Source organism: Weizmannia sp. FSL K6-0777 (assembly GCF_038593185.1).
GTDB lineage: Bacteria > Bacillota > Bacilli > Bacillales > Bacillaceae_C > Weizmannia > Weizmannia faecalis.
On sequence record NZ_CP151971.1, the window covers coordinates 1095759 to 2018504 of the forward strand.

Annotated in this window: 914 protein-coding genes, 1 tRNA gene, 3 rRNA genes, 1 other RNA gene, 8 pseudogenes, 9 riboswitches and 1 other annotated feature (2 of these 937 running past the window's edge); of the genes and pseudogenes, 519 read left to right on the forward strand and 408 right to left on the reverse strand. The window is 47.6% G+C overall.

The window, feature by feature from the left end:
- Positions 1-1042, forward strand: partial view of an IS1634 family transposase gene (locus tag NST70_RS04975; protein ID WP_260832507.1) — the 3' portion only. The gene continues 617 nt to the left of window position 1, outside the view; only the last 1042 of its 1659 coding nucleotides appear in the window; the start codon falls outside the window, past its left edge; its stop codon occupies positions 1040-1042.
- Between the two features lie 155 nt (positions 1043-1197).
- On the opposite strand, the gene NST70_RS04980 is transcribed toward NST70_RS04975, so the two are convergent.
- The 3 genes from NST70_RS04980 to NST70_RS04990 form a co-directional block, all read right to left on the reverse strand.
- On the reverse strand, positions 1198-1401 hold the full coding sequence (locus NST70_RS04980) for a hypothetical protein (RefSeq protein WP_014095695.1): 204 nt from the start codon (positions 1399-1401) through the stop codon (positions 1198-1200).
- 300 nt (positions 1402-1701) lie between these two features.
- Positions 1702-1872, reverse strand: coding sequence for a hypothetical protein (locus tag NST70_RS04985; protein WP_164931345.1), 171 nt, complete (start codon positions 1870-1872; stop codon positions 1702-1704).
- Positions 1873-2232: 360 nt separating this feature from the next.
- On the reverse strand, positions 2233-2379 hold the full coding sequence (locus NST70_RS04990; RefSeq protein WP_155641221.1) for a hypothetical protein: 147 nt from the start codon (positions 2377-2379) through the stop codon (positions 2233-2235).
- 274 nt (positions 2380-2653) lie between these two features.
- On the opposite strand from NST70_RS04990, the gene NST70_RS04995 reads away from it, so the two are divergent.
- The gene (locus NST70_RS04995; RefSeq protein WP_258435210.1) at positions 2654-2779 is read left to right on the forward strand and encodes a hypothetical protein; all 126 of its coding nucleotides are present in this window, start codon (positions 2654-2656) and stop codon (positions 2777-2779) included.
- A 50-nt stretch (positions 2780-2829) separates the two neighbouring features.
- On the forward strand, positions 2830-2964 hold the full coding sequence (locus tag NST70_RS05000) for a hypothetical protein (RefSeq protein ID WP_014095693.1): 135 nt from the start codon (positions 2830-2832) through the stop codon (positions 2962-2964).
- 475 nt (positions 2965-3439) lie between these two features.
- On the opposite strand, the gene NST70_RS05005 is transcribed toward NST70_RS05000, so the two are convergent.
- Positions 3440-3595, reverse strand: a complete 156-nt coding sequence (locus NST70_RS05005) for a hypothetical protein (RefSeq protein WP_014095692.1) — start codon at positions 3593-3595, stop codon at positions 3440-3442.
- Positions 3592-3735: a hypothetical protein gene (locus NST70_RS05010; protein WP_164931346.1), complete on the reverse strand. Its 144-nt coding sequence runs from the start codon at positions 3733-3735 to the stop codon at positions 3592-3594. The genes NST70_RS05005 and NST70_RS05010 overlap by 4 nt, the downstream gene beginning before the upstream one ends.
- Positions 3736-4325: 590 nt before the next feature.
- Here NST70_RS05010 and NST70_RS05015 point away from each other — a divergent pair.
- The 6 genes from NST70_RS05015 (at position 4326) to NST70_RS05040 (ending at position 9551) form a co-directional block, all read left to right on the forward strand.
- Complete coding sequence (locus tag NST70_RS05015; protein ID WP_014095690.1) at positions 4326-5201, forward strand: ROK family protein; 876 nt, start codon at positions 4326-4328, stop codon at positions 5199-5201.
- Positions 5202-5517: 316 nt separating this feature from the next.
- On the forward strand, positions 5518-5853 hold the full coding sequence (locus NST70_RS05020) for a hypothetical protein (RefSeq protein WP_014095689.1): 336 nt from the start codon (positions 5518-5520) through the stop codon (positions 5851-5853).
- Between the two features lie 220 nt (positions 5854-6073).
- Entirely contained in the window at positions 6074-6835 is a 762-nt protein-coding gene (locus tag NST70_RS05025) for an SDR family oxidoreductase (RefSeq protein WP_014095688.1), read from the forward strand.
- A gap of 407 nt (positions 6836-7242) precedes the next feature.
- Positions 7243-8142, forward strand: coding sequence for an ABC transporter ATP-binding protein (locus tag NST70_RS05030; RefSeq protein WP_014095687.1), 900 nt, complete (start codon positions 7243-7245; stop codon positions 8140-8142).
- On the forward strand, positions 8135-9385 hold the full coding sequence (locus NST70_RS05035; protein WP_014095686.1) for an ABC transporter permease: 1251 nt from the start codon (positions 8135-8137) through the stop codon (positions 9383-9385). The genes NST70_RS05030 and NST70_RS05035 overlap by 8 nt, the downstream gene beginning before the upstream one ends.
- 76 nt (positions 9386-9461) lie before the next feature.
- Positions 9462-9551: an archaellin/type IV pilin N-terminal domain-containing protein gene (locus NST70_RS05040; RefSeq protein ID WP_017554202.1), complete on the forward strand. Its 90-nt coding sequence runs from the start codon at positions 9462-9464 to the stop codon at positions 9549-9551.
- Between the two features lie 365 nt (positions 9552-9916).
- Here NST70_RS05040 and NST70_RS05045 read toward each other — a convergent pair whose 3' ends face one another.
- Positions 9917-10102 carry a hypothetical protein gene (locus tag NST70_RS05045; RefSeq protein WP_013858831.1) on the reverse strand — a complete coding sequence of 62 codons (186 nt, stop codon included), beginning with the start codon at positions 10100-10102 and terminating at the stop codon, positions 9917-9919.
- Between the two features lie 231 nt (positions 10103-10333).
- On the opposite strand from NST70_RS05045, the gene NST70_RS05050 reads away from it, so the two are divergent.
- The 4 genes from NST70_RS05050 (at position 10334) to NST70_RS05065 (ending at position 16916) form a co-directional block, all read left to right on the forward strand.
- Positions 10334-11674, forward strand: coding sequence for a C1 family peptidase (locus NST70_RS05050; protein WP_035190301.1), 1341 nt, complete (start codon positions 10334-10336; stop codon positions 11672-11674).
- 1109 nt (positions 11675-12783) lie between these two features.
- Positions 12784-14010: an MFS transporter gene (locus NST70_RS05055; protein WP_342475893.1), complete on the forward strand. Its 1227-nt coding sequence runs from the start codon at positions 12784-12786 to the stop codon at positions 14008-14010.
- 523 nt (positions 14011-14533) lie between these two features.
- Positions 14534-16345, forward strand: coding sequence for a M3 family oligoendopeptidase (locus NST70_RS05060; RefSeq protein WP_342475895.1), 1812 nt, complete (start codon positions 14534-14536; stop codon positions 16343-16345).
- Between the two features lie 328 nt (positions 16346-16673).
- On the forward strand, positions 16674-16916 hold the full coding sequence (locus tag NST70_RS05065; protein ID WP_014095682.1) for a YkuS family protein: 243 nt from the start codon (positions 16674-16676) through the stop codon (positions 16914-16916).
- Positions 16917-16975: 59 nt separating this feature from the next.
- On the opposite strand, the gene NST70_RS05070 is transcribed toward NST70_RS05065, so the two are convergent.
- Positions 16976-17185 carry a hypothetical protein gene (locus NST70_RS05070; RefSeq protein WP_019721868.1) on the reverse strand — a complete coding sequence of 70 codons (210 nt, stop codon included), beginning with the start codon at positions 17183-17185 and terminating at the stop codon, positions 16976-16978.
- A 297-nt stretch (positions 17186-17482) separates the two neighbouring features.
- Here NST70_RS05070 and NST70_RS05075 point away from each other — a divergent pair, with 297 nt between their 5' ends.
- Positions 17483-19465: an acetoacetate--CoA ligase gene (locus NST70_RS05075; protein WP_342475897.1), complete on the forward strand. Its 1983-nt coding sequence runs from the start codon at positions 17483-17485 to the stop codon at positions 19463-19465.
- Between the two features lie 87 nt (positions 19466-19552).
- On the opposite strand, the gene NST70_RS05080 is transcribed toward NST70_RS05075, so the two are convergent.
- The 3 genes from NST70_RS05080 to NST70_RS05090 are packed head-to-tail and all read right to left on the reverse strand — an operon-like array spanning position 19553 to position 21177.
- Positions 19553-20092, reverse strand: coding sequence for a chromate transporter (locus NST70_RS05080; protein ID WP_061575090.1), 540 nt, complete (start codon positions 20090-20092; stop codon positions 19553-19555).
- Positions 20089-20688: a chromate transporter gene (locus tag NST70_RS05085; RefSeq protein ID WP_110133887.1), complete on the reverse strand. Its 600-nt coding sequence runs from the start codon at positions 20686-20688 to the stop codon at positions 20089-20091. Before NST70_RS05085 ends, NST70_RS05080 begins: the two co-directional genes overlap by 4 nt.
- 12 nt (positions 20689-20700) lie before the next feature.
- Positions 20701-21177, reverse strand: coding sequence for an Lrp/AsnC family transcriptional regulator (locus tag NST70_RS05090; protein ID WP_110133888.1), 477 nt, complete (start codon positions 21175-21177; stop codon positions 20701-20703).
- Positions 21178-21465: 288 nt separating this feature from the next.
- Between NST70_RS05090 and NST70_RS05095 the strand changes: the two genes are divergently transcribed.
- The 5 genes from NST70_RS05095 to NST70_RS05115 all read left to right on the forward strand — a co-directional run bounded on the left by NST70_RS05095 (position 21466) and on the right by NST70_RS05115 (position 27251).
- Positions 21466-22821 (forward strand): MFS transporter, encoded by a 1356-nt coding sequence (locus NST70_RS05095; RefSeq protein WP_026104646.1) that lies wholly within the window; start codon positions 21466-21468, stop codon positions 22819-22821.
- A complete protein-coding gene (gene ggt, locus NST70_RS05100; RefSeq protein WP_017551747.1) occupies positions 22818-24404 on the forward strand; it encodes a gamma-glutamyltransferase in 1587 nt (528 codons plus the stop codon). Before NST70_RS05095 ends, ggt begins: the two co-directional genes overlap by 4 nt.
- A gap of 63 nt (positions 24405-24467) precedes the next feature.
- Positions 24468-25652 carry an amidase gene (locus tag NST70_RS05105; protein WP_061086652.1) on the forward strand — a complete coding sequence of 395 codons (1185 nt, stop codon included), beginning with the start codon at positions 24468-24470 and terminating at the stop codon, positions 25650-25652.
- Between the two features lie 841 nt (positions 25653-26493).
- Positions 26494-26883: a hypothetical protein gene (locus NST70_RS05110; protein ID WP_110133889.1), complete on the forward strand. Its 390-nt coding sequence runs from the start codon at positions 26494-26496 to the stop codon at positions 26881-26883.
- A gap of 131 nt (positions 26884-27014) precedes the next feature.
- Complete coding sequence (locus NST70_RS05115) at positions 27015-27251, forward strand: hypothetical protein (protein WP_342475902.1); 237 nt, start codon at positions 27015-27017, stop codon at positions 27249-27251.
- Positions 27252-27762: 511 nt separating this feature from the next.
- Here NST70_RS05115 and NST70_RS05120 read toward each other — a convergent pair.
- Positions 27763-27835, reverse strand: a tRNA-Val gene (locus NST70_RS05120).
- Positions 27836-27960: 125 nt separating this feature from the next.
- Positions 27961-28839 (reverse strand): PocR ligand-binding domain-containing protein, encoded by an 879-nt coding sequence (locus tag NST70_RS05125; RefSeq protein WP_110133890.1) that lies wholly within the window; start codon positions 28837-28839, stop codon positions 27961-27963.
- Between the two features lie 324 nt (positions 28840-29163).
- On the opposite strand from NST70_RS05125, the gene NST70_RS05130 reads away from it, so the two are divergent.
- Positions 29164-30387 carry an acetate kinase gene (locus tag NST70_RS05130; RefSeq protein ID WP_035181988.1) on the forward strand — a complete coding sequence of 408 codons (1224 nt, stop codon included), beginning with the start codon at positions 29164-29166 and terminating at the stop codon, positions 30385-30387.
- Positions 30388-30473: 86 nt separating this feature from the next.
- Here NST70_RS05130 and NST70_RS05135 read toward each other — a convergent pair whose 3' ends face one another.
- Positions 30474-31583, reverse strand: a complete 1110-nt coding sequence (locus NST70_RS05135; protein ID WP_061577276.1) for a 5-methyltetrahydropteroyltriglutamate--homocysteine S-methyltransferase — start codon at positions 31581-31583, stop codon at positions 30474-30476.
- A gap of 227 nt (positions 31584-31810) precedes the next feature.
- Here NST70_RS05135 and NST70_RS05140 point away from each other — a divergent pair, with 227 nt between their 5' ends.
- The 14 genes and pseudogenes from NST70_RS05140 (at position 31811) to NST70_RS05205 (ending at position 48885) form a co-directional block, all read left to right on the forward strand.
- The gene (locus NST70_RS05140; RefSeq protein WP_061577277.1) at positions 31811-32107 is read left to right on the forward strand and encodes a WXG100 family type VII secretion target; all 297 of its coding nucleotides are present in this window, start codon (positions 31811-31813) and stop codon (positions 32105-32107) included.
- Between the two features lie 517 nt (positions 32108-32624).
- Positions 32625-34865 carry a type VII secretion protein EsaA gene (gene esaA / locus NST70_RS05145; protein ID WP_260832520.1) on the forward strand — a complete coding sequence of 747 codons (2241 nt, stop codon included), beginning with the start codon at positions 32625-32627 and terminating at the stop codon, positions 34863-34865.
- Between the two features lie 32 nt (positions 34866-34897).
- The gene (locus NST70_RS05150) at positions 34898-36295 is read left to right on the forward strand and encodes a hypothetical protein (protein ID WP_260832522.1); all 1398 of its coding nucleotides are present in this window, start codon (positions 34898-34900) and stop codon (positions 36293-36295) included.
- Positions 36270-36758, forward strand: coding sequence for a type VII secretion protein EssA (gene essA, locus NST70_RS05155; protein WP_260832523.1), 489 nt, complete (start codon positions 36270-36272; stop codon positions 36756-36758). The genes NST70_RS05150 and essA overlap by 26 nt, the downstream gene beginning before the upstream one ends.
- 37 nt (positions 36759-36795) lie before the next feature.
- Positions 36796-37047, forward strand: a complete 252-nt coding sequence (locus NST70_RS05160) for an EsaB/YukD family protein (RefSeq protein ID WP_260832524.1) — start codon at positions 36796-36798, stop codon at positions 37045-37047.
- A gap of 36 nt (positions 37048-37083) precedes the next feature.
- Positions 37084-38259, forward strand: a complete 1176-nt coding sequence (essB, locus tag NST70_RS05165) for a type VII secretion protein EssB (RefSeq protein ID WP_260832525.1) — start codon at positions 37084-37086, stop codon at positions 38257-38259.
- Between the two features lie 145 nt (positions 38260-38404).
- Positions 38405-42582: pseudogene (gene essC / locus NST70_RS05170) on the forward strand (type VII secretion protein EssC); the annotation flags it as partial.
- Positions 42583-42597: 15 nt separating this feature from the next.
- Positions 42598-43017: a DUF5082 family protein gene (locus NST70_RS05175; protein ID WP_342475905.1), complete on the forward strand. Its 420-nt coding sequence runs from the start codon at positions 42598-42600 to the stop codon at positions 43015-43017.
- Positions 43018-43029: 12 nt separating this feature from the next.
- On the forward strand, positions 43030-43164 hold the full coding sequence (locus NST70_RS05180; RefSeq protein WP_342475906.1) for a hypothetical protein: 135 nt from the start codon (positions 43030-43032) through the stop codon (positions 43162-43164).
- Between the two features lie 12 nt (positions 43165-43176).
- Positions 43177-43323 carry a TIGR04197 family type VII secretion effector gene (locus NST70_RS05185; RefSeq protein WP_342475907.1) on the forward strand — a complete coding sequence of 49 codons (147 nt, stop codon included), beginning with the start codon at positions 43177-43179 and terminating at the stop codon, positions 43321-43323.
- A 12-nt stretch (positions 43324-43335) separates the two neighbouring features.
- A complete protein-coding gene (locus NST70_RS05190) occupies positions 43336-43518 on the forward strand; it encodes a hypothetical protein (protein WP_014095659.1) in 183 nt (60 codons plus the stop codon).
- A gap of 468 nt (positions 43519-43986) precedes the next feature.
- Complete coding sequence (locus tag NST70_RS05195; protein WP_035181978.1) at positions 43987-44976, forward strand: D-isomer specific 2-hydroxyacid dehydrogenase family protein; 990 nt, start codon at positions 43987-43989, stop codon at positions 44974-44976.
- Between the two features lie 229 nt (positions 44977-45205).
- Positions 45206-46621 (forward strand): ISLre2 family transposase, encoded by a 1416-nt coding sequence (locus NST70_RS05200; RefSeq protein ID WP_048339784.1) that lies wholly within the window; start codon positions 45206-45208, stop codon positions 46619-46621.
- An 845-nt stretch (positions 46622-47466) separates the two neighbouring features.
- Positions 47467-48885, forward strand: coding sequence for an MFS transporter (locus NST70_RS05205; protein WP_014095657.1), 1419 nt, complete (start codon positions 47467-47469; stop codon positions 48883-48885).
- 131 nt (positions 48886-49016) lie between these two features.
- Here NST70_RS05205 and NST70_RS05210 read toward each other — a convergent pair.
- Positions 49017-50198, reverse strand: a pseudogene (locus NST70_RS05210) (AGE family epimerase/isomerase).
- 18 nt (positions 50199-50216) lie between these two features.
- Positions 50217-51140, reverse strand: coding sequence for an SDR family oxidoreductase (locus tag NST70_RS05215; protein WP_014095656.1), 924 nt, complete (start codon positions 51138-51140; stop codon positions 50217-50219).
- Between the two features lie 433 nt (positions 51141-51573).
- Here NST70_RS05215 and NST70_RS05220 point away from each other — a divergent pair, with 433 nt between their 5' ends.
- Entirely contained in the window at positions 51574-51849 is a 276-nt protein-coding gene (locus NST70_RS05220; RefSeq protein ID WP_035181975.1) for a hypothetical protein, read from the forward strand.
- Between the two features lie 221 nt (positions 51850-52070).
- Here the strand turns inward: NST70_RS05220 and NST70_RS05225 are convergent, their stop codons facing one another.
- Complete coding sequence (locus tag NST70_RS05225) at positions 52071-52832, reverse strand: fumarylacetoacetate hydrolase (RefSeq protein WP_035181974.1); 762 nt, start codon at positions 52830-52832, stop codon at positions 52071-52073.
- 589 nt (positions 52833-53421) lie between these two features.
- Positions 53422-53856, reverse strand: a complete 435-nt coding sequence (locus tag NST70_RS05230; RefSeq protein ID WP_026683812.1) for an Rrf2 family transcriptional regulator — start codon at positions 53854-53856, stop codon at positions 53422-53424.
- A 174-nt stretch (positions 53857-54030) separates the two neighbouring features.
- On the opposite strand from NST70_RS05230, the gene hmpA reads away from it, so the two are divergent.
- Positions 54031-55242 (forward strand): NO-inducible flavohemoprotein, encoded by a 1212-nt coding sequence (hmpA, locus tag NST70_RS05235; protein ID WP_026683813.1) that lies wholly within the window; start codon positions 54031-54033, stop codon positions 55240-55242.
- A 254-nt stretch (positions 55243-55496) separates the two neighbouring features.
- Here hmpA and NST70_RS05240 read toward each other — a convergent pair whose 3' ends face one another.
- From NST70_RS05240 to NST70_RS05250, 3 genes are all read right to left on the reverse strand, one after another.
- Positions 55497-56249, reverse strand: coding sequence for a sulfite exporter TauE/SafE family protein (locus NST70_RS05240; RefSeq protein WP_017552138.1), 753 nt, complete (start codon positions 56247-56249; stop codon positions 55497-55499).
- A gap of 882 nt (positions 56250-57131) precedes the next feature.
- Positions 57132-57578 carry a DNA starvation/stationary phase protection protein gene (locus NST70_RS05245; RefSeq protein ID WP_080666392.1) on the reverse strand — a complete coding sequence of 149 codons (447 nt, stop codon included), beginning with the start codon at positions 57576-57578 and terminating at the stop codon, positions 57132-57134.
- Positions 57579-58132: 554 nt separating this feature from the next.
- The gene (locus NST70_RS05250; protein ID WP_328229490.1) at positions 58133-59119 is read right to left on the reverse strand and encodes a Gfo/Idh/MocA family oxidoreductase; all 987 of its coding nucleotides are present in this window, start codon (positions 59117-59119) and stop codon (positions 58133-58135) included.
- Positions 59120-59372: 253 nt separating this feature from the next.
- On the opposite strand from NST70_RS05250, the gene NST70_RS05255 reads away from it, so the two are divergent.
- The 4 genes from NST70_RS05255 (at position 59373) to NST70_RS05270 (ending at position 63955) form a co-directional block, all read left to right on the forward strand.
- The gene (locus NST70_RS05255) at positions 59373-60449 is read left to right on the forward strand and encodes an ATP-binding protein (RefSeq protein WP_035189564.1); all 1077 of its coding nucleotides are present in this window, start codon (positions 59373-59375) and stop codon (positions 60447-60449) included.
- A gap of 222 nt (positions 60450-60671) precedes the next feature.
- Positions 60672-62240 (forward strand): peptide chain release factor 3, encoded by a 1569-nt coding sequence (locus tag NST70_RS05260; RefSeq protein ID WP_179234348.1) that lies wholly within the window; start codon positions 60672-60674, stop codon positions 62238-62240.
- 116 nt (positions 62241-62356) lie between these two features.
- Positions 62357-62827 (forward strand): hypothetical protein, encoded by a 471-nt coding sequence (locus tag NST70_RS05265; protein ID WP_014095643.1) that lies wholly within the window; start codon positions 62357-62359, stop codon positions 62825-62827.
- 46 nt (positions 62828-62873) lie between these two features.
- Positions 62874-63018, forward strand: a riboswitch (yybP-ykoY riboswitch).
- A gap of 133 nt (positions 63019-63151) precedes the next feature.
- Complete coding sequence (locus tag NST70_RS05270; RefSeq protein ID WP_014095642.1) at positions 63152-63955, forward strand: TerC family protein; 804 nt, start codon at positions 63152-63154, stop codon at positions 63953-63955.
- Positions 63956-63999: 44 nt separating this feature from the next.
- On the opposite strand, the gene NST70_RS05275 is transcribed toward NST70_RS05270, so the two are convergent.
- Positions 64000-64200, reverse strand: coding sequence for an alpha/beta-type small acid-soluble spore protein (locus NST70_RS05275; protein ID WP_014095641.1), 201 nt, complete (start codon positions 64198-64200; stop codon positions 64000-64002).
- A 211-nt stretch (positions 64201-64411) separates the two neighbouring features.
- Between NST70_RS05275 and NST70_RS05280 the strand changes: the two genes are divergently transcribed.
- The 4 genes from NST70_RS05280 (at position 64412) to NST70_RS05295 (ending at position 66870) form a co-directional block, all read left to right on the forward strand.
- Entirely contained in the window at positions 64412-64573 is a 162-nt protein-coding gene (locus NST70_RS05280) for a hypothetical protein (protein WP_035189552.1), read from the forward strand.
- Positions 64570-64707 (forward strand): hypothetical protein, encoded by a 138-nt coding sequence (locus tag NST70_RS05285; RefSeq protein ID WP_193352498.1) that lies wholly within the window; start codon positions 64570-64572, stop codon positions 64705-64707. Before NST70_RS05280 ends, NST70_RS05285 begins: the two co-directional genes overlap by 4 nt.
- A 236-nt stretch (positions 64708-64943) precedes the next feature.
- The gene (locus NST70_RS05290; protein WP_014095638.1) at positions 64944-66461 is read left to right on the forward strand and encodes a PAS domain S-box protein; all 1518 of its coding nucleotides are present in this window, start codon (positions 64944-64946) and stop codon (positions 66459-66461) included.
- Positions 66400-66870: a methylated-DNA--[protein]-cysteine S-methyltransferase gene (locus NST70_RS05295; RefSeq protein WP_168985969.1), complete on the forward strand. Its 471-nt coding sequence runs from the start codon at positions 66400-66402 to the stop codon at positions 66868-66870. Before NST70_RS05290 ends, NST70_RS05295 begins: the two co-directional genes overlap by 62 nt.
- A 39-nt stretch (positions 66871-66909) precedes the next feature.
- Here NST70_RS05295 and NST70_RS05300 read toward each other — a convergent pair whose 3' ends face one another.
- Together NST70_RS05300 and NST70_RS05305 are read right to left on the reverse strand one after the other, a co-directional pair.
- Positions 66910-67332 carry a YkvA family protein gene (locus tag NST70_RS05300; protein ID WP_014095636.1) on the reverse strand — a complete coding sequence of 141 codons (423 nt, stop codon included), beginning with the start codon at positions 67330-67332 and terminating at the stop codon, positions 66910-66912.
- Between the two features lie 124 nt (positions 67333-67456).
- Complete coding sequence (locus NST70_RS05305; protein ID WP_179234108.1) at positions 67457-67600, reverse strand: hypothetical protein; 144 nt, start codon at positions 67598-67600, stop codon at positions 67457-67459.
- An 89-nt stretch (positions 67601-67689) separates the two neighbouring features.
- On the opposite strand from NST70_RS05305, the gene NST70_RS05310 reads away from it, so the two are divergent.
- Positions 67690-67980, forward strand: a complete 291-nt coding sequence (locus tag NST70_RS05310) for an aspartyl-phosphate phosphatase Spo0E family protein (RefSeq protein ID WP_035189548.1) — start codon at positions 67690-67692, stop codon at positions 67978-67980.
- 286 nt (positions 67981-68266) lie between these two features.
- Here NST70_RS05310 and NST70_RS05315 read toward each other — a convergent pair whose 3' ends face one another.
- Entirely contained in the window at positions 68267-70423 is a 2157-nt protein-coding gene (locus NST70_RS05315; RefSeq protein WP_328229068.1) for an AAA family ATPase, read from the reverse strand.
- A gap of 523 nt (positions 70424-70946) precedes the next feature.
- Between NST70_RS05315 and NST70_RS05320 the strand changes: the two genes are divergently transcribed.
- The gene (locus tag NST70_RS05320; RefSeq protein ID WP_035189543.1) at positions 70947-71981 is read left to right on the forward strand and encodes a membrane protein; all 1035 of its coding nucleotides are present in this window, start codon (positions 70947-70949) and stop codon (positions 71979-71981) included.
- A gap of 80 nt (positions 71982-72061) precedes the next feature.
- On the opposite strand, the gene NST70_RS05325 is transcribed toward NST70_RS05320, so the two are convergent.
- Positions 72062-72679, reverse strand: a complete 618-nt coding sequence (locus NST70_RS05325; protein ID WP_014095632.1) for a type II CAAX endopeptidase family protein — start codon at positions 72677-72679, stop codon at positions 72062-72064.
- A 246-nt stretch (positions 72680-72925) separates the two neighbouring features.
- Positions 72926-73114 carry a DUF2187 family protein gene (locus NST70_RS05330; protein ID WP_014095631.1) on the reverse strand — a complete coding sequence of 63 codons (189 nt, stop codon included), beginning with the start codon at positions 73112-73114 and terminating at the stop codon, positions 72926-72928.
- A gap of 166 nt (positions 73115-73280) precedes the next feature.
- On the opposite strand from NST70_RS05330, the gene NST70_RS05335 reads away from it, so the two are divergent.
- The 5 genes from NST70_RS05335 (at position 73281) to NST70_RS05355 (ending at position 77979) form a co-directional block, all read left to right on the forward strand.
- On the forward strand, positions 73281-73475 hold the full coding sequence (locus NST70_RS05335) for a hypothetical protein (protein WP_026683819.1): 195 nt from the start codon (positions 73281-73283) through the stop codon (positions 73473-73475).
- 395 nt (positions 73476-73870) lie between these two features.
- Complete coding sequence (locus NST70_RS05340) at positions 73871-74137, forward strand: phosphocarrier protein HPr (protein ID WP_013858895.1); 267 nt, start codon at positions 73871-73873, stop codon at positions 74135-74137.
- Entirely contained in the window at positions 74137-75858 is a 1722-nt protein-coding gene (gene ptsP / locus NST70_RS05345) for a phosphoenolpyruvate--protein phosphotransferase (RefSeq protein ID WP_035189538.1), read from the forward strand. Before NST70_RS05340 ends, ptsP begins: the two co-directional genes overlap by 1 nt.
- A 337-nt stretch (positions 75859-76195) precedes the next feature.
- Complete coding sequence (locus NST70_RS05350) at positions 76196-76981, forward strand: SDR family oxidoreductase (RefSeq protein ID WP_035189535.1); 786 nt, start codon at positions 76196-76198, stop codon at positions 76979-76981.
- A 134-nt stretch (positions 76982-77115) separates the two neighbouring features.
- Positions 77116-77979, forward strand: coding sequence for an NAD(P)-dependent oxidoreductase (locus NST70_RS05355; protein WP_017552155.1), 864 nt, complete (start codon positions 77116-77118; stop codon positions 77977-77979).
- Between the two features lie 231 nt (positions 77980-78210).
- Here the strand turns inward: NST70_RS05355 and NST70_RS05360 are convergent, their stop codons facing one another.
- Positions 78211-79365, reverse strand: a complete 1155-nt coding sequence (locus NST70_RS05360; RefSeq protein WP_017552156.1) for an aminotransferase A — start codon at positions 79363-79365, stop codon at positions 78211-78213.
- 239 nt (positions 79366-79604) lie between these two features.
- Here NST70_RS05360 and NST70_RS05365 point away from each other — a divergent pair, with 239 nt between their 5' ends.
- Positions 79605-80507 (forward strand): chemotaxis protein, encoded by a 903-nt coding sequence (locus NST70_RS05365; protein WP_035189533.1) that lies wholly within the window; start codon positions 79605-79607, stop codon positions 80505-80507.
- A 131-nt stretch (positions 80508-80638) separates the two neighbouring features.
- Here the strand turns inward: NST70_RS05365 and NST70_RS05370 are convergent, their stop codons facing one another.
- Positions 80639-81106 (reverse strand): YkyB family protein, encoded by a 468-nt coding sequence (locus tag NST70_RS05370; protein ID WP_017552159.1) that lies wholly within the window; start codon positions 81104-81106, stop codon positions 80639-80641.
- Positions 81107-81281: 175 nt separating this feature from the next.
- Between NST70_RS05370 and NST70_RS05375 the strand changes: the two genes are divergently transcribed.
- From NST70_RS05375 to NST70_RS05420, 10 genes are all read left to right on the forward strand, one after another.
- Positions 81282-84398, forward strand: a complete 3117-nt coding sequence (locus NST70_RS05375) for an MMPL family transporter (protein WP_260832544.1) — start codon at positions 81282-81284, stop codon at positions 84396-84398.
- A gap of 257 nt (positions 84399-84655) precedes the next feature.
- The gene (locus NST70_RS05380; RefSeq protein WP_014095622.1) at positions 84656-86335 is read left to right on the forward strand and encodes an EAL domain-containing protein; all 1680 of its coding nucleotides are present in this window, start codon (positions 84656-84658) and stop codon (positions 86333-86335) included.
- A 166-nt stretch (positions 86336-86501) separates the two neighbouring features.
- Positions 86502-86717 carry a hypothetical protein gene (locus NST70_RS05385; RefSeq protein ID WP_014095621.1) on the forward strand — a complete coding sequence of 72 codons (216 nt, stop codon included), beginning with the start codon at positions 86502-86504 and terminating at the stop codon, positions 86715-86717.
- A gap of 131 nt (positions 86718-86848) precedes the next feature.
- Positions 86849-87613 carry a 2,4-dienoyl-CoA reductase gene (fadH, locus tag NST70_RS05390; protein ID WP_061565314.1) on the forward strand — a complete coding sequence of 255 codons (765 nt, stop codon included), beginning with the start codon at positions 86849-86851 and terminating at the stop codon, positions 87611-87613.
- Positions 87614-87635: 22 nt separating this feature from the next.
- Positions 87636-88544 (forward strand): acetamidase/formamidase family protein, encoded by a 909-nt coding sequence (locus NST70_RS05395; protein WP_035190105.1) that lies wholly within the window; start codon positions 87636-87638, stop codon positions 88542-88544.
- Positions 88545-88881: 337 nt separating this feature from the next.
- Positions 88882-89133 (forward strand): YkuJ family protein, encoded by a 252-nt coding sequence (locus NST70_RS05400; protein WP_013858910.1) that lies wholly within the window; start codon positions 88882-88884, stop codon positions 89131-89133.
- Positions 89134-89300: 167 nt separating this feature from the next.
- Positions 89301-89747, forward strand: coding sequence for a cyclic-di-AMP-binding protein CbpB (gene cbpB, locus NST70_RS05405; RefSeq protein WP_013858911.1), 447 nt, complete (start codon positions 89301-89303; stop codon positions 89745-89747).
- 69 nt (positions 89748-89816) lie between these two features.
- Positions 89817-90707 carry a LysR family transcriptional regulator gene (locus NST70_RS05410; protein ID WP_071646891.1) on the forward strand — a complete coding sequence of 297 codons (891 nt, stop codon included), beginning with the start codon at positions 89817-89819 and terminating at the stop codon, positions 90705-90707.
- Positions 90708-90768: 61 nt separating this feature from the next.
- Positions 90769-91479, forward strand: a complete 711-nt coding sequence (dapD, locus tag NST70_RS05415) for a 2,3,4,5-tetrahydropyridine-2,6-dicarboxylate N-acetyltransferase (protein ID WP_035190108.1) — start codon at positions 90769-90771, stop codon at positions 91477-91479.
- Between the two features lie 67 nt (positions 91480-91546).
- The gene (locus tag NST70_RS05420) at positions 91547-92665 is read left to right on the forward strand and encodes an N-acetyldiaminopimelate deacetylase (RefSeq protein WP_014095616.1); all 1119 of its coding nucleotides are present in this window, start codon (positions 91547-91549) and stop codon (positions 92663-92665) included.
- A 37-nt stretch (positions 92666-92702) separates the two neighbouring features.
- Here NST70_RS05420 and yhfH read toward each other — a convergent pair whose 3' ends face one another.
- The 4 genes from yhfH to NST70_RS05440 all read right to left on the reverse strand — a co-directional run bounded on the left by yhfH (position 92703) and on the right by NST70_RS05440 (position 95552).
- On the reverse strand, positions 92703-92837 hold the full coding sequence (gene yhfH, locus NST70_RS05425) for a protein YhfH (RefSeq protein WP_013858915.1): 135 nt from the start codon (positions 92835-92837) through the stop codon (positions 92703-92705).
- Between the two features lie 456 nt (positions 92838-93293).
- Positions 93294-94961: a ribonuclease J1 gene (gene rnjA, locus NST70_RS05430; RefSeq protein WP_014095615.1), complete on the reverse strand. Its 1668-nt coding sequence runs from the start codon at positions 94959-94961 to the stop codon at positions 93294-93296.
- Between the two features lie 4 nt (positions 94962-94965).
- The gene (locus tag NST70_RS05435) at positions 94966-95172 is read right to left on the reverse strand and encodes a DNA-directed RNA polymerase subunit epsilon (RefSeq protein ID WP_013858917.1); all 207 of its coding nucleotides are present in this window, start codon (positions 95170-95172) and stop codon (positions 94966-94968) included.
- 128 nt (positions 95173-95300) lie between these two features.
- Positions 95301-95552 (reverse strand): hypothetical protein, encoded by a 252-nt coding sequence (locus NST70_RS05440; protein WP_142743390.1) that lies wholly within the window; start codon positions 95550-95552, stop codon positions 95301-95303.
- A gap of 368 nt (positions 95553-95920) precedes the next feature.
- On the opposite strand from NST70_RS05440, the gene pdhA reads away from it, so the two are divergent.
- From pdhA to NST70_RS05470, 6 genes are all read left to right on the forward strand, one after another.
- Positions 95921-97027, forward strand: a complete 1107-nt coding sequence (gene pdhA / locus NST70_RS05445) for a pyruvate dehydrogenase (acetyl-transferring) E1 component subunit alpha (protein WP_014095614.1) — start codon at positions 95921-95923, stop codon at positions 97025-97027.
- Positions 97028-97030: 3 nt separating this feature from the next.
- Positions 97031-98008, forward strand: coding sequence for an alpha-ketoacid dehydrogenase subunit beta (locus NST70_RS05450; RefSeq protein WP_014095613.1), 978 nt, complete (start codon positions 97031-97033; stop codon positions 98006-98008).
- A 114-nt stretch (positions 98009-98122) separates the two neighbouring features.
- On the forward strand, positions 98123-99436 hold the full coding sequence (locus tag NST70_RS05455; protein ID WP_014095612.1) for a dihydrolipoamide acetyltransferase family protein: 1314 nt from the start codon (positions 98123-98125) through the stop codon (positions 99434-99436).
- 4 nt (positions 99437-99440) lie between these two features.
- Positions 99441-100853 (forward strand): dihydrolipoyl dehydrogenase, encoded by a 1413-nt coding sequence (gene lpdA / locus NST70_RS05460; RefSeq protein WP_014095611.1) that lies wholly within the window; start codon positions 99441-99443, stop codon positions 100851-100853.
- 186 nt (positions 100854-101039) lie between these two features.
- Positions 101040-101282, forward strand: a complete 243-nt coding sequence (locus tag NST70_RS05465; RefSeq protein ID WP_026683831.1) for a hypothetical protein — start codon at positions 101040-101042, stop codon at positions 101280-101282.
- A gap of 139 nt (positions 101283-101421) precedes the next feature.
- Positions 101422-101532 (forward strand): GapA-binding peptide SR1P, encoded by a 111-nt coding sequence (locus tag NST70_RS05470; RefSeq protein ID WP_014095609.1) that lies wholly within the window; start codon positions 101422-101424, stop codon positions 101530-101532.
- Positions 101533-101660: 128 nt separating this feature from the next.
- On the opposite strand, the gene NST70_RS05475 is transcribed toward NST70_RS05470, so the two are convergent.
- A complete protein-coding gene (locus tag NST70_RS05475) occupies positions 101661-103130 on the reverse strand; it encodes an aminotransferase class I/II-fold pyridoxal phosphate-dependent enzyme (RefSeq protein ID WP_014095608.1) in 1470 nt (489 codons plus the stop codon).
- 120 nt (positions 103131-103250) lie between these two features.
- On the opposite strand from NST70_RS05475, the gene NST70_RS05480 reads away from it, so the two are divergent.
- Together NST70_RS05480 and NST70_RS05485 are read left to right on the forward strand one after the other, a co-directional pair.
- Positions 103251-103409, forward strand: a complete 159-nt coding sequence (locus NST70_RS05480) for a hypothetical protein (RefSeq protein WP_014095607.1) — start codon at positions 103251-103253, stop codon at positions 103407-103409.
- 34 nt (positions 103410-103443) lie between these two features.
- Complete coding sequence (locus tag NST70_RS05485) at positions 103444-103731, forward strand: UPF0223 family protein (RefSeq protein WP_014095606.1); 288 nt, start codon at positions 103444-103446, stop codon at positions 103729-103731.
- 123 nt (positions 103732-103854) lie between these two features.
- On the opposite strand, the gene NST70_RS05490 is transcribed toward NST70_RS05485, so the two are convergent.
- Positions 103855-104475 carry a DUF1054 domain-containing protein gene (locus tag NST70_RS05490; protein WP_014095605.1) on the reverse strand — a complete coding sequence of 207 codons (621 nt, stop codon included), beginning with the start codon at positions 104473-104475 and terminating at the stop codon, positions 103855-103857.
- A gap of 195 nt (positions 104476-104670) precedes the next feature.
- Between NST70_RS05490 and NST70_RS05495 the strand changes: the two genes are divergently transcribed.
- Both NST70_RS05495 and NST70_RS05500 read left to right on the forward strand, forming a co-directional pair.
- On the forward strand, positions 104671-104865 hold the full coding sequence (locus NST70_RS05495) for a hypothetical protein (protein WP_014095604.1): 195 nt from the start codon (positions 104671-104673) through the stop codon (positions 104863-104865).
- A 202-nt stretch (positions 104866-105067) separates the two neighbouring features.
- Entirely contained in the window at positions 105068-105862 is a 795-nt protein-coding gene (locus tag NST70_RS05500) for an inositol monophosphatase (protein ID WP_014095603.1), read from the forward strand.
- A gap of 12 nt (positions 105863-105874) precedes the next feature.
- Here NST70_RS05500 and NST70_RS05505 read toward each other — a convergent pair whose 3' ends face one another.
- Positions 105875-106060, reverse strand: coding sequence for a YlaF family protein (locus NST70_RS05505; RefSeq protein ID WP_014095602.1), 186 nt, complete (start codon positions 106058-106060; stop codon positions 105875-105877).
- A 124-nt stretch (positions 106061-106184) separates the two neighbouring features.
- Between NST70_RS05505 and typA the strand changes: the two genes are divergently transcribed.
- The 3 genes from typA (at position 106185) to NST70_RS05520 (ending at position 109941) form a co-directional block, all read left to right on the forward strand.
- The gene (gene typA, locus NST70_RS05510; RefSeq protein WP_046721199.1) at positions 106185-108029 is read left to right on the forward strand and encodes a translational GTPase TypA; all 1845 of its coding nucleotides are present in this window, start codon (positions 106185-106187) and stop codon (positions 108027-108029) included.
- Positions 108030-108093: 64 nt separating this feature from the next.
- The gene (locus NST70_RS05515) at positions 108094-108426 is read left to right on the forward strand and encodes a YlaH-like family protein (protein WP_014095600.1); all 333 of its coding nucleotides are present in this window, start codon (positions 108094-108096) and stop codon (positions 108424-108426) included.
- Positions 108427-108612: 186 nt separating this feature from the next.
- Positions 108613-109941, forward strand: coding sequence for a PhoH family protein (locus NST70_RS05520; RefSeq protein ID WP_014095599.1), 1329 nt, complete (start codon positions 108613-108615; stop codon positions 109939-109941).
- A gap of 66 nt (positions 109942-110007) precedes the next feature.
- Here the strand turns inward: NST70_RS05520 and NST70_RS05525 are convergent, their stop codons facing one another.
- Positions 110008-110499, reverse strand: a complete 492-nt coding sequence (locus NST70_RS05525; RefSeq protein WP_017552174.1) for a peptidyl-prolyl cis-trans isomerase — start codon at positions 110497-110499, stop codon at positions 110008-110010.
- 241 nt (positions 110500-110740) lie between these two features.
- On the opposite strand from NST70_RS05525, the gene NST70_RS05530 reads away from it, so the two are divergent.
- Together NST70_RS05530 and NST70_RS05535 are read left to right on the forward strand one after the other, a co-directional pair.
- Positions 110741-111022, forward strand: a complete 282-nt coding sequence (locus NST70_RS05530; protein WP_013858935.1) for a YlaN family protein — start codon at positions 110741-110743, stop codon at positions 111020-111022.
- Positions 111023-111200: 178 nt separating this feature from the next.
- Positions 111201-112418, forward strand: coding sequence for an FtsW/RodA/SpoVE family cell cycle protein (locus tag NST70_RS05535; RefSeq protein WP_035190127.1), 1218 nt, complete (start codon positions 111201-111203; stop codon positions 112416-112418).
- Between the two features lie 157 nt (positions 112419-112575).
- Here NST70_RS05535 and NST70_RS05540 read toward each other — a convergent pair whose 3' ends face one another.
- Positions 112576-113523 (reverse strand): heme A synthase, encoded by a 948-nt coding sequence (locus NST70_RS05540; protein ID WP_035181934.1) that lies wholly within the window; start codon positions 113521-113523, stop codon positions 112576-112578.
- Positions 113524-114003: 480 nt separating this feature from the next.
- On the opposite strand from NST70_RS05540, the gene cyoE reads away from it, so the two are divergent.
- From cyoE to ctaG, 6 genes are all read left to right on the forward strand, one after another.
- Positions 114004-114918: a heme o synthase gene (gene cyoE / locus NST70_RS05545; RefSeq protein ID WP_080746308.1), complete on the forward strand. Its 915-nt coding sequence runs from the start codon at positions 114004-114006 to the stop codon at positions 114916-114918.
- A gap of 86 nt (positions 114919-115004) precedes the next feature.
- The gene (gene coxB / locus NST70_RS05550) at positions 115005-116078 is read left to right on the forward strand and encodes a cytochrome c oxidase subunit II (protein ID WP_342475932.1); all 1074 of its coding nucleotides are present in this window, start codon (positions 115005-115007) and stop codon (positions 116076-116078) included.
- A gap of 37 nt (positions 116079-116115) precedes the next feature.
- A complete protein-coding gene (gene ctaD / locus NST70_RS05555; RefSeq protein WP_017552179.1) occupies positions 116116-117987 on the forward strand; it encodes a cytochrome c oxidase subunit I in 1872 nt (623 codons plus the stop codon).
- A complete protein-coding gene (locus NST70_RS05560; RefSeq protein ID WP_014095592.1) occupies positions 117987-118613 on the forward strand; it encodes a cytochrome (ubi)quinol oxidase subunit III in 627 nt (208 codons plus the stop codon). Before ctaD ends, NST70_RS05560 begins: the two co-directional genes overlap by 1 nt.
- Before the next feature lies 1 nt (position 118614).
- Positions 118615-118944 carry a cytochrome c oxidase subunit IVB gene (gene ctaF / locus NST70_RS05565; RefSeq protein ID WP_017552180.1) on the forward strand — a complete coding sequence of 110 codons (330 nt, stop codon included), beginning with the start codon at positions 118615-118617 and terminating at the stop codon, positions 118942-118944.
- Between the two features lie 339 nt (positions 118945-119283).
- Positions 119284-120255, forward strand: a complete 972-nt coding sequence (gene ctaG / locus NST70_RS05570) for a cytochrome c oxidase assembly factor CtaG (protein WP_080746286.1) — start codon at positions 119284-119286, stop codon at positions 120253-120255.
- Between the two features lie 54 nt (positions 120256-120309).
- Here ctaG and NST70_RS05575 read toward each other — a convergent pair whose 3' ends face one another.
- A complete protein-coding gene (locus tag NST70_RS05575; RefSeq protein WP_014095589.1) occupies positions 120310-120669 on the reverse strand; it encodes a YugN family protein in 360 nt (119 codons plus the stop codon).
- Between the two features lie 260 nt (positions 120670-120929).
- Between NST70_RS05575 and NST70_RS05580 the strand changes: the two genes are divergently transcribed.
- Positions 120930-121949, forward strand: coding sequence for a CAP domain-containing protein (locus tag NST70_RS05580; RefSeq protein ID WP_342475934.1), 1020 nt, complete (start codon positions 120930-120932; stop codon positions 121947-121949).
- A 100-nt stretch (positions 121950-122049) separates the two neighbouring features.
- On the opposite strand, the gene NST70_RS05585 is transcribed toward NST70_RS05580, so the two are convergent.
- Entirely contained in the window at positions 122050-122529 is a 480-nt protein-coding gene (locus NST70_RS05585; RefSeq protein ID WP_014095587.1) for a PaaI family thioesterase, read from the reverse strand.
- Between the two features lie 179 nt (positions 122530-122708).
- Here NST70_RS05585 and NST70_RS05590 point away from each other — a divergent pair, with 179 nt between their 5' ends.
- From NST70_RS05590 to NST70_RS05600, 3 genes are all read left to right on the forward strand, one after another.
- Positions 122709-123101, forward strand: a complete 393-nt coding sequence (locus NST70_RS05590) for a YlbD family protein (RefSeq protein ID WP_014095586.1) — start codon at positions 122709-122711, stop codon at positions 123099-123101.
- A gap of 15 nt (positions 123102-123116) precedes the next feature.
- A complete protein-coding gene (locus tag NST70_RS05595; protein WP_014095585.1) occupies positions 123117-123356 on the forward strand; it encodes a YlbE-like family protein in 240 nt (79 codons plus the stop codon).
- A gap of 73 nt (positions 123357-123429) precedes the next feature.
- Complete coding sequence (locus NST70_RS05600; RefSeq protein WP_035189223.1) at positions 123430-123810, forward strand: hypothetical protein; 381 nt, start codon at positions 123430-123432, stop codon at positions 123808-123810.
- Positions 123811-124007: 197 nt separating this feature from the next.
- Here NST70_RS05600 and NST70_RS05605 read toward each other — a convergent pair whose 3' ends face one another.
- Together NST70_RS05605 and NST70_RS05610 are read right to left on the reverse strand one after the other, a co-directional pair.
- Positions 124008-124265, reverse strand: a complete 258-nt coding sequence (locus NST70_RS05605) for a hypothetical protein (RefSeq protein WP_035189225.1) — start codon at positions 124263-124265, stop codon at positions 124008-124010.
- Positions 124266-124283: 18 nt separating this feature from the next.
- Positions 124284-124688: a hypothetical protein gene (locus NST70_RS05610; protein WP_052123299.1), complete on the reverse strand. Its 405-nt coding sequence runs from the start codon at positions 124686-124688 to the stop codon at positions 124284-124286.
- Positions 124689-124853: 165 nt separating this feature from the next.
- Between NST70_RS05610 and NST70_RS05615 the strand changes: the two genes are divergently transcribed.
- A complete protein-coding gene (locus tag NST70_RS05615; protein WP_014095583.1) occupies positions 124854-125294 on the forward strand; it encodes a YlbF family regulator in 441 nt (146 codons plus the stop codon).
- Between the two features lie 93 nt (positions 125295-125387).
- A complete protein-coding gene (locus tag NST70_RS05620) occupies positions 125388-125663 on the forward strand; it encodes a DUF2129 domain-containing protein (protein WP_014095582.1) in 276 nt (91 codons plus the stop codon).
- A gap of 139 nt (positions 125664-125802) precedes the next feature.
- Here the strand turns inward: NST70_RS05620 and NST70_RS05625 are convergent, their stop codons facing one another.
- Positions 125803-126192, reverse strand: a complete 390-nt coding sequence (locus tag NST70_RS05625) for a hypothetical protein (RefSeq protein ID WP_014095581.1) — start codon at positions 126190-126192, stop codon at positions 125803-125805.
- Positions 126193-126642: 450 nt separating this feature from the next.
- On the opposite strand from NST70_RS05625, the gene NST70_RS05630 reads away from it, so the two are divergent.
- From NST70_RS05630 to coaD, 3 genes are all read left to right on the forward strand, one after another.
- Positions 126643-128058 (forward strand): ISLre2-like element ISBco6 family transposase, encoded by a 1416-nt coding sequence (locus NST70_RS05630; protein WP_342475533.1) that lies wholly within the window; start codon positions 126643-126645, stop codon positions 128056-128058.
- Positions 128059-128434: 376 nt separating this feature from the next.
- Positions 128435-129031, forward strand: coding sequence for a 16S rRNA (guanine(966)-N(2))-methyltransferase RsmD (rsmD, locus tag NST70_RS05635; protein WP_017552186.1), 597 nt, complete (start codon positions 128435-128437; stop codon positions 129029-129031).
- Entirely contained in the window at positions 128997-129482 is a 486-nt protein-coding gene (gene coaD, locus NST70_RS05640; protein ID WP_014095579.1) for a pantetheine-phosphate adenylyltransferase, read from the forward strand. Before rsmD ends, coaD begins: the two co-directional genes overlap by 35 nt.
- Positions 129483-129758: 276 nt before the next feature.
- Here the strand turns inward: coaD and ylbJ are convergent, their stop codons facing one another.
- On the reverse strand, positions 129759-130979 hold the full coding sequence (ylbJ, locus tag NST70_RS05645; RefSeq protein ID WP_035189197.1) for a sporulation integral membrane protein YlbJ: 1221 nt from the start codon (positions 130977-130979) through the stop codon (positions 129759-129761).
- A gap of 126 nt (positions 130980-131105) precedes the next feature.
- Here ylbJ and NST70_RS05650 point away from each other — a divergent pair, with 126 nt between their 5' ends.
- Both NST70_RS05650 and NST70_RS05655 read left to right on the forward strand, forming a co-directional pair.
- A complete protein-coding gene (locus NST70_RS05650; protein ID WP_014095577.1) occupies positions 131106-131897 on the forward strand; it encodes a patatin-like phospholipase family protein in 792 nt (263 codons plus the stop codon).
- Positions 131894-132943: a SepM family pheromone-processing serine protease gene (locus NST70_RS05655; RefSeq protein WP_017552189.1), complete on the forward strand. Its 1050-nt coding sequence runs from the start codon at positions 131894-131896 to the stop codon at positions 132941-132943. Before NST70_RS05650 ends, NST70_RS05655 begins: the two co-directional genes overlap by 4 nt.
- Positions 132944-133234: 291 nt before the next feature.
- Here the strand turns inward: NST70_RS05655 and NST70_RS05660 are convergent, their stop codons facing one another.
- Positions 133235-134545 carry a nucleotidyltransferase gene (locus NST70_RS05660; protein WP_061087208.1) on the reverse strand — a complete coding sequence of 437 codons (1311 nt, stop codon included), beginning with the start codon at positions 134543-134545 and terminating at the stop codon, positions 133235-133237.
- A gap of 196 nt (positions 134546-134741) precedes the next feature.
- On the opposite strand from NST70_RS05660, the gene NST70_RS05665 reads away from it, so the two are divergent.
- The 3 genes from NST70_RS05665 to NST70_RS05675 all read left to right on the forward strand — a co-directional run bounded on the left by NST70_RS05665 (position 134742) and on the right by NST70_RS05675 (position 136186).
- Entirely contained in the window at positions 134742-135287 is a 546-nt protein-coding gene (locus tag NST70_RS05665) for a YceD family protein (RefSeq protein ID WP_014095574.1), read from the forward strand.
- 52 nt (positions 135288-135339) lie between these two features.
- On the forward strand, positions 135340-135513 hold the full coding sequence (rpmF, locus tag NST70_RS05670) for a 50S ribosomal protein L32 (RefSeq protein WP_014095573.1): 174 nt from the start codon (positions 135340-135342) through the stop codon (positions 135511-135513).
- Positions 135514-135673: 160 nt separating this feature from the next.
- Entirely contained in the window at positions 135674-136186 is a 513-nt protein-coding gene (locus NST70_RS05675; protein ID WP_110133918.1) for an RsfA family transcriptional regulator, read from the forward strand.
- 84 nt (positions 136187-136270) lie between these two features.
- Here the strand turns inward: NST70_RS05675 and NST70_RS05680 are convergent, their stop codons facing one another.
- Complete coding sequence (locus tag NST70_RS05680; protein ID WP_013858962.1) at positions 136271-136771, reverse strand: N-acetyltransferase; 501 nt, start codon at positions 136769-136771, stop codon at positions 136271-136273.
- Between the two features lie 213 nt (positions 136772-136984).
- On the opposite strand from NST70_RS05680, the gene NST70_RS05685 reads away from it, so the two are divergent.
- The 17 genes from NST70_RS05685 (at position 136985) to spoIIGA (ending at position 158198) form a co-directional block, all read left to right on the forward strand.
- Complete coding sequence (locus tag NST70_RS05685) at positions 136985-137863, forward strand: 2-dehydropantoate 2-reductase (RefSeq protein ID WP_035181923.1); 879 nt, start codon at positions 136985-136987, stop codon at positions 137861-137863.
- A gap of 166 nt (positions 137864-138029) precedes the next feature.
- Positions 138030-139649, forward strand: a complete 1620-nt coding sequence (gene bshC / locus NST70_RS05690; protein WP_260832554.1) for a bacillithiol biosynthesis cysteine-adding enzyme BshC — start codon at positions 138030-138032, stop codon at positions 139647-139649.
- A gap of 339 nt (positions 139650-139988) precedes the next feature.
- Positions 139989-140420, forward strand: coding sequence for a division/cell wall cluster transcriptional repressor MraZ (mraZ, locus tag NST70_RS05695; protein ID WP_013858966.1), 432 nt, complete (start codon positions 139989-139991; stop codon positions 140418-140420).
- Between the two features lie 27 nt (positions 140421-140447).
- Positions 140448-141377: a 16S rRNA (cytosine(1402)-N(4))-methyltransferase RsmH gene (gene rsmH, locus NST70_RS05700; protein WP_035189202.1), complete on the forward strand. Its 930-nt coding sequence runs from the start codon at positions 140448-140450 to the stop codon at positions 141375-141377.
- A gap of 21 nt (positions 141378-141398) precedes the next feature.
- Positions 141399-141758 (forward strand): cell division protein FtsL, encoded by a 360-nt coding sequence (ftsL, locus tag NST70_RS05705; RefSeq protein ID WP_035189204.1) that lies wholly within the window; start codon positions 141399-141401, stop codon positions 141756-141758.
- Positions 141755-143896, forward strand: a complete 2142-nt coding sequence (locus tag NST70_RS05710) for a penicillin-binding protein (RefSeq protein ID WP_328228989.1) — start codon at positions 141755-141757, stop codon at positions 143894-143896. The genes ftsL and NST70_RS05710 overlap by 4 nt, the downstream gene beginning before the upstream one ends.
- A 240-nt stretch (positions 143897-144136) precedes the next feature.
- Positions 144137-146053 carry a stage V sporulation protein D gene (locus NST70_RS05715; protein WP_260832555.1) on the forward strand — a complete coding sequence of 639 codons (1917 nt, stop codon included), beginning with the start codon at positions 144137-144139 and terminating at the stop codon, positions 146051-146053.
- A gap of 269 nt (positions 146054-146322) precedes the next feature.
- Positions 146323-147780, forward strand: a complete 1458-nt coding sequence (locus NST70_RS05720) for a UDP-N-acetylmuramoyl-L-alanyl-D-glutamate--2,6-diaminopimelate ligase (RefSeq protein ID WP_035189208.1) — start codon at positions 146323-146325, stop codon at positions 147778-147780.
- A 5-nt stretch (positions 147781-147785) separates the two neighbouring features.
- Positions 147786-148226 (forward strand): hypothetical protein, encoded by a 441-nt coding sequence (locus tag NST70_RS05725; protein ID WP_026684689.1) that lies wholly within the window; start codon positions 147786-147788, stop codon positions 148224-148226.
- Positions 148223-149197: a phospho-N-acetylmuramoyl-pentapeptide-transferase gene (gene mraY / locus NST70_RS05730; protein WP_014095563.1), complete on the forward strand. Its 975-nt coding sequence runs from the start codon at positions 148223-148225 to the stop codon at positions 149195-149197. Before NST70_RS05725 ends, mraY begins: the two co-directional genes overlap by 4 nt.
- Position 149198: 1 nt before the next feature.
- Positions 149199-150554 (forward strand): UDP-N-acetylmuramoyl-L-alanine--D-glutamate ligase, encoded by a 1356-nt coding sequence (gene murD / locus NST70_RS05735; RefSeq protein ID WP_035181914.1) that lies wholly within the window; start codon positions 149199-149201, stop codon positions 150552-150554.
- A 77-nt stretch (positions 150555-150631) separates the two neighbouring features.
- A complete protein-coding gene (spoVE, locus tag NST70_RS05740; RefSeq protein ID WP_026684687.1) occupies positions 150632-151732 on the forward strand; it encodes a stage V sporulation protein E in 1101 nt (366 codons plus the stop codon).
- Positions 151733-151913: 181 nt separating this feature from the next.
- Positions 151914-153017 (forward strand): undecaprenyldiphospho-muramoylpentapeptide beta-N-acetylglucosaminyltransferase, encoded by a 1104-nt coding sequence (murG, locus tag NST70_RS05745; protein ID WP_014095560.1) that lies wholly within the window; start codon positions 151914-151916, stop codon positions 153015-153017.
- 28 nt (positions 153018-153045) lie between these two features.
- Complete coding sequence (locus NST70_RS05750; RefSeq protein WP_014095559.1) at positions 153046-153801, forward strand: FtsQ-type POTRA domain-containing protein; 756 nt, start codon at positions 153046-153048, stop codon at positions 153799-153801.
- Positions 153802-154120: 319 nt separating this feature from the next.
- Positions 154121-155410 carry a cell division protein FtsA gene (gene ftsA / locus NST70_RS05755; protein WP_014095558.1) on the forward strand — a complete coding sequence of 430 codons (1290 nt, stop codon included), beginning with the start codon at positions 154121-154123 and terminating at the stop codon, positions 155408-155410.
- An 88-nt stretch (positions 155411-155498) separates the two neighbouring features.
- Positions 155499-156632 carry a cell division protein FtsZ gene (gene ftsZ, locus NST70_RS05760; RefSeq protein ID WP_014095557.1) on the forward strand — a complete coding sequence of 378 codons (1134 nt, stop codon included), beginning with the start codon at positions 155499-155501 and terminating at the stop codon, positions 156630-156632.
- Positions 156633-157271: 639 nt separating this feature from the next.
- Complete coding sequence (spoIIGA, locus tag NST70_RS05765) at positions 157272-158198, forward strand: sigma-E processing peptidase SpoIIGA (RefSeq protein ID WP_207368405.1); 927 nt, start codon at positions 157272-157274, stop codon at positions 158196-158198.
- A gap of 169 nt (positions 158199-158367) precedes the next feature.
- Here the strand turns inward: spoIIGA and NST70_RS05770 are convergent, their stop codons facing one another.
- Entirely contained in the window at positions 158368-159591 is a 1224-nt protein-coding gene (locus tag NST70_RS05770; RefSeq protein ID WP_013858393.1) for an IS110 family transposase, read from the reverse strand.
- A 410-nt stretch (positions 159592-160001) separates the two neighbouring features.
- Here NST70_RS05770 and sigE point away from each other — a divergent pair, with 410 nt between their 5' ends.
- From sigE to NST70_RS05785, 3 genes are all read left to right on the forward strand, one after another.
- Positions 160002-160721 (forward strand): RNA polymerase sporulation sigma factor SigE, encoded by a 720-nt coding sequence (gene sigE / locus NST70_RS05775; protein WP_035181906.1) that lies wholly within the window; start codon positions 160002-160004, stop codon positions 160719-160721.
- A 155-nt stretch (positions 160722-160876) separates the two neighbouring features.
- Positions 160877-161653 carry an RNA polymerase sporulation sigma factor SigG gene (sigG, locus tag NST70_RS05780; protein WP_014095553.1) on the forward strand — a complete coding sequence of 259 codons (777 nt, stop codon included), beginning with the start codon at positions 160877-160879 and terminating at the stop codon, positions 161651-161653.
- A gap of 682 nt (positions 161654-162335) precedes the next feature.
- On the forward strand, positions 162336-162614 hold the full coding sequence (locus tag NST70_RS05785; protein WP_017554168.1) for a YlmC/YmxH family sporulation protein: 279 nt from the start codon (positions 162336-162338) through the stop codon (positions 162612-162614).
- Between the two features lie 42 nt (positions 162615-162656).
- On the opposite strand, the gene NST70_RS05790 is transcribed toward NST70_RS05785, so the two are convergent.
- Positions 162657-163193 carry a 3D domain-containing protein gene (locus tag NST70_RS05790; RefSeq protein WP_168985978.1) on the reverse strand — a complete coding sequence of 179 codons (537 nt, stop codon included), beginning with the start codon at positions 163191-163193 and terminating at the stop codon, positions 162657-162659.
- Positions 163194-163470: 277 nt separating this feature from the next.
- On the opposite strand from NST70_RS05790, the gene pgeF reads away from it, so the two are divergent.
- The 19 genes from pgeF (at position 163471) to pyrE (ending at position 183124) form a co-directional block, all read left to right on the forward strand.
- Positions 163471-164295 carry a peptidoglycan editing factor PgeF gene (gene pgeF, locus NST70_RS05795; protein WP_328221212.1) on the forward strand — a complete coding sequence of 275 codons (825 nt, stop codon included), beginning with the start codon at positions 163471-163473 and terminating at the stop codon, positions 164293-164295.
- A complete protein-coding gene (locus NST70_RS05800) occupies positions 164292-164969 on the forward strand; it encodes a YggS family pyridoxal phosphate-dependent enzyme (RefSeq protein ID WP_017554171.1) in 678 nt (225 codons plus the stop codon). The genes pgeF and NST70_RS05800 overlap by 4 nt, the downstream gene beginning before the upstream one ends.
- A 26-nt stretch (positions 164970-164995) precedes the next feature.
- Complete coding sequence (locus NST70_RS05805) at positions 164996-165445, forward strand: cell division protein SepF (RefSeq protein ID WP_013858990.1); 450 nt, start codon at positions 164996-164998, stop codon at positions 165443-165445.
- Positions 165446-165450: 5 nt separating this feature from the next.
- Positions 165451-165723: a YggT family protein gene (locus tag NST70_RS05810; protein ID WP_014095548.1), complete on the forward strand. Its 273-nt coding sequence runs from the start codon at positions 165451-165453 to the stop codon at positions 165721-165723.
- Positions 165724-165783: 60 nt separating this feature from the next.
- A complete protein-coding gene (locus tag NST70_RS05815) occupies positions 165784-166560 on the forward strand; it encodes an RNA-binding protein (protein ID WP_328221214.1) in 777 nt (258 codons plus the stop codon).
- A gap of 107 nt (positions 166561-166667) precedes the next feature.
- Positions 166668-167183 (forward strand): DivIVA domain-containing protein, encoded by a 516-nt coding sequence (locus NST70_RS05820; RefSeq protein WP_013858993.1) that lies wholly within the window; start codon positions 166668-166670, stop codon positions 167181-167183.
- A 49-nt stretch (positions 167184-167232) separates the two neighbouring features.
- Positions 167233-167453, forward strand: a binding site (T-box leader).
- Between the two features lie 93 nt (positions 167454-167546).
- Complete coding sequence (ileS, locus tag NST70_RS05825) at positions 167547-170315, forward strand: isoleucine--tRNA ligase (protein ID WP_328221215.1); 2769 nt, start codon at positions 167547-167549, stop codon at positions 170313-170315.
- 201 nt (positions 170316-170516) lie between these two features.
- A complete protein-coding gene (locus NST70_RS05830; RefSeq protein WP_035189238.1) occupies positions 170517-170765 on the forward strand; it encodes a hypothetical protein in 249 nt (82 codons plus the stop codon).
- 216 nt (positions 170766-170981) lie between these two features.
- On the forward strand, positions 170982-171479 hold the full coding sequence (gene lspA / locus NST70_RS05835; protein ID WP_080746287.1) for a signal peptidase II: 498 nt from the start codon (positions 170982-170984) through the stop codon (positions 171477-171479).
- Entirely contained in the window at positions 171451-172362 is a 912-nt protein-coding gene (locus NST70_RS05840; protein ID WP_035181891.1) for an RluA family pseudouridine synthase, read from the forward strand. The genes lspA and NST70_RS05840 overlap by 29 nt, the downstream gene beginning before the upstream one ends.
- 170 nt (positions 172363-172532) lie before the next feature.
- The gene (pyrR, locus tag NST70_RS05845) at positions 172533-173075 is read left to right on the forward strand and encodes a bifunctional pyr operon transcriptional regulator/uracil phosphoribosyltransferase PyrR (protein WP_035189240.1); all 543 of its coding nucleotides are present in this window, start codon (positions 172533-172535) and stop codon (positions 173073-173075) included.
- 230 nt (positions 173076-173305) lie between these two features.
- Complete coding sequence (locus NST70_RS05850; protein WP_035189241.1) at positions 173306-174205, forward strand: aspartate carbamoyltransferase catalytic subunit; 900 nt, start codon at positions 173306-173308, stop codon at positions 174203-174205.
- A 59-nt stretch (positions 174206-174264) separates the two neighbouring features.
- A complete protein-coding gene (locus NST70_RS05855; RefSeq protein WP_035189267.1) occupies positions 174265-175551 on the forward strand; it encodes a dihydroorotase in 1287 nt (428 codons plus the stop codon).
- Positions 175548-176645, forward strand: coding sequence for a carbamoyl phosphate synthase small subunit (locus NST70_RS05860; RefSeq protein ID WP_328221229.1), 1098 nt, complete (start codon positions 175548-175550; stop codon positions 176643-176645). The genes NST70_RS05855 and NST70_RS05860 overlap by 4 nt, the downstream gene beginning before the upstream one ends.
- Positions 176629-179829, forward strand: a complete 3201-nt coding sequence (gene carB / locus NST70_RS05865) for a carbamoyl-phosphate synthase large subunit (protein WP_035189245.1) — start codon at positions 176629-176631, stop codon at positions 179827-179829. Before NST70_RS05860 ends, carB (NST70_RS05865) begins: the two co-directional genes overlap by 17 nt.
- The gene (locus NST70_RS05870) at positions 179826-180602 is read left to right on the forward strand and encodes a dihydroorotate dehydrogenase electron transfer subunit (protein WP_014095536.1); all 777 of its coding nucleotides are present in this window, start codon (positions 179826-179828) and stop codon (positions 180600-180602) included. The genes carB (NST70_RS05865) and NST70_RS05870 overlap by 4 nt, the downstream gene beginning before the upstream one ends.
- 251 nt (positions 180603-180853) lie before the next feature.
- Positions 180854-181789 (forward strand): dihydroorotate dehydrogenase, encoded by a 936-nt coding sequence (locus NST70_RS05875; protein WP_257737708.1) that lies wholly within the window; start codon positions 180854-180856, stop codon positions 181787-181789.
- Positions 181782-182489, forward strand: a complete 708-nt coding sequence (gene pyrF, locus NST70_RS05880; protein WP_014095534.1) for an orotidine-5'-phosphate decarboxylase — start codon at positions 181782-181784, stop codon at positions 182487-182489. The genes NST70_RS05875 and pyrF overlap by 8 nt, the downstream gene beginning before the upstream one ends.
- Positions 182489-183124, forward strand: coding sequence for an orotate phosphoribosyltransferase (pyrE, locus tag NST70_RS05885; protein ID WP_328221223.1), 636 nt, complete (start codon positions 182489-182491; stop codon positions 183122-183124). Before pyrF ends, pyrE begins: the two co-directional genes overlap by 1 nt.
- A gap of 1063 nt (positions 183125-184187) precedes the next feature.
- Here the strand turns inward: pyrE and NST70_RS05890 are convergent.
- Positions 184188-185093 (reverse strand): nuclease-related domain-containing protein, encoded by a 906-nt coding sequence (locus NST70_RS05890; protein WP_035189253.1) that lies wholly within the window; start codon positions 185091-185093, stop codon positions 184188-184190.
- Between the two features lie 88 nt (positions 185094-185181).
- Between NST70_RS05890 and NST70_RS05895 the strand changes: the two genes are divergently transcribed.
- Positions 185182-186291 (forward strand): hypothetical protein, encoded by a 1110-nt coding sequence (locus NST70_RS05895; protein ID WP_061577747.1) that lies wholly within the window; start codon positions 185182-185184, stop codon positions 186289-186291.
- A gap of 177 nt (positions 186292-186468) precedes the next feature.
- Here NST70_RS05895 and NST70_RS05900 read toward each other — a convergent pair whose 3' ends face one another.
- Entirely contained in the window at positions 186469-187329 is an 861-nt protein-coding gene (locus NST70_RS05900) for an AraC family transcriptional regulator (RefSeq protein ID WP_061577748.1), read from the reverse strand.
- A gap of 212 nt (positions 187330-187541) precedes the next feature.
- Here NST70_RS05900 and rhaB point away from each other — a divergent pair, with 212 nt between their 5' ends.
- From rhaB to NST70_RS05935, 7 genes are all read left to right on the forward strand, one after another.
- Positions 187542-188999 carry a rhamnulokinase gene (gene rhaB, locus NST70_RS05905; protein ID WP_061577750.1) on the forward strand — a complete coding sequence of 486 codons (1458 nt, stop codon included), beginning with the start codon at positions 187542-187544 and terminating at the stop codon, positions 188997-188999.
- A 16-nt stretch (positions 189000-189015) separates the two neighbouring features.
- Complete coding sequence (rhaA, locus tag NST70_RS05910) at positions 189016-190281, forward strand: L-rhamnose isomerase (RefSeq protein ID WP_061577751.1); 1266 nt, start codon at positions 189016-189018, stop codon at positions 190279-190281.
- Between the two features lie 18 nt (positions 190282-190299).
- Positions 190300-191136: a rhamnulose-1-phosphate aldolase gene (gene rhaD, locus NST70_RS05915; RefSeq protein ID WP_168985984.1), complete on the forward strand. Its 837-nt coding sequence runs from the start codon at positions 190300-190302 to the stop codon at positions 191134-191136.
- A gap of 3 nt (positions 191137-191139) precedes the next feature.
- Positions 191140-191343, forward strand: a complete 204-nt coding sequence (locus NST70_RS05920; protein WP_014095526.1) for an iron-containing alcohol dehydrogenase — start codon at positions 191140-191142, stop codon at positions 191341-191343.
- A 102-nt stretch (positions 191344-191445) separates the two neighbouring features.
- Complete coding sequence (gene mgsA, locus NST70_RS05925; RefSeq protein ID WP_014095525.1) at positions 191446-191868, forward strand: methylglyoxal synthase; 423 nt, start codon at positions 191446-191448, stop codon at positions 191866-191868.
- Between the two features lie 116 nt (positions 191869-191984).
- Positions 191985-192608, forward strand: coding sequence for a 5-formyltetrahydrofolate cyclo-ligase (locus NST70_RS05930; RefSeq protein WP_035189257.1), 624 nt, complete (start codon positions 191985-191987; stop codon positions 192606-192608).
- Complete coding sequence (locus NST70_RS05935) at positions 192605-193945, forward strand: MFS transporter (protein WP_061564830.1); 1341 nt, start codon at positions 192605-192607, stop codon at positions 193943-193945. Before NST70_RS05930 ends, NST70_RS05935 begins: the two co-directional genes overlap by 4 nt.
- A gap of 172 nt (positions 193946-194117) precedes the next feature.
- Here the strand turns inward: NST70_RS05935 and NST70_RS05940 are convergent, their stop codons facing one another.
- Together NST70_RS05940 and NST70_RS05945 are read right to left on the reverse strand one after the other, a co-directional pair.
- Positions 194118-195539 (reverse strand): DHA2 family efflux MFS transporter permease subunit, encoded by a 1422-nt coding sequence (locus NST70_RS05940; protein ID WP_052123304.1) that lies wholly within the window; start codon positions 195537-195539, stop codon positions 194118-194120.
- Positions 195540-195632: 93 nt separating this feature from the next.
- Positions 195633-196193, reverse strand: a complete 561-nt coding sequence (locus tag NST70_RS05945) for a TetR/AcrR family transcriptional regulator (protein WP_014095521.1) — start codon at positions 196191-196193, stop codon at positions 195633-195635.
- 224 nt (positions 196194-196417) lie between these two features.
- On the opposite strand from NST70_RS05945, the pseudogene NST70_RS05950 reads away from it, so the two are divergent.
- From NST70_RS05950 to NST70_RS05975, 6 genes and pseudogenes are all read left to right on the forward strand, one after another.
- Positions 196418-196790, forward strand: a pseudogene (locus NST70_RS05950) (IS1595 family transposase); the annotation flags it as partial.
- Between the two features lie 93 nt (positions 196791-196883).
- Positions 196884-197429 carry a GNAT family N-acetyltransferase gene (locus NST70_RS05955; RefSeq protein WP_014095520.1) on the forward strand — a complete coding sequence of 182 codons (546 nt, stop codon included), beginning with the start codon at positions 196884-196886 and terminating at the stop codon, positions 197427-197429.
- A gap of 173 nt (positions 197430-197602) precedes the next feature.
- Complete coding sequence (locus NST70_RS05960; RefSeq protein WP_035189262.1) at positions 197603-198760, forward strand: AI-2E family transporter; 1158 nt, start codon at positions 197603-197605, stop codon at positions 198758-198760.
- Between the two features lie 61 nt (positions 198761-198821).
- A pseudogene (locus NST70_RS05965) lies at positions 198822-199678 on the forward strand (Cof-type HAD-IIB family hydrolase).
- 430 nt (positions 199679-200108) lie between these two features.
- On the forward strand, positions 200109-201755 hold the full coding sequence (locus NST70_RS05970) for an FAD-binding dehydrogenase (RefSeq protein ID WP_035189263.1): 1647 nt from the start codon (positions 200109-200111) through the stop codon (positions 201753-201755).
- Positions 201756-202054: 299 nt separating this feature from the next.
- The gene (locus NST70_RS05975) at positions 202055-202195 is read left to right on the forward strand and encodes a hypothetical protein (protein ID WP_155245505.1); all 141 of its coding nucleotides are present in this window, start codon (positions 202055-202057) and stop codon (positions 202193-202195) included.
- Positions 202196-202378: 183 nt separating this feature from the next.
- Here the strand turns inward: NST70_RS05975 and ltrA (NST70_RS05980) are convergent, their stop codons facing one another.
- Both ltrA (NST70_RS05980) and NST70_RS05985 read right to left on the reverse strand, forming a co-directional pair.
- The gene (gene ltrA, locus NST70_RS05980) at positions 202379-203788 is read right to left on the reverse strand and encodes a group II intron reverse transcriptase/maturase (RefSeq protein ID WP_043052493.1); all 1410 of its coding nucleotides are present in this window, start codon (positions 203786-203788) and stop codon (positions 202379-202381) included.
- 775 nt (positions 203789-204563) lie between these two features.
- Entirely contained in the window at positions 204564-205787 is a 1224-nt protein-coding gene (locus NST70_RS05985) for an IS110 family transposase (protein WP_013858393.1), read from the reverse strand.
- 411 nt (positions 205788-206198) lie between these two features.
- On the opposite strand from NST70_RS05985, the gene NST70_RS05990 reads away from it, so the two are divergent.
- Positions 206199-207596, forward strand: coding sequence for an MFS transporter (locus tag NST70_RS05990; protein WP_035189923.1), 1398 nt, complete (start codon positions 206199-206201; stop codon positions 207594-207596).
- Between the two features lie 281 nt (positions 207597-207877).
- On the opposite strand, the gene NST70_RS05995 is transcribed toward NST70_RS05990, so the two are convergent.
- Positions 207878-208399: an IS630 family transposase gene (locus NST70_RS05995; protein WP_035189922.1), complete on the reverse strand. Its 522-nt coding sequence runs from the start codon at positions 208397-208399 to the stop codon at positions 207878-207880.
- 156 nt (positions 208400-208555) lie between these two features.
- Here NST70_RS05995 and NST70_RS06000 point away from each other — a divergent pair, with 156 nt between their 5' ends.
- The 3 genes from NST70_RS06000 to NST70_RS06010 all read left to right on the forward strand — a co-directional run bounded on the left by NST70_RS06000 (position 208556) and on the right by NST70_RS06010 (position 209645).
- The gene (locus NST70_RS06000) at positions 208556-208822 is read left to right on the forward strand and encodes an amino acid permease C-terminal domain-containing protein (protein ID WP_328221479.1); all 267 of its coding nucleotides are present in this window, start codon (positions 208556-208558) and stop codon (positions 208820-208822) included.
- A gap of 103 nt (positions 208823-208925) precedes the next feature.
- Positions 208926-209180, forward strand: coding sequence for an aminotransferase class I/II-fold pyridoxal phosphate-dependent enzyme (locus NST70_RS06005; protein WP_342475961.1), 255 nt, complete (start codon positions 208926-208928; stop codon positions 209178-209180).
- A 201-nt stretch (positions 209181-209381) separates the two neighbouring features.
- A complete protein-coding gene (locus NST70_RS06010) occupies positions 209382-209645 on the forward strand; it encodes a glycerophosphodiester phosphodiesterase family protein (protein ID WP_328221470.1) in 264 nt (87 codons plus the stop codon).
- 130 nt (positions 209646-209775) lie between these two features.
- On the opposite strand, the gene NST70_RS06015 is transcribed toward NST70_RS06010, so the two are convergent.
- Positions 209776-210684 (reverse strand): superoxide dismutase, encoded by a 909-nt coding sequence (locus NST70_RS06015; protein ID WP_328221472.1) that lies wholly within the window; start codon positions 210682-210684, stop codon positions 209776-209778.
- A 348-nt stretch (positions 210685-211032) separates the two neighbouring features.
- Here NST70_RS06015 and NST70_RS06020 point away from each other — a divergent pair, with 348 nt between their 5' ends.
- Entirely contained in the window at positions 211033-212301 is a 1269-nt protein-coding gene (locus tag NST70_RS06020; RefSeq protein WP_328221474.1) for a radical SAM protein, read from the forward strand.
- 439 nt (positions 212302-212740) lie between these two features.
- On the opposite strand, the gene NST70_RS06025 is transcribed toward NST70_RS06020, so the two are convergent.
- Together NST70_RS06025 and NST70_RS06030 are read right to left on the reverse strand one after the other, a co-directional pair.
- Complete coding sequence (locus NST70_RS06025; RefSeq protein ID WP_342476191.1) at positions 212741-212899, reverse strand: CoA transferase; 159 nt, start codon at positions 212897-212899, stop codon at positions 212741-212743.
- Between the two features lie 106 nt (positions 212900-213005).
- Positions 213006-213458 (reverse strand): Lrp/AsnC family transcriptional regulator, encoded by a 453-nt coding sequence (locus tag NST70_RS06030; protein ID WP_328221476.1) that lies wholly within the window; start codon positions 213456-213458, stop codon positions 213006-213008.
- Between the two features lie 361 nt (positions 213459-213819).
- On the opposite strand from NST70_RS06030, the gene NST70_RS06035 reads away from it, so the two are divergent.
- Positions 213820-214203: a hypothetical protein gene (locus NST70_RS06035; RefSeq protein WP_328221478.1), complete on the forward strand. Its 384-nt coding sequence runs from the start codon at positions 213820-213822 to the stop codon at positions 214201-214203.
- A gap of 134 nt (positions 214204-214337) precedes the next feature.
- Here NST70_RS06035 and NST70_RS06040 read toward each other — a convergent pair whose 3' ends face one another.
- The gene (locus tag NST70_RS06040; protein ID WP_340702290.1) at positions 214338-216023 is read right to left on the reverse strand and encodes an IS1634 family transposase; all 1686 of its coding nucleotides are present in this window, start codon (positions 216021-216023) and stop codon (positions 214338-214340) included.
- A gap of 139 nt (positions 216024-216162) precedes the next feature.
- On the opposite strand from NST70_RS06040, the gene NST70_RS06045 reads away from it, so the two are divergent.
- The 6 genes from NST70_RS06045 (at position 216163) to queE (ending at position 222003) form a co-directional block, all read left to right on the forward strand.
- Positions 216163-217056 (forward strand): ATP-grasp domain-containing protein, encoded by an 894-nt coding sequence (locus tag NST70_RS06045; RefSeq protein ID WP_328221322.1) that lies wholly within the window; start codon positions 216163-216165, stop codon positions 217054-217056.
- A gap of 4 nt (positions 217057-217060) precedes the next feature.
- On the forward strand, positions 217061-218284 hold the full coding sequence (locus NST70_RS06050; RefSeq protein WP_342475966.1) for an MFS transporter: 1224 nt from the start codon (positions 217061-217063) through the stop codon (positions 218282-218284).
- A gap of 44 nt (positions 218285-218328) precedes the next feature.
- The gene (locus tag NST70_RS06055) at positions 218329-218511 is read left to right on the forward strand and encodes a hypothetical protein (protein WP_328221488.1); all 183 of its coding nucleotides are present in this window, start codon (positions 218329-218331) and stop codon (positions 218509-218511) included.
- Between the two features lie 295 nt (positions 218512-218806).
- Positions 218807-220144: an IS1380 family transposase gene (locus NST70_RS06060; protein WP_081355872.1), complete on the forward strand. Its 1338-nt coding sequence runs from the start codon at positions 218807-218809 to the stop codon at positions 220142-220144.
- A 652-nt stretch (positions 220145-220796) separates the two neighbouring features.
- Positions 220797-221288 carry a 6-carboxytetrahydropterin synthase QueD gene (gene queD / locus NST70_RS06065; RefSeq protein ID WP_328220678.1) on the forward strand — a complete coding sequence of 164 codons (492 nt, stop codon included), beginning with the start codon at positions 220797-220799 and terminating at the stop codon, positions 221286-221288.
- Complete coding sequence (queE, locus tag NST70_RS06070; protein ID WP_328220676.1) at positions 221278-222003, forward strand: 7-carboxy-7-deazaguanine synthase QueE; 726 nt, start codon at positions 221278-221280, stop codon at positions 222001-222003. Before queD ends, queE begins: the two co-directional genes overlap by 11 nt.
- 537 nt (positions 222004-222540) lie before the next feature.
- Here the strand turns inward: queE and NST70_RS06075 are convergent.
- The 3 genes from NST70_RS06075 to NST70_RS06085 form a co-directional block, all read right to left on the reverse strand.
- Entirely contained in the window at positions 222541-223716 is a 1176-nt protein-coding gene (locus NST70_RS06075; RefSeq protein WP_104851116.1) for an IS256 family transposase, read from the reverse strand.
- A gap of 814 nt (positions 223717-224530) precedes the next feature.
- Positions 224531-225505 carry a bile acid:sodium symporter family protein gene (locus NST70_RS06080; protein ID WP_014095511.1) on the reverse strand — a complete coding sequence of 325 codons (975 nt, stop codon included), beginning with the start codon at positions 225503-225505 and terminating at the stop codon, positions 224531-224533.
- 179 nt (positions 225506-225684) lie between these two features.
- Complete coding sequence (locus tag NST70_RS06085) at positions 225685-227403, reverse strand: NFACT RNA binding domain-containing protein (RefSeq protein WP_035189905.1); 1719 nt, start codon at positions 227401-227403, stop codon at positions 225685-225687.
- Between the two features lie 141 nt (positions 227404-227544).
- Here NST70_RS06085 and NST70_RS06090 point away from each other — a divergent pair, with 141 nt between their 5' ends.
- The 16 genes from NST70_RS06090 (at position 227545) to spoVM (ending at position 244543) form a co-directional block, all read left to right on the forward strand.
- Positions 227545-230226 (forward strand): cation-translocating P-type ATPase, encoded by a 2682-nt coding sequence (locus NST70_RS06090; RefSeq protein WP_035189904.1) that lies wholly within the window; start codon positions 227545-227547, stop codon positions 230224-230226.
- 235 nt (positions 230227-230461) lie between these two features.
- Positions 230462-231337: a YicC/YloC family endoribonuclease gene (locus NST70_RS06095; protein WP_035189903.1), complete on the forward strand. Its 876-nt coding sequence runs from the start codon at positions 230462-230464 to the stop codon at positions 231335-231337.
- Between the two features lie 35 nt (positions 231338-231372).
- Positions 231373-231639, forward strand: coding sequence for a DUF370 domain-containing protein (locus NST70_RS06100; RefSeq protein ID WP_172653430.1), 267 nt, complete (start codon positions 231373-231375; stop codon positions 231637-231639).
- Between the two features lie 2 nt (positions 231640-231641).
- Entirely contained in the window at positions 231642-232256 is a 615-nt protein-coding gene (gmk, locus tag NST70_RS06105) for a guanylate kinase (protein ID WP_014095505.1), read from the forward strand.
- A gap of 1 nt (position 232257) precedes the next feature.
- A complete protein-coding gene (gene rpoZ, locus NST70_RS06110) occupies positions 232258-232464 on the forward strand; it encodes a DNA-directed RNA polymerase subunit omega (RefSeq protein ID WP_014095504.1) in 207 nt (68 codons plus the stop codon).
- Between the two features lie 135 nt (positions 232465-232599).
- Entirely contained in the window at positions 232600-233811 is a 1212-nt protein-coding gene (coaBC, locus tag NST70_RS06115) for a bifunctional phosphopantothenoylcysteine decarboxylase/phosphopantothenate--cysteine ligase CoaBC (RefSeq protein ID WP_017551489.1), read from the forward strand.
- On the forward strand, positions 233808-236213 hold the full coding sequence (gene priA, locus NST70_RS06120; protein WP_342475975.1) for a primosomal protein N': 2406 nt from the start codon (positions 233808-233810) through the stop codon (positions 236211-236213). Before coaBC ends, priA begins: the two co-directional genes overlap by 4 nt.
- A 19-nt stretch (positions 236214-236232) precedes the next feature.
- Complete coding sequence (def, locus tag NST70_RS06125; RefSeq protein ID WP_035181825.1) at positions 236233-236718, forward strand: peptide deformylase; 486 nt, start codon at positions 236233-236235, stop codon at positions 236716-236718.
- Positions 236715-237668, forward strand: a complete 954-nt coding sequence (fmt, locus tag NST70_RS06130) for a methionyl-tRNA formyltransferase (RefSeq protein ID WP_017551492.1) — start codon at positions 236715-236717, stop codon at positions 237666-237668. Before def (NST70_RS06125) ends, fmt begins: the two co-directional genes overlap by 4 nt.
- Positions 237661-239004 carry a 16S rRNA (cytosine(967)-C(5))-methyltransferase RsmB gene (rsmB, locus tag NST70_RS06135; RefSeq protein ID WP_017551493.1) on the forward strand — a complete coding sequence of 448 codons (1344 nt, stop codon included), beginning with the start codon at positions 237661-237663 and terminating at the stop codon, positions 239002-239004. The genes fmt and rsmB overlap by 8 nt, the downstream gene beginning before the upstream one ends.
- Positions 239005-239051: 47 nt before the next feature.
- On the forward strand, positions 239052-239804 hold the full coding sequence (locus tag NST70_RS06140) for a Stp1/IreP family PP2C-type Ser/Thr phosphatase (RefSeq protein ID WP_014095498.1): 753 nt from the start codon (positions 239052-239054) through the stop codon (positions 239802-239804).
- Positions 239804-241900 carry a Stk1 family PASTA domain-containing Ser/Thr kinase gene (gene pknB, locus NST70_RS06145; protein ID WP_342475978.1) on the forward strand — a complete coding sequence of 699 codons (2097 nt, stop codon included), beginning with the start codon at positions 239804-239806 and terminating at the stop codon, positions 241898-241900. Before NST70_RS06140 ends, pknB begins: the two co-directional genes overlap by 1 nt.
- A gap of 164 nt (positions 241901-242064) precedes the next feature.
- Positions 242065-242952 carry a ribosome small subunit-dependent GTPase A gene (rsgA, locus tag NST70_RS06150; RefSeq protein WP_014095496.1) on the forward strand — a complete coding sequence of 296 codons (888 nt, stop codon included), beginning with the start codon at positions 242065-242067 and terminating at the stop codon, positions 242950-242952.
- A gap of 2 nt (positions 242953-242954) precedes the next feature.
- A complete protein-coding gene (gene rpe / locus NST70_RS06155; RefSeq protein ID WP_014095495.1) occupies positions 242955-243605 on the forward strand; it encodes a ribulose-phosphate 3-epimerase in 651 nt (216 codons plus the stop codon).
- Positions 243606-243709: 104 nt separating this feature from the next.
- Positions 243710-244366: a thiamine diphosphokinase gene (locus NST70_RS06160; RefSeq protein WP_026684358.1), complete on the forward strand. Its 657-nt coding sequence runs from the start codon at positions 243710-243712 to the stop codon at positions 244364-244366.
- Between the two features lie 96 nt (positions 244367-244462).
- Entirely contained in the window at positions 244463-244543 is an 81-nt protein-coding gene (spoVM, locus tag NST70_RS06165) for a stage V sporulation protein SpoVM (protein ID WP_017551496.1), read from the forward strand.
- Positions 244544-244670: 127 nt separating this feature from the next.
- On the opposite strand, the gene rpmB is transcribed toward spoVM, so the two are convergent.
- Positions 244671-244859: a 50S ribosomal protein L28 gene (gene rpmB, locus NST70_RS06170; protein WP_013859045.1), complete on the reverse strand. Its 189-nt coding sequence runs from the start codon at positions 244857-244859 to the stop codon at positions 244671-244673.
- Positions 244860-245128: 269 nt separating this feature from the next.
- Here rpmB and NST70_RS06175 point away from each other — a divergent pair, with 269 nt between their 5' ends.
- Together NST70_RS06175 and NST70_RS06180 are read left to right on the forward strand one after the other, a co-directional pair.
- Positions 245129-245491: an Asp23/Gls24 family envelope stress response protein gene (locus NST70_RS06175; protein ID WP_013859046.1), complete on the forward strand. Its 363-nt coding sequence runs from the start codon at positions 245129-245131 to the stop codon at positions 245489-245491.
- 15 nt (positions 245492-245506) lie between these two features.
- Positions 245507-247192, forward strand: coding sequence for a DAK2 domain-containing protein (locus NST70_RS06180; RefSeq protein ID WP_017551499.1), 1686 nt, complete (start codon positions 245507-245509; stop codon positions 247190-247192).
- 17 nt (positions 247193-247209) lie between these two features.
- Here NST70_RS06180 and NST70_RS06185 read toward each other — a convergent pair whose 3' ends face one another.
- Entirely contained in the window at positions 247210-247419 is a 210-nt protein-coding gene (locus NST70_RS06185; RefSeq protein WP_061577223.1) for a hypothetical protein, read from the reverse strand.
- A 51-nt stretch (positions 247420-247470) separates the two neighbouring features.
- Between NST70_RS06185 and sdaAB the strand changes: the two genes are divergently transcribed.
- The 127 genes from sdaAB (at position 247471) to mutL (ending at position 383135) form a co-directional block, all read left to right on the forward strand.
- A complete protein-coding gene (sdaAB, locus tag NST70_RS06190; protein ID WP_017551501.1) occupies positions 247471-248133 on the forward strand; it encodes an L-serine ammonia-lyase, iron-sulfur-dependent subunit beta in 663 nt (220 codons plus the stop codon).
- Positions 248134-248253: 120 nt separating this feature from the next.
- Positions 248254-249141, forward strand: coding sequence for an L-serine ammonia-lyase, iron-sulfur-dependent, subunit alpha (sdaAA, locus tag NST70_RS06195; RefSeq protein WP_017551502.1), 888 nt, complete (start codon positions 248254-248256; stop codon positions 249139-249141).
- On the forward strand, positions 249134-251182 hold the full coding sequence (recG, locus tag NST70_RS06200) for an ATP-dependent DNA helicase RecG (protein ID WP_017551503.1): 2049 nt from the start codon (positions 249134-249136) through the stop codon (positions 251180-251182). Before sdaAA ends, recG begins: the two co-directional genes overlap by 8 nt.
- 108 nt (positions 251183-251290) lie before the next feature.
- On the forward strand, positions 251291-251872 hold the full coding sequence (fapR, locus tag NST70_RS06205; protein ID WP_017551504.1) for a transcription factor FapR: 582 nt from the start codon (positions 251291-251293) through the stop codon (positions 251870-251872).
- 115 nt (positions 251873-251987) lie between these two features.
- Positions 251988-252980 carry a phosphate acyltransferase PlsX gene (gene plsX / locus NST70_RS06210; protein ID WP_026104619.1) on the forward strand — a complete coding sequence of 331 codons (993 nt, stop codon included), beginning with the start codon at positions 251988-251990 and terminating at the stop codon, positions 252978-252980.
- Between the two features lie 16 nt (positions 252981-252996).
- On the forward strand, positions 252997-253935 hold the full coding sequence (gene fabD / locus NST70_RS06215) for an ACP S-malonyltransferase (protein WP_017551506.1): 939 nt from the start codon (positions 252997-252999) through the stop codon (positions 253933-253935).
- Between the two features lie 16 nt (positions 253936-253951).
- On the forward strand, positions 253952-254695 hold the full coding sequence (gene fabG / locus NST70_RS06220) for a 3-oxoacyl-[acyl-carrier-protein] reductase (RefSeq protein WP_035189893.1): 744 nt from the start codon (positions 253952-253954) through the stop codon (positions 254693-254695).
- A gap of 83 nt (positions 254696-254778) precedes the next feature.
- Entirely contained in the window at positions 254779-255012 is a 234-nt protein-coding gene (acpP, locus tag NST70_RS06225) for an acyl carrier protein (protein WP_014095485.1), read from the forward strand.
- 221 nt (positions 255013-255233) lie between these two features.
- On the forward strand, positions 255234-255974 hold the full coding sequence (gene rnc, locus NST70_RS06230) for a ribonuclease III (protein WP_017551508.1): 741 nt from the start codon (positions 255234-255236) through the stop codon (positions 255972-255974).
- 19 nt (positions 255975-255993) lie between these two features.
- Positions 255994-259566, forward strand: coding sequence for a chromosome segregation protein SMC (smc, locus tag NST70_RS06235; protein ID WP_110133950.1), 3573 nt, complete (start codon positions 255994-255996; stop codon positions 259564-259566).
- Between the two features lie 156 nt (positions 259567-259722).
- Positions 259723-260721 carry a signal recognition particle-docking protein FtsY gene (gene ftsY, locus NST70_RS06240; protein WP_017551511.1) on the forward strand — a complete coding sequence of 333 codons (999 nt, stop codon included), beginning with the start codon at positions 259723-259725 and terminating at the stop codon, positions 260719-260721.
- Positions 260722-260886: 165 nt separating this feature from the next.
- A complete protein-coding gene (locus tag NST70_RS06245) occupies positions 260887-261213 on the forward strand; it encodes a putative DNA-binding protein (protein WP_014095481.1) in 327 nt (108 codons plus the stop codon).
- Between the two features lie 11 nt (positions 261214-261224).
- Entirely contained in the window at positions 261225-262568 is a 1344-nt protein-coding gene (gene ffh / locus NST70_RS06250) for a signal recognition particle protein (protein WP_014095480.1), read from the forward strand.
- A 95-nt stretch (positions 262569-262663) separates the two neighbouring features.
- On the forward strand, positions 262664-262936 hold the full coding sequence (gene rpsP / locus NST70_RS06255) for a 30S ribosomal protein S16 (protein WP_014095479.1): 273 nt from the start codon (positions 262664-262666) through the stop codon (positions 262934-262936).
- Complete coding sequence (locus NST70_RS06260; RefSeq protein ID WP_026104620.1) at positions 262936-263184, forward strand: KH domain-containing protein; 249 nt, start codon at positions 262936-262938, stop codon at positions 263182-263184. The genes rpsP and NST70_RS06260 overlap by 1 nt, the downstream gene beginning before the upstream one ends.
- Before the next feature lie 158 nt (positions 263185-263342).
- The gene (locus tag NST70_RS06265) at positions 263343-263735 is read left to right on the forward strand and encodes a YlqD family protein (RefSeq protein ID WP_014095477.1); all 393 of its coding nucleotides are present in this window, start codon (positions 263343-263345) and stop codon (positions 263733-263735) included.
- A 4-nt stretch (positions 263736-263739) separates the two neighbouring features.
- Complete coding sequence (gene rimM / locus NST70_RS06270) at positions 263740-264258, forward strand: ribosome maturation factor RimM (protein WP_017551514.1); 519 nt, start codon at positions 263740-263742, stop codon at positions 264256-264258.
- The gene (gene trmD, locus NST70_RS06275; protein WP_014095475.1) at positions 264255-264989 is read left to right on the forward strand and encodes a tRNA (guanosine(37)-N1)-methyltransferase TrmD; all 735 of its coding nucleotides are present in this window, start codon (positions 264255-264257) and stop codon (positions 264987-264989) included. The genes rimM and trmD overlap by 4 nt, the downstream gene beginning before the upstream one ends.
- Positions 264990-265128: 139 nt before the next feature.
- A complete protein-coding gene (rplS, locus tag NST70_RS06280; RefSeq protein ID WP_014095474.1) occupies positions 265129-265473 on the forward strand; it encodes a 50S ribosomal protein L19 in 345 nt (114 codons plus the stop codon).
- A gap of 170 nt (positions 265474-265643) precedes the next feature.
- Positions 265644-266195: a signal peptidase I gene (lepB, locus tag NST70_RS06285; protein WP_014095473.1), complete on the forward strand. Its 552-nt coding sequence runs from the start codon at positions 265644-265646 to the stop codon at positions 266193-266195.
- Between the two features lie 54 nt (positions 266196-266249).
- A complete protein-coding gene (gene ylqF / locus NST70_RS06290; protein WP_014095472.1) occupies positions 266250-267089 on the forward strand; it encodes a ribosome biogenesis GTPase YlqF in 840 nt (279 codons plus the stop codon).
- Between the two features lie 53 nt (positions 267090-267142).
- The gene (locus NST70_RS06295) at positions 267143-267904 is read left to right on the forward strand and encodes a ribonuclease HII (RefSeq protein ID WP_225620984.1); all 762 of its coding nucleotides are present in this window, start codon (positions 267143-267145) and stop codon (positions 267902-267904) included.
- Positions 267905-267940: 36 nt separating this feature from the next.
- Complete coding sequence (locus NST70_RS06300; RefSeq protein ID WP_342475985.1) at positions 267941-269185, forward strand: hypothetical protein; 1245 nt, start codon at positions 267941-267943, stop codon at positions 269183-269185.
- A complete protein-coding gene (locus NST70_RS06305) occupies positions 269182-269472 on the forward strand; it encodes an EscU/YscU/HrcU family type III secretion system export apparatus switch protein (RefSeq protein WP_342475986.1) in 291 nt (96 codons plus the stop codon). Before NST70_RS06300 ends, NST70_RS06305 begins: the two co-directional genes overlap by 4 nt.
- Before the next feature lie 213 nt (positions 269473-269685).
- Positions 269686-270846 (forward strand): ADP-forming succinate--CoA ligase subunit beta, encoded by a 1161-nt coding sequence (gene sucC / locus NST70_RS06310; protein ID WP_014095468.1) that lies wholly within the window; start codon positions 269686-269688, stop codon positions 270844-270846.
- Between the two features lie 65 nt (positions 270847-270911).
- Positions 270912-271814, forward strand: coding sequence for a succinate--CoA ligase subunit alpha (gene sucD, locus NST70_RS06315; RefSeq protein WP_014095467.1), 903 nt, complete (start codon positions 270912-270914; stop codon positions 271812-271814).
- Positions 271815-271959: 145 nt separating this feature from the next.
- Positions 271960-272838, forward strand: a complete 879-nt coding sequence (gene dprA / locus NST70_RS06320) for a DNA-processing protein DprA (RefSeq protein WP_014095466.1) — start codon at positions 271960-271962, stop codon at positions 272836-272838.
- 270 nt (positions 272839-273108) lie between these two features.
- The gene (gene topA, locus NST70_RS06325; protein ID WP_104851381.1) at positions 273109-275184 is read left to right on the forward strand and encodes a type I DNA topoisomerase; all 2076 of its coding nucleotides are present in this window, start codon (positions 273109-273111) and stop codon (positions 275182-275184) included.
- Positions 275184-275396, forward strand: a complete 213-nt coding sequence (locus NST70_RS06330) for a hypothetical protein (protein ID WP_014095463.1) — start codon at positions 275184-275186, stop codon at positions 275394-275396. The genes topA and NST70_RS06330 overlap by 1 nt, the downstream gene beginning before the upstream one ends.
- A 361-nt stretch (positions 275397-275757) precedes the next feature.
- Positions 275758-276660 (forward strand): tyrosine recombinase XerC, encoded by a 903-nt coding sequence (gene xerC / locus NST70_RS06335; RefSeq protein ID WP_014095461.1) that lies wholly within the window; start codon positions 275758-275760, stop codon positions 276658-276660.
- 42 nt (positions 276661-276702) lie between these two features.
- Positions 276703-277245 (forward strand): ATP-dependent protease subunit HslV, encoded by a 543-nt coding sequence (gene hslV / locus NST70_RS06340; protein WP_014095460.1) that lies wholly within the window; start codon positions 276703-276705, stop codon positions 277243-277245.
- A 47-nt stretch (positions 277246-277292) separates the two neighbouring features.
- Positions 277293-278711 carry an HslU--HslV peptidase ATPase subunit gene (gene hslU / locus NST70_RS06345; protein WP_014095459.1) on the forward strand — a complete coding sequence of 473 codons (1419 nt, stop codon included), beginning with the start codon at positions 277293-277295 and terminating at the stop codon, positions 278709-278711.
- Positions 278712-278825: 114 nt separating this feature from the next.
- Positions 278826-279605, forward strand: coding sequence for a GTP-sensing pleiotropic transcriptional regulator CodY (gene codY / locus NST70_RS06350; RefSeq protein ID WP_014095458.1), 780 nt, complete (start codon positions 278826-278828; stop codon positions 279603-279605).
- 389 nt (positions 279606-279994) lie between these two features.
- Positions 279995-280384 (forward strand): flagellar basal body rod protein FlgB, encoded by a 390-nt coding sequence (gene flgB, locus NST70_RS06355; protein ID WP_035188464.1) that lies wholly within the window; start codon positions 279995-279997, stop codon positions 280382-280384.
- Position 280385: 1 nt separating this feature from the next.
- Positions 280386-280835 (forward strand): flagellar basal body rod protein FlgC, encoded by a 450-nt coding sequence (gene flgC, locus NST70_RS06360; RefSeq protein ID WP_013859084.1) that lies wholly within the window; start codon positions 280386-280388, stop codon positions 280833-280835.
- 36 nt (positions 280836-280871) lie between these two features.
- Positions 280872-281183: a flagellar hook-basal body complex protein FliE gene (fliE, locus tag NST70_RS06365; protein ID WP_017551517.1), complete on the forward strand. Its 312-nt coding sequence runs from the start codon at positions 280872-280874 to the stop codon at positions 281181-281183.
- 151 nt (positions 281184-281334) lie between these two features.
- Positions 281335-282924, forward strand: coding sequence for a flagellar basal-body MS-ring/collar protein FliF (fliF, locus tag NST70_RS06370; protein WP_026683994.1), 1590 nt, complete (start codon positions 281335-281337; stop codon positions 282922-282924).
- Positions 282925-282936: 12 nt separating this feature from the next.
- A complete protein-coding gene (gene fliG, locus NST70_RS06375; protein ID WP_014095454.1) occupies positions 282937-283950 on the forward strand; it encodes a flagellar motor switch protein FliG in 1014 nt (337 codons plus the stop codon).
- On the forward strand, positions 283943-284695 hold the full coding sequence (gene fliH, locus NST70_RS06380; protein WP_014095453.1) for a flagellar assembly protein FliH: 753 nt from the start codon (positions 283943-283945) through the stop codon (positions 284693-284695). The genes fliG and fliH overlap by 8 nt, the downstream gene beginning before the upstream one ends.
- Positions 284692-286017, forward strand: coding sequence for a flagellar protein export ATPase FliI (fliI, locus tag NST70_RS06385; RefSeq protein WP_014095452.1), 1326 nt, complete (start codon positions 284692-284694; stop codon positions 286015-286017). The genes fliH and fliI overlap by 4 nt, the downstream gene beginning before the upstream one ends.
- On the forward strand, positions 286014-286448 hold the full coding sequence (fliJ, locus tag NST70_RS06390; protein ID WP_071451868.1) for a flagellar export protein FliJ: 435 nt from the start codon (positions 286014-286016) through the stop codon (positions 286446-286448). Before fliI ends, fliJ begins: the two co-directional genes overlap by 4 nt.
- 22 nt (positions 286449-286470) lie before the next feature.
- Complete coding sequence (locus NST70_RS06395; protein WP_342475994.1) at positions 286471-287094, forward strand: MgtE protein; 624 nt, start codon at positions 286471-286473, stop codon at positions 287092-287094.
- 32 nt (positions 287095-287126) lie between these two features.
- Positions 287127-289238, forward strand: a complete 2112-nt coding sequence (locus tag NST70_RS06400) for a flagellar hook-length control protein FliK (protein WP_342475995.1) — start codon at positions 287127-287129, stop codon at positions 289236-289238.
- A gap of 5 nt (positions 289239-289243) precedes the next feature.
- A complete protein-coding gene (flgD, locus tag NST70_RS06405) occupies positions 289244-289888 on the forward strand; it encodes a flagellar hook assembly protein FlgD (RefSeq protein ID WP_342475996.1) in 645 nt (214 codons plus the stop codon).
- Between the two features lie 11 nt (positions 289889-289899).
- A complete protein-coding gene (locus tag NST70_RS06410; RefSeq protein WP_342475997.1) occupies positions 289900-290355 on the forward strand; it encodes a TIGR02530 family flagellar biosynthesis protein in 456 nt (151 codons plus the stop codon).
- 27 nt (positions 290356-290382) lie between these two features.
- On the forward strand, positions 290383-291147 hold the full coding sequence (gene flgG, locus NST70_RS06415; protein ID WP_342476000.1) for a flagellar basal body rod protein FlgG: 765 nt from the start codon (positions 290383-290385) through the stop codon (positions 291145-291147).
- A 39-nt stretch (positions 291148-291186) separates the two neighbouring features.
- Positions 291187-291402, forward strand: a complete 216-nt coding sequence (locus NST70_RS06420; protein ID WP_017551521.1) for a flagellar FlbD family protein — start codon at positions 291187-291189, stop codon at positions 291400-291402.
- Positions 291399-291821: a flagellar basal body-associated protein FliL gene (fliL, locus tag NST70_RS06425; protein ID WP_017551522.1), complete on the forward strand. Its 423-nt coding sequence runs from the start codon at positions 291399-291401 to the stop codon at positions 291819-291821. The genes NST70_RS06420 and fliL overlap by 4 nt, the downstream gene beginning before the upstream one ends.
- Positions 291822-291929: 108 nt before the next feature.
- The gene (fliM, locus tag NST70_RS06430) at positions 291930-292931 is read left to right on the forward strand and encodes a flagellar motor switch protein FliM (protein WP_014095445.1); all 1002 of its coding nucleotides are present in this window, start codon (positions 291930-291932) and stop codon (positions 292929-292931) included.
- Positions 292921-294039: a flagellar motor switch phosphatase FliY gene (gene fliY, locus NST70_RS06435; protein WP_017551523.1), complete on the forward strand. Its 1119-nt coding sequence runs from the start codon at positions 292921-292923 to the stop codon at positions 294037-294039. Before fliM ends, fliY begins: the two co-directional genes overlap by 11 nt.
- A 15-nt stretch (positions 294040-294054) precedes the next feature.
- Entirely contained in the window at positions 294055-294417 is a 363-nt protein-coding gene (locus NST70_RS06440) for a response regulator (protein ID WP_014095443.1), read from the forward strand.
- 24 nt (positions 294418-294441) lie between these two features.
- Entirely contained in the window at positions 294442-295125 is a 684-nt protein-coding gene (locus NST70_RS06445) for a flagellar biosynthetic protein FliO (protein ID WP_014095442.1), read from the forward strand.
- On the forward strand, positions 295118-295783 hold the full coding sequence (gene fliP, locus NST70_RS06450; protein ID WP_014095441.1) for a flagellar type III secretion system pore protein FliP: 666 nt from the start codon (positions 295118-295120) through the stop codon (positions 295781-295783). Before NST70_RS06445 ends, fliP begins: the two co-directional genes overlap by 8 nt.
- Positions 295784-295797: 14 nt before the next feature.
- Positions 295798-296067 carry a flagellar biosynthesis protein FliQ gene (gene fliQ, locus NST70_RS06455; RefSeq protein WP_014095440.1) on the forward strand — a complete coding sequence of 90 codons (270 nt, stop codon included), beginning with the start codon at positions 295798-295800 and terminating at the stop codon, positions 296065-296067.
- Between the two features lie 3 nt (positions 296068-296070).
- Positions 296071-296850: a flagellar biosynthetic protein FliR gene (fliR, locus tag NST70_RS06460; protein WP_014095439.1), complete on the forward strand. Its 780-nt coding sequence runs from the start codon at positions 296071-296073 to the stop codon at positions 296848-296850.
- Positions 296847-297929 carry a flagellar biosynthesis protein FlhB gene (gene flhB / locus NST70_RS06465; RefSeq protein WP_017551525.1) on the forward strand — a complete coding sequence of 361 codons (1083 nt, stop codon included), beginning with the start codon at positions 296847-296849 and terminating at the stop codon, positions 297927-297929. Before fliR ends, flhB begins: the two co-directional genes overlap by 4 nt.
- 31 nt (positions 297930-297960) lie before the next feature.
- Complete coding sequence (gene flhA / locus NST70_RS06470; RefSeq protein WP_014095437.1) at positions 297961-300003, forward strand: flagellar biosynthesis protein FlhA; 2043 nt, start codon at positions 297961-297963, stop codon at positions 300001-300003.
- Positions 300000-301127: a flagellar biosynthesis protein FlhF gene (gene flhF / locus NST70_RS06475; protein WP_014095436.1), complete on the forward strand. Its 1128-nt coding sequence runs from the start codon at positions 300000-300002 to the stop codon at positions 301125-301127. The genes flhA and flhF overlap by 4 nt, the downstream gene beginning before the upstream one ends.
- Positions 301124-301984 (forward strand): MinD/ParA family protein, encoded by an 861-nt coding sequence (locus NST70_RS06480; RefSeq protein ID WP_014095435.1) that lies wholly within the window; start codon positions 301124-301126, stop codon positions 301982-301984. The genes flhF and NST70_RS06480 overlap by 4 nt, the downstream gene beginning before the upstream one ends.
- A gap of 59 nt (positions 301985-302043) precedes the next feature.
- Positions 302044-302703 (forward strand): CheB methylesterase domain-containing protein, encoded by a 660-nt coding sequence (locus tag NST70_RS06485; RefSeq protein WP_014095434.1) that lies wholly within the window; start codon positions 302044-302046, stop codon positions 302701-302703.
- 12 nt (positions 302704-302715) lie between these two features.
- Positions 302716-304770: a chemotaxis protein CheA gene (locus tag NST70_RS06490; protein ID WP_014095433.1), complete on the forward strand. Its 2055-nt coding sequence runs from the start codon at positions 302716-302718 to the stop codon at positions 304768-304770.
- Positions 304771-304822: 52 nt separating this feature from the next.
- Positions 304823-305251 carry a chemotaxis protein CheW gene (locus NST70_RS06495; RefSeq protein ID WP_017551531.1) on the forward strand — a complete coding sequence of 143 codons (429 nt, stop codon included), beginning with the start codon at positions 304823-304825 and terminating at the stop codon, positions 305249-305251.
- A gap of 11 nt (positions 305252-305262) precedes the next feature.
- Entirely contained in the window at positions 305263-305901 is a 639-nt protein-coding gene (locus NST70_RS06500; RefSeq protein WP_014095431.1) for a chemotaxis protein CheC, read from the forward strand.
- Positions 305894-306394, forward strand: a complete 501-nt coding sequence (locus NST70_RS06505) for a chemotaxis protein CheD (RefSeq protein WP_014095430.1) — start codon at positions 305894-305896, stop codon at positions 306392-306394. The genes NST70_RS06500 and NST70_RS06505 overlap by 8 nt, the downstream gene beginning before the upstream one ends.
- A 54-nt stretch (positions 306395-306448) precedes the next feature.
- Entirely contained in the window at positions 306449-307222 is a 774-nt protein-coding gene (locus NST70_RS06510; RefSeq protein ID WP_014095429.1) for a FliA/WhiG family RNA polymerase sigma factor, read from the forward strand.
- Positions 307223-307231: 9 nt separating this feature from the next.
- On the forward strand, positions 307232-307777 hold the full coding sequence (locus NST70_RS06515) for a hypothetical protein (protein WP_061565825.1): 546 nt from the start codon (positions 307232-307234) through the stop codon (positions 307775-307777).
- 144 nt (positions 307778-307921) lie between these two features.
- Positions 307922-308677, forward strand: a complete 756-nt coding sequence (rpsB, locus tag NST70_RS06520) for a 30S ribosomal protein S2 (protein WP_014095427.1) — start codon at positions 307922-307924, stop codon at positions 308675-308677.
- A 131-nt stretch (positions 308678-308808) separates the two neighbouring features.
- On the forward strand, positions 308809-309693 hold the full coding sequence (gene tsf / locus NST70_RS06525) for a translation elongation factor Ts (protein ID WP_014095426.1): 885 nt from the start codon (positions 308809-308811) through the stop codon (positions 309691-309693).
- 130 nt (positions 309694-309823) lie between these two features.
- Positions 309824-310549 (forward strand): UMP kinase, encoded by a 726-nt coding sequence (gene pyrH, locus NST70_RS06530; protein WP_014095425.1) that lies wholly within the window; start codon positions 309824-309826, stop codon positions 310547-310549.
- Entirely contained in the window at positions 310549-311106 is a 558-nt protein-coding gene (frr, locus tag NST70_RS06535; RefSeq protein ID WP_026104623.1) for a ribosome recycling factor, read from the forward strand. Before pyrH ends, frr begins: the two co-directional genes overlap by 1 nt.
- A 362-nt stretch (positions 311107-311468) precedes the next feature.
- Complete coding sequence (locus NST70_RS06540; RefSeq protein WP_014095423.1) at positions 311469-312263, forward strand: isoprenyl transferase; 795 nt, start codon at positions 311469-311471, stop codon at positions 312261-312263.
- Entirely contained in the window at positions 312260-313063 is an 804-nt protein-coding gene (locus tag NST70_RS06545) for a phosphatidate cytidylyltransferase (RefSeq protein WP_014095422.1), read from the forward strand. The genes NST70_RS06540 and NST70_RS06545 overlap by 4 nt, the downstream gene beginning before the upstream one ends.
- A gap of 18 nt (positions 313064-313081) precedes the next feature.
- Positions 313082-314227, forward strand: coding sequence for a 1-deoxy-D-xylulose-5-phosphate reductoisomerase (locus tag NST70_RS06550; protein ID WP_061565824.1), 1146 nt, complete (start codon positions 313082-313084; stop codon positions 314225-314227).
- A 63-nt stretch (positions 314228-314290) separates the two neighbouring features.
- Entirely contained in the window at positions 314291-315550 is a 1260-nt protein-coding gene (gene rseP / locus NST70_RS06555; protein WP_014095420.1) for an RIP metalloprotease RseP, read from the forward strand.
- Between the two features lie 333 nt (positions 315551-315883).
- Positions 315884-317593 carry a proline--tRNA ligase gene (locus NST70_RS06560; protein WP_014095419.1) on the forward strand — a complete coding sequence of 570 codons (1710 nt, stop codon included), beginning with the start codon at positions 315884-315886 and terminating at the stop codon, positions 317591-317593.
- Between the two features lie 191 nt (positions 317594-317784).
- Positions 317785-322113: a PolC-type DNA polymerase III gene (locus NST70_RS06565; protein ID WP_035181738.1), complete on the forward strand. Its 4329-nt coding sequence runs from the start codon at positions 317785-317787 to the stop codon at positions 322111-322113.
- Positions 322114-322259: 146 nt separating this feature from the next.
- Positions 322260-322727: a ribosome maturation factor RimP gene (rimP, locus tag NST70_RS06570; protein WP_017551543.1), complete on the forward strand. Its 468-nt coding sequence runs from the start codon at positions 322260-322262 to the stop codon at positions 322725-322727.
- Positions 322728-322769: 42 nt separating this feature from the next.
- Complete coding sequence (gene nusA, locus NST70_RS06575; protein WP_014095416.1) at positions 322770-323969, forward strand: transcription termination factor NusA; 1200 nt, start codon at positions 322770-322772, stop codon at positions 323967-323969.
- Positions 323970-323981: 12 nt separating this feature from the next.
- Positions 323982-324275 carry a YlxR family protein gene (locus NST70_RS06580; protein WP_014095415.1) on the forward strand — a complete coding sequence of 98 codons (294 nt, stop codon included), beginning with the start codon at positions 323982-323984 and terminating at the stop codon, positions 324273-324275.
- Entirely contained in the window at positions 324272-324580 is a 309-nt protein-coding gene (locus NST70_RS06585; RefSeq protein ID WP_014095414.1) for a YlxQ family RNA-binding protein, read from the forward strand. The genes NST70_RS06580 and NST70_RS06585 overlap by 4 nt, the downstream gene beginning before the upstream one ends.
- Positions 324581-324594: 14 nt before the next feature.
- Entirely contained in the window at positions 324595-327123 is a 2529-nt protein-coding gene (infB, locus tag NST70_RS06590; protein ID WP_014095413.1) for a translation initiation factor IF-2, read from the forward strand.
- A complete protein-coding gene (locus NST70_RS06595; RefSeq protein ID WP_014095412.1) occupies positions 327120-327398 on the forward strand; it encodes a DUF503 family protein in 279 nt (92 codons plus the stop codon). Before infB ends, NST70_RS06595 begins: the two co-directional genes overlap by 4 nt.
- Positions 327399-327412: 14 nt before the next feature.
- Complete coding sequence (gene rbfA / locus NST70_RS06600) at positions 327413-327760, forward strand: 30S ribosome-binding factor RbfA (protein WP_014095411.1); 348 nt, start codon at positions 327413-327415, stop codon at positions 327758-327760.
- Positions 327761-327852: 92 nt separating this feature from the next.
- Positions 327853-328755: a tRNA pseudouridine(55) synthase TruB gene (truB, locus tag NST70_RS06605; protein WP_014095410.1), complete on the forward strand. Its 903-nt coding sequence runs from the start codon at positions 327853-327855 to the stop codon at positions 328753-328755.
- A 68-nt stretch (positions 328756-328823) separates the two neighbouring features.
- Positions 328824-329786, forward strand: a complete 963-nt coding sequence (ribF, locus tag NST70_RS06610; protein WP_342476014.1) for a bifunctional riboflavin kinase/FAD synthetase — start codon at positions 328824-328826, stop codon at positions 329784-329786.
- A gap of 112 nt (positions 329787-329898) precedes the next feature.
- Positions 329899-330168: a 30S ribosomal protein S15 gene (gene rpsO, locus NST70_RS06615; protein ID WP_013859138.1), complete on the forward strand. Its 270-nt coding sequence runs from the start codon at positions 329899-329901 to the stop codon at positions 330166-330168.
- Positions 330169-330398: 230 nt separating this feature from the next.
- Positions 330399-332513, forward strand: coding sequence for a polyribonucleotide nucleotidyltransferase (gene pnp, locus NST70_RS06620; RefSeq protein ID WP_014095408.1), 2115 nt, complete (start codon positions 330399-330401; stop codon positions 332511-332513).
- Complete coding sequence (locus tag NST70_RS06625) at positions 332513-333619, forward strand: polysaccharide deacetylase family protein (RefSeq protein WP_014095407.1); 1107 nt, start codon at positions 332513-332515, stop codon at positions 333617-333619. Before pnp ends, NST70_RS06625 begins: the two co-directional genes overlap by 1 nt.
- Before the next feature lie 24 nt (positions 333620-333643).
- A complete protein-coding gene (locus NST70_RS06630) occupies positions 333644-334882 on the forward strand; it encodes a pitrilysin family protein (RefSeq protein ID WP_014095406.1) in 1239 nt (412 codons plus the stop codon).
- 66 nt (positions 334883-334948) lie between these two features.
- Positions 334949-335194, forward strand: coding sequence for a YlmC/YmxH family sporulation protein (locus tag NST70_RS06635; RefSeq protein ID WP_014095405.1), 246 nt, complete (start codon positions 334949-334951; stop codon positions 335192-335194).
- A gap of 119 nt (positions 335195-335313) precedes the next feature.
- Positions 335314-336222: a dipicolinic acid synthetase subunit A gene (dpaA, locus tag NST70_RS06640; RefSeq protein WP_258435310.1), complete on the forward strand. Its 909-nt coding sequence runs from the start codon at positions 335314-335316 to the stop codon at positions 336220-336222.
- The gene (locus NST70_RS06645; RefSeq protein WP_014095403.1) at positions 336213-336818 is read left to right on the forward strand and encodes a dipicolinate synthase subunit B; all 606 of its coding nucleotides are present in this window, start codon (positions 336213-336215) and stop codon (positions 336816-336818) included. Before dpaA ends, NST70_RS06645 begins: the two co-directional genes overlap by 10 nt.
- A 104-nt stretch (positions 336819-336922) precedes the next feature.
- Positions 336923-337969, forward strand: coding sequence for an aspartate-semialdehyde dehydrogenase (locus NST70_RS06650; RefSeq protein ID WP_026104627.1), 1047 nt, complete (start codon positions 336923-336925; stop codon positions 337967-337969).
- A gap of 233 nt (positions 337970-338202) precedes the next feature.
- Positions 338203-339447: an aspartate kinase gene (gene dapG, locus NST70_RS06655; RefSeq protein WP_017551547.1), complete on the forward strand. Its 1245-nt coding sequence runs from the start codon at positions 338203-338205 to the stop codon at positions 339445-339447.
- Between the two features lie 72 nt (positions 339448-339519).
- The gene (gene dapA / locus NST70_RS06660) at positions 339520-340392 is read left to right on the forward strand and encodes a 4-hydroxy-tetrahydrodipicolinate synthase (protein ID WP_342476016.1); all 873 of its coding nucleotides are present in this window, start codon (positions 339520-339522) and stop codon (positions 340390-340392) included.
- 273 nt (positions 340393-340665) lie between these two features.
- Positions 340666-342081 carry an ISLre2 family transposase gene (locus NST70_RS06665; RefSeq protein WP_048339784.1) on the forward strand — a complete coding sequence of 472 codons (1416 nt, stop codon included), beginning with the start codon at positions 340666-340668 and terminating at the stop codon, positions 342079-342081.
- Between the two features lie 620 nt (positions 342082-342701).
- Complete coding sequence (locus NST70_RS06670) at positions 342702-344372, forward strand: ribonuclease J (RefSeq protein WP_342476018.1); 1671 nt, start codon at positions 342702-342704, stop codon at positions 344370-344372.
- A 213-nt stretch (positions 344373-344585) separates the two neighbouring features.
- Entirely contained in the window at positions 344586-345323 is a 738-nt protein-coding gene (locus NST70_RS06675; protein ID WP_014098516.1) for a ClpP family protease, read from the forward strand.
- Entirely contained in the window at positions 345320-345535 is a 216-nt protein-coding gene (locus NST70_RS06680; protein ID WP_014098515.1) for a YlzJ-like family protein, read from the forward strand. Before NST70_RS06675 ends, NST70_RS06680 begins: the two co-directional genes overlap by 4 nt.
- Positions 345536-345656: 121 nt before the next feature.
- The gene (locus NST70_RS06685) at positions 345657-348008 is read left to right on the forward strand and encodes a DNA translocase FtsK (protein WP_014098514.1); all 2352 of its coding nucleotides are present in this window, start codon (positions 345657-345659) and stop codon (positions 348006-348008) included.
- 196 nt (positions 348009-348204) lie between these two features.
- Positions 348205-349269, forward strand: coding sequence for a BMP family ABC transporter substrate-binding protein (locus NST70_RS06690; RefSeq protein WP_342476021.1), 1065 nt, complete (start codon positions 348205-348207; stop codon positions 349267-349269).
- Positions 349270-349432: 163 nt separating this feature from the next.
- Positions 349433-350968 carry an ABC transporter ATP-binding protein gene (locus NST70_RS06695; protein ID WP_342476023.1) on the forward strand — a complete coding sequence of 512 codons (1536 nt, stop codon included), beginning with the start codon at positions 349433-349435 and terminating at the stop codon, positions 350966-350968.
- On the forward strand, positions 350961-352004 hold the full coding sequence (locus NST70_RS06700; RefSeq protein WP_014098511.1) for an ABC transporter permease: 1044 nt from the start codon (positions 350961-350963) through the stop codon (positions 352002-352004). Before NST70_RS06695 ends, NST70_RS06700 begins: the two co-directional genes overlap by 8 nt.
- A gap of 1 nt (position 352005) precedes the next feature.
- Complete coding sequence (locus NST70_RS06705; RefSeq protein ID WP_035185109.1) at positions 352006-352965, forward strand: ABC transporter permease; 960 nt, start codon at positions 352006-352008, stop codon at positions 352963-352965.
- A gap of 183 nt (positions 352966-353148) precedes the next feature.
- Positions 353149-354423 carry a pitrilysin family protein gene (locus tag NST70_RS06710; RefSeq protein ID WP_179234374.1) on the forward strand — a complete coding sequence of 425 codons (1275 nt, stop codon included), beginning with the start codon at positions 353149-353151 and terminating at the stop codon, positions 354421-354423.
- Positions 354424-355710 (forward strand): pitrilysin family protein, encoded by a 1287-nt coding sequence (locus NST70_RS06715; RefSeq protein WP_179234375.1) that lies wholly within the window; start codon positions 354424-354426, stop codon positions 355708-355710.
- A gap of 37 nt (positions 355711-355747) precedes the next feature.
- A complete protein-coding gene (locus tag NST70_RS06720; protein WP_017551554.1) occupies positions 355748-356470 on the forward strand; it encodes an SDR family oxidoreductase in 723 nt (240 codons plus the stop codon).
- Positions 356471-356653: 183 nt separating this feature from the next.
- Positions 356654-356914 carry a DUF3243 domain-containing protein gene (locus NST70_RS06725; protein ID WP_013859159.1) on the forward strand — a complete coding sequence of 87 codons (261 nt, stop codon included), beginning with the start codon at positions 356654-356656 and terminating at the stop codon, positions 356912-356914.
- A gap of 197 nt (positions 356915-357111) precedes the next feature.
- Complete coding sequence (locus tag NST70_RS06730) at positions 357112-357903, forward strand: DUF3388 domain-containing protein (protein ID WP_014098506.1); 792 nt, start codon at positions 357112-357114, stop codon at positions 357901-357903.
- A 16-nt stretch (positions 357904-357919) separates the two neighbouring features.
- Complete coding sequence (locus tag NST70_RS06735; protein ID WP_017551555.1) at positions 357920-358825, forward strand: RodZ family helix-turn-helix domain-containing protein; 906 nt, start codon at positions 357920-357922, stop codon at positions 358823-358825.
- Positions 358826-358881: 56 nt separating this feature from the next.
- Positions 358882-359460 (forward strand): CDP-diacylglycerol--glycerol-3-phosphate 3-phosphatidyltransferase, encoded by a 579-nt coding sequence (gene pgsA, locus NST70_RS06740; RefSeq protein ID WP_014098504.1) that lies wholly within the window; start codon positions 358882-358884, stop codon positions 359458-359460.
- Positions 359461-359623: 163 nt separating this feature from the next.
- Complete coding sequence (locus NST70_RS06745) at positions 359624-360856, forward strand: competence/damage-inducible protein A (RefSeq protein ID WP_035185112.1); 1233 nt, start codon at positions 359624-359626, stop codon at positions 360854-360856.
- Positions 360857-361123: 267 nt separating this feature from the next.
- A complete protein-coding gene (recA, locus tag NST70_RS06750) occupies positions 361124-362191 on the forward strand; it encodes a recombinase RecA (RefSeq protein WP_014098502.1) in 1068 nt (355 codons plus the stop codon).
- Positions 362192-362673: 482 nt separating this feature from the next.
- Positions 362674-364236, forward strand: coding sequence for a ribonuclease Y (gene rny, locus NST70_RS06755; RefSeq protein WP_014098501.1), 1563 nt, complete (start codon positions 362674-362676; stop codon positions 364234-364236).
- An 86-nt stretch (positions 364237-364322) separates the two neighbouring features.
- Positions 364323-365123 carry a TIGR00282 family metallophosphoesterase gene (locus NST70_RS06760; protein WP_014098500.1) on the forward strand — a complete coding sequence of 267 codons (801 nt, stop codon included), beginning with the start codon at positions 364323-364325 and terminating at the stop codon, positions 365121-365123.
- Between the two features lie 374 nt (positions 365124-365497).
- Positions 365498-365758, forward strand: a complete 261-nt coding sequence (gene spoVS, locus NST70_RS06765) for a stage V sporulation protein SpoVS (protein ID WP_014098499.1) — start codon at positions 365498-365500, stop codon at positions 365756-365758.
- A 189-nt stretch (positions 365759-365947) separates the two neighbouring features.
- Complete coding sequence (locus tag NST70_RS06770; RefSeq protein WP_014098498.1) at positions 365948-366859, forward strand: peptidase U32 family protein; 912 nt, start codon at positions 365948-365950, stop codon at positions 366857-366859.
- 10 nt (positions 366860-366869) lie between these two features.
- Positions 366870-368141: a U32 family peptidase gene (locus NST70_RS06775; RefSeq protein ID WP_014098497.1), complete on the forward strand. Its 1272-nt coding sequence runs from the start codon at positions 366870-366872 to the stop codon at positions 368139-368141.
- Between the two features lie 331 nt (positions 368142-368472).
- Positions 368473-369834: an APC family permease gene (locus tag NST70_RS06780; protein ID WP_172653414.1), complete on the forward strand. Its 1362-nt coding sequence runs from the start codon at positions 368473-368475 to the stop codon at positions 369832-369834.
- Between the two features lie 121 nt (positions 369835-369955).
- Complete coding sequence (locus tag NST70_RS06785) at positions 369956-372091, forward strand: sigma 54-interacting transcriptional regulator (protein ID WP_110133964.1); 2136 nt, start codon at positions 369956-369958, stop codon at positions 372089-372091.
- A 291-nt stretch (positions 372092-372382) separates the two neighbouring features.
- Positions 372383-373882 (forward strand): aldehyde dehydrogenase family protein, encoded by a 1500-nt coding sequence (locus NST70_RS06790; RefSeq protein ID WP_342476027.1) that lies wholly within the window; start codon positions 372383-372385, stop codon positions 373880-373882.
- A gap of 13 nt (positions 373883-373895) precedes the next feature.
- Positions 373896-375269 carry a putrescine aminotransferase gene (locus NST70_RS06795; protein ID WP_014098493.1) on the forward strand — a complete coding sequence of 458 codons (1374 nt, stop codon included), beginning with the start codon at positions 373896-373898 and terminating at the stop codon, positions 375267-375269.
- 342 nt (positions 375270-375611) lie between these two features.
- Positions 375612-377159 carry a tRNA (N6-isopentenyl adenosine(37)-C2)-methylthiotransferase MiaB gene (miaB, locus tag NST70_RS06800; RefSeq protein WP_026683679.1) on the forward strand — a complete coding sequence of 516 codons (1548 nt, stop codon included), beginning with the start codon at positions 375612-375614 and terminating at the stop codon, positions 377157-377159.
- Positions 377159-377587: a RicAFT regulatory complex protein RicA family protein gene (locus NST70_RS06805; RefSeq protein WP_014098491.1), complete on the forward strand. Its 429-nt coding sequence runs from the start codon at positions 377159-377161 to the stop codon at positions 377585-377587. Before miaB ends, NST70_RS06805 begins: the two co-directional genes overlap by 1 nt.
- A gap of 189 nt (positions 377588-377776) precedes the next feature.
- A complete protein-coding gene (locus NST70_RS06810; RefSeq protein ID WP_014098490.1) occupies positions 377777-378316 on the forward strand; it encodes an outer spore coat protein CotE in 540 nt (179 codons plus the stop codon).
- A 259-nt stretch (positions 378317-378575) separates the two neighbouring features.
- Positions 378576-381203, forward strand: a complete 2628-nt coding sequence (gene mutS, locus NST70_RS06815; RefSeq protein WP_043052501.1) for a DNA mismatch repair protein MutS — start codon at positions 378576-378578, stop codon at positions 381201-381203.
- Positions 381204-381218: 15 nt separating this feature from the next.
- A complete protein-coding gene (gene mutL / locus NST70_RS06820; protein ID WP_017551562.1) occupies positions 381219-383135 on the forward strand; it encodes a DNA mismatch repair endonuclease MutL in 1917 nt (638 codons plus the stop codon).
- Between the two features lie 122 nt (positions 383136-383257).
- On the opposite strand, the gene NST70_RS06825 is transcribed toward mutL, so the two are convergent.
- The 3 genes from NST70_RS06825 to NST70_RS06835 all read right to left on the reverse strand — a co-directional run bounded on the left by NST70_RS06825 (position 383258) and on the right by NST70_RS06835 (position 384543).
- Entirely contained in the window at positions 383258-383866 is a 609-nt protein-coding gene (locus tag NST70_RS06825) for a hypothetical protein (protein ID WP_342476028.1), read from the reverse strand.
- 195 nt (positions 383867-384061) lie between these two features.
- Positions 384062-384271 carry an aspartyl-phosphate phosphatase Spo0E family protein gene (locus NST70_RS06830; protein ID WP_342476030.1) on the reverse strand — a complete coding sequence of 70 codons (210 nt, stop codon included), beginning with the start codon at positions 384269-384271 and terminating at the stop codon, positions 384062-384064.
- Between the two features lie 89 nt (positions 384272-384360).
- Positions 384361-384543 carry a hypothetical protein gene (locus NST70_RS06835; protein WP_014098483.1) on the reverse strand — a complete coding sequence of 61 codons (183 nt, stop codon included), beginning with the start codon at positions 384541-384543 and terminating at the stop codon, positions 384361-384363.
- A gap of 259 nt (positions 384544-384802) precedes the next feature.
- Here NST70_RS06835 and miaA point away from each other — a divergent pair, with 259 nt between their 5' ends.
- From miaA to NST70_RS06865, 6 genes are all read left to right on the forward strand, one after another.
- Positions 384803-385756 carry a tRNA (adenosine(37)-N6)-dimethylallyltransferase MiaA gene (miaA, locus tag NST70_RS06840; protein WP_026683682.1) on the forward strand — a complete coding sequence of 318 codons (954 nt, stop codon included), beginning with the start codon at positions 384803-384805 and terminating at the stop codon, positions 385754-385756.
- Between the two features lie 174 nt (positions 385757-385930).
- On the forward strand, positions 385931-386161 hold the full coding sequence (hfq, locus tag NST70_RS06845) for an RNA chaperone Hfq (protein ID WP_013859183.1): 231 nt from the start codon (positions 385931-385933) through the stop codon (positions 386159-386161).
- 269 nt (positions 386162-386430) lie between these two features.
- Entirely contained in the window at positions 386431-387372 is a 942-nt protein-coding gene (gene spoVK, locus NST70_RS06850) for a stage V sporulation protein K (RefSeq protein ID WP_035188524.1), read from the forward strand.
- Positions 387373-387655: 283 nt separating this feature from the next.
- The gene (gene hflX, locus NST70_RS06855; RefSeq protein ID WP_014098479.1) at positions 387656-388906 is read left to right on the forward strand and encodes a GTPase HflX; all 1251 of its coding nucleotides are present in this window, start codon (positions 387656-387658) and stop codon (positions 388904-388906) included.
- A 73-nt stretch (positions 388907-388979) separates the two neighbouring features.
- Complete coding sequence (locus NST70_RS06860) at positions 388980-390251, forward strand: methionine gamma-lyase family protein (protein ID WP_061565814.1); 1272 nt, start codon at positions 388980-388982, stop codon at positions 390249-390251.
- Positions 390252-390389: 138 nt separating this feature from the next.
- Entirely contained in the window at positions 390390-391289 is a 900-nt protein-coding gene (locus NST70_RS06865) for a 5'-3' exonuclease H3TH domain-containing protein (protein WP_061087320.1), read from the forward strand.
- A gap of 87 nt (positions 391290-391376) precedes the next feature.
- On the opposite strand, the gene sspL is transcribed toward NST70_RS06865, so the two are convergent.
- Positions 391377-391517 carry a small, acid-soluble spore protein L gene (sspL, locus tag NST70_RS06870; RefSeq protein WP_013859188.1) on the reverse strand — a complete coding sequence of 47 codons (141 nt, stop codon included), beginning with the start codon at positions 391515-391517 and terminating at the stop codon, positions 391377-391379.
- Positions 391518-391658: 141 nt separating this feature from the next.
- Between sspL and NST70_RS06875 the strand changes: the two genes are divergently transcribed.
- Positions 391659-391835 carry a zinc-finger domain-containing protein gene (locus NST70_RS06875; RefSeq protein ID WP_014098476.1) on the forward strand — a complete coding sequence of 59 codons (177 nt, stop codon included), beginning with the start codon at positions 391659-391661 and terminating at the stop codon, positions 391833-391835.
- Positions 391836-392069: 234 nt separating this feature from the next.
- On the opposite strand, the gene cspD is transcribed toward NST70_RS06875, so the two are convergent.
- Positions 392070-392273 carry a cold-shock protein CspD gene (gene cspD, locus NST70_RS06880; protein WP_013859190.1) on the reverse strand — a complete coding sequence of 68 codons (204 nt, stop codon included), beginning with the start codon at positions 392271-392273 and terminating at the stop codon, positions 392070-392072.
- Between the two features lie 313 nt (positions 392274-392586).
- Here cspD and mntR point away from each other — a divergent pair, with 313 nt between their 5' ends.
- From mntR to NST70_RS06930, 10 genes are all read left to right on the forward strand, one after another.
- Positions 392587-393006 (forward strand): transcriptional regulator MntR, encoded by a 420-nt coding sequence (gene mntR, locus NST70_RS06885; RefSeq protein ID WP_014098475.1) that lies wholly within the window; start codon positions 392587-392589, stop codon positions 393004-393006.
- A gap of 312 nt (positions 393007-393318) precedes the next feature.
- The gene (locus NST70_RS06890) at positions 393319-395004 is read left to right on the forward strand and encodes a formate--tetrahydrofolate ligase (RefSeq protein WP_014098473.1); all 1686 of its coding nucleotides are present in this window, start codon (positions 393319-393321) and stop codon (positions 395002-395004) included.
- Positions 395005-395018: 14 nt separating this feature from the next.
- Positions 395019-395519 (forward strand): hypothetical protein, encoded by a 501-nt coding sequence (locus NST70_RS06895; RefSeq protein ID WP_026683684.1) that lies wholly within the window; start codon positions 395019-395021, stop codon positions 395517-395519.
- Between the two features lie 83 nt (positions 395520-395602).
- The gene (locus tag NST70_RS06900) at positions 395603-396253 is read left to right on the forward strand and encodes an HD domain-containing protein (RefSeq protein WP_014098471.1); all 651 of its coding nucleotides are present in this window, start codon (positions 395603-395605) and stop codon (positions 396251-396253) included.
- Positions 396250-398133, forward strand: a complete 1884-nt coding sequence (locus NST70_RS06905; protein ID WP_026683686.1) for an ABC-F family ATP-binding cassette domain-containing protein — start codon at positions 396250-396252, stop codon at positions 398131-398133. Before NST70_RS06900 ends, NST70_RS06905 begins: the two co-directional genes overlap by 4 nt.
- A 254-nt stretch (positions 398134-398387) precedes the next feature.
- A complete protein-coding gene (locus NST70_RS06910; protein WP_026683687.1) occupies positions 398388-399512 on the forward strand; it encodes a conserved virulence factor C family protein in 1125 nt (374 codons plus the stop codon).
- 18 nt (positions 399513-399530) lie between these two features.
- Positions 399531-399968: a BrxA/BrxB family bacilliredoxin gene (locus NST70_RS06915; protein WP_017550772.1), complete on the forward strand. Its 438-nt coding sequence runs from the start codon at positions 399531-399533 to the stop codon at positions 399966-399968.
- Between the two features lie 112 nt (positions 399969-400080).
- The gene (locus tag NST70_RS06920) at positions 400081-400659 is read left to right on the forward strand and encodes a YpjP family protein (RefSeq protein WP_326244324.1); all 579 of its coding nucleotides are present in this window, start codon (positions 400081-400083) and stop codon (positions 400657-400659) included.
- Positions 400660-400973: 314 nt separating this feature from the next.
- Positions 400974-401768: a thymidylate synthase gene (locus NST70_RS06925; RefSeq protein ID WP_026104540.1), complete on the forward strand. Its 795-nt coding sequence runs from the start codon at positions 400974-400976 to the stop codon at positions 401766-401768.
- On the forward strand, positions 401765-402253 hold the full coding sequence (locus tag NST70_RS06930) for a dihydrofolate reductase (protein WP_017550776.1): 489 nt from the start codon (positions 401765-401767) through the stop codon (positions 402251-402253). Before NST70_RS06925 ends, NST70_RS06930 begins: the two co-directional genes overlap by 4 nt.
- 39 nt (positions 402254-402292) lie before the next feature.
- Here NST70_RS06930 and NST70_RS06935 read toward each other — a convergent pair whose 3' ends face one another.
- On the reverse strand, positions 402293-402931 hold the full coding sequence (locus NST70_RS06935; protein WP_017550777.1) for a hemolysin III family protein: 639 nt from the start codon (positions 402929-402931) through the stop codon (positions 402293-402295).
- A 180-nt stretch (positions 402932-403111) separates the two neighbouring features.
- Between NST70_RS06935 and NST70_RS06940 the strand changes: the two genes are divergently transcribed.
- Together NST70_RS06940 and NST70_RS06945 are read left to right on the forward strand one after the other, a co-directional pair.
- A complete protein-coding gene (locus tag NST70_RS06940) occupies positions 403112-403885 on the forward strand; it encodes an SGNH/GDSL hydrolase family protein (protein ID WP_110133976.1) in 774 nt (257 codons plus the stop codon).
- Between the two features lie 26 nt (positions 403886-403911).
- On the forward strand, positions 403912-404469 hold the full coding sequence (locus NST70_RS06945; RefSeq protein ID WP_110133977.1) for a YpmS family protein: 558 nt from the start codon (positions 403912-403914) through the stop codon (positions 404467-404469).
- A 145-nt stretch (positions 404470-404614) separates the two neighbouring features.
- Here the strand turns inward: NST70_RS06945 and NST70_RS06950 are convergent, their stop codons facing one another.
- Positions 404615-405991: an RsmB/NOP family class I SAM-dependent RNA methyltransferase gene (locus NST70_RS06950; RefSeq protein ID WP_342476039.1), complete on the reverse strand. Its 1377-nt coding sequence runs from the start codon at positions 405989-405991 to the stop codon at positions 404615-404617.
- Between the two features lie 134 nt (positions 405992-406125).
- On the opposite strand from NST70_RS06950, the gene msrA (NST70_RS06955) reads away from it, so the two are divergent.
- The 3 genes from msrA (NST70_RS06955) (at position 406126) to NST70_RS06965 (ending at position 407357) form a co-directional block, all read left to right on the forward strand.
- Positions 406126-406662 (forward strand): peptide-methionine (S)-S-oxide reductase MsrA, encoded by a 537-nt coding sequence (gene msrA / locus NST70_RS06955; RefSeq protein ID WP_017550781.1) that lies wholly within the window; start codon positions 406126-406128, stop codon positions 406660-406662.
- Complete coding sequence (msrB, locus tag NST70_RS06960; protein ID WP_017550782.1) at positions 406652-407074, forward strand: peptide-methionine (R)-S-oxide reductase MsrB; 423 nt, start codon at positions 406652-406654, stop codon at positions 407072-407074. Before msrA (NST70_RS06955) ends, msrB begins: the two co-directional genes overlap by 11 nt.
- A gap of 88 nt (positions 407075-407162) precedes the next feature.
- On the forward strand, positions 407163-407357 hold the full coding sequence (locus NST70_RS06965) for a YjcZ family sporulation protein (RefSeq protein WP_017550783.1): 195 nt from the start codon (positions 407163-407165) through the stop codon (positions 407355-407357).
- A gap of 48 nt (positions 407358-407405) precedes the next feature.
- On the opposite strand, the gene NST70_RS06970 is transcribed toward NST70_RS06965, so the two are convergent.
- A complete protein-coding gene (locus tag NST70_RS06970; RefSeq protein ID WP_035188542.1) occupies positions 407406-409202 on the reverse strand; it encodes a methyl-accepting chemotaxis protein in 1797 nt (598 codons plus the stop codon).
- Positions 409203-409380: 178 nt separating this feature from the next.
- Between NST70_RS06970 and NST70_RS06975 the strand changes: the two genes are divergently transcribed.
- The 8 genes from NST70_RS06975 (at position 409381) to NST70_RS07010 (ending at position 415006) form a co-directional block, all read left to right on the forward strand.
- The gene (locus NST70_RS06975; protein WP_014098457.1) at positions 409381-409599 is read left to right on the forward strand and encodes a YozE family protein; all 219 of its coding nucleotides are present in this window, start codon (positions 409381-409383) and stop codon (positions 409597-409599) included.
- Between the two features lie 86 nt (positions 409600-409685).
- Complete coding sequence (locus tag NST70_RS06980) at positions 409686-410327, forward strand: hypothetical protein (protein ID WP_035188544.1); 642 nt, start codon at positions 409686-409688, stop codon at positions 410325-410327.
- Between the two features lie 102 nt (positions 410328-410429).
- Positions 410430-410609 (forward strand): YozD family protein, encoded by a 180-nt coding sequence (locus NST70_RS06985; RefSeq protein WP_014098455.1) that lies wholly within the window; start codon positions 410430-410432, stop codon positions 410607-410609.
- Between the two features lie 200 nt (positions 410610-410809).
- A complete protein-coding gene (locus NST70_RS06990; protein WP_260832616.1) occupies positions 410810-410965 on the forward strand; it encodes a hypothetical protein in 156 nt (51 codons plus the stop codon).
- A 19-nt stretch (positions 410966-410984) separates the two neighbouring features.
- Positions 410985-411779, forward strand: coding sequence for a M15 family metallopeptidase (locus NST70_RS06995; protein WP_014098453.1), 795 nt, complete (start codon positions 410985-410987; stop codon positions 411777-411779).
- 70 nt (positions 411780-411849) lie between these two features.
- Positions 411850-413343, forward strand: coding sequence for a S41 family peptidase (locus NST70_RS07000; RefSeq protein WP_035188546.1), 1494 nt, complete (start codon positions 411850-411852; stop codon positions 413341-413343).
- Positions 413344-413451: 108 nt separating this feature from the next.
- A complete protein-coding gene (locus NST70_RS07005; RefSeq protein ID WP_014098451.1) occupies positions 413452-413889 on the forward strand; it encodes a MarR family transcriptional regulator in 438 nt (145 codons plus the stop codon).
- 379 nt (positions 413890-414268) lie between these two features.
- The gene (locus NST70_RS07010) at positions 414269-415006 is read left to right on the forward strand and encodes a CAP domain-containing protein (protein WP_035188549.1); all 738 of its coding nucleotides are present in this window, start codon (positions 414269-414271) and stop codon (positions 415004-415006) included.
- A 131-nt stretch (positions 415007-415137) separates the two neighbouring features.
- On the opposite strand, the gene NST70_RS07015 is transcribed toward NST70_RS07010, so the two are convergent.
- Positions 415138-416502, reverse strand: coding sequence for an MATE family efflux transporter (locus NST70_RS07015; RefSeq protein WP_342476046.1), 1365 nt, complete (start codon positions 416500-416502; stop codon positions 415138-415140).
- Positions 416503-416686: 184 nt separating this feature from the next.
- Between NST70_RS07015 and NST70_RS07020 the strand changes: the two genes are divergently transcribed.
- Together NST70_RS07020 and dapF are read left to right on the forward strand one after the other, a co-directional pair.
- Positions 416687-417421 carry a hypothetical protein gene (locus tag NST70_RS07020; protein WP_014098448.1) on the forward strand — a complete coding sequence of 245 codons (735 nt, stop codon included), beginning with the start codon at positions 416687-416689 and terminating at the stop codon, positions 417419-417421.
- Positions 417422-417484: 63 nt separating this feature from the next.
- On the forward strand, positions 417485-418480 hold the full coding sequence (gene dapF / locus NST70_RS07025; RefSeq protein ID WP_260832572.1) for a diaminopimelate epimerase: 996 nt from the start codon (positions 417485-417487) through the stop codon (positions 418478-418480).
- A 58-nt stretch (positions 418481-418538) separates the two neighbouring features.
- On the opposite strand, the gene NST70_RS07030 is transcribed toward dapF, so the two are convergent.
- Positions 418539-420380 carry a DNA ligase D gene (locus NST70_RS07030; RefSeq protein ID WP_342476049.1) on the reverse strand — a complete coding sequence of 614 codons (1842 nt, stop codon included), beginning with the start codon at positions 420378-420380 and terminating at the stop codon, positions 418539-418541.
- Between the two features lie 90 nt (positions 420381-420470).
- Here NST70_RS07030 and NST70_RS07035 point away from each other — a divergent pair, with 90 nt between their 5' ends.
- The 3 genes from NST70_RS07035 (at position 420471) to NST70_RS07045 (ending at position 424242) form a co-directional block, all read left to right on the forward strand.
- A complete protein-coding gene (locus NST70_RS07035; RefSeq protein ID WP_014098445.1) occupies positions 420471-421304 on the forward strand; it encodes a Ku protein in 834 nt (277 codons plus the stop codon).
- A gap of 91 nt (positions 421305-421395) precedes the next feature.
- Positions 421396-422043 carry a phosphatase PAP2 family protein gene (locus tag NST70_RS07040; protein WP_035188555.1) on the forward strand — a complete coding sequence of 216 codons (648 nt, stop codon included), beginning with the start codon at positions 421396-421398 and terminating at the stop codon, positions 422041-422043.
- Between the two features lie 213 nt (positions 422044-422256).
- Positions 422257-424242 (forward strand): LTA synthase family protein, encoded by a 1986-nt coding sequence (locus NST70_RS07045; RefSeq protein ID WP_014098441.1) that lies wholly within the window; start codon positions 422257-422259, stop codon positions 424240-424242.
- Positions 424243-424369: 127 nt separating this feature from the next.
- Here the strand turns inward: NST70_RS07045 and NST70_RS07050 are convergent, their stop codons facing one another.
- From NST70_RS07050 to NST70_RS07065, 4 genes are all read right to left on the reverse strand, one after another.
- Positions 424370-424939 (reverse strand): PadR family transcriptional regulator, encoded by a 570-nt coding sequence (locus NST70_RS07050; protein WP_014098440.1) that lies wholly within the window; start codon positions 424937-424939, stop codon positions 424370-424372.
- A 187-nt stretch (positions 424940-425126) separates the two neighbouring features.
- Positions 425127-425480: a VOC family protein gene (locus NST70_RS07055; protein ID WP_017550795.1), complete on the reverse strand. Its 354-nt coding sequence runs from the start codon at positions 425478-425480 to the stop codon at positions 425127-425129.
- 274 nt (positions 425481-425754) lie between these two features.
- The gene (locus NST70_RS07060; protein ID WP_260832574.1) at positions 425755-427824 is read right to left on the reverse strand and encodes a thioredoxin domain-containing protein; all 2070 of its coding nucleotides are present in this window, start codon (positions 427822-427824) and stop codon (positions 425755-425757) included.
- Between the two features lie 90 nt (positions 427825-427914).
- Entirely contained in the window at positions 427915-429177 is a 1263-nt protein-coding gene (locus tag NST70_RS07065) for an MFS transporter (protein WP_110133987.1), read from the reverse strand.
- Between the two features lie 256 nt (positions 429178-429433).
- Between NST70_RS07065 and NST70_RS07070 the strand changes: the two genes are divergently transcribed.
- A complete protein-coding gene (locus NST70_RS07070; protein WP_026104841.1) occupies positions 429434-430117 on the forward strand; it encodes a response regulator transcription factor in 684 nt (227 codons plus the stop codon).
- Positions 430114-431544 (forward strand): HAMP domain-containing histidine kinase, encoded by a 1431-nt coding sequence (locus tag NST70_RS07075; RefSeq protein WP_342476054.1) that lies wholly within the window; start codon positions 430114-430116, stop codon positions 431542-431544. Before NST70_RS07070 ends, NST70_RS07075 begins: the two co-directional genes overlap by 4 nt.
- A gap of 147 nt (positions 431545-431691) precedes the next feature.
- On the opposite strand, the gene NST70_RS07080 is transcribed toward NST70_RS07075, so the two are convergent.
- Positions 431692-432141, reverse strand: a complete 450-nt coding sequence (locus NST70_RS07080; protein WP_014098434.1) for a spore coat protein — start codon at positions 432139-432141, stop codon at positions 431692-431694.
- Positions 432142-432438: 297 nt separating this feature from the next.
- Here NST70_RS07080 and NST70_RS07085 point away from each other — a divergent pair, with 297 nt between their 5' ends.
- Positions 432439-435273: a 2-oxoglutarate dehydrogenase E1 component gene (locus tag NST70_RS07085; protein WP_342476056.1), complete on the forward strand. Its 2835-nt coding sequence runs from the start codon at positions 432439-432441 to the stop codon at positions 435271-435273.
- 154 nt (positions 435274-435427) lie between these two features.
- The gene (gene odhB, locus NST70_RS07090) at positions 435428-436696 is read left to right on the forward strand and encodes a 2-oxoglutarate dehydrogenase complex dihydrolipoyllysine-residue succinyltransferase (protein ID WP_014098432.1); all 1269 of its coding nucleotides are present in this window, start codon (positions 435428-435430) and stop codon (positions 436694-436696) included.
- Between the two features lie 52 nt (positions 436697-436748).
- On the opposite strand, the gene NST70_RS07095 is transcribed toward odhB, so the two are convergent.
- Positions 436749-438233, reverse strand: a complete 1485-nt coding sequence (locus tag NST70_RS07095) for an aldehyde dehydrogenase family protein (protein ID WP_017550804.1) — start codon at positions 438231-438233, stop codon at positions 436749-436751.
- Positions 438234-438537: 304 nt separating this feature from the next.
- On the opposite strand from NST70_RS07095, the gene NST70_RS07100 reads away from it, so the two are divergent.
- Positions 438538-439092 (forward strand): competence protein ComK, encoded by a 555-nt coding sequence (locus NST70_RS07100; RefSeq protein ID WP_225620986.1) that lies wholly within the window; start codon positions 438538-438540, stop codon positions 439090-439092.
- Positions 439093-439200: 108 nt separating this feature from the next.
- Here the strand turns inward: NST70_RS07100 and yidC are convergent, their stop codons facing one another.
- The 4 genes from yidC to NST70_RS07120 all read right to left on the reverse strand — a co-directional run bounded on the left by yidC (position 439201) and on the right by NST70_RS07120 (position 445707).
- A complete protein-coding gene (gene yidC / locus NST70_RS07105; protein WP_035188566.1) occupies positions 439201-439977 on the reverse strand; it encodes a membrane protein insertase YidC in 777 nt (258 codons plus the stop codon).
- 738 nt (positions 439978-440715) lie between these two features.
- A complete protein-coding gene (locus NST70_RS07110) occupies positions 440716-442131 on the reverse strand; it encodes an ISLre2-like element ISBco6 family transposase (RefSeq protein WP_342475533.1) in 1416 nt (471 codons plus the stop codon).
- 204 nt (positions 442132-442335) lie between these two features.
- Positions 442336-443226, reverse strand: coding sequence for a YitT family protein (locus tag NST70_RS07115; protein ID WP_017550806.1), 891 nt, complete (start codon positions 443224-443226; stop codon positions 442336-442338).
- Positions 443227-443619: 393 nt separating this feature from the next.
- Positions 443620-445707: a DNA topoisomerase III gene (locus NST70_RS07120; RefSeq protein WP_342476059.1), complete on the reverse strand. Its 2088-nt coding sequence runs from the start codon at positions 445705-445707 to the stop codon at positions 443620-443622.
- A 204-nt stretch (positions 445708-445911) separates the two neighbouring features.
- Between NST70_RS07120 and NST70_RS07125 the strand changes: the two genes are divergently transcribed.
- The 8 genes from NST70_RS07125 to NST70_RS07160 all read left to right on the forward strand — a co-directional run bounded on the left by NST70_RS07125 (position 445912) and on the right by NST70_RS07160 (position 455336).
- Positions 445912-446886 (forward strand): rhodanese-related sulfurtransferase, encoded by a 975-nt coding sequence (locus NST70_RS07125; protein WP_035188893.1) that lies wholly within the window; start codon positions 445912-445914, stop codon positions 446884-446886.
- Positions 446887-447266: 380 nt separating this feature from the next.
- A complete protein-coding gene (locus tag NST70_RS07130; RefSeq protein WP_046720820.1) occupies positions 447267-447941 on the forward strand; it encodes an SOS response-associated peptidase in 675 nt (224 codons plus the stop codon).
- Between the two features lie 57 nt (positions 447942-447998).
- A riboswitch (TPP riboswitch) is annotated at positions 447999-448099 on the forward strand.
- 48 nt (positions 448100-448147) lie between these two features.
- The gene (gene thiT / locus NST70_RS07135) at positions 448148-448738 is read left to right on the forward strand and encodes an energy-coupled thiamine transporter ThiT (protein WP_035188896.1); all 591 of its coding nucleotides are present in this window, start codon (positions 448148-448150) and stop codon (positions 448736-448738) included.
- Between the two features lie 196 nt (positions 448739-448934).
- Positions 448935-449789, forward strand: coding sequence for an MBL fold metallo-hydrolase (locus tag NST70_RS07140; RefSeq protein ID WP_342476063.1), 855 nt, complete (start codon positions 448935-448937; stop codon positions 449787-449789).
- Between the two features lie 77 nt (positions 449790-449866).
- Positions 449867-450328 (forward strand): CBS domain-containing protein, encoded by a 462-nt coding sequence (locus NST70_RS07145; RefSeq protein WP_014098421.1) that lies wholly within the window; start codon positions 449867-449869, stop codon positions 450326-450328.
- A gap of 67 nt (positions 450329-450395) precedes the next feature.
- A complete protein-coding gene (locus tag NST70_RS07150; RefSeq protein ID WP_110133991.1) occupies positions 450396-451925 on the forward strand; it encodes an FAD-dependent oxidoreductase in 1530 nt (509 codons plus the stop codon).
- A 213-nt stretch (positions 451926-452138) separates the two neighbouring features.
- Positions 452139-452933 (forward strand): 3D domain-containing protein, encoded by a 795-nt coding sequence (locus NST70_RS07155; protein WP_071451888.1) that lies wholly within the window; start codon positions 452139-452141, stop codon positions 452931-452933.
- Between the two features lie 237 nt (positions 452934-453170).
- Positions 453171-455336 (forward strand): DNA topoisomerase III, encoded by a 2166-nt coding sequence (locus NST70_RS07160; RefSeq protein ID WP_110133992.1) that lies wholly within the window; start codon positions 453171-453173, stop codon positions 455334-455336.
- Here the strand turns inward: NST70_RS07160 and NST70_RS07165 are convergent, their stop codons facing one another.
- Together NST70_RS07165 and NST70_RS07170 are read right to left on the reverse strand one after the other, a co-directional pair.
- Entirely contained in the window at positions 455337-456698 is a 1362-nt protein-coding gene (locus NST70_RS07165) for an amino acid permease (protein WP_046720775.1), read from the reverse strand.
- Between the two features lie 72 nt (positions 456699-456770).
- Positions 456771-457403 (reverse strand): LysE family transporter, encoded by a 633-nt coding sequence (locus NST70_RS07170; protein WP_017550816.1) that lies wholly within the window; start codon positions 457401-457403, stop codon positions 456771-456773.
- A 191-nt stretch (positions 457404-457594) separates the two neighbouring features.
- On the opposite strand from NST70_RS07170, the gene NST70_RS07175 reads away from it, so the two are divergent.
- The 10 genes from NST70_RS07175 (at position 457595) to hisIE (ending at position 466186) form a co-directional block, all read left to right on the forward strand.
- Positions 457595-458542: a magnesium transporter CorA family protein gene (locus NST70_RS07175; RefSeq protein ID WP_014098415.1), complete on the forward strand. Its 948-nt coding sequence runs from the start codon at positions 457595-457597 to the stop codon at positions 458540-458542.
- An 864-nt stretch (positions 458543-459406) separates the two neighbouring features.
- Positions 459407-459754 (forward strand): CHY zinc finger protein, encoded by a 348-nt coding sequence (locus NST70_RS07180; protein ID WP_014098414.1) that lies wholly within the window; start codon positions 459407-459409, stop codon positions 459752-459754.
- A gap of 95 nt (positions 459755-459849) precedes the next feature.
- Complete coding sequence (locus NST70_RS07185) at positions 459850-460974, forward strand: ATP phosphoribosyltransferase regulatory subunit (RefSeq protein WP_017550818.1); 1125 nt, start codon at positions 459850-459852, stop codon at positions 460972-460974.
- Entirely contained in the window at positions 460971-461591 is a 621-nt protein-coding gene (hisG, locus tag NST70_RS07190) for an ATP phosphoribosyltransferase (RefSeq protein WP_014098412.1), read from the forward strand. The genes NST70_RS07185 and hisG overlap by 4 nt, the downstream gene beginning before the upstream one ends.
- Positions 461588-462871, forward strand: coding sequence for a histidinol dehydrogenase (gene hisD, locus NST70_RS07195; protein ID WP_014098411.1), 1284 nt, complete (start codon positions 461588-461590; stop codon positions 462869-462871). Before hisG ends, hisD begins: the two co-directional genes overlap by 4 nt.
- A 5-nt stretch (positions 462872-462876) precedes the next feature.
- A complete protein-coding gene (gene hisB, locus NST70_RS07200) occupies positions 462877-463464 on the forward strand; it encodes an imidazoleglycerol-phosphate dehydratase HisB (protein ID WP_026683474.1) in 588 nt (195 codons plus the stop codon).
- Complete coding sequence (gene hisH, locus NST70_RS07205; RefSeq protein ID WP_014098409.1) at positions 463461-464072, forward strand: imidazole glycerol phosphate synthase subunit HisH; 612 nt, start codon at positions 463461-463463, stop codon at positions 464070-464072. The genes hisB and hisH overlap by 4 nt, the downstream gene beginning before the upstream one ends.
- Positions 464069-464773: a 1-(5-phosphoribosyl)-5-[(5-phosphoribosylamino)methylideneamino]imidazole-4-carboxamide isomerase gene (gene hisA / locus NST70_RS07210; protein WP_014098408.1), complete on the forward strand. Its 705-nt coding sequence runs from the start codon at positions 464069-464071 to the stop codon at positions 464771-464773. The genes hisH and hisA overlap by 4 nt, the downstream gene beginning before the upstream one ends.
- Positions 464770-465531, forward strand: coding sequence for an imidazole glycerol phosphate synthase subunit HisF (hisF, locus tag NST70_RS07215; RefSeq protein WP_014098407.1), 762 nt, complete (start codon positions 464770-464772; stop codon positions 465529-465531). The genes hisA and hisF overlap by 4 nt, the downstream gene beginning before the upstream one ends.
- On the forward strand, positions 465521-466186 hold the full coding sequence (gene hisIE, locus NST70_RS07220; RefSeq protein ID WP_026683473.1) for a bifunctional phosphoribosyl-AMP cyclohydrolase/phosphoribosyl-ATP diphosphatase HisIE: 666 nt from the start codon (positions 465521-465523) through the stop codon (positions 466184-466186). The genes hisF and hisIE overlap by 11 nt, the downstream gene beginning before the upstream one ends.
- 63 nt (positions 466187-466249) lie before the next feature.
- Here hisIE and yedF read toward each other — a convergent pair whose 3' ends face one another.
- Complete coding sequence (gene yedF / locus NST70_RS07225) at positions 466250-466492, reverse strand: sulfurtransferase-like selenium metabolism protein YedF (RefSeq protein ID WP_014098405.1); 243 nt, start codon at positions 466490-466492, stop codon at positions 466250-466252.
- Between the two features lie 16 nt (positions 466493-466508).
- Positions 466509-467744, reverse strand: a complete 1236-nt coding sequence (gene yedE / locus NST70_RS07230) for a selenium metabolism membrane protein YedE/FdhT (RefSeq protein ID WP_026683472.1) — start codon at positions 467742-467744, stop codon at positions 466509-466511.
- Between the two features lie 199 nt (positions 467745-467943).
- Here yedE and rarD point away from each other — a divergent pair, with 199 nt between their 5' ends.
- The 3 genes from rarD to NST70_RS07245 all read left to right on the forward strand — a co-directional run bounded on the left by rarD (position 467944) and on the right by NST70_RS07245 (position 471055).
- Positions 467944-468855: an EamA family transporter RarD gene (rarD, locus tag NST70_RS07235; RefSeq protein ID WP_237340675.1), complete on the forward strand. Its 912-nt coding sequence runs from the start codon at positions 467944-467946 to the stop codon at positions 468853-468855.
- 213 nt (positions 468856-469068) lie between these two features.
- Entirely contained in the window at positions 469069-470367 is a 1299-nt protein-coding gene (locus NST70_RS07240) for a potassium transporter TrkG (protein WP_110133994.1), read from the forward strand.
- A 10-nt stretch (positions 470368-470377) separates the two neighbouring features.
- The gene (locus tag NST70_RS07245) at positions 470378-471055 is read left to right on the forward strand and encodes a TrkA family potassium uptake protein (RefSeq protein WP_014098401.1); all 678 of its coding nucleotides are present in this window, start codon (positions 470378-470380) and stop codon (positions 471053-471055) included.
- A 135-nt stretch (positions 471056-471190) separates the two neighbouring features.
- Here the strand turns inward: NST70_RS07245 and NST70_RS07250 are convergent, their stop codons facing one another.
- Positions 471191-471943: a DUF1836 domain-containing protein gene (locus NST70_RS07250; protein ID WP_014098400.1), complete on the reverse strand. Its 753-nt coding sequence runs from the start codon at positions 471941-471943 to the stop codon at positions 471191-471193.
- Between the two features lie 474 nt (positions 471944-472417).
- On the opposite strand from NST70_RS07250, the gene NST70_RS07255 reads away from it, so the two are divergent.
- Together NST70_RS07255 and NST70_RS07260 are read left to right on the forward strand one after the other, a co-directional pair.
- Positions 472418-472873, forward strand: a complete 456-nt coding sequence (locus NST70_RS07255) for a hypothetical protein (RefSeq protein WP_233896701.1) — start codon at positions 472418-472420, stop codon at positions 472871-472873.
- Positions 472861-473154, forward strand: a complete 294-nt coding sequence (locus NST70_RS07260) for a YxcD family protein (protein ID WP_014098398.1) — start codon at positions 472861-472863, stop codon at positions 473152-473154. The genes NST70_RS07255 and NST70_RS07260 overlap by 13 nt, the downstream gene beginning before the upstream one ends.
- Before the next feature lie 33 nt (positions 473155-473187).
- On the opposite strand, the gene NST70_RS07265 is transcribed toward NST70_RS07260, so the two are convergent.
- The 4 genes from NST70_RS07265 to msrA (NST70_RS07280) form a co-directional block, all read right to left on the reverse strand.
- Entirely contained in the window at positions 473188-474381 is a 1194-nt protein-coding gene (locus tag NST70_RS07265; protein WP_014098397.1) for an MFS transporter, read from the reverse strand.
- A 16-nt stretch (positions 474382-474397) separates the two neighbouring features.
- On the reverse strand, positions 474398-476068 hold the full coding sequence (locus NST70_RS07270; protein ID WP_014098396.1) for an AarF/ABC1/UbiB kinase family protein: 1671 nt from the start codon (positions 476066-476068) through the stop codon (positions 474398-474400).
- 65 nt (positions 476069-476133) lie between these two features.
- The gene (locus NST70_RS07275) at positions 476134-476430 is read right to left on the reverse strand and encodes a phasin family protein (RefSeq protein ID WP_014098395.1); all 297 of its coding nucleotides are present in this window, start codon (positions 476428-476430) and stop codon (positions 476134-476136) included.
- Positions 476431-476526: 96 nt separating this feature from the next.
- Complete coding sequence (msrA, locus tag NST70_RS07280) at positions 476527-477057, reverse strand: peptide-methionine (S)-S-oxide reductase MsrA (protein WP_017550823.1); 531 nt, start codon at positions 477055-477057, stop codon at positions 476527-476529.
- Positions 477058-477304: 247 nt separating this feature from the next.
- Between msrA (NST70_RS07280) and NST70_RS07285 the strand changes: the two genes are divergently transcribed.
- Positions 477305-477556 (forward strand): hypothetical protein, encoded by a 252-nt coding sequence (locus NST70_RS07285; RefSeq protein ID WP_046721160.1) that lies wholly within the window; start codon positions 477305-477307, stop codon positions 477554-477556.
- 153 nt (positions 477557-477709) lie between these two features.
- Here NST70_RS07285 and NST70_RS07290 read toward each other — a convergent pair whose 3' ends face one another.
- The gene (locus tag NST70_RS07290) at positions 477710-477913 is read right to left on the reverse strand and encodes a cold-shock protein (protein WP_013859272.1); all 204 of its coding nucleotides are present in this window, start codon (positions 477911-477913) and stop codon (positions 477710-477712) included.
- A gap of 401 nt (positions 477914-478314) precedes the next feature.
- On the opposite strand from NST70_RS07290, the gene folE reads away from it, so the two are divergent.
- Together folE and NST70_RS07300 are read left to right on the forward strand one after the other, a co-directional pair.
- Positions 478315-478962: a GTP cyclohydrolase I FolE gene (gene folE, locus NST70_RS07295; protein ID WP_046721159.1), complete on the forward strand. Its 648-nt coding sequence runs from the start codon at positions 478315-478317 to the stop codon at positions 478960-478962.
- Between the two features lie 17 nt (positions 478963-478979).
- Positions 478980-479918 (forward strand): NAD(P)/FAD-dependent oxidoreductase, encoded by a 939-nt coding sequence (locus NST70_RS07300; RefSeq protein WP_046721158.1) that lies wholly within the window; start codon positions 478980-478982, stop codon positions 479916-479918.
- A gap of 155 nt (positions 479919-480073) precedes the next feature.
- Here NST70_RS07300 and NST70_RS07305 read toward each other — a convergent pair whose 3' ends face one another.
- Positions 480074-480364, reverse strand: a complete 291-nt coding sequence (locus NST70_RS07305; RefSeq protein ID WP_046721157.1) for a DUF1292 domain-containing protein — start codon at positions 480362-480364, stop codon at positions 480074-480076.
- Positions 480365-480473: 109 nt separating this feature from the next.
- On the opposite strand from NST70_RS07305, the gene NST70_RS07310 reads away from it, so the two are divergent.
- On the forward strand, positions 480474-480773 hold the full coding sequence (locus tag NST70_RS07310; RefSeq protein WP_014098389.1) for a hypothetical protein: 300 nt from the start codon (positions 480474-480476) through the stop codon (positions 480771-480773).
- 95 nt (positions 480774-480868) lie between these two features.
- Here NST70_RS07310 and NST70_RS07315 read toward each other — a convergent pair whose 3' ends face one another.
- The 4 genes from NST70_RS07315 to NST70_RS07330 all read right to left on the reverse strand — a co-directional run bounded on the left by NST70_RS07315 (position 480869) and on the right by NST70_RS07330 (position 485353).
- Positions 480869-482812 carry an FtsX-like permease family protein gene (locus NST70_RS07315; protein ID WP_071451896.1) on the reverse strand — a complete coding sequence of 648 codons (1944 nt, stop codon included), beginning with the start codon at positions 482810-482812 and terminating at the stop codon, positions 480869-480871.
- Positions 482802-483563: an ABC transporter ATP-binding protein gene (locus NST70_RS07320; protein ID WP_046721155.1), complete on the reverse strand. Its 762-nt coding sequence runs from the start codon at positions 483561-483563 to the stop codon at positions 482802-482804. The genes NST70_RS07315 and NST70_RS07320 overlap by 11 nt, the downstream gene beginning before the upstream one ends.
- 96 nt (positions 483564-483659) lie before the next feature.
- Entirely contained in the window at positions 483660-484664 is a 1005-nt protein-coding gene (locus tag NST70_RS07325; protein ID WP_014098386.1) for a sensor histidine kinase, read from the reverse strand.
- Positions 484661-485353 (reverse strand): response regulator transcription factor, encoded by a 693-nt coding sequence (locus NST70_RS07330; protein ID WP_014098385.1) that lies wholly within the window; start codon positions 485351-485353, stop codon positions 484661-484663. Before NST70_RS07330 ends, NST70_RS07325 begins: the two co-directional genes overlap by 4 nt.
- Before the next feature lie 521 nt (positions 485354-485874).
- Here NST70_RS07330 and NST70_RS07335 point away from each other — a divergent pair.
- The 3 genes from NST70_RS07335 (at position 485875) to NST70_RS07345 (ending at position 487884) form a co-directional block, all read left to right on the forward strand.
- Entirely contained in the window at positions 485875-486789 is a 915-nt protein-coding gene (locus NST70_RS07335) for a DUF1672 domain-containing protein (protein WP_014098384.1), read from the forward strand.
- Positions 486790-487009: 220 nt separating this feature from the next.
- Complete coding sequence (locus NST70_RS07340) at positions 487010-487630, forward strand: DUF1672 family protein (protein ID WP_014098383.1); 621 nt, start codon at positions 487010-487012, stop codon at positions 487628-487630.
- Positions 487631-487662: 32 nt separating this feature from the next.
- Positions 487663-487884, forward strand: a complete 222-nt coding sequence (locus NST70_RS07345) for a hypothetical protein (protein ID WP_071451898.1) — start codon at positions 487663-487665, stop codon at positions 487882-487884.
- Positions 487885-487975: 91 nt separating this feature from the next.
- Here NST70_RS07345 and NST70_RS07350 read toward each other — a convergent pair whose 3' ends face one another.
- Positions 487976-489211: an IS256 family transposase gene (locus tag NST70_RS07350; RefSeq protein WP_026684065.1), complete on the reverse strand. Its 1236-nt coding sequence runs from the start codon at positions 489209-489211 to the stop codon at positions 487976-487978.
- Positions 489212-489528: 317 nt separating this feature from the next.
- On the opposite strand from NST70_RS07350, the gene NST70_RS07355 reads away from it, so the two are divergent.
- The 7 genes from NST70_RS07355 to NST70_RS07385 all read left to right on the forward strand — a co-directional run bounded on the left by NST70_RS07355 (position 489529) and on the right by NST70_RS07385 (position 497023).
- Positions 489529-491505, forward strand: a complete 1977-nt coding sequence (locus NST70_RS07355; RefSeq protein WP_342476080.1) for an alpha/beta hydrolase — start codon at positions 489529-489531, stop codon at positions 491503-491505.
- Positions 491506-491630: 125 nt separating this feature from the next.
- The gene (locus tag NST70_RS07360) at positions 491631-491822 is read left to right on the forward strand and encodes a hypothetical protein (RefSeq protein ID WP_014098380.1); all 192 of its coding nucleotides are present in this window, start codon (positions 491631-491633) and stop codon (positions 491820-491822) included.
- Positions 491823-492073: 251 nt separating this feature from the next.
- The gene (locus NST70_RS07365; protein WP_035184949.1) at positions 492074-492376 is read left to right on the forward strand and encodes a metalloregulator ArsR/SmtB family transcription factor; all 303 of its coding nucleotides are present in this window, start codon (positions 492074-492076) and stop codon (positions 492374-492376) included.
- Positions 492377-492507: 131 nt separating this feature from the next.
- Positions 492508-493692 carry an MFS transporter gene (locus NST70_RS07370; RefSeq protein WP_342476083.1) on the forward strand — a complete coding sequence of 395 codons (1185 nt, stop codon included), beginning with the start codon at positions 492508-492510 and terminating at the stop codon, positions 493690-493692.
- Positions 493693-494007: 315 nt separating this feature from the next.
- Positions 494008-495039 carry a polysaccharide pyruvyl transferase family protein gene (locus tag NST70_RS07375; protein WP_342476085.1) on the forward strand — a complete coding sequence of 344 codons (1032 nt, stop codon included), beginning with the start codon at positions 494008-494010 and terminating at the stop codon, positions 495037-495039.
- 194 nt (positions 495040-495233) lie between these two features.
- Positions 495234-495371, forward strand: coding sequence for a hypothetical protein (locus tag NST70_RS07380; RefSeq protein ID WP_014098376.1), 138 nt, complete (start codon positions 495234-495236; stop codon positions 495369-495371).
- Between the two features lie 287 nt (positions 495372-495658).
- Positions 495659-497023, forward strand: coding sequence for an amino acid permease (locus tag NST70_RS07385; protein ID WP_199772173.1), 1365 nt, complete (start codon positions 495659-495661; stop codon positions 497021-497023).
- A 27-nt stretch (positions 497024-497050) separates the two neighbouring features.
- On the opposite strand, the gene NST70_RS07390 is transcribed toward NST70_RS07385, so the two are convergent.
- Positions 497051-498136, reverse strand: a complete 1086-nt coding sequence (locus tag NST70_RS07390; RefSeq protein WP_026104549.1) for a DUF3900 domain-containing protein — start codon at positions 498134-498136, stop codon at positions 497051-497053.
- Positions 498137-498277: 141 nt separating this feature from the next.
- On the opposite strand from NST70_RS07390, the gene NST70_RS07395 reads away from it, so the two are divergent.
- Positions 498278-499096: a hypothetical protein gene (locus NST70_RS07395; protein WP_035188938.1), complete on the forward strand. Its 819-nt coding sequence runs from the start codon at positions 498278-498280 to the stop codon at positions 499094-499096.
- A gap of 840 nt (positions 499097-499936) precedes the next feature.
- Here NST70_RS07395 and NST70_RS07400 read toward each other — a convergent pair.
- Positions 499937-501289: an MFS transporter gene (locus tag NST70_RS07400; protein ID WP_014098371.1), complete on the reverse strand. Its 1353-nt coding sequence runs from the start codon at positions 501287-501289 to the stop codon at positions 499937-499939.
- A 377-nt stretch (positions 501290-501666) separates the two neighbouring features.
- Here NST70_RS07400 and NST70_RS07405 point away from each other — a divergent pair, with 377 nt between their 5' ends.
- The 3 genes from NST70_RS07405 to NST70_RS07415 all read left to right on the forward strand — a co-directional run bounded on the left by NST70_RS07405 (position 501667) and on the right by NST70_RS07415 (position 505916).
- Positions 501667-501981, forward strand: a complete 315-nt coding sequence (locus NST70_RS07405; protein ID WP_013859293.1) for a heme biosynthesis protein HemY — start codon at positions 501667-501669, stop codon at positions 501979-501981.
- 165 nt (positions 501982-502146) lie between these two features.
- Positions 502147-503898, forward strand: a complete 1752-nt coding sequence (locus tag NST70_RS07410; RefSeq protein WP_017550839.1) for an ABC transporter ATP-binding protein — start codon at positions 502147-502149, stop codon at positions 503896-503898.
- A complete protein-coding gene (locus NST70_RS07415) occupies positions 503898-505916 on the forward strand; it encodes an ABC transporter ATP-binding protein (RefSeq protein ID WP_014098369.1) in 2019 nt (672 codons plus the stop codon). The genes NST70_RS07410 and NST70_RS07415 overlap by 1 nt, the downstream gene beginning before the upstream one ends.
- Positions 505917-505975: 59 nt before the next feature.
- Here the strand turns inward: NST70_RS07415 and NST70_RS07420 are convergent, their stop codons facing one another.
- Complete coding sequence (locus tag NST70_RS07420; protein ID WP_014098368.1) at positions 505976-506251, reverse strand: alpha/beta-type small acid-soluble spore protein; 276 nt, start codon at positions 506249-506251, stop codon at positions 505976-505978.
- A gap of 173 nt (positions 506252-506424) precedes the next feature.
- Between NST70_RS07420 and NST70_RS07425 the strand changes: the two genes are divergently transcribed.
- The 4 genes from NST70_RS07425 (at position 506425) to NST70_RS07440 (ending at position 509843) form a co-directional block, all read left to right on the forward strand.
- Complete coding sequence (locus tag NST70_RS07425; protein WP_342476090.1) at positions 506425-506820, forward strand: CidA/LrgA family protein; 396 nt, start codon at positions 506425-506427, stop codon at positions 506818-506820.
- Complete coding sequence (locus tag NST70_RS07430) at positions 506789-507469, forward strand: LrgB family protein (protein WP_014098366.1); 681 nt, start codon at positions 506789-506791, stop codon at positions 507467-507469. Before NST70_RS07425 ends, NST70_RS07430 begins: the two co-directional genes overlap by 32 nt.
- Before the next feature lie 41 nt (positions 507470-507510).
- The gene (locus tag NST70_RS07435) at positions 507511-509130 is read left to right on the forward strand and encodes a long-chain fatty acid--CoA ligase (protein ID WP_342476092.1); all 1620 of its coding nucleotides are present in this window, start codon (positions 507511-507513) and stop codon (positions 509128-509130) included.
- 104 nt (positions 509131-509234) lie between these two features.
- Positions 509235-509843 carry a lytic transglycosylase domain-containing protein gene (locus tag NST70_RS07440; protein WP_026104550.1) on the forward strand — a complete coding sequence of 203 codons (609 nt, stop codon included), beginning with the start codon at positions 509235-509237 and terminating at the stop codon, positions 509841-509843.
- A 32-nt stretch (positions 509844-509875) separates the two neighbouring features.
- Here NST70_RS07440 and NST70_RS07445 read toward each other — a convergent pair whose 3' ends face one another.
- Complete coding sequence (locus tag NST70_RS07445) at positions 509876-510127, reverse strand: GlsB/YeaQ/YmgE family stress response membrane protein (protein ID WP_017550845.1); 252 nt, start codon at positions 510125-510127, stop codon at positions 509876-509878.
- A gap of 168 nt (positions 510128-510295) precedes the next feature.
- A complete protein-coding gene (locus NST70_RS07450; RefSeq protein WP_014098363.1) occupies positions 510296-510442 on the reverse strand; it encodes a small acid-soluble spore protein P in 147 nt (48 codons plus the stop codon).
- A gap of 98 nt (positions 510443-510540) precedes the next feature.
- On the opposite strand from NST70_RS07450, the gene NST70_RS07455 reads away from it, so the two are divergent.
- Positions 510541-510798 (forward strand): hypothetical protein, encoded by a 258-nt coding sequence (locus tag NST70_RS07455; RefSeq protein WP_014098362.1) that lies wholly within the window; start codon positions 510541-510543, stop codon positions 510796-510798.
- Positions 510799-510923: 125 nt separating this feature from the next.
- Positions 510924-512168, forward strand: a complete 1245-nt coding sequence (locus NST70_RS07460; protein ID WP_014098361.1) for an aminopeptidase — start codon at positions 510924-510926, stop codon at positions 512166-512168.
- Between the two features lie 89 nt (positions 512169-512257).
- On the opposite strand, the gene sspO is transcribed toward NST70_RS07460, so the two are convergent.
- Positions 512258-512407, reverse strand: coding sequence for a small acid-soluble spore protein O (gene sspO / locus NST70_RS07465; RefSeq protein ID WP_013859306.1), 150 nt, complete (start codon positions 512405-512407; stop codon positions 512258-512260).
- A gap of 247 nt (positions 512408-512654) precedes the next feature.
- Between sspO and acnA the strand changes: the two genes are divergently transcribed.
- From acnA to NST70_RS07495, 6 genes are all read left to right on the forward strand, one after another.
- Positions 512655-515390, forward strand: a complete 2736-nt coding sequence (gene acnA / locus NST70_RS07470; RefSeq protein ID WP_328229350.1) for an aconitate hydratase AcnA — start codon at positions 512655-512657, stop codon at positions 515388-515390.
- A gap of 106 nt (positions 515391-515496) precedes the next feature.
- On the forward strand, positions 515497-515631 hold the full coding sequence (locus NST70_RS07475) for an FbpB family small basic protein (protein ID WP_014098358.1): 135 nt from the start codon (positions 515497-515499) through the stop codon (positions 515629-515631).
- Positions 515632-515697: 66 nt separating this feature from the next.
- Complete coding sequence (locus NST70_RS07480) at positions 515698-515841, forward strand: acid-soluble spore protein N (protein ID WP_014098357.1); 144 nt, start codon at positions 515698-515700, stop codon at positions 515839-515841.
- Between the two features lie 27 nt (positions 515842-515868).
- The gene (gene tlp, locus NST70_RS07485; protein ID WP_013859310.1) at positions 515869-516099 is read left to right on the forward strand and encodes a small acid-soluble spore protein Tlp; all 231 of its coding nucleotides are present in this window, start codon (positions 515869-515871) and stop codon (positions 516097-516099) included.
- 206 nt (positions 516100-516305) lie between these two features.
- Positions 516306-516725: a thioesterase family protein gene (locus NST70_RS07490; RefSeq protein ID WP_014098356.1), complete on the forward strand. Its 420-nt coding sequence runs from the start codon at positions 516306-516308 to the stop codon at positions 516723-516725.
- A gap of 15 nt (positions 516726-516740) precedes the next feature.
- Positions 516741-517043 (forward strand): hypothetical protein, encoded by a 303-nt coding sequence (locus NST70_RS07495; protein WP_014098355.1) that lies wholly within the window; start codon positions 516741-516743, stop codon positions 517041-517043.
- Positions 517044-517096: 53 nt separating this feature from the next.
- On the opposite strand, the gene NST70_RS07500 is transcribed toward NST70_RS07495, so the two are convergent.
- The gene (locus NST70_RS07500) at positions 517097-517390 is read right to left on the reverse strand and encodes a HesB/YadR/YfhF family protein (protein ID WP_014098354.1); all 294 of its coding nucleotides are present in this window, start codon (positions 517388-517390) and stop codon (positions 517097-517099) included.
- Positions 517391-517520: 130 nt separating this feature from the next.
- Positions 517521-518120: a glycerol-3-phosphate 1-O-acyltransferase PlsY gene (gene plsY, locus NST70_RS07505; RefSeq protein ID WP_017550847.1), complete on the reverse strand. Its 600-nt coding sequence runs from the start codon at positions 518118-518120 to the stop codon at positions 517521-517523.
- 178 nt (positions 518121-518298) lie between these two features.
- On the opposite strand from plsY, the gene NST70_RS07510 reads away from it, so the two are divergent.
- From NST70_RS07510 to NST70_RS07550, 9 genes are all read left to right on the forward strand, one after another.
- A complete protein-coding gene (locus NST70_RS07510) occupies positions 518299-518712 on the forward strand; it encodes a CoA-binding protein (RefSeq protein ID WP_014098352.1) in 414 nt (137 codons plus the stop codon).
- 257 nt (positions 518713-518969) lie between these two features.
- Positions 518970-520949, forward strand: coding sequence for a DNA topoisomerase IV subunit B (parE, locus tag NST70_RS07515; protein ID WP_026104551.1), 1980 nt, complete (start codon positions 518970-518972; stop codon positions 520947-520949).
- A complete protein-coding gene (gene parC, locus NST70_RS07520) occupies positions 520946-523393 on the forward strand; it encodes a DNA topoisomerase IV subunit A (protein WP_061565332.1) in 2448 nt (815 codons plus the stop codon). Before parE ends, parC begins: the two co-directional genes overlap by 4 nt.
- Positions 523394-523402: 9 nt before the next feature.
- Positions 523403-524266, forward strand: coding sequence for a hypothetical protein (locus tag NST70_RS07525; protein ID WP_061565333.1), 864 nt, complete (start codon positions 523403-523405; stop codon positions 524264-524266).
- A 113-nt stretch (positions 524267-524379) separates the two neighbouring features.
- Positions 524380-525633, forward strand: coding sequence for an MFS transporter (locus tag NST70_RS07530; RefSeq protein WP_017550851.1), 1254 nt, complete (start codon positions 524380-524382; stop codon positions 525631-525633).
- A 228-nt stretch (positions 525634-525861) separates the two neighbouring features.
- The gene (locus tag NST70_RS07535) at positions 525862-526683 is read left to right on the forward strand and encodes a pyruvate, water dikinase regulatory protein (RefSeq protein ID WP_017550852.1); all 822 of its coding nucleotides are present in this window, start codon (positions 525862-525864) and stop codon (positions 526681-526683) included.
- Complete coding sequence (gene ppdK, locus NST70_RS07540; RefSeq protein WP_061565334.1) at positions 526680-529355, forward strand: pyruvate, phosphate dikinase; 2676 nt, start codon at positions 526680-526682, stop codon at positions 529353-529355. The genes NST70_RS07535 and ppdK overlap by 4 nt, the downstream gene beginning before the upstream one ends.
- A gap of 179 nt (positions 529356-529534) precedes the next feature.
- Positions 529535-529909 carry a VOC family protein gene (locus NST70_RS07545; protein WP_014098345.1) on the forward strand — a complete coding sequence of 125 codons (375 nt, stop codon included), beginning with the start codon at positions 529535-529537 and terminating at the stop codon, positions 529907-529909.
- 162 nt (positions 529910-530071) lie between these two features.
- A complete protein-coding gene (locus NST70_RS07550; RefSeq protein WP_014098344.1) occupies positions 530072-530191 on the forward strand; it encodes a DUF4023 family protein in 120 nt (39 codons plus the stop codon).
- 160 nt (positions 530192-530351) lie between these two features.
- Here NST70_RS07550 and NST70_RS07555 read toward each other — a convergent pair whose 3' ends face one another.
- A complete protein-coding gene (locus NST70_RS07555) occupies positions 530352-530498 on the reverse strand; it encodes a hypothetical protein (RefSeq protein WP_014098343.1) in 147 nt (48 codons plus the stop codon).
- A 400-nt stretch (positions 530499-530898) separates the two neighbouring features.
- Between NST70_RS07555 and NST70_RS07560 the strand changes: the two genes are divergently transcribed.
- Together NST70_RS07560 and NST70_RS07565 are read left to right on the forward strand one after the other, a co-directional pair.
- The gene (locus tag NST70_RS07560) at positions 530899-531213 is read left to right on the forward strand and encodes a YesK family protein (protein WP_205422006.1); all 315 of its coding nucleotides are present in this window, start codon (positions 530899-530901) and stop codon (positions 531211-531213) included.
- A 48-nt stretch (positions 531214-531261) separates the two neighbouring features.
- Positions 531262-532350, forward strand: a complete 1089-nt coding sequence (locus tag NST70_RS07565) for a nitronate monooxygenase (RefSeq protein ID WP_342476097.1) — start codon at positions 531262-531264, stop codon at positions 532348-532350.
- A 762-nt stretch (positions 532351-533112) separates the two neighbouring features.
- Here the strand turns inward: NST70_RS07565 and NST70_RS07570 are convergent.
- From NST70_RS07570 to NST70_RS07580, 3 genes are all read right to left on the reverse strand, one after another.
- Complete coding sequence (locus NST70_RS07570; protein ID WP_061565336.1) at positions 533113-533661, reverse strand: short-chain dehydrogenase; 549 nt, start codon at positions 533659-533661, stop codon at positions 533113-533115.
- A 62-nt stretch (positions 533662-533723) separates the two neighbouring features.
- Positions 533724-534251, reverse strand: coding sequence for a signal peptidase I (lepB, locus tag NST70_RS07575; protein ID WP_061577213.1), 528 nt, complete (start codon positions 534249-534251; stop codon positions 533724-533726).
- 233 nt (positions 534252-534484) lie between these two features.
- Positions 534485-535570: an isocitrate/isopropylmalate dehydrogenase family protein gene (locus tag NST70_RS07580; RefSeq protein WP_014098336.1), complete on the reverse strand. Its 1086-nt coding sequence runs from the start codon at positions 535568-535570 to the stop codon at positions 534485-534487.
- 536 nt (positions 535571-536106) lie between these two features.
- On the opposite strand from NST70_RS07580, the gene NST70_RS07585 reads away from it, so the two are divergent.
- Positions 536107-536319, forward strand: a complete 213-nt coding sequence (locus tag NST70_RS07585) for a hypothetical protein (protein ID WP_064505184.1) — start codon at positions 536107-536109, stop codon at positions 536317-536319.
- A 115-nt stretch (positions 536320-536434) separates the two neighbouring features.
- Here the strand turns inward: NST70_RS07585 and NST70_RS07590 are convergent, their stop codons facing one another.
- The 3 genes from NST70_RS07590 to NST70_RS07600 are packed head-to-tail and all read right to left on the reverse strand — an operon-like array spanning position 536435 to position 539141.
- Positions 536435-537235, reverse strand: coding sequence for an AAA family ATPase (locus NST70_RS07590; protein ID WP_014096192.1), 801 nt, complete (start codon positions 537233-537235; stop codon positions 536435-536437).
- Positions 537228-538580: a DDE-type integrase/transposase/recombinase gene (locus NST70_RS07595; protein ID WP_014096191.1), complete on the reverse strand. Its 1353-nt coding sequence runs from the start codon at positions 538578-538580 to the stop codon at positions 537228-537230. Before NST70_RS07595 ends, NST70_RS07590 begins: the two co-directional genes overlap by 8 nt.
- A 42-nt stretch (positions 538581-538622) precedes the next feature.
- Positions 538623-539141, reverse strand: a complete 519-nt coding sequence (locus NST70_RS07600; RefSeq protein ID WP_225620988.1) for a DUF6431 domain-containing protein — start codon at positions 539139-539141, stop codon at positions 538623-538625.
- 379 nt (positions 539142-539520) lie between these two features.
- Here NST70_RS07600 and NST70_RS07605 point away from each other — a divergent pair, with 379 nt between their 5' ends.
- Positions 539521-539811 carry a hypothetical protein gene (locus NST70_RS07605; RefSeq protein ID WP_061577289.1) on the forward strand — a complete coding sequence of 97 codons (291 nt, stop codon included), beginning with the start codon at positions 539521-539523 and terminating at the stop codon, positions 539809-539811.
- 269 nt (positions 539812-540080) lie between these two features.
- On the opposite strand, the gene NST70_RS07610 is transcribed toward NST70_RS07605, so the two are convergent.
- On the reverse strand, positions 540081-540263 hold the full coding sequence (locus NST70_RS07610; protein WP_014098332.1) for a hypothetical protein: 183 nt from the start codon (positions 540261-540263) through the stop codon (positions 540081-540083).
- Positions 540264-540283: 20 nt separating this feature from the next.
- Positions 540284-541027, reverse strand: a complete 744-nt coding sequence (locus NST70_RS07615; protein WP_026683441.1) for a type II toxin-antitoxin system SpoIISA family toxin — start codon at positions 541025-541027, stop codon at positions 540284-540286.
- Between the two features lie 137 nt (positions 541028-541164).
- Between NST70_RS07615 and NST70_RS07620 the strand changes: the two genes are divergently transcribed.
- From NST70_RS07620 to NST70_RS07705, 18 genes are all read left to right on the forward strand, one after another.
- Complete coding sequence (locus NST70_RS07620; RefSeq protein ID WP_061577288.1) at positions 541165-541695, forward strand: GNAT family N-acetyltransferase; 531 nt, start codon at positions 541165-541167, stop codon at positions 541693-541695.
- Positions 541695-542189: a GNAT family N-acetyltransferase gene (locus NST70_RS07625; RefSeq protein ID WP_061577287.1), complete on the forward strand. Its 495-nt coding sequence runs from the start codon at positions 541695-541697 to the stop codon at positions 542187-542189. The genes NST70_RS07620 and NST70_RS07625 overlap by 1 nt, the downstream gene beginning before the upstream one ends.
- Positions 542186-542611, forward strand: coding sequence for a GNAT family N-acetyltransferase (locus NST70_RS07630; RefSeq protein ID WP_061577286.1), 426 nt, complete (start codon positions 542186-542188; stop codon positions 542609-542611). Before NST70_RS07625 ends, NST70_RS07630 begins: the two co-directional genes overlap by 4 nt.
- 332 nt (positions 542612-542943) lie before the next feature.
- Positions 542944-543384: an NUDIX domain-containing protein gene (locus NST70_RS07635; protein ID WP_014098327.1), complete on the forward strand. Its 441-nt coding sequence runs from the start codon at positions 542944-542946 to the stop codon at positions 543382-543384.
- Positions 543385-543654: 270 nt separating this feature from the next.
- Positions 543655-544992 carry a putative hydroxymethylpyrimidine transporter CytX gene (gene cytX / locus NST70_RS07640; RefSeq protein WP_014098326.1) on the forward strand — a complete coding sequence of 446 codons (1338 nt, stop codon included), beginning with the start codon at positions 543655-543657 and terminating at the stop codon, positions 544990-544992.
- Positions 544993-545093: 101 nt separating this feature from the next.
- Complete coding sequence (gene thiD / locus NST70_RS07645; protein WP_342476105.1) at positions 545094-545903, forward strand: bifunctional hydroxymethylpyrimidine kinase/phosphomethylpyrimidine kinase; 810 nt, start codon at positions 545094-545096, stop codon at positions 545901-545903.
- 95 nt (positions 545904-545998) lie between these two features.
- Positions 545999-546110, forward strand: a riboswitch (TPP riboswitch).
- Positions 546111-546176: 66 nt separating this feature from the next.
- Entirely contained in the window at positions 546177-546938 is a 762-nt protein-coding gene (locus NST70_RS07650) for a 3-oxoacyl-ACP reductase (RefSeq protein WP_017552394.1), read from the forward strand.
- A 12-nt stretch (positions 546939-546950) separates the two neighbouring features.
- Positions 546951-547763 (forward strand): hydroxyethylthiazole kinase, encoded by an 813-nt coding sequence (gene thiM, locus NST70_RS07655; protein ID WP_342476107.1) that lies wholly within the window; start codon positions 546951-546953, stop codon positions 547761-547763.
- Positions 547764-547768: 5 nt separating this feature from the next.
- Positions 547769-548575, forward strand: coding sequence for a bifunctional hydroxymethylpyrimidine kinase/phosphomethylpyrimidine kinase (gene thiD / locus NST70_RS07660; RefSeq protein WP_342476108.1), 807 nt, complete (start codon positions 547769-547771; stop codon positions 548573-548575).
- On the forward strand, positions 548572-549216 hold the full coding sequence (thiE, locus tag NST70_RS07665) for a thiamine phosphate synthase (RefSeq protein WP_342476110.1): 645 nt from the start codon (positions 548572-548574) through the stop codon (positions 549214-549216). Before thiD (NST70_RS07660) ends, thiE begins: the two co-directional genes overlap by 4 nt.
- A gap of 353 nt (positions 549217-549569) precedes the next feature.
- Positions 549570-550226 carry an MOSC domain-containing protein gene (locus NST70_RS07670; RefSeq protein ID WP_061577283.1) on the forward strand — a complete coding sequence of 219 codons (657 nt, stop codon included), beginning with the start codon at positions 549570-549572 and terminating at the stop codon, positions 550224-550226.
- Positions 550227-550628: 402 nt separating this feature from the next.
- Positions 550629-552182, forward strand: a 16S ribosomal RNA gene (locus tag NST70_RS07675).
- Between the two features lie 165 nt (positions 552183-552347).
- Positions 552348-555280, forward strand: a 23S ribosomal RNA gene (locus NST70_RS07680).
- A gap of 132 nt (positions 555281-555412) precedes the next feature.
- Positions 555413-555528 (forward strand): 5S ribosomal RNA (gene rrf, locus NST70_RS07685).
- The 16S, 23S and 5S rRNA genes sit together here, the layout of an rRNA operon.
- Positions 555529-555968: 440 nt before the next feature.
- Complete coding sequence (gene ltrA, locus NST70_RS07690) at positions 555969-557378, forward strand: group II intron reverse transcriptase/maturase (RefSeq protein ID WP_342476112.1); 1410 nt, start codon at positions 555969-555971, stop codon at positions 557376-557378.
- Between the two features lie 905 nt (positions 557379-558283).
- Positions 558284-558745 carry a GNAT family N-acetyltransferase gene (locus NST70_RS07695; protein WP_017550364.1) on the forward strand — a complete coding sequence of 154 codons (462 nt, stop codon included), beginning with the start codon at positions 558284-558286 and terminating at the stop codon, positions 558743-558745.
- A 211-nt stretch (positions 558746-558956) separates the two neighbouring features.
- The gene (locus NST70_RS07700; protein ID WP_017550365.1) at positions 558957-559121 is read left to right on the forward strand and encodes a hypothetical protein; all 165 of its coding nucleotides are present in this window, start codon (positions 558957-558959) and stop codon (positions 559119-559121) included.
- A gap of 324 nt (positions 559122-559445) precedes the next feature.
- On the forward strand, positions 559446-560672 hold the full coding sequence (locus NST70_RS07705) for a DUF6688 family protein (RefSeq protein WP_061577589.1): 1227 nt from the start codon (positions 559446-559448) through the stop codon (positions 560670-560672).
- A 36-nt stretch (positions 560673-560708) separates the two neighbouring features.
- Here NST70_RS07705 and NST70_RS07710 read toward each other — a convergent pair whose 3' ends face one another.
- Together NST70_RS07710 and NST70_RS07715 are read right to left on the reverse strand one after the other, a co-directional pair.
- Complete coding sequence (locus tag NST70_RS07710; protein ID WP_061577590.1) at positions 560709-561356, reverse strand: TetR/AcrR family transcriptional regulator; 648 nt, start codon at positions 561354-561356, stop codon at positions 560709-560711.
- Positions 561325-562568, reverse strand: a pseudogene (locus NST70_RS07715) (MFS transporter). Before NST70_RS07715 ends, NST70_RS07710 begins: the two are co-directional and overlap by 32 nt.
- A 410-nt stretch (positions 562569-562978) precedes the next feature.
- Positions 562979-563090, forward strand: a riboswitch (TPP riboswitch).
- Positions 563091-563336: 246 nt separating this feature from the next.
- Here NST70_RS07715 and NST70_RS07720 point away from each other — a divergent pair.
- Both NST70_RS07720 and NST70_RS07725 read left to right on the forward strand, forming a co-directional pair.
- Positions 563337-564101 (forward strand): ABC transporter permease, encoded by a 765-nt coding sequence (locus NST70_RS07720; protein ID WP_328229646.1) that lies wholly within the window; start codon positions 563337-563339, stop codon positions 564099-564101.
- A gap of 11 nt (positions 564102-564112) precedes the next feature.
- Positions 564113-565102, forward strand: a complete 990-nt coding sequence (locus NST70_RS07725; RefSeq protein WP_342476115.1) for an ABC transporter substrate-binding protein — start codon at positions 564113-564115, stop codon at positions 565100-565102.
- A gap of 397 nt (positions 565103-565499) precedes the next feature.
- Here NST70_RS07725 and NST70_RS07730 read toward each other — a convergent pair whose 3' ends face one another.
- The 3 genes from NST70_RS07730 to NST70_RS07740 are packed head-to-tail and all read right to left on the reverse strand — an operon-like array spanning position 565500 to position 567355.
- Positions 565500-565898 (reverse strand): VOC family protein, encoded by a 399-nt coding sequence (locus NST70_RS07730; protein WP_179234404.1) that lies wholly within the window; start codon positions 565896-565898, stop codon positions 565500-565502.
- Positions 565882-566667: a phosphosulfolactate synthase gene (locus tag NST70_RS07735; protein WP_179234405.1), complete on the reverse strand. Its 786-nt coding sequence runs from the start codon at positions 566665-566667 to the stop codon at positions 565882-565884. The genes NST70_RS07730 and NST70_RS07735 overlap by 17 nt, the downstream gene beginning before the upstream one ends.
- Complete coding sequence (locus tag NST70_RS07740) at positions 566660-567355, reverse strand: 2-phosphosulfolactate phosphatase (protein WP_168986017.1); 696 nt, start codon at positions 567353-567355, stop codon at positions 566660-566662. The genes NST70_RS07735 and NST70_RS07740 overlap by 8 nt, the downstream gene beginning before the upstream one ends.
- A gap of 173 nt (positions 567356-567528) precedes the next feature.
- Positions 567529-567629, forward strand: a riboswitch (SAM riboswitch).
- A 120-nt stretch (positions 567630-567749) separates the two neighbouring features.
- Between NST70_RS07740 and NST70_RS07745 the strand changes: the two genes are divergently transcribed.
- The 15 genes and pseudogenes from NST70_RS07745 (at position 567750) to NST70_RS07815 (ending at position 586160) form a co-directional block, all read left to right on the forward strand.
- Complete coding sequence (locus tag NST70_RS07745; RefSeq protein ID WP_052123352.1) at positions 567750-569606, forward strand: assimilatory sulfite reductase (NADPH) flavoprotein subunit; 1857 nt, start codon at positions 567750-567752, stop codon at positions 569604-569606.
- Between the two features lie 17 nt (positions 569607-569623).
- Positions 569624-571336, forward strand: a complete 1713-nt coding sequence (cysI, locus tag NST70_RS07750) for an assimilatory sulfite reductase (NADPH) hemoprotein subunit (RefSeq protein WP_237349285.1) — start codon at positions 569624-569626, stop codon at positions 571334-571336.
- Between the two features lie 197 nt (positions 571337-571533).
- Positions 571534-572052 (forward strand): hypothetical protein, encoded by a 519-nt coding sequence (locus NST70_RS07755; protein ID WP_234969524.1) that lies wholly within the window; start codon positions 571534-571536, stop codon positions 572050-572052.
- Between the two features lie 50 nt (positions 572053-572102).
- Positions 572103-572846, forward strand: coding sequence for a MerR family transcriptional regulator (locus NST70_RS07760; protein WP_342476119.1), 744 nt, complete (start codon positions 572103-572105; stop codon positions 572844-572846).
- Positions 572847-572973: 127 nt separating this feature from the next.
- Positions 572974-574353, forward strand: a complete 1380-nt coding sequence (locus NST70_RS07765; protein WP_342476120.1) for a dipeptidase — start codon at positions 572974-572976, stop codon at positions 574351-574353.
- Positions 574354-574417: 64 nt separating this feature from the next.
- Positions 574418-575404, forward strand: a pseudogene (locus tag NST70_RS07770) (multidrug resistance efflux transporter family protein).
- 159 nt (positions 575405-575563) lie between these two features.
- Positions 575564-576556: a thiamine pyrophosphate-dependent dehydrogenase E1 component subunit alpha gene (locus tag NST70_RS07775; RefSeq protein ID WP_014098305.1), complete on the forward strand. Its 993-nt coding sequence runs from the start codon at positions 575564-575566 to the stop codon at positions 576554-576556.
- 25 nt (positions 576557-576581) lie between these two features.
- Entirely contained in the window at positions 576582-577610 is a 1029-nt protein-coding gene (locus tag NST70_RS07780; RefSeq protein WP_014098304.1) for an alpha-ketoacid dehydrogenase subunit beta, read from the forward strand.
- 26 nt (positions 577611-577636) lie between these two features.
- Entirely contained in the window at positions 577637-578848 is a 1212-nt protein-coding gene (locus tag NST70_RS07785; RefSeq protein ID WP_014098303.1) for a dihydrolipoamide acetyltransferase family protein, read from the forward strand.
- Positions 578849-578864: 16 nt separating this feature from the next.
- Positions 578865-580244 carry a dihydrolipoyl dehydrogenase gene (gene lpdA / locus NST70_RS07790; protein WP_014098302.1) on the forward strand — a complete coding sequence of 460 codons (1380 nt, stop codon included), beginning with the start codon at positions 578865-578867 and terminating at the stop codon, positions 580242-580244.
- Positions 580245-580394: 150 nt separating this feature from the next.
- Positions 580395-582227 carry a sigma-54-dependent Fis family transcriptional regulator gene (locus tag NST70_RS07795; protein ID WP_014098301.1) on the forward strand — a complete coding sequence of 611 codons (1833 nt, stop codon included), beginning with the start codon at positions 580395-580397 and terminating at the stop codon, positions 582225-582227.
- A 57-nt stretch (positions 582228-582284) separates the two neighbouring features.
- Entirely contained in the window at positions 582285-583343 is a 1059-nt protein-coding gene (locus NST70_RS07800) for a mechanosensitive ion channel domain-containing protein (protein WP_235601151.1), read from the forward strand.
- A 126-nt stretch (positions 583344-583469) separates the two neighbouring features.
- Complete coding sequence (locus NST70_RS07805; RefSeq protein ID WP_225620887.1) at positions 583470-584447, forward strand: MBL fold metallo-hydrolase; 978 nt, start codon at positions 583470-583472, stop codon at positions 584445-584447.
- 247 nt (positions 584448-584694) lie between these two features.
- Entirely contained in the window at positions 584695-585033 is a 339-nt protein-coding gene (locus NST70_RS07810; RefSeq protein WP_014098298.1) for an SCP2 sterol-binding domain-containing protein, read from the forward strand.
- 221 nt (positions 585034-585254) lie between these two features.
- Positions 585255-586160, forward strand: coding sequence for a R2-like ligand-binding oxidase (locus tag NST70_RS07815; protein ID WP_014098297.1), 906 nt, complete (start codon positions 585255-585257; stop codon positions 586158-586160).
- 175 nt (positions 586161-586335) lie between these two features.
- Here NST70_RS07815 and NST70_RS07820 read toward each other — a convergent pair whose 3' ends face one another.
- Positions 586336-586902 carry an O-acetyl-ADP-ribose deacetylase gene (locus NST70_RS07820; RefSeq protein ID WP_014098295.1) on the reverse strand — a complete coding sequence of 189 codons (567 nt, stop codon included), beginning with the start codon at positions 586900-586902 and terminating at the stop codon, positions 586336-586338.
- 124 nt (positions 586903-587026) lie between these two features.
- On the opposite strand from NST70_RS07820, the gene NST70_RS07825 reads away from it, so the two are divergent.
- The 5 genes from NST70_RS07825 to NST70_RS07845 all read left to right on the forward strand — a co-directional run bounded on the left by NST70_RS07825 (position 587027) and on the right by NST70_RS07845 (position 591857).
- Entirely contained in the window at positions 587027-587206 is a 180-nt protein-coding gene (locus tag NST70_RS07825) for an H-type small acid-soluble spore protein (RefSeq protein WP_014098294.1), read from the forward strand.
- Positions 587207-587306: 100 nt separating this feature from the next.
- Complete coding sequence (locus tag NST70_RS07830; RefSeq protein ID WP_026683418.1) at positions 587307-588062, forward strand: 3-hydroxyacyl-CoA dehydrogenase; 756 nt, start codon at positions 587307-587309, stop codon at positions 588060-588062.
- Positions 588063-588312: 250 nt separating this feature from the next.
- The gene (locus NST70_RS07835) at positions 588313-589464 is read left to right on the forward strand and encodes a thiolase family protein (RefSeq protein WP_342476123.1); all 1152 of its coding nucleotides are present in this window, start codon (positions 588313-588315) and stop codon (positions 589462-589464) included.
- A gap of 101 nt (positions 589465-589565) precedes the next feature.
- Positions 589566-591074, forward strand: coding sequence for a long-chain-fatty-acid--CoA ligase (locus NST70_RS07840; protein ID WP_342476125.1), 1509 nt, complete (start codon positions 589566-589568; stop codon positions 591072-591074).
- Positions 591075-591479: 405 nt separating this feature from the next.
- Positions 591480-591857: a helix-turn-helix transcriptional regulator gene (locus tag NST70_RS07845; protein ID WP_014098290.1), complete on the forward strand. Its 378-nt coding sequence runs from the start codon at positions 591480-591482 to the stop codon at positions 591855-591857.
- Positions 591858-591918: 61 nt separating this feature from the next.
- Here the strand turns inward: NST70_RS07845 and NST70_RS07850 are convergent, their stop codons facing one another.
- Positions 591919-592713, reverse strand: coding sequence for a Cof-type HAD-IIB family hydrolase (locus NST70_RS07850; RefSeq protein ID WP_014098289.1), 795 nt, complete (start codon positions 592711-592713; stop codon positions 591919-591921).
- A 152-nt stretch (positions 592714-592865) separates the two neighbouring features.
- Between NST70_RS07850 and NST70_RS07855 the strand changes: the two genes are divergently transcribed.
- The 6 genes from NST70_RS07855 (at position 592866) to NST70_RS07880 (ending at position 598450) form a co-directional block, all read left to right on the forward strand.
- Positions 592866-593426, forward strand: a complete 561-nt coding sequence (locus NST70_RS07855) for a DUF420 domain-containing protein (protein ID WP_014098288.1) — start codon at positions 592866-592868, stop codon at positions 593424-593426.
- A gap of 147 nt (positions 593427-593573) precedes the next feature.
- On the forward strand, positions 593574-593957 hold the full coding sequence (locus NST70_RS07860) for a hypothetical protein (RefSeq protein WP_260832605.1): 384 nt from the start codon (positions 593574-593576) through the stop codon (positions 593955-593957).
- Positions 593950-594417: an aminodeoxychorismate lyase gene (locus NST70_RS07865; protein WP_026683417.1), complete on the forward strand. Its 468-nt coding sequence runs from the start codon at positions 593950-593952 to the stop codon at positions 594415-594417. Before NST70_RS07860 ends, NST70_RS07865 begins: the two co-directional genes overlap by 8 nt.
- Positions 594418-594550: 133 nt before the next feature.
- Positions 594551-595534, forward strand: a complete 984-nt coding sequence (locus NST70_RS07870) for an L-lactate dehydrogenase (RefSeq protein WP_251460303.1) — start codon at positions 594551-594553, stop codon at positions 595532-595534.
- Between the two features lie 676 nt (positions 595535-596210).
- On the forward strand, positions 596211-596957 hold the full coding sequence (locus NST70_RS07875) for an SDR family oxidoreductase (protein WP_035189853.1): 747 nt from the start codon (positions 596211-596213) through the stop codon (positions 596955-596957).
- A 302-nt stretch (positions 596958-597259) separates the two neighbouring features.
- A complete protein-coding gene (locus NST70_RS07880) occupies positions 597260-598450 on the forward strand; it encodes an MFS transporter (protein WP_014098283.1) in 1191 nt (396 codons plus the stop codon).
- Here NST70_RS07880 and NST70_RS07885 read toward each other — a convergent pair.
- The 8 genes from NST70_RS07885 to NST70_RS07920 all read right to left on the reverse strand — a co-directional run bounded on the left by NST70_RS07885 (position 598447) and on the right by NST70_RS07920 (position 608062).
- On the reverse strand, positions 598447-598875 hold the full coding sequence (locus NST70_RS07885; protein WP_035189861.1) for a cell wall hydrolase: 429 nt from the start codon (positions 598873-598875) through the stop codon (positions 598447-598449). The two genes, NST70_RS07880 and NST70_RS07885, sit on opposite strands and share 4 nt — an antisense overlap.
- A gap of 214 nt (positions 598876-599089) precedes the next feature.
- Positions 599090-599845 (reverse strand): exodeoxyribonuclease III, encoded by a 756-nt coding sequence (locus NST70_RS07890; protein WP_014098281.1) that lies wholly within the window; start codon positions 599843-599845, stop codon positions 599090-599092.
- Positions 599846-599868: 23 nt separating this feature from the next.
- Positions 599869-600738: an NAD(P)-dependent oxidoreductase gene (locus NST70_RS07895; protein ID WP_035189855.1), complete on the reverse strand. Its 870-nt coding sequence runs from the start codon at positions 600736-600738 to the stop codon at positions 599869-599871.
- Positions 600739-601100: 362 nt separating this feature from the next.
- Positions 601101-602528 (reverse strand): glycogen synthase GlgA, encoded by a 1428-nt coding sequence (gene glgA / locus NST70_RS07900; protein WP_017550405.1) that lies wholly within the window; start codon positions 602526-602528, stop codon positions 601101-601103.
- A 13-nt stretch (positions 602529-602541) separates the two neighbouring features.
- Positions 602542-603651, reverse strand: a complete 1110-nt coding sequence (glgD, locus tag NST70_RS07905) for a glucose-1-phosphate adenylyltransferase subunit GlgD (protein ID WP_035184828.1) — start codon at positions 603649-603651, stop codon at positions 602542-602544.
- 17 nt (positions 603652-603668) lie between these two features.
- Positions 603669-604826: a glucose-1-phosphate adenylyltransferase gene (locus NST70_RS07910; RefSeq protein WP_035189856.1), complete on the reverse strand. Its 1158-nt coding sequence runs from the start codon at positions 604824-604826 to the stop codon at positions 603669-603671.
- Positions 604826-606766: a 1,4-alpha-glucan branching protein GlgB gene (glgB, locus tag NST70_RS07915; RefSeq protein WP_168986019.1), complete on the reverse strand. Its 1941-nt coding sequence runs from the start codon at positions 606764-606766 to the stop codon at positions 604826-604828. The genes NST70_RS07910 and glgB overlap by 1 nt, the downstream gene beginning before the upstream one ends.
- Positions 606767-607066: 300 nt before the next feature.
- Positions 607067-608062, reverse strand: coding sequence for a glycoside hydrolase family 15 protein (locus tag NST70_RS07920; RefSeq protein ID WP_035184824.1), 996 nt, complete (start codon positions 608060-608062; stop codon positions 607067-607069).
- A 679-nt stretch (positions 608063-608741) separates the two neighbouring features.
- Here NST70_RS07920 and NST70_RS07925 point away from each other — a divergent pair.
- Positions 608742-608894, forward strand: coding sequence for a YpzG family protein (locus tag NST70_RS07925; protein ID WP_014098273.1), 153 nt, complete (start codon positions 608742-608744; stop codon positions 608892-608894).
- 232 nt (positions 608895-609126) lie between these two features.
- On the opposite strand, the gene NST70_RS07930 is transcribed toward NST70_RS07925, so the two are convergent.
- From NST70_RS07930 to NST70_RS07940, 3 genes are all read right to left on the reverse strand, one after another.
- On the reverse strand, positions 609127-609633 hold the full coding sequence (locus NST70_RS07930; RefSeq protein ID WP_014098272.1) for a DsbA family protein: 507 nt from the start codon (positions 609631-609633) through the stop codon (positions 609127-609129).
- A 14-nt stretch (positions 609634-609647) separates the two neighbouring features.
- A complete protein-coding gene (locus NST70_RS07935) occupies positions 609648-610166 on the reverse strand; it encodes a GNAT family N-acetyltransferase (RefSeq protein WP_035190652.1) in 519 nt (172 codons plus the stop codon).
- A gap of 217 nt (positions 610167-610383) precedes the next feature.
- Positions 610384-611010, reverse strand: coding sequence for a CoA pyrophosphatase (locus NST70_RS07940; RefSeq protein WP_014098269.1), 627 nt, complete (start codon positions 611008-611010; stop codon positions 610384-610386).
- A gap of 308 nt (positions 611011-611318) precedes the next feature.
- Between NST70_RS07940 and NST70_RS07945 the strand changes: the two genes are divergently transcribed.
- Positions 611319-612611, forward strand: a complete 1293-nt coding sequence (locus NST70_RS07945) for an Nramp family divalent metal transporter (protein WP_014098268.1) — start codon at positions 611319-611321, stop codon at positions 612609-612611.
- 85 nt (positions 612612-612696) lie between these two features.
- On the opposite strand, the gene NST70_RS07950 is transcribed toward NST70_RS07945, so the two are convergent.
- The 4 genes from NST70_RS07950 to NST70_RS07965 all read right to left on the reverse strand — a co-directional run bounded on the left by NST70_RS07950 (position 612697) and on the right by NST70_RS07965 (position 615757).
- Positions 612697-613146 (reverse strand): DNA starvation/stationary phase protection protein, encoded by a 450-nt coding sequence (locus tag NST70_RS07950; protein WP_014098267.1) that lies wholly within the window; start codon positions 613144-613146, stop codon positions 612697-612699.
- Between the two features lie 80 nt (positions 613147-613226).
- A complete protein-coding gene (locus tag NST70_RS07955; RefSeq protein ID WP_014098266.1) occupies positions 613227-613691 on the reverse strand; it encodes a VanZ family protein in 465 nt (154 codons plus the stop codon).
- A 183-nt stretch (positions 613692-613874) separates the two neighbouring features.
- Positions 613875-614822: an ABC transporter permease subunit gene (locus NST70_RS07960; protein WP_046721175.1), complete on the reverse strand. Its 948-nt coding sequence runs from the start codon at positions 614820-614822 to the stop codon at positions 613875-613877.
- Positions 614819-615757 carry an ABC transporter ATP-binding protein gene (locus tag NST70_RS07965; RefSeq protein WP_046721176.1) on the reverse strand — a complete coding sequence of 313 codons (939 nt, stop codon included), beginning with the start codon at positions 615755-615757 and terminating at the stop codon, positions 614819-614821. Before NST70_RS07965 ends, NST70_RS07960 begins: the two co-directional genes overlap by 4 nt.
- A gap of 168 nt (positions 615758-615925) precedes the next feature.
- Here NST70_RS07965 and NST70_RS07970 point away from each other — a divergent pair, with 168 nt between their 5' ends.
- Positions 615926-616264: a hypothetical protein gene (locus NST70_RS07970; protein WP_026683400.1), complete on the forward strand. Its 339-nt coding sequence runs from the start codon at positions 615926-615928 to the stop codon at positions 616262-616264.
- A 44-nt stretch (positions 616265-616308) separates the two neighbouring features.
- Here NST70_RS07970 and murB read toward each other — a convergent pair whose 3' ends face one another.
- The 3 genes from murB to NST70_RS07985 form a co-directional block, all read right to left on the reverse strand.
- Entirely contained in the window at positions 616309-617220 is a 912-nt protein-coding gene (gene murB, locus NST70_RS07975) for a UDP-N-acetylmuramate dehydrogenase (protein ID WP_014098262.1), read from the reverse strand.
- Positions 617213-617722 carry a DUF1189 family protein gene (locus NST70_RS07980; RefSeq protein ID WP_014098261.1) on the reverse strand — a complete coding sequence of 170 codons (510 nt, stop codon included), beginning with the start codon at positions 617720-617722 and terminating at the stop codon, positions 617213-617215. Before NST70_RS07980 ends, murB begins: the two co-directional genes overlap by 8 nt.
- Before the next feature lie 71 nt (positions 617723-617793).
- A complete protein-coding gene (locus NST70_RS07985; protein WP_014098260.1) occupies positions 617794-618039 on the reverse strand; it encodes a YuzB family protein in 246 nt (81 codons plus the stop codon).
- Positions 618040-618328: 289 nt separating this feature from the next.
- On the opposite strand from NST70_RS07985, the gene gndA reads away from it, so the two are divergent.
- On the forward strand, positions 618329-619741 hold the full coding sequence (gene gndA / locus NST70_RS07990; RefSeq protein WP_014098259.1) for an NADP-dependent phosphogluconate dehydrogenase: 1413 nt from the start codon (positions 618329-618331) through the stop codon (positions 619739-619741).
- Between the two features lie 35 nt (positions 619742-619776).
- Here the strand turns inward: gndA and NST70_RS07995 are convergent, their stop codons facing one another.
- The 3 genes from NST70_RS07995 to NST70_RS08005 are packed head-to-tail and all read right to left on the reverse strand — an operon-like array spanning position 619777 to position 621503.
- Complete coding sequence (locus tag NST70_RS07995) at positions 619777-620181, reverse strand: MaoC/PaaZ C-terminal domain-containing protein (RefSeq protein ID WP_017550423.1); 405 nt, start codon at positions 620179-620181, stop codon at positions 619777-619779.
- A complete protein-coding gene (locus NST70_RS08000) occupies positions 620178-620627 on the reverse strand; it encodes a MaoC family dehydratase N-terminal domain-containing protein (protein WP_061565757.1) in 450 nt (149 codons plus the stop codon). Before NST70_RS08000 ends, NST70_RS07995 begins: the two co-directional genes overlap by 4 nt.
- 15 nt (positions 620628-620642) lie before the next feature.
- Positions 620643-621503: a beta-ketoacyl-ACP reductase gene (locus tag NST70_RS08005; protein ID WP_342476137.1), complete on the reverse strand. Its 861-nt coding sequence runs from the start codon at positions 621501-621503 to the stop codon at positions 620643-620645.
- Positions 621504-621595: 92 nt separating this feature from the next.
- Here NST70_RS08005 and NST70_RS08010 point away from each other — a divergent pair.
- Together NST70_RS08010 and NST70_RS08015 are read left to right on the forward strand one after the other, a co-directional pair.
- A pseudogene (locus tag NST70_RS08010) lies at positions 621596-622974 on the forward strand (FAD-linked oxidase C-terminal domain-containing protein).
- Between the two features lie 102 nt (positions 622975-623076).
- On the forward strand, positions 623077-623490 hold the full coding sequence (locus tag NST70_RS08015) for a hypothetical protein (protein WP_061565756.1): 414 nt from the start codon (positions 623077-623079) through the stop codon (positions 623488-623490).
- 84 nt (positions 623491-623574) lie between these two features.
- Here the strand turns inward: NST70_RS08015 and mnmH are convergent, their stop codons facing one another.
- Both mnmH and selD read right to left on the reverse strand, forming a co-directional pair.
- The gene (gene mnmH / locus NST70_RS08020) at positions 623575-624621 is read right to left on the reverse strand and encodes a tRNA 2-selenouridine(34) synthase MnmH (protein WP_014098253.1); all 1047 of its coding nucleotides are present in this window, start codon (positions 624619-624621) and stop codon (positions 623575-623577) included.
- 33 nt (positions 624622-624654) lie between these two features.
- Positions 624655-625704, reverse strand: a complete 1050-nt coding sequence (selD, locus tag NST70_RS08025) for a selenide, water dikinase SelD (protein WP_061565755.1) — start codon at positions 625702-625704, stop codon at positions 624655-624657.
- 202 nt (positions 625705-625906) lie between these two features.
- Here selD and NST70_RS08030 point away from each other — a divergent pair, with 202 nt between their 5' ends.
- Both NST70_RS08030 and NST70_RS08035 read left to right on the forward strand, forming a co-directional pair.
- Entirely contained in the window at positions 625907-626626 is a 720-nt protein-coding gene (locus NST70_RS08030; protein ID WP_013859407.1) for a YfcE family phosphodiesterase, read from the forward strand.
- A gap of 204 nt (positions 626627-626830) precedes the next feature.
- Positions 626831-627895: a permease gene (locus NST70_RS08035; RefSeq protein WP_013859408.1), complete on the forward strand. Its 1065-nt coding sequence runs from the start codon at positions 626831-626833 to the stop codon at positions 627893-627895.
- A 63-nt stretch (positions 627896-627958) separates the two neighbouring features.
- Here NST70_RS08035 and NST70_RS08040 read toward each other — a convergent pair whose 3' ends face one another.
- Together NST70_RS08040 and proB are read right to left on the reverse strand one after the other, a co-directional pair.
- Positions 627959-629206 (reverse strand): glutamate-5-semialdehyde dehydrogenase, encoded by a 1248-nt coding sequence (locus NST70_RS08040; RefSeq protein WP_168986021.1) that lies wholly within the window; start codon positions 629204-629206, stop codon positions 627959-627961.
- On the reverse strand, positions 629207-630301 hold the full coding sequence (gene proB / locus NST70_RS08045; RefSeq protein ID WP_035189953.1) for a glutamate 5-kinase: 1095 nt from the start codon (positions 630299-630301) through the stop codon (positions 629207-629209). It lies immediately after the preceding gene.
- Between the two features lie 576 nt (positions 630302-630877).
- Between proB and NST70_RS08050 the strand changes: the two genes are divergently transcribed.
- Both NST70_RS08050 and NST70_RS08055 read left to right on the forward strand, forming a co-directional pair.
- Positions 630878-631327: a DUF1641 domain-containing protein gene (locus NST70_RS08050; protein ID WP_014098249.1), complete on the forward strand. Its 450-nt coding sequence runs from the start codon at positions 630878-630880 to the stop codon at positions 631325-631327.
- A gap of 34 nt (positions 631328-631361) precedes the next feature.
- The gene (locus NST70_RS08055; RefSeq protein ID WP_014098248.1) at positions 631362-632543 is read left to right on the forward strand and encodes an NAD(P)/FAD-dependent oxidoreductase; all 1182 of its coding nucleotides are present in this window, start codon (positions 631362-631364) and stop codon (positions 632541-632543) included.
- Between the two features lie 151 nt (positions 632544-632694).
- On the opposite strand, the gene NST70_RS08060 is transcribed toward NST70_RS08055, so the two are convergent.
- The 3 genes from NST70_RS08060 to NST70_RS08070 form a co-directional block, all read right to left on the reverse strand.
- On the reverse strand, positions 632695-633882 hold the full coding sequence (locus NST70_RS08060) for a DHHA1 domain-containing protein (RefSeq protein ID WP_035189949.1): 1188 nt from the start codon (positions 633880-633882) through the stop codon (positions 632695-632697).
- A 53-nt stretch (positions 633883-633935) separates the two neighbouring features.
- On the reverse strand, positions 633936-634622 hold the full coding sequence (gene rpiA, locus NST70_RS08065) for a ribose-5-phosphate isomerase RpiA (RefSeq protein WP_342476142.1): 687 nt from the start codon (positions 634620-634622) through the stop codon (positions 633936-633938).
- A 249-nt stretch (positions 634623-634871) separates the two neighbouring features.
- A complete protein-coding gene (locus tag NST70_RS08070; RefSeq protein WP_014098245.1) occupies positions 634872-635567 on the reverse strand; it encodes a C39 family peptidase in 696 nt (231 codons plus the stop codon).
- 365 nt (positions 635568-635932) lie between these two features.
- Here NST70_RS08070 and NST70_RS08075 point away from each other — a divergent pair, with 365 nt between their 5' ends.
- The gene (locus tag NST70_RS08075) at positions 635933-636253 is read left to right on the forward strand and encodes a MerR family transcriptional regulator (protein ID WP_014098244.1); all 321 of its coding nucleotides are present in this window, start codon (positions 635933-635935) and stop codon (positions 636251-636253) included.
- Between the two features lie 44 nt (positions 636254-636297).
- Here NST70_RS08075 and def (NST70_RS08080) read toward each other — a convergent pair whose 3' ends face one another.
- The 16 genes from def (NST70_RS08080) to NST70_RS08155 form a co-directional block, all read right to left on the reverse strand.
- The gene (gene def / locus NST70_RS08080) at positions 636298-636879 is read right to left on the reverse strand and encodes a peptide deformylase (RefSeq protein WP_014098243.1); all 582 of its coding nucleotides are present in this window, start codon (positions 636877-636879) and stop codon (positions 636298-636300) included.
- A 217-nt stretch (positions 636880-637096) separates the two neighbouring features.
- Positions 637097-637276: a FeoB-associated Cys-rich membrane protein gene (locus tag NST70_RS08085; RefSeq protein ID WP_014098242.1), complete on the reverse strand. Its 180-nt coding sequence runs from the start codon at positions 637274-637276 to the stop codon at positions 637097-637099.
- Positions 637277-637293: 17 nt separating this feature from the next.
- Positions 637294-639288 carry a ferrous iron transport protein B gene (gene feoB / locus NST70_RS08090; RefSeq protein ID WP_035189945.1) on the reverse strand — a complete coding sequence of 665 codons (1995 nt, stop codon included), beginning with the start codon at positions 639286-639288 and terminating at the stop codon, positions 637294-637296.
- Positions 639288-639515, reverse strand: coding sequence for a FeoA family protein (locus NST70_RS08095; protein WP_026104508.1), 228 nt, complete (start codon positions 639513-639515; stop codon positions 639288-639290). Before NST70_RS08095 ends, feoB begins: the two co-directional genes overlap by 1 nt.
- A gap of 205 nt (positions 639516-639720) precedes the next feature.
- Positions 639721-640905, reverse strand: coding sequence for an LL-diaminopimelate aminotransferase (locus tag NST70_RS08100; protein ID WP_035189943.1), 1185 nt, complete (start codon positions 640903-640905; stop codon positions 639721-639723).
- Positions 640906-641143: 238 nt separating this feature from the next.
- On the reverse strand, positions 641144-642526 hold the full coding sequence (gene argH, locus NST70_RS08105; RefSeq protein WP_342476146.1) for an argininosuccinate lyase: 1383 nt from the start codon (positions 642524-642526) through the stop codon (positions 641144-641146).
- Between the two features lie 186 nt (positions 642527-642712).
- Positions 642713-643927: an argininosuccinate synthase gene (locus NST70_RS08110; protein WP_179234420.1), complete on the reverse strand. Its 1215-nt coding sequence runs from the start codon at positions 643925-643927 to the stop codon at positions 642713-642715.
- A gap of 68 nt (positions 643928-643995) precedes the next feature.
- Positions 643996-644949 carry an ornithine carbamoyltransferase gene (gene argF / locus NST70_RS08115; RefSeq protein ID WP_035189940.1) on the reverse strand — a complete coding sequence of 318 codons (954 nt, stop codon included), beginning with the start codon at positions 644947-644949 and terminating at the stop codon, positions 643996-643998.
- Positions 644950-644966: 17 nt separating this feature from the next.
- On the reverse strand, positions 644967-648170 hold the full coding sequence (carB, locus tag NST70_RS08120) for a carbamoyl-phosphate synthase (glutamine-hydrolyzing) large subunit (protein ID WP_211062131.1): 3204 nt from the start codon (positions 648168-648170) through the stop codon (positions 644967-644969).
- A complete protein-coding gene (locus tag NST70_RS08125; RefSeq protein ID WP_014098234.1) occupies positions 648157-649233 on the reverse strand; it encodes a carbamoyl phosphate synthase small subunit in 1077 nt (358 codons plus the stop codon). The genes carB (NST70_RS08120) and NST70_RS08125 overlap by 14 nt, the downstream gene beginning before the upstream one ends.
- Positions 649234-649263: 30 nt before the next feature.
- The gene (locus NST70_RS08130; RefSeq protein ID WP_014098233.1) at positions 649264-650460 is read right to left on the reverse strand and encodes an acetylornithine transaminase; all 1197 of its coding nucleotides are present in this window, start codon (positions 650458-650460) and stop codon (positions 649264-649266) included.
- Entirely contained in the window at positions 650453-651241 is a 789-nt protein-coding gene (argB, locus tag NST70_RS08135; protein ID WP_014098232.1) for an acetylglutamate kinase, read from the reverse strand. Before argB ends, NST70_RS08130 begins: the two co-directional genes overlap by 8 nt.
- 64 nt (positions 651242-651305) lie before the next feature.
- A complete protein-coding gene (gene argJ, locus NST70_RS08140; RefSeq protein ID WP_342476152.1) occupies positions 651306-652544 on the reverse strand; it encodes a bifunctional glutamate N-acetyltransferase/amino-acid acetyltransferase ArgJ in 1239 nt (412 codons plus the stop codon).
- Between the two features lie 39 nt (positions 652545-652583).
- Positions 652584-653621: an N-acetyl-gamma-glutamyl-phosphate reductase gene (gene argC / locus NST70_RS08145; protein ID WP_014098230.1), complete on the reverse strand. Its 1038-nt coding sequence runs from the start codon at positions 653619-653621 to the stop codon at positions 652584-652586.
- Positions 653622-653784: 163 nt separating this feature from the next.
- On the reverse strand, positions 653785-654111 hold the full coding sequence (locus NST70_RS08150; protein ID WP_014098229.1) for a hypothetical protein: 327 nt from the start codon (positions 654109-654111) through the stop codon (positions 653785-653787).
- A gap of 15 nt (positions 654112-654126) precedes the next feature.
- The gene (locus tag NST70_RS08155; RefSeq protein WP_014098228.1) at positions 654127-654588 is read right to left on the reverse strand and encodes a hypothetical protein; all 462 of its coding nucleotides are present in this window, start codon (positions 654586-654588) and stop codon (positions 654127-654129) included.
- A gap of 155 nt (positions 654589-654743) precedes the next feature.
- On the opposite strand from NST70_RS08155, the gene NST70_RS08160 reads away from it, so the two are divergent.
- A complete protein-coding gene (locus NST70_RS08160) occupies positions 654744-655568 on the forward strand; it encodes a manganese catalase family protein (RefSeq protein WP_014098227.1) in 825 nt (274 codons plus the stop codon).
- Positions 655569-655617: 49 nt separating this feature from the next.
- On the opposite strand, the gene NST70_RS08165 is transcribed toward NST70_RS08160, so the two are convergent.
- The 5 genes from NST70_RS08165 to dacB all read right to left on the reverse strand — a co-directional run bounded on the left by NST70_RS08165 (position 655618) and on the right by dacB (position 659608).
- On the reverse strand, positions 655618-656085 hold the full coding sequence (locus NST70_RS08165; protein ID WP_017550441.1) for a hypothetical protein: 468 nt from the start codon (positions 656083-656085) through the stop codon (positions 655618-655620).
- A gap of 162 nt (positions 656086-656247) precedes the next feature.
- A complete protein-coding gene (locus tag NST70_RS08170) occupies positions 656248-656448 on the reverse strand; it encodes a cold-shock protein (RefSeq protein ID WP_013859436.1) in 201 nt (66 codons plus the stop codon).
- A 308-nt stretch (positions 656449-656756) separates the two neighbouring features.
- Complete coding sequence (locus NST70_RS08175; protein WP_014098225.1) at positions 656757-657002, reverse strand: hypothetical protein; 246 nt, start codon at positions 657000-657002, stop codon at positions 656757-656759.
- 207 nt (positions 657003-657209) lie between these two features.
- Positions 657210-658124, reverse strand: a complete 915-nt coding sequence (locus tag NST70_RS08180) for an LD-carboxypeptidase (protein ID WP_342476155.1) — start codon at positions 658122-658124, stop codon at positions 657210-657212.
- The gene (gene dacB, locus NST70_RS08185; RefSeq protein ID WP_342476156.1) at positions 658121-659608 is read right to left on the reverse strand and encodes a D-alanyl-D-alanine carboxypeptidase/D-alanyl-D-alanine-endopeptidase; all 1488 of its coding nucleotides are present in this window, start codon (positions 659606-659608) and stop codon (positions 658121-658123) included. Before dacB ends, NST70_RS08180 begins: the two co-directional genes overlap by 4 nt.
- A gap of 190 nt (positions 659609-659798) precedes the next feature.
- Between dacB and NST70_RS08190 the strand changes: the two genes are divergently transcribed.
- Positions 659799-660383: a 1-acyl-sn-glycerol-3-phosphate acyltransferase gene (locus tag NST70_RS08190; protein ID WP_342476157.1), complete on the forward strand. Its 585-nt coding sequence runs from the start codon at positions 659799-659801 to the stop codon at positions 660381-660383.
- Between the two features lie 231 nt (positions 660384-660614).
- Positions 660615-661067 (forward strand): DUF2621 domain-containing protein, encoded by a 453-nt coding sequence (locus NST70_RS08195; protein WP_207368731.1) that lies wholly within the window; start codon positions 660615-660617, stop codon positions 661065-661067.
- A 38-nt stretch (positions 661068-661105) separates the two neighbouring features.
- Here NST70_RS08195 and NST70_RS08200 read toward each other — a convergent pair whose 3' ends face one another.
- The 10 genes from NST70_RS08200 to NST70_RS08245 form a co-directional block, all read right to left on the reverse strand.
- A complete protein-coding gene (locus NST70_RS08200; protein WP_342476159.1) occupies positions 661106-661585 on the reverse strand; it encodes a cytochrome c biogenesis protein CcdC in 480 nt (159 codons plus the stop codon).
- Between the two features lie 141 nt (positions 661586-661726).
- Positions 661727-662086, reverse strand: coding sequence for a response regulator (locus NST70_RS08205; RefSeq protein WP_013859444.1), 360 nt, complete (start codon positions 662084-662086; stop codon positions 661727-661729).
- A 46-nt stretch (positions 662087-662132) separates the two neighbouring features.
- Positions 662133-662840 carry a cytochrome c biogenesis protein CcdA gene (locus NST70_RS08210; protein WP_118497688.1) on the reverse strand — a complete coding sequence of 236 codons (708 nt, stop codon included), beginning with the start codon at positions 662838-662840 and terminating at the stop codon, positions 662133-662135.
- 371 nt (positions 662841-663211) lie between these two features.
- On the reverse strand, positions 663212-664627 hold the full coding sequence (locus tag NST70_RS08215; protein WP_048339784.1) for an ISLre2 family transposase: 1416 nt from the start codon (positions 664625-664627) through the stop codon (positions 663212-663214).
- Positions 664628-664871: 244 nt separating this feature from the next.
- Positions 664872-665093 (reverse strand): YneF family protein, encoded by a 222-nt coding sequence (locus NST70_RS08220; protein ID WP_161655518.1) that lies wholly within the window; start codon positions 665091-665093, stop codon positions 664872-664874.
- A 64-nt stretch (positions 665094-665157) separates the two neighbouring features.
- Positions 665158-665595 (reverse strand): sporulation inhibitor of replication protein SirA, encoded by a 438-nt coding sequence (gene sirA / locus NST70_RS08225; RefSeq protein WP_061575790.1) that lies wholly within the window; start codon positions 665593-665595, stop codon positions 665158-665160.
- A gap of 284 nt (positions 665596-665879) precedes the next feature.
- The gene (gene tkt / locus NST70_RS08230) at positions 665880-667886 is read right to left on the reverse strand and encodes a transketolase (protein WP_342476161.1); all 2007 of its coding nucleotides are present in this window, start codon (positions 667884-667886) and stop codon (positions 665880-665882) included.
- Positions 667887-668004: 118 nt separating this feature from the next.
- Positions 668005-668238 carry a DUF896 domain-containing protein gene (locus NST70_RS08235; protein ID WP_014098216.1) on the reverse strand — a complete coding sequence of 78 codons (234 nt, stop codon included), beginning with the start codon at positions 668236-668238 and terminating at the stop codon, positions 668005-668007.
- A gap of 91 nt (positions 668239-668329) precedes the next feature.
- On the reverse strand, positions 668330-668983 hold the full coding sequence (locus NST70_RS08240) for a recombinase family protein (protein WP_342476164.1): 654 nt from the start codon (positions 668981-668983) through the stop codon (positions 668330-668332).
- Positions 668980-669318: a LysM peptidoglycan-binding domain-containing protein gene (locus NST70_RS08245; RefSeq protein WP_026683368.1), complete on the reverse strand. Its 339-nt coding sequence runs from the start codon at positions 669316-669318 to the stop codon at positions 668980-668982. Before NST70_RS08245 ends, NST70_RS08240 begins: the two co-directional genes overlap by 4 nt.
- A gap of 207 nt (positions 669319-669525) precedes the next feature.
- On the opposite strand from NST70_RS08245, the gene lexA reads away from it, so the two are divergent.
- The 4 genes from lexA to NST70_RS08265 all read left to right on the forward strand — a co-directional run bounded on the left by lexA (position 669526) and on the right by NST70_RS08265 (position 673560).
- Positions 669526-670146: a transcriptional repressor LexA gene (gene lexA, locus NST70_RS08250; protein WP_061086549.1), complete on the forward strand. Its 621-nt coding sequence runs from the start codon at positions 669526-669528 to the stop codon at positions 670144-670146.
- A gap of 1268 nt (positions 670147-671414) precedes the next feature.
- Positions 671415-671639: a helix-turn-helix transcriptional regulator gene (locus NST70_RS08255; RefSeq protein ID WP_035188126.1), complete on the forward strand. Its 225-nt coding sequence runs from the start codon at positions 671415-671417 to the stop codon at positions 671637-671639.
- The gene (locus NST70_RS08260) at positions 671636-672346 is read left to right on the forward strand and encodes a hypothetical protein (protein WP_019720372.1); all 711 of its coding nucleotides are present in this window, start codon (positions 671636-671638) and stop codon (positions 672344-672346) included. Before NST70_RS08255 ends, NST70_RS08260 begins: the two co-directional genes overlap by 4 nt.
- 233 nt (positions 672347-672579) lie before the next feature.
- Complete coding sequence (locus NST70_RS08265) at positions 672580-673560, forward strand: HIRAN domain-containing protein (RefSeq protein ID WP_064505175.1); 981 nt, start codon at positions 672580-672582, stop codon at positions 673558-673560.
- A gap of 601 nt (positions 673561-674161) precedes the next feature.
- On the opposite strand, the gene glnA is transcribed toward NST70_RS08265, so the two are convergent.
- The 3 genes from glnA to NST70_RS08280 all read right to left on the reverse strand — a co-directional run bounded on the left by glnA (position 674162) and on the right by NST70_RS08280 (position 679650).
- The gene (gene glnA, locus NST70_RS08270) at positions 674162-675499 is read right to left on the reverse strand and encodes a type I glutamate--ammonia ligase (protein WP_014098212.1); all 1338 of its coding nucleotides are present in this window, start codon (positions 675497-675499) and stop codon (positions 674162-674164) included.
- 69 nt (positions 675500-675568) lie between these two features.
- On the reverse strand, positions 675569-675958 hold the full coding sequence (locus tag NST70_RS08275) for a MerR family transcriptional regulator (protein WP_014098211.1): 390 nt from the start codon (positions 675956-675958) through the stop codon (positions 675569-675571).
- A 92-nt stretch (positions 675959-676050) separates the two neighbouring features.
- Positions 676051-679650 (reverse strand): dynamin family protein, encoded by a 3600-nt coding sequence (locus NST70_RS08280; RefSeq protein ID WP_342476166.1) that lies wholly within the window; start codon positions 679648-679650, stop codon positions 676051-676053.
- 165 nt (positions 679651-679815) lie between these two features.
- Between NST70_RS08280 and NST70_RS08285 the strand changes: the two genes are divergently transcribed.
- Together NST70_RS08285 and NST70_RS08290 are read left to right on the forward strand one after the other, a co-directional pair.
- Positions 679816-680019 carry a hypothetical protein gene (locus tag NST70_RS08285; RefSeq protein WP_035188116.1) on the forward strand — a complete coding sequence of 68 codons (204 nt, stop codon included), beginning with the start codon at positions 679816-679818 and terminating at the stop codon, positions 680017-680019.
- Positions 680020-680142: 123 nt separating this feature from the next.
- Positions 680143-680982 (forward strand): SPFH domain-containing protein, encoded by an 840-nt coding sequence (locus NST70_RS08290; protein WP_035188112.1) that lies wholly within the window; start codon positions 680143-680145, stop codon positions 680980-680982.
- 46 nt (positions 680983-681028) lie between these two features.
- On the opposite strand, the gene NST70_RS08295 is transcribed toward NST70_RS08290, so the two are convergent.
- The 10 genes from NST70_RS08295 to NST70_RS08340 all read right to left on the reverse strand — a co-directional run bounded on the left by NST70_RS08295 (position 681029) and on the right by NST70_RS08340 (position 692129).
- Entirely contained in the window at positions 681029-682342 is a 1314-nt protein-coding gene (locus NST70_RS08295) for a nucleobase:cation symporter-2 family protein (protein WP_035188109.1), read from the reverse strand.
- A complete protein-coding gene (locus tag NST70_RS08300; protein ID WP_035188158.1) occupies positions 682339-682926 on the reverse strand; it encodes a xanthine phosphoribosyltransferase in 588 nt (195 codons plus the stop codon). Before NST70_RS08300 ends, NST70_RS08295 begins: the two co-directional genes overlap by 4 nt.
- 152 nt (positions 682927-683078) lie before the next feature.
- Positions 683079-683180: riboswitch (purine riboswitch) on the reverse strand.
- A gap of 292 nt (positions 683181-683472) precedes the next feature.
- Positions 683473-684993: a carboxypeptidase M32 gene (locus tag NST70_RS08305; RefSeq protein ID WP_035188106.1), complete on the reverse strand. Its 1521-nt coding sequence runs from the start codon at positions 684991-684993 to the stop codon at positions 683473-683475.
- 81 nt (positions 684994-685074) lie between these two features.
- Entirely contained in the window at positions 685075-686220 is a 1146-nt protein-coding gene (locus NST70_RS08310; RefSeq protein ID WP_342476167.1) for a class I SAM-dependent RNA methyltransferase, read from the reverse strand.
- 155 nt (positions 686221-686375) lie between these two features.
- Positions 686376-686766, reverse strand: an RNA gene (rnpB, locus tag NST70_RS08315) — RNase P RNA component class B.
- Positions 686767-686950: 184 nt separating this feature from the next.
- Positions 686951-687253 carry a cell division regulator GpsB gene (gene gpsB / locus NST70_RS08320; RefSeq protein ID WP_019720918.1) on the reverse strand — a complete coding sequence of 101 codons (303 nt, stop codon included), beginning with the start codon at positions 687251-687253 and terminating at the stop codon, positions 686951-686953.
- Positions 687254-687332: 79 nt separating this feature from the next.
- The gene (locus NST70_RS08325; RefSeq protein WP_019720919.1) at positions 687333-687884 is read right to left on the reverse strand and encodes a DUF1273 domain-containing protein; all 552 of its coding nucleotides are present in this window, start codon (positions 687882-687884) and stop codon (positions 687333-687335) included.
- Between the two features lie 65 nt (positions 687885-687949).
- Positions 687950-688201 (reverse strand): spore coat protein, encoded by a 252-nt coding sequence (locus tag NST70_RS08330; RefSeq protein WP_258921520.1) that lies wholly within the window; start codon positions 688199-688201, stop codon positions 687950-687952.
- A gap of 348 nt (positions 688202-688549) precedes the next feature.
- A complete protein-coding gene (locus tag NST70_RS08335; RefSeq protein WP_342476169.1) occupies positions 688550-689848 on the reverse strand; it encodes a ribonuclease H-like domain-containing protein in 1299 nt (432 codons plus the stop codon).
- Positions 689829-692129 carry a DEAD/DEAH box helicase gene (locus NST70_RS08340; RefSeq protein ID WP_342476171.1) on the reverse strand — a complete coding sequence of 767 codons (2301 nt, stop codon included), beginning with the start codon at positions 692127-692129 and terminating at the stop codon, positions 689829-689831. The genes NST70_RS08335 and NST70_RS08340 overlap by 20 nt, the downstream gene beginning before the upstream one ends.
- A 149-nt stretch (positions 692130-692278) precedes the next feature.
- Between NST70_RS08340 and NST70_RS08345 the strand changes: the two genes are divergently transcribed.
- Positions 692279-692722 carry an Hsp20/alpha crystallin family protein gene (locus NST70_RS08345; RefSeq protein WP_014098199.1) on the forward strand — a complete coding sequence of 148 codons (444 nt, stop codon included), beginning with the start codon at positions 692279-692281 and terminating at the stop codon, positions 692720-692722.
- A 65-nt stretch (positions 692723-692787) separates the two neighbouring features.
- On the opposite strand, the gene NST70_RS08350 is transcribed toward NST70_RS08345, so the two are convergent.
- The 3 genes from NST70_RS08350 to NST70_RS08360 form a co-directional block, all read right to left on the reverse strand.
- Positions 692788-693282: a YppG family protein gene (locus NST70_RS08350; protein WP_014098198.1), complete on the reverse strand. Its 495-nt coding sequence runs from the start codon at positions 693280-693282 to the stop codon at positions 692788-692790.
- A gap of 71 nt (positions 693283-693353) precedes the next feature.
- On the reverse strand, positions 693354-693716 hold the full coding sequence (locus NST70_RS08355; RefSeq protein WP_014098197.1) for a YppE family protein: 363 nt from the start codon (positions 693714-693716) through the stop codon (positions 693354-693356).
- 67 nt (positions 693717-693783) lie between these two features.
- Positions 693784-694023: a hypothetical protein gene (locus tag NST70_RS08360; protein ID WP_014098196.1), complete on the reverse strand. Its 240-nt coding sequence runs from the start codon at positions 694021-694023 to the stop codon at positions 693784-693786.
- Positions 694024-694286: 263 nt separating this feature from the next.
- Here NST70_RS08360 and NST70_RS08365 point away from each other — a divergent pair, with 263 nt between their 5' ends.
- The 3 genes from NST70_RS08365 (at position 694287) to NST70_RS08375 (ending at position 698013) form a co-directional block, all read left to right on the forward strand.
- Positions 694287-694397, forward strand: a complete 111-nt coding sequence (locus NST70_RS08365) for a hypothetical protein (protein ID WP_014098195.1) — start codon at positions 694287-694289, stop codon at positions 694395-694397.
- Between the two features lie 182 nt (positions 694398-694579).
- Positions 694580-695185, forward strand: a complete 606-nt coding sequence (gene recU, locus NST70_RS08370) for a Holliday junction resolvase RecU (RefSeq protein WP_014098194.1) — start codon at positions 694580-694582, stop codon at positions 695183-695185.
- A 92-nt stretch (positions 695186-695277) separates the two neighbouring features.
- The gene (locus NST70_RS08375; RefSeq protein WP_342476174.1) at positions 695278-698013 is read left to right on the forward strand and encodes a PBP1A family penicillin-binding protein; all 2736 of its coding nucleotides are present in this window, start codon (positions 695278-695280) and stop codon (positions 698011-698013) included.
- Positions 698014-698100: 87 nt separating this feature from the next.
- On the opposite strand, the gene nth is transcribed toward NST70_RS08375, so the two are convergent.
- The 15 genes from nth to NST70_RS08450 all read right to left on the reverse strand — a co-directional run bounded on the left by nth (position 698101) and on the right by NST70_RS08450 (position 713314).
- The gene (gene nth / locus NST70_RS08380) at positions 698101-698760 is read right to left on the reverse strand and encodes an endonuclease III (RefSeq protein ID WP_014098191.1); all 660 of its coding nucleotides are present in this window, start codon (positions 698758-698760) and stop codon (positions 698101-698103) included.
- Positions 698761-698807: 47 nt separating this feature from the next.
- Complete coding sequence (locus NST70_RS08385) at positions 698808-699497, reverse strand: DnaD domain-containing protein (protein ID WP_342474816.1); 690 nt, start codon at positions 699495-699497, stop codon at positions 698808-698810.
- A 107-nt stretch (positions 699498-699604) separates the two neighbouring features.
- Entirely contained in the window at positions 699605-700897 is a 1293-nt protein-coding gene (asnS, locus tag NST70_RS08390; RefSeq protein WP_026104510.1) for an asparagine--tRNA ligase, read from the reverse strand.
- 95 nt (positions 700898-700992) lie between these two features.
- A complete protein-coding gene (locus NST70_RS08395) occupies positions 700993-702180 on the reverse strand; it encodes a pyridoxal phosphate-dependent aminotransferase (RefSeq protein ID WP_017550453.1) in 1188 nt (395 codons plus the stop codon).
- Positions 702181-702202: 22 nt separating this feature from the next.
- Positions 702203-702655 carry a DUF5590 domain-containing protein gene (locus NST70_RS08400; protein WP_014098186.1) on the reverse strand — a complete coding sequence of 151 codons (453 nt, stop codon included), beginning with the start codon at positions 702653-702655 and terminating at the stop codon, positions 702203-702205.
- Between the two features lie 192 nt (positions 702656-702847).
- A complete protein-coding gene (gene dinG, locus NST70_RS08405; protein WP_342474820.1) occupies positions 702848-705640 on the reverse strand; it encodes an ATP-dependent DNA helicase DinG in 2793 nt (930 codons plus the stop codon).
- Positions 705641-705774: 134 nt separating this feature from the next.
- Positions 705775-706158, reverse strand: a complete 384-nt coding sequence (panD, locus tag NST70_RS08410; protein WP_014098184.1) for an aspartate 1-decarboxylase — start codon at positions 706156-706158, stop codon at positions 705775-705777.
- Positions 706159-706184: 26 nt separating this feature from the next.
- On the reverse strand, positions 706185-707030 hold the full coding sequence (gene panC, locus NST70_RS08415; RefSeq protein WP_026104511.1) for a pantoate--beta-alanine ligase: 846 nt from the start codon (positions 707028-707030) through the stop codon (positions 706185-706187).
- 14 nt (positions 707031-707044) lie between these two features.
- Positions 707045-707884 (reverse strand): 3-methyl-2-oxobutanoate hydroxymethyltransferase, encoded by an 840-nt coding sequence (gene panB, locus NST70_RS08420; RefSeq protein WP_061087001.1) that lies wholly within the window; start codon positions 707882-707884, stop codon positions 707045-707047.
- Positions 707885-708149: 265 nt separating this feature from the next.
- Positions 708150-709127 carry a biotin--[acetyl-CoA-carboxylase] ligase gene (locus tag NST70_RS08425; RefSeq protein ID WP_061087002.1) on the reverse strand — a complete coding sequence of 326 codons (978 nt, stop codon included), beginning with the start codon at positions 709125-709127 and terminating at the stop codon, positions 708150-708152.
- Complete coding sequence (locus NST70_RS08430) at positions 709100-710302, reverse strand: CCA tRNA nucleotidyltransferase (RefSeq protein ID WP_061577310.1); 1203 nt, start codon at positions 710300-710302, stop codon at positions 709100-709102. The genes NST70_RS08425 and NST70_RS08430 overlap by 28 nt, the downstream gene beginning before the upstream one ends.
- Positions 710256-711440, reverse strand: a complete 1185-nt coding sequence (gene bshA / locus NST70_RS08435; protein WP_035188077.1) for an N-acetyl-alpha-D-glucosaminyl L-malate synthase BshA — start codon at positions 711438-711440, stop codon at positions 710256-710258. The genes NST70_RS08430 and bshA overlap by 47 nt, the downstream gene beginning before the upstream one ends.
- Complete coding sequence (gene bshB1 / locus NST70_RS08440) at positions 711437-712144, reverse strand: bacillithiol biosynthesis deacetylase BshB1 (RefSeq protein ID WP_014098178.1); 708 nt, start codon at positions 712142-712144, stop codon at positions 711437-711439. The genes bshA and bshB1 overlap by 4 nt, the downstream gene beginning before the upstream one ends.
- Positions 712145-712162: 18 nt before the next feature.
- On the reverse strand, positions 712163-712963 hold the full coding sequence (dapB, locus tag NST70_RS08445; protein WP_013859487.1) for a 4-hydroxy-tetrahydrodipicolinate reductase: 801 nt from the start codon (positions 712961-712963) through the stop codon (positions 712163-712165).
- A 6-nt stretch (positions 712964-712969) separates the two neighbouring features.
- A complete protein-coding gene (locus NST70_RS08450; RefSeq protein ID WP_014098177.1) occupies positions 712970-713314 on the reverse strand; it encodes a nucleotide pyrophosphohydrolase in 345 nt (114 codons plus the stop codon).
- Between the two features lie 151 nt (positions 713315-713465).
- On the opposite strand from NST70_RS08450, the gene NST70_RS08455 reads away from it, so the two are divergent.
- A complete protein-coding gene (locus NST70_RS08455) occupies positions 713466-714329 on the forward strand; it encodes a YitT family protein (RefSeq protein ID WP_014098176.1) in 864 nt (287 codons plus the stop codon).
- Positions 714330-714355: 26 nt separating this feature from the next.
- On the opposite strand, the gene NST70_RS08460 is transcribed toward NST70_RS08455, so the two are convergent.
- From NST70_RS08460 to NST70_RS08600, 29 genes are all read right to left on the reverse strand, one after another.
- Positions 714356-714838 (reverse strand): QueT transporter family protein, encoded by a 483-nt coding sequence (locus NST70_RS08460; protein WP_017550459.1) that lies wholly within the window; start codon positions 714836-714838, stop codon positions 714356-714358.
- Positions 714839-714844: 6 nt separating this feature from the next.
- A riboswitch (PreQ1 riboswitch) is annotated at positions 714845-714889 on the reverse strand.
- A gap of 101 nt (positions 714890-714990) precedes the next feature.
- Complete coding sequence (locus NST70_RS08465) at positions 714991-715677, reverse strand: zinc metallopeptidase (RefSeq protein WP_013859491.1); 687 nt, start codon at positions 715675-715677, stop codon at positions 714991-714993.
- Between the two features lie 63 nt (positions 715678-715740).
- Positions 715741-716532, reverse strand: a complete 792-nt coding sequence (ypjB, locus tag NST70_RS08470; RefSeq protein ID WP_014098173.1) for a sporulation protein YpjB — start codon at positions 716530-716532, stop codon at positions 715741-715743.
- Positions 716533-716647: 115 nt separating this feature from the next.
- The gene (locus NST70_RS08475; protein WP_326244516.1) at positions 716648-717244 is read right to left on the reverse strand and encodes a DUF1405 domain-containing protein; all 597 of its coding nucleotides are present in this window, start codon (positions 717242-717244) and stop codon (positions 716648-716650) included.
- 86 nt (positions 717245-717330) lie between these two features.
- Positions 717331-718095 carry a menaquinol-cytochrome c reductase cytochrome b/c subunit gene (locus NST70_RS08480; protein ID WP_014098171.1) on the reverse strand — a complete coding sequence of 255 codons (765 nt, stop codon included), beginning with the start codon at positions 718093-718095 and terminating at the stop codon, positions 717331-717333.
- A gap of 38 nt (positions 718096-718133) precedes the next feature.
- Positions 718134-718808 (reverse strand): cytochrome b6, encoded by a 675-nt coding sequence (locus NST70_RS08485; protein WP_013859495.1) that lies wholly within the window; start codon positions 718806-718808, stop codon positions 718134-718136.
- A gap of 10 nt (positions 718809-718818) precedes the next feature.
- A complete protein-coding gene (locus tag NST70_RS08490) occupies positions 718819-719331 on the reverse strand; it encodes a ubiquinol-cytochrome c reductase iron-sulfur subunit (RefSeq protein WP_013859496.1) in 513 nt (170 codons plus the stop codon).
- Between the two features lie 162 nt (positions 719332-719493).
- A complete protein-coding gene (locus NST70_RS08495) occupies positions 719494-719955 on the reverse strand; it encodes a YpiF family protein (RefSeq protein WP_014098170.1) in 462 nt (153 codons plus the stop codon).
- A 45-nt stretch (positions 719956-720000) separates the two neighbouring features.
- Positions 720001-720546, reverse strand: a complete 546-nt coding sequence (locus tag NST70_RS08500) for a ReoY family proteolytic degradation factor (RefSeq protein ID WP_014098169.1) — start codon at positions 720544-720546, stop codon at positions 720001-720003.
- Positions 720547-720681: 135 nt separating this feature from the next.
- Positions 720682-721947, reverse strand: coding sequence for a tetratricopeptide repeat protein (locus NST70_RS08505; RefSeq protein ID WP_035188073.1), 1266 nt, complete (start codon positions 721945-721947; stop codon positions 720682-720684).
- Between the two features lie 458 nt (positions 721948-722405).
- The gene (gene aroA / locus NST70_RS08510; RefSeq protein ID WP_342474839.1) at positions 722406-723689 is read right to left on the reverse strand and encodes a 3-phosphoshikimate 1-carboxyvinyltransferase; all 1284 of its coding nucleotides are present in this window, start codon (positions 723687-723689) and stop codon (positions 722406-722408) included.
- A gap of 15 nt (positions 723690-723704) precedes the next feature.
- Positions 723705-724805 carry a prephenate dehydrogenase gene (locus NST70_RS08515; RefSeq protein WP_014098166.1) on the reverse strand — a complete coding sequence of 367 codons (1101 nt, stop codon included), beginning with the start codon at positions 724803-724805 and terminating at the stop codon, positions 723705-723707.
- Positions 724806-724868: 63 nt separating this feature from the next.
- The gene (hisC, locus tag NST70_RS08520; RefSeq protein ID WP_014098165.1) at positions 724869-725963 is read right to left on the reverse strand and encodes a histidinol-phosphate transaminase; all 1095 of its coding nucleotides are present in this window, start codon (positions 725961-725963) and stop codon (positions 724869-724871) included.
- A gap of 91 nt (positions 725964-726054) precedes the next feature.
- On the reverse strand, positions 726055-726417 hold the full coding sequence (gene aroH / locus NST70_RS08525) for a chorismate mutase (protein WP_014098164.1): 363 nt from the start codon (positions 726415-726417) through the stop codon (positions 726055-726057).
- Positions 726414-727496 carry a 3-dehydroquinate synthase gene (aroB, locus tag NST70_RS08530; RefSeq protein ID WP_014098163.1) on the reverse strand — a complete coding sequence of 361 codons (1083 nt, stop codon included), beginning with the start codon at positions 727494-727496 and terminating at the stop codon, positions 726414-726416. Before aroB ends, aroH begins: the two co-directional genes overlap by 4 nt.
- The gene (gene aroC / locus NST70_RS08535; RefSeq protein WP_014098162.1) at positions 727497-728666 is read right to left on the reverse strand and encodes a chorismate synthase; all 1170 of its coding nucleotides are present in this window, start codon (positions 728664-728666) and stop codon (positions 727497-727499) included. It lies immediately after the preceding gene.
- An 82-nt stretch (positions 728667-728748) separates the two neighbouring features.
- Positions 728749-729537: a protein-glutamate O-methyltransferase CheR gene (locus NST70_RS08540; RefSeq protein WP_035184690.1), complete on the reverse strand. Its 789-nt coding sequence runs from the start codon at positions 729535-729537 to the stop codon at positions 728749-728751.
- A 104-nt stretch (positions 729538-729641) separates the two neighbouring features.
- Positions 729642-730088, reverse strand: a complete 447-nt coding sequence (gene ndk, locus NST70_RS08545) for a nucleoside-diphosphate kinase (RefSeq protein ID WP_014098160.1) — start codon at positions 730086-730088, stop codon at positions 729642-729644.
- Positions 730089-730239: 151 nt separating this feature from the next.
- Positions 730240-731202: a heptaprenyl diphosphate synthase component II gene (gene hepT / locus NST70_RS08550; protein WP_014098159.1), complete on the reverse strand. Its 963-nt coding sequence runs from the start codon at positions 731200-731202 to the stop codon at positions 730240-730242.
- 18 nt (positions 731203-731220) lie between these two features.
- Positions 731221-731925 (reverse strand): demethylmenaquinone methyltransferase, encoded by a 705-nt coding sequence (locus NST70_RS08555; RefSeq protein WP_014098158.1) that lies wholly within the window; start codon positions 731923-731925, stop codon positions 731221-731223.
- A gap of 2 nt (positions 731926-731927) precedes the next feature.
- Positions 731928-732737 (reverse strand): heptaprenyl diphosphate synthase component 1, encoded by an 810-nt coding sequence (locus NST70_RS08560; protein WP_061565202.1) that lies wholly within the window; start codon positions 732735-732737, stop codon positions 731928-731930.
- 96 nt (positions 732738-732833) lie between these two features.
- Positions 732834-733064, reverse strand: a complete 231-nt coding sequence (gene mtrB, locus NST70_RS08565; RefSeq protein WP_017550470.1) for a trp RNA-binding attenuation protein MtrB — start codon at positions 733062-733064, stop codon at positions 732834-732836.
- Between the two features lie 254 nt (positions 733065-733318).
- Positions 733319-733591: an HU family DNA-binding protein gene (locus NST70_RS08570; RefSeq protein WP_013859513.1), complete on the reverse strand. Its 273-nt coding sequence runs from the start codon at positions 733589-733591 to the stop codon at positions 733319-733321.
- Between the two features lie 289 nt (positions 733592-733880).
- Positions 733881-735359, reverse strand: coding sequence for a stage IV sporulation protein A (gene spoIVA / locus NST70_RS08575; RefSeq protein WP_014098155.1), 1479 nt, complete (start codon positions 735357-735359; stop codon positions 733881-733883).
- Between the two features lie 243 nt (positions 735360-735602).
- Complete coding sequence (locus NST70_RS08580; RefSeq protein ID WP_014098154.1) at positions 735603-736322, reverse strand: hypothetical protein; 720 nt, start codon at positions 736320-736322, stop codon at positions 735603-735605.
- A gap of 18 nt (positions 736323-736340) precedes the next feature.
- The gene (locus tag NST70_RS08585; protein WP_014098153.1) at positions 736341-736547 is read right to left on the reverse strand and encodes a DUF2768 domain-containing protein; all 207 of its coding nucleotides are present in this window, start codon (positions 736545-736547) and stop codon (positions 736341-736343) included.
- 239 nt (positions 736548-736786) lie between these two features.
- Entirely contained in the window at positions 736787-737827 is a 1041-nt protein-coding gene (locus NST70_RS08590; protein ID WP_014098152.1) for an NAD(P)H-dependent glycerol-3-phosphate dehydrogenase, read from the reverse strand.
- A gap of 20 nt (positions 737828-737847) precedes the next feature.
- Positions 737848-739158 (reverse strand): ribosome biogenesis GTPase Der, encoded by a 1311-nt coding sequence (gene der / locus NST70_RS08595; protein ID WP_014098151.1) that lies wholly within the window; start codon positions 739156-739158, stop codon positions 737848-737850.
- 88 nt (positions 739159-739246) lie between these two features.
- A complete protein-coding gene (locus NST70_RS08600; protein ID WP_017550473.1) occupies positions 739247-739843 on the reverse strand; it encodes a hypothetical protein in 597 nt (198 codons plus the stop codon).
- Positions 739844-739943: 100 nt separating this feature from the next.
- Here NST70_RS08600 and NST70_RS08605 point away from each other — a divergent pair, with 100 nt between their 5' ends.
- Positions 739944-740072 carry a YpzI family protein gene (locus NST70_RS08605; protein WP_014098149.1) on the forward strand — a complete coding sequence of 43 codons (129 nt, stop codon included), beginning with the start codon at positions 739944-739946 and terminating at the stop codon, positions 740070-740072.
- A 94-nt stretch (positions 740073-740166) separates the two neighbouring features.
- Here NST70_RS08605 and rpsA read toward each other — a convergent pair whose 3' ends face one another.
- The 10 genes from rpsA to NST70_RS08655 all read right to left on the reverse strand — a co-directional run bounded on the left by rpsA (position 740167) and on the right by NST70_RS08655 (position 749967).
- A complete protein-coding gene (gene rpsA, locus NST70_RS08610) occupies positions 740167-741303 on the reverse strand; it encodes a 30S ribosomal protein S1 (protein WP_014098148.1) in 1137 nt (378 codons plus the stop codon).
- A gap of 112 nt (positions 741304-741415) precedes the next feature.
- On the reverse strand, positions 741416-742120 hold the full coding sequence (gene cmk / locus NST70_RS08615; RefSeq protein WP_017550474.1) for a (d)CMP kinase: 705 nt from the start codon (positions 742118-742120) through the stop codon (positions 741416-741418).
- A gap of 121 nt (positions 742121-742241) precedes the next feature.
- A complete protein-coding gene (locus NST70_RS08620) occupies positions 742242-742886 on the reverse strand; it encodes a flagellar brake domain-containing protein (protein ID WP_014098146.1) in 645 nt (214 codons plus the stop codon).
- Positions 742887-743007: 121 nt separating this feature from the next.
- Positions 743008-744357 carry a germination protein YpeB gene (gene ypeB / locus NST70_RS08625; protein WP_035184684.1) on the reverse strand — a complete coding sequence of 450 codons (1350 nt, stop codon included), beginning with the start codon at positions 744355-744357 and terminating at the stop codon, positions 743008-743010.
- Positions 744358-744372: 15 nt separating this feature from the next.
- A complete protein-coding gene (sleB, locus tag NST70_RS08630) occupies positions 744373-745167 on the reverse strand; it encodes a spore cortex-lytic enzyme (RefSeq protein ID WP_014098143.1) in 795 nt (264 codons plus the stop codon).
- 111 nt (positions 745168-745278) lie between these two features.
- On the reverse strand, positions 745279-745959 hold the full coding sequence (gene prsW, locus NST70_RS08635) for a glutamic-type intramembrane protease PrsW (RefSeq protein ID WP_014098142.1): 681 nt from the start codon (positions 745957-745959) through the stop codon (positions 745279-745281).
- A 107-nt stretch (positions 745960-746066) separates the two neighbouring features.
- Positions 746067-747050, reverse strand: a complete 984-nt coding sequence (locus NST70_RS08640) for a YpdA family putative bacillithiol disulfide reductase (protein WP_014098141.1) — start codon at positions 747048-747050, stop codon at positions 746067-746069.
- Positions 747051-747207: 157 nt separating this feature from the next.
- The gene (locus tag NST70_RS08645) at positions 747208-748485 is read right to left on the reverse strand and encodes a Glu/Leu/Phe/Val dehydrogenase (protein ID WP_014098140.1); all 1278 of its coding nucleotides are present in this window, start codon (positions 748483-748485) and stop codon (positions 747208-747210) included.
- Positions 748486-748582: 97 nt separating this feature from the next.
- A complete protein-coding gene (locus NST70_RS08650) occupies positions 748583-749128 on the reverse strand; it encodes an adaptor protein MecA (protein ID WP_017550477.1) in 546 nt (181 codons plus the stop codon).
- Between the two features lie 59 nt (positions 749129-749187).
- Complete coding sequence (locus NST70_RS08655) at positions 749188-749967, reverse strand: metallophosphoesterase (RefSeq protein WP_026683317.1); 780 nt, start codon at positions 749965-749967, stop codon at positions 749188-749190.
- A 176-nt stretch (positions 749968-750143) separates the two neighbouring features.
- Between NST70_RS08655 and NST70_RS08660 the strand changes: the two genes are divergently transcribed.
- Genes NST70_RS08660 through NST70_RS08670 form a run of 3 tightly spaced genes read left to right on the forward strand, consistent with a single transcriptional unit; the run spans position 750144 to position 751221 of the window.
- On the forward strand, positions 750144-750371 hold the full coding sequence (locus NST70_RS08660; RefSeq protein WP_014098137.1) for a spore coat associated protein CotJA: 228 nt from the start codon (positions 750144-750146) through the stop codon (positions 750369-750371).
- Positions 750368-750628, forward strand: a complete 261-nt coding sequence (locus tag NST70_RS08665; protein ID WP_014098136.1) for a spore coat protein CotJB — start codon at positions 750368-750370, stop codon at positions 750626-750628. The genes NST70_RS08660 and NST70_RS08665 overlap by 4 nt, the downstream gene beginning before the upstream one ends.
- A 23-nt stretch (positions 750629-750651) precedes the next feature.
- Positions 750652-751221, forward strand: a complete 570-nt coding sequence (locus tag NST70_RS08670; RefSeq protein WP_014098135.1) for a manganese catalase family protein — start codon at positions 750652-750654, stop codon at positions 751219-751221.
- Between the two features lie 64 nt (positions 751222-751285).
- On the opposite strand, the gene NST70_RS08675 is transcribed toward NST70_RS08670, so the two are convergent.
- The 5 genes from NST70_RS08675 to NST70_RS08695 all read right to left on the reverse strand — a co-directional run bounded on the left by NST70_RS08675 (position 751286) and on the right by NST70_RS08695 (position 755209).
- Positions 751286-751732, reverse strand: a complete 447-nt coding sequence (locus NST70_RS08675) for a YpbF family protein (protein WP_035188060.1) — start codon at positions 751730-751732, stop codon at positions 751286-751288.
- Positions 751733-751861: 129 nt separating this feature from the next.
- Positions 751862-752101, reverse strand: a complete 240-nt coding sequence (locus NST70_RS08680; protein ID WP_014098133.1) for a hypothetical protein — start codon at positions 752099-752101, stop codon at positions 751862-751864.
- A 24-nt stretch (positions 752102-752125) separates the two neighbouring features.
- A complete protein-coding gene (locus NST70_RS08685; protein WP_035184675.1) occupies positions 752126-752704 on the reverse strand; it encodes a CPBP family intramembrane glutamic endopeptidase in 579 nt (192 codons plus the stop codon).
- Positions 752677-754161, reverse strand: a complete 1485-nt coding sequence (locus tag NST70_RS08690; protein ID WP_035184673.1) for an ATP-dependent DNA helicase RecQ — start codon at positions 754159-754161, stop codon at positions 752677-752679. Before NST70_RS08690 ends, NST70_RS08685 begins: the two co-directional genes overlap by 28 nt.
- Positions 754133-755209, reverse strand: coding sequence for a helix-turn-helix domain-containing protein (locus NST70_RS08695; RefSeq protein WP_035188058.1), 1077 nt, complete (start codon positions 755207-755209; stop codon positions 754133-754135). Before NST70_RS08695 ends, NST70_RS08690 begins: the two co-directional genes overlap by 29 nt.
- Positions 755210-755474: 265 nt before the next feature.
- Here NST70_RS08695 and NST70_RS08700 point away from each other — a divergent pair, with 265 nt between their 5' ends.
- On the forward strand, positions 755475-755723 hold the full coding sequence (locus NST70_RS08700) for a ferredoxin (protein ID WP_014098129.1): 249 nt from the start codon (positions 755475-755477) through the stop codon (positions 755721-755723).
- 30 nt (positions 755724-755753) lie between these two features.
- On the opposite strand, the gene NST70_RS08705 is transcribed toward NST70_RS08700, so the two are convergent.
- The 13 genes from NST70_RS08705 to NST70_RS08765 form a co-directional block, all read right to left on the reverse strand.
- Positions 755754-756332 (reverse strand): ECF transporter S component, encoded by a 579-nt coding sequence (locus tag NST70_RS08705; protein ID WP_342474846.1) that lies wholly within the window; start codon positions 756330-756332, stop codon positions 755754-755756.
- 147 nt (positions 756333-756479) lie between these two features.
- A riboswitch (FMN riboswitch) is annotated at positions 756480-756615 on the reverse strand.
- A gap of 70 nt (positions 756616-756685) precedes the next feature.
- Positions 756686-757402 carry a peptidoglycan DD-metalloendopeptidase family protein gene (locus NST70_RS08710; protein WP_014098127.1) on the reverse strand — a complete coding sequence of 239 codons (717 nt, stop codon included), beginning with the start codon at positions 757400-757402 and terminating at the stop codon, positions 756686-756688.
- A 108-nt stretch (positions 757403-757510) separates the two neighbouring features.
- Positions 757511-759280 (reverse strand): ATP-binding protein, encoded by a 1770-nt coding sequence (locus NST70_RS08715; protein WP_035184669.1) that lies wholly within the window; start codon positions 759278-759280, stop codon positions 757511-757513.
- Positions 759277-759993, reverse strand: a complete 717-nt coding sequence (locus NST70_RS08720) for a response regulator transcription factor (protein WP_014098125.1) — start codon at positions 759991-759993, stop codon at positions 759277-759279. Before NST70_RS08720 ends, NST70_RS08715 begins: the two co-directional genes overlap by 4 nt.
- 150 nt (positions 759994-760143) lie before the next feature.
- On the reverse strand, positions 760144-761343 hold the full coding sequence (gene ccsB, locus NST70_RS08725) for a c-type cytochrome biogenesis protein CcsB (protein WP_061565236.1): 1200 nt from the start codon (positions 761341-761343) through the stop codon (positions 760144-760146).
- A gap of 43 nt (positions 761344-761386) precedes the next feature.
- Positions 761387-763027 (reverse strand): cytochrome c biogenesis protein ResB, encoded by a 1641-nt coding sequence (locus NST70_RS08730; protein WP_035184667.1) that lies wholly within the window; start codon positions 763025-763027, stop codon positions 761387-761389.
- A gap of 15 nt (positions 763028-763042) precedes the next feature.
- Positions 763043-763582 (reverse strand): thiol-disulfide oxidoreductase ResA, encoded by a 540-nt coding sequence (resA, locus tag NST70_RS08735; RefSeq protein WP_035184665.1) that lies wholly within the window; start codon positions 763580-763582, stop codon positions 763043-763045.
- 117 nt (positions 763583-763699) lie between these two features.
- Positions 763700-764437, reverse strand: coding sequence for a pseudouridine synthase (locus NST70_RS08740; RefSeq protein ID WP_035184663.1), 738 nt, complete (start codon positions 764435-764437; stop codon positions 763700-763702).
- Positions 764438-764568: 131 nt separating this feature from the next.
- A complete protein-coding gene (locus NST70_RS08745) occupies positions 764569-765102 on the reverse strand; it encodes a spore maturation protein (protein ID WP_019720473.1) in 534 nt (177 codons plus the stop codon).
- On the reverse strand, positions 765102-765692 hold the full coding sequence (locus NST70_RS08750) for a nucleoside recognition domain-containing protein (protein WP_013859547.1): 591 nt from the start codon (positions 765690-765692) through the stop codon (positions 765102-765104). The genes NST70_RS08745 and NST70_RS08750 overlap by 1 nt, the downstream gene beginning before the upstream one ends.
- Positions 765685-766965, reverse strand: coding sequence for a D-alanyl-D-alanine carboxypeptidase family protein (locus tag NST70_RS08755; RefSeq protein ID WP_080666377.1), 1281 nt, complete (start codon positions 766963-766965; stop codon positions 765685-765687). The genes NST70_RS08750 and NST70_RS08755 overlap by 8 nt, the downstream gene beginning before the upstream one ends.
- Positions 766931-767533, reverse strand: a complete 603-nt coding sequence (scpB, locus tag NST70_RS08760; protein WP_014098117.1) for an SMC-Scp complex subunit ScpB — start codon at positions 767531-767533, stop codon at positions 766931-766933. The genes NST70_RS08755 and scpB overlap by 35 nt, the downstream gene beginning before the upstream one ends.
- A 1-nt stretch (position 767534) precedes the next feature.
- On the reverse strand, positions 767535-768278 hold the full coding sequence (locus NST70_RS08765) for a segregation/condensation protein A (RefSeq protein WP_017550482.1): 744 nt from the start codon (positions 768276-768278) through the stop codon (positions 767535-767537).
- Positions 768279-768434: 156 nt separating this feature from the next.
- Between NST70_RS08765 and NST70_RS08770 the strand changes: the two genes are divergently transcribed.
- Positions 768435-768527: a YjcZ family sporulation protein gene (locus NST70_RS08770; protein ID WP_014098115.1), complete on the forward strand. Its 93-nt coding sequence runs from the start codon at positions 768435-768437 to the stop codon at positions 768525-768527.
- A gap of 70 nt (positions 768528-768597) precedes the next feature.
- Here the strand turns inward: NST70_RS08770 and NST70_RS08775 are convergent, their stop codons facing one another.
- The 16 genes from NST70_RS08775 to NST70_RS08850 form a co-directional block, all read right to left on the reverse strand.
- Positions 768598-768957 (reverse strand): GNAT family N-acetyltransferase, encoded by a 360-nt coding sequence (locus tag NST70_RS08775; RefSeq protein ID WP_014098114.1) that lies wholly within the window; start codon positions 768955-768957, stop codon positions 768598-768600.
- Between the two features lie 148 nt (positions 768958-769105).
- A complete protein-coding gene (lysA, locus tag NST70_RS08780) occupies positions 769106-770422 on the reverse strand; it encodes a diaminopimelate decarboxylase (RefSeq protein ID WP_035184659.1) in 1317 nt (438 codons plus the stop codon).
- A 142-nt stretch (positions 770423-770564) separates the two neighbouring features.
- On the reverse strand, positions 770565-772043 hold the full coding sequence (locus NST70_RS08785) for a spore germination protein (protein WP_014098112.1): 1479 nt from the start codon (positions 772041-772043) through the stop codon (positions 770565-770567).
- Positions 772036-772608, reverse strand: coding sequence for a stage V sporulation protein AE (locus NST70_RS08790; protein WP_014098111.1), 573 nt, complete (start codon positions 772606-772608; stop codon positions 772036-772038). Before NST70_RS08790 ends, NST70_RS08785 begins: the two co-directional genes overlap by 8 nt.
- A 16-nt stretch (positions 772609-772624) precedes the next feature.
- The gene (locus tag NST70_RS08795) at positions 772625-773050 is read right to left on the reverse strand and encodes a stage V sporulation protein AB (protein WP_014098110.1); all 426 of its coding nucleotides are present in this window, start codon (positions 773048-773050) and stop codon (positions 772625-772627) included.
- Positions 773037-773657, reverse strand: a complete 621-nt coding sequence (locus NST70_RS08800) for a stage V sporulation protein AA (protein ID WP_014098109.1) — start codon at positions 773655-773657, stop codon at positions 773037-773039. Before NST70_RS08800 ends, NST70_RS08795 begins: the two co-directional genes overlap by 14 nt.
- A 205-nt stretch (positions 773658-773862) precedes the next feature.
- On the reverse strand, positions 773863-774621 hold the full coding sequence (gene sigF / locus NST70_RS08805; RefSeq protein ID WP_014098108.1) for an RNA polymerase sporulation sigma factor SigF: 759 nt from the start codon (positions 774619-774621) through the stop codon (positions 773863-773865).
- 12 nt (positions 774622-774633) lie between these two features.
- Complete coding sequence (gene spoIIAB, locus NST70_RS08810; protein ID WP_014098107.1) at positions 774634-775077, reverse strand: anti-sigma F factor; 444 nt, start codon at positions 775075-775077, stop codon at positions 774634-774636.
- Positions 775078-775428, reverse strand: coding sequence for an anti-sigma F factor antagonist (gene spoIIAA / locus NST70_RS08815; protein WP_014098106.1), 351 nt, complete (start codon positions 775426-775428; stop codon positions 775078-775080).
- Positions 775429-775539: 111 nt separating this feature from the next.
- Entirely contained in the window at positions 775540-776703 is a 1164-nt protein-coding gene (locus tag NST70_RS08820) for a D-alanyl-D-alanine carboxypeptidase family protein (RefSeq protein WP_014098105.1), read from the reverse strand.
- Positions 776704-776979: 276 nt separating this feature from the next.
- Complete coding sequence (gene xerD / locus NST70_RS08825) at positions 776980-777873, reverse strand: site-specific tyrosine recombinase XerD (RefSeq protein WP_014098104.1); 894 nt, start codon at positions 777871-777873, stop codon at positions 776980-776982.
- A gap of 5 nt (positions 777874-777878) precedes the next feature.
- Positions 777879-778097 carry a YqzK family protein gene (locus tag NST70_RS08830; RefSeq protein ID WP_013859564.1) on the reverse strand — a complete coding sequence of 73 codons (219 nt, stop codon included), beginning with the start codon at positions 778095-778097 and terminating at the stop codon, positions 777879-777881.
- 143 nt (positions 778098-778240) lie between these two features.
- Positions 778241-778714 carry a Fur family transcriptional regulator gene (locus NST70_RS08835; RefSeq protein WP_035184651.1) on the reverse strand — a complete coding sequence of 158 codons (474 nt, stop codon included), beginning with the start codon at positions 778712-778714 and terminating at the stop codon, positions 778241-778243.
- A 109-nt stretch (positions 778715-778823) separates the two neighbouring features.
- Positions 778824-779468 carry a stage II sporulation protein M gene (gene spoIIM, locus NST70_RS08840; RefSeq protein ID WP_035188054.1) on the reverse strand — a complete coding sequence of 215 codons (645 nt, stop codon included), beginning with the start codon at positions 779466-779468 and terminating at the stop codon, positions 778824-778826.
- A 93-nt stretch (positions 779469-779561) separates the two neighbouring features.
- On the reverse strand, positions 779562-780737 hold the full coding sequence (locus NST70_RS08845) for an endonuclease Q family protein (RefSeq protein WP_046720764.1): 1176 nt from the start codon (positions 780735-780737) through the stop codon (positions 779562-779564).
- Positions 780734-781282, reverse strand: a complete 549-nt coding sequence (locus NST70_RS08850) for an NUDIX hydrolase (RefSeq protein ID WP_035184647.1) — start codon at positions 781280-781282, stop codon at positions 780734-780736. The genes NST70_RS08845 and NST70_RS08850 overlap by 4 nt, the downstream gene beginning before the upstream one ends.
- Positions 781283-781367: 85 nt before the next feature.
- Here NST70_RS08850 and mciZ point away from each other — a divergent pair, with 85 nt between their 5' ends.
- Both mciZ and NST70_RS08860 read left to right on the forward strand, forming a co-directional pair.
- Positions 781368-781499, forward strand: coding sequence for a Z-ring formation inhibitor MciZ (gene mciZ, locus NST70_RS08855; RefSeq protein ID WP_035184645.1), 132 nt, complete (start codon positions 781368-781370; stop codon positions 781497-781499).
- Between the two features lie 69 nt (positions 781500-781568).
- Positions 781569-782480, forward strand: coding sequence for an aldo/keto reductase (locus NST70_RS08860; protein WP_046720763.1), 912 nt, complete (start codon positions 781569-781571; stop codon positions 782478-782480).
- 205 nt (positions 782481-782685) lie between these two features.
- On the opposite strand, the gene NST70_RS08865 is transcribed toward NST70_RS08860, so the two are convergent.
- A complete protein-coding gene (locus NST70_RS08865; RefSeq protein ID WP_026104517.1) occupies positions 782686-782934 on the reverse strand; it encodes a YqkE family protein in 249 nt (82 codons plus the stop codon).
- Between the two features lie 329 nt (positions 782935-783263).
- Here NST70_RS08865 and NST70_RS08870 point away from each other — a divergent pair, with 329 nt between their 5' ends.
- From NST70_RS08870 to NST70_RS08885, 4 genes are all read left to right on the forward strand, one after another.
- A complete protein-coding gene (locus NST70_RS08870) occupies positions 783264-783914 on the forward strand; it encodes a 5-bromo-4-chloroindolyl phosphate hydrolysis family protein (RefSeq protein ID WP_014098097.1) in 651 nt (216 codons plus the stop codon).
- Positions 783911-785119 (forward strand): toxic anion resistance protein, encoded by a 1209-nt coding sequence (locus NST70_RS08875; protein ID WP_061565209.1) that lies wholly within the window; start codon positions 783911-783913, stop codon positions 785117-785119. Before NST70_RS08870 ends, NST70_RS08875 begins: the two co-directional genes overlap by 4 nt.
- Before the next feature lie 198 nt (positions 785120-785317).
- Positions 785318-786241: an alpha/beta fold hydrolase gene (locus NST70_RS08880; protein ID WP_046720761.1), complete on the forward strand. Its 924-nt coding sequence runs from the start codon at positions 785318-785320 to the stop codon at positions 786239-786241.
- 74 nt (positions 786242-786315) lie between these two features.
- A complete protein-coding gene (locus NST70_RS08885) occupies positions 786316-787725 on the forward strand; it encodes a LysM peptidoglycan-binding domain-containing protein (RefSeq protein ID WP_061565210.1) in 1410 nt (469 codons plus the stop codon).
- 150 nt (positions 787726-787875) lie between these two features.
- Here NST70_RS08885 and NST70_RS08890 read toward each other — a convergent pair whose 3' ends face one another.
- The 3 genes from NST70_RS08890 to NST70_RS08900 form a co-directional block, all read right to left on the reverse strand.
- Positions 787876-788217, reverse strand: a complete 342-nt coding sequence (locus tag NST70_RS08890; RefSeq protein WP_061565211.1) for a YolD-like family protein — start codon at positions 788215-788217, stop codon at positions 787876-787878.
- The gene (locus NST70_RS08895; RefSeq protein ID WP_014098092.1) at positions 788214-789449 is read right to left on the reverse strand and encodes a DNA polymerase IV; all 1236 of its coding nucleotides are present in this window, start codon (positions 789447-789449) and stop codon (positions 788214-788216) included. The genes NST70_RS08890 and NST70_RS08895 overlap by 4 nt, the downstream gene beginning before the upstream one ends.
- A gap of 151 nt (positions 789450-789600) precedes the next feature.
- Positions 789601-790398 carry an SDR family oxidoreductase gene (locus tag NST70_RS08900; protein ID WP_014098091.1) on the reverse strand — a complete coding sequence of 266 codons (798 nt, stop codon included), beginning with the start codon at positions 790396-790398 and terminating at the stop codon, positions 789601-789603.
- Between the two features lie 500 nt (positions 790399-790898).
- Here NST70_RS08900 and proC point away from each other — a divergent pair, with 500 nt between their 5' ends.
- The gene (proC, locus tag NST70_RS08905; RefSeq protein ID WP_061565212.1) at positions 790899-791726 is read left to right on the forward strand and encodes a pyrroline-5-carboxylate reductase; all 828 of its coding nucleotides are present in this window, start codon (positions 790899-790901) and stop codon (positions 791724-791726) included.
- A gap of 40 nt (positions 791727-791766) precedes the next feature.
- Here proC and rnz read toward each other — a convergent pair whose 3' ends face one another.
- Positions 791767-792684, reverse strand: a complete 918-nt coding sequence (gene rnz / locus NST70_RS08910) for a ribonuclease Z (protein WP_014098089.1) — start codon at positions 792682-792684, stop codon at positions 791767-791769.
- A 269-nt stretch (positions 792685-792953) separates the two neighbouring features.
- Here rnz and zwf point away from each other — a divergent pair, with 269 nt between their 5' ends.
- On the forward strand, positions 792954-794453 hold the full coding sequence (zwf, locus tag NST70_RS08915) for a glucose-6-phosphate dehydrogenase (RefSeq protein ID WP_035188026.1): 1500 nt from the start codon (positions 792954-792956) through the stop codon (positions 794451-794453).
- A gap of 70 nt (positions 794454-794523) precedes the next feature.
- Here zwf and NST70_RS08920 read toward each other — a convergent pair whose 3' ends face one another.
- The 3 genes from NST70_RS08920 to NST70_RS08930 are packed head-to-tail and all read right to left on the reverse strand — an operon-like array spanning position 794524 to position 797412.
- The gene (locus NST70_RS08920; RefSeq protein ID WP_061565213.1) at positions 794524-795738 is read right to left on the reverse strand and encodes a DNA polymerase IV; all 1215 of its coding nucleotides are present in this window, start codon (positions 795736-795738) and stop codon (positions 794524-794526) included.
- A gap of 18 nt (positions 795739-795756) precedes the next feature.
- On the reverse strand, positions 795757-796284 hold the full coding sequence (locus NST70_RS08925; RefSeq protein WP_081106226.1) for a chemotaxis protein CheW: 528 nt from the start codon (positions 796282-796284) through the stop codon (positions 795757-795759).
- Between the two features lie 6 nt (positions 796285-796290).
- Positions 796291-797412: a M20/M25/M40 family metallo-hydrolase gene (locus NST70_RS08930; RefSeq protein ID WP_035184634.1), complete on the reverse strand. Its 1122-nt coding sequence runs from the start codon at positions 797410-797412 to the stop codon at positions 796291-796293.
- A gap of 122 nt (positions 797413-797534) precedes the next feature.
- Here NST70_RS08930 and prli42 point away from each other — a divergent pair, with 122 nt between their 5' ends.
- Positions 797535-797627, forward strand: a complete 93-nt coding sequence (prli42, locus tag NST70_RS08935) for a stressosome-associated protein Prli42 (RefSeq protein ID WP_017550500.1) — start codon at positions 797535-797537, stop codon at positions 797625-797627.
- Between the two features lie 30 nt (positions 797628-797657).
- Here the strand turns inward: prli42 and NST70_RS08940 are convergent, their stop codons facing one another.
- The 9 genes and pseudogenes from NST70_RS08940 to NST70_RS08980 form a co-directional block, all read right to left on the reverse strand.
- Entirely contained in the window at positions 797658-798161 is a 504-nt protein-coding gene (locus NST70_RS08940; RefSeq protein WP_046720756.1) for a L,D-transpeptidase, read from the reverse strand.
- A 148-nt stretch (positions 798162-798309) separates the two neighbouring features.
- Positions 798310-798747, reverse strand: coding sequence for a BrxA/BrxB family bacilliredoxin (locus tag NST70_RS08945; protein ID WP_342474859.1), 438 nt, complete (start codon positions 798745-798747; stop codon positions 798310-798312).
- A 267-nt stretch (positions 798748-799014) separates the two neighbouring features.
- Positions 799015-799926 carry a 1-phosphofructokinase gene (gene pfkB, locus NST70_RS08950; RefSeq protein ID WP_061087023.1) on the reverse strand — a complete coding sequence of 304 codons (912 nt, stop codon included), beginning with the start codon at positions 799924-799926 and terminating at the stop codon, positions 799015-799017.
- A gap of 214 nt (positions 799927-800140) precedes the next feature.
- Positions 800141-801418, reverse strand: a complete 1278-nt coding sequence (locus tag NST70_RS08955; protein WP_342474861.1) for a dihydrolipoamide acetyltransferase family protein — start codon at positions 801416-801418, stop codon at positions 800141-800143.
- Between the two features lie 24 nt (positions 801419-801442).
- Positions 801443-802426, reverse strand: coding sequence for an alpha-ketoacid dehydrogenase subunit beta (locus tag NST70_RS08960; protein ID WP_061087025.1), 984 nt, complete (start codon positions 802424-802426; stop codon positions 801443-801445).
- 11 nt (positions 802427-802437) lie between these two features.
- Entirely contained in the window at positions 802438-803427 is a 990-nt protein-coding gene (locus tag NST70_RS08965; protein WP_014098079.1) for a thiamine pyrophosphate-dependent dehydrogenase E1 component subunit alpha, read from the reverse strand.
- A gap of 23 nt (positions 803428-803450) precedes the next feature.
- A complete protein-coding gene (gene lpdA, locus NST70_RS08970; RefSeq protein WP_342474863.1) occupies positions 803451-804863 on the reverse strand; it encodes a dihydrolipoyl dehydrogenase in 1413 nt (470 codons plus the stop codon).
- Positions 804864-804885: 22 nt separating this feature from the next.
- On the reverse strand, positions 804886-805989 hold the full coding sequence (locus NST70_RS08975) for a Glu/Leu/Phe/Val dehydrogenase (RefSeq protein ID WP_017550506.1): 1104 nt from the start codon (positions 805987-805989) through the stop codon (positions 804886-804888).
- 270 nt (positions 805990-806259) lie between these two features.
- Positions 806260-808325 (reverse strand): annotated as a pseudogene (locus NST70_RS08980) (sigma-54-dependent Fis family transcriptional regulator).
- A gap of 133 nt (positions 808326-808458) precedes the next feature.
- On the opposite strand from NST70_RS08980, the gene NST70_RS08985 reads away from it, so the two are divergent.
- Positions 808459-808701 carry a DUF2627 domain-containing protein gene (locus tag NST70_RS08985; protein WP_014098074.1) on the forward strand — a complete coding sequence of 81 codons (243 nt, stop codon included), beginning with the start codon at positions 808459-808461 and terminating at the stop codon, positions 808699-808701.
- A gap of 9 nt (positions 808702-808710) precedes the next feature.
- On the opposite strand, the gene NST70_RS08990 is transcribed toward NST70_RS08985, so the two are convergent.
- The 27 genes from NST70_RS08990 to NST70_RS09120 form a co-directional block, all read right to left on the reverse strand.
- Positions 808711-809454 (reverse strand): glycerophosphodiester phosphodiesterase, encoded by a 744-nt coding sequence (locus NST70_RS08990; RefSeq protein WP_014098073.1) that lies wholly within the window; start codon positions 809452-809454, stop codon positions 808711-808713.
- Between the two features lie 118 nt (positions 809455-809572).
- Entirely contained in the window at positions 809573-810358 is a 786-nt protein-coding gene (gene spo0A / locus NST70_RS08995) for a sporulation transcription factor Spo0A (protein WP_014098072.1), read from the reverse strand.
- A gap of 165 nt (positions 810359-810523) precedes the next feature.
- Positions 810524-811807 (reverse strand): SpoIVB peptidase, encoded by a 1284-nt coding sequence (spoIVB, locus tag NST70_RS09000; protein WP_014098070.1) that lies wholly within the window; start codon positions 811805-811807, stop codon positions 810524-810526.
- Positions 811808-811985: 178 nt separating this feature from the next.
- Positions 811986-813689, reverse strand: coding sequence for a DNA repair protein RecN (recN, locus tag NST70_RS09005; protein ID WP_014098069.1), 1704 nt, complete (start codon positions 813687-813689; stop codon positions 811986-811988).
- Between the two features lie 17 nt (positions 813690-813706).
- Positions 813707-814156 (reverse strand): transcriptional regulator ArgR, encoded by a 450-nt coding sequence (gene argR, locus NST70_RS09010; RefSeq protein WP_014098068.1) that lies wholly within the window; start codon positions 814154-814156, stop codon positions 813707-813709.
- Between the two features lie 169 nt (positions 814157-814325).
- On the reverse strand, positions 814326-815150 hold the full coding sequence (locus tag NST70_RS09015) for a TlyA family RNA methyltransferase (protein ID WP_342474867.1): 825 nt from the start codon (positions 815148-815150) through the stop codon (positions 814326-814328).
- On the reverse strand, positions 815151-817052 hold the full coding sequence (gene dxs, locus NST70_RS09020) for a 1-deoxy-D-xylulose-5-phosphate synthase (protein WP_014098066.1): 1902 nt from the start codon (positions 817050-817052) through the stop codon (positions 815151-815153).
- 148 nt (positions 817053-817200) lie between these two features.
- Positions 817201-818058, reverse strand: coding sequence for a farnesyl diphosphate synthase (locus NST70_RS09025; RefSeq protein WP_328229883.1), 858 nt, complete (start codon positions 818056-818058; stop codon positions 817201-817203).
- Between the two features lie 2 nt (positions 818059-818060).
- Positions 818061-818288 carry an exodeoxyribonuclease VII small subunit gene (locus tag NST70_RS09030; protein ID WP_013859605.1) on the reverse strand — a complete coding sequence of 76 codons (228 nt, stop codon included), beginning with the start codon at positions 818286-818288 and terminating at the stop codon, positions 818061-818063.
- Positions 818281-819621: an exodeoxyribonuclease VII large subunit gene (gene xseA, locus NST70_RS09035; protein ID WP_014098064.1), complete on the reverse strand. Its 1341-nt coding sequence runs from the start codon at positions 819619-819621 to the stop codon at positions 818281-818283. The genes NST70_RS09030 and xseA overlap by 8 nt, the downstream gene beginning before the upstream one ends.
- A 158-nt stretch (positions 819622-819779) precedes the next feature.
- Entirely contained in the window at positions 819780-820631 is an 852-nt protein-coding gene (folD, locus tag NST70_RS09040) for a bifunctional methylenetetrahydrofolate dehydrogenase/methenyltetrahydrofolate cyclohydrolase FolD (protein WP_014098063.1), read from the reverse strand.
- A gap of 13 nt (positions 820632-820644) precedes the next feature.
- Positions 820645-821040 carry a transcription antitermination factor NusB gene (gene nusB / locus NST70_RS09045; protein ID WP_026104520.1) on the reverse strand — a complete coding sequence of 132 codons (396 nt, stop codon included), beginning with the start codon at positions 821038-821040 and terminating at the stop codon, positions 820645-820647.
- Positions 821041-821146: 106 nt separating this feature from the next.
- The gene (locus NST70_RS09050; protein WP_014098061.1) at positions 821147-821557 is read right to left on the reverse strand and encodes an Asp23/Gls24 family envelope stress response protein; all 411 of its coding nucleotides are present in this window, start codon (positions 821555-821557) and stop codon (positions 821147-821149) included.
- A gap of 25 nt (positions 821558-821582) precedes the next feature.
- Complete coding sequence (gene accC, locus NST70_RS09055) at positions 821583-822932, reverse strand: acetyl-CoA carboxylase biotin carboxylase subunit (protein ID WP_014098060.1); 1350 nt, start codon at positions 822930-822932, stop codon at positions 821583-821585.
- Positions 822933-822945: 13 nt separating this feature from the next.
- The gene (accB, locus tag NST70_RS09060) at positions 822946-823428 is read right to left on the reverse strand and encodes an acetyl-CoA carboxylase biotin carboxyl carrier protein (RefSeq protein ID WP_014098059.1); all 483 of its coding nucleotides are present in this window, start codon (positions 823426-823428) and stop codon (positions 822946-822948) included.
- A gap of 323 nt (positions 823429-823751) precedes the next feature.
- Positions 823752-824294, reverse strand: coding sequence for a SpoIIIAH-like family protein (locus NST70_RS09065; protein ID WP_013859613.1), 543 nt, complete (start codon positions 824292-824294; stop codon positions 823752-823754).
- A 12-nt stretch (positions 824295-824306) separates the two neighbouring features.
- Positions 824307-824972: a stage III sporulation protein AG gene (spoIIIAG, locus tag NST70_RS09070; RefSeq protein ID WP_342474871.1), complete on the reverse strand. Its 666-nt coding sequence runs from the start codon at positions 824970-824972 to the stop codon at positions 824307-824309.
- Positions 824950-825591 carry a stage III sporulation protein AF gene (gene spoIIIAF / locus NST70_RS09075; RefSeq protein ID WP_342474873.1) on the reverse strand — a complete coding sequence of 214 codons (642 nt, stop codon included), beginning with the start codon at positions 825589-825591 and terminating at the stop codon, positions 824950-824952. The genes spoIIIAG and spoIIIAF overlap by 23 nt, the downstream gene beginning before the upstream one ends.
- Before the next feature lie 12 nt (positions 825592-825603).
- Positions 825604-826800, reverse strand: coding sequence for a stage III sporulation protein AE (spoIIIAE, locus tag NST70_RS09080; RefSeq protein ID WP_061565224.1), 1197 nt, complete (start codon positions 826798-826800; stop codon positions 825604-825606).
- Positions 826801-826804: 4 nt separating this feature from the next.
- Positions 826805-827194 (reverse strand): stage III sporulation protein AD, encoded by a 390-nt coding sequence (gene spoIIIAD / locus NST70_RS09085; RefSeq protein ID WP_014098055.1) that lies wholly within the window; start codon positions 827192-827194, stop codon positions 826805-826807.
- A 34-nt stretch (positions 827195-827228) separates the two neighbouring features.
- Positions 827229-827432, reverse strand: coding sequence for a stage III sporulation protein AC (gene spoIIIAC, locus NST70_RS09090; RefSeq protein WP_013859618.1), 204 nt, complete (start codon positions 827430-827432; stop codon positions 827229-827231).
- A 31-nt stretch (positions 827433-827463) separates the two neighbouring features.
- Complete coding sequence (gene spoIIIAB / locus NST70_RS09095; protein WP_014098054.1) at positions 827464-827979, reverse strand: stage III sporulation protein SpoIIIAB; 516 nt, start codon at positions 827977-827979, stop codon at positions 827464-827466.
- Positions 827972-828898, reverse strand: a complete 927-nt coding sequence (spoIIIAA, locus tag NST70_RS09100; protein ID WP_017550511.1) for a stage III sporulation protein AA — start codon at positions 828896-828898, stop codon at positions 827972-827974. Before spoIIIAA ends, spoIIIAB begins: the two co-directional genes overlap by 8 nt.
- Before the next feature lie 209 nt (positions 828899-829107).
- Positions 829108-829665, reverse strand: coding sequence for an elongation factor P (gene efp / locus NST70_RS09105; RefSeq protein WP_014098052.1), 558 nt, complete (start codon positions 829663-829665; stop codon positions 829108-829110).
- A gap of 49 nt (positions 829666-829714) precedes the next feature.
- A complete protein-coding gene (locus NST70_RS09110) occupies positions 829715-830776 on the reverse strand; it encodes an aminopeptidase P family protein (RefSeq protein WP_017550513.1) in 1062 nt (353 codons plus the stop codon).
- Positions 830770-831225 carry a type II 3-dehydroquinate dehydratase gene (gene aroQ / locus NST70_RS09115; RefSeq protein WP_017550514.1) on the reverse strand — a complete coding sequence of 152 codons (456 nt, stop codon included), beginning with the start codon at positions 831223-831225 and terminating at the stop codon, positions 830770-830772. Before aroQ ends, NST70_RS09110 begins: the two co-directional genes overlap by 7 nt.
- Before the next feature lie 125 nt (positions 831226-831350).
- The gene (locus NST70_RS09120) at positions 831351-831869 is read right to left on the reverse strand and encodes a YqhR family membrane protein (RefSeq protein ID WP_035184604.1); all 519 of its coding nucleotides are present in this window, start codon (positions 831867-831869) and stop codon (positions 831351-831353) included.
- A 177-nt stretch (positions 831870-832046) separates the two neighbouring features.
- On the opposite strand from NST70_RS09120, the gene NST70_RS09125 reads away from it, so the two are divergent.
- Positions 832047-832970 (forward strand): DUF1385 domain-containing protein, encoded by a 924-nt coding sequence (locus NST70_RS09125; protein ID WP_017550516.1) that lies wholly within the window; start codon positions 832047-832049, stop codon positions 832968-832970.
- A gap of 158 nt (positions 832971-833128) precedes the next feature.
- The gene (locus NST70_RS09130) at positions 833129-833494 is read left to right on the forward strand and encodes an SA1362 family protein (RefSeq protein WP_014098047.1); all 366 of its coding nucleotides are present in this window, start codon (positions 833129-833131) and stop codon (positions 833492-833494) included.
- Between the two features lie 17 nt (positions 833495-833511).
- Here NST70_RS09130 and NST70_RS09135 read toward each other — a convergent pair whose 3' ends face one another.
- From NST70_RS09135 to NST70_RS09220, 18 genes are all read right to left on the reverse strand, one after another.
- The gene (locus tag NST70_RS09135) at positions 833512-834396 is read right to left on the reverse strand and encodes a patatin-like phospholipase family protein (protein WP_017550518.1); all 885 of its coding nucleotides are present in this window, start codon (positions 834394-834396) and stop codon (positions 833512-833514) included.
- A 158-nt stretch (positions 834397-834554) separates the two neighbouring features.
- Complete coding sequence (locus tag NST70_RS09140) at positions 834555-835505, reverse strand: nitronate monooxygenase (RefSeq protein WP_017550520.1); 951 nt, start codon at positions 835503-835505, stop codon at positions 834555-834557.
- A 30-nt stretch (positions 835506-835535) separates the two neighbouring features.
- A complete protein-coding gene (gene paaX / locus NST70_RS09145) occupies positions 835536-836429 on the reverse strand; it encodes a phenylacetic acid degradation operon negative regulatory protein PaaX (protein ID WP_017550521.1) in 894 nt (297 codons plus the stop codon).
- A gap of 42 nt (positions 836430-836471) precedes the next feature.
- A complete protein-coding gene (locus NST70_RS09150; protein WP_035187985.1) occupies positions 836472-837671 on the reverse strand; it encodes an acetyl-CoA C-acyltransferase in 1200 nt (399 codons plus the stop codon).
- A gap of 2 nt (positions 837672-837673) precedes the next feature.
- The gene (locus tag NST70_RS09155; RefSeq protein WP_168986038.1) at positions 837674-838537 is read right to left on the reverse strand and encodes a 3-hydroxyacyl-CoA dehydrogenase; all 864 of its coding nucleotides are present in this window, start codon (positions 838535-838537) and stop codon (positions 837674-837676) included.
- A 161-nt stretch (positions 838538-838698) separates the two neighbouring features.
- A complete protein-coding gene (locus NST70_RS09160) occupies positions 838699-840216 on the reverse strand; it encodes an aldehyde dehydrogenase family protein (RefSeq protein ID WP_035184602.1) in 1518 nt (505 codons plus the stop codon).
- A 19-nt stretch (positions 840217-840235) separates the two neighbouring features.
- On the reverse strand, positions 840236-841006 hold the full coding sequence (locus tag NST70_RS09165) for an enoyl-CoA hydratase-related protein (RefSeq protein WP_104851446.1): 771 nt from the start codon (positions 841004-841006) through the stop codon (positions 840236-840238).
- 11 nt (positions 841007-841017) lie between these two features.
- Positions 841018-841794, reverse strand: a complete 777-nt coding sequence (locus tag NST70_RS09170) for an enoyl-CoA hydratase-related protein (RefSeq protein WP_035187979.1) — start codon at positions 841792-841794, stop codon at positions 841018-841020.
- Entirely contained in the window at positions 841787-842092 is a 306-nt protein-coding gene (locus NST70_RS09175; protein ID WP_035187976.1) for an EthD family reductase, read from the reverse strand. Before NST70_RS09175 ends, NST70_RS09170 begins: the two co-directional genes overlap by 8 nt.
- A gap of 15 nt (positions 842093-842107) precedes the next feature.
- Complete coding sequence (gene paaD / locus NST70_RS09180) at positions 842108-842587, reverse strand: 1,2-phenylacetyl-CoA epoxidase subunit PaaD (protein ID WP_035187973.1); 480 nt, start codon at positions 842585-842587, stop codon at positions 842108-842110.
- A gap of 31 nt (positions 842588-842618) precedes the next feature.
- Complete coding sequence (gene paaC / locus NST70_RS09185) at positions 842619-843410, reverse strand: 1,2-phenylacetyl-CoA epoxidase subunit PaaC (RefSeq protein ID WP_035187970.1); 792 nt, start codon at positions 843408-843410, stop codon at positions 842619-842621.
- Between the two features lie 10 nt (positions 843411-843420).
- Positions 843421-843735, reverse strand: coding sequence for a 1,2-phenylacetyl-CoA epoxidase subunit PaaB (paaB, locus tag NST70_RS09190; RefSeq protein WP_026683255.1), 315 nt, complete (start codon positions 843733-843735; stop codon positions 843421-843423).
- A 29-nt stretch (positions 843736-843764) separates the two neighbouring features.
- Positions 843765-844691, reverse strand: a complete 927-nt coding sequence (paaA, locus tag NST70_RS09195) for a 1,2-phenylacetyl-CoA epoxidase subunit PaaA (RefSeq protein WP_328221013.1) — start codon at positions 844689-844691, stop codon at positions 843765-843767.
- 80 nt (positions 844692-844771) lie between these two features.
- Entirely contained in the window at positions 844772-846097 is a 1326-nt protein-coding gene (locus NST70_RS09200) for an AMP-binding protein (RefSeq protein ID WP_035187965.1), read from the reverse strand.
- 69 nt (positions 846098-846166) lie between these two features.
- Positions 846167-846403, reverse strand: coding sequence for a 4Fe-4S binding protein (locus NST70_RS09205; protein WP_026683252.1), 237 nt, complete (start codon positions 846401-846403; stop codon positions 846167-846169).
- Positions 846404-846418: 15 nt separating this feature from the next.
- Positions 846419-847420, reverse strand: coding sequence for an NAD(P)/FAD-dependent oxidoreductase (locus tag NST70_RS09210; protein ID WP_035187963.1), 1002 nt, complete (start codon positions 847418-847420; stop codon positions 846419-846421).
- 216 nt (positions 847421-847636) lie between these two features.
- Positions 847637-850195, reverse strand: a complete 2559-nt coding sequence (locus NST70_RS09215) for a vitamin B12-dependent ribonucleotide reductase (RefSeq protein ID WP_035187960.1) — start codon at positions 850193-850195, stop codon at positions 847637-847639.
- Positions 850196-850540: 345 nt separating this feature from the next.
- Positions 850541-851377, reverse strand: coding sequence for a biotin/lipoate A/B protein ligase family protein (locus tag NST70_RS09220; RefSeq protein WP_017553551.1), 837 nt, complete (start codon positions 851375-851377; stop codon positions 850541-850543).
- A gap of 246 nt (positions 851378-851623) precedes the next feature.
- Here NST70_RS09220 and NST70_RS09225 point away from each other — a divergent pair, with 246 nt between their 5' ends.
- A complete protein-coding gene (locus NST70_RS09225; protein WP_019720600.1) occupies positions 851624-852010 on the forward strand; it encodes a rhodanese-like domain-containing protein in 387 nt (128 codons plus the stop codon).
- 35 nt (positions 852011-852045) lie between these two features.
- Here NST70_RS09225 and gcvPB read toward each other — a convergent pair whose 3' ends face one another.
- From gcvPB to gcvT, 3 genes are read right to left on the reverse strand one after another with little or no spacing between them, the layout of a single operon-like run.
- Positions 852046-853506, reverse strand: coding sequence for an aminomethyl-transferring glycine dehydrogenase subunit GcvPB (gene gcvPB / locus NST70_RS09230; protein ID WP_035187958.1), 1461 nt, complete (start codon positions 853504-853506; stop codon positions 852046-852048).
- The gene (gene gcvPA / locus NST70_RS09235; protein ID WP_029141284.1) at positions 853496-854848 is read right to left on the reverse strand and encodes an aminomethyl-transferring glycine dehydrogenase subunit GcvPA; all 1353 of its coding nucleotides are present in this window, start codon (positions 854846-854848) and stop codon (positions 853496-853498) included. The genes gcvPB and gcvPA overlap by 11 nt, the downstream gene beginning before the upstream one ends.
- Positions 854845-855966 (reverse strand): glycine cleavage system aminomethyltransferase GcvT, encoded by a 1122-nt coding sequence (gene gcvT, locus NST70_RS09240; RefSeq protein WP_342474882.1) that lies wholly within the window; start codon positions 855964-855966, stop codon positions 854845-854847. Before gcvT ends, gcvPA begins: the two co-directional genes overlap by 4 nt.
- Positions 855967-856137: 171 nt before the next feature.
- A riboswitch (glycine riboswitch) is annotated at positions 856138-856228 on the reverse strand.
- Positions 856229-856446: 218 nt separating this feature from the next.
- Between gcvT and NST70_RS09245 the strand changes: the two genes are divergently transcribed.
- A complete protein-coding gene (locus NST70_RS09245; RefSeq protein ID WP_014098031.1) occupies positions 856447-858150 on the forward strand; it encodes an SNF2-related protein in 1704 nt (567 codons plus the stop codon).
- Positions 858119-858910, forward strand: coding sequence for a YqhG family protein (locus NST70_RS09250; protein WP_014098030.1), 792 nt, complete (start codon positions 858119-858121; stop codon positions 858908-858910). The genes NST70_RS09245 and NST70_RS09250 overlap by 32 nt, the downstream gene beginning before the upstream one ends.
- Before the next feature lie 32 nt (positions 858911-858942).
- Here NST70_RS09250 and NST70_RS09255 read toward each other — a convergent pair whose 3' ends face one another.
- The 9 genes from NST70_RS09255 to comGA form a co-directional block, all read right to left on the reverse strand.
- The gene (locus NST70_RS09255; RefSeq protein ID WP_014098029.1) at positions 858943-859119 is read right to left on the reverse strand and encodes a YqzE family protein; all 177 of its coding nucleotides are present in this window, start codon (positions 859117-859119) and stop codon (positions 858943-858945) included.
- Positions 859106-859675: a shikimate kinase gene (locus NST70_RS09260; RefSeq protein WP_237680863.1), complete on the reverse strand. Its 570-nt coding sequence runs from the start codon at positions 859673-859675 to the stop codon at positions 859106-859108. Before NST70_RS09260 ends, NST70_RS09255 begins: the two co-directional genes overlap by 14 nt.
- Entirely contained in the window at positions 859660-860028 is a 369-nt protein-coding gene (gene comGG / locus NST70_RS09265; RefSeq protein ID WP_014098027.1) for a competence type IV pilus minor pilin ComGG, read from the reverse strand. The genes NST70_RS09260 and comGG overlap by 16 nt, the downstream gene beginning before the upstream one ends.
- Complete coding sequence (comGF, locus tag NST70_RS09270; RefSeq protein WP_035184588.1) at positions 860025-860510, reverse strand: competence type IV pilus minor pilin ComGF; 486 nt, start codon at positions 860508-860510, stop codon at positions 860025-860027. Before comGF ends, comGG begins: the two co-directional genes overlap by 4 nt.
- Entirely contained in the window at positions 860473-860781 is a 309-nt protein-coding gene (locus NST70_RS09275) for a type II secretion system protein (RefSeq protein WP_035187947.1), read from the reverse strand. Before NST70_RS09275 ends, comGF begins: the two co-directional genes overlap by 38 nt.
- Positions 860768-861211, reverse strand: a complete 444-nt coding sequence (comGD, locus tag NST70_RS09280; RefSeq protein WP_035187944.1) for a competence type IV pilus minor pilin ComGD — start codon at positions 861209-861211, stop codon at positions 860768-860770. The genes NST70_RS09275 and comGD overlap by 14 nt, the downstream gene beginning before the upstream one ends.
- On the reverse strand, positions 861208-861519 hold the full coding sequence (gene comGC / locus NST70_RS09285) for a competence type IV pilus major pilin ComGC (protein ID WP_013859645.1): 312 nt from the start codon (positions 861517-861519) through the stop codon (positions 861208-861210). Before comGC ends, comGD begins: the two co-directional genes overlap by 4 nt.
- Before the next feature lie 67 nt (positions 861520-861586).
- A complete protein-coding gene (comGB, locus tag NST70_RS09290) occupies positions 861587-862651 on the reverse strand; it encodes a competence type IV pilus assembly protein ComGB (protein ID WP_235601868.1) in 1065 nt (354 codons plus the stop codon).
- Entirely contained in the window at positions 862551-863675 is a 1125-nt protein-coding gene (gene comGA, locus NST70_RS09295; RefSeq protein WP_061577075.1) for a competence type IV pilus ATPase ComGA, read from the reverse strand. Before comGA ends, comGB begins: the two co-directional genes overlap by 101 nt.
- 194 nt (positions 863676-863869) lie before the next feature.
- Here comGA and NST70_RS09300 point away from each other — a divergent pair, with 194 nt between their 5' ends.
- Both NST70_RS09300 and NST70_RS09305 read left to right on the forward strand, forming a co-directional pair.
- Positions 863870-864577 carry a helix-turn-helix domain-containing protein gene (locus tag NST70_RS09300; RefSeq protein ID WP_014098020.1) on the forward strand — a complete coding sequence of 236 codons (708 nt, stop codon included), beginning with the start codon at positions 863870-863872 and terminating at the stop codon, positions 864575-864577.
- 77 nt (positions 864578-864654) lie between these two features.
- Positions 864655-864897, forward strand: a complete 243-nt coding sequence (locus NST70_RS09305) for a DUF2626 domain-containing protein (RefSeq protein WP_014098019.1) — start codon at positions 864655-864657, stop codon at positions 864895-864897.
- A 68-nt stretch (positions 864898-864965) separates the two neighbouring features.
- Here the strand turns inward: NST70_RS09305 and NST70_RS09310 are convergent, their stop codons facing one another.
- Entirely contained in the window at positions 864966-865595 is a 630-nt protein-coding gene (locus tag NST70_RS09310; RefSeq protein WP_035187941.1) for an MBL fold metallo-hydrolase, read from the reverse strand.
- A 129-nt stretch (positions 865596-865724) separates the two neighbouring features.
- Between NST70_RS09310 and NST70_RS09315 the strand changes: the two genes are divergently transcribed.
- On the forward strand, positions 865725-865898 hold the full coding sequence (locus NST70_RS09315) for a DUF2759 domain-containing protein (RefSeq protein WP_014098017.1): 174 nt from the start codon (positions 865725-865727) through the stop codon (positions 865896-865898).
- Between the two features lie 304 nt (positions 865899-866202).
- Here the strand turns inward: NST70_RS09315 and NST70_RS09320 are convergent, their stop codons facing one another.
- From NST70_RS09320 to rpmG, 5 genes are all read right to left on the reverse strand, one after another.
- The gene (locus tag NST70_RS09320) at positions 866203-867171 is read right to left on the reverse strand and encodes an ROK family glucokinase (protein WP_014098016.1); all 969 of its coding nucleotides are present in this window, start codon (positions 867169-867171) and stop codon (positions 866203-866205) included.
- A complete protein-coding gene (locus tag NST70_RS09325) occupies positions 867164-867385 on the reverse strand; it encodes a YqgQ family protein (RefSeq protein ID WP_013859652.1) in 222 nt (73 codons plus the stop codon). Before NST70_RS09325 ends, NST70_RS09320 begins: the two co-directional genes overlap by 8 nt.
- Positions 867386-867666: 281 nt before the next feature.
- Positions 867667-868821 carry a rhomboid family intramembrane serine protease gene (locus NST70_RS09330; RefSeq protein WP_017550537.1) on the reverse strand — a complete coding sequence of 385 codons (1155 nt, stop codon included), beginning with the start codon at positions 868819-868821 and terminating at the stop codon, positions 867667-867669.
- Between the two features lie 100 nt (positions 868822-868921).
- Positions 868922-869098 carry a hypothetical protein gene (locus NST70_RS09335; protein ID WP_168986044.1) on the reverse strand — a complete coding sequence of 59 codons (177 nt, stop codon included), beginning with the start codon at positions 869096-869098 and terminating at the stop codon, positions 868922-868924.
- 220 nt (positions 869099-869318) lie between these two features.
- Positions 869319-869468 carry a 50S ribosomal protein L33 gene (rpmG, locus tag NST70_RS09340; protein WP_014098013.1) on the reverse strand — a complete coding sequence of 50 codons (150 nt, stop codon included), beginning with the start codon at positions 869466-869468 and terminating at the stop codon, positions 869319-869321.
- Positions 869469-869741: 273 nt separating this feature from the next.
- On the opposite strand from rpmG, the gene NST70_RS09345 reads away from it, so the two are divergent.
- The gene (locus NST70_RS09345; RefSeq protein ID WP_017550540.1) at positions 869742-870098 is read left to right on the forward strand and encodes a hypothetical protein; all 357 of its coding nucleotides are present in this window, start codon (positions 869742-869744) and stop codon (positions 870096-870098) included.
- A gap of 46 nt (positions 870099-870144) precedes the next feature.
- Here NST70_RS09345 and NST70_RS09350 read toward each other — a convergent pair whose 3' ends face one another.
- The 3 genes from NST70_RS09350 to sodA all read right to left on the reverse strand — a co-directional run bounded on the left by NST70_RS09350 (position 870145) and on the right by sodA (position 874370).
- The gene (locus NST70_RS09350; RefSeq protein ID WP_035187937.1) at positions 870145-872322 is read right to left on the reverse strand and encodes a penicillin-binding protein 2; all 2178 of its coding nucleotides are present in this window, start codon (positions 872320-872322) and stop codon (positions 870145-870147) included.
- A gap of 102 nt (positions 872323-872424) precedes the next feature.
- The gene (locus NST70_RS09355) at positions 872425-873639 is read right to left on the reverse strand and encodes an MFS transporter (protein ID WP_035187935.1); all 1215 of its coding nucleotides are present in this window, start codon (positions 873637-873639) and stop codon (positions 872425-872427) included.
- Positions 873640-873761: 122 nt separating this feature from the next.
- Complete coding sequence (sodA, locus tag NST70_RS09360) at positions 873762-874370, reverse strand: superoxide dismutase SodA (protein WP_014098009.1); 609 nt, start codon at positions 874368-874370, stop codon at positions 873762-873764.
- Positions 874371-874552: 182 nt separating this feature from the next.
- Here sodA and NST70_RS09365 point away from each other — a divergent pair, with 182 nt between their 5' ends.
- The 3 genes from NST70_RS09365 to NST70_RS09375 all read left to right on the forward strand — a co-directional run bounded on the left by NST70_RS09365 (position 874553) and on the right by NST70_RS09375 (position 876810).
- Positions 874553-874885: a hypothetical protein gene (locus NST70_RS09365; RefSeq protein WP_014098008.1), complete on the forward strand. Its 333-nt coding sequence runs from the start codon at positions 874553-874555 to the stop codon at positions 874883-874885.
- A 107-nt stretch (positions 874886-874992) separates the two neighbouring features.
- Positions 874993-876093, forward strand: a complete 1101-nt coding sequence (gene ispG, locus NST70_RS09370; RefSeq protein WP_128890997.1) for a flavodoxin-dependent (E)-4-hydroxy-3-methylbut-2-enyl-diphosphate synthase — start codon at positions 874993-874995, stop codon at positions 876091-876093.
- Between the two features lie 123 nt (positions 876094-876216).
- On the forward strand, positions 876217-876810 hold the full coding sequence (locus tag NST70_RS09375) for a nucleotidase (RefSeq protein WP_014098006.1): 594 nt from the start codon (positions 876217-876219) through the stop codon (positions 876808-876810).
- 237 nt (positions 876811-877047) lie between these two features.
- Here the strand turns inward: NST70_RS09375 and NST70_RS09380 are convergent, their stop codons facing one another.
- The 3 genes from NST70_RS09380 to NST70_RS09390 are packed head-to-tail and all read right to left on the reverse strand — an operon-like array spanning position 877048 to position 879112.
- Entirely contained in the window at positions 877048-877479 is a 432-nt protein-coding gene (locus NST70_RS09380; protein ID WP_014098005.1) for a Fur family transcriptional regulator, read from the reverse strand.
- 2 nt (positions 877480-877481) lie between these two features.
- Positions 877482-878339: a metal ABC transporter permease gene (locus NST70_RS09385; RefSeq protein ID WP_014098004.1), complete on the reverse strand. Its 858-nt coding sequence runs from the start codon at positions 878337-878339 to the stop codon at positions 877482-877484.
- A 14-nt stretch (positions 878340-878353) separates the two neighbouring features.
- Positions 878354-879112, reverse strand: a complete 759-nt coding sequence (locus tag NST70_RS09390; RefSeq protein WP_014098003.1) for an ABC transporter ATP-binding protein — start codon at positions 879110-879112, stop codon at positions 878354-878356.
- Positions 879113-879320: 208 nt separating this feature from the next.
- Here NST70_RS09390 and NST70_RS09395 point away from each other — a divergent pair, with 208 nt between their 5' ends.
- Positions 879321-879575, forward strand: coding sequence for a DUF2624 domain-containing protein (locus NST70_RS09395; protein WP_014098002.1), 255 nt, complete (start codon positions 879321-879323; stop codon positions 879573-879575).
- A 41-nt stretch (positions 879576-879616) separates the two neighbouring features.
- Here NST70_RS09395 and NST70_RS09400 read toward each other — a convergent pair whose 3' ends face one another.
- The 3 genes from NST70_RS09400 to NST70_RS09410 all read right to left on the reverse strand — a co-directional run bounded on the left by NST70_RS09400 (position 879617) and on the right by NST70_RS09410 (position 883476).
- On the reverse strand, positions 879617-880987 hold the full coding sequence (locus NST70_RS09400; protein WP_014098001.1) for a C40 family peptidase: 1371 nt from the start codon (positions 880985-880987) through the stop codon (positions 879617-879619).
- A gap of 263 nt (positions 880988-881250) precedes the next feature.
- Positions 881251-882150, reverse strand: coding sequence for a deoxyribonuclease IV (locus NST70_RS09405; protein ID WP_014098000.1), 900 nt, complete (start codon positions 882148-882150; stop codon positions 881251-881253).
- 15 nt (positions 882151-882165) lie between these two features.
- A complete protein-coding gene (locus NST70_RS09410; protein ID WP_014097999.1) occupies positions 882166-883476 on the reverse strand; it encodes a DEAD/DEAH box helicase in 1311 nt (436 codons plus the stop codon).
- Positions 883477-883687: 211 nt separating this feature from the next.
- On the opposite strand from NST70_RS09410, the gene vrrA reads away from it, so the two are divergent.
- The gene (vrrA, locus tag NST70_RS09415) at positions 883688-884326 is read left to right on the forward strand and encodes a VrrA/YqfQ family protein (protein ID WP_342474891.1); all 639 of its coding nucleotides are present in this window, start codon (positions 883688-883690) and stop codon (positions 884324-884326) included.
- 290 nt (positions 884327-884616) lie between these two features.
- Positions 884617-885582 carry a 4-hydroxy-3-methylbut-2-enyl diphosphate reductase gene (locus NST70_RS09420; RefSeq protein ID WP_014097996.1) on the forward strand — a complete coding sequence of 322 codons (966 nt, stop codon included), beginning with the start codon at positions 884617-884619 and terminating at the stop codon, positions 885580-885582.
- Positions 885583-885847: 265 nt separating this feature from the next.
- On the opposite strand, the gene NST70_RS09425 is transcribed toward NST70_RS09420, so the two are convergent.
- The 19 genes from NST70_RS09425 to rpsU all read right to left on the reverse strand — a co-directional run bounded on the left by NST70_RS09425 (position 885848) and on the right by rpsU (position 903073).
- Entirely contained in the window at positions 885848-886966 is a 1119-nt protein-coding gene (locus NST70_RS09425; RefSeq protein ID WP_017550548.1) for a Nif3-like dinuclear metal center hexameric protein, read from the reverse strand.
- Positions 886963-887661: a tRNA (adenine(22)-N(1))-methyltransferase TrmK gene (locus NST70_RS09430; protein ID WP_265115191.1), complete on the reverse strand. Its 699-nt coding sequence runs from the start codon at positions 887659-887661 to the stop codon at positions 886963-886965. The genes NST70_RS09425 and NST70_RS09430 overlap by 4 nt, the downstream gene beginning before the upstream one ends.
- A 90-nt stretch (positions 887662-887751) precedes the next feature.
- Positions 887752-888123 (reverse strand): cytochrome c550, encoded by a 372-nt coding sequence (cccA, locus tag NST70_RS09435; protein WP_017550550.1) that lies wholly within the window; start codon positions 888121-888123, stop codon positions 887752-887754.
- 218 nt (positions 888124-888341) lie between these two features.
- Complete coding sequence (locus NST70_RS09440; RefSeq protein WP_026683231.1) at positions 888342-888878, reverse strand: hypothetical protein; 537 nt, start codon at positions 888876-888878, stop codon at positions 888342-888344.
- Between the two features lie 150 nt (positions 888879-889028).
- Positions 889029-890162: an RNA polymerase sigma factor RpoD gene (gene rpoD, locus NST70_RS09445; RefSeq protein ID WP_014097991.1), complete on the reverse strand. Its 1134-nt coding sequence runs from the start codon at positions 890160-890162 to the stop codon at positions 889029-889031.
- A 77-nt stretch (positions 890163-890239) separates the two neighbouring features.
- Complete coding sequence (dnaG, locus tag NST70_RS09450; RefSeq protein WP_014097990.1) at positions 890240-892045, reverse strand: DNA primase; 1806 nt, start codon at positions 892043-892045, stop codon at positions 890240-890242.
- Between the two features lie 463 nt (positions 892046-892508).
- The gene (locus NST70_RS09455) at positions 892509-893309 is read right to left on the reverse strand and encodes a pyruvate, water dikinase regulatory protein (protein WP_026683230.1); all 801 of its coding nucleotides are present in this window, start codon (positions 893307-893309) and stop codon (positions 892509-892511) included.
- 17 nt (positions 893310-893326) lie between these two features.
- A complete protein-coding gene (locus NST70_RS09460) occupies positions 893327-893968 on the reverse strand; it encodes a helix-turn-helix transcriptional regulator (protein ID WP_014097988.1) in 642 nt (213 codons plus the stop codon).
- A 237-nt stretch (positions 893969-894205) separates the two neighbouring features.
- The gene (gene recO, locus NST70_RS09465) at positions 894206-894973 is read right to left on the reverse strand and encodes a DNA repair protein RecO (protein ID WP_014097987.1); all 768 of its coding nucleotides are present in this window, start codon (positions 894971-894973) and stop codon (positions 894206-894208) included.
- A 39-nt stretch (positions 894974-895012) separates the two neighbouring features.
- A complete protein-coding gene (locus NST70_RS09470; RefSeq protein ID WP_014097986.1) occupies positions 895013-895156 on the reverse strand; it encodes a YqzL family protein in 144 nt (47 codons plus the stop codon).
- A gap of 118 nt (positions 895157-895274) precedes the next feature.
- Positions 895275-896183, reverse strand: coding sequence for a GTPase Era (era, locus tag NST70_RS09475; protein ID WP_014097985.1), 909 nt, complete (start codon positions 896181-896183; stop codon positions 895275-895277).
- A gap of 493 nt (positions 896184-896676) precedes the next feature.
- On the reverse strand, positions 896677-897072 hold the full coding sequence (locus tag NST70_RS09480) for a diacylglycerol kinase family protein (RefSeq protein ID WP_014097984.1): 396 nt from the start codon (positions 897070-897072) through the stop codon (positions 896677-896679).
- Positions 897056-897526, reverse strand: a complete 471-nt coding sequence (gene ybeY, locus NST70_RS09485; protein ID WP_014097983.1) for an rRNA maturation RNase YbeY — start codon at positions 897524-897526, stop codon at positions 897056-897058. The genes NST70_RS09480 and ybeY overlap by 17 nt, the downstream gene beginning before the upstream one ends.
- 34 nt (positions 897527-897560) lie before the next feature.
- Positions 897561-899657, reverse strand: a complete 2097-nt coding sequence (locus NST70_RS09490) for an HD family phosphohydrolase (RefSeq protein ID WP_014097982.1) — start codon at positions 899655-899657, stop codon at positions 897561-897563.
- A gap of 136 nt (positions 899658-899793) precedes the next feature.
- A complete protein-coding gene (locus NST70_RS09495) occupies positions 899794-900747 on the reverse strand; it encodes a PhoH family protein (protein WP_026683228.1) in 954 nt (317 codons plus the stop codon).
- On the reverse strand, positions 900744-901937 hold the full coding sequence (gene yqfD, locus NST70_RS09500) for a sporulation protein YqfD (RefSeq protein WP_014097980.1): 1194 nt from the start codon (positions 901935-901937) through the stop codon (positions 900744-900746). The genes NST70_RS09495 and yqfD overlap by 4 nt, the downstream gene beginning before the upstream one ends.
- Before the next feature lie 12 nt (positions 901938-901949).
- Positions 901950-902234 carry a sporulation protein YqfC gene (yqfC, locus tag NST70_RS09505; RefSeq protein WP_013859690.1) on the reverse strand — a complete coding sequence of 95 codons (285 nt, stop codon included), beginning with the start codon at positions 902232-902234 and terminating at the stop codon, positions 901950-901952.
- A 192-nt stretch (positions 902235-902426) separates the two neighbouring features.
- Positions 902427-902873 carry a GatB/YqeY domain-containing protein gene (locus tag NST70_RS09510; protein WP_026104524.1) on the reverse strand — a complete coding sequence of 149 codons (447 nt, stop codon included), beginning with the start codon at positions 902871-902873 and terminating at the stop codon, positions 902427-902429.
- A gap of 14 nt (positions 902874-902887) precedes the next feature.
- Positions 902888-903073, reverse strand: coding sequence for a 30S ribosomal protein S21 (gene rpsU / locus NST70_RS09515; RefSeq protein WP_014097977.1), 186 nt, complete (start codon positions 903071-903073; stop codon positions 902888-902890).
- A gap of 200 nt (positions 903074-903273) precedes the next feature.
- Between rpsU and NST70_RS09520 the strand changes: the two genes are divergently transcribed.
- Complete coding sequence (locus tag NST70_RS09520; protein ID WP_017550558.1) at positions 903274-903558, forward strand: acylphosphatase; 285 nt, start codon at positions 903274-903276, stop codon at positions 903556-903558.
- Between the two features lie 66 nt (positions 903559-903624).
- The gene (locus NST70_RS09525) at positions 903625-904548 is read left to right on the forward strand and encodes a Na/Pi symporter (protein ID WP_017550559.1); all 924 of its coding nucleotides are present in this window, start codon (positions 903625-903627) and stop codon (positions 904546-904548) included.
- A 159-nt stretch (positions 904549-904707) separates the two neighbouring features.
- Here the strand turns inward: NST70_RS09525 and mtaB are convergent, their stop codons facing one another.
- From mtaB to gpr, 11 genes are all read right to left on the reverse strand, one after another.
- On the reverse strand, positions 904708-906060 hold the full coding sequence (mtaB, locus tag NST70_RS09530) for a tRNA (N(6)-L-threonylcarbamoyladenosine(37)-C(2))-methylthiotransferase MtaB (protein ID WP_013859694.1): 1353 nt from the start codon (positions 906058-906060) through the stop codon (positions 904708-904710).
- A gap of 5 nt (positions 906061-906065) precedes the next feature.
- Complete coding sequence (locus NST70_RS09535) at positions 906066-906818, reverse strand: 16S rRNA (uracil(1498)-N(3))-methyltransferase (protein WP_013859695.1); 753 nt, start codon at positions 906816-906818, stop codon at positions 906066-906068.
- 6 nt (positions 906819-906824) lie between these two features.
- The gene (gene prmA, locus NST70_RS09540) at positions 906825-907763 is read right to left on the reverse strand and encodes a 50S ribosomal protein L11 methyltransferase (RefSeq protein WP_328194387.1); all 939 of its coding nucleotides are present in this window, start codon (positions 907761-907763) and stop codon (positions 906825-906827) included.
- Between the two features lie 22 nt (positions 907764-907785).
- A complete protein-coding gene (dnaJ, locus tag NST70_RS09545) occupies positions 907786-908922 on the reverse strand; it encodes a molecular chaperone DnaJ (protein ID WP_342474902.1) in 1137 nt (378 codons plus the stop codon).
- A gap of 131 nt (positions 908923-909053) precedes the next feature.
- Positions 909054-910880, reverse strand: coding sequence for a molecular chaperone DnaK (dnaK, locus tag NST70_RS09550; protein WP_014097970.1), 1827 nt, complete (start codon positions 910878-910880; stop codon positions 909054-909056).
- A 34-nt stretch (positions 910881-910914) separates the two neighbouring features.
- Positions 910915-911577 (reverse strand): nucleotide exchange factor GrpE, encoded by a 663-nt coding sequence (gene grpE, locus NST70_RS09555; RefSeq protein WP_342474904.1) that lies wholly within the window; start codon positions 911575-911577, stop codon positions 910915-910917.
- A 110-nt stretch (positions 911578-911687) separates the two neighbouring features.
- Complete coding sequence (hrcA, locus tag NST70_RS09560; RefSeq protein ID WP_014097968.1) at positions 911688-912716, reverse strand: heat-inducible transcriptional repressor HrcA; 1029 nt, start codon at positions 912714-912716, stop codon at positions 911688-911690.
- Positions 912717-912815: 99 nt separating this feature from the next.
- Positions 912816-913949, reverse strand: a complete 1134-nt coding sequence (hemW, locus tag NST70_RS09565; protein ID WP_035184568.1) for a radical SAM family heme chaperone HemW — start codon at positions 913947-913949, stop codon at positions 912816-912818.
- Positions 913950-914039: 90 nt separating this feature from the next.
- Entirely contained in the window at positions 914040-915875 is a 1836-nt protein-coding gene (gene lepA, locus NST70_RS09570) for a translation elongation factor 4 (RefSeq protein WP_088775934.1), read from the reverse strand.
- A 122-nt stretch (positions 915876-915997) separates the two neighbouring features.
- Positions 915998-917200 (reverse strand): stage II sporulation protein P, encoded by a 1203-nt coding sequence (locus NST70_RS09575; RefSeq protein ID WP_014097965.1) that lies wholly within the window; start codon positions 917198-917200, stop codon positions 915998-916000.
- Between the two features lie 105 nt (positions 917201-917305).
- A complete protein-coding gene (gene gpr, locus NST70_RS09580; RefSeq protein WP_043052562.1) occupies positions 917306-918457 on the reverse strand; it encodes a GPR endopeptidase in 1152 nt (383 codons plus the stop codon).
- 135 nt (positions 918458-918592) lie between these two features.
- Here gpr and rpsT point away from each other — a divergent pair, with 135 nt between their 5' ends.
- Complete coding sequence (rpsT, locus tag NST70_RS09585) at positions 918593-918853, forward strand: 30S ribosomal protein S20 (RefSeq protein ID WP_017550564.1); 261 nt, start codon at positions 918593-918595, stop codon at positions 918851-918853.
- A 38-nt stretch (positions 918854-918891) separates the two neighbouring features.
- On the opposite strand, the gene holA is transcribed toward rpsT, so the two are convergent.
- Positions 918892-919917, reverse strand: coding sequence for a DNA polymerase III subunit delta (holA, locus tag NST70_RS09590; RefSeq protein ID WP_014097962.1), 1026 nt, complete (start codon positions 919915-919917; stop codon positions 918892-918894).
- 268 nt (positions 919918-920185) lie between these two features.
- On the opposite strand from holA, the gene NST70_RS09595 reads away from it, so the two are divergent.
- Positions 920186-920320 carry a YqzM family protein gene (locus NST70_RS09595; RefSeq protein WP_014097961.1) on the forward strand — a complete coding sequence of 45 codons (135 nt, stop codon included), beginning with the start codon at positions 920186-920188 and terminating at the stop codon, positions 920318-920320.
- 54 nt (positions 920321-920374) lie between these two features.
- On the opposite strand, the gene NST70_RS09600 is transcribed toward NST70_RS09595, so the two are convergent.
- Positions 920375-922657 (reverse strand): DNA internalization-related competence protein ComEC/Rec2, encoded by a 2283-nt coding sequence (locus NST70_RS09600; protein WP_014097960.1) that lies wholly within the window; start codon positions 922655-922657, stop codon positions 920375-920377.
- Positions 922658-922669: 12 nt separating this feature from the next.
- Positions 922670-922746 carry the 3' end of a ComE operon protein 2 gene (locus tag NST70_RS09605; protein ID WP_342474907.1) on the reverse strand. Its footprint extends 526 nt past the window's final position, so the window shows 77 of its 603 coding nt (coding positions 527-603); its start codon lies off the right edge, out of view; the stop codon is at positions 922670-922672.

Sequence of the window (922746 nt, forward strand, 5' to 3'; positions counted from 1 at the left end):
AGATTGGAAAAATCTCATTTATCAAGCCGATTCTGCATTAATCACAACGGAAAATCTAGCGGAAATTCAACAACAAAATTTATCGTTTATTTCCCGTTTACCTGATACATTCGGTTTAAGCACAGAACTAAAGAAAGAGGCATGGTTGCTCAATAACTGGGAAAGGGTAGGCTCACTTAGCAATAAAAAAGACGCAGCTATTTACCAAATTCAAGCTTTTGAAAGACAAATTCAAAACCTTCCTTACCGGTTTCTTGTTGTCCACTCAAACAATTTAGATCAACGAAAAGAGAAAACCCTAAATCGGGCGATCGAAAAGGAAGAAATACAATTAAAAAAAGAGATAGAAAAACTAAGTAAAGTTATCTTTCATTGTAAAGAGGACGCACTAGAAGCAATTCAATCTTTTAAGAAAAAACAAAAGGCTTCATATTTCTGTTATAAACTAAACGTCCAGATGAGTGATCAACCTATCAAACGAAAAAAGAGAGGAAGACCTAAAAAGGACGAACAGACAAAACGAGAACAAATCTATCAGATACAACTGGAATCGTTTGAAAAAGATCATGATTTTATCGAAAATAAGAAAAGAATGCTCAGCACTTTTGTTTTAATCACAAATAAATTAGACGAGGAGACACTATCCAATCAAGAAGTTTTGAGGGTTTATAAAGGACAGTCGGCCGTTGAGACCCGTTTCCGATTAATCAAAGATTCACAAATGATTGATGCCATTTACTTGAAAACCCCGGAAAGGGTTGAGGCCTTAGGGATTGTGTATGTGATGGCTTTATTAATCAAAGAACTGAAAGAAAAGAACCTATCTCTAATCTTGAAAGGAAAAAGGAAACTCTATCAACCCACAGGTCAAGCATTGTTAGAGCAATTAGAAGATATCACCGTGATCCTTATAAATCAAAATCGACAAAAATTAAGGCTCTTACCCGATAATATTGATTCACAAGCCAAAAAAATCATTGAATTATGCGGGTATGATCTATCAATATACGTGTCAAAAAATGTCGAAAACAAAGGCGAATAACACACAACAGGAGGAATTCATGAAAAGAATGTCGAATTCAATAGAACTTTATCGAAAATTCCTCAAAAATAAGAAGATATCATCCCACCAAACCATTTAAATATAGTTCATTCAAAAATTAGAATGAATTTTATTTAAGACATGCGAAATGTGGGCTATTTATTGTTTTTATGGCGTTCTTTTAGCATTTTCAAAAATTCTTTTCGAATCTTCTTACCTTCTTCGATATCTCTTTGTCTTTCTTCTTCTGATGCATAATGTTTGGTTCCTATGGAAATAGCGCTGATTTCCCCATCTTCTGTTATTCCAATTGGATCCGTCCAACGACGGTCGGAATATGGTTTATTATTTTTATCCATAGGATTTCCTCCAATTCGAATATAACTCTACCATTCATAAATTGACTGGATAAGATTTTATAAGCTGTATTACGTTTAAATAATACTTCTTGCTCCTCGTCATTAAATCCTTCTAAATCATGACCATTTTTGCTTTTTATTATAAGGTGAGATTGACCATTTACGTCGTGATCATTCTTCTGCTTTTTGATTGCAGGTACCTTTTATCTCATGATTGTTTTTTAACGCTTTCAATCATAGGCAAAAGAAAAAGTACCCAGCACAAGGTACTTAAAAATTTTTATTGTTTTCCTCCATTCTTTATTTCAGCATTTCACGTATATATCTTGTCGTTTCGATATCTTTCTGTCGTTCTTCTTCTGTTTCATAGTGCTTTGTCCCACTACTAATTGCACTTGGAGATCCATCAGATTTTAGTCCTATAGGTTCAGTCCAACGAGGAGCAGAAAATAATTTTTCTTTTTTTCCCATATTAAAATGTCTCCATTTCAAAAATAATTTTTCTATCCTTAACAGTTTGGATCGAAATTTTAAATTTGGAATTCCTAACAAATAATACTTCTTGCTCCTCGTCATTAAATCCTTCTAAATCATGACCATTTTTATAAGGTGAGATTGACCGATTACGTTATAATCATTCCTCTGCTTTTTGGTTGCAGCACCTTTTATTTCACGATTGTTTTTTAACGCCTTCAAACATAAAGACTCTTTTTAACGCCTTGCTCAGGGCGAGATAAAGAGAGTCCGCATCCCCATTCCGCCAAAATAAAAAGCAACCTGATTAGAGGAAATATCTTGCTGTCAATTCGGTTTATTTAGGGGACACATCAGTTATTTTTTCAATGTCACTTTTTCTAACGGGTATCGTCCATCATTTTCTGGTATTCCACCCTCAATAAGATAAAATCTTTTTGAGCCGTTTTTAAAAACTTCAAAAATCCATCTTTTAACCCCCACATCCAATTTTTGGGGACTCATTTATCAACCCCCCTTGCTACAGCGACGTTAGGCATGGCTGCGGGGACAATACAGGAGTTGTGCGTCCACTTGGTCTGTCAAATCCATAAAATGCCAAATTCTAATTCGTTCAGCAAGCCCTATTTAGCTGCAGGAATATGTAATACCCGGCCGCATGCTGAGGAGAATCCTCCAAAAAGCCAGGGACGCTGTTTTCCACAAAAAATGGAAACGGCAATCCGGCGCGCATTTTTTTCGGAAGCGGACGCATATTAAAAGAAAGGAGGCGATCCGTGTGAAATGGAATGAACAAGCGGCACCCAATAACCATCAGGCGTCCGCTGATTTGCTTGCGGCTAAAGTGATGAGACAGAATTTCAATACGAAGAACTTTCAGACGGCGGTGAGCGGAATAAAGTGATACAAGAACAGAAAAAACGCCGTACGCACTTGTAATAGAGGTGGGGCGCCATGGAAATCAAAATCGGACAAGTATATAAAGAAAAGCAGCATGAAACACTTGCCATGGTGGTCGCAGTCCAAAACGAAAGCATTATGCTCGGCACCGGCAATCTGGTATCGCCGAAAACGATTGAAGACCGCTAAGTTCTTGTCCGGGATACCGAATAACGGTGCCCCGGACTATTTTTTTGCAGAAATCTTAAAAATATAGCCTACAATGGCATATCCGGTTAACAGACAAAATGAAAAAATCAGAGTCGGGATAAAGATCGCAACAGCCCCTTTTTCTGGAAGATAGTAGGCAAATATGTGGGAGATCAATTGATTAATAAAATAAGCCAGTACGAGCTCCCTTCGTTTTATTTTATATAGCGGACATGAAGACAAGGTCATCCATTTGTATGATAATGAGCCGACAACAAAGTAGCAAAAAATAAAAAAACCGGCAAAAGCCGGTTTTTAAGGGGGTATTGCTAGACAACAAAAAGGGGGGGTTGTCTAGTTGGTATAGGGTTTTGTAACTTGTCCTTGCTACAGGTATAATAGTACGGGTTTTTTCCTAAAAGATCATGAAAGAAAAATAAGTTTTTGATGAGAATTGTCGATTTTTGTTGAAACTCTACTTCTTGTCTTGATCGGCAGCATCGTTGCTGTCTGCAGCCCGCGCCTTGTATTTTTCCACGATCTGCGCGATTTCTCCTTTATCTCCTTTTGCATTCATCATTTCAAACCATCCGTTTAACCCTTCAGAAATTCTTTTATCATCGTTTTTCATGGCTTGCCTTCTTTCCTCTTTTCCAAATATTTTTTGATTTCGGGCCGGCAAATCAGGGCTGCGATGGCGGGCGGCACAGCAAACATAAAAAATACAAAGTATAACGTGTTCATCACATGGAGATAAAACCAGGTTTCCAAATCGTCCACCCCCGGGTTTGCTTCTATGTATATTTTTTCGCCCGGCCTTTTTCTTATACCGTATAAATTGGTTTTAACCTGTAAATCCTATAAGGAAAAAGAAGGGAGACGCCACAAATGTTCAAGCGCCTGTTAGATTTGTTCAAACTGGACACAACAGGGGACTGGGAAGATTGGGACCTGGACGATGAAAATTTGGAAGACGACTGGGATGAAGAGGACGATGAGGAGATGTAAAGCAGACTTACGGGCCGGGGCATCAAGATTGCGCCGGCTTTAATGCGAAAAAAAAACCGGCACAATGCCGGTTGGTAAGGGGAGTTTTTTCTAGACATTAAGGGGGGTATCTAGAAACTTAAGGGTTTGTTGCTTTTTCCTTGCTACACCTAAAATATAACCCTCTTACACTAAAAAGTCATGAAGAAAAAATGAGAAAAAAATGAGAAACAAATTTGTCACATTTTATGCGGGTTCCGATATATAAACACTTAACTCAATTGAAGAAAACGGTATACTAGAATGAGAGATATTTACCTCTCCATTATGAACGGAGAGGCCATTCAAACCAATTTTATTGAGGGGGAATCACCATGCTTTTTGGCGGAGTGGAAGCAGGCGGTACAAAATTTGTTTGTGCAACGGGAGATGAAACAGGAAAAATTCAGGAAAGAGTTGAGTTCCCGACGCGCGATCCGGAAGAAACGGTGAAAGATGTAATCGCGTTTTTTTCACAGTTCGAGACAAAAGCAATCGGCATTGCCTCATTTGGTCCGATTGACGTCAATCCGGAAAGTGATACATATGGATACATTACAACAACACCGAAAACAGCCTGGCAAAATTATCCCATTAAGCAAACGATAGAGAAAGCATTGGGCGTTCCGGCCGGTTTTACGACAGATGTGAACGGGGCGGCGCTCGGGGAGTCGGTGCTTGGCGCGGCGAAAGGGCTAGACAGCTGCCTGTACATCACGGTCGGTACAGGTATCGGAGCTGGAGCCGTTGTAAAAGGCAATCTCCTTGAAGGATGGTCGCACCCGGAAATGGGGCATATTCTTTTGCGCCGCCACCCGGATGATCATTTTGAAGGGGCATGCCCTTTCCATCATGACTGCCTCGAAGGACTCGCAGCCGGGCCGGCAATCGAAGCGCGGTGGGGGCAGAAAGGAAAAGAACTCTCGGACCGTCCGGAAGTCTGGGAAATGGAGGCAGATTATCTGGCACAGGCGCTCATGCAATACATTCTAATTGTGTCGCCGAAAAAAATCATCATGGGCGGCGGCGTGATGCACCAACAGCAATTGTTCCCGCTGATACACAAAAAACTGACCGAGCTGATCAACGGTTATATCAAGCTGCCTGAACCGCTGTCCGAATATATTACGTCCCCGGGCCTTGGCAACGACGCCGGCATTACAGGGGCGATTTTGCTCGGAAAACAGGCATATGAAACAGGCAAATTATAAAACAAAATTTAGCTGAGTGCTGGCTGCTTCTCCGATTTTTCGATTTAAATCGGCATAAATCGAGGGAGTGGCTGGCGTTTTTTTATGTATATTTTCTTCATAAAGACGATGAAGTTTTATTTGGAGCCTGCATAAAGACTGAATCAAAAACTTTTGCCAGGTCCCTGTTCTGTTCGTGCCGCGCTACCAAAAAATAAATCTGAAAACCTAACAATACGGTGAGGTAGCTGAAACCTAGAGTTTTTCGACCGGAAAGAATGAATAAGTTATAATAAATATGATTCTGAATTTTCGTCTAATACAGGGGGGAGTCTTTTTGATAAAGAAACGGAAATATGTGTTAACTTTTGTTTTACTGCTATTGCTGGCTGCAGGGATCTATGCCTTTGCTTTCCGGCAATCTGCAAAGTTTTTTGGTTTTCCTATTCCTGTAAGCGCAAAGCTTGTAAAGGATAAACAGTCCGTAGAAATGTATAAATGGTGGGAAGCAAGTGAAGTGAACGGGCTCCCCTATGTTTATCGGAAGGAAATCCAGTGGTGCGGATGGAAGCAAATTGACCGGGAAGGTGCTATGACCATCTATGAAAAAAAGGGGAAAAAAGTGTCTGTCATTTCATTCGATAATACTTTTTCTGTCGCAGAAGAAGACTAATCGAAGCTGCCTTCTAGTCTTTCTGCAAGGCAAGAGAAGCACCTTGGTTCTTACCCGATATTACCCGACGTTTGGGGCAATTTTTCAATTTTGACTTCTATTTAACTTTTACAACTGAGGTTCGTCTTTAAAAAGTTTGGAAGATGAATAGTGATAGGATATAATATTTATGAGCGCATTCACGAATACTTGAAAGCGCATTCAGAAAGGAGAGGGGATTATGGCAAAACTGGATGGAAAAGTTGCGGTTGTAACAGGCGCTGCCTCTGGTATGGGCAAGGCGATTGCAGCGCTTTACGCAAAAGAAGGAGCAAAAGTGGTGGCATCCGACCTCAATTTGGAAGGTGTGCAGCAGACGGTTGCTGAAATAGAAGCTGCAGGAGGCAAAGCTCTGGCAGTCCAGGCCAATGTGGCGAGCGAAGAAGATGTGCAACATTTGATTGATACCGCCGTGAAAGAGTATGGAACACTCGATATTCTTGTCAATAATGCAGGGATCATGGATAATATGGTGCCGGCTGGGGATCTGACAGACGCCCTGTGGGAAAAAGTGTTTGCTGTCAACACAACCGGGCCGATGCGCACGATCCGGAAGTCACTCCCGATCTTTATTGAAAAAGGAAACGGCGTCATTGTCAATGTTGCTTCTGTCGGCGGGCTGAACGGATCGCGGGCTGGCGCCGCTTATACGGCGTCCAAACATGCGGTGATCGGGTTGACAAAAAACGTCGGTTTTCAATATGTACTGAAAGGCATCCGCTGCAATGCGATTGCGCCAGGCGGGGTGGAAACGAATATCGGCACAACCATGAGCGAGCCAAATGCTTTCGGGCTTGAGCGGGCAATGTCCGGGTCGGCAATCAACCCGAGGAGCGGAAAACCCGAAGAAATTGCGACTATCGCCCTGTTCCTTGCTTCAGACGATGCTTCCTTCGTAAATGGTGCCGTGATTACGGCAGATGCTGGGTGGACGGCTTATTAATTTCAAAAAAGCGGCGGGAAAATATAGAAAAACCCGCTGCTTTTTTTGAAAACACTGTTTGGCAAATGTACAAAGCCAGCTATATAAAAATGAACTTAAATTTTTCGCACCAAAATCAGCTGAACATTGCTTCTGGCTATACATAAAGAAGTAGTAATATTAGTTCAACTTATATATAAAATGAACTTCAGTTTGCATCAAGCCCGGGCACCAATTTGCATGATGATGAGCGGTAATTTTTCTTTATATGACTGAAAATTTATAAAAACTCATCCATCAAATGGGTAGTAACAAGTCATTGAAAAAGCTGCTTTTTTAAAATGTATGGATCATCAGGGGAAATTTCCTGCAGACTTTTGAAACTTTTCCTGCCGGTTTGCGTAAGTACGAACAAAGGAGGGGAAATCATGTCCTTGGTGTTGGAACATGTGACGAAAAAATTTGGCGCGTTTACAGCGGTAAACGATTTGTCGTTAATGATCCCGGAAAAGGAGCTGTTCGGGTTTTTAGGGGCAAACGGAGCAGGAAAAACGACGACTTTCCGGATGATCCTTGGTCTATTAAAGCCGAATGAAGGAAACATCTCCTGGAACGGGCGCAAAATGGATTACACATTGAGCCCAGAAATCGGGTATCTGCCGGAAGAACGCGGGCTGTATCCAAAATTAAAAGTAAAAGACCAGCTTGTTTATCTTGCACGGCTGCGCGGGATGGGCAAGCAGGATGCGGTGAAAGAACTAAAATACTGGCTTGGCCGTTTTCATGTCGAAGAATATTTGGATAAACGGGTGGAAGAACTGTCAAAAGGAAACCAGCAGAAGATCCAGTTTATCGCTGCTGTTCTACATAAGCCGAAGCTGCTGATTTTAGATGAGCCCTTCAGCGGCCTTGACCCGGTCAATGTGGAAACGTTAAAAACAGCGGTCGCAGAACTGCGGGATCAGGGCGCGACCATTGTGTTTTCAAGCCACCGGATGGAACATGTTGAAGAACTTTGTGAGCATTTGTGCATTATGCATCATGGCAGCCCGGTTGTGCATGGTGAACTGAGAGCGGTCAAACGTGCATTTGGGAAACAAAATGTCGTGATCCATGCTGATTTTGATCTGGCATTTTTACGTGCCTTCCCGGGGGTCGTCCGATTTAAGAAAACGGCGCTCGGGGCAGAGCTGCAAATTGACCGGATGGAAGCGGCGCAAAAAATTTTAGATGAAATCAACGGAAAAGGTTTCATCCGCAAGTTTGCGCTTGAAGAACCATCTCTAAACGATATTTTCATAGAAAAGGTGGGGGCTTCCTATGAATAGGTTCGGCATTTTAATCGGTCATGCCTACATGTCAAAACTAAAAACAAAATCCTTTGTGATCACGACGGCTATTTTGCTTGTTGCTGTCCTGCTGATGGGAAACATAAACCGGATGATCGATATGTTTGCCGGCAGCAAGCAGAAAAAGGTTGCGGTTTTGGATGAGACGAACACGCTGTACGGGCCGCTTAAGCAGCAATTAAAAACCGTTGATAAAGATATCCGGCTTGTGCAGGCCGAAAAAAGCGAAAGTGCGTTGCGGAAAGAAGTATTAAAGGAAAAATATGAAGGGTATGTTGTTTTATCGCTTGACGCAGCTGGCATGCCGAAAGCAGTCTATAAAGCCCCGAATCTTGCCGATACCGGGACTACGGACAGTTTGGAGCAGGCGCTGCAGGCTGTAAAAAGCAATATGGCGGCAGGAAAACTGAAGCTTTCTTCTGCAGAGCTCTCACTTTTAAACAGCCCCGCATCCTTTAAGAGCATCAATCTGGAGCGGGATGCAAAATCCGAAGCAGAACTGGCGCAGGCGAGGGGGCTTGTCTATATTTTGCTGTTTGCGATTTATTTCGCGGTCATTTTTTACGCCAGTGCAGTCGGAATGGAAGTGGCGACTGAAAAAGCTTCACGGGTAATGGAAATCTTAATTTCGAGCGTCCCGCCAGTGCAGCAGATGTTTGCGAAAATCATCAGCGGCGCCCTGCTCGGCTTGACACAGATGGCGGTGCTCCTTGCCGCAGCATACGCGACCATCAAACAAAATATCAATCACTTGACGGGCGGCTTTTTTTCTGTATTTGGATTTTCGGATATAAAGATGTCAACGATTGTGTACGCTGTGGTGTTTTTCCTGCTCGGATATTTGCTGTATGCCACTTTGGCAGCTTTTCTCGGCTCGCTTGTCAGCCGGATTGAAGATGCCCAGCAGATGATGATGCCGATGACGTTTCTTGTCATGATCGGGTTCTTCCTTGCGATGGCCGGGCTTGGAAATCCTTCTGCCAGCTATATTACCGTTCTGTCGTACATTCCGTTTTTTACACCGATGCTCATGTTTTTGCGGGTGGGCATGCTCGACTTGCCGGTGTGGGCCGGGCTTTCGGGCGTTGCGGTCATGGTTGTCACGATTGTGTTCATGGCGATAGCAGGTGCGCGCATCTACCGCGGCGGCGTGCTGCTTTACGGCAAAAGCAATTCGTTGAAAAATATTCTGAAGGCGCTGCAAATGTCAAAAGAAGGCTAAGCCTGCCAGTTTGAATTCTCCCCTTGATGGGTATACTGAATGTAACTGAAAGTCCGTGCAGAGGGGAGCGTTTTTTTTGAAATCAAAAAGAGTCGTCTTTGGTACCATTGTGCTTTTTCTTATCGTCGTGGTGCTTGCCGGTTACTTTATTTGGTTCAGCAAATAAAGCCGTATTACATAGATGAGCGATAAAGGTCCGGGCTGCCCAAAATTTTTTATGACTCGGCGGCAAGGATTGCGTGTTGAAAGACAAAATACGCACCGGAACGAACAGGCGCTTCTGCTTGTGCTAAGGCCCCATCCGGATGTGTATGCAACTCTTTAAAGACGTACGGAAACGTCCGTGAATTTGGGTGAATTTTCCGAAAACAGAACGCTCACAGCCATGCTGCGAAATAGGAAGACGGGAGCGGTTTATCTCTGCGAATGGCGATTTTGATGCAGCTGAATTTGCGTAAATCATTCCGACTGCCCCGGATGCTAAATTGAAGAAAGCGGATTTCCCATTTGCAGGAAGTCCGCTTTTGCCTGTTAAATGCTCTTTTTCATCCCGCATCTCCGGCATTCACGCAAAAACACGCCATGTTTGACCGATGACTTGAAGTGGCTGTAACCACAATTGTCACAGCGGCCCGGATGGACGTCGGGCATTTCTTTATAATCATAAACAATACTTGTATCATAACCTTTTGTTTCATAATCCTTTTCTTCACTCATCTGCCATCACCCCGTTTGAGTCTTTCTCGTAAAACAGCATACCATAATTTCGAAAAACGTGTGAAAGAAGCGGACGAAAAACCCTTCCTCACCGCACAGCGGAAATGCAAAGGAAAAATCACCGAACCGTGTCCCGTTTCAGAAAGGCATGCTTTTCCAAAACGCAAAATTGTCTTATCTGATTGAAAAAGGCGTATAATAAAAAAGAACTTACTGGAAAGGAAGATTTAAATGGCAAAAGACATTACACGGGAAATGGCGGAGCGGTTTTCCCAGCAAATCCGCGAACTGCCGCAAAACAAAGTGATTCAAAATGCAATGATGAAAAACGGATTGAAGGCCGCGACAATCAACAATGATGCTGTGGTTTCTATGAATCACGTATTCTCCCACGAAATTGAAACGGGAAAAGTGTCAAATCAGAAACAAAGCGGGCGCTGCTGGATGTTTGCCGCCTTAAATACGTTTACGCATAAGTTAAATGCCAAATTCAGATTGAAAGACTTTGAGCTTTCGCAAAACTATACGAATTTCTGGGACAAATTTGAAAAAGCCAATTACTTCCTGGAAACGATGATTGAAACCGCAGACGAACCTGTGGAAGGACGGCTCATTTCCTGGCTGCTTGAAACCCCGCAGCAGGACGGCGGGCAGTGGGATATGCTCGTCGCGCTCATTAAAAAATACGGCGTTGTGCCAAAACAGGTTATGCCGGAAACCTTTAACAGCAGCAACTCGCGCGAACTCAATTCGCTTTTAAATGCCAAGCTCCGCGAAGATGCGGTGAAACTAAGAAAAATGCACGCAGCAGGACAGCCGGAAGAAGAATTGCGGCAGGCGAAAGAAGGCATGCTTGCAGAAGTTTACAAATTGCTGGCCTTTGCACTCGGTGAGCCGCCGAAGACGTTTGATTTTGAATTCCGCGATACCGACAAACTGTTCCATCGCGAGCAAAACATTACACCACAGGCATTTTTTGAGAAATACGTCGGATTTGATCTCGACCAATACATCAGCATTATCAATGCGCCAACAAGCGACAAACCGTACGGCAAAACGTATACGGTGCAGTATTTGGGCAATGTGGTTGGCGGCAAACCGGTCAAATATTTAAATGTTGATATCGAAACCTTTAAATCGCTGGCCGTAAAACAGCTGAAGGATAACCGTAGCGTCTGGTTCGGCTGTGATGTTGCCGCGTCATCAGACCGGAATGAAGGCATCATGGATACCAGCCTTTTCGATTTGGAAAAAGCTTTCGGATTTTCGTTCGGCATGACCAAAGCGGAACGGCTCGATTATAAAGACAGCATAATGACGCACGCAATGGTATTGACCGGTGTCAACCTCATTGACGGCAAACCGGACAGATGGAAAGTGGAAAACAGCTGGGGTGAAAAAGTGGGCAAAGACGGTTATTTTGTCATGAGTGACGCCTGGATGGATGAATATACGTACCAAATCGTCATTGACAAAAAATATTTGCCAGAGGATTTGCAAAAAGCATGGGAACAAGATCCGATTGTCCTGAAACCTTGGGATCCGATGGGGTCTCTTGCCTGGATGCATTAAACAAAGGGCGCGGTTGCCATCAGCCGCGCTTTTTAAGTAGGGCTTGCTGAGCTTCCTTACGTAGACGGGCTCTAAGGGCTCTAAGTGAAGGAAGAGCCTCGTTTTTGCTTGCTTTCTTAACGTAGACGGGCTCTAAGTGAAGGAAGACCTTCAATTTTTCGTGCTTTCTTAACATAGACGGGCTCTAAGTTAAGGAAGGCCGTCAATTTTCCGTGCTTCCTTAACATAGACGAGCTCTAAGTTAAGGAAGGCCGTCAATTTTGCTTGCTTTCTTAACATAGACGGGCTCTATGTGAAGGAAGGGCCACGTTTTTTCATGCTTTCTTTACGTAGACGCCCTCTATGTGAAGAAAGAGCCTCGTTTTTTCGTGCTTCCTTAACGTAGACGGGTTCTACGTTAAGGAACATTGATTTTTTTGCGCGTTTCCTTAACATAGACACGCTCTATGTGAAGGAAGGCATTCAATTTTCCGCACTACCTTAACATAGACGGGCCCTAAGTTAAGAAAGGTCTTCGTTTTTTCATGCTTCCTTAACGTAGACGCCCTCTATGTGAAGGAAGGCCGTCAATTTTCCGTGCTTTCTTAACGTAGACGCCCTCTAAGTTAAGGAAGGCCGTCAATTTTGCTTGCTTTCTTAACGTAGACGGGCTCTATGTGAAGGAAGGGTCACGTTTTTTCATGCTTTCTTAACATAGACGGACTCTAAGTTGAGGAAGGCCGTCAATTTTGCTTGCTTCCTTAACGTAGACGGGCTCTATGTGAAGAAAGGCCTTCGTTTTTTCATGCTTCCTTAACATAGACGCCCTCTATGTGAAGGAACACTGTCAATTTTCCACGCTTTCTTAACGTAGACGAGCTCAATCTGAAGGAAGAACCCAAAGTATGTAAAATGCCCCGGAAACGGACCCGCCCCAAAATGGAAGGCAGCCTCCTCTAAATTTTTTAAAAATACAAAATATCTCCCTGGAAAGCTACTGAAAACGACTGTTCTAATATTGGAAAATTTTCCCCCGCCTTGTAAAATGGAAAAAGGGGTTGAAATTGAATGAAATATGAAAATAGTTCGGACTTGATCATGCGATGAAAAAAAACAATGATATTATACGAGTGTTAAAGCATTTCCCCGACTATAGAAAGTTATTGGCAACGACTACCGTTACAGGATTAACAACATGGGGTTCCTTTATTTCAATGCTCGTCCTTTTAGGGAAAATAACGGATAATGGATTGCAGTTAGGGACGCTGTGGGCTGTAAGCGGTTTAGTGCCGATTGCGATGAGTTTTCTATTAGGCGGGCTTATTGATAGAATGGATACCAAGAAAATCATTGTAGTATCTGAACTGCTGAAATCGCCGCTATATGCCCTTTTTATACTTGTGCCCGTGTTCGACGGTTGGGCAGCTTGGATTTTTTTCTTTGTGATCAGGTTTTTTATCGGCGTTCTCTCATCTTTGACTACCGTTGCGAGACAAACCATTATTCCGGAAATCATGAAAGAAGAAGACTTGATCATTGCGAATTCATTGAACTTTTCTTTGACCAGTTTGATTCGCTTAATCGGTGCAGCTTCCGGCGGGGTTTTGGTAACATTGCTCAATCTAAATGTCTTCTGGATCTTAACATCTTTATCTTTTATTTACGCCGGCATCACCATGTGGACATTGAATTTAAAAAATTCCCAAATAAAGCCAAAGGAAAGAAACTTTCTCAGCGAACTAAAGATTGGCTTATCCGTGGTAAAAAAGCAAATTTACATCAGATATGTATTGCTTTTTGCCTTAACAGGGGGCTTAATTGTCGGGTCTTTTAACCTGATGATTCAACAAATGGTAAACCATATTTATCATGTTCCCCCTATCGGCATTAGCATGTTATACGTTGGAGAAGGTTTGACTTCTGTCATTTTGGGTCTTTGGATTGCCAATAATAAAATTTTTTTCAAAAATATTCACCGGTATGGCTATAGTTATATCTTAATGGGATTAAGCTGGGCTGTGTTTGGGCTTTCCAATAATTTGTTTGAAGGCACTTTCATTATGGTCTTACATGCTTTTGTCGGCGGATTCATTGTCCCGTTCGAACGGCATGTGATGCAAACACATGTTGAAAGCAATCTTAGAGGGAGAGTTTTTGGGCTTTGGAATACTTGCAGCATGGTCTCCATGCAATTTGGCGCTTTTCTGACAGGGGTTATCATTCAGTATCTTGGATTGAGGTCTGTAACGCCACTTGCTGCTTTACTGGAGATCGTGCTCGGGGTTGTGTTTTTCTTTCGATTTAGAGGAAAAAAATTAGCATTTACGAATCAAGAAAGCTTCACTTCTTCATCCTAAACACCAGCCGGAAAAATAACGGAACGGCCCGGCTATAAAACTGGTGTGATGCACGAATGATGCTCAGTAAGTCCCATTAACGACAACCGGCAAAAAACTGCCGGGTGAAAAAGGGGCAAAAGCAGTGATTATAACTTGCCGGAGGAGAGTGAAAAAGGGGAGAGGAAGCGGAGTAGTTAACATGTTTAATTTCAATCCCGGTTTTTAAAAGGCGAAACATTTCCCCGAAAAGGATTCGACCCCGGATGGATGAAAAAGGGGAGGTATCAGGAAACGGGACAGTTATCATGTTCCGATTTTTAAAAGGCGAAAATTTTCACGGGAAGGATTCGATTCCGGATGGATGAAAAAGGGATACATCAGGAAGCGGAGCAGTTATCATGTTTAATCTCAATTCTGATTTTAAAAATGCGAAACATCTCCCTGATAAGGATCCGGCCCTGAAATTTTTTACCGTGATTGTAAATATATTGGTATTTTGTGCGGTACCCTGTAAAATGGAAGAAAGAAAGGAGTTGCAAATATGAAATATAAGAATACTTGGGATCTGGATGCCGTTATTCCGGGCGGCACAAAATCGCCGGAATTGCAGGAAAAACTGCGCGGGCTGAAAGAAGAAATCGGGCAATACAAAAGCCGACTCGACGGATGGGCATTTTCGAAAGACCCGTCTCCGGAGCCGTTTAAAGCCATCCTGAAAAAACAGGAAGAGATCGAAAAAGGGCTCAGCCAGTCTGCGACATTTGTGCAAATGTGGCATGATGCCTATATGGATGATGACTATGCAAATGTCGTGATGGGCCAAATCATGGATTTGTACAGCGAGATGCAAAAGCTCGGGACCACTTTTCAGAAAAAACTGGTGGCCATTTCGGACGAAGACTGGAAAAAGTTTTTACAGGACAAGGAATTGAGCGAAGTCTCCTTTGCCCTCAATGAAACGCGCGATGAAGGAAAACGGCTCTTGTCGGAAGAAGAGGAAAAGCTGATTGCCGATCTCAACCAGGACGGGCTGGCCGGCTGGAGCAGATTGTATGACACAGCTGTTTCCGTTATGACAATCCCGTTTACGGACAAAGAAGGCAAGACGGTATCCTTATCCGTCGGCCAGGCGATGAACCGGATGTATGCCGACCCGGATCCGGAAGTGCGCAAACAGCTGTTCGAAAACTGGGAAGCGGCATGGGAAAAATATGCGCCGGTTTTTGCCGATACGCTCAACCACCTGGACGGGTACCGGATTACGCTGCAAAAAGCCCATGGCAGGAAGTCTTTTCTCGAAGAGCCGCTTGAATACAACCGGATGTCTGAAGACACGCTTCATGCGATGTGGAAAGCCGTTTCTGAAAACAAGCAGCCGTTTGTCGACTTTCTCAACCAAAAAGCAAAAATTTTCGGGATGGAAAAACTCGGCTGGCAGGATGTTGATGCGCCGGTTGCACTCGGCGATATGAAACCGGCCCGATTTACATATGATGAAGCGTGCGATTTTGTCATCCAACATTTTGCTTCTTTCGGGCCGAAACTGTCTGCATTTGCGAAACACGCCCTTGAAAACCGCTGGGTAGAGGCGGAAGACCGGCCGAATAAACGCCCGGGCGGCTATTGTACCAGTCTGCCGGAGTTTGAAGAGTCGCGGATTTTTATGACATTTACCGGCTCCACAAATGATGCAAGCACGTTGGCGCACGAACTCGGCCACGCATTTCACAGCCATGTCATGCGCGATTTGCCGCGTTTGAACCGCGAATACGCGATGAACGTGGCCGAAACTGCGAGCACCTTTGCAGAAACGATCATCGGCAATGCGACTGTTGCCAATGCAAAGTCAAAGGAAGAAAAGGTTTCTTTATTAAATGCAAAGCTTGAAAATGCAACGGCTATGTTTTTAAACATCCATGCCCGATTCCTGTTTGAAAAAAGTTTTTACGAAGAGCGTTCAAAAGGCATTGTGTCCGAACAAAGGCTCAATGAACTGATGGAAAAGGCGCAAAAAGAAGCGTATGCTGACAGCTTGTCCGGCTATCACCCGCATTTCTGGTGCAGCAAGCTTCACTTCTTTATTGACGATGTGCCGTTCTACAATTTTCCATACACATTCGGTTATTTATTCAGCCTTGGCATTTACGCCGAATTTTTGAAGAATCCAGATGGCTTTGAAGACAAATATATTGCCCTTTTGCGCGATACCGGCCGGATGAAGGTGGAAGATCTTGCCAAAAAACATCTTGGCGTTGATCTGACAAAACCGGACTTCTGGGCAGCCGGCATTAACCTTATGGCAGAAGATGCCCGCGAATTTATCCGGCTTTCGGACGAATTGCTCGGCAAGTAAAGGCGCACGCCAAAAAAGCCGCACAGTTGGCAAAACTGTGCGGCTTTTCAATACGGGGCATGATGAATGTATTCAAAAATGCGGAGAGGATTTTTAAATATACAAATGAAAAGCGGAAGAACACAAAAATATTTTTGCTGCCGCCGCACGGGAATTGACGTGTGCCAAAAAGATATCGGCTATTTCAGTAAAACCGGGAGACATGATACAGAAATCAACCGGATTCTCAGCACCATTATAAAATAAAAAGCATCCGTCTGCGGCCGGGGAAAAAACATGTTTTTTCTAAAATCAGATGGGTACGATAAAAAAGAGGGAGGTGTTAACCATGGCTGTAATAATCGGTGTAGAAGAGGCTTTGACAAATGTCCAGGAAGCGCTGCGCGATAAAGGATATGAAGTGAAAACCATTAAGAACGAACAAGATGTACAAGGTTGTGACTGCTGTGTTGTAACCGGCAGCGAGATGAACGCAATGGGGATCAATGACACGATGACAAAGGCGCCTGTCATTGATGCAAAAGGCATGTCTGCTGAAGATATTGTAAAAGAAGTGGCGAGCAGAATGTAAAAGGCCGGGATACCCCCGGCCTTTTACATTTGCAAAAAGCGCCCATTTCCCGGCACTTTTTATTTTTTATTGTTTTGCGATCCGCCCGTCACATTGTTGACTGCATTTGAAGTTGCATCCACAGCGTTCATCGCCACATCTTCTGTCGTTTCCAGCCCTTTATGGACAGCATGAAAAGCGGCACCTGCCGTATTTTTTACATCTTCCGCAATATTATTTTTGTTTTGCTGGCTGTTGTTCTTTTGGTTGTTATTCTTCTGGTTTCCCACAAAATCACCTCCTCGTACAGCCAATAGCATATGTATCCGGGAAAGTTTTATACGGCCGCCTGCCCAAATGATGGTTCTGCAACGGAACTGGAGAAACATAACGGGACGAAAAAAGCGCCAAGAACATAGCTGCTATTTGACATTTTGTATGATCCAAGAAGAGGCAAGAAGCGTGCAGGGCCTTCCCCCATTTTCCATGAAACGCCTTTTCATTCGTTGACGAAATATTTCATGTCTTGGTAAAATAGTAAAAGATAACGCTTACAAAATACATCACGCAGATGGGGAGGAACTCGAGTGAAGACGGTCACAGAAGGGGCATTATTATGGCAGCCGTCAAGGGAGCGGATTGAAAAAGCAGGGGTTACCCGTTACCGTAAATGGTTGGAAAAAGAATACGGTTTAACATTTCAGCACCACCAGGATCTTTGGAAATGGTCCGTGGATCAGCTGGAACCGTTTTGGAAAAGCATTTGGGAATACTGTGGTGTCATATCCCATACGCCGTATGAACAAGTCTTGAAATCGAGGACAATGCCTGGCGCCGAATGGTTCACCGGGTCTACGCTCAACTACGCCGAGCACGTTTTCCGAAACAGCAGAAAGCATAAGCCTGCGCTCATTTTCCAATCGGAAACCGTCCGCCAAAGGGAAGTCAGCTGGCAGGAACTGAAGGAAAAAACAGCAAAGACGGCGCAGTACCTGAAAAAACTTGGCGTCCAAAAAGGAGACCGGGTGGTGGCATATATGCCAAGTATGCCGGAAACGGTGATCGCTTTCCTAGCATGTGCCTCCATTGGCGCGGTCTGGTCATCGTGTTCCCCGGACTTTGGCAATGAGAGCGTCATTGAGCGGTTTAAACAAATCGAACCGGCTGTTTTATTTGCTGTTGACGGCTATTCCTATAACGGCAGGATTTTTGACAAACGAAAAAACATCACGGAACTGCAGTCGTCACTTCCAACATTAAAGAAAACCATCGTGGTGCCTTATATGGATTTTGGAGAGATAAAACCGGACAGCAGCACGGTCTCCTTTAAGGAAGTGCTGAAAGAAGAAGCTAAACTCGCGTTTGAACCTGTACCGTTTGATCACCCGCTGTGGATTTTATTTTCATCCGGCACAACCGGCCTGCCGAAACCGATCGTCCAGGGACAGGGCGGCATCCTTTTGGAACACTTGAAAATTTTAAAAGTCGAACAAGGGGTGGAGCCGGATGATGTGTATTTTTGGTTCACCACAACCGGCTGGATGATGTGGAATCTTTTAATCGGCAACCTGCTGGCCGGGGCGACGGTCGTCCTGTACGATGGCAGCTCGGCATATCCGGATATGGATGCATTATGGGATTTGGCGGAAAAAACCGGCATGACCCACTTCGGCACAAGTGCGGGGTACATTAGTGGATGCATGAAATCCGGCGTCAAGCCGAAGGAAAAACATGATTTATCCCGTCTGAAAGCAATTTTGTCAACGGGATCCCCGCTTACGGCAGAAGGTTTCATTTGGTGTTACGAAAATGTCAAAGCGGATTTATGGGTGGTTTCGACAAGCGGGGGGACGGACCTTTGCACCGCATTTGTCGGCGGGTCGCTTGTTTTGCCGGTTTATGCCGGCGAAATCCAGACGCGCGGGCTGGGCGCAAATATTCAGGCATTTGACGAGGAAGGCAAGCCGGTTGTGAATGAAGTCGGGGAACTGGCGATTTGTGATCCGATGCCGTCAATGCCGCTGTATTTTTGGGGGGATGAAGGCAACAAACGTTACTTCGAAAGTTATTTTGATGTCTATCCGGGGGTATGGCGGCACGGGGACTGGATCAAGATTGATGAAAAAGGCAGCTGTGTCATTTATGGCCGCTCCGATTCCACAATTAACCGCCAGGGCGTCCGCATGGGCACGAGCGAAATTTACCGGGCGGTCGAAGGCATTGATGAAATTATCGAGAGCCTTGTCATCGACCTTGAACATCTCGGCAGGCAATCGTTCATGCCGCTATTTGTCGTCCTGAAGCAGGGCCGGCATATGGATGAGACATTGAAAAACCGCATCAAAACCGAAATCCGGGCGAAAGTTTCGCCACGCTTTGTCCCGGATGAAATTTATGAAGTTGAACAAATTCCAAAAACATTGAGCGGGAAGAAACTGGAAGTCCCGATCCGTAAAATATTGCTCGGCTTCCCGGTCGATAAAGTCGTGAACAGGGGCTCAATGGCCAATCCGGAAGCACTCGACTTCTTTATTGAACTCGCCCAAACGCTAAACGGCCGGGAAAAGTGAACATAGTAAAAAACCTGGATGCCTGATGAAGCAGGCATCCAGGTTTTTTAAAGAAAAATGTGTGGCGAACTTTCTCCTTCTATTCCGTTACACTATATGCTGAAGCACAATGCCGCCATAGATGAATGCCGCGCAAATAACAAGGGCAGGGTGAACTTTCCGGATATTCATGGCCCAGAAAGCGACGGCGGCGATGCCAAGTGACTGCCAGATGCCGATTTGGCTGAAAGAACTTTTCGCCATCTGCCACGTCAGCACCACCATCATAATGGTGATGACCGGCTGCACAAGCAGGGACATCCCTTTCACAACAGGAGACTGGCGGTATTTGTGCAATACTTTCAGCAACACAATCAATGCAACGGCAGACGGCAATATCGTTCCGGCAAGAGCCGCTAACAGTCCTGTCCACCCGCCCGCTCCATAGCCGACGAATGCGGCAATTTTTGTCGCAATCGGGCCTGGGAGTGCATTGCCGAGTGCCAGCATATTGGAAAATTCGCTGTCGTTCAGCCATCCGTAATGCGTCACAATTTCATGGTACATCAATGGAATGGAGGAAGGCCCCCCGCCGTAGCCAAGGATATTTGCAATGAAAAAACCGAGCATCAATTGGAACCAGATCATCCCGCTTCATCCTTTTTCTTCTTTTTTTCATCTCTCCTCCATTTTGCAACGAGTCGAAAGTGGATGCTTCCGTACGCAAGAAAAATCAGAATGACAATAGCCGGATGGAGATGGATCGTTTCAAGCAGGAGAAAGGAAATAACAAACATCGCGATTCCGAAAACCTTCCCAAGGCCCTTGACCGTTTTTTCCCCGAAATCGTAAGCCATCTGGCCAAGCATAACGGCAACAACCGGCATGACCCCTGCGATCATTCCGGCCACAATCTTTGAATGGCTTAATACCGATACAAGCGACAGCAACGCAATCATGGCGATGCTGCTCGGAAGAATATGGAATAAAATGGCGAACACGGCGCCGGTTGTCTTTTTCAACTTGTAACCGAGGTAAGCGGCCATTTTTGTTGCAATCGGGCCCGGGAGCGCGTTTGCGATTGCCAATGTTTCCCCGAATTCGTCGTCATCCAGCCATTTGTACCTTGTCACCGCCTCATACCGGAAAAGCGGCATGACAGACGGGCCGCCGCCATAGCCGAGAATGCCGGTCCGCAGCATCGCCATGGCAAGCTGGGCATAAGCATTTTGCTGTTTTTCCATAGTGCAACCCCCTTACAGTTTCATTCCTATTCGGCTTTTATAACGTTTGAGTAAAATCTGGCAATCGACGCTCATAATGCCAGGCAACGGATATAACCGTTCTTTAAGAAACAGTTCCATTTCCTCGTTGTCTTTAAATAAGCCGTGCATATGAAGTTTGCTGGGGCCTGACATATGATAAAGGCTTGAAACCGCCGGATCTTTGGCCAATATTTCGGCCACTTCCTGTAAATGTTTCGGTTCTACTTCAACATTAAAAAAAGCGGACTGGTGAAGGCCGATTTTTTCAGGGTTCACGACAGCGGTAAAACATTCAATCACACCATTTTCAACGAGGGAATGGACGCGTGATTGAACAGCCACACGGGAAAGTTTGATTTCTTTTGCCAAATCTGTAAACGAAACTCTGCCATTTCCGTTTAAAAGCTGAATGATTTGGCGGTCAATTTCATCCAGCTGAACGGCAGCACCATCATATTGCCTGGGCATAGACTCCTCTCCTTTATTTCAAAATGTAAGCAAATTCTAATCTGTAAGTATCTATATATATTAATATACTGAAAAAGCGAACGAAATACAATCAATTTTGCAAAATAAGTGACAGAACGTAAAAAAGTAGTTTTGAAATTTTTACAAATTTCCATTGGTTGCGATTACAAATAAGGCTTTTCTTTCTAAACGAAATAGAATGGGGTGCGTTCCCTTCTTTTTGAAGGAAAAAAGACGGAAACATCGCGTGAGCAGAAAAAGTGAAATATTGACAAAATTTTTCATGTTATGTTTAATAACATCATAAGAAATAAAAAGAAACATAACGAAATCTATGTAAGAAAACATTACAATACTAAAGAAAAAGGGGAGGCAGTTCATTTGAAAAAGAGGCATCCTGTTGTTTACGTTGTGTTATTTGCTTTAGGCTGGGCTTTTATGTATGCGGATCGGAATATATTGTCGCCGGTGATGGGAGTTATTCAGGATGATTGGGGTTTATCTAAAAGTGAACTGGGTTTAATGTCAACCATATTTTTTCTGGCTTATGCTGCCATGCAGATCCCTGCAGGATTTTTAGCAGACCGTATCGGCAGGGTAAAAGTATTGGTTTCAGGCTATATTCTGTTTGGTGTCGGGACCATAATGAGCGGAATGGCACCGGGGCTGCTTGCTTTTCTAATGATTAGATTTGTCACCGGCCTGGGCGAAGGCACCTACTATGGGCCCCAGTACGCGATTTCATCCGTTGCCATTTCTCAAAAATACCGGGGAATCTCTTCGGCATTGATAAACAGTGGGATGGCTGTTGGGATATCGCTCGGATTTATTGCTTCCAGCTACTTTACGTTTACACTAAAAAAAGATTGGCAGTTTTCCTTTTATGTATTCGGTATTTTGACGGTGCTCGTCGCCATCCTGATGGGGCTGTTGATTAAAGATCCTCATCGCCGTTCCAGGATCAAACCAACGGGAACAGGTGTCACGGAACCCGAAAATGTAAGGGAACTGTTTAGCAAAAATCATCTCATCACGTATGTACTCATTTTCTGTTCATTGTATGGATTTTTCAGTATGATGACCTGGCTTCCTTATTATTTGCAAACAGAACGGGGGGTTCCGGGATCACAGACAGGTGTGATCGCTTCTTTGGTTCCCTGGTCCTCGATTCCGGGTGCGCTGTTTTTCGGATACTTGTCGGACAAAATCAAAAACAAGAAAATAATGGTTTTCACACTGGCAGTCTTAGGGACGATTTGCCAATTTATTGTTCCGTATTCCGACAGTTTTTCTTTCATGATTGCCGGATTGGTTGTTTACGGATTAATTGGAAAGCTGGCGCTTGATCCGGTTTTAATTTCTTTTATCGCAGATCATACTTCATCTGCTATGTATGCAAGGGTTTTTGGAATTTTTAATTTTGCAGGTATGTTATCCTCTATTTTCGCGCCATATATAACAGGCTATTTAGCTGAAGTCACAGGAAACATGGAAATTGGTTTCTATCTGTCAGGGATATTATTGCTATTTGGCGGCTTTCTTTTCTTATTTTCTGATGGACAACCTTTTAAAGCAGCGGTTAAAAAGCAAAGGCGAACACAACGATATGAAGCCAAATTTGTTCCAGGGAGGGAAAATCCATGAAATTAAACGACCCGAAAATCGGTACAAAAACAATGATTGTCAGCCCCCACTACCTTGCCTCGGCCGCAGGTGCAAGAATCCTGGAAAAAGGAGGAAATGCCTTTGATGCAGCCGTCGCTGTTAGTGCATGCCTGGCTGTTGTTTATCCGCATATGACAGGGTTGGGCGGGGATTCCTTTTGGCTCACATGGCACCATTCCGATCGCGTGATCCGGGCATATAATGGAAGCGGCCGATCAGGCTATTGTGTCACACGGGAAAATTATGCAAATGAGGACAAGATTCCTTTAAGAGGCGCCAGAAGTGCCATTACTGTTCCCGGAATGGCAGACAGTTGGGACGCCATTTTAAAAGAATACGGCAAGTTTACCCTCAAGGAAGTGCTGGAGCCGGCAATTGAATATGCATGGAACGGTTTTCCGCTGTCCCCTGACCAGTACAAAAATACAGTGATGGCCCGTGCCATTTTAATGAAAACAAAACGCACTTCCGACATCTATCTTCCCAATGGAAAAGTGCCGCAAATCGGGCAGAAATTTGTTCAAAAAGAGTTGGGCCGCACACTTATGAAAATAGCAGAAAAAGGGAGAGATGTTTTTTATAAAGGGCCGATTGCAAAAGAGATTGTTGCGGCAATGAAAGCGGACGGCGGCTACTTGCTGGTTGACGATTTCGCTGACCATTATGGAAACTGGACCGATCCGATTTTTACCCACTATCATGATTACCAAATTTATCAAGCTCCGCCAAATTCTCAAGGGTTTTCAGCGTTAATGGCACTCAATATATTGGAAAATTTTGATTTCACGTTGATCGAACATGGATCTTATGAATATTACCATATTTTAATCGAAACATTGAAAAAAGTATTTCAAGATCGGAATGAAGTTTTGACGGACCCGGAATTTTCCCCTGTTCCGCTGGAAAAATTACTCAGCAAAACATATGCAGCAAAGCTTGCAGAAGAAATCAATTGGGATCGTGCGATGGAATATAACGCGGAACCGTTAGGGAGGGACACAGCCTACGCAGCAGTAGTGGATGATGAAGGGAATGCGGTTTCTTTTATTCAAAGCCTCTATTTCGAATTCGGTTCAGCATTTGTAGCGGGTTCAACCGGTATTTTAATGCAAAACAGAGGGTCGTTTTTCTCTTTGGATGCAGGCCATGTGAATACTTTGGAACCACATAAGCGCACTTTCCATACATTAATGCCTGCGATGGCGTTTTTGGATGGGAAACCAAGCATTTTATATGGCACACAGGGAGGGGAAGGCCAGCCGCAGACCCAAACGGCCCTGATCACAAGAGTTGTTCACTATGGCATGAACCCTCAGCAGGCCGTATCTGCACCACGATGGGTTTGGGGGAGGACGTGGGGAGAACCAACGGAAGAATTAAAAGTTGAAGAAAGAGTGGGCAGTGAGGTATGCAATGCGCTTTCAAAAGCCGGGCATGTTGTCCGAAAAGTTTCTGCATATGATGGCGTAATGGGGCATGCCCATATGATCCAAATTAACGAACACGGCTTTAGAATCGGCGGAACAGACCCGCGCTGTGATGGGGCTGCCATTGGCTGGTAGTATATGGTTTCTGCCTTGACTTCGATACCGGTGCCACAATAAAACAAGGAGAAGTGCTAAAATATGGAAGATAAATGGAATGCTTTTATTGACCCGGACGTGACTGTATGGCCAAAAAGAAATGGCTTATTGGATGGCTATACTTTTGCTGTTAAAGACGTTTTTGCTGTAAAAGGCCACAGAAATGCTGCCGGAAATCCCGATTGGTATGACTTCCACCCTGAAGCCGGGGAAAATGCCCCTGTCATTGAATGGCTCTTAAATGAAGGCGCACGGCTAACTGGTATGACACATACAGACGAATTAATGTACAGCCTGAATGGAGAAAATTTTCACTACGGGACACCCGTCAATCCTGTTCTGAAAGATCGTATTCCTGGAGGATCATCCAGCGGCTCCGCAGTCGCTGCAGCAGCCGGGTGTACAGATTTTGCGATTGGGACAGACACAGGCGGGTCTGTTCGGATTCCTTCCGCTTATTGCGGGATCTTTGGTTTCCGCCCCTCTCATGGAGTGATCAAAATGGAAGGCGTTATTCCGCTGGCGCCCTCGTTTGATACAATCGGCTGGATGTCCAAGGATCCCGGTATTTTGTATAAGGTCGGGCAGGTGCTCTTCAAGCCCGAAAAGGACATCCGTCCGCAATTTGAGTCTATATTTTTTGCGGAGGATGCGTGGGAGCTGGCAGGGGAAGAGACGCGAAAGCTACTTGAAAGTAAATGGCACCACTTGCTAAAAAACCGTAAACAACATGTTGTCAGAACGGCCATTGCAGATCAGGCGCTAAAGTCGTGGAGCCATACTTTCCGCCTGCTGCAAGGAAGAGAAGTTTGGAAAACACATGGTGCTTGGATTGAAAAGGCCCGCCCAAAATTCGGCCCGGATATTGCCGAAAGATTCAAATGGGCGTCTACGATCGTGGAAGACAGCCATTGGGAAAAAGCAAATCAACTTCGACTGAATATTCGAGATAAACTAAGGGGATTACTGGGTTCTTCAGGACTTCTTGTACTGCCGACAACCCCCGGCCCGGCGCCCGCAACCGGAAGATCCATGGAAGAGATAGAAAAAACGCGGGAACATACAATGCAACTCAGCTGTATAGCGGGATTGGCCGGCCTGCCGCAACTTACAATCCCTTTTCTCACCGCAACAGGAGAACCCATCGGCCTGTCGGTAGTTGCTGGATACAGACAAGATTTAAAACTTTTGGCTTGGGTAGAAGAGCTGATGTTATCAGCGGCTTGATTCTTGCAAAACGTGGATATTAGGCTGCAGCCGTTAAGGCCGGGGAAAGCAGTGTTCCCCGGCCAATTAATTTGAAATATAATCAAGACTTGCATTCATGGAAATTTTATGACATTATAAGCATATTATAAATTTCGGTCTGCTAAACAAAAAATCTTTGGCCGAACGTTCATACAGGGATTCCTCGATAAAAAACAGAAAAAAACCAGGCACAAATAAGCTATTTTAATGGCGGTGAGCACCAAAATCAACGCCATTTCCAGAAATCGCTTCCCCAGACAAAAAATGCCCACAGATGTGGGGGAGAAGCTGATTTTTAGTGTTATGTGCAGTTTTTTTTACATAAAATGATGGATATTGCATATCAAGGGTTTATCAATTGGATTAAAAATGGGGGCAATTGGTAAAGGTGAGATCACTTTTTTCCAAAAATCATTCGGTTTTTTTCTTATGGACGGGTCAGGGGATTTTCAGTATAGGATCGATCGTATACTCTATGGCACTTTCATGGTACGTTATAAATGAAACAAAGTCACCATTTGTTATGGGAACTGTTTTGTTAGTTGGGTTATTACCGAGAATTGTATTTTCAATTATTTCCGGAGTGTTTGGAGACAGAATATCCAAAAAGAAATTCATTTTATCAATAGACCTGCTTAGATTTATCATAAGATTTGTTTGGGGAGTTTCTTTATTCTATCATGCTTTCAATATCGTAGAAGTTTATATTTATACTTTTGTTTTGTCTCTAATTGATGCGGTATTCAATCCTATTTATAACGCCATCCTGCCCGAGGTCGCGAATACTGATGATTTATCCCGACTGGTCTCGATTAACTAAATGGTATTTAAAATTGCTTCCATCTTAGCGCCAACGTTTGCTGGCATAGCCATCATAAAATTGCAATTCAACCAATTTATCATCCTAAATAGCATTACTTTTTTAATTGCGGCGCTGTTTACTTTGTCTATAAAATATGAGAACAAAAATCAAACGATACAAAAAAAGGCCAGCCCATTTGATCATTTGAAAAGCGGATTGAAATATTTTTGGGGAAATAAGATTGTTTTTTGGTCGGTTGTTTTGATTTCTTTCGCAAATATTGCAGTAGGTAGTTATAACGTTAACCTCGTTAATATGATCCAAAATGACTTGAATTTAAGCGCAAATGTATACGGCGTAGTTCTTACTTTTTATTCAGTAGGATCTTTTTTAATCAATTTATATTGAGCGTTTATAAAATAAAAAAGTTCCGAGGTTATATTTATTTAACGAGTTTGTGTGTAGCAGGGCTGCTTTATACAACCGTATTTTTTGTTAAAACCCTTTTGCTTTATATTATCTTCTTTTTAGTAGGGAGTTTGTTTACTATTACAAGTTATATATCAACATTGATTTTGTATGAACTCTCATTGGAAGAATATAGAAGCATGGTACTCGGAATTGCAAGCATATCCACATTTTTATCACCTGTTGGATTTTTAGTATGGGGAGTAGTGGGGGATGTTATGAAGTCTTCATCGGCAATAGGTTTAGCAGGCTGTATCATTATGCTGATTGCGCTTTTCGGTTTTACAACTTCCATAAAAGAATATTGAAAAATACGGCGGACAAAAGAGTGAGTGTGCTTTTTTAAGAGCGTGGCAGGAAGCAGGTTTTAAAATCCGCCCTCTATGTAAAGGAAGGCCTTCAATTTTGCATGTTTTCTTAACATAGACGCGCCCTATGTAAAGGAAGGCCGTCAATTTCCCGCGCTTTCTTAACGTAGACGCCCCCTATGTGAAGGAAGACCATCATTTTCCCATGCTTCCTTAACGTATACGGGTTCTATGTGAAGGAAGGTCGTCATTTTTGCACGCTTTCTTAACGTAGGCGCCCACTAAGTTAAGGAAGGCCTTCAATTTTGCATGCTTTCTTCACATAGAACTTGCAGAATAAGCAAAATGCCTAAATCTGCAAAATTACTGACAAAATGGGTACAAACTCAGAATCGGATCCGTTCAGCAAGCCTCAGGTATGAATAATATTTGGGCAACAACTCGCCTTTTCATTCACAATTTGAAAAAATAAGAAAACCCCAGAACCGTTGCGGCTCAGGGGTTCTAAGGATGATTCCGACTGGTCTCGAACCAGCGACCTCCACCCTGTCAAGGTGGCGCTCTCCCAGCTGAGCTACGGAATCATATTCATCTCTGTCGGACAATATTTAGTATATAAGGAACGGGGTGCCTTGTCAATCAGTTTTTTTAAAAAAAGAATAGAAATCCTATCTCGAAAAAATGGGATTCTCCTTCATGCCGCGCACGGTCATCCTTTTTTACGGGACATCGCCCTGTAGCTGGTCGGGGTGGTTTGGTAATACCTTTTGAACACTTTACTGAAATAACTGATCTCCCGAAAACCCAGGCTGTGCGCAATATAAGAAACCGGCAAGTCATCGTTGGCAAGCATGTCTTTTGCCAGATTCATTTTTTGACGGTTGACAAAAGAAACAAAAGTTTCGCCGGTTTCCTTTTTGAAAAGTTTGCTGAAATAGTATGGGCTTAAATACACATGGCCGGCGACTTCTTCCAAAGTGACAGGCTGGTGAATGTGTTTCTGTATATATTGAAGGGCTTGCTTTATTTCTTTTTTGGAGCTGGCATGTTTTTTCACTTGAGCGGTTGATTCCTTCGCCGGTTTTGCTTCTTCATTTAAAACGGAAGACAAATAGTATTCTGACAAAGTACCCAGCACTTCGGCAGAAGCAGATAATTTTTCTAAAGAAAAAACCGGAAGTTTGCTATAGGCGGCCGCAAAATCACGGTGGGAAGACAGATCAAGCGGTTGTTGCTGCAAAAAATCTTTCACTTGAGTTTCATCGTCTTCCAGGCGCACCTGACCGCCAATGATAAAACCATAAAGCGTGTTTTCCCGGCTTTTTACCGGTACCGCAAAATCCGCGAGGCCAGCATGGCACCTGTACATGCAGGGTTGCCCGTTTTTCATTGTTTCAAAACCGCCGAATTTCGCACATGTTTGGCAGTGTTTCCGGAGATGCGGAACTTGCCGGATGATTTGACAGACAGGCGGGAATTGATCATCATCAGAAATTTCTTTTCCGTCAATATCCACATAAACCGCTGTGAGCCCGGTCGCAGAAGAAAACATTTCCATTACTTTTTCAATTTGTTGTTTGTTTTCCATTTCACAAAGCCCCCGTTTTCAAAAAGCAATCGTTAAAGCGATTACAAAATCTTGTTCAAAGCTGAACAAAAAAATACAAATGAATCTTTTACCATGCAAAAAGGCGGGAAAGCGCAAACATTGATTTCTAACCTCATTATAAATGAAAGCGCAACAAAAAAATATCATTTTCTCTATTTTTAGCTGAATTTGACGCCGGAATAGGCAAATTTGTTACAAAGCGTTTCTTTATACTTGTATTATAAGGAAATGCATATAGTTATTTGTGAAAGAGATCACATAAAATGTTGCGGATAAGATTGTTATCTTTCGGAGGGATATAAAATGAAAAAAATAATGGCCATTAATGCAGGCAGTTCTTCATTAAAATTTAAAGTTTTCAATATGCCGGATGAAAGTATTTTAATTGGAGGGGTGTTTGAACGAATCGGATTCGATGCCCCTGAAGTTTCATATAAAATCAACGGTTTCCGCCAAAAAGAAAAACCGCCGATTCACGATCACCGTGACGCTGCGGATTATTTGATTGAAATTCTTTTAAAGAACCATATTGTCGATGATTTAAATGAAATTTCAGCTGTCGGACATCGGATCACACATGGGGGTTCAGACTTTTCGGATTCTGCCGTACTCGACCGTACAGTGATTCAAAAAATTGAAAATTTATGCGAATTGGCGCCTTTGCATAATCCGGCTGGGTTACTCGGAATCAGGACTTTTATGAAAAGGCTTCCTAAAGCATGTGCTGTAGCCGTGTTCGATACCTCTTTCCATCAAACACTTGCACCTGAAACATATTTGTATCCGGTGCCTTTGAAATTATACAACCAATATCATATCCGGAAATACGGCTTCCATGGAACCAATCATCAGTATGTTGCCAGTGAAGCGGCCCTGCTTCTTGAAAAACCATTGAAAGATTTGAAAATCATTTCCTGCCATTTAGGGAACGGTTCCAGCATTTGCGCAATTCAAGGCGGAAAGTCTGTCAATACTTCAATGGGCTTTACCCCGCTGGCCGGATTGATGATGGGAACGCGTTCCGGCACGGTTGATCCTTCCATCATTCCATTTATCATGAAAAAAACAGGGCACACCATTGATGAAATGATGGATATGTTCAATAAAGAGTCCGGCTTGCTCGGCATTTCCGAGATTTCAAATGATTTCCGCGACGTGGAGCTGGCAGCAAAAGCCCATAATGAGCAGGCGGAATTGGCAATCAAAATGTTTGTGAATCGTGTGACAGAATGTGTCGGCGGTTATGTTGCATTGATGGGCGGTGTGGATGCCATTGTGTTCACGGCAGGGATCGGGGAACATTCTGCCTCCGTCCGGCAAGCAGTGGTGTCCAATTTAGCCTATCTTGGGGCAAAATTGGATTTCCAGTCAAACGAAGAAAACGGGCCGTATATTCATACCCCTGATTCAAAAGTGTCTTTACTGGTCATTCCGGCAAACGAAGAATTGATGATTGCACGGGATACCTGGCGCTTAAGTGAAGGGCAAGCCGCGCGTTTGTCCGAAAAACAAACAGTGAGGGTCTGAAAAAGCGGCAATTTAAAAAAGGACGATGCGGTAAAACGATCGGCGCATCGTCCTTTTTTGCTGGAAAACAAACGGGACTTGCCCGGCTATCCCCAAACTTCCCCGGCAATCTTTACCACGTGTGATAGTTTTGCCCATTGTTCTTCCTCAGTAAGCAGATTGCCTTCTTCTGTGGAAGCGAAACCGCATTGCGGACTGAGGCAAAGCTGTTCAAGCGGGACATACTTGGAGGCTTCGTCAATTCTGCGCTTCACATCGTCCGCATTTTCGAGCTCGCCGAATTTGGAAGTGACAAGGCCGAGCACAATTTGCAGGTCTTTCCTTTGTACATGGCGCAAGGGTTCGAATCCGCCGGCGCGGTCGCTGTCATATTCCAGGAAAAAGCCGTCAATATTGAGGCCGTTAAATAGCGTTTCGGCGACCGGTTCATAGCCGCCGGAAGCAATCCATGTCGAACGGAAATTGCCCCGGCAAATGTGTATCGTAACTGTCAAATCATCGGGCCGTCCGCTGACTGCTTCATTTATGGTGCGGGCATAAAGTTTTTCCAGATGGCCCGGATTCACCCCGCGGGCTTTCAACTGTTCTTTTTGTTCATCGGAGCAAAGGTATGCCCATGCTGTATCATCGAGCTGCAAATAGCGGCAGCCGGCATCGTAAAAAGCGGCAATCGCTTTTTTATAAGCTTTTCCAAGATCGTGGAAAAACAAATCTTCATCCGCCTGGTAACGCCCGTATGCAATCTTGCCTCGGAAATGCAGCATGCTCGGGCTTGGAATGGTCATTTTGGGCAAATGGTCCCCGGCAACGCTATGTAAAAATTTATAATCGTCAATCATCGGATGACCGGAAAAATCCAGATCCCCGATGATCCGGATGGAATGCGATTTCGTCTGCTTTTCTTTAAACTGGATGCCGCCCCCGGATTCGTATCCTTCCACACCAGTAAGATTTTCGAGAAAATCAAAATGCCAGTAAGCCCGGCGGAATTCCCCGTCCGTTACAGACTGCAGGCCGATTTCTTTCTGCTTTGCCACAATCCTTTTGATTTCCTCATTTTCTAATTCACGCAGCGCTTCTTTTGTGATTTCGCCTGATTCTTGCCAGCGGCGGGCTTGTTTCAACTTTTCCGGCCTGAGCAGACTCCCGACATGATCGGCGCGGAATGGGGGTGTTGTCTTTTTAGCCAATTGCATCTTCTCCTTTTCTTGTAAATATTTAGAATGATAGCAAAAAAAGGAAGAAAAGTAAACCGCTTTTTGGCAAATGAATGTGCCAAGTGATGTACTGCAAGCAAAAGATCAAAAACAAAAACGGGCCAGGAGCCGACCAAAATGTCTTTTTACACCGGCTCAAAAAGACAAAACCGTCGCAGCTTTCCACTGAACTGTCTTTTACAACAGCTCAAAAAGACAAAATGATGGTGGCAGGACAAATTCGAATGACGCCTGAAGAACTCAAGGCAAAGGCACAGCGCTACGACAATGCCGGGCAGCAAATTGAACAATTGTTGAGGGACCTTACCAATCTGCAAAATGAATTACGTGGGGAATGGGAGGGCCGTGCGTTCCAGGGCTTCGATGACCAGTTCAACCAGCTGAAGCCGAAAGTACAAAATTTTGCCCAGCTCATGCATGACATTAATACGCAGCTGAACAAAACGGCGGATGCAGTTGCGCAGCATGATGAAGAATTGTCCCGGAACTTCGGGCTTCAATAACACATCTGCAGTCTTTTTCCACAAAGAGCCACGCGACAGCCGTTGTGTGGCTTTTTCTCTATTGAAAATGCAAGACGGAAGCTATCTATCTTGAAAGACGCGCTTGTTCATTTTTATTCCTTTGATGGTGCTGCATTCATGCCGGCATGGGCAATGAACCTGAAATATGCACCTATTATAAATGAACTTAAGCTCAGCTGGGAGAGCGCCACCTTGACAGGGGGGAGGTAGCTGGGTCGAGACCAGTGGGAATCATCCTTGAAACCCTTAGTTTTTACATTGAGACAAGGTCATCCATTTGTAAGATGATTCCTTTTTGCAGCCGGCAACAAAGTAGCAATGGTTCATTCATTTTATAGTTTTGAAAGAAAAATTCAGCATAAAACGTGTATTGAACGAATGAAACTACGTTTTCTCGCCATATCTGAAACTTCCATATCGGTTTTCACGCGGCTTACAGCTATAGAAACATCCATTTTAATTCCAATCAAACAGGAACGAGGGGAGTGGAAAAGTTTTGAGAAGATGGTTAGCAGGGGGAGCCGTATTTCTTCTATTTATACTTGTCCTGACATCTGGCAGTTCTTATTTTGGGTTAGATGCGGCAAAGCAGGGAACCACGAGCGATGATGACAGGAAAATGGCAGTGGCGCTCGTCAATGAAGACGAAGGCGGCCAATTTAATGGAAAAAAATACACATTTGGAAATGAATTCGTCAAAAGTATCGAAAAAGACAACAGCCAGGACTGGTATGTTGTAAGCCGCGGGATGGCGGAAAATGGACTGAATGACAATACATACAATATGATGATCGTCATCCCAAGCGATTTTACAAAAAGGGCATTATCCATTGATTCCAAAAATCCGCAAAATATTGTACTCAATTACAAAGTCAATGCATCGGACAGCTCTGCTTTAAAGGAAAAAGCTGAAAAAACGGCCGGCTCTATACTCGAAGATTTTAACCGGCGGATTATCGATGTTTATTTTGCCAGTGTCCTTGGCAATCTGCATGACGCGCAGGACAATGTATCCGCCCTTGTAAACGAAGAAAAAAAACATACATCAGATTACATTCAACATGTGAAGGCACCGATTGCCGGATACACCGGGCAATTTGCAACGGTCCAGGACCAGTCGCAGCTTTCAAAAGAGGTATTTAAAGGATTTCAGGATCTGCTGAAAAGCAACAGCAGTGTACTGGCAGATGGCAAAAAGGAAGGGGACTCACTCCAAAACGATTATTTGGATTATGTCAAAATGAAAAATATGACCGACTCCCTTGCCAAAAATTTCAGCGACCGTCTTCTTTCTTTAAATGACGCGCTAACGAGCGAAGCCGTCAAACAACAGCTTGATGGCCTTAACCTTGCAAATGAAGCGGTGCGCGCCCAGTTCAGCAATAAAACGGGTGAAGATGCGAATATCCGCTTCGAATCCGATACAATCCGGCAATATCTGGCTGATACGGCGAATGCGCTTCGTGCGCAGCAGAACGACCTTGAAACGACTCTCCAATCCGACCTGCAGCAGTCGATTAGCGGGCAACTGCAAAAAAATTTCAGTGCGGGGGATCAGAAGGTCCCGTTAAACCGGTTTTTTGAAGGACCTGACAAAGCAATCCGGGCTGCTATTGAGCGCGAAATTGAAAAACTGCCGGCACTGAAATTAGAGGAAATTGAAAATGCCGGTTTGGATGAATCAGTATCTTCTGGCTTAAAAAACGTCATTTCCGTTACGAACCAATATGACGAAGAATTCGGATACACCCCTCTGGCAAAAATTGAGACGCTGCCGATTGTGGAACAAGTGGAGGATATCAAGAAAAATCTTGAAGAAAACGGGCTTGTCTTATCGGATGAAGTCGCAGACCTGCCGGAAATGAAGAAAGACGGGCAAATCTTTACGCTTCAAATCCCGGATGCTTTTACGTTGGAAAAATTGACCTTCGTTCTCCCTGGCGGCGAAGAGAAAACATATGGGGCGAACGATGTAAAAGATAACGGGGTCACGCTTCCAAAAACGGCTCAAGGACCTTTTTCAGTCAAAGCAAAAGTCATTTTGAAAAAGGATCGGGAAGACGTAAAACTTTTTGAGCCGGTTGCCTGGTCCTGGAAAATCAAACAGGAAGATGCGACAGACAGCAAAGGAAAAACTGGAGATGACGAAAGCGGCCAAAAGGAAAACGGAAAAATGGAAAAAAATAGCAAGACTGGTGACGCCCGCACCAATGCAGCACATGCAAGCAAGGGCGGAACAACCGTTAGCCGCACTTCAGAGAGCACCGGTGGAAACGAAAACAGCGGGGCTGGCGATAAAGGAGACAGTGGTTCTAAAGGAAGCGGATCCAGCAATGGCGGTAGTCCGGCAAATAGCGGCACGGAGACCGGAAACAAGGCCGGCAATACACCGGGGAATGGCTCTGGGACTAGCACAACAAATGACAATCCGGGAACCGGCTCCGGTACCGGAAATGGGGCTGGCAACGCGCCGGGGAATGGCTCCGGAACCGGCACAGCAAACGACAATCCGGGGAATGGCACAACAAATGACAATCCGGATAATGGCACAGGAACCGGAAATGGAGCCGGCAATACGGATAACGGCACGGGGACCGGAACAGGTACGGATCCTCAAAATCCCGGAAATGGTGACGCCGGAAACGGGGGACCGGGGACACAAGCGGAAACGCGGGCGGCACACAGCAGCCAGAACCGGTCACCACTGTCAACAATACGATTTCACACCAAGCGATGACGATGCTCACGGATGATCCGGAAAACAAACTGATGAAGAGTTTAAATGAAACAATCCGGGAATATCAGAAGACCGCAATGTTGTATGAACTGTACTTTGGAAAAAATGCAGATGATTTGGCAGGTGCCGGCAGCTTAAAAGATGCTGCAACGGAAGACTCGCTGTACTACCTGTTTAACAAGCAGAATATCGCGGATGTGCTTGCCGCTTATATTGCCGGGCAGATTTCAGAAGATGTCCGCGCACAGACGGCAGCATTGAAAAACAAAACGGGCGGCTGGCTCGAGCTTGTGGAAGAAACGCAAAGCCATGCCGATCAAATGGCATCGCAAATCCAGGCTGCCATGGCACAGGCGGAAAATATGAATACCGCCATTGCGGCAACGCTCCAGCAGCTGGATGACTGGCGGCAAACTTCGCTCGATCTTCAAAAAGACAACGGGCAAATGACTGAAAGCATGGGAAAAGAAGGAACAACGGTCGTTTCCCTCGGGGATCGTCTGACAACGCTGCTTGCAACAAGCGAATCATTAAAAGAAGTATCCGAGCATAACCTGCATGCTGCGGACACCGTTTTTACAACCTTTGATGAGATTGACAAGCAGGCCGGGGACATCAAAACGAGCGGGCAGACTTTGGTTAAACGGGCCAATTCGCTTTCTGACAATCTGCTCAACAAGCTTTCGGGCGATGAGAAATTCGCGAAAAATTTCGCAGGTGTATTGGCAAACAGCCGTATCGGCAACCGTCCGAATGAAGATTTGCTATACTTTTTGTCCAATCCGGTGCAGACGAAAAACAGCGGGACGATCGTTGCAAAAGACAGTTTTGTGCCGTACTATCTCGTGCTGATTTTCTTCATTTCCGCGCTGTTTACGGCTTATGTCCTTTCAACCTTTGAAAAACGGCGCGCTTCCGGCAGTTCTTTTGAAGAAGAAAAGCCGTTGTATGCGGCCAATATGCCGGCGGCTTTCCTTACAGCCGGCACAGGAATTGCGGAAGGCCTGCTGATTGGCGCAATTTCAGCCGCCTATTTGCATATCGCGGAGGACAAATATTTGCCATGGATCGGATTGTCCGTTGCCATTAGCTTTTCAATGGTGGCTGTTGCCGTATACTTATTGCGGCAACTGAAGATGGCCGGCATGTTTCTTCTGTTGATGGTGCTTTGCCTGTATTTGTTTCTCACGGATACGCTCGGCATCCACTTTGATCCGGCCTCGGCAGCTGCAATGTGGCAGCGGGTTTCGCCTTTACAGTATATCCAGAACTTGCTTGCTGGGTTTGACAGTCACAATGTGGATTCCGTGCGCTACCTGATTGTACTCGTTTCTGTTGGCTTATTGGCAGAAATCGGCCAGCTGTTTGTTCTGAACCGCTTTACAAAAGCAGGGGAGGCGGAAGATGACGATGTCCATCAGGCACTTTAACGTGGCAATCGCGGCTTTGTTTGCCGCGTTTGCCCTCCATGCTATGCCGGCTTTTGCATCAGACAACCTGGAGCATAGCGGAAAGCTGCAGATTGAATCGGGCCGTATCGGGGAAAGCAGCGGGGACCAACAGGAAGTGGAAACCGCGCAGGAAAAAATCGCTCCCGATCTTTTTAAAAAGCAAACGGTCGAAACCGTAAAAGCAAAGCAGCAGGCGGAAGCGAAAATCGGCAAACAATTGAAAAAGACTTTGTTTACGGAAAAAACCGGTACGAAACAAACGACTGCAGCCAAAGTGGCCTTGTCCCTTTTTTCAAAAGACTACAAAACCGATGCTGCAGACAGGCCGGAAATAAAAAACAAGCAGGAAGGCGGGCATGTAGGAATTTTCGCTGGTTCGCTTTTCGGTGCTGTCTGTCTGGTGGCAGGTGGCGCTTATGCCGTATTGCGGAAAGACAGTTGAATTTTCACATCAGCAATGATGTAAGGAGGGTCAAGATATGCCAACCGGAGCGCATTTAAATGTAACCGTTGATTTTCAAAAATGGCAAAAAGGAAGGTATGATGTGCGGATTCCCGCCCATCAGCCTGTCCGCCAGCTGCTTTCCCAGTTAATCGATGCCCTTGGGCTTGACACTGAAGAAACCCGCCCGTTTGCGGTAAAAATCCCGGCCAAAAAACTCGTCATATCAGATGACGACAGGCTTTGGGACTTCCCGATTGCAAACGGAGATATTCTGGTTGTTTTGTAATGTTTACATATTTGTTTGAAAAGGGGAGCCGGACAGATGGAGGAAAAACTTGTAAAGATGAATGCCGCGGAAATAAAGTACAGAATGGACGGCGGCGTGTGGAAGCTCGAAATGGCAAAATCGCAGACACGTGTAAAAGATGCCCGGCAGCTGGGCCTTTTGGAAGAAACGATGGATTTGTTTCTCCCGGTAACGGTGGAAGAGGGGGAAGACGTTTTCACTTTTTCATTCCAGACAGAAGGCCTGAACCCGTGGGAGAACGCCATGCGATTAAGCCGCAGTGAAAAACTCCGGCTGTTGCACAATCTGGCGCGATTTCGGAAATGCTTTGATACGAGATTCATCTGCTTTTTTCATCCGCAAAATCTTGTGTTTGACGAAAATCTGATGCCGTTTTGTCTGTACAGGGGGATCCGCGGTGTGCTGCCGCCGTACGAACAAAATGGGGATGAATTTTTATACCGGTATAAATGTTTGGCAGTTGCGCTGTTCTCCAAAAAATACACCTATGACGAGCTGTATGCCGGTTCTTTGGAACATGTCAAAGAAACGGAATTTGAACGCCGGGTTGCCGGGATGGAGGATGCCGGGGAGCTTGCCGCATTTCTTTATGAGCAGTACCTCCTGGAAAAGAAAGCAGCGGAGCGCACGATGCAAACCGTGCCGAAAAAGCAGTTCCGCCTTTTCAAACGGTTGTCCTATGCGATGATGGCAGTCTGCATCCTGCTTGCCATTCCGCTTATTTATTTCGCATTTATGAAGTTCCCGTTCCAGCAGCATCTTCTCGCTGCGCACCATGATTTTCTTTCCGAAAATTATTCGGGTGTCATCAGCGATTTAAACGACATGAATCCGGAAAAACTGCCTGCTGCCGGAAAATATGTTTTGGCCTATTCTTATGTAAAAACAGAAAACATGGATGATGAAGCGAAAACCAATGTGATGAACAATATCAGTTTAAAAAGTGATCCGAATTATTTGCTGTACTGGATATACAATGGGCGCGGAAATTTAAACAAGTCTTTGGATCTCGCGCTTTATATGAATGACCCGGTCCTGATCGTCTATGCTTATCTTAAAAAAGAGGAACAGGCCCAAAATGATCCCCAATTAAGCGGTGCGGAAAGGGAAGAAAAGGTGGCGCAATACGAAGAAAAAGCCCAATCCTATGCAAAGAATCGGGGATCTGCAGGAGGCACACATCCATTTTAACGGGCTTGCGGACCCGGTTGTTATCCAATGGGATGGCCGCGCATGCCGGTTGGATGGAGAAATGCTTGAAGCGGGCAAAACTTTGGAAATCGAGACAAAAAACGGGGCTGTCCGGTTGTACTTGGGTGTGGAAAAGACTGGAAATTTGTATGATGTTTCCACAAAACAGGCTGTCACATTTGGAACGGGCGGCGGGGATGATGTCCGCTTGCTCAATACTGATGCGGATTTTGTGCTGTTGCGTGATGGCACAAGCTTCCGTCTTCAGTTGAACAAGGGGCAAATGTTCCACAATTTTGCGCTTGCAAATGACGGCGCCGCAATCGAGCCGGGCGACCAGTTGTTTATAGAAGGCATGCTGCTCAATATCGGGGAACATGAACTGGAAATGCTCGCTCCGGCGGATACTTTTCACACCACCCTGGCCCCTTTGTACAGGAGCGAAAACCGGTTGCCGGATGAATATCCGGATTACCACCGCTCGCCAAGAATCATTTACAGGGAGCCGGCAGAAAAACGCAAAATTGCAAAACCACCTGTCAAGCCGACCAAACCGAGCGAACAGCTGGCACGGGTCATTGTCCCGCCGCTTGTCATGATCGCGGCCTTTGTCGTCGTTTCCATTTTTCAGCGCAACGGCTTTTACCTAATTATCATGCTGTCAATGACGGTTGTTACCGTGATTTTTGCGATCACTTCTTATTTGAAAAATTTGCGGCAGTACCGTGCAAATATTAAAGAGCGGGACGAATCTTACAGGGCCTATTTAAAAGAAAAATCGCACGAACTGCATAGAGCGGCGGAAGAGCAACGCCATGCTTTGTTCTACCATTACCCGGATATTGGGAAAATCCGCGATATGGCGCTCCGGGTTGACCCGCGGATTTATGAAAAAACAATGTTTCACCATGATTTTCTGATGTTCAGGGTGGGCACAGGAGATGTCAAATCGAGTTTTCCGATTGAATTTAATCTTGAAGAATTCACCCAGGAGAAAGATGAGCTTGTGGAAGAAGCCCGCAAAATCTGGTCGCAATACTTGACGCTTGAAAATGTGCCGGTAACCGCCACGCTTGCTGAATGCCCTGTCGGCTACATCGGGCAGCGCCATCTTGTCCTCGAACAGCTGCAGCTCTTGGCGGCGCAAATAGCCTTGTTTCACAGCTACCATGATGTCCAGTTTGTCGCCATTTTTCCGGAAGAAGAAAAAGAAAAATGGGACTGGATGCGCTGGCTGCCGCATGCCGGTTTGCGCGAGATGAACGTGCGCGGTTTTGTCTATCACGAACGGTCCCGTGACCAGGTGCTCAATTCGCTTTACCAGATTTTAAAAGACAGAAAACTAAGCATCGAAGAAAAAGGAAATAAAAACGAAAAAATATATTTTTCACCGCATTTTGTCATTTTTATCACTGATGAAAAGCTGGTTCTGGATCACACCATTATGGAATATTTAAATGAAGATCCGACGGAAATCGGGGTTTCGCTCGTATTTGTCGAAGATGTTTTGCAGTCTTTGCCGGAACATGTGAAAACGGTCATTGATATCCGTGATGCACAATACGGCAATATCATGATTGAAAACGGGGAACTTGTTAACAAACGGTTTAAGCCCGACCATTTCCCTGCAGGCTTTCATAAAGAAGATATTTCGCGGGCACTCGCGCCATTAAACCACCTGCAAAACCTGAAAAACGCCATTCCGGAAAGCGTCACATTCCTTGAAATGTACGGCGTGGAAAAAGTGGAAGATCTTGAAATGGAAGCGCGCTGGGCCCGGAATGAAACATACAAAAGCCTGGCTGTGCCGCTTGGGCTGCGCGGGAAGGAAGACATTGTCCAGCTGAACCTCCATGAAAAAGCGCACGGGCCGCACGGGCTGATCGCCGGCACAACGGGATCCGGGAAATCCGAAATCATTCAATCTTATATTCTCTCGCTTGCTGTGAACTTTCATCCACATGAAGTCGCCTTCCTGCTGATTGACTATAAAGGCGGCGGGATGGCGAATTTATTCCGGAAACTGCCGCATCTTGCCGGCACGATCACAAACCTCGACGGTGCACAGTCAATGAGGGCGCTTGCTTCCATTAAAGCGGAACTTGAGAAACGCCAGCGCCTGTTCGGGGAATACAATGTGAACCATATTAACCAGTATCAGAAATTGTATAAATCAGGGGAAGCAAAAGAACCGATGCCGCATTTGTTTCTGATTTCAGACGAATTTGCCGAACTGAAATCGGAGCAGCCCGATTTTATGAAAGAACTTGTTTCAACTGCCCGCATCGGCCGGTCACTCGGCATCCATTTGATTTTGGCAACGCAAAAACCGAGCGGGGTTGTCGACGACCAAATCTGGTCGAACTCAAAATTCAAACTCGCGCTCAAAGTCCAAAACACAAGCGATTCCATGGAAATTTTAAAAACGCCAGATGCTGCAGAAATCACCTTGCCGGGACGCGCCTACTTGCAGGTCGGCAACAATGAAGTCTATGAGTTGTTCCAAAGCGCATGGAGCGGCGCCAACTACGTCCCGGACCAGGACGACCAGGACATGTTGGACACCACGATTTACGCGATCAACGACCTTGGCCAATACGAACCCATTTCTGCAGACTTAAGCGGACTTGCCAACCAGAAAGAAATCACCAAAGTCCCGACCGAACTCGAAGCCGTCGTCGATTGGATCCATGCCCGCGCCAAAAAACTCGGCATCGCCCAACTACCAAAACCGTGGCTGCCGCCGCTTGAAGAGCGGATCTATTTGCCGGAATTGCATGCGGTGGATTTTAGGGAATGTTGGCAAAATGAAAAAACAGATCTTGAGCCGGTGATTGGTTTTGCGGATTTGCCTGAAATGCAAGAACAAAAGGTGCTGCAGCTCAATATGGCGAAAGATGGACACATCTTGATTTATTCAAGTCCGGGGTACGGAAAATCTACATTTCTCCAAACAACGGTAATGGATCTGGCCAGAGTGAACAACCCGGAAAACTTGCATGTGTATTTGCTTGATTTTGGTACAAACGGCTTGCTTCCGTTAAAGGAACTGCCGCATGTTGCTGATACGATAATGATTGATGAAAACGAAAAAATTTCAAAACTGATCCGGCTTACTTCGTCGGAGATTAAAAAGCGGAAAAGGCGGCTTAGCCAGTACGGGGTTGCAAACTTGAAAATGTACGAGAAAGCAAGCAAAGAACATGTTCCTGACCTGCTTTTTGTCATAGATAATTACGATGCTGTCAGGGAAGCGGATAATTCGGATGCTTTTGAGAAAATGATTACACAAATTGCCAGGGAAGGAGCAAGTATCGGCCTGCATCTTGTTATCAGCGCCAGCCGGCAAAACGCAATGCGGATGCAAGTATTATCAAATATTAAAATACAAATTCCGTTGTATTTAATAGACCGTACAGATGTCCGTGCCATTGTAGGGAAAACAGATATTGAAATTGAGGAAATACCGGGAAGAGGGATCGTAAAGTTGGATAATCCGATATTGTTCCAAACCGCATTGCCAGCGAGCGGAACGGATACCCTTGCGATCATAGAAAATATTCAAAAAGAAGCAAAGGAAATGGACCGTTTCTGGAGCGGAAAGCGGCCAGCCCCAATTCCGGTGATGCCAGAAGTCCTTGAATTTCCACAGTTTGCAGCAAATCCTGCTGCAAAGGAATATGCTGAAAAAGGATGGATTCCAAGCTGGAGTTTGAAAATGTAACGCCCATTGCAATTGACACGAATGCCAGTGGGCTCTTTCTCTTGATGAGCGACCGGCTGGATGAATTAAGCCGATTGAGAGAATCGGTCACAAAAAATTTGTCACTTATAAAAAATAAGAAGCAAATTATGGTCATTGATTCGGGTGAACAATCTTTGTCACGGATAGCTTCACAGCTCCATGCCTATATTTCGGAGCAGGAAATCATCTCCAGGGTGAAAAATGATCTGCTGGTTGAAATAGAAAAAAGAATGAAAACCGGTTTACTTGATCCCAATTGGATAATCTTTATTTCCGATTTAAAAGACTTCTGCCGGCGGACAAATCTCACAGCAGAAGAAATGAATAAGCTGCTTAAGAATGGACCCAAAACAGCCATTCATTTCATTATCGGGTCTGAATATGCTTATGTGGGCCAAAGTTTTGAAGAAGTGCCAAGACTTGTACGTGATTATGTGGAGACAGGGCTGATTAGTATGCGTTTGAGTGACCAGGATGTATTTAAACAATCTTATATTTCTAATGAAAAATATCCGAAGCCGTACGAGGGTTATTTCGTTCGTGACTATCGATATGAAAGAATTAAAATTCCTCAATAAAAGGATGGATGTATGATGGATGAAATGGTGCATACATTGATTAACCAAAAATCCAGGCTCTCAAGCCAAAAAATCCACATTCAGCAAGATCTGGCAGATATAAACGCTAAGATTGAGAGATTAAAAAGTGCTTTAGGAGAACTTGAAAAGGAGATTTCCAATCTACAAGACAAAGCAAAGCCAATTTTAAGTTTTGAAATTGACGGCAGCAAGTGGAAAGGCGAAAAAAAAGGAAAATTTGAAGAGGCTTATGATGTATATAAGAAAAGTATAAATAACTATTTAAAAAAGGCGGAAAATAAAAAGGAGCAGTTGAGTGAAGAAATCAAACATGAAGAAAGCAAACGTTCCATGTATCAGGACAGCTTATCTGCCATTATCGCACAGATTTCAAACGTGTCAAGCCTCATTGAAACTGCAAAAAACAAAAAATAGGGGTGACTTTACATGGGAGAAATTAAACTGAATGTTGACTTGTTCAATTCAAATATTGAACAACTGCAGGCAGCCGTATCAGATCTTGAGACCAGTCTCATCAAAACAACGTCTTTTGACCAGACGAACATTAACCCGTTTAAATAAGAGCTAAAACAAGTGACAAAGGCGATGGAACTGCTCAGTAAATATAAATCGATTTTGGAAGCAGATATTCAGACCCTTAAGAACACCGGGGAAGCCATCAAGAAACTCGATGAACAAATTGAAAAATCCTATGATAATTATCGAAAATTGCAACAGTAAAGGAGGCAAACCATGGGCAACAAAGTTGAGATGACTGAAGTCGTTTCTTTTTCGGATGAATTGAAATCGGCGGCAAGTTCGTTGAAAAGCCAGCTCGATGCTATTAAGAAAAGCGCAAATCAAATTGCAGAAATGGATTCCTTTACTGGATTACAGCAGATGCTGCGAAAGATTATCTCAAAGATTTTCATATGAAAACAACGGAAAACTTTATTTGAAAGCTTGAGTGTACAATTCTCCAGTCATATTTTATCGGTCCAGTCAGAAGTAGATTCAAGCAACGCAGTGCTTTTAGACAGCGACTATCTAGAACTTCCTGAATAAACAAAAATTACAAATTTGACAAGGATTTCTGCCACTTTTGTCGAATAAAAAGTGTAGGGGTTTTATAGGAAACACGTAAAATCTTTGCTTTTGAAGCCGTTACGATGTATAAAAAGACCGGACGATCGTTCACTTTGGCAAAAATGAAATAGAAAGAATCGCTGATCCGTCTTGTTGGATTGGGCATGGGTATCTTGTCGCTGGCCTGGTAAAACCAGGCTTCTGGACACCGGAATCCAATTGGAGACATGGGGAGGAGATGGGTTTATTGCGGGCGTGGTTAATGAAGCCATGCGTAGTTTTTAGCATGATCAAAATGAATGGAAAGGAAGCTGTCGTATGAGAAAAGTTGTTGCCTATGAGACGAGGGCGGATGAATTCCCCTTATTTCAAAAGTTTGCGAGAAAATTTGATTTGGATATCAAGTATGTGGATGATGTGTTAACCCCTGAAACGGCAGTGGAAGCAAAAGGGGCTGAAGCGGTGACGATCCTTGGGAATTATCCGGTGGGCGCCGAAACTTTTATGGCTTTAAGAGATGCCGGTGTAAAATATATTGGCTTGAGGACTGCAGGGTATAATCATATCGATCAGGAAGCCGCCAAAGCATATGGCATTCGTTTTTCGAATGTGGCGTATTCGCCCTATTGTGTTGCCGATTTTGCAACGATGCTGATTTTGATGTGTGTAAGGAAAGCAAAACAGATCTTAAGCCGTGTGGAGGCACAAGATTTTTCTGTGGAAGGGATTCAGGGCAGGGAAATGCATAACTTAACGATCGGGATTATTGGCGCCGGCAGAATCGGCAGTATTGTTGCGAAAAATTTGTCCGGTTTTGGCTGCAACATCATTGCACACGATACCGTTGAAAGAGATGAATTGCGCGGCATTTTGAAATATGTATCTTTGGATGAACTGCTGAAGGAAAGCGATGTGATAACCATCCACACACCCTTATTTGATCGTACATACCATATGATTAACCAGGATCGGATTGCAAAAATGAAGGACGGCGTTTGCATCATCAATTGTTCCCGTGGTGCCGTAGTGGATACGGATGCGCTTATCGCAGGGATTGAGGCGGGGAAAGTCGGCGCTGCCGGGATTGATGTACTGGAAGATGAGGAAGGGATTTTTCATTATGACCGCCGCACGGATATTTTGGCCCACCACCAGCTGGCTATTCTGAGATCTTTTCCCAATGTGATCGTCACGCCGCACACTGCGTTTTACACCGATCAGGCGGTTAGCGATATGGTGGAAATGGCGCTAACATCGCTTGTATCCTTTATGGAGACGGGGAAGAGCAGGTGGGAGATAAAATCATGAAGAGGATAAGCAGCTTTTTTATCATTGCAGGACAAATATAGAGATATTTAAGCACAGATTGAATGACCATTTTACAGCATTGCTGTTGGCCTGATCCGTTGAAATAATGGGGTGGAAGCGTATGTGTAAAATTTTACTCGACGGGGCATATGAGTGGAAAAAAATGGGAAGACGCTCTATCATCTAATTGTACACTTCAAGATGAACATCTAGAGAGAGAGGTCTTCCCATGGATATTATATCAATAATTGCTGGATTATTAAAGGATACAAAGAGTCTTATCGAATTTGAAGAACAGCTTAAACTTCTGATGCAGAAGGCTTTTACACAATGGGTTGGGGAAATATTTGAAGAGTTAGATAAAACAATTAAACAGGAGAAGTTAGAGGAGGGCTGGGTGTACTGCCGGAGTGATAACAGAAGCGTTCAGTTTCTATTTGGAAGTGTGACTTTTAAACGTTCATTAATGCGTGATAAGAGAGGGAACTCACATTATCCTCTGGATGAATGGTTAGGGCTGGTACCACACCAACGATACAGCCCGTTAGTGGAATTAAAGGTGGCAGAGTTGGCAAGTGAGAACACCTATCGGGAAGTAGCTGATATTTTAAAAGAGTGGACAGCAGTGAGTCTTAGTCACACAACTGTAGGGAACATGGTAAAACACGTAGGGAAAACTCAGGCGGAAGCCGATAAGGCACTTGTAGAAGAGCTAGAAATAGCTGTTTCCCTGCCTGAGGGGAAGAAGGTAGACTACCTGTTTTCTGAAGCAGATGGTGTATTCGTTCGGGGACTAAAAAAGAAACAGAGTATGGAAGTCCACCACGCCATTCTCTATGAGGGATGGGAAACCAATGGAAAAAGGGTCTCCCTGCGTCAGCCCACAGTCATCATGACGACGGAAGACATTCAGACATTTTGGGATGAAGTCCAAGCCACAGCTGCCAACACCTATTCCCTCGAAAAAGCGCATGTCATTACAAACAGTGATGGAGGTGCTGGGTACACAGCTGAACGGTTTCAAACAGCATTCTCACAGTCGGAATTTCCGGTGCTCAACCAGCTGGATACCTACCACGTTGCACAAGCCATCATAAGGACATTTGGGGGCGGAAAGAGCGAGATCAAGGAGCAAATTAGAAAAGCGATTAGAACGCATGACCTGGACCAATTCACGTTATATTTGGATACGCACGAAAGCACCTTGACGGATAAAAAGGCCCTCAAGAAAATCAAGGAATTCCGTTCGTATATCTTGAAAAACTGGGACCGCATTTTTGACTGGAGAGACAGGGTGAAAAACGTGCCGGAAGGTGCGAGAGGCCTAGGAGCGATGGAATCGAATCAAAGGCATATCTCCTTCAGGATGAAAAAAAGGGGCATGCATTGGAGTGAACTTGGCGCAGAAGCCATGGTGAAAATCAAACAAGGCATACTCAATGGGACATTGAGAGAAGCCTATCTGAAACACCGTTCAAGAAGCGAGAGAAAGCAACGGAACTTGAAACAATCCATCAGGATGTCTCAACTACTCAAGCAGCCTGTACGCCCGTCAGTGGGCGTAAAGCACGGATCAGTTGCCCTGCATTCAAGCAGTTCATCGGCAATGGGACATTTAAGCAAAATATTAGAGCTTTCGTTTTAAGCCTGGCTCAGTGGGGACTGATCGTTGAGGCGCGCGAAATTTACGAGACTCCTGCGGGAAAAGCGAGCCAGGAGAGACCCCGCAGCGAGGTACGAGCGAGGAGGCTCGCCGGCCGCCCGCGGAAAGCGAGTGAATTTCGCGCGCCTCAACATCCCCGTTATCCATCTTTATACGGAAATATTACATCTTTTCCGAAAATTACACCGAGCAAGTAAAGCACGGTAGCCGAAAGTGTACAAAAAGAGTGTCTTGGAATACCCGATATTTAAACCTTGTCGAGAAAAACTTGACACATACGGTGGAAGCTGATTTTTTGCGTTAACACTTCGATTATGGTAAACTAATCAATGAACCGTTCAAAAAAGCTGTTGAGCGTTGTCCGATTGTTCATCTGTAATGCGTTCCGTCTTTAACGGCATATAACCCGCTTTCACTATTTGAGGTATAAAGAAGATAGGTGGGGAACCAGCTGCCCGTAAAAATCTTTAGAGGCGCCTTAAGCCTCCGTTTCCTGTCCGCCTCCGCCCATTTTAAGCCCTTTTTCACTTTGCTAACTTGCACTCTTGCCCGCTATCTTCGAGTAGTTGATCAATTCTTGCACTACATATGCCTGCCATCTATTCGGTGGTTTTTCTGGAAATATTAGCAGAAATGCTGAAGTATCAACGAGTGGTTTTTAATTTCAATGATTCCCATTTCCATTCGCCTGCGGGTTTTTGAAAAAGAAAGCCAAAACAAATGACGGCTGATGAAAAAATCTTTTATCAATGTAGGTATTAAAAATGAATCTTTATAGAAGGGAAGACAGGTGCCGAAAACTATCAAATAAGGAGTAGATTTGAAAAATGGTATTTAATAAGAAAAAAATTAACATCGTTAATATTCGACAAACGAAAAAAAGCGTGTTTGCTACAGGAGTAGGAAACGCGATGGAATGGTTTGATTTTGGCTTGTATTCTTATTTAGCTGTCATTATCAGCCGGAACTTTTTTAGTGCCGTGGAGAATGACGAGCTGAAATTAATGTTTACATTTGCCACATTTGCGATTGCCTTTTTAATGCGCCCTTTAGGCGGTGTTATATTCGGCAGAATCGGAGATAAATATGGGAGAAAAGTCGTTTTAACCATCACGATTATTTTAATGGCTTTTTCCACACTCCTAATCGGTTTATTACCTACGTATGACCAAATTGGAATATGGGCCCCGGTGCTCTTATTAGTAGCCAGAATTATTCAAGGATTTTCAACTGGCGGCGAATATGCCGGCGCCATGGTCTATATTGCAGAATCTTCCCCGGACAATAAGCGTAATGTGCTTGGAAGCGGACTGGAAATTGGTACGCTTGCCGGCTATATATTAGCTTCACTCCTTGCCAGTACGCTCTTCATCACGCTAACTGACCAGCAGATGGCCACATGGGGTTGGCGAATTCCATTTTTGCTTGGCTTGCCTTTAGGGCTGGTAGGGTTTTATTTAAGAGCCCATTTAGAGGAAACCCCCATTTTCGAAAATGAACTTTCTGTGGAGGGTGTCCAGGAGGAAAGCTTCCTTTCGATTTTAAAAAACCATAAAAAAGACATTCTAGTATGTTTCGTATCTGTCGCATTCTTTAATGTTACAAACTATATGTTATTATCCTACATGCCATCGTATTTGGATGAGGTGATTGGTTTATCCAGTACGGCAGGGACGGTATTAATTACGCTGATTATGGTGATTATGGTGCCGCTCGCTTTATTGTTTGGGAAGCTCAGCGACCAAATTGGAAACAAGACGGTTTTAATCATGGGTTTAGGCGGATTAACCTTATTATCTGTCCTTGCATTTTACTTCATCCATTTGAATACAATTGCATTCGTATTTTTAGGTATTCTCATTTTAGGTATTTTGCTTTCAACTTATGAAGGCACGATGCCTGGTACTTTGCCAACCATGTTTTACACGGATATTCGGTACAGAACACTGGCTGTGACTTTTAATGTTTCTGTTTCATTATTTGGCGGCACTACCCCGCTCATCTCAACATGGCTGGTTCACCAAACCGGGAATGCCCTGGCGCCTGCTTTTTATCTGACATTCTTCAGCCTTATTGGCTTTTTCGTCATCTTGTTCTTGTTCACCAGTACTTCCGGAAAGTCTCTAAAGGGTTCGTACCCAACAGTGGCGACGAAGACGGAGTATAAGGAAGCTATAGAAAATCCAAGACATTCATTATGGTGGCTGATGGAAAAACAAGAGGAAAATAAGCGTCTGTACAATTAAACGGCTGTGCAAAATTTGTGCCGGAGATGGCAGGCTTGCCGGCCTTTCCGGATCCCAGCTCAGCCTTTAAACAGAAAAAGCGCCAAAAGATTTGGCGCTTTTTCTGTTGATAAAGTGAAAGTTTCCGCTGCTTATGGTTTTGAAAATGCCTGCAGTGCCTGGTAGCAGGCAGCGACGGGATGGTAGTCGGTTTTCGGCGAAGCGCTTTTCGGGCCGGGCAAGCGTTCATTTTTCCGGTTGAGCAGTTTATACCAGCCGCCGTATTGGTGGTCGATCAAGTAGTTGGAAGCATAAGAAAACAGCTGATTGTACCGCTCGGAGTAGATACTTTTTCCGGTTTTTGCGGCAAGAAGCGCAGAGGCTGCGATCGCTTCCGATATCACCCAGTAGTTTTTATCCGTATCAATGACTTCGCCTTGTGGAGAGAGTGCAAAAAAGATGCCGCCGAATGTTTCATCAGCGCCTTTCTCCCAGGCTTTTCCGTAAAGTTCTTCAGCTGTCTCAACTATCCACGGTTCAGAGAGATGGCGGTCAAGCCACATCAGCAGTTTGCTTCATTCCAGCTGATGGCCGGGAATAAAGCCGTATGGGCGGAACTCATCTTTTGTTTGGTGAAGATGATAGGTCCAATCCGGCTGCCAGTCAGGTGTGTAGTTTTCCCAGATCATTCCGCCGGATCTCTCTTTTAATGTGCGGCAGACGCTTTCTGCTAGTTTATATGCCCGGTTTAAGTATTTCTTTTCGCCGGTTGCTTCGTATGCCGTAAGCATGGCTTCACACATATGCATATTTGCGTTTTGCCCGCGGTAGGAAGAAAGTGTTGACCAGGATGCATCCCATTCATCCCGGTAGAGCCCGTCGTCCGGATCCCAGAAATGCTGCTCTGTAACATGGTACAGATCCTCGATCAGTTCCTTCGCACCCCGGATGCCGGCTTGATCAGCAATGGCGGCTGCCAACAGGGCGAATGCATGGCCGTATGTCATTTTTGCGGGATCTTTTACACTCTGCCCTTTTAATTCAAAAAAGTAGCCGCCGTATTTTTTATCACGATGGCGATTTTTCAGAAATTCAATACCGTGGGCAGCGGCCTGTGCACACCACTCCGGCCCGCCAATCAGGGAGCCAATGCTGAAATTGTAAATAAACCGGCTTGTACCGACCAGATGCTTTGTTTCCCGGTCATTGATGGAGCCATTATCGAGAAAACCGTTTATATACCCGCCGTTTTCCGTATCTATGCAGGCAGGATAATAAAATTCAAGAATTTGAATGATTTGCTGTTTTAAAACGTGAGGGTCTTTAAAGTCCATATCATCGCATCCATTTGTTCATTTGGGTGGAAGAGTTAAAAAAACTGCAGAAAAGATTTTCTGCAGTTTTTTTCCATCAGATGACATTGCCATGCCGCCGTTAACATGGATGCACTGACCGGTAATATAAGCCCCTTCATCAGAAGCTAAAAGCACATATGCCCCTGCATGGTCGGCCGGCTGTCCCGGGCGTCCGAGCGGGGTTTTAAGCCCAAAGCTTTCCACTGTCTTTTCATCAAAGGTGGAAGGAATAAGCGGCGTCCAAATCGGTCCTGGTGCTACCATATTGACGCGTATCCCTTTTGACGCAAGATTTTGTGCAAGGCTGCGCGTAAATCCGACAATGGCCCCTTTTGTAGCAGTATAGTCTAGGAGTTTCGGATTGCCTACATAGGGATTAATAGATGCCGTTGAAATGATGGCACTGCCTTGTTTTAAGTGCGGGACGGCATATTTGCACATATAAAAGACGGAATAAATGTTGGTACGGAAGGTTTTGTCCCATTGTTCATGGGTAATATCTTCAATCTTTTCAGTAGGGAACTGCACGCCTGCATTATTGACCAAAATATCGAGTTTTCCAAACTCTGCTACCGTTTTTTCAACGAGCTGTTTACATGTTGCTTCTTGGGAGACATCCCCCGGTAGCAGCAGACATTGGACGCCTTCTGCTTCAACAAGGCTCTTCGTTTCTTCAGCATCGTTTTGTTCATTTAAATAGTTTATGGCTACGTTCGCGCCTTCTTTTGCATAAGCGATCGCAACAGCACGTCCGATACCGCTGTCTCCACCAGTAATGAGCGCCACCCGTCCTTTTAATTTTTCACTGCCTTTATAATTCAGCGGTTGGACAGGCCGCGGATTCATCAGCGATTCAATGCCCGGTTGTTCCGGCTGGGTTTGGGCAGGTTGTCCGTTTTTTTGCTGTTCGTAAATATTCATCGATGCATCCTCCTCCTTCATATTGCATACAGTATTTGTATAACCTGTAAAAAATCCAATAAACCTCAAAACAAAAACGGCAACGGTTTCAATTTTTGATGGCCAATGGGCGGCAACGGTTTCTGATTTGGCCCGTATTTTGTGCCACGGCCCGGTAGCGTGGTATTCTTTGCAAGATGCTGGCTTGCCGCGCCCGCAAAAAAACATGCCGGCAGCAAAAGAGAAGAATCACTGCTGCAATTATTTTCCAATCCAATAAAAATGACGGCAGTGGTTGCAACGGATGCGGGCAAGGCCATTACCGCCTCGGAATTGTTGACCTGCTTAGGACACTTAAATGCCGCCTTGAAAGAATGGCGGTATTTAGGTGAATGAAAACCAAGCAATAGGGCAAAAATTATTTTATCAATCAACCGGCTTGGGAGTGTTCGTGATGCACATCGAAGGGAATGTGATTAAAGGAGAATTTGATAAGAACCGGAATGAATTTTCACTGCAGCATGTCAAACAATTTGTTACATCATCGACCATCAATGCAAACCAGTTCAGATCCTTATATGATTATTTGAAGAAGCACCGGGATGACCATGAAGGCCAAATCTTGACCTTATATGATCAAATGCCGGTTCATTTATCCGCTGAAGATATCCATCTGTTCATTGAAGATCTTGAAAAACTGCAACCATTGTACCACCCGGAAGGAATGTAATGCCTCTTTCTGTAAAACCATGGATCAACTGGCCGACTATATGATCTCTTTTTACTCATTTTCATGCTTGTGCGGGTGTGGCATTGTGGATGTCTGGAAGGGAGGGATATCTGCAGCCGCGGTTCATTGTAAACAGGTGCCTGTATGTCCAAAAAAACATCTCCTGCTGGCATTTTCGGAGATGTTTTTTGCCGTGCATTTATTATATGGACGCTTCATTTCTATTCTGTGACCGTCAATTTCACAGTGCCTATTCCTTCAAATTTTCCGCTGTATGTTCCGGCTTCCAGCGGCTTTGGCAGGACAAATGTGCCGGATGAGACAAACATGCCCGGTTCAAGCGCTGCCTGATGTTCGCCTAGTTTTTTCAGCAGCCATTTTACGGCATGAACCGGATGCCCCATGACAGCTGAAGATTTGCCTTCATCGAGCACCTTGCCGTTAAGGAGCAATTGGCCATGGATATTATCAATATCGCCATATGTATAATCTTTGGCTTCCCCAAAAGCTACTTTTCCGCCGACAGCCCCGTCTGCGCAAACTTGTTCTTTTGGCATTTTAGGGAACCAGTCCTTAAATCGGGAATCAGGAATTTCCAATCCCGGTGCAACTTGTGTCTTTTGGATGATTTCTGCTTCAGACGCGTCTGCCGTAAGCCGTTCTTTTACAAGAAAAACCAATTCCAATTCGATCAATGGATTAAGCGTATCTTTGCTGAGGGATATATGATTTGTCACCTGCTGATCGGTCAACTCGCCGTACAATGGTTCACGCGCATCAAATAATGCCTGCGTTTCGGGGCTTGTCATGCTGATCTTATACCCATTTAACGTTTCGTGGTTTTCTTTTTTTGCCGCAGTAAAAGCATGCTGCATCCGATAAGCCTCATCTAAATCAATGCCTGCCGGAAAAACATCCTTATTCAGCGCTTTTCTATTTTTGTAAGCATCATATAAGGTATTTAAAAAAGCTTCCTTTAGCATCGCCAAACCACCTTCTCCAAAATTTTTATATTTATATAATTTATCTATCATTTTAACACTTTTCAGGAAGGTTGGAAAAAATTTTTTTGGAAAAGACGGCCTTTCTTCACGTAGAGGGCGTCTATGTTAAGGAAGCATGGAAAAACGACGGTCTTTCTTCACGTAGAGGTCGTCTACGTTAAGGAAGCGCGAAAAAACGAGTCTCTTCCTTAACATAGGGCGCGTTTCAAGTGCAAGCTTTTTCCTGCATTTTTATAACATACTTGCATTCAATTTTTATCAAAGCTGTCAGCATCCTTGCCAAACCTTTTGCTTATTCAGCAAACCCTAATTAGTCGAATAAATGATTTGCTTAAAATAAATTTAATTTAAAAAATGCTGAGTAAATAGCCTTTCTTATTGATATCAAATTCTGTATACTCACTTAAATCATATGAATAGAATTGCACTAAATGTTCAAGTACAGATTTATTTCCATATGTGACTTTTTTAATGTCTATGTTTATTTTGTTCACCTTATTTCATTTTTGGTTTTTCTTTACTTCTACCACTATTTTGATCTCGGGATGTGACGCTGCACCACTTAGTTTTATTTTACAAGCAGTTGCCTGTAGGATAAGGGATCTTTTACTAAATCTTCTAGTGTATATTTGTCGAGCACGCGGAGATAAGCGATGAGGGCTTCGTTTAAAACATGCTTTAATCCGCAAACGGGGGAGATGATACAGGCGGAAGCCCCGTCTTCCATACATTCGACTAATTTAAAATCATCTTCTGTTATGCGGATCAGTTTTCCGACATTAATTTCGCGGGGATGCTTGTTCAGGCATATGCCGCCTCCCCTTCCGCGCACTGTTTTGATCAGCCCGAGTTTGCTTAACTCGTATGTGATTTTCATTAAATGATTTTTTGAGATGTTGTAGGCATCCGCAATTTCTTTGATGCTGGCTAATTTTCCTTCTTCCAATGAAGCGAGATAGATTAATTCACGCAAAGCATAATCAGAGTAATGGGTTAAACGCATTTATATCACCTGCCAACCCCATTATACCCGTTCCCCTCGAAAATGGCGCTCATTTTTTCCTTTTCGGAAAATGTGATAACTTTATTAAAGATGTATTTAAAATATTGCTTTAAAAACAAAGGAGCACTATCTTAAAGATATATTTTAAATATTACTATTTGGAGAGTGGAAATCATGTTATCGCAGAAAACCATTGAGATCGTAAAATCAACTGTGCCCGTATTAAAAACACAAGGGACGGACATTACTACATACTTTTATAAAACCATGTTTGCAGCACATCCCGAGCTGCTGAATATTTTTAATCAAACGAATCAATCACGAGGAAGGCAGCAAACAGCACTCGCCAATGCCGTACTTGCGGCGGCTTCTTATATTGACCATTTGGAAACCATCTTGCCGGTTGTGGAACAAATTTCACAAAAACACCGTGGCCTGGGCGTTAAACCGGAGCATTATCCGATTGTCGGGGAATTTTTACTAAAAGCCATTAAAGAAGTATTAGGAGATGTGGCCACGGAAGAGGTTTTACAGGCTTGGGCTGAAGCATACGGGGCCATTGCTGATGTTTTCATTCAAGTCGAGAAAAAAATGTATCAAGAAGCTGAAACCCAAAGAGGGGGATGGGACGGTTTTAAACCGTTTAGAGTTGTAAAAAAGGTAAAAGAGAGCAATGTTATTACTTCCTTTTATTTAAAACCTACGGACGGGGGCCCGGTGCCATCCTATCTTCCGGGGCAGTACCTTACACTAAGAGTGAAAATTCCAGGCGAAACATATCTGTTTAACCGCCAGTACAGCCTTTCATGCGGGCCGGGGCATGAGTATTTCCGGATTTCGGTGAAACGGGAAGCAGATCATGAACCGAACGGGAAGGTGTCAACATATTTACATGATCAAGTAAAAGTGGGAGACGAGCTGGAGATCAGCGTACCGGCCGGCGTCTTCACACTTGACGATGAGGCTGCACCGATTGCCCTAATTAGTGGCGGGGTTGGCTTGACACCAATGATGAGTATGCTGGAAGCTTTAGCGGATGCCAGCTCTAAACGTGAAGTCCATTTTATTCATGCTGCCCGCAATGAAGAATTCCATGCTTTTAAAGAGGAAGCAAAGCACCATATTGAAAAGCTTGAAAACGGGCATTATTATTTTGGGTACGGGCATCCCCTTCACGAAAACAGCGGCTGCGATTTCACAGGCCATCTTTCCAAAGCATTTTTGGAAAAGATTGTAACCACGCAAACGGTTTGTTATATTTGCGGACCGGTTCCGTTTTTGAGAAATGCAGTGCAGATTTTAACGGAACTTGGCGTTGCCAAAGAAAATATCCGCTATGAATTTTTTGGGCCGGCAATGGAACTGGCGCCGGCTGCAGCCGTTTAACCGAGCGGGGGAAAGAAAACTCCGTGATGAAACGCTCATTTTTTCATGCCGGCACATCGTTTGCGACCTGAACCAGTCCCTTTTTCCCGCAATTTTAAAGCGGGAAGGGGCTGTCCCATTTTGGCTCATGCAATGAAGATCGCGAAATGCTTTTGGAAATAGTGACTGAATTTCACGATCAACCAACTGTTTCGTCCTTACAAAAATAAGGGGCTCCCATCAGCCGTCTAACGACTTTTGGGACAGCCCCTTTTTCATAAAATCAGCAGCAAGCTTGCGACAATTGGAACGGCAATCATCGAAGACTTTAGCAGCGAGACGGGGGCGCGGTTTGTAAATTTGGCACCGATGTATGCGCCGGACATTGTGCCGATGACGACTTCCACAAGGAGCCCAAGATCGAGTGTCCCTTGCTGGAAGCTGGCGAGTCCGCCGCCTATTGCAATTGGGATAATGACCATCATGGTTGTGCCGGCAGCCTGGCGGACGGATAAGCCGAGAAGGATCATTAAGCCAAGCTGGATAAATGGTGTCGAGCCGATCCCGAACATCCCTGAGAGCGCGCCGGTTACGATGCCGAGCAACAGCGAGCGGGTCACAAAACGGGGCCCGAACGGAAGGGTTTTTGCCTGGATGGATTGCTTTTGCAGCAAAAACATTCTGAGCCAGAGCAGAAAGGCTGAAAACATGAGCATGCCGGCTGTGAGCCATTTTAGTTCGCTACTCGCAATATGCGCGGAGACATGGGATCCGGCCCAGGCTCCGGCAGCGCCTATGATGCCGGTTGTAATGCCTGCTTTAATGGAGACATTGCCTTCCCGGTAATGGCTTACCGCCCCGGAAAATGAAGAAAAGATCATGGCTGTTAAAGCAGTCGCAAGCGCGGTATGGATCGAAACCCCGAATAAAATCGTCAGCAGGGAAATGATAAAGCCCGCGCCGCCTGCCCCGATAAAGCCTAAAATAAGTCCTGTTAAAAACATCGTAATCAAGATGGAAACATGCATGATGGAAAATCCTTCTTTCGCATTGTACTTCTTCCATTTTATCCGGAACCGCAGGCCTTGTCACGCTGCCGGTATTTGTGGCTCCATCTTAAAGAGGTGTGCCTGAGTTTCGCCCGCTGAATGCTTCTGATATGCAGCGTGAGAAGCGGCATGTGCGATGTAAAATGGCATGGTACGCGGTATGGAATGTCCTTTTGGGGGGGCAAAAGGAAAAAAGAGGCGACAACCATTTTGAAAATGTCTAATTAGGGTTTGCTAAATAAGCAAAATTCCTGGATTTGGCAAGGATGCTGACAGCTTTGGCATAAATGTAATGCAAGGGTTTTATAAAAAATGCAGGGAAAAGCTTGCACTTGAAACGCGCTCTATGTGAAGGAAGGTCATCGTTTTTGCTTGCTTTCTTAACGTAGACGGGCTCTATGTGAAGAAAGGCCATCGTTTTTCCGCGCTTTCTTAACGTAGACGTACTCTATGTGAAGGAAGGCCGTCAATTTTCCGCGCTTTCTTAACGTAGACGGGCTCTATGTGAAGGAAGGCCGTCAATTTTCCGCGCTTTCTTAACGTAGACGCACTCTATGTGAAGGAAGAGCCTCGTTTTTTCGTGCTTTCTTAACGTAAACGCGCCCTATGTGAAGAAAGGCCGTCAATTTTCCAGGCTTCCTTCACATAGGGCTTGCTAAAATAACCAAAATTCCTAGATTTGGCAAGGATTATGAAAGGATTATTCAGTTGGTTTTTGCACTTTCTTAATCTTGGTTTTATTTAAAGGTTGAGCCGGGGTCAAATCGGACTGTTGATGAATCAAGACGTAAAAAAGCGGCGCCTGTTTTGCAGCATGAAAAAAACGGCTCCATTCTTTTAGAACGGGGCCGTTTTGGCAGTTTATTGCGTAACCGGTACAGCGAGTAGCGCGCTCAGCATCCAGATGGTTTTTTCAACGCTTTCCACAAGCGTTGTTGCCATGTCAGCCGTGCCATAATCATGATTGTCTTCAGCAAGTGCGATCAATTTTTTCAGTTCGCCGGCGATTTGTTTGTAGTCTTTTACAAGGGATTCCACCATTTGTTCAGCGGTTAAGCCGGATTTTGCTTCTTCAATGGTTGCAATTTCGAGGTATTCTTTGAAAGAAGCAGCCGGTTTTCCGCCGATCGCAAGGATGCGTTCTGCAAAATCATCGACCACCGTGGCAGCTTCGTTGTACAGTTCTTCAAATTTTACGTGCAGCGTGAAGAACAGCGGGCCTTTTACATACCAGTGGTAGTGGTGCAATTTTGTGTATAGGACGCTCCAGTTTGCAACTTGTACGTTTAACGCTGTTTCAATATACATTTTCATTCCTCCCCGGGTTTTGGTCTTGCTATATTTTTATTATAATATATATCACTTAAAAGTCAATATTAAATTATAATAATTATAAACAAGGTGGGAATGTTGATAATTTGTCCGTCTCTATCTGGTTTAATAACAATACGCCCCAAATCATCATCCCCCAGCCGTCCCGGTTTTCTCTGGTATTAAACGCAAAGGCAGGGGACAAGCGAATGCGTTTATTGCACAATATGCTCCAATTAGCACTCCCCCGGCCGCTTCACCTTTCGCTGGTTTTAAAACGCAAAGGTAGGGCAAAGAAGCTCCGCTTGCCCTCGCTTTCTACACGGTACGCTTCTGAATAGGCATCCCCCGGCCGTCCCGGTTTTCTCTGGTATTAAACGCAAAGGCAGGGGACAAGGAAATCCCGCTTGCCCCCGTTTTCAAATGCAGGGACAAGGGATTCCCTTATTGCCCTTGCCATCCGTTTTCAAATTTCCCCCGGCCTGTTGCCCGGTTTTTGCGCTTAAACTGCACGGTACGATCCGGAATCAGATTTTCTCCTGGAACGGTTTTTAGTTTCTGTCGGTTTTAAAGACAATCCCGTTTTGTTTCCGCGATTTTTCAATAACCGAAAGGACTTCATAACTGGACTGGCGCAAGGTTTCATACGTTTTTCTATCATTTTGCGCGATGATATCGGCAAAATCATTGATTTCATACATCATATTTTGCGCTTCCTGCTTCCGCGAGAAGAGGACCGGCTCCTTTGTCCGCACATCGGCAAACTTCATCTTTTCCAATTCTGAGATGCCTTCAATAATAATGCTGCCTTTTTCGCCGTGGATTTCGCTCGGAATATAAGAATGGGAAATTTTTGAGCAGATCACGGTAATATTGAACCCTTCGTATTGCAGGACAAGGGTGCCAGCCCCGTCAATGCCGTTCCGCAAAAGGACCGGGAAGTACCGGCTGTCTTTCGGTGCGCCGAATAACCAGACCGCAAGCGAAAGCGGATAGACGCCAAGATCCATTAATGCCCCACCGGAGAAGTTCCGCGAGAATACGTTTGGCTCTTCACCGGCAAGGAATTTATCGTAGCGGGAAGAGTATTGTACATATTGGAAAATTCCGGTTCTGATTTGGCCAACATCCTTTAATTTTTCTTTTAAAAGGGCAGTATTCGGATAATGGATATTCCGGATTGCCTCAAATAAAAATACACCGTTCTGATCGGCAACACGAAAAGCTTCCTTAAATTCTTCCGTATTCGAAAAAATCGGTTTTTCGCAAATGACATGTTTTTTGTTTTTCAGAAAAACGAGCACTTGTTCAAAATGGAGCGCATTTGGCGACGCGATATAAACAGCATCAATGTTCTCGTTTTTTGCCATTTCTTCAAGATCCGTAAACATATTCGGTGCGCCATGTTTTTCCGCCATTTGTTCAGCGCTTTCTTTTTTGCGCGAGTAAACGGCTTCAAGGGTTAATTTTCCGGATAATTTTGCTGCTTCAATAAAAGCAGAGGTAATCCAGCTTGTTCCAACGGTTGCAAAACGCATAGCATCGCTTCCTTTTCTCATTTTATCTTGATACGTTCATTGTATCACATGTCGAAACGGTTGATAAACAGTGAGGATTCGACATAAAATTTTATAAATAAATGGATATTTTTGTTGAAAAAGATATATAGTTGAAATATATATACATAATCACAGGAATGCCCGGTCTTCATCAGACATATATTGAGCATGAAAGTTCATTTCAAAAAAGCTTGAAATACGGATTGATAGAAAGATAGGCAGGTGCAAAAATATGGGTGTCGGAAAAATACATTATGAATTTATGGATCTCCCGCTCCGCTTTCATCTTTTTTCTGCTGTTGTCGGAATGGACGGTATTTTAAAAAGCATTTCCTCTGATATGCAGACGGTAACGGGTTTTGATGCCGGCGACTGGGTAGGAAGGCCTTTTTCTGCTTTGATGCACCACGATGACCACAACAAATGGGCAGGCATTCTAAATGGAGAGAAAGAAGAAATGGGCCTTTTCATGTACAGGATGAAATCGAAAAACGGTGATTACAAATGGGTGGAGTCCACTTATGCGGTCTTTAAAGATCTAAAATATGGCGAAAAGCCCCATATCCATTTGCTGACGAAGGATATGACGGTGGTCAAGGAATTATACGATTATCTTGTATCATCTGAACAGCTGTCCATGGTCGGGCAGCTTGCCGCGGGCATTGCGCATGAAATCCGGAATCCGCTCACCTCGATTAAAGGTTTTTTGCAGCTGATGCAGGCGGGCGTGATTGATACTGGCCATTACCTTGATATTATGCAAAATGAAATTGAACGGATTGAAATGATTTCAAGCGAGCTGCTTTTTCTCGGCAGGCCGAAAGCATCGGATATGAAAGTTTGCTGCCTGCAAACATTGCTTGATGAAGTGCTTGTTTTAATGGAGACGCAATCGTACGGAAAAAACATCCAAATTGAGACGGTTTTTCCGTCGCAGCCCATTTTTATTTCTTGTGACGATTCAAAAATGAAGCAGGTATTTGTGAATTTAATCAAAAACGGCCTGGAGGCGATGGAAGAGGGGGGAACGCTGACCGTTGAACTTTCGGTGGCCGGGGAACGTGCAGCCGTTGCGATCCGGGATGAGGGAATCGGGATCCCACCGGAAAAATTGGAAAAAATCGGCCAGCCTTTTTATACGACAAAAGAGCGCGGCAACGGGCTTGGTTTAATGGTTTGTTACCAGATTGTAAGAGAGCATAACGGAGACATCTCTATTGATAGCAAACCTGGGGAAGGCACTGTTTTCACCGTGGTACTGCCTTGGGCGGGGCCGGACGGGGAGCAGAAGGCATCCGGCAGTTTTTGATGCGTGCCTGATGGCATCCGGCAATCCATGAAGGCAAGAAGTGGCCGTTTCCGGCAGATTTCTTCCATTGAGAATAAGGAAAAACTGTTGTATGCTTATGTACAGTCTCCAATGGCCGGATGATTTGTGCATTGTTTAACTGTTCATTAGAAAGGTGAGGGCCGATGTAAAAAAACGATGCAAAAATAAACCTACTCTACAACGATTGAAAGGAACTGACATATGGCAGGATTTAAAGATGAAGTGTTATCAAGAAGGACTTTTGCGATTATTTCCCACCCGGACGCCGGGAAAACAACATTGACGGAGAAGCTGCTTCTGTTTGGCGGGGCCATCCGTGCTGCCGGGACGGTCAAAGGTAAAAAAACCGGGAAATTTGCGACTTCCGACTGGATGGAAATCGAGAAGCAGCGGGGCATTTCCGTTACTTCTTCCGTTATGCAGTTTGAATATGCGGGAAAACGGATCAATATTTTGGATACGCCCGGCCACCAAGATTTCAGTGAAGACACATACCGGACACTGATGGCCGTCGACAGCGCTGTGATGATCATTGATGCTGCAAAAGGGATTGAGGCACAGACGATTAAACTGTTTAAAGTGTGCCGGATGCGGGGGATTCCGATTTTTACGTTTATCAATAAACTGGATCGCCAAGGGAGGCCGCCGCTTGAGCTGTTGGCTGAACTGGAAGAAATCCTCGGCATTGAATCGTATCCGATGAACTGGCCGATCGGCATGGGCAAAGAATTTCTCGGCATTTATGACCGTTATCACCGCCGCATCGAGCAGTTCCGCGTGGAAGAAGGGGACCGGTTTCTCACGTTAAATGAAGCGGGCGAAGTGGAAGGGGATGCCCCGATCAAAGAAAACGCGCTGTATGGCCAGGCGTTGGAAGAAATCATGCTCCTCGATGAAGCGGGCAATGAATTTTCGGAGGAACGGATTGCAAACGGCACGCTGACGCCGGTCTTTTTCGGCAGTGCCCTGACAAATTTCGGCGTGCAGACATTTCTGGAAACGTATCTTCAATTTGCGCCGCCCCCTCAAGGAAGAAAGACGGACGAAGGGGTGGTGGATCCGTTAAGCGAACAATTTTCGGGTTTTGTGTTCAAAATCCAGGCGAATATGAATCCCGCCCACCGCGATCGGATTGCGTTTATCCGTATTTGTTCTGGAAAATTTGAACGCGGCATGTCCGTCACGCTTGCAAGAACCGGAAAACAAATGAAACTGTCCCAGTCAACCCAGTTTCTTGCGGATGACAGGAGCACGGTTGAAGAAGCGGTTAGCGGCGATATTCTCGGCCTGTATGATACCGGCACATACCAGATTGGCGACACAATCTTCTCCGGGAAACAGCCGGTCCAATTTGAAAAGCTGCCGCAATTTACACCGGAACTGTTTGTAAAAGTATCGGCGAAAAACGTGATGAAACAAAAAAGTTTCCATAAAGGGATCAACCAGCTCGTTCAGGAAGGCGCGATCCAGCTGTACCGCACATGGCATACGGAAGATTATATTTTAGGGGCGGTCGGGCAGCTGCAGTTTGAAGTGTTCGAACATCGCATGAAAAATGAGTATAACTCCGATGTCGTAATGGAATCGATCGGTTCCAAAATTCCGCGCTGGGTTGAGGGGGATACGGTGGACGAATCCCTTTCCAGTTCGCGCAGTCTGCTTGTGAAAGACCGTTTCGGAAAACCGTTGTTTTTATTTGAAAATGATTTTGCATTGCGCTGGTTCACGGACAAGCATCCCGACATTAAACTGTATAATCCGATGAATTAAAAAACACTGTGCGGCTTTGCCGTACAGTGTTTTTTGCATTTTTCCGGGGCATGATAAGAACACGTAAAAACGGGAGGATTATGACTAGCCAACTTCAGCTTTAAAGGGGCATGTGCATGAAAAAATTAGCACCGCTTGAGGCGATTGTTTGGAACATTGCCTTGCCAGGGTTTGCCCAGCTTTTGGCGGGCCGTTATGTGAAGGGCATCATGTTTCTTTTTATGGAGTTTCTGATTAATGTGAACAGCCGTTTTAATGAAGCGATCATGCTCAGTTTTCTCGGAAGAACAAGGGAAGCCGGCAACATTGTCGATTACGGATGGCTGATGTTTTATCCTTGTCTATACTTTTTTGCCATGTGGGATGCATATAAAATGGCCCGCGGCAATCTTCAGCCGTATAGTTATCTGCCTTTTGTGTTTGCTGCTTACTTTGTAACGCTCGGATTAATGCTCTCCCCTGCGGTTATCGTCCGGCAAAAGATGCCCGGGCCTGTTTTTTTCCCGATGCTTTGCACCATCCCTGGACTTTTGGCCGGCGGGCTGCTCCGCATAATTTTAACGCGAAAATCGCATAAAAATAGTTGACGGAAATGGATGGATCCCATATAATCAAAATAACAGAATACTTTTGACAATTGTCAAAGGGGAGTAGCGTTAAGTGTGCATGGCACACTTAAAACAAAGTCGTCATTACATGATCCGTTTCGGCGGTCATCGGCTTTGTTGGCACCATTTGGATGTCTAGCAAGACCTTTGCCTGTACTGGCAAAGGTCTTGCTTTTTGTCTTTACAGGAAATTGTCAAAAGTGGCACTTCACTGATCACGCCGGTACGCGTCTTGGACCGGAATGCCGCTTTTGATCTGTAAGGGCAATGGTTCCGGGTGCCGGCAAAGGAGGACTTTGTGGAATGGATTTATCAATGCTATTCGAATATGCATGGGTGTTATGCGTATTGGTCGGACTGGAAGGAATTTTAGCTGCGGATAATGCGGTCGTGATGGCGGTGATGGTCAAACATCTGCCGCACGCGCAGCAAAAAAAAGCGCTCTTTTACGGGCTTCTGGGCGCATTTGTATTCCGGTTCACTGCCCTGTTTCTCATTTCGTTTCTTGCAAACATATGGCAGATTCAGGCTGTCGGGGCCGCTTACTTGTTTTTTATTATGATCCACCATTTTGTAAAAAAGCACCGGGAAAATGGCCCAAAACTTGCCGAAGCCGCATCGAAGCCGGTTTCTTTCTGGATGACCGTTTTTAAAGTGGAACTCGCCGACATTGCGTTTGCCATTGATTCTATGCTTGCAGCTGTGGCCATGGCTGTGACGCTGTCCCCGGCCGGCTCGTTTCAAATTGGGGGAATTAACGGCGGACAGTTCAGCGTTATGTTTTTAGGCGGGGTGATCGGACTGGTGCTAATCCGCTTTGCTGCCAACCGGTTTGTCCGCCTGCTGGAAAAATATCCGGGCCTTGAAGATGCCGCTTTTCTGATTGTCGGCTGGGTCGGGGTGAAATTGCTCGTTTTTACGCTTTCACACCCGGGCGTCGGGCTGATTGATGAACATTTCCCGGAGTCTGCTTTGTGGAAACTGATTTTCTGGGCGGTGATGCTTGCGATCGCAGCGGGCGGCTATTTTTTCTCCGTCCGCAAAAAAAATCGCAATAAAGAGGCGCAATCCGCCGGGAAATCGGGTAAAAAGCAGCAACAGATGTAAAAAAACCGGCAAAGCAGGCGAATCCCGCTTTGCCGGTTTTTCTTTTATTCCGGATTTTGCCCCAAAAGGCGGGACTGGGCCTCGCGCACGAGCCGTTTTGTCATTTCTCCGCCTACCGATCCGTTTGCCCGAGATACGGTATCCGATCCGAGCTGCACGCCAAATTCTTGCGCTATTTCATACTTTACTTGGTCCATGTATGCCTCAATCCCCGGTACCAACAATTTATTGCTGTTTCTCGCCATCATCATTCTCCTTTTTTTAAAAAGTTGGCTCCTCTTTCTGCCGCTCGTATTGCGGCCTTTATGAATAGTATCGGCCTCCGGGAAAGAATTATGTTTGGAAACAGTTGTATTTGCATGCACCCTGAGCCGGTTTTGACAGATATTGCGGCCATAAGGGCGGTGGTGCACGGGCATGCTAATGATGCAGGCAACCTGAAATGGAGGGGACGGCATGGCGAAACGAAAAGCGGAATTTGATACAGCCGCGAAAAATAACAAAACCCCGAAAGAGAATCTGACTGAAACAGCTTTCTCCACGGAATTTGCCCGCGGGGAAGAAGCGGTAAAAGGGGCAAACCGGAATTCAAAAAAAGGCAGGAAAGGGCGTTCATGAACCGCAGGAAACAAAATGTCCGGGAAGAAGCGGGGCTGGAATTCGGGGACATCAATGCCGGGAAGATATATGAAATCATGGCTGAAAGAGGAACCGGCAAAAAAAAAGAAAAAATGCAAAAAAATAAAGAATGAGGATGGCAGCCGCCATCCTTTTTTGCGGAAATGGCAGCAGGAATTCCACCGTTGGACCACGAATTATCACCATATCATCCATCTTGCCAATTTCATTTGACATATCTTCTCAAAAAGAATATGTTCTTAAATAGCAGCTGGAAACCCTTATGCAGCAGACTTTTCCAGACATTTGTTGTGAACAGAAATATCATAAATTCAGGGGCATGCTTCTTATGAAGAAGGGGAGAACAAATTTGGGAACAGATCAGTTTATGAGCCAAAAGAAAAGGGGACTTGTATTAAGAGATCATGAGCAGCTTTACCGAACCCTTTTTTTGGAAGCAATGGATGCAATTGTATTTTGGGATCAAAACGGCCAGATCCTGTTGGCGAACGAAGCCGCTTTAAAAATTTTCGAGTGTACAATGGAAGAGTTTGTCGGGAAAAAGCTGAGCGATTTTGTTTATGTCGAAAACGGTGGGAATTGCCGGAAGTTCGACAGGCTAAACCAAATCCCGGCGGCCCGCGAAGAACTGCTGTTTAAAATGCCGAACGGGCAGCTGAAGCATCTCGAGTTTACATCCCGGTATATTAGCGCGGAAAATTACCATATGACCATTTTTCGCAACGTGAGCAGCCGTTACAAGATGGAACAGACGCTGCGGGACAGCGAGGAACGGTTCCGGAAAGTGTTCGAAGGATCGATCGACGGGATGGTCTTATGGAACTGGGATTTGAAAATTGTCGATATCAACCCTGCAGCTGCAAACTATTTCGACTGCAGCCGGGAAGATGCGATCGGGAAGAGAATCCAAAATTTATTGCTTACCAATGACGAAAAAATGCAAAAAGATTTTCTCCGCCATCTTTTTCAGTTAAAAGAGAACGGGACGGCAGATTATTTGTTTACTGCTTCAAAAGCCAATGAAACGAAATATTATGAGATTACGTCAAAAGGGAACCTGACGTCAAATATGAATTTAACGGTCATCCGGGATATTACTGAAAGAAGGGCGATGCAGGAGCAGCTTCGCAAATCGGATACCCTGAATATTGTCGGGGAGCTCGCGGCCGGCATTGCCCACGAAATCCGCAATCCGATGACGGCTTTAAAAGGTTTTATCCAATTGCTGCAAAACAGCATGAAAGAGGAAGAGCATTCATTATATTTTAATGTGATTACATCAGAACTGGCGCGGATTGAAGCGATTATTACCGACTTTCTGGTGCTGGCAAAGCCGCAGGCCATCCAGTTCCAAAATCACGATGTCCGAAAAATCATGCGCGATACAATTGGTTTGCTGAACGCCCAGGCGCTGATGCACAATATCCAGATTTCCTGCCACTTTGACGAGGGACTTCCGGATGTTTATTGCGAAGGCAACCAGATCAAGCAGGTCTTTATCAATATTATTAAGAATGCAATAGAAGTCATGCCGGATGGGGGCAAAATAGATATCGCGATTTGTTACGAAAAGGAAAAAGGGCTTGTCCATACGAGCATCCGCGATGAAGGGGAAGGCATCCCGGACGATAAAATAGAAAAGCTGGGCGAGCCGTTCTATACGACAAAAGAAAGAGGAACCGGACTTGGTTTGATGATCAGTTATAAAATTATAAAGGAGCATAAAGGCTTCATTCAAGTTCAAAGCAAAGTGCGGGAAGGCACAACTTTTCATATCTTTCTTCCCGTGCACCAGGAAGCAGGTGATGAAAATGGCTTTTATTTGGCTGGAAAGCCCAATCGGACCTTTAACAGTAAGGGCGAATGAAAGGGGCATTACGGCCGTTTCTTTCGGAAAAACAGATGAAGAGGGCATGCCGGAACCCCGCCACCCGCTGCTTCTGTGCGCAGCCAGTGAACTGGAAGCGTATTTTGCAAAGAAAAGAACCCGTTTTGATGTGCCGGTTTCTGTTTCCGGCACTCCCTTTCAAATGGCGGTTTGGGCAGCGCTGAAAAAAATTCCGTATGGAGAAACGTGCTCGTATCAAGACATCGCCGAGGCTGTCGGGAACCCGAAAGCCGTGCGGGCCGTCGGGCAGGCGAACCGGAAAAACCCTGTTCCGATCCTGATCCCCTGCCACCGCGTGATCGGAAAAGACAAGTCGTTAACAGGCTATGCCGGGAGCCGGATCGATCAAAAAGCATTCCTGCTCCGTCTTGAAGGGGCGATTGTCTAAAAGGGGTATCGTTTTTCAAAGTCCCGCGCGGCCTTCAGCTCAACTTTTCTCTCTTTTGTTTTTCCATTGCAAAAATTTTTCCAAATCCGGGGTCACTTGCGTCAGAAGAAAAGCGAGCACGGCGGTATCGTCAACAAGGCCCGCACCGGCAAGAAAATCAGGGATGATGTCAATGGGAGATACGAAATAAATAAGGCCGATTACAATCATGAGAATCGTCCGGTACGGAACAGTGCGGTATTCGCCTTTTGCCCATGCCCTGATCAGCTGGAAAAGGATGCGGATTTTACTCCACATATTGGCGAGCGTGATTTTGTTGGAGAGCGCTTTTTTCTCCGCACGGTTAACCAGATCGCCGGTTTTTCCCCGGTCATTTAAATACTGTTTTGCTTTTGAACGAAATAACCACCCGGCTGCTTTTGCCAGCAGAAAATTTTTAGCCATCTGCTTCACTTCTTTCATGTCTTTTTCTCTTTTATTTTTCCACTGCATGACCAAAAAAAACATAGAGCTGTAAAAAACGGGTGGTTTTTTCGGGAGATGTGAAAATTTTTGGTGAAAATTTTGTCTAATATTGCGATTGTATTTACATTTCCGTCAAGACCTGCGATACTACTTTAGTAATGGTAAAATAAGCAGGATGGGGGCAGTGCTTTTGCGCCTTTCCGGCTTGCAGCGCAACTTTTGTCACGATGCCATCAAGCGGAAAACCGGCAGTATCATCCGCCATTTTCCATGTGTAACACCTCACATTTTTGAAGCATAATCGGGGGATAACAATCATTCAATAGAAAAAGAGAACTAAAGGAGAATTTTGAAGTGGACACGCACATGTTAGAGGAGAACAAGTATCTGTACAGGATTCAGAAAAAACGCCAGGAAATGATGGAACTTGGGAAAAAACTGGGCCTGACGCATGAGAAAACGGTTCAGTGCAGTCAGCAGCTGGATTCGCTCATGAATGAGTATGAAGCCTATCGGAAGCAGTACAATACCCGGTCATCCGAAATGGTGATTATTCGGGAAATGTCATTCATATTGTATGAAAAAGTGCAGCGGCTCAATTTGGCTGAAGCGAGAAAAACGTATAAAGCCATGCAGATTGTTTAACGAACAGGGGAACTGCTTCCAACCTTTTGCATCTTGATTTTGCGCCTTTGAGTGCGGATGAATCCCTGATCAATATTCCGGATGAATATGTTTCCCGCCTTTTTGTTTGGACTGGTTTTGTGCCGGGTAATAGAACCCGGATTTCTTCCGATTGATTACAACAATCAGGTTTGGACTGCGTTCGATCTATTTACAGGCATAAAAAAATCCGGCAGACGGCCCGTGTTGTCCATCTGCCGGAATGCATAAAACCGGCATGGGCTGTGTCCGCATGCCGGTTTTTGCTTTATTTTTCCGCGATGACAATGTCGCCTTCGCGAACTTCCGCTTTTAAGTTTTTGCTTTCCGGATGGTCGAGGATAAAGTCGGCGATCCGGTCTTCGATTTTTTCCTGGATGACGCGGCGGATCGGGCGTGCCCCAAATGCCGGCTCATAACCGAGTTCGGCGATTTTTTCTTTCGCTTCTGCTGTCACGTCAAGTGTAATCGCTTGTTCGTTCAGCGTTTCATCCAGTTCACCGAGCATCAGGTCAACAATTTTAACCAAATGTTCTTTTTCAAGTGGTTTAAATTCGACAATGTTGTCGAAACGGTTCAGAAACTCCGGTTTGAAGAAGTCACCGAGTGAATCGAGAATATTCGATTCTTTGATCGCTTCGCTTTTAGCAAATCCGACTGTTTTATGCTTAAATTGGGTGCCGGCGTTGCTCGTCATAATGATGACGGTATCTTTGAAGCTGACCGTCCGCCCTTGGGCATCGGTTAAGCGCCCGTCATCGAGAATTTGCAGGAACATGTTCAAAACATCCGGGTGCGCTTTTTCAATTTCGTCGAGCAAAATAATGCTGTACGGGTTGTGGCGCACTTTTTCCGTCAGTTGTCCGGCATCTTCATAACCGACATAGCCGGCAGGTGCCCCGATCAGTTTCGAGACGCTGTGTTTTTCCATATATTCGCTCATGTCAAGCCGGATCATTGCATCTTTCGTGCCAAACAGTTCTTCCGCGAGCCGTTTCGTCAGTTCCGTTTTTCCGACACCGGTCGGGCCGACGAACAGGAACGAACCGATCGGGCGACTTTGCGCTTTCAGGCCGGCACGCGAACGGCGGATTGCTTTCGCTACTTTCCGGACGGCTTCTTCCTGGCCGATCACCTTTTTAGCAAGGTTTTCTTCCAGATGCTGCAGTTTTTTCGCTTCATCCGCTTCGAGTTTGCCGACCGGAATACCCGTTTTCTTTTCGACAATTTCCTGAATTTGCATGACATCGACAACCGGTTTGGCTTCAACTTGGCCGGAAGTAGCCAGCTCGTTCAGTTTTTGTTCTTCTTTTTTCAATTCAGCTGCTTTTTCATAGTTTTCTGTTGCAAGCGCAGTTTGTTTTTCCTGTGCAATTTCAGCAAGCCGTTTTTGGATATCTTCTTTGCTCGGAACCGCAATCGTCAGGTTCAATTTCGAACCGGCTTCATCCATCAGGTCAATTGCCTTATCCGGCAGGAAGCGGTCCTGGATGTAGCGGTGCGACAATTTCGCACAAGCTTCAAGCGCTTCATCGGTATAGGCAACGTGATGGTAGTTTTCATACCGGTCTTTTAAGCCGCGCAAAATCATGACGGTTTCTTCAAGGGTCGGTTCATTGACTTGTACCGGTTGAAAACGCCGTTCAAGTGCGGCATCTTTTTCAATTTGCCGATATTCTTTCAAAGTTGTCGCGCCGATCACCTGGATTTCGCCGCGGGCAAGCGCCGGTTTCAAAATATTGCCAGCGTCCATCGAACCTTCTGCAGAACCTGCGCCGACAAGCAGGTGAATTTCGTCAATAAACAGAAGTACGTTTTTCCGTTGTTCGAGTTCGGCAATCAATTTTTTCATCCGTTCTTCAAATTGACCGCGGATGCCCGTGTTTGCAACAAGTGAAGCCACATCGAGCAAGTAAACTTCTTTATGCCGCAGTTTAGCCGGAACTTGTTTTTCAACAATTTTTAAAGCGAGCCCTTCCGCAATGGCGGTTTTCCCGACGCCAGGTTCGCCGATTAACACCGGGTTGTTTTTATTGCGCCGGTTTAAAATTTCAATGACGCGGGCGATTTCTTCATCACGGCCGATAACAGGGTCGATTTGCCCGGCCCGTGCAGCGGCGGTCAGGTTGCGGCCGAACTGGTCAAGTAGTCCGTTGCCACCGCCTTGTGTTTGCGTTTGTACGGTTTGTTTCGCGCCGTTCGGCTGGAACCCGTTGGCATTCATTTGGTTAAAGAGGTCGTTGAATCCTCCGAATCCGAAGTTTCCAAATCCGTTATTCATAAACATGCCTCCCCAGTTGTTTTCGAATTTTGCACGTTCTTTTTGGTAGCAGGACTGGCATAGGTTCAATGTTTTTTGGTTTCCGTTCACATTTATATGCATTCCGATCGTCGCTTCGTTTTGATGGCATTTGTCACATAACATCAAACATTCCTCCTTTGATCGGTTTGATTTTGACTATCTTTGACTAATGAGATTGAAAAACAATCAAAGCGTTTTGATTTGCTTTGACCTTGATTGGGAATGAGTATAGCTCAAAATTTCACAAGATGCAAATCTTTTGCATGCACCTCTTTGATGCATTTTGGCCTTTCCAGCACAATGGCAAATTTGTCTTATGCTGAAAACAACTAAATGGATCTGCGTATCACCTTTTGACTATCTTTGACCTTTCTAATATCAGTATACAACAGCGCGGTCCGAAAATCAAAAGATTTGCATTTGCCATTAACGCTTATCAGCCAATGGTGTCATCTTTTATTTGACCAACTTTGACCTTTGCCTATAGTATAGGACAACTTTTTTTGCTTGTAAAGGGGCTTTTGACTTTTTTTGACCAATTTTTTACCGGCGGAAATGAACCGGCCGGGCTATTTTAAGAAAGCGGGACATAGGATAGTAACGGAGCTGACAGGTTGTCTTATTTTTTCTTAAAGGGGTGCAGGCGTTGAATAAGTGGGGCGGTGCTGTCCAAATCGCAGCCGTTTATATTGGAACGGTCATCGGAGCGGGGTTTGCAACAGGGAAAGAAATTACCGTTTTTTTTACACAGTTTGGGCTGTATGGATTGCTTACCATCTGCCTTTCAGGGTTTTTGTTTATTTTCTTTGGTACGAAAATGATGGAAAAAGCGATCGATTTGCATGCGGATTCCTATGAAACTTTAAACCGGTATTTATTTGGCAAAAAAGCGGCCGGTTTCGTGAATGTGATGATGATGGCCATGCTTTTCGGGGTTTGCGGCGTCATGCTGTCCGGTGCGGGTGCTGTTTTTGAGGAGCAGCTTCATATTGGGAGGGAAATAGGGATTTTATTGACGGTGCTTCTTGCCTTTCTTGTCATGTGTTTTGGCATCAAGGGGCTGCTTGGCGTCAACACATTTGTTGTGCCGTTGATGCTTTTGTTTAATTTTCTGCTTTTGTCGCAGTCCTTCCAGTCACCCGGTTTTTTTCAAGCGCTCATGGCCCGGCCGGAAAGTGTTGATATGCCCCGTGCGCTTCTCCGCGCCCTTTCCTATGCGGCTTTGAATTTGGCGCTCGCGCAGGCGGTGCTTGTCCCGGTTGCGGCGGAAGTGAAAGATAAGGAAGTCGTCCGTGCCGGCGGGATACTGGGCGGGCTGTTTTTAACGCTCATCCTGATTTCCAGCCATTTGTCACTGGTCACGCTGCCGGACGTTGCCCAAGTGGAGATTCCGATGGCGCATATTGTGAAAGCGAGTTTTCCGGGCATTTATTTTATTTATGTTCTGCTGATTTTCGGGGAAATTTTCACTTCTATTATCGGGGATGCCTACGGGCTTGAGCGGCAAATGCAAAAATATATCCCGATGAAAAGCGGTTTGCTGTACGGGTTGATTTTTTCCGCCATTCTGCTGATCAGCAGCTTGCATTACGGCCCGCTATTATCGGTTTTATATCCCTTGTTCGGCTATTTCAGCCTTGTTTTTATGATGGCACTCGGAATAAAGACGATCCGGGGGTGACCGGTAAGGCATTCAAAACAGCTTTGCGCGGTTGTTATGCATTTGTGGCGGGCAAATGCCGAAAAAAGCCGTCCCCCTGCTTAAAAAATCGGCAGGAAGACGACAAGCAGCAAATCAAAGGTAAGATGCGACAAAATTTGTGCAGACAGGCTCCGTTTTTTTGCATACAGTAGCCCCCAGAAAATCGAACCGGCAAAAGCGGCAATGACCATGATTTTTAATCCGCAGTAAAAATAAACGGATGCGTTCAATACGGCGGAAATCAAAATCGCATATTTCGCTTCCATCATTTTCATGAGCCGGGCCTGGACAAATGAACGCCAAAAAATTTCTTCTCCGGGGATGAGAATCAGGACAAGCGCTAAGTAATGCCAGAAGGATTCGGGCGAAAAACGCCTGTATGCGCGGGCGACTTCATTGTCAAGCCCGCCCGGCAAAAAACCGAGTACTGTATTGCCAATTCTGAAAATAATATAGAGGAGAAAACCCGAAAAGATGCCATACAACAGCAATTGAAGGTACGGAAGCTTTTCGTGTTTTTCTGATTTTCCAAGAAAAACCGTGTAACTGATCAAAAACAGCATTGCTCCGGAATATAAATACCAAAAAACGGAGGTATCCCGAAACGTAATATATAGCAGAAGGTGGGCGATCAAGATACTTCCGAGAAGCTTTGTATCCACCATGTTTTTTGCCACCGCCAATGCGCTCCTTTCTTAAGTTCGCAAACCGCCGGCAAAAAACCGGGAAGGGCCAAAAAAAGAGATCCGGCCCCGCAGTCCGGCCTTCGCGGCATTGGGTCAAACAAAAATACAGTGAATATTTTAGCAGAGAAATAGGGAAAAAGGTATCCGGGAAAATAATGTTAAAAAATTCACAATCATAGAAACGGCAGTAAAAAAACCGGCATGTGCCGGTTTCTTACTGCGCGGTAAGCGTTTGAATTAATGTAAAGCCGAATGGATAACCTGATAGTTTTTATGATTGACCACTGTTTTTTCATCAAGCTCCAGTTCCTGATAGTTTTCCATATAGGTTAAATCCACGATGACCGAGTTCTCGTTCACCTTTTCGACAATTCCTTGAAGCCCGTCTTTAAATTCAATAATGTCACCAATTTGTGCTTTTTTCATTGCGGTCCTCCCGTAAGAAAGTATTGTAACCAGTTTGCACTATTTTTCTGAAAAATTCAAGGCGAAAGGAACAGAAAAATACAAATCGGGCCGGTTTTAAAAAATCGCGAAAGCAAACAAGTAGGCGGCAGGAAGAATGTGGTACAATACCGGGTGGGGTGGTCGTATGTTGGAAGAAGAAATCAGACAGGAAATCAACCGGCTTCGCAACAGGGAAATCGAAGAATTATTCGTCAGCCGTGAAGATTTTATGGACTTCCGGAAAGTGCTTATTGCCGAGGAAGACTTTAAACATTTTAAGGGCATTGCCTTGCGCGGCGGGAATGTCCGCTATATTTATTTGGACGAGCCGGAAATCTGACCGGGGCATGCATAATTTTGTGCATTTTTAAGCAAAATGAAGTCAACTCTGATGATTGTTTTATTTGGAAAGGCATGTTATTCTATTACGGGGATTTTGTTTTTCCCGCACTGTGCAATATTTGTCATTTTTTTGATCCGGCCGGGGACATGCGTGTTCCCGGTTTCGGGCGAGGCGTGTTTTTGGCACGGATGGGCCGCGCGGACTTTGAGGGAGCAGCCTGCTGAATAACCGGGGATGAACGGTGTTTGCAGGTATCCCGGCATCGCTGCGGTTTTTTTCAACCCTCGTTTGCAAAATTTGTCATTTGTATGAAGATGGTTGATAAATATTGACGAAAAATGTACAGTGCATTATTTTTAGAACTATATTATAGAAAAGGAGTCGTTCTACCCATGGCTGAAAAACAATTTAAAGTAACAGCAGATACAGGAATCCACGCACGTCCTGCTACATTGCTCGTACAAACGGCAAGCAAATTCGATTCAGATATCCAATTGCAGTACAAGGATAAGAAAGTGAACCTGAAATCGATCATGGGGGTTATGTCCCTTGGAATCGGCAAAGGCGCCGACATTACCATTTCTGCAGAAGGCAACGATGCACAAGATGCATTGAACGCTTTAGCTGAATTAATGAAAAAAGAGGGTCTGGGCGAATAATGTCAACCATTTTAAAAGGTATAGCAGCATCCAACGGGATTGCCATCGCAAAAGCATATCGTCTGGTAGAACCGGATTTGTCTTTTGAAAAAAGGTCTATCCAGAATGTTTCGGATGAATTGAAACGCTTTGATACTGCTGTGTCTGAATCCAAGTCTGAACTGCAGGCGATCAGGGAGCATGCAATGAAGGCGCTGGGGGCGGACAAAGCAGCGATCTTTGATGCCCATTTGCTCGTTTTGGAAGATCCGGAACTGTTGACGCCGGTCCAGGACAAAATCAGGGATGACCAGGTCAATGCGGAATACGCATTGAAAGAAGTTGCGGATATGTTCGTGACCATGTTCGAACAAATGGACAACGAATATATGCGCGAACGTGCAGCGGACATCCGCGACGTGACAAAACGGATTCTGGCTCATCTGCTGAAAGTGGATATTCCGAATCCAAGCATGATCTCGGAAGAAGTCATTGTCATTGCTGAAGACTTGACCCCTTCTGATACGGCGCAGTTGAACCGCCAGTATGTAAAAGGTTTTGCAACAAATGTCGGCGGGCGTACGTCCCACTCTGCGATCATGGCGCGTTCTTTGGAAATTCCGGCAGTCGTCGGGACGAAAACGGCGATCCAGGATATCCAAAACGGCGACCTTGTCATCGTGGACGGCAGCAATGGCGATGTCCATGTGAATCCGACACCTGAAGTGGTCGATGAATACAAACAAAAGCAGGAACAATTTGAACGGCAAAAAGCCGAATGGGCGAAGCTGATCAATGAAAAATCCGTTTCGAAAGACGGCCATACGGTTGAACTGGTTGCCAATATCGGCACCCCGAACGATCTCGACGGCGTAATCCGGAACGGCGGGGAAGGCGTCGGCCTGTACCGTACAGAGTTCCTCTATATGGGTAGGGACGAACTTCCGTCAGAAGAAGTGCAATTTGATGCCTATAAAGCGGTGCTTGAAGGCTTAAAAGGCAAACCGGTTGTAGTCCGTACGCTGGATATCGGCGGCGACAAAAAACTGCCATACTTGCCGCTTCCGGAAGAAATGAACCCGTTCCTCGGCTTCCGTGCGATCCGCTTGTGCCTGGACAGACAGGATATTTTCCGCACCCAGCTGCGTGCATTGCTCCGCGCGAGCGCATACGGCAACCTGAAAATTATGTTCCCGATGATTTCCAATCTGGATGAATTCCGCAAAGCAAAAGCGATTCTTTTGGAAGAAAAAGAAAAGCTTATCCAGGAAGGCGTGCAGGTTGCAGATCATATCGAAGTCGGCATTATGGTTGAAATTCCTTCCACTGCCGTAATGGCTGATTTGTTTGCAAAAGAAGTTGATTTCTTCAGTGTCGGCACAAACGATCTGATCCAGTACACGATGGCTGCAGACCGTATGAACGAACACATTTCGTATTTGTACCAGCCGTATAACCCGGCCATTTTACGCCTTGTGAAACGCGTCATTGACGCGGCGCACAAAGAAGGCAAATGGGCCGGCATGTGCGGCGAAATGGCCGGAGACGAAATCGCGATTCCGATTCTGCTCGGCCTCGGCCTTGATGAATTTTCAATGAGCGCTTCTTCGATTTTAAGGGCCCGTTCCCAAATCAGGAACCTGAATAAGGCTGATATGGAAAAACTGGCAGAAGACGTTTTGAACTTCACAACGAACGAAGAAGTAAAAGAACACGTGAAAAAAGTTCTTTCAAACGGATAAAAAAATTTTTTCAAAAACAGGTTTAGGGGTGAAGGAAGCGGGTATATGTAAACCATCCCAGCATTAAGGGTAGTATTATTGGTATCCAGTATTGTTACAATACCGGATGTATATCGTTTCTTTCTCATTTTTCCCCCTATTTTTGCCGAGTGGCTTTGCCATTCGGCTTTTTTTGGATTGCGCTTTGGCGGAGCGCACATCAAAATGCCGGATATCCAATTTTAACGGAAAAATGGTGGGGAAGCCGGTTTGAAGCTTTATCGTGTATGGATGGGGAAAAATCGTTTATAATGAAGACAGGCTTTTGTGAACATAAGATTTCGGGGAGGGATTTTGAATGGATTTAGGATTAAAAGGGAAAGCCGCCCTTGTTGTCGCTTCCAGCCAGGGGCTTGGGAAAGCGGTAGCCAAACAACTTGTAATGGAAGGCGCAGATGTCCTTATTACAAGCCGGAATGAAGAAAAACTGCAGGCGGCAAAAGAAGAATTATCCGCTTACGGCACCGGGAAAGTAGCGTATATCCGGGCAGATATTACCCATCCGGAAGATATTCGCGCCATGGTGCAAAAAGCACGGGATACATTCGGCAGACTGGATATCCTGGTCAACAATGCAGGAGGACCGCCGGCCGGAAGTTTTGAAGATATGGCGGATGAAGACTGGCAAAAATCATTCGAACTGAATCTGCTTTCGTACATACGCATCATCAGGGAAGCATTGCCACTTTTAAAGAAAAACGGCGGCCGGATCATCAACATTGCCTCTTCATCCATTAAGGAGCCGATCCCGGGGCTGATATTGTCGAATACATTCCGGACGGGCATTGTGGGGCTTTCGAAAACGCTGGCGGAAGAATTTGCCCCGTACCAAATCCTCGTGAATACGGTCGGCCCGGGCAGAATTGCAACGGACCGGATCGTCCATCTTGACAAAGTGACAGCGGAGAAAACCGGAAAATCGATGGAAGAAGTCCAGGCAAAGGAACTGGAGTCGATTCCGCTCGGCAGATACGGCGAACCGGACGAATTCGGGAAGTTTGTTGCGTTTCTGGTTTCTGAAGCCAATTCCTATGTTACCGGAAGCAGCTTCCTGATCGACGGCGGAAAAGTCAAATCGATTTAATTTGCCAGGTTTAAAGCAGGCTGTGCGGGGTATAAAATAGAGGAAAGATTGTTTTCTTCCTTGTACCCCCATGTTTGCTTTTGGCCTGCTGTGATGCAGGCTTTTTTGTTTATTTGCGAAAAGGGGGACCCATGATGAAAAAGATCGGATTTATCGGGTTAGGCGTAATGGGCCGGAGCATGGCGCAAAATTTGCGAAACGCAGGATATCCGCTTTTTGTCTATAACCGGACAAAAGAAAAAGCGGAGCCGCTTCTCAAAGCAGGAGCCGAATGGTGCAGCACGCCGGCAGAAACGGCTGCAAAATCAGATATCGTCATTACGATGGTCGGCTATCCGCACGATGTGGAAGAAGTGTATTTCGGGGAAAACGGGCTGCTTGGCGCGGCGAAAGAAGGAACGATCCTGATTGATATGACCACTTCCACGCCGACCCTTGCCAAAAAGATTGATGAAGCGGCGAAAGCGAAACAGGTGAAGGCGCTTGATGCACCGGTTTCCGGCGGCGATATCGGGGCGCAAAAAGGCAATTTGACGATTATGGTAGGCGGCGAAGAATCGGTATTTGAAGAAGTAAAACCGGTTTTTTCCGTACTCGGGGAAAATATCGTACTGCAGGGCGGCCCGGGATCCGGCCAGCATACAAAAATGTGCAACCAGATCGCCATTGCCTCCAATATGATTGGTGTGACAGAGTCGGTTGTGTATGCGAAAAAAGCAGGGCTCGATCCGGAAAAAGTGCTCAAATCTATCAGCGCCGGGGCAGCCGGGAGCTGGTCAATGTCCAATCTTGTTCCGCGCATGCTTGCGGGCGATTATTCCCCGGGCTTTTTTATCAAGCATTTTATTAAAGACATGAAAATCGCCCTTGATGAAGCGGAAAAAATGGGGCTCGACCTGCCGGGGCTTGCACTCAGCAAAAAATTATATGAAGAACTGGCTGCAAAAGGTGAAGAAAACAGCGGCACACAAGCATTGATTAAATATTGGTCCAAGTAAAGTTTGCCCGCCGGCATATGCCGACGGGCTTATTTTTTATGCGGGCGGGATCATCCTGGTCGGGTCATATGCCCATGTTCCAGCAAATTTTGTTAACACGGGAAGCCATTATGGTTTAACGCGGGCTTCTGTCCTTATGGCGAACGCGGCGCCAGCAAGGAATTTCATTTTCAACATGACGCCCATTGCCATGGAATGCAGCACCAGCAGAAAATCAGCCGGCACATAGTTTCAGGATAGATTTGCAACAAACTTTTCCATGCGCGCAAGTCCTTTTTCAAGTTGATCCATGCTGCATGCGTAAGACATCCGGAACCAGCCTTCGCCGTACTTCGAAAAAGCGCTCCCCGGGACAACCGCGACTTTTTGCTGTTTTGCCAGATCCAGCGCAAAATCGAAAGAGGACCGCTTCCACGCTTCCGGCACCTTTGCGAATACGTAAAAAGCCCCGTCCGGTTTCACATAGCCAATGCCGATCTCATCCAGCCTCCTGCATACATAGTCTCTCCGTTTTTCATATTCCGTTTTCATGGCATGCGCGTCATCGATGCCGGCTGTCAGCGCTTCAAGCGCCGCCATCTGGGAAATAGAAGGCGCGCACGACACATTATATTGGTGGACTTTTAAAATATGCTTTGTGAGCCATTCCGGCGCAAACACGAAGCCGATCCGCCAGCCGGTCATCGAGTGGGACTTTGAGACGCCGTTAATGACAATGGTCTGCTCCGGCAAAAACGAAGCAATCGAGACGTGCTGCAGATTGTACGTTAGCTCGCTATAAATTTCATCGGCCAGAATGAAAATATCACGGCCGCGGAGCAGGTCTGCAATTTCCTGCAATTCCGCCTTTTCGAGCGTAACCCCTGTCGGATTGGAAGGGTACGGCAAAATGATGCATTTCGTTTTTGCTGTGATAGCCTGGCGGATGAGATCCGCGGTTAGCTTAAACCGGTTTGCCCTTGTGTCCACGTGCACCGGAACGGCTCCCAACAGGCGGATGGCCGGTTCATACCCCGGGTAAACGGGCCCGGGCAGGATGACTTCGGAACCGGGTGTCAATACGGTTCTGAGCGTAATATCGATCGCCTCGCTGGCGCCGATCGTGACAATGACTTCCGTTTCCGGTTTATAAGACAGGTTGTATTTCGTTTTTACAAATTGTGCTGCAGCCTTGCGCAAAGCAAGGTCGCCGGCATTGTGGGTATAGGTTGTCTTATTTTCTTCAATGGCGCGGATCCCTGCTTGTTTGACATGTTCCGGCGTTTTAAAATCGGGCTGGCCGATTGTAAATGAGACCATGTCTTCGATTCCGGCAACCATGTTTGAAAACTTGCGGATGCCGGATATTTCAATCTCCCGCACATGCGGGTTCAGTAAATGTTCCAAAACCGGTTTCCTCCTCTTTCACGAATTGCTTTTCATTAAATATGTATGTCCTGTTCTTCTTCATCTTACCACGCTTGCACATTTGTGAAAAAGCAATCTTTTCCGTTTGCCCTTTTAGAGGTGAAACATTCTGGTCCATCTGCCGATATAATTCATGTGGGCAAATATTGAGAATCGGGCAGTCCGCAAAATGCTCCGCGCCGGATTTTCATACGTTTTAGAACGAGGGGGCAAAAAAAATGAGTCTAGAGCACGAGATTTTACTGGAAAGCGGCACAAACGAAGTTGAGATCGTAGAATTTTCTGTCGCACAAAATCATTACGGCATCAATGTCATTAAGGTGAAGGAAATTATCATGCCGGCTGCGGTTACCACCATTCCGCACGCCCATCCAAATATTGAAGGCATTATCCAGCTGCGCGGGGAAATACTGCCGGTTGTTAATTTGCGCAAAGTACTCGGGCATCCGCCTGAAACGGGCGAGGATGACAAATTTATCGTGACGGAGTTCAACCAGCAAAAAATTGTCTTTCATGTGGACAATGTTTCAAAAATCCACCGGTTCTCCTGGGATCAAATTGAAAAACCGTCTGGGATGTATGCGGGCACCGATACACAGGTGATCGGCGTGATCAAGAAAGAAGACATGATGATTTTGCTGCTTGATTTTGAAAAAATGATTGCGGAAATCAACCCGGAAGCCACGATCCGGGTGGAAGAAGTCAAAAAGCTTGGAAAGCGGGAGCGGAACAATAAACGGATTGTGATCGCGGAAGATTCCGGCCTGCTCAGGGAATTGCTCCGCGATACGCTGCTTGAAGCCGGGTATGAACAAATTGCGTTTTTTGAAAACGGGAAAGAAGCATTCGAATATTTATCCGGGATTGCAGAAAGCGGAAAAGAGATTAAAGATGAAGTCCAGCTTGTGATTACGGACATTGAAATGCCGCAAATGGATGGACACCATTTAACGAAAAAAATAAAAGAAGATCCTGCATTAAAAGTGCTGCCGGTTATCATCTTTTCGTCGCTGATCACGGACGCATTGAGGCATAAAGGGGAAATGGTCGGCGCCGATGCCCAAATCAGTAAACCTGAAATCAACCAGCTTATCCTTGCGATGGACGAAAAAGTGCTGTAAACGCAGAAAAGCCCCCGGCTAATCGCGGAGGGCTTTCCTGTATGGTTGCGTATCGTGATTCATCTGGAAGGGGTCTTTTACCCGGTTTTGCAAACGGATTTTCCCGTTATTTGGTTTGCGCTTGCTGCGGCTTAGAAAAAGGAGTCACCCAATTTTTTAAAAACCGGTTTGCAATTTTTCCTGCCGGTGCGGGGCTGCCCCGGATGCTGTTGTTTTTCCGTGAGCCCAGTATACTGCTCGAGCAACTGCTTAGCCTGGCTTAAAGGCATGCGGCATTTCGGGTTCCTTGTTTTATGGTCCAGGTATCCGAGATGGGGGAGGTTTTTAAAATCGTCTTTTGACGGCGGAATATGGAATGTATAATCACCGCACTTTACAAGCACATCAGACTGCTGCTGGCTGTACTTTGGATGCTCGGAAAAGTGTAGCCCGACTTTCAGTGCTTTCCCTTCCCGGATCATTTTTTCAAGCGCTTTTTTCTTTAAAAGGTAAAGAAATTTTGGATTGGTTGCGGTTTTCGCATGGCGATTGACCGTGAATACAGCATAAGAGAGGTTTTCGATTGTAGGTTGTAATGGAGCAGGTTTATGCGAATTCAAATAGAGAACTCCTTTCATTTTTAATCATATTATTTTTTAGTCAATTATACTACTTTTCGTTTATTTTGGAAAGAAAGCAACATGAAAATGTCCATTTTTTTACATACTTCTGCGGCCGTTTGTTTTATAATGGTTCAAGAGTGACGTGATCACAAGCTTGGGAGGAAACCAGTTCATGAAGCGATTGGTGCAGTTGAAATGGATTGTTGTTTTAGTATGGGCATTGATCAGCATTTTATTGGCATGGAAAGCGCCGGCAATGGAACCATTAGTCAGGGAAAAAGGCCAGATTAAGGTTCCGGAAGGTTATGCCTCGCAACGGGCGGCTGAAATCAAAAGCCGGCACCAGCAGACAGAAAACCACGGTACAAGCGTCATCATCGTGTTCCATGACCGGGTAAAAATATCCGGCCATGAGATGGGGCATATCCGGAGCACACTTGAACGGCTGGAAAAAAATAAAAAGCAATATGCGATTACGGGCTTAACAACCCATTTTCGCGAGCCGGCCCTTAAAAGTGAGCTTGTCTCCAAAGACGGAAAAACGGTGATGGCCATTGCCAGCGTGGATCCGGGCAAGAAGTCTTTTAAAACAGTGCGCGCGGCTTTGCAGAAAGCGGTAAAAACGCCGGGCGTCGAGGTGATGATGACCGGCAACAGGCTGATCAATGAAGATGTCACGGACAGCTCACAGGCGGGCTTGAAAAAAACAGAAGCGATTACGATTGTTTTCATCCTGGCCGTCCTTGTGCTCGTGTACCGTTCAATCGTCGCGCCGCTCATCCCGCTATTAACGGTCGGGCTTTCTTATCTTGTCAGCCAGTTTATCGTTGCGATACTCGTCGACAAGCTTGATTTTCCGGTTTCAAATTTTACGCAAATTTTTCTCGTTGCTGTTTTGTTCGGGATTGGTACGGATTATTGTATTTTGCTGCTCAGCCGCTTTAAGGAAGAACTGGCGGATGGCAAAGAAACATTGCCGGCCATTCTTGCGACTTACCGTTCGGCCGGGAAAACGGTGCTGTTCAGCGGCATTGCCGTCCTGATCGGTTTTGCCTCGATCGGGCTTGCCAGTTTTAAGCTGTACCAATCCGCTTCTGCCGTTGCGGTCGGGGTAGCCGTTTTGCTGCTTGCCCTGTTTTCGATTGTGCCGTTTTTTATGGCTGTGTTAAAGAAAGGGCTGTTCTGGCCTGTGCGCGGGGACATTTCCCACCATGAAAGCAAAATTTGGGAACGGGCCGGCCTTTTTGCGCTGGCAAGGCCGTTTCTTTCCCTTGCGATTGTGGCGGTGATCATGGTTCCGCTATTGATCAGCTATAACGGCAAGCTGTCTTTCAATTCTCTCGATGAACTCGGGGACAACTACGATTCCGTAAAAGCGTTCAACATCATTGCCGAAAGTTTCGGCGCCGGGAAAGCAATGCCGACCGAAGTCGTCCTCGAGAATGATGAGCCTGTTAAATCAAAAGACTATCTCGCTTTAATCGAGAAAATCAGCGCGGATCTGGATAAAGTCCCGCATGTTGCACAAGTTCAAAGCGCGACAAGGCCGGACGGTTCGGTAATGAAAGAAATTTATGTCAAAAACCAGGCCAAAACATTGGGTGAAGGGCTGGAAAAAAGCCATAACGGCATTCAGAAAATCAAATCAGGATTAACGGGGGCATCCGGTTCCCTGGAAAACGCCAAATCAAAGTTTAAAGAAGCAACCGACGGGATCGGGGAGCTGGAGGCCGGTTCAGAGAAAATCTCAGCCGGCATGGGGAATCTGTCAAACTCGCTCAGCCGGATTGAAGAAGGCATCCAGAGCGGTTCGGCGGGCGCGGACGAACTGAAAAGCGGGGTAAAAAATGCCCAGCAGCAGGCAAAGGAACTGCAGTCCGGTTTTAACCAGCTGTATGGAAAATACCAGCTCGTCCAGTCTGGCATCCGCCAGTTTATCAGCCAAACGGACCAGTTGCCGGCTGATATTCCGAAGCAGGTCAGCTCCCTGCAAGCGGCTTACCAGGCGTTTTTAAAAGATAATCCGGAAGCAGCGAATGACCCGCAATTCCAAAAAGTGCAGCAGGCGATGAATGAGCTTGGGCTCGGCGCCGGTAATGACAATGATACCATTGTCAGCCTGTACAGCCAGATTGATGCCGTCACAGCAACATTGGAAAGCGTGGACGCAAAACTTTCAGCGATTTCAGCCGGGCTTGGCCGCTTTGCCGATGGGTTTACGCCGATCATCAACGGGCTTGATCAGCTTGAAACCGGTTTGAACCAGACCGCAGCAGGCCAAAACGAAGTGATCCGGAAAATCCCGGCACTGCAAAAGGGGCTTCAGGGGATCGCGGACGGCCAGGCACAGCTGAAAACCGGCCTCACGACGTTTGGAACCCATATGAATCAGCTTTCCGATGGTCTTGATAAAAGCGCAGCAGGACTCGGGAAAATCGAATCCGGGTTGTACGATGCCGGTTCTTATCTGAATGATTTGGCAGATGAAACAAGTATGGAACAGTCCGGCATTTATATTCCGGATGCCCTGCTTTCAAATGCGGATTATCAGAAAGCGCTGGGCCATTATATTTCGAAAGACGGAAAAATGGTGACTTTTCATCTGATATTAAATGAAAACCCGTACTCCAACAGGGCAATGGCTGATATTAGTCATATCAACCGGGCATTAAAAGACGCCGTAAAGGGGACAAAATTAGAAAATGCCCACATCGGGATCGGCGGCGTGTCAAGCATCAACCGCGATTTGGATAAGATGTCGAAAGCGGATTACACGCGTACCGTCACTTTTATGCTGATCGGGGTGGCCGCCGCGCTTTTGATTTTCTTGCGGTCGATCGTCATGCCGCTCTATTTGCTGGCGTCCCTTCTTATCACTTATTTTGCATCTGCCGGTTTAACGGAAATCATTTTTGTCCATCTGCTCGGCTATCCGGGTATCAGCTGGGCGGTGCCGTTCTTCGGTTTTGTCATTTTAATCGCGCTCGGTACCGACTATTCCATCTTTTTAATGGAACGGTTCAATGAATACCAGCATTTGCCTGCAGAAGAGGCGATTTTGCTTGCCATGAAAAAGATGGGGACCGTCATTCTTTCTGCAGCCATCATTCTTTCCGGCACTTTTGCGGCTATGATGCCGTCCGGCGTTTTATCATTGCTGCAAATCGCCACCCTGACACTTACCGGGCTTCTGTTTTATGCCTTGATCATGCTGCCCTTGTTTGTGCCGGTGCTTGTAAAAATGCTTGGGAAGGCAAATTGGTGGCCCTTTATCGCAAATCAGAAGTAAAAAAGGGGCAACAAGTGAGCGACGGGCGGATCACTACCGACGGAAAAAGACAAAAACCGGGAGTGGCGGGACCCGGCAAATGGATGGCCGGCCTAGAAGGAAAGCAACGGCCGCGGATTTCCCGGCCGCACTTTCCGCCCCGGTTTTTTGTATTTTAACTATGCTTTTCGTACATTTCTCTGTAAAATAGAAATATACTTTCACCTGAGTTTTTCAGCGTCAGCAAGCATTTTCTTGATCAGAAAAAGGATGATATTATGGACAAATCGAAAGCTGAAGGACAAACAAAGAAATTCCAGGAACTGCCAATCGATGTTTTTTTCAGCCGCGATTTTCTTTCCAAGCTTTCCGAGACGGTCAGTGTTTTGAAAGTGGAGAACGGGCCGGCGTTTAAGTTTGTTTATGTGAACAAAGAAGAGCAGATGGAAAAAACCGGAAAATTTCTACAGGATGTCCTCGAGGAAGAGGAAGCCGCCCGGTTTGAATATTTTTGCCAAACTGCGCTGGAAGATAACAAAGCTGTCGACTTCATCCATCATTCGGATGCAAGGCGCATCCTCCATACTTCTTTGGCCGGCATGAACGGCGGAGAGTGGGTGATTGCCATTACAAGGGATGTGACAGCACTGCTGGATGGCGAACGGATGCTTCCGGATGCACGTACATATCAGCTTGACCCTTTAACAGGCCTTTGGAACAGGCACGCTTTGCTGGATCGGTTGAACAGGAAAACGGCGGAAGCAAAAAAAGGCGCGCCCCATCCGGCTGTATTATATATCGATCTTGACCGTTTTAAATATTTTAACGATATTCTTGGCCAGCATGTCGGCGATGAAATTTTAAAACGGATAGCCATCCGCCTGAAGCAGCTTCCCTTTTCGGATTACGAAGTGTACCGCCAGGGCGGCGATGAGTTTATCGTGCTTACGGCCGGGTGCTCACGGGAAGAAGTGAAACAAATGGCGGAACAGATCCTGGCGCTCTTTTATGACCCGTTTAAAATTGAAGGGGAAGATTATTTTTTGACGCCGTCCGTTGGCATCAGCCTGTTTCCGGAAGACGGCGAAGACGGGGAAACGTTAATCAAACATGCGGACACGGCTCTTTTTAAAGTGAAGGAACGGGGGAAAGGGCATTTCCTTTTTTACAGCAAAAAAATGGATGCCGACTTCCATAATTATATTTTGATGGAAGCCCATCTCCGCCGCGCCATTGAAAAAAACGAGCTGGCCGTCCATTATCAGCCGCAAGTGCAGCTCGATACGGGCAAAATTAAAAGTTTTGAAGCCTTGTTGAGATGGCGCAACCCGAAATTCGGTAATGTCCCGCCTTTGAAGTTCATTCCGCTTGCAGAAGAAACAGGGCTGATCACTTCAATCGGCGCGTGGGTGATCGATCACGTATGCGCGCAAATTGCACAGTGGCGGCAAAAAGGGTGGGCCGGTTTCCGGGTCGCTGTGAATATATCCCCGAAGCAGTTTCTTGATCCCGGCCTGGCCGGACTTATCGGAAGAACGCTTGAAAAATACAAGCTGCCTGCGTCCGTGCTTGAAATTGAAATTACGGAAGGCGCAATGGAAGATAAAGGCCATATTTTAAAAGTGCTTAGTAGCCTGAAAGAAATGGGGCTGACGATATCGGTCGATGATTTCGGAACCGGGTATTCTTCTTTGAACTATCTTAAAAAATTTCCGGTTGACATTTTAAAAATTGACCAGTCTTTTGTCCGGGAACTGGAAAACAGCCAAAAAGATGCGGCCATTACAAAAACGATCATTCACCTTGCCCACCAGCTCGGGCTTGAAGTCGTCGCGGAAGGGGTCGAGGAACAAGGACAGGTGGAGTTTTTGCAATCGGCCCGCTGCCAGAAAGCACAAGGTTACTTCTTCAGCCGGCCTGTCCCCGCCGAAGAAGTGGAAAAGCAGCTGTTTGTGTAAAATCCGTCCGGTTAAATTGCAAAAACGTATTTTCTTTTCCCCTGACTAATGGTACATTGTATGGTATGGTATAGAAAAAAGAATTTCACCAAGACGGCTCTTTCTATCGTTTTCGGTGCCAGCCGGAATCCGGGCCGCATTTTTGGACACGGAAGGAGCGTTCAAAATGAGCGAAAGAATGGACATGATTTTTATCCCGGCTGAGGCTGGATATATTAAAGTTTACGTTTTCGGTTTTTTGCGTGACAGTGCCTGGGGGCAGGCGTATGCGGAATATAACGGCCTGACGGTTGTGGTAAAAGGCTATAACCGTAAGAAAACGATCATCCGGGCATTAACGAAGCTGCATGAGTCCTTATTAAAAATAAAAAAAGATTCTTAGTTTCATACGCCCTGGAAGCACTTGGGCCGGGGCACTGGGATCGTTTGCGACGGTATCCGGCAGCTTGCCGAATCCGTTGATTTTTTTATATATAATGAATGGCTGTTCATTCATGAAAGGGGAGAAGGTTGATGAAAGAAAAAGTTGTCATCGTAACAGGCGGTTCAAGCGGAATGGGGAAGGCAATGGCGGCCAAATTTGCGCAGTCAGAAGCAAAAGTGGTCATTACAGGAAGGGATGAGGAAAAATTAAAGGCAACAAAAGCGGAACTGCTCCGTTACCATTCTGATATTCTCACGGTGCAAATGGATGTCCGGAATCCGGAAGACGTCCAGCGAATGGTGGAAGAGACAGACAAAAAATTCGGACGCATTGATTTCCTTGTCAATAATGCCGCCGGAAATTTTATCTGCCCGGCGGAAAAATTATCGGTAAACGGCTGGAATGCGGTCCTCAATATTGTCTTAAACGGGACATTCTATTGTTCACGGGCGGTTGGAAACTACTGGATAGAAAAAAAGATCAAGGGGAGCATCCTCAATATGGTCGCCACCTATGCCTGGGGGGCAGGAGTCGGCGTTGTCCATTCTGCAGCGGCAAAAGCGGGTGTGTTATCCTTAACACGTACGCTTGCGGTGGAATGGGGCAAAAAATACGGCATCCGCGTGAATGCGATCGCGCCCGGCCCGATTGAAAGAACAGGCGGTGCGGGCAAGCTGTGGGAGTCGGAAGAAGCGGCAAAAAGGACATTAGACAGTGTCCCGCTCGGACGGCTCGGAACGCCGGAAGAAATTGCCGAACTTGCTTTTTTCCTGTTCTCGTCCCATGCTGCCTATATCAATGGAGAAGTGATTACAATGGACGGCGGCCAGTGGCTGAATCAGCATCCTTTTTAAACGGCCGCGAAAGGAGCGGATCATGCAGCAACTGAAAAAAGAACATTTTATCACCCATTTTTCAGCGGAAAACAAGCCGGCTTACAAAGTCCGGCTGAACGAAACGTTTGCCGTGGAGACGTTTGATTGCTACGGCGGAAAAATCACATCGGAAACCCAGCTTAGGACGGAAGTGGACATTCCCTTTATCAACCCGGCGACAGGTCCGATTGAGATTGAAGGGGTCAAAAAAGGCGACATCCTTTGTATTAACATTCAAAATATTGAGCTGGATGAAGCCGGTGTTATGGTGCTTTACCCTGGGATGGGGGTGCTCGGCGAGGATGTAAAAGAAACCGATACGCGCATCATCCGGGTGAAAGACGGTCACATCCAGTTTAACAGCCAGCTTCAATTTCCGGCTGCCCCGATGATCGGCGTTATCGGCGTTGCCCCGGAAAAAGGCGCGGTGCTTTGTGAAACACCCGGGGACCATGGCGGCAATATGGATACGAGATGGATCACGACGGGGTCGAAATTGTACTTTCCCGTTTTCCATGACGGTGCCCTGCTTGCGCTTGGCGATCTTCACGCCGCAATGGGGGACGGGGAACTGGATGGTTCCGGCGTGGAAATTGGCGGAAAAGTCACCCTGCAATGCACGAAACTGGCCGGCGCGCCCGCCATCGGCATGCCGGTCGTTGAAACCGACCGCGCATGGTTTTTGATTTCATCGGCAGAAACCGTGGAAGCGGCGGCGAAAAAAGGGATGCGAGCGGCTGCAAACAGGTTCCGGGCTGCTTTCGGGCTTGGGTTTAATGACGCCTACAGGCTGTTGAGTGCCACATGCTCCCTTGAAATCAGCCAGATTGTAAATCCGCTTGTGACAGTCAGAATAGCCGTGCCGAAAGCTGTTTTGCCCGATTTGTTCGCGCCGGGCCCTCTGCTTTAAAAGCAGGACACTGAAAAAGTATTCAAGAAACGGTGAGACACTCTGGATGAGCGGTGTCTCGCCGTTTTTATGTTTTCTTTTCAATTTTTTGGAGCGGCTTCTTTTAAAACAGGAGTTTTTTCTCCGGGACAAATCGCAAAAATGTTACAAGGTCTTCCCCGATTTCGGATAAAATAAGGACAGAAACGGCACAAAATGAAAAAATTTGCCGCCGCTCCCTTTTCTAAGCGAAGGTTTTACTGTAAAATTCGAATGGGACAGGTTATCATTTGTGTGAATAAAAGGGTGAATGCCGGCATCCAAAACCGGTACTCACGTTCGTTGAAAGGAGTCCATTATGTCTCAATTATTAGGTATTATCCAAAGACTGCAGGCGATGCAGGAAGCAAAAGATACAGGGGAAGTCCAGCAACGGCGTTTTGAAGTGAACGGCAAGGCGCTCTGCCAGGTGAAATTTTTCCCGCAGACCGGAACGTTTGAACTGGAAGTATTCGATGGGCAAAAACACGCCAGCAAGTACCAGTTTGACGATCTGGATATTGCCGCCATCGAAATCTTTGATATCGTCCAGGAAGGCTCTGACAGTTAAAAAATTTTTTCGCCCGGCACAAAGCCGGGCGTTTTTCTTTCGTCAATCAAGTCCTGTTTATGATAAAATAGTAGTGATCCATCATGCATCAACGGCAAACGAAATAAGCATCTCCTCTTGAAGGTTTTTGTACCTGAAAATACGGAAGAAAAGGAGATTTTTGCAAGATGATTTCATTGCAGAGCCAGGAATTTCTTGAACCGAAAATCATGGATTTTATGATCCCGTCTGAAAAAGTGGCCCATGTGCAGGTTGGGAACAGCCTGGAACATGCTTTGCTCGTGCTGACGAAAAGTGGGTATGCCGCTGTTCCGGTTTTGGACGCCAGCTACCGACTGCACGGCCTGATCAGTTCCGCGATGATCACCGATTCCATTTTGGGGTTGGAACGGATTGAGTTTGAAAAACTAGGCGAGATTAAGGTGGAACAGGTCATGAAGGCGGACATTCCACGGCTGAATGTGCATGACAATTTTGAAAAAGCGTTGCGCTGGCTTGTTGACCACAATTTTTTATGTGTTGAAGACGATGAAGGATTTTTTGCCGGCATTTTTACACGGCGTTCGCTTCTGAAGGAATTGAACCATCATATTCATAAATTGAATCATTTTTAGCGGTGGCACCGCGCAAATGGCTGCGCGGTCCTTTTTTCCATAAACCAAAGAAAACGGATTGGGGTTAACATGAATTTTTCGGAGTGTCAGTTACTGTCTGTTTTAGCACAGGAGTTAAATATGCGGAAGGCGGCTGAACGGCTGTTTGTGTCGCAGCCCGCCTTGTCGCAAAGGCTGCAGTCGATTGAAAAGCAGTGGGGAGCGCAATTGTTTCTCCGCACGCAAAAAGGGTTGATCATAACGCCTGAAGGGGAACTGGTCATCCAGCTCGCCAACGAAATGCTCGAAAGGGAAGAAAATGTGCGGGAAGCCATCCGCACGCTCGACTCAAAAGTGTACGGAACATTAAAAATCGCCTGCGCCACGATCGTCGGCCAAAACTGGCTGCCGAAAGTACTGAAAACATTCGTTGAAAAATATCCGGAGGCAAAAATCTCGCTTGTTACGGGCTGGAGCAGTGAAATTTTGCGGTCCATTTACGAAGATGAAGTCCATATCGGCATTGTCCGCGGCTTGAATGAATGGAAAAGTACGAAAATCCATTTGTTTGAAGATCCGCTCTTTCTTGTAGACCAGGAAATTGACACCCTTGAAAAGCTGCCGGCTGCCGACCGGCCGTTTATCCAGTTTAAAAGCGATTCGAATTATTATCAGGAAATGATGGACTGGTGGCACCGCGAGTTTCAAACTTCCCCGAAACAAACAATCGTAGTAGACCAGATCGAAACGTGCAAGCAAATGGTTTTTAACGGTATTGGCTATGCGATTTTGCCTGCGATCACGCTGGACGGGGCGGAAATCCGCCATCTGCACAAAATTCCGCTCGAAGGGGAAGGCGGGGAGCCGCTGAAACGCGACACATGGCTGCTCGGTTATGACGCCGCGTTTCAATTGAAGCAGGTCCGCGCTTTTGTAAAAGTGGTGCGTGAATTTATTGCGGCGCAGCCCCATATCCTTTAAAATGAAACATATGCGCAAATGATCACATTTACGTGCGAATCTGCTGTCAGGAGGCATACATATGGACATGATGGATGCAAATGAAATCATTTCATTCATAGCAAACAGCAAAAAATCAACACCTGTAAAAGTATATGTAAAAGGAAATATCGAAGGCCTTGATTTCGGTGAATCAGCCCGTGTTTTTGCAGGCGGCGGCATGGCTGTCGTCTTTGGTGAATGGGAAGAGATTTCGGCCGTGCTGGAAGCAAATCGTGGCAAAATCGCGGATTATGTTGTGGAAAATGACCGTCGCAACTCGGCCATTCCGCTTCTCGATTTAAAAGGAATCAACGCCCGCATTGAACCTGGTGTCACGATCCGTGACCGTGTGGAAATCGGCAATAACGCCGTCATTATGATGGGGGCCGTAATCAATATTGGCGCCGTCATTGGAGAAGGCACGATGATCGACATGAACGCCGTTTTAGGCGGCCGTGCAACAGTCGGGAAAAACTGCCATATCGGAGCGGGCGCCGTGCTTGCCGGGGTCATTGAACCGCCTTCTGCGAACCCGGTTGTCATTGAGGATGATGTATTAATCGGGGCGAATGCTGTGATTCTGGAAGGCGTACGCGTCGGAAAAGGGGCGGTTGTGGCAGCCGGTGCGGTCGTCACGCAAGATGTGCCGCCGCATACCGTTGTTGCGGGCATTCCGGCAAAAGTGATCAAAGAAATTGACGAAAAAACAAAATCCAAAACCGAAATCATGAAAGACCTCAGAAATTTGTAAGCCGGGGACGGGTGCCAAAAAAACGGTGCCCGGCCTTTTTTGCCATACCGGAAAGGAAGGACTGGATATGGAAACGAATTTGATTGCCATCAGGCGGGATCTGCACCGGATTCCCGAACTCGGATACAAGGAGCATAAAACACAGCGGTACATCCTTGATTTTATTTCGCGTTTGCCAAAAGGCCATCTTGAAGTGAAAACATGGAAAACCGGGGTGCTTGTAAAAGTAAAGGGGACCTGCCCCGAAAAAAAGATTGGTTACCGGACGGATATAGACGGCCTGCCGATCAAAGAAGAGACAGGGTTCCCGTTTCAATCGGAACACGAAGGAAACATGCATGCGTGCGGTCACGATTTTCATATGACGATTGCACTCGGGATTTTATCGCATTTTGCAAGCCGGCCCGTTAAGGATGATCTGATCTTTATTTTTCAGCCGGCAGAAGAAGGGCCTGGCGGGGCGAAAGCGATGCTGGAAGAAGTGCTGCACGATGAATGGCAGCCGGACCTTGTGATGGCACTCCATGTTGCGCCGGAATACCCGGCTGGTACGGTGGCGGTAAAAAAAGGGCTGCTGTTTGCCAATACATCTGAACTGTATATTGACCTGGAAGGAAAGGGCGGGCATGCGGCCTATCCGCAGCATACAAAGGATATGGTGGTGGCGGCGGCCCATCTGGTGACCCAGCTCCAGTCTATTATCTCACGCAATATCGACCCGCTCGACAGCGCAGTGGTGACCATCGGGAAAATCACCGGCGGCACGGTTCAAAATGCAATCGCGGAACATGCACGCCTTGAAGGGACGATCCGCACGTTATCGAGCGAAGCGATGGAAAAAGTGAAGCACAGGATTGAAGCACTCACAAACGGGCTTTCGGCCGGTTTTGAGTGCCGGGCGGAAATTGATTACGGCTGTAATTATTACCAGGTGTTCAATCATCCGGAAGAGACCGCCCGCTTTATGGATTTTGTCCGAAGCTACGAGGGGGCGCACCTGCATGAATGCAGGGAGGCTTTAACAGGGGAGGATTTCGGCTATATGTTGAAAGAAATCCCTGGCTTTATGTTCTGGCTCGGTGTCGGGTCACCATACGGGCTGCACCATGCCAAATTTGCGCCGGACGAACGAGCGCTCGAGACAGCTGCCGATTTGATGATAGCCTATATTTTATCGTTGCAATAAAAAAGAAGGGGATTTCCCCTTCTTTTTTATTACGGCGTTATTCTTCTTTTTTGGAAAGGCAATGGTCGCATTCCAGCATGTATGATTCTGCTTGTTCTTCAATCGGCTGACCGCATTCAGGGCATTGTTTCGCAGGCAATGTTTTAAAAAATTCAACTGGGCTCATCATCATTTTTCATCCATCTCCTTTTTCGTGTTTGGATTTTTAGGTTGTTATAAAACCATTCAATGATGCTGCGACAGCCGGGCCCGGGCTGGTGTCAGCAAAAGCATGTTTTATAACAACAAATCATTTATCCTTCTGTTATAATACAGTATATACCCTGAAATTTGTTTTGTACAGTACTTTTTGCAAAAAAAAATAAAAAATTCTTTTCAAGCGGATGGATAAAATTGGAAACGTTTCCTCTGCAAAACGCCGGCCGGATCGGGTACACCGGTTTGGCACGCCTTTTTCAAACAGACATACAAAAAAGCACTATGCTAACGGGGAGGACACTGAAAAAATGTGTTTTAAATTTATTTATACAATGCAAAAAAACGGCGAGACACGATGAATGGTGGTGTCTCGCCGTTTTTCGTTTTCTTTTGGACTTTTCAAGTGGGCTTCCTGACGGGATCCCCTTTTTTAAACTTCCATAATAATCGGCATAATCATCGGCCGGCGTTTCGTTTTTTCGTATAAAAACGGCGCCAGCGTATCCGTAATTTCATTTTTGATTTCGGCCCATTGCGTCGTTTTCCGTTCCATCACTTTATTCAAGTGCTTTGTGATGATCGTTTGCGCTTCGTTAATCAAATCGCCGGATTCACGCATGTACACAAAACCCCTTGAAATGATGTCAGGGCCGGATGCAATTTTAAACTCGTTCATATTGATGGCCACAACGACAATGACGAGCCCTTCTTCAGAAAGGATGCGGCGGTCGCGCAAAACAATATTGCCGATATCGCCAATGCCGCTCCCGTCAATATAGACAGAGCCGGATGGGATTTTGCCAGCAACTTCTGCGGTGTCATGACCGAGCGCCAGCACTTCCCCGTTATCCATGATAAAGCAGTTTTCTTCCGGAACGCCACAGTCGTTGGCAAGCTTGGCATGCATCCTGAGCATCCGGTATTCACCGTGGATTGGCATAAAATATTTTGGCTTGATCAGCCGCAGCATCAATTTCTGTTCTTCCTGACCGCCATGGCCTGATGTGTGCACATTGTTCAAAGACCCGCTGATCACATCGGCGCCGGCGCGGTACAGCAAATTAATCGTCCGGTTGATGCTTGTCGTATTACCCGGAATCGGGGAGGAAGAAAAAACGACGGTGTCGCCCGGTTGGATCTGGATCTGCCGGTGCGTGCCATTTGCAATTCTGGACAGTGCCGCCATCGGTTCGCCCTGGGTACCGGTACAAAGAATGGTAACCCGGTTGGCCGGCAGACGGTTCAATTGTTGTGTGTCAATAAACGTATCTTTCGGGGCACGGATATAGCCGAGATCACGGCCAATTTCAATCGCCGCTTCCATACTGCGCCCGAACACGGCAATTTTCCGACCCGCCAAAACAGCCGCTTCCGTCATCTGCTGCAGGCGGTGGATATTGGAGGCAAAGGTTGCAAAAATAATCCGTCCGTCCACTTTCCGGAAAATATCCTGAATGCTTTCCCCGACACGTCGTTCAGACATCGTAAAATGCGGCACTTCGCTGTTTGTGCTGTCGGACAAAAGGCAAAGCACGCCTTCTTTTCCGATTTCGGCCATTTTCGTTAAGTTGGCCGGCTCACCCACTGGGGTAAAGTCAAACTTAAAGTCGCCGGTGTGCACGATATTGCCCGGCGGCGTTTTGACGACGATGCCGTAAGAATCCGGAATGCTGTGCGTCGTCCGGAAAAACGTAACAGATGTTTTCCGGAATTTAATCACATCGTCTTCTTTAATTTCAATCAGCTTTGTCTGCCGGAGAAGGCCGTGCTCTTCCAGCTTGTTCCGGATAAGGCCGAGTGCAAGCTTCCCGCCGTAAATCGGGACATTGATCTGGCGCAGCAAATACGGAATGCCGCCGATATGGTCTTCATGCCCGTGCGTAATAAACAGGCCCTTAATTTTGTCCGCGTTTTTCACGAGGTAGGTATAATCCGGGATGACATAGTCGATTCCGAGCAGTTCATCTTCCGGAAATTTGATGCCTGCATCAATTAAAATGATTTCATCTTGAAATTGTACGCCATAAGTATTTTTTCCGATTTCGCCTAATCCGCCGAGGGCGAAAACCGCTGTCTGGTCATTTTTAACAAATTTCATACAGTTACTCCGTTAATTTAAAATTTTCCTGCTGCTTTTCGTATTCAAGATATTTTCCCTCAAGCAGCTGAATGTATTCAATGTTGATTCGGCGGTCTTTCAACTTTTGGCGTACTTCCCTTTCCGATCCGGCTTCAATATAGAACGTCTTCGTGTTTTCCCGGACAGGAATCTCTTCAGGATTTTCCTGGTAATACACTTTGTAAATCATGATTAATCTCTCCTTGCTCCGTTTTCAATGTAACTTTTTCTATTATATATAAATCATGGTACATATCACAACTTTTTCATGGCCTTTTTTTCATAAAGAAAAGAATAATCCCTCTGGAAAAGAGGGATTCAAAAGTTCAGGCGATTAACTTTTTGCGCAGCATATCTTTCCACTGTTTTAAAAGCTTCTTCCTCAGCTTTTTTAACATTGTGGATCAACTCCCTACTTCTATTGTAATATTTATTTGGATATTGTAAAGGCGTGCGGCTCATCTTGTCCTTTATTATATGTAGGGAAAATGCGGAACCATCACGCCAAAATATGACAATTTCCGGCATGCCGGGAAAGATTGCTGCAAAAAATGGCAGCGTTTGCAACAACGTTTCGGGCCCTCGGAACCGGTTTTCCTGAAAACCTTCTCTCGCAACGTTTCCGCTTTTATAGTACAGTTTAAATTGCATATTGATACAGTTTTCCCGGGGAGAATGATTCGGTATATTAAAAAAATATCGGATAGAAAAAGCGTTTATAATTGACGCTTTTTTATTTTTCATGTACTCTATATATGTTGAATATAGTGTTGTATTAGTCACATCCGCTTTTTTATTGATACAGCGCTTTTTTGGCAGGCCAAAAATGATTGCGGTTACTTGAAAGAATTGTCGGTTTCTGCAGTAAACACACATTTTTTAAAATCGGCGAAATTGTATATCCATATATGCGGATAAAGAAAGGATTGGTGAACGGGATGGCTTCACGCACAAACCTTGATGAAGTAAAGACGCTTCATGATATTGAAGAAAAGTTTGAAACAGTCCAAATCTTAAATGAAGAAGGGAAAATTGTAAACGATTCCCTCATGCCGGATTTAACGGATGAACAGCTTCAGGAAATGATGCGGAGAATGGTGTATACGCGCATTCTTGATCAGCGGTCCATTTCCTTGAACCGCCAAGGCCGCCTCGGGTTTTACGCGCCGACTGCCGGCCAGGAAGCTTCCCAAATTGCTTCCCATTTTGCACTTGAAAAAGAGGACTTCATTCTCCCGGGATACCGCGATGTGCCGCAGCTGATCTGGCATGGCCTTCCGCTTGAACAGGCATTTTTATGGTCGCGTGGACATGTGGACGGGATGAAGGGCATTGAAAAATTGAACATTCTCCCGCCGCAAATCATTATCGGCGCTCAGTATGTGCAGACTGCCGGCGTTGCGCTCGGCATTAAAAAACGCGGCAAAAAGGCCGTTGCCGTGACATATACAGGGGACGGCGGCAGTTCACAAGGGGACTTTTACGAAGGCATCAACTTTGCGGGTGCTTTTAAAGCCCCAGCTGTTTTTATTGTTCAAAACAACCAGTTCGCGATTTCAACGCCGCGTTCCGTGCAAACTGCGGCCAAAACACTGGCGCAAAAAGCGGTGGCTGCAGGCATCCCGGGCATTGTAGTGGACGGCATGGACCCGTTTAGTGTATATGCGGCGGTAAAACGCGCGCGCGAACGGGCGCTCGCCGGAGAAGGTCCTTCTCTGATTGAAACGATCTGCTACCGTTTCGGCCCGCATACGATGAGCGGGGACGACCCGACGCGTTATCGTACGGAAGACCTTGACAATGAATGGGCGAAAAAAGATCCGCTCGTCCGTTTCCGCAAGTTCCTCGAACAGAAAAACCTGTGGAGCGAAGAGCAGGAAAATGAAACGATCGAACAGGCGAAAGAAGATATTAAAGCTGCCATTAAGAAAGCGGACAGCGCACCTAAACAGAAAGTGACGGATCTGATCTCCGTGATGTACGAAGAACTTCCGCAAACTTTAAAGGAACAATACGAATTTTACCAAGCAAAGGAGTCGAAATAAGCCATGGCCCAACTAACGATGATACAGGCAATTACGGATGCGCTCAGGACCGAGTTGAAAAATGATGAAAATGTTTTGGTATTCGGTGAAGACGTCGGCGTAAACGGCGGCGTCTTCCGGGCAACGGAAGGGCTGCAAAAAGAGTTCGGCAAAGACCGCGTCATCGATACGCCGCTCGCCGAATCCGGCATCAACGGGCTTGCCATCGGGCTTGCGCTCCAAGGGTTCCGTCCGGTTCCTGAAATCCAGTTTTTCGGCTTTGTTTTTGAAACGATGGACTCGATCCACGGCCAGATGGCGAGATACCGGTTCCGCACCGGCGGGGATTTGAAAATGCCGATTACGATCCGCGCTCCTTTCGGCGGAGGCGTGCATACGCCGGAAATGCATGCGGACAGCCTCGAAGGACTCATGGCGCAAACACCGGGCATTAAAGTTGTAATTCCGTCCACGCCTTATGATGCGAAAGGGTTGCTTATCTCCGCGATCCGGGACAATGACCCGGTCGTTTTTCTCGAACATATGAAACTGTACCGTTCTTTCCGGGAAGAAGTGCCGGAAGAAGAATATACGATTCCGCTCGGAAAAGCCGATGTAAAACGGGAAGGAAAAGATATTTCGATTATCGCTTACGGCGCAATGGTCCATGAATCATTGAAAGCAGCGGATGAACTTGAAAAAGAAGGGTACTCCGCAGAAGTGGTTGATCTCCGTACAGTCAGCCCGCTTGATGTAGAAACGATTGTGGCGTCTGTGGAAAAAACAAACCGCGCCATTGTCGTCCAGGAAGCACAGCGCCAGGCTGGTGTTGCGGCAAACGTCGTTGCGGAAATCAACGAACGCGCGATTTTGAGCCTGGAAGCACCAGTATTGCGCGTAACAGCGCCGGATACCGTTTATCCGTTCTCGCAGGCGGAAGGCGTTTGGATTCCGACCTATAAAGATATTTTGGAAAAAGCAAAAGAGACATTGACATTCTAAACCGGTTTTTGCCGTAAACGGGTGATGGCGGCGCGTTGAACCGAGATACATTCCAATCAAGTTTTTTGCTGCACCTTGATGGGGGCGCATTTTGAAAAAAGGAGCGTGAACACCTTGTCATTTGAATTCAGGCTGCCGGATATCGGCGAAGGGATCCACGAAGGCGAGATTGTAAAATGGTTTATTAAACCGGGCGATAAAGTTTCGGAAGATGATGTGCTTTGTGAAGTGCAAAATGACAAATCGGTTGTCGAAATTCCGTCCCCTGTGGAAGGGACTGTTGAAGACATTCTTGTTGAAGAAGGGAGCGTCGCAGTTGTCGGCGACGTCCTTGTAAAATTCGATGCGCCCGGATATGAAAATCTTAAATTTAAAGGGGATCATGGGCAAGATCAGAAAGAAGAGGCGGCAGAAAGTGCAAAACCGGAACCGGCCAAACCGGAACCGGCAAAACAGGAAACAGCTGAAACTGCCAAGCCTGCTGAAAAAGAAGCAGAACATGGCTCCGAATCCGCGGATCGCCGCGTGATCGCAATGCCATCCGTACGGAAATATGCCCGGGAAAAAGGCGTCGATATCCAGCTTGTGTCCGGAACCGGAAAAAACGGCCGCGTGCTCCGCGAAGATATCGATGCGTATGTGAACGGGCCGCAGCAGCCGGAAGCGGAAACCGGCAAAACCGAAGCACAGGCACCTGCTTCCCAGAATGCTATTCCTGAAGGGGAATTCCCTGAAACACGTGAACCGATGAGCGGCATCCGCAAAGTGATTGCAAAAGCGATGGTCAACTCGAAACAAACCGCGCCGCATGTTACGCTGATGGATGATGTCGATGTGACGGCACTGGTCGCGCACCGGAAAAAATTCAAAGAGATCGCGGCAGAAAAAGGCATCAAACTGACTTTCCTGCCGTATGTCGTAAAAGCGCTCGTCAGCACGCTGCGGGAATACCCGGTTTTAAATAGTTCGATTGATGATGAAACGAATGAAATCATCCATAAGCATTATTACAATATCGGGATTGCCGCTGATACGGAGCGCGGCTTGCTTGTGCCGGTCGTCAAACACGCCGACCGCAAACCGGTATTTGCGGTTTCCAAAGAAATTAATGAACTGGCTGAAAAAGCAAGAGATGGAAAGCTTGCCCCGAACGAAATGAAAGGCGCTTCCATTACGATTTCCAATATCGGTTCCGCCGGCGGGCAATGGTTTACACCGGTTATCAACCGTCCGGAAGTGGCCATTTTAGGAATCGGCCGGATTGCAGAAAAGCCGGTCGTTAAAAACGGTGAAATTGTTGCAGCGCCTGTACTGGCGTTGTCGCTCAGTTTTGACCACCGTATCATCGATGGTGCCACCGCACAAAATGCGTTAAATCATATCAAACGTTTGTTGCATGATCCAGAACTTTTATTAATGGAGGCGTAATCTGATGGTTGTAGGAGATTTTCCAATTGAAACCGACACAATTGTAATCGGCGCAGGGCCTGGCGGATATGTCGCGGCCATCCGGGCAGCCCAGCTCGGCCAAAAAGTGACGATCGTTGAAAAGCAGTTTATCGGCGGGGTTTGCTTAAATGTAGGATGCATTCCTTCAAAAGCGCTCATTTCGGCGGCGCACCGCTATGAATACGCAACGGAATCCGAGGCGCTCGGCATTGCCGTTGAAAATGCAAAAATTGATTTTGGGAAAGTGCAGGAATGGAAATCCGGCGTCGTGAAAAAACTGACCGGAGGCGTAGAAAGCCTGTTAAAAGGCAACAAAATTGACATCGTCCGCGGGGAAGCCTATTTTGTCGATGACCATACGCTTCGTGTAATGGACGAGAAATCAGCGCAAACCTATACATTTAAAAATGCGATTCTCGCAACCGGTTCGCGACCGATTGAAATCCCTTCCTTCAAATTTTCAGAACGCGTCATTGATTCAACCGGCGCGCTGAGTTTGAAGGAAATTCCGGAAAAACTCGTCATTATCGGCGGCGGCGTCATCGGAATGGAACTCGGGACAGCCTATGCAAAATTCGGGACGAAAGTAACGATTTTGGAAGGGGCAAAAGACATTATCGGCGGCGCGTTTGAAAAACAAATGACTTCCCTCGTTGTCCGCAAGCTGAAAAAACGGGGTGTCGAAATTATCACGGAAGCGATGGCAAAAGGCGTGGAAGAGAAGGAAAACGGCGTAGTTGTCACGTATGAAGCAAAAGGCCAGGAACAAAAAGTGGAAGGCGATTATGTGCTGGTTACGGTCGGGCGCCGTCCAAACACAGATGAACTCGGCCTTGAACAGTTGAATTTAAAGATGACAGACAGGGGCATTATCGAAGTGGATAAACAGTGCCGGACAAGCGTGCCGAATATTTATGCCATCGGCGATATTGTCCCGGGCCCGCAGCTTGCCCACAAAGCCTCCTATGAAGGGAAGATTGCGGCCGAAGCCATTTCCGGGCAGCCGGCCGAAGTGGATTACCTCGGCATTCCGGTCATTGTCTTTTCTGATCCGGAACTTGCAACGGTCGGCTATACAGAACAGCAGGCAAAAGAAGAGGGCATTGATTATGCAGTCGGCAAATTTCCGTACGGCGCGAACGGGCGGGCACTTGCCCTTGAAGCCGGCGAAGGTTTCGTCAAACTGATTACACGCAAAGAAGACGGGCTGTTGATCGGTGGCCAAATCGTCGGGATCAGCGCTTCCGATATTATTTCGGAAATCGGCCTCGCAATCGAGGCGGGCATGACAGCGGAAGATATCGCGCTGACGATCCATGCCCACCCGACATTAGGGGAAATTACGATGGAAGCGGCCGAAGCGGCACTCGGCACCCCAGTCCATATTTTAAAATAATGATTCAAAGGCTTCACACCGGGAAGGCTGCCCCGGCGTGAAGCCTTTTTCCGTTTAAAGGCGCCGCTATAAGGCTATAACAGTAACAACTGCATATGGGACAGATTTTTTCGTGCTGGCAGGCAAGGTTATAACAACGAAACTGCGTGCATATTTTGAATTATGATGAAAGGTGCAGGTGGGACAATGAAATGTACGGTGGCATTTTTATTCCAGATCATGATATGGAGCGGTTTTAAACTGGCAGAGTGGTTGTCCGATCACGATCCAGCTATTTTTACCGCCGCCCTGTTCATTATTTTTTTATTCATTGCCTTTGCCCTGGCAAAATCAATTGTGCATTCGCTCCGGGCTGCATCTGTGGTAACGGTGCTGAGTCTCGCTGTATACGGGCTTGTGGAAGTGTCATTTTCAAAACTGATTTTCTAAAACAACCGCAAAATGATTACGCTTTCAATTGTATAACATAATTTAAAATATGTTATACAAAATCCTTGATTTTTTCTCCAGTATGACATATTATAATATTACAAGCGATTACAAAAAGCGCAAAGGGGAGGAAAATCGGATGGGAATCATTGTTTGCCAATCATGCGATGCCACGATTGACCACGTTGAGGAAGAAAAAGTATCCGTGCTTTACTCAACGTGTGACCAATGTAAACACGAAGAAGAATAGTCCTGAACTGTAGCACTTGATTTTTCCAATGCATGCGTCCATTTTCTCTCGGCCGGCTTGTTGCCCGGCTTTTTTTGCGTGATGGGACAAAAAAGCAGGCGGGAAGGCCCCAGCCTGCTTTTTCAAACTTATTGAATGGCATGATGTTCTTTAATGACGCGGATCGTTTGCAATGTTTCGTCTTCAGGCCCCTGTACGGGAAGGCCGGCTTCGATGTTTTTCCGGATATAAGCAATGTTTTCTTCCGTAATAATTTCCCCCGGGATAAAAATTGGAATGCCCGGCGGATAGACCATGACAAACTCGGCAATGATCCTGCCAGCAGAACCGGAAAGCGGAATGGATTCCGTCTCGGCATAAAAGGCATCACGCGGCGAGAGGGCAAGCGATGGAATTTCGGGAAGCATCACTTTCACCCCTACCTTGCCGGACAAATGCGAGAACGTGTCGGACAAGCTGTGTAAAGCCTCAACGAGCAAGTCCAGCTCCGTTTCCGTATCCCCGGGCGTCACAATGCAAAGAATATTGTACAAATCAGAGAGTTCCACTTCTATATGGTAGGTTTCACGCAGCCATTTTTCCGCATCATGGCCGGTGATCCCCAAATCTTTTACAGAGATGATCAACTTTGCCGGATCGTAATCATATGTTGCTTTCGTTTGGAGGATCTCGCTTCCGGCGCAATACAAATGATCGATTTCGTTTATACGCTCCCGTGTTTTTTGCGCAAGGCGGGTTGTTTCCTTGATGATCGTACTTCCCTCGGTTGCAAGCCTTTTTCGGGCGACATCGAGCGAAGCCAGTAAAATGTAGGAAGTGGACGTGGTCGTCAGCATGCTGAAAATGCTTTGGACACGTTTTTTCGATACAAGCCCTTCCTTCAGATTCAAGATCGAACTTTGCGTCAGCGAGCCGCCAAGCTTGTGGACGCTCGTTGCGGCCATATCGGCGCCGGCCTGCATGGCGGAAACTGGCAGTTCATCGTCAAAATGAATATGGACACCGTGTGCCTCGTCCACCAGTACCGGGACATGGCAGGCATGGGATATATCCACAATGCTATTCAAATCAGCGGAAATGCCGTAATAGGTCGGATTAATGACCAGAACGGCTTTCGCATCGGGATGCTGCTTGAGCGCTTTGGAAACGGACGCCGGGGTAATGCCGTGTGAGATGCCAAGCAAAGGATCCACTTCCGGGTGGATAAAAACGGGCACGGCGCCGGAAAACACAATCGCAGACATCACCGATTTATGGACATTGCGTGGCACAATAATTTTATCGCCCGGCCCGCAGACGCTCATCACCATGGCCATAATCGCGCCGCTCGTCCCTTGTACGGAAAAAAACGTGGCATCCGCACCGAATGCTTCCGCCGCAAGCTTCTGCGCCTCCTCAATCATGCCATGGGGCTGGTGAAGATCATCGAGCGGCTCGATATTAATTAAATCCAGTTTTAATACATTGTCGCCGATGAATTTGCGAAAATCAGGATCCATCCCGCGCCCGGTTTTATGGCCGGGAATATGGAATTGGACGGGATTTCGTTCAATATGCCGGAGAAGCCCGGTGTATAACGGCGTGTGATATTGTGACAATCATTCCACCTCTTTATCTCATTGCTTGCTTTTGAAGAAAAACAAGATGAATTATAGCATTCCGGACACAGTTTTTAAATAGTTTTTCTTTGCACAGGGAAAAAAAGCCGGATGCGGGCAATGGAAAAAGATAAAGCGCATAAAGCATGGAGAAATGAGGGGAAGCTAGACGGTGAATGTACAAGGCGGGGAGCCATGGGAAACCAAACGGATGGTAGCCCTTGTATTCCGGCAGATGGCGGCATCATTGGCCAGGCGGAAGCGATTCAGGTAAAATAGAACGGGTATACAGAAGAAAAGCGAGGTGGTTTGGATGGAATATCCATATCCGATTTCAGCTGACTGGTCGACACAGGAAGTCATCGACGCCGTTCAATTTTTCGAAGCGGTGGAAGAAGCATATGAAAAAGGGGTCAACCGGGATGTGCTGCTTGCCAGGTACCGCCGTTTTAAAGAAATCGTCCCCGGGAAGGCGGATGAGCGGAATATATGCAATGAATTTGAAGAGGCGAGCGGTTATTCCCCGTACCGGGCCATCAAGAAAATGAAGGAAGAGCAGGGACCGGTCATTAAAATGGATAAAAACGGATCGCGCGATTAGCGGCACGGAAAGAAAGCAGCATCACCCGCTGATGCTGCTTTTAAATTGTCTGCAAATTACGAATCGGCACAGGAGAAAAAGCGCACCGTGTTCCGGCGCGCTTTTTTCCACTCTGCATGCTGTTTAGGCCATTTTGTAGATGGGTAATACATGTACAAAGACGTCCTCGATCGTTTTGGCCAGTTCATCCGGGGACATGCCGGCTGCTTCTTCCCGCGGGATCTCAAGCCCGCAAAGCATTTCGGCTTTTTTAACAACCTGCATCCGTCTGAAAAACGTGTTTAAAGTATGGGGATTCATACGGTCAGTGCGGATGCCACCCGGTTTTGTATGATCATCCGACCAAATGTAATGGCCGGGTATATTTTCTAAAATCGGATCAATTTTCTTTTCGAGTTTTTTTCCGATGGACGCTTTTTGCGGGCACTCATTCATGACGGCCGTGACAATGAAGAGCCGGTCTTCCCACAGCCCGATTTGAAAATGAGGAAGCATTTTGTAGCCGCGCTTGCCAGGGGAAAAGGCCACCCACGTATCTTTCGGCGGATTGACGGTACGGCGGGCGTGTTTGGCAACATGATAAAATATTTCTTCACCGGTCAAAACCGACAAAACCGGCGAAAAATACTCCCCCAATACTTCAAGTTTCGGACGGACGGTTGATTTCAGCTGTTCCATCCGCTGATCGAGGCCTTCGATCCGGAAAACGTCAAAATCCTGTCCAGTAAAAGCAGTGATGCCCATTTGTTCACCTCCGTTCTGTATGAACCATGGGGATATTCATATTTTATCATCCATCAGGGAGGTTTAACAAATAAAAGCCGGTGGGTAAAAATAGGTATACACACAATTTTGTTACATCAATCGAGATTACACATAATATATATAAAGATAATATCAGAAAATTCATATCATTACCCCAGGAGGATGTGAAGAAAAATGAAACAAGTAATCTCTTCGGTGAAAAGAAAACCTTATGAAAGAAAACGGATTGCAGTATTGCGCATGGAACTGGATTACGAACTGGCTACGTTATATGAAGCGATGGAAATGAAAGATGAAGAGCAAAAAGGAAAGTCGATTAAGCGTCTGGAAAAAATCCGTGAAGAACTGCTGAAAATGAAAGCCATGTAATGGAACGAAAAGGCAGGATGTCGTTGAAAGCGGACTCCCTGTATTGGATACAGATGGGGTTCGTTTTTGTGCAGGAGAGGTTCATCTTTACTGACAAAACCGCTATGGGAAAACGATTTCGGACGCATTCTCAAAACTTGATAATTGTCTTTATTTCCTTTACGCTTAAGGGAAATGATTTGCATAGATGGAGGGCCCGACTATGGACAGATGGGAAGAAATCAATACATATGCCGTCCGGTGGATCAGGGAAGCGGGCGAGCGGATTCTTGCTTCGCAAAAACCGCTGCAAATTGAAACAAAATCGGACCGCAATGATCTGGTTACCAATATTGACAAGGAAACAGAACAATTTTTAATCGGCAAAATCCGGACAACCTTTCCGGATCACCACATTTTGGGTGAAGAAGGCTTCGGTGAGGATATTCGTGATACAGAAGGCATCCTCTGGATTGTGGATCCGATTGACGGGACGGTCAATTTTGTCCACCAAAAAGTCAATTTCATGATTTCCATTGGGGTCTACGAGAACGGAGAAGGCAAACTGGGCTATATTTATGATGTCGTCCGGAAAGAATTGTATTTTGCAGAAAAGGGCAAGGGGGCTTATTTTAACGGGGAACGGATTCCGTTACTTGCGCAAAACAGGCTGGAAGATACGATCCTTGCGCTGAATCCGTATTGCATGGTGGAAAACAGGGGTATCGACCCGGCCCGTCTGGCAGCGCTTGTCAGGGATGTGCGCGGCACAAGGAGTTACGGGTCGGCAGCGCTTGAGCTTGCTTATGTGGCAATGGGAAGGCTTGATGCTTATATTACGATGCGCCTGTCGCCGTGGGATTTTGCCGCCGGGAAAGTGATCGTGGAAGAAGTGGGCGGCGTTGTGACGGATGTTTTCGGGCGCCCGCTCGATATGCTCGGGAACAGTTCCGTGTTTGCCGGCAAGCCCGGGCTGCATGAGGAAATTTTAAAGCGGTATCTAAAAGGGCAGGAATAAGAAAAGAGGGGCTCACAGTTTCCCCTCTTCACGCATTTTTTTCTTTGTTTTAAAGCCGAATCCCATAATGACAATGAGAAGCGCGGTGCAACCGAGAATGCCGGCAACGCTTTGGGCGCCGATCGCAACGCCGATGCCGCACATGGAAAGGAATGCAGCCAGTGAAAAGAACACAAATACCCATTTGATTTCCCGCATATGATGAACCTCCCTCTCCCCTTATTTTAGCGAAAATGTTTTAATAAAGCCAGCATTGTGTTATAATATTTTAGTTAAAGGTACAGACTAACATAGATTTGCGTTTAGGCAGGAGGAAATGTTTTTGAAAAGAAGAGAAGATTTACGCAACATTGCCATTATCGCGCACGTAGACCATGGGAAGACGACACTTGTGGACCAGCTGCTGAAGCAGTCCGGTACTTTCCGTGCCAATGAGCATGTTGAAGAACGTGCAATGGATTCCAATGATCTGGAACGGGAAAGAGGCATTACGATCCTTGCCAAAAATACGGCAGTTCATTATAAAGATAAGAAAATCAATATTTTGGATACTCCGGGACATGCTGACTTTGGCGGCGAAGTCGAACGGATTATGAAAATGGTGGACGGGGTCTTGCTTGTGGTGGATGCCTATGAAGGCTGCATGCCGCAGACGCGTTTCGTGCTGAAAAAAGCACTGGAACAAAACTTGACGCCGATTGTGGTCGTAAACAAAATTGACCGCGATTTTGCACGCCCTGAAGAAGTGGTTGATGAAGTGCTTGAATTATTTATTGAGCTGGATGCTAATGATGAACAGCTGGAATTTCCGGTTGTGTATGCTTCCGCCATTAACGGGACGGCAAGCCTCGATCCGGATCCGGCCAAACAGGAAGAAAATATGAAAGTGCTGTTTGATACGATTATCGAACATATTCCGGCACCTGTCGACAACCGCGAAGAACCGCTCCAGTTCCAGGTTGCCCTGCTTGATTACAACGATTATGTCGGGCGGATCGGCATCGGCCGCATTTTCCGCGGAAAAATGCATGTCGGCCAGCAGGTGGCATTGATGAAGCTGGACGGCAGCGTCAAGCAGTTCCGTGTCACCAAAATGTTCGGTTTCTTCGGGCTGAAGCGGGAAGAAATTGAGGAAGCATATGCCGGGGATTTAATTGCGGTATCCGGAATGGAAGACATCAATGTCGGGGAAACGGTCTGCCCGGTTGAACACCAGGAAGCACTGACGCCGCTCCGCATTGATGAGCCGACTTTGCAAATGACTTTCCTTGTCAACAACAGCCCGTTTGCCGGCCGTGAAGGAAAATTTGTGACGGCGCGGAAAATTGAAGAACGGCTCCGTTCGCAGCTGCAGACGGATGTCAGCTTGCGTGTTGAAAACACTGACTCTCCGGATGCATGGGTTGTATCTGGACGGGGGGAACTGCATTTATCCATTTTAATTGAAAATATGCGCCGTGAAGGGTTTGAACTGCAGGTTTCAAAACCGAAAGTGATCATTAAAGAAATCGACGGCGTCAAATGCGAACCGGTGGAACGTGTCCAAATCGATACACCGGAAGAACACACCGGTGCGATTATTGAGTCGCTCGGTTCCCGGAAAGGCGAAATGCTCGATATGATCAATAACGGAAATGGACAAGTCCGCCTGATTTTCAATGTCCCGGCCCGCGGATTGATCGGCTATACGACCGAATTTATGACGCTCACGAGGGGTTACGGCATTTTAAACCATACGTTTGATTCCTACCAGCCAATGCAGTCTGGTCGTGTCGGCGGCCGCAGAAACGGCGTTCTCGTCTCCATGGAAACGGGCAAAGCCACGACATACGGCATGATGCAGGTGGAAGACCGTGGCACGCTGTTTGTCGAGCCAGGCACGGACATTTATGAAGGCATGATCGTCGGGGAAAACTCCCGTGAAAATGATATTGCTGTCAATATTACGAAAGCAAAACACGCGACAAACGTCCGCTCGGCAACAAAAGACCAGACGGCGGTCATCAAAAAGCCGCGCATAATGTCGTTAGAACAGGCGCTCGAATACCTGAACGACGACGAATATTGCGAAGTGACGCCAGAATCAATCCGGCTGCGCAAAAAAATCCTGAATAAGAGCGAGCGCGAAAAAGCGCAGAAACGGGCAAAAGCAGCAGAGAATGCATAAGCAAAGAATAGGGCCGGCATGACCCTGTTCTTTCATATATTCAAAGGGGAAAAGGGGAGATAGGATGACAAGCGAGGCGGTTCACCACCAATTGTCATTTTTTGCGGCGTTGTACAAAGTGGATGAAAACCCGGAACCGGGGATGTGGGCCTTGTATCTGACCATCGTCGTTCTTTCGGTCATTGTCTACCGGCTCGGATTTGCGAGAAAGTTGCCAGTTCTGAAATCTGCTGTTATTTATGTACTGCTCCTTTTGGGATGCACGCTGCTCACGTTTTTTGCCATCTTTTTGCCCGTGGGGGAGTCGCTCTGTTTAGCGGCTGTTGTGCTCGGCGTTTACAAAATCCGCCTGTATCAGCATAAAAAAACTGAAAAAAAGGAACGTTTTCCAATGTAGCACGCTTCCGGTTCCGGAAGCTTTTTTTTGTGCCGCAAAAGAACTGGACGCGCGCAATGATTCTAACCGGACTTGCCCGTACATATACTTTAGCAGTGCCTGGTCCTTTGTCCAATCCCAGCGATGAACAGGTCACACCGCGCTCACATAAACTAACATAATCCATATGAAGCAGGGGGCATCGATTTGAAGAAAATATACGTCTTGGATACCAATGTATTGCTCCAGGATCCATATGCCATCTTTTCTTTTGAAGATAATGAAATTGTCATACCGGCTGTTGTACTGGAAGAAGTGGATTCTAAAAAACGAAATATGGACGAAATCGGCAGAAATGCGCGCCAGGTATCCAAATTAATGGACGGTTTCCGGCAAGCCGGAAAACTGCATGAGAAAATCCCGCTTGAAAACGGGGGTGTGCTCAGAATTGAGCTGAATCACCGCTCCTTTCACCAGCTGCAGGATATTTTCGTGGAAAAAACAAATGACAACCGGATCCTCGCGGTTGCGAAAAATTTATCGCTGGAAGAAGAGAGAAAAGAAAATGGCCGCCCGGTGATTCTTGTCAGCAAAGATGCGCTCGTCCGGGTAAAAGCGGACGCGCTCGGCCTGTTGGCGGAAGATTTTTTAAACGACCGTGTCGTAAGCCTCGATCATCTTTATACCGGGCAAATGGAAATGTATATCAGCCCCGATTTATTGAAACGGTTTTATGAAAAGCAGGAACTGTCGCTGAGCGAAATTGCCAACCACCCGTTCTACCCGAACCAATTTCTGATTTTGAAAGATGCGCTCGGCAGCTCGGCTTCCGCAATTGCCATTGTGGATCAGGCTGGAAAAACGGCGAAAAAGCTCTTTCATGTGCAGGATGCTGTCTGGGGAATTAAGCCGAGAAACGCCCAGCAGTGGATGGCAATGGAACTTTTGCTGCGCCCCGATATTCCGCTCGTCACCCTGACCGGAAAAGCGGGAACGGGCAAAACATTGCTTGCCCTTGCTGCAGGCCTGATGCAGACGGAAGATTTGCATGATTATAAAAAGCTTTTGGTCGCTCGTCCGATTGTTCCGTTTGGCAAAGATATCGGCTATTTGCCGGGAGAAAAAGAGGAAAAGCTGCGGCCGTGGATGCAGCCCATCTACGATAATCTTGAGTTTTTGTTTAATACGAAAAAAGCGGGAGAAATTGATGGCATATTGTCCGGCATGAGTTCGATTGAGGTGGAGGCGCTGACGTATATCCGCGGGCGCAGCATCCCGGAGCAATATATCATTATTGATGAGGCGCAAAATTTATCCAAGCATGAAGTGAAGACGATTTTAACAAGGGTAGGGGAACAGAGTAAGATCGTGTTAATGGGGGATCCGGAACAAATTGACCACCCGTATTTGGATGCTTACAATAACGGGCTGACGTACGTCGTTGAGAAATTTAAAGATGTGCCGCTCGCCGGGCATGTGCAGCTGCTTAAGGGCGAGCGCTCAAAACTCGCGCAAATCGCGGCAGACCTTTTGTAAGACCACTATATGAAAAAACCGGGAGCAGCTGTCTTAAAACGTTTATGCTGCCCCCGGCATCCGGGATTATTCAATGCGCATACCGGTTACATATTTGACCGGGTTTTCCCGGTTTGAACCGTCATCCAATAAAATGTGAAGCGGGCCGTCTTCTTTCAGCGCCCTTCCTTTAATAGAAAAGGCAGCAATTAAATGGCCAGCCATTTCAAGCGGATAAGCGACAGGCCCGTTCTTTGTTTCAAACACGATTTTTTCCGCATCTTCCAGCGGCTCCGCATTTTGAATGAACAGGCCGACCGGGATGCCAAATGTCCCAGTTTTCAAATGGTGCCGTTTAAACTTTGACTTTGTCCTTACAGCAGCCTGCGGATCGGCCCCTTCTGCCATGGCTTTGTCAAAATATTTGCCGGTTTTCTTTAAGTAGGCTTCTTCCTGGCTGGTTTCCTGCTTTTCTTCGTCGAAATATGTATCAAGATCGACTTTCCGGTCATCAAATATCCAAGTGCCGATATCTAGCGTAATCGGAAACTTCACTTTTCCCTTTATTTGCATAATCATGATTGTGGCCCCTTTCTGTCCGTCTATACAGCATTATACCTTTCACGGCTGCCCGTGTCACTTGAAAGCGTATAAAAACAGTCCGGAAAGCGTTCGGGGTCGGGGAATTGCGGAATTTCAAATTCTGTCTCCCCCGCTTGTTTACGGGATTCCGGGCGTTTATTGATTTCGTATAACTTGCAAAATCACGGTTTTAAAGGTACAATTTTTATTAGATTGATATGTGAACGGGGGGATCAATTTGGCGTCTGAAACAAAGGTGAACCACCGGGAGAAAGCATACAGCCTGCTCAAGGCGGACGCAGAAAAGATATTAAAATTAATTCAGGTTCAAATGGATAACTTAACGATGCCCCAATGCCCTTTATACGAGGAAGTATTGGATACACAAATGTTTGGTTTATCCCGTGAAATAGATTTTGCGGTCCGGCTCGGCTTAGTGGATGCCGGTGACGGAAAGCGGCTTCTTGATTCGCTTGAACAGGAACTGTCCCTTTTGCATGATGCATATATAAAAAAATAATGTTGAAAACTCAAACGATGTTCCGGTTGTTTGAGTTTTTTATTTTTTGAATAAGGGTCAGGTAATGGCGGCCGGCGAAAAAGATGTTATAATTTAAAAATAACGGCAGGAGTTTTTTTAAAACGGTAGAATATTTTTTATCATGAATGTTGCAGTTTTTACGGATTGGAAGGTTCCTATGCTGAAAAAAATCTTAAAATCATTCGACTACTCGGTCATCGTTGTCTACCTGCTTCTTTGCTTATTCGGTTTGGTAATGATTTACAGTTCCAGCATGGTGATTGCAGTGCAGCGTTACGGGCTGGACAGCGCCTATTTTTACAACAAGCAGAAAATCAATTTGGCCCTTGCACTCCTTGCGTTTACCGTTACGGCTTTTCTCCCGTATAAACTATACGCGAGCAAAAAATTCCTTGCAGTGCTGATGTGCGGGTCGATGTTCGGGCTTTTGGCACTGTTTATTTTCGGCCATACGTCGAATAACGCGCAAAGCTGGTTCCGGCTCGGTTCCAGTTCCGTACAGCCGTCGGAATTTGTGAAAGTTGCGATTATTATTTATCTGTCCGCCGTTTATGCCAAGAAACAGGCATACATTGACATCTTTAACAAAGGGGTTGTCCCGCCGCTTATCTTTCTTATCGTTGTTTGTTTCCTGGTTGCGATCCAGCCGGATATCGGGACGGCGACCATCATTTTTGGGATTGGCTGCACGATCATCGTTGCATCCGGCATGCGCCTGAAAACCATGCTGAAGCTGGCAGGGCTCGGGCTTCTATTTTCCGTTCTGTTGTCGCCGTTTCTTTTTCTGGAAAAGGACAAAATCTTTACACCGGTTAAGATCGCACGGTTTACAGGCTATTTGAATCCTTTTCAGAACGAAGGCGGGGAAGGTCTTCAGCTCGTAAACTCCTATATTGCGATCGGGTCAGGCGGGCTGAAAGGGCAGGGACTCGGGGAAAGCATTCAAAAGCTCGGTTATCTTCCAGAGCCCCACACCGACTTTATTATGGCCATTATTGCCGAAGAACTTGGGGCTTTTGGCGTTTTGTTTGTGATCGGCGGGCTTTGCTACATTGTGCTGCGCGGCATATATATCGGCATCCATTCAAAAGACCAGTTCGGGAGCCTGCTTGCGATCGGAATTTCCGGCATGATTGCCATCCAGACATTTATCAATCTGGGCGGCGTCTGCGGCCTGATTCCAATTACGGGGGTGACGCTGCCGTTTATCAGTTACGGCGGTTCATCGCTTCTGATTTTGTCCCTTTCCCTCGGCATTCTGGTCAATGTGGGCATGTTTACAAAGTATGAGGAAAAGTATAAACACAAACAGGAAAAGCCGCAGGAAGCGGGCGGAGCAAACCGGAGGCCGTATCAGGTCTACTCAAGGCCGTAACGTTTAAAAACGGGTGCGCGGCAGAGTGAAAGCAGAGGATAAAATAAAAAGGCGCAAGGTTTTATGCCTTGCGCCTTTTCCGCCTATCTTACGTAAGCCCTTTGCTGCCTTATTTTGCACCAAGCCGCAACATGCGGTACCATTGGTTTTTCCAAACTCAGCGAACCCGGGCTTTTTTTAGCGGGAGGCTGTCTTTGCTTTTGGCAAACTGCTTCACTCGCCCGACAACAAGGTTCAAATAACATAACAGGCCGAACAGACAGGAAATGAAAAATGCGTGCAGGAGGGTGAAAGTAAGATTCATCCTCGAAAAAACGACCATGGCGCCTGAAACAGCCTGCAGGCAGACAAGCACGAACGCAATGATCCATCCCCAGTAAATAACGCGCTGGTTTTGATAATGCCTTACCGCTTTAAAGGTGATATAAGCAATCCAGACAAAGATGAGGAGTGCCGCCGTCCGGTGCCCCATCTGCACCCATTCGAACCGGTTTGCGGGCAAGGAAGGGTCGCTGTTCACACAAAGCGGGAAATCCCGGCAAACAAGGCTTGCATTCATATGGCGGACAAGCGCGCCCGTATAAACGACGATAAAGCTGTAAACGGTCACGCCGATCGTATGCCATCTCATGCTTTTTTCAAGGACAAGCCTGCCTGCGTCAAATTTCTGGTCCCATTCAAAAACCATCAGCGTTAGCATCAGCACGGACGCAAACGAAATGAGCGAAACGCCGAAATGAAGTGCCATCACAAGATCGGATGAACCCCAGACGACTGCCGCCATACCGAGAAATGCCTGCAGAAGCAGAAAAATGACGGAAATAATGGATAAAAATTTCGTTTCTCTTTTATGGCCGATTGCAAACCATGACCAAATGGCAAGCGCAAAGACAAGAAACGATGCGATGCCCGTGCAAAACCTGTGCAGCCACTCAATCAGCGACTCGACAGTGAGCGGATCAGGAAAAATTTTGCCGTTACAAAGCGGCCATTGGCGGCCGCAGCCAAGGCTTGAACCGGTATTGGTGACAAGTGCCCCGCCAATTAACACCACCATCATCGATAAAGTTGTCACTACTCCGAGCCATTTTAAAGTTGTGCGCAATTGTTCCACCTTCTTTTATCTCATTTGTAAACATGTATCACAAGCCACGAATGCAACATACAGTCCCGCATCATTGCAACCGTTCATATAGTAGAAAATCCGTTCGGCAAGGTGCTTCCAACTATCATCTTATCGTAAAACAGTCTGAAGGAAAAATATTTATTTCCCATGACACAAATTTGCCATAAAAATGTGTCGAAAATATCACACCTTCGCGGTAATTTATGATTAAATATAATATAGGCAGGTATATTTCGGAATTCCGCATATTTACATGTTGGGAAACTTATAAATGATCTTAGTATGACGATATCGTTACATACAGTTTTGATTAATAGCCAAAAAGGAAAAGATGGATTATAGTTGTAGTATACCGTTTTCCTTATTGGCAGCGTAAAAACATTTACAAAAGGAATCCGCCGACAACGTGTCAGGCCATTTTTTTTGAACGGTTTTGAAAAATTGGAAGGAGGGACTATCGTGGCAGATAGTCGGACGATGGATACAACAACAAGGGTAAAAGCTGCAGACGCCTCTGCGTTGAAAGATTTCTTATCCTTGATTAAAATTGGAATTGTAAACTCAAATTTAATTACGGCATTTACCGGAATGTGGCTTGCATTGGAACTGACAAACAGGCATTTTTTGCAGTCGCTGGACATTATGGTCCTTGCGATGGCGGGAACTGCGCTGATTGTCGCCGGGTCGTGCAGCCTGAACAACTGGTATGACCGGGATATTGATGTCATTATGAAAAGCAAAAATTTTAGGCCGACGGTTACAGGCAGATTTTCAAACGCGAAAGTGCTTACAATTGGCCTCGGATTTGTGGCAATCGGCACACTGCTATTGTTTATGACCACTCCAATGGCGGGGCTGATCGGGCTGTTTGGCGTATTCAGCTATGTCGTGCTGTATACAATGTGGTCAAAACGAACCCTTGTCAGCAATACCGTGATCGGCAGTTTTGCCGGCGCTGTTCCCCCGCTGATCGGCTGGGCGGCTGTTGACCCGCATCTCGGGATTGTGCCATGGATGCTGTTTTTGCTTATGTTTATCTGGCAACCACCGCATTTTTATGCGATTGCGATGAAAAAATGCGAAGAATACAAGGCAGCGGGCATTCCGATGCTTCCGGCTGTCAAGGGGTTTCAAATCACAAAATGGCATATGCTCATATGGGTGGCATTGCTTATTCCGGTGCCGTTTTTCCTGAAACCGCTCGGCATTGGTTTTATCATCCTTGCGACATTGTTTAATCTGGGCTGGCTGGCATTAAGCCTGTCCGGTTTTAAAATGAAGAATGATTTAAAATGGGCGAAATGGATGTTCATTTATTCGCTGAACTATTTAACGATCTTGTTTGTAGCAATGGTAATCGCTACGCTTTTCTAAAGGGAGTTCTTTCTTGCAAAAGAAATCCAATAGATTGCATCCTTGTTCTGACAGAAAGATACAGGAAAGAGGGGATTGGTAGAGCGATGAAACAGCGGCTGCAAAAGGGGAGTTTGCTTTTTATTGTCACTTTGTTTATGGCCGCGCTTTCGGGCTGTGGCAAGCCATATTTGTCGGCACTTGATCCTGCCGGCGAAGTGGCCCGGAAGCAGTATGATTTGATGATGTGGAGCGTTTGGATTATGGTGTTCGTCATGGTTGTCGTATTCGCCGTTTTCCTTACCGTTCTCATACGGTTCAGGCGGAAAAAAGGGGACGAATCCATTCCAAAACAGGTGCCGGGGAATCATAAGCTTGAAATCTTATGGACCATTATTCCGATTGTTTTATTGATTTTAATTGCCATTCCGACCATCAGCCAGGTCTTCAGCCTCGGAGATACGAAAGCGATGGATAAGAAAAAGGATGCCAAGCAAGGGGCGCTTATCGTTAAAGTTCGCGCCAGCCTTTATTGGTGGGAATTTGAATACCCGGGTTATGGTGTGGTGACAAGCCAGGAACTCGTTGTCCCAACAAACCAGAAAGTTTACTTCCAAGTGAAAGCCTCAGATGTGAAACACTCATTTTGGATACCGTCCGTTGGCGGGAAAATGGATGCCAACACAGATAATATCAACAAATTCTGGCTTGAAATTGATGATCAGAAGGCAGAGGATGCCGGAAATGTGTTTTATGGAAAATGCGCCGAATTATGCGGCCCTTCCCATGCCTTAATGGACTTCCGCGTGAAAGCGGTGCCACAGGATGAGTTTAAGGCGTGGATCAGCAATATGAAAAATGCAAAAGAAACAAAACCGGCGTCCGCTCTCGCACAGGAAGGGCAGGATGTATTCAAAAAAAGCTGCATCAGCTGCCACGCGGTCACGCCGAATGACACACGGCCGGAACAGGCACGGACAGCTCCCAATCTGGCAACCTTTGGCGAAAGGGAAAAAGTCGCCGGCATTTTGGACCGTAATGAGGCCAATCTCAAAAACTGGATAAAAGATCCGGAGAAATACAAACCGGGGACAAAAATGCCCGCCTTCGGGGATAAGCTTTCCGACCGGCAAATCGATGCGCTTGCGGCTTATTTGATGCAATTGAAAGCTGGTGAATAAAACAAAGGGGATATTCGAAAGCAAAGGGGAGGTTAAAGTGAGCGTAGGAACAAAAAAGGCAGGTTTTGGCGCCACTGTCTATGAATATCTCACAACAGTGGATCATAAAAAAATCGGCATTTTGTATTTGATTACAGGGGGATTGTTTTTTGTCATCGGCGGGATTGAAGCGCTGATGATCCGCATACAGCTGGCGGTGCCGAACAATCATTTTGTCGGCGCGGATACGTACAATCAAGTCATGACAATGCACGGCACGACCATGATCTTTCTTGCGGCCATGCCGCTCTTGTTTGGTTTTATGAATGCGATTGTCCCGCTTCAGATCGGTGCCCGTGATGTGGCTTTTCCGTTTTTAAATGCATTGGGGTTCTGGTTGTTTTTCTTTGGCGGTATTTTCTTGAATTTATCCTGGTTTCTTGGGGGCGCGCCCGATGCGGGGTGGACTTCCTATGCTTCACTGTCCCTCGCATCTGGCGGACACGGGATTGATTTTTATTCACTCGGGTTGCAAGTTTCAGGTTTCGGTACGCTCATTGCTGGGGTGAATTTCCTTGTGACGATTATGAACATGCGGGCGCCGGGAATGACGTACATGCGCATGCCGATGTTCACATGGACGACTTTCGTTGTGTCCGCCCTTATTCTGTTTGCGTTTCCACCACTTACAGCCGGTTTGTTCTTGCTAACATTTGATCGGATGTTCGGTGCGAAATTTTTTGACGTGGCCTTCGGAGGAAATACCATCATTTGGGAACATCTTTTCTGGATTTTCGGGCATCCGGAAGTCTACATTTTAATTTTGCCGGCATTTGGCATTTTCTCTGAAATTTTTGCACATTTTTCTAAAAAGCGATTATTCGGATACTCTTCCATGGTATTCGCCGTTATTTTAATTGGGTTTTTAGGCTTTATGGTGTGGGCCCACCATATGTTTACAACCGGCCTGGGCAATGTAGCCAACGCCATTTTTGCCGTGTCTACAATGACCATTGCGGTGCCGACGGGCATTAAAATTTTCAACTGGCTGCTTACGATGTGGGGCGGGAGCATCCGGTTTACAACGCCGATGCTTTATGCGGCTGCTTTCATCCCGTCCTTTACATTGGGCGGTGTTACCGGGGTGATGCTCGCGGCTGCACCTGCTGACTACCAATATCATGACAGCTATTTTGTTGTAGCCCACTTCCACTATGTTATTGTCGGCGGTGTTGTTTTCGGGTTGCTTGCGGCACTGCATTATTACTGGCCGAAAATGTTCGGCACGATGCTGAATGAGACAATGGGGAAAATCACATTCTGGCTATTTTTCATTGGTTTCCATTTAACCTTTATGATCCAGCACTGGCTCGGATTGCTCGGGATGCCGAGAAGGCAGTGGACATATCTGCCGAATCAAGGCTGGGATACGGATAACCTCGTCAGTTCATCCGGCGCGGTGTTGATGGCGGCAGGTGTGCTAATCCTCGTGGCCAATATTGTTGTCACGGCCGTCCAGAACCGGAAAGTCGGAAACGATCCGTGGGAGTTTGGCAGGACGCTCGAATGGTCGATTTCCTCTCCGCCGCCGGAATACAACTTTGCACAAACACCGCTTGTCAGAGGAATTGACACCTGGTGGCTCGAAAAAATGGAAGGGAAAAAACAGGTGACACCAGCAGAGCCGATCAAAGACATCCATATGCCGAACTCGTCCATCTTGCCGTTTTTTATGGCATTCGGTTTATTTATTGCCGCGTTCGGCGCAATGTATCATGCAAACCATACCAAAGCCGGCATCACGATCCTTGTCATCGGCTTGGCGATTACCCTTGGATCGATGCTGATCCGGTCGGTAAAAGATGATACGGGATACCATATTAGGAAGGAAGCCTTAATGGAACGCGAAGAAAGGGGGGCCGGGGCGTAATGGAAATAGAACAAAATTTTACGGCGAAAACATGGCCAGAGTCCCCGGAGCGGGCGACGCTTGAAGGCAGGAATAAATTTCTCGGTTTTTGGCTGTTTTTAGGCGGCGAGACGGTCCTTTTTGCTTCCTTGTTTGCAACCTACCTGGCGCTGAAAGACAAGGGCCCGGCATCAATGGTGCATGCAAAAGACTTATTTGAACTGCCGCTAACCTTTTTGGCCACGGTTTTTCTGTTAACGAGTTCCATTACAAGTGTGTATGCCATTTATCATATGAAAAATTTTGCTTTTAAAAAAATGCAGGCCTGGTTTTTGATTACCGTTTTGCTTGGTGCTTGTTTTCTTGGGCTTGAAGTCTATGAATTCCATCATTATGTGACGGAATACCATCATACATTTACAAGCAGCGCATTCGGTTCCGCGTTTTATACGCTTGTCGGGTTCCACGGCGGCCACGTGGCGTTCGGGCTGTTATGGATTACGACACTGATGGTGCGGAACGCGAAACGGGGATTGAATTTGTACAATGCGCCGAAATTTTACGTGGCAAGCCTGTATTGGCACTTTATTGATGTCGTCTGGGTGTTTATCTTTACGGTTGTATATTTGATGGGGATGGTGGGATAAGATGGAACACAATGCACAAATGGACAGACGCCATGTTGAATACGAATACAGGCGCCGCAAAAGCGCGGAGGAAATGAAGTACCAGGTCGTCAGTTTTATTTTGATGATGTTTTTGACTATTGTTGCATTCTGGGCCGTCCATGCCCATTTGTCCAAATGGTTTACCATTCCGGTTATCCTGCTTTTGGCTGCGATCCAGGTCGTATTTCAGCTGTTTTATTTCATGCATATGAACCATAAGCACCATGAAGGCCCGAAACTTTTCATCTTTGGCGGCACACTCGTCGCATTTGTCACAGTACTGGCATTCCTCACCATCATCTGGTGGTGAAAAGAAAAGCGGAGGGCGTTTGCCCGTCGGCGTATGAATTTCATAGTCCCCGAACTGAGATAAAGGAAACACGGCGAGGAACGAGCCGATGTTGACTTATCGTAGGGGAGGGGACTGGAAATTCACTAGCCGACAGCGCCCGGAGCTAGACAAAGAAAAGCGGAGGCGACTGCTTAGCCCCGACAGGCGAATGTTCCGGCCGGGATGAAGCCTTGGCTTCAGGACGGACGGGTTATTCGACCCGAGGGGCTAGGAGCCGCAGCTAGACAAAGAAAAGCGGAGGGCGTTTGATTATCGGCTGTTAGGAGCCAGAGCTAAAAGTAAAGCGGAGGGCGCTTCTTGGGCGCCCCCGCTTTAAATCGATTTGCAATGGTGCGGAAAGGAGTGGTAATGGTGCCGCTTGAAATATTCGGATTTCGTGCACTGTGGAGCCCTTATTTTTTTATCACGATCTTACTGTTTGTTTTTCTTTATTTTCTGCTTGCGTCCTTATGCAAAAGGTCTTATTTGAACGCAATGCCGCCGAGTCCGGTGCAGTCTGTTTCTTTTTGTACAGCGATGGTATTGCTTTACATCGTCAAAGGCTCTCCTGTCGATCTTATCGGGCATATCCTGTTTTCCGTCCATATGCTGCAAATGTCTATCCTTTTTTTCATTGTCGCACCGCTGTTTTTGCGTGGGATGCCGGTGTGGATATTGGAAAAGGGGATGCAGCTTCCGGTTGTCGCGCCCGTTGTCCGGTTCTTTACAAATCCGGTGCTTGCCGTTATCACCTTTAATATCATTTTTTCCCTGTACCACATTCCGGCCGTTTTCGATCAGGTCAAGGTCACGCCGTTTCTCCACAGCATCTACACCATTGTGCTGTTTCTTTTAGCCATAGCGATGTGGTGGCCGATTTTGTCGCCATTGCCCGGGCAATATGCGCTGAGTGGCCTGAAAAAAATCGCTTATTTATTTGCAAGCGCCATGCTTTTAACCCCTGCATGCGCCTTAATCATGTTCGCCAATCATCCGGTTTACAGGAGCTTTTCCGACGGAACGATGTGGCTTTCGTCCATGCATTTATGTGTGCCTGCTGACATGCTCTCCGGAGTGGCGCGTTACGGCTCCCCGGCGCTTTTCTCACCGCTTCCTGTACTGCAGGACCAGCAGCTTGGCGGTGTGGTGATGAAAATCATGCAGGAAATCGTCTACGGCATCATGCTTGCCCGCATCTTTTTCCAATGGGCAAGGACAGAACAGGAAGATGGCAGCACGGAAAAGAATCCGGTTGCCGGAGAACAGCGGAGGCTGATCGAACAGCATTAAAAAAGGCCGCTCTCTATGGCCCGCCGTTTTAAGGGGCCACAGGAGCGGCGCATTTTATTCAGCAAATACAACCAAGTCTTCTTTAAGCGCTTCCAAAATTTTTCTGCAATACATGACGAGATCATGCGGAAAATACTCGTCATCGCCGTACTCCACACCATGCGGATAATAATATTTTCCTAAAATAGGCGCCTTTAACTGAATCACGGCATCAAACGAATCCACATCCCCCTCGGTTGCAACTCCCTGCACGCGAAGATAATAGGTGCCTTCTTGAATCGTAAATTTTCTATCATATGTGACGCGTTCATAATCCCATTGCCCGGCACGTACCATCTTGTGCCGCTCCATTACATCATCCAACCGCGTCAGATCCACTTTCATATTTTCCAAACCCGTGTCATCAAACCGCAAAAATACCCCTCCCGTCCGCACAATTAAAATCTTTCAATTTTATCTTATCTGAATACAAACATTTATGCAATGCAAATGTTTATAACCGCAAAAAAACCGGCCGCACCGGCTGTCCTTCGAGGAGGTGATTGAAAAAATTGGTGCTTTTCTGCTTAAAACTGTAAAATATATAATAAAATGAATTAAAGGAGAAAAAATTTACGGAACATCAAGAGAGGTGAAGTCACCTGCGTACCTTTTTAAAAACAGCCGCGATCCTTGTGATCATATTTCTGATCGGACTTTATGTCCAGCTTCGTCCTGAAAACGGCGTACTGCAAAACCATTCCTCTAACAAGAAAATGGATAACAGTTCTGACATTCATGACCACAGCAAGGATCAAACGTACAGCCGTCCGGATCATGGCATGTCGGTATATATCGGGAAACCTGTGAAAACGTTGACCACACATTTCGGAAAACCACAAAGGGTGGATCTGTCTCCATATGGTTATGATTGGTGGATTTATAAGAAAAAATCGACCGGTTATTTTCAGGCCGGCGTGAAAAATGGCAAGGTTACGACCATTTACGCTGTCGGAACCCGTTTAGACGTAGCCCCGTTTGAGATTGGAGAAAATGTAGAAAAAATTTACAGTTCCATTTTAATGGATACGGATATGACGGTGCAAACAAATGAAGGCACATACCGCTTTGAATTGTCGGAAGAAGATTTGAATATCCGCCCGCTTGTCCGTCTTGGGGATATCTATGCCCAGCTGGCGCTTGATAAGTTCAGCGGCAAATTGCTGTTTATCCGTTTTATGGATAAAAACACACTGACGATGCTGCATCCATATGAAATGGTGTACCACGGAGAACTGCCCGAATCCGTTCCGGAGGATGATCCGAAATGGGTTGACGTAGAAAAGGCGAACGTCAGGCAAATTTTTGACCTTACAAACATTGTCAGGGCACGATTCGGTTTAAAAAAACTGGCCTGGAATACAGCTCTTTCCGAAGTGGCGTACAATCACAGCAAAGACATGGCTGACGACCATTATTTTTCGCATGTCTCCCCCAAATATGGAGACTTAAAAGAAAGATTAAAGAATGGGCATGTTTCTTATGCTGCGGCTGGGGAAAATATTGCCGCCCACTATACGGATGGTCCGGCTGCTGTGGAGGGATGGCTTAATTCAGAAGGCCACCGGAAAACATTGCTGGAGAAAGATTTCACCCATCTTGGCGTCGGGGTGTACCAGAAATACTATACCCAGGATTTCATGAAGGCACCATAGCCGGATACCGTTCCAGCCTAAGCTGGAGAGGGGTCCGGCTGATGTATGCATATAAGGCAGGCGGGCTGCCCGGGGCTTTTGAAAGGGTATTTCCGGCTTCTCATTTCAAAATGAAAAAAGAACCCGTGCAATGGGCGATCTTTGTCCCGTCATCCCGAAAGGCAGTTCCTTCCAGCACCATCGTTTGCGTGCCGCGGTGGATTACCTTTGCCTTCGCTTTTAAGCGGCTTCCCGTCCCCGGGGCAATATAATGAATGGTGAGATTGGATGTAACAGCCTGCTGACCCGCCGGCAACAGGCGATTTGCCATCACGCCCATTGCTGTATCAAGCAGGGTTGCCGTTACACCGCCGTGAACGATGGAAAAGTTATTGTAGAGTAACGGCGTAACTGGAATGGTCACCTCGCATTCTTCCCCATCGAAGTCCGCTTCCATCAAAAAGAGATCCTTGAAATATGTACGTTCGTTCCCGGCTTGTTTATTGGAAAGTCCATTTAACATTTGCTGCAATACGATTAAGTCTTCTTCCGTTGCCGCTTGGACCACTTTTTCAAAAGTATGGTGTATTTCTTCTTTCATCTCCTGATACCTCTTTTAACGCGTTTTTTTAAAAGCATACCCATATCGTATCAAAATTCACGGGAAATGAAAACCTTCACACCTGCTTACTGCCGGCATATGCTGGATATGAGGAAGGTATGTGAACGTAACAGAAAGCCAACGTTCGAAAAAAATGTTTTCTCGCGGGGTGAGCGGAAATGGGAACGAAAAAATTGCATCCTTCCGTAGAAAAGTTTAAAGCTTTTACAAAAACCCATCCTTTGATTTTAAAAGAAGTCCGGGGCGGAAAAAAGTCTTTACAGGATTTCTTTGAAGAATGGTATATACTGGGCGAAGACGACCCGGTCTGGGAAAAATACGCGGCAGAAGGCAGTGAAACGAAGGAAAAAACGGGCGGGAGAAGCAGCTGGCTGAACCAGCTCGGCGCGATGCTCGAGAACCTGGACCCAGCACAGGTCCAAGGCCACCTGCAGCATTTGACGGAAGCGATTGCCGCCGTCCAAAATGTGATCACGCAGTTTACAGGGGGGCAGACGCCACAATCCCAGGCTCCCCAGCCGAAGGGCCCGTTTTCATTCAGAAAAGACTAGAGAGGGGCTGCACATATGCGGAACGAAGTAATGGAAGTCATCCGGCAGTCGAACGAATGGAAAACTTTTTTAAGGGAGCAGCCGGCGTGGTACCGGAAATTGTCAAGGCATCCCGAGGAACTGGAGCAATTTCAAATTGCCGCGCTCCATTATTACCAGAAAACGATCCCGCAGCGGGTTGAAAAGTTTGCAAACGGGTTGCAAATGGCACAAATGATGATGCATATGGTGCAGTCCATCTATGAACAAGGATGATTTCCGAAAAAATTTGCCTTTTTTGAGTAAATCAGCGCTTTCTTGCGGAAAATAACCGCAAGGAGTGATCGAAATGAAGATGGCTGCAGGATTCCTTGCTGTATGTTTGCTGTTTGCCGGCTGCAGCGGGCATATGCCGCGTAAAGAGCAGCGGGAAGCGGATGCTGCTGCTTCCGCGGCGGAAAATCAGGCATCAGTCCGGTATTTTGTAAAAGACCGGGATTTGTTCGTGGAATGTATGATTCCAAGCGTCACCTTTTCAGGCAGCCGGCATGCCAAACCGGCAAAAATCAAAGTCTATGTGGATGGTGTATGGAAAGACGAGTACAATACGGCTGCATTTGTTGTAAAAGGGCTTGATAAAGGGGTACATACAGTGCAGCTGGAAGTAGTGGACAAAAACACAGGCGCCCGCCTAGGCATTCACAGACAGTTTTATATTTCTGTCAGCTGATCGTATGGATACACGCGGAAGCAGATGACGGATGCAAAGAGCCTCAAGAAATTCCGTTCGTATATGTGGAAAAACTGGGCTGTATTTTTTGACTGAAGAGAATGCTGATGATGAAGATGAAAAAGCATATTGCTTATTGGGATTGCAAAGTAGAAATTATTTTATTAAAGAGTAACAGAACAGGAGTAGCTTTAAAGCTACTCCTGTTTTTTTAATGCATCTACAAGTTGCTTGGCATCCAACATTGACATACCTTTTTCTTCTCTTAAAAATTTCACAGTTTTAATGGCACCGAGAAGTTTTAGTTTTTCCTGTGCTAGAGCAATTAATTCATCGTTGCTTTCACTAGGTTTTGTATTTTCTTTTCTTAAAGCATTAACCTTGTTCGTTAAAACAACAATATAAATTAAAAACGCAACATTGAGAATTAGTGATGTGATTAAACCCCAGTTCATAATGACACTCCAATCATTTTAGAACCCACACTCATTCCTTACGTTTGTAAAGCCTGTTAGTTCTGCCATCAGGGCTGAAAGAGCTGCTATTTTTTCACCTGCGGTGGTAGCACCTACTAATAATTTAGCAGTTTCCCATGCCCCGCCTAATGCTTTAACATATTTCTTGATTTTAGTTAATTTTGCAATCGGAATTGCATTGGTAACAAGTAATTCTCCAATTGCTAAGCTACAACTCCACACGCTTTTTGTTTGGATTTTAGGTAAAGTATCTTTGAAATATTTTTGGATTTCATCTTGGTTTCCTTGTTCTAACAATTCATCAGGAATATGTTCAATAGCATCTAGTACCGGTAAAAGTTCATCTGCAGTTGCTCTACTCATTGGTGGGTTTTTTAGATTAACATTGTTTTCTGAAGACATAATTATACCACCTTTCAGTAATTTTTTCTAAACATGGAGAAATGACTTCTCTCTTATAATTCCATTTCCCTTTTTGTATAAGTTAAAACATATGGAGAGAGCTGATCGGGCAAATTCGCAAAGCTTGCGGAAACATGGTAAAATCATCATGTGGAGGTGAGCTTTTTGCTTGCAACATTGGAAAGCGCGGAAATTTTGTCTGAAGCTGAAGCACTGGCGAAAATGGTCATTGCCTCGGATATTGCCGAAAATTACCGGGACTGCTATAACAGGATGTATCATGATCCAGCCACACAGCAGAAAATCCGGAAATTTGCACGCCTGAAAGAACAGTTTGAGGAAGTCCAGCGCTTTGGCAGGTATCACCCTGATTATAAACGCATCAACAAAGAAACAAGGGAAGCCAAGAGGGAAATGGATCTGGATGAGAACGTCGCAAGATTCAGGCGGGCGGAAAATGCCCTCCAGGATCTGCTCGACCAAATCAGCCTGATGATTGGCAAATCTGTTTCTGAACATATAAAAGTGCCGACCGGAAATCCGTTTTTTGATGCCTCTTGTTCCGGCGGCTGCGGAACCGGCGGCAGCTGCAGCTGTTCCGCATAAATCGTGATAAGGCCGCAATCCGCGGCCTTTCCTTATTGTTCCGTGAAAAAAGGTATGGTACACTCATTAAAAAAAGCACGAAGGGGAAACGCTATGTTATCAGATCGGCAGGGCCTCATCATTTGGCTGTATCAGATGAAGCATACGAAACATTTACGAAGATTTGGCAATGTCCATTATGCGTCAAAAAGGATGAAGTATGCCGTCCTTTATTGTGACCGCAAAGAGATAGAGCAGGTAAAAGCGAAAATTGAAAATCTTCCGTTTGTAAGGAAAGTGGATTATTCCATGAAGCCGTTTTTAAAAACGGAATATGAAAACGCAAAACCGGACAAAGCAAAAGAATACGACTATAAAATAGGGCTATAAAGGCGCCGGGTTTGCATGCTAGCATTCCCTGCGTGTGCATCACCGCAAATCCGCCGTGCCCAAAAAAGCGTTGCTGCCCGGAAGCTCCGTCCCGCGCATTTTAAATCAAGCACATCCGGCTGCACTCTGGCCGAAATATTTATTGCAGCGGCGGAATCAGCCGGTTCATTCTTAATATGCCGATTAAATATTGATAAAAAAGGTTTTTGTCGGAAAAAGACGAAGATGGCCGGACTTCGAGTTCCACAATGTCCGCTCCTAAAGCAGCTGCGGTTTCGGCAAACAGGCTGTACCGTTTGTTTGGCTGCACCCTCGGATCCGGAATCCCTTCAAGGCAAACGTATAACGCCTGAAATTCCCCCGGATCGGTCGGTTTTAAAATGAGCACGGGCGAAGTGACAGCTTGATCCGCAACGATGGTATGAAGGGCAAGCATGCCGTGCAGCCGGTGCCGGTTTGCTTTTGCCAGTTCGATCAGTTCAAATAAATCTGTATATCCGTTTCCTAGTTCAATAAATCTTTGTTGCATCTTCATTCCTCGCTTACAAACAAATTTGCTGCTTCTATTCTACTGCACTTCTTTTTATTCGGAAAGTATTTCTGCAAAATAAACCGGGGGAGATGCCGGCCGGCTTTTTGAAACGACGTGCCCGGCCAAGAATGCGGAAAATAAAAAACCCTGCAGCCAATACTGCAGGGCCCTTCTATATCCTTATTCCGGACAGAAGGCAAAGGGAGAGGAGAAACCGGAGGAAGAACTTATGGGGAAACGTAAGTCTTCTCCGCGGTTGGCAGCAACATCTTTTGATGCTGCTGGTATCATTATGGCCAACTTTTCCTGAATTATACTTTTGCTTTAAATTTTGGTGGTATGTGTAAAATTTTACTCGAAGGGGCAAATGAGTGGAAAAAAATGGGAAGACGCTCTATCATCTAATTGTACACTTCAAGATGAACATCTAGAGAGAGAGGTCTTCCCATGGATATTATATCAATAATTGCTGGATTATTAAAGGATACAAAGAGTCTTATCGAATTTGAAGAACAGCTTAAACTTCTGATGCAGAAGGCTTTTACACAATGGGTTGGGGAAATATTTGAAGAGTTAGATAAAACAATTAAACAGGAGAAGTTAGAGGAGGGCTGGGTGTACTGCCGGAGTGATAACAGAAACATTCAGTTTCTATTTGGAAGTGTGACCTTTAAACGCTCATTAATGCATGACAAGAGAGGAAATTCCCATTATCCTCTGGATGAATGGTTAGGGCTGGTACCACACCAACGATACAGCCCGTTAGTGGAATTAAAGGTGGCAGAGTTGGCAAGTGAGAACACCTATCGGGAAGTAGCTGATATTTTAAAAGAGTGGACAGCAGTGAGTCTTAGTCACACAACTGTAGGGAACATGGTAAAACACGTAGGGAAAACTCAGGCGGAAGCCGATAAGGCACTTGTAGAAGAGCTAGAAATAGCTGTTTCCCTGCCTGAGGGGAAGAAGGTAGACTACCTGTTTTCTGAAGCAGATGGTGTATTCGTTCGGGGACTAAAAAAGAAACAGAGTATGGAAGTCCACCACGCCATTCTCTATGAGGGATGGGAAACCAATGGTAAAAGGGTCTCCCTGCGTCAGCCCACAGTCATCATGACGACGGAAGACATTCAGACATTTTGGGATGAAGTCCAAGCCACAGCTGCCAACACCTATTCCCTCGAAAAAGCGCATGTCATTACAAACAGTGATGGAGGTGCTGGGTACACAGCTGAACGGTTTCAAACAGCATTCTCACAGTCGGAATTTCCGGTGCTCAACCAGCTGGATACCTACCACGTTGCACAAGCCATCATAAGGACATTTGGGGGCGGAAAGAGCGAGATCAAGGAGCAAATTAGAAAAGCGATTAGAACGCATGACCTGGACCAATTCACGTTATATTTGGATACGCACGAAAGCACCTTGACGGATAAAAAGGCCCTCAAGAAAATCAAGGAATTCCGTTCGTATATCTTGAAAAACTGGGACCGCATTTTTGACTGGAGAGACAGGGTGAAAAACGTGCCGGAAGGTGCGAGAGGCCTAGGAGCGATGGAATCGAATCAAAGGCATATCTCCTTCAGGATGAAAAAAAGGGGCATGCATTGGAGTGAACTTGGCGCAGAAGCCATGGTGAAAATCAAACAAGGCATACTCAATGGGACATTGAGAGAAGCCTATCTGAAACACCGTTCAAGAAGCGAGAGAAAGCAACGGAACTTGAAACAATTCATCAGGATGTCTCAACTACTCAAGCAGCCTGTACGCCCGTCAGTGGGCGTAAAGCACGGATCAGTTGCCCTGCATTCAAGCAGTTCATCGGCAATGGGACATTTAAGCAAAATATTAGAGCTTTCGTTTTAAGCCTGGCTCAGTGGGGACTGATCGTTGAGGCGCGCGAAATTTACGAGACTCCTGCGGGAAAAGCGAGCCAGGAGAGACCCCGCAGCGAGGTACGAGCGAGGAGGCTCGCCGGCCGCCCGCGGAAAGCGAGTGAATTTCGCGCGCCTCAACATCCCCGTTATCCATCTTTATACGGAAATATTACATCTTTTCCGAAAATTACACCGAGCAAGTAAAGCACGGTAGCCGAAAGTGTACAAAAAGAGTGTCTTGGAATACCCGATATTTAAACCTTGTCGAGAAAAACTTGACACATACATTTTGGTGAAAAACTTTTCCACCCGGCCGGAAAATATGGTAGGATAAGATGGAAATCTGATGATACGTGGTGACCAGCATGAGAGTCATTTCAGGAAGCCAAAAGGGCACTGTTTTAAAAGCCGTTCCGGGAATGGGAACGAGGCCTACGACAGATAAAGTAAAAGAAGCGATTTTTAATATGATCGGCCCGTATTTTGAAAAAGGCCTGGGCCTCGATTTATATGCAGGGAGCGGCGGGCTCGGGATCGAAGCCTTGAGCAGGGGTATGGAGAAAGTGATTTTCGTTGATAAGGAGATCCAGGCGCTGCAAACCGTCCGGGCCAACCTGGAAAAATGCGAATTTTTAGGCCGGAGTGAAGTATACCGGAACGATGCCGGCCGTGCATTGAAAGTGCTGGCGAAACGGGGGCTTGCCTTTGATACGGTATTTCTCGACCCGCCTTACAAAAAGCAAAAACTAACCGCGATGCTGAAATTTATCTCGGCAAACGGCCTTCTCCGTGAAAACGGTTACGCTGTTTGCGAGCACGACGCCGGACTGACCTTACCGGAAAAAGCGGGCAATCTTTTTACATATAAAACAGCACAGTACGGCATCACCGGCATCACGATTTACACGAAAAAGGGGGATGAAACCCGTGGGGAAGACCGCGATCTGCCCGGGCAGCTTTGATCCGATTACAAACGGGCATCTGGATATTATTAAAAGAGGGGCAAAAGTATTTGACAAAGTCTATGTGGCAGTGCTGAACAATATTTCAAAACAACCGCTTTTCGATATTGAAGAAAGAAAAGCGTTGATCCGGGAAGTGACAAAAGACATCCCGAATGTGGAAGTCGATTCTTTCCAGGGGCTTTTAATGGAATATGCAGAATCAAAAAAAGCGGATGTGATTATCCGGGGCTTACGGGCTGTTTCGGATTTTGAATATGAATTGCAGCTGACATCCATGAACCGTGTGCTGAATGATAGAATTGAAACCTTTTTTATCATGACAAACAACCAGTATTCTTTTCTCAGCTCAAGCATTGTGAAAGAAATCGCCAAATACCACGGCAATATTGCGGAACTGGTACCACCGGTTGTGCATGAGGCATTGAAAAAGAAATTTCAGGGGCAATAGAAAAGCGGGCGGAACCGGACATTCCGGAAGAGCTGGACGAACACAGAAGTGTTGATACAATAGAAAAAGCAATGGGAACCGGACATACCGGCCGTACATAAAGTGCCGGAAAATCCCGGGCTGGGCCGGATGTACATTTTAAACCGGCTCCCCAAAACCGGACATGCCGTTTATACACCGCACTAAAAACTTTAAAAACAGGCCCAGTTTATTTATTGAAAAATTTGCAAAGGCATCAGAAAAAGCGGGAATGCTCCCCGCTTTTTTGTGCTTTTTTCAGGCCCGGTCTGCCCGGCACGATCGGTAATAAAGGAAAATGTACAGCACAAGACAGGACAGGGTAAATAACGGCCCGTAAATTCCAAGCCAATCCGTCACGCGCGCGTACAAGCTGCGGCCTCCACCTGGCATACCAAAAGCTTCCTGCCACGCGCTTTTTTCAGCAAAAAAGCGTAAGTAGACCGGATTCCAAACGAGCCGGATGATCACAGCCGACAGAAAACCGTGCAGCAGGCGGGCAAGAAAAAACGGCCGGAAACGGATATCTGTCTGGGCAAGAATACTGGCCACCTGCGCCTGGATGCTGAACCCGCCAAACCCGAGGATGAAGCTCGCGGCGATGACCTGCTGAAGCAGCGAGGATTCCTGCACTTCACTGATCATTTGGATTCCGAGTGTTACTTCGAAAAGGCCGGAAATGAGCGGGATGCTCAGCTTTTCCGAAAAATGCGCGAGATGAAGCAGCTGGGAGACAAGCATGCCGAATACGGATGTGACATGCATATACAGAAGCAATTTATTAAAGACTGAAAACAGGATGATAAATCCGCCGATCATCAGAAGCGTCTGGATGGCGGACATGACAGCGTCCCCGAGCAGCTTCCCGATCGGCTTGCTGTTTTTAATTCTTGTCGCATGCAAAACGAGAAGCGCTTCTTTTAAAAGAAAGGTATGTTTCTTTTTTGGCCCTCTTATATCCTCGCCGGTTCCGTAAAAACGCATCACCAGGCCGACAATAATATTGCCCGCATAATGCGCCGCGGCAAACAGAATGCCGAGAGAAGGATTATGGAAAAAGCCGACAGCGACCGCCCCGAAAATAAAAAGAGGGCTGGAAGAACTGGTGAACGCTACAAGCCGTTCTGCTTCAACCCGGTCAATCTGTTTTTCCTGACGGAGACGGGCGGTCAGTTTCGCCCCTGAAGGATTGCCGGAAGCAAGCCCCATGGCCCAAGTAAATCCGCCAACACCTGGAACACGGAACAATGGCCGCATCAACGGCTCCAAGAGGACACCGACGAAGCGGACCACTCCGAAGCCGATCAGCAGTTCAGAAATGACAAAAAAAGGAAAAAGTGAGGGGAAAACGACTTCCCACCACATATTTAAACCTTGAATGGAGGCTTTAAAAGATTCATCCGGCAATACAATCATGGAAATCGCCATTATCGAAACGCTGAAGGCCAAAATGGCGCTTTTGAGTTTAGACTGGTACAATCTGTGTTCCTCCCCTGTCTTTCAATCCGCAGCACTTGCTCGCTTGTCCTTATAAATCAAATATACTCATAGGTCTGTAAATTAGACCATAAACTGTACGAAAGAAGGACACGAGGAGGGGGGACAATGGCGGGCCGCCCGAAAATCGGATTGGCGCTCGGCTCGGGAGGCGCCAGAGGCTTTGCGCATATCGGCGTATTGAAAGTTTTCGAAGAGGAAGGCATCCCGGTGGATATGATTTCCGGCAGCAGCATTGGGGCGCTGGTTGCGGCGCTGTACGGGGCGGGGCGGACTGTCCGCGAGATGGAGCTGCTTTCCGGTGCATTTAAACGCAAATATTATTTGGACTTTAAAATTGGCAAGATGGGCCTGATTTCGGGGAAAAGAATTGAAGATCTGATCCGTTTGCTCGTTCATGGGAAAAAACTTGAAGAATTGAACCCACCTGTTGCCGTTGTCGCCGCAAATCTTTCAAACGGCGAAAAAACGGTGTTCAAAAAAGGGCCGGTTCAAGAAGCGGTGCGCGCCAGCATTTCCATCCCTGGCATTTTTGTCCCGAAAAAAATTGGCGGCCATCTTTTTGTGGACGGCGGTGTGGTGGACCGCGTCCCGGTGTCCGTTGTAAAGGAAATGGGGGCGGAGCTTTTGATCGGGGTGGATGTTTCCGTCATGAAAAAAGAAGCGGAAATCCGCCATATTTATGATGTGATTATGCAAAGCATCGATATCATGCAGATGGAACTGGCCGAAAGCCGGAAAACGGAAGCCCATGTTTTGATCCGCCCCGATGTCTCAATGTACAGTTCAATGGCTTTTACAAATGCCGGACAAATCATTAAGATAGGGGAAGAAGCAGCAAAACAATCCGTAACTGAAATACAGCAATTGCTGGAAAAATGGAAGGAGCCCGACAAATGAAACACCGAAACATCCGGCGGCGCATATTGATTGTGGCAGTGCTGATTCTTGCCCTCCTGTCCTTTGTGCCGCTGCCTTATTATATTGAAATGCCGGGGAGTGCCATGCAGCTTGCCCCGCTGATCAAAGTAAAGGGCGGCTATCCTGAAAAAGGCCAATTGATGCTGACGACTGTCCGTATGGGCCGCGCGAATCCGTATACGTATCTTTGGGCAAAAATGAGAAAACACGAGGATGTCGTACCGGTTCGTGAAATTATGGATAAAAATATGACGGACGAGGAATACAATGTCTATCAGCTTTATTTAATGGAATCAGCAAAACATAATGCCATCCAGGCTGCTTTTAAGAAGGCAAAAAGGCCGTTCAGCTCCCATTACGAAGGGATTTATGTCCTGAATGTATATGACGGGATGCCGGCCGCAAAAGTGCTCAAAGCCGGGGACAGAATTACAAAAGTGGACGGCCATGCATTCAAGTCTTCCAAACAGTTTATGAACTATGTCGCAAAGAAAAAAGCCGGGGACAAAGTGAAATTGGACTATATGCGTCATAAAAAGGCGAAGATGGCAACCGTTGCACTTGCAAAATTCAAGGAAAACCATCATAAAACGGGAATCGGGATCAGCCTTGTCGATGACCGGACCGTCAAATCCGACCCGGCTGTGAAAATGGATACCGAAAAAATCGGTGGCCCTTCCGCCGGGCTGATGTTCACATTGGAAATCTACAACCAGCTGACCAAACAGGACATCACAAAAGGCTATAAAATTGCCGGAACCGGAACCATTTCGCCAAACGGGGAGGTCGGCCGCATCGGCGGGATTGATAAAAAAGTGATTGCAGCGGACAAAGCAGGGGCGGACATTTTCTTTGCTCCAGATGATACGATTACACCTGAAATGAAAAAAGCCGAGCCTGGCATCAAGCCGAATTACGAAGAGGCAAAAGCGGCGGCGAAAGAAATCGGGACGAACATGAAAATTGTACCGGTCAAAACACTGGATGATGCACTCGCCTATTTAAACGGCCTGAAACAAAAATAACCGGAAAGCCGCTTGTTTTAGCGGCTTTTCCCTGTAAAGAAGGGGGAAGGCCGTCACGCATCCCGGGCTTTTGCCTGCAAGTCTGAAATGTAATGTGGGTTCCGGTTTTTCGCCTGCAAAAAGCTGAAAATCATGCGTTTCATCGGTTTTTCGCTTGCAAAAAGGAGAACAGCCTAAGTATGCGGCTTTCTCGTCTGCAAAAAGCCGTGCTCATACAATCATGCGTTTCATCCGGCTTTGCCCCAGCTGCATACGCGAAGCTTTCCGTCTGTAAAAAGGCAGAATCAAGCGTCACGCGCCATCCGTTTTTTCGTCTGCAAAAAAAGGTGGTTTGCTGAATTCCCGGATCATTAAGTGTTCCCGTTCGTTTGCCGGAAGCGGGAGGGCATATATCCGCGCGGCTCTTATGTCCGGTGCAAGCGACGGGGCAGTTTGCAGCGAAAATTTTGAAATAATAGGAACCGGTACCGTTTTTTTCACGCTGTTCAAATAGCGCCTTCCCGTTTCGTTCATGGCGAGCAGCCGGATATACGCCGGCTTTGCCGCATGCTTTTTGATTTCTGCTTTTTTGGCATTGGTTAACAAATGGGTGCAAATTCGCTGCAGTCTTGTCCATGTGTATCGTTTTGTTTTCACTTTTTCCATGAAGTCGGGAAAACTGTTGGCAGATGCTGCGGCTTTTTTTAAACGGTATTCAATGCCTTCTTCCACTTCATAAATGGCGCGTAATTCCTCTTCTGAAGAGGAAAGCAGCCGGTAGTGCAAAAAAGGCCAGTAAAGCGCCCAATGCAGGAAGTGCCCGTTGTTGTTGCGGTGCCGGCTCAGTACATGAAATGCTGGTTCCGGCAGCACCGGGCGGGCAGCGTGCAGATCTTCGGTTTGCAAGATGGTTTTTCTGATGGCGCTTGCACTTGCAATTTCACCGGTTATCGCGACGTCATGGTGCCCAGCCGCTTTTCTTTGGACGGTAAAAGCCTCCATCGCCGGGTTTTGCCTTGCTGCCGCGAGCATATAATGGAAGCCGAGAATATTATTGGGTGAGCCTAAATCAAGTGCACTGCCTGGTGCGAGCTTCTGAAAGCTGTTTGATAGCGCCGCCGGATAGCTGATCCCTTTTTTGACCTCGCGCTTGACGGATGCGTTAAATGCCGCTTCGTTTTGAAGCAGGACGGCAGCCGCCTGGCGGAATGCTTCGATGTCGCCGGATTCGCTGCCGAAGCAGAAGCTTTTGCACCGCAAAGCGTCCAAAATGGCAATCCCGCCTGCTGCAAATTTTTCGGCGGGCTGGACGGCAAATGCATACGGCAGTTCGACGACGAGATCCGCGCCCGATAATACGGCCATCTCCGCCCGCGTCCATTTTGAAACAAGCGCCGGTTCGCCCCGCTGCATAAAATAGCCGCTCATAACGGCAATGATACACTCTGCACCTGTCATCCGCCGCGTCTCGCGAAGATGGTGCAGATGGCCATTATGAAAAGGATTGTACTCCACAATGATGCCGGTACTTTTCAATTGTGATTCCCCTTTCCGGAAGATTTGGATGTTTAAAAGCACCCGTTTGGGATAAGTTATTTTTAACATAACCGGCAAAAAAAGCAATCCTGCCTGCTGCAAAATTTTTTTGAAAAAACGGGGAGTCTTGAAGATGAAAGCGTAAAAAGGACGCGTCTTAAACAAACCCGGGCCGGTTTCTGGTTTGAAGAAAAATTTTCGTTGTGGACATCATGGTTGTAAAGCAAAAAATATTGACAAAAGGTATGAGGGAAGCTATAATTACCTTTGTTGTCTTGGGGTGATGAAAGTGAAATGGTCTGCCATTCAATTGCAAAAATTTCGGGACAAGCGCTTTGAGATAGATGAATCGGTTGATATTACAAAAGATTTAATGGAAACTGATTCCGAGATCCGCGGGGCTTCGCCTTTTCACGTAACGGGAACGGGGAGTGCTCAGCAGGGCAGGGTGACGTTTGACCTTCACATTGAAGGAACGCTTGTGCTGCCTTGTGCCCGGACGCTTGTTGATGTACATTACCCGGTAGACTTGAAATCGACAGAAACGTTTCTTCTCGAGCCTTCCGATTATGAAGGCACTGAAGATGAAGAAGTGCATGTTGCCGAAAATGAGGTCATTGATTTGATCCCGGTTATGAAAGAATTGATTTTGCTCGATATTCCCATGCAGGTTTTCAGTGAGGAAGCCAAAAAAGGCGAACTGCCGCATACGGACAACTGGCAGGTGCTGACGGAGGACGAGTATCTGGAAATGGAGCAGAAGGCGGAAAAAGCGGTAGACCCGCGTATGGCCGACCTTGCGAAATTTTTTGACCAGGATTCTGAATAACCGCCATCTTCGGCTAAATGATATGCTGATCTCTTATAAGGAGGTGGGAAGAATGGCTGTACCTTTTAGAAGAACTTCTAAAACGGCAAAAAGAAAACGCCGCACACATTTTAAATTGCAAGTTCCCGGCATGATTGAATGCCCGCGATGCGGTGAAATGAAAATGGCACACCGCGTATGCCCATCTTGCGGTTATTACAAAAACAAAGTTGTGGTAAATAAATAATAAAAGAGCACGGCGCAAACCCGTGCTTTTTTATTTGCCTTCAAAACGCCATCCCTTTCCGCCAAAAGCTTCTCCCCGTTCCTCCTTTTTTTCTCGAAATTTCGTCTATCTTTTCTATCAACGGCATATGAATAGTATTAAAAAGGATGGGGGGAAAGATATGCCGGCAGTCAGACAGGATGCCTGGACACAGGAAGAAGATTTGCTGCTATCGGACATTGTGTTGCGCCATATTCGCGAAGGCAGCACGCAGCTCCGGGCGTTTGAAGAGGCAGGGAAGCGGATGAACCGGACCGCAGCGGCATGCGGGTTCAGGTGGAATTCTTATGTGAGAAAGCAGTACGCCTCGGAAATTGAAGCCGCAAAAAAAGAAAGAAAGGAAAGAAAGCAGCTCGTCCGGGATGCCGTGAGAGCACCGGCTGAAGAAGGGCAGCAGACAGAAGCAACGCTGTTTGATGCCATCCGTATCCTTCAGCAGCTTGCGGAAAAAAGCAGGCAAGAGAGTGGGCAGTTGTCCGCATCCCGCCGCGGTACAGAGGAATGGAAAAGCAAATATGAGGCGCTGCTTCAAAAGTATCTTGAAGAAAAGGAAAAGCATGAGCAGCTGCAAAAAGAATACAGTGCGCTCCTTTCCATTATGGAAAAAGCACGGCAGTTGTCTGAACAAGATTAAAGCGGCGGCACATCCCCTGGACCTTAAAAGGCAGGGGACATTTTTTGTTCGTAAAAGGCAAAAAAAGAACCGGAATCCGGTTCTTTAAGAAGAGGTCGTTTTTTTGTCCTGTTTTGCGTCTTTCAGCTTCACGCCGTGCGGCAACCAGACAAACGGGTTTTCACTCAAATCGCGTTCGACATTATAAGGAACAGGTTTGAACCCCATTTTTTCCCAAAATCCTCGCGACTTCAGGCGGGCGTTTGTTTTAATCGGCAGCCCGAAGCTTTTGGCAAAATCAACAAGCGCCCGGCCGTAATTCTTATATTGATAGTTCGGGAGCACTTCCAGCTTCCAAAGTTCCAAAAATGTTTGCGGGGGGTCAAAATAGAGATCGTATTTTGCATCCCGTTCGTAAAGGCTCATGCGCGCAACGAGTTTATCGGCAAAATAAATGCCGTAAAATGGCGAGTCGGCGTTGTCTTCAATAATATTGTCCTGCAAATCTTCAAGCATGGACAGTTCCTGCTGCCCGTACTCTTTAAACTGCTTGAATTCTTCGAGCGTTTTGTAGTTCACTTTCAGCCTTTCCACTTGATAAGCCATATCAATTCCCCCATCCCTCTTTATATGCTGTGTCGCAGCAGCATGGCGGCGATTCTTACATAAAACCGGTTGATATTATCATTATATAACAAACAATTGGAAGAATGAAAGAAATACGTGTAAACGGTCGCACACCATTTGTCTGGAATTTTCTTTTCCATTCCCTTATTGCCTGTTAAAATGGAGCAAAGAAAATGGAAAGGGGCGGGCAAAATGAAAATTGGGGTGATTGGCGCTGGTGCGATCGGTTTATTATACGGGGGTTGGCTTGGAAAGTTGCATGAAGTGACCTTGTTTCCAAATACGAAGGCGCAGGCCGTAGAGCTGAATGAAAAAGGGATTACCGTAAAAGACGGCGCATCTTCGTTCAGAACTTTCGTCAAAGCGGATGACACGTTCTCTTCGCTTTCCTCCCAGGATCTAGTCATTGTTGCCGTCAAGCAATATGACCTTCCTGCTGTGACAACCGTTTTAAAAAACGAAGATGGCGGGGTGCCGGTCTTGTTTTTGCAAAACGGCATGGGCCATCTTGTTCTTCTTGAAGAATTGCCGCAAAAAACGATCCTTGTCGGTACGGTAGAGCACGGCGCATCCCGGCTTGACGGCACAACGGTGAAGCATAATGGGCACGGCAAAACGAATATCGCCGTCTACCGCGGGAAATGGGATGAAAGCGTGCATTTGCATACGGATGCTTTCCCGTTCACGGTGCAGCCGGATTATGAGCTGATGCTTTTGCGCAAATGTTTTGCCAATGCCGTCATCAATCCGCTCACAGCCGTTTTAAAGGCAAAGAACGGGGAACTGGTCAAAAACCCGCATTATGCCCGTGTGTTCCGCGCCGTATTTGAAGAACTGGCGGCGCTTTTCCCGAAACTTTCGCGGGAAAAGATGTGGGAGGAAGTCACCGGCATTTGCAAAAATACGTGCGAAAATGAATCGTCCATGCTGAAAGATGTGAAAAAAGGAGCACGGACCGAGATTGACGCGATTCTCGGTTACATGCTGGAAACGGCTGCCCGTCAAAACAGCCAGGTTCCGCTTGCGTCCGCCCTTTATGAAATGGTGAAAGGGATGGAGGATAAGGGGTGAGGCACGTTCCGGGTGTTGCCGCCGTGCCCGCAGCGGCCGGAAACATGGCTTCTGTTTTTGAAAACGGGCAGCCTTGAAACGAGCAGGCAGGCTTTTTTTCTTTTTTTCACAAAAATGCTATACTCAATGAGAAAATCAATGAAAACGAGAAAGGAAGAATCATTTGATGGAACTGGAAAACTTTTCAATTCCAGCAACGAATCGGTTCGCTTCCCTCTATCTTGCGCAAAAATCTCCTGTAAAGGATTTTTTTCATTATGATATAACGGATGCTTCTGTTTTCCATAAAAGAGTGGAAGATTTAAAAAAACGGGCTTTTAACCGGGAAGGGCTGGCAGATTGTATCGGGCACTATATGGAAAAATTTGGAATCTCCCCGGAGACGGCCCATTCCTTGGAAAAATTAAGGCAGCCGAACGCTGCTGTTGTGATCGGTGGCCAGCAGGCAGGGCTATTAACAGGGCCGCTTTATACGATCCATAAACTGATTTCGATTATCCGGCTTGCCAGTGAGCAGGAAGAAGCCCTGCAAATTCCGGTTGTACCTGTTTTCTGGATCGCGGGCGAGGACCATGACTACTTGGAAGTGAACCATATTTATGCCGAACAGGAAAGGCGTTTAAAAAAATTTAGTTATGCTGAAGGGCCGCTTGAGAAAAAAATGATCTCTGATACCACACCGGATCCTGCCCATTTAAAAAAATGGATACATAAAGTTTTTGAAGCATTTGGCGAAACCGAACATACCAATGCCCTTCTTTCCAAGCTGGAGGCGTTTGCAGACAGGGCACAAAGCCTTTCTGACCTGTTTGCCTGCATGATTCACGATCTTTTCAAGGCATACGGGGTGCTGCTCATCGATTCGGCTGATGCACACTTGCGGAAGATCGAGGCGCCGTTTTTTGAACGGATGATCCAGGATTATGACAAGATTACGGAAGCGGTCCTCTGGCAGCAGCAGGAAATCGCGCAGTTTGAGTTTCCAAAAGCGATTGATATTTCCAGGCGGGCGCTGAATCTTTTTTATTATGACGGGAAGGAACGGATTTTGCTGGAGTACAGTCCGGAGCACGGCGGATTTACCGGGAAAGGCGGCAGCCCCTTTTTTACGGAGGAAGCGTTGCGCGCGCTTTGTGCGAAAAGCCCTGAACGGCTGAGCAATAATGTTGTCACAAGGCCGCTTATGCAGGAATGGCTCTTCCCAACCCTTGCGTTTATCGGCGGGCCGGGCGAAATTGCGTACTGGGCCGAGCTGAAGCGGGTGTTTGAAGAAATGGGGATTCTGATGCCGCCTCTCGTGCCGCGACTCAATATCACGTTGCTTGAGAGAACGGTCCAAAGGGATATCGAGGAACTGGAACTCGATATCGGGCATGTATTAAAATACGGGACCCGGAAAGAGCGGGAAAAATATTGGAATGACGCAAAAGATGAGAATATGGACGCGCTCATTGCAGAAACGGAAAACATGCTGAAAATGCAATACGATAAAATTTTTGCCGCAATTGGAAAGGGGTTGGAACCGCTTGCCCGCAAAAATCTCGATTTTCACCTCGGGCAGCTTGCGTTTTTGCAGCGGAAAGTGGATGAAGAGATTGCGGGAAAACATGAAAACATCCTTGAAAAATACGCGCGGGTCGAACGTGCCTTGCGCCCGGACGGCAATCCCCAGGAAAGGGTCTGGAACCTTTTTTATTTCCTTAACAAATATGGGGCGGACTTTATCCACACCCTTGCCGCCCTGCCGTTCACATTTGACGGCACACATAAACTCGTTAAAATTTAACCGGCTGACAGCGGCCGGCTTTTTTTATGCAAAAAAACAGGGGGTTTTGGTTCACGATGCTTTGTTGGAAAAATGAATTGTAAAGACGCTTCCCGCACGATACCGACGTGGTTTTGGTTCATGATGCTTTTTTGAAAAAATAATTGCAAAGCGAAAAAGCGGGTTGCCGGGACTCACCATGTTGGAACAAGGCTTTACGGCAGGCAAGTTTTAAATTGATTTTTTCTTGCAAAAAGCAGGAAAACGGAGCTGCGAGGAGAATATAAAAATTAAAGTGGTGAAAGGTGGGGGATTGTGGTAAATTATTAATATGAAGTGGGAAGCGGGGGGCACGCGCCAATGTTCATGGGAGAATACCGGCACAATATCGATGTAAAAGGCCGTTTGATTGTACCGGCCAAATTCCGTGAACAGCTTGGCGATACGTTTGTCATTACCCGCGGGCTTGACCGTTGCATTTTCGGTTACCCTGCGGATGAATGGAAACAGGTGGAAGAAAAACTGAAGTCCCTTCCGTTAACGAAAAAAGATGCCCGCGCATTCACACGATTTTTCTTTTCGGGGGCGACCGAATGCGAGTGGGACAAGCAAGGGCGCATTCTTATTCCCGCACCGCTCCTTTCCTATGCGAAACTCGAAAAAGAATGCGTGGTGCTCGGCGTTTCCAATCGAATTGAGATTTGGAGCAAAGATTTATGGGAAGAATATTTTCAGGAATCGGAGGCTTCTTTTGCTGATATTGCGGAAAACCTCATCGATTTTGACCTTTAACATGTTCGATTGGATAGGAGATTCAGTATGTTTCAACACAAGACCGTTTTGCTGAAAGAAACCGTTGACGGGCTACATATTAAACCGGACGGGATTTATGTTGACTGCACGCTCGGTGGCGGGGGCCACAGCGCCTATTTGCTTCAGCAGCTTACCGGCGGGCATTTATACGCTTTTGACCAGGATGAAACGGCGATTCAGCATGCCAAAGAAAAGTTTGCCCATGACCAAAACAGGATCACTTTTATTAAAAGCAATTTCCGGTATTTAAAATCAGAATTGAACGCGCGCGGTGTGCAGGCTGTCGACGGCATCTTGTATGATTTGGGCGTTTCCTCTCCCCAGCTTGATACACCGGAACGGGGATTCAGCTATCAGCATGATGCACCGCTCGATATGCGGATGGACCTCGATGCGCCGCTTACCGCTTATGAAGTCGTCAATGAATGGCCGTATGAAAAACTGGTCCGGATCTTTTTCCGGTACGGGGAAGAAAAATTTTCAAAACAAATTGCCCGCAAAATCGAGGCGTCCCGTGCCAAAAAACCGATCGAAACAACCGGTGAACTGGCCGATTTAATTAAAGAAGCGATTCCTGCACCCGCACGAAGAAAAGGCGGGCATCCGGCAAAAAGGGTCTTTCAGGCGATCCGGATTGCCGTGAACGATGAATTATCTGCTTTTGAAATGTCTTTAACGGATGCCATTTCGCTTTTAAAACCAGGCGGGCGGGTCTCTGTCATTACCTTTCATTCCCTGGAAGACCGCATTTGTAAAAATATATTGAAAGAATACAGCAGTGCAGGAGATTTGCCGCATGGGCTGCCTGTCATCCCAAAAGAATACGAACCCGTATTAAAACTCATTACGAGGAAACCCATTGTCCCGAATGATGAGGAAGTGGGCGGGAACAACCGGTCAAGGTCGGCTAAACTGCGCATTGCGGAAAAACGCTAAGAAAATAGAGGAGGGAGTTTTTTGAGTAATTTAGCAAGGCAGCCGAAACGTGCGCCGGAACAGCAACAACAGATTGAAAAAAGAGTAGCACCGGCCACAAGACGCGCGCAGATCACTTTAGGGGAAAAAATCATCGCAAGCCTTTTTGCTTTGTTCGTGCTGATTATGGCCGTGAAGATCGTATCGACGGAAGCTGCAATTTATAATGTCAACCGGTCGATTGAAGATACAAAAACCACGATCCAGAACAAAAACAAGGTGACCGATGATTTGAAAATGCAAGTAAGCGAATTGAGCCGCTACGACCGTATTTACGAAAAGGCAAAAGAACTCGGCTTGAAATTGGACGAGAATAATGTCAAGGTTGTTGAAAATAAATGAAGTCCAGAAAACTGAATACAAACAGGGGGGCAGCGATATTATTTATCATATTCGGTCTGTCCTTTTTTATTATCGCCGTAAGGTTTTTGACGATTGAAATCACAGGGCAGGCAGACGGGAAAGTGCTCGCGGCAAAAGCGGCGAAAAAATATTTGCGGACAAGCGCCATTCCCGCTTCCCGCGGCAATATTTACGATGCAAGCGGGGAAGTGATCGCCGAAAATGTTGTTTCGTACAATCTGGTCGCCGTTTTGGACCCGAAAGTCACGATTGATCCGGAACATCCGAAACATGTTGTCAACCCTCGAAAAACCGCCCAGGCCCTTGTGAAATATATTGACATGCCCGAATCAAAAATTTATTCGCTCCTGACACAAAAAGGGCGGTTTCAAGTGGAGTTCGGGAAGGCGGGGCAGGATATTCCGTATAACGTAAAAAATGAAATTCAAAAACAGAACTTGCCGGGCATCCAGTTCGAAGCCGTGCCGAAACGCACGTATCCGAACGGTTCGTTTGCCTCCCATCTGGTCGGCTATGCGCAGAAAAATGAGACAGGCGGCCAAATGGCAGGTGTAATGGGAATCGAAAAAAGCATGAATGCCGCTTTGGAAGGCAAAGACGGAAAAATCAGTTATGAAGGCGACTTTTGGGGATATATTTTGCCAAACGCGCATAAAAAAGTCACCAAACCGAAAAACGGGGAAAATGTCTATTTAACGATTGACAAGAAAATCCAGTCTTTCGTTGAAGATGCGCTTGGCAAAGTCCAGAAACAATACAATCCGAAAAAAGCGTTTGTTGTCGTGGCCGATCCGAAAACGGGTAAGATACTGGCAATGGGGCAGCGGCCGACATTTGATCCGGAAACGCGGAAAGGTTTGAGCGATGCTTGGCAGGACGATCCAGTCGAAACCGCTTATGAACCGGGCTCAACGATGAAAATTTTTACCTTGGCGGCGGCCGTCCAGGAAGGCGTTTTTCACCCGAATGCGACCTATAAGTCAGGAGAATTCCGGGTGAAAAATGTGCCAAACCCGATTAAAGACCATAATGGCGGGGTCGGCTGGGGCAGGATCACCTTTTTAGAAGGGCTGCAGCGTTCTTCTAATGTTGCATTTGCCACATTGCTGGATTATATTAAGCAGGATAAATTTAAGCAGTATTTGGAAGCGTTCGGGTTCGGGAAACAGACGAAAGTCGGCTTGCCGAATGAAGCTTCCGGCAAAATTTTATACGATTATCCGATTGAACGGTATACGTCGACATTCGGGCAGGGTACAACCGTTACCGCGATGCAGATGATTCAGGCGGCAACAGCTATTGCCAATGACGGGAAAATGATGAAACCGTATGTAGTCGAGAAAGTGGTCAATCCCGCAACCGGAAAAACGGAAAAAACAAAACCAACCGTTGCCGGCAACCCGATCAGCGCGGATACCGCGAAAAAAGTCCGGGATTATTTGCGGACGGTTGTGACGAATAAAAAAACCGGAACCGGCACGGCCTATAACATTCCGGGCTACGAGGTGACCGGCAAAACCGGTACCGCCCAGATCCCGAATCCGAACGGCGGCGGATATTTAACCGGTACCGATAATTATATCTTTTCTTTTCTCGGTATGGCGCCGAAAGACAATCCGAAATTAATCGTTTACGCCGTTGTCCAGCAGCCGCATTTAAAAGCCGGCGAGCTTGGCGGCGAACCGGTTAAAGCGCTGTTTAACCCGATTATGAAGAACAGCCTGCAATATTTAAACATTAAACCGGCAAAAGGAAAGACCGTACGCCTTGCCAAGCTTCCTGATTTTACGGGTGACAGCCGGTCAGAAGCGTCATCTGCCGTAAAAGCATTGGGCCTTACCCCTGTTGTGCTCGGCGATGGCGATGCCGTAACGGCCCAGGAACCCAGGGCACAGGGACAACTGCTGCCGGGCGCAAAAGTATTTTTGAAAACAAATGGCAATAAAGTAATGCCGGATATACGCGGCTTTTCGAAACGCGACGTGGCGGGCGCTGCCAAACTGCTCGGCCTCCGCCTGACCATAAGCGGGGAAGGTTATGCCGTATCCCAAAGCATTCCGGCAAAATCAAAAGTGAAATCCGGACAGGCCCTTACTGTAAAATTTAAAAACCCTTAGGCGGCCGGTAGAAGGAATACCGAAAAAAAGCAAGCACAAGGCTTGCTTTTTTTCATGCGTGTGAAAAGGTACTAGCCGGATGCGTACAAGCATATAAATGGGTATAAAGGCAACAAAGGGCATTTTATGCGCCCGGAGCGGATTTTTCAGGGTTAAAGGAAACCAAGAGAAGGCTGAAATCTTTCATCTTTCCTACCCAGGAATCTGCTGCTTTGAGATTTAAATGAAGGAGGCGCGCTCGTGAAACGTGTATCCAATGTTACGGTGAGAAAGCGGCTTGTTTTTATATTGCTTTGCGGGATTGTCATTTTCAGCATTATAGATGTGCGGCTCGGCTATGTCCAGTTCGGGCTCGGGGATATGCTGACGAACAGGGCAAAAGCGCTATGGAGCAGAAGCATCCCTTTTGAAGGGGAGCGGGGAAAAATCGAAGACAGAAACGGTGTGCCGATCGCCTCCAACCAAAGTGCCCCGACGATTTTTATCATTCCGAGGCAGGTCAAGGATCCGGCAAAAACGGCTGAAAAACTGGGGGACGCCCTTGATGCAGACAAAGAAAAGCTTTATAAAGAAATTACACAGGTCAGATCGATTGTCAGAATAAAAGAAGGGCGGAAAATCAGCAATGAAAAGGCAAATGCCGTACGCCGCCTTGGGCTTTCAGGGGTCTATATCGCGGAAGATTCCAAGCGGTATTATCCGTTCGGCCGTTACCTTTCGCATGTACTCGGATTCACTGGTGCCGACAATCAGGGGCTGACCGGGCTCGAACTGTATTATGATGATGCGCTGAGTGGAAAAAAAGGGGCAGTCGAGTTTTATACGGACGCAAAAGGGAAGAAAAAGATGAAGGATATGGCAGATGAATATGAACCGCCAAAAAACGGGCTTGACCTGAAACTAACGGTTGATACAAAAGTCCAGACGGTTATTGAACGTGAACTCGATAATGCTGAAAAAAAATATCATCCGGACGGGCTGATTGCGATCGCCATGGACCCGGGCACCGGGGAAATTCTCGGGATGTCCAGCAGGCCGAGCTATACGCCTGACAATTATAGAAATGTGCCACAGGAAGTGTATAACCGGAACCTGCCGATCTGGAGCACATACGAACCGGGCTCGACATTTAAAATTATCACACTTGCCGCCGCCCTTGAAGAAAAGAAAGTGAATTTGACAAAAGACAAATTTTACGATTCCGGCGCGGTTGAAGTCGGAGGCTCGACGCTGCACTGCTGGAAAAGGGGCGGGCACGGCAGCGAAACGTTCCTTGAAGTCGTCCAAAATTCATGCAACCCGGGCTTTGTCAAACTTGGCGAAAGGCTCGGAAAAAATACATTATTCAAATACATCCGCAATTTCGGGTTTGGCACAAAAACCGGTGTGGATCTATCCGGCGAAGCTTCCGGCATTTTGTTCAACCTTGACCGCGTCGGGCCGGTTGAACTGGCGACAACGGCTTTCGGGCAGGGGGTTTCTGTTACGCCGATCCAGCAGGTGGCAGCGGTCTCGGCTGCCGTAAACGGCGGGATTCTTTACAAACCGTATATTGCAAAGGAACTCGTTGACCCTAAAACAGGGGAAACGGTCATGCGGAAAAACCCGGTTGCCAAAAGAAGGGTGATCTCGGAAAACACATCGAAACAAATCCGCCATGCGCTTGAAACAGTTGTCACACAAGGGAGCGGAAAAAATGCTTATGTGGACGGTTATCCGGTCGGCGGGAAAACCGGGACGGCGCAAAAAGCCAAAAACGGCCGCTATCTCGAAAACAATTATGTTTTATCCTTTATCGGTTTCGCCCCGGCCAATGATCCGAAAATCGTCGTCTACTTGGCGGTCGATAATCCGAAAAATACGATCCAATTCGGCGGCCAGGTGGCAGCCCCGATCGCGGGCACGATCATCGGCGACAGCCTGCGTGCCATGGGCGTCAAGCCGGTGAAAAACCAGGCGGAAAAAGAAAAAAGTTATTTTGAAACGCCAACGGTAAAAGTGCCGAATTTAATCGGAGAGACGAAAAAAGAGATGATGAACGATCAATATAATCTCAAACTTGATGTCAGCGGATCCGGAAACAAGGTGATCCGGCAGTCCCCTGAAGCAGGCGTGAAAGTGGAAGAGGGCTCAACGATCCGGGTTTACATGCAGTAAAATAGATTCACCAATTCCGGAATGGGCCCCGCCAGGCTCAACAATCCGGAATTTGCATGCAGAAAAACAGGGCGGCGCCGTATGTCCGGCCGCCCGTGTTTTTGTTTCAAGAGGCATAAACAAGCTCTTTCGGCGTACATTTTAAAAATCAACAGGACTTCATAGCTTAATGGCCGTTTTTTTTGTACAATAGAAAAGGACTGTATTTACATGTATACACAAAGAAGATGCAGCAACAAGGGTTTGGAACAGGAAGGGTTGGAAGCAAAATGAAGTTACATACATTGTTAGAGGCATTACCATTTGTGAAAATGCCTGCAGTGAATCCGGAAATTACGGAACTTGTCCAGGATAACCGGCTTGTCACGAAAAACAGTCTGTTTATTTGTATCAAAGGCTATACGGTTGACGGGCATAAGTTTGCCGTTGATGCGGCCAAACGGGGTGCAGCAGCCATTTTAGCCGAAAAGCCGGTCGATGTGGATATACCGGTTATTATCGTCCGCAATACAAAACGGGCAATGGCGCTCCTTGCAGACCGGTTTTACGGGCAGCCGTCCCGCAAGTTTCGTCTTGTCGGCATTACCGGCACAAACGGAAAAACAACAACGAGCCATATTATCGAAAAAATATACCGGGATGCAGGCAGAACGACCGGCCTGATTGGCACGATGTATATGAAAATCGGCGATGAAACACTGGAAACGAAAAACACAACGCCGGACAGTCTGACATTGCAAAAAACATTCCATGAAATGAACGCGCGCGGTGTCACCGATTGTGTGATGGAAGTTTCTTCGCATTCGCTTGTTGAAGGCCGGGTGCACGGCTGCGACTATGATATTGCCGTTTTTACAAATCTCACGCAGGATCATCTCGATTACCATAAAACGATGGCGGAATACCGGCGCGCCAAAAGTTTATTGTTTTCGCAGCTCGGGAACTCCTGCCCGCAAGATAAGCCGAAATATGCCATCTTAAATGCAGATGACGCCGCATCAAAAGAATTTGAACAAGTAACCGCAGTGCCTGTTATTACGTACGGAATCGACCATGATGCGGATTTTATGGCCGAAAACATTGACATGCACGCCCGCGGGACAACATTCACGCTTGTGACGCCTTTTGAAAAACGGGAAGTCCACCTCAAGCTCGCCGGGAAGTTCAGCGTCTATAATATGCTTGCAGCGATCGCAGCCGGAGTTGTTTCCGGGGTGCCGCTTGATTCGGTCATTAAAACGGCGGAAGCGATGGAAGGCGTACGCGGCCGGTTTGAACTCGTAAACGGCGGCCAGGATTTTTCCGTGATTGTCGATTACGCGCACACGCCCGACAGTCTGGAAAATGTCCTGAAAACGATCCGGCAGTTTGCCCGCAAAAAAATCTTTGTCGTTGTCGGCTGCGGCGGCGACCGCGATAAAACAAAGCGGCCGGTGATGGCGCAAATTGCTTGCAAATATGCGGATTATCCGATTTTTACATCGGATAATCCGCGCAGTGAAGATCCGCTTGCCATTTTGCGCGAGATGGAAAAAGGGGTAGAAGGTGAGCAATATGAATGCATCCCCGACCGGAGGGAAGCAATCAAAACAGCCATTTTCCGTGCAGAGGCGGGGGATGTTGTCCTGATTGCCGGAAAAGGCCATGAAACGTATCAAATCATTGGAAATGAAGTGCATCATTTTGATGACAGGGAAGTTGCACTGGAAATGATAAAGGAGCGGTGAAGCATATGTTATCATTCGGGGATACAGCCCACCTTTTCAGTTTGGGCCGCGGCATGGAGATGGCGCTCGAATTTGCCACAGTCAGCGTGTTTGCGGATGTAAACCAGCCAAAGGGATTATACGTCCCTTTTTCTGAACCGGACATTAACCGGGCAATTGCACACGGGGCAATCGCGGCGCTTTGGAAAAACGATGCGCCCGTGCCCCGCTATATACCGAATGATTTTCCGCTGTTTATGGCAGAGGATGTTTCTGTTGCTTTTACACAACTGGTACAGTTTTATCTAAAAAAAATGGAAAGCAAGGATTTGGATATGAAGACAACTTTTATTTTTTACGGACCGGAATTGCGGGAAAAAAACCCTCATACATATGATTTGGCGGATGCGGAAAACAGGAAGCGGCTGCTTTGTGCATGCAGGCGCCACGGGAGGGAAAAAGCATGATCGAGCAAGTGATTTTTTTTACAACACTGATGGCTTTTTTGATTTCCGTGCTGCTTTCGCCCGTTTTTATCCCTTTTTTAAGGAGATTGAAATTCGGCCAGAGCATCCGGGAAGAAGGCCCGAAATCGCACCAGAAAAAATCCGGGACGCCGACAATGGGCGGCTTGATTATTTTGGTATCGATCATTGCATCCACACTGATCATGGCCGGTAAATTCGCAGAACCGACTGTAAGAATTTACCTTTTGCTGCTTGTGACGATCGGATTCGGGCTGCTCGGATTTTTGGACGACTTTATTAAAGTGGTGATGAAGCGGAATCTTGGCCTTACATCAAAGCAGAAACTGCTCGGCCAGATTCTCGTTGCCATCATTTTTTATGTCGTTTTCCGCCACTTCCATTTATCTTCGGAAGTCTCGATTCCGTTTACGGACAAATCGGTCGATTTCGGCTGGTTTTACTTTGTTATCATTCTTCTCTGGCTTGTCGGGTTTTCCAATGCGGTCAATCTGACGGATGGGCTTGACGGCCTTGTATCCGGGACGGCAGCGATTGCTTTCGGGGCATTCGCCGTTTTGGCATGGAACCAGTCACAGGCGGATGTCGCCCTGTTTTCGGTTGCCGTTGTCGGGGCCGTGCTCGGTTTTCTCGTCTTTAATGCCCATCCGGCAAAAGTTTTCATGGGGGACACCGGCTCACTTGCATTGGGCGGAGCGATTGCCGCCATTTCGATTCTGACCAATCTTGAGATTCTTTTAATTGTGATTGGCGGCGTTTTTGTTATTGAGACTTTGTCTGTCATTCTCCAAGTGATATCATTTAAGACAACAGGAAAAAGAATTTTCAGGATGAGCCCGCTGCACCACCATTATGAGCTTTCGGGCTGGTCGGAATGGCGTGTTGTCGTGACGTTCTGGGCGGTAGGCCTTTTGTGTGCGATTTTAGGAATTTATATCGAGGTGTGGATGTAACATGAAAAATATCACGGAATATGAACATAAAAAAGTATTGGTACTCGGGCTGGCGAAAAGCGGGGTGAGCGCGGCCTCCCTGTTGCACCGGCTCGGGGCGTTTGTGACGGTGAATGATTATAAACCGCTTGAAGAGAACCCGGAGGCGCAGGGGCTTTTGGAACAGGGGATCAAAGTCATTTGTGGCAGCCATCCAATTGAACTATTGGATGAAGGCTTTGAACTGATTGTGAAAAATCCGGGCATCCCTTATTCGAACCCGCTTGTTGCGGGGGCGATTGAAAAAGGGATCCCGGTCATTACCGAAATCGAGCTGGCTTATAAAATTGCAGAATGCCCGATGGTCGGCATTACGGGAACGAACGGGAAAACGACGACTACCACGTTGATTTATGAAATTTTCCAGGCGGATCCGCATCTTGATCCGTTAATTGCCGGAAATATTGGCAAAGTGGCCTCCACGGTGGCGCAAAGAGCACGCGCGGACCAGCAGATGGTGGTGGAGTTGTCTTCTTTCCAGCTGATGGGCGTGCAAACATTCAGGCCGCATATTGCCATCATCACGAATATTTATGAAGCCCATCTCGATTATCACGGGACAAAAGAAGCTTATGCAAAAGCAAAATCAAATATTACCCGAAACCAGACAGAGGATGATTTCCTGATTCTGAACCATGCCCAGCCGGAACTGTGGGATCTGGTCTCCTTCACGAAAGCAAAAATTATTCCTTTTTCAACGAAGGAATATGTTGAAGACGGCGCATCGGTAAAAGACGGCAGCATCATGTGGAAAGGCGAAAAAATCATGGACCGCGCTGAAATTGTGCTGCCGGGAGACCATAACCTGGAAAATATTTTAGCCGCTGTCGCCGCTGCCAAGCTGATGGGAGCAAGTAATGATGCCATCCGCGGGGTGCTCGGAACGTTTAAAGGCGTTAAGCACCGGACGCAATATATCGGCGAAATCAAAGGACGGAAATTTTACAACGATTCAAAAGCGACCAATATCCTGGCCTGCAAAGCCGCACTCGCCGCTTTCCATCAGCCGGTCATTCTGCTTGCCGGCGGGCTTGACCGTGGCAACGGCTTTGATGAACTGATCCCGGCTTTGAAGTACGTCAAAGCATTGATTACTTTTGGGGAAACCGCGCCGAAACTGGAAAGCACCGCGAAAAAAGCAGGCATTCCGGTCATCCGCACGGTGGAAAACGTGGAAGAAGCAGTCCCGGCCGCATGGGCATTATCCGAACCGGGCGATTGCATTTTGCTGTCGCCGGCATGCGCCAGCTGGGACCAGTACAAATCTTTTGAAATTCGTGGTGATATTTTCATCGACGCCGTGCATAAGTTAAGATAAGGGCTTGGACCGTTTTTGGCCGGCGCGGGTTGCCGGTTTTTGCGGGAAGCTCTAAATCTTTTCTGGGGTGGGCGCGGATGCCGTCGAAAAAAACGAATCCCGACTTTTTATTAATCATTGTGACCCTGGCGCTGCTTGCAACCGGGCTTCTGATGGTGTTCAGCGCGAGCGAGATCGTGGCGGAATACAAATTTAACGATGCATTTTATTTTTTGAAGCGGCAGCTGCTTTTTGCCGGGCTCGGCGTGGCAGCGATGTTTTTCGTGATGCGCATTGATTACTGGACGTGGCGGGCATGGGCGAAAACGATCCTGATCATCTGTTTTGTGCTGCTCGTTCTTGTTTTGATTCCCGGCATCGGGCTTGAACGGAACGGGTCGCGGAGCTGGATCGGGGTCGGCGCATTTTCCATCCAGCCTTCCGAATTCATTAAAATGGCGCTGATCGCGTATTTGGCAAAATTTTTATCGGAGAACCAGAAATACATTACGACTTTTAAAAAAGGCATGCTCCCGGCGCTGGCGCTCGTTTTTGTTGCTTTCGGGATGATTATGCTGCAGCCGGACCTTGGAACGGGAACGGTGATGCTTGGGACATGCATCATCATGATTTTTGTTTCCGGCGCCCGCATTGCCCATTTTGTCATGCTCGGGCTCCTTGGTGTGGGCGGTTTTGTCGCTCTTGTTTTATCGGCTCCATACCGGATCGCACGGATCACCTCTTTCCTTGATCCATGGTCCGATCCGCAGGGGAAAGGATTTCAAATTATCCAGTCGCTCCTTGCGATCGGTCCAGGCGGCCTGTTCGGCATGGGGCTTGGGGAGAGCAAACAAAAATTCCACTATCTGCCGGAACCGCAAAATGATTTTATCTTTGCCATTCTTTCCGAGGAGCTCGGTTTTATCGGCGGGACTTTTGTCCTGATTTTGTTTGCGCTATTGCTCTGGCGCGGCATCCGGATCGCACTTGGCGCACCCGATCTGTACGGAAGCCTGCTCGCAGTCGGCATTATTTCCATGATCGCGATCCAGGTGATGATCAATATCAGCGTTGTCATCGGCCTGATCCCGGTTACAGGCATTACGCTTCCGTTCATCAGTTACGGCGGCTCTTCTTTGACGTTGATGCTTGTCGCAGTCGGCGTGCTCTTAAACATCAGCCGCCATTCCCGGCTGTAACGGAAGGAGAACCTCATAAAGGGGTTCTTTTTTCGTTTGACAACAAGTTAACATTTTGGTAATAATCGTTTTACTGTGCACCCATTGTCGTTTAAAATATAGTAATATAGAAAAATGAATGTTTCAAACATCATATATTGATACCCGTGCAACCCAGCACGGCGTCCTGAGGTGGAAAAACATGAAAATCATTGTCAGCGGGGGCGGAACAGGCGGGCATATTTATCCGGCCCTGGCATTGATCAGAACGATCAAACAGAAACATCCTGACACGGAATGTTTGTATATTGGCACGGAAAAAGGGCTCGAATCCCGGCTTGTGCCGCGGGAAAACATTCCGTTCAAATCGATTCATATTACGGGGTTTAAACGCTCCCTTTCGTTTGAAAATGTCAAAACGGTTGTCCGCTTTCTAAAAGGGGTAAGCCGGTGCAAAAAAATCATCCGCGAATTCAAGCCGGATGTGGTCATCGGAACAGGCGGGTATGTATGCGGTCCGGTTGTCTACGCTGCCGCCAAACTGCACATCCCGACCATCATTCACGAACAAAACAGCGTGCCGGGGCTGACGAATAAATTTTTAAGCCGGTACGTTGACAAAGTGGCCATTTGCTTTGAATCTGCAAAATCTTTTTTTGATGAGAAAAAAGTGGTGCTGACCGGCAATCCGCGCGCATCGGAAGTGATCGGGGACAAAAGGCGCGGCGTCCTTTCCGGTTTCAACCTGAAAACAACGCTTCCAACCGTTCTCATTTTCGGCGGGAGCCGCGGGGCACGCCCGATTAATGAAGCGGTTGTGAAATCTTTTTCCAATTTTGCACAAAAAAATTACCAGGTCATTTATGCGACAGGGGATGTGCATTATGAGGCCGTCAAAAAAGAAATTGCATTGATCGGCGAAAAAGGAAATATCAAGGTGGTACCGTTTATCCACAATATGCCGGAAGTGTTGCGAGCGGTGGATCTTGTCGTCTCAAGGGCAGGGGCAACCACATTGGCCGAACTGACGGCGCTCGGTTTGCCAAGTATCTTAATCCCGAGCCCTTATGTGACAAACAATCACCAGGAAAAAAACGCGAAAACACTCGTGGAAAACGGCGCAGCTTTTATGCTGCTTGAAAAAGATTTATCTTCCGCAAAGCTCGTATCCTTGATTGATAAAATTTTGCTGGATCGGGAACAGATGGAGAAAATGCAGGCGGCCGCCCGCAAGCTCGGTATTCGTGACGCTTCATGGCGGCTTTATGAAGTGATGGAAAATCTGGCCGCAAAAGCCAAATCGTGATGCGGCAAATAAAAAAGGGAGGAACAAAATGGCGCGGTCTGACAAAAACATCGTTTCGCTGGAAGACCGGATCCCGAAATTAAAGCAGCAGCGCCGCCGAAAAACGAACCGGCGGCTCATCATGCTGCTGACGGTTTTTTTTATGCTGGTGATGCTGATCATCTACCTCGAGTCCCCGCTGAGCCGCGTCCACCGCATTCAGATAGAGGGAAATGAGGCGGTCAGCAAGCCGTACATTTTGAAAAAAAGCGGCATTGCCACGGGTGAGAATATATGGAATATCCGTAAAGACGCAGTCCGGAAAAGAATCGCATCCATCCCTGAAGTTGATTCGGTGAAAGTGGGCATTTCCTTGCCGAATACGCTTTACATAAAAGTGAAAGAGCATCAAAAAATCGGGTATTTACAGCAGAAAGGCGGTTTTTTGCCGGTTTTGGATAACGGTTCGGTCGTCAAAAGAACGGTGAAAGAAATTCCGGCCGCAAGCCTGATATTTACCGGTTTCAAACAGGATACGCATTTGCATGAAATGATCCGCCAGATGCAAAAATTGCCGGATTCGATCACAAATGCCATTTCGGAAGTCCGCTATACCCCTTCAAACGTTGACCGTGACCTTGTCACCCTGTACATGAATAACGGTTTTGAAGTGCGCGCAAGCATTCCGTCGTTCGCAGAAAAGATGGCGCATTACCCTTCGATCATCAGTCAGCTTGACCCGAAGAAAAAAGGTGTGATTGACCTCGAAGTCGGTTCGTATTTTAAAGCTTACGATTCGAAGTAGACATGAAAAAATTTCGCTTTTCTCCGTGTCCATCTTAGTGTAGACTTATGATGAAACCAAATTTTAGGAATTGCTATATTTTGAGACTGGAAATATTTTGATCACCAAAAGAAAATGAAAAAAGTCCGATTGAAAAAAAGGGAATTTGATTATGACGCAGAATACTTTGTTTATAATCACCTTTTTGAATGGAGGCTTCTGGCGGACTCACGGACGGAACGGCAAAAAGAGCCCGCCTCAGAAGAGACGAATTGGGAAAAATGGCGCTTTAACATAGGCGGATTGCGTTTGATCGAAAGGCAAAGGGAGGTGCCGCAGTATGAACAGCAGTGAAATATATGTGAGTCTTGACATCGGTACATCTGCCACGAAAGTCATCATTGCCGAAATGGGCAATGATTCATTAAATATTATTGGGGTTGGCAATGTCAGGTCCGAAGGCATTAAAAAAGGATCGATTGTAGATATAGATGAAACCGTCCTGTCCATCAGGCGGGCAATTGAACAAGCGGAAAGAATGGTCGGCATGAAAATTGACCACGTGATCGTCGGCATTGCCAGCAATCATGTGATGCTGCAGCCGTGCCACGGGGTGGTGGCGGTCCAGAGCGAGAACCGGGAAATTACGGATGGGGATGTACAAAGAGTGATGGATGCGGCGCAAGTGCTTTCTATTCCTCCCGAAAGAGAGATTGTGAATGTCATTCCGAAGCAATTCATTGTGGACGGTTTGGATGAAATACATGATCCTCGCGGGATGATCGGTGTCAGATTGGAAATGGAAGGCATCATTGTCACGACTTCCAAAACGATCTTACATAATACATTGCGCTGTGTTGAAAAGGCCGGCCTGACCATCGCGGAAATTGTTCTCATGCCGCTTGCAGCCGGTGCCATTGCGCTGTCAAAAGATGAAATGGAACTCGGGACGGCACTCGTTGACATCGGCGGCGGGTCGACGACGCTGGCTGTTTTTGAAAACGGCCATATCCGGACAACGAGCGTGCTGCCCGTCGGCGGGGACCATATCACAAAAGATTTGTCCATCTGTCTAAGGGCTTCAACGGAAGATGCGGAAAAAATCAAACTGAAGCACGGGCACGCGTTCAGCCAGGATGCGCTCGAAGACGATGTTTTTGATGTACAGATCATCGGCAGTGAACAAAAAGAACAATTTAACCAATTACAAATTTCTGATATTATAGAAGCTAGATTAGAAGAAATCTTTTTGTTTATCCAGCAGGAACTGAGGAAGATCGGCGTCCATGATTTGCCGGGCGGGATTGTGCTGACAGGGGGCACTGCAAATATGCCCGGTGTACCGGAGCTTGCAGAAACGGTCTTTCAAAACCGCGTAAGAGTTGCCATTCCGGATTATATCGGTGTCCGTGAGCCGCAATATACGACGGCGGTCGGCCTGATCCAGTACGCTGCGAAAAATGCGCGGCTGGAAGGGAAAAATGTCAGCTCCCGCCTGGTGGCAGCCGGAATGGAGTATGCGGAACCGAAACCGGCGAAAAAGCCGCAGTCCAAACCAAAACAAGCTTCCGGTCAGGAAGAAAAAATGTCATCGAAAATGAAAAAATTCTTTGGTTTGTTTTTCGAATAGCCTGCCGGCATCATGTGCGAAAAAACCGGAGCCCGTCCGGCAGCAGGACCGGGATAAGATACGCAATACGAATTAGGAGGATTAGTGAATGTTAGAGTTCGATACCAATGTAGACGCTTTGGCAACGATAAAAGTTATCGGCGTTGGCGGCGGCGGCAACAATGCCGTGAACCGTATGATTGAACATGATCTGCAGGGCGTTGAATTTATTGCCGTAAACACGGATGCCCAGGCATTAAACCTTTCCAAAGCTGAAATTAAAATGCAAATTGGCGCAAAATTAACGCGTGGCCTCGGTGCCGGCGCAAATCCGGAAGTCGGGCGGAAAGCGGCCGAAGAAAGCAAAGAACAAATTGAAGAAGCGTTAAAGGGTGCGGATATGGTGTTCGTGACAGCCGGGATGGGCGGCGGCACCGGAACAGGGGCGGCGCCGGTCATTGCCCATATCGCAAAGGAACTCGGGGCGCTGACGGTCGGTGTGGTTACAAGGCCGTTCACATTCGAAGGCCGCAAACGGGCAAACCAGGCGGCCGGCGGCATCAGTGCCATGAAAGAAGCGGTCGATACGCTGATCGTGATCCCGAATGACCGCCTGCTGGAAATTGTCGATAAAAGCACACCGATGCTAGAAGCATTCCGGGAAGCGGATAATGTGCTGCGCCAGGGCGTACAAGGGATTTCCGACCTGATCGCGGTACCGGGCCTGATCAACCTGGATTTTGCGGATGTCAAAACAATTATGACCAATAAAGGTTCAGCATTGATGGGAATCGGGATCGCTTCCGGGGAAAATCGTGCGACAGAGGCGGCAAAAAAAGCCATTTCGTCGCCGCTGCTTGAAACGTCTATTGACGGTGCACAAGGCGTGCTGATGAACATTACCGGCAGCGCAAATTTAAGTTTGTATGAAGTGCAGGAAGCGGCCGATATTGTCGCCTCCGCATCAGACCAGGAAGTCAATATGATTTTCGGGTCCGTTATCAATGAAAGCCTGAAGGACGAAATCGTGGTTACGGTCATTGCAACCGGCTTTAATGAAGAAGCGCAGACCCAGAGCAAGCAGCGCCCGTCGCTCGGACAATCAAGGCCGGCCTTGAACCAACAGGCAAAACGCGAAACAAAGCGTGAAGAACCCCAGTCTGAACCGCAACGCGCCGTTCAGTACAGTGAAGATACACTTGATATTCCGACTTTTTTGCGAAACCGGAACAGAAGAAAATAATGAAAGAGCCCGTCTCTGCTTTCCAGGCCATTGTCTGAAAGCAAAGACGGGCTTTTTTGCGTTTGAAAACACTTTTTAAACCCGTTTTGGATTGGCGAGATGTCGTCTGCATATTGAGAGCACCGCAGCTATGTTTATGTTGCTAAGTTGTTTTGAATTTGCGAGATGTTGTCTGTATATCCAGTCGGGGTTTTTTTCGGATGCATATCGGTGTGACAACAGAATCGAGCAAGCATGCTTGACACTTTTCGGCTAAAAAAATGAAAAGTTCTGTTTTTTTGCCAGCAGAAACTGACACACTTTAATGCTCCGCGTGCGTTATACTAGCCATAAATCTAATCAAAAGGACAGAAGCAGCAATCGGCAAAAGAGTTCGCCTGGAAGCCGGAAATTGGTTTGCACTATGTTCATTCACCGGATTGGCGTTCTTAAAGCCGCAGCAGATGCACCTTTCAGCAACAATCACCGGGTAAAGCCTTAGTCGATGTACCTTTCAACAACGTTACCGGGTTAGTATACGAAAAACCGGTACAGGTTGTATTGCGGCAAACATTCCGCAGGCCTCGGGCACGCGGCCCGGGCAAAAGCGGCCGTTTTGGCGAGGCGGTTGCGGATTCATTTGAGGCGGAGACAGGGGGGATGCGTTTGGTTGTATATATGGATGCCATCTGGCTTTTGAATTTTCTTGCCGACAGCCTGCTGTTGTGGCTGACAAGCATTGCCTTAAAACGGCCGGCCCGCCTGCTCCGGATTCTTGCAGGCGGGCTCATCGGTTCAGCGATCATCATCATGGGCTTTATGCCGCAGCTTTCTTATTATGCCGGTAACCCGGTTGTAAAGCTGCTTTTTTCCGGCATCATGGTGTTTGTAGTTTTCGGCTATAAGCGGTGGCGCTATTTTTTTTCAAATCTCCTAACCTTTTATTTTGCCACGTTTCTGATGGGCGGCATTTTAATGGGGGCCCACTACTTTTTAAGCTTTCACTTCGACATGCAGGTGAAAATGCTTAAAGCTGCGGCGGGGGGATTTGGCGACCCGGTCAGCTGGGCGTTTGTTGCGCTCGGTCTTCCGGCGGCATGGCTGTTTTCAAAGAACCGGATTCAGGGGCTTGAAATGGCGAAAATCAAGTATGACCAGCTTGTCGATGTTTATATCCGCATCGGGGAAAGTGATTTTACAGTAAAAGGGCTGGTGGATAGCGGCAACCAGTTATATGATCCGCTGACAAAGCTGCCGGTTATGATCCTTTCCATCCTGCCCGTCCGTGAGCATCTCCCCGAAGAAATTGCGGTGCTTGCGGAAGATGCGACCCGTCTTTTGGACGGAAGTGCTACACTTCCTGACGAATGGGCCGGCCGCGTCCGGTTCATCCCGGCAAAAACAGTCGGGAAACAATCGCTTCTTTTAGCGTACAAGCCGGATGAGGTACAACTGACGAGCGGAAACCGGACATGGCCTGTAAAAAAAGTGCTGATTTCTTTTTCGGCACAACGTTTATCCGGGGATGATGCATTCAGCTGCATTGTTCACCCGCAAATGATGGCAGAAGCTGCGCAATCCGCCTGATGGTGACTTTAAAGTCCTACGGTGTGATGTCAAGGGTTAAAAACAAGTGAATTGGAAATTTTGTTGGCTCTATGTCGTAAAAATGGCAATACTGAACTAAGCCTCCAGATAATTGGAATAATCTGGAAGTTTTCAAGTTCAGGCTATCGATGATGGTTACCTGGTTACCTCATCGCGTCACCTTCTTTTTCGGCGCATAAATTTGATCGTTGCGGAGCAGCGCATCGATCAGGCGCACCAGTTTTCTTGCCGTTAAGACGAGGGCGCGTTTGTGTGAGTGCTTATGCACCTCACGATATTTCTTTTGGTAAAAGGCGCGGTACTCAGGTTCGTGTCGCCGGACCAGATTGGCAGCCTCAACCAGGTAATACCGGAGATAACGATTGCCTGTACGCGCAAGCATTTTGTCATCAGCCTCAAAATCACCCGATTGGTGGCGGGGCCAGAACAATCCAGCAAATTTTGCGATCGCGGCTTGGTCGTCAAAGCGCTCAATGTCGCCGATTTCAGCGAGAATCCCAGCACAGCTCACCGGGCCTATTCCCGGAATGGTCTGGAGGGTATTCGGGATTCCATCAAGAACGCGGGCAATCGCCTTATCCAAATCCTTGATTTGGCGTTTAAGATGCCGGATGATCTCAATAGAACTGCCCAGGACCAAGTCAATCGAATCCTCCACACATTTAGAAAGCCGGTAAGAGGACCGGGCAGCTTTTTGGATGGATGCGGCCAAATCCTCGGGATCGCTAAAGCGGCCATGGCCTTTGGTCTGGAGATACATCGCTAAGTCCTCTAGAGGCATTTGGGCAATTTCATCGAGGCTATAGGCCTCAAGCAAAAATTCCGTTATGGCATGGCCGAAGACCGGTGTATCCACTTCAAGGTTAAAGGCACTGAATTTGAAAAACAGATGATTCAAAAATACCTGTTGTTCCCGGGTTAAACTTTGAATCAGGTGATAGCGCATCCGTGTTAACCGTTGAAGGGCAAGGTATTGTTCTGACTGAATCACGGATTTCGGCAATCTCCCGAAACGCAAGCGGTCCGCAATTACCCAGGCATCTTTGGGATCGGTCTTGTCCATCTCGGCATAAGCCTTTTTGAAATTTCTCACCAGCTTCGGATTCAGGGTAAACACCTTTGTACGACGCTGTTTCAGCTCGGGATCTTCATGGAAAAACATTGCCGGGTGCCAACTATACACAGATGTGGCCTCCATGGCGATCTGGATGGTGTCATCCGCCTCCGCATGTTGGAGGATGGCGTCTCTTAACTCAGAGGCACCGGGAAGATTGTTTGTCACCGTTTGGGTGGCCAACGTTTCCCCCATTCCATCCATCAGGCAGGCATCGAGGTTTTTGGAGCTCACGTCAATACCGACAAATAAGGGCATATGATTTCCTCCTCTCTGTATTGGGATCGATGGAATCGGACGCTTCGGGATATCCCCAGATGGCTTGCCGATCTGTCAGCCTCGCGTATGAGAACTCATCCGGGCCGTGGGCTGCCTGGAACTGCTCATTTCCAGCACGGAGATCCGGAGGAACGGCCTACGGGTTAGACGTTCAAGCAAGAACCTGGGGATGCAGACTTTTCGAGTAGTCAGGCTACAAGGAGGGGAAGCATTGACCCAAACGATCCTAAGACCATTATCCGGGAACATCGCGAAGCGTCCAAGTCCGAACTTGTATTCCGGGCGAGCCCGGAATACAAAATCTTATATTCACTTGTCAATGAGCAGCAGAATGAACTGGAAATTGACATCCACTTTGGATTTAAACTTATTATACGAGGAGGATGAAAATGAAACATTTACGGTTAAAACTCTCTTATTTTTGGTACAAACTCCTATTCAAGCTCGGGCTGAAAGCGGATGAAATTTATTATATCGGCGGGAATGAAGCCCTGCCGCCCCCGCTTTCCAAAGAAGAAGAAGAAATGCTGTTAAAAAAACTGCCGGCAGGGGATAAGGCAGCACGTTCGATCCTTATAGAACGCAACTTGCGCCTTGTCGTTTACATTGCGCGCAAATTTGAAAACACCGGCATCAATATCGAAGACTTAATCAGCATCGGCACAATCGGCCTCATTAAAGCCGTGAATACGTTTAATCCGGAAAAGAAGATCAAACTGGCGACTTACGCTTCCCGCTGTATTGAAAATGAAATTTTGATGTATTTAAGGCGGAACAATAAGCTCCGGTCCGAAGTTTCGTTTGATGAACCGCTAAATATCGATTGGGACGGCAATGAACTGCTGCTTTCGGATGTGCTCGGCACGGATGATGATATCATTACAAGGGATCTTGAAGCGAACGTCGATAAAAAATTACTTTACAGCGCCCTGCACCGTTTGTCGGATCGGGAAAAGCAGATTATGGAATTGCGTTTCGGCCTTAAAGGGCAGGAAGAGAAAACACAAAAAGATGTTGCCGATATGCTTGGTATTTCCCAGTCCTATATTTCGCGGCTTGAAAAAAGAATTATTAAAAGATTGCGTAAAGAATTCAATAAAATGGTATAGCAGGAAAATTTGCAGGCGGGCGGGAAGCAGGAACGGCAATGTCCGGGCATCTTCCGCAGGCAATTCCCGCTTTTTGCGCAGTGCATAAATTTCCCACCCGGGGAGATACTGTTTTTTGAACAGCAGCTCCTGAAGTCCTGAAGGGGGGAAAAGATTTGAAGCGCAACAAAGTGGAAATTTGCGGGGTGGATACCTCCAAGCTTCCCGTTTTGAAAAATGAGGAAATGAGGGATCTTTTAAAGAAAATGCATGCCGGCGATGCGTCCGCAAGAGAAAAGCTGGTCAATGGCAATTTACGCCTTGTGCTGAGCGTCATTCAGCGCTTTAACAACCGAGGCGAATATGTGGACGACCTGTTTCAAGTCGGCTGTATCGGACTCATGAAATCCATTGATAATTTTGATCTGAATCAAAATGTCCGCTTTTCAACGTACGCCGTGCCGATGATTATTGGCGAAATCCGGCGTTATTTACGGGATAATAATCCGATCCGCGTATCGCGCTCCTTGAGGGATATTGCTTATAAAGCCCTGCAAGTAAGGGAAAAGCTGATGAGCGCCACTTCGAAAGAACCGACAACAGAAGAAATCGCCAGAGAGCTGGATGTTCCGCACGAAGACATTGTATTTGCACTTGATGCCATTCAGGATCCCGTATCACTGTTTGAACCGATTTATAACGACGGAGGGGATCCGATTTATGTCATGGACCAGGTGAGTGACGAAAAAAACAAAGATTCGCAATGGATTGAAGAAATCGCCTTGCAAGAAGGAATGCGGCGTCTGAACGAACGGGAGAAAATGATCATCCGCAAACGGTTTTTCCAAGGAAAAACACAGATGGAAGTCGCAGAAGAAATCGGCATCTCCCAAGCCCAAGTCTCCCGCCTCGAAAAAGCAGCCATCAAACAAATGAACAAAAATATACAGTAGTAAGAAAAGCGGAGGCGACTGTACAGCGGCGTACGGATTTTGTAGTCTTCGACCGAGATAAAGGAAACACGATGAGCCGACAGGTGAATCGATGTTGACTTATCGAAAGGAGAAGACGTAAAAATCCGCTAGCCGCTAGGAGCCGGAGCTGGACAAAGAAAAGCGGAGGCGACTGTATAGCGGCGTACGGATTTTGTAGTCTTCGACCGAGATAAAGGAAACACGATGAGCCGACAGGTGAATCGATGTTGACTTATCGAAAGGAGAAGACGTAAAAATCCGCTAGCCGCTAGGAGCCAGAGCTGGACAATAAGAAAAGCGGAGTGCGTTTGATTATCGGCGTACGGATTTTATTAGGCCTCTGACTGAGATTGAGTGAAACTGCAATCATCAGGGCCATTGCCCTGATGATTGCAAGTTGAACCAATCGGACATTTACGGGCAGTTGCCACCGTCTAACTTACTAGGATGTAATTTCTGAGTGCCCATGGCGGGGGTCTTACTGTCCGTTAATGTGGGATAAGGGAAACACGGCGAGGAACGAGCCGATGCCCGCTTACCGTAGGGAAGAGGCCGGAAAATCCGCTAGCCGATAACGCTCGCTGCTTTTCTATTCGTAAAATGCTCCTCCCGTGCATAAACTTGTATTACATGGCGGAAAGACAGCAGGGGGGGAGAGCAGATGGTCCGGATTTCGGATTTTCAAGTGAAGGATGTTGTCAGCATATCGGACGGCAGAAAACTCGGAAACGTGGAAGATATTGATATCAACCTGGATAATGGCACAATTGAAAGTATCATTGTCGGCGGCTCATCGGGGAAAATGTTCGGCTTATTTGGAAAAGAGGACGAAGTGGTCATCCCGTGGAGCAACATCGTAAAAATCGGCACCGACGTTATCCTCGTCAGGTTTAAAGAGTCGGCCTATACACAGCAGCAGCTGCAGGAACCGAAAAAATAAGCGCGGCCTGGAAAAGAAAAAAACGGCCGCGCAGCCGTTTTTTTACTTATACACTTTAATTGTCACTGTTTTGCGGCCCCACTGAAGGGCTTTCTTTTTACTTGAAATAAATACATCAATTTTTTTCCCTTTGATAGCCCCGCCGGTATCACCGGCAACCGCCGTACCGTAACCCGGAACGTACACTTTCGAACCGAGCCGGATCACCTTTGGATCGACCGCAATCACTTTTGCGGAAGGATGCCTTTTCAAGTTGATGCCGGTGGCCGTAATCCCGCCGCCGGAACCCGCTGTGTAAGCCGTTGCTTTCACCGTCATCGTGCGGTAAGAAGAAGAGGAAGACGAAACTTTTTTTGCGGGCGTTTTCGTCTGGATTTTCAGTCTCTGCTTCACCCGGATGACATTTGACCTCAAGTGGTTCCAGCTCTTCAACTGTGCCACGGTCACATGATATTTTCCGGCGATTTTATATAATGAATCTCCCGGCTTAACCGTATATGTCGTTGTTGCCGCAAATGCGTGTCCCGTTCCAATTGACAACATACATACAGTCAGTAATGATACCAAAGCTTTCTTCAAATTCATTACCTCTTCTATGTAAGTGATTTATTACCAATAGAGTAGCAGTTTAATATAACAGAAAGGTAACATCTGTTTATTAGTTGCGTTACAAACCCGTTACATCCGGGAAATTTCCGGATGATCCCCCGTTTTTAAGCTAAAAAGTAGAGAATTTTGATGAAATTTGCTATAAATAAAATCAGTACGGAAAAAAACGCATTCAATGCGAAAATGTATAGAAGACGCATGGATAAAAAGGTATAATAGTACAAAAGAGAAACCGGGTGAGGGTGAGATGAGAGAACCGTTTGTAAAAACACAGGCATTGTATTATGCTGTCGGCGCCTGGCAAAAAAACGGGATATGTGCCGGATTTACAGTGAAAAACGGCGGCACAAGCATAAATTTTCCCGGCAGTTTAAACCTTGCTTTCCATGTGGACGACGATCCTGAATCGGTCAGGAAAAACCGGGAGATCGTTGCAAGTGCAACCGGATTCCCTTTATCAAACTGGATCGGCGCCGAACAGACGCACGAAGACCATGTGCAACGGGTCACGCGCAAAGACGCCGGCAAGGGGGCGGCTGAATACCGTTCCTCTTTTCCGCATACGGACGGATTGTACACCGATGAAAAAGAAATCTTGCTTGTGCTGGCGTTTGCGGACTGTGTGCCGGTTTTCTTTTTCGCATCGAAGTACGGCCGCGTCGGGATCGCACATGCGGGGTGGAAAGGAACCACCCGCGGGATTGCGGCTAAAATGGTTGAAAAATGGGTAAAGGATGGGGTGCCGCTTGATGAAATAGAAGCCGTCATCGGACCGTCCATTTGCGGCAAGTGCTATCTTGTCGATGACCGTGTCATCCAGGCTGTCCGCCCCTGGACCGGCAAAGGAGAAAAATTGCCGTACGCGGAAAAATCACCCGGCCAGTATGCGCTCGATTTAAAGCAGTTAAATAAAATCATATTACAGCAGGCAGGCATTCCGGAAAGCCGGATCGCAGTCAGCAGCCTGTGCACAAGTTGTTGTGAAGAAGACTTTTTTTCGCACCGGCGTGATCACGGCGCTACCGGGAGAATGCTTGGCTTTATTGGTATAAAAGGAGCACCGGAGAGATGAAAGTATCGGAAAACCTCGCGCACATCAACGAAAAAATTGAAAAAGCGTGCCAAAGGGCAGGAAGAAGCCGCGGGGATGTGGAAATCATTGCAGTAACGAAATATGTCACAACAGAAAGGGCAAAAGAGGCACTGGAAGCAGGCATTCGGCATCTTGGCGAGAACCGAGACGACGGCCTTCTGGCAAAATACGAGGCGCTCGGAAACCGCCCCGTCTGGCATTTTATCGGGACGCTGCAGACAAGGAAAGTTAAAAACATTATTGATAAAGTCAGCTACATACACTCTTTGGACCGACTGAGCCTTGCGGAGGAAATCGAAAAAAGGGCGGCAAAATTGGATAAAGAAATCAAATGCTTTATTCAGGTGAATGTTTCCGGGGAAGAATCGAAACACGGGATGGCGCCCGGGCAAGTGGTTGATTTTGTCCGTAAACTGAAGGATTTTCCGCATATTTGCGTTGCGGGCTTGATGACGATGGCGCCGCTTACGGAAGATCAGGACGTCATCCGGCGCACATTCCGCGGGCTGAAAACTTTGCAGCGGGATATTGAATCGCTGCATTTGGATTACGCTCCGTGCCGTGAATTGTCGATGGGAATGTCCAATGACTTTGAAATTGCAGTAGAAGAAGGGGCGACTTTTGTCAGAATCGGCACTGCGCTTGTCGGATAAGGGAAAACAAACGGAGGTGTAATGGAATGGGACTGAAAACGAAATTTAAGTCATTCTTTTTGCTTGATGATGAATACGAAGACCAGGAAGAAGAAATGATGGAAAAAGAGTATGAAGAACCCGAGCAACCCGCTGAGAAACCGGTCCGGCATGCGCGGCAAAATGTGGTCAGCCTGCAAAGCGTCCAAAAGTCTTCAAAAGTCATTCTGGTGGAACCGCGGGTTTATGCCGATGCACAGGAAATTGCCGACCATTTGAAAAACCGGCGCGCGGTGGTCGTCAATTTGCAAAGCATGCCGCATGACCAGGCGAAGCGGATTGTCGATTTTCTGAGCGGGACGGTGTACGCCATTGCAGGCGATATCCAGAGAGTCGGCAGCAATATTTTTCTTTGTACGCCGGATAACGTAGAAGTTTCCGGAAAAATTTCTGAATTCCTGCAGGGACAGGAATATGACGATACGAGGTGGCCATAAACCGGATGGATCCAATTTTATTTTCAATTTTAAAGATCATTCTGCTTCTCATGAGAATTTACTCTTACATTCTCCTGATTTATATCTTTATGTCGTGGTTTAATCTCAGGGACACCGACATCGGGCGTTTGTTTGCGCGCGTTTCGGAACCTTATCTCGACCCTTTCCGCAGAATCATTCCACCGATCGGCATGATTGATATTTCTCCGATCGTCGCTTTTTTTGTCCTGGATTTGGCAAGAGCCGGCATTGCGGAAATTTTTTCATGGTTCATGTAAAAAGAGCCATTTTCAGAAAAAGGGACTGTGCAGTTCCTTTTTTTAAAAGGAGTCAGACAAATGGAATCGATTTACCAGCATTTCCGGCCGGATGAAAAGGAATTTATTGACCAGGTGCTGACCTGGAAACAATACGTGGAAGATGCGTATGCCCCTGAACTGACGGATTTTTTGGATCCGCGCATGCAGAGAATTGTCAACACGGTGATCGGAAACCACGGCGCAGTCTCTGTCCGGGCTTTTGGCGGATACAGAGAGAGTGAACGGAAAAGAATGCTGCTTTTTCCTGACTATTTTTCTCCGGATGAGGACGACTTCCATCTTGCCTTATTCGAAGTACATTACCCTGCCAAATTTGTTTCCTTTGAACATAAACATGTGCTTGGTTCGCTGATGGCGCTCGGCCTGAAACGCGAAAAATTCGGGGATATTTTAATCGGGGAAGGGCGCATTCAGTTTTTCGCTGCGGCCGAACTTGCGGACTTTATTCAAATGGAATTCCGGCAGATCGGAAAAACGCCGGTCACCCTTACGAAAATGCAGTTGGATCAGGCCATCCGGCAGCAACAACACTGGCTTGAAAAACAGGCCACCGTCAGTTCGCTCCGCCTTGACGCGATTTTGTCCGCCGTTTATAACATTTCAAGGCAGAAAACGCGGATGCTGATTGAGCACGGGCTTGTGAAAGTGAACTGGAAAACAGTGGAAAACCCGTCATTCCAGTGCGGGAAAGGCGATACTTTTTCAACCAGGGGATACGGGAGAAGCCGGCTCATCCGCGTGGAAGGCAAAACGAAGAAAGAAAAATGGCGAATGGTGGCAGGGATTTTAAAATAATTTGATTGATTAGCAGGATTTTCCCAAAAAATCGTCGAATTCCATTATAATATAAAAAAGAAGGGGAATCTTGCAATCGAAAGTCAAATTGAACAGGAGGTGGCCACATGCCTTTAACGCCTTTAGATATACATAATAAGGAGTTCAGCAAAGGGTTTCGCGGCTATGATGAAGATGAAGTAAATGAATTCCTTGACCAGCTGATAAAAGATTACGAAATGCTGATCCGCGAAAAGAAAAACCTGGAAGATAAAGTAGCATCGCTAAACGAACGGCTGAGCCATTTTTCTTCCATTGAGGAAACTTTAAATAAATCGATTGTTGTTGCCCAGGAAGCGGCGGAAGAAGTAAAGGGCAATGCCCAGAAAGAAGCGAAGCTGATCATCCGCGAGGCGGAAAAAAATGCCGACCGGATTGTCAATGAAGCCCTTTCGAAAGCAAGGAAAATTGCGCTCGAAATCGAAGAGCTGAAAAAACAGTCGAAAGTCTTCCGGACGCGCTTTAAAATGCTGATTGAGGCGCAGCTTGACCTGATTGATAGCGATGACTGGGAAAAGCTGATGGAATTTGAAGTCGATGCTACGGAGTTTGAACTGGAAGAAGAAGAAGCAAATCAAACTTGACGAATCCGAAAATGGTCCACTATAATGGAATACATTCAATACTGTATACGAAAAAACGATGACAGGGCAGTAGGGTTGTGAAAGCTTTCCAAGCGAACCGGGGACAGTGCGAGCCCGGCAAAGCGCGCAGCCTGAACATCCCCCTTGAGTTCTTGCCTTGAACGCCGAAAAGGCCAGTAGAGTTAAGCGGGACCTTCCACGTTACGGATGTCGAGCGGGCATATTGGATGCCTACTAGGGTGGTACCGCGGGAACCTTCTCGTCCCTATTTTGGGGATGGGAAGGTTTTTTTATTGGATTTTTGGCAAGGCTGAACATAACGAAAAATTCAAAATACAATATGCAAAAGGCAGGAGGATCAGCATGGATTACAAAGATACACTTTTAATGCCGAAAACGGATTTTCCGATGCGTGGAAATTTGCCGAAAAAAGAACCGAAAATCCAGGCAAAATGGGAAGAAATGGATATTTATCAAAAGGTGATGAAACGCACGGAAGGAAGGCCGCTGTTTGTGCTCCACGACGGGCCTCCGTATGCAAACGGCGATCTCCATATGGGCCACGCCCTGAATAAAACATTGAAAGACATCATCAACCGGTTCAAATCGATGACGGGTTACCATGCCCCTTATGTACCGGGCTGGGATACGCACGGGCTGCCTATTGAGCAGGAACTGACAAAAAAAGGCGTAGACCGGAAATCGATGTCGGTTGCCGAATTCAGGAAACTGTGCGAAAAATATGCCCATGAGCAAATCGATCGCCAGCGGACAGCGTTTAAACGGCTCGGCGTGCGCGGCGACTGGGAAAATCCGTATTTAACGCTCCGGCCCGCATATGAAGCCGAGCAAATCAAAGTATTCGGGGAAATGGCGAAAAAAGGCTATATTTACAAAGGCCTGAAGCCGGTATACTGGTCCCCTTCCAGCGAATCCGCGCTTGCGGATGCGGAAATTGAATACAAAGACATCAAATCGCCATCGATTTATGTTGCGTTCGACGTAAAAGACGGAAAAGGCGTGCTTGACACGGACACAAAAATTGTCATCTGGACAACGACACCTTGGACCATTCCGTCAAACCTCGGCATTGCCGTCAATCCGGAGATCAACTATGTTGTCGTAAAAGTGGACGGCAAGAAATACCTGGTTGCCGAAGCCTTGCTCGAAGAAGTAAGCGGCGTTTTGGAATGGGAAAACGCGGAAGTCGTTCAAACGGTTCCGGGGAAAAAGCTGGAGTACATTGTCGCAAAACATCCGCTGTACGGCCGCGATTCGCTCGTCATGCTCGGCGACCACGTCACAACCGACAGCGGGACAGGATGCGTCCATACCTCACCTGGACACGGGGAAGATGACTTTCTCATCGGCAAAAAATACGGGCTTGATGTGATTTGTGCTGTAGATGACAAAGGCATGATGACAAAAGACGCGCCCGGTTTTGAAGGATTGTTTTACGACAAAGCCAACAAACCGATCTGTGAAGCACTGGATCAGGCAGGTGCGCTTTTAAAATTGAAATTTTTAACGCACTCGTACCCGCATGACTGGCGGACGAAAAAACCGGTAATTTTCCGGGCAACATCGCAATGGTTCGCATCGGTTGATATGTTCCGCGATGACATTTTGAAAGCCGTTGAAGAGGTCAAATGGACGCCTGTATGGGGCGAACTCCGGATGCATAACATGATCCGCGACCGTGGCGACTGGTGTATCTCCCGCCAGCGTGCATGGGGTGTGCCGATCCCTGTTTTTTACGCGGAAAACGGCGAAGCGATCATCACGGAAGAAACCATCCAGCATGTATCCGACCTGTTCCGCGAACACGGATCAAACGTCTGGTTTGAACGGGAAGCGAAAGACCTGCTTCCGGAAGGCTTTACGCATCCGGCGAGTCCAAACGGCGTATTTAAAAAAGAAACGGATATTATGGACGTCTGGTTCGATTCCGGTTCTTCCCATCAGGGCGTGCTGGCTGCACAGGAAGGCTTGAAACGGCCGGCTGATTTGTACCTTGAAGGTTCCGACCAGTACCGCGGCTGGTTTAACTCATCGCTTATTACCAGTGTGGCGGTAACAGGGCACGCTCCGTACGACGGCGTTTTAAGCCATGGGTTTGTGCTGGACGGCGAAGGCCGGAAGATGAGCAAATCGCTCGGCAATACGATTTTGCCTGGCAAAGTGGTTGAACAGCTGGGGGCTGACATTATCCGCTTGTGGGTCGCTTCCGTTGACTATCAGGCAGATGTCCGGGTTTCCAATGAAATTTTAAAACAAGTGTCCGAGGTCTATCGGAAAATCCGCAACACATTCCGCTTCATACTCGGCAATCTGAACGACTTCGACCCTGCCCAGCACCAAGTTGCCTATGAAGATTTGCGCGAGGTCGACCGGTTTATGCTTGTCAAACTGAACAAGCTTGTAAAGGAAGTGCGGGAGGCTTATGAACGGTACGAATTTGCCACCATTTATCATGCGGTGAACAATTTCTGTGCCACAGACCTCAGTTCGTTCTATATGGATTTTGCAAAAGACGTGCTGTACATCGAACTTGCAGACAATCCGGAACGCCGTGCGATGCAAACCGTTTTGTATGAATGCCTTGTTGCCTTAACCAAGCTGTTGTCGCCAATTTTGCCGCATACAGCCGATGAAGTCTGGCAGTATATTCCGGGTGTGGCGGAAGAAAGCGTCCAGCTGACCGATATGCCGGAATATGTGGATTTGCCGGATGCTGCGGCGCTTGAGGAAAAATGGAATGCGTTTATGGCGCTCCGCGGAGACGTTTTGAAAGCATTGGAAGAAGCGCGGAACGCAAAAGTAATCGGAAAATCGCTAACGGCAAAAGTGACCTTGTATGTGAATGCGGAGACGAAAGCACTGCTTGACAGCATTTCGGAAAGCAAAAAGCAATTGTTCATTGTGTCGGGATTTGAAGTGGCAGGGGCCATTGAAGACGCACCGGAAAATGCGCTGAAGCTTGAGCACGCAGCCATTGTTGTCGAAAAAGCGGAAGGCGAAACATGCGAACGGTGCTGGGTTGTAACGCCGGAAGTCGGCCTGGACCATGACCATCCGACGCTCTGCCCGCGCTGTGCACAAGTTGTAAAAACATTGATGCGGGAAGTGTAAAGCTTTAAGCCGGGGCTTGCATGAAGACATGCAGCACCGGCTTTTTTAACGGATTTCAGCCCATTGCCGGCGCCGGATTTTCACTGGCAAAAACCGTTTGCTGCTGCATGATTTTGTTACTTTTAGAAATCGTTTTTCTGCAAACAAGCCTTGCCTGCGGGAATGCTATAACCAACAAAGACGCGGGGAGGCTGTTGGAAGATGCGTGAAGATCCGAAACTTTGGCTGCAATCGCTACAGGCTGAATTATCCGAGTACGAGGCGAAGCATGAACTCGTGCAACATCTGGTTCAGGAAGAATTGAAAGAGATTGAGGCGGCATTGGACGGGTTTCACGGCACCCGGAAAGTTGACCCGGGCCTTGCGGAAATCCCTGCCCTGTTGCCTGCGGACCGGCAAACCATCCTGTCATACGGCAAAGTAACCGTCCCGTACGATCTTATTCACTAGAAAAGGGCGAAAGAAATGTCAAAAAGGCATTGCTTTTGCGCAACTTCAATCAGCAAAAATGGTTTCCGCCTAAAAGAAGCTGGCAGGAACGGGCGGACCGGATCCAGCCGTCCGTTCTTTTCACTTCCTGCTGTTTATGCTAAAATGCAGAAAGAAATATATTCCGGACCAGGTGGCATTTTGCGCCTGCCGTAAACACAGGCGGAGGAAAAGCGATTGGTTATTTTTTATTATGTGGTTGCACTCATTGTGATCATCTTGGACCAGCTGGCCAAATGGCTCGTTTTAAAAGGGATGGCGCTCGGGGAAAGCATCGAAGTGATTCCGGGTTTCTTTTTTCTCACATCGACGCGCAACACAGGCGCTGCCTTCAGCATACTGGAAGGGCAGATGTGGCTATTTTACCTCATTACCCTAATTGTCATTGCCGGCATTCTTTATTACATACAAAAATATGCGAAAGATAGGGTGCTAGTCGGCATCAGCCTCGGCCTTATATTAGGAGGGGCAATCGGCAACTTTATTGACCGCCTGTTCCGCGGCGAAGTGGTTGATTTTGTCCATTTGCGTTTCGGCAGCTATGATTTTGCCATTTTTAACGTGGCGGATGCCAGTTTAACGATTGGTGTTGTATTATTGCTGATTTCGATGCTTTTGGAAGACAGAAAGACAAAGGAGAAAACTGATGGAAAAAATGGATCACACCATTCTTGAACACGAAGCAAATGAACGGCTTGATAAAATGGTCTCTTCTATCCGGGAAGAATGGTCAAGATCACAAGTTCAGCAATGGATTAAAGATGGTGACATTACCGTAAACGGCAAAAAAGAAAAAGCAAATTACAGATTGCAAACAGGCGACTTGGTTGAAATTGAGGTGCCGGAGCCGGAATTGCCCGATATTGAACCGGAAGACTTGCATCTTGATATCTATTATGAAGATGCCGATGTGCTTGTCGTCAATAAACCAAAAGGCATGGTTGTCCATCCGTCGAATGGGCATTTTACAGGGACGCTTGTGAACGGCCTGATGTACCACTGCAAAGATCTATCGGGTATTAACGGCGTGCTCCGCCCCGGGATTGTCCACCGGATTGACAAGGACACATCCGGGCTGTTAATGGTGGCCAAAAACGATTACGCGCACGAAAAGCTGGCGGCGCAGCTCAGTGAAAAAACGGTAACCCGCAAATATTTTGCGCTTGTTCACGGCAATATTCCGCATGAAGCCGGCACCATTGACGCCCCGATCGGAAGGGACCCGGCTGACCGCCAGCGGATGGCCGTGGTCGATAACGGAAAAGACGCGGTGACCCATTTCCGCGTGCTGGAACGGTTTGACCGGTTTACGTTTATCGAATGCCGGCTTGAAACGGGGCGCACCCACCAGATCCGCGTCCATATGAAGTATATCGGCCATCCTTTGGCAGGCGACCCGAAATACGGGCCGAAAAAAACGATTGATTTCGGCGGCCAGGCGCTCCATGCTGGGGTACTCGGTTTCCGCCATCCGCGCACAGGAGAAACGCTCACATTTGAAGCACCGCTGCCGGATGATTTCGCGCATCTTTTAAACACACTCAGGCGTGGGTTGTGAGCATCATGATATAAAAAAGGATTGACAAACGGATGAAAAACGGGTAAGGTAAAAATAACTTCATAAGCCTTTTAAAGACAGTCCCGTGAGGCTGGCAAGGGAACGTTCATTTTACAAAGCCTTCCTGCCTTCGGTGCGGAAGGCTTTGATTTTTCTCGGGAGGAGACACCATGGCCCAAAAAGCGGTAGTAATGGATGAAATCATGATCCGCAGGGCGTTGACGCGGATCGCCCACGAAATCATTGAACGGAATAAAGGCATTGAAGATACGATGCTCATCGGGATTAAAACGCGCGGCATTTACCTTGCCGAGCGTCTGGCGGAAAGAATTGCGCAAATCGAAGGGCGCAAAGTCGAAGTCGGCGAGCTGGACATTACGCTGTACCGTGACGATTTATCGAAAAAAACGGCAAACGGCGAACCGGAAGTAAAAGGCGCGAACCTGCCATCTAGCATCACCGATAAAGAAATCGTGCTTGTCGATGATGTGCTGTATACAGGCAGGACAGTGCGCGCGGCGATGGACGCGCTGATGGATATCGGCCGCCCGAGCCGGATCCAGCTCGCGGTGCTCGTTGACCGCGGCCACCGGGAATTGCCGATCCGCCCCGACTTTATCGGAAAAAATATCCCGACGAGCCAGTCGGAAAGAATCGTTGTACAATTGACGGATGTGGACGGGCGGGACCTGGTCACAATCCACGATATGTAATCCTTTTAAGCAAGCCCTGTGAGGTTTGCAAAGGAGGTTTAAAAGCCCCTTTGTACCCTCGCGGCAAAGGGGCTTTTTCATTGAAATGAATACGGAACACCTTTTAACTGCAAGTCCGGAGAGGCTTGGAAGGGTGCCGGCCGCGCAAGGCTTTTGACTTGCCGTGCCATTTCACGCACCCTGCCATAAGCAGGGTGCTTTTTTGGCTGAAAAACAAAGGAGGATGGAACATGCAGCATTTTCTGACGATATCCGGTTTGGGCAATGAGGAAATTTTGGAACTTCTGGAAGAAGCCGATGCCTTTTCAAAAGGGGCCGTATGGAAAGCGCCGGAGCCGGTTTTTGCAGCTAATTTGTTTTATGAGCCGAGTACGCGGACAAAATGCAGCTTTGAAGTGGCAGAACGGCGGATTGGCCTTGAGCTGCTTCCGTTTGAAGTCGGGGCATCAAGCGTGCAAAAGGGTGAAACATTGTACGACACGGTGAAAACATTGCAGTCGATCGGCGTCAAAGTGGTGGTGATCCGCCACCAGGAAGATGAATATTACAGGCAGCTCGCAGGGTTGGCGCTTTCGATTGTCAATGCGGGAGACGGCAGCGGCCAGCATCCGTCCCAATGCCTGCTTGATCTTTTGACGATCAAACAGGAATTCGGCGGCTTCCGCGGCTTAAAGGTGTGTATCATCGGTGATATCGTCCACAGCCGTGTTGCCAGATCAAATGCCGAAGCATTGAAAAAGCTCGGTGCCACCGTCACATGTTCGGGGCCTGTAGAATGGTTTGATCCGACCATGCATCTCCCGTACGTTCCGATCGATGACGGCGTAGCGGAAGCAGATGTCGTCATGCTGCTCCGCATCCAACATGAACGCCATCAAGAAACCGCTCATCTGACAAAAGAAGCATACCACCGCGCATACGGGCTGACGGTGGAACGGGAACGGATGATGAAACCGGGCAGCATCATTATGCACCCGGCGCCGGTCAACCGCGATGTCGAGATTGCAACTAGCCTCGTGGAATGCAGCCGGTCGCGGATTTTTAAACAAATGGAAAACGGCGTGTTTGCACGGATGGCGATTTTAAAAACGATTTTACAGAAAGAAAAAGCGGTTTTCCAGACAGCTTGAAAAATGAAAGTTGCTATGGATCGCGCTATTTTGACAAAAAAGAAAAGGTGGTTTGCCAAGTGGACTGGTTGATTAAAGGCGGGATGGTTTTAGATGAAAAGGGAGAATCGGTAAAGCGGGATATCCGGATCAAAGATGGAAAAATCGCGGAAACCGGCCCGGAACTGAAAGAAGCGGGCGAACAGGTATATGATGCAACGGGACTCACGGTTCTCCCCGGGTTTGTCGACTTGCATGTGCATTTGCGGGAACCGGGGTTCGAACAGAAGGAAACGATCCGCACCGGGACGATGGCCGCGGCAAAAGGCGGGTTTACAACGGTAGCGGCGATGCCTAACACCAAACCGGTTACCGACCGGCCGGCGCGCCTTTTGTCTCTAAAGGAAAAAATCAGCCGGAATGGGGTTGTGCGCGTGCTCCCTTATGCTGCCATCACCCTTGATGAAAAAGGCGGCGAACTCGTGGATTTTGCCGGTTTAAAAGCAGCAGGCGCCTTCGCGTTCACGGATGACGGCGTCGGCGTGCAGGAAGCGGGGCAGATGCTAGCTGCGATGGAACAGGCAAAAGCACTCGGTATGGCGGTCGTCGCCCATTGTGAAGACAATTCGCTCATCCGGGGCGGCTGCGTGCATGACGGATCTTTCGCGGCGGCGCACGGGTTAAAAGGGATCCCTTCCGTATGCGAGTCGGTGCAGATCGCCCGCGACGTGTTGCTTGCAGAACATACAGGCTGCCATTATCATGTCTGCCATATCAGCACGAAAGAATCCGTCCGGGTTGTTCGTGACGCAAAACGGGCCGGCATTCCAGTGACAGCCGAAGTGACACCGCACCATTTGCTCCTTTCTGAAGACGACATCCCGGGCCCTGATGCCAACTGGAAAATGAACCCGCCGCTCCGGTCGAAAAGAGACCGCGACGCCCTTATTGAAGGCCTTTTGGATGGCACGATTGATTTTATCGCCACTGACCACGCTCCGCATACCGCGGAGGAAAAAGCAAAAGGCATTGAACAGGCGCCATTTGGCATCACCGGATTTGAAACAGCTTTTCCGCTTTTATATACACATTTTGTTGAAACCGGCATATTTACGCTAAAACAGCTTGTTGACTGGATGACAATAAAGCCGGCTAGCGTGTTCGGACTTCCATACGGGACGATGAAAACCGGGGCACCCGCCGATATCACGGCAGTTGACCTGGGGGAAGAAAAAACAATTGACCCGGATCGCTTTTTATCGAAAGGAAAAAATACCCCTTTTTTGGGGCGTGTATGCAAAGGCTTCCCGCAAGCCACATGGGGAAGCGGAAAACTGGTATGGGAAAAGGAGCTGGCATTGAAATGAAAAGGCAACTGATCTTGGAAGACGGCACTGTTTTTAGAGGGGAAGGTTTTGGCAGTGTAAAAGCGGCTTACGGGGAAATCGTTTTTACAACCGGGATGACCGGCTACCAGGAGACATTAACTGACCCGTCTTTTTACGGCCAGATCGTCACTTTCACCTACCCGCTCATCGGGAACTACGGCATCAACTGGAACGATTTTGAAGCGGTAACGCCGTATGTGAAGGGGGTCGTGGTGAAAGAAGCGGCTTCGTACCCGTCAAACTGGCGGAGCACCTTAACGCTCGATACCTTTTTAAAAGAAAAAGGCATCCCCGGTATATCTGGCATTGACACCCGGAAACTGACAAGAAAAATCCGCGCTTTCGGTACGCTCAGGGCCGCCCTCTGTGCTGAAGACGAAGATCCGGAAGCCGTGATCAAAAATCTTCAATCCAAACGAGCCATTCATGATGCCGTTGCACAAGTATCCACAAAGAAGCGTTACGAAATGGAAGGGCCCGGCAAACATATTGCCCTTGTCGATTTCGGCGCGAAAAAAAGCATTTTAACCGAACTTTCAAAACGAAACTGCCGCGTTACCGTGCTGCCGTATGATACAACGGCGGCGGACATTTTACAGCTTCAGCCGGACGGGGTGATGTTGTCAAATGGCCCCGGTAACCCGAAAGATGTGTCCTGTGCGGTTGATATGGTAAAAGGAATACTCGGGAAAGTGCCGCTTTTCGGGATTTGTCTCGGGCACCAGCTGTTTGCGTTGGCGTGCGGCGCCGATACATTCAAACTAAAATTCGGCCACCGCGGCGCGAACCATCCTGTCCAGGACATCCAAACGGGGAAAACGGTGATCACCTCGCAAAACCACGGCTATGCAGTCGATGAAAAGTCGCTTGCCGGAACAGGCCTTATCGTAACGGAACGGGCGTTGAACGACGGCACGATTGAAGGGCTGGCACATCGCAAATACCCTGCTTTTACTGTCCAGTACCATCCGGAAGCATCGCCGGGCCCGCACGATTCGAACCCGTTATTCGACAAATTTTTAACCATGGTTGAAAAACAAAAGGAGGAACAAACCTATGCCAAAACGCACTGATATCGAAAAAATTCTTGTGATCGGATCCGGCCCGATTGTGATCGGCCAGGCTGCTGAATTTGATTACGCTGGCACGCAGGCCTGCCTTGCTTTAAAAGAAGAAGGGTATCATGTCGTTTTGGTCAATTCCAATCCGGCAACGATTATGACCGATACGGAAATGGCGGATAAAATCTATATCGAACCGCTCACGCCGGCATTTGTCGCCCGCATCATCCGCAAAGAACGCCCGGATGCCCTCCTGCCGACACTTGGCGGCCAAACCGGTCTTAACATTGCAATGGAACTGGCGAAATCCGGCATCCTTGACGAGTACGGCGTCGAAGTGCTCGGAACAAGGCTTGGCGCCATTGAGCAGGCGGAAGACCGGGAAGCGTTCCGCGAACTGATGGGAAAACTTGGCGAGCCGGTGCCGGACAGCATGATCATCCATACACTCGAAGAAGCTTACCGTTTTATCGAAAAAGCGGGCTACCCGGTCATCGTCCGTCCGGCTTACACGCTGGGCGGAACGGGCGGCGGCATCTGCCGTAATGAAGAGGAGCTGATCGAAACCGTATCAGGCGGATTGCGCCAGAGCCCCGTCCACCAGTGCCTGCTTGAAAAAAGCATTGCCGGCTTTAAAGAAATCGAATACGAAGTGATGCGCGACAGCGAAGACCATGCCATCGTCGTCTGCAACATGGAAAACTTTGACCCGGTCGGCGTCCATACCGGCGATTCGATTGTCGTCGCCCCGAGTCAGACGTTAAGCGACAAAGAATACCAGATGCTGCGCAATGTTTCATTGAAAATTATCCGCGCCCTCGGCATCGAAGGCGGCTGCAATGTACAGCTCGCGCTTGACCCGGACAGTTTTCAATATTATGTAATCGAAGTCAACCCGCGCGTCAGCCGTTCATCTGCGCTCGCTTCTAAAGCAACCGGATACCCGATTGCGAAACTGTCAGCGAAAATTGCAGTCGGGCTCACGCTGGCCGAGATGAAAAACTCGGTCACCGGCACTTCTTACGCCAATTTTGAACCGGCGCTTGATTATGTCGTCACAAAAATTCCGCGGTTCCCGTTCGATAAGTTTGAACAGGCATACCGCAGACTTGGCACGCAAATGAAAGCAACGGGCGAAGTAATGGCGATCGGCCGCACATTTGAAGAATCACTGTTAAAAGCAGTACGGTCGCTTGAAATCGGCGTCCATCATTTGGAACTCGAGGAAGCATCCGGTATGGACGTGATGGAAAAAAGGATCAAAAATGCCGGCGACGAACGCCTTTTTTACATCGCAGAAGCGCTAAGAAGGGGTGTCACGATCGGGCAGCTGCATGACTGGAGCAAAATCGACTTGTTTTTCCTTCATAAGCTGGAAAACATCATCCGCTTTGAAAACACGCTTCAGGAGGCGCAATGGGACAAAGAGGCGGCCCGGAAAGCAAAACAAATGGGCTTTGCCGATAAGACGATTGCCGGGCTGTGGGGAACGGCAGAAGAAAAAGTGTACGCATGGCGCAAAGAGAATGGCATTTTACCGGTCTATAAAATGGTCGATACATGTGCCGGCGAATTCGCATCAGAAACGCCGTATTTTTACGGTACATATGAAGAAGAAAACGAATCGGTTGTGACAAACAGAAAAAGCATCATTGTCCTCGGTTCCGGCCCGATCCGGATCGGCCAGGGAATCGAGTTTGACTATGCAACCGTCCATGCGGTGTGGGCAATCCAGGAAGCCGGGTACGAAGCGATCATCATTAACAACAACCCGGAAACCGTCTCCACCGACTTCAGCATCTCTGACAAGCTCTATTTTGAACCGCTGACGATTGAAGATGTCATGCATATCATCGATTTGGAACAGCCGGAAGGGGTTGTTGTCCAGTTCGGCGGCCAGACGGCGATCAATCTCGCGGAACAGCTCACAAAACGCGGGGTGCGCATTCTCGGCACTTCGCTTGAAAATCTCGAGCGTGCCGAAGACCGCGACAAGTTCGACCATTTGTTAAACCGGCTCGGCATTAAACGCCCGCTCGGAAAAACCGGCACTTCTGCGGAAGAAGCCGTCCGAATTGCGGCCGAAATCGGCTATCCCGTGCTCGTGCGCCCGTCGTTTGTGCTCGGCGGACGGGCGATGGAAATCGTCTACCATGAAGAAGACTTGCGCCAGTATATGAAACACGCGGTGAAAGTCAGCCCGAACCAGCCGGTTTTGATTGACCGCTATGTGACAGGGCAGGAGTTCGAAGTCGATGTGATCGCGGACGGCCGGGATATTTTAATCCCGGGCATCGTGGAACATATTGAACGGGCCGGCGTCCACTCCGGCGACTCGATCGCAGTCTATCCGCCGCAGCGGCTTTCCGAGGCATTAAAAGCGGAAATGGTGGAGACGTGCCGCAAGCTTGCTTCAGAGCTTGAAATCAAAGGGTTAATGAACATCCAGTTTATCGTCTCGCACAATGAACTCTTTGTGATCGAAGTGAACCCGCGCTCAAGCCGGACGGTTCCGTTTTTAAGCAAAATTACCGATGTCCCGATGGCAAAACTCGCGATGAAAGTGATTTTAGGCGAATCGCTTGAAAATCTCGGCTATGGCACCGACTTGAGGCCGGAAAAAGCGGAGGTGTTCGTGAAAGTGCCGGTCTTCTCTTTTGCAAAATTGAAGCGGGTGGAACCGACACTCGGACCGGAAATGAAATCGACGGGAGAAGTGATGGGTTGCGACCGTACATTTGAAAAAGCGCTGTACAAAGGGCTCGTTGCAGCAGGCATGAAGCTTTCGCCGGATGGCAGCATCCTGTTTACGGTTGCCGATAAAGACAAACCGGAAGCCCTGCCGCTTGCGAAACGCTTTGTCGAGATCGGTTTTACCTTAAAAGCAACGGCGGGAACGGCAAAATTTTTAAGGGAAAACGGCCTGGCTGTCGAAGAAGTGGAAAAAATTGGCGGCGAAGGGGCGACCGTGCTCGACTCGATCCAAAGGGGCGATGTGCAATTTGTCCTGAACACGATCACAAAAGGCCGGGAATACGAACGCGACGGCTTCCGGATCCGCAGGGAAGCAGTCGAATGCGGCATCCCGTGCCTGACTTCGCTTGATACAGCAGCAGCCATCGTATCCATTTTGGAATCGATAAGTTTTTCGATCATGCCGATGGTGCAGGGGGCAAAGCAGGCGGTGCACGCATGATCCAGGAATATATGATCGTGAAAAGCAACCGGCTCATTGCGCAGGATATTTGGGAAATGGTGCTTGCCGGCAGTTTGGTCCGGCAAATCGCCCGCCCCGGACAGTTTGTTCATGTGAAAGCGGGAAGCGGGTTTGATCCCCTGTTGCGCCGTCCGATCAGCATCGCGGCGGTGGACCGCAAAAACGGCGCGCTTACTTTGTTGTACCGGGTGCAGGGAAAAGGAACGCGCCTGATGGCAAACATGGCACCCGGCGCACGGCTCGATGTGCTCGGCCCCCTTGGCAACGGGTTCCCGGTGGACGCGCTTCGCCCCGGGCAAAAAGCGCTCCTTGTCGGCGGCGGCATCGGGGTCCCGCCGCTGTACGAGCTGTCCCGGCAGCTTAAAGCAGGCGGCGTTGAAGTCCGCCACGTGCTCGGGTTTGAATCGGCGGCCCACGCTTTTTACGTGGAGAAGTTTTCAACCCTTGCCCCGACATCCGTCGCAACGGTGGACGGTTCATGGGGGACGAAAGGGTTTGTAACGGATGTACTGGCGGCGGAGAATTGGGCATTTGACTGTTTGTACGCATGCGGCCCGGCTGCGATGCTGCGCGCATTGGAAGCGGCATACCCGGGGCAGCGCGGCTTTTTCTCGCTTGAAGAACGGATGGCGTGCGGAACCGGCGCTTGCTACGGGTGCGTCTGCCGCCCGAAAAATGACCCAACCGGCACCGCTTCGAAAAAAGTATGCAGCGACGGGCCTGTATTTGAAATGGGGGAGATCCTAATATGACCGAGTTACCTGAACACCATGATGAAAGACGGGAAGTAAAGCACCGCGTTCCCCCGGATTTGCCTGAACATCATGCTGAAAGACGGGAAATAGAGCACCGTGTTCTTCCGGATTTGCCTGAACATCATGCTGCAAGACGGGAAATAGAGCGCCGTGTTCCCCCGGATTTGTCTGAACATCATGCTGAAAGACGGGGAATAGAGTGTCGTGTTCCCCCGGATTCACCTAAAGACCATGCCGAAAGACGGGGAATAAAGCGCCGTGTTCTTCCGGATTTGCACGTCGAACTGCCGGGCTTGTCCTTGAAAAATCCGGTCATGCCGGCATCGGGCTGCTTCGGTTTCGGGCGTGAGTACAGCCGCTGGTATGATTTGAGCGAACTGGGCGCGATCATGATTAAAGCGACAACAACAGAACCGCGCTTCGGCAACCCGGTCCCGCGGATTGCGGAAACGGAAGCCGGCATGCTGAATGCAATCGGCCTGCAAAATCCGGGGCTGGAAAGTGTGCTTGTGGAAGAGCTCCCGTTTTTACAGTCATATGATGTTCCAATCATTGCGAATGTAGCGGGCTCCACTTTTGAAGATTATGTCTACGTGTCCACCCGCCTTTCAAAAGCGCCGAATGTGCACGCGCTTGAACTCAATATTTCCTGCCCAAACGTGAAATCCGGCGGCATCGCATTCGGTACCGATCCGGAGATGGCGTTTGAACTGACACGGCAAGTAAAAGCTGTTTCGGAAGTGCCGGTGTATGTAAAACTTTCCCCGAATGTCACGGATATTGTGGCGATTGCCAAGGCAGCAGAAGCCGGCGGTGCCGACGGGCTCACGATGATTAACACACTCCTTGGCATGAAAATCGATTTGAAAACGGCGCGCCCGCTTCTCGCCAATGAAACAGGGGGGCTCTCGGGACCGGCCGTCAAACCGGTTGCTGTCCGGATGATTTACGAGGTGAGCCGGGAAGTGGATATCCCCATTATCGGCATGGGCGGTATTATGACGGCAGAAGATGCAGTGGAATTTTTATACGCCGGCGCCAGTGCAGTCGCAGTCGGTACCGCGAATTTTATTGATCCGCTCGCCTGCCCGCGCATCATCCGTGAACTGCCGGCTGTGATGGAACAGCTCGGCGCCGAAAGCATTCAAGACCTGATAGGAAGGAGCCACACGCAGCATGCATAAACCGATCATCGCCCTTGATTTTTCATCGGAAGAAGAAACGCTCGCTTTTTTACAGCAGTTTGGCGGCGAACCGCTCTATGTCAAAGTGGGAATGGAACTGTTTTACCAGACCGGCCCTTGTTTGATTGCTGCCCTCAAAGAAATGGGGCATGATATTTTTCTTGATTTAAAGCTGCATGACATTCCACATACAGTGGGGCGGGCAATGAAAGGGCTGGCACGGCTTGGAGTGGATATGGTGAACGTCCATGCCGCCGGCGGTTCGGACATGATGAAAGCCGCTTTGGCTGGTTTGGAAGCCGGCACCCCTGCAGGGAAAAAACGCCCGGCGATTCTCGCAGTAACACAGCTAACAAGCACCTCTGAAACGCAAATGCAAAAAGAACAGGGCATTTTAAAACCGCTGCGCGAATCAGTGCTGGATTACGCTGTGCTTGCTTATGATGCAGGGCTTGACGGTGTTGTCTGCTCCGCATTTGAAGCCCCTGATATTACGGCCCGGCTCGGCGGGGCGTTTTTGAAAGTGGTGCCGGGCATCCGGCTGGCCGGAGATGATGTTTCCGATCAGAAACGCGTCGTTACACCTGCGAAGGCAAGGGAGCTCGGTTCGACCGCAATTGTCGTCGGGCGTTCCATTACGAAAGCGCCCGACCCGTACGAAGCTTATTTAAAAGTGAAACAACAATGGGGGAACGAATAATGGAAAAATACATTGCCGGACAATTGCTTGACATTGAAGCTGTTTTTTTAAAACCCGGTGAACCTTTTACATGGTCATCCGGAATCAAATCGCCAATTTACTGCGATAATCGCATTACATTGTCCTATCCGAATCTGCGGAAAGAAATCGCCATCGGACTGAAAAAGCTGATCGAAGCACACTTCTCGGAAACGGAAGTAGTAGCAGGCACGGCAACTGCCGGGATTGCCCACGCCGCTTTTGTCAGTGACCTGATGAATTTGCCAATGGTATACGTCCGTTCGAGTGCAAAAACACACGGCAAGGGCAACCAGATCGAAGGTCGGGTTTCCACCGGGCAAAAAGTTGTCGTTGTCGAAGATTTAATTTCAACTGGCGGCAGCGTGCTCACCGTTGTCCGCGCATTGCGGGAAGCCGGCTGCGAAGTGCTCGGCGTTGTCTCGATTTTTACATATGAACTTCCGGCCGGAGCGGCAAATTTTGCAAAAGAAGGCATCACCGCTTACTCCTTATCGAATTACTCCGCGCTACTTCAAGTTGGCGTGGAAAGAGGGCTGATCCGGGAAGAAGACTTGGCGACACTCGAGGAATGGCGGCAGGCACCGGAAAAATGGGGGAAATCCAAAAAGGGCTGAACAAGATACTTTGGTTTGCTATTAAAATATGGCAAAAGTAAGCTTACTGTTGTTTCAGAGAGGCATTTAAAAGGACAAATGAAATCGCGGGACCATAGCAAATTGTTTTTTTTGGAGTATTCAAGACAAAAAGGAGCCGCACCTAGGCCTGAAATGTTTTTTTCAAGCTGTCAAAAGGACAAAACACGCTGCATCCGGGCTCGAAATGTCTTTTTGAAGCTGCCAAAAGGACAAAACACGTTGCATCTGGTCTCGGAATGTCCTTTTGAAGCTGCCAAAAGGACAAAAGGAGTCGCGACTGGACCCAAAGTGTCTTTTTGAAGCTGTCAAAAGGACAAAACAAGCTGTATCTGGGCTCGGAATGTCCTTTTGAAGCTGCCAAAAGGACAAAACACGTTGCATCCGGTCCCGAAATGTCCTTTTGAAGCAGTCAAAAGGACAAAACGCGTTGCATCGGGGTCCAAAATGTCTTTTTGAACCTGCCAAAAGGACAAAACACGTTGCATCTGGTCTCGGAATGTCCTTTTGAAGCTGTCAAAAGGACAAAACAAGCTGTATCTGGGCCCGAAATGTCTTTTTGAAGCTGTAAAAAGGACAAAACAAGCTGTATCTGGGCTCGGAATGTCCTTTTGAAGCTGCCAAAAGGACAAAACACGTTGCATCCGGTCCCGAAATGTCCTTTTGAAGCAGTCAAAAGGACAAAACGCGTTGCATCGGGGTCCAAAATGTCTTTTTGAACCTGTCAAAAGGACAAAACACGTTGCATCTGGGCTCGGAATGTCCTTTTGAAGCAGTCAAAAGGACAAAAGGAGCCGTGAACTGAAACAAAATGTCCTTTTGAAGCTGTCAAAAGGACAAAAGGAGCCGTGGACCGGAGCAAATTGTTCTTTTGGAGCATCCAAAAGGACAAAAGGAGCCATTGACCGGAACAAAATGTCTTTTTGGAGTGTTCAAAAGGACAAAAATAACCGGGGAACTGAGCATATTTGGTCTTTTTGAAGTGTCAAAATACCAAATGCTTTTCCCCGGTAGAATTTGTAATTCATAAGTTTGTGATCATCAATTACTCATAGTAAGACCATCTTCCACCTCTGAACTTATTGAAATTTTTTGCCAGTATCCTGCTCACCCTTTTTTTCGATTCCACAATCCTGCACCAGTCAAAAATATCATTTGTTGTAATCTTCCGCTCTGGAAACAACATCCGAAATTCTCTGACACTGCGGAGGACCGCGGCCTCAACAGATTCAGCATGTCCACAATCCTCACAAATCATTGCATGCCCTTTTACCGCACAGGAAAAAGAACCACAAGCGTCGCACACAATGCCTTTCCGCAATTGATCATACTCATATTTCGGCAAATGAAGAAAAGGCGATTCTTCTATATGCAGCGAAGATAGCTTTTCTGCCAGCCTTCTATGCTTTCCGCTCAGCTTTGCAGAAATTGCATTCAAATCTTTTATATACCGTTTTAACTGATTCGGGAAAATAAATGGCGCACTCAGGGGTGCCTGGTACAGGGTAAATTCGGGGTTTACAAAAACAACGGAAGCCGAGACCGGCATATTGAAACCGAGCGAGAGAATCAACTGCCGGAAAAGCGATTCGCAACGTTTAACCTGAAGCAGCGGATTGTTGATTTCAGACTTATTTTTTGTAAAAATTCTGTCCCGATCGTAATAAAAATCGCCTTCATAATTTTTCACTTCAAACAGGTAAATGGTTTCGCCGGTAATCATGAGGGCATCAATCTGGAACGTAGCATTGTTGCAGGAAAGCCGCAAATCATTCAGTACAAAACAATCACATGTAAGTGCTGCTGTTAAAGAGTCAAAATACCGCTCGCCTTCGTCCCCTTTTTCCAAATTCCGGAGATACTGGATGTCTTTTTCATGGAGTTTCATCCGGTTGTTCAGCGACTTTAAAAGAGCACATTCAAGTGAAGTTTTTCTTTCCTTGAAAAGCATCGTTCACATCCTTTCTAAAATTCAGACTTCACACCCATTATAAGCTACTTTTTGTATAATATAAATATCAATTTTCGCAGGTGAGCAGATGAAAAATTTACGGATTGAGCAAACGAATGAAATGATATTGGATAAATTCGGAATGGGCATAGTAGAGTTCCTTATCAGCCAGACTCATCTCGCATCAAGGCTGAATAGCGCCAAGTCAGAAACCATTAAAAGGAATCCCGGCTATTCAAACGGGGACATCGCGAAGGCCTATATCGGGCTGCTTTGCCTTGGAAAAAATAAGTTTGCTGAAATTGAACCGTTACGGAGCGACTATGATTTCCGTACTTTTTTAAAATTGGAAAGGGTTCCCTCGCCGGCTGTCTTGGAGCACCGTCTGGACGAGGCAGCTTTATCAGAAGAATGGAAACAGATCATCCTTGAAGAGTCTCTTCACCTGCTTCGCAAGGCTGGTGCACCTATCAACCCGGTGACCATACAAGGCAAAAGTTTTATACCGGTGGATGTTGCAATGCCGTTTGCTTTTATTGGAAAGGAAGGGTACTGCCTTTCCTTTGGACAAGAAACAAGCGTGTCGGTCCGTGCTGCTGAACAATTGGCGGAAGGGGCTTTCCTTTGGCGGCTCGAGGCAAAAGAAGGATCCGAAATTGCGGCAAAACTGCTGGACCTTCACATCGATTTTGTGATGAAACTTCAGACAGATGCTAGCACTTGGGTAGAAACTGCACGGAAACACGGCACATGCTCATCCGAACGGGAAGGAAAAAACGTTTACTTTGGATCTGTTGCGGAAACCAACACGACAGCCGGGGCAAAAAAACCAGCCTATTATGTTTTTAAACTCATTGAAACAACCATTGATAAAAACGGGCAAATCCTTTTGATTCCAGAGTATGAAGCGGATGTGTACATGACAACGCTCGATATTCCGCCGGAAGCTGTGCCAAGGCTTTACGACGAACACCGGAAAGTCTGTAAATCGTTGATACGGGAATTTAGGTTTGATCTTGGTTTTAAACAGCTGCCTTCCCGGAATAAAAAAACGAATGAGCTTGCCCTGCATTTTGGCATATATGCTTACAATCTGCTTCGCTTTGCCGGTCAGGGAAAAGCCCGAATGAAACGAATACGTGAGACTATCAGGGATCTGCCAAAGATGGTGATTAAAGAAGTAGAGGCAGAAGAATAAGATTGAACTTTAAATTTTTACATTGGGACAAATCGATCAATTTGCATACAGAATTTTCGCCCACCCGTAATACAGCCCAAACCGCAACCGAAGTATAACCCCGCCCTCGCTTGTGTGCCGGTAACCCTAACAGTAACGTCTTCTCTACGATCCGATAACACAAACAGCATGGATTCGTCACCCATTCCGCCTGTACGCAAGCGGGGTCATCTCTGTTTTCCACTTGAACAGTCGGTTGAAATAGGGAGGGTCCTCAATCCCGACGTCTAGGGCAATTTCTTTTACGCTTTTATTGGAGTAGCGGAGCAGTCTTTTCGCGGTGTTGATCCGAAAATGGATTAAGTACTCAATCGGGGGGATGCCGATGTAGTGCGTGAATTCCTTGCTGAGCTGGTACTTGTTCAGGCGGCACACCCGTTCCAAATCCTGCAGGGTAATTTTTTCTTTAAAATGGTCCTCCAAAAATTTTTTTGCTTCTATAATGTAATCGGGAATGTTTTCTTCCTCAAATGCAAGATCGTATTTCTGGATCAGCACTTCATTCAGCATTTCATGGATCAACAGCGAAATCCGGAACTCCGCCTTTGCATTCCGCGTTTCGACAAGCGCCATGATCTCATCAATGATTTGGGAAATGCGTCCGTTTTTTGCATGAAAAACATTGCTGCCGTTTTTCATAAATTCCCCGTAAAAAGCATCCGCATTCGGCCCGTAAAAATGGATCCAATCCATCTCCCACGGTTCATCGCTTATCGTGCTGTAATGCTGGTAATTCATGCAGTCGATGAAAAAAACATCCCCTTTTTCAAGCGTATATTCGCGCCCTTCATAAATCAATTTCCCCCTGCCGCCAAACGTATATTTTAACAAGTACGATTTCAAATGCTGCCTTTCTGTAAAATACGGTTTCATCGCTTTAAAATGGCCGATTTCCTGCACATAGTAAAACAGCTGGCGCGCCCGCTGCGACGGCGTGTTAAAACAGCGGATGGAGTCATCTGTCCAGGAATAGTCGGCTTTTTCCCAGTATTGTTCCATTTCGCTCCCTCTCTTCAAATTGATTATGCCATATCCTTCACAACCTTGCCAAGATCGTACAATGGTTTGCCAATAATGTTTCATGAAATCTTTTTTGATAACGTTTACGATAGGAATGTAAACGTTAAATTTTAATAGATGCAATGCTTCATAGAAGAAGCAGATGATGTAAAGATAATGCAATTTTGAAGGTGGAAAGGAGTGAGAAAATGATCCGGAATTACATCGCTATTGACATTGGCGCTTCAAGCGGACGGCTGATTGCAGGCACCTGCCGGCATCAAAAAATCGAAATCAAAGAAATTCACCGCTTCAAAAACGGTTTTACCAAACGGGACGGCCATGACCGTTGGGATATCGGCCGGCTGATTGAAGAAATTTTTACAGGCCTGGAAAAAGCCAAAAAGATGGGCATTGAAGCGTGTATGCTCGGCATTGATACGTGGGCGGTCGATTATGTGCTCGTTGACAAAAACGGCGACCGGCTCCAGGATCCGGTCAGCTACCGCGATCCACGGACGGTTGGCGCGATAGAAGCGCTGACGTCCAAATATTCAAAGCAATTCATCTATAAAAAGACCGGCATCCAGTTTCTTGAATTGAACACGCTGTACCAACTGTATGCCGAAGATAAAAATCTTTTGGAAAAAGCGGATAAAATTCTGCTCATCCCGGATTACATCGGGTATGTGCTGACGGGAAAGGCCGTTTCTGAAGTGACAAATTCTTCCACAACACAGATGCTGAACTTGCGTGACAAATTATTCGATAAAGACTTGCTCAACCATGTCCATGTCAGTGCCGATAAATTTGCCAAACTGGCCGATGCCGGCACGATTTTGGGCGCAATCAAATCGGAGTGGTACAAAAAATACGATCTTCCGGCATGCCAGGTTGTCACGGTTGCAACCCATGATACCGCCTCCGCTGTCCTCGGTACGCCGGCAGAAGGCGATTCCTGGGCATTCTTAAGCAGCGGGACATGGTCGTTGCTCGGCATGGAATTGAATGTGCCTGTCACAAGCGAGGAAGCATTCAGGGAAAATTACACAAACGAGTGGGGCGCATATGGCACTTACCGCTTTTTGAAAAACATTATGGGCATGTGGATCATCCAGGAAATTGCCCGGCATTACGACTACCGTTATACCTATGCCGAAATGGCGGAACAGGCCGGAAAATGCAAACCGTTTGCGCAATTTGTTCATGTCAACGACCCGCGCTTTAACAATCCGGAAAACATGGTGAAAGAAATTCAAGATTACTGCAGGGAAACCGGCCAGGCGGTTCCGGAATCGATCGGGGAATTGACAAACTGCATTTACAGCAGTCTGGCGCTCTGTTACGCAGTCGAGCTGGAAAAACTCGCCGCGATCACGGGACGGCCCATTGACCGCCTGTACATTGTCGGAGGCGGCAGCAATGTAAGCCTTTTGAACCAGCTGACCGCAAATCTCGCAAATGTCGAAGTCTCAGCCGGCCCCCAGGAAGCAACCGCTATCGGCAATCTCCTTGTGCAAATGATCGCCAAAGGGGACATTCGGGACATCCGTGAAGGAAGAAAAATCGTCCGGCAGTCGTTTGCAATCAAATCTTACAAGCCGCAGCAGGGCAATTGGAAAGCGGTAATCGACCGTTACAAAAAGGCCTTGCTTGAAACGGCAAAATGAAAGGGAGCGGAAAAGAATGGGAAAAAAAGAAGAGATCATCCGAAATTATGAAACTGCAAAACAGCGGTATGCGGAAATCGGTGTGGATACAGATGCGGCGCTTGAAAAATTGCAAAAGATTAAAATCTCGCTGCACTGCTGGCAGGGTGACGATGTCCGCGGCTTTTTAAATCCGGATAGCGACCTGACCGGCGGCATTATGGCAACCGGTAACTACCCAGGGGCGGCACACACGCCTTCCGAGCTGCGCAAAGACCTGGAAAAAGCATTCTCTCTGATACCGGGTAAGCATAAATTGAATCTGCATGCCATTTATGCGGACACGGATGAAAAAATTGACCTTGACACCATTGAACCAAAACATTTTGCTTCGTGGGTGGACTGGGCAAAAGAACAGGGGCTCGGCCTTGATTTTAACCCGACATTTTTCTCGCATCCGATGTATAAAGACGGTTTTACGCTCGCCTCCCCTGACAAAGCCGTGCGGGATTTCTGGGTGGAACACGGGAAAAGGACGCGGAAAATTGCCGAGTATTTTGGAAAAGAAACAGGGCAAACGAGCATCAACAATTTCTGGATTCCGGACGGTTATAAAGACAATCCGATAGATACGCTCGGACCGCGCCGGCGTTTAATGGAAGCGCTCGATGAAATTTTTGCGGAACCGCTCAATCCGGCTTATACGGAAGATGCGGTGGAAAGCAAATTGTTCGGCCTCGGCGCAGAAGCCTATACAGTCGGTTCCCATGAGTTTTATATGGGCTATGGTATTTCAAGAAACAAACTGGTCTGCCTTGACGCCGGCCACTTCCATCCGACAGAAGTGATTTCCAATAAACTAAGCGCCCTTTCTCTCTTCAGCAAAGGGCTTATGCTCCATGTCAGCCGCCCAGTGCGCTGGGACAGTGACCATGTCGTCATCATGGATGATGAACTGGCGGCAATCGGCAGGGAACTTGTCCGCAACGACTTGCTTGAGAAAACGAATATCGGCCTTGATTTCTTTGATGCCACCATTAACCGGGTTGCAGCCTGGGTAGTGGGCGCCCGCAACACACAAAAAGCTTTGCTGAAAGCGCTGCTTGAACCGACAGATTTCTTAAAACAAAAAGAATTGGAAGGCGATTTTACCACCCGCCTCGTCTATACAGAGGAACTGAAAGACTTCCCGTACGGCGATGTTTGGCACTATTTCTGCGAAGCAAACGGGGTGCCGGCCGGGCTTGGCTGGCTGGAAGAAGTCCAAAAGTATGAAAAAGATACGTTGCTTGTAAGGGCGTAAACAAGGAAGGGGAAGCACATGGCAAACATAAAGACGAAATTGAATATCATTGAAGCACCTTTTACACAGGAAATGATGAAAACAACCGCCAATTTGTACCGGCTTGGCTGGGACGAACGGAACGGCGGGAATATCAGCTATCTTCTCAAAGAAGAAGAAGTGGCGCCGTATCTCGATGTGAACGCCGTTATCCGGGCCATCCCGGTCAAATTCGACGCAAGGGCGCTTGCCGGCAAATATTTTATTGTCACCGGTTCTGGAAAATATTTTAAAAATGTGGCCAACAACCCTGCTGAAAACCTCGGTTTGATCCGTGTCGCACAGGACGGGCAAAATGTTGAATTGCTTTGGGGGCTTGAAGGGGGCGGAATGCCGACAAGCGAGCTGCCGTCCCATTTTATGAGCCATATCGCAAGGCTTGAGGTTGACCCGGAAAACCGGATTGTCATGCACAACCATGCGACCCATTTGCTCGCGATGACATTTACCCATCCGCTTGATGAAAAAGCTTTGACGCGCACGCTTTGGCAAATGTGCACGGAATGCCTCGTCGTATTTCCGGAAGGTGTCGGCATCATTCCGTGGATCGTGCCGGGCACCAATGAAATCGGTGAAGCGACGGCAGCGAAAATGAAAGACTATCGCCTCGTCATTTGGCCGCATCACGGCATTTACGGTGCCGGCCGCACGATGGATGAGACATTCGGCCTGATTGAAACAGCAGAAAAAGCGGCACAGGTTTACACCTATGTCCAGGCACAGGGCGGCATCAAACAAACGATTACCGACCGGCAGCTGAAAGACTTGGCCGATGCGTTTGGGGTCGTGCCGCGGGAAGGATTTTTGGGAGAATAAAGGATGGAATGGCGCATGCGACCTCTTAAAAATGTTGACATTCCGCAATCGCTTGATAAACTCGGTGTCAAAGAAGAAGATATCCCGAACCTCGCAAAAGATGCGTATGCCGATGTGTGCACGGGTGGCAACCCGCGTGATACAAGTGTCGAAGAAATCGAAGGCTTGTACAAATCCATGCTGCATGATCCGGTTGTGAAAGCTTAAGGCTGAAAAACGGATGACCCTGGGAAATGGGTCATTCGTTTTTTTCATCATATTATCGTATTATAGTAGTAACGTTATTTTTTGGAGAAGGGAGTTTCCAAGTTGAAAATTGCTTTTATTGCCCATGATAAAAAGAAAAAGGAAATTGTAAACTTTGCGGTTGCCTATGAGCCGGTATTCGCCGACCATGAATTGTACTCGACCGGCACAACCGGCAAGAGGATTATGGAAAAAACAAATTTGAACATTACCCGCTTCAATTCCGGCCCGCTCGGCGGCGACCAGGAAATCGGCGCAATGATTGCCAAAAATGAAATGGATCTCGTTTTCTTTTTCCGTGATCCACTCACGGCCCAGCCGCACGAACCGGACATTACCGCTTTACTCCGCCTTTGCGATGTCTATTCGATTCCACTTGCCACCAACATGGGTACGGCCGAACTGCTTGTCCAGGGCTTAATGCGCGGCGATTTAAACTGGCGCAACCTCGTGCATGAGAAGGAGAAGAAGAACAGGGGGGAATAAGAATTTCCACCATATTTCATACTTCGGTTTACCGGAAAAAACGATTAGCACAGACATTTTGCAGCCCCCCTGGTTTCATACCCCGGGGGCATTTTCGTTTTCACTTCAGCCCAAACATGGTAAGATGGAAAAGCGCAAATTTTTGCTTTCTGGGGTGGAAAAAAATGGACAAGGCGGAAATGCGAAGAGAAATGATCGGCTGGTTAAAGCGGTTGGATCTTAACGAAAAGCAGGCCATCGAAGAAAAACTGCAACAAATTTTGTTTTCATCCGATATATGGAAAATATCCGGAACGGTTGGCGTGACGGTCTCCCAACATTTCGAATGGGATACGCGGCGGATCATTGAAACCGGGTGGGCGCAGGGAAAAACGATTTGTGTGCCAAAATGCGTGCCAAAAGAAAAAGCGCTCGTCTTTTACCAGCTGGATGATTTCACACAATTGAAAAAAAGCTTTTTTAACCTGCTTGAGCCGGAACCGGAAGAAACGGTAAAAATTGAAAAGCAGGCCATCGATCTGCTCATTGTTCCAGGCCTTGTTTTTGACAAAAAAGGCTTTCGCATCGGTTTTGGCGGCGGTTATTATGACCGATTTCTTGCCGGTTTTCCCAATCAGACCGTGTCTTTGATTCACTCGTGCCAATTGAAGGCGCATGTCCCTAGCGAATCTTATGATATTCCGGTGCGGCAAATCGTGACAGAATCCGGAATGTTGAAAGTGAATGGAGGGGTTTCATGAAGAGTAGAACGTTTGTCATGATTAGCATTGTCTTGGCAATGCTTGTGTCATCGATTGACGCAACGATTATGAATACCACGATGCCCGTCATTGCAAAAGAACTCGGCCGCTTTGACTTGTACGCATGGGCATTTGCTTCCTATATGATCACCAGTACGATTTTATCACCGGTTGCAGGCCGGTTGTCTGACTTGTTCGGAAGGAAGAAAGTGTTCGGGTTCGGGATCGTGCTTTTTTTCGCCGGATCGCTTTTATGCGGCATGTCCTCCGGGATGATTGAACTTATCGTCTTTCGGGCTATTCAGGGCATTGGGGCAGGTTTCATGGTCCCGTTTCCGGCCATTATCGCAGGAGACCTGTTTTCTGTTGAAAACCGCGGGAAAATCCAGGCATTGTTTACCGGTATGTGGGGATTATCCGCTGTCCTGGCGCCGCTTTTAGGCTCGTTTTTTGTAACGTATTTATCGTGGAGATGGATTTTCTTTGTAAACCTGCCTGTCTGTCTCATCTCATTTTTAACGCTTTTGCCTTATAACGAGCATTATGCGCCAAAAAAAGCGCGTGTCGATTACATAGGCGCTGCATTATTTGCCGTTGCGATCACACTCCTGCTTTTGGTCACGGTCGTACACCGCAATTACTTGTTGTTTGCAGCAACCGGAATCATCTTTCTTCTCCTTTTTTATTTTTATGAAAAAAGGCAGGATTCCCCGATTGTGCCGCTTTCGATGTTTAAAAATAAGACATTTGCCCGGATGAATGTCAACTCCTTTATTGGGACAGTGGCGTTGTTCGGTGCTTCCAGCTATGTGCCGCTGTTTTTGCAGAAAGTAACAGGGCTGTCACTGCTCATGAGCGGGGTTGCGCTGCTTGGGTCGTCGATCGGCTGGATGGCCGCTGCAGTCCCTGCCGGAAAATGGATATTGCGGTATGGCTACCGGAGGCTGTTATTAATCGGGAACGGACTTTTGCTTGTTTCGGGTGTATGTTGGATCTTTTTAAATCCGGGCCACGGGTTTTGGTACGTTTTTCTCGTTATGATTGTCCATGGCGCTGCGTTCGGGTTGCTTTCGACGGTCGGGATTATCGGTTCCCAGCAAATGGTGAGCGCCCACGAAAAAGGGATCGCCACTTCGTTTTTTATGTTTTGCCGGAACATGGGAACTGCGATCGGGGTGACCGTAATGGGCGCCTTTCTGACAAGCGGGTCCACCTACATGCAGGGCATTCACCATTTATTCCTGTTCGGCTTTTGCGGCAGCATTTTGGCCCTTTTAACTTCTTTTCTGATTCATAATGATGCGAGTGAAAGCGGAAAAACAGCAGCAAATCAATAAGGCTTATCCCGGGCTTGGCAAGGACTCTGACAGTGCTGGCAAAATTTTATAAAATGCAGGCCAGAAGCCGGTTCTTTCGCAGATCCATGATTTTATCATATTGAGGCGGAGTGCTGACAAACCTTAAAAAAACCCGTTTTAGCTTATCAGGCTAAAACGGGTTTTTTGCTCCTCAGTCGGGGGAGTCTGTTTCTTTTTTTAATTGCATTTTCCTTTGCTGGTCCTGCGGTTTTTCAAATACCCCAACGGTTCGAACGGTAAAGGAAAGGGCAAATCCGATGACTGCCAGGATGAGCGTGAACATAAAACCGTACTGGACGCCGTTTGTTAATGCTGCTGCGGCATGTTGTCCGCCGGCTCCTGTATAAGCGTGTTCACCTGCAGCCAACAATGTGGCAGACAAGGCAGTGGCAATGGCGCCGCTCACTTGCTGGGCGGTATTCATAATTGCGCTGCCGTCAGGGGACATTTCTCTTGGCAATGCATTCAGCCCGTTCGTTTGTGCCGGGAACATAACAAGCGGCGCGCCGATCATGAGCAAAAGATTCGCTGCAATCACGAAAAGAAAAGAAGATGTTGTTTGGACACAGATAAACATTGCACCCGCTGCGATGCAGATCAGAAAGCCGATTCTGACAAGCCATTTTGCGCCGTATATATCATAAAACTTGCCCGAGATAGCTGACACAATCCCGTTTACAATGCCCCCTGGCAAAAGAAGGATGCCGGTAAGCGCGACAGCTACCAGTTTTCCGCTCTGCCAGTACATCGGCAGCAAAAGCATAGACGACATGATAATACTGAAGACAATCATAATCATCAGCGTGCCAATAGTGAACATTTTATGCTGGAAGGCACGCACATTCAGCATCGGTTTTTCCATTCGTAATTGCCGGATGGAAAAAATCACGAGAGCCGCAATACCGATTGCAAGGGCTACAATGACTTTTGCATTTCCCCAGCCTGAATCCCCCGCTGAACTGAAGCCGAAAACAATTCCGCCGAAACCGATCGTGGACAGCACGATAGAGAGCACATCGATTTTTGGCCGGGTGACTTCATTTACATTTTTACAAAAGATGGCGGAAATGATCAGGGCAGCAACCAAAAACGGCAGCATGACCCAGAAAATCCACTGCCATGTGAGTTTGCCCAAAATGAACCCAGCAGCAGTTGGGCCAATTGCCGGCGCAAACATAATGACAAGCCCGACAACGCCGAGTGCCGCGCCTCTTTTATGCGGCGGAAAAATCGTCATGACCGTATTAAAGATGAGCGGGATGAGAATGCCGGTTGCGATTCCCTGAACGAGCCTGCCGATGAGTAAAAAGGTGAAGGTGTGGGACACGGCTGAAATGAGCGTGCCAATAATAAATGCGCTTAATGCACTTAGCAGCAGCTGCCTTGTTGTAAACCATCTGATCATTAACCCAGATACTGGCACCAGCACGCCGACAACAAGCAAATATCCGGTTGTAAGCCATTGGACGGTGGAAGCTGTAATGTGCAGATCTTTCATCAATGAAGTTAATGCAATATTTAAGGCTGTTTCGCTGAACATGCCGATAAAGCCGCCAATTAAAAGCCCAAGCATAATTGGAAATTTTTTATAATCACTTTGCAATGGTAAAAATCTCCCCTTTATTTTTAAATAGACCGGTCAGTATAATTTGGAGAAAAAAGAACATCAAATGTTCTTTATTATTTTTGGGATTTGTTCTGCAACTAATTGAAAATAGGAAGCGTCCTTGTATGTGATCGACATCGTCATCGCGCCTTCGATTAAGATATGAAACAAAACAGCGGTTTGCCTTGCGCTTTCCTTTGTGTAGCCTTTTTTCATCAGATAATCGGTATCGGTTGCGATCCATTCCTCATACGCATTTTTGCACGCTTCCCTGATATTTTCGTTAAGGTTCGCACTTTCCGAAGCGAGCAGGCCGATCCGGAAGTCCGGCTGATCGCCAAATACTTTTTCAGCGACATGTAAAAGTTGCGCCTGCATGGCTTCAATCGGATCGTCGCAACCGGCAAGCAACTGCTCCAGTTCCTGCCTTACTTCAACCTTGACGCTGTCAATTGCGGCAATTGCAATTTCTTCTTTCCCGTTTGGAAAATGGTAATATAAAGAGCCTTTCGGTGCGCCGCTTTCCTCAATGATTTGATTGATGCCGGTCGCATGGTAGCCCTGCACCTGGAAAAGCTTTTTTGCCGCCTGGATAATTGCTTCTCTTTTACTCTTTGCCATCTTTTCTCTCCTTTTTTGTACAGAACGGTCTAACGAAAAATATATCATTGATTGACTTTATTGTCAAACAGCCGTTTTTTTTAAAATAGCTCTGTTAAACATTTATGTTGATATTTACTAAAATCAAACATTCTTCCTATAATAACAGTAAGGAACAGGTCAGCGTTTTGGTTGCGAGGGATCGTCAAAACAAACCTTCTTTAACGTGATGAGGGTCGTATTTTAACCAAGCAATTGGTTCCAAGGTCTCCGTTACGAATCCCCTTTTTACAGACGCCTGGAGAGCTTTCAAAGCCTATGCAAAAGAAAAAGGAATCGAACATTACCCGTTCAAATCCTGTGGAAAGGAACGGGTAAAAGGGCTTTACCATATTCAAAATGTTAATAACTATTACAGCCGCTTAAAGGGTTGGATGAACCGATTCAATGGCGTGGTAACCAAGTACCGCGACCATTATTTGAGCTGTTTTTGTATTTGAATACGATCCGCCCCCGAACGATTATACAACTGTATGTAGGCAGATTGTCGACAGCTGCTTATTTCCGACAATGGCGACTTATGATAAATTGAGGTTATCTATATTCAGAGCTTCATAAGCATTATTCAACTTTTGGGGCAGTCATGTTAAAGAGGGTAGGTATTTAGGCTTGTGCTAGAAAAATTCTTTTTCAGAATGGGAAGGTGCCAAAATGAATATTGCAGAAGAAATCGTAATTTCTCCATTAAAGGATGAATTAATTGAGGACATCAATAAAACAAATGATTATTTCAACGTGTTTGGTAAGGTTGTACCCAGTCTTCAATCAGGAAAATGGTCTTTTGAAGAGATTCTATTTGATGAAACTAAAGAAATTCGTTTCCCAGATGATAAACTGGATTGGAGCCGTTATATAAACCGTGAAGATAAAGCTCTATTTTTAGCTTATAAGAATCATAATTGCATTGGGCAAATTAGAATAATTAAGGATTGGAATCGCTTCTGTTATATTGAAAATATCGCTACAAAAAAAGAATTTAGAGGATATGGAATCGGGAAGTTGCTTTTAACTAAAGCGGAAGAATGGGCAAAAAAAAGAAAACTTATCGGAATGTCTTTAGAAACGCAAGATGATAATCTTGGAGCGTGCAGGTTTTATGTGAAACAAGGATTCATACTAGGTGGAGTTGACACATTGAAACAGTCATATAATCCAAATATAGAAACCACTTTGTATTGGTATAAGTTATTCAAATAACGGGTGCTAATCTTCAATATGAATCTAAAACAGGGATCCCACATCGGGTCCTTGTTTTATGATCATTTATCCACAATATTATTTAACATAGCTTTTAAAATAAACCGGAAAAAAGTTTCCTTTTCAAGTATAATCAAGATAAGAAAATAAACAAAAAATGACGGAGTGGTTGGATGAAAGAAATGAAACTCGGTTTATGGGCTAAATACATACTGCTAGCGGTTGTGGCCGTCCTTTTTGTGAAATATTTCAGCACGATTCTGGGGGCGCTAGGGGCGATTTGGCATGTTGCCTTTCCGCTTTTGCTCGGGGCTGCGATTGCCTATGTGCTCAATATTTTAATGAAAAAAGTGGAACGCGTTTATTTTCCGAACGCGCAAAACAAATTTATCCGCGCAACGCGGAGGGGCGTCAGCATTCTTTTTTCATTTGTGGTCATTTTTGGCATTGTTTCCATCCTGGTTTTGATCATTGTGCCGCAATTGATCCAGGCTTTTACGGTATTGATTGATGCCATTCCGCGTGTTTACACGAAAAGTCTGGACTATTTCCAGTCAAACAGCGTCAAGTACTCCAGCCTCGGAAAATTCATTTCAAGCCTGCAGGTCGATCTGGATGCGGTCACAAAAAAATTGACCGTATCCCTTTCAAAAGTGGTGACCGGCATTTTGAATTCGACGTTTTCCATTGCCGGCGCCTTAACAAGCGGTGTAATGAACTTGATCATTGCCATTATTTTTGCCATCTATATTTTAGCGGCAAAAGAGAAGCTGGCTGTTCAGGCAAATCAAGTGGTTCGTGCTTTTTTGAAAAAGCAGACGGCGGACAGATTGTACTACGTGCTCGGAGTGGCAAATCAGACTTTTTCAAGCTTTATTGTTGGGCAATGCGTGGAGGCGGTCATTTTAGGAAGTCTATGTACGCTTGGCATGTTTCTTTTCCAGTTTCCGTATGCTGCGATGGTCGGTGCTTTCATTAGTGCAACGGCTCTGATCCCGGTTGTCGGTGCCTATTTGGGGGCGGCATTCGGTGCCTTTATGATTTTAACAGTAGATCCGATGCAGGCAGTATTCTTTTTGATTTTCATTGTTGTGCTGCAGCAAGTGGAAGGCAACATCATCTATCCGCGGGTAGTCGGTTCGTCGATCGGGTTGCCGGGTTTATGGGTCTTGGCGGCGGTCATCATCGGGGGCGGCCTTGGCGGCGTTGTTGGTATGCTTTTCGGTGTGCCGGTTGCCGCGACATTGTATAAGCTGCTGAGCGACCAAGTGCAGAAACGGCTACAGACACCATCGGGAATAGAGGAAACAAACAGGGGCGGGGATATATAGAGGCGAATAATATTGCCTCTCGAAAAAGAACATCCGGGAACAACAGGAAGGAGAGCGCAAAATGAAATTGATCGCGATTGATTTTGACGGGACATTATTATCTGATGACGGAACAATTAGCGAAGAAAATGCCGGAGCGATTCGGGAAGTACAAGAGCAGGGGAATATCGTTGTCGCCTGTTCAGGGCGTTCGCTTCATGATACGCGGCATATTCTGAAAAAAGCAGCCTTGATTGCCCGGTGATAACGGGAAATGGTGCCGTCATTTACGATTCGGATCAATGCATTTTAAAGCTTGTGATGCCGGATAAAGTACTGGACGACTTGCTTCCGGAACTGGAAGCGCAAGGATACTATTACGAGTTATATACTAACCAGGGCGTGTATTTGCTGGAAAAAGGGAGAAAGCGCCTTGAATCGGAAATGCATTCCTTGCACGAAAAAGATGAAACCTTTTCTTTGGAGTGGGCTGCCGGCCAAATTGAGCTCCAGATGCGGCAGTACGGGATTCATTATTTCCACCATTATGCTGAGTTGGATTTGCCGCATTTGGAGGTTTACAAAATTTTTGTACTGTCCTTTCATCCTGAACGGTTAAAGCAACTCCGCAGCTGGCTAAGCGGAAGACAAGATCTTTCCATGACCACATCGGGGCGCACGAAGTTGGAAATTGCCCATGCAGAAGTTAGCAAAGGCCATGCCCTTCAGTTTATGGCCCGCCATTTGAACATCCCGTTGGAAAATACGGTCGCAATTGGTGACAATTTTAACGATCTGTCCATGTTTGAAGTAGCCGGTATAAGTATTGCGATGGGAAACGCTGAAGAACAAGTGAAAGCGCGGAGCACCTATGTCACAAAGACCCATAACAAAAACGGCGTTGCCCATGCTCTGCGGACATACATATTGGGAAAATGATGGGGAATAAAACCAAAAAAGCGGTGGCTGTTTGCTGCCGATCTCCGCATTTTGCGGCAAGTTTTTTGGGCAAGTTACGGATTCATCCGAAAAAAATGAAGGTTCACAGCTCAAGTCCCCTTTTATTCCTCATCGAGCGTTTTTCTGATCGCCTGTTTTTTCTATCTTTATAAAAAGGAAATTATAGTTTCGTGTCGAATGTTATAAGTTGAATTTTAGTTTTTACATCGAGCCCGGGCACCACCCATTTGCACGATGATTTTTTACAGCAGGCAACAGAGCTGCTCATTCGTTCATTTTATATCGTTTACAATGCTATACTGTCCGGGAGAAGCCGGCTGTAGAGGAAAATCGCATCGATGAAATCATCGCATAGGATATTTTCAATGATAGACATCACCATGCTTTGTGAAAACGGGAGGTCTCTATTATGAATTTCGATGTCATTGTCGTCGGAGCGGGGCTGGCCGGCTTGGTTGCAACCGTAGAAATGGCAGAGGCCGGAAAAAAAGTGCTGCTCTTGGATCAAGAGCCGGAAACCAGTATCGGCGGCCAAGCGTGGTGGTCGTTTGGCGGGTTATTTTTAGTAAATTCTCCGGAGCAAAGGCGGCTTGGGATAAAAGATTCCAGGGAACTGGCGTGGCAAGACTGGATTGGCACTGCCGGATTTGACCGGGAGGACGATGAAGATTATTGGGGAAAAAAATGGGCCGAAGCTTACATCGATTTTGCGGCCGGCGAAAAAAGATCGTGGCTGCACAAAATGGGCGTGCGTTTTTTCCCGGTTGTCGGTTGGGCTGAACGGGGCGGACATTTAGCCACTGGACACGGCAATTCTGTTCCCCGCTTTCATATTGTGTGGGGAACCGGGCCGGCACTGGTGGCGCCTTTTGAGAAAAAAGTCCGGGAATATATGAAAGCCGGTTTGGTTCAATATTTGCCCCGCCATCGGGTCGATCATCTTTTAAAAGAAAATGGCACTGTTAGAGGGGTAGCCGGTTTTGTTTTGATTCCCAGCACAAAGGAGCGGGGAGAGGATACGGAAAGAGAGGTTATTGGCGATTTCGAATACCAGGCCGAAGCTGTATTAGTGGCGAGCGGGGGCATTGGCGGGAACTTTGATTTCGTTCGCAAAAATTGGCCGAAGCGGCTCGGAACGCCGCCTGCTCATATGTTATCGGGCGTTCCTGCGCATGTGGACGGCAGAATGCTTGGTATTACGGAAGAAGCGGGCGGGCGGATTGTGAATCGGGATCGGATGTGGCACTATACGGAAGGCATAAAAAATTGGAACCCGATTTGGTCCAACCATGGCATCCGTATTTTACCCGGGCCATCCTCCATCTGGCTTGATGCGGAAGGTAAACGCTTTCCTGTCCCTAATTTGCCGGGATTTGATACGCTCAGCACACTGGAAGCCATTCAAAAAACCGGTTATGACTATTCGTGGTTTATTTTAACGCAAAAAATCATAGAAAAAGAGTTTGCCCTGTCAGGATCGGAGCAAAATCCGGATCTTACCGGCAAAAGTATCCGGAAAGTGCTGGGCAGAGCTTTGCCTGGTGCGCCTGAACCCGTCCAGGCCTTCATGGATAAAGGAGAAGATTTTATCATTGCCCATAATCTAGAAGACCTTGTAAATGGAATGAACCGATTGACTGGTGAAAATCGATTACACTTTAAAGAAATTGAAGACCAAATAAAGGCGCGGGATCGGGAAATAGATCATAAATTTACAAAAGATTTGCAGGTGACGGCAATCCGGGGCCATCGAAATTATTTGGGGGATAGATGGATTCGTGTTGCCCCGCCGCATAAAATACTCGATCCGAAAAATGGTCCGCTCATTGCCGTGCGCCTTCATCTTCTAAGCAGAAAAACATTAGGCGGCCTGCAAACCGATTTATCTGGAAACGTTTTAGATTCCGCAGGCCGTGCCATACCCGGTTTGTATGCAGCGGGGGAGGTTTCCGGGTTTGGCGGTGGCGGCGTCCATGGCTACAGGGCTCTTGAAGGAACCTTTCTGGGCGGCTGCCTTTTTACAGGCAGGACGGCCGGGCGATCGCGGCTGAACTAAGTTAATTGCATAACGGACCCAGTGATTTTTTACCGGGTTTTCATGTGAAAATGGCGGGTCGGGCAGAGTTCCGGGCGTTTATAGGCTTGAAAGCCGGATTCTAAATGTCATATGCAACAGAGGTCAACATTTTTGTGATCTATTTCTCCCGCGTAATATTCCGCTCGGTGAGGTCTGATTCCTTGCATATCAGACAAATTTTTTAGTTTTGCGCTCTTAGGATGATTCTTAATAAAGCTGTAAGTTGTTTATCGCCGGTAATCCTTTCTAGTTTTGTCATTGATCAGGGAGGGGGATATTTGCATTTTAATATCACTATGATTTGTAAACGCCAACATAAATCCAGCCTGCGAAATGAGAACCAAAGCAGCCGACAAAAAAATCATGATTTTTCTTTTGGAAAAGTTCGTCCTTTTTCTCCTCTGGAATTTAAAAAATAACCTCTTATAGGTGCTTCTAACTCACATTATGGCCAGCCAAGCGGCGAAAACGAGGGCAAGGGCTAACGATATTTCGACAAGATGGAGAAATGAAGGTTAATCGAGTAGGAGGCTAATCATTATTTGATTAGCCGACCTCTCACACCACCGTGCGTACGGTTCCGTACACGGCGGTTCTAAAGTTTACGACCGTACAGACAGATAGTAATCCAGAAAACTTATATACCTTGCTCTTCGGAAGAGTTCGTTTGTAAGGGTTCTAGCTAAGATATGGCTGCCGGAGATTCTCCAGTAGCCTTTTCTTGTGTTAGCCCATTCCCACGCCTTTCTTTTATTGATCCCTAATTTCTTGAGCCAATAAAATCTTGTGCGTACTCTCTTCCATCTTTTCCAAGTTACCATTCGCATTCTTCTTCGTGTCCATTGGTCCAGTCTGGTTACCAGACTTTTCATATCCGCTAGCTTGTAGTAATTTACCCATCCTCGGACAGTGTCGTTTAGCCTTTTCTTTCTTTCCTCTACGCTTAATCCGTTGCTTCTTCCTGTGATTCTGCGAATTTTCTCCTTTAATTTTTGAACACCCTTCGGGTGTACCCGGAATTTGCATTTTCCTTCATAAAGGTAGAATCCATAACTCAGGAACTTGATGTTTCTAATATGTGTGATCATCGTCTTCTCTCGGTTCACTTTGAGTCGCAATTTCCTCTCAATGAATGGGAGAATGTTATGGTATGTTCTTTCGCAGCTTCTTCGGCTTTTACAGAATATGATCACATCATCAGCGTAACGGACAAATCGGTGATTTCTTGCTTCCATTTCTTTATCCAATTCGTTTAACATTACATTGGCAAGAAGCGGACTTAGTGGTCCTCCTTGTGGAACACCGAAATCATTTGTTGTCCTTATTCCTTTGATCATAACACCTGCATTTAGGAATTTATGGATTAAGGAGATTACACGTCCGTCGTGAATTGTTTCACTCAATATCTGGATAAGCTTACTATGGTTTACCGTGTCAAAGTACTGTTCTAAGTCCAGGTCTACTACATACTGGTATCCTTCATTTACATTCTTTTGGCACTTGAGAAGTGCCTGATGTGTACTTCTATGTGGTCGGAAACCATAGCTATTGTCTGAGAACTTTCTTTCATATATAGGGACTAGGACCTGCGAAATGGCTTGTTGGATGACTCGGTCTACTACCGTTGGTATTCCAAGTTTCCTTGTTTTCCCGTTGTCTTTTGGTATTTCTACCCTTCTAACGGGTTGGGGCTTGTATGTCCCATTTCGAATGGAGAGGACGAGTTCCCTCTGATGTTCAGTTAGGTATGCCAAAAGTTCACCTGTTTTCATTCCATCGACACCGCCCGCACCTTTGTTTTTCTTTACCTTTTTATAGGCACGGTGCAGGTTATTACTTGAAAGGATTCGTTCGAGCATCCATTCGTTCTGTCTGTTGGTGTTAGTGGTGTTGTTTTCAGTTATCCTCTTGAAACTATGCCCTCTGCCATATCCTTCCTGTTCCGCAGTATCTTTTTGACAGCAGGTTTCTTCCTGTTTTCTGCATTTGTTCGTTTCTTCGGTAACTTTCATTGACTTCCACTTCCTTTAGTTCAGCCCTTCCTTCGATGCTCCAGGCATCTCCGTACTATGGCTTCTGCTGACTTCTCACGGCAAATCTTGTTTCAACCAGGTTTCATACTCTGTTTCCACCTGTCCGTGAGACCTCCCGTGGTAAGGTGATTCACTTTCATTCCATGTACCCGCACCATTTACGTTTCCACATCCGGATAGCTTTTGGGCTTTGACTTGTTCAGCAGCCTTACCCTGTGAGAGTACGCCTAATGATGTTCGTGTTCCTCGGGTCAGAATTTTGCCTCCAGCTTCCTTCAGATTCCATCTCACGATGGACACCCTTGCTCTTGGCTAATGGTTGGTCGCTACCTACCCCCATAGCGGACTTACACCGCCTAGCGAATCGCCATGCACGGCGCACTGAGAAAGCGCATTTGCATAATGCGCTTATTTTGATTGTTTTGCGCTTGCTTTAAAAATGAGCCGTTTTTGGCCGGAAATGTACGCCAACAAGTCAGTTTCTTTTCAAAAATGATAGGACGGCCGCTTTCATGATCTCGTCAAAAAAATAATTTTAAAAATGGAGATAAAAAACTATAAACAGGGTATATATGTTTTTACTTAAGATCATGAAAAAGTCCTACGGTGTGATGTCAAGGGTTAAAAACAAGTGAATTGGAAATTTTGTTGGCTCTATGTCGTAAAAATGGCAATACTGAACTAAGCCTCCAGATAATTGGAATAATCTGGAAGTTTTCAAGTTCAGGCTATCGATGATGGTTACCTGGTTACCTCATCGCGTCACCTTCTTTTTCGGCGCATAAATTTGATCGTTGCGGAGCAGCGCATCGATCAGGCGCACCAGTTTTCTTGCCGTTAAGACGAGGGCGCGTTTGTGTGAGTGCTTATGCACCTCACGATATTTCTTTTGGTAAAAGGCGCGGTACTCAGGTTCGTGTCGCCGGACCAGATTGGCAGCCTCAACCAGGTAATACCGGAGATAACGATTGCCTGTACGCGCAAGCATTTTGTCATCAGCCTCAAAATCACCCGATTGGTGGCGGGGCCAGAACAATCCAGCAAATTTTGCGATCGCGGCTTGGTCGTCAAAGCGCTCAATGTCGCCGATTTCAGCGAGAATCCCAGCACAGCTCACCGGGCCTATTCCCGGAATGGTCTGGAGGGTATTCGGGATTCCATCAAGAACGCGGGCAATCGCCTTATCCAAATCCTTGATTTGGCGTTTAAGATGCCGGATGATCTCAATAGAACTGCCCAGGACCAAGTCAATCGAATCCTCCACACATTTAGAAAGCCGGTAAGAGGACCGGGCAGCTTTTTGGATGGATGCGGCCAAATCCTCGGGATCGCTAAAGCGGCCATGGCCTTTGGTCTGGAGATACATCGCTAAGTCCTCTAGAGGCATTTGGGCAATTTCATCGAGGCTATAGGCCTCAAGCAAAAATTCCGTTATGGCATGGCCGAAGACCGGTGTATCCACTTCAAGGTTAAAGGCACTGAATTTGAAAAACAGATGATTCAAAAATACCTGTTGTTCCCGGGTTAAACTTTGAATCAGGTGATAGCGCATCCGTGTTAACCGTTGAAGGGCAAGGTATTGTTCTGACTGAATCACGGATTTCGGCAATCTCCCGAAACGCAAGCGGTCCGCAATTACCCAGGCATCTTTGGGATCGGTCTTGTCCATCTCGGCATAAGCCTTTTTGAAATTTCTCACCAGCTTCGGATTCAGGGTAAACACCTTTGTACGACGCTGTTTCAGCTCGGGATCTTCATGGAAAAACATTGCCGGGTGCCAACTATACACAGATGTGGCCTCCATGGCGATCTGGATGGTGTCATCCGCCTCCGCATGTTGGAGGATGGCGTCTCTTAACTCAGAGGCACCGGGAAGATTGTTTGTCACCGTTTGGGTGGCCAACGTTTCCCCCATTCCATCCATCAGGCAGGCATCGAGGTTTTTGGAGCTCACGTCAATACCGACAAATAAGGGCATATGATTTCCTCCTCTCTGTATTGGGATCGATGGAATCGGACGCTTCGGGATATCCCCAGATGGCTTGCCGATCTGTCAGCCTCGCGTATGAGAACTCATCCGGGCCGTGGGCTGCCTGGAACTGCTCATTTCCAGCACGGAGATCCGGAGGAACGGCCTACGGGTTAGACGTTCAAGCAAGAACCTGGGGATGCAGACTTTTCGAGTAGTCAGGCTACAAGGAGGGGAAGCATTGACCCAAACGATCCTAAGACCATTATCCGGGAACATCGCGAAGCGTCCAAGTCCGAACTTGTATTCCGGGCGAGCCCGGAATACAAAATCTTATATTCACTTGTCAATGAGCAGCAGAATGAACTGGAAATTGACATCCACTTTGGATTTAAACTTATTATACGAGGAGGTTTTTACATGGACCATTATGCCAGCCGGTTGGAGGAGGATCACGCCGGTATTCAAAACCCGGTCACGCAAACGGGAGAATTGCACCGAAAGGAAAAAATCGCATACGGTGCAGGGGACATCGGGTATAATTTTCTGTTTGACCTCGGGCAAATCTATTTGCTCAAGTTTTACACGGATACGCTCGGGCTTCCGGCTTCCATTGCAGGAATGGTATTTTTAGTGACAAAAATTTGGGACGCTTTTTCGGATTTTACCATTGGCACGGTTGTAGACCACCGGAAAAAAATTGGACCAAAAGGGAAGTTCCGTCCCTTCATTCTGTATACCGCAGTTCCGCTGGCGCTGATGACGATTACGAATTTTCTTTCTCCGGATTTTTCATTAAATGGAAAAGTGATTTGGGCCTTTGCTACATACATGGCTTTCGGCACCATCTACAGCATTTCCAGCATACCATACGGTTCAATGGCTCCGGCAATGACGAAAAATCCTAACGAACGGGCTGAATTGTCCGCCTTTAGGCAGGCCGGCGCTAATCTTGGATTGCTCATTACGACAGTCGGTTTTATGCCGGTTGTCCTCCTGTTTGATAATCCGAAAATCGGATATCCGGCAGCGGCTGCGATTTTTGCAACGGCCGGCATATTGCTGCAAATCTATTCTTATAAGCATATAAAAGAGCGCCATGTCGAACTGGAACCGAAAAAAACAAGCCACACGATAAAAGACAGCTACAAGGCGCTTGTAAAAAACGGGCCCCTTTTCATTGTCAGCCTGGTCAATTTATTTACCATTTCAGCTTACAATGTGAAACTGGCTGTTCAGGTGTATTACTGCCAGTATGTATTGCACAATGTCACCATCGTTTCTTATATGGGATTTTTTAGTATGGGTTGCGCATTTTTCGGGATTGCCCTCGCTCCTTTTGTTCAACGAAAAATCGGGAAAAAGTACACGTATATGATCGGTTGTGCCATTTGGGCGGTTACCGATCTGCTTGCTTTGTTTTTTGCCCATAATGCCGTTCTGTTTATTGTATTTGCCTGCCTCGCCTTTTTCGGAAACGCTTTTGTCAACAGCCTGAACTGGGCATTGATTTCCGACTGCGTGGAATACGGGGAATGGAAAACCGGAAAGCGGACGGAAGGTATTGTCTACTCCTTTTTTACATTCTTTCGCAAATTGTCACAGGCTGTCGCCGGGTTTATTCCCGGGTTTGTGCTGAACATTTCCGGATATGTACCGAATGCCGTCCAGTCCGCAAGTGCCATTTTTGGTATCAAAGCGCTTATGTTTATCTATCCGGCAGCACTGTCCATTTTAACGATTGTTGTCTTCGGCTTTTTCTACCGCTTGACGGAAAAGAAATATAAAGAAATCGTGGCGGAGATGAATAGCAGGTAATGCAGGTCAAGGGAGCAGTTTCAACAAGCAAACGTCCAATTTTGGAATGAACAAACAGGGAATTGGAAAGAAAAAATGCTGATTTGGAAAGAAAAATACAGATTTTGGAACAAAAAGGAAAGTCCGGAAAGCAAGATTTCAAGTTTAAATGAATTGTTCGGGAGGTAACAGGCACCCTCCCGAATTTGGAGTGAAAAGCCGCCTCTTTCCAATATACAACGCAAACTTTTCATCTGCAAAGTCTGCGTTGTATATTGGATAAAAATCACATAAAACTGTCGTCAATGAGACCGTTCTCCAGTTCCTTTTTCAACGCTGGAAAAGTGACTTCTTTGAACTCCTTGTTCGTCCGGATCAGCTTTTGCCAAAGTATACGTTGCCTTAGTGTAGCTGAATCCAAGCCTGTGTAACATCTTAGAAACACCCTTGGGAGTAAAAGACTGCTGAAACTCTTGTTGAATCCAGTCGGCAATTAATTGGAGCGTCCAAGTGTATTTTGCTTCGAAACCGACTTCTGCAGGTGTTTTATTCACGATGGTATCGGCCAACTGTTTCTGTTGTTCTTTACTTAACTTTTCGGGTTTACCTGTTGTTTTTTTCATTTGTAGCCCGGAAATTCCACCTTCTTCATAAGAATGAAAGTATGCCATAACCGTCTGCCGATTACGTCCTATAATCTTAGCGATATCCATATAAGTATGGCCTTCTAGGTGTAATAGCACAGAAAGGTAACGCTCATAAAGACGTTTATCTTTTGTATTTTTCATTGCATTTCGTAAGGATTCAATTTCTTGTTTTACCATTTTTTCTCCATCCTTTTTGGTATCATTACAGACTTTATACCCGAAAAAGGACCAAAAAATTGAGCAAAGATGATTAGTTCATCTTATATAATAAGTTCAATTAACATCGCTGTGAATGCAACAGGCTTTTTATATCTCCTTACCTTTATTTTTACGATGATCGCGTTTTTTATTTCTAGAAAAAAATCTACTCACGAAGAAAGATCAGCGCAGTTTTTAACTCCTATTTATCCATTTTTACCAGCATTAGCTCTAATGATCAGTCTTTGTTTATTAGTTCCAGTTGGTGGGTCAGGCTTTTTTTCAGGATTGATATGGATATCAATTGGCTTGGGGATCTATTTCATGCGAACTAAATCGATTAAGGACACTAGTAGGATAAGAGTAAAAGAAAAAGAGGTTAATACATCGTCAATAAAGTAATGTTACTACTGAAAGTTGCAGATGCAAATGATGAAACTTAAAAAACACCTTGAGGGAATTAAACCATATAATAGTAGGAATGCCAATAGAAGAGGTCCAAAATTTGTATGGACTTAATGATGTAGTAAAGTTGGCTTCCAATGAAAATCCATATGGTTGTTCTCAAAACGTTCAAAAGGTCATTATAACAGTACTCAATAAACTATCCCTCTATCCGGATAGCCGAGCAGATCAATTAAGAGAAAAACTGGCTAATCATCACATAGGGCTAAATCATGATCAGTTTATCTTTAGAAATGGAACGGATGAGTTAATTCGAATGATAATGTATGGCAACCTGGTTCAGCCCGGAAGATAAGGGAGAAAAAGTACCGGAACAAGAAGAGATCATCCGCCATTTTGAAACATCAATCCTCTATTATCCCTATTATATCGAGATCAAAAATTCAGGCAATGCAATGGTACAGAAACTTATGGAAGTTCTTTGCCCCCATGGCTTATCCGGGAAAAACAGCCGTGAGGGGCAAGTTGTTATCGAGTCTCTTCGCAAAGAGTCTGAATGCTTTCTGTTAAAAAATATCCGGATACAGAAATGACCCAGCTTGACGGTCCGTTGAAAATGAACTTTGATGAAGTGAAAACCTATGCGGATGGAGTCGGCCCGAGTCTGAATCATTTGAGTGAAACTTTTGTCAAACACGCACACGATAACGGGCTGTCCGTTCACGTTTGGACTGTAGACAACCAGACAACCGGGAAACGAAATAAAAACTGCAAAAATGGCAAGTCGACGCCATCTTCGCAGATTTTACGCAATTGGTGAAGGAATAAGATATAAAGGTATTTTCGCGCCACACCATTAGTTGGAAACACTTTTTGTTCAATTTACACAATAATCAGGACTTGACTTCCAAAACCTCACTCAAGGGGATATTTTTATTTTGGCAGGACTCTTAAAAAGGCTGCCACTTTAATTTCACTGCTTCATTGAAACGATTCTCCACCTCTTGCCAATTGACAACATGCCACCAGTTTTCAATGTATTTCTTTCTTTCGTTTTTGTATTGGAGGTAGTAGGCGTGTTCCCACACATCCAGAACAAGTAGCGGTATGACATCCCATTGGCTGAGATTTTGATGTTTTTCAGCCTGCAGAATTTCAAGCCGCCTTGCACGTGGGGACCAGACCAATATGGCCCATCCGACACCTTCCACCTGATTTGCTGCCTCTGAAAAATGTTTTTTAAAATGAGCAAAGCCACCAAACGTTTGCCGGATTGTTCTCTCTAAATCTCCCTTCGGCTCCCCTCCGCCATTGGGGCTCATTATATTCCAAAAAAGGGTGTGCAAATAATGGCCGGCACCGTGAAAAGCAGCTTCTCTTTCCCAATGCTTAAGGAGCCCGTAGTGATTGGTTGCCCGGGCTTTTTGCATTTCTTTTTCTGCTCTGTTTAAACCATCCACATAGCTTTGATGATGTTTATCATGATGCAGCCTCATTATTTCACGCGCGATATAGGGTTCCAATGCATCATAAGCGTACGGAAGCGGCGGAAGGGTATGCCCGCCAATTGGCACCACATCCTTCAGGGCCGCTGCACCGCCATTTCCATCCGGCTTAGCAACACTGCTTTTTCCCAAAAAAGAATTGAATTGCGTATACAATTTGTTCGCCCGGTTGTAAATATCCGCATCCTGCAAAGGTTCTTTGGTTGAAAGAAGTTTTTGGAATTCGCGGAGATTTTCCTGCCATTCATCCAACCTTTCTTTCTGGACGTTTTCCCGCAATACATCTTCAGATTTATGAAAAGTCTTTGCGATCTCTTCACTCCACTGTTTTAATGACGCACGATATTCTGACAATGAAGGCCCTCCCCAATATTAGTCGTTCATAATATATGCCGGATAACGGAAAGGTTGAATGCCTTTCAAACATTCAATCGTGCAAGAACAGGATGCTGATTGCACAAGGGCGGAACCGCTTGATCTTTTCATCGAGATCGTTTTGATAAATGGAGATTGTTTTTTCATTAAATTGTAGAAAAGGAGAGCAGAAAGGATATTGCTATTTTTTTAAAAAAGAAATACCATTAGCCTTGGTATATGTTGGTAAGCGGGGAGTATTCATATAGAAAGAAGGTTCATCACATTTTGGACACACATTATGTTCCATCAAGATTTAACGTATTATCTCGTACGGATGATCATGGCATGATTTTATACAATAGTTATACAGGAGCTATTGTCAGTTTTTCAGAAGACGAAAAGCCCGAAGTCATGGCTTGTCTGAAAAAGGCCGGGATTACGGAATTGGATTCGGATGTTAAAAAGTCTTTATATGATCATGGTTTTATCGTTCCCGGCCATGTGGATCAAAAACGGAGGGCATTGTTCCTGCATGAATCCATGCACCGAACAGATATGATGCACCTGATTCTGTTGGTAACGGAAGCCTGCAATTTCCGCTGTACATACTGTTATGAAAAATTTGAGCGCGGGAAAATGAAACCCGGGATTGTTAATGGTGTAAAAGCACTCGTAAAAGACAGGGCCGGCACATTGTCAAACTTACATATCAGCTGGTTCGGCGGTGAACCGCTGTTGCAAATGCCTTTAATTGAGGACTTGTCCCATACGTTTTTATCCATTGCGCAGGAAAACCAGATTCAGTATTCTGCCGATGTTGTCACGAATGGCTATTTTTTAACAAAAGAAGCATTTGAAAAATTGCTTTCCTGGAATGTCCGGCAGTTCATGGTGACCATTGACGGTGTTGGTGAAATGCATGACCGGACCCGGCATCTGGCTGGCGGCGGCGGTACTTTTGATCAAATTATCGAAAACCTGAGGGCGGTAAAAGAATGTAGTGCGGATTTTGATTTCACGATCCGCGTGAATTTTGACCAGGAAAATATAAAGGAAATCAGCAATCTGATTGCCTGCTTAAAAGCCTACTTTGCACATGATAAGCGCTTTGGCCTCTTTTTCCATCCGGTGGGCAGATGGGGAGGGGAGCATGATGATGAACTTCCGATTTGCAACCACATTATTTCCAATCAAAAGATTTGGGAATTTACCGAAGAAGCTGTCGATGGAGGGCTTGGCATGAGTTCCCTTATATCAGGATCCATGATGCCAACTGCTTCCGTCTGCTATGCAGCCAAACCAAATTCATTTGTGATCGGTGCTGACGGACAATTATATAAATGTACGACCTGCCTTGATGAGGAGATCAATAAAGTGGGCAAACTCCATGAAGATGGTAGCTTAGCAATTGATTTTGACAAACTTGCCACATGGGTAACATCAGGAGAAGAAACCGACTCCGGCTGCCAGTCATGCTTTTTCCGGCCGGCATGCCAGGGAAACCACTGCCCGTACTACCGGATGCTAACCGGAGAAAAACCTTGTCCCTATGAAAAGAAAAATATGAGAAAAGTATTATCTCTGATTTGGAAAGACAGTTTACAAGAGACATAATACCGTGTTCCGGCAATATCCGTCTGATTCATCTGAAGCGGTGAAAGGTGGTGAGAAAGAATGAAAGTGATTCGTCCTGCAAAATCTCCTGTTGAAAATGCTGCATCCGGCAGAATTATGAAATCCATACCGGGAAACTTAAAATAAGTTGGTTCCCGGCCTCAATGGGTGCATTATCTGTATCATATTGATGCAGTAAATGTGTCCAATGTAAAAAAGAAACCTGTTACAGCAGAATCTATGTCTGACAGGTTTCTTTTTTATAGTTTCAACAGGAAGAAAATGAGTTTAAACACATTAAGAGTGGATAGTGGGGTTTTGAGAGGGAGGTATGCATGAAAGCCTACAGCGCGAATGATTTAATAATTTTTGTCCCACTCACCGATGTAAGGCATTTCTCAATAATTCTTGTTTTTCTGTCAGGTCAAAATTCATGGGCTCAGCCTCCTAAATCATTAGTTTTATGATCACTCGAATCAGCTAATCTATCCCCAGTGATGATCATCAGCCCGTACATCGCTTGGATGATAAAGTCATAGCCAGGCAAATCTTTGTACGGACCCGTTTCCCCAAACCCTGTGATTGAACAGTAAATGATTCCGGTTTACAGCCAAAGGCCCAGGAGAATGGGGAAAGATGCTCGGCGATCGCACTCACGACAGCAATATTGGGCCGTCTCCTGCATTGACGTGAGATTTTTCCCTTCAGCCTTTATTGCCAGCATTTAAAAAATCTCCGTTAGTTTCAAGTTCGGATAGCACAATATGCGTAACTGTTCCAGCATAAGTTGTTACTGCATTAATAAACTCCTCTGCATCAGACAAATGTTTTAATCGTAGTTTTACTATGTAACAAGCACTTCCTGCAATTCGATAGCAGAATTCTGCCGTAGGATAATCAGAGATGAACTCTTTAAATTTTTTGTAATCCCCATACCTTAAAGTTACTTCTACAAAACATTCAATTTCATATCCTAATTTCTTATAATCTAATTCAATAGTATAATTTTTAATAATACCGAAAGATTCTAATTTCTTTACTCGCTCAGCTACAGACGGTGCAGAAAGGTGAATACGTTTTGAGATTTCTCGCATAGATAGTCTAGAATCGTTCTTTAGTACATTTAATATTTCTTTGTCAATTTCATCAATTTTCAAATGAAAAGAGCCTCCTATCCGTTTTGTGCTAAATGTTAACTATCCTATGTAAATAGCTTAGTACATTTAATATTTATTTGTCAATTCCATCAATTTTCAAACGAAAAGCATTTCTTATTGACTTTATTTTAAATGTTAACTATCCTATGTAAATGGTTTACATATGAAATACCAAAGTTTAGATGTTTTATTTATAATTATATGTAAAGAATTTAATTAACATAGTATTTTGTTGTGTGCCAAGCTCCGGCACATTCATTAAGAAAAAGTCGCCATAGTGGTACTTTTATAATTCCTTTTCAACCAAGAAATAGGTTTTTGACAAGATGGGTTTACTCACTTCAAAAGGAGGAATTGAAGCATGAACGGACGAAAAATAGGGTTGATGATGCGTAAGGGATATAAGATCCAAGAAGATCACATTGAAACATTAGGACGTTTGGTAGAAGAAATTCACATATGGACTTCTATTCCCAATGCTTTAGATGATCCCAGATTTCAATATGTGCATCTCATCGAAGAAGAGGACCAAGAAGTTTTATTAGAAAAAATATATAAAGTGGCAAAACAATATGGTGTAAGCAAATTTGTTACATTTCAAGAAACGGATATTGTTCTTACTGCACAACTCAATGAACGTTTTGGAAATCAATTTATCCCTGCTGATGCCGCTAAAATCTGCAGAGACAAATCAAAGCAAAGGGCATTCATGTCAAAGTACAATCCCACATTTCGCACGTCTTAAATATAGTTCATTCTAATTTTTGAATGAACTATATTTAAATGGCTTGGTGGGATGATATCTTCTTATTTTTGAGGAATTTTCGATAAAATTCTTTTCAATTCGACATTCTTTTCATGAATTCCTCCTATTGTGTGTTATTCTCCTTTGTTTTCGACATTTTTTGACACGTATATTGATACATCATACCCGCATAATTCAATGATTTTTTTGGCTTGTGAATCAATATTATCGGGTAAGAGCCTTATTTTTTGTTGATTTTGATTTATAAGGATCACGGTAATATCTTCTAATTGCTCTAACAATGCTTGGCCTGTGGGTTGATAGAGTTTCCTTTTTCCTTTCAAGATTAGAGATAGGTTCTTTTCTTTCAGTTCTTTTCTAACTCGATATTCTAAAATTCCATAGATTAATAAAGCCATCACATACACAATACCTAAGGCCTCAACCCTTTCTGGGGTTTTCAAGTAAATGGCATCAATCATTTGTGAATCTTTGATTAATCGGAAACGGGTCTCAGCGGCCGACTGTCCTTTATAAACCCTCAAAACTTCTTGATTGGATAGTGTCTCCTCATCTAATTTATTTGTGATTAAAACAAAAGTGCTGAGCATTTTTTTCTTATTTTCGATAAAATCATGATCTTTTTCAAACGATTCCAGTTGTATCTGATAGATTTGTTCTCGTTTTGTCTGTTCGTCCTTTTTAGGTCTTCCTCTCTTTTTTCGTTTGATAGGTTGATCACTCATCTGGACGTTTAGTTTATAACAGAAATATGAAGCCTTTTGTTTTTTCTTAAAAGATTGAATTGCTTCTAGTGCGTCCTCTTTACAATGAAAGATAACTTTACTCAGTTTTTCTATCTCTTTTTTTAATTGTATTTCTTCCTTTTCGATCGCCCGATTTAGGGTTTTCTCTTTTCGTTGATCTAAATTGTTTGAGTGGACAACAAGAAACCGGTAAGGAAGGTTTTGAATTTGTCTTTCAAAAGCTTGAATTTGGTAAATAGCTGCGTCTTTTTTATTGCTAAGTGAGCCTACCCTTTCCCAGTTATTGAGCAACCATGCCTCTTTCTTTAGTTCTGTGCTTAAACCGAATGTATCAGGTAAACGGGAAATAAACGATAAATTTTGTTGTTGAATTTCCGCTAGATTTTCCGTTGTGATTAATGCAGAATCGGCTTGATAAATGAGATTTTTCCAATCTTCATGGGAAAGGATTTTTCTCATCTTTTGAATGAATTCCACATTCCAAGATTTATCCGAAGTATTCCCATTTTCTACTTTTGCAAGGATAGGAATTCGTTCAGGTGTGACCCCCATCCCCAGAACGATTTGTTTTAAGTCAGGCCTATGGGCCTTACTATACCCGTACGTAATTTGCAGTCCATCTTCCTTCGGTTGCTTATATTCGCCGTAAACAGAAATTGAGGTTGTATCGTTATGCAGTATACCAATAGGAAGATTCAATTTTTTTAGTGCTTTTAATGCAAGGGTGGAATAGACTTTCCATGCTTCGGCTTCATACAAGTAATCTAATGCTCTTCCTAATGCATCATCATTTAATTGATCGGGTGAAACCGATGTATCGAAAAGCATCTCAGAATCTAGGTTTTGATAGAATTCATGAACCTTATAAAGGGGCTTGCCACTGCATAAAATGTTTAAGACAAGGGCTTTAATCCTTGTTCCGGGTGAGATATGACAACGGACAGAATCCCATTTGACTAAATCATTAATGGTTTTTTCGAGTTCTATTTCATCACACAGTTTAGATAAAAGTTGAGACGGCCCCACATGTAAGGTTAAAATTTGATCTGACATAAAAATTTCCTCATCTTCCCGTAATTAGATAATCATTCAATTCTACAAAGAAGGAGAAAATTCCTTTAAAAAAATCATAAAATGGAAAAATTTACGTGCGGAATATGCGTACAATCTACCAACACCGTATTATTATAAAGTGGATACCTTAGAGGATGCTATATTAGTATCAACAAAAATTAAATATCCATTTATATTAAAGCCTACTTTGGCAGCATCTAGTTCAAACGTTTCTTTAATAAAAAGTGAACAACAATTAAAAGAGGCTTTTAAAGATCTAGAAAATCTTAGGAAAACTAAAAAAGGCTTTTATTATAACAAAAATTCAGAGTCACTCGCTTTAATTGAGGAATTTTTATCGGGAGATGAAGTCACAGTTGACGGAGTCGTGATAAATGGAGAATTCCATTTGGGAGGTATACACAATAAAAAGAGAATGGAAGGTCCATATTTCGAAGAAGACGAATATACACTTCCTTTTGCTGGGACCGCTGAAAATGAAAAAGAAATTGTTACTATTCTAAAAAGGATAACAAAATTTCTGAACCTAAGGGAAACTTTATTAAATGTAGAATTGAGAAAAGATAATGAGGGTCGTTTTAAAATAGTAGAATTTAGCGTAAGAATTAGTGGGGGCCATGTATATCGGAATATCAGAGATGTATACAACATGGATTTAGTTGGATCACATATTTCAAGTATATTCGATGATAATCAAGGTATTCATCTATTCAGTAGACGCTTAAACTCTCCGAAAGCTAGTACCTGTATTAAATTTATTTATAAAAATGGGCTTGTTAAAAAGAACAATGTTGGGAAAGCTGGAGACTCTCCCTATTTTCGGGCTTATTATCCAACAGCCTCAGTCGGTCAAACCATTTCTTGTGCTCCGAATGGATTTGATATTACAGGTTTACTCTCTGTGAGATATAAGTACAGCTCTCCAGTGGATAGATTGAAAGTGATTGAAATAGCCAAAAATATGGAAAAAGAACTTGATTTAGAGGTGGTAGCTGAAAAGGAGGAAGGTTAGATATTTGTATATTAAAAATATTCTGTTTATAATTGTTTTAGCTCTTACTTTAAGTGGAGAAGGAATGCTAACAGTTACTCTTACTTGGACAATATTAGACAGAGGAGGATCTGTAACCCAACTTGGTATTATTTTAGCTCTAATGAGTATATTACCGTTTATTCTACAAAAATATTTTTCGGAATTGAGAAAGTTAATAGAGAACTCTCCCCTTTTAATTTTTAGCGCATGTAGGGGGATCGGTATTATTGTAGCTTTGTATAGTCTGTTTAACGCTAAACATATTGGCGTTAACAGTCTATATGTTTTTGCTGGCATTTTTTCCGTCATACTATTTTTATCTACTCAGAGCCTAGAAACATTCATGTCTCAATTAGTTCTAAAAGGAAAAATAACATCTAAAAAAGCATCCAATTTACTTCAAACTTCAATCCAATTTGGTGCTTTTGGAGGGAACACTATTGCAGGGTTTTTGCTAAATATGGGTGGATTTACTTATATTCTTTGTGCATTAATCTTTTCTCTTGGCATCGGTATATTTGTTTCTTTCTTTACAAAGAGATTAGAGAACAATCAGGATGCCAATATTGAAAAACAACAATTACATATGGAGAGAACACCAATAACTAATTTAAAAAGTAATACTCTAGTATTAACATTGACAATCGTCGCGATAGGGATACTCCCTGTTCAGTTAGCCTCATTTAACTTTCTTATTCCAATTATTTATCACGATGTTCATAAGTGGGATCCCTCGGAATATGGTATCGTAAGTTCGGCAGCGGGGGTAGGAGCGTTGCTTGCCACTTTAATTGGAAAATACGAAAAGTATATTCCTACTTATATATTCTTATTACTTGCTCTTATTGACTTGTCTCTTGGCTTTGTTAACTCATGGCTTATATCTATCCTGTGTGCATTATGTCTAGGGTTTGTATTTAATCGTTCTCGAATATTTCAAAGACAAATTATGTTTGATCATATTTTTATAAAAGAAGAAACCGTCGTTTGGACTGGTCGGTCAACTCTTGTATTACAAATTACTAAAGCGGCCACTCCTTTAATGCTTGCTATTCCCCTTGAATGGATAGGAAATAATCATTCCGGCGCTTTGTTTGGGATTATGGGAATAAGCGTTGTCCTACTTTTAACAGTTATATACTATTTTGAAAGTAAAAATGCGGAAAAAGTAAAATTAGATATAGAGTCTTTGAAAACGACGGTTTAAGGCTTATTTTCAAAGAAACTGCGAAGGAAATCAAACAGTCCAAAATGAGCAAGGTGGGTCTGCTTGGCACAAAGTATACCATGGACGAAATTTTTTACACATCGAGAATAGAAGCGAATGACATTCAAATCTTGCTGCCGGACAAACTGGATCGTGCGGAAGTCAACCGAATCATTTATGAAGCGCTCTGTGTTGGTGAATTGAAGAAGTCGAAAAAAGTGATCTAAAGCCTGCAAAATCAGGGGTGGAATGCATTATTTTGGGCTGTACGGAAATTGGGCTATTAGTCAAACAAGAGGACCTAGAGATTACATTTCTTGATACAACCGTGATCCATGCAGTAGAAGCTGTGAATGAGTCTTTATAAGAGAAGGGGGGCGGCGATTCTTGGGAAGATGGCCCCCTTTTTTCTTTTACCTGAATCCGTGACGAAATTTTCACTTAACGTTAACCCATTCGCATGAAATCTAGTATAATAAGCATATCCATTAAATTTAACTCATTCCACATTCAGGTGATCTAATGAAAAAGTTAGTGATAGAAGCCACGAAAGAACGAATTGTTGCCCAAAGCGGTTTAGCGATAGTAGGAAATTTACTAAATCTAACGAATTTAGCTTCCAGGTTAAATGCCTATCGACTCCCTGATATTTCCAGAAATCCCGTCTGTTCCAATGCTGATGTAGCCAAATCCTATATTGGCCTGCTTTGCCAAGGAAAAAGTGATTATGACAATATTGAAACCTTCCGCGAAGATGCCTTTTTTGCACTGGCTTTGGATATCCAAAGGGTTCCTTCCAGCCCGACTTTAAGGCAGCGACTGGACCAAGCTGCCTTGACGGAAAAATGGAAAGCGATCTTGCATGAAGAATCGCTGAATCTGATCCGCAATACAAATGCGGAAATTAGCCCAGTTTACGCCAAAGACAAGCCGTATATCCCGGTTGATCTGGATGTCTCCCCTTTTGATAACTCCAAAACAAAAAAAGAAGGAGTGGAAAGAACCTATAAAGGCTGCGACGGTTATGCACCTATGTTCGCTTACATTGGGCAGGAAGGCTACTGCCTGCATGTTGAGATGCGAAAGGGAAATGACCACTGCCAAAAAGGTACGCCGAATTTTATCAAGGAAACCATCCAATCTGCCAGAAGATTAACGGATCAGCCATTGCTTTTCAGGCTTGATTCCGGAAATGACAGCCGGGATAATCTCATCATTTTCTTGGAAGAACATGCAAGCTTTGTTATCAAACGCAATCCTCGTAAGGAAAAAGCAGAAGACTGGCTTCATATTGCCCAAAAATATGGGATCTGCTGTGAAGAACGGGAAGGAAAGAAGGTTTACCTTGGATCCATCCCCGAAACCATTCAATTAAAAGACCAGATACGAACCATCCGAAAAGTCTTTAAAGTGATCGAAAGAACCATCTCAAGAGACGGCCAGATTTTTTTGATTCCCGAATATGAATTTGAAACCTACTGGACAGATCTTGAAGTGCCGCCTCATGTGGTGATCTCTCTCTATCATGACCATGGCACATGCGAACAGTTTCACAGTGAAATTAAATCAGAACTGGATCTGGAACGGTTGCCATCGGGCAAATATGAAACGAATGGCCTTGTGCTCCATTTTGGTGTATTTGCGTATAATTTACTTCGTTTGATCGGACAAGAAAGCTTGAAAAAACAAGATGCACCATTGAAAAAGAAAGCAACACGAAGAAGAATCCGAACTGTCATCCAGAATATGATTACACTGGCTTCAAAGCTTGTTTACCAAGGTCGGCAATGGAAATTAAAAGTGACGGCGACCAACAAATGGTTGCCGACTTTTGCTCGCTTATACGATGCCTTTTACTAGACAACCAGGGTAATAAGCGATAAGAAGAAAAGCCGAAACAAACCAGAAAACTTGCAAAAAAATGGAAATTTGCAGGTTTATGTTTCGTGCCTAAAATAAATGAAATAGGAAAAAATTTACCTACCAAAGTTACAAAGATATATTTTATGAATAATCAGTTACATCTAGAAATCCACACTTGGGAAAACTACCTATTACCGATGTTTGTTAGATTTTCGTCACGGATTCAGGTTTTAAGATTTGCGTTTTTTTACGGTATGCAATAGTTGCCATTCATTCCCCTCCTCTTCTCTGATTGCAATACAAAAAAATTTAATTCCGGGACGGGGCCATGGATGTAGACGGAAACCCGACGAATGATCCGAATCAGCTTTAAAAGGGTCGGTTTTATCAATGGGCGGTTCAAAGAGAACTCGCTGTGGAAATTTCAACCGGAGTTTTAAAAGGTGCAGCATTTGGCCTATATGTTAAAAGCATTTCCGAGGAACAATCGTGTATGCGAATGCCGGGCATTTTTTCATTTTAATGGATATAGACTAGTCTACGGTTTCCGAGTTTAGAAAAAGAAGAAGGTGAATTCCAAAATCTTTCTGGTTTTCCAGAATACCATTATAATAGAGAAATAAGCAATGATCAGGAGAGGATGTTAACGTTGAGTGAATATTACATTCCGGAGAAGGTCCAGATATTTGGAAAAGATATTCGGAAAGAGCAATTGAAGTATCATCATAAGAGAATAGCTGTAACAAAGGAATTTACTTTCGATGCTGCCCATCATTTGCATTTGTATGAAGGAAAATGCAAAAGCTTGCACGGCCATACATACAAAGTAAAAATAACATGCAGTGCGTACTTAAATGAAATTGGCATCAGCATAGACTTTGGCGATCTGAAAAAGGTATTTCAGGAAGCGGTTGAGGATAAACTGGATCACCAATATTTAAACAATGCGCTTCCGCCCATGAACACCACTGCGGAAAATATGGTAGTCTGGATGTGGGAAGAGATTGAAAACCGGCTTAGCCGGCAAAAAGATTACAAAGACCGGGGAGCGAGATTGGAAGAACTGGTACTCTATGAAACACCAAAAAGTTATGCAACGATGAAACGGGAATGGATGGAGGAAGAAACAGATGGCAAGTAAAATTCCGGTGATCGAAATATTTGGTCCAACGATACAAGGGGAAGGAATGGTCATCGGAAAGAAAACCATGTTTGTCCGCACGGCCGGGTGTGACTATGCCTGTAGCTGGTGCGATTCTGCTTTTACCTGGAACGGGGAGGAAAAAGGCCGGATTGCGCTGATGACGGCGGAGGAGATCTTCCAGAAGCTGAAAGAAACAGGAGGAGAAAACTTTAGCCATGTCACGATTTCGGGAGGCAATCCACTTTTGTTGAAAGGCCTTGGTGAACTGGTTCATTTGCTTAAAACCCATCAAATCCGTACAGCAGTTGAGACACAGGGATCACGCTGGCAAAATTGGCTTTCGGACGTTGATGATGTGACCATTTCGCCAAAGCCGCCGAGTTCCGGCATGCATACAGATTTTGAGACTTTGGATAGGATGATTGAACAGTTAACACTGGCGGGAAGCCATTTTTGCTTAAAAGTTGTCGTTTTCGATGATAAGGATTTTGATTACGCTAAAAAGATCCATAAACGCTATCCTGTTGTCCCCTTCTATTTACAAGTCGGTAATCCGGATATTGCTTTGTCTGACCGGGATGCGTTAGCGAAAATGCTGATCGGAAGATACGAATGGCTGGTGAATCTAACCTTGCAGGCAGAAGAAATGAATGATGCTTATGTCCTTCCGCAGCTGCATGCATTGGTGTGGGGGAACAAGCGGGGCGTATAAAAAGAATGTAAAAAAACAGTGAGACACGATTATTGGTGGTGTCTCGCTGTTTTTTTGTTTTCTTTTAAACTTTTTCTGCGACTTCATTCAAATGGGAAGGAAGCACGGAAAAAGAAAGTCCTTCCTTAACCTAGAGCCTGTCTACGTTAAGAAATCGCGGAAAAAAGAAGGTCTTCCTTAACATAGAGGGCATCTATGTTAAGGAAGCAAGCAAAAAGGAAGTCCTTCCTTCGCCTAGAGCCCGTCTACGTTAAGAAATCGCGGAAAAAAGAAGGTCTTCCTTAACATAGAAGGCGTCTACGTTAAGGAAGCGCGGAAAAAAGAAGGTCTTCCTTAACATAGAAGGCGTCTACGAGTCAAGTCCAGGTTATTGTGTAAATTTATGGGCAAATGTTTTCAACCACCCCTTCATTTTTTCGGCTTAACTTCCATGGATTTTTTTCTTCATCTCCGGGAAGGGATGTCAAATGCCTTTCAATTTGACATCCCTTCCCGGAGATGAAATCATCCATGATGGAAGTTAAGCTGAAAATGCTGCTAACTATTCTTTCCCATAAGTGACTTCCTCTTCGAGTATTCTGTATCTTGATACTGCATTAAAACGGCACCAACCAAACGAAAAGCAGATTGGGTATTAGGAAAAATGCGAATGACCCTTTCCCTTCTACGAACCTCTTGGTTAAGCCGCTCGAGGGAATTAGTACTCCGTATGTGCATACGGATATTCTCAGGAAAGTTCATGTATTGGATAGTATCTTCAAAACCTTCATCTAAAATGGCCAGGGCTTTTTCAAATCTTGCTTCTGTACCAAATTTGTTTATTAATTCATCTTTAAACTTGCGTATGTCCTCAATCGTAACGGCCTCAAACACGCGCTTAATCATCACCCGGATTTCTGCAGTATCTTTTTTGGGCAGTTTTTCAATGATATTGCGTTTAAAATGAACATTGCACCTTTGCCAAGCAGTGCCAATGAATTCCCGTTGTATTGCTTTCTGAAGGCCCATGTGAGCATCGGAAATAACGAGTTTTGGTGATTGGAGTCCACGTGATTTAAGTTGTTTAAAAAATGAACTCCAACTCTCCAAACTTTCTGCATGGTCAACGCTTAAACCCAGTATTTCACGTGTATTCTTCTCTGTAATGGCAGTCGCAATATAAACAGCCTTTGATACGACCTTATGGTGCTCCCGTACTTTTATATACATGGCGTCCACAAACACATAAGGGTAGTAGGTTGTATTCAACGGTCTCTCGGCCCAAGCATTCACAATGGGATCCAGTTTTTGCGTAAGGGAAGAGACAAACGACTTGGATACATTCTTACCGCAAAGCTGTTCTACGACATTTGTGACCTTACGGGTAGAGACGCCATTGATGACCATCTCCAACATAGAAAGGACGAAAGCTTGGTCACATCTGGCATACTTTTCAAATAAGGTAGTTGAGAATTCGCCATTACGTGTCCGGGGAACTTTTAATGTAACATTGCCGATGCTCATCAACAGCTCGCGTTCATAGTAACCGTTCCGGTAATCCCGGCGTTCAACAGCGCGTTCATAAGGGCTCGTTTTTAAATAGTCATCCCTTTCCTTTTCCATAAACTCGTTTAACACGAGGACAACCGCTGATTTAATTACCGCGTCAAGATCGGAAGTCATGATGGCTTCTTTTAAAACATCCAAATTTAGGTTAAACTGTAAGTGAGTCATTTTATCTCCTCTTTTCATTGTTTATCGTCGTTGAAAACAGTGTTGCCAAGAGTTGATAAAATGACTCCTTCTTTTTACACAATTATACGGACTTAATCCGTCTACGTTAAGGAAGCACGAAAAAGCGGAGGCCTTCCTTAATATAGAAGGCGTCTATGTTAAGAAATCACGGAAAAAAGAAGGTCTTCCTTAACCTAGAGCCCGTCTACGTTAAGGAAGCAAGCAAAAACGAAGGCCTTCCTTCACGTAGAGGGCGTCTACGTGAAGAAAGCGAGCAAAAATGAGGGTCTTCCTTAACCTAGAGCCTGTCTACGTTAAGGAAGCAAGTAAAAATGAAGGCCTTCCTTCACATAGGGCCCGTCTACGTTAAGAAAGCAAGCAAAAACGAAGGTCTTCCTTAACCTAGAGCCCGTCTACGTGAAGAAAGCGAGCAAAAATGAGGGTCTTCCTTCACCTAGAGCGCGTCTACGTTAAGGAAGCGCGGAAAAAAGAAGGTCTTCCTTAACCTAGAGCCCGTCTACGTTAAGGAAGCAAGCAAAAACAGAGTCCTTCCTTAACCTAGAGGACGTCTACGTTAAGGAAGCACGAAAAAGCGGAGGCCTTCCTTAACATAGAAGGCGTCTATGTTAAGAAATCACAGAAAAACGAAGGCCTTCCTTCACATAGCCCCCGCCTATGTTAAGCAACCGCGAAAAAACGAAGGTCCTTCTTAACATAGAACGCATCATCCTCTTCTTGTTGCTTTCGCTTTTCATCATGTGTCCTTGTCATCGGTATCACTTTACCTGTCTTCGCAGGCCGTCCCCTCTTTTTCTCACATATGCTGGCTTGCGGCCGGTTTCGTGTCGGGATTGACTGCCTTTTTGTCTTTCATCCGGCTGTAGATGTTTGCGAGCAACGAACCGGACAAATTGTGCCAGACGCTGAAAATCGCGCTCGGGACGGCGGCAAGCGGGGAAAAATGCGCGGTGGCCAGCGCAACGCCGAGCCCGGAATTTTGCATGCCGACTTCCATCGAAACCGCTTTTTGCTTGGCAAGGTCCATCCCGCACAAACGGGCGAAGAAAAAGCCGATGATAAAGCCAAGCAAGTTATGCAAAATAACGACAGCAAAAACGAGTAAAGCCGTTTGTGCGATTTTTTCGGCGCTTCCGGCGACCACTCCCGCTACAATCAGCACGATCGCCACAACCGAGACAAGCGGCATCGCTTTTGCACCGGCGCGCGCCTGTTTGCCGAAAAACTTTTTCACGATAAACCCGAGCAAAAGCGGCACAATGATTACTTGTACAACTGAAAGGAATAAAGACAATACACTGACATGCACCCATTTGCTGGCAAATAGCAAGATTAAAAGCGGTGTGACAATCGGCGCAAGAATCGTGGACACGGAAGCGATCGCAACAGCAAGCGCCACATTGCCGCGTGCAAGAAACACCATTACGTTCGAAGCCGTGCCGCTCGGGCAGCAGCCGACAAGGATGACGCCGATTGCAATATCTTTCGGTAAGTTGAGCCCGACTGCAAGCAGAAAAGCGATAAGCGGCATGATGACAAAATGGCCGACCACGCCGAGCGCCACCTCAAGTGGCTTTTTGAAAACTTCTTTAAAATCTGATAATTCAAGCGTCAACCCCATGCCAAACATGACAATTCCCAATAAAGGTACGATATAATTCCCGATCCACGCAAAATGCTGCGGTAAAAAATAAGCGATGACTGCAAAAATCAGCACCCATACGGTGAACGTTTTTCCTGCAAAAGCGCTGATTTTTTCTAAAGTTGCCATGTAAAGACCTCCAAATATAAATTGTTTTCTAAAATGATAGAATATCTGACAAAATAAATCAAGGCGGTCATTTCAATATTTTGGGATTTATTTAGATCATTCGCTCCCGAAAGCGTTTTTTTGCCAAAAAAAACAGCGCAGGCCCAGTCCTGCGCTGTTTACAACCTATTCCGTGTTTTTCATGCATCCTTCGTTTTTTTCATGGCCAGCACTTTGTCGGTATCCGGTGTGACATAAACGGTTTGTTGGTTCTCGTAAATGACAAATCCGGGTTTTGCGCCGTTCGGTTTTTTCACGTAGCGCACTTTCGTATAATCGACCGGGACGGAAGCGGACTGGCGCGCTTTGCTAAAATAGGCGGCGAGTGATGCGGCTTCCAAAATCGTTTCCGGCGCCGGGTTTTTGCTGCGGATGACAACATGCGACCCGGGAATGTCTTTTGTGTGCAGCCAGATTTCATCGCGGGCGGCGACCCGGTTTGTCAAATAATCGTTTTGCTTGTTGTTCTTTCCGACAAGAATTTCCGTGCCGTCCGAAGCCTCGTATTTTTCGAGGGCGATTTTGTTTGCATTTTTCCGCCGGGCGCGGCTGTGCCGTTTTTTCAAATAGCCTTCTTCTTCCAGCTCTTCGCGGATTTCCCCGATATCTTTCGGCGAGGCTGTTTCAAGCTGCTGGAGGAGGTTTTCAAAATACAGCACTTCATCCCGGGCTTTTTTGATCTGTTCACGCACGGCGACTTGCGCATGCTTCGCTTTCTGGTAGCGGGAAAAATAGCTTTGCGCATTTTCGGCAGGGGTTTTTAGCGGATCAAGCGGAATTTCAACCATTGCCCCGTCCTCATCGTAATAGTTTTGCACTTTCACTTTGTCCATGCCTTTTTTTACAGCATACAAATTTGCTGTCAAAAGTTCGCCGTACAGCTGGAACTGTTCGGCATTTTGCGCTTCCGCAAGCGTGACTTCCAGCTTTTTAATTTTGCTTTCGTTTTTCTCTAGTTCATTTTTCACAAACCGCTCAAGATCGTGGCCTTTTTGCTTGACGCGGTCACGTTCGGCTTTACCGGCATAAAAACGGTCAAGCAGCGCGCTTAAAGTCGGAAACGTTTTGACTTCGCCTTCAAGAGACGTAAGCGGGATCATGTAGAACGATTCTTTTTGCGTGCCAATGATCATCACTGGCTGGAGGTCAAACTTTTTAATCGGCTCCATAACGGACAAAAACGCGTCCGTGACCGCATCTGGATTCGAAAACTTCGCCCGGTGCATGATTTCTTTCGCCAAAAGAGGGGAGACGCCGGCAAATTGCGCGACAATTTGCTTGTCCATTTTCCCGCTGTTCCAGTCAAGCGCTGCTATGACATCCTCTTTTGCCGCCTCAAGCGGGTTCCGTTTGTGTTGTTCAGGGGGCATGACATATTCATGCCCGGGGAGAATCGTCCGGTACGTATTCACAGCCGGTGGGACATGTTTGATGCTGTCCATGATCAGGTTCCGCTCTTTGTCGACCAAGATGATATTGCTGTGGCGGCCCATGATTTCCACGTACAGCTGTTTAAAGGAAATATCCCCGATTTCGTTTCGGTTTTTGATGTCAAAGACAACAACGCGGTCAAGGCCGGCCTGGTGAATATCCTCGATCACGGCACCTTCCAGATGTTTTCTTAAAAGCATGCAAAACATCGGCGGGTCCTGCGGGTTGTCAAATGGTTCATCCGTCAGCTGAATGCGCGCATAGGCCGGGTGTGCCGACAAAAGCAGCCGCCTGTTTTTTCCGTTTGCACGCACCACAAGGACCAGTTCATTCTGGTACGGCTGGTGGATTCTGTTAATCCGCCCACCTTTTATCGTATCAACAAGTTCTTTTACCATCGCTCTTGTAAATAATCCGTCAAATGACATATCGCATTCCTCAATTCTTTCGCGCATGCATAAAGCATTGCGTCAGTCGTTGGCATGTTAAATTATATCATTTTTTTGGACAGGGCTGAATATGTTGCTATTAAGACAATAATGGGCAGAAGCAGGGGAGAGTGTATTTTCATGATGTTTCACGAAATGAGTGAAAAAGAAGTAGAACAGGAATTCGGAACTGATCTGGAAAAAGGGCTCACCGAAAAAGAAGCGGAAAAAAGAATCAGGCAGTACGGCTTTAATGAACTGGAAGAGGCGGAAAAGGAATCTGCCCTTATGCTCTTTCTCAGCCAGTTTAAAGATTTTATGACGCTCGTCCTGCTTGCCGCAACCGTGATTTCCGGATTTCTAGGCGAATATGTCGACGCGGTCGCCATCATCGCCATTGTATTGATTAACGGGTTTCTCGGCTTTTTTCAGGAGCGGCGGGCCGAGAAATCGCTTGAAGCATTAAAAGAACTTTCCGCACCGCAAGTCAATGTGCGAAGAAACGGGCGATGGGTAAAAATCCCTTCCAAAGAAGTGACGCTTGGTGATATTTTAAAATTTGAAAGCGGGGACCGGGTTGGCGCCGATGTCCGGATTGTAAAGGCCAATAATCTTGAAATTGAAGAGTCGGCGTTAACCGGAGAGTCCATCCCTTCCCCGAAATCAACGGAACCGATTCCTGTGGAAAATGCGGGCCTCGGCGATTTGCATAATATGGCGTTTATGGGGACAATGGTAACGCGCGGCAACGGCATCGGCATTGTCACCGGCATCGGGATGCAGACGGCAATGGGGGAAATTGCCGATATGATTCAAAACGCCGAAGCGATGGCGACCCCTTTGCAAAGAAGGCTCGAGCAGCTGGGAAAAATTTTAATCGTGGTGGCGCTGCTTTTAACCCTCCTTGTTGTCCTTGTCGGCGTCTGGCACGGGCATGACTTGTATTCCATGTTTCTGGCGGGGGTTTCGCTCGCGGTTGCGGCGATTCCGGAAGGCCTGCCGGCGATTGTGACGATCGCATTATCGCTCGGCGTCCAGCGCATGATCCGGAAAAACGCGATCGTCCGGAAACTGCCGGCTGTGGAAACGCTTGGCTGTGCGTCTGTCATCTGCTCGGATAAAACCGGCACAATGACGCAAAACAAAATGACAGTCACTCATTTATGGAGCGGGGGAAAGACGTGGAAAGTGTCCGGGACGGGCTATGAGCCGAAAGGGATTTTTACGGACAATGGCGCGGAAATCCACCCGTTAAAGGAAAAAAGCGTCTACCAGCTTTTGACGTTCGGGCTATTATGCAACCATGCCGAATTGAAAGTGAAAAACAAAGAATATATCATAGACGGCGACCCGACGGAAGGCGCGCTCCTCGTTTCTGCCCTGAAGGCCGGTTTAACGAGGGAATTACTGCTGAAAGAATTTACGATTGAACAGGAATTTCCATTTGATTCAACGCGGAAAATGATGAGCATGGTGATCCGTGACAAACACGGCAAACGGTTTGTAATCACAAAAGGCGCGCCGGATGTGCTGCTTGGGGTAAGTCGGTCGGTGCTCTGGAACGGCAGGGAACAGTCATTTGATCCGGCAACACGGAGAAATGTAGAGAAAGCGGTCGAATCTTTGGCTGCCCAGGCGCTTCGGACGATCGCCATCGCGTTCAAGCCACTTGCAGCAGGCGAAACGGTAAAAAATGAACAAGAGGCGGAGAAAAATTTGATTTTTCTTGGCGTCCAGGGAATGATCGATCCGCCGCGGCCGGAAGTCAGACAAGCCATTAAAGAATGTAAGGAAGCGGGCATCCGCACGGTGATGATTACGGGCGACCATGCGGTGACTGCAAAAGCGATTGCGAGACAGCTCGGGATTTTGCGCACAAGCCGTGAAAAAGTGGTGGACGGCGCGATGCTGAACGAACTGACGGTGGATGAGCTGGAAGACGTGATTGACGAAGTTTCCGTGTTTGCACGCGTATCGCCGGACCATAAACTGAAAATCGTCAAAGCTTTTCAAAACCGCGGGGCAGTCGTCGCCATGACAGGAGACGGCATCAATGACGCACCGGCCATAAAAACGGCCGATATCGGCATCTCGATGGGCATTACCGGAACCGATGTCGCAAAAGAAGCGTCCTCGCTCATTTTGCTCGATGATAATTTTGCGACGATTAAAGCGGCGATCCAGGAAGGCCGCAATATTTACGAAAATATCCGGAAATTCATCCGTTACCTGCTCGCTTCCAATGTCGGCGAAATTCTGGTCATGCTGTTTGCGATGCTTTTGTCCCTGCCGCTTCCCGTCGTACCCATCCAAATTCTGTGGGTCAATCTCGTGACGGATGGGCTGCCGGCAATGGCGCTCGGTCTCGACCAGCCGGAAGAAGATGTGATGAAGCGGAATCCGCGCCATCCGCGTGAAGGGGTGTTTGCGCGCGGGCTCGGCTGGAAAGTGATTTCGCGCGGTTTTCTGATCGGAATTGCGACATTGGCCGCTTTTGTGACCGTATATTACCAGCATCCTGACCGGCTTCCTTACGCCCAAACGATTGCATTTGCAACACTTGTCCTTGCCCAGCTGATCCATGTGTTTGACTGCCGCAGTGAACGCTCGGTGCTTGCGCGCAATCCGTTTGGAAACGTCTATCTTGTGCTTGCTGTTTTGTCATCGGTGTTGCTTATGCTTGCCGTGATTTATGTTCCAGCCCTCCAGCCGGTTTTCCATACACTTCCGATTTTGCCAAAAGACTGGCTGCTCGTCCTCTGCATGAGTGCGATTCCGACATTTTTGCTTGCGGGGACCTATTATTTAAGAAAAAAACCTTAAATTATGCTATAATCTTAAAAGTAATAGGGGATCCTCTATTACTTTTTCTTTTGGCGAAGTTTCCCCCGGCGCTCCGGTTAAGATTTTCTTTCCTAATTGAACGGGGCGCGGTATAATCTCCGTAAAAGCTTTTTTGATTGAGCCAGGAAAAGGCGCGATGAAAGCCGTGAAGGTTAAAACCGGCGCGATAAAACCGGCGCGACGGTAGATGTAAGAAGAGATTGGGCGTGAGAAGATGGTCTTAAGCATGACGGGCTATGGCAGAGGCCGCCGAAAGACGCAACAGTTCAGTGTGACAGTTGAGATCAAGTCTGTCAACCATCGCTTTTGCGAATATCAGATCAGGATGCCGAAGCAGCTTGTCAAAGTGGAAGAAGAGTTGAAAAAAATCATCGGAAACTATGTGCAGCGTGGCCGTATTGACGTGTTTGTCACCATTGCCGGTGAAGGGCTTGTCAAACGCAGGCTGCGGGTCGACTGGGATTTGCTGGACGAATACCACCGGTTTTTAAGCCGGATCCGTGAGCAATACGGAATTGAATCAGGTTTTGGCATTCGCGAGTTATTAAACCGCGAAGATTTAGTTACAATAGAAGAAATAGAGGAAGATAATGAAGAAATCCTCACCCTTGTCTTGGAAGCCTGCAAAGAGGCGGCCGGACAGTTGCGGCTTATGCGCGAAAAAGAAGGTTCCCTGCTCAAAGCCGATTTGGAAAAACATCTCCAAACGATTTCAAAGTTGGTGGACGATATCAAAACAGAGGCGCAGTCGCTCGTTTCTACATACCGATTCAAACTTGAAAAGCGGATGCAGGAGCTATCAGGCGGCCGGCTGGATGAAGCGAGGCTCGTCCAGGAAGCGGCGCTGTTTGCCGACAAATCCGATATTCATGAAGAAGTAACAAGGCTTGAGAGCCACTTGATTCAATTTGGCGAAACGTTGGCGCTTCATGAGCCAATCGGCAGAAAACTGGGTTTCATGATCCAGGAGATGAACAGGGAAGTGAACACGATCGGATCAAAAGCAAATGCTTCCGGTATTTCAACAGCCGTTGTTGAGCTCAAAACGGTCATTGAGAAGATGCGCGAGCAAGTGCAGAATATAGAATGATTCGCGCGAAGTTAATTGTATGCGAGCGGGAGAGGATGCAGGTGGTAAAACTCATTAATATCGGCTTTGGCAATATCATTTCGGCAAACCGCATCATTTCCATTGTAAGCCCGGAATCAGCGCCGATTAAGCGGCTCATTCAGGATGCACGCGAGCGTGGCACTTTAATCGATGCGACATACGGCAGAAAAACCCGGGCAGTGGTAACGATGGACAGCGGCCATGTGATTCTCTCCGCAGTTCAGCCGGAAACAGTGGCGCACCGTGTTACGGACGGGGAAACAGATGGCGAGGAGGTATAGCGTTGAAGAAAAAAGGATTGCTCATTGTGTTATCCGGTCCGTCCGGTGTCGGGAAAGGGACCGTACGGAAAGCCATTTTTTCGCAGCCGGATACGAAATTTGAATATTCCATCTCAATGACGACGAGAAAACCGCGGGAAGGTGAAATCGACGGGGTGGATTATTTTTTCAAAGAACGCGAAGAATTTGAAGAACTGATCAGGCAGGGAAAACTGCTGGAGTACGCGGAATATGTCGGCAATTATTACGGGACACCTGTCGATTATGTGAAGGAAACATTGGAAGCGGGAAAAGATGTGTTTCTCGAAATTGAAGTGCAGGGCGCACGGCAGGTCCGCGAAAAATTTCCGGACGGCTTATTCATTTTTCTTGCGCCGCCAAGTTTGTCCGAACTGGAATTGAGGATTACGCAGCGCGGGACGGAAACAGCCGAAAGGATTCGCGACCGGATGGAAAAAGCCCGCAAAGAAATCGAAATGATGAATTTATATGATTACGTCGTGGAAAATGATACAATAGAAAACGCCTGCGAAAAAATCAAAGCCATTGTCGTCGCGGAACATTGCCGGACGACACGCGTTGCGAAGCTGTATAAAAAAATTCTGGAGGTTGAATAAGATGCTTTATCCTTCCATTGATGAACTATTGAAAATTATCGATTCAAAATATTCCCTTGTCACGATCGCGGCAAAACGCGCCCGCCAGCTGCAGGACGAGCATAACGAAGTACTTGAAAAATATGTTTCCGATAAAAATGTCGGCAAGGCGCTTGAAGAAATTTATGTCGGCGTCCTCCGGATCAAACACGATGGAACAGCTTCTTAAGGCATCCTGGCGCGATCATACGGAAAATCACAGAGCAGGGACTGGCGGATATGGCGTCAGCCCTTTTTCTTATATTTGCTTTTTTGTTAGAATGGTCGTAAGGAGTTTGACTGAGATTTTACAGGGGGCATATGGATGCTTGGAAAAAATATACTATTGTGCGTAACCGGCGGGATTGCCGTCTTTAAAGCGGCTGCGCTCACAAGCAAGCTGGCGCAGTCCGGTGCACATGTGAAAGTCATCATGACGGAATCCGCCTGCAAGTTTGTGGCGCCGTTAACGTTTCAGGCGCTTTCCCGGAATGAAGTGTACACCGATACATTTGATGAGAAACACCCGGAAAAAATTGCCCATATTGATCTTGCAGACTGGGCGGATCTTGTCCTCGTTGCGCCGGCCACCGCTAATATTATTGGAAAATTGGCGAACGGAATAGCGGATGATATGGTCTCGACCACGATTCTCGCCACGACCGCGCCGGTATGGGTGGCGCCGGCGATGAATGTCCATATGTATGGCCACCCGGCTGTCCGCCGGAACCTGGAAACGCTTGGAAGCTTCGGCTACCGGCTGATCGAGCCTGCGGATGGGCATCTCGCATGCGGCTATACCGGAAAAGGAAGATTGGAAGAACCGGAGAACATCGTGGCGCTTTTGAAAGATTTTTTCAGCGGTGGCGGACCAAAACCGTTGTCCGGGAAAACGGTTTTAGTGACAGCCGGCCCGACGATTGAAAAAATTGATCCTGTTCGCTTTCTTTCAAACCGTTCGTCCGGAAAAATGGGATTTGCGCTTGCCGAAGAAGCGGCCAATATGGGGGCAAACGTTTTGCTTGTCACAAGTGTGGACAATCTGACACCGCCCGCCGAAACGGAAATCATCAAAGCGGAGAGCGCAGAGGAGATGTATCATGCGGTTATGGGCCGCTACAAAGAAGCGGATATCATCATTAAAAGCGCAGCCGTGGCAGACTACACGCCGGTCCGTGTTTTTGATAAAAAAATGAAAAAACAGCCGGGCAACCTGACGCTGGAATTGAAACGGACAAAAGATATTTTAAAAGAACTCGGCGAAAGGCCGGACAAGCCTTTTCTCGTCGGCTTTGCCGCGGAAACCGATAATCTCGAAAACTATGCGCGCGACAAAATGGAACGGAAGCGTGCGGATATAATTGTTGCCAATGATGTGAGCCGGGAAGGCGCCGGCTTTGCCGGTGATACCAATATCGTGACCATTTTTAAACGCGACGGCTCGAAACGGGAACTCCCGCTGCTTTCCAAGCATGAGGCGGCAAGGGAAATTTTGCGCGAAATCTGCCGCGAGATCGAAAAGGGCGAAAAGAAATGAAGATTGCAAATGTGATTGTCGATATACCGGCAATGCAGACAGATAAATATTTTGATTACCGGATCCCGGAAAAATGGGAAACGGCCATTCAGCCGGGAATGCGCGTCATTGTCCCGTTCGGCCCGCGTACGATCCAGGGATTTGTTGCGGGCATAAAAGACCGTTCAGAAGTGAAGAACTTGCGTGAAATCATTGCGCCGCAGGATTTGGCCCCGGTTTTGAATGCGGAGCTGCTTGCGCTCGGGGACTGGCTTGCGAAGGAAACGCTTTGCCTGAAAATCTCCGCTTACCAGGCGATGCTGCCGGCTGCGATGAAGGCAAAATATGAAAAACGCATCAAAAGGCAGGACGGGGGCGCCAACCCTTTTCTTGACGAAGTGTTTAAGGGTCATGACGAAATCAGCTGGAAAGAAGCACAGCAAAAGGGCTTTCTGCCGTTTCTCCAAAAAGAAGCGAAAAACGGATCGGTGGAAGTCGTGTATGAAGTCAAAAGCAAAGCCAATAAGAAAACGGTCCGGCTTATTTTCTGCCCGCTGTCCAAAGACGAGCTTGAAAAACGGATGGAAGAAGTGCCGAAAAATGCACCGAAGCAAAAGCAGGTGCTGCAATTTTTCCTGGAAAATCCGGATGCTAAGATGGCTTCTCCCGAACTGGCAGAAACAGCCGGCGTATCGCGGGCGGTTATCAAAACATTGCTTGAAAAAGGATGGTTGGAAGAAAAACAGGAAGAATCGTACCGCGATCCGTATGCCGGCCGCCAATTTCAAAAGAGCGTGCCACATGCTTTAACTGCGGAGCAGAAGCAGGCAATCGGCCCGGTCCTTTCCGCTGTCCGCGAAAACAGAAATGAAACGTTTTTGCTTTTTGGCGTAACCGGTAGCGGAAAAACGGAAATTTATCTCCAGTCGATACAGGAAGTGCTGAACCAGGGAAAAGAGGCGATTGTCCTTGTGCCGGAAATTTCTCTTACGCCGCAAATGGTGAACCGTTTTAAAAGCCGTTTCGGCAAAGACGTGGCGGTTTTGCACAGCGGCTTATCGGTCGGCGAAAAATACGATGAATGGCGGAAAATTACCCGCAAAGAAGCGAAAGTGGTCGTCGGGGCGCGGTCGGCGATTTTTGCCCCGCTTGAAAATCTTGGCATCATTATTATTGATGAAGAACATGAAAACAGCTACAAACAGGAGGACAACCCGCGCTACCATGCGAGGGACGTCGCCCTTTTCCGGAGCAAAAACCACCATTGCCCGGTCATACTCGGCAGCGCCACCCCGTCGCTTGAATCATTTGCCCGCGCGCAAAAAGGGGTCTATACTTTGCTGAAAATGGGAAAACGGATGAACAACCACCCGCTTCCCGAAGTTTCAATTGTCGATATGCGCGAAGAATTGCGCGCAGGCAACCGTTCCATGTTCTCAAGAGAGCTTTTTGAAAAATTGAAAGACCGTCTGGAGAAAAAACAGCAAACCGTGCTGCTGCTGAATAAAAGGGGATACTCCTCCTTTGTCATGTGCCGGGACTGCGGGTATGTGCAGCAATGCCCGAACTGTGATATCTCGCTTACTTATCACCGCTCTACAAACGAAATGAAATGCCATTACTGCGGTTACGAGACATTTGTGCCCGCAACATGCCCGGAATGCGGGAGTTCCCATATTCGTTATTTCGGGACAGGGACGCAGAAAGTGGAAGAGGAACTGGGGCGGCTGTTGCCCGAAGCGCGCGTGATCCGGATGGATGTCGATACAACCGGCCGCAAAGGGGCACATGAACGGATGCTGCAAAGCTTTGCAAACGGGGAAGCCGATATTTTGCTTGGGACGCAGATGATTGCAAAAGGGCTCGATTTCCCAAATATTACGCTTGTCGGCGTGCTGAATGCGGACACGATACTCCATTTACCCGATTTCAGGGCGTCTGAAAAAACGTTTCAGCTTTTAACGCAAGTAAGCGGGCGCGCGGGGCGGCACCAGCTGGAAGGCGAGGTTGTTGTCCAAACCTATACCCCCGAACATTACAGCATCCAATTTGCAGGGGAACAGGACTATGAACGCTTTTACCGCCAGGAAATGAGAATGCGGAAAGTGGGCGCCTATCCTCCTTTTTACTATCTCACCCTGATTACGGTCAGCCATGAAAATGTGATGAAAGCCATGTCCGCAGCCGAAAAAATCGCAGGCTTTATGCGGAACCGGGTGTCGGGCGGAAGCGTGATTTTAGGCCCTTCGGCATGCCCGGTACCCCGTGTGAAAAATAGATATCGTTACCAATGTCTGATAAAATACAAACGGGAACCGCGGCTCAATGAAACATTATCTGTTTTGCTGGAACATTTCCAGCACCAGATTGCCTCGGAAGGATTAAGCATCGCGGTCGATGTCAATCCTAATATGATGATGTAACAGGAACGAGTGATTCGAAATGATGGAGATTGTAAAATATCCTGCCGCTATTTTGGAGGAAAAATGCAAACGGGTCACGGCATTCGGCCCGTCTTTAAAAGCGGTACTGGATGAAATGTATGAAACGATGCTTGAAGCGGACGGGGTCGGCCTTGCCGCCCCGCAAGTCGGCATCAACCAGCAAATCGCCGTTGTCGATACCGGGGATGAAACAGGCCGGATTGACCTCATCAATCCGAAAATCGTAACAAGGCGCGGGGAACAGACGGATGTCGAAGGCTGCCTGAGTTTTCCCGGCGTTTATGGGACGGTTTCGCGCGCCCATTATGTGAAAGTAAAAGCACAGGATGCAAACGGAAGGGCGTTCACCATTGAAGCGGAAGATTTCCTTGCCCGCGCTTTGCAGCATGAAATCGACCATCTGCACGGCGTTTTGTTTACGTCCAAAATCATTGATTATGTGGATGAGGAAGACTTGGTTTTTGAGGAGGCCGATGCCGAATGACGAAAGTGGTGTTTTTGGGAACGCCGGATTTTGCCGTGCCGGTTTTACAGACTTTGATCCGCGACGGGTACGAGGTCATTGGCGTTGTGACGCAGCCGGATAGGCCGGTCGGCAGAAAACAGGTTTTAACCCCTCCGCCTGTAAAACGGGAGGCGGAAAAGCACGGCATTCCGGTTTTTCAGCCGGAAAAATTGCGCGAGCCGGAAAGCCTCGCCCGTATTTTGGCGCTCAAACCGGATGTTGTGGTTACATGCGCATACGGGCAGATTTTGCCGAAAGCATTGCTTGATGCGCCCCCGTTCGGCTGCATCAATGTCCATGCGTCACTGCTGCCGGAACTGCGTGGCGGGGCGCCGATCCATACGGCTATTTTACAAGGGAAGAAAAAGACCGGCGTCACCATTATGTACATGGCGGAAAAACTCGATGCCGGCGACATTTTCAGCCAGCGGGAAGTCGAAATTGAAGAAACCGATGATGCCGGCACCCTCCATGACAAGCTGAGCAAAGCGGGCGCTGTGCTTTTATCCGAAACGCTTCCGAAAATCTTGGCAAAAGAAGTGACGCCGGTGCCGCAGGATGAACAGAAGGCGACGTTTGCCCACAATATTACGCGCAGCCAGGAAAAAATCGATTGGAAAAAACCGGGGGAAGTCATTTACAACCAAATCAGGGGGCTGTGCCCGTGGCCGGTTGCCTACACCGTGCTTGGCGGAAAGACGTTTAAAATATGGAAAAGCGAAAAAGTGCCGCTTTCTGAGCAGGCGGAGCCGGGCACCATCGTCACGATAGAAAAAGACGGGATCGTGGTCGCAACGGGCAACACAACCGGCATTAAAGTGACGGAACTGCAACCTGCCGGGAAGAAACGGATGGCGGTTGCACAATTTTTAAACGGTTCAGCGGGCGGCCTTGCACCCGGAATGAAATTTGGAGATGAAGATGAGTAAAGATCGGAAAAATGTCCGTGAAGCGGCGCTTGAACTTTTGGAGGCAGTGGAGAAAAACGAGTCGTACAGCAATTTGCTGCTTGACCGCTATATTGAAAAATACCGGTTCCACGGTCCTGACCGGGCGCTGCTTACGGAAATCACTTATGGCACGTTGCAGAGAAAACAGACACTGGACTATTTTCTCGCCCCGTTTTTGCGCAAAAAAATTGAAAATTGGGTGCGGATTTTGTTGCGCTTGTCTTTATATCAAATGGTATACTTAGATAAAATCCCTGACCGCGCGATTATTTTTGAAGCGGTGGAGATCGCCAAAAAACGGGGCCACCGCGGGATTTCCGGAATGGTCAACGGCGTTTTGCGCGCCATCCAGCGCGGGGGGCTCAGAAGTTTAAAGGAAATAGAAGACCCGCTTGAAAGATTATCGGTGGCAACGAGCCATCCGCACTGGCTTGTGGCAAGATGGGCGGAAGCTTACGGCTATAAAACGACGAAAGAAATGTGTGAAGCAAACCTGATTCCGCCGTTACAGACAGCAAGGGTGAACCTGAACCGGGCATCCGTGGAAGAAGTCATCGAAAAACTGGAGCGGGAAGGGTTTACCGTTGAGCGGAGCCCGGTTATTCCGGAAGCTGTCCGCTCACGAAAAGGCAATCTTGCCCGCTCGGCATGCTTTAAAGAAGGGCTCTTCACCATCCAGGATGAAAGTTCGATGGCGGTTGCCTATGCGCTTTGCATCCAGGAAGGCCAGCGGATTCTGGACGCTTGTGCGGCACCGGGCGGAAAAACGACCCATATTGCGGAAAAGTTAGAAGGAACGGGAGAAGTTGTCGCGCTCGATCTCCATCCGCATAAAGTAAAACTGGTTCAGGAAAATGCAGAGAGGCTCGGTACCGGACAGGTCGAAGCGATTGCGATGGACAGCCGGGATGCAGGCGCCCGTTTTGAAAAAAATACTTTTGACCGCATTCTTGTCGACGCGCCGTGCACAGGTTTTGGCGTGCTGCGACGGAAACCGGATATCAAATATGCGAAAACCGTTGACGATATCCATGCGCTAAAGCAGGTCCAGCTTTCGATTTTATCGGGCGTGTCGGAACTGTTAAAACCGGACGGCATCCTTGTTTTCAGCACGTGCACCGTTGACCGGAAAGAAAACGAAGGGACGATTGAAACATTTTTGCAGGAACATCCGGAATTTGAACCGTATCCGCTGCACGTCCCGGAAGCAATGGAATCTTGCGTTGACGGATACCGGATGCAGATTTTTCCGCAGGACTTCGGCGGGGACGGATTTTTCATCGCCAGCATCCGCAAAAAGGCCGGTAAAGCATAGGTTTGCCTGATGATAAACACGTCAAAGAGTATGAAGGTGGGGGTATAATGGAATCTGTCTACAAAACGGACAAGGGCAGAGTAAGGCAGCATAACGAAGACAGTGGAGGAGTCTTTGAAAATGCCGGCGGTGATCTCCTTGCGATTGTTGCGGATGGAATGGGCGGCCATCGTGCGGGTGACATTGCGAGCGGCATGACGGTGCAATGTTTTAAAGAAGCGTTTGAAAAATTCGGCCCGGTTGCCGATGCGGAGTCCGCGGAGGCGTGGCTTTCCGAGACGATCGGCGAGGTGAATGCCCGTTTATTTGAACATGCCGCCCATCACCCTGAATGCGAAGGAATGGGCACCACACTGGTTGCAGCGGTCTGCACCGAAGGCTTTATTTCCATCGCCAATATCGGAGACAGCCGCGGCTATATTTTTAATGAAAACGGCTTCCAACAGCTGACGGAAGATCATTCGCTGGTCAATGAACTCGTCAAAACCGGCCAGATTTCAAAAGAAGACGCCGAAAATCACCCACATAAAAATGTGATCCTGAAAGCGCTCGGGACGGAAGATTCGATCTCGCCCGACTTAAAAACGATTGTATTTGAAGAAAATGATACTTTGCTGCTTTGTTCAGACGGCCTGTCGAATAAAGTGCCGACGGAAGTGATGAAAGAAGTGCTGGAAAAAGATCTGCCGCTTGGGGAGAAAGCGGACATGCTCGTGGATTATGCCAATGAAAACGGTGGGGAAGACAATATTACGATTGTGCTTCTTTCGTCCGGCCGCAATAAAGGCGGGTGCCCTTAATGTTAATCGGAAGACGGATCAGCGGCCGCTATAAAGTCAAAAGCCTGATCGGCGGCGGCGGCACGGCAAACGTCTATCTGGCCCGCGATATGATTTTGGACCGTGATGTGGCCGTCAAACTGCTGCGCCCGGATTTTGCAAATGAGCCGGAGTTTATCCAACGTTTTCACAGGGAGGCCCAATCGGCAACGAGCCTGGTCCATCCGAATATTGTCAGTATTTATGATGTTGGCGAAGAGGACGATTTAAATTATATCGTCATGGAAAATGTCGAGGGCATGACGTTAAAACAATACATACAGCAAAACGGCCCGGTTTCCGTTGAGAAAACGCTGGACATTATGGGACAGCTTGCAGCGGCGATCGCACATGCCCATGACAACCATATTATCCACCGTGACATTAAGCCGCAAAATATTTTAATCAGCCATGACGGCGTTGTGAAAATTACGGACTTCGGGATTGCCATGGCTTTATCCGCTACTTCAATCACCCGGACAAATGCCGTGCTCGGTTCGGTCCATTATCTTTCCCCCGAGCAGGCAAGGGGCGGTGTTGCCACATATAAATCGGATATATACGCACTCGGCATCGTGATGTTCGAGCTTTTAACGGGAAGGCTTCCTTTTTCCGGGGAATCTGCCGTTTCCATTGCTTTAAAACATTTGCAAAGCGAGACGCCGTCGCCGAAAAGGTGGAATCCCGATATTCCCCAAAGTGTTGAAAATATTGTTTTAAAAGCAACGGCGAAAGATCCGTTTTACCGTTATAACAGCACCGAAGAAATGGGGGAGGATATCCGCACCGCACTCCTGCCGGAAAGGCTGAATGAACCGAAATTTGTTATCCCGGAAGACGAAGATCAGACGAAAATTATGCCGGTGATTTCCGAAGTGGCTGCCGGCCCCGACCGGAATGAAGAAACGATTATCGCAAATCCGGCCGGAGAAAATGAAAAGGAAAAGAAACCGGACACAAAGCGGGACAAAAAAGAGAAAAAACGGCGGAAAAAATGGCCGTTCGTTGTCGGCACCCTTGCCTTTCTGGTCGTGCTTGCCGGCCTTGCCGCCTTGTTGCTGCCGTCCCTGCTCGGCCCGAAAACCGTCAGCGTCCCGTCAGTATCAGGCAAAACGGCGGATGCTGCTGCCGCCGTGCTTACGGCGCATGGTCTGAAAACCGGGGAGAAGATTAAAACAACAAGCGAAACGGTACCAAAGGGGCAGGTGATCAAAACGGATCCCGAAGCCGGGGAAAAAATCAAAGAGGGGACAAAAGTTTCCCTTTATATCAGCACGGGAAAAGAAACATTTACCCTGTCCGATTATACCGGCAGGCAGTTTGACGATGTCGTAAATTTATTGACTGGCGAACATTTTAAAGACATCGATAAAGAAGAAGTGTACGATGACAGTTCGCAAGGGACCATTATATCGCAGGATCCCGCGCCCGATAAAAAAGTGGTGCCCGAAAACACGGTGCTTACCTTTACTGTAAGCAAAGGCCCAGAAACTTATGCAGTTGGGGATTTAACCGGATTTTCAAAAAAACAGCTGGACGCCTATGAAAAAACATCCGGTTTTTCCATTGAATATGCCGGAAAAGATTATTCGGATACCGTGAAAAAGGACCATGTCATATCTCAATCTCCGCAGCCGGGAACGGAGCTGAAAAAAGGCTCGGTCGTAAAAGTGACCATCAGCAAAGGACAGAAAGAAATGCCGCCAAAGACGGTCACAAAGGAAGTAACGATCCCGTATGAGCCGGACACGGATTCCGCCGGGAGCACAAATGAAAACAATAGCGAAAGTTCCGGGTCGGACGGAAACAGCCAGTCCGGTGACAGCAACAGCGAATCAAACGGAAACGATTCCGGCGGCAAAACAGATGCATCTGCACAAGAAAACCCGAAACAGGAAGTGCAAATTTTTATTGAAGACATGAACCATTCGATGTCCGCACCTGTTCAAACGTTTGAGATTACGAAAACGGTGAAAAAACAGCTGGAGTTCACGATTGAATACGGGAAAGAGGCGACATACAAAATCATGAGGGATGGCAAAGTCATCGCCGAAGAGACCGTTCCGTATCCAAATTAAGAAAATGCGGGCGTCCCATCCTTAGGCGAGAGCAGAGCCGTCGTTGCATTTATGCGTTAGGAAAGTAGAAATTGAAAATTTATCCTTTCTTAACTGAGAAAGCGCTGGGCCGTAACCCGGCGCCTCCCCTGGTTTGAAAATGTCGGAGAGATGGAGGTGGATGTATGGCAGAAGGAAAAATCATCAAGGCTTTAAGCGGCTTTTACTATGTGAAAAATCGTGAAGACGGCGAAATTTACCAATGCAGGGGCAGAGGCGTCTTCCGTAAAAGGAAAATCACCCCGCTCGTCGGGGACCATGTCGAATTCCAAAAAGAAAACGGGAGGGAAGGTTATATTTTGGACATCGGCGAAAGAAAGAATGAACTCGTCCGTCCGCCGATTGCCAATGTGGATCAGGCTGTTTTGGTTTTTTCCGCAAAAGAACCAGCCTTTTCTACGCTGCTTTTGGACCGTTTTTTAGTCCCGATTGAAAAGAACCTGATTCGCCCGCTTATTCTAATCACAAAATGCGATCTCCTAGGCGCGGATGAAAAAGAAAAGCTACTCGAGACGCTTGCAGTATACCGGCAAATCGGTTACCCGGTTATGTTGTCGTCGGCGAAAGCAGGCGAAGGGGCAGATGCTTTGCTTTCGGCATTGAAAGGAAAAATCACCGTCTTTTGCGGCCAGTCCGGAGTGGGGAAAACGTCCATTCTCAACCGCCTGGACCCTGCTTTGGGTTTAAAAACAAATGAAATTTCCACGCATCTGGGCAGGGGGAAGCACACTACCCGCCATGTTGAACTGTTGCCGGTCGGAGGCGGGCTCGTCGCAGATACGCCAGGTTTCAGCTCACTCGACTTCAACAGTGTGGAATTAACGGAGCTTGGGGATAATTTTCCGGAGATCAGTGAAAAAGCGGCCGGCTGCAAGTTCCGCGGCTGTCTGCATGAAAACGAGCCACATTGTGCGGTCAAAGCTGCTTTGGCCGAAGGGGAGATCGCTTCATTCCGGTACAGCCATTACATCCAGTTTCTTCAGGAAATTAAAAACAGAAAGCCGAGGTATTGACGATGGTAAAAATCGCACCTTCTATTTTGTCTGCAAATTTTGCAAAACTGGGAGAGGAAATTAAAGATGTGGAGGAAGGCGGGGCGGACTGGATCCATATTGATGTAATGGACGGCCATTTTGTGCCGAACATTACGATGGGACCGCTCGTTGTCGGGGCGGTGCGGCCGGTCACAAAGCTTCCGCTCGACGTCCATTTAATGATTGAAAATCCGGACCAGTATTTGGAAGCTTTTGCGAAAGCAGGGGCGGATACAATTTCTGTCCATGTGGAAGCGTGCAGGCATCTCCACCGGACGATCCAGGAAATCCGGTCCCTTGGTGTAAATCCCGGCGTTGTCTTAAATCCCGCCACACCGGTCGAATGGATTGCGCCCATACTGGGGGATGTCGGCCTTGTATTGCTGATGACGGTCAATCCCGGGTTTGGCGGACAGGCTTTTATTGAATCCGTTGTCCCGAAAATTGAAAAACTGCACCGTTTAAAAAAAGAGCAGGGGCTTGCATTTGACATTGAAGTCGACGGCGGCATCCATCCGGAAACAGCGCAAAAATGCACACAGGCCGGTGCAACGGTGCTGGTTGCGGGCTCCAATATTTTTAAAAGCAAGAACCGGAAAAAAGCGATCCAGGCATTAAAATACGGGCAGTAAAACAACAGCCGGGGTTCATCCGGCTTTTTCTGCATGAAAAACCCGCGGGGAGTGGACAAAGCATCAGGTTGTCTTAAATCCGTCGTATAAAAGGGGAATGAGGCATGGAAAAGAAAATCTATATTTTAGCAGGCGGCCCGCCCGAAAATGTGCCGGATCTTGCGCCATATGCGGAGGACAAACGAGCGGCATGGGCAGGTGTAGACAGGGGCGTGCTGCATTTGCTTAAACAAGGGATCATCCCGGAAATGGCCTTTGGCGACTTTGATTCTGTCAATCAGGAAGAATGGGACTGGATCAACCGGAAACTTGAGCATATCCGCAAATTCCAGCCCGAAAAAGATGAGACCGATATGGAGCTGGCCTTAATGTGGGCAATCAGCCAGGATCCGGATGTGATCCGCATTTTTGGCGCTACCGGCGGACGGCTCGATCATGCTTTTACCAATGTCCTTTTACTTGTACATGAAAAAGCTTTGCAATTTAAAGGAAAAATAGAAATGATCGACAGGCAGAATCTCGTGGAAATGTTTTTGCCCGGAACTTATACGATTGAAAAAATGGATGCGTATCCGTATGTTTCTTTTCTCCCGTTGACGGAAGAGGTAGAAGGGATCTCTTTAACCGGATTTAAGTATCCGCTTGAAAACCGGCATATTGTAAGGGGCACCACCCTTTGTGTCAGCAATGAACTAATCCGTGATTTTGGTACTTTTTCTTTTTCAAGCGGCATATTAATGATGGTAAGAAGCCATGATTAATGATATTTCATGAACAAGCAGGCTGTATCCTTTTCGCTTACGCATGAATATAATGTGCGGGAGACCCGGATTGTATTTGAATGGGGAGGGACATACATGAAATTTTATACGATTAAACTGCCGAAATTTTTGGGCGGTATTGTCAGGGCCATGCTGGGGACTTTTAAAAAAGGATAAGAGATAAAATGGACGCATGGCGGTTCGTGGGGCAGTTCATTCTACACAGCGGGAAAATCGGCGGCGCGCCGGTTTTTTTTGCCGCAAAAAAAACAGGAAACCGGATACCCGGTTTCCTGTTTTTGCATTATACACGTTCGACTTTCCCGGATTTCAAAGCGCGAGCGGAAACCCAGACGCGTTGCGGTTTGCCGTCCACCAGAATGCGCACTTTTTGCAAGTTCGCTTTCCAGGTGCGTTTGTTTGCGTTCATGGCGTGAGAACGTTTATTGCCGGATACCGTTTTACGTCCTGTAATTGCACATTTTTTCGGCATTGTATTCCCTCCTCCTGTTGCGAAGCAGAAATAGAACATATTTATGCTTTCATCTCTTCATTTTTCGTTAAAAATTCACTATAATAATTTATCATATTGGAAGACACAATGCAAGTCCTGCCGGAAGGGATACATGCAGGACAACCTGTTTTGTGGTAAACTATAACAATGCAGACCTGCTCTGCTTTCCATGTACCCTGTCTTATAGTACAATGGCGGTAGCAGGTCAAATCCGGTTTGGAAACAGTGAAGATAAGGGGGAGCGATTTATGCCGATTGAAATAAATACGCATTACGGACAAATTGATATATCGAATGAAGTCGTCGCCACGATTGCAGGAGGTGCCGCCATCGACTGTTTCGGCATTGTTGGCATGGCCTCGAAAAATCAAATTAAAGACGGCATTACAGAAATCCTGCGCAAAGAAAACTTCTCGAGGGGCGTCATTGTGCGTCAACAGGATGAAAGAGTCGAAATTGACATGTACATCATTGTGGGCTACGGGACAAAAATTTCCGAAATCGCCCGCAACGTCCAGCAGAAAGTAAAATATACGCTGAATCAAACAGTCGGCTTATCAGTTGACGCCATTAATATTTACGTTCAGGGCGTGCGTGTCGCGAACCCGTAACGAGGAGGAAATTTTGTGGTTACATCACTGGATGGAAAGCGTTTTGCAGAAATGGTCATACAAGGGGCGAACCATCTTGCGGCAAATGCCAAAACGGTTGACGCCCTGAATGTATTCCCTGTCCCTGATGGCGATACGGGAACAAATATGAATTTAACGATGACTTCCGGTGCAAAGGAAGTGCAAAAAAATGTCCAGGCGCATATCGGGTCCGTTGCCGCAAGTTTTGCAAAAGGGCTGCTGATGGGCGCGCGGGGCAATTCGGGCGTGATTTTATCCCAGCTGTTCCGCGGCTTCTCCAAATCGATTGAAACAAAAGCGCATATTTCCGCAAAAGAGTTTGCAGCGGCTTTTCAGGCCGGGATCGAGAGCGCTTTTAAGGCGATCATGAAGCCGGTTGAAGGAACGATTCTCACCGTTGCAAGGGAAGCGGCCAAAAAAGGCGTGCAAACGGCGAAAACCGAAAAGGATCTGGCGGCAGTCATGGAAGCGATCCTCGGGGAAGCGAAAACGACGCTGAGCCGGACGCCGGACATGTTGCCGGTGTTAAAAGAAGTCGGCGTGGTCGACAGCGGCGGCCAGGGGCTTGTTTTTATTTATGAAGGCTTTCTTGCCGAGTTAAAAGGGGAAGAGCTGCCGGATACACCGTCCGTCATGCCGTCAATGGACGAGCTCGTAAACGCCGAACACCATAAGCATGTGCAGGACTTTATGCGTACGGAAGATATCAAATATGGGTACTGCACGGAAATCATGGTCAGGCTCGACCGCTCCAAACCGTCCGCCAAGACATTCTCGGAGGAGCGGTTCCGCAGTGATATGAGCCGTTTCGGGGATTCCCTCTTGGTCATTTCGGATGATGATATCGTGAAAGTCCATGTCCACACTGAGCGCCCGGGTGATGTTTTGAACTACGGCCAGCAATACGGCAGCCTCATTAAGTTAAAAGTGGACAATATGCGCGAGCAGCACAGCGCGATAGTGGGCGAAACGCATCATGCGCTTGTTGGCGAAAACGGAGCGGAACAGGAGAAAAAAGAAAAGAAAGATTACGGTGTGATTACGGTTGCCATGGGGGACGGAATCGCTGCGCTGTTTAAAAGCATCGGCGCCGATGTTGTCATTGAAGGCGGCCAGACGATGAACCCGAGCACCGAGGACATATTGAAAGCCATTGAAGAGGCAAACGCAAAACAAATCATCATTTTACCGAACAATAAAAATATTGTCATGGCAAGCGAGCAGGCAGCGGAACTAGCGGAAGAAAAAGTGGCTATTGTCCCGTCTAAAACCGTGCCGCAGGGAATGGCGGCGCTGCTCGCATTTAACCCCGGACAGCCGTTTGACAAAAACGTCCAAGCAATGGAAGAAGCGCTCGGCCGCGTGAAATCCGGCCAGGTTACCAATGCGGTCAGGGATACGAATATTGACGGCATCTCCATCAAAAAAGGGGATTATATGGGGATTTACGAAGGGAAAATCGTCAAAACGAGTCCTGCCCTGTTGGAAGCATCCGGGCAGCTGCTTTCGCACATGATCGGCGCGGAAGATGAAATTGCCACCGTCATATACGGAAAAGATGTCAGCAAGGAACAGGTAAACGAACTCGTTTCCTATATTGAAACCAACTGGCCGGAGATAGAAATCGAAGTCCATGAAGGCAGGCAGCCGTTATATTCCTTTATTTTGGCAGTGGAATAAGATTGCTTGCCCGCATATTATAAAAAGAGCTTGCTGAATACGAAAAAATGCACCATCCGCTGCTGTTTGTTTTCATCTGTTGCAGCGCTTTCAAGTGCAAAGCTTTCATCCATTCTTTTTTGGTAAAAAGGTTCCAGTTCGGGCGAGCCGGCCGAACCAACCCGGTTTTGCCCGGCAAACTTTAAAATCAGCACAACGGCGGGTGCGGTCTGAAAAACGGGGCGCACCCACCAAGATTGAAATCGCGAAAAAACACAATAATGTGGGTGTGATGCGCAATGAAATATAAAAGTGTTTTTGATATTATCGGCCCGGTGATGATCGGGCCCTCGAGCTCCCATACAGCAGGTGCCGCGCGCATCGGTCGGGTGGCGAGAAGCTTATTCGGCAGGCAGCCACAGTGGGCAGACATCCATTTTTACGGATCGTTCGCGACCACCTATAAAGGTCACGGCACAGACGTTGCCATTGTCGGCGGCCTGCTCGATTTTGACACGGATGATGAACGGATCAAATCTTCTCTTCAGATTGCGGAACAGCACGGACTTTCGGTAAAGTTTTTCGTGGAAAGCGCCGTCACGGATCACCCGAACACGGTAAAGATCCGGATGGGCGACGCATCGGGAGATATGGAACTGACCGGTATCTCAATCGGCGGCGGAAAAATTGAAGTGACAGAACTGAACGGCTTTGAACTGCATTTATCCGGCCACCATCCGGCTGTGCTCGTCGTTCACCAGGATCGCTACGGGGCGATTGCGGCCGTATCCAATATTTTATCAGCACATGAAATCAATATCGGCCATATGGAAGTATCGCGCAAAGAAGCCGGAAAGATGGCCTTGATGGCTATCGAAGTGGACCAGAATCTCGATGACGCCGTCATTGAAGAGATGAAGCAGCTCCCGAATATTACCCAGGTTGCAAGAGTTGTAGATTAATAGTGAGAAAAAAGCGCAGCTGCTAAGCAGGTGGCGCTTTCTTTTGGCTGTCTTTAAAAAATGTGCGTGCATCCTTGCCTGTGCCAGGAGAAGCAGCATGGATATTGAAGGAGGGAAATTATGTTTCGGAATGTTGCTGAGCTTGTAGAACTGGCCGAACAGCAAAATAAAAAAATCTCGGAAATTATGATAGAGCAAGAAATGGAAGTAACCGGAAAATCGAGGGAAGCCATCATAAAAAAGATGGATGAAAATCTGGCTGTGATGGAAAAAGCAGTTGAAAAAGGGATTGCCGGCGTCCACTCCCACTCAGGGCTTACGGGCGGCGATGCCGTACTGCTGCAAAAATATATTGAAAAAGGCAATTTCTTATCCGGCGCCACCATTTTGGATGCCGTCAGCAAAGCCGTTGCGACAAATGAAGTGAACGCGGCAATGGGAACGATTTGCGCAACGCCGACAGCCGGTTCTGCCGGCGTCGTGCCGGGAACGTTCTTTGCGGTCAAAAACAAACTGCATCCGACGCGTGAAGAAATGGTCCGTTTCTTATTTACAGCCGGCGCATTCGGTTTTGTGGTGGCCAATAATGCGTTTATTTCCGGCGCAGCAGGCGGCTGCCAGGCAGAAGTCGGATCAGCCGCCGGGATGGCTGCCGCGGCTATCGTTGAGATGGCGGGCGGCACACCGGATCAATGTGCCCATGCGATGGCCATTACGTTGAAAAATATGATCGGCCTCGTATGCGATCCTGTTGCCGGTCTTGTGGAAGTACCATGCGTGAAACGGAATGCAATGGGGGCGGCCAATGCAATGGTTGCGGCAGATATGGCGCTTGCCGGCATTAAAAGCCGGATCCCTTGCGATGAAGTGATTGATGCGATGTACCGCGTCGGGCAGCAGATGCCGACTGCGCTCAAAGAAACAGCGCGGGGAGGCTTGGCGGATACGCCGACCGCCCGGAAACTGGAAGCCAAAATTTTCGGTATGCCGCTTGATCTGCATGAATAGCCCGCTTGATCTGCCGGTATCCGTTTTAAAAGGGATCGGCGAAGAAACGGAAGCAAGCCTCGGGCAGATGGGGATTTTTACCATCTATGACCTGCTTACTTATTTTCCTTTCCGGTATGAAGATGACCGGCTCAAAGATTTGCGTGAAGTCGGGCATGATGAACGGGTGACGGTGACGGGGAGGGTGCATAGCGAACCCTCCCTCATCTATTATTCAAAAAAACGGTCACGCCTGTCGATGAAAGTGTTCGCAGGCGATTTTCTCATTACGGTTGTCTGTTTTAACCAGCCGTATTTGAAAAAGAAAATCCATGTCCATGATGAGATTACGGTTACCGGAAAATGGGACATGCACCGGCAGACGATTACGGCCCAATCCGTAAAAACAGGCACGGCTGATCAAACGTCCGGATTCGGGCCCGTCTATGCGGTGAAAGGAAAAATGACGGTAAAAACGTTGCGCAAATACATTCAATCCGCCTTTCATGCTTATGGCAGTGAAATCGAAGAGGCGCTCCCGGCAGAAATGCTTGCAAAATATAAATTAATGCCGAAAAAGCAGGCCATGTTTGCGATGCACTTCCCAAAATCGGAACAAGAAGTGAAAATGGCGAGAAGGACCATTGTATACGAAGAGTTTTTGGCTTTTCAGCTGAAGATGCAGGCGTTAAGGAAATTCGAGCGCGAACATTCAAACGGCCGGGCCATCCGCTATGATGTGCGGAAATTAAGACATTTTATCGACTCCTTGCCGTTTTCATTGACGGCCGCCCAGAAAAGAGTGGTAAACGAAATTTGCGCGGACATGAAGTCGCCGTTCCGCATGAACCGTTTACTCCAGGGGGATGTCGGCTCCGGGAAGACGGTCGTTGCTGCGATTGCGCTATACGCTGCGGTGACGGCGGGATTTCAAGGGGCACTGATGGTCCCGACGGAAATTCTCGCCGAGCAGCATGCCGAATCGCTTTGCCAGCTGCTCGAACCGCACGGCGTCCAGGTCGCTTTACTGACGAGCACCGTAAAAGGGAAACGGCGAAAAGCGCTTTTGGAACAGCTTGGAACTGGCGGTATCGATATTTTAATCGGCACGCATGCTTTAATTCAGGAAGATGTGGCATTTTCGCGGCTCGGCCTTGTGATCACAGATGAACAGCACCGGTTCGGGGTTGAGCAAAGACGGATCCTTCGCGAAAAAGGGATGAATCCGGATGTGCTTTTTATGACGGCGACGCCCATTCCGCGGACGCTTGCCATCACCGTGTTCGGCGAAATGGATGTTTCTGTCATTGACCAGATGCCAGCTGGCCGGAAAAAGATTGAAACGTACTGGGTGAAAAACAATCTGTTCGAAAGGGTGCTCGGCTTTATCGAAAAAGAGCTCAAAAAAGGCAGACAGGCGTATGTCATTTGTCCGCTCATCGAGGAATCCGATAAGCTTGACGTCCAGAACGCGATTGATGTGTATGCCATTTTAAACCAATATTTTAATGGCAGGTATACAGCCGGGCTGATGCATGGCAGGCTGCCGGGTGACGAAAAGGAAGCAGTCATGAAAGCGTTCAGCCGCAACGAAATTCAGGTGCTTGTGTCGACAACGGTTGTCGAAGTCGGGGTCAATGTGCCGAATGCGACCATTATGGTCATTTATGATGCCGAACGGTTCGGCCTTGCCCAGCTTCACCAGTTGCGCGGCCGTGTCGGCAGAGGCGATGCGCAATCGTATTGTATTTTGCTCGCCGACCCGAAAACAGAAATCGGCAAAGAGCGGATGAAAATTATGACGGAAACGGACAACGGCTTTGTTTTGAGCGAAAAAGATCTCGAGCTTCGCGGACCCGGCGATTTTTTCGGAAAAAAACAAAGCGGGCTGCCGGAATTTAAAGTGGCCGATATGGTCCATGATTTCCGGGCGCTTGAAACAGCCAGGCAGGATGCGCAGCAATTGATCAGTTCCGATACATTCTGGCATGACCCGGCTTTTTCACACTTGCGGCGCCAGCTTGAAGCATCAGGTGTGCTCGAAGGGGAGAAACTGGACTAAAGGGAGTTTGCGTTTTGCCAGGGCAGCTTTGGCAATTCTTGCAAACTTCCTTTTCTTTCTATATACTACGATTAGTACCAAGTCCTAAAATTTCGGATGGTGTCACCCATGAAAATGAAAAAAAAGGACCGGCAGCAAAGTTTGCAGGAAACCATCAGGCAGAATCCTTTTATCACAGATGAAGAACTGGCGGAAAAATACCATGTCAGCGTGCAGACGATCCGCCTTGACCGGCTGGAGCTTTCCATTCCGGAACTGCGGGAAAGGATCAAAAACGTTGCTGAAAAGCGGTTCGCCAATGAAGTAAGGGCGCTGCCGATCGAAGAAGTCGTCGGGGAAGTGATCGATATCGAATTGGATCGCAGCGCCATCTCTATTTTTGATGTCAAAAAAGAACATGTTTTTAAGCGAAACGCCATCGCCCGCGGGCATCATCTGTTTGCGCAGGCCAACTCGCTTGCCGTTGCCGTTATTGATGATGAACTGGCCCTCACGGCGAAAGCCACCATCCGGTTTTTGCGGTCCGCGAAAATCGGCGACCGCGTCATTGCCAAGGCAAAAGTGGCGAACGTCAATCAGGAAAACGGCAGAACGACTGTGTTTGTTGAAAGCTATGTCGGCCGTGACCTCGTCTTTAAAGGCGAATTTGAAATGTATCGGGATCATGCCGGAAAAGGCGGCAGTGCTTAACTATGCTTCGCGGACAGGTAAACCATTTTCCCGGGGACCGGCAACCCCGGTTGCGGCATGGCCGGGAAAACTTTCGCACGGGAAAAGCTTGATTTTAGAAACGGGGCTGAACAGAATGAAATTAGCAATTGATGCAATGGGCGGGGATTATGCCCCAAAAGAAATTGTACAAGGGATTAACCGGGCTGTAAACGCATTTCCGGACACGGCGTTTATCCTGTTCGGGGACGAAACGCAAATCAGGAAGGAACTGGAAACGTCTGACCGCGTTGCCGTTATCCATACCGATGAGGTAATATCTGGAACAGACGAACCGGTGCGGGCAGTTCGCCGCAAAAAAAATTCTTCCATGGTGCGTATGGCCCAAGCCGTGAAAGACGGGGAAGCGGACGCGTGCATCTCGGCCGGAAATACGGGCGCTCTAATGGCATCCGGTCTCTTTGTGGTTGGCAGGATTGAAGGTATTGAAAGGCCGGCCCTTGCCCCGGTGCTCCCGACAACGGACGGGCGCGGTTTTGTCATGCTCGATCTCGGCGCAAACGCGGAAGCCAAGCCGGAACATTTGCTGCAGTTTGCCATCATGGGCTCGCTGTATGCCGAAAAGGTAAGAGGCTTAAAAAATCCGCGCGTCGGCCTCTTAAATATCGGAACAGAAGAAAAGAAAGGCAATGAATTAACAAAAAAAGCATTTCAACTTTTAAAAGAAACTGATTTGAATTTTACCGGCAATGTTGAAGCCCGCGACTTGCTCGAGGGGGCGGCGGATGTCGTTGTCACAGACGGGTTTACCGGCAATATGGTGCTGAAAACGATTGAAGGTACGGCCGGATCCTTGTTTTCCATGATCAAAAAAGTGTTCATGCACAATCTGAAGACAAAACTGGCCGCTGCGATGATCAAATCAGAACTGTCAGGCCTGAAAAATATCATGGACTACTCGGAATACGGCGGATCGGGTTTAATGGGGCTGAATGCGCCCGTCATTAAAGCACACGGGTCATCAAACGCCAATGCAATTTACAATGCGGTGCGGCAGGCGCGTGAAATGGTACAGTCTGACGTCACCGGCAAAATCAAACACGCAATTCAACAACTTGAACAAAAGTAAGGATGGAGGAAAAGAGATGGGGAAAATAGCATTTGTTTTTCCGGGGCAGGGATCCCAGACGGTTGGCATGGGGCAGTCGGTTGCCGGTGCAAATGAAAAAGCGGCGGCTGTTTTTCAAAAAGCAGATGAAAAGCTTGGGATGGACTTATCCGGGCTCATTCAAAACGGCCCGCTGGACAAACTGACCCGTACCGAAAATGCCCAGCCGGCCCTTTTAACGGTAAGCACTGCGATTTTACAGGTGCTTCAGGAAGCGGGCATCCATGCAGATTTCACAGCCGGGCACAGCCTTGGCGAATATTCGGCGCTTGTGGCAGCCGGCGCTTTGTCTTTTGAAGATGCCGTATATGCGGTACGCAAACGTGGCGAATATATGGATGAAGCATTCCCGAACGGTGCCGGGGCAATGTCCGCCGTGCTCGGGCTTGACCGCGGCGTGCTAGAGGAAGTTGCAGATGAAGTGAGCCGTGAAGGGGAAACGGTCCAGCTCGCGAATTTGAACTGTCCCGGCCAGATAGTCATTTCCGGGACAGCTGCCGGAATTGAGAAAGCGGGCGCCCTTGCCAAGGAAAGAGGGGCGAAACGCGTCCTCCCGCTTCAGGTAAGCGGGCCTTTCCACTCCAAATTGATGGAGCCGGCAGCGGAAAAATATAAGGCGGTTCTTGACGAAATTGCTATCCGGGATGCGGCGGTTCCTGTGATCGCCAATGTTGATGCCGAAGTGGAAACGGGCGCTCAGGACATCAAAGCAAATTGTATCCGCCAGCTCTATTCCCCTGTTTTATGGGAAGATTCTGTCAAAAAAATGATCAGCCTCGGCGTTGATACCTTTATTGAAGTCGGGCCGGGCAAAGTGCTTTCCGGATTAATCCGGAAAATTGACCGCAGCGTAAAAACATATGCCGTCCAGGATATGGAAACCCTGGAAGCTGCGGTTGGCGCGCTGCAAAAATAATGGAGGAGGAGACCGAATGCTTTTAAAAGACAAAGTTGCGCTTGTGACCGGTGCGTCCCGCGGCATCGGCCACGAAATCGCGCTTGCGTTTGCCGCTTCCGGCGCGCATGTTGTGGTCAACTATGCAGGGAATGCTGAAAAAGCGGAAGAAGTGGTAAACGCCGTCCGTTCTTATGGTGTGGAAGCCTTTTCCATCCGGGCTGATGTTTCGAATGAATCGGAAGTGCAGGAAATGTTCAGACAGGTGCTGGAAAAATTCGGCAAACTTGATATATTGGTGAATAACGCCGGCATCACCCGTGATAACCTTTTGATGAGGATGAAAGAAGCAGAATGGGATGCAGTCATCGATACCAATTTAAAAGGGGTCTTCCTGTGCACAAAAGCGGCGGCGCGGCCGATGATGAAGCAGCGGAGCGGCAAAATCATTAATATTGCCTCGGTTGTCGGTATCAGCGGCAACCCCGGTCAGGCCAATTATACCGCTGCCAAAGCCGGCGTCATTGGGCTTACAAAAACGGCGGCGCGTGAGCTGGCAAGCCGCGGTATTACTGTAAACGCCATTGCCCCGGGCATGATTGAAACGGATATGACCGATAAGCTGACGGAAGACATCAAAGAAGGCATGCTGGGCCAAATCCCACTTTCCCGTTTCGGCAAGCCGGAAGATGTAGCAAAGACTGCCCTGTTTTTGGCAAGCAGCAGTTCCGACTACATTACCGGGCAAACGATCCACGTCGATGGCGGAATGGTCATGTAACGGTCGCGGCAAAGCTTGTTTTTAAGTTTCGCTTTATTAATTATAAAAAATCCTCTATAATACCTTGAGGGGAGGTGAACCGCATGGCAGACGTATTAGAGCGTGTGACAAAGATCATCGTTGACCGCCTTGGTGTCGAAGAATCCAAAGTTACACTGGAAGCGAAATTCAAAGAAGATCTTGGCGCTGATTCCCTTGATGTAGTGGAATTGGTGATGGAATTGGAAGATGAATTCGGAATGGAAATTTCTGACGAGGATGCTGAGAAAATTGTAACAGTGGGTGACGCTGTAAATTACATACAAAATCAGCAGTAATCGTCTTCATGTAAAATGTCCCGCCCCATAAAGCGGGACATTTTTCTCTAATCCGGCGTCAATCGTCTCCTGCCTGAGGATGGTAAATGGGCAAAAAAGCGCGATCCCTTTTTGCCTATTTACGACCGCCCGGGTCCTGGGAGATGCCTTTGCGTTCAGCAGTATTTTTCTATATATTTAAGTTAAGTTGAAACTATATCAAGATATCGGGTGGATGAACGATGGGTAAAAAAATAAAATCAGATGAAGAACATGTAGTAAACAAATTCGGCAACCTGCAGGAACAACTCGGGATCCATTTTCAAGACGTAAACCTGCTGAAACAGGCTTTTACGCATTCCTCCTATGTGAACGAGCATCCGGAAAAGCGCAGGCACGACAATGAAAGGCTTGAATTTTTAGGCGACGCCGTCCTGGAACTGACCGTTTCCCATTATTTATTTAATCGGTTCCCGTCGATGAACGAAGGGGAAATGACGAAATTGCGGGCGTCCGTCGTCTGTGAGCCGTCGCTTGTCATTTTTGCCAATGAGCTGCATTTCGGCGAGTATATCCTGCTCGGTAAAGGCGAGGAAATGACCGGCGGCAGAACGCGCCCGGCTCTTTTAGCCGATGTGTTTGAAGCGTTTATCGGCGCGCTTTATTTGGACAAGGGGTTAAAGGCTGTTGTTTCCCTTCTTGAAAAAGTTGTATTCCCGAAAATAGACGAGGGGCTCTTCAGCAGCACGGCGGATTATAAAAGCAAGTTGCAGGAGTACGTCCAAAAAAGAACATCCGGTGTGTTGGAATACACGATTCTCGATGAACGCGGCCCTGCGCATGACAAGGAGTTCATCTCCAGCGTGTCGCTAAACAATAAAGCGCTCGGGACAGGAAAAGGCCGCTCCAAAAAAGAAGCGGAACAGCAGGCTGCGCAAACGGCTTTATCCAATTTGCAGAAAGAAGAAAAAAAGAAGCCGTAAAGAATGGAGGGGGAACGGATTGTTTCTGAAACGTCTCGATGTGATCGGATTTAAGTCATTTGCGGACCGGATTTCCTTTGAATTTGTTCCGGGCGTGACAGCGGTTGTCGGCCCGAACGGCAGCGGCAAAAGCAATGTGATCGACGCCGTCCGCTGGGTGCTCGGTGAACAATCAGCGAAAAGCCTGCGCGGTGGAAAGATGGAAGATGTTATTTTTGCCGGCAGCGATACAAGAAAACCACTGAATTTTGCAGAAGTGACGTTAACGCTTGAAAACGAAGGCCGCGCCCTTCCAATTGATTACCAGGAAGTGAGCGTGACAAGGCGGGTGTACCGTTCAGGGGAAAGCGAGTTTTATATCAATAAACAGCAATGCCGGTTGAAGGATATTGTGGAATTGTTTATGGATTCCGGCCTTGGCAAAGAAGCTTTTTCCATTATCAGCCAGGGGAAAGTGGAAGAAATTTTAAACAGCAAAGCGGAAGAACGCCGCAGCATTTTTGAAGAGGCAGCCGGCGTTTTAAAATATAAGACGCGCAAGAAAAAGGCGGAAGTGAAGCTTGCCGAAACGCAGGATAACTTAAACCGTGTTAGCGACATTCTGTATGAACTGGAAAGCCAGCTTGAGCCGTTGAAAATGCAGGCATCGGTCGCAAAAGATTATCTGGAACAAAAGGAAGCATTGAAAAATTATGAAATTGCCGTTTTGGCGTATGAAATAGAATCATTGCATGGCGAGTGGGAATCGCTTAAATCGCAGCTTGAAGCACACCGGGATAAAGAAGCGGGGCTCTCTTCCGAAATCCGCAAACAGGAAGCACAGCTGGAAGAAAAGCGCAATCAGCTGGACGCGCTCGATGAATCGATTCAAGACTTGCAGAATGTGCTGCTTCAAGCGACAGAAGAGCTGGAAAAACTCGAAGGGCAAAAAGAAGTGCTGAAGGAACGCAAAAAGAACGCCAGCGAGAACAAAGCCCAGCTTGAGAAAAATATAAATGAAGCGGAGAACGCTTTAAAAGAACTGGAAGCCCAAAAGGAAAAGCTTTTGCAAACGGCGGCGGAAAATGAACAAGCCTTATCGTCCCTGAAAGAAAGCGTGAAAGAGAAGGAAGCGGGCCTTTTCCGCCTCAGCACGAATCTGGAGGGAAAAATTGAGTCTTTAAAAAGCGACTATATTGAACTGCTGAATGAGCAGGCAAGCGGAAAAAATGAAAAGCGCCTGCTTATGCAGCAGCTGCAAACGTCGTTAAACCGCCTCAGCCGGCTTGAAGCCGACAACCGGAAATATGTCGAAGAACGGGAAAAAGTGCGGGAAAAGAAAAAAATGGCGACCGGCCGCCTTGCAAAAATCAAACAGGAGCTGGAAGCGGCAGCCGGTGCCTATATGGAAAAGCAAAGGCAGCTGGAATCCGTAAACAGTCGGTATCAAAAACAGGAGTCCAATCTGTATCAGGCATACCAATATTTGCAAAAAGCGAAATCACGGAAAGAAACGCTTGAAGAGATGGAAGAAGATTATACCGGCTTTTACCAAGGCGTGCGTGCAATTTTGAAAGCCCGCGGCAAACAGCTGGAAGGCATTGAAGGTGCTGTGGCTGAACTGGTCCGGGTGCCCGCGCCTTACGAAAAAGCGGTTGAAACAGCACTGGGTGCTTCGATGCAGCATATTGTGACAGAAACGGAACGGCATGCGCGGCACGCCATTGCATTTTTAAAAGAACGAAAGGCCGGGCGGGCGACTTTTTTGCCGCTCGATATTATTAAGCCGCGGGCCATTCCGGAAGCAAGCCTCAAACCGCTCCGCAATGAAGAGGCGTACGTCGGCGTGTGCGCGGAGCTTGTCCGCTTTGAAAGCCGCTACCAGTCCATTGTGTCCAATCTGCTCGGCCATGTCCTTGTAGTCCGTGATTTAAAAAGTGCAAACAAAATCGCCAAAATGCTCGGCTACCGCTACCGCATCGTGACGCTTGACGGGGATGTTGTTAATCCGGGCGGCTCGATGACAGGCGGGGCTTCGAAACAAAACAGTGTGTCACTCCTTTCGAGAAAAAGCGAACTGGAAGCATTAAAAGAAAAGCTTGCCGGCATGGAAAAAACAACGATGGCGCTTGAAACGGAAGTCAAAGCATTGAAAGCCGAAGCTTCCCGCATGCAACAGGAGCTGGATGAAGCGAGGAAAAACGGCGAAGCGCTGAGACTTGGAGAACAGCAGGCGAAAGCGGAACTGGAACGGCTTGCGGTTGAGGAAAAAAATCTGGATGAGCACCTGCTCGTCTACGATATGGAAAAACAAGAGGCGGAAAAGCAGCAGGATGAAGCCCGTAAACGGATCGGCGAACTGGAAGATATGCTGGCGCGTACCGGCGAAAAAGCGCAGCAACTGGAAGCGGAAATTGAAGCCCTGACCGTAAAGAAAAACGATGATTCGACGGCAAAAAGCAGGCTCCAGGGCGAACTGAGCGATTTAAAATCGACGCTTGCCGTAAAGATGGAACAGGCGGCGCGCGACCGCGAAGAGCTTGCGCGGCTCGACCGTGAAATAAAGGAGTGGACGTCACGTAAAGCGCGTTACGATGAGCAGTACCACTTTCTTACGGACGAATCGAAGAAGCATCACATGTCGGAAAGCGAACTGGCAGAAGCGGCCGAACAAAAAGCGCGTGACAAAAACGATACGCTCGCCTTTATCGCCGTGCGCAGGGAAGAACGGGCCCGGCTGACAGCAGAGATGGAAGACCTGGAACGCGGCCTGAAGGAATGGAAACGGCAGCAAAAAGGGCTCCAGCAGGCCATTCAGGATGAAGAAGTCAAAGCAAACCGGCTGGATGTGGAACTTGAGAACCGGCTTCAAAGGCTCCGCGAAGAATACACGCTCACCTTTGAAGCCGCGAAAGAAGCCCGCCCGCTCAATGTTTCCCTGGAGGAAGCACGCAAAAAAGTGAAGCTGATCAAACTGTCGATTGATGAGCTTGGCGCCGTCAATCTCGGCGCGATCGAAGAATATGAGCGCGTATCGGAACGTTACCAGTTTTTAAAAGAACAGGAGACCGACCTGCTTGAAGCAAAAGACACCCTTGACCAGGTGATTACGGAAATGGACGGCGAAATGGTCCGCCGGTTCGATGAGACGTTTAACGCCATCCGGAACGAATTCGAACCCGTTTTCCGCGAGCTTTTTGGCGGTGGGAGAGCGGATTTGCGGCTGACGGATCCGAAAGATTTGCTTACGACAGGCGTGGAAATTTTCGCGCAGCCGCCGGGGAAAAAACTGCAAAATCTCGGGCTGCTTTCAGGCGGCGAAAGAGCGCTGACCGCGATCGCGCTTTTGTTTGCGATTTTGCGTGTGCGCCCGGTGCCGTTTTGCATTCTCGATGAAGTGGAAGCTGCGCTGGATGAAGCCAATGTATACCGGTTTAGCAAATATTTGAAACAATTCAGTGCGGAAACCCAGTTTATTGTCATCACCCACCGGAAAGGAACGATGGAGGAAGCGGACGTCCTCTACGGGGTTACGATGCAGGAATCCGGCGTATCGAAGCTTGTGTCGGTCAAACTGGAAGAATCAACCGACCTCGCTTTTCAAACGTCTTAAACAGGCGAATCAGCGCCGTGTTTAAAAAGAAGCGCCCGTGCCACAAGCGGGCCGGCAGGGATAAAAATCAGGCCGGCGATTTTTACGACTGCTCGTGCGGCTTTTATGCCGCACAAGCTGATACGCAAATTCAGGAAAGCCAAAGGAAGTGGACAAATGAGCTTTTTTAAAACATTAAAAGACAAATTCACCCGGCAAGCCGATACGGTAACCGATAAATTTAAAACCGGGCTTGCAAAAACGCGCGATAATTTCTCGAACAAAGTCAACAATCTTGTCGCGCGTTACCGGAAAATCGATGAAGACTTTTTCGAAGAACTGGAAGAAATTTTAATTCAGGCGGATGTCGGCTTCCAGACCGTGATGGAACTAATCGATGAATTAAAAATGGAAGTGAAACGGAAAAACATTAAAGACCCTTCTGAAGTCCAGTCCGTGATTTCCGAAAAACTGGTTGACATTTATTCGGCCGGCGAAGATGCCCCGAACCGGCTTAACATCCAGGACGGCGCCTTGACCGTTATTTTGTTTGTCGGCGTAAATGGCGTCGGCAAAACGACTACGATCGGTAAGCTCGCCCATATGCTGAAGCAGCAGGGGAAAAAAGTGATCATGGCAGCCGGCGATACATTCCGCGCCGGCGCGATTGAACAGCTTGAAGTCTGGGGAGAGAGGGTCGGCGTGGAAGTGATCAAACATTCGGAAGGATCCGATCCAGCCGCTGTCATGTTTGACGCCGTCCAGGCAGCGAAAGCAAGAAATGCAGATGTGCTGCTTTGTGATACGGCGGGCCGCCTGCAAAACAAGGTCAATTTGATGAAGGAACTGGAAAAAGTAAAGCGTGTCATCGAACGGGAAATCCCGGGCGCCCCGCATGAAGTGCTGCTCGTTTTGGATGCCACCACCGGGCAAAATGCGATGGTGCAGGCTAAGACGTTTAAAGAAGCAACAGACGTAACCGGGATTGTGCTGACAAAATTGGATGGCACGGCAAAAGGCGGGATTGTGCTCGCGATCCGGAACGAACTCCATATTCCCGTCAAATTCGTCGGCCTCGGCGAGAAAATGGATGACCTTCAGCCGTTTGATGCGGAAAAATATGTGTACGGGTTGTTTTCCGATCTGATCGATGAAGTGCCGGAAGAACAAGCCTGACCGTATGTGGGCCGTACTGCGAATCAGAAGGCCGCGGTATTAAAGCCCGCCGGGAGCGCTTCAAATCGGTTGTGGGGAAACGAACTTGTTTTCATTGACAAAAAACAGGAATCTTTGTATTCTGTGTTTATGTAAAGCATTTTCACTTAACAGGGGGAAGAAGCCATGCTGGAGAAAACAACGCGAATGAATGATTTGTACGATTTTTACCAATCGTTGTTGACTCCGAAGCAGCGCAGCTATATGTCCCTCTATTATCTCGACGACTTATCGCTTGGCGAAATCGCCGAACAATACGGTGTGAGTCGTCAAGCGGTTTACGATAATATCAAACGCACCGAACAAACGCTTGAAGACTATGAAAAAAAGCTTGGTTTATTGGAAAAATTTCAAGCGCGCACACGCATTTTCCGGTCGATGCGCAATCTTTTGGCGCATGATGCCAATCCGGAACTGTTGCGGCTTGTCGATGCGCTCGAAAAATTGGAATAGGGGGCGGAAAAATGGCATTTGAAGGACTCGCAGAACGCCTGCAGGGCACGATGCAGAAAATCCGCGGAAAAGGCAAGGTCACGGAAAGCGACGTCAAAGAAATGATGCGGGAAGTCCGTCTTGCCCTTCTGGAAGCTGACGTCAATTTCAAAGTGGTAAAAGATTTTGTAAAAAAAGTGAGCGAACGTGCGGTTGGCCAGGATGTGCTGAAAAGCCTGACGCCCGGGCAGCAGGTCATCAAAATTGTCCAGGAAGAGCTGACCAACCTTATGGGCGGATCACAGAGCAAGATTGCCGTTGCAAAGCGCCCGCCAACCGTCATCATGATGGTTGGCCTGCAGGGTGCCGGGAAAACGACGACATCCGGGAAACTGGCCAACCTGTTGCGAAAAAAATACAACCGGACCCCGCTGCTCGTTGCGGCCGATATTTACCGCCCCGCTGCAATCAAGCAGCTGGAAACGCTCGGCAAACAACTCGGCATGCCGGTGTTTTCGCTTGGCGACAAAATCAGCCCGGTGGAAATTGCCAGGCAAGCGATTGAAAAAGCAAAAGAAGAACATCACGATACCGTCATCATCGATACGGCCGGCCGCCTCCATATTGACAGCGAGCTGATGAATGAACTGAAGGAAATCAAGGAACTTGCGCATCCGGATGAAATTTTTCTTGTCGTCGATGCGATGACAGGCCAGGATGCCGTAAATGTCGCACAAAGTTTTAATGACCAGCTCGGCATCACTGGCGTCATCCTGACGAAGCTTGACGGCGACACGCGCGGCGGGGCGGCTTTATCGATCCGGGCCGTAACCGAAAAGCCGATTAAATTTGCCGGGATGGGCGAGAAAATGGATGCGCTCGAACCGTTTCACCCGGAAAGGATGGCCTCCCGTATTCTCGGCATGGGCGATATTCTGTCGCTGATTGAAAAAGCACAGGAAACTGTCGACGAAGAAAAAGCGCGCGCGCTCGAAAAGAAAATGCGGGACCAGTCATTTACGCTCGATGATTTCCTTGAACAGCTCGGCCAGGTCCGGAAAATGGGGCCGCTCGGCGACATTTTGAAAATGATCCCGGGGGCCAACCGGATGAAAGGGATGGATAATCTGCAAATTGATGAGAAACAAATTGCGCATGTTGAAGCGATTATCCAGTCGATGACAAAGCAGGAAAAAATCCGCCCGGACATCATCAATGCAAGCCGGAAAAAACGGATTGCGAAAGGTTCCGGCCGCCCGGTACAGGAAGTCAACCGGCTTTTGAAACAGTTTGAAGAAATGAAGAAAATGATGAAACAACTGCAGGGCATGAATCAAAAAGGCCGGAAAAAAGGCTTTAAATTCCCTTTTATGTAAAAAACGAGGGTGTTAAGAGAAAAGACTTTACACCATCATGATTTTCTGATATGATACAGTCTTGTGAGAAACTTTTTTGGAGGTGTATGATTAAAATGGCAGTAAAAATCCGCTTGAAACGCATGGGTGCAAAAAAATCCCCGTTTTACCGCATTGTTGTGGCAGATTCCCGTTCACCGCGTGATGGACGTTTTATTGAAACAGTAGGAACTTACAATCCTGTTGCAGATCCTGCAGAAGTAAAAATCAACGAGGAAGCCGCGCTCCAATGGCTGAAAAACGGCGCCCAACCGTCTGATACGGTACGTAACTTGTTTTCAAAACAAGGTATTATGGAAAAATACCATAACGAAAAACACGGCAAATAATCATGGACCAACAGATGGATGATTTAATCCTTTCGATCGTCAGGCCGATTGTCAGCCATCCGAATGAAGTGCGGGTAGAACGGGATGAACAAGAATCCGGAACGCTCTACCGCCTGATTGTCCATCCGGATGATGCCGGCATGGTCATTGGTAAAAAGGGGCGTACCGCAAAGGCCATCCGTACGGTCGTTTATGCGGCGGCCGGCGTGCACGGACATAAAAAAATCCGTCTTGAAATTGCCGAATAATGGACAACGATGGATAGAACACCAGTGAAAGGGAGGGGCACACCTCCCTTTTTTATACATCTTTCGGGCTTTCCCCCTCATCTTAACCGACATCCGCTTTTTCCGGCTGCATTTTTTGGGTTTTTTATTGAATGGCGCGAAAAGGAGGGCAGGGCATTTTGAAAATCCTTCAAAAAGTGACGGTCAAGCAAATCCTGACCGAAAAGAGCAAAGGAATGCTTTTGGATACATACCGGCAAAAGAAACAACAACTTCAAAAAGAGTGTGAGCAGCTCCGGTTTGAAACAAAAAAACTGGAAAAGCAAAAAAAGTTTTCGGGAACCAATTTAAAAATGCATTTTGAAAAAGAAATTGAAAGCCGGCAGGAGAAAATCAAACTGGTGGAGTTCCAAATTGAACAACTGCTTTTGCTTCCGATCGGGACAGAATTAAAAGAAAAAGAAATTCACGCCATTGTTGACGTCCGGGAAGGCGACGATTGGAATGCGGTGACAAAAGAGAAATCGATTATTATAAAAGATGGCATCATCCATGAAATTCGCGAGAGGTGAGCATATGACACAATGGTTTAATGTCGGCAAAATCGTCAATACACACGGCATCCGCGGAGAAGTGCGGGTGATTTCCAAAACGGATTTCAAAGCGGAGCGCTATAAACCGGGCAATACGCTTTACTTGTTTCTTCCCGGCCGCGATGAGCCGCTTGCTGTTACGATTGAATCGCACCGGGTGCATAAGCAGTTTGATTTGCTGAAGTTTGAGGGCTTTGATTCGATTGAGGAAGCCGAGAAATGGAAAGGCGGCATGTTGAAAGTTTCCGAAGAACAGCTGGATGAGCTTGGCGAAAATGAGTTTTATTTTCATGAAATCATCGGCTGTGAAGTCGTGACAACCGCAGGCGAGAAAGTCGGGACGGTAAAAGAGATTTTAACGCCCGGGGCAAATGACGTCTGGGTGGTGAAAACAGCGCAGCAGAAAGAAGCGCTGATCCCGTATATTGAAGACGTCGTCAAAAAAGTCGACAAAAAAGAAAAAAGAATTGTGATTGAACCGATGGAAGGGCTTTTGCCATGAAAATAGATATATTGACGCTGTTCCCGGAAATGTTTGAAGGCGTTCTCGGATCCTCCATTTTAAAAAAAGCAGAAGAAAAAGGGATCGTCCATTATCATCTGGTCAATTTCCGTGAATACAGCGACAACAAGCATAAAACCGTCGATGACTACCCGTACGGCGGCGGGGCGGGCATGGTGTTAAAGCCCCAGCCGGTGTTCGATGCTATCGAAGACCGGCTTGAGGGAAGCGAAAAAAAGCCGCGCATCATTTTGCTCTGCCCCCAGGGGGAAACGTATACGCAACAAAAAGCGGAAGCGTTTGCGGAAGAAGAACATCTGATCTTTATTTGCGGCCATTACGAAGGGTATGATGAACGGATCCGGACGCTTGTAACCGATGAAATCTCAATCGGAGACTATGTGTTAACGGGCGGCGAGCTGGGCGCAATGGTCATGATCGACAGCATCGTCCGCCTGCTTCCCGGTGTTTTGGGCAATGAAACCTCGCCTGTTACTGATTCTTTTTCGACCGGGCTGCTGGAACATCCGCATTATACGCGGCCGGCGGATTTTCGCGGAATGAAGGTGCCGGACGTGTTATTATCCGGAAATCACCGGCTGATTGAAGAATGGCGCGAAAAAGAGTCGCTGTACCGCACCTATACGAGAAGGCCGGATCTTTTACGCGGATATCCGCTATCTGAAAAGCAAAAAGCGTGGCTGAAAGAATGGGAAGAAAAACGCGGGTAGCTGTTGCAATCAGCATGCGTTTATGCTAAGATTGCTTTTGTGGTTTGCTTGAAAACAAGGCAGACCGCCGTAAAACGATGTTCCGCTGCAAATACGATGGAAGATTTGCAAGAGCATTTGTTGGAAGGAGTTGAATACGATGCACAATATTATTGACGAAATTACAAAAGATCAACTTCGCACTGATCTGCCTGCTTTCCGCCCGGGGGATACGGTCCGCGTCCATGTAAAAGTTATCGAAGGTTCACGCGAACGTATCCAGGTTTTTGAAGGTGTGGTCATTAAACGCCGCGGCGGCGGGATCAGCGAAACGTTTACAGTCCGGAAAGTTTCTTACGGTGTCGGCGTTGAGCGTACATTCCCGCTCCATACACCAAAAATTGCGAAGCTTGAAGTCGTGCGTCGCGGTAAAGTTCGCCGTGCGAAACTTTACTACCTGCGTAATCTGCGCGGTAAAGCTGCCCGTATTAAAGAAATTCGCTAATTTGCTGCAACGGCTGTTCGAAAAGGGGCTATCATGGCCCCTTTTCTTCATACTTATACATAAATAACCCGGGTGTCTCTGAGGTTTTCAATCGGCAACCAATCCTGTTATAATGCAAAATATCAGGGAATATACGCTTATGGATACATGGAATGAGGCGGTGTAAATAAATGGCAAAACAGAAAAAACCAAAAAATGAACTGTTCGAATGGGTGAAAGCGCTGCTGATTGCTGTGGCACTGGCCGGCATTTTGCGCTACTTTTTCTTCGCCCCGATCGTGGTCGACGGCTCTTCCATGATGCCGACTTTGAAAAACGGCGACCGGATGATTGTGAATAAAATCGGGAGCCCGAAACGGTTCGACATCATCGTTTTCCACGCCCCGGAAGGCAAAGATTATATCAAAAGGGTCATCGGGCTGCCGGGCGACCGGATCGAGTATAAAAATGACATCCTGTATATTAACGGGAAAGCGTATAAAGAGCCTTATCTCGATAAATATAAAAAAGCCGTAGCCGACGGACCGCTTACGGAAGATTTTACCTTAAAAGACTATATCGGGCGCGACACGGTGCCAAAAGGGCAGATTTTTGTGATGGGCGATAACCGCCGGTACAGCAAAGACAGCCGCCAGATCGGGACGATTCCGCTCAGCAAGGTGGTCGGGGAGACAAACTTTGTATACTGGCCGGTGAAAGATGCCCATATGATCAATAAATAAGCGCCCGTTCGTTGCGCATTTTACGGAAAAAAGTAACCGTTATGGAGTTGACGCATGATGGCAATACAATGGTTTCCGGGCCATATGGCGAAGGCAAGGAGAGAAGTGACCGAAAAATTAAAACTGGTCGATATTGTTTTTGAATTGCTTGATGCAAGGATCCCGGTTTCCTCCGCCAATCCGATGCTGGATGAACTGATTCAGCAAAAGCCGCGGATCAAATTGCTGAACAAGGCCGATATGGCAGATCCGGCCGCTACAGCCCGCTGGCTTGAAAAATTGTCCGGCGGCAATACGCATGTCCTTGCCATTGACGCGCAAAGCGGAAAAGGGCTCGACAAAATGGTGAAACTGGCTGAACAGATTTTGGAGCCAAAATGGGAGAGGATGCGGGCAAAAGGCATCCGGCCGCGTGCGATCCGGGCCATGATTGTCGGAATTCCGAACGTCGGTAAATCGACGCTCATTAACCGGCTTGCCGGGAAAAATATCGCCAAAACCGGCAATACGCCGGGCGTGACAAAAGCGCAGGCATGGATAAAAGTCGGGAAAACGATGGAGCTCCTCGATACGCCTGGGATCCTTTGGCCGAAATTCGAAGACAAAGAAACCGGTTATAAGCTCGCTTTAACCGGTGCGATTAAAGACACGATCCTCAACCTGCAGGACGTTTCCGTATTTGGCCTGCGTTTTCTTGAAAAACATTATCCCGGCACATTAAAAGCCCGGTACAAGCTTGAGGATATCCCGGATATTGTCCCCCTTTTTGACCATATCGGTCGCCTGCGCGGCTGCTTGCGGGCGGGAGGGGAAATCGATTACGACAAAACGGCTGAAGTGATTATCCGTGATATCCGCGGCATGAAACTGGGGCCTCTGACATTTGATTTGTAATAAGCGCTCTCCGTAAGGGAGTGCTTATTTTTCGGGGAGGGGAAACATTGAAAATCAGTGAAATTGAAGCGCGTCTTCAGGAAATCACAAACCCGTCCGATCCGTTTATCCAGGCGCTAGGCCGGGACGAACGGAAAGGCGCACAAAAAGCGCTGGAAAAATGGATGAGAAAATTACAAAAAGAGCGTGAACAGCTTGAAAAATTCCGGGAGATGGGACGGTTTGAAGACGCCCTGCGCAGCCACGGCTGCCGCCTGATCGCCGGAATTGACGAGGCAGGCAGGGGGCCGCTTGCCGGGCCAGTTGTAGCCGCTGCCGTCATTCTTCCAGAAGATTTTTACCTGCCCGGCCTGAACGATTCCAAACAGCTTTCCGAAAAACAGCGGGAGGCCTTTTTTGCGCGGATCCAGGAAGAAACCCTTGTCGGCGTCGGCTTTGCCAGCGCAGAAGAAATTGACAGGATGAATATTTACGAGGCGGCCAAAAAGGCGATGCTTGCGGCTTTGGGCCATTTGCCTGCTGCTCCTGACCATTTGCTGATCGATGCGATGGAAATTCCCGCTTCGTACCCGCAAACTTCGATTGTAAAAGGGGATGCGAAAAGCATTTCAATTGCCGCGGCATCTGTGGTTGCAAAAGTAACGAGAGACCGGTATATGCAGGAAATGGATGAAAAATATCCCGGTTACGGTTTCGCCATACATAAGGGGTACGGGACGAAAAAACATCTGGAAGCGCTCATGAAGCTTGGCCCGTGCCCGATCCATCGAAAATCGTTTGCGCCGATTAAAGACAGACCGGCAATCCGCCGATAAATAAGCAAGAAGAAAGAAACAGGGCGGGGGAATAGCATGCAAATTTTTTTAGGCAAACAGCCATTTTCTATTGATGCCGGCTCAAATATCCGCACGTTTGCATTTCAAACGGGGCAGATTTTTTCCGGTGCCATCCAAAAACTGTTTCCAAATGACACCGCACTTGTCCAGGCAGGCGGGCGTACATTTGCCGCGAAACTCGAAGTGCCGCTTGAAGCCGGAAAAAACTACTGGTTTCAAACGGTTTTGGCCGACGGTGAAGTGCAGTTGAAAATGCTTTCGGAAGCCGATGCAAACGGCATGGCCGGGAAAGCTTTGCTCCCGCAAATGCAACTGCCGCCAGGAAAAACGTTCCAGTCCCTTGTTTCGTACTTGGCTGAACAGGAAATTCCGTTTACGAAAAATGACATTGCTGCGATCGGCGCATGGCTGAAGCATGTACCGGATCTGGCAAACGGGCTGGAAACGGCTGCCTTTATGCTCCAAGAAGGCTTTCCTGTGTCAGAGGGCGTGTTCACTTCGCTCCTTGCCGCAGGTCAAAACATACCGGCGGATCAGCTTTTAAACCGGTTGCAGCAGGCGCTCAAGCAGGGGGAACAGACGCCGGAAACGAGGCAATTGCTTGCACTTATCGGGGAGCTTGGGACAGGCAGCAAGCAGGTGACAGGAGAGGCGTTACGCCGGCAAATCAAAGAGAAGATTCAAAAAATGGGACTTTTTTATGAGGCGGGGCTTTTGCATGAGGACAAAGCCGCGGACAAGGACGGGCTGCCTTTAAAAGCGCTGCTTGTTGATTTGCTGCAAAAAGGCGGGGGAACAAAAGCTGCCCGGGATGCAGCAGACGAAATCGTACAGAAACTGAACGGCCAGCAGCTGCTCGCGCTTCCCGGCGGGGTAGTGCAGCACATTTGGATGGAAATTCCGCTTTCATTCGCGCACTTTCAAACGAATGCCGTTGTACAATGGTCAGGCAGGCGGAAAAATGGCGGAAAAATAGACAGTAATTATTGTAAAATCATTTTTTACTTGAATCTTCAGTTTATGAAAGAAACATTGGTCGAGATGAATGTGCAAAACCGGATCGTTTCCATCCGCATTTCCAGTTTGAAAAAGGGTCTTCAGGAAGCCGTGAAGCCTTTTTTGCCGGCTTTAAAGGAAGGCCTTTCCAAAACCGGTTACACATTGTCTGACGTTCGGTTCGGGGAATTCCAGCCGGATGCTGTGCGTGCCACGCTCAGCCGGCCGGAGGTTTCCGGGAAAGGGGTTGATCTTAGGATATGAAGGATCCACAAAAGGACATAAAAGAAGCGGTCGCGCTCCAGTACAGCCCGGATGCGCATTCCGCCCCTGTCGTGAAGGCAAAAGGTAAAGGGGATGTGGCCAGGCGGATTATTGAAGAAGCAAAAAAAGCGAATGTCCCGATTCAGCAGGACCCGGATCTTGCCGCACTGCTCGGCCGGCTTAACATCAACGAAGCGATCCCGGAAGAACTGTATGCAGCTGTGGCCGAGGTGTTTGCCATGATTTACCGCCTCGACCAGTCGCTAAAAAACAAGGATAGAAAATGAACGAAAGCTGACCATTAAGCCTGGGCACCCATTTGCATAAAGGCTGCGGTGACAATAGGCCAACGACCAGTAAAATCCCGTCCATTTTATACCGAAAAAAATATTTTTGAATAATAATAGCCATTTTAGTTCATTATGGTAGACATCTTTTCCGATGTTTATTAAAATGAAAGCGCAGTTAATTTTTTGAACAGTTTGATAGGAGGATGGAACATGAATATTCACGAGTATCAGGGCAAAGAGATCCTGAGAAAATACGGGGTCGCTGTGCCGAACGGGAAAGTGGCCTTCACCGTGGATGAAGCGGTGGAAGCAGCGAAATCGCTCGGTACACAAGTATGTGTGGTAAAAGCGCAAATTCATGCCGGCGGCCGCGGAAAAGCAGGCGGCGTCAAAGTGGCAAAAAATTTGGATGAGGTTCGTACATACGCACAGGAACTGCTTGGCAAAACGCTTGTGACGCATCAGACAGGCCCTGAAGGAAAAGAAGTGAAGCGCCTCTTGATCGAAGAAGGGTGCGACATTCAAAAAGAATACTATGTCGGCCTTGTTTTGGACCGTGCCACAAGCCGGGTTGTGCTGATGGCTTCTGAAGAAGGCGGCACGGAAATTGAAGAAGTGGCGGCGAAAACACCGGAAAAGATTTTTAAAGAAACCATTGACCCGGCAGTCGGGCTCTTGCCATTCCAGGCGCGCCGCATTGCGTTCAACATCAATATTCCTGCTAAACTTGTAAATCAGGCCGTTAAATTTATGACAGGCCTTTATCAAGTATTTGTGGAAAAAGACTGCTCGATCGCGGAAATCAATCCGCTTGTTGTAACCGGCGACGGAAAAGTAATGGCGCTCGATGCCAAATTGAATTTTGATTCGAACGGCTTGTTCCGCCAGCAGGATGTTCTGGCGTACCGCGATCTCGAAGAAGAAGATCCGAAAGAAATTGAAGCGTCGAAATACGATTTGAGCTATGTCGCCCTTGACGGCAATATTGGCTGCATGGTAAACGGCGCCGGCCTTGCGATGGCGACAATGGACATTATTAAATATTACGGCGGCGACCCGGCCAACTTCCTTGATGTCGGGGGCGGCGCAACGGAAGAAAAAGTAACGGAAGCGTTTAAAATCATTTTATCGGATGAAAAAGTCAAAGGCATTTTTGTCAACATTTTCGGCGGCATTATGAAGTGCGATGTCATTGCTTCCGGCGTCGTTGCAGCCACAAAACAAGTCGGACTCGACATCCCGCTCGTTGTCCGTCTTGAAGGGACCAATGTGGAACTTGGGAAGAAAATTTTAAACGAATCTGGGCTGAAAATTGTTGCCGCTGAATCGATGGCAGACGGCGCGCAAAAAATTGTCGAACTGGTCAGCTGACAGCAGCTGTTCATTCAGACCAAATGCGAACAAATATTCTTGAATGAAGAAGGCAGGGGAAAAAAGTGAGCATTTATGTAAATAAAGACACGAAAGTCATTGTCCAGGGGATTACCGGGAAAACGGCGCTTTTCCATACAAAACAATGCTTGGAATACGGGACGAAAATTGTCGGCGGCACAAGCCCTGGCAAAGGCGGGACTGAAGTAGAAGGCGTGCCGGTCTTTAATACGGTGAAAGAAGCCGTTGAAAAAACGGGCGCAACCGTTTCAGTTATCTATGTGCCGGCTCCGTTTGCGGCAGATGCGATTATGGAAGCGGTCGATGCAGAACTCGATCTTGTCATCTGTATTACGGAGCATATCCCGGTATTGGATATGGTCAAAGTGAAACGTTATATGGAAGGAAAGAAAACGCGCCTGATCGGGCCGAACTGCCCGGGCATCATCACGCCAGACGAATGCAAAATCGGCATTATGCCGGGTTATATTCATAAAAAAGGCCATGTCGGCGTTGTTTCCCGTTCCGGTACGCTGACTTATGAAGCCGTCCATCAGCTGACGCGCGCCGGCATCGGTCAGACAGGGGCGATCGGCATCGGCGGCGACCCTGTGAACGGCACCAATTTTATTGATGTATTAAAAGAATTTAACAATGATCCGGAAACGGAAGCGGTCATTATGATCGGTGAAATCGGCGGGACGGCGGAAGAAGAAGCCGCCAAATGGGTGCAGGCAAACATGAAGAAACCGGTTGTCGGATTTATCGGCGGTGTCACCGCGCCTCCTGGAAAACGGATGGGCCACGCCGGCGCCATCATTTCAGGCGGCAAAGGAACCGCAGCGGAAAAGATCCGCACGATGAACGAATGCGGCATCCAAGTAGCCGAAACGCCGGCTGTCATTGGGGAAACGCTCGTTCGTGTACTGAAGGAAAGAGGCCTTTACGAGAAATGTAAAAACCTTTAAGCGGCGGCACCGGCCGTCCCGGAACCCGCATTTTCCGGGACAGTCCGGTAAAACTGCCTGGATCCGGCTGCCATTTTTAAGCGTGCAGCCGGGTCCTAAATGTTTTTCTTTTTCAATGAAATACGGTTTGAAAGCGAGGCAAACAATGGAACCATTAAAAATCAAATACATTCATTTGGATCATTGCAGGGGAATTTCCCGCGTGCAAAAAATGAAAATCCTCGAATTTGATCCGCTGCTTGAAAAAATCTGCCGGATTCCCCCTGAAACACTGCGCGCCATGCTTCATATGCAAAAGGAAACATTTGAACGCTTTTATGAAGATCTTCTCCATCTTGACATCAAACCCTATTTAACCCTCTACCAGAAAAAACAGATCCGAATGACAGCCCGTTTTGAACCGGAATATCCGCCGCTTCTGAAAGAAACGTACCAGCCTCCTGCCGTACTCTATTCAATCGGAAATGTATCATTGCTGAAAAACCGTGCGCTGGCCGTTGTCGGGTCAAGAAAGGCCGGTTCCTATGCAGAAAAAGTCGCCGATCATTTGCTGCCACCCCTGATCGAAAAACAGTTTGCCATTGTCAGCGGGCTGGCGAGAGGGGCGGATTCGATTGCCCACCGTGCCGCCATGAAATACGGGGGGAAGACGATTGCGGTGCTCGGAAGTGGGTTTTTTCATATTTATCCGCGGGAAAATATACAAATGGCGGAAAAAATAAAACAGGGCCATTTACTGCTGTCGGAATATCCGCCGTTTACGCGCCCGGAAAAATGGCGTTTTCCGGAACGCAACCGGATCATCAGCGGCATTTCTGAAGGTGTGCTCGTGCTTCAGGCGGAAAAACGGAGCGGCTCCCTGATCACGGCAGATTACGCCCTCCAGGAAGGCCGGGAAGTTTTCAGCGTGCCGGGAAACGTGCTGGACAGCCTGTCGAAAGGAACAAACCATCTTATCCAGCAGGGCGCAAAATTGGTAACATGCAGCGGAGACATTTTGGAAGAACTGCTTCCGACAAGGTAAAAAATAGTTAGAGAAAATTCATAAATGGGCAGTGATTTTCCGATTTTGTGAAAAAACGCATGATTTTTGGATAAAATGGTTATAAAATAGAGAAAGAAAAGATAAAATTTTCAAAATGAAACCGCTTGCGATGTTGATTTTTCATCATTCGTGCTGTTACAATTGACAAATGCGGGCATCCATGCCCATAATTACAAATGATTTTGTTTGAAAAATGAAAGCAAAGTTGCTGCAAAGAGAGGGTATAAGCTCTCCAGGGAGGATTTTTGAATGTCAGACTACTTAGTGATTGTAGAATCACCTGCAAAAGCGAAAACGATTGAAAAATATTTGGGAAAAAAATATAGAGTGAAAGCTTCCATGGGGCATGTGCGCGACTTGCCGAAAAGCCAAATGGGGGTGGATGTGGACGACCATTTTAAGCCGAAGTACATTACAATCAGGGGCAAGGGGCCGGTCTTAAAAGATTTGAAAAACGCGGCCAAAAAAGCAAAAAAAGTCTATCTTGCCGCCGACCCTGACCGCGAAGGGGAAGCAATTGCCTGGCATCTCGCCAACAGCTTGAATCTGGATGTGCATTCGGACTGCCGCGTCGTGTTTAATGAAATTACAAAGGACGCGATTAAAGAATCATTTAAACATCCGCGCCCGATCAATATGGACCTTGTCGATGCCCAGCAGGCAAGACGGATTTTGGATCGTCTCGTCGGTTATAACATTAGCCCGCTTTTATGGAAGAAAGTGAAAAAAGGTTTGAGTGCGGGTAGGGTACAGTCCGTTGCCGTCCGCCTTATCATCGACCGGGAAAATGAAATTAAATCGTTTGTGCCGGAAGAGTACTGGACGATTGCCGGGTCCTTTAAAAAAGGGAAAGACACGTTCCAGGCATCTTTTTACGGTGTGGACGGGAAAAAAATGCAGCTGAAGTCAGAAGCGGATGTGAAAAAAATTACCGGCATGCTGAAAAGCGACAAGTTCCAGGTTTCTTCCGTCATGCACAAAGAGAAGAAACGGAATCCGGCACCGCCGTTTACGACTTCTTCCTTGCAACAAGAAGCCGCCCGGAAGCTGAACTTCAGGGCAAAGAAAACAATGATGGTGGCCCAGCAGCTGTATGAAGGCATCGACCTTGGAAAAGAAGGGACTATCGGGCTGATCACGTATATGAGAACAGACTCGACCCGGATTTCGGAAGTCGCAAAAACAGAAGCCAATCAATATATTCGGGAAAAATTCGGGGAAAACTATTTGCGCCAGGAAGAAAGAAAAGAGAAAAAACAGACAAATGCCCAGGATGCACACGAAGGGATCCGGCCAACAAGCATTTTCCGGGATCCGGGTTCGGTCAAGTCCTTTCTAAGCAGAGACCAGTATAAGCTGTACAAATTGATTTGGGAACGCTTTATGGCAAGCCAGATGGCCCCTGCGATACTGGATACGATGAGTGCCACGCTGGCAAACGGCACGGTTTTGTTCCGGGCGTCCGGGTCAAAAATCCAGTTTCCGGGTTTTATGAAAGTGTATGTGGAAGGTTCCGACGACCAGCAGGAAGAAGGCGAACGTTATTTGCCGCATCTCGAAGAAGGGGATGTTGTCCAATCTGAGTCGATCGAACCGAAACAGCATTTCACCCAGCCGCCGCCACGCTATACCGAAGCCCGGCTTGTCAAAACGCTGGAAGAACTTGGAATTGGGCGGCCGTCCACCTATGCGCCGACATTGGATACAATCCAAAAGCGCGGCTATGTGGCGCTTGAGAATAAGCGGTTTGTCCCGACAGAGCTCGGCGAAATCGTGCTCGAATTGATTCGGGAATTTTTCCCGGAAATCATAGATGTCGAATTCACCGCTGATATGGAAAAAGACCTGGACGAAATTGAAGAAGGAAAAGTACCATGGGTCCAAATCATTGATGCGTTTTATCAAAATTTTGAAGTCCGCCTGAAAAAAGCGGAAACCGAAATGGAAAAAATCGAGATCAAAGATGAAGAAACCGGGGAAATGTGCGAGCTGTGCGGAAGTCCGATGGTGTATAAAATGGGGCGTTATGGCAAGTTTATGGCTTGCAGCAATTTTCCTGATTGCCGCAATACGAAGCCAATCGTCAAAAAAATCGGCGTCACTTGCCCGAAATGTGGTAAAGGTGAAATCATTGAGCGGAAAACAAAGAAAAACCGCATTTTTTACGGGTGCGACCGTTATCCGGAATGTGATTTTGTCTCTTGGGATAAGCCGGTTGGCAGGAAGTGCCCGAAGTGCGGCGACATGCTCGTTGAGAAAAAGCTGAAAAAAGGGACGCAGATCCAATGTGTGCACTGTGACTATAAAGAGCAGTCGGTGAAGTAATGATCGACCTTGCCGGAACTTTGGCGGCCTTGCGTGGAGCGGGCGGCAAAGTTCCGGTTGATCAAAATGAATATTTACATTTTTACGAGAAAATGCATCTTATTCTTTTACTTCTTGGAGCAGCTGTTGTAAAATGCTTAAAGGACAGTTGCGACAAAAAACGACAGAATTCCCGAATCGTTGGCGGGCAGCGGCCAAAAGCTTTTCAATAAACGGCATTCCCGGCTTTTCACGGCAGGAAGCGCCAGTCAAAAGGACAATTCGAAAATTTATGAAAAATATGTAACATTCGTTGCAATCCGATCCGGAAATGTGTTATGATTTAACCGGATTTCCGAATGCCGTCCCTTGGCTTCGAAGCATATGAGCCGGCGGGAGACGGGGTTTCGGTTGGCGCAAGCCGGGGCTTACGGATACCCGGACCGGCGCAAAAAGCCCGGCTGGCGGGTTTGTCCGGGCCGTTTTACCGGCTGAAAAAAATGGCAATAACCCCGGAAAGCCTATTGTTGTCTATCAACGTGAAGAGTGGCGTAAAGCAGGCCCGTTTCCCCGCACATGTGAGGTGTTAAACAGATGAACGGCGAACTGTCCGGCTATTTGCTTTCTTTTATGGAATACATGCAAGTGGAGAAAAACTATTCCGCATACACAATCAAATTTTATCGCCTGGACCTGGAGGATTTTTTTGCGTTTTTAACCGCACAGGGGATTGCCTCGCTGGACGAGGTGGGGTATCCGGCAGGGAGACTGTATTTGACAATGTTGCATGAACACGGATACAGCCGCGCCACGGTAGCACGGAAAATATCCAGCATTCGCAGTTTTTTCAAATTCCTGATGCGGGAGAGAATCGTCAAAGAAAATCCCTTTGCACTTTTATCACAGCCGAAACAACATAAGCGCCTGCCCAAATTTTTTTATGAGGAAGAAATGGAGCAACTGTTTGCGGCATGTGAAGGCGATGATGCACTGTCCCGGCGCAACCGTGCTTTGCTCGAAATCCTGTATGCGACCGGCATCCGCGTGAGCGAATGCGTCAATATTCGGTTGCAGGATATTGATTTTGAATTCGAGACGATCCATGTAAAAGGGAAAGGAAAAAAAGAACGGATCGTGCTGTTCGGCCATTTTGCAGGGGAAGCCGTTTCGGATTATATGGCGCATGCACGGAAAACGTTGATGCGCGGTAAAGAAGACCATCCCTATTTATTTGTAAATGCACGCGGCGGCGCATTGACCGATAAAGGTGTCCGCTATATTTTAAATGAAATGATCAAAAAAGCGGCACTGACCGGAAAAATTCATCCCCACATGTTGCGGCATACATTTGCAACCCATTTGCTGAACCATGGGGCTGATTTGCGCACAGTACAGGACCTTCTTGGGCATGAAAGCTTGTCTTCCACGCAAGTCTACACACATGTAACCAAGGAGCATTTGCGGCAAACTTATATGGCTTACCACCCGAGAGCATAGCAATGCAAGGCGGTTCGCTTTGATTACATAGGAGGTGCTGATATGGGTGATTTTCACGCAACCACAATATTTGCCATCCGCCATAACGGAAAAAGTGCAATGGCTGGGGATGGGCAGGTGACGCTCGGAAACTCTGTCGTGATGAAAAATACGGCCAAAAAAGTCCGCCGGCTGTTTAACGGAAAAGTGCTGGCCGGTTTTGCCGGCTCGGTTGCGGATGCTTTTACGCTTTCCGAAATGTTTGAAGGAAAACTGCAGGAATATAACGGCAACCTGACGCGGGCAGCAGTGGAACTGGCCAAAATGTGGAGAAGCGATAAAGTGCTCCGAAAGCTCGAAGCGATGCTGATTGTCATGGATGAAAACAATTTGCTGCTTGTCTCGGGAACGGGGGAAGTCATTGAACCGGATGACGGCATCCTCGCTATCGGCTCGGGCGGCAATTACGCGCTCGCTGCCGGCCGTGCACTGAAACGGCATGCGGCAGAGAACTTCACCGCAAAAGAAATTGCGCGGGCTTCCCTTGAAATCGCATCTGAAATTTGTGTATTTACAAATTCAAACATTATCGTGGAAGAACTATAAGCGGAAAGGTTCCCGTACCGGTATATTTCCATAAAGGAGTGAGCGGATTGGCCAACACGTTTAGAAAAACAAACAGTTTGACACCAAGGCAGATTGTTGAGCGCCTGGACCAGTATATTGTCGGCCAGAAAGAAGCAAAGCGGGCTGTTGCCGTGGCGCTCAGGAACCGTTACAGAAGAAGCCTACTGTCTGAAAAAATGCGGGAAGAAATTATTCCGAAAAACATTTTGATGATCGGGCCGACCGGTGTCGGAAAGACGGAAATCGCAAGAAGAATGGCACGGCTTGTCGGTGCCCCGTTCGTCAAAGTAGAAGCCACGAAGTTTACGGAAGTCGGATATGTCGGCCGGGATGTGGAGTCGATGGTACGCGACCTTGTCGAGACGGCTGTCCGGCTTGTAAAAGAGGAAAAAATGAACGGCGTGCGCGATCAGGCGGAGAAAAATGCAAATGAACGCCTCGTCGATTTGCTTGTCCCGTCGCGGAAGAAGCAAGGGAATTTCAAAAACCCGTTTGAAATGATTTTTGGCGGCGGCGGGCAGCAGGACACGGCACCGGATGAAGAGGAGGAAGAATACTCCAAAAGGGAACAGAAACAGCGTATACGGGAAAAGCTCTTAAACGGTGAACTGGAAGATGAACCGGTTACCGTGGAAGTGGAAGAGCAGGCTTCGTCCATGTTTGATTTGTTCCAGGGTTCCGGCATGGAACAAATGGGCATGAGTGTGCAGGACGCGCTTGGCAATCTGCTACCGAAAAAAACAAAACGGCGGAAATTGCCGGTCAGGGAAGCAAGAAAAGTGCTTGCACAGGATGAGGCACAGAAACTGATCGACATGGACGAAGTGACCCAGGAAGCCATTTTCCGGGCAGAACAAACCGGCATTATCTTCATTGACGAAATTGACAAAATTGCCTCCAAAAACGGGAACGGGTCCCAAGCGGACGTATCGAGGGAAGGCGTCCAGCGGGATATTCTGCCGATTGTCGAAGGATCGACGGTTGTCACAAAATACGGCTCCATTAAAACGGATTATATTTTGTTTATTGCTGCCGGCGCTTTTCATATGGCAAAACCGTCCGATCTGATCCCCGAACTGCAGGGACGATTCCCGATCAGAGTGGAGCTTGAGAAACTGACCGTCAGCGATTTTGTCAAAATTCTTGTCGAGCCGGATAATGCCCTGGTAAAACAATATATTGCATTATTGGAAACAGAAGGTATACAAATAGAATTTTCTGACGAAGCTATTACCAGAATTGCTGAAATTGCTTTTGAAGTGAACCAAAATACCGATAATATCGGGGCGAGAAGACTTCATACCATCATGGAAAAACTGCTTGAAGATCTGTCTTTCGAAGCACCGGACATCCATTTGGAAAAAGTGTCCATCACCCCGCAGTATGTGGACGAAAAGCTCGGTGCGATTTCACAGAACAAAGATTTAAGCCAGTATATTTTATAACCGTTTTGAAAAATCGGATAAGGGTAGACGTGTAATGAAGGCTTTCTCTCTTTTGCGGCAGGTCCCGGCAATTCAATGCAGTTCAAATACCGAATCAATCTAGGAGGAATGGAAATGAGTTTGTTAGATAAAACAAGGAAAATTAATTCGATGTTGCAAAAAGCAGCCGGACGTCCGGTGAATTTTAAAGAAATGGCGGAAACGCTGAGCGATGTGATTGAGGCCAATATTTACATCGTCAGCCGCCGCGGGAAATTACTCGGTCTCGCCATCAACCAGAAAATTGAAAACGAGCGGATGAAACAAATGTTTGAAGACCGCCAGTTTCCGGAAGAATACACGAACAGCCTGTTTAACATTACGGAAACCTCATCCAATTTGACGATTGAAAGTGAGTACACGGCATTTCCGATTGAAAACAAAGACCTGTTTGAAAAAGGCCTGACAACGATTGTTCCGATCGTCGGCGGCGGGGAAAGAATCGGTACGTTGATTCTGGCTCGTCTTGAGCGGGAATTCGATGACGAAGATCTTGTTTTGGCAGAATACAGTGCGACGGTTGTCGGCATGGAAATCCTCCGCGAAAAAACAGAAGAAATTGAAGAAGAAGCGCGCAGCAAAGCGGTCGTGCAAATGGCCATCAGTTCTTTGTCCTACAGCGAGCTGGAAGCCATTGAGCATATTTTTGAAGAATTAAACGGGAAGGAAGGCCTGCTTGTCGCGTCCAAAATTGCGGACCGCGTTGGCATTACCCGCTCTGTCATCGTGAATGCGCTGCGTAAACTGGAGAGCGCAGGGGTCATTGAATCCCGTTCCCTTGGCATGAAAGGGACCTATATTAAAGTATTGAATAACAAATTCCTCGTTGAACTGGAAAAAGTCCGTTCTAACTAACGGATAAGCTTTACGGCAATTTGCGCCAAAAAAGGATACGATTCGTATCCTTTTTTTTATTGGTATTTAATTTACCATAAAAACACATAAATACCAATATATAGATACTGATAAAATTTAAGGAAATCCGACCTTCCAATAGTGTTTCCTAGTAATTGTAAATTTTTGTAATCCTAGGTGTATTAAGGTGCTTGAAAAATTTTTCGGCATCTTTTTCGCGGTGTGGGAGTAAGGGATTAATCCAAAAGTCCTACTATCAAAAAAATTTTTTTGTGATTTAAGAATATGTTCATTTACAGCCCGTTATGAAACAATTAAAATAAAAAATAGCAAACAATTTGTCGTATAAAAGAAAAAAATGTCAAGTTTATGTAATGAGGTGTCCATTGATGAGTCTCTCTTCCAATACGTTGCGGTCGCTTGAGCATGCATTGCAGTATGCTTCGCTCCGGCAGAAAGTGATTTCGAACAATATTGCCAATGCGGATACACCGAATTATAAGGCGCAGGATGTCAGTTTTAAAAATGTGCTGGAGGATTCGGTCAATGCCATTTCAGCGAACCGGACCGACCCCCGGCACTTCCGTTTTTCTGCCGGGGATTCAAGTCCAGAAATCGTGACGGAATCCGGCACCACTTACAACAGCAATGGCAACAGTGTTGACATCGATACCGAAATGGCGAACCTTGCCAGCAACCAGATTTATTACGAGTCACTGATTGAGCTGGAAAAAGGAAAGCTCTCATCCTTATTAAATGTCGTGAGAGGAGGACAGTAAGATGTCCATGTTCACCGGAATGAACATTTCTTCTGAAGCCTTATCGGCACAGCGCCTGCGGATGGATGTCATCTCTTCCAATATTGCGAACGCTGATACAACAAGAGATACGTATGTAAATGGGAAATGGCAGCCATACCGCCGGAAAGAAGTGGTACTTGCTGCAGGAGGCGGTTCTTTTGCCTCCATATTTCGTTCGAAACTCGGAATGCAGGGTGCTGGGTCCGGCGTCCAGGTGGCCGGCATTGTCGAAGATAACAGCGATTTTAAAAAAGAATACAATCCGGATGATCCTGATGCGGATGCAAACGGATATGTGACAAAACCAAATGTGGATCTTTTAACGGAAATGACCGGTATGATCAGCGCCACCCGCTCGTATGAAGCCAATGTCACGGCGCTGAATGCTTCCAAAGCGATGCTGATGAAGACGCTCGAACTCGGCCAATAACAGAGAAAATTCCGCATATGAAAGGAGGCGAATGATGTGTCTGTTCAATCAATCAGTCAGACGCCGTTCGCAAGTTTGAGCGGGCTGTCGCCAAAATCAGCAGGCGCCGCTTCGTCCGCTAACGGCTCCGTTTCATTTTCGGACCTGCTGAAGCAGTCTGTCAATGAACTGAACAAACAGCAGAACCATTCCGACACCTTGATTACAAAACTATCGAACGGCGAAAATGTGGACCTGTACCAGGTAATGGTCGCCGTACAAAAAGCAAACCTTTCGATGCAGACGGCACTCGAAGTCCGAAATAAAGCAGTCGAAGGCTATAAAGAAATGATGCAGATGCAAGTGTAACGTTCTGATCCGGCGTACATAAAAGCCGTTTCCCGGCCGTAACGCCCGGATCCTTTCCGTCTGCCCTAAAGGCGAAAAGGATGCCGGAACGTTTGCTGTCCGACTGTTCTATTGATGAAACACCGTGAATTTTTTATCCCGGGGGATAATGATGAATGAAAAGTTAAAACAATCTTTTCAAAACCTGAAGGGGTTTTGGAAAAGCAGGAGCAAGAAGCAGAAAACAATCGGCATATCCGCCGTTGCCCTTATGCTGGTACTTGCTGCCGGAATCACTTATTTTATGACAAAAACAAAATACGCGCCGCTCTACAGCGGGCTGGATGTCTCCGAAACAGGATCCATCAAGGACGAACTGGACCAGGAAGGCGTACCGTCCAAAATCACGGATGGTGGCAAAACGATCGAAGTGCCTGAAGACCAGGTGGACGATTTGAAAGTCACATTGGCTGCAAAAGGGCTGCCAAAGACCGGCAGCATCGACTATTCTTTTTTCAGCCAGAATGCAAAATTCGGGATGACAGACAATGAATTTAACGTCGTAAAGCTCGATGCGATGCAGACGGAACTGGAAAATCTGATTGAACAGATGGACGGCGTCGAAAAAGCAAAGGTGATGATCAATCTTCCGAACCAAAGCGTCTTCGTAGCCGACAGCCAGGCAAAAGCTTCCGCATCGGTTGTCCTGACGTTAAAACCCGGTTATGAATTGGACCAAAACCAGATAAAAGCCGTTTACAATCTTGTTTCAAAAAGCGTTCCGAATCTTCCTACCGATAATATCGTCATTATGAACCAGAATTTTGAGTACTATGACTTAAATTCTTCAAATTCTTCCGGAAATGCTTATACACAGCAGCAGGCGATCAAAAAACAAATTGAACGGGATATTCAGCAGCAGGTGCAAACGATGCTTTCCACACTGATGGGTGCAGGAAAAGCGGTTGTCACCGTTACAGCGGATATCGATTTTACGCAGGAAAAACGCGAGGAAGATCTCGTTGAACCGGTTGATAAGACGAATATGAAAGGCATTGAAATCAGCGCCAAAAAAATCCAGGAAACATACCAGGGTACAGGCGCAGCAGCCGGAACGCCATCTGGCAGTACAGATTCTGTCGGCTCTTCGTATGTATCCGGGTCGAACGGGAACGGGACGTATTCCAAAACAAGTGACACGATCAACTACGAAGTAAACCGGATTAAACGGAAAATTACAGAGAGCCCGTACAAAATCCGCGATCTCGGCATAGAAGTCATGGTCGAGCCGCCGGTCAGAACAAAACGGTCTTCCTTGCCCGCTTCCCGGTTAAAAGATATTAAATCGATGCTTTCTACGATTGTCAGAACGTCGATTGACAAGTCAAGCGGCACAAGGCTGACCAATCAAACGGTTGCCGATAAAATCGCAGTTTCCGTCCAGCCATTTGCAGCCAATGCGCCGGAGAAGGCGAAAAAAGCTTCGATTCCGTGGTGGGTATACGCGATTGGCGGAGGTTTGCTGCTCGTGATAGCCGGGCTCATCTTCTTCTTGATCCGCAACAGACGGCGGGCCACTTCGGAGGCTGAAGAAGACATGGCGGAAGAAACGCCGGAAAAACCGGCACCGCCCCGCATTCCGGACGTAAATGAGGAACAGGAAACCGACGCTTCAGCAAGGCGGAAACAGCTTGAAAAAATGGCAAAGGAAAAACCGGATGAGTTTGCAAAATTATTGCGGTCATGGCTTTCCGAAGAATAGGAGGGAAACAAGATGGCAAGTAAAGAAAAAACATTATCCGGCAAAGAAAAAGCAGCCATTCTCCTGATTTCTCTCGGCCCGGACGTATCGGCATCCGTCTACAAACATTTAACAGAAGAAGAAATCGAAAAGCTGACGCTGGAAATCTCAGGAGTCAGAAAAGTCGACAATGACACGAAGGAAAAAGTGCTGACCGAATTTCACCATATTGCTTTGGCACAGGACTATATTACCCAGGGCGGTATCGGTTATGCCAAAATGATTCTTGAAAAAGCGCTCGGCCCGGAACAGGCGGCATCCATCATCAACCGGCTCACTTCATCGCTGCAGGTGCGCCCGTTTGATTTTGCCAGAAAAGCAGATGCGGCCCAGATTCTGAATTTTATCCAGGATGAACACCCGCAGACGATCGCCTTGATTCTGTCCTACTTGGATCCGGAAAAAGCGGGGCAGATCCTTTCCGAGCTTCCGCCTGAAATGCAGGGGGACATTGCCAGAAGGATTGCCTTAATGGAAGGCACATCCCCTGAAATTATCAGCGAAGTGGAAGCCATTTTGGAAAGAAAGCTGTCCGCGACGGTGACACAGGATTATACGCAGACAGGCGGGGTGGAATCCGTTGTCGAAGTGTTGAACGGGGTCGATCGTACGACAGAGAAAACGATCCTTGACTCGCTGGAACAGAAAGATCCCGAACTTGCCGAAGAAATCAAAAAACGAATGTTTGTATTTGAAGATATCGTCACCCTTGACAATCGTTCCATTCAGCGCGTCATCCGCGAATGCGAAAATGAAGACCTGCTTCTTGCACTGAAAGTCTCAAGCGACGAAGTAAAAGAAATTATTTTCCGCAATATGTCGCAACGGATGGCCGATTCCATGAAAGAAGAAATGGAATATATGGGCCCGGTGCGGCTGCGTGAAGTCGAAGAAGCCCAGTCGAGAATTGTGTCCATTATCCGCAGGCTGGAAGACAGCGGCGAAATCATTATCGCAAGGAACGGAGGCGACGACATCATTGTCTAATATTATTAAAACAAAGCAAGATGCAGGTGTTGTTTCCAAAATGCGCGTGATCAGCGTGCGCCGGCTCCCGGCTTTGCCCGAAGAAACGGGAGATGCAACCGCTGTGAAAGAGGATATTTTCGCAAAATATCAAACCGAGGCAGAGCGCCTGCTTTTAGACAGTCAAAAAGAAGCAGAAGCAGTACGCCGGCAAATTGCCGAAGAGAAAAAACAGTGGGAGCAGGAAAAAGCAAAGCTCACCGAACAAGCACAGCGCCAAGGGTTTGAAGCCGGTTATGCAGATGGCCGCAAGGAAGGGTTTGAAAGCATCCGCGACCATTTAAACGAGTCCATTGACATCGTCAACCGTTCCAAAGAGGCGTTCAAAAAACATTTAGAAGCATCGGAAAAAGATATTTTGGAAATTGCGATGAAAGCAGCGGGGAAAATTTTGCAAGACACACTTGAAACATCCCCCGAAAAAATGTTTGCCATCGTAAAAAACGTATTAAAAGAAGCGACTGGGTATAAAGAAGTCGATCTCCATATCCATCCGGGGCAGTACGCCTTCGTCATGGACAACAAGGAAGAACTGGATGCCCTCTTCCCGAACGATACAAAATGCTATGTCTACCCGGATGATTCGCTTGAACCGTACCAGGTCTATATTGAAAGCGGCAGCGGCAGGATTGATGCAAGCATTGACAGCCAGCTGTCTGAACTTAAGGCAAAGCTTTTGGAACTGATCGGGGAGGATGCGGAATGAAAGCAACCGATCTCTTAGACTATATACCCGAAATTGGGACGTTTAAACATTACGGAAAAGTAAAAAGAGTGATCGGCTTAATGATCGAATCACTCGGGCCGGAAAGCTCCATCGGTGACGTCTGTTATATTCATGTGGATAACAAAAAAAATACGAAAAAAATCATTGCCGAAGTTGTCGGGTTCCGTGACGGGAATGTTATTTTAATGCCTTATACGAACATCCAAGAAATTTCTCCCGGCAGCCTTGTGGAAGCAACAGGGAAACCGATGCGGGTGAAAGCAGGCCCACGGCTGTTGGGGAAAGTCATTGATCCTTTGGGCGTGCCGCTCGACCATTCCCCGCTTCCCGCCGGCCTAAAACCGATTCCGATCGACCGGACGCCCCCCAACCCGCTCAAGCGCCCGCCGATCAGGGAACCGATTGAGCTTGGCGTCCGCGCGATCGACAGTCTGCTGACGGTTGGAAAAGGCCAGCGGATCGGCATATTTGCTGGAAGCGGCGTCGGCAAAAGCACCCTGCTCGGCATGATTGCACGCAACACAAATGCCGATCTGAATGTGATCGCCCTAATCGGGGAGCGGGGCAGGGAAGTAAGGGAATTTATTGAACAAGATCTCGGCCCTGAAGGTTTAAAAAAGTCCATTGTTGTCGTGGCAACAAGCGACCAGCCGGCATTGATGCGGATTAAAGGCGCCTATACAGCAACAGCGATAGCGGAATATTTCAGGGACCAGGGGCTAAATGTCATGTTTATGATGGACTCGGTTACCCGGGTCGCGATGGCCCAGCGTGAAGTCGGACTGGCAACGGGGGAACCGCCGGCTACAAAAGGATATACCCCGTCCGTTTTCGCGATTTTGCCGAAACTTTTGGAAAGGACCGGAACAAATGAGTCCGGCACGATTACCGGGATCTACACCGTGCTTGTCGACGGGGATGATTTGAATGAACCGATTGCCGATACGGTGCGCGGCATTTTAGACGGGCATTTTGTTCTGGACAGGGATTTGGCAAATAAAGGGCAATACCCGGCTATCAATATTTTAAAAAGCGTTAGCCGGCTGATGAGCCAGCTTGCAAGCCCCGCACACAAAAAAGCCGCAGAAAAGATTCGCGAACAGTTAAGCACTTATTTGAATTCGGAAGACCTGATCAATATCGGCGCTTATAAACCGGGCGCATCAAAAGAAATTGATGAAGCGATCGAACGCTATCCGAAAATCGTTTCTTTTATCAAACAAAGCACCGACGAAACCTATAGTATGGAAAGCAGTATCCGGGCTTTAATCGGACTTGCGGAAACGGGTGAGTGGGCATGAATTATCATTATAAATTCGAGAAAATCCTTGATGTCAAAGAAAAGGAAAAAGACGAGGCGCTCAGTGCATACAAAAATGCGGTACAGGCATTTGAAAATGTGGCCCGGGAGCTGTACGCGCTTTTGAAAAAGAAAGAAGACCTGGAAGCCCACCAGGCTGAAAAAATGAAAGCGGGCCTTTCCGTCCAGGAAATCCGGCATTACCGGCGGTTTATTGATGATATTGAAAAATCAATCCATTATTATCAGAGCCTCGTCATGAATGCACGAAACCGGATGAACTGGCATCAGCAGAAACTGCAGGAGAAAAATATAGAAGTCAAAAAATACGAAAAACTGAAAGACAAAGATTATGGCCGTTTTCTGATGAGACTGAAAATACAGGAAGAAAAGCAGGCAGATGAAATTTCAACCCAGACTTTTTATCACTAAAGCCTGAAAACCGGGTGATGTTATGCGCAAACAAATGGAAGAAATCGAGACAGCAGCAGAAGAAAAAAAAGGCGGTAAACTGCAGTGGTTTTTTTACGTGATCCTGATTCCGCTACTGTTTGCCACCGCGATGGCGATCATTATCGCTACTATCTCGGGTGTCAATGTGATCAGTAAAGCATCGGTCCTCGCCCATCAGGTGACCGGGATGTTTGGCACAGGCGGGAACGAAAAAGGGGAGAAGCAAAGCGGCACGTTCAGTGAAACACAGTATAAAAGCCAGATCCGTTCTTTACAAAAACAGGCGTCAGAAAAAGACAAAGAAATCAGCAAGCTGCAATCCGAACTGGACAAAAGCCAACAGAACAATTTGAAAATGAAACAAACCGTCTCTGATCTGAAGCAGCAATTGAAGAAAGCCCAGCAACAACAGGCAGCCAATCAGAAAAAATTAAAAGAAATCGCAAGCACCTATGAAAATATGAATCCGGAAAATGCGGCTGCCATTATTCAAAAAATGAGCGATCAGGAAGCAACGGGAATCCTTTCCCAGCTCAGTTCGGAAACACTGGCGAACGTCCTTGAAAAAATGAGTGCCGATAAAGCAGCAAAATACACCCAAATGCTCGGGCGTACAGGATCATAAGCCGTCCGGCAAACTTGAAAGGAGGTGAAAACATGAATGTAAATTCGGCTTTTCCAGCTGTACCATTTTCTCCGCCGGGTACGCAAACGTCTGGCGCGCAACTGCAGACGCAGCCATCCGGGTTTTTTCAGCAATTGAGCCTTGCCGGCCAGGACAGCGGTCGGATGCCGGAAAACGAGGAGGCAGTGCATGTTTGCCAAAAGCTTCAACAAAGGATTGTCGCGGTTTTAACGGAAAAGGCTGGGGCAGCGGAACAGGCTGCAGAAGATGGAAGCCGGGATGAAGAGGCTGATATGCAGGCCGTTTCCGCCCTTTTTAACCGGATTATGCGGTTTGCCGGCGCTGAAGACGAAAACAGCAAAAAAAAGATACAAGAAACAAAAACGGCCATCGAAACAGGCGATGCCGCAGCTGCCATCATGAATATGGCACAAATGCTCGCCTCCATGCCAGTCCCGTCTTTAATAAAGCTCGGACTTGAAGATGCGGAAACATTGCTCAGGCAGGCGGGGGCTGTTCTAAAAACGTTTCCCGAAAATACAGCAGCAGGCATCAACATGATGCAGACAACGGAACAATTAGCCCAGTTGTCCGAAAAAATCGGCCGTTTTCTCAAGGCAGTTTCAGCAGATGCGCTAAACGCGGGGCAGACGGTTTCAAGCGCGCCGCAACAGCCGGGCATTGCCGTAAAAGAAGAAATATTAAAAACTGCTTATTTGCATTTATCCGGCGGAAAAGCGGATCCATCGCTGTTTAAAAAAGTACCTGTTCTTCCTTTATCTCCAGCTGCCGCGGCTCTAGGAATGGCTTCCAATCCGGATCATGCCAACTCGGCGCAAAATGGACAGGAAAGTAACCGGGTATTGCTTCAAAACGGCCCATTTTCTGCAAATGGGGCGGTTCCGGATATGACGGCAGCGGCATCTCCGGCAAATGAAGGAAGCGAACCGGCTGCTCTAGACATTGGTACTACCGGAACAGCACTGCTAAAAACGGATAACAATGGAGTGACGGAAGCCTTATCAAAGGATGGCCGCTCATCCCGGCAGGAAGGGGTGCCGTTTAGTCTGGCGGCAGAATCCGTCGCCGCGGATGAAAATGCTGGGAATCCGGCTGCAAAACCGCTGCAGGCGGGTACTTCAGGAGCGGACGCGCAAAATGGCAAAGCAGCGATTCGGGGCAATGGTGAAAGCGGAACAGGTGGGCCATTGCAAAATCAGGCGCCCAGTGTGCAAACGACCGCCCATCTAGAGGCAAATACCGGGCAGCCTGCAGATAGCAGCCAGCTCAAGGCGCTAAAAACAACGGCTGATGAGGTGCAGGCTGCTGCAAGCCAGCATATTGAGCTCATGGAAGACGGAATACCGGGAAGCAACGGCCGGGTGAAGACGCAGGCAACAGCTGGTGAAAATGGCCGGATTGCTGTACCTGGCCAAAATTGGGGTCCCCAGCAGGAAAACGGAAAACTAGAAGACAGCAGCCGGCATGCCGCATTGGATTTTTCCCGGGAAATCCAGCAGACAGGACAATCCGGAAACGACAGCACCGAAGATGGATGGGCAAACGGATGGGAAACCGGTAAACGGGGCCCCGTTGCGCATAACAGCAGCCATCTCGAAGCAGCCGAAGAAATAAACGGGAACGGCAATACAGCCCCGGCATTTTCACTCTCTGGCAAAGTGGAACAGCTCGTCCTTTATACCGGCGAAAAACACAACCCGGTTTCGTACCGGCAGTTTGTCCAGGAATTTGCCAATATCATTCAAAAGGCGGCCTATTCCAGCCATAAAGGCGCAAACAGGCTGTTGATCCGGCTTGAACCGGAAAACCTCGGTTCTTTGCGCGTGGAATTGCTTGAGCAGGACGGAAAACTGGCAGCAAAGATCCTGACAGACACTGGTGCGGCAAAAGATTTGCTTGATTCCCAGCTGCAGCAGCTTAAACATGCTTTGGCAGGCCAGCAGGTTCAGTTAACAAAAATGGATATTGAATACCGTGACACAGCGGCACAAACCGCCCACGGCCAGCCCGGGGACAGCGGGGGCCGTGAACAACGGCAACAGCAGCAAAAACGTCGGGAAAACCGGGAATTGGGACATTTCTCGGCCATGCTCGAAAACAATATGATTGATGCGGAAGCGTAGGTGAAGTGACTTTGACTTCTATTGACCCAAGCCTGCTGTTAAGCAATCAAAATACAGCTACCGGCACGCGTACGGGGAGTAAGACGTTGGATAAAGATGCTTTTTTGAAAATATTGATTGCCCAACTTCAAAACCAGGATCCGACCAAGCCAATGGACGACACGCAATTTGTCTCACAAATGGCGCAGTTCTCTTCATTGGAGCAAATGACCAATCTGAAAAACGATATCGACAATCTGATCAAACTTTCGCAGCAATCGCAACAAATTGCATATACGCAGTATATCGGGAGAACGGTTTCCTGGGAGAAAACCGAAACAGCAGATGACGGAACAGCATCCGTTAAGTCGGGAACCGGGACGATTACCGGCATTTCGTTTGGGGATGACAATGCAGTTACCTTCACGCTGGATGACGGAACGAAAATCAGTTCTTCCGATATGAGAGGGATCAATAGCAACACTTCAAAAGAAGCAGCATTGATTCAGGCAAGCCATTTGATTGGAAAAAAAGTGGCCTATACAAATGATGCCGGAAAAGAAGAAACAGCTTCGGTCAGTGCCGTTTCCATCCAAAACGGCAGCCTCGTCTTTACACTTGATAACGGGCAAAAAGCCGCAAGCAGGCAGCTTACGAAAATTGCAAACTAGGAAGTGATTGAATGGATCAATCCTATCCGTCCATTCCATTGCAGCGAACCGCGCCTGTGCGTTCTCTTGATGGAACGCGAGAATCCGGCCAGGGGAAGAACCAAACCGGCCATTTTTCGGATTATTTCAAGCAGGCATTGTCCGGGCAGTCTGAACCAGCCACATTAAAAATCAGCAAACATGCCGGCGAAAGGCTGCAGGAACGGGGGATTGAACTGGACGATTCCACTTGGAAGCAGATCAGCGAAAAGGTGGCGGAGGCAAAGCAAAAAGGGTTGGATGAGACACTGGTCTTGGCAGATGATGTCGCGCTCATCGTCAGTGCAAAAAATGCAACCGTGATTACTGCAATGGACCGAAGTGAAGCCGGTTTCCAAATTTTCAGCAATATTAACGGCGCCATCATTTTAGAATCACCGGCCGGACCGGAAGGAAGGCCGCAGCTGCCGAATGACAGACGCAGCTGAAAACAAAAATGGAGAGGGGTTAATGCAATGTTACGTTCATTATATTCAGGTGTAAGCGGCATGAAAAACTTTCAAACAGAACTTGATACAATCGGAAACAACATCGCAAATGTGAATACTTACGGGTACAAAAAAGGGCGTGTGACGTTTAAAGATGCGATCAGCCAGACGCTAGCCAGCGCGACGCCCGGCACAAGCGCCCAGCAGGTAGGCCTTGGGTCTCAGATCGGTTCAATTGATACCGTTGATACTTCAGGAAGTCCGGAATCAACGGGGCGTCCCCTTGACTTTGCGATTACAGGAGACGGATATTTCAGAGTAGCAGATGGCAACAACACGTACTATACGCGTGCCGGCAATTTTTACTTTGATGATAACAGAAGACTCGTCAATTCAGAAGGTTTTACTGTGCTGGGTACAAATGGACAAGCCATCACCCTTGGCGCAAATGTCAAAAGCTTTTCAGTCGCAACAGACGGAACCATTACCGATCAGGATGGCAATACAATTGGAACAATCAGCATTGCCACTTTCCAGAATCCTGCCGGGCTGACAAAAGTCGGCGGCAATTTATATACCACAACGAATTCCAATGCGGGGACGGTCACAGTAAGCCAGCCGGGACAAGACGGTGCAGGCACAATCAAATCCGGCTATCTCGAAATGTCCAATGTCGACCTGTCGGAAGAGTTGACCAATATGATCGTAGCAGAACGCGGGTTTCAGGCGAATACAAGAATTATTACGACATCCGATGAAATTCTGCAGGAACTTGTCAATCTGAAACGATAGGGGGAAGGGGGCCAGGGCTCTAGCCCCGGCCCGCATAATGTGATTGAAGTGACAAAATTAAACGGCAGGGCATTCTGGATAAACGCTATTCATATTGAAACGGTGGAAAGCATGCCGGATACAAGAATCATCCTGACAAACGGACACGCTTATATTGTTAGGGAGTCGAGCAAAGAAATCGAGCAAAAAGTGACCGCCTTTTTCCGGTCTGTTTCTTTGCTTGGAAGAAATACCGGGGAGGAGGGGCCGGAATGAATAAAATGGTGCGGATCATGCTTGTGATGATTTCCGTCATTTTACTGGCCGGCATCATCACCATCATCGTCATCTATAAATCGAACGAGGCAACAAAGGCAAAAGGGCCAAACATTGATGAAGTTGTCGATTCTTCCGTGGACATTGACACGATGACAACCAATCTGAAAGACAACCACATCGTCCAGATTGCCATCAAAATTGAAGGAAACAATAAAAAAGCAAAAGAAGAACTGACAAAAAGAGATTTTCAAATCAAGGACATTATGATTGACGAGCTGTCAAATATGAACATGCAGGATTTGCAAGCTGAAAAGGGGAAGCAAAAGTTCAAAACAGACATAAAAAACCGGTTAAATAAAATGATGCAGGACGGCGAAGTTGTAAATGTATATATTACTTCCTTTGTTATCCAATAAAAGTATGCCGCCTGTTGAAGCAATAAAGGCAGAGTGTAGCAAACAGGCAGTGCCGCAGCAGGCAGTCCGGCCCCTGTGCCTGTATGTAAACAAGGGGGGTGGGTAAACTTGCCGGAAGATATTTTATCGCAGTCTGAAATTGATGCGCTGCTATCCGCCCTGTCAACGGGGGAAATGAACGCGGAGGAAATAAAAAAAGAGGAAACCCGGAAAGTCAAAGTATATGATTTCAAGCGGGCACTCCGGTTTTCAAAAGACCAGATCAGAAGCCTGACAAGAATTCATGAAAACTTCTCAAGGATTCTGACAACCTTTTTATCTGCCCAGCTCCGGACTTACGTGCAGATTTCCGTTGCATCGGCTGACCAGATTCCGTATGAGGAATTTATCCGTTCGATACCGAAAATGACGCTTTTGACGGTTTATGAAGTTCCCCCGCTTGACGGGAATATTATTATGGAAATTAACCCGAACATTGCCTATACGATGATGGATCGTGTGTTGGGAGGGTACGGGGAAAGCATCAATAAAATTGACAAACTCACTGAGATTGAAAAGAAAATCATGACGAGAATTTTTGACCAGACCATCGACCAGTTAAAGGAAGCGTGGAGCGAGATCATCGAAATCAATCCCTTTCTGACTGAACTGGAAGTCAATCCGCAGTTTCTGCAGATGATTTCTCCGAATGAAACCGTGGTCGTCATTTCTCTCAACACGACCATCGGCGATACAAGCGGCATGATCAATTTATGCCTGCCGCAAGTGGTGCTTGACCCGATGATGCCGAAATTGTCCGGGCATTATTGGATGCAGCACGCCGGAAAGGAACCGGACCCGAATAATATCCGCCTGCTCGAAGAAGGCATTAAGGAGGCAAAAGTGCCGCTCACCGCCGAACTGGGGACGGCAACAATAAAAATTGAAGATTTTCTGAATCTGGAAATTGGCGACTGTATACGGCTGAACCAAACCATTGAAGAGCCGTTGGTTGTCAAGGTGGATAAAATTCCGAAATTCATTGGGCAGCCGGGCAAGCAAGGCACTAAAATGGCTGTCCAAATCCTTGATATCATAGAGGAAGGGGAAGAAGAACAGTATGAGCGATGATATGCTGTCGCAAGAAGAAATTGATGCCCTTCTTAACGGCACTGCAAATCTGGAAGACGCAAGCGCCAAAGATTCCCTCCGTGTGGAAGATTATCTCGATTCCATGGAAAGGGATGCGCTTGGGGAAATTGGTAACATTTCGTTCGGGAGCTCTGCGACGGCATTGTCCACCCTGCTTTCACAAAAAGTTGAAATTACAACGCCTGAGGTCAGCATTGTCCGGCACGACAAACTGGCGGATGAATTTCCGCATCCTTACGTGGCCATTCAGGTGAAATACACGGAGGGCTTTTCCGGCGTGAATGTGCTCGTCATTAAACAATCCGATGCCGCCATTATTGCCGACTTGATGCTGGGCGGAACCGGCGAAAATCCGAGCAGCGAACTGGATGAGATCCATTTGAGCGCGGTACAGGAAGCGATGAATCAGATGATGGGTTCTGCCGCTACCTCGATGTCTACGGTTTTTAATAAAAGAATCGATATTTCCCCGCCGGCCGTTTCACTTTTAAATATTTTGGAAGGCGAAGGCACGGACAAGCTTCCGGACCAGGATTTGCTTGTGAAAGTCTCGTTCCGGATTATGATCGGGTCATTAATCGATTCGCAGATCATGCAGCTGTTGCCGCTTTCGTTTGCAAAAAAACTGGCGCGCGATCTCATTCATCCTGAACAACCCGCCGAAGCTGAAAAAAAAGCAGAGGAAAAGCAGCCGGATCAAAATATGCGCGGCCATGCTGCGGAAAAACCGGCTGAGCCTGCTCAAAATGCAGCAAAACAGGAGATGTACCAAAATGTGCAGCCAGCTGTTTTTACGAGTTTTGAAGAAACAGCGCCGCGCGTTGAAACGAAAAATCTGGACATGCTCCTTGATATCCCGCTTGAAGTGACTGTTGAACTGGGCAGGACATCGAAAACAGTAAGGGAAATTCTTGAGATGGGCGCCGGCTCCATTGTGGAACTGGACAAGCTCGCCGGAGAACCCGTGGATATTCTCATCAACCATCAGTTAATTGCCATTGGGGAAGTGGTGGTGATTGATGAGAACTTCGGTGTGCGTGTGACAGATATCGTGAGCCAGAAAGACCGGCTGAAAAAACTGAGATAATGGGGGAAGATCCAAATGGCAAAGAAAATTTTGATTGTAGATGACGCTGCGTTTATGCGCATGATGATTAAAGACATTCTGACAAAAAACGGATATGACGTTGTCGCTGAAGCGGGAGACGGCGCACAAGCAATCGAAAAATATAAGGAACACCGGCCGGATCTTGTGACAATGGATATTACAATGCCGGAAGTGGACGGGATCAGCGCGCTGAAGGAAATTAAAAAAATCGACCCGGATGCAAAAGTCATCATGTGCTCGGCAATGGGCCAGCAGGCGATGGTCATTGATGCCATCCAGGCCGGTGCAAAAGACTTTATCGTCAAACCGTTCCAAGCTGACCGTGTAATTGAGGCCATCCAAAAAACGCTCGGCTGACGATGCCAGGAAGGTGACAATGATTTGCAAAGCCAAGTGACGAAGGGGCTTTTGCTGTTTGGGATTCTGCTGTGCCTGCTGTACGGGTTTTCGGCACCCGGCAATGCCCTCGCGGCTTCTTTTAACGGAAATGTGAAAGAATGTATCGACCATCCGAAACAGTGTCAAAAACAAACGGACGGAAAATCCGAAAGCCAGGCTACACAATCGGAAACGGCAAATCCGGCGGTAACCTTCGGGGATATTGCGCGGATGATCCTCGCACTTATTTTCGTGATTTGTTTACTATACTTTGTTTTAAAATTTGTCAACAAAAGAAGCCGTGCCTATCAAAGCAGTAAAATGATACAGAATTTCGGCGGCACGCCTTTGGGCGGAAATAAGTCGCTGCAAATTGTAAAAGCGGGCGACAGGATTCTTATTTTAGGTGTCGGGGACGATGTGCAGCTTGTCAAAGAAATTGATGACGAGGAAGAGGTCAGGCAGTTCGTTGACCAGTACAATCAAAAGCTCGAGCAGCAACTGGAACCGCGCGATATTGCGACAAGGCTCATAAAAGCGGTGAAAAACAGGGAAACTGGGGCAAAAACAGAAGCAACCCCGTTCGGGCATTTGCTGAAGTCGCAAATTAGCGCGATCAGGGAGGAGCGGGCGCAGGCGATGAAAGAACTGGAACAAAGGGAGAAGGAGAAACAGAACGATGAATGAGTTGTTGAATACATTAAGCAGCACATCCGGCGATACCGTTTCCCTTTCGGTCAAAATCCTTTTGCTTATGACCGTTCTTTCATTGGCACCGAGCATTTTAATCCTATTGACTTCTTTTACGCGGATTGTCATTGTCCTGTCTTTTGTCCGGACTTCGCTCGGCACGCAGACAGCCCCACCGAATCAGGTGATCGTAGGCCTTGCGCTGTTTCTGACGTTTTTTATCATGGCTCCGACGTTTCAACAGGTAAATAAACAGGCGCTCACGCCGTTGTTCCATGATAAACTGACGCTGGAAGAGGCTTATGACAAAGCCCAGAAGCCGTTTAAGGAATTTATGGCGAAAGAGACCCGGCAGAAAGACTTGCAGCTGTTTTTGGATTATGCCCATAAAAAGCAGCCTAAGTCGGTGCAGGATATTCCAATGACAACCCTTGTTCCGGCATTTACAATCAGCGAATTAAAGACGGCTTTTCAAATGGGCTTCATGATTTTCATTCCTTTTCTTGTCATCGATATGGTCGTGGCAAGTGTCCTGATGTCGATGGGAATGATGATGCTGCCGCCTGTGATGATCTCGCTGCCTTTTAAAATCTTACTGTTTGTGCTCGTGGACGGATGGTATCTTGTTGTGAAGTCGCTGCTTGAAAGTTTTTAAAGAAGGTGAATGGATTGAGTGAGGAAATGGTCATTTCACTGGCCGAAAAAGGCATCATGGTGACCTTTATGGTCTGCGGTCCGCTTTTATTGATTGCGCTTGTCGTCGGTATGATTGTCAGTATCTTCCAGGCTGCAACGCAAATCCAGGAACAGACGCTGGCATTTGTCCCGAAAATTGTTGCGGTGCTGCTCGGCCTTGTACTGCTTGGCCCGTGGATGCTAAGCCACATGCTTACATACACAAAAGAAATTTTATCCAATTTAACACAATATATAGGTTAACATATGGATGAACTGATTCCGTCATTCAGCATATTTTTACTCGTTTTCATTAGGGTCACCACTTTTTTTATCATGATGCCGTTATTTTCCCACAGGAGCGTACCGGCCCGGTTCCGGATCGGCCTTGGCTTCTTTTTGTCCGTCCTTGTGACATACACGATCCATGCCAAACCGTTCACCATGGATGGCGCCTATTTTATGCTGATGATTAAAGAAGCACTTGTCGGCCTGCTGCTTGGCTTTGTAGCCTATTTCATTTTGTCGGCCGTGCAATTGGCCGGTACGTTTATCGATTTTCAGGCAGGGTTTTCCATGGCCAATGTGATTGATCCGCAATCAGGGGCGCAAACGCCACTTACCGGGGAATATTTGTACACTTTTGCGCTGCTTTTATTGCTTTCCCTGAACGGGCACCACTTGCTTTTGGACGGGATTTATTACAGCTATTCGTTTATCCCGCTCGATCAGGCATGGGTCCATCTCGGGTCTTTCAATCTCGCAAAATATTTGGCAACCCTTTTGGCCCGTGTCTTTCTCGTCGCTTTTCAAATGTCGGCACCTGTTGTCGCCGTCCTGTTTTTAACGGACATTGCGCTTGGCATCATCGCCCGGACCGTACCGCAACTTAATATTTTTGTGGTCGGCTTTCCGGTCAAAATTGCCGTTAGTTTGATCGCGCTGGCGGTGGCAATGGGCACGATTTATATCGCGGTTGAACATTTGTTTGAATGGATGTTTGTTGCGATGCGGAATTGTATGGCACTGTTGGGGGGATCCGTTTGAAGCACCTCTCACTCGATTTGCAGTTTTTCGCAGGGGAGAAAACAGAAAAGGCAACGCCGAAAAAGCGGCGTGATGCCCGCAAAAAGGGGCAGACAGCCAAAAGCCAGGATATCGTAACGGCTGTCATGCTTCTTGCGGTGTTTCTGTTCTTGTATTTCGGGGCCTCCTCGATCGGAAGCCCGATGATGGCACTCTTTCGCCAGGCTTTTTCAAAATATATGCTGCAGGATGTCACGGAGCAAAGCGTTGGCAAATTGATGACCGGCGTCATGAAACAGCTGGCTTCGATGCTTTTGCCGGTTATGGCCGTTGCCCTTTTGGCCGGCGTGGTCGGAAATGTGGCCCAAACCGGCCTCCTTTTTACCGGTGAAGGGCTGAAACCGAATATAAACAAAATCAATCCCGTCGCCGGATTAAAACGGATTTTTTCGATCCGGGCGCTTGTGGAATTGTTAAAATCCGTTTTAAAAATGGCGGTGGTCGGCGTTGTTGCTTTTTACGTCATTTGGGCCAATATCCAGGATATTTCAGGCCTGCCGTTTAAAAGCGCGGGCGATACGCTGGCTGCAGTCGGGCATCTCGCCGCCATAACCGGCATCAGCGCTTCTGTTGCCCTGTTTGTGCTCGCCGTTCTTGATTACTTGTACCAGCGTTTCGATTTTGAAAAAAATATCCGGATGTCCAAGCAGGAAATCAAGGAAGAATTTAAAAATATGGAAGGCGACCCGCTGATTAAATCAAAAATCAGGCAAAAGCAACGCGAAATGGCGATGCGGAGAATGATGCAGGAAGTGCCGAACGCCGATGTCGTCATTACGAACCCAACGCATTTTGCCGTCTGCCTCCGCTACGATGAAACAAAGAGCGATGCGCCCATCGTTGTGGCAAAAGGAGCGGACTTCCTTGCCCAAAAAATCAAATCGATCGCAAAAGAGCATGACATTGTCATGCTGGAAAACAGGCCGCTGGCAAGGGCGCTTTATGAGCAGGTGGAAGTTGGCGGACGCATTCCGGAACAGTTTTTTAAAGCAGTAGCGGAAATTTTGGCGTACGTATACAAAATCAAGCATAAAATTTAAGCTTTTTCATGCAAGTTAGGAGAGAAACCGTATGAGTGCAAGAGATTTGAGAGATATTCCCGTGATCGCAGGTGTCATTTTAATCGTCACTATGCTAATTATCCCTTTTCCGACATGGGCATTGAGCTTTTTAATTATATGTAATATTTCTCTTGCATTGATGGTACTTTTAATCTCAATGAATATGAAAGAGCCGCTTCAGTTTTCCGTCTTTCCGTCATTGCTGCTCATTTTAACCTTATTCCGGCTCGGGCTGAATATCTCAACCACCCGCTCGATCCTTTCCACCGGCAATGCCGGCGGGGTCATTGAGACGTTCGGATCGTTCGTTGTCGGCGGCAACATCGTCGTCGGGCTAGTCGTCTTTACGATTTTGATTATTATCCAATTTATTGTGATTACAAAAGGCGCTGAACGGGTGGCTGAAGTCGCGGCCCGGTTCACGCTCGATGCGATGCCGGGCAAGCAAATGAGCATTGATGCGGACTTGAATGCCGGCATGATATCCGATCAGGAGGCGCGCGCTCGCCGGGAAAAAGTCAGCCGGGAAGCAGACTTTTACGGCGCGATGGACGGTGCCAGCAAATTTGTCAAGGGCGATGCGATTGCCAGCATCATTATCGTTCTCATTAATCTTATCTTCGGGATCATTATCGGCATGACCCAGCTCGGCCTCTCCATTAGTGATGCCGCGAGCCAGTTTTCGCTGATGACCGTTGGCGACGGCATTGTCAGCCAGGTGCCGGCTCTGCTCATTTCGACAGCAACCGGGATCGTGGTCACGAGGGCGGCATCAGACGGCAATCTTGGCCAGGACGTAATGGCGCAGATGCTGTCCTATCCCAAAATGCTATATGTCGCGGGCGGCACGATCTTTCTGCTCGGCTTGTTTACGCCGATTAATGATTTTTTAACCATGACGGTGGCAGCGGCGCTGTTCATCGGCGGTTTCCGGCTCCAGCAAGTCCCGAAAAAGACGGAACAGGAAAGCGCGGAGAAAGCGGAAGAACTCCAGCCTGAGGAATTGAAAAGCCCGGAAAGCGTCATGAGCCTGCTCGATATTGACCCGATCGAATTCGAATTCGGCTACGGCCTGATCCCGCTTGTGGATGCCAACCAGGGGGGCGATTTGCTTGACAGGATTGTCATGATCCGCAGGCAGCTCGCCATCGAACTCGGCATTGTCATTCCGGTTGTCCGGATCCGCGATAATATCCAGCTTGAGCCGAATGAGTACCGGTTGAAAATTAACGGGAATGAACTTGCCAAAGGCGAGCTTCTTCTCGACCATTATTTAGCGATGGCGCCCGGCGAAGATGACGGCTCCGTTGAAGGTATTGAGACGGTCGAGCCGGCTTTCGGAATGCCGGCAAAATGGGTGACGGAAGAACAAAAAGAACAGGCGGAAATGATGGGCTATACGGTCGTGGACCCCCCGACGGTTGTCTCGACCCATATTACGGAAACGATCCGGCAAAACGCGTATATGCTGCTCGGAAGGCAGGAAACAAAAGCGTTGATTGACCATTTGAAAGAGTCGTACCCGGTGCTTGTGGAAGAGGTAACACCGAACCCGTTGTCCGTCGGCGAGATCCAAAAAGTGCTGGCGAATCTTTTGAAAGAAAATGTTTCCATCCGAAAACTGCCGATTATCTTTGAAACGTTAGCCGACTATGGTAAATTAACAACAGATACCGATTTGCTGACGGAATACGCCCGCCAAAGTCTCGCGCGGCAAATTACGGCGCAATATGCGCAAGACGGGCAATTAAAAGTCATCACCGTTTCGGGGAAAGTAGAGAAATTGATTGCGGATGGCATCCAGCGTACGGAACATGGCAATTATCTTTCCCTGGACCCGTCCGTGTCGCAAAAAATTGTGGAATCCGTTGCACAGCAGGTTGAGAGGGTATCGCTTACCGGCAGTTCCGCGGTCATCCTTTGTTCGCCTGCCATCCGCATGTATTTGCGGCAAATGATTGAACGGTTCTTTCCTCAGGTGCCGGTTCTTTCCTATAATGAACTGGAAGCAAACGTTGAGGTACAAAGCACAGGGCTGGTGAACATAGAATGAAAATTAAAAAGTTTATGGCGCCCAATATGTCTGAAGCAATGAAACAGATCCGTCTTGAGCTTGGGGACCAGGCCGTCATTTTAAATTCAAAAGTGGTCCAGCACAAAGGCTTTCTTGGATTTATGAAAAAGCGGAACATCGAAGTAATTGCAGCCGTTGACCCGGATGCCGGGAAAAACAGTCCGGTACAAACGGCCCCTGCCCGTGGTGAAAAACCTGCGCGCGCACCGGATGCCTCCGTCCGTTCAGAAAAAGAAAGCCTGCAAAAAGAAATCGCAGCGCTGAAAAAAGTGGTCCAGGAAGTGTCGAAATTTGGGAATCCCGCTTACCAAAAGTATCCACTGCCGATTCAAAAACGATTAAACACAGGTTTGCAGCAAGGGCTGGATGAATCGCTGCTGGTTGTGATCGGAGATGCCCTGTATGAAGAATGGGAGAAAGCAAACGGCAATCTGACGGAAAACGAAATTTTAAAGCAGGCGAAGGCACTGCTTCAAAAAAAGCTCGCCCATTTGACATACGGGGGGAGCCAGAAAAAGTACGTGAACCTGATCGGCCCAACCGGTGTCGGCAAAACGACGACACTCGCCAAAATGGCTGCACAGGCCGTGCTCGAAAAAAAAGAAAAAATTGCTTTCATTACAACGGATACGTATCGGATTGCAGCGATTGAACAATTAAAAACGTATGCAAACCTGCTGAATGTGCCGCTCGAAGTGGTCTATAAATTGTCCGATTTCAAAAAAGCGATCGAAAAATTTTCCGATTTTGACCGTGTTTTTATCGATACCGCCGGCCGGAATTACAGGGAGCTGCAATATGTCCGCGAGCTTTCAGGACTCATCGATTTTCATGCGGAAATGGAAACCTTTCTGACGTTGTCGTTAACGATGAAAGAGAAAGATATGAAAGCCGTTTTTGACAGTTTTCAAAGCATCAGGATTGACCGGTTTATTTTCACCAAGCTGGATGAGACATCCACTTACGGCGCTGCGATCAATTTAATGGAACAGTATGGAAAAGGCTGTGCTTATGTGACAAACGGCCAGGATGTCCCTGATGATATGCTCGAGGCAACCCCCGGTATTTTTGCCGAATACGTATTTGGGGAGAACGACAAATGAGAGACCAGGCAGAACAGCTGCGCGCAAAGTTAAAAATGCAACACGGGATTCCGGCAAAAACGCTTGCAGTCGCAAGTGGAAAGGGCGGCGTCGGGAAGTCGAACATCTCGGTCAATTTGGCAATGGCACTTGCAGAAAGGGGAAAAAAAGTCCTTTTATTTGACCTGGATGTCGGCATGGGCAATATCCACGTCCTTCTCGGGCTTGACGCACCATACACGATCTCGGACTTTATCAACCGGAATATCCCACTTGCCCAAATGATATGCGACGGGCCGGCCGGTATTTCTTATATTTCTGCCGGCAACGGGTTTGCCCAGATTGTCGAGATGGAAGAAGCTGCTGTAACCAGGCTTGTCACAGAGCTCGAACTGCTCCAGTATGATTTTGATTACATCATTTTCGATATGGGTGCCGGCGCCGCGCCATCAAGCCTTAAAATTTTGCTTTCGGCTGATGATATTTTTATTGTCACAACACCTGAGCCGACAGCGATTACCGATGCTTATTCGATGATGAAATATATTTACATGCAGCAATTCAGCGCCCCCCTTTATTTAATTTGCAACCGGGCGGAAAAAGAAAAAGACGGGATGTTGACGTTAAACCGGCTTCAATTTACAGTTAAGAAATTTTTAGGGAAAGAAGTGAACATTCTCGGCGTTGTGCCGGAAGATGCGCATGTAAAAAAAGCTGTATCAAGGCAGCTGCCGTTTTACAGTGCATTTCCACATTCAGCGGCTGCAAGAAGAATCGATGAATTGCTTAACCGCTATGTATCCGGCAATTCGGACGGGCCCAGCCAGCGCGCACCGGTATTTATGCGGAAACTGAGGGGGCTTTTGTTGAAATCTTAAACATGCATGACAATAACAGGGCAATGAAATGACAGTTTTGAAAAACAGGGGGCAGATTTGTGAAATGGGAAAAACGTAAAGGAAGCGAACCGGAAAAAAACACGCAACCTTTGTCCGATCCTGTTCAAAGCGGACGGATAGCACAGAAAAAATTGGTTTGCATCGGAACATCGACCGGAGGCCCGCGCGCCCTGCAAACCGTTCTTTCTTCCCTGCCCGGGAATTTGGAAGCGCCCGTTCTGGTTGTCCAGCATATGCCAAGCGGATTTACAAAGTCGCTTGCCAACCGGCTGAATGCCATTTCAAACATCAGGGTGAAAGAAGCCGAGGATGGCGAAATGCTCAAGCCGGGGGCGGTTTATATTGCGCCCGGGGACTTCCATATGGGCGTGGAGGCGCACGGCGCACATCTCTTTATCCAGCTTGAGCAATCCGCGCCGGTTAACGGGCACAGGCCGGCTGTGGATAAAACATTTGAATCGGTGAGCATGCTAAAAAACTATGAAACACTTGCCATCATCATGACCGGGATGGGTTCAGACGGAACAAAAGGTTTGATCGCCTTAAAGAATCGCGGGCACGTAAGAGCGATTGCCGAAGCGGAAGAAAGCTGCATCGTTTACGGCATGCCGAGAAGTGCCATTGCCGCGAAAGTGGTGGATGAAGTTTTGCCGCTGGAAAAAATTGCGGAGGCAATCATGAAATTTATTAGTGATTAGGGTGTGGTATAGATGGAAATGAGCCAGTACTTGGAAGTGTTTATTGAAGAAAGCAGGGAACATATCCAGTCGTTAAACGAAAATGTGCTGCTACTTGAAAAAAGCCCGGATGACTTGCAAATTGTCAATGAAATTTTCCGTTCCGCCCACACATTGAAAGGGATGTCGGCAACAATGGGGTATGAAGATCTCGCCAATCTGACCCATAAGATGGAAAATGTGCTTGATGCCATCCGGAACGGGAAGCTGTCTGTAACCCCGGACATTATCGATGTGATTTTTACTGCGGTGGACCATCTGGAAGCGATGGTGGAATCGGTTGCAAACGGTGGGGACGGCAAATTGGATGTGAGCGGGACGATCGCCCGCCTCGAAGCGGTAGATCATGGTTCAGCCGGAGAGAAGAAGACGGAGAAAGAAACTTCAGCTGCGACAGCGGAAAAGGCGGAAACAGAGGAAGACGAATTTGACCAGTACGAACAGGCCGTGATTGTTCAATCGGAAGAACAAGGGTACAACTGTTACCAGTTCACGGTAAAATTGCGCAGCGACTGCCTATTAAAAGCGGCGCGGGTATTCATGGTCTTTGATATCCTTGAAAAATGCGGCGAGATCATCCATTCCGATCCGCCGGCCGACCAGCTGGAAGAAGAACAGTTTGACAATGAATTTAAAGTGACACTGATCTCAAAAGAAGACAGGGAAGAGATTCGCGAAAAAATCTGCAAGGTGTCAGAGATTGAAGATGTTAAAGCAAGCACCGTGACTCTCACAAAGCAGGATGGGCGCGGTCAACACCCGGAAACGGCAGAATCGGAGAAACCGGCAGAACCAGAGCAGAAAAAACAGGCAGCACCGGACGCAGCGGAAAAGCATCCGCAAAAACCGGCAAAAAAGCATCCGCAAAAACAGAAACATACAACCAAGACGATCCGTGTGAACATCGAGCGGCTGGATAATCTGCTGAATCTATTTGAAGAGCTGGTCATTGACCGCGGGCGCCTCGAACAAATTGCAAAAGAAGTGAACCATCCGGAGCTCAATGAAACCGTTGAAAGGATGTCCAGAATTTCCGGCGACTTGCAAACGATTATTTTGAACATGCGGATGGTGCCGGTCGAAACGGTGTTTAACCGTTTTCCGCGGCTTGTCCGCCAGCTGGCAAGAGAATTGCACAAAAAAATGGATCTCGACATTATCGGCGCCGAAACAGAACTGGACCGCACCGTCATTGATGAAATCGGCGACCCGCTTGTCCATCTGATCCGGAATTCGTGCGACCACGGCATTGAACAGCCGGAAGAAAGAAAGCGGGCAGGGAAGCCGGAAACAGGAACCATTACGTTAAAAGCTTATCACAGCGGCAACCATGTGTTTATAGAAATTGAAGACGACGGCGCCGGCATTAACCGTGAAAAAGTGTTGGAAAAAGCCATTGAAAAAGGCATTGTCAAAAAGGAAGAAGCCGGCAGTTTAACAGACAGCCAGATTTATAACCTGATTTTTGAATCCGGTTTTTCAACCGCTGACCATGTATCCGATATTTCCGGCCGGGGTGTCGGGCTGGATGTGGTGAAATCAACCATTCAATCATTGGGCGGCTCGATTTCTGTCCATTCCGCAGAAGGGCGCGGGTCCGTCTTTACGATTCAGCTGCCGCTTACCTTATCGATCATTTCCGTCATGCTTGTGGAAATCGGGACGGAAAAATATGCTGTTCCGTTATCCTCTATTGTAGAGACGGCCATTATTAAGAAGGGCGAAATATTAAAAGCGCATCACCAAAAAGTGATCGATTTCCGGGGCAAAGTGGTGCCGCTTGTCTTTTTGAATGAAATATTTGAAGTTCCGGATGCAAAGCAAAATGATGAATATGTCTCCGTACTGATTGTGCGAAAAGGGGAAAAACTGGCTGCATTTGTGGTGGACGCCTTTATCGGCCAGCAGGAAATCGTATTAAAATCTTTAGGAAATTATTTAACGAATGTATTTGCCATATCAGGCGCCACCATTCTTGGAAACGGCCAGGTTGCCCTTATCATCGACAGCAATGCGCTGATCAAATAGAAAACAAGGCGCTTGCCGCCCATTTCATTGCCCAGGAAAGAGGTTGAGATCGTTGGAGAAAGTGATCGTATTTCAGTTGAATGATAAAGAGTATGCCCTGCCGGTTACGCAGGTTTTGGCCATTGAAAAGCTGCAGCATATTACAAGAGTGCCGCTTACCGCTCCTTTTATACTTGGCGTGATGAATTTACGCGGTATCATTATTCCGGTCATTGATCTGAAAAAACGGTTTGGCATGGAGGATGACACGGACGCTGATAAGGAGGAACGCAAGCTGATCATCGTCCGGTTTGGAGAAATTGAAACGGGCCTGCTTGTGGACGAGGCGACGGATGTTCTGGATATCGACGAAAAAAAAGTGGAACCCGAGCCGGAAGTGGTAAACGCGGGCAAAGAGGACTTTATTTCCGGTGTGGCGAATATAAACCAGAGGCTTTTGCTGCTGCTTGATTTAGAAAAAACTTTAACGCCATTACAATAGGGGTATTTTAAATGGATATTAAAAATAAAATCACAAATCTTCACCTTGATGTCTTAAAAGAAATCGGGAATATCGGAGCGGGACATGCCGCAACGGCGCTTTCCAAATTGCTGCATAAAAAAATCAAAATGACGGTCCCGGATGTCCATATTGCCTCCTTTGAAGAAATTATGGAGCTGATCGGCGGCGCTGAGCTCGTTGTGGTGAGCGTGTTTTTGCGGATTGAAGGCGATGCGCCCGGCAATATTTTTTTCATCGTGCCGGTTGCCCAGGGCGAAAGATTCATTAAAGAAATGATCGAGGATCCGTCGTTCTCCTTTGAAAAGCCGCCATACCCGGAGCTCGGGCTGTCGGCGATGCTGGAACTGGGCAATATTTTGTCGGGGTCTTATTTAACGGCGCTTTCCGATTTTACGAAGCTGGATATGCTGCCTTCCGTCCCGGCACTCAGCATTGATATGTTCGGTTCCATTATCAGCTATGGTTTGATTGAACTGTCCCAGGTCAGCGATTATGCCATCGTGATTGATACAGTGCTGAGCGATGAGCAGGCGGAAAATTCCGATATGAAGGGGCATTTTTTCCTCTTTCCGGATCCGGATTCTTATGAAATCCTATTCCGTGCGCTAAGGGTTGAATTAGATGGATAGCGAAATGAACATTGTCAAAGTGGGCATTGCGGAAATGAAGATCGTCACTTCTCCCGGCCTGATCAGGACAACCGGGCTTGGCTCATGCGTTGGCGTCGTTTTGTACGATTTGCCGGCTAAAACAGCCGGGCTTGCCCATGTAATGCTGCCTTCATCCTTCATTGCGAAGAATGGAGAGCATATGAATAAAGCAAAATTTGCGGATACCGCTATTTTTGAACTGATCGGCATGCTGAAAAGCGCAGGCTGCCACCAGAGCAGACTGCTAGCAAAAATCGCCGGCGGAGCCGAAATGTTTTCTTTTTCTTCCATGAATGAAGCGATGCGGATCGGGCCGCGCAATGTCGAGGCTGTAAAACAGGAACTGAAAAAGTACCGCATTCAATTGGTGGCCGAAGATACCGGGGGAAAAAGCGGCCGCACGATTGAATTTAACCCGGGAAATGCCGTACTGACCGTGAGAACGGTCAACCAGGGTTCTGTCGAAATATGACGAGGCCGCCCCTTTGTTTTCGGGAAAAGCGATGGCAACAAGGAGGGATGCGATATGGCGGAGGAGCCAAAACAGGGTGAGGAGCAGAAAGATTGGGATTTGTGGCTTAAATCCCGTGATCCGGAAGCCGGAAATGCCCTTGTGAAAAGATATATGCCGCTTGTTTCTTTCCATGTCCAAAGAATTGCCGCCGGGCTTCCCCGCAACGTGTCAAAAGAGGATTTAAAAAGCCTTGGCATGTTCGGGCTTTTGGATTCATTAAACAAATTTGATCCGTCCCGCGAACTGAGATTTGATACATATGCTTCTTTTCGGATCCGCGGCGCGATTTTGGACGGCCTGCGGAAAGAAGACTGGCTGTCAAGAGGCACAAGGGAAAAAGCGAAAAAAATTGAAAGCGCCATTGAAAGTCTCGAGCAGAAATACTTGCGCACCGTTTCTCCAAAAGAAGTCGCTTTGGAGCTTGGCATGGAAGAAACGGAAGTCTGCACAACGATGAATGAACAGTTTTTTGCCAATGTCCTGTCGATTGAAGAAACGGGCACCGATAATGATGAACCGGAAGCAGCATCCCGGTTCGTGTCCGGGGACAGGAATGCCGGCCAGCCGGAATCCGAGCTGGAAAAAAAGGAAACCGTAAAGGAACTGGCGGAGGCCATCCGTGCCCTGTCGGAAAAAGAGCAGCTTGTGCTGAGCCTCTTTTATCAGGAAGAATGCACGCTGACAGAAATCGGCGAAGTGATGGGGCTTTCCACTTCCCGGATTTCCCAGATCCATTCGAAGGCCATTTACAAACTGCGGAATATTTTGGAAAAACGGCTGCTGTAATCAGAGGGGGTGAATCAAACGGTTATTTTTTTCCTCATTCTTTCTTTCCTATTTAATGTGCTCTCCATTTTTGCCATCATCCTGCTCTATTTACGGCAAAACCGCTTTGCCCGGGCAGAACAAAACGTCAATAAAATGGTGAAAGAAATTGAAGACATCTTTTCCGTATACCTGATGGAGTTAAAAGAAGAAAACGATGCTTTCATCAAAAAAATGAAAGCAGGCAGGATGAAAGAGGCAAGCCCGGGGGAAAAAGCAGGGCCGGAAACGGGACAGCCGGGTTCGGAAACAAAACAACCGCCTGAGACAGAAGAAACAGCGGAACTGAAGTCAGATGCGCTCATCCAGGTATCCGCAAACCGGGCGTACCGGAATGCGGCCCGGCAAATTTCAGGGGAACAAAGCGATGGGCAGCTTCAGGAAGAAAAAAGCCTTTTGCAAAAAGTGAATGATTTGCAACAAAACGGGTATACTGTTGATGAAATTGCCCAAAAATTAAATAAAGGCCGCACGGAAATCGAGCTGCTTCTCAAATTTCAGACAGGACGCGGATAATGCTTGATTCGCATTTTTTTTTATGGTATAGTAATCGTTGGTGTTATCACACACGCTTCATGATTTAAAGGACGGTGCTGCTTTTAAGCGGTCTCCTTTTGAAAAGGATTGGGGCGGAGGAAAAAAACCATAGGAGGAAATAAAATGTCAGTAATCTCAATGAAACAACTGCTCGAAGCCGGTGTCCATTTCGGCCACCAGACGCGCCGCTGGAACCCGAAAATGAAAAAATACATTTTCACGGAACGGAACGGCATCTATATTATTGACCTGCAAAAAACGGTCAAAAAAGTAGAAGAAGCTTATAACTTTGTAAAAGATCTTGCAGGCAACGGCGGAAATATTCTGTTCGTCGGCACGAAAAAACAGGCGCAGGAATCCGTTAAAGATGAAGCGGAACGTTCCGGCATGTTTTACGTGAACCACCGCTGGCTTGGCGGAACCTTAACCAACTTTGAAACGATCCAAAAACGGATTGACCGTTTGAAACAAATCGAAAAAATGGAAGAAGACGGCACATTTGATGTCCTTCCGAAAAAAGAAGTCGTCCAGTTGAAAAAAGAACACGACCGTTTGGTGAAATTCCTTGGCGGCATTAAAGATATGCGGAACCTGCCGGATGCATTGTTTGTAATCGATCCGCGCAAAGAACGCATCGCGGTAGCGGAAGCAAGAAAATTAAACATTCCGATTATCGGGATTGTGGATACAAACTGCGATCCGGATGAAATTGACTATGTCATTCCGGCAAACGATGATGCGATCCGTGCGGTCAAACTTTTGACCAGCAAAATGGCGGATGCTATTGTGGAAGCAAAACAGGGCGAAGAAGGTGCCGCTGAAGTTCCGGCCGAATCCGGCGAAGCAGCGGGCACGGAAGAAACGACTGTCGAAGCCTGATCCGTTTTCCGGCCGGGGTTTGACAGCGGCCGCACCTTACCCAAAATATCCCAATAAAAAAGGTGATAAGAAGGTTTGTGCTTATCACCTTTTTTTAGGGAGACGTACATAAACTTGAAGGAGGAAATCCGATGGCAATTACAGCTCAAATGGTGAAAGAACTTCGTGAAAAAACCGGCGCAGGCATGATGGATTGCAAAAAAGCGCTGACGGAAACGAACGGCGATATGGAAAAAGCGGTGGACTATCTTCGTGAAAAAGGGATCGCAAAAGCGGCGAAAAAGGCAGACCGCGTTGCTGCAGAAGGAACCACTTACGTATTAAGCGAAGGCAACCACGCCGTCATTCTCGAAGTCAATGCCGAAACAGACTTTGTTGCAAAAAATGCAGAATTCCAAAACCTTGTAAAAGAAATCGCTGAACATTTGCTTCAAAGCAAACCGGCCGATCTGGATGCCGCTTTACAATCAACAATGGCAAACGGATCGACTGTCAATGATTTTATTACACAGGCGATTTCCAAAATCGGTGAAAAAATTTCGCTCCGCCGTTTTGCCCTGAAAACGAAAACGGATAACGGTGCGTTCGGCGAATACCTCCACATGGGCGGCCGTATCGGTGTGCTCACTGTTCTTGAAGGCACAACCGATGCTTCTGTTGCAAAAGACGTTGCCCTTCATGTTGCAGCGATGAATCCGAAATACATCTCCCGCGACCAGGTTTCGGAAGAAGAAGTGGCCCATGAACGCGAAGTATTAAAACAACAGGCGCTGAACGAAGGCAAACCGGAAAAGATTGTGGAAAAAATGGTGGAAGGACGCTTGAAGAAATACTTCGAGGAAATTTGTGTGGCAGACCAGGCGTTTGTCAAAAATCCGGATCAAACGGTTGGGCAGTTCGTCGCTTCCCATAATGCAAAAGTGGCAGATTTTGTCCGTTATGAAGTCGGCGAAGGCATTGAAAAACGCCAGGAAAACTTTGCTGAAGAAGTCATGAATCAAGTGAAGAAAAACTAGTTTTAAAAGGGGAACACAGTGTGTTCCTCTTTTTAAAAGAAGGCAGGATTTTAACCTTGCAAAAAAAACGCCCCGTTTACCGGCAAAGATGGACCGGGGCAATTTTACATAACCATATTGGAGGTTCAAAATGGACACCCCTAAATATAAACGTGTCGTATTGAAATTAAGTGGTGAGGCATTGGCTGGAGAGCAGGGCTTTGGTATTCATCCGACGGTCATCCAGTCCGTCGCGCGGCAAGTAAAAGAAATTGTCGAGCTTGGCGTTGAAGTGGCGATTGTCGTCGGCGGCGGCAATATTTGGCGCGGCAAGATCGGCAGCCAGATGGGAATGGACAGGGCAACGGCTGATTATATGGGCATGCTCGCCACGGTCATGAATGCAATGGCCCTTCAGGACAGCCTGGAACAGAGCGACGTGGAAACACGCGTGCAGACTTCCATTGATATGCGCCAGGTGGCAGAACCTTATATCAGAAGGCGGGCCATCCGCCATCTGGAAAAGGGTCGTGTCGTTATTTTTGCCGCCGGTACGGGCAACCCGTTTTTCTCCACCGATACGACCGCCGCGCTGCGTGCAGCAGAAATTGAAGCCGATGTCATTTTAATGGCAAAAAATAATGTGGACGGTGTTTATTCTGCCGATCCGAAACTGGACAAAGATGCTGTGAAATATGAAGAGCTTTCATATCTGGATGTCATCAAAGACGGCCTCGCTGTCATGGACTCCACCGCGTCCTCTTTATGTATGGACAATGACATCCCGCTTATAGTATTCTCAATTATGGAGGAAGGAAACATCAAACGCGCCGTCTTGGGCGAAACCATTGGGACAATCGTTAGGGGGAAAATATGATGGCAAATCAGGTCATTGACACTGCAAAAGATAAAATGGCAAAAGCAATCCAGGCTTTTCAGCGCGAACTCGGCTCCATCCGTGCGGGGCGTGCAAACGCGGCCCTGCTCGATAAAATCACGATAGATTACTACGGCGCTAGGACACCTGTAAACCAGCTTGCGTCCATTTCCGTGCCGGAAGCGCGCCTGATGGTGATCCAGCCGTATGATAAAACGGTGCTGGGTGAAATTGAAAGGGCCATTTTAAAATCGGATCTCGGCCTTACGCCGAATAATGACGGTTCCGTAATCCGCCTTTCCATCCCGCCTTTAACGGAAGAACGTAGAAAAGAACTGGTGAAGCTCATCAAAAAAGAAGCGGAAGAAGCAAAAGTTGCCATCCGTAACGTGCGCCGTGATGCCAATGATGAACTGAAAAAGCAGGAGAAAAACGGTGAGATTACAGAAGATGAGCATCGTGGTTTCGCGGAAGACGTTCAGAAAATCACCGACCAGCACATTCAAAAAATCGATAAAATGACAAAAACAAAAGAGCAGGAAATTATGGAAGTCTGACTGCCGGACAAAAAACTTCCGTTGGCAAGCGGCCGATGGAAGTTTTTTATTATGTTATCAGTGCGCGCTTTTCCCGGGAGCATGGAATGTTCCGGTTCTAAAATCCTGTCATATTGCCGGAAAATGGGGCTACACACGCGTTTAAAAGGGGATACAAAGCCGGTTTTCCATACACCCCCAAACCAAATGGCCGGATCGTTTAAAAAACAGAACTACACAAACGCATCCATTTTCTCTATAATAGAGGTTGGCAAATGGAATACAAAGGTCATACCACTTTTGCCGGAAACGACTGAACACGTATGGCCGCGGTACCGTGCATAAAGTTGCAGGCGGATACCATTTGGAGGGCAAATGTGCATATGAATTTAAAAAGATGGAAATCTTTCGATAAAGAAGGCCGCGACACGACAACCCGCGGCGAAAAAGTGAAAGCTGCCGCCATCCCGGAACATGTCGCCATCATCATGGACGGCAACGGAAGATGGGCGAAAAAACGCCATTTGCCGCGGGTGGCCGGCCATCACGAAGGCATGAAAACCGTCCGGAAAATTACCCGTATCGCCAACCGGCTCGGAATCAAAGTATTGACGCTGTATGCTTTTTCAACAGAAAACTGGAAACGGCCAAAATTAGAAGTGGAATACTTAATGAAGCTGCCGGAAGAATTTTTATCCACTTATCTTCCCGAGCTGAAAGCGGAAAATGTGAAAGTGCAGATGATGGGGTGCAAAGAAAAAATCCCGCTTCATACTCAAAGGGCCATCAATAAAGCGATCAGTGAAACGGCGCAAAACGACGGGCTGATTCTCAATTTTGCGTTGAACTACGGGAGCAGGGATGAAATTATGCGCGCCGTGAGAAATATTTTAATGGATGTAAAAAATGGTATAATGAATGAAAACGAGCTGACCGAGGAAGTGTTCCACCAGTACTTAATGACGCACGGCCTGCAGGACCCCGACCTTTTAATCCGGACGAGCGGGGAAATCCGGCTCAGCAATTTTATGTTGTGGCAGCTGGCGTATACGGAGTTTGTGTTTACCGATGTGTTATGGCCGGATTTTAATGAGGAACATTTTTTAAGTGCGATTGAAGAATATCAAAAACGTTCCCGAAGATACGGCGGTTTAAAAAGTGAGGAGCAGTCTGAATGAAGCAAAGAATCATTACAGCCATCGTGGCAGCAGCTTTTTTTATTCCTTTTGTGATATACGGGAGATGGCCGTTTGCGCTGCTCGTGTATGCCATGGCGACCGTTGCGCTATACGAGCTGTTGCGGATGGGAAAACAGTCATTTTTTTCCTTTGGCGGCCTCCTTTCCGTCCTGCTGCTTTGGCTGATTTTATTTCCATCAAAGTATATGCATGTCATCGCACAAACAGGCTTTTCAAAGCTTGAATTGGTGTATATGATCGTGCTGCTTTTTCTTGCCTACATGGTGGTGACGAAAAACCGGTTTACATTTGAGCAGGCTGGTTTCCACATTTTGTCCGCCATCTACGTTGGCATCGGCTTTTATTATTTTATTGAAACAAGAAATGCGCCAGATGCGGGCATAACCTATATTTTTTACGCCCTGTTTCTCATTTGGGCAACGGATTCCGGCGCTTATTTCGTCGGACGGGCTTTTGGAAAGCATAAGCTGTGGCCAGAGATCAGCCCGAATAAAACGGTTGAAGGCGCGCTTGGCGGCGTACTGTGTGCGGTCATTGTTGCTGTGCTGTTTTTTTTCTATTCCAATATCGGCCTCGGGCTCGGGCGGCTCATGGTGTCCACGGTCGTCCTCTCCGTTTTCGGCCAGATCGGGGATTTGGTGGAATCCGCGTATAAACGGCATTACGGGGTAAAAGACGCAGGGAAAATCCTGCCCGGGCACGGCGGCATTTTGGACCGCTTTGACAGTTTATTGTTTGTCCTCCCGCTTATCCATTTTTTAAAAATGATGGCGGGATAGAAAAAGAGGTGGATAGCATTGAAGCAAATCAGCTTATTGGGGGCGACGGGCTCCATTGGTACACAAACGCTGGATGTGATCCGGAACCATCCGGAAGCATTCCGGCTCGCGGCCTTTTCAGCAGGGAGAAATCTCAATTTAACGAGGAAAATTATTTCGGAGTTTCATCCGGCGCTTGTCTCTGTCGCTGACAAAGAAGACTGTGCCCGGCTGAAAACCGAATTCGGGGACAGCCCGGTTGTGCTCTACGGGGAAAAAGGGATGGTCGAAACGGCGGTATATGCCGAATCGGATATTTTGGTCAATGCGGTGCTTGGCAGTGTCGGGCTGTTGCCGACTTTGGAGGCGATCCGGGCGGGGAAAACTGTTGCGATCGCCAATAAAGAAACGCTCGTCACAGCCGGTCATCTCGTGATGAATGCAGCAAGGCGCGCCGGCACTGAGATTCTTCCGATTGACAGTGAGCATTCCGCCATTTTTCAATGTTTGCAAGGGGAAAACCAGGATGAGATCGAACGACTCATCATCACCGCATCCGGCGGCAGTTTCCGTGATTATACAAGGGAACAGCTTGAAACCGTCACCGTAAAAGATGCGCTGAACCACCCGAATTGGTCGATGGGCGCCAAAATCACGGTTGATTCGGCAACAATGATGAATAAAGGGCTCGAAGTCATTGAAGCACACTGGCTGTTCGGCCTTCCCTTTGAAAAAATTGATACTATCCTGCACCGCGAAAGCATCATCCACTCTCTCGTCGAATTCCGTGACAGCAGCGTAAAGGCGCAGCTCGGGATGCCCGATATGCGCATCCCGATTCAATATGCGCTCGGATTTCCAAAAAGGTTGCCGCTACCGGATGCAAAGCGGCTCGATTTGGCGGAAATCGGCCGGCTTCATTTTGAAAAAATGGATGAAGAACGCTTTTACTGCCTGAAACTTGCCTATGAAGCCGGAAAAGCCGGCGGATCGATGCCGGCCGTGCTGAATGCGGCCAATGAGGTGGCGGTCCATGCCTTTTTGCAGGAAAAAATTTCGTTTTTGCAAATTGATCAGTTGATTGAAAAGGCGCTTGCAAGGCATAATGTAATTATACACCCTGATTTGGAAACGATCTGGGCCGTTGACCGTGAGACGCGGGACTATGTGGCCTCGCTCATATAAGCGGGAGCTTGCCCGGAGTTCCTGAAAAAGGCGGAGACTATTTTAAAGTAAGGTGGTATTCATTTGACGACAGTTATAGCCTTTATTTTGATTTTTGGTTCACTTGTCATTTTCCATGAAGCCGGGCATTTCTTTGTTGCCAAAAAAGCCGGGATTTTATGCCGCGAATTTGCGATCGGATTCGGCCCGAAGATCCTTTCGTTTAAGAAAAACGAAACGCAGTATACCGTCCGCCTGCTTCCGATCGGCGGATACGTACGGATGGCGGGGGAAGACCCGGATATGCCGGAGTTGAAGCCAGGCCAGCGGGTTGGGCTGCTTTTCGATGAAAACGAAGCCGTTGAAAAAATCGTGGTGAACGGAAAAGACCGGTATACCGGATTGCGCATGATTGAAACGGAATCTGCAGATCTGGAACGTGCGCTTGTAATCAAAGGCTATGAAGAAGGCGATGATGAACACCTCCGGACGTTTAAAGTGAAAAGGGATGCCGTGCTTGTCGAAGACCGGATGGAAATGCAAATCGCGCCTTGGGACCGCCAGTTTGCCTCCAAATCGCTTGGGAAGCGGGCGCTCACGATTTTTGCGGGCCCGCTCATGAATTTCGTTCTGGCAGCCCTTGTCTTTACCCTTATGGCCGTGGTGCAGGGGGTGCCGATGACCGATCCGGTGCTCGGAACGGTTGTCAAGGACAGTGCTGCGGCAAAGGCCGGGCTGCATAAAGGGGATACAGTGATCAGCATTGACGGTGCCGAAATCTCGACGTGGAATGACATTGTCGACGTGATCCAAAAACACCCTGATGAAAAAATTACGTTTACAGTGGAACGGAACGGCAAAACAATGGACATTCCGGTGACGCCAAAAAGCATTTCAGAGGACGGGAAGACCATCGGGAGAATCGGCGTGACCAGCCCGGTTGACCATTCCCCGCTGAAAGTAGCCACGTACGGCATTACACAGACATACGTTTGGACGGTGGAAATTTTTAAACTGCTTGGCCACCTGATCAGCGGCGGCTTTTCCATTGATATGCTGTCAGGCCCTGTCGGCATTTACAAATCAACAGAGACCGTCGCCAAGTCGGGCATCATTTATTTGTTTAAATGGGCAGGATTGTTGAGCATCAACATCGGGATTATGAACCTGCTCCCGCTGCCGGCTTTAGATGGCGGCAGGCTGCTGTTTTTCGGCATCGAAGCATTGCGGGGCAAACCGATTGACCGGCAAAAAGAAGGCATCGTCCATTTTATCGGTTTTGCGCTCCTGATGCTGTTGATGATTATTGTCACCTGGAATGATATCCAAAGATTTTTCCTGTAAAGTTTCCGGTTTCGAGGGGGTTCCAGCGGGCCCTGTTGCAAAAGGGCCTGCTTCCTTACCTGCTTTACGGAGACGGTTATAAAATGGATTTGCATTTTTGATCCGCCATTAGCCCGGTTTGGCCCGCTCGTCTTCACAAGCAACGCCAAATCTTCGTATTTTTACCGTGCGGATCCCTTTTAAAATCTGCATTTCTAGCACCCTGGCCCGGCTTTTGATTTACAATCTCTTACCATCCAACCTTGGACCTGGTTTGCTGAATCGGGGGAATAGAAACGAAGGAACGTAATCAACGCGACTGATCTATAATAAATGAATACGGGAGTGCGATGTATGAAACAGAGCAAATTGTTTATTCCGACATTGCGGGACGTACCGGCAGAAGCCGAGGTGAAAAGCCATCAGCTGCTGCTCCGTGCCGGTTACATACGGCAAATTGCAAGCGGTGTTTATACGTATTTGCCGCTCGCGAAAAAAGTCTTACATAAAATTGAAGCGATTATCCGCGAAGAATTGGAAGCGATCGGTTCCATGGAATTGCTGATGCCGTCCCTCCAGCCGGCGGAATTGTGGCAGGAATCGGGGCGCTGGTATTCTTACGGGCCGGATTTGATGCGCCTTAAGGACCGGCATGAACGGGACTTTGCGCTCGGGCCGACGCATGAAGAAGTGATCACAAGTTTAATTCGGAACGAAGTAAAATCGTATAAACGCCTGCCGCTTTCTTTATACCAAATTCAAACGAAATTTCGGGATGAAAAGCGCCCGCGTTTCGGCTTGCTGCGCGGACGGGAATTCATCATGAAAGACGCGTATTCTTTCCATGCCAACAAAGAGAGCCTTGATGAGACGTATAAGGATATGTATCGGGCTTATACCAATATATTCTCGCGGTGCAAACTGGATTTCCGCGCCGTATTGGCGGACTCGGGCGCGATCGGCGGGAAAGATACGCAGGAGTTTATGGTGCTGTCTGAAATCGGGGAAGACACCATTGCGTATTCCGACTCATCCGATTATGCGGCAAATATTGAAATGGCGGAAGTGAAGACCGTTTACACAAAGCCGGATGAAGCGGAAAAACCGCTCGAAAAAATTCCGACCCCGGGGCAAAGAACGATCGCGCAAATTGCGGACTTTCTAAAGGCAGATCCTGAAAAATGCCTGAAGACCCTTGTGCTGAAAGCGGATGATGAATATGTCATTGTGCTGGTCAGGGGCGATCATGACGTAAATGAAGTCAAAGTCAAACATCTTCTCGGTTCTGAAACGATTGAAATGGCAGATCCGGAAGCCATCAAGTCGATCATGGGGGCGGATCCCGGTTCGCTCGGCCCTGTCGGCGCGCCGGAACAGATCCGGATTTTGGCCGATCACGCCGTCCGCTATGTAGTCAACGGCATTTGCGGTGCCAATGAGAATGACTTCCACTATGTGAATGCGAATCCGGAGAGGGATTACCGCGTCGATCTATACGGGGATCTCCGCAATATCCAGGAAGGCGACCCGTCACCGGACGGAAAGGGAACGATCCGGTTTGCACGCGGCATAGAGGTCGGGCATATTTTCAAACTCGGCACAAAATACAGTGAGGCCATGCACGCCGCCTTTTTAGACGAAAACGGCAGGGAGCAGGTCATGTTGATGGGGTGTTACGGGATTGGTGTCTCCCGCACTTTAACAGCAGTGTGCGAACAGCATAACGATGATAAAGGGCTTGTTTGGCCTGTCAATCTGGCGCCGTTTGACGTGCATCTCGTTCCGGTAAATATGAAGGATGCCCAACAATCCGCCCTTGCAGAATCGCTCCATGCGGAACTTGAAAAGCAGTTTACCGTCTTGATGGATGACAGAAACGAGCGCCCGGGTGTGAAATTTGCGGATTCCGACCTGATCGGCCTGCCTGTCCGGGTAACCGTCGGGAAAAAAGCGGCGGAAGGCATCGTCGAAGTGAAAATCAGAAAAACCGGGGAAGTGCTCGAAGTGAAAAAAGAGGATTTGGCCGAGACAATTTCTAATATTTTAGCACAACTTGCTTCATGACAGGGGCATCGGCTTACCGGCCGGTGCTTCTCTTCTTTTCCTGCAAAAAAGAGGCAGAAAATGTTTTGCCTGGAAAATTTCAACACCCGAACCTTTCAACACTACCGGAAAAATTCCGGAAAGATTGCATTCGGGACGCTTGTTTTTTAAGATAAAGATAGATTGAATGAAAAAGGATGGGAGAGGACAAGATGATTGAAAATCCCGCCGGAAAGAAAGAAAGGTTCCAGATTTTGCTCCGGCAGCTGGAACTGCTTGATGACAGGTTTTACGAGCATTTTAAATACGGAGAAATTGAAAAACTAGTTGTGGAACGCCAGTCAAAGCGATGGCATTTTTATTTTTTGCTCGAAAAAATTCTCCCCTTTGAAGTGTACTTGACATTTACAACCCGTTTGCGCCAGGCTTTTCAGCATATTGCCGACGTCCGTTTTTCAATCCGGGCGAAAGACCCTTCTTTTGGGCCGGCGCTGATTGCCGATTACTGGAAAGCGTGCCTAGGAGAACTGGAAGGCATGTCGCCGATGCTTTTGTCCCTACTTGCGGAGCAGGTGCCGTCACTTTCCGGCAATAAGCTGGTGGTAACCGGCCGCAATGAACCGGAAGCAGCGACATTAAAACAAAAATACGGGGAATGGATCGTCCGTTTTTACGAACGGGCCGGTTTTCCGCAGCTGATGTTTGACACGGAAATTTCGGCGGCACCTGAAGCAAGTGAAGCATACGCCAAATTTATGGAAGAAAAGAAAAAAGAAGATGAGGAACGGGCAAAACAGGCCGTTCTCGAAATGCAGAAGCACGTGAATGAGCAACAGAGCGGGGAAGAAACGCACGACGCGGGACCGCTTATGATCGGGCTGAGAATCCCGCCCGATGATGATATCCGCCGCCTTTCCGAGATTGTTGATGAAGAACGGCGGATTACGGTGGAAGGCTATGTGTTTGACGTCGAAACGAAAGAACTGCGCAGCGGGCGGACGCTTTTGACGTTAAAAATCACCGATTATACGAGCTCCATTCTCGTGAAGATGTTTTCGCGGGATAAGGAAGATGCCGCACAATTTGCCCGCGTGAAGAAAGGGATGTGGCTGCGTGCGCGCGGCAGCATCCAGAACGATACGTTTGTCCGTGATCTGGTCATGATCGCCAACGATCTTTCTGAAGTAGCCCCGCGCGTCCGGAAAGACCATGCGCCGGAAAATGAGAAGCGGGTCGAACTCCATCTCCATACGCCGATGAGCCAGATGGATGCGGTCACTTCCGCGTCTACCCTTGTCGCCCAGGCAAAAAAATGGGGCCATCCGGCGATTGCGATCACAGACCACGCCGTCGCGCAAAGTTTTCCGGAAGCTTACAGCGCCGGCAAAAAGAACGGTATAAAAGTCATCTTCGGCGTTGAAGCCAATCTTGTCGACGACGGGGTGCCGATTGCCTATAATGATGCGCACGTCCACCTTGATGAAGCGACATATGTCGTCTTTGACGTTGAAACAACGGGATTATCTGCCGTTTATGATACGATCATCGAAATCGCTGCGGTGAAAATCCAAGACGGCGAAGTGGTCGATACGTTTGAACGGTTTGCCAATCCCGGACGTCCGCTGTCCAATACGATTATTGAGCTGACCCATATTACCGACGATATGTTAAAAGATGCGCCGGACATTTCCGAAGTGTTGAAAGAATACAATGAATGGATTGGCGACGCGGTGCTTGTAGCCCACAATGCTTCGTTCGACATCGGGTTTTTAAACGTTGGCCTGAAAAAAGCCGGGCTGCCGAAATCCAATAACCCCGTCATTGATACGCTCGAACTCGGACGGTTTTTATATCCGGATTTCAAAAACTACCGGCTGAACACGCTCGCGAAAAAATTCAATGTGGAACTGACCCAGCACCACCGCGCAATCTACGATACGGAAGCAACAGGACAAATCTTTTTAAAAATGCTGAAAGACGCCCGTAACCGGGGGATCACATACCATGACGAGCTGAACCAGTATATGGGGGAAGGCGGCGCGTACAAGCGGGCGCGCCCGTCGCACTGCACGCTGCTTGTCCGGACGCAGGAAGGCTTGAAAAATTTATTTAAACTGATTTCTCTTTCCCATATCGATTACTTTTACCGTGTGCCGCGTATTCCGCGTTCCGAGCTGCAAAAGTACCGGGAAGGCATTCTCGTCGGGTCCGGCTGTGACAAAGGCGAAGTATTTGAAGGCATGATGCAGAAAGATCCGGCGGAAGTAGAGGAGATCGCCCGCTTTTATGATTATCTTGAAGTCCATCCGAAAGAAGTGTACGCCCCGCTCATCGACCAGGAACTGATAAGGGATGAAAAGGCGCTTGAAGAAATCATCACGAAAATCGTCAGGCTCGGGGAAAAATTAAATCTGCCGGTTGTCGCAACAGGCAATGTCCATTATTTAAACCCCGAAGACAAAATTTACCGGAAAATCCTGATCAGCTCCCAGGGCGGTGCCAATCCGCTGAACCGGCACCGGCTGCCGGACGTGCATTTCCGCACGACGGATGAAATGCTTGCATGCTTCTCGTTTTTAGGCGAAGAAAAGGCAAAAGAAATCGTGGTTGACAACACGAATAAAATTGCCGGCTTAATCGAGGACGTCAAGCCGGTAAAAGATGAGTTGTACACGCCGAAAATTGAAGGGGCGGAAGAAGAAATCCGCGAGCAAAGCTATAAGCGCGCGAAAAGGATTTACGGGGATCCACTTCCCGAAATTGTCGAAGCACGGCTTGAAAAAGAGCTAAAAAGCATTATTGGTCACGGATTTGCGGTCATTTATCTGATTGCCCATAAACTTGTCAAGAAATCATTGAATGACGGTTACCTTGTCGGTTCGCGGGGGTCTGTCGGCTCTTCGCTTGTTGCAACGATGACGGAAATCACCGAAGTCAACCCGCTCCCACCGCATTATGTGTGCCCGAACTGCAAGCATTCCGAGTTTTTCAATGACGGTTCGGTCGGTTCCGGTTTTGACCTGCCGGATAAAAACTGCCCGGCGTGCGGAGCAAAATACAAAAAAGACGGCCATGATATTCCGTTTGAAACGTTCCTTGGCTTTAAAGGGGACAAGGTGCCGGATATTGACCTGAACTTTTCGGGTGATTACCAGCCGCGCGCCCACGCCTATACAAAAGTGCTGTTCGGCGAAGAGTATGTATACCGTGCCGGCACGATCGGCACGGTTGCGGAAAAAACGGCCTACGGCTATGTAAAAGGGTATGCCCAGGACCATAATCTGACATTCCGGAGCGCTGAAATTGACCGGCTTGTCCAAGGCTGCACCGGGGTGAAACGGACGACCGGCCAGCATCCGGGCGGCATTATCGTCGTCCCGGATTATATGGATATATACGATTTTACGCCGATCCAGTATCCGGCGGACGATCACAATTCGGAATGGCGGACAACGCATTTTGATTTCCACTCGATCCACGATAATATTTTGAAGCTTGATATACTCGGGCACGATGATCCGACCGTCATCCGCATGCTCCAGGACTTAAGCGGGATTGACCCGAAAACGATCCCGACCGATGACCCGGAAGTGATGAAAATTTTCAGCGGGCCGGAACCGCTCGGGGTTACGGAAGAGCAGATTATGTGCAAAACCGGCACGCTCGGCATTCCGGAATTTGGCACAAAGTTTGTGCGCCAGATGCTGGAAGATACAAAACCGACGACTTTTGCCGAACTGGTCCAGATTTCAGGGCTTTCGCACGGAACGGACGTATGGCTCGGCAACGCCCAGGAACTGATCCAAAACGGCACCTGCACCCTGCCTGAAGTAATCGGCTGCCGGGACGATATTATGGTCTATTTAATCTATCAGGGCTTAGAGCCGTCCCTTGCTTTTAAAATTATGGAATCGGTACGGAAAGGGAAAGGGCTCACGCCTGAAATGGAAGAAGAAATGATCAAGCAAAACGTGCCAAATTGGTATATTGAATCGTGCAAAAAGATTAAATACATGTTCCCGAAAGCCCACGCCACCGCCTATGTGCTGATGGCGGTAAGGATCGCTTACTTCAAGGTGTACCATCCGCTGATCTACTATGCGACGTATTTTACGGTGCGCGCGGAGGATTTCGATCTCGATGTCATGATCCACGGTTCGAATTCCATCAAGGCAAAAATCAGTGAAATTAATGCAAAAGGGATGGACGCATCGGCGAAGGAGAAAAGTTTGCTGACCGTGCTCGAACTGGCGCTTGAAATGACGGCGCGCGGCTTCCGCTTCCAGCCGATTGATTTGTACCGGTCGGAAGCAGACAAGTTTGTCATTGACGGCGATTCGCTCATTCCGCCGTTTAATGCGATTCCGGGTCTTGGTACAAACGCTGCGGTCAATATCGTAAAAGCGCGCGAAGAAGGTGAATTCCTTTCAAAAGAAGACTTGCAGCGCCGCGGAAAAGTCTCCAAAACGATTATGGAATACCTTGACGGGCACGGCTGCTTAGAGTCGCTGCCGGAGCAGAACCAGCTGTCGCTTTTCTAAATACGGGTTAAGGCCCGCTGTTTGCTTTTTTTTGCCTGTTATGGTATAGTTTTTTATGGAAATACTACGGATAAACGCTCGTGCGAAAGAGTGGGGCCATCACCCCGCTCTTTCGTGTTTTAAATCGGATTTTTGAGGAGGTCAGCATGAGTAAAGTCGTTGAAGTGGTGGAACAACTGGCATCCCCGGTTGTGGAAGGGCTCGGCCTTGAACTTGTTGATATCGAATACGTCAAAGAAGGAAAAAACTGGTTTCTTCGTGTTTATATTGACAAAGAAAACGGGGTCGATATCGAAGAATGCGGGCTCGTCAGCGAACGGCTCGGGGAAAAGCTCGATGAAGCGGACCCGATTCCCCATAATTATTTCCTTGAGGTTTCCTCCCCGGGTGCGGAACGCCCGTTAAAAAAAGCGCGTGACTTTGAACGTGCTGTCGGCCGGACCGTCCTCGTGAAAACGTATGAACCGCTTGACGGGGAGAAAACGTTCCAGGGAAAATTGATTGCTTTTCACAACGGGTGCCTAACATTAGAATGTAAAGTGAAAACGAAGAAAATCGAGAAGGAAATTCCGTATGACAAAGTGGCCAACGCACGGCTTGCCGTTGAATTTTAAAAATGCATCATTTTTCAAAAAATGAAGGGGGATCCAATTTCCATGAGCTCAGAACTGGTAGATGCGCTTACGATACTTGAAAAAGAAAAAGGAATTTCGCGGGATGTGCTCGTTGAAGCCATCGAAGCCGCGCTTGTATCGGCATACCGCCGCAATTTTAACCAGGCACAGAATGTAAGGACGGATTTAAATCTGGCGAACGGGACGATCCGTGTGTTCGCGCGTAAAGACGTGGTTGAAGAAGTATTTGACCCGCGCCTTGAAATTTCGCTTGAAGATGCCCAGAAAATCAATCCGTCTTATGAAATCGGCGATGTTGTCGAATTGGAAGTCACGCCGAAAGATTTTGGCCGGATCGCCGCACAGACAGCAAAACAGGTTGTCACGCAGCGCGTCCGGGAAGCGGAACGGGGAATCATTTACAATCAATTTATCGACCGTGAAGACGAGGTCATGACCGGGATTGTGCAGCGGAAAGATCCGCGTTTTACGTATGTCAGCCTCGGAAAAACAGAAGCACTGCTGCCGCCGGGGGAACAATCCCCGAATGAAACGTACAACCCGCATGACCGGATTAAGGTCTACATTACAAAAGTCGAACGGACAACAAAGGGGCCGCAAATTTTTGTCTCGCGCACCCATCCCGGCCTTTTAAAACGGCTGTTTGAACTTGAAGTGCCGGAAATTTACGATGGCATCGTAGAAATCCGTTCGATCGCCCGCGAAGCAGGGGACCGTTCGAAAATTTCGGTTTACACCGACCGCCCGGAGGTTGATCCTGTCGGCGCATGCGTCGGGCCTAAAGGGCAGCGCGTCCAGGCGATTGTAAATGAACTTCACGGGGAAAAGATTGATATTGTAAAATGGTCGGACGACCCGGCTAAATTTGTAGCAAATGCGTTAAGCCCTGCAAAAGTGCTTGATGTGCTTGTTGACGAAAACAATAAGGCTACAACGGTCATCGTTCCGGATTACCAGCTGTCGCTTGCAATCGGGAAACGCGGCCAAAACGCCCGGCTTGCCGCGAAACTCACAGGCTGGAAAATTGATATTAAGAGCGAAACGGATGCAAGGGAGTCAGGCATTTATCCGCGTTCTGAAACCAATGATGACATAGACGGGGAAACACCGGGGCTTTTTGATGACGATGATGCCGGCCGCACTTCCGAAGCACTGGCCGTACCGGATGCGAAAGAAGCGGATCTGCCTGAAAACGGTGGGAAAGATGAAGAGATCGAATAAGGAGTGGGGCTGATGGCGACACGTAAGAAAATTCCGATGAGAAAATGCGTAGCAACGGGAGAAATGAAACCGAAAAAAGAAATGGTCCGTATCGTCCGTTCCAAGGAAGGCGATGTTTCGATTGACCCGACCGGGAAAAAGTCAGGAAGAGGCGCCTATCTTTCAAAAGACGAGGAAGCGGTGCTGTTGGCAAAGAAAAAAAATATTCTCTCATCCCATCTTGGTGCCGCTGTAGAAGATGCTTTTTACGATGAAATCATCGCGTTTATTCAAAAGGAAAAAAAGGAGAATAAACAAAAATCATGAACGGGAAGCAGGCAATGTCCCTTTTAGGCCTTGCGTTCAAGGCAGGAAAGATCGTTTCGGGAGAGGAGCCTGTCCTGAAAGAAATCCGGGCAGGCCAGGCAAAACTTGTATTGCTTTCAAAAGATGCCTCATCCAATACGTCAAAAAAATTGTTAGACAAATGCCGTTTCTATCATGTACCGGTACGGTGGATAGAGACGAGGGAAATGCTTGGAAAAGCCATTGGGAAAGAGGCGAGAGTCGCAGTGGCAGTAAGTGACCGCGGATTTGCGGAAAAACTTGCTGAACTGCTCGATGAATCATAGGTGGGGGTGACGACATGAGCAAAATACGTGTTTACGAATATGCGAAAGCTCATCATACATCAAGTAAGGAAATTATCACGAAACTAAAACAAATGAATATAGAGGTATCCAATCATATGTCAATGATCGATGGGGAAACAGTAAGGAAGCTGGATACGGTTTACAGCGGCAAAAATCAGCAGGATGGCAAGAAAAACGGGCAAAACGGGCCGACCAGAAATGAAAGAAGCACCAGGTCCGAAACCGGGGACCGACAAGGAAACAAACCCGAAAACCGCACCCGGCGCGAAAACCAGAAGCCGAATCACGGAAACGGCCAAAACAGCAAAAACCAAGGGGATAACGGAAACAGCAGAAACAATAACAATAACCGCTCTGGCGGCAGCAACCGCAGCGATGGGAAGAGCAGAACGGGCGGCAACAATCGGAATAACAGGAACGGCCAAACCGGCGGCAACAACCGGAGCAATGGAAACACCCAGGCCGCAAGCAACAACCGGAATAACGAAAAAAGCCAGGCTGCAAGTAACAACCGGAATAACGGAAACAGCCAGAACACAAGCAACAACCGGAGCAATGGAAACACCCAAGCCGCGGGCAACAACAGGAATAATCAAAACAGCGGGAACAGCCGGAACAACGGGAATAACCGCAACAGTGGCAATGGAAACCGTAGCAATAACGGAAACCGCGGCAACAACGGACGGCCGTTTAACAAACAAAAGAAAAATAACCGGAAAAATAAAAACTTCAAACCGCAGCCGCAGCCGGTCCAAAAGGTAAAAGAACTGCCTGAAAAAATTACGTTCACAGAATCGCTGACCGTTGCGGAACTTGCGAAGAAGCTCTACAGGGAACCTTCCGAAATTATTAAAAAACTGTTCCTGCTCGGCGTTGCGGCAACGATCAACCAGCAGCTTGACAAAGACGCCATTGAACTGATTGCTTCGGAATACGGCGTTGAAGTGGAAGAAAAAGTGATCGTTGACCAGACGGATCTGGAAACGTATTTTACGGAAGACCGTGAAGAAGACCTCGAAGTCCGCCCGCCGGTTGTCACCATTATGGGCCATGTTGACCATGGGAAAACGACAACGCTCGATTCCATCCGCCATACAAAAGTCACCGCCGGAGAAGCAGGCGGGATTACCCAGCATATCGGTGCATACCAGGTGAAAGTAGGCGGCAAAAAAATTACATTTTTAGACACGCCGGGGCATGAAGCCTTTACAACAATGCGTGCGCGGGGGGCGCAAGTGACGGACATTACCGTGCTTGTTGTTGCTGCCGATGACGGCGTGAAGCCGCAGACAGTGGAAGCCATTAACCACGCGAAAGCAGCCGGCGTTCCGATCATTGTTGCGGTCAATAAAATTGATAAACCGACAGCGAACCCCGAACGAGTCATGCAGGAACTGACGGAATACAATCTGGTTCCGGAAGACTGGGGCGGGGATACGATTTTTGTCCCGATTTCTGCTCTAACCGGTGAAGGGATTGACAATCTGCTTGAAATGATTTTGCTTGTCAGCGAAGTGGAAGAACTGAAAGCAAACCCGAACCGCCGCGCACTCGGTTCGGTTATTGAAGCGCGCCTTGATAAAGGCAGGGGCCCGGTTGCCACTTTGCTCGTACAAAACGGCACTTTGCGCATCGGCGACCCGATTGTCGTCGGTCACACTTACGGGCGCGTCCGTGCGATGGTCAATGATCTCGGCCGTCGCGTGAAAGAAGCAGGGCCGTCCACGCCTGTTGAAATTACCGGTTTAAATGATGTACCGGAAGCCGGCGACCGTTTTGTTGTCTTTGAAGATGAGAAAACAGCCCGCCAGGTCGGGGAAGCGCGGAAACAACAGGCTGTCCAGGCGCACCGTAACGAAACCGCGCGCGTCAGCCTTGACACGTTGTTTGAGCAAATGAAGCAAGGGGAAATGAAAGAATTAAATGTGATTGTCAAAGCGGATGTGCAAGGCTCTGTAGAAGCATTGACCGCCGCTTTGCAAAAGATTGATGTGGAGGGCGTCAACATTAACGTTATCCATACGGGCGTCGGCGCGATTAATGAATCCGATGTGACGCTTGCTTCCGCTTCGAATGCGATTATTATTGGCTTTAATGTCCGCCCGGATAATAACGCCAAACGCGCAGCCGAAACGGAAAAAGTGGATATCCGCCTGCACCGCATTATCTACAAAGCGATCGAAGAAATCGAATCTGCCATGAAAGGGATGCTTGATCCGGAATACAAAGAAAAAATCATCGGCCAGGTTGAAGTGCGGCAGACGTTTAAAGTATCACGGATCGGCACGATTGCGGGCGGCTATGTCACCGACGGAAAAATCACCCGTGACAGCGGCGTGCGCGTCATCCGTGACGGCGTGGTCATTTATGAAGGTGTAATTGATACGCTGAAACGCTATAAAGATGATGTGAAAGAAGTCAACCAGGGATATGAATGCGGGATTACGATTAAAAACTTTAATGACATCAAAGAAGGAGATGTCATCGAGTCCTTTATCATGGAGGAAATTGAAAGAGCATGATTGGGAGCGCCCGTTGCGAATTTCGCATTTATGATGCCCGTTCATTGAAAGAAAAAAGGGCAGTGCTGCAAAGAATATTGACGCGGCTAAAGCAAAAATATAATGTTGCAGCCGGTGAAATGGATTTCCAGGATGCCTGGCAGCGGACCCTCGTTGAAGTCGTGACCGTTGCTTCAAGCCGGGCGGCGGCTGAAAGAGAATTGCAGCGGGCAATTCTCTTTCTGGATTCCTTCCCTGAATGGGAGCGTCTTGAAACAAATATTGAATGGCTATAAATGAGGTGTGATTGATGAATCTTCGTGCAAATAGGGTTGGCGAGCAAATGAAAAAAGAGCTGAGCGACATTATCGGGCGAAAACTAAAAGATCCGCGTGTCGGCTTTGTCACTGTAACCGATGTGGAAGTAACAGGCGATCTTCAGCAGGCAAAAGTGTACCTCACCGTCCTCGGCGATGAGGTACAAAAGAAAGACACCCTTGACGGCCTGGAAAAAGCAAAAGGCTTTATCCGCTCGGAAGTTGGCAAAAGGATCCGGCTCCGCAAAACGCCTGAACTGATTTTTGAAATCGATGAATCCATCGAATACGGCAACCGCATTGAGACGCTGATCAAAAAAATCCATGACACGGATGAATGAATGTTTCAGGAAACTGATCGGAGCCGGAACACGGTTCGGTAAGTTTCCTTTTTTTGAGTGATTCTATTGGATTTGCGAAAGGAAGTGGCGCCATGGATGGCATTTTACCGCTCTGGAAACCGGCGGGGATGACTTCCCATGACTGTGTTTTTAAAATCCGGAAGCTTTTCGGCACAAAAAAAGCAGGCCATACCGGCACGCTTGATCCGGATGTGGAAGGGGTCCTCCCGGTTTGCATCGGGCGTGCGACAAAGATTGCCGAATACCTTCAGGATGCCGGCAAAACTTACGAAGGTGAAGCAACGATCGGGATTTCAACGACGACAGAAGATGCTTCCGGCGATATCATTGAAAAAAAGGAAATTAGCCGGCCGATCAGCCGGGAAGAAATTTTAGCCGCACTCGCTTCGTTTACCGGGCATATTACCCAGATCCCGCCGATGTTTTCCGCCGTCAAGGTGAACGGAAGAAGGTTGTATGAATATGCGCGGGCGGGCATCGAAGTGGAACGCCCTAAAAGGAATGTGCAAATTTACAGCCTTGAACTATTGGACGGGCGGGAATATTTTGAAGGGCCGGTTGTGTCGTTCCGTTTCCGCGCTTCATGCAGCAAAGGCACCTATATCCGCACGCTTGCTGTTATGATCGGAGAAAAGCTCGGCTATCCGGCACATATGTCCAATCTTACAAGAATTGAAGCAGGCGGTTTTTCAAAGGAACAATGCGCCACCTTTCAGGAGATTGAAAAAGCCGCGGAAACCGGCGACAGGGAAAGCCTGCTCTACCCGCTCGAGGCCGGGATCCGCCATTTGCCGAAATGGGAAATTAGTGATACATTAGCAGAGAAAGTAAAGAACGGTGCCGTGTTGAAAAAACCGGAGACCTGGCCGGAAACAGGAGACAGGCTTGCTGTCTTTTTCCGCGGAAAAATACTCGCGGTATACGTGGCGCATTCCGGCAGGCCCGGCTTTATCAAACCGGCGAAAGTGATATAAAAAGCCTTCCGGGTATAAAACAAGGAAGGCGGCTGCTTCAATTTGTAAAAGGGAAAAGGTGAGAAATTTTGAAAACAATAACGGTCCATCATCCCCATTCCTTTAAACCCGGCGATTTTCCGCCGCTTGCCATCGCATTGGGTTATTTTGACGGCATCCATCTCGGACATCAGAAAGTGATTAAAACAGCCCGCGGGATCGCTGAAAAAAACGGATGGAAAAGCGCCGTCATGACATTTGAACCCCATCCTTCTATTGTGCTGGGAAAGAAAAAGGATGGCATTGAACTGATTACACCGCTTGAAGACAAGATCAAGTTGATTGAAAAACTTGGTGTCGATTATCTGTTCGTCGTCCGTTTTACCTCCCGTTTTGCGTCTCTTTTGCCGCAGCAATTTGTCGACCAATATCTGGCCGCACTCGGTGTGAAACATGTTGTTGCTGGTTTTGATTATACATACGGCAAATTCGGGAAAGGCAATATGGAGAATCTCCCTGAATATGCAAACGGCAGGTTCGGGATTACGGTGATTGAAAAACTGGCCCTTGAAAATACCGGGGAAAAAGTCAGCTCCACCCTGATCCGGTCAAAAATCAGGGAAGGAAAAGTCGGGGAAGTGAAGCCGCTGCTCGGGCGCGATTATGAGATCAAAGGCATTGTCGTCCATGGGGAGAAGCGGGGACGACAGCTCGGGTTTCCAACGGCAAATCTAAAGCTTACCGCGTCGTATATGCTGCCGCCAAACGGGGTATACATTGTGCAAATGAAGGTCGCGGATATGTGGCATAACGGCTTATGCAGCATTGGCTACAATCCTACGTTTAAAAATCCGGAAGAATATGAAAAAACGACAGAAGTGTATCTGCTTGATTTTTCCGATACTATTTACGGGGAAGAAGCAGTTGTCAAATGGCTTGCGCGCATCCGCGAAGAGAAAAAGTTCGCCCGCGTGGAGGACTTGATTGAAGAAATGAAACGGGATGAAACGGCAGCAAGGCGTTACTTTGAAAAACAGGGAACTGCTACTTGAGTTTTGTGCGAAAAAGTAGTATTCTATTACAGTACCGGAACCTGTGCTTGGCAGCGCGACTCACCGACGCCTGCTCGGCAACAGGGGATAGGAAACAGAGGAGGTGAACAGGATGGCGATTTCAAAAGAACGTAAAAATGAAATCATCAACCAATTTAAAATCCACGAGAACGATACCGGTTCTCCGGAAGTGCAAATTGCTGTATTGACAGAAGAAATCAACAAATTGAACGATCATTTGCGTGTCCATAAAAAAGACCACCATTCACGCCGCGGCTTGATGAAAATGGTAGGGAGACGGCGTAATTTGTTGACCTATCTGCGCAATAAAGATGTGCATCGTTACCGTGAATTGATTAACCGGCTGGGCTTGCGCCGATAAAAAAATGCAGAATGCAAAAAGCGGGAGTATTCCCGCTTTTTTGCAATGTGTTTTTCCCCCCTTAATTTTGGGAACAGATGTATTTCAAATTGCCGCCGGGTTTTCGCACTGACCTGGCGCGGCTTGTACATACATAGCAAACGGTTGATTCGTTTTTGAATCATTACCCGTGCTTATCTTTGCATAAATGTGAAACAATATAGGCAAAAAGAAAGGAGATTTTCATCTGTATGGTACAGGATAAACATACCTATACGATAGATTGGGCCGGCCGCCCGCTCACCGTGGAGATCGGCCAGCTCGCAAAACAGGCAAACGGTGCTGCACTCGTCCGTTACGGCGAAACGGCTGTCCTCAGTACAGCAACCGCTTCTAAAGAACCGAAAAATGTGGACTTTTTTCCACTGACCGTAAATTATGAGGAACGGCTATATGCTGTCGGGAAAATTCCGGGCGGCTTTATCAAAAGAGAAGGGCGCCCGAGCGAAAAAGCCATTTTGTCAAGTCGGCTGATTGACAGGCCGATCCGCCCGCTCTTTGCCGACGGCTTCCGCAATGAAGTGCAGGTTGTCAGTATGGTCATGAGCGTCGACCAGGACTGCACGCCGGAAATGGCCGCGATGCTCGGGTCTTCGCTCGCACTTTCCGTCTCCGATATTCCGTTTGAAGGCCCGATTGCCGGCGTCATCGTCGGAAGGGTGGACGGCAAGTTCCTCATCAACCCGACCGTGGAACAGATGGAAAAAAGCGACATCCATTTAACCGTTGCCGGCACAAAAGACGCCATTAATATGGTTGAAGCGGGTGCGAAAGAAGTGCCGGAAGAAGTGATGCTTGAAGCGATCATGTTCGGGCATGAGGAAATCAAGCGCCTGATTGCTTTCCAGGAAAAAATTGTGGCAGAAATCGGAAAAGAGAAAATGGCTGTCGAATTGTTCGAACTTGACGAAGAACTGGTGGAAAAAGTCAGCGGCATGTGCCGGAAAAAAATGATTGAAGCCATCCAGGTTCATGAGAAGAAAGCGCGCGAAGAAGCGATCAGAAAAGTGGGCGATGAGGTGCTTGCCCAATTTGAAGCAGAAGAAGCCGATGAAGAAACGGTCAAGCAGGTTAAACAAATTTTGCACGATATTGAAAAAGAAGAAGTCCGCAAGCTGATCACGGTCGATAAAATTCGCCCGGACGGCCGCAAAATCGATGAAATCCGGCCGCTTTCCTCCGAAGTCGGGGTTTTGCCGCGCACGCACGGTTCCGGGTTGTTTACCCGCGGGCAAACACAGGCTTTAAGCATTTGTACGTTAGGCGCTTTAGGCGACGTGCAAATTTTGGACGGGCTCGGCATTGAAGAGTCAAAACGGTTTATGCACCATTACAATTTCCCTTCATTCAGCGTCGGGGAAACCGGGCCAATGAGAGGGCCGGGCCGCCGCGAAATCGGGCACGGGGCACTGGGTGAACGTGCGCTGGAACCGGTCATTCCGGATGAAAAAGAATTTCCGTACACGATCCGGCTTGTATCCGAGGTGCTCGAATCGAACGGCTCCACTTCACAGGCAAGCATTTGCGCATCCACCCTTGCCATGATGGATGCCGGCATTCCGATTAAAGCGCCGGTTGCTGGGATTGCGATGGGGCTTGTGAAATCCGGCGAACATTATACGATTTTAACCGATATCCAGGGCATGGAAGACCATCTCGGCGATATGGACTTTAAAGTGGCCGGCACGTCGAAGGGCGTCACCGCGCTGCAAATGGATATTAAAATTGCAGGACTGTCAAGGGAGATACTGGAAGAAGCGTTGCAGCAGGCGAGAAAGGGCAGAATGCAGATTCTCGACCATATGATGTCGACGATTTCGAAAACACGTGACCATTTGTCCGTCTATGCGCCGAAGATTTTAACGATGACCATTCATCCGGATAAAATCCGCGACGTCATCGGGCCAAGCGGTAAACAAATCAATAAAATCATTGACGAAACCGGCGTGAAAATTGACATTGAACAGGATGGCACCATCTTTATTTCTTCGACGGACGAAGAGGCAAACAACAAAGCGAAGAAATTGATTGAGGATATTGTCCGGGAAGTCGAAGTCGGCAAGGTTTATCTCGGTAAAGTAAAACGGATCGAAAAATTTGGCGCTTTTGTGGAAATCTTTAACGGCAAAGACGGCCTTGTCCACATTTCCGAACTCGCCGAAGAACGCGTCCGGAAAGTCGAAGATGTTGTCAAAATCGGCGATGAAATTCTGGTCAAAGTGACGGATATTGACAGCCACGGGCGCATCAACCTTTCCCGCAAAGCTGTTTTAAAGGAGCAGCAAAAAAAAGAAAATAAATCGTGATGAAAGTCAGGGAGCCCTGGCTTTTTTTATTTGTCCCGCGCGCCCGTTCTATGCCCCTTTCCCTTTTCATACTTTTTTTAAAGAAGGGGGAAAATAACGTGAATAAAGCAAAACGCTTGATTGCGCTTGGCTTGATTGCTATTCTAGCATTGTTGCTTGCGGGAAATCCGCTTTCCACCCGGTATTTGCAGGAGCGGGCCGCCTTTAGCACAAAAGAGAACGAGCTTCAGGAAAAAATTGAACAGGCTGCAGAACGGTTTTACCGTCCGCCGGAAAATGCCAAGATTGACAGGGTTTGGAAGGCGATCCCCGGCTATAACGGGGTGGAAGTGGACAAAAAAGCTTCTTACTCGAAAATGAAACAGGACGGCCGTTACGACGAACGCAAACTGGTATTTAAACAAATTCCCCCTGCCGTCCACCTTAAAGATCTGGACCCGGCCCCCGTCTATACGGGAAATCCGGATAAACCAATGGTTGCTTTTTTAATCAATGTCGCATGGGGGAATGAATATTTGCCGGATATGCTAAAAACTTTAAAAAAGCATCATCTTCATGCTACCTTTTTCTTAGAGGGGCGATGGGCAAAAGAAAACCCTGAGCTTGCCCGCATGATTGTAAGCGGCGGGCATGAAACCGGGAACCATTCCTATACCCACCCCGATTTTAGCACTTTGCCGGAATCAAAGATCAAAAGCCAGCTGGTGAAGACAAACCGGGTGCTTGAAGCGATTACGGAAGAAAAAGTGAAGTGGTTTGCCCCGCCAAGCGGCAGTTACCGGGATGAAGCGGTAAGCATCGCAAAATCAATGGGAATGGAAACGATCATGTGGACGGTCGATACGGTCGACTGGCAGAACCCCTCCCCGGAGACGATTGTAGAGCGCGTGACTGCGAAAGCACAGGGCGGTTCGCTTATTTTAATGCATCCGACCGCTTCTACAGCGAAAGCGTTGGAACCGTTGATTGCCAGGCTGGAAAAGAAAAATTTACAAGTCGGAACCGTTTCAAAATTGCTCGATGAGGAAAGAATCATTAAAAATGAGGACGGAACATTTTTAAACAGCGAAAAGGATCCCGCTGATACAAAAGACGGCACAGAGTGAAATGAGACTGCGAGGAGGCACAACATGATACAAAAATATACTTGCCATAACGGCTTGAGGATTGTACTGGAAGAAATTCCAACTGTCCGTTCGGTTGCGATCGGCATTTGGATCGGCACCGGTTCGAGAAATGAAAATGAAAAAAACAATGGCATTTCCCATTTTCTTGAGCATATGTTTTTCAAAGGGACGGAAAAAAGGAGCGCAAAAGACATTGCCGAGGCCTTTGATGCCATTGGCGGCCAGGTGAATGCTTTTACGTCGAAAGAATATACATGCTTTTATGCGAAAGTGCTCGACACGCATGCACCGCTCGCGCTTGAAATTCTGTCGGACATGTTTTTCCACTCCACTTTTTCAGAAGATGAAATGGAACGCGAAAAAAGCGTTGTCAATGAAGAAATCAAAATGTATGAAGATACGCCGGACGATATTGTCCACGATTTGCTTGGCAAGGCCATTTATGAAAACCATCCGCTCGGCTATCCGATTTTAGGGACGGAAGAAACGCTTGCATCGTTTACGAGCGACGATCTCCATCAATATGTATATGATATGTATACCCCTGACCGCGTTGTCGTCTCCGTTGCCGGCAATGTGCTGCCGTCTTTCGTAAAGGAGATTGAAGCGTTGTTCGGTTCCTATGAAGGCGGGAAGGAAGAGACAGGCGGCGAAACGGCCGTTTTTCATACGAATGACCTTGCGCGCAAAAAAGAAACAGAACAGGCCCATCTCTGCCTCGGATTTGAGGGGAAGAAAATCGGCAGTGACGATATTTATGAGCTGATTGTCCTGAATAATATATTAGGCGGCAGCATGTCCTCCCGCCTTTTCCAAAATGTGCGGGAACAGCGGGGGCTTGCATATTCGGTGTATTCCTACCATACCGCCTATAAGGACAGCGGCATTTTAACGATTTACGGCGGAACGGGCGCCTCCCAATTGGACGAGCTGTTTGAGACGGTGCAGGAGACGCTGCAGACGCTGAAAGCAAAAGGGGTAACAGAAAAAGAAGTGCGAAACTGCAAGGAACAGTTAAAAGGGAACCTCATGCTCAGCCTGGAAAGCACGAACAGCCGCATGAGCCGGAACGGAAAGAACGAACTGTTATTAAAGAAGCACCGTTCGCTTGATGAAATGCTCGAGGAAATCGACCGTGTCACCGTGGAAAAAGTCAATGCTTGTGCGAGGGAGATTTTCTCCAAACCGTATTCGGCATCTTTAATCAGCCCGGACGGAAAATTGCCGGAGCGGTTGTCTTAAAGACGGCATATCTTTTCCATCCCCCGCATAAAATGGAATCAGTCCATGAGAGAAAGAAGGGGGAATATGCGGCTCAGCGAACTCAGCGGAAAAGAAATGGTCGATTTTAAAAAAGCGGAACGGCTCGGGGTATTGGGCGCAACGGACCTTGAAATTGATGAAGCGAGCGGAAAAGTGGAGGCCCTGATCATCCCGGTCGGAAGGCGGTTTAAAAAACAGGCGAACGAGATCCGCGTCCCGTGGAACCGGATCAGAACGATTGGGGCCGATATGATGATTTTGGAAGTGCCTGAAAACCAGTACAGCTATTAAAAAGGCAAAGAAGCATGCCGGGTATTCCGGCATTTTTCTTTGCCTTTTTTCACAAAAAACATGCTGCCGCCATAAGATATGGGGAATTCCCCATGCACATGGAAAAGAAGGTGAGGCATTTGTTGACCGGCGTCCAAATTGCCATCATAGGCGGAGATGCGCGCCAATTGGAAGTGATCCGGAAACTTGCGGATCTCGATGCGAAAATTTCATTGATCGGATTTGAACAGCTTGATTTTGTGTATTCCGGCGTCACGAAAGAAAAATTTAAAGATATCCGGTTTTCGGAAATGGATTGCGTCATTTTGCCGATTACCGGGACAGCGGATGACGGGAAAATCGATTTGATTTTTTCAAACGAAGAAGTTGTGCTGACCGGTGATATGCTGGCTGAAACGCCGCCTTATTTTACAATCTATACCGGCATCAGTAATCCTTATTTGGAACAAATTGCGAAAAAAGCGGGCCGCCGCCTTGTGAAACTATTCGAACGGGACGATGTGGCCATCTATAATTCGATTCCGACCGTTGAAGGAACGATCATGATGGCCATCCAGAACACGGAATTTACGATTCACGGCTCAAACGTTGCCGTCCTCGGCCTTGGCAGGGTCGGAATGAGCGTTGCCCGTGCTTTCCACTATCTCGGTGCGAAGGTGAAAGTCGGCGCGAGAAAAAGCGAACATCTTGCGAGGATAACGGAGATGGGACTTGCGCCTTTTCATTTAAACGATCTTGAACAGGAAGTAAAAGACATTGACATCTGCATTAATACGGTTCCACACTTGATCGTCAATGCATCCGTTATCCAAAAGATGCCTTCGCATACGCTCATTCTGGATATTGCCTCCAAACCGGGCGGGACGGATTTCCGATATGCCGAAAAGCGCGGCATTAAAGCGATGCTGGCACCGAGCCTGCCCGGCATTGTCGCGCCAAAAACAGCTGGGCGGATACTCGGAAATGTGCTCGGCCGGCTGATTGAAGAAGACGTTTTAAAAAGAAAGGGGTCATCGCCATGGATGTAAAGGGTAAAAGAATCGGCTTCGGCTTAACCGGCTCCCATTGCACTTACGCGGCTGTTTTTCCTGAAATTGAAAAGCTCGTGGCATTGGGGGCAGAAGTCATCCCGGTTGTCACGCACACAGTGAAAACGACGGATACAAGATTCGGCAAAGGCTCGGAATGGGTGGAAAAAATCGAAAAATGCACCGGGCAAAAAGCGATTGATTCGATTGTTGAAGCCGAGCCGCTCGGGCCAACCTTGCCGCTTGACTGCATGGTGATTGCGCCCCTGACCGGATTTACGATGAGCAAGCTGGCTAATGCACTCACTGATTCCCCAGTGCTAATGGCGGCAAAAGCGACGCTCCGCAATTTGAAACCGGTTGTGCTCGGCATTTCGACCAATGATGCGCTCGGATTAAACGGCGTGAATTTGATGCGGCTGATGGCAACGAAAAACATCTATTTTATTCCGTACGGGCAGGACGACCCGGTCAACAAACCGAATTCAATGGTGGCGAGAATGACTGCCCTTGTCGATACGGTTTCGCTTGCACTCGAGGGGAAACAAATCCAGCCTGTCATTGTCGAACGTTTCCGCGACGGAAAATCAAATTGAAACCGATTTAAAATTAAAAAAATACACACGGTGCCGGAAGACTTGTGATACAATAATAGCTATAAAAATGAATTTGGTTTTGGAATTGGAAGGGGAATACGCCAATGGCAAACACATCAGGTTATCACGTAGCTGTTGTCGGGGCAACCGGCGCTGTCGGCCAGCAAATGATTAAAACTTTGGTAAACCGCAAATTTCCGTATAACAAATTGACGCTGCTGTCATCTTCGCGTTCCGCCGGCAAAAAAATAACGGTAAACGGGGAAGAAATTACGGTCCAAGAAGCGGTGCCGGAAAGCTTTGAAGGAGTGGATATCGCCCTTTTCAGCGCAGGCGGGAGCGTGTCGAAAAAGTTTGCGCCGGAAGCGGTGAAACGCGGGGCAATTGTCATTGACAATACGAGCGCCTTCCGCATGGACCCAGAAGTGCCGCTTGTGGTCCCGGAAGTAAACGAAGAAGACATTCAAAAACATAACGGCATCATCGCCAATCCGAACTGCTCGACGATCCAGATGGTTGTTGCGTTGGAACCCGTCCGCAAAAATTTCGGCCTGAAGCGGGTGCTCGTTTCCACGTACCAGGCTGTCTCCGGTTCGGGCGCGGCTGCCATCCAGGAGCTGAACGACGAGACGAAGGCGTTGCTTGAAGGGCAGACTTACGAGCCGCATGTACTGCCGGTAAAAGGTGACAAAAAGCATTACCAGATTGCGTTTAATGCCATCCCGCAAATCGATGTGTTTACGGACAACGGCTTTACATTTGAAGAAATGAAAATGATCAACGAAACGAAAAAAATCATGCATATGCCGGAATTAAAAGTTTCCGCCACATGCGTCCGGATTCCGGTTGCAACCGGCCACTCGGAATCGGTTTATTTTGAAACCGAAAAGGACGGCATAAATGCTGGGCAGATCCGGGAAGTGCTCGCGTCTGCACCTGGTGTTGTACTGGAAGACCGCCCCGAAGAACAGATTTACCCGATGGCCGTCAATGCGGTCGGCAAGTATGACACATTTGTCGGGCGGATCCGCAAAGACCCGGATGAAGACAACGGATTCCATATGTGGGTTGTTTCCGACAATTTGCTGAAAGGCGCTGCCTCAAATTCCATCCAGATTGCGGAAAGCCTGATCAGGATGGGTCTCATCTGATTTGGGGACAATTTAGGCTGACCTTTTTGCAATATTGGTGATAAGATATAGGGAAAGAAAAGTTATGCCGGAATCCGGTATCGGAGAGGGTTCCATTTCCTGATATATTTTATGGACACGTATGCCGTTTCCTTTCCGGTCGGGAAGGGAACGGTTTAAAAACGGCCGGAAAAGCCCGCACGTTACCGGAATCACTGTTCTTATTTATCAGTTCATAACAGAGGTGTTCTTCATTGAAAATCGTTGTCCAAAAATTCGGCGGCACATCCGTACGGGATCATGATGCAAGAATGCATGCCAAACATCATGTAGAAAAAGCGCTGGAAGAAGGCTATAAGGTGGTTGCCGTCGTTTCGGCGATGGGCCGCAAAGGGGAACCGTATGCAACAGATACGCTCCTGTCACTCGTTGGCGGATCCGACACCTGTTTAAGCAGGCGTGAGCAGGATTTGCTGTTGTCAACCGGCGAAATCATCTCCAGCCTTGTGTTTGCCAATATGTTAAACGCACACGGCATCAGTGCGTGTGCCCTGACCGGCGCGCAAGCCGGTTTCCACACGAACGCGGAGCATACCAATGCGAAAATCACGGACATGAAGTGCGACCGTGTCCTGCGTGAACTGAAACTGCACGATGTTGTCGTCGTTGCAGGATTTCAAGGAGCCGCAAAAAACGGGGACGTCACCACGCTCGGACGCGGGGGCAGTGACACATCCGCTGCGGCGCTCGGTGCTGCGCTTCAGGCGGAGTGGATTGATATTTTTACCGATGTGGAAGGCATCATGACAGCTGATCCGCGAATTGCTGAAAATGCGCGGAAGCTTCAGGTTGTCACGTATAACGAGGTCTGCAATATGGCTTATCAGGGCGCAAAAGTGATCCATCCGCGCGCCGTTGAAATCGCGATGCAGTCGAAAGTGCCGATCCGCATCCGGTCCACTTATTCCGACGATATCGGTACGCTTGTCACATCTTTAAGCCACCGTCAGAAACTCGGGACCGATATAAAAGAACGCACTGTTACCGGAATTGCGCATGTACCGAATGTTTCACAGATCAAAGTATATGCAAAAGACGGGCAGTATGATTTGCAGACGGTTGTGTTTAAAGCGATGGCTGCTGAAAATATCAGTGTCGATTTTATCAATATTTCCCCGACAAGCGTTGTCTACACGGTTTCAGGAGAGGTGGCAAACCGGGCTGAAGCGGTGCTGAAAAAACTGGGGCATGAACCGGTAATTGAACGGAACTGCGCCAAAGTATCGATTGTCGGCGCCGGGATTGCGGGCGTGCCGGGTATCACGTATAAAATCGTGTCGGCGCTTTCCGAAAAAGGGATCCGGATTTTACAGTCTGCTGACAGCCATACAACCATCTGGGTGCTGGTGAAGCAGGAAGATCTGGTTACAGCGGTCAATGCCCTTCATGATGCCTTTAATTTAGAAAGCGAAACGGAAACGTATGAAATTCATGCGTAAAAAATGAAAGATTTTCTGCCGGGCGTTTTCATCTTGCAACTTGCAAAACCCGGCAGGATGAGGAGTGTAAGTATGAGTCGTTTCGGAAAAGTTTCAACGGCAATGGTGACGCCTTTTGACCATAAAGGGAATCTGGATTTGCAAAAGGCGGCAAAGCTGGTTGATTATTTAATTGAAAACGGAACAGAATCTTTGGTTGTTGCGGGAACAACGGGGGAATCCCCGACACTTTCGCCTGAGGAAAAAACCGCGCTGTTCAAGCAGGTTGTGAAAACGTCAGACGGGCGGGTGCCGGTCATTGCCGGAACAGGGAGCAACAATACGTATGCTTCGATCGAATTGACGAAGCGTGCGGAATCATGCGGCGTGGATGCCGTTATGGCTGTCGGCCCGTATTATAACAAGCCGAACCAGGCTGGCATGTATGCCCATTTCAAAGCGATTGCGGAATCCACGAGCCTCCCGGTTGTCATTTACAACATTCCTGGCCGGTCGGCTGTCAATATTGAACCGGAAACGATCATCGAACTTTCCAAAATCCCGAATATCGTTGCGGTTAAAGAAGCAAGCGGGGATTTGGATGCGATGGCGCAAATTATTGCCCGTACGCCGGATGATTTTGAATTGTACAGCGGGGATGACGGCCTGACAATTCCCGTGCTTTCAATCGGTGGGGCGGGTGTGATTTCGGTTGCTTCCCATGTTGCCGGCCCGGCCCTACAGGAAATGGTGCAAGCCTTTTTTGCCGGGGATGTAACAAAAGCGGCAAAACTGCATCAAAAGCTGCTTCCATTGATGCGCGGCCTGTTTATGGCGCCTAATCCGGCACCGGTCAAAACCGCTTTGCAATTAAAAGGGATGGATGTCGGCGGCGTCCGCCTCCCGCTCGTTCCGTTAACAAAAGAAGAACGGGAAACCATTCACCGCCTGCTTGGCGATCTTTAAGCAAAAAAACGGCCCTTCCGGAAAAACGGACAGGGCCGTTTTCTTTTGCTTAAGTGATCCCATACCGGCTTCGGGAAAGGAAAACAGGCCCCGTTTCTGCGAATCTTCCGGCAAACAGCAGATAGCGGAAATGGGCAGCATTTGTCGATAGAAATATCACACGGTATGTGTAAAATTTTACTCGAAGGGGCAAATGAGTGGAAAAAAATGGGAAGACGCTCTATCATCTAATTGTACACTTCAAGATGAACATCTAGAGAGAGAGGTCTTCCCATGGATATTATATCAATAATTGCTGGATTATTAAAGGATACAAAGAGTCTTATCGAATTTGAAGAACAGCTTAAACTTCTGATGCAGAAGGCTTTTACACAATGGGTTGGGGAAATATTTGAAGAGTTAGATAAAACAATTAAACAGGAGAAGTTAGAGGAGGGCTGGGTGTACTGCCGGAGTGATAACAGAAGCGTTCAGTTTCTATTTGGAAGTGTGACTTTTAAACGTTCATTAATGCGTGATAAGAGAGGGAACTCACATTATCCTCTGGATGAATGGTTAGGGCTGGTACCACACCAACGATACAGCCCGTTAGTGGAATTAAAGGTGGCAGAGTTGGCAAGTGAGAACACCTATCGGGAAGTAGCTGATATTTTAAAAGAGTGGACAGCAGTGAGTCTTAGTCACACAACTGTAGGGAACATGGTAAAACACGTAGGGAAAACTCAGGCGGAAGCCGATAAGGCACTTGTAGAAGAGCTAGAAATAGCTGTTTCCCTGCCTGAGGGGAAGAAGGTAGACTACCTGTTTTCTGAAGCAGATGGTGTATTCGTTCGGGGACTAAAAAAGAAACAGAGTATGGAAGTCCACCACGCCATTCTCTATGAGGGATGGGAAACCAATGGAAAAAGGGTCTCCCTGCGTCAGCCCACAGTCATCATGACGACGGAAGACATTCAGACATTTTGGGATGAAGTCCAAGCCACAGCTGCCAACACCTATTCCCTCGAAAAAGCGCATGTCATTACAAACAGTGATGGAGGTGCTGGGTACACAGCTGAACGGTTTCAAACAGCATTCTCACAGTCGGAATTTCCGGTGCTCAACCAGCTGGATACCTACCACGTTGCACAAGCCATCATAAGGACATTTGGGGGCGGAAAGAGCGAGATCAAGGAGCAAATTAGAAAAGCGATTAGAACGCATGACCTGGACCAATTCACGTTATATTTGGATACGCACGAAAGCACCTTGACGGATAAAAAGGCCCTCAAGAAAATCAAGGAATTCCGTTCGTATATCTTGAAAAACTGGGACCGCATTTTTGACTGGAGAGACAGGGTGAAAAACGTGCCGGAAGGTGCGAGAGGCCTAGGAGCGATGGAATCGAATCAAAGGCATATCTCCTTCAGGATGAAAAAAAGGGGCATGCATTGGAGTGAACTTGGCGCAGAAGCCATGGTGAAAATCAAACAAGGCATACTCAATGGGACATTGAGAGAAGCCTATCTGAAACACCGTTCAAGAAGCGAGAGAAAGCAACGGAACTTGAAACAATCCATCAGGATGTCTCAACTACTCAAGCAGCCTGTACGCCCGTCAGTGGGCGTAAAGCACGGATCAGTTGCCCTGCATTCAAGCAGTTCATCGGCAATGGGACATTTAAGCAAAATATTAGAGCTTTCGTTTTAAGCCTGGCTCAGTGGGGACTGATCGTTGAGGCGCGCGAAATTTACGAGACTCCTGCGGGAAAAGCGAGCCAGGAGAGACCCCGCAGCGAGGTACGAGCGAGGAGGCTCGCCGGCCGCCCGCGGAAAGCGAGTGAATTTCGCGCGCCTCAACATCCCCGTTATCCATCTTTATACGAAAATACTACATCTTTTCCGAAAATTACACCGAGCAAGTAAAGCACGGTAGCCGAAAGTGTACAAAAAGAGTGTCTTGGAATACCCGATATTTAAACCTTGTCGAGAAAAACTTGACACATACTATCACACGCTCTTCATTGACCGGATATACCCTTTTCGGTTAAGCTATACATAAGAGAAAGGATCGGACAGCAATTTATTTTTACGGGCTCAGAAAGTCTTTTTCGATAGAACCGGAACGGTGCAAGTGATCGTGCGGGCGCCTCATGCAAGGCATGACGTTTTTAAAGGGATGCGGCGGGAGAGCCGGCCGCTTATTTTTATGCCGGAAACTTGAATATGCGCAAAGCCGTATCGGACGGAATCCGGCAACCCTTTGCGATCTATCAAAAAGAAACGTGATTCCTGCTCTAGAATTTCAGACAACACGGGAGGAAAAGAATTTTGCGTAAGGAAAAAAACGAAACCATTAAGGTCATTCCTTTAGGAGGAATTGGTGAAATCGGAAAGAATATGTACGTGGTGGAAACCGGAGAGGACCTGTTTGTGCTCGATGCCGGGCTGATGCTGCCGGAAGACGAAATGCTCGGGATCGATATCGTCATCCCGGATTTTACGTATTTAATGGAAAACAGGCAGCGGATAAAAGGGATTTTCCTGACACACGGGCATGAGGATGCGATTGGTGCCCTGCCGTATATCCTGATGAAATTGAACGTGCCGGTGTATGCCACAAAGTTTACCGTCGCGCTGGCGAAAGAAAAATTGAAGGAACTAAAAGTGAAAAAGCATATCCGCTTTACGGAAATCGACGCTGACACAGTTCTCCATTTTGAGGCTTGCGATATTCGCTTTTTCAAAACAACGCACAGCATTCCCGACTCGGTCGGCATTTGCATTTCCACATCGAAAGGCAATATTGTGTATACCGGCGATTTTAAATTTGACCAGGAACTGGGCGGGCATTATCGTTCAGAAATCGGAAAAATGTCGAAAATCGGTGAAGAAGGCGTGCTGCTGTTACTATCCGACAGCACGGAAGCGGAACATCCAGGCTACACGACCCATGAGTCTGTTGTGGCGGAAGAAATAACGGATGCTTTCTACGATGCGAAGGGCCGGATTATTATCGCAAGCTTTGCCTCGAATTTAATCAGGGTGCAGCAAGTGCTCGATGCGGCTTCTGCTACCGGCCGCAAAGTTGCGTTTGTCGGAAATTATCTTGAAAAAATATATAAAATTGCATTAAAATTGGGATACTTGCAGGCCCGGATAGAGGACCTCATCATACCGCTGCAACAAATTTCAAAATACCGGGACGAAGAACTGGCGATTTTGACAACAGGGAGCCAAGGGGAACCGTTTCTCGTCCTCCAGAAAATGGCGAAAAAGAACCATAAGCAGGTCAATATTCAAAAAGGGGACACGGTTATCCTTGCCACAACGCCGTCTCCGGGGCTGGAACTGTTCATGGCGAAAACGATCGACCTGCTGTACCGTGCAGGAGCCGATGTTTACGCAGGCGACAGGAAAATTCATGTGACCGGCCACGGCTGCCAGGAAGATTTAAAGCTGATGCTTGATTTAATGAGGCCCAAATACTTTGTCCCGATCCAGGGGGAATACAGGAGCCTGTATGCCCATGCAAAACTGGCGTACAAAACGGGGATGCCGAAAGAGTCAGTCATCATCTCCAGCAACGGGGAAGTATTGGAATACAAGCACGGCAAATTCCAAGCGAGCAGCCGGGTTGCTTCCGGCAATATTCTCATTGACGGAATCGGCGTTGGCGATGTCGGCAATATTGTATTGCGGGACCGGAAACTTTTAAGCCAGGACGGGATATTGGTTGTCGTCGTCACGCTTGATAAAAAGCATAAAAAACTGGCTGCTGGCCCTGAAATTATCTCGCGCGGGTTCGTCTATGTCCGCGAATCCGAAAAGCTGATCAGCCATTCGTCTAACATCGTAAAAGAAGTGGTGGAGCAGAACACGTCACAGGAAGCTTTTGACTGGACGAGTATTAAACAGGGGATCCGCGACCATCTCAGCTCCTTTTTATATGAGCAGACGAAAAGGCGCCCGATGATCCTGCCAATTATTATGGAAGTTTGATGCTTAAACGACAGAGGGCGGGGCGGGGGTTCCCGCGTGCCCGCGCTCATTGCGGCACAAGGCCCGCCTGGTGCACCATTAAAAATGCAAAGCAAAGCCCCGCTTCCGGTTCCGGAAACCGCGGGGCTTCCGTATGAAAACCCCTTCCATGCAAATAATAAGGCGTAAAGGCGTCACGCCCTTACATTACAGGCAAAAAGGGGTTTTAGAAAAATGAGCGACCAGCAACCGAATAAAGAAGAACCGAAAGAAGGAAATGCGGCATCCGCGCTTGTAGAGAAAATCCAGCAGCTCGGCCAGACAAATGTGCCGCAGCTCGGGCAGGACTCCAATATCCACTGCCTGGCCATCGTCGGCCAGATTGAAGGACATCTGCAGCTGCCGCCCCAAAATAAAACGACAAAGTATGAGCATATGATCCCCCAGCTTGTGGCGATTGAACAAAATCCGAAAATTGAAGGGGTGCTCGTCATTCTGAACACGGTCGGAGGGGACGTGGAGGCCGGGCTTGCCATTTCCGAAATGCTTGCTTCCCTTTCCAAACCCACTGTTTCGATTGTGCTCGGCGGGGGGCATTCCATCGGCGTGCCGATCGCTGTATCCTGTTCGTATTCCTTTATTGCTGAAACCGCGACGATGACGATTCATCCGATCCGGCTCACAGGCCTTGTCATTGGCGTCCCGCAAACGTTTGAATATCTGGATAAAATGCAGGAACGGGTGATCAAGTTTGTGACGCGGCATTCGCATGTGGAAGAAGAGGTTTTTAAAGACTTAATGTTTGCGAAAGGGAATTTGACAAGGGATATCGGCACCAATATTGTCGGTCAGGAAGCCGTCCAGTACGGTTTGATTGATGAAGTGGGCGGGATTGGCAAAGCGCTTGGCAAATTAAACAGCCTCATTGAAAAATACCGGGATGAAAAAGGGAAAGAGGGGCTGATCCAATGATTCTCTATACGATGATGCCGCAGGAGCTGATTTTTCCTGAAGATGCAAACGCCTGGAATAAAATTAAAATGTTAAACGTAAAAGGCGTGCCGGTACTGGCAGAGCAGCTTGATGAAGGGTACCGGATTACCCGCATTCTCAGCTCCAATCCTTTCGACTATCTGAATCCGGAGCTTGCACCCGGAAATGTGATCCGCCATTTCGGACCGTAAACCACCCGGGCCGCAAATATGCTATAATATGTTAAAACAAGCAGCCACACAGGCTGCTTTCTTGCATCCCGTTCCGGCAGGCAAGACTGAAAAATACGTTTTCACTATCGAAGGTGGTTATATGGCGAAAAAAAAGCGGCGCAGAAGAAAAAAAGCTGCTGAACAAATCAAGATAGATTTAAAGTTTGAGCTGCTCGGTATTATCCTGCTTACGCTCGGCATTTTTACCCTTTACCATATCGGCAAAACGGGCACAACCCTGATTCTGTTCTTCCGGTTTTTCTTCGGCCGGCTGTACTGGGTTGCGGTTGCCTCTCTGGTCGTGCTCAGCGTTTTTCTCATGATTAAACGGGCATGGCCTGCATTTTTCACTGTCCGCATGACCGGTTTTTATTTATTATTTGCGAGCGCCCTCCTATACTGCCATGAGCGGCTTATCGGGTCATTGGCAAATGCGCATGAACTGTCCGGCAACAGCGCGGTCGAAAATACGATCAGGATCTGGCATCAGGAAGAGCAGATCTGGTGGAAGCTTGTGCTCGGCGGGGATGTGCACGGCAATATTTTCAGTACGCAGATCGGCGGCGGCATGGCAGGTGCAATTTTGTATGCGGCCTCCCATTTTTTATTTGACTCGGCGGGTACGAAAATCATTTGCGTTTTACTCGCGCTCATCGCTCTGATGCTTTTAACGGGCAAGCCTGTAAGCCCGTATGTGGAAAAGGCATTGGAAGGGCTCTGGCTGTTTTTAAAAAAGCAATGGAACCAGATGAAAACAGAGTTCCAGGCATGGCGGGAAGCTAAAAAAGAAAAACAGGAAAAGAAACGGCAGAAAGCGCCGTCGCAGCCGCAATCCGCCTCCGCAGACGGGGAAGTCAGCGACGGGGATGCCGGACCGGCAGGCGAGGAAACGCCTCCCCCGATTATTTCCAGCTTTACGGAGCAGTATGCCGGCACGGCTCCGCAAGCGGAAGAAGCGCAGCCGGAAACGCCGGATACAGAAGCGGAAGAGGACCATACGCCTCCGATCCAGTTTACGGAATATGAAAATGAAGACTATCAATTGCCGCCCCTGACGCTGTTAAATAGGCCGCGGGCAGCGGACCAGAGCAGCGAATATAAAGCAATCCATGCCAATGCGGCAAAACTCGAACGGACTTTCCAAAGCTTCGGGGTTAAGGCGCGTGTAACACAGGTGCATTTAGGTCCTGCCGTTACAAAATACGAAGTGCACCCTGATGTCGGCGTGAAAGTCAGCAAGATTGTCAGTTTAAGTGACGACATTGCCCTTGCGCTGGCGGCGAAAGATATTCGGATGGAAGCGCCGATCCCGGGAAAATCAGCGATCGGCATCGAAGTCCCGAATAAGGAAATCGCGGTCGTATCGCTCAGGGAAGTGCTTGAAGGAAAGGAAAATAACCCGCAGGCAAAACTGCAGATCGGGCTGGGCCGGGATATTACAGGGCAGGCGGTACTCGCAGAGCTGAATAAAATGCCTCACCTGCTTGTGGCCGGCGCAACGGGGAGCGGGAAAAGCGTGTGCATTAACGGGATCATTACGAGCATCTTAATGCGCGCCAAACCGCATGAAGTGAAAATGATGATGATTGACCCGAAAATGGTCGAATTGAATGTTTATAACGGTGTCCCGCATTTGCTTGCACCGGTTGTGACCAATCCGAAAAAAGCTTCCCAGGCGCTGAAAAAAGTCGTGAATGAGATGGAGCGGAGGTATGAGCTTTTTTCCCATACCGGCACACGCAACATCGAAGGATACAACGATCATATTAAAAAAAGCAACATCGAAACAGGGGACAAGCAGCCGCTTTTGCCTTATATCGTTGTCATTATCGATGAGCTTGCCGATTTAATGATGGTGGCAAGCGGCGATGTGGAAGATTCCATTACGCGGCTGTCGCAAATGGCGCGGGCGGCAGGTATTCATCTGATTATTGCCACGCAACGGCCGTCTGTTGATGTCATTACCGGTGTCATTAAAGCGAACATCCCGTCAAGAATCGCTTTTGCCGTGTCTTCGGCGACTGACTCGAGAACGATTTTGGATACGGGTGGCGCGGAAAAACTGCTTGGCCGCGGGGACATGCTGTTTTTGCCGGTTGGGGCTTCCAAACCGGTACGCGTCCAGGGCGCTTATCTTTCCGATGAAGAAGTTGAAGAAGTCGTTGATTTCGTCATTTCCCAGCAAAAAGCACAGTACCAGGAAGAGATGATTCCGGAAGAGCCTCAGGACCAGCCGGATTTCGACGATGAATTATATGATGAAGCGGTTCTCTTAATCTCGGAAATGCAGACCGCTTCCGTCTCCATGTTGCAGCGCCGTTTCCGGATTGGCTATACAAGGGCGGCGCGGCTGATTGATGCAATGGAGGCAAGAGGGGTTGTCGGGCCGTATGAAGGCAGCAAGCCGCGTGCGGTTTTAATCCCGAAACCTTCAGAAGAACAGAGCTCATAGCACGCCAAAGAAAAAACCTGCGCACACCTTAGCGGCCACAAAACGCCGCGGTGCGCGCAGGTTTTACTATTTTCGACAAAAATATAAATTTATGTTTCTTTCGCAATTAAAAAATGATATATTTATGTCGGTAAGCAGGATAATAGGCTGTTTCTAAAGACTGTTATCCAAAATAACTTTCCCGGGGGGAACAAAAGTGAAAAAACGTAAATTTGGTTTGGCTCTTGCCGCTGTCCTGGCAGCAGGGACGCTTCTCGGCGCATGCGGCACAAAGAGCGACAATTCCGCAAGCAAAGGTAAGGACAAGTTCACCGTTGCACTCGTAACCGATACCGGCGGAATTGACGATCGTTCTTTTAACCAGTCGGCATGGGAAGGCTTACAGCAGTTCGGGAAGGACAATCACTTATCAAAAGGTAAAGGCGGCTTTGACTATTTGCAATCCAAATCGGATGCAGATTACACAACAAATCTGAACACGGCCGTCCGGAACCAGTTTGACCTCGTTTACGGCGTCGGCTACAAGCTGAAGCCGGCCATTGAAAAAATTGCGGATCAGCGTAAAAATACCAATTTCGCAATCATTGACGATGTCATTACCGGAAAGAAAAATGTGGCAAGCATTACGTTTAAAGAACAAGAAGGTTCCTTCCTTGTCGGGGTCGTGGCAGGCCTGGCGACAAAAACAAATAAAATCGGATTTATCGGCGGGACAGACAGCGATTTGATCAACAAATTCGCAGCCGGGTTCCGTGCGGGCGTCAAAGCTGCCAATCCGAAAGCAAATGTGCAAATTCAATATGTCGGCTCGTTTGATGATGCAAGCAAAGGGCAGTCGATGGCTTCAGCAATGTATAAATCTGGCATCGACGTGATTTACCATGCAGCCGGTGGCAGCGGGAAAGGCGTCTTTACAGAAGCGAAAAATATAAAACAGAATGATCCGAACAAAAACGTCTGGGTTATCGGTGTGGACCGCGACCAGGCAGATGAAGGAAAGGTAACGGTTAAAGGAAAGGAATACAATGTGACACTGACTTCAATGGTCAAACGGGTTGATAAGGCAGTCATCGATTTATCGACCAGAGCGAAAGACGGCAAATTTCCGTGCGGGAAAAATATTGTTTACGGCTTGAAAGAAGATGCCATCGGGATTGCGCCGACACAGGACAATTTAACGCCTGAAATGAAATCGGTTGTGAAAGACTGGAAACAAAAGATCATTAACGGGAAAGTGAACATTCCATCAAAATTGAAGTAATCGATCCATCTCACGGGACTGGTTTTTGCCGGTCCCGTGTTAAAAATGTTTAAAAAATGAAACAATTTCAGCCACAAAGGCAGGGCGGATTCCCCGAAGCTGCTGTCTAAAGACGCCATGACGATTGCTTTCTTTATACCCCAATGTTAAGGAGTGATAAAGGGTGGACTACGTAATTGAAATGCTCCATATTCGCAAAGAATTTCCGGGAATTGTTGCGAACGATGACATCACCCTGCAGGTAAAAAAAGGAGAAATCCACGCGCTGCTTGGAGAAAACGGCGCCGGAAAGTCGACGTTAATGAATGTACTTTTCGGGTTGTATCAGCCGGAAAAGGGAGAAATCCGTGTAAACGGCCAGAAAGTGAACATTACCGATCCGAATGTCGCAAATGATCTCGGCATCGGCATGGTTCATCAGCATTTTATGCTCATTGATAAGTTTACGGTGACTGAAAATATTATCCTCGGCAAGGAACCGAAAAAATCCTTTACCATCGATATCAAAAAAGCGGAACAGCAAGTCCGGGAAATTTCCGACCGTTACGGTCTGGATGTGGATCCGCAAGCGAAAATTTCAGATATTTCCGTCGGTATGCAGCAGCGGGTGGAAATTTTAAAAACGCTGTACCGGGGCGCAGAAATCCTTATTTTTGACGAACCAACGGCTGTGCTTACGCCACAGGAGATCCATGAACTGATCGGCATCATGAAGACGCTGATCCAGGAAGGAAAATCCATCATTTTAATTACCCACAAATTGAAAGAAATTATGGAAGTATGCGACAGGGTTACCGTCATCCGCAAAGGGAAGGGCATCGGGACGCTCAATGTCCAAGATACAAACCCGCAGAAGCTCGCCCATTTAATGGTCGGGCGGGATGTCCTTTTCAAGACGGAAAAAACGGAGGGCCGCCCGGGGCAAAATGTGCTTGAAATCGAGCAATTGCATGTGAAAGATTCACGCGGGGTGGAAGCGGTCAGAGGGCTGGATTTAACGGTCAGGGCCGGCGAAATTGTCGGTATTGCCGGTGTGGACGGTAACGGGCAATCAGAGCTGATTGAAGCGATTACAGGGCTCAGAAAAGCAGACAGCGGCACGGTCCGCCTGAACGGTAAAAACATTACGAACTTAAGGCCGCGCAAAGTAACGGAAGCGGGCGTCTCCCATATTCCCGAGGACAGGCATAAATACGGGCTTGTACTCGATTATACGATCGGGGAAAACATGGTGCTGCAAACGTATTACAAAAACCCAATGTCCCGTAACGGTATCTTAAATTACAAAGAAATTTATAAAAAGGCAAAATCGATTATTGCAGAATTCGATGTCCGTACCCCAAGCGAATTTACAAAAGCGCGGGCGCTCTCAGGGGGAAACCAGCAGAAAGCGATCATCGGGCGTGAAGTGGACCGCGATCCGGACCTTTTGATTGCGGCACAGCCGACCCGCGGGCTTGATGTCGGGGCAATTGAGTTTATCCACAGGCGGCTGATTGAACAGCGAGACCACGGAAAGGCTGTCCTGCTTGTATCGTTTGAACTGGATGAAATTATGAACTTAAGTGACCGGATTGCCGTCATCTACGAAGGAGCCATCATTGATATTGTCGATCCGAAGCAGACGACAGAACAGGAGCTCGGGCTCTTGATGGCCGGTTCCAAAAAAGAAAGGGAAGGTGAACAAACCAATGTCTAACCGAACATTGAACCTTCTGATCCCTGTCGTGTCTGTCATTCTCGGACTTTTGGCAGGCGCATTGATTATGCTTGTCAGCGGCTATAACCCGGTGGATGGATATATTGCACTCTGGAACGGCGCTTTCGGCCAGGCTTTTTACGTCGGCGAAACGCTGCGGCTTGCAACGCCTTATATTTTTGCGGGGCTTGCCATTGCCTTTGCGTTCCGGACCGGGCTGTTTAATATCGGGGCTGAAGGCCAGCTGATCGTCGGGTGGATTGCGGCTGTCTGGGTCGGCGTTGCTTTTGATCTGCCAAAAGTGATCCACTTGCCGCTCGCGATACTTGCCGCCTGCTGCGCCGGGGCATTTTGGGGATTCATTCCCGGCCTTTTGAAAGCGCGGCTCAGGGTGCACGAAGTGATTGTGACCATTATGATGAATTATATTGCGCTGCACACATCCAACTATTTAATCCGGAATGTGCTTTCAAAACAGCAGGATACGACACCGCATATTCATCATTCGGCATCGCTTTCGTCTCCGTTTTTTCAGAAGATTACTGACTTTTCCACTTTGCACAATGGCATTTACCTTTCTTTGGTTGCTGTTGTGGTGATGTGGTTTATCATTGAAAAGACCACGCTCGGCTTTGAACTGAAATCGGTCGGGTTTAACCAGAGCGCATCCGAATACGCTGGCATGAGTGTGAATCGCAGCATTATCCTTTCTATGGTCATCTCCGGTGCTTTTGCCGGGCTCGGCGGCGCAATGGAAGGGCTCGGGAATTACGGCTTTGCCTTTTTGCAATCTAACTTCTCCGGCATCGGGTTTGACGGTATTGCAGTGGCGCTGCTCGGCGGGAATACAGCGCCCGGCGTTTTAATCGCAGCTGTTTTATTCGGCGCTTTAAAAGTCGGCTCGCTGAACATGCCGGTCGATGCCAACGTGCCGAATGAGCTGGTCAACATTGTCATTGCTTTGATTATTCTTTTTGTCGCATCCGGCTATATCATCAAATGGTCCCTGGCCCGTTTGAAAAGGGAGGCGAAATAAAATGCATTTTATGACCGCTTTGGAAATCATTATTTCGGCGTCTTTACTATCTGCAGCACCGCTTATTTTTACTGCTTTGGGGGGCGTTTTCTCCGAACGTTCCGGCGTGGTGAACATCGGCCTTGAAGGGTTAATGATCATGGGGGCTTTTATATCGATTGTCTTTAATTTAACGTTTTCTCATGCCCTGGGCGCCTGGACGCCGTGGATCGCGGTGCTGGTGGCGATGCTTGTCGGCGGATTATTTGCCTTGATCCATGCGGCTGCATCCATTTCTTTCCGCGCCGACCAGACAGTCAGCGGCGTTGCGATTAACTTCCTTGCGCTCGGCGTCGCGATGTTTCTCATCAAAAACATTTACGGGAAAGGCCAGACCAATACGATCAGCGAATATTTCCAGCAGGTGGATGTTCCCGGCCTCAGCCATATTCCCGGGATCGGCAAACTGTTTTTCCAGGGGATTACATACCCTTCTTACATTGCCATCCTGATTGCGATTCTCGTCTGGTTTATCCTTTACAAAACGCCGTTCGGCCTACGCCTCCGTTCGGTCGGGGAACATCCGATGGCGGCCGATACGATGGGCATCAATGTTGTAAAAATGCGCTACTTTGCCGTCTTTTTATCCGGTGTATTCGGCGGAATCGGCGGGGCCGTGTACGCACAGTCGATCACCCTGAATTTCAGTTCTTCGACGATTTCAGGGCAAGGGTATATGGCGCTGGCTGCGATGATTTTCGGCAAATGGAATCCGCTCGGCGCGATGGGGGCCGCTTTATTTTTCGGATTTGCACAGAGCCTCAGCATCGTTGGCAACAGCATTCCGTATTTGAAAGAAATCCCGAGCGTTTATTTGCTCATTGCGCCGTATGTCCTGACCATTCTGGCACTCGCCGGATTCATCGGGCGTGCGGAAGCCCCGAAAGCAGACGGCGTCCCTTATATCAAGGGTGAACGCTAGGTTATTCCATCCGGCATCAGGCTGCTTTTCCCGCCTGGTGCCGGTTTCTTTATGTGCCGTAAAACTTGCCGGGACACCTGTCTCCCTTGTATAGTAAAATTAATGCATTTACAGGTTAAACAACCCCCTAGTCAGGCATACTTTTACTATTGGCACGAAGCTCGTTGAAAAAGGAGGATCCATATGGCCATTTCAAAAGAGACGGTTCGCAAAATGAAAGGGTACACACTACATACCATCAAAACGGACAAATACAAAACGAATACGCTTGTATGGAAAATGAAAGCACCGCTTGAAAAAGACACGGTTACGCTGCGGGCCCTGCTCCCGAATGTGCTTCAAAGCAGCACGAAGCGTTTGAATACGACCGCAAAATTAAGGGCGTATCTCGATGATTTGTACGGCGCTCATTTTTATGTCGATACGGCCAAAAAAGGGGAATACCATATTCTAACCTTTACGATTGAAATTGCGAACGAAAAGTTTTTGCAGGATGCAGAACCGCTGCTCCAACGGGGGGTTGAATTTTTGGCGGAAGTTTTGCTGAACCCGCATGCAGACGGCGGGCAGTTTGACAGCCAAACGGTGGAAAAGGAAAAACGGGTGCTGAAACAGCGGATCCAGTCTGTATACGATGATAAAATGCGGTATGCAAGCATGCGGCTGATTGAAGAAATGTGCAAAGGAGAGCCGTACGCACTGCAGGCAAACGGTGTTCTTGATGATGTGGACGCCATCACGCCTGCCGATCTTTATCAATATTATCAAAAAGCCATCCGGGAAGATGAACTGGACTTATTTGTGACAGGTGATGTCGATGAAGACCGGCTTGCGGCCATTTGCGAATGCCTGCGTTTTCCGGACCGCGAGCCGACACGCGCTGCCGCAAGAACGCTTCAAAAGGTCTCCAGCGTCAAAAAAATCAAAGAATCGCAGGATATCCGCCAGGGCAAGCTGAATATCGGCTACCGCACCAATATTACGTTCGGAGACAGCGATTATTTTCCGCTCCAGATGTTTAACGGCATTTTCGGCGGTTTTTCCCACTCCAAGCTTTTCCTGAATGTACGGGAGAAAGAAAGCCTTTGCTATTATGTCGCGAGCCAGATCGAGAGCCATAAAGGGCTCATGATGGTGATGAGCGGCATCGAATCCGCGAATTTTGACAAGGCCGTCTCCATTATTGAAAAACAGCTGGAAGCAATGAAAAACGGCGATTTCAGTGAGCAGGAAATCGGGCAAACGAAAGCCGTTATCCGCAACCAGCTGCTTGAGTCAACGGATACATCCCGCGGCCTCGTTGAAATTTTGTACCATAACGTCATTGCCGGCACCAAGACCGGCGTGGAAGACTGGATAAGGGAAATCAAGGCAGTCGGAAAAGGGGAGATTGTGAAAGTGGCGGAAAAAATTGAACCCGATACGATCTACTTCTTGTCCGGAATGGAGGGGAAATAAATGGAAACCCAACAATTCAGCCAGCTTGGCGAAACGCTTTACGGTGAAACACTTGATAACGGATTAAAAGTCTATGTGCTCCCGAAGCGCGGGTTTAACAAAACATTTGTCACGTTTACGACAAAATACGGTTCTGTTGACAACACGTTTGTCCCGCTTGGAAAAAGCGATTTTGTGCGGGTCCCGGACGGCATTGCCCATTTTCTCGAACATAAAATGTTTGAAAAAGAAGACGGGGATGTGTTTCAGCAATTCAGCCGGCAGGGCGCATCCGCCAATGCTTTTACAAGTTTTAACCGGACGGCCTATCTGTTTTCAAGCACCGATCAGGTGATGAAAAACCTGGAAACGCTGGTCGATATGGTGCAAACGCCGTATTTTACCGCACAGACGGTTGAAAAAGAAAAGGGAATTATCGGCCAGGAAATCATGATGTACAATGACAACCCGGACTGGCGGCTGTATTACGGCCTGATTGAAAATTTATATGCCAACCACCCGGTAAAAATTGACATTGCCGGGACGGTTGATTCGATTGCAAAAATCACCGCGGAGCAATTGTACGAGTGTTACCATACATTTTATCATCCAAGCAATATGCTGCTGTTTGTCGTCGGAAATGTATCGCCGGATGAGGTTCTTTCTTTTATGAGAGAAAACCAGGCGAAGAAAAAGTACGAAAAAGCACCGGAGATTAAAAGACGTTTTCCGGAAGAACCAGCACAGGCGGCCGAAAAAGAGCAGAAATTGCATATGAATGTGCAGATTCCAAAATGCCTTGTTGGCGTTAAGGCGCTTCATACGAGCCAGCGCGGCGCTGAAATGCAAAAGAACGAACTTGTGGTCAATGTTCTCCTTGACATGCTGTTCGGGCGCAGTTCAGATGCGTACAATGCGTTGTACAATGACGGCCTGATCGACACCAGTTTTTCTTTTGACTATTCCCAGGAGCAGGGATTCGGATTTGCGATGGCCGGAGGGGATACGAAAGATCCGGACCTTTTGGCAAAACGGCTGAAAGAGGTGATGATTGCGGCAAAAGAAGGAAAAGGTTTGGCGGAAGAAGCGCTTGAACGGACGAAAAAGAAAAAAATTGGGGGATTCCTGCGCCAGCTGAATTCACCTGAATTTATCGCCAACCAGTTTACAAGATATGCGTTTAATGATATGAATTTATTTGACGTCGTCCCTGCGCTTGAACAAATCCGGTTCAGTGATGTGCTGGAAACGGCGGAAGCTTTTTTTGAAGAAGAACGGTTTACCGTTTGCCAAGTTTTACCGAAATAACCCGGGACTCTCCCGGGTTTTTAAGTGGGGGAGAAAATTGAAAAAGTTTGCGTTGATTACGGGTGCGAGTGGCGGCATCGGGAAGGCAACAGCTGAAATGCTGGCAAAAGAAGGATGGAATTTGTATTTGCATTACCATCAAAATGAAGCGGCCATCAAAGAACTGCTTTCCATTTGCCGGCATTTCGGGGCGGAAGCGATCCCGATCCGCGCCGATCTTGCAACGGACGGCACCGTAAAAACGATTGCAGAAAATGTTTTTCATCTCGATGCGATCATCCATGCGGCCGGCATTTCCCACTACGGGCTGCTTTCGGATATCGATGAGGCAGCCATTGACAAGCTTTACCGGATTCATGTGAAGGCGCCGCTTCTGATCATCAGGCAGCTGTTGCCCAAATTGCGGCAAAATGCGGTTTCACACATTGTGCTTGTCAGTTCAATCTGGGGACAGGCAGGCGCGGCGTGCGAAGCCGTATATTCGGCGATGAAAGGCGCACAGATCGCATTTGTAAAAGCGCTCGCCAAAGAAACGGCAAGAAGCGGCGTACGGGTGAATGCGGTCGCGCCCGGGGCGGTTGGCACCAATATGCTTTCAAGGTTTGCGCCGGAAGAAATTTCGGATCTCGAAGCGGACATCCCGCTCGGCCGGCTTGCCAAACCGGAAGAAATTGCCGGCGCGGTTTCTTTCCTGCTCTCGGAAAAAAGCAATTACATCACCGGCCAGACGATTGGCGTCAATGGGGGCTGGTATATGTAGTCCCGCCTGGAGAAAGTTGCAAAGGAATCCTCTTTGTTTTTTCGCGGATTAACCAAAAAAGGGCAACAGCACACCGTTTTGCCCGGCTGGTGCCTTGAAAGAAGCACGGGTTCCATTTTCCATGCATAGCCTTCCACGCCGGGTCACAAACTAAGGTTGAACAACTTGAAAGGAGGCTGTGACATGAACGTATTCGAAAACTGGGACCAATGGAAAAACTTTTTGGGGGACCGCCTCAACCAGGCAAAGCAACAGGGGATGCCCCAGGAAACGATTAACAAACTTGCTGAGCAGGTCGGCGATTATTTGGCCGCACAAGTAGATCCGAAAAATGAACAGGAACGCGTTCTTGCTGACTTATGGTCAGTGGCATCGCAGGAAGAACAGCAAGCCATTGCCAATGTAATGGTAAAACTCGTTCAAAATAACGGTACCCAGTCATAAAGAAATACCGGCGCATCATGATAACAATTGGCTGCTTTTTTACAAGAAAAGCCGGTTGTTTGGCTGATGCCGCCGGTTTTTTCATGTCACGACAAAATTCACGATTTTTAGAGCTTTCGCTTCCTTATTGATGTAAAATCATATATCATATAACCTAGATATGTTCGTTTGGATCCGGATTTCGGGAGGGGTTATGGGTGGATGACAGGAAAGAGTGGTACTTGGAATATGAAATCACGATCAACCGGCCGGGGCTGTTGGGTGATATTTCCTCTCTCTTGGGCATGTTAGCGATCAATATCAGAAGCATTAACGGCGTTGACCATAAAAAACGAGGCTTGCTGCTGTTTGTCAAAAATGAAGAACAGATCGGCCGGCTCGAATCGATATTGCGAACAGTGGAAACGATAAAAGTAACGAAAATCAGGGAATCCAAGCTCAGGGACAGGCTTGCAGTCCGGCACGGAAGGTATATCCAGCGCGATCATGACGACCGGAAAACATTCCGCTTTGTGCGCGATGATCTCGGGATTCTGGTCGATTTTATGGCCGAGCATTTTAAACAGGAAGGCCATAAGCTGATTGGCATTCGCGGGATGCCGCGCGTCGGAAAAACAGAATCGATTGTGGCTGCAAGCGTGTGCGCCAATAAAAAGTGGATTTTTCTCTCCTCCACGATGATCAAACAGACGGTGAGAAGTAGTCTGATTGAGGATGAATACAATGCAAACAATATTTTTATCCTGGATGGCGTCGTATCCGCTGAGAGGGGAAACGAACGGCACTGGCAGCTGATCCGTGAAATCATGCGGCTTCCGGCTGTTAAAGTGGTGGAACACCCGGATATTTTCGTGCAGCGTTCGGAATACACGCTTGATGATTTTGATTACATTATTGAGTTGAGAGAAGACCCGTCACAGGAAATTACATATGACTTACTCCAGCAAAACCGGATGTTTCAAGGCGAATTTGGAGGATTTGATTACTAGATTGGCAGGTGTTACCATGACGGAATTAGGGAATCGTTTAAAAGAAGCAAGGAAAGAAAAGGGCATCAGCCTGGATGATTTGCAGGAGATGACCAAGATCCAAAAAAGATATTTGAAAAACATTGAAGAAGGAAATTATGATTCAATGCCTGGAAAATTTTACGTCCGGGCATTTATTAAGCAGTATGCCGAGGCAGTCGGGCTTGATCCGGAAACTTTATTTGAAGAGTACCAGAGCGACATCCCCCGTACGGAACAGGAAGAATTTCCCGAGCAACTTTCGCGGGTGCAGACGTCCTCCAAAAGGGCCGCACCGGATACCGTCAAGATGATGAACGTGCTGCCAAGGATCCTTGTGGTCGCCGCCATCATCGCGATTTTATTTTTGCTTTGGTTTGTCGTATATAAGTTTGCCGGTCACAACACAAAGGAAAAGTTAAACAGCGGGGCTTCCGGCGATGTGAGCGTACAAAAAGAAAACGTCAAATCGGCTGAAAAGGTGTCATCCGGCAAAAACACCGGCAGCTCTTCCGAAAAAAAGGCGGCGAAAACGTCAAAAAAACCGGCCTCGAAAACGAAGAAAACAGCCCAAAAACTGGAAACCGTATCTTCAAGCGGGTACACGACCACCTATAAACTGGCCGGCACCAACCAGTTCAAACTTGAACTGAAAGCAAACGGCGGACGGTCATGGGTACAGGTGAAAAACAGCGACGGTTCAACGAACTTTCAACAATTGCTGAATGACGGGGACAGCCGGACAGCGGATCTGTCAAAACAAAAACAAGTCACGATCACGGTCGGAAACACCGTCAATACGGAAGTGTATATCAATGGCAAAAAACTAAAATACAATATTCCGGCATCCAAAGAAGTACGCCAGGATATGATCGTCCAGTTTAACGGGTCACAAACGAAATAAGCCTTGTTTTAAGGCTTTTTCTTTGGAAAATATATAGACAGTTGGAGGAAAAGCCAGTGAATTTGCCGAATAAAATTACTGTATCACGTGTATGTTTAATCCCTGTTTTTTTACTCATCATGGCGGTGCCGTTCGATTGGGGCACCTTTGATTGGCTGGGAGCCAAAATTCCGGTCACCCATTTTGTCGGTGCGGTGATTTTTGCCATTGCCTCTATGACAGACTGGATCGACGGCCACTATGCCCGCAAATACAATCTCGTTACCAACTTCGGGAAATTTCTCGATCCGCTTGCGGACAAACTGCTTGTTTCAACGGCGTTTATTTTGCTCGTTGGGCTCAAGCTGGCGCCGGCATGGATTGTTGTCGTAATCATTGCCCGCGAGTTTGCCGTGACAGGCTTGCGACTGATTTTAGCAGAGGGCGGGGAAGTAGCAGCAGCCAATATGCTTGGGAAAATCAAAACATGGACGCAAATCATTGCCATCCTTTTATTGCTGTTGCATAACTTCCCGTTTTCGGCGCTCTCTTTCCGCATGGATCTGGTCGCTTTGTGGGTGGCGCTCATCTTTACCATCTGGTCAGGTGCTGATTATTTCTATTTAAACCGGGGCGTACTTGCCCGCTCGAAATAACCATGCAGTGAAAGGCAGCCTTTCACTGCTTTTTTGCCCGCCAGTGGCTTGTGCTAATCCGGCACGGGAGAAAAAGGCAGCCATTGCTTCGGGTGGATTGGCGGCCTGGATTGCGCCGTCATGTGTTCGTTTTTTTGCTTTAAAAGAAAGGGAGGAATGGAAAGTGAATGCCGAAATTATTGCAGTCGGTTCGGAACTTTTGCTTGGCCAGATCACCAATACAAATGCCACATTTATTGCCGCACAATTGGCGGAGATCGGCGTGGATGTGTACTACCAGACCGTTGTCGGCGATAACGCAGAGCGGCTCGAAGCGGCAATCCGGACAGCGGAGGGCCGCGCCGATCTATTGATTTTTACTGGTGGGCTCGGTCCGACAAAGGATGATTTAACAAAAGAAACGATTGCATCGCACATCGAAAAAAAACTGGTGACAAACGAAGATGCCATGCGCTCCATCGAACAGTTTTTTATCCGTACAAAACGAAAAATGACGGAAAACAACAAAAAGCAGGCACTGGTCATCGAAGGTTCAAAAGTGTTTCCGAATGACCACGGTATGGCGCCGGGCATGCTGGCCAAAAGCGGAAACCATTATTATATGCTGCTGCCCGGCCCGCCGCATGAACTGGAACCGATGTTTATCCATTACGCCAGCCCCGCAATCCAGGAAGAACTGGAAACGATCGAAAAAATCGAATCGCGCGTTCTCCGCTTCTTCGGGATCGGCGAATCCCAGCTGGAAACAGAAATCCGCCATATACTGGACAGCCAAACCAATCCGACTGTTGCTCCGCTTGCGAAAGAAGGGGAAGTGACACTTAGGATTACGGCGAAACACCAGTCGGCGGAAACGGCGAACGAAATGATCGATCAAGTGGAAAAAGAGATTATGCAAATTGCCGGATCGTATTTTTACGGTTATAATGATATGACATTAATGGAGGCCCTGCTCGAAAAGCTTTCGAAAAAACAGCTGACGCTTGCCTGCGCGGAAAGTCTGACTGCCGGCAAATTTGCAGCGGAAATGGCGTCCATCCAGGGTGTCAGCACAATGTTGAAAGGCGGCGTTGTCGTCTATTCAAACGAAGCGAAGATGAAGCTTGCCAAAGTGAAAAAAGAAACGCTTGACAAGTACGGCGCCGTCAGCAGCCAGTGTGCAAAAGAACTGGCGGAAAATATCCGTAGCATTATGGATGCCGACATTGGCATCAGTTTTACAGGCGTGGCTGGCCCGGACTCCCTTGAAGGCCATCCGCCGGGAACCGTGTGGATCGGCATTGCGATAAAAGGGAAAGAAACTGCCACTTATCTGTTGGAACTTCCCGGATCCCGCAACAACGTCCGCACGCGATCGGTGAAATACGGCTGCTGGCATTTGCTGAAACTGCTTTAGGTCGAAAGCCGCTTCTGCTCATGGCAAGTGACGGAAGCGGCCTTTTTATAAAAAAATTTGTTTGCCAAAAATTCAATTTTCGGCTCTTTTTGCCGGGGGAATTTTCATTTTTACAGGGGGAAAACCCCATTTTTTTGCCGGATTTTTGCAAAAAAGAGACGAATGAGCGTTCGAGATTTTGCTTGGCAAACAAAGAAAAAACGGGTATAGTATAGATATAGATTCATTGCTTTCGAGAGTTTGGAATGAATAAAAGGAGGAAATTTTGTGAATGATCGTCAAGAAGCCTTAGACAAGGCTCTGAAACAAATAGAAAAGCAATTTGGTAAGGGTTCCATTATGCGGTTGGGCGAGCAGACCGACCGGGTTGTCTCCACGATCCCGACCGGTTCGCTTGCGCTTGATATTGCCCTTGGTGTCGGTGGTTACCCGCGCGGCCGTGTCATTGAAATATACGGCCCTGAAAGTTCTGGTAAAACAACGGTTGCCCTGCATGCGATTGCGGAAGTCCAGGCACAGGGTGGACAAGCGGCGTTTATTGATGCGGAACATGCACTTGACCCGGTTTATGCCCAAAAGCTCGGTGTCAATATTGATGAGCTGCTCCTGTCCCAGCCGGATACGGGCGAACAGGCGCTGGAAATTGCGGAAGCGCTCGTCCGCAGCGGCGCAGTGGACATTGTAGTCGTTGACTCCGTTGCTGCGCTTGTGCCGAGAGCGGAAATTGAAGGGGAAATGGGCGATTCCCACGTCGGCCTCCAGGCACGGCTGATGTCCCAGGCGCTGCGGAAATTATCGGGTGCAATCAACAAATCGAACACGATTGCGATTTTCATTAACCAAATCCGGGAAAAAGTCGGCGTAATGTTCGGTAATCCTGAAGTCACACCGGGCGGCCGTGCGCTCAAATTCTACTCATCCGTGCGCCTTGAAGTGCGCCGTGCCGAACAGATCAAACAAGGGAGCGACATTGTCGGCAACAAAACGAAAATCAAGGTTGTCAAAAACAAAGTAGCGCCTCCGTTTAAAACGGCAGAAGTGGATATTATGTACGGCGAGGGGATCTCAAAAGAAGGCGAGATCGTCGATATGGGAAGCGACCTTGACATCATCCAAAAAAGCGGGGCCTGGTATGCTTATAACGGCGAGCGGCTCGGCCAGGGGCGTGAAAATGCGAAGCAATTTTTAAAGGAAAATGCGGATCTGAAAAACGAGATTGCCGCAAAAATCCGGGAACATTACGACCTGACAGAAGATGCCGGTTCCCATGAAACCGAGAAAGCTATAGATGAACAAGAAGCTGTGGAAGGACAGGAAGAATTAAATTTGGAGTAACCGGTGTATAAGCGCCTGAAATGCTGACCGCATCCAGGCGCTTTTTGCCGTCCATTTACCGCACTTTTTTGCGCCACAAAATCTGCATGGCGGAGAGGAATCAACACAAATTTACAATGGCAATCTTTCCGCTTCACTTGACAATAAAAATTCCCACCTTTAAAATTAATATGTATATTTTATTTTTCTAAAAATGACTTTCTCCTGTACGGAAAGCAAATCCTCCCGGAAGTTTCCGGAAGGGGGGCCGGTTTTTTCATCCGGCGGCTTTTCCGCATGCGGCTGATGGAACCATCCTCGTCTTCAGCCGGACCGGGACGAAACGCATGATTGGGTTTTCATGCATATACACCGGAGGGGCTTGCCCCGGGATCGACGTTTTACTTTTTAAGCCAGGCGCTGTATACTGTAAACCTAAGGATTAATGTAACAGCCGACATTTTTAACGTAGAAGAAGTTCATAGCAAGAGGAGGTGAGATTGATGGAGTCTCTCATATGGATCATCTCCCTTTTGCTTGTCCTTATCGTCGGTGTAGTTGTTGGCTATTTCATCCGGAGATCAATTTATGAAGCGAAAATTGCAGGGGCGAAAAATGCGGCAGATCAGATCGTTGATGAAGCAAAACGCGAAGCTGATCGCCTGAAAAAAGAAGCCCTGCTTGAAGCGAAGGATGAAAATCATAAACTTCGTACGGATATGGAACGGGAATTGCGTGAACGAAGAAATGAATTGCAAAGACAGGAAAACCGCTTATTGCAAAAGGAAGAGAACCTCGATCGCAAAGATGAATCGCTCGATAAGCGTGAATCGATGCTTGAAAAGAAAGAGGATTCTTTAAACCTGAGACAACAACATATTGAAGAGATGGAAAGCAAATTGGAGGAGATGGTTAACGAGCAGGAGTCTGAGCTGGAAAGAATCTCGGGCCTCAATCGCGAACAGGCGAAAGCCATCATTATTGAAAAACTGGAAAACGAGCTTTCCCATGACATTGCCGTTAAGGTAAAGGAAGCGGAAACAAGGGCAAAAGAAGAAGCCGATAAAAAGGCGAAAAGCATTCTTTCGCTGGCCATTCAGCGGTGTGCAGCCGAGCATGTTGCTGAAACAACGGTATCGGTTGTCAACCTGCCGAATGATGAAATGAAAGGCCGCATCATCGGAAGGGAAGGCCGCAATATCCGGACACTTGAAACGCTGACCGGGATTGACCTGATCATCGATGATACGCCGGAAGCGGTGATTCTTTCGGGATTCGATCCAGTGCGCCGGGAAACGGCACGCATTGCACTGGAAAAACTGGTTCAAGACGGCCGCATCCATCCGGCCCGCATTGAAGAAATGGTTGAAAAAGCAAGGCGGGAAGTGGATGAACATATACGCGAAGTGGGGGAACAAACCACTTTTGAAGTTGGTGTCCATGGCCTCCATCCGGACTTAATCAAAATTCTTGGCCGGTTAAAATTCCGCACGAGCTACGGGCAAAATGTCCTCAAGCACTCGATAGAAGTCGCATTCCTTTCCGGATTGCTGGCTGCCGAACTCGGGGAAGATGAAATCCTTGCCCGCCGTGCCGGTCTGCTTCATGATATCGGAAAAGCGGTAGACCATGAAGTAGAAGGAAGCCATGTGCAAATTGGCGTCGAACTCGCAACCAAATACAAAGAACATCCGGTGGTCATTAACAGTATTGCTTCTCACCATGGCGATACGGAACCGACCTCTGTTATCGCGGTGCTTGTCGCTGCCGCTGATGCTTTATCCGCTGCACGGCCTGGGGCGCGCAGCGAAACGCTTGAGCATTACATCAGACGGCTTGAAAAGCTGGAGGAAATCGCCGAATCGTATGACGGTGTTGAAAAATCGTTCGCGATCCAGGCGGGGAGAGAAGTACGCATTATGGTGAAACCGGAACAGATCGACGACCTGGAAGCTCATCGCCTGGCACGTGATATCCGCAAAAAAATTGAAAATGAGCTGGATTATCCGGGCCATATTAAAGTAACGGTTATTCGGGAAACGCGGGCTGTTGAATATGCAAAATAAGCGGTGACGTGTTCACCGCTTATTTTCTTTAACGTTTTGAAAAGAAAATAAAGATTGTTTTACAAAGCATAGAAAGGATTTATTGCATGAAGATTTTATTTATAGGGGATGTTGTAGGGTCATTAGGGCGTGAGATGGTGAATGAATATTTGCCGAAGTTAAAGGCGAAATACAGGCCGCATTTGACCATCGTAAACGGGGAAAATGCAGCCGGCGGGCGTGGGATTACCAAAAATATTTACCGCGGCCTGCTGGATGCAGGTGCGGATATCATCACGCTCGGAAACCATGCATGGGACAACAAAGAGATTTTCGACTTTATTGAGGATGCAAAATGGATGGTGCGCCCGGCCAATTTTCCGGACGGGACCCCGGGAAAAGGGATGGCGTTGATCAAAGCGGAAGGAACGGAGTTTGCAGTCATCAACCTGCAGGGCAGAACGTTTATGAACGCGCTCGATGACCCGTTCCGGAAAGCAGAAGAGATGGTGGCACTGGCAAGAAAAAGAACTCATTTTATCTTTGTTGATTTTCATGCCGAAACGACAAGCGAAAAGCAGGCGATGGGCTGGTTTCTCGACGGCAAAGTGTCTGCCGTGATCGGGACGCATACGCATGTGCAAACCGCGGATGCAAGAATTTTGCCAAACGGTACAGCCTATCTGACCGATGCCGGCATGACCGGGCCGTACGATGCCATTCTCGGCATGGACAAAGAAGCGGTAATGAAAAAATTCCTGACTTCGCTTCCTGTCCGTTTTGAAGTGCCGAAATCGGGAAGGAAAATATTAAGCGGATGCATCATCAGCCTTGATAAAAAAACAGGCAAAGCCGCAACGATCCAGAACATTTTAATTAATGAAGACCACCCGTTTATCTCTGAATAAACGGGTTTTTTCTTTTTCCGGATGGGTGCCGGGCAGGACAGCGCCTCTTTTTATGTACCGGTGCTTATGAAGGATGGCATAACTCGCAGAACAAAGGAATATAGTAGCAGTGAAATGATTTTTCCCGCTGTGCGGGGGGCAGCTCCCCGGAGTTTTTTTGAGCAAGAGACGTTCACGAAAGCCCGCACGACAAGCAGGAAAATCAGTAGCCTATATGCGGGGCGGCTGCCGGATTGTTTCGGACAGCCGCCCCGTTTCCAGCGAAGCCGGGAAAAGGCCGGGCTGGAAACGGGCAAGAGATACTTCACGTTCGAACATGAATCGTCACTCTGAACGGACATTCGGTTAACGGAAGGAGACAAGGAGGAGAAGGAATGGAAATATTAAAAGTTTCAGCAAAATCTAATCCTAATTCTGTAGCTGGTGCACTTGCCGGTGTTCTTCGTGAAAGAGGGGGGGCGGAAATCCAGGCGATCGGGGCGGGCGCCATTAATCAGGCTGTAAAAGCCGTTGCCATCGCAAGAGGGTTTGTGGCCCCGAGCGGTGTGGATTTAATTTGCATCCCGGCTTTCACGGATATTCAGATTGAAGGAGAAGAAAGAACCGCTATTAAACTCATCATTGAACCCCGCTGATATAGATTGAAAAGAAACGCTGTTTGCAGAAGCAGACAGCTTTTTTTTGTATGGAAAAAAGGTTTGCGGAAACTGTCATACTTTATCAGCAAAAAGAACCCGTCCACGTGATAAAGTAAAATCGTGGCGCGCTTTATCTTTGCGCCTTTTTTACTGCAGCCTGAAAAGTGGCTGAAGGAGGGGTGGAAGTTGATCCATATCATTGCTACTGCTGAATCGTCCGGGCAGGCTGAAGCGCTGATTGCGGCCGGAGTGGATACCCTCTATATCGGGGGGAACCGTTTCGGCTTGCGCATGCCCGGCCATATCACGCTTGAAGACATAGGCGACATTACAAAGTTTGCACACCGGCAGAATAGAAAAGTGTATACAGCCGTTAACGGATTGATGCATAACGGCCATATAGAGGCGCTTCCGGAATATTTGTTATCACTTGAAAAAGCGGGAGTGGATGCGATTACTGCCGGGGATCCGGGCGTGATACAGCTCTTAAAAGAAATGAAACTGAATCTGCCTTATATTTACGATGCACAGACGCTTGTCACATCGGCAAACCAGATAAAGTTCTGGCTCAAACGCGGGGCAATAGGGGCCGTGGCGGCGCGCGAATGTACTTTTATTGAATTAAAAGAGATACAGGCGCAAATCAAGCAACCCGTCGAGGTACAAGTATACGGCCCGACATGCATCCACCACTCGAAGCGCCGCTTGCTTTCGAATTACACCCAATTTGCGCATCTTAATGCCGGCACAACTGTCCGTGACAGGCTCAGCATCAGCGAGAAAAAAGACAGGGAAAATCAGTATCCGCTTTTTGAGGATGAAAATGGCACCCATATTTTTTCCGCAGAAGACATTGCGCTCATTCGGTATTTGCCGGATCTGCACAGGGCGGGGCTGGATACGTGGAAACTCGACGGCATTTTGGCCGAAGGGGAAACCTTTACGGATATTGCCGCCCTTTATGTCCGGGCAAAAGAAGCGGTGCTGTCCGGCACTTTTGATGCGGCGCGTTTTTCAGCTGAGCTTTTGCAATTGCAGCCGGAAACGCGGAAGCTTGGCACGGGGTTTTTCCTGCGGCAGCCGGATGAAGTACAGTAGGAGGGAGAATATGCGAAACATCATCAAAAAACCGGAAGTGCTTGCGCCGGCCGGAAATCTTGAAAAACTGGAAATCGCCGTCCGCTATGGCGCGGATGCCGTATATATTGGCGGACAGGCTTACGGCTTGCGTTCAAGAGCCGGCAATTTTACGTATGACGAAATGAAGGAAGGGGTCCGCTTTGCGCATGCCCGCGGCGCAAAAGTGTATGTAGCTGCAAATATGGTCGGCCATGAAGGCGATGATGAAGGGGCAGGGGATTTTTTCCGCACATTAAAGGAGATCGGGATTGACGCTGTCATCATCTCCGACCCGGGTTTTATCACCATTTGTATGGAAGAGGCGCCCGGCCTTGCCGTCCATTTGTCGACCCAGGCTTCTGCAACAAATTACAAAGCGCTTCAGTTCTGGGAGCAGGAAGGGGTCGAAAGGGTGGTCCTGGCCCGCGAAGTCAGCCTTGAAGAAATCCGCGAAATCCGGAAAAATACCGGTATGGAAATAGAGGCGTTTGTACAGGGGGCGATGTGCATTTCGTATTCCGGGCGTTGCGTACTGTCCAATCATATGGCGAACCGCGATGCAAACCGCGGCGGATGCGCCCAGTCATGCCGTTGGAAATATGACTTGTTTGAAAATGAAGGAGCCGACATCTTAACAGCTGGCGGCGAGCCGTTTTCCATGAGTGCGGTGGACCTTACGATGATCCATCACGTGCCGGAATTGATTGAAGCGGGTGTGGGAAGTTTTAAAATTGAAGGCAGAATGAAGTCGATCCACTATGTTTCGACTGTGGCGAATGTGTACCGGGCGATTGTCGATGCCTATTGTGAAGATCCGGACCATTTTGTTTTTGACCCGGCGTGGGAGGAAGAAATTTGGAAAGTGGCACAACGGGAACTGGCCACCGGTTTTTACTTTGGGGAACCGGATGCCCACCAGCAACTGTTCGGGCGCCCCCGCAAAATTCCGAAATATACTTTCGCTGCCCGTGTTTTGGATTACGATCCGGCTACAAAAATCGCCACGCTTGAACAGCGCAACCATTTTACGACAGGGGAAGAAGTGGAGTTTTACGGGCCGGGATTTGCCCGTTTCACCCAAACCATCCGCAAGCTTTGGGATGAAGACGGCAAGTGCATTGAACGTGCCCCGAATGCGATGATGACCGTGAAAACAATCGTCGACCATCCTGTAAAACCTTATGATTTGATGCGGATACGCAAAATGCCGGTGAGTACGGCACGCTTTTCAAACTTTCCTGGACAGGCTCCAAGTGAATGAAAATTTACCTCAAAACGGCGGGATACAAAAATACGTTCCCGCCGTTTTTGCATCCCCGGCTTTCGTCAATTTGCCTTCCAATGGTATGCAAAACAGGTGAAACTATGCAATATTGCATAAGAAACTTTCCGTTTTTCCCCCTACCCCTCCGAACTCCCGCGACTGCTTTTCCTGAATTCTGAGTTTTTCAAATCCTCCTCTTGTTTTTCTAATAATTGGTATGAAAATTGCAAAGATGTAGAATAATAGGCCTTCGCATGGATGGAAGCGGAGCAGCCTTATTAGCGTACCAAAAAGCAAACATCTTTGATTCGTGGAAGAGAGAGGGAGGATGATAAAATTGGAGAATGCGACATTAAAGCGTTCACTCGGTTTATGGGCCATCGTCGGACTTGGATTAGGGTATATGACGCCTACCATTGTGTTTGATACTTTTGGCATCGTATCAAAGGAAACCAACGGGGTGGTGCCGCTTGCCTATATCACTGCGTTGATTGTCATGCTGTTTACCGCCATCAGTTACGGGAAGATGGTAAAAGTTTTCCCGAACGCCGGATCTGCCTACACGTATACAAGGGAAACGATGAACCCCCATCTCGGTTTCCTTGTCGGGTGGGCGGCGTTGCTCGACTATTTGCTGTTGCCCATGGTGAATGCTTTAATTATCCGGATTTATATGGTATCCGTCTTTCCAAACGTGCCCGCCTGGATCTGGGTGGTGACGTATGTAGCCGCCGTGACGGGCATCAATGTATGGAGCATGGGGAAAACGTCCAATATGAACACCATTCTTGTCGTTTTTGAACTCGTGCTAATCGGTGCTTTTCTTGTGCTGGCCGTTGTACAATTTTCGCACGGAATGGGAAAAGGTACGGTTTTCACTTTCGATCCGCTTTACCACTCCAATGTCCGTTTGAGCGCGGTCCTGACCGGAGCGACAGTCGTATGCTTCTCGTTTATCGGCTTTGATGCGGTAACGATGTATGCGGAGGAAGCGAAAGATCCCAAAATCATGCCGAGAGCGATCATGCTAACGGTTTTTATCGGCGGTGCGGTCTTCTTTATCGCCAGTTATTTCGCGCAAGCCTTGTTTCCGGACGTTTCCCATTTTAAAAACACGGATGACACATTGCCCGAAATCGGATTGTATGTGGGCGGAACGCTGTTTAAATTATTGTTTATTTCCGGTGCATTTGCCGCCACGGTTGCGTCCGGCCTTGCTTCCCATGCCAGTGTTTCGCGGCTGTTATATGTGATGGGGAGAAACGGCGTCCTGCCGAAGCGATGGTTCGGGTACGTGCATCCGAAATTCCGGACCCCCGCATGGAATGTAATCCTTGTCGGCCTGGTGTCGCTGCTTGCGATCACGCCCAGCCTGGAACTCATTTCCTCGTTTATCAACTTTGGCGCCCTGATTGCTTTTACATTCGTCAATTTATCTGTTATTGCCTTCTTTGTCTTCCGGAAAAAGCGCTATAAAACGGCAAAAGATGTGTTTTCCTACCTGGTGATGCCTTTAGCCGGGGCAGGGCTGACGGGCGTTTTATGGTCCAACTTGCAAAAAGACGCCCTCATTTTCGGCATTATCTGGTCAGGCATCGGATTTATTTATATGGCGATCCAAACGAAATTTTTCCGCAAGCAGGTCATCGATTTTCAATTGGATGAAGCAGAAAAAACTTCTATTCTTTAAGATAAAAAGCAATGGTTACATGGCAGAAGATGTGCAGGCATCTTCTTTTTTTGTGCCGGACTATTTCCAATATTAAAATATAGTGATACTATATTTTTAGAAGGTGCAAGGAGGAATCGCAATGCCGGCAATTGCAAAAGAAAAAATAAAGCCGATCATCCCCTTTTCGGTTGACGGTGAAGAAGATTTAAGGCTGGCGTTACAAAAGCATAAAGGGCCTTTTCTGTTTTTAAAGAAGGACGGAGAATTATTTGCCTATGCCTTGCTGAATCATCAACTGCTGGAAAAGCTTAAAAAAGGCAACTTTTCAAAAGAAACCCTGCTTCGCCACGCAAAACCGCTTGACGGGATCAGCCGTCTCGATGACCATATTTCCATTACGAGCTTGTTCCAAATCATTGGTGAACCATTTGCGCTTGTGAGAAGCGAAGATGGCCGCCCGTCCGGCTACATCCAAAGAGAGGACATGCTGGCGGAGCTCTTTAAACAGGAAAACGAAAGCGCCCACTTTCTGAAAATCTTGCTCGCATCGATCCCAATGGGCATTTTTGTGCTCAACAGGGAAAAACGGATCATCCATTGTAACGAAGCAGGTTTACGAATGATTAAATTGCCGCACGAAGCGGTGCTGAATGCCCCTGGTAAAAGTATTTTCAGCCATGACCATATCGCAAAAGCGTTTGAAACCGGGAAAACGTATCTGAACCATCTTGAATTCGCAAACGGGGTCGGGGTTTTGGCCGACTACAGCCCGATTCAAAATTTCGCCGGTGAAGTTGAAGGCCTGATCATTGTCGTTCAGGATTTGCCGATGGTAGAAGAAATGGCACTTGAAATCGAATATATAAAAGACTTAAATAAAGACTTGAATGCGATTCTGTCGACGATTTATGACGAAATTCTTGTCGTCAATGCAAAGGGCGAACTGCTTCGCTACGGGGAGAACATCATTGAAGATTTCTGGCAGGTGGACGTAAAAACGCTGATCGGGAAAAATATCCTCGATTTTGAAGACCAGGGCTTATTCACCCCGTCGGTTATAAGGCTCGTGATGGAAAAACGGAAAAAAGTATCCGTTGTGCAGGAAACGCGGACGGGAAGAAAGATTCTGGCCGTCGGGAACCCGGTTTTTAATGAAAAAGGCGCGCTTGACCGGATCATTATTGCATCAAGAGACATAACCGAGACGACCCGGTTAAAAACCGAACTGAAAGAGATGAAAGAAATTTCAGCCCGGTACAAAAAAGAGCTCGACCAGTTCAAAAACAAAGACCGGTTTTTGAAAAAAATGATTTACTGCAGCCCGAAAATGGAAAAAATCATGCACCAGGTAAAGAAAATCGCCGAATTTTCGTCCACTGTTTTACTGTCCGGCGAATCGGGCGTCGGAAAAGAAGTCATTGCCCAGGCGATCCACCAATTCGGGAAAAGGTCGGAAAAACCGTTTTTAAAACTGAACTGCGGTGCGATTCCGGAAACTTTGCTGGAAAGCGAATTGTTCGGATATGTCAAAGGCGCCTTTACAGGTGCGGAAAAAAACGGAAAAGAAGGATACTTTAAGCAGGCGGACGGCGGCATTTTGTTCCTTGATGAAATCGGCGAATTGCCGGTGCACTTGCAGGTCAAATTGCTGCGGGTGCTGCAGGAACAGGAAGTGATCCCGATCGGCAGCACAACCCCCATTAAAATCGATGTCCAGATCATTACGGCGACAAACCAAAACCTGGCAAAAATGGTGGAAGAGGGACGGTTCCGGGAAGATTTATATTACCGGTTGAACGTCATTCCGATCCGGATCCCGCCGCTCCGGGAACGGCCGGAAGATATATCGCTGCTTGCCTTCCACTTTTTGCAACAATTAAACGAAAAATACGGCCGGAAGTTTTATTTAACCCCGGATGCGATCAATGTGCTGGAATGTTATCCGTGGCCGGGAAATGTGAGGGAACTGCAAAATATTATTGAAAGGCTGGTCGTCACTGCGGACCATGCTGCCATCGACGGCGGGTTTGTCAGCCAGTTTTTAACATTCGGCTCTGAAAGGAAAAAAATGAAGCCGGTCGTCACAAGAATCATGCCGTTGCAGGAGGCGATGGAGTCCGTGGAGGAGCAGCTCATTTTGCAGGCCATGAACCAGTATAAAACGACAACAAAAGCGGCGAAAGCACTGGGCATCAGCCAGTCTTCCGTCAGCCGCAAATATCAAAAAATATTAAACAAGAAAAACAGGAAAACAGAGGATCCCGTTTTCAAGTAAAGCTTCTTCTAAAAACCCCTGCTGCCGCAAACAAAGCCTAAAAAACGGCGGGACGCTACCATTCACAGTGTCCCGCCGTTTTTTTGCAGCCTGCAACTTGTTTCAGTGCCTCCCGGTGTAAACGCGCCGGTTTTCTTTTTTACTTTCCCCGCTCCGTTTCCATGCAGAAAAAAATAGCATTATGCAAAACTGCATAATGCTGTGCGCGCGAAACCGCATAAATCAGGCTGAAAATTAATTGGCACCCTTCTTGCAAGATTATTCGTCGAAGAGAATAAAGGAGGATGAAAAATGGTCGGGGTACAACAATCCGTCATCAACCTGAAAATGTATATTAACGGCGAATGGATCGATGCAGATAACCGGGAAACGCGTGCCATAAAAAATCCTGCGAACGGTGAAACCATCGCCATTGCCCCGGAAGGCACCACCCGTGATGCCCATGAAGCAGTAGATGCAGCCCGAAAAGCTTTTGAGTCAGGGGTATGGTCCGGCCTCTCTGCACAGGAAAGAGCAGCATATTTATTTCAAGTTGCCGATAAAATCGACGAAAACGCGAAGGCTTTAACCAGGCTTGAAACGTTGGACAACGGGAAACCGTTAAGAGAAGCAAGCTATGATATTGCCGATGCGGCTGCCTGTTTCCGTTACTACGCCGGCTTAATTACGAAGCCTGACGGGTTTACCTACCATGTCGCAGATCCGATGCAGGCAATGGTTGTCCGGGAACCCGTCGGGGTATGCGGCCTTATCGTGCCATGGAATTATCCGCTTTTAATGAGCGTCTGGAAAATCGCGCCGGCACTGGCAGCCGGAAATACGATCGTTTTTAAACCGTCCGAGGTGACGCCGGTGACAGCCATGAAGCTCTTTGAAATCTTTGAAGAAATCGGCTTGCCGAAAGGTGTCGCCAATATGGTCATGGGCGCGGGGCCGGTAGTAGGCGAGGAGATCGTCACCCATCCGGAAGTGGATATGATTTCCTTTACCGGCGGCACGAAAACCGGGAAACATCTGATGCGGCAGGCGGCCGATACGTTGAAAAAAGTTTCCCTTGAACTCGGCGGGAAATCTCCGAATATTATTTTTGCCGATGCAGATTTTGAAACGGCCGTTGATTACGCCTTGTACGGCATTTTCAGCGGGGCCGGCCAGGTATGTTCCGCCGGCTCGAGAATCCTTGTTGAAGAAAGCTTGTACGAAAGATTTGTCTCCCATTTTGTGGAAAGAGCCGCCAAAATTAAAGTCGGGCCGGGGGATGATCCGGATACGGAAATGGGCCCGCTTGTCAGCGAAGAACATATGAAAAAAGTGCTTTCTTATATTGAAATCGGCAAGCAGGAAGGCGCCACCTTAGCGCTTGGCGGCAACCGCCTATTGGAAAACGGGCTGGATAAAGGGTATTTTGTCGGGCCGGCCGTGTTTGTGGATGTTAAACAAAACATGCGGATTGTCCAGGAGGAAATTTTCGGCCCTGTCGTTGTTATTCAAAAATTCAAGGATGAGGCGGAAGCTGTAAAATTGGCCAATGACACGGTATACGGGCTGGCCGGTGCGGTTTTCTCCAATGACGGGGCCAAGGCGTTAAGGGTCATTAAAAAGATCCGGTCCGGCATTACGTGGATCAATTCCTATCATCCTACTTATAACGAAGCGCCGTGGGGCGGCTATAAACAAAGCGGGATCGGGCGCAGCCTCGGCACATTCGGGCTCGAAGAATTTCAGGAAATCAAACAAATCAACATCAATTTACAAGTGGAACCAACCGGCTGGTTTTCACATGAAAAATAAGGAGAGATCATAAATGGGGATAGATATCAAACAAGAGAAGAAAAACAGCGAAGAACAAGCGGTACTCGGTTATATTCATAAAGTGCTGAATTTAATTGAAAAACAGGAAGTCACGCAGGAAGAAGCGGAATGGATTACGAAGGAAACGGTGGACGGATTCCGCGAATATGTGAATCCGGGCTTTCTGGAATACCGGAAAACCGTGACGGAAGGCGGCCAGTTTGCGGCAGTCGAATGGTCCGACAGCGGCGCCTGTTTTAAAGATGTAAACGGCAAAGAATATATCGACTGTCTGGGCGGTTTCGGAATCTACAATGTCGGGCACCGTAATCCGAAAGTCGTAAAAGCTGTGACCGACCAGCTGAAACGCCAGGCGCTCCACAGCCAGGATTTGCTTGACCCGCTTCGGGCCATGCTTGCAAAAATATTGGCGGATATCACGCCCGGCGATTTAAAATATGCGTTTTTCACAAACAGCGGAACGGAAAGCGTGGAAGCGGCATTGAAACTCGCAAAAATGTACAGCGACCGGACAACCATCATTTCGACTACCCGTGCTTTTCATGGGAAAAGCCTCGGTTCATTGTCCGGGACGGCGAAAGGCATGTTCCGCAAACCATTCCTTCCGCTTGTTCCGGGCTTCCGCCATATCCCGTACGGCGACATTGACATGATGCGAAAAACGTTTGAAACATGCGCCCTTGTCGGAGAAGATGTTGCAGCCGTCATGCTGGAGCCGATCCAAGGGGAAGGCGGCATTATTCTCCCGCCGGAGGGCTACTTGCAACAAGTCCGTGAACTTTGCGATGCGTTTGGCGCGCTGCTCATTTTTGATGAAGTGCAGACCGGCATGGGCCGTACCGGAAAAATGTTCGCGGCGGAACTTTACGGCGTCGTCCCGGATATTCTCTGTCTCGCGAAAGCTTTTGGCGGCGGTGTGATGCCTGCCGGCGCGGTGGTCGCGAAAGAAGAAGTGTTCAAAAGCTGGTTCCCGAATCCGTTCATGCATACTACCACTTTCGGCGGAAATCCGCTTGCCTGTGCTGCGGCAATTGCAACGATCGGTGTCCTCATCGAGGAAAAGCTGCCGGAACGCGCAGCTGTTGCCGGGGATTATTTCCTGAACGGCTTAAAAGAGGCGGCAAAAGGCCACGAAGACATTGTCCAGGAAGTCCGCGGGAAAGGGTTAATGATCGGGATAGAATTCCATTCGGATGAACTCGGTTATGAAGTGGCAAAAGGCATGTTTGACGGGGGCGTGCTTGTCGCAGGCACATTGATTAATTCGAAAACTTTGCGCTTTGAACCGGCACTTACAATCAGCTATGAAGAAATCGACCAGGTTATCCGTACGTTCAAACACGTTTTATCGCAAGTGAAGGCATAAAATGTAAAACGGAAGAGAAACGCAAAAAGCCTCTGCCTGAAACAGGAAGGGGCTTTTTGCGCCGGGCACGAAGGTAACGGCTTCTTTTTTCCCGGTAAAGCGCACAGCCCGGTGTTTTGCCAATGTGACACCGGCACAAACCGCGAATGAATCCGCGTTAAATGGTTAAACAAACGGCTTTTGAAGTCCGGATGTTCCGGGAATCGTGAAAAACTTGACACATACCGGGAACGGGGGTTTGTTGTAATAGGAGAAAAAACCATTTATACTGGTTATACGCATGATTTTTATATGGTTGCCGCAAATTGAGCGCGGCATGGTGCAAACAGAAAGGGGATTGCCATGAACGAGAAACAACGTTTGGAACAGCAGCAAGTGAACCCTGTAGAGCCTGCGGACAAAAAATCCGAAAAGGACTACAGCAAATATTTCCAATCGGTTTATATTCCGCCGAATTTAAAAGAAGCAAGAAAACGGAGCCGGAAACCAGTCCAGTATTTTAAAGACTTCGAAATCGATGAAGACTTAAAAGGCATGGGCGACGGATTGAAATTTTACATCCGGACTTACGGCTGCCAAATGAACGAACATGACACGGAAGTGATGGCCGGCATTTTTATGCAGCTTGGTTACACACCGACCGAAACGGTGGAAGATGCGGATGTGGTTCTGCTAAATACATGCGCCATCCGTGAAAATGCCGAAAATAAAGTGTTTGGCGAAATCGGCCACCTGAAACCGTTGAAAACGGAAAAACCGGACATGCTGATCGGGGTTTGCGGCTGTATGTCGCAGGAAGAATCCGTCGTCAATAAAATTTTGCAAAAACACCCGCATGTCGATATGGTTTTCGGCACCCACAACATTCACCGCCTGCCGCACATTTTAAAAGAAGCGTATATGTCCAAGGCAATGGTTGTGGAAGTATGGTCCAAAGAAGGCGACGTGATCGAAAGCCTGCCGAAAGTGCGCAAAGGCAACATCAAGGCATGGGTAAACATCATGTACGGATGCGATAAGTTCTGCACGTATTGTATCGTGCCGTATACGCGCGGAAAAGAGCGGTCAAGGCGTCCGGAAGACATCATCCAGGAAGTGCGTGAACTGGCAGCCAAAGGCTACAAGGAAATCACGCTGCTCGGCCAGAACGTCAATGCCTACGGAAAAGATTTTGATGACCTTGAATACGGACTTGGCGATTTGATGGATGATCTGCGCAAAATCAACATCCCGCGCATCCGCTTTACCACGAGCCATCCGCGCGATTTCGACGACCGTCTGATCGAAGTGCTGGCGAAAAAAGGAAACCTTGTCGAGCATATCCATCTTCCTGTCCAGTCTGGTTCAAGCGAAATTTTAAAAATTATGGGCCGCAAATATACGCGGGAACAATATTTGGAACTCGTCAGAAAAATCAAAGCCGCGATTCCGAATGTGGCGCTGTCTACCGATATTATTGTCGGTTTCCCAAACGAAACCGAAGAGCAGTTTGAAGAAACCTTGTCCCTGTATAAAGAAGTCGGGTTCGAAACGGCCTATACGTTTATTTATTCCCCGCGCGAAGGCACGCCGGCAGCCAGAATGAAAGATAATATCCCGATGGAAGTGAAAAAGGAAAGGCTGCAGCGCCTGAATGAACTCGTCAATGCCTATTCAAAAGCGGCCATGGAAAAATACGAAGGCCAGGTTGTGGAAGTGCTTGTAGAAGGCGAAAGCAAAAACAATCCGGAAATTTTAGCCGGTTACACACGCAAAAACAAACTCGTCAACTTCAAGGGGCCGAAATCAGCAATTGGAAAACTTGTGCAGGTAAAAATTACGAAGGCGAAAACATGGTCACTGGACGGGGAAATGGTGGCCGTGCCTGATCCGGCCGGGGTGGAAGCGTGATGCAGAAGTTTACAAAAGATGATATCGTCGCAAAAGCTGCCGAACTTGCGAAAATGATTGCGGAAACGGAAGAGGTCGATTTTTTTAAGCGGGCGGAAGCGCAAATCAATGAAAATGAGAGAGTCCGCAATTTAATTGCCAATATTAAAGCTTTGCAAAAGCAGGCTGTCAACTTGCAGCATTATGGAAAAAAAGAAGCATTAAAACAAGTAGAAGCCAAAATAGATAAACTGGAGGAAGAACTGGACGGCATCCCGGTCGTTCAGGAATTCAAGCAGTCACAGGTGGACGTAAACGACCTGCTCCAGATTGTCACAAATACCATTTCCAATACGGTCACGGATGAAATCATCAAATCGACCGGCGGCGATCTTTTAAAAGGCCAAACCGGATCCCAGGTGAAATATTCTTCCGGCACCCTCCACTGAAAAAAACGGTGTGCATCTGTGCACACCGTTTTTTTGGTGCGCAGCACAAGGCAAATCCATTGTACGGGCACCCTCCTATTGTCGCGGCATATGTTAGGATTACCCGGAGGTGGCGAGAAAAAGAATTGGCACACCGGCCTGGGTAAAAGCATAGGATGAATTGAAAATAGATGAGGAGGGTTCGCTCGAATGGCAGAATATAGAGAAATCATTACAAAAGCAGTCGTTGCGAAAGGGCGCAAATTTACGCAGTCCAATCATACGATTTGCCCGCCGCAGCATCCTTCGAGCATTTTAGGCTGCTGGATTATCAACCATAAGTACGAAGCCAGGAAAATAGATAAAGAAGTTAAAATCCGCGGCTCTTATGATGTGAACATCTGGTATTCCCATAATGACAATACGAAGACATCGGTCATGACGGAAAAAGTCGAGTATACCGATACCGTTAAATTGCATTACAGGGATCCGGATTGCCTGGACGACAAAGAAGTCATCGCAAGCGTCCTGCAGCAGCCGAATTGCATTGAAGCGGTCATTTCGCCAAACGGCAATAAAATCATTGTCAGTGTTGAAAGAGAGTTTCTCGTGGAAGTCATCGGAGAAACAAAGGTTTGTGTTGCCATCTCGCCTGAAGGATGCAGCGATGACGATGAATGGGAAGAAGAAAGCAGCGACGAGTTTGAAGAATTAAACCCTGACTTTTTAGTGGGAAGTGAAGAAGAATAGAAGCCACAAACTAGGAGACATGCACTCCTAGTTTTTTTCTGGGCATCCGGCGGTAAAAGCGCGGCCATTTGCCCCACCAAAACGCATGCTTAGAATGCACGCGAAATCCTGTAATGGGTTTTGACACAGGCAGAAAAAACCTGGCATCCCTGGAGGAGACATTGAAAATCAACAGACAAGGCCCGGCTTTGTAAAATGATCCGTATTTCAATTTATGAAGGCCTTCATGCAAATATGTTATAATAAACAGGATTGAAGAATGATTGAAAAGCAGGAAAGGAATTTGGTAAGAATGGCTGCGTATACCCCAATGATCCAGCAATATTTGCAAGTGAAGGCGGAATATCAGGATGCCTTTTTATTTTTCCGTCTCGGCGATTTTTATGAAATGTTCTTCGAAGATGCCATTAAAGCGTCCCAGGAACTGGAAATTACATTAACGAGCAGGGACGGCGGCGGCGACGAGAAAATCCCGATGTGCGGGGTACCGTACCATTCCGCCAGCACTTATATTGAACAGCTGATTGATAAAGGCTATAAAGTGGCGATATGTGAACAGATGGAAGACCCGAAACTGGCAAAGGGTGTTGTCAAGCGGGAAGTCATCCAGCTGATTACCCCTGGCACCTTGATGGAGGGCAAATCGCTCGCGGAAAAAGAAAACCACTATATTGCGTCTGTTGCATCCCCGGCGGACGGGAATTTCGCGATTGCCTATATAGATTTGTCAACAGGGGAGGGCAGGGCTTGTCTTTTGGAAGGCCCGTTTGAAGAAGTACTGAACGAACTGGCGTCGATCGGCGCAAAAGAAGCTGTGGTAGATCCGGAATTTCCGGATGAATACGCGCGGCTAATGAAAAATACAGGAAATATCACCATTTCGTTTGAAACGGATACGGCTGTAAAGGAAGGCTTTGAAAGGCTTCTGCCCCAGTTGGAACCGGAGCTTTTGCGGCTGGCTGCAGCAAGACTGTTAAACTATTTATTCCGCACGCAGAAAAGGAGCCTCGATCATCTGCAGCCGGTTGAAATGTATGAAGTCCGCCGGTTTTTAAATATTGATTATTACTCCAAGCGTAATCTCGAACTGACTGAGACGATCCGCGGGCAAGGCAAAAAAGGATCGCTTTTATGGCTGCTCGATGAAACGATGACAGCCATGGGCGGCAGGCTTTTAAAACAGTGGATCGGCCGGCCGCTGCTTAAGCAGGAAAAAATAGAAGCACGGCTTCAAATGGTGGAAACCTTTTTAAACCATTACTTTGAGCGGGAGGATATCCGCGAGCGCCTGAAGGAAGTATACGACCTGGAAAGGCTTGCCGGCCGGGTGGCATTTGGCAATGTGAATGCACGTGACCTCATCCAGCTGAAATGCTCGCTACAGCAAATTCCGGGTATCCGGGCGGTCATGGAAAGCTTGGAAAGCCCGGAAAGCAAAAAATTGGCGGCGCTTCTTGACCCGTGTGAAGAACTGACAGATTTGCTCGAACGCGCGATTGAGGACAATCCCCCGGTTTCCGTGAAGGAAGGCGGGATGATCCGCGACGGCTATAACGAAGAGCTGGACCGCTACCGCGACGCGAGCAAAAACGGCAAGCAGTGGATTGCAAGCCTCGAACGCGACGAGCGCGAGCGGACCGGAATCAAGTCGCTGAAAGTCGGATACAACCGCGTGTTCGGCTACTATATTGAAGTGACGAAGGCGAACCTCCACCTGCTCGAAGAAGGCCGGTATGAACGGAAACAGACGTTGGCGAACGCCGAGCGGTTCATCACACCGGAATTGAAAGAAAAAGAAGCGCTTATTTTACAGGCGGAAGAAAGAATGATCGATCTAGAATACGAGCTGTTTACGGAAATCCGGGCACATGTAAAAGAATTTATTCCCAGGCTGCAGCGCCTCGCAAAAGCGGTCAGCACGATTGATGTGCTGCAAAGCTTTGCCGTCGTAAGCGAAAAACGCCACTACACAAAGCCGGTATTCCGGGAAGACGGCGTGCTGAAGATTACGGAAGGGCGCCATCCGGTCGTGGAAAAAGTGCTCGATTCGCAAAGCTATGTGCCAAACGACTGCCTGATGGATGAAAACCGAGAGATTCTGCTGATTACCGGGCCGAACATGTCCGGGAAAAGCACGTATATGCGGCAAATTGCGCTGACGGTAATCCTTGCGCAAATCGGCTGCTTTGTGCCGGCACGCGAGGCGGAGCTGCCGGTTTTTGACAGGATTTTTACACGGATTGGCGCAGCCGATGATCTCATTTCCGGCCAGAGTACGTTCATGGTCGAAATGCTTGAAGCGAAAAACGCGATTGCAAACGCAACGGAACGAAGCCTGATTTTATTTGATGAAATCGGGCGCGGAACGTCTACATATGACGGGATGGCACTCGCCCAGGCGATGATCGAATACATCCATGATGAAATCGGGGCCAAAACGCTTTTTTCCACCCATTATCATGAGCTGACGGCGCTTTCTGCTGAACTGGGCAAGCTGCAAAACGTCCATGTCAGCGCCATGGAGCAAAACGGCAAAGTGGTTTTCCTCCATAAAATCAAAGAAGGCCCTGCAGATAAAAGTTACGGGATCCATGTGGCAAAGCTGGCCGGCCTGCCGGAACAAGTGATTCGCCGCGCCGAAAAAATTCTCCATGCGCTTGAAAACCAGGATAACGGCGAAACGCAGATGAACCCCCCGGAGGCGGCTGCTGCCACAGAGCCCGCGCAACTGTCCTTTTTTGAAGAGCCGGAAACGCCGCGTCAGAAAACGGTTGAAGCAAAGGAAAGAAAGGTGCTCAAGCAAATTAGGGAACTCGATTTGCTTGAGATGACGCCGCTTGCGGCCATGAATGCACTCTATGAGATTCAGAAAAAATTAAAAAAATAGGTGGTGTTGTCCGCGATGGGAAAAATTGCACAACTGGACGAGTTGCTTTCTAACAGGATTGCAGCCGGTGAAGTGGTCGAACGGCCGGCATCTGTCGTGAAGGAACTGGCGGAAAATGCCATTGACGCGGAAAGCACAGTTATCGAAATTGATGTCTGGGAAGCCGGTATGGAAAAAATCCGTATGATTGATAATGGAACCGGCATCGAGCCTGACGATGTTGAGCTTGCTTTCTCACGCCACGCCACAAGCAAAATCAAAAACGAACATGATCTGTTCCGGATTCGTTCGCTCGGTTTTCGCGGCGAAGCGCTCCCGAGCATTGCTGCTGTTTCCCGTGTTGAGATCGTCACCTCAACCGGAAACGGGCCCGGGACAAAAGCGGTCATTGAAGGCGGGAAATGGGTGGCCCGCGAACAGGCACCGAGCCGGAGAGGAACGGAAATTACGGTCACCGATTTATTTTTTAACACGCCTGCGCGGTTAAAATATATGAAGTCGATCCATACCGAGCTCGGCAATATTACCGATGTGGTGAACCGCCTCGCGCTCAGCCACCCCGAGGTGTCTTTCCGCCTCCGCCACGGCGGAAAGATGTTGCTTCAGACAAGCGGGAACGGCGATGTGCGCCAGGTGCTTGCCGCCATTTACGGCTTAAACATTGCCAAAAAAATGATTCCGGTACACAGCCAAACGCTTGATTTTGAAATCAACGGGTTTATCGCTTTGCCGGAAATTACGCGGGCTTCGCGCAACTATATTTCCACGATGGTAAACGGCCGGTTTATCAAAAATTACGTGCTTGTAAAGGCCATATTGGAAGGGTATCATACACTGCTCCCGATCGGCCGCTACCCGATTGTGTTGATGTCGCTAAAAATGGATCCGGTTTTAGTCGATGCGAATGTTCACCCGGCCAAGCTTGAAGTGCGGTTCAGCAAAGAAAAGGAGCTGTGCCGGGCGATTACGGGCGCGATTAAAGCTGCTTTCAAAAAGCAGGAATTGATTCCGTCCGGCATGGTGCGGCAAGCAGAAAAACCAAAACAGGAACAGGTGTCGTTCCAGCTTGACCATTTGCCGGGAAAAACGGAACCGGAAACTCCGAAAGCTTTCTCCGCGCCTGTTGCGCCGCACCCATCGCCCCGGCCGGAGGAAACGGAAATGGGGCAGCACGATAAAAGCCCGGATGCAGAACCCCATCTCAGCGTGGAACAGCCGGCCGCAGATTTCCCGGCATTTTCAGGGGAAAATCTGGATTCTGTTTTTCCAGATGAAATCCATGAACCGGCGCGCGATGGATTTGATGTTGAAGAGGCAAGAGGGCAGGACGCGGCACAGCAGCCGGCATCCCGCATCCCGCCGATGTATCCGATCGGCCAGATGCACGGCACGTATATTTTTGCCCAAAATGAAAACGGCTTGTATATCATTGATCAGCACGCCGCCCAGGAGCGGGTCAAGTATGAATTTTTCCGCGAAAAAGTCGGCGAAGTGAAAAAAGAAGTGCAGGAAATGCTTGTGCCGCTGACTTTAGAATACGCAACGGACGAAGCCATTAAAATTCAGGAGAACCTCGATGCGCTGAAAGAGGTCGGCGTTTTCCTTGAACCATTCGGGCACAACAGCTTCATTGTCCGTTCCCATCCGACATGGTTTCCGAAAAATGAGGAAAAAGAGGTCATTGAGGAAATGATCGAGCATGTCCTTTCTATAAAAAAAGTCGATATTAAAAAATTGCGTGAAAAAGCGGCGATTATGATGAGCTGCAGAGGGTCCATCAAGGCGAACCGGCATTTGCGCAATGACGAAATCCAGGCACTGCTCGATGCGCTCCGAATGGCATCCGACCCGTTTACATGCCCGCACGGCCGTCCAATCATCATCCATTATTCGGTGTACGAACTCGAAAAAATGTTCAAACGTGTCATGTAATTCCCCGATCACGAAACCCCTTGTTAAACAAGGGGTTTCGTTCTTTTTAACGGATGTTTGACTACAATTTGGCTACATTTATTGCTGGACGCTGTTCTTTCGGAGCGCTTCAGCCAAAAGGATTACTGCTTTCTTTGTTTTAGCAGATTGACTTCATATTCAGTATCGGCGACTTTACGGTTTACAAAAATAACCCCTTCACGCAGTTCTTTAACAGCGTCCTTGACACCTGCAATTTCGCCATGGGCATGGTGGACATCCATTGACAGGGCATCAAGCTTTGCATCGGTTTCTTCCTGGCGGTCGCGGATTGCCCGGACAATTTGATAAAGTTCATCCTGGCCGGATTTCATAACTTCCAATTTTTTGTTCAGTTCTATTTGGCCTGATTCCATAACTTCCATTTTTTTGTTCAGTTCTATTTGGCCCGATTCCATAACTTCCAATTTTTTGTTCAGTTCTATTTGGCCTGATTCCATAACTTCCATTTTTTTGTTCAGTTCTATTTGGCCCGATTCCATAACTTCCAATTTTTTGTTCAGTTCTATTTGGCCCGATTCCATAACTTCCAATTTTTTGTTCAGTTCTATTTGGCCTGATTCCATAGCTTCCAATTTTTTATTCAGTTCAACTTGGCCTAATTCCGTAACTTCCAATTTTTTATTCAGTTCTATTTGGCCTGATTCCAACGAGTTTAATTTATCCAGAATAATGTCCAGCTTCTGATCCATTGCCAATCTCCTTTCCATTTGTTTTGGTTCACCTTAATTGGTGTTATAGTAATCAATCAAGGAACGCCGTTTTCCCGTCAGATTTCAGTTCTTGTTTCGCAGTCTGTCATTTTATTATAACGCAATCATTGCGTGCAAAAAACTGGTTTCACACTCCATATTATTGTTGAAAAGAGAGAAAACGGACTGAAGGATTTAATCACGGAATGAGCCGCCCTTGCTTTGTGCGAGCATGCCCAGCTGGTATTCATAAATCAGTTTGTCCAATAATTGGCTTTGGCGGATTGTTTCCGGGTGGTTCATGCCGTTTTGTTTGGCACACTGCATCAATTGTTCGCGGAGGATGAAAATATTGCGGGACAGATGGGCAGAGGCAAGTATGAGATACTGATTCGTTTTTTCCATGCAAACATCCCTTTCGGAGAAAAATAAGAAGATTAGAAAAACAGTTTTGAAGAAAAGGCAGCATGAGCGTGTTTTGGAGGCGGTTGTGCTTAAGATGGTTTTTTTGCGGAGCTGGCAGGCATATCGTTTGAATCAGGGTCAATGGCATGCCTGAGCAAAACGATATCTTCATATATGCTTTTTTTCACAGCCTCATACGGGCATTTGTGGTATTCATCTAAAAGCCGCCCTAATTCAATGATGAAAATGATGCGTTCGTCATTTTTAACCATACGAAAAAACCTGCCTTACATAGATCATAATGATTATCCTTATTATATAGTATAAATGGACCGGATGTGAAGCAGGACTTTAGCCCTATACACACTTTTTTAAATATTTTTTCGTAAGTGAATTTTCAAGGATGAATAAAATCCCGAAAAAAGGGAAACTGTATAGATGTTCTGTTTGCTGTTTTATGGTACGATAGAGACGGAAAAATCCGGGGATTTAAAGAATGCTGCAATCTCCGGCATAAAAGGTAGGGTACGAATGGCAAAACAAAAACTGATCGTACTGATCGGCCCGACAGCATCAGGAAAAACGGCACTTAGCATCCGCCTCGCGAAAAAATTCAATGCTGAAATCATCAGCGGCGATTCGATGCAAGTATACAGAGGCATGGATATCGGCACAGCAAAAATTACGCAGGCTGAAATGGAAGGGATTCCCCATCACCTGATCGACATTAAAAATCCGGATGAGTCTTTTTCGGTTGCTGAATTCCAGCAACTGGTACGGGAAAAAATAAGCGATATTGCTTCCCGCGGCAAGTTGCCCATGATCGTCGGCGGCACAGGGCTTTACATACAATCTGTCTTATACGATTACCGTTTTTCGGACATTGCCGGAGATCCGGCATACCGCGCGGAACTTGAAAAGATTGCAAGGCGGGAAGGGCCCGGCCTGCTTTATAAATTACTGGAAAAAACCGATCCGGAAAGTGCCGCAAAGATTCATCCACATAATGTCAGAAGGGTGATCCGGGCGTTGGAAGTAGGCCATTTTTCCGGTAGGACGATGCAAGACTACAAGAAACAGCAACAGGATGAACCGCTTTATTGTGCGGCGCTCATTGGGCTTGTGATGGAGAGGGAGAAGCTGTATCAACGCATTAACGAACGGGTCGATCAAATGATGGAACGCGGTTTAATCGAGGAAGTGAGAAAGTTGTATGACAAAAATTTGCGCGGTGTCCAGTCCATCCAGGCGATCGGCTACAAAGAGCTTTACGATTACTTTGACGGGCGCATGACCCTTGACGAGGCTGTTTCCCGCTTAAAACAAAATACAAGGCGTTTTGCCAAAAGACAGCTTACCTGGTTCCGCAATAAGATGGAAATTGAGTGGTTTGACATGACAAAAGAGGAAGAAAAGGAAAAAAAATTTAAAGAAATTTCCGCTTTCATAGCAGGAAAGCTACAATTAAAATCGAATAGTTTATAATATAGAGTATAGCCAGGAACACGCGTGACTTCAGTCATGAGATGCTCCGGGCACCGAACCGCAGAAACTGCGGGGGCTGCCTGCTAAAATCACCGGAGATCCACCGGCGTTTGCAGGAATCTCGCGGCTTTAGTCATGAGCAGGTTAAAATAGAGAGAAAGAGGAGGATTCGCAATGAACAAAGCCATCAATATTCAGGACCAGTACTTAAACCAATTGCGGAAAGACGGTACGGTTGTCACAGTCTTTTTGATGAACGGCTTTCAGCTTCGCGGCCAGGTAAAAGGCTTTGATAACTTCACCGTGCTGATTGAAACAGACGGCAAACAGCAACTCGTTTTCAAACATGCGATTTCAACGTTCCAGCCGCAAAAAAATGTTCAAATCAATTTCGAGGAAAATTAAAACAAAATGTCCGGCAGCTTGCCGGGCATTTTAAATATGTGTACTGTTATCCGCTTCTGAAACATAAACTGATACAGATCATTATTTCTCGGGAAAGCGCAAAAACCGACAATTTCCCCCGCCATTTTGGATGGTGCTGATTTTCGACCGGTGCGGATTTGAAAAACAACCGGTTTTCTTATGCCGGACAACAAGTTTTTGTACGTGGGCATTTGTCACACTCCCGGCCCAATCCGCGTATATTGTCTGTAGAATGCGAGGTGGCGGTGATGGATCAACCGATTCGTATGAAAAATAACGGCCAGATCAATATTGTCCTCCATGCGGGCCAAAGGGAGGCCGTTATTCCCCAGCCGAAAATAGAAACCGGCAAAAAAGATTTATCAGCAGAACATGAAATTTTAAAAGAAATTGAAGATGAACTTGGCACGCTCGTCGGAATGGAAGAAATCAAAAAAATGGTTAAAGAAGTTTATGCCTGGATCTATATTAACAAGAAAAGGGAAGCCGCCGGGTTAAAAACGGGAAAGCAGGCCCTTCATATGATGTTTAAAGGCAATCCCGGAACCGGCAAAACAACTGTCGCCCGATTGATCGGGAAATTGTTCCATAAAATGAATGTATTGTCAAAAGGCCACTTGATTGAAGCGGAAAGGGCCGATCTGGTTGGCGAATACATCGGCCATACGGCGCAAAAGACAAGAGATTTGATTAAAAAAGCGATCGGCGGCATTTTATTTATTGATGAAGCGTACTCTCTCGGCCGCGGCGGCGAGAAAGATTTCGGGAAAGAAGCAATCGATACGCTTGTAAAGCATATGGAAGACAAACAACACGAATTTATTTTAATTTTGGCCGGCTATTCAAACGAAATGGATTATTTCCTAAGCCTGAATCCGGGACTGCATTCCCGGTTTCCGATCGTGTTCAACTTTCCTGATTACTCGGTAGAGGAACTCATGGATATCGGGAAAAGGATGCTGACGGAAAAAGAGTATACGCTCAGTTTGGATGCAGAACGGAAGCTTCGCGATCATCTGGCTTTTGTCAAAACAACGAGCACCCCTGCCAGTTTTTCAAACGGCCGGTATGTGCGGAATGTAATTGAAAAATCAGTGCGCGCCCAGGCCATGCGGCTGTTAATGCAGGCTTGCTATGACCGCCATGAGCTGGTCACGCTGCGCAGCAGTGACCTTGTTTTTCCGGACTGACGCCTGCATCCTATGCGGTTTGCAGCAGGCACTTATTTTCCGTAGGGAAGCTTAAATCGGCTTTTTCGGCCAGATGTTTCGCACGGAAAATAAGCAGCCCGGGAAGACATTTTTAAGAAAGGTAAGCCCGGGCATAACAGCGCCCGGGCTTTTTTAATGGGGGCGGTAAAAAAGCGATATCGCATGAAGCCATGCCCTGTTTCCCAAAAAAAGCGCCTCGACATGTTATACTTGGGCGTTTTTTGGTAAGATAACAGGTATACTGGACGGAACAGGTGATGAAATGGAAAATAAAAAAGAAAGAGCAATTCTTGTCGGATGCGAATGGAGCGGCATCAGCCACAGCCGTTTTGCCTATTCAATGGAGGAGCTGAAGCGGCTTGTCGAAACGGCGCAGGGGGAAGCGGTGCTTGAAGTCGTACAAAAACGGGACAGGGTAGATGCTGCTACGTATATCGGAAAAGGCAAGGTAGCGGAACTAAGGGCGCTTGTTTCAGAACTGCAAGCTGATCTGATTGTTTTTAACGCGGAACTTTCGCCGAGCCAGCTCCGCAATCTCCAGGCCGCGGTGGATTGCCGCGTGCTGGACAGGACACAGCTCATCCTTGATATTTTTGCGACGCGTGCCCGCTCAAAAGAAGGGAAGCTCCAGGTGGAACTGGCGCAACTTGAGTATTTGCTGCCGCGTCTTGGCGGGCGCGGGACGGAGCTGTCGCGGCTCGGGGGCGGAATCGGCACGAGGGGGCCGGGGGAAACCCAGCTTGAAACGGACCGCCGCCATATCCGCCGCCGCATTTCTGAAATCAAGGCGCAGCTTGAAACGGTTGTCCACCACCGGGAGCGGTACCGCGAAAGGCGGAAAAAGAACCATGTGTTTCAAATTGCGCTTGTCGGCTATACCAATGCCGGAAAATCGACATTGTTTAACCGCCTGTCTGCCGCAAATTCTTATGAAGAAAACCAGCTGTTTGCCACGCTTGATCCGATGACAAGAAAAGTTGTGTTGCCAAGCGGTTATACGGCTTTGTTGACGGATACGGTCGGATTTATCCAGGACTTGCCGACGACACTGATTGCGGCGTTCCGCTCGACCTTAGAAGAAGTGCGGGAAGCCGATTTGCTTTTGCATGTCATTGACAGTTCCAACCCGGATTATGACAACCATCAAAAAACGGTGCAGCGCCTGCTTTCCGAACTGGAAATGAACCATCTACCGCAGCTTGCCGTTTACAATAAAATGGATATAAAAGACAGCCATTTCGTGCCCAATGCACAAAACAGCATCATGATCAGCGCGAAAGACGAAAAAGACATCCACCGGCTGCTGTTGGAAATTGAAAAACAAGTGTTGGCCGAAATGGTGCCGTATCGCGCGCTTGTCCCGCAAACAGAAGGAAAGCTGCTTTCAGTTTTAAAAAGTGATACCATTTTAAGAGAACTAATTTTTAAAGAAGAAAATGAGGCATACCAGTGCAAGGGATATGCGCTTCCAGGCCATCCGGTTCTGGGCGCGATACAACAATATGCTGAATAAAAACCTTGCGCGCGGGTGCATGCAGCGGGTTGCCTTGCATGCACCCCATATTTTGAACGGAAAGGTGTAGAAAATGTACCAGTATTTGACTCATGGTGCCAAACTCAGGCAAATGGCAGAAGAGGCCGAGCGCCAAATCCGCCCGGTCCACAGCGCAATAGAAAAACGGGCGGAAGAGAACCAGTTCCGCGTTTTGCAAAGTTTTCAAAAGTATAAAGTGAGCGAGTCGCATTTTTATCCGTCGACCGGATACGGCTATGATGACGCCGGCAGGGAAACACTTGAGAACATATATGCCGATGTTTTCGGCGCGGAAGCCGGGCTTGTCCGCCCGCAAATCATTTCCGGGACACATGCGATTACGATTTCGCTTTTCGGCGTCCTCCGCCCGGGGGATGAATTGTTATACATAACCGGAAAGCCGTACGATACGCTTGATGAAATTACAGGGGTGCACGGTAGCGGTAACGGTTCGCTGCAGGAGTTTAACATAACCTATAATTATGTAAACTTGAAGGAAGACGGCACGGTCGATTTTGAAGCGGTAAGAAAAGCGATCCATCCCCATACAAAAATGATTGCGATCCAGCGCTCAAAAGGGTATGCGTCAAGACCTTCGTTTACAGTGGATGAGATCGGGGAAATGATCCGCTTTGTAAAAGAAATCAAGCCGGATACAGTTGTGTTTGTCGACAACTGCTACGGCGAATTTGTAGAGGAGAAGGAGCCATGCCATGTTGGCGCGGATTTAATGGCCGGCTCGCTTATCAAAAATCCGGGCGGCGGGCTTGCGAAAACGGGCGGCTATATTGTCGGGAAGAAAAAATGGGTGGAAAGCTGCGCATACAGGATGACATCTCCCGGAATTGGCGCGGAAGCAGGAGCATCGCTTTACAGCCTTCTTGAGATGTACCAGGGCTTCTTTCTGGCGCCGCATGTTGTGGCAGAGGCATTAAAAGGTGCGGTGTTTACATCGGCAATCTTGGAAAAATCCGGGATGAATACGTATCCGAAATGGGATGCGCCGAGGACGGACCTCATCCAGTCCGTTGAATTTGGCGACCCGGACAGCATGGTTGCCTTTTGCCAGGCGATCCAGTTTGCTTCACCGGTGAATTCTTATGTGACGCCATATCCGAGTGATATGCCCGGTTATGCGGACGATGTCATCATGGCAGCTGGCACGTTTATCCAGGGGGCAAGCATCGAGCTTTCCGCCGACGGCCCGCTCCGCCCGCCATACACCGCCTATGTTCAGGGCGGCCTTACGTATGCGCATGTCAAAATGGCCGTCCTGCTCGCGCTCGACCGGTTGATGGAAGAAAATCTTGTAGATCCCAGTTGAATTTTTCCCTGCTTTGATCCACGGTCGGCTGGATTTCAACCGGGCACAATGGTTCGCCCGTTTAGAACCGCCTTTTTTCAATGCGGCCAGTTGCTGGTTGTGTTATAATAACAGGATGATATTTGATGAGGTGATCGCATGAATAAGAGGCCGCATTTGCTTTTAATTGACGGGATGGCGCTCCTTTTCCGGGCTTTTTATGCCACTGCCGTGACGGGGCAGTTTATGGTGAATTCTAAAGGGATGCCGACAAACGGCGTGCAGGGCTTTTTGCGCCATTTGCTTTTGGCGGCTGAGAACAAAAAACCGACGCATGTGGCCGTTTGCTGGGATATGGGGAGCAAAACGTTCCGCAACGACCTGTACGGTGAATATAAAGCAAACCGGGACGTCCCGCCGGTTGAGATGATTCCGCAATTTGACCTGGCGAAAGAAACAGTGGAAGCTTTTGAAATTCCAAATGTCGGAGTGGCCGGGTATGAAGCGGACGACTGTCTCGGCACCCTTAGCAGCCGGTTCAAAGACGAGGCGGATATTTCCATTTTGACCGGCGATCGCGACATCTTGCAGCTTTTGGATGACCGTGTGGAAGTCCATCTTCTCCAAAAGGGGTTCGGAAATTATAAAACCTATACAAAAGCGGCATTTATGGACGAATACGGGGTGACGCCGCGGCAGTTTATCGATGTAAAAGCGCTGATGGGTGATACAAGCGACGGGTATCCGGGTGTGAAGGGGATCGGTGAAAAAACAGCGTTTAAGCTCGTCAGCCGGTTTGGAAACATCGGCGGCATTTTGGAACATCTCGGGGAGCTCACCCCGTCGCAGCAGAAAAAAATCGAAGCGGGATTGGAAATGCTGCATCTGAGCAGAAAACTTGCTGAAATCCGATGTGATGTGCCTGTGGCTTTTTCTTTGGAAGAAGCGCGATTTGGCCAGATTCCGGAAACGTTTATGGAACTGATGGAGGAACTGGAATTAAAAATGGTAAAACGCCATTTGATTACAGCGCGGATAAACGCAAGCTTCATTTCTTAACCACTTTGCCCGGTTTAATTGGGGACGGAAAGTGGAAAAACAGCATTCAGGACAAGAATGCTGTTTTTCTTCTCCGTTTTGCGATTGTCAGATTTTTGTATTGGACTTTTTCGCGCGGTTTTCAAGGGTTGTTTTTGGGTCCGGCGCGAATGCCGCATCCTGTGCGATTCCTTGCGGCGTAACGGAATTTGCCGCTTTACCGCGGTTTGTATTGTCTTTTTTAGCCATCCTGATCACCTCTTGTTATAGCATGCCCAAATTCGGGGAAATTTTGATAAAGGGATCCCCGGGAAAGTCAGGCGTGCCGCAATGGATAAATGCACGTGCAATGCGGATGGGAAAGCTGGCGGAAAGAAAGAAGGGATAAAGATGGAAAGAAAACAACTCATCCGGGAAGTGGATGAAATATTAAAGACGTATTGTGAAGGCTGTTTTTTAAAATCGCATTTCCGGAAAACACGTGGGAAAAAATATGCCCACCAGTTTTGCATCCGGCAATGCACGGTAGGCGAAAAGCTGAAAAAATACGGCGACCGGTTATCGTGACGGGTGTTACAAAATGCGGGAAACAGGCGGCACCCGAAAACGGTTGCCCGTCTTGCCGTATTAAATCGAACAAAGTCGGCTCAGACAACAGGCGTGGCGGAAGACATCGCAGACTGTAAACAGTATACTGATGCAACAACCGGAAAAATGCCACAATCCGGTATTGTGAGGACTTACACAAATGCAGAAAAATAAAAGGCTGGCATAAAAGCCAGCCTCGTTGCATTCTATGATTTATGAAAGTTTTGTTACATTCGCTGCCTGAGGTCCGCGGTTGCCTTCAACGATGTCGAAAGAAACAGCTTGGCCTTCTTCCAATGTTTTGAATCCTTCACCTTGAATAGCGGTGAAATGAACGAAAACATCGTCTCCACCTTCAACTTCAATGAACCCGTAGCCTTTTTCGTTATTGAACCATTTTACTTTACCGTTTTGCATTTCTTAATCCTCCTAAATCAAAAGCACGTTCGTGCCAAAAAATGTTGCATTAAACAGATGAAAAACCGCCATCAAGGTCTGGGAAATCACTTGTTTAATGTTATAATTAATATACTCCATCCGGTATGGATAGTCAAGACAAACGAATCAAAAATGAGGGAAAATTGTTGTGAATTCTTAAATTTGCAAGCGGTTTAAAACTGGCGCAGCTTTTTTCAGGAATTCTTGTACATCATCCGTGATTATAGTAAACTGATGGTATTGTTATTGTACCGGCAGACTCAATATTTGTTGTAAGAATGGGGGCCCGTGGATGCCGACACCTAGTATGGAAGACTACATTGAACAGATTTTTATTCTGATTGAAAGCAAAGGATATGCGCGTGTTTCTGATATTGCAGAAGCGCTTTCCGTTCATCCTTCATCCGTCACGAAAATGGTACAGAAGCTGGATAAGGATGATTATCTTGTTTATGAAAAATACCGCGGACTGGTCCTCACCCCTAAAGGCAAAAAAATTGGAAAACGGCTCGTCGACCGCCATCATTTGCTTGAACAGTTTTTAAGGATCATCGGGGTCGACGAAGAAAATATTTATAGAGATGTAGAAGGAATTGAACATCACCTGAGCTGGAATTCCATTGACCGGATCGGAGACCTTGTCCAATACTTTGAGGAAGATCCGGGCCGGGTGAACGACCTGAAGCGGCTTCAGGCACAAAACGAGGATTGAATTTTCCGGCCTCCCTGCCCTTGAAATGGGTGCTGGTTCCTTTTTATGCACCGGATGATGGGGCATGTTGCCTAAAAGGCTGTCTGCCGGCACGCATCAGGATTTAGAACCCTCCCTGCTTGATGCAAGCAGGGCTCTTTCCCGCCAGCCGGAAAACAAACTTCGCATGGCGCCTTTATGCAGAAAATTAGGGCTAGAGCCAAACGATTTTCCGGTATGGGTGAAAAAATCCTTTTTTCAGGTGCAATGGGCTACAGGGGTATGTAGAATAGAAGATGGAAGCAGATTTTTGATGAAGCGGAGGATTTGACATTGCCAAGCCATTCGATTGGAAAGACGGATATTGATATTGCACAGCATGCTTCGCTGAAACCGATCAAAGAAATTGCGGAAACCGTGCAGCTTGCAGAAGAAGACCTTGAATATTACGGGAAATACAAGGCGAAAATTACATATGAAAAAATCAAGCAGCTTAAAACCAAAAAAGACGGAAAATTATTTCTTGTCACTTCCATCAATCCGACGCCGGCTGGGGAAGGCAAGTCAACCGTCACAATCGGACTCGGCGATGCATTAAAACAGCTGGGCCATAAAACCGTGATTGCCTTAAGGGAGCCATCACTCGGACCGGTCATGGGGCTGAAAGGGGGCGCAACGGGCGGCGGTTATGCACAAGTCTTGCCGATGGAAGAGATCAATCTTCATTTCACAGGCGATTTTCATGCGATTACCGCTGCCAATAATGCCATTTCCGCTTTGCTGGACAATCATATCCACCAGGGAAATCGATTGCAGATTGACCAGCGCCGCATTGTCTGGAAGCGGGCGGTCGATTTAAATGACCGGGCGCTGCGCCATGTGGTCGTCGGTCTCGGCGGTCCCGGCCAGGGCGTGCCCCGTGAAGACGGATTTGACATTACGGTGGCTTCTGAACTGATGGCCGTTTTATGCCTGGCGGAAGATCTCGAAGATTTAAAAAGGCGGATTGCGAACATCGTTGTAGCCTACAATTACGAAAAGAAACCCGTGACCGTCGGTGACCTCGGAATCGAAGGCGCGATTGCCTTATTGCTGAAAGATGCTTTGAAACCGAATCTTGTCCAGACGATCGAACATACACCGGCGCTTGTCCACGGTGGCCCGTTTGCCAATATTGCGCACGGCTGCAACAGCGTGATGGCGACCAAAACCGCTTTGAAACTGGCCGATTATGTCGTCACGGAAGCCGGCTTTGGTGCCGATCTCGGTGCTGAAAAATTCCTCGACATTAAAGCGCGGGCAGCCGGCTTGAAACCGGACGGCGTTGTGATTGTCGCCACCATCCGCGCATTAAAAATGCACGGCGGGGTGTCAAAGGAAGATTTGGCGGCAGAAAATATTGCGGCTCTTGAAGCCGGGCTTTTAAACCTGCAAAAACATGTTGAAACGATCGCTTCATTCGGTCTGCCGTTTGTCGTTGCCATCAACCGGTTTATATCGGACAGTGATGCGGAAATTGCTGTCTTAGAAAATTGGTGCAGTGAACGTGGCATTCCTGTGTCGCTTACGGAAGTGTGGGAAAAAGGGGGCGCAGGTGGCATAGATCTTGCGGCCAAACTGCTGGAAGCCGCCAAACAGCCACATACATTCAGGCCGGTTTACCCGCTTGAATCAACCATTGAAGAGAAGATAGAGGCGATTGTGCGTCAGGTGTATGGCGGCCGCGGTGCCGAATTTTCCGCGAAGGCGCAAAAACAAATCCGCGAATTTGAACAATTCGGATGGGGACATCTTCCTGTTTGTATTGCAAAAACGCAGTATTCCTTATCCGATGACCCGCACAAAACGTGCCGTCCGTATGATTTTGCGATCCATGTCCGCGAACTTGTCCCGAAGCTTGGCGCCGGGTTTATCGTTGCCCTGACAGGAGACGTTCTGACCATGCCGGGTCTTCCGAAAGAACCGGCCGCTTACCGGATGGATGTTGATGCGGACGGCCGCGCATCCGGGCTCTTTTAAACGGGGGACAGGCGATGTTTGACCCAACTGCTTTTGAAAATATGAAGACTGTATTCGAAGGTGCTGCCTATGAGCTTGATTTACGAGGGGAAGCATCCATCACCGGAAGAAAAGACCTGGTCGACCTGGCGGAAATGTCCCGGGAATACCGCATTACGCTTCAGCTTCCGGAATGGCAGGAAGCAAGCGTAACGATCTGTCTTTCGGCTTCGCTCGGGCAGCTGGCGGCGGAAATACTGGATCTCGCGTCCGGCGCCAAAGCGGGTGCCAGTGCGGCCGTAACTTTTTCCTGGAAAAACAGAGACCGATCCGCTGATTATAAACAGATTATCTTTTCCGCATGGGGAAACGGCAACCGGCGCCGCATCGAGGAAAGGACTGTCCGCTCATCACGCTCGGGTGTAACCGAAGAAGTTGCCATCGATTTTGCCCGGCTGATAACGGAAGATTTAATGGATGATTTGCTTAAGATGCCCGCAGATGCCGTGAAGACTTTGCGCCGGATGAGGGTCTAACAAAAGCTGCATGCTCTGTCGTGCAGCTTTTGGCTTGCTTGCCCAAAAAACATGATAAAATGAAGGCAAAGAAAGGGGCATTTATGTATAAACATCCGGTTCTTTTACAGATTGAACAGTTCGCCCGCGCTTTCCACAGCGGAGATGCTTCCGGTCATGACTGGCACCACATTAGGCGTGTCCGCGGGCTTGCACTCTATATTGCGGAAAAAGAGGAAAAAGGTGATCGATTTATCATTGAAGCTAGCGCCCTTTTGCACGATATTCCGGACGTAAAGCTGAACGCGGACAACCAGAAAGGGGCGAAAAAACTGAAGGCCTTTTTAAACAGCCTGCCGCTAGCGGAATATCAAAAAGAGCAAATTCAAAATATCGTTGCAAGCATTTCTTTTAAAGGCGGCAATGAAACAGAACTGTTGCATTTTGAGGCAATGGCTGTCCGTGATGCCGACCGGTTGGATGCAATCGGGGCAATTGGGATCGCTCGCGCATTCGCATACGGCGGAAAAAAGGGTCAGCCGCTCTATGACCCGGAACTGCCAGTGAGAAAACAAATGACTGAAGAAGAATATCGAAACGGGAAAACTTCCTCGATCCATCATTTTTATGAAAAGCTATTACTTTTAAAAGATAGGCTGTACACTGAGACGGCGAAAAAACTTGCAGAAGAACGCCACTACTTTATGGAGCAGTTTTTACAGGAATTTTTCAAAGAATGGAATGTTGAACGATGAAAATATTTCAAGCTCAGGGACTGACAAAATCTTACGGGGAAAAAGTGCTGTTTGGTGATCTTTCTTTCCACATTGGGGAACAGGAACGGATCGGCCTTGTCGGCGTCAATGGCACCGGAAAATCGAGCCTGCTGAAAATCATTGCGGGACAGGATGAAGCGGATAGCGGGGAACTGAGCACGCCGAACGATTATACCATTGGTTATTTGCCGCAGGAGCCTGAACTGAATCCGGCCTTCACGGTCCTTGAACAGGTATATAAAAGCGAGTCTCCAATTATGGCGCTTTTACGTTCCTATGAAGAGGCGCTGCTTGAAGTCGGGAAGGATCCGGGAAATGCAGACAAACAGGATCGATTGTTCCGGCTGCAAAAAGAAATGGATGCCGGCGGTGCATGGGAAGCCGGCGCCAATGCACAGACGGTCCTTTCAAAACTTGGCATCCGCGATTTGGACAGAAAAATTTCGGGATTGTCAGGCGGACAGAAAAAGCGGGTCGCCCTTGCCCGGGTATTAATGGAAACACCCGATTTGTTGATTTTGGATGAGCCGACCAACCATCTCGACTATCCGGCTGTCAAGTGGCTGGAAGCATTTATTGCAAAATATCCCCGTTCTGTCCTGTTTGTGACACATGACCGCTATTTCCTCGACCGGGCGGCAAACCGGATTTTCGAGCTTAATGGTGGAAAACTGTACAGCTACAAAGGGAATTACCAGGATTTTATGGAAGCAAAAGCGCAGCGGGAAGAAGCGCAACTGCAGCAGGAAGAAAAACGGAAAAATTTGTACAGGCGGGAGCTTGCCTGGATGAAGCGCGGGGCAAAGGCGCGTTCGACAAAACAAAAAGCAAGGATCGGGCGTTTTGAAGAACTGGAATCCAGCCTCGGTAAAAGCCCCCGGCAGCAGGAAGCCGATATCGCTTTGTCCGGCAGCCGCCTCGGCAAACAGGTTTTTGAACTGCAGCATGCTAATAAAGCGTTCGGTTCAGAGACGATTCTAAAGGATTTCAACCTGCTCGTAAAGCCTGGTGACCGGATCGGCATCGTCGGGAAAAATGGAAGCGGAAAATCAACTTTGATGAACATTCTCGCTGGCAGGATTCCGCTCGATTCCGGGGAACGCCTCACCGGGCAGACCGTCAAAATCGCGTATTACCGTCAGGAAACGCCAGGCATGAATGAAGATAAGCGGATGATCGAGTATATACGGGAAGCGGGGGATACGGTGACAACAAAAGACGGGGAAACGATTTCCGCCGCGCAAATGCTGGAAAGATTTCTTTTTGACATGCACACGCACGGCACCCCGGTCAGAAAACTGTCGGGCGGCGAAAAGCGCAGGCTGTATTTGCTCAGGCTTCTGATGTCGCGGCCAAATGTGCTGCTTTTGGACGAACCGACGAATGATCTCGATACGGAGACGCTTACCGTGCTTGAAGATTATATCGGAGAGTTTCCGGGCGTCGTCATCTCGGTTTCACACGACCGCTATTTTCTTGATAAAACCGCGGAGCAGCTGCTTATTTTTGAAGGCGGCGGCAAAATCAGCCGCTTTTTTGGCCGTTACAGCGACTACCTCGAAATCGCGCATGAAACGCCGGCACAGGAGGAAAAAACGGATGTGCCGAAGTCTAAACGGGAACCGAAACGAAAAAAATGGTCTTACAATGAGCAGCGGGAATGGGAAGAGATAGACGAAAAAATTGAAGCATGCGAGCAAGCCATTGCCGCACTGAACGAACAATTGGAACAAGCCGGCTCCGATTTTGTCAGGGCCCAGGACATTTCAAAAGCGCTCGAAGAAGAAAACGAGCGGCTGGAAGGCCTTATTGAACGCTGGAGCTATCTTTCCGAGCTGCAGGAAAAAAACGACAACTAACTTTTTCTGAGGAAGGCGACCCGTTTTTTGCCGGAAAAGCGTGACAGTTGGTCCGTCGCTTTCCGGGCTGGAGGAATGGGCGGCAGCCGGAAACATGCTTTTTGAAAGGAAAAAAGGGCGAGCCGGCGAACGCGCGAAAGATGTTTCCCATTTTTAAGGTACGCTTGATATTTATGAAAAGAATCAACTCATTCGTGTATCCACTGTGTTTATGTTAAAATGCAAGTAGACTGGATGGGAAAGGCGGTGTGGAAATGAAAATTAAAGCGATTGAACCAACGCCGAGCCCGAATACGATGAAAGTCGTATTGACGGAAGCACTGCCGGACGGCGCCCGCAGCAATTATAAGAAAGGGCAGGAAGAAGGGGTGCCGCCTGTGATCCGCCGTATCCTTGATATTGATGGCGTGAAAGGCGTATACCATGTTGCGGATTTTCTCGCGGTGGAGCGGCATGGTAAAACGGACTGGCAGGACATTTTGCCGAAAGTGCGTGAGGTGTTCGGGGAGGCGGAAACAGAAACCGGAAACAGCCCCCGTGCCAATGAGCATTTCGGGGAAGTCCAGGTGTTTGTCCAGATGTTTAAAGGCATTCCGCTCCAGGTCAAACTGACGGACGGGGAACAGGAAAAACGTTTCGGGCTGCCGGCTTATTTTGCCGAGGCGCTTGCCGCTGCGCAACTGGAAGGCGACAATTATGTTTTCTTGCGGAAATGGAAAGACTTCGGCGTGCGATACGGAGAGATGCAAGAAATCGGTGCGGAAGTCACAGAAGAAATCATTGCCGCTTATCCGAAAGAAAGGCTAAACCGGCTTGTAAATGAAGCGCAGCATCCGGAGCAGGTTCCCACTGCCAAAAAAAGGCTGAAATTAACGCCCGGCATGCTGGAAACGGATGACTGGCGCAAAAGGTACCGGCTCCTTGAACAAATGGAAGACCCAGATCTTTCCGACCTGCCTGTCCTTGAGAAAGCCTTGGAAGATGAAAAACCATCGATCAGGCGGCTTGCCGTTGTTTATTTGGGCATGGTGAAAGACAAGCGGGTACTGCCGCTTTTATACCGTGGTCTGCATGATGCGAATGCAAGCGTGCGGCGGACGGCAGGCGACTGTCTTAGCGATCTCGGGTTCAAAGAGGCATGCGGGGAAATGGCAAAAGCGCTCAAAGACAAAAGCAAAATTGTCAGGTGGCGCGCCGCCATGTTTTTATACGAAGCGGGTGACGAAGCTTCTCTACCGGCTTTAAGGGAAGCGGAAAACGACCCTGAATTTGAAGTCAGGCTCCAGGTCAGAATGGCGATTGAGCGGATTACAAAAGGCGAAGAAGCAAAAGGCTCGGTCTGGAAGCAGATGACAGAAGCAAGGCAAATCCAGCCATAATTAAAGGAGGACATCAACATGTCAATGGCATATGAAGAATACATGCGGGCGCTTATTACCCCGATGAGGGAAGAATTGACGGCAAACGGGTTTACGGAACTGCGTACACCGGAAGAAGTAGAGGCCTATATGGAAAAAGCGGAAGGCACCACGCTGGTTGTCGTGAACTCGGTGTGCGGTTGCGCAGCCGGGCTTGCGCGTCCGGCAATTGTTGAGGCAATCCGGACGGCTGAAAAGAAGCCGGACCATCTTGTTACGGTATTTGCCGGCCAGGACAAAGAAGCAACGGCAAAAATGCGTGAATATTTTACCGGCATCGAACCATCCTCCCCTTCTGTGGCGCTTCTTCAAGGGAAAGAAGTGGCCCATTTTATCCCGAGAAGCGATATCGAAGGGCATGAAGTCGAAGAAATCATCGAAAATCTGCATGCTGCTTTTGACCAACACTGCGCATAAAAATTGCGGTCTCGTTTTGCATCATTCCGGTTGCAAAATGGGGCCTGTTTTTTCTGTGTAAATATTATATAATAAATACATATTCGAACTGTTGGGATATGGAGGGGATCACGTGAAAAACTGGCTGAAAAAATCAATGGTTATCCTTGTTTCTGTTTTAACATTCGGCCTTGTCCCCCCTTCCCATGCAATCTGGAATCATCTCTATAAAACTGGCAATGAAACGGCGGAAACGACTTCTGCTTATTCCAATCGGACGGCTGCCACAAGCCGCAAGATTGATAGTGCCGCGCTTGCTCGGTCATTCGTTGAAGCTGCAGAAAAACGGGCTTATCTGAAATTCGGGGAAAGGATCAGGCCTGTTATTGAAGACGAGTTCCGTGCTGCCGTTTTGCCAAACATTCAAACCGCCATTACGGAAACGCTGCAGGAGTACCCGCAGGATAAACTACCGCTGCTCGCTGTTTCAGACCAGCCGAGTGCAGGAACCGGTGAAAAAATGTTTCATATTTACAATACGGAAACAAATAAAGACATCATCCGTTTCCATGTCCGGCGCGACCATCCGCCCGGCGACGGCTACTATTTTAATTTCCATTACCATGTAGCCTTTGACCATTTCCAAACGCACCGCCACCTTGGCACCATTTACTGGGGCAAAAACATGCCACCGCAATGGATGAAAGGATAAAGGCGGGTTGAAGAACGCTTGCCGCGGCAGCAGCTGACAGCGCTGCAACGGATAAAAGACTAAAGCGGTGTGGAAGACGGACACCCCTAACATCCAGTCGAACATTTCATGCGCTTTTTGCAAACGCAGTGAATACAGCACCGGCAGAAGGATGTAAAATGAGCGAAACATGGCTTCTTTGTTGCCGGCCGCAAAAAGGAATAATTATGCAAATGGATGGTTTTGCCCCATTGTAAAAACTGGATTTCAATTTATATAACGCAATTTTCCAGGATAGAAACCCGGATATTTGAATGACAAAGGATGGAATCATGATGAAACAATATTTAGATCTTTGCCGCGAAGTGCTTGAAAACGGCGTCAAAAAAGATGACCGGACCGGTACCGGAACGATCAGCGTTTTCGGCCATCAAATGCGGTTTCATCTGGAGGACGGTTTTCCGCTTCTGACAACTAAGAAACTGCATTTGAAATCGATTATTTATGAACTGCTCTGGATGCTTGAAGGAGATACGAATGTAAAATACCTCCAGGAAAACGGCGTCCGCATTTGGAATGAGTGGGCAGATGAAAACGGCGACCTCGGCCCGGTTTACGGGAAACAATGGCGTTCATGGCAAACCCGGGACGGGCGGACGATCGACCAGATCACCCAGGTCATTGAACAAATCAAAACCAATCCGGATTCCAGGCGCCTGATCGTTAACGCATGGAATGTTGGGGAGATTGACAGGATGGCCCTGCCGCCGTGCCATTGCTTTTTCCAGTTTTATGTGGCAAACGGCAAGCTGTCATGCCAGCTGTACCAGCGTTCGGCCGATATTTTCCTCGGCGTGCCGTTTAACATTGCTTCTTACGCGCTGCTTACGATGATGATTGCGCAGGTTACGGGGCTGGAACCGGGGGACTTTGTCCATACGCTTGGCGATGCCCATATTTACTTGAACCATATCGAACAAGTGAAGCTGCAGCTGACACGGGAGCCCCGCAAGCTGCCGAAAATGGTTTTGAATCCTGAAGTAAAAGACATTTTCTCCTTCCGGTACGAAGATTTTACATTAAAAGATTACAATCCGTATCCGCACATCCCGGGGAAGGTGAGTGTATGATTTCCTTTTTATGGGCGGAAGATGAAAAAGGCGTGATTGGAAAGAACAATGCGCTTCCGTGGCATCTTCCCGAAGACTTGAAGTATTTTAAAAACATAACAATGGGTCATCCGGTTGTCATGGGAAGGCGGACGTTTGAATCGATCGGAAAGCCGCTTCCCGGCAGAACGAATATTGTGATGACGAGAGACCCGGATTTTAAGGCCCAAGACTGCGTCGTTGTCGCAGGCAAAACAGAACTGTTAAAATGGGCGGATGCACATGGCGGTGAGATTTTTGTCACGGGCGGCGCGGAGATTTTTGCCCTGCTGCTTGAGGAAGCGGAAAAATTGTACCGGACGAAAATACATGCTGACATGGAAGGCGATACCTATTTTCCGCCTGTTGACTGGGAGGAGTGGGAAATGGCTTCCAGCACAAAAGGGATAAAAAACGAAAAAAATCCTTATGACTACGAATTTCAAGTATTTGTACGGAAAAGGTAAAAAACCATGGAAACATTCCCATGGTTTTTCTCTGTGCCATCAGACATAAAATAAAATCGTGAAGTACATAAACGCGCTTCCGGCAATGACAAAGATATGCCAGATCGCATGGGAGTAAGGAAGGTTTTTCCATGTGTAGAACACGGCGCCTACCGAGTAGCAGATCCCACCTGAAAAAAGGAGCCAGAATCCCGGAGCCGTAAGCCCTTTATACAAAGGCTCAATCGCAATGAGGATCAGCCAGCCCATGATTAAGTAAAGCATCGTGGACAATAATTTAAAGCGGTGAATGAGAAAACATTTTCCGGCAATGCCAATGGCAGATACTCCCCATACGACCGAAAACAGTACCCATCCCAAAGTGCCATGCAGTGTAATCAGCACAATCGGCGTATACGTTCCGGCAATTAACAAGTAAATGGCAGAATGGTCCAGAATCGCGAGAAATGTTTTCACTTTCGTCCAGTAAAAGCTGTGCAGCAGTGTGGAAAACAAATACAAAAGCAGCATGGAAACCCCGAAAACAAGAAAACTTCCTAGATAGAGCGGGTTATTCTTTTCTGCGGCGAAAACGACGAGTATAACCATCGCCGGAATGCTGAGCAGAAAACCGATGCCATGCGTAACGGCATTGGCCAGTTCCTGTTTCCAGGATGAAAGCAGTGTTGAAGTTGTCAAAAATTTAAACCACCTTCGTCTTTAAGCTTCTCTTTATTATAGGGTTTTGCGGGGCAATCTGCAATGGAAACAACTTGCGTCTTTAGCGGGTGCAATTTTATGCATTCATCAGCAGAAGATCCCGTTTTTCATGTTATAATGGGTACATTGTAAATTCAGAAAGGCTAAGTGGTGTCAAAAATGAAAAAATGGTTCATTCCTCTTCTCGCTTCCGTTGCGCTTGCCTTATCGGGCTGTTCACACGGCATAACCGGCCTGTTGTTTAAACCGGCAAGCAACGAAAAAAAGATGGTGCCCGTTCCGCTGCACATCGTCTCGATCGGGGACTCCCTGACTGAAGGCGTAGGCGACAGCAAAGGGCGCGGCGGTTACACCTATTACTTGAAAAATGAACTGGACGCCTTAAAGGGTGTGAAAAAAACCACCATTGCCAATTATGGCGTAAAAGGGAACCGGACCGACCAATTGCTTGCCCGGCTCCAAGATGAAAAAATCCGGAAGTCCATCAAGGATTCAGATGTTGTTATGATTACCATCGGCGGCAATGATATGATGAAAGTGCTCCGTGAAAATATTTCCAATTTAAACAAGCAGGAGTTTGAGGCGGCCATTCCGGGGTACAAACAACGGCTCGATCAAATTTTCCGCCGCATCCGCGCGATCAATCCGAATGTAAAGATTGCGCTCGTCGGCCTCTATAACCCTTTTTCGAAGTGGCTGACCGATATAAAAGAAGTGGACCAAATGCTTGCAGCCTGGAATGATGCCAGCAAAGAGGTGGTATCGCGCTATAAAAATACCATTTTTATCCCGGTTGCCGATATTTTTGAGAACAACGAAGATGAATTGCTTTATGACGATCATTTCCATCCGAACGATGAAGGGTATAAACGGATGTCGAAACGGATTTACCGATATCTCCTGAAAGGAAATTTTTTGGGGATTCCAAAATAGCAAAGTGGTAAAGGAATGATGCTTGCGTGAAAAGAAACCCATGGAAAATCGCTTTTTTTGCACTGGCTTCAGTGGTTGTGGCCTTTGTACTTGTGCTTTCCTTTTTTCTTTTTGTGCCGGATGGCCGCGTGCCCAAACCGGAAAAAACCGGAAAAACGATTGATTTGCGGGTAGAGACAAACAAGGCGGACTTAACGGCGCTCATTAACCGTTATTTGCGGGAAGAAAAAATAAAAGGGAAAGTGCTTTTAAATGATGAAGTCGTCTACTATGGAACTGTCGGGGTCTTTTCTGAAAAAATGCAGTACAAGATGACGTTTAAGCCGAAAGCGTTAAAGAACGGGGATCTCGTTTTAAAACAAAAATCGGTATCCCTCGGTTCCGTCCATCTCCCGGTATCCTATATTTTACAATTCGTCAAAACGACCTACCATCTGCCGAAATGGGTGATCATCCAGCCGGGCGAAAAACTGGTGTATGTCCAGCTGCAAAATATGAAGCTGGAAAACGGCGCCAAGGTGAAAGCCAACGAATTTGATTTGCAGCATGATGACATCTCGTTTACACTTGGATTTCCAAAATAACGCAAAAAGCCGGCCCTTAAAAGCCGGCTTTTCAATATGCCACAGAAGGTTTCGCCGCCGCCTGTGCACATGATACGGGTTTTAAACGATCTTGACGCGGACGTAAACGGCACCAAAACACTTGTCTGTGCGCATTACACGGGTTTTAAACGATCCTTAACCCTTTCGGATAAAAGTTTTTCAAAATGCCGCCCGCTTCTTTGCTCCAGCCGAGCGGAAAACCGTCCACCGTGATCAGGACCCAGCCGCGATTCTCGCTTGTTCCCGGCAGTGTCTCCCCTTTTAAATAGCGGATGCATTCACTGCTTTCGGCGCGAAGGTCCATCCGGTGTTTGCATTGTCCGGCTTTCAGGGCAAGCGCGAGCGCGTGATTCGGTTCAAATCGGTTTTTTTTGAAAGTACCGAGATGCAGGCCGCACCGGACAAGGCGGAGCCCCTTTATCTGCGGACAGTTAAAAGGCAGCAGGAAAAGCTCGTTTTTATACATAAAAAAGGAGCGCCTGCCCGGGTCAAAATGCTGGAGGGTGTTTTTGGCAAAGGTTGTCCAGTCTTTTTCCTGTTGTATTGAAAGCTTCATGCCCTTTTCAAGCGGCACCGTTTGCCCCGTTTCCCCCGGGTGTTTGCGCATTTTTGCAGCAAAATGTCCTTCGCCTTTTAAGCGGTGCGGCCATAAACGCGCCGCATTGGACAAATCTTTCCGCTTTTCTGTTGCCCATTCCGGCTTTCCCGGTCCAACGCCGTGTTCATGGGGAATCGGCACCAGTGCCATGTCTTCATGCCGCGCCAAAAAAGCTTCAATTGTCTGTTCGTTTTCTTCCGGAGAAAAGGTGCAGGTCGAATAAACAAGGGTGCCGCCGGGCTTTAGCATCTTCCAGGCATGCTCCAAGATCGTGCGTTGTTTTTGCGCGCACGCTTCGACATGTTCCTGGCTCCAGAAACGCGCGGCTTCGGGATCTTTTCTGAACATGCCTTCCCCGGAGCAGGGGGCGTCAACCAAAATTTTATCGAAATAGTTTTCGAAATGCCGGCTCAGTTTTTCAGGCGTTTCGTTTGTCACAACGGTATTGGAGAACCCAAGCCGTTCAATATTTTCAGAAAGCGCGCGCACCCGCTTCGGATGGATTTCATTTGCAAGCAGAAATCCGTTTTCGCCGATTCCAGATGCAATTTGCGTCGATTTGCCCCCCGGCGCGGCGCATAAATCAAGCACTTTATCGCCTTTTTCAAGTCCGAGCTGCCCTGCGATAAACATCGCGCTCGGCTCCTGGATATAATAGAGCCCGGCGGCATGGTACGGGTGTTTTCCAGGCTTGTCTTTTTCTTCATCAAAATAATAACCGGAGGCAAAAGGAATTTTTTCCAAATGGAAAGGGTTGTGCGCATGCCATTCCGTTTCGCTCACTTTTGTCGGATTCAGGCGCAATCCGGACGCCCGCGGTTTTTCATAGGAGCGGAAAAAATCATCGGCTTCCTTTCCAAGCAGCTTCCCCATCTTTTCCATAAAGGTTTCAGGTAATTCCAATCATGAGACCCCTTTCCGTTAAAATCGCCGCTATGATCCATTATAATGAAATCGGGGCTTGCAGTCACGAAACTGGATGAAAACAACATCAACAGGTAAAATAAAAAATAATCTTTTATAAAGGGGGGAGCCGCATGGCAGAGGAAACCGCGATTTTTGCCGGCGGATGCTTCTGGTGCATGGTCCATCCTTTTGACCAATTGCCCGGCATTCAAAAAGTTGTTTCTGGGTACACAGGCGGAACAAAGCCGAACCCGACATATGAGGAAGTGTGCTCCGGTGCGACCGGGCATACAGAAGCTGTTGAAATTACGTTTGATCCGGAAGTTTTTCCTTACGAAAAGCTGCTTGACATTTACTGGCGGCAAATTGACCCGACAGATGCAGGCGGGCAGTTTTACGACAGGGGGGGCTCTTACCGGCCGGTTATTTTCTATCAAAACGAAGCCCAGCGGCAGGCGGCGGAAGCTTCAAAAAAACGGCTGGAAGAGAGCGGGCGGTTTAAAAAGCCGATTGCTGTCACAATTGAACCGGCTTCTGCCTTTTATCCGGCGGAAAGTTACCATCAGGATTATTACCGGAAAAATCCGACCCATTACGAGGCTTACCGGCAAGGTTCAGGCAGGGCCGCATTTATCCGCAACCATTGGAGGGATGAACATGAAGGATGAAAAACTGACGCCTTTGCAATATGAAGTGACGCGGAAAAACGGAACGGAACCGCCGTTTCAAAATGAATACTGGAACGAGTTCCGCGACGGTATTTATGTCGATGTTATTTCCGGAAAACCGCTGTTCAGTTCAAAAGATAAATATGATGCAGGCTGCGGCTGGCCGAGTTTTACAAAACCGATTGATGCCGGCCAACTTACCGAACGGCTTGATACGAGCCACGGCATGATTCGTACGGAAGTGAGAAGCAAGGCGTCTGACGCGCATTTGGGCCATGTGTTTCCGGATGGGCCAGGCCCTGCGCATCTTCGGTACTGCATGAATTCAGCCGCGATGCGTTTTATTCCGAAAGAAAAGCTTGAGGAAGAAGGATATGGGGAGTATCTTGCGCTCTTTGAAGAAAAAGAATAAGCCGGCTGGGCGGATGCACATACAAAACGGGCCCGTATCCCATACGATGCACTGTACAGAAAAACAGTTTTTTTGAGGAGTGAATGGGATGTATTACGGCCATGAAGGTGCTTACCCTGCATATGACCCCTGCTGCGGCTACGGATACGGTTATGGGTCTGGTTACGGATACGGTTCCGGTTACGGCTGGGGCTTTGCAGGACACAGAAACGGCTTTGCTTTAATTGTTGTGCTGTTTATTTTGCTGATCATTATCGGCGCATGCTGGATCGGCCCCAATTAAAAATGAAAAAAGCCCAGGGCTATGCCCTGGGCTTTTTTCGTGTCCCTTTTATATTTTAAAGTTTCCGATCAGCTTGCGCAGGTTTTCTGCCTGCTTTGACAACTCCGAGGCTGCGGCTGTGACTTCTTCCATCGATGCAGACCCTTCCTCGGTACTTGCTGCGGTCATTTCCGTATTTGCCGCGGTATTCATGGCAATCTTGCTGACGGCATCGAACGAATTGGCGACATCGACAGAAAGTTTTTGCGTTTTTTCAATTTGGGCGGCCATGTCAATAATGACATTTGTCGTTTCATTCGTTTGTTTTTGAATGACTTCTAGCGAGTGCATCGTTTCATTGGAAATTTGCACGCCGGAAGTAACCGCCTCTACCCCTTCCTGATTCTGGCCGATAATGGTGCTAATTTCTTTTTGGATCGAACGCACAATATTCGTGACTTCCTGGGCAGCAGACTGGGATTGTTCGGCCAGTTTTCTGACTTCATCTGCTACGACGGCAAAGCCGCGCCCGTGCTCCCCGGCCCTGGCTGCCTCGATTGCCGCATTCAATGCAAGCAAATTGGTTTGTTTGGCAATCCCGGTGATCGTCATAATGATCTTTGTAATATCATCCGACTTTCCACCGAGCGCCTCTACCGTTTTGCTCGTATTTGTCATGATCGCTTCAATGCTCTTCATTTTGCCGGACGTTTCCATAATGGACCGGCTGCCTTTTTCTGCCGATTCTTTCATATGGAGCGAAGCCTGTTTTACCGTTTCCGCCTGCCGGAAAAGCGTATCGACCACTTCTTCAAGCGACTTCATTTTCGATAAGGATGTATCCATCTTGGAAGAAGTTTGTTCGCTGTCTGCCGCGATTTCATTGGCTGTTTCCGCAATCGACTGGATCGTTTTCGATGTTTCTTCAGAAGAAGCGAGCAGTTCTTCGCTTGAGGCAGAGACACTTTCCGCCATCGCGGATACTTCTTTTACAAGCCGGGCAATGCCGTCTATCAGCTGGTTTGTATCTCTTGCCAGTTTTGCCAGTTCGTCATTGGACGTCACTTCAATCCGCCTTGTCAAATCCCCGCCGGCATCTGCGATTCCCAAAATCGACCGGCTGATTTTTCTCGTGCTCGATTTGATGTTTTTCGTTAGGCTGATGCTGAGCATGACAGCCAGCACGATGGCAAGCAAGGAAAGGGTGACGGTTACGATCCGCGCAATCAGGACGGAACGATGCAAGTCGCCGATCCGGCTTTCTGATGCCTGTGTGGTGCTTATCAGCAAATCATGGATGCTGCTTTTCAAATTTTTCATGTAGTCGGATGCCTGGGAATCCTTCACTTGTGCAACCGCTTCTTGTTCCGACCCGTACTGCCTTGCTTCGACAACCCGGTCAACTGTTCCTACCCAGAAATTATAGGCTTCCGAAATTTTTTCGAGTTTTTGGCTCTGCAACCGGTCATCTTTCAGCATTTTTTGCAAGCGGCTTAACGTGCTGCTGGCTTCCTGTTTCCCCTGGTCATACGGCCGTAACGCAGCTTCATTTCCGGAAATGGCGTAATTCAGGGCGCCCGTTTCAATTTCGCCGGTCTGATTGAGCAGGCTTTGGACACGATCGTGCACGGCGAGGTCATGCTGGACAACATGATTGATTTCATTCTCCAGCTCGCGCATGTTTATGTATGAAGTGACGGTTAATACAATGAGCAAGACGGTTAAAACCCCGAATGAAATCACAATTTTTCCCCTGATCGTCTGCAAATAATAAAGGGGAAGCCGATGCAGCTGGCGGTTCGGACGGGAATTTTTCCGTTTCTCGCTTTTTTGCTTTCTTATTGCAAAAATGTTCCTTTTATTCAATCAAAAGCCCCTCCTTTTTACCCTGTGAACCGCAAATCATCATCTATATTTTAAACATGTTTTCTATCTTTTTCTAGTTTTTTGTAAAAAATTCCTCTTCCCGTAATGCCACCCTTTCTACTTTACGCGGGGGAGACGATCCGCTATATTGGAGTAAAAATCATTTTGGGGGATACTTATGAAATCTTTTTACCAGTTTTTAATGAGATATAGGGATCCGCATCTCCGTGACGAGTTGACGGTTTTTGCCAATGGGGCATACAATGATCACAGTTTTCCGAAACATTCAACCAACTATCATGAAATCAGTTCCTATCTCGAATTAAACGGGCATTATATCCCGTCAATGTCGGTTTTTGATCGGGCATGGGAGATTTATAAAGGCGAAAGCAAATAACCGGCCGAAAATTGTGCTGTTCGCTTTTTCCGGAGCGCATGCATAGAATGAAGTAAAACGTGTTTCGTTTTCAAGGAGCATGAAAAATGGATGCAAAAGCGCCGAAGTTTCAAGTTGGAGATACAGTGGTCGTAAAAGTATACGGGACGGTGGGAAAAATTACGGCTGTGAGACAGCTGGAAGGAGGGTATTTCTATGTGGTCAATGACCGGGAAGGCCTCCTAGCCGAACAAAGCCTCGCCCGCCTGGAAGAATATGACGGGATTCTGTATAAGAAAGAGGAAGTCAATATAGAATTGAAATTTTTTATCGGGGATATTGTAAAAGTAAAAGGCTATGGCGGCGTTCTTTTTAAAATTGTTGGTTTCCGCACGGAGATTTGGCGGTATGCAGAAGATGCATGGGAAGATGTGATTTATGAAATGGTCAGCATTCCAAAGGGCGAATGGCTTGAAGCGGATGAAGAAGAACTTTTGTTAATCGCCGATGCCGGGCAGGCCGATTCGTTTGTCAGCCGTTATCAATTTTTTTACCCGATGAAAAGCAGCCCCCTGTACCAGCTTGTCACTTCCGACTTGAAAACGCAGGAAAAAATCGACCACCTGCTCGATATGTATAATGATTATACGCTGCTGTTAAACCTGTTTGGTGATGAGGCGTACAGAGCCATGCTTGAGGCGGTCAAAATGCAAATCCAGGTTCTTTCGGCGCACGGCGGCCCGGATTAGTTTAGCGGGGTTTGGCATATCAGACCGTACGGGGTCATATTTATATCAACAAACAGAACAAAACGCGGGGTGGCTGCGGGATGAAAAAAGGGGGCGTTTTTAATGGAGAATATGGATGTTTATATTGATACAGAGGAAATCGCCGCATTCTTTTTTAAAGAGCTCGTGAAAAGGGGATTTGCGCCCCGTGAAGAAGAACTGGACGAAATTGCCGATATCACTTTTGAATACTTGCTTGCAAAAAGCATCATAGACGAAGAATATGAAGACGATTCCATATGAGGCGATCTGTTTGCAGGCCGTACAGGGAAAGGTGCAGCATCGGTATCCGGGACAGCCTTTTTCGGTCCCGCACGAAATAGCACTTGATGTCCCGTTGAATTTGCCTTAAAATAAAAAGAGAAATCGCAGGGGGAGAAACCTGCGATTTTTTTTGGCAAAGGAGCGGGATGCGGACGGTTGTGCGCTTAACGGGAATGTGCTTGCTTTTTCCATCGCAGAAAGATCCGGATGGGGCATTCATGCCGCTTCTTTTGCAGTACCGGCTCAAAATGGGGGCGAGCATCCATTTTGGGACAGAAGCCCATGCCGCAGTGAACGCGGTACCGGTAGAAGGATCAAAAGCACAAATTTTTTAGGATAGAGAAAGGTGACAACATGAGAAAATATGTATATACCGGCCTTGCCGCGATTTTTTTGGCCGGCTGCAGTGTAACAAACGGAAACCAGCCGGAAACGGGCGCCCATAAAAGTACCGCGCCGGCGAAACCGGCCCACACGGATACCGCGAAAAAAACCGGTTCCGGTTTGGTGCTTGATGCAAAATATTTTAACAAAATCAAAACGGTTAACGGGAAAAAAGTGATCCAGAATCCGGACAATATTTTGGCGCTTGTCAATAAAAACTATATTCTCGGGGATTACAAACCGAAAGACCTCGTCCGGCCGAATGTCCGCTTTTCATTTGGCGACGAAAGAATCGAAAAAAGCTATATGCGGAAAGAAGCAGCCGCGGCGCTTGAAAAAATGTTTGCCGCCGCCGAGAAGGACGGCATTGAATTATATGCCGCTTCCGCATACCGGTCGTATAACCGCCAGAAAGCTGTGTATGCGGCAGAAGTGCAAAGTTCGGGGGAAGAACATGCAGAACAGGCGGTTGCCATCCCGGGGTCGAGCGAACATCAGACCGGTCTCGCCGTTGATATTACAAGCCAGACCGCCCATTTCCTTCTCTCACAGCAAATGGGGAAGCAGAAGGAAGGCATCTGGCTTGCAAAACATGCGCATGAATACGGGTTTATTTTAAGGTATCCGAAAAACAAAGAGAACATTACGAAATATGAGTACGAGCCCTGGCATTTCCGGTATGTCGGAAAAGAGGCGGCAGCCGTCATTTACAAGCACGGCTGGACGCTTGAAGAGTATTTCGAACATGTACATAAAGCTGAATAAATCCTGGGCTCTTTTATTAAAAAGAAAAAGCTGGTAGAATAAAGAAGTTAGAAATCGGGAGCTATGACTTTTGGAAAACGGCATGAAAGTGGTGAAGCCTTTGGACGATGAGAAGAAACAGACGGAATCCGGCCAGGAAGAACAAACCGGTTATATCCGTATGAAAAAATTTAAATTTGTCATGCTTTTGTTTTTCGTGATTTTCATAACAGCCGGCATTACGACCGCTGCCTTTGCGTTCGGCGACCAAAAAGCCGTCAACGTGACGACTGTCAACCGGCCGGAGTTTGACAAACTGTATAAAGCATATGACAGCATCCAGAAAAAATATTACACAAAAGTAAAACAGAAGACGCTTGTCGATGGGGCCATTAACGGAATGGTGGAATCGCTCAATGACCCGTATTCTGATTATATGTCAAAAACCGAAGCATCAGACTTCAATAACACCATTTCTTCTTCTTTTGAAGGAATCGGTGCGGAAGTGGAAGAAAAAGATGGCTATATTGTGATTGTTTCGCCGATTAAAGGTTCTCCGGCCGAAAAAGCCGGCCTGAAGCCGAACGATAAAATACTCGCGGTTGACGGCAAAAGCGTCCATGGCATGAGCGCCAATGAAGCGGTCATGTTGATCAGGGGCAAAAAAGGGACAAAGGTGACACTCACGATCCAGCATGTCGGATCGAAAGACGAAACGAGAGTGACCTTGACACGCGACACGATCCCGGTCAATACGGTTTATGCGAAGATGTTGAAAAACGGGGTTGCCCATATCCAGATTACGACATTTTCAGACGGCACATATAAAGAATTCAAGGCGGCCGTTGAGAACATGAAAAAGCAGGGCATGAAGTCGATGATTGTCGATGTGCGTCAGGACCCGGGCGGACTGCTTGACCAGGCTATTAAAATTGCGAATATGTTTGTGCCGGAAGGGCGTACGATCCTGCAGACGGAAGACCGGAACGGCTCCCGGGAGAAATATGTGGCAGAAAGTGGCACGAAAATTACGGTCCCGGCGGTTGTGATGATCGACGGCGGCAGCGCGAGCGCTTCTGAAATTTTGGCGGCCGCACTGAACGAATCGGCAGGCATTCCGCTTGTCGGCGAAAAATCATACGGCAAAGGCACCGTGCAGTCTGCTGAAAAATTCAACGACGGATCGATTTTAAAATTCACCGTCCAAAAATGGCTGACACCAAATGGCAGCTGGATCCATAAAAAAGGGATTGAGCCGGATGAGAAAGTGTCGCTTCCGGATTATGCCAAACTTCCGGTGATCGGAACAGATGCAGAATTGAAACTGTATTCGGTCTCGGAAGATGTAAAGACGGCGGAAAAAATGCTAAAAGCACTCGGTTACAATCCGGGCAGGGTTGACGGGTACTTCGACTGGAATACAAAAACGGCTGTCGAAGCTTTCCAAATGCATGAAAAAATGCAGCCGACAGGCATCATCAATGGCGATACGGCAACCAAACTGATGTCTGAAATCAGCAATCTTATTACGCGGCATGATACGCAGCTCAAAAAAGCCGAAGAAGTTGTCCAAAAAGAAAAATAGCAAAATAAGCCGGGAGATTTGCTCCCGGCTTATTTTATGCAATCCCATGCACGAAAAATGATATAATAAAGTCAGGAGATTCGCTGTCCCATATGAGAAAGGAAAGGAATGGGAGTGTTGGAGACAAAAGATACAGTTGATCTGGAATTCATCTTCCGTAGAATATACCGAAAAATTAAAGAAGAACTGCATAGCTTGTTAAAAGAGCATGTGACGCTTAACGAATTTATGGTGTTAAAACTTTTATCGGAATCCTCGATGCGTTCATCCGATTTGTCGAAAATACTGCAAGTTTCCGCCAGCCATATTACTTCTGTAACCGATTCGCTCGTGGAAAAAGGGCTGATTGAGCGGAGAAGATCCAATAAAGACAGGCGCGTGGTCGATTTAATTTTAACGGAAAAAGGAAAATCGTTAATCAGTCAGTTGAAAGAAACCAAATCCCGGTTTCTGAAAGACCAGTTGGACGTTTTTACGGAGGAAGAACGGGAAACATTGTACAGGCTATTCCGGAAGTTTGAAGATCACCTCAATCAAATGCACTGATATGAAAACGCGCCCATATACACAAAAAGCGCCCTGAAGCCGCAAGCCCGGCTTCGGGGCGCTTTTTTTAAATGAATGTGGCAGCATGCAACATTTAAGAAAAAAATGTAACAATACCCGTCCTTTTTCCGCCTTGTCAACCCCGAAATCCTTCCATCTTTTGGATATTTAAAAAGACGGTGCCAATGTGTGAAATGATAGGAAATTCGCACGATGCATGGGAACCTTTGATACAGCTGGCTTTTTCATTTTCAGTTTGCAAGCAGGCCCCTGCTTTGCTGCTTGTTCTATTTTCTCCCAGAAATATTACAAAAATCGTATGTTATGATTCTATTGTGTACGAGAGAGAAACCAACGAAAACGAGGGAGGACATCATTGATGAAAAAGGCCATGTTCACAACAGCAGCAGCACTTGCACTGATCCTTGCACCGGCAGTTTCCGGCAAGGCGGGGGCAGCCTCAAACGAAACAAACTGCAGCCCGAAAACGGTTGTTCAACATGAATACAAGTTTCATAGCATGCAGGAATTGGAGAACTGGTTAAAGCAGCATAACATCCGTTTTTCTTTTAAACCGGCAACCAATCAAACGGCTTCAAACAACGCAGGCAAAACGAACCAGACAACGGCAGCACCAAAGCAATCGGCACCGGAACAAACAGCAGCACCAAAGCAATCGGCATTAAAACAAACTTCAACGCAACCGGCAGGCGGCACGCAGTCACAGGCTGCCAACACGTTAAACGCCTATGAAAAACAAGTGGTGACCCTTGTAAACGAAGAACGGGCGAAAAACGGCCTGGGCGCGCTGAAAATCGATACGGCTTTGAGCAAAATGGCGCGCGTCAAATCGAATGATATGGCAACCCATAAATATTTTGACCATACAAGCCCGACTTACGGCTCTCCGTTCGATATGATGAAGCAATTCGGGATCTCGTATCAATATGCCGGCGAAAACATCGCAATGGGCCAGCAAACACCGCAGGAAGTCATGAATGCATGGATGAACAGCGAAGGCCACAGGGCGAATATTTTAAATAAAAACTTCACCCATATCGGCGTGGGCTATGTTGAAAACGGCCATTACTGGACACAAGAGTTTATTGGAAAATAAATTGCTTATCGCAGCCTCTTTTACGGGGGCTGCTTTTTTGTACGCACTTTTTGAAACGTCACTTGCGGAAAACGGGTCCACTTTCCTGCAAGCTGGTCCATCTGCCGGATGTGCCCCGCTTGCGCCAAACCTTATCCGTTCTTTTTCAGCAAATCTCGGGCTTTTTGCTGGATATAATGCAAGCGCCCTAAAAGTGTTACCGCACCTACAGCAAGGCCTGTGATCAGTCCGATCCAGTAGGCAAACGGGCCGAGGGCGGTGACGGCATCCAGCAAATATCCGAGCGGAAGCCCAATAACCCAATATGAAACAAACGTCATAATGGTCGTAATCCGGACATCTTTATACCCTCGAAGCGTACCTTGCACCGGCGCCTGAACCGCATCTGACCATTGGAAAAAGATGGCATACAGCAAAAAATGTCCGGTTAACCGGATGACAGCCGGATCATCACTGTAAAACGCTGCCACTTGTTCATGGAATAAGTAGAGCAACAGCCCGGTCAAGGTGGCGATCACAACAGCGGTTATAAGTCCGATTGTGCTGTACAGGCGGGCGTCTTTAAATCTTCCGGCCCCTGCTTCAAAACTGACAAGAATCGTCATTGCAAGCGAAATGCTGAGCGGAAGCATGTACAAAAGCGATTCAAAATTCATGGCGGCCTGATGGGAAGCGATCGTGTCAGTGCCAAATTTGCTCATGAACAATGTCACAACCGAAAAAATGCTCGATTCAAAAAAAGTCGACAACCCCATCGGGATCCCAAGCGACAACAGCGCTTTCCAGCTGCGGAAAGAAACCGGGTAAAACGTGCGGAACAGCCGCATTTCAGCAAAACGCGGCAAACGCATAAGCACAAGGATTGCAATCAACAAGATAAGCCAGTAGGTGATGGCGCTCGCAACGCCGGCACCTGCCCCGCCAAGCTGCGGAAATCCGGCATGCCCGAAGATGAACAGAACATTCAATCCAATATTGATGGGCAGCGCCAACAGCGTGATCAACATCGATATTTTTGTCAGCCCGGTCGCATCAATCAGCGAGCGGCAAACCTGGTAACAGAACAACGGAATCAGCCCGAAGGACAGGGCAAATAAAAACCGATGCGCGACCCTCTCCACATGCGGTGCTAAATCCATCCGGCCAAGGACCGGCCCGATCGATAGCCCGCCTGCAAACAGCACCAGTACAGCCATACAGACGGCGACGTAAAGGCTCTGGATAAATGTACGGGGGATTTCATCCGTGTTTTTGCTGCCGATCAAATGGGAAATGATCGGGGTAACCGCCTGTAAAACCGTTCCCAGCCCGGTTGAAACGGGGAACCAGAGGGATGCGCCGATCGCAACACCGGCCAGATCGGCTTTGGAAAAATGGCCGGACATCGTTGTATCGAAAAAATTCATGAGCAGCATCGCAAGCTGGGTGATGAGAATCGGCAGAAATAAATGCCAAAGCTGTGCGATTTTTTCTTTTAAGGTAAAGGTTTGTTTCATGTTCATTCCCCCAACTTTTCCACGGACTCCAAAAAATTATAACATATTCATTTTTCGGGCCGCCATGGATAGCCTGCCATGAAGATGGAAATGCCCGGCGAAAGATTTGCAAACCCGTAAAACCATCATGATTTATAAAAAGTCTCATATAATAGAGTGACCAGACAAAAACGGGAGAGTCTGTATGGAGCTGAAAAAAACCTATTCGACGTTGTCTCACATGTACCTGTGTCAAACCGTTATTCTTGCATGCGGCCTTTCCGCATTTTGTCTCACGCTGATGTATATCGGGCGCGGCGGCATGTTCAACTGGCTGATTTTGGCCGTCTGGCTGTTCATTCTCTACTTTGCTGCGCGCTATTTCTACTATCAAAAGATAGAAGAAAACATATCCGGAGAAAAAGGGGAGGAAGAAAGACAAGCGGACAGCGGGCAGTACTTGATCCAGTTTCCGCCCGGTGCAAAACTCTCGGTGCAGCTTTATGATGGAAGCGGCCGCTTAGGGTGGCTGCTTGAGGAAAAAGCTTTCAGACAACAAATCCGGTATTTCCGCCTTGAACGGGGAGCGGGCGCCACATTTAGCGCCACGGTCCGCAAACGGCAAAATTGGGAAATCAGCATCGGGTTTCCGGCATATGAACGGTTCTTTTCATTAAAAAGAGCAAAGGGAAAAGAAATGATATTTGAAAACGGCAGCCGGACTTGTGCGATCCGGAAAAATGGAAACCATGATTTGGAATTTTACCGGGACGAACAACTTTTAGCAGTGGTGTCACGCGGCGTGATGCCGGTGAGCTGGCAGCAGAAGTTTCCGCTTAATGCACCGGTACTTACTTTTATACGGGGGACGGAAGAAGACGAAGTACTCGTCATCGCACTGCTCGCCTTTTTTTACAGGCATAATAAATATTTCGTGTAAAAAAAAAGAAGAAATGATACAATTTTTGTAAGTATAAAGAAAGAAAAAGAGAGGAAATCCATCATGCATGTGAAACTGATTAAATGCCACGGCTCAGGCAACGATTTTTTGCTGATCGATGAAACGGAAATCTCTGCGCCATTAACGGACGACATCCGCAAAAAAATGGCTCTGTCATTTTGCCGGCGCGATGCCGGGCTCGGGGCGGACGGCCTGCTCTTTGTGTCGGAAAGCCAGCAGGCAGACGCAAAAATGCGGGTATTCAATGCGGACGGTTCCGAGGCGTCCATGTGCGGGAACGGCCTGCGCTGTGTTGCGCGGTACGTATCCGAAAAACGCGGGAAAGACGATCTGTTAATTGAAACGATGAAAGCAAATCTATATGCCCGCAAAGCAGAGCCCCTATTGGACGGCATCCCAACGTTCCGGGTCGAAATCTCGCCTGTCTCCTTTGACTTGAACAAACTGCCGATGCATATTGATAAAGAAGTGCTCATCAATGAACCGGTTAAGGCCTTGTCGGAAGATTTGTCGTTTACAGCAGTTGCGGTGCCGAATCCGCATCTGATCGCCTTTGTCGAAAATGAAGGATTCCGGTCTGATACGCAAAAAACATTGTCCGAGTATGTGAACGGACCAAATGATATCTTTCCGGACGGCGTGAATGTCAGCTTTGCCAAACCGATTGGTGAAAATGGCTTATACGTCCGCACGTTTGAACGCGGCGTCGGTTTTACAAATGCGTGCGGAACGGCGATGTCCGCTTCAAGCCTTGTGGCCTGCCTGTTAAGATTGCGCCCGTTCGGTGAAATGATCGACGTGTTCAATAATGGCGGTAAAGTACGGTGCTTTGTCCAAAAAATTGAAAAAGAAGGGGAACCGGCATACACGATTGACCTGATCGGTAATGCCACCTATTTATACGAAACCGCTGTTTCTTTTGACGATGGGTACCCGGAACAGTTCCGGATTGCAGAAAAAAAGGATTTCGGCGAACAGAAGCTGTATCAAAAGCTCGAAACCCATGCAAAAGAAACGGTAGAGAAAGCATTGGCTTAAAATTTTCGTCTCCTGTAAAAGGGAGGCGTATTTTTTTCGATTGGAAAGCTGCGCCAAACTATATGGGGCGCCCTTTGTTCTGCTTTAAAAATGCAAGTACCGGGGCAAAAGGCTGGCCGCTTTTGCAGGCAAAGAATCGCGCAAACGGGCAGCCGTACCGGTTCACACGCGAAAGGACCGTTTCAATGGTAAAGTCATACGGCGAAAGCGACGCGTTTACTTCTTCCCAGAAAAGCGGCGCCGCCACAAGCGCATCCTCATGCCCGCGCATCGAATAAGGTGCAATGATCGTTTTTCCTTCCGCATGCTGGACGAAATCAACATATAATTTTCCGCCCCGTTTTTTCTTCATCCGTTCGATTGTAAAATGTTCAGGCGATTTCGAAATGAAATAAGCAGCCATAAATTCCGTGAACAGCCTTGTATCTTCCCATGAGAACTGCCTGTCCGGCAATGGAATGTAGACTTGCAGCCCTTTATTTCCAGAAATTTTGACAAAGCTCTCCAAATGAAGGGCATCCGTCACCTGTTTTAACAGCAAAGCCGCTTCTACTGCAAGTTGAAACGCATCCCGGGAAGGGGGGTCAAAATCAAATACAATCTCACTGACGAAACGGCTGTTTACGGTCTGAAACGGGATATGGTATTCCACCGCTAGCTGGTTTGCGAGCCACATCAGTGTTTTTAAATCGTTGCAGACAATATACCGGATGTCTTCATGCATAGCCGTATCCACAAAAGCGGGCGCATAATCGGGGCAGTTTTTCTGGTAAAATGCCTCGCCGAAGACGCCGTGCGGGTAACGGATGACGGTCAAAAGCCTGTCCGAAAGAAACGGCAGCATAAAAGGAGAAATTTCCCGCATATAGGCAAGAAAGTCGAGCTTTGTCACATGGCGCTTTTTCCATAGCGGTTTATCCGGATGCGTCACTTCCACTTCTTCCGGAATGGCGGCGTTACGGAGCCTGAAATCTTCAAACGTGCAGGCATCCGGCGAAAGGTCAAAGCGGAAGCGGTGGAAATGCGGTTCCCGCAGATTGGCGCCGTCCCATTCCAAATAAAATATCTCGACGCAAATCGAAGGATCGATCGTGTAGACGCCGTTTTCATTGTTTGTGGCATTTTTCCTGACCGCTTCTGTGAGGATTTGTTTTTCGTCCGGATTCATGCTGAAAAGAAACTGGCCGATTGGAAAAATGTCGCCATCTTTAAACACTGCGACATCGAAATACCCGTTTTTCTCGTCGTAAGCCGTAATAAAGCAGGCGGCTGTCTTCCAATTTTTCACTTTTATCCATGTTTCAACTCGTTTTCCCGCTTCCCACTTGCTGTCCGTTTGTTTTGCGACAATGCCTTCACTGTTAAAATTTTTCACCGTCTCTTTTAAGACGGATGCGTCACGGGTGAACGGGATTTGCTGAACCCGTGCCGTTTCGCCCGGGGCGGGGGAGAGCGGCAGCGCGAGCGTTTCACATAAGTTTTCCAATGCTCTTTTTCGCTGCAAATACGGTTTGCCGGCCATATCCTCTCCGCCAAGCATGAGCAAATCAAATACGAGATAATGGGCGGGGCGCATTTTCGCCTGCTCTGCAGCTGCTTCAGCTTTCATCCGCCCGCGGCGTTGCAGCTCCCTAAAGCCAGCTTTATACGGATTTTCAAGCAGCACAAGTTCGCCGTCAAGCCGTAACGGAAGCTGCCCTTTTACACGGCCTTCAAGCGTTTGCAAAAAGGTGCGGATTTCCGGAAACCGGGGCAGCAAATCTTTTCCGTTGCGGCTCCATAACCGCATGCCGTCTTCTGTCCAGTCGAGGATCGCGCGATAACCGTCATATTTAATTTCGTATACCCACTTTCCTGTATCTGGCAGAGACCATTTTAAAACCGGCAACATCGGTTTCATTTCGAGCACCCTTTCTTTTTCCAAAAGTTGAAGTACATAGCGGGGTGGATTCGTACATATATTATCTTCAAAAAGCGAGGCGTTTCATTCATGCATACGATGTGGAAAGGCACGATCAGTTTCGGACTCGTCAATATCCCGATTAAACTGCATGCCGCAACGGAAGATAAAGATATCAAATTGCGTTCCCTTCATAAAAAATGCCATTCCCCGATCCGGTATGAAAAGGTTTGTCCGGTGTGCGAGGAAGAATTGGACGCAAAAGAAATCGTAAAAGGATACGAAATCGCGAAAGGAAAGTTTGTCGTACTGGAAGAGGAAGAACTGGAAGAACTGCGCAAACAGACAGAAGAAAAAGCAGTGGAAATTATGGATTTTCTTGATATGCGGGAGATCGACCCGGTCTATTTTAACCGGAGTTATTACATGTCCCCGAATGAAGGGGGCGTAAAAGCTTACGGCTTGTTGCGGAAAGCGCTGACCGAATCAGAGAAAGTCGGACTTGCCCGGATTGTTATGCGTTCAAAGGAGCAGCTCGCCGTTATCCGCGTGTATGAAAACACGCTTTTGATGGAAACGATCCATTACCCGGATGAAGTCCGGAAAGCATCTGACGTTCCGAATGTGCCGCAAGATGATGAAGTCTCGAAAAAAGAAATTGAGACGGCAATTTTGCTGATTGATCAGTTAACGACATCGTTTGAGCCTGAAAAATATACGGATGCATACCGGTCAAACCTGATGGCTTTAATTGAATCGAAACGAACCGGAAAAAAACTCGTCACGGCAAAAGTAAAAGAACCGGAAAACAATGTGACCGACCTGATGGCGGCGCTCCAGGCTTCCATCGACAGGGCAAAGCCGGCAAAAAAACCGGCAAAAAAACCAAAAAAAGCGGCCAAAACAAAGGCAAAAGAAGCGTAAAAACCGGGCGGTACCGGATAGCATGGGGAATGCCGGAAAATTTGCCGGAAAGCCTCCAATATGGTAAATTATTTCATATTGGAGGTTGATGATGAAAAGGCAGACGATTGTGCAATGGGTGTTCGTTTTACTGGTGCTTTCCTTCTGCACCTGGATTTTTTTTGAAATCGCCGGTCACTTCAACCAGGCGGAGATCCGGCATTTTGACCTTCCGATTATCTCATTTGTCCAGGGGAATATTTCCGGCCGGCTAACGAGCGTGATGCTGGCTGTTACCTTTCTCGGATCTGTAAAAGGGGCGGCGGCGGTCACCCTCTTTCTTTCCCTTGTGCTCTGGATCAAAAAATACCGTACACTAAGCCTTTATCTCGCTGTATCTGTCGCGCTTGGAGCCGGGGTTTTTAACACCATATTAAAATACATATTCAAGCGCCAGCGTCCCGATATTATGCGTGTCGTCCAGGAAACGGGTTACAGCTTCCCAAGCGGGCATTCGATGGGATCCATGATTTTATACGGCTGCCTCGTATTGATCCTGTTCCGCATTGCGAAACGCCGGTGGGTGAAGGTCGCGGGGACGCTGTTTGCCCTTTTATTGGTGCTTGCCATCGGCATTAGCCGCATCTATTTAGGGGTCCACTACCCGAGCGACGTTGCCGGAGGATATGCGGCCGGCCTTGTTTGGGTCATTTTATCTGCGCTTGCGTTGAACTTGTTTGAAAGAAAATTGAAATTGTAATAAAATATGGTGGAAATAAAAATATTTGGCGGTGGGTATGCGGAATTCCGGCGCGGACAGCCCCGCTTGGCCGGAAAGGGCTGCCCAGGGGCTGGAAAAGCCGTTGATGAGCGCTTGCTTTTTTTTAAAATTGTATTACAATATGTTGGTATGAATAAATGAAGCGTCCTGAAATTGTTGCCGGAGAGTTTGGCAATTGGGAGGGAATACTGAATGAAGATCTCGTTTAACCAGATTAAAAGTTTGCTAAATAAAAAATACGCCCTGTACTTTCTCATGGTTTTATTGTTCTGGGTAAAAACTTATATTGTCTATAAAGCGGAATTCAATCTGGATCTGCAAAACGGCATGCAGAAATTTTTGCTTGCCATCAATCCCATCAGCTCGGCACTGTTCTTCTTTGCGCTTGCGCTTTTCTTTAAGGGACGCGGCCGGATCATTGCAATGACTGTGATTGACGTGCTTTTGTCTGTTTTGCTGTACGCGAATGTATGCTATTACCGTTTCTTCAATGACTTCATTACGCTGCCGGTTTTGTCGCAGACGAAAAACTTCGGCGACCTCGGCGGGAGTGCAGCTGCATTAATGAAGCCTTATGATATTTTTTACTTTTTTGATACGATCATCCTCATTGCCTTGATTGCAACGAAAACCGTCAGGGCCAACGCAGGGAAAATCAACCGCCGCTCGCTTGCCGGGCTGATGATTGCCGCGATTGCATTTTTCATTTTTAATCTCGGGCTTGCCGAAGCGGACCGCCCGCAGCTTTTAACGCGGACTTTTGACCGTAGCTATATCGTGAAATATCTCGGTATGTACAATTACACGCTTTATGATGCGATCCAGACAACAAAATCGTCTGCACAGCGGGCGATGGCTGACAGCAGTGACGTGAGCGATGTGGAAAACTATGTGAAAGCGAACTATACCGAGCCGGACAGCAAATATTTCGGCGCGGCAAAGGGTATGAATGTCATTTACGTTTCACTTGAGTCGTTCCAGAACTTTTTGATCAATTACAAATTGGACGGCAAAGAAGTCACACCGTTTTTAAACTCGCTGACAAAGGATAAAAACACCTTTTATTTCGATAACTTTTTCCACCAGACAGGCCAGGGGAAAACGTCTGATGCCGAATTTATGATGGAAAACTCGCTGTTCCCGCTGCCGACGGGGTCTGTATTTACGACGAAAGCACAAAATACGTACCAGGCAGCACCTGCCATTCTTGGCCAGAAAGGCTATACATCGGCTGTTTTCCACGGAAACTATAAGACTTTCTGGAACCGTGACGAAATGTACAAATCGTTCGGCTATGACCGTTTCTTTGACGCCAAGTATTACGATATGAGCGACAAAAATACGTTAAACTACGGGATGAAGGACAAACCTTGGTTTAATGAATCGATGCAGTATTTGACCAAATTGCCGCAGCCTTTCTATACGAAGTTTATTACGCTTTCAAACCACTTCCCGTTTCCATTGGATGAAGAGGATGCTGACTTCCCGAAAGGCAATTTCGGTGATAAAACCGTTGATAACTATTTCCAAACCGCCCATTATCTGGATGAAGCGATGCAGCAGTTCTTCACCTATTTGAAGGAATCCGGGCTTTATGACCATACCGTGATTGTCATGTACGGTGACCATTACGGCATTTCGGAAAATCACAATGCGGCAATGGCGAAAGTGCTCGGTGTCCCTGAAATTACGCCATATTTGAACGCGCAGCTGCAAAGGGTGCCGCTGTTTATCCATGTTCCGGGCGTAAAAGGCGGGATCAAGCATACGTACGGCGGTGAAGTCGATGTAATGCCGACGGTGATGCATTTGCTTGGCGTTGATACAAAAGACTACATCCAGTTCGGGTCTGATCTTTTGTCCAGCCAGCACCGCCAAGTCGTTCCGTTCCGTAACGGCGATTTTGTCACCAATAAGTTCACGCAAGTATCCGGAACGCTTTACGACAATGCGACCGGTGAAAAAGTCAATCCAAAACTTGGCAAAAATGATGAAAAGATTGCAAAAGAGATGCTGAATCTGTCTGATAAAGTGGTGTACGACGACCTGCTCCGTTTCTACACACCAAAAGGTTTTACGCCGGTGAACCGGAACAAGTACGATTATTCCTTTGACCAGACGGATATGAGTGGGTTGCCTGAAACCTCCATTCCGGATTCAGCCAAAAAGAATAAATAAAACAAACAACCCCCGGTGAATCAACCGGGGGTTGTTTGTTGTGCCGTGCAAAAAGAATATTGTGAATGCATCATTCCGGATTTCTTATGGGTTTGCACAAGTATGTCCAGCTTTCCGTTTTCACACTTTATTCAAGCCCTTGTCTATTCTCACGATGTTGATGGATTAATTGTAATACCCACTTTTCGTCAAAACGGAGCTTTTCTAACCGGTGCCGGAAAAAGGTCAGGATATACTGCTGTTCTTCCTTGGGAATCCGTTTATCCCCTCCCGCATAAACCAACCGTTCTTCCTCATGGCGGATTTCATAACGCAAGTAATCTTTATATTGATGCAAAATTAAAAACTGCACTTCCTCACTGACCAGACCAAAATTTTTCAGCTTCATATAAAAATGCAGTTCATAATCCGGTGAGTATGGAATCGGTTCTTCCATCAGCCGGAAAAACCGGATTCTACCTTCATCTGTAAGTTTGTAAATCTTTTTCTTTTTTCCTTTTCCCCGCCGAGCGCCCTCCGGTTGTTCTTCGGGGACCTGCTCGATCAGACCGTCTGCAAGCATGCTGTGAATGAGTGGATAAAGCGCCCCCCAGCTGATTTTTCGTGTGGGGCCCACAATTGCGTTCAAAATTTGATGCAGCAAATAGCCGTGCATCGGGTTGTTCATCAATTCGCCAAGTATGAACAATTCGTTCAAGCGAACGTCTCCTTTCCGTCTAACTTCCTTTTTATGGAACAAGGGATGCTGAACCATGAATATCCAACAAACAGACTCTCGCCATATAATTGTGGGAAGATGGTGCAGCGGGAAGCGCCGGGATTCCGCTTAACCTGTCTGGCGGCTGCCAAGTTGGCATGGATGACATTTGAAAGCCGCCTCTTTTTTAATGATCAGATACTAAGTAAAGGGTATTGCCGTCAGGGTCATTGAAGTGTACGACCTGGGCTGCCTTCCCTTCAACATAATCATGGAATTTAACACCATGGGATTTCAATGTCTTGATGGCTGCCTCTAAATCCTGCACCACAAATCCAATCGACATGCTTTCTGATTTTGCCGATTGGGCATTCCGCTCTCCGGTAAGATGCAGGAGCCCAATCGTCAATCCCGGTGCTTCGATCTGTACAAAATGATCGTCCATTTCGCCCTGCAGCTTCAATCCAAGGGTTTCGGTGTAAAATTGAACGGCTTTTTTTAAATCCGCTACCGTAACTGTTACATTCGCACTCGTAAACATGATATTGCCTCCTTCATAGGTTTGGTCGCTTTTATTATATCAAAAATTTATAATGTGTAAACATGTTTTTTTGATATAAAAAATTGGAAGAAAGAAGATGAATGGAAAATGCAAGAAGATAGATTTAACGGCAATCAGAAAATGGTGCGTATTTCAAAAAGGGATTATCCTAGCAAAGCAAACGGAGCAGCATCATCATAGTTCCGGGCAACTGTTCATTTTCTGCTCCCCGTATGTAATAAAAAAAGGAAGGCATCCACCTTCCATGCATAAATCATTTTTTAAAGAGCAAATCCATGGCAGTTTGAAAATCATTTGTCGGTTGATTGCAGCTGAAGTTTTCACAGACATAAATGGTTGGTTGTCCGTTTATCATGGCATAATCTTCAATAAAGGAAGCGATTTTGGAGAGTTTCGCCTGTTCACGCCTTTTTACCACCATGACGGAAATGCCAGGGTAGAAGTTCTTCTGTATATGGTTAATGAAATCAACAACTTCTTTTGTTTCATCATCCATCACGATCACGACTTCTTTTGTTGCCTGCTGTGCGTACATCACAGCCTGCAGCATCATGGCGTGGGCAGTGGGTTCATCATCGATATCCTTGCTGAAGGCCTGAAACAATTGCTGGACTTTTTCTTCCAACGTAAAATCCCCAGTCAGTTTCGAAAGCCTTAACAACTGGCAGGCTGCAACACTGTTCCCGGAAGGTAGTGCCCCGTCATAAGACTCCTTTTGCCTGACGAGCAATGGTTCATCGTCGTTTCCGCTAAAGAAAAAGCCTCCTCCATGACCATCCCAAAATAAATCGATCATATTGCCGGCCAGTTTTTTTGCTTCCGCCAAATAAAAAGGGGCAAAAGTGGATTCGTACAGTTCCATATATCCCCACAGGAGAAAGGCATATTCGTCTATAAAACCTTTATTTTTTACTTCGCCATCGCGGTATCTCACCATTACACGGTCATTTTGAATCAAGTTGTCCCTGATAAAAGAAACCGCTTTTTCTGCAGCCTGCACATAGGATGGTTGATGAAAAACACGCCCTGCTTTTGCGAGCGCTGCAATCATTAAGCCGTTCCATGCCGTTAAAATTTTATCATCGCGGAACGGGCGTACCCGCTTTTCCCGGTGTTGAAACAAGCTTTGCCGTGCCGTTTCTAATTTTTCTGCGAGCGCCGCGGGAGAAATCCCTTCTTTTTTTGCAATTGATTCTAAATGCGTTGTAATCTGGTTCGGGATATTTTTTCCTTCGAAATTTCCCTGCCCGGTAATGCCGTATGCCTGGCAAAAGAGCGTGCCCAACTGTTCCCCCAGCACATCTTTTACTTCTGCAGGCGTCCACACATAAAACTTTCCTTCCTTACCTTCTGAGTCGGCATCTTCCGCGGAATAGAACCCGCCATCCGGATGGGCCATATCACGCAGCACATACGTGATGATTTCTTCCGTTATTTTTTTGTACTGGGCATTTTTCGTCATCCGGAAAGCATCGGTATAGGCCAGCACAAGCAGCGCATTGTCATAAAGCATTTTTTCAAAATGTGGCACCAAAAATTTTTCATCAACGGAATAGCGGGAAAAACCGTAACCAATATGGTCATAAATTCCCCCGCGCGCCAGCCCGTCCAATGTTTTGGTTGCCATCCTAAGCGCATCCCGGTTTTCATAAAATTTGGCATACATCAGTAAAAATACGAGTGAATGCGGCATTGGAAATTTCGGCGCCTTTCCAAAACCGCCGTAGCGGGGATCAAAACCTTGTTTGTAAGCTTGAAAAGCGCGCCCAATCGTTTCTTTTGTTAAAGCCGTTTGTTTCCCTTTTTCCCGGCTTGCCTCGAGCGCCTGTTTGACTTGTACCCCTACATCCTTGATACAGTCCGGATTTTCGGTATATTGTTGGGATAAATAAAGCAACACTTCTTTAAAACCGGGCATCCCATACCGGCTTTCCCGCGGAAAATAGGTTCCCGCATAAAAAGGAACCCTCTCCGGCGTCAAAAATACACTCAACGGCCAGCCGCCCTGCCCAGTCATCATTTGGCAAACAAGCATATAGATAGCATCAATATCCGGCCGCTCTTCCCTGTCCACCTTAATCGCCACAAATTTCTCATTCAGGATCCGCGCTACCTCTTCATTTTCAAAAGACTCCCGTTCCATCACATGGCACCAGTGGCAGGTTGAATAGCCAATGGAAACAAAAACCGGCTTGTTTTCCCGCTTCGCTTTCGCAAAAGCGTCTTCGCTCCACGGATACCAGTCAACCGGATTACGGGCGTGTTGCAGCAAATAAGGCGATTTTTCATGGATTAACCGATTGAATGGTCTGTTTTCAGCCAAAGCATTCCCTCCTTCTTTCTTTCAGTTTCTTCGTCATCAGTTTACCTGAAACGGTAAGGCGCTACAAATGATATCGCACAGCGCCAAAATTTAGGCAGGGGAAGAAGCTTCAGCGCGTGATTTGTCCGGTTTCACCGCCACAAATGTAAGTCCTGCCGCCACCAGGCAGAAACCGGCCATGATCACCATGCTGATCTCAACCCGCCCTTTCATAAAATTGGCCATAAATAACGGACCTGCCGCCACGCCGATGTAGCGCATAGAACTGTAAATGGCGCTGATCGTTCCGCGGACTTCTTTTTCAATCGACTGATTAATCAGTGCATCCAAAGGCGTAAGGGAGGCGCCGATTCCAATTCCGCAAATGAGAAAGGTCCCTATTAAATAGAAAAAACGGTCCGAAAAAGTGATCACGAGCACGGAGGCTCCGGTAATGAGCACGCTGGAGAAAATAATCCATTTCATCAGTACCATGTTTTCTTTAATGATTTTCCCAGTTATAAAGGAAGAAAGGCACAATGCCGCAAGCGGGACGGCCAAAATAAACCCTTTCTTCACGCCATGGTAGCCGTATTGGTCTTCCAGATTGGACGACAAATAAAACAGCACCGCAAACAAAATAAACATCACGATGGCCCCGATCGCAAATACGGCCGACAGCCAGCGCCAGTGCTTTCGGAACACCTTTTTCGTATTCCCTATAAATGCTTTGATTCCCGGCCCCTGTTTTTCGTGTGCCGGCCTTTTGACAAGAAACAAAACAGACAGGATAGAGATCAGGCAAAAGACAGGGATGGCCGCAAAAGGCAAAAACCAGATCAATCCTGCCAAGAAGGATCCGAGAATCGGGCTCAATACTTTTCCAAACGTATTGGCCGTTTCAATAATGCCGAGGGTGGTGCTCACATCCCGGTTGCGGTGTAACATATCACCGACAAGCGGCAAAACGATCGGTGCTGCGCCGGCCGTCCCAACGCCCTGCAAAGTCCGGCCGATCAAAATAAGGGAATACGGGTGATCAAGTTGCCAGGCCGCGTATGCCGAAATCGCCCCTCCTATAGCCGTAATCGCAAGTGACGGGATAATGACCATTTTTCGGCCGTATCTGTCCGATAAAAATCCGGCAACCGGAATAAGGAAAATGGCGACAATTGAATAAAAGGTGATAATATAGCTGGATTGGACTTTGCTGATGCCCAGTTTGTCCTCCATGAGGGGAAGGACCGGAATCAACATTGAATTCCCCAGTGTCATAATCAGGGGAATGGACGATAATGCAACAATCGCCCATCTTTTTTGATGGATTTCATTGTTTTTATCGGATAAAGGTGTGTTCGTTGTCAAATGATCCATTGTCTGTATTTTCCTTTCTTCTTCTCAATGTCAGCACTCTTCTTTACTACTATCTGCCCAACCGGAGACATTTATGAATGGAAAAAACGGGTTTTCTTTCTCATCATTTTTTAACAAACCATTCATATCTTTTTCCTTTCATTCGGTTAGCATATAAGAAAAAGCGGATTCTCCTTGATCATGCGCTGTCCGGAGCTATAATAAGGGCAGCGGAAAAGAAAGAGTTCCGGCAAAAGAACTTCGAGGGGGAATCATCATGAAACGGATATTACTGGTGGAAGATGAAAAAAATCTGGCCCGTTTTATTGAGCTGGAGTTAAGGCATGAAGGATACGAAGTGAAAGTGGCGTATGACGGGCGGGAAGGGCTGCAGTCGGCTTTGGAGGAGGAGTGGGATGTGATTCTCCTTGATTTAATGCTGCCGAAACTGAACGGCCTTGAAGTATGCCGCCGCCTGCGCCAGGAAAAAGAAACACCGGTCATCATGATTACCGCTCGGGACAGCATTATGGACCGTGTATCCGGGCTTGACCATGGGGCGGATGATTATATTGTCAAACCATTTGCGATTGAAGAATTGCTCGCAAGGCTGAGAGCCATTTTCAGAAGGATGGAGTACGCCGAGCCCAAAAAAGCAGCGCTAACAACGTACAAGTTTCGTGACCTTGTGCTGGAAAAAGAAAGCCGGCTTGTTAAAAAGGCAGGGAAAACCATTGAATTGACAAAGCGGGAATACGATTTGCTGCTTACGCTTTTGGAAAATAAAAATATTGTCATGACCCGTGAAGCGCTCCTGAACAAAGTATGGGGATATGAAACCGAGGTCGAAACGAATGTCGTCGATGTGTACATCCGGTACTTGCGCAATAAAATTGATACAGAAGGCGAAGACAGCTATATCCAGACAGTGCGGGGAACAGGATATGTGATGCGCGAATGAGGGCGGTAAAACACTGGCTGCAAAAAAGTTCCTTGAAAGTGAAATGGTCCGTCGGCGCAAGTGTAGCGATCTTTTTAACGTTTCTGATTTTCGGATTTTTCCAGTATACACTAATCAGTAGATGGCTATTGCATGAAGAAGCGACTTCGGTATCCGAGGCGCTGGATGATTTGAACAACAAGGGGGAAAACATCGATGACATTTTATCGAACCGGACGCTTTTTCAGCAGGTGCTGGAAAAAGACCAGTCGATCCGGATCATCAATGCGGAAGGAAAGGAAATGCTTGTCGTAAAAAGCATTCATTCTACCGATGCAAAAGTGCCGTTTATGCCGGTGAACGAAAAACGGGTCAGCCTGATCCGCGCGGGCAATCATCAAATTTTAGTCGGAAGGAGCCCGTTCCGCTCCCAGTCGTTCAACGGCTATATTGAAGTGATCTATCCTTTATACCGGTATGAAAATTTAATGCGGAATGTTCTGTTTGTCATGATGGTCGCCGGATGCGTGGGCTTGCTTTTGAGTGCTTTTCTCGGGTTTATGATGGCAAAAAATTTCCTCAAACCGCTGAAAAAGCTCTCTTCCACGATGCAAAGCATCCGCAAAAAAGGATTCCAAGAACGGATGGAGCCGAGCGCCTCTAAAGACGAAATGGGGGAATTGACCAATATTTTTAACGATATGATGGACCAAATTGAACAGTCGTTCCGGCAGCAGAAACGGTTTGTCGAGGATGCTTCCCATGAATTAAGGACCCCCGTCCAAGTGATGGAAGGGCACTTAAATTTGTTAAACCGGTGGGGGAAAAATGACCCTGCGATTCTTGAAGAGTCGCTCCAGGCTTCGCTGCAGGAATTAAGCAGAATGAAAAAACTGGTGGAGGAACTGCTCGATCTTTCGCGGGCGGAAGAAGCCAAAATACTGGCCAATGAGGAAAAAGCAGATCTTTTGGCAGTCACAGAAAGGGTGATCCGCAATTTTAAAATGATCCATCAGCAGTTCGACTTCAATTTTCAATATGATCCCAATCAGGCCTATGACATCCAAATGAGCGAGAACCATCTTGAGCAGGTGCTGATCATTGTATTTGATAATGCGATAAAATATTCCGACCGCATTTACAAAGTCGATATCCGACTCAAGCAGGAAAAGGGGAGGGCCATGTTAACAGTAAAAGATTACGGCATCGGGATCCCGAAAGAAGATTTGCCGCAAATTTTCCACCGCTTTTACCGGGTGGATAAAGCAAGGAGCCGCGCAAAAGGCGGGAACGGACTCGGGCTCGCCATTGCCAAACAACTGACTGAAGGATATTCCGGCACGATAGAAGCAGCGAGCGAGGTTGGTAAAGGGACCGAGATCCGGTTTACATTCCCCCTTGTCGCAAAACAAAAAACAGGTGGAAAAGAGGGCGTTTCGAAAAAATGAAACGTTCTTTTTTCTTTTTAAAGAAAAGGTGCAGGGCCGTGTCTGGCAAGGTGTCCGCCTTTCGCCCGTGATGGGTAAGTCTTTTGATACGCAAAAAAACGGGAACTGTCAGAACCAACTGTAAGTTTTATCGAGAAGGCAGAGTCGTTAAAAATCAATGCCGACTTCTGTCATTTCATGTTCGCTTTTTTTCAGGAGCCGGATTTCCAGGATGCCATCCCGGTATTTTGCGGTCGTCCCTTTCCTGCGTACCGGGGAAGGCAGCCGTATCACCTGTTCCGAGTCCGGTTTTGGAAATGATTTTAACATGACTTGAAGGGAAGTGTGGAAGATTTTTAAGCCTGTGAGCATGCTTTCCTCCTGGACAGGGACGCGGATAAAAATAAAATCCAGTGTTTCAAATATTTTTATAGACGGGGCGCCCGTATCCGGGGAAGAGGGAGCCGGATCATCGGCCCCGTCCCCCTTCTTGAACGCAGCGCCCCATTCGTCCCATTGAGAAAGGGCTTGGTTGATATGTTCCTGTACAGGCGGAAATGGCATATTCATCATCTTGAAGATCTCTTCGGTGAACGGAAACGTTTTCCATGGGAACATTTTTTTGCTCCTTTCTGCAACGGGGATATAATAAAATATGCGGTTTTGAACAATCAGGTGAGGCAAATGCAGCATCACTTTCCGGGAAAAAACAGAATGAATCACTATTCATGCAAATTTTTAAAAATAAGAGTTTTTAACTTTATCTATTACGCTTACAGTGCTAAAATTGAGTTTGTAAGCGTTACAGCTTTCAAAATTCTTTATCGTTACATAATTTCATGGTTCCGTTTTGGTATCCGCCAGACGAAATCATACGAAAGTGAATAAGGGACGAAGGGCTGGAGGTTTTTCAAAATGAATGCAACTACACCAAAGGGATTTTGGGAAAGTTTTTCCGGGCCTAATCTTGGGTATGTCATGGATTTATATGAACAATACCTGGAAGATCCGGAGAGCATCGACGAAGAGGCGAGAAAAGTATTTGACCAGTGGGGCGCGCCCGCTGTTTCCGAAGGCGGGAGCCCGACACAGGGGCAGGCGGATATTTCTTTCCAATTGCCGGCAAACCCGACGATTTTCAGCAAAATGGTCGCTGCCGTCAAATTGGCGGACAATATCCGGACTTTTGGCCATCTCGCAGCGGATATCAACCCGCTCCAAAAACCTGTTGGGGATGTCAGAAGAATTGAACTGGGAGAATTTGATTTAACCGAAGAAGATTTGAAAAAAGTGCCGGCATCCTTTATTTGCCCGGATGCACCTAAAAAGGTCAAAAACGGGCTTGATGCCATCAATTATTTAAAAGAAGTGTACACCCAAAAAGTCGCCTTTGAGTTTGACCATATTCATGACATGGAAGAAAAGCACTGGCTGCAACGGACAGTTGAATCGGGCAGCTTTTTCCGCGAACTCGGCCGGGAACAGAAAATCGGGATTTTAAAACGCCTTTCCGATGTGGAAGGATTTGAAAAATTTATTCACCGGACATTTGTCGGGCAGAAGCGTTTTTCCATTGAAGGGCTTGATGCGCTCGTTCCGCTGATGGAACAAATGATCATTGAAGCGGTCAAAACGGGTGTGAAAACCGTTAATATCGGCATGGCGCACAGAGGCCGACTCAATGTGCTTGCCCATATTCTTGAAAAACCATACGAGCTCATTTTTGCGGAATTTAAGCATGCTTCCAATAAAGATTTAATCCCTTCCGAAGGATCGATCGGCATTACGTACGGATGGACCGGCGATGTTAAATACCATCTCGGCGCGGACAGAAAAGGGCAAAACGGCGGTCCGATCGGCGCGCGTATCGTGCTTGCCAACAACCCAAGCCATCTGGAAGTTGCCAACCCTGTTGTCGAAGGGTATACACGTGCCGCGCAGGATAACCGGAACAAAGCGGGCTATCCGGACCGCGATCCGGACCGCGCATTTGCGATTCTTGTCCACGGGGATGCCGCATTTGCGGGGCAGGGCATTGTCGCAGAAACGCTGAATATGAGCAAGCTGAACGGATACGGGACAGGCGGGACCATCCATATCATCGCCAATAACAATATCGGGTTTACGACCGAAACATACGACTCGAGGTCAACAAAATATGCTTCTGATCCGGCAAAAGGCTATGAAGTGCCGATCCTCCATGTGAATGCGGATGATCCGGAAGCATGCGTACAGGCGGCGCTGTTTGCTTATGCTTACCGCGAAAAATTCCATAAAGACTTTGTGATCGACCTGGTCGGCTACCGCCGCTACGGCCATAATGAAATGGATGAACCGATGGTAACCAACCCGGTAATGTACCATGCGGTGCACAATCATCCGACGGTCAGGGCCATCTACGGTGAACAGCTTGTAAAAGAAGGCGTCCTGACAGCCGAAGAGGTTAAAACGATTGATGAAGCCGTTCAGAAAAAACTGCAGGCGGCTTACGAAAAAGTGCCAGACGGCGAAGCAGAACCCGATACGGCCATGGAGCCCCCAGAAAATGTGAAAAAAGGCTATTTGAGCATGAAAACAGGGGTGCCGGAACAGGAACTGAGGGCTTGGAATGCTGAATTGCTCGCCTGGCCTGAAAACTTCCACGTCTTTAAAAAACTGGCGCGGATTTTGAAACGCCGCGAACACGTTTTTGACGGCAAAGGGAAAATTGACTGGGCCCATGCGGAAGCGCTCGCGTTTGCAGCCATTTTAAAAGATGGCGTGCCGATCCGGTTTACCGGCCAGGATACACAGCGCGGCACGTTCGCACAGCGCAATCTCGTCCTGCACGACGAACAGACGGGGGAAGAATATATTCCGCACCATCATCTGTCCGGCGTTCAAACTTCATTTGCCATTTATAACAGCCCGCTGACCGAAGCCGGCGTTGTCGGGTTTGAATACGGCTATAACGTCTTTTCGCCGGATACGCTCGTCATTTGGGAAGCCCAGTTCGGCGATTTTGCAAACATGGCACAGGTCATGTTTGACCAGTTCATTTCATCCGGCAGGGCAAAATGGGGGCAAAAATCAGGGCTTGTCATGATGCTGCCGCACGGATACGAAGGACAGGGTCCGGAACATTCAAGCGGCAGGGTGGAACGCTTCCTGCAACTGGCAGCGGAAAACAACTGGACAGTGGCAAATGTTTCGACAGCCGGCCAATACTTCCATATTTTAAGAAGGCAGGCAAAATGGCTGGCAAAAGAAGAAATCCGCCCGCTCGTTCTCATGACGCCAAAAAGCCTGCTTCGCCACCCGCTGGCATCTGTAGAGCCGTCTGTACTGACGGACGGAAAATTCCACACTGTGCTGGAAGGCCCGGGTACGAAAAATACGGATGCAGTCGAAAGAATCCTGCTTTGCAGCGGGAAAGTGGCTGTAGACTTGGAAGAAAAGCTGAACAGTGCGGAAAATACCAGCTGGCTGCATACGGTAAGGGTTGAGCAAATTTATCCTTTCCCTGAACAGGAATTAAAGGAAATCTTCGCGCGCTTTAAAAACGCAAAAGAAATTGTATGGATGCAAGAGGAGCCGAAAAATATGGGTTCCTGGTCTTTCGTTGAACCGTATTTAAGAAAGCTGGCGCCTCAGGGAGCGGAAATCCGGTACATCGGCCGGCCGAGAAGATCAAGCCCGTCGGAAGGCGACCCGGTCGTCCATAAAAAGGAACAAAACAGAATTCTGACTGAAGCCATTACCCGCCCTTAAACGGCGGCCCGCTCCTTCCAAAGGGGCGGGGGCTTCAATATGCGCAAAATAACCGCTGCTTTGCCCGCTTCATCCTGCAGCCCGTGCTGCTCGGAAGATGAAGGAGGAGGCTTTGATATAAAAAAAGTGATACTTTTAAGGGAGGACAAGTGTTGTGGCTGAAATTAAAGTGCCTGAACTGGCAGAATCCATCACGGAAGGAACCATTGCACAATGGTTGAAACATCCGGGGGACCATGTGGACAAAGGTGAATATATTGTAGAACTTGAGACAGATAAAGTAAATGTAGAAGTCATTTCAGAAGAAGAGGGTGTCGTCCAGTCCCTCCTTTTTGAAGAAGGGGACACAGTACAAGTTGGCGATGTCATTGCAATTGTCGGCGAAGGAACAGGGGAAAACAGTGCAACGCCATCCGCGCCGCAAAAAGAAGCGGAAGCACCACAACCGGCACAAGCAGAGGCGCCGGCGCAAACACAAGCGCCTGCTCCGGAACAACAAAAGCCGGCTCAGGAAGAAAGCGAAAGCCGCCCGATTGCTTCTCCGGCTGCCCGCAAACTGGCACGCGAAAAAGGCATTGACTTATCGCAAGTGCCGGCAGTGGATCCGCTTGGCAGGGTAAGGAAACAAGATGTGGAAACTTTCAATCCGCAAGCTGCGGCAAAAGCGCCGGCAGCACCGGAAAAACCTGCAGCTGGAAAAGTTGTGCCGGAAGAAGCCGGCAAACCGATTGAAAGAATCCGCATGTCACGCCGCCGCCAGACGATCGCAAAACGGCTCGTTGAAGTGACACAGACAACGGCGATGCTGACGACATTCAACGAAATTGATATGACAGCTGTCATGGATTTAAGAAAGCGGAAAAAAGAACAGTTCGTTAAAGATCATGACATCCGTCTCGGTTTTATGTCGTTCTTTACAAAAGCCGTGGTTGCGGGATTGAAGAAATATCCGTATGTTAATGCGGAGATTCAGGGCAATGAGCTGCTGCTGAAAAAATATTATGATATCGGCATTGCAGTATCCACAGAAGAAGGGCTTGTCGTACCGGTTGTCCGGGATTGCGACCGGAAATCGTTCGCGGAAATTGAAGCGGATATTGCTGCATTTGCCCAAAAAGCACGCGATAATAAACTTGCATTAAGCGATCTGCAGGGGGGAACCTTTACGATTACAAACGGCGGCGTCTTCGGCTCGTTGTTCTCGACACCGATTATCAACGGGACACAGGTTGGTATCCTCGGCATGCACACCATACAAAAACGCCCGGTTGCAGTCGATGGAGACCGAATTGAGATCCGCCCGATGATGTACGTGGCGCTTTCCTATGACCACCGCGTCATTGACGGAAAGGATGCTGTCGGTTTCTTGAAAACGGTGAAGACATTAATTGAAAACCCTGAAGATTTGCTGCTGGAATCTTAATAGTATGAAAGAAAAGCATCGGTTTTGCCGATGCTTTTCTTTTTGGTGCCCTTTAAGGGTTGGCAATCCAGACGCTTTTGACTTCCGTATAGTTTTGGAGTGCGTAAGAACCCATTTCACGTCCAATGCCGGATTGTTTATAACCGCCAAACGGGGAAGCGGCATCAAACACATTGTAGCAGTTGACCCAAACTGTGCCCGCACGGAGACGGTTTGCAATATAGTGCGCATTGGCCACATTTTCCGTCCAAACCCCTGCCGCAAGCCCGTACTCGCTGCTGTTGGCGCGGCTGATTACTTCATCAAGGGATTCATATGGCATGGCCGCAATAACAGGACCGAAAATTTCCTCTTTGGCGATCGTCATCTCATCACGGACATCTGCAAAAATCGTCGGTTCAACAAAGAAGCCTTCTTCACGCGGTTTTTTCCCGCCTGTTACAATTTCCGCTCCTTCATCGAGTCCTTTTTCAATGTAATTCAAAACGCGCGCTTGCTGCTCATCTGAAACAAGCGGCCCCATTTCCGTATCTTTATTGAGCCCGAAGCCCTGCTTAATCGACTGGGCGTGGGAGGCCATATCGGCAATGACATTATCAAAATGTTTCTTTTGAATGAACACGCGCGAACCGGCACAGCATACTTGCCCCTGGTTGAACATGACACCGTTTAAGGCGCCAGGAATCGCTTTCGACAAGTCGGCATCTGGCAAAATAATATTCGGGGATTTTCCGCCAAGTTCGAGCGTCACCCGTTTTAACGTTTTCGAGGCATTGGCCATAATCAGTTTTCCGACTTCAGTAGAACCGGTAAAGGCAATTTTATCTACAAGCGGGTGGTCGACAAGGGCGGCTCCGGCAGTTTCCCCAAAGCCTGGCACAATATTGACAACGCCGTCCGGGAAGCCAGCCTCGCTTACCAGCTGCGCCAAGTAAAGGGCGGAAAGCGGCGTTTGTTCAGCCGGTTTTAAGATAATCGTGCAGCCGGTCGCAAGCGCGGCACCCATTTTCCACATTGCCATTAAAAGAGGGAAGTTCCAAGGGATAATTTGCCCGACAACCCCGACCGGTTCATGGCGGGTATAGTTAAAGTAAGGGCCGTTTACGGGAATGGTCTGGCCGGTGATTTTCGTTGTCCAGCCGGCATAATACCGCATATGTTCGATGGCAAGCGGAATATCGGCATTTGCCGTTTCACGGATCGGTTTCCCGTTGTCGAGCGTTTCGAGCTGCGCCAGCGCTTCCCGGTGCTCTTCCATCAGATCCGCCAATTTATACATTAACCGGCTTCTATCGGCAGGGTTCATCCGCGGCCACGGGCCTTCGTCAAATGCTTTTCTGGCTGCTTGTACGGCACGGTCGATATCTTGTTTATCCCCTTCATAGATCGTAGCCAGCGTTTCGCCGGTAGCCGGATTCGGCGTATCAAATGTTTTTCCGGATGCACTTTCAACAAATTGCCCGTTGATGAACATTTTCTTTTTGCCCTGAAGGAAATGCTGAACCCTTTCATCCAACTGCACGGTTAATTGTTCCATTCCAACCCCTCCATTTATGTTAATTTCAAGGAGACAAGCCTCCTTATATACTTGCTTTGTGCACCAGCCTGTCAGCGCTTACATCCATATTCTACTAAATATCAAAAATAGACGCAATAGAAATCATTCGAATAATTTGAACATAATCTGCGGAAAATCGCAAAAATTCGACATACCCCTTTATGAATAATTATTCGCTACTAATTTTCTAATAAAAAATAATTATTTTATCTTTTTATTTTACTAGTTTCATATTATAATCTATATATACATATATTTTAAGAAACGAGGGATAAAATTGACAATGAATGAGAGAATGGCACTAAAAATCCGCCTGGAGCAGCTGGAAGACGCTGAGATTCGGGTTATACAGGAATTCCAAAAAGAACGGGAAAATATTTTTAAAAGATTAAGGGAGCTGGATGAAAATGAAGGCCAGCAGGTAAAAGCATCCGGCAAACCGGAATATGTATCTTTTAATGCGCTTGCGTCCGTCTCGCCGGAAACCTCAGGCGGCGAAGCCCTTACGAATGAAAGAAAGGTGCGGAAATCGCGGTCGTCAAAAAAGGGCAGGTCGGGCAAGATGAGAGAAGAGGCTATCCAAATACTAAAAAACGTTTCGGAACCGATCAGAGGGGCTGAACTGCAGCGGATGATCGAAGAAAAAACCGGCTATAAAATCGCTAATATGACCTCTTTCATGAAATCCGTCGAAAAACTCGATCCGCGTATCCGCAAACCGGACCGTGGGTTGTACGAATTTGTGAATGATACAGCAAATACGGAAGAACCGCATCAGGAAATGGAGCAAAATGAGAACTTGCCGGAGGAAAACGAGGCAGTTACTGAACAGAAGTAAACCGGTATAAAAAATCCCCGGAAACCCGGGGCTGTAAACAACATAAAAGCGGCGGGAACACATCAACTGTGACCCGCCGCTTTTTTATATTTTGATGATCAGATACAATTATGAATTGGATTCTTCCTTCGGCGGATGGGACTGATAAAATTTTTTCTGAATCAGTGTTTGTCCGATCATAAAGAGCCCGCTCACTGTCCAGTACAGCGGCAGAACCGCCGGAGCTGAAAAAGAAACAAAAAGGATCATGATCGGCGACATGAGCATCATATATTTCATTTGTTTCTTCTGTTCCTCAGGAATACCGATCAGTGAAATTTGGGCTTGGATAAAATAAATGACACCAGCGAGAATGGCCATCGGAATATCTGTTTGTCCGAGATTAAACCATAAAAAGGAGTGGGTGGCGATTTCTTTCGAGCCGCGGATCGCATAATAAAACCCCATTAAAATCGGCATTTGGATGATAATCGGCAGGCAGCCCATATTCAGCGGGTTAACGCCGTGTTTTTGATACAACCCCATCATTTCCTGCTGCAGCTTTGCCTGTTCTTCTTTCGTTTTGGCCGCTTTGATTTTTGTCTGCAGCTTATCCATTTCCGGCTTCAAAACTTTCATTTTATCCTGCATGATTTGCTGTTTTTTGAATGTATGCAGCATAAAAGGCATGAGAATCAGCCGGATGATTAACGTCAAAACAATAATGGCAATCCCGTAATCACCATGAAGCAGCTGGGCCGTTGCTTTAATGACAACTGAAAACGGGGCAACAAAATAATGATGGAAAAATCCTCCGCTGTGCGTGCTGTTTGTTGAATTTGAACATGCGCTTAAAACGAACAGCAAACTGCTTAAAACCAATGTAAAACTGAAAAATCTTTTCATGAAATATCCTCCTTTAGTATATTGCACAAATCCTGTCCTTTCTGACCGGTCTTAAATCCGGTTCCGAATCAGGATCTTCAGAAGGATATGTCCGTATTCTGACGCAACTTAAAATCCAAATCGTAAAGAAATTGCACCGGCATTCCGCAGCCGGGCGGGTGTGTACAGTAAAATCCTGCATGACGGCGGCAGGCCTTGCTTCAACAAACGCTGCCGGCCTGATCACAAACCGACTCAAATAAAGAAAACCTGCTGCCAGTACGTAAAATGACAGCGTGCAGACGGCCGGGTCATTTACAAAATCGATGATGTTTTGAATCAAAGCTATTCACTCACTTTAAAGAGATCAGTACAAAGTATACTTTAATTTTGTCTGTTTTACAATCGTAATCATCATTTTACCATACACTGCGAAAGAATCCTAATTTAAGGGAGGGGGAGGTATGTGTCAAGTTTTTCTCGACAAGGTTTAAATATCGGGTATTCCAAGACACTCTTTTTGTACACTTTCGGCTACCGTGCTTTACTTGCTCGGTGTAATTTTCGGAAAAGATGTAATATTTCCGTATAAAGATGGATAACGGGGATGTTGAGGCGCGCGAAATTCACTCGCTTTCCGCGGGCGGCCGGCGAGCCTCCTCGCTCGTACCTCGCTGCGGGGTCTCTCCTGGCTCGCTTTTCCCGCAGGAGTCTCGTAAATTTCGCGCGCCTCAACGATCAGTCCCCACTGAGCCAGGCTTAAAACGAAAGCTCTAATATTTTGCTTAAATGTCCCATTGCCGATGAACTGCTTGAATGCAGGGCAACTGATCCGTGCTTTACGCCCACTGACGGGCGTACAGGCTGCTTGAGTAGTTGAGACATCCTGATGAATTGTTTCAAGTTCCGTTGCTTTCTCTCGCTTCTTGAACGGTGTTTCAGATAGGCTTCTCTCAATGTCCCATTGAGTATGCCTTGTTTGATTTTCACCATGGCTTCTGCGCCAAGTTCACTCCAATGCATGCCCCTTTTTTTCATCCTGAAGGAGATATGCCTTTGATTCGATTCCATCGCTCCTAGGCCTCTCGCACCTTCCGGCACGTTTTTCACCCTGTCTCTCCAGTCAAAAATGCGGTCCCAGTTTTTCAAGATATACGAACGGAATTCCTTGATTTTCTTGAGGGCCTTTTTATCCGTCAAGGTGCTTTCGTGCGTATCCAAATATAACGTGAATTGGTCCAGGTCATGCGTTCTAATCGCTTTTCTAATTTGCTCCTTGATCTCGCTCTTTCCGCCCCCAAATGTCCTTATGATGGCTTGTGCAACGTGGTAGGTATCCAGCTGGTTGAGCACCGGAAATTCCGACTGTGAGAATGCTGTTTGAAACCGTTCAGCTGTGTACCCAGCACCTCCATCACTGTTTGTAATGACATGCGCTTTTTCGAGGGAATAGGTGTTGGCAGCTGTGGCTTGGACTTCATCCCAAAATGTCTGAATGTCTTCCGTCGTCATGATGACTGTGGGCTGACGCAGGGAGACCCTTTTACCATTGGTTTCCCATCCCTCATAGAGAATGGCGTGGTGGACTTCCATACTCTGTTTCTTTTTTAGTCCCCGAACGAATACACCATCTGCTTCAGAAAACAGGTAGTCTACCTTCTTCCCCTCAGGCAGGGAAACAGCTATTTCTAGCTCTTCTACAAGTGCCTTATCGGCTTCCGCCTGAGTTTTCCCTACGTGTTTTACCATGTTCCCTACAGTTGTGTGACTAAGACTCACTGCTGTCCACTCTTTTAAAATATCAGCTACTTCCCGATAGGTGTTCTCACTTGCCAACTCTGCCACCTTTAATTCCACTAACGGGCTGTATCGTTGGTGTGGTACCAGCCCTAACCATTCATCCAGAGGATAATGGGAATTTCCTCTCTTGTCATGCATTAATGAGCGTTTAAAGGTCACACTTCCAAATAGAAACTGAATGTTTCTGTTATCACTCCGGCAGTACACCCAGCCCTCCTCTAACTTCTCCTGTTTAATTGTTTTATCTAACTCTTCAAATATTTCCCCAACCCATTGTGTAAAAGCCTTCTGCATCAGAAGTTTAAGCTGTTCTTCAAATTCGATAAGACTCTTTGTATCCTTTAATAATCCAGCAATTATTGATATAATATCCATGGGAAGACCTCTCTCTCTAGATGTTCATCTTGAAGTGTACAATTAGATGATAGAGCGTCTTCCCATTTTTTTCCACTCATTTGCCCCTTCGAGTAAAATTTTACACATACGGAGGGGGAGTATGCCCGGGCAGCATGAAAATGGAAAAATTTTTACGCGCATATAAAACGGGGCTGCCCGGATGGACAGTCCTCAGTTACGCTGTTAGTGAATGTCTTTCTTCTTAAATCTGCCGCCGCGCACTTCTGATATGTTTCCAACCGCGATAAAGGCGCTTTCGTCAAATTCTTCTACAATCGATTTCAATTTTGCTTCCTCAAGGCGGGTGATGACGCAGAAAATGACTTTTTTATTGTCTCCGGTATAAGCGCCTTCCCCGTTTAGATAGGTTACCCCGCGGCCGAGGCGGGCCATGATCGCATCACCGATGTCATACATCTCGTCGCTGATGATCCATACCGATTTGGATTCATCCAGCCCCTGTACAACCACGTCGATTGCTTTTGTGGCGATAAAATAGGTAATGACCGAATACATAGCATATTTCCAGCTGAACACAAAGCCGGCACAGGTAAAAATGAAGAGATTGAGGCCGAGTATGATTTCACCGACAGAGAAAGGAAGCTTTTTGTTTAATAGAATGGCAAGCGCTTCTGTTCCGTCAAGGCAGCCACCCCAGCGGATGACAAGGCCGACGCCGATGCCAAGGATAATACCGCCAAAAACCGTACACAGCAGCAAATCATCCGTAAACACTTTTACAGGGGTCAGCAGGATGGTTGTCACCGACATGATGGAGATGCCGTAAAGGGTGGTCAAGGCAAAAGTTTTCCCGATTTGCTTGTACCCGATATAAAAGAATGGGAGATTTAAGATGAAAATAACTGGCCCCAGTTTCCAGCCGGCAAGGTGGGAAAGGATAATCGAGATGCCGGTGATGCCGCCGTCCAGAATCTGGTTCGGGACAAGGAACAGCTCGAGGGCAACCCCCATAATCATCGCGCCGAGGCTGACAAAGATAAAACGCTGGCCAAGTACCGCCCACTTATTTTTCTTCTGCCTGAATTGGGCATATGTTTTTGCCGTTTCTTCCATATTTTATCCCCTTTCCAAATGTTTTTGTGAAAAAATGTACATTTTACGCATACATAAGCCGTTCCTTTAAGAGCGGCGTTTTCCAAAGCCAAGGATTTTTCCCTGAACCGGAGAACGAAAAAATATTTACAATGAAGGACGCTCCCGATCAAACAGATGAGAAAAAGCGGGCTTTTAACACAGAGGAGAAAATCGGTATAAATATCTATAATATAATTATATTATAAGAAAGTTAAAAAGTGAATGAATATGCATTTCCATGTTGTTTAAATTTTTCCCGGCCGTTTTGAATCATGGGGAAGGGCGCGCTTTTAGGGGCCCAAATTGCCCGTATTGACCGCGGAAATGTTTATAAAAAAAGCCCGGCTCGGCCGGGCTTTTCAAATATCCAATCTATTCTTTTTCCAAGGCGGCTTTTAAAGCATCTGCCAGGCTGTTGCCGAAACTTTCCTCTTTCTTTGTGTATTTTTGCAGCAATTTCTTTTCTTCATGTTTTGACAAAGTTTTTTTCTTTTCGTCTGCTTTTTGGACAATATTGCAGTGGCGGCACTGGAAATAGACGCCGGATTTGCCGTGATGGATCTCCATCTTTTTATGGCAGGTCGGGCAGCGCCTATTTGATAGTTTCGGGCTTTTCCGCTTTGTAAACCGGCATTCCCGGTTTGAACAGACAAGCTTTTTCCCGTCTTTGCCGTTTACTTCTTTCATAAGGGAACCGCATTCCGGGCATTTTGTTCCCGTTAAATTGTGGGCGCGGTATTTTTTGTCACTCGTCCGGATTTCACGGACGAGGCGTACGGTTTCCCGGCGGATGGTTTCCAAAAACTGCTTCGGGTTGCCTTTTCCGCGGGCAATTGCTTCAAGCTGTTCTTCCCATTTGGCGGTGAGTTCCGGCGATTTTAGCTCGTCATTGACAAGGTCGATCAGCTGCTTGCCTTTCGGGGTCGGCACAAGGCGGCCGGACTCACGGCTGATCGTTTCGGAGGAGACGAGCCGTTCAATGATATCGGCGCGTGTTGCCGGCGTCCCGAGTCCGTATTTTTCCATTCTCGAAAGAATATCCGCTTCGGAATACCGTTTCGGTGCTTCGGTTAAATGCTGGCTGAGCCGGATTTGTTCCAGCTTAAATTTTTTTCCTTCTTTGATCGAAAGCAGCGCCGTATTTTCCCGCTCCTGTTCATGGTGCAAAACAGCGGTAAAACCGGCATTTTTCACGGCCATTGTCCGCCCGGTCATGGTTTTTCCGCCTGCTTGAAGTTTAAATTGGACGGTTTCATATTCATAAACCGGATAGAATAGCGCAAGGAACCGTTTTACAATCAGATCATAGATTTTCCGTTCATCGGCAGACAAATCTGATAAGGCCGGGCGTTCATCTGTTGGAATAATCGCATGGTGGTCCGTCACCTTCGCATCATTGATGACACGTTTGGCCAGTATTTTACCTTTCCGGGAAAGGATCGGCTGAACTTCTTCTTTGTACGCATCTTTCACCGCAAGCAGCCGGTCGTACATCGTATTTTCCATATCTTTCGTCAAATATTTCGAATCGGTGCGCGGGTAGGTAACGAGTTTATGCTGTTCATATAAGTTTTGCAGCACGTTCAATGTTTTTTTTGCTGTAAAACCAAAACGGTGGTTGGCATCGCGTTGCAGTTCCGTCAAATCGTAAGGGAGCGGCTGCTGCTCTTGCTTCTGTTTGCGGATCACCTCTGTCACGACGGCAGTCTGCCCGGATAAAGCCGCATGTATGGCATTTGCTTTTTGCTCGTCAAATATCCGTTTTTCGCCATGCTGGTCATACGATACTTCGAGTTTTCCGGCGAGCGCTTCAATGGTCCAGTATTTTTTCGGCACAAAAGACTGGATTTCCCGTTCGCGCTCGAGCACCATCGCCAATGTCGGCGTCTGCACGCGCCCGGCGGAGAGCGGATCGTTGTATTTCACGGTTAAAGCACGGGAGACGTTCAATCCGATCAGCCAGTCTGCTTCGCTGCGGCAAACGGCGGAGTGGTACAGATTGTCATACTGCTTTGCCGGTTTTAACTGTTTGAATCCGTCTTTAATCGCTTTATCGGTCTGGGAAGAAATCCATAACCGTTTCACCGGTTTTTTCCAGCGCATTTTTTCCAGAATCCAGCGTGCGACAAGTTCGCCTTCGCGCCCGGCATCGGTTGCGATAATGCAGTCTTTGATGTCGCTTCTTTTGCCAAGCTGTTCGATCGCTTTATATTGCGGATAGGTCTGCCGGATTGTTTTAATTTCCATTTTATCCGGAAGAATCGGCAGGTCTTCCATACGCCATTCTTTATATTTCGGATGATAATCTTCCGGCATTTTCAGTTCGATCAAATGGCCGAGCGCCCATGTCACGATATAGCGCGGCCCCTCAATATAACGTTTTTTATTTTCCGTGCAGCCGAGGACGCGCGCAAGTTCGCGCCCGACGCTCGGCTTTTCGGCGAGTACAAGCGATTTCATTGCATAACACCTTTCTTTTATTCCTGTCTGAACAAGTATAACGCATCAAACAGGATTGATAAATCATTTCGTTTCTTCTGTTTTCACAGTGAAAATTTTGAAATACAAACGGGCTTTTGGTAAAATTGTGGTTTGTAAGAGACAGTGTAACCTGAAAGCCTGCATTATATCTTGCAAATATAATTGGATAGGTGGTTATCAATAATGGAACAAACAAAGCCGTACAGAGTCTTATTGTATTACAAGTATGTTGAAATTGAAAATCCGGAAGCCTTTGCAGCCGAACATTTGCAGTTTTGCAAAGAGACCGGTTTAAAGGGGCGTATCCTCGTTGCCAAAGAAGGGATCAACGGCACCGTTTCCGGAACGGTTGAACAAACAACCAAATATAAAGAAAAGATGCACGCCGATCCCCGGTTCCGGGACATGGTCTTTAAAGAAGATGAAGCAGATGGCCATGCGTTTAAAAAAATGCACGTCCGCCCGCGTAAGGAACTGGTTACGCTGCGGCTTGAAAAAGATATCAATCCGAATGAAAAAACGGGAAAATATTTATCCCCGAAAGAATTTCGCGAGGCGCTGCTGGCTGAAGATACCGTTGTACTGGATGCGCGCAATGATTATGAGTATGATCTCGGCCATTTCCGCGGAGCATTGCGCCCGGATATCCGCGCTTTCCGCGAACTGCCGGGATGGGTGCGCGAACATAAAGATCAATTAAAAGGCAAAAGAATTGTGACGTATTGCACAGGCGGCATCCGCTGTGAAAAATTTTCGGGCTGGCTTTTGGAAGAAGGGTTTGAAGATGTCGGCCAACTGCACGGCGGGATTGTAACATACGGAAAGGATCCGGAAGTGCAGGGCGAGCTGTGGGACGGCAAACTGTATGTATTCGACGAACGGATTTCCGTTCCGGTCAATCGAAAAGAACATGTCGTTGTCGGCCGGGATTATTTTACGGGGGAACCGTGCGAACGTTATGTCAACTGCGCCAACCCGGCCTGCAACAAGCAAATTTTATGCTCGGAAGAAAATGAACATAAATATATGCGGAGCTGCTCGCATGAATGCCGTACCGTACCAAATAACTTATATGTAAAAGAACACGGCCTTACACCGGAAGAAGTGGCTGAACGGCTGCGCCGGATCGAAGAAGAAGACGCGGCGTTAAACCGGTAACCGGTGCGGCTTTTAACCTTACGATCCGAAAAGCGGATGGTGAAAAAGGGCATGGAAACCGTGCTCGCTCCCTGCCGGAACGATTCCTTGCTTCGGAAACGGCATTTTCTTGAAAGAAACAAGGCCTAAAGAGCGGAATGTGAAAAAGAGAAGAAAAACCGGGAACTGCTGCAAACATCCCAGCTCGGGGGCAGGGTTAACAAGCGGTGCGTTCCGGAACAGAGAAAGGATTTGGTGCAACTGGGCCAAATCCTTTTTATCTGCCTGTTTTTTGTGTAAAATGGGGAAAAATGGGCATCTTTGCCGCTTCATACGCGGTATGGCAGAGGATGAAAATCAGCGGGCAATATTTTCAGGATAGAAAGAAAGGCGGGATTTGGATGTGCGGGAGGTACACGTTAACGGCATCTGTAAATGAATTGGAAGAAAGGTTCCATGCCAAAGCTTCTTTTTCAAGCAGTGAATATGCCAAAAGTTATAATGTCGCGCCTTCGCAAATGGTGGCTGCCGTGATCAGCGCCCATGGGCAGTACAGACTCGGTTTTTTAAAATGGGGCTTGATTCCTTCCTGGGCAAAAGATCCGAAAATCGGGCATAAGATGATCAATGCCAGAAGCGAAACCGTATTTCAGAAACCGGGTTTCCGGGAGGCAGTGAAAAGGCGGCGCTGCCTCATTCCGGCCGATTCTTTTTTTGAGTGGAACCGAAAAGACGGCACCCGGGCGCCGATGCGGATCAGGCTTAAGAACAGGGGCATTTTTGCGATGGCCGGGCTTTGGGAAAAATGGATGGACCAGGAAGGGAATCCGGTCTTTACTTGCACGATTTTAACGACAAAGGCGAACAGGATGATGGCAAAAATTCACGACCGGATGCCGGTGATTTTACGCAGGGAAGATGAAGAAAAATGGCTGGACACATCGGTCACTGAGGCGGGCCGGCTGTTGCCACTCCTTTCGCAGTATGATGCAGACCTAATGGAAATGTATGCCGTATCTGAACGCGTCAATTCGCCGAAAAACAATTTTCCGGAGCTGTTATTGCCAAAAGATTAAATTTTTTGTTGAAATGTTGTGGCAAAAAGTTTATCATAAAGGTGACAATTTCATGAACGTAACCACAGGGGGAGCGTTAAGCTGAGAGTGAACGCCATGTTCTGACCCTTTGAACCTGTCCGGTTAATGCCGGCGTAGGGATGTGGAATTTCTTTTGTCCTCCCATGGTTCGTTATGTTCATGCATACCAAAAGGGGGATTTTTTTATGGGCAAATTAAGTTTACAGGCTATGATTGAAGCGGCTATTTTTGCGGCGTTCGCGCTCGTGTTGGACTTATTGCCGTCCATTAAGGTGACGTCCGCGATTTCTCTGTCGTTTGCCATGCTGCCGATTTTTGTGGTCGCTTTTCGCTGGGGATTTAAAGCAAGTGTTGCTTCCGGATTTATTTGGAGCCTGCTGCAGATCGTCACCGGTGATGCTAATGATATTCTTAACCCGCTTCAGGGCATCATGGAATATCCGGTCGCTTTTTCGTTCATCGGGTTTGCCGGGCTTTTCCGGCCGCTTGTCGAAAGAAGCTGTCGTCACTATAAAAAGGGCACGATGACTTTTTGGATATGCCTTTCCGTTCTTACCGGAAGTTTTGCCCGCTATTTCTGGCATTTCGTAGCCGGCGTGATTTTTTGGGGTTCCTATGCGCCTAAAGGACAGTCGGCGTTTCTCTATTCTCTCATCATGAATGGCGGCACGATGATTGGGAATGCGATTTTATGCGCAGCTGTTGCGGCGATTCTCTTGAATGCCGCCCCGCAGCTGCTGACAAAATACCGCAATCCGCACAGGCATGCGGCATAAAAGCAACTTGAAAACGGCAAGGCCAACTGCGCCTTGCCGTTTTCGCTGAAGGAAAGAGGCTTCATGGTAACAGGCGCCTTGTAAAGCCGGCAGTCCGGTTTTTACTGCTTTTTCGGTTGATGATAGGAGGCTACGGGTAATGCTTTCGAGAAACGGGAAAAGATAAATAGAAGGAAAATGAAAGAAAGGGGATTTTATGGACAAAGACATTCATCACCCGTTTGGCCACCGGGTCATCCCGATGGCTTCGATTGAAAGCGGAACAGGCAGAGAATTGCTGCCGGATCTCTATTGCCTTACCATCCAAATTGTCAATGTGTGCCTGATCGGCAGGGCCGGAACCGATGCATTTGTTCTCGTGGATGCCGGCATGCCGGGTTCTGCCGAAGCGATATTTTCAGCCGTGCGGGCACGCTTCGGGGAAAAGGCAAAACCAAAAGCGGTTTTACTGACGCACGGCCATTTTGACCATGTCGGAGCGATTGCGCCATTATTGGAAAAGTGGGACGTGCCGGTTTTTGCACATCGATTGGAGTTGCCCTATTTAACCGGGCGTGAAACGTATCCGGATCCCGATCCGTCCGTTGAAGGCGGCCTGCTGGCGAAGATTTCCATGATTTATCCGAATGAACCGGTTGATCTTGGCCATGCTGTCCAGCCCCTTCCCGAAGACGGGACGGTCCCATTTTTGCCGGGCTGGAAATGGATCCATACGCCCGGCCATTCGAGAGGGCATGTGTCGTTCTTCAGGGAAGCAGACAGCGTGTTGATCACGGGGGACGCATTTATCACCGTCAGGCAGGATGAATTTTGGAAAGTGCTGGTGCAAAGGCAGGAAGTAAACGGGCCGCCGCGCTATTTTACAAATGACTGGAAAGCGGCCAAACGCTCAGTTGAAAAATTAGCTGCCTTAAAGCCGGAAACTGCTGTTTGCGGCCACGGGATCCCGATGTCTGGCTCCGGCTTGCGGAAAGGGCTTGAGGCCCTTGTATCCGGATTTGATGAAATCGCGCTCCCGGATCACGGGAAATACGTAGATGGCACACAATAGGCGGTTTGTTCATTGCTTCCTTCCCCGCAAAGGTTTACAATAATTTGTAAATGGATGGATATAAAGGGGCGAGAAAATTGGAAGTCAAAGATTTTATGATCCGGGATGTTATTACGGTAAAAAAAGAGACAACGATCCGGGAACTGTTAAAGGTGCTTGCCCACCACCGGATCGGCGGCGTACCGGTCGTGGACGCGGAAGGAAAGCTGCTCGGTATGATCAGCGACGGGGATGTCATCCGCTTTTTGCAGCCAAAGGCACGGACCGTTTACGATTTTTATATTACGATCGTGGTAAATGAGCAGGAAGACTTTAATGAAAAATTGGTGCACAGCCTGGACTTCCCGGTGGAAAAGATTATGAAACGGCGGGAACTGTATACGGTAAGGCCTGAAGACGATTTTGAAAATGCGCTCAGGATTCTGGCAAAACACCATTTTAAAAAGCTTCCGGTCGTCAATCAGGCAGGGCGTGTTGTCGGCGTCATCTCAAGAGGCGATATCATGCGCCAGATTACGGATAAATTGCTCAACAGCTAAATCGCAATGTTTAGACCGGCCTCCCCGGGGAAGACTATACATAACAGTCTTTCGGGGAGGTCAAATCATGAACGGAACTTCAATGCCGCAATCTCCTGAACCGTTGTGGCGCAAAACGGTCACGATGCCGCAATTTCCATCGTTAACGCAGGATATGGAAGCCGATGTGGCCGTTGTGGGTGCCGGAATGGCCGGGATTGTAACTACCTATTTGCTGGCAAACGAAGGGTATAAAACGATCCTGTTTGATGCCGGATCCATTGCAAATGGCACAAGCGGGCATACGACGGCAAAAATCACCGCACAGCACGGGCTCATTTATGATGAATTGATCCAGCATATAGGAAAAGAAAAAGCATCCCTTTATTACAAAGCAAACGAAACAGCTGCATCGTTCATTGAACAAACGATCCTGAAGCACGGGATCCGCTGTGATTTTTCGCGGCAGGATGCCTTTCTCTATACCAATTCCGATGCATATATTGAAAAACTGGAAAAAGAAATGCAGGCGTATGAAACCCTCGGCATCCCGGGAGAATGGATCGGTTCGCTGCCGGACGGGATTCCCGGGAAAAAAGCGGTGAAAATGGCCGGGCAGGCACAGTTCCATCCGCTTTCGTACTTAAAAGCACTGATTGAATATTTAATGGACAAAAATGTCCCGATTTTTGAACAAACCACTGCGAAAGATATCGATTTTGGCAGCCCATTAAAAATCAAAACGGAAAAAGGGCATACCATGACGTGCAAATACATTTGCATCTGTACACACTATCCTTTTTACAATGCGAAAGGCTTGTATTTCTCAAGAATGTATCCGGAACGTTCGTACTTGCTTGCCGTGAAACCTGTAAAACCTTTTCCGGGCGGCATGTACATTAATGCGGAGCAGCCGTCGCGTTCATTCCGGGAAGCGGAAGGAGCCGGGGAAAAACTGCTTTTGGTCGGCGGAGAGAACCATAAAACCGGCCACGGGGAACCGGAGATCCGCCACTATGAAGCATTGCAGAAGTTTGCAGAAGAAACATTCGGAATCGGGGCATTCTGCTGCCGATGGTCAGCCCAGGATATGACCACATTGGATAAAATCCCTTATATCGGCCCCATTACCAAAAATGAAGAAAGGGTCATGGTCGCAACCGGATTCCGCAAATGGGGGATGACCGGCACCCATCTCGCCGCCATGCTGATGCGGGACCGGATTATGCAAAAAGAAAATCCTTATGCCGGTATCTTTTCCCCGCAGCGTTTTGAAGCGGATCCGATGGTCAAAAAATTTATCTCGGCAAATGTCGATGTTGCCGGGCAGCTCGTCAAAGGAAAACTTGACATGCGGAATCAATCTTTAGATGCGTTAAAAAATGACGAAGGGGCCGTTGTCCGTATCAATGGAAAGCGGGCAGGCGCCTACAAAGACCAGGACGGGAACATCTATCTGCTTGATACGACGTGTACCCATATGGGCTGTGAAGTGAAATGGAACTCGGGAGACCGCACATGGGACTGCCCGTGCCACGGTTCGCGGTTTGCTTGTACAGGTGAAGTGATAGAAGGGCCGGCGAAAGAACCGCTGAAAAAAATCGGGCACCAGGACTAAAGTGCTGCAAACACCGTCACAATTCGACGGTGTTTTTCTGCTTCTATGCGCGAATTTGTGACTTTATGCCTATGTTACAAATTTTTCACTGGATTACAAAGAGGCGTTTTTGTGTAACCAAATCAACATTTTGCCGTTATCCGCCTGTTAAATCCGTGTGTTAGGATTTACGGTGTTGGCACAAAAGCCGGCAAAAAGAGGAGGTTACATTTTATGAAAAAAGCAGTATCAGCACTTGCAGCTGCGGTGACCATCACAAGCGTAATGGCTGTCAATGCACAAGCCGCAGCGCCGGATACTTATACCGTAAAACCGGGGGATACACTTTGGGGGATCTCTCAAAAATACAATACATCTATTAAAACAATAAAACAAAATAACCAACTTTCCACCGAAATGATTTATCCTTCACAAAAGTTAACCATTTCCCCAAAAAACGTTTATGTCATTAAAGCCGGTGACACGCTGTCGGATATCTCGAAAAAATACGGCGTGCCGGTTGAACAAATAAAAGAATGGAACGATCTGTCATCGGATGTCATTTTTCCGCATGATCAAATCGTTATTCGTTCCAATCCGAAAAGCAAAGTGACAGTAAAAGAACGTGCGGCGGAAGTTTCCGTCCAGCCGCAAACGAGCACGGAAAATGCCAAAGTGGACGTGAAAAAGCCGACCGTGCACGTGGAATCTTCCAAAGAGACCACTCAAAAACCGCAGGGGAAAACGATGACCGTCACGGCGACCGCTTATACAGCCAATGATCCGGGCTGCTCCGGCGTTACAGCGACCGGCATCAATGTTAAAAATAATCCAAACGCAAAAGTGATTGCCGTCGATCCGAACGTGATTCCGCTCGGTTCAAAAGTATATGTCGAAGGGTACGGGACCGCTGTTGCAGGTGATACGGGCGGCGCCATTAAAGGAAACCGTATCGATGTCCTCGTCCCGGATTCAGGAAAAGCCGCCAACTGGGGGCGCCGTACGATCCAAATCACCGTGCTGAATTAACGGGCGCACGGATGGTGATCCGGTACTTGCACCCGAAACATTCAACAGGCACAGCAAAACAGAAAACAACCATTCAGGAAGTAACAATGAACGATGGGGGAAATACCGCATTTTGAAACACCGCCCGGCCGGGTAAATCCAGTGGAAAAGGATTTACCCGGCCGGGCGTTTATTTTTTCTTGGCAGCGTGTGAAAAACATTGTAAAGTAGAGCTAGAAAAAGAAAGGAGTGATCTGTTTGTCTTTTCCTTTGATCATCGCTGAAAAACCTGACCAGGGGCGCACCCTTTGTTCGGTTTTTCCGCATGTGAAACGGGAGGGGTATATTGAAATCCGGCCGAATGAGATCTTCCCGGAAGGCGCTTTCTGCACATGGGCGATCGGCCATTTAACCCAGCTCGTCCCGCCGGAACATTACAATCCCGCCTGGAAGCAGTGGAAACTGGAAACGCTGCCGATTCTCCCGGAAACATTCAAATATGAAGTGGCAAAGTCAAAATACAAGCAATTTCAAATCGTCAAAAAACTGGTAAAAGACGCGCGTGTAACAAATATTATTCATGCAGGTGATGCCGGCCGCGAAGGGGAACTGATCATCCGCAACATCCTTCATTTGTGCGGCGCCAAAAAACCGCTCCGGCGTCTATGGATCTCGTCTTTAACCCCGCAGTCGATCCGGGAAGGGTTCCGCCATTTATTACATGATGAAGACACCCGCCCTTTGTATGATGAAGCATACGCCCGCGCCTGTGCAGACTGGCTGGTTGGCATGAACGCCTCCCGTGTCTACAGCCTGCTTTTAAGGCAAAAAGGCATGCGCGATGTCTTTTCGGTCGGTCGCGTCCAGACACCTACGCTCGCTTTAATCGTAAAAAGGGAGCTGGAAATTGAACATTTTAAACCCGAACCGTTTTGGGAAGTCACCGCAATGTTTCAATTTGATGACAAACAATACGAAGGCAAATGGGTGAAAGATGGCGAACCGCGTTTGAATGACCCGGCCATGGCAGCACGGATTGCCGCATTTTGCCGCCAAAAACCGGCGGAAGTTGCAGAATTGAAAAAAGAAAAAAAGGAATTCCAGCCTCCGCTGTTGTTTAACTTGTCATCTTTGCAGGCAGCCGCGAACAGGGCTTTTCAATTTCCACCGAAAAAAACGCTTGATCTTGTCCAATCCCTCTACCAAAAAGGGATCGTTTCCTATCCCCGTTCCGATTCCCAATACGTGACAAAAGGGGAAGCCGAAACTTTTCCCGGTATTTTGGAAAAACTATCCGCCTGCCCGGAATATGCTCCGTATTTCCCGCTTCCAAAGCGTTCCATCCTTCAAAATAAGCGTTATGTAAATGAGAAAAAGGTTTCCGACCACTACGCGATAATTCCGACCGAACAGGTTGTGGCACCAGGCAGTCTTCCGGACGGTGAGAAAAAAATTTATGATATGATCGTCCGCCGCCTTATTGCTGCCCATTACGGCAATGCCGTTTTTCATTACACGACGGTGAAAACGGTCGTGGATAGCCGTGCAACATTTCTTTCCAAGGGCACGCAAATGGAAGCGGAAGGCTGGCGCAAAGTCATTTTTTCGAAAGAAAAGGAAAAAGATGGCATTTTGCCGGATGTAAAGCAGGGGGAAAAAGGGGTTGTCATCGATACAAACGTCAAAGAAGGCAAAACGCAGCCGCCGAAACGGTACACGGAAGGCCAGCTCATCACGCTGATGAAAACGGCCGGAAAATATATTGAGGATAGGGAACTAGAAAAAGTCATGGCGGAAGTGGAAGGGCTCGGTACGGAAGCAACAAGGGCCGGCGTCATCACCATTTTAAAAGACCGGAAGTATATTGAGGTGAAAAAGAATCAGGTCTATGCCACTGATAAAGCGAAAGTGCTCATCCGTGCCATTGGCGGCAAAATTCTGGCTTCTCCGGAAATGACTGCAAAATGGGAAAAACGGCTCCGCGAAATCGGGAAGGGGGCGGCAGAAGCAGCCGCTTTTATGGAACAGACGAAAAAGCTGTCCAGAAAAATTGTGCAAGATGCTGTTCAGGCAGCGGCCGAATGGGATTTTTCCGGCTTAAAAACGGATGACATTAAAAGGCCGGAATCAAAATATACAATCGGGAAAAAAGCCGGCAAATGCCCGGCATGCGGCGGCGACATTGTGGACAAGGGCGATTTTTACGGTTGCAGTGCCTATCGGAAATCAGGCTGCACTTTTACGCTGTCAAAATCGATCCTTGGCAAGAAAATCAGCCTGGCCAATGTAAGGAAACTGCTGGCCGGTGAAGAAACAAACATGATCAAGGGATTCCGAAAAAATGGCAAAACCTTTGATGCAAAATTGAAATGGGAGGACGGGAAACTCCGGTTTATTTTTGCAAAGCAACAAACCGGCCGTTGATTATTCAGGGGCCGGTTTGTGCGAAGCTTGTTTTTTCTTCCGGCTCACGAAAACGGCAATGGCAATGATGATCACCATGACGATGAAACTGGCATAAAACCCGGGGCGAATTTCTTTTTCCGCCAGTGTCCCGCTGATCGCAAGCAGCAGGAAAAGGATACCGGCTATGGCCGTGATTTTTCCGCCGCCGTTTAGTTTTAAAACACGGAAAGCCGAAAAAATAATAAATAGCCAGTTCATCAGCAGCAAAATCCCGGCTGCTGTTGTAATGTATTCATAAATTTTCCCCGGCAGCAAAAGGGCTGTAATAATGGAAAGAACCAGGCCGCAAGCCGCAAGCCCGAGCGAAGGAAGCGGAAGGTTTTTCCATTTTTTTATTTTTTTGCCGAACCATTTTGGCGCATCCCCGTCATTCGACAAGGTTACGAGCAAATTGGTAACCCCGAACAGCGCGGCCGTCATCGTCGAAAATCCGGCAATGATAATGGCGCCGTTAAAGACGTGGGGGAAAAAGGTGAGATGATAGTCCGCCATTGCCTTGACAAACGGACTTTCTTTATCATTAAAAGCCGTATAGTGTTCCATTGTGACGGCAAGCCCGAGCGAGACCACGTAAATCATCGTTAGAACGACTAGCATGATCGATCCGGCTTTCGGCGCATCTTCTTTGTTTTTCAATTGCATCGCCATCAGCCCGATCACTTCAATGCCGCCAAACGCATAAAACGCATAAATGAGCGAAGCCCAAAAGCCTAACGCGCCATGGGGAAAATAGCCGTGGAGACCATCAGGGAGGCACCCGCCCGTTCCCCGCCCGCCGTCAATCCAACCAAAAAGGGCACAAAAGGCAAGCAAAATAAACATGATGATGGCGGCCGTTTTGATGACAGCGAGAATATTTTCCACCTTATCAAAACCTTTTGTGCCAAGCAGGACAACAACAATGGAAAGGGCTGCGTAAATGGCGGCCAGTATCCATAGCGGCATTGCATGAAACCAGAATTTTGTTAAAATGGACAATGCGGTCAGCTGGCTCCCCATAATAAGCACATTCGAACACCAGTAATTCCAGCCGCAGCTGAATCCTGCCCAGTTGCCGTAAGCTTTTTTTGCATAATAACAAAACGAGCCTTCGTGTGGGTCGCGTGCCGTCATTTTCGCAAGCGCGCGGAAAACAATATATGTACCGGCGGCCGCAATCAGGAATGACAACACGATAGAAGGGCCTGTCGTTTTGATCCCGATACCCGATCCGAGAAAATAGCCGGTTCCGATCGTACAGCCGACACCGACAAGCGAAAGCTGCCACCACGTCAGGTTGCCGTTTTTTGTCGCTTTAGATGGTTGCTTCTGGTTGCCCATCCCGGTTCCCTCCTTTACCTTACATACTGTTTGATAAAGCAGGCCGGTTTATGTACAAGTCCTTGATGCTTCTTAAGACAGAAGCGTTTTGATCCCCTGCACGCCGAAATACAGGCCGAATCCGATTAAAGACGCGCCGGAAGCGAGGGAAATGATTTGCAGTGTCCGGTGATTGAAATAGCGCCGGAATCCGCCCGTCAAACCGGCGATGAACACATCCCAGATGGCAAGTCCCACAAAAATCATGCTGCTGTATGCCAGCAACATGCCCGTCCCGTAATGGCCGGCGGTTTTGGCAAGGACAGACCCGTATATGCCAAGCCAGAACAAAATGGATAAAGGACTTGTGATCGACATGATAAATCCTGTTAAAAAGCATGCGGCAAGCGGATCTTTCTTCCGGTATAAATCAACGGTGATCGTTTTTGAGCTGATTACACTTTCCACGCCGGTATAAATGAGGATAAATCCGCCAAACAGCCAGAGAAAGACCTGCACCATTTCAATATTTAAAAACCGGACAAGCCCCAAGTACACTGCCGCCATAAAAATGCCGTCCGCGATCATCGACCCGGTCCCGACCATCCACGCATGCCAAAAACCGTTTTTAATGCCTTTGTCAATGCGCGCGGAATTGACCGGCCCGATCGGCGCAGCCAAAGAAAGCCCGAGAAACACATAGCCGGCAAAAAGGCCGATGTCCACATCCCCCACTCCTCCCGAGGAAAACTTGTACATTTTATGCACGGGCTTGCCTTTTCATGTATGCCATGCCTTGACAAAGCGTGTTACCCGTTCGCTTTTCCGCCACCAACAGTGAAAACCTAAAAGGAAGAGAAACGTTTGATACAGCAGGCAAGCGGGAATAAAAAAGGGAAGAGAAAGGGGGAAGACGTTTGTTACATCTGTATAAAAACAAGGAAAACAACTGGAAATGGTATCAGCTGGAAAGTGCGGATGAGAAAGAAATCGCACGGATTATTGATGAAAACGAGGAATGCAAAACATGGATTAAAAATATAAAAAATGATGATACAAACACTTTAAAGATTGATACAACCCAAAATGACCGGCCGTTTGTCGAAGGCTCGCTTATTTTTGACCAGCACACGATCAACCGTGAGGAACATGATATGTTTCACTTTTACATCACCGAAAAAACGCTGTTGACGGTAGATCTTGATTTTTCCAAGCTGAAAAATACGGAAATCGAAAAAGTCATCGGGCAGATGGCCTATTCCCGCAATGCCATTGAGGCATTTTTTATTATCATCGGCGCGATCGTAAATAATTACCTAGATAAAATAGACGAATTTGAAATTAAATTAAACGAACTGATCTGGGAGATCCAAAAAAGGAACAATATTGACACGCTCGATAAAATATACGAACGCCGCCACGAACTGCTCGTCTGCCGGAATTTGATGATCCCGGTGAAAGAGATATTATACGGCATGCAGGAAGGATTTGGCACTGATATTTTGGAATACCCGCAAGTCCGGCAAAGGGTCATGAAAATCGAAAGATGCCTTGCGCTTTTGCAGGATTACCAACAGGAGATCGATACGCTGCTCAAAGTGGAAGAAGTGGTTTCAGGCCACAGGGGAAATTCGATTATGAAAACTCTGACCGTTTTAACGACGCTGTTTACCCCGATTTCCGCCTGGAGCGCCTTATGGGGCATGAACTTTAAAAACATGCCGGAACTCTCCTGGCGCTACGGCTATATTGCAGCGCTCGGCCTGATTGTCGTAAATACCATCCTGCTTTATATCTATTTGTACCGGAAAGGATGGACAGGCGATATTTTAAAAGGAAATAAGAAAAAATCATTATTTAAATAGCCCTTGCTGAACGAATCCGATTTTGAGTTTGTACCCAATTTGTCAGTAAGTTCTAGAAGAATCCATCTTTAAAAATACGATTCTGTCTTCTCTATACATTGAATCAGCTTTCAAGTGCAAGCTTTTCTCTGGATTTTTATAACACCCTTGCATCTAAATTTTTGCCAAAGCTGTCAGCATCCTTGCCAGATCTAGGAATTTTGGTTATTTTTGCAAGCCCTATGTTAAGAAAGCCTGGAAAATTGACGGCCTTTCTTCACATAGGACTCGTCTACGTTAAGGAAGCAAGCAAAAACGAGGCTCTTCCTTGACATAGAGCCCGTCTATGTTAAGGAAGCGTGGAAAATTGGTGGCCTTCCTTAACATAGGGCGCATCTACGTTAAGGAAGCACGAAAAAACGAGGCTCTTCCTTCACATAGAGCGCGTCTACGTTAAGAAAGCGCGAAAAAACGAGGCTCTCCCTTCACATAGAGCGCGTATATGTTAAGGAAGCGCGAAAAATTGACGGCCTTTCTTCACATAGAGCCCGTCTACGTTAAGAAAGCGTGAAAAAACGAGGGTTTTCCTTCATATAGAGCCTGTCTACGTTAAGGAAGCGTGGAAAATTGGTGGCCTTCCTTAACATAGGGTGCGTTTCAAGTGCAAGCTTTTCCCTGTATTCTTTATAAAACCCTTGTATTAAATTTATGCCAAAGCTGTCAGCATCCTTGCCAAATCTAGGAATTTTGCTAATTCAGCAAGCCCTAAATAGCCCTTTTCCGGCTGCGGGACTGCCCGCTTTTTTTTGCGCCCGTTTCATTGATGTGAAAGCCAAATTCCTGTATGTTAAAAACAAAGAAAAAATTTCAAAAGGAGCGTTTCCAATGAAAGTGTACGGCCCGGTGGTAGATGATGAGACGCGCTGCATCCATTATGCTTCTCCGTTGGATGTCGTAGCCATCCGTTTTAAATGCTGCGGAAAGTATTATCCGTGTTATCAATGCCATGAGGAAGCGGAAGCCCATCCGATCGAGCGGTGGGAAAAACGGGAATGGGATACAAAAGCGGTTCTTTGCGGCGTCTGCAAGCATGAAATGACGATCCGGGAATATATGGGGGCAAGCGCTTGCCCGCATTGCGGCGCGCCATTTAACCCCGGATGCGCCGCCCATTATCCGCTCTATTTCCAAATCGACCGGGACAAGCCGGCTTGTCAAAAATTTTCACCTTGACCGCTTTTCTGAAATATGGTATCTTAAATGCAATCAAATCCTTTAGTGTATTAGAGTACTAACATAATAAAGAGAAAGTACAGGATGTGAAACCGATGTTTTTACCGGAAGGCAGCCAGGATGAAATGGGCACGGTTGTCAAAAACCGCGCAACCGTGTTTGAAATGTTCCGTCGCACGGCGGAGAAGCGGAATTATACGGAAATCTCGACACCGCTTGTTGAGTACGCGGATACGTTTACAAATGAAAAGGTTGGCATGAAGCTTCAAAATATGCTGAAATGGTTTGACAGCCGCGGCCAGATTGAAGTTTTGCGCCCGGACTGGACCACCTCCATCGCAAGGGCGCTTTCGCAAAAACCGTTTCGGGCGTGTAAATGGGCTTACCAGGGTTCAGTGTTCAGAATGGATACCCCCGGCCTTGAGAGCCGCCAGGTCGGGATCGAAATGGTAGACCTGCCGGAACTTTTAGGGGAAGGTGAATGCCTGTTTTTTGCCCATGACTTTTTTAACAGGCTCGGCGTTACCGGGGTGATGGTGGAGCTTGGCCATGCCGGTATTTTTGAGGAACTGGTCGCACGCCTGAATCTGGAAGACGGCCAGGTTGACCGGTTAAGAGGGGCCATGCACGATAAACGGAAAGATGAAGTATTCGAGATTGCAAGTTTAAGCGGCAATGCAAAAATTGCCGCGGAACTGGCGGGACTTGTGGATGCGTACGGTCCGTTCGAAATGATCCGGACATTTCAGGAAAGATGGAAAACGGAACCGGCACTTTCGGATATGCTTATTCATATCGAAAAGCTTGGTAAAATTTGCATGGCTGTCGGAATGGAAGACATCATGATTGACCTTGGCCGGGTGAAAAATCTGCCCTATTATACCGGCATTTTGTTCCGGGGATTTTTAAAACAAACCGGCGCTTCCTGCTTTTCTGGCGGGCGGTACGACAAGCTGTACGAACAGTTTCACCGCCAAACAACAGCTGTCGGCATTGCTTTTGACGCCGATATGCTGGCTGAGGAACTGGTTCAGGAAGAAAAACCGGAAAAAATCTGCATCATTGCCGGGGAAGAAACGCTTGCGGAAGCAGAAAAGCTGCGGGCTGCATACGACGGAAAAATCGTGGATATCCGTTTCGCGCCGCCTGCAGAAGGCGAATTCAGTAAGGTCCTCAAGTTTAAAAATGTGGGCGGCCATTGGGAGGCGGAAGAAATTTGACGATCAGCATTGCCCTTACAAAAGGGAGAGTGGAAAAACAATTTTTGCAATATTTAAAGTCGCGCGGCTTTCATGTTGAACCGCTCGTTGAAAAAGGGAGAAAACTCCTCGTTGAAACGGATGCATTCACCTGCATTTTCGTAAAAGGCTTTGATGTTGCAACATATGTAGAGTACGGCATTTGCGATCTTGGCATTGTCGGGGAGGACATTTTGGCGGAAACGCATCCCGATGTTTTCGATTTAATGCCGCTTCCGTTCGGGAAATGCCGGTTTGCCCTTGCAGGTAAACCGGAGGCTGTCCGCCATCAGCGGAAACGCCGGATCGCAACCAAATACCCAAATGTGACCGAGCAATTTTTCCGCGAAAAAGGGGAATCTGTGGACATCGTGAAACTCGAAGGCTCCGTTGAACTCGCGCCGATCGTTGGCCTTGCTGATGCAATTGTCGACATCGTGGAAACGGGTAACACATTGAGAGAAAACGGGCTTACCGTCATAGAGGAGATTCAGCCGGTCACAGCGCGGCTGATCGCCAACCGGTCGGCGTTAAAAATAAAAAAGCAGGCAATCTGGCCGTTTATTGAAAAACTACAGGGAGAAGGGGTCGCAAAATGATACGGGAATACACAAAAGAAGCATTTGCCGAAACGTTTTTGCAATCGAAAAACAAGAGCGGCGTGCATGATGAAGGCGTGCTGCGCACCGCGAAGGAAGTGCTGGAAGACATTCGCTTAAATGGGGATGCCGCCGTGAAAAAATATACCGCCAAATTTGACGGGGAAGTGCCGGAATCGTGGGAAGTTTTACCGGAAGAACGCAAACAGGCATGGCACGAAGTCCCGCAAGATGTGATTTCCGCCTTGCAAAAAGCAGCGGAAAATATTCGCCGTTTCCACGCGAAACAGCTGCAAAACTCCCGGATCATGGAAATGAATGAAAACATCATTTCAGGCCAGCTGTTTCGGCCAGTGGAAAAAGCCGGGATTTATGTGCCGGGCGGGACTGCCTGCTATCCGTCATCCGTTCTCATGAACGCAATCCCAGCTGTCCTTGCCGGCGTGGAAGAAGTGATCATGGCGACACCGGCGAGAAACGGCACGAAAATTGCACCGGTTTTATCCGTAGCGGCCGATATTGCCGGTGTCGGGACCATTTACAAACTTGGCGGCATCCAGGCGATCGGGGCGCTTGCATACGGCACGGAAACGATTCCTAAAGTCGATAAAATTGTTGGCCCTGGGAACGCATATGTCGCTGCCGCCAAATCGCTCGTATATGGCACGGTCGGCATCGACATGATCGCAGGCCCGTCGGAAGTCGCCATCATTGCCGATGAAAATGCTAATCCAGTATATATAGCAGCCGATCTGATCGCCCAGGCCGAACACGACGAACGTGCAAGAACGTTTTTGTTCACCACCTCACAGAAACTGATCAATGAAACAAAGTCGGCACTTGAAAAACAGCTTGTTGTCCTCCCACGCCGCGACATCGGGGAAGTGTCCATCAAGATGCAAAGTGCAGCCGTGCTTGTTGAATCGATAGATGAAGCCTTTGCACTTTCGAACCGGCTTGCGCCAGAACATTTGGAAATCCAGGTGGAAAATCCGCTCTTGCAGCTCTCAAAAGTGAAAAATGCCGGCTCCGTTTTTCTCGGAGAAAACACGCCGGAAGCCATCGGCGATTATTACGGCGGCCCGAACCACATCCTGCCGACATCGGGAACGGCGCGGTTTTCTTCCGGTTTGTCTGTTGACGATTTTTATAAAAAAATTACGTATTTATATTATGGTGAAAAAGCTTTACAGCAAGCGGCGCCGGATGTGATGGCGATTGCTACGGAAGAGCAGCTCGCCGGGCATGCGCGGGCGGTCCAAAAACGGGTGAAAGGGTGAGTGCGTTGCGGAAAGCGGCAAAAAGCAGAAAAACAAATGAAACATGTATTGAGATTGCCGTCAATCTGGACGATCCGGCGGAAGTGAAAGTGGATACGGGTGTTGGATTTTTTGACCATATGCTCGAACTGTTCGCGCGGCACGGGCGCATCGGACTTGTTGTAAAAGCGGAAGGCGATTTGCATATTGACAGCCACCATACCGTCGAAGACACAGGGATTGTGCTCGGCCAGCTGGTACGTGAAGCGCTCGGCGATAAAAAAGGCATCACCCGTTACGGCTCCGCTTATGTCCCGATGGATGAAGCGCTCGGCTTTGTCGCCCTCGACATCAGCGGCCGGCCTTTCCTGCATTTTGAAGCGGAATTTGAAAACCCGAAACTCGGCAATTTTGACACAGAACTTGTGCGCGAATTTTTCCAGGCGTTTGCGTTCCAGGCGGCGGTTACTCTTCACGCCAGGGTGCTGTACGGCGAAAACACCCATCACAAAATCGAATCGCTGTTTAAGGCGTTGGGACGGGCGCTTCACCAGGCAGTGGAAGTTGACCCGGAAATCAAAGGCGTCAATTCGACAAAGGGGCTGATAGAATGATCGCAATTGTCGACTACGGCATGGGTAATATTGCAAGCGCCTCGAACGCTTTCCGTACGCTTGGGCTTGAGGTTGCCGTAACGGACGACCCGGAAAAACTCGCTGCCGCCACCCACATCATCCTGCCCGGCGTCGGTGCATTTAAAGCAGCAGTGGACGAAATTGAAAAGCGCGGGCTGCGGCCGGTTTTAACGGAGCTTGGGAAGAAAAAGCCGTTTCTCGGCATTTGCCTCGGGATGCAGCTGTTATTTGAAACAGGATTTGAAAATGGTGTTGCGGAAGGGCTCGGCTTTATTCCGGGGACGGTGGAACGGATTCAGACGAATGAAATTTTACCGCATATCGGCTGGAATACGCTCGATGTGAAACCGGGTTTTCCGGCTTTTGCGCCGTTTCAGCATCAACATGTGTATTTCGTTCACTCCTACCAGGCGAAAACAGAGGCGCCGTATATTGTGGCTTCAACCGATTACGGGGCGGAAATTCCGGCCATTGTCAAAAACGGGAATGTGTATGGGATGCAGTTTCATCCCGAAAAAAGCGGCAAAACCGGCATGGCACTGTTAAAAATATTTTTGCAGGAAAGCAGTTTGGAGGTACAGGCATGAGAATTATCCCGGCTATCGATTTAATTGGCGGAAAATGCGTAAGGCTTTACCAGGGGGATTTTAACCAAACGACAGAAGTGGCACCCGACCCGGTGGCACAGCTGGAACGCTTTATTGAAATGGGGGCGGAAATGGTCCATATTGTCGATTTGGACGGCGCAAAGACAGGCCGGCCGGCACAGTTTGAACTGATTGCCTCTTTATGCAAGACTGCCGCCGTTCCAGTCGAGGTAGGCGGCGGCATCCGCAATTTGGACACAGTCCATCAATATGCGGAAATAGGCGTTTCCCGGATTGTGCTCGGAACGGCCGCAATCGAAAACCGGGATTTTTTAAAAGCGGCGGTCGCCGAATATCCGGAGAAAATCGTCGCCGGCATTGATGCAAAAAACGGGAAAGTCGCGGCACACGGCTGGCTTGCTGTTACCGAAATGGATTACATCGGTTTTGCAAAAGAAATAGAAAGCCTGGGCGTTTCGCGCATCGTCTTTACCGATATATCGAGGGATGGCACGATGAAAGGCCCGAACCTTGATGCGTTAAAAGCGCTCATTGAAGCGGTCAGCTGTGACATCATTGCTTCCGGCGGCATCACAAGCGAACAAGACGTGAAAAACCTGGATGCAATCGGCGTCAAGGAAGGCATTGTTGGCAAAGCGATTTACGAAGGCAAAATCCGGCTCAAGGGGGCGGCACGATGATCGCAAAACGGATTATTCCGTGCCTCGATGTGAAAGACGGGCAGGTTGTAAAAGGAACAAATTTTGTCGGGCTCCGCAATGTCGGCGATCCCGTTGAGCTTGCAACATTTTATTCGGAAAGCGGCGCTGATGAACTGGTTTTTCTTGATATTACCGCAACCCACGAACAGCGCGATACGGTCATCAATATGGTGGAAAGGACAGCTGAAAATGTGTTTATCCCGTTTACGGTCGGCGGCGGCGTGCGGACGATTTTCGACGTGACCCGCCTGTTAAAGGCCGGCGCCGATAAAGTGTCGGTGAACTCGGCGGCGATCAAAAACCCGGACCTGATCCGAAAGGCGTCCGACCGGTTTGGTGCGCAGTGTGTCGTCGTGGCGATTGATGCCAAAAAAACTGCGGAGGGGAAATGGACTTGTGTCGTAAACGGTGGCCGCATCGATACCGGAATCGATGCGATTGAATGGGCGAAGGAAGCAGAACGGCTCGGTGCCGGGGAAATTTTACTGACGAGCGTTGATACCGACGGGGTAAAAGACGGCTTTGACCTGGCGCTGACAAAAGCGGTCGCCGGTGCCGTCAAAATTCCAGTGATCGCATCGGGCGGTTGTGGCAAACCGGAACATTTTGCCGAAGTGTTGAAAGAAACAGGCGCTTCTGCAGCCCTTGCCGCCTCCATTTTTCACGATGGCACGTTTACCATCCGGGAAGTAAAAGACATTTGCAGCAAAGAAGGGGTGAACATCCGTGAAGCTTGATTTTTCGAAAGGGCTGATTCCGGCCATTGTGGTCGACGATGCGACGGGGGATGTGCTCATGCTCGCTTATATGAATGAAGAAGCGTACGAAAAAACGCTTGAAACGAAAGAAACATGGTTTTATTCCCGGTCCCGCGGCAGCCTTTGGCATAAAGGCGAAACGAGTGGAAACACGCAAAAAGTAAAATCGCTCCAGGTGGATTGTGATGCCGACACGCTTTTAATCCGTGTTGACCCGGAAGGCCCTGCCTGCCACACGGGGGAAAGGACATGCTTTTATACAAGGCTAGATGAAAAAGGGGAAGCGGTGGAAGCGGAAATTCCCTCCAACCGGCGCATCTTTGACATGCTGGAAGAGGAGATGGAAAGCCGGAAAATCAAGCCGGTTGAAAATTCCTATACCAATTATTTGTTTGAGAAGGGCATCGATAAAATCGCAAAAAAATTTATTGAAGAAGCGGGCGAGGTCATCATCGCTGCCAAAAACAACAGCAAATCAGAACTCATTTACGAAACAGCGGATTTGTTGTTTCATACCTTTGTCCTTCTGTCTAACCAGAATGTCAAACTATCGGAAGTGGAAGCCGAACTGCAGGCCCGTTCTGCCAAAAAAGGCAACAGCAAAGGCGACCGGAAAAAAATCGAAAAATGGTAATGAAAAAAGGATGTCCGGATAAGGGACATCCTTTTTTCATTACTTGATGCCAGCACGGCAGGGTTATTTACAAACGCGGATGTAATAATACAACGTCGTTCCGTCTTTCACTTTCGAGAGCACTTCATGCCCATGCCGTTTGCACGACGCCGGCACGTTAATAAAAGATTGCGGGCAGTCGGCGATCACTTCCAATATTTTCCCGTCTTCTAATTTTTCGATGGCCTCAAGCGTATAAAGCTCCGGATACGGGCATGATTCGCCACGGACATCCAGTGTTGCATCCACAGTAAAATTTTCCGCCATTTTTACCGCCTCCTGATTACGCAGACGTTTTCTTTTCGAATAACGTGCGTTTTGCGTTTATTTTTTTCGTATACCAATTTTCCCGCCATACGATAAGAAGATAAAGGGCCAGCAGAAAAGCGCCCGTACCGAAAAGCGCCCCGCCCCATCCGAATGACGTGACAATATTGACTTCCGGCCATCCTTTGACAAACACATCGAAAATGCCCCAATGATCCCATCCGTATGCCAGGAGGGTTGCCCCAACGATATTGCCGGCGCCGACTGCAAAAAATTGCACTTGCCCCTCTGTAATGCGGTACATCCACCCTGTTTCACAACCTCCGGCAATGACAATGCCAATGCCAAACAGGACGCCGCCGACAAGAGCACCAGGGCTTGCCCAGTGGATAACAGGGGCTTCGCCTTTAAATATGAAAATAGCGGTGCCTGCCGTCTGGATCGCCATTCCCACAATGATCGCTTTTCCGAGCGTTCCCCGCCCGGTCAGCCATAAATCCCTGAGCCCGGAAGTAAAGCAAATTTGGCCGCGCTGGATCAGTATCCCAAATGCCGCCCCGAACAGTGCGGCAAGCCCCAGCATTATTTTACCGGATATGAGATACCAGGCGGCAATCAGCGCAATAAAAAGCAAAACCAAAACAGCAGCATAAAGCTGGTAGTTCCCGTGTTGCGGATCCGGCTGTGTGCTTTTGGCAGCATGCCGGCTGAACGATATTTTTGGTTTTCCTTTAAAAATGGGCAATACGGCAAGTTTGACGCCAAAATAAGTACCGATCGCGGTGCCGACAATAAAGAACCAGGCGTGGAGAGAAAATTGCGGCAGTCCCGTAAAAAACGCAGCCAAATTGCAGCCCATCGCAAGGCGCGTTCCGAATCCGGCAATGATGCCGCCAATAAAACCCCACACCCAGCGCCGTTTCTGGCGGGGAACTTTCCATTTAAAATTCTTGCTGGCAAGGGCACTGAACAAACTGCCAAGCAGCATGCCGATGACCAGCCATCCGTCTGTCCGGTCCTGCGGCTCTCCGATCAGTTTGATCGCTTTAAAATACGCCCAATCAGCCGTATCGACGCCGAACAGCTGAAGCAAATTCCCTCCCCAGCGGGTAAATTCGCCTGTGACGGCCCAGAGCGTTCCGGTCAGCCCAAAATAAAAAGCAGCAAACACGCCTGCCAACAGTAAGACAATAAAAGGATTCCAAAACCCGCTGAAGTACTTTTCATGGGCTTTTTCCAACCATATACGCATGCCTTTCCGGCCTCCTTCATGAAAAATCATACATTCCCTATTATAGCAGAGTTTTCCGTCGGCACATTGATAAAAGTAAAGGTTGTAAAGCGGTTTGCTTTTTCAAATCTGAAAATAATGGTAAAATAATGAAACATATCATGGGGAAAGGGGGGAGATGGCCCGGGGACGGCGTATACCTGGACCAGCGAAGCAACAAATGGGAAACAATCAAAAAAGCGGGGTGTTATACACCTTTTTTGCTTATTTTTTGTGGGGGCTTTTTCCGATTTACTGGAAAATGATTGAGCAGGTGCCTGCTATTGAAATTCTCGCACACCGCATTTTCTGGTCTTTTATTTTTATGATCATACTTTTAGCCTTTTTAAGGAAAATGGGTGATTTAAAAACGAGCATAAAAGAAGGGGTCCGCCACCCGCGCACGCCGCTTTTATTGCTTCTCGCGTCCGTGCTTGTGAGCGGGAACTGGTTTATCTACATATGGGCGGTCAACAACGGGCATGTCATTGAAACAAGTATGGGATATTACATCAACCCACTTGTCAGCATCCTGCTCGGGATGGTCTTTTTGAAAGAAAAACTGAACCGATGGCAATGTCTTGCTTTTCTGCTGGCAGCGTGCGGCGTCGCGATCCAGACGTTCAGCTACGGGCATATTCCCTGGATCGCCATCGGCCTTGCCCTCACATTTGGGTTTTACGGCCTTGTGAAAAAGAAAGTGGACATTGATGCTTTTATCGGCCTGACATTCGAAACATTCTTTGTGATGCCGGTTGCGCTCCTCTACTTACTGGTGATCCAGGTAAAAGGCACGGCATCTTTTGCAACGGTTTCACCGGGATTAACCGTATTGTTAATTGGCACAGGCGTTGTGACGGCAATCCCGCTCATTTGCTTTGCACAGGGGGAAAGAAGCATTTCCCTGACAATGATCGGCTTTTTCCAATACTTGACGCCGACGATGACGCTGATCATGGGCATTGCCTTTTTCAAGGAACCTTTTACGCATGTGCAGCTTTTGTCCTTTGCTTTTATCTGGCTGGCGCTTATCGTGTTTTCCGTTTCCGGTTTTTTGCCGAAGAAGAAATTCCATGTGGAAGAAGTTGCCTGAGGTTGCCATGCCGGAACGGGTTTACTGGAAAAGTTTTTAAATGCATACAAAAAAGCGGCGGGAACCCACCTGGTTTGTCCCGCCGCTTTTATATATGCGGCAACTTGTCTGCTAAAAAAGGTATTTTAACAAATGATCTTTTCGGCCGGCTTTTTTTTAACGGGAAATTTCAGGTATAATAGGGAAGATCGAAGTCACAAGGGAGATTGATTTATGTCCAGGTTCCAGTTCCGCCCGGCAACGTTTAAAATGGTTTTTTTCATGTATTTGCTGGGCACGGTTATTTTTGCCATTTTGTATTTGCTGCCGGTTTCACACAAACAGCCGTTGCTGCCGGTAGATGCTTTTTTCCTGTCCGCAAGCGCCATTAGTGCAACAGGGCTGTCCACTGTTACCATTGCGCAAGAACTTACAACGGCTGGAAAAATCATCCTGCTCATCCAGATGGAAATCGGTGGGATCGGCGTCATGGCCTTGGTCGGTGCGCTTTTAATTGCATTGCGTACGAACGCGCCTGTTCCGTCACAAACATTGATGATTTTTGACCAGAACCAGAACAGCAGCCGTTCGATATCCAAACTGATGGCCTTTATTGTAAAATACACATTAATCGTCGAGACGGCAGGCTTTCTGCTGATTTTGCCGTCTGCACTGCATCACGGCAGCCATGCTTTTGCCGCTTTTTTTCTTTCGGTGTCGACATTTACAAACGCCGGCTTTGAAATTTCGGGAAACGGGCTTGATAATTTTAAAGGCGAGCCGTTCGTGCTTGCCGTGTTAAGCTGTATGATCATTCTGGGCGTCCTCGGGTTTGCCGTCGTCATGGAGTTTTTGCAGTCGCGCCGGAAAAAGAAAAGCCTTTATTTCAAAGTAAATGTTTTGATGCACGGCATTTTGCTTTTGGCCGGCTTTCTTTTCTTCTTTTTTGTCGATTTTATACATATGCCGGGGCTTTCTTTTACAGAAAAAATTATCCAGTCCCTTTTCTTCAGTGCGGCGCCGAGAAGCGGGGGGCTGGCATCACTCGATTTGCACGTTTTTTCTTTCCCGTCTCTGCTGTTTATGATCGTGCTCATGTTTATCGGCGGGTCGCCAAGCAGCTGCGCCGGCGGGATCCGGACGACCACATTCGCCGTCATTCTTGCCAAATTGTGGTCTGTCATCCGCGGTTCAAATGAGACGCATATGTTCAGAAAGACGCTGTTTGCCGAAGACGTAAACAAAGCCTTTCTCGTCTTTTTCGCTTTTCTATTTTTGTTCTTTTTCTCTTTTTTTGTATTGTCTTTTACGGAAAAAGCAGCACCGTTTCCGCTTGCATTTGAAATTATGTCGGCGCTGTCGACATGCGGCTTTTCACTCGGGATCACGGCCGGCCTGACGGTGTTCGGCAAAATTTGGCTGGCTTTCCTTATGCTGATTGGCCGTCTCGGGGTAATTATTTTGATCTATACCTTTATGAATCAAAAAAAATCCACAATCAAATATGCAAAAGAATCCATTTTAATCGGTTAGGGGTGGGATTGTGAAACATTTAAAAGAAAGTTTTCTAGTGCTCGGGCTCGGCCGCTTTGGGTCAAGTGTGCTGAAAGAATTGGCGAGGCTCGGATACGATGTTGTCGGCGCCGATAAAAATGAAAAGGTACTTCAGGATGAGGAACTGCAGGACGCCGCATCGTACCTTGCAGAAGGCGATGTGACCAGCACCGCTTTTTTGGAAGAATTAAATGTGACCAATTTCGATGCGGTGGTCGTCAGCATGGGAGATGATTTTGAATCCGCCATTTTAACGGTGCTTGCTTTAAAAGATCTTGGCTGTGAAACGGTTTATGCGAAGGCGAATGATCAAAAGCGGGGGAGAGGCTTGAAAGGGGCCGGTGCGACGGACGTGTTTTTTCCCGAAGAAGAAACGGGGCGCCGGGTTGCCTACCATATTGCAAACCCGGGCATTTTGCAGTATATCCGCCTGTCACCGTATTGCTCCGGCCTTGAGATGACAGTGCCGGAAGATTTTATCGGAAAGTCTCTGACAGAACTCGATTTCCGCAACAGGTATAAAGCCCTTGTTGTCATGGTCACTTCCCAGACTGAAGAAACGCCGGTTGTCTCGCCGGCACCGGATTATATTTTTCAGCCGGGGGACACCATTTTCACAGTCGGTGCGGAAAAAGATTTGGAAAGACTGCGCCGGAAATTTTACTAGAAAGGTGAGGTATTTTCCGGCTGCGTTGAATTGAACTGCAGGAGCTGCCGTTTTTCCGGTCTGGGGATTCCCATTCGGGGCGTCGGCACGGGAGCCGGAAAAACTTACCCGCCGGGGGATAAGTCTCCTTGCCCCCTACATATTTTGCAGAAAAATCGTTGCGGTTAAATACCGCCTTGCGAGCATTTGAAAATAAGCCGTAAAAACGGAAAGGGTCGCGATGACGATGGTGTTGCGGATGGCTTCTTTTTTCGGATCGTCCGGCGATATGTATTTCGATATCATCTCTTCCGCTTTTTCAGTAACCATACCTTCCATTGCCGAAATCATATGTTCGTGTTTTTCGGCCGGGAACCGCCCGACTTCCCGCATGGAATTCAGCTCTTCAAAAAGCTGGGAATAGGTGGCATACAGCTGAACCGGATTAATCAAATCATCATGCTCATCTTCGGGGTCATTGACGATCAATTGCAACAGCTTACGGATGGAATCGAAATCGAGCGCCGTTTTCAAGTCTTCCACCAGAAACAGTAGCGCCATCTGGTCAATAGAATATTTTTTCCCTTTTTCCGGCGCCACGATCATTTCTTTAATATCGCGCTTGACCCAGTTTTGAATCGCGGTCAGTGTAAAATTTGTATTTTCAATCTGGCTTCCGAGCGCCACGATTTCATTTAACGAAAATCCGAAGTCATCCGTGTTCTTCTTCAGTATTTTTGTAAAGATGGGGGGCATTACAGCAGCTGCAAAGGGGTGATGCGGGTCTTTGCCACCGTTTTTCTTTGCCCATAAGCCTTGTAAAAACGTTGCAGGCGTCATGGGGCCTGCTCCCTTCAGCGCAAGTAGCAGATCTGCCATTTCCCTGCGTGTCATTTGGAATAGTTCCATTAACAGCACCTCCCAAACATTGGCATGCTACTTTTTATCGTAAGATTGATGGATGGAAAAGTCAATGATGATGATAAGACTCTTTGTATCCTTTCATCATCCAGCAATTCGTGATATTATATCTATGGGAAGACCTCTCTATAGATGTTTATTTTACGGTGTACATTTAGATAATAGAGTGTCTTCCCATTTTTTCTCCTCATCTGCCCCTTCGAGAAAAATTTTTACACATACGGCGTGACAAGATTTCTCCGGTGTCCCGGAATGCCAAGGATGCCTTATTCTTTCAGGTGAAACAATCCGCACTTTTAGGAAGAAAATTGCCCCCGCCCTGGTTTGAAAACGTTTAATGTCAGCATTTCAGGGGAAATAAAAACCGGGAATCGCAATCTTTTGTCAAAAAAGCTTGCATTTTGATTGATAAGTTCATATAATAAGTTCATAGGAACCTAGTATAAAAATAGAAAAGGGGAAATGAAGTTGAAGAAATTTTTTGCGCTGCTCCTGGCATTTACGTTTGCCTTTTCAGTTGTCGGGATTCACTTTTCAAACCCGGTTGATGCAAGGGGATACCGTTCTGTAAAACGGTCTTACCAGACGGTGCCAAAGACAACAACACCATCGTCAAAACAACAGTCCCATTACCAGTCGAAAACGAACCAAAATACAAATTCGGTTTCCGGCAATAAAGCCAATACAGCGTCGTCTTCATCGAGAGGCAGCTTTGTAAAGGGGATGCTGCTCGGCGGTCTTGGCGGCATGCTGTTCGGATCGATGTTCGGCCATCTCGGCGGTTTGGGAACGGCTTTGACGGCAATGGTCAATATTTTAATCTTTATTGCGCTGATTCTCATCGTCATCAAATTGTTCCAATCCGTATTCGGCAACAGGAAAAAAGATCGTGAGGCTTATGACAGATGGAAGAATTAAAACTGTCAGAGCAAGATTTGATTAACGCGGTTTGCACGTTTGTGGCAGATCAGCATTATGCTTATCCGGAAAATGTGATGGCGATGCTCACATACGATGATGATACCGGCTACGGCGCAGATGTCGAACTGAACGGTAAAGATCTCGAGCCGCTGACTGAGCCGAAACTGATTCAGGCCATCCGCAAATATTTAGAAGAAGAATACAGCATTGACCCGTTTGCCGTCAGTATCCGACTGGAAATTGAAGATCAAGATGGTATGGTGGCATACGTAGATTAAGAAACAGCCCGGCAAATGCCGGGCTGTTTTACACTATTTTGATACATATTTGTTTCGTCCTGCGCCGGCTCCTGCGGCAAGCATGAGGATGCCACAGATAATCATGACCACAACCGGCATATGCCAGTTATGCGCCCGGTCATACAACCAGCCGATCAAAAATGGGCCGGCTGCCGCCACGAGATAACCAGCAGACTGGCTCATGCCGGACAAATTGGCAGCTTCAGTGGCCGTTTTCGAACGGAGGCCGATAAACGCAAGCGCGAGGCTGATGCTGGCACCCTGGGCGATGCCGATCAAAATGATACAAATCCACATCCACAACATATGCCCGCCGTACAAAAGGCCTGTAAGCCCGCACAAATAAAAAATCGTAATCCCGAAAACAAGGGGAATCTGGTTTTTCATCCGCTCCGCCCAAATCGGCGTCATAAAAGTGGCGGGCAGGCTGACGAACTGCATGATTGACACCATCCAGCCGGCCGCTACGAGGCTTGCCCCATGGCTGACCATAATTTCCGCAAGCCAGGCGATGGTGCTGTAAAATAGAAACGACTGCAGGCCGAGAAAAAGCGTCACCTGCCAGGCGAGCGAAGACAGCCAGACCGATCTTCCGGGCGTTTCCTGATGGGTGGAAAACTTTACTTTGGCGTGCTCACGCAATTGCGGGATCCACACCAAAGCAGCCAGGATAGAGAGGATGCCCCAGACGAGCAGCCCCCATTTCCACCCGAGCCCCAGGCCGTTCACAATCGGGACGCTGACGCCGGAAGCGAGCGCGGCAAATCCGCCCATAACGGTTGTATAAATACTTGTCATCAACCCGAGTTTTGCAGGCACCCGGTGTTTAATGAGGCTTGGCAGCAGCACATTCCCGATGGCAATGCCTGTTCCGATAAAAGCCGTGCCGATATAAAGCATGGCGGCATTCCCGGCCGTACGCGCCAAAATGCCGATAAATAATATGACGATCCCAAGAAGCAATGTCAACTCCTGGCCAATCCGGCTTGCCAGTTTTGGCGCAAGCGGTGAAATCAGTGCGAAGGCAAGAAGCGGGAGCGTTGTAATAAATCCCGCTTGTGCATTTGACATATGAAGGCTGTGGCGGATCGTGCCGATTACGGGCCCGATGGAAGTGATTGCCGGCCTGAGGTTTGCTGCAATACAGATAACGCCTGCCACAAGCAGCCCGGATAATACTTTTTCTTTTTCTTTCTGATCACCCATCTTTTTCTAAACTCCTTTAAAACTTTCCTGATTTAAAAATGGACAGCAACAGCCATAAAAGCATCAATGTTGCGACACCAAATCCGATCTCAATGATCGGGTTTTTCCAGATCACCGTCGATTGGCCGCTGATGGACGTTCCGATCATCAGCCCGACCATCAGGATACTAAAGGCGAGCAGGACGATCGCGAAGGAAAGCCGGTTGCTGATCCTGTCAAGTTTTTCCAAAAATAAATGCAAATCCGGTATGACGACTTCCATCCTGAATTTGCCTTTCCGCATCGTTTTGGAAATATCGCGCAAATTTTTCGGAAGCTCAAGCAAAATTTCCGCCTGGTCCAAAAACGTTTTCCATCCTTTCTGTGCGACCCTGCCCGGCCGCAAACGGTCCCGAAGCAGCCTTTCCCCAAATGGGCGCGCAGCTTCGATCAGGCTGAATTCCGGGTCAAGCGATTCCACGACACCCTCCACCGTAATCAGCGATTTGCCGAGTATCGTCAGATCGGCAGGGAAGCGGATATGGTATTTGAACGCAAGATGGTATAAATCATTGATGGCTTCCCGCAAGCTTAACTGGCTGAGCGGCAGATCATAATATTTTTCGCGGAGAACTTCGACATCTTCCTTCAGCAGATGAAGATCGGTTTCTTCCGGAATTTCCGCAAGCGCATCGACCGACTTCATAATGGCATTCGTATCCGCCCGCATCAGCGCAATGACAAGTGAGGCGCAATGGTACTTGGTCTCTTCCGTAAGCCGGCCGACCATGCCAAAATCCATATAACAAATCACATCGCCGGGCAAAACGACAATGTTTCCCGGATGCGGATCGCCGTGAAAAAATCCCTCCACAAAAATCTGCTGCAGCATCGAATGGATCAGCCGTTCAGAAATGGCTTTTTTTCGGTATCCGGGGACTGTTTCACTGAAAAATTCGCTGATTTTCCTGCCCTTTATGTACTCCATGGTCAGGACTCTTTTTGTGGAAAAGTCCCAGTAAATTTTCGGAATCCGGATGTTTTCATCGCCTTCAAATTGTTTGGCGATCCGTTCCGCATTCCGGCCTTCATGGTAGTAATCTAGCTCGGACAACAGCGCCTGGGAAAATTCTTCGACAATGTCCCGCAATTGGTATGCCCTTGCCCATTCAAAACGGGACTCTAGGGAGAGGGACAGGCTTTCCAATATTTCAAGATCGGTTTCAATGACTGGGCGGATATTCGGGCGCTGGATTTTGATCGCAACCGGCTCTTCCGTATGCAATTTGGCTTTATGCACTTGTCCGATCGATGCGGTTGCGAGCGGCTCCGGATCGAATTCGGCAAAAAGCTCCTCAACGCCCGCTCCAAATTCGTCCCTGATAATCTTTTTTACTTCTTCAAACGGAAACGGCGTGGCCTTATCCTGTAATTTTTCCAGGTCAGCAATAATCGATTCCGGCAAAATATCACGGCGGGAGCTGGCAAGCTGCCCGAGTTTAATAAAGGTCGGGCCCAATTCCTCTAAAAACAGCCGGATCCTTTCCCCGGTGCTGCGGTGGGGGGTGCGGGGAGCCGCTTTTTTCGAGGGAAAAGGAAGTAAATCCGAAAGGCCCCAATCGCTGATTAAATAACCGAGGCCATTTTTAATCAGGGCGCCGGCAATTTCCTGGTATCTTTTTCCGTGCTTCATTTTTCTGGAAAGCAAGCAACCACCCCCGGTTTTGTTTTATGCAAAAAAACAGCCGGCCCCGGGCAAAAGGGCCAACCGGTTTACGGATTCAACCGTTCTTCAAGCTGCTGGATGCGAAGTTCCAGCGCCTTGATTTCATCTTTTGTCGCAACATTCATTTCAGAAAGGATCTCGTTGACCCGGTCTTTCAAGGCCTGATTCAATTCTTGTTTGGATTGTTCCCCTTTTTCCAGCAGTTCATCAATCAATTGTGTCGATTCCGCTTTTGTCAGGTTGCCTTTTTCCACGAGGCGGTTGACTGCTTTTTCCACTTGTTCTTTGCTGAGCACCGCCATGCCAAGGCCGAGTGATAACAATTGGTTCACTTTATCGCGCATTCCAATTCCTTCCTTTCTCCTCTATCTTAATGTAATCATAGCCCAATCCGGCCGGAATCACAAACGGAAAGGTGTGAAAAATGGCCAATGAACGGACTACTTTCCCCAGTGGGAAGCAATAAACGTGTCGCGGCCCGATTTCGCCCGGTCTTCATGATAGGCATTCGGATTTTTCTTATAAAAATCCTGGTGGTAATCTTCGGCGGGATAAAAAGGCTTCGCCGGCAAAATTTCTGTCACAATCGGCTTTTTGAATTTGCCGCTTTCTGCAAGCTGCTTTTTTGAAGCTTCTGCCAGCCGCTTTTGCTCTTCATTATGGTAAAAAATAGCCGTCCGATAGTTGGAGCCGCGATCCTGGAACTGGCCGCCGGCATCGGTCGGATCGATTTGCTGCCAAAAGATTTCGAGCAGTTTTTCGTACGGAAAAACTGCCGGATCATATGTAATTTGGACGGCTTCGTAATGGCCGGTCGTTCCGGTCTTTACTTGTTCATACGAAGGATTGTCGACCGTTCCCCCTGTGTATCCGGAAACAACTTTTTCAATGCCATCCCACTGGTCGAAAGGTTTGACCATGCACCAAAAACAGCCGCCGGCAAAAGTTGCTTTCTGAAATTGTTCTGCCATTTCTTCTCCTCCAAAGGTGTTGCTTTTTCTAAATCGTAACATTTCCTACCCATCACGACAAGAAAGAATGCCCAGTCTGCTGCGAAAAATCGAAAAATTTCGGTTGTATTTGTCCAGCTTTGAATTTTAGAGCATATCATTTTTTCGTTGTCCACTAAAGTGCAAAAAATTTTTAAAAAATGTGTTTAAAATTTGAACATTTTGTGAACATAAGGTAATATAATATACAAAAGGGGAGGGTTGTGAAATGAAGGAATTTAATGGGTACTATTTGGTTGCAACCGCTGAGCTGATCATGAGTGCGATTTTTCTTTCTATTCACTTTATTGTAAGCGCTCACACAACAGACTGGTCTTTGATTTTGTTTTGGGGTTTTCTGCTAGGGGGAATGATTACTTACGGGCTCGGCATGGCATACTTGCTGATGCTTTGCGCGTCAGGGAAAGAATTGCCGCATGAATATCCGGAAAACGATCCGTCATATAGAAAAGCGGGATAATCGTTCGCACAGCATGAACCCTGTATACACGGGGTTTCTTTTTTTGGGGGGAAGTGGGCGCCGATCCATTCGGATCTATGATGGCTGAAAAAATTTAAGCGGCGGGAAATACGGCCTTTTTCATGCAAAAAAACGATGCCGCAAAGGGCACCGTTAGTCTTCTTTTTGAACATTTGCCGCCTGCGGACCGCGTGAACCTTCTTCCACGTCAAACGATACTTTCTGGCCTTCTTCAAGCGTTTTATAGCCTTCACCCTGGATGGCTGAGAAATGGACAAACACGTCGTCTCCGCCTTCCCGTTCAATAAAGCCATAGCCTTTTTCACTGTTAAACCATTTTACTGTACCATGTTCCACGTTTAATGCCTCCTAATTTTTAACCTTTCTTGCTTTTAATATATCCAGAATCCCGGGTTTTAAACGCCATTTCTCACTTGCAGGCAAAATTTGCGGCTTTTTTTGCTGTATCTTTATAAAATGAACTTCAGTTTTTCGTGACAAAATCAATTGCGATCGCGATAGACATTGCTACTGGCAACATTTACAGAAATAGTAATTTAACTTATATGCCCTGAAAATATACGCCGGCCGGTTTTCACCCCCCGTTGGTGCCCGGATCCATCCCAGGCGTGGGCGTCCATTTGGAAAAAGCTTGATACACTTTGCGGCATCAACATTTGATATAATCGGGCAGCCGTTGTACACTTTTAAATAGCCGGATAGTGAAAACTTCATTGCAAAAGGAGCTGTACCCATTCATGATTGTTTCCGGACAAAAGGAACATCAACTCATAGAAGAAACTTTTAAAGATCAAATAGATCATCCCGCTGTGATCAGCAAAAAGCTCGAACAGTCGGGTCAATTTATGGAAGCTGTCCGCAGTCTGGTTGACTTATGCGGCGATGATCCGGACCGCGACGGCTTGCAGGAAACGCCTTACCGGGTGCTGAAGGCCTTTTTGGAATATACAGAAGGGTACCGGGAAGACCCGAAAATGCATTTGGCAAAAACATTTGATGTCGACCACGACCACAAGGAGCTCGTACTTGTAAAAGATATCGAATTTTATTCCATATGTGAGCACCACTTCGCGCCATTTTTCGGCGTCGCTCATGTCGCCTATTTTCCAAATGAAAAAATCACCGGCCTGTCGAAAATTGCGCGCATGGTCGACGGCTACGCCAGGCGTTTTCAAGTTCAGGAACGGCTGACAAAACAAATTGCGGATGCGGTGGAAGAAGTGCTTGAACCGCAGGGCACGATGGTGGTTTTAGAGGCCAAGCATATGTGCATGTGCGGGCGGGGCGTGAAAAAGTCGGATGCGTCCACGACCACGATGTCTTACCGTGGCATTTTTGAAGGGCGGGCGGATTTGCGCGCCGAATTTTTGTCCTTACTCAAATAGAAAAAAGGATGGTGTTTATGCTAGATGCGGACATATTGATCATCGGGGGCGGCCCTGCCGGCATTTCGGCAGCGATCTGGTGCAACCGGCTTGGCATGGACCATCTGCTTGTTGAGGAACACAAGATGCTTGGCGGGCAGCTCAGCCTGATCCATAATCGCATTATTGATTATCCCGGCCTGCAAGCGGAAAACGGGGAGGAAATGCGCCGCTATTTTGTTCGGCATGCCGAGTCGTTGCAATGCCGGTACCGGGTGAATACGCGTGTCGTAAAGATAGATGCCGAAAGAAAAGTTGCGGTGGTGGAAACAGGCGGGCTTAAGACCCAAATCGGTTTTCGCTACTTGATTTATGCCGCCGGTGCCGTGCGTAGAAAACTCGGTGTGCCGGGGGAAAAAGAGATGTTCGCCCGCGGGGAAATTTATTCGGCGACGAAGGACAGCCATTTGTTTAAAGGAAAATCTGCTGCAGTCATCGGCGGCGGCGACCGTGCTTTTGAAGGGGCTTGTTTGCTTGCCGAAGCAGGGGCGCACGTCTATCTTATTCACCGCTCGGAACGTTTCAGGGCCAGGCAGGCATATCTCAGTCGGGCCCAATCTTATAAGAACATCCGGATTTTGCCGAATATGCGTGTGAAAGCCATTATCGGGGAAAACCAAACCGAAGCGGTGGAACTCATCCATTCAAGCGGTGAATCCTGTTTTTTGTCGGTATCCGCGGTTTTCGTCCGGATTGGGATGGAACCAAACAGCGCACTCGTTCAAAATGTTACGGGGACAGATGCGGACGGGTACATTGTTTCGGACGGTTACGGGAAAACCGAATGTGAATGGCTGTATGCAATCGGAGACAACTGCCTTGGTCCGCTTTATTCCAGTATTGCAGGGGCGGCCGGGCAGGGGGCTGCTGCAGCAAAGCATATTGCCTCCCGTTTGGCGGAGGTACCCGCGCGGTAAAATAAACGATCTGCTACCGGCTTTACGGCCCCGCGCACGCCGGCATAAAGCCGGGTAATGCGTCCCGGTGAAAAGATGGAGCGTTTTCGAAAAAAACAACGAAAGTGTACAGAGGCGATAGTTTATAAAACATTTTTCCCCGTGCCTTTTTTGTTTTAATCCCGGCCGCCAGGTTGTGAGGCATCTTCCCCGCCCAACACCCGGCTGAATGCGGCAGAAACTTTTTCATATTCTTCGTTTGAATGGAGAGCGTCAAGATCGCCTTCTTCGTCTGTTTTCAAGAAAAACACATCTAAGTCCCGGCCTGTCTGTTCCTCTAAATCTTCAACAAAAGAAACGGCGGCATATTCTGTTCCTTCTAGCGACAATACGCCGATGATTTCCACTTCTTGCTCACGTCCGTTTTCTGTAATTGTAAACACTTCACCCTGTTCAATATTTGCCATCAGGTCTCCTCCTTCGCTTCTTGTTTGGTATTGTATAAAAAAACGGAAAAAACATGCCGAAAAAATACGCTTATGATCGCAGCCGACTATCGGAAAGGAGTGTTTATATATGGATAAAAAAGACATGGAAGAAAAAATCATTCAGCAATACAAAATGGATGAGAAAATGATGGCACTCATTTTTGCCCAGTGGTGCGTGAACAATGGGCTTGATCCGGAAGAACTTTACAGCAGGGCATATCCGCAACAAGAAAAAAATGGCTTGCTGGAAGAAGCGCTTGCCCTAACGGTACCGAAAGAAGAAGCGGGAGAAATCAGCACCGGGACTGTATTGAATGTATTATCCTTATTTGGCAATGACGATTTGGCTTTCGTTGTGTCGGAAGAAAACGCCAAGTTAAAACGGTGAGTCCAGAAACAAACCTGCGTGGAGACGACCCATAATGGTGTTTTTTCAATTTCGGAAATGACAAAATCACCCCTTGGATGCCCAAGGGGTGATCATTATAAGGAATCGCGTATCGCCTTTTTAAATCCTTCGACAGAGAGCAGGGCAAATACCGAATAAAACAACGTATATAGGCCCATCACGATCAGCATCGGTGTCCACAGTTCGGACCCAAAAAAGAACCAGCCGGATTTTACTGCAAAGTAGCTGTGCGCAAGACCGAGCAAAAGTGGAATGCCAAAATTGTAAAGCTGCTTGATCCGGATCCCTGTTGTTAAATCCTGCATGGTAAAGCCAAGCTTGCGCAAAATGGTGTAGGCCGGTTTTTCCTCTTCGCTTTCTTCCATTTGTTTGAAATACAAAATGCAGCCGGATGTGACCAGAAAAGTGAGTCCAAGAAATCCAACAATAAACATCATCACCCCCATGTTTTCTTTTTGCATTTTGATGATTTCAGGACTGGAGTAGGCAAAGGAATCCGACGGGAAATGCAGACTTTGGAACAGCTGGTTTGCTTTGTCAAGATCTTCATCTTTTTTCAGATTGATGCCGGTAAAGAGATTCGAGTTCAATTGAATTTTCGGGTCCGTATCCTTTTTTAACGCCTGGAATAATACATCATCCGTTACCAGAACGGGCATGCTGCCTGAAAAATAATTGGAAAGAACCTGGTCTTTTCGAAGGGCAACGGTGCGCAGTCTGGCTGTTTTCCGCTTGCCCGTTAAGTCAATCATCCCTTCCGATTTCATCGGCAGAAATCTGGCTAAAGCATCGGAATAGCCGGAAAAAACCGCCTGCCCGGGTTTTACATCCATTCCTTTTACTGCCGCATCGCTTACGACCGCTATCGGTACAGCTTTGGAGTCGAACTTCAGATCTTTTGATTTTTTATCGAACAGGCTGCTTAAATCGGCTGTAACCCGTACGACTTCAATTTCTTCTTTTTCATAGGGGATGTTGTTTTCATTTAAACGTTCTGTAAATTGTTTCGCCTCATTCGTCTTGATAAATGAAAAGTCCGCAGCTGTCATATTATGGGCTGTTTCTTCAGCAGAATAAAAGGTAATGTAGCTTAATGACAATAAGCCGATCGCAAGGGCCGACACGGTTGTGATGATGGTCAGCAGCACTGCGTTTGAACGGATCCGGAACATGATGGCGGATAGTGACATGACATCCCGGATATTCAAATACCCGCCTTTCTTTTTCCGGATGAGGTAAAAAACAAACCGGACAGATGTTTTATAAAAAAGATAGGTCCCGAAAATAACAAGGGCTAAAATGCTAATCATTGCCGTATACAAAGCACGCACTGTTACAAAGTCTCCATTGAACAATTCTGATGAAATATAGTATCCTGCCCCGATGCATACAAATCCGATTATTCCAAGCAGCAATCCCGCTTTGGAGATTCGCCCGGCCCGGTCTTCCGTGGAGGAAACGGTACGGAAAAGGGAAAGGATCGTCTGCCGTTTGATAAAGATGCTGTTGATCAGCAGGATCAGGATGAAAATAATGGTAAAGACAAGGAGCGTCTGCCCGAAAGCCTTCATCGAAAAATAAAGGGAAACCTTTGTTTCCACTTGAATGATCCGGAGCAGCAGCATCATCAGCAGCTTGGATGCCGCAAACCCGAAAAAGATGCCGGCAAAGAGTGAGCCGTAGTAGAGCAAAAAATTCTCCGTCCCTAAAATCCGGAACACTTCTTTTTTCGTCATGCCGACAAGCTGGAAAAGCCCGATTTCCTTGCTCCGCCTTTTCATAAACAAATGGTTGGCATAAAAGAGAAACACCGCCACAATGACGATCAGCAAAACCGACGCCACCTTTAGCGCGGCCAGCCCTTTTACGGAAGATTTTACTTCGGCGAGAGAAGGGGCGTATTGCAGTGTCACAAACGCAAAGTATAATGCAGCACTAAAGGCGAGTGCGAAAATATACAGCGCATAATGTGGAAGGTTCTTTTTAAAATTGCGGTAAATCAAACCGTTAATCGTCATGCTGCACACCTCCCAGCACGGCCTGTGTTTTCAGGATGGCCTGATAGAAATCCTGTCTTGATTCGGTGCCTTTATGCAGTTGCGAATAAATCTGCCCGTCTTTGATGAAAATGACCCTGCCCGAATAGCTGGCTGCGGCCGCATCATGGGTGACCATTAAGATGGTTGCGTTTCTTTTTTCGTTCAGGCGGCTTAATTTATTCAAAAGGTCGGATGCCGACTTTGAATCGAGCGCACCTGTTGGTTCGTCGGCAAAAATAAGACCCGGTTCATGGACAAACGCCCGCGCTGCTGATGTCCGCTGCTTCTGCCCGCCGGATATTTCATTCGGATACTTGTCCTGAATATCGGTAATACCGAGTTCTTCCGCAACCGCATGGAATTTTTCGTTCGCCTCGCGTTTTGAAACTTTTTTCACAGACAGCGGCAGCAATATATTTTCCTTCACCGTTAACGTATCAAGCAAATGGTATTCCTGGAAAATAAAGCCTAAATGCCTTTTCCGGAACTCTGCCAGCTGCTTGTCTTTCATTTTCGTCAACGCCTTGCCTTCGATTTCAATGGAACCGCGGCTGGGCCGGTCAATAGAGGATAAAACATTTAACAATGTCGTTTTTCCGGAACCTGACGGCCCCATAATGCTCGTGAATTCTCCTTTTTCAACATTTAAATCAATCCCTTTTAAAACTTCTTGTTTGTTCCACTTGTTGCCGTACGTTTTATAAACATTTTTTGCTTCAAGGATCATGATTGGCTCCCCCTTTCTGATATGATTTCATTATAGAAAAGCCGGCATGTTTCTTCCTTCGTTTCAGCTAACAATACAGAAAAGCATATGACAGTTTTGTCACATGCCTGTAATTTGCTGCAAGCTATTTCTTTCCGGGAAGATGAGCGTAAAGGTCGAACCGGCGCCGGGAACCGACTGGACAGTAAGCAGGATATTTAATTTTTCTGCCGCCCTTTTGGCAAGATACAGGCCGAGGCCGGTTGCCCCCCTGTTTTGGCTGCGGTCAGAAGAGGTGAAGCCCTTTTCAAAAATGCGCGGCAAATCTTTCGGGTCAATGCCGCGCCCCTTGTCTGCCACCGATAATTGGAAGCGGCCGTCTGCTATTTTTCCGGAAATGGAGATGTCTGTCCCGCAACTGTACTGGACCGCATTTACCAGCAATTGCCGGAGGATAAACGACAGCCATTTTGCATCTGTAACCATTGCCGGAACCCCCGGTGAGACGTCAAAACCGATGCCTTTTTGAATGCACCATGGCTGAATCGCTTTGATTTCCTGGAAGATCAGGCGTTTCAGGTCAACATTTTCCATATAAACGTCATTTTCCATATTGCCGATCCGTTTTTCATGAAGCTGTTTGTCAAGCAGGTGGTGGATGCGCAGCCATTCATAATTGAGCGACACTTTTGCTTCTTCATCTTGAAGCCGGTCAATGATGAGCTGCATGGCGGTCATCGGCGTTTTGACCTCATGTACCCATGCTGTTAATTCATCTTGTTCTTCTTGCACCGCGGACGCGTTCCGGTCGGTTTCCGCCCGTAGATGTTCCGCCTGCGCTTGTACGGCCTGATGCACGATCTGTTCAAAAGGGGTTCTGGGGCGGGTGATCTCGCTCGTATCAAGATCCCCATCCCATTCTGAAAGGCTTTGATAAAATTTCACTTCTTTCCGGGCGCGGAAGAAAAGGAAAAGAAGAAAAGCAATCGTTTCTAAAAAAACGATATAAAGAACGGATGAAAGCGCGATTTGCGGATCAAGCCATGCAATGAAAAGCAGCATCAGCTGGCAGGCGGCAAAAAATATTACCCAGCTTTTTCGTTCAACAAGAAATATCCGGATCATAGGCCGGCATCCTTTTCAAGCGCCATATAGCCTTGGCCCACTTTTGTTTCGATACAGTCACCGAGCCCGATCGTGGAAAGTTTTTTCCGCAGGCGGTTGACGTTCACGGTCAATGTATTATCGCTCACAAACCTTTCATCGTCCCATAAACATTCGATCAGATGCGTGCGGCTCACAATCCGGTTTTTCATGTCCACCAATATTTTTAAAATAAACATTTCGTTTTTTGACAGTTCAATGCATCCATGTTCATTTTCGACCGTGTTTTTCTGCAAATCGATTGTGGCCCCGCACCATGTTTTTAAAACCGTCTGCTCGCTCGTGTAGGCATATACCCGACGCAAAATAGCCTGGATTTTGGCGATTAACACGTCGATATGAAAAGGCTTTTGCACATAATCGTCCGCGCCGAGCTGCATCGCCATCACCATATCTGTCGGATGGTCGCGGGAAGAAAGGAAAAGGATTGGGACATGGGAGTGCGCGCGAATTTGTCGGCACCAGTGGAACCCGTCAAATTTCGGTAGCTGGATGTCAATGACTACCAGATCAGGCCGGAATTCCGCAAATTCCTCCATCACCTGTCCAAAATCGCGGATCCCCGCAACTTCAAATGACCACTGCGAAAGTCTTTCTTTCACTTCACGAAACAGCGTCACATCGTCTTCAATGATTAGAATTTTTATCAACCGGACCACTCTTTCTATTTTTGCTACCCTCCATTTTACAAGAAAAGGCGAAAGCAGGCTACATTAACCATCAACGAGAAAGCGCGGCATACTTCCTTTTGCTGCGCTTTTTCCTTATCACTTCTTTTAGAAAGCAAACCAATGCTCTTCCAAATCACAGAAAAAGGAACGCAATGCCCGAAAGCGCTAAAATATATGAATGATAATCCCAGATGCGTGCAATCAGAATGCTTATCGAGAACCCGAAAAGAATAAATTGGTACCTGTAGAAAGGACGTTTTTCGTTGGAGAAACGCGGGAGATGCGTCAATTGGCTGATGGACGCTATGCAGTACAGCTGTTAAAATCAACTTAAATGAAAATTTTGAGGATGTACAAATATAAAAATTTTGGTTTATTTTCCAAGGAAGATGGGTAGATAATATTGCTTTTTAATAGAATGAAAGTAGAAAGGTAATTTTTTTCGCGGATTTATGTACTGTTTGCAGCGGGCTAAATGCTGGTATTGTTGAGGTGAGAACATGAAGTTTAAAAGAAGCGTAATAATCATGATGATGCTGTTTTTGTTAGGAAGTTGTAGCTTGATGCCGAATAAAGCGGATGAAAAAAAGCAGGCGGAAGCATCAGAGTACATGCCGGTACAAGATTACACGGGGCAAGGTTATTCGTTTGATAATGGAGAAGAGACAGGGAAATTTGCCAATCAGCACCGGAAACAAATCGTTGAAAAGGTTAAGCAATATTTTAGACAAAAATACCATCTGGATATTACTGTCCATCAGATCTACGGGGCAACTGACGCGGCAGTAGTTTTTGTTGAATCCAAAAAAGATCCGAAATTTCACACCTCTGTCATCGTTGGAATTGATTTGGAAAACAAAAAGATTGGCAATGTAGGCGCCTATGAGGGCTCGGTTGAAGGGGCAATTACATCAGGTTTGTACGTCATGGCATATGAAAAGGAATTTCAAAGACTGGATGATTTTTGTACGGCGATTACGAAAGAATACCCGGTTATTGGCAGGACAAAGGAAGCTGTGGATCATACAGTTGATTCCGGTTATGCTACGCCATATTATTATTTAAATACGACGCATTTAGAGTTTTTAAAGGCTTACAAATCTTTTCTAAATAACCCAAAAACCACTGGTCAGAATCTAAAAAAGCAGATAGAAGATCAAAAATTCGTTCCTGACAATATGATAATAGAATTAACATTTTATATGCGAAAAAAACATGAGCACCCTGATAAAACGCTTGTAAATAAGATAAAAGATGAATTGAAAAAACAAAAAGATTTTCCGCCGGGTGAATATTCAATATCCGTAAATAGTAATGATATTTTAATGCGGACTGGAACCGAAAAGGATTATGAAGATTCAGATACAAAAAACAATGATGTGATTATTGAACCAAATGGGGAAGTGGCGAAATGAAAAAACGTATTTCTGATCAGGATTTGATTAAATTGAGCGGATTCCATATATGTGACCATCCTCAAAAGATAAATAAATTTCGTTCGTATATCTATTGTTAAACAAACTAACTATAATCATTCATCTTCCGGTCCTGATGCAATGGTAGTCGGATACAACGCCAGGCATTTTAGATCAGTTTTTCTAAAAAGGAAAATTACTTTTGTTTGGAGTGTAAATAATGACTTTTAAAAGAAGCGGAATGGTCGTGATGCTGCTGTTTTTATTAGGGGGGTGTAGCTTAATGCCGCATAAAGGGGATGAAAAAAAGCGGGCGGAAGCATCAGAGTACATGCCGGTACAGGATTACACGGGGCAAGGTTATTCGTTTGATAACGGAGAAGAGACAGGGAAATTTGCGAATCAGCACCGGAAACAAATCGTTCAAAGGGTCAAGCAATATTTTATCCAAAAATACCATCTGGATATCACCGTCCATCATATATACGGCGCAACTGACGCGGCAGTTGTATTTGTTGAATCCAAAAAAGATCCGAAATTTCATACCTCTGTCATCGTTGGAATTGATTTGGAAAACAAAAAGATTGGCGATGTGGGCGCCTATGAGGGCTCTGTTGAAGGGGCAATTACAACAGGTTTGTATGTCATGGCATATGAAAAGGAATTTCAAAAGCTGGATGCATTTTGTACGGCGATTGCGAGAGAATACCCGGTTATTGGTAGGACCAAAGAAGCTGTGGATCATACTGCCAGCACTGGTTTCACCACCCCATATTACTACACAAGTACGTCGGATTTAATATTTCCAGAAGCCTATCATGCCTTTCTGCTATACATTTAATAAAGCAAACACCATTCGATAAGGAGGGAATGATGATTACGCTCACATTTTTTATGGAGAAAAAACATAGTCTCCCAGATAAATCAATAGCCAAAGAAGTGATTAATAAATTAAAAAAATCAAATGGGTTACCACCGGGGAATTATGGTGTTTATATCAAAAGTAACGAAATATTAAAAAGAACAGGAACGGCGAAAAAGCAGGAAGGTACGACATCAGGGGTAGATGATATCATCTTGGAACCTAGTAAATGAGGTGTGGTTAATGAGTATTTTAAAGCAAAATGATAATACTTCGGTCAAGTCTTTTTTTGTGTGTAAATTCCTCTCAGTCGGGATAGAGTAATTAACCCGAATAAATGTCTGTCGCTTTGTTGGATTGGTCAGACGATTTCGGTTGTTTGGCTTTCCATTCAAAATAGTCTTCCATCTTCAAATAGCGGCGTCCTTCTGCCCATTTTTCATCCTTTTCCATGAGAACAGAACCCATTAGCCGGATTACGGAATCCCGGTTAGGAAAAATACGGATAACCTGTTCCCGACGGCGAAATTCTTCATTGAGTCGTTCCATGCCGTTTGTCGTTCTCAGGCGACGACGATACGGCTCCGGAAGTGAGAGTGCTGCAGTGACATCGTCAAAGGCTTCCTCTACCATTTCAGTCACTTTAGGCGCTTTATCCTGATAAGTATTCAGAAAGGACTGAAGTAGTGTGTGTGCTGTTTCAATGTCTGGAGCGTGGAGAATGGCTTTCACTTGTTCAGTTCCTTCGCTCTCTAAATGTTTTGGAAGCCGATCGTGTACGTTACGCAGAAAATGAGCTTGACATCTTTGCCACGTTGCTCCCTGAAACGCTTTTTGAACAGCGCTGACTAAACCGCCATGATCATCGCTAACGATTACATCTACGCCCTTTAGTCCACGAGATTTTAGCCAATCAAAATAATTCTTCCAAGCCTCTGTGCTTTCACTGTCATCGACTTTTAGGCCAAGAATCGATCGATAGCCTTTCTCGTTGACACCATAGCTAATCAATACACCCCGGGAACGGACACGGCCATTTTCACGCACCTTTGTATAAATTGCATCCACAAACAGAAACGGATAGCTGCCCTCTAGGGGACGGTTATTCCAGCCCGTAACCACGGGATCCAGCTGCCCACAAAGATTCGACACGGTCGACTTCGAGAAGTCTGAACCACAGAGCTCTTCGGTGATTTGACTGACACGGCGCGTAGAAACACCATTAATCACCATTTCCATCAAAGACAGGACCAGTGCTTGTTCACTACGCTGATAACGCTGAAAGAGATCAGTTGAAAAATGACCGTTGCGCAGCCTGGGAACGTACAAAGAGAGCTTTCCCACGCGGGTTTTTAGTTGGCGGGGGTAGGAGCCGTTTCGGTAATCAATTCTAGCTTCATTACGTTCATATTTTTCGGCTTTCAGCTGTTCGCTGGCCTGTGCCTCCAGAACTTGATTCAAAATCGCCTCCAAAAGGGCATTTATACCCGATTCTTTTGAATCGCCAAGAAATAATTGATGCAAAAGTTGTTCATCTAGAGTAATCTGTAATTGAGCCATCCCTGAATCTCTCCTTTAGAAATTTAGTTTTTTGGTTAACTCTATTCTAACTGAGATGATGGGCTCTGGCTCATTTTCTATAAAAAAATGATAGAGACGGCAAGAGAAATGAAATCCCGCTGTTTTTCTGGAGGGGGCTGGCCAGCCCCCTCCAGAAAAACAGCCCCTATACTCCATATTCCCTCATATTCAGATAACCCTTTTTACACAATTATACGGACTTAACTAATACTTCTGATCGAGATCTTATTAAATTGTGTGGTTTTAATGTTTATCAACATCCTGAAGATCGTGCACTACTAAAAATCAATAGGAAATTGTACCATGTCCGGTATACTTACTTTAACCGTGCATCTTCCGGCCTCGATGCAATGGTCGTCGAAAATAAGGCAACAGGCGAAATTTCCCTCATTTATGAAGGCACACAAAAAGAAAAACGTAACCAAGATGTGCTGACAGATGGGGATTTGGTATTATCGGATGCAACGCCCCAGCAGTTTAAAGATGCCGATCAATTTTTTCGTAAAATGAAAAAGAAGTACGGCCGTATTGATCATGTTGCCGGCAATTCATTAGGCGGTGCGCTGGCAAACTATGTTGCTGTAAAAGAAGGCGTTCATTCCGTCACGCTCGATCCGGCCATATTGCCACCAGAGGTTACCGATGACATGAAAGGCAAAAAGACGAAGAAACTCCGGATCACCAATTACTGTGGTTCCTATGATCCTTTAACGTTACTGGAAAAAGCGGCTGGTTTGGAAAACCGCCTTCCAGGTGAAAAAGTAAAACTTGATTTTGGCATTAGCTGGTTTAAATGGTTTGCAAACAATCACACCGGTTATATCGAGGATAAAAACACCGGCATGCCCGTGGAAAAAGTGACAATCGGCCAAAAAGGCACTGTCTCTTACGGAAAAATCCGGTTCAGCGCCGATGCTTGGGTTCCGGCAAGTGTCTGGACAGGGGAAACGTTAACAGCAGAAAGCGCAGGAAAGGGGCAAAAAATTGATATTGATACGGAACATATCGGACAACTCGCTCAAGTATTGGAATCGCGCATCCTCGCAGCATGCGAAGAATCTTTTCAATATTTGAAGAAATCGATTGACATCGTGGAGACAGAGGGGAGCAGACTTGATAACAGAAAAACAAATCTCCAGCATGCCTTTGACGCAATCATGGTAGAACATCAAGTACTGAAAGAAATCTTGCATATTAGTGAAAAATGGTTGGCCGAAAAGGCCGTAGTGGCAGTCTCGCCCGATATATCCCGATTTTTAAAATTAAAGGACGCGGTTCATATCCCGCTTGCTGATCAGATGTTTGCAGCAGTTGAAGCAGCGGCAGCCCGCCTCGCAGGCCCTTTGCTGGAAATTCCTTATACCATTGAAAAAATCATACATGCAATTGATAAAATGAAAGAAGCACTTACAAATTTAAAATACAATCACCTGCCGCTCATATTTTGGGGCATTGACAATGGCTTTCTTGATGGCATTGTCGATGAACTGAAAGCGCATTACCGGGTGATTGAGACGAATAACAAAAATGTCCGCCGGGATGTTTCCCTTTTTCTTACACACACGAAAGATGTAAAAATGGGGATGGAAAAAATAGATAGAAAAATCGGAGAAGCCATGCAAATGGAATCGGGAAATGCCCAGGTTGCGGCAACAGTTTCTGCATCGCCAGCTGAAAAAATAAATTGTATTGATTCACCATATTTAAAATCGGGAATGGCAATTCGACGTAACCAGCTTAACAAAAGCTTTCAAAAATTTGCCGACCGGTTTACAGCATTTATGGAACCGCTCATTGCCGCATCACTGAATGAGGTATACAAATTGGAAGCATTGCTTTGTGAAGTAGATTTACTTGTGAAAGCATTAAAATGGGAAATGGCCATCATTCGTATCCCGTTTACAAATGTAGACAATCTTATCCGTTCTGAATTTTCCGCTTTAGATCATTTTCTCCGGGAGAAAATGGATACGGTTCAACATCTGCAAAAATTGTTTTTGACTTTAATGAAAGAAATGCCTGATATTCTAGATGCATTAAAACCGTATATTGAAACCGCGATTTTTAACGGCACACAGTATGAAGCTGTTATTCTTTACAACAAAGCGGCTTTAGCCGTTTTGGAAGCCATGAAACTGGAGTTTGCCGACATTGCGTACCAGCTTCAAGAAAACGAATCACTTGCCATTTCTGAACTGGGAAAGCATGCTGCCAATGTCAACCATAACATTAGCACTTTAATGGAGCAAGTAAAGATGGGGACTTTAATTTAATAATTCGAACAATTCGCATCCGTTATCATTTTATAAAGACAAAAAAGAGATAATCCTGAATTACGAAAGTAAAATAAAAAGGTGCCCTGAATCTCTCATATAAGGGAGGGGAGGGCACCTTTAAGTTGAATGATATCACCTCTGTCTTAAAAATCAATTATGCGTTCCATTTAGGGAAGAGTGTCAATTTTAGCAGGCTGCTCCCGATTTTGCAGTTTCTGGAAAGTATGAAGATTAAACAGACTTTCCAGGATTTTGACTGCTTGAAAAAATACAATGCCAAATATTCTTTAAGCAAAATCTTTGTATACCTGTGATTGACTGGCTGGCCAATTGTTTCCGGCTGTTTCATTTCCAGACTTTGCAGGATAATCCTTTTCTCACGTCCTTTATAGACGGAACCTGTCGGCGCGATACGCTTTTAAATAAGGACCTGTTATAGCTGAAAAAGATGGAGGGTGCCGATCTTGAATTCAAAACACGCACGATGGATCTGATGGAACCCTTTTTGGATTTTGTTTCAGAATCATATGTTGACATATCGTTATTTTTCGATATAATGATTTGTATGGAACTCATTGAAGTCTTTAAAGCCTTATCCAATGAATCAAGATTGCAAATTTTAAAATGGCTGAAAGAACCGGATCGTCATTTTACGCCCCACGAAGGGATTGATATGAATACTACAGGGGTATGTGTTAGTCAAATAACAGATAAATTGAAAATGACGCAATCCACAGTATCTCAATACCTTTCCATACTGCAACGAGCTGGGTTAATTACGGCAGAACGTATTGGTAAATATACTTACTACAAAAGAGATGAAGAAGCCATAAAAAAAATTGCCACTCTATTTGAAAAGAATATTTAAAAAATGAAACTGAATCCTGATTATGAATACAGTTTCATTTCCTTAAACATATCGACATATCACGATATGTGTTTTTGTCGATACAAAACGTTCAACCCTGATATATTTTGATGATGAAGGAGTGATTTATTTTGTCAAACACTGGTAAGATCTATATCTTAGCGATCGTAAGTTTTTTAGTTGGAACTTCACAGTATATCATTTCCGGAATTTTGGATAATATTTCGGAATCATTAGGCATTACTCTCGCAGCAGCTGGTCAGTTAATAACCATTTTTTCGCTTGTATATGCTATTTTCACACCTGTATTAATGGCTATCACCTCCAGAATGGATAAACGTAAGTTAATGATATATTCACTTGGTCTATTTGTTATTGGAAATATTCTTGCATTCATCCTTCCTGGTTATGGATTCTTTATTGTCTCAAGGATTATTATGGCCTTTGGTGCAGGAATGGTTGTAGTGACAGCCTTAACGATTGCGGAGAAAATTGCTCCAAAAGGGAAGAAAGCTAGCGCCATTGCCACTGTCATTATGGGATTGACAGCATCATTAATCATTGGCGTTCCACTTGGAAGAATGACGAGTGAGGTACTGGGTTGGAAGGCTGTTTTTGGAGGGATTGCCTTACTTGGATTAGTTGCGATGGTTATTATTTCGCTTACCATTCCAAAAATTCAGGTGGAAAAATTGACACCTTTAAATCAGCAACTCGCTTTATTAAAAAAACCAAAAGTGGTACTCGGATTAGCCATCACTTTTTTCTGGCTTGGCGGATATTCCATTGTTTATACCTACTTATCCCCTTACCTGCTAAATATTTCAGGTGTAAGTGACAAATTGCTTAGCGGCGTTCTCCTTATATTTGGTATTGCCAGTCTAGTTGGATCAAAGTTTGGCGGATTTAGTACCGATCGGTGGGGTGTGCGGTTCACACTCATTGGTGGCATGATCTTACATATCACCATGCTCGTTCTGTTATCAATCGTTACCCACTCTTACGTGGGCGTGTTGGTCATATTAATATTATGGTCCTTTGCAGCATGGTCTACTGGCCCGACTCAACAATATCACCTAGCTACAATAGAGCCGGAGTCGTCTAGTTTATTGCTAGGTCTCAATCAGTCAATGATGCAGTTGGCCATGGCGGCAGGTGCAGGAATTGGGGGTATCTTTGTAGAGAGAGTTTCCCTCACTTCCATTACCTGGCTAGGCGCTTTAGGCGTTACAATCGCAATTGGATTAACAATATTGACTTCACGTTCTCCTTCTAAAAAGACCTCAGTCGACTGCAACGTCGTGAAGTCGCAATAAATTGTTAGAATCGTATCTTGTTGTCAAATTAGTGGATTTAGATTTCAAAGTAAGGATGAAGGAATTCATAACGAATATTAAGTAAGAATTTCTGCTCATGCTCAGATTGTAGACAAATAGGGGTTCAGAACTTGTCCCTAAGTTCTGAACCCCATTATGATGCTCATCTTCAAACTCGTAAATAGAATATAAAAAATATACTAAAATAACAAATTTTAGGTTTTGCTCGCTCATCCAAGTGTATTGCCCCTTATAAGTGGGTACAAGAAATTATCCGGCAAGCATAATCACGTAACGATGACGGAGGGATAATGTATGAGTGAACAAATCCGAAATGGTCAAAAACCGGCAAAGGGGATTGCCCCAAATGTGGAACCCGATGCCTTATACAATGATAAAAGAAAAGTTTTCCTCTTTGGTTCCCCAAGCTACACAAATATCGGGGACCAGGCCATTGCCTATGCAGAGGAAAAATTTATCCGTAACCATTTTCCTTATTACGAATACATCGAAATAATGGACTATGCGACGGATGAGGGAATTGATTTTGTGAAAAAGATCATTGGGAAAGAGGACATCGTCTGCTTTACAGGCGGCGGTAATCTCGGCAGTCTCTACCTGGACATTGAAGAAGACCGTCGAAAAGTGATCTCGGCTTTTAAAGATTATAAAACCATCTCTATGCCGCAATCCGTTTATTTTGAACCTACCGAAAAAGGACAGCGGGAGAAAAGGAAATCGCAGGAAGCCTATGGCAGTAATCCAAATCTCACCATATGTGTTCGCGAATCGCAAAGCCTGGAAATCGTCAAGGAGACCTTCAACGCAAATGTATTGTACACCCCGGATATGGTTCTGTCGTTAAAAATTGAACCGCAGGATCTAAAAAGGGATGGCGTGCTTTTTGTATTAAGGGCGGATAAAGAAAAAGTGACAGATGAAAATTTTGTCTCCGAACTCATGGAAAGAGCTGCGAACATCGGGCCTGTTGACCGCACGGATACCGTGTTATCGGAAGTGGACACGATCGATTATGCGGACAGGGAAACATATTTCATGAAAATGCTGCACCGGATCGGCTCGCGCAAACTTGTCATTACCGACCGATTGCACGCGATGATTTTTTCGATTATCACCAATACGCCGTGCCTCGTATTCGGCAACAGCTACGGAAAAGCAAAACATTCCTATACCGACTGGCTTTCCGGGTTGAATTTTATCCAGTATACGGACAAGCAGGATCCGGATGAACTGGAACCGTTGATCGCCCGCCTGCTTCAGACGGAACCGAATGAAATAGATTTGTCGGAAGATTTCCAGGTACTGCGGGATTATTTTAAATCTTAAAATGGTGCACGCCTATCCGATGTCGGCCGTATTAAACCCACTTTTATGTTCAGCTTGTATCCGCCGGGCTTTTTTAACAAGGCGTGCATGTTTACCACTTGCCTGCAAATAGTAAAACAAGGGCGCAAAATTAGGCGGGGCAGCCTGACGCGCGGTCCCGGCTGAACGTGAATCAACAACAAAGGAGAATGCACATGAAGAAAAAAGATCGATTTTTGGAAGGCGCGAAAGTCACGAAAGACAATCAAATATTCGGGACACCGAACAGCAAAGCAAAAGATGGAACTGGAAACTCACCGAACGATGATGTAAGAGAAAGAAACAACCGGTAGCGGGCCCGATGCACTGTTTAAAAAGACTGCTCCTCTTTGGGGACAGTCTTTTTTAAAAACAAATAAAAAAAGGAATGTTTAAATTATTCTATGATAATAAAATACTTGTTCCTTGTATATAAACAATTGTATTTCGGGTAAAAACATATTACAATGAAAAAGTAATTTGTTATAAAGACTGACAATGCTATTTTTCTATTTTTTAAGCATGTTTGAAAAAAACAGCGGGAGTGAATGGCGTGGAAGAAAGAGCGTTAAACAGAGGCTTGCATGCGCGGCATATTCAAATGATTGCGATTGGCGGTACAATCGGTGTCGGGTTGTTTATGGGGTCTGCCAGCACCATTAAGTGGACAGGGCCGTCCGTGTTGCTGGCGTATGCGATTGCCGGGATTTTTATCTTTTTTATTATGCGTGCAATGGGAGAAATGCTCTACGTTGAGCCAAGCACGGGCTCCTTTGCCACATTCGGCCATCAGTACATTCATCCGCTCGCAGGTTTTCTCACAGCCTGGAGCAACTGGTTCCAGTGGGTGATTGTCGGTATGTCGGAAATCATTGCCGTTGGATCTTACATGCAATTTTGGTTTCCGCACTTGCCGGCATGGATTCCGGGGCTTGTAGCCATGGTGATCCTCGGAACGGCCAACCTCGTATCTGTAAAATCGTTTGGCGAGTTTGAGTTCTGGTTTGCGATGATTAAAGTGGTAACGATTATTTTTATGATTATAGCCGGGCTTGCCATCATTTTATTCGGGATCGGCAACGGGGGGCATGCCGTCGGGTTTTCCAATCTGTGGGAGCATGGCGGTTTCTTTACCGGCGGGCTGAAAGGTTTCTTCTTTGCCTTATCTTTGGTCGTAGCAGCCTACCAGGGTGTTGAACTGATCGGCATTACGGCAGGCGAAGCAAAAAACCCCAGCCATACATTGAAAAATGCGATCCAAAATATCATTTGGCGCATATTGATCTTCTATATTGGCGCCATTTTCGTCATTGTTACGCTTTATCCGTGGAATGAACTTGATTCCATCGGCAGCCCGTTTGTGGCGACTTTTGCAAAAATCGGCATTACGGCCGCAGCCGGCATCATTAATTTTGTTGTCGTTACCGCCGCATTATCCGGTTGCAACAGCGGTATCTACAGTGCCGGCCGGATGCTGTATACGCTCGGCGTGAACGGCCAGGCACCGAAAATTTTCACGAAAGTATCAAGCAATGGCGTTCCACTTTTAGGTACAATCGGTGTTCTTGTCGGCCTTGTGATTGGTGTAGTGTTAAGCTATATCGCACCGAAAAATCTGTTCGTATATGTATACAGTGCAAGCGTCCTGCCGGGGATGGTGCCATGGTTTGTCATTTTAATCAGTCAGATCCGGTTTAGAAAGATGAAAAAGGCTGAAATGAAAAACCATCCGTTTAAAATGCCGTTTGCACCGGTTTCCAACTATGTAACCATTGCATTTTTAATCGCTGTCCTGATCGGCATGTGGTTTAATGATGAAACAAGGATGTCACTTGTTGCGGGCATTGTCTTTCTTGGCCTTGTCACGGTCTGTTACTTTGTTTTCGGCATTGGCCGTGCAAGTTCAAAAAATGCGAAAGTGCAAGCATCCAAAGGGAAAAAGATACTGGATCACCCCCAATCATGAACAAAAATAGCGTGCGAATGGAGCACGCTATTTTTGTTCATTTACGATGGCCCCGGCTTTCTTCTTCAACCGTTCAAGCACATGATCCAGTTCGTCCGGCTGCAGAAATTCAACGGGGGAAAACCCTTTTTCAAAGAGGATGGATTCAGACTCGACGATCGTGACATACCGGTCTCCGATTTTGGCGAGATGGACCGTTTCGCCAAAATCGGAAAGGAGGGCATTCACCGAAATATGGTCCAGTTTCATTCGCAAATCGGCCTCCGGGGCAGTTTCGACAATCTGGGCCGCGGCTTCGATAACCTGTTCCGCCGGCAATCGTTCCTGTAACGTCCGCTTGGGGCTTGCTTCCCAAATCTCAAGTTCTTTTTCGAATTGCTCGTATTCGATGCTGTCTTCATGCAGCACTTCCTGAAAATGTTCTTCCACCATCGTCTTCACTTGCGCTTTCATGATTTCCGGCATCGATTCGCCGTATTCCACATACTTTAAAAATTCTTCGAAATAACGGGCGTGAGATGCCTGGTGAATTTTCAGCTCTGATTCTTCAATCATGCCTTCTTCCGGCATATGCGGATACTGGATGGATTTCATGCCTTTTGTGGTAATCGCCATTTCCACTTTTTTCAACAATGTGGATTCATCGGCAATCGTGGCGACTTTCGGTTCGAAATCGCATTTCAACAAAAAAACAAACGGTTCATCGAAGTATTTCCGCATCGTTGCATTTGCGATCAGAAACGCGCCGTCCCTGACAGCATTGGTGTCCAGATAGGCGGCGAGAAAGGCTTCGCTTGCTTTTTGAAACTCACCAATCGTGCCGGCCATACGCGCACGGTTAAACAAATTGAAGTTCGGGTTGGAGTCAAGGCCGTAGCCCGGTTCCACAATAAAGCGGCCGATTTTCGTCGGTACTTGTTCGGACTTCGGATGCTTATCCACTTTCCTTTTTACGATTTTTTCAAGTTCGCCATCGAGAAAGTCTTTTACGTTACTTATCTCATAATTTTCGCGATCTAAAGTTTGAAAGTGCCTGAACTGTTTTCTCGTTTGTTCGCCTTCCCCGTCTGTCTGGATGACATAGAAGGAAAGGAAATTGATGTTAAAATCCAATCGTTTCACCCGGTTTCTCTTTTTTCACTGAGCACTATTTTACTTGAAAAAACGGGTTTCCACAATGTGCTTGCTGGACGCGGATGATTTGCGGGATTAAAATGGATAGGAAAACGGATTTTTGAAAAAAGAGGTGGAGATTTGCAAACCTTTTTACATATTCTGCTTTTAAGTACGGTTGAACTTTTCAACCTGCTTGGAACGATCATTGTGGTCGGGTTTGTGCTCGGTTTTTTGGAAAAGCGGGCAACGGCCTTCATTTACCACGCTTTCGGGTGGAAGGGGATTGCGGTGACGGCATGGCTCGGTACGCCGGTCCATGAATTTAGCCATGCCTTGATGTGCGGCATTTTCAGGCATGAAATTGTCGAGATCAAATGGCTCCAGTTGAAAAGCGGGGATGGCACGCTTGGGTATGTAAGCCACCAATACAACCCGGACAGCGTTTACCAAAAAATCGGAAATTTTTTCATTGGAACTGCCCCGGTGTATATCGGCATTTTGATTTTGTCGCTAGGCATGTATGTGCTATTGCCGGATACATACCGGCCGTTCATGCAGGCAATCAGGGCAGGTCTTCATCCGTATTCCGGCCTCGAAAGTTTCTTTGCATTTTTTGGCCATTCCATCGGCGCACTCGCTAGTCATCTTTTTTCAATCGAAAACTTAATGAACCCCCGTTTTTGGATTTTTGCTATTGCCGGCATTTGCATTTCCGCGCATATTTCGTTGAGCACCGCGGATTTAAAAGGGGCATGGAACGGCTGCCTGTCAATTTTTGGTTTTCTTGTTTTCCTGAATGTGGCCGGTTTTCTCTTCGGATTCCGGACAAACGGCCTGATTGCGCGCATCTCGGCTTATAATTTATATATTTTAGCGTTTTCGGGCATTGCGTTCCTGTTTTCTCTTGTTTGGATGAGCATTGGGTTGCTTTCTGTATGGGCAAAAAAGATCCGATAACGAAAAAGCGTGGCATGCTTCCTTTTGCCGCGCTTTTTCCGTTACCCCTCGTGCACACGCAGTTTTCTTCTTGAAGGTTGTAAAAGGAACATCGATGCCTCGAATCATCTCTTTTTTGATAGGCTTCATTTTCGTAGTTGAATGACGCTTAAATGCCCGAAGTAATTGCAACCAAAAGAAAGCTGTTAATCAAAATACTCAACACAATGAGGATGATGGTTAGAATCGGAACAAATTTCAAGTGTTTCGATGATTTGGATTTAGCCAGTTTTATATATCCAATGAACAGATAGATAATACTCACGATTGCCAATATATAAGGTATCGAAAAGGAAACAATCGGATTGTGTATGATCGTAAGTAGGTCTTGTACACCTGCTGATAAAAAAAACGAAAACAAGGAAAAAATCAATGAAACCACAAAGAAATTCGTCTTTTTTGATGACAAAATGATCACCTCTATTCGACTCTACAGTTATACTCCATTATATACCATTACAATAAATAAGGGCTTGCTGAACGAATCCAATTTTGACTTTGTCTCAATATATAGAAGAATGGTGTATCTGTGAAAATGCGTCAAGCTGCCTTCTCTATACATTGAATCAGCTTTCGAGTGCAAGCTTTTTCTGGATTCCATTGAAAACGATATCCAGTGGGTGAAAGAAAAAGCTGGAAAGGCGGAATCAGATGCTTAGAGAAAAAGGCCAGGCGTATGACACCCCTGACCTCATCCGTAAAATAAAATTTGACAAAGAAAAGCAGCATTTGGATGCATAATACATTAGTAAGTTGTATGCTTTGATGACGGGGTCTCAAAAGCCGTTACCTTCCTCTATTTTATACCGCCCGGGCACGCGCAGTTTTTAAGCTGAGGAGAAAGAAAAATGCGCTCACTGCAACTAAAACAGCTGACAGGATAAGAAAACGGGCTGTTGACATGCCGCTTGCGAACACAACGCCGAGCACGACCGATGACAGGATCGAGCCTAAATACCGGCATGTTTGGAAAAGGCCGGAGCTTGTGCCAACCATGGCTTCAGGCGATTCGTTCAGCATTGCCGCCTGCAGCGCAACATTGCCGATCCCGTAACCGATACCGAGGATAAACAGGATCACACCCATCAGCCAGACCGAGGCATGGATAAAGAAAACGGCCATGAAAACGGCGCCGGCAATCATAGTCAAAGCACTGATCCGGATCGGTCCGGCGGTTCCGGCACGGTCAATCCATTTACCCGAAACGAGGGAAATGAGGATGCTTGCGCCGGACATAAAGAGCATCATGAACCCGCTTGTGTGCACGCTGAAATGAAGCCCGTCCTGGTAGAAGCTCGGCAGTCCGAAGAATAAGCAGTAATTAAATAAATTCAGCACGATGAATTGCAAATACACAACAGAAAGGGAACGGTGCTTGGATAAAAAGCGGACATCAATAAACGGGCGGCCTGTTCTGGCTTCATAGATCACAAATAGGACAAGCAGCACAATGCCTGCCACACCCGTCCAAATATGGACAGCCGACTCCAGTTCCAACAGAAAATACAGAAGCAGTACAAGCCCGGCCGCAAATAAGAAAATGCCGGTCCAGTCGAGCTCGTGCACAACATCTTTGAAAGAAGCATGTCTGTTCTCCGGATCTTTCGGGAAGATAAACCAGCCAAGTAGAAAACTAATCACGATAAAAGGGAAGTTCACGAGAAAAATCGACGGCCAGCCGCCAATCCCGATTAAAATTCCGCCGGCAGTCGGTCCGAGCGCCGTCATGGCAGACGCAAAAATGGACAAAACAGCAAGCGCAGAGGCTTGGTTTTCATGAATATGGGTACGAATCAGTGCGACACCGGACGGATAAATAGCACTGGAACCGATCGATTGGAAAAGCCGCATGAGCAGCAGCACGAAAAAGGCCGGGGCAAGCGGCGCACCGATTGCCGAAACGGCAACAAGCAAAAGCCCTGCAAGAAACATTTTTTTGCGCCCGATCATATCGCCGATTTTTCCGGTCACAGGCTGGGCGACCGCGCTTGCCAAATAAAAGGATGAAATGAGCCACGACACAGTTGAAAAACTCAAATGGAAATCTTTTTGAATGCTGTGAAGGGCGAGCGAGATCATCGATGAATTCAGCGGGTTCAGCATCGTACCAGATGCAATGGCTGTTAAAAAAACCGTTCTTTTCGATAAAGGCATCACAATCCTCCTCGCTTCAGATGAAAGCCTTCTTTCTAGAGCATATCTTTTACCTTGTCTTCCACGTCCATTCAAAACAGAAGTATCATACAACAAATATTTCGGGGGTGCAAATATTATGTCAGTGAAGGTCCGCTTTTCTAAGCCCGCCTTTTTCGTGCAGCTGAAACAAGCCATCCTGAGTGCTCTCCCAAGCCGCAAAACCAGCCAAAACTGCCGGAAAGCACCTGCTTAGTAAACTTGAACCCCAGCAATGAAACAAAAGCGGTTTGTCCTGTAAGAATGCTTCAACCCTTTACGTGAAGCATTCCAGTTTGCGATTTCCGTTTTTTCTGTCATAATAAAGAAACAAAAACAAGAAGAATTGAGGTAGGAACATGAACGTTAAAATCAATCGGAATGCCGCAAAAATGTTTAAAAAAATATTGGAGGAGGAAGATGCGGAAGGAAAAATGATCCGCGTCTTTGTGACCGAGATGCACGGCGACCATGCCCATTACGACATCACGCTGGATACACCGGGAGAACATGATGAAATTGTCAAAACGGATAAGGGCATTGATATTTTACTTGATTCACGCGAGCCGTATTTGGACGGCATCTGGATCCAGTATTTTTACGTGCCGCAGGAAGAATTCGTCATTACAAACCCGAGGATTGAACGCGAACACGGTCATCACCATCATCATTGATTTTTTTTATGTTGAAAGGCAGTGCTTTTTAAATTGGCCAGCCATCAGGCGATGCACATTTTGAAAAAGGGGATGAACAAGATGAAGCATCATCCGGTTTTACTGTTGTCTTACGGAGAGAAAGAAGGCGGATAGAGACAGAAATGACGGGAGGAGGACGACGGTTTGTTTAGTGTATTGGGGAAATTAGGGTGGTTTTTTAAAGCCTATTGGAAAAGATATGCGATTGCAGTGCTTGCGCTTTCAATTGTTAACTTGTTGGAAGTGCTCCCGCCGATGATTCTCGGCGATTCCATTGATAAAATATTCACCGGGGAAATGACAGCACACATTTTTTCCCTCTACATCGGCGTCATGCTGGCGATTGCAGCTGCCCTTTACGGCCTGACCTATATATGGCAGTATAACTTGTTTGGCGGGGCGTTTATCGTGGAAAAAATGCTGCGGTCCCGGTTAATGAACCATTTTTTAAAAATGGCGCCTCCTTTTTTTGAGCGGAATCGTACGGGCGACTTAATGGCGCGGACGACGAATGATTTGCGGGCGGTGTCCCAGACAGCGGGTTTCGGGATTCTGACGCTTGTTGATTCAACCATGTATATGCTGACCATTATTCTGACCATGGCCGTGCTGATCTCCTGGAAGTTAACGCTCGTTTCGATCTTGCCGCTTCCGTTTCTGGCAGCCGGCATTAAAGTGCTGGGAGAGAAAATTCATAGACGTTTTACTGTTGCCCAGGACGCCTTTGGGGATTTAAATAACCGGGTGCTGGAATCGGTTGCCGGTGTCCGCGTCATCCGTGCCTATAACCAGGAAATAGCGGACGAAACAAGATTCCAGTCGATGACGGAAGACGTTTATCAAAAAAACATTGCGGTCGAAAAAATTGACGCGCTTTTTAATCCGCTGACAAAAATCATTACCGGGATGAGTTACACGATCGGCCTTGCTTACGGCACTTATCTCGTTTTTCACCAGCAAATTACACTCGGAAATCTTGTTTCCTTTAATGTCTATTTGGGCATGCTGACATGGCCGATGTTTGCGATTGGGGAATTGATGAATGTCATGCAGCGCGGCAATGCTTCACTTGACCGTGTAAATGAAACGTTGCGGCATGTGGAAGATGTAAAAGACCCGGAAGCCCCGAAAACGGTTGAACAGCCGGATATCATAGAATTTGCCGATTATACTTTCCGCTATCCAAAATCGCGGGAAGAGAACCTGAAGCATATTCATTTAAAGATCAAAAAAGGGGAGACGATCGGGATCACCGGTAAAACCGGCAGCGGGAAAACAACGCTGATCAAACAACTGTTGCGCGAATATCCGCTTGGAAGCGGCCGGCTGCTTGTCTCCGGTGTTCCAATTGAACAATTGACCAAAGAGGAAGTATTAAGCTGGATCGGGTATGTGCCGCAGGACCATGTGCTTTTTTCCAGAACGGTGAAAGAAAACATCCTGTTCGGTACCGATTCGGCCGGGGAAGCGGAACTGCAAAAAGCGATCCGGACTGCATCACTTGAAAAAGATATCGAGATGCTCCCGGACGGACTTGAAACGCTTGTCGGTGAAAAAGGGGTCGCTTTATCAGGCGGGCAGAAACAGCGGATCTCGATTGCACGGGCGGTCATAAAAGATCCGGAAATTTTGATCCTGGATGACGCGCTGTCCGCTGTGGATGCTAAAACCGAGGCGGCCATTATTTCGAACATCCGAAAAGAGCGGAAAAACAAAACGACCATCATCGCGACCCATCGGCTGTCGGCGATTGAACACGCCCAGTGGATTGTCGTCCTCGATAACGGCCGGATCACGGAGGAAGGGGCGCACGAACAGCTGTTGAAAAACAAGGGCTGGTATTACGAACAGTATATGCGCCAACAGCTCATGTCCCGTGAGGAGGTGGAAGCATAATGGTTGCAAAACGGCTTTTCCGCTATGCGATGAACTTTAAACGTTCCATTTTGATTGCGCTCGCGGCCCTTATGGTTGCCGTTGGGGCGGATGTGTTCAGCCCGATCGTGGCAAAAACGATGATTGACCGCCATATCACCGGCATTGAAAGCGTATGGGTGGAGACCCATGATGCCCGCCAGGCGGTTTCTTATCACGGCCGCCATTACAAACGGCTTGTTTATGCTTCCGCTGAGGAGAAAAAAGGGAAGAAGCGGACGATTGTCCAGGCAGGAAGAAACTTTTATTTCGTAAAAGGCCGTGTTGAAACCGGCGGGAAAAATACGTACCGGGACGGAAAACTGTATATGACCTATAATGGCAAAACGGCTTCTTACCGGGCGGAAAAGATATCCTATGCGGGCGTGCTCCGCTTTTACAGCCCGGAAATCCCGTATATTTTGAAACTGTTAATCTTGTATTTCGGCCTTTATGTTGTGTCAGGATTCGGCCAGTTTACACAATATTTTTATTTGCAAAAAGCTGCAAACCGGATTATCCAGAAAATGCGGAATGACCTTTTTATCCACTTGCAAAAATTGCCGATCCCATTTTTTGACAACCTGCCGGCCGGAAAGATTGTCTCGCGCATCACCAATGATACGGAAGCCATCCACGAATTGTATGTGGCTGTGCTGTCAAACTTTTTCAGCGGCCTGGTTTATATTGCCGGCATTTATATTGCAATGTTTTTGCTCGACTGGAAACTTGCGCTTGTCTGCCTGTTGTTAATGCCAATTTTATGGCTGTGGATGCGGGTATACCGGAAGTTTGCCCAGCAGTACAACCGGATGATCCGTTCGAAAGTGAGCGAAATGAATGCCATGATCAATGAGTCGATCCAGGGCATGCCGGTCATCCAGGCTTTCCGGCGCGAAAAGCAAACGAAGGAAACCTTTGAACAGCTGAATCGGACGCATTTTAAATACCAGAACAAAATGCTGGTGTTAAACGCCTTGTCGGCCCATAATTTAACCGGCATTTTAAAAAATCTCGTGCTTGTGGCGTTTCTCTGGTATTTCGGGCACAGCGCCCTTTCCGGTTTGTCAGCCGGGCTCTCCGTCGGCCTTTTGTATGCCTATGTGGACTATATTAACCGGCTGTTTAACCCGATCAGCAATATTGTCAACCAGTTCAGCAATCTTGAGCAGGCGCTTGTTGCCGGGGAACGGGTTTTCAGGCTGCTGGATGAAAAAGGCGAGGATGTGGGGACAAAATCCGTACCGCGCTTTAAAGGGCATGTGGAGTTTCGCCACGTCTATTTCGGCTACAAAGAAAACGAATATGTGCTGAAAGACATTGACTTTGAGGCAAAGCCGGGTGAAACGGTCGCGCTTGTCGGCCATACCGGATCCGGAAAAAGTTCGATTATGAATGTGCTGTTCCGTTTTTACGACTGCAATGAAGGAGAAATCCGGATTGACGGGACGGATATCCGGTCGCTTCCGCGGCAGTCCGTCCGTGAACATATGGCGATCGTGCTGCAGGACCCGTATTTGTTTACCGGCACGATTTATTCAAATGTCAGCCTCGGGGACCCGCGCATTACAAAAGAAAAAGCGGCTGCCGTGTTAAAAGCGGTCGGCGCCGATCAAGTGCTCGGAAATCTGGAAGAAGGGCTTGATGAACCGGTCTTTGAAAAGGGGAGCACTTTATCGAGCGGGCAGCGCCAGCTCATTTCGTTTGCCCGTGCACTTGCTTTTGACCCGGCCATCTTAATTCTTGATGAAGCGACATCCAATATTGATACGGAAACGGAATTGGCCATCCAGCATGCCATGGATGTCCTGAAAAAAGGAAGGACCACTTTTATCATTGCCCACCGGCTTTCCACCATCAAAAATGCCGACCAGATTTTGGTGCTGGACCGTGGCCAGATTGTGGAACGCGGCAGCCATGAAGAGCTGATGGAAAGAAAAGGAAAGTATTATCAAATGTACCAAATGCAACATTCAGGCGGAACGGAAGCAGCCGGGTAAATCGGCATGCGAAGCGAATCTGTACTATAACAAACGGGCAGGGAAATTCTCTGCCCGTTTTACTGTTTCTTTAATTGTTCCTGCGCCATCCGGACCAGTTCTTTCACCATGTTTCCGCCGATCGGCCCGCCAATTTTTCCGGCCTGTTCAGCCGTCAGTTTGCCATTATAGCCCTTTTGAAGCGGAATGCCGCGTTCACTGGCTACCTCGTATTTGATATCGTCAGGTTGATCCGTATCAGTACGATACCCTTCTTTGGCCATGACTTCGGTTTTGAACCGGTCAAGCGCGCTTCTTGATTCTGCGATAAGCGGTTTTCTTTTTCGTTTTGGCATGCGGATTCCCTCCCTTTATAGGATGCGGACGGCCCGCTGCCTTTATACACCGGGGAGAAAAAGCGAAAAATGATTTTTTTTAAAAAAATCATACAGGATATTTAAAATCTGTATGGAATATTTGTATAATAAGAACTGTAATAATACAGCAAATCAAAAAGGGAGTATGCAACGTGAAAAAAGCAGTTATTGGTGCATTGCAGATCGGTTTGCTCTGGGTCATTTACGAATTCGGGCTGGAAGCGGTCAAAATCCTGCATTTGCCGGTTCCGGGGAATGTATTTGGCATGTTGGTTCTGTTTCTTTTATTGATCACGGGCATTTTGAAGCTGCAGTGGATCGATACGGGCGCAACATGGATTTTAAAACATTTATCCTTCTTTTTTATTCCGATTTCCGTCGGGCTGATGTCGCTCGGTTCATTTTTCCTCCATAATGGCGTGGTGCTGACCGTAATACTGGCTGTCAGCGCGGTAGCCGGCATTGTAGGGACGGGGATGTCCGCCCAGCTTTTGGCAAGGGGGCGTGAGGCAAGCCATGAGCAGCAGTTACGCCGTGACACTTTATAGCATTTTCATCACCGTTTTCGTTTACCTGCTGTCGTTGCGGTTATCGAGAAGGTTTCCTTCCCCGTTCACAACGCCTGTATTTTTCAGTACGGTGGTATTGATCGTGCTATTGGCCGCAAGCCATATATCCTATAAAGCGTATCTTCCCGCAAAAGGGGTCATGACCTATTTTCTCGGCCCGGCCACCGTTGCGCTGGCTGTGCCGCTTTATAAAAACAGGGCGATTCTTGCGCGCTATTTTCTGCCGGTTGTCGGCGGCATTCTTTCAGGCAGCATGCTGACTGTCGGGACCGCCCTCGCCCTGGCCAAAATTTTCCAGCTGTCGCACAATATTTTTGCTTCCCTTGCCGTGAAATCCGTCACCGTGCCGGTTGCAAGCGAGGTAGCAAAAATCATCGGCGGCAATGAGGTGCTGGTTGCGGGGTTTGTCATGATTACCGGGATGATCGGTGCCATGTTCGGCCTGAAGCTCTTAACTTTGGCGCGCGTCCACGACCCGGTATCACGAGGCCTTGCGCTCGGCACGATTTCCCATGGGATTGGAACGGGGGAAGCCGTGAAGGAAGGAGAACTGCAAGGTGCCGTATCAGGGGTGGCGATGGGGATGGCCGCCATTTTAACTTCTTTTATCCTGCCATGGTTGTTCTAAACCGGGATAAACATATATTACAGCTAAAGGGGTAGATACTGATGATGAAGACACCGCTTCTGCTTTCTACTATGATCGAGAGGGCTGAACGCTATTTTCCCGAAAAATATGTCATTTCACGTACACACACCGGGATTCAGCGGATTCCGTATCGTGAAATTGCAAAACGGACACGCCGGCTTGCCAGTGCGCTGGAAAAACTCGGGATGAAAAAAGGAGACCGGGTTGGTACGTTTGCATGGAACCACCACCGCCATTTGGAGGCCTATTTTGCCGTGCCATGCCGCGGGGCTGTCCTTCATATGGTCAACATCCGTTTGTCAGAAGACCATCTCACCCATGTCATTAACCATGCGGAAGATAAAATTTTGCTGATCGATGAAGATCTCGTCCCGGTGATTGAAAAAATCCGGGATCGCCTGAAAACGGTCGAGCATTTTATCATTATGAGCGATGAGAAGGCGGTTCCGGAAACTACCTTGTTTCCTGTCTCCTCTTATGAAGCCATCCTGGAAGAAGGCGATGAGCGTTATCCGTTTTTACACGACCTTGATGAACATGCGCCAGCCGCGATGTGCTACACGTCGGCAACAACCGGCTATCCGAAAGGGGTTGTCTATTCCCACCGCGGCCTTTATTTGCACAGCATGGCGCTCGGGCTTAGTGACCAGCTCAGCGTTCAGGAACGCGACATCGCCATGACGGTCGTTCCGATGTTTCATGTCAATGCCTGGGGGCTTCCCTATGCAGCCACCTGGTTCGGGGCAACCCAGGTGCTGCCGGGGCCTTCTTTTACACCGGAAATTCTCGCACAGCTCATTGAAAAAGAAAAAGTCACGATGACACAAGGCGTCCCGACGATTTGGATCGGCATGCTGAAAGTGCTGCAGGAAAAGCCGTATGATATCAGCAGCCTCCGCCTGATCGTAAGCGGGGGTGCGGCATCGCCTAAGGGATTGATCCGTGCTTACGAGGAAACGTACAAAGTGCCGTTTATGACCGGCTACGGGATGACGGAAACGACCCCGGTTGTTTCGCTGGCCACGTTAAAAAGCAGCATGGATCATTTTACCGTGGACGAAATGGTGGATGTGAGAGGAAAAACCGGGCTGCCTGTTCCCGGCGTTGAAGTGAAAGTCGTCAATGAGAACGGAGAAGTACCGTGGGACGGAAAAACAATGGGGGAACTGATCGTAAGAGGGCCGTGGATTGCGGATGAATATTACAATGACGAGCGTACGCAGGAAGCATTCAGGGATGGCTGGCTGTATACCGGAGATATTGCAGTCGTGGATCAGGAAGGGTACCTAAAGATTACCGACCGGACAAAAGACCTGATTAAAAGCGGCGGCGAGTGGATTTCTTCCGTCGAACTTGAAAACGCTCTCATGTCGCACGAAGCGGTCTTTGAAGCAGCCGTCATTGCCGTTCCCCACCCGAAATGGCAGGAACGCCCGCTCGGCTGTGTGGTTTTAAAAAGCGGATATGAAAACAAAATCACGTCCGCGGAACTAAAAGATTATTTAAAAACACAATTTGCCTCATGGTGGGTCCCTGACGACATTTTGTTTATGAAAGAAATCCCGAAAACGTCTGTCGGCAAGTTTTTAAAACGGGCATTGCGCGAACAGCTGCAAGACCATTATGCAGGCGTGCAGTAAAGCATGCGGGAAAAAGCCGGAATCTTCCTATGGATTTCGGCTTTTTCATTCGATAATATAAAGGGGAGAGGTTTTAACGGAAAGACGAAAGGATTCAAATGGAAATGCCCAAAACATGGAAGAAAAAGAAGCGGAACCGGGGTAAAACGTGGATCGTCCTGCTTATTCCGGTCATCGTGTTAAGCGCCTATTTTATTTTCGAAGAGAACATCCAGAAAAAAACGAATCCCCAAATCCCTGAAAAATATTTGTCCATCTATTTGGAAGCAGAGAAAATATACGGGGTTCCCTGGTATGTGCTTGCCGCTCATCACCGGGTGGAAACCAGGTTTTCAACGATGAAGCCGATGGTCTCGCCGGCCGGCGCCCAAGGCCCGATGCAATTTATGCCGTGCACATTTGTCGGCTGGAAACATCCGTCATGCAGCGGCCTTGGAAAAGGAGACATCCCGAAAAATGAAGAAACGAACCCGGCTGTCATAAAAAAATACGGAGGATATGGCGTCGATGCGGACGGGGACGGGAAAGCAGACCCGTTTAACGATAAAGATGCGATTTTCAGCGCGGCAAATTATTTGTCGAAAAACGGGGCGGCAAACGGGCAGATTCAAAAAGCGGTTTTTGCGTATAACCACAGCCGTAAATACGTGTCCGAAGTGATGCATTATGTACACCTTTATCAAAAAGAAGGTTTAGAAAAAGCAAGCAAGTAAAAAAGGGCGGTTCCGGCCGCCCTTTTTTACTGTTATGCTTTTCTTGCTGTTCTTAAAATAAAGCTTAATACAAAGACGAGAATGATCGCCCCGATTAAAGCCGGTATGATCGCCATCCCTGCGATATGCGGCCCCCAGTTTCCGAAAATCGCGCCGCCAAGCCATGCACCGACAATCCCGGCAATAATGTTCCCGATGATACCGCCCGGGATGTCCCGGCCCATGATCAATCCTGCAAGCCATCCGATAATCCCACCTACGATTAAATATAGAATAAACGACATTTTCACATTCCTCCTGTTAACTTAAGTTTCATGTCTTTTTATCGAACTTGGTGTACTTATTACCTTTTTTGTACCAGACTAAACATGGGCAGGCGTATTCTAAAACGTCTAAAATGACAAATATGCGGAACTTTTCAGGGGAAAGCGGGAAATCCTCCGGTTTGAAGTTTATAGATCATGCCCGGGATTGTGCTTTTGCCTTGAATGATTCCGGTTTTTAACCTTTTTTGAGCCGCTTAACGGTTCCGGCTGCCCGCTGTTGTTTGCTTTTGGCTGGTTTCTGCGTATATCATTTCCGTCGTTTTTATTTACCATTTTCATCCCTCCAACTATACAATTTGCTTTTTGTAAAGCGGTTATACAGCATACCATGAAAAAAATTGAACATACTATCGTTTGAAGGAGAGATGACAATGCCTTACCATAAAGACAAACAGCAGGCGTTCCAAGCGGCCGAGCAGCACATGGCCCTGACGGAAGACATCTTGCAGAATGTAGAGATGGGAAGTGAAGACGCCGGGCACCAGCTCGCCCATTTGAAAGAAGAAATCAACGAAACGTACCAAGAGATCGAAAATGCACTCGAAGTGGCGAGCGAAACGCAACGGGTGCAATTGGAACAGTTCCGGCGCGATTTGGATACAATCGTAAAACATACAGATTTGCATTAAAGCGGGGAGGAGGATCCCTGCTTTTTTTCATCTGCGCCCGGATCTGGTATAATATAGAATGGTATCAAGCCTGCGACCGGGCGGGGTTCATACATATGAAAAATAATAAACAGGAGGGAATCGAAATGGCTTTGCCAAATTTTGAACAGAATTTACAAAAATATGCGAAATTGCTCGTGACAAAGGGCATCAATGTAAAGCAGGGCGACTGGGTAAAAGTATATATTGCAGTCGACCAGGCAAAACTTGCGCGCCTTGTCGTAAAAGAAGCGTATGCACTAGGCGCGGAAAAAGTAATCGTCGAATGGTCGGATGATGAAATTACAAAACAGCATTATCTGAATCAGCCGCAGGAAGTGCTGACACATATTCCGGATTACAAAATTGCCGAGACGGAAGACCATGTGCTCAACCATAAAGTGAGCCGGCTGTCTATTCTTTCAAGCGATCCCGGCCTGCTCAATGATGTCGATCCGCACAAAGTGGCCGCTTATCAAAATACAGCAGCGAAAGCTTTCAAAGCGCAGCGGGTTGCCACGCAAAATGACGATATCAAATGGACGGTTGCTGCAGCGGCGGGGGCCGGATGGGCAAAAGCAGTATTCCCGGATTTAGAAACCGAAGAAGCACAAGTCGATGCGCTTTGGGATCAGATTTTTAAAACATGCCGTGTCTACGCGGACGACCCGGTTGCCGCCTGGGAACAGCATAAACAGACGTTAAATGAAAAAGCGGCGAAGTTAAACGACATTCAATTCGATGCCCTTCATTATACGGCGCCGGGGACGGACCTTACACTCGGCCTTCCGAAAAACCATATTTGGGCCAGTGCGGGCAGCGTGAACCCGAAAGGCGAAGAATTCATTGCCAATATGCCAACGGAGGAAGTGTTTACTGCACCGGATACGCACAGGATGGAAGGCGTCGTGCGCAGCACAAAACCATTAAGTTATGCAGGCACTTTAATCGAAGGCATTGTTGTCCACTTTAAAGACGGGAAAATCGTCGATATTTCTGCTGAAAAAGGCGAAGAAGCGATCAAAAAACTCGTGTTTGAAAACGAGGGTGCAACAGGGCTCGGGGAAGTTGCGCTTGTACCGGATCCGTCGCCGATTTCACAGTCCGGCATTACATTTTTCAATACATTGTTTGACGAGAATGCCTCGAACCACCTGGCCATTGGTGCAGCCTATCCGACAACGATCCAGGGCGGCACGAAAATGAGCGAAGAAGAACTGTTAAAACACGGCATGAATGTCTCCAATGTCCACGTTGACTTCATGATCGGCTCTGCTGATATGAATATTGACGGCATCAAGCAGGATGGAACCGTTGTGCCGGTATTCCGCAATGGGGACTGGGCCATCTAAAGAAAAACATTAATATTATATTGATAAAGATTCTCAATGGGCAAAACAAAGAAATCAGCCCATAAAGCTGATTTCTTTGCCATCCCATGCTACTGGTTTTTCTTGCGTTTTTTGTTAAACTGCCTTTCTTTTTCCGTTAAAGGCTCGTTTGAAAATTCTTCATTGTATCCGGCGCCTTTCCCTTGCGCTTTTGCCGCATTCATGCCCGGCCGGATATGGTTTGCTTTCTGTCTTGTCACAAGGCTCACCTCCCTGGCTACAGTTTCAGTATGTTGAATAAAGGGAAAATCATACCTTACCGATAAATTTTTTGCAAACCAAATGGCAGGCGATATAATTAAAACTTATCACAGACAATAATATTATTGTTATTTACTTATGTCATTTATTGTAATATGATGAAGCTGTGAGGCGTTTTTTTATACGAATCATTCTGTTAATCTTTTAAATGACGAAAATACGAATCTTGACAAAGGGGGAAAAGACATGTCCAATGATGTCTTTAAAGCGCGTACCGTTTTTGAAATAAATGGGAAACGCTATCACTATTACCGCCTGACAGCGCTGCAGGACGCAGGAGTCGCCAATGTTGCGCGCCTGCCGTATTCGATTAAAGTGCTGCTTGAATCGGTGCTCCGCCAAATGGACGGCCGCGCGATTACGAAAGAACATGTTGAAGACTTGGCGAAATGGGGATCGGATGAAGTAAAGGACAAAGAAGTCCCGTTTAAGCCGTCACGCGTTATTTTGCAGGATTTTACCGGTGTTCCAGTTGTTGTCGATCTTGCATCGCTCCGCAAAGCGATGGCTGATTTGGGCGGAAACGCGGATAAAATCAATCCGGAAGTACCGGTTGACCTTGTGATCGACCACTCGGTTCAGGTTGATAAATACGGTGCGCCGGATGCCCTTCAGGTGAATATGGATTTTGAATTCAAACGCAATGCCGAACGCTATAAATTTTTAAACTGGGCCCAAAAAGCGTTTGACAATTACCGTGCCGTTCCGCCTGCAACGGGGATTGTCCACCAGGTAAACCTTGAGTATCTGGCAAGTGTCGTCCATGAAAAAGAACTGGAAAACGGCGAATATGAAACGTATCCGGATACCCTCGTCGGGACCGATTCCCATACGACAATGGTCAATGGACTCGGGGTGCTCGGATGGGGTGTCGGCGGTATCGAAGCGGAAGCCGGCATGCTCGGCCAGCCTTCGTATTTCCCAATTCCGGAAGTTATCGGCGTAAAAATGACCGGATCGCTTCCGAACGGGGCAACCGCAACCGACCTTGCGTTAAAAGTCACCCAGCTTTTGCGCCAAAAAGGCGTGGTCGGCAAATTTGTCGAATTCTTTGGCCCGGGCGTCTCAACGCTGCCGCTTGCAGACCGTGCGACGATTGCAAACATGGCGCCTGAATACGGGGCAACTTGCGGTTTCTTCCCGGTTGACGATGAGTCGCTTGCCTATTTGCGCTTAACCGGCCGCAGCGAAGAACATGTAAAAGTGGTGGAAACTTACTTGAAAGAAAACGGCATGTTCTTTACGCCGGACAAAGAAGACCCGGTTTATACGGATGTGCTTGAACTGAACCTTTCTGAAATTGAAGCCAACCTTTCCGGCCCGAAACGCCCGCAGGATTTGATTCCGTTATCGCAAATGCAGTCTGCTTTCCAAAAAGCGATTACGGCGCCTGCCGGCAACCAAGGTTTCGGACTGGATGAAAAAGAGCTCGATAAAGAAGCTGTGATCCATTTTAACAACGGCGAAACAGCTGCGATAAAAACCGGCGCAGTCGCCATTGCAGCGATTACGAGCTGCACAAACACTTCAAACCCTTACGTTATGCTCGGGGCCGGCCTGCTTGCGAAAAAAGCGGTTGAAAAAGGGCTGGAAGTGCCGAAATATGTGAAAACATCGCTTGCGCCTGGATCAAAAGTCGTGACCGGCTACTTAAAAGACTCCGGTTTAATGCCGTACCTCGAACAACTTGGCTTTAACCTGGTCGGTTATGGTTGTACAACCTGTATCGGAAACTCCGGTCCGTTGAAGGAAGAAATTGAAAAAACCATCATGGACAATGATTTGCTCGTAACGAGTGTCCTTTCCGGGAACCGGAATTTTGAAGGCCGGATCCATCCGCTTGTCAAAGCCAACTATCTGGCTTCGCCGCCGCTTGTCGTTGCTTATGCGCTCGCAGGAACGGTGAATATCGATTTAAACCATGACCCGATCGGCAAAGACAAAGACGGCCAAGACGTCTACCTGAAGGATATTTGGCCGCAAGCGGATGAAATCAAAGAAAATGTTCAAAAAGTCGTCACGCCGGAACTGTTCCGCAAACAATATGAAAACGTCTTTACCGACAATGAACGGTGGAATGCGATCGAAACGAGCGACGAACCGTTGTATACATGGGATGCAGAATCGACTTACATTCAAAATCCGCCGTTCTTTGAAAATCTCTCGCCTGAACCGGGCGAAGTACAGCCGCTGTCGAGCCTGCGCGTCATCGGCAAATTCGGCGATTCGGTGACAACGGACCATATTTCGCCTGCAGGTGCGATCGGCAAAGACACCCCTGCCGGAAAATACCTGTTGTCAAAAGGAGTCGAACCGCGTGACTTTAACTCTTATGGTTCCCGTCGCGGCAACCATGAAGTCATGATGCGCGGAACATTTGCCAACATCCGCATCCGCAACCAAATTGCACCGGGTACGGAAGGCGGCTACACGACTTACTGGCCGACGAATGAAGTGACGTCGATTTATGATGCAGCCATGCGTTATAAAGAAAACGGCACCGGCCTTGTGGTTCTTGCCGGCAAAGATTACGGCATGGGCTCATCGCGCGACTGGGCGGCAAAAGGCACATACCTGCTTGGCATTAAAACCGTGATTGCGGAAAGCTTTGAACGGATCCACCGTTCCAACCTCGTTCTCATGGGCGTGCTGCCGCTGCAGTTCAAAAAAGGGGAAAATGCCGACACACTCGGCTTATCCGGCAAAGAAACATTTGATGTCCATATTGACGAAAATGTTAAACCGCATGACTGGATAAAAGTGACGGCTACCGACGAAAACGGGAAGAAAACGGAATTTGAAGCGCTTGTCCGTTTCGATTCCGATGTAGAAATTGACTATTACCGCCACGGCGGCATCCTGCAAATGGTGCTGCGCGAAAAACTACAGCAGTCCAAAAATGAAGTGAAATCAAAATCATAATGTTTAAAAAAGCTGCGGCCAAAGCCGCAGCTTTTTTTGAATCAAATTTATAATTTTTCCCATAATTGCCCATACTAAGTAAAAATACTTGTAAGGAGTGGCAAATATGAGAAAAACCCATAAAAAGACCCTTTCGGATCTTGTTGCCGAAAATAAACAGGAACTGTTGCGCGACAGGGATGCGCTGATGCGGATAGAAGAACGGCTGGACCGGAAACACGAGATGAAATTAGCAGAATAAGCCACTGTTTGTGAATCATAATCCGCTTTCCTCCTGGGGAAAATGTATAAGGAGGGGGGAGATATGATGGGCAACCCAAACAAGAAAAGCAAATATTTCGTTCCCGATCATCTTGGCACGCAGCCGCGCGGATTTTCCGGCAATAAGGGGAAGAAGATGCAGGACCGTTCGGGACAGCACGCCCAGGTGATACAGACAAAAGGGGAGTAGCTTTCACAGCCGAAGGAGGAGAACACAATGGCGCATAACCGACCGAAACCGGACGACCGCAGCGATAATGTGGAAAAACTGCAAAACATGATCCACAATACGATCGAAAACATGGAAAGCGCGGAAGAATCGCTTGCCGTTACAAGCGATGAAACGCAAATCCAACAAATAAAGGAAAAAAATGAGCGGCGCCGTGAAAGCCTCGAAGCGATGAGAACCGAGGTAAAAGACGAAGCCGCATACAAACAGCAGCAATAAACGAAAACGGCCTTTCGACGGAAAACAGCAGCGTTTCTTTGGAACCACGCCTTTTCCCTCTCGGAAAGGCCGTTTTTTCTCTCCTTTTGCTGCGACCATGCGTGCATCCGAAGTTTTCCCGGCCCCGTATCAGGCATCCTTTTAGGAGGGGGAATTTTCTTTATGCTAAAATAAAATTGACTGTACATATGAAAGAGGTGTCCGGGATGTTTGTATCAGAAACAGAAGTCAAAGTGCGGTATGCAGAAACAGACCAAATGGGGGTTGTGTACCACGCCAATTACCTGATTTGGATGGAAGTGGGGCGGACGAAATTAATCGAAGACCTTGGCTTCCGTTATGCGGATATGGAAAAAGACGGGATTTTGTCGCCGGTCATCGATATTCAAATTTCATACAAAAAACCGGCCCGTTACGGGGAAACAGTGACCGTAAAAACATGGGTCGATGCATATGACGGGCTGCGCGTAACGTACGGCTATGAGATTTACACAGAAACCGGCGACCTTGCCGTGGCCGCGAGTTCAACACATGTCTGCGTAAAGAAAGACAGCTTCCGACCGGTTTCGTTCCGCCGCCTCTACCCAAAATGGCATGAAGCATATGAAAAAGCAAAAAAATCATAAAGCGGGGGGATGGATTTGGCTTTTGGCATACACCGCAACCAGCTTAAAGCGTGGAAAGCGGCGATTGACCGCGGGGAGATTGCGTTTTTAACGCATTTTTGGCTGGACGACCGTTTCCCCGGCGCAAAATCGGTCACAAAAGTCGGCTGTAAAGATCTGGAGAAACTCGCTGCATGGGGAGCACGCTACCAGCTGAAAAAAGAATGGATTCATGTCCGTAAAGACGGTTACAGCCATTTCGACCTGCTTGGCAGGAAGCAGCGAGAAATTTTGCAAAAAGAAGGGCGCCTTGCGGAAGCAAAAAAATTTTTAAAATGAAAAACCGGCATCACTGGCAGCAAAAAAGCAAAAGCTGCCGGATGATCCCGGTTTTAACCTTTTTTATATTCATATACCGGTTCATCCCGTTTCGGGTCATACCCGATATACAAATCATGGCCGTCAAAATACCATTCGTCCGTGCCTTCAATGAAAAAAGCATGGCCGTTCCGTTCAACGGCCGCCACCGGATCGTCGGGAACGTCTTTTTGAACACCAAGTGAAAACCCGTGTTGGACAGGCGTGGAGCCGCCGTATTTGGCAAAAAAACGGACGGACTCGCCGTCGTCCAGTTCCAGTTCCCTTTTAAACCAGTTTACTGCCTCATCTGTAATGTGCATTTTCATGCCGCCACTTCCTTCCAACTGCCTTTTACATTTTCATTATAGACCAAAGCACGTTTTTTTCCCTAACCTTTTGCCTTCGTTTACCGGCCCCGGGTTATAGGAAACATCAGATTTAGAAACAATGGCTGCCTTACAGCCACTTGACTTTTGGCTCGGTCTTATTTTTAATCCGCTTAATATTGGCTTTATGGCGGTAAATAATGAAAGAGGCAAGCGCCAGAACGATGACGAACAGCGGCCAGTCATGTGTTACAATCATATAAATGAGCGTATACAGGATGCCAAAAACAGCCGCCATGATAGAAGAAAGCGAAACGTATTTGCTCCATTTTAATGTAATCAAAAAAACGATGATGACCATGACAAACAATGGCCATTGATAGGCAAGAACAACGCCGGCGGAAGTTGCCACCGCTTTGCCGCCTTTAAATTTGGCAAATACCGGAAGCATATGGCCGATAACAGCGATCATCCCGATTAAAAGCGGGTGCACCGTATGCTCCAGGCCAAAAAAGTGGGGCAATAAGGTGGCGATTGTCCCTTTCAGAATATCCACCACTGTTACGACACTGCCGGCTTTGAACCCGAGCACACGGAACGTATTGGTCGCACCGAGATTTCCGCTGCCGTGTTCGCGGATGTCTATACCGTAAAAAAGCTTACCAACGATCAGGCCTGTCGGGATTGAGCCGAGCAGGTAAGCCAAAAGGATCATCAGGACAATATTCATGTACAAAACTCCTTGGAAAAAATCTATGCTTATTGTAGCATGTTCTTAAAGGAAAGAGGAATATTTTTTGCCGATTCCGTGCAGATTTTCTAACCGAGCAGGAATTGGAAAAGATCAAGTGAATGTTTAAGTTGGGATCAGACTGGCGAAAGTACAAGAAAGGAGAGGTGTTGATCAAATGGCAATCGAAAATCCGAGCAGGGAAGAAATCAGGGAAATTTTACAAAAAGCAAAACGAATTGCAGTGGTTGGCTTGAGCAATAACCCGGAAAAAACATCTTATACGGTAGCCAAAGCCATGCAGGATGCCGGCTATGAGATTATTCCGGTCAATCCGAAAGCAACGGAAATTCTCGGGGAAAAGGCTGTCCCGAGCTTAAAAGATATCGAAGGCCATGTGGACATTGTGGATATTTTCAGGCGGCCCGAATATTTGCCGGAGCTGGCACGGGAGTTTGATGAAATCGATGCGGACGTTTTCTGGGCGCAGCTCGGCATCGAAAACGAGGAAGCATACCGGTTTTTAAAAGAAAAAGGCTATACCGTTGTGATGAACCGCTGCATTAAAGTGGAACATGCCCTGACAAAATAGGCTTTTTCAAGCAGGCGCCAGCTTAAAGGGCGCTTGCTTTCTTTATATTTTCCCAATAAAACGGCCGTTTACTGGAGAAGTTTTTATAACCGTTGCTTTGCCCCTCCCGTTCCCGTCATTTCCGCATGCCCTTTTACAAATTCCGTTTTATCGTTAAAATGAGTATGATAAAAACGGCAAATGATGTTATAATGAGAACGAATATTTGTTCTTATGAACGCCGGTGCACGTGCTTTGCAATTGAAAGGGGAATAGATGTGGCGAAGAAACAAAATATATTGGAATATAATGATGATGCAATCCAGGTGCTGGAAGGGCTGGAGGCCGTAAGGAAAAGGCCGGGCATGTACATCGGGTCGACCGATGCGCGCGGTTTGCACCATCTTGTCTATGAAATCGTCGACAATGCGGTGGATGAGGCGTTGTCCGGGTACGGAAACCATATCATCGTCAACATTCACAAAGATAACAGCATCAGCGTCCAGGACTTCGGGCGCGGCATGCCGGTCGGGATGCACAAGCTCGGTAAGCCGACGACAGAAGTGATCTTGACGATTTTGCACGCCGGCGGAAAATTTGGGCAGGGCGGCTATAAAACGAGCGGCGGCCTGCACGGTGTCGGCGCGTCCGTCGTCAATGCCCTGTCGGAATGGCTTGTTGTTACCATACATCGCGACGGTTACGTGTATGAACAGCGTTTCCGTGACGGCGGCAAACCGGAAACAACGCTCGAGAAAACCGGGAAAACCAATAAGACCGGCACAACGATCCATTTTAAACCCGACCCGTCCATTTTTAGCACCATCACTTTTAACTACGATACATTATGCGAACGGCTGCGCGAATCGGCCTTTCTTTTAAAAGGGTTAAAAATTGAAATCACTGATGAACGTTTCGGGCGGCATGATCTGTTCCACTACGAAAACGGCATTGAAGCCTTTGTCCAGTACTTGAACGAAGGAAAAGAAGTGCTCCATCCGGTTGTGTTTATCGAGGGGGAAACAAACGGAATCGAAGCGGAATTTGCGTTTCAGTTTAACGACGGCTTTTCGGAAAACATTTTATCTTTCGTGAACAACGTGCGCACGAAAGACGGCGGCACGCACGAAGCCGGGGCAAAAACGGCATTGACGCGCGTCGTGAACGATTATGCAAGAAAAACCGGGCTGTTAAAAGAAAAAGATAAAAACTTAGAAGGGACGGATATCCGCGAAGGGCTGTCCGCCATTATTTCCGTCCGCATTCCGGAAGAACTGCTCCAATTTGAAGGACAAACGAAAGGGAAACTTGGCACAAGTGAAGCCCGCTCTGCAGTTGATACGATTGTTTCGGAACACCTTTCTTATTTTCTTGAAGAAAACCCGGATACGAGCAATCTTTTAATCCGGAAAGCCATCAAGGCGTCGCAGGCAAGGGAAGCAGCGAGGAAAGCACGGGAAGAAGCGAGAAGTGGCAAAAAGCGGAAGAAATCGGAAACGACTTTGTCCGGAAAGCTGACGCCGGCGCAAAGCCGCAATCCGCAGCGGAACGAACTGTATCTCGTTGAAGGGGATTCCGCGGGCGGTTCTGCGAAACAGGGGCGCGACCGGAAATTCCAGGCTGTTTTGCCGCTGCGCGGAAAAGTCATCAATACGGAAAAAGCAAAGCTTGCGGATATTTTTAAAAATGAAGAAATCAATACCATTATTTATACGATTGGTGCCGGCGTCGGCCCTGAATTCAATTTGGAAGACGTCAATTACGACAAAGTCATTATTATGACCGATGCCGACACGGACGGTGCCCACATCCAGGTGCTGCTTCTTACGTTCTTTTACCGCTATATGCGGCCTTTGATTGAAGCGGGAAAAGTGTACATCGCGCTGCCACCGCTTTATAAAGTCAGCAAAGGCACCGGCAGGAAAGAAATCGTGGAATATGCTTGGACCGAAAAAGAACTGGATGAAACGATCAAAAAAGTCGGGCGCGGCTATATCCTGCAGCGTTATAAAGGGCTCGGTGAAATGAACGCCGACCAGCTTTGGGAAACGACGATGAATCCGGAAACGCGGACTTTGATCCGTGTCCGTATTGATGATGCGGCCCGGGCTGAACGGCGGGTGACCACGCTTATGGGCGATAAGGTTGAACCGCGCCGGCAATGGATTGAAAATCATGTGGAATTCGGGCTTGAGGACGACACCAATATTTTAGACAATGAGAATTTGATGATTGAGGAAGGGGACATGAACGGATGAAGACGGCTGAACGTTTTCAAGATTTGCCTTTGGAAGAGGTGCTGGGCGACCGCTTCGGCCGGTACAGCAAATATATTATTCAGGATCGTGCCCTTCCGGATGCGCGGGACGGCCTGAAGCCGGTGCAGCGGCGGATTCTTTATGCGATGCATGTAGAGGGTAACACTGTTGACAAGCATTTCCGGAAATCGGCAAAAACGGTCGGCAACGTCATCGGCAATTACCATCCGCACGGGGATTCTTCCGTTTATGAAGCGATGGTGCGGATGAGCCAGGACTGGAAGCTGCGAAACGTGCTCATTGAAATGCACGGCAATAACGGGAGCATTGACGGCGACCCGGCCGCGGCCATGCGGTATACAGAAGCAAGGCTCGCCCCGATTGCATCCGAACTCCTTCATGATATTGATAAAGAAACGGTTAAATTTATCCCGAATTTCGATGATACCGCAAATGAGCCGATTGTGCTGCCCGCCCGGTTTCCCAACCTGCTCGTGAACGGATCAACCGGCATCTCGGCCGGATATGCAACCGAAATTCCGCCGCACCACCTCGGGGAAATCATTGACGGGGCCATCATGCGGATGGAAAACCCGGATTGCACGGTGGACGACCTGATGACAGTCATAAAAGGCCCCGATTTTCCAACAGGCGGCATTGTCCAGGGAATTGACGGGATTAAAAAAGCGTATGAAACCGGCAAAGGCAAAATGGTCGTAAGAGGCAGGACATCGATCGAAGAGATCCGCGGCGGGCGAAAGCAAATTGTCATCGCAGAGATTCCTTATGAAGTCAATAAAGCCAATCTTGTCAAAAAAATCGACGAGCTCCGGATTGACCGGAAAGTGGAAGGCATATCCGAAGTCCGCGATGAAACCGACCGGACCGGGCTCCGGATTGTGATCGAACTGAAAAAAGATGCGGATGCAGATAGCGTCCTGAATTATTTATTCAAAAACACTGATCTCCAGGTTTCCTACAATTTCAACATGGTGGCCATCCATAACCGTCGGCCGCAGCTGATGGGCCTCCGTGAACTGCTCGATGCTTATATTGAGCACCAGAAAGAAGTGGTCACAAAAAGAACGGAATTCGATCTCAAAAAAGCGCGTGACCGCAAGCATATTGTTGACGGCCTGATGAAGGCACTTTCCATCCTGGATGAAGTCATTGCAGCGATTCGGGCATCCAAAGATAAAAAAGATGCAAAAGCGAACTTAATCGCAAAGTTTGCTTTTACCGAACCCCAGGCTGAAGCGATTGTCACGCTGCAGCTCTACCGCCTGACCAATACGGACATTACGACGCTGGAAAATGAGGCGGCAGACCTTGAGAAAAAAATTGAGACCTATCTCGCGATTTTATCCAGCGAGAAAAAACTGTTTACGGTGATCAAAAAAGAACTGAGAGATATCCGGAAAAAATACGCGGATAACAGAAGGACAACGATTGAAGCGGAAATACAGGAATTAAAAATCAATCTGGAAGCGATGATCCCGAATGAAGATGTGATGGTCACCATTACAAAAGACGGTTATATCAAACGGACAAGCCTCCGTTCATATACTGCTTCAAACGGCCGGGACCTTGCTATTAAAGACAGCGACCGCCTGCTCTTTAAACAGCAGCTCAATACCGTCCAGACGGTGCTACTTTTCACAAATAAAGGAAGCTATATCTATTTGCCGGTCCATGAACTGCCGGATATCCGCTGGAAAGATCTCGGGCAGCATGTTTCCAATCTTGTGACGCTTGAACGCGATGAAGGCATCATCAAAGTGCTCCCGATTGAAGATTTCAACCAGCCGCAGTTTATTTTGTTTTTCACGAAAAACGGCATGGCGAAGAAAACGGAATTGCAGCAATACCAGGCACAGCGCTATTCGAAAGCCCTCGTTGCAATCAACTTAAAGGGCGATGATGAAGTGGTCGATGTTCACCTGACAGACGGCTCAAAAGAAGTCTTCCTCGCTTCCCGCCTCGGTTACGGGCTCCGGTTTGATGAAGCGGAAATCAGCGTTGTCGGCCAGCGGGCAGCAGGGGTAAAAGGCATGAACCTAAAAGAAGGCGACAGGCTCGTTAGCGGGAAAATCATTGAAGATCCGGAAAAAGATAAAGTCTTTATTGCCACCCAAAGAGGCGCCGTCAAGAAAATGAAAGTGTCCGAATTTGACAAAACAAGCCGGGCCAAACGCGGCGTCATCATGCTGCGCGAATTAAAAGCCCATCCGCACCGGATCGCCGGGGCTGTGATTGCAGGCGACGATGAAACCGTCTCGGTCATCACGGAAAAAGGGCATCAGGAAGACATTCGGCTCCACGATTTGCGCGACCACGACCGTTATTCAAATGGCTCATTTGCCATTGATGAAGAAGAGAACGGGACCGTGACAGAAGTATGGAAGCAGGAACCGGAAGAGGGTGCTGCGGAAGAAAACGATTGAAAAAAGTGTTTGCCGTTTTCGGCAAACACTTTTTTCATCTTCAGGCAAGTTTTACATAATTCGATGCTTGCGGCGTATCCTAAAGAAAAACGGATGCGGGGTGAGAAGATGAAAAAAGAATACATGCTTGCACTGCTCGCATTATGGTTTATGGCAGCCGGCACGGTTGTGATCGCGGACGCGGGCGGGAAGACGAAAGCCGGCAAAACGGTGATTCACCGGTACGAGGCGGATGTAACCGGCGACGGAAAAAAGGATGCGATTGTATTGGAAGGCATCCCGTTTGCAGCCGGCAGCCCGTATATGAAAAAAATTTGGGCGCGGATTGCCACGTCGGAAGGAAAGAAATATAAATTGCCGTATGAGCCTGGGTATGAACCGGAAATCCAGTTCACCGATCTCAACCATGACGGCGTAAAGGACATGCTCGGATCAAGCAACAGCGGCGGAAGCGGGGGCATAAACCAGTACCGCCTCGATACGCTGAAAGGCGGCATTTTAAAACATTTGCCGATGCCGCCCGTGTTAAAGCTTAGCGGCAAATTTGAAAATGCATTGTCGGCCAGGCTCAACATTGAAAATACGAACGAAACATTTTTGATTGATTTAAGAAAACGAAAAAAAGATTATATCCGGCTCGGTATTTACCGAAAGGACGGAATGCTCAATGAGCCGTTTGAACTGATGATCGATCCGGCGGCGGTTTACAAACCGGTGAAAATAAAGGGCAAAAAAGGCGTCGGGCTCGAAGGTTATCAGCAAGTAAGCGGTGCCTACCATGCAGATAAACTCGGCAACGTAAAGGCAACATGGTATTTTAAAGACGGAAAATGGATCCTGGTTCGTGCCAAATGGCAGCCTACAAACGCATAAAAAAACTCCCGGCGGGGGAGTTTTTTTATTGCGGATTCGAAAATTGAAAATGTTTTTGCGCAAAAATAGATTATAATAGTAATAAATTCCAAACAAAACAGGGGTAGAGCAGATTGGACAGACAAAAAAGCAAGTACAGATGGGTTGTTTTTTTCGCGGTGCTGTTTTCCTACATGGTGATTGTCAGCCAGCGAACGGCGCCAGGCTTGATTTCGGATAAACTGATGAGCGAGTTTCATATGACAGCGTCCGTCATCGGTTTATTGACAGGTGCGCAGTTTCTCGCTTATGCGGGGCTGCAAATTCCGATTGGGATTTTTTCCGACCGGTTCGGGCCGAACGTTTTTTTGGTCACAGGCACTTTATTCAGTGGCATCGGCACGTTCTTATACAGCATTTCGCCGAATGAAGCCTGTTTGCTCGTATCCAGGGTGCTTGCCGGCATGGGGGATGCGACCATTTGGATTAATCTTGTCTTGATTTTAAGTCAGTGGTTTTATGCGAAAGAGTTTGTCGGGCTGATCGGTTATGCCGGCATGGCCGGAAGCGTGGGTTCTTTGCTCGCAACCGTTCCGCTAACGGCCTGGATTTCAGCTTCGGGATGGCGCCAGCCGTTTTTTGTAACCGGTATTCTGCTCCTCGCAAGTACGGTGATGCTGTATGTCGTGCTGATCCGACTCCCGCAAAAGCGGGAAGGGGGAACGCATGCGAATACAAAAGTCCGCCATGAAAAAATGCTTTTGGTTCTAAAGCGGATCTTGAAAAGCAGGCAGGCGAGGGCTGCATTTTTATGCCATTTCGGACTTGTCGGCACATATGTTGGTTTTATTGGTACATGGGCTGTGCCGTACGGGATGCATATTTTCGGCATGAACCGCCCGGAAGCGAGCCAGCTGGTCATGACAGGATTAATCGGAGCAATTATCGGCGCGCCGGTTACCGGATGGATCGCAAGCAGACTCGGTTCAAGGAAGAAGCCATATTTGCTGATTCAAACCCTGATTTTTCTGGCATGGACGGTTTTCTTTTTGAGCGGGGGCAAACCGCCGTTATTTTTCGCGGTGCTGTTAATGTTTGTCATCGGATATGGTAATGGTGCAAGCGCGCTGACGTTTGCGGTCGTCCGCCACTCCTTTGACGTAAGGGAAGTCGGATCGGTTTCCGGATTTGCCAATACCGGCGGCTTTTTAAGCGCGGTGCTTTTGCCGAGCTTGTTTGGAAAAGTGCTGGACCATTTTCATGCTGAAGCGAGTGTGGTCGGTTATCATTACGGCTTTTTAATCCCGGCGTTCTTTTCGCTTTTTGGCGTGCTCGGGACGGTGATGATCCGGGAGAAAATCCGCGCCGGAGAGAATCAGGCAGCATAAAAATTTTTAAACGGTGCACAGCAGTTGCCTGTTTTACATGAAATAAAAATTTTAAAAAAAAACCGGTAAAATGGTTCACGCATCCTTTTAAATGTGTTATACTAATGAACGATAAGTATAACACATTTGTCAAACAGTGCATATACTGATGGCATACGGGAGGGGCAGTGAAAAGAAACCATATACATACGGAGCCATTTTCCGGTTCGAAAAGGATGGGAACCATACATGGAACAAAAAGAAATTGTGCATATCATCTCGGACTCGGTCGGAGAAACGGCTGAATTTGTTGTAAAAGCGGTTGCTGCGCAGTTTAACGGCGGACACATCGAAATCAGGCGGCATCCGCATGTGGAAGAAACAGACGATATCGAACCGGTGATTGAGACGGCAAAAAAACAAAATGCCATCATTGCTTACACGATCGTCGTTACCCCTTTGAAAGCATACATTGACCGCCGTGCCAGCGAAGAAGGGATCATTGCGGTCGACCTGATGAATCCGTTGATGGAAGCTTTTATGAAAAAGTTTCACAAGGAGCCGTACCACCGTCCGAAGTTAATGCGCAAGCTGGATCAGGAATATTTTAAAAAAATTGAAGCAATTGAGTTTGCCGTGAAATATGATGACGGGCGCGATCCAACCGGACTGAAAAAGGCGGACATTGTCCTACTCGGCGTCTCCCGGACGTCGAAAACACCGTTGTCGATGTATTTGGCACATCACAGCTTTAAGGTGGCAAATGTTCCGATCGTGCCGGAAATCGCGCCGCCTGATGAGTTGTTTTCCATCCCACGGGAAAAATGCGTCGGGCTGATGATATCGCCTGAAAAACTGAATGAAATCCGAAGAGAACGGATCAAAGCAATGGGTTTAAAATCGGACGCCAATTATGCGAGCTTTGAACGGATTTATGAAGAACTTGTATACGCGGAAAATTTGATGCGGAAACTCAGATGCCCGATCATTGATGTTTCGAACAAAGCGGTGGAAGAAACAGCAAGCCTTATTATTGAAATGTTCAAAAACAGGGAGGAGCTGCTCAAATGACAAAATTTGTCTACTTGTTCAACGAAGGGAACAGCCATATGCGTGACCTGCTTGGCGGCAAAGGAGCCAATCTGGCGGAAATGACAAACATCGGCCTGCCGGTGCCGTTCGGATTCACGATTACAACCGAGGCATGCAATGACTATTATTCAAACGGCAAAAAAATTTCAGATGCAGTCGAAACACAAATGGAAGAAGCGCTTTTGAAACTGGAAGAAAAAACCGGCAAAAAACTGGGCGGGAACGAGAACCCGCTGCTCGTCTCCGTCCGTTCCGGCTCTGTATTTTCGATGCCGGGGATGATGGATACGGTACTGAACCTCGGCATGAACGATGAGACCGTGGAAGCCGTTGCGAAACTGACCGGCAATCCGCGCTTTGCCTATGATTCGTACCGCCGGTTTATCCAAATGTTTTCTGACGTGGTGCTCGGGATCGAGGTATACCATTTCGAACATTTGCTTGAACAAACCCGGGAACAAAAAGGGTATACAGCTGATCCGGAAATGACTGCGGAAGACTGGAAAGACATCATTGCCGGCTATAAAAAGATCGTTAAAAAACATACGAAACAGGATTTTCCGCAAGACCCGAAAACGCAACTGTACCTTGCCGTAAATGCCGTTTTTGATTCGTGGAATAACCAGCGTGCCATTGTATACCGCCGCCTGAATAAAATTCCGGACCATCTTGGGACCGCAGTCAATATCCAAAGCATGGTATTCGGAAATATGGGGGATGATTCCGGAACCGGCGTCGCTTTTACACGGAACCCGTCAACAGGCGAACGCGTGCTGTACGGCGAATATTTAATCAATGCCCAAGGCGAAGATGTCGTTGCCGGTATCCGCACCCCGCAGCCGATCCAGGTACTGGCAAAAGACATGCCGGAAGTGTACCGCCAGTTTGTAAAAACAAGCAAATTACTGGAAGAACACTACAAAGACATGCAGGACATTGAATTTACGGTGGAACGCGGCAAACTGTACCTTTTGCAAACCCGGAACGGCAAACGGACGGCGCAGGCTGCAATCCGCATAGCCGTTGAAATGGTGAAAGAAGGCATTCTCGATAAAAAGACAGCGCTTTTAAGGGTTGATCCGGAACAGTTGAATCAGCTCCTGCACCGCCGTATTGATGATGTCGCGGCCAAAAACCATCTTGCAAAAGGGCTGCCGGCATCCCCGGGAGCTGCAACCGGCGCCGTTGTATTTGATGCTGATGAAGCGGAACGGCTCGGCAAGGAAGGGAAAAAAGTGATTTTAGTCCGCCCCGAAACGACACCGGATGATATTCACGGCATTATTGCATCCCAGGCGGTTGTGACAAGCCGCGGCGGGATGACGAGCCATGCGGCGGTTGTCGCGCGCGGGATGGGGAAAGCGTGCATCTGCGGCTGCGAATCTATGAAAATTGATTTGAAAGCGGAACAATTTACGGTCGGCGATACGGTTGTCCGTTACGGGGATGTCATCACGATCGACGGTTCGACAGGTGAAGTGATGCTCGGCGAAGTCCCGATGATCGACCCTGAGCTTTCCGGCGAATTCAAAACGCTGCTTGAATGGGCGGATGAGGTGCGCGATCTCGGCGTGCGCGCCAATGCCGACAACCCTGCGGACGCGAAAAAATCGCTCGAATTCGGTGCAGACGGCATCGGCCTTTGCCGGACGGAGCATATGTTTATGGACATTAAGCGCGTGCCGATCGTTCAGGAAATGATCCTCGCCGAGACTTTGGAAGAGCGCGAAAAAGCTTTGGATAAACTGCTTCCGATGCAGCAGGGCGATTTTGAAGGCATCTTTGAGGAAATGGCCGGCCATCCGGTGACGATCCGCCTGCTCGATCCGCCAATGCACGAATTTTTGCCGGATAAGGAAGAACTGCTAGTAGAAGTAACAAAACTGCAGCTTACGGCACCAGGCTCAAAAGAACTGGAAGAAAAAGAATACTTGCTGAAAAAAGTCCAGCATCTTGCTGAATTCAATCCGATGCTCGGCCACCGCGGCTGCCGGCTCGGCATGATTTTCCCTGAAATCTACGAAATGCAGGTCAAAGCAATTTTTTACGCTGCCGCTGCCGTCCTGCAAAAGGGAATAAAAGTCCAGCCGGAAATTATGATTCCGCTTGTCGGCCATGTGAATGAGCTGAAACGGATGCGCGCGCTCGTGACGGATATGGCGAATCAGGTCATGGAGGAAAAGGGCTTGAAATTCGATTATACAGTCGGCACGATGATCGAAATACCGCGCGCCGCCCTTACCGCAGACCAAATTGCAGAAGAAGCCGATTTCTTCTCGTTTGGCACGAATGACTTGACGCAAACGACGTTCGGCTTTAGCCGTGACGATGCGGAAGGAAAATTCTTGCAACAGTACATCGAGCAAAAAGTGCTGCCGGAAAATCCGTTTGCCGTCCTTGATCAGGAAGGCGTCGGCAAACTTGTCGAAACCGGTGTCAAACTCGGCCGTCAGACAAAACCGGGCTTAAAAACCGGCATTTGCGGCGAACACGGCGGGGAAAAAAGCTCGATCGAATTCTGCTACAAAACCGGCCTGAACTACGTCAGCTGTTCGCCTTACCGCGTACCGCTCGCAAGGCTCGCCGCTGCACAGGCCACCATCCGGAACAAAAAAGAAGACACCGACAAAGTGACAGTCGCTGCAAAATAAATCATTTTCCTTAAGGCACACGGTGGATTGCCCCCGTGTGCTTTTTTCTGCGCAAGTCCATGAAATAGGCATGCCGGGGGTGTAAAGAAGCCATAAGCAAATCTTATCAAATGAGTTGTCAAAGCCATTATTTAAATGACAAAAGAATGAATGTAAGATGAATGTAAGGAGGGATGAGATTGGCATTTAATTTTATCGCAATCGACCATGTTCAGCTTGCTGCTCCACGTGGCAGTGAGCAGACAGCAAAAAAGTTTTACGCAGAAATCCTCGGATTTACGGAAATTGAAAAACCAGCAGAATTGAAAAAACGCGGCGGCTGCTGGTTTCAAAACGGAAAAATACAAATCCACATCGGCATTGAAGAGCCTTTTTCACCCGCCAAAAAAGCGCATCCTGCATTTGAAGTCAGAAATCTCGAAAGCTTGAAAGAAAGGTTTACCCACTATCAAATGAAGTGGACAGAAGACGGTAAACTACCAGGGGCAGCGCGCATTTACGCAACAGATCCATTCGGAAACAGGCTGGAATTTTTAGAATGGAAGAGCAAGTAAAAAAACGTGCGAAATGGTGAAATGAGAAATTGGCAGGGGGTGGAATATGGCTGTAAATTGCACAATGATGAAAGCGAATCTCCCGTCCGGAAATCCAAAATGCATGCATGCCTGACCGGGTCTTGGTTAAAGTAACAATGACGGGCGGAAAGGAGGCACGACATGGACAATACGCATGGATTTGTGCAGAAGCTGAATGAACAGCAAAAGAAACAGGAACAAAACAAAAAACGGCAGGGGAACGGAAACCCAAGTGAAAAGCTGCCGACAAACCGGCATTAAAAAAATGGCGTGTGGGATACACGCCATTTTTCAAAAGAACGGGACAGCCACGCTCTAAAAACGGGAATTGGTTTACATAATAATATTATAAAAAACCACACATTTCTTTTCCGCTGTTGGGAAGATGTCTGTTTATCCTGAAAATGGAAAAGGCAGCCAATCAGATGGCTGACTGGTTGCCCATGTTTTCTTCCATTTTCATGCTTCGCGCGATTTGTTGTGCATGGCGCTTCGCTTCTTTCACGGACTTTCCTTTTACCGTAATCAATCGTCCGTCAATAATGAAGTTGAAAATTCTGGTTCTCATATGCTATCACCTCTTCTTTGTTTACCCATTGTTCTTTTTTTAAAACATATGCTTCTTTCGGAAAGTTTTTCAGAAGTTGAAGATGCAGTGAGTAGAAAAATATTGCAGCGGGCAGTTTCATGTTATCCGTCGTGCGCAGGGATTTTTTGCGGAACTCGGGCTTTACATTTATAGAATTATAACAGATAAACGAAAAAAATACAACATATTGATATGGAAAGAGTTTTTCTGCCCATATTTTGAAAAGCGCTGCATTCATTTGGACGGGCAACAGGAGAGGGTTTTCACTATTTTTAAAATGTTTAAAATAAATCAGAATCCTGTTATAATGGGATAAAGGCGAATGGGGAGGCATATGGCCACTTTTGTGATGGATGTCGTGAGTTGAACACTCGTCATTTTGCTTGTTTGCTATATTTTTAGGCATATTGTAGAGCTTCCGGTATATGTCATTCCGGTATTCAGTGCGGTATGCAGCATTGTGCTCTTGTTCAGCAGCTTTTTCAAAGGAGGATGGGGCGGAATGGGGCTGGGTGCAATAGGGCTTGTGCTGTTGCTCGCATCCGTCCTGCCTTTTATGCTATCCGCGTTATTTTTAAGGCCGATGGTGGAAAAAAATCGTGAGCTGTCCGGAAAACGGCGGCACATGGCATGCTGCTATCAGAAAAACGGAACGCGAAGATCAGTAACAAGCATTTTACAAGCAGGACTGTAAGCGCTATGATCAGAAAAAAGGTAGAATGGTTTTGAGGGAGGAATTTGGATGTTGAAAAACGTTTTGACCGAACGGCTGAAAATACGGTACCCGATGATTCAGGCTCCGATGGCAGGGGGCATCACCAAACCGGCATTGGTGGCTGCGGTCTCAAACGCCGGCGGGCTGGGCATGATCGGGGCAGGATACTTGACCGCTGCCCAAACAAAAGAACAAATCCGGGAAATCAAACAGTTAACCGGAAACCCTTTTGGCATCAATTTTTTTGTTCCCGGCGAGTTTGAAGTAGATGAAAAAGTAACAGCCGCAAATGGCATTTTAAATCGGGTCCGCAAACAGTTAAAAATAGAGGCAAAAACGGAAATAGAAGTTCCTGGTTTACATAGCGTACAAGATCAATTTTTGGCACAGGTGCAAGTGGCCATCGAAGAGAAAGTGCCTGTTTGTTCATTCACTTTTGGAATACCTTCCAGGGAAGTGATCGAAAAGCTGAAACAAAACGGGATCCTCCTCATTGGAACGGCAACAACCGTTGATGAAGCGATCGAAGTGGAGCAAGCCGGAATGGATATGGTGGTTGCACAAGGCAGTGAAGCGGGAGGCCATCGCGGGAATTTTTTGAAAGAACATGAGGAAAGTATGATTGGCCTGATGTCACTAATTCCCCAGGTTGCCGACAATGTCCGGATTCCCGTCATTGCGGCAGGCGGTATTATGGATGGCAGGGGGCTTGCAGCAGCGCTTTGCTTAGGGGCAAAAGGCGTGCAAATGGGAACTGCCTTCCTGGCCTGTGCGGAAAGCGGCGCACCTCAGTCCCATAAGGAAGCCGTTCTCCATGCGAAAGAAGATGAGCTTGTCCTCACCCGGTCATTTTCCGGAAAATGGGCAAGAGGCGTAAAAAATGCATTCATCTCGGAAATGAAGCCGCATGAAGCGCTTTTTCCGGATTATCCCGTGCAAAATACGCTCACACAGGATATCAGAAAGGCTGCCGGAAAGCAGAACAACCGTGAGTTTATGTCACTTTGGGCCGGCCAAAGCCCGCGACTCGCAAAACATCAAACGGCAAAAGCATTGATAGGCCATGTCATAAAAGAAGCTGAAGAAATCATGGGCAAAATGCCTGAAACTCTATAATTTTTCGCCGGCAATGAAACAAGGCATCAAGGCACACGAGAGGGTGAATCATTTTCATGACAGGTTTTCTTGCCGTGTTTTAGGTGGCGTGGAAATCTACGTGAAGGAAGCAGGCGCAAAAGATGATGTTTCTTAATGTAGAGTGCGTCTCCGTTAAGGAAGCGCGTGGAAAAAACGATGTTTCTTAACGTAGAGTGCGTCTAGGTGAAGGAAGCTGGGGCAAAAGTCGGTATTTCTTAACGTAGAAGGCGTCTACGTGAAAGAAGCGCGGAAAAAAGACGATGTTCCTTAAAATAGAGTGCGTCTACGTTAAGAAAGCAGGCGCAAAAGACGATGTTTCTTAACGTAGAAGGTGTCTACGTTAAGGAAACGCGTGGAAAAAACGATGTTTCTTAACGTAGAGTGCGTCTATGTTAAGGAAGGGAGCGAAAAAATTGATGTTTCTTAACGTAAAAGGCGTCTACGTTAAGGAAGCGCAGAAAAATGCTGGTCTTTCTTAACATAACCCGCAAAGTGAAGGAAATGTGAAAAAATATCAGCAGGATCTGCTAAGATTGAAGGAATAGTTGTTATCTATAATTTTATTATGTTAACTAAAAATATGACCATATCAAATGATCCTCCTATTATTGTCTGCATTGTAAGCCGAAATAAGCAGGACAAACCCGAACTGAAGACGAATCATAGCGTAAATAGCTGTGAAGTGTGCCAAAGCCATAACAGGTTTGTCCCCCTTTCCCTTTCGCAATTTCTCGGACCACCTTACGGGCGTTTGTCCCACGGTTCCAGTTGCCCGACAATATGCCTTTTTTTGCCTGACTGGATGGCTTCGATGACGCCGTCCGAAATTTCTTCATTTGTCAGCCATCTTGACTGATGATTTTCGCGAATAAACCCAAGCTGGATTTGATGGTAATTGCAATTTTCCAAACCGGCAAGCTCGTTCAAAAGTTCATCCGGATTCCGGGTGCTTCCGAGGACGTGATACAGTTCCCATTGGCGGCTGTTCTGTGAAAAAACATTTGAAATCGTTACAAGTGCTTGATCTGCATAAGAATGGATCCAGGCTACTGCAAGGTCAACCGGTCCGTGCTGCCCAATCAGTTTATCTAAATGTTCACGCAGTGCACTCGAATCAGCGTAATCCGTTAAAACAGGGGTAATCCGGCTCCGGTCAGCGGCCCGGGAAATGCATGCATCCATTTTTTCGGGATTGCGCGCAATAATGGAAACATGGTCAGCCTGTCCGGCGAGCCACAGAGATACATTGCATAGCATGCCGGTTCCGCCGACGACTAAAGCGTGTTTCAAGGAAGTTCCCCCCTGCTTTTTATGAATAGATATCCTAAGCTCTCTGCTGCCCGCAAGGAAAGTTAATGGACTTCCCGAATTTGCGAGAGCGGGTAAAATACCGCTTCGGTTTTTCCCACGAGTTCTTTCTTCGGAATAAGGCCGAGCCCGTTTCTGCTGTCTTCGCTGTACAACCGGTTATCGCCCATTACGAAATATTTATTTCTTGGTACGGTGAGAGGCCCGAAGTTATTCGTCAACTTGCTGCCTTTTTTACGTGCTGCTTTCAGGTTTTTTGCAAGGTAAGGCTCTTTGTGCAACTTCCCATTAATGTAGAGATGGTCATTTTTGACTAGAATGGTATCTCCGGGAAGGTCGATAATCCGCTTTACATAGTTTTCCGTTTCTCCCTTGATGATGATGATATCGCCTCTTTGGTAATCGGCAGCAGAATGGACTTTATAAACGAGAATTTTATCGTGGTTATGAAGTGTCGGCTCCATTGATTCCCCTTCAACCATATAAGGGGCAATGAAAAATCCCCTGATGACCGCAACAAGCAGAATGGCAAATATGAATGATTTTAACAAGGTTTTTATCCCTTTGCTCATTTGACCAGCTCCCATGCATATCTTCATCGTATTCTATTCTTCCAGAAAGACAGGAAATCCTTTATATTGTTTAATAATATGCAACATTTCCATGTTATAAACATAAGAGATGGGGCACAGGAGCGATTTGTGCCATTCAAGGCGGCGGGAAATTGCGGAATCATCCGCCGTCCGCGGGATCTCGGAAAGCTGTAAAAATGCCCGTTCAACAGTCTTTAGGCAATTCGCACAAATCATGAGAGCTGGTAAATTTTTTTGATCACAGCATCTGTAAAAGCTGTTGTGGAAGCAGAGCCCCCCAAATCATGGGTAACGGTCCCATCTGCAATGGTACCCAAACATGCATCTTCCATTTTTTTCGCAATTTCATTCAGGCGGGGATCGCGGTGATGTGCACTTAACCATTGCAACAGCATGACAGCTGACAGCAGCATGCTTGTTGGATTTGCAAGATCCTGTCCGGCAATGTCCGGTGCTGAACCGTGTGCCGCCTGGGCCATTGCCTGTTTCCCGTTTGTGTTTAAGGAAGGGGATAATCCCAAGCTTCCCGCCAATTCACCGGCCAGGTCCGACAAGATATCACCGAATAAGTTTTCTGTCACAATGACATCAAAGTCACCGGCCCTGCGCACGAGGCGTGCTGCCATTGCATCAATAAGGACATCTTCCACTTTGACTTCAGGATAATATTTTTTGCCGGTTTCATAGCAAATATCGCGGAATAACCCGAATGCCAATCTAATGACATTGGCTTTGTGGACAATCGTGACCTTCTTTCTCCGGGACATAGCCAGCTTAAATGCTTCATGGGCAATTCTTTCAATTGATTTTCTGGTAAAAACGCCGGTTACAAGTGCTACATCCGGTGTAACCATACACTCTCCGGTACCGATGTACATATTCCGATCGGATAAAAAGCCTTCGGAGTTTTCGCGTAAAATTATCAGGTCGCTAAACCCGGCGACACTTTTTGTCCCGGGAAAAGTCCGACTTGGGCGAATATTGGCAAATAAATCAAAGCAATGCCGTAACTCGCCGCTTGGATTTCTTTTGAATAAACGGTGTTCATCCGGATATGCGGAGGAATCATGCGGCCCCATCAACCAGCCATCGGTTTCTTTCAGCCCTTGTTTTGTCACGTCCGGCATAGGATCATTGTATTTTTTAATTCCTTCCCAGCCCATTGGAAGCTCTATGAAAACAAATTCGGTTCCGTTTGCTGCTTTTGAAGCTGCAGCTTTCAACACTTTAACAGTAGCGCTTACAATCTCAGGCCCGATCCCGTCGCCATATAATACACCTAATTTATACGTTGTCATCCTTCAAACTCCTCTCCATTGTTTTAAAAAACCAGCATGTTTCTTCGAAAGGGGTGATTCGTGATGTGTTCGGCATTCCAATTGTCTGCTGGCTTCATTACGGATTCTCCTTCTCTATTTTGCTGAAAAGTAAAAATAATATGGGTTTAAATAAAATATATCATACATCAAAAGGAAATGAGGATTGTAAAATTTTATTTTTCCGGATTGCGGTTGCTGCCAGGTGCATGAATTCGTTTCCAAGAGCAGATCCCGCGTGATAAAATGGTTGTAATACCCGAGGAAAATAAATGCCCTGGTTTTAACCGTGGCGCTGGTGGGATTGTTATTTTCGTATTACTGAAAAAAAGCCTTAACACCGGTTTGCCTGCTTTTGATCCGGTTATCAATATCCGGCTTCTCTGCTTTGCCATATTGGAGATTATCATTTTGCTACAAATGAAAATATTCAATTTACAAGAAGGAATTTTGCATGTGTGCCCACAATAGTTAATATTAGATGTATCGCTTGCAGACAGGGGATGATTTTTTTGAAAATGGCTGGCGTGATTTTTGTAGTGATCGGGGTAATTCTTCTTCCGTTTGGCATTTTGCAGTTTAAAAAAGAATGGAAAGCCTACCGGAAATTTTCCCCGAAAACCCAAAAGGTATTTGTGCTGATTGAAATATTCGATGTATTATCGGGTGTCCCCATCCTGTCAACCTGGTTGATGTACTGTTACTGGCGCCCCAAAATGGCAGGAAATTGACGGTGTTATTTGTCCAGAAATTGACGGAATTGTTGTCAATTAAGAGGGAAGCCAGTTTGCGCTTTATTGTGGCTTCCCCTATGAGTTTAATACTTAAATTTAAATCATTGTCATTTCACGAAAGTTCCCCTTCAATCACACGTTTTACCATATGATCGTCAATGATTCGATGCCTGTTTTGTGCTCCGTAAAGTAGACAGTGGGTACAAATCTTGTTGATGATCCTTGCGGCTCCCCCGGAAAAACGATGGATTTCATCTAAAGCTACATCTGTGAAAATTTGCTCAGTTACTCCTGAATATTGTAAATGCATGGCAATATATTCTGCAGATTGAGCTCTGTCGTAATGCCCCAGTTTGAATTGAATATCAATCCTTTGGCGGATTGCTGTGAAGGATTGGAGGCGCAGGCGGTCCCATAATTCACTTTGTCCGACAAGAATCAGGCTCATAGGGCTTTGGGCATCCATTTTGAAGTTCAGCAGGAATCTGACTTCCTCCAACATTTCCCGATCAAGAAGATGGGCCTCGTCCACGACCACTACCGGCTGAACACCATGAATTCCTCTCATAAGCTCAATTTCCCGATGAAGCTGCCGTTTTGCATCGCCTCTATAAAATTTAGACTCGCACCCGAGTTGTTCCAACAACCCTTTGTAAAAATGCCGAGGCGTTAATTTGGAATCAGACAAGTACAGTACTTTATATTGTCCATCATCAAGCCGGTCAACAAATTTACGGATAGTCGTCGTTTTCCCAGTCCCACAATCGCCTGTTAAAACCGCGAATAACTGCCTTTCAGCCGTATATTTTAACCGCCCCAGTATTTCCTGCATCATAGGAGAATCATAAAGCTTTTCAGTCGGAATATCCCGTGAAAAAGGCGTATGAGTCATACCGTAGAAGGCTTCAAACATTCTCACCGTCCTCCTTCCATACAGCCCGGAAGGAGACGGCTGGTGTTTGTTCCATCTGTCGTTCCTGATACTTTTGTTCCGCAGCTTTTAATAATCTTGATGAATCGGCTTCCTGTGGCTGAAGATGATCAGGAAGGGGTGGCCTTTTCCCTGACCTTTCACCAATTTCAAGTTTATGAGCTTTCCATGGCGAATACCCTTCAAACTCAATGGTGAGTTCCTCCAGATCCGCAGGATCATAGATAACTTCGACTTTCTGCCCAATAAATGCCAGGCCTACTTCGTATTTTTGATCCATGAAACTGATACAGCCGGATTTATCTACCTTGCGTGTTTCGCAATGCAGGAATGCATCCGCCAACGTATCTGGCTCAATGAAACGAAGTGCTTTTCTGTCACTCCTAAATGCCGATCTTGGGCTTATCTTTTCCCCAAGCGCAGAATGCGGCTTCTCCTGATAACACTCTGTCAGCCAGACTTGAAACAGTTCATTTAACCGTTCTAATGTCTTCGGCTTTTCTAGTGAGACTTCCCCCAGAAAAGAATCAATGAGCCGGTTGAATTTTTCAACCTTGCCTTTGCTTTCTGGCGAAAATGGCTTCGCGTAAACCAGCCGGGTTCCAAGTTTTGAACAGGTTCTCCCCATCCATTTCGTCCTGTATTGTTTGCCATTATCAAAGTAAACGGCTTCGGGAGCACCATATTTTTGCACTGCTTGTCGAAAAGCATCCTCCACAATCCGGGAATCAAGTGTCGGATAAAATTCACCGTGTAAAACATACCTCGTCGCATCATCAATAATGGCGACCAAGTATACCTGCTTCTTGGCACCATTTGGGCCAATCGGTAAATACGGGCCATATTTGATATCAGACTGCCAAAGCTGATTCCGATGTCTTTTTTGAAACCTTCTGGCTGCCACTCCTGATTGCGAATAAAGCCTCATCTGCCTGGAACTGTATCCTCTCTCTGATAGCTTTTCCTGAAGGGTTGAACGTTTGATTTGCCCGGGTTCTGCAAGACCTTCCCATTCAAGTATCTGTATGATTTGTGAAACACTTCGGCTGGGGGCCTCTCTTCTAAGTAGAATGGCCTGTTCTATGATATGTGGCGGGACTGCCTCAGGCTTGGTTTGGGACTGCTTTCCTTTGGGCTTCAATCCTGAAAATCCTTCTTTTCGAAACTGCGTTAAATAACGCCTGATAGTCCTTTCAGAAAGGCCGGAGGCCTTACAAATTTGTTCCTTTAATTCCTTCGCTTTTCCGGCATCCAATCCATCCGCCAATAATGGAGAAATGAGTTGAAACCTTTGGGCTGCCATTTCATCTGCTTTCTTGTGATCCATTCATGATAGACTCCTTTCCTATTTATCTACCATGAGTGTAAATCAACCCCCGCCGGACAAGAATGCAGAACGGGTATGTACCCATAAATAAAAATTTACAACGGGTCGGACAACACGCGCCAGCCATCCGGAGGCATTGCCCACCAATCGCCCTAATCTTTGGAGTGCGGTCCCCGAAGTTTCGGGCAAAACTTTCAGGTCGTCCCCATCTTGTTTGGTCTGATGTTTAATGGAAACAAGGCAATGGATCCAGTATTCTACATAAAAATAAAACCAGTCTATCCAACGATAAAGTGTTGATTCATCTGCCGGAATATCATGATTGGAACGATTAGTCAAAACCGTTTCAATACATTCCGATTTATATCTTTTATAAGGCACCAGAAATTCTGGAAGTTCGTGATGAATCTTTCCGCATTGTTCACATTGTAAACGTCTGATATTATAAATATGCTTCTTTCCAGATCTATCAATGGCTTTTCGATCTCTTGTCCCAATAACCTTCATATGTTTACCACAACAAGGGGAAGGTACTTTTTCCGCACCCCTAACCAAAAACACCAAGTTGAGTATTTTCAATTAGCTTATAATCTGATACAATAACCATAATCGTTATTTTTGGTGGGACATTCCCCGTATAGCTGATGGTACAGTTATACATCATGGGGGATGTCCTTTTCCTTTCTCAAGAATAAATACGAGGACATTATACTCGTCAAATTCCGGACAGGCAATACCGTCAACTTTCGGTTATTTTTGGATGTCAGAAACAATGTACCTTTCAGCATTCTGTATTGTGATGGGTGTCATCATGATCACAACGCATTAAGAAAGATGATGAAAAACGCGAAAAGATGGCGTCCTGCTGTTGTTTTGAGCCGGATGGGGAGTACATCGCCAAGTTGACATAAAAAAGCGCTGGAGATGAGGGGGCAACTGGATGTTAAAAAAATGCTTATTGGTGCTGACTGTATTTTTACTGGCTGCTGATGCTACTATTTTGTATATATGGCTTGTCAAATGGCAAAAGCTTGCAACGATTCCCGGTATGGTGGGCTGGGGAATAGCCTTTTTGTCAGGGTTGCTTTTATATATGATCTTAAAAAAGTTGAGTTCCGGAGAAAAAATGGTGATGGTCTTCAGCCGGCTTGCACTCGGTTCCGCTGTCCTGCTTGGCGGTTTAGCGGTTTTGACGGTTCTCATTACCCTTACTGTCCGCTCGATGCCGTAAGAGAGGTATGCTACATATCCCTTTGCAAGAACAAAAAATCTGCGGGTGCTAATCTGATTTCATGTTGCCCGCTTATTTTTCAGCTTATCAATAAAGCTGAGGAGTTCCACTGTCTGTTTTTTTCTGTTTTTTTCCATTGGGGAAGGAGAAGGGGGCGGAGAGTAAACGCTTGTTTCTTTATGGAACTTTTTCACATGATCACCTCTGCTGATTATCTGCAATAGTGTATGTAGAGTTGTTAAAAAGTATGAAGGGCAATAACCAGTTTGTTATTGCCCTTGAGAAGATTTTTTGCCGTACTTTTTCAGGATCTGTTCGTTTTCTTCCATGATTTTTAAAGTCGTCGGGCTGATGCCCACTGAAGGAACACGGACTCTTGATTTTCTTCTGAAAGTTCCCCGAATATTTCCGGTTTCATTTCTCTGTGCCAGGAGTGCACTGCTTTTTTTCATTTTTGTCACCGCCTTGTTTTTCAATCCATGTCGTCCGGCGGAGCCGCAAAATCATAAACATGGGCCATGATGACAAACAGGATACAATCCATTTCTGTAATGGCTCTGGAACCGGATATTTTTAATAGATACAATTCGTCATGAAAAAGATAAATCGGATGGAGCGCATCGTTTCCATCGACATGATACACCGTCTCCAGCCTGTCCAATTTCGCGCGGACGGAACCGGGATTTGCGTAACTATACAATGCCTGATCTTTCTCTAACGGTGTTGTAAACGGCAAAATGTTAACGCTCATATCCGCTTTTTCCGCATAAGATGACAGTACTTCTTTTAAACCTAACAGATATCCTTCTTTACTACCATAATACCCTACGATGCCCTCGTTATTCAAGATGTCGAGCATATTTTTAGCCATTGACAGATTGTCCTGAAGCAAAGACTCGTTTGCAGAAACGGTTTTCGTAAATCTTTCCAATTCATATTTTCCGGCTTTGCGGAAATACATATTTAAAAAAATAAAACCGTCGATAGCCGCAAAAATAAGCGCGGTGATGGCATAGTTTTTAAATTCCGTGAAAATGCTCGCCGGGTGGATCGTCCAGTAAACCAGCGCGCCAAATAAATAAACCAAATACCAGATTTTCCGGATCAGAAAAACTTTTGCATCCATCTTTTCTTCATTTTTTCCATAAAGGTAAGTGTATATCACGAGACCGGCAAAACAAAGCCAAACAAAAGTTTTAAAAAACAGCGTTTCCAAATCTCCGCCCCCCTATATTCCAGAAAAGTACTATCTGCCATTATTTTATCATAAAAAGGGGAACTATTGTTTGTATTTCTTCATAAAAGGCAGAATTGATGAAATGTTCCTAGGATGATAGACTGATAAAGAGAGATATGTTAGAATTTAACAAAATATGGGGGGAGCTGGCAGTTTTGGAAGTAAAAAAAGCGTTAAACATCCGGCAACTGGGAAACAAGGAAAAACTGCCGATGGATTTACTGCTGCTTGCCGACCCGTCACGCGAAATGGTGATGGCCTATGCCAAACGCGGAGAATGCTATGTGGCGGAATTCGAAGGAAAGATAATCGGCGTTTATATCCTGCTAGCGGCAAGGCCGGGAATCGTGGAATTGGCGAATGTAGCGGTTGCAAAAGAACATCATGGAAAAGGATTTGGAAAACGGCTTGTGCTGGATGCCATCCAGAGGGCAGGAAGAAAAGGATTTAAATCGATCGAAGTGGGTACCGGTAATTCCAGCATCAGCCAGCTGGCCTTATATCAAAAATGCGGTTTCCGGATCTCCGGGATGGACAGAGACTTTTTCGTCAGGCATTATGATGAAGCGATTTATGAAAACGGGATTCACTGCCGGGATATGGTACGGTTATCACTCGATTTGGAAGAAACGACATGTAAGGGGTAATGGAATTGGAACTGGTCTTTTACAATGATGATTTAAAGCAACAATTGGACAACTATACGATAACGGATGATCAGCTCCGTTTTACGGGGCATCCAAATGAAGCCATTGCCCTTGCAAAAGAGGATCCGGAACGGCACCCTGTTGTTGCAGTCCGCCATAACATGATCACAAACTTTTTTGTGCTTCATGAAAAAAATGGCGCCAGGTCCTATACAAATCATCCGCATGCCATATTGCTGCGGACTTTTTCAACCGATTTCCACCAGCAGGGAAAAGGATACGCCAGGCAATGTTTAAAACAGCTGCCCCATTTTGTCCGTACCCATTTTCCGGAAATAGAGCAAATGGTCCTTGGGGTGAATGCGGAAAATCTTGCTGCCCAAAATTTATACAGACAAGCCGGGTTTGTGGATGAAGGGGACAGGATGATGGGGAAAAAGGGCGAATTGATTATTATGCATTACCATTTAGACAAAGAAGGGGTATACAGGTGAAAATAAAAGAACTTACAGCCCGCGAAGAGTGGAAAGCGGTGTTTCCGGTGATGAAACAGCTGCGGAAACATTTGGACGAAGAAAACGATCTTCAGCTGGTGGAGGCGGCGGCAAAGACATCGGATTACAAGATGGCCGCTGTAATAGATGGCGGAAATATTGTGGCGGTAACCGGGTATATGCCGATGATTACTTTGTACAACGGGCGGTTCATTTGGGTATGCGACCTGGTGACGGATGAAGCGCACCGATCAAAAGGATACGGCGCCAGGCTTTTGGCGTATGTGGAAAAACAGGCTGGCGAAAACGGATACGGCATTGTTTCCCTGTCATCCGGCCTGCAAAGAAAAGACGCCCACCGGTTTTATGAAGAAAAAATGGATTATGATAAAGTCAGTTATGTGTTTTTGAAAAGACTGTAGTTTTTGCATTTTGGCTTAAAAAGCGCAGTTTATCGCCGTACCTCTTCATCTGCGGGCTGGCCGGTGTCATAATGCTGATAAGAATCAAAATTGAGTTAAAAATGCGGCAATCTCTTGACATTGTGATTAACTTAATATAAAATATTGTCGAACTGGAAAACTGGAGCTAGGGTTCCGCTTCATTCAGAAGGTCTGCGACCGAGGGCTTCATCTCTTGTAATAAAACAAGAGGCACCTATTGATATAAAAGATCCGAGGGGAAAGGTTCAGTGTATTTCTTATGCGCTGATTCTTTCCCCTCTTTTTTTATTTTTTGAAGGAGGAATGAAGCATTGAATGTAATCGACCAAATTTATCCGGGTGTAGCCGTTGTTCTTTTTGATCAACAGGAAAGAGTATTACTTCAAAAGCGGGCAGATGTTGGAAAATGGGGTCTTCCAACCGGCCATGTTGAACCTGGGGAAACTGTTTTGCAAGCAGCAATCAGAGAGATGCAAGAAGAGACAAACTTAACAATTCGGATAAAACAAATAATTGGTGTTTATTCCGACCCTGAATTTCAAGTTTTCAAGTATCCTGATGGAAAGTGTGTCCATTTTATCACCACTTGTTTTTTGGCGGAAATTGCAGGAGGAAAGCTGCGAAACAATTCTTCCGAATCTTTAGCACTCCAATTTTTTCAGAAAGATCAGCTTCCTGCAAATTTATTAAAAATGGTTCCGCTGTGGCTTGGGGACGCTTTAGCAGGCTATGCAGGTGCATTTATCCGATAAGATTTAAACGAAAAGAACAGGAGAGGCAGTTCAATATGAAACAAAAAATCTTTCTGACAGCACCTTTTAAAAAAGTGATGGATCTCCAAACATTATAATTGTAAGTCTCTCTGTTTCCAAATTTCAGATAAAAACAAATGTCAGCAAGAGCTACATAAAACCGTCCAGAAAAGATATACCGTCATTCTTTTGGTCGTAAAAATGTAATTACCAAACCAATTGTTTTAACAATATATTTCGTTATCAAAAAATGTGAAAGGTCGTTTTCAAATGGAATCGAATGAGAAATTAAAAGTCCAATACTCATTAGAAGTAGTGCCAAAAAAGGAACAGCAAATTGCTTCGTTGCAGATTGCACTGTTATGGATCGGAGCAGGATTAGGACTGGCTGCTATTTTTTCAGGAAATACACTGGCAGGTCTTGGTTTGAAGAATGGATTACTGACGATTATCGTTGGCATGCTTGTCGGGTCAGTTCCTATGTATTTCATGTCCCGCATTGGAACAAGAGAGGGAGTATCAGGTATGATTGCTACCCGTGCTTCATTTGGGATTAGAGGTTCTTTTTTTCCGAGCTTGTGCAATGCACTGCAGTTAATTGGCTGGACAGCTGTGATGATTCTGATGGCAGCTGAAGCCTGTGTATCTTTAAAATTTGCAGGAGTTCTTGGGAACCGGGATTTTTGGATTATCTTGATTGGTTTGATCACAACGGTTAACGCGCTTTTGAAACACAATCATTTAAAATGGTTTCAGATATTTACAGTTGGTGCAACATTGATTTTATCCATCATCATGACCTATGCTGTTTTGTCAACAGTAAATGTTGCAGACTTAATGGACAAGAAACCTAAAGGTCATCTTACTTTCTCTCTCGGATTAGATTATGTGATCGGCATGTGCCTTTCCTGGGTTCCTTTGGTTGCAGACTATTCCCGGTATGCAAGGAATATTAACGGGGCCGCACACGCTACATATTGGGGTTATGCTCTATCCAGCATCTGGATGTACTTTGTTGGCTTGCTTTGTACCATTGCTACTGGCCTTTGGAATGCAAGCCCAATTCCAATCATGGGTGCACTGGGCTTGGGTATCCCAGGTCTGCTTATTATTTTTTTCTCCACTGTAACGACAGCTTTTCTAGATGTTTTTTCAGCAGGTGTTTCTGCAAGCAATTTATTTCCAAAGTTTTCGGAGAGGCGGCTTGTATTCATTGCAGGAGTGTCAGGCACACTGATTTCGCTGGTGTTTCCAATTGATAAATATCAAAGCTTTTTATTAATCCTTGGTGCTGTCTTTATTCCCATTGAAAGCATCGTATTGGTTGATTATTTTTTGATCCGTAAACACCTGAAGCCAGCAGACTTGACTAAACCAGAAGGATCGTACTGGTACCGGGGCGGTGTTAATCTGGTAGCTTTCGTCGCTTTTGTGGTTGGTTTTGCTCTCTATGAAGTCAGCTATTTTCAAGCTTGGCCAATTGGTTCGTCATTTATTAGTCTGATTATTACGGCAGTCCTTTATTATTTCCTTATGAGACTTCTTCATAGGGATCAATTTTCAAAGGTTAGAAGCAGTGGCATATACAAGAATCATGCAGCAGGCTGATAAGTTATTTTCAAAAACATTATAACAAATGGATGGGATCCAATCTGTCAAATGCAGAAAAAAAATAATACTATGATCATTTTAGAAGAGGTGTATATTAGATGAGACCACAGGTATTAACAATTGCAGGAACTGACAGCGGTGGCGGTGCAGGTATTCAGGCCGACCTGAAAACTTTTGAAGAGAGGGGTGTCTACGGCATGTCTGTAATCGTTGCCGTGACAGCGCAAAATACAAAAGGAGTTCAGGGAATTTTTCCAATGCCGGTTGACAGCATTGTCCGTCAAATGGAATCCATTGCGGACGACTTTTCAATTGCAGCTTTAAAAACGGGTATGCTGTTTGATGCAGAACGCATAGAAGCTGTTGTTGACGGAATTAAACGATTTAAATGGAGGCCGCTGGTTGTGGATCCGGTCATGATTGCAAAAGGTGGGACACATCTCGTTGCTCCTGAAGCAATTGCGACGATTAAAAAGAAATTGGTTCCGGTTGCTGATGTCATTACACCGAATACACCGGAGGGGGAAGTTCTGTCAGAAATGACGATACGTACTGATCAGGACCGGGAGCACGCAGCACGACTGATTCTCAAAAGAGGGGCAGGTGCTGTGCTGTTAAAGGGCGGACATGATCTGGTTACATCAGAAACTGTTCGTGATTGTCTGGTGACGAGGGAGCAGACAATATGGCTCGAATCTAAACGCATTGATACCGTTCACACTCATGGAACTGGTTGTACATTGTCTTCATTGATTACAGCTGAGTTGGCGAAGGGCCATCCCTTAGAAGACAGCGTAAAAACAGCTAAAAAATTATTGACAAGAGCAATCTCTGAGAGCCCGGGAATTGGGCATGGCCATGGACCAATTGCCCATTGGGTATTAAGAGATGAAGATGGAGAAAGATAACAAAGCTAAATTCACATAATATAACCCCTGCCGGTGATTTTCATTAAGCTTTACAAAGCATAATAGAAAAGCTATAATTGAAAAAAGTAAATCTTTCAAACTACTAGGGGTGCCCGGATTTGGCGGGCTGAGAGAAAAACCGGCGTTTTTCAACCCTTTGGACCTGATCCGGATCATACCGGCGTAGGAAAGTAGGAATTTGTAAAAAATTTCTTGCTGATGAAGTCAGGTCTTTTCGGGCCTGGCTTTTTTGCATGGGAAGGGGTGGGACAAATGAAACTGGATGAGCAGGTGGTCGTCATCACAGGCGGAAGCAGGGGGTTAGGCAAAGCAGTTGTAAAAGCTTTTGCAAGAGAAGGGGCGGGCGTTGTCATCAACTATTTTGAGAGTGAGGGGAAGGCAAAGGATCTTCAGAATATTTTAGGAGAAAAAGCGGTTGCCCTGAAGGCGGATGTAAGGGATCCGGCGCAGGTAAGAAAGATGTTCCGGCAGGCCGAAGCTTATTTTTCCAGGCCTGTCACGACAATTGTAAATAATGCCCTCGTGCATTTCCGCTTTGATCCGGAATCCCGGCACGATGCTTCCCGAATTTCGTGGGAGGAATACAGCTTGCAGATGGAAGGTGCGGTTCGCGGCGCATTAAATACCATACAGGCCGGCCTTGCGGAAATGAAACGGCTGCATTTCGGCAGGGTGATCAATATTGGCACAAACCTGTTTCAAAATCCGGTTGTCGCCTACCATGATTACAATACGAGCAAGGCAGCGCTCCTCGGCTTCACCCGGAGCATGGCGAAAGATCTGGGGCAATATGGCATTACCGTTAATATGGTATCCGGCGGCCTTCTGAAAACGACGGATGCAAGTGCAGCCACATCTGAAGCGGTTTTTCAATTGATTCAGGAAACTACTCCGCTGCAAAAGGTGACAGAACCGGAAGACGTTGCGGATGCCGTGTTGTTTTTTGCATCGCCATGGGCGAGGGCGGTAACCGGACAAAATCTCGTCGTTGACGGCGGACTTGTAATGGATTAGGAGGGAATGGAAATGGAAAAGGAAAAACCAATTGAACTGCTTGAAAAAATCAGGGAAGCCAATCCGCTTATCCATAATATCACGAATATTGTGGTGGCTAATTTTACAGCAAACGGGCTGTTGGCACTTGGCGCATCTCCGGTAATGGCCGATGCGGTGGAAGAAGTTGCCGATATGGCGAAAGCGGCAAATGCGGTCGTGTTAAATATCGGCACTTTAAATGAAAAAGCCGTCGAAGCAATGATATTGGCGGGAAAGTCTGCAAATGAAAATGGCGTTCCGGTCGTCCTTGATCCGGTAGCTGCCGGTTCAACCCGTTACCGGACAGAAACGGCAAAAAAATTGCTGAAAGAAATCCGCTTCACATCCATCAGGGGAAATGCCGGAGAAATCGCCAATCTGATCGGAATAGATGCCAAAGTTAAAGGCGTCGATGCAGGAGATACCGGCCTGGATACGGGCGAACTCGCTTTAAAAGCGGCAAAAACGCTTCATACTACGGTCGTGGTAAGTGGCAAGACGGATGCGGTGTCAAACGGTACAAACCTTTATCTCGTACATAACGGCCACCCGCTTTTAACAAAAGTCACCGGGACAGGCTGCCTTTTGTCCGCGGTTTGCGGCGCCTTTCTCGCTGTTGAGAAAGATCCGGTTCAGGCATCCGTTTCGGCGCTTGCGATTTACGGCGCTGCTGCGGAAATCGCAAGGGAAAAAACAGGCGGGGATTTGCCGGGCAGTTTTCAAATGGCGTTTTTAGACCAGTTGGCAGAAATAGGGCCTGAAGAAATCCAAAAATATGCCTCTTTTGAAAAGAAAGAAGGGTGAACATCATGAAAAAAGCACTCACGATTGCCGGTTCTGATTCCGGGGGCGGTGCCGGCATCCAGGCGGACTTGAAAACATTTCAGGAATTAGAAGTATACGGCATGTCCGTAATTACCGCGGTGACGGCGCAAAATACACGCGGGGTCCAGGGGGTATTTCCGCTTGGTCCCGAAGCAGTCTCCCGCCAATTGGCGTCCATTGCCGAAGATATGGGGACGGATGCACTAAAAACCGGCATGTTGTTTGATTCCGGCATCATCGAAGTGGTCGCGGAAAAAATCAAAGCCTACCGCTGGGAAAAACTCGTTGTGGACCCGGTGATTATTGCAAAGGGCGGAGAAACCCTTTTGCAAAAGGAAGCGGTTAAAGCCTTAAAAAGCCAGCTGCTTCCGCTCGCCTTCATTGTGACGCCGAATCTTCCGGAAGCGGAGGAACTGGCAGGAATGCCCATCCGAAATACTGATGATATGAAGGAAGCGGCACGCATCATTGCGGATTGCGGTCCTCGGTATTGTCTCGTTAAAGGCGGACATCATGAGTCTTCCCCGGTTTCGAGCGACTTGCTTTTTGACGGGGCGAACTTTTACGAATATACAGCGAAAAGATACGTAACAAAAAATACGCACGGCACCGGCTGTACGTTTTCTTCAGCGATTACGGCAGAATTGGCAAAAGGCGCGGATATATTTGCTGCTGTGTCGACAGCAAAAGCATTCATTTCCGCGGCGATCGAAGACGGCATTCAAATTGGACACGGGCACGGGCCGACGAACCATTGGGCGTACCAAAAAAGGAGAATGAAAAACCGATGACAGGCGAACATTTGCGTGACGCATTGAAACTGTATTTTATTATGGGCAGCCCGAACTGCACGCTGCCGCCGGAACAAGTGCTGGAAAACGCCATCAGAGGCGGCGTCACCCTTTTTCAATACCGCGAAAAAGGAAAAGGTGCACGAAAAGGCGAAGAAAAGAAAGTGCTTGGTGAAAAATTGAAGTGGATATGCCAAAAAAACGGGATTCCTTTTCTTGTAAATGATGATATTGCACTTGCGTTGGAACTGAATGCTGATGGTGTGCATGTCGGGCAGGAAGATGAACCGCTGGCATCCGTACGAGAAAAGTTGGGGGATAAGATCATCGGCGTCTCGGCCTATACGTTGGAGGAAGCCAGGCAGGCAGCAAATGGAGGCGCGGATTATCTTGGCGTCGGCCCAATTTTTCCGACGAAATCGAAAGAAGATGCGAAAGAAGCGAAAGGCACAGCCGTCATTCGCGAAATCCGCCAAAATGGCATCCGGATTCCCATTGTCGGAATTGGCGGCATAGGGGCGGGCAATGCAAAAAGCGTCATAGAAGCAGGGGCAGACGGCGTTTCCGTCATTTCTTCCATTGCAGGCGCGGAAGATGCGGAAGCGGCAGCTGACCTGTTGAAAAGGGAACTCACTTTATAATGAAGGCGTAAACCCCCCTGCGCCTTTTGACAGTTTAAAAATGGAATCAAGATAAGCCGGGTGTAGGAGCCTGGCTTTTTTGGTGCCAAGCAGGCTGAATGGCGGTGAATTTTTTGCGAGAATTTTTCAATATCTTGATTGATAAAACTTTTGTTCTTGTGATAAAATACAAACAAACATTCTGATAAAATAATGAAGCGATAAAAATTTTAGAAACCTTTCTGCAAAAGGATTGAAAACAGCGAATTCGGAAAGCTGAACGGGAGACCCGCGGGATTTTCTTAAAATGTTTTTCAAAATTTACGCAAAGGATGGTAAAATTTAGATAGCAATTTGGGGAAGGAGCGAACGTGATGGCGGACGGTGTTGTTGTTTCGGTAAATACAGGCAAACCAAAGGCGCTTACCTATAAACAGAAAGTGGTGCAGAGCGGCATTTTTAAAATACCGCAGGAGGGCCCGGTATATCTGGCAAAAGAAAATTTTGAAGGGGACAAGCAAGCGGACCTTGTTCATCATGGTGGAGCGGATAAAGCAGTCTGCGTGTATGTTGGTGATCATTTTCCGGTATGGGAGAAGAAATTTAACCGAACTTTTGAGCCGGGGGCATTTGGCGAAAATATTACGCTCTCGGGATGGTCGGAAGCAGATATCCATATCGGTGATGTTTTTCAAATGGGGGAAGCGATTGTGCAGGTATCACAGCCGCGGGAGCCTTGCTATAAAATTGCTGCGAAACACGGATTGGACAGTTTTCCTGCCGACATTGTGGAAACCGGTTGGTCCGGCTTCTATATGCGTGTGCTTGAAGAAGGCTTTGTCCGGAAAAATGACAGCTTTATCCTGCTTGAAAAAGGGGAAAAACAGCTTTCCATTCTGCATATCAATAAAATCAGATACCATGATAGAACAAATTTTGATGCGATAGAAGAAATTTTAAGTGTAAAGGCACTTGCCGGCGACTGGCAAAAAGCATTCCGAAAATTATGGATGAAAAAAGGGAATGGATAAAAGAAGCGGCAGCTGTGACAGCTTTCTCCAATGTAAACATACGAAGGAGTACTGCGGTTCCCTGAAAATGACCGGTACGTATGTAACTGAGGAAGTCAATGCCGTTCCGCCATCTTAACTCGCAGCATAGATCCCTGTTTCTTCATTATATTATAGAGCAGGGATCTAAAAAGAGATGGAAAACATTACCTTGCTCTATCTTATTGACTTAAGTTACGAATAAGTGATATGATATATGAGCTGGCCCGTTAGATGATTAAAAAACGGGTTTAAAAAAAGATGTTGACAGCGAATTGATATTTTGGTATAATAATTGAGTCGCTGTTAAGAACAGCAAAGATTGTTCCTTGAAAACTGGACAAAACGAAACGTCAAATTCTTTTTGAGCTTTTATCAAACATCTTTACTGAGAGTTTGATCCTGGCTCAGGACGAACGCTGGCGGCGTGCCTAATACATGCAAGTCGTGCGGACCTTTTAAAAGCTTGCTTTTAAAAGGTTAGCGGCGGACGGGTGAGTAACACGTGGGCAACCTGCCTGTAAGATCGGGATAACGCCGGGAAACCGGGGCTAATACCGGATAGTTTTTTCCTCCGCATGGAGGAAAAAGGAAAGACGGCTTTTGCTGTCACTTACAGATGGGCCCGCGGCGCATTAGCTAGTTGGTGGGGTAACGGCTCACCAAGGCAACGATGCGTAGCCGACCTGAGAGGGTGATCGGCCACATTGGGACTGAGACACGGCCCAAACTCCTACGGGAGGCAGCAGTAGGGAATCTTCCGCAATGGACGAAAGTCTGACGGAGCAACGCCGCGTGAGTGAAGAAGGCCTTCGGGTCGTAAAACTCTGTTGCCGGGGAAGAACAAGTGCCGTTCGAACAGGGCGGCGCCTTGACGGTACCCGGCCAGAAAGCCACGGCTAACTACGTGCCAGCAGCCGCGGTAATACGTAGGTGGCAAGCGTTGTCCGGAATTATTGGGCGTAAAGCGCGCGCAGGCGGCTTCTTAAGTCTGATGTGAAATCTTGCGGCTCAACCGCAAGCGGTCATTGGAAACTGGGAGGCTTGAGTGCAGAAGAGGAGAGTGGAATTCCACGTGTAGCGGTGAAATGCGTAGAGATGTGGAGGAACACCAGTGGCGAAGGCGGCTCTCTGGTCTGTAACTGACGCTGAGGCGCGAAAGCGTGGGGAGCAAACAGGATTAGATACCCTGGTAGTCCACGCCGTAAACGATGAGTGCTAAGTGTTAGAGGGTTTCCGCCCTTTAGTGCTGCAGCTAACGCATTAAGCACTCCGCCTGGGGAGTACGGCCGCAAGGCTGAAACTCAAAGGAATTGACGGGGGCCCGCACAAGCGGTGGAGCATGTGGTTTAATTCGAAGCAACGCGAAGAACCTTACCAGGTCTTGACATCCTCTGACCTCCCTGGAGACAGGGCCTTCCCCTTCGGGGGACAGAGTGACAGGTGGTGCATGGTTGTCGTCAGCTCGTGTCGTGAGATGTTGGGTTAAGTCCCGCAACGAGCGCAACCCTTGACCTTAGTTGCCAGCATTGAGTTGGGCACTCTAAGGTGACTGCCGGTGACAAACCGGAGGAAGGTGGGGATGACGTCAAATCATCATGCCCCTTATGACCTGGGCTACACACGTGCTACAATGGATGGTACAAAGGGCTGCGAGACCGCGAGGTTAAGCCAATCCCAGAAAACCATTCCCAGTTCGGATTGCAGGCTGCAACCCGCCTGCATGAAGCCGGAATCGCTAGTAATCGCGGATCAGCATGCCGCGGTGAATACGTTCCCGGGCCTTGTACACACCGCCCGTCACACCACGAGAGTTTGTAACACCCGAAGTCGGTGAGGTAACCTTTACGGAGCCAGCCGCCGAAGGTGGGACAGATGATTGGGGTGAAGTCGTAACAAGGTAGCCGTATCGGAAGGTGCGGCTGGATCACCTCCTTTCTAAGGAAATTAAGGAAAACTTCGTTTTCCACAATTAAGTTTGACGTTTCCGTTTTGTTCAGTTTTGAAGGTTCAATCCTTCAGTATGTGTTCTTTGAAAACCGGATAGGAGAAACAAACCAAGTAAACCGAGAATCGCTTATTTTTGGATTTAAACCTTTTTATGGTTAAGTTAGAAAGGGCGCACGGTGAATGCCTTGGCACTAGGAGCCGATGAAGGACGGTACAAACACCGATATGCTCCGGGGAGCTGTACGTAAGCTTTGATCCGGAGATTTCCGAATGGGGAAACCCCCTGTCTTTAATCGGACAGGATTCCTGCCTGAATCCATAGGGCAGGAAGGGCACACCCGGGGAACTGAAACATCTCAGTACCCGGAGGAAGAGAAAGCAATTGCGATTTCCCAAGTAGCGGCGAGCGAACAGGAAACAGCCCAAACCGGAAGGCTTGCCTTCCGGGGTTGTAGGACACTCATATGGGAGTTACAAAAGAACAGGTTAAGTGAAGCGGCCTGGAAAGGCCTGCCGGAGAAGGTAAAAGCCCTGTAACTGACACTTCGTTCTCTCCCGAGTGGATCCTGAGTACGGCGGGACACGAGGAATCCCGCCGGAATCCGGGAGGACCATCTCCCAAGGCTAAATACTCCCTAGTGACCGATAGTGAACCAGTACCGTGAGGGAAAGGTGAAAAGCACCCCGGGAGGGGAGTGAAAGAGATCCTGAAACCGTGTGCCTACAAGTAGTCAGAGCCCGTTAACGGGTGATGGCGTGCCTTTTGTAGAATGAACCGGCGAGTTACGGTCTCATGCAAGGTTAAGCTGAAGAAGCGGAGCCGCAGCGAAAGCGAGTCTGAACAGGGCGAAAGAGTATGAGGCCGCAGACCCGAAACCAGGTGATCTACCCATGTCCAGGGTGAAGGCAAGGTAACACTTGCTGGAGGCCCGAACCCACGCACGTTGAAAAGTGCGGGGATGAGGTGTGGGTAGCGGAGAAATTCCAATCGAACTTGGAGATAGCTGGTTCTCTCCGAAATAGCTTTAGGGCTAGCCTCAAGCGAAGAGTTTTGGAGGTAGAGCACTGTTTGGACGAGGGGCCCTCATCGGGTTACCGAATTCAGACAAACTCCGAATGCCAAAAACTTATGCTTGGGAGTCAGACTGTGAGTGATAAGATCCATGGTCGAAAGGGAAACAGCCCAGACCGCCAGCTAAGGTCCCAAAGTATACGTTAAGTGGAAAAGGATGTGGCGTTGCTTAGACAACCAGGATGTTGGCTTAGAAGCAGCCATCATTCAAAGAGTGCGTAATAGCTCACTGGTCGAGTGACGCTGCGCCGAAAATGTACCGGGGCTAAACGTATCACCGAAGCTGCGGATGGACACCATTTGGTGTCCGTGGTAGGAGAGCGTTCTAAGGGCGTTGAAGCCGGACCGGAAGGACCGGTGGAGCGCTTAGAAGTGAGAATGCCGGTATGAGTAGCGAAAGAAGGGTGAGAATCCCTTCCACCGAATGCCTAAGGTTTCCTGAGGAAGGCTCGTCCGCTCAGGGTTAGTCGGGGCCTAAGCCGAGGCCGAAAGGCGTAGGCGATGGACAACAGGTTGATATTCCTGTACCGCCTCTTCACCGTTTGAACGATGGGGGGACGCAGGAGGATAGGGCAAGCGCGACACTGGTTGATCGCGTCCAAGCAGTTAGGCCGGTGCGGAGGCAAATCCTTCGCGCCAAGGCGGAGCTGTGATGGCGAGGGAAATTTTAGTACCGAAGTTCCTGATTCCACACTGCCAAGAAAAGCCTCTAGTGAGGTGAAAGGCGCCCGTACCGCAAACCGACACAGGTAGGCGAGGAGAGAATCCTAAGGTGAGCGAGAGAACTCTCGTTAAGGAACTCGGCAAAATGACCCCGTAACTTCGGGAGAAGGGGTGCTTTTTGGGGTGTATGCCCCGGGAAGCCGCAGTGAATAGGCCCAGGCGACTGTTTAGCAAAAACACAGGTCTCTGCGAAGCCGCAAGGCGAAGTATAGGGGCTGACACCTGCCCGGTGCTGGAAGGTTAAGGAGAGGGGTTAGCCGTCAGGCGAAGCTCTGAACTGAAGCCCCAGTAAACGGCGGCCGTAACTATAACGGTCCTAAGGTAGCGAAATTCCTTGTCAGGTAAGTTCTGACCCGCACGAAAGGTGTAACGATCTGGGCACTGTCTCAACGAGAGACTCGGTGAAATTATAGTACCTGTGAAGATGCAGGTTACCCGCGACAGGACGGAAAGACCCCATGGAGCTTTACTGCAGCCTGATATTGAATTTTGGTACAGCTTGTACAGGATAGGTAGGAGCCTTGGAAACCGGAGCGCCAGCTTCGGCGGAGGCATCGGTGGGATACTACCCTGGCTGTATTGAAATTCTAACCCGCACCCCTTACCGGGGTGGGAGACAGTGTCAGGCAGGCAGTTTGACTGGGGCGGTCGCCTCCTAAAAGGTAACGGAGGCGCCCAAAGGTTCCCTCAGAATGGTTGGAAATCATTCGCAGAGTGTAAAGGCATAAGGGAGCTTGACTGCGAGACTTACAAGTCGAGCAGGGACGAAAGTCGGGCTTAGTGATCCGGTGGTTCCGCATGGAAGGGCCATCGCTCAACGGATAAAAGCTACCCTGGGGATAACAGGCTGATCTCCCCCAAGAGTCCACATCGACGGGGAGGTTTGGCACCTCGATGTCGGCTCATCGCATCCTGGGGCTGTAGTCGGTCCCAAGGGTTGGGCTGTTCGCCCATTAAAGCGGTACGCGAGCTGGGTTCAGAACGTCGTGAGACAGTTCGGTCCCTATCCGTCGCGGGCGCAGGAAATTTGAGAGGAGCTGTCCTTAGTACGAGAGGACCGGGATGGACGCACCGCTGGTGTACCAGTTGTCTTGCCAAAGGCATCGCTGGGTAGCTATGTGCGGAAGGGATAAGTGCTGAAAGCATCTAAGCATGAAGCCCCCCTCAAGATGAGATTTCCCACAGTTTATACTGGTAAGATCCCTGAAAGATGATCAGGTTGATAGGTCCGGGGTGGAAGCGCGGCGACGCGTGGAGCTGACGGATACTAATCGATCGAGGACTTAACCAAATAGAAAAGCGAAGGGCGCCTTGAAAAAGGTGCACTGGAGCTAGACAATTCTCAAAGTTAGAAACGCGTTCTCCGTTTACAGTTTTTTCTCCCATCCGGTTTTCAGGGAACACATCCCAAAAATTATACAGGTCCGGTGATGATGGCGGAAAGGTCACACCCGAACACATCCCGAACTCGGAAGTTAAGCTTTCCAGCGCCGATGGTAGTTGGGGGTCTCCCCCTGCGAGAGTAGGACGTTGCCGGGCCAAAGCAAGCCGCAGATTACGATCTGCGGTTTTTCCAGTGCGCCGTGCATGGCGATTCGCTAGGCGGTGTAAGTCCGCTATGGGGGTAGGTAGCGACCAACCATTAGCCAAGAGCAAGGGTGTCCATCGTGAGATGGAATCTGAAGGAAGCTGGAGGCAAAATTCTGACCCGAGGAACACGAACATCATTAGGCGTACTCTCACAGGGTAAGGCTGCTGAACAAGTCAAAGCCCAAAAGCTATCCGGATGTGGAAACGTAAATGGTGCGGGTACATGGAATGAAAGCAAATCACCTTACCACGGGAGGTCTCACGGACAGGTGGAAACAGAGTATGAAACCTGGTTGAAACAAGATTTGCCGTGAGAAGTCAGCAGAAGCCATAGTACGGAGATGCCTGGAGCATCGAAGGAAGGGCTGAACTAAAGGAAGTGGAAGTCAATGAAAGTTACCGAAGAAACGAACAAATGCAGAAAACAGGAAGAAACCTGCTGTCAAAAAGATACTGCGGAACAGGAAGGATATGGCAGAGGGCATAGTTTCAAGAGGATAACTGAAAACAACACCACTAACACCAACAGACAGAACGAATGGATGCTCGAACGAATCCTTTCAAGTAATAACCTGCACCGTGCCTATAAAAAGGTAAAGAAAAACAAAGGTGCGGGCGGTGTCGATGGAATGAAAACAGGTGAACTTTTGGCATACCTAACTGAACATCAGAGGGAACTCGTCCTCTCCATTCGAAATGGGACATACAAGCCCCAACCCGTTAGAAGGGTAGAAATTCCAAAAGACAACGGGAAAACAAGGAAACTTGGAATACCAACGGTAGTAGACCGAGTCATCCAACAAGCCATTTCGCAGGTCCTAGTCCCTATATATGAAAGAAAGTTCTCAGACAATAGCTATGGTTTCCGACCACATAGAAGTACACATCAGGCACTTCTCAAGTGCCAAAAGAATGTAAATGAAGGATACCAGTATGTAGTAGACCTGGACTTAGAACAGTACTTTGACACGGTAAACCATAGTAAGCTTATCCAGATATTGAGTGAAACAATTCACGACGGACGTGTAATCTCCTTAATCCATAAATTCCTAAATGCAGGTGTTATGATCAAAGGAATAAGGACAACAAATGATTTCGGTGTTCCACAAGGAGGACCACTAAGTCCGCTTCTTGCCAATGTAATGTTAAACGAATTGGATAAAGAAATGGAAGCAAGAAATCACCGATTTGTCCGTTACGCTGATGATGTGATCATATTCTGTAAAAGCCGAAGAAGCTGCGAAAGAACATACCATAACATTCTCCCATTCATTGAGAAGAAATTGCGACTCAAAGTGAACCGAGAGAAGACGATGATCATACATATTAGAAACATCAAGTTCCTGAGTTATGGATTTTACCTTTATGAAGGAAAATGCAAATTCCGGGTACACCCGAAGGGTGTTCAAAAATTAAAGGAGAAAATTCGCAGAATCACAGGAAGAAGCAACGGATTAAGCGTAGAGGAAAGAAAGAAAAGGCTAAACGACACTGTCCGAGGATGGGTAAATTACTACAAGCTAGCGGATATGAAAAGTCTGGTAACCAGACTGGACCAATGGACACGAAGAAGAATGCGAATGGTAACTTGGAAAAGATGGAAGAGAGTACGCACAAGATTTTATTGGCTCAAGAAATTAGGGATCAATAAAAGAAAGGCGTGGGAATGGGCTAACACAAGAAAAGGCTACTGGAGAATCTCCGGCAGCCATATATTAGCCAGAACCCTTACAAACGAACTCTTCCGAAGAGCAAGGTATATAAGTTTTCTGGATTATTATCTGTCTGTACGGTCGTAAACTTTAGAACCGCCGTGTACGGAACCGTACGCACGGTGGTGTGAGAGGTCGGCTAATCAAATAATGATTAGCCTCCTACTCGATTGCACTTTACTTTATAAATCCGGTAGTTGGTCTTCGTTTAAATGGAACGCTCACATCAAATGAAGTAGTTGTTCTTTTAAATGGCTGCAGTTATGATATCCGGAAAAACAGATCGGCTTCAGTTTCATGTACGTCATCAAACATTCCGGTTTCCTCCTTTAGTGTCCAAATAGATCATATTTTCTAACAAGGTGAACTGAACCAAGCCGGCTGGGTTATTTGTTTTTCGCCTTTTTAATTTTATGATCAATGACGGAAATTCCAGTAAACTCTATCAATAAAATAAGAGGAATGACAAGACTGTTTACGGTTTTAAAATATAATACTACTATAAGAAACAGGAATAAAATGGCAGCACTAAAAATATATCTCAATTTCAGGAAGCGAACGATCTGTTTATTGGGTATGTTATTCATATGATGGGATTCTTTTATAAAAAAGGAATCGATTTTAGACAGTTTCTTCGTTTTCATAAGAACGAGATACCGGTAAAGCAAAAAAAGTATAAGAATGATCATAGCAAAACCTAACACAGTATTTATCACTGTATCAAACATTTCGGAGCCCCCATTTCCGCATCCTTTACAGTCTCAACATAACATATTGCTTCAAAAATGACTATCCATAATTGACCGTTGATTCACGCTGAAAAAGTAAACGGACAATGTAAAAGAAGGAAATCCGCAGTTCTTGTGCTACAATAAATGACGATAAGAAAATAGAGAATTGTGCCAACCGATTGATAAATGGATTTCAGCTGCCGGGGCGAAAAGAAATGATAAAGGGCTGGCAAAGGAGGAAACAAGAGAGGAGGTTAATAAATGGATTTTATTCCCATTCAAGTTAGGCAGCATCTCCAGTATATTCTCCCGTTCCGCAGGGATTCTTTTATCGTAAGCTTCGGAACGGATGCAAATTTCAATGCAAGAGAGTACCTTGAATGGCTTGAAATGCAGCAAGTACGATTTCCGGAAGGTTTTATGCTTGCGATTGAAAATGGAGTTCCAATTGGACAGCTTGAGGTGACACGTAAAGATTTTGTAGGCAAATCGATTGGCTATGTCAACTTGTACTATCTTATTCCGGAAAAACGCGGCTTGGGTCTTGGTGCTGAGCTGCATGCGTATGCGATGAGCGTTTTCAAAAAACATCAATTGGAGGAATACCATCTCAGAGTATCCCCGACAAACAAGCAGGCCATTTCGTTCTATGAGAAAATGGGGATGAAATGGCTAAAGCCTGAAATGGACGGGAAAGTGTTCCGGATGGCAGGGAAGGTTTAGAACCTTTAACGATAAATAAAAAGCGGATAGAAGAGGAGCAAATGCATATCCGTATTTTACATGAGTCTGATGCTGACGCGTACCGGAAACTTTGATGCGTGCACTGCAATCAACCCCGGAGGCATTTGTCCTATCATAAAGAGAGAAGTCAAATTCACAACCGAAACTGTTAAAAAACCACTGGCTTCGACTGAGGAGGAGGCAACTTAAAATGAGAAATCATCCATACGAAGAATATGAAAATACTGATTTATGGAATACCATTTGGATGGCGATTGACGATCTTGCCAAAAACCAAGACCTTAAAGAAAGGACGCCCCGGGCATATATCGTTGGTTATTTATGTGAAAAGATATTGAAAGACGGCACACTGTGAAATATGGATGATCATCCGTAATCCATTAACTCATTTCCACTCCTCCTATATATTTTCCTATTGTTAAGGGAACTATCTTCATCTTCCTTTGAGGGGAGTACAGTACAGCATTCTTTTCGACCAAACTTACTTCAAATCCGCCTTTTTACGGGACTTTTGTAGAAAGGGGGTGGGGGGCACTTTAAAAAACGAATAAGCATAGCGAAAGAAACCAAAGGCCTGGAACAAATCAATTTAACTGTTATCCGGAAATACAATCGCAAAGAAGCGCCAGAAGCGCGGGCGCATTTTTGAAAATATTCATTTAGCATAGGGGGGACTGCATTGAAAAACAACAGAGCGCCAATTGTAATCATAAGTTTAATTGCAGTCGTGCTTTTGTTCCTGGTAGCGGCATACATCCTAGGATTTGGCTATCATATTCTATCCGTATTTTTTGTGTTTTTAGCCCTATTTGTTCTCTGTATTCCTGTGTATGTGATTGCCAGATTCCTATCCAGCTTTAAAAAGGGAACACAAGTAGCCCCATCCATCAAAGTCAAAACAATGGATACGGTGAATGCAGCCGTGCTTATTTGCCTGTTGATCGTGGGGTGTTATCTGAACGCTTATGGTGCAAGGGCAGGCGAACAGCTGCACGTTTATGAAATCGGAGGGCGGGCGGACGGCTATGCTTCATTGGCTCCTAATCATATCCTTTCAGCGATTGTGTTGGTTGTATTGGGCCTGGTTGGGTTCCTGATATTGAATTTTTATCCCGGCCAGGTTTCACCGGTTATCTATGTCGTGAGCAGTATGATACTGGTTCCAAATATTGGGTTTGCTGCTGTTTATTTTACACATACGCTATTCTCAAAACTTGGGGATATGTATTCCGTCCGAGCATTTCAATATAGCTTATTTTGCCTTGCTTTACTGTATATCACCAAGTTAAAAGATTCACTGAATGAGTTTTCAATAAAAATGAGGAAAGAGACTGTACAGTATAAGGGATTTCTTCTTTTACTCTTTAAAATTTCCGTACGGTATAGTAAAATGCCTCGATTGTGGGCGGTTTGTTTTTTTCCTGTTTTGCTTATTGTCCAAATGGTCCTCATATTATTTGGTCAGCGGCCGGACAGCTTTATCCGTTTGTTTTTAGATACAAGTTCTTTCACCTATTCCAGGATACCCAATCCCCCTCCGGAAATGTTAAAAGGAGACGAACACTATTTATGTTCTGTGGCAGCGAGGGGGCACACAAAAGTCGTTAAGCCGGTAAGGGCAGGGCTCCGGCACGGCAAAAGAATTCCTGTGAATCGCCAGTTGCTCGTTGCGAATGCCTTCGAACATCTTCTTGAAGAATACATGCCGCGTGTGCATCACTTCATCCGCTATATTTATGATAAATACGGTTATCCTCTCAGCAGGCATATCCGTACAAAGTGGTCAGCGGACCTTGTCTGTCTTTTCATGAAACCTTTGGAATGGTTTTTTCTGTTTATCTTATATACAGTGGATCAAAAACCGGAAAACAGGATTCAGATTCAATATAGCGAATTGCGTAAATAACGATTCTTATCGTTTTATATCTGAACCAGGTTCATATCAACCGGGTTCAATCTTAGTGTCCAAATGCCAGTCTGTATTTTCATCGGGGCGCAAAGCCTGGATTAAGTATAAATTTAACGCCTCAAGTTGGCCGCCTACTGCTACTCTTTCCGGTTCCTCCACATGGGCCATTAAAATCAGGCCGTCCCATATGTTCACCATAAAATTGACGATCGTTTCAAGCGGCTGTACCGGGTGAAATTCACCCTGTTTTACGCCCTCTTCTAGAAGCGCTAAAAAGCTTTTCATGGCTCGGGTATACCTTTTTTGGAAAAATGCCTTTCTTTCCGGATTGCGCCACCTGGTGACAGAGTATTCATACATCACGATCCCGTAAGGATTTGGCAAACTCTGGAAAACCACTTTCTGATAGGCTTGAATGGCATCCCATACTTTTTCATGGCTGCTTACCAGGTCTTGAATGTACGTATAAAATGAATCGTCATTTTTTTCAATAACCGCCTGCATGATTTCCTCTGTGTTAGAAAAATACTGATACAGATTTCCTCTGCTAATGCCGGCTTCTTTTACGATATCCTGCATGGTAACAGGTTCATAGCCTTTTCGTTCAAACACCCGCTTCGCAGCATCCAATATATGATTTTTTCTTTCTTCAAGATGTTGTTTTGATACCCTCGGCGACATGAATTTCCTTCCTTTCTGCTTTTTTCATTGCGATTGCGGAAACGGCAGCAAGCAGGCAAGTGGTTCCGCCAGAGATCAGAAATGCGAGACGGACGCCAAACCACTCTGAAAGCGAGCCTCCAAGTAATATGCCAACAAGCACAGCGAGTGTAGAAAGGCTGTTGATGGTACCGAACACTCTTCCGGTATGCGTTTCAGGCGTTTTCTTTTGGACGAGCACATCGAAAGGAATGGCAGCCATTGTAAAAGAAAAACCCATCAGAAAAAAGACGCAAGGGTAAACGGCTTCAATGATGCCGATCGGCCAGCCGGTACCCGTACTTACTATGATACACCCCAAACCAAGTATGGCGGGGCTGATTTTTAAAGTGATTAATTTCTCCCCTAACTTTATTTTCGTAAACAGCACGGAAGCAGTAAGCATGCCAAAACCGCTTGCCGCAATACACCAGCTCGCAAAATGGACCGTTGCGTTCTTGATATCCCTTATTAATAACATGGCCTGGGAATCAGAAATTTGCAAGGCCAGTATCATGGTAAAAAAAACGATCAGACCCATTTTTAACACGGGAAAACCGGAGAGAAAGCGAAATCCTTCAGTTAGCGCGCCCTTTTCCCGATGTTCTAGATCACTTTTTACCGGGCTCTGTAATGTCGGCGCTTTGATTCCAAACAGCAGAATAGCGGAGAGAAAGAAATGGCATCAAGATAAAAAGCGCCTTTGATTCCGGTCAGGCTGATCAATGCGCCGCCTGCTACTGGCCCGATGATTTTGGCGCTGTTATTGATCATCTCGCTTGTACCGATTGCCGCCTGTATTTGGTTTTCACCAACAACTTGGCGGAGCAGGCCGCTTTCTGCAGGGGTAAAGACGGCTGAGAAAAAGCCCAAAAAAAATAGAAAGATATAAACTTGCCAAAGCGAAACGGAAAAAGCAATCCCGAGCACACAACCGCAGCGGGCGAAATCCGAGAAGCTCATCAGCACTTTACGGTTAAACCGGTCTGCCAGCCAGCCGGCAGGGGATCCAAATAAAATTGACGGCAGCACCATGCATAATGTAATGCCTGCCATTGCAATCGGGTCAGCGTGCCACTTAAATGCCACTAATGCAAACAATGCAACAAGATGCAGCCAGTCCCCAAGATTTGAAACGGTTTGCGCACTGATTAAGAACAGAAAGGAATGATTTTTAAAAAGCGGATTTTTCATTTATGCTCCTCCTTAAATGACATTTGTGTCGTTTTTATTATTATAAGCGACATGAATGTCATTTAACAAGAAGATTTTAAAATTTTTCATAAAATTGGGTGCTTTTTGTGAGTTTACAAGCACGAGAAGAGGGGGCGATGTGGTTGTTTCCGTAAGCACTTACAACCGCAGCCGTTGCCATATAAATAATGGTTAAGCAAAATAACATATCTGAATGGCTGTCTATTCAGTTTACGATGACGGTTCGTGAGTATCATCATGATTGAAAATTTTTGCGGTTTTTTTCGGGATTTTTGGAAAAACAGGAGCCCTGACTTGGAGCTAAATAATTGAACCAATCACCATAGAAAAAAGCCTGCACCACTTTACACAAGCAAATAGAAAGCCTATAATGGAAAAAAGTAAATATTTCAGACTACTAGGGGTGCCCGGATTGGCGGGCTGAGAGAAAAACAGTTGGTTTTTCAACCCTTTGGACCTGATCCGGATCATGCCGGCGTAGGAAAGTAGGGATTTGTGAAAATTTTCTTGCTTATTAAAGTCAGGTCTTTTACAGGCCTGGCTTTTTTCTGTTGGAAGGGAGGGAAAATAGCTGCTTTTAGGGCGGTAACCGGAAAAACCCCGTCAATGACGACGGGCAGGAAGAAATAAAAACAAAAAGTAGGTGGAAGATTGCTATAGCAGGAAAAAATTCAAATGGTTGAACGGGCTTTGGAACGGTTTGCAGCTTGTACATATTGGAAGTTTGGATGAAAGGAGGTTTCCTAAATGAAGTGGCGAAAATGGCTGGGGGATTACGGACTTTTTTGCGTTACGATGCTGGTCTTGATAGCCGGCTGGCAGTGGGTCATACAGAAAGGGATGATCCCGTCTTTCATTTTGCCGTCCCCTACCCAAATCTATGCATCTTTCATAGAAAATCACAGGCAATTAATAAATGTGCATTTGCCAGCGACAGTGGAGGAAGTCGGCATCGGTTTTCTTTTATCCGTTACGGGTGGAGTGATGATCGGTGTCCTCATGTATGTTTCCAAAATGGCTGAAAAAATCTTTTATCCGTTTCTTGTTATTTCGCAAACGATCCCGCTTGTCGCCGTATCACCTGTTTTTATGATGTGGTTCGGTTATTCAGTTTGGAGCAAGGTAGCGATCATTGTGTTAACGGCTATCTTTCCGATTGTAATCAGCACTTTTGACGGATTAAAAACCGTTGATTCCGCCTATTTGAATTTGTTTCGGACAATGGGCGCCAGCCGCTGGGATATTTTTCGAAAACTTTCTGTCCCAATGGCTCTTCCTCAATTTTTATCCGGCTTGAAATTATCGGTTGTATATTGTGTCAGCGGGGCAGCGATCGGGGAGTGGCTTGGCGCAACTGCGGGGCTTGGATTTTTTAGCAAGCGAATGTCCGGATATTTGCAGTCGGACGCAGTTTTTTCGGCCGTTTTTCTTTTGGCTGCGTTCGGCATGGGATTATTTTTGCTTATTTATGGGATGGAAAAAGGCTTATTGAAAAACAGAACAAAAATTTAGGGGGATTTTCAATGAAAAAACGATGGATAATGGCCGCTGTGCTCGCATGTTTCCTAGGTGCCTGCAGCAATCATTTGCAGCAAGCAACGAAACATGCGCAAAAAGTAACGATCATGCTGGATTGGTATCCAAATGCGGTTCATTCTTTTCTTTATGTAGCCCAGGAAAAAGGCTATTTTAAAGCGCAGGGCCTTGATGTCAGCATCAAAATGCCTTCTGACACAAATGACCCGTTAAAACTTGCGGCTGCGAATCGAATTGATATTGCATTAAGTTATCAACCCCAAGTGTTAATCGCACGCGATGAGAATATTCCGGTCCAATCTTTTGGCACCGTCGTCCGCCATACGCTGAACCGTGTGATGGTGCCGGCTTCAAGCGGCATCCGCTCACCGAAAGACCTGGCGGGCAAAACGGTCGGCTACTCTTCCATTCCGCTGGAAGAAGCAGCCGTGCGGACAATGGTCAAAGCAGACGGGGGCGATCCGGACAAGGTGAAAACAGTGGATGTTGGCTATGATTTAATCCCTGCTCTGACAGCCCATAAAACTGATGCGATCGTCGGCGGTTTTGTCAATCATGAACAGCTGCTGCTGGAAAAGGAGGGCGTACCCGTTAGAGCGTTCAATCCGGCAAAATACGGCGTTCCGGATTATGAAGAACTCGTTTTTATCGCAAACGAAAATAAGCTGAAACAGCAGCCAGACATTTTTAAAAAATTTCTTGCTGCCGCCGAAAAAGGCCAGCAATATGTCAAAAAACATCCGGAAAAGGCACTTGCCATTTTGTTAAAACATGAAGATGCCTCTTCACCGCTGGATAAAAATGTGGAAACGAAGAGCCTGCACATTTTACTGCCGAAGATGGACGAGAAAAATAAAACTATTGCCGATCAGGACCCAAAAAAATGGCAAGACGTTTCGGATTGGCTGTACCAGGCAAAAATCACAAAAACACATGTCAATCCCGAAAAGGCTTTTGTCAACATAGAAAATCAATAAGAAACCAAAATGACCGGAAGTGAAGACAACATTTACTTCCGGTAGCGTTTGAATTCGAAACCGATGAAGGAGCGATAAATTTTGGCGTTTGTTAACAACTTCCGGACCTATCCCCGAATTTCAAGCACCGCTCCTTCCTGTAAGAATTCGAAAAAAACCGCAGCTGTATGGTCTGCGGTTTTTTGCATGGTTTGCTTGTAATTTTTTGATGTGAAGCAGAAGGAAGGCTCACTGCAACTTCGTGAAGAACCCGGCGTAAAACATCAGCCGCCTTTTGCTGAGGCAGATTAGGAGTAGAAACCGCTACACCCAGAGCATGCCTGCAAGCCGACAAAATGGGGTCGCTGTCTAGAAAAAGCAGGCGCATGGCCCGGCCTTGAGCAATGAATGGGACTGGTTAATATACCATGCTTTCATCATGGTAATATTTAAATTCGAGCAAGTTGTTAGAGGGGTCTTGGAGGAAAAATGTCCAATGTTCCTCTTGCCTGCCCCCAAATCGGACCATTTTCTCCTGGAAAAATGGTAAATGGTTTTTCCTTGCAGATTGAAGGGTTTCCTCAAATGCTGCTTTATCCAAAAAAGTAATGCCGAAATGACGGGGATACATTTTCGGATTGAGGTCAATTTTTTCAGGGCTTAGATGGCAGACAACCTGGTCCCCGAAAAAATTGAAAGTGACCCGGTCATCATATCGGCGCGCCACCTTGCAGCCTAATTTTTGATAGAAATCGGCTGTTTCATCAAGATCTTTGCACGGAATCGCCAAATGAAAAATTTTATCCGTTTCTCTCATGGGAATCTCCTCCAATAAAAAAAGTATCTGATCGCAAACCGAGCCTTAATGTTTCAAGCGCAAGGGCATCCGAAAAAGGGATGTTGGCCAAATTGGCATCCGGGCCGAGATGGTGGATAAAAAAAGCCTGGAGCTGCTTGTTGGGTGCTTCGAAAATGAAAGAATCGCGGGGAATCCCCGAGTCCAGGATGGCCGCAAACATCTCCTCCCGTATTTCACCGTCCCCGTTGCAAATGCCGCTCGTGCCGCTTTCCCTTGCCTCTGTCATCACTTTATATGCGCCTGCTTCTAAATCTTGACTAATCGATTCCAACCATAATGCTGGCGTATCGGCCATTGATTTGGCAGCATCTTTTGAGCCGACTTCACTTAACACTTTAAACTCCTTTGAAAACTCCGCAATATAGCGGCATTTTTCCGTATTGGACAGCGGCAGGGTGCCATTTGAGATTTCAACATATTCGCATTCAAACCGCCGGCAGTATTGAACGTACCGATCCGTTTTTCCCTGGCTGGCAAACTTTTCAAATAAAGTGCCGCCGAAAAAGAAGGCAATGCCGTTTTGCCTCAAGTGATCTATTTTTTCTTCCAAATGGCGTGAAACGACCGATGTCCCCCAGCCGAATTTGACGAAATCAATATAAGGGGCTGCACTGTTCATGGTATCTTTAAAAAAGTTCAGCGGAATGCCATTGTCAATTAAGATGGTGATTCCGCAATCCCGCGGTTTCTCATTGCGTAAAGGCAGTGTCAAACCATGGTCATTCATCTTCAACCCTCACGATCGTTGGAAATTCTCCTGTTGGATCCATTTTCATCACAAACCCGCAGTCTCTCTCTTTAATGCAAAATTCCAGGTCAGCCGGGTTAAATGCAGGCTGGCCGGGATCAAGAAATTTCTTTGCAACACTGGCATCTACAATCTCCTTGATCACTGATTCCGGCTTTATCGTGCCGGAGCCGGTGAGGATGCTTTCCATGTATAACGCGCATGCCAGGTCATCTTCCCCCGTCGGATGGGAAGCAATCATGTTGATGCGGGCGTTGTCTTTGTCTTTCCATTTGCGCCGGACCCATTTTGCCGTCGTTTTTGCATTCGAAAAGCCGGTAACATAGACTTCCTTTGCGTGAAGGGCGTGAAAAACTGCTTTTACCCCGTTTGTCGATGTTTGTACCAACGTTTTGCCGGCTAACGGCTGTTTGGCGATGGCGGCCGGTGAATGACCAAAATCAAATCCTGGGATCGGAAGGCCGTGCCTTTCGCCCGTGAGCAAAACATGCGGGTATTTGTTTTTGATACGAAAAGCCGTTTCTATTGAGTCAGCCAGCCATATTTCTTTTACGCCGCCCAAAAAGGCATGGTGGGCAACCGTAAACGCGCGGATTACATCGATCACAATATTGGCATCTCCATCTTCCGGCGTCATCTCATTCCCCTGGTAAATGCGGATATTCATCCATTCCCCCCTCATTCTGTGCAAAAGATACATAAAGTATATTGGGGGGACGCTTGATGCGGAACTTGCCACCCTTTTCCTTTTTTAAATGTCCCATCTGTTCAAAAAAGAATTGACTGTACCTGTATTTGATTGTATAATGTTTTCAATGATTTCTAAATAATGATTTGTGCTTCTTATCCAGAGAGGTGGAGGGAAAGGCCCTTTGAAGCCTCGGCAACAGGTTGAAAAACACTGTGCCAATTCCTGCAGACAATCGTCTGAAAGATAAGAGAAGTTGACCATTGTGCGCCGGCTCTTCTTATCTTTGTAAGGAGAGCTTTTTTCGAAGGCGCTTCTCATGGAAAGAAGCGGATTAAAATCCAAGTAAACTTCTATGTCTATTTGGATTAGGATGTCATACATAAATAAACAAATGAAAAGTGCATGCAAACATTGCGAGGTGGAAGATTTGCCGTTAAGTGTACAAAACAGCCCGTTTAGTAAAGAACAGGCGGAAAAGTTAAATGAACTGCTGCAACTATTAACGGATCAGCAAAAATTATGGCTAAGCGGATATTTAACCTATCCGTTTGCCGAACAAGGAACGAATCCCCCGGGAAGTACAGCTGTTGCTGAAAAACCGGTACAGACGGCAACCAAAACGGTTACGCTGCTGTTTGGTTCCGAGACAGGCAATGCCCAGGCGCTTGCCGAAGCATTCGCCGCCAGATTAAAAGAAATGCAGTTTACCGTATCTTTTTCGGCACTCGATGCAGCCAAGCCGAAAGATTTAAAAAATGCAGGGTATCTGCTCATCATTACAAGTACACAAGGGGAAGGGGATCCGCCTGACAACGCATTGTCTTTCTATGAGCTGATCCACAGCAGAAAAGCCCCAAAACTGGACGGGGTCCCTTTTTCCGTTTTGGCGCTTGGGGACCAGACATATGAGTTTTTTTGCAAGGTCGGAAAAGAGATCGACAAGAGGCTGGAAGAGTTGGGCGGGGAAAGGCTCTATCCGCGGGTGGATTGTGATGTGGATTATGAAGAGGACGCCCGCGAATGGTTTGAAGGGGTTGCAGGCGTGCTCCGGGCATCTGCCTTGCCGGCTTCAACCGCTGCGGATGCCACCCGGCCTGCAAACACCGATTATTCCAAATCCAACCCGTTCCAGGCGGAAGTGTTGGAAAATATCAACTTGAACTGGGAAGGGTCCAATAAAAAAACGCACCATATCGAACTATCCCTTGAAGGGTCCGGTTTTACATTTGAACCGGGGGACAGCATCGGGATTTACCCGGAAAATGATCCGAAACTCGTGGAACGGCTGATCGAAAAGCTCGGCTGGGATCCGGAAGAACCAGTTCCGGTCAATAAAAAAGGGGAAGTGCTGCCGGCCAGGGAAGCATTACTCAGACATTATGAAATTACGAGATTAACAAAACCGCTGCTTCAGCAGGCAGCCGTGCTTTTCGGAAACAAAGCGCTTACGGCTTTGCTTGAAAATGAAGCGGAGGCAAAGGCGTACCTTGAAGGGCGGGGCCTGCTCGATCTTGTCGAGGAATATCCGCCGGAAAAAGTGGAAGTGCAAGCTTTCGTACAAATGCTCCGGAAAATGCCGCCGCGGCTTTATTCGATCGCAAGCAGCTGGAAAGCGAACCCCGATGAAGTCCATCTTGTCATTGCACTGGACTGCTATACAGCAAACGGAAGGGTGCGCGAAGGGGTTTGCTCCGGGCAAATCGCAGGCAGGATAAAACCGGGAGACAAGCTGCCGGTTTATGTCCACCGCAATCCGAATTTCAAACTTCCGGCTGACCCGGATGTGCCGGTGATCATGATCGGGCCGGGAACAGGCGTGGCGCCGTTCCGTTCTTTCCTGGAAGAAAGGGAAGCGGAAGGGATCACCGGACGAACATGGCTGTTTTACGGGGACCAGCATTTTGCGACGGATTTTCTGTATCAGCTTGACTGGCAAAACTGGCTGAAAAATGGCGTGCTCGAACGGATGGATGTGGCTTTTTCGCGCGACCAGGCAGAAAAAATATACGTCCAGCACCGGATGCTTGAAAAAAGCAAAGATTTTTATGCATGGCTTGAAAAAGGCGCCTGTGTGTATGTGTGCGGCGATGAAAAGCAGATGGCCCGCGACGTCCAGGAAACGCTGCTTGAAATTCTTGAAACAGAAGGCAATATGGCGAGGGAAGAGGCAGAGGATTATTTACAGGAAATGCGACGGGCAAAACGATACCAGCGTGATGTGTATTAACAGAGAGGGGCAGGAAGATGGCTGATAAAAAACTTGATCCGCTTGAAACGATAAAAGAAAAAAGCCGGTTTTTAAGAGGGACGATTGCGGAAGGGCTCAAAGATCCACTGACCGGCGCGATATCCGAAGACGATAATAAACTGTTGAAATTTCATGGCAGCTACCAGCAGGACGACCGCGATATCCGCAACGATCGGCGCAAAAAGAAACTGGAGCCGGCTTACCAGTTTATGGTGCGTGTCCGCATTCCGGGCGGTGTTGCGACCCCGGAACAGTGGCTTGTGATGGATGAACTGGCGCAAAAATACGGGAACGGAACGCTGCGTATGACAACCCGGCAGACATTCCAGATGCATGGCATTTTAAAATGGAATTTAAAGCAGGCCATCCGGGAAATGAACGATGCGCTCATGACGACGCTTGCCGCGTGCGGGGATGTGAACCGGAACGTCATGTGCAACCCGAACCCGTACCAGTCGGATGTGCATGCCGAGGTGTATGAATGGGCGAAAAAAACGAGCGACCACTTGTTGCCGCGGACTTCCGCGTATCATGAAATCTGGCTGGAAGATGAAAAAATCATTGATACAAAAGAGCAGGAAGAGGCAGAGCCGCTGTACGGGCCAACGTATTTGCCGCGGAAGTTTAAAATCGGGTTTGCTGTGCCGCCTTCCAATGATGTCGATATTTTTTCACAGGATTTAGGGTTTATCGCCATTTTGAATGAAGGGAAGCTTGAAGGGTTTAATGTCGCGGTTGGCGGCGGGATGGGCATGACCCACGGCGATCCGAAAACATATCCGCAGCTTGCCCGGATCATCGGTTTTTGCACGCCGAACCAGGTGATTGAAGTGGCGGAAAAAGTGGTGTCGATCCAGCGCGACTACGGCAACCGCGCGAACCGGAAAAATGCGCGTTTCAAGTACACCATTGACGCGCGGGGGCTTGAATGGATCAAGGCGGAACTGAATGAACGGCTCGGCTGGGATCTCGGGGAGGCCCGCCCGTTCCATTTTGACCATAACGGCGACCGTTACGGCTGGATCAAAGGCGATGGCAAATGGCATTTGACGTTATTTGTCCAAAGCGGCAGGATCAAAGATTTTGACGGCTATCCTTTGATGACCGGGCTGCGCGAAATTGCAAAAATCCATCAGGGCGAGTTCCGCCTGACCCCGAATCAGAATGTCATTATTTCCAATGTCACCGACGAAATGAAAGGAAAGATCGGCGAGCTGGTTGAAAAATACCATCTGACGGACGGCAAGCATGCTTCCGCCCTCAGAAGAAACTCGATGTCCTGTGTCGCATTCCCGACTTGCGGCCTTGCGATGGCGGAAGCAGAACGGTACTTGCCGGAACTGCTCGGAAAAATCGAAGAGATTTTGGATGAAGCGGGGTTGCGCGAAGAAGAAATCGTCATCCGAATGTCAGGCTGCCCGAACGGCTGCTCAAGGCCGGCGCTTGCGGAAATGGCTTTTATCGGGAAAGGCCCCGGAAAATACAATTTGTATTTGGGCGGCAGCTTCACTGGCGACAGGCTCGCTTGCCTTTATAAGGAAAATATCGGGGAAGAAGAGATCCTCGCTTCCCTGCGCCCGATTCTTTTGCAATATGCAAAAGAACGGCAGGAAGGCGAACATTTCGGGGATTTCGTCATCCGCGCCGGAATTGTAGAAGCGATCCGTGACGGACGTGATTTTCATAAACCGGAAGCGGTGAATAAATAATTTTACAAACTGTGCCTAGAAGGATTTTATTCTCCGGGCACAGTTTTTTGTTTCTTTACAAAAGCTTCCAATTGGGACATACTGTTTAGCAGAATACCTCATAAAGGATGGTTGCCATGCTGGGAAAAAATTTAAAAACATATATCGAAAACCAAAAGGATACTATAATAATATTATGTAAACAAGAAATAGCGTATTTGGAGCGCTATAAGGATTTTTTCAAAGATGCTGTCAGGGAAAAAGAAATTGTTGAAAAAGAGGGTACCGCCCGTTTTGCCGATGCATCTATTGAACGGTGCAGCAAGGAAGCCGATGAGACCCTTGCGGTGGAAACGGCGGCGTTTTTAAATGAACCTGTCATCTATTTGAAAAAGCATAGGAAAGAATATGTCTACATCGTGTCAGACTGGTTTGGCATCATCGGCGTCGACGGGATTGCCCTTGAGCTGGATGATGTCTTCGGCCATTACAATTGCATGCTCGGGCTCAAAGTGCAGAAAAAATACGGGCCGGCGATTCAAACGGGATTGTCTGAACTGCTCGAAGGAGACGGGAAAGGGGAAATCGTTTTTGATGGCAATGAAGGCATCTGGGATGTGAACTTTCCGTTGAACGATGTGCCCGGTTTCAAGGAAGAAATGCCGCTCATGGAAGCTTTCGTAAAAATTTACGAAGTGCTGTTTGCCCTCCAGGAAAAACTTGAAAAAATGTCTTGACCCTCACGCTGCGTCACCCCTTACAGTAAAAAAGGAAGGGGGGCTGCACGATGAGAATTAAAGAAGTTGCAGAGCTGGCCGGCGTCAGCATCCGGACATTGCGCCATTATGACGACATCGGGCTGCTAAAACCGGCTGAAGTTTCACCGTCCGGTTACCGGCACTATTCGGAAGAAAACCTAAAAACGCTCCAGCAAATCTTATTTTTCAAGGAATTGGGCTTCCCTTTGCAAAAGATCAAGGAAATCATTGAAAGCCCTTCGTTTGACAGGCTCGGGGCGCTCGAGCTCCAGCGCCATTTGCTGATTGAAAAACAGAAGCGGCTCGTGAAAATGATTGCTTTGATCGAAAAAACAATCCAATCGGAGAAAGAGGGAATGGAAATGTCTAGTGAAGAAAAATTTGCCGGTTTCCGCTTTGACAACAATCCGTATGAGCGTGAGGCACGCGAAAAATGGGGGGATCAGGCAGTAGATGCAGCGGAAGCGGGAATAGCGGGGCTGACCGGGGATGAAAAATCCGCCTTGGCTGCTGAAATGAACGGGATTTACCGTGAGCTTGCCGCCATCCGCCATACGGACCCGCGCGCACAAGGAGCGCAGACAGCGATCCGGAAATGGTTTGATTTTTTAAACCGCCATTTCGGGAATTATACGCCGGAAGCCTTTAAAGGGCTTGGCCAAATGTATATAGAAGACAGCCGGTTTACAAAAAACATTGATCAATTTGGCGAAGGGCTTGCAACGTTTATGGCCGCAGCCATGGCGGAATTTGCGAATCAAACGCATAAATAAAAAATGCAGGAGCTGCCAAAAGGGGGCTCCTGCTTTCTTTTTTTCGTTTGCCGCCTTTCAAAATAAATTGGAAAATTAATGAAACTTGTCTTACAATAAAGAGAAAGCATGACAAGGAGGTATAGGAATGCCACAAACCTATCAGCAATATTTAAAGGAACACCATGAGCAGCATTTAAAAGAACTGTTTGATTTTCTCCAAATCCCGAGTGTCAGTTCCTTATCCGAACATCAAACAGATGTGAGAAAAGCAGCGGAATGGCTGAAAGCGGAGCTTGGGAAAACAGGCCTCGAACATACCGCAGTGATGGAAACGAAAGGCAACCCGGTTGTATACGGCGACTGGCTTCACGCAGACGGGAGGCCGACCGTCCTGATTTACGGGCATTACGACGTCCAGCCGGTTGACCCGCTGAACCTCTGGAAAAGCGATCCGTTCAAACCGGAGATCCGCGATGGCAAAATTTTTGCCCGCGGCGTGAGCGATGATAAAGGGCAGGTGTTTATGCATATCAAAGCGATCGAGGCGCTGATGGAAACGGAAGGGGAACTGCCTGTCAATATCAAAGTGTTGTTTGAAGGGGAAGAGGAAATCGGCAGCCCGAATCTTGCGCCATTTGCAGAAGCGCATCAGGAACTTTTAAAAGCGGATTTGATCGTCGTTTCCGATACCGGCATGCCGGAATTGGGAAAACCGACGATCTGCTACGGGCTGCGCGGCTTATGCGGCCTTGAAATCCATGTAAAAGGCGCATCAAGCGATCTTCATTCCGGCGAATACGGCGGCGGGGTGCAAAATGCTGCCACTGCGCTGGTTGAATTGCTGGCATCCTTCCATGGCCAGGACGGCAGGGTTTTGGTGGAAGGCTTTTATGACAAAGTGGAAGCAAGCACGCCGGAAGAAAAAGAAGCGTTCGCAAAACAGGCGGCATATGAAAGCCAAATACAGGCGCAGCTTGGCGTGCCTGTATTGTTCGGGGAAAAAGGCTACTCGTACGCAGAAAGAACATCCGTCCGGCCGACGCTTGAGATCAACGGCTTACAAAGCGGTTTTACCGGGGAAGGCCTGAAAACCGTTTTGCCGTCTGAAGCCTTTGCGAAAGTGACCTGCCGCCTTGTGCCAAACCAGGATCCGTACGAAATTCTGTCGTTGCTGAAAAAACATATTGAAGCCCATGCCCCAAAAGGCGTAACCGTTTCTGTAACCGAATTTGACAAAGGTTACCCGTATGTCACGCCGCGCAAGCATCCTGCCATCCAGCTTTGCGGAAAAGCGTATGAAAAAGTGTACGGCGTGCCGGTTACTTATACAAGGGGCGGCGGGTCGATCCCGATTGTCGCAGAATTTGACCGCATTTTAAAAATTCCGGTCGTGCTGATGGGATTTGCCCTTTCGTCGGAAAATGCCCATGCGCCGAACGAACATTTCCATCTTGAAAATTTTGATAAAGGCATCCAGACCATTTGCACGTATTGGAACGAGCTCAAAACATGGCCGCTTTCATAAGATAAGGAGGAATGCCCCGTATGCGGGTTTTCATTTCCAAAACGCTATAAAAAGGATGTGGGAGATGTTGCGTCCGGTCTTATTAGGGGTATGTGCCGCCTTCTTTTTCGCGGTGACATTTGTTTTAAACCGGTCGATGGAACTGTCGGGCGGCAGCTGGATTTGGAGCGCCTCCCTCCGGTACATTTTGATGGTTCCGTTTTTGCTTGTGATCGTGCTTGTCAGGAAAAATTTTCAAGCCTTATGGGCGGAAATGAAAAAGCATCCGGCCAGGTGGTTATTGTGGAGCTTTACCGGTTTTGTTCTTTTTTATGCGCCGTTATGTTTTTCGGCAGCCTATGCACCCGGATGGCTCGTGGCCGGCACCTGGAAGATCACGATTTTATCCGGTTCACTGCTTGCCCCGTTCTTTTTTAAAACGGTGGAGACGACGGAGGGCCTGATGAAAATCCGGGAACCCATCCCGTTCCGCGGATTGCGCTGGTCGCTTGTGATTTTGCTCGGCGTTTTGATGATGCAGCTTGAGCAGGCCGGCCGGATTAGCTTCCGGGAAATGATGCTAGGTGTCCTTCCCGTCATTGTGGCGACTTTTGCTTATCCTTTGGGCAACCGGAAAATGATGGAATTGTGCGAAGGCCGGCTCGATACATTCTAGCGTGTGCTCGGCATGACACTTGCCAGCCTGCCCTTTTGGTTTATTCTGTCATTGTACGGTTTAAAGGCGTCCGGCCCGCCGTCCGGAAACCAAATCGTGCAATCAGGCGTGGTTGCGGTCTTTTCCGGGGTGATTGCCACGGTATTGTTTTTCCGGGCAACCGATCTTGTCCGCGGCGACATGCAAAAATTATCGCTTGTGGAAGCGACCCAGTCATTGGAAGTGCTGTTTGCGCTGTTCGGGGAGATGGCCATTTTACCGGTTGCGGCGCCATCGCTGTTGTCCTGGTTCGGCATCATCACAGTTGCAGCCGGTATGGTGCTGCACAGCCTGATGTCACGAAAACCCGTTGCACCGGCTGCATGGAAAATGAAAAAGTCAGAAATCAGCGGATAAGAAAATATGGGAAAAAATGAGACAAAATGAGACAGCTGTCCCGGTTTGTCTCATTTTTTTATGTGCCGGGCAGACGAAGCAGGATGAAAGCGGGGTTTTCAGTTGGCACGCTTTTTGCTTGTTTACCAAGTGAAAGACGACGATAAGGAGGATGGATAAATGGAGACAGTAAAAGCGGGCGAACTGCAGTTAACGAAGGAAAAAGCGCAGTGGATGTTGCAAAAAATGTTTGAAATCCGCAAGTTTGAAGACAAAGTGCATGAAGTGTTTGCGACCGGCATTTTACCGGGCTTCGTCCACTTATATGCCGGTGAGGAAGCGGTTGCAGTCGGCGTTTGCGCCCATCTGAACGATCAGGATATGATCACAAGCACACACCGCGGCCACGGCCACTGTATCGCGAAAGGCTGCGATTTAAAAGGGATGATGGCGGAAATCTACGGGAAAGCGACAGGTCTGTGCAAAGGAAAAGGCGGTTCCATGCATATTGCCGACCTCGACAAAGGCATGCTCGGTGCAAACGGGATTGTCGGCGGCGGGTTCCCGCTGGCATGCGGCGCAGCATTGACGGCGAAAGTTAAAAAGACGAGTAATGTAAGCGTTTGCTTCTTTGGGGACGGCGCGAATAACCACGGTACGTTTCACGAAGGCATCAACTTGGCAGCCGTATGGAAGCTTCCGGTCATTTTTGTGGCGGAAAATAACGGCTATGGGGAAGCGACGCCATTCCATTATGCGTCAAGCTGTAAAACGATTGCCGACCGTGCCGTTGCCTACGACATTCCGGGTGTTCGTGTCGACGGGAAAGATATCGTCGCCGTGTACCAGGCGGCAAAAGAAGCGGTGGAACGCGCCCGCAACGGGGAAGGCCCGTCGCTGATTGAATGCGTGACGTACCGAAACTACGGGCATTTTGAAGGGGATGCCCAAACTTATAAAGCAGAAGCAGAAAAGGCGAAACAGCTGAATGAAAAAGATGCGATCGTCCAATTTAAAAAATTTGTGCTTGAACAAAACTTGTTCAGCGAAGCAGACATCAACAGCCTGGAACAAAAAGTGGAACAGGAGATCGAAGAAGCTGTGAAATTCAGCGAAGAAAGCCCGTATCCGGACCCTTCCGAACTTTTGAAAGATGTCTATGTATCCTACTAATCTATGAAAAAAGGAGGCCTTTCCAATGGGAAGACAAATTTCTTTTTCGCAGGCCATTAACGAAGCGATGAAACTGGCGATGAGAAGAGATGAAAATGTAATTTTGATGGGGGAAGATGTTGCCGGCGGTGCGGAAGTTGATCACCTGCAGGATGAAGAAGCATGGGGTGGCGTGCTTGGCGTGACGAAAGGCCTTGTCCAGGAATTCGGCCGCGGGCGGATTTTGGATACGCCGATTACGGAAGCGGGCTATATGGGGGCTGCGATGGCTGCTGCTTCAACAGGATTGCGGCCGATTGCAGAGCTCATGTTCAACGATTTTATCGGCAGCTGTCTGGACGAAGTGCTCAACCAGGGCGCGAAATTCCGGTACATGTTCGGCGGCAAGGCGCAAGTGCCGGTGACGGTCCGGACGATGCACGGCGCCGGTTTCCGGGCGGCGGCCCAGCACTCGCAAAGCCTGTATGCGCTGTTTACGTCGATACCGGGCTTAAAAGTCGTCGTGCCGTCAACGCCATATGATGCGAAAGGGCTGCTTTTGGCTGCGATCGAAGACAATGACCCGGTTATCTTTTTTGAAGATAAAACGCTTTACAACATAAAAGGGGAAGTGCCCGAAGATTACTATACGATTCCGCTCGGTAAGGCGGACAGGAAACGTGAAGGAAGCGACATCACCATTGTTGCAGTTGGCAAACAGGTGCAGACGGCGCTTGAAGCGGCAGAACGGCTTGCCAAAGACGGCATCGAAGCGGAAGTGATTGACCCGCGCAGTTTATCGCCGCTTGATGAAGGGACGATTCTCCAGTCGGTCGCAAAAACAAACCGGCTCATTGTGGTCGATGAAGCGAACCCGCGGTGCAATGTGGCAACCGATATTGCGGCACTTGTTGCCGATAAAGGGTTTGATGATCTGGATGCCCCGATCAAACGGATCACGGCACCGCACACGCCGGTTCCGTTCTCGCCGCCGCTTGAAGATTTGTATTTGCCGTCCGCCGGGAAAATTGTGCAGGCGGTATCAGAGCTGTTGGGGGAACCGGTCGGGCAATAACAGACAGATAGAAAGGAGTGGTTGGCATGCCGGTTGAAGTTATTATGCCCAAACTTGGGATGGCGATGAAAGAAGGAACCGTTTCACAGTGGAATAAAACAGAAGGAGAAGCCGTTAAAAAAGGCGACCCGATCGCTAGCATCAGTTCGGAAAAAATAGAGATGGAAATCGAGTCCCCTGCGGACGGCAATGTATTAAAAATCAATGTGCCGGAAGGAAAGGGCGTACCGCCGGGAACGGTGATTTGCTATATTGGAAACCCGGATGAAGAAGTGGCGGCAACAGCAGCCCCGGTGCAGGAAGAAAAAGGACAAAAAGAAGAAATAAAGGCGGCCCGTCCCGCACCGCTCCCGAAAAAACCGGGGAAAGTGCGCGTGAAAATTTCCCCGGTCGCGCGGAAAATGGCGGAAGCAGCAGGCATCAAACCGGAAGATATAAAAGGGACCGGGCCAGGGGGCAGGATTACAAAAGAAGATGTGGAACAGGCAATTGCGTCAAAGAAAGAAAGCCGCAAACAGGACAGCCTCATCCAGGCGCCGGCAGGAAAAGAACCGAAGCACACACCGGTATCCGGCATGCGCAAAGTGATCGCAGAACGCATGCATGCCAGCCTGCAATCGGCTGCACAGCTGACGATCACGATGAAAGCGGATGTCACGGAACTATTGGCGCTAAAAACGCAAGTGAAAGAGACAATCACAAAACGGTACGACAGCAAACTGACGATCACGGATTTTATAGCAAGAGCTGCCATCCTTGCCCTCGAAAACCATCCGGAAATGAACAGTGCGTTTATGGATAACACAATTGTCACTTACCCGGAAATCCATTTGGGCATCGCAACGGCGGTTGAAAAAGGGCTGATTGTCCCGGTCATCCGCAACGCCGACAGCAAATCGCTGATCGACTTGGCAAAAGAAATCAAAGAAAAAACAGCGGCAGCAAGATCCGGAAAACTGCCGGCAGATGAGATGCAAGGATCCACTTTTACCATTTCAAGCCTGGGTGCAAGCGGCGTCGAATTTTTTACGCCCATTTTGAACCCGCCGGAAGCCGGAATATTGGGTGTCGGTGTCGTTTCGGATGAAGCTGTTTTTATCGGGGACAAAATTGAAAAACGGAGCCGGCTGCCGCTCAGCCTGACGTTTGACCACCGCGTGCTCGACGGGGCGCCGGCAGCGGCCTTCCTGCAAACGGTCAAGCAATATTTGGAAGAACCGGTTACGATGCTTTTGTAGGAAAGAAGGGATCAGGATGGAAACCATCGGGATTTTAGGCGGCGGGCCTGCGGGCTACGTCGCTGCCATTACAGCAGCACAGCAGGGTGCGGATGTCATTTTATTTGAACAGGCGACACTCGGCGGCACATGCTTAAATGAAGGGTGCATGCCGACCAAGACACTTTTGGAAAGTGCAGGGCGCTACCGGGACATTCGGGAAGCGGACAAATTCGGGATCCGGGTGAACAAGGAAGCGGTGTCCATTGACTGGCCTGCCCTGCTTGAAAGGAAAAATGCGATCGTTTCCCGGCTCGTGCAAGGCATTCAATACTTAATGAAGAAAAACAAAATCAAAATCGTGCAGGGAAAAGCGGCATTCCAGTCACCCCATGTTGTTCTTGCAGAAACAGCAAACGGCACGGTTGAAATAAAAGCGGACCAGTTCATCATCGCAACAGGGTCTGAACCGAGTTCCCTCCCGTTTGCGCCGTTTGATGGCAACTGGATCATCGACAGCACGCAGGCCATGTCTCTTCCCGGCCTGCCTCCATCGCTCGTGATTGTCGGCGGTGGGGTAATCGGTTGCGAGTTTGCGAGCATTTACAGCCGGCTTGGGACAAAAGTGTCGATCATAGAGATGGCCCCACATATTTTGCCGGGGGAAGATGCAGATATCGCGAATATTTTAAAAGAGCAGCTTGAAAAAGACGGGGTGGACATTTATACATCTGCTGCCGTAAAAAAACTGGACCGTGATAAGAAATGCGCGCTGATTGAGCAGGAAGGGGAAACGCGCGAGATTTACGGGGAATACGTGCTTGTTTCAATCGGCCGGAAACCGTCTGTCAACGGGATCGGCCTCGAAAATGCCGGGGTGGCGTATGAAAAATCGGGCATAAAAGTCAATGAAAAGATGCAGACGAACATCCCCCATATTTATGCCTGCGGCGATTGTATTGGCGGCATCCAACTTGCACATGTCGCTTTTCATGAAGGAAAAGTGGCGGCGCTCAATGCATGCGGAATGGAGGCAAGTGCGGATTACAAAGCCGTTCCCCGCTGCATTTATACGTTTCCGGAAATTGCCGGCACCGGCCTCACCGAAAAGCAGGCGAAAGAAATGTACGGCGCTGTTCGGATCGGCGAATTTCCGTTTTCGGCAAACGGAAAAGCGATGATCAGCGGGGAACAGGTTGGGAAAGTGAAAGTCATCATCGAGCCGGAATACGAAGAGGTGGTCGGCTTGTCCATTTGCGGCCCGCATGCAACAGAACTGGTCGGGCAGGGGGTATTGATGCTGAACGGGGAAATGACGGCTGATCTGCTTGAGCGCTTGATTGCCGCTCATCCGACCGTCTCAGAAGCCATCCATGAAGCCGTTTTAAATGCACAGGGGCATCCGGTGCACGTATAATCATTCCCGGCAGTCTCTCAGACTGCCGGGAATATTCATAAGCCCTGTCTACATATTGAAAACGCTTTCCGTATTCGATTATAATAGAAAAGAACATCACGACTTTCTTCCTGATGCGCAATTTTCTATGATGAGTCGGAGGGATGAAAGATGGCTGTATGTTATTGGAATACGTGGAAAAAGTTTGTGCAGGAAGGGACATTGGATCCCGAGAGAATCAACAACCGAATCGCTGAATCGTGGTACCGCTGTAAAAAACGGGATGTGAACCCGTATTTGCGGAAAGGGCAGCATATCCTGCCTGTTGAAAAACTATTGGCACACCGGGAAAGGCATAAAGATTTTTTAAATATTGCCGAACGCCATGTGAAAAAGATGGAGCCTGTGTTTCAGGAAGCCGGCATGATGGCGCTCCTGATTGATCCTTGCGGGCATGTGCTGTCCGTATCAGGAAACCGGAAAACCATTTTTGAAGCGCAAAAAATTAATTTTGTCGAAGGGGTTTGCTGGACGGAAGAGCGGGTCGGCACGAATGCGATCGGCACTACGCTTGAGACAGGGGAAGCCGTGATGGTGAACGGCCCTGAGCATTTTTCGGTTGCCTCCCACCAGTGGAGCTGTGCAGCCGCGCCGGTTTACGACAGCCAAAGGAATCTTGTTGGCGTCATGGACTTAACATGTCCATATACCGAATCCCACCCTTTCATGCTCGCCATGGTTTCATCGCTGGCTTATACAGTAGAGCAGGAAATCGTACGCATGGCAAAAAGCCGGCATGAACGTTTCATCCAAAAAGCTGTTGAACTTTCGGACCAGTACGGGGACCGGTTACTCGTCATTACGGATGAAGAAGGAAAAGCCGTTGCGGCAAGCCGGCCGCTTCGGAAGAAAATGCCGGATTATTTTGGTAGAACGATTGAAGAAATGACCTCCCAAACGGATACCATTGTGAACCAATCCATTCCATTGCCTTCCAGCCGGGAAAAAATCGGCACCTGTTTCTTTTTGTCTGAAAATAAAAATCTTTCCGGCACCCTTCTTCAAAAAGAAAAGTTCGTCTTCCGTGGCGTCACCGGTATAAGTAGAAGTTTTCAGGAAACGTTGCGCAAAGCCCGGATTGCTTCCCTTTCCGATACCACTTGTTTTATCACGGGTGAGACCGGAACTGGAAAGGAGCTGGTCGCACGAGCCATCCATGAAAACAGCAGCCGGAAAAACGGCCCGTTTATTGCCGTCAATTGCGGGGCTGTGCCGAAAGAATTAATGGAAAGCGAGTTTTTCGGTTATGCCGACGGGGCTTTTACCGGCGCAAAACGGGGTGGCCATAAAGGAAAATTCGAGCAGGCCCATGGCGGCACCTTATTTCTTGACGAAGTGGCCGAGCTGCCGTCTGCCATGCAAACGGCGTTGCTCCGCGTCCTGCAGGAAAGAAAAGTCGTGCCGGTCGGTTCTGCAAAAGAAGTAAGTGTGGACGTCCGGATTATTGCCGCGACCCACAAGGATTTACCGAAGCTCGTCAAAGAAGGGAAGTTCCGTGAAGATTTGTTTTACCGCCTGTATGTTTTTCCCGTCCGCCTTCCTGCTTTGCGCGAAAGAAAAGAAGACTTGCCTGCTTTGATTCAGTATATCAGCAGAAAGAAAAATCAAGACGTCGAAATCCCGCCGGCGGTTATGAAGAAAATGCAGGATTATCATTGGCCCGGCAATATCCGTGAACTGATGAATGTGATTGAAAACGTCCGACTGCTTGCTGTGGCCGGTGAAGAAGAAGCGGAACGGTATGTGGACGAATATGTTTCCGGAGAGACCGGGCTTAACGGCATGGAAAAACAGGTCACGACGCTGAACCCGCGGGAAGCGATTGAGCGCGATATGATACTGGAAGCTTTGAAACATACGAAAGGAAATGCGGCGGCAGCGGCGAAAATGCTGGATATTCCGCGCAGCACATTTTACAGAAAACTGCGGAAATACGGCTTGTAACGATTGAATGCCCGGTTTCAGGGTATAGAAAAAATATCATCTTGGAACCGGGTGGTTATGTTGTTGGATACAGTATGGAAAGAATTCTCGGACATTCATCTTTTTCGTTTTGCGCTTGATACGGTCGTTTTGCTTGTTGCCGGCAAGCTGTTGAAGTGGACGGTATCCGTGCTTGCAAAAAGGAACCGCCGGCTGCAAAAAACGGTCGAGCCAGCGGTTTATTCAATTACAAACTGGGCTTGTTTATACGGTGTACTTTTGATCTTCCTGTTTGATTTCTCCGATAACAGGTGGTTGTTTTACCCGCTTTATTCCAAAGGCGGGCTCGATGTCACGCCGTTTTTGCTGATTGTTGCTTTAATGATTGTCACGCTCGCGCACAGGCTTGTGAAGCTTCTGACAAAATATGTGCTTTCAACCGTTTATGACCATTATCACGTTGACCGAGGACTCGGGTATACGTTTAACCGCCTCATTTATTATACCGTCATGATTGCTGCACTTTGTATCAGCTTTACAACGGTCGGCCTTGACCTGTCTGCACTTGGGGCGGTTTTAAGCGTAATCGGGATCGGGCTCGGCTTTGGCATGCGCAACATCGCGGCAAACTTCGTATCCGGGATCATCATTTTATTTGAACGCCCGATTGAAGTCGGTGAAACGGTTGAAATCAATGAGGAAACCGGCAGAGTGGAGAAAATCAATCTCCGCTCTACAACGGTCCGGCTCGATAAAAGCGGTACGCTGATTGTTCCAAATCAATATTTTATTGAACAGGTCATTAAAAACCGGACGACGGAAAAGCCTTCTGCTTCTATTCAGGTCAGCGTCAGTTCCGAAATGGATACAAAAAAGGTGGAAAAGCTATTGCACGAGGCTTTTGAAACAGTAAAAGAAGCAGATCATGGTCTCGCACCGGATACGATAGCGTCTGTAAAGTTGATCCGGTTGCGGAACCATAGCTTTGATTTTCTTGTAGAGATCCCGCTTTTGCCGGGCAACCAGAAAGATGAGATTGAAAATGAAATGCGCCATGTGATCGTCCGGCTGTTCCGCGAAAACGGCATTGAATTTGCAAAAGAACCGATCGAACAGGTGATTTTGCGGGACAGTTGAGCCCAGCCCAAAAAGGCAGGTACTTATGGCACCATCTGCCTGATTGGCGGCATCATGCATACGATTAAAAAAAGTGAAAAAGTTTGCCCCAGTTCCTCCGAAAAGTTATGCTTATGGTAGGAGGGGATGGATTTGGCAAGTTTTACAGAGAAAAAGGATTCATGCGACTTCACGAAAGTGGCGGAAAATGTATGGAAACTGGTCGTCCGTTTTCCATTCGGCATGCGGGAGGTCAATTGCTATCTTTTTAAAGGAAAAAAAGGGTACACGATTGTGGATACCGGGGACTTCCATGAAACGGCGAAGGAAACATGGAACAAAGTGCTGGCATCGGTTTTTCCCATTGAAAAAATTGTGCTGACACATTCGCATCCCGACCATCTCGGGCTTGCGAAATGGCTGAAAGAAAAATACAGTGTACCTGTTTTCATGTCCGATTTAAGCTTTCAGACCATGCAGGAAACAAAGGCCCGTTTTGCCGTTTCACATGATAAATACGAAGCGGTTTTGCAAAAGCATGGCGGGCCGACTTTGCCGAAACGGAATTTTGCACGGGAGATCCCGAAATATGATTTTGAACCGGACGGCCTTTTTAAAAATGGCGAACAGGTTCTGCTCGGTGATGATCCTTACGAAGCGATCCGGACGCCTGGCCATGCGCCGGACCATTTTTGTTTTTACAATCGCAAAAAGCAAATTCTGGTGCTCGGAGACCATGTGTTAAAAGACTTGTCCCCCATTGTTGCCGCCTGGTCTGAGAACGACAAAAACCCGCTTGGGGATTATTTTGATTCGCTTGACCGGATTAAAGACCTGCCTGTCAAAGTGGCGCTTCCGGGGCACGGCGGGCTAATTGAGGATGTAAAGGCGCGGGCGGAGAGCATCCGGATGCGCCATGAGCATAGACTCAAGCAAATTGTCATGTCGCTTCAAGAAGGAGAGAAAACAGCGGCGCAAATCTGCCGGGATACTTATGGGGATATGGCAATAAAGCAATTTTTCGCTCCGTTTATGGCAACAATTACAAGATGTCTTTATCTGGAATTTGCCGGAAAAATATCGAGCCGACTGGTGAATGGACAAATTTTATATTTTTTGCCCTGATCAGCTCGCATCTGCTTCAGCTTAAGAGGCAGATGATTTTTTTGCGCCGAAGGAAAAGACGTGCAGCCGGTAAACCAAAAACCGGTTGTTCAAGTTTGCGCAGAAGGTATGGCTTTAGACGGGCGATAAATATAGGGCAAGCAGAAAACCGGGCTTCCGATTTCCCTACATATATAGGAATTGGCCTTGAAAGGTTCGGAATATATAATTAGTTGTGAAAGCCACTTTTACAACAAGGAGGAACCGCATGGAAACCGTTGACGAAATTTTTCAAACAATTGATGCTGCCTTAAAGAAAGATCCTTCCCGGTCACAAGGAATGAACGCGGTATACCAGTTTAATTTAAGTGGGGAAGAAGAAGGGACTTACCATGTCGTTATGCGTCCGGAAGGCAGTTACGCTGGGGCGGGGGAAGCGGAGGATCCGAATTGTACGCTCTCCATGTCATCCGCTGACTTTAAAAAACTGGTGCAAGGCAAAATGAACGGCACGACGGCTTTTTTAACCGGCAAACTCCGGCTGAAAGGGGATATGGGGCTGGCTTTGCGGTTGCAGGACGTTTTGTCAGCATATAACGCTTCCTGATGGAAACAAAAGAAGCGAAAGCCCTTTACAACACCGCTCCTGGGATCCGTTTTGAAAAAGGGAAACCCTGGTGTGGCAAGGGATTCCCGCTCGCTTGGGTGTGCCGGCACAGAAGTTGACCGGATTTTTTGGCGGAAGCTGATAAACCGAGCACCATGCCTGCCGGTTAGAGGCACGACAGGACCGTTCCGGCATGGCGCACCTGACAAGGAGATGAAAAGATGGCGCATGAACGTTTTCAAACCGTTGAGGGTCAAATCAACTGGAATGACCCGATGTATAAGCTTTATGAAAAAGCAAAGCGGAACGGCGGGTGGAATCCGGCTGACATTGATTTCAGCCAAGACCGGGAAGATTTTCTCCAATTAAGGGAGGAAGAGAGGATAGCATCGTTACCGCTTATTTCCTCTTTTTCAGCCGGGGAAGAAGCGGTTACGCTCGATATTTTGCCGATGCTCCATGCGATGGCAAGACAGGGCCGGCTTGAAGACACGATGTTTTTGACTACCTTTTTGCACGATGAAGCCAAACATACGGAAATGTTTTCGCGCTGGCAGCAGGCAGTGGGCGTCGGCGATCTTGATTTATCGGCCTACCATAATGACAGCTACAAGCGGATTTTTTACGAAGCGCTGCCCGAAGCAATGGAGCGCCTGTATACAGACGATTCGCCTGAAGCGGTCATCCGTGCGGCGACGGTTTACAATATGATTGTGGAAGGCGTGCTTGCGGAATCCGGTTATTATTCGTTCAGGCAGATTTATAAAAAAGCCGGCTTGTTCCCGGGCATTTTACAGGGCATTGATTATTTAAATATGGATGAAGGCAGGCATATCCAGTTTGGCATTTATACGATACAGCGGCTTGTAGTTGGAAATGAGGAAAGGTTTAAATTGTTCCATGACTATATGGATGAGTTGTGGATGCATGCTTACGGCGTTGTCGAATACCTTGTCGGACTGGCGGTTTTACAACGGGAACAGTCAAATTTTGAATCGCAGATTGTATTCGAGCCGGATATAATGCGGCAATACGCTGTTAAACAGTTTCATATTCGAAAAAGCAAGATCGACCGGGCCAGAAAATACAAGAACCTTTCCGAATTGGAAGCTGCTGCAGATTCCTAAAACAGAAGACCCCGGGCCCGGGGATCCAGCGGGAGGACAAAGTAAGTTTCCCGGTGAAGCGGCATGGATGTGGAAAAACGGCGGCAGCTGCGAAACATCTGTAAAAATGTCTCTGCTTCCCGGTTTTCCAGCACGTACCGGCCCGGGCAAAAAAGCCGGCATGCTGTGCGAAACCTCAATTTACCAGGATTGTCACTTTATTGCCCGATTTTTCGCTATCATATGAAATGCTTTTCCATTCTGTTGCTGCTTTTTCGTACGCTTGTTTTGTCCGCTCGTCAAAACACACCATCCACACTTCCTGCACCGAGTCGGAAGTTTCAAGGAATGTACAAATGGTGCGGACAGCGATCCGGGCAGCCGCATCCAGCGGGAAATGGTATACACCGGTGCTGATGGAAGGAAAAGCAACCGTTCGCAGTCCTTTCGATTCAGCGAGGCGCAGGCTGTTTTGGTAACTGTTTTCCAATAATTCGGCTTCATGATGGCCGCCTCCCTGCCAGACGGGGCCGGGCGTATGAATGACGTATTTTGCCGGCAGCCGGTATCCTTTCGTCATTTTTGCTTCGCCGGTCGGGCATCCGTTCAATTTCCGGCATTCCTCAAGGAGCTCGGGCCCTGCTGCTCTATGGATGGCCCCGTCCACACCACCGCCGCCGAGCAGTGTTGTATTCGCCGCATTTACGATGGCATCCGTTTTGACTTTTGTAATATCGCCAAGTACGATTTTAAAAGACTTCATCTCCATCATCTCCGTTTCTGTTCTTTGTTTTATTTTAACAGGAAGGGGTGGATGTTTAAATACCGGTATAGTTTCACACTCCCCTATCCATACTTTAATTGTAAAAAGAAACGGAGGTTTTGGTATGGATGCAAGACGTGCGCAGGAAATTATGAATGTGCCAGAAATGGTGACGGTCACTTTGAACGGGGAAAGGATTTACATCGAGCATGTTGACCGGCAGGAAGAAACAGCAACGGTGCATACCCTTGATCATCCGGATAAAAAGATGAGCGTTCCCGTCAACCTTTTGCTGGAACATTAAAACCGCTTTTTGAGCGGTTTTTTTTCGGTTGACAGTGAAAATACAAACATTTAGAATTTTAGATACGGAACAGATCTTCATGGGAGAGGGGTTTAGTCAAATGAATCTGGAAAACAGCACAGCCATTGTAACCGGCGGGGCATCAGGGCTCGGGGAAGCAACGGTAAGGAAATTGGTGGAAACGGGCGCGAAGGCGGTTGTTTTTGACCTTCAACAGGAAAAAGGAGCAAAATTGGAGCAGGAACTAAAAGGGCGGGTTCGTTTTTTCAAAACGGATGTAACGGATGAGAAAAGTGTTCAAGATGCGCTAGAACAAATTGAAAGCGTTAACATACTGGTAAATTGTGCCGGCATCGGAGCGGCGAAAAAAACATACGGCAAAAGCGGCGTACATGATCTTGCCTCTTTTCGGAAAGTGATTGAGGTGAATCTGATTGGCACGTTTAATGTGATCCGGCTTACCGCTGAAAAAATGGCACAGAACAGCCCGAACGAAGAAGGGGAAAGAGGAGTGATCATTAATACAGCCTCGGTTGCCGCTTTTGAAGGGCAGATCGGGCAGGCAGCCTACAGCGCGTCAAAAGGCGGCATTGTCGGGATGACGCTTCCGGTTGCCAGGGATCTTGCCAGCCTTGGCATTCGTGTTGTCACGATTGCACCGGGTGTATTTGAAACGCCGCTTTTCGCTTCTTTGCCAGAAAAAGCAAGGGATGCGCTTGGCAAGATGACACCGTTTCCTCCCCGTCTCGGACGGCCGGCAGAGTATGCGCAGCTTGTCCAAAGTATTGTCTTGAATCCGATGCTGAACGGGGAAACGATCCGACTTGACGGTGCGATCCGGATGCAGCCGAAGTAATGTGAAGCTGATGATGGAAAAATCCGCCTGGCAGGCAGGCACGGGAAACATCTCAAAATCGCACGCGCAAGGCGGATTGGGCCGGTTGCTTAACGGGTCGATAAAAACAGTCCGGGCCGGGCACCATTTTCAAAAGAGTCCCGTGCAAATGCGAGACTAAGACAGGAAATACGGGTTTACAAGCGGAATCGCAGTTTAAAAACGCAGGGTATAAGATGAATGGAATATTTTTATGGTGAGGGGAATGCGGATGCGGGAAGCGGTCATTATAGAAGCGGTTCGGACACCCGTTGGAAAGCGGAATGGATTATTAAGCGGGATCCGGGCAGAAGAGCTGGCGGCGAAAGTTTTACAGGAAGTGGTCGAACGGGCGGGGATATCTCCGGATATGGTGGAAGATGTGATCATGGGCTGTGTTTCCCAGGTCGGGGAACAGGCGTCTGATATTGCGCGGCAGGCAACGTTGATCGCAGGATTTCCGATTGAAGTGCCCGGCGTTACCATTGACCGCCAGTGCGGATCCAGTCAGCAGGCGGTGCATTTTGCAGCTCAGGCGGTTCTCTCCGGCGATATGGATGTGGTGATTGCAGGCGGGGTTGAGAGCATGTCGCGCGTTCCGATCGGCTCCAACAGGAACGGCGCCGCATTCAGCAAGTTGCTCACTGCAAAATACAACATGATCCATCAGGGGCTGTCCGCAGACTTGATTGCGGAAAAGTGGGGCATTAGCCGTGAAAAGATGGACCACTATGCGCTTAAAAGCCACAGGCGTGCATTGCAGGCGCAAAAAGAAGGGCGTTTTGACAGGGAGATCATGCCGGTTGAAGCGGAACAGCCTGATGGCAAGACCGTGACAGTTGTGAAAGATGAAGGCCCGCGTTCAGATACATCGATTCAGAAATTGTCCGCGCTGAAACCGGCTTTTCAGGAAGACGGGCGTATCACGGCAGGTAATGCGAGCCAGATTAGCGACGGGGCAGCTGCCGTTTTAATCATGTCCCGCACAAAAGCAGAGGCACTTGGCCTGAAGCCGCGGTTCCGAATTCTCGCCCGGACCGTTGTTGGGTCTGATCCGACACTGATGCTGACAGGGGTGATCCCGGCTACGGAAAAAGTGTTATGTCAGGCGGGGCTTTCGATTGATGACATCGATGTATTTGAAGTGAACGAGGCATTTGCTTCCGTACCGCTTGCCTGGCTTTTAGAAACCGGCGCCAGTCCGGAAAAACTGAACCCGAACGGCGGTGCGATTGCGCTTGGCCATCCGCTTGGCGCAAGCGGGGCGCGGCTCATGACAACGCTAATACACGAGCTGGAACGAACAAACGGTCGTTACGGCTTGCAAACGATGTGCGAAGGTTACGGTATGGCAAACGCGACGATCATTGAAAGATTGGATTAAAAAACATGTTGTTTCCGGCTGGGGAAAGGAGCGTATCACCGCAGCCGGCGCTTTACTGCGGCAAACGGAAAAACCGGGTTTTTCGAACAGGAGGAGTAAAAATGTTTGTTGGGCAACAGCTCAAATGGCATGCCATTCATCAACCGGACCATATCATTACGTCTTACCGGGGAAAGAAAATGACTTATGCTCAATTTTACCGGGAGGCGATAAATGTCGCCGGCTTTTTCCAAAAAAAGGGGTACAAAAAGGGAGACATTATTGCCCTTTTTCTTCATAATTCCGATGTGCTGCTCATTGCCTATTATGCCTGCCAACTGGGCGGTTTCACAGCCATGCCTGTCAATACAAAATTTGCACCACCCGAAGTGCAGTATATTTTTCATCACTCAGAAGCAAAAGCCCTCATCTATGATACCCGTCTGCTCCATATATTGCATGAAATTCCGCGCGAGTTTCATCAATTCCAAGACCGCCTGATGGTCGGCGGGGAAGACACATTCCGGGCTATTGCCGGAGAAAATACGGATGCTTTTATGCCTCCCCAAATAGAGGCAGATGATACTGCTGTGATTTTTTATACATCCGGCACAACCGGCAGGCCAAAAGGCGTCATGCTGTCTGCCGCAAATGTCCGGGCAGCGGCACAAATCTGGGCTGAGGCAATGGATTTAAGCAGGGAAGACCGTGTGCATATTGTCACCCCATTATTCCATTGCGCGGCATGCCATGTCTTTAGCATTCCGGCCATCTACCGTGGTGGCACCATGATCATAGAAGAACAATTTTCCCCTGAGAAAACGCTTGAAACAATGGAAAAAGAAAAAGTTACTGTTTTCTTCGGGGTGCCGGCAATGTACAGTATCCTTCTCAATACGCCGAAAATGGCTGAAGTTGACCTGTCTTATTTGCGATTGTTCTGTTATGGTGCGTCTCCGATGCCGTATGAACGTGTGCGCCAGTTAAAAACGCGTTTTCCGACAGTAAAAGTACAAAATTTATACGGCCAGACCGAAAATGCGCCGGCAGCTTCAACATTAACTGACCGTTTTGCTATGGAAAAGGCAGGTTCGGTTGGCCAAGCATTGCCGCAAACGGAAATTCAAGTGGTAGATGCGGGCGGTTCACCTGTTCCCGCCGGGGAAGTAGGCGAAATCATCGTTAAAGGGCCGCAAGTCATGAAAGGATATTTGAAAAATGAAGAAGAAACGCGGAGGGTATTGCAAAACGGTTGGCTTTACAGCGGAGATTTGGGCTATTTCGATGAAGCCGGCTTTCTGTATTTAGTTGACCGTAAAAAAGATATGTTAATACGTGGAGGCGAAAATGTTTATCCGGTGGAAGTAGAGGAAGTGCTGTATGAAATGCCGGAAATTTTGGAAGCGGCAGTAGTCGGAATTCCGCATGAAATATACGGGGAAGTGCCAAAAGCCTATATTGTCGTGAAAAAAGGCGAAACATTGACAGAAGAAAAAGTGTTTGCCTATTGTTCGGGAAAACTTGCAAAATATAAATGGCCGGCCGAAATTGAATTTTTACAGACGCTTCCACGAAATGCGAGCGGGAAAGTTTTAAAACACGTTTTGCGAAAACAAATTTCCGGGGTGTAAGGCAAACAGCACGGCAGCAAAAAATACCCATTTTGAGAAAGGGCGCCCGTGCCGTTTGGGAAAAGCGTAATGCCGGCAATGCGCCGGTATTTTTTTGTTTAATTTGGTTTAATAACACTATGTGCTAAAAGATAAATAACTTTTGACCAAATGTTTGCACGATAAAAATGAACGAATTTTTACCATTCTTTTGCCGGCTTAGCCGGATGCACGGTTGATATAAAACGCGACTCCATTTTATAGAAATGAAAGGGTTTCAGAGCAGATTTCATAAAAATTACACAATGTGCTAAAAACACAATAAAAAAACAAAAAACCTACAACTAAAATAACATACGTTCGAGTGTTATTTTTTGTGTGCTGCCGGTACATTTTACTATAATGGAAGAAAAAGGGGTGAGTAGCATGGCGGAAAAACGGCAAAGGGAGAGTACCGGCTTTTTAATCAAACAGCGCGCCTTTTTAAAACTTTATATTATCACCAATATTGAAAACGGACGGTGGTACGGGCTGCAGCTTTTGGATGAATTGAAAAAAGAATTTAAGCCGCTCGGTTTCGAACCGCAGCATTCCGAAATCTACCGGGCGCTTCATGAACTGGAAGATGAGGAGCAAATTTTGACCAAAATAAAAGTAAAACCGGACGGGGCAAAAAGAAAAGAGGTTGTTGTATACAAAATCAAAGACATGGAAAAAGCAAAAGCGTACAAAAAACTTGTCAAGGCTGACTTGGAACGGTGCGAGCAGCTCTTGCGAAAAGCGCTTCAAGATAATTTTTCATAAAAGAAGCCGGGGTTGCCGGCTCTTTTTATTCATTTTTCACTGCTAAAACGGACGCTCCCCCTTATGCTTGATCGATCACCCCGAGCATTTCCAAACCATGGTAAATACCGGATTCGGTAACGCTTGTCGTCCGGTGTTTTGCATAAGCAAACAGTCCGGGGTTGCTGTTTGCCATCGCAAAACTTTCGCCGACTGCCTCCAGCATTTCTTTATCGTTCATGCCGTCCCCAAACGCAACGGCTTTTTCTTTTGGAATGCCGAGGATATCCAGGGTTTTGGCTACAGCCATGCCTTTATTCACTTTATCAAGAATAACGTCGTAACAATGCCTGAATCCATCAATGTTGACCTGGGATAAATGCAGGCCGGGCAAATCTGCATACAATGCGGCGCCGTTTCCCCGGACATTCACAAGCGTAATGCCCAATACTTGATCAAGTACTGCCGGTGTAAAAGGGGCGTTTTGGCGAAGGTGGATTTTTTTTATAAAACTTTTCACTTCAGGCACATCAAAAGAAGTGATAAAGTTTTGCCGGTCCGTATACAAAACGACTTCATGTCCGTGCTTTTCGGCAATGCCAATAAATTTATCGACAATTTTAGGGTCCATTACCGTTTTAAAAAGGTTTTTTCCTCTATAGACAGCAAGTGTGCCGTTATAGCCGATCGCGGATTCGATTTCCAGTTCGTCCATCAGCCACGAAATTTCATGAAGCGGCCTCCCGGTTGCCAGGAAGACTTCCATGCCGTGCTTTTTTGCTTTGACCACGGCCTTTTTTGTTGAAGGCTGGATCGTATCTTCCGGTGTCAAAATCGTTCCGTCTACATCTAAAAAAAGTGCTTCATAGTGTCCCATCATTTCGCTCCAGTATGTATAATTTTTCACTTTTACTTTACCACAAATAAAAATGAATGTGAAAAACTTCGCTATTGTTGTTTGTCTACCAATCTTCATGCTATCATGAAAGCATATGATTACAGAATATAAAATGCGGGGTGCATGAAAACATGAATAAAGGGAACAGTCCTTCTTACCAACCGAAAAGTGATAAAAATTTTACGGCGCTGATTATCACCGTTTCCCTTATCGCAAATATTATCATTTTGCTGCTCTTTTTTACGAACATCGGTTACAAGGGTAAAGTAGGATTTGATATTTATATTTTGCCGAGGATGAACGCCGTTTTTAACAGCTTTACGTTTATTTTTCTCGTCTGCGCGCTCATCGCCATTAAACGGAAAAATATCAATGTGCATAGAGGATTTGTACTGGCCGCTTTTGCGTCAACGTTTTTGTTTTTGCTTTCTTATTTGACATTCCATTATCTTTCGCCTGAAACGGCAAGATATGGCGGGGAAGGGGCAATCCGGTTCATCTATTTCTTTATCTTGATTACCCACAGTTTTCTCGCGGCCATTATTGTTCCGCTTGCTTTGTTCGCACTTGTGTGGGGATGGACAATGCAGGTGAAAAAGCACAAAAAAATTGTCCGTTGGGCGATGCCAATCTGGCTTTATGTCAGCATCACCGGCGTGATCGTTTACTTGATGATGGCACCGTATTATTAAAGAACAGTACACCAGCCGCTGGTCCGGTTGGTGTTTTTTTTGTGCAACTTTTGTCATAAATTCTTGTTTTTTATCGAAAATAAAAGGCTGGACATGTATAATAATAGGGTACAGGAAGAAGATTTTTGAAGGAGGGGTACATATTTGATGGTCTGGACATTGGTAATTTTATTTGCGGTATCCGTTGTGTTGCTGATCATGTCCATCTTTAAAACGCGGAACCGTGCGAAAGAGGAACAGCAGGAATTGGAAACGGTGCATTTGGCACTCATGGATGAAATCAATCATCTGAAAGACGGCATCCGGACGCTTGAACTGGAAATGGACATTCTTGAAAAAGAAGCCGGCATCCAGCTTTCTGCCTTTGATAAACAGTTCAGGCTTGAAGTGCTGGATTTATATAAACGCAACTACTCTATTGAAAGCATTGCAGAAAAAAAACAAGTGACAAAAGCGGAAATTGAGGAAATTCTGGCCCCGTTTATGGCGGCGCAAAACGAAAGGAGCAAGGTTGCCGGTGGGAATGAATAAATTGAGCAGCTTTGCCGCAGGGATTTTGCTCGCCACGGCTGTAACAGGCGCCGTTTATTTTTCCGAAACAGGCAAAGCAGCGGACAATACGGTGAAAAAAACAAATACGGCTGAAACTGCAAAACTCTCCAACAGCCAGATGAAAGACAAACTAGAGCATGCAGGATATGTCGTTCAAACCAAGGCTGCATATGACAAAGATCTGGCTGATGCGAAGTCATCCGCTGAAAAATCCGCGAAAACCAAAACCGTCAACCGGGTTGTGTTCCAGGTGACGGATGGGATGACGAGCATTGATGTCGGCAAATTGCTTGAGAAAGCTAATATCGTGGATGATGCATTTCAATTCAGTAAAGATGTCGAAAAGAAGGGTGTTGAGAATCATCTTCGCCCTGGTACTTATGTCGTGGACAGCACGATGAGTTACGATAAAGTGATTTCAACCATTTTTAAAAAATAATCATGAAGCTAGCTGCCTGCCGTACTGCGGACCGGGCAGCTTTTTTTGCGCCGTTTTTCCGGTTTACGAAATTTTCACTGCAATAGTATGATTTTAAATGTTAAAATAAAGAAAACAAGGAGGGAAGACAACTGTGAAAAAGACAAAATTAGTAGTTGCAGGCGTTGGGCATGTCGGTTCGTATGTGCTTGCAAATGCGATGAAACTGGGCCTTTTTTCGGAAATTGCTGTATTGGATAAAAAGAAAGGGGTCGCATTTGGGGAAGCGCTCGATTGGAGACATGCCACGGCACTTACATATATGCCAAACACAAGCGTGAAAGCAGGGGATTACTCGGAATGCGCCGATGCGGACGTCATTATTTGTGCAGCAGGGCCAAGCGTGCTTCCGTCGGAAAAAGACGAAATGCCGGACCGGGCAGGGCTTGCCAGGACGAATGCCGCCGTGGTGCGGGAAGTCATGGCAGGGATTACGAAATATACAAAAGAAGCTGTCATCATTTTCATTACAAATCCGCTTGATACGATTGTCTATATTGCTGAAAATGAATTTGGCTATCCGAAAGGGCGGATATTCGGAACAGGCACCATGCTTGATTCGGCCCGCCTCCGCCAGATTGTTGCCGAAAATTACAGCATTGATCCGAAAAGTGTAACGGGTTATATGATGGGCGAGCACGGGTTTACCTCATTTCCGGTTTTTAGCCGTTTAAATGTACAGGGATTCCGTGAAAAAGAACTGGACAGCGTGTTTAAGGGAAAAGAACCGTTGGACAGGGAAGCTTTCAGACAAAAGGTGGTGAAAACCGCTTTTGATGTCCTGAATGGGAAAGGGTGGACCAATGCCGGTGTCGCTGAAGCTGCAGTGACATTGGCAAAAGCCGTGATGCTGGATGAAAAAAGCATTTATCCAGTTTCCGCCACTTTGCATGGTCAGTACGGATATAATGGTGATGTCGCTTTAAGCATACCAAGTGTCATCGGCCGTAACGGAATCGAACAACAGCTTGAAATTGAACTCGATGAACAGGAAACATCCTGGCTGCACGAATCGGCAAAATCGATCCAAAATACAATGGCATCGGTAAAAACCGGAAAATCGTATATTCAGGCTTGATCTAAAAAATCCGCTGCATTATACAGCGGATTTTTTAGGTGAAAACGATTCTGGCCAAAGATAATCTCTGGGTACAAGGGAAAAGGAGTGGCCGGGCAACTCCGCAATGTGATGATTTTTATCTAGTTAACATAATATATATTATAGCTAGTTGAGGAGTAAAACGAAATTTTGTCTCAAAAAAGAAGATTACTTAAAACATTGAGACAGAAACATTTTTTCCGTGAAACACAATCTTTATTGCATCTTTCCATCTCATCAGGATTTCGGTTTGTCCGGTATGCGTTTCATTGATCGTTCCAGATTTATTCCATCACGCAGCGTTGTTGCATTTTCGCACATGCTTTCATTGAGTCATCTAATCTTGGTTTGTTCTTTTATTTGCAATCCCTGCACATTCTTTTGCCTTAAAATTCTTCTTCTGGCTGATTTTCCTATATTTGTGCATGAATGAGCATTCCTCATCGGTTTCATTTTTCGCCTGTTTTTTCTTTAAAATAACTGCAAGTGTTTATCCTTTTTTGATGGTTTTAAACCTGTCTATTGATATAAGTCGATTTTTCGAACTGTTCTTTCCTTTTATTGTAAACCTTTTCTTGCGGTGATACACTAAAAATTGTAAAGAAAAGTAAACGCTTACTTTTTCTAAGAATATATCCATCAGGAGGTATGCATCATGTCAGGCAAAGTTGCAGTGATTACAGGCGCCGGCAGCGGGATTGGCCGGGAAACCAGTTTAACTTTTGCACGTAAAGGCGATTCCGTTGTGGTTGCCGATATTGATGAAGAAAAAGGGCTTGAAACGGTGGAATTGATCAAACAAGAAGGCGGAGATGCTGTTTTTGCCAAGACGGATGTTTCCAAATTCGAAGAGGTTGAATCACTTGTCAATCAGGCGGTTGAAATATACGGGACGATTGATGTGATGTTCAACAACGCCGGAATCGGAACGCTCGGGCATATCCTGAGTTTGAAAATAGAAGATTACTTGCGTGTCATTGATGTCAATCAGCACGGCGTTGCATATGGAATCATTGCCGCTGGCAGAAAAATGCGCGAGCTGGATGTCAAAGGCGTTATTATCAACACGGCTTCCGTATTCGGATATTTGGCCAGCTTCGGTACTTTCCCATATCAGGTTGCAAAAGGCGCAGTCCGGATGATGACCCAAAATGCTGCGCTTGAACTAGCACAATACGGTATTCGCGTCGTCGGCATTGCACCGGGCAGTGTGGATACGCCGATTATACAGGCATATAAAGATGCCGGAATGACACAAAAAATGACAGAACAGCAAATGCGCAAAAAACTGATCCGTCCTGAAGCCATTGCAAATGCGGTTTATCTATTAACGCTTGAAGAAGCAGATGTCATTAACGGAAGTGTTGTCATGCTTGATGACGGCTATGCTTCTTTCAAATAACTTTCTTCATTTGTTTTTTTCACACGTCCCCTATTCCTCCCCGTTCCGTTCAAAAGGGCCTCCTCCCTTTTGAACCGGATGTGGATATCCCCCTCTCTATTTCTTTAATCTTATGGCCACCTGCACGAAAAAGTGAAAATCCAAACGCTATACGATAGCAAATGAACCTTAGCGCAGCGGTTCTTTTTGTCATTTTAGTGGCAAATTATGTTACAATATTCATACAGCTCTCGTTGTGGGTCTGGCTGTCTTCGTCCACTCCTGGGCGATTTGAAAGAAATTACGAGAAAGTGGGAGTATGTATGGGAAGTCAATCATTTACATCAGCGCCGTTAGAGGCAGAAAATCCTTTTTTTCGCCGTGCGCTGTTTACGTTCAGCGGTGCGCATTTTTTAAATGACCTGGTGACAACCGGCATGGTCCCTGCCCTTGTTGTCATGTACAAGCATGCGCTCCATTTGAATTATACGCAATCCACTTTAATTGTGCTGGTTTCTTATTTTACTTCATCGGTCACACAGCCGGTTTTTGGCATACTGACGGACCGGAAACCACGGGTCTGGCTTTTTTCGTTTGGTGTCTTTTTATCGATTGCCGGCCTGAGCCTAACCGCAATTGCGCCATCACTCACATGGCTTTTGCTTTTTATTGCGCTTTCCGGATTCGGGTCAGGCGTCTTTCATCCGGAAGCATCACGCGGCACCCATTTTGCGTCCGGGTATAAAAAAGGATTGGCACAGGCAATATTCCAGGTTGGTGGAAATGCCGGACAGGCTTTCGGGCCGCTTATGATTCCGCTCTTTTTGGTACATACCGGCATACACGGCCTGATCTGGTTGCTTCCGGTTGCTCTTTTATCCCTTATTTTAACCGCCCCTTTACTTGGCTGGATGAACAGCAAAGTGCAAAATATCCAGCGCCGGAGAAAAGAAATCGCCGGAAAAAACCATATTCCCGGCGTCATCCTGCTTGTTCTGGTCATTATTTTGCGTTCCTGGTGCCAGGTCGGGGTTGTCATTTTTCTTCCGTTTTACATGAAACATGCAAGCTTGGAAATGAGCGAACTATTGAACTTTGTCTTTGTCGGGGCCGGGGCACTGGGCACACTTTTTGGCGGCATGATTTCGGACCGGGCCGGCATGAAACGGCTGCTTGTCGTGTCCATGTTCCTTGCCACGCCTTTTGCACTGCTGCTTCCGCATTTAAGCGGCTGGCTGGCTGTACTCGATTTGCTCTGTTTCGGTTTCAGCGTCCTTTCAAGCTTTTCTGTCGGCGTGATCTATATGCAAAAGCTGTTGCCTAAAAATATCGCGCTTGCATCCGGCCTGTCAATTGGTTTCGGGGTCGGCGCCGGCGGGATCGGTTCTGTTTTCATGGGCGGCGTTTCTGATATGTTCGGGGTTGCCAGTGTATTTACCATTTTATCTTTCTTGCCCATGATCGGTGCTGTTATATCCTGCTTCTTGCCAAACGAAAAAAGGCTCGCAAATTAAAAAGTGTTATACACATTTTCGCATGTTTCAGCTGTCGGTTCGTAAAAACAATGCAATTTATACCGGGCAACGAACGGCTGGTCGTACCATGTGGGCGGGCAGTCCCCCTGCGGCCTGAAATACCATAAACTGTATTTGGCGGGCCAATGCCTTTCGCCGTTAATCGCACGTCTGGCCAACCGCCGTTCGCTTTCCCGTGCCCGCTGGTAAAAATATCCGTGAATCACTGCTTCAAAAGCATGCGGCTGATAAACCATTTGCGGAATGGTCCGGAGTCCGATAAAATCCGAACAATTCGCCCTGATCCGGTTTACGCCGACATTGCCGACAAGCAGCATGCCAAGCTGCCCCTCTCCTTCTGCTTCCGCCCTTAAAAGCCGTGCCAGTAAATCGATGTCTGCACTTGATGCCTTTACGACTGCCATTTTAAGCCTCCCTGAATTTGCAAATTGCGCACAAGTTTCGCTTTTTATCTTATGCCGCAAAACACAAAAAGAGAACCCCGCCTGTGTCCGGAATAAATCAAGCACCCGGGCGGAAAACACCGGATGCTTGATGTTTGTTAAATCGGAAGAGTACCGGGCTTTAAGTTTGGGCGCACGGCACAAAAGGGCAATCGGCAGAAACGGATCCTGCAAATTAAAAATTGGTTTCTAAAAATACCGGACAGTGGTCACTGCCCATGATCTCCGGATACATGCCGGCATCTTTTAAACGGCCGGCCAGTCTTTTGGATACGAGAAAATAGTCAATCCGCCAGCCGATATTCCTTTCCCTCACTTTGTTCATATAAGACCACCATGTATAAGCGCCTTCCCGCTCAGGATAAAAATACCGGAACGAATCAATAAATCCGCTGTTCAGCAGCCCGGTCATTTTACCGCGTTCTTCCGCTGTAAACCCAGAATTGCCAACGTTATTTTTTGCATTTTTTAAATCTATTTCCTGATGGGCAACGTTCATATCGCCGCATACAATGACTGGCTTCTTTTTGTCAAGCTCCGTTAAATAGGCCCGCATCCGGTCTTCCCATTCGAGGCGGTAACCGAGGCGGGCTAGATCGCGCTGGGAATTCGGCGTATAAACATTAACCAAATAAAAATCTTCATATTCGAGTGTCAAAATCCGGCCTTCCGGTTCTGTCCGATCTTCGCCGACGCCGTAGCGCACGGAAAGCGGCTCTTTTTTTGTAAAAACGGCCGTGCCTGAATACCCTTTCCGCTCGGCATAATTCCAATATTGATAATAGCCGTCCAAATCAAGGGCGATCTGCCCTGCCTGCAGTTTCGTTTCCTGCACGCAAAAAATGTCGGCGTCCGTTTCTGCAAAAAATGCAAGAAACCCTTTTTTTACACAGGCGCGGAGCCCGTTCACATTCCAAGAAACAAATTTCATCCCCGGTTTCTCCTCCATTGCATTTAAAAGTTCAGCTGTTTTAATGCTTGATAAACCGCAGCGACGTCCGCTTTTCCGGTTCCGTCTGCTTTCGCCCGGCTGTATGTTTTTTCGGCTGCATCCGCCAGTGGCAGCGACATACCGGCTTTTTTGATTTCCTCTTTTGCAAGGCCAAGATCCTTTGCCATTAATTCGAGCATAAATGCAGCCGGAAAATCTTCTTGTAAAAATGCCTTCTTTTTCATTTGGAAAATAGGTGTATTGCATGCAGAAGCCGAAATCATTTCAATCAGATCCTTCTTTTCAAGCCCTAGTTTTTCCCCGAAGAGAATGGCTTCGGACGCTCCCTCGATCGTCAGGCCGAGCAGCAAATTAATCGATAATTTCGCGGCACTGCCTTTTCCGTTTTCGCCAAAATGAATGATGGTTTTTCCTAATACTTCAAACATGGGGCGCACAGCATCAATCTCTTCTTTCCGGCCGCCGGCAAGAATGACGAGATTCCCTTCTTTTGCAGGCTGTACTGAACCCGATACCGGTGCATCAATAAAATGCCCGCGCTTTTCTTCCACCCATTTGGCAAAACGGATGGAATCGGAAGGGCTGACGGTACTCATATCCACGACTGTTTTCCCTTTCGTAAGGCCGGCAAGCACCCCGTCCTCTCCTTGTAAAACGTTTTCTACTGCCGCGGCATTGGTCAGCATCGTGACAATGACGTCTGTATTTTCGGCGATGTCTTTCGGCGTTTTGCAAACGGCTGCGCCGGCTTCAGCTAGTTTTTCCGTTTTCTTAATTGTGCGATTATACACAAACAAATCGAAATGCGCATCTAAAAGGCGGCGGGCCATCGGAGATCCCATATGCCCTAGACCGATCCAACCTATCTTCATGACAAAAGCCTCCATATTTAGACAAATTCACCTGAAAAGCCATAAGCTTTAAAGGGATATTCTGTTCTTATTCTAATGTTAAAGAAAAAATGCGGCAAGAAATACGCAATTTTTGTAGAAATATTTGGTGTTTGTATTGAAGAAAAAAGCGGTATTATACAAGTACAATCGATGTTCGCCAATCCTTGTGTGGGGGGGTGGGAAAAGTGAAAATCAAAGTCGGAAGCTGGAATATGTTAACGCTTCAAGATAAGTTATCGATTTTAAAGGCCATCAGCCGGAGAAACAAACATGGGCATCAGTAAAAGGCGCCAGTACGAAGCAGGCGCCTTTTTCCATTTTGTTTAAGAGCTCCCCGTTCTTTACGGGCATAACTCTTCATACAGCCGGATATATGCATTTGCAGAATGTACCCAGCTGAAATCAAGCCCCATCACCCGTTCAGATAACGACTGCCATGTTTTCGGCTGGTAGCGGAAAAACCAAACGGCCCTTTCAATCGTGTACAGCATATCGTGCGCGTTATAGTTTGTGAACGAAAACCCGTTGCCTTCGCCCGTGAATTCATTGTACGGCTTTACGGTATCTTTCAGCCCGCCGGTTTCACGCACAAGCGGCAATGTGCCGTACCGCATGGCGATCAGTTGCCCGATGCCGCACGGTTCAAATTTGGATGGCATTAAAAACAAGTCACTGCCCGCATAAATTTTATGGGAAAGGGCTTCATCAAAATAAATATGTACGGATACCTGACCTGGATACTGGCTTTCAAGATGCCGGAATGCTTCCTCGTACTGATGCTCGCCTGTGCCAAGAAGTACAAACTGGACATTTAAACTTAACATCTCATGGATCACATGCAGCACCAGATCGATGCCTTTTTGTTCTACCAGCCTTGTCACCATTGATATAACGGGAATGCCGGAATCCACTTGCAAATGGAAGGCTTCCTGCAAGGCTTTTTTATTCTTTAATTTTCCCGGGTAGTCCTCATATGTAAAGAACAGTGCATCGTCTGTTTTGGGATTGTAAGCATCCGTATCAATCCCGTTGATAATGCCTTCCAAGCGGTTGCTTTTCATCCGCAAAAAGCCGTCAAGATTTTCCCCGTAATACGGCGTCTGGATTTCCCGGGCGTATGTCGGGCTGACGGTTGTAATGGCGTCTGCATAAGCAATCCCTGCCTTTAAGTAGCTGACATTCCCGTAAAATTCAAGACCATCCACATGGAAATATAATTCGCTTAAATCGAGCAGATCTGACAGGACACTTTTTGGAAATACCCCCTGGTAGCGCAAATTATGAATCGTAAACATCGTTTTGATGCCCTGGTAGAAAGGATGGCTGGAAAAATGCGCTTTTAACAGTACGGGAATCGGCCCGGTTTGCCAGTCATGGCAATGAATGACATCCGGTTTTTCATTCAAATAAGGAAGGGCTTCAAGCACTGCACGCGAAAAAAAGGCGAACCGTTCGCCATCATCGAAATAGCCGTAACTCCCATGCCGTTTAAAATAATACTCGTTGTCCAAAAAATAATAACGGATCCCCCCTTCTTCCAATGTTTCAATCCCGCAATACTGCTTCCGCCATCCAACCGGCACGGTCAGGCTGGTCATAAAGGAGAGGCGCGCTTTCACTTCAGGCTGTAAATCTTCATATTTCGGCAGGATGACTACCGGATGGATCCCCGCTTTTTTCAAAGCTTTGGGCAATGCCTGGATCACATCGCCCAACCCCCCTGTTTTAATAAATGGTGCGCATTCTGAAGCAGCAAATAATACGTTCATCTTGTCTCCTCCATCAAATGATCTCTTTTTTGGATAATACTGTCGGATGCGACGGGGTCCCGACAACCACCTTATGCTGGGTAACGGCTACCTGCTTGTCTGCGATGACATTTTCCAATACCGCATCTTCTTCCACTTCTGATTTTTGCATGATGATACTGTTTTTCACGACTGTTCCTTTTTTGATTTTTACGCCGCGGAAAATAATACTGTTTTCCACCGTCCCTTCAATTAAACAGCCGTTCGCAATAAATGAATTTTTTACGTCCGCTGTTTGTCCGTATTTTGTCGGCGGCTCATGTTTGATCTTGGTCAGAATTTCCCAGTCGCTGTAAAAGAAAGCGCGGATCGTATCCGGGTCGAGCATGGCCATGTTTGCCGCGTGGTAACTGTCCATGGAGTGGATAAAGATCATATTGCCGCGGTGGTGATACCCCTTAATTTTAAATTTATGGACATTCGCTTTGATCGCATCCCGCAAAAAGTCATATTCTCCGTTTTCATAACAGGTTTGGATGAGATCCATCAGCAACGGTTTTGACAGCACATAGGTTTCCAGGCAGACAAGATCACCCTTTTGCGGAGCGGTAAACAGTTCGATGTCCCGTACGTTGTCCTCTTTATCTACCACTACTTGATGATAGTTCGGTTTTTGGATCGGCTCCCCGTCATATTTTCTGTATACAACGGTGATATCCGCCTGGCTTTTCTCATGGGATGCGACCAGCTCACAAATATCGAGTTTGCTGACGTTGCTTCCCGGCGAGATGATGACAAGGTCTGCCGAGGCCCGTTCAAAGAATTCGCGATGATCATAAAAGCCCTGGATATCCCCCTTCAATTTTGCATCATCGGCAACCGGCGGCAGGATAAACAGCCCGCCGTCGTACCGGTCCAAATCCCATTCCTTTCCGGAACCAATATGGTCTATGATCGATCTGCCGTTGTCTTTCGTAAAAACGGCAACCTGGGTAATTTCAGCATGAATGAGATTGGAAAGTGCAAAATCAATGAAGCGGTATCTGGCGCCGAACGGAACGGAAGCAAGGCAGCGGTGTTTCGTCAGCTCCTTTAAAATCGGCTTTTCGTTGATCAAATTGATAACTCCTAGTACGTTCGTCATGTTTCACCCGTCCCTCTTTATAAAACTTCTTTTATTTCCGCTTCTTCGCCGTTTTGCGGACAGCTGTACAACTGAATATCATTTGGTTTTGAAGGCGTGATTTTTTTGCCGTTTTCAATGACGGTGCCGCTTGCAATAATGGCGCGTTCGATGGTCACATTGCTGCCGATCGTGACATTCGGCATGATGACGGAATCCTGGATTGTGCTGTTTTTGCCAATATAGACATGATCCGAGATGACAGAATGGAAAACATTCCCGTAAATCCAGCTGCCTTCGTTGATGAGCGCGTTTTTAATATTGGATTGGGGCGCAATATATTGCGGAGGGTGGTTCGCATCTCCGGTGAAAATGCGCCAGTCCGGGTCATCCAGATCAAATGCCGGTTTTTCTTCCAGCAAGTCCATATGTGCTTCCCAGAAGCTTTGGACCGTGCCGACATCTTTCCAGTAACCTTCAAATTTATAAGCATACATTTTCTTTTTATCTTTCAGCATTTTCAGAATAATATCTTTCCCGAAGTCGTGCGAGGAAGCGCTGTTTTTCTCGTCCTGTATTAAATATTCGCGCAAAAGCTTCCAATTAAATAAATACACGCCCATAGACGCGAGATTACTCTTTGGGAATTTCGGTTTTTCTTCAAATTCAACAATTCTTCCTTCTGCGTTTGTTACCATAATGCCGAATCGCCCTGCTTCCTGCCACGGGACTTCAATTACGGCAATACTCGCCTGCGCCCCTGCTTCCATATGCGATTTTAATAGTTTCCGATAATCCATTTTATAAATATGATCGCCTGAAAGAATGACAACATATTCCGGGTTGTAGTGGTCAATATACTGGATATTTTGGTAAACCGCATTGGCTGTCCCCTTATACCATTCGCCACCGTCTTTCCCTACATACGGCGGCAGCACGGCTGTTCCGCCGAAATTTTTGTCAAGGTCCCATGCTTTCCCGTTTCCGACATACGAGTTTAAAAGATGGGGTTCATATTGCGTCAGCACACCGACCGTATCAATGCCCGAGTGCATGCAGTTGCTTAGTGAAAAATCAATAATTCTGTACTTGCCGCCAAAAGGCACTGCCGGTTTTGCCAGCTGGGACGTCAAATCCCCGAGCCTTGTTCCCTGTCCCCCTGCTAAGAGCATTGCCATCCATTTCTTTTCTGCCACTATTTTTTGCCACCCCTTTGCCGTTTTTTTGATTGCTTTTTAAAGATCAATGCACTGAGTGGGGGAATGCTGATTTCCATACTGTATGGCTGGTTATGAAAAGGCTCCTTATCCACTTGGATTGCTTCTTTGTTCAACAAACCACTGCCGCCGAACCGTTCATCATCCGTATTGAAAATTTCGATATATTTCCCAAATGAAGGCACGCCGATTCGGAATTTGTCATATTTGATTTTTGAAAAATTACAGAGGACGATGCAATAATCTCCTTTCCGCTTCCCTCTTCTCATAAAAATTATGATGCTCTGCCTGCGATTATTCGGATCAATCCATTCAAAACCTTCAGGGTTATGGTCCAAGCGCCACAAGCTTCTTGTGTTTTGATAAAATGCGTTCAAGGCTTTTGTAAACTGAAAGAAGGTACGGTGCGTTTCAAAATCCAGCAGCATCCAATCCAGCTGCGTCAGGTCTTTCCATTCGTCAAACTGTCCGAATTCGCTTCCCATGAATAATAATTTTTTACCCGGATGTGTCATAAAATAAGCATAAAGAAGGCGTAAATTTGCAAATTTTTGCGGGAAATCCCCGGGCATTTTATTGAGCAGCGATTTCTTCCCGTAAACCAGTTCATCATGCGAAAAAGGCAGTACATAGTTTTCCGAAAAAGCATAGTACATGGAAAAGGTGAGGAGATCATGGGCATCAGGCCTTTTTTCCTCCGGTGTCTGCATATAGGTGAGCACATCATGCACCCAGCCCATATTCCATTTATAATTAAAACCGAGCCCGCCCGCGTAAACCGGCGCTGTTACGAGCGGCCACGATGTTGCTTCTTCTGCAATCATTAAGGCATGCGGAAACATTTTAAAAACGGCTTCATTTAATTTTTTGATAAACTCGACAGCTTCCAAATTGACATCACCGCCATATTGGTTTGTCAATTTCTTTTCGTCTCCCCTGTCATGGTTTAAATAAATAAGAGAAGAAACTGCATCCACCCGGAAGCCATCAATATGATAAACGTCTATCCAAAAAATGGCGTTGGAAATAAGAAAACTGAAAATTTCAGGTTTCTGAAAGTCAAAATTGTATGTACCCCAAATCGGCCGTTCTGCCATGTCAGGGTCTGCAGGCTCGAACAGCGGTGTTCCGTCAAAGCGCCCGAGTCCGTGGGCGTCTTTGCAGAAATGGACGGGAACCCAGTCTAAAATCACCCCGAGGCCGTTCTGATGGCATTTGTCGATAAAATACATGAAATCTTCCGGCTTCCCGTACCGGCTTGTCGGTGCATAGAAACCGGTAATCTGATAGCCCCATGACCGGTCAAACGGATGCTCCATCATCGGCATGAGCTCGATATGCGTATAGCCATGCCCGGCAATGTATGGGACCAGTTCGTCTGCCATTTCACGGTAGGTGTAAAAATCGCCATTGGCTTTTTTCTTCCATGAACCGAAATGCATTTCATAAATCAGCATCGGCTCGTGGTACGGATCGGATTTTGCTTTGTGGCTCATCCATTTTCTATCCTGCCACTGATATGTGCCGGGATCATAAATGACAGATGCCGTTTTCGGACGCACTTCCGAATAGAACGCATATGGATCCGCTTTAAAAAAAGTGTTGCTGGAAGGCCCTGTAATTTCATATTTATACAGCTCACCCGGCGCGAGATCCGGAATAAACAACACCCAGATGCTCGAATCTTTTAGTCGTTTCATTTGGTGTTTGCTGCCGTCCCAGCCGTTAAAATCGCCGGCTACGGCAACGGCTTGCGCATTCGGCGCCCAAACTGCAAACCGCACGCCCTTTTTTCCTTCATACTCCATGACATGTGCCCCGAACAAAGTATAGCTTTCGTAAAGGGTGCCTTCGTGGAATAAATAAAGCTCGAAATCAGTGGGCAGGACTTGTTGCGAATACTTAACTGAGTTTTCCAATGTCACACCTCCGCTATTTCAGCATACTTTTACTATTCGTTATGAATTTTACGAATCCTGCAAAAAAAGCCGTCTAATTTTGTCGAAATGGAAACAATATGATTTTATTTGCAAATTCGTCATTCCGTTTTTCAATAGACGCCCATGCTGCAGTGAACGCTGCATCAGTGGAAAAAGAAAATCAGCCGGCGTATATTTTCAGAATAGAAAAAAGCTGTTTTAAATGCGCCGCATTGGTTTGACATGCAATGAATATGCGGGTCGCGACTTAAAACAGCTTAAAATCGGCTGTTCAATTGTTTAACGGACGTCCATTGTTTTGAAGAACTGGTACGCCAAAGAAACAGACCAGGCAAGCGGTTTATTTCCATTCGGCACGTACTTGCCGCCGATATAAAGTTCCGGGATTTCCCAATTTTCCGTAATGATGCTTTTGGTTTTTTCCACATATTCATTTGCCTTATCATACATACCCAGTTCATAGAAACATAAACCAAGCCATGGAAAACCAAAGCACCATTCGGCTTCGGCGCCTTCATTATAGTATTGGTCGTTGACATAGCGGATCACGCCGTATTTCCGTTCAAGCGTTGTGGTGACATCTTCCAGTATTTGAAGCGCCATATCTCGGCTGACAATCCGGTAAGGGTAAATGAGAGACAGTAAAGCAAGGTCGGTCGGTTTGCCTGCGCTCTCCCGCGGCAGCAGTTTATAAAGTGTTTCTTCCCCTTTTTCAATCAGCCCATCCTCCACATGCACGAGCATCCTGACTGCTTTTAAGCCGGCAACGCATGCCCCGACACTTGAAGCATGCACTTCCATATTCTCTTCCCACATCCCGTTATCTTCGGCCTGCCAATATTCCAGACACTCGAGATAGTCAACCAGTTTTTGGATAATCTCCAAATCTTTCTGGCTGCGGATGATTTTTTGGCCGTGGTGGACGCCTTCCCCTACGCCCCAAAGGAAAGCACCGATAGCATCGTTTTGGGCATGGCCCCATTCTTGCGGGAGTTCCTCGAGGTCAGTGGAATAGCGGGCGTGGATATATTCGTATAAATACCGTGGCCTTTTCTTTGTATGAATGTCAATTTTCCACTCATAGCGGATAAACAGATCAAGCAATGCCTGGTATGCTTTTTCATAATACGGGGACGGCGTGGCTAAAAAAGGCAGAACGGTATATACGACATCTCTGATCCAAACATAATGGTAGTCGGAAGACAAACTGGCGGTATAGGCACCGTTTGGCAGGCGCATCCGGTCAATGACCTCAACAGCTTTTTCGATGTTCATCAATCTTCACCTCCAAAAAGTTGATCCATACCATTAGTGTTGGCAAGAGGCTGATCCTTTTATAACCATTCCAACATAACTCCCCTGTTTTAAAGCGCTTTCAAGAAGATCTTTGCTTTTTGCAGATGCATTCAAGCCGGGAAAAGCCGTGATTTGACAAACGGCGTTGCTGCCATTGCCAGCCATTTCTTTTCCTGGACGGTTGTTTTTTATATATTATGTCTGCATTTGTTGGATGATTATATAGAAAGCCTAATCAAGCCCGATTTTTTTGCCCGTTTCTGCCCGCTTGAATTCCGGCATCCCGGAGTTTTTTCCGTTCCTTTCCCTTAAATGCTTGTTTTGGTTTTTGTTTTTATTGTGTTATCAGCACACAGTGTAATTTGATTATTTAGGCGCGGCATGGTTTCCAATTTGGCATAGTTGCGGCTTTGTTTGCTATTCATTTTCTGTTATTAGTAAAATGTGCCATAGGTACATCTTAATCTTGATATTGATGAGAAAATGTGTCACTTTATGAGTTTTTAGCACATTGTGTCTTTTGATTTTTTTGCTCTGCCTTTCAGCCGGATTTTGCCCAAAACACACAGGATGTGTAATTTTGCCCTTTCTGCACAAGCTAGAATTGATATTCGGTATGAATATCAGCGGTATCCAAATCCTTCCAAGAGGTGATCGTATGAGCTACAAAGACCAGTTGGATCCGCATTCCGAGTTGTTCCATTACAACTGGACGCGGCGGAAACATACAAATTCCCAGGTCAATGGCGAGACGGAAGTTACACAAAACACCATCATCTTGAGGAGCAATGCAAAAGCGCATCGCTGGTGAGGATACTAAAAAGGCCGGGATGATTCCCGGCCTTTTTTGGTTGTGGTAATAAACGGAAATCCGCCAAAACGCTTGTTTTTCGTTTAAAATCATGCTATATTGGTATAGCGATGAGCTGAATTGCATAAGCCGGCAAGGCAACCTTTTTGGAATGCACAATGTGGAGTGCAAGCCTTAGCCGCCGCAAGAAAGATTGGAAAAAAGCGCCCCGGACCGGGCGCTTTTTTCATGTTTATATGGCCGCCACATAGGTTTCTTCTCGCCATGCTTCATGCATGGACTGAACAATAAAATCAACCGGGCGGGCTCCCGAAATCGCATATTTCCGGTTGATGACCATAAAGGGGGCAAAATCCGCGCTCAATAGATCTGCTTCTGCCTGGTCTTTTTTGATATGCTCCAAGTAAACATCCGTTACAATGGCTTTTTCAGCCGCTCTTTTATTCAGTCCGGCCATTTGGGCAGCATGTAATAAATCTCCTGTACCTGGTGAAGGCTGCCGGGCATACGTTTCAAACAGTGCCTTCGCAATGAACGTCTGTTTCCCGTGTTGTTTTGCAAAGTGCAGCAATTTATGGCTCTCTTCAATATGTACTTCTTTTTCGGGGTTTTTCACGAAACTGCGAAATTCCAGTTGAATGCTTTCCCTGTGGCCAAATTGTTCCAGTGCCTCGCCAAGTCTTACAAAGGCAAGATAAGAATCTGCCGATGAAAAATCCGACCATAATTCTATTTTCATAACTTTATAGCTCCTTAAGCCTTTAAAAATCCTTGAATTTTTTTACCAGTGATGATTAAATCGTGCATGCGTCCGTCAAGCACAGCCACTTCTTTCAAATGCCCCCAAGTTTCAAACCCGAAGGATGCAAACAACTTTAAACTGGCCTTGTTTTCGCTGAAAATAAAGCCGAGCAGTGTTTCCACCCCTAGCTTCGGGCAGGCTTCCAACATTTTCCCGAGCAGGTGCTTCCCGGCTCCTTTTCCTCTCCATTTTTCGCTGACATAAATACTGACCTCAGCAGTAGGCTGGTAAGCGGGCCTTCCGTAAAAATCGCTTAAACTAATCCAGGCAGCAATCTCCCCGTCTGCTTCCAACACCCAAAGCGGCCGGCTGTCCGGGTGATGGGCTTTAAACCACGGCAGTCTTTCTTCTACGGTGACCGGGACCGTATCAGCCGTTATAATCCCGTTTCCGATGCAGGCATTATAAATGTCCAGGATCTCCTGCAGATCTTCTTCTGTGGCATTTCTGATTAGGCCATGCTGTATCATCGCTCATTTTCCCTCAATTGTAAAAGTCCCCTCCGTTTCCGGAACGGAAGCTTTGTATTATAAACAACATTTTATAATAATTTCCCGCAATTGAACAGTTTTTTATGTCCTGCACACCAGACCATGCTGAAAACACCCGGTATGAAGGCGCCCGGCTGCCGGATTCTGGCGGCATTTCCGGTTTCCGAAAGGGCAGGACAGCCGCCACGGGCATCATTCAAGCTTTATCCGCACCCAAAATATCCATAAAGTTTTTCAAAATGCCGGCGGTTAATCCCCAAATAACATAATCCCCGTAGTAATAAAAATACTCGTCCATTTGCTGGCTGTTCCATTTATATGATTTACCGCCCTGAATTAAATGGAAAGGAAAATCCTGGTCAGGCTCTACCTTAAATTCAATCCGGTAACATTCCGGCGCTGTTTTGGCAAAATGCGAAAGCGGGACTGTAAAGACTTCTTCCACTTCGCCCGGATTCGGATGAAAAGGCATATCCGGCAAAAAACCCGCAAACGGAAAGATCGCGCGCCTTCCATATGATGAAACGACATAGTCAAGCGGGAATACGTTGCGGATGACAGACGCATCCATGCACAGTTCCTCGGTTGTTTCCCGAATCGCGGCTTCCATTGGGTTTTTGTCCGTCGTTTCAATTCTGCCGCCCGGAAAACAAATTTCCCCCGGCTGTTTTCTTAACTGCCGGGACCGGACTTCAAATAAAACATGAAGGCCATCGCCTTTTTGAACGAGCGGCAACAGGACCGCAAACTGGGACAAACGGTCCATCCCAAAAACGGACGGTTCCCGCCTTTTTAATTTTTCGATAATGAATGCCTCGTTCAATCGATTCCCCCCTTTTAAACCTCGTTTCCATGTTGTGAAAACAGTTTTCCCTATACCTAATATATACCACAGTTTTCAAGAAAAGGATGCATTTTTCTCCCCTCCTTTTTTCTCCCGGAGCAGAGGCCATAACAGCACAGGAATCGGGCATAATGAACAAAAAGCATGTTTTCCATAAAAAATACAGGGGAAAATGCATGCAAAAGGTTTACTTTTTCGCAAACATTGAATACAATAGTACCAGATAAAGTTTTCCCTAAGGAAACTTTTTTGTTTCAGGGTTAAAATTAAAGAAAGGGGAAACATCTATGAGTGAAAAAACGATGAGCCAAAAAATGCCAGGCCGCACGTCCCATAATACAACGAGCGCACAAGCTGTACTACGGGGGGATGTGAAAGGGTTAAAACGGATTTTGCCTTTCCTAGGCCCGGCCTTCATTGCAGGCGTTGCTTATATCGATCCCGGTAATTTTGCCACCAATATTACGGCAGGATCGAAATACGGCTATATGCTGCTTTGGGTCATTGCCTTTTCAAACTTAATGGCCGTTTTAATCCAGTCCCTTTCCGCAAAGCTCGGCATTGCAACCGGGAAAAATTTGCCGGAAGTGGCACATGACCATTTTCCAAAACCGGTGTCGATCTTTTTATGGATTCAAAGTGAGTTAGTCATTATTGCAACAGATTTGGCAGAATTTATCGGCGCAGCTTTAGGCCTGTATTTAATTTTCGGCCTTCCGCTTTTGCCGGCCGCATTGATTACAGCAGTCGGATCGTTTGCTATCCTCGAATTGCAGCGCCGCGGCTACCGATCGTTTGAGGCAGTGATTGCCGCCCTTGTGATGATTGTCGTGCTCGCTTTTGCTTTGCAAACATTTCTGGCAAAACCGGAATGGGTAAAAGTATTCGGTGGGATTGTCACGCCAAAATTCGATGGCATCCAAAGCATTGTCCTGGCTGCCGGCATTCTCGGCGCCACCGTCATGCCCCATGCCATCTATTTGCACTCTTCATTGACGCAAAACAGAATCGTCGGAAAAAACGAGCTGGAAAAAAGAAAAATTTTCAAATTTGAATTGATCGACATCATCATCGCAATGGTGATCGCCGGGGCCATCAATATGAGCATGCTTGTGATTGCGTCCAGTGTATTTTATAAAAACGGCCTTGTCGTGGAAGATCTGGATGTCGCGTTTCGTGAGTTCTACACCCATATCGGACCGGCAGCGGCGATCTCTTTCGGCCTTGGCCTTTTGATTGCAGGGCTTTCCAGCTCCTCTGTCGGCACATTATCCGGTGATGTCGTCATGCAAGGGTTTATCAACAAACGGATCAATCTTTATTTGCGCCGTGCGATCACAATGATCCCGCCGCTTCTCATTATCATGATGGGCACCAACCCGACAAGCGCGCTTGTAATAAGCCAGGTCATTCTCTCATTCGGGATCATCTTTGCCCTTGTCCCGCTGATTCTGTTCACGAGCAACAGACAGATCATGGGTGAACTGGTGAACCACCGGATAACGAGCATCATCTCGTGGATCGTGGCAGGATTCGTCGTATGCCTGAATCTGTTCCTTTTGATTGATACATTTATATAAAGTGAAACAGCCCTTCCATCAAATGGAAAGGCTGTTTTTTTATTTGCCGCTGCTTTTTCACGGCTTAGGAAAAAAGCAGCGGCATTTACCGTTTGTCCGCCATCGCATCCAGCATCCAAATATCTTTGTCAAACCGGGTCAGAAAACGGGTGAGCAGATTGACGGTGGCATTGTCCTTGTTTTCTTCCGCCAGCGGAATCCCCGTTTCCCGGATTTCCTTTGCCAACTGCGCCAAATCCTCCCTTAATTGCTGCAGCAGTTCGCCCTCTTCATTATCCGCGCTCGCTTCAACAAGCGTCTTCTGGTCAAGGAATTTCGACATGGTCGCAAGCGGCCGTCCCCCGATTGCCAAAATTCTTTCGGCAAGCACATCCATTTGTTTTGAAAATGACCGGTACAAATCTTCAAAATAAGCATGGAGCGTGAAAAAGTTTTTTCCCTGAATATACCAGTGGTAACGGTGCAGTTTGATATAAAGCACTGTAAAATTTGAAAGTTCCTGGTTTAAAAATCGGACCAGTTTTTCTTCATCCAATGCATACTTCCCCCCTTTTACAGGCCGGCCATTGATTGGTCCTCGTTAGATTTTCACCGCAGGGCTTTTCTTATGCATATTTAACGCCAAATCTCAATTTTGATTTTTTTCACAAGCTTGCGGACCAGTAAAAAGATACCGTAACCGCACAATCCACCCGTTGTATTCAGCAAAATATCATCCACATCAAAACCTCCGACATGGAAATATCCTTGAATGGTTTCCACCAAAGCCGATGCTAAAAACGACAGCAATCCCATTATCCAGACCTTTCTCAGCCGCCTGAAAAGAAAGGGCAGGAAAAACCCGAACGGCATAAACATGAAAATATTCCCAAACAGATTGGAAAACCAGACTTCAAATTGAAAGTAACGGTAATAAAGGATATACATTCGGATCGTTTTAAACGGAATGATATTTTGGCTGGCAGAATTGGGCGCATGGCGGTACGGGATAAAGAACAAAAGTTCCGCTAAATAAGCAGCATACACAATGAAAATGAACAAAACGGCCGCATTGATTTTTTTCCGGTTATTTTTTCCCATATCATCCTCCAGCGGTTCGGGCAAGCCTCCCATTATCATCCTATTCAGTGGGTGCACACGCTATGCGCCGCCCGTACAGCCTGATACACCCCGCCCCCAAAAAAAGCAAAGAGAGACCTGCTCTTGCAGATCCCTCCTTCACCCAGCCCTTTGCCGCCATTTTACCTGAATTTACCCGCTGTATCAAAACGCAATATCGCGTTTTTGAAAATACCAAAAGGTCAAGACCATAAAAACGACATAATAAACAGCAAGTGTGATTAGTGAAAACGGCAAGGTGACGCCGTCTGTAAGTTTATCCTGGTACGCGTAAACAGATAAGTCCAAATGCGGGAAAATCAGGAATTTCAGCCAATGGTACCGGTCCATCAGAAACAGAAAAATCCCGCCCAGTGTGTTTGTGATAAACAGGGCAAAAATGCCGATCCCGACAGCCAGAGCCTGGCTCTTGAACAAGGTCGAAAGCATGAACGCAATCGCGCTTACCATGACAAGGCTCGGCAAATAAAGGGCAAATTTCAGGAAAAATTGCGGTCCGATTTCTTTAATTTTATATTGGCTGTAATCCAAAGTATTTTCGATCATTTTCATATGGAAACTGCCGGATCCCTGAAAAAGGATACCGATCAAATAGCCGGCTATAAGCAGAACGGCAAGCAGCAATACCGCGTATGCTGTGACAGCAATGTATTTGGACAGCAAAATTTTCCATCTCGCATGCGGGCGGATCATCAGTTGCTTAATCGTCCCGGATGCAAATTCCGATGAAACGTTGGCGCTCCCCACGATCACACTGAACAAGGTGACAAATGAACCGAGCGGAATGACCACATTGTTCATGAAATGCCAGTTTGAATGGGCATCCGGATTGATATTGTATTTCAAATAATCTTGGTTTTTTTGGATGGTTGGCGCAAGGTCCGCGTATTGTTCAGGATCCTTTTTCATTAGTGCCTCATCCGCTTTGATTTCTTTCTCGATTTTCGTACGCCAGTTTGGATCGTCTTTGCCGTAAACCTTATTGTAAAACAGTGCAGCAATCAGCACGAACGCTACAATCAGGAGCATATAGACCCATGCGCTTTTCCGGGCAAATATTTTCATCCATTCATTTCGGATTAAAGCGATCATTGATTTTCCTCCCCTGTTGTATGATTCGTGAGTTCAAGGAAACGGTCTTCCAGCGTTTTCTTTTCAAAATGAATTTCATAGACGTTGCAGCCGTTTCCTACCAATGTTGCGTTGATAACGGCTGCATCTTTGTAAGCTGCCGAAACCAAAATGCGCGTATCATCGACAATGGAAACCGGAAAATGGAGCTGTTTCTCTACTGCCTGCTTCGCCCTTTCGCTGTCATCCGTTGCAAACAGGATATCGCGGCGGTCATCCTGTTTTACCGTTGTCGTTTCTGCCATCGTTTCAATATGGATCAGTTTCCCTTTTTCAATAATGGCATACCGGTCGCACATCAATTCCATTTCCGAAAGAAGGTGCGAGGAAACGAGGACAGATACCCCGCTTCCTGCCAGCTCCCGCAAATAGCCCCTGAATTCGCGGATGCCTTGCGGGTCAAGGCCGTTTGTCGGCTCATCAAGAATCAATAACGAAGGCCGGTGCAAAATTGCCTGTGCAACCCCAAGCCGCTGTCGCATTCCTAACGAATACGTTTTGACTTTTTGTTTAAGCGCATCTTCCAGTTTGACAAGCTTTGCGACTTCCCATAATCTCTCTTCAGAAATGGGTTTCCTTGACATTCTCTTATAGTGGACCAGATTTTGATAGCCGGTCATATACGAATAAAATTCCGGATTTTCAACGATCGCGCCGATTTCATTCAAAGCGCCTTTGAAATCTTCATCGAGGCTTTTGCCGTTAATAAAGATTTCTCCGCTTGTGCGTTTCATCAATGAAACAATCATCCGGATAATCGTTGTTTTACCGGCGCCGTTCGGACCGAGAAGGCCGAAAACCTCGCCTTTTTTCACTTCAAAACTGACCTGGTCTACAATTTTGCGCGAGCGGATTTGTTTTGTAATCCCTTTGACCGAGAGTGCCATTTCACTCATAACATCCCTACTTTCTGCTAAACGAGTCTAATCCATATACGAAACTGGCCTTAAAAAGTTTCAAAAAAGATTCGGTTAAAAAAGCATTTGATTGTGGTATATACATATTTTAATGAAGAGCCCCATAAAGATATTCATAGAGACGTTTTGGGAGTAGAGGGATGACCAATGGAAAAACTGAAATGGAAACTGGCTTTATTCATCATCTGCCTGGCCGTGCTTGCAGGATTGATCTTTTTTCAGCGCCCGGTAAGCTATCAGCGCGTAAAGATTACCGATAAATTTTACACGCCCAACCGGAAAGAAATGCCGGTTGCAACCGGTGTGAAAACAAAGCGAAAAATAAAAGTGGCACCAACAACGACAAAACCGTATTGCGCGATCGCATTCAATAACGGCAAAACGCTTGCGATCGACTGCGATACGTATTTAAATTTTAATATTGGCGACCAAGTGTACATCAAATACCGTGGAAACCGGTTAACCGATATCCGCCGGAAAGGATGAAAAACATCCCGGTTCCTTTGCGTATAAAAGAACCGGGATGTTTTTTAATCTTCCCCGATAATTTTTACTTCTGTCTCAAGATCTACCCCAAATTTTTCTTTTACCGTTTTTTGGACAAATTTGATCAAATTCATATAATCCGTTGCCGTTCCGCCGCCGACATTCACCATAAACCCGGCATGTTTGGTCGAAACCTCGACGCCACCGATGCGTTTCCCCTGGAGCCCGCTGTCCTGAATCAGTTTCCCTGCAAAATAGCCGGGCGGCCTTTTAAACACGCTGCCGCACGATGGATATTCAAGTGGCTGTTTCGATTCCCTGAGATCAGTCAATTCATCCATTTTGGCTTTGATCTCCTGTGCGTCGCCCGGCTCCAGGCTGAACGTCCCTTCAAGCGCAATCTCCCCGTTTTCCGCAATTGAACTTTTCCTGTACTGGAAGGACAAATCGCTTTTTTCAAGCCTTTTCATCTCGCCTGTTTTGGTCAGGACAAGCGCGCTTTTCAGAACATCTTTGACTTCCCCGCCATACGCCCCCGCATTCATATACAGCGCACCGCCGACAGATCCCGGTATCCCGCAGGCGAACTCAAGCCCTGTCAGCTTTTGCTTTAAAGCATAGCGCGATACATCGATAATGGCTGCACCACACTGGGCTGTAATGTCATTGCCTGTGTGCGATATTTTCGCTAATTTGGTCAGAATCAGCACAATTCCCCTGATGCCGCCGTCTTTGATGATCAGATTGGAGCCGTTGCCGAGGATCGTGTACGGCACGCCGTTCAGAGAGGCAAAACGGACCGTCTTTTGCACTTCTTCATATGTCTCAGGAAAAATCAAAATATCCGCTTTTCCCCCTGTTTTTGTAAAAGTATATTTGCTTAACGGTTCATCTTCCAGAATTTCACGCGGATAAATGAGCGAACGCAAGTCTTGTAAAATTGTCTTTTCAGCCATGCTCTTCTCCTTCTTTTCTTTGATGCCTCTTTATTTCCGGATAGTGGAGGATCATCGCCGCCAAACAAAAAAGCGGATACCCGATCAGCACCACACCCGAAACAAAACCGTTTTTCGTAAACCATTCATGAATGATTGTATGTAAAATAAACGGGACCGTCATGACAAAGCATGACATTTTCCATAAATGCTGGTACGCCAGTTTTCTCTTCCACAGCTTCCTGAGCCCGTATCCGGCACAAGCGAGCAGGGAAATGCCGGCCAATACGCCACACAGGACAACGAGCACATAAGCGAACAGAAAATAAAAAACAAATTGGATGGCATTCAGGGCATCAAGGGATCCGCCGGTTAAAAGTGCAGGGATATGCAGACAGGAAACCATAAGAACAAGCAGAACCACATACAAAACCGTCCTGTCCATCGGAAGCCTGTTCAAACGAAAAGCAGCTCTTTTTCCCGGCAATAAACAGCTGTATTTGAATGCAGTCCAAATATCCATCCTGTTATCCCCCTCTCCCGAATGCTCCACTCCACATTATAATATAAAAAACAATTTGAAACGAGAACCATTTACGACAGATTCTTTAATTCCGTTTCAATTGCTGCTTTTATTTTTTCAAGGCAAGCCTCAGGCGTTTTGGCAAAAATCCTTTTTCCGTTCACCATCGCAAACGGACTGTAGGTGCATAACCCGCACGCCATTAAGCATTCATTTGAAATCACCGCAACTTCAGGATACCGGGATTCAAGTTCTGCTTCCACATCAATTGTGTTGATCAGGCTGCCTTCACATATTTCGACTAAAATAATGCCCAATCCCGTTTCCTCCTTTTGCTTAAAAGCCGTAAAACGGCATCTTTATCCATTATACTGTAAGCTTTAAAAAAATCCCAACAGGCGCGCTTTCCCGGAGGTCCCCGTTCATCGGAAATCGTATACACGGACACTTCTTTCCCGGAAAATATAAATATTTTCCGGCCAGGCTGTCTTTTTCTTTATAATAACAGGAGATATTTGGTACAATAATGTAAGACTTCCATTTTGCTTGCAGCCACCTGCGCGCAAAGGAAAGACTTTACAATCTAATCATGTTGAGGTGTCTACATTGGAAAAACAGCAAATCGGCGTCATCGGTTTGGCCGTCATGGGGAAAAACCTTGCGTGGAATATCGAAAGCAAAGGTTACACCGTTTCGGTCTTCAACCGTTCCCGTTCAAAAACCGAGCAAATGTTAAAAGAATCGGAAGGAAAAAATATTTTCGGTTATTTTACAATGGAAGAATTCGTCCATTCGCTTGAAAAACCGCGAAAAATCCTGCTGATGGTCAAAGCGGGCGAAGCAACAGACGCCACGATCGAGCAGTTAAAACCGTTTCTCGACAAAGGCGATATCTTGATTGACGGCGGCAACACATTCTTTAAAGATACACAGCGCCGTAACAAGGAATTAAGTGCACTCGGCATCCATTTTATCGGCACCGGTGTCTCAGGCGGTGAAGAAGGCGCGCTGAAAGGCCCTTCGATCATGCCTGGTGGGCAAAAAGAAGCATACGACCTTGTTGCACCGATTTTAAAAGACATTGCTGCTAAAGTAAATGGTGACCCGTGCACAACCTATATCGGTCCGGATGGTGCCGGCCATTATGTGAAAATGGTTCATAACGGCATCGAATACGGCGATATGGAGCTCATCTCAGAGTCCTACAATCTGCTCAAAAATATCCTCGGCCTCACTGCGGACGAGCTGCACGAAGTGTTTGCCGACTGGAACAAAGGCGAGCTCGACAGTTATTTAATCGAAATTACCGCTGATATTTTTACAAAAAAAGACCCAGAAACCGGCAAACCGCTTGTCGACGTCATTTTAGATACGGCCGGCCAAAAAGGGACAGGCAAATGGACAAGCCAGAGTGCGCTTGATCTAGGGGTTCCGCTGCCATTGATTACGGAGTCCGTATTCGCCCGCTTTATCTCGGCCATGAAAGAAGAACGGAAAGCGGCAAGCAAATTGCTAAAAGGGCCTGAAAAACCCGCTTTTTCAGGAGACAAAAAAGCGTTCATTGAAGCGGTCAGAAAAGCATTGTACATGAGCAAGATTTGTTCTTACGCCCAGGGCTTTGCGCAAATGCGGGCCGCTTCGGAAGAATATAACTGGGATTTGAATTACGGTGAAATTGCGATGATTTTCCGCGGGGGCTGCATCATCCGCGCGCAATTTTTGCAAAAAATCAAAGATGCGTACGACCGCGATCGCAATCTTAAAAACCTGCTCCTTGACCCGTATTTCAAGGAAATCGTGGAAAGCTACCAGGATGCGTTGCGCGAAGTCATCGCGACAGCTGTCCGCTTCGGCGTACCTGTGCCGGCTTTGTCCGCAGCGCTTGCCTATTACGATTCGTACCGTTCGGAAGTGCTGCCTGCCAATCTCTTACAGGCCCAGCGTGACTATTTCGGTGCCCATACGTACCAGCGCGTTGACAAAGAAGGCATCTTCCATACGGAATGGCTTGAGTTATAATTCAGAAAAATCCCGCCGCACCTGGCGGGATTTTTTTACTCTCCGTACATTTTGAACACGATTTCGCCTTTGATCACTTTTCCCCCGTCTTGATTGGCCACCACTGCTTCATACGTTTGCCGGGCGCCTTGCGCTTCTTTCAGCGTTGCCGACAGTGTCAAGCGATCGTCTAGAAAAACCATGCCCGCAAAGCGCACGCTAAATTTTTCGATGAATCCTTCGCCAACATACGGTGTAAACAGCTTTCCGAGATTTCCCATTGTCCACATCCCGTGGGCAATAATGCCGGGCAGCCCGGCTTTTTCTGCTGCTTCATCGATCGTATGAATCGGATTAAAGTCGCCGGAAGCACCAGCGTACTTGATTAAGTCCAACCTTGAAACCGGCGGGAGTTCCATGCTTTCCAGGCTGTCCCCGGGTTTTTTCGCGCGAAGGTTCATCCTTTCATCCCCTTCCGGACCGTTTCAGAAAGAATAATCGTTTGGGTTGCGGTCATGACGATTTCACCATTCTTATCTTCCGCCGTGCTTTTTATAAACAAGAAACCCATCTGTCCGAGCTTTCCTTTTCTTTCCTGGTATTTTTCAATTTCCCTATAGCAGTGCAATGCTTCTCCGACATAGAGCGGCCGTTGATATTCGAAATTTTGTTCCCCGTGTATGAGCCCAGCTTTCGGAAGGTCCAGGCCTTCTATTATCCCGTAGTCAAACGTGACCGGGAATGTCAGCGGTGCGATGTTGGCTTTAAACCCTTTTTCAGCCGCAAAGGCAGGATCTGTAAAAACAGGGTGCGGGTCACCGATGGCTTCGGCGAACTTTCTGACAGCGCCCCTTTCGATCGTATTTTGGACCGGATTTGACCGTTTTCCAATCAGTTCTTCAAACATCCGCCCGCCCCCTTATTATGCTTTCGGCCCGCCGGCAACATAGAGCACCTGGCCGTTTACGAACGACGATTCTTCCATCGCAAAGAAAAGGACCGCGTTTGCAATATCTTCCGGCTTTCCTGTCCGACCGACAGGAATCATCGATTGATTAAATGCGATAAAGTCGTCGAATTTAACGCCGAGCCGCTCAGCCGTCGCTTTTGTCATGTCGGTTTCAATAAAGCCGGGCGCAACCGCATTGGCGGTAATGCCAAACTTTCCGAGTTCAATGGCCAGCGTTTTTGTAAAGCCCTGAATGCCCGCTTTTGCCGCCGCGTAGTTTGCCTGGCCGCGGTTGCCGAGCGCGGAAGTGGAAGAGGTATTGATGATTCTTCCGTATTTATTTTCAACCATGTTTTGCTGGACAGCCCTTGAAAAGAGGAACGCCCCTTTCAAATGGACATTCATGACGGTATCCCAGTCTTCGTCCGTCATTTTAAACAGCAGATTATCGCGGATCACGCCTGCATTGTTGACAAGAATATCAATCTTTCCATACCGGGTGCACACAGCTGAAACCACCGCTTCCACCTGCGTGCGGTTTGCCACATCCGCCAGCTGCCCGAATACATCGTAACCGCTTTCTTTGAAAGCCTTTACAGTTTCTTCCAAAGCCTTTTCATTGATATCGACGAGACAGACTTTTGCCCCTTCTTTGGCAAAGGCGGCTGCAATGGCTTTGCCGATCCCTCTGCTTGCACCCGTTACAATCGCAACCCTGTTTTCAAACCTTTTCAAAACCGCTCCCCCCTCGCATGTTCGAATTTTTCTGTTTGTTTTAAATATATACAGTAAACAGTTTAAATTAAACGCTTCCTTTTGTAAATATTTGTGCATCCCTTTCAAGCACTCCACTGCCAAAAATTTTGTCAGCGCTTTATTTTTCGTATATTATAAAAAGTAGAAATATACATAAAGAGGTGGCAAGCTTGGAAAATTTTATTTTAAAACTGAAAGAATTGATCGGCCCGGATTTGGTCAGCGGAAATGAAACGGTTCTTGAGCAGCACAGCAGGGACGAATCCTATCATACACCCCATTTGCCGCAGGCTGTTGTATTTCCCGAGTCGGTGGAGCAAGTAAGGAAAGTGGTTGCTTTTGCCAATGAAAACCGCATAATGAAAACCGCATTCCGGTGATTCCTTTTGGCCTCGGTTCCAGTCTCGAAGGCCATGTCATTCCTTATCAGGGCGGGATTACGCTTGATATGATGCGGATGAACAAAGTGGTAGAAGTACTTGACCGTGACTTTATTGTCCGGGTGCAGCCGGGTGTGACGCGCACGCAGTTAAACCGGGAGCTGAAAAAGTATGGTTTGTTTTTCCCGGTCGACCCGGGGGCGGATGCAACATTGGGAGGGATGGCCGCGACCAACGCCAGTGGCACCACTTCTGTTAAATACGGGGTCATGCGCGACCAGGTGTATGATTTAGAAGTGGTACTGGCGGACGGAACGGTCATTCATACCGGAAGCCTTGCCGCAAAATCATCGTCGGGCTACCATTTAAACGGGCTCATGGTCGGGTCTGAAGGGACACTGGGCGTCATTACCGAACTGGCTTTAAAAGTATACGGCATTCCGGAAGCAATGGTTGCGGCAAGGGCCGTTTTCGAAACGGTCAGGCAGGCGGTTGATGCTGTTGTCGCGATCCGCCAAGCCGGGATCCCGATGGAAAGGATGGAACTGGTTGACAAACGGTCGCTTCAGCAGGCAAACCGGTTTATGGGGACATCGTATCCGGAATGGCCCACTTTATTTTTGGAATTTACAGGGAACGAATCCGGGTTAAAACAAGATGTCAACTTTGCGAAAGACATCCTTGCCGAATTCCAATGCAAAAATGTTATGTTTGAAAAAGATGAAAAAGCGCGCCATAAGCTCTGGGATGCGCGGCATAAACTTGCCTACGCTTTTGTCCGCGGCACGCCGGGAAAGAAAATGATGGTAACCGATGCCTGTATCCCCCTTCATTTCCTTCCCGAAGCCATTGAAGATACGCGCAAAACGCTTGACAGAATGGGCATGGACGGGGCCATTGTCGGCCATGTTGGCGACGGCAACTATCATGTCATTTTAATGATCGATATGGGAAATGAAAATGAAATTCGGCAGGCACAGGCGTTAAATGAACATATTGTGTCATTTGCGCTTTCAAAGGGCGGTACCTGCACAGGCGAACACGGCGTTGGGATTGGAAAGGCAAAATATCAGCGTGAAGAACACGGGCCCGCTTATGGGATGATGAAGAAAATCAAGGATCTGTTTGACCCGAATCATATTTTAAACCCCGGTAAAATCTTTATTTGAGGCTTTTGCCCGCATTTTTTTCACTTTTTGGGGCAAATGTCTATAACCATGCGCCCTGATCCACATACTCTAATGTTGAACACCGAAAAGGAGTGGGTTGAGATGGAACAAACATATGGAAATTATCCGCAATCTCAGGGGTTAGGGCATTTCGGCAGCTATGCCGGGGGAAGCCAGCCTTATTATGATGATGATATGGATATGATGCAGCATTACGGTCCGATGGGGCAAATGGGCCAGATGGGAGCAGCAGACGGTTTGGCAGGGCAATATCCGATGGCAGGGCAAATGTACCCGGGACAGCATCCCGCAACTTCGATGTATCCGGGCATGTACGGCATGCCGGGGTACGGTCAGCATATGGGAATGCCGATGGGCCCGGGGTACACAGGCGCCGGTTACGGTCATGGACAAATGCCGGGTTATCCAGGATATGCGGGCGCTGGGATGGGCATGGCCCCGGGAATGATGCACGGTTATTACCCGGGCATGACAGGCAGGGATTGTCATTGCTGACCGGGGCATACCCGCGAGCCAAATCCATAAGGCGTGCCAAATAAATCCGCAGTGATACATGTAAACAGCCGGCCTGCCATTGCTTTAGTGCAACGGAAGGCCGGCTGTTTTTAACATTTCTTTTAATTGGCCGAGCGCTTCGTCGGTATGTCCGGCCCGGATCGTTTTCACCCTTTCTGTCTCCTCTATTCCGAGCGAATGGTCATATCTTGGATCATAATAATATTCGAGCAGCCATTTTACGGCCTCATGATATCGTTCAGTCTGTAAATCTTTCTCGATTTCTTTTGCAACCGGCGTGTGAATCCGTTCTTTGATGCTTTGAAAGGCACGGATGCACGCTTCTTTGTTCTCCCACGGCCGGTAATCATCCAAAATATTGCGGACCCGTTCCTCCACCGGCAATTCAATCATAATTTTCGTGCCGCGCGCTTTGTTTTCCATCAAAAATTCCGGCACCACTACTTTTCCGATTCTTTTGCTTTCCGCTTCCATCAGAATATACGGCGCATTTTTCAATTGTAAAATGCGCTCTGCCAACAAAGCATCGAACGTTTTCTGGTTATGGGAGCTTAGGCCGATATCCCCGAAAATGCTGCCGCGATGATTGGCCATGCCTTCCAGGTCAAGGACCGGATAGCCTTCCGAAGCAAGCGCCCGGAGCATATACGTTTTACCGGTGCCTGTATAGCCGCCCAGCACATACGTAACCGGATGAAAGTCCATATTTTCAAGCAGACCTGTCACCCATTTCCGGTAGGCGCGGTAGCCTCCCTGGAGCCGGTAGGCATGGATGTCCATCAGATCCAAAACGGTTGCCGCCGTTTTGCTCCGCATACCGCCGCGCCAGCAAAATACCGCTTTTTCCCCTTCTATTTCACGGAAAGCCTCGATAAAACCGGGCAACTTTTTCGAAAAAATTTCAAGTCCGCGTTCTTTCGCAGCGCGGTTGCCGGATTGGGCATAAATCGTCCCCACTTCCGCCCGTTCTTCATCATTAAATAAAGGGATATTCACGCTCCCCGGAATCGTTGCGTTCCGGTATTCGGAAGGGGAACGGACATCCACCCATGTGAGCTGCTTTTTCTCCATCCGTTTTCTTGCTTCTTCAATGGTAATGTCTTGAAACAAATATTTCCCGCCTTTCTATGGTTCCTGATGGGACTATTGCACTTTGATACGGCCGGGATGACTCGCGACGACTTCACCGATCAGGCAGGCTTCCACCCCTGATTTTACAAGTTCTTCGAGCAGCTGTTCCGCTTCATCGCCGGCAACGGACAGCAATAGGCCGCCTGATGTGACCGCATCACTTAAAATCCATTTATCTATTTGGTCCATGCCTTCTGGGAAGTCGACGACATTTTCAATATGGGCAAAATTATTCTTTGTGCCGCCCGGAACAGCACCTGCTTCCGCCAGTTCACGCACGCGCGGCAGCACCGGCACTTTGTCTTGGTAAATACGGAGCCCATTTTTGCTCCCCTGCGCCATTTCGGATGCATGGCCCAAAAGCCCGAACCCGGTCACATCGGTCGAAGCATGGATGGTGTAATCCCGGGAAATTTCAGCTGCTTTTTTATTTAAGGTGGCCATGACATTGGTCACGCGTGTGATCTCTTCTTCCGTTAATAAATCCCGTTTAATGGAAGTGGTCAAAATCCCGACCCCGATCGGTTTCGTCAATATCAGCTTGTCCCCCGGTTTGGCCCCTGCATTCGTGCGGATATTTGCCGGGTGGATCGTGCCAGTCACCGCCATCCCGAATTTAGGTTCCTGGTCATCAATCGAATGCCCACCGGCTAAAGTGACCCCGGCTTCTTTGCACTTATCACCGGCGCCTTTTAAAATATCGGCAAGAATGGCTTTGTCGAGGGTATGGATCGGAAAAGCAACAATATTCAGCGCAGTTAGCGGCGTACCGCCCATGGCATAAATATCACTAATTGCGTTTGCCGCCGCCACCTGGCCGAATGCATAAGGGTCATTGACAATCGGTGTAAAAAAGTCGACTGTCTGCACGATTGCCAAATCATCCGTCAGCTTGTAAACGCCGGCATCATCGTTCGTATCGAGCCCGACAAGCAAATTCGGATCCGCTGCCTTCGGTGGCAGCGTCCGCATCACCTGCTGCAAATCCGCCGGACCGATTTTGCATCCGCATCCGCCTTTTGTTGTCAGTGAAGTCAATTTTATTTTTTCTGATTGTGCCATATTGCATCAACCTGACCTTTCTTAAAGCATGTCTGATCCTTGTACCATTATAGACCACTTCGCAGCAAAATGCATTTTCTTCCGCTCCGTCCGCCTAATGAGGACGCTGAAAACGGATCCCGGTGGTGAAACCAGGCAGGTCGGGATAAACCCGCAACCCATTATGGTATAATAAAGGAAACAAATTTTTGAGGTGATCGCGTTGAAACTGGCATTTATATCCGATATTCACGGCAATGCGCATGCGCTCGAAGCCGTGCTGGAAGATATTGAACAAAAGCGGGCCGATAAAATTTTTGTCCTCGGCGATCTTTGCTTTCGCGGCCCGGAACCACAGCGGGCATATGAGATGGTGATGGCTTTAAATACGGAAGTGATTAAAGGAAATGCTGATGAATGGGTGTACAGGGGTGTCGGCATGAACGAAGTGCCGGAAAAGGCTTATGAAATGATGAACCGGGAGCGGGACTGGACGGTTTCCCGGATGGAGCAGAATGCAGTGGAGTCGTTGCACCAGCTCCCCGAAGAGGTAAAATACGAATACGGCGGCATCAAAATTCACGGATTTCACGCCACCCCGTACAGTTTGTTTGAAAATGTGCCGCCGGATAGTGAAAACAGCAAGTTGAAAGAGAAGTTAATGCAGGAAGACGCGGATATTTATTTATACGCGCACATCCACCTGCCGTTTATCCGCACGTTTGATGGCAAAACGTTTGTCAATCTCGGCAGTGTCGGTCTGCCGTTTGACGGGATCGCCAAAGCCTCTTATGCGATGGTGGAAATTGGCGATCACGATTACCAGGTTTCCAATGTCCGTGTTTCCTACGATGTGCAAAAGACGATCGGGTTATTTGAAGCTTCCGATTATCCGAATAAAGACAAGCTGATCGACATTTTAACCCGGGCAAAAAATGATTGAACCCACCCCCGGTTTTAACCGGGGGTTTTTTTCGGCAGAAGTTTTTGTGAAATTTTTCACGAAAGAGCATAAAAAAGCGCAGCAGCCCCATGCCAAAAAAGAGACAGCCATTGGCATCACCCGCCATTTATTTTTTCACCTTATTATGTTATCATTAACAATTGGTATAAATTTTACTGTCATAGAAATGGAGATGTTGTTGCTTTGGCTGTTGTGAATCATACGGCAAAACCTGAACAGCAATCCGAGAAAAAGGCGGCATGGCTTGCCGTTTTGTTTCTCGTCATTGCCGCGTTCGGCCTTTTTTATGTAAAATGGTGGCCGTACTATGAGAAGTCTTTGCTTGCCGCCCATACGCATTCCATCGGGACATCGATTCTCGGGGATCCGGGCAAATCGGCATCATTTTCATGGGATGGCACCTTCCAATATGTGATCGCGTATTTTCAGGCTGTTTGGAAAGCGGCCGTGCTCGGCATTTTGCTCGGTTCGCTCGTGCAAGTGCTCCTGCCTTCTGCATGGCTGCTTAAAGTGCTCGGCAAAACGTCATTTGGAAGTACGGTCATTGCCGGAGCGAGCGCCATTCCCGGCATGATGTGCACATGCTGCGCAGCACCGATTGCAGTCGGGCTGCGCAAAAAACAAGTGTCCACACCTGCGGCACTCGCCTTTTGGATTGGTAACCCGATGCTGAATCCGGCAACGCTGATTTTCATGGCTTTTGTATTATCATGGAAATTTACCCTTCTCCGCATCGTCGCAGGGCTTATCATGACGTTCGGGGTCAGCTGGCTGGCGGGCCGGCTTGTGAAAAACGAACAACCGGTGAACATCCGCCAGTTCGAGCCAGATGCCGGAGAAAACAACGGGTCCTTTTTCTTAAGATGGGGAAAGGCCGCCGGAAATATGATCCTGTATCTTGTTCCGGCTTATTTGCTTTCGGTTGTTGTGTTAAGTGCGGCCCGTTTCTGGTTGTTTCCGGCATTCGGCCAGCATGCCGGAAACAGCATTACGGCGGTGATCCTGCTTGCTCTTGCCGGCATGCTGTTTGTCATTCCGACAGCAGCTGAAATTCCGATTGTCCAGACGATGATGGCTTTCGGGCTCGGGACAGGTCCGGCCAGCGCACTGCTTGTGACGCTTCCGGCCATCAGCCTTCCTTCCTTGATCATGGTTGGCCGGTCGTTTTCAAAACAAACCCTTCTGTTTGTTGCAGCCTCCTGTGTTGTGGTCGGGATTGTGGCAGGATTATGTGGAATGTTTTTTTAACCAAACGATTGCCCGGAGCATATGAATAAAACGGCGCGGCTATCTGGCCGCGCCGTTTTGCATTCATTCTCTGACTTGGCCGCTCCCGTAAATCCAATATTTTGTGGACGTTAAGGCATCCAACCCCATCGGACCGCGGGCATGCAGTTTCTGGGTGCTGATGCCGATTTCCGCCCCGTATCCGAACTCAAAACCGTCTGTAAAGCGGGTGGACGCATTATGGTACACACAGGCGGCATCCACCATGGACATGAAATGTTCCGCCCGGGCCCCGTCTTCTGTTACAATCGCCTCTGAATGTTTTGTGCCGTAACGGTTGATGTGCCGGATCGCTTCATCTGTATCTTCCACCGTTTTGACGCTGATTTTAAGCGCGAGATATTCGCAATACCAGTCCTCTTCCGCCGCCTCTTTTGCAGCCGGAAAAATTTTTCGCACCGGCTCGTCTCCGTAAATCTCCACCCCTTTTTCCGCCAGTGCGCTAAGCAGCTTTTCACCGTGCTGGGCGAGCCAATGCGCATGGATTAAAAGCGTTTCGATAGCATTGCAGACGGATGGGCGCTGTGTTTTTGCATTGACTGCGATCCGGACGGCCATTTCCGGCTGTGCTGTTTCGTCAATATATAAATGGCAATTGCCCGCCCCGGTTTCAATCACCGGTACAGAAGCTTCGCGGACAACAGTATCAATCAGCTTTTTCCCGCCTCTCGGGATCAAGACATCAAGATAATCACGAAGGTGGAACATTTCTGTTGCCGCCTCCCTGCCTGTATCTTCGATGAGCTGGACGGCATCTTCAGGAAAGCCTGTCTCCGCCAATGCGCGGTGAATGGAAGTGACGAGCGCCTGATTTGAGCAGATGGAAGACGAGCTTCCCCTTAAAATGACCGCATTGCCCGTTTTGATCGCAAGCGTGGCAGCATCGGCCGTAACATTCGGGCGCGCTTCGTAAATCATGCCGATGACACCGACCGGCACTTTCTTTTTGAGGATGAGCAATCCGTTTTCTTTCTTGATTTCCTCGACCGTTTCCCCGACCGGATCTCTTAATTTCACAAGCAGCCGGACCGCTTCTGACATATCATGGATCCGCTTCTCGTTCAGCATCATCCTGTCGAGTATATTTTCCGGAAGGCCTGCCCGGCTCCCCCGCCTGAGGTCTTTTTTGTTTTCGGAAATGATCGTTTCCCGGTCCTCAAGCAAAACACGGGCAATCGCCAAAAGCGCTTTGTTTTTTTCTTCCGTTGTTTTTTTGGCGAGCACCATGCTGATATTCTTCGCTTTTTTTCCTTTTTCTGCGGCTTCAGACATTTAACCCAGCCCCTTTCTGTTTAAAGGCACCCAATGATCGCGGTGAATGACTTCTTCTGCTGCCCGCCCGCTAGGCCTCATAAGCACGCGCAACAGCTCTTCTGCACCGTAAAGCACTTCCCCTTTTCCAAGCAGCCCTTTTGCGCCGTAGACGTCCACGACATCGCCTTTTTGGAATGTGCCGGAAATTTTTTGAATGCCTGCCGGAAGCAGGCTGCTCCCTTTTTGCAGCAAAGCCTGTTCCGCGCCGCGGTCAATGTATATTTTTCCGGCACTTTCCGAAAACAGCGCGATCCATTGTTTCCGGCTCTTTACAGCTGGGCGGGTGGCTCCGATATACGTGCCGTCCCCTTTTCCTTCGAGTATCCTGACGAGTTTATCGCACCCTTTTCCTTTTCCAATAAACACCCGGACGCCGAGGGAGACAGCTGTATTTGCGGCTTTTAACTTTGACAACATGCCGCCTGTTCCCGCTTTCGACCCGGCGCCTCCAGCCATTTTCATCATCTCGGGCGTAATATGATCGATAAAATCAATGCGCTGCGCACAACGGTCGTATTTTGGATTCGTGCTGTACAGCCCATTTACATCCGTTAAAATGATGAGGCATCCGGCGTGGACAAGCCCGCTGACAAGCGCTGACAGCATATCATTATCGCCGAAAGTCAGTTCTGAGACCGACACGGAATCATTCTCATTGATAACTGGGATGACGCCGCGGCGCAAAAGCTCTGTTATCGTTGAATAAGCGTTATGGTACCGGTCTTTTGTGGAAAAATCTTTCCGGGTCAACAAAATTTGCGCCGGTATTAAGCCGTAAGCACCGAGCGCTTCCCTGTAACGCTGGATGAGCACACTCTGGCCGATAGCAGCAGCAGCCTGCTTCCCTTTTAACGTGACGGGCCGCGCCGGGTAACCGAGCAGCCGGAACCCGCACGCGACGGCGCCGGATGAAACGACGACCACCTCATGCCCGGCTTTGTGCAATGCGACAAGGGCGCCGATATGATCGGCAAACTTCTGTTCATCGATTTCACCGGCGTCATTTGTTAAAGAACTGCTTCCGATTTTTACGACGACTCTGTTTTTCTCCATGGCTTTTCTCTCCTTCTAAAAAAGGTGAAACAAAAAGGCCTTTCCGTCCCTGTAAAAAGGACGAAAAGGCCTTGCTTTTCGCGGTACCACCTTTTTTGGGCGACATTTGCGCCCCGCTCTTTTTTGATAACGCAAAACTTTGCGCCCGGTTTTCCGGGACCCGGAAGGCAGGTTCGGCAGGCCGCCTGCTGCTGCACCTTTCAGCCTGTGGGTGCCGCTCTCTTATGCAAGGGTGATCCGCCTACTATTCCTTCGTTCACGTTCAGTATTTTTAATTATCTTACAACAGCAGTAGCAGAAATGCAAGCAAAATATTTTGCTATGCATAACCCAGGCAGCCGGGACAAAAAATAAGCTTACATGCGGATTTTCCCCGAAAATGGAAAGCAAATTACTTTCTATACGGTGAAAATTTGATATACTAGTCATGTATGAGGTTTCATCACCTTTCTTTGTGAATCTTGGTACGTAATTATGGGAGGAAATTCACAATCAGGAGGGGGGAATCAGGGAACCCGTATATTTTTTTGCATCTACATATGTGTGGGAATTCCATCAGAAAAGGAGAAATAGGAGATGGCAGAAACTTCAGCTCAAAAAGGCAATCCTGAAGAAAAACCGGAAGTAACCCCGGAAACGGCAGTCGCACAGAAAGATTTGCTGGATCAATTATTGGATCCGGAAATCCAGCAATCTTTGACGGTGTTGGTTGAAAGCCTGCCGAAAATGGCCGAACTGGTCACCATGTTAAACAAAGCCTATGATTTTGCGCAATCCATTATGACAGATAAAGTGCTGGTCAATGATTTTAAAGGCGGATTTCAAGGCTTTCTGGATCCCGTTGCCGAAAAAGCAAAGGGGCTTGCCCAAACTGCGATTGAAGCAAAAGACCGTGCCGAGACGTCCACAGACACGATCGGATTGTTCGGCCTGTTGAGATTGCTGAAAGATCCGCAAGCCCAGAAGCTGTTCCGTTTCCTGCAGTCTTATCTTGCAGTCGCGGAAGAACGCAGCAAACAGCAGTAAGGTGAATGAGAATGAATGAAAACGGGGGATCCATATGAGTAAAAAAATTGTCATTTTAGGGGCCGGTTATGGCGGCCTGTTATCTGCGTTATCAGCGCGTGAATATTTGTCAAAAGACGATGCAGCGATCACGGTCGTAAACCGTGTGCCGGACCATCAAATTATTACGGAATTGCACCGTCTGGCAGCGGGCGGCGTTTCTGAAAAACGGGTGTCGCTTCCGCTCAGAAAACTGTTTAAGGGCAAAGATGTCGACGTTCAGGTGGATGAAGTCACAAAAATCTCGCCTGATTCGAAAGAGGTATCGCTTGGAAGTGGCTTTAAGCTGAATTACGATGTGCTTGTTGTCGCACTCGGCAGCGAAACAGCTTTCTTCGGCATTCCGGGCCTTGAAGAAAACAGTTTTCTGTTAAAATCAGTGGACGATGCGAAACGCATTCATGCCCATATTGAGTCCTGCCTTGCGCAGTATGCCAAAACGAAAAACAAAGCGGATGCCACATTTGTTGTCGGCGGCGGCGGCCTGACCGGGATTGAACTGGTTGGTGAGCTGGCGGACAAGGTGCCGGTATGGTCGAAAAAATTTGCGATCGACCCTTCCGAAATCTCGCTTATTTGTGTCGAAGCGGCGCCTTCCATTTTGCCGAACTTCGCGCCAAATCTGATTGAGCGGGCAACGAAGAGCCTGGAAGCGCGCGGCGTGCAATTTTTCACAGGCATCCCTGTTACAAAATTCCAAGACAATGTCGTGGAATTAAAAGACGGCCAGAAAATCGAAACGAAGACGCTTGTCTGGACGGGCGGCGTGCAAGGAAACCGTGTCGTTGCGAATTCCGGGATTGAAGTAAACCGCGGGCGTGCAACGGTAAACGCCTTTTTGCAATCCACTTCCCACCCGGATGTGTTTGTTGCAGGCGACAGCGCGGTTGTCTTCCCGTCAGAAGGCGCACGCCCTTATCCGCCAACAGCACAAATGTCATGGCAAATGGGCGAATTGATCGGCTATAATCTTTATGCTTATTTAAAAGGCGGAAAAATGCAGACGTTCCAGCCGGTCAACTCCGGTACGCTTGCAAGCCTCGGCAGAAAAGATGCCATTGCGTTTATCGGGGAAAACCAAACGCAATTAAAAGGCTTCCCTGCTTCCGCTATGAAAGAAGCAAGCAATATTCGTTACCTGGCCCATATTAACGGGTTATTCTCACTTGTATATTAAGGAAAAAGGCGCATCCAAACGCGGATGCGCCTTTTTTAAGCCCCTTTTTCCCCGGCAAAACCTAAGTTGCAGGCCGCGCTTTTTTTCGTGCAAATTGGCCGCAACCGGCTCTATACCTGCACGAAAAAAAGCCCGGCATCACCGGGCAGCTTTACAAACCACTTTCGCTTCTTTTTTTCTTTTTGTCCATATATTCCAAATACGCATCATCGTGGGTAAGCCATGCTTGGAACTGGCGCTTTACAAATTTTTCCGCTTCTTCAAAGGCAGAAAAAGAAGGAGACTGCTTTAAGCCTCTTGCTTCGATCGCCCAGCCTTTTTGAGGGTCTTTATAAATAAAGATCGGTTCCCCGCTGCGGTTTTGGTATAAACATCCCGCTTCCTGCCCTTTGATATTGGACTGGTTATGGGCAAAATCGCGTTTAAGCGGTTCTGTTTTAAACGTTTCGACGACAAACTTCCGGAACGCCTCTTCCGTCAGCACAGCCCCCGAGGCTTTTTTGTGCCCGCCCCCGTCGTATTTTTTGGCAATTTCCGATACGTCAATATGGTCATGAATCGTCCTGAAACTGATCCGTTTCTTTCCGACCATGCAAATGGCGATATAATCGAGATGCGGGTATTCTTTTGCAACGGCATTCCCCAATTCGGAATGATGCGACTCGGCATGGATAACACCTGCATAATAGCCGTCAATCACGGCCTGATAGACTTCCCGCTTCTTTCCGTTGATATACCTTTCGATTTTTTTCTCTTCCAGATCGAGGATCTTTTCTTCCAAATCATCAAATGAAAAAGTCTCACTGCCGCTAAGTTTATGTAGCAAAATCTCTTCAAACTCTTCGATCGGATACAGGTAGAAAAGATCATTTAATTTTTTGGCCTGCATATTCCCGTTGCGTTCCCATTCCCATGTATCCATTTGCCGGACAAGTTCGACAAACGCGTCAATGGCCCCGGTCGCGCTGATTTTTCCTTCCGCTTGCAGATACCGGTAAAACAATGAAGTAGCGCTTGCCTGTTTGCCGTCTTCCTCCACCTGGACAGAAGCCCATTCATGCTCATTTAAGTGAAGCGCGCTTTTATGGTGGTCAATCAGTTTCACTTTTCCGCCCTGTGCGGCATAGGCATCAAGAAGCTGCGCATTTTTTTCATTGACCGATAAATCGGTAATCCATAACATGTCTTCTTTATGTTCTTTTTTCAAAAAAGCTTCAACCTGGGTATTTAAACCGGACACGGAATTATACTGGATTTCAATGTCTTTGCCGAATGCAAGCCTGGCAAGAATCCCGCAGCCAAGCCCGTCCAGGTCATTGTGGGTTAATAAACGATACATCAATCTTCCTCCGAAATTCAATTTTCTGTATGGTCTCCCATACGGCTGTTTTTTCACAAAATAATGCTCTTTGCCTCCGCCCGGTTCTTGGTATATACCTTGCTGCCGTCCCCGATGACAACAAGATCGCAAATGCCGAGAAAAAGCCCGTGTTCAACAACACCTGTGTAACCATCAAGCCAGGCTCCAAACGCGCCGATATCAGGCGATTTGAGCTTTATATCCACGATATAGTGGCCGCCGTCTGTTACATACGGCCGGCCTTCTTTCATCCGGAGGACAGGGTTTAATCCTTCCCGCTCAAACGTTTTCATCAAATGCTTGTATCCGAACGGGACCACTTCCACCGGCAGCGGAAAAGCGCCAAGTTGTTGAACCATTTTCCGGGAATCCACCACCCAGATATTTCTTTTTGATGCCTTTGCCACCAGCTTTTCAAACAACAACGCCCCGCCGCCGCCTTTAATGCCATTTAAGGAAGGGTCCACCTCGTCGGCTCCGTCAATGGTCATATCCATTTGCGCCGTATCGTTCAAGTCTGTTATCGGAATGCCGCATTCGCGCGCAAGTTTTGCTGTCGCACGCGACGTGGGCACGCCGGTGATGTGCAGGCCGCTTTGCACCCGTTCCCCTAATTTTTTTATCGTGTAATAAACGGTTGAGCCGGTCCCAAGTCCGACAATCATTCCATCTTCTACGAGTTCCGCCGCTTTCTCCCCGGCCATCTTTTTCCCGTCCATACTCTGCACCTACCTTTACTTTGATTTTATTACAGTCTTAAAGAATTATAAAGGAAAGCGCAGACAATATTGAAATGAAAAGCCCTGCCTTTCAAGGTTTGAACGCAACATACATGTACAAGGGACATTTTTGGATAATATAACCGGACATGCCGGGCCCTATACAAACATACATTCACGGGCGGCAGCTTTTTGCGCTTTACAGGGCAATCCAACCACTTGAAGCTCGTTTTCCGCCAAGCTTTTTGTTCATCGGATTACAATAGCTTGGCTGCCCATCTGCTTCCACGCTTTCTCAAATGCTTCACGGCCAAGCTGCTTATTTTTTGTTCCATACGGGTCATTCACATAAATATGGCCTGGATCGTACCCTGTAATGACAACACTGTGTTCGCTGTATGTGATGTTAATACTTCCCTGGGGCGTGTCCCATGTTTTGAAATCAGAAACCGGCTGAAACCGGGCTGTCGTAATCACCCAGACAGCATGCCCTTCCTCAACATTTTCCAGGATTTTTGAAAAAGGCTGTCCCGTTAAATCCGCCGCTCTTTTGCCGGCATATTTTTTGGCCAGTTCAAAAACAGGGCCGTGGTACACGCCATACCCGGGACCATCCTCCATGTTCCCGACAAAACCTGCGTTCGGATTGCCGTGCTGCCCGTTTTTATAGGTAAACGGCACATACTTGATTTCTTCCGCCAATTGATTCTTGGTCACATGAAAACCGTTATCGACAAGCAGCATCGCGAGGCTTGTCACTTCACAGCCGTTATAAAGGCGGGGCGCATCCATTTGCCTGATAATCGGCACATCGAGCAGTTTTTTGGCAGCAGCGTTATTTTGCGCGGATTTTTGGGCCGATTCTTTATGGGTCAGATACTCATTTAAGGCGAGCAACATGACGATCAATACGATTGCTGCAAAAATGAGCCTGGATGATTTCATCTGTGCTACTCCCCTTTCGGTTATGGCGAAAGCATTCACCGTCTTTCCGTTCTTTCCTGTATGCACTTTAACCCCTGCCGGCCGGGGAAGCGCACGGGAAACTGTCTGTCCCGCTTTTAAGCCGGCCACGGGAAGCCGCCATTCCTGCAGAGAAACCAGTCTTGAATTATTATATGGATAAATTGGAAAGAACTCAACTCCGCGTAAGAGCAATCCAAAATGAACATCAAAGGACTGCTGTTATGTAATCTCACGTGCCGATGAAAAATACGTATATTTTTGTCAGGTTTTCTTACACAAAGATGGTCTAAACGGCTTTTTTGGTATATATTAATAAAAACACCTTACAAAGGGAGGATGCACCGGTGGCAACGAATGAATCATACTTGGAAAAGAAAGTCATCTCGATCGGAACGGTATGTGAATTAACCGGCTTAAGTGAAAGAAGAATCCGCTACTATGAAGAAAGGAAATTGATTTTCCCGGAACGGACAAACAGAGGGATCCGGAAATATTCATTTACCGATGTTGAACGCCTGATGGACATCGCCAATAAACGTGAAGAAGGCATCCAGACTGCGGAAATCCGCAAAGAATATATGAAAGAGAAAAAATACAATGAACGCACGATGCGCGAACAAGTCATCCGCGGCCAGCTGAATGCTTATTTCCGCACAAGAGAATAATGCATCAAACGGCAGCCGGGCAGGCTGCCGTTTGCGCAAGCTGTTTATTCATACACGCTCCGGATATCCGTGTTTGCAGGAAGGGCGAACGGATTGTCCTTGTTAATATGGTCATAGAACATAATCCCGTTCAAGTGGTCCATCTCATGCTGAAAAACAATCGCGGGATAGCCCTTTAATTTAATGAGCACTTCATTCCCGTCCAAATCGTATGCCTTTACTTTAATCCGTTCATAACGCGGCACAAAACCATCCACTTTCCGGTCAACCGACAGGCAGCCTTCCCCTTGCGGAAGGTAGATCATCGATATCGAATGGCTGACCAGTTTTGGATTAAAAACCGTGTACGCCTTTTCACCGTCTTCATCCGCAATATAAACGGCAAACATCCTTTTATTAAGGCCGATCTGATTTGCGGACAATCCAACGCCTGCACGCAAATTGCATTTGCCGGCAATCTCCGGATCCTGGCTGTTTTTTAAAAACTGGAGCATGCAGCGCAGTTCCGCTTTGTCTTCTTCAGTTGGCGGCATGTTCACTTCATCCAGCACTTTTCTTAAAATCGGATCGCCTTCCCTGACGATATCATCCATTGTAATCATATAATCATCATTATATTTGCTCATAGATTGAACCCTCATCTGCCTTTTTCCTGAAATTCTATTTACCCGGCACGGGACGGCCCCGGAACCGGCTGCCATTATACCTGTTTGGACATTGTTAATCTTACCATACCGCAGCAAAAAAATCTAAACAGACGGAACGCCGGACACGGTTTCCGCCAATGCGAACCCCCTGCCTATCATAAACCGGGCACACCTTTTAAAGGGCGGCCCGGTATTTTCAGCTTTTTGCCGTTTTGGCCCGAGATGGAGCGTCCGGCGCACAACAGCTTGCTGTATTGCAGTGGTTTTTCAATGCACAGGAAGCGCACTGCCCTTCCCTGCTTTTTTTGATAAAACGGATCAGCGTAAATGCCGCATAAGCAAAAATCACAACACCGAGCAAAATACTAAATAACATCGGAACATTCCCCCGTTTTAAAAAGCGATGAACCGCCCAATATTGTAAATCAGAAAAGCGATCAAGTAAGCAATCACAAGTGCATAAGCGATCGAAAAAAGCGTCACTTTCCCCGAACCGGTTTCTTTATGGATAATGGCCACGGTCGAAAGGCATGGAATGTATAAAAGAATGAATACCATGAAACTATAGGCCGAAAGCGGTGTAAAAGCATGGGAAATCACACCTGCCAGAGATGCGCCGTCTGGAACAAAATAGAGGACGTTCATCGTCGAAACGACCACTTCTTTTGCCATAAAACCGGTCAGAAGGGCAGCCGCGGCCTGCCATGTTCCAAAACCGAGCGGCTTGAAGACAGGCGCAATCCATCCGCATAGGATCGCCATAAAACTTTTATCGACAGGCACATTGAATCCGCCCGGCCCCGCATTCGAAATGAGCCAAATGGCTACCGTGCCACCGAAAATCAAAGTCCCTGCTTTCCGGACGAAACCTTTCCCTTTATCCCATGTGCTTCTGTACAAACTCCGCGCATTCGGCACGCGGTACGGCGGCAGTTCAATGACAAAAACAGAACCTTCCGTTTTTACCACCATTGAAAATACTTTGGCAAGCAAAAGCGCAACGACAATGCCGAGCACATACAGCGACAGGACAATGAGTGCCTGATGGTGGCGGAAAAAAGCCGCGACAAACAAACTGTAGACCGAAAGCCGCGCAGAACAGGACATCAATGGGGTCAAAAGCGTCGTTAACAGCCGCTCTTTCGGCTGTTCAATCGTCCTTGCTGCCATGACGCCGGGGACATTGCAGCCGAAGCCGATAATCAGCGGAATAAATGCTTTTCCGTTTAAACCGACTGCCTCCATCACCCTGTCCATGACCATCGCTACCCGTGCCATATATCCGGAATCTTCAATCACCGAGATAAAGAAAAACAAAACAAAAATTTGCGGCACAAAAACGAGAACGCCGCCAACTCCGGCCACAATCCCGTTTAACACAAGATCACGGATAAACGGTGTTGCCCCCGCTTCTTTCAACCCTGCTTCAATCCAGGCGGTCAGCGGGCCTGAAAAAAACTTGTCAAGCCAATCCGATAAAGGGGTGCCGAGCCAGTTGAATGTAATGCAAAATACCAAATACATCATCACAAGAAAGATCGGCACGCCAAGGTATTTATTCGTGACGACGGCATCTATTTTCTCCGTCAGCGTTTTCTTTTCTGCCGCCGTTTGTTCAACAGCGGTTTCCATTAGCCTGTCAATAAATTGCTGCCGCTTTTTAAACATTTCCTGCTTAATGGAAGTATGCGGGTTGGCGGCACGGAGCCTGCGCTCCACACCCGCGCAAAAATCTTCGAGTTCCGGCTTTACATTCATAAACGCCGGAATTTGGCGAATCACTTCATTGCCTTCCAAAAACTGGAGCGCCAGCCATCGTTTGTTCAATGACCGGAAATCCGGCAGCTGGTCCATGAGATAGGTCGCCGCATGCTCCAATTCATCGCCGTAATCAATACGGAAATCGGGCACAACCGCCTTTTCTTGCATCTGCTCCGATATGGTCTTGCATCCTTTTCCTGTCCTTGCAATAATCGGCACGACCGGAATGCCGAGGGCTTCTGCAAGCGAACGATCATTCACTTTCATGCCGCGCGATTTTGCAACATCTATCATATTCAGCCCGATCAGAACCGGCTTTCCGTACTCCATCAATTGGATGGTCAAATGCAGGTTCCGTGCGAGCTGGGAAGCGTCGACGATATTCAAAACGGATGTGAAGTCTTCCTCAATTAAGAATCTCGATGCCACCGCTTCATCTTTGGAAAGCGGGTTCAAGGCATAAATACCGGGCAAATCAATCAGCACCCCGGCATTTTCCTTCAGCTGGCCCACCTTTTTTTCAACGGTAACACCTGTCCAGTTTCCAACATATTCATATGATCCGGTAAGCTCATTAAAGAGTGATGTTTTTCCTGTATTGGGGTTTCCAAATAAAGCGACCTGCATTATAAACACTCCACTTGGATCCGCATTGCTTCTTTTTTGCGGATGCCGATGCACTGCCCGCTGACTTCAAGCATGCAAGGCCCGCCGAAAGGCAATCCGCATTTATAACAAACTTCCCGGCCTTCAAGCACACCCAAATCAAGAAGGCGCCTTTGAATACTTTGATCAATGCTTGATAAATCTGTAATAATCCCTTTGCTTCCGGGTTTCAGTTCGGTCAAGACCATGGTATGCCCCTCCCAGAGATAGAGAAATAGCGTCTGTTCATTGATAATGATTATCATTCTATATTCCTATCATACCGCATTTCATTGTGAGCGTCTATCTTATTTTCAGGGAACAAGGGAAACTTTCACATATTTATGTGAAATTATTCACATAATATGCGTTGACAGCCGGCTTGGCCGCCCCAACATGCAAAAAGCGGGCCCCTTAAAGGAGTCCCGCTTTTTGCGGCAAATGCACGCCGCTTTTTTCAATGCGGCGGACAGCTTCCATAAGCCTTTCTTCATCCTGTACAAGCGCGATTCTGACATATCCTTCGCCGTGGGGACCAAAGGCGTTGCCAGGCGTAACCACAACGCCGGCTTTGTCCATCAGTTCATATGTAAAAGCGAGGGACTTTTTGCCTTCCGGGATTTTGGCCCACAAAAACATCGTAGCATCAGACGGGCGGATTTCCCAGCCGATCCGCGATAATCCGGAAACAAACAAATCCCTTCTTTTCTCATACAGTGCAGCATTGTGGCGCGCGAATTCCTTGCCGTTTGCCAAAGCAGCGGCAGCCGCCCTTTGGACCGGTTCAAAAATGCCGTAATCCATATGCGATTTCATTTGGGCAAACAGCCGGATCACTTCCCGGTTCCCTGCCAGAAAACCGATCCGTGCCCCCGCCAGGTTAAAGCTTTTCGATAAGGAATTAAATTCAACCCCCACATCTTTTGCCCCGTCAACAGACAGGAAACTGACCGGCTTTTTCCCGTTAAAGACGAGTTCACAATAGGCAAAATCGTGGACGACGACGAGATCATATTGTTTTGCAAATCGGACGGCTTCTTCAAAAAACTTTTTCTCAGCAAGCACCGGGATTGGGTTGCCCGGAAAATTCAGCATCATCATTTTCGCTTTTTTTGCGATCTCTTCCGGGATTTTTGACAAATCCGGCATAAATCCGTTCTCTTCCAGAAGTGGCATCGGATAAGGTACGGCTTCCGCCAGTTTTACCCCTGATTCATAGGCTGTATAACCGGGATCCGGTACGAGAATGATATCGCCGGGGTTACAAAAGACGAGTGGAAGATGGATAATGCCATCCTGGGAACCCGCAAGCTGAATGATTTCGTGTTCAGGATCCAGTTTCACTCCGAACTGTTCGTAATACCGGGCCGCCGCCTCGTAGAAAGCTCCGATCCCGGAAATTGTATACCCGTATTGGCGCGGGTCAGCTGCATTTCGGGCCATTTCTTCCATTACAAAAACAGGCGGTGCCTGATCCGGACTCCCGATGCTTAAGTCAATCATCCGGTTGCCTTCTTCTATTTTTTTCTTTTTGTACGCTAAAAGCTCATTGAATATCAACGTCGGTAACTGGTTCATGCGTCTTGCAGTGTCAACCAAAAGCTTTTCCTCCCAATTTCCCGGCCCTAGGGCTTTGTGTGCCTATTCCAGGATGCATTAGCATAAGATTAAAAGGTTTATAATGATTTATTGTACCACACTTTCCGGCATCCTGGGAGCTGTTATCATACAGTTCTAGTTGGAAGCGAAGGATCCGGCCTGATTAAAAGCCTGACGATTGCGTAAGAAGCCCGTTTCTTATGCTTTTGATTCCGTAGCCACGTTTGCATCCGCTTGTTCAATCCGGTTTGCGGAGTTGTTTTTCCGCCATCTGAAGCTGTGCCGCCACTTGTGCATGTCCTGTTCCCCCGGCGCTGTTCCGCATTTTTACAACATGAACCGGTTTCAGCACTTCAAAAATATCGGCCTCAAAAAGCGGGCTGAACGACTGGTATTCATCCAGTGTCAGGTCAAGCAAATACTTGCCGTGCTGAATGCCATAAAGGACAATCTGCCCGATCACCGCATGCGCCTCACGGAACGGCAGCCCTTTTTTTGCCAAATAATCGGCAATATCGGTTGCATTCGCGTAATCGTTCGAGACAGCCCGGAACATCTTCTCCCGGTTCACTTTCATCGTTTCAATCATCGGCGCAAGCAGCTTAAGCGCCCCTTGAAGCGTATCAGCCGTATCAAAAATGCCTTCTTTATCTTCCTGCATGTCTTTATTATAGGCAAGCGGCAACCCTTTCAGGACGGTCAACAGCCCGATGAGGTTCCCGAACACCCTTCCCGTTTTCCCGCGCAAAAGTTCGGGGACATCGGGATTTTTCTTTTGTGGCATAATGCTTGACCCCGTGCAAAAAGAATCATCCAGCTCGATAAACTGGAATTCCTGGCTCGACCACAGCACTAGTTCTTCCGACAAACGGGAAATATGCGTCATCAACATAGCGGCATTTGCCAAAAATTCAAGCACAAAGTCGCGGTCGCTGACAGCATCCAGGCTGTTCGGATAAATGCGGGAAAATCCGAGCAGTTCGCGCGTCCGTTCCCTGTCAATCGGAAAAGTCGTCCCGGCAAGCGCCCCGGCACCGAGCGGCAGCCAGTCCGTCCGCTTCAGGCTATCTGAAAATCTCTCTTTATCACGCTCCAGCATCCAAAAATAGGCGAGAAGATGATGGGCAAACAACACCGGCTGCGCCCGTTGCAGATGGGTGTAACCGGGCATCATCGTTTCTTTGTTTTCTTTTGCTTTTGTCACGATGGCTTCCTGGACGAGCGCAATCAGGCGGATCATTTCTTTTGTCGTTTTCCGGACATACAGGTGCATATCGGTCGCAACCTGGTCATTCCGGCTCCGCCCTGTATGCAGCTTCCCGCCGGCAGGGCCGATTTCATCCATCAACATTTTTTCGATATTCATATGGATATCTTCATTCTCAACTGTAAATGCTGCTTCTCCGTTTTTGATTTTTTCGGCAATTTTCCGAAGCCCTGCTTTGATCTGTTCCACATCGTTTTCAGGCAAAATGCCGCATTCGCCGAGCATTTGGACATGGGCAAGGCTCCCTTCAATATCTTCAAAAGCAAGCCTTTGGTCATATCCGATCGAAGCTGTATAGCTTTCAACAAGCTGATTCGTTTCCTTTGTAAAACGTCCGCCCCAAAGCTTTGACAATGTCATTTCCTCCTGCTGCAATAGAATTAAAAAATGAAGGCTGCACGGCAAACCGCCACAGCCTTCCGGATATTTTACCGTTTTCTCCCGGCCCGGTAAACAAGTGAAAAATACCTGAACGGGCCGGTTCCAACCTTGAAATTTGCCGTGCTTATGATTTAACATCAGGAACAGCGGCCAAATGGCTTATTGATTTAGCACTTTCCCGTTTTCCTGGATTTCGGCAAATACTTTTGTCGGCAGCCCCCACAGTTTGATGAAGCCGACTGCAGCATTATGGTCAAACGAATCGCCTTTCAAATAGGTCGCCAGTTCTTCATTATACAGGCTGTACGGGGATTTTCTTGCCACTACCGTGTGGGTGCCTTTAAACAGTTTCACGCGGACCGTGCCGGTGACCGTTTTCTGTGTTTCCTCGACAAACGCATCGAGCGCGGCCTTTAACGGCGAATACCAGAGTCCTTCATAAATGATTTTGGTCAACTGCTGTTCCACCGTTGTTTTAAATTGTGTCACTTCACGCGGCAGCGTTAAAAATTCCAGTTCTTTATGGGCATTGATCAGCACGACTGCAGCAGGGTTTTCGTATACTTCGCGCGATTTGATCCCGACAAGGCGGTTTTCAATATGGTCGATTCTGCCGATGCCATGCTTGCCGGCTGTCAGGTTCAGCTCTTCGATCATTTGGACGAGGCCCATCGCTTTGCCGTTTAAGGCAACCGGGACGCCTTTTTCAAACGTAATTTCAATATATTCTGGCTCATCCGGCGTCATTTCGACCGGCGCAGTCCAGTCGAATGCTGCTTCCGGCGCTTCGTTCCAAGGATTTTCAAGGACGCCGGCTTCGCACGCTCTTCCCCATATATTGGCATCAATCGAAAACGGATTATCTAAGTCTACCGGAATCGGAATATTGTTTTTCTCCGCATATGCAATTTCTTCATCGCGGGTCATGCCCCATTCACGGACAGGCGCAACGACTTTCAGGTTCGGGTTCAGCGCCTGAACGGACACTTCAAAACGGACCTGGTCGTTCCCTTTTCCGGTACAGCCGTGCGCCACGGCAACGGCGCCTTCCTGTTCCGCGACATCCACTAGAAGCTTTGAAATAAGCGGGCGGCTAATCGCAGAAGACAGCGGATATTTTCCTTCATAGAGCGCATTTGCCTTTAATGCCGGCAATATATAATCTTTTGCAAGCATTTCTTTCCCATCTATGATCACAGCTTTGATTGCACCGACATTCAGCGCTTTCTGGCGGATCGCATTTAAATCTTTGCCTTCGCCGACGTCAATGCCAAGAGCAATAACATCATAGCCGTATTTTTCCTGAATCCATTTAATCGATACGGATGTATCCAAACCGCCTGAGTAGGCCAATACAATTTTTTCCTTTGCCATTTCTCTCTCCCTACCTCTTTGTATAATTAATATTGAAGTTGAATTTTTATACACCTATTATATCGGATTCATTCAACATTTTCCAGTAGTTTTTTTAAAATGGCTTTATGGGCATGGAGCCGGTTCTCCGCCTCGTCAAAAACCGCGGAATGCGGGCCGTCAATGACCGCCTCCGTGACTTCTTCGCCGCGGTGGGCGGGCAGGCAATGGAGGAAAAGAAAATCTTTTTTTGCCAGTTTGCATAATGATTCATTTACCTGATAATCTTGTAAATCTTCGAGCCGTTTCTTCGTTTCGTCTTCCTGCCCCATGCTCGCCCACACATCGGTGATGACCACATCGGCATTCCGGATCATTTCTTCCGGGTTTTGGCCCACTTCAATACAGACCCCTTTTTTGGCCGCTTCTTTTTGAGCCTCGGCAAGAATGCCGGCATTCGGCAAATAGCCTTCCGGGGCAGCGACGGACATATGCATGCCCACCTTTGCCGCCCCCTCGAGCAATGAGTGGCACATATTGTTATTGCCGTCCCCGAGGTAGCAGATTTTAAGCCCGGCCAGTTGTCCTTTATATTCCTGAATGGTCAGCAAATCAGCCAAAACCTGGGTCGGATGGTGCAGATCGGTCAGCCCGTTGATTACAGGGACATCTGCGTGGCGCGCAAAAGACTCGATGGTTTCGTGCGCGAATGTGCGGATCATCAGGCAGTCGACATAACGCGACAACACTTTTGCCGTGTCATGGATCGTCTCGCCGCGCCCGAGCTGAATATCCCTTGAACTGAGGAAAAGAGCGTGGCCGCCGAGCTGGAGCATGCCGGCTTCAAAAGAAACCCGGGTGCGCGTGGATGATTTTTCAAAAATCATTCCGAGCACTTTCCCTTTTAAGTACGGGGTCTCCTTCCCTTCTTTATGCGCTTTTTTTAAAGCGGCCGCTTCCTGAAGCAGATCGTTCAACTCCTCTTCCTGCAGCGCGCCGATTGTTAAAAAATCTTTCTTTTTCGTACGGGCCAATGTCGCCATCTGTATCTTCCTTTCTGCTAAACTTCTGCTTTTATACGGTTAAAATCGTGAAGCGGGGCCACTTTTGGCGTTGTCCCTGTGGCATAGCGGGTAATGGCTTCCAATGTATCCAGACAGGTAAACAGCGGAATATGGAAACGCATCGCTGCTTCACGCAGCTTGCTGCCGCCCCTTCTTTGGTCCCGCCCTTTTGTCGGGATGACCACCGCAGCGGTTACGGGTTGCTGTTCGAAAAAGGCGGAGGCATCCTCAAGGCCTACTGTTTCCGCCGCCACGCCGTTTTTCGCCAGGAACCGGGCCGTATGTTCCGTTGCGGCAATCCGGTAGCCTCTGTCCGCCAATGTTTTCAATACCGGGAGCGCGGCTGCTTTTTCGCGGTCCGTCACCGAGCAAAATACAAATTGTTCTTCAAGCGGCGGCTCAAACACCGGGTCATGGACGGACAGAAGCGTTTTTTCGAGTGCTTCCCCGAATGTCCGGGCAAGGCCGAGCACTTCGCCTGTTGATTTCATTTCAGGCCCTAAAACAGGGTCGACATCTTTCAGTTTTATATAGGAAAATACCGGTGCCTTCACGGCGACAAGTTCCGGCGGTGCAGGAAGCCCTTTTTCTGCAAGCGGTTTTCCGAGTTGTATGGCAATGGCGAGATCAATCATCGGAATGCCGGTGACTTTGCTTAAAATTGGGACGGTTCTTGAAGCACGCGGATTCACTTCCAGCACATAAACGGTCCCTTCATAAATTAAAAACTGGATATTGGCAATGCCTTTGATTTTGCCCTTTAAACAGATTTTTTCGGCATACCGGATAAGCGTTTCCTGCACAGACGGGCTTAAATGCTGGGGCGGATAAACGGCCATGCTGTCGCCGGAGTGGACGCCCGCTTTTTCAATATGTTCAAAAATGCCCGGGATGAGCACCTTCTCCCCGTCACAAATGCAGTCGAGTTCGCATTCCGTACCCGGCAAATACTGGTCAATCATAAGCGGCCAGCTTTTTTCGCTTGCGTACTTCAACGCATCCGCATAAGCGTTGAGTTCGTCTTCGTGGTAAAAAATGAACATTGACTGTCCGCCAATAACATAGGACGGGCGGACAAGCACCGGAAACGACAGGTCTTTTGCCCCCCGTTTCAGTTCTTCTGCATCATAGGCGGTATGCCCTTTAATATGCGGAATGCCAAGCTCATCCAGCAGCTTGTAAAAAAGGTTGCGATCCTCAAGCTGGTCGATTTGTTCCACGTTCGTTCCAAACAGTTTCACGCCTTCAGCTTCAAGGCTCGATGCGACATTGATCGCGGTCTGGCCGCCGAATTGCGTGAAGACGCCTGCCACCTGCTCTTTTTCAATAATATGCAGCAAATCTTCCGGGCGCAGCGGGTCAAAATACAATTTATCCGCCATTGAAAAATCGGTGCTGACCGTTTCCGGATTGTTGTTTACAACAATCGTTTCATAGCCAAGTTGTTTGAGCGCCATAACGGCATGGACCGAGCAGTAATCAAATTCAATTCCCTGCCCAATGCGGATCGGTCCGGAACCGATGATCAGCACTTTCGGGCGGTTTGATACTTCCACTTCATCCCGGCCGCCCCAGGTGGAATAGTAGTACGGCGTTTGCGCCTCAAACTCGGCGGCACAGGTGTCCACAAGTTTATAAACCGGCATAAGCCCGAGCTGTTTTCTTTTTTCGCGCACCGCTTTTTCGCTGCATCCGCATAATGCCGAAAGACACTCATCACTGATGTTCATTTTTTTGGCTGCGCGCAGCAAAGCAGCCGGCATCGTATCGATCGTATATTGCTTGCATGTTTCTTCCATATCCACGATATTTTTTATTTTTTCAAGAAACCAGCGGTCGATTTCCGTGTATTTTTCAATGTCATCCAGCGCCATGCCTTTACGCATCGCTTCCGCCACCGCAAACAGGCGGATATCGGTCGCTTCCGTTAAAAGTGGGACCAAATCATCCGGCTGTTTTTCAGCAAGCGCCGGATAGAACAGACCTGAAAGCCCGAGTTCAAGCGAACGGATTCCTTTGTTAAGCGCTCCTTCAAATGTGCGGTCGATCGCCATTGCTTCGCCGGTCGCCTTCATTTGCGTGCCAAGTTTCCGGTCCGCTTCCGTAAATTTGTCGAACGGAAAGCGCGGAATTTTCACGACAACATAATCAAGGGCCGGTTCGAAGGAAGCAAACGTGTTGCCGGTTACCGGGTTTAAAATTTCATCCAGATGATAGCCGATTGCGCATTTCGTGGCAATGCGGGCGATCGGGTAACCGGTTGCTTTCGAAGCCAAGGCGGATGACCGGCTGACGCGCGGATTGACTTCAATAATATTGTACTGGTCGGAGTGGGGATCGAGCGCAAATTGGATGTTGCACCCGCCGATCACCCCGAGCGCGCGAATCACTTTTAAAGAAGCGTCCCGGAGCAGCTGGTACTGCACATCCGATAAAGTCTGCGATGGCGCGACCACAATCGAGTCGCCCGTATGCACTCCGACCGGATCGATATTTTCCATATTGCAGACAATGATGCACGTGTCGTTTGCATCGCGCACGACTTCGTATTCAATTTCTTTCCAGCCTTTGATGCTTTTTTCAAGCAGCACCTGGTGGATCGGGCTCAGGTCAAGGCCGCGCTGGAGCACTTCCCGAAGTTCTTCATCATTGGCTGCAAATCCCCCGCCGGAGCCGCCAAGCGTATAAGCGGGGCGGATAATGACGGGGTAGCCGATTTTTTTCGCAAATGCCAGCCCGTCTTCCATATTTTCCACAATTTTTGACGGCGGGATCGGTTCCCCGATATCAAGCATCAACTGGCGGAACTTTTCGCGGTCTTCCCCCTTCTGGATCGAATCCACCGGTGTCCCGAGCAATTGTACCCCATACTTATCGAGAATCCCCGCTTCATAGAGCTGGACGGTGAGATTCAGGCCGGTTTGCCCGCCCAATGTCCCGATAATGCCGTCCGGACGCTCTTTTTGTAAAATCTGTTCTATCGACTCCACCGTCAGCGGGTCAAAATAAATCCGGTCGGCCATTTCTTCATCAGTCATGATCGTTGCCGGATTGCTGTTGACAAGCACGACTTCAATTCCTTCTTCTTTCAAGGCAAGGCAGCTCTGCGTACCCGCATAATCAAATTCGGCGGCCTGGCCGATAACAATCGGGCCGGAGCCGATCACAAGCACTTTTTTGATCGATTTATTGAATGGCATAAGACAAAACTCCCGCTCTTTGTTGTACTCGTTGTAAAAAGTGGTCAAAAATGTATTCGGAATCACGCGGCCCCGGATGTGCTTCCGGGTGGAACTGGACGGAATAGACCGGCAAGTCCGGATGGATGCAGCCTTCAACCGTGCCGTCATTCACATTCTTAAAGGAAAGCTCGAGTTCCGATCCGGCAAGTGATGCTTCATCGACAACATAGCCATGGTTTTGGGCTGTCATCAACACTTTTCCAGTCTTTAAATCTTTAACCGGATGGTTGCCGCCCCTGTGGCCGAACGGCAGCTTTTTCGTCTTTGCCCCGTAAGCGAGTGCCAATAGCTGGTGGCCGAGGCAAATGCCAAGCACCGGATAAGCGGCGCTTACTTTTTTGATTTCCGGCAGCCACTCGGCTAGTTTAGCAGGATCCCCAGGGCCGTTTGAAATGACAATGCCGTCAGGTGCAAGTTCCGCCATTTGTTTTGCCGTAAAATCAAAGGGCACGACGGTCACTTTGCAGTTGCGGTCAAGCAAGTATTGCAAAATGGATTTTTTGTAGCCGAAATCCATCAAAGCAATGTGCAAAGGGCCATCTCCATACGTTTCCGGTTGTTTTATGGCCACTTCGGCTACGAAAAATTCATCGCCGCCGCATGGCACTTTTTGATCGCGGGACGTTGAAACAAGGCCGCGCACAGTGCCGCGTTTTCTGATCGTTTTTACAAGCGCGCGCGTGTCCACTCCTGCAAGGCAAGGGACACCCGACTTTTCCAAAAAGGATAGGGCCGTCTTTTCCACTTTATAAAAACTCGGGCTTGCGCATATTTCACCGGTCACAACCGCGCGCGCCGAGATGCTTTTGCTTTCGTGATCATCGCCGTTTACGCCGTAATTGCCGATTAAAGGGTAACAAAACACCAGAATCTGCCCGGTGTACGACGGGTCGGTGAGCATTTCCTGGTACCCCGTCATGCCGGTGTTAAATACCACTTCTCCCGTTGTTTCAGCGGGGTTTCCCGCAAAAAAGCCTTCAAAAATTTCTCCCGTTTCAAGAATAAGATATCCGCTTGTCACGATGTCTGTCCTCCCTTGTCTCTTTGCCGGTTAAAGATTGTTTTGGCTTGCCTTAGTAAAAACAGTTTTCATTTTTTCTGCAAAAAGCGCCGTTTCCTTTTCCGTAATAACAAGCGGCGGCAACAGACGGACAACATGCGGGCCTGCTGTTAATACAAGCAAATGCTCAGCCAATGCCGCCCGGGTGATTTTTACAGCTTCCATTTCCGTTTCAAGGCCGGCCATCAGCCCTTTCCCGCGGATTTCTTTAATAAAAGAAAATTGCGTCTTCAAGTCTTCCAATTTTGTCCAAAAATCGATGCTTTGTTTTTGGACATGTTCGATGATATTTTCTTCCGCAAACGTTTCAAGCGTTGCCAGACCGGCTGTCGCAGATAGCGGGTTGCCGCCAAAAGTGCTGCCGTGCGTACCGGGCGTAAAGCTTTGCGCGATTTTTTCTTTCGCGAGCATGGCGCCAATCGGAATGCCGGACCCCAGCCCTTTTGCAAGCGTCATGATATCCGGTTCGAAGCCGTACTGTTCATAGGCAAACAGTGTACCGGTACGGCCCATGCCCGTCTGCACTTCATCTACAATGATTAAACAATCGTTCTTTCTGCACGTGCGGACAAGGGCATCCACCCAATCCTGTTCCGCAGGGATGACGCCGCCTTCCCCCTGAATCAGTTCAAACATGACGGCAATGGGCTTAAGCTTTTCGAGATCGCGGAGTGCCGTGATGTCGTTAAACGGCAAATAGGTGAATCCCGGCACAAGCGGTTCAAAGCCATGCTGGATTTTTTCCTGTGCCGTTGCCGACAATGTCCCGAGTGTCCGGCCGTGGAACGAAGCCTTGAAGGTGACGATGGGCCCCGATTTTCCGCGTTTTTTTGCATCAAGGCGGGCCAGTTTGATCGCCGCTTCATTGGCTTCCGCGCCGCTGTTTGCGAAAAACACCCGGTCAAATACGCTTTGTGCTGCTAGTTTTTCAGCCAGCTCTTCCTGCGGCCCGATTTCAAACAGATTGGAAGTATGCCAGATTTGGTCCAGCTGGCCGGTCACCTTGGTTTTTACCTTTTCGGGGACATGGCCGAGATTGCAAACGGCAATGCCTGAAGTAAAATCCAAATATTTTTCTCCATTTTCATCCCATACATAACTGCCTTTTCCTTTTACAAACTTTACCGGCGTCCGGCTGTACGTTTGCATAAGTGCTTGCTTTTTTACCGTTTGCGTCATCTTATCCATCGATCAAAACCCCGTTCCCTGTAAATTTCGTCCCGGTTTTTCCGCCGCCTGCCAAAAACAGGAGGCTGTCTTCTTCTGTCCCGTCCACAATCACCACTTCTTTTACGCCGGACCGGATGCATTCCGCTGCTGCCCGGACTTTCGGAATCATGCCACCGGTAATGACTTGTTTTTGGATGAGCCCGTCAACCTGTCCGGGGGTAAGATAAGGGAGCACTTTCCCTTCCATCATGACCCCGGGGACATCCGTCACCATCCAAACACGCGCGTTCATTTTCCGGGCAACCGCGGCTGCTGCCAAATCAGCATTGACATTCAGGCGCTGGCCGTTTTTATCCGTCGCAACCGGGGAAATGACTGGGATAAACTGCTGTCGCAATAAAGCAAGCAGCACCTGTTCGTTTACAGATTCGATTTCCCCGACATACCCGAGATTCGGTGTCTCAATCTTCCTGGCAGTTAAAAGCCGTGAGTCGGTTCCGCTGATGCCGACCGCTTTGGCCCCCGCCTGCGAGAGCCGGCGCGTAATCCATTTGTTGATGGAGCCGGAAAGCACCATCTCAACGACGTTTAACACCGGCTCGGTCGTAACGCGCAACCCGTTTTTAAATTGCGTTTTGATCTGCATTTTTTCCAACATGGCTGAGATCGCCGGTCCCCCGCCGTGAACGATGACAGGTTCAAGCCCGAATCGCGCTTTGATTTGCACCAGATTTTCAAAAAATGCATCCGGCAGCTGATGGAGAATGCTGCCGCCGCACTTGATGACAACGTATGCCAATTTGGCCAACCCCTTATAAATAGTTATTGAATTGTATAATTATGCAACAATGCGTGCACAAACATTATGAACGATAAGTGGCATTGATTTTCACATAATCATAGGTCAGGTCGCATCCCCATGCAGTACCCTGGCAAGTTCCGGCACCAAGGTCGATGGCGATACAGATTTTGTCATTTTCCTTTAAATAGGCATGTGCCTCGTCTTCGGAATAGGAAGCCGGCATGCCTTTTTCCACTACGGGAATCCCGCCGATGCGGATAGAAAGCGCTTGTTCATCCACTTGGACGCCGCTGTATCCGATCGCATTGATAATCCTTCCCCAGTTCGCATCGGCGCCAAAGACAGCAGCTTTTACCAAATTTGAGCCGATAACGGTTTTTGCGACCGTTTGTGCCTCTTTTTCCGTTTCAGCCCCGGTTACACAGACTTCAACCAGTTTCGTCGCGCCTTCCCCGTCTCTTGCAATTTGTTTGGCAAGTTCCCGGGCAATATAGGCAAAGCTTTCTGCGAATTTCTTCCAATCCGGGTGTGCATAGGAAAGCGTATCGTTTCCGGCCAGCCCGTTTGCCATTACAACGACCATGTCATTTGTGCTTGTGTCGCCGTCCACCGTAATCATATTGAACGTTTCATCGACCGTTTGTTTCAGCAGGTTTTGCAATGCAGCGGCCTCAACTTTGGCGTCTGTCGTGATAAAAGCGAGCATCGTTGCCATGTTCGGATGGATCATCCCCGATCCTTTGGCGCAGCCAGCAACCGTGACCGTTTTCCCATCAATTTCAAGCGTTACGCAGGCGCGTTTTTGAAAGGTGTCCGTCGTAAGTATCGCTTTTTCAAAAAGGTCCGGATGGGATGTGCCCTCTTTCTCGATACGGCGAATGCCGGTTTCAATTTTTTCAACCGGTAAAAGCTCGCCAATGACACCTGTTGAGGCAACGCCGATCAGGCTTTCGTTTACGCCGATTTGAGCGGCGAACCATTCCCGCATCAGGCGGGCGTGGCGGAGGCCTTCATTGCCTGTAAAGGAGTTCGCGTTTCCCGAATTCACAATGATGCCGGACAGCTTCTCACTTTCCATAATGCTTTCTTTTGTAATCTGGATGGGTGCAGCTTGAAACTGATTCGTCGTGTAGACCGCAGCCGCTTGTGCCGGGACAGCGGAGTAAAGCCACCCAAGATCCGGACGTTTTCTTTTAATGCCGCAATGGAGCCCACCGGCAAAAAATCCTGCCGGGCTCGAGATGTTTCCGTCTGTTTTCGTAAAAAATGCAGTACTTTCTTTTTCATATAATTGATTCATTGCCATCCTCCATATATAAACGGTATGTTTAAGATTGCCTTATGGATAAACCGGAACATGGTCGAGCCCTGTATCTTCTTCCAGCCCGAAAAGCAGATTCATATTTTGGATTGCCTGCCCGCTTGCACCTTTTACAAGATTGTCAATGGCAGAAATGACCACGAGCCTCCCCGTCCGTTCATCCACATGGACGCCTATATCACAGTAATTTGAGGCGTATACTTCCTTTGTAGATGGAAAAGAACCAGCCGGCCTGATCCGGATAAATTTCCGGCCTTTATACACTTTCCTATAATATTGGCGGACATCTTCGGTGGTGACTTTTTTTGCTAAAGGCGCGTATATCGTGCAAAGAATCCCCCTCGTCATCGGAATAAGATGGGGCGTAAATGAAATTTTCGCTTCTTTTCCGGCAAACGCCTTGATGAACCGCTCGATTTCCGGTGTATGCTGGTGGCTTCCGACTTTGTACGCACCGGTATTTTCATTTACTTCAGTAAACAAGTTGCCTAGAGAAGGGGTTCTTCCCGCACCGGAAACACCGGTTTTACCATCAATCACAATAAAGGAAGTATCGATGAACCCCCCTTGAACAGGCGGGAGAAGTCCTAAAAGCGCTGCGGTCGGGAAGCAGCCGGGATTGGCGATCAGTTGAGCCTCTTTTATCCTGTCCGCATTCATTTCTGAAAGGCCGTAGATAGCTTTATCCAGCTCTTTTTGCGGGGCGGGTTCGCGTTTATACCATTGCCTGTACGCTTCCCCATCCAGCCTGAAATCCCCGGACAGGTCGATACACTTTAAACCTTTATCAACAAACCGTGGTACCCAGTTTTTGGCTACCCCAGACGGCGTTGCGAAAAACAATAGTTCTACCCTGCCTGCGATTTCATCCGGAACCATGTCTTCCAATCCGGCTTCTATGATTTGCTGGAAATGCGGGTAATGTGCGGTCAGCATCGTGCCTTTTGTGCGGTGCGATATCAACATTTCCAGTTGTGCGCGGGGATGGCGGGCAAGAAGTCTGACAAGTTCCGCACCGCTGTATCCGTTTGCCCCGACAATCCCTATTTTCAACATTTTCATCTCCCTATTGTTATGTATGTGCATTATTATAATTCATTATGTATGATTATACAAGGTTAAAAATATAAAAAAATAGAAACTTTTCGCTTTCAAGCATAACAAAAAAGATCAAGGCCTGCATCCGGCAGGGCTTGATCTTTTTCGTCTGCAAGGAAAATTAGTCGTGTGCCAATACGACGATTTTTCCGTTTGCCGCCGCACCGACATACCGGGTGGCAATTTCAAGCGGAATTCCGAGCTCAAGGACCTTTTCCAATATTTTTTCCGGGTATGTTTTTCTTTTGACCAGTGCTTTCAGTTCATTCATGAGATCCACATCCGTATGAAGGCATATTCCGTTTACACCTTTTCCGGCTTCGCGGCCGACTTCACGGATGGCCGCAGCATTGTTGGCGATGACAGTAATGCGCCCATTTTCTCTATGATGATGTAAAATGGCTTCCGCTGCTTCCCCGGGTCCGGCAAAAATTCCAATTAACTGCATATGCGTGTCCCCATATTAATCACCAAAAGAAATGACGAGTTTTTCCAGTTCCGCCGCGCTGGGTTCCGTCATCGTAAAGCCGAGTCTTTTCATTTCTTCAGCTACTGCCGCTGCATGGCTTTGATCCGTAACAATAAAGGTGCGGTCGCGCTGAATGGTGTCTTTCACTTTCGCCAAAAAGGAAAACAAAGCAGCGGTTTTCGGTTCTTGAATTTCACGCATAAAATGGGAAGATTTCTCGGTTACCGGCAAAATCCAAATCTCACATGCATATGGCATTTTTAAAATTTCATAGAAAGCATCTGTTTTTTCGAGCGGCGTACGCAGCGTATAATCGAAAAACTCATACACTTTCCGGCTGGAAAAAGGGAAGTTTGCAAACGGGCGAGAATCTTCCTTGTCGAACACGTGAATGTCCACTTTCGATTTATTTTTTTCAAAATAATTGTCTTCTGTTTTTGCAACGATATTTTGCATCGTTATGTTCCCCCTTGTATGTAAATCAGATTTCTTTTTATATTGCCTTTTTGCCCCGTTCTTAAACACCGGCGTTCGTTTTTTTCGAATGTTTAACCCGTTTTTCCTAGGGTAGACAGGAATTGAAGATCAAAACCGGAACAGGAGTGGAGCAGATGTTTTTACACAAAAAAGAGTTGCAGTTTGAAGCAAAACCTGAAAGGCCGGATCCGGTTTTCGCCAATAAAGTGCAGGAAGTGCTCGGCGGGCAATACGGGGAAATCTCTGTGATGATGCAGTATCTTCTCCAAGGATGGAACTGCCGGGCAGATGAAAAATACCGGGATATGCTGCTTGATATCGGGACAGAAGAAATCGGCCATGTGGAAATGCTCGCCACATTAATCGCCCGCCTGCTCGATAAGGCACCGGTCAAAATGCAGGAAGAAGCGGTTGCGAAAGACCCTGCCATTGCAGCTGTCATGGGCGGGATGAATCCGCAACACGCCATTGTCGGCGGGCTCGGCGCGTTGCCGGTCAACAGTGCGGGTGTTCCGTGGAGCGGCAGTTATATCGTATCAAGCGGGAATTTAATCGCTGACTTCCGCGCCAATCTCAACGCTGAATCGCAGGGGCGACTTCAAGTCGTCCGCTTATATGAAATGACGGACGATCCGGGCGTGAAAAAAACACTATCGTTTTTGATCGCGCGGGACACGATGCATCAGAACCAGTGGCTGGCCGCCCTGCGTGAACTGGAAGAACAGGAAGGTGTTGTCGTGCCGAGCACATTCCCTCCTGAACAGGAGCCTGAAGAATTTACCCATCTCTTTATCAATCATTCGGAAGGCAAAGAAAGTGCCAAGGGAAGATGGGCGAGCGGCGAAAGCATTGATGGAAAAGGTGAATTTAAATTTGTCGAACCTTTTGCATCCCATGACCGTGTCGGACAACAACCGGCACCGCCCTATGTGCACGGAACACTGCCAATCGTTAAATAAAGCAAAAACCGAAAGAAGACTTCCCTTCTTCCGGTTTTTTTGCCATTTCTTAATATGCACCCGCCATCACCGGTTGGCGGTAGGCAGATAGCGACTCATCCATGATTTTTTGAAAAAGCGGCTCAAGATGTGCGGGGATCAGCTGGCCGGCAAAATCCCACGCATTTTGCTCAATCGTAAGTGCCAGTGCTTGCTTTTCCGGTAAATGCCCGGACTCTTCAAAGGCGGCGGACAATAGAGGCAGATTTTCATCCATCGCATGGCCGATTTCATGTGCAAGCACAATCGTGGCGTAAGGCAAAAACCATTCGCAGCTTCCAAACAATAGCTCGCACTGCCGCCGGATTGTCTCTATATACAGCGTAATCGTATCGGTGTGCGGATGGTATTTGCCGCCAACAAGGCGCCCGCCGGGGAACTGTTTCTTTATTTTCAAATGGGCGGTGCACCCGGCGTTTTTTAGTAATTCTGTTGCCATTTCTCTGATTTGCAAAATTCCCCTGTCTCCTTTATCCATATTGGCATTGCTCTTATCATATATTATGAAAGATCGCGATTGCAATATGTATCTATTTTTTATCCGAAGCGGCCGGATTAAAAGGATATTTTTTTTCCTAGCAAAGGGACGTGTGAACCTGATTCCCAAGGCAAAAAAAAACAGGCCATAAAGGCCTGTTTTTTATAATTTCGAAACGTTTGCAGCTTGTGGTCCGCGGTTGCCTTCTTCAATATCAAAAGATACGGATTGGCCTTCTTCCAAAGTTTTAAAACCTTCGCCCTGAATCGCTGAGAAGTGAACAAATACATCGCTGCCGCCTTCGCGTTCGATAAATCCGTAGCCTTTTTCCGAATTAAACCATTTTACTTTACCTTGTTCCATTTTGTTTCCTCCTAATGTGTTTGAACACAAAATTACTATCCTTGCTCAAGTGATTTCAGGGGGTCAGTTTTAAAACTTCTTCCTTCCTTACCATACCGAACAAAAATAATTCTTTATTATAATAGCAGATTATAAATGTGGTGTCAAGACGAATTGATTATTTTTTTCTTTATTTTTTTCTCCACTAATGCCGTGATTTTTTCGGATGAAAACCTTTCATGGCTGCCGAATCCATCCGCCTGGAAAAATGCTGCTGCAAAAATGGGAAAAAGATGCCTGCACGCAGGCATCTTTTTCGGTAAAGCGTTTTATTTTTCTTCCCTGTACCCGTGGCCCGGAAAATTCCCGTATCCGCTGTGGCCGTAATGCCCGGAATGGTAATGATGATGGTGGCCGTGCGGGTAACCATAACCATGTGAGTGGCCGTACGAGTGGCCGTACGAATGCCCGTACGGATAACCGCCGTAACCACCGTATCCTCCATAATGGTGGTGGTGCCCATACGGCATATAATGGCCCGGATAGCCGCCATAATACTGCCTGGATTCTGCCAAATTTGTCACTCCTTTATCCATTGCTGCTTTTACAATATGGCAGTTGGAAGCGCATCGTTTGTGCATCCGCCTGCAAGCGGGAAAACAGGCGCCAATTTAAACGGCCGGATGTGCGTCTGCATTGTAAACCCCTTGCTAGGCCAGCCTGCTTCCGGACATACCGTACGGGCAATAAGTATGCGGTTATGATGAGAACGATATGCAAGCTTATTCAGCGACAATGGTTTCGCAAAAATGCAGGCGTTGGCCTACTGTATCCAGTGTGACCGGGATGCCGAGCGGAAGCGCCAGATTCGGGGTACCGTGCCCGGACTGTATGCCGGCAAGCACCGGCTTACCGCTCCCGTAAAAAAACTTTTTCAGGACATCCTGTGCCGTAAACCCATCCGCGTATGCTTCCGGCTCACAGTCCATCCATTGCCCGAGCACAAACCCGGAGGCGTCATCCAGTTTTCCGGAAAGCTGAAGCTGGGTCAGCATCCGGTCGATCGCATATGGCTCTTCATGCACTTCTTCAAGAAAAAGAATTTTTCCGCTTGTATCGATTTCAAACGGCGTTCCCATCAGTGCGCAGATTAATGACAGATTCCCGCCTGTAAGCGGCGCTGTCATGACCCCTTCACCCCACGCTTCCCCCGTGTAACTGCCGGTAGGAACACCGGTTGACGCCAGCTTGAGCAATGATTGTACCGAAAGCGCATCGTCTGTGATAAATTCGACAGCCGCCATCGGGCCATGGATCGTGGCGAGGCCGCATTTTTGCTGGAAAACGATGTGTAGTGCTGTAATATCGCTGTAACCGATAAATAATTTCGGATTCTCCCGGATCCATTCAACGTCGAGATACGGTAAAATTTGCGGTGTCCCGTACCCGCCGCGCAAACAAAGAATTGCCCGCACGTCATCGTCTGCAAACATCGCATGCAGATCGGCTGCCCGTTCAAGCGGCGTGCCGGCCATATACCCACCGTATACTTTCTCCGCATTTTCCCCCACTTTTACCCGGAAACCGAGCCGCCGCAATTTCGCAACAGCAGTTTGAAGCCTTTCGATTGAGACCGGGCTTGCAGGCGCGACCAGCCCGATCGTATCTCCCGCCTGCAATCGTTTCCCTTTTCTCATCCTTTTCCCCCCTGGTTGATGAATTGCAGTACAATTTGCTCTTCCGCTTGATGTACTGCTTCTTCATCCAGTACATTATTGATCAAAATGGAAAAAATCAACTTTTCCCCGGATGTTACCTGCATATAGCCGGAAAGTGTGCTGACGCCTGTAATCGACCCAGTTTTGGCAAACACCTGTCCTCGAGCAGCCGTCCCCTTAAACCGGTTTCTGAGGGTTCCGCCTTCCAACCTGTTTTCAGCCCCCGCAACAGGCAGCGCATCGAAAAAGCACGGAAACCAGTCTTTTTCCTGTATCCGGTATAAAAGCGCCGTCAAATCATTTGCCCGGACCAAATCGGCGTGGGATATGCCCGAACCATCACGGAGCATCATCTGGTCAGGGTCCATGCCAAAGTTACCTGCAACGCTGCGAATGACTTCAAGCCCTTTTTCCCAGCTTCCTTCCCCTTTTTCCGTTTTCCCCATTTCTTTTACAAGCATTTCGGCGATGGTATTATTGCTGAATTTTAAAAACGGCACCATGATGCTTGATAAAGGCGGCGATTGCGAAAAGAGAACCGGAACTGCTGCATCCTTCACCCTGCCCGTTTTGATCGTGCCTTGAACGGTGATCCCGTTTTCCTCTAACGTTTTTTTGAAAACAGACAGTACCCATTTCGCCGGGTCCCAGACCGCTTTCCATTGCCGGACTGCGGCGGAATCGGCTGTAATCGTCCCGCTTGCCGTAAACGTATTCCCGCCATGTGCCCGGCTGATGACGATATCGTCCTCCTGCTGCTCACCGTCTCGCACGGTTCGGACATAGTTGACCAGTTTAACCATCCCGCTTTCCGGAACCATTTTGATTCGCGCTTTCATGCCGGGTTTTTTTGCCGGAACAACTTCAAAAATGGCCGTCCCTGCATCATAATCCCGGTTAGGCGATAAAGTTAAAGCCGAAATTTGTGCCCCGTAATATTCCTGTTCATCGCTCCACGGCAAGTCAAGTGAATACCGGGTATCGTCATAGCGCGATTCATCACCGACCAGGTCCCCCTGAATACGCCGGATCCCCTGCTTCTTTAATTCAGCCGCCCAGTCCGCTAAATCGGATTTCAATAAAGCAGGATCTCCTCCCCCTTGTATGTATATATCACCGTAAAGCGTACCGTTTTGGATCGCGCCTGTCCGGTACACGCCCGTTTTAAAACGGGCATTTTCCCCGAGCGTTTCAAGCGCGGCGGCTGCGGTCAGCAGTTTCATATTGGATGCAGGGCGCAACAGCGTATTGCCATTTTGTTCGTAGAGCAGTTTCCCGCTATCAGCCGAACGGACGCTGATCGCAACGATCCCGCCTTTTAAAGGGGCGGCCTCAAGAATACCGGCAATCTTTGCGTCTGTTTCTTTTTTCCCGTGGCCTTCCCTGTCCCCTGCTGCATAAGGCCCGGTTCCCTGAATAAATAGAAATGCCATCGTCCATATCACGACCCATCTTTTATGCAATCCGTTTCCCTCCGTATGAAATTCTGCCTTGCTTTATCATATTCCTTCTTTATTTTAATCTTTCCGTAAACGCTGTTTTGACTGCTATCTTCTTTTTTCCAATGATTCATTTCGCGTTTTTAAATATTTTTTGCCAAATTAGTAGAACAAGCATGCCTGTATAGTATAAAATGCTTGTGGGGGTGTAATCATGTACCGGTTTGGCTATTATGTTGTTGCCGGCATTTTTTGGCTGCTTGGCGGCAACATCAAAAAAGAAAACAAAGAGAAAATCCCTGCGGCTCCGTTTGTGGTCGTTTGTACCCACCAAACATGGCTGGATATTATCTACCTTGCGATTGCCATCTGGCCTGTCCAAATTCATTATATGGCGAAACAGGAACTTTTCTCTAAAAAATGGTCAAAATGGCTGTTCACAAAGTTGCACGCTTTTCCAGTCAATCGTGAAAATCCGGGCCCGAGCTCGATTAAAATTCCAATGAAACTTTTAAAAGAAGGGAAGGTCGTCGGCATTTTCCCTTCCGGAACACGCAAAAGCGAACATGTTTCTTTAAAACGCGGTGCCGTGACGATTGCTTTAAAAGCAAATGTGCCGCTTGTCCCGGCCATTTACGAAGGGCCGAAAACGTTCAAAGAAGTCCTCGCGAGAAAGCCGAAACGCGTGCGCTTTGGCGACCCGATCAGGCTGGCAGACGGAAAAAAAGGAACAAAAGAAGAAATTGAAAAAACGATTGTTCTGCTGCAAGACACTTTTGAAGCGCTGAAAAAACAGTAAAAATGCTTTCTGCTTGCCCGAAGCAGATGAAAAAGCACAAAAGAAATCAAAAAAACGGCGAGGCACCGCATTCAAAGTGCCTCACCGTTTTTTTCATGGACAAATAAAGATAAAACATCACTTTTTCTCTGTCCCCTGCCGGCCGGAGAAAGGGTTTTTCCTTTTTTAATTGAAAAAACAGTCCATTTTTTCTTATAATAAAAGCGAGTACTTGCCAGGGAGGAGAGCGTCATGCTGAGTGGATGGTTTTCTGCCTTTATTTTAATATGGATCCTCTGTCTCGTTTTTCTCTTTTCAGTTGGCGGCTATTTTATGTTCCGAAAATTTTTGAAAAGGCTTCCGAAAGAAGACGGAAAATCGATACTTGACCAGCAGGAAGAGACAATCCTTAAAACGCGGCACCTCTGGACGCCGGAGTACAGAGAACTGCTTGAAGAACTAGTAAGCCCTGTCCCGGAATTGTTCCGCGATGTGGCCAGGAAAAAAATCGCGGCAAAAATCGGGGATGTGGCGCTTTCCAAAAATGCAAAGAAAATGACACTGGACAATATCATTCAGGGCTATATCCTCGCCACGCCAAGAAGGGACCATAAATTCCTCCGAAAAAAATTAAAGCAGCTGGACATCGATGACAGCCGCTACGAGCATTTGTTTGCGCAGAAAAAAACAAAATCGGTCCGGTAAATGAAAAAACATCATTCGGCAAAAGCGAATGATGTTTTTCAAGCACGGACCCCTTCATCCAGTTCCTGCATGAGCCGCCTGTACTGAATATACATGGCGACGCGCCACGGCAGAATCATGCCGAATGCGAGCAGAAAAAACATGCCGCTGAGCTGCCCGATTTGAATCGAGGAGCTGAGTACCACCTTCATCAGCAACCGGATGAGAAGGAGCCCGATCAGAATAAACGGAAAAGCTTTCGACCGTTTTAAATATACATTTCCGTCACGGACTTCGAAACGGGAAGTTTTAATTAAAAATATGGAAAAGAACATTCCGACCACAAATGCTTCCAATACTTCGACAGGCGTCACGCGAAAATACGGGACGACAAACATCAATGCCCCGGTACTCATAAAGACCGGCGGCAACAATATTTTTTTTGTGGAAACGGGCTTGTTCTGCCCTTTTAAACGGACAAAAATGACCAAAGACCCCATCAAAATCGCAACAATGAACGAGATGACAATGCCTTCCATGTCTCAACCCTCTTTAGTAACAGATTTTTAACAAAATAAATATAGCTACGGTAAATATAAGTTTCCTATGCTAATATTCAACCATAAAAGCGGGGTTGATGTCCAGCCGGAATGCCTGCCTCTCTTTTTTTGCGGCGCCTGTCAGTTCAAAACGCGTTCAACCGCTTCTAAAACACGCGTTTCATCAAAAGGCTTGACGATAAAATCCTTTGCGCCGGATTCTATTGCTTCGACGACCAGTTTTTGCTGGCCAAGCGCGGAGCAAATAATAATTTTTGCGTCCGGGAATTCGCGCACGATCTTTTTCACAGCTTCAATGCCGGTCATCTCCGGCATGGTAATGTCCATCGTAACGACATCCGGCCTGACTTCACGGTATAATTCAATCGCCCGCTGCCCGTTCTCCGCTTCGCCCACAACGGTATGGCCGCCGTTTTCCAGCATTTTCGCCAAAGTCATCCTCATAAATTTTGCATCATCCACAATCAACACATTTGCCATCGATCGAATTTCTCCTCCTCATTGATCCGTTAAAATGCAACCCGGATTAAAATCCCTGGAATCCCCCGAACAGCGCACTCATATAACCGGAAATGACAGGCATCCAGTCAAAAAAGAACAGGATTCCGGCGAATATCATCACAACACCGCTCCATTTTAATAGTTTCACGCTATATTTTTGCATCCACCCCAATCGTCCGATAAAAAAAGCAAGGACAAAAAAAGGGATGGAGAAGCCGAACACATATGCAGCCATATAGACGGACGCAGAAGCCGGATGGGCCACTGCCATCGCCAATACCGAGGCAAGAATCGGCCCGGTGCAAGGCGTCCAGCCGGCAGCAAATACAAGCCCGACGAGAAAAGAACCCAAGAATCCGACCGGCTGCTTTTTTACATCGATTCGGTACACTTTCATAAAGATCCCCGGCTGAAAAATGCCCGCAGCAAGCAGCCCAAAAAAAATGAGCGCGACTGCACCGAGCTGCCGGATGGCATCCTGGTAACGGATAAAAAAACTCCCGATCCAGGAAGCACCAAACCCCAATGCAATAAAAACTGTGGAAAATCCTGCGAGGAACCAAACGGTATGCAGGATACTTTTCCACTCCCGCATGCCGCCCCCGCTTTTTAACCGGCTAACAGAAGCGCCTGTTATATAAGAAACAAAAGCAGGGTAAAGCGGCAGACAGCAAGGCGATATAAAGCTCATGAAACCTGCCCCGAAAGACAGCCATACTGTTACATCAGCCATCGGTTCACTCCCCATCCCGGCTCATTTTCATTTTAACATAAACTGATTGAAAGAGAAAAAACATCACGAAAGCAGTATGTGTCAAGTTTTTCTCGACAAGGTTTAAATATCGGGTATTCCAAGACACTCTTTTTGTACACTTTCGGCTACCGTGCTTTACTTGCTCGGTGTAATTTTCGGAAAAGATGTAGTATTTTCGTATAAAGATGGATAACGGGGATGTTGAGGCGCGCGAAATTCACTCGCTTTCCGCGGGCGGCCGGCGAGCCTCCTCGCTCGTACCTCGCTGCGGGGTCTCTCCTGGCTCGCTTTTCCCGCAGGAGTCTCGTAAATTTCGCGCGCCTCAACGATCAGTCCCCACTGAGCCAGGCTTAAAACGAAAGCTCTAATATTTTGCTTAAATGTCCCATTGCCGATGAACTGCTTGAATGCAGGGCAACTGATCCGTGCTTTACGCCCACTGACGGGCGTACAGGCTGCTTGAGTAGTTGAGACATCCTGATGGATTGTTTCAAGTTCCGTTGCTTTCTCTCGCTTCTTGAACGGTGTTTCAGATAGGCTTCTCTCAATGTCCCATTGAGTATGCCTTGTTTGATTTTCACCATGGCTTCTGCGCCAAGTTCACTCCAATGCATGCCCCTTTTTTTCATCCTGAAGGAGATATGCCTTTGATTCGATTCCATCGCTCCTAGGCCTCTCGCACCTTCCGGCACGTTTTTCACCCTGTCTCTCCAGTCAAAAATGCGGTCCCAGTTTTTCAAGATATACGAACGGAATTCCTTGATTTTCTTGAGGGCCTTTTTATCCGTCAAGGTGCTTTCGTGCGTATCCAAATATAACGTGAATTGGTCCAGGTCATGCGTTCTAATCGCTTTTCTAATTTGCTCCTTGATCTCGCTCTTTCCGCCCCCAAATGTCCTTATGATGGCTTGTGCAACGTGGTAGGTATCCAGCTGGTTGAGCACCGGAAATTCCGACTGTGAGAATGCTGTTTGAAACCGTTCAGCTGTGTACCCAGCACCTCCATCACTGTTTGTAATGACATGCGCTTTTTCGAGGGAATAGGTGTTGGCAGCTGTGGCTTGGACTTCATCCCAAAATGTCTGAATGTCTTCCGTCGTCATGATGACTGTGGGCTGACGCAGGGAGACCCTTTTTCCATTGGTTTCCCATCCCTCATAGAGAATGGCGTGGTGGACTTCCATACTCTGTTTCTTTTTTAGTCCCCGAACGAATACACCATCTGCTTCAGAAAACAGGTAGTCTACCTTCTTCCCCTCAGGCAGGGAAACAGCTATTTCTAGCTCTTCTACAAGTGCCTTATCGGCTTCCGCCTGAGTTTTCCCTACGTGTTTTACCATGTTCCCTACAGTTGTGTGACTAAGACTCACTGCTGTCCACTCTTTTAAAATATCAGCTACTTCCCGATAGGTGTTCTCACTTGCCAACTCTGCCACCTTTAATTCCACTAACGGGCTGTATCGTTGGTGTGGTACCAGCCCTAACCATTCATCCAGAGGATAATGTGAGTTCCCTCTCTTATCACGCATTAATGAACGTTTAAAAGTCACACTTCCAAATAGAAACTGAACGCTTCTGTTATCACTCCGGCAGTACACCCAGCCCTCCTCTAACTTCTCCTGTTTAATTGTTTTATCTAACTCTTCAAATATTTCCCCAACCCATTGTGTAAAAGCCTTCTGCATCAGAAGTTTAAGCTGTTCTTCAAATTCGATAAGACTCTTTGTATCCTTTAATAATCCAGCAATTATTGATATAATATCCATGGGAAGACCTCTCTCTCTAGATGTTCATCTTGAAGTGTACAATTAGATGATAGAGCGTCTTCCCATTTTTTTCCACTCATTTGCCCCTTCGAGTAAAATTTTACACATACACGAAAGCATAAAAATGGAACATGAAATCAAAAACCACCTTTTCTGTGCAGGAAATTGGCAGAAAAAGTGGTTTACAGAATCGTGAGAAGCTTAACAATGGTGATGGATATACCACAAAAGCCGGTCATCCAGCTTAAGATTTCATTTGTTTGTTCATGGCATTCATCATTTGATTGATTTTCTTCTGAGACGGCTTCATACCCATTTGCATCATCATCATTCTCAGCATTTGTTCATTAATCGGCGGATTTTTCTTCAGGTAATTCATCATATATTTACGGGCGATGAAAAACCCGATTGCTGCGCCTGCCAAAAGAGCAATAAGGGCTACAAGAACGAACACCCAAATCATAATATACCTCCTTCACTCACATACAGTGTACTAAATCCATTTGAATTATACAATACTTGTTTTCTTCTCACACGAATTTTCTTTCTTTAACCGGTTTTATCCAGCCGTATCGTTTATGGTCGTAATCGATTGCAAGCAGATTTCCTTTGAAGTTCCTCAGAATTTCAAAAACGGCGGTTTCTGTATCATAACTACCGGATACGTTCAGGCGGAGCATTCTTTCTTCTATAGTCACTTCCAGCACCTGCCCCTCTTTTTTTGAAAGAAGTTGGCAAGCGCCGGTTTTCGTCATGTTAATGGTGTCAGAAAATAACGGCTGCAAGACATGATGGACAGGCAAGAGCGGAATCTGCTTTGTAATATAATGGATCTGTCTGCTGAGGACATTTTTCAAACTTCCGGAAACGTGCGCATACTGGTGAAAAAGGTTAAAAAACATTCGTTCCCTGCCGTAATAATATTGTGCAAACTCCTCTTTTATCAGGTAGATAGAATAGGATCGCATATGATCTCACTCCCGCAACTTTGTTACCTTCACTATAATGGACGGGCCCCAAAAAAGTTGTCGTTTGTTGTAACAAAATTTAAAAAATTACTGTGGAACATTCGATTACACGTACATACAGGAAAATAAGCGTAAATGTATCAAAGCGTTGCTGCAAAATCGGTTGCGTCCAAGGGAGAAGCTAATTCAACTCAGCTCCGGTACTTCAAGCCCCTATTCTTATACCCTTCCTTCATAAAAATGAGCCTGCTTTTGCGAATACCGCAAAAGCAGGCCTGGAACGATTACATGCCCAATAATTTTTTTACACGTGCCACAACATTTTCAACGGTAAATCCGTATTTTTCCACAACGGTATTGCCGTTTCCGCTTGCGCCAAACGTATCAACCGACAAAATATCGCCTTCATCGCCGGTATACCTTTCCCAGCCGAATGGTGAAGCCATTTCAATGGCAAGGCGTTTTTTCACCTGTGCCGGCAATACGGATTCTTTGTATTCTTTGCTTTGCTGTTCAAAACGGTCCCATGACGGCATGCTGACAACAGCAGCATCAATCTTTTGTTCCGCCAATTGCTGTTGCGCGAGCACAGCCAGATGGACTTCCGACCCGCTGGCAAGAAGGAGAACGTCAGCCGTTTCTTTTTGTGCAGGGGACACGACATAGGCACCTTTTGAAACGCCTTCCAACGCTTTTTCAGACGTCCCTTTCAAGGTTGGCAGCCCTTGGCGCGTCAAAACAAGCGCTGTCGGATGGTTTTCAGATGACAGAGCAAGGCGCCAGGCAGCCGCCGTTTCATTGCCGTCCGCGGGGCGGATGACCGACAAGCCCGGCATCGCTCTTAAAGAAGGAAGCTGTTCAACCGGTTCATGTGTCGGACCGTCTTCCCCGACAGCGATACTGTCATGCGTAAAGACGTACGTTACCGGAAGGCCCATAAGAGCAGCTAGGCGGATGGCAGGACGCAAATAATCCGAGAAAACAAAGAACGTGCCGCCGTATACATGGACACCACCATGAAGCGCCATACCGTTCATGGCTGCGCCCATCGCAAATTCGCGGACACCGAACCAAATATTGCGCCCTTCATAGGCATCCGGCATATAGTCCTTGTCTTCTTTCAGCCGCGTATTGTTGGATCCGGCAAGGTCTGCAGATCCCCCGAACAAAGACGGCAAATGTTTGGAGACGGCATTTAGCACTTCCCCGCTTGCCGCACGGCTGGCAAGGGTTTTGCCTTCTTCATAGACCGGAATGTCCTTGTCCCATCCATCCGGCAGCCCGCCTTTTATCGCCTGTTTTAGTTCAGCCGCAAGCTGCGGGTATTGTTTTTCATAGGCCTCAAACAGGGACGCCCACTCCTGTTCCTTTTTCACGCCATTTTCCACAACCAATTCACGGAACCGTGCGTAAACTTCATCCGGAACATAGAAGTCTTCTTCAAATGTCCATTTATACGCTTCTTTCGTTAGTTTCAGTTCATCTTCTCCGAGCGGGGCGCCGTGGGCAGCCGATTTCCCGGATTTGTTTGGAGAACCGTAACCGATGATCGTTTTCACTTCAATGAGTGTCGGCCGACTTGTATCCGCCTTTGCTTCCTCGATCGCTTTTGCGACCTGTGCCATATCATTCCCGTCTTCAACCCGCAAATACTGCCAGCCGTATGCTTTAAACCGGTCGGCAACACTTTCGGAAAAGGCCTTATTTAAGTCGCCGTCAAGGGAAATGTCATTGGAATCGTACAATACAATGAGACGTCCCAATTTTAAGTGTCCCGCCAATGAAGCAGCTTCGGCAGATACGCCTTCCATTAAGTCGCCATCTCCGCATAAAGCATATGTATAATGGTCAATGACAGGGAAATTTTCTTTATTGTATACAGCCGCCAGATGCCGTTCTGCCATCGCCATTCCGACTGACATGGCAATCCCCTGCCCGAGCGGACCGGTCGTTGCTTCCACGCCTTCCGTATGCCCGTATTCCGGATGACCCGGGGTTTTGCTTCCATATTGCCGGAAATTTTTAATATCATCCATGCTTAATGCATAACCGGATAAATGGAGCAGGCTATAGAGCAGCATGGAACCATGCCCTGCGGATAATACGAAACGGTCCCGGTTAAACCAGTGCGGGTTTTCCGGATTATGGTTCAAATATCTTGTCCAGAGGGTGTATGCCATTGGTGCAGCCCCCATCGGAAGCCCCGGATGACCGGATTTTGCTTTTTCAATGGCGTCAATGGACAAAGTTCGAATTGTTGTGACTGCCAGTTCGTCCGTTTTATCAAACATCTGTTAACATCCTTTCTTCATGGGTTACAACTCTATATTAAGGCAAGTGAAACCCATAACACAACTCTTTTACCATTTTGTATGGATTTTGTAAGAAAAAAGCAGAATGGTTTCCTTTTTAGTGCAGCTTTCTTTTTGTTTGGATTTGCTTAATTTTTTCAGGGGTAACGTCCTGGCCAGCCGGGTCAAGCACACGGACATTTTCAATCGTTTTTCTGAATGAAGAGCGGAACGCCTGCAAATACTCGCTTCGCAATTTTGACTGTTCCTTTGCTTCTTCACTTGTCAGGGCACCGGTTTTCGCTTTTTTCGCCAATTCGTTAATCCTTGCCATTTTTTCTTTTGAAAGCATATTTTCTCTCCTTTTATCCGTGATTGATGCCATCTTACTAAAATATGGACTCGTCTGCAACGAAAGCGCACCCGTGAAACCGGTTTTGGTACTATTTATCATGCCCCGTTTCCTCCATATATTCCCTGTAACGCCGGTGGACGGTTGCTTTTGAAACTTGGTAGCCGAAACCGCGCATTGTCGCAGCAATTTCCTGAAAAGTCAAGCCGTTATCCCGCAGGCGGATAATTTCTTCAACAGGCACTTCCTTTCGCTCCCTGCCGTCCGGATTCCGCTTCCCTTTTAAATTTTTTTCCGGGCGGTAGCCGTTTTTGACTGCACGCTCCATTCCCCTTTTAATTTTTAAGTTATGCAGCTTTCGCTGATACTCTTCAACCATGCTGACAATTTTCAGTACCATTGAATCGGATTCCGAAAGCTCCAATTCTCCGTTTTGCGCATAACAATATACTTTAACCCCTCTTTTATATAAAAAATGAAGCAATGCAATTTTTGCGTTTCCTCTTCCGATCCGTGTTTCATCCTGCACCAGTACGGCGTCAATCTTTTCATTTTCAATCGTATCAAGAAGATCAAGGATGCCGGGCCTGTCCAGGTCATAGCCGCTTGCCCGGTCACAGATCACCCCGGACACTTGAAAACCGTGGGAATCCGAAAGCTTCACCAGCTCTTCCCGCTGCCTCGCCAAGGAAGTTTCCTGGCTTTCTTTTTCCGTGCTTACTCTGCAATATAAAACAACTTTCATTTTTTCGTCTCCCGTTGTGATTTCATCGCAAGTTCCCTTTTATCATCGCTGAATTCATTTTTTTCTACCGGAATGACAATTTTTTCGCCGGCTTTGATCATGTTGCCGTCAATATCATTATGACGCTCAACCCAGCTGATAAATGCTTCCCTCGACATTTTGCCCTTTTCCGCATACTGTCCGGCGATGTTCCAAAGCGTCTCGCCCTCTGTGACGCTGATTTTGATATAGTGTGGGGATGGATCCCGCAGACTTCCAATCATGAAAAATCCGAAAACAAGCGTAAGCCCTGCTAAAATCATAACATAGTTATACTTTTTCCATAATCGTGACATCTCCATCTTCCTCCCGCGAATATTCGTTCGTCCAATCACCAGTTCTATTATAAAACGAACGCCTGTTTTTCGTCAACATTTTTTTCGAACTTACGTTTGTTTTATCTGCTGCAATGTGATATAATAATAGCAAATAATGGCATTCCTCCCGTAAGCGTCCCCATACGCAGCGCGGGTGCCAAACAAAACTGTGACGAGGTGAATAGAATGGCAAAACTATCAAAACGGCAACAGGCGATACTTGATTTCATCAAGCATGAAGTAAAAACAAAAGGTTATCCCCCTTCCGTGCGGGAAATTGGCCAGGCAGTCGGGCTTGCTTCCAGCTCAACTGTTCATGGCCATCTCGCAAGGCTTGAAAGCAAGGGGCTGATCAGGCGCGACCCTACAAAGCCGAGAGCGATTGAAATTTTGGACCATGATGAAGAAATACCAGCCCAAAATGTTGTCAATGTGCCTATTGTCGGAAAAGTAACAGCAGGCATACCGATTACAGCTGTAGAAAATATTGAAGAGTATTTTCCGCTTCCAGAACATCTTGTCCCGTCTGACGAGTCCGTCTACATGCTGGAAATTGAAGGGGACAGCATGGTGGATGCCGGGATTTTAAACGGCGATTATGTGATTGTCCGCTCCCAGCAGACGGCAAACAACGGGGATATCGTGGTCGCTATGACAGATGAAAATGAAGCGACAGTAAAAAGATTTTTCAAGGAAAAAGACTACTTCCGATTGCAGCCTGAAAACCAGACAATGGAACCGATCATATTGAAAAACGTCACCATTCTCGGCGTTGTCATCGGGCTGTACAGGCAAATGGTGCACTGATCAAAAAGAAGCAGTTTCGGCTGCTTCTTTTTTAATAGAGTATATGCGCGTTTGATAGCAAACATACCTGTGGCACGGATTTCTGGGCATTCAATCTATTTTCGGAGGAAAAATCGGGGAAATTAATGGGCATTGGGCGTTCGCCGCAAAAATGCCCGATAAACAAAAACCCCTCAAAGCCTTACGCTTCAAGGGGTTTCTTTCTTAATACATTTCAATATACTGGTCGCGTTCCCATTGGTGGACTTGTGTGCGGAACATATAAAATAGAAGAAAATCAATTCAAAACAATTCAATATGGTAGCCACTTCTTCGCTATTGCTCCCAAAATTAATGACTTTCCCTCAGTTCTTAAACCTGGCGAATGCGGGCCCGCCTGTGAGATCGATGAGCGAAAACTCCACATCATCCGGTTTTTGTAAAATTAGGCTTGTGATGAGGGATTTCATGATGACAGATTTTCCAAAACCCGTTGTTCTGGCTAAAATAAGGTGTTTCCGCATGTCGAAGTCGTGGTACAATTTTCGGCATGATTTTGACCAATAAGCACGGACCAGGTTCCCGGTTTTAAACAGTCCGTTGACCATAGAATTTTGAGTGACAACGGCTGCTTATACACCCGGATTTTTAGCAAACCGTCATAATACATTCCGATTTCCTTTTTGGCGGTCATTTTTTTCGCAAATATACTTTTGAGCTGTTTAATCACTGCCCGGTCTAATTTAAGGTTTTTCAGATCTTTGATCTACAGTTTCATCCGACGACTCACCAGACCAGCTTCCAAGCTCTTTGTTTGACAACATAGTCCTCGAAACTTCTGCCAATGGTATCCGACACCGGTATTCCGTGCCCCATTCGTAATCCCGTTTTTTGACTAGCTGTGTAGTGTACGTTTGTTTGCCATCTTTGACGTTTACCCCGATCAGCGAAAAAATCTCCTTTATTTAATCCGAGTCATCATTTGACAAACCATTTTTTGCCAAGTATGCTTTTGTCGCGATCCCGCCCACTCCTCCCTTCATCTGCAACACTCCTTTGTAAATTACGGAGTAATTTGTTGCTAAAATCAAGAAGTTCCAAAACGACCCACAAAGCATCGCTACGCGTGGATCTGGAATATTCCCGAACTACCTTCTCCAGCGGCATTTGATAAAGCAACGATCGGGAAGGTGGAAATATATCTTGTCCATACAAAATAACTTATGATTTTCTGAAAGAAATTTGTAAAGGTAAATAATAAACTTGTATCGAATTACATACAATGGGTGATGAGATTGAAGGATGATAATGTTATAGTTTTATTGGGAGCATGGATTAAGCAGTCAGGAATCGATCGCAAAGATATTTGTAATAAATTTGGGATTTCCGCAAATACCTTATCTAATTGGTGCACGGGAAAAACATATCCATCTGTTCCGCAGCTCCTAAAACTTTGCGAGCTCTTAAACGTAAAATTTGAGGACATATATAGGAAAAAGGAGGAAAACAAATGAGTGCATTTCTGGGGCTAATTGGAACCGCCGGCATAATAGTCAGTATCGTTTTAATGATTTTGGGGCGGGTTACTAAAAAGAAAAAACACGGATTGACAGTATTTTTAATATCTCTTGTGTTTTTTATCGCGGGGCTTGCTATCCCAAGCAACAATACGGGGGAAAAAGCCACCGATAAGAAAACTGTAAAAAACGTTTCGACCGCTCCAAAAGAAAATGCCGAGAAAAAGGAGGCCTCAAAGCAAATCAAGGATAAGGTAGCAACTGCCACAACTGCTGAAGAACCAACTCCAAAAAAGGAAGCTAACAAGACTAATGAAAATATTGGCGAAAGTACAGTAGCAGCACTGGAAAGTAACGACTTTATGAAATTTGTTAACGAATATAAAAAATTGGGTGGCAATAAAACAGCGGTATGGGATAAACAAATATATGGTAAAAAGGTAACTTGGACTGGAACAGTCGAACATGCAGGAACCAGTGAAGTATTTGTTTATGGAAATGACGATTATAACGGAGAAACTTGGGGCGAATTAGGGGACAAGAAAAAATTATTTTATTGTTTTGTTGCGAAATATAAAGATCCGTCCCAATTCAAAAATATAAAGCAAGGAGAAAAAATTACAGTACGTGGAAATTTAACGTCTCGAGGGGATTACGATTTAAATTATAATTGGAAAATTTACAATGCAGTTTTGGTGAAATAATTTATAGCCCCCTGCAAACGTGAGGCGTTTGGTGAGCTGATGAAAAGCCGGATCTGGGAACACATTGACACTGCAGGATATAGGAAAAAGTACACAGCAAAAGAATTGGATATATCGCCGACACAGTTATCAAACTGAATAAGTTGACGGTCATACTCTACAGTGGAAAAGGCTTTTAAATTGGCAAAGCCGCTTAGATGTAAGGTTGACGATTTACTAGGAGGATGATGAAAATGAGCTTTGACACAATCGCGTCACTGCAAAGGATGCAGCAGATGCAACAGGCGGAGGCTGCAGCCGGTAAACGCCTGGTGTTAAGAAGGTTGAACTCCGGCGTTGATATTGGACTGACGATTGCCGCGTTTTTATTAATACTGCCCACATTTACTTTGTCACTTTGGCTTCTGCTGATTTACCTCACAATTAAAGAAGCATGCACCAAAACATGCTTGGTGAAAAACGTTGCAACTGGGGAAAAGTTTAGAGTTATGAAATCGGAATTTAAACAATATAAAAGAATGGTGAAAAGCAAAGAAAAAGAAGTGAGGAGTATCATCCCGGCAGCTGCAGCGATTGAAGAGCCACCAGCCTCGCCTGCAGAGGAAGAAAAAACAGAAGTTGAACCGCCAGTTGTTAAGAGGCTGACACCCGAACCGCTACCGGATCCAGTAATTCAAGAACAGCCAGAAATAGTTCAAAAACCCGAGCCCAAACCTCAGCCGCCTAAAAAGAAAAGCATCACCTTTAATGTTTCCGGGGTGACATTTGAAAATGATAAAGGTAAGGAAATTCAACCTCTTTTGCGTCGGATTGCCCGCGAGATTGCAAAAGAGCAAGATGTTGAGTCGTACGGTGGATGGACAAATAAAGACATCTTGGAATTTATGGCTGAAGCTTCGGAATTTGAAGATGTGATGTTTGGGGACTATGTATCATTTGAAAAAGAGCCAGACAATGAATTTGACCAAAATGCCATAAAGGTAATGGCCAATTTGAACGAAAAGCAATTTCATATCGGATATGTACCGAAAGAATATAATGTCCAGGTCTGTAAATTACTGGATAATGATTTGATTGACAAAGTAACGGCCAGTTTTGTGGGCGGAAAAACAAAGAAAGTTGACTATGATTTTGAGAAGGATAAAGACGTTGTTGTAATTAACGAGCTCACTTTGGGAGTAGAAATTACATTGACTTTGAAAGAAGAAGAGTAGCCCCCGCAAACGCGAGGGCTTTTTTGCTTTTTATTATAGCACATAAGGAACACAGGTTCTATAATTAAATTATACAATATTTTGTCGGGAGGAAAAGGCGAAGTGAATAATTTGAATCTCAATTTTTACGACTATAAACGAAAAAATTCCAAGCAGACGTCTGGGAATATCGAATAACTTATTTGGACCAATAACGAAAAAGCAACGTGAAAAATCAAAGAAGGGTTTCAACTCAAAAGAAGAAGTAAAGGCTGCCGCTGTTGAAATTGTACATGTTACCATGCACAACACTTTTGAAAAAGCTGTGACAACCAAACTTATTTTTGACAAACCAACCAAAGGGGTGAGCATAAAAAGGGAAAAAGAAGGAGGCTCTTATGTTCATTGAATCTGACAAAGTATTACATCTGATGTATACAGCCATATCTCGGAAAAAATCGAACGTGAGAAAATCGAAAAGTTTGATGACTATTACAGCCGGATCAAAAACTGAAATTTTTTTGGTCAAATTTTGGTCAACTAATTATTCACCACCCAAAAAAAGCAATTTGACCAAAATACAGAAACCCCTCAAAGCCTTACGCTTCAAGGGGTTTCTTGCTTAATACATTTCGATATACTGGTCGCGTTCCCATTGGTGGACTTGTGTGCGGAACATATCCCATTCAATTTCTTTTGCTTCGAGGAAATGTTCGAGAATGTGATCGCCAAGGGCGTCTACCATTACATCATCCGATTTTAAGTTTTCCAGCGCCTGCAGCAGTGTGCCCGGGAGGTCGACAATGCCGGCTTCTTCTCTTTCTTCTTTCGTCATGACATAGATGTTGCGGTCGACCGGTTCCGGCGCCTGCAATTTGTTCGCGATGCCGTCAAGCCCTGCTTTTAACAGGACGGCGAGCGCGAGATACGGATTGGCAGACGGGTCAACGCTGCGCACCTCAACGCGCGTGCTTAAACCGCGGGAAGCCGGAATCCGCATGAGCGGGCTGCGGTTGCGAGCGGACCAGGCAACATAACAAGGCGCTTCATAACCCGGCACAAGCCGTTTATAGGAGTTCACCGTCGGATTCGTGACAGCCGTAAAGTTCGAAGCATGCTTCATAATGCCGGCAATGAACTGGTATGCCGTATCGCTCAGCTGCAGTTCTGCATCGTTCGGGTCATAGAATGCATTTTCTTTTCCTTTAAAAAGCGAAAGATTGGTGTGCATCCCGGAACCGTTCACGCCAAACAACGGTTTCGGCATAAACGTCGCATGCAGGCCATGTTTGCGTGCAATCGTCTTGACCACCAGTTTAAAGGTCTGGATATTGTCGCATGCCCTGACTGCATCCGCATATTTAAAATCAATTTCGTGCTGGCCGGGTGCAACTTCATGGTGGGACGCTTCAATTTCAAAGCCCATTTCCTCGAGTTCCAATACGATGTCGCGCCGGCAGTTTTCGCCAAGGTCCGTCGGCGCCAGGTCAAAATAGCCGCCGTTGTCGTTCAGCTCCAGTGTCGGTTCATTTTTTTCATTCAGCTTGAAGAGGAAGAATTCCGGTTCAGGCCCAAGATTAAAACTCGTGAAGCCAAGTTCTTCCATTTCTTTCAATACCCGTTTCAAATTATTCCGCGGATCACCTTCAAACGGGGTGCCGTCCGGATTATAAATATCGCAAATCAGACGGGCGACTTTCCCTTTCTCAGCGGTCCACGGGAAAATGACCCATGTATCATAGTCCGGATACAGATACATATCCGATTCTTCAATCCGGACAAACCCTTCAATCGAAGAGCCGTCGAACATGATTTTATTGTCGAGCGCTTTTTCAAGCTGGCTGAGCGGGATTTCCACGTTTTTAATCGTCCCCAAAATATCCGTGAACTGCAAGCGGATGAATTTCACATTTTGTTCTTCGGCATTTTTCAAAATATCTTCACGTGTAAACTTAGGCATGAACAGTATTCCTCCCTTTAGGCAATAAAAAGTATATATCTAAGCTATAAAACTAGCTTTTCAACAATGTTAATGGAAAAACCGGGGCGCATCGGACAACCGCTGGCTCGGTCTTTGAAAACGGCCGGCCTGCAGCAGTTCCTGGCGAAGCCGTTTGCGGATTTCTTCATCCGTTACATGATTTTTGACGAGTACCGGCCCGGTTCCGCGGCGGTCGTTCATCAATAAGATTTTTTTGATGCCTGCAATATTGATCCCCTGATCCAGCAAATCTTTAATATCAAGAAGCCGGTCGACATCATTTAAAGAATAAAGGCGGCGATTGCCTTCCGTTCTTGCCGGTGTAATCAGCTCGTGTTCTTCATAATAGCGGATCTGCCGGGCCGATAAATCTGTTAGCTTCATAACGGTTCCGATCGGCAAAAGCGGCATCGAACGGCGGATTTCTTTTCGACCCATGTTATACGCTCCTTTTCTTTATATTTTTACTATATTCCATGTGAGTTTTTTTGTCAACAAAATGTTATATTTTCTCACATCATTTTTTATCCTCAGGAAGGCAAAACGAGTTTTTCGCGGATTTCCATCCATTCTGCCACGTTCACACTTTCTTCAAGGGCTTCAAGACGGGCATCGAACTGTTCGGCAATATCGAGTAAAGCTTCCGATTGCATTTTCGCAAACTCTTCCTCCAGCCATGAGCGGAACGAACCGGCAAGCTTTTCTCCTTGCACGTCAAGATACTGCTGCGCAAGCGGTTCAAACATCGCCTGCAGTTCTTCCTGCATGCCGGCTTTTCCCCCTTTTTCAAAAAAAGTGCGCGCATTTTTAAAATGGCGGAATGCCTTTTCAAACGGTTCCAAATCCGTTTCCGAAAAGGCCGCAGGAAAATCAGGCGTAGCGTGTGCGCCCGCTTCAAACGTGCTGACAGACAAATCAGGAAGCAAACGTTTCATCTCCCTGTTCCATTCCGCGCTTTGCGATGTGAATAATTTCCGGCAATGGGCTTCAAGCCTTACATTTGTCGCCCGCATCTCCTGCGCAAAATCATAGCCAACGAGTTCTGCAAGCTCTTGAAGGGCGCCCGGCAAATCTTTCGCTGCCTTCACCGTTGCCGGATTAAAAGCTTCCTTGAAAAAGTCGGCGAAGCGGTAGAAAACGCGCTGTTTTACGTAATAGAGCAGCTCCTTCTGCTCCTGCATGACGCTGTCCGTGAAAAACGCCGGCTTTGTATTTTTCAAAATGGCTTCTGCCTCTTCCCGCCGTTTCCGGAGAAGTTCCCGTTTCGCTTTCTTTGTTTCAATCGATTCATTGGCATCGCGGATCACGGCATCCACCATTGCAAGGCCGCGTTCCAGCTCGTTTTGTGCAGACTGAAGCACCATATTCAGCAAATCATGGTCGAGAAATTGGCGGAAGCCCGCTTCAAATTCGGCCATTTTCGCTTCCTCCCGCCTGCCCGAAAGCGCAAGCAGGCTTGATACACCATAAAGGCGCGGATTGTGGATGCCGAAATGGAGCAGCTGACCCCTGACATAGTCCATCACTTCTTTATATTCTTCGCCGGACGAGGCAAGATCAATCGCATTGACAATAAAAAACATCTTATCCAGTTCAAATGCTTCTTTTACCCGCCCGAGCTGGATGAGAAATTCCCTGTCTGCGCGCGCGAAGGCATGGTTGTAGTATGTGACGAAGAAAACCGCATCCGAGTCTTTAATATATTCAAATGCTACGCCGGTATGCCGGGCATTGATCGAGTCGGCTCCGGGCGTATCAACAAGCGTAATGCCAAGTCTTGTGAACGGGCAATCATAAAATAAATCAATGGATTCAACAAAACAAGACTGGGTTTCATCGGCAACAAACCGGCGGAACGCTTCCATCCCGGCATTCAAGTTCTGTCCGGCCCGCCCGTTAAAATCAGGGAAGCCTTTTGCAAAGGCACGCAAAAAAGATAAATGAACTTTTTCGTTTGCTTTGCCCGTTTCTTTTGCGTGCAAAGTTTCAATTTTTTCAAGCACTTCCTCGAACGAACGGCAACTATGCCCGAAAACAGCAAGCGACTTGTTTACATCTTCCAGCATCTGCGCCTCCGTTTTCAGCTTTACGGCTGCCGTTTTATGCGGATGTGCCGCATCAGGCGGGCAGATCCTGCAAATGGCCGCTGTTGTCGGATTCGGTGAAACCGGCAGTACTTTTTCGCCGGCAAGCGCGTTTGCAAAAGACGATTTTCCCGCGCTGAACGCGCCGAACAGCGCAACGGTATAGCGGCGGTTTTTCAGGCGCCTGCTTTTGGTTCTGAGCGTTTCGGTATACCGCCCGAAACCGTGCTGGTGCTTAAGCAGCGTAATCGCCTGCTCTATTTTGGCAAGCACGGTTTCAGGCGGCAATGTGCCGGCTTGTTTTTCTGTCGGGCCCGGGCTTTCTAAAGCCTTGCCGGTTTCTTCAGGCTGTTTTGCATCCTTTTCCCCGCGATACACCCGGTAATGCGCCTTTTCACCCGCCCATTCTTTCTCTATTTCAGCCAGCAGCTGTTCCGGATGTGCGGCAGGCGCTTTCAATTCAGTCCGTTTTTCGGCAAGCTGCCTTTCTATTTTTTCGAGATTCCTGTAAGCCTCTGCCAGTTCTTTTGCCTGCACGGCCTTTTTCCGAACCATTTTAAGCTGTTCATCCGTTTCCAAGGCAGCCTGTTTCAGGACGAGCGCTTTCCAATCGTTCCAAGCCTCACGGGCGGCTCGTTTGATTTCATCCGAGACATTTTCGCAATAATGGAGGATATAGTCGCCTGTCAGCCGTGCACCCTCTTTTACCTGGGCGGCGAGCATTGCTTCGCTGAAATCTGCTTTAAGCATGCCGGCCTGTTGTTCCAGCATTTGCGCGCCAGCAAGATGCAGCGGTTTTAAAGCTTCTTGCGCCAGCGGGCGGAGATGCCAGTCGATTTGTGCTTCGGTATTGGCTTCGAGGGCGGCATAGAAATCATGGAGCCGCTGTTTTCTTGCTTCTTTGGTTTTTTTCTTCTTTGCAAAAAAAACGCCGGCATGGAAATCTTTTTGCATGCTTTCAAGATACGCCTTTGCTTTCTCTCTCGTTTCAAACGGCATTAAATAGGCGCCGTCCAGAAACGTTTGAAGCTTTTGCCGCGTATCCTCATCCCAATTTTCAATGCGGGTAAGAAGCGCCCGTTCTTTTTCAAGCCACTCTTGTTCCGCTTCGTACGCTTCCGTTTTCCCGGTGCCCGAATATTTTGCAAGCACTTCCTCATATGCTGCTTTTTGCGGTGCGTACTGCGCTTCAAGCCAGTCGTCATGCTCTTTTTCCAAGACGCTTAAGGATGCTTCAACAGACCGTTCCAGTCGGGCGGATTTTTCGGAAACGGCGTGGTCAATGAGCGCTTTCAGCCGGCCGAATTCATTATCGGGATGATCCGGGTCTTTTAAAGAGGTGTAAAAAATGCCGCCCGGCTGGACATGCCAGGATGCAAATGCATTTTCAACCCCTCGCCGGAATGCGGAAAACGGCAGCTCTTCGCTCTGGTGCTTGTCAATCTGGTTAATAATTAAATAAAGTTCAAGCCCGTGATCGAGCAGTTCTTTTGTAAAGGTAAAATTGAGTTCCGACTGGACATGGTTGTAATCCATCACATAAAAGACAAGATCCGCCATATAAATAGCCGATTCCGTGGCAATCCGGTGCGCATCGTCGGTTGAATCGACACCCGGCGTATCCATCACCGTCAATCCCGCCGGCAAATCGGAATCGGGCTTTGTGATTTCAATTTCCTGGACATGCCCTTTTTTGCAATAATTTTTGACAACTTCAAAATCATACGGCGCGTGAAAAATCAAAGGGGCTTCCCCTTTTTCATAAACGATGGCACAGTCTTCCGTCCCCTTTTCAATTTTGACAAGATTGGCGCTCGTCGGAATCGGGCTTGACGGAAGAACACGGCTGCCTAAAAGCGCGTTAATCATGGTGGACTTGCCGGCTGAAAAATGCCCGCAAAACGCGATATGAAAGTCTTCGCGGCGGACTTTTTTCAGCAGGTTTTTCGCTTTTTCCACCCTTTGTTCATCCCCGTTTTGCCGGAAATGTTCAATTAAGCTTAAAATCTGTGTTGTGTTTTTGCTTTTTTCCTGTAGTTTGGCCATCACTTTACTCCCCATTGTGTGTTGATAGCTCTATTTTAACGAATTTTTCATCGTATTCATACTATATTAGACTCATTTTTTCCCTTGCCTGGGCGAATGCTGCGGACCGCGGATAATTTTCCGGAAAAAAACCTATAATATGGCTGTATCAGGAGGTGACCGCAGATGGGATTATTCCGTTCCCTTTCTGCCTGGCAGTCCGCAAGACGTGAAAAATACATGTCCACGATGCAGGAACAAAACAAATGTCCGGATTGCGGCGGGCGCGGTTTTATCATGCCGGCCGCATACGAATACGCTTATCCGTTTGACTGTTCCGGATGCAACGGAACGGGCTCCTTTCAGGAATGGCAGTTAAACCGGCAGTAGCCGCCACACTTCGGCGGCTTTTGTTTTGTTAAAATATTACAGGATTTTCCTCGCCTCAGCGTGACGGCAATATGCCGGCATGTTATGATGAAGTGAAGAGAAAATAAAAGAGGTGGGGATAAGATGTCCGAAAAGAAAGCTTGGCACATAAACGGTTTTCTCGGGATTTTAGCGATTGTCGTTTTCGCGCTTCTAGGTTTGTTTTTCCTTTTTGCCGTCAATTTTTTTGCCGGTATTGTCCTGCTTGCCATAAGCGTCCTGCTTGTCTCGGGAATTTGTGTCATCCAACCGAATCAGGCGCTGGTTGTCACTTTTTTCGGCCGCTATATAGGCGCGATCCGGGAAAGCGGCTTTTACGTAACGGTCCCGCTCAGTGTAAGGCGGCGCGTTTCGTTGCGGGTAAGGAATTTTAACAGCGCCAAATTAAAAGTGAATGACGTGGACGGAAATCCGATTGAAATTGCGGCAGTCATCGTGTTCCGTGTAGTGGATGCTGCAAAAGCCGTGTTTAATGTGGAGGACTACGAGGAATTTGTTGAGATTCAAAGCGAAACGGCGCTCCGCCATGTTGCCACAAAATACCCTTATGACAGCGCGGAGGAAGAAGGAATTTCGCTGCGCGGAAACGGGGAGGAAGTCTCCAAACATTTAAAAGAGGAACTTCAGCCGCGCCTTGACGTTGCCGGCGTGGAAATTATGGAAGCGCGCCTCACGCACCTTGCCTACTCTACAGAAATTGCCAGCGTCATGCTGCAGCGCCAGCAAGCTTCCGCCATTCTTGCCGCCCGGAAAAAAATCGTGGAAGGGGCAGTCGGCATGGCCCAGATGGCGATTGCGCAACTGGAAAAAGACGGCTTTGAACTGGACGAAGAGCGGAAAATGGTGATGATCAACAATCTGATGGTTTCGATTGTATCCGACCGGGCCGCACAGCCGGTCATCAATACCGGCAATTTAAATTAACCCGAAAAAAGCTGAACCGGATTCCGGTTCAGCTTTTTTCATGCTGTCAGGATGCCTGTGTCCCGACTTTTTTCACCTTTGCTTTTGCCTCTTGTTTATTCGGAAGGATATGGAAAAAAAGATTCAGCACAATCGCCGTCACACTACCTGCGACAATGCCACTTTGCGTAAGGAGCTGGATATTCGACGGCAAACCTTTGAAAATATCCGGTACCACCGTGACGCCAAGGCCAATCCCGATTGAACAGGCAATGATAAACAAGTTTTCGTTATTGGCGAAATCGACTTTGCTTAGCATTTTGATGCCTGACGCAATGACCATCCCGAACATCGCAATCATCGCCCCGCCGAGTACGGAAGATGGAATAATCGTCGTTAGGGCGCCTAATTTCGGAATCAGCCCAAAAAGGAGCAAAAAGGAGCCGACAAGTACCATCACGTTTTTCGATTTCACGCCCGAAAGCTGGATGAGGCCGACGTTTTGAGAAAAAGCGGTGTACGGGAAAGCATTAAATAATCCGCCAAGCATGACGGCAAGACCTTCAGCCCGATAACCCCTCGCAAGGTCATCTTCATGGAGCGGCTGTTTGGTGATCCCGCTTAAAGCGAAGTAAACACCGGAAGACTCCACAAGACTGACGAGCGCCACAAGGATCATCGTGATACAAGCGCTCCACTCAAAAGTCGGCATGCCGAAATAAAACGGCTGCACGATATGCACCCACGAGGCTTCCGCAACCGGGGCAAAGCTGACCTTTCCGAACAATGCAGCCGCGACGGTGCCAATTGCCAGCCCGATTAAAATCGAGATCGAACGGATAAACCCTTTTGCAAACCGCTGCAAAAGGACAATAATGAGCAAAGTGCCGAATGAAAGAGCAATATTGGTTAGGGAGCCGAAATCTTTGCTTCCGTCTCCGCCCGCCATATCTTTCATGGCAACCGGAATAAGCGTCACGCCGATAATCGTGACAACCGACCCAGTTACAACTGGCGGGAAAAAGCGGGCCAGCTTGCTGAAAAATTTGCTGATCAAAATGACAAACAGCCCTGATACGAGAATGGCGCCGTACACAGCTGAAACGCCGTACTGCTTGCCGATTGCGATCATCGGCCCGACGGCGGTAAAGGTGCAGCCGAGCACAATCGGAAGCCCGATGCCGAAAAACCGGTTTTTCCAGATTTGCAGCAGTGTCGCAAGGCCTGACATGAAAATATCAACGGAAACAAGATACGTCAGCTGCCTGCTATTCATTCCTAGGGAACTGCCGGTAATAATCGGTACAATGACTGCGCCCGCATACATCGCCAAAACGTGCTGGAGCGCCAGTACGGTCATTTTCGTTTTTTCCGGTTTCATTTGGCATGCACCTCCTCTTGAAATGTGACCGTACCGTTTTCAAGCGACCGAATGGATGCGAGCGACTCCACGCGGATGCCCCGGTCGCGCAGCCTTTTTCCGCCCGGCTGGAATGCTTTTTCAATCACAATGCCGATGCCGCAAAGTTCAGCCCCCGCCTGGTCTATTATATCGATCAGCCCTTCTGCTGCCTGGCCGTTTGCGAGAAAATCATCTACGATAAGCACCCGGTCAGCTTGATTTAAAAAAGCGCGCGAAACGGAAATGATATGGTTTGTTTGTTTTGTAAATGAATGGACGGAAGCTTCATATACGTCCGCGTCCTGCGTGAACGGTTTTCTTTTCCGGGCAAAAACCATCGGAACGTTTAATTCAAGTGCTGTCATTAATGCGGGCGAAATGCCAGAAGATTCGAGCGTCAAAATTTTGGTTACACCATCCTGCTTAAACAGCCCGGCAAATGTTTCCCCGATCTGTTTCATAAGGACAGGATCGACCTGATGATTTAAAAAAGCGTCCACTTTCAGCACCTCGTCCGAAAGCACGATGCCATCTTTTCTAATTTTTTCTTGTAAAGCTTTCAATGTTTTTCCTCCTCTTTGCCTTCGCTGCATTGATCTTGATTGAAACATGCGGCCTTCAGAAAAAAAGCCCAAAGGCCGCTGCACCCACAAAAAATGGAGTAAGCAACGCCTTTGAGCTTTTTCATGTGCAAAAAGGAAAAGGAACATCCACAACGTTCCCATTGCCCACCCATAGTCAGGCCGTTTACGGCAGCCTGGTAGAAACTTGCGGGCCATATTCCCGCGATTATATGAGTGAATGCGTTCAGTTTTTATAATAAAAGTATAAGGGTATCTTTCCGGCATGTAAAGACGAAATTTCCGAACGGCGGATTTTCCGTCTTTCTTTTTGTTCGCGTTTGGCAAAATGCAGGCAACATCCGCCGAAAATTTTACAGAAAAGTCGGCGGGCAACATGGATAGAAAAACCGGAATATCCACCGTTTTTTCCATCGTTACAATTGCCTGTGTTAGGGTACGCACACCGGATCTGCAGCATACGCAGGTTTCCGGTTTTCTTTCTGAAACCGGCGGCTGCCGCACTGTTTGTTAGCCGAAAGTTCTATCTTAATCTTTGATCCGGTATACATCGGTATATTTTTCGGTTAAGTAATCAATCAAGTATTTCGGGTTGAGCGCTTCACCAGTGGCATCGCGCAAAATATCGGCAGGTTTTTTCAATTTGCCGAACCGGTGAACATGCGCCGTGAGCCATTTCCGCACCGGCTCCAGATTGCCCGATTCCACAAGCTTGTCAAAATCTGGAAGCGATTTTAACATCGCATGTTTGAACTGGGCGGCGTACATCAGGCCGAGCGCATAAGACGGAAAATAGCCGAAATCCCCGCCGGCCCAATGCACATCCTGGAGTACGCCTTCTCCGTCATGTGCCGGCCGGATGCCAAGATAGTCCACATATTTCGCATTCCAGATTTCCGGGAGTTCCCCGACTTCGATTTCATCATTGAGGAGCGCTTTTTCAATTTCATACCGCACCATAATATGAAGCGGATACGTCAACATATCGGCTTCAATCCGGATCAGGGATGGTTTCGCCTCGTTCACTGCACGGTAAAATGCTTCAAGCGGCACGTCATCAAACTGGCCGGATGCAAACTGTTTCAAAAGCGGATAATTTTTCTTCCAGAACGGAAAAGAACGGCCGATGATGTTTTCAAAAAACAGGGATTGTGATTCGTGTATCCCCATTGACGCGCCTTCTGCAAGCGGCGTACCCGACAAGTCTTTTGAAATATGCTGCTCATACAAAGCGTGCCCGCCTTCATGCATGACGCCGAACACATCGACGCGCCAGTCGTTTTCATTATAACGTGTCGTAATCCGCACATCCCCCTGGTTGATGCCGGTTGCAAACGGATGCACCGTTTCATCCAGCCGTCCCGCCTCAAAGTCAAAGCCCATTTGCTTTAGTATTTCAAGCGTAAACGCTTTTTGCTTTTCTTTCGGGAATGGGTGAAAAAGAAATGCCGTATCCGGTTTTTCTTCCGACATACTGATTTTCTGGACAAGCGGCACAATCGCATCTTTCACTTGTTCGAATACACGGTCGAGTACATCGACCGTCATGCCCGGTTCATACAGATCGAGCAGGGGATTATACGGATGGCCTTCATACCCCCAGTAGCGGACAAATTTCTTTTTGAATGCCACGATTTGTTCGAGATAAGGCTTGAACAAGGAGAAGTCTGCTTTTTCCTTTGCTTCTTCCCAAACATTTTCCGCTTTCGAGACGAGCACCGTATAAGCCTGGTATTCGTCAGGCGGGATTTTTTTGCTGCGTTCGTATGTTTTCCGGCATTCTTCCAATGTACCGGCTGTCCGTTCCGGCAATTGCTGCTTGTGCGGCAAAAGCTTCTCCAAAAATTCGGCCATTTCTTTTGAAGTTTGCATGTCAAAGACTTCACCCGATAAAATGCCGATCACTTCCGCGCGCTGCCCGACGCCTTTTTTCGGCGCGCCGGTCCGCAAATCCCAGTATATGAGGGCGAGCGCTTCTTCATAAGCTTTGATTTTTTTGACATATGTCAAAAAGTCCTGCTCCAGTTTTTCAATCGACTCTGTTCCCATCATCATGCCTCCCGTCAAATCACTTGCACGTCCATCTTATCATGTTTCACGCGGCGCACAAACGATAACCATTCGGCTTGCTTAGTTTTCTGTTTTCCGCGGCGGGCGCGGTCCCCAAAACTGGTACAGATCGGTTTTGATCGACCCGTTATAAAGCTTTCTCTTTTTCGTCGCTTTTTTGCCGTATGCGCGTTCAAACTGTTCGTCCGACGTCAAAATATAAACTGACCATGTGTCAAGCTTGGCAAATGCCCGGCCCATCTCCCGGTACATGTTTTCCACTTCCGTCCGTTCACCGATTCTCTCACCGTACGGCGGATTGCCCACAATCGTGCCGTATGCTTCCTGCGCCGTAAAATCGGCCACCTGCATCTGTTTAAACGTGACGATGCCGCCAAGTCCTGCCTCATTGGCATTTTGCCGTGCGATTTCAACCATCCCAGGGTCGATATCTGAACCGGATATATCAAGCGGCTGGTCGTACCGGGCGAGATCTTCCGCTTCTTCGCGCGCTTTTTCAAAGACGGTCTCACTCATCCACGGCCATGTTTCGCATAAAAAATCGCGGTTAAAACCCGGTGCAATATTTTGCCCGATGAGCGCAGCTTCGATCGGAATCGTGCCGGAGCCGGAAAACGGATCGCGAAACGGCCGGTCCGGGTGCCAGTTTGTCAGCCGGATCAGCGCGGCGGCAAGCGTTTCTTTGATCGGCGCCGGCCCTTGCGCCGCGCGGTAGCCGCGTTTATGCAGCCCGGCCCCGCTTGTATCGATCGTAATCGTGGCCACGTCTTTCAATAACGCCACTTCAATTTTAAAAAGCGGGCCGTTTTCTTCAAACCAGCTCGTTCCTTTATAGCGGGACTTTAGCCGTTCAACGATTGCTTTTTTGACGATCCCCTGGCAGTCCGGGACACTGAATAGCTTTGACTTGACCGATTTTCCGGTGACGGGGAACTCGGCATCGCGCGGCAGAAAATCCTCCCAGGGAACCGCTTTTGTCCCTTCAAACAGTTCATCGAAAGTTTCCGCCTTAAATTCAGCGGCTTTGATTTTGACGCGGTCCGCGCACCTCAGCCAAAGATTGGCACGGGCAATCGCCGATTCATCCCCGGCAAATTCAATTTTCCCGTTTTCCACCGTACAGTCGTAGCCGAGTGAACGTACTTCTTTTGCAACAAGCGCCTCAATCCCCATTGCGCTTGTCGCGATCAATTGAAAGCCAGACATTTTCCCACCATCTCTCATCTTATATTTCTTATTGTGCGGCATTCAGTACCAGATAACCCCGTTTTAAAAAATTATGTATAAAAAAGGCCGGGCGCCTGCTGTATATCTAAATACCGCAGCGCCGGCCCGATTCTTTCGATTCAGCCAGAATAACGTTCTGTAAGCCATGTTCTGTACCTTTGTACTGCAAACGATGTGGCGCCATCTCGTACGAAGGCGGTAATCATCTATCTACAAGCAATACGCTTGTCTCTTTCCTCGTTCATTTCCTCAGAAAGAGTGCCTCTACCATGATTTGAGTTGCTCGCTTGCGGGGTTTACCTCGTTCCACCTTTACGGTTTCCCGTAAAGCTCCGTCACTGTGGCACTTTCAAGGGTACTCCGCCATTGCCTGAAGGTTTAGGCGTTTTCCCTGCCGTCAGCCTTGAACCAAGGCTGCCCTGGCTTATGAATTCGCCAGGCACAAACACTACGGGCATCTCAGCACCGTGCGAGCATGGACTTTCCTCAACAGCCGTTTCCAGGCTGCAGCGATTACCCGAACGTTATTCACAACGCTTATCTATTATATAAAAAGAAACCGGGACTTGCAAGCTGTAATTTTTAACGGATGTGTCAATTTCTTCCCCCCGCGTTGCTATACCGGGTTTGGGCAAGCGGTTGTCTGTTTTTTATGCCGCTTCCCCGGGCCCTTTTCCACAGAAAAATTCCCCACATGCTTTTGAGCCAGCTATTCATTTAATTTGTTGCCGAAAACATGTTTTTCAAGATTGGACAGCCGTTTTAAAATATCGAAATTCGTTGTCCCGGTCATTTGCTGTACAGGCTGCCGTTTTGTCAGTTCTTCCGCCTGCTTTTTGAGCCGGAGGTTTTCCTGCTGGAGCTCCTCAATCGTCTGATTAAACGTTTCATAATCTTTTATGATCAGATCCAGAAATTTGTCTACTTCTTCCTGCCGGTAGCCTCTGACAGCCGTTTTAAACTCTTTTTCCAAAATGTCTTTCGCCGTCAATTTAATTTGATCCGATAACATGTTTACACCACCTTACATCTCCCAGACATAATTTCATTTTTTCAAAAACCTTTTTATTTGTCAATTGTACCACAGCTGCCTAAAAATCTGTCTGTTCTTCTTCTATTATTGCCTGTAAATCGTAAAAGTCAATGATGCGGATGTCATACGGATGCGATTCGCTGAACTTTTTTGCTGCTTCGAACAAGTATTTCGGAGACCCTTCGCGTTCTTCGTCATACACAATCATCAGGCAGTCGCTTTTATGTAAGAAAATCCGGTTTTTATTGCGGAACTGCTGCGGGCTTTCGTACGGCCTCTTCGAGATGGCGGCAACAAAATCGGCTTGGGAAAGCACCATCTCGTAGTATTCTTTTTGTTCGTCTTTCCACTTTTCTTCCTGCCCTTCAAACGGCATTAACACAGCGAGTTTAAGTTCCGGATATTCCGCTTGCAGATCAAAAACAGTTTCAGCGGCCCAAAGTTCGGTGCCCTGCTGCCCGGAAATGATGACCCATTCGTATCCTTCATCGAGCAATTCCAGCAACCGCCTTCTGATTGCCGTTCGAATATAGCGAATACCCGGGTGACCCGTCTCGAATATCCCCAGTTCATACGGTTTATAACCTGTAATGGCGACAACTTTTCCCAATGCTTTACGCTCCTTTTTGTTTTCCTAAAAGCAGGACGGCAAGGATTGCCCTTGCCGTCCATTTGTCAGCAGCACTTCGGCCCGTGCGGCCTGACTGGATCAAAAAAGTTGCTGACCGTTCCCGGATCGGTTTGATTGACATACGATTCCGTGTGCGGAAAGTAGTTTTGCTGATGAAATACATGGTGATTCACATGGGTTGTATGCGTCGGGAAAACATGCGGCACGATGACATCCTGGACGGTGTGCGTAACGCAGCATTTTGTCGGATGCACAACAGCCGGCATGATCCGCGGCGGGCAATGGTGGTGAAACATGTTCCGATCTCCTTTCATCATCAGATGTCTTTTTTCTTACACTACTAACCTATGACCCGGAAAGGGAACATGTACTAATGAAAAAACCCAATTTGCCAATAATTCACGCCCTTATCCCCATTTCGGGAGCAGCCGAAGCCCGGTGCATCGTTTTCTCGGCCTCTTTACATTTCTTTTTGATCAAAACCATTTTAACGGGGCTTTTGGCGGGCTACAATCACAACATACGGAAATCGACAAAGGGCGCGCATTTTTCTCTGATCCAAAAGAAACCGACAAATCCCAACAAGGGGCGTTCCAAAATCCCGGACTCCTCGTCGAATCATGCGCTTGCCCAGGAAATAGCGGTTAAAAACCGGTTCTTTTCCCGGGCATTTCCTTGCTGAAAGAGGATCTCGCCGGGATATGGGCTTTCCGATACAGCCGTAAAAGGCGTTTTTCCGTTTCCAAACAGCATTTTTTCCATTTCCCTGAACCGAACCTGCCGTACTTTTGATAAATTTCCAGACCTTTTTCGGCATAGCGGACGGCTTGCAAAAGGTCTTTTTCCTTGTGTTCATACAGTTTGGAGAGCTCAATGCATGCTTCGGCTCTTATCGTATCCGGCGCATTTTCGGCTAATTCCGCCCACAGCATTCCGGCTTTTCTGTATGCTTTTTGTTTTTTATACTGGAAGGCCAGGCGGTGTTTGGCAGCCAGATCATTCTCGCCGGCGGCCGCTTCAAAACGTTTCACCGCGGCATCATCTTCGCCGATATATTCAAACCATTTCCCGACAAGCCGTTTTTCCTTTGCCGTCTGGTCCGGGTCGGCCTCTAGAATTTGAAACGTAAGGTGGGTGTACAAAGAAATGAGCGATAAAATGTCCTCTTCGTTATGGCGGATGACGCCAAGCAGGCCTTCCGGATTTTTGCGCTCAACGAAATCAAAATAAATCATCGGCGCCAGGTATCCCGGAATATCCTCTTCGCGTTCCACCCCCAGAATTTCGCGCTCCACATTCGCTAATTTCACGGACCCGAGTTCATCTTTCCACAGCCTTTTTGCCGCATGGTACAAATCAAAATGGCCAAATTCAGGCAGACGCGGCACATGGTCGCGGATCAGCGTATGGCGCGTCTTCACCTGGGGCCAGTCAAACGCCTTCCCGTTATAAGTAACGAGCGCAGTGTAATCGATATTTTCCAGGAAGCTGTAGTAAAGCGGCACTTCAAGCCCCGGCTCCGGAAGAATATGCTGTTTTAAAATGACATTTTCTTCGGTAAAGGAAGCATATCCGAGCAAAAAAATCGTGTTGCCCGCCCCTCCCCCGAGGCCGGTCGTTTCGGTATCGAAAAAAAATAAATCAGACGGGCTGTACCCTTTGGCGGATAAAGGGTGGCGGACCGGCTTTTGCTGCCACAGTTTGATGGCATCAAAATAGTCGCGAAAAGCATATTTGCCGTGCTTTGTTTCAAGCGGGTAGCGGACTTCACGGATGAGGCAGTAATCGCCATCCAAATCATACAGCGAAACGCCCGCTTTTTCCCACATTTCAAAGAAAGGGACAGAATCGGCCCCGAGTGCTTCCGCCCGTCCGGCAGGCTCCGGCTGGTCCCTCACGATATGGTTTTTCATCCGGTTTAATTTATCTTTTAATCCCGGCATGATGCTCGCCTCCTTTGATCGCCCCGAGCCAGAAATCAAACAGCCGGACGGCGGCCTGCTTTGCGCCCGCGGCAGCCGTTTCTGCGCCCGTACAGGAAGGGCACCCGTCTTCGCAAGGGCAGTTTACAACCATCGCTCTTGCAGATTCCAAAATTTTCCTTGCCCCGCCATAGATTTTTTCGCTCAGGCCGATGCCGCCCGGATACCGGTCATATAAAAAGATCGTCGGCTTTTCATCATGGATCGCTTTCACCTGGGGCACAGCCTGGATATCATGGGCGTCACACATGGCAAAAAGCGGCGCAATCGACTGGAGTGCGTGCGCAGCGCCGGTAAGCGCGCCTTCCAGCAAATGTTTTGGCACCGCATCTTCCCCCATGGAAAACCAAACGGCATTTGTGTGCAGTTCCATTTCCGGAAGGTGGATCGGCCCCGAGCCAATGTTTTCATGCGTGTTAAATTTAATTTTTTTGAAAATCGTCGGCATCGCCCGGACCATCACATCCCCATAGCCGATTTTTGCATCTTGCAAAACGGTCTCTCGGTCCTGTTCCAGCACTTTCAGCTCCACCGCCAGATTGGCATCCGTGTAATAATCAACAGCGACTTCACGGACAAAGGCTTTTTTCTCTTCCCAGTCCAGCTTTTCAACCTGATACTGCACCGCCTGATGCAAATAAATCGCCTCTTCATGGAGCAATGTCATCGCGCTGAACTGGTCCATTTCACCGATCACGCGCACATCCGGCGCATGGGTTGTATCGATAATGACGACATTTTCCTGCGATGCGGAACGAAGGCTGATATTATGGGCCGGAAAAGCATCATTCATCCAGTACCACGCATCACCGCGGCGGTGGAGAATCCGTTCATCCGCCAAAAACTCGAGCACGTCCTCGATTTCAACGCCGCCAAACGTTTCCCCTTTTTTAAACGGCAGTTCGTATGCCGCGCATTTGACATGGTCCACTAAAATGACAAGATTATCGGGGTTGATGCGCGCCGTCTCCGGGGACCGGTTGAAAAAGAAGCCCGGATTGCGGATGATGTACTGGTCAAGCGGGCTTGAGCCGGCAACAAGGATGACAAGTGATTCCCCCTGCCTTCTTCCTGCGCGCCCGGCCTGCTGCCAGGCGCTCGCAATTGTGCCCGGATAGCCGGTCATAATACAGACTTGGAGCTGGCCGATATCGACACCGAGCTCGAGGGCGTTCGTGCTGACAATCCCGTATATGTCCCCGTTTCTTAACCCCTGCTCGATTTTCCGCCGCTCCGTTGGAAGGTATCCTCCCCTGTAGCCCATGATCGACTTTTCCCCGAGTTCATCTTTTACGAGTTCCTGCAAGTATTTTAAGATGATTTCGACGCGCACACGACTTCTTGCAAAAACAATCGTCTGGATTTTGTTTTTCAAAAGTTCCCCTGCAATTTTCCGGACTTCAAGCGTGGCGCTTCTCCGGATGTTCAACGGCTTATTCACAAGCGGCGGGTTGTAAAAAAGAAAATGCTTCGTTCCACTTGGCGCGCCGTTTTGGTCAATCAATTCCATTTTTTTGCCGGTTAGCTTTTCCGCCAGCTCTTTCGGGTTTTGAATCGTCGCGGACGTGCAAATAAAAACCGGATCGCTCCCGTAATAACGGCAAATCCGCTTTAATCTGCGCAACACATTGGCAACATGGCTACCGAACACGCCGCGGTATATATGCAGTTCGTCGATCACCACGAATCTTAGATTTTCAAAAAACGACACCCATTTTGTATGGTGGGGCAAAATGGCGGAATGCAGCATATCCGGATTGGTGATGACGATATGGCCGGCTTTGCGCACGCGCTGCCGGATATTTGAAGGCGTATCCCCGTCATATGTATAACTGTTTACAGGTACGCCGGCTTCTTCAATAATTTCGTTTATTTCACTTTTCTGGTCCTGCGCGAGCGCTTTTGTCGGGAACATATAAAGCGCGCGTGCATCCGGGTTTTGAAGGATGGTCTCGAGCACGGGCAGATTATAGCAAAGCGTTTTGCCTGATGCAGTCGGGGTAACGGCCGTAAAATCTTTTCCTGCCATGGCAAGCTGATATGCCTCTGCCTGGTGGGTATACAATGACGAAATTCCTCTTTTTTCGAGTGCCGAAAGCACAGCCGGTGTGATGCTGCCAGGAAAAGGCACCGTTACAGCCGGCTTTCCTTCAATCGTATGCCAATGGACGATCCGCTCCTGGAAAGAACGGTCCATCTGCAACTGCTCCAATATTTCCTGCAAATTCTTTTTTCTGAACATCTTTCCTCACCCCGCTATCTATTATATCGAATAGACGTTCGTTTTAAAAGCATTCTTTCACATTTTCCGCTTGGTTTTCATATTATACAGCGAAAGAGTGCTGTGCAACCATTCATTTTCTTTATCATCAATAAGAAAGGAGCCTGCCGATGTCCAATTTATCCGGCCCGGATGAAAAGCATCCTTTTTACGGGCTGATGCAAGCGATGGACCAATTTTTTCAGGAAAAACCGGTCAAACATTTTTTTGAGAATCTCGATGAATTTTTTTCTTTTGATACGATCCCGGTCCGCCTTGAAGAAAAAGATGAAGCTTATGTACTGACAGCCAAACTGCCCGGGTATGAAAAAGGCCAGATTGAGATTGAAGTTTATGATCAATATCTCACCATTAGCGCCAGGCATGAGGAAGCCGTTTCAAGTTTGGATGAAACGAAAAAAGCTTACGAAAAGAAAAGCGCATTCCGCCGGATAAGCCGGACGGTGCCCCTGCCGCCACTGGTGGACGGGGATCAGATTCAGGCAAAATTTGAAAACGGGCTGCTTGTGATTTTGATGCCGAAAGGAAAGAAAAAAAAGCTGAGGATTGAATAAGAGGCCGGGAGCGTCCCGGTTTTTTCCGTTTTTTGTCCCTTTTTTAAGCAAAACGGCCCGGAAGCCTATTTTGTAAACAGGCCCCCGAGCCCTTTGACCATCGATGATACTTGATTAATCGCATTGATCATCTGTCCGGCAGTATTGACCATTTTATTAAAATCAATGGAGCCATCCTGGGATTTGAAGGAATTCAAAAAAGATCCCCCCATTTGCGGCGGCTTTGGCGGAACAGGCTGATGCGGGTACGGATGGCCGAACCCTGCCGCACCGTGCTGGGTGTTTGGCTTTTCAGCTGCCTCGAGCGGGTTTCCGAACAAATGCATGGCAGCTTCTTCCCCGGCATGCTGGCCGCTTTGTCCGTGCATATGCCAGGCCTGACCGTACCCGCCCGGATGCTGGCCGTACGGATACGGCGCTGGGGGGTATCCATAAACATGCGGGGAATGCTGCCCGGGATATGGAAATTGCGGGTAATACGGACCGGCCCCCGGCATTACAGGATACCGTCCTATGTTTCTTGTGCGCCGGCTGCTGTAAGGATCTTGAAAAACGCGCATTGCCATCGCCTCCTGCCTGCTTCACCAATAATGTATGTGGCATCTGGCAATTGGTGATGTGTCCATATCCTTTACGATTTCTCCAATGCTTCCTGCAAGCATTGGAGAATATATTTCACCGACTGAAAATGGTCGAGCATCATTTTGCGGCTCGATGACGGGTAAAAAGCACGCACCGCAACCATTTGCAAATTTTCGGCCGTATGTTCAAGCTGGGACGGAAAAAGATGCGCCGGCCTCCGGGCTTCCACCCATGCTTTTGCGGCCGGGAGCCACCTGTCAATGGCATCCTGCAACGTATCGCAAAAAGGCTTGACTTCGCTGAAAAAATCCTTTTCCACCCCTGTTTCCTTTACTTCCTGGTACAGGTCGTAAAGCTCAAGCGTGTACGCAATCAGCTGCTCGTTTAACGCTTGTAATTGCCCTTCTTCCATTTCTGTTCACCCTTCTAACCGGATATTCTCCCTTCGCCGGGTTTTTTTACGGGAGACTTCTTTCATTTTAGGAAGTTTTTTTGTTTTCATCAATCCGCAAGCTTTCCGCCCTGTATGTTTTTCTGAATGCTTCCGCCCTTTTTTCCAAATGATCCAGCTTCATTTCTGCTTTTTTCAAATGGTACCACTGCTTTATCGACTGCTTTCTTGCTTCCTTCTCCGCCTTATGCCGGATCTCTGTCCCAATATTTTCGAGTGCCTCTTCCATTTTTTCCAGCCCGTTTAAAAATGCGGCTTTCGGTATCATTTGTTTTCCCCCTTGAATTTCATCATGCCTATTCATTCTCTGCCAGGCGGCCCGGTCCCTTCATGCCTGACAAAACTAGAAGCAATTCGGCAAAGAAAACGGGTTTCTTCATTTTGCGTTTTCTTTCGACAGCGTGCCTCCATTTTGGGCGCATTTTTCCCGGCTGCGCCAACTTTCGTGCCGGCATGTATGCAAAAGGCGGAACTGCAAACAATAAATATGCCGGAAAATCCGGTGACACCAATTTCAGGAGGTGGGTTTCCATGAAAACGAATGACAACAAAGCACAACAACAGAAAAAAGCACGGGAACAGAAAGGGTCTTTGGCAAAAGGAGATAAGAAGCTGAACGGCCCTGACCGCCCTTCCACCTAATGAAAGCAAAAAGCAAGGAAATGTTTCCTTGCTTTTTGTTTTGCCTGTTTTTAGCGAAAAAAACCGGGCAGGCCGGTTCCTTGTCCCCCGCCGGCGCAAAAGGGGCCGAAAGACTGTTTTTTTTATTACATATTCTTTGTCTGTTCTGCTATGATATAATTTAGCTTATGAGGTGAGGGAACATGGAATTGCGTTATCCAAACGGAAAAAAGTATAAAGGGAAAAAAAACAAAGCCGGACGGAAAAATGCGAACCAAATTTTATACGGCAACCGCGGGATGACACTGGAAGAGGATCTGAATGAAACCAATGCTTATTATTTGCAGGAAGGCATTGCCGTTATCCATAAAAAACCGACCCCGATCCAGATTGTCCAGGTCGATTATCAGTCACGGAGCACAGCCGTCATTAAAGAAGCCTATTTTAAACAGCCGTCCACAACCGATTACAACGGGGTGATGAACGGTAAATATATAGACTTTGAAGCAAAGGAAACGCAAAACCATACTTCTTTTCCGCTTCATAACTTCCATGAGCATCAAATCAGCCATATGAAACAGGTGGTGGCGCAAGGCGGAATTTGCTTTGTCATTCTCCGTTTTGCGAAGGAAGAAGAAATTTTTTTGCTGGAATCCCGCCATTTATTTTTTTATTGGGATAGAATGCTTGCCGGAGGGAGAAAATCGATAAAAAAAGAAGAAATTGAAGAAAACGGGCACCCTATACCGGTTGGATACCGGCCGAGAATTGATTACATCGCCGTTTTAAAACAATTGTATGCTTTATAGTTGTTGCCCGGCCGGATGATTGACGGATCCGGCAACAATATGTTTTGAATCTAAATCGGCTTTTTCAGATTTAGAAGAAAGGAATGCTGAGCATGGCAGAAAAATACCAATCCCGCGAAGAACGCCGGAAACAAATGCAGGCAAATCAACATAAAAAGAAGAGGAAAAAACCGAAAAACAAATTTTTAACATTTATAAATCGGCTCATTCTTGTCTGCTTTCTTGTCGGGCTGGCCGGAGTCATTGCGGGAATCAGCACTTTTGCGTATTACGCAAGCAGCTCCCCAAAACTGACGAAGAAGCAGTTATCCGACCCGATTCCATCGGTGATTAAGGATAAAAGCAACAAAACAGTCGCAACGCTCGGGGCACAGAACCGGAAATATATTGATTATGAAGAGCTTCCAAAACAGATGGAAAACGCGATTCTTTCGACGGAAGACGCACGGTTCTATCATCACCACGGGATCGACCCGATTCGGCTCGGGGGTGCGGTGGTCGCAAACTTTACCAAAGGGTTCGGATCCGAGGGGGCGAGCACCCTCACCCAGCAGGTCGTTTCCATGGCATTAAATAATAAAAACGAAAAAACATTAAAGCGGAAGGCCCAGGAAGCGTGGCTAGCGATCCAGCTTGAGCGGAAATATACAAAGCATGAAATCCTTGAAATGTATGTCAATAAAGTCTATATGTCAGACGGTGTCTTCGGCTTTGAGACAGCCGCTGAACATTATTATGGCAAATCTTTAAGCAAATTATCACTGCCGGAAATTGCCGTACTGGCCGGCATGCCGCAAAGCCCGAATAATTATAATCCGTTTGACCATCCGGATCTGACGAAGAAAAGAAGGGACATTGTCCTGTCAATGATGTACAAAAACAATAAAATTACAAAGGCAGAAATGGAAAAAGCGCAGGCCACCCCGGTTTCGGCCGGACTGGTCAAAGAAAAAGAGCGGAATACAAACGCGAACAAATATCCTGCCTTTGTCAATGAAGTCATTAAGGAAGTGCAGAAACTCGGGAACTATAATGTGTATGCCGATGGTTTAACCATTTATACAACCCTGGATTCTTCCGCACAGCAATATACGGAAAAAATCTTAAACACCAATTCGATCATCAATTATCCGGATAAAAAAATGCAGGCCGGCATTGCCCTGATCGATACGAAAACAGGCGAAATCCGTGCGCTCGGCGGCGGGCGCAATATGAAACTTGACCGCGGCTTCAACTATGCCGTTGATACGAAGCGTTCGCCGGGATCAACGATCAAACCGATTCTTGACTACGGGCCGGCGATTGAGTACTTGCACTGGTCAACCGGGCACCAATTGAACGATGTCGCAACCACTTATTCGGACGGAACGCCGATTAATGACTGGGATAACCGGTTCCTTGGCAAGATGAGCATGCGCAAGGCACTGTATTTATCACGGAATATTCCTGCCTATGAAACATATAAAGAAGTTGGCAAGGAAAGGGCCATCCGTTTTGCAAAAAAACTCGGCCTTGATTTAAACAGCAAAGAAATCGTTGAATCTTCATCCATCGGCGGAGGGGTGCAAGTTTCACCGTTGCAGATGGCTTCCGCTTACGCCGCATTCGGCAATGAAGGCATATACAACAAGCCGCATGCCATCCGGAAAATTGTCCTGCGTGACGGGGTCACGGAAATCAAACCGCATGTCCAGTCCAAAATCGCCATGAGTGATTTTACGGCTTATATGATTACGGACGTGCTGAAAGATGTGCTGACAAAAGGTACCGGGACAACCGCCCATATTCCAGGATTGCCTGCCGCCGGTAAAACGGGCACAACGAATTTTGATAAAGATGAGCTGGCAAAATACGGGATTTTGAGTTCTTCTGTGCGGGATTCCTGGTTTGCGGGCTACACGACAAGATATTCGTTAGCTGTATGGACCGGATACGAAAGCGAGAAAGGCAAAAAATATGGCGTCACAAGGCCGTATCAAACGGTTGCGCAGCAAATTTACCGCCACTTGATGCGCTATGTATCGGAAGGCAAAGAAACGCCTGACTTTACGATGCCAAAAAGTGTCGTCAGAATGGGAAGCGAATTGTATATCCGCGGCCATATCGATACAGCGATTGATAAAAAATCCGTTACCCAGGATGCGCCGGCAAATGTTCACGCAGCGTATGATGCAAACAGCAAAAAAATTACGGTTACCTGGGATTATGAAGGATCAGGTGCAACCTTTAACGTCTCCGGCACAATAAACGGCAGCGCGGCGTCATTCGGTTCGACTTCAGGAAAATCGATCACCGTTGCCAATCCGAAAGCGGGCGCAACGTATGTCTTCAATGTCACCGCCACGGTAAATGGCGTGAAAAGCAAAGCGGCATCCGCCAGTGTAACGGTTCCGGGGGATAGCACGGACACGAAGGCGGATGATAACCAAAACAAGCAACCGGAAGACAATGCCCAAAAACAACCGGATGCAAACAATTCAAATACGAATAGCAATACCGGCACTGACACCAATCAGTCCGGCGAAAACAAAGACAACACCGGCTCAGACAAGGGAACAAACAGCGGCAATTCAAACGGCACCGGCTCGGAAAACAGCGGAAACGGCAACAGCAACAAAGATAACAACAACGGTCCAGGAAACAGTTCAGGCACTGGCCCTTCAAGCGGAAATGACAGACCGGCAAACAATGGAGCAGGCACTCATGGCAAGGGAAACAGCGGTTCAAACGGAAACCAAGGGACCAATACGAACGGCGGGAACAGTTCCAATAAAGGCGAAAACAGTTCGGGCAACACGTCCGCAAATAACAATACCGGTTCTGAATAAAAAAGCACGTGATTGATGGCTTCCTGTGCTCCCGCCGGTTCGCACCAAAAAAGCATGGAGAATCAGTTCTCCATGCTTTTTGTATTGTTATTTCTTGTTCTCTTTCTGCTTCATCCGTTTCTTCCCTTCCCTGCACAGGTCAAGAAGCGGGCAGATTTCACATTGCGGGCGCTGGGCCTTACAATGGTAGCGGCCGAAGAAGATCATCCGGTGGTGCGTGATCGACCATTCTTCTTTCGGCACTTTTTTCATTAAGGTTTGTTCCACTTCCAATACACTGTCTTTGTAGCGGCAAAAACCGAGCCGTTTGCTTACTCTCTCCACATGGGTATCGACAGCAATGGCCGGAATGCCAAAAGCAACCGACAGGACAACGTTTGCCGTTTTTCTGCCGACGCCGGGCAGTTTCATTAGTTCTTCACGTGTTTGCGGCACTTCCCGCCCGTATTCCTCGATGAGCATCCGACAAAGTTTTTGGATGTTTTTTGCTTTGTTGCGGTATAGGCCGATCGACCGGATGTCCTGCTGCAGTTCTTCAAGCGGCACGGCAATATAATCATCCGGCGTTTTATACTTTTGAAACAGATTTTTTGTCACTTTATTGACGAGCGCATCGGTGCACTGGGCGGATAATGTTACCGCGATCAGCAGCTCAAAAGGATTTGAATGATTCAATTCACAGCGGGCATCCGGAAACATTTCCCCCATTGTCTCAAGGCAATGCCGGATTTGTTTTTTTGTCAGCATTTCTTAAACTCCTGTAACTAGTTTACATAAAATTATTATTGTCACCTTTATTGTTCGAGCCAGTTATAAAACGGCACCGGATTGGTCGTTTTCGGTTTTTCTGTTTGCGGTTTTGACGATTTACGGAAATTCCTTCCATATTCACGTGCTTCATCCACCGTCCGGATGCCGTTCTTTTTCCATTCAAACAAAATGCGGTCTATGTAGCGGAAATTCAGTTTGCCGGAGATGACGGCTTCGCGCAGGGCGGCTTTGATCAGATCAGGGGATTGCCCGTCCTGGTCAATCCACATCGCCAATGTTTCGCATTCGAGCGGCGACAGCGGCCTGCCAAACTCCTGTTCAAACGTGGTGTATAAATCGGTTTCTTCGTTTACGCTTTTTTCAAGCTCGTCCTGTTTTTTCTCATAGATAAATTCATCGGCGAGTTTCGCCCACAGCGGCATGATCGAATATTTTTCATACAGGATGCCACCTTCCCCTTCTTCAATGGACAAAAACTGATGCTGGATTAGACGCCGCAAAATCGAAACGCACATACTTTCCGGAATGGTAAGCCTGCCTGCCAGATCTTCAGGCGTCGGAAACGCATTTCCCTCTTTTAAAAAAGAATAAACTTGCAGCAAAAGCACAAGTTCCGTTTCATTCAGGCCAAGCTGTTTGTATTTTTTCAATAAGAGCTGGGGGACGGTCAATATCCCTTCTTCCCACCAGGCAAGCAAAAGATCTTTATCCATGTCGGACACCTCAATGTAAGTATAGCAGTTTAAAAACGGCAAGGGAATTGAAAAAAACATCTGAAAAGAAAAACGGCTGCACACCGTCAATGCAGCCGTTTTTTCAATTACGGATAGATCCGGTTTAAAAGCCTCGGGAACGGAATCGTTTCGCGCACATGCTCAACGCCCGAAATCCAGGCAACCGTCCGCTCAAGGCCCAGCCCGAAGCCGGAATGCGGAACAGAACCGTATTTTCGTAAATCAAGATACCATTTGTAAGCTTCTTCCGACAGATTGAAATCCTTGATCCGTTTCAGCAACAAATCATAGTCATTGATCCGCTCGCTGCCGCCGATGATTTCCCCGTACCCTTCCGGCGCAATCAAATCGGCGCACAGCACGACTTCCGGGCGCTTAGCATCCGGCTGCATGTAAAACGGTTTGATTGCAGCCGGATAATGCGTAATGAACACCGGCTTGTCGAAACTTTCGGCAATCGCGGTTTCATGCGGCGCACCAAAATCTTCGCCCCACTTGATATCATCAAATCCTTTTTCATGGAGCAATTCAATTGCATCATCATACGTAATCCGCGGAAACGGCGCCGACACTTGTTCAAGCTTTGAAGTATCGCGGCCAAGCCGGTGCAGGTCGAGTTTGCAGTTTTCCAAAACGGACCGGACGATATAAGAGACATACTGTTCCTGTACTTTCAGGCTGTCTTCATGTTCATAAAAAGCCATTTCCGGCTCGATCATCCAAAACTCGATCAAATGGCGGCGCGTTTTCGATTTTTCGGCGCGGAACGTCGGGCCGAAAGAAAATACTTTCCCGAATGCCATTGCTGCCGCTTCCATGTAAAGCTGCCCACTTTGTGATAGATAGGCCTCTTCGTCAAAGTACTTCGTATGGAACAGCTCGGTCGTTCCTTCCGGCGCACTGCCGGTTAAAATCGGCGGGTCGATTTTCGTAAACCCGTGCGTATTGAAAAACTCATACGTCGCCCGGATGATCTCGTTCCGGATTTTCATGACGGCGTGCTGGCGGCGGGAACGGAGCCATAGATGCCTGTGGTCCATTAAAAATTCGGTCCCGTGCGCTTTTGGTGTGATCGGGTAATCTACGGCTTCATGAATGATCTCTATGCCGGTCACCTGGAGCTCGTAGCCGAACGGGGAGCGGGCATCTTCCCGGACTGTCCCGGTAACGTAAAAAGAAGTTTCCTGGCTCATCGATTTCGCCGTTTGAAAGACCTCTTCCCCGGCTTCGTTTTTTACGACGACCCCCTGGATAAAGCCTGTCCCGTCACGCAGCTCGAGAAAAGCAATTTTGCCGCTTGAACGTTTGTTGTTCAGCCAGACCCCGATCGTCACTTCCTCCCCGATATGCTGGTGTACTTCTGAAATGGTGATTTTCACGGTATTTCCCTCCAAAACAATTTCCGGCTTGTCTCCCATATGTACCGAAATCCATTATACTAAACAAAGGCGGAAAAAGGAAACAAGCCAAAGTTTCACGCTTTTTTCCGTGTTTCCACGAACTGTTTGATCCGCTTGAGCGCTTCTTCGAGATTTTCCAAAGAAGTGGCATAAGAAAGCCGGATATTGTTTTCCGCGCCGAAACCGGAACCCGGGACGACGGCAACGCGCGCTTCCTCGAGCAAAGCCTCCACAAATGCGTCAACCGTTTGAAACCCAGTCAGCTTTGCGGCTTCTTTCACATTCGGGAATAAATAAAAAGCGCCTTGCGGTTTGATGCAGGTAATCCCGTCAATTTCAATCAGCTGGTTAAAAACAGCATTGAGCCGTGCCTCGAAAGCCTGGCGCATCTCTTCCACGGTGCGTTCATCCCCGCTATATGCGGCGAGTGCCGCGAACTGGGAAGGCGTTGCCGGATTGGAAGTCGAATGGCTGGCAAGATTTGTCATCGCTTTGATGATATCCCCGTTTCCGGCCGCATAGCCGATCCGCCAGCCGGTCATGGAATGGGATTTTGAGACGCCGTTAATGATCACCGTCTGTGCTTTCAGTTCCGGTGAAATGGTGGCGATCGAGACATGCCGGCTGCCGCCGTACACCAATTTTTCGTAAATTTCGTCCGACACGATCAAAATATCGTGTTTCAGGCAGACTTCACCGAGTTTTTCAAGTTCTTCCCTTGTATACATCATGCCGGTCGGATTGCCGGGAGAGTTGAGTACAAACGCTTTTGTCCGCGGCGATATGGCTTTTTCCAGCTGCTCCGGCGTTATTTTATACTGGTTTTCTTCTTTGCCTTCTACAAAGACCGGGACGCCTTCTGCAAGCTTTACCTGCTCGGGATAGCTTACCCAGTAAGGAGACGGGATGATCACTTCATCGCCCTGGTCGAGCAGCACCTGAAACAATGTATACAAGGCGTGTTTTGCCCCGTTGGTAATGATGATTTCATTTGCTTTAAAGCCAAGCCCCTGGTCTTTTTGGAATTTTTCAATGACGGCCTCTTTCAGCGATGCCATTCCGCCGGCCGGGGTATACTTCGTCTGGCCGTCCAGCATCGACTGGTACGCGGCTTCGATAATCTCCCTCGGTGTATTAAAATCGGGTTCACCTGCGCCAAGGCCGATCACATCGATGCCTTGCGCCTTCATTGCTTTTGCCTTTGCCGTAATCGCCAACGTGGATGACGGCGTTAATGCACTTACCCTTGATGCTAGTTTCATACGATTCACCTCTCCAAACGGATCAATTGGATTTTTTTAAAAAAGGAACCTCATCATAGCCGAGGCTGTTTCCTTTTATATAAGCAACTTCCCAAATGGGAACCTGGCTTTCCATGCCGAGCCGCACAGATAAAATTTTATCCGGCTGCCTTTTCTGCACCACTTGTTTCACTGCATCCTGTTTTGAGATGCCGGTATTCAAGTCTAGGACGGTCACACGTTTCGGTTTCTTTTCAGGGATCCAAACCGCTTTTTTCTTCCCGCCTTTTCCTTTCCCCACGACAACATAATAGGTGCTTTTGCCATTGTAAAGATAAAATGCATCGGCAGCCCGGATGCCGGCTTCGCTTTTGGCAACAGCGACCGCTTTGTTGTAGGCTTCATGATACGGTTTCCGTGCTTTCCAATAAGTCTCTGCCGCAAATCCGGCTATCACGATGACCAAAATGCAAATCGAGATCAGTGCTTTTTTCATTCCGAACCCTCATTTTCCATGGCGTAAATCCTTTTAAGCAGAAATTGTCATTCATATCAGTTCCCATGCAGGCCATCCTAAGCTTAGAATCATTTCCTTCATCATTATACAGCAAAAATGAATGAAAAAATGATGCATTTGATCATTTTTCCGGTCTACCCTGTTTTGTGCTGCATTGTCGCAGCACTTTTTTTACAGCCAGCTTTCAATGACCTCAAGCGTCTCGTTCAGATCCAGGTGCCTGATGCGGACCGGCGGCAGAGACTTTGTGAACGCCGGCCCGTATGTGGCCGTTTCAATCCTCCGGTCCAGGACAAGAAAAATGCCGCGGTCATGACGCGTCCGGATAAGCCTGCCAAACCCTTGTTTGAACCTGAGCACGGCTTCAGGCAAGGCATAGGCGGAAAACGGGTTTTTCCCCTTTGCCCTGAAATAATCGGACTTTGCTTCAGTAACCGGTTCATCCGGGGGCAAAAACGGAAGGCGGGCCATCACAAGGCAGGAAAGGTCATCGCCAGGGATGTCGACCCCTTCCCAAAAGCTGCTTAAACCGAAAAGAATGGCTTTGTCAAATTTTTGAAAGCTTTTCGTTAACCTCGACCGGCTGCCGCTTGATATTCCCTGGGCGATAAACATATAATCTTCAAGCATTCCGCTTTCTTTCATCAGGTGGTACACGTTTTTCAGCAAATCAAAGGATGTAAATAAAATCATCATCCTGCCTTTTGTGGCCTCCGCAACGGCAAGCAGATAACCTGCCATTTTTTCCGCAAAGTCTTCTATACTGACGGATCCGATATCGGGAAGGTCGTTCGGGATAATAAACTGCACCTGCCTGTCGAACCGGAAAGGCGACGGAATGCGGACCGTTTTTGTGGTGTGCGCTAGCCCCGTCTCGTCCAGAAAATAGCGGAAGCTTCCGCCAACGGTCAATGTCGCGGAAGTAAGCACAACGCTCTTTTTTCGCGAAAAAAAAGCTTTTTGCAATGTTTCTCCGGCATGCACCGGCTGGCAATAAATGACAAGGCTGTTCGGGAGGGCGCGCAAATCCCCTTCCACCCAGACGACATTTTCATCCCCGCCGTTTTGGCCGGCGAAAATGGCCAGGTTGTCGCGCAAAAGGCGCCAATCTTCCAAAAAGCTGTACATTTCTTCGATAAAAGCGAGTGCCTGTTCTTTCATCTGTTTTTCGGAAAGCAACTGCGAAAGTCTTTCTTCCAAAGCCTGTGAAATCTCTTTCATGGACGCCCTGATCCGTTCCGTACAGAGCAGAACTGCGTGCCATGCTTTTTGTTTCCAATTTTCTTTTTTAATTCTTAATTTGATTTTCTGGTAACCATTTGTTTCCCGGTTCACGCGCATTACTTTTTGGGCAAGCATACCGAATAAATCATCGAGCTCAGCCTCAAGGCCCTGCAGGATTGCATCGCATTCAAACGCGTGCAGTCTGGCTTTTAGCCCATATTTTTCCATCATTTTTTCCAATTTGTAAAACAGTTGTTTTTGCTCATACAGACCAAGCCTTGCCATCATATATTTCATTTGGTTGTAACTTGCGCGTTTCCCGATCGTTTCCCGGGCCGCTTGTTCAAGGCGGTGGGCTTCATCAATGATGACGTATTGAAATCCGTCAAACACCGACTGGTCCCTTTCAAGTTCCGCGCACAGCATCGCATGGTTCGTGACGGCGATGTCAGCAGAGGCTGCGCAGGCTTTGGCGTAAAGATAAAAATCCCGCGATTTCCACGGATCTTTTTTATCCGTATGCCAGCCGTCCTGTTTAATCCGCTGCCAAAAATGTTTTCCGCCGCCAGATAAATGAAGCTCGTCAAGATCGCCGCTTTCTGTTTCGGTAAGCCAGACCAGGATTTGCATTTTGGCAAATACGGCGTCGTACTGCCGGTCCGGTTCTTTTAACGACTGTTCAAACTTAAACAAATGCAGGTAATGGCTCCTCCCCTTTAGCAACACGGTCCTGACCGGGGTTTTCAGCATCTGTTCAAGCCTTTTGATTTCCTTATTTAAAAGCTGGTGCTCAAGCGCAACAGTATACGTGCTGATTAACACCGGTTTCTGTTCCGAAATCGCTTGGAAAGCGGCCGGCACAAGATAGGCAAGGGATTTGCCGATGCCCGTGCCTGCTTCTAATGCGACATGCTCCTCAGCAGAAAAAGCTTCCCGGACATGGTCCATCATTTCAAATTGGGCGGGGCGCGCTTCCATCCCGGTACCTGAAGCCGCAAACCAGGATTCTTTTTCAACTGCATCCTGCGGGTAACGGCCAATCTCACGCGGTCCGTTATCCGGCGGGAGGATTTTCCGCTTTAATGCAATACCACGGTATACTTCCATATCCGGCGGCAAATGCTCGATATGCCGCCGTTTCTCTTCCAGTATATCCTCAAAAATGCCGGCAAGGTCGTTTTTCAAGGAATAAGAAAGCGGCACGAGTTGTTCAAGTGTGACGACAGGAAGGGACGCACACTTTTCCATGCAGGCAAGAAGCAGCTTTGCCGTCACAAAAGCATCACTGTCCGCCCGGTGCGGCCGTTCATGATAAAGAGACAAAGAATCGGCCAGATCCCCCAGTTTATAACTGTTCAAAGTTGGAAATGCAATTCTCGAAAATTCAACGGTGTCAAGGCTTGGCCCGCGAAACGGCGGAAACCCCGCAGCCTTTAATTCCTGCTGCAAAAACGGCAGGTCAAACAGCACATTGTGGGCGACAAATATGCTGTCTTCCAAAATTTCCATAATGCGCGGGGCGATCTCCGAAAATACCGGCGCTTCTTCAAGCATGCCGTTATCGATCCCGGTCAATTCCGAAATAAACGGCGGTACCGGCTTTTCGGGATTAACGAAGCTTGTAAATTGCGTTTTTATCTCCCGGCCTTCAACCACAACAGCGGAAAACTGGATGATGCGATCGCCTTTTTTTGCTGAATTTCCTGTTGTTTCAAGATCTACGACTACATAGCGCTGCATAACATCACCTGACTAAAAATAATTGCCCCGTTTCTTCCATATTGTACTATTTTAACATAAAATCGATCATTCGCCACAAGCAGATGCAGAAATTAAAAAACCGCCCTGCCGGAAAAAGCAGGTGCGGTTTTACCTTACAAAATCGTGGAAGCCGGTTCTTCCGATAACATTTTTTCAATTCGGTTTTTTGCATCAAGCAGGACAATTTTCGGATGGTGGTTTTTCATTTCTTCTTCCGTCAAAAGGGCGTACGAAATGATAATCACAATATCGCCGGGTTGTGCAAGCCGGGCGGCCGCGCCGTTCAGGCAGATGACACCGGATCCCCTTTCACCCGGGATAATGTACGTTTCAAATCGCGCCCCGTTGTAATTGTTCACTATTTGCACTTTCTCATTGGGCGCCATTCCCGCAGCATCCAGCAAATCCGCATCAATCGTGATGCTTCCGACATAGTTTAAATTCGCTTCCGTCACGGTTGCCCGGTGGATTTTTCCGTTCATCACAGTCCGCAGCAAAGCAATCTCTCCTATTCTCATGTTGTTTATTCTGCAAAAATGATATTGTCGATGAGCCGTGCTTTTTCAAATTGGACGGCGACTGCGAGGATACAGCGCCCATGTATGGCATGGACCGGTTCGAGGTCAGGATATGAATACAATTCTACGTAATCGATTTTCCCGGACAGATGCGCGGAAAGATGCGCTTTCACAAGGGAAATCACTTTTTCCGGGTTTCTCTCTCCCTGTTCAACCGCTTTGTTTGCCAATTGCAAACTTTTGTATATTTCGGGTGCTTCTTTCCGCTCCGCCTCCGATAAATAGACGTTTCTCGAACTTTTTGCAAGGCCGTCCGGTTCGCGCACGATCGGGCACGGGACAATGTCAATGGGAAAATCCAAATCGCGAACCAAATTTTCGACAACGGCCACCTGCTGGGCATCTTTCAATCCGAAATAAGCGCGGTCCGGCTGAACGAGGTGAAACAATTTCGAAAGAACCGTCGCCACGCCGTCAAAATGGCCCGGCCGCTTTCTTCCGCAAAGGACATCCGTCCCTTTTGTCACTGTCATTTGAACCGATAAAGCGCGCGGATACATTTCTTTAACAGAAGGGATAAACAATACATCAACGCCGGCTGCTTCCGCTTTATGCCGGTCCCCTTCGGCATCGCGCGGGTACCGGTCGAAATCTTCATTCGGACCGAATTGGAGCGGGTTTACAAAAATACTCATGATGACAATATCGTTTTCTTTTCTTGCCTGCTTTGCCAGGGCGAGATGGCCTTCATGCAAGTAGCCCATCGTCGGGACAAACCCGATCGACTTGCCTTCCTTTTTATACCGGGATACTAGCGCCCGGATTTCCTGCTTCGTTTCTGTAACGCTCATCGCCTGTGCGGTTTTCATTTTGCATGCCCCCCGTACAGTGTTGCCAGTTCTTCTTCTTTCATCGTGTACGTATGCTTTTCTTCGGGGAACGTCCGGTTTTTTACTTCCTGTACGTATTGGCGGAGCCCCGCGCGCATCACGGCATCCGCATCGGCAAATTGCTTCACAAATTTTGCCACTTTTTCGCTTCCGTATTTTACCAGGTCATGGAATACAAGGACCTGCCCGTCTACATCAAGGCCGGCCCCGATTCCGATGGTTGGAATGGAAAGTGCGGCTGTCACTTCTTCCGAAAGCTGCCGCGGGACGCATTCCAGGACGACAGCAAAAGCGCCGGCCTCCTCGCACGCTTTCGCATCTTCCAGCAGCTTTTTGGCGGCTTCCGCTGTTTTCCCTTGGACTTTATAGCCGCCGAAAATCCCGACCTTTTGCGGCGTCAGCCCGATATGAGCCATCACCGGGATGCCTGATTCCGTAAGCGCTTCAATTTGAGCCGCGACTTCTTTCCCGCCCTCCAGTTTTACGGCATGGGCACCGCCGTCCTGAATGATGCGGGCGCCGTTTTTTAATGTTTCTTCGCGGCTCAAATGGTACGACATAAACGGCATATCGGTGACGATAAAAGTGTTTTTCGCCCCGCGTTTGACCGCTTTCGTATGGTGGACCATGTCCGCCACGGTCACCGGAATGGTCGAATCATAGCCGAGCACGACCATGCCGAGTGAATCGCCGACAAGAATCATGTCAACGCCCGCTTCTTCCGCAAGCTTTGCAGAAGGATAATCATAAGCGGTCACCATTGCAATTTTTTCTTCTTGCGTCTTCATCTTCACAAAATCCGTCGTTTGTTTCATTTTCCAACACTCCTCACCTGTCATGGATTGACCGGTGCAGAGGAAACAAACAATTGGAAAAAGGAGCCCGTCACTGGACAGACGGGCTCCCTGTTGTTTCAATTGTTCATTTTGGCCCTCTGTCCCCGTCCGTTTAAGGATCAAGGCAGAATCTATTTTGTATAAAAAGCTGAATTGGTATAGTTCCGAAATAGATACTACCCAAGTTGATTATAGCAGGAATGGCCAGATTGCGCTATATCCGGCCAAAAATTTTTTCAATTTTTTAACGTTCGATTTCAATATCTGCGGAGTAAATGGCATGCATCTGTCCGTCTTCCTCTTCAAGCTGGAGCACGCCGTCATCCGTGATGCCGACCGCACGCCCTGAAATATCCCCTTTTAACGTATGCGCCGTGATTTTTTTCCCTGCCACATTGGCATAGCTTTCCCATAAAATTTTAAGCGGCGCAAAACCGTTTTGGAGATAAATTTCCTCGTATTTTTCCAATTTCTCAAGGATGCGCTGAATGAGCAGCGCGCGTTTTACTTTTTTACCAGAAGCAAGGGAAAGGGATGTTGCGATCGATTTTAAGGGGTCCGGGAAATCGGTTTCGTTTACATTGATCCCGATCCCTGTGATCACCGCCTGGATCCGATCCGTGTCCGCTTCAAGCTCTGTCAGGATCCCTGCGCATTTTTTTCCGCCGATTAACAGGTCATTCGGCCATTTGATCTCCGGCACAATCCCCGCTGTTTCTTCGATTGCCTGTGCGACCGCAACGGCGGCAATGAGCGTAAACGGGGGCGCCATTTGCGGCGGAAGATCCGGCCGCAGGACAATACTCATCCAGATACCGGTATATTTAGGGGAATACCAGGACCGCCTGAGCCTGCCCCTTCCTCCCGTCTGCTGCTCTGCAATCACAAGCGTGCCATCAGGACAGCCTTCCTGTACGAGCTGGTGCGCAAGCCGCTGGGTAGAATCGATCGTTTCCCGGTAATGAATGTTTCTTGCAAGCCGTTTTGTCCCGAGCCCGTACCGGATTTCATTTTCCGTCACTTTGTCGCCCGTTCCTTTAATCCGGTAGCCTTTTTTCCGAACCGCTTCCAATTCAAAACCTTCTTTGCGCAGCTCTTCCATATGCTTCCAAACCGCCGCCCGCGAGCAGTTCAGCTTTTTCGCCAGCGTTTCTCCCGATACAAAGCCGTCCCCAGCTTCCGTCAGCAATTCTATTATTTTTTCTCTTGTGGATATTTGCACAAAACCCACCTCCGGATTGCCTCATATTGGTTTTCGATTTCGCCGTTTATCAGCGCTTTTTCAATCTCACGGAGCATTTCTTTCAGCCACGGGCCGCCTTTTTTCGAAAAAAGCGCCATCAGCTTTTTCCCGTCGATTGCCAGCTCGCTGCGGTTTTTCACCGGCAATTTCTGGAAAGCCTGCCGGAGAGCGGAAATGCGGGGCGCCGGGTTTTCGCGGCGAAAAGCACAGAAAACCGCTTCAGCATCCAATGCCGTTTGTTCGCCGGCATCGTAGAGCATAAGCGGATCCCACTTTCGCCCGGCGCGCATCCTGAAAAAGCTGAGCGTACGCACGATGGCTTTCCGTTTTTCATTCGGCAGTTTCCATTTTCGCAAAAAAGCGTTGGCATCTTCCGGGTTCGCGGCGGCAACAAGGTACACCCAAAGCTGCTGTTCTGACAATTCGTTTAACACCGGGTGCAGGGCGGAAAAAAGTTGCGCTTCCCTGCCGCAAAGACCGGGGAGAAACCCGAGCAGCCCGGTTTCCTCAAGCAGTTGAAGCGCTTCATACGGATGCTCTCCTTCCAGCAATTTGATAAATTCCTGGGTTATCCGCTCAACAGCAATATGCCGGATAAGCGGTGCATGGCGCCGGATGGCCTGCTTCGTCCCGGGTTCAATACCAAAACCGAGCTGACTTGTAAACCGGGCGGCCCGCATCATCCGGAGCGCGTCTTCCCGGAATCTTTCTTCAGGGGATCCGACCGTTTCAATCCGCTTCATCCGGATGGCTTCACTGCCTCTAAACGGATCAATCAGTTTCCCGTTTTTATCCATCGCCATCGCATTCATCGTGAAGTCGCGCCGTTTTAAATCTTCAAGCAATGAGTCCACATATTCAACCGATTCCGGGCGCCGGTAATCTTTATAGGCCGACTCGGTCCGGAACGTCGTGATCTCGTACTGGTTTCCTTTATATAATACAAGCACTGTTCCATGTTCAATGCCGATGTCAACAGTATGTTTAAAAAGCGCCTTTACCTCTTCCGGTTTTGCCGAGGTGGCAATATCGACATCGTGCACCGGCCGCCCGAGCAGGCTATCGCGGATCGAGCCCCCGACAAAAAAAGCTTGGAACCCTGCGTCTTCAAGCGTCCGGATAATGGGAAGCGCCGTCTGAAATGGCGGGAGCATGTCCATCAACCTCATTTACCGTTTGTTCATATATTTGTTCGTATTGTTTCAAAATGTTGCGGGAATAAAATTTCTCTTTTACCGTCTTTTCGCACGCTTTCGAAAATGCAGCATAAAGGCCTGGATCCTCAAGCAGCCGGACGGCTTTTCGGGCAACGTCGCTCACATCACCCAACGCGCACAAATAGCCGTTCACCCCGTCTGTGATGACTTCCGGAATGCCGCCAACCCGGGTGCCAATGCACGGGACACCGCACGCCATCGCTTCAAGCGCAACAAGGCCGAAACTTTCCTTTTCCGATAAAAGCAGCATCAGGTCGCTGATTGCGTACAGCTCCTCGAGCCGGTCCTGCTTTCCTAAAAACAAGACATCTTTTTCTATACCGAATTGGGCAACGAGCCGGGAGACGACGGTCATTTCCGGCCCGTCGCCGACAAGAAGCAGTTTCGCCGGCATTTGTGCCCGCACTTTCGCAAAAGCCTTGACGACATCGGGCACGCGCTTTACCGCCCGGAAATTGGAAACGTGAATCAGCACTTTTTCCTTTTCCGAAATGCCGTAATCCTGTTTTAAATGGCCTGCCTCCCTTTTCCGGTATACGCGTTCATCGACAAAATTATAAACCGTCGAAATGTTTTTCTGCGGCCAGATCAAATCGTACGTTTGCCGGACGAGCGCTTCAGAAACGGCCGTTACTGCATCCGACTGTTCAATCCCGAACCGGATGGCGGAAACAAGCGACGGGTCATACCCGAGCACAGTGATGTCCGTGCCATGCAGGGTGGTCACGATTTTCATCCGGGTGCCGGCCATCATTTTGCCGAGAATGGCGCAGATGGCGTGTGGAATTGCATAATGGACATGGAGCACATCCAGCTTTTCCCTTTCCGCCACTTCTGCGATCTTAGAGGCAAGCGCAATATCATAAGGCGGATATTGAAAGACGGCGTACTGGTTCACTTCCACCTGATGGGTATAAATATTCGGGTACATTTTATTGAGCCGAAACGGGACACTCGAGGTAATAAAATGGATCTCGTGGCCGTTTTCGGCAAGCAGCTGGCCGAGTTCCGTTGCAATGACGCCGGATCCGCCTACGGTCGGATAGCACGTAATCCCGATTTTTAACTTTTTCATAAGTCGAGCACATCCAAATTCACAAGAACCGGTTTTTTGCTTAAAAACCCTTCTGCATATTTCACCCCGAGCTCTTTCCCGAACATCCTCTCACGCGCGGTGACCGCTTCAATATAGCCATCCGTAAGCGGTGTATGGACACTTCTTTCCCGTATCGAAAACTGGCTTTCATAGGCATGGAGGCTCTCAAGTTTTTTGTCCATAAAATTGGTGACATCGACGACAAAATCGGGCGGATGAAAACCGTTTACCATATAAAAATAAAGATGTTTCGGTTTATGGGAAGGAAGATCCGGTTCAGAACGGTATTTCCCGATGCCGGCCGAAAAAAAGGCTTCCTCTGTAAGCCTGCCGCAGTTACCGTGATCGGGATGGCGGTCTTCATGAAAAGGCGCAAACACGACATCCGGCTGAAACTTCCGGATGACACCGGTAACGGCGCGGATAGCGTCCGCTTGCATAAAAAGGCCGCGGTCCGGCAATTTCAGCGTTACTCTTTCTCTAACCCCGAGGCAGGCTGCCGATTTTTGCGCCTCTTTTTTGCGGTTTTCAACCGTCCCGTTCGAAGACAGCTCCGCTTCTGTCAAATCGCATATCGCAATTTTTTTCCCCATTGATGCCCATTTGGCAATAGATGCCGCCATGCCGATTTCGACATCGTCGGCATGGGCCCCGAAAGCGAGAATATCCACCTTGCCGGCCATTTCCTTTCCTCCTTCCGGTTAATCCAAAATATTTTCGAGCCCATAAACAAATGTATTGAGGTTCATCACCGTTTCAACGGCTACTTTCACCCCTGACATGAAAGAGGCGCGATCCATCGAGTCATGGCGGATCGTAAGCAGCTGGCCGTCCCCGCCGAACAGCACTTCCTGGTGGGCGACAAGGCCGGGCAGGCGGACGCTGTGGATATGCATGCCTTCAAAATCCGCGCCTCTTGCACCTTGTAATGTTTCTTTTTCATCCGGATGCCCCTGTGTTTTTTTTCTTCTTGCTTCCGAGATCATTTGCGCCGTTTTTACGCTCGTGCCGGACGGGGCATCTTTTTTCCGGTCATGGTGTAGCTCGATGATTTCCACATCCGGGAAATATTTCGCCGCCATTTGCGCAAATTTCATCATCAGCACTGCCCCGATTGCAAAATTTGGTGCAATGATACAGCCGATTCCTTTTTGTGCGGAAACGGCCTTTAGTTCTTCCAGTTCCGCATCGGTAAACCCGGTCGTCCCGACAACCGGGCGGACACCATGTGCAAGGGCCGTTTTCGCATGGAGGAACCCTGCTTTCGGCACCGTCAAATCAATCCATACATCCGCCGGGCAATTTTCAAGGCATGCTTCCGGGTCGGTATACACCCGGACCGGTTCGCCGTTATAATCGGATACATCATTGAACAGTTTGCCATCAAAAGTCCTGTCCACTACGCCAACGAGTTTAAAATGTTCCGTCCGCTCGATCAGCCGGACCGCCTCGCTCCCCATTTTCCCGCGGGCCCCGGCAACAATAATCCGAATATCATCCATGTTTCATTACTCCTCCTGCTCTTTTCGCGTCCATCTGTCTTTATCACGCGTGTTAAATTTCTGCAAAACCATTGTATGGGCTTCCTGTAAATCAATATGTAAAGCATTTGCCATGCAAATGACGACAAACAGCAAATCGCCGAGCTCTTCTGCTACGGTTTTCGGCTTCTCATCCGGTTTTTTCGGTTTTTCCCCGTAATAATGATTGATTTCGCGCGCCAGCTCCCCAAGTTCTTCCGTCAGCCTTGCTGTAAGCGCAAGCGGACTGAAGTACCCTTCTTCAAACTGGCTGATATAATCATCGACTTCTTTTTGCATTTGCCGGATCGATTTGTTTTCTGCCATTTTCATCCCCCAATCCTGTAATCCTCTTCCATGTTAGCCAAAAACGGCAGATTTTACAAATCATATATTTGCTTTTCTCTCTGCCTGATTGCCCTTTTGTACCGCTTTCGCTATAATGGGAACGCCGGATATATACCGGGGAAGGAGGATACGGATTATGCTGAAAATGAAAAACATCTTTTTTATCCTGCTCGGCTCTTGCATCTTTGCCTTTGGCATTGTCCATTTTAATATTCAGAACCATCTGGCGGAAGGCGGTTTTACCGGAATTACGCTGCTGCTTTACTATTTATTTCATATCAACCCCTCTTACTCCAATCTGATTTTGAATATTCCCGTATTTTTTGTGGGATGGAAGCTACTTGGAAAAAAATCGTTTTACTATACACTGGTCGGGACGGTCGGCTCCTCTCTTTTTTTATGGATTTTTGAGAAGAAACATTTCCATATTCCGCTTCGCGATGATATGTTTCTTGCGGCGCTGTTTGCCGGGGTATTTATCGGCGTCGGTCTCGGCATTATCTTCCGCTACGGGGGGACATCTGGAGGCGTCGATATCATTGCCAGGCTCGTGTTTAAATATAAAGGCGTGGCGATGGGCAGGACCATGTTCATGTTCGACGCATGCGTGATTACGCTGTCGCTTATCACCTATCTGCATTACCGTGAAGCGATGTACACGCTCGTTGCCGTTTTTGTCGGCTCGCGTGTTGTCGATTTTCTGCAGGAAGGGGCCTATACGGCAAGAGGCGCTTTTATCATTTCGGACAAGCATGATGAAATTGCCGAGAAAATTATGAAGCAGATGGACCGCGGCGTTACGGTTTTTCGCGGGCACGGTATGTTCACGAAACAGGACCGGGATGTGCTGTACTGTGTCGTCGGAAAACATGAGGTGTCCCGTTTAAAAGGCATTATCCATTCCGTTGACCCCCATGCCTTTGTGTCGATGATGGAGGTCCATGATGTGCTCGGGGAAGGCTTTACACTCGATGAGAACAAACAGCCGATTGAAGATTAAAAAAGAGCTGCCGCGGCAGCTCTTTTTTAAATCTGTTTTTCAAAATGCAGGCGTTTGTTGATCAGGTAGATGACCGGCATACCAATCAGCATCACAGCAAGTTCACCGATCCCTGCCGTCAGCCAGCCGAAAAAGAAAGGCACGCCGTTAAACCATTGCATTTCCCATGCGATAATAAACATGGAGGCCGTAAAAGCAATGGAATTAAGGATCATCTGCCCCCAGACGCCCTTTATAAACCGTGCGGATAAAATGGTAATCGCAAGCGCAAGGACGGACTGACCCGTGCCGATGAACATATCATACTTGATCGGCGAGAAAAACAAGTTTGAGAGAAAAACGCCTAATACAATGCCAATCATATACTTCTTGTTAAACACAACGAGATGGTTAAAAATTTCAGAAACACGGAACTGGATGTTCATAAACGCAAGCGGCTGAATAAAAAATGTCACCGCAATATACAGCGCCGCGACAATCCCGTTGACGACGAGTGTTTTCAGTTTCATATGCATCTCTCCTTAGTTTTTTTACGTGGGATGGTTTCGAACCACGGGTTGGAAACAACCAAACTTCTTCATTATAATGCAAACTAGAACATGCAGCAAGACAAAAAAAGCTTTCCGGGTTGCCGATTCACCCCGGAAAGCTTTTCGTACTGTTAATTATTGTTGTTATTGCCGTTTAAGTTGGTAAAGATGAGGATTAAACGCAGCAGTTCAATGACCGCAACAGCCGCGGCAGCCACATATGTGAGCGCGGCAGCCGATAACACTTTGCGCGCTTCCCTTTCTTCCCCGCCGCGGACAATGCCGAGCGATGTGACTTGTGCAAGCGCACGGGACGATGCATTGAATTCAACCGGCAATGTCACAAGCTGAAACAACACGGCAAGCCCCATGAGAATGATCCCGAGCAGGAACATGCCTGTCGCATGCGTGAACATCCCGATCAAAATAAAAATCCAAGAGGCATTGCTGCCGATATTCGCCACAGGCACGAGGCGGTGACGGAAACGGAGCGGCCCGTAATTGACTTTATCCTGAATGGCGTGTCCGCATTCGTGCGCCGCAACAGCAGCCCCCGCAATCGAACGCCCGTGGTAGTTGGCAGTCGACAAATTGACCGTTTTGTTAATCGGATTGTAATGGTCGCTTAGAAAGCCGCTGTGTTCCAGCACTTTCACATGGTATAAGCCATTTTCGTCCAAGATCATCCTTGCCACCTCGGCGCCTGTCATGCCGGATGCATTTGCGACCTTTTCATACTTGCTGTATGTGTTTTTTACCTTCAGCTGGGCCCAGATCGGAATGATTGCCAAAATGAGATAGTAAATCAAAAACGACATTTGCCACCCTCCATACCCTCCATGGTAATCTTACCTTTATTGTATCCGAATAAGGTCAAAAGGTCAATCCATATGATCGGTCTCGTGACGCTCTTCTTTTTGCCCTTTGTATTTTCTCCATCCGACATACGATAAAGTAAGAATGATGATGCTGCCGGTGGAAATCATAATCCACCAGAGGGAGGGGTCGGCTTCATCTTCCTTCATGGCTTCAAACAGCTGCTTCAAATCTGTCCGGAGCGCCTCCAGTTCCTTTTTTCCGGACCCGCTGCCTGCCACCTTGTCCCGATAACGATCAATATAAGCGATTTTCGAATCGAGCCGCTGTATTTTTTCAACCGGCAGATCCACTCTTAAACTCGGCTCGATCACTGCATATTGTTTGAGGAACAGGTTTAATTTTTCGTTGTACGTTTCGCGCTTCCCTGTTGCGGCTGCTTTTTGCACCTCTGTAAATGAAGACATCACCGGCCCTTCCATCTGCGTCCAGAGCGGCTGATACTTCGATTGGATCGCATCCACCACGAGCCGGAATGACGTGCAGGCATCCACTTTCTCCTCAGGCTCTGCGCTTACTTTCGTCAACGCCTTTACCGCTTCATCATGGGTGACGGTCAAAACTCTCAATTCATCCATCGTTAAACGTTTATTTTTAAACGATTGCCTGGAAAATGTTTTCGAAAATTCATTCAGCACATTTTTTGCTTCTGCATATTGCCCGTTTTTCGCCAGCTGCAATGCCTCGTCGCTTAGGTCATTTAAATGTGCCAAAGCATCATCCGAACCTTTTGCAAAACTTTTTCCGGCAAAACTTAACATGAACACACAAAGAAGGATCACTACTTTTCTCCTCATCCTTGTCCCCCCTCATACTGTTACTAACTTATGAAGGGAGGGACAAGAGTAGACCATAAAAACAGCCCGGCGTCCATTTCGGGGATTCCTGCTTTCTGCCGACGGAAAAAGCGATTTAAAGTTCGAGGCGGAGCCGCCTTTTGTGCACGGCAAACCGGTATGCAAGCAAAAGAGAAAGGATGCTCAGCCAAAAGGTAAAATAGCCGATTTCACGGATATACCGGTATACATCTTCGTACCGGGGAAACTGCATAAAAACGTAGTCAATAATATCATTGTGCAAAGTCCATACCGCCGCAACCAAAAGATGCTTCCATTTGAATTGGTAAAGCGGCGCATACAATATTCCCTCTATCGCCATTGCCAAATGGGAAGCCATCAGCATATATCCCTGCCATGGCAATGAGCCGTTTACGATCAGTACGAGAAGGTTCATCGCAACCGCCCAAATCCCGTATTTAAAAAGCGTCACCATTGCAAGTGCCTCCACATACGGCCAGTGTTTCCGCCATAAAAAGGCAAGCAGCACAAACAGAAAGAACAGGCTTGCGGTCGGGCTGTCCGGGACAAACAGCCAAAACGCAGGCGGCGTATCGCGAAGCTGCCACCCGTACCAAATGTAACCATAAATGGTCCCTGCAGCATTGGCTAAAAAAAGCATCCAAAGGACACGCCTGTCTGCCAGCGCCGCATACAATGCCGGTCCATTCATCGTCTTCCCCCATTTCAAAAAAGATAGATTCATTTTAACAAAACAGACAGCACGAAAAAAGCCGGCTTTTGCCGGCTTTTTTGCTTTTATTTCGATTTTAGCCCGGCGATATAATCCGCCAGTTTTTTCAAATCCTGATCCGAGCCTTTAAATTGGTTAGGCGGCATTTTCCCCTTGCCTTTTTTGGCGATTTTTGCGATTTCATCCGCACTTAAGCCTGTGCCGACTAAAGAAGGGGCTGCCGCACTGCCCTGGAGATTTTCTCCGTGGCACGTCACACACGTCTGCTTGGCAAATATTTTATAGCCTTCTGCGTTTTTGTCAATGGCAACCTGTTTCACGATTTTCCCCTGCTCTTTCGCTTTTTTCCAATCGTGGTGGGCCGCCGCTTCCCATGTCAGGTAGAATATTGCACAAACCGCGAGCAGCATAAACCCGGTTGCAAGGGGCCTATCAAGCGGCCGCCGCTTAGGGCCGCGGTCAATAAACGGTGCCAACAGCAGTGCAAGAAAAGCAACGCCCGGGATCGCGAGCCCGATCACCTGGTACGGGCCGGAAGAATAAGTATACTTTAATAGTTCATACAGGAATAGAAAATACCAGTCCGGCATCGGAATATAACTCGTATCCGTCGGGTCCGCAATTCGTTCAAGCGGCGACGGGTGTGCGGCAGTGAGACATAAAAAGCCGACGAGAAAAACAGCGCCGACGAGCCACTCTTTCAGCAAAAAGTTCGGCCAAAAAGCTTCCGTTTTACCGGGATACTCCGAGTAATCCTTAGGAATATTCGGTTTGCGGTCCGCATTAATTCTGGAATCACCAACAAATCTCATTCCTTTTCCGCGATGCATCCTTCCCCCTCCTTTTGCCCGTTATGGATACTTATTCATTACAGCGGTCCGGAAATTCCCTGCTTGCGGATCATCAAAAAATGGGCTGCCAAAAGCAGCATCAGCACCGCTGGCAGGAAAAAGACATGGATGGCAAAAAATCTCGTCAGCGTCTGGGCACCGACAATATCCGGATGGCCGGCCAAAAGCGTTTTAATATACGGCCCGATAAACGGCACCGAATCCGCAATCTGCAGGCTGACTTTTGTCGCAAAAAGCGCTTTCATATCCCACGGAAGCAAATAACCGGTGAGGCCGAGCCCGAGCATGACGAAAAAGATGAGCACGCCGACAATCCAGTTCAGCTCGCGCGGCTTCTTGTATGCGCCCTGGAAAAACACCCGCAGCGTATGTAAAAACATCATGACGATGACGAGGCTTGCCCCCCAGTGGTGCATTCCTCTCACAATCTGGCCGTATGCCACATCATGCTGCAAATAATAGACAGAGTGCCAGGCATTTTTAATATCCGGAACATAGTACATCGTTAAAAACATACCCGACAGAATCTGGATGGCTGTTATAAAAAAAGTGAGCCCCCCAAAACAATAGACAAAAGCGGAAAAATGGTGCGCCGGGTTGACATGCTCCGGCACTTCATGGTCAGCAATATCCCGCCAAAGCGGCGTAATATCAAGGCGCTCGTCGACCCAGTCATACAATTTGCTAAGCATCTCTTCCCCCTCACTTCACATATGGATTTTTCTGCGGTTTGCCCAGGTACAGATAGCCGCCCTTTGTTTTGACAGGGTATGCATCCAAAGGCGCGGAAGGTGGTGTTCCCGGTATGTTTTTCCCGTTTTTCTCATACCGTCCGCCGTGGCAGGGGCAAAAAAACTGATTCGGATGCGCTTTGTTCGTATTCCAGTTCACGGTACAGCCAAGATGTTTGCAAACCGGTGAAAGCGCCACAATATCGCCTTTACTGTCTTTATACACCCAGGCCGTCTGGGTGACATCCGACTTATACCAGCCGTCCGTCTGTTCGTATTTAAAATCGACACGCACCGGTTCGCTCTTAATATCAGAAACTTTCAATTTGGTTGGATGAAAGTCGCCGGCTGCTTCCGCCTCGAGCACCGGGTCGACGGCAAAACGGAGCATCGGCATCAGCGCACCCGCAGCCATAAATCCGCCTACGCCCATCAGCGTGTAATTTAAAAACTGCCTCCTTGACACCGGATCTTTTTTGCTCAACCTGTTCCCCCCCTTACAGAACTGTTGGTTTCCTAATATTTTCAAGATGTAGCAAATACACTCTTATGATAAAACAAAGATATTTGCCGGTCAATGAATATTGTCTATTTTATGTCAAGTATCTTTCTACTCGAAATAAACTGATATTTTAATATAACTTTTTCAGTTTTCTCCCCATGACCGGACAATAATGGAGATAAGCTGTTTTACCTGTTCATCTACAATGGCATCCTGCTGTTTTTGTTCCATATGTTCAAGTGGGACAGCCGGTAGCCAGACCACATTTCCGTTCAGTTCGGCCTGAAGCCTTTGCCAGCCGGGATCGCTGGTCAAATAAAAAATATGCCGGAACCCGCTTTCAGTCAATTCGGCTTCCCATGACTTGATGGCAGGCCCCGCACTGTCCGGGATCGTCTGCTGCAAATAAGGGAAAGCGGGCAGCAAAACAATCCGGCCTTTAAATTGCGACTCGAGGCAGCCTGCGATCATCTGGATCCATTCATATCCGGAAGCGAGCTGTCGGATATGGTCTCCGAATGAAACCGGGACAAGCGGCAGGACTGCCGTGTCAATAAAGTAACGTTCCTGTTGATACAATTCCATGTCTTTTGCACGCCAGCGCACAGATGATACCCCTTTCATTTTCCCCGCGGGCAGAAACCGGAAAGATTAATCATCCAGTTTTTTCATCTCCCCGCTTAATTCGACAAAACGGCCGTAATCTTTCTCATCGAGCGCTTTGTCGATTTCTTCCCGCAGTTTATTCCGTTTAAAGTCTTTCATGCTTTTTTCCAATAATTTTTCCGCCATTTGCCGGTCTGTCTCGTTTATATGGAGATCTTTCGGCATATACGGGTTTTCTTCAAGCACAGCCGCATACTGGTACGATAAATGGGATTTTTTGAAATTGAGCTGGATATAAATGTCTTCCTCACGGTTCAGCCGGATATCATGGAAAGACTTTTCCGCATCCGTTGTCATAATATTATCTTTATAAAAGCGGAACGGCACATTGTCCACGCAATGCGTCGACATGATAATGCCGCGCGGACAAAGATGCGCTTCCTCGACGAAATGGACTTTTTCCATCAGCTGGTCGTGGCTCATTAAATAATTCAAAATCCAGACTGACTCCCGTCTTTTTAATTGGTAATGATTTAAAAACCAACGGATAAACTCCTTTTTCTCGTTGATTGAAACAGGGGTGAGAGCCATCGTAATCCCTCCTCTGCAAATTGAATGGCCGTGTTTACAGCGGGCAGCTTTTTTGATAAAACATTGGTTTACACCTTCATTATACCTTTTCCCGTCTAAACCGCCTACGAAAAAGTCCGGCAACGATGGCCGCAATTAATTTCCGTCTTCAAGCCTTTCAAGAAGTGCAATCCATTCATCATTTGCCGGATCTTCGCGCAAAAGCTTTTGGAAAATGCCGTAAGCCTCTTTCCTTCTCCCTTCTTCAATCAGGAAATAACCGTAATCCTCCAGAAACACCGTGTCGTTTTGTAAATCATTATATGCATATCCATAATACTTTAATGCCTGAGAATATTCTTCCAAATGCTTAAGCGATATGGCCAGATCCCAGTAAAGCCGAGGGTCGGTATCCCCTTCTTTTTCCATGCTGAGGGCCCGGTCACGGACTTCTTCGTACCGCTCCTTTTGAAGCAGCAGCTCGTTGTAGGAAAGGGCCGCATCCAAATAGCCGGGATCCAGTTCCAGCGCTTTTTTAAAATAATTTTCCGCTTTTTCCTCATCGCCTGCTTTTGTAGCCATTTTTCCAGCAAAATGATAAAGTTCTTTATCATACTCGTCTTCTTTTATGCCCTTTTCAGCAGCAGCAAGCGCTTCTTCCGGCATTTGTTCGTGCTCATATGCACGGCCAAGATACAGGTAAAGCGGATGGTAGCCGGGATCCGTTTCCCGCAATTCTTCAAACAGCTCTATCGCTTTTTCATAAAATCCTGCCTGGTACGCGGTTAAGGCATATCCAAATAATGTGTTCGCCTCAAAGCGGCCTTCCATCGCATGCTCATATTGGTGCAAGGCCTCTTCAAACGCGCCCGCTGCGCTCAGCACTTCTGCAAGGCGCCCGTGGATGTTTGTATCCGCAAATGTATCGATCCCTTTGCCCAAAAGCCACTCATATTCACGGGAAGCTTCCGCATATCGGGCACAGGAAGCGTAGAACTCGGCAAGCGCAAAATGGATGACAGGTTCTTCCGGCAAAAGCGATGCAGCTTCCATCAGTTTGTTTTCGCTGACCTCATACAGGCCCTGCATTTGATACAAATCCGCAAGCAAAAGCAGTGCACGCGGGTAATCGGGGTCCGTCTCCGGAATGCGGTCGAGGTATAATATGGCTTCTTCTTCCTTGTCCATATCAATAAGCGTTTCCGCCATTAAGATCACAAGCTCGCCGTCATCCGGATAAGACGCAAGCAAATCTTTATATAATTGCTGTGCTTCATTCAGAAAACCGAGGCCCTCAAGCTGCCCGGCAAGCGCATATTTCTCTTCGTCCGTGCCGAGCGCGAGAAAATCTTCAAATGTTTTTTTCGCCTCCTCGAGCCGGCCTTCTTCCAAATGATCCAACAATTGTTCCATTAAGCTCATGAAAATCTTCCTTTAATCTTTGATGTGTTTCCTTTTGCTGAACCTTTTGCAACGTTAGCCGCGGGATTTTTGCAAAGCCAGAATCTTGCAAAGCCAAAATCCCCGGTTGCCGCTAAAAGTGCTCCCCCGGTCCCCTGGTGAAATGGCAATCGCCCTTTTCCCGGAGCCCACTTGCCTGCAGGAAAAACCGCGGGTGGCCTTTGGCTAAATCATAATGAATTTTGAAGGCCAGGGCAAATCATTTGCCTTTCCGGGTTCCCTGTTTAAGTATTTCTCCGCCGTGCATGAAAATCCCTTTTTTTCACAGCAAAAATAAAGCGGGGCACGGGATTTTGAATTTCCGCACCCCGCTTTTCCACGGGCATCATGATCAGGCTGTTCTCTGTTATCCTGAAAACAGGCACCGGCTGATTTTCATTCTTTTGCTGGTGCCTGTTTTCAATAGGCGTCTAAAGCCGTTACAGAACGGATTTCAGATCATCAAAAAACTGCGGGTATGATACGGCGATTGCTTCCGCCCCTTTCAGGCAGACAGCATCCTTTGCCACAAGTGATGCAACGGCAAGCATCATCCCGATTCTATGATCCCCGTGGCTTTCCACCGTCCCGCCTGAAAGCCGGCAAGGGCCTTCAATGATCATGCCATCCGCTGTCGCTTCAATATGGGCGCCCAGTTTCTTTAATTCCCGGACAACCGTGTCAATCCGGTTTGTCTCTTTCACTTTCAGTTCTGCGGCATCTTTTATGACTGTCCTGCCTTCCGCCTGTGTAGCAAGAAGGGCAATGATTGGAATTTCATCAATGAGGCGCGGAATCAGCCCGCCGCCGATTTCAACGCCTTGTAAAGCAGCCGGACGGATCACCAACGTGCCTGTTTGCTCGCCGTCAGATGGGGCATGTGTTTCGACCACTTCCATATCCGCGCCCATTTGCTTTAAAACGTCAATGATCCCGGCACGGGTCGGATTGAGCCCGACATCCGGCAAGACGATTTCACTCCCAGGCACGAGCGAAGCAGCAGCCATAAAAAAGGCGGCGGATGAGATATCGCCGGGCACAACGATCTCCGTGCCATGGAAAACCGTGCCGCCCCGGACGGAAATTGTTCTCCCTTCCGTCCTGACCTCGCCGCCAAATGCCCGGATCATTCGTTCAGTATGGTCGCGGGTGGGCTGCGGCTCATACACGATTGTAGTGCCGTCTGCCTGAAGACCGGCTAAAAGAAGCGCGGATTTTACTTGCGCGCTTGCAACAGGCAGCCGGTATTCGATTCCCTGAAGCGCCCCGCCCCTTATAGAAAGAGGGGTGAAATTGCCGCCCATTCTTCCGTCAATGTGCGCGCCCATTTCGCAAAGCGGTTTTGTGACGCGCTGCATTGGGCGCTTTGCAATCGATTCGTCGCCGGCAATGACCGAATGGAAGGGCCGGCCGGCAAGAAGACCGAGCATCAGGCGGGTCGTCGTACCGGAGTTTCCGGTATCGAGCACCGTTTCCGGCTCCGCCAAACCGTCCCATCCTTTTCCAGCAATCACCACCCGGGTGCCATCCCGTTCGATCGGCACGCTCATTTGCTGAAAACAATGAATGGTGCTCAAACAGTCGGCGCCGGGGAGAAAATTTTCTACCATCGTTTTTCCCCTGGCGACAGCGGCAAACATAACCGACCGGTGGGAAATCGATTTATCCCCCGGAACTTTAATCGTACCTTTTAACCCTGTTTGCGCGGGTGCCAATTTTTCCATTGCAGCCACCACCTTCTATTGGATATAGACTTCATGCGGGGTTTCTTTTTTTAAAAGATTCATGGCTAGATCGCGGTCGTTTTCCGAGCGAAAACTGATCCGGAGCACGCCGTATATATCTTCCCGCGCCTCAAGGATGCGGATATTCGTAATAGAGATTCCTTTTTCCGCCAGTTTATTGGTAATTTGAGAAACAACCCCCGGGACATCCGGAATATCGACAAATAAATCGTAAAAAGACGGGATTGCGCCCGATCCGCTGATTGGAAGGCAGTCGCGGTATTGTTTCGCTTCCGCATAAAAGCGGTGGAGAAGCTCATACTTGTTGTCTGCAAGCGCCTTTTTCACTTCCTGAAGATTTTTCGCCCATCTATCCAAAAGCCTGATCAGGTTTTCCCTGTTACCGCAAGAGATGTCCGCCCACATTTGCGGGCTTGAGGAGGCAATCCGTGTAATATCACGGAAACCTCCGGCAGCAAGCCTTTTTAAAAGGGGATATTCCGCATCTGCATCTTTCACAAGATGGACAAGTGACGCTGCGATAACATGCGGAAAATGGCTGATGACCGCAACCATTTCATCATGCATTTCCGGAGAAACGGTGATGAAATTTGCCTTTGTTCCTTTCAGCCACTGTTTCAATTCTTCCGTCCGCTGATCTTGTTCATGGAAAGGCGTAAGCAAATAAAAGGCATTTTCAAACAGGGACAGGCTGGCGGCCGTAACGCCGCTTTTATGGGAACCGGCCATCGGATGCCCGCCGATAAAAACGGTGTTGTTGCCGGCGAGCCGCTGCGCCTTTGCCATGATGCTTTCTTTCGTGCTGCCCGTATCGGTGATGATCACATTTTCCTTCAATTCCATTTGCCCGAGCTGCCCGATCAATTTTTCCGTTACAAGCACCGGCGTGGCCAATATAATTAAATCCGCGCCACGCACGCCGTCTTGGATCGTTTCCACGTAATCATCCACGACCATCAGGGCTTTTGCCATTTTCATTTCTTCCAATTTGGCATCATACCCTGTGACCTTGGCTTCCGGATGTTCCTTTTTAATCGCTAGTGCAATGGATCCCCCGATTAACCCGAGCCCGATCACAAACACATTTCCTTTCAAAGGTGCCACCTCTTTTTGTAAAAAGGCGGCCTTTTGCTGTCAAAAGGCCCGCCGTTGTCAAGTTCATTTGCGGCTTTCCAGAAAAGCCCCGATCGCCCCGAGTACGCCCCGGTTCTGTTCTTCCGACCCGATGGTCACCCGGACCGTCCCCGGCATCCCGAGCGCTTCCCCGGAGCGGACGATATATCCCCTGCCAAGCAAAAACCGGCAAACTTCCTCACTATCGCATTGAAAATCGATTAAAATAAAATTTGCCTGCGACGGGTAAAATGCAAGGCTGTTGCGGCGGCAAAACGCATAAAAGTGTTCGAGCCCCTGCCGGTTTTTGTCGCGGCAGCTCTGGATAAACGCCTGGTCCTCCAACGCCGCCTGGGCAGCCAGCTGGCCAAGGACATTGGTATTAAATGGCGGGCGCACCGGCTCGAGCTTTTGGATGATCGTTCGATCGGCAATCCCGTAGCCGACGCGTAAACCGGCCAGTCCGTAAATTTTCGAAAATGTCCGGCTGACAATCAAATGATGATACCGGCGGAATAATGTCAGCGCCTGTTCGTAATCTTTTGCGACCACGTATTCGCTGTACGCTTCATCGATAAAAACGAGCACGTCTTCCGGCACGCGGTCAAGAAAAGCGGTCAACTCCTGTTCGGTCGTATACGTCCCCGTCGGATTGTTCGGGCTGCAAATCCAGACAACCGCCGTGTTTTCATCAATTTGCCCGAGCATCGCCTCCAGGTCATGCCGCCCGTCTTTTAAGGGTACTTCACGGACTTCGGCGCCCTCGATGATGGCATTATGTTTGTATTGGGAAAATGTCGGTGCGGCCATCACCGTATTTTTGCCTGGTTCGAGGAGTGACCTGGAAACGATTTGGATCAGTTCGTCCGTCCCGTTTGTAAAAATCAGTTCGGTTGGATCAACGCCGAGATGTGCGGCCATTTTCTGTCTCAGTTGTAAGGCGTGCCCGTCCGGATAACGGGTAAAAGCAGGCTGAAAGTTTTTCAAAGCCTCATCCACTTTCGGGGAATAGCCGAACGGATTTTCATTGGATGCCAGTTTCACGATTGAATCGAGCCTGTATTGTTTTTTCACTTCATCAATGGTCTTTCCGGGCACATATGCATGCAAATCCGTAATTTTTGTTCTCCATTTCATCATCTTTAGCGAGAGTCCCCTGCTTCCATGCAAGAGCGCAAGCCAGGGGGTGATCGCATTCTCTCCTTTCGGTTCGTGACACGTTAGCATTCTCTTATTTTGTTAAATCCGGACGAAGCACGGCTGCACGGCGCAAATACACATGTTTTATGTCCTCCTGCCCAATGTCCGTGTCGACATGGATCAGGATACGGATGCAGCGGACAAGGCTTCCTTCAACCGGAATTTCTTGCATATTCATAATCGGGACATACTTCCAGCCGCTGAATTGGCGCATGACTTTCGAAGGAAAAGCCGAACGGATATCGGCTGTTGCCGAGAACAAAAGGGAAGCAACGCGGTCCGGCTTGATCCCGTTTTTTTCGATCAAGGCATTCATCAGCTCAGAAGTAGCAGCAAGGACTTCGCTTTCGTGATCGCGCTCGACCGTAGTCGCTCCGCGTATTCCGCGTATCATGTATGCAAATCCCCCTTTTGCTGCAGCAGAAACAGACGGCTCAGCCGGTCTTTGTCCACTTCAGCCAGCACCGGTTTGCCGACAGACTCAAGCAGGACGAAGTGAATATTGCCGGCAATTGTTTTTTTATCGCGTTTCATATAAGCATAGATTTCGTCAAATGCTGCGCCAGCCGGAATTTTCCAATCATAGCCGAGCGTTTCGATCCAGCTGAGAAATTGCGGCAAATCAAATTGAAGGCCGGTCTGTTCCCTGCTGATCAAAAGCGCGTAGACGATACCGGTCATGACCGCTTCGCCATGGGTGATTTTCCCGAACCCGCCGTGCGCCTCAAGGGCATGCCCAAGCGTATGCCCGAAATTCAAAAAGGCACGCACACCCGTTTCTTTTTCATCTTTGCGGACAATATCTGCCTTTACTTTGATCCCTTTTTTCAACAAGTCCGGAAGATGCGGGGATAAAAGATGCCCGCCGTCCGGAATCTTTGTTTGCAATTCTTTAAGGAACTCCTTATCCGAAAGAAGCGCATGCTTTACAAGTTCGGCAAATCCGCTTAACAGCTGCTTTTTGGGGAGCGTGCGCAGGAAATCTGTGTCATACAATACAAATTCCGGCTGGTAAAAAGCGCCGACGAGGTTTTTTCCAAGCGGGTGATTGATCGCTACTTTGCCGCCGACCGCGCTGTCATGGGCCAAAATGGTTGTCGGGATTTGAATAAACGCAATGCCGCGCATATAGGTTGCCGCCACAAAACCGGCAAGATCGCCGACCGCGCCCCCGCCAAAGGCAAGAATGCATGATTTCCGGTCTAAATGATGTTCCACGGCAAACGTCAAAGCTTCTTGGTAGACTTCAAACGTTTTGGCATCTTCCCCAGCTGGCACGGTCAGTACACACTGTTCCGCGCTTTCCGGAAGCTGTGAAAGCAGTTTGTCCAAGTGAAGCGGCCGGACATTTTGATCTGTTATGACCATGCAGCGCGTATATTTGCGGACGAGCGGACCCAGCTCCTGGAGCGCGCCGCTTGCTATGTATACCGGGTACTGTTTTGTTTCTGTATCAATGATGATCGTTTCCATTTAAAACAACCTTCCGTATTCTCTTTGCTCCGCAACCGTTTTTTTCAGCACATCCATCCTGTCGCTGTAAAACTGGGCAGTGATCGCTTCCGCCAGCTCCCAGGCGACAACGGCCTCACAGACGACGCTCGCTGCCGGCACCGCACAGCTGTCGGAACGTTCGATGCTCGCTGCAAAAGGTTCCTTCGTTTCGATATCAACGCTTTGAAGCGGCTTATACAATGTCGGGATCGGCTTCATGACACCTCTTACGACAATCGGCATGCCGGTTGTCATACCGCCTTCAAAGCCGCCGAGCCGGTTCGTTTTGCGCGTATAGCCCGTTTCTTCCGACCAGGCGATTTCATCATGGACTTCGCTCCCGGGCCGGTGTGCCATTTCAAAGCCAAGCCCGAATTCCACCCCTTTAAACGCATTGATGCTGATGATGGCGCGCGCCAGCTTTGCATCCAGCTTCCGGTCGTAATGAACATAACTGCCGACACCGGCCGGCATCCCGGTTGCGATCACTTCGACAATGCCGCCGATCGAGTCGCCGTTTTTCTTTGCCGTGTCGATGGCTTCCATCATTTTTTGCGCCGCCCCGTCATCCAAACAGCGTACCGGTGAACCGTCCGCTTTTTCCTGCAAGGAAGCAAGGGAATCATATGACACCTTTTCCGCGCGGACACCCCCGATTTCAAGCACATGCGAGGCCACTTCAATGCCGAGCTCTTTCAGCAGTTTTTTCGCGACAGCCCCGGCGGCCACACGAACGGTGGTCTCGCGTGCGGAAGAGCGTTCGAGCACATTGCGCAAATCCCTGTGCCCGTATTTGATCCCGCCGGCAAGATCGGCATGCCCCGGGCGCGGACGGGTCACACGCCGTTTCACATCGTCCGCATCGTCTGGAAGGGGCTCAATGCCCATGATCTTATTCCAGTGCACCCAGTCCCTGTTTTCAACCGTGAGCGCAACCGGCGAACCGAGCGTCAATCCGTGGCGAACGCCGGCAGAAATGATTGCCCTGTCCTTTTCTATCTGCATTCTCCGTCCCCGGCCGTAACCTTTCTGCCTTCTGGCAAGGTCAGTGTTAATTTCTTCAGCTGTCAGCGGCATGCCCGCTGGAAGGCCTTCAATAATGGTGGTCAGCGCCGGGCCGTGCGACTCGCCTGCTGTCAAATATCTCATTCTGCATCCCCCTTCATCACTTTAAAGCATTACATATCTATTACTATACCACAATCGCTATAAATCGAATAGATGGAGCGCTTTATATTTTTCTATAGAAAAAGGTGTCTACAATTTCAAATCCATACGCAGCCGGATTGAAAATCTGCTCCGTGCTGCCGACAAATAATATGCCGTTTGCCGACAGCGTTTTGCTGAAATTCCGGTAAACAGACACTTTGGCTTCTTCTGTAAAATAAATCAGCACGTTCCGGCAAATAATCAGATCCGCTGCCGGATAAGGGTCGTGCAGCAAATTATGTTGTTTGAACACCACCGCCCGCCTGATTTCGTCCGCAATTCGATAGAACGGACCTCCGCTGCTTTTTTGAAAATATTTTTGTTTCATTTCGCGCGGCACTTCCAGGATCGAACGTTCGGAATAAACGCCGGCTTCTGCTTTCTGCAGGGCTTTTTGATCAATATCGGTCGCCAGAATCTGAATCTTATTAAGCGGTAAATACTTGGACAAGATCATCGCCATCGTATACGGTTCTTCGCCCGTAGAAGAAGCGGCACTCCAGATTTTCAGTTTTTCTCCTTTTTCTTTCAGCAGCCCGGGCAAAATGTTCCGTTCGAGCACATCCCATCTTGACTTATTTCTATAAAATTCTGAAACATTAATCGTCATTCTGTCCAAAAATTCTTCCAGCAAATGTTCGTTTTTGTCCAATCCGTGAAAAAATTCACTGAAAGATGAAAAACCTCTTTTTTCATATAATGTCGTCAGCCTTCTTTTCATTTGCGCTTCTTTATACAAAGATAAATCGATCCCCGTTTTCTTTTTGACTTGCGCAATGAACCGGCCGTAATCATCCAGTTCTGTTTTCATTATGCAATCCCCGTATTTTTATTCAGATTTGTTGGTTCATACCGTTTATTTTAACATAAAAAAAGATTGGCGCGGAGAGGATCGCCAATCTTTTTTTGCATGATTTAATAAATCGAAGCATCCGCCGGCCGACTGTATGAGATCAGCTCATCTTCCCGGAAAAACAGGGAAATTTCACGTTTCGCGCTTTCTGGTGAGTCGGAACCGTGAATAATGTTTTTGCTGACAATCACGCCGTAATCGCCGCGGATCGTCCCCGGGGCGGCTTCGGCCGGATTCGTTTTGCCCATCATTTGCCGTGCGGTAGCGATGATGTTTTCGCCTTCCCAAACCATGGCAAAGACCGGACCGGAAGTAATAAATGCCACGAGATCATTGAAAAAAGGGCGTTCTTTATGCTCAGCGTAATGCTTTTTTGCAAGTTCATCCGAAATTTGCATCAATTTTGCCCCCGCAAGCCGAAACCCTTTCTTTTCAAAGCGGGAAACGATTTCGCCGATCAGCTGGCGGCTGACCCCATCCGGTTTTACCATTAAAAAAGTCCTTTCCATCTTCATCCACTCCATTCGCATTTCTACTATGTAAGACATCTTGGCCATAGAAAATCGTACCATGGTGGCGGGAAAATCTCAATATGTTTGAAGTAAGCGCTTCAAAACCGGGCCGCCAACGCAGGGCACTGCCCGGCAGCCCTGCTTTCTTTTAAAACTTTCTTTTTCCCATATAACGCGCCAAATCTGCCAGCATTTTTTTAAAACGGGTATCCGGAAGCTGCTCAAGCGTACCGAGCGCTTTCTCTAGATAGCAGTTGCTCACTGCATAAGACCGTTCGATCGCGCCGGACTGTTTGACCAGTCTGACAACGTCTTCAAGCTCCGCTTTTGGCATGTGCTCATGGACATATTCCAGCTTTTTTCTGATTTTTGGGTCTTCCCTTGCAAAAAGCACCGGAAGCGTTACATTGCCCTGGCGCAAATCTTCGCCTGCCGGTTTTCCAAGCTGCTTCTCCGTGCCGGTAAAATCCAGGATATCATCAATAATTTGATAGCTCATCCCGACATTGTAGCCAAACCGGTACAATTGGCGGTGGATGTTTTCGTCGGCGCCCGATGCAATCGCCCCGAGCTGGCAGCTAGCTGCAATCAGCAACGCCGTTTTCCGCTTGATCCGCCTTAAGTAACAGCGCAAATTTTGATGAAACCGGTATTTATCCTTAATTTGCTCAATTTCGCCGACGCACACTTCAACAAGTGTATCCGCCAGAATTTGGTGGGCGGAGAGATCCTCCACTTTTGTAATATATTCAAGCGCGGTTGCGAGAATATAATCGCCTGTATACATGGCAATCCGGTTGTCCCATTTGGCTTTTACGGTCGGTTTTCCCCGGCGCAATTCGGCATCATCAATGACATCATCGTGCACGAGCGATGCCATATGGATCAATTCCAGTGCAACAGCGACATTTTTGACACGTTCGATTTCGTAATCTCCGAATTTCGCGCCGAGCAGTACAAATACGGGGCGGATCCTTTTTCCTCCCGCTTTCAGCAAACTTTCAGATGCCTGCTGTATCAAAGCAGCGTTTGATGCGACAGCGTTGGCCAGCTCTTGTTCAATAAGCTCAATATCCGTTTTTAAAAACGAGTACAGCATTTGTACCTTCATTCCGTCTCCATCCGATCATCATTTCTCTTTCAAGGCAATATGTGCAGCTGCGGCCCCGCCGGCAAACGGCTTGTACAAAATCCGGCCAAAACCCGCATCGGAAAAAGCAGCCGCCAGTTCTTCCATTCCCGGAAACTGCAGTGCCGATTCCTGAAGCCAGGAATATTCCCGGTAGCTTTTTGCGAGCCATTGTCCGAGAAGCGGCATGATCCGGCGGAAATAAAAGTAATAAAGCTGCCTGTACCCGGGAATCACCGGCTGGGAGGTTTCCAGGCAGGCCGCCATGCCGCCGGGCTTCAGCACCCTGTACATTTCCTGCAAAACCTGTTTGTAGTCCGGGACATTCCTGAGTCCGAACCCGACCGTCACATAATCAAACGTTGCATCTTCAAATGGCAGTTCCATTGCATTTCCGTAACGGAGCGCGACATTTTTTAAGCCAAGCGTGTCCACTTTCCGCTTCCCGACTTCAAGCATGCTTTCACTGAAATCGAGCCCTGTCACACTGCCGGATTCGCCCACTGCCTGTGCGAGGGCAATCGTCCAGTCCGCCGTCCCGCAGCACAGATCGAGTGCGTTGCTCCCTTCTCTTACCGCCATTTTCCGCATCAGGTCTTTCCGCCACCGTTTATGCTGGCTGAAGCTGATCACCGAGTTCATCCTGTCGTAGTTTTGCGAAATTTTTTCGAAAACGGCGTGTACCCGTTCTTCTTTTGGCATCATGGTTACCCTTCCTCCGCATATAATCTCGTTGCATCGCCATACCGCCCCAACAGCAGGCGGATCCGCTCTGAAAGCATTTCGTTTCCGCACGACATGGCCGCAGCCTGCAGCGCACGGATGCTTTCTTTCAAATACTTCTCACAAATATAAAACAGTTTCCGCTTTTTCTCATGCGGCAGCTGCTCAAAAGGGCGCCCGTCACCCGGGTAAGCCATTTTGTTCAAGGCTTCAAACAGGATGGAGCGCTTCCCGTTTTCAGCCTGTTCCTTTTCCCTTAACAGCCGGTTAAACAAAAGCAGTTCTTCGCTTAAACGAATGAGCGGCTGCGAACCGAAAAACTGCATAAATTTAGTAATAATCGCGGATTCGGTTTTTTTCAAATGCCCGACGAACGTTTCCGCGTCGGAATCGTCAAATTGGTAAAGCATCACTTTATATTCATTTACGGATTTGATTCCTTCCGCCAGTATGCCGACAAGCCGGACGTTGTGCACGCCCGCAAGCAGTTTGTAGTAAAGGCTGCTGAAATAATCCCCCGCTAGAACAGTAAGCTGGCGGTTTTTTTGATTTTCATTTGCATTGGTTACTTTTTCATGGGTGTCAAGGGCAATCTGGATCAGCATGGCAGTCGCAACAAACTGCTTCACTTCATGTTCCGTATACGGCTGCCCCGCAAGGCTGCTTATCAAAAGCAAAATCCGGTCTTCATCTATGTATGGGGCATCAATAAACTGATTTAAATAGTCGTGTGCCACTTCTTCTTCAATCGCCTGTTTGATTGCGGCAATTTGCTGCTCCCTCTGGTATGACATAACCCTTTCCCCGTTTCTTCGTTGATCTGGCCTAAAAATAAGCTGTAGTTTATTATATCACATATGTAAAACGGCCGTTAACAAATTGATTTCGGTTTATTTTTTCGCTTCGCTTTGCAAACTCCCGATGCCGGTCATGATTTGCGCTTCACCGCGAATCTTGATCATGGAAGTATGTTCGGTAAACTGTGCGACCAGCACTTCGCCATCATCCAGCATTTCCGTATGGTTCAGCTTCGTATCGGTACCCCTTGACAGCCCAATGACGCTCACCCCGTCCTGCAACGCTTTCACGACGATATAATCCGCCTGCGCCTCTGCTTTCATTTTCGGGCCTCCTTTTTATTCGTTTAAAAAACTTTTCATATATTCATCTTACCACAGCGCCGTTTACAGTCAAAGCGCCGGAAACGCCGCGCTCATGCTCTCCCCGGCTGTGCCGGGATTTCGCAGGCATTTGCCCCGGGAAAACGGGCATCCAAACGTATGCACGTTTCCCTTTTTCCGTTTTTTGGGCCCTGCTGTATTAAAAAAAGGCTGCCCAGGCAGCCTTTTTTCCGCTCAAAGCCAACCATATGTAATTACTTCACTGCGTCTTTAAGCGCTTTCCCCGGCTTGAATGCAGGCACTTTGCTTGCCGCAATGTCGATTTCCTCGCCGGTTTGCGGGTTTCTTCCTTTACGGGCAGCGCGTTCGCGCACTTCGAAATTACCAAACCCGATCAGTTGGACTTTATCTCCGTTTGCCAATGCATTTTGAATTGTATCAAAAATAGCGTCAACTGCTTTTGTCGTATCTTTTTTGGAAAGTTCGGTAGCTTCTGCCACTGCATTGATTAAATCCGTTTTATTCATTCCATTCACCTCCTCCAAAAGAAACGTAGAAGTCATTTCCAGTTTCTTCTCTTCAGTGTATACGGTTTTCCCTCATCATAAACGTTTAAAACCGGATAGAATCAGGCTTTTCAGCACCAATTCTGTTAAAAGATTATCATAATCGCAAGAGAGGTGCAAGAACTATTCGCTAACAAAGGAAAACTTTTCAACTTTTTTTCGGATTTAAAGTACTTTTCCCGAAAAATTCTAACTTGCGGCAAAAGATGCTCGTGTACGTATACAAAAAAGGGATACCGCGGTATCCCTCTTACAAAATAATGGCGATCAGGCCGCCTGACCCTTCGTTAATGATCCGTTCGAGCGTTTCTTTTAACTTATAGCGGGCATTTTCCGGCATAAGCGATAATTTTGCCTGAATGCCTTCCCTGACAATGGAACTTAAGTTACGCCCGAATATATCCGAATTCCAGATGGACAGCGGGTCATCTTCAAAATCCTGCATTAGGTACCGCACAAGCTCCTCGCTCTGCTTCTCCGTCCCGATGATCGGGGCAAATTCCGACTCGACATCGACTTTGATCATATGGATGGACGGCGCCACCGCCTTCAGCCGGACGCCGAAACGGGATCCCTGGCGGATGATTTCCGGCTCATCTAGGCTCATATCCTGCAGGGAAGGCGAGGCAATCCCGTAGCCGGTTTGTTTCACCATTTTCAGGGCATCGGAAATTTGGTCGTATTCCGATTTTGCATGGGCGAAATCCTGCATCAGCTCGAGCAGATGATCCTTGCCGCGGATTTCGACGCCGACGATTTCCTTTAAAACCTGGTCGTACAGTTCATCCGGCGCCTCGAGGTCGATTTCCGCCACCCCTTGCCCCATTTCAATGCCGGCAAGGCTTGCAGATTCAATAAATTCATATTCGTTAAAAGCCTGGACAACGCGGTCCACATCGCGCAGCCGCTTAATGTCTTTTACCGACTCTTTCACGGCGTCCTGATAATTTTCACGCAGCCAGTGGTTTTCTTTTAACACCATGACCCAGCTCGGCAGGTTCACATTGACTTCCAGTACCGGAAATTCGTACAGCGCTTCCCGCAGCACATTCAGCACATCGGCTTCACGCATGCTTTCCACTGACATGGCGAGCACCGGAAGATCATACTTTTCCTGCAATTCCGCCCTCAGCATTTCCGTCTCCGAATGATGCGGCTTTGCCGAATTGACAACAATGATAAACGGTTTGCCGACTTCTTTTAACTCGGCAACAACCCTTTCTTCCGCTTCCACGTAATCCTCACGCGGAATTTCGCCGATCGTGCCGTCTGTCGTGATCACAACCCCGATGCTTGAATGTTCCTGAATGACCTTTCTCGTGCCGATTTCCGCCGCTTCGTGGAAAGAAATCGGTTCTTCATACCACGGCGTATGGATCATGCGCGGGCCGTTTTCATCTTCATATCCTTTCGCGCCCGGAACCGTGTAGCCGACACAGTCGACAAGCCGGATGTTCACATCAAGCCCTTCGTCGACATGGACAGCAACCGCCTGGTTCGGCACAAATTTCGGTTCTGTCGTCATAATCGTTCTCCCAGCCGCGCTTTGCGGGAGTTCATCCTGCGCCCGGTTTCTGTCCGCTTCGTTTGTAATGTTCGGAAGCACAACGAGTTCCATGAATTTTTTAATAAAAGTGGATTTCCCCGTTCTGACGGCGCCCACGACCCCCAAATAAATATCGCCGCCCGTACGTTCTGCAATATCTTTAAAAATATCAACTTTTTCCAATTTGTTTCCCTCCCCACATTCGTTCCCGGGACACCATCATTCGCGCTGATGATAGGACATTATATGTGTATGATGTTGTCCGACCGCCTTATGTCTATAAAATGATTTTTTATAGATTTTCAAAAAGTTGCTGTACAGGATTTGCCCCTGTTTATTTTTTCAAAATTTTTCCTTACGAAGAGACGCAGGACCAAAAAATAAACCCTTTCTCTAACAATATATTGGGATGAGAAAGGGTTATGACTATTTTGCCATAAATACCGGTTCATTTTTTTGATTTACGGTGCAGGGAAGGGAATAAGCCGGTACAAACGGGGAGCCTTCAGTTAACAGCACGCGGATATCTTCCCCGGGTTTAAACGCCCGCTTGCCCGTTTTGAGCGCTTTTGCCAGATCAGCCCGGTAATCGACATAAATGCCGCCTCTCCCGGTAATGACAAACGGCAGTTTCCGGCCGGTATACGGAGACACCACGTACGGATCTGTTTTGTAACCGAGCTTTTTAAAATCTAAAGCGTATACATTTCTTGCAATCTCTTTTTTAAATGGCGGATAGCCCTGGGACGCAATCCGGATTTGCAAGTCTCTTATTTTCTCGGGTATTCTCGTATCAAACACTTTGACCGTCGGATGATGTTCCGGATCAAGGAGCACATATTGCAACGTGCCGCCGTTGTCATACGCATTTGCCGGCGGATCGGGCAGGTAGTTTTTCGGGCTTTTCAGCTTGTTGAAATCAATCGGGTATTTTAAATAGACCGGCGTATTTTGCGGCTTTGTCTTGATCGGAAGCAGGCCGCTATTGTCTTTCCGGTATTCATCTACAGCTTTTTGCACCATTTGAAGCTGCATGTCATCCGGCAGCCCGCTTTCTTTTTCCTGTGCCCCCGGATAAAGGCAGCCGCCTAAACTGATGCAGGCGCAAACAGCTACAAGCAATAGCAGCATATTTTTGAAGTGCAAAACGATCTCCCCCTCCGGTTAATTTGCCGGCCCGCTCAGCACGATATAAGCCATAATCAGGCCGCCCAGCGCCAGGCAGGCATACGCAATCACAGCAGCCGCCCATTTGAACAGTTTTTGTTTCAGCCTGTATCGGCTTGCAACAATCAATACCATCGCCAAACAGAGCAGGCCCATGCCAAAAAGCGAAATCCACATATTCGCCATCCCCCGGGACAAAACCATCTCCCCTTTCTCCCTTGTAAAATTCGTAAACTTTTCGGACTTCGGACATTATATCATAAGCTTTTGAAATGTTTCAATTTACGGCATAAAAAAGGCCGGGGCGAACGTCTGCCCCGGAGAAAAGGTTGACTATACCCAGCCTGCGCAGTTTAAAGCGAATTCTTTTTCCTTGCAGTTTATGCAACATGCATCCATCCGGTATCGTCCGAAAGCCTACCGGGACTTTTTTGCCAAGATGCCTAGTACTGTTCCCCCAGCATATCCATCAAACCTTCCATTTCATGTTTTTTCAGCCGGCCCATTAAATTGTCGACTGCTTCTTTCGGATCAAGTCCTTCAAATAAGACATGGTAAAGGGCATCGGTAATCGGCATTTTCACTTCGTACCGGCTGGAGAGCTGGTAAGCCGCCTTTGTTGTCCGGACGCCTTCCACGACCATTCCCATTTGTTCCAGCACATCATCGAGCTTTTTGCCTTTGCCGAGCATATTGCCGGCCCGCCAGTTCCGCGAGTGGACACTCGTACACGTCACGATCAGGTCGCCAATTCCGGCAAGCCCGAGAAAAGTGAGCGGATTTGCACCCATTTTAGTGCCGAGCCGGGCGATTTCCGCAAGCCCTCTTGTCATTAAAGCCGCTTTCGCATTGTCCCCGTAGCCGAGGCCGTCCGAAATGCCGGCTGCAAGCGCAATAATATTTTTCAGGGAACCGCCCAATTCGACGCCAATGATGTCGGGATTCGTATAGACGCGAAAATTCGAGTTCATAAAAATGTCCTGCGCTTTTTTGGCAGCTGCCATTTTTTTCGATGAAACGGTTACGGTCGTCGGATGGCGCAGGCTGACTTCTTCAGCATGGCTCGGCCCCGATAAAACCGTGAGATCCCGCAGCAACGATTCCGGCATTTCTTCTTCAATCATTTCCGAAATGCGCATCAGGGAACCCGGTTCAATCCCTTTCGTGACATGGATGATGGAAAGCGGGCTTTTCCGCACCGCTTTTACTTGCCTGCATACATCACGCACCGCTTTTGTAGGGACCGCCAGTACAGCGGTATCAATGTCGTCTAACGCTTCTTCAAGTGAAAAGATGCCGGTAATGGCAGATTGCAGCTGAATGCCCGGCAAATAAAACGCGTTTGTATGGGATGTATTGATTTCATCGATCTGGCCTTTTTTGTTTCCCCACAACCTGACCTGAAAGCCGTTATCAGCCAAAACAATCGACAAGGCAGTGCCCCAGCTCCCCGCGCCGAGCACTGCAATCGTTTTTTTGGACAAATGAAACACCCTCTTTATGTTTATTTACGCGCACGGGCGATGATGTGGATCGGCGTTCCGGTAAAACCAAACGCATCACGGATCCGATTTTCCAAAAACCGTTCGTACGAAAAATGCATCAATTCGGGATCATTGACAAACACAACGATCGTCGGCGGTTTGACGGAGACTTGCGTTGCATAAAAAATTTTCAGCCGCCGCCCTTTGTCCGTCGGCGTCGGATTCATCGCAACCGCATCCGTTATAACTTCATTCAGCACGCTGGACTTCACGCGCATCGCATGGTTCTCGCTGACCGTCTTAAGCAGCGGGAACAGCTGGTCCAGCCTCTTTTTCGTTTTTGCCGATACGTAAATGACCGGCGCATAATCAAGAAACTGAAAATGGTCCCGAATTTTCTGTGTAAACTGATTCATCGTTTTTTCATCTTTTTGAACGGCATCCCATTTGTTGACGACAATGATCACGCCGCGGCCCGCTTCATGGGCGTAGCCGGCAATCCGCTTATCCTGTTCGCGGATCCCTTCCTCGCCGTTTAAAACGACACAGACGACATCGGAACGCTCAATCGCCCTCAATGCGCGCAGCACACTGTATTTTTCCGTGTTTTCATACACTTTTCCTTTTTTGCGCATCCCTGCTGTATCAATCATAACATAAGTTTGATCTTCATAAGTATAGACGGTATCCACTGCGTCTCTTGTCGTCCCTTCTATGTCGCTAACAATGACGCGCTCTTCGCCGAGAATCGCATTAAACAGCGAAGATTTTCCGACGTTCGGCCTCCCGATGAAACAAAATTTAATGACATCTTCCCCGTACTCCTCGTCCGCTTTTTCCGGAAAATGTTTGACAACTGCATCGAGCAGGTCGCCAAGGCCGAGGCCGTGTGCGCCTGATATCGGGAAAGGATCGCCAAAACCGAGGGCGTAAAAATCATAAATCTGGGTGCGCATCTCGGGATTGTCGACCTTGTTCACTGCCAGAACGACCGGCTTTTTTGACCGGTACAATATTTTGGCGACCATTTCATCCGCAGAAGTCACGCCTTCTCTGCCGCTTGTGATAAAAATGATCACATCCGCTTCCTGGATGGCGATTTCAGCCTGCTGCCGGATCTGCTCGAGGAACGGTTCATCCCCGATATCAATGCCGCCTGTATCAATCACGTTAAATTCGTGTGTCAGCCATTCAGCCGGACTGTATATGCGGTCCCTTGTCACTCCCGGAACATCTTCCACAATCGAAACGCGCTCTCCTACAATTCGGTTAAAAATGGTAGATTTGCCTACATTCGGGCGTCCGACAATTGCCACAACCGGTTTTGCCATACGATTCACCCTTTCTGTTCCGTTTTCGCAAAACAAATCAACTTTAGTAGTTTATCAATATTTTCTTGTTCAAGCAATATGCCGTAATTCATCCTGGCTTTTCCTTTTTTGCCGCTCTTTCTGAGATGAGATTCAAGGCGGTATCGATGAAATGCCAGCCGCACGCGTAGAGGAGAAAAAGCCCGGCGATATCGAGATATGCCGCAGATCCTGCCGTAATATGGAAATCCCATTTTGCAAGCACGAGCGCATACAGGATTTCCCCTTGTGCCGTACCGGTGAGTGCAGCGGCAACAGCATCCATTTTTGAGCGAAAAAGCAAATGGACAAGGATAAACAAAAACAGGCTATAGCAAATAGTACGCCAGGCAAACATCCAGACCGGATCGTACAGTTCAAATAACAACAGGCCTGCATAACCTGTCATCACGATGAAGACGCCGGCGAGCCGGACCAAAAGTGCCCATTTCGAAAATCTGCCGAAGTACCCATAACCGGCAGCCATAATGACGATGAGCGCCCAGCTCATATCAAGACGGCCCACCGCCGCTTGATGCGGAAAGGCAATCAAAAGCAGCAAAGCAACCAGTGCTGCCGGAAACCGCAAAGGGTGATCCCTTTCCAGCAAAAATGTCGCCCAAATCCATACCGCCCACATCACCCCCAAAAAAAATGCTCCTTCCACGGTGCACCCTCCTTTATCTCCATTATGGGAAAGATTGCACCGGGTTAACCGCAAGTTTTTCGCTTTTTTCAGGCATACTACAAGCGGGGGTGAATGGGCAATGGGAAAAGACCGCCAGGAGAAAAAACTGCGCCAAAGCGGGCGTGTAGAAAGCGACCGTGACCAAGCGCTCCATTACGGAGGGGCAACCCGCCTCGAAAGCGCTGACGCAGCACGCAAACGGCAGTAAAGAAAACGGTTTATAGAAAAGACAAAGCGCAAAAAAGCTGAGCGGCACCGGCAACCCGGGCGCCGCTCAGCTTTTCCATTCCATCCGGACATTTTTACTGTTTAAATTTCTTCAACTGGTCCCCAATCATATCCCCGAGCTGGAACCCGGTATTTTCTTCAGGCAGGTCATAATCAGAAGCTTCTGTATCGGCCTGTTCCAGTTCTTTCATGCTTAAGGACAAGCGGTGTGCCTGTTCGTTGACATCGAGCACTTTCACCTGCACTTCCTGTCCTTCCCTTAACACTTCATGCGGGGTGGACACATGCTTATGGGAAATTTGTGAAATATGAACAAGCCCTTCAACGCCCGGGAATACTTCTACAAACGCCCCGAACGAAACTAGGCGTTTTACCGTTCCTGTAAGGACAGTCCCTTTCGGCGCTTTCTGTTCAATGCCTTCCCAAGGGCCCGGAAGCGTATCCTTGATGGACAAGGAAATCCGCCCGTTGTCCCGGTCCACCGACAACACTTTCACTTTGACTTGCTCTCCTTCTTGGACGACATCGGACGGCGTTTCCACCCGTTCGTGCGCAAGCTGGGAAATATGGACAAGGCCGTCAATTCCGCCGATATCGACAAAAGCGCCGAAACTCGTCAGCCTTTGCACGGTCCCTTCCAGCACCTGGCCTGCTTCGAGATGGTCAAGGATATCCTGGCGTTTTTCTTCTTTTTCTTTTTCCACAACAGCTCGGTGTGATAAAATCAACCGGTTTTTGTCTTCGTCCAGTTCAACGATCAAAAAGGGCAATGTCTTCCCTTTATAGTCGGAGAAGTCTTCAACAAAGTGGTCCTCGACAAGGGACGCAGGAACAAAGCCGCGGACACCCAAATCGACAACAAGGCCGCCTTTTACCACTTCATTGACTTCCGCTTCAATGATTTCCTGGTTTTCAAATTTTTCCTTCAGCTCATCCCAGGCTTTTTCAGCATCATATTTCCGTTTGGAAAGAATGACGGCGTCTTCTTCCACTTTCGTAACGACGAGATTCAGCTCGTCCCCTTCTTTCACGGCATCTGATGCGGTTTCAATATGGAGATTGGAAAGCTCGCTGATCGGAATAATCCCGTCCACTTTGCTGCCTTCAATGGAAACGAGCACTTGCTTTTCCTCCACTTTGACAACCGATGCTTTCACTTTATCCCCTACAGAAAGGGACCGTACTTCTATTTCATTCATTTCGTCTGACATATGTACTTCCTCCTTATCCGGCGCTTCAACTACCATTGAATATACCCGTTCTTTTCAAATTAATTCGTATAATTCAAAAAGAAACGCTTTCCTATCAAATTTCTAACATCTTTTACTTTTTGTCAAGTAAAGAAGCCGATTGCTGCTGTGCCATTTTTTCTTTTGCCATCGCAAGAATCTTTCCGGCAACTTCATCAATATCCATGCTTGTCGTGTCCAGTTCTACGGCGTCCGCCGCTTTAGAGAGCGGTGAAACTTCCCGTTCGGAATCCAGCCTGTCCCTTTCCTCAATCTCCTGTTTTAAACGGCTGAGGTCTGAAGGGATCCCTTTTGCAACATTTTCGGCATGGCGCCGCTTTGCGCGCTCATCGGCGCTGGCTAGCAAAAAAATTTTCAATTCGGCATCCGGCAGTACTTTTGTCCCGATATCCCGGCCGTCCATGACAACGCCGCCACCGCGGGCGAGCATCCGCTGCCGCTTGACCATTTCTTCACGGACAACGGCATGCTTTGAAACAGCCGAAACTGCTCTCGTCACTTCCCTTTCCCTGATCTTGCCGGTTACGTCTTCACCGTCGACAAAAACGACCTGGCCGTTTTCCCCCGGCTCCAGGCGGATATTTGTCTTGTACAAAAGTTCGGCAAGCGCATTGCCGTCTTCAAGGTCCGTTCCGTACTGCAGCGCTTTATAAGTAAGCGACCGGTACATTGCCCCTGTATCAATGTAAATATATTGCAACTGCTCGGCAACTTTTTTCGCCGCCGTGCTTTTCCCTGCAGCAGCAGGACCGTCGATGGCAATATTGATTTTTTTCATACAACGATTTCACCCTATTCTCTCTTGTTGCATATACCCGTTTTTTGGGCAGATAAAAGGATACACCCTTTTTATAGTGTACCATAAAATGGTGAATCCTCCTATCCATGAAATGCAAGTTTTATCCGGAAAGCCCCTTTTTACGGAGCAAAAGCTGCTGCTCGAAGCAAAAACGCAGGATATACTGCCTCTCTTTCGCGCTTGTATTTTTAAACTGGAGCGAGGCCCCTGTTTTTCCGCCGGTTTCAAACAGCCTAACGACGGAAAAATGCAGCTGTAAGTATTGGTAACCTTCTTTTAGCGGCAGGACAAGAAGCGCTTTTCCTGTTTCATGCTCCCTTGGGCGGATATCATCAGGCAAATAGACCGCACAGCCGCCCGAACTGATGTCTTTTGTAACTGCCGTTGTTTTCAAATTGGATTCCGGAAAGGTGAGGGCAATATCGAGTGCGGCGTCTACCCTGACATACTGCCGTCGCTGGATTTTGCGCACATCTTCCGGATCAGGAGCGGATAAAATGAGCATCGGGATATTGCCGAGTTCCCTGCCGGTTACTTTTGATGAAAACCGGTAAGGAATCTGGCCGTCCGAAACGAAATCAACGAGCAGCCCCTGGCCGAGCAGCAAAAATACGGTCCGGTTTGTTTCCATGTCGATCGGGTAATCAATATAAATTTTATCCTCTTTTATATCCGCAATTTTACATCTATATCTTTTACCTGTATCTTTATCTTCCAGTGTGAGTTCCAGCCCGACTTTTAACATCTTCCCAAACCCCTTTTATAGATTCCAATCTTATTATGACACAGGCTGGGCAGTTTTGTATTCTTTTTTCGCGTTTCATTTCATTTTTTGCCAAAAGGCCCGGCTGTACGCCGGGCAATGCTCATATGGACTTGCCGTATGCTCTTTCCGTGTTTTTCAGCTTTTCCACTTTTTCTTCGTTGCCGTTTTCCGCGTTGATATAAATCCGGTACGTTTCATCATGCAACACGCCGAGAAATTCATAACAAAGCACTTCCCGGTTCATGTCGCCGGTCATGATCGCAAGGCGGCTTTCCATAATGTCAAGCTTCGGATTCACACGGGACCTTGCTTCTTTTTCGCTGATGGCGGGCTTTGGAATATCCCTTTTTTGATGGCTTTTCAGAAAATCATCCGCTACAAACCCGATCACCTGGCCGTTGTCAAGCGCCACTTTTAATTTGACCGTTTCCGGATAAATGCGGACATTCCCCTGTTTCGCAGCGAAAGAAAAAACACCGACGTTGTCATATTGTGTGCTTTCAAACATGTCCATTTTCTCAAAATGGTGCCGGTTTAAAAAATCCGCCGCTTTCTTTTGGGCCTCGTTTAAACTGATTTTTTGCTTTCCCACCGGACGCTTGTTGAAAAACCAGACCGGGTATCCCCCTTTCCGCGTCACATCTGCGGTTGTTTCATTGCCGTTTTTGTCTTTTATACGGACGGTGTAAAAAGAAAAACGGGCGCCTTTTTGATTCGGTTTGGCTTCCGCCTGGCGGGCCGTTTTGAGTCCGGCGTATTGTTTTACAGTGGCGACCGCCTGTTTTTTGCTGATCATTTTTCCTTCCAGGTGCTCATAATGGTCATCGCGGTTTTGGAAACTCGTAAAAGACGGGCTGTTCAAATCGGCATTGTCATAGCCTTTGACCGTCCTTTCGACCGTCTTAAAGCCGTCGATGATCGTGTTATCCTTCGTTTCTTTTCCTTGGGCAAGGGCGCGTTCCACGTCCATCCAGCGGAGATTGTGCTTTAAAACATTATTTTGCACGCCCCGGAGCTGGTCCTGGATATCCGCGCTCTGGCCGTACAGTTTTTTCAGTGAAGCATACTCTTTATCGGATAGAGGTTCTTTATCCAAATCGCGCACCGCCGTCCGGTAGCTGAAATTCCCGATATTAGTCAGAAATTCTTCCGTTTTATGAAAAGGCAGAAGCGATAACGGAAGTTGGCCGACATCCGCATGCGCTTCTGATGTCAGGCGCCATACTTCAGCCAGTGCCGGTGAAAGGGACTTGCGTGAGTTCATGGCGAGGGTGTTTCCGATTTCATCATGCAAAAGGTCCATTCTGTATGCAAGGTCATGAAAAGCCCTTTGATACGTGCTTTCTGCATTTAACAAGACCGCCTCTTTTTCACGGTGCTCTTTATATGCCCAGGCAGCAGTCCCGCAAAGCCCGAGGGCAAGCACAACAATCATTGCCCGTTTCAGCATATTCATTTCCCCCTCTTATTTACAAAAAATATGTTTGCCGATTCGTTTGATTTGCGGCCTTGACCAGATCCACTTGCTTGTTGCGGTCGCCGGATTAAAATAATACAGCGCATTACCGGACGGATCCCAGCCATTGATCGCATCGAGGACGGCTTTTTTTGCCGTATCATTCGGCGCAAGCCAGATCTGCCCGTCGGAAACACAGGTAAACGCACCCGGTTCGAAAATCACCCCCGAGATGGTGTTTGGAAAAGACGGGCTGTCAATACGGTTTAAAATAACAGCCGCCACGGCCACCTGCCCTTCATACGGTTCGCCGCGCGCCTCCCCGTAAACCGCTTGCGACAAAAGGCGAATATCGTTTTGCGAAAATCCGTTCGGCACATTGGTAGCGGTTTGGACGGGTTTTTTGGCTGCCGTTTTCGGTGCCTGCTTTTTTGTGCCGCCGTAATACGTGAATTTTTTCCCGCTTGCAACCATGGACTTTACGTATGCCGCATCGTATTTTGACGCTTTGACGAGTTTCGCTTTGACGCCCGGGCCGGCGAGGCCGTCAACAGGCATTCCGTATGCCTTCTGGAAATTTCTTAAAGCCCAGTAAGTGCTGTAACCAAACACCCCGTCAATCGTTCCTTTATAGTAACCGATGTACTGCAGCCTCGCCTGCAGTTCAATCACATCATCCCCGACCGCTCCTTTTTGAATCACCTGATTCGAAAACGCCCGGGCCGTCCCGCTTGTGCCAAAAGAAAACAAGGCCAATACGGCACAAAGCAGCAACATGTATTTTAAGCGATTTTTTCCAATCATACCGCACCCCCCAAAAACTTTAAGCATTATCCGTAGTTTCTGGAGAAGGCGGCAATTTTATGCAAGACATAAAAAAACAACCGGCGATTGATCCGGTTGTTTTGCCCATTATCATAATTGTTGTGTCCCTGCCGCATCCTGCGCAAAATGTTTGGCAGAAAGGCTGTGCGCCTGCTTTGCTTTTTTCAGGCCGAGCCACCAAAGCCCGAGCATAAACGGTACCATAAAATACAGCCATTTTTGCTGGGTGAGCATGATCCAGTCGTAAAAACCGTGCAGGATCACCGGCACCATAAAAGAAAAAAGGAACCAGCACTTTTTGCGCGGGGAGAATCTGGATTTTCCCATATAAAAGCCCATCATGACACCGAAAATGGCATGGCTTGATACAGGAAGAAGCGCACGCCCGAACGCCAGGTCAACGCCGCCCGAAAAAAGCGATAAAATATTTTCGAGCGTGGCAAATCCGAGCGAGACGCTGACGCCGTAAACGATGCCGTCAAAAGGTTCATCAAATTCCCGGTTAAAAAACACAATAGCGGCCAAACACAGCCACTTGCAAAGTTCCTCCGGCAAAGCGGAATGGAGGAAAGCATGCCAGATGCTGCCCGAAAAGAGATGCTCCCGTTCGAGGATAAACTGCAAAAACATAACCGGCAGCGTGACAAGCGCACCGTATAAAAACGCTTTTGCAACAACAAGTATCGGCTCTGGCTCAAACTGGTCCCGCAAATAAAAATAGCATAGCAGGGCAAGTCCGGGGGCGATGCCGGCTGACAAAAGGACAAGCATATCGAAACCTCGCTTTTTGCAAAACTCAAATGATCCGTGCCAAGTCATTTGTTTTCATCGTAACATGAAAAAGCCGGAAAAGAAATACTGCCCCCCGAAAAAACCCTTTAATTTCCTTTTTGCAAGAGAGCCTCCCGGTTTTTGATCGCTGTGGCAATTACACCGCCATGGAAACGTCCGTTTTCAATAAAAATCTCATTGGCATTGTTTCCGGCAGCAAGCACGCCCGCAATAAAAATCCCTTCAACATTCGTTTCCATTGTCTCTTCGTTGTAATGCGGGCGGCCTGTTTCCGGGTCAACGTCCACTCCCATTTTCCGCAAAAACGTATGATCCGGATGATAACCGACCATCGCAAATACAAAATCATTCCGGATCTCTTTCACTTCTCCGCCTGCTTCGTATACAACGCTCTGTTCTTTAATTTCTTTTACGTGCGCCTGAAATTCCATTTTCACTTTCCCGTGGCGGATAAGCGAATCAAATTCAGGCAATATCCACGGTTTAATGCTTTCGGAATAATGATCGCCGCGGTACAGCACGGTCACACGGGCACCCGCCTTGTGAAGCTCAATGGCAGCGTCCACAGCCGAGTTTTTTCCGCCGATCACACAAACATCGGTGTCAAAAAACGGATGGGCTTCTTTAAAATAATGGTACACTTTGTTTAAATCTTCCCCCGGAACATCCAGCCTGTTCGGATTGTCGTAATAGCCGGTTGCGACGACCACATAAGGCGTCTCATATTGGCCTTTTGTCGTCGTAATGGAAAAGGTTCCGCGTTTCTTTTCGACACGGAGCGCTTCTTCAAACCGGTGGATGCGAAGGGCCTTCAGTTTCGCCACTTCACGGTAGTATGTAAGCGCTTGGTTGCGTTTCGGCTTTAAATTTTCGGTAATAAACGGCACATCACCAATTGCAAGCCGGTCGCTTGAACTGAAAAAAGTCTGGTGCGTCGGATACCGGTAAATCGCATTGACGACATTTCCTTTTTCCAGTATAAGCGGATGTTTCCCGATTTCCTGCAGGCTGATTGCAGCAGCCAATCCGCAAGGGCCGCCGCCGATAATAATACAATCTTCTTTTCGCATGTTTGTCCACTCATCCTTTTTTCGTATCTGCCTTTTCGTTTTCATCCGTTTATTTAAAAATCTCCCACCGTGAACACGACAGGAGATTTCAGCCTTTCCTTCTTCTGAACCTGTAAAGCCCCGTTTGCTGCCCAGCTGGAGCCGGCTTTCGGAAACTCTAAATCCAGCCTCTGAACCGCGAAGCTTCCGCCACTCTTCTCACACCGATCATATAAGCGGCAAGCCGCATGTTCACCCGGCGTGAGCGGGAAGTATTGTAGACCGTATTAAACGCCTGGACAAGCACTTTTTCAAGCTTTTCTTCCACTTCTTCCTCCGTCCAGTAATACCCCTGGTTATTTTGTACCCATTCAAAATACGAAACTGTGACGCCCCCTGCAGATGCGAGCACATCCGGAACGAGCAGAATGCCGCGGTTGGTTAAAATTTCGGTTGCTTCAAGCGTTGTCGGACCGTTTGCTGCTTCCACCACGATTTTCGCCCGGATATTATGGGCGTTTTCTTCTGTAATTTGGTTTTCAATGGCGGCCGGAACGAGAATATCGCAATCCAGTTCAAGCAATTCCTTGTTCGTAATCGTATTTTTAAACAGGGTTGTAACCGTCCCGAAACTGTCGCGGCGGTCGAGCAAATAGTCAATATCGAGGCCTTCCGGATCATGCAGCGCGCCGTATGCGTCGGATATGCCGATCACTTTTGCGCCCGCATCATGCATAAATTTTGCAAGGAAACTTCCGGCATTGCCGAACCCCTGAATGACAACCCTGGCGCCTTTTAAATCAATCCCTTTTTTTCTGGCCGCTTCACGGATGCAGATGGTTACCCCTTTGGCCGTAGCGGATTCGCGGCCGTGCGAACCACCAAGCACAAGCGGTTTTCCTGTGATAAAGCCCGGCGAATTGAATTCGTCAATCCGGCTATACTCATCCATCATCCAGGCCATAATCTGCGAATTTGTAAACACGTCCGGTGCCGGAATGTCTTTCGTTGGGCCGACAATCTGGCTGATCGCCCGGACATAGCCGCGGCTCAAATTCTCAAGCTCGCGGAAAGACATTTTCCGCGGATCGCAGATAATGCCACCTTTTCCTCCCCCATACGGCAGATTCACAATGCCGCATTTCAGCGTCATCCAGATAGATAAGGCTTTCACTTCATTTTCCGTCACATCCGGGTGAAACCGGACGCCTCCTTTGGTCGGGCCGACAGCATCATTGTGCTGCGCGCGATACCCCGTAAAAATCTTAACCGTACCATCATCCATTCTGACGGGAATTTTAACCGTTAACATACGGACCGGCTCTTTTAAAAGTTCGTATACTTCTTCAGGGTATCCAAGCTTTTCAAGAGCTTCGTGAATAATTGTCTGTGTCGATTTCAGCACATCTCGACTTGCTTCCATTGTTTGATGATCTGCGCCCTTTTCGGCTGCCATTATCGCAAACCTCCTAGATACGAAAGAAATATCTGCTATCAAATTTAGTATACAACTTTCCCCAGCAGATGAAAACCTGAAAAAACATGGCGGACGGTTACGGGAAATGCTTCAGGAGTTCCGCAAGCGCATTTTCCTCAAACACCGCGATCCCGTATTCCCGGACCATAAACGGGGAAATCCGGGCGCGCTCGCCGTATTCAAGAATAAGCGGCGCATTTTGTGTTCCCGGTTTTTGCAGCAAATAATACTGGTCTTCGAATATATAAAGGCTGCACGCGGAAATCCGGCCGATCTGGTTTAAAAAGCCCGCAAGCGCAATCACTTCCTCAATCGATGGAAAAAAGTAGGCTTCTTCCTGTTCCAGCGTTTCCGGATCCGCCCATTCGCCCGGATCCGCGTCGTCCGCTTCGCCCACTGTCAGAATAAACACCAATTCCTGGACATTAAATGAATAGATTTCAATGGTCAGCATATCGCTTTCGCCGACATGGTAAGCCTGATCCGCCAACTCCAGCATTTCTTCAAATAAATGATTCCAAATGGGCGAGTCGAGATCGTTTTCCATAATACCGCGTTCCGATAACTCTTCAAACGTAATGGAGTATTTAATTTTATTGGATGAAATCCGTTCCAGCTTCATTGATTTCCGCCCCCTGCATACGGATCTTACCTTATCGTATGCGGAAGGGGAAAGATGGTTCATGATGGCCGCCTGCTGCTTTCGATCGTAATTAAATGGGCTTCCGGTTTTGCACAAAGCCTGAGTGGAACAAGTGTCGTGCCGTAACCGTTGCTTATGAGGTGGATGACATTGCGCACTTTTCTCACCCCGCCGCGCCTGTAACGGCTAAGGCCGAGAATACGAATCTGCCCGCCGTGCGTATGGCCGCTCAGCATCACATCGATATTGTCCCATTCATGAAGCTGGTGGATCATTTTCGGGTTATGGCTGATTAAAATCCGGAGATCGTCCGGCTGCACCGATTGAAGTGCTTCATCGAGATTTTCGTTTTCCGTCGTCAAATCATCCACGCCGATCAGCGCAATTCGTTTTTTCCCGTTTACATATACAAAATCCGCCGCGTTGCGCAGCGTGCGGACGCCGGTTCTGGCAAAAACGGTCGCGAGCGCTTCGCCGTCCGCTTCATAATCATTATTTCCCCACACAAAAAATACCGGGCCAATTTTTTTCAGCAACCGCAAATTTTCCTCTGTTCTGGAAAGCGGAACCCCCTTTTCCAGCAAATCTCCCCCGATTATTGCAAATCGTGCTTCTCCTGTTGCCTCTTCGACCAGCCTGGGATCAATTTTGCGCCGGTGGATATCAGAAATAAAGAAAAAAGTGCACGGCTCCTCTCCGGCCGGATACTCATCAAGCAAAAACCGGTGCCGGATGAGCCGATTTAACGATGCTTCATAATGCATATACATCAATAAAACAATGCCAAGCAAAAAGGCAATCGATAAAAATGCAAACATACACGAGTGCTCCTGTTCCGCCGGGTGCTGGCCGGCACAAACGAAATTTTCTGCAATCCCTATCCGTATTATATCTTAATCATGGCAGATAGAAAGCATTCCGGCATTGTTTTTGACATAGCGGGAGAGAACCGCACATAAAATGAAAAAGACTTTTAAATGTCAGGAGGACTGAGATGAAAAACCATTATAAAACGTATCATCCCTTTATCGGACCGTTTGACCCCTGCCCGCCGATAACCGAAAAAGTTTACTCCACCCCGCCGAATTTGTATTTAGGGTTTCAGCCCCCGAACCTTCCGCAATTTGCACCGCAGGAAGCGTTAAGGCGCGGGACGCTTTGGAGGCCGCTTTATGACCCGTATTACAGCCCTTATGAACGGGCAAAGGAGGAAAACGATTGAAGCAGCTGCCAAAAGAGTATTACACAAGGCTTGAAGAACTGCAGGCCCTTGATTTTGCACTTGTGGAACTGAACCTTTATTTGGATACCCATCCCGATGACCAGGCAGCGATCGAACAGTATAACACTTTTGTCCATGCCAGGAAAAAAGTCAAAAGAGCATTTGAAAAACAGTTCGGGCCGCTGACAAATTTCGGGCACAGCTATTCGCCAACGCCTTTCCAGTGGAAAGAGCCGCCGTGGCCATGGCAGGTATAAGCAAATAAAGGAGGAAACCGTACATGTGGATCTATGAGAAAAAATTGCAATATCCCGTCCGGGTCTCAAGCTGTAACCCGAGACTTGCGAAACTTTTAATCGAGCAGTACGGCGGAGCGGACGGAGAGCTTGCGGCAGCGCTCCGGTATTTGAACCAGCGCTACACCATCCCAGATAAAGTGATGGGGCTTTTAAATGATATCGGCACAGAAGAACTGGCCCATCTTGAAATGATCGCGACGATGGTCTTAAAATTAACAAAAGATGCCACGCCGGATCAATTGATTGCTGCCGGCCTTGACGCGCATTATGTGGACCATGATAAAGCGCTCCATTATCATAATGCCGCAGGAGCCCCGTGGACAGCTACCTATATCCAGGCAAAAGGGGATCCGATTGCCGATATTTATGAAGACATTGCCGCCGAGGAAAAAGCGCGGGCTACGTATCAATGGATCATCAATTTAAGTGACGACCCTGACCTAAATGACGGGCTCCGCTTTTTAAGGGAGCGGGAGATTGTCCACTCGCAGCGGTTCCGCGAAGCCGCGCAAATTTTAATGGAAGAAAGAGACAGAAAAAAAATTTTTTAGAAGATGCCGGGGCATCTTCTTTTTTTCGGCGGCTTTTAGTCTCCGTACCTGTTCCGGTGAATGGCTACTTGTTCTCGTGGTATAAATTAATATCAAACTCTTTTTGCATCATTTCGAATACAAGGTGGCGATCCTTCCAGCTTTCCCCTTTCCATAAATCTTTGCTTTTATCAATAATTTCGCAGCGGAGCGCATGAAATTCTTTTTCAGCCTTTTCCCGCTTGTCAAACAAGATTTTGCTCATGCCCCAAAGCGCAGCGGCCAAAAGCAGGAAAAACAGGTGAAACGGGCTTTCAGAAATACCGGAGAAAACGGAGAACACGGAACCGGCATTTTCAAAAGACCTGTAAACATAGTAGGCCCATGCGCATGTGTAGAGCATGCTTGTCCAAAGAAAAACAAGATGCCGCTTCCGCAGGCGGTCAAATTTTTTTTTGCGTTTGACAGCACTTTGCAGCATCTGCTTTGTCGCCGCATCTGTCCCTTTTAGCCCGGTGATGGACGGCTCCATACTGATCCCCCCTCACTCTACTATATGCGGCAAGGGACAGATCCATGACAAGCAGGCAGCTGCCCTGTCCTGAAATTTCGCCGGCAGATTCTCCTCTTTTTGGGGCGCCATTTATCGCGGGATGGGCATCTATCTGAAAAACAAAAACGTATAACAGATGTAAACGGCAATTGGCACTAAAATAAAAATGACAGCCAATAGGTTCACAAGCGGCAACCGGGAGCGGGATTCCTTTTCGGTACTTTTCCGCTTTTCTGCCCGCGAAACGGCCGCCGCCGTTTGTTTCTCCGTTTTTTCCTTTGCTTTGCCGGCCGGTTCAAGCTTTTGCCGCCGTTTTTCCATTTCAATGATATATTTTTCGTCTGACATGGCTTCCCCTTCCCCACATCCGGACTAAATCCCCTGTTTTTTGATGCGGATACCTAGTAAACAATCGATTGTAAAATGCATGATGATGACCGCCGGAAGATTTTCATGAGAAAGCACATAAACGGCACCAATCCAAAAACTCAAAAGCAGCACATTCGCGATTAAATACCAGTGGCCAAAATACCGGATATGCATGAGTGCAAAAATAAGGCTTGCTGCCGGCAATCCAAAATGCGTCTGGATGGCGCCCCGAAACAAGAGCTCTTCCGCCACCGCGATCAGCGCCGTTAAAGCAATAATAGACGGAACCGAACGGGTTTTAAAAATCCGCTCATTCACGCCCCCGTCATCATAATACGCTTTCGGGAGCCATTTCATGAGCAAAGTATCCGCAAAAACGACAGCAACTCCGTTTAATAAACCGTATGCACATTTCGCAAATGACATACGAAAGTGCTGAAAAAATGCTTTGCCATCCGGAAATAACAGAAATCCGAGCAAAGCGGCAGCAAACAGGAGAATCAGCTGTGTCAAAATTAAGTGAAAAGTAAGTTCCCGGTCTGTGAGTTCCTTGATCAAATCCGCCTGTTTTCTTCGTGCCATTTTTGTTCCCCTTTTCTGAATAGGTCCTGCAAAAGCAATTCCCATGCAGGAACGGTTTCGAGGGTGCCCCCGCTTTTTTGATTGCTTTCATATAAGGCTGTTTCAAGGCCGCAAATGTCACAGCACGCTTCATTGCCAGCAGCGGGCGGTTCACCGAAATACCGTAAAATTTCCGAGCGGCGGCATGACGAAGACCGGACCATCTGCACCATTTCCTTTAACTTCCGGCGCTTGTACGCCATCCGCTCGTTCCGGATGGCTGCAACCTCCCGGGTCCATGCTTCTTCCGGCAGGTTAAGCACTCTGTGGTGCAGCAGAAACCGGAGTTGCGGTTCCGTGCATCCAAGCGCCGCCCCGGCTTCCTTCAAATCTCCTTTCCATCTGCTGAAAGCGGCCAATTGTGCATCAGTCGGAAGCTCAGCCTCGATCAGCTGAAGCGGGAGCCGTTCATCCCCTTCCGTATACAAAAGGACGGCAATGCTCGGAAGCCCGTCCCGCCCGGCTCTGCCGATTTCCTGCAGATAGGCTTCCATCTGCAACGGCAGGTGAAAATGGATGACAAAGCGGATATCTGCTTTGTCCACCCCCATGCCAAACGCGCTTGTCGCACAAATGATCTTGATCTGTCCGTAAATAAACTGCTGCTGGATCAAAATTCTTTGCTCCTGGTCGATGCCGCTGTGATAGGCGGCCGCTTCGGCGATTCCCTCCTGCCTTAACCGCGCCGCCATTTCCTCAGCCGCCTTTTTGCTTGAAAAATAGATGATGCCGGGCTTCTGCAAGTTTTTCGCATAGGCAACTAGTTTTTCCTCTTTTTCGCGGTATGAAGGAATCCGGTCTATTTTAATGGCGATATTGGGCCTGTTGACAGAATAAATAAACCGGTTTGGGTCTTTTAAGCCAAGATACTTGCAAATATCGTCCCTCACCTGTTCTGTTGCTGTGGCGGTCAGAGCTAGGGTAAGCGGTGTGCCCAATTGTTTCCGGACTTCGCCAAGGTTTAAGTATTCCGGCCTGAAATCATGACCCCACTGGGAAATACAATGCGCTTCATCGACTGCAAAGAGCGCAGTCCGGATGGTTTTTAATTTTCCGAGGACATAGCGGTTGTGCAGCATCTCCGGCGAGACAAAGATGAATTTGAAAGCGCCCAGATGTGCAAGGGCCGCTTCCCGCTCCGGACCGGTTAAAAACGAATTTAACGCAACCACACTTTTTTCGCCGCGCATTTTCATCTGCTCTGTCTGGTCCTGCATGAGCGATAAAAGCGGGGAAACGATGATGCAGGACCCGTCCAGCAAATAGGCAGGCAACTGGTAGCATAAAGATTTTCCGGTACCGGTCGCAAGCATCGCCAGTGTATCTTTGCCGTCCAGCAGTGAACGGATGACTTCTTCCTGCCCCGGCCGGAATGCGCTGAACCCGAACTTACTTTTCAAAAAGCTTAAAAGATCCACTGCGGCCCATCCTTTCTGCCAATACAAGGCGAATATGGAAATACGGGATGTCCCCTACTTTTTCTTTAATCGGTTTTAATTTCTTCGTATTTAAATCAGCGGCTGCCTGGATGATCTTTTGTTCTTCATCCTTTGGCACATACCGGTTCAGTGGAAAATCCGGGACCGTTAACGCGATTTCAATCAAATGGTCTTCAATCGTGCTTTGTTTTAACCCTCTCAGCGTGCTGATTTCCGCAATCGTTTTCCCTTGCTTCAAGAAGCCGAATGTCACCGCGGCAGACCGGGTCAGTGGCAAGGCCTTTTGCACATCGTGAAGCATTTGGTATAAATACCGGAATGTTTCAGGATCTCCAAGGATGCGCCGGACGATAAAATGAAGCAAATGCAAAAATCGGTACCAGTACTCTACAGGATCAAGGTGCAGGGCGGAGGCAGCCTGCGTGATCGTATATCCGATCCGGCCCGCACCCGTCAACCGAAGGACAAAAATTTCAGGCTTTTCCGGCGGGCTGCCGGAAAACAGGCTGTAAAATTCACGGTACAGATGCTCCGCTAACGCAATCCTGCTTTTTGCATGCTGTTTCAGCCAGTTTTTTGCCCAAGCCTGAAGAGCCGGGTCCCTTTGAACCGGATAATATACTTTATTTCCATACACTAAGTTGGATACGGCCTGGGTAATGAGATTCAACCTTTTCCAAAACAGATTTGCCGAATCCTGGTATTTCAAGCCGTCCAGGTAAGGAAACCGTTCTTCCATCCTGCCGGTTGCCAAAAGCAGGGCAGCACCTTTTTCTGTGACCACGCAGGCATCCGGGCCGCTTTTTTGCAGCAACCCGGCTTTTAATAGGGCCTCTACTTCGCGTGTGAAAGCCTCACGGGAAATAAATGGAAACGTTTGAAAGAGCCTGCCAATCTTGAAAAAATGGGAATCCTGGATCGTCTGTGCTGATTTTTTGCCGTTTAATAGATGAAAAACAGCATAAGGGGTGCGTTCTCCATTCAGGTTGCTGAAGCAATCCAGCAATACAGCCTGTAAAAAAGGCATCTGAATCCTCTCCTGTTCTTTAGCTGAAAAAAGGGGGAAGTGCAAGGAAAAATCGGGGGTTGGTTCTATTTTAACATGGAAACAGGCGATTTGTTTACCATTTTTTTCATTGATTCGACAGGTTTCACGAACTCCGCCAGCCCGCTATTGAAATAAGAAAAAAAGAGTTTTAAAATGAAGGAGAAACACCGGCATGCCTTCGTGCACATGACGAGGCTGCCTGTTTTTCTTTTCTGCCATGATTGAACAACGAGGAGGAATCAAAATGGCAAAGTTTACAATCGTGGACAAAGATACATGCATCGCTTGCGGCGCTTGTTCCGCCAGCGCTCCTGATATTTTCGACTATGACGATGAAGGGCTTTCTTTCGTGATTTTGGATGATAATAAAGGCACTGCGGAAGTCCCGGAAATATTGGAAGATGACCTGATGGATGCCTTTGAAGGATGCCCGACAGAATCGATTAAAGTTTCCGACAAGCCTTTTGATGGCGATCCGTTAAAATACGAATGAAAAAAGCAGGCTCAAATGGCCTGCTTTTTTTCATATTCTTTTTCCCCCAATGGCGGATGCTTTGTCAATCCAATTTTTCATTTTTGTAAACATGAGCATAAACAAAACCGTCACGATGAGGCCTTTTACAAGATTAAAAGGCAGCACGCCCGCCACAATATACGCTTTTACATTCCCGACCGAAAAGTTCATGAAGTACAGGTAAGCCGGTAAAATGACGAAATAATTTAAAATGCTCATACATACCGACATGGATACCGTGCCAGTGACTAGACCTACAGTCATGCCTTTTTTTGTCCGCATCCGTTTGTAAATGAGATATGTCGGCAGGACGAACAGCATCCCTGCAAAAAAGTTTGCCACATTCCCGATCGGTACCCCTGCTTCACTGCCGAGCGATAGATAATTCAGGATATTTTTGATCAGTTCCGCTACAACAGAAGCCATTGGCCCGTAAAGAAGGGCTGCCACCAATACCGGAATGTCGCTGAAGTCCACTGTTAAAAACGATGGAAAAGGCGGAACCGGAAATTTAATAAACATCAGCATAGAAGCCAGAGCACTGAGCAACGCGACCGCAACGAATTGCTTTACATCCCATTTCTTCATTTAAACTTCCTCTCTCCTTGTGACCGATTTATCATCAAAGGAAGAAAGGTGCCACGGACCAAAATGAAAAGCCCCTGACAAAATGTCGGGGGCTTTGTAATAGGCGAGTCCAAATAAGCGTTTAACACGTCATTAAACACTGGCAACCTTTATCTTCTCCCATCCAGACTATACTGTCGGTTTTGGAATTTCACCAAATCCTGCCGAAAATCCGGCTCGCGGACTGAAAGGCAACTGCCTTATCACCGCCGGTCGGGAATCTCACCCAGCCCCGAAGATAAATCGTATGAAATTTTGATTACAAGCTTATTATACATGCCGGCTGCCATTTTGTGAAGCATTCCGCACCACTTTCATTCATTTTTTATTTTCAGCACCTGGCCGGCCATAATCCGGTCCGACCGCAATTTGTTCCAGCTTTTCAGTCTTCCCACGCTCGTATGAAAATGGAGGGCAATGTTCCAGAGCGTGTCGCCTTTTTTCACAGTGTAAGCTGCAGGCTGAGGGACGGTGGAAGCAGCAAAAACCCCGTAAGGATCATGGGTCTTGGCGGAAACCGTCTGGCCCGGCGCGCCTGGTCCGAAGATCAAAAACGGGTCAATGGCGTTTTTCTTATCCGGCGTCCATGGCCCGTTATGCACTTCAAAATGAAGATGGATACCAGTTGAATGGCCGGTCGAACCCATATAGCCGACCACCTTTCCTTTTTCAACATGCTGCCCCGCTCTCACTGCCCTTCCGGCAAGATGGGCGTAAACCGTTTCATAACCGGACGGATGGCGGATAAAAACAACATGGCCGTAGGATGCGGACAGATAGGAACGGGTAACGGTACCTTCTTGGGCGCTGAATACTTTTGCGCGGTATCTTCCGGCAATATCAAGCCCTTTATGTGTGCCGTATCTTGTGTTAAATGTGTCGGAGATCGTCCCTGCCGCCGGAAAAATCCAGTCTTTTGTCGCTTCATGGATAACCGACCCGGATGCGGCTACGTCATTTGCCGAACAGGCAAACCCCAGGCATGCAGCTGTCAATGAAACGAAAAGGCATATTTTGATGTATGCCGGCAATTGATCCACCCCATTTTCATTTTTTCAATTCCGTTTCAAGCAAAGCCATCTTCTAAGATGCGCAAAAAACGGGAAAATATACAAAAAAAGGCAGACCCGGCGCAGAGGTCAGCCTTTTTTTGGAAGGAAAAATGAAAAGGTGGTCCCTTCCCCTAATTTGCTTTTGACAAAGATCCGGCCACCATGCCCTTCGACAATGTTTTTGGCAATCGCAAGGCCCAGCCCTGTTCCCGATTTGCCGCGCGTCCTTGCTTTATCCGCTTTGTAAAAGCGTTCAAATACAAACGGCAAATCCTCATCCGGTATACCGGATCCGTTGTCTTCGACGTGTACATATACGCCGCCGGGTGCTTCTTCCTCTTTTACTTTGACGTAACCGTTCGGGGAAGTATGCCGGAGGGCGTTATCAATTAAATTCGTCAGCACCTGTTCAATTCTGTCGGCATCGATTTCAAGGGTGAGATCGCTGTCCGAAGTCTCGCAAACGAGGTCGATTCCTTTTTCTTTCGCGATGCCGTTAAATTTATGTGTCACTCTTTCAATGAAACTGTTAAATGAGACCGGCTCCATTCTGAACGAAAAATGCCCTGCTTCCATTCTTGCCAGATCGAGCAGCTCATTGACAAGCCGGCCGATCCTTAGCGTTTCATCGTAAATGATTTTGGCAAATTCTTTCTTTTCTTCTTCACTTGCCGCAATATCATCAATGATCGCTTCGCTGTATCCCTGCAACATGGCAACCGGCGTCCGCAATTCGTGCGAAACGTTTGCGATAAAATCATCGCGCAGCTTGTCCAGCTTCCGTTCTTCCGTCATATCGCGGATAATGGTGACAACGCCGCGGATCCGGGACAAATTATAAAGCGGGCTTGCAATCATAACATAGTACCGGCCGTTGATTTCAATTTCATCCGTCTGTTCTTTCTCCGTTTCGACCACTTTCGCAAGCAATGCGGACAACCCTTCAGGAAGCGGGGCGTCTTTTGCAGCCTGGTTATGATACCAGTTTTGAAGAAACATCTCAGCCGGCGGGTTCATGATTAAAATGGCACCGTCCCGGTTAAAGGTCAAAACACCGTCGGCCATGCTGCTTAAAATATTCCGCAGCTGCTCTTTTTCCTGCTTTAAGGCGTCCATATTAAATTTAAGCTGTCGCCCCATCGTATTAAAAGCGGTGGCCAGTTCCCCGATTTCATCACGGGTTAAAATCGGCACCTTTTTGTCAAAACGCCCTTTTGCCACTTCAAAAGCCGCTTCCCGCATTTTATGCAATGGCCCGCCAATCCTTTTTGAAAGGAAGAAAGCAAAGCCGGTCGTTAAAATAATGGCAATGCCTGCACCGAGCAAAATGATTTTTGTCGTTTGCCGCGTCATTTCCTGAAGCACTTCCAATGACTGGTAAACAAATACCGCGCCCGGTTCTTCCCCCTTCACATGAAGCGGGACGGCCGTCACAATCACATGATGGTACTTATTGCGGGAAGACCCGCCAGAAGGGGTTAACTCTTTGCTCACTTTCTTCTTTTCGCTAAACACTTGGGACAGCTGCTTGTCCTTTAAAATCGACGCGTACGGGATCCCTTTGTATGATTTGGAACCGGACGGATAAAAGATATCATTTTTGCGGTAAACGATCATGACTTTCTCGTTTTGGTCCAGAACGCCGAGGGCAATTTCTTTCCCGATCTTTCCGCTTGGGTGCTCCTCCATAATCCTCGAGATTTTTTGCGCCGTATTAGACAAATCCTGCTCAATCTGATTGATATGGTATTCTTCAAAAAACTTGAGCAACAGTACCGTCAGGATGAGCAGAACGCAGGCAACCATCAGCAGAATGGTCATCCACAGTTTCCCGACAACCGTCCGCCAAATTCTCATTCCGGCGCAACCTCAAATTTATACCCGACGCCCCAGACGGTAACGATCATTTTAGCCGCGTTTTCGCTCACTTTATTCAATTTTTCCCGCAAGCGTTTGACATGCGTATCCACCGTACGGAGATCACCGAAAAATTCATAATGCCATACTTCTTTTAAAAGCTGTTCGCGGTCAAACACTTTATCCGGAGATTTGGCGAGAAAATAAAGCAGCTCATACTCTTTCGGGGTCAGATTGACTTCCTTTCCGTCCGCTGTGACGCGGTGAGCATCATTGTCAATGGTAATATGCGGGAAAACGACAATGTCTTTTGCTTTTGTATCCGCGTTTAAGAAACCCGTTTGCAACGACCGGCGGAGCAGGGCTTTCACCCGCAGTACCACTTCGCGCGGGCTGAAAGGTTTTACAATATAATCATCCGCGCCAACTTCAAATCCTTCCACCCTGTTGGCTTCTTCGCCTTTAGCCGTCAGCATGATCACGGGCGTCATTTTCTTTTCGTGCAATTCCTGGCACACTTCAATGCCGTCTTTGCCCGGCATCATAATATCGAGCAAAATGCAGCTGTAGTCTTTTTCAAGCGCCATTTTCAAAGCGGTATCGCCGTCTTCCGCTTCATCTATCGTGTAATTTTCCCTTTCCAAATACATTCGTAACAGGCGCCGGATCCTTTCTTCATCATCAACCACTAAAATTTTTACATCCTCATCCATGGCTATTCCTCCTCAGTCAATATCAGCCGCCTGCTGCGAGCAAGATTCATCCAGCCGGTAAAATCCTTGCGGGCTTCCCGGGGCCATGCAAGCCGCCCGCATCCCCGGGTGGGGCTCCCGGGGATGCGCAGGATTCAAAAGCTTACAAAATCAGGCATACGAATGCAGCCCAGCAATGACAAGATTTACTGCAATCAGGTTAAACAGAATAATGGCAAAGCCAATGACGGCCAGCCAGGCGGATTTTTCACCTTGCCAGCCTTTTGACATGCGCAAATGGAGAAAAGCGGCATAAAACAGCCACGTAACCAGTGCCCACACTTCTTTCGGGTCCCAGCTCCAAAATTTGCTCCAGGCAATTTGTGCCCAGATCATCGCAAAGATTAACGCGCCGAGCGTAAACACCGGAAACCCGATCAATACCGAACGGTAGCCGATCTCATCCATTAAATCCGCATTTATATTTTTGGTGAGCGGTTTTAACAGCGCGCCGATCCGCTTTCTGGCCGCCAACCGGACCAGCACGTAAAGAATGATGCCGCTCAAAACAGACCAGAGCACCGTGTTCAGTTTGACGGCATTGATAAAGGCCGGCACATAAAACCACGGCGTCATTCTCCCAGCTGTTAAAAGTTCCCCGCCATGCGGCCCGATAACAGCCGGCATATGGTAGACGAGGGCATTTTCCCCCGTGTTTTTTGCCCCGTTGCGGTCAATCCAGCTGAAATCCACTTTGTAATGAAACAAGCCGAAAGCGGATTTTGCAACAATAAAACCGGCGATGCAGATTAAACAAAGCATAACAAATTCCAGCCAGAAAGTCTGCCGGTTTGATTTTTGCTGATCAGTGCTTTTCACAAGGTAAATCAGCCCGGCAGCAAAACTGACAGCAAGAATGGCCTCCCCGGCGGCCGCCGTTGTCACATGAATCTGCAGCCAGTAGCTCCTGAGAGACGGCACGAGCGGATTGATGTCTTTCGGGAACATGCTTGCATAGGCAATCAAAAGAAGTGCAACCGGCAAAGCAAACAGCCCGAGCACCGCACTCCTGTAAAGAAAATAAATGACCATAAAGGCTCCAACAAGCATCATACCAAAAAAAGTAGTGAATTCAAATAAATTACTTACAGGGGCATGCCCGGATGCGATCCACCTTGTAATAAAATAACCGGCCTGGCAAATAAACCCCGCAACCGTTGCGAAGATCGCAAAATTTCCCCACTTCGTTTTTTGCGGCCCAGTGCTTCCCTGTCCCTTTTTCGGTGTGCGGATCGCGCCGCCAAACAGTAAAGTGCCGATTAAATACAAAAGAAATGCGGCGAACAACAACCGGCTGCTCGTTTCGACCAGATTTTCCAATTTTCCCCCTCCTCATCCGATTGCTCCTGTCTGTTTAAGCCGTATGGGCCTGTTGCGGATTCTTCCGTTCTTTTCTGTCAACAAGCGCCGGCATGCCGGATGCGCTGAGCACCCATTCCAGCTCCCTTTTTAGCCCGTACCAGTTTTTATTTGTATGGGCTGCCAAAAGCACGGCGCCTTTCTCCCGCTTCAGCCAGAAACGGCGGTGATTCCAGTACGCGCCCTGAATGACCCCGATCATAAAGATCGCGCCCCCAACGGCCAGTACCCAGAGCGTCTCGTCTTTTCTTACGGCCAAAGCAGAAACATTCCGCGTTTCAAGCCCGGCAAAAGCCAGCTTGTAGTCATTTTTTCCGAGCGGTTCCACAGTCTGACGGATGGCAACAAAGCTTTTTTCCCCTTTCGGATGCTCCGGCGAAATTAAGCTAAAAAGAAAAGCAGGATTGTTTGGAATATACGAATCCGTTTGCGGCTCCCCGTTTTTGGCAAACCCTGTAAACGAAGGATAGTAGCCGAGCAGCTTGACTTTATAGCCGTTTCCGAGCGGGTACTCCGCCTTTGGATGGTACAGGTCAATTTTAAGTTTGCCGTATATTTTTTTATTCGACTTCTTCTCAAAAGCAAAAGACATCGCCTGGAATTCATCCAGCTTGTAATCCATTTGATACACGGCGTAATGTCCGAATTTCAAAGGCTTATTGACCTGGATGCGGTAGAATTTCACTTTTTTAAGCGGGGCGTCTTCCCCTAAAACGCGCTTTTTCCCCTGCTTGTAAAGCACGGCATCCGTCTCGAAATTTTTCGCAACATTGCCGACCCTATTCAGTGCCGATTCAAAATTTTGATTGTCTTTTTTGCTGTAAACTTGCAGCTTGAATTGCTTGTTCAGGAGCACATACTGCCCGTTTGTGCCGGGGAGCACCGCTTTTTCTCCTTCCCTCACCCAGACCAGTTCATCGACATACATGCCGGGAACAAAGCGGAGCATAGAGCCGCAAAGAAAGATGATCAATCCGATATGGTTGACGTACGGCCCCCAGCGGGAAAACCGATTTTTCTCGGCAAATAAGTTCCCGCCTTCTTCGCGGATTTTATAATGTTTCGCTTCAAGCCGGTGTTTGACCTGTGCATAAGCGGCGTCATCGATGGCCCCTTCCTTTTTCACGTACAGGCGCTGCCGCTTCAGAAACCCTTCATGGCGCGCTGCTTTCTGGTTTGAGAGGGCGCGGCGCAGCGGGATAAAGCGGTCAAGGCTGCAAATGACGAGCGAAACGCCGATCAGGGCGATGAAAAGCAGATACCACCAGGAATTGTACAGGTTATCAAATCCGAGCGTATACCAGAGCTTGCCGAACCAGCCGTACTGATTCTCGTAATACTCGGACGGGTCGACATTGGAAGGGATATAGTCGGCCTGGGGCAGCACAGTGCCGAGTGCTGACGCAATTAACGTCAGGACAATCAGCCAGACACCGGTTTTTACGGACGAAAAAAAATTCCAGATTTTATCCACCGGCGTTTTTTTATACACTTGCGACCTGCGCGCGCTTCCTTCATACCGCATATCATGGAGGACTGCCGCCTCCGCTTCTGCTGTCAGCGCTTTCCCGCACGACTCGCACAAAACGGTCCCGGGAGGATTCACATGTCCGCACTCACATTTTATATCCTTCATTGTCTCTCTCCTCGGTTATGGTTTGATCATATCCATCATGTCCTGAATGTCTTTTTTGGAGAGGTTTTGGTTTCCAATGATCACTTTTTTGACTTTCCCGTCCGGCCCGATCAAAAAGGTTGTCGGAAGGGGGTCGATGTGATACGCATGCTGGACATCACCGTTTTTATCAATCAGCACCGGGAACGTAAGCCCGTACTGTTTCACGAATTCGTCCACAAGAAAGCGCGTATTTTTTACGTGGACGGCAAGAATTTCCACGCCTTTTGGTTTATAGGACGAATAGAGTTCATTCATATAAGGCATTTCTTTCTTGCACGGCTCGCACCATGTCCCCCAAAAATTCAAAAGGACACCTTTCCCTTTATAATCAGATAACCGGTACGTTTTCCCATTCAAATCTTTCAGGATAAAATCAGGGGCCTTATCCCCCGCTGCAAGCGCTCCCCGCGACTCCTTCGTCGCATTTGCATACAGTGTGTAACCGACAGCCAATACCAAAACAGCGAGAATCGCGGCGCGGAAAATGAGACGTTTCTGTTTCGTTTGTGACATTGCTCCTCCCCCTGTCCAAAAGTGTCACACAACTCTCATACATTATAACATTTTTCTGTCCTTTTTCGCTGTTTTTTGAAGTTTTTGTGAACAAAATAAGCCCCTTAACTTGCGCTTTTATTTACGGGAGGCGCCGCCGTTTTCGGCAAGGGATCTTAACGTCTTGACTTCGTGCGGGGTGAGCTCCCTTTTTTCGCCCGCGTTTAATCCTTTTAATGTCAGCATGCCGTATGCTTCGCGCCGCAGTTTTTCAACCGGGTAGCCGAGATGTTCGAACATGCGCCTCACTTGCCTGTTTCTGCCTTCATGGATCGTAAGCTGGACGATCGCTTTCTTTTTTCGTTTGTCCATGGACAACAGTTTTGCCCTGGCAGGCGCAGTCATGCCGTCCTTTAGCCGGATCCCTTTTTCCAGCTGCTTTAATTCCTGCCTGGATGGAATGCCGGAAATCCTTGCAATATACGTTTTGTCGATTTCAAAACGCGGATGCATCAGAAGGTTTGCAAATTCACCGTCATTGGTGACTACTAAAAGGCCCGACGTGTCGTAGTCGAGCCGGCCGACCGGATAAACCCTTGCACCCGCATCGCGGAAATAATCGCTTACCGTTTTTCTCCCTTTGTCATCGCTGACAGTGGAAATCACCCTTCTTGGTTTATAAAAAAGGTAATATACTTTTTCTTCACGCTCAAGCGGAATGCCTTCCACTTCAATTTTATCCGACTGGGATACTTTTGTCCCCAGCGTTCTGACTGTCTCCCCGTTCACTTTTACTTTCCCTTCCAGTATCAGCTGTTCCGCTTTTCTCCGGGATGTGACACCGGCCTGTGCGATCACTTTTTGCAAACGTTCCATCCGTTACACCTCAATCTGTTTTGCTTAAACTATCCTTTAAGCATTATGGCATAACGTAAATAAAATGCAAAGCCGGACGAGCGAAACAAGCACCCTGAAATGACGGAGAAACCGTTTTTTCTTTTACCGCGTCAGAATAACAACAGCACCATGAAAATCGCAATCATAATCCCGAACAGATCGGCGAGCAGCCCGACTTTTAAGGCGTCCCCCATTTTCCGGATGCCGACTGCCCCGAAATAAACGGTTACAACATAAAGGGTGGTATCCGTGCTGCCCTGGATGACGGATGCCATTCTCCCGATGAGCGAGTCCGGCCCGTATGTTTTGATCAGATCCGCCATCAGGGCAAGAGCGGCATTGCCGGAAACCGGCCGGATCAAAGCAAGCGGCACGACTTCAGATGGGATACCGAGCAAATGCAGGGCCGGTTTTAAAAATCCGACAAAAAAATCGAGCGCCCCTGAGGCCCTGAAAATTGTGATCGAGACAAGCATGCCAACTAAAAAAGGAATGATGGAAAAGGCAATTTTAATGCCTTCTTTGCCGCCTTCCACAAATGTTTCGTAAGCCGGCACTTTTTTCCATGCGCTGTAAAGCAGGATAAATCCGACCATTGCCGGAATCAGCCAAATTGAAATCAGTGAGATCCATTTCAAAAACATCACTTCCTCCGTTTCGTCCGCCGGTGGTAAAAATAGCGGTCAATGCAAATGGCGGCAATGGTCGTTGCAAAAGTGGCGATGCAGGTCGGCGCCACAATCTCGGTCGGATGCGCGGAACCTGCATTCAGGCGGATGGCAATCACCGTTGCCGGAATAAGTGTGAGCCCGGATGTGTTTAAAGCAAGGAACGTGATCATTGAACGGCTTGCTTCCGGTTTCCTTCCGTTCAGTTCGTGCAGCTGCTCCATCGCTTTAATGCCGAGCGGAGTGGCGGCATTTCCGAGCCCAAACATATTGGCAATCATATTGGAGAGGATGTAGCCGAGTGCCGGATGGTTGTCCGGCACATCCGGAAACAATTTTTTTATCACCGGCCGGAACAGGCGGGAAAGTTTCGAAAGGAGGCCTGAAACTTCCGCAATCTTCATCATCCCGAGCCAGAAAACAAGAACGCTGATCAGGCCGATGCTGATCGAGACCGCATCGCGCGCGGATGTAAAAATCGCCTCGTTCACCGCCTGCATCTTGCCATTTACCGCCGCAAAAACGAGCCCGATCACGGCCATGCCGATCCAAATATAATTAACCATTGTTTTTCAGCCCCAATTGGATCCAAAATGTCTCTTTGAACTGTTCAAGCCATGTTTCTTTCTCTTTAACCGGCGTTTTCTGATAATAAATAGGCGTGCTCGCGATCACCTTTTCGTTTAAATAAACAATCGCCCTTCCGACGGTCTCCGGCACTTTTTCCGGGTCTTTCCACGAATTTTCAGGCTTTTTGATCCGGTATTCGACTTTTACGGCGTCTTCTTCTCCGGCTTTAAGCGGGTAGGTGATATCCCGTTTCACATAAACATGCTGTTTCAAATATTTCGTGCGGACGGCGGCAACCGGCCCCTCTTCCACAATCCGTTTCCTGTCATACTGGCTGAAGCCGTACTCATACATCGCAATATGGTCATCCCAGTCATCCGAATCGTTCAGGGTAACGGCGATGAGATTTTCGCCGCCTTTTGCCGCCGTTGTCACAAGTGTCCGTCTGGCCGCTTTCGTATAACCGGTTTTCCCGCCCGTACAGTACCGGTACTTTTCAGTCAGCAGCCGGTTTTTGTTCCGCCAGCCTTTGTAAAATTTCGTGCCGGTAATTTTCCGGAACTCTTTATTTTGCATCGCGTATTTCATTAACAGCGCCATATCGTAAGCGGTCGAATAATGGCGGCCACCCGGGTCTTCAAGGCCGTTCGGGTTAGCAAAATGGGTGTCATGCATGCCGATCTCCTTCGCTTTTTCGTTCATCATAAAAACAAAGCCTTCTATGCTGCCCCCGACATTTTCGGCAATGACATTGGCGGCGTCATTTCCCGACCGGAGCATGAGCCCGTAAACAAGATCCTTCATTTTCCATTTGTCTCCCGGTTTCAAATACAATGATGACCCCTCGGTACGTACGGCGCGGTTCGAAACGACAGCCTCCTTGTCCATTTTTCCCGATTCAATGGCCACTAGCGCCGTCATGATTTTCGTAATCGAGGCAATGCTTCTCGGTTCATATGCATCTTTTTCGTACAAAATCCGCCCTGTATCCTGGTCCATTAATATCGCGCTTTTTGCCTGCACAGACGGCGTATCAGCAGCAGCCGCTCCGGGCGGAAGGGCCGAAAAAACAAGCACTGCAAGCGCCGCATATAGGAAGTACCGTTTCATAAAGAAGCTCCTTTTTTCAGCTTTTCCAAACCGCGTTTTGTACAAGTTTATGCACGGAACAGGAAGAAATAACCGGAATATGTGTGAGACGAAAAAAGCCTGCACCAATTTGGGCAAGCTTTCTTCACGGCGAAAATCCGTTTTCGCCTTTTTCTTCATGGAATTTTTCAAAAAACAGATCTGCTTCTTCCTGCGAAAATTCGTCTTCCGGCTGTTCGGGAAACGGCGGCAGTTCTTTTAAACTTTTCAGCCCGAAATGGTCAAGAAATTCTTTGGTCGTACCGTAAAGGATTGCCCGCCCGGCGCCTTCCTGCCTGCCGACTTCCTGGATGAGCCCTTTTGCCATCAGCGTCTGCAGCGGCCTTTCTGTTTTCACACCGCGGATTTCTTCGATTTCAATTCTTGTAATCGGCTGTTTATAGGAGATGATCGCCAGTGTTTCAAGTGCCGCCTGCGATAATGTATTCGTATTCGGGGATTCGACCAGTTTTTTTAAATACGGCGCATGCTCTTTTTTGGTTGCCAACTGGTACGTGCCGGCCAGTTCAATGAGCGTAATGCCGCGATCCGGGTCGTTTTCATATTGTTCTTTTAAACGCTTTAAAATTTCAACTGCTTCAAACTCTTCAATTTCCATTACATGGGAAATTTGCTTCAGGGAAAGCCCCTCGTCCCCTGCAACAAACAACAGGCTTTCGAGGATGCCTTTCCAATGGACGATTTCCATATCAATCCCCCTCTTTCCTTACAACGGTAATGTCACCGAAATTTTCTTCCTGTACCGCCATAATTTGATGGCGCTTAATCAGTTCCAGGACAGCCAAAAAAGTTACGACAATTTGTTCTTTATCGTGAAAAGAGAATAAGTCGTAAAATTGGACGCTTCCCGGCGCCGTTTCCAGCTGTTTTAAAATTTCATCCATTCTTTCTTCGATCGAGATTTCCTGCCGTGTGATTTTGGTAAACAGCGGTTTTTGCAATTTTTTTCTGCGCAAAAGTTTATTTAACGCGCCGATCATATCATAGATCGTCACATTGGCGCCGATTTTTCTTCCATCTGCGTCCGACGCATACGCCGACAAATCGCTCGGCGGCTTGGTGAAGATTTCGCTGCGGCCGGCTTCAAGGCGTTTGAACGTGCTGGCTGCTTCCTTGTATTTTTTGTATTCGAGGAGGCGCTCGACAAGTTGTTCGCGCGGGTCTTCTTCCACCGTATAATCTTCATCCGGTTCATCTGGCTCCTGTTTTGGCAAAAGCATTTTGCTTTTGATCGCCAAAAGCGTGGCCGCCATCACAAGATATTCGCTTGCGACGTCCAGTTCAAGCTCTTTCATTGTATGGATGTAGTCCAAATACTGCTCGGTAATTTCAGCAACCGGAATATCGTAAATGTCGATTTCAAGCTGGTGGATCAGATGCAAAAGCAGATCGAGCGGTCCTTCAAACGCGCCGATTTTCACCTTATATTCCATAAAATTGTACACCGTTCCTTTTTCAAAGCGTCAAAATAAGTATAGCCTGAAACGTATGTATCTCCAATCAAAAGCGCGCAGATGGGCAGGAGTCCATACACGTTCCGGCGCGCCTACATAGTATACCATGTAATGACTGTTGAGGGAGGGGTTATCATGGCTGACGGTTTTGGCTGGGGCAGCGGATTTGCGTTAATTGTCGTGCTTTTTATTTTGTTGATCATTGTCGGCAGTGCGTATATCTGGTAACCGTAAAAAGGGCCTCCGGCATCATGCCGGCAGGTCCTTTTTGCCGTATCCGAAATAAAAGAAGACCCGGTCAGGACAGGTCTTCTTTTTCAGCACACTTATGGAAGAAGTCAACAATGTATTTATTCGGAACCACTTCTTTTCCTTCATACATTTGTTTTAAAGCCTTGACCATGCTTTTCCCGATTCCTTGGTCGCGATAAGACGGATTGACGGAAATATGCTGGATTTCCACTTTGTCCCCATCCAGTACAACCCCGATCAGGCCAACAATGTCATCATCCTCTTTCCATAAAAAAAGCTGCCACTTGTCTTCTGTTTCGTACAATTGCTTTGTTTGCTGCAGCTTTTTCAAATCTTTTTCATCTGGCATAAAGGACAACAGGCCCATTGCAATCTTATCGAAAGATTTTTTATACCGAATTAACATACTGAATCCCTCGTAATCATCCAATTTAATTCAAACGCTTTACTTATTAGTATATTCCTATTTCAGAGAAAGTAAACAAGGCACGTACAATATTTTCCAAAAGCAAGTCCGGAAAACAAGTGCCATCCGCTTTTCCGCCCCGGATTTGTCAAGAAAGCGGCACGCGCAGACGGAGATCATTGCGGATCAGGTCTTCGTACGTCTCCCGCTTTACGACAAGCTCATCTTTGCCGTTTTCGACAAACACAACCGGCGGGCGTGGGATCCGGTTATAGTTATTTGCCATCGAATAACCGTAAGCGCCAGTGCAAAATACGGCCAAAAGGTCATCGCTGCCTGTCTTCGGCAGCGGCAGATCCCAAATCAGCATATCCCCCGACTCGCAGCATTTCCCGGCAACGGATACGGTCTCTTCGCACTTATCAAGCGGACGGTTGGCCAGCACTGCTTCATATTTTGCGTCATAAAGTGCCGGGCGGATATTGTCGCTCATCCCCCCGTCAACCGCAATATATTTTCTGACATGCGGCACTTCCTTGCGGGACCCGACCGAATAAAGCGTCGTCCCGGCTTCGCCGACAAGCGAGCGGCCCGGTTCGATCCAGATCTCGGGAACCGGCAGGCGGCGGGAACCGGCCTGTTTCTTCACTTCTTTGACGATTTCTTCTACATAATAAGCAGGCGGAAGCGGATGGTCTTCTTCCGTATAGCGGATGCCGAAACCACCGCCAAGGTTAAGCACTTCCGGAAAATAACCGTACCTGGCATGCCACTCGTCCAGTTTATCCATAATTTTCTGCACAGCCAGGACAAAGCCGGCTGTTTCAAAAATTTGCGATCCGATATGGCAATGCACCCCGAGCAATTTTATCCAGCCGGATGAAAGCACCTGCTTCAGCGCCGCCTCCGCCTGCCCGTTTTGCAAGTCAAAACCGAATTTTGAATCTTCCTGGCCCGTTAAAATATAATCATGCGTATGGGCTTCAATGCCCGGTGTGACCCTTAAGAGCGCGGAAACTTTGCGGCCTTTTTCAGCGCACAAGTTTTCCAGCATGTCAAGCTCGTAAAAATTATCGGCAACGATGCAGCCGATTCCGGCATCAAGCGCCATTTCCAATTCTTCCCGGCTTTTATTGTTGCCGTGGAAATGAATGTGTTCAACAGGAAACCCGGCAGCAAGGGCAGTATACAGTTCCCCGCCTGAAACAACATCCAAAGACAGCCCCTCTTCATCTGCAAGCTGGATCATGGCAATGGCGGAAAAAGCCTTGCTGGCATAAGCAACCTGGGATTTGACGCCGAGTTTCCGGAATGTTTCCTTGAACGCTCTGGCCCTTTGCCGTATTAAAGCAACGTCATATACATAAAGAGGCGTTCCGTAACGGGCAGCGAGGCTTACCGTGTCAACACCGCCGATTTCGAGATGCCCCTTTCCATTTACCTTTACCGACCCGTTATGCTTCATGTTTTCAACCCCACCTAATATTCCGCCAATCGGGAGAGAAGCCTTCCCGGCATAAACCGGGGTAGGCTTCCCTCCCTTTCCTAGAGCTTTTGCGTTAATTTTCTACTAACTTTAACATAAAAACAGGCTTTCTGCAATAGTTTCAAGCTTCAGGCGGCTGGCGGAAGCGATCGACCGGGTGGACAATGCTCGGGCGGTACTTGGAGCCCGGAACCGGCCTTCTGAACAGGATTTGGAAAAATGCCTGCGGGTTAAACGGGATAAACGGCCAGAAATACGGCGTGTTCAACGGCCGGATGGACACGAGGAACAGCAGAAAAACGGTGCTGCCGATCACAAAGCCTTTGACTTTAAAAATTGCTACGATAATCAGTAAAATCATTCTCACAAGTTTATTCGCCACGCTCAGCTCATAACTTGGTGTGACAAAAGTGCCAATCGCCGCGGCGGATACATACAAAATGACTTCCGAAACAAACAGCCCGGCTTCAACCGCAATCTGCCCGACCAAAACGGCCGCAATCAAGCCCATGGCGGTGGCGAGCGGCGTCGGCGTATGGATGGCGGCAACCCGCATAAACTCAATGCCTAAATCGGCGATAAGAAGCTGAAGGACAAGCGGGACATGCGACTGCTTATTCGGCCCAATGTAATCCAGTTGCTCCGGCAAAAGCGACGGTTCCACCGCCACTAAATACCAAAGCGGCAGGAGAAAAAGAGAAACGGCAATCCCGAAAAACCGCACCCAGCGGATAAACGTGCCGACAGCTGCAGCCTGGCGGTATTCTTCGGCGTGCTGCATATGGTGAAAAACCGTTGTCGGCATAATCATCACGCTTGGTGAAGTGTCCACCAATACAAGCACATGCCCCTCCAGCAAATGGGTGGCCGCGACGTCCGCCCGTTCCGTATAGCGGATCAGCGGGAAAGGATTATAATTTTGTTTCAAAATAAATTCTTCTACCGTTTTATCTGCCATCGTAATTCCGTCAATATCAATCGCCTTCAGTTCTTTTCTGACCGTTTCGATGACTTCGGGATCTGCCACGCCTTCAATATAAGCAATCGATACATCCGTTTTCGAGCGTTCGCCAACTTTCATCATTTCAAAGCGCAGCCGCTCATCGCGGATCCGCCGCCGCGTCAAGGCCGTATTGATAACAATATTTTCAACATAACCGTCACGCGCCCCACGGACGACTTTTTCCGTATCCGGTTCCATCGGCGTCCTTCCCGGATAACTGCGAACATCGATAATAAATGCTTCTTGTTTTCCTTCGACATAAATGGCGATCAGCCCGGACAGCACTTCATCGACCATTTCATCATAGGTTTTGACTTTTTCGACCTGCATATGGACGATGTAATTTTCAACAAGCTCATGCACTTTCCCGGAAGAAAATTTGCCGTTATTTAATCTCAGCAGTTCTCTCATAATTTGGATAATCGAAATCGTTTCCGTGAGCCCGTTGACATAGTACAGCTGGATTTCTGTATCAAGGACCTGGATTTTTCTGACACCAATATCATAACTGATGCCAAGTCCGACTTTATTTTTAAAAAATGCTTCCACTTCTGCCGGATTGGATGAAATCAGCCTTTTCCTGCCTGTTTCAGCCATGCTTGAACCCGCTCCTTTCCAAGATCAGTCGTACCGCTTTTTCTGTGATCGGGGCGCCGATATGATAATCGTCTTTTTTCGACATTTTGCCGACATCCCCGATGCCGACAATAATGGGCACGTCCAGCCGGTCAAGACTGTAAACCGTGTCCCCGTTGATTTTTTTCAAATCCATTTCCGGAATGCCGAATTTGTCCACCCCGTACGGCGTGATTTCACCGGTATTGTCAATGCACACATCCACCCTTGACCATTCGGCCTGATGGGTTTTCGATGCGACCGCAATCACGCCGAGCACTTCGATGCGCGGATGCCCGGCCACAAAAGTGAGCGCCTCTTCGCCGGGTCCCGGGCCGATCACCCCTGAATCATCGAACATGGCAAAAACAGGGTCTCCGGCCGCCTTGAGGATCAGGTCCGCGATCTGCTCCCCACAAAGCCGGGTTGGATTTCCGTATGATTGTGAAATACAGCGCCCGCCCATTTTTTTCGCGACGCATTCGATTGCTTTTTTCGCATACTCATCCCCGTCCGTGACAAGGATCACCCGCCGTTTTTCCCCCATGCCGGTTGTTCCTTTCTTAATGATTTACATAATAAAGCCATTGAAATAAAGCGCCAGCCACCTTCCCGAGCACGATCGCCATCAATGCGCCGGCAAGACGCCCGTCCATTCCAATTCTTTTGGAAAAAATTGGGATGACATTGACCACTTCTGTGAGCGCCGCAGCAAGCATGCCGACAAACAGGCCGCAAAACAACCCGACAGGCGCCGCAACGATTGCTGAAAGCCGGCCGCCTGCGTCACCAAGCCCCCACCATGTCCCGGACAGCACCCCGAATACAACTGCCCATTCGTATGATTGGATGAACCGTTCTGTCCTGGACAGCTGGACAAGCCGCGGCACAATGCCAAGCACCGTTAAAAAAGCCACATACCCGCAGCCGACCACAAGCCCGCCGCCGAGCCCGCAAAACACGGTGAAGATTTGCTTAAGGATGGTCAAAATGTTTCATGTTCTCCTTATTCTCATTCAACAGGATATAATGGTCGATGTCCTGCTGATAGTTGAAAATTTCAACTTCAAGCGGGCTCGGTTCTTCATTAAATTTCTTTTTAAATGCATGGTTAAAAAAAATTACCATACCCGCCCCGAGGCCGAGCGAATAGGGAATTTGAAACATAAGCGGCGTATTGTCGCGGATGCCTGTAATCAGATAATAAATTTTTTCCTGGGCAGCCCGCATGCCGACATCTTCGTGAAAATTGATAATCCCAAGCGCAGAGCCTAAAAAAAGCAAAATCCAAATCAATATAAAAAACAAAAGCGGCAGGTACCTCTTTTTTGCGGCTACTTCCACAATCGTTGCCGCCGGACCGACCGGAGACACGGCAGCGTCCGGAATCTTTTTCTTGATACAGGAAATAATTTTCATCATATCAATGACAACGGTGTTCCCGTCGGCCTTGGAAATGGTTTGGACGGGGGTGTCCAAAAGGGTTTCCTGTATACCGGACGGCGCGTGAATCTGGGCAATATGGGATAATCTTACAGTAAAGCCCGGATTGACGCGAATACGGTGGCGGAGCCGCAAATAAATCGTTTCATCCACTGCCTTCACCCCCTGCTTTCATACGTTGTGTTTGTAGTATGTGATATTGGAAGATTTTCATGCACCAGTTTCATGCTGTATGTATCGTATGATCAGGCGATTCGCCGGACTTTTGCACGCTTCCTGTACTTTTTTCCATTGCCGGATGATTTTCGGCTTCTGTTGGACGCCACATCCGGGAATAAAAAAGCAAAAAAGCGCACGTTTACAACTCCATGCGCTCTTTCATTACTTCAAGTATTTTCTTTTCAAGCCGTGAAACCTGCACTTGCGAAATGCCAAGCCGTTCGGCCACTTCGGACTGTGTCTGGTCTTTGTAATAGCGGAGGTACACAATCAGCCTTTCGCGCTCCTCAAGCCCTCTGATCGCTTCCTGGAGGGCAATCTGGTCAAACCACTTTTGGTCGTTCTGGTCTGAAATCTGGTCGAGAAGCGTGATCGGGTCGCCATCGTTTTCATATACCGTCTCATGGATCGATGACGGGGCTTTGCCTGCCTCCTGCGCCATGACGACTTCCTCGACCGGCATCCCGAGTTCTGATGCGATTTCGTGCACGGTCGGCGATCTCCCCAGCTTTTTCGTTAACTCATCGCGGGTTTTGCGGATCCGGTTGCCCGTTTCTTTCAAAGAACGGCTTACTTTCACCGTTCCGTCGTCGCGCAAAAACCGCTGGATTTCCCCGATGATCATGGGGACTGCATAGGTGGAAAATTTGACGTCATACGAAAGATCAAATTTATCGACCGATTTTAACAGCCCGATACAGCCGATTTGAAATAAGTCATCCGGTTCATATCCGCGATTCAAAAAGCGCTGGACAACCGACCAGACAAGGCGCATATTTTTTTCAACAATCAGGTCGCGTGCCCCCTGGTCCCCTTCCTGGCTGCGCCTGATCAGGTTTTTCACTTCCTCATCTTTTAACCGGGTTTTCTTTTCTGCCTTTTTCAGTTCTGCATCCATCGGCACGACTCCTTAATTGCATAAGGCGTTTTTCAAGGCCAAATGCTTTTTTAGACGAATGATGGTGCCTGATTCTGGCTGCGACTTGATTTCTACATCGTCCATAAAGTTTTCCATGATCGTAAAGCCCATTCCGGATCTTTCCAGGTCAGGCTTTGTTGTAAATAGCGGCTGCCTGGCTTCTTCAATATCCGCTATGCCTTTTCCTTCATCGCGGACGGTAATTTCAACCGTGCCGTCGTCATAAATGGCAGCCGATACATAAACCATTCCGTCCGGGTTTTCTTCATATCCGTGAATAATCGCGTTTGTTACCGCTTCGGATACGACCGTTTTGATTTCGGTCAATTCATCAAGCGTCGGGTCAAGCTGGGCAACAAAAGCGGCAACCGCCACGCGGGCGAAAGATTCATTCCGGCTGAGCGCGGAAAACTGCAATTGCATTTTATTTTTCATTCAGGCAACCCCCAATCTGTGCAGCGCGTATTGTTCCGATTCATCAAGGCGGATGATTTTAAAGAGGCCGGACAGTTCAAACAGCCTTTTTACGGCCGGAGAAATGGCGCAGACGATCATTTCCCCGTTTTTCTGCTTGATCTGTTTGTATCTTCCCAATATCACACCTAAACCGGAGCTATCCATAAAGGAAAGCTGCTCCAGATTTAATACAAGATGGCGGATGCCGTTTTCTTCAATTGCTTTTGTCACACTTGCACGCAAACTTTCAGCCGTATGATGGTCCAATTCCCCCTGCAGCCGGATGCACAGGACATCTTTTTTCACTTCCAGGTCAATTGCCAGACTCACAATTAAAGCCTCCTTCGCTGTTAATAGTGAGTCATTTCGACCTTGCTTCCCGTTTTTCCTTCCGGGAGACAAAAGAAGCTTTAAAAAAACAGAAACCAAGCGGATTCGACATCAATCTTTCTGGACAAACATGCCCGCTGCACGTTTAAACAGCTGCCACCAGCCTGCACGTTTCACCGTTTTGTCGGCAACAAGCGTTGTTTTTGAAAGCACCTTTCCGTCTTGGCTGATAGTCAGTGTTCCAATTTCATCGCCTTTTTGGACAGGGGCCTGCACATTTTTTTTGAGCTTCACGGTTTTTTTCAAATTTGACAATTTGACACCTTTTTTCGTCAGCACCGATACCGGTTCGCTCGTCACCGCCCGGACATGCCGCATGCTCCCTTTTGACACTTTGACCTGGTCAAGCGCCGCGCCTTTTTTGTACAGCGGGTGGGAGGTATACTGGCTGAACGCATAGTCAAGCATTTTTGAAACCTGGGCGTTCCGCACTTTTGTTGATGGCGCCCCGAAAACGACGGCGATCACACGCATGCCGTTTTTCTTTGCCGTTGCGGTCAGGCAGAATTTTGCTTCATTTGTAAAGCCGGTTTTCAGGCCGTCAACGCCGGGATAATGGCGGACCAGTTTATTGGTATTGACGAGCCAGAACTTTTTATCGGAGCCTTCCCTTAAGTAATCTTCATATTTGCCGGTGAAATGGGTAATGCCGTGATGTTTCAGCAATTGCTTCGCCATGATGGCCATGTCATAAGCTGAACTGTAGTGACCTTTGACAGGGAGCCCGGTCACATTTTCAAAATGGGTGTTTTTCAAACCGAGCGCTTTTGCCCGCTCATTCATTTTGTCGACAAAAGCTTCTTCGCTTCCGCCAATTCTTTCCGCCATCGCAACGGCCGCGTCATTTGCCGAACCGATCGCAATCCCTTTCAGCATTTGTTCCACCGTCATTTCTTCGCCGGGCTCGAGAAAAATTTGCGATCCGCCCATGGATGCCGCATACTCACTCGTCCGTACTTTTTCATCCATTTTGATTTCGCCTTTGTCGAGCGCTTCCATAATTAAAAGCATGGTCATGATTTTCGTCATGGAAGCAGGCGGCAATTCTTCATGGCTGTTCTTGCTGTACAGCACTTCGCCCGTGGCCTGTTCAATTAAAATGGCGGATTTCGCTTCCGGCGCCAGTTCATTTTTCTTTTCAGCTGCGAACGCTTCAGGCACAAGGACGCCGGCTGCAAGCATGAAGCAGGTAACCAAACCAATGATTTTCTTCATGATGACCCTCCAACTTGTAAAATCATAAAACGTGAAAACAAAACCTCCGTACACGATGGGAGATATGCATAAAATCATTTTTTCCAGTTGCGCCATTTTTATACTGGATAAATTCCCTTTCTTCTAATCCGCGGGATGCCGGCTGCCAGACAAATAAAAAACGCACGGTTTTTACGCCGTGCGCCTTAAAAATCTGTTTTTAGTTTTGTCCTTATAATTCCCGGAAACAGGGTGCTGCCAAACCCGGCTCGCCCGGAAAAAAGCATGCGGCCGGGTTTAAGCCCTTGGATGGAATTTCGCATAAACATCCTTTAACCTCGTTTTGGAAACATGGGTGTAAATTTGCGTTGTGGAAATGTCGGCATGGCCGAGCATTTCCTGGACCGCCCGCAAGTCTGCCCCGTTTTCAATCAGATGAGTGGCAAATGAATGCCTCAGTGTGTGCGGGGTAATGTCTTTCTCAATATTGGCTTTTTTCGCAAGCGCCTTTAATATTTTCCAAAAGCCTTGCCGTGAGAGACGGGCGCCGTGATGGTTCAAAAACAGGGCATCCGTTCTATTCGTTTTTGAAACCAGTTTGGGCCGCCCTTCTTTTAAATACCGTTCAAGCGCAGCCGACGCCGTGCGACCGATCGGGATAATCCTTTCCTTGTCCCCTTTTCCGATACATTTAATAAATCCCATTGATAAATGCAGATCATCAAGATTAAGGCCGGTCATCTCACTGACGCGCATGCCGGTCGCATACAACAGTTCAAGCATCGCACCATCCCGCATATGAAGAGGGGTATCCCCTTTTGGCGCAGCAAGGAGCGCTTCCACTTCCTGAACGCTCAGCACTTTCGGAAGCGTCCGCTCAGGCTTCGGGGTTTCAATATGGACAGTCGGATCCTGGCCCGCAAATTTTTCCCGCAACAAAAACTGATGAAAAGACCGGATGGAGGCGACATGCCTGGCAATCGTCTTCGAGGACTTTCCCTGCTGTTTTAAAAAGTTCAGAAAGTGGAGGATGTGAAACCGCGTCACTTCATTCCAGGATGTAACAAGCTCCACTTTTTGCAGGTAGCGGAGATAACTGTGCAGATCGCGTTTATAGGACGCGATCGTATTTTCAGCAAGCCCTTTTTCAACGATCATAAAATGCATGAAATCTTTGATTTGATCTTCCATTCCAATTACTCCCCATCCATATAAAAGAGCAGCAGCCGTTCTGCCCAGGCAGGCTTATGATCCCCGGCACTCACCTTTACAGCCGCGCCTTTTGGTTTTTCATAACGGTGGTAGCTTTCATATTCCTGATTTACCCAAAGCAGGGCAAAGTAGAACAGCAATGTACAGCATAAAAATAAAATGAAGACTTTAAGCGCATGAAGCAAAAGTTTCAGCCACGGCATATCCCGCCCGCCTTTCTGTATCGCTTTACATACAAGCTATGACAGACTTCCGCCGTTTTATACATCCTTTTATGTAAAAATTCAACCGGCTGAAAATGCGGTGTTATAACAAAAACCTTTTCGTCTTGCGAAAAGGCCGGCTATTATTCGTTTTTTTCGTTTTCGTTTCCCTTTTCTTTTTGCTGGCACCGGTAACAAATCCCGTGAAATGTCAGGCGATGGTCTTTTATAATAAAATTCCAGCGGCTTTCCACAACTTTTTCGACATTTTCCAGTAAATCTTCCTGAATTTCGTCCACCGCGCCGCATTCAATGCAGACAAGATGATGGTGAAAATGTGCGGCGCCTTCCTGCCTCAAATCATAACGGTACACCCCGTCGCCGAAATTGATTTTGTCCACCACTTTCAGTTCGGACAGCAGTTCCAGCGTGCGATAAACGGTGGCCAGGCCGATTTCAGGGGATTTTTCTTTCACAAGGAGGTATACATCTTCCGCACTTAAATGGTCTGTTTCATGTTCCAGCAAAACGCGCACGGTTGCTTCCCGTTGCGGCGTCAGTTTGTAGCTGGCCGAATGCAATTGCTTCTTAATTCTATCAATACGAGCTTCTTCCATGATTCCTCCCCCTTGCCGCTGTCTCTGATATTATAGCAGATTAAGGGGAATAGTCAAAATGAAATGATTATAAACAGTTAAAAACAACATTTATTATTTAAGAATGATTTTAATGGATCATCTTCATCACGGCCTGCATCAGCTGCGGAGAAAGATAAGCCTCGATGCAGGCGGCCGCGAGAGATGCGATGAAAACAGCGAGAAGCGCCGTGCAATACCTTAAAAACAATTGAAAAAAAGCAAAGTGGGCAGCCTGTTTCATAAAAATTTTCCGGATCAGGTTCAAGGAAAACATGACAGCCATCACCGAGGTGAAAATAAACAAAGGAATGATCAGCAAATTTTGCGGAAGAACGGTTACAAACGAAAGCAAAAAACCGCCCCATTTCATCTGGTTGACAAGAAAACCGATCGAAAACCCGACGACAAGCCCCTTTAAAAATAAGAGAACAAGAATGAGCGGCAGGCCGATGATCGAAATACCGAGCAGCCAGATGAGGCCGAGAAATTTCAAATTGTGCAGGAAACTTGAACGGAACAGGTCCTCAGGCGCGGCGAGTTTGCCGGTTGAGACTTGTCCGAAAAATTGCTTTAAGTAAAAAAACAAGTCTTCTTTCTGTGCGATCGACAGGCTGTTGACGATGACGGCGCCAAAAATGACGCCCATCAGGAACAACGCGATGACAAATGCATAAATAGAGGAGTTTTCCCGGATATGGCGGCTGACAGGATTTTGCAGGGCAACTTGCTTCATGAGCGGTGTCCCCTCCTTCAAAAGATTGGCACTTGCTATTAATCTATGAAAGGACATAGCCGTTTATGAAAAAAGTCCAAAACCGGAGCGAAACTATTCCGGCTTTGGACTTTTTACCTTGCCATATTTTCCGCCCCCGCCGGCCTCAAACGCCAATTTCCCGGACCGCTGTTTCAAGATCAGTTCCGAAAGCGGCGGTTTTACAACGCTTTTCAAGGCGGATTCGGGCACCCGGTGCAAAATATTCATCTCCGTCCCGAAATGGGCCAGCAGCTTGCCCATCGTTTTCGGTCCGAGCCCCGGCAAAAAATCAAGCGGCACCTGGTGGATGTAGGGTGGCCGGGCAGGATGCGTTTTTGCGTCTGTCAGCTCTTCTATTCTTTCCGAGACACCTTTTGTTTTCAGGCGCGACCCGCAATGCGGGCATGGGCCGTTTGAAACAGGGTTCAGGCATTTGGCGCAAGTCGTTGTATAATATTTCCCAAGTTTCGGGTTTAAGCCGTAATTGGCGGCAATCCGGTTTTCCCCTTCGCCGCGCAAAGCTTTTAACAGCCCTGTAAACCCCGGCGATTCCAGCATCAATTTTTGGTACTCCCTTGCCATTTTGCCGAGGGAATGGGCGTCTGAATTGGTCACGAACGGATAGCGGTGCAACTCGCTAATTTGATCGGCCATGCCGGTATCAGAACTTAATCCCAATTCCACAGCATCTATCAGATCCGGGTCCAGCACTTCTGTTAGCGACCGTTCCACACCTTTTCCATAAAGGCTCTTAAAGGGGGTAAATACATGGGCGGGAATAAACATCCCGGAGAGTTCTTTCGTTTTTTCCTGCACTTTCCGGGCCTCTGCGCGGACCCGCTGTGTGCTTAAATGCGGATTGGACACGCGCCCGCCATACCATGCGGAAAACTTGCCGAGTGTGTCCATATCCGGAAAATAGCTGAGCAGATGGACCGGCCCACGGCAGTTTTCATCATACACTTCCATTTCAATCCCGGGAATCAGCGTGACTTCCCCCTGGTAGAGGAGGCCGCCTTCATCAAGCTGCACCAGTTCACCGGCTGCAAGAAGCGCCTTCATCTCTTCCCTGACTTCCGGGACATGGCAGTCGATCACCCCGACGAGATCGAGCCCTTTCGGCTGTTTGGCCGCCTTTAATATATTTTCAAGCGTCAGGCTTTTTGCCCCCGTAATTTTGACGGGCCGCCCCGTTTTTGTGCGCCCGATGTGGATGTGCAAATCTGCAAAGTACGGATTGACACTCATTTTCGCGCCTCTTCAAGCATCCAGTGCTGGAGGGCAACCAATGTTTTGGCGTCGCATATTTTCCCCGACCGGATCATTTCCCTGACTTCATCCATGCCCAGTTCCAAAATATCGACAAATTCATCATCATCGCCCGCTTTTGGATTGGAAAGTTTTTCAAGGCCGGTTCCGGCATAAAGATGGATATATTCATCCGCAAAGCCCGGTGAAGTATAAAAAGCGGTTACCGGTTCTAATTTCGCGCAGGCATAACCGGTTTCTTCCTCCAGTTCGCGTTTTGCCGCTTCAAGCGGGTCTTCCCCCGGCTCGAGCTTCCCCGCCGGAATTTCAATGAGCGCGCGTTCAGCCGCTTTCCGGTATTGTTCCACCATCACCACTTTATGCTCATTTGTGACCGCAAGCACACAGACGGCGCCGGGGTGCTTAATAATCTCACGTTTCGACGTTTTTCCGTCCGGCAGTTCAACTTCCAAGACTTGCACGTGCAAAATTTTGCCGTTGAAAATTTCTTCCGTCTTCAATGTTTTCTCTTCGTATTTATGCATGTTACCCGGCTCCTTTTGTTCTTCATCTAAAACTGACGCATATATTTTACCATAAAAAACAGACCGTTCCGGGAGGGAAAGCTTGATGATCATCATCGTCCATCCGAAAGGCATCCTTATGAAAGGAAAAGCATGGGAAATTCGCGACCGGCTGAAAACATACCGCAAACAATATAAAACGGTCGCCGAATGGGTTGCAAAAACAGCTTCTTCATAAAGGTTCTGTCCTCATATTTGTATTTTTCCCCGCCCCTTCTATACAATAAAAAAAAGGAGGCAGGAAAACATGGAAAAAAACCGGTTGGGAAATTCAGATTTATATGTTTCAAAGCTCGGGCTCGGCTGCATGTCGCTCGGTACGGATCCGAAAAAAGCACGGGTCGTCATTGAATCCGCACTTGAAGCAGGCATCAACTATTTTGACACGGCCGATCTTTATGACCACGGGGTGAATGAAAAACTGGTCGCAGAAGCGCTTAAAACTGTGCGCGATGAAGTCGTCATTGCCACAAAAGCCGGAAACCGCTGGAATGAAGACGGCAAAACGTGGCGCTGGGATGCTTCCAAAGCTTACATAAAAGAAGCGGCAAAACAAAGCCTGAAACGACTCGGCACGGACTATATCGATTTGTACCAGCTGCACGGCGGCACGATCGAAGACCCGATAGACGAAACGATCGAAGCGTTTGAGGAATTAAAGGCAGAAGGCATCATCCGCGCTTACGGCATTTCTTCCATCCGCCCGAACGTGATCCGCGAATATGTGAAAAAGTCATCCATTGCAAGCGTCATGATGCAGTACAGCCTGCTTGACCGGCGGCCGGAAGAGACCATCACGACGCTTTTAGGCGAAAACGGCATCAGCATTGTCGCAAGAGGCCCGGTCGCAAAAGGGATTTTAAGCGGGCTGCCGGAAAAGATTCCAGCAGACGGTTATCTTGATACCGGTTATGAAGAAATTGTCGCCCTTCTTGAGAAAATCAAAAATACGCTTTTAACCGGCGGGCGGACGATGCTTGAACTTGCACTTCAATATGATCTCGCCTGCCCTCCAGTTGCCGCCGTGGTTGCCGGCGCCAGTTCCCCGGACCAGGTGCGCGCCAATGCAAAAGCCGTAAACGCTGCGCCACTTACACCGGAGGAGCACCGGCTTCTGCGCGAGCTCACCAAACAAAACCGATACGAAGCGCATCGGTAATCTGTTTTCAGCAAAGAATGCACCGCGTTCTTTGCTTTTTTGTTTATTTTTTCACCTTGTTCCAACAGCCCTTTCCCGGTTATGCCGGAAACCATCCCGTTTTCCCCCGTGCAAAGGAAGGATTTAAACGGCAAATGGAAATCAGGGCGTAATCAATCGTACAGGCAGTTGTGTCAAGGCGACTGCCTGTACCATTGCCATCTTTTTAGCCTTTATATCGTTTCCAGTCCAAATCGGATTCTTCCAGCAGTTCCGCAAACGATTTGTTCCGCTCGCGCTGCTTCCGTTCTTCTCTTTTTCGTTCTTCTTCCGCCCTCTTTTTTTCTACTTCCACTGCCGCAAGTTCCTGCTTTGCCTGTTTCAATTTTTCGAGCACATCTTTTTGCAGCGCATCCTTCAGCTGCACTTTCTCATCCTGTTTTCCTTTTTGTTGTGCCTGTCTCTTTTTTGCCATTTGCTGCCGTTTGCAAAAAGCCCGCATGCCTCGAGTGCAGCCGGGGGCATCTTACAAACGGCCTTCACCGCCCTTCTTCTATCATCTTTTTTCATTATAATATATTTACCAATGCTTCATCATCCCTCAGGAGGTCCGTTCATGAGCGACCCGGCTCCCAGACTGAAAAATATTTTCCGGAAGCTGCTTTCTCTCTTTAAATCCATGCGCGATCTCTGGTATAGTAGCGTTAAAGAAGAAATTTGCAAGGTTTTCGAATCTTTTCAGGGCTGCTTTTCGTATAAGACGTATGGCCGAATCAACCAAGATCGTGATCAGGGGTGTCGATTATGAAATTTTTTATGGGTACGGTGATTCGCACCGTGATAACCATTTCTAGCGTTATCCTTCTCTTTCTCGTCATTTATTTTTCATCCGGCCATCTGTTCTGGCTGTCGCTTTTGCTTTCGCTTGTCGGCGGCTTTCTGATCAACCGGCTTGTGAAGTGGCAAATGTTGCGGGGTTTTCTGAAAGCGCAGCAGCTAACGCGGAAAGATTATCAATATATCCGGAAAAACCTGAAAGAAGCGGACGAAAAAATCAGGCGATTGCAAAAAACCTTTTTATCCGTTCGTTCCATTAGCACGTTCAAACTTTTTTACGATATGAATAAAGTAATCAGGAAAATACAGGCACTGGTCAAAAGAGAGCCGAAACGTTTCTATCAGGCTGAATCTTTTTATTTTTACCATTTGGATTCCATGACGGAGCTTGCGGAAAAATATGCCCTCCTGCAATCCCAGCCTGTAAAAAACAAAGAAATGGCCGTGCAAATCCGGGAAACGGAAGAAACGTTAAAACAATTGGGACGCGAAACAGAGAAAGATCTGTACCATATGCTGTCAACGGATATGGATGAGCTCGATTACGAACTGGCATACGCCAGGCACACCATCGAACGCAAATCCCCTTCCCGGCATGAAAGGAGTGCAAAAAAATGAACGCAGACAAAGAACTTTGGCAGGAACCAACAGGCGGCGGGCTGGATGATCTGCTTGCCGATCCGTTCGGCACGCGTGACGCCATGCTGCCGGATGAGGGACAGAAAGCGGAGCCTGTCACTGAAACGAAACCATCACGCCTTGTGGACATGCTGCCGGAGGAAAACCGGCAAAAAGCATACGAACTCGCAAAGCAAATTGACCCTTCAAACCACCAGGCCGTCATTTTATATGGCACACAGGCGCAATCGAAGCTGCTAAATTTCTCACATGCCATGCTTGACCAAGTCCAGAAAAAAGATATCGGGGAAATCGGCGATATTTTAAATGATTTGATGAAAAAACTTGAGCAGGTGAATCCCGAAGAACTTGTCCCAGAAAAGAAAAACTTCTTTTCCCGCATGTTCGGCAAAATTTCCAATTCGGTGCAGGAACTGCTTTCAAAATACCAGAAAACAAGCGCGCAGATCGATCGCATCAGCGTGAAGCTCGATCTCTCGAAAAAGACGTTGCTGAAAGATATCCAGCTGCTCGAACAGCTGTATGAAAAAAACAAAGATTATTTCCATGCGCTTAATATTTATATTGCAGCCGGCGAGCTTAAGCTTGAGGAACTGAACACAAAAACGATTCCTGAAATGAGGAAAAAAGCAGAAGCAACCGGCGACCAGATGGCCTTCCAGGAAGTCAACGACATGATCCAGTTTGCCGACCGGCTTGAAAAACGGCTGCACGACTTAAAATTAAGCCGGCAAATCACGATCCAAAGCGCGCCGCAAATCCGACTGATTCAAAACACAAATCAGACGCTGGCTGAAAAAATCCAGTCCTCTATTATGACGGCGATCCCGCTATGGAAAAACCAGATCGCGATTGCCCTGACGCTCATCCGCCAGCGCCATGCGGTCGAAGCGCAAAAACAAGTGTCCAAAACGACCAATGAACTTCTGTTGCGCAATGCCGAAATGCTGAAATCGAACACGATCGAAACGGCGCAGGAAAATGAGCGCGGCCTTGTCGACATTGAAACGTTGAAAAAAACGCAGGAAAGCCTGATTTCAACGCTCGAAGAAACGCTGCGCATCCAGCAGGAAGGAAGAGCCCGGCGGTTCCAGGCCGAACAGGAACTGGCGACGATGGAAAACGAACTGAAACAAAAACTAATGAACTTGAAAGGACCGGGGCCGGATGCCGGGGCGTCCTGACCAAAACGGGCAAAACGGCAACAGACCGGGCCGGCGGACGGAAAGCCTGCTGCCGCTTTCAAACAAAGATCCATCCGGAAAAGCGGCAGGAGCCTGAAAATAAAACCGGCGCAACCGGAAACTTGCGCCGGTTTTTTCTTTCCGCTTATTAAAGCGCATCCGGCATCCTTTTTTACTTCAACATGCGGAGGGATTTTGATGAAAAAATGGTTTTCCCTGCCCGCCACGGCGGCGGCGCTTGCTGCAGGCGGGCTCGGCTTTTACATGTCAGAGCGGGTGATGCATATCCGAAAAAAAGACGACAGCCTCGTCATAAGCCGAGAAGTGGCCGCGAAAAGGCTGGATCTTAAAGCGTACGAATCATTGCCGAAAGAGGAAGTTTTGATTCCGTCCCCATTCGGTTACAAGCTCAAATCGGTTTTTGTGAAACCGTTCCCCGAGTCGAAAAAATGGATGATTTTTTGCCATGGCGTGACGGAAAACAAAATGAATTCCGTTAAATATATGAACCTGTTCCTGAAGCGGGGCTTTAACGCTGTCCTCTACGACCACCGCCGCCACGGGGAATCCGGCGGCAGTACAACGAGCTACGGGTACTATGAAAAGCATGACTTAAAAGCGGTGGTGGATGAACTTCTCAGGCGCGAAGGGGACGGCATCTTTTTCGGGATTCACGGCGAATCAATGGGCGCCGCCACGCTCCTGCTGTATGCCGGCGAGCTTTGCGGCCGCGCCGATTTTTACATCGCCGACTGCCCGTTTTCCTCGTTCCGGGCGCAATTGATCCGGGAATTTACGCGGGAAACGCGGCTGCCCGGAAAATGGTTTTTTCCGCTTGCCGATTTTTTTGTCCGCATCCGCGACGGCTACTCGCTCCGCCGTGTGTCGCCGATTGATGTAGTCGGCCGGATCAAACAGCCGGTCCTCTTTATCCACAGCGCCAAGGACGACTACATTCTGCCCGGGATGACCAAAGCGCTTTATGAAAAGAAAAAAGGGCCGAAACAGCTGTTTATTGCCGAAAACGGCGCCCACGCCCAGTCGCTCAACTTAAACCGCGAACAGTATGAACAGGTGATTGACGAATTTCTTGAAAAAATGGCGGCGTCCCGTAAGCTTTAATGCCATTTTTTGCGAACGTCCGCCCATGTTGCTGAATATGGTATAGGAGCCTATCAAAACAGGGAGTGTCCATGATGGAAATCTATACCGTACAGCAAGGCGATACCCTTTGGCGGATTGCAAACCGCCTCGATGCCGATCTTGCCCAGCTCTTTTTGGCAAACGGGCTAACTGCATCATCCCCGCTCGTCCCCGGCCAGGCGCTTGTCATTCCTGACCGGTTCTTTCAGTACATCGTCCAGGAAGGGGACCAGCTCGGCACAATCGCCGCACGCCTCGGCGTTTTGGCCCAAGCGCTTATAAACGCCAACCAGCTCCGCAATCCCGCCTCGCTTTTTCCGGGGCAGGTGCTTTTTATCCCCTACCGGAACCATACGGTAAAACAGGGTGAAACTTTGTACGGCATTGTCCGTACTTACGGGGCGGACATGGGGGCCATTATGCAGGCGAACCGGCTTCCCGGCACGGCTCTTTCCGCCGGCCAGGTGCTGCGTATACCCGCACCCCGCCGCCCTGTGAAAGAAGTCAATGCCTATACAACCGGGTTCGGCGCTGCGGGCACCGCTGAAGTTTACCAGCTTGGGCCTTATTTTACGTACTTGTCCCCTTTCCGTCATACGTTCCGTGAAGATGGCAGCCTGACGCCGCTCAACGACCGCTCCGTCCTTCAGGCAGCGGAAGCAAACGGTGTCCTTCCGCTTTTAATCCTGGCCAATTTCACCTCGGAAGGATTCAGCTCCGATCTGGCTGCCCGGCTGCTTCGCAATGAAGCATTGCAGGAAACTTTGATCAGCAATCTTCTCGCCACGATACGGCAAAAAGGGTACCGGGGCGTCAATTTTGATTTTGAATATGTGTATCCGGAAGACCGCGACCGTTATACGGCGTTTCTCAGGCGCGTCGCCCGCCGGTTCCGCCCGGAAGGCCTGCTCGTCTCGACTGCGCTTGCGCCGAAAATTTCCGGCACGCAGCCGGGCCTGCTTTACGAAGCCCACGATTACGGCGCACACGGGGCCATCGTTGATTTTGTCATTTTGATGACGTATGAATGGGGATGGGCCGGCGGCAGGCCGCGGGCCATCGCCCCGATTCCTGAAGTGAGGCGTGTCCTTGATTATGCCGTTACCGTCATTCCGCGGAATAAGATTATGATGGGGGCGCCGCTTTACGGACGTGACTGGAGAATCCCGTGGCGCGCAGGCACAACGGCGCGCACGATCAGCCCGCATGAAGCCCTTTCCTTGGCGGCACGGTACGGGGCTGACATCCGCTACCACCCGACCGACCAGGCGCCTTATTTCCGTTACACTGATGCATCAGGCCAGCAGCATGAAGTCTGGTTTGAAGATGCGCGCAGCATGCGGGCAAAAATCAATTTGCTAAACGAATACGGGCTGCGCGGAATCAGCTACTGGGTGCTCGGCAACCCGTTTCCCGAAAACTGGGTCGTGCAGCAGGCACTCATTCAGGCAAGAAAACGGTAATCCGCAACAAAGCGTACGGATGCCCTAAGATTGATTTCATGAATGCTGCTTCTTGCTGCAACAGGATGCGTCCAAACCGCCAGTGCTGCATTTTTCTGCATCGCCCGTACGAAAATCCATCCGGCAGGCTTTTTCAGGCTTGCCGGTTTTTCATGCCCGTTCCACTTCTGTCACCGCGGAAAGTTTGATCGATATCCGCTCCCCTGTCTCCCCTGCCAGCTCCAGCTTTTTTTCGAGCGGCCGGAATTTTGTAATGGTACCGGTGGCGGTAAAGAAATTTCCCGCTTCAAAGAAACGGACCGTAACCGGCACGCGCAGCCGGCAGGCAGATATGAGCATATGGTTCATCTCTTCAAGCTGCTGCTCATCGAGTTCGGGCTTTGCCTGTTTTTCCTGTTCTTTCTGCCATTTTAAAAGTGCCTGCTTATGCTCGGGCAAAAACATGCGTGACCCTTCCCAAAGTTTGTTACCGCGCTGCAGGTATCCGCTCATTTGTAATGCCCTCCTATCTTTTTGGCACGTTCAAGCGCCTGGCCGGCATCAAGCAGCGACACGGCGCGGATGACGGCGCCGGAACCGTATTTCTGCTTGATGCGGTCGACCGCATACCCAATCTTTCTTTCCCCTTCCCTGTTTTCAAACAGATCAAGCTGCCGGATATCATCCCGCGACAGGCGCGACAGCCCGACGCTGATACGGCGGACCGGATTTCCGTCCCAAAACGAAAGAAACAGCCGGCACGCCGCCCGGTAAACGTCCATTGTCCCGTTTGTCGGCGCCAGAAGCGTCATCTGGCGGTGAAAGCCGGACGGATGGGCATAATCCGCCCCCTGGCAGCCGACCGAAACACAAGCGCCCATGACGCCTGAAGTACGCGCCCGGAAACAGACTTCCTCGCAAAGTTCAAGAAGGGCAACTTTGATTTCATGCTCAAAATCGGCGTAGTCGCGCGGCAGCGTCATCGCATGCCCGATCGCTTTCTGTCCGACGTGCGATTCTTTCGAGACGGGCGACTCATCAATGCCGTTTGCCGTCTCCCACAGTACCTGGCCGCCAATCCCCCACCGTTTTTTTAAAACAGAAAGTGGAAAGCAGGCAAGCGCACCGATTGTATAAATGCCGAGCCGCTTCAGATGCTGCTCCATCCGGCTGCCGACACCGAACATCCTGCCAACCGGCAAAGGCCATAAATGCGTTTTGAGATGATGGTGATCCAGTTCAAAAATGCCGGTTTTGTTTTTCTTCGCAAAATGGTCGCACGCCATTTTGGCCAGCACTTTGTTCGGCCCGATCCCGCAGCGGGCATACACGCCGGTTTCTTCCATGATGTCCCGCTGGATTTGCGCGGCGATCTCGCGCGGCTCTCCGAACAGTCGCCTGCTGCCCGTTACATCCATGAACTGCTCGTCAACGGAATACGGTTCAACCATATCCGTATAGCGGGCAAGAATCGAAGAAATCTGCACCGATACATCGAGATAGCGCTGCATGCGCGGCCGAACAATAACGGCATCCGGGCAGAGCTGCTGCGCTTCCCACAGGCGGAGCGCATTCTTCACGCCGCGCTTTTTCGCGAGCGGGCAGGCAGCGAGCACCACCCCGGACCGGCGCGCCGGATCCCCCGATACGATTACGGGTTTATCCCTGTACGCCGGATGATCGGCTTTTTCCACACTTGCATAAAAAGACTGCATATCGACGAGAAAAATCACACGCTGGCTCATCTTTCAACCCCTCTTACCTTAGAAACTAAGCAAACAACACGAACTATAGTTCTTATTCTATTCCTCATTATAAACGAATATACGTTCTTTCGCCAATTGTTTTTTTAGGCAGAGGGGTTATATTTTTCCAAAACGCGCATCACACCGGCTGCTATTTTTTAAAGAAAGCCTGCCGTCCGAGCCTTTCCACAAGCCCGGGGAAAAGCGCATGGATGGTAGCGGATGCATTCATCCATTTTGGCGCATTGATTTCACGCCGATTTACAAGCATCGTATCCGTTATTTTTTCTGCAAGTTTTTCGGGATCCAGCATCCATTTTTCAATATTTTTCCGGTAGGTGCCGGACCGGTCGGCGATGTCGAAAAAACCGGTTGCAACCGGGCCGGGATGAACGGCTGTCACATAGACGCCAAAGCGCGCCATTTCCATGCGGAGGCTGTCCGTAAAGCCGCGCACTGCAAACTTGCTGGCCGCATAGACGCTTGATTTTGGGGTCGCCATTTTGGCCGCCTGGGAAGCGATATTGATAATATGGCCGGCACGGTTTTTTTGCATATGCGGGACGACCGCTTTGGTGCAGGCAATGAGCCCGATGACATTGACATCAAACATCCCCCTGACATCCTCCATGCGGATATCCTGCACTTCATCAAAAACGCCGAAACCGGCATTGTTCACGAGCACATCAATCTGGCCACAGCGGTTGTAAATCGATTCAAAAACAGCAGGAATTTTGCCGTGCTCCGCTACATCGCAGCGAACGGTCAGACACGAAACCTGGTAAGCTGCTTCGATCTCCGCCTTGATTTTTTCAAGCTTGCCGAGGCTTCTGGCGAGCAGAACAAGGTTAGCCTCGTTTTTGGCGGCGGCAAAGGCGATTTTTTCCCCGAGGCCGCCGGAAGCGCCGGTAATCACGATCGTTTTCTTCCGGATCCGTTTATTTGCCATGTTTCCATCTTCTCCCTCTATCTTGAAAATTTTCATTCCTCCACTGGTGCCATTTGCCGCGGCATGGATGCCTATTCTGAAAAATGGTGCCGGCCGATTTTCATGCTTCCTCCCGTGCCGCGTTCATTGCGGCAGCACGCCTGGTACCATTTTAAAATGGCCGGGCACGGATTTTTTATCTGAAAATTCACGGAATCACTCTTGACAACTCCCCGATTTTTCTTCATAATAAGTAATACCATTTTGATAAGCGACCGGCTGTGACCAGGACCAGTAAGCCGGGCATGATGCAAGAGAGCGGGGTTCTCAGGCTGGAAAACTCCGCCATCCGCTGCCCGGCCGAACCTGCCTGTGAGCTGTTTGGCAAAACCAAACCGGATGAAAACCGTTAACCAAATGAGGTGTAGGATCGAATTCCTGCAATAAAGGTGGTACCGCGGAACATGCCCTTTCGTCCTTTACGGATGAAGGGGTTTTTTACTTTGAAGGGAGGCATTTGCATGAAAATATCATTTATTGGCGCCGGGTCCATGGCTGAAGCGATGATCATTGGCATGCTTGAAAAAAGAATCGTAAAAGCCTGGGACATCCGCGCCCATAACCGCACGAACAAGAAAAGGCTCCGCACATTGGAACAGAAATACGGCATCCGGGCTGCAGACGGCCTCGACCAGCTTTTCGAAGGCCCGGACGCGGTCATCTTAGCCGTAAAACCGAAAGATGCCCCAGATGTGCTCGAATCGGTCCGTCCGCTCATATCTCCGGACACCCTGCTCGTTTCGGTAGCGGCCGGCATCACCATTCCGTTTATCGAAAACAAGATTGGCCGGCATATTCCCGTTGCGCGCGCAATGCCGAACACATCGGCGAAAGTCGGGCTGTCGGCAACCGGCATTGCCTTTAACGCCGCTGCGACAAAACAGCACCGGCACCGGGCGTTTGCCATATTTTCGGCTGTCGGCATGACTACGGCCGTAAAAGAAGAACAGCTCGATGCTGTAACAGGGCTTTCGGGAAGCGGACCGGCGTATATTTATTATATCGCCGAAGCGCTCCAGCAGTCAGCTGCAGAAATCGGGCTCGACGCACAAACGGCAAAACAATTTATCCTCCAGACGATCATCGGCGCAGCAGAAATGCTGAAAACTTCAGCCGAACCGCCGGAAGCGCTCCGGAAAGCTGTCACAAGCCCGAACGGCACCACAGAAGCCGCGATCCGCGTCCTTGACGAACGCGAGGTCAAACAAGCTTTCATTGACTGTGTAAAAGCAGCTGCAAAGCGAGCAAATGAGTTATCGAACGCAGGGAAAGAACCCGCAAGAGAATAACCGGCAATAAAAAAGCGGCAGGCAAGCCGCTTTTTTTGCTTTACAAAACAGGCACTTCCATCAAATCATGGACAAGCAGACTGTCCGGGAATAAAGCTTGCGCTTCCTGCTCAAGCGCCGGCCAGTCTTCTTTTCCGTACCTGGCACTAATATGGGTAAGAAGCAGCCGTTTTGCCCCCGCCTGCTTTGCCGTTTGCGCCGCGTCCGCCGTTGTCGAATGAAAATAATCATGCGCCATTTGCCCGCTCTCCTTGTTAAACGTTGCTTCGTGAACGAGAAGATCGGCATTGGCTGCGAGCCGGATTTCCGCCTCATTCGGCCTTGTATCGCCAAGGATGGCAATGATCTTCCCCTTTTTCGCCGGGCCGAGATAATCTTTTCCGCTGATCACGCGACCGTCTTCCAATGTTACCGTCCGGCCTTCTTTCAGCAGCCGGTAAACCGGGCCCGGGCGGATCCCTTCTTTTTTCAATCGATCCGCATCCAGCGCGCCCGGTTTGTCTTTTTCGGTAATCCGGTAGCCGAAGCTTTCGATCCCATGATCAAGCCGCAGCGCACAAACCGTAAAGCGGTCGTCTTCAAATACCGTTCCTTCTTCAATTTCGATGATCTCCAAAGGATATTTCAGACGGGTTTCGCTCACTTTCAGGGAAACTTCCACAAACGCTTTTATGCCTTTCGGGCCGTAAACGGTAAGCGGGCCATCCCCGCCCTGGAACGACCGGCTCCCAAGAAAGCCGGGAAGCCCGAAAATATGGTCGCCGTGCAAGTGGGTGATAAAAATTTTTTCAACTTTGCGCGGTTTGATCGCAGTGTGCAAAATCTGGTGCTGTGTCGCTTCCCCACAGTCAAAAAGCCAGATGGCATTTCGTTCTTCCAGCAATTTGAGCGCAATGGACGTGACGTTTCTTGCTTTGGCAGGTACGCCCGCGCCAGTTCCCAAAAATAAAATTTCCAAATGATGTTCCCCCCTTTCCTGCCGGATCCCGGCCGCACATATAGAACTATCTTATCATAATTTTACGGAAAGGAAACTATTGCATATCATTTGCGTATTTGCCCGTGAAAGTCTAGAATATAGTGACAATGAAATGGGGCCGGAAAGCGGAAAAAAATGATTTTTCCCTGCTTTTGAAATGAAATGGCTGCAACAAGGCAAACTATAACCGTATCATGAGACAGGCCGGCCTTAAATCGTGATTTTTTGAACAAAGAGAGGTAAGAAAGATGCAGACAACTGAGACACCGAAATCGTTATTTATGCTTTTTGGCGCAACAGGTGATCTGGCGAAGCGTAAGCTGTTTCCTTCCCTGTACAATTTGTACCGGAAAGGCAGGCTGTCAGAGCATTTCGCTGTGATCGGCACGGCAAGAAGGGAATGGACGGACGAAATCTTCCGTGCGCATATAAAAGATTCCGTTCTGAGCGCGAGAGAACATGCGGAACAGCTTGAAGCGTTTGCCGCTCATTTTTACTATCAGCCGCATGATGTGACAGACAGCAACTCGTACATACAGTTGAAGCAATTAGCGGATGAACTGGATGAAAAGTACCAGCTGGAAGGCAACCGGATCTTCTATTTGGCGATGGCCCCGGAATATTTCGGGACGATTTCGGACCATCTGAAAAGTGACGGGCTTACCGCTACAAACGGGTTTAAACGGCTTGTCATCGAAAAACCTTTCGGGCATAGCCTCGAATCAGCGAAACAGCTGAACAGCCAGATCCGGAAATCTTTTTCAGAAGACCAGATTTACCGAATCGACCATTATTTAGGTAAAGCGATGGTACAAAATATCGAGGTCATCCGGTTTGCCAACGCCCTGTTCGAGCCGCTTTGGAACAATCGTTATATTTCCAACATCCAGATTACATCAAGCGAGATGCTTGGCGTGGAAGAACGGGCGCGGTATTACGAAGCGAGCGGGGCGCTCAGGGATATGGTGCAAAACCATATGCTGCAAATGGTGGCGCTCCTTGCAATGGAACCGCCGATCAGCCTGACAACAAACGAAATCCGGAGCGAAAAAGTGCGGGTGCTGCGTGCCTTGCGCACCATTGAAGGAAAAGATGTGCCGGCATACTTCGTGCGCGGCCAGTACGGTCCGGGCGAAATTGGCGGCAAAAAAGTCCAGGGTTACCGGGAAGAGCTGAATGTAGCGCCGGATTCCAGGACCGAAACGTTTGTCGCCGGGAAACTGATGATTGATAATTTCAGATGGGCGGGCGTGCCGTTTTACATCCGCACCGGCAAACGGATGGCGGCGAAATCGACGAAAATTGTCGTGCAGTTTAAAGATATCCCGATGAATTTGTACTACAATACAAATCATGAACTGAACCCGAATCTGCTTGTCATCCATATCCAGCCGGAAGAAGGGATTTCGCTTCATCTGAACGCCAAAAAACCGGGCCAGCATATGGAAACCACCCCTGTGCAGCTCAGCTTTGCAAGCAGCAGCAAAAACGGCATTAATACGCCCGAAGCCTATGAAAAATTGATTCATGACTGCCTGATGGGCGACGCAACCAACTTTACCCATTGGGATGAAGTCGCCTTATCGTGGAGCTTTGTCGATAATATTTCAAAAGTGTGGGAAAACAAGCCGATTACATTCCCAAATTACAAATCCGGTTCGATGGGACCGAAAGCAGCCGATGAACTGCTGGAAAAAGACGGCTTCTTCTGGTGGCCGGTGGAAGATCTGGAAGTTGGGAACTGCTGAACCTGTTAAAAAAGGAACACGCCATCTTTGCGCGTGTTCCTTTTTTATGGGACGTGCCGGAAGCCGGTAATTAACCGCGGGGATCCGGCGGCCGCTTTCCCGCTTCTCTCCCGGTTTGGATAATCTGCTCCCCAAATTTCTTGCGGAGCCGGCTGATTGCCTCATACAGCGGCTCTTTTTTGGCTGCTTCTTCATATGAAAACAGACTCAGCTGTTCTGCTTCCGCCTTCCGGTCCGTTAAACCGGAGGCGGTAATGCCCAAAAGGCGTACGGGCTGCCCGTTCCAGTTCCGGATAAAAAGCGTGCGGGCGGCTTGAAACAACGCATCGCCGCTTTCAACCGGCCCTCCGCTTTTTTTGCTCCTCGTCACCGTTTTCCGGTCCGCGTAACGGATCATGATGCCCACATTGGTTGCCGCAACCTCCTTTTTTCTCATCCGTTCCGCCGTTTCATCCGCAAGCTTTTTCAGCACGGCATCGATCCGGTGTTCATCCTCCGTATCCTCAGATAGCGTCACCATCCGCCCAACGCTTTTGGTGACGTTTACGGATTCGGGATCAACAGGACGCGGGTCTCTTCCATTCGCCCTTTCTTTCAAACGGATGCCACGGATGCCGAGAAGCTGCTTTAAAAGAAAATCATCCGCATGCGCCAGATCGCCGATCGTAAAAAGACCACAGCCGTTAAGCTTTTCCGCCGTTTTGCCGCCTACACCGTGCATCTCGATCAACGGCCGCGGCCATAATAAACGGGGAATATCCCGCTTTCTTAAAATGGTGATGCCCATCGGCTTTTTCATATCCGACGCTGTTTTCGCCAAAAATTTATTCGGGGCGATCCCGATGCTTGACGGCAAATCGAGTTCCGCAAGAATTTGCTGCTGGATCGATTCGGCAATGGCAGGCGGCGTCCCCAGTTCCTCGAGGCCGGTAATGTCCACATAACCTTCATCGATCGAAACCGGTTCGACCAAAGGCGAATACGCGCGGAGGATTGAAAACATTTTGGCGGATGCTTTTTTATACAGATCAAAACGGGGTGGCACGATTAAAAGATCCGGGCAGCGTTTTTTTGCTTCCCAGACCGGCATGGTCGTTTTTACACCGAATTTTCTCGCTTCATAACTGCACGTCACAATGATGCCTTTCCGTTCTTTCGGATTCCCGGCAACGGCCAGCGGCTTCCCTTTAAGCGCAGGGTTTTCCGCCATTTCAACCGAAGCGAAAAAACTGTTCATATCGACATGCAAAATGACACGGCCTTTTTTCGGATAAAATGCTTTCATCTTCACCCACTCCGGCGCTCACGAATTTCCGGCCGCTTCTTTCATATAAGCGGCAATGTCTGCAATCCCTTCAAGCGACGCCGTAAACAAATCGACATCCATAATGGTAATCAGCCTGTCCTTCAAACTGGCGACAGCCGTAAAATAATTTGTCCGCCCGTAGCCGGCAAGGCCGATCTGTTTTTTCTCTTCTTCCTGTATTTCCACAATGTCGTTTGCCTCTTTGACGAGCAGGCCGACCGGAATGGCTTCTGTCCGGACGACGATCATGCGGGCGTCCTCTATGGAGGAAAGCGGTGTCTGGTAAAAACAATGTTCGACGTCAATAATCGGGATCAGTTCATCCCTCACCTTCATGATGCCCCGTACAAATGCAGGCAGTTTTGGGACGGGATTGGCTGCTTGCGCCTTTTCAACAGAAATGACCGATCCAATATGAATGCCGTACTCCTCTTCCCTCGTTTTAAAAATGATATATTTATTGAGCGCTTCCAACTGATCGCTTCCTTTCTTAAAAAGGAAGCGGTTATCCCGCTTCCGCCTCAAATCCTGTTACTCCCCGCCGGCCACTTCCGCAATGGCAACCGCCATCTCAGCCAGTTTGACCAGTTCTTTAACCGGAATTCTTTCTTTTGTCGTATGGATTTCTTCATACCCTGTGCCGAGATTGACCGTCGGGATGTTAAATCCTGCAATGACGTTGGCGTCGCTTCCGCCCCCGCTTTGCTCCAGCTTGCTCTCGCGGCCGATTTTTGCTGCTGCTTTTTTGGCCACTTCCACCACTTGGTCGCCGTCTGAGAATTTAAATCCCGGGTACACGACGTTCACTTCGACTTCCGCTTTTCCGCCCATTTCCAGTGCCGTCTGTTCAAAAGCGGTTTTCATTTTGGCAACCTGTGTTTCCATTTTTTCCGGAACGAGTGAACGGGCTTCCGCCAGAATATCGACGCGGTCGCAAACGATATTGGTTGCCTGACCGCCTTCAAAGCGCCCGATATTCGCGGTCGTTTCACTGTCAATGCGGCCGAGCGGCATTTTTGCGATCGCTTTTGCGGCAATGGTGATCGCGGAGACCCCTTTTTCCGGCGCCACACCGGCATGGGCGGTTTTGCCTAAAATGGTTGCTTTGATTTTGGCCTGCGTCGGGGCAGCCGTCACAATCGTGCCAACCGGGCCGTCGCTGTCAAGGGCAAAGCCGTATTTTGCTTTTAACAGCGACGGATCGAGCGCGCGCGAACCGACCAGACCGGACTCTTCGCCGACAGTAATGACAAACTGGATATCCCCGTGGCGGATCTGGTCTTCTTTCAATACCCGGATCATTTCCAACATCGCGGAGAGCCCGGCTTTGTCGTCAGATCCGAGGATTGTCGTGCCGTCTGATTGGATCCAGCCGTCTTTGATGGACGGTTTGATGCCTTTCCCCGGAACGACGGTATCCATATGGGAAGTAAAATAAATCGGCGTCGCTTCAGGAACATTGCCTTTCAATGTGCAGATCAGATTGCCAAAGCCGTGCCCCGTTTTTGCTTTTGTATCATCCTCATATACTTCAAGGCCAAGGCCTTCAAATTTTTGTTTTAAGACCTTGCCAATTTCTTCTTCATGTCCGGTTTCCGAATCCACCTGAACCAGTTCAAAAAATTCTTTTACTAACCGTTCTTCATTCACCATGGAAAAACCTCCAATATGTATATGTACTTTAATAGTATAACGCGAATGATTTTACTTGTACAACCGGCGGCTTCAGGCTAGAATAAAAATGATTACCGTCCGTTTAAGAGGTGAAGTCTGCTTTGTCGAAAAAAACGCAGAAAATTGTCGTGTACTTAATGCTCATTGCCATGCTGGCAGGAACAGTTCTTTCCGGCCTTTCAATGCTGTTTTAAAAAAGGAACGGGAAAGTCCGCGTTCCTTTTTTAAATGGCGCCTTTTGCTTTTGCCAGTTCGGTCATCGGCCGGGTTGACCGAGTGATGTAAATTTTTGTTCCGACCGGCACTTCATCGTACAGCTTTTCGAGCGCCGCTTTCGGCAGGCGGATGCAACCGTTTGAAATATACCGGCCAATTGAAGCAGGATTGTTTGTGCCGTGCAGGCCGTAAATCCGGCCGTCCGTGCCGCGCGCATCAAAACCGATCCAGCGCGAGCCGAGCGGATTGCGCGGGTCGCCGCCGGGAATATTCTTTTTCCGGTAATAAGGATTTTTCGCCTTGACTTTGACCGTAAAAAAACCTTCCGGCGTCAGGTCATTTGTTTTCCCAGTCGCAACCGGCGTTTCGAGCCGGATTTTCCCGCCGCGGATCCAGGCAAGCCGGTTTGTTGTTTTATTGACAATAATGAGCGGGTCTCCCGGGGCAACGTGCCCGTCCGCCGGCCATACCGATAACCCGAAAACAAGCATCCATGCCACCCATATATGCATAAGCCATTCACCTGCTAGTTGTGTTTTTCTTTAGTATGCATCCCGCATACCGGTTCATGCATACGGAAAGTGCGCTTTACACCCGGGACACCGCCCCTGTTAAAAAAAGCCTTCCCCTTTCCAGAACGGAAGGAGAAGGCTTCCCGCATTACAGTTCTTCACAGTATTCTTCAAACATTGCCTGCAGCTCAGCCACGACAGCCGCTGGGTCATGCCCTTCGATCTGGTGCCGTTCAATCATTTTCACAATCTTGCCGTCTTTTAAAAGAGCGAAAGACGGGGAGGACGGCGGATAATCGGTAAAATAGCTGCGTGCCCTCGCCGTTGCTTCTTTATCCTGGCCGGCAAAGACGGTTACAAGCTGGTCCGGACGCTTATCATAATGGATGGCGTGCGCCGCAGCCGGCCGTGCAATGCCCCCTGCGCAGCCGCACACAGAGTTGACCAGGACAAGCGTCGTCCCTTTTTTGGAAAACGCTTCGTCCACTTCTTCCGGCGTCCTCAGTTCCCGGTAGCCGGCTTCTACTGCCTCTTCACGGGACATGCGCACGACATCGTTCATATAAAGATTAAAATTGACAGACATGCCACTCATCCTTTCATTCTGCTTTAAAGCTAATCATAGCAGGTTTTCACGTTGCTTTTCAAATATTCTGTTTGCAGCCGTCCCTTTTCTTTTATTTTACGCGTAAAAACGAAAAAAATAGCCGGAAAGCGTTTATTTTTCCACAAAACCGGGTAAAATGACAGTACATCTAGATCCATACCCCTAAACTCCCTAGATGCTTTGGATGGCGTCTCATGCGCTGTCCCTTTTTTATGCAAAAAAACCGGGGCATCCCGGTTTTTCGTTTTATAAAGATTGGACATGGACCTGTTCGAGAAGCGATGTTGCTTCTTGCTTTGTGCACAGTTCCATGGAAAATGCCGTTGCAGAACCGCAGGCAACCCCGAGTGCAAACGATTCTTTGTACGATTTTCCTTTTGCCATCCCGCTTACAAACCCGGCTACGACCGAATCGCCGGCGCCGGCAGAATTTTTTACCTTCCCTTTCGGCGCTTGCGCAAAATAAGATACTTCCTTATTCAAAAAGAGCGCACCCTTTTCTGCCATCGAAACGATCACATTTTCAACGCCCATATCAAGCAGGCGGCTGCCATATTGTTTCGCTTCTTCAGGCGTTTCGACTTTCACGCCGAAAATTTCGCCGATTTCATGATGGTTCGGCTTGATTAAGAACGGGCCCGTTTTGATGACATGGCCGAGCGATTCGCCGGAAACATCTGCGATCACGCGGATTTGTTTTTCACGGCATTTTTGAATGAGGCTGGCATAAATGGATGGCGGGAGCGAACTTGGGATGCTGCCGGAAAACAAAATGGCATCCTCTTCGTTTAGGCTGTCGATTTTGGCAAGCAGCCGGTCCAGCTCCGTTTCCGAAATAGAAGGCCCCATTCCGTTGATTTCCGTTTCAACACCGGATTTTAATTTTATATTGATCCGCGTGTCGCCTGAAACTTGGACAAAATCCGTTAAAATGCCTTCTGCTTTAAGAAAATTTTCAATGTAGCTGCCGGTGAAACCGCCGAGAAAGCCGAGTGCCGTAGAATCAACGCCCAGCCTTTTCATGACGCGCGAGACGTTGATGCCTTTTCCGCCCGGAAATTTGGTGTCCATCACGGAACGGTTCAATCCGCCAAGTTCAAAATGTTCCACCTGGACGATGTAGTCAACAGACGGATTCAGTGTTACCGTATAAATCATTTTTTACACAACCTTTGCTTTGGAGATCAGTTTTAGTATTCCCCTTTTTGATGGCAATCGTTCCACGCCTGCACGATTGCAAGCGGTGCATCCGGTCGTTATTTTACCTTCAAAAACAGTAAAAATCAATTAAATTCATTCAAAAACAATCAGTTTTCCATAAATCGCCACATTCCCCAAAATAGAAAAGCCCGCTTCATCAGCGGGCTTTTCATTAATAGAGCGGTGCCGTTTCCGGTGTGACCGCCTCTAAAATCTCTTTGAGGCGCTTTAAGAAGCGACCGGAGACAAGTCCGTCCAAAATGCGGTGGTCAATCGACAGACAAAGGTTCACGATATTCCGCGCGGCAAACATGCCCTCATCCATGATGACAGGGCGTTTGACAATTGACTCGACCTGGAGGATGGCAGCTTGCGGATAGTTGATAATCCCCATCGACTGCACCGAACCAAATGACCCGGTATTATTGACGGTAAAGGTGCCACCCTCCATGTCTTCCGGGGCGAGTTTCCCGGCGCGGGCTTTTTGCGCCAGGACAGCAATTTCACGGGCAATGCCTTTGATCGATTTTTCATCGGCATGCTTTATGACCGGCACGTACAGCTTGTCTTCGGCGGCAACCGCGATCGAGATGTTGACATCATGTTTTTGGATAATGGCATCTCCGGCCCACGTTGAATTGAGCGCAGGAAACTCTTTCAACGCCTGGGCGACCGCTTTGACAAAAAAGGCAAAGTATGTGAGATTAAAGCCTTCACGTCGCTTAAACTCTTCTTTTACGCCATCCCGGTAGCGGACAAGATTCGTAACGTCCGCTTCAACCATCATCCACGCATGCGGAATTTCCTGTTTGCTGCGTGCCATATTGTTCGCGATCGCTTTACGCACGCCGGTAACCGGAATCACCGTATCTTCTTTTCCAGCTTCCCGTACAGGCAAAGGCCGGGAAGCAGGCGGCGTTTCACGGGCAGGTGCCGGTTTTGCCGGTTCCGGTTTTGAAGGTGCCGGTTTTGAAGGAGTCAGTTCCGCCTCATTCCCCCTGCTTTCAATGATTTTTAACAGGTCTTTGCGCGTGATCCGGCCTTCCCTTCCCGTTCCTTTGACCTGGTTCAAGTCAATGCCGTATTCCTGGGACAGTTTTAAAACGGCCGGGGAATAGCGGACTTTTTTCCCTTTTTCCGCTTCCGTCTGTGGCGCTGCAGCATCCGGATCCGGACCCGGTTCCGTTTCAGGCTGGACATTTGTTTCGGCCGCGGTTTTGACCGTGCAAATGACTTCCCCGACAGCAACGGTTTCGTCTTCCGAAGCGATCAGTTCCACGATTTCCCCTTCAAACGAAGAAGGCACTTCGGCATTGACTTTGTCTGTTAATACTTCACAAAGCGGATCGTATTTATGGACATGATCACCCGGGGATACAAGCCACTTGCTGATGGTTCCTTCCGTCACACTTTCTCCGAGCTGCGGCATCGTAATATTTTCTATCGCCAATTGGCACCCTCCTATCCTGCAATTCTAAAATTCGGCCAGTTCCCGCATTGCTTTTTCGACTTTTTCGGGATTGACCATAAAATATTTTTCCATCGTCGGCGCATACGGCATTGCCGGAACATCCGGACCGGCCAGACGCATGATCGGGGCGTCCAGGTCAAACAGGCAGTTTTCCGCAATGATCGCGGCAACTTCGCCGATAATGCTTCCTTCTTTATTGTCTTCCGTGATAAGCAGCACTTTCCCGGTTTTTGCAGCTGCCTCGATGATTGCTTCTTTGTCGAGCGGGTAAACGGTGCGCAAATCGAGAATATGTGCTTCGAGCCCATCCTCTCTAAGCTTTTCTGCAGCCTGGAGGGCAAAATGGACGCAAAGCCCATACGTGATCACCGTAATATCCGTTCCTTCCCTTTTTACTTCGGCCTTGCCGATCGGGAGCACATAATCTTCATCCGGCACTTCACCCTTAATCAGGCGGTACGCGCGCTTATGTTCGAAAAAGAGAACCGGATCATCGTCCCGGATTGCGGCTTTCAGCAACCCTTTTACATCATAAGGCGTGGACGGCATGACAATTTTCAGCCCCGGCTGGTTTGCAAACACCGATTCAAGCGACTGGGAGTGATACAGTGCCCCGTGGACACCACCTCCGTACGGTGCACGCACGACAAGCGGGCATTGCCAGTCATTATTGGTGCGGTAGCGGATTTTCGCCGCTTCCGAAATAATCTGATTGACAGCCGGCAGAATAAAATCGGCAAACTGGATCTCGGCAACCGGCCGCATCCCGTACATCGCAGCCCCTACGCCGACCCCGGCAATCGCCGATTCAGCGAGCGGCGTATCGATTACTCTTTCGGCGCCGAACTGCTCGTATAATCCGGCCGTCGCCTTAAATACCCCGCCTTTTTTTCCAACATCTTCGCCGAGCACAAATACTTTTTCGTCCCGTTCCATTTCTTCCCGCAATGCTTTTGTAATTGCGTCAATATATGAAATGACAGCCATCGTTCTCCTCCTTACTCCCCGTAAACAAACCGGAGCGCATCTTCCGGTTTGGCATACGGCGCTTTTTCGGCATAATCGGTTGCCTCATTGACGGTTTGGATGACGCGCGCATCGATTTCTTTTTCTTTTTCCCCATCAAGAAGGCCCGCCTCTTTTAAGTACCGGCTAAATAAAACAACCGGATCTTTTTCTTTTGCCGTCTTCACTTCTTCCTGCGCACGGTAGCGGTCATCATCATCGGAAGAATGCGGTGTAAAGCGGTAAACAAGCGTTTCGATTAAAGTCGGCCCTTCCCCGCGCCGGGCACGGTCCGCCGCTTCTTTGACCACTTCATAGACAGCGAGCGGATCGTTTCCGTCAACTGTCACACCCGGCATGCCGTAGCCGATCGCACGGTCGGAAACGCGCGGGTTCCCGAGCTGCTTTTCAATCGGGACACTGATGGCATACTGGTTATTTTCGCACATGAAAATGACCGGCAGCTTGTGGACCGCGGCAAAATTCGCCCCTTCATGGAAATCGCCCTGGTTGGATGATCCTTCCCCGAAAGTGACAAACGTAACAAAATCCTTTTTCTCCATTTTGCCTGCGAGCGCAATTCCGGCCGCATGCGGTACCTGTGTTGTTACAGGGGAAGACTGGGTGACGATTCTGTTTTTCTTCTGCCCGTAGTGGCCTGGCATTTGCCGGCCGCCCGAATTCGGGTCTTCCGCTTTGGCAAACCCGGAGAGCATAATGTCACGCGCGGTCATGCCGAAAGCGAGCACAATCCCGAGATCGCGGTAATACGGCAATACATAATCTTTTGTCCTGTCGAGCGCAAAAGCGGCGCCAACCTGGGCAGCTTCCTGGCCCTGGCAGGAGACAACAAACGGAATTTTGCCGGACCGGTTTAAAAGCCACATCCGTTCATCCACCTTGCGCGCAAGCAGCATCATTTCGTACATTTCCAATACTTCCCGGTCGCTTAAACCTAAGTCTTTATGCCGATTTTTATTCATTGTCATCACTCCTTATCCAAAAGCTACGCATGGATTTCAAGCCCATCTACTGCGAGTGCCGCCTCCCCGATCGCTTCGCTTAGCGTCGGGTGCGGATGGATATTCATGGCCACCTCCCACGGCGCCGCATCCAAAACGCGTGCAAGCCCGGCTTCTGAAATCATGTCTGTTGCATGCGGCCCGATGATATGTACGCCTAACAGATCGTCGGTTTTTGCGTCTGCCACGATTTTGACAAAGCCGTCCGTTTCCCCGTAGACAAGCGCTTTGCCGACTGCCTGGAACGAAAATCGGCCGATTTTTACATCATATCCTTTTTCTTTTGCTTTCTCTTCCGTCAGGCCGACACTGGCAATTTCAGGATTGGAATACACACATTTCGGCACCATGGTGTCATCGAGCGGGTCCACGCTTTTCCCGGCGATGCGATCAGCCGCAATGATGCCTTCCCTTGCTGCTACATGGGCAAGCTGCAACCCGCCGATGCAGTCCCCGATCGCATAAATATGGGATTCTTTTGTCTGGTAAACTTCATTGACCTTAATAACGCCGTTTTCGATTTCAATATCCGTATTTTCGAGGCCGATGTTTTCCGTGTTGGCCAGCCGGCCGACCGATAATAAAAGCTTATCTGCCTCAAACGTTTTTCCGTCTTCCGTGCCGATCCTCACCTTACCGTCCCCTGTCTGGAGGGAAGCTGCATTGAATGCGGTACCGGTGAAGATGGCAACCCCTTTTTTCTTCATAAGGCGCGTAATTTCTTTTGAAATGTCGCTGTCTTCTCCCGGCAAAAGGCGCGGGGAAGCCTCAATGATCGTCACCTTTACGCCAAAGTCGGCAAGCATCGAGGCCCATTCCACACCGATCGCCCCGCCGCCTGCAATCAGGATGGATGCAGGGAGTTCTTCCATTTCAAGCGCTTCGTCAGATGTCATCACATATTCCCCGTCGACTGCAAACCCGGGAAGCACACGCGGGCGCGAGCCGGTCGCAATGATTAAATTTTTCGGGAGGAGCATCTCATTGTCTGTACCCGCACCCTCGATTGAAACCGTTCCTGCTACGGGCGAAAAAATGGAGGGGCCGAGGATTCTGCCGGTGCCTTCATACACATCAATTTTCCCTTTTTTCATCAAGGATTGAACGCCGCGGTGCAATTGCGCCACAACTGCGTTTTTCCGTTCCCGGATTTTTGCAAAATTCAAGGCGGCATCACGGACATCCACGCCGAAATCGGCGCTTTTTCGGACCAGCCGGTATACTTCCGCGCTTCTTAACAGGGCTTTTGTCGGAATGCAGCCTTTATGGAGGCAGGTGCCGCCAAGTTTTGATTTTTCAACAATTGCTGTTTTTAACCCGTTTTTTGCTGCGCGGATGGCGGCCACATAGCCGCCTGTTCCGCCGCCCAAAACAACGACATCGTATTCTTTTGCCAATGTTGTTCCTCCTTCACTTGCGTTACCGCGGAAGCCGTTTTTCGAGCACGTGTTTATTGTGCGGCAAAAATTGTGAACGCGCACGGGAAACTTTTGCAATCCGTTCTTCCGCCATCCGGTCTGCCGCCAAATAGGACGGAATCCCGTCGCGTTTTGAAATGTCGATCACTTTCTGTACATTATAGTAGACTTGCTCGACTTTTTTCATCGCTCTTTCCCGGTTGTAACCGTGCAGTTCGTCAGCCACATTGATAACCCCGCCGGCATTGATGACATAATCGGGTGCATAAAGAATGCCCATTTCATGCAGCCGGTCGCCGTGCTTCGGTTCTTTCAACTGGTTATTTGCAGACCCCGCAATCACTTTTGCTTTCAGCTGCGGAAGCGTTTCATCATTCAAAATGGCCCCGAGCGCGCATGGGGCAAAAATATCACAGTCCTGGGCGTAAATGTCATCCGGGTCCACTGCTTTTGCCCCGAAAGCCTCAACAGCCCGTTTTACCGCCTCCGTTGAAATATCGGTCACAATAAGGCGGGCGCCTTCTTCGTGCAAATAGCGGCACAGTTCAAATGCAACATGGCCGACGCCCTGGACGGCGACGGTTTTCCCCTCAAGCGAATCACTTCCGAACGCCTCTTTTGCCGCTGCTTTCATGCCGACATAGCAGCCATACGCCGTGACAGGTGAAGGATTTCCGGATGAACCGTACGTTTGCGAAACGCCTGTCACAAAATCGGTTTCCTCGTGGATGATGTCCATATCTTCAACAGTGGTGCCGACATCTTCAGCTGTAATATAGCGGCCCCCGAGCCCCTGGATGAACCGGCCGAACGCCCGGAACATTTCTTCATTTTTGTCTTTGCGCGGGTCGCCGATGATGACGGTTTTCCCTCCGCCAAGATTGAGACCGGCGGCAGCGTTTTTATACGTCATCCCCCGCGCAAGCCGCAACGCATCTTCAATGGCGGCTTCTTCCGTTGCGTAAGTCCACATTCTCGTGCCCCCGAGCGCTGGCCCGAGTGTTGTATCATGTATGGCGATCACCGCTTTTAATCCAGATGCGTCATCATGGCAAAACAACAGTTGTTCATAATCGTATTTTCGCATATAATCAAAAATTTCCATTGGACTTCCTCCTTTTCCGCAAGCAAAGCTGTCAGAAAGCTGTACAGGCATTTTTGCGGCTGTAACGGACAGCCCGATGCCTCTTTTGAAAACGGCACACCGCTTTTTCCGAAACCCCGGGCCAGCCTTCACTGTTGAAAATGCAAAAAGAATGCCACTTTCGCATTGTTTTCCTGTTTCCGCTTTTCATGCAGAAATGGCGAAAAGAGCGGGGCTTAAAAAAATAAACTTCCGTTTACCAGTTTGCTACTTTTTGCACGAATATGCAAATTATTGCATGCTGATTTTTGCAAGCCGGTATTTTTCCAATTTATAGTACAGGCTTCTTAGTGAAATGCCAAGCTGTTTGGCCGTATTCGTTTTGTTCCCGGCATTTTCTTCGAGCGCTTTTTGGATCAGCTGCTTTTCAAAAGCGGACAGCATTTCATCGAGGTTGCCTTTTTCGGGTACCCCGTCCGCTTCTTGCTTTTCCGCGCGTTTCCCCGGGGATAAACCAAGCCCGTCAAGATGGTCCGCATCAATCGATTTTTCATGGAAACCCATAAAAATGATGGCCCGCCCGAGCACATTTTCCAATTCACGGACGTTTCCCGGCCAGTCGTAGCGGTACAGAATGGAAAGCGCTCTGCTTGTGATGCCTTCTACATTCCGGCCGTAATCCTGATTGATTTTTTGGATGAGACGCCTGGCCAGTAACGGAATCTCCTGTTTTCTCGCCCTGAGCGGCGGAATCCGATTGGCATGCGGTCGAGCCGGTAATATAAGTCTTCCCGGAAATTTCCTTCTGCAACAGCTTTTTCAAGGTCGGCATGCGTGGCACAAATAATCCGGACATCCACCGGTACCGGCTTTGTGCCGCCGACTTTCACAATCTCTTTTTCCTGCAGGACGCGCAAAAGTTTTGCCTGCATATGGGCGCTCAGTTCACCGATTTCGTCCAAAAACAGGCTGCCATGGTCGGCTTCTTCAAACAACCCCTTTTTGCCGCCTTTTTTCGCGCCTGAAAAAGCGCCTTCCTCATAGCCGAACAGCTCGCTTTCAAGCAGCGACTCGGCAATGGCCGCACAGTTGACACGGACAAATTTATGGTTTTTCCGGCTGGATGCCTGGTGGATGGCATGCGCAAACAGCTCTTTACCGGTGCCGGATTCGCCGCGCAGCAAAATCGTCACAGGTGTCTGTGCCGCCAGTTTGGCCTGTTCCACGGCGATATCCATTTCATCGGAAGCATGGATAATGTCCTCAAATGTATATTTTGCCGTGGCAGCCTGCATCATTTGCCTTCTCGCCCGGCGCAATTCCGTTGTTAATGTCTCGATTTCAGAGACGTCATGAATCACGCCGACGCTTCCCTTTAGCATGCCGTTGACGATGACCGGCGCAACATTGACAATCACTTCTTTTTTTAACGGACCGACCCGCATTTTCACGCCGCGTACCGGTTTTTTCGTTTGCAGCACTTTAAAATGCATGCTTTCGCCTTCGGAAATATCCGCTGTTGCCGGTTTGCCGATGACTTCCTCTTCGCTTAACCCGGTGATTCTTGTATAAGCCGGATTGATGAGGATGCCGCGCCCTTTTTCATCGACAACGGAAATCGCATCATCGCTTGAATGGATAATGGCCTGCAGCATCATCTTGATTTCTTTTAAATTCGTAATCTCCTCAGCCTGTTTCACAGCTTCCGTAATATCCCGGAAAACGGAAATGGCCCCGGCGACTTTCCCGCCATCAAACATCGGAATGTGGGAGGCGAGTATTTTGACCCCGTTTTGCAGTTCAATTTCCACGTTTGTTTCCCTTTTCTTTGTTTCAAGGACATGGGCAAGCCGGCTTTTCGGGATCACGCTTGAGATCGGCTTGCCAAGCACTTCCCGGGCCGAAACGCCGTTGATCTTTTCCGCGGCCCTGTTCATAAAAATGATCCGGCCGTTTTTGTCAATCACCGTCATGCCTTCTGCCGTCGACTGAAGGATGAGCGCATGTTTTTTTGTTTCGCTTTCCAACTTCCGGATTAAGGCTTCTTTTTCCTCCAGCAATTTCGCAATCAAATAGGCGACACTGCCGGGGATGACAATCCGGCCCGTGCAATCGGCAGCGATTTCACGAAAAACTTGCTCATCCCCGGTTACCTCAATGATAATATCGACATCGGGACCTGAAAAAACGCGCCAGTTGTTTCCGGTCTTTACGCCCATGTTTTTGGCAAGCCGGATCCCCTCCGCCTGCGGATTGATATCAACGATGCCGGCCACACGGAACCGTGCGCTCTCGGACAATATTTTTAAAATCGCTTTTCCGCCTTTCCCCCCGCCAACGATTAAAACATTTTGCATCGCTGCTCCCCCTTTTCGTGCTGGTCTCCGCTATTCTATTTTATTTGAAAGGGCTTACATTTACAATGGGCTGCATTGCCTGCGTCCAATCCCGGGTGTTATAATGATGGAAACGGTTTAAAGGGGGGCCGGGATGGGCAGGTTGGTGGCACTTTTTGTATTGGCGGTGCCGGTCATCGCCGCTGCTTATGGGATCAAATGGATGCGGGATATGGTTTTCGGGATTCCGGACCGCCCGTTTTCTTCGCTGACGCTCCAGTTTCTGACCGGGCTTTTGCTCTCTGCCGGCGGCATTGCCTTTACCGCCGGATTTATCCTGCACCGGGACAGAAAGCACCAAAAGGTACAGAAACGTTTCAGCAAACCATCAAAATAAAGCATCCGGCTATTGCCCGGATGCTTTTTCCCGTTCTGCTTTTCTTTCCTGTACCGCCATTTCCGGGAAATCCGTGATGATTGCCGTGCAACCGATTTTAAACAGCCTTCTCATATCTTTCGCTTTATTCACTGTGTACGGCCTGACTGCAACACCGTGGTTCATGGCGGCACGGATGATCCATTCGGCCGTTGTCAAAAGGCGCGGATGGATCGCTTTTGCTCGGATCGATTTCGCGTAGACCCACGGCATAAACATCACTTCCGAATACAGCGGGGCAATCTCCACTTCGGGTGCCAGACGGTAGCATTGAATGATGGAATAGTGGTTAAAGGAAGAAAAAATGACCCTTTCTTCCAAATGGTATGCCCGGATTAACGAAACGGCTTTTTCCTCGATCAGCGGATAATCCACTTTTGCCGTCTTCAGTTCAATATTGCAGAGAAGCTGGTTTTGGGCGAGCCATTCAAAGACTTCTTCAAGTGCCGGGATGCTTAGCGGTTTGCCGGTTTCGAACCGGTCAATCACATCAAGCGACCGTAATTGAGCAAATGTTAAATCTTTCACATACCCTTTGCCTTCTGTCGTACGGTTGACCGTTTCATCATGAATGACGACCAGTTCGCCGTCTTTTGACAACTGAATATCCAGTTCAATCCCGTCCGCTCCGGCCTTTTCCGCTTCGAAAAAAGCTTCCATTGTGTTTTCCGGACGTGTGCCTGCCGATCCCCGGTGGGCAAAAATAAGCGTCACTTGATACACACCCTTTATTTATTTCGTTCATCATTATATATTCCCCGAACAAGAAAAGCGTAACCTTTTACGCACGGAATCCGGCCGGTACAACTCACTGCACCGGCCCCTTTCCCTTTCAGGAAGCTTTGTGTTCGAGGCGGAGTTTATCAGCGACCATGGCAATGAACTCGGAGTTTGTCGGCTTTGCTTTGGTCATGGAAACCGTATAACCGAATAGGGTGGAAATGGATTCGATATTTCCCCTGCTCCATGCCACTTCTATCGCATGGCGGATGGCGCGCTCAACACGGCTGGCAGTGGTATTGTATTTCTTTGCAATTTCGGGGTATAACACTTTTGTAATCGAGCCAAGCAATTCAATATCATTGTACACCATTGCAATCGCTTCGCGTAAATACATATAGCCTTTAATATGGGCCGGCACGCCGATTTCATGGATAATGCTCGTAATGCTTGCATCGAGATTGACAGGCTTCGATTCCGGTTTGGAAGCTGCCATGCCGGGTGATGATTTCAGGACGGAGCCTTTTTTGCTTGTCTGTCGGATTTGTGAAACAAGCATGTCCATATCAAACGGTTTCAGCACAAAATAGGATGCGCCCAGTTCCACCGCTTTTTTCGTTACATCTTCCTGGCCGAAAGCCGTCAGCATGATGACGTTCGGCATCCGGGAATAAGCCGATTCTTTTAGTTTCTCGAGCACGCCGAGACCGTCCAGATGCGGCATAATAATATCCAGCAGCAAAATGTCCGGGTCCGCCTCTTTTAACTGTTCAAGGCATTCCGTCCCGCTGTATGCCGTTCCGCAAATTTCCATGTCTTCCTGCTGGGATATATAATCTTCTAATAAACGAACAAGTTCACGGTTGTCATCAACAATAAACACTCTGATTTTTTTCACTGCCACTGTCCTCCTCAAAAAAATAGCCGTATCTCTGTACAAGAATATGTTTCGACAATGGCGGAAAATTTCCTGCTTTTTTATTCATTATTTTTTGTTGAAAACCGGGACGCTGGAAAATCGCCCGGACAAAACGTCCGCACGCATTAATAATAGATAAGTGCATCATTCTTTAAAAGCGGAAGGGGACTTGCCCCCTCCGTAAATGCCTGCTTCATGGAGCATCCATTCGATATGGACGCCATAGCCGGATGTCGGGTCGTTGACAAACACATGTGTCACGGCACCGACAAGCCGCCCGTTTTGAATGATCGGGCTCCCGCTCATTCCCTGAACAATGCCGCCCGTTTTTTTCAGCAATTCCGGGTCGGTAATTTTGATGACCATTCCTTTTGTTGCCGGAAATTTTTGCGGAATGGTGCTGACAATTTTAATCGAATAGGCTTCCACTTTTTTCCCGTCGACAACCGTTAAAATTTTTGCCGGCCCTGTCTTTACCTGGTCTGACAGTGCAATCGGCATCGGTTTTGCATATGTGCTGTCTTTTGCACCCGGATCCAGCTGTCCAAAAATGCCGAATGGGCTGTTTTTCGTTATATTCCCGATCCGGCCTTCTTCGGTAAAACGCGCCAATTTTTCCCCTGGGCTCCCGTTTTTGCCTTTTTCAATCGACGTCACGACCGAATTGACAATCCTGCCCTTTTCGACGACGATCGGTTTTTTTGTGTCCATATCGGATATGACATGCCCGAGGGCGCCATATTTTTTCGTTTTCGGATCAATAAACGTCATCGTGCCGATTCCAGCGGCCGAATCTCGTATATAAAGCCCGAGTTTATACGACTGCCCGCTTTTATCTTTTAACGGCTTTATCGTTTTCCGGATGGTTTGTCCATCCCTTTTAATGACGGCATCCAGCGGTTTTCCTTCTTCCCCTGCCTGCTGGACAATTGGGGCAATATCGGACATATTTTCGATTTTTTTCCCGTTCATTTCAAGGATCATGTCCCCAACTTCAATTCCGGCCTGTTCACCGGGAGAAAACTTCCCTTTGTCCGTCTGCACAAGATGATGGCCGACGATAAGGACGCCGAGCGTATTCAGCTTGACGCCGATCGACTGCCCGCCGGGGATCATCTTAATATTTGGATGCACTTCTACTTCCGTTTTTTTGACCGGGATGCCCGCCAGTTTAAGAAACATTTCTTCCTTGCCGGCTGACTTCCCTTTTATGGAAACCGTATGTTGATGCGCATGAATTTCCGCACTGTTTCCGCTTGCCATTACAGCGGCAGCAGAAGTTTTATGAAATTCGATTTGCTGGCCTTCCAGTAAGCGAACTTGCTTCGGAAAGTGAAGATATTGTTGAAAAGGCTGCGAAAAAACGCATAATAAAAGTGAAACAAGGAGAAATCCGCCTGTCAGCTTCCTTATTTTTTCAAAGTTCAAACATTCCACTCTCCTCGCTTCCGGTTCACCCTGTTGTTTAGCCTTTGTTTGTTTTGGCTATGATTTTAATTTAGCCTTGAAGCGTTTTAAATATAACAGCGCCTGCGGGAAAAATGCTGCCCAATCTGGATAGAAAGGGTCCGGCTCCACCATTTTTCCAAATAGGCGGACCGGACCCTTATTTTATCGCTTCGGCCAGTTCGAGCAGCTCTTTCGCATGCTGTCTTGTCAACTCTGTCATTTCAACGCCTGAAATCATACGGCCGATTTCTTTAATTTTTTCTTCCTGACCTAAAGGCTTGACTTTTGTCCGCGTTCTCTCCTTTTCAGTCTCTTTCATGATCAACAGATGTGTATCCGCCATGGCGGCAACCTGCGGCAGATGGGTAATGCAGAGGACTTGCGAATGGACCGAAATGCGGTAAATTTTCTCCGCAATCGCCTGCGCAACGCGGCCGCTTACGCCGGTATCCACTTCGTCGAAAATGACGGAAGTGATCCCCTGGTGCCGGGAAAATATCGTTTTTAATGCCAGCATAATCCGCGACAATTCTCCGCCCGAAGCGGTTTTTGCGAGCGGTTTTAGCGGTTCGCCCGGATTGGTGGAAATGTAAAATTCAACCTGGTCGAGCCCGTCGCGCCGGAACGGAATGTCATCCGCCTCATAATAATCATCAGCAGCGGCAAGAAAACGGACTTCAAACTTTGTTTTATCCATATACAGCTGCTTTAATTCGGAATGGATATTTTTAGTCAGCTTTTCCGCCCATTTTTTGCGTAAATCGCTGAGCTGCTTGGCTTCCAAATACAGATCGCGTTTTACCGTTTGCAGTTCTTTTTCTAGAAGCTCCACATGATGGTCACGGTTTACGATCGATTCGATTTCTTCTTCAATTTTGGACCCGTATTCCAGAATTTCTTCGATCGAGCTACCATATTTTCGTTTTAACTGGTTGATCTCATTCAGCCGCGCTTCAATTACGTTAAGCCGTTCCGGGTCAAATTCAAGTCCGTCAAGCCGGGAACGGATTGAGCGGGACATGTCTTCGAGCGTATAAAAACAACTTTGGACGGATTCCAAAATGTCAGAGAGCTCGCCATCCACTTCAGCCGCGGTTTCAAGATGGCTCATGGCAAGGCTGAGCCAGTCGAGGCCATGCTGTTCCCCGGCAAGCGCTTCATACCCCGTATTCAATGATTCAAACAGCCGTTCAAAATTGACGAGTTTTCGTTTTTCTTCCGCTAATTCCTCGTCTTCATGCAGCCTCAGTCCGGCGTTTTGGATTTCCTCATGCTGGAATTGGATGAGGTCAAGGCGCTGGGCGAGCTGCTGGTCGTTTTCATTCATTCTTTTTAACCGCCCGTAAACGGCTTCGTATTTTTTATACAATTTTTCGTAATCAAGGAGAGCCGTTTCAATCTCACTTTGCCCGTACTGGTCAAGCAGTGGCAGATGGTACGTTTCGTTCAGCAGTTCCTGCGTTTCGTGCTGGCTGTGGATATCAATTAAAGTCGACCCGATTTCGCGCAGCACCGAAATCGTCACAAGTTTTCCGTTGATGCGGCAAACGCTTTTCCCTGTTTTCGATATATCGCGCCGCAAAATGACCATGCCTTCCTCAATCTCAATGCCGAATTCGCGGGCGCGATCCATGCACGGATGACCGTCCTCGACCAGAAATAAGCCCTCAATCTCAGCACGGTTTTCCCCGTGCCGGACGAACTCCGATGACCCTCTCCCGCCTGTTAGAAGCTGGATGGCATCGATAATAATCGATTTGCCGGCACCGGTCTCCCCTGTCAGGACGGTCAGCCCGGCTTCAAATGAAAGCGTTAATGCATCAATAATGGCAAAATTTTTAATCGATAATTCCTGCAGCAATCAAACATCACCACTTTCTACAGCAAGTCCAAAAACCGTTGCGAAACCGTTTCGGTCTCATCCTGGTTTTTGCAAATGATCAGGCATGTATCATCTCCGCACAAGGAGCCGATAATTTCTTCCCAATCCAAAATATCAATCAAAGCGCCGATTGCATGCGCGTTACCGGGCAATGTTTTCAATACGATCAGGTGCCCGGCTGTATCAATGCTGACAAATGCATCTGTCAGCGCCCGTTTCAGTTTCTGCATCGGGTTGAAGCGCTGGTCGGCAGGCAAGCTGTATTTGTACCTGCCGTTATTGAGCGGCACTTTGACAAGATGAAGTTCTTTTATATCCCTTGAAATGGTGGCCTGCGTCACATTAAAGCCGGCATTGCGCAAATGCTCGACAAGCTCGTCCTGTGTTTCGATATCATAATTGGTAATCATTTCCCTGATTTTGATCAAGCGCTGTCCTTTATTCATATCCTCACCTCAAGGATGCTCTTTTGTAAATATGCATCTACTTGTATGTTAGCGCATTTACGGGCAAATGTACAAGCAGCTTTTTTCCGTAAACGGGCTTTTTTTCGGGTGCGAAACGCCCTTATACAAAGCAGCCTACCGGTTATCCAATAGGCTGCCAAATCTTTGTCTATCCCTTCCTGAGCGTGGCATGGGCTTCTTCCACCACGTCATTTACGGTTACGCGCAACCAGTTGGCGCCGCCTTCTGTTTCGCTGGCGGGCTTTACGAGGTGGATTAAAAATTCAATATTTCCTTCCCCGCCTGTAATCGGCGAGAAGGAGAGGTTTTCCACCGAAAAGTTTTCACGCAAGGCAAGCTGGATGATTTTTTCGATCACTTCGCGATGGACATTTTTATCTTTTACAATCCCCTTTTTGCCCACCTGCTCGCGCCCCGCTTCAAACTGCGGCTTAATCAGGGCGACCACATCGCTTAAAGGTGCAAGGAGCGTTTTTAATACCGGGAGGATCAAGGACAGGGAAATAAAGGACACGTCAATCGAGGCAAATTCCGGAATGCCCTTTGTGAAATCCTGCGGGGTAACATAGCGGAAATTTGTCCTTTCCATAACAACAACCCGCTCGTCCTGGCGCAGCTTCCATGCAAGCTGGTTATAACCGACATCGAGGGCATAAGACATTTTGGCACCGTGCTGGAGGGCACAGTCGGTAAATCCACCGGTCGAAGCGCCAATATCGAGAACAATTTTGTCTTTTACATTAAGTCCAAATACTTTCAACGCTTTTTCCAGTTTCAGTCCGCCCCGGGAAACGTACGGAAGGGGATCCCCTTTTACGATGAGCGGGGCATCAGCAGCAATTTTTTCACCCGGTTTATCAAGGCGGGTCTCATTTGAAAAGACAAGCCCCGCCATGACCGCCCTTTTTGCTTTTTCTCTTGTTTCGATTAATCCGCGTTCTACGAGGAGAACGTCCACCCGTTCTTTTTTCATTTAAAATGAAGCCTTTCTTTGCTGTTTTTGAGGCAATATCTGCCGGACTTCCCGGATCAGCCGGTCCTTTGTCAGCCCGATTTCCTGCCATAATTCTTTTACGCTGCCGTGCTCGACAAAGCGGTCGGGAATGCCAATACGGCGAATGATCCGATCAGAGAAGCCACGATCACCCGCAAATTCCAACACTGCGCTGCCAAACCCGCCTGCAAGCACGGCCTCTTCCACGGTTAATACCGGCATTCCGGTGCGGAAAACGGCTTCGAGCATTGCTTCATCAAGCGGTTTGATAAAGCGCGCATTGACCACTTTAACCGATATCCCTTGCTTTTGCAAAAATTTCGCTGCTTCCATGGCCATCGGAATCGTCGTCCCAAAGGTAAGGATGCACACGTCATTTCCTTCTTTCAAGACTTCCCAGGTGCCAAGCGGGATTTCTTTTAATTCTTCATCAAGCGCTACGCCGAGGCCATTGCCGCGCGGAAACCGCATCGCGATCGGCCCGCCGTCATATTTTAAAGCCGTGTATACCATATGCTGGCCTTCATTTTCGTCTTTTGGCATCATTAACACCATATTGGGCAGGCTGCGTAAAAAAGCAATATCAAATACGCCCTGATGGGTTTCGCCGTCCGCGCCGACAAGGCCCGCCCTGTCGATCCCGATGAAAACATTTAAGTTTTGCCGGCAAATGTCGTGGACAACCTGGTCATACGCCCGCTGCAGGAATGTCGAATAAATGGCCAAAAACGGTTTCATGCCCTGGGTGGCAAGCCCTGCAGCAAAAGTGGCGGCATGCTGCTCGGCAATCCCGACATCATATACCCTTTCCGGAAGCTCCTGCTGGAACCGTTCCAGCTTCGAACCAACTGTCATTGCCGGCGTAATCGCGACAATGCGCGCATCTTCCTTTGCAAGGCTGAGGACGGTATCGCTAACAAGTTTGCTCCAGGCAGGAGGGGCATCCGCCGGTTTGATAAAATCGCCGGTTTCAATTTTATACTGCCCGGTGCCGTGCCAGGCGCCTTTCGTATCGTTTTCGGCCGGTTCATATCCTTTTCCTTTTTTGGTAACGACATGCAAAAGAACAGGGCCTTTCGTCTTTTTGGCATACTGAATATTTTCGAGCAATGCATCAAAATGATGGCCGTCAACAGGGCCTAAATAAGTGAAACCGAGTTCTTCAAAAAAAATCCCGGAGACAAGCAAATATTTCAATGAGTCTTTCAGCCGTTCTGCAGTGGCCGCAAGCTTTCCGCCGACAGCCGGAATTTTTTTCAGCAGGAATTCCAGTTCATCTTTTGCGCGCCGGTATTTATTCGCCGTTCGCAGTTTGCCGAGCACCTGGTGAAGCGCGCCGACGTTCGGGGCAATCGACATCTCATTGTCATTCAGCACAACGATGATATCCCGTTTTTCATGGCCGATATGGTTGAGCGCTTCAAATGCCATGCCGCCGGTCAGCGCGCCGTCTCCGATCACCGGGACAATATACGATTTTTCTCCTTTTAAATCGCGGGCGACCGCCATGCCCATCGCGGCGGACAAGGAAGTGGAACTGTGCCCGGTTTCCCAGACATCATGAATGCTTTCATTCCGTTTCGGAAACCCTGAAAGCCCGTGGTATTGGCGCAGTGAGCCGAACTCTCCAGCCCGGCCGGTTAAAATTTTATGCACATATGACTGGTGTCCCACGTCCCAAAGAATTTTATCATTCGGGCTGTCAAAGCATTTATGCAGGGCAAGCGTCAATTCCACGACACCAAGATTCGGCCCGATATGCCCGCCGGTCTTCGACAATGTTTCAATCAAAAAGCGGCGGATTTCCGCGCTCAGTTGTTTCAAAGCGGGGATGTCCATTTGTTTCAAAAAGGACGGGTCCTTGATCGATTCAAGATCCAATGCGGATCACTCGCTTTCCTCATCAATATACGGCATCACTTACATCTATTATAAACAATCAACGCGTTTAGACAAGAAATACCTCATTTAAACAAACGCCGCCGGTTTTGCTGTTCCGGCCGTTCGGTTTGCGCCAAATGAACGGCCGTTAATGGTCCCGCGTTTCGATCATCCCCGTCAGTTCCATTAAGGCGCCGGTTTCAGCGAGGCACTGCTTTGCAAGGCGAGTATGGCGCCTGAGTTCTTGTTTGGCACCCTCAAGCGTTAAAAGAGCCGGATATGTACTTTTATGGCGGGATTCATCGCTGCCGACCCGCTTGCCGATTTTTTCCTGTTCCCCCTCGATATCCAATATGTCATCCCGGATTTGAAAAGCGAGGCCGAGATGATCGGCAAATTGCCCGAATTTTTCCAGCTGCTCTGTTGACGCGCCGCCAATCATCGCGCCGGCAAGCACGCTGAAACGAAGCAGTTTGCCGGTTTTGTGGGCATGGATATATTGTAGTTCCTCGAGGGTCAGTGTTTTATTTTCGCCTTCCATATCCGCCACCTGCCCGGCGACCATGCCTTCCGGACCCGCAGATTTTGCAAGGAGCGCAATCAGTTTTACCTTCAAAGCGTCATCCAACCCCGGATCTTCGGCAATCAGTCCGAAACTGTGCGTCAAAAGGCCGTCGCCGGCAAGAATCGCCACCGCTTCGCCAAATACTTTATGGTTGGTCGGCTTTCCTCTCCGCAAATCATCATCGTCCATTGCCGGGAGGTCATCATGGATCAGAGAATAAGTGTGGAGCATCTCGACTGCACACGCGGTCTGCATGCCCCGACCAGCCGGTTTACCGAGCGCGGATACGGTTGACAACAAAAGAAGGGGGCGGATCCTTTTCCCCCCGGCCTGGAGGGAATAATGCATCGCGTCTTTTAATACAGCAGGCGCACGAAGATCCGCGATATATTGTGCCAGGTGTTTTTCAATTTCTTTCACATCATACGCAGGCTTCTGCACGGTTATTCCTCCTCCCGGATCTCAAAATCCTGCTCTTCGCCATCCTCCGACATGATTTTTGCCAGCTGTTCCTCTACATTTTTCAGTTTTCCGTGGAGTAATTTGGACAGCTCCATTCCCTGTTTGTAAATGGAAATGGCTTCTTCGAGGGGCACATCCCCTTCTTCCAGTTTCCGCACAATGTCTTCCAGTTGCACCATCGCTTCTTCAAAAGTTAATGAATCAGCCATCTTTTTTCCCCCTTTCAATTTTATCTACCGTGCACAAAAGGCCGCCGTCCGTCAACCGGACCCGGATCGTTTCACCCGTTTTGGCCTGGCTTGTTTTTTTCAGGATCGTTCCGTCTTCCGCCATAGCCAGACTGTAGCCCCTTTCCATTACTTTCAACGGGCTCAGCGCTTCAAGGGCGGAAATATTTTTGGCAAAACGATGCTGCTTCTCCCGCAAGACCGCTTGCATTTGCTTCACGAGGTTTGCTTCAAGGCTCGTGAAATTCCGCCGCGCCTGCAGCAGTTTCTGTTCAGGACGGTTGCGCAAAAGCCGGCCGTGCAGATTGCGGGTTTGTTCCTCCGCTGTACCGATTAAGCGCCCCGCTTCCCTGTGCAGGCGATCTGTAAGGCGATCAGCCTGCTCGATTTGCTGGCGGATGAGCCGGTAAGGATTTGTCAAAACGGGCGACCGTTCAAGGTAAGCAAGCCGGCTTTTTTCATAGCGTACTTTCTCCCGCATGTTTCGTATAAGCCGCGTCTTTAAATGCAAGATTTTTTCCCGTACGTCATCAATATGGGGAACAGCAAGTTCAGCTGCAGCAGTCGGCGTCGGTGCCCGTAAGTCTGCCGCAAAATCGGCGATCGTAAAATCCGTCTCATGGCCGACAGCAGAAATCACCGGAATATTTGACGCAAAGATCGCCCGGGCCGTTATTTCTTCATTAAAAGCCCACAGCTCTTCGATGGAACCGCCGCCCCTTCCGACGATCAGCACATCCGCTTTGCCGATCCGGTTTGCCTGTTCAATTGCCTTTACAATCGAAGGGGCTGCATTTTCCCCTTGGACAAGGGCCGGATGTAAAATGATTTCAGCAACCGGATATCTTCTCCTGATGGTGGTGATGATATCGCGGACAGCAGCCCCTGTCGGCGATGTGATCACCCCGATCACTTTCGGATAAGCCGGGATGGGCCGGCGGTTTTGAAACAGGCCCTCTTTCTCCAGTTTTTCTTTTAGCTGTTCAAAAGCAAGATAAAGTGCGCCGATTCCGTCAGGCTGCATGCTTTTCACATACAGCTGGTAACTGCCGCCTGCTTCATAAACAGATACGGAACCCGTAACGAGCACTTTCATACCGTTTTCCGGCATAAACTTCAACGTCCGGTTTGCAGAAGCAAACATGACCGAAAGCAGTCTCGCTTTTTCATCTTTTAATGTAAAGTACATATGGCCGCTTGAATGCCGTTTGAAATTGGAAATTTCCCCTTTTACATGGATATCGTTTAAATAAGGGTCCGCGTCAAATTTCCGTTTGATATATTTTGTCAGCGTGTGTACGGATAAATATTGCATCGCTTTCCACCACCTTTCTCATGCATGAAGAAAGCTGCCTTCCCGCCGGAAGTCAGCTTTCTTTTAATGCCGCCCGCTCCCAGCACAAATGTCTCCCGGCACACTTCCGGACGATAAGCGGTTTTCCGGAAAAATGCCGTGACGGCAGGGCAGCCTGTTTAACGGTACAAGCGTTTTGCGGCTTTTACTGTATTGGAAAGCAGCATGGTAATCGTCATTGGCCCTACGCCGCCCGGGACAGGGGTAATATAGGAAGCTTTCTCCTTTACTTCATCAAAGTCAACATCCCCGCACAGCTTCCCGGACGCGTCACGGTTCATCCCGACATCAATGACGGCAGCACCCGCTTTGACAAAATCCGCTTTGATGAATTTTGCTTTGCCGACAGCACTGACCAAAATATCCGCCTGGCGGGTGAAAGATTTTAAATCGGCCGTTTTCGAATGGCAGTATGTGACGGTCGCATTTTCATTGAGGAACAGCTGGCCGCATGGTTTGCCGACAATATTGCTGCGGCCGATTACGACAACATGCTTCCCTTCGATCCGGATGCCCTTTGACTTCACCATTTTTAAAATTCCGTGGGGGGTGCAGGGTAAAAAGGTATCCTGGCCCGTCATCATCCTCCCGATATTTATCGGATGGAAACCGTCCACATCTTTCTCCGGGCTGATCGCTTCCACGATTTTTTGCGCATTGATATGCGGCGGCAAAGGAAGCTGGACGAGAATCCCGTGAATGTCAGGATCTTCATTTAAGGTTGCGATATGTCCGAGCAGTGCCTGTTCCGACACGTCTTCGGGAAGCTCGATTAAAACGGATTTCATTCCGAGCGCGCGGCACGCTTTTTCTTTGTTTTTGACGTATGTACGTGAAGCCGGATCGTTTCCGACTAATATGACAGCAAGCCCCGGGATAATCCCCTGTTGCGTTAACTGCTCCGCTTCCGCCTTTATCTCTTTTCTGAGTGCTTCGGCCAGTTGTTTTCCGTCAATGATTTCCGCTCCCATTATCCATCCCCCGTTATTTAGATTCAATCGAGTCTTTCATTTGATTCAAAACGCCATTAATAAATTTGGCAGATTTTTCATCTGCAAACCGTTTGGCAATCTCGAGTGCTTCGTTGATCGCCACATTGGCGGGCACATCCTCTGCGTACATCAGTTCGTAAGCGGCAAGGCGCAAAATATTGAGTTCCACTTTTGCAAGCCTGTCAAGCGTCCAATTTTCAAGATGCTGGCTGATCATGGCGTCGATTTCCGCGAGATGTGTTGCCGTTCCGTTTACCAATTTCTCAAGATAATCATCACTTTCCTGCCCGTCCAGCGCATTCCGGATCGCATCTTCCGGGCTCGCTTCATTCATATCCATCTGGAATAAAGCCTGAAGCGCTTTTTCGCGGGCGGTTCTTCTTTTCATCATTCGGCAGTAACTCCTTTAAAAAGCTCAAATTCGCATGCTTTTATTGTAACAGAAAGGTGGGACCAAAAAAAGGCCAGGACGCTTTGCCCGGACCCTTTTTCTCTTACTCTTCCGCCTGAAATTCAGGCTCCGCTTTCTGCGTATCAAATTGAATGCCGACAATATGAATATTCACTTCCGACGCTTCCAGGGCAGTCATATTGAGCAAAGCCTGGCGGATATTATCCTGGACTTCCTGGGCAACTGCCGGAATGGAAACGCCAAAATTCATGGTGCAATAGACATCGACTTTAATGCCATCATCACTCAGTTCCACTTTTACGCCTTTCCCGTGGTTTTTCCTGCCAAGGCGCTCCACGACGCCGCTTGCGAAATTGCCACGCATTTGGGCAACCCCTTCGACTTCGGAAGCGGCAATGCCCGCAATCACTTCAATCACTTCAGGAGCAATTTCCACTTTTCCCAAGCCGTCTTCATCATGATGCATTTCCAACATTTGGTTGTCTTCTGCCATCTTCAACACCTCCTATAATTACACGTTATTTCATTACATCATATTTTTCAAGGAATTTCGTGTTGAAATCCCCTTCGACAAAAACTTCATGTTCGAGGAGGCGCTGATGGAACGGAATCGTCGTGTGGACGCCTTCCACGGCATATTCGCTGAGCGCGCGTCTCATGCGAGCAATCGCCTCATCGCGCGTCGCTCCGTAGGCAATGAGCTTGGCAATCATGGAATCATAATACGGCGGAATGCTGTAACCCGGATATACGGCCGATTCCACGCGGATGCCGATCCCGCCCGGCGGCAGGTAAAAGTTAATTTTGCCCGCAGACGGCATAAAATTCTTTTCCGGATTTTCGGCATTGATCCGGCATTCGATTGCCCAGCCGTTCCATGTGACTTCATCCTGCTTTAAGGATAACGGTTCCCCGGATGCCACAAGGATCTGTTCTTTGACAAGATCCACGCCAGTGACCATTTCTGTAACCGGGTGTTCCACCTGGATGCGGGTATTCATTTCCATAAAGTAAAACTTCTGGTTGCGGTGGTCAAAAATAAACTCGATGGTGCCGGCCCCCGTATAGTCAACCGCTTTTGCCGCTTTCACGGCAGCCTGCCCCATTTCTTCGCGCATTTCGCTCGATAGTGCCGGGGACGGGGATTCTTCAAGCAGTTTTTGCAGCCGCCGCTGGATGGTGCAATCCCGTTCGCCCAGGTGGATCACATTGCCGAATTTATCAGCCATGACCTGGATTTCAACATGGCGGAAGTCTTCAATGTATTTTTCAAGATAAACACCCGGGTTGCCGAAAGCAGTCGCGGCTTCCTGCTGGGTGATGTGGATGCCTTTTACAAGCTCTTCTTCATTCAAAGCTACGCGGATCCCTTTGCCACCGCCGCCGGCCGTTGCCTTAATAATCACCGGATAGCCGATTTTTTTTGCGACGACTTTTGCTTCTTCTGCGTCTTTTACAAGCCCGTCCGAACCCGGGACAATCGGCACGCCCGCTTTTTTCATCGTTTCGCGCGCCACATCTTTTGCGCCCATTTTCGCAATGGCTTCCGGGCTTGGCCCGATAAACTCAATATTGCATTCTCGGCAAAGCTCGGCAAAATCGGCATTTTCAGCAAGAAATCCGTAACCGGGATGGATCGCGTCACAGCCTGTTAAAGTTGCTGCGCTGATGATGTTGGCAAAATTTAAATAACTGTCTTTCGATGCTTTCGGGCCGATGCAGTACGCTTCATCCGCAAGCTGGACATGCAGTGCATCTTTGTCCGCTTCCGAATAAACGGCCACGGCTTCAATCCCGAGGTCGCGGCAGGCACGGATAATCCGAACCGCAATTTCGCCGCGGTTTGCAATCAAAACTTTTTTAATCATGAAAGTCCGCTCCTTACTTTGTCTTTACCAAAAATAATGGCTGGCCGAATTCAACAAGCTGGCCGTCTTTGACGAGGATATCTACAATTTCCCCTTCCACTTCCGCTTCGATTTCGTTAAACAGCTTCATCGCTTCAATCATGCATACAACCGTATTCGGGCTGACTTTGGAGCCGATTTGCACATACGGTTCTTCTTCCGGGGAACCCGCCTGGTAAAAGGTGCCAACCATCGGCGACACGATTTTATGCAGATTTTCGTCGGCTGCTTGCGCCGGAGCTTCAGGCTGCGGGTTTTCTGCAAGCTGGCGGGGCTGCGCAGGCATTTGCGGGGGTGCGGAAACCTGAGCCACTTCACGCACCGGGCGTTCAATGACTTGGACGCCGGTGTTTTTCTTCATTTTGATGACGGTCCCGTCGTTTTCAAATTCAAATTCATCGAGGTTTGAACGGTCCACAAGCTCGATCAAAGCCTGGATTTCCTCTACTTTCAGCATATATGACACTCCTTCGTTTTTTCAGCTTCTAAAATTGTTAACAATTTATGAATAAATAACTATCCATATCATACGATAACCGGAGACAAAAATTCAATCATTTGTATAAAAAACGGATTCCCGGTACATTGCAAAAATGCCCTTCCCCGCTTGGCGCAAAAAGGAGGAAGCGTTTTACGGAAATTTAAAATCACGCGCAAATCTACTTTTCAATCATTTTCCAATCATTTTTTAAATATAGAAAAAAAGCCCGGCAAAAAAGCAATCTCCCTTGTTTTCCGCACAGAAAAAAGGGCTGTAACCGCCCCCTATTCTGGCTTTCCTTAATTTGTCTGGAATTCCACGGCCAGTTTTGGCGTATTGCCCAATTCCTGGTTCACAAGCTTGACGATTTCATTTGCAGCCGCTTTATCGTGCTTTTTCGATTTGACGGTCACGACCACTTCATCGCCGTCTGCCTGAACGAGCGCATCCTCATATCCTTTTGCTTTGATCAGGCTTTCTAAAACCTGTTCTTTATTCGCCGTCTCCGTTAATTTTTTCATTTCATCCATTGCCTTGCTTTTTTCATCCGGCGTCAGGTCGGTCGATGCGAGTTTATTGGTCAGTTCTTCCTGCTTTTTGCTCATTTCATCCTGCCGCTCAAGGCGGAGCGTCTCAAACACTTCATCACTGGCAGACTTTGTTGTCAATTTGATTTTTTGCGAACCGGAAGCCTTTTCCTTCGTTGCCGCCGATTCCTTTTCTTTCTCTTGCCGGGTAACCTGATTCGTCGTTTTTGGTTCCGCCGTCACATAGTACACGGACAAAACCACAACAAGGCTTAACATGGTCAACAGCCAGACCGTTTGTTTTTTCAAAAGCATACCCATTCCTCCTCATTCTTTTTTTGGCATGACGGAAACACGGTAACTTGCGATATCAAGGGCGCTTGCAACAGCTTCTTTTACCGATTTTTGGATGGAGACGTCGCCGCCGCCCTCGCAAACGACTAACACCCCTGTGATCTCCGGCTTCCTGGTTTCCGTTACAAGCGGCACTTCCTTGTCCCCGTTTTGGACGATGACGACTTTATCATCTTTTGAAATGCTGTCAATTTTCCGTTCCCCGCCGTTTTTATCTGTTTCGGTTGTCGTTTCATTCCGGATGGTGACGTTTTTTTCGTACACTTTGCTTTCTGATGTGGCCACATTCACTTGGACGTTTACGGAACCGACGCCCTTGATTTGTTCCAGAATGCTTTTCAGTTCTTTCTCATATTGGTTTTCGTACGTGGAGATCGATTTTGATTTTTTGGAAGTGCCTGCACCGAATGCGGCTGTCCCTTTTCCGCCTGCCGTTTTTACGGGTGAAGATGCAGTCAGCGCTTCGTTTTTTTCGCTTGAAGTCCCGAAAAGGTCGTTGATAAACATCATCCCGAGACCGGAGATCAATAGTACGGTTAACAACACAAGCTTTTTCTTTTTATCCGGCGGGCCGGATGGCAGCCATTTTTCTTTCAGTTTTTTGAACGGTCCCTGGTTACGATCCATTTTCGTTTTCAAGCCCCCCTTCGAAACGGAGATCAATTTTTTCTTTATTGATTTTCCAGCGGTTTGACAACATGGCAATGATCGATTGCTGCTCCCGTGTGCTTTGTTTTTCTGTTTGTTTATCCGTCCCGATTTCAACCGGTTTAATGGCAGCAACAGTCTCTTTTTCGTTTTGCGCTTCCAGATAGACGTGGATTTTTTTTACATTTGACGCTTTTAAAGCGGTAAGATCCCCGCTTTTGGCCCCGTCTTTCCACTCGACCGTGATTTTTGAAATCGATTTTCCAAACGCTTCCTCTACCTCCCCTTCCGCATCCTGCTTCAGTTGGACAGCCATTTGTTGTAATGTATATTCCTGCTGCATGTCATTTATTTCTTTTTTCTTCGTTTCAAGCGCATTTTCTTCCGCAGACGGGCTTGAAGTACCGGAATCCCCGAATTTTTCTATCCATATGGCAGGATCTGTGGAAAAGAGCCGGAATACGGGTGTGACGATGATGGCAATGAGCAAAAGCCCGGTCACAAGCTTTGTATATTTCCGCATCCCGGAGTCAGGCAGAAGCATGTCCGTTATGGTCGCCAAAAGGATAAAAATGGTGATATTCAGCACCCATTTTGTCAAAACGTCCACAGGTCTCCCCCCTTAACGCATCATCATCGTAAGATTGCCCGCCGTAACGATGATCGTAATGCTGAGAAAAAACATGATGGTCACAATCGCGAGGGCGGCAAATACGTACAGCATGTTTTTGCTGATGATATCAAGACAGCTGATGACCGGCCCCCCGCCGAGCGGCTGCAAAAGGGCGGAAGCGAGCTTGAACATGAACGACATGGCGAAAATTTTGATAGCCGGAAACGCCGCAATGAGCAGCACAATGGCGACACCTGCAATGCCGAGCGTATTTTTCAAAAGGACGGAAGCGCTGATCACCGTATCGGCGGCATCCGTCAGCATCCGCCCGACAACCGGGACAAAATTGCCGGTCACAAATTTTGCGGTCCTGACCGCAAGCCCATCCATCACCGCCGTTGCCGTCCCCTGAACGGACAAGACGCCTAAAAACACAGCCATAAAAGCGCCGAGTATGCCGATCCCGAGATTGCGCAACAGACCGGCCATCTGTGTTGCTTTGTGCTGTTCCGAGAGGGTGCTGACGACACCTAAGAGCGTTGAAAGCAGCAGAAGCGGCAGCACGATGATCTCGACCAGCATGCCGCTTGTGCCGGAGAGAAAAATAATGACCGGGTGAAAAAAGGCTGCCGATCCGGCACCGCCCGATGTGGAAAGCAGCGCCAGCAAGAGCGGCATCAGCGCCAGGATAAAACCTTTCATTGTCCGGATCGCCTCAAGCGCATATTGAAGGGCGACATGAAAACTGTTCAGGGCAATAATGACGAGCACCATGAAAACAACCGCATACGCAATTTTGCTGATCGTCCCTTGCTGGAACGAATGATGCAGGTTTTCCAGCAGGATGCTCAGAATCGTAAGAATGATGAGGGAGCCTAATAGTTTTGCATTGATCAGCAGCTCCTGAAAAATATACGAAAGCAGCCCTTTCAGCCAGGCTTGCAAAGAAAAATGCTTTTCGCCTTTCATAAAATCCATAAGGCTCCCTTTCTGGCTTTCCGGCAAGTATCCGCCGTATTTGCTGACAATTTCATCCCAGTAGTTTTTCAGTTCTGATAAGTCCAATTGATTCAGTTGTTCATCGACCATTTTTTCCGGAATGTTCTCCTGTTTATCCGTATTTTCCGAAGCGGCGGATGCCGGCTGTGCGAAGAAACAGAAGGCAAACAGAATGAAAAGCGCGATGCACATTTTTTTGCGCCCCATATTCTCAACTCCCTGCACGCGGAACGAGATTGACAATCGTTTCAATCAGCACGGTAAGAATGGGGATGGCCATTGTTAAAATTATGATTTTGCCGGCCAGCTCCACCTTTGCCGCAAGTGCCCCCTGCCCGGCATCTTTTGTAATATTGGATGCAAAATCGGCGATATAAGCGACGCCGATAATTTTCAGGATCGTTTCGATATACATCGTGTCGACATTCCCTTTTTGGGCAATTTTTTGCAGCAGGCGGATGATCTCATATATCTTGTCCACCAGAAATAGAAAGATAAAACAGCCGGCAAAAAGCGTCAGCAAAAAGGCAAAATTCGGTTTCTGCTCTTTTAATATGAGCGCAAGGAAAGTCGTGATGAGCGCCACACCCGCAATTTGCAAAATTTCAATGGGAAATCCCCCCTTTTTTCCCGGCTTACTGAAAAAGAAAGACCGTTTTGATTTTGGAAAACAAATCCCCTACGATGGATGCCACTAAAAACAAAATGTAAAGAAAACCGAGAAGCGTAACCCATTGCGCATATTCTTTTTTGCCAACCTGGTCAAGAATCGTGTGGAGAAATGCGACGACAATCCCGACCCCGGCAATTTTAAAAATGATATCCACATCAATGCCCATTGCTTTTCCCCCAATATGATCCGTGCATCTCTCAGATCAGTAAAATAGCGATCAGTAAACCCGTGAGGACGCCAAGGCTTTTTGCCATTTTTTCATAGCGGAGCTGCCTTTCGTGCGCTTCTTTTTCTTCCCGTTCCAAATGCGAAAGGGCCAGGAGCAGCTGCTTTTGCTCGGTATAGCGGTCATGTTTGCCCAGGTTTTCCCCGAGTTGCCGCAATACTTCATACTCATTTTCTTTCAGGGCCGTCAGTTCCCAAATCCCGTCAAGGCTTTTTTCCCATGCTTCTTTTACCGTTGTTTCCAATGTTGTCAACTGGCCGGCAAAGGAACGGAAGAAGGCGGCAGCCGGATCCGGAAGCTGGTCTGACAGTTTTCTTGCCGCTTCATGCAGCGGGGTATGCCCGTACATGATTTCCACCTCCAGTGCTTGAAGCGCGCTTTGAAAAATTCTTAGCTGGCGGGGGCGTTCGCTTAACCGTTTCGCTGCCTCAAAGCCGATGAAACTGGTGGCGAACACAATCAGTGCTGCTCCAAAAAGTTTAAGCACGGGAAACACCTTCACCGGTACGAATGATGTTCCCTTCCGCATCCCGGACTGCTGTTACCCTTCCCGGCCGGCTCCCCCGCGACAGTTCGAGAAAACGGTCAAACGCATACGATTCGAGGATTTTCTTTAAAATCGGGCGCTTATTTATATCCCGGAAGTTTTCCCCGTGCGTTGTCATGACGAGCGAAATGCCCGCATTTACCGCCTCCATAATTGCCGCCGCATCTTCTTCGCGGCCGATCTCATCCACGATGATGACATCCGGGCTCATCGACCGGATCAGCATCATCATCCCTTCCGCTTTCGGGCAGGCATCCAGCACATCGACCCTTGGCCCGAAATGGAGTTGCGGGATGCCGTGGACGCAGCCGGCAATTTCAGACCGTTCGTCGACAATTCCCACTTTGGCGGGCGAAATGCCGCGTTCCGGGATGCCGGTTGAAATCAGCCGTGCGATATCCCTTAAAAATGTCGTTTTCCCGGTCTGGGGCGCCCCGATGATCATCGCGGACAACCAGTGCCCGTTGTGAAGGGCAGAAAGATAAGGATCTGCAGTCCCGATTTTTTCCCGGGCAATCCGGATATTAAAAGATGAAAAATAGCGGATCGCCTTTACTTGTCCATTTTCAAGAATGACTTTCCCCGCGAATCCGACACGGTGCCCGCCGCTGATCGTGACATATCCCTTTTTCAGCTCTTCTTCAAGGGCGTAAAAGGAGAAATTCGCAAGCCGGCTGATCAGCTGCTCGGCATCGCTCTCCGTTGGCATGTAGCGCAAAAAATGCGGGATTCCTTTTGAAGTAATTTCAAGCGGGCGGTTTACGCGGATGCGGATTTCTTCCACATCTTCGAGTATATCCCCCAACTTTTCCAGCTGGTTGGATAAGGATTTCGGCAAAATGCCCAGCAAATCTTCCATTCTTCATCCCTGCTTTCAAAACATACAGTTTGGTTCATGGATAGTACAATCTATTCGCCGGGTTTGAAAACTATGACAAGGAAGCAGTGGCAGGCTCTGAAAGTTTAAGTTGTTTATAATATGATTATGTAAACTTATTTTTTTCCTATCTTGCCGGAAAAGCAAAAAAGCTTGACGCCGTTTGGGACGCCAAGCTTTTTTCAAAGCAATCAGGCACGGGACACGTATGAACCGTCCGTTGTATTGATGATCAATTTATCGCCTTCATTTACAAAGAAAGGCACTTGTACCGTCAGGCCGGTTTCAAGCGTGGCCGGTTTGGACCCGCCTGTTGCCGTATCGCCCTTTACCCCCGGTTCCGTATGGGTAACTGTCAGCGTGACCGTATTCGGGAGTTCAATGCCGAGCGTTTCTCCTTGGTACATGATCATTTGCACTTCCATGTTTTCCAGCAAGTATTGCAGCTCGTCTTTAATTTGGGCGCTGCTCAGCTCGATTTGTTCATACGTTTCCGTATCCATAAATACGTGCTGGTCGCCGTTTGCATATAAATACTGCATTCTCCGGTTGTCGATCTGTGCCCTTTCGACTTTTTCGCCGGCACGGAACGTTTTTTCCTGGATGGCGCCGGTACGCAAATTGCGAAGCTTCGAGCGCACAAAAGCGGCGCCCTTTCCCGGTTTAACATGCTGGAAATCGAGGACGCGCCAGATGCCGTTGTCCACTTCAATCGTTAAGCCGGTGCGAAAATCGTTTACTGAAATCATATTTTTCCTCCTACATGTTCATTCTATCCCCTGTTAATGGCTGTAACTATTATAATATAATCAGTTCTTTTGCGGAATGCGTCAGCAATTCATTCGAATTTTCGGTCATCACCGTATCGTCTTCAATCCGGACGCCGCCGACACCCGGCACATAAATACCCGGTTCGATGGTGACAACCATGCCCGGTTCCAAAGTATAAGCCGAGCGCATGGAAAGATTCGGGCCTTCGTGGATTTCAAGGCCGATCCCGTGCCCGAGGGAGTGGCCGAACGCTTCACCATAACCTTTCTGGGCAATATAATCGCGGGAAATGGCGTCTGCTTCAACACCGGACATGCCCGGTTTAATGTTTTCGACGGCAAGCAGCTGCGATTCCAGCACAATATTGTAAATTTCCTTCAATTGCTCGGAAGGCTCCCCGACGGCAACCGTCCTTGTTATATCCGAACAATAGCCTTTATAGAGCGCACCGTAATCCATCGTGACCAAATCGCCTTTTTCGATCACTTTGTCCGTCGCCACCCCGTGCGGCATGGCAGAGCGGAGGCCGGATGCGACGATGGTATCAAATGAAGAAGCGGTCGCGCCGCATTTCCTCATGAAAAATTCGAGTTCATTGGAAACTTCCAATTCCGTGACGCCCGGTTTTAAGAAGTCAAGGATATGTTTAAAAGCAGCATCTGCAATATCCGCAGCTTCTTTTAATATCTTAATTTCCGCATCTGTTTTGATCAAGCGCAAATTTTCAACAAGCCCGGAAACCGGAACCAGTTCTGCATCGAGCAGCCCTTCATACGTTTTAAAAAGCGCATAGCTCATATGGTCCTGCTCAAACCCGAGCCGTTTGATCCCCATTGCTTCTACCTGTTTGGCCACTTCCTGTTCCACCGGTCCCTGATGCTGGACGATTTCGTAGCCTTCACACTCTTTTGATGCCTGCTCGACATAACGGAAATCCGTAATAAATTTTGCCGCTTCCCCGGATATAAGGACAATCCCGGTCGTTCCCGTAAAATTGGACATATAGCGGCGGTTATACGGGCTTGTGATGAGCAAGCCGTCAATAGCGGCCTGCGGAAATGCTTCTCTCAGTTTCTCCAATTTTAACATCTTTCTTCCTCTCCCTTTTCTGCCTCAAGCAAGGCCATGAGGGCAAGCTCATAGCCGTACAGCCCAAGGCCTGCAATTTGCCCGCGCGCAACAGCCGCCGTTACAGAATGGTGGCGGAATTCCTCGCGGGCATGGATGTTCGAAATATGTACTTCAATCACCGGTAGGCGGATGGCACTGATCGCGTCCCGCAAAGCATAGCTGTAATGCGTGAACGCGCCTGGATTGAAAATAATCCCGGCAAAGCCTTCATCCCCGGCAGCATGGAGCTTGTCAATCAGGGCGCCTTCATGGTTGGATTGGAAAAAACCGATGGCAACGCCGTGCTCTCGGGCCGCCGCTTCCATGCGTGCCATCAGGGTTTTTATCGAATCTTTCCCGTAAATGCCGGGTTCCCTTTGCCCAAGCAAATTCAGATTCGGGCCGTTTAATACGAGGTATTTTTTCATTTCAAGCACCTTTTTCCCATATTTAACGTGCCCATTTTACCATAAATTGAAGAAAATTTCTATTTTTTACTTTCCGCCTGCTTGTATCTGCCTGAATCCTGGGCGTTCCTCCCGCCCGGATCGATTTACGGGAGCGGGTTCGACTGTCTCTCCAGTTTTCTCTTAAAAACCCGGCTTCTTTCATACTCAAACGAAATCGAATAACCGATAAACACCCCATAGAGAATGTAAATGCAACAGCAAGTGATAATCGTATTGGCATCGAGTTTTAAAAAAGGCTTCATGCCGGGAAAAATCGGATTCAGCACAATCAGGACGACCGCGCACAGGCAAAGCCCGTAGATCGCGCCCACCCACATCGATTTCAATTTTTTAAAGAAAAGATAATAGACAAGGGCACAGCCGGTAGAGAACAATCCGTATACCAGTATGGAAATGGTTTTTCCGATCCACATTTTGCGCCAGGATCCTACCGTAAATGGTTCAAGCAGGACATTCGGTTCAATCGCCGTAAAATGAAAAGAAAAGCATAAATAGGCAACCAGGCTCCAAATGATCCCGCCCGCAAATCCGGTCACAAGCACCATTTGAAAAAAGGTCATGGAATGCTCCTGGTTTTTCATTGCTTTGCTGTTATTTTCCATATTTTCCACCCCTTCACATGGACGGCGCGCATCTTTTCTTTCTTATCTTTCCCATAAGTCTTTCCCCTAGTCGTATTTAAAATGATTTAGTAAAATAAGCGTAAGTAACGTTTCGGAAATCCATTCCGTCTTAAACGGGAAAGAAACATTCGAAGTTTAGGTTTGGGGGAGAAGAAATTGACAAAACCAGCTTATGGCGGCCAGGCAGTCGTGGAAGGGGTCATGTTCGGCGGAAAGCGGCATTCGGTCACTGCCATCCGCCGCAAAAACAACCGGATCGACTTCTTTTATCTGCCGAAAGAGACGCGCCCGTTCATTCAAAAATTAAAAAAAATCCCGTTTTTGCGCGGGATCATTGCCATCATTGAATCATCCGCAAACGGGGCAAAGCATTTGAATTTTGCAAGCGAGCGGTATGATGTTGACCCGGAAGAAGACGAAAAAAGGAAGGAAGCAGCCCCGGCAAAAACAACGGTGGTGCTCGGCGTGGCTGCTGCCGGCGTCTTGTCCTTTTTGTTTGCCAAATTTTTCATGACGCTGATTCCCGTTTTTCTGGCAGAACTGACAAGGCCGTTTTTTTCCGGAGATACCGCGCAAATTCTCATTGAAGGCGCGTTTAAACTGCTGCTCGTGCTTTCGTATATTTATTTGATTTCTTTAACGCCGTTTATCAAGCGGGTATTCCAATACCACGGGGCTGAACATAAAGTCATCAATACATTTGAAAACGGGCTTGCCCTGACCGTTGAAAACGTCCGCTCGCAATCGAGGCTGCATTACCGGTGCGGCAGCAGTTTTATTCTGTTTACCGTGATTGTGAGCGTCCTGATTTATACGCTTGTCCCGACAGATCCGCTCTGGCTTCGCATCATCGACCGGATTTTGCTGATTCCGGTCGTGCTCGGCACGTCGTTTGAAGTTCTTCAGCTGACCAATAAAGTCCGCCATATTCCGGTTCTGAAATATCTTGGCTATCCGGGCCTGTGGCTTCAGCTGTTAACGACAAAAGAGCCGGATGACAAGCAAATTGAAGTTGCGATTTCCTCCTTTCAGGCGCTGCTTGAACTGGAATCGGGTGATATGGCTTCTGCCGCCCGTTAAAAACGGCGTTTGAAGTTTCCAGTGCATGGGAATACATTTACTATCACAAGCTTGTTTGTGCGACGGGGTACCAACCTCAAAATAAAAACGGCCGGAACCGTATAAACTGATAGAATGATGGAAAAAATGGTTAGGAAAACATGAGGAGGTGGCTTTTGTTGAAGACGCGTCAATGGATCATCGCCGGCATTTTTCTTTTGGCCCTGCTTGGCCTGGGTTCCTCTTTGTTTCATGAGCCGGTTGTATTCTTAAAAAGGGTTTTGATAGCCTTCATTTTTGCGGCAGTGCTTTTGGCTGGCATGCGTTTCTTACTCAAGAGAAGCACAAATGTTTCCAACCAGGAACAAAAAGCATTTTTAAAAGCCGCCCGCAAATCCAGAAAAAGAATGAAAAAACGGAATATGAAGGTCCATACTGTCCACACGGTTAAATTTTCAAAACGGCCGCTGCGCAAAAAATCCAATGTCCAGTTAACCGTGATTGAAGGCAAAAAGGGCAAAAAGAAAAATCGAGCTGTCTACTAAGCTCGATTCTTTTTTAATTAATAGGACCACGTTTTCAGAAACGTTTCTGTTTTTTTCCGGCCCGCCTCGATTAAGGCTGCTTTTTGTTCGGCGGAAAGCTGAAAATCTGTGGCAGGTACGCCATCTGCAGCGATAAAAATAATGTCCTTTTCCAGTTTTCTTGAAATATAGCGGGCATCATGGGCGTCTTTCATCGTCTTGAACAAGGCATCGAACAGCTGGATCGCATTTTTTATCTCCGCATTTGGCTCTTCTGATTGTTTTGGGCTAAGCGTGATGCCGAGCACCGGCCGCGCCTTTTTTTCTTCCGGTTTGACAAACAGCCACATCGGAAAATTGCTTAAAACGCCACCGTCTGCAATAAGGCTCGTGCCTTCCAGCGAGCGCAGCCGTACCGGTTCGAAAAAATACGGGATGCTCGCGCTCATCCGGATGGCCTTTGCCACCGGAAAGGTTTGCCATGGCACCCCGTAACGCTCTAGGTCATCTGGCAATACAACAAGCCGGTTATGGGTAAGATCGGATGCCGTGAAATAAAGGGAGCCTTTTGGAACATCTTTGAACGTGTACACGCCTTTAGATGCGAGTTTTTCCCCGATCCATTCCTCAAACGCGGCGCCTCTGTACAGCCCGAGCCGCCAATACAGCAGCAGCCATTTCGCAAACGGCACCGGCAGCAGCGTTTTCCGCTCGTCAAGGAACGCGGCCGTGTCTGTTTCCGCAAGCATTTGCTTCATTTCGCCGCTTGTATACCCTGCAGCCAACAGCCCTGCAAAAACGGAACCGACGCTTGTGCCGGCCAGCCGTTTAAACGTAAATCCCCTTTTTTCCAATACTTCCAATGCCCCGATGAGCGCAAGGCCTTTTATGCCTCCACCGGAAAAAACCGCATCAATTTCCATGGAAACCCACCCTTGGATTCGCATCGGGCGTTTCGGTTTGTTGGTCAGAAAAGATACGGAATGTTGGCAGGATGCCCTGCTTAAGCGAAAGATGAAAAATGCTTTTTTATTATTTTAGCGCACAAGGAGAGGAATTAGAACAAAGCGTTCATACGGGACTATAACCGTGCCATGCTCCTGGTTAGCACAGCCTGCGCTTCCTTTACCATTTCTTCTAATAATTGGGCAACAGACGGGCAGTCCTCAATAAGGCCGGCAATTTGGCCCCCGTTTATAAAACCGTGCTCCATATCGCCTTGAAGCGCTCCCCTTTCATGATGGACTTCGCTTGTCAGCGCTTTAAAGCGGCCCGGATCCGCGCCGCTTTCTTCCAGTTCGCGGAGATAGACCGCGTACGCATTTTTGAACACTCTGCGCACCATTTGGTATCGTCTGCCGATGATCATCGTCGCTTCATCTGTTGCTTCCATTACAGCCTTCTTATATACAGGGTGAAACTGCGCTTCTTTTGTTGCGATGAATCTCGTCCCCATTTGCACGCCGTATGCCCCGAGCGAAAGCGCCGCCGCCAAACCTTTGCCGTCCGCAATCCCTCCCGCTGCGACAACCGGAATGTTGACCGCTTTTACAATCTGCGGAACGAGCACCATTGTCGTGCTTTCATTGGCAGCATTGATTCCTGCTGCTTCGTATCCTTCGCATACAAGGATATCAGCCCCCGCTGCTTCCGCTTTTTTCGCCTGGCGGACAGTGGAGGAGACACAAATCACTTTTATGCCGTTTTGATGCAGAACCGGGATATATTTCGAAGGGTTGCCGGCAGATAGGGAAACAACCGGAATCTTTTTTTCAATGGCTAACCGGATGACTTCGTCCGCGTTTGGATGAACCGAAATGGCAATATTGACGCAGCAGGGGGAAGCGGCCAGGCTGCGCATTTTATCCATTCTTTTTTCGATTTCCGCTACGGGCAGCGTCCCGGCGCCAATCGTTCCCAGCCCGCCGGCGTTGGAAACACTTGCAGCAAGGGCAGGATCACTGATATTTCCCATCCCGCCTTGAAAAACCGGAAATTTGATGCCCAACATTTCAGTTACCGGATTTGCCACTTGATCGCTCCTTTCTGCGCTCGGATCTCGTCATGCTTTTTCAGTTATAAGCGGATGGTCAAACACATCATAATGTTTGCTTTTCTGAAAAGTGTCGTATCCTTCAGAAAAAATGTCTTCGAAAAAATCATTTGCCGGTTTGGCAAGGATTCGGTAATAGTCCCGGAAAAGCGCGGCTGCTTCCTCCCCCTTCCATTTTTCCGGCAGCAGTTCTTCCGGCAAACCGGGATCCACAAACAATAGTTTCCGGTAATTATGGACAAGCATCGTCCGTTCGACAAAGCAGTCCTGATTCGTCATTTCCCCTCTTTTCATCTTTTCTTTGACGCTTTCATATTTTTCCCGGTAATGGGCCATAAAATCTTCATACCGGTCGTTCATATAATCAATATCCCATAATTCCTGTACAAGTTCTTTATCGGATTTGCCCCATACATTTTCGGCAGTGAAGATTTTGACATATTCATTGATCCCGTACTTGTCGATGATTCCTTTCATTTCATCCAGCAAATCATTCGGCGTAAGCCAGACACTGTTTAACAGGAGGCCGAAGCCGCTCCACATCAGTTCTTTTCTCAGTTCATCCCTGATGTTCCGCTTTTTTTCGGGTATCGTATACAGAAAAAACCGCCATTTGCCGTCCCATTTGCCCGGGTTCAGTTTAAAAATCCGCCCGGCAGCCTCATTCATCCGTTTTACACCGCGTTCAGTCAAAGAATAGTAACTGTTGTTTCCTTCTTTGCGGCTTTCCACCCAGCCTTGTTTGCTCATGCGGGAAATGGCAGCACGGACAGATTGCTCATGGTGGCCGAACGCTTCCAGCAATTTGATTAAACTGCCAATCCAAATTTCGCTTCCGTAATGGCGGATGTAATCGCCATAAAGCGTAAAAATCATCGAACGCGTATTTAACGTTTTTTCCATTTATAAACTCCTTGTCTCTGCCAAAGATCTCTTTCCCCCATTTTAAATTTTTTCGATAACGGTTGCAATCCCCTGGCCCACCCCGATGCACATCGTAGCGAGCCCCCGTTTTGCCTTTCGCTTTTGCATCTCGTGGACGAGCGTTGTTAAAATTCTCGCGCCGCTTGCTCCCAATGGATGTCCGAAAGCAATCGCCCCTCCGTTTACATTGACAATCTCACTGTCCAGTTCCAGCTGCCGGATGCATGCAATAGACTGGGAAGCAAAGGCTTCGTTTAACTCGACAAGATCAATATCCGAAATAGTAAATCCGGCGCGCTTTAATGCTTTTCTCGTTGCGTACACCGGGCCGAGCCCCATGATCCTTGGTTCCAATCCTGCCGTTGCGCTGGCGACAAACCGGGCCATCGGTTTGACCCCCAATTGGACAGCTTTTTCAGCGCTCATCAATAGCACGGCAGACGCCCCGTCATTGATGCCCGATGAATTTCCGGCCGTCACCGTGCCTCCTGCAAAAAGCGGTTTCAGCCTTGCTAGTTTTTCCGGCGTAGTATCGGGGCGGGGATGTTCATCCTGGGTGACAGACACGGATTCCCCCTTTTGATTCGTATACACGACAGGCACGATTTCATCTTGAAAGCGGTTTGCTTCCATGGCCGCTTTCGCCCTCATTTGGCTCGTAAAAGCAAAGGCATCCTGCGCTTTCCGGCTGATATGAAATTGCTTTGCGACATTTTCCGCCGTTTCCGGCATGCTGTCTGTCCCGTACATTTTCTTTAATTTTTCATTGACAAATCTCCATCCGATCGTTGTATCAAACATTTCCAAATTGCCCCTCGGGTAGCCGTTTTCCGGCTTTGCCATGACAAACGGCGCCCTTGTCATGCTCTCCGTTCCGCCGGCAATATAAATATCCCCGTCACCAACCATGATCGCTTTGGCTGCGATATTGACAGCATCGAGGCCCGATCCGCATAAGCGGTTAACGGTTGTGCCGGCGGTTTCGACCGGAAGCCCGGCGAGCAATGCAGCCATTCTTGCGACATTCCGGTTTTCTTCGCCCGCGCCGTTCGCATTTCCGAGAATGACCTCTTCGATTTCGTTCCAGGGAACTTCGGGATGGCGGCCGAGCAACGCCTTGATGGCGGTTGCCGCCAGATCGTCCGGCCTTACTGATTTTAACGCTCCTTTATATCGCCCAATCGGTGTTCTGACCGCATCAACGATGACGACGTCTCTCATCTTCATTCTCCTTCAACCGTTGTGTAATCATATACGCCCTTGCCTGTTTTCCGCCCAAGCCTGCCCGCTTTCACATACTTTTCCAGTAAAGGCGCCGGCCGGTACTTTTCGCCAAGCTTTTCATGCAAGTAGCACAAATTGTTTAGCCTTGCATCCAAACCGACCAAATCCGCCAATTCAAACGGCCCCATCGGAAAATTCAAGCCGAGCTTGACGGCTTTATCGATTTCTTCCGCTGTCCCTACCCCTTCCTGCAGCATGTAGAACGCTTCATTTCCAACTAAACAGCTGATTCTGCTTGTAACAAAGCCGGGAAATTCATTCACGATCACCGTTTCTTTCCCCATTTTTTCAGCTGTTTTTTCAGCCCGTTGAACCGTTTCATCGCTTGTTTCAAGCCCCCTGATGATCTCGACAAGCGGCATTTTATGCACCGGATTGAAAAAATGCATGGCAATAACAGATGCGGGACGGGTAGTAAAAGAACCGATTTCAGTCGGGCTCATCGTTGATGTATTGGTCGCAAGGATGCAACCGGCAGGCGCAAACCTGTCCATTTTTTCAAACACTTCTTTTTTTATTTCCGTTTTTTCCGGCACTGCCTCGATGATCACATCTGCACAACCGGCTGCAGCCGGCAAATCAACGGTATATTCGATATTTGCCTTTATCCTTTCAGCATCTGCCCCGTTGATTTTCCCCCTCGAAAGCCCTTTTTCCATGACGGATTCAATCCTGTTTTCCGCTTGATGCAAGATGTCAGGCCGGACATCTACCAGTCTGACTTTGAAACCGCCGAGTGCGCCCGCATAAGCAATGCCGCACCCCATTACCCCTGAACCAATGACAACCAATGTTTCCGCCATCATACCACTTCCTCTTTACATTTTCTATCTTTTTAGACGATTTTTAAAAGAAGCGAACCCATCCCGAAAGAATGCGTTCGCTTCTTATTTGTCCATCTTGCCCTGCCGGATACCCGTTTCACTGCCAGTGCAGCAATGAGTGCCTTTATTCGACCGGAAGCTTATAACTGAAACGGGTTTAAAGGTTTTGCCCCTGCATAAGTGAGTACACTCTTGGTTTCACTGTATAAATCGAGGCATTCGAAGCTTAATTCGCGCCCGAAGCCGGATTGTTTATATCCGCCGAACGGTGTCCCCGGGAATGCGGAGAACGGGCTGTTGACCATGACAATGCCTGCCTGGATGCCGTCTGTGACCCGCTTAATTAGGCCCTGGTCCTTTGCCCAAATGCTTGAAGCCAGGCCGTACTTCGTCGCATTTGCAAGTTTTACGGCTTCCTTCTCCTCTTTAAAAGGCATCACCACCACGACCGGCCCAAAAATTTCTTCCTGTGCAATTTTGCTGTCATTGGTGACGTTTGTGATAATGGTCGGTTCATACCAGTAACCATTTTCAAACCCTTCCACTTTAGCCGGTTTTCCGCCTGTCACGATGGTTGCGCCGGCCTGCTTTGCTTCTTCGACATAGCGGTGGATGGTTTCCAGCTGCTCTTTGCTGATGATCGCCCCGATATGCGAGGCAGGTGAAAACGGATCACCGAGCACCAGTTTTTTCGTTTTGGCCACAAATTTTTCCATAAACGCATCGTAAATGTCTTCCTGCAGGAAAATACGGGATCTCGCTTCGCACGATTGCCCGGTATTATAGAAGATGCCGTACAGGGCACCATTGACGGCGGCATCGAGATCCGCATCCTGAAATACGAGATTCGGAGATTTTCCGCCAAGTTCCAGCGTGACTCTTTTCAATGTTTCCGAGGCGTTTGCCATGATCTCTTTTCCGGTGGAAGTTTCTCCGGTAAAGGCGATTTTATCGACCCCTTCATGCTTCGCCAAATAAGACCCGATTTTCGCCCCCGGCCCGGTAATCACGTTCACAACGCCTGCCGGAACACCGGCCTCATGGCAGATTTCAGCTAGTAAAATGGCTGTAATCGGCGTAAGGCTTGCCGGCTTTACCACAACAGAACATCCTGCTGCGATCGCCGGGGCAATTTTCCATGCAGCCATCATGAGCGGGTAATTCCATGGAATGATCTGGGCAGCGACCCCAACCGGTTCTTTTTGGGTATAGTTAAAGAACTGGCCGGGAACATGGTTCACAGCGCCGCGATGCCCGACAATTGCCCCCGCGAAAAACTCGAAATCTTCAATGGCCTGCATCACTTGCCCCTTAGCCGTTTCAATCGTCTTTCCGGTATTTAATATTTCCATTTCAACAAGCGCATCAAAACGGCTGCGCATAATGGAGGCAATTTTGTTCAGGACGCGCGCCCGTTTTCCAACCGGATAGCGCCTCCATTTTCCGTGTTCAAAAGCATGGCGCGCCGCCTCAACGGCCCGGTCGACATCCGCGTAATCCGCTTTCGGCACCGTGGCGATTGCTTCGCCGGTTGCAGGATTATAGACGTGAAACGTTTCGCCGCCGGCAGCATCCACCGGTTCTCCGTTGATGACCATTTTATACGCGCTCCGTTTCATTTCAGCAGGAAATACTGCTACTTCTTTTGTTATCGGCATGCATGTTCATCCTTTCTGTTTAATTGCCTTTGTATTCCGGTTTTCTTTTTTCAAAAAATGCCCGGACCCCTTCCTTGTGGTCGGCTGTTTGCCCTGCAATCCGCTGGGCGTATGCTTCATTTTCGAGCATTTCATCCAATGTGCTTTCAAAGCTTTTTTGCATATACCGCTTCACGAGGCCGATTGCTTTTGTCGGCATCGCAGCAAGCCTTTCAGCAAAATGCTGCGTTTCCTGTTCCAGGTGGCAGGCTGGAACCACTTTCGTTAAAAGTCCGTATTCCATCGCTTCTGGTGCACTGATTTTCTCCCCTAAGCAAGAAAGCTCCAACGCCTTGGCATAGCCTGCAATCCTCGGCAGGAAATAGAGATTCCCGGAATCCGGCACAAGCCCAATATGAATAAACGCGTTAACAAAAGTGGCCTGTTCGGATGCGATCCGGAAATCACACGCCAGGCAGAGGCTGAAGCCTGCACCCGCAGCCGGCCCATTCACGGCAGCAATGAGCGGTTTTTCAAAAGCCGCGATTTTCTTCACCATCGGGATGTAACGTTTCCGGATGATTTCACCGTGATCGGCCTGTTCGTTTAAACTGCCCAAATCCTCCCCGGAACAGAAGGCCCGGCCTGCACCGGTAAGGACCAGTGCGCGTATGTGCGGATCTTGTTCAGCTGATGTTAAAACGTCTATGATTTCCCGGTTCATCGTTTCATTAAAAGCATTGAGTTTGTCAGGACGGTTCAACGTCAGCCAGCCGACATGGTTTTTTACTGTAAAATCAACGGTTTGCATGTCCCCCCTCCTTATCTGCCCCGGAAATTGGCAGGCCGCTTCTCGGCGAATGCCTGCATGCCTTCTTTTTGGTCATCGGATGCAAAAAGAAGATAAAAATTCTTTCTTTCATATTGCATGGCGTCATAGACGGACAAATCCTGCGCTCTGATGACGGTATCTTTGATGAGCCGGATGGAAAGGGCCGGCATGTTCGCTATTCTTTTCGCGAACGAGAGCGCTTCTTCATACAGAGCTTCAACAGGAACAACCCGTGTAACCAGGCCGTATGCACAGGCCTGCCTCGCGCTCATGTGCTTCCCTGTCCAAAGCCATTCCAACGACTGCCATTTGCCCAATTGTTTTGCGAGTTTGACCGTGCCCCCTGCGCCGGGCATCACTCCGATTTTGACTTCCGGAAAACCGAATGTTGCATTTTCAGCAACAAATACGATATCCGTACTCAATACGAGTTCAAAGCCGCCGCCAAGCGCATATCCCTGAACAGCCGAAATAATGGGCTTTTTGATCAAGGCAATTTGGTCCCAGACCGCAAACTGGTTATACAGTTCCAATGAAACCGGGTTGTCTTCCTTCATTTCTTCTATATCTGCCCCCGCAGCAAAAGATGGCCCGTTTCCTGTTATCAAAATGGCCTTCACTTCCGGCTTGTGATCCAGTTCAGCAAGGGCATGCACTATTTCGCTAACCATCGGGCGGGAAAGGGCGTTTAAAACATCCGGGCGATTGAGTGCGATCCTTCCAACACCGTCTTCTATCCATTGTTCAATATACGCATGCTCAGCCATTGACTTCCTCACCAATCATCATCGTCACAAGATCACCGGCAAAGGACATCAAATCTCTGGCAGAGGCTTTCGACTCTTCTGTTTTCATTGCTTTTTTTAATGCGTCCATGTCGTCGTAGTACATTTCGCATAACAAATAATACGGGCTTTCCCCCGTTGGTGCGCCCACGATTTTTGTCACTTCCATTTTGCGCAGGCCCGGGATTTTTTTGGTTACCGGCGTATGCACATTTTGATAATGGTCATCGAAAGCTTCCTTGTTTTCTGGCTGATTATATAAAGCGATTAATTTTACCATGCATTCCCCACTCCTTTATAAAGTCGCGACCGGTTTCATCGCTTCAAATGGATTTTTGCAATTTTTGCAGTATAGAATGCTCCTGCATGCGGACGGGCCGAATATATTTTCCATCGTGACATAGGTTGACCCGCAGTAGGGGCAGTCGATTTCCCACGGATCTCCCCGTTTATGGTGGGCAGGCGGCGGTGCAATCCCAAATTGTTTTAACTTTTCCCGCGTTTGTGGGGCTATTCTTTCTGTCGTCCACGGAGGCGTTTTCAAAAAAACAACTTGGACAAGAAACTCAGGATTGAGCTTTCTTACAGCGTTTTTCACTTCTTTTTCAATGAGAGGAAGCGCCGGGCATCCGCTGAATGTTGGAAGCAGCTTGACAACAATGGTGTTGCCGTTTATCCCGGCATCTTCAAACATGCCGAGCTCGACAATATTGATAGCCGGCATTTCCGGGTCTTTTACTTGTTCGAGCGCCTGCCGTATTTTTTCTTTCCACATCGCTCATGCCTCCTTTTTCCGGCAAGGATGCTTACCAATAGGCCGCTTGTTGGTCAGATATATATACTTCCTGCAAGATCGACAACGCTTCTTTCAGGTCTTCCGTATGTTCGCCACTCCTGCCGTCCCCGTGCAACATTTGCGGCTTTCCTGCTTGCTGGAATCCGACCTGACGGAAAATGGCTGTCACCTCATCTAGCCAGGACGCTTCCAGTTTTGCTTCGGAATCAATAAGTCCGCAACCCGCCATGTCATTTCCGAACGGTCCCAAAGTAATGACGCCGAAAAACTCATTCCATACCCGGCGGATGGCGTTTTCCATCCTCATTCTTGCTTCTTTCGTGCTCGACATTAATTGGTTGAACCATGTTTTCCAATGGAGAAGATGGTAATATTGCTCCGTCAGTATTTTTCCGGCTGTTTGCGCAAGCGGTTCGTAGCTGGACCGGCTGAGTGACTCAAGACGGATTTGGTTGAAGACGGCATAAAACAAATGGCGAACGACCGTAAACGCCCAGTCATAGTTTGGCTTGTGCAAATAAGTCCCTGTCCCGTTTGCCATTTCCAAAAGAACGGCATTCCTAAATTCCCCGGGTTTTCGCAAATGGGAAAGATCATCCATTTTTCCTTCCCCTAATTCTTCCAGCAACTGGTAGTACATTTTTGCATGGCCCATCGTATCCTGGTTAATGGAAGAAAATGCGACATCCTCTTCAATATGGGGTGCCAGACCGAGCCATTCTGATCCCCTGTATGCATGAATCAGGTTGTCATCGGCCAGCAAATACAAAAGTTCCTTTAAGGCTTTCTGCTCTAACTCCATTCCCGTCACCTCATATCTGCTCTGTCTTGATCCCCTCATCGAGCTTTCTCCATTTGGAAGGCAAATCGGCATAGCCTTTTGTTTCCCTGTAGGCTTTGTCAAGCGGGCGGAAAGCTTCCCTTTCTTCCTGCCGCATCATGCGGATGTCGGAACGCTTCACGACCCATAATTGTTCGACAGGTTCTCTTCTGAAAAAGTTTTCTTTTGCCAGAATAAAGGCCATTTCCCGGTTTGGCGCAAGCAAACTGAAGCGGTGTTCAAGCGGCAGTCCATCCTTCTTTCTGCTGAATACCTCGTATTCTTCGTAAAACGTATGATTCGGCATATGAACCCTCTCCTGAATAAAAATCGATTTTATCCCGGCAGCAAAGCGGGAGATGCTGTATAAGCGCTGAGTGCGTCCCTTACCCATTGGCTGTCCATGTACGATTCTCTTCTGAGGGAAAGCCGTTCATCTGTTTTCGGCCCATTCCCTTTTATAATCTGTTTAAACGCTTCCCAATCCGGTTCTTTGTAGGCCCATTGCTGTGTATCCTCTTCGAAATGCAGGGTGTCATCCGGGATGGTGAGCCCCATTTTTTTGATTTTCGGCACGTATTTCGTTAAAAATTCCTGGCGTAGTTCTTCATTTGTTTTTGTCCGGAGTTTATATTTGATATTGATATCCACACTTGACCTCCCTGTTTCTTTTGCCGATTTCGGCCCGAAAAAAGCGAGGAGCGGTTCCCACCAGCGCGTTAAAGCCTCTTGCAGCATTTGCTTTTGTGCTTTTGTGCCCGTGGCCAGTGCAAGGCAAAGGCTTTCCCCGTGTTTTGCATGGAACGACTCTTCCTGGCATATTCTTTTAAGCGCTCTTCCATACGGGCCGTAAGACGTTTTTAACATCATCGTCTGGGTTAAAATCGCCGCCCCGTCCACAAGCCACGCGATAATCGCTGCATCTGCCCATGTCGGGGACGGCATATGGAACACATTATGGAATTTCAACCGTTTGGCAAAAAGGTCGTTGAACAGGTCATCGCGCGTTTTTCCGAGCGGTTTGATTAAATCTTCGACTACGCGCAATAACAGCTGTCCGTGACCCATTTCATCCTGGACTTTCGCCATGATGGCCAGTTTTCTGTGCAGCGTCGGCGCTTTTGGCACCCACTCTTTTTCAGGAAAAGCTCCCATTATTTCGCTGATCCCGTGCATCGAAATCAGCCGGATCAGCTGGTGTCGGTATTCATCCGGCATCCAATCATCGGCCTCAATTTTTTCATCGTTTTCGATCCGATGCATAAAATGCTCGTATTTTTCTTCTTCACTTAATTTTGAAAACGCTTTCTCCCTAAACAATCTTAAAGCACCCCTTTTCCCTGTTAAATGGGCATAGAAGCAGATTTCCTTATAATCCGGATGGCTTTGCCCTCGGAACGCGGAATGGCCATCGGCGGTACGAGGTTGACATCCATATGCACGAAACATTTGCTTTTGATCTGGCGGGAAATCTCGTTCTTGAGTTGCCGTGCATACTCATGTTGCAAATCTTCGCCGATTGACCTGAAAACGGGCTCCCGGATTTCAACATGGAGCAAAACTTTATCCAGCGCACCATCATTTGCGATTTCAAGCTGATAGTGCGGTACAAGTTCCTTTATGTCCAGAAGGGCGCTTTCAATTTCCGACGGGAAAACATTCACGCCCCGGATGATGAGCATGTCATCAATCCGCCCTTTTATTCTTGAGATTCTGAGCGTTGTTCTGCCGCAGCGGCATTTTTCCCGGTTGATGGACGCGATGTCGCCGGTGCGGTAACGGATAACCGGCAAAGCTTCTTTGGTCAGGCTCGTAAACACCAATTCCCCATCCCGGCCATCCGGCACAGGCTCCAACGTTTCAGGATCAATTACTTCCACGTAAAAATGATCTTCCGGCACATGCAGGCCGTCCTGCGCTTCCTTGCACTCCACGGCGACACCCGGCCCCATCACTTCGCTCAAGCCGTATATATCCATTGCTTTGATATCCAATCTTTCTTCAAGTGTCTTCCGCAATTCATTTGACCATGGCTCAGCGCCGAAAATCCCGTATTTCAGGCTTGTTTTTCGCGGATCCAGCCCCATTTTTTCCATTTTGTCCGCAATATTTAAAACATAAGACGGGGTGCCGCAAATGACGGTTGGTTTTAAATCTTCAATCAATGTAATCTGCCTTTCTGTATTCCCACCGGAAACCGGCACAGTCGCCATTCCTAATTTTTCCGATCCCCCGTGCAGGCCCAGCCCTCCGGTAAACAGGCCGTAACCATAGGCATTATGCAAAACGCCGCCCGGTTTTCCGCCACAGGCAGCAATGGCCCGTGCGACAATGTCAGCCCAGTTGTCGATATCCTTTTTTGTGTAGGCAACGACTGTCGGTTTTCCGCTTGTGCCGCTCGAAGCATGGAGACGAACAATCCGATCCATCGACGCTGCAAAAAGGCCGTACGGATAATGGTCACGCAAATCTTTTTTTACGGTAAACGGCAATTTGCGGATATCGCTAAGCGTATGGATATCATCCGGTGCAAGACGGCGCTCCTTTAATTTAGCGCGGTAAAAGGGAACCTTTTCATATACTGCATTCACCGTTTGCTTTAATCTCTCCAATTGCAGCCATTCCAGTTCCTCTCTGTTGAGCGTTTCCATTTGTTCATTAAAAATCATGATTTCCCACCCCTTTGTTCGTTCAAAACCAAAACCGGTTTCCTTTCGATTCACTTGTGGGCTGATCACTTATGATGCATAAAATTGGGCATTGGCAGCGATATACTGTTGTTCGGATTCTGGGACATCTTCTTCGGCAAAAATGGCTCCCACCGGGCAGACGGCGGCACATGCGGCACAGTCAATGCAAATATCCGGATCGATATAATACATATTCGTTCCTTCATGGATGGCATCTACAGGGCAGACTTCCACGCATTCTGCAGATTTTTCATGTCTGCAAGGTGATGTGATCACAAACGCCATTTTTTCACCCCCTTGTTAAACCTTCACCTTTTCAAACAGGCTGGTGCTATGCTGCGGCTGCTTGCGGGCGGCCGGATCGAGATAAACTTTTGCGCTTGCGATGGCTGTCGCTGCTTCTCCAAATCCCTGGGCGATCAGCTTTACCTTGCCGTCAAACGTTGTCACATCACCCGCCGCAAATATGCCTTCGATGTTTGTCCGCATCGCCGAATCTACGACAATCGCATTCTTATCAAAATGCAAGCCGATCTTTTTAATCGCCGCGAGGTTTGAGATAAAACCGTAATGGACAAGCAATTCATCAATTTGAAACGTCAGCTGATCTCCGCTGTTCACCTTTTCAATGGTGACAGTTTTGATTTTCAATCCGTCCCCGTCCAAATCTTTCAACAGGTATGGCGTAAAAATTTCCACGCTTGAACGTTTCATGGTTTCCACGCTTTGTTCATGCGCACGGAAATGATCGCGGCGGTGCACAATTTTAACGCTTTTTGCGACCGGCTCCAGCATCAGCGCCCAGTCTACAGCCGAGTCTCCCCCTCCAAGAATGCAAACCTCTTTCCCTTTGAATTTGCGCATATCATTCACAAAATAATGGAGGTTTTTGTTTTCGTATTGCAATGCCTGTTCGTGTTCAATCCGGCGCGGCTGGCATGCCCCGATACCGGCTGTGATCAAGACCGTTTTTGAAAAATGGAGGCCTGATCCTGTTTCGATGCGAAAGGTGCCGCGGCCGGTTTTCTTCACATCCTGCACCGTTTCGTTCAGCACAATCGTTGGATGAAATTGCATGGCTTGTTCGATTAACCGGTCGGCCAATGATTGCGCTTTCACTTTTGGCATGCCGGCTACATCATAAATGTATTTTTCGGGGTAAAGCGCGGCAAGCTGCCCGCCAAGTTGCGGCATGCTTTCAATGATTTTAACTCTCATTTGCCGCAAGCCGCCGTAAAAAGCCGCAAATAAACCAACAGGCCCGCCGCCGATAATTGTCACATCATAAACGGTTTCGTCCATCAACCGCCCTCCTTTTTATCATTTTAATTTATATAACGTTTTTAACACGTTATATATTGTTTTTGATATATAAATAGTAGCATCGGACATTTTTGCTGTCAATATTCGAATTAAAATTTTTTAACCATTTTTCTGATGATTCTTTTAACCGGTGTTTTATAAGCGAAAAAAAAAACGGAGCATCACTTTGCTCCGTTTTTTTCTCCATTATTCCGTTTACAAGCCGCATTTTAATTGTGCGCCGCAGTTATCGCATGTATTGCAGCCGCCGATCTCTTTAACTTTCCCTTTCCGACAGATCGGGCAGGTATCGCCGATTTCGTTGCCGTATGTGACGTTTGTTGACCGGATATCCGGGATGGTATCAACCAGGACGACATGCTGTTTCGCGTGTTTCACTTCCGCTTTTTCCTGTTTTTCTTCCTGTGGTTCTTCTGCTTTCAATGTCAGGACTTGCGAATCCCGGCTCCCGTCCACATAAACGGTTCCGCCTTTCGCGCCGCCCTTATACAGGCGTTCGTACACTTTTTCCACCTGTTCAACCGTGTAGCCGCGCGGGGCGTTGACCGTTTTCGAAATCGAGCTGTCCACCCAGCGCTGGATAACGCATTGGACATCGGCATGGGCTTCCGGTGCAAGATCCATCGCGGTTACAAACCAGTTTGGCAGATGGTCTTTGTCCGTTTCCGGGTGCTTATCCAGATACTCCTGGACGATATCCGCATTGACCTCGATAAATTTGCCGAGGCGCCCGCTGCGGAAATAGGAAAAGGAAAAATACGGTTCCAGCCCAGTGGAAACGCCAACCATGGTGCCGGTCGATCCGGTTGGTGCAACGGTTAGCAGATGGGAGTTCCGGATGCCGTGTTTTAAAATCGCCTTGCGGATGTCTTCCGGCATGTTTTTCATATAGCCGGTTTCCGTGAATGCATGGCGCAGGCGGTTTGTCTCTTCTTCGCTTTCACCCGTTAAAAACGGGAAACTCCCCTTTTCTTTTGCGATCTCAATGGATGCGCGGTATGCTTCGGTCGCGATCGTTTCAAACACTTTGTCGACAAGTTTATTGCCTTCTTCGGATCCGTATTCTTTTTCCATATAAATGAGAAGGTCGGCTAAGCCCATAACGCCAAGGCCGACACGCCGTTCCCCGAGCGCCTGTTTTTTGTTTTCTTTCAGGAAGTACGGGGTCGCGTCAATGACATTGTCCTGCATGCGGACGCCGGTATGGACGGTTTGTTTCAATTGGTCCCAGCGCACTTCTTTCGTTTCTTTGTCGACCATTTTTGCAAGATTGACCGCTGCGAGGTTGCAGACGGAATAGGGCGCGAGCGGTTGCTCTCCGCAAGGATTCGTTGCGACGACTTTCTGGCCGTATGCTTTTGCGTTTGTCATGTCGTTGGCGTTGTCGATAAAGAAGACGCCCGGTTCCGCCGAGTAAGTCGCGCAGATGTTAATCAAATTCCAAAGTTCTTTTGCTTTGATTTTGCGGTAGACGCGCACTTTGCGGCCGAGTTTTTCCCATTCGCGCACATCGCCGATTTTATGCCATTCTTCATTATATATGCGCATTTCTTCTTCGCTGTAATTTTCCACATCCGGAAATTTCAGTTCGAATTCCGCGTCTTGTTCAACTGCTTCCATAAATTCTTTTGTGAGGCAGACGGAAATATTGGCGCCGGTTAAAAATTCCGGATTATGGACGGTGTAATGCCCGCCTGTTGCCAGTTTTTCTTCCGCCTCTTTCATGACTTCGTCCGTAAAGCCGCCCTGTCCCGGAATATGTTTGTAGTTCACAATCCCATGGTACATTTGCCTTTCCATTTCGGAAAGCGGCGTGAATTTCAATTTGTCGTGGGCTAGCTTGCGGATCCACTCATCGTTCGTATTTTCGATCAGGAAACGCAAAATCCGCGGATTCTGCATTTTCGAAATGATAAATTCGACAATGTCCGGATGCCAGACAGCCAGCATGATCATTTGCGCTCCCCTGCGACTGCCGCCCTGTTCGACCAGGTGCGTGAGTTTGGCGATGTCATCGAGCCATGAGACAGAGCCGCTTGATTTGCCGTTGACGCCCCTTGCCAGCGTATTGCGCGGGCGCAGCGTCGAACCGTTTGTCCCAACCCCGCCGCCGCGGCTCATAATTTCCATCACTTGTTTGCGGTGTTCGGAAATGCCTTCCCGCGAATCCGGTACAAACGGCATCACATAACAATTAAAATAAGTAACTTCCGTTTCCGACCCTGCGCCGTAGAGGACGCGGCCTGCCGGGATGAAGTTTAAGTTTTTCAGTTCATTGTAAAACTTCCCAAACCATTCTTTCCGTTTCTCTTCTGTTTTTTCCACTGCCGCTAAGCCGGTTGCATTCCGTTTTGCGATTTGTTCGTAGTAGACTTCAAGCGGCTTCTCAATGATATCAAGCGGCCTTTTGATGACCCCTGTTTCTCTTTCATCCGGGTGTTCCAGGGCCTGGCGGTAATCTTCTTCAATTAAGACTTCCGCTTCATTTTTTTCCCAGTCGATTTCTTTGATGACGCCGAGCCCCCTGGCCGGAAATTTCGGGTCTTCTTTAATCGTGAGGACAACAAAATCGCCCTTGCCCAATGTGACTTTTTCCGTGTCTTTAAACGCGTATCTGTCAATCATGACAAGCCTTGAAACGCCTTTGTACGTGATGTTCATATCCGGTGTAATCGGATGGACCTGCGGAAATAAGCGGATATCTTCGTTCAGCTTCTCCACATCCCATAATTTTTCTGTCGAAGCAACAGACATAACGACAACTCCTTCTCTATTTCTCCATGCAAATTCTCTGGTGGTTCTGCCTCCTTTAAAATAGCACACCGCAGGCAAAAATCGCAAGCAAAAACACTAGATATTGTATTGACATTTTGTTTTTATATACCATATATTGTAGTTAGGTCAAACCTCTTTCTTTTTGTCAAATAAAAAAAAGAATAAGACATGCTGAAAATGCGAGAAATCCCCCGAAAAAGCAGGCAAATCCGGGCATAACGAAAAAATTTGCCGCTTGCATCAAAAAAGCAGCCATAAAAAGCGCGGCACAAAAGGAAATAGCGAAAAAGCATGCCTCTGGCCGCTAAAAAAACAAATGTTCATTTATCTCTTAAAATTCCATTCATCCGACCTGTACCGCCTGTCTGCCAGTTCTTCCACATACGCCTGTTGCGCCGGCGTCAAGGTGTACGGTTCCAGCCGGATGCCGAGCCCTTCTTCAAACCCCTTATGGAAAGCCTCTTTTGCTTCCCCGTATGTGACGGGAACGGTGCGTAGTTCATTGATTGCAACCGCCTTCTGCTTAAAACTCCGCTGCATTCTTTCCCTCACCCTGTCACTCGGATATTTAAACAGGCTGAACAGCTTCTCCTCATCCATATCGAGCAAAATCGAGCCGTGCTGCAAAATGACGCCTTTCTGCCGCGTCTGCGCGCTGCCGGCGACTTTTCTCCCTTCCACGACCAGTTCGTACCAGCTCGGCGTATCAAAACAAACCGAAGAATGCGGGGATCTTAGCGCCTCCCGTTCTGCTTCCGTCCGCGGCACCGCAAAATACGCCTCAAGGCCGAGCGCACGAAATCCCCTGACAAGCCCTTCCGAAATCACACGGTAGGCTTCCGTGACCGTTTTCGGCATATCCGGATGCGCTTCCGATACGATCACGCTGTAGGTCAGCTCGTGCTCGTGCAAAACAGCCCTTCCCCCTGTCGGACGCCGGACAAAGCCGAGCCCGTATCGTTTTACCGCTTCGAGATCGATTTCCTGTTTTGCCCGCTGGAAATACCCGATTGAAAGGGTGGCCGGATCCCAGCCGTAAAAGCGGATGGCGGGCGGGATCTCCCCTTTGCTGTGCCAGTCGAGCAGGGCCTCATCCAGCGCCATGTTAAAAAACGGCGGACAGTGGCCTGAATCTACAAACAACCAGGTTTCTTTTCCCATATGAACCCCTCTTCTTAAAAATATCACTTTACCAGTTTACCAAAAAACGACGAAAAACGGCAAAGCCCCGCTCACGTTTGTGCCGGTTTTTCCGCTAACATTAAAAACTCAAGGGCTACAGGCTTTTCAGGCGGAAAAACTGAAAAAATAGCGGTGACATGGCTTTCTGAAAAAAAGATTTTGATTCAGAAGCGCAACACGAATATAATAGTAGATAGCGCATCAGGTAAGAAAGGGGGCATGCAGATGTCACAATCGTGGTACACAGTCATCATTGTTATTGTTGCGGTAGCGGCGTATACACTCGCCAGATACTACCGGCAGAAAAAAATCCTGAAAAGCTTGACGGAAGAAGAATTCAAGGCGGGTTACCGCAAAGCGCAGCTCATTGATGTGCGCGAACCGAATGAATTTGCAAACGGACATATTTTAGGCGCCCGCAATATTCCGCTGTCTCAGCTGAAAATGAGATTAAAAGAGATCCGGACCGATAAACCGGTTTATTTATATTGCCAGAACGGGACGCGCACCGGGCGCGCCGCTGAAATGCTTTATAAAAACGGCTGCCGCGACCTTTACCAGTTGAAAGGCGGCTTTAAAAACTGGACAGGCAAAATCAAATCAGGGAAATAAAAAAATGCCGCGGCTTTGCCGCGGCATTTTTCCTTTTATTTTTTCACATAACGCAAAACCGGTTTTCGCGCCGCCCGCGTTTCATCCAGGCGTTTGACAATGGTTGTATGCGGGGCTTCCTGGACGATTTCCGGATTTTCCTCCGCTTCTTTTGCGATTTGGATCATCGCATCAATAAAGGCATCCAGCGTTTCCTTCGACTCGGTTTCCGTCGGCTCAATCATCATGCACTCTTCCACGTTGAGCGGAAAATACACGGTTGGCGGATGGAAGCCAAAATCAAGCAGCCGCTTGGCGATATCAAACGTCCGCACCCCGAGTTTTTTCTGGCGCCTGCCGCTTAACACAAATTCATGCTTACAATGGCGGTCATATGGTAGGTCGTAGTACGGCGCCAGCTTCCGCATCATATAATTGGCATTGATCACCGCATTCTCGGTCACTTCCCGCAAGCCGTCCGGCCCCATTGAACGGATATACGTATAGGCCCGGACATTGATGCCGAAATTGCCGTAAAACGGCTTCACCCTGCCGATTGATTGCGGCCGGTCTTCATCCAGATAATAGCGGCCGCCTTTTTTCGCAACAACCGGCACCGGCAAAAACGGGACCAGCTCTTTTTTGACGCCGACCGGACCCGAACCCGGGCCGCCGCCGCCGTGCGGGCCTGTAAATGTTTTATGAAGATTCAGGTGGACAACATCGAATCCCATATCGCCCGGGCGCGCCTTCGCAAGCACGGCATTCAGGTTGGCGCCGTCATAATACAGTTTGCCGCCCGCCTCATGGATAATTTCTGCAATTTCAAGAATATGCGCTTCAAACAGCCCGAGCGTATTCGGATTGGTAAGCATGAGCGCTGCGGTATCTTCCCCGGCAATTTTTCTTAAGTCGTCGAGATCCACAAGCCCTTCTTCATTCGACTTCACAGTGACCGTTTCGAAGCCGGCAACGGTCGCGGAAGCCGGGTTGGTGCCGTGGGCGGAGTCGGGAATGATCACTTTTGTCCGCTTTGTATCCCCGTTTGCTTCATGGAAAGCGCGGATCAGCATCAGCCCGGTCCATTCCCCGTGGGCGCCGGCAGCAGGCTGCAAGGTCACTTCATCCATGCCGGTAATCTCTTTTAAATGTTCCTGCAGGTCATACATCAGCCCGAGCGCCCCCTGGACGGTGCTTTCATCCTGAAGCGGATGGATATGGGCAAATCCCGGAAAGCGCGCAACCGTTTCATTGATTTTCGGATTGTATTTCATCGTGCAGGATCCGAGCGGGTAAAAACCGGAATCGACGCCGTGGTTGTTTTCTGACAGCTTTGTGTAGTGCCGCATTAAATCCAGTTCCGACACTTCCGGCAGTTCCGCATCCTGTTTGCGAATGTATTCAGGCGGAAAAAGGCCAGCAGCATCCACTTCCGGCACGTCCATTTCCGGCAGGCTATACGCGATCCGGCCTGGTTTGGACCGTTCAAAAATCAGCGACATTTCTTCATTTTCCATAGCACACGACCCCCATTTCTTCAGCCAATTGGTCAATCTCTTCTTTTGACCGCAATTCCGTCACGGCAATAAGCATGCAACCGGCAAATTCCGGGTAATCCTTGCCCGCATCATAGCCGCCGATGATTTTTTTCTGTAATAAATGTTCATTTACTTCTTGAACGCTTTTTGGCAATTTCACGGGAAACTCATTGAAAAAAGGAGACGAAAACGGGATTTCAAACCCTTTTTCCGCCAATTTCCTTTTCGCGTACTGTGCTTTTGCAATATTGGCCAGTGCCATTTCTTTTACGCCCTTTTTGCCGAGGGCGCTCATGGCCACCGATGCGGCAAGGGCATTGAGCGCCTGGTTTGAGCAAATATTGGACGTTGCTTTGTCGCGGCGGATATGCTGTTCGCGCGCCTGGAGCGTCAGCACATACCCCCTTTTCCCGTCCTCATCGACTGTTTCGCCAACAAGCCGGCCCGGTATTTTCCGCATCAGTTTTGACGTTGTCGCAAAGTAGCCGCAATGCGGGCCGCCGAATGCAGCCGGAATGCCGAAGACCTGGCAGTCGCCGGTTGTGATATCGGCGCCGAAATCGCCCGGCGGCGCAAGCACCCCTAAGGCAAGCAGATTGGCGGATACAACAAACAAAGCTTTTTCGCCATGGGCCAGTTCGCCGATTTCTTTTAACCGTTCAAGCGAACCGAAAAAGTTCGGGTATTGGACGATGACGGCAGCTGTCCCGCCGTCTATTTGTTTTTTGGCCGCTTCCAGGTCGGTACAGCCGTCTGCGAGCGGTATTTCTTCCACGGTGATGCCCTGTCCCCTGGCATACGTATGTAAAACGGCCCGGTATTCCGGATGGACAGCTTTTGAAACCAATATTTTCTTCCTCTTCGTCTGCCCGGCCGCAAGCATGGCCGCTTCAGCCATGGACGTGCCGCCGTCATACATCGAGGAATTGGCCACATCCATGCCGGTCAGCCCGCAAATCATCGTCTGGAATTCAAAGATGGCCTGCAGTTCCCCTTGCGAGATTTCCGGCTGGTAAGGGGTATAGGCCGTATAAAATTCGGATCTTGAGATCACATGGTCCACGACCGTTGGAATATAGTGGTCATAAACCCCCGCCCCCAAAAAAGAGGCATATTCTTTTAAATTGGCATTTTTCCCGGCAAGTTCTGACAGTTCTTTTAACAGCGCCGTTTCCGATTTTGCTTTTTTGATCCGGTAATCCCCTTTAAACCGCACTTTTTCGGGGATGTCGGAAAACAGTTCCCCGGCACTTCGGACCCCGATCGCATCCAGCATCTCGCGTTTATCTTCTTCCGTCATCGGCAGGTAACGGTGCATCACTTTTCCCCCTCCCCGTTTTTTTGCTTTTTATAGAACGGTGTTTGGACAACGACGGCTTTGATCTTTTTGGAACGAACATCCACTTCTACTTCGGTGCCGGGCGCGTCCCACGGTACACGCAAAAGGGCAAGGCCGATATTTTTCTTTAAAGTCGGCGACTGTGTCCCGGTTGTCACCATGCCAATCCGTTCATCCCCTGCATAAACGCTGTATCCGTGGCGCGGAATGCCGCGGCCGGTCATCTCGATGCCGGCAAGGCGCCGTTTCAGGCCTTCTGCTTTCTGTGCAAGGAGCGCCTGTTTCCCGATAAAATCCGCTTCTTTCTTAAGCTTTACAGCAAACCCGATGCCGGCTTCAAGCGGGGAAATGTCTTCTGCCAATTCCTGGCCGTAAAGGCAGAGCCCGGCTTCAAAGCGGAGCGTATCCCTCGACCCGAGCCCGCACGGCAAAACGCCTTTTTCCCGGCCCTTCGCCAATATTTCGTCCCACAGCTTTGGCGCATCTTCACTGCGGCAGTAAATTTCAAAGCCGTCTTCGCCCGTGTAACCGGTTCTCGAAAGCAGCACTTTACAACCGGCAACATTTGCGTTTTCAATAAATGAAAACGATGGAATGGTAAAAACATCCGCTTCTGGCGCAAGTTTTTGCATTACTTCCGCAGCAAGCGGCCCCTGGAGCGCGAGCTGGGCAACGTTTACGCTGATGTCCGTTATAGAAACATCCTCCGTCCGGTGTGAAACAAGCCATTTGTAATCTTTTTCCGTATTGGCGGCATTCACCACGAGCCAATACCGGTTTTCGCCCAATTGGTAAACCAGCAAATCATCGACTGTGCCGCCGGCTTCATTGCACATGGCGGTATATTGGGCAGCACCCGGCTTCAATTTGGACACATCGTTCGTCATCATTTTTTGAAGGAAGCCAAGGCTTTGAGGCCCCTCCACCAGGATTTCGCCCATATGCGAAACATCAAACAGGCCAGCCCGTGTGCGGACGGCTTCGTGTTCGGCTTTAATGCCCGAAAATTGCACCGGCAGTTCCCAACCGCCGAAACCGGTCGTTTTTGCGCCGTATTTCCGGTATACATCATATAATGGCGTCCGTTTTAATTCCGGCATTAGTACCCCTCCATTCTGTTTTTTATCCGGATGTGGATCCGGGAGCAAAAAAACAGGGAATATTCCGCCTGCTTCACGAAATATTCCCTGTCCTTGCACCTGAAAGTTTACCGAAAAACGGTTTTCCCCTTTGGTGGCTTCCCGAAAAAAAGAAGCGCTCTCCAGAGATGCGTCAAATTAAGAGTCTTTTTGCCTGAGAGATTCACGTTTCCGCTTGCTCCGTCGGCGCTGCAAAAAATGCAGTCTCTCCTCTTATTCTCATCCGCCAATATTCAGTTCAAAATCGGGCATACTAAAGTTAAAATGCCTGATGCAGGCTGTTCGATACGATTTTTCCCTGTATAACCTGTAAAAACTCTTGATCAGTTTCATCGTATCATGACACCATTCTGAAAATCAATTGAATTTTTTAAAATAAAAAGCGGCTGTAAGAAATCGAAAACGATGATCGGGGACGATTGGAAAAGGAGTGCAGGCAGCATGGAAGTCAACATTGAATTTGACCGCTCATGGGAAACGGGATTGATGGAACGCTATCAGGACGACGGGCCGTGGGGAAAATGGGAACTTTATAAGCTTGCAGTGGAAATGGAAAAACGGCTGGTCATTCCTGAATTTGAAGGATTGCAGGCGCCAAAGCATCTGGCCAATGTCAAACCGCTTGCGCACCAGCTGGAGGTTGCCCGCCAGGTCGTTGAAAAAATGAACGGCAAAGCCATTTTGGCGGATGAAGTCGGGCTTGGAAAAACGATTGAAGCCGGCCTTATTTTAAAAGAATATATGATTCGCGGGCTAGCAAAAAAAGTGCTCATTTTAGTTCCGGCGTCGCTCGTATCGCAATGGGTCGCGGAACTGAACAGCAAATTCCATATCCCCGCTGTCGGGCAAAAGAAAAGTTATATGTGGGAGCAGTATGACTGTGTTGTCTCTTCCATTGACACCGCAAAAAGAAGCCCGCACCGTGACATCATTTACAAGCAGCAGTATGACATGATTATTATTGACGAGGCGCATAAGTTAAAAAATCCGAATACAAAAAATTACGCCTTTGTTCAAGGCTTAAAGAAGAAATTCTGCCTGCTTTTGACGGCAACACCGATTCAAAACCGGATCGATGAAATCTTCCACCTTGTCTCCCTTTTAAAGCCAGGCCATTTAGGCAGCGAATCGAATTTCAGCAAAAAATATAAAAAAGGGGACAGGCAGGTGAAGGAAGACGAACATTTGCGGGAGCTGGTCAGCAAAGTGATGATCCGGAACCGGCGCACAAACACCGGGGTGGAATGGACAAAACGGCGCGTTGAAACGGTGCTGATTGACTTCAGTAAAGAAGAGCGCGAACTGTATGACGCGCTGCAAACGATCCGGCAAGGCAGCGAATCGTACAGCCGCGCCGGCTTTTCGCTGTTGACGCTGCAGCGCGAGGCGTGTTCGAGCCGGGAAGCCGTTTTTGTAACCTTAAAAAACCTGCTGAAAAAAACGGAGCAGCCCTCGCCCGTTTTAGAAGAAACCGTTGCTGCGCTGATCCAGAAAATTGAAGCGGTAAAAACCAATTCAAAAGCGGAAAAAGCGCTCGAGCTGATCCAAAACATTGATGATAAAGTGATTATTTTTACGGAATACCGGGCAACACAGCTTTACCTGCAATGGTTTTTAAAACAACACGGCATTTCATCCGTCCCGTTCCGCGGCGGCTTTAAGCGCGGCAAAAAAGACTGGATGCGGCAGCTGTTTGAAAACCACGCCCAGGTGCTCATTGCGACAGAAGCGGGCGGTGAAGGGATCAACCTGCAATTTTGCCACCATATGATCAATTTTGACCTGCCGTGGAACCCGATGCGGCTCGAGCAAAGGATCGGGCGCGTCCACCGCCTCGGCCAGGAAAAGGACGTGCATATTTACAACTTTGCGACCAAAAATACGGTTGAAGAACATATTCTGAAACTGTTGTACGAAAAAATCCATTTGTTTGAGCGGGTGATCGGGGAACTCGATGAAATTCTGACCCGGCTCGAATTCGGAAAACTGGAAGACCATCTGCTGGATGTCTTCCAAAACTCGCAATCAGAAGGCGAAATGAACATCAAAATGGAAAATCTCACCCAAATGATCGAATTTGCGGAAGCGATACGGAAAGAGGAGGGGCATGCGGATGCTGCAGGAAGAAATACATCAATATCTTGAACGCTTTTTTGAAGCAAACGGCGCTGTATTGGTTGAAAACCGCCCCGGCTGGATGACGGTGCAATTAACCATTGAACTCGATAAAGCGTTAATGAACCGGCCGTTTTACTGGTCCTATCTTGAAAAAACAGGCGGCATCCCGAATCCGATGACCGTCACGTTCATTACGGACCGGGAAAAAGCACCGGATACGGTGAAAGGAGAGCCGGTCCATTTTGGAAGCCCCCGCCTGAACCAGATTTTCGAGACGGCAAAGCAGTTTTCCCGCTATATCCGCCTGTTTGAAGACGTCCATCCCGGGCAGAAACAGGTGCCGCTTTACCCTTGGCTTGGGATGAATGTTAAAATTTCGTACCGCTGTGATTTAAAAAAAGATGTGTTCCGTTCGATCGGGTTGAATTTGATCCACGGCACAATGGCTGAAAATTTTCAGGACTTGTTGGAGCAGCGGACGCTGGCGCCGAAAATTCCGGATTATTGTTTTACCCTGACGCCGATCATCATGCTAAAAAGCGCCGTCAAAAGGATTGAACATTATATCCGGCAGGGCCTGGCGAAAGAGCCGCATCATTGGGCGGAAGAAGCGGTAAAACGGTGGCACCAGGATCTCGCGCTGTTGGACCATTTTTACGAAGATATGGAAGAGTGCCCGGAATCGTATGAAATTGAAAAACAGGCACTAAAGGAACAGTATGAGCCGAAAATTACCGTTCATGTCCTAAACGGTGGCCTCTTTTATTTAAAAGATGCGTTTATATAAGCAGGCAGCCCGCAAAAAAGGCTGCCTGCTTTCTACTGTTTTCTTTTGAAAAAGAGGAAAAAATAAGGGAGGATACCGAACCATCTTTCGGCAAAAGGCGGCATCTCTTCCTTTTTCTCGTTCCGCTTTTTCTGCCGCTCGCTTTTTGGCGTGCTCACATGCTGCATCCATGTTTGTGTCAGCAATTTGACATAATCATTTGTCGACATTGGCGCCACCGTCCTTACAGGCGCCAGTATACCCGAAAGCTTCCGTTTTTATGCGGCCGGAAATTTCCGCAACAATTTCCGCCACCGATTTTCCCGTCGTATCAATAACCAAATCGGCACAAGAAAGGTAAAACGGCCGCCTTTTTTTATAAAGGGAGATGATCTCCTCCTTTGTCCTTCCTGCTGCAACAGGTCTTGAGGGGTCATTTTGAATGCGTGAAACCAATATTTCCGGATCGCAATCCAGAAAAACCGTCACGCCGTCTCGTTTTAATAGACAGACGTTTTCTTCCCGCATGACAATTCCCCCGCCTGTCATGATCACCCCTGCAAGCGATGTGGCCCGTTTCAGCATCTCTGTTTCTTTCCGGCGAAAATAGGCTTCTCCTTTTACAGCGAAAATGGCAGCGGGCGGCATTCCTTCCTCTTCTTCAATCCAGCGGTCCAAGTCCGTCGCCCTACTTCCCAAGAGCGAGGCGAGCGCATGGCCGACAGTCGTTTTTCCGGCACCCATAAACCCGGTCAAATAGATCCTTTTGTTCATCGTTCCTCCCATTGAAACACCTTTTTTTCTGTCTGATTATATCGTATCGTACTTTTAAACGGTTCACCACTCTCATTTTCCGCAGTTAAAGAAATCACTGCAGTATCTCCGTCCTGTTTGATACTGTAAGACACCTTTCCGTCTGAAAAACGGAGTTCCCCCGGGCTTTTGTCGCCTTTTTCCAATTTTTGCGCCGCCTCCCTGATGGCGAAAAGCGACATGGTATTCCGCAAATAATATTCCTTCACCAGCACGGCATATTTCTTTTCGCCGAGATAAATGTCCGTTCCCGAAATGACCATACTGCATGCGGCAAGCGCCAAAAACAGCACCACCGGCAAAATAAACCCTTTTTGCCTGTTCATCGGGCAACGCCTTCCGATTGGCCGGGATCAACCGCATGGCGGGAAAGAAAGGTCATTTCCGCTGTTCTTTCCGCGCCATTCGGATAAACGGCGGCCACTTTGACCCCGTTTCCTGTTGCCGCAAATTGGATGGACTGCACATTTTGAAGCACAATTTGATGCCCTTCACCGTCCACTCTCCGCCGCAGACTGTTCTGGTATGGTTCATACGTAACCGTCCTTCCTGCCTCGTTCAGTTTCAAAGTATTTTGGGCTGCCTGGCACGAGGTGCTTATCCGGATTTCTTTACGCAACTGCATGAGAAAAAGATTCCACTCTTCATCTTCTTCCGGCCGGAATGCTTCCCCGGCTGTCCCGAATGTTTTCACTGCCAGGGGAAAAAGTGAGAACAAGGAAGTGACGAGAAGCAGTACGCACACGCTTTCAAGCAGCGTAAAGCCTTTTTCATTGCTGGAGCGAAACGCAAGTCGTGTTTTGTTCATGTTTGACACATGCCTTTCTGCCATTGTCTTTGATTTGAAATGTCCATGTGGCCCCGCCCACCTTTTTTTCTTTTTCAACGACTTTTCCGGTAAAAGTCCATTCCTCCGTTTTTTCGTATAAAAAACGGGCTGCCTCCATCTCTTGTTTTGCCTCTTTGATTTGACCAAGCATATGGAGAAACGGCGGGAACAGGCAGGCCGCCATCAGGCAAAATACGGCAAACGCAGCGATGACTTCCGGAAAAGTAAAGCCCCGTTCATTCTTCGACATAAAACCGCCCGCTTCCAATATGCGTAACCAGCTTGATTTGTTCTTGGCCGGACTGGAAATAGAGCGTGCCGAACTGGGTGACATTCCCGTCCGGCCCAATTGCATAGGAATGAAAGCTGCCGTTTTCGAACATTTTGATGCCTTCCGGAAGCCTTCTTTTTATAATCGTCGCATTTTTCCTCGCTTCGAAAATGGAGTACATATTGCTCTGGCGGAAAAATTGGACGTAAACGTTCGTCTGGCGAGAAATCGCGTCCGTTTGTGCCAAGTACAAATCGTTTTCAAGCTGGTTGATGAACATTTTTTTGACGATCGTATGTTTCACCGGCTTAAAACCGGCAAACGCAAGGGCGGTGATCACGGATACAATCAACAAAACAACGAGCATTTCCGGAAAGGTAAAACCGGCTTCGTTTTTTGGCCGCTTCACTTTGCAACCTCCGTTACCTTCCCGTCCGCCCCGATGTTCACTCCGTTTCCATTCGGGCAGCTCGTTTTCGATACATAGCCGCCGTCTTTTAACTGGCTGATGGATGACGGATATTCATTGTGGTCCATTTCATACGCCTGCACCTGTCCCTGCACCATCGCAATGAACGCATCGCAGCCTTTATTATTGATCGCATCGGTATGCTTGGAAATGTTCGGAATCATCAAAAACAAGAGAACCGTAATGACGAGCAAAACAATCAGCATTTCTATCAGCGTAAACCCTTTTTCATTTTTGATAAAAGACATGGACAATTTCTCCTTTCTTTTTTTGTGGGAAGGCTTGAAGCCCCGCCATCCGGCACGCCTTCCCCGGTTAAACCGCGTCAATCATCTGGAACATCGGCAGCATGATCGACAAATAAATGGCGACCAAAAAGAAACCGATGAAAATAAACACAACCGGTTGAATCAGCCCGAACAGGCTTTGGATTTTCTCTTCCATTCTTTTCAAGCTAATTTGGCTGTAATAATAGAGCTCCTGATCAAGGCGCCCGTTTTTCTCCCCGTGGCGGACCAAAATGACCAGCTGTGGCTCGATAAACGGGACAGAAGCCAGGGCCCGGGAGAACGTCTCACCAGCAAGCAGTTTTTCGCGCAAATATTTTGCAGTATCGCGCCAAAGCGGCTTAAAATTTTGCGATTCCATGACATGCAAAATTTCATAGACGGAAAAACCGCTTTTCAGCATAAAGCTCCATTCTCTTGCCAAAAACTGGCTGTAATAGCTGGTATAGTAAAAGCGGGATACCGGCAGCCGCGAAAGCCACGCCGCCTGCCTCAGCGGTTTTTTTCGTTTAAAATAGAGAAAAAAGAGTGTGAAAAATAGGAAGAGAAAAATACTTGAAACCAGGATAACATGCGGGGCCTGTTCCATGATAGTAAGGAACAGCCGGAGATTTCGCGAAGGTTTGTAGTCCATTGCGACATACATATGTTCAAATTGCGGCAGCAGCACGTTTCTCACAAAAGCCGTGGCGATAAACAGCGCGGCTGCCAATAGGAGCGGATAACGGATCAGTTTCCAAAAGGCAAGGGCATCCTCATGTTTTTTCAATAAGTAGGCGCCCGCCTCTTTAAGGGCAGCAACCATCTCCCCGTGCCGTCCGGCAAAATAAATTTGCATGCATGCATTGGCATCAAACCGGTGTTTCAGCAGCACGTCATGGAGCGGTGTTCCGTTTTGCAGCTGTTTGTTCATGGAACGCGCATCCAGTTCGCCGTCCACATGCCCGAGAAAATCGATAGCATCTGCAATTGGAAATCCGTTTTCGAGCATTTCACCGACCCGGGTAAGAAAGCGCCCCTGCAGTTTGAGGCTTATCCGCTTCTTCCTCTTCGGCAATCCAGCGGTGATACTCTTCTTCAGAAATGTATCCAAGCACAATCCCCTTTCTGAGCCATTCTTTCAGTGTCGGATAATGATAGTAGACTTGTTCCCCCTTTGCTTCTTTCAACACTCGCTGCAAATTTTTCCCGTACAGCAGCTCATATACTGCGGTTTGCCGCTTTTCTCGGCTGCGTGGGCAATCTTGCGAATCATGCGGACAGCGGATCCCACCGCATACCGGGCATCGCAATGTAATCAGCCGCTGTGCGCTGACTGCGAGCAAAGTCTGCTCCATTTCGTGGATGCTCACCCCAAATTCCATCAGCCTGTAAATCGCGCCCTTTGCGTCACGCGTATGCAATGTCGTCAGCACGAGATGGCCGGTGAGTGATGCGCGGATCGCAATTCTTGCTGTTTCGGCATCACGGATTTCCCCCACCAGGATAATATCCGGATCATGGCGCAAAATCGCTTTCAGCCCTGTGCTGTAAGTAATACCTGCTTTTTCATTCACCTGTACCTGCAAAAACGAGTCGCTTTGTTTTTCAACAGGGTCTTCCAGTGTAATCACATTCCGTAAAAACCGTTTTGCGCAGTGCTCAACAAGCGTATACATCGTCGTAGACTTGCCGCTTCCAGTCGGGCCGCTGAAAATCAGCATCCCATGCGAATGGTTGAGCAGCGCCATTATTTTTTTTGTGCTCGATGGAAAAAGTGAAATTTGGCTGAGCTGGAATTTTTCTTCATGGGGCAAGATCCGAATAACGAGGCTCTCTTTGGAAAGAGAGGTTGGCAGCGTCGAAATCCTTAAGGAGATCGTCTGCTGCAAAACGTTCATGGCGAACGACCCGCTTTGGGGTTTCCGTTTTTCACTGATATCCATGGAAGACATAAATTTCAAATGGGATATCAGCCTTTCCCCGGCTTTCGCGGAAAGGTTGCGGTGGGGGTACAGCCTTCCGTACTGCCGGAACTGGACATGGTAATGCTTTTCTTTCGGAACGATATGGACATCGGTCACATTGTTTTTTACCGCCTGTCCGATCAAAAGTTCCGCAATTTTTTCAACTGACATAAACCATCACATACCACCTTTCTTTTTGGGATATTCTCTCATTTCGACACGGCTTTCAAAATTCCTGCTTTAAAACAAAAATTTTTTCGCTATTTTTTCTCTTAGCGACAAAAAAGTGTGTGATTTTTGTCACAAATTTTGGCGTTGTTATCATTTATAATATAAATAGGATAAAAAATATAGAGGTGTTTCATATGGAACCAACATTAAAAGTGATCAATGCCCTTTCTGACCCGACCCGCTACTCGATTTACCAATTTGTACTGAAGAAACGGAGCGAAGTATCCGTCCAGGAAGTGGCCAATGAATTTCATATTCATCCGAATGTGGCAAGGCTCCATTTGTCCAAGCTCGAAGATGTTAAGGTGATTTCATCTGAACTGAACAAAACCGGGAAAGGCGGGCGCCCGGCAAGGCTGTATAAAAGCTCTGAACAAGTGGTAGAACTCTCCTTCCCGCACCGTGAATACAAATTGCTGTCCAACATTTTGCTTGAAGCAATCAACAAAATGAAACTGGCAGATGCAGGCCTTTTGAAAGATATCGGCCGGGAGTACGGAAAACGGATCATCGAAAACATCTTAAAAAACATGAATAAAACAAAAGACCAGCTGACATTTAACGAAAAATTATCTGTGCTCGCAAGCGTGTCCACCGTGGACGGATATTGCATCGAAACGCTGGAAACAACAGACAAGAACGAACTCGATTACCATGTATACAACTGTCCGTTCCGGGAATTAATCCATCACTCGGCGGATGTTTGCGAGATGCATGTCGCCTATATTCACGGGTTGTTTGAGGCACTGTTTGACGATTTCGACATCAACCAGCAGGAAACGATGCTCCATGATTGCAGCGAATGCATTTATCATGTGAAAGTTGCTAAAGTTGCGAATTAAGCACCGGTTGTGTTTACACCCCTTCTTTATTCCTTTATAATAAAACTTGATGGACATAAAAAGAAGGGGTGGTTCATTTGGATCGTATGTACCGCGTACTGGGTTTCTGGACTGGTGTAATGGCCGTCATGTTTTTTCTCGGCGGCATGAAAGAAACCGCTTTATTGTTTCTGGCCCAGACCGGTTTCTTTGTGCTTGTCAGCTACTTGAAACTGTCCGAACGCATGTATATGTACATCTTTGGGGCGTATTTAACGATTTTCTTCGCCGGCTTTACGTACTACACCACGTTTATACTCACACCCGGCTTCGGCGAATAACCTGTTCCTCTTAAAATCTGCTTGCTTTTTTCTTGCACTAAAAAAACCGGCAGCGCATGCCGGTTTTTTTATCCCTCCAAAAACGGGTTGGAGTCTTTTTCCGCCCCGATCGTTGTCTGCGGCCCGTGTCCCGGGAGCACGATCGTGTCCGGATGCAAAACCAATAATTTTGTATGAATGCTTTCCAGCAAAACGCCGTGATTCCCACCCGGTAGATCAGTCCGTCCGATGCTGCCGGAAAAAAGGGCGTCCCCTGAAAAAACAATGTTGTGTTCAGGCAGCCAGTACGAAACACTGCCCGGTGAATGGCCCGGTGTTTCCAGCACGTGAAGCGAAAAAGCGCCGATTTTCAATATGTCTTCCCCGGTGATCAGCTTTTCCGCCCCGCGCGCGCTGATTTCTCCCATCCCGAAAAAATAGGACCCGTTTTGCCCGGGATCCCCAAGCCACATCTCTTCCTTTTGATGGACATAGGCCGGGATCTTGTACGCATCCCGCACTGCATCAAGAGCACCAATATGGTCAAAATGGGCATGCGTTAAAAGCACCGCGTGCGGTTTCAGCCCATTTTCCCCGATAAAAGCATGCAGTCTGTGAAATTCAGCCCCGGGGTCAAAAATCAAACAGTCTTTTTCCTCGTTCCACAGGATATAGCAATTCGTCTGAATGGGCCCGACCGGCAATTGTTTCCATTTCATTCGTATCCCTCCTGTCCTATTGTATCATGTTTTCATCCGCAAAAAATGCCTGTTCATTTACTCGACAAATCACCAGACTGGTTGTAAAATAAAGATAATTGAATGCCTTTTCATTATAAGGGGGATGTCATGGGTACAGTCATTATTTTCAGTCTCGTCTCCATTCTGTCACTGATTGGTTTCATTACTGCGGCCAAAAACAAAAATATCCTCGGATTTATTTTCGGTATCATTTCTTTTGCCCTTTTCGGCTGGTTTGCCATCATGACCGTCATCCATTCGGGCTACCCGACCTTTACTTAATGCTTAAAAAAGCGGCGTCATGCCGCTTTTTTGCATCTTTGCATCACCAAAAACCGAAGCAAGTTCCCGTAATTCAATTTGTCTTAAAGCTTAGTGCGCGCTAGCACACAAGTTTGCAACAGGCTGCCCGTCTCTAGATGATTCAGTCCAAAAAAACCATTTCTTTTTCTCTGCAGCATAAAGACTTGCGCAAAACGGCCATACCGCCCTTGTAGTACGGAGGCTGGAAAAAAACTCCTCTTTTCAGATATCGCTGTTTCTCGTATGGCAAAATCAGCGCGTATCATGAAAGAGGGAGCTTTCCTTATATTTTATTTAACGCCAACCACGCTGCCCCGAGCACGCCAGCATCGTTTCCCAATGTGGCAAGTTCCAGTTTTGTCGATTTGCCGACCGTGTTGAACGCGTATTTCAAAAAATAAGCGCGCACTGGGTTTAAGAGCGTTTCGCCTGCTTTTGACACCCCGCCCCCTAACACGATTTTTTCCGGATTTAACGTATTTGCCACACTTGCCAGCGCAAGCCCGAGGTATTTTGCCGTTTCGTCCACAATTTCACAGGAAAGGGCATCGCCCGCTTTCGCAAAATCAAACACATCTTTAGCGGTTACCGAGCCGCTTTGGGCATACAAATCTTTTAACGGAGACGCGCTGCTAAATGCAGCCAGTTTCGCCATGGCTGTCCTGACCACGCCTGTTGCAGAAGCGACCGTTTCAAGGCAGCCGGTTTTCCCGCAGTTACACTTTGCCCCGCCTTCCGGAATAACGGTAATATGGCCAATTTCGCCTGCCGCCCCTTTTACACCGTGGACGATGTCGCCGCCTGTAATGATGCCGCCGCCGACACCGGTGCCAAGCGTAACGAAGACCATTTCCCCGGAACCTTTCCCGGCACCCTTCCACATTTCACCGAGTGCCGCAACGTTTGCATCATTATCGATCACCACTTTTAACCCCGTCCATTTTTGCAATGTCCCGGCAGCCGGATAATGCTGTGCCCAGCCGATATTGACGGTTTCATAGATCACGCCGGCTTCCATATCAACCGGTCCCGGTACGCCGAGGCCGATCCCTGTGATATCTTTTTTCTCCCGCTTTACCCGGGCCAATTCGTCCTCAATCGATTTTGCGATATTCGGAAGGATCGCTTCCCCCTGGTTAGCCGTCACAGTCGGGATCTCCCATCTGTGTAAAATATCGCCTGCTTCATTCACAAATGCCAGTTTTGTGGTGGTGCCCCCCAAATCAATGCCAATGATCCATTTCTCAGCCATTTCGCTCACCCTCAATTTTTTTCTCTTTTTCCAACCGTTTTTCCTGCCTGATGATCAACAGGGCGGTTTCGTATTCGCGGTTTTCCAGCACCCTTGCCTGGTACAATTGTCTCAGTTCCAATTCCATCAGCTCGAGATCGGCAAGCCGGTCCCCGATATAGACAATAATGCCGAATTTTTTCAAAAGCTGCTGCACATCATAAAGCGTTCTCATTTCGACCCAGCTTTCGTTTGATAAAAATCTGTTCCAAAGAAAAGTATAGTCGATTGTGCAGCTTCTAACAAGCATCAAATTGCGGCAATTTGCCGGATCATTTGGCCGCTCGGCATGGAAGTGCACTGTGAAACCATGCCCGGAGCATTTTTTGAAGAATGGCCGTGACAACCCGCGGTCTCAAAGAGGGAATTTTTTATCCCGGCAGAATTCGTCCCCCGAAAGGCCCGCGCTTGCACGCCAAAGAAGCGGGCCGGAACCGAAACGGGGGGCATACTTTATTAGACGCCGCGCAGGCCCATATAAACGAGGAAAGCGGCAAGAAGAAGAGCCGGAAGCTGTACACCGATGCGCTTCCGTTTCGGAAAGTGGACGATGCATGCTGCGAGAAAACCGCCGAAAAGCCCGCCAAGATGCCCGAAATTGTCAATGCCGGAAACGGAGAAGCCGAAAACGAGATTAATGATGATGAGCGTAATGACACTCGATCCCATTGTCCGGAAAAAAAGATCGCGGTAAGCCGTCCCGATGTAAAGCAAAGCGCCAAACAAGCCAAAAATCGCACCGCTTGCGCCGGCAGAAAGGCTTGGCGAAAACAGGAAGCTGGCCAGGCAGCCTGTAAACCCGGCGAACAAATAAATCAGGGCAAAACGCGCCTTACCGTAAATCCGTTCGACAAGCGGCCCGATGTAATATAAAGAGAGCGAATTCATAAAAAGGTGCATGATCCCGATGTGAATAAAAACCGGCGTAATCAGCCGCCAATATTGCCCTTCCATAATCAGCGGGTTGTACTTGGCGCCGAAACGAATCAGGTTTTGCGTATTCTGCGTCCCGCCGGTAAGCGACATGATAATAAACACGGCAATCTGTACGGCCAGAAAGACGTATGTAAAAAACGGCCTGCCCGCATCAAACAGCTGCCGTTCCTCCTCTTCCCGTTGCGCCTCGGCTGCGAACACCATCCGCTGTAATGCATAGGGGTCCCCACCCATGGTTTCGGGCGCAATCGCAAGCCGGCCTTCCGTAAACTGACGCAGCTTGCTGATCCCGGGATCAGGATTCTCCCCTTCAATCAATACGCTATGGAGTTCCGTTTTTCCGCCATTAATATGCATCGGTTCATCCAAATAAATTTCATAATCGTCAACCGGCGCATACGCACTCACATAAATATTGAGTACGCGCGGAGCAAGCCGTCTTATTTGTTTGCATAAATCTTCAGCCTGTGCGCAACAATCACGGATGTCGCGGTACAACCAGTTGCCCCAGTCGATGTCATACCGCAAAAGGCGCACAAGCGGCAAATTCTTCTTTTTTGGATTGGCAAGCCACATTTCATCCCGGTTTTCACTCAAAAACATGATCCGGTACTCATTTTCCACGACAAAATGGCGGCTGATTGCCCAAAACAAAACATCTGCCCTGCTGTTCACGATTTCCCCTGCCTTTTTCCATCCATTTTATCCTAACTATATCGAAAAAAAGAGCGGAGTGTAAAGCGTTTGGCCTTTTACACCCGCCCTTTTTTCGCCGTTATTGAAAAATCTGGCCCATGACGCGTGACCGCAATCCGGGAATCCGCATTGCTGCCGTGACCGCCAATTTTCTCGCAGGGCCGTACCCAAATACAGTGTTTAATACTCGGTAACGGTTCCGGTAAGCTGCTGAAAACAGAAGCAGTACCGCCATCCACTTCAGCCATCTGTTCATGGCGATTCCTCCCCCAAAAAAATTTTCCGCAACTCATTTCTATTTTTCCTGCCGGGAGAAAAATTATCCGCTATATAAAATGAACGAAACATCGCTACTTTGTTGCCGGCTGCAAAAAGAAACCTATGCAAATGGATGACCTTGTTTCAATGTAAAAACTTCAATTCATTTTATATGTAAGTCCCGGCAAAAGAAAAAACAGCAGGAAAACGCCTGCTGTTTACTTTGTTTCGCGATGTACGGTTGCACGTTTGTCCCGCGGGCAATATTTTTTCAATTCAATACGGTCCGGGGTCGTACGTTTATTTTTCGTTGTAATATAGTTACGCTCACCGCATTCCGTGCAAGCCAGTGTAATGTTTACACGCATGTTTCATCCCTCCATCTTTCTCAATCGATCGTGCATACGACTTATCTATCATAGCATTTTTCACGGACGATTGCCAGTATGTTTTTTCGGGCAAAACCGTTCTTCCCGCCGGCTGCCGGTATAGGTGAAATTTTCACTTGAATGGGGGCAAGTCCGCCGCTCCCCCTTTTCTTGCACGATTTCGCCCCCTCTTGCCAGAAAGGCGGTACACTTCACCGGAAAATCGTGATATAACTAACAATAGTACTTTGCAATGAAAAAGGAGAGAAATGGATGGTTATGACGCTGATGGTGTTACTGGCGCTTTCTGTGGTATTGTTTCTTATTTCGTTTTTCCGCCAGGACCGCGTGCATCTGGTAGAACAGGAACTGGAAGATTTGTCTTTAAAATTTTTCCAGGAAACGTACCAGATCAAAAAAAGATTACAGACGCTCGAAGAAGAATTCATGGCGCCTGGAGCCGACCCGCTTCTTCCGGATTCGTCCGGCGAAAGGATGCCGGTCAATGAAATTGTAAAAAACCAGGTGCTCGCTTTGTTCCGGCAAGGTCTTTCATTCGAACAGATTGCAAGGCAGTCCGCCCTCCCTGTAAACGAAGTGAAGCGCATCATTACGGGTGCCATGGAATAGAAAACGGATAGCGGGAAACCCCGTTATCCGTTTTTGATCGCAGCCATTAGTTCGAACCGCCTGCCCCGTTTTCGGCTGTTGGTACGGCCGTGTTGGCAGCATGGCTTTCTTCTTTTTTCTTCAGGTTAAAATAAGCTTTAAACACACGGTTCGCAATCTTTAAATTTGTGTGCGGGTCGGATGCGCCTCCCATGTAAGACCATGGCACAACAACCGAAATGGCAATTTCCGGGTGATTGTAAGGCGCATAACCGACAAAGGTGGAATTCCATGCATCTGACCAAATGGAAGGATGTGCCCTTCCGGCCGCATCGTATTTTTCCACCAGTTCACCGCCATAAACAGCCTGTGCCGTCCCGGTTTTCCCTGCCACTTTCAGACTGGAATCAATCCGCCCGTAAGCTGTTCCGTGGGGAACGTTCACCACGTTATAAAAACCTTGTTTGACGCGGTTGATGTATGACTCCTTCATATCCACACGGTTTAAGACCGTCGTGCCGATTTCTTTTTCGACAGGCCCGAGTGTCTTGCCGTCCGGGCTCGGTTCACGGATTTCCTTCGCAATATGCGGCTGCACGCGATAACCGCCGTTTGCAATCGTGGAAACATACTGGCAGAGCTGAAGCGCAGTATACGTGTCAAACTGCCCGATCCCAAAGTCGAGCACGTTCCCGCTGTTCGGCGGGACTTCCGTTTGATAGCCGCCGACTTCACCCGGAAGGTCGATACCGGTTTTAACACCTAGCCCGAATTGGGCAAAATATTTGCGCAATGTCCGGATCGTTTTCATTTTGTCAATATTAAGCGAGCCATTCGGTACATAATTATGCTGCCCGCCGATCGCCATGACCGTCCGGAACATATATACGTTCGATGAAACCTGCAGGGCCCTTAAGTCGTTAATCGCACCAAAACCAGACGTCACCCACGATTTTTTCACAGGGGTGCTGGCGAAATGGAGCGGCTGGTCGACAAATACACTCCCGGGCGAAATGGCCCCGGTCTGGTACCCGGTCAAAACAGTCGCACCTTTCACTGCAGAACCCGAAGGATAAGCAGTTGTCATATTCCCGAGTGCAAAGTCCTTGATTTTCGCAGCCCCGTTTTTTGTGACCACCTGTTTGCCGGCCATTGTCAGCACTTCGCCGGTATTCGGGTTCATAACGGTGACAAAGGCACGGTCAACAAGCGGATTGCTTGCGCGGGCCGCTTTGATTTCATCGGTAATAATTTTTTCAACTTCTCTTTGCAGGTCAATGTCAACAGACAAAACAAGGTCGCTGCCCGGCTTCCCTTTGCTAATCACTTTTGAAGAGATGACATTTCCTTTTTTATCCTGCTTCGCTTCTACTTTTTCTTTTTCGCCGTTCAAGACATCTTCATACTGCTGTTCAATATAACTTTTCCCGACACGGTCATTGCGGCTGTATCCGCGGGCCGTGTAGTACTGTTCCTTGTCGGCAGGCAGACCTTCTTTTTCGGTTGTCACATCGCCGAGGATTGACCCCAAAACCGAATCGTTGCTGTTCGCCTCTTTGAACACATAGTTCCGCTCCCAGTCGGTTGTAATATCTACGCCCGGCAGCGCTGAAAGATTCTCGCTCACAGTCGCATACTCTTTATTCGTCACGTCCGTGTTTTTGATAATTTGCGGGGACAGCACATAGCCGGCCGACATTTTGCTGTAGATCGCGAGCACATTGAGATCATCCCGCGACAGTGAATCCAGATCCTGTTTCGTAATCCGATTCAGCTGCAACTTGTATATTTTGTCGCTGTCGTTGTCGAGCTTTGCCTGTTCCGCTTTGGAAACGAGCTGTTTTGCCGCTTTCGGATGGGTTAGGATCCAAAAGTCTTTTTTATCCCGATCCGTCAGCCGTTTCACATCAGCATCCGGCACTTTGATGATTTCCCCGAGTTTCCTTGCCACTGTCAGCATTTTCCCGCTGTCGTCCGCCTGGGTCCTCGTATATGTGATCGCCTTCAGCGCTTTATTGCCCACAATCACTTTATAGTTCCGGTCAAGAATTCTACCTCTTGGAACAGAAGTATGGATCGTCTTGTCTTCCGTCTGTTCAAGTTCTTTTTTGTAATCCTGGCCGTAGACAATCTGCACGATGCCCAGACGCACGACTAAGACCGAAAAAAGCACAAAAACAGCAAAGAACAGCATATTCATTCTAAATGGAATATGCGACCGCTTTTTTCGCTTCTTTTTCTTCAACCTTTTTCTGCTCCTCCCTTCGCCATCGGCTATACATTCCATTTTAGCGAAAAAGTGCGGACATGGCTATAAAAAATACCGCCATTTTTGGAAACGGCGGCCCTACATATTCCCAATCCGAATATTCCTTGTAAAAAGCGAAATGCATAAATGTCCTGCCCCAATCACAAGCATCAGCACGCGGATGCTTATCTGGCTGTTGAAAAAAGTGACAGCCGCAATGAAAAGCAAAATCGAAACGACTCTGCCAGCATTGGTAAATATTTCAAGCACGACAACATATTCAATCCGCGCTTCCGCTGCTTTCCATGCCCTGCCGATCACATCGTATGTCATCGAATTATACGGGACAAGCAGAAGCGGGTAAGCAATCGCAATCGTTGCGGCATAAAGCAGCATTCTCGGATAGGTGACTTCAAAAATAAACAAAAACACGGCCGCATACAGAAGCAGCCCGCCCAAAAAAATGGAGCGCTGGCGATGCTTGATTTTAATATAACGGGCAACGAGCGTGTACCCGAGAAACTGCAGGCAGGAATTGATCAGCCCGAACGTGCCAAGAGAAAGCTCGCTCCCCGTGGAAAGGAACACAAAAACGGAAATCATAAACACAAACGTGCCATCCCTTAAACCTTGGACAAAATGGGCGCTTGTAATCCGTTTCCAATTCGGGTTGCGATGCCGTTCCTTTACGATTTGCTTAAACAAATAACGGCCGTGTGCAGGTCGTGGTGCAATAAAAAAACTGAGGACGACGGCAAGGGCAAACAGGATGAGAGAGAGCGCAAAAACGACCGTATAGCCGCTTTTCCCAATCGCTGAAATGATCAGACCGGCGGCAAACGGCCCGGCCATGCCGCCGATGGATCCGAATGCCCCCATAAAGCCGTTAAAAAAATCCCTCGTCTCGGGCTCCGTAATTTCAAACGTCAGCACGTTATAGGCGAGCCAATAAAAGCCATAGCCGATCCCGAGCAGCCCGCCAAGCAAAACGATAAAATCGCCGGCATGCCCCCGCGAAAACAGCACGCTTAAATAAAACAGTGCCAAAAAGGCAACCCCGATCCTGAACACCATGACCCTGTCCACTTTTTTCGCCCATCTTCCCGCGATGATAAAAGTAAGCGGCTGCAGGATAACAACCGATAAATTATATACCGCCAGATCTATGTACTTCCCTGTCTGCTTCCATAAATATATGTTAACGAAAGAATTGGACAGCGAAACGCTTAGAGAATAAAGCCCGCCGATCGCAAGTAGCAGCAGCAGATCTTTTGACAGTTCTATATCTCCGAACCATTTTTGCACACGTTTCATAAATCAAAACTCCCCCCATTCCCCTATATTGTTTTGAAAAACGGGGGCGTTTATGCACGAGCGCATGCAAAAAGGGCGTGCACGCAAATGGCGCGGCACGCCCTTTTTTAAATGGATCGCGATTATTTCGCTGCTTCGTACAGTTTTTCCACTTCGTCCCAGTTCACGACATTCCAGAATGCAGAAATGTATTCCGGACGGCGGTTTTGGTATTTCAAGTAGTAAGCATGTTCCCAAACATCAAGGCCAAGAATTGGTTTTTTGCCTTCGGAAAGCGGGTTGTCTTGGTTCGGGGTGCTTGTAATTTCAAGCTCGCCATTATTGACAACAAGCCATGCCCAGCCGGAACCGAAACGACCCGCTGCAGCCGCTGCAAATTGTTCTTTGAATTTTTCAAAGCTGCCGAATTTGCTGTTGATCGCGTCAAGCAGTGCGCCTTTCGGTTCGCCACCGCCATTTGGCGAAAGCAACGTCCAGAACAACGAGTGGTTGGCATGTCCCCCGCCATTGTTGCGAACCGCTGTACGGATTTCTTCCGGAACCGCATTCAAATCCGAAATTAAGTCCTCAACGGATTTGGAAGCAAGGTCGTCATGGCCTTCCAACGCTTTGTTCAAATTGGTGACATAAGTATTATGGTGCTTCGTATGGTGGATGTTCATCGTTTCCTTGTCAATATAAGGCTCCAGGGCATCATACGCATACGGCAATTGCGGTAAAGTGTACGTCATATCTTTATTCCTCCTTTATGTAGTGTTTTGAACCGAAAAGATTCAAAGATTTGTCATATTTAATGTACCAAAACCGATTGATAAATGGCAAATTTTTCGCCTGCATTTTTGAGAATCATCCCGGGTTCTAATTACAGCATACCGGCATATACTGGTAGCACTCATAAAAGGAGGGAATGTCCATGTTGAAAAAAATATTTGCGCTCTTTATCGTTGCCCTTATCTCTTACAGCATCTACTACGATCTCCACGCAGGCACAATCCCGACGAATGCTAAAGAAACAACCGAAAAAAACGTTGCCATACAACCTGAAACAACCCACGGTCCGTATGTCACAGCCAAGGTCCATTCCGGTGACACGGTGCTTACGATTGTCAAAAAAATATCAGGCGGGACGGCGCCTTCGATTGAAAAAGTGATCCGCGATTTCAGCAAACTAAACGGCGGAATTGCACCGGAAGACATCCAAATTGGACAAACATACCGGTTTCCCATTTACGGCGAATCCCGGTAAAAACCGGAGTATGGCTTGTCAATCGGGGCAGTAAATTGGTAAAATGTAAGTTGGTAAAATGTTTATGGACTGATAGATCATTAAAGGAGCGAATATCCTTGGGTGAGATCATACACCGTACAAAAACGCGCCCTGTCAAGGTAGGTAACTTGACGATCGGGGGCAGCAATGAATTATTCATTCAAAGTATGACGACGACGAAAACACATGATGTCGATGCAACTGTCCGCCAGATTGAGCGGCTTGAAGAAGCAGGCTGCCAGATCGTGCGCGTTGCCGTCCCGGATGAACGGGCGGCAAGGGCTATTCCCGACATAAAAAAAAGAATCCATATCCCGCTTGTCGCGGATATCCACTTTGATTACCGGCTTGCGTTAATCGCAATTGAAGGCGGCGTCGATAAAATCCGGATTAACCCGGGTAATATCGGCAAGCGCGAAAAAGTCGAAGCGGTCGTGAAAGCGGCAAAAGAGCGCGGCATTCCGATCCGGATCGGCGTCAATGCTGGAAGCCTTGAAAAACCAATTTTGCAAAAATACGGATACCCGACAGCAGACGGCATGGTCGAAAGCGCCCTGCACCATATCCGGATTCTGGAAGACCTGGATTTTCACGACATTATCGTTTCGATGAAAGCCTCGGATGTCCGCCTTGCCATCGAAGCGTACGAGAAAGCGGCCCGGACATTTGACTACCCGCTCCATCTCGGTATTACTGAATCCGGGACGCTGTTTTCCGGCACCATCAAAAGTGCCGCCGGGATTGGGACGCTTTTAAATATGGGAATCGGCAACACGCTCCGCATTTCTTTAAGCGCCGACCCGGTGGAAGAAGTGAAAGTCGCGCGTGAACTGCTGAAAATATTCGGGCTTTCCTCCAATGCCCCGACGCTCGTTTCATGCCCGACTTGCGGCCGGATTGCGATCGATTTAATCAGCATTGCAAACGAAGTCGAAGAATATTTACAGACCATAAAAGCGCCGATTAAAGTTTCCGTCCTCGGCTGCGCCGTCAACGGCCCCGGTGAAGCAAGAGAAGCGGATATTGGGATCGCCGGTGCACGCGGGGAAGGCCTCCTGTTCCGCAAAGGGAAAATCATACGGAAAGTGCCGGAAGATAAAATGGTAGAAGAATTGAAAAAAGAAATCGACATGCTTGCCGAAGCGTATTACCAAAAACAGGCCGCGCAAAACGTGAACCCCGTCTGACCGAAACACCGGCGTAAAACAAGCCGGTGTTTCTTCATGCGCGGCAACTTTTATCTTCCAGGCCTGGCCCGGACAACAGGCGGCACGATCGCTTCACATTCAAAACGGAAAAGGAGGCGCACCATGGTGAAAAAATACCGTTTCGGCATTGACATTGACGGGACTGTGACAGATCCTGAAACGCTTATTCCGTTCATTAACGATGCCTTTCACATTGACCTGAAATATGAAGACTTAACGAAGTATGAGATCACAGATGTCGTCGATATTCCTGCCGGGACATTTGCCGACTGGTTTATCCGCTCGGAGCCTGTGATCTATGCAAAATCCCCGGTTGCAAAAGGGGCAAAAGAAGTGTTAAACAAATGGGCAGACCGGTTTGAGCTGTATTTTATCAGCGCACGCGCATCCTATCTCCTTGATGTGACCAAAAACTGGTTTACAAAACAACAGCTGAAATACCATCATATCGAGCTGATCGGCACGCATCACAAAGTGGAAACCGCAAAAAAGTACAACGTTGATTTGTTTTTGGAAGACAAACATGACAATGCGGCCGCCATTGCGCAAACGCTCGGCATCCCCGTCCTTCTGTTTGACACCCCATACAACCGGGATCCCGTCCCGGACAATGTATACCGGGTGAAAAATTGGAAAGAAGCGGATGACTGGGTCAGACGCTGGATCACCCAGTCCAGCCGCTCCGCACGCGATTAAGGGCTTATCCGGGTTTCTGTAAGGGACAGGCTGGGTTGCGGATAGCTTTTTGCGGTGACCCGCGTGCCTGCGCCCGGGTTATTTTTCCCGGAAGGCGTCTTGAAAAATATCCAAAATCATAAAATGAACTTCAGTTTTTCGCGCCAACATCTACTACGATCAGGATCGATATGGATTCTGGCAACACATTCGTTCAACTTATATAGCAAAAACAAACCCTGCCGGAAGCAGGGTTTGTTAAATATTTTGCCGCGTTTCATCTGCCATGCATTCCGGGCACGTGCCGTAAATTTCAAACTTATGGCCGGAAATGGCATACCCTTCCAAACCGCTCACCATTGGCATCGGGCAATCCGGGATTTCTTTCGTCTTCCCGCACGCCAGGCAAATAAAATGGTGATGGTGGTGGTTTGTCGAGCATTTGAAACGGAAATGCTTTTCACCGGACAGCTCTGTCACTTCCAGTATGCCAAGTTCAGCAAAAAGCGATAAATTCCTGTAGATCGTATCAAAACTGAGGCCCGGATACGCATCTTTCATCCATTCGAGCACGTCTTTTGCCGTCAAATACTTATTGCTCTCCGAAAACAAATCGAGCATTTTTTCCCTTTTTCCTGTATGCTTATAGCCGTTTTCCTTCAAGATTTCAATTGCCTCATCCAAAAGCATGTTCACACCTTCTTTTTGTTCAAACCGGCACCGGGCCGGAATCGTTTCATATAAACCGCCAAAAGCAAAATGACGATGGAAATCACCACAATTGTACCACCGGGCGGCAAATTCAGATAAAATGCCGTAACCAGCCCGCCCAAAACGGAAATTTCGCCAAAAAGAACGGAAAACAAAATGGTCTGTTTAAATCCCCGGCTGATGCGGATGCTGGCCGCTACCGGGAGCGTAATCAGCGCGGATACAAGCATAATCCCCACGATCCGCATCGCAGCCGAAATCACAAGCGCAATCAGCACCATAAACAGCAAATGGATCGTTTTCGCAGGAATACCGGACACTTTTGCATATTCTTCATCAAAAGAAAGCAGGAAAAGTTCCTTATACAGCAAAAGGATCACAGCCGCCACAATGACGGCAATCCCCAGAATGAGCCAAAGATCAGCCTGGCTTACCGCGCTTACGCTGCCGAACAGGTAATTCATCAAATCTACATTATACCCTCCGGCCACAGAAATAAAGATCAGCCCGATGCCAATCCCGCCCGACATGATAATCGGAATCGCAAGTTCTTCATAATGCCGGTAAACCCCGCGCAACCGCTCGATCAGCACGGATCCGAGCACGGAAAAGCCGGTGCCAATATAAAGCGGGTTCAACCCGGCAAGAATAGAAAGCTTGCTGCTTAAAAACAGGCTGATCGCAATCCCGGACAATGTGACATGGCTGAGCGCATCCGCAATCAGCGACAAACGGCGTACGACAATAAAACTACCGATCAAAGGGGCAATCAGGCCGATTAAAATGCCGGCCAAAAATGTATTTTGTAAAAAATGATAATGAAAAAGTGCAGCAATCATTCGGTTTCTCCTTCTCACCCATGTTCATGCGCCAGCAACCGGACATCGTGGGCATACCAGGATGAACGTTTTTCTTCATCCAACTGCTGAAACGCGTGGATGTCGCCATGGAAATATAAATGCTGGTTCAAGCATGCAACATGCGTCACTTTGTCGGAAACGGCGCCGATATCATGTGTGACAAGAATCAGGGTAATGCCCCATTCCCTGTTCAGCTGCTCCAGCATTTCGTAAAAAGACCGGACATGGCGCTGGTCCACACCAACTGTCGGCTCATCCAGCATCAAAATCTCCGGCTTGCTGACAATGGCCCGCGCGATAAACACACGCTGCTGCTGGCCGCCACTTAGCTCGCCAATATTTTGATGGGCGTACGCCTCCATCCCGACTGAGCGGATCGCTTCCATTGCTTCTTTTCTGGCGCCGGGGCCAAGGAAACGGAACAGGCCGGTTTTTTTCACCAGGCCGCTTTCGACCACTTCTAAAACGGTCGCAGGATAACCAGTATTAAATGCATTGGCTTTTTGCGAGACAAAACCGATCCGGCTCCAGTCTTTAAAGCGGCTGAGCGGCGTGCCGAAAAGGCGGATTTCCCCTTCCTGCGGTTTTAACAGCCCGAGCATGAGCTTTAGCAGGGTTGATTTTCCGGAACCGTTCGGGCCAATGATGCCGAGAAACGCTCCCTTTGGTATGTTTAAATCGATCTGTTCCAGCACATTCTGCCGGTCATAACGGAAAGAGAGGCCAGAAACTTCTACAACATATTCTTCCATACGCAAACTCCTCAATCAGAATCATTCCGATTTAAACATTATACCTTCTTTCCGAAAGATTGTAAAGCGCGGAGGGGTTCACGTGGAAATGCCGGTAATTGCCGCCTTCTTATCGCTTTTCTTCCTCCGCGGCAATATCCCCTTCCATAAGCATCTGAAACATTTCTTCCCGGCCCGCATATACATGAAGCGGGGAGAGTGATGGATATTGAAACTGATTCAAAATATGGTCAATTATAAGGTGAATATCATTACCGGCGCGGAACTTTTTAAATACGCGCGGCAGTTTAACGTGAAAATCAGCCGCGAAGATGCGGAAAAAATCGCGGATTATGTGCGGGGAAAACAGTTGGACATCTTTGATGACGAGGCCCGCAGCAAAGCACTGAAAGACATTGCAAAAATTACAAGCCCGCTCACCGCAAAAGAAATCAACCGGGTGTTTGTCTTATTGGCAAAATAGAAAAAGAACCGGCCGGAAAAAGCTTTTCGGCCGGTTCTTCCTTATTTCACTACGCGCCTGACAACGCCATTAAAGCACTGTTTCCAGTAACCGCTGCTCATGGTGTCGATGGAAACGCCATCTGAACTATTGCAATCGAGAAATTTGCCGCCGCCCAGGTAAATGCCCACATGGCCGTTGTACTTATAAGTATTGAAAAAGACCAGGTCTCCCCGTTTCATATGCGAAGCACTGACCGCTTGCCCAAGCCCTGCAAGCGTATCCGTATTCGCACCGGAGCCACCCAGGTTCACGCCTGCCTGTGCGTAGGCCCAATGAACAAATGAGGAGCAGTCAAAAAGCCCGTTTGCAATGTCGCTTTTCGTTCTTCCGCCGCCCATTTTATAGGAAGTGTGCCCGATTAAAGCTGAACCGGCGCTGATCGCTTTTTCAACCGTTCCGGAACCGTTGTTTGAAGCGCTGCCGTCATCAGAAAAGGAAGGTACGCGCGCCACATGTTTTGCGCGGGATCCGGACTTTGTCTTTTCCTTCTGTGTATGTGCCGCAGTTTCTCCATTTGAATCGTCTCTTCCGGTGCTCGTGCCGGTAGAGGCGGAATCATCCTGCTTCGATTCCTGAGGCGCGGAAGATTTTGCAGCAGTAGCAGATGGTGCGGTCTCGGTCTCTTTGCTTTCCAGTTCAGCGAGCGCTGCTTTTTCCTGCGCGTTTAAGGAAGCTTCCTTGTCTTTCAGCTTCGCCAATTCAGCTGCAGCAGCTTGTTTTTGCTCCTTCAGCGCCGCTTCTAAGCTTTTCTGGTCCGCAAGCTGGTATTTGTTTGCTTCTTTCAACTCCTCAAGCTCAGCTAAATCCGACTGCACTTTCTGAAGCTTCTTTTCCACTTCAGCTTTTGCTGTATTTAATGTTTTGTTGTCTTTTTCCTGCGCTTTTAAAATGGCGCGGTCTGCTTGGACAAACGTTGTTAACGCTTGCGCTCGGCTGACAAAATCGCTCAGGCTGCTGGATTCAAGCAGCACATTCAGATAACTATCCGCTCCGCCTTTTTGTTGAATGTCACGCGCACGCCGGGCAAGCACGTTGTTGCGCTCTTCTATTCTTTTTTGCGTTTCTTTCATTTTTTCATTTAACGATGCGACCTCGTCTTTCGTCTCTGACACTTCTTGCGTTTTTTCACTGATTTTCTGATTGGTTTGGCGGATCTTAGCCGAAATTTTTTCCATATCCGACTGAAGCTGCTTCGCGTTTTCTGCGATCTTCGCAATCTCGTTTTGCTTGCCGGAAATGCTTTCCTTAACGGCCGACTCCTCGTTTTGAATGCTCTTGACAGCGGTTTCTGCATTTGCTTTGCTAAGCGGGACGAAAGCGCTGCCTGCGATCACTGCAGCAGCGGTTAACGACAAAAACTTCCTATTCACCTTAACGCCTCCATTGCTATGTATCGGCTTTTTCTCATTATGTGTAGATTCCGTTCTATTAATCTATTGATATTTCTGATTATAGCATTGATGGTTTGATAAATAGATTACAGTTATATTTCATTTTGCAAATGGAGGTTTATTTTTAAAAAATCCCGGCCAAACGAAAACCACTGAAACTGTCCAGATGCAAAAAACGATGAGACACTAAGAATGTAGTGTCTCACCGTTTTGTTTCAGCGGCTTTAAAACCTGACCAGGATTCAAGCGGGCTGCTCCACAATTTTGGCCAGCAGATTTTCGTCAAATTTCCTGTTTCTAAGCATGGCAATTTCGTATTTGTACGGCGGCTTGCGGTTCTTTTTGTCTTCGCCGACATAAGGGGTTTCCAAAATTTTCGGGATGTCAGAAAGCGCCGGGTGATGCACGATATAGTCAAGGGCTTCAAATCCGATATGGCCAAACCCGATATTCTCATGCCGGTCTTTGTGCGAGCCGGCTTCATTTTTGCTGTCATTGACATGCAATACTTTCAGGCGGCCAATGCCGATGATCCGGTCAAATTCATCCAGCACTTCATCAAACCGGTTTTTCACATCATAGCCGGCATCATGGGTATGGCAAGTATCAAAGCAAACGGAAAGCTTGTCATTGTATTTGACGCCGTCTATAATTTCCGCCAGTTCCTCAAACGTCCTGCCGCATTCGGATCCTTTGCCGGCCATCGTTTCAAGCGCAATCTGGACGGTTTGCTCCGGAACAAGCACCTCATTCAGCCCTTCAATGATTTTCTTGATCGCTTTTTCCGGCCCTGCACCAACATGGGCGCCCGGGTGCAAAACGATCTGCTTCGCTCCGATCGCCTCCGTCCGCTCAATTTCCGACCGCAAAAAACGGACACCGAGTTCAAATGTCGCAGGATTTGTTGTGTTGCCGATATTGATGATATACGGCGCATGGACGACAATCTCCTCTATGCCATGTTCTTTCATATGGGCAAGGCCGGCTTCAATGTTCAAGTCCTCAATTTTCTTCCGCCTTGTATTTTGCGGTGCGCCCGTATAAATCATGAATGTGTTGGCGCCGTATGAAACCGCCTCTTCACTTGACGCAAGCAGCATTTTTTTGCCGCTCATCGAGACATGTGAACCAATTTTAAGCATGCTGTTTCTCCCCTTTTATTTCCGTTTTTGCAATTTCCTTTGCCGTTTTTTCAGCATTTCGATCTGCCGTTCCATTTTCTTTTTGTAGCCCGGCTTCACTTTTTTCGGCCTGCCGATTGCCTTTCTCGCCGCAGTCTCCGTTTGATCCGCCTTTTTTACCCGCTTTTTGCGGCGGTTCCGATCGCCCAGTTCCACCCATTCGCCGCGGCGCACATCGCGGTAGAGAAATGCAATCCCCATTTTCTCAAGCTGGGTGAGGGCAAACTCATCGGAAGGTTCGTAAATGGTCGCGCATATGCCCGACAGATCGGCGCGGGCCGTTCTGCCGGCGCGATGGACGTAAAACGTTAAATCTTTTGGCAGCTCGTAGTTTACAACATGGCTGACCCCTTCGATATCAATCCCGCGCGCGGCCAAATCAGTGGCAATGATGTACCGGTATTCCAGGTTTTTGATTTGTTTCATCGTTTTCGCCCGTTCCCGCGGCGAGAGGTCTCCGTGGATGCGGGCCGTTTTCATCCCTTTTGCTGAGAGCCCTGCTGCAATTTCATCCACCATCGCTTTTGTGTTTGCAAATACAATCGCCAAGTACGGGTTAAACGCCTCGAGGACATCATGCAACACGTCCATTTTCTCCCGCGCGCGTTTTGGGATCAAAATATGTTCAATTTTTTTCGCTGCGATTTGGCGCGGCGCTACCTGCTCGAATTTCGGATTTTCCATGTACTTTTTTAAAAACGGCTTTAATTTTTCGGGAATGGTTGCCGAAAACACGAGCATTTGCAGTTTTTCAGACATCCTCCCCGCGATTTGGTCGACATCCACGATAAAGCCCATATCGAGCATAATATCCGCTTCATCGACAACAAACGTTTTCGCTGTATGGACAAATAACGCCTGTTCTTTCACAAGATCATTTACCCTGCCCGGTGTGCCAACTACAATTTGCGGTTGTTTTTTCAGTTTGCTGATATCCCGCTGCTTGTCCGTCCCGCCGATAAATAGTTTAGCGGTAAGACGGCCTGTTTCTTCCCATTTTAAAATTTCCTGGATTTCATGGTATATCTGTGCCGCCAGTTCCCGCGTCGGGGCCGTAATCACCGCCTGGACTTCCGCAAGAGACGGGTCTGCTTTTTGCAAAAGCGGCAACACATAAGCATGTGTTTTCCCCGTTCCCGTCTGCGACTGTCCGATAGCGCTTTCCCCCCGCAAAACAAGCGGAATCATTTTTCGCTGTATTTCCGTCGGTTCGGCAAAGCCTTTATGTTCGATCGCTTTTTCGATAAATGATTTAAAACCGAAATCTTCCCATTTTGTTCCGTTCATGTTTCCACTCCTTCTCTCATGCAGCAGAACGTCTTGTTATTATAATCGACATCCGCGAAAAATGCCAATTTCCGCATGCCCCCGTATGCAAATGGAAATTTTTGTGCCGTTTACAGGCAGAAAGAAACTTTTTTTGCATGCCAGACGTTTCCGTTTGGCCTGCATATTGTAATATTGAACGAAAAAGCCAAACAGAAAGGGGGTCAAATGGATGCCGCCAAGAAATATGTCGCCCTTTTTCGGCCGGCAAAGTCCGTCCCCGTTCGGCGGAATGCAGCGAAATCCGTTTGCCGGGAACCGCCTGGGCGGGCCGGGCATGCCCGGGCTATTCAGAGCCGGAGGGCAAATGCCGGGATTTCCGGGTAGAGCAGGCGCAACTGCAGGACGGGGCGGAGGGCTTTTATCCAGACTGTTCCAAAGGGGCGGACAAAGCGCAGCCGCCAACCCGGCAGCTGCCTTCCAGCGGGGTGCCGCCGGGGGAAGCGGATCGCTTTTCAAATCCATCGCAAATCCTTCTTCGATCAGTTCGTTTTTAAACAATACACAAAATGTCTTAAAAACCGCGCAGCAGGTCGGCCCGATGATCCAGCAGATTCAGCAGGTCGGCCCGCTCGTCAAAAATCTGCCAGCGATGTGGAAACTGTACCGCGGCCTGAAAAATGCCCCGAATGAGGATGAGCAGGATGAGCAGGAAAATCGCGAATTAAGCAGCAAAGACAAAAAACCTGCGCCAGCAAAAGAGAAAAAAAGCAACCGGCAAGCGGAGCGTCCCGCATCTCAAGCCGCAGAAAGCAAAAATGACGAAAAACGCCCGGAAAAAGGAGTCTCCGTGCCGAAATTGTTTATTTAAGGCGCCAAAACCGTTTGTACCCGTGTGCAGACGGTTTTTTCTGTGGCCGGGAACCATTCGGTATCTGGCGCACCAAAAGTTTGCACCCGCGTATAGACGGTTCGTTCTATTAAAAGCTGGCATTAGCCTCTGCTTTTCCATCCTTCCGGGAGCGCGCCATATTTCGGGCACGGCCGGCTGTGCAAAAACCCGTTTTGTATTCTTTGCCGCATTCCGATATAATACAAATGTAATAGACTCATTTCCCAGCCCGGATGCCGGTGTTCCGGCACCCTGTTAGGAGGATCGCGATGGAAGTGCTGAAAATTTCCCCCCGGGGTTACTGCTACGGCGTTGTTGACGCAATGGTCATTGCCCGCAACGCCGCAATGGATAAAACTTTGCCGCGTCCCATCTATATTCTTGGCATGATCGTCCACAACCAGCATGTGACTGATGCCTTTAAAGAAGACGGGATCCTTACGCTCGACGGCAAAAACCGCAAAGAAATTCTCGAAAAGGTGGAGAAAGGCACCGTTATTTTTACCGCGCACGGCGTCTCCCCCGAAGTGCGCGAACTTGCCCGGAAAAAAGGCTTGACGGCCATTGATGCCACATGCCCGGATGTAACGAAAACCCATGATTTAATCCGTGAAAAAGAAAAAGAAGGCTATGATGTGATTTATATCGGTAAAAAAGGCCATCCGGAACCCGAGGGGGCAGCCGGTGTCGCACCTGCGATTGTCCATCTCGTCGAAACGGAAGCAGACGTTAAAGCCCTCGATATCCGCAATGATAAAATCATTGTAACAAACCAGACGACGATGAGCCAATGGGACGTGGCGGATTTAATGGAACTTATCCAAAAGAAATATCCGCATGCAGAAACGTACAATGAAATTTGCCATGCGACGCAAATTCGCCAGGAAGCCGTTGCCAGGCAGGCCGGGGAGGCTGATTTGCTGCTTGTAGTCGGCGACCCGCGCAGCAACAATTCAAACCGCCTCGCCCAAGTATCAGAAGAAATTGCCGGCACGAAAGCATACCGGATTGCCGATGTCGAAGAAATTGAGCTGGCGTGGCTTGAAGGTGTACAAAAAGTTGCCGTAACGGCAGGGGCATCAACACCGACGCCGATCGTACGTGAAGTCATAGCATTTCTTGAAAAATTTGACCCGGAAGACGAATCAACCTGGGAACGAAAGCGGAACGTACCGTTAACCAAAATTTTGCCGAAAGTGAAAGCGCCGCACCGTTCTTCCGGCCAAAAAGCTTGAAACCTGGTTGAAACGCTTCCGGCCGGAATGGAATATAAGCAAAAGGGCGGATCCCCACCGGACTCCGCCCTTTTGCCTTTCATCATCCATGCTGGAAAAAATGCAGCATCATGAAAATCAATTGGTGTGTATTTTTAGTCCATACGAGATGCAACGGGGCCCCGTCCAAAAGAAGGAAAATGAGCTATCGCAATCTTTTTAGGATAACGGGACCCGGGTTAAAAAAGGCCGTCTTTTTCCCTACTTCGAGCGGCCCGGGCGTTTTTTAAAGAAACTGAAACGGGTCTGTGTTCACTTCGGATGCAATAAAGCGGACATCGAGCTGATGCTCCCTGCATGCTTTCTGCATATAAGCCGCGACCCCTTTTTTCATCACCTTCTCCACGTTATGTCCGGGGTCTACAACATTCAGCCCGAGCGCCAGTGCATCGTGGGCGTTATGGTAATAAAAATCCCCGGTGACGAACACATCGGCCCCCGCCTTTTTTGCCTCAGCAAAATATTTGTTGCCGTCTCCGCCGAGAACAGCTACTTTTTTCACTTTTTCGTCGAGATTTCCGACGACGCGCAATGCCGGAACTTCGAGCGCTTTTTTAACATGTTCCGCAAATTCCCGCAGTGCCATTTCCCGTTCGATTTCGCCGATCCGGCCGAGCCCATACTTCCGGCCTTCATTTAAGACCCGATAAATATCATAGGCAACCTCTTCATACGGGTGCGCCTCAAGCATCGCAGAAAGCACCTGTTTTTCAATCGACACGGGATAAATCGTTTCAATCCTTGTTTCATCTGCTGCTTCGAGCTTTCCCGCTTCCCCGAGGAACGGGTTTGTCCCTTCCCTCGGCAGAAAACGGCCGGTACCGCGGGCAGAGAAAGAACAATGGCTATAATTCCCGATCGCCCCCGCACCGGCATTTCCAAGCGCCGTTCTTACGGCTTCTTCATGGGATACCGGGACAAAAACAACCAGTTTCCTCAATTTGTCTTCATAAAGAGGCGATAATACTTCCGTATCGCGGAGCCCGAGCGCCTCCGCCAGCAAATCGTTTACACCCCCTTCTGCGATATCAAGGTTCGTATGGGCGGCATAGACAGCAATCCCGTGGCGGATGCATTTTTCAATCAGCCGGCCCTGGGGGGTATCTGTCGCCATGTTTTTTAACGGCCGGTAAACGGAAGGATGGTGGGCGATAATCAGCTGGACATCCTTTTCGATCGCTTCGTCCACCACATCTTCCAACACATCAAGCGCCACCAGCACATTTTTCACCGGCCCGTTTAACTGCCCGATTTGGAGCCCGACCGGATCCCCGTCCATTGCAAACTTTTTCGGTGCGAACTGCTCAAATAGCTGGATGACATCATGCCCGTTCGCATGCTTCATGTTAGAACCTCCTCTGCCAAAGCAATCAAATGGCGATATACACGCTTTTTTTCTTCAATTTCCGGGCTTGCGTCTGCCTGCTCCAGATGGCTGAGCACGGATTGCCATTTTTCGATTTCATTACGCCATTTTTTCCGGAAAGCTTCATTTTGGTTTTTGATTAAAACCGGGCCCATCAGGCGTTCCGCTTCCGTGAGCACCACATGGCGGCCCGCGTACTCTGCCGCGATAATTTCGTATATTTTCCCGTCTTCCTCGAGAATGTCTTCTCCTGTGACGGCCCATCCGTTTTCCGCCAGCCATCCGCGGACAATGTGCGACCCGGTATTCGGCTGCAGGATGAGCGTTTCTTTGCCGTTTAGTTTTGCTTTTCCGCGATCGAGGATAGAGGCGATTAATGCGCCGCCCATCCCGGCAATCGTAATGCATCCCGCTTCGCCCGGAGCCAAGATCTCAAGCCCGTCTCCTTTCCGGACGCTGATTTTTTCAGTCAGCCCTGCTTTTTCCACTTGCTTTTGCGCCGAATGGTACGGCCCTTCCGCCACTTCTCCGGCCACCGCCGCTGTTACGCTACCGTCCTTCACGCAGAAAACGGGCAAATAAGCGTGGTCAGACCCGATATCTGCCAATACAGTGCCGGCCGGAATAAAAGCCGCCACCGATTCAAGCCTTCTTGAAAGTTTCCCGCTGTTCATTTCTTCACCACTTTACATGTGATACCTCTATTGTAGCCACTTTTTGCCATAAAAAAAAGGGGGATGCCCCCCGTACGGTGAACCTGCCCTTTATTTTAGCTTTGATACCCAGTCCGCCATTTCATCAATATGGTCTTCTTCGACAAGTCCGGCTGGCATACCGCCGCTCGTGCCGTTCCTGAGTACATCTTTAATCTTATCTTTGGACAATTTCTTGCCGATGCCGTGGAGATTCGGCCCGGCCCCGCCTTGCAAATTATTTCCGTGGCAGGTCACGCAAGTCTTTTTGGCAAAGCTCTCCGGATCAAACTTTTCCGAGGAGGCGGTTTCGGTTTGCTTCGGATGCTCCTTTTCTTTGGCCACTTCTTTCGCATCCCCGATCCCTTTCACGGAAAGAAAAAAGATAAGGGCAAGCCCGAATACCATAATCAGCACATATGGGATTACAGGATTTCTTTTCAATACATTCCCCCCTTGTTTTTCCGCTTTTCCAGCGTATTTACCGTGCCCATCTCCTCCATTTTAACTGAAAATTCTTTTGAAAGAAAGCCTTTCCACTTAAAAATAACGGTTGAATGCGCTTTCATCTTGTATTATAATAAAAGCAGCAAAAAATTCAATAAAGTGATACAATTGCAGGCGGGCCGGAAAAGGGCAACAGGAAAACTGAAAATTATACATTATATTACTATAGAGACCAGCAAGATGACGAGGCCGAGAAACCCCGATAAGGTAAAATACAGCAGCTTGTATGCCTTTCCGGCGATAAGCCACAACCCGCAGTTGACAAAAAGCAGCAAATATAAAGTATAGCGGTGATTTCCAAACACCTTTTCATTCAAAAACACACTGAGAAGCAGCAAAATAATCGCGGCGCCAACAAAGAAAACCGGGTAAAAAATTTCTTTATTAGCATAATGAATTCCCAGAAAAAGTAAGCATCCGACAAAAGCTGTCAAAATCATCGTTTGCAAAATAAAATGTAATTCAGTAAAATAAATGACAAATACAGCGATTGCAATGAGGGCAAGAATGAAAACAGAAACCGCGGCTTGTTTTTTAACGGATTTCCCTGCGCCGTTTTGTTTGCGGGTATTGGCCTCATTTCCCTCCGTATAGATCGCGAGTAGAAAATCGCAGTATTCTTGTGGAATCATTTTGGTCTCTTTCCACATTTTAATTTCGTTGACAATGATTTGTTTTCTCTTATCGTCCATTTTTCAACACATCCTGTGTAACCTATTCGACAAGCGGGCGGAAAATCCTTTTTTTTGCAAGAAAAAAGTTTACTTCCCGAGGAAGTAAACTAAAAACAAGGCGCCTGTAAAAACAGATGCACAAGCGCCATGTCTGTTTCTTTTTCCGGCTTATTCAAGAAAATCTTTCAGGCGTTTGCTCCTGCTTGGATGGCGGAGTTTCCGCAAAGCCTTTGCTTCAATTTGCCGGATTCGTTCCCTTGTGACACCGAATACTTTGCCGACTTCTTCAAGTGTCCGAGTGCGCCCGTCATCAAGCCCGAACCGGAGGCGGAGCACATTTTCTTCCCTGTCGGTCAATGTATCAAGCACATCTTCCAGCTGTTCTTTCAGCAGCTCATAAGCGGCATGGTCAGAAGGTGATGTGGCATCCTGGTCTTCAATAAAGTCTCCAAGATGCGAATCATCTTCTTCGCCAATCGGCGTTTCAAGTGAAACCGGTTCCTGGGCAATTTTAATGATTTCCCGAACTTTATCCGGAGAAATATCCATTTCTTCAGCAATTTCTTCCGGTGTTGGTTCCCTGCCCAAATCCTGGAGCAGTGACCGTTGCACACGGATGAGTTTATTGATCGTTTCCACCATATGGACCGGTATCCGGATCGTCCGTGCCTGGTCTGCAATCGCGCGCGTGATGGCCTGGCGGATCCACCATGTGGCATAGGTGCTGAATTTGTAGCCTTTTTTGTAATCGAATTTTTCAACCGCCTTGATGAGGCCCATATTGCCTTCCTGGATCAAATCCAGAAACTGCATGCCACGGCCGACATACCGTTTTGCAATGCTGACAACAAGGCGCAAGTTGGCTTCAGCGAGCCGGCGTTTTGCTTCTTCATCGCCCTGCTCGATTCTTTTGGCCAGTTCGATTTCTTCGTCTGCGGAAAGAAGGTCGACCCGCCCGATTTCTTTCAAGTACATGCGTACCGGATCATTGATTTTCACACCCGGGGGAACACTCAAATCATTCAGGTCAAACTCTTCGTCATTCTCTTTTTCCAGTTCGAGATGGGAAGGGGCATCCTCGTCGCTGGTGTCATCTGTCACATCGATTCCTTGTTCACCGAGCGATTCATAAAATTCATCCATCTGATCGGATGTTAAATCAAAATGGCCGAGTTTTTCGGAAATGGTATCATAAGTGAGAAACCCCCGCTTTTTCCCGCGTTCAACGAGTTGCTCTTTTGCTTTTTCTACTGTAAACTCACTTTCTTCTACTTCTTTGGAACGTGCTGACTTTTCAGCCATATGTTCCCCTCCTTCCGACAATTTCAACACTTTCAATGATCCAACAGCAACTTGATCATTTATAAAAAGCAGAGATTTCAAGTCATAGACTTTCTCAGTGCCACAATTTCACCCGCCAATTGCAGCGCTTTTTGGAAATCATTCTGCCGTTCGGCATCTTTTTGTGCCCTCAGTTTTTCCTGAATGCGCAGCAACTTCTGGTGTTTTAGCACATATTGCACATAATCTTCCAATTCCTCATCCGTCAGCTCCCCGCCTACCGTCATCATTTCGATTTCGGCAGCAATCCGCTGCAGTTTTGCATCGGGCAAATAAGACAGGAAAGCGCTCGTATCAGGCGGATTCCCTTCTTCGTACCAGCCAAGCAGGTAAGTAAAAATTGCCTGGTGTTCATCCCCGTAAAAGCTGTTTTCGCCAAGGAAATCTTTCACTTTATAGGCAATTTCCCCGTCCCGCAGCATATGCCAAAGCAGCCTTCTCTCTGCGGTCATATTGGCAGGGAGCATCCGGGCTTCCTCATGTGCAGGCACCGGATTCTCTGCAGGGCGGCTTCTCTTCCGGGTCCCGGTTTCACGGGAACCGTATTGCCTTTCCTGCTCTTTCAGGGCGTCCAAAGACAACGAAAATTCTTCGGACAGCTGGCGCAAGTAAAGGTCTTTCTCCACCGGATTCTCCAGTTTGGCAATTTCCTGAATGACTTCTTCTATATACGCCAGCTTTTCTCCTTCATTTTGGAGATTTTTATTCATGCGGAAATATTGCATTTTAAAAGCCATAAAAGTCAGGCTGGCCCCTATTACATCCATGCGGAACTTTTCTCCGCCATGCTGGTTTATGTAGTCATCAGGGTCCAGCCCATCCGGCATTTGCGCAACCCGCACTTCACAGCCGTTTTCACTGAGCATTTTCCCCGCACGGAAAGCAGCAGTGAGGCCGGCCTGGTCCGAATCGTAGCAAATGACAACGCCGTCCGTGAGCCTTTTTATCATCCGGACGTGTTCCGGTGTAATCGAAGTGCCCATTGTGGCAATACCGTTTTCAACGCCAGCCCGGTCGGCGGAGATCACGTCCGCATAGCCTTCGAAAATGACTGCCTGCTGTTTTTTGCGGATCGGCCCTCTTGCCCGGTTCAGGTTAAAAAGCAGCTTGCTTTTATTAAAAAGCGGCGTCTCAGGGCTGTTTAAATATTTCGGGTGTTCCTGTTTCCGGACCGCTCTTCCGGCAAATGCGACCATGTTTCCCTTTTCATCCATGATCGGAAACATAATCCGGTCCCTGAAACGGTCGAAATATTTGCCGTCCTTTTCATTGCGGATGACAAGCCCGCTTTCTTCCAGCACGGAAAGGGGAAAACCGCGCTTTTGTAGCATATTGGCGGCAAAATCCCAGGCAGGCAGCGCATATCCGATCCCGAACTTTTCGATTGCTTCGTCTGTAAATCCACGCCCGCGCAGGTACTTTAGCGCAGGTTCTCCTTCTTTTGTATGCAAAAGCAAATGGTGGTATAATTTTTGCAGCAGTTCGTGCGCTTCCAGCATCTGCCGGCGCTTCGGATCGATGTTTTTCTGCTCTTCGTGCCGTAAAACGACGCCAAGCTCGATATGCGCTTTTTGTGCCAGTTTCTCTGCCGCTTCCTGAAAAGAGATGCCTTCGATATCCATGAGAAAAGTAAATACATTGCCGCCTGCGCCGCATCCAAAGCAGTGAAAAATCTGCTTATCTGGGGATACGGAAAATGACGGCGTATGCTCACCGTGGAACGGGCACAGGCCGAAATAATTGCGGCCCTGCTTTTTGAGCTGTACATATTCGCTCACGACCTCCACAATATCGGAAGACCGGCGGATCTCATCAATTTTTTCATTTGGAATCATCCCTGTCATCAAACAATCCCTTCTGCTCCACCTTTATTCACAGCATTTCATCCGGGATACGGCAATGCTTATTCGTTTGCTGTTTTTCTTTTCATCCTAAAATATTCTACATTGCTCCGCAGAATCCTGCATGTTTTGCGCTTCTTCCCATAATTTTTTTGGCCCTGTCGAAATTTATTCAAATTCAGACTTGACATTTACTCATAAATAGTTTATTCCTTAAAAGCTTACTCTAAACCCGTATCATACATTTTTATCACAATTTTTTATTATAGTACACTTGCTCCATTTTGACTATAAATAAATACTGAAAAACAGAAAAAAATATGCCTCGTTTTTTTCAAAAGAAAAATTTTTAAAAAAACGGGTGGAAGCAAAGACCGTTTCAGCCTGCTTCCCCCGTTTCAATTGGATTTATTTTCATCCGGCCGATGCCGCAAAAAGGCATGCGTTTCTCGAACCTTGACCGCTTTTACTTTCTCATTTCATCCATAATAATATTTGCCGTTTCTTCGACCGCTTTGTTGGTGACATCGATCACTTTGCAGCCAAGCCGCTCCGCTACCTGATTAAAATAATCCAGTTCGTATTTGATGCGTTCAATGGTCGCATAACTTGCCGAACCATCAAGCCCGAGTGTTTTCAGCCGTTCTTTCCGGATATGATTTAATGTATCAGGATCAATTTTTAAACCGATACATTTTTTGGAAGGAATACGAAAAAGTTCTTCCGGCGGATCCACTTCCGGCACAATCGGCACATTCGCAACTTTATAGCGGTGATGCGCCAGGTATTGTGAAAGCGGCGTTTTGGACGTGCGGGAAACACCGATGAGGACAATATCCGCCCGGACAATGCCGCGCGGATCCCGGCCGTCATCATATTTCACCGCAAATTCGATCGCTTCCACCTTTTTAAAATAAGCTTCGTCCAATTTTCTGACGAGCCCCGGTTCATAGAGCGGCTTGGATTCATACAATTCGAGCAGCCGGTCCATGAGAGGTCCCATTAAATCGACAGCAGCAAGGCCGTGTTTTACGGCTTGGTCGTTCATGTATTTCCGCATTTCCGGCTTCACAAGCGTATAGACGATCATGCCGAAATTCATAGATGCAAGCGAAATCACTTCATCAATATGGATCGTATCTTCCACATACGGGAAGCGTTTTAATTCTGCGTCCTGGTTTTCAAACTGGCTGATGGCCGCCTTTGTGACGAGCTCCGCCGTCTCTCCGACCGAGTCTGAAACAATATAAATATGGGGTTTTGCCAAAAATGATCACTTCCTTTTTAATCGCCGTCTGCAAGTTCAACGAACGCTTTCGTGATATTCGTTTTCGTTATCCGCCCGGTCACTTCAAGCCCGCTTTCTGTTTCTTTCACAACGGGCACCGAGTCAATTTGTTTTTCAATCAGTTTTTTTGCCACATCAATCAGAAGATCATCTTTTTTACAGCAGGTAATATTCGGCATTCTTGTCATAATGATATGCACCGGCAATGCCGATAAGTCTTTGTTTCCAAGGCTTGCCCGCAACAAATCTTTTCGCGACAAAACACCGATCAGATGGGATGCATTGTCGACGACATAAAGCGTGCCGACATCTTCAAGAAAAACCGTTACGATGGCATCGTACACGGACATATTCTCGTTCACCACGACCGGCAGAGACTGATAATCTTTTACGTAAATATGTTTTAAATTTTCCGTAAGAAGCTGCGTGCTCGTTTTTCCGGTATAAAAATAGCCGACGCGCGGGCGTGCATCCAAGTAACCTGCCATTGTTAAAATGGCAAGATCCGGCCGGAGTGTTGCCCTCGTTAAATTCAGCTTTTCGGCGATGTGCTCGCCTGTAATCGGCCCGTTCGTTTTGACGATCTCGAGAATCTGTTCTTGCCTTTTCGTTAATTCGATCGTAATCACCGCCTTCATTCACACAACCATGCAAGACAATAGTATAACACATTTACGGAAATCTGTCCTTATCTGCCACTATGATACATAAAAATGCCATTGATATTTTTGGAAGACAGCTGCGTATACTCAGATAGCGGGTCATGATTTTTCGGCCGGGCAAAAACAGTTAAAGCAGAACCGCGGGCCGTGCGATGCATCATCCGGCCCCGGGCAGCAAGGAAAGTCCCCCTTTTTCTTCGATAGGGGGATGTCTTATGCATTGTCCGGCCCGAGCCTTTTTTCGAGCGACTCTATCTGGCTAAGAAACCGGCCGGCTTTCAGTTGCAGGCCGGTATATTCATCATAGTACATGGAAATCGCCGTTCTCAGCTCTTTTTTTGTCGAGTCTTTAACAGAAATGCTGCCGAGCCGGTTGATGTCCAGAAAATAAAAAAGCCGGAGCAGGCGGATCGCAGGCTGTGACAACGGGAGCCGGTACGGGTCGCGCGCAAAACAGCGGGGGCAAAGAAGGCCGTTTTCCCGGATGGAAAAAGCAAAGGGCCCTTCCGTGTTGCCGCATACCGCACATTTGTCCATCACCGGGTACATACCGAGTACATTCAGCATCTTCATTTCAAAGATGTCCCTGATAATTTCCGGGTCATAGCCTTCATCGATATATTCGAGCGTCCGGAGCAAAAGCTCAAATAAAGACGGATTCTTTTTTTTATCTTCGACCGCCCGGCCCAAAAGTTCCACCACATAGGCAGCATACGCCGTTTTGAAAATATCTTCGCGGATATGGCGCATCGGTGAAACGGTCTCTCCCTGTTGGAGGGTGGCAAGACCGCGCGACGGCTGAAAAAGGAAATTCCCATATGTAAAAACCTGGGAAACCGCCGCCAGTCGGCTGTTCGGCTTTTTGGCTCCGCGCGCCATAAAGCCTAGCTTCCCAAATTCTTTTGTGTAAATATGCAGGATTTTATTGGATTCGCCGTAGTCTGTATTTTTAATGACGATCCCTTCACATTTTTCAAACAACCTCTCCACCTCTTGCCCGACAGGCAGTACGGCTTATCCTTAAGTAATGGAAAAATCCGCATCTGCCGGATCTTCTTCACGTTCATACCGGTCTTGACGCCGGTCCCTTTCCAGTTCCTTAAAAAGCAGGTACGTATCAATATTGCCGGTATCCGCAAAGACTTTCCAGGTAAATTCTAACATATTCACCACGCCTTTCATGTTGTAGGTCATGAAATTTCTTTAAAAGCCTTTTATAGCTTCACCAGGGGACACGCAAACATTCGGGGTAAAAATTTACAACCAGAAGCGGGCGCCAAAATCAATATTCGTCTTCCCGGAAACCGAAATCGCGCAGCTGGCTGATTTTATTCCGCCAATCTTTCTGCACTTTTACCCATAATTCCAAATAAACTTGCGACCCGAGCAAATTTTCGATATCAGCCCTTGCTCTTTTGCCAATCTCTTTCAGCATGCTTCCCTGCCTGCCGATGATAATCCCTTTTTGGGACGGCCGTTCGACAACGATCGTCGCCATCACGTGAATGACATCCTTGTTCTCTTCCCGCTCCATTTTTTCAATAACAACCGCAATCGAATGCGGCACTTCTTCTCTTGTAAGCTGCAGCGCTTTTTCGCGGATCAGTTCCGAAATGATAAAGCGTTCCGGATGGTCTGTCACCTGGTCTGCCGGATAATACTGCGGCCCTTCCGGCAAATATGCCTTGATGGTATCGAGCAGCCGGCTGACGTTGTTTCCTCCGAGTGCGGAAATCGGGACCACTTCACGGAACGGGTATAAATCTTTGTACTGTTCTATGAAGGCAAGCAAATCATCCGGATGAACGAGGTCAATTTTGTTGATGACCAAAAAAACAGGCGTGCGCACGTGTTTAAGCAGTTCGATAATGTACTCGTCCCCGCGGCCGCGTTTTTCTTCCGCATTGACCATAAATAGAATCAGGTCCACTTCTTTTAATGTATCCGTGGCTGATTTTACCATGAAATCGCCCAGCTTATGCTTCGGTTTATGGATGCCGGGTGTATCGATAAAAATCATCTGTGCGTCATCAGCTGTGTAAACGCCCTGTATCTTATTCCGTGTTGTCTGCGGCTTATCGCTCATGATGGCGATTTTTTGCCCGACCACCTGGTTGATGAAAGTGGACTTCCCGACATTCGGGCGTCCAATGATAGAAATAAAGCCTGATTTATATGTTGGTTGTTCCATGCAAATCCTCCGTTGAATAAGTGCCCGAAAGCAGCTTTACCATTGTTTCCATATCTTTTCCCCTTACCTGTATTTTACTACAAATAGACCCGAAAGTTAAAATGTATTTTTCATCACTTTTGAATATTTTAAAAGTTCGTGAAAATATTGTCGACTCGTGGTGAATTTACACTGATTTTAGCGTCACTTAGTATGCCATGGCCGTTTTCAAGTAGTGTGATTACCTTTATTTTAGCGCAACGGCCTGTGCCTTTCAAATTGCGGCATATCCATGGGAAGACCTCTCTCTTGATGTTCATTTAACGGTGTACATTTAGATAATAGAGTGTCTCCCCATTTTTTCCACTCATCTGCCCTTCGAGAAATTTTACACATACCAGATCTCGTATGCCGTTTCTGTACGACAGTCCGGCTGAAGCAGGGCATCTGCTTTTTTACGCCGAAATCGCGCAGGTAAGGACATTTGGGGGAGGGCCATAAAAAAGAAGCCGCATTAAAAAGCCGCTCCCTGGAATACATGCCATAATTTTGGAAGAAATACGATGCAGCCGATAATGGCCGCAAGCACGGCCCACATCAGGACTGCTGCCGCCGCTGCGTCTTTCGCAAGCTTGGCAAGCGGGTGGTATTTCTGCCCGACAGTCAGGTCAACCGCCCGCTCAATTGCTGTGTTCATCAGCTCCATTGCGATCACGCCGAAAATGGAAATTAAAATGGCGATCCATTCTGTTTTGGAAAGGGAGAAGAAAAAGCCGAGCAAACAAGCGCAAAACGCCGCCAGAAGATGAAAACGGAAATTCCGTTCCTGCCGGATGGTTGCAAACAGTCCTTCCACAGCCGGCCGGAAAGGGGTGCGGTATTTCGGGATTTTTTTATCGTTTAAGTCCATAGCGATCGAGGATCTCGTTTTGGCGCCCGAACATTTCCGTTTCATCTTCTTTTGTCATATGGTCATAGCCGAGCAGGTGAAGAAATCCGTGAACCGCCAAAAAGCCGAGTTCCCTTTCAAACGAGTGCCCGTACTCTTCGGCCTGCTCCCTTGCCCGCGGCACGGAAATAATGATATCCCCGAGTACGCGCGGTATTTCTGCACCAGTAATTTCGATCTCCCCTTCCCCCATTTCTTCAAGCGCGAACGAAATGACATCGGTCGGCTGGTCTTTGCCGCGGTAATCGCGGTTGATTTCGCGGATCCCTTCATTATCCGTAAACGTTACCGACAACTCGGTGCCGTCCTCCACCCCTTCCTGACGGGCAGCATAATCGAGCAATGTCCGGACAAGCTCGAGATGCTCCGCTTCAAGCTCATTTGTTTCATCCATCATATCGAGTGATAATGTCATGTCAGCCATCCTTTTTCTTATTTTTACGGGATCCTTATTTCGGATACTGGATCCTTGAATGAAAGATGCCGTTAAGCGTCTCGCAAAGCGTGCGTTTAACGGTCTCCAGTTCTTTCAAAGTAATGTCACATTCATTAAATTGCCCATCCATGATCCGCCCTTGCACAATATTGCCGACTAAATTTTGAATATCATCGGGCGTCGGATGGTTCATGGACCGGACAGCCGCTTCCACGCTGTCCGCAATATTGATGACAGCCGCTTCTTTCGTCTGCGGCTTTGGACCTGGGTAACGGAACGCTTCTTCTTTTACATCCGGGTTTTGCGCTTTTGCCTTATGGTAAAAATACTGCAGCAAAGTCGTGCCGTGATGTTGTTCGGCAATATCCGAAAAGGCTTTCGGCAGCTTATATTTTTTCAATGTTTCCGACCCGTCTTTCGCATGGGCAATAATAATGTCCCTGCTTGTTTCAGGCGAAAGGCGGTCATGCGGATTCGGGACGTTCAGCTGGTTTTCGATAAAAAATGCGGGCCGTTTTGTTTTCCCGATATCATGATAATAACTGCCGACCCTGGCAAGGAGGCCGTTCGCCCCGATCGCTTCACAAGCCGCTTCGGCAAGATTGGCAACCATCAGGCTATGGTGATACGTGCCCGGTGCTTCCGTTAAAATCTTTTTCAAAAGCGGGTGGTTCGGATTGGACAGCTCCACAAGGCGGATCGGCGACAAAATGCCGAACGCTGCTTCAAAAAACGGCTGCAGCCCCATCACGAACACAGCGGACAAAATGCCGGAAAGAAACGCAAATAAAAGGGTATATAAAAAGTCCGCTTTTACGATTTGGCCGGCATTCAAAAAATAGATGACACAGACGGCAAGCACATTCAATAGCGCTGCAAAAATCCCGGTTTGAAACAACCGGGTGCGCTCCGGCCGTTTCGGTAAAAGCAAAATGCCCCCTGTCCCTGTAATAAGCGCGTATACAACCATCTCGGCGTTAAATGTATCTGCAATGTCGCCATGAAATTCGATGCTCGCACAAGCGGCAAGCAGGGCTGAAAGCAAAAATGCGGAACGGTCCCTGAGCAAAATCCGAGCGAGCAGCGGCGCCATTGCGGCCGGATAAGCGTATTCGATACCCGGAATCTCAAGATGGGTTAAAATACCCGCCAGCTTCATCAATGCCAGGGCGATGACAAGAATCAGCCCGGCCATGACAAGCCGGTTTTGCTTTTCTTCTTCCGTTGCGCGCATCCGGCTCGTATAGAGGTACAAAACGCCAGATGCAAAAAAGGCAAATAAAGCCAATCCGATATACGGCTTAACCGATCCGCTGCTTTTTAACAGCCCGAGCAGCTGGAGTTCGCGGTAAGTTTCCCGGTCGATCAGATGCCCTTCCTGGACGATAACCTGTCCCTGCAGGATTTTCACCGGTTCAACGTTATCCCTCGCCTGCTGCCTTCTTTTTTCCGTCAGCTTTGCATCGTACACATAATTGGGCACGATCGCATATTGACCAAGCTCGGACGCAGCATTCCGGATACCCGCTTTTAACCCCGACCTTTCGATTTGCGAGGCCACCCGGCTTTTGGCTTCAGCCGCATTGTTTTCTGTCACTTTTTGGCTAAGTGCCTCATTGACATTTGTTTCGACAATGTTTCTTGCCGCTTTCAATTCATCCGGGGTAGCGGACAAAAGCGCGCGAAAACTTGTGTCGGAAATCGAACCGGTCACATTGCCGGACACATTTTCAGACAATATTTCCTTCAATTTTGCCAGCTTCTCTTCCTGCAGCCCGCTGCTGTTTTTTCCGCCGTGTTTTTTATTTTTATATTCCGCGTTCACTTCTTCTGCAACGTCAAAAATCGAATCCATCAGCGAAACCCGGTTTTGTGCCAGGCCGCTGTCAAACGTATAGACTTTCGCAACACTGGCGGCCGCCAGCTGTTTTTCTTCTTTTGTTTTTTCATCATCGACGATCGTTTTTGGAGAACGGATCGTATTGTTCGCAACTGAAAATAACTTAATATCATACGTCTGTGGCCTGATGTTCGGATAAAAAATGCCGAATAAAATAAGGGCCAGTAAAAACAGGATCACGAATGTAAACCATTTAAAGCTTAACATCATCCGCAACCTGCCCATTTGCCCGGGAATTTTCATTTGCTTTTCGTACACCGCCTTTTGCAATCGCTCTTAACGGTACCATCATATCAGTTTTCTGGAAAAAATGCATGGCAAAACAACCCGGGTGCCACGGCCCGGGTTATGCGTTTTGATAAGCTTCGATAATTTTCGCAACAAGCGGGTGGCGAACGACATCACTTTCTTCCAGATAGACGAATGAAATGCCGCGGACTTTCTCCAGTACTCTTTCAGCCGTCAAAAGGCCGGATTCCGCGCCTTTTGGCAGGTCAATCTGCGTTCTGTCCCCTGTAATCACCATTTTAGAGTGAAAACCGAGGCGCGTTAGAAACATTTTCATTTGTGCCTGTGTCGTATTCTGCGCTTCATCGAGAATGACGAACGCATCATCAAGCGTGCGCCCGCGCATATAGGCAAGCGGGGCAATTTCGATTGTTTCCCTTTCAATCAGGCGCTGTGTATGCTCCGCGCCGAGCACATCGTTTAATGCATCATAGAGCGGGCGCAAATACGGATCGACTTTTTCCTTCAAATCCCCCGGCAAAAACCCGAGGCTTTCCCCCGCTTCAACAGCTGGGCGGGTTAAAATAATCCGTTTTACCTCGCCGCTTTTTAAAGCATTCACCGCCATGACAACAGCCAAATACGTTTTCCCCGTTCCGGCCGGGCCGATGCCGAACACAAGGTCATGATGGCGGATTGCCTGGATATAGTCGCGCTGCCCGAATGTCTTGATCCGGATCGCTTTCCCTTTCGCATTCCGGGCAATTTCTTCTTCGTACAGGCTTGCCAAATATTCAAGATGGCCCTTTTTTTCCATTTCGACAGCGTAAAGCACATCGCGCCCGCTGATCGGGATGCCTTTTTTAATCAAACCAAGCAGTTCGGACATGACGGCGATCACCCTTTGTGCCGCATCTTCTTTGCCGCTTGCCTGGATCGTTTCGCCGCGGGTGAGGATGTGGACCCCGTAGGCATCCTCAAGCATTTTCAAATGATGGTCGGAAATGCCGAATAAAAGCACTGCTTCGTTTGTATTCTCCAATTGAAGTTTTGCCGTACTTTCTTCTGTCATTCTAAGTCTCCTTGAGCAATTGGTTTTGCGATTGCGATATTTTCTACTACTTCATAATAAATCATCATTTTTAATGTACCATTGCGGACATGTTCTTGCAAAACATATTCATCCGTAACGGTTGCTTCTTTTGGCAGTTTTTTGTGCAAATCCTGCCTTGCTAATTTTTTTGCTTCTGCTTCGGCCTCTTTTTTGGTATAATTTCTGTCCCGCTCTTCTTTCTCACGGACCGTTTCCCTGATAAAGCGGATCGGCAATGTCCATTTTAAAAACTTGACTTTTTCTGCTTCTTCCGATGTCCGGTACTGTTTAAAACGGGGGTTCCGGAAGCCCCATACGTGCAGCTTCATCGACCCGATTCCAATATAATATTTTTGGGCTGCATTGCCGGTGTAGACTTGAAAACGAGAGGAAAGCGGAAGTTCAACCGCCGTTTTATACCACGTTTTTCCGTATACTTTCCCTTTGGCTGCCACAGGGTATTTTTCTTTATCATTCCCAATGACACCGGAAACAAGCAGCTGGCCTTTTTTCACATACTGGTTAATTTTTACAACCGGCTTACCTTTTTCAACAAACATATTTTCCACCACTGCTTTCTGTGAAGCGACAAGATGCTGTGGGCCCGGATGTTTCACCGGTTCCGGCATGTTTTTCTCCACAACGGTAAAATGATAGGTTGTCCCGCGCAGCTCCACGCCGACCCATGTCACGTCCGGAAGATTGTTTGTCAGCTTGCGCTGGATGGTTTCAATATCATCGAGAAAAAACTGTGAATGCCCTGTTTGAATACCCAGTTTGTCCAATTGTTTGCGGATTTCGTGCTCGGTTTTTGGTGTTGCACCTTTGATCTCCACGCCCCAAACCATGTTGGAAAGCACCGTGATCACGGCAAGAAAGAGAAAAAAACCGAACAGGAATCCGGCGTTTTTCAGCGTCCTTTTCCATAAAAAAGGAACGCCGCGCCCCCTTAAAAAGCGGACATGCAAATCTTGTCCCCTTACTGCTTTTCTGAGCTGGTGAATGTCTGAAAGGCGCAATTCGAACGTGACGGCCATAGTGCCCTGCCGCCTGACATTCCAAACAGCGAGGCCGGCCCTTGTCAGCTGGTTGATAAAACGTTCGATCCCTTTTCCCTCAATTTTTACAGCCACCGACCCCTGTAAAAAAGTTACCCAATGATTTTTCAACCATAGCCACCCCTATCCGTTCAAATACAACACTTCATCTATTTTGCCTTCCAGTAAAATTTCTTCGGGCAAGATCGTTTTGATGACAAAAGACCGGCCTTTGATTAACAGCTGCCCGTTTTTTAAAAGCAGCCGGACTTCTTTATCGGAAAAAGTCAAAAGGCCGCGGTGGTTCTCAACATAAATATGGATTTGACCGATCATCGTGATTCTCGGAAGGTCCATCATGACATCCTGCGGAAGGTCCATTTTTTGTGACATCCAGTTTTGCAAATGCTGCCGCCATTTTTTTGCCATAAAAAGAACCCCCTTTCATCTCATATTTATGAAACAAAAAAGGGGTTCATCACTTTATTTGCAGTTTTTTTGTCCGAAACGTCCAGGGCCGTTTGGAAACCCTCGTTTCCTGCTCAAGGATACGGCAAAGAGGCGCAAAAAACATAGCGAAAAGCCGGAAATCATAATGATTTCCGGCTTATATGAGAAAGGTCAGGATAATTGCTGCTGCACAATATTTCTCACAACCGTACCGTCAGCTCTGCCTTTTACTTTTGGCATGACGGCTCCCATGACTTTTCCGAAATCAGCTTTTGACCCGGCATGCACTTCTTCAATGGTCTGCCGGACAATTTCACGCACTTCGTCTTCAGAAAGCTGCTCCGGCAAATATGCGTTCACATATGCCAATTCGTTTTGGACTTTTTCAACAAGGTCACTGCGACCTGCATTTTTAAATTCTTGGAGGGAGTCTTTCCGTTGCTTTACTTCGCGAGAAAGGACTGTTAACTCTTCATCATTCGTCAAACCGTCTTTTCCGAGCCTGATCGCTTCGTTTTGAACAGCTGCCTTAAGCATACGAATTACGGAGAGTCTTTCTTTATCTTTGTTCTTCATCGCTTGCTTCATATCGCTATTTAAACGCTCGAGAAGACTCATCATTCCACCCTCTCTTACCACTTACGTTTTTTAGCAGCTTTTCTAGCAGCTTCTGATTTCTTTTTGCGTCTTACGCTTGGTTTTTCGTAAAATTCGCGCTTTCTATATTCCTGTAAAGTTCCGGTTTTCGAAACAGTACGTTTAAAGCGGCGAAGCGCATCATCAAGCGACTCGTTTTTTCGAACGACAGTTTTAGACATTTCTTTCCCTCCCTCCGAACACAAACGGTTACATGTCAGGTTGAGCAACCCGTGCACTTTATTATTATATAATATCCTCCATAACCGGTCAACATTTGCGCCTTGTCTTTCGTGATTTGGCTTTTGCTTATTTGCCCCGCCTGTTCCTCCTTTTGGTATAATAGAGATCAAAGATGGATGGAAACGATTGGAGGGAGACGATGAATCAACAGGAGACGCTACATATCATTGTTTCAGGAAGGGTGCAGGGCGTCGGCTTCCGCTACCACACCCAATTTTTGGCAAAACAATACAATATATGCGGGTGGGTCCGCAACAAAGACGATGGCACTGTCGAAGTGATGGCGCAAGGCGAGAAAAAAGAGATGGAACAATTTATCCGCGGGCTGAAAAAAGGGCCGTCGCGCTTTGCAAAAGTAACCGGAATGGATATTGACTATTTACAGCAACAAGAACAGTACCGTGATTTTCGTGTGTTGTATTAAATGAATTCCCAAATAAAAAGGCATGTTCCTTCTCCCCTTTCCATATGATCATACGGGGGGAAGGACATGCTTTATTTACTTTCATTTCTTTTGTTAACGGTGACGTTTTTATTCGGCATTCACCGGCTGCGGACCGGGCTGTTTGCCTTATCCGGCGGCCATGCCGGAAACATGCTGAAAAAACTGGCAGGCCGGCCGCTGTCCGCGATGCTGTTCGGGATGGTTTTGACGGCGCTTTTACAAAGCAGCTCCGCCGTGATGGTCATCACTGTCGGGCTCGTTTCTGCCGGAATGCTGACGTTTTCGCAATCGATCGGAATCATTTTGGGCACGAATATTGGCACGACTTTCACACTTGAATTGCTGACATTTGACTTCTCCTCTTTGAGCCTGCCTTTTTTGGGGGCAGGGGCAGTTTTCTATTTTTTCGGAAAAGGCCGCGTCAAAAGCGCCGGGATGATTCTGTTCGGCCTCTCGCTTGTGTTCGGGGCGATGCGCGGATTTGAGCAGCTTGCCGTGCCGGTATCAAAAACCGCTTTTGTCCAGCATTTGTTTACCGTTTTAAATACCCACCTCTTGTCCGCTTTCTTACTCGGAATCTTGCTTTCTGCAGCGATCCAGTCTAGCACCGTGACGATCGGGATGGCGATGGGTTTTCTTGCAGCCGGGGTATTCCCGCTTGAAACCGGGATTAGCATCATGCTCGGGGCCAATATTGGGACATGTATCACCGGTCTTCTGGCAAGCATCGGGGCCGGAGAGGAAGCAAGGCTGACGGCATTTACCCATGTCTGGCTGAATGCCGGAGGGGCGCTTGTGTTTTTGCCTTTCCTCCATGTGCTCGCGGACACCTGCCGGATGCTGTCGGCTAATCCGGAACAGCAGCTTGCCCATGCAAGCCTATTGTTTAATCTTCTATCCTCACTGGCTGTTTTGCCCTTTTCCGAAAGATTTGGCCGGTTTATCATCGCTTTTCATGGAAAAAAATAAACAACCGGGCCCAAAGCCCGGTTGTTTTTGCCATATGCTTTAAAGGATGGGCATTTTATCCGAAAGCTGCCCCGGCCTCTTAAACGCCATTCTGTTTGTGGGGGGCTGCCTTTATATCGGGCACGCCTTTTCGGGCAAACAGGCCCATCTTGTTTTTCGTTACATGGCTTCGTTTACGGCCGGCATGACATCGTCCATCACTCTGACGAACTGTGCTTCATTATATGGATACCCAGCTTTTGTGATTTTCACTTTGACGAGTTTTCCAACCATATCCGGGGTGGCCGGGAAAACGACTTTCAGGTAATTATCTGTATAGCCTTCGTACAGCCCGCTTTCCGGATCTTCTTTGAACGGCTCTTCCGGAATGACTTCAAGCACCTCGTTTTCAAATTGGGATGCGTATTCTTTTGCCAGCTGGTCGCTTAATGCGATCATGCGGTGGACACGTTCATTTTTGATTTCTTCATCAATCTGGTCCTTCATTCTGGCAGCAGGCGTACCTGTCCTGGGCGAGTACGGGAAAACATGGAGTTCCGCAAACCGGTGTTCTTTTATGAAATTGTATGTTTCCATAAACTCTTCTTCCGTTTCACCCGGGAAGCCGACGATGACATCAGAAGTCAGTGCAAGGCCCGGCAATGCTTCTTTCAACTTGGTAATCCGTTCCGCGAACTGGTCCATCGTATATTTCCGGCGCATTCTTTTCAGCACCGTATCGGAACCGGACTGGATCGGGACATGCATATGGCGGACAACGACTTTCGAATGTTTAATCACACCAATCACTTCATCCGTCAGCTGGCTGGCTTCAATAGACGAAATGCGGACGCGTTTCAGCCCCTGCACTTTTTCTTCCAGGTCCCGAAGCAGCATCGCAAGATTGTAATCTTTTAAATCCTGGCCGTATCCGCCTGTATGAATGCCGGTTAAAACCAGTTCTTTATAGCCTGCATCGACAAGCTGCTGGGCTTGCGCGATGACCTTTTCAGGATCCCTTGACCGCATCAGGCCGCGCGCCCACGGGATGATGCAAAACGTGCAGAAATTGTTGCAGCCTTCCTGGATTTTCAGGGAAGCCCGGTGCCGGTCGGTAAAATACGGCACTTCCATTTCTTCATACACACGGTTTTTCATAATATTTTTGACAGCATTGACCGGTTTGCGCTCTTTCAAATACTGTTCAATATACCCAAGCATTTTGGTGCGGTCCTGTGTGCCGACAACGACATCGACACCGGGAATTTCGAGGATCTCGCCCGGCGAGGTTTGCGCATAACAGCCGGTCACGCAAACGACGGCATCCGGGTTTTGCCGGACTGCCCGGCGGATGACCTGACGGCTCTTTTTGTCTCCTGTATTGGTGACCGTGCAAGTATTGATCACGTAGACATCGGCATTCGTTTCAAAGTCGGTTCTTTCATAGCCCGCTTGTTTAAACAGCTGCCAAATGGCTTCAGTCTCATAATGGTTCACTTTGCATCCTAATGTATGGAATGCTACGGTTGACATCCTCTTCACCTCATTAATTCAAAATGGTAACTTATGGCAGAAAGTACATATAACGGCGCCGTCTCCGCCCGCAAAATGCGCGGGCCTAAGCTGCAGGATACGAATCCGGCTGCTTCAAGCCTGCGGATTTCATCAAGGGACAGACCCCCTTCCGGCCCGAAAACGGCCAGTACATTGCCGCCTTCCGATATGTTCGACAATACTTCCGCAAACCGGTGCCGTTCCCCTTCTTTTGCATTTTCTTCAAAAGCAACCAGCTTATATTGATATGTATGGCTTTCTTCGATCAGCTGCTGGAAAGAAACAGGGGGGCTGATTTCGGGCAAGTGGCTGCGGTGCGACTGTTCTGCGGCTTCCCGGGCAATCTTTTGCCAGCGTTCGCGTTTTTTTGCTTCTTTCTTTGTGTCCCATTTTACAACGGATCTTTCCGCAATGAAAGGCAAAAAATGAAAGGCACCCAGCTCGGTTCCCTTTTGGATAATCCATTCCAGTTTATCCGCTTTCGGAAGGCCGCATGATACAGTAACATGGACCGGAAGCTCTTTTACGGCGGTTTCCCATCCGGTAATCCGGGCCATAACGGCATCGCCTGTGATTTCCCCGATTTCGCAAATGCACACTTTTTCATCTGAAAATACACCATAAAAGCGGCTTCCGGCGGACATTCTCATGACGCGCGCGATATGATGGTAATTTTCGCCGTCCAGGCGGATTTCCTGCTCCCCCCGATACGGCCGGTTTAAAAAATAACGCTGCATGGCCTCTCACCCGCGCTTTGCCATGAGCGCAACCCAGTCTTCCATGACCATCGTTTCTTCAATCGTGAAGCCGGCAGAAGTGAGCGCATCCACGACAAGGTCCTTTTTTTGCCGGATGATGCCGGAAGCAATAAAACGGCCGCCCGGTTTGACATGTCCGAATGCCTCTTCAGCAAAACGGGCGATCACTTCAGCAAGAATATTGGCCACCATCACATCGGCTTGCCCGCTTACGCCTTTCAACAAATCATTTTGTTTGACAGTTACCCGGTTTTGGACTTTATTGAGTTTCACATTGAGCGTAGCCGCACGGACCGCCACCTCGTCCAGATCAAGCGCAAGCACCCGCCCTGCTCCGAGCAGGGCGCTGGCAATGCTTAACACGCCGGAACCGGTGCCGACATCAATGACCGTGTCGCCCGGTTTTACCGTCCGTTCTAATGCCTGGATGCACATGACCGTGGTCGGATGGGTGCCGGTGCCGAACGCCATGCCGGGGTCCAATTCAATGATCAGCTCATCGCTTGATACCGGCTCATAGTTTTCCCACGTCGGCACAATCGTAAATTTTTCGGATATTTTCACGGGATTGTAGTATTTTTTCCATGCCGTTGCCCATTCTTCTTCATGCACTTCGCTGATCGTCACCTTGTTCGGGCCGATATCAATATCAAAAGTGGCCAGATTGGTAATCGCCTGTTTGATTTCCTCGACGGTTTCACCTAAAAAGCTGTTTACGGGCAGGTACGCTTTAATGATGACTCCTTCTTCCGGAAAATCGTCCGGATCCAGTTCATAAATTTCACCGAACCGGTCGTCATGCTCTTTCAGCAGCTCATCCGAGTCCTCGATCACAATCCCGCCGGCGCCCGCTTCATACAAAATATTCGAAATCGGATCCACCGCTTCGTTCGTGGTGTGGATCATAATTTCCGACCATTTCATGAACGCCTCACTCCATTCCTGTTTAGTCCCCTTTAAATGCCCGTTTCATTTTGTCAAAAAAATTGCTGCTTTGTTCATCCGGGACCTCTCCACTCGCTTCGGCGAATTCGCGCAAAAGTTGTTTTTGCCGTTCGGTAAGCTTCCTTGGGGTGACAATTCTCGCGATGACATGCTGGTCGCCGGTGCCGTGCCCGTGGACATTCGGCACGCCCTTCCCGCGCAGCCTGAATTTCGTGCCGGATTGTGTGCCGGCCGGAATTTTTAATTTAACTTTCCCGTGCAACGTCGGCACTTCGATTTCGTCGCCTAAAGCAGCCTGGGTAAAAGCAATCGGGATTTCGCAGTAGATGTCATCGCCGTCCCGTTCGAACAGTTCATGCGGCCGGACATGGAAAATAATGTACAGGTCGCCGGCCGGTCCGCCGTTTATGCCCGGTTCACCCTGGCCTGCAACGCGGAGCTGCTGCCCGTCATCGATGCCGGCCGGAATTTTGACATGAATTTTGCGGCGCTTTTTCACTCTTCCGGTACCACCGCAAGTTTTGCATTTGTCTGTAATGATCTTGCCTGTACCGCCGCAGTAATGGCATACCCTGCGGTTTACAATCCGACCGAATGGTGTCGATTGCTCGGTATTGAGCTGGCCGGTTCCGTGACAGTGCGGGCATTCTTTCGGATGCGTTCCCGGTTTTGCCCCGGTTCCGTGGCAGGTGTCACAAGTTTCCTCGCGCGGAATCCGGATGTCCGTCTCTTTCCCGAACACCGCTTCCTCAAATTCAAGCGTCATCGTATATTGCAAATCAGCCCCCTGCCTTGGCGCATTCGGGTCATTTCTTCTGCCACCGCCAAAGAAAGTGCTGAAAATATCTTCAAAACCGAAACTGTCAAAATCCGAGCTGCTGAATCCGCCAAAACCGTTTCCGCCCCCGAAGCCCTGGTTCGGCCCTGCATGCCCAAACTGGTCATATTGAGCGCGTTTCTGGTCATCGCTCAACACTTCGTACGCTTCCTGGATTTCCTTGAATTTTTCTGCAGCATCAGGCGCTTTGTTAATATCCGGGTGGTATTTTTTGGAAAGCTTGCGGTACGCTTTTTTTATCTCGTCTTTCGATGCATCTTTCGCGACGCCCAACACTTCATAGTAATCCCGTTTACTCATTTCTTCTCACTCCCGAAACGTTCACATAAAGGTAATTGTAGCATTCGCATAAGAAAAAAGTCAAAGCCGAGAATAGACCAGACTTTGACTTTTTTCCTGACTCATTGAAAAATGGCCATATTGATTTATCGTTATTTTTTATTATCATCGACTTCTTCAAAATCAGCGTCGACAACATTGTCATCTTTTTTTCCGTCTCCCCCGGCATCCGTGTTTTGCTGCTGTTGTGCCGCCTGCTGATACAGCTTGACGGACAAGTCTTGGACGATTTCCTGCAGCGCATCTTTTTTCTGCCTGATTTCATTGAGATCGTTCTTCTCAATGGCCGCTTTTAATTCGTCTTTTGCTTTTTCGGCTTTGGAAATTTCAGATGCGTCCACTTTTCCTTCCAGTTCTTTCAATGTTTTTTCAGCAGTGAATACAAGCTGGTCGGCTTCATTGCGGAGTTCCGCTTCTTCTTTGCGCTTCTTGTCTTTTTCTGCGTTCGCTTCCGCTTCTTTTACCATCCGTTCGATTTCTTCATCGGACAAAGTGGTGGACGATTTGATCGTAATCTTTTGCTGTTTGCCAGTGCCAAGGTCTTTTGCGCTGACATTGACAATCCCGTTTTTATCAATATCAAACGTAACTTCGATTTGCGGAATGCCGCGCGGTGCCGGCGGAATATCGGTCAATTGGAAACGGCCGAGCGTTTTGTTGTCGGCAGCCATCGGGCGTTCGCCCTGCAGGACATGAATGTCAACGGCTGTCTGGTTATCCGCTGCAGTTGAAAAGATTTGCGATTTTGAAGTCGGGATCGTTGTGTTGCGCTCAATCAATTTCGTGAACACGCCGCCCATTGTTTCAATTCCGAGCGACAGCGGCGTAACGTCGAGAAGCACGACGTCTTTCACATCCCCGGTCAATACGCCGCCCTGAATTGCGGCACCCATCGCCACGACTTCATCCGGGTTGACACCTTTATGCGGTTCTTTCCCGATTTCTTTGCGGATCGCTTCCTGAACGGCCGGAATCCGGGTTGAGCCACCGACTAAGATGACTTTATCGATGTCATTCGCCGTGAGCCCTGCATCCTGCAACGCCTGGCGTGTCGGGCCCATTGTCCGTTCAACAAGGTCTGCCGTCAGTTCGTCGAATTTCGCACGGGTTAACGTCATTTCCAGGTGGAGCGGGCCTGATTCCCCTGCTGTAATAAACGGCAGCGAGATTTGGGTGGAAGTGACCCCTGACAAATCTTTTTTCGCTTTTTCAGCCGCATCTTTTAAACGCTGGAGCGCCATTTTGTCTTTCGACAGGTCGATGCCGTGTTCTTTCTTAAATTCACTGACAAGGTAATCGATGATGGCCTGGTCGAAGTCGTCGCCGCCGAGATGGTTGTCACCGGCTGTCGCGTGCACTTCAAAGACGCCGTCGCCGAGTTCAAGGATGGAGACGTCAAATGTACCACCGCCAAGGTCAAATACAAGGATGGTCTGGTCTTCATCCGTTTTATCAAGGCCGTATGCCAGCGCTGCGGCAGTCGGTTCGTTGATAATCCGTTCGACTTCAAGCCCGGCAATTTTCCCGGCGTCTTTCGTTGCTTGGCGCTGGGCATCATTGAAATAAGCAGGGACCGTAATGACCGCTTTTTCGACTTTTTCGCCCAGATAATCTTCCGCATACGATTTCAAGTATTGCAGAATCATGGCGGAAATTTCCTGTGGCGTATATTCTTTTCCTTCCGCCGTGACTTTGTGTGTCGTGCCCATATGGCGTTTGATCGAGATAATCGTATTCGGATTTGTGATCGCCTGGCGTTTGGCGACTTCCCCTACCTGGCGTTCCCCGTTTTTAAAAGCGACAACAGACGGTGTTGTCCTGCCTCCTTCCGGGTTCGGAATGACTTTCGGTTCGCCTCCTTCCAAAACTGCGACACATGAGTTCGTCGTACCTAAGTCAATGCCGATAATTTTACTCATGATAATGCCTCCCTTAAAAATTATGTAAAGCGCGTTACTCGTTCACTTTCACCATGGACGGGCGGATCACCCTGTCTTTTAACATGTACCCTTTTTGGAATTCCTCGATCACAACATTGGACGCAGTGCCTTCTTCCTGCCCCTGCATGATCGCCTGGTGATAGTGCGGGTCGAATTCTTTCCCGAGTGCTTCAATCGGTTCTGCGCCTTCTTTTTTCAGCGCCTCCAAAATGCTGCGGTAGACCATTTCCATCCCGTCCAGCAACTGGGCCGTATGTTCATTTTTTTCAGCCATGGACAGTGCGCGTTCAAAATTGTCAAGCGCCGGCAGCAGGTTCACAATCAGATCCTGTGCCCTGTATTTCTCGGCTGCTTCGCGGTCCAGATTTACGCGGCGCCTGTAATTGTCAAAATCTGCGCGCAGGCGGAGATAACGGTTTTCAGCCTGATCGAGCTCATTCCGCAATTTCTCAATCTCCTCTTTTGCTTTATTCAGTTCTTCAGCGACATTTTCGGTTTCAGGCTTCTCCGCCTTTTCCGCTCCATTGCCTTCGCCCTCTGGCGGCGCCTGCTGATTTTCCGTATCTTTTTCTTCCGCAAAGACGGATTCAATTTGTCCTTCTTTCACTTCATCCGAAGCCCGTTTTTGTTCGTCTTTCACTTCTTCTGAAGCACGTTTGTTTTGTTCGTCTGCCATGAGCATTCACCCCCTTTAAAATGAGACGGGCATAAAAAAGTCCAGTAAGAAAGGACTTAAAGCATGTGCTTTTGCGCTTTAAGCCTCCCTACCCAATATGCCCGTATTGCCTATCCGTCATACAGTTTCGTCAAGGCGTTGGTCATATCATTACTCAAGAAATCCACTATACTGATGACGCGTGAATATTCCATGCGCGTAGGGCCCAAAATTGCAATTTTGCCGACCGGCTGGTTACCGATCGAATAGGTGGCTGTAATCATGCTGCAATCTGCCATCTCGGAAATCTGGTTTTCTTTCCCGATTTTTACGTGAATGCCGCTTGGCACGCGTTTGACCAGGTCATAAAAACTGTCTTCCCGTTCTATCATATCAAGAAGGGGACGGACTTTCTCAAGGTCATGGAACTCCGGCTGGTTCAAAATATTGGCTTTCCCGCCGACAAAAATTTTATCATGCCGGTTTTCGTTGAACATGCTGATTACGGTCTTCAGGATCGATTCATAGTTTTCAGTATGGCTGCGCAAAATGTCAGCGACTTCTTTATATATTTTATCCCTTAAATCCGGAATCGGCACATTGGCCAGCCGCTCGTTAAAAATATTGACCATTTTTTCAAGTTCGCCCGGGCGGAATCCTTCCGGCAGCGAAATCGTCTTGTTCTCCACGCGGCCGGTATCGGTAATCATAATGGCAACCGCCGTTTTTTCATTCAGCGGGACGATCTGCATATTTTTCAGTTTCGTATCTTTGACTTCCGGGCCAAGCAGAATCGCCGTGTAGTTCGTCATTTCGGAAAGGATTTGGGCAGACTTTTTCACAAGCTCTTCCATTTCGTCTATTTTTTCGGCAAAAATCGAATGAAGCTGCGATATGTCTGCCGGTCCCAGTTTTTGTGGCGACAGAAGATGATCGACGTAATAACGGTACCCTTTTTCAGAAGGTACCCTGCCGGATGACGTATGTGTTTTTTCAATAAACCCAAGTTCCTCAAGATCTGCCATTTCATTCCGGATCGTAGCGGAACTGAAGGAAATGCCGTTTTTCTTGGAAAGCGTCCTGGAACCTACCGGCTGGGCGGAACGAATAAAGTCATCAATGATCACTTGCAAAATCAACAGCTGACGATCAGTTAACAACTTCCATCACCCCTGTTAGCACTCCGTATAAACGAGTGCTAATTTATATAAATAAATTAACAAAATCCCCTGTTGTTGTCAATATATTTACATCAAGCGTCAACTGAGGAGAAAAGCTTCAAAGACTTCATTGCCGAGAAAACGCCCTTCCCTTGTCAGCCGGAGAGAACCGCCCTTTTCTTCAAGAAGCCCGCGTTCTGTCATTTCTTTGATCGCGCCTGCAAAAACTTCTTTCATATCCACTCCAAATTTTTCACGGAAATGGCGGAAACGGACGCCTTCGTTTTTTCTGAGCCCGAGAAACATTTCTTCTTCCATTTTTTCTTTTTTTGTCTCTGTATGTGTTTCCATAACAGGGAGGCACCCGTCCCGGAGCATGCCGATATATTTTTTCAATGCGCCGTAATTGGACAGGCGGACACCTTTTTCATACCCATGGGCGCCGGCGCCGAAACCGAAATATTCTTCATTATTCCAATAGACGAGATTGTGGCGGCTTTCATAGCCGGGTGTGGCAAAATTGCTGATCTCATACTGCTTTAGGCCGTGCTTTTCCATCTCGTCCATTAACATGCTGTACATATCCGCTTCCGCATCTTGTGACGGCAAGCGGAGTTTTCCTTTTCGCAGCAGATTGTAAAAAATCGTCTTCGGCTCAATGATCAGCGAATAACTTGAATAATGCGGCAGCCCCATCGACAAGGCTTCGTCAAGCGTTTCGCGGAAATCTTCAAGCGTCTGCCCAGGAAGCGCGAACATCAAATCCATGCTGATATTGGAAAAACCGATCTTTCTCGCATGGCTGATCGTCCGGTAGACATCTTCCCGGCGGTGGGTCCGTCCGATTTTCTCAAGCAACCGGTCATTGAACGACTGGACGCCGAAACTCAGCCGGTTGACACCGTAGTCATGCAGGAGGCGCAGCTTCTCTTCAGACGTTTCCCCGGGATTGGCTTCAAATGTAAACTCCCCGTCCCCGTCATAAGGCAGGATCGTGCGGATTGCGGCAAGCAGTTTTTCAAGCTGCCTCTCATTCAGTGCGGTCGGCGTGCCACCCCCGACAAAGACCGTGCTCATCTTTTCACAAGGGGCTTCAGCCATTTTGATCCGCATTTCTTCCAGCAGCATCTCAATGTATTCATCCACCGGCTGGCCTTTTAACAAAAATTTATTGAAATCGCAGTAATAGCAAATATGTTCACAAAATGGAACATGAATATATGCGGCTTTCATTGCATCACAACCTTATTTGTTTTCATCACGGGCATGTCCCGGAAAAAGGAGCGCGCGGACAGCCGCCAATCCGCTCCCTGCCCGCTCCGGTTATTTTTTCGGGGTCTCGTCCATTTTCAGCACAGCCATAAACGCTTCCTGCGGGATTTCAACAGAACCGACCTGCTTCATCCTTTTCTTACCTTCTTTTTGCTTTTCAAGCAGTTTCCGTTTCCGGGAAATGTCCCCGCCGTAACATTTTGAAAGCACGTTTTTGCGCAATGCTTTAATATTGGAACGCGCAATAATTTTCTGGCCGACTGCCGCCTGTACTGGCACTTCAAACTGCTGACGCGGGATGAGTTCTTTTAATCTTTCGACAATCGTCTTGCCGCGCTCGTACGCAAAGTCGCGGTGGACGATGAAACTAAGGGCGTCCACTTTTTCCCCATTCAGTAAAATATCCATTTTTACGAGATTGGACTGTTTGTAGCCGATCAATTCGTAATCAAAGGAAGCATACCCTTTTGTACTCGATTTCAGCTGGTCAAAAAAGTCGTATACAATCTCAGAGAGCGGGATTTCATAAATGACATTGACACGGATATCATCGAGGTACTGCATATCGATAAAATTGCCGCGTTTTGCCTGGGCAATTTCCATCACTGCGCCGACATAATCGTTCGGAACCATAATGGACGCGCGCACGTACGGCTCTTCGATATATTCGATTTTCTGCGGTTCCGGCAAATTCGCCGGATTATCAACTGTCACTTCACTGCCGTCCGTCAGTTTAGTTTTATAAATGACGCTTGGCGCGGTCGTAATCAGTTCAATGTTGAATTCGCGTTCAAGCCGTTCTTGGATGATTTCCATATGCAGGAGCCCGAGAAAACCGCAACGGAAACCAAAACCGAGCGCCTGCGATGTTTCCGGCTCATATTGCAGCGACGAATCATTTAACTCCAGCTTTTCAAGGGCATCCCGCAAATCATTGAATTTCGCGCTGTCTACCGGGTACAGGCCGCAGTAAACCATCGGATTCATCCGCCGGTAACCGGGAAGCGCCTCTTTTGCAGGATTTTCAGCGCTTGTAATCGTATCGCCGACGCGCGTGTCTTTTACATTTTTAATCGATGCCGTTAAAAATCCGACATCGCCGACAGTTAATTCGTCTATGTACAACGGTTTCGGGGTGCTTACGCCAAGCGCTGTCACTTCAAATTCCTTGCCGGTTGACATCAGTTTAATCTTATCCCCGACTTTGACAGAGCCTTCCATTACACGGATATAGGCAATCACGCCGCGGTACGAATCATACAGCGAGTCAAAAATAAGCGCCTTCAGCGGGGCATCCGGATCCCCCTCAGGCGCCGGTACTTTTTCGACAACCTGTTCAAGAATATCTTCAATCCCGATCCCGGCTTTAGCGGAAGCAAGAACGGCTTCCGATGCATCAAGGCCGATCACATCCTCTATTTCCTGCTGGACGCGTTCCGGATCGGCGGAAGGCAGGTCAATTTTATTGATGACCGGGATAATTTCAAGATTGTTATCCAATGCAAGATAAACATTTGCAAGCGTTTGCGCCTCGACCCCTTGCGCGGCATCGACAACGAGCACCGCTCCTTCACAGGCGGCAAGGCTGCGTGACACTTCGTATGTAAAGTCTACATGTCCCGGGGTATCAATCAAATGGAAAATGTATTCTTCCCCGTCATTTGCTTTATAGTTCAGCCGGACGGCATTTAATTTGATCGTAATTCCGCGTTCCCGTTCCAGTTCCATCGAATCGAGGAGCTGGTCCTTCATTTCGCGCTCGCTCAGCGCATGGGTCTTTTCCAGAATGCGGTCGGCCAAAGTCGATTTGCCATGGTCGATATGGGCAATAATGGAAAAGTTGCGGATCCTCCTCTGCCTGTCTAATTTTTCTTCACGGTTCATCATTTACCTTCACTCCTGTATTCGGCACATGTACACTATTTCTGATTATATCAGCAGGAAAGCGCGACTTCAACGAAAAATGATCAGCCGCGCCTCGCCAAAAAAAGAACCGCCTGTTCAGACGGCTAACGGTTTCCTGATTGTCCGCTCCCGGCGCCGTTTACACTGTCCGCCTGCCAGTAATACCCAGCGAACACATCGGCAAAAACATCCATCGTCCGGTACATTTCTTCAAAAGTATTATCCACGCCGCCGACTTCAATGAGAAAAGCATTTCCCGATAAATCCTGGTTGAATTTTCCGTTGGTTGACGCCCCTTTCTTCAAAATGACACCCCTTGACAGGTTTTTATACTTCTTTTTGATCAAGTTATGCAAATCCTCAGCCAGCTTTGCATTCTTTTCCCAGTTCGGGTTTTCCCCGCCGATCACAAAAGCAATTTTTGCATACGATTTTCCATTGATGGTAACGGTCGTATCTTTTTTTCTTCTCGAATCGCGGTGGATGTCAATAAAATATTGAAGGTCGCGGTCGTTTTTCATCGCCGATTCGACGACGGTGCGCGATCCTTGGTAAGACTGGTAATACTGCATATGGTTTTTCTCAAGTAGCTTCAACACATCAGTCGTATTCGCCTCTGCGCCAATTCCCTTGTCCTCGAGATCCTGCGCGAGCCTCGCCCCGACTTTTGTTACGTTGATCTTCGAATGCTGGGCAAGGTCGGGATTCGTGACGCCTTTTAAATACGGCAGATAGGATTCATGTGTATGGGTAAAATAAATCAACACCCGTTTCTTGCCGCCCGTTGTCCGCCCGGGCCGCTGTTTTGCATCGTCCGATCCGCCATTTTCCTCGATTTTTTCCGTATTTTGTGTGGCCGGATCTTTCGATTGCAAGGCGCTGTCAGGCGGGACGGATTCAATCGGCATATTCGTATAGTCAGCGCCGTCTCCGGCAACAAGGATTTTGCTGTCAAAGATTTCAAATCCCGGCAGTTCACGCCCGAGAAAGCTGCGCGGGTCTTCAAAGCGGATGTTGGTGAGCATTTCAAACACGAGATTTCCGACCGGCCGCTCGTCCGTATCCGGAAAATGGTGTACAAGCAGCTGGCTGTCCGACAGCAGGTACTTGTACAATGTTTTGCTTGAAAGATGCTTTGCGGCTTCATTGACAGCCGAAGAGGAAACCCGGTATCCCGGCTTCAACGACGTCAATGTGCCAATTAAGATGACAACAAGCACGAGGGACAGGATGATTATAGAGATTAGGCGTATCACACTGGTCAGATTCAATATAAAAAAATGGCTGGAATGCCTGCCGCTTTTCATCGTCCCACCCTTTCCAATCGATTCTATTACATTCTATGAATCTCATGGAAGAATAGAACACCGAAAAGCGGGGGCGCCCTCGGGCTATGGCGGAGCGCCTGCAACTTACCTCGTCTTAAAACCGGTATTTTCCTGGTTCACATGGGGGTGGAGCGCCGCATTTAGCCCGCTCGCCAGAAGATTTGCCATATCTTCCATAAAAATGTCCACTTCTTTTGGCGTCACCATTAAGTTATGGCCGAGCGGCGCGAGCACTTCGTGAATCAGTTTCCGCTTTTCCTGTTCATCCAGATTGCCGACAATTCCCATAAACATTTTCCGTGCTTCACTTCCCGGCAGATCTTCTTCCGTTAGCCTCCGCTTTTCCCCGAACGAAAGCCCTGCCGGTGCAAGCGCCCGTGAAGGCCGGCCTGATTCTTTCATTTCTTTGCCAAAATGTTTTAAAAGAAAATCGATCGCGTCGCTCGTAATCGTCACGGCGTCCACCACTGTCGGAACGCCGATCGCAATTACCGGCACACCGAGCGTTTCTTTCGACAATTCTTTCCGCTTGTTGCCGACACCGGATCCCGGTTGAATGCCTGTATCCGAGATCTGGATCGTGGCATTCACCCTTTCCAGCGAACGGGATGCGAGTGCATCGACGACAATAATAAAATCCGGTTTCGATTTTTCACTGACGCCGAATATAATATCGCTCGTTTCGATTCCGGTCAGCCCCATAACCCCCGGGGCAAGCGCACTCACCGGCCTGTAGCGCGATTCAACATTTTCCGGCTCGATTTTAAACAGATGGCGGGTGACGAGCACTTTTTCGCAAACAAGCGGGCCGAGCGCATCAGGCGTCACATTCCAGTTGCCGAGCCCGACAACAAGGCAGCTCGCCTCCGGACCAATATTTAAATGTTTCAAATATTGATTAAACTCAAGTGCAAACAATTCTTCCACCTTTTGCTGGATGTCCATATCCCCGCTGCGGATGCCCTGCATTTCAATCGTCAAATAATTCCCGGCCTTTTTTCCGATGACTTTTTCCCCTTTTTTGGAAATTTGAACCGTCGTCACCTTTATATCGTTTACGGTCCGTTCTTCCACCGTTACGCCTTCCAGTTCTTCGCTTTCCCGGTTCTTCACTTTCTCTTCCACTGCAAGATCACGCGCTTCAATCGCTAAATCTGTGCGGACGGAATAAACACTGAGATCCATTTGTTCTTCTTCCTCCTTTTGGCCGTTTCCTTTATCCTTGTTTTTCCCCATTCCAGCCAGACCATTCGTTTTGTGCAAATTCCGGCTGTATGTATTGCAATCTTGTCTTCCATTTGTTACAATATCATTTGTTCTAAAGTGAAAGTGGACGAGCCAAACTAAGTTTGCTCGTAGGAGGTGAAACGGGTGCCAAACATTAAATCTGCGATTAAACGCGTAAAAGTGAACGAAAAAAACTATGCTCAAAATACAGCGGCAAAATCCGCCATGCGCACGGCAGTGAAAAAGTTTGAAGCGGCGGTTGAAAACAACGACGAAAACGCAAAAGCACTTTTAGTCGATGCGGTGAAACGCCTTGATAAAGCTGCATCTAAAGGCCTTATCCATAAAAATGCGGCAAGCCGCCAAAAATCACGCCTGATGAAAAAATTATCCGAACAGGCGTAACGCACCAAAATAAAAAAGACGCGCAATCCGCGTCTTTTTTATTTTGCCTTCATTTCATGCAGTTGAAACAAAAACATTTCAATGATCATTTCTTTTTTCAGCCCGCCCGATTTCATCTGGTAGTCGCTATCGGCAAGCAGCGCCATGATCCGGTTCAGTTCATCCGCGGAAAAAAGCCCCGCCTGCCCCGCCGCCAGTTTTACTCTGTATGGATGCACTTTTAAATAAGACGCGATTTGCTGCTGGCCATAGCCGCGCCTTGCCAACTCTTTCGTCTGGTAGATGAGCCGGAACTGGCCGGCAAGGAGCGCCAATATTTTAATCGGCTCTTCATTGAGCTTTAAAAGGTCATAATAGATCCGGAGCGCCTCATCAATGCGGCGGTGAACCACTTTTTCGACAAGTTCAAATACATTTTGCTCAAGCGACCGTGCCGTCAGCAATTCCACCATTCCATCTGTAATTTCATTACCGCTTCCGGCATACAGGGCCAGCTTGTTTATTTCATGATCGAGCGCAATCATATTGGTTCCGGCAAGCGAAATCAAGTGTTCCGCAGCCTTCCTGTCAATCCGGCAGCCTTCTTCAGCGGCGCGGGAAACAAGCCACCCTTCAAGCTCCCTTTCATTTAATTTTTTTGCCTGGAAAGTTGCGGCCTGCTTTTTGATCAATTTCACCAGTTTTTTCCGTTCATCCAGTTTTTCATAAGGCGCAACCAGCACAAAAACCGTGTAAGGGGCGGGAGATTTCACGTATGCTTCCAGCTTGTCCAGCTGGTGTTCCACTTTCTGTTTTTGCTTTTCAGCAGTCAAAAAAAACGGATGGTGCGCAATCACGAGCCGTCTCTCCCCCATAAAAGGGAATGTCTCCGCATCTTCGACCGCTGTCTCGACCGGCACTTCCTCCAGGTCATACGAAGCATAATTAAAATCTGCCTCTTCCGGAGTGAGCGCATGATCCAGCAACTTTTGTTTCGTTTTTTGAATGAAATAATCTTCTGCGCCGTACAATAAATAAAGCGGGGAAAATTGCCCGCGTTCAATCTTTTTCCATAATTCATCCATTCTGTTCCGCTCCCAAACCTTTCTTACTCCCTATGTTAAGAGAACGGGCGCATGGTTGCAAGTAGAAAACAAATGGAAAAGGGGATCCGTAAAATCCCCTTTATCTATATAAACGTTAACGGAACAGTCCCGGGAAGCTTTTCCGTTAACGGTGGACCCGTACCCTTATTGTCACACGCAGCCGGATATCTATGAATGACAACTCCATCCAAAACGGTGGAAATCGTTCTGAAATTATTATATAATCAAAAAACAGGGAGGGATTTGGATGAATGAATTCGAGCAGGATGTCCAGTCAAAAACGAACGATGTTGCCGATGCCGGAGCAGGTTTTCTGATCTCTTTTTTGTTTTTTGCGCTGATATTTATCATTGCCACCGCAGCAGACATCATTGGCAGATAGCCCCGCTCCGGGCAGTGCCGAAGCCATTCCGGACGGTTCCTTAATTAATGTATATTATGGGAGGACGGTAGAAAAGGTTCCCTTTTCTTTGAAAAAGCGGTATTGCACCGCCCCGTCCTCATCCGTCCGGAATATGAATACCCCGTTTTCGCTGAGCCGTTTGACCACTTCCGGAGAGGGATGCCCGAAACGGTTATGCTTTCCGACAGAAATGACGGCGATCCGCGGATGATACTTTTGGATGAGCGTTTCGCTTGTCGAAGTTTTGCTGCCGTGATGCCCGGCTTTTAGTACGTCAATGTGGATATCCGGATAAGCCGCCACGAGTTTTTCTTCTCCTTCCTGCTCAAGGTCTCCGGTAAACAGCCACGTCTTTCCCCCTGTTTTCGCATAAAGGACAAGCGAGTCATTATTCCCCTCATACGTTTCGTCAAACGGCGAAAGATATTGAAATACGCCCGATTTGTTTTGCCATCCGTTCCCACTTTTCATTTCATATACCGGGATTTTTTTCTGTCGGGCACAAGCGAGCACCTTCTGCATCAGCGGTTTTTCCCATGAATGGGGCGAGATATCGATTTCTTTGACGCGGAGAGACGTGATCACCGCCGTTGCGCCGCCAATATGGTCCTCGTCGCTGTGCGTTAAAATCAGCTTATCAATCGTTGTAATCCCCTGGCTTTTTAGAAATGGCACCACAATATCTTTGCCGGTTTCAAACGGATGCTCCCTTTTTTTCCATGCCGGTTCCGGAAACTGGACGGTCCCTCCTGTGTCAATCAAATACGTCCCCCTTGAAAGCGGCAGCCGGATTAAAATACTATCCCCCTGCCCGACGTCAATAAAGGTGATTTTACCGAAAAGCGGATATCTGTTTGCCGCAAGGAGGAGCAAAAGCACAGAAAAAAGTGGCAGGACAGCCCGGATCGTTTTCTTGCCGTTTTCCATCGCCACCAAACCATAAAATCCCGCACCTGTCATCAGGATCAATCCCCAGTATGGCGGCCTCCCGGTAACGAGCGTGGACCAGCGGCCGTCGAACGCTTCCCCCGTTTTTTCCGACAGCGTTACAAGCCCGTCAAAACACGTGGCAAAGATGGAAAACAGCGGCGGCGCCCATTCTGAAACAAAGGCAAGCGCAGCAAGCGGGAGCAAAACATACGTATAAAGCGGCACATAAAAAAGATTGGCAACAAGCCCCGCAATAGAAAACGCGTAAAATGAATAAGAAAGGATGGGGAGGGCCGCAAGCTGGGAAATGAACGAGATTGCGAGCCCTTTTTGCAACGGGCCCCGGAACCGCTCTAAAAGAGGCCCTGAAAGAAGCAGTGCGGCGCAAACGGCAAAAGAGAGCTGGAATCCGATATTATACACGATATTTGCATTTTTTAACCCATACAAAATGAAACAGATGGACAAAGCATCGAGCGGCCCGATTGGCAGTTTTTTTTGCCCAGCCAGCACAAGCAGCATCGTCATCGCCGCCGACCGGACAACTGGCGGGTTCATGCCGCATAATACCGCATAAACCGGCATCACCCCCAGTAAACAAACGGCGGCACGTTCCCTTGTCATCCCGAGCCGGATGAACAAATAGTAGCAAAACCCGGCAACGAGCTGCACGTGAAGCCCGGAAATGGCAAGCAGATGGACGACGCCAAGCCGCTGGTACAGCTGGTAAACATCGTCATCAAAGTCTGTTTGCTCGCCAAATAAAAGCGCTTCTGCATACGGTACGGATTTTTCCGGAAATGTTTTTTGAATTTGAAGCAGGAAGTGGTGGCGGATTTTTTTCAAGAAACCGAGCAGATGCTGTGGCGGGCTGTTGCACGCGGAAAGCCGGTCCGCTTTTAAAATCCAGCGGATATGCTGATGAGCCAAATAGGTGCGGTAGTTAAATGTAGACGGGTTGCGGTTTGGCTCAGGGGCTTCCAGTTCCCCTTGAGCCATGCAAACCGTTCCGGGGGATAAGGTTTGTTTCAAAGATTCCAGTTCTGCTTCGTTCCCAGCGTAATACGTTAACATAAACGTTTCTTTCCCGGTTTCCGCCTTTCCCTTGATCGCGTTCCCGTCGATACGCGGATAATCGCTGAAGCGGACGGGCATCCGGGCACTGCCGGCATGAAACTTTGTATCATACGCAACTGTCTGAAAGGTACCGCTCAAAAACCCCAACCCGTAAAAAACAGCGGACAAAAGGAGCAAAGGCCGGTTTCGGGCCAGGAAAATCCGGATCCAAACCAAATGGGCCGAAAGAACCAGAAGCAGCGGCGCGTGAAGGCCAATCAGGATGCCGCTTAACGTGGCGAGCGCGGCGAACAGCCAGTTGCCTTTCACACCATCACCGTGTTACGCTTTCGGAACGGATCCCGTTTCCGTTTCTTGATAAGTGCCTGCAAATAATGCCGCCGCCATTTGCTGCAATT

What these genes read in the sequence shown, in the direction of transcription:
- NST70_RS04980 (WP_014095695.1), bottom strand. Translation starts at nt 1,401, where the DNA reads ATGGATAAAAATAATAAACCATATTCCGACCGTCGTTGGACGGATCCA.
- NST70_RS04985 (WP_164931345.1), bottom strand. Translation starts at nt 1,872, where the DNA reads ATGGGAAAAAAAGAAAAATTATTTTCTGCTCCTCGTTGGACTGAACCT.
- NST70_RS04990 (WP_155641221.1), bottom strand. Translation starts at nt 2,379, where the DNA reads ATGAGTCCCCAAAAATTGGATGTGGGGGTTAAAAGATGGATTTTTGAA.
- NST70_RS05000 (WP_014095693.1), top strand. Translation starts at nt 2,830, where the DNA reads ATGGAAATCAAAATCGGACAAGTATATAAAGAAAAGCAGCATGAAACA.
- NST70_RS05005 (WP_014095692.1), bottom strand. Translation starts at nt 3,595, where the DNA reads ATGAAAAACGATGATAAAAGAATTTCTGAAGGGTTAAACGGATGGTTT.
- NST70_RS05015 (WP_014095690.1), top strand. Translation starts at nt 4,326, where the DNA reads ATGCTTTTTGGCGGAGTGGAAGCAGGCGGTACAAAATTTGTTTGTGCA.
- NST70_RS05025 (WP_014095688.1), top strand. Translation starts at nt 6,074, where the DNA reads ATGGCAAAACTGGATGGAAAAGTTGCGGTTGTAACAGGCGCTGCCTCT.
- NST70_RS05030 (WP_014095687.1), top strand. Translation starts at nt 7,243, where the DNA reads ATGTCCTTGGTGTTGGAACATGTGACGAAAAAATTTGGCGCGTTTACA.
- NST70_RS05035 (WP_014095686.1), top strand. Translation starts at nt 8,135, where the DNA reads ATGAATAGGTTCGGCATTTTAATCGGTCATGCCTACATGTCAAAACTA.
- NST70_RS05045 (WP_013858831.1), bottom strand. Translation starts at nt 10,102, where the DNA reads ATGAGTGAAGAAAAGGATTATGAAACAAAAGGTTATGATACAAGTATT.
- NST70_RS05050 (WP_035190301.1), top strand. Translation starts at nt 10,334, where the DNA reads ATGGCAAAAGACATTACACGGGAAATGGCGGAGCGGTTTTCCCAGCAA.
- NST70_RS05060 (WP_342475895.1), top strand. Translation starts at nt 14,534, where the DNA reads ATGAAATATAAGAATACTTGGGATCTGGATGCCGTTATTCCGGGCGGC.
- NST70_RS05065 (WP_014095682.1), top strand. Translation starts at nt 16,674, where the DNA reads ATGGCTGTAATAATCGGTGTAGAAGAGGCTTTGACAAATGTCCAGGAA.
- NST70_RS05080 (WP_061575090.1), bottom strand. Translation starts at nt 20,092, where the DNA reads ATGATCTGGTTCCAATTGATGCTCGGTTTTTTCATTGCAAATATCCTT.
- NST70_RS05085 (WP_110133887.1), bottom strand. Translation starts at nt 20,688, where the DNA reads ATGGAAAAACAGCAAAATGCTTATGCCCAGCTTGCCATGGCGATGCTG.
- NST70_RS05090 (WP_110133888.1), bottom strand. Translation starts at nt 21,177, where the DNA reads ATGCCCAGGCAATATGATGGTGCTGCCGTTCAGCTGGATGAAATTGAC.
- NST70_RS05095 (WP_026104646.1), top strand. Translation starts at nt 21,466, where the DNA reads ATGTTTAATAACATCATAAGAAATAAAAAGAAACATAACGAAATCTAT.
- ggt (WP_017551747.1), top strand. Translation starts at nt 22,818, where the DNA reads ATGAAATTAAACGACCCGAAAATCGGTACAAAAACAATGATTGTCAGC.
- NST70_RS05105 (WP_061086652.1), top strand. Translation starts at nt 24,468, where the DNA reads ATGGAAGATAAATGGAATGCTTTTATTGACCCGGACGTGACTGTATGG.
- NST70_RS05110 (WP_110133889.1), top strand. Translation starts at nt 26,494, where the DNA reads ATGGTATTTAAAATTGCTTCCATCTTAGCGCCAACGTTTGCTGGCATA.
- NST70_RS05125 (WP_110133890.1), bottom strand. Translation starts at nt 28,839, where the DNA reads ATGGAAAACAAACAACAAATTGAAAAAGTAATGGAAATGTTTTCTTCT.
- NST70_RS05130 (WP_035181988.1), top strand. Translation starts at nt 29,164, where the DNA reads ATGAAAAAAATAATGGCCATTAATGCAGGCAGTTCTTCATTAAAATTT.
- NST70_RS05135 (WP_061577276.1), bottom strand. Translation starts at nt 31,583, where the DNA reads ATGCAATTGGCTAAAAAGACAACACCCCCATTCCGCGCCGATCATGTC.
- NST70_RS05150 (WP_260832522.1), top strand. Translation starts at nt 34,898, where the DNA reads ATGAAGAGTTTAAATGAAACAATCCGGGAATATCAGAAGACCGCAATG.
- essA (WP_260832523.1), top strand. Translation starts at nt 36,270, where the DNA reads ATGACGATGTCCATCAGGCACTTTAACGTGGCAATCGCGGCTTTGTTT.
- NST70_RS05160 (WP_260832524.1), top strand. Translation starts at nt 36,796, where the DNA reads ATGCCAACCGGAGCGCATTTAAATGTAACCGTTGATTTTCAAAAATGG.
- essB (WP_260832525.1), top strand. Translation starts at nt 37,084, where the DNA reads ATGGAGGAAAAACTTGTAAAGATGAATGCCGCGGAAATAAAGTACAGA.
- NST70_RS05175 (WP_342475905.1), top strand. Translation starts at nt 42,598, where the DNA reads ATGGATGAAATGGTGCATACATTGATTAACCAAAAATCCAGGCTCTCA.
- NST70_RS05180 (WP_342475906.1), top strand. Translation starts at nt 43,030, where the DNA reads ATGGGAGAAATTAAACTGAATGTTGACTTGTTCAATTCAAATATTGAA.
- NST70_RS05190 (WP_014095659.1), top strand. Translation starts at nt 43,336, where the DNA reads ATGGGCAACAAAGTTGAGATGACTGAAGTCGTTTCTTTTTCGGATGAA.
- NST70_RS05195 (WP_035181978.1), top strand. Translation starts at nt 43,987, where the DNA reads ATGAGAAAAGTTGTTGCCTATGAGACGAGGGCGGATGAATTCCCCTTA.
- NST70_RS05200 (WP_048339784.1), top strand. Translation starts at nt 45,206, where the DNA reads ATGGATATTATATCAATAATTGCTGGATTATTAAAGGATACAAAGAGT.
- NST70_RS05205 (WP_014095657.1), top strand. Translation starts at nt 47,467, where the DNA reads ATGGTATTTAATAAGAAAAAAATTAACATCGTTAATATTCGACAAACG.
- NST70_RS05215 (WP_014095656.1), bottom strand. Translation starts at nt 51,140, where the DNA reads ATGAATATTTACGAACAGCAAAAAAACGGACAACCTGCCCAAACCCAG.
- NST70_RS05220 (WP_035181975.1), top strand. Translation starts at nt 51,574, where the DNA reads ATGCACATCGAAGGGAATGTGATTAAAGGAGAATTTGATAAGAACCGG.
- NST70_RS05225 (WP_035181974.1), bottom strand. Translation starts at nt 52,832, where the DNA reads ATGCTAAAGGAAGCTTTTTTAAATACCTTATATGATGCTTACAAAAAT.
- NST70_RS05230 (WP_026683812.1), bottom strand. Translation starts at nt 53,856, where the DNA reads ATGCGTTTAACCCATTACTCTGATTATGCTTTGCGTGAATTAATCTAT.
- hmpA (WP_026683813.1), top strand. Translation starts at nt 54,031, where the DNA reads ATGTTATCGCAGAAAACCATTGAGATCGTAAAATCAACTGTGCCCGTA.
- NST70_RS05240 (WP_017552138.1), bottom strand. Translation starts at nt 56,249, where the DNA reads ATGCATGTTTCCATCTTGATTACGATGTTTTTAACAGGACTTATTTTA.
- NST70_RS05245 (WP_080666392.1), bottom strand. Translation starts at nt 57,578, where the DNA reads ATGTATATTGAAACAGCGTTAAACGTACAAGTTGCAAACTGGAGCGTC.
- NST70_RS05250 (WP_328229490.1), bottom strand. Translation starts at nt 59,119, where the DNA reads ATGCGTTTTGCAACCGTTGGAACAAGCTGGATTACCTCTGCTTTTATT.
- NST70_RS05255 (WP_035189564.1), top strand. Translation starts at nt 59,373, where the DNA reads ATGGGTGTCGGAAAAATACATTATGAATTTATGGATCTCCCGCTCCGC.
- NST70_RS05260 (WP_179234348.1), top strand. Translation starts at nt 60,672, where the DNA reads ATGGCAGGATTTAAAGATGAAGTGTTATCAAGAAGGACTTTTGCGATT.
- NST70_RS05265 (WP_014095643.1), top strand. Translation starts at nt 62,357, where the DNA reads ATGAAAAAATTAGCACCGCTTGAGGCGATTGTTTGGAACATTGCCTTG.
- NST70_RS05270 (WP_014095642.1), top strand. Translation starts at nt 63,152, where the DNA reads ATGGATTTATCAATGCTATTCGAATATGCATGGGTGTTATGCGTATTG.
- NST70_RS05275 (WP_014095641.1), bottom strand. Translation starts at nt 64,200, where the DNA reads ATGGCGAGAAACAGCAATAAATTGTTGGTACCGGGGATTGAGGCATAC.
- NST70_RS05280 (WP_035189552.1), top strand. Translation starts at nt 64,412, where the DNA reads ATGGCGAAACGAAAAGCGGAATTTGATACAGCCGCGAAAAATAACAAA.
- NST70_RS05285 (WP_193352498.1), top strand. Translation starts at nt 64,570, where the DNA reads ATGAACCGCAGGAAACAAAATGTCCGGGAAGAAGCGGGGCTGGAATTC.
- NST70_RS05295 (WP_168985969.1), top strand. Translation starts at nt 66,400, where the DNA reads ATGAAAATGGCTTTTATTTGGCTGGAAAGCCCAATCGGACCTTTAACA.
- NST70_RS05300 (WP_014095636.1), bottom strand. Translation starts at nt 67,332, where the DNA reads ATGAAAGAAGTGAAGCAGATGGCTAAAAATTTTCTGCTGGCAAAAGCA.
- NST70_RS05305 (WP_179234108.1), bottom strand. Translation starts at nt 67,600, where the DNA reads ATGGCGGATGATACTGCCGGTTTTCCGCTTGATGGCATCGTGACAAAA.
- NST70_RS05315 (WP_328229068.1), bottom strand. Translation starts at nt 70,423, where the DNA reads ATGTTATGTGACAAATGCCATCAAAACGAAGCGACGATCGGAATGCAT.
- NST70_RS05330 (WP_014095631.1), bottom strand. Translation starts at nt 73,114, where the DNA reads ATGAAAAAAGCACAAATTGGTGACATTATTGAATTTAAAGACGGGCTT.
- NST70_RS05335 (WP_026683819.1), top strand. Translation starts at nt 73,281, where the DNA reads ATGTTGGAAGAAGAAATCAGACAGGAAATCAACCGGCTTCGCAACAGG.
- NST70_RS05340 (WP_013858895.1), top strand. Translation starts at nt 73,871, where the DNA reads ATGGCTGAAAAACAATTTAAAGTAACAGCAGATACAGGAATCCACGCA.
- ptsP (WP_035189538.1), top strand. Translation starts at nt 74,137, where the DNA reads ATGTCAACCATTTTAAAAGGTATAGCAGCATCCAACGGGATTGCCATC.
- NST70_RS05350 (WP_035189535.1), top strand. Translation starts at nt 76,196, where the DNA reads ATGGATTTAGGATTAAAAGGGAAAGCCGCCCTTGTTGTCGCTTCCAGC.
- NST70_RS05355 (WP_017552155.1), top strand. Translation starts at nt 77,116, where the DNA reads ATGAAAAAGATCGGATTTATCGGGTTAGGCGTAATGGGCCGGAGCATG.
- NST70_RS05365 (WP_035189533.1), top strand. Translation starts at nt 79,605, where the DNA reads ATGAGTCTAGAGCACGAGATTTTACTGGAAAGCGGCACAAACGAAGTT.
- NST70_RS05375 (WP_260832544.1), top strand. Translation starts at nt 81,282, where the DNA reads ATGAAGCGATTGGTGCAGTTGAAATGGATTGTTGTTTTAGTATGGGCA.
- NST70_RS05380 (WP_014095622.1), top strand. Translation starts at nt 84,656, where the DNA reads ATGGACAAATCGAAAGCTGAAGGACAAACAAAGAAATTCCAGGAACTG.
- NST70_RS05385 (WP_014095621.1), top strand. Translation starts at nt 86,502, where the DNA reads ATGAGCGAAAGAATGGACATGATTTTTATCCCGGCTGAGGCTGGATAT.
- fadH (WP_061565314.1), top strand. Translation starts at nt 86,849, where the DNA reads ATGAAAGAAAAAGTTGTCATCGTAACAGGCGGTTCAAGCGGAATGGGG.
- NST70_RS05395 (WP_035190105.1), top strand. Translation starts at nt 87,636, where the DNA reads ATGCAGCAACTGAAAAAAGAACATTTTATCACCCATTTTTCAGCGGAA.
- NST70_RS05400 (WP_013858910.1), top strand. Translation starts at nt 88,882, where the DNA reads ATGTCTCAATTATTAGGTATTATCCAAAGACTGCAGGCGATGCAGGAA.
- cbpB (WP_013858911.1), top strand. Translation starts at nt 89,301, where the DNA reads ATGATTTCATTGCAGAGCCAGGAATTTCTTGAACCGAAAATCATGGAT.
- NST70_RS05410 (WP_071646891.1), top strand. Translation starts at nt 89,817, where the DNA reads ATGAATTTTTCGGAGTGTCAGTTACTGTCTGTTTTAGCACAGGAGTTA.
- dapD (WP_035190108.1), top strand. Translation starts at nt 90,769, where the DNA reads ATGGACATGATGGATGCAAATGAAATCATTTCATTCATAGCAAACAGC.
- NST70_RS05420 (WP_014095616.1), top strand. Translation starts at nt 91,547, where the DNA reads ATGGAAACGAATTTGATTGCCATCAGGCGGGATCTGCACCGGATTCCC.
- yhfH (WP_013858915.1), bottom strand. Translation starts at nt 92,837, where the DNA reads ATGATGATGAGCCCAGTTGAATTTTTTAAAACATTGCCTGCGAAACAA.
- rnjA (WP_014095615.1), bottom strand. Translation starts at nt 94,961, where the DNA reads ATGAAATTTGTTAAAAATGACCAGACAGCGGTTTTCGCCCTCGGCGGA.
- NST70_RS05435 (WP_013858917.1), bottom strand. Translation starts at nt 95,172, where the DNA reads ATGATTTACAAAGTGTATTACCAGGAAAATCCTGAAGAGATTCCTGTC.
- pdhA (WP_014095614.1), top strand. Translation starts at nt 95,921, where the DNA reads ATGGCTTCACGCACAAACCTTGATGAAGTAAAGACGCTTCATGATATT.
- NST70_RS05450 (WP_014095613.1), top strand. Translation starts at nt 97,031, where the DNA reads ATGGCCCAACTAACGATGATACAGGCAATTACGGATGCGCTCAGGACC.
- lpdA (WP_014095611.1), top strand. Translation starts at nt 99,441, where the DNA reads ATGGTTGTAGGAGATTTTCCAATTGAAACCGACACAATTGTAATCGGC.
- NST70_RS05465 (WP_026683831.1), top strand. Translation starts at nt 101,040, where the DNA reads ATGAAATGTACGGTGGCATTTTTATTCCAGATCATGATATGGAGCGGT.
- NST70_RS05470 (WP_014095609.1), top strand. Translation starts at nt 101,422, where the DNA reads ATGGGAATCATTGTTTGCCAATCATGCGATGCCACGATTGACCACGTT.
- NST70_RS05480 (WP_014095607.1), top strand. Translation starts at nt 103,251, where the DNA reads ATGGAAAAAGATAAAGCGCATAAAGCATGGAGAAATGAGGGGAAGCTA.
- NST70_RS05485 (WP_014095606.1), top strand. Translation starts at nt 103,444, where the DNA reads ATGGAATATCCATATCCGATTTCAGCTGACTGGTCGACACAGGAAGTC.
- NST70_RS05490 (WP_014095605.1), bottom strand. Translation starts at nt 104,475, where the DNA reads ATGGGCATCACTGCTTTTACTGGACAGGATTTTGACGTTTTCCGGATC.
- NST70_RS05495 (WP_014095604.1), top strand. Translation starts at nt 104,671, where the DNA reads ATGAAACAAGTAATCTCTTCGGTGAAAAGAAAACCTTATGAAAGAAAA.
- NST70_RS05500 (WP_014095603.1), top strand. Translation starts at nt 105,068, where the DNA reads ATGGACAGATGGGAAGAAATCAATACATATGCCGTCCGGTGGATCAGG.
- NST70_RS05505 (WP_014095602.1), bottom strand. Translation starts at nt 106,060, where the DNA reads ATGCGGGAAATCAAATGGGTATTTGTGTTCTTTTCACTGGCTGCATTC.
- NST70_RS05515 (WP_014095600.1), top strand. Translation starts at nt 108,094, where the DNA reads ATGACAAGCGAGGCGGTTCACCACCAATTGTCATTTTTTGCGGCGTTG.
- NST70_RS05525 (WP_017552174.1), bottom strand. Translation starts at nt 110,499, where the DNA reads ATGATTATGCAAATAAAGGGAAAAGTGAAGTTTCCGATTACGCTAGAT.
- NST70_RS05535 (WP_035190127.1), top strand. Translation starts at nt 111,201, where the DNA reads ATGCTGAAAAAAATCTTAAAATCATTCGACTACTCGGTCATCGTTGTC.
- coxB (WP_342475932.1), top strand. Translation starts at nt 115,005, where the DNA reads ATGAAACAGCGGCTGCAAAAGGGGAGTTTGCTTTTTATTGTCACTTTG.
- NST70_RS05560 (WP_014095592.1), top strand. Translation starts at nt 117,987, where the DNA reads ATGGAAATAGAACAAAATTTTACGGCGAAAACATGGCCAGAGTCCCCG.
- ctaF (WP_017552180.1), top strand. Translation starts at nt 118,615, where the DNA reads ATGGAACACAATGCACAAATGGACAGACGCCATGTTGAATACGAATAC.
- NST70_RS05585 (WP_014095587.1), bottom strand. Translation starts at nt 122,529, where the DNA reads ATGAAAGAAGAAATACACCATACTTTTGAAAAAGTGGTCCAAGCGGCA.
- NST70_RS05590 (WP_014095586.1), top strand. Translation starts at nt 122,709, where the DNA reads ATGGGAACGAAAAAATTGCATCCTTCCGTAGAAAAGTTTAAAGCTTTT.
- NST70_RS05595 (WP_014095585.1), top strand. Translation starts at nt 123,117, where the DNA reads ATGCGGAACGAAGTAATGGAAGTCATCCGGCAGTCGAACGAATGGAAA.
- NST70_RS05600 (WP_035189223.1), top strand. Translation starts at nt 123,430, where the DNA reads ATGAAGATGGCTGCAGGATTCCTTGCTGTATGTTTGCTGTTTGCCGGC.
- NST70_RS05605 (WP_035189225.1), bottom strand. Translation starts at nt 124,265, where the DNA reads ATGAACTGGGGTTTAATCACATCACTAATTCTCAATGTTGCGTTTTTA.
- NST70_RS05610 (WP_052123299.1), bottom strand. Translation starts at nt 124,688, where the DNA reads ATGTCTTCAGAAAACAATGTTAATCTAAAAAACCCACCAATGAGTAGA.
- NST70_RS05620 (WP_014095582.1), top strand. Translation starts at nt 125,388, where the DNA reads ATGTTATCAGATCGGCAGGGCCTCATCATTTGGCTGTATCAGATGAAG.
- NST70_RS05625 (WP_014095581.1), bottom strand. Translation starts at nt 126,192, where the DNA reads ATGCAACAAAGATTTATTGAACTAGGAAACGGATATACAGATTTATTT.
- NST70_RS05630 (WP_342475533.1), top strand. Translation starts at nt 126,643, where the DNA reads ATGGATATTATATCAATAATTGCTGGATTATTAAAGGATACAAAGAGT.
- rsmD (WP_017552186.1), top strand. Translation starts at nt 128,435, where the DNA reads ATGAGAGTCATTTCAGGAAGCCAAAAGGGCACTGTTTTAAAAGCCGTT.
- NST70_RS05650 (WP_014095577.1), top strand. Translation starts at nt 131,106, where the DNA reads ATGGCGGGCCGCCCGAAAATCGGATTGGCGCTCGGCTCGGGAGGCGCC.
- NST70_RS05655 (WP_017552189.1), top strand. Translation starts at nt 131,894, where the DNA reads ATGAAACACCGAAACATCCGGCGGCGCATATTGATTGTGGCAGTGCTG.
- NST70_RS05665 (WP_014095574.1), top strand. Translation starts at nt 134,742, where the DNA reads ATGAAAGTGAAATGGTCTGCCATTCAATTGCAAAAATTTCGGGACAAG.
- rpmF (WP_014095573.1), top strand. Translation starts at nt 135,340, where the DNA reads ATGGCTGTACCTTTTAGAAGAACTTCTAAAACGGCAAAAAGAAAACGC.
- NST70_RS05675 (WP_110133918.1), top strand. Translation starts at nt 135,674, where the DNA reads ATGCCGGCAGTCAGACAGGATGCCTGGACACAGGAAGAAGATTTGCTG.
- NST70_RS05680 (WP_013858962.1), bottom strand. Translation starts at nt 136,771, where the DNA reads ATGGCTTATCAAGTGGAAAGGCTGAAAGTGAACTACAAAACGCTCGAA.
- NST70_RS05685 (WP_035181923.1), top strand. Translation starts at nt 136,985, where the DNA reads ATGAAAATTGGGGTGATTGGCGCTGGTGCGATCGGTTTATTATACGGG.
- bshC (WP_260832554.1), top strand. Translation starts at nt 138,030, where the DNA reads ATGGAACTGGAAAACTTTTCAATTCCAGCAACGAATCGGTTCGCTTCC.
- mraZ (WP_013858966.1), top strand. Translation starts at nt 139,989, where the DNA reads ATGTTCATGGGAGAATACCGGCACAATATCGATGTAAAAGGCCGTTTG.
- rsmH (WP_035189202.1), top strand. Translation starts at nt 140,448, where the DNA reads ATGTTTCAACACAAGACCGTTTTGCTGAAAGAAACCGTTGACGGGCTA.
- NST70_RS05710 (WP_328228989.1), top strand. Translation starts at nt 141,755, where the DNA reads ATGAAGTCCAGAAAACTGAATACAAACAGGGGGGCAGCGATATTATTT.
- NST70_RS05720 (WP_035189208.1), top strand. Translation starts at nt 146,323, where the DNA reads ATGAAGTTACATACATTGTTAGAGGCATTACCATTTGTGAAAATGCCT.
- NST70_RS05725 (WP_026684689.1), top strand. Translation starts at nt 147,786, where the DNA reads ATGTTATCATTCGGGGATACAGCCCACCTTTTCAGTTTGGGCCGCGGC.
- mraY (WP_014095563.1), top strand. Translation starts at nt 148,223, where the DNA reads ATGATCGAGCAAGTGATTTTTTTTACAACACTGATGGCTTTTTTGATT.
- murD (WP_035181914.1), top strand. Translation starts at nt 149,199, where the DNA reads ATGAAAAATATCACGGAATATGAACATAAAAAAGTATTGGTACTCGGG.
- spoVE (WP_026684687.1), top strand. Translation starts at nt 150,632, where the DNA reads ATGCCGTCGAAAAAAACGAATCCCGACTTTTTATTAATCATTGTGACC.
- murG (WP_014095560.1), top strand. Translation starts at nt 151,914, where the DNA reads ATGAAAATCATTGTCAGCGGGGGCGGAACAGGCGGGCATATTTATCCG.
- NST70_RS05750 (WP_014095559.1), top strand. Translation starts at nt 153,046, where the DNA reads ATGGCGCGGTCTGACAAAAACATCGTTTCGCTGGAAGACCGGATCCCG.
- ftsA (WP_014095558.1), top strand. Translation starts at nt 154,121, where the DNA reads ATGAACAGCAGTGAAATATATGTGAGTCTTGACATCGGTACATCTGCC.
- ftsZ (WP_014095557.1), top strand. Translation starts at nt 155,499, where the DNA reads ATGTTAGAGTTCGATACCAATGTAGACGCTTTGGCAACGATAAAAGTT.
- spoIIGA (WP_207368405.1), top strand. Translation starts at nt 157,272, where the DNA reads ATGCGTTTGGTTGTATATATGGATGCCATCTGGCTTTTGAATTTTCTT.
- NST70_RS05770 (WP_013858393.1), bottom strand. Translation starts at nt 159,591, where the DNA reads ATGCCCTTATTTGTCGGTATTGACGTGAGCTCCAAAAACCTCGATGCC.
- sigE (WP_035181906.1), top strand. Translation starts at nt 160,002, where the DNA reads ATGAAACATTTACGGTTAAAACTCTCTTATTTTTGGTACAAACTCCTA.
- NST70_RS05785 (WP_017554168.1), top strand. Translation starts at nt 162,336, where the DNA reads ATGGTCCGGATTTCGGATTTTCAAGTGAAGGATGTTGTCAGCATATCG.
- pgeF (WP_328221212.1), top strand. Translation starts at nt 163,471, where the DNA reads ATGAGAGAACCGTTTGTAAAAACACAGGCATTGTATTATGCTGTCGGC.
- NST70_RS05800 (WP_017554171.1), top strand. Translation starts at nt 164,292, where the DNA reads ATGAAAGTATCGGAAAACCTCGCGCACATCAACGAAAAAATTGAAAAA.
- NST70_RS05805 (WP_013858990.1), top strand. Translation starts at nt 164,996, where the DNA reads ATGGGACTGAAAACGAAATTTAAGTCATTCTTTTTGCTTGATGATGAA.
- NST70_RS05810 (WP_014095548.1), top strand. Translation starts at nt 165,451, where the DNA reads ATGGATCCAATTTTATTTTCAATTTTAAAGATCATTCTGCTTCTCATG.
- NST70_RS05815 (WP_328221214.1), top strand. Translation starts at nt 165,784, where the DNA reads ATGGAATCGATTTACCAGCATTTCCGGCCGGATGAAAAGGAATTTATT.
- NST70_RS05820 (WP_013858993.1), top strand. Translation starts at nt 166,668, where the DNA reads ATGCCTTTAACGCCTTTAGATATACATAATAAGGAGTTCAGCAAAGGG.
- ileS (WP_328221215.1), top strand. Translation starts at nt 167,547, where the DNA reads ATGGATTACAAAGATACACTTTTAATGCCGAAAACGGATTTTCCGATG.
- NST70_RS05830 (WP_035189238.1), top strand. Translation starts at nt 170,517, where the DNA reads ATGCGTGAAGATCCGAAACTTTGGCTGCAATCGCTACAGGCTGAATTA.
- NST70_RS05840 (WP_035181891.1), top strand. Translation starts at nt 171,451, where the DNA reads ATGGAAAAAATGGATCACACCATTCTTGAACACGAAGCAAATGAACGG.
- pyrR (WP_035189240.1), top strand. Translation starts at nt 172,533, where the DNA reads ATGGCCCAAAAAGCGGTAGTAATGGATGAAATCATGATCCGCAGGGCG.
- NST70_RS05850 (WP_035189241.1), top strand. Translation starts at nt 173,306, where the DNA reads ATGCAGCATTTTCTGACGATATCCGGTTTGGGCAATGAGGAAATTTTG.
- NST70_RS05860 (WP_328221229.1), top strand. Translation starts at nt 175,548, where the DNA reads ATGAAAAGGCAACTGATCTTGGAAGACGGCACTGTTTTTAGAGGGGAA.
- carB (WP_035189245.1), top strand. Translation starts at nt 176,629, where the DNA reads ATGCCAAAACGCACTGATATCGAAAAAATTCTTGTGATCGGATCCGGC.
- NST70_RS05870 (WP_014095536.1), top strand. Translation starts at nt 179,826, where the DNA reads ATGATCCAGGAATATATGATCGTGAAAAGCAACCGGCTCATTGCGCAG.
- pyrF (WP_014095534.1), top strand. Translation starts at nt 181,782, where the DNA reads ATGCATAAACCGATCATCGCCCTTGATTTTTCATCGGAAGAAGAAACG.
- pyrE (WP_328221223.1), top strand. Translation starts at nt 182,489, where the DNA reads ATGGAAAAATACATTGCCGGACAATTGCTTGACATTGAAGCTGTTTTT.
- NST70_RS05890 (WP_035189253.1), bottom strand. Translation starts at nt 185,093, where the DNA reads ATGCTTTTCAAGGAAAGAAAAACTTCACTTGAATGTGCTCTTTTAAAG.
- NST70_RS05895 (WP_061577747.1), top strand. Translation starts at nt 185,182, where the DNA reads ATGAAAAATTTACGGATTGAGCAAACGAATGAAATGATATTGGATAAA.
- NST70_RS05900 (WP_061577748.1), bottom strand. Translation starts at nt 187,329, where the DNA reads ATGGAACAATACTGGGAAAAAGCCGACTATTCCTGGACAGATGACTCC.
- rhaA (WP_061577751.1), top strand. Translation starts at nt 189,016, where the DNA reads ATGGGAAAAAAAGAAGAGATCATCCGAAATTATGAAACTGCAAAACAG.
- rhaD (WP_168985984.1), top strand. Translation starts at nt 190,300, where the DNA reads ATGGCAAACATAAAGACGAAATTGAATATCATTGAAGCACCTTTTACA.
- NST70_RS05920 (WP_014095526.1), top strand. Translation starts at nt 191,140, where the DNA reads ATGGAATGGCGCATGCGACCTCTTAAAAATGTTGACATTCCGCAATCG.
- NST70_RS05930 (WP_035189257.1), top strand. Translation starts at nt 191,985, where the DNA reads ATGGTAAGATGGAAAAGCGCAAATTTTTGCTTTCTGGGGTGGAAAAAA.
- NST70_RS05935 (WP_061564830.1), top strand. Translation starts at nt 192,605, where the DNA reads ATGAAGAGTAGAACGTTTGTCATGATTAGCATTGTCTTGGCAATGCTT.
- NST70_RS05940 (WP_052123304.1), bottom strand. Translation starts at nt 195,539, where the DNA reads ATGCTTGGGCTTTTAATTGGCGGCTTTATCGGCATGTTCAGCGAAACA.
- NST70_RS05945 (WP_014095521.1), bottom strand. Translation starts at nt 196,193, where the DNA reads ATGGCAAAGAGTAAAAGAGAAGCAATTATCCAGGCGGCAAAAAAGCTT.
- NST70_RS05955 (WP_014095520.1), top strand. Translation starts at nt 196,884, where the DNA reads ATGAATATTGCAGAAGAAATCGTAATTTCTCCATTAAAGGATGAATTA.
- NST70_RS05960 (WP_035189262.1), top strand. Translation starts at nt 197,603, where the DNA reads ATGAAAGAAATGAAACTCGGTTTATGGGCTAAATACATACTGCTAGCG.
- NST70_RS05970 (WP_035189263.1), top strand. Translation starts at nt 200,109, where the DNA reads ATGAATTTCGATGTCATTGTCGTCGGAGCGGGGCTGGCCGGCTTGGTT.
- ltrA (WP_043052493.1), bottom strand. Translation starts at nt 203,788, where the DNA reads ATGAAAGTTACCGAAGAAACGAACAAATGCAGAAAACAGGAAGAAACC.
- NST70_RS05985 (WP_013858393.1), bottom strand. Translation starts at nt 205,787, where the DNA reads ATGCCCTTATTTGTCGGTATTGACGTGAGCTCCAAAAACCTCGATGCC.
- NST70_RS05990 (WP_035189923.1), top strand. Translation starts at nt 206,199, where the DNA reads ATGGACCATTATGCCAGCCGGTTGGAGGAGGATCACGCCGGTATTCAA.
- NST70_RS05995 (WP_035189922.1), bottom strand. Translation starts at nt 208,399, where the DNA reads ATGGTAAAACAAGAAATTGAATCCTTACGAAATGCAATGAAAAATACA.
- NST70_RS06000 (WP_328221479.1), top strand. Translation starts at nt 208,556, where the DNA reads ATGATCGCGTTTTTTATTTCTAGAAAAAAATCTACTCACGAAGAAAGA.
- NST70_RS06010 (WP_328221470.1), top strand. Translation starts at nt 209,382, where the DNA reads ATGCTTTCTGTTAAAAAATATCCGGATACAGAAATGACCCAGCTTGAC.
- NST70_RS06020 (WP_328221474.1), top strand. Translation starts at nt 211,033, where the DNA reads ATGATTTTATACAATAGTTATACAGGAGCTATTGTCAGTTTTTCAGAA.
- NST70_RS06035 (WP_328221478.1), top strand. Translation starts at nt 213,820, where the DNA reads ATGAACGGACGAAAAATAGGGTTGATGATGCGTAAGGGATATAAGATC.
- NST70_RS06040 (WP_340702290.1), bottom strand. Translation starts at nt 216,023, where the DNA reads ATGTCAGATCAAATTTTAACCTTACATGTGGGGCCGTCTCAACTTTTA.
- NST70_RS06055 (WP_328221488.1), top strand. Translation starts at nt 218,329, where the DNA reads ATGAGCAAGGTGGGTCTGCTTGGCACAAAGTATACCATGGACGAAATT.
- NST70_RS06060 (WP_081355872.1), top strand. Translation starts at nt 218,807, where the DNA reads ATGAAAAAGTTAGTGATAGAAGCCACGAAAGAACGAATTGTTGCCCAA.
- queE (WP_328220676.1), top strand. Translation starts at nt 221,278, where the DNA reads ATGGCAAGTAAAATTCCGGTGATCGAAATATTTGGTCCAACGATACAA.
- NST70_RS06075 (WP_104851116.1), bottom strand. Translation starts at nt 223,716, where the DNA reads ATGACTCACTTACAGTTTAACCTAAATTTGGATGTTTTAAAAGAAGCC.
- NST70_RS06080 (WP_014095511.1), bottom strand. Translation starts at nt 225,505, where the DNA reads ATGGCAACTTTAGAAAAAATCAGCGCTTTTGCAGGAAAAACGTTCACC.
- NST70_RS06085 (WP_035189905.1), bottom strand. Translation starts at nt 227,403, where the DNA reads ATGTCATTTGACGGATTATTTACAAGAGCGATGGTAAAAGAACTTGTT.
- NST70_RS06090 (WP_035189904.1), top strand. Translation starts at nt 227,545, where the DNA reads ATGATGTTTCACGAAATGAGTGAAAAAGAAGTAGAACAGGAATTCGGA.
- NST70_RS06095 (WP_035189903.1), top strand. Translation starts at nt 230,462, where the DNA reads ATGGTCTTAAGCATGACGGGCTATGGCAGAGGCCGCCGAAAGACGCAA.
- NST70_RS06100 (WP_172653430.1), top strand. Translation starts at nt 231,373, where the DNA reads ATGCAGGTGGTAAAACTCATTAATATCGGCTTTGGCAATATCATTTCG.
- rpoZ (WP_014095504.1), top strand. Translation starts at nt 232,258, where the DNA reads ATGCTTTATCCTTCCATTGATGAACTATTGAAAATTATCGATTCAAAA.
- coaBC (WP_017551489.1), top strand. Translation starts at nt 232,600, where the DNA reads ATGCTTGGAAAAAATATACTATTGTGCGTAACCGGCGGGATTGCCGTC.
- priA (WP_342475975.1), top strand. Translation starts at nt 233,808, where the DNA reads ATGAAGATTGCAAATGTGATTGTCGATATACCGGCAATGCAGACAGAT.
- def (WP_035181825.1), top strand. Translation starts at nt 236,233, where the DNA reads ATGATGGAGATTGTAAAATATCCTGCCGCTATTTTGGAGGAAAAATGC.
- fmt (WP_017551492.1), top strand. Translation starts at nt 236,715, where the DNA reads ATGACGAAAGTGGTGTTTTTGGGAACGCCGGATTTTGCCGTGCCGGTT.
- rsmB (WP_017551493.1), top strand. Translation starts at nt 237,661, where the DNA reads ATGAGTAAAGATCGGAAAAATGTCCGTGAAGCGGCGCTTGAACTTTTG.
- NST70_RS06140 (WP_014095498.1), top strand. Translation starts at nt 239,052, where the DNA reads ATGGAATCTGTCTACAAAACGGACAAGGGCAGAGTAAGGCAGCATAAC.
- pknB (WP_342475978.1), top strand. Translation starts at nt 239,804, where the DNA reads ATGTTAATCGGAAGACGGATCAGCGGCCGCTATAAAGTCAAAAGCCTG.
- rsgA (WP_014095496.1), top strand. Translation starts at nt 242,065, where the DNA reads ATGGCAGAAGGAAAAATCATCAAGGCTTTAAGCGGCTTTTACTATGTG.
- rpe (WP_014095495.1), top strand. Translation starts at nt 242,955, where the DNA reads ATGGTAAAAATCGCACCTTCTATTTTGTCTGCAAATTTTGCAAAACTG.
- NST70_RS06160 (WP_026684358.1), top strand. Translation starts at nt 243,710, where the DNA reads ATGGAAAAGAAAATCTATATTTTAGCAGGCGGCCCGCCCGAAAATGTG.
- spoVM (WP_017551496.1), top strand. Translation starts at nt 244,463, where the DNA reads ATGAAATTTTATACGATTAAACTGCCGAAATTTTTGGGCGGTATTGTC.
- rpmB (WP_013859045.1), bottom strand. Translation starts at nt 244,859, where the DNA reads ATGCCGAAAAAATGTGCAATTACAGGACGTAAAACGGTATCCGGCAAT.
- NST70_RS06175 (WP_013859046.1), top strand. Translation starts at nt 245,129, where the DNA reads ATGCCGATTGAAATAAATACGCATTACGGACAAATTGATATATCGAAT.
- sdaAB (WP_017551501.1), top strand. Translation starts at nt 247,471, where the DNA reads ATGAAATATAAAAGTGTTTTTGATATTATCGGCCCGGTGATGATCGGG.
- sdaAA (WP_017551502.1), top strand. Translation starts at nt 248,254, where the DNA reads ATGTTTCGGAATGTTGCTGAGCTTGTAGAACTGGCCGAACAGCAAAAT.
- recG (WP_017551503.1), top strand. Translation starts at nt 249,134, where the DNA reads ATGAATAGCCCGCTTGATCTGCCGGTATCCGTTTTAAAAGGGATCGGC.
- fapR (WP_017551504.1), top strand. Translation starts at nt 251,291, where the DNA reads ATGAAAATGAAAAAAAAGGACCGGCAGCAAAGTTTGCAGGAAACCATC.
- plsX (WP_026104619.1), top strand. Translation starts at nt 251,988, where the DNA reads ATGAAATTAGCAATTGATGCAATGGGCGGGGATTATGCCCCAAAAGAA.
- fabD (WP_017551506.1), top strand. Translation starts at nt 252,997, where the DNA reads ATGGGGAAAATAGCATTTGTTTTTCCGGGGCAGGGATCCCAGACGGTT.
- fabG (WP_035189893.1), top strand. Translation starts at nt 253,952, where the DNA reads ATGCTTTTAAAAGACAAAGTTGCGCTTGTGACCGGTGCGTCCCGCGGC.
- acpP (WP_014095485.1), top strand. Translation starts at nt 254,779, where the DNA reads ATGGCAGACGTATTAGAGCGTGTGACAAAGATCATCGTTGACCGCCTT.
- rnc (WP_017551508.1), top strand. Translation starts at nt 255,234, where the DNA reads ATGGGTAAAAAAATAAAATCAGATGAAGAACATGTAGTAAACAAATTC.
- ftsY (WP_017551511.1), top strand. Translation starts at nt 259,723, where the DNA reads ATGAGCTTTTTTAAAACATTAAAAGACAAATTCACCCGGCAAGCCGAT.
- NST70_RS06245 (WP_014095481.1), top strand. Translation starts at nt 260,887, where the DNA reads ATGCTGGAGAAAACAACGCGAATGAATGATTTGTACGATTTTTACCAA.
- ffh (WP_014095480.1), top strand. Translation starts at nt 261,225, where the DNA reads ATGGCATTTGAAGGACTCGCAGAACGCCTGCAGGGCACGATGCAGAAA.
- rpsP (WP_014095479.1), top strand. Translation starts at nt 262,664, where the DNA reads ATGGCAGTAAAAATCCGCTTGAAACGCATGGGTGCAAAAAAATCCCCG.
- rimM (WP_017551514.1), top strand. Translation starts at nt 263,740, where the DNA reads ATGACACAATGGTTTAATGTCGGCAAAATCGTCAATACACACGGCATC.
- trmD (WP_014095475.1), top strand. Translation starts at nt 264,255, where the DNA reads ATGAAAATAGATATATTGACGCTGTTCCCGGAAATGTTTGAAGGCGTT.
- rplS (WP_014095474.1), top strand. Translation starts at nt 265,129, where the DNA reads ATGCACAATATTATTGACGAAATTACAAAAGATCAACTTCGCACTGAT.
- lepB (WP_014095473.1), top strand. Translation starts at nt 265,644, where the DNA reads ATGGCAAAACAGAAAAAACCAAAAAATGAACTGTTCGAATGGGTGAAA.
- ylqF (WP_014095472.1), top strand. Translation starts at nt 266,250, where the DNA reads ATGATGGCAATACAATGGTTTCCGGGCCATATGGCGAAGGCAAGGAGA.
- NST70_RS06300 (WP_342475985.1), top strand. Translation starts at nt 267,941, where the DNA reads ATGCAAATTTTTTTAGGCAAACAGCCATTTTCTATTGATGCCGGCTCA.
- NST70_RS06305 (WP_342475986.1), top strand. Translation starts at nt 269,182, where the DNA reads ATGAAGGATCCACAAAAGGACATAAAAGAAGCGGTCGCGCTCCAGTAC.
- sucC (WP_014095468.1), top strand. Translation starts at nt 269,686, where the DNA reads ATGAATATTCACGAGTATCAGGGCAAAGAGATCCTGAGAAAATACGGG.
- dprA (WP_014095466.1), top strand. Translation starts at nt 271,960, where the DNA reads ATGGAACCATTAAAAATCAAATACATTCATTTGGATCATTGCAGGGGA.
- topA (WP_104851381.1), top strand. Translation starts at nt 273,109, where the DNA reads ATGTCAGACTACTTAGTGATTGTAGAATCACCTGCAAAAGCGAAAACG.
- NST70_RS06330 (WP_014095463.1), top strand. Translation starts at nt 275,184, where the DNA reads ATGATCGACCTTGCCGGAACTTTGGCGGCCTTGCGTGGAGCGGGCGGC.
- xerC (WP_014095461.1), top strand. Translation starts at nt 275,758, where the DNA reads ATGAACGGCGAACTGTCCGGCTATTTGCTTTCTTTTATGGAATACATG.
- hslV (WP_014095460.1), top strand. Translation starts at nt 276,703, where the DNA reads ATGGGTGATTTTCACGCAACCACAATATTTGCCATCCGCCATAACGGA.
- codY (WP_014095458.1), top strand. Translation starts at nt 278,826, where the DNA reads ATGAGTTTGTTAGATAAAACAAGGAAAATTAATTCGATGTTGCAAAAA.
- flgB (WP_035188464.1), top strand. Translation starts at nt 279,995, where the DNA reads ATGAGTCTCTCTTCCAATACGTTGCGGTCGCTTGAGCATGCATTGCAG.
- flgC (WP_013859084.1), top strand. Translation starts at nt 280,386, where the DNA reads ATGTCCATGTTCACCGGAATGAACATTTCTTCTGAAGCCTTATCGGCA.
- fliF (WP_026683994.1), top strand. Translation starts at nt 281,335, where the DNA reads ATGAATGAAAAGTTAAAACAATCTTTTCAAAACCTGAAGGGGTTTTGG.
- fliG (WP_014095454.1), top strand. Translation starts at nt 282,937, where the DNA reads ATGGCAAGTAAAGAAAAAACATTATCCGGCAAAGAAAAAGCAGCCATT.
- fliI (WP_014095452.1), top strand. Translation starts at nt 284,692, where the DNA reads ATGAAAGCAACCGATCTCTTAGACTATATACCCGAAATTGGGACGTTT.
- fliJ (WP_071451868.1), top strand. Translation starts at nt 286,014, where the DNA reads ATGAATTATCATTATAAATTCGAGAAAATCCTTGATGTCAAAGAAAAG.
- NST70_RS06395 (WP_342475994.1), top strand. Translation starts at nt 286,471, where the DNA reads ATGCGCAAACAAATGGAAGAAATCGAGACAGCAGCAGAAGAAAAAAAA.
- NST70_RS06400 (WP_342475995.1), top strand. Translation starts at nt 287,127, where the DNA reads ATGAATGTAAATTCGGCTTTTCCAGCTGTACCATTTTCTCCGCCGGGT.
- NST70_RS06410 (WP_342475997.1), top strand. Translation starts at nt 289,900, where the DNA reads ATGGATCAATCCTATCCGTCCATTCCATTGCAGCGAACCGCGCCTGTG.
- flgG (WP_342476000.1), top strand. Translation starts at nt 290,383, where the DNA reads ATGTTACGTTCATTATATTCAGGTGTAAGCGGCATGAAAAACTTTCAA.
- fliL (WP_017551522.1), top strand. Translation starts at nt 291,399, where the DNA reads ATGAATAAAATGGTGCGGATCATGCTTGTGATGATTTCCGTCATTTTA.
- fliY (WP_017551523.1), top strand. Translation starts at nt 292,921, where the DNA reads ATGAGCGATGATATGCTGTCGCAAGAAGAAATTGATGCCCTTCTTAAC.
- NST70_RS06440 (WP_014095443.1), top strand. Translation starts at nt 294,055, where the DNA reads ATGGCAAAGAAAATTTTGATTGTAGATGACGCTGCGTTTATGCGCATG.
- fliP (WP_014095441.1), top strand. Translation starts at nt 295,118, where the DNA reads ATGAATGAGTTGTTGAATACATTAAGCAGCACATCCGGCGATACCGTT.
- fliR (WP_014095439.1), top strand. Translation starts at nt 296,071, where the DNA reads ATGGATGAACTGATTCCGTCATTCAGCATATTTTTACTCGTTTTCATT.
- flhA (WP_014095437.1), top strand. Translation starts at nt 297,961, where the DNA reads ATGAGTGCAAGAGATTTGAGAGATATTCCCGTGATCGCAGGTGTCATT.
- flhF (WP_014095436.1), top strand. Translation starts at nt 300,000, where the DNA reads ATGAAAATTAAAAAGTTTATGGCGCCCAATATGTCTGAAGCAATGAAA.
- NST70_RS06480 (WP_014095435.1), top strand. Translation starts at nt 301,124, where the DNA reads ATGAGAGACCAGGCAGAACAGCTGCGCGCAAAGTTAAAAATGCAACAC.
- NST70_RS06490 (WP_014095433.1), top strand. Translation starts at nt 302,716, where the DNA reads ATGGAAATGAGCCAGTACTTGGAAGTGTTTATTGAAGAAAGCAGGGAA.
- NST70_RS06500 (WP_014095431.1), top strand. Translation starts at nt 305,263, where the DNA reads ATGGATATTAAAAATAAAATCACAAATCTTCACCTTGATGTCTTAAAA.
- NST70_RS06505 (WP_014095430.1), top strand. Translation starts at nt 305,894, where the DNA reads ATGGATAGCGAAATGAACATTGTCAAAGTGGGCATTGCGGAAATGAAG.
- NST70_RS06510 (WP_014095429.1), top strand. Translation starts at nt 306,449, where the DNA reads ATGGCGGAGGAGCCAAAACAGGGTGAGGAGCAGAAAGATTGGGATTTG.
- rpsB (WP_014095427.1), top strand. Translation starts at nt 307,922, where the DNA reads ATGTCAGTAATCTCAATGAAACAACTGCTCGAAGCCGGTGTCCATTTC.
- tsf (WP_014095426.1), top strand. Translation starts at nt 308,809, where the DNA reads ATGGCAATTACAGCTCAAATGGTGAAAGAACTTCGTGAAAAAACCGGC.
- pyrH (WP_014095425.1), top strand. Translation starts at nt 309,824, where the DNA reads ATGGACACCCCTAAATATAAACGTGTCGTATTGAAATTAAGTGGTGAG.
- frr (WP_026104623.1), top strand. Translation starts at nt 310,549, where the DNA reads ATGGCAAATCAGGTCATTGACACTGCAAAAGATAAAATGGCAAAAGCA.
- NST70_RS06540 (WP_014095423.1), top strand. Translation starts at nt 311,469, where the DNA reads ATGAATTTAAAAAGATGGAAATCTTTCGATAAAGAAGGCCGCGACACG.
- NST70_RS06545 (WP_014095422.1), top strand. Translation starts at nt 312,260, where the DNA reads ATGAAGCAAAGAATCATTACAGCCATCGTGGCAGCAGCTTTTTTTATT.
- NST70_RS06560 (WP_014095419.1), top strand. Translation starts at nt 315,884, where the DNA reads ATGAAACAGAGCAAATTGTTTATTCCGACATTGCGGGACGTACCGGCA.
- NST70_RS06565 (WP_035181738.1), top strand. Translation starts at nt 317,785, where the DNA reads ATGATTGAAAATCCCGCCGGAAAGAAAGAAAGGTTCCAGATTTTGCTC.
- rimP (WP_017551543.1), top strand. Translation starts at nt 322,260, where the DNA reads ATGAGTAAAGTCGTTGAAGTGGTGGAACAACTGGCATCCCCGGTTGTG.
- nusA (WP_014095416.1), top strand. Translation starts at nt 322,770, where the DNA reads ATGAGCTCAGAACTGGTAGATGCGCTTACGATACTTGAAAAAGAAAAA.
- NST70_RS06580 (WP_014095415.1), top strand. Translation starts at nt 323,982, where the DNA reads ATGGCGACACGTAAGAAAATTCCGATGAGAAAATGCGTAGCAACGGGA.
- NST70_RS06585 (WP_014095414.1), top strand. Translation starts at nt 324,272, where the DNA reads ATGAACGGGAAGCAGGCAATGTCCCTTTTAGGCCTTGCGTTCAAGGCA.
- infB (WP_014095413.1), top strand. Translation starts at nt 324,595, where the DNA reads ATGAGCAAAATACGTGTTTACGAATATGCGAAAGCTCATCATACATCA.
- NST70_RS06595 (WP_014095412.1), top strand. Translation starts at nt 327,120, where the DNA reads ATGATTGGGAGCGCCCGTTGCGAATTTCGCATTTATGATGCCCGTTCA.
- rbfA (WP_014095411.1), top strand. Translation starts at nt 327,413, where the DNA reads ATGAATCTTCGTGCAAATAGGGTTGGCGAGCAAATGAAAAAAGAGCTG.
- truB (WP_014095410.1), top strand. Translation starts at nt 327,853, where the DNA reads ATGGATGGCATTTTACCGCTCTGGAAACCGGCGGGGATGACTTCCCAT.
- rpsO (WP_013859138.1), top strand. Translation starts at nt 329,899, where the DNA reads ATGGCGATTTCAAAAGAACGTAAAAATGAAATCATCAACCAATTTAAA.
- pnp (WP_014095408.1), top strand. Translation starts at nt 330,399, where the DNA reads ATGGTACAGGATAAACATACCTATACGATAGATTGGGCCGGCCGCCCG.
- NST70_RS06625 (WP_014095407.1), top strand. Translation starts at nt 332,513, where the DNA reads ATGAAAGTCAGGGAGCCCTGGCTTTTTTTATTTGTCCCGCGCGCCCGT.
- NST70_RS06630 (WP_014095406.1), top strand. Translation starts at nt 333,644, where the DNA reads ATGATACAAAAATATACTTGCCATAACGGCTTGAGGATTGTACTGGAA.
- NST70_RS06635 (WP_014095405.1), top strand. Translation starts at nt 334,949, where the DNA reads ATGCGGCTCAGCGAACTCAGCGGAAAAGAAATGGTCGATTTTAAAAAA.
- NST70_RS06645 (WP_014095403.1), top strand. Translation starts at nt 336,213, where the DNA reads ATGGATGTAAAGGGTAAAAGAATCGGCTTCGGCTTAACCGGCTCCCAT.
- NST70_RS06650 (WP_026104627.1), top strand. Translation starts at nt 336,923, where the DNA reads ATGGCAAACACATCAGGTTATCACGTAGCTGTTGTCGGGGCAACCGGC.
- dapA (WP_342476016.1), top strand. Translation starts at nt 339,520, where the DNA reads ATGAGTCGTTTCGGAAAAGTTTCAACGGCAATGGTGACGCCTTTTGAC.
- NST70_RS06665 (WP_048339784.1), top strand. Translation starts at nt 340,666, where the DNA reads ATGGATATTATATCAATAATTGCTGGATTATTAAAGGATACAAAGAGT.
- NST70_RS06675 (WP_014098516.1), top strand. Translation starts at nt 344,586, where the DNA reads ATGAGCGACCAGCAACCGAATAAAGAAGAACCGAAAGAAGGAAATGCG.
- NST70_RS06680 (WP_014098515.1), top strand. Translation starts at nt 345,320, where the DNA reads ATGATTCTCTATACGATGATGCCGCAGGAGCTGATTTTTCCTGAAGAT.
- NST70_RS06685 (WP_014098514.1), top strand. Translation starts at nt 345,657, where the DNA reads ATGGCGAAAAAAAAGCGGCGCAGAAGAAAAAAAGCTGCTGAACAAATC.
- NST70_RS06700 (WP_014098511.1), top strand. Translation starts at nt 350,961, where the DNA reads ATGTCTAACCGAACATTGAACCTTCTGATCCCTGTCGTGTCTGTCATT.
- NST70_RS06705 (WP_035185109.1), top strand. Translation starts at nt 352,006, where the DNA reads ATGCATTTTATGACCGCTTTGGAAATCATTATTTCGGCGTCTTTACTA.
- NST70_RS06710 (WP_179234374.1), top strand. Translation starts at nt 353,149, where the DNA reads ATGGCCATTTCAAAAGAGACGGTTCGCAAAATGAAAGGGTACACACTA.
- NST70_RS06715 (WP_179234375.1), top strand. Translation starts at nt 354,424, where the DNA reads ATGGAAACCCAACAATTCAGCCAGCTTGGCGAAACGCTTTACGGTGAA.
- NST70_RS06725 (WP_013859159.1), top strand. Translation starts at nt 356,654, where the DNA reads ATGAACGTATTCGAAAACTGGGACCAATGGAAAAACTTTTTGGGGGAC.
- NST70_RS06735 (WP_017551555.1), top strand. Translation starts at nt 357,920, where the DNA reads ATGACGGAATTAGGGAATCGTTTAAAAGAAGCAAGGAAAGAAAAGGGC.
- rny (WP_014098501.1), top strand. Translation starts at nt 362,674, where the DNA reads ATGGAGTCTCTCATATGGATCATCTCCCTTTTGCTTGTCCTTATCGTC.
- NST70_RS06760 (WP_014098500.1), top strand. Translation starts at nt 364,323, where the DNA reads ATGAAGATTTTATTTATAGGGGATGTTGTAGGGTCATTAGGGCGTGAG.
- spoVS (WP_014098499.1), top strand. Translation starts at nt 365,498, where the DNA reads ATGGAAATATTAAAAGTTTCAGCAAAATCTAATCCTAATTCTGTAGCT.
- NST70_RS06775 (WP_014098497.1), top strand. Translation starts at nt 366,870, where the DNA reads ATGCGAAACATCATCAAAAAACCGGAAGTGCTTGCGCCGGCCGGAAAT.
- NST70_RS06780 (WP_172653414.1), top strand. Translation starts at nt 368,473, where the DNA reads ATGATAAAATTGGAGAATGCGACATTAAAGCGTTCACTCGGTTTATGG.
- NST70_RS06785 (WP_110133964.1), top strand. Translation starts at nt 369,956, where the DNA reads ATGCCGGCAATTGCAAAAGAAAAAATAAAGCCGATCATCCCCTTTTCG.
- NST70_RS06790 (WP_342476027.1), top strand. Translation starts at nt 372,383, where the DNA reads ATGGTCGGGGTACAACAATCCGTCATCAACCTGAAAATGTATATTAAC.
- NST70_RS06795 (WP_014098493.1), top strand. Translation starts at nt 373,896, where the DNA reads ATGGGGATAGATATCAAACAAGAGAAGAAAAACAGCGAAGAACAAGCG.
- miaB (WP_026683679.1), top strand. Translation starts at nt 375,612, where the DNA reads ATGAACGAGAAACAACGTTTGGAACAGCAGCAAGTGAACCCTGTAGAG.
- NST70_RS06805 (WP_014098491.1), top strand. Translation starts at nt 377,159, where the DNA reads ATGCAGAAGTTTACAAAAGATGATATCGTCGCAAAAGCTGCCGAACTT.
- NST70_RS06810 (WP_014098490.1), top strand. Translation starts at nt 377,777, where the DNA reads ATGGCAGAATATAGAGAAATCATTACAAAAGCAGTCGTTGCGAAAGGG.
- mutS (WP_043052501.1), top strand. Translation starts at nt 378,576, where the DNA reads ATGATTGAAAAGCAGGAAAGGAATTTGGTAAGAATGGCTGCGTATACC.
- mutL (WP_017551562.1), top strand. Translation starts at nt 381,219, where the DNA reads ATGGGAAAAATTGCACAACTGGACGAGTTGCTTTCTAACAGGATTGCA.
- NST70_RS06825 (WP_342476028.1), bottom strand. Translation starts at nt 383,866, where the DNA reads ATGGATCAGAAGCTGGACATTATTCTGGATAAATTAAACTCGTTGGAA.
- NST70_RS06830 (WP_342476030.1), bottom strand. Translation starts at nt 384,271, where the DNA reads ATGGAAAAAACGAATCAGTATCTCATACTTGCCTCTGCCCATCTGTCC.
- NST70_RS06835 (WP_014098483.1), bottom strand. Translation starts at nt 384,543, where the DNA reads ATGGTTAAAAATGACGAACGCATCATTTTCATCATTGAATTAGGGCGG.
- miaA (WP_026683682.1), top strand. Translation starts at nt 384,803, where the DNA reads ATGGCAAAACAAAAACTGATCGTACTGATCGGCCCGACAGCATCAGGA.
- hfq (WP_013859183.1), top strand. Translation starts at nt 385,931, where the DNA reads ATGAACAAAGCCATCAATATTCAGGACCAGTACTTAAACCAATTGCGG.
- spoVK (WP_035188524.1), top strand. Translation starts at nt 386,431, where the DNA reads ATGGATCAACCGATTCGTATGAAAAATAACGGCCAGATCAATATTGTC.
- hflX (WP_014098479.1), top strand. Translation starts at nt 387,656, where the DNA reads ATGGAAAATAAAAAAGAAAGAGCAATTCTTGTCGGATGCGAATGGAGC.
- NST70_RS06860 (WP_061565814.1), top strand. Translation starts at nt 388,980, where the DNA reads ATGTACCAGTATTTGACTCATGGTGCCAAACTCAGGCAAATGGCAGAA.
- NST70_RS06865 (WP_061087320.1), top strand. Translation starts at nt 390,390, where the DNA reads ATGAATAAGAGGCCGCATTTGCTTTTAATTGACGGGATGGCGCTCCTT.
- sspL (WP_013859188.1), bottom strand. Translation starts at nt 391,517, where the DNA reads ATGGCTAAAAAAGACAATACAAACCGCGGTAAAGCGGCAAATTCCGTT.
- NST70_RS06875 (WP_014098476.1), top strand. Translation starts at nt 391,659, where the DNA reads ATGGAAAGAAAACAACTCATCCGGGAAGTGGATGAAATATTAAAGACG.
- cspD (WP_013859190.1), bottom strand. Translation starts at nt 392,273, where the DNA reads ATGCAAAACGGTAAAGTAAAATGGTTCAATAACGAAAAAGGCTACGGG.
- mntR (WP_014098475.1), top strand. Translation starts at nt 392,587, where the DNA reads ATGCCGACACCTAGTATGGAAGACTACATTGAACAGATTTTTATTCTG.
- NST70_RS06895 (WP_026683684.1), top strand. Translation starts at nt 395,019, where the DNA reads ATGTTTGACCCAACTGCTTTTGAAAATATGAAGACTGTATTCGAAGGT.
- NST70_RS06900 (WP_014098471.1), top strand. Translation starts at nt 395,603, where the DNA reads ATGTATAAACATCCGGTTCTTTTACAGATTGAACAGTTCGCCCGCGCT.
- NST70_RS06905 (WP_026683686.1), top strand. Translation starts at nt 396,250, where the DNA reads ATGAAAATATTTCAAGCTCAGGGACTGACAAAATCTTACGGGGAAAAA.
- NST70_RS06910 (WP_026683687.1), top strand. Translation starts at nt 398,388, where the DNA reads ATGAAAATTAAAGCGATTGAACCAACGCCGAGCCCGAATACGATGAAA.
- NST70_RS06915 (WP_017550772.1), top strand. Translation starts at nt 399,531, where the DNA reads ATGTCAATGGCATATGAAGAATACATGCGGGCGCTTATTACCCCGATG.
- NST70_RS06925 (WP_026104540.1), top strand. Translation starts at nt 400,974, where the DNA reads ATGAAACAATATTTAGATCTTTGCCGCGAAGTGCTTGAAAACGGCGTC.
- NST70_RS06930 (WP_017550776.1), top strand. Translation starts at nt 401,765, where the DNA reads ATGATTTCCTTTTTATGGGCGGAAGATGAAAAAGGCGTGATTGGAAAG.
- NST70_RS06940 (WP_110133976.1), top strand. Translation starts at nt 403,112, where the DNA reads ATGAAAAAATGGTTCATTCCTCTTCTCGCTTCCGTTGCGCTTGCCTTA.
- msrA (WP_017550781.1), top strand. Translation starts at nt 406,126, where the DNA reads ATGGCAGAGGAAACCGCGATTTTTGCCGGCGGATGCTTCTGGTGCATG.
- msrB (WP_017550782.1), top strand. Translation starts at nt 406,652, where the DNA reads ATGAAGGATGAAAAACTGACGCCTTTGCAATATGAAGTGACGCGGAAA.
- NST70_RS06965 (WP_017550783.1), top strand. Translation starts at nt 407,163, where the DNA reads ATGTATTACGGCCATGAAGGTGCTTACCCTGCATATGACCCCTGCTGC.
- NST70_RS06975 (WP_014098457.1), top strand. Translation starts at nt 409,381, where the DNA reads ATGAAATCTTTTTACCAGTTTTTAATGAGATATAGGGATCCGCATCTC.
- NST70_RS06980 (WP_035188544.1), top strand. Translation starts at nt 409,686, where the DNA reads ATGGATGCAAAAGCGCCGAAGTTTCAAGTTGGAGATACAGTGGTCGTA.
- NST70_RS06985 (WP_014098455.1), top strand. Translation starts at nt 410,430, where the DNA reads ATGGAGAATATGGATGTTTATATTGATACAGAGGAAATCGCCGCATTC.
- NST70_RS06995 (WP_014098453.1), top strand. Translation starts at nt 410,985, where the DNA reads ATGAGAAAATATGTATATACCGGCCTTGCCGCGATTTTTTTGGCCGGC.
- NST70_RS07005 (WP_014098451.1), top strand. Translation starts at nt 413,452, where the DNA reads ATGGGAGTGTTGGAGACAAAAGATACAGTTGATCTGGAATTCATCTTC.
- NST70_RS07010 (WP_035188549.1), top strand. Translation starts at nt 414,269, where the DNA reads ATGAAAAAGGCCATGTTCACAACAGCAGCAGCACTTGCACTGATCCTT.
- NST70_RS07015 (WP_342476046.1), bottom strand. Translation starts at nt 416,502, where the DNA reads ATGAAACAAACCTTTACCTTAAAAGAAAAAATCGCACAGCTTTGGCAT.
- NST70_RS07020 (WP_014098448.1), top strand. Translation starts at nt 416,687, where the DNA reads ATGGAGCTGAAAAAAACCTATTCGACGTTGTCTCACATGTACCTGTGT.
- dapF (WP_260832572.1), top strand. Translation starts at nt 417,485, where the DNA reads ATGCATGTGAAACTGATTAAATGCCACGGCTCAGGCAACGATTTTTTG.
- NST70_RS07030 (WP_342476049.1), bottom strand. Translation starts at nt 420,380, where the DNA reads ATGAAACCGATGTTGCCGGTTTTAAAATGGTCTCTGCCAGATACAGGA.
- NST70_RS07035 (WP_014098445.1), top strand. Translation starts at nt 420,471, where the DNA reads ATGCATACGATGTGGAAAGGCACGATCAGTTTCGGACTCGTCAATATC.
- NST70_RS07040 (WP_035188555.1), top strand. Translation starts at nt 421,396, where the DNA reads ATGAAAAGGCAGACGATTGTGCAATGGGTGTTCGTTTTACTGGTGCTT.
- NST70_RS07045 (WP_014098441.1), top strand. Translation starts at nt 422,257, where the DNA reads ATGAAGATCTCGTTTAACCAGATTAAAAGTTTGCTAAATAAAAAATAC.
- NST70_RS07055 (WP_017550795.1), bottom strand. Translation starts at nt 425,480, where the DNA reads ATGTTTACGAGTGCGAATGTAACAGTTACGGTAGCGGATTTAAAAAAA.
- NST70_RS07065 (WP_110133987.1), bottom strand. Translation starts at nt 429,177, where the DNA reads ATGGATCATTTGACAACGAACACACCTTTATCCGATAAAAACAATGAA.
- NST70_RS07070 (WP_026104841.1), top strand. Translation starts at nt 429,434, where the DNA reads ATGAAACGGATATTACTGGTGGAAGATGAAAAAAATCTGGCCCGTTTT.
- NST70_RS07075 (WP_342476054.1), top strand. Translation starts at nt 430,114, where the DNA reads ATGAGGGCGGTAAAACACTGGCTGCAAAAAAGTTCCTTGAAAGTGAAA.
- NST70_RS07080 (WP_014098434.1), bottom strand. Translation starts at nt 432,141, where the DNA reads ATGTTCCCATGGAAAACGTTTCCGTTCACCGAAGAGATCTTCAAGATG.
- NST70_RS07085 (WP_342476056.1), top strand. Translation starts at nt 432,439, where the DNA reads ATGAATGCAACTACACCAAAGGGATTTTGGGAAAGTTTTTCCGGGCCT.
- NST70_RS07095 (WP_017550804.1), bottom strand. Translation starts at nt 438,233, where the DNA reads ATGGAACAATTAACCGTGCAGTTGGATGAAAGGGTTCAGCATTTCCTT.
- NST70_RS07100 (WP_225620986.1), top strand. Translation starts at nt 438,538, where the DNA reads ATGAATGAGAGAATGGCACTAAAAATCCGCCTGGAGCAGCTGGAAGAC.
- yidC (WP_035188566.1), bottom strand. Translation starts at nt 439,977, where the DNA reads ATGAAAAGATTTTTCAGTTTTACATTGGTTTTAAGCAGTTTGCTGTTC.
- NST70_RS07110 (WP_342475533.1), bottom strand. Translation starts at nt 442,131, where the DNA reads ATGGATATTATATCAATAATTGCTGGATTATTAAAGGATACAAAGAGT.
- NST70_RS07115 (WP_017550806.1), bottom strand. Translation starts at nt 443,226, where the DNA reads ATGGAAGAAACGGCAAAAACATATGCCCAATTCAGGCAGAAGAAAAAT.
- NST70_RS07120 (WP_342476059.1), bottom strand. Translation starts at nt 445,707, where the DNA reads ATGAAATCGCTTGTACTCGCCGAAAAGCCGAGCGTCGGGCGCGAACTT.
- NST70_RS07125 (WP_035188893.1), top strand. Translation starts at nt 445,912, where the DNA reads ATGGAACAAACAAAGCCGTACAGAGTCTTATTGTATTACAAGTATGTT.
- NST70_RS07130 (WP_046720820.1), top strand. Translation starts at nt 447,267, where the DNA reads ATGTGCGGGAGGTACACGTTAACGGCATCTGTAAATGAATTGGAAGAA.
- thiT (WP_035188896.1), top strand. Translation starts at nt 448,148, where the DNA reads ATGGGCAAATTAAGTTTACAGGCTATGATTGAAGCGGCTATTTTTGCG.
- NST70_RS07140 (WP_342476063.1), top strand. Translation starts at nt 448,935, where the DNA reads ATGGACAAAGACATTCATCACCCGTTTGGCCACCGGGTCATCCCGATG.
- NST70_RS07150 (WP_110133991.1), top strand. Translation starts at nt 450,396, where the DNA reads ATGAACGGAACTTCAATGCCGCAATCTCCTGAACCGTTGTGGCGCAAA.
- NST70_RS07155 (WP_071451888.1), top strand. Translation starts at nt 452,139, where the DNA reads ATGAAAAAAGCAGTATCAGCACTTGCAGCTGCGGTGACCATCACAAGC.
- NST70_RS07165 (WP_046720775.1), bottom strand. Translation starts at nt 456,698, where the DNA reads ATGGGCAACCAGAAGCAACCATCTAAAGCGACAAAAAACGGCAACCTG.
- NST70_RS07180 (WP_014098414.1), top strand. Translation starts at nt 459,407, where the DNA reads ATGAAAGTGTACGGCCCGGTGGTAGATGATGAGACGCGCTGCATCCAT.
- NST70_RS07185 (WP_017550818.1), top strand. Translation starts at nt 459,850, where the DNA reads ATGTTTTTACCGGAAGGCAGCCAGGATGAAATGGGCACGGTTGTCAAA.
- hisD (WP_014098411.1), top strand. Translation starts at nt 461,588, where the DNA reads ATGATACGGGAATACACAAAAGAAGCATTTGCCGAAACGTTTTTGCAA.
- hisH (WP_014098409.1), top strand. Translation starts at nt 463,461, where the DNA reads ATGATCGCAATTGTCGACTACGGCATGGGTAATATTGCAAGCGCCTCG.
- hisA (WP_014098408.1), top strand. Translation starts at nt 464,069, where the DNA reads ATGAGAATTATCCCGGCTATCGATTTAATTGGCGGAAAATGCGTAAGG.
- hisF (WP_014098407.1), top strand. Translation starts at nt 464,770, where the DNA reads ATGATCGCAAAACGGATTATTCCGTGCCTCGATGTGAAAGACGGGCAG.
- yedF (WP_014098405.1), bottom strand. Translation starts at nt 466,492, where the DNA reads ATGGCGGAAAATTTTACTGTGGATGCAACACTGGATGTCCGTGGCGAA.
- yedE (WP_026683472.1), bottom strand. Translation starts at nt 467,744, where the DNA reads ATGCGTATATGGTTGGAAAAAGCCCATGAAAAGTACTTCAGCGGGTTT.
- rarD (WP_237340675.1), top strand. Translation starts at nt 467,944, where the DNA reads ATGGGAAACAATCAAAAAAGCGGGGTGTTATACACCTTTTTTGCTTAT.
- NST70_RS07240 (WP_110133994.1), top strand. Translation starts at nt 469,069, where the DNA reads ATGTCCAGGTTCCAGTTCCGCCCGGCAACGTTTAAAATGGTTTTTTTC.
- NST70_RS07250 (WP_014098400.1), bottom strand. Translation starts at nt 471,943, where the DNA reads ATGGAACTATTCCAAATGACACGCAGGGAAATGGCAGATCTGCTACTT.
- NST70_RS07255 (WP_233896701.1), top strand. Translation starts at nt 472,418, where the DNA reads ATGAAGTTGAAGAAATTTTTTGCGCTGCTCCTGGCATTTACGTTTGCC.
- NST70_RS07260 (WP_014098398.1), top strand. Translation starts at nt 472,861, where the DNA reads ATGGAAGAATTAAAACTGTCAGAGCAAGATTTGATTAACGCGGTTTGC.
- NST70_RS07265 (WP_014098397.1), bottom strand. Translation starts at nt 474,381, where the DNA reads ATGGGTGATCAGAAAGAAAAAGAAAAAGTATTATCCGGGCTGCTTGTG.
- NST70_RS07275 (WP_014098395.1), bottom strand. Translation starts at nt 476,430, where the DNA reads ATGCGCGATAAAGTGAACCAATTGTTATCACTCGGCCTTGGCATGGCG.
- msrA (WP_017550823.1), bottom strand. Translation starts at nt 477,057, where the DNA reads ATGGCAGAACAATTTCAGAAAGCAACTTTTGCCGGCGGCTGTTTTTGG.
- NST70_RS07285 (WP_046721160.1), top strand. Translation starts at nt 477,305, where the DNA reads ATGAAGGAATTTAATGGGTACTATTTGGTTGCAACCGCTGAGCTGATC.
- folE (WP_046721159.1), top strand. Translation starts at nt 478,315, where the DNA reads ATGATTGTTTCCGGACAAAAGGAACATCAACTCATAGAAGAAACTTTT.
- NST70_RS07300 (WP_046721158.1), top strand. Translation starts at nt 478,980, where the DNA reads ATGCTAGATGCGGACATATTGATCATCGGGGGCGGCCCTGCCGGCATT.
- NST70_RS07305 (WP_046721157.1), bottom strand. Translation starts at nt 480,364, where the DNA reads ATGGCAAATATTGAACAGGGTGAAGTGTTTACAATTACAGAAAACGGA.
- NST70_RS07310 (WP_014098389.1), top strand. Translation starts at nt 480,474, where the DNA reads ATGGATAAAAAAGACATGGAAGAAAAAATCATTCAGCAATACAAAATG.
- NST70_RS07315 (WP_071451896.1), bottom strand. Translation starts at nt 482,812, where the DNA reads ATGACGATTAACGGTTTGATTTACCGCAATTTTAAAAAGAACCTTCCA.
- NST70_RS07325 (WP_014098386.1), bottom strand. Translation starts at nt 484,664, where the DNA reads ATGATCCGGATATTTCTTGTTGAACGAAAAAGCTGGGTAATATTTTTT.
- NST70_RS07335 (WP_014098384.1), top strand. Translation starts at nt 485,875, where the DNA reads ATGAAGTTTAAAAGAAGCGTAATAATCATGATGATGCTGTTTTTGTTA.
- NST70_RS07340 (WP_014098383.1), top strand. Translation starts at nt 487,010, where the DNA reads ATGACTTTTAAAAGAAGCGGAATGGTCGTGATGCTGCTGTTTTTATTA.
- NST70_RS07345 (WP_071451898.1), top strand. Translation starts at nt 487,663, where the DNA reads ATGATTACGCTCACATTTTTTATGGAGAAAAAACATAGTCTCCCAGAT.
- NST70_RS07350 (WP_026684065.1), bottom strand. Translation starts at nt 489,211, where the DNA reads ATGGCTCAATTACAGATTACTCTAGATGAACAACTTTTGCATCAATTA.
- NST70_RS07365 (WP_035184949.1), top strand. Translation starts at nt 492,074, where the DNA reads ATGGAACTCATTGAAGTCTTTAAAGCCTTATCCAATGAATCAAGATTG.
- NST70_RS07375 (WP_342476085.1), top strand. Translation starts at nt 494,008, where the DNA reads ATGAGTGAACAAATCCGAAATGGTCAAAAACCGGCAAAGGGGATTGCC.
- NST70_RS07380 (WP_014098376.1), top strand. Translation starts at nt 495,234, where the DNA reads ATGAAGAAAAAAGATCGATTTTTGGAAGGCGCGAAAGTCACGAAAGAC.
- NST70_RS07385 (WP_199772173.1), top strand. Translation starts at nt 495,659, where the DNA reads ATGATTGCGATTGGCGGTACAATCGGTGTCGGGTTGTTTATGGGGTCT.
- NST70_RS07400 (WP_014098371.1), bottom strand. Translation starts at nt 501,289, where the DNA reads ATGCCTTTATCGAAAAGAACGGTTTTTTTAACAGCCATTGCATCTGGT.
- NST70_RS07405 (WP_013859293.1), top strand. Translation starts at nt 501,667, where the DNA reads ATGAACGTTAAAATCAATCGGAATGCCGCAAAAATGTTTAAAAAAATA.
- NST70_RS07415 (WP_014098369.1), top strand. Translation starts at nt 503,898, where the DNA reads ATGGTTGCAAAACGGCTTTTCCGCTATGCGATGAACTTTAAACGTTCC.
- NST70_RS07420 (WP_014098368.1), bottom strand. Translation starts at nt 506,251, where the DNA reads ATGCCAAAACGAAAAAGAAAACCGCTTATCGCAGAATCAAGAAGCGCG.
- NST70_RS07430 (WP_014098366.1), top strand. Translation starts at nt 506,789, where the DNA reads ATGAGCAGCAGTTACGCCGTGACACTTTATAGCATTTTCATCACCGTT.
- NST70_RS07435 (WP_342476092.1), top strand. Translation starts at nt 507,511, where the DNA reads ATGATGAAGACACCGCTTCTGCTTTCTACTATGATCGAGAGGGCTGAA.
- NST70_RS07440 (WP_026104550.1), top strand. Translation starts at nt 509,235, where the DNA reads ATGCCCAAAACATGGAAGAAAAAGAAGCGGAACCGGGGTAAAACGTGG.
- NST70_RS07445 (WP_017550845.1), bottom strand. Translation starts at nt 510,127, where the DNA reads ATGTCGTTTATTCTATATTTAATCGTAGGTGGGATTATCGGATGGCTT.
- NST70_RS07450 (WP_014098363.1), bottom strand. Translation starts at nt 510,442, where the DNA reads ATGGTAAATAAAAACGACGGAAATGATATACGCAGAAACCAGCCAAAA.
- NST70_RS07455 (WP_014098362.1), top strand. Translation starts at nt 510,541, where the DNA reads ATGCCTTACCATAAAGACAAACAGCAGGCGTTCCAAGCGGCCGAGCAG.
- NST70_RS07460 (WP_014098361.1), top strand. Translation starts at nt 510,924, where the DNA reads ATGGCTTTGCCAAATTTTGAACAGAATTTACAAAAATATGCGAAATTG.
- acnA (WP_328229350.1), top strand. Translation starts at nt 512,655, where the DNA reads ATGTCCAATGATGTCTTTAAAGCGCGTACCGTTTTTGAAATAAATGGG.
- NST70_RS07475 (WP_014098358.1), top strand. Translation starts at nt 515,497, where the DNA reads ATGAGAAAAACCCATAAAAAGACCCTTTCGGATCTTGTTGCCGAAAAT.
- NST70_RS07480 (WP_014098357.1), top strand. Translation starts at nt 515,698, where the DNA reads ATGGGCAACCCAAACAAGAAAAGCAAATATTTCGTTCCCGATCATCTT.
- tlp (WP_013859310.1), top strand. Translation starts at nt 515,869, where the DNA reads ATGGCGCATAACCGACCGAAACCGGACGACCGCAGCGATAATGTGGAA.
- NST70_RS07490 (WP_014098356.1), top strand. Translation starts at nt 516,306, where the DNA reads ATGTTTGTATCAGAAACAGAAGTCAAAGTGCGGTATGCAGAAACAGAC.
- NST70_RS07500 (WP_014098354.1), bottom strand. Translation starts at nt 517,390, where the DNA reads ATGAAAATGCACATTACAGATGAGGCAGTAAACTGGTTTAAAAGGGAA.
- plsY (WP_017550847.1), bottom strand. Translation starts at nt 518,120, where the DNA reads ATGAATATTGTCCTGATGATCCTTTTGGCTTACCTGCTCGGCTCAATC.
- NST70_RS07510 (WP_014098352.1), top strand. Translation starts at nt 518,299, where the DNA reads ATGGCAATCGAAAATCCGAGCAGGGAAGAAATCAGGGAAATTTTACAA.
- parC (WP_061565332.1), top strand. Translation starts at nt 520,946, where the DNA reads ATGAAGACGGCTGAACGTTTTCAAGATTTGCCTTTGGAAGAGGTGCTG.
- NST70_RS07535 (WP_017550852.1), top strand. Translation starts at nt 525,862, where the DNA reads ATGGAACAAAAAGAAATTGTGCATATCATCTCGGACTCGGTCGGAGAA.
- ppdK (WP_061565334.1), top strand. Translation starts at nt 526,680, where the DNA reads ATGACAAAATTTGTCTACTTGTTCAACGAAGGGAACAGCCATATGCGT.
- NST70_RS07550 (WP_014098344.1), top strand. Translation starts at nt 530,072, where the DNA reads ATGGACAATACGCATGGATTTGTGCAGAAGCTGAATGAACAGCAAAAG.
- NST70_RS07555 (WP_014098343.1), bottom strand. Translation starts at nt 530,498, where the DNA reads ATGAGAACCAGAATTTTCAACTTCATTATTGACGGACGATTGATTACG.
- NST70_RS07565 (WP_342476097.1), top strand. Translation starts at nt 531,262, where the DNA reads ATGTTGAAAAACGTTTTGACCGAACGGCTGAAAATACGGTACCCGATG.
- lepB (WP_061577213.1), bottom strand. Translation starts at nt 534,251, where the DNA reads ATGAGCAAAGGGATAAAAACCTTGTTAAAATCATTCATATTTGCCATT.
- NST70_RS07580 (WP_014098336.1), bottom strand. Translation starts at nt 535,570, where the DNA reads ATGACAACGTATAAATTAGGTGTATTATATGGCGACGGGATCGGGCCT.
- NST70_RS07585 (WP_064505184.1), top strand. Translation starts at nt 536,107, where the DNA reads ATGGCTGGCGTGATTTTTGTAGTGATCGGGGTAATTCTTCTTCCGTTT.
- NST70_RS07590 (WP_014096192.1), bottom strand. Translation starts at nt 537,235, where the DNA reads ATGTTTGAAGCCTTCTACGGTATGACTCATACGCCTTTTTCACGGGAT.
- NST70_RS07595 (WP_014096191.1), bottom strand. Translation starts at nt 538,580, where the DNA reads ATGGATCACAAGAAAGCAGATGAAATGGCAGCCCAAAGGTTTCAACTC.
- NST70_RS07605 (WP_061577289.1), top strand. Translation starts at nt 539,521, where the DNA reads ATGTTAAAAAAATGCTTATTGGTGCTGACTGTATTTTTACTGGCTGCT.
- NST70_RS07610 (WP_014098332.1), bottom strand. Translation starts at nt 540,263, where the DNA reads ATGAAAAAAAGCAGTGCACTCCTGGCACAGAGAAATGAAACCGGAAAT.
- NST70_RS07620 (WP_061577288.1), top strand. Translation starts at nt 541,165, where the DNA reads ATGTTAGAATTTAACAAAATATGGGGGGAGCTGGCAGTTTTGGAAGTA.
- NST70_RS07625 (WP_061577287.1), top strand. Translation starts at nt 541,695, where the DNA reads ATGGAATTGGAACTGGTCTTTTACAATGATGATTTAAAGCAACAATTG.
- cytX (WP_014098326.1), top strand. Translation starts at nt 543,655, where the DNA reads ATGGAATCGAATGAGAAATTAAAAGTCCAATACTCATTAGAAGTAGTG.
- thiD (WP_342476105.1), top strand. Translation starts at nt 545,094, where the DNA reads ATGAGACCACAGGTATTAACAATTGCAGGAACTGACAGCGGTGGCGGT.
- NST70_RS07650 (WP_017552394.1), top strand. Translation starts at nt 546,177, where the DNA reads ATGAAACTGGATGAGCAGGTGGTCGTCATCACAGGCGGAAGCAGGGGG.
- thiM (WP_342476107.1), top strand. Translation starts at nt 546,951, where the DNA reads ATGGAAAAGGAAAAACCAATTGAACTGCTTGAAAAAATCAGGGAAGCC.
- thiD (WP_342476108.1), top strand. Translation starts at nt 547,769, where the DNA reads ATGAAAAAAGCACTCACGATTGCCGGTTCTGATTCCGGGGGCGGTGCC.
- thiE (WP_342476110.1), top strand. Translation starts at nt 548,572, where the DNA reads ATGACAGGCGAACATTTGCGTGACGCATTGAAACTGTATTTTATTATG.
- NST70_RS07670 (WP_061577283.1), top strand. Translation starts at nt 549,570, where the DNA reads ATGGCGGACGGTGTTGTTGTTTCGGTAAATACAGGCAAACCAAAGGCG.
- ltrA (WP_342476112.1), top strand. Translation starts at nt 555,969, where the DNA reads ATGAAAGTTACCGAAGAAACGAACAAATGCAGAAAACAGGAAGAAACC.
- NST70_RS07695 (WP_017550364.1), top strand. Translation starts at nt 558,284, where the DNA reads ATGGATTTTATTCCCATTCAAGTTAGGCAGCATCTCCAGTATATTCTC.
- NST70_RS07700 (WP_017550365.1), top strand. Translation starts at nt 558,957, where the DNA reads ATGAGAAATCATCCATACGAAGAATATGAAAATACTGATTTATGGAAT.
- NST70_RS07710 (WP_061577590.1), bottom strand. Translation starts at nt 561,356, where the DNA reads ATGTCGCCGAGGGTATCAAAACAACATCTTGAAGAAAGAAAAAATCAT.
- NST70_RS07720 (WP_328229646.1), top strand. Translation starts at nt 563,337, where the DNA reads ATGAAGTGGCGAAAATGGCTGGGGGATTACGGACTTTTTTGCGTTACG.
- NST70_RS07725 (WP_342476115.1), top strand. Translation starts at nt 564,113, where the DNA reads ATGAAAAAACGATGGATAATGGCCGCTGTGCTCGCATGTTTCCTAGGT.
- NST70_RS07730 (WP_179234404.1), bottom strand. Translation starts at nt 565,898, where the DNA reads ATGAGAGAAACGGATAAAATTTTTCATTTGGCGATTCCGTGCAAAGAT.
- NST70_RS07735 (WP_179234405.1), bottom strand. Translation starts at nt 566,667, where the DNA reads ATGAATGACCATGGTTTGACACTGCCTTTACGCAATGAGAAACCGCGG.
- NST70_RS07740 (WP_168986017.1), bottom strand. Translation starts at nt 567,355, where the DNA reads ATGAATATCCGCATTTACCAGGGGAATGAGATGACGCCGGAAGATGGA.
- NST70_RS07745 (WP_052123352.1), top strand. Translation starts at nt 567,750, where the DNA reads ATGTCATACATAAATAAACAAATGAAAAGTGCATGCAAACATTGCGAG.
- cysI (WP_237349285.1), top strand. Translation starts at nt 569,624, where the DNA reads ATGGCTGATAAAAAACTTGATCCGCTTGAAACGATAAAAGAAAAAAGC.
- NST70_RS07760 (WP_342476119.1), top strand. Translation starts at nt 572,103, where the DNA reads ATGAGAATTAAAGAAGTTGCAGAGCTGGCCGGCGTCAGCATCCGGACA.
- NST70_RS07765 (WP_342476120.1), top strand. Translation starts at nt 572,974, where the DNA reads ATGCCACAAACCTATCAGCAATATTTAAAGGAACACCATGAGCAGCAT.
- NST70_RS07775 (WP_014098305.1), top strand. Translation starts at nt 575,564, where the DNA reads ATGGAGACAGTAAAAGCGGGCGAACTGCAGTTAACGAAGGAAAAAGCG.
- NST70_RS07780 (WP_014098304.1), top strand. Translation starts at nt 576,582, where the DNA reads ATGGGAAGACAAATTTCTTTTTCGCAGGCCATTAACGAAGCGATGAAA.
- NST70_RS07785 (WP_014098303.1), top strand. Translation starts at nt 577,637, where the DNA reads ATGCCGGTTGAAGTTATTATGCCCAAACTTGGGATGGCGATGAAAGAA.
- lpdA (WP_014098302.1), top strand. Translation starts at nt 578,865, where the DNA reads ATGGAAACCATCGGGATTTTAGGCGGCGGGCCTGCGGGCTACGTCGCT.
- NST70_RS07795 (WP_014098301.1), top strand. Translation starts at nt 580,395, where the DNA reads ATGGCTGTATGTTATTGGAATACGTGGAAAAAGTTTGTGCAGGAAGGG.
- NST70_RS07800 (WP_235601151.1), top strand. Translation starts at nt 582,285, where the DNA reads ATGTTGTTGGATACAGTATGGAAAGAATTCTCGGACATTCATCTTTTT.
- NST70_RS07805 (WP_225620887.1), top strand. Translation starts at nt 583,470, where the DNA reads ATGGATTTGGCAAGTTTTACAGAGAAAAAGGATTCATGCGACTTCACG.
- NST70_RS07810 (WP_014098298.1), top strand. Translation starts at nt 584,695, where the DNA reads ATGGAAACCGTTGACGAAATTTTTCAAACAATTGATGCTGCCTTAAAG.
- NST70_RS07815 (WP_014098297.1), top strand. Translation starts at nt 585,255, where the DNA reads ATGGCGCATGAACGTTTTCAAACCGTTGAGGGTCAAATCAACTGGAAT.
- NST70_RS07820 (WP_014098295.1), bottom strand. Translation starts at nt 586,902, where the DNA reads ATGAAGTCTTTTAAAATCGTACTTGGCGATATTACAAAAGTCAAAACG.
- NST70_RS07825 (WP_014098294.1), top strand. Translation starts at nt 587,027, where the DNA reads ATGGATGCAAGACGTGCGCAGGAAATTATGAATGTGCCAGAAATGGTG.
- NST70_RS07830 (WP_026683418.1), top strand. Translation starts at nt 587,307, where the DNA reads ATGAATCTGGAAAACAGCACAGCCATTGTAACCGGCGGGGCATCAGGG.
- NST70_RS07835 (WP_342476123.1), top strand. Translation starts at nt 588,313, where the DNA reads ATGCGGGAAGCGGTCATTATAGAAGCGGTTCGGACACCCGTTGGAAAG.
- NST70_RS07840 (WP_342476125.1), top strand. Translation starts at nt 589,566, where the DNA reads ATGTTTGTTGGGCAACAGCTCAAATGGCATGCCATTCATCAACCGGAC.
- NST70_RS07845 (WP_014098290.1), top strand. Translation starts at nt 591,480, where the DNA reads ATGGCGGAAAAACGGCAAAGGGAGAGTACCGGCTTTTTAATCAAACAG.
- NST70_RS07850 (WP_014098289.1), bottom strand. Translation starts at nt 592,713, where the DNA reads ATGGGACACTATGAAGCACTTTTTTTAGATGTAGACGGAACGATTTTG.
- NST70_RS07855 (WP_014098288.1), top strand. Translation starts at nt 592,866, where the DNA reads ATGAATAAAGGGAACAGTCCTTCTTACCAACCGAAAAGTGATAAAAAT.
- NST70_RS07860 (WP_260832605.1), top strand. Translation starts at nt 593,574, where the DNA reads ATGGTCTGGACATTGGTAATTTTATTTGCGGTATCCGTTGTGTTGCTG.
- NST70_RS07865 (WP_026683417.1), top strand. Translation starts at nt 593,950, where the DNA reads ATGAATAAATTGAGCAGCTTTGCCGCAGGGATTTTGCTCGCCACGGCT.
- NST70_RS07875 (WP_035189853.1), top strand. Translation starts at nt 596,211, where the DNA reads ATGTCAGGCAAAGTTGCAGTGATTACAGGCGCCGGCAGCGGGATTGGC.
- NST70_RS07880 (WP_014098283.1), top strand. Translation starts at nt 597,260, where the DNA reads ATGGGAAGTCAATCATTTACATCAGCGCCGTTAGAGGCAGAAAATCCT.
- NST70_RS07885 (WP_035189861.1), bottom strand. Translation starts at nt 598,875, where the DNA reads ATGGCAGTCGTAAAGGCATCAAGTGCAGACATCGATTTACTGGCACGG.
- NST70_RS07890 (WP_014098281.1), bottom strand. Translation starts at nt 599,845, where the DNA reads ATGAAATTTGTTTCTTGGAATGTGAACGGGCTCCGCGCCTGTGTAAAA.
- NST70_RS07895 (WP_035189855.1), bottom strand. Translation starts at nt 600,738, where the DNA reads ATGAAGATAGGTTGGATCGGTCTAGGGCATATGGGATCTCCGATGGCC.
- glgA (WP_017550405.1), bottom strand. Translation starts at nt 602,528, where the DNA reads ATGAACGTATTATTTGCTGCTTCAGAATGCGCACCATTTATTAAAACA.
- glgD (WP_035184828.1), bottom strand. Translation starts at nt 603,651, where the DNA reads ATGACGAACGTACTAGGAGTTATCAATTTGATCAACGAAAAGCCGATT.
- NST70_RS07920 (WP_035184824.1), bottom strand. Translation starts at nt 608,062, where the DNA reads ATGAACATCGAAAAAGCTGTTGAGGTCATTGACCGGATGCGCCTGCCA.
- NST70_RS07925 (WP_014098273.1), top strand. Translation starts at nt 608,742, where the DNA reads ATGAGCTACAAAGACCAGTTGGATCCGCATTCCGAGTTGTTCCATTAC.
- NST70_RS07930 (WP_014098272.1), bottom strand. Translation starts at nt 609,633, where the DNA reads ATGAAAATAGAATTATGGTCGGATTTTTCATCGGCAGATTCTTATCTT.
- NST70_RS07935 (WP_035190652.1), bottom strand. Translation starts at nt 610,166, where the DNA reads ATGATACAGCATGGCCTAATCAGAAATGCCACAGAAGAAGATCTGCAG.
- NST70_RS07945 (WP_014098268.1), top strand. Translation starts at nt 611,319, where the DNA reads ATGAGTGAAAAAACGATGAGCCAAAAAATGCCAGGCCGCACGTCCCAT.
- NST70_RS07955 (WP_014098266.1), bottom strand. Translation starts at nt 613,691, where the DNA reads ATGGGAAAAAATAACCGGAAAAAAATCAATGCGGCCGTTTTGTTCATT.
- NST70_RS07960 (WP_046721175.1), bottom strand. Translation starts at nt 614,822, where the DNA reads ATGATCGCTTTAATCCGAAATGAATGGATGAAAATATTTGCCCGGAAA.
- NST70_RS07965 (WP_046721176.1), bottom strand. Translation starts at nt 615,757, where the DNA reads ATGAGTGAAATGGCACTCTCGGTCAAAGGGATTACAAAACAAATCCGC.
- NST70_RS07970 (WP_026683400.1), top strand. Translation starts at nt 615,926, where the DNA reads ATGGAAAAACTGAAATGGAAACTGGCTTTATTCATCATCTGCCTGGCC.
- murB (WP_014098262.1), bottom strand. Translation starts at nt 617,220, where the DNA reads ATGGCTGAAAAGACAATTTTACAAGACTTGCGTTCGCTCATTTATCCG.
- NST70_RS07980 (WP_014098261.1), bottom strand. Translation starts at nt 617,722, where the DNA reads ATGGATATTTGGACTGCATTCAAATACAGCTGTTTATTGCCGGGAAAA.
- NST70_RS07995 (WP_017550423.1), bottom strand. Translation starts at nt 620,181, where the DNA reads ATGAACCTTCGCGCGAAAAAACCCGGGGACAGCCTGGAAAGCATGGAA.
- NST70_RS08000 (WP_061565757.1), bottom strand. Translation starts at nt 620,627, where the DNA reads ATGTTTGAAGAACTGATTGGAAAACGGTCAAATCCGGTCCAAAATACG.
- NST70_RS08005 (WP_342476137.1), bottom strand. Translation starts at nt 621,503, where the DNA reads ATGCACAAATATTTACAAAAGGAAGCGTTTAATTTAAACTGTTTACTG.
- NST70_RS08015 (WP_061565756.1), top strand. Translation starts at nt 623,077, where the DNA reads ATGGAACAAACATATGGAAATTATCCGCAATCTCAGGGGTTAGGGCAT.
- selD (WP_061565755.1), bottom strand. Translation starts at nt 625,704, where the DNA reads ATGGCACAATCAGAAAAAATAAAATTGACTTCACTGACAACAAAAGGC.
- NST70_RS08040 (WP_168986021.1), bottom strand. Translation starts at nt 629,206, where the DNA reads ATGTCTGAAGCCGCAGAAAAAGGAAAAAAAGCGAAGAATATCAGCATG.
- proB (WP_035189953.1), bottom strand. Translation starts at nt 630,301, where the DNA reads ATGGAGAAAAACAGAGTCGTCGTAAAAATCGGAAGCAGTTCTTTAACA.
- NST70_RS08050 (WP_014098249.1), top strand. Translation starts at nt 630,878, where the DNA reads ATGGCAGAAACTTCAGCTCAAAAAGGCAATCCTGAAGAAAAACCGGAA.
- NST70_RS08055 (WP_014098248.1), top strand. Translation starts at nt 631,362, where the DNA reads ATGAGTAAAAAAATTGTCATTTTAGGGGCCGGTTATGGCGGCCTGTTA.
- NST70_RS08060 (WP_035189949.1), bottom strand. Translation starts at nt 633,882, where the DNA reads ATGTATCGTTTATTAACCCACAATGACCTGGACGGGCTTGGCTGCGGG.
- rpiA (WP_342476142.1), bottom strand. Translation starts at nt 634,622, where the DNA reads ATGGACGGGAAAAAGATGGCCGGGGAGAAAGCGGCGGAACTCGTAGAA.
- NST70_RS08070 (WP_014098245.1), bottom strand. Translation starts at nt 635,567, where the DNA reads ATGAAATCATCCAGGCTCATTTTTGCAGCAATCGTATTGATCGTCATG.
- def (WP_014098243.1), bottom strand. Translation starts at nt 636,879, where the DNA reads ATGAGCAAATATAATGATGATTATATGATTACAATGGATGATATCGTC.
- NST70_RS08085 (WP_014098242.1), bottom strand. Translation starts at nt 637,276, where the DNA reads ATGTTATTTAGTATTTTGCTCGGTGTTGTGATTTTTGCTTATGCGGCA.
- feoB (WP_035189945.1), bottom strand. Translation starts at nt 639,288, where the DNA reads ATGCAGGTCGCTTTATTTGGAAACCCCAATACAGGAAAAACATCACTC.
- NST70_RS08095 (WP_026104508.1), bottom strand. Translation starts at nt 639,515, where the DNA reads ATGGTCTTGACCGAACTGAAACCCGGAAGCAAAGGGATTATTACAGAT.
- NST70_RS08110 (WP_179234420.1), bottom strand. Translation starts at nt 643,927, where the DNA reads ATGGCAAAGGAAAAAATTGTATTGGCCTACTCAGGCGGTTTGGATACA.
- argF (WP_035189940.1), bottom strand. Translation starts at nt 644,949, where the DNA reads ATGGCGACATTGGCCCGTACGAAAAAGAAAGATTTTTTAACAATCGGC.
- carB (WP_211062131.1), bottom strand. Translation starts at nt 648,170, where the DNA reads ATGCCATTCAATAAATCGATCAAAAAAGTGCTTGTGATCGGCTCCGGC.
- NST70_RS08130 (WP_014098233.1), bottom strand. Translation starts at nt 650,460, where the DNA reads ATGGATAAGATGACGCAAACGGTAAAAAAGCAAGCACTTATGCAAACG.
- argJ (WP_342476152.1), bottom strand. Translation starts at nt 652,544, where the DNA reads ATGAATCAATTATATGAAAAAGAAAGTACTGCATTTTTTACGAAAACA.
- argC (WP_014098230.1), bottom strand. Translation starts at nt 653,621, where the DNA reads ATGTTGAAAATAGGGATTGTCGGGGCAAACGGATACAGCGGTGCGGAA.
- NST70_RS08150 (WP_014098229.1), bottom strand. Translation starts at nt 654,111, where the DNA reads ATGCAGTTAATTGGAATTTTTGCCGGACCCGGGGAAGCAGCGGAAGCC.
- NST70_RS08155 (WP_014098228.1), bottom strand. Translation starts at nt 654,588, where the DNA reads ATGCAAAATATCGTTGCAAAAACAGAAGACAATTATTTTGAAAAAAAT.
- NST70_RS08160 (WP_014098227.1), top strand. Translation starts at nt 654,744, where the DNA reads ATGTTTTTACACAAAAAAGAGTTGCAGTTTGAAGCAAAACCTGAAAGG.
- NST70_RS08165 (WP_017550441.1), bottom strand. Translation starts at nt 656,085, where the DNA reads ATGGATAAAGGAGACAGGGGAATTTTGCAAATCAGAGAAATGGCAACA.
- NST70_RS08170 (WP_013859436.1), bottom strand. Translation starts at nt 656,448, where the DNA reads ATGGAACAAGGTAAAGTAAAATGGTTTAATTCGGAAAAAGGCTACGGA.
- NST70_RS08180 (WP_342476155.1), bottom strand. Translation starts at nt 658,124, where the DNA reads ATGAGAAAAGGGAAACGATTGCAGGCGGGAGATACGATCGGGCTGGTC.
- NST70_RS08190 (WP_342476157.1), top strand. Translation starts at nt 659,799, where the DNA reads ATGTACCGGTTTGGCTATTATGTTGTTGCCGGCATTTTTTGGCTGCTT.
- NST70_RS08195 (WP_207368731.1), top strand. Translation starts at nt 660,615, where the DNA reads ATGCTGAGTGGATGGTTTTCTGCCTTTATTTTAATATGGATCCTCTGT.
- NST70_RS08200 (WP_342476159.1), bottom strand. Translation starts at nt 661,585, where the DNA reads ATGGAAGGCATTGTCATCTCGTTCATTGTTGCGATTTTGATGGGGTCT.
- NST70_RS08205 (WP_013859444.1), bottom strand. Translation starts at nt 662,086, where the DNA reads ATGGCAAATGTGTTGATTGTGGATGATGCAAAATTTATGAGGATGACT.
- NST70_RS08210 (WP_118497688.1), bottom strand. Translation starts at nt 662,840, where the DNA reads ATGGCTGATGTAACAGTATGGCTGTCTTTCGGGGCAGGTTTCATGAGC.
- NST70_RS08215 (WP_048339784.1), bottom strand. Translation starts at nt 664,627, where the DNA reads ATGGATATTATATCAATAATTGCTGGATTATTAAAGGATACAAAGAGT.
- sirA (WP_061575790.1), bottom strand. Translation starts at nt 665,595, where the DNA reads ATGCGATCCTATTCTATCTACCTGATAAAAGAGGAGTTTGCACAATAT.
- tkt (WP_342476161.1), bottom strand. Translation starts at nt 667,886, where the DNA reads ATGTTTGATAAAACGGACGAACTGGCAGTCACAACAATTCGAACTTTG.
- NST70_RS08235 (WP_014098216.1), bottom strand. Translation starts at nt 668,238, where the DNA reads ATGCTTTCAAAAGAAAAAATGGCAAGGATTAACGAATTGGCGAAAAAA.
- NST70_RS08240 (WP_342476164.1), bottom strand. Translation starts at nt 668,983, where the DNA reads ATGAAAGTTGTTTTATATTGCAGAGTAAGCACGGAAAAAGAAAGCCAG.
- NST70_RS08245 (WP_026683368.1), bottom strand. Translation starts at nt 669,318, where the DNA reads ATGTCACGATTATGGAAAAAGTATAACTATGTTATGATTTTAGCAGGG.
- lexA (WP_061086549.1), top strand. Translation starts at nt 669,526, where the DNA reads ATGGCAAAACTATCAAAACGGCAACAGGCGATACTTGATTTCATCAAG.
- NST70_RS08255 (WP_035188126.1), top strand. Translation starts at nt 671,415, where the DNA reads ATGAGATTGAAGGATGATAATGTTATAGTTTTATTGGGAGCATGGATT.
- NST70_RS08260 (WP_019720372.1), top strand. Translation starts at nt 671,636, where the DNA reads ATGAGTGCATTTCTGGGGCTAATTGGAACCGCCGGCATAATAGTCAGT.
- NST70_RS08265 (WP_064505175.1), top strand. Translation starts at nt 672,580, where the DNA reads ATGAGCTTTGACACAATCGCGTCACTGCAAAGGATGCAGCAGATGCAA.
- glnA (WP_014098212.1), bottom strand. Translation starts at nt 675,499, where the DNA reads ATGCCTAAGTTTACACGTGAAGATATTTTGAAAAATGCCGAAGAACAA.
- NST70_RS08275 (WP_014098211.1), bottom strand. Translation starts at nt 675,958, where the DNA reads ATGGGTCGAAAAGAAATCCGCCGTTCGATGCCGCTTTTGCCGATCGGA.
- NST70_RS08280 (WP_342476166.1), bottom strand. Translation starts at nt 679,650, where the DNA reads ATGGCCAAACTACAGGAAAAAAGCAAAAACACAACACAGATTTTAAGC.
- NST70_RS08285 (WP_035188116.1), top strand. Translation starts at nt 679,816, where the DNA reads ATGGGATTATTCCGTTCCCTTTCTGCCTGGCAGTCCGCAAGACGTGAA.
- NST70_RS08290 (WP_035188112.1), top strand. Translation starts at nt 680,143, where the DNA reads ATGTCCGAAAAGAAAGCTTGGCACATAAACGGTTTTCTCGGGATTTTA.
- NST70_RS08295 (WP_035188109.1), bottom strand. Translation starts at nt 682,342, where the DNA reads ATGAAACCGGAAAAAACGAAAATGACCGTACTGGCGCTCCAGCACGTT.
- NST70_RS08305 (WP_035188106.1), bottom strand. Translation starts at nt 684,993, where the DNA reads ATGGGAACAGAGTCGATTGAAAAACTGGAGCAGGACTTTTTGACATAT.
- NST70_RS08310 (WP_342476167.1), bottom strand. Translation starts at nt 686,220, where the DNA reads ATGTCTGGCTTTCAATTGATCGCGACAAGCGCAATGGGGATTGAGGCG.
- gpsB (WP_019720918.1), bottom strand. Translation starts at nt 687,253, where the DNA reads ATGTTATCGGATCAAATTAAATTGACGGCGAAAGACATTTTGGAAAAA.
- NST70_RS08330 (WP_258921520.1), bottom strand. Translation starts at nt 688,201, where the DNA reads ATGTTTCACCACCATTGCCCGCCGCGGATCATGCCGGCTGTTGTGCAT.
- NST70_RS08335 (WP_342476169.1), bottom strand. Translation starts at nt 689,848, where the DNA reads ATGCCGGGATTAAAAGATAAATTAAACCGGATGAAAAACCATATCGTG.
- NST70_RS08340 (WP_342476171.1), bottom strand. Translation starts at nt 692,129, where the DNA reads ATGTTCAGAAAAAAGAATTTGCAGGAAATATTGGAGCAGTTGCAGATG.
- NST70_RS08345 (WP_014098199.1), top strand. Translation starts at nt 692,279, where the DNA reads ATGTCCAATTTATCCGGCCCGGATGAAAAGCATCCTTTTTACGGGCTG.
- NST70_RS08350 (WP_014098198.1), bottom strand. Translation starts at nt 693,282, where the DNA reads ATGCGCGTTTTTCAAGATCCTTACAGCAGCCGGCGCACAAGAAACATA.
- NST70_RS08355 (WP_014098197.1), bottom strand. Translation starts at nt 693,716, where the DNA reads ATGGAAGAAGGGCAATTACAAGCGTTAAACGAGCAGCTGATTGCGTAC.
- NST70_RS08360 (WP_014098196.1), bottom strand. Translation starts at nt 694,023, where the DNA reads ATGATACCGAAAGCCGCATTTTTAAACGGGCTGGAAAAAATGGAAGAG.
- NST70_RS08365 (WP_014098195.1), top strand. Translation starts at nt 694,287, where the DNA reads ATGAAAACGAATGACAACAAAGCACAACAACAGAAAAAAGCACGGGAA.
- recU (WP_014098194.1), top strand. Translation starts at nt 694,580, where the DNA reads ATGGAATTGCGTTATCCAAACGGAAAAAAGTATAAAGGGAAAAAAAAC.
- NST70_RS08375 (WP_342476174.1), top strand. Translation starts at nt 695,278, where the DNA reads ATGGCAGAAAAATACCAATCCCGCGAAGAACGCCGGAAACAAATGCAG.
- nth (WP_014098191.1), bottom strand. Translation starts at nt 698,760, where the DNA reads ATGCTGACAAAAAAACAAATCCGGCATTGCCTTGAGACAATGGGGGAA.
- NST70_RS08385 (WP_342474816.1), bottom strand. Translation starts at nt 699,497, where the DNA reads ATGGATAAAGATCTTTTGCTTGCCTGGTGGGAAGAAGGGATATTGACC.
- NST70_RS08395 (WP_017550453.1), bottom strand. Translation starts at nt 702,180, where the DNA reads ATGAAACTAGCATCAAGGGTAAGTGCATTAACGCCGTCATCCACGTTG.
- NST70_RS08400 (WP_014098186.1), bottom strand. Translation starts at nt 702,655, where the DNA reads ATGAAAAAAGCACTGATCTCGATTTGCATTTTGGTCATCGTGATAGCC.
- dinG (WP_342474820.1), bottom strand. Translation starts at nt 705,640, where the DNA reads ATGCAGCGCTATGTAGTCGTAGATCTTGAAACAACAGGAAATTCAGCA.
- panC (WP_026104511.1), bottom strand. Translation starts at nt 707,030, where the DNA reads ATGAGCGTTACAGAAACGAAGCAGGAAATCCGGGCGCTAGTATCCCGG.
- panB (WP_061087001.1), bottom strand. Translation starts at nt 707,884, where the DNA reads ATGAAACAAACGACGGATTTTGTGAAGATGAAGACGCAAGAAGAAAAA.
- NST70_RS08430 (WP_061577310.1), bottom strand. Translation starts at nt 710,302, where the DNA reads ATGCTCCCGCCATTTCAGACGGCGCTTCCCATTATCCGGACGCTTGAA.
- bshA (WP_035188077.1), bottom strand. Translation starts at nt 711,440, where the DNA reads ATGAAAAAGTTAAAAATCGGGATTACGTGCTATCCGACCGTAGGCGGA.
- bshB1 (WP_014098178.1), bottom strand. Translation starts at nt 712,144, where the DNA reads ATGGCCGGCAAGGTGGATATTCTCGCTTTCGGGGCCCATGCCGACGAT.
- dapB (WP_013859487.1), bottom strand. Translation starts at nt 712,963, where the DNA reads ATGGATGATATTCGGATTATTGTTGCCGGGGCCCGCGGGAAAATGGGG.
- NST70_RS08450 (WP_014098177.1), bottom strand. Translation starts at nt 713,314, where the DNA reads ATGAAAATGGCAGAAAACAAATCGATCCGGCAAATGCAAAAAGAAGTC.
- NST70_RS08455 (WP_014098176.1), top strand. Translation starts at nt 713,466, where the DNA reads ATGCTGAAAATGAAAAACATCTTTTTTATCCTGCTCGGCTCTTGCATC.
- NST70_RS08460 (WP_017550459.1), bottom strand. Translation starts at nt 714,838, where the DNA reads ATGAAACTGAAAACACTCGTCGTCAACGGGATTGTCGCGGCGCTGTAT.
- NST70_RS08465 (WP_013859491.1), bottom strand. Translation starts at nt 715,677, where the DNA reads ATGTCGTTTTTGATTTACTATCTCATTTTGGCAATCATTCCGATCTGG.
- ypjB (WP_014098173.1), bottom strand. Translation starts at nt 716,532, where the DNA reads ATGAGGAGAAAAGTAGTGATCCTTCTTTGTGTGTTCATGTTAAGTTTT.
- NST70_RS08475 (WP_326244516.1), bottom strand. Translation starts at nt 717,244, where the DNA reads ATGAATGGACCGGCATTGTATGCGGCGCTGGCAGACAGGCGTGTCCTT.
- NST70_RS08480 (WP_014098171.1), bottom strand. Translation starts at nt 718,095, where the DNA reads ATGCATCGCGGAAAAGGAATGAGATTTGTTGGTGATTCCAGAATTAAT.
- NST70_RS08485 (WP_013859495.1), bottom strand. Translation starts at nt 718,808, where the DNA reads ATGCTTAGCAAATTGTATGACTGGGTCGACGAGCGCCTTGATATTACG.
- NST70_RS08500 (WP_014098169.1), bottom strand. Translation starts at nt 720,546, where the DNA reads ATGGCTCTCACCCCTGTTTCAATCAACGAGAAAAAGGAGTTTATCCGT.
- NST70_RS08505 (WP_035188073.1), bottom strand. Translation starts at nt 721,947, where the DNA reads ATGAGCTTAATGGAACAATTGTTGGATCATTTGGAAGAAGGCCGGCTC.
- aroA (WP_342474839.1), bottom strand. Translation starts at nt 723,689, where the DNA reads ATGGAAAAATTGGCACCCGCGCAAACAGGGTTAAAAGGTACGATTAAA.
- hisC (WP_014098165.1), bottom strand. Translation starts at nt 725,963, where the DNA reads ATGATGAAATGGAGAACAAAAATTACGGATTTGCATGCATATGTGCCC.
- aroH (WP_014098164.1), bottom strand. Translation starts at nt 726,417, where the DNA reads ATGATACGCGGAATACGCGGAGCGACTACGGTCGAGCGCGATCACGAA.
- aroB (WP_014098163.1), bottom strand. Translation starts at nt 727,496, where the DNA reads ATGGAAACGATCATCATTGATACAGAAACAAAACAGTACCCGGTATAC.
- aroC (WP_014098162.1), bottom strand. Translation starts at nt 728,666, where the DNA reads ATGAGATATTTGACAGCAGGCGAGTCGCACGGCCCGGCGCTGACCACC.
- NST70_RS08540 (WP_035184690.1), bottom strand. Translation starts at nt 729,537, where the DNA reads ATGAAAACAGAACTGGATGATTACGGCCGGTTCATTGCGCAAGTCAAA.
- ndk (WP_014098160.1), bottom strand. Translation starts at nt 730,088, where the DNA reads ATGGAAAGGACTTTTTTAATGGTAAAACCGGATGGGGTCAGCCGCCAG.
- hepT (WP_014098159.1), bottom strand. Translation starts at nt 731,202, where the DNA reads ATGAAGGTACAAATGCTGTACTCGTTTTTAAAAACGGATATTGAGCTT.
- NST70_RS08555 (WP_014098158.1), bottom strand. Translation starts at nt 731,925, where the DNA reads ATGATGCCAAAAGAAGAACGGGTACACGCCGTTTTCGAAAAAATTTCG.
- NST70_RS08560 (WP_061565202.1), bottom strand. Translation starts at nt 732,737, where the DNA reads ATGTCATACCAGAGGGAGCAGCAAATTGCCGCAATCAAACAGGCGATT.
- mtrB (WP_017550470.1), bottom strand. Translation starts at nt 733,064, where the DNA reads ATGAAAGCAGAGGCGCAGGCGGATTATATCGTCGTGAAAGCGTTGCAG.
- NST70_RS08570 (WP_013859513.1), bottom strand. Translation starts at nt 733,591, where the DNA reads ATGAATAAAACGGATTTAATCAATGCAGTGGCAGAAGCTACCGAACTT.
- NST70_RS08585 (WP_014098153.1), bottom strand. Translation starts at nt 736,547, where the DNA reads ATGGTTTTGTCCCGGGGGATGGCGAATATGTGGATTTCGCTTTTTGGC.
- der (WP_014098151.1), bottom strand. Translation starts at nt 739,158, where the DNA reads ATGGCAAAACCGGTTGTGGCAATTGTCGGACGCCCGAATGTAGGCAAA.
- NST70_RS08605 (WP_014098149.1), top strand. Translation starts at nt 739,944, where the DNA reads ATGGGAAAAGACCGCCAGGAGAAAAAACTGCGCCAAAGCGGGCGTGTA.
- rpsA (WP_014098148.1), bottom strand. Translation starts at nt 741,303, where the DNA reads ATGTCAGACGAAATGAATGAAATAGAAGTACGGTCCCTTTCTGTAGGG.
- cmk (WP_017550474.1), bottom strand. Translation starts at nt 742,120, where the DNA reads ATGAAAAAAATCAATATTGCCATCGACGGTCCTGCTGCTGCAGGGAAA.
- NST70_RS08620 (WP_014098146.1), bottom strand. Translation starts at nt 742,886, where the DNA reads ATGTTAAAAGTCGGGCTGGAACTCACACTGGAAGATAAAGATACAGGT.
- ypeB (WP_035184684.1), bottom strand. Translation starts at nt 744,357, where the DNA reads ATGCTGAAACGGGCAATGATTGTTGTGCTTGCCCTCGGGCTTTGCGGG.
- sleB (WP_014098143.1), bottom strand. Translation starts at nt 745,167, where the DNA reads ATGATTGGAAAAAATCGCTTAAAATACATGTTGCTGCTTTGTGCCGTA.
- prsW (WP_014098142.1), bottom strand. Translation starts at nt 745,959, where the DNA reads ATGCTTGTCCTTTTGTCAGCCGGCATCGCCCCCGGACTTGCCCTGCTA.
- NST70_RS08640 (WP_014098141.1), bottom strand. Translation starts at nt 747,050, where the DNA reads ATGCGAAAAGAAGATTGTATTATTATCGGCGGCGGCCCTTGCGGATTG.
- NST70_RS08645 (WP_014098140.1), bottom strand. Translation starts at nt 748,485, where the DNA reads ATGGCAGCCGAAAAGGGCGCAGATCATCAAACAATGGAAGCAAGTCGA.
- NST70_RS08650 (WP_017550477.1), bottom strand. Translation starts at nt 749,128, where the DNA reads ATGAAGCTGGAACGGATTTCATCCAATAAAATTAAATACTCCATTACG.
- NST70_RS08655 (WP_026683317.1), bottom strand. Translation starts at nt 749,967, where the DNA reads ATGTTTGCATTTTTATCGATTGCCTTTTTGCTTGGCATTGTTTTATTG.
- NST70_RS08660 (WP_014098137.1), top strand. Translation starts at nt 750,144, where the DNA reads ATGAAAAACCATTATAAAACGTATCATCCCTTTATCGGACCGTTTGAC.
- NST70_RS08670 (WP_014098135.1), top strand. Translation starts at nt 750,652, where the DNA reads ATGTGGATCTATGAGAAAAAATTGCAATATCCCGTCCGGGTCTCAAGC.
- NST70_RS08675 (WP_035188060.1), bottom strand. Translation starts at nt 751,732, where the DNA reads ATGGAGCCGTCCATCACCGGGCTAAAAGGGACAGATGCGGCGACAAAG.
- NST70_RS08680 (WP_014098133.1), bottom strand. Translation starts at nt 752,101, where the DNA reads ATGTCAGACGAAAAATATATCATTGAAATGGAAAAACGGCGGCAAAAG.
- NST70_RS08685 (WP_035184675.1), bottom strand. Translation starts at nt 752,704, where the DNA reads ATGGCACGAAGAAAACAGGCGGATTTGATCAAGGAACTCACAGACCGG.
- NST70_RS08695 (WP_035188058.1), bottom strand. Translation starts at nt 755,209, where the DNA reads ATGCCTTTTTTACAGGCTGTATTGCTGGATTGCTTCAGCAACCTGAAT.
- NST70_RS08700 (WP_014098129.1), top strand. Translation starts at nt 755,475, where the DNA reads ATGGCAAAGTTTACAATCGTGGACAAAGATACATGCATCGCTTGCGGC.
- NST70_RS08705 (WP_342474846.1), bottom strand. Translation starts at nt 756,332, where the DNA reads ATGAAGAAATGGGATGTAAAGCAATTCGTTGCGGTCGCGTTGCTCAGT.
- NST70_RS08715 (WP_035184669.1), bottom strand. Translation starts at nt 759,280, where the DNA reads ATGAGAATTTGGCGGACGGTTGTCGGGAAACTGTGGATGACCATTCTG.
- NST70_RS08720 (WP_014098125.1), bottom strand. Translation starts at nt 759,993, where the DNA reads ATGGATGAGGATGTAAAAATTTTAGTGGTTGATGATGAAGAAAGGATC.
- NST70_RS08730 (WP_035184667.1), bottom strand. Translation starts at nt 763,027, where the DNA reads ATGAAGGATATAAAATGTGAGTGCGGACATGTGAATCCTCCCGGGACC.
- resA (WP_035184665.1), bottom strand. Translation starts at nt 763,582, where the DNA reads ATGTCACAAACGAAACAGAAACGTCTCATTTTCCGCGCCGCGATTCTC.
- NST70_RS08740 (WP_035184663.1), bottom strand. Translation starts at nt 764,437, where the DNA reads ATGGAACGTTTGCAAAAAGTGATCGCACAGGCCGGTGTCACATCCCGG.
- NST70_RS08745 (WP_019720473.1), bottom strand. Translation starts at nt 765,102, where the DNA reads ATGTTTTTGAAATGGATCTCACTGATTTCAATTTGGCTGATTCCGGCA.
- NST70_RS08750 (WP_013859547.1), bottom strand. Translation starts at nt 765,692, where the DNA reads ATGGTTAATTATATTTGGATCGGCATGGCCGTGATCGGGCTCGTTTTT.
- NST70_RS08755 (WP_080666377.1), bottom strand. Translation starts at nt 766,965, where the DNA reads ATGAAGAAAAAGGCGAAAACGGATTTTCGCCGTGAAGAAAGCTTGCCC.
- scpB (WP_014098117.1), bottom strand. Translation starts at nt 767,533, where the DNA reads ATGGAAATCGTCCATTGGAAAGGCATCCTCGAAAGCCTGTTGTTTGTT.
- NST70_RS08765 (WP_017550482.1), bottom strand. Translation starts at nt 768,278, where the DNA reads ATGGAATATAAGGTGAAAATCGGCGCGTTTGAAGGACCGCTCGATCTG.
- NST70_RS08770 (WP_014098115.1), top strand. Translation starts at nt 768,435, where the DNA reads ATGGCTGACGGTTTTGGCTGGGGCAGCGGATTTGCGTTAATTGTCGTG.
- NST70_RS08775 (WP_014098114.1), bottom strand. Translation starts at nt 768,957, where the DNA reads ATGTTAATTCGGTATAAAAAATCTTTCGATAAGATTGCAATGGGCCTG.
- lysA (WP_035184659.1), bottom strand. Translation starts at nt 770,422, where the DNA reads ATGAAGCATAACGGGTCGGTAAAGGTAAATGGAAAGGGGCATCTCGAA.
- NST70_RS08785 (WP_014098112.1), bottom strand. Translation starts at nt 772,043, where the DNA reads ATGGCTGAAACAGGCAGGAAAAGGCTGATTTCATCCAATCCGGCAGAA.
- NST70_RS08790 (WP_014098111.1), bottom strand. Translation starts at nt 772,608, where the DNA reads ATGGGGGAAAAACGGCGGGTGATCCTTGTCACGGACGGGGATGAGTAT.
- sigF (WP_014098108.1), bottom strand. Translation starts at nt 774,621, where the DNA reads ATGGATGCAGAACTGAAAAAGGCAGAAAAGAAAACCCGGTTAAAAGAT.
- spoIIAB (WP_014098107.1), bottom strand. Translation starts at nt 775,077, where the DNA reads ATGAAAAATAAAATGCAATTGCAGTTTTCCGCGCTCAGCCGGAATGAA.
- NST70_RS08820 (WP_014098105.1), bottom strand. Translation starts at nt 776,703, where the DNA reads ATGAAGAAAATCATTGGTTTGGTTACCTGCTTCATGCTTGCAGCCGGC.
- xerD (WP_014098104.1), bottom strand. Translation starts at nt 777,873, where the DNA reads ATGGAAGATCAAATCAAAGATTTCATGCATTTTATGATCGTTGAAAAA.
- NST70_RS08830 (WP_013859564.1), bottom strand. Translation starts at nt 778,097, where the DNA reads ATGCCGTGGCTGAAACTTTTGCTTCATGCGCTTAAAGTCTTCATTTTA.
- NST70_RS08835 (WP_035184651.1), bottom strand. Translation starts at nt 778,714, where the DNA reads ATGGAAGAAGCTCGTATTGATAGAATTAAGAAGCAATTGCATTCGGCC.
- spoIIM (WP_035188054.1), bottom strand. Translation starts at nt 779,468, where the DNA reads ATGAAGCAAGTTGCCCTGCAAAATCCTGTCAGCCGCCATATCCGGGAA.
- NST70_RS08845 (WP_046720764.1), bottom strand. Translation starts at nt 780,737, where the DNA reads ATGAGTGTCAATCCGTACTTTGCAGATTTGCACATCCACATCGGGCGC.
- NST70_RS08850 (WP_035184647.1), bottom strand. Translation starts at nt 781,282, where the DNA reads ATGCATAAATACGAAGAGAAAACATTGAAGACGGAAGAAATTTTCAAC.
- mciZ (WP_035184645.1), top strand. Translation starts at nt 781,368, where the DNA reads ATGATCATCATCGTCCATCCGAAAGGCATCCTTATGAAAGGAAAAGCA.
- NST70_RS08860 (WP_046720763.1), top strand. Translation starts at nt 781,569, where the DNA reads ATGGAAAAAAACCGGTTGGGAAATTCAGATTTATATGTTTCAAAGCTC.
- NST70_RS08865 (WP_026104517.1), bottom strand. Translation starts at nt 782,934, where the DNA reads ATGGCAAAAAAGAGACAGGCACAACAAAAAGGAAAACAGGATGAGAAA.
- NST70_RS08870 (WP_014098097.1), top strand. Translation starts at nt 783,264, where the DNA reads ATGAAATTTTTTATGGGTACGGTGATTCGCACCGTGATAACCATTTCT.
- NST70_RS08875 (WP_061565209.1), top strand. Translation starts at nt 783,911, where the DNA reads ATGAACGCAGACAAAGAACTTTGGCAGGAACCAACAGGCGGCGGGCTG.
- NST70_RS08880 (WP_046720761.1), top strand. Translation starts at nt 785,318, where the DNA reads ATGAAAAAATGGTTTTCCCTGCCCGCCACGGCGGCGGCGCTTGCTGCA.
- NST70_RS08885 (WP_061565210.1), top strand. Translation starts at nt 786,316, where the DNA reads ATGGAAATCTATACCGTACAGCAAGGCGATACCCTTTGGCGGATTGCA.
- NST70_RS08890 (WP_061565211.1), bottom strand. Translation starts at nt 788,217, where the DNA reads ATGAGCGGATACCTGCAGCGCGGTAACAAACTTTGGGAAGGGTCACGC.
- NST70_RS08895 (WP_014098092.1), bottom strand. Translation starts at nt 789,449, where the DNA reads ATGAGCCAGCGTGTGATTTTTCTCGTCGATATGCAGTCTTTTTATGCA.
- NST70_RS08900 (WP_014098091.1), bottom strand. Translation starts at nt 790,398, where the DNA reads ATGGCAAATAAACGGATCCGGAAGAAAACGATCGTGATTACCGGCGCT.
- proC (WP_061565212.1), top strand. Translation starts at nt 790,899, where the DNA reads ATGAAAATATCATTTATTGGCGCCGGGTCCATGGCTGAAGCGATGATC.
- zwf (WP_035188026.1), top strand. Translation starts at nt 792,954, where the DNA reads ATGCAGACAACTGAGACACCGAAATCGTTATTTATGCTTTTTGGCGCA.
- NST70_RS08920 (WP_061565213.1), bottom strand. Translation starts at nt 795,738, where the DNA reads ATGAAAGCATTTTATCCGAAAAAAGGCCGTGTCATTTTGCATGTCGAT.
- NST70_RS08930 (WP_035184634.1), bottom strand. Translation starts at nt 797,412, where the DNA reads ATGGTGAATGAAGAACGGTTAGTAAAAGAATTTTTTGAACTGGTTCAG.
- NST70_RS08940 (WP_046720756.1), bottom strand. Translation starts at nt 798,161, where the DNA reads ATGCATATATGGGTGGCATGGATGCTTGTTTTCGGGTTATCGGTATGG.
- NST70_RS08945 (WP_342474859.1), bottom strand. Translation starts at nt 798,747, where the DNA reads ATGTCTGTCAATTTTAATCTTTATATGAACGATGTCGTGCGCATGTCC.
- pfkB (WP_061087023.1), bottom strand. Translation starts at nt 799,926, where the DNA reads ATGATTTATACGGTAACACTGAATCCGTCTGTTGACTACATCGTCCAG.
- NST70_RS08960 (WP_061087025.1), bottom strand. Translation starts at nt 802,426, where the DNA reads ATGGCTGTCATTTCATATATTGACGCAATTACAAAAGCATTGCGGGAA.
- NST70_RS08965 (WP_014098079.1), bottom strand. Translation starts at nt 803,427, where the DNA reads ATGAATAAAAATCGGCATAAAGACTTAGGTTTAAGCGACCGGGAAGTA.
- NST70_RS08975 (WP_017550506.1), bottom strand. Translation starts at nt 805,989, where the DNA reads ATGGAAATTTTTGATTATATGCGAAAATACGATTATGAACAACTGTTG.
- NST70_RS08985 (WP_014098074.1), top strand. Translation starts at nt 808,459, where the DNA reads ATGGGCAGGTTGGTGGCACTTTTTGTATTGGCGGTGCCGGTCATCGCC.
- argR (WP_014098068.1), bottom strand. Translation starts at nt 814,156, where the DNA reads ATGAATAAAGGACAGCGCTTGATCAAAATCAGGGAAATGATTACCAAT.
- NST70_RS09015 (WP_342474867.1), bottom strand. Translation starts at nt 815,150, where the DNA reads ATGAAAAAAGAACGGGTGGACGTTCTCCTCGTAGAACGCGGATTAATC.
- NST70_RS09030 (WP_013859605.1), bottom strand. Translation starts at nt 818,288, where the DNA reads ATGGCTGATTCATTAACTTTTGAAGAAGCGATGGTGCAACTGGAAGAC.
- xseA (WP_014098064.1), bottom strand. Translation starts at nt 819,621, where the DNA reads ATGCAATATTTATCCGTACACACGCTGACAAAATATATCAAACGGAAA.
- folD (WP_014098063.1), bottom strand. Translation starts at nt 820,631, where the DNA reads ATGGGAGCGGAAATCATTGACGGAAAACAACTGGCCGAAGCACTCAGA.
- nusB (WP_026104520.1), bottom strand. Translation starts at nt 821,040, where the DNA reads ATGAAAAGAAGAACCGCCCGCGAAAAAGCGCTTCAGGCTTTATTCCAG.
- NST70_RS09050 (WP_014098061.1), bottom strand. Translation starts at nt 821,557, where the DNA reads ATGGCAGAAGACAACCAAATGTTGGAAATGCATCATGATGAAGACGGC.
- accC (WP_014098060.1), bottom strand. Translation starts at nt 822,932, where the DNA reads ATGATTAAAAAAGTTTTGATTGCAAACCGCGGCGAAATTGCGGTTCGG.
- accB (WP_014098059.1), bottom strand. Translation starts at nt 823,428, where the DNA reads ATGCTGAAAGTAGAGGAAATCCAGGCTTTGATCGAGCTTGTGGACCGT.
- NST70_RS09065 (WP_013859613.1), bottom strand. Translation starts at nt 824,294, where the DNA reads ATGCTTTTGAAAAAACAAACGGTCTGGCTGTTGACCATGTTAAGCCTT.
- spoIIIAE (WP_061565224.1), bottom strand. Translation starts at nt 826,800, where the DNA reads ATGGGGCGCAAAAAAATGTGCATCGCGCTTTTCATTCTGTTTGCCTTC.
- spoIIIAC (WP_013859618.1), bottom strand. Translation starts at nt 827,432, where the DNA reads ATGGGCATTGATGTGGATATCATTTTTAAAATTGCCGGGGTCGGGATT.
- spoIIIAA (WP_017550511.1), bottom strand. Translation starts at nt 828,898, where the DNA reads ATGGAAGATTTGCTGGGCATTTTGCCGAAATCCTTATCCAACCAGCTG.
- efp (WP_014098052.1), bottom strand. Translation starts at nt 829,665, where the DNA reads ATGATTTCAGTAAACGATTTTCGCACCGGCTTAACGATTGAAGTGGAC.
- NST70_RS09110 (WP_017550513.1), bottom strand. Translation starts at nt 830,776, where the DNA reads ATGTTAAAATTGGAGAAACTGAGAGAAGCATTTCCGCAGGCCGCTATT.
- aroQ (WP_017550514.1), bottom strand. Translation starts at nt 831,225, where the DNA reads ATGAAAAAATACCTCGTATTAAACGGCCCGAATCTGAATTTGCTTGGG.
- NST70_RS09120 (WP_035184604.1), bottom strand. Translation starts at nt 831,869, where the DNA reads ATGGAAAATAACAGCAAAGCAATGAAAAACCAGGAGCATTCCATGACC.
- NST70_RS09135 (WP_017550518.1), bottom strand. Translation starts at nt 834,396, where the DNA reads ATGGAAATTGATGCGGTTTTTTCCGGTGGAGGCATAAAAGGCCTTGCG.
- paaX (WP_017550521.1), bottom strand. Translation starts at nt 836,429, where the DNA reads ATGGAAAAAACGTTAAATACGCGTTCGATGATTTTTACGCTTTATGGC.
- NST70_RS09150 (WP_035187985.1), bottom strand. Translation starts at nt 837,671, where the DNA reads ATGAGAGACGTCGTCATCGTTGATGCGGTCAGAACACCGATTGGGCGA.
- NST70_RS09155 (WP_168986038.1), bottom strand. Translation starts at nt 838,537, where the DNA reads ATGGCGGAAACATTGGTTGTCATTGGTTCAGGGGTAATGGGGTGCGGC.
- NST70_RS09160 (WP_035184602.1), bottom strand. Translation starts at nt 840,216, where the DNA reads ATGCCGATAACAAAAGAAGTAGCAGTATTTCCTGCTGAAATGAAACGG.
- NST70_RS09165 (WP_104851446.1), bottom strand. Translation starts at nt 841,006, where the DNA reads ATGCAAACCGTTGATTTTACAGTAAAAAACCATGTCGGCTGGCTGACG.
- NST70_RS09170 (WP_035187979.1), bottom strand. Translation starts at nt 841,794, where the DNA reads ATGGCTGAGCATGCGTATATTGAACAATGGATAGAAGACGGTGTTGGA.
- NST70_RS09175 (WP_035187976.1), bottom strand. Translation starts at nt 842,092, where the DNA reads ATGGTAAAATTAATCGCTTTATATAATCAGCCAGAAAACAAGGAAGCT.
- paaD (WP_035187973.1), bottom strand. Translation starts at nt 842,587, where the DNA reads ATGTGGAAAGAAAAAATACGGCAGGCGCTCGAACAAGTAAAAGACCCG.
- paaC (WP_035187970.1), bottom strand. Translation starts at nt 843,410, where the DNA reads ATGGAGTTAGAGCAGAAAGCCTTAAAGGAACTTTTGTATTTGCTGGCC.
- paaB (WP_026683255.1), bottom strand. Translation starts at nt 843,735, where the DNA reads ATGCCGAATCATACGTTTTACGAAGAATACGAGGTATTCAGCAGAAAG.
- paaA (WP_328221013.1), bottom strand. Translation starts at nt 844,691, where the DNA reads ATGCATCGGATCGAAAACGATGAAAAAATTGAGGCCGATGATTGGATG.
- NST70_RS09200 (WP_035187965.1), bottom strand. Translation starts at nt 846,097, where the DNA reads ATGATTTTTAATGAACAAATGGAAACGCTCAACAGAGAGGAACTGGAA.
- NST70_RS09205 (WP_026683252.1), bottom strand. Translation starts at nt 846,403, where the DNA reads ATGGCGTTTGTGATCACATCACCTTGCAGACATGAAAAATCTGCAGAA.
- NST70_RS09210 (WP_035187963.1), bottom strand. Translation starts at nt 847,420, where the DNA reads ATGGACGAAACCGTTTATGATGTGACAATTATCGGCGGCGGGCCTGTT.
- NST70_RS09215 (WP_035187960.1), bottom strand. Translation starts at nt 850,195, where the DNA reads ATGTCTGTTGCTTCGACAGAAAAATTATGGGATGTGGAGAAGCTGAAC.
- NST70_RS09220 (WP_017553551.1), bottom strand. Translation starts at nt 851,377, where the DNA reads ATGGGAAAAGAAACCTGGTTGTTTGTAGATTCAGGCCACTGTCCGCCG.
- NST70_RS09225 (WP_019720600.1), top strand. Translation starts at nt 851,624, where the DNA reads ATGTCACAATCGTGGTACACAGTCATCATTGTTATTGTTGCGGTAGCG.
- gcvPB (WP_035187958.1), bottom strand. Translation starts at nt 853,506, where the DNA reads ATGGAAAATGAAGAAATGTCGCTGATTTTTGAACGGTCCAAACCAGGC.
- gcvT (WP_342474882.1), bottom strand. Translation starts at nt 855,966, where the DNA reads ATGCCGGAATTAAAACGGACGCCATTATATGATGTATACCGGAAATAC.
- NST70_RS09245 (WP_014098031.1), top strand. Translation starts at nt 856,447, where the DNA reads ATGGAAGTCAACATTGAATTTGACCGCTCATGGGAAACGGGATTGATG.
- NST70_RS09250 (WP_014098030.1), top strand. Translation starts at nt 858,119, where the DNA reads ATGCTGCAGGAAGAAATACATCAATATCTTGAACGCTTTTTTGAAGCA.
- NST70_RS09255 (WP_014098029.1), bottom strand. Translation starts at nt 859,119, where the DNA reads ATGTCGACAAATGATTATGTCAAATTGCTGACACAAACATGGATGCAG.
- NST70_RS09260 (WP_237680863.1), bottom strand. Translation starts at nt 859,675, where the DNA reads ATGGGAGGAACGATGAACAAAAGGATCTATTTGACCGGGTTTATGGGT.
- comGG (WP_014098027.1), bottom strand. Translation starts at nt 860,028, where the DNA reads ATGAACAGGCAAAAAGGGTTTATTTTGCCGGTGGTGCTGTTTTTGGCG.
- comGF (WP_035184588.1), bottom strand. Translation starts at nt 860,510, where the DNA reads ATGAACAAAACACGACTTGCGTTTCGCTCCAGCAATGAAAAAGGCTTT.
- NST70_RS09275 (WP_035187947.1), bottom strand. Translation starts at nt 860,781, where the DNA reads ATGTCGAAGAATGAACGGGGCTTTACTTTTCCGGAAGTCATCGCTGCG.
- comGC (WP_013859645.1), bottom strand. Translation starts at nt 861,519, where the DNA reads ATGTCTTTTATCAAAAATGAAAAAGGGTTTACGCTGATAGAAATGCTG.
- comGA (WP_061577075.1), bottom strand. Translation starts at nt 863,675, where the DNA reads ATGTCAGTTGAAAAAATTGCGGAACTTTTGATCGGACAGGCGGTAAAA.
- NST70_RS09300 (WP_014098020.1), top strand. Translation starts at nt 863,870, where the DNA reads ATGGAACCAACATTAAAAGTGATCAATGCCCTTTCTGACCCGACCCGC.
- NST70_RS09310 (WP_035187941.1), bottom strand. Translation starts at nt 865,595, where the DNA reads ATGAAATGGAAACAATTGCCGGTCGGGCCCATTCAGACGAATTGCTAT.
- NST70_RS09315 (WP_014098017.1), top strand. Translation starts at nt 865,725, where the DNA reads ATGGGTACAGTCATTATTTTCAGTCTCGTCTCCATTCTGTCACTGATT.
- NST70_RS09320 (WP_014098016.1), bottom strand. Translation starts at nt 867,171, where the DNA reads ATGGCTGAGAAATGGATCATTGGCATTGATTTGGGGGGCACCACCACA.
- NST70_RS09325 (WP_013859652.1), bottom strand. Translation starts at nt 867,385, where the DNA reads ATGAGAACGCTTTATGATGTGCAGCAGCTTTTGAAAAAATTCGGCATT.
- NST70_RS09335 (WP_168986044.1), bottom strand. Translation starts at nt 869,098, where the DNA reads ATGAACAGATGGCTGAAGTGGATGGCGGTACTGCTTCTGTTTTCAGCA.
- rpmG (WP_014098013.1), bottom strand. Translation starts at nt 869,468, where the DNA reads ATGCGTGTAAACATTACACTGGCTTGCACGGAATGCGGTGAGCGTAAC.
- NST70_RS09345 (WP_017550540.1), top strand. Translation starts at nt 869,742, where the DNA reads ATGGTTATGACGCTGATGGTGTTACTGGCGCTTTCTGTGGTATTGTTT.
- NST70_RS09355 (WP_035187935.1), bottom strand. Translation starts at nt 873,639, where the DNA reads ATGAAACGTGTGCAAAAATGGTTCGGAGATATAGAACTGTCAAAAGAT.
- sodA (WP_014098009.1), bottom strand. Translation starts at nt 874,370, where the DNA reads ATGACGTACACTTTACCGCAATTGCCGTATGCGTATGATGCCCTGGAG.
- NST70_RS09365 (WP_014098008.1), top strand. Translation starts at nt 874,553, where the DNA reads ATGTTGAAAAAAATATTTGCGCTCTTTATCGTTGCCCTTATCTCTTAC.
- NST70_RS09375 (WP_014098006.1), top strand. Translation starts at nt 876,217, where the DNA reads ATGGTGAAAAAATACCGTTTCGGCATTGACATTGACGGGACTGTGACA.
- NST70_RS09380 (WP_014098005.1), bottom strand. Translation starts at nt 877,479, where the DNA reads ATGCTTTTGGATGAGGCAATTGAAATCTTGAAGGAAAACGGCTATAAG.
- NST70_RS09385 (WP_014098004.1), bottom strand. Translation starts at nt 878,339, where the DNA reads ATGATTGCTGCACTTTTTCATTATCATTTTTTACAAAATACATTTTTG.
- NST70_RS09390 (WP_014098003.1), bottom strand. Translation starts at nt 879,112, where the DNA reads ATGGAAGAATATGTTGTAGAAGTTTCTGGCCTCTCTTTCCGTTATGAC.
- NST70_RS09405 (WP_014098000.1), bottom strand. Translation starts at nt 882,150, where the DNA reads ATGCTTAAAATTGGTTCACATGTCTCGATGAGCGGCAAAAAAATGCTG.
- NST70_RS09410 (WP_014097999.1), bottom strand. Translation starts at nt 883,476, where the DNA reads ATGAACGGAACAAAATGGGAAGATTTCGGTTTTAAATCATTTATCGAA.
- vrrA (WP_342474891.1), top strand. Translation starts at nt 883,688, where the DNA reads ATGCCGCCAAGAAATATGTCGCCCTTTTTCGGCCGGCAAAGTCCGTCC.
- NST70_RS09420 (WP_014097996.1), top strand. Translation starts at nt 884,617, where the DNA reads ATGGAAGTGCTGAAAATTTCCCCCCGGGGTTACTGCTACGGCGTTGTT.
- NST70_RS09425 (WP_017550548.1), bottom strand. Translation starts at nt 886,966, where the DNA reads ATGAAGCATGCGAACGGGCATGATGTCATCCAGCTATTTGAGCAGTTC.
- NST70_RS09430 (WP_265115191.1), bottom strand. Translation starts at nt 887,661, where the DNA reads ATGAACAGCGGGAAACTTTCAAGAAGGCTTGAATCGGTGGCGGCTTTT.
- NST70_RS09440 (WP_026683231.1), bottom strand. Translation starts at nt 888,878, where the DNA reads ATGGACGATAAGAGAAAACAAATCATTGTCAACGAAATTAAAATGTGG.
- rpoD (WP_014097991.1), bottom strand. Translation starts at nt 890,162, where the DNA reads ATGGCTGAAAAGTCAGCACGTTCCAAAGAAGTAGAAGAAAGTGAGTTT.
- dnaG (WP_014097990.1), bottom strand. Translation starts at nt 892,045, where the DNA reads ATGACAGGGATGATTCCAAATGAAAAAATTGATGAGATCCGCCGGTCT.
- NST70_RS09460 (WP_014097988.1), bottom strand. Translation starts at nt 893,968, where the DNA reads ATGAAGGCGGTGATTACGATCGAATTAACGAAAAGGCAAGAACAGATT.
- NST70_RS09470 (WP_014097986.1), bottom strand. Translation starts at nt 895,156, where the DNA reads ATGTTAGAATTTACCTGGAAAGTCTTTGCGGATACCGGCAATATTGAT.
- era (WP_014097985.1), bottom strand. Translation starts at nt 896,183, where the DNA reads ATGGAACAACCAACATATAAATCAGGCTTTATTTCTATCATTGGACGC.
- NST70_RS09480 (WP_014097984.1), bottom strand. Translation starts at nt 897,072, where the DNA reads ATGGACTTAAACGATAAAAAAATCCCGAAATACCGCACCCCTTTCCGG.
- ybeY (WP_014097983.1), bottom strand. Translation starts at nt 897,526, where the DNA reads ATGACATTATCACTCGATATGATGGATGAAACAAATGAGCTTGAAGCG.
- NST70_RS09490 (WP_014097982.1), bottom strand. Translation starts at nt 899,657, where the DNA reads ATGATGTTAAGCTTTAAATGGTTTACATTCGTGATCCTGTTTTTACTG.
- NST70_RS09495 (WP_026683228.1), bottom strand. Translation starts at nt 900,747, where the DNA reads ATGACAGAAGAAAGTACGGCAAAACTTCAATTGGAGAATACAAACGAA.
- yqfC (WP_013859690.1), bottom strand. Translation starts at nt 902,234, where the DNA reads ATGGCAAAAAAATGGCGGCAGCATTTGCAAAACTGGATGTCACAAAAA.
- NST70_RS09510 (WP_026104524.1), bottom strand. Translation starts at nt 902,873, where the DNA reads ATGAGTCTTCTCGAGCGTTTAAATAGCGATATGAAGCAAGCGATGAAG.
- rpsU (WP_014097977.1), bottom strand. Translation starts at nt 903,073, where the DNA reads ATGTCTAAAACTGTCGTTCGAAAAAACGAGTCGCTTGATGATGCGCTT.
- NST70_RS09520 (WP_017550558.1), top strand. Translation starts at nt 903,274, where the DNA reads ATGAATCAACAGGAGACGCTACATATCATTGTTTCAGGAAGGGTGCAG.
- NST70_RS09525 (WP_017550559.1), top strand. Translation starts at nt 903,625, where the DNA reads ATGCTTTATTTACTTTCATTTCTTTTGTTAACGGTGACGTTTTTATTC.
- mtaB (WP_013859694.1), bottom strand. Translation starts at nt 906,060, where the DNA reads ATGTCAACCGTAGCATTCCATACATTAGGATGCAAAGTGAACCATTAT.
- NST70_RS09535 (WP_013859695.1), bottom strand. Translation starts at nt 906,818, where the DNA reads ATGCAGCGTTATTTTTTAAACCGGCCGTATCGGGGGGAGCAGGAAATC.
- prmA (WP_328194387.1), bottom strand. Translation starts at nt 907,763, where the DNA reads ATGAAATGGTCGGAAATTATGATCCACACCACGAACGAAGCGGTGGAT.
- dnaJ (WP_342474902.1), bottom strand. Translation starts at nt 908,922, where the DNA reads ATGAGTAAACGGGATTACTATGAAGTGTTGGGCGTCGCGAAAGATGCA.
- dnaK (WP_014097970.1), bottom strand. Translation starts at nt 910,880, where the DNA reads ATGAGTAAAATTATCGGCATTGACTTAGGTACGACGAACTCATGTGTC.
- grpE (WP_342474904.1), bottom strand. Translation starts at nt 911,577, where the DNA reads ATGGCAGACGAACAAAACAAACGTGCTTCAGAAGAAGTGAAAGACGAA.
- hemW (WP_035184568.1), bottom strand. Translation starts at nt 913,949, where the DNA reads ATGAAAGCCGCATATATTCATGTTCCATTTTGTGAACATATTTGCTAT.
- lepA (WP_088775934.1), bottom strand. Translation starts at nt 915,875, where the DNA reads ATGATGAACCGTGAAGAAAAATTAGACAGGCAGAGGAGGATCCGCAAC.
- NST70_RS09575 (WP_014097965.1), bottom strand. Translation starts at nt 917,200, where the DNA reads ATGAAAAGCGGCAGGCATTCCAGCCATTTTTTTATATTGAATCTGACC.
- gpr (WP_043052562.1), bottom strand. Translation starts at nt 918,457, where the DNA reads ATGGGGAAAAACAAGGATAAAGGAAACGGCCAAAAGGAGGAAGAAGAA.
- holA (WP_014097962.1), bottom strand. Translation starts at nt 919,917, where the DNA reads ATGGATGAATTATGGAAAAAGATTGAACGCGGGCAATTTTCCCCGCTT.
- NST70_RS09595 (WP_014097961.1), top strand. Translation starts at nt 920,186, where the DNA reads ATGAATGAATTCGAGCAGGATGTCCAGTCAAAAACGAACGATGTTGCC.